Raw genomic sequence first — 922746 nt, forward strand, 5'->3', positions numbered from 1 at the left:
TGCGCACGACGATCATGTTATTGACGATGCGCGAATTGCCAGCCTGGTAGTAGTTGTCGTAGTAGATGTACATGCCGTACGCCGTGGATCCGCCACTGGAAAGAAAGACATTTCTTTCCATCTGCGTATCAAAGCCGTACATGAAGTAGCCAAGATACTTCGTGGCATAGGGGGATGTGTTTTCTACGCGGTTTCCGATGAACTTGAGCTGTCCGATATAGTACAGATACACCGGGAAATAGTACGCACCGGTCAAATTACAATTCTCGACGCGCAAGTTGTTCATCGTCGCGGTTGTGCTCGATCCGAAAATGTACATGCCGAAGCTGCCGTTACGGATATTGCAGTCGCGGAAGGTGGTGTTGTGATTCATCGTGCCGCTGGTGCCGAAAATCACCGCGTTGTTCGTTGAAGTGGACGTGGCGACGAGGCTGTTGAGGTCACAACCTTCCACCGTATTGTCCGAAGAACTTCCACTGAGCTGCACGACGGTGCTGAACGAAACATTCGTCGCGTTCATCGTCATGTTCTTGAACGTCACGAACTTCGCGCCACTGAAGCGGAGCACGAAATTGTTCGTGGTCGAGGATGCCGCCCAGTTGATGATCACATCCGCTTTGTTCCCGGTCTCGGACTGGAAGGTGACGGTGTTGACCGCAGAAGCACCCGGGATGGCTGCAAGGTCGATGTTGGCTGTATAGGTGCCGCTGCGCACATTGAACACCACGGGACCACAAATGCCATTGGCAACCAGATCGGCCACTGCCGCGGCGAAGGTCGCATAATCCGGTGAAGCGCCGCCTATAGTGTAGTTGCCACTGATGGCAGCTTTCAGATTCGCACGTAATGTATCGTTCGCCTGAAAGCTGTCGTTGACACTGTTCGGCTGCGAGGTGTACACCAGCAGCGGATAGTTGACGCCGCCAGCGAAAGTGCGCGTGCCGAGGGTAAGCTCGACTTCCGTATTCGACGGAAGCGGAGTAGTGTAGTTGATCGGGGTCTGCGCAACGTTATCGAACGACCAGTTGACAGTCACATTGTTGATTGTGTTTGTGCCAAAATTGCGCAGCTTCACCTTGATGTCTTCGGTGCCGGAGCAGAAGTTCACCGGTGAAACCAGTGCGGATATTCCCGCGTCGTCCGGCAGCGTCGGGTTCATATCGATACCAAAATCATACCAGTTACCATCGGTGGAACCGGTGGTAGTGTTACAGCCGCTCGCCCAGAGGCGCCGCATCGGAGGAGTTGTCATCGAGGAGGTCCGGAGTTGGACACCACCACCGGAGTATCCTTCGTGGCATACGATTATGGCGAAGGCCTGTGCGGGATTGTAATAGAACGGTGTTGTCAGCGGGATGCTGAACCAATCACCGGCGTTCCCGGCAGGGATGGTGAATGTCGTAGCATTCAGATGCTGTGTGACGGACGTATAGAATGCGTTCGTCGAAGGCCATGCATTGGTCGGATTGAGACCAAGCCAGATTTTCAGGTTGGTGTACGTCGTCGCAGAACTGTTCGTGTTCCGCTTGAAGTACACGGTAGTGATGTTTCCGGCGTAGGCTCCCGGAAACTCATTGGGCATGAAATTCTGCTGAACCTTGTTCGTTGTGGTCGAGCCAAACGGGAAGATATTGTTGCTGTTCGCGGTACTCGCGTGGGAGAACTGCGGAGTCTGCGCATCAAGCGTCGCCGACGGAAAGGTCAGCCACGCAGCCATGCACAGGAGCAGAAGCGAACTGCGGAACAATGTGGATCGTATGGTCATACGGCCTCCAGGCTTATGTGAAGAAAGGACTATTCGTGGATGATGAGCCTGAGGAGCAGAAAAATCCCAATCAGGATCATCGTATTTTACACATGTTACAAATCTTCACTATAATACAACAAGAAATGTAGCCGCGCAAGGGGGATTTCTTTCTCCATGGATTACGATCGGCACACATTCTCTCGCCTGCTAGCTCCTAAAAGCGCCACTGCAGCGTATTTTTCATTTGTTGACCCGAATTTCATCGTAAATGGCTTGTTTTAGGCCTTCAGCGCTGTTCGAGAGCAGACAACAGACGTGGGTTCTTTCTTCGAACAACTGTATCCGCTATTCACTTTTAGCGATGAACCGTGATATTTTTCCACTATTCGTGGCGAAATGCTATCGGACAGTTGATGCAAACAACCATCACTAAAGCCGTACCCAAAGACGAAGGCTCATTCCGTGGAAGCATCTCCCTGCTTCGCAACGATTGCAGGTGATAGACTCGCGGCGCTGAATTGCCATTTTGAACAGGCGCAAACTGGGAACTGCCAGTTTCCATCCATCGCAGCCGCCGCCAGGATACAGATCGGCCCGCCCCGTTGGAGACGGGGCGGGCCTGTCAATGAAACTGCGCGGTGCTGCTTACTTGTTCAGCGTCATCTTAACGGTCTTCGAGAAGCTCAGGCCGCTTTCGTTGCCCGTCATGTTCACGATGGCCAGGTACTGACCGCTCGGAAGATTCACGGCGTCGAAGGTGTACTGATGCACGCCGGCTTCCACGATGCCGTCAACGGCTGTGGCCACAACGCGGCCCAGCATGTCCACCACGCGCAGATGCACGCGGCTCGGCTCGGGTACGCTGTACTGCAGCACCGTCGTCGGATTGAACGGATTCGGGAAGTTCTGGCTCATGTCGAAAGTCGTCGGTGTGAAGCCATTATCGCTCCGCGGTGTCACGCCGCCGTGCTGCTTCATCCAGTTGAGCTTGATGGCAATGTAGTCGAAGTTGTTGACCACGCCGTTGCCGTCGGCATCCATGTAACAGCCCATCGCCGTGAACCACGGAGCGCTGGCTTGCGGCATCCACTGAATGTAGGTCAGCGGATTCTGCACGGCGTCGGCGCGATAGCGGGCCGGACCATTGAGCCACTGCGTGCTCAGGTTCGCATCGTGGATGTACTCGTTGAGATCTTTGCGATCCGTGTAGTTCACGACGCCGTCATTGTTCACGTCGCCCGGCCAGACTTCGCACGGAGTAGCGCCGAGGGGAACGAGCAGCAGCGACGAGGGATACGGCATGTAATTGCGGTAGTAGCCGCAGCTGTTCTTGGTGTTGAACACCAGCTCGATTTTGTAGTAACCCGAGGGCAGCGAGGCCGGCAGATTAAAGTATGACGTGCCGTTCAAATCCTGATTGGCCAGCTTGTTCGCGCTGAAGGTCTCGCTGAACACCAGCTGATTGCCCGGTACGCTGTAGAAATTCGCCGTCATCGTGATCGTCGCGTCGAACGGCGGGAAAATCACACGGTAACGAACACCAACAGTGCCCGGAAGTTCGACGAATCCTATCGGATTGCCGCTACCATCCACAAAGTCGTACGTCAGGCTGTTCGGAATCAAGTAGCAGGCCTCGTCGGCACCCATGTACGGACGTACGCGCGGTTCCTTGTCGATGTCTTCGGTGACCGAGGGCAGAAGCGCGCCGATCAGATCGTCGTCGTCGTCCGAAGGCGCTACCAGATGCAGATCCCCCACAAACACGTCGGCGACGCTCACCGGCTTGCTGACGGATGCGCCGTCCATACCAGACGCCGCCTGCAGAGCCGCAAGGTTTGCCCTGTCGGCATTCCAGTATGCGAGATTGGTACCGGAACTAAACCAGTTGTTATAGTTTGATTCCACCACGTTGGTCCCGGGAAGGACGTACCAGGCGTATCCGGCGCCGGTGTTCAGGATGATGTTGTTCAGGTAGCGATTGTTGGCGCCGTAGTAGGAATACAGGGCACGTCCGGATGTGTACGGACTTTCGAGTATGATGGTGTTGTGCGCGAAATACGTGTCATTGCAGTAGTAATGGTTGATACCGTAGTAGCCGGTAGCCACATTACGCACGGTAACCATGTTGTTGACGATACGTGACGTGCCCGCCTGATAGTAGTTGTCGTAGTAGATGTAAATACCGTAGGCTCCGGTTCCGCCGTCGGAGAGGAAGGTGTTCCGCTCCATCTGCGTGTTGAAGCCGTACATGAAGTAGCCGAGATATTTCGTCGCGTAGGCGGAGTTCTGCACAACCTTGTTGCCGATGAATTTGACCTCGCCGACGTAGTAGCAATACATCGGGAAATAGTACTGACCGGTGAACTCGCAATCCTCGACACGGAGGTTGTTCATGGTGGACGTCGTACTGCTGCCGTAAATATACATGCCGTAGCTTCCATTGCGGACGCCGGTATTTTTCACGGTGAAGTTGTGATCGAGCGAACCGCTGGTGGACCACACCACGGCAGTGTTCGTCGAGATCGTGGTGGTTACCGGACCGATGAGTTCGCAGTTCTCGATTGTGATGTTCTGCGAACCTCCGGTGAGGTACACGACAACCCCATAGCTCACATTGAGCGCGCGTATGGTCATGTTCTTCATGGTCACCCAACTGATGCCGTTGAAGTACAGCGTCGGATTACCCGTCACGGAGGTGAACTGCACTGTGACGTCGTTCTTGTTCCCGCTTTCGGACTGGAACGTGATCGTATTGACGGAGGAGGTGCCGGAGATGGATCCGACGTTGCCAAAGGCCATCTGTTCCGTGTACGTCCCGGAACGGATATTGTACACCACGGGACCGCATACACCATTCGCATGAAGATCCGCAATCGCCGCTGCGATTGTGGAATAATCCGGCGAGGCCCCACCAATGGTAAAGGTACCGGACATCGCCGCTTTGCGTGTAACCCGCAAGGTGTCGTTCACATTCGAGGTATCCGGTACCCCATTCGGATTCGAGGTCCAGAGCTCGAAGGTGTAGGGTATACCGGAAGTGAAGTTCTGTGAGCCAAGGGTCACCGTGGTCTTTCGCGTGGTGGCGTTCAACGTATCGAGCAGGCCGGTCCAGCTCACAGGTGTCTGTGGTACGCCGTTCAGTTTCCAGTTGATGGTCGCCGAAGTGATCTGATTGATGCCGAAATTCTGAAGGGTCGCCTTGATGTCATGCGTGCCAGCGCAGAAATCCTTGGGGGACTCCAGCGCCGAAATGCCGGCATCGTTCGGCGCCGTTGCGCCTTCATCGTATCGAACAGCTCCGGCAATCTGGCGGGGACAGAGACTGAAGTTGAAGCTGGTCACTTGCGTCACTGGATCACCAGTGCCGGTACCTGCGCAGTGGTTGCCGCAGCTGATGGTGATGCGTCCGTCGGTATACGTCGCCGGAGTGACGGTGGAATTGTACTTCACCGAGATGGTGTGATGCGAAATGATGAAGCCCCAGGTCTCGTTCGCCTGAATGAGAAAATCGAGATTGATGGGGATCTCGGTGTAGGTGGTCGTACTCGTCACGGTGACATTGGCGCGGCCCAGATGGATCCAGCCGTTGTTCTGATTGACGTATCCGTTCGGCCGGGCCCAGATGTCCACGAGTGTGGTGCCCGTCCCCGCGAAGGTATTCTGAAAACGGTAGAGTCGCACGGCCTGATGCGCTGTGATGTCGAAGGAAATAAAGGAATTCGACGAGGTTGACGTTGTCGAGGTGGGTTGCGTCGAGAGCATGTACGCTCCCTGTGCGCTGACATCGGTCTGCAGTGGACCGATCTGTAACAACATGATCAGTGCGAACAGTGTGAGAGCTCCGGATACACGTAAGCTTGCACACGGTTTGGTACACAGTGTCATGGTACCTCCGAATGTGATTGTGGATGATGCAGATGTACGAATCATTGTATGTGGCCAGCTCGTCGGCGTTCGGCGGGCTCGGAAGAGAGAGGAAATGACCGGTTGTGTTGCCAGGTTCCAACAACCGGCTTCATTTAGCTAAAATAAATGGAAACAGCTACCTCTCCCAATAAGGAGAAGCGGCAATTTCGCACAATAATAAACGACACATCAGATGCCGAAAAGTTACAGGGGAAAATGTTCTCAGATGCTCCCTTTCGTCGGATGCTCACGCATTTTCGAATAGGATGGTTATGATTCGTTGCGGGGCAACCGTGCGAGCGGCCACAGAGGGGGGGCTGTGTACGGTTACGGGATGCCGGCTTGGTAGGTCTACACGCCTTTTTCCTTCCCTATTCGCACAGAAAAAGCGCATCCCGCCCTGGCAGTGGGCGGGATGCGCTGTGCAGAAATGCTCTGACGCGGATTACTTGTTCAGCGTCATCTTAACGGTCTTCGAGAAGCTCAGGCCGCTTTCGTTGCCCGTCATGTTCACGATGGCCAGGTACTGACCGCTCGGAAGATTCACGGCGTCGAAGGTGTACTGATGCACGCCGGCTTCCACGATACCGTCAACGGCCGTCGCCACAACGCGGCCCAGCATGTCCACCACGCGCAGATGCACGCGGCTCGGCTCGGGGACGCTGTACTGCAGCACCGTCGTCGGATTGAACGGATTCGGGAAGTTCTGGCTCATGTCGAAGGTCGTCGGTGCGAAGCTGTCGCCCAGGCGCGGAGCCACGCCGCCGTGCTGGCGCATCCAGTTGAGCTTGATGGCGAGGTAGTCGAAGTTGTTCACCACGCCGTTACCGTCGGCATCCATGTAGCAGCCCATCGCCGTAAACCACGGAGCGCTCGCCTGCGGCATCCACTGAATGTAGGTCAGCGGATTCTGCACCGCGTCGGCGCGGTAACGGGCGGGACCGTTGAGCCACTGCGTGCTCAGGTTCGCGTCATGGATGTACTCGTTGAGATCCTTGCGGTCCGTGTAGTTGACCACGCCGTCGTTGTTCACGTCGCCCGGCCACACTTCGCACGGCGTCGCGCCATTGGGCACGAGCAGCAGCGACGAGGGATACGGCATGTAGTTGCGGTAGTAGCCGCAGCTGTTCTTCGTGTTGAACACCAGCTCGATCTTATAGTAACCCGAGGGCAGCGAGGCCGGCAGATTGAAGTACGACGTGCCGTTCAGATCCTGATTGGCCAGCTTGTTCGCGCTGAACGTCTCGCTGTACATGAGCTGATTGCCCGGCACGCTGTAGAAATTCGCCGTCATCGTGATCGTCGCGTCGAACGGCGGGAAAATCACGCGGTAGCGCACGCCGATCGTTCCGGGAAGTTCGACGTACCCGATCGGATTGCCTGAGCCGTCCACGAAGTCGTAGGTCAGGCTGTTGGCGATCAAATAGCAGGCCTCGTCGGCGCCCATGTACGGACGCACGCGCGGTTCGAGATCGATGTCGTCTGTCACCTGCGGCAGAAGCACGCCGATCAGATCGTCATCGTCGTCGGAGGGAGCGACCAGATGCAGATTCCCGGACATCACATCGGCAAAGCTCACAGGCTTGCTGACCGATTGCGCATCCTGTCCGGAGGCGGCCTGAAGCGCTGCCAGATTCGCGCGCGCCGCGCCCCAGTACGCCAGATTCGCTCCGGCGCTATACCAGTTGTTGTCATTTGATGCGGTAACGTTGGTACCGGGCGCCACGTACCAGGCGTAGCCGGCGCCGGTGTGCATGACGATGTTGTTGCGGTACGTGTTGTTGGCGCCGTAGTACGAGTACAGCGCGTAACCGCTCGCGTACCCGCTCTCGACGCGGATAGTGTTATGCGCGAACAGGCTGCCGTTGCTGTAATAGTGATTGATGCCGTAATAGGCGTTGGTCACATTGCGCACGGATATCATGTTGTTGACGATGCGCGACATGCCCGCCTGATAGTAGTTGTCGTAGTAAATATACAGACCGTACGCGGTCGAGCCACCGTCGCTCACGAAGGTATTGCGCTCGATTTGCGTATTGAAGCCGTACATCAGGTAGCCGAGATACTTCGTGGCGTAGGCGGAATTCTGGACGATCTTGTTGCCGATGAGCTTGAGTTCGCCGAGATAATAGAAATACAGCGGGAAGTAGTACATGCCCGTGATCTCGCAGTTCTCGACGCGGAGATTGTTCATCGTCGAAGTCGTGCTCGAGCCGTAGAGGTACATACTGTAGGCGCCGTTGCGGATATTGCAGCCGCGGAAGGTCATGTTATGCGCGAGGGTGCCCGTGTTGGAACGAACCACGGCGTTGTTCGTCGAGGTGGAGGTCGCCGGAAGACTGTTCAGATCACAGCCCTCCACCGTACAGTCGTTCGAGCTGCCGGTCACTTCCACGACGGTGCTGTAGGACACGTTGGTGGCGTTCAGCGTCATGTTCTTGAACGTCACGAATTTCGCACCACCGAAGCGGAGGACGTAATTGTCCGTCGTCGACGTCGCGGCGTAATTGATAATCACATCCGCGCGGTTACCGGTTTCGGATTGGAACGTGACCGTATTCACCGCCGAGGTTCCGGCAATATTGGCAAGATCAATTTTCGTTGTGTACGTGCCGCTTCGGACGTTGAACACCACGGGACCGCAGATACCGTTAGCGGTAAGATCCGCAACCGCGGCGGCGAAGGTGGCGTAGTTCGGCGACGCGCCGCCGATGGTATACGTTCCGCTGATCGCTGCTTTCAGGTTTGCGCGCAGCGTGTCGTTCTGCGGGAAGCTGTCCGCCACATTATTCGGCTGAGAGGTCCACACGGCGAGAGGATAGCTGATACCGGATGCGAAAGTCCGCGAACCGAGAGTCAGATCGACCTCCGTCGTGGAGGGGATGGGCGTGTTGTACGCGATCGGTGTTTGCGGCACGCCGTCGAAACTCCAGTTCACGGTCACGTTGTTGACGGTGTTCGTGCCGTAGTTGCGGAGCTTCACCTTGATGTCATAGGTCCCGGTACAGAAGTTGATCGGCGAGACCAGTGCCGAGATTCCCGCATCGTCGGGAAGCGCCGGATTCATGTTGAAACCGAAATCGTACCAGTTACCGTCGGTGCTGCTTCCGGGATTCGTCGTGCATGTAGATGCCCAGATGCGCCGAAAAGGCGGGGTCGTCATACTGGATGTGCGTAACTGAATACCTCCCCCGGAATAGCCCTCATGACAGACCTGCACGACCAGGGATTGGTTCGGATTGTAATAAAATGGTGTTTGGAGCTGAACAGAGAACCAGTCACCCGCATTACCCGCAGGGATGGCTGTGCTCGCCGCGCTATACACCAGCGTCACCGGAGTATAGAACGTCGTCGTGGACGGGAAGGCGTTGGCAGGATTCTGACCGAGCCAGATCTTCAGGTTCGTGTATGTCGTCAACGTGCTGGCGGTATTCCGTTTCCAGAACACGGTGACGATATTCCCCGCATAGGCACCGGAGAACTCATTATTCATGTAGTTCTGCTGGACCTTCATGGTCGAGGTTGAACCGAAAGGGAAAACATTGTTGCTGTTTCCCGTGCTCGCATTTGAGTACTGAGGCGTTTGTGCTGCGACAATGAGCGGCAACAAAAAAAGCCCTCCGAGCACAAGTAACCAGCGGGGGGCGTTCATGGAACGTATGGTCATACGACCTCCAAGCAGATAGAGAGTGGATGAGAATATGTATTTGAATCTCGAGGTTTGCTGTGGATGAGCTTCCTCGTCCCGATCTTTGAAAAACCAATCGGGTGGTGCGCCTATTTTGTCAATCAGTAAAAAATACATGAAATCAGCATCCTTCGCAAGTCCGAAAAACTGTCTCGGATGGATAGAAATGGGACCTTGGGGGCGCGCAAGTCGAGGGCACTAGGAGGCTATCCTCCCGCGCCGACGATACCACTCGTGGTTTCGGACGCCTCGTATCGGGTCGATCCATTCTTGCATTTCGCTTTGGTCTCGAGTTGGCAAAAAAAACCCCGCCTCCCGGCGGGGTTGTCATCCACAGAGGATGTACGCTGTTACCTGGCCAGCGTCATCCTGATGGTTTTCGAGAACGTGAGACCGCTCTCGAGACCACGCATAGCCACGGTGGCGAAGTACTGGCCGCCGGGCAATTCCGCAGAATCAAAGATCGCAGTGGACACCCCTTCCTCGATACAACCGTCAACGAGCGTTGCGACGGTGCGTCCGAGCATATCCGTTACCCGGAGCTTTACAAGACTGCGCTCCGGTACGCTGTATCGAACAGAGGTACCGGGATTGAAGGGATTCGGGAAATTTTGTTCCATATCGAAGGTGGCCGCGGCGAGTCGCTGAGCAGGCTTCGCGGGAGTCATGCCGTGTGCGCGCAACCAATTCATCTTGACGCCGATGTAATCGAAGTTGTTGATAACACCGTTTCCGTCGGCATCCATATAGCATCCCTCGGTGGTATACCAGGGAACGGAAGGTTGTCCTTCCCAACGAAGATACACAAGCGGATCCGTCTGGCCTTCGATTTTGTATCGCGCCGGACCATGGAGCCACAGCGTCCGCAGGTTGGCGTCAAAGATGTATTTGTTCAGCGCGCCGCGATCCCCGTAGTTCACCACACCATCGTTGTTCACGTCACCGGGCCAGACCTCGCAGAGCTGCGTCCCGGGCGCGATAAACAGTGTGGAGGTTTCGGTCTTGACATCCTCGTACATGAGACAGTTGTTCCACATCGAGAAGGTTGCCTCGACGCGGTAGTAGGATGGAGGAAGGTTGAGATTCATGCCGCGCACGCCGTCGAGCACACCCAGCGGTTTGTGCACGACGAAGGTTTCCGTATGCGCGGGCTGCGCGCCGGGATCGCCTATGCGGAAGAACTTCAATGTTATGGTAACGTCGTATTCCTGATCGAGTGGATACCGGATCGAGTAGCGCGCATACACCATACCCGGAGTGGTGTAATACCCCATCGGCGAACCGAGCGCGTCCGTCATGGCAATGGCCACCGAACCTTGCGGGACATAGCAACCAAAGCGATAGATATACCCGACGGGCGGCTTCACCGCGCCACCGTATTGCTTCGCAATGGTTCCGTCAGTTGAGGCACTTGTGCCTGTCCACTGCCCGATTCTGTTCTGCACGTCACCCGCGGTCGCGCTGCGGATACCGACATAGCCGGTGTTCGTTGTGGCTGCGGTGATCCAGTCACCATACACTAACTCGATCATATTGCTGGTCTCGTAGAATTTGACCTGGAAGTTCAGCTTGTCGAGTTGGTTGTAATACGTCATCCAATCCTTCCACTGAACCGTCATCACGCGATTGGGCATCGTCCCACTGACAGCCCAGGTAATCGTGCCCTGGTAATTGCCGTGTAAGTCGCGGCTGATCGGGCTCACCACATCGTAATTGTTGTTGAGCGCCTGTCCGTAGATATACGGTTGCGAACTTCCGAAGGTGATGTACCCATTCGTGGTGACGTACATCACGGTATGCGGGTTGGCATTGTAGTAGAAGGTGAACGGGATGTTCACGGCGTAGCTCTCGTCGTCATGATAGCCGACGGGCGTGCAGATATCGGTACCGGTAATTTCCGTATACGTGCCCTGCAGTTCGACAAACGGCTTTGTGGCGATGGTTTGAGCGCCGAGTCCCGCACTCATCGCGCCGATCAACAGCACGGTTAACAGCATGGTGCGCGAGTTCATGATTTGCCTCATGGATTGGGTGGATGAAGGATCGAGATCACCGTCCGGTGCGTTTTCAGGCGACGATCACAAGAATAAAAACATACAACGTTATCTCTTCATTGTGTGTGATAAATATATTGATTCATTTTCTGATACGCAAGAATTTTTTATAAAATATACATATTACAGAGCATACGACCTCATTCCATGGAACGCGCCCGATCGCCACAGCGTGCCGTCCACTCCCACCGAGGCCGGCGCATCACCGGGGCAGCCACACACGCTTCGTGAATAAAGGGCACGAACATTCGCGCACGTGAAACGGATGCGTGGATGCATTTCACACGGGCATCCGTGCGTCACGATGCAAGCGTACCGGAACGTTCCTTCCTGCTTTCAGAACAGCTATACGTCATCACACTGCATTCTCGTCACTCGGTATGTTGCCTCCGCCGCGCATGCGACGACCGCCCGCTTCCGTCGATTCCATCCCGTCGCGCATCGGGGTGGGACCGACCCCGACAGCAGACACTGGGCATACTGTCTCCCGCAGACGGAAGGTGTCTGCATAAAAAAGCAGGCGCGGCTCAATGGCCGCGCCTGCCGGAATAGAAAAATCGTCGTGCTTATTTGGAGAGCAGCATGCGTATGGTACGCGAGTAGCTCAGACCGCTGTCCTTGCCCGTCATGCTCACCGTCGCATTATACTGCCCGGACGGCAGCGAACCGCCATCGAAGCTCAGCACATGCGCACCTGCTTCCATGCTTCCCTGCACCAGAGTTTCCACCTCGCGACCAAGCATGTCGGTTACGCGGAGGGTCACCTCGCTCCTCTCAGGAATGTTGAGGCGAATACTCGTTGCGGGATTGAAGGGATTGGGGTAGTTCTGGCTCATATCGAAGCCGGTGACAGCCACGCCATCGCTCTGCTTGGGATTGATCGCACCGTGCACGCGGGTCCAGTTGAGCTTGATAGCGAGGTAATCGAAGTTGTTCACAACGCCGTTGCCATCGGAATCCATGTAGCAGCCGAGCGGGGTGTACCACGGCGCGCCTGCCTGCGGCGTCCATGCGACGTATGCCATCGGATCGCTCACGGCTTCGGCGACGTAACGTGCCGGCCCATTGAGCCACAGGGAGTTCATTCTGGAATCGTAGATGTACGTGTTGAGATCCTTGCGATCACCATAGTTCACGACACCATCGTTATTGACATCACCCGGCCACACGACGCAGGGATTGGTTCCGGGAGCCACAACGAGCACACCACGATCGGGGAAGGCCTTGCGGTCCACATACAGCGCGCAGGAATTCATCAGGTTGAAGAACACCTCGATGCGATAGTAACCGGGAGGCAGGTCCGCAGGTATGGAAACCGGATACAAACCATCTACCGCCTGGCCGTAGGGCTTATTAACCTGGAAGCTCTGCGTGGTGACGAGACTGTTATCGGTGACGCTGTAAAAACGCAGTGTGATAGTAATGGTGGCGGCATCGAGAGGATTGTTCACGTTGTAGCGCACAAACACCGTACCTGGTGCGACGATGTACGACGGGGGTAAACCGTTGCCGTCTTCCAGGCTGTAGCTGTACCATTCGGGTTTCGTATAGCAGGCCTCGTCCGCGCCCCGGTACGGAACGGTACGCTGATCGCCGTCAATATCGTCTGTCACAGAAGCAAGAACGAGTCCGGTGAGATCCGTATCGTTCTGTGATGGACCGGCAAGGTGGAGATCGCCGATGGACTCATTGAGGAAGGTCGCATTCTTGAAAATGGAGTTCGCGTCCATAAGACTTGCGGCGCGGAGGGCGTTGATATCGGGCATTGCGACCGCATTCCAGTAAATTGCGGTACCCGGGTTCGGCCCCCAATACACATTGTAGTCTTGCGCAAAGATCGGTGCGGTGGTGGTTACGCCCTGCGTATAGTAGGACTGGCCGTTGCCATGGTTGATGATAATGTTGTTCAGCAGCTCGAGTCCCTCCTGTCGCGGAATGACGATGTAGGCCCCACGGCTGCTCGCGGCGGTGCCGGTACAGACAAAGGTGTTGTTGTAGATCAGCTTTCCGCCGGAAGTGGAGATATAGAACGCGTAGGAAGTCGACCCCCCGCCATTGACGGTGACGAAATTGTTGCGGATGAAGCCGCGGGGCATGATGCTGGAATTCCAGAACTGAATACCGCGTTTGGCGCCGGAGCCGCCCATGAGCGCGATTTTGTTTTTCTCGATCAGGAAGCCGACGTACAGGGTGTTGAGGTACAAACCATACTGCGTCACCGTGCTGGTGGTGGAGAGGTTGATGGTGTTACCCCGCATGGTGGGATTATCCACATTCCACAAGTAGATGCCGGCTTCACCCTGGTTCTGCATGATGTTGTTTTCCGCGATCATGCCGCCATAGCGGGTGGTGCCTGTACCATAGAGCTGAATGCCCTTGGCGCCATTGATGAAGGTGTTGCCGCGGAAAGTGTTATTCGTGTGATTGGCTGCAACCTGATAGCAGTGCACCAGGCTGTGCTCGAGCGATGTGGAAGCGACGTTGATTCCTTCAATAACACAACCCTCGACCGTATTATTGGTCGAGGCGTTCGTCGTTCCGAAACGGATGACGATCCCATAGGTGGTGTTTGTGGCGCGAAGAGTCATGTTTTTCAGCGTCACATAGTCTGCACCATCGAAGCGGATGGTGAAGTTATTCGCGCTGGTCGTTGACGAGAAGGCGACGATAACACTCGCGGCCTGACCATTTTCCGCCTGAAACGTAATGGTATTCGCCGCGGAGGCACCTGTTACGGCGGGCAGGGTGAATTGCTCCGGATAGGTTCCGGGACGAACATTGAACACCACGGGGCCCGACACGCCGGCCGAAAGCGCGGCGGCGGCAGCGGTAAAGGTGGCGTAATTCGGCGAGGACCCGCCGATGGTGTATGTACCGGACAGCTGCGATACCGCCGAAGGAGGCACGGCTATCAGCAGCATTGCGAATACAGTCACACCCAGAACAGTGACGAAACGCGGTTTGTGATGTATCATACGAAACTCCTGAATGAGTAGATGTGAATGAGCGAAAATTCCGTGCTCTGCAACAAGCCGACTCTGCCACACTGAAAATATTCCGAGGAAATTTCTGTGAACAAGGAGCCGGGAAGTCCGTCCGGATGTACGGACACGAATGAGAAATCGAAAATAACTTTAACAATTTACATGCGTGGCGAATAATTCACAAGGGTGAAAATTAGTACCACACTGGCGCTCTCGGAGGGTGTCCAGAAGGACGAACACGAAGCGCAGAACTGTGTACGGGGAGCGCAAAAAGAAATAATCACAACGTCAAGCGTTGACAGATGTTCTCCCGTGTTGCAGTCCCTTATCGAGAATTTTCGGAGAGCTTCCGTACGCAGGCCCAGCCCCAATACTGCGCGACATCCCGCACACCTTCACGCATGCACAAAAAAACAACCCCGCCTGTCGGCGGGGTCGCTCATCCACGAGGTGATGCCGCTGCTGCTTGGACAGCGTCATCCTGTTGGTTTTCGGAAGCGTGAGGCCGCGACCGATACCACTTGTGTGATCATCGCTTCAACGGAAGTGTCCGCGTCACAAGCGAAATCAAAATTCGATCGGCGAGCAAAGTGTTATTCGCATGACGTAGTCGTGGCTACACCACTCTGTCAGATTATGAAGCTCGCCAGTTGCTATGTGAATATACTTCACCGATTTGCAGAATGCAAGTCTTTCGATGTGCTTTTTTTTCACATTGTTTTTTTGAACCAATTTTGCATGCCGATTCGCGCAAATACGCGGTGTTTGGAAGCAGATCTCCTGGTGACGCAGCACCCGTTTTCCCAAGGATTTGCCTTGATCCCGGGGCCACCCGGGTTCCTGACGCGAACGAGGTTCATATCCAATGAACCGACGTTGTTTCCGGGACTTCTTTTCAGATAATGCCTTGAACCCTGACGTATGCTTGTTTTGTAAACTCCTTGCCTTTCACTGCTTCGCGTTCTAACTTGTATATTTTCTACCTGAAGGAGTGAAAAAACGTGAGTCTGACATATAAGAACGCGGGTGTGGACATAGATTCGGGAGAGGAGCTCGTACGTCGCATAAAAGGCAAGGTGGCGGCCACGCATGGGCCCCGGGTACTGTCAAACATCGGCGGATTCGGTGCTTTGTACGACGCTTCCTTTCCGGAAATGCGTGAGCCCGTGCTCGTCTCCAGCGTTGACGGTGTCGGCACAAAGCTGAAAATTGCCTCGATGGTCAACAGGCACGACACGGTGGGACAGGATCTCGTCAATCACTGCGTCAATGATATACTCACAACGGGTGCGAAACCCCTGTTCTTCATGGATTATTTCGCAACAGGCAAGCTCGATACTGATGTTGCGGAGCAGGTGATTTCCGGTTTTGCCAAATCCTGCGGTGAAAATGGTTGTGCGCTCATTGGTGGCGAAACCGCAGAGATGCCGGGGATGTATGCCCCGAACGAGTACGACATCGCCGGGACCATTGTTGGGATAGTCGAAAAAAGCGCGATACTGAACCGAAATAATGTGCGCCCTGGTGATGTGTTGATCGGGCTCCCCTCTTCGGGACTGCATACGAATGGGTATTCACTTGCCCGCGCGGCACTTCTCCCGCATTTCAGTCTGGATGCGCAATTCGATGATCTCGGTGGTACGCTTGGCGACGCTCTCCTTGCAGTGCATCGTTCCTATCTCGGGCCGGTGTATCCATTGCTGTCCACGGGTATGATTCACGGTCTGTCGCATATCACGGGTGGCGGCATTGTCGGAAACACGAGCCGCGTCATTCCCGAGGACCGCAGGCTCGACATCCAATGGGACGCGTGGACACTTCCGAGGATTTTTTCCATGATTCAGGAGCTCGGAGAAGTTCCAGAAGAGGACATGCGTCGCACCTTCAATCTTGGTATCGGCATGATCATCATTGCCGACCGGGATGCGGTTGCGGATCTTTTGCCTGCGCTGGAGGGTGAGCAAGCGGTGATCATGGGAAGCGTGGTTTGAGATACGCAGGGGGTGGCGGAGGAGAGGTGTAGGATCTCGGCGGGGCATCCTGAGGGTGTTGCTGGGTTCTGGACATCGTCCTGGATCGATCTCACGTCGCTTTTACAGGAAATTTCGATTCATGAATCGAAATTGGTCGTTCGCTTGTCCGAGGGAGCATCTATTTCGATTCATGCATCGAGACTATTGCGTGAAGCCACCAAACATCGTGCGATTTCATCCGCCATCACCCTCCTTCACTTCCCTTCCCCCAACAACTCCCTCCCGATCCGATTCCATACCGCTGTACCCCACGCTCCGCCTCCCCGCACAAACCTCTCCAGCCGCGGAATGTCTGTTTTCACCATCCGTCAAGGGATCAGATATCTGAGCTACCCGTCAGCTCTCCGCGGAATCTCGCAAGAATATCCTCCCGGGACCGACCGACCAGATCAACGGCAATCGCGTGCGACCTCCCGGTGCACGCGCTTCGCTTCCGAAAATGCCGCTCAACGGACGCAACCACGAGCAGTTCAGAAACAACGCCCTCCTCAGAACAAGCGTGTCGCACGGCAGATCCCCGAACTCCGGTACCGACACCACAGCCTCGCTGCCCGACAACGCGCCAAACACCGTCCGCAGGCCGCGCGTCATCGCCGAGGCGAAACTTTGCACCGTTGCTTCCGGCACCGCACGCGACGGAAGCGCACATCGAGTCGCGCGCACACGCGATCAATCTCATGCTGATCGGTCAATACCCGAACCTTGCACCTGAGTGTCCAGAAATGCGTCCCGCTCCCGCCGCGCGCGCTGTGCATTTTCACATATCCCGCGAACGCCGAAATGGTCATCTGGCCGCGATACAGCCACTTGTCGAACCATTCGATGAAGCGGGAACGGGATGGCTTCCGCCACGACTCGATAGTGACGACGAACTCGACACAGCGCGGACGAATGTCCATTGCGTCAATACGCAAACATGAGAATATCTGCTGCGCTGTGCCCAGTGCGCCCAACAGCAACTCGCCAAAAGCGTTGAGCGTCATGACTCCGCCGCTCATCGTACCGAGCGTACTTCCGTGCTTTCCGACGTCGAAACGCGAATGATACGTCCCCGGCGTGGAGTAATCATGATCCGGCGAACACTTTTGATTAAATTGTCCACTGCTTTCCATGCAATACTCCCACATAGTGCATGGTCAGGTGATTTGAATCGGTAAGCTACGAGATACTCACATCAGCCGAAAGTCAAAACCGAGTGGACTATCCCCCTGGTGAGTTCATGCGCGCTCCACTCTCCACCGCCGACACGTCGCACAACCGTGCGCTACGTATCTCTGCTCTCCTCAGCGCTCTCGAGTCTCGCCACAGCCGCCGCGAGGCAGGCGGCAATGTCGGGAGTGGCCTCGTTCAGCCAGGATCGAAAAAGGGTGACCACGGAATCATGCGGGATGCGCTCCCAATGCTGTTTCGGATTCTTTAGCGACTCGCAGAACAGACGTCGTGCGTGTTCGACGGGACTGTGACGCAGCGTGTCGAAAAAACTCAATATCGCGCGTTGATCTCCGTAAAGCACGGCGACACGAAGCACATACAATGTTGCCCGATACGTGCTCTCCTCATGCAGATAGGGTAGCGCTTTCCGTACCAGGGTTATTGCGCGGTCGGATTCCTCAGGATGCATGCCGATGATACGCGCGGCGGTACCGAGCGGCAGGAGGCGACGCCACATTTTTTTCCCGGCCGCCATGGAAGACAGCAGCTTTTCTTCCTCCACGAACACACGCTCGAAATGATCCACAAGCGCGAATTTTACGAGATTGCGCGCATCCACCCAGTCCATGCTCGAATCAAGTAATTCAATGACCGTCTCGCTCTTCTGTGGCTGCTGCGCGACATATAAACCACACAGCATGGATGCGATGCGGCGTAGATGCAAGACGCCGTGGCGAAAACCTTTCTCGGCTGTAGCGTATGCCGGCATGGGTATACCAACCACATGCAACGGCGCAACTTCCCAGAGCCAGCAGGCGAACTCAAAGCCGGCCGGATGCAAACCGGAAAAGCCCTCACCCATTGCTTCCGCGACAAGCTCGGACAGTTCGAGCGTCGTTGCGGCCCTGTCTCCGCGCATCGGTGGGTTCTCGAACTGCTCAATAATGTCAGCCAGCACTTCCTCAAAGTCGTTCACGATCACCCGCTGGCAGTTGCGTACATTGCGGATAAAGGCTTCTCGCAGCTGTCCGGAATCGGATGTACTTTCCTGAACCGAGGGTGCACTCATTCGTATCTGCCAGAGAATTCTGCGGTGATAGTGGATAGCCGGGATACGGGTGAAGAACTTACCGATACATGGACGGGTCGAGCACGACGGGCCCCCACATTCGAAGGACGCGCACGACAAGCTCCGTATTGTGCGCGGACCCGGTCTCGAGAAGAGCACTGTCCTGCGTATGAATGCGGTGACCGGTCCCGTCCAATATGACAAGCACCGGAAAGCCGAAACGTTCCGGGTGCCCAAGCCGCTTCATAACCGAAAGGTTTTTATTCTCTTCGCTGTAATTGACGTGAAGCAGAATATAATCTGCGTTCAATACGGCGTTCACGAGCGTATCCTGCTTGAACAGTTTATCCAGCTTGCGACACCAGGTGCACCAATTACCTCCCACAACAACCAGCACATGCTTCCCGAGAATCGCGGCACGTTCGATGGCCTCGTCCAGTTGCGCCTCGGCGTTGGCCTCCGGGTTATAAGGACTTGACACGTGCGATTGCGCCGGAAGCACCGGCGCCGCAAACACGAGCAAGAATAATACGATGAAGTGTTTCACGACGGACTCCTTGCGTGTCTCGATGAGCGGCACACGATGTAAGTTTGTGCTTTTTACAGGAAGAAGCAAGGGATCGACGATTGACGAGGTACGAGGTTCGAGGTTCGAGGTTCGAGGTTCGAGGTTCGAGGTACGAGGTACGATTGACGATTGCGAATTGTATTGCGTGAAAGAGCCGGCGAGTACGCAATCGCCTCATGGAGTTCAGCGTGTTCAAAAAAAATGGTCCCCGGATTGCTCCGGGGACCGAGATATATGCTTTCGTCGGTGAACGCTATGCGTGAATGAGCTGCATGCGGTTCGTCATTCGCGCATCGATTTCCAGCACCTGCGGGGCGCGGGCGCCGGTGGCGAGGATTTGGTCGGAGTACAGAATGAAATGCGCCTTGCCGTCGGTTGTAGGGAAGACCTGCCGGATGCGGCCTTCACTGCCCTGCTGACGGATGAAGGACATCATTTCCGACGAGAGCTGCTCGTGCGTCTCGAAGGACGGGGTGAGGCCTTCGATCTCAAGAAGCCGACGGAGGATGTGAATGTTCAGCATGCCGTTTTTCGGATCGCCGATAGGAACGGTCGGCTGGCGCATGCCCGCCCAGTTGGTGAAATGTCCGCGGCCTTCGAGGTACGACGACATCGGAAGGAATACGTCGGCCGCCTGCGCGGTCTCGGTCAAGTACATATCCGCGACAACGAGGAACTCGAGGTTGTTGATGAAACCATTGTAGTCCTCCGAAGCGGCAGGATTTTCGCCGAATATCATCGCGGCGCGGATCTTGTCCTCGCGAATCTTCCTGCCGATGTTGCTTCCCGAAGCCACGACATCGGTGATGTCGGTTTTCCAGAAGCGGTTCACAGCATCCAGAAGACGCTCGTTGCGAATACTCGCGCCGCCGGGCAGAAGCTGCCGGTCGAAGCCGGCAACCGTCATTCCGGTGAGATTGCACTCGCCGCTGAACAACGCGAGTCCGGAACCCGGTACGGCGATTTTGCCGAGAGCGAGCAGCACCGAGACCAGGGCCTTGAGATCGTCGCTGGAGCGGTCGATACGGCTCTCGATGTTGTACCAGGCCACAATACGCTGATCGGGCTGCACGAGGAGATCCACGATGGCATGTATGCGAGCCGGCGCAACACCGGTGACTTCCGCGACCTCCGCGAGGTCGGTTCTCAAGGCCTTGTCGCGTAGCTGGTCGAAATTGACGCAACGCTTTGCGACAAATTCTTCATTGACCGCCCCCCTTCGGATCAGCTCACCAAGTAAGCCGGTCAGCAGCAGGGTGGACGTGCCGCGACGAGGATCGGCCCACACAGTGGCATGGGGTACGAGATCGATCTCCGAGGAATTGATGACGATGGCTTTCGTGCCGTGGCGCATGCGCCGCTTCACCCGCCATCCCATCACGGGATTCTCGATGGTGGGATTGCCACCGAGGAAAAGATACAGATCCGCATTCTCAAGTTCCTCGACGCCGACGCTGGATACGGTGGAGCCGAGCATGTCGTCGAGCGCGTGATAATCCGCCTCGTTGACGAGCTGATGGAAGGATACGAGATTGTTGGTGCGGAGCGCGGCCCTCGCGTAGCGGCCGGCAAGATACAATTCCTCGTCGGTGAGTTTCGGCGACGCGGAGACGAGCATGGCATCGGCTCCGTGCGTGGCAAGCATACGCTCGCGGCCTTTGTGAATAGCCTCGAACGCCTCTTCCCACGACACTTCGACCAACGCGCCGTCCTTACGGACCATGGGCTTGGTGACGCGCGATCCGTCGAGGTAGTGCTGATAGCCGAAGCGACCCTTTACGCACAGCTCACCGTAATTCGGCCCATGCTCGGGCGAGGCGCCTACAACATAGAACAGGTCAGCCGCCTTGACTTTCAGCGTGATGTTGCACCCGACGGAACAGTAGTTGCACACGCTGTACATGGAGTCCATAACCCACGGACCCGAACGGCGGAAGGGCATTTTCTCGACGAGCGTCCCTGTGGGACACACATCGATGCAGTTGCCGCAACTCACGCAGTTCGTCTCGTGCAGGGCTTTTTCCATCGCCGGTTTGACGATGGTACGGAAACCGCGATTGACGAAGCCCAGTGCCGCGACGTTGAGAATCTCGGCGCAGGTGTTCACGCAGCGTCCGCAGTTGATGCATTTGTTGGAGTCAATCTTGACGAAGGGATGCCGCGTATCCACCTTGTAACGATTGAACTCGCCGACGAAACGCTTCTGGTCCACGCCGTACTCGGTGCAGTAGTCTTGCAAACGACACGCGAGACCCGCGTCGCAGCCGCATTCGGCGCAGCGAAGCGCTTCTTCGAAAGCAGTCTGGTCGTCGTAAGCGAATTCCACTTCGCCAAAGCCCTTGATGCGCTCCTCGGCGGGAACTTCATGCGCGTGATGGCGCTCGCTTTCCAGAATCTGCGGCACGTCCTCGCGCGTCAGTTTGTGGAAATTGTCACGCTTGCTTTCGAAGCGATCCGTGAGGGGTACAACGATACCGGTCTGTATGTACTTGTCGATGGCACGCGCGGCCATACGGCCCGCGGCGATCGCGTCAATCGCATCTGCCGGACCCGTGACCACATCACCGCCGGAGAACACGCCGGGTCGGTCGGTTTCGAAGGTGCCTTCTTTGGCTTCGATCGTTTTCCACTTTGTGACTTTCACGTGCTGGTCGCTTTCCACGCCGTCCAGATCGGGTTCCTGACCGATGGCGGAAATGACCCAATCGCATTCGAGCTGGTATTCGGAGCCGTCCACGATGACAGGCCGGCGGCGCCCACTGGCATCGGGTTCGCCCAATTCCATGCGGAGGCATTCAATGGATTTCATGCGGCCTTCTTCCACGATCACCCGTGTGGGAGCTGCGAGGAAATGCATCTGTACACCTTCTTCCTCGGCAGCGACGATTTCCATTTCATTTGCGGGCATTTCCTTGCGGGTGCGGCGATACAGAAGAATAACTTCCGTTGCACCGAGGCGTAGAGATGTACGTGCGGCATCGATGGCTGTGTTACCACCGCCTACAACCACCACGCGGCCCTTGACGTCGGGATTGGTCTTCATTTCCACCTGGCGGAGGAAATCCACGCCGCGGAGCACGCCCTCGGCCTCTTCATTCTCGACCTGCATGGGCTTGCCGACCTGCGCACCGAGTGCGACGAAAACCGCGCGGTAGCCCTGGTCGAACAGATCGTCCATGGAAAAGTCCTTGCCCAGCGTGCGGTTCGTGTGCACTTCCACGCCGAGATCGGTGATCCAGCTGATTTCCTTATCAAGGACGTCTTTCGGGAGGCGGTACTCGGGTATGCCGTAGCGCAGCATGCCGCCCAGTTTGGGCAGGGACTCGAACACCACGGGACGATAGCCCTCGATCGCGAGATAGTACGCCGCCGTCAGGCCGCCGGGTCCGGAGCCGATGATAGCCACGCGCACACCGTTGTCGTCCTTCACCTCGGGTTTCCACATATCGCCGATCATGTCCTGGTCGGCGGCATAGCGCTTGAGGAAATCGATGCCCACGGGGGAATCCACCATCGAGCGTCGGCAGCTCACTTCGCATTTGCGTGTGCAGACGCGGCCGCATACGGAGGGAAGCGGATTCTTTTCCTTGATCAAAGCCACCGCTTCGGTAAACTTGCCCATGCTGATCAGCGACATGTAGCCCTGAATGTCCACATCGGCCGGGCAGCTCAGGCGGCACGGGCCGAAGCAATCGGCATAGTGATTGCTGACGATGAGTTCGAGACAGGTTTTGCGTGCACGGCGCACGGTGTCGGACTTGGTCTTGATGACCATGCCCTCTTGCACACGCGTGGAACACGACGGGAAGAGGCGGCTTTGACCCTCGACCTCCACCACGCAGAGGAAGCAGGCACCGAAGGGCGGCAGTTTCTCGTCGTAACAGAGGGTCGGGATCTGGTCAAGGTCCTGTTCGTGACAGACCTGGAGAATGGTCTTGTCGGGGGAGGCGGTTACTTGTTTTCCGTTGATTGTCAATGTTACCATGGGGCACCTCAGTCCTTCACTACCGCGTCGAAGCGGCATACCGTGAAACACTTGCCGCATTTGATGCAGAGTTCCTGATCAATGGAATGCAGCTGTTTGTTTTCGCCCGCGATGGCAACCGTCGGGCAAGCCTTGGCACAGAGCGTGCAGCCCGTGCATTTGTCGTTGATCGAATAGGTGAGCAGCGGCGCGCAAACGTGGGCGGGACATTTTTTGTCCACAATGTGCGCCACGTATTCGTCGCGGAAATACTTCAATGTGGTGACGACGGGATTTGGTGCCGTCTGTCCCAGGCCGCAAAGTGACGCGGCCTTGATCTGCGCGGAAAGCTCCTCGAGATTGTCGAGGTCCTCCATCGTGCCGTTGCCGTCGGTGATGCGCTCGAGGATTTCGAGCATACGCTTGGTGCCGATACGGCAGAACGTGCATTTACCGCAGGATTCCGACTGCGTGAATGTGAGGAAGTACCGTGCGACGTCCACCATACAAGTGGTTTCGTCCATCACGATCAAACCACCGGAGCCCATGATAGCGCCGGTTTTGTTGATTTCCTGGTAGTCGACGCCGATGTCGCACATGTCCGCGGGGATACAGCCGCCGGAGGGACCACCCATCTGTACGGCCTTGAATTTCTTATCCTCGTTGATGCCGCCGCAGACGCGGAAAATGATGTCGCGAATGGTGAGCCCCATGGGAACCTCCACGAGACCTGCGCGGCGCACCTTGCCCGCCATGGCGAATACCTTGGTGCCCTTGCTGTTCTCCGTGCCGTACGCCGCGTACGCGGAACCGCCGTTGAGAATAATCCAGGGGACATTGGCGAAGGTTTCGACATTGTTGATGTTCGTGGGTTTGCCCCAGAGTCCGGCTTCCGCGGGGAAAGGCGGACGGAATTTGGGCATTCCGCGGCGGCCTTCGATGGATGCGATAAGCGCCGTTTCCTCGCCACAGACGAATGCGCCGGCGCCTTCCTTGATGCGAATGTGGAAATTGAAGCCGCTGTCGAGAATGTTCTCGCCCAGCAGTCCTCGGGTCATGGCCTGCGAAATCGCCTGACGAAGTCGTGCGATGGCTTTCGGATACTCTGCGCGGCAGTAGATGTACGCCTCATCCGCACCTATGGCGTATGCGGCGATCATCATGCCCTCGAGTACGGAATGCGGATCGCTTTCGAGCACCGAGCGGTCCATGAACGCGCCCGGATCGCCTTCGTCGGCATTGCAGATGATGTATTTCTTCGTGCCTTTGGCGTTGCGGGTAAATTCCCACTTCTTTCCCGTGGGGAAACCGCCGCCACCGCGTCCGCGAAGGCCGGATGCCAGCACCTCGCGAATGACACCGTCCGGTTTCAGTTCGTGTACCGCTTTGCGCAGCGCTTCATACCCTTGCCGGGCGATGTATTCGTCTATCGAACCCGGATCGATGATACCGCTGTTGCGCAGCACGATGCGGACTTGATTGTCGAAAAACTCCTGCTCTTTCGGATCGGTCGTGGCAAGCCATTCGTCAATCGCCTTACCTCCGAGGATGTCCTCCTCGACGAGCCGACCGATACGGTCGGGCGTCACTTCGGCATACAGTCGACCGGGGGCGTCTCCGTCGATAACTTCGACGAGCGGCTCGCGGTAGCACATTCCGATGCAGCCGGTTTCCTTGAGTTCGAATGCTCCGGGGTGCTCTTTCAGCTCTTCCTGCAGCGCCCGGTACACTTTCTCGCCTCCTGCGGAAATACCGCACGTGCCGAGACCAACGAGTACTGTTTTCATATCTGTGCCTTCCTGCATGGGTTATTGTTGATCCCTGGCACGACGGCGGGCGTCGCGGAGAATTTTGCGCAATTTTGCCGCTGTCAGGCGGCCGTGAACCTCGCCATTGATGGTGATTACCGGAGCGAGCGAACAGCAGCCGAGGCAGGCGACGGACAGCAAACTGAATGCGCCGTCGTCGGAGGTCTCCTCGTAACTGATATGAAGTTCATCCTGAATGGTGCTGTAGATATCTTTCACCCCGTTGACATGGCAGGCGGTACCGTTGCAGACGCGAATGATATTCCGGCCAAGGGGTTTTGTGCGGAATTGGGCGTAGAAAGTAACAACGCCGTAAATTTCCGCGGAAGGAATCCCGGTAACGTGGCTGATGGAGTGAATCGCCTTCTCGGGCACGTAACCGTAAGTGTCCTGTGCGGACTGCAGCAGCGGAATGAGCGCGCCGGCGTGCCCGTCATATTTCCACAGGTCCACGTTAAAGCGCTTGAATTCTTCGGTGTGTTGTTCTGACATCCTCGTCCTTCCTTTCAAAGCTGGGTGAGGTCTATGATCCAGTCACGCTTCAGGCGGAGCACGCCGTCGAGTGGCCGCACGACCGAATTGATTGTGCGCTCGATGGCGTCGAAGCTCTCGGCGCTCAATACGCCGACGATGCCGCAGTCTGTTGCGGCGAGCATACCCCATTGGGGTCCTCCGTCCGCAGCCAGCGTGCTCAAAATGCGTTCCTGCGTGTCAGGAGCGATTTCCATGGAGATGTAGGCATGTGTGTGTTCAGAGGACAGCGAGCCGGTGGAGATCATCTCTTTCGCCACGGTACAGACAGCCACGTCGACCAGCCCGGGAAGAGAGCGTAGCGCGGCGACCGCGTCGGCGGTGTCGGCCGCGATGGCGAGGTGATAATGTCCTTCGATGGCGTGCCAATGAAGCACGCCGGGGGTGGATCGAACCGTGTCGACCGCGGGAAGAAGCTGCTCAGGGTCCTCGAACGCCAGAAAAGCGTAGGCGCCGATGCTCATTGACGGTTCCTTTGTATGGTGTGAAACGGGAAGTGCGCAGGAATGCGTGGAGAGGAAGGGAAGCTGAAACGCGGTGAAAAGATCATCATTGGGGCGGTCGTATCAGTCGAACGGGTGGCAGTTACGGTATACAGACCAGAATATCTGATGGAAAATGGTAAAAAATCTGATCGTTACAAAGGGCGCAGGACACTTTTTTATAAAAATCTCAAATATCGGCTCTGGCAGGTCCGGATTCGGCACTTTTTTCCCCTGAAAAATCCACGGCGAGCTCCCCGACGGGGAGTTATGCGCACCCAAGAGGGAGCGCCACCCGCGCAGATCGAACTTGATCGGACGCAGGACATCTCAAACGTCACTGTTCCGTCACTACTATCTTCAACGGTTTCGGTCTATCCGGGCTCGGCGGATCTTCCCGATACCCAGGGATTGTCTTTCAGGCAGAAGCGCCAGGGCAAGGACATGCTTTTCCTGATACCGATGCGCGTCGTGACGATAATATCTCTTCCCGAAGGTGTGGGTGCGTCGTACATGCCGACGACTGTGCCGTCGAGAGCGAGCCCGTTCTCTCGCCTCCCGATTCCGAAGGCCTGGCAGCACTTGGCCGGGCCATTGGTCAGATCGATATCGCGCACAGAACGGCCTCTCATCGATCTCATGTGGTCAAGCCCTTCCAACGGCTCGATGGCGCGTATCAGGACGGCGGCGCCGATTCCTTCCTCTTCCGTCACCACATTCATGCAGTGATGCATCCCATAAATGAAGTACACGTAGAGAACACCACCGGTCTGGTACATCACGGAATTGCGCGGCGTACGACCCTTGAATGAGTGCGCAGCCTCGTCTCCGCATTCATGATACGCCTCCACCTCGACGATGCGGCCGGAAAGTACCCTCTCCCCCATGCGACGTACCAAGATCTTCCCCAGCAACTCACGCGCCACCGCCAACGTCGGGCGCAGATAGAAATCACTGCCAAGAAGTTCGCTCATGAGAACACTGTCACGGGTGCATAGCAGAGGGCCGAGCCGGGAGCGGGAGGTGGAGCATTTCCACGACGAACGGATGCAAAATACAGGAAGACATCGAACAGGTACGTGAAGTAGTCCTCAGACACGATGTGCGAGTGATCACAGGTGCTGGACGCGGACTATACCGCGGGTCTGTGGAAAACCGTGCAATGTGCAGCACTTCTTCTCATCGGATACATGAGACTCTTCGACGGTCCCGAAACGAAATGCTGAAATCCAACTCTGGGAGGAGCGTAGACATTTCATTTCCCCTCCAGAAGCATCCGTATATCGGCCACATCCTGATCGCTGAGCTTGTCACGGGAGAAAAAGGGCATGCCGCCATAGCCGGCACGGACATTGCGTGTGACGTTGCGCCGGAGCATGCGCATGGCCGGAGCGTAGCCATCGACGTGACAGCCGGCGCAAGCGCGCTTGAACAATGCCTCGCCGCGCTGCGCGTTGCCACGTATGCCCTCAAGTTTTGCGATTTCCGTCTTGAGTTGCTCGCGACTCAAGCTGGTATCGCCCGGCCAGGTCAGTGCATCCCATGGCAGGAGCATCGCTTCCTCACCGGTGGATATGTATTCGTAAAACGCCATGAGCGCTTCGGCTTCAGATTGCGTAATAGCGTTCGCCGGAGAGGAGCCGCGGCCCTGATACAGATGCGCGCATTTCGCCGCACCCGCCGCCGTAGCAAGGAGAGCCTCGCCCGAGAATTCGCCGTTCCAGGTCCGGGCGCGACGATGCGCACCAAGGATGCTGCTGCCGGGACGGATGGTCTCCTCGTCGGTCAGAGTTTCATCGAAATCCGCATGACAATCGGCACAGGCAACGTTTTCCTCTCCGAATTCGCGATCGCGGAATATTGTCTGGCCCCGCTCGGCAAGCTCTTCGATAGCGGAAAAATCCGTCGTCTCGCCGTTGTTCCGGCCGGGTTTCTCATCACCTCCGCAGGCGCAAAGGAGAATCACACTGAAAAGATAGAGGGAAAGTCGCATGGGATCGGGAGTTCCACAGTGAACTGAACGAGTTAACGGAAGGGATTTATGAAAAAAACAGGCTGTTCTCTCTCACCCGGTGCGCGTTTGCGCACCGCAGCGATGGACATGTCGCTTTCTGCGCGGCGGTCATTCATCTTCATAGCCTTTGGGTTCCCACAGCTCGCCCTCGCAGGGGATATCGTCCTCACTGACATGCTCGTCGAGCTTGAGGCAAAGCACACTGCCCTTTTCAAAATGTCTGCATGTGGAGCACAGCGTTCCCGACACCACGTCGGAGGTATCCTGCTTGTAGAGCTGGTACTGAATGGTGATGGGATGTATTACCACGGCATAGATGCTGATCAATGTCACGCCCCACCACACTCCGTAGTCGAGCCAGGGCGCATATTCGTTGAGGAGCCAGGCACCGAAAATGACGGCTGCGGCGCGAAAAATCGCCCAGCTTACAATGCTGCCCAGAGTGTTGCGGTACATCCGTTTTCTGCGCTGTTGTGCTTGCATCTGTCCTTTCTGTGCAGTGCCGCCGGATTGCACGACAACACCGAAACGCATAAGTTGAAGGTTCGTACCCGGTAAAATGCCAAATATCAGCCGGAAATTCAACTGCGTTGAAGCTCTTCAGTAAAAATAACACCCTCACGCCACGACCGCTCTGGGAATTTGATGCGGGAACCGTACTCTGGAGAATAAAGCCCGATAACGCCGGGCACTTTCTTGGGGAAGCACGCGATCCCGAAGCCCGCATCTGTACATTTTTCTGCATCGACGAACACACCGGAGCTCCGCTCTGGCAGGGTTTGCGTTTCGAGGAGAGCTGGTGGATCGGCATCGAGGATGCCATTGACGGACGGATCTTCTTTCACGGTTTCGGCAAACCGGATATGCCGCAACATCTCGGCATCATCGCTTGCAGTATCGACACGGCTGAGGTCCTGTGGCGCGAAACGGAACTGGCGTTTCTTTTTTACCACGAGGGACATGTGTACGCCGCGGAGCAGCGTTTCGACACCCTGCACTTCCATCAGTTGGACGCGGCAACGGGGGCGCGGGTCCGGGATCTCGGAGACGACCCCGCCCCGCTCAATCGATTGCGAGCGCAGCTGAACGAGGAAGAATGGTTCAGCGGTTATGCCTATCCTGAACAGTTCACACCGGGCCACACGGAATGGCAGCAGGTGCTGGATCGCACGCAGGCTCTTTTCGACACCGCAGCGATCGTTGGGACTGTGGACATCCTCGATCGCGGAGATGTGCGCTATGTCGCCTGGCATGAAAAGCTGACCGCCGGCGGACTCGCCCAACGTTTCGCGGTTCTCGATGCCGACGGCCGCCAGCTCATGCGCGATACGATACTGGACTATGCCGATGCCCCGGGAATGGATTCCTTTTTCGTCAAAGACCATCAATTACTGTATGTACGCAACCGGAGCGTGCTTGTCGCGCACCCGGTGGCCGGGAGGGGCAAATGACCATTATCAACGATTCGCTGAACATCGACACGCATGGCGGCTGCGACATGGTGGACATCACCGATCAACTCACGCGCATGCTTCAGCGATATAAGCTCAAGAACGGTCAGGTCCTGGTGTTCGTCCCCGGATCCACCGCAGGAGTGACGACCATCGAGTATGAGCCGGGGCTTAAAAAGGATTTTTCCGTGTTTATGGAGCGCATTATCCCGAAGAACGCGCAATACTACCACGAAGAAACCTGGAATGACGGAAATGGCCATTCGCATATTCGTGCGTCACTGCTCGGTCCGAGTCTCGTGATACCCATCGGCCAGGGACGTCTGCTGCTCGGCACCTGGCAACAGGTCGTCGTAGTGGATTTCGACAACCGGCCTCGTTCGCGCGATCTTGTCGTGCAATTCAGCGGGGAATAGTGCGCGGGGCGGAACATACAGTGCTTTCAGCGACAGAGCAATCGTTGTTGCGGTGGATTCTCCCCGCACACCGTCCGGCCTACGCCGCCTTACTCCGGCGCCTCGAGGGCATGTCCTGTGCCGGAAATCCTTTGGACGAGGAACTCATTTTTTCTGACGGGGCCACGCCGGACGACCGCGATGGGACGCTTGAGCCCGTATCCGCGATAGGCGTGCTGCGCTTTCCCTCGAAACGCGTTACCATGACCGTTCACGACGAGAACGAAGGAAGCATCACTCTGCGTATCTGCCCCCGCGTGCCTGACAACGGAGCAGCGGAAACAGCACGTTGGAGTCTGTCATACTGGTCGCCCGGCGACCCGGGCCCGGAGCGAGGATCGGAGGTGCGATGCATCGAGATACAGGCATCACCTTACGTGTTCGCGCTCTGTCCCGCTGAGCAACGGCTCTGGTTGCATGATACCTCTTCCGAATTCAACCGTCTGCTCCCCATGACAGCCGTGTACAACCATCTGATGCGGAATTGCGGGATTCGCGATCCCGAACGTATTCTGGCGCCAGAGCGTCTGTTTTCCGATCATGCTCTTTTCAGCGATATTGATATCATTCACGCCCTCCTCCGCTACGGGGCGCATTCCGGTCGTTTCACGATTCCCGAAGCGGCAGTGGCGGATCGCGAGAAGAATACCATTTTTCAACGACTCCTGAATTCTTTCAAACGGCATGGCTGACGAACAGATCATAGAACACGGGCGCGAGGTCATCGGAATCGAAGCCGAAGCCCTGCGCGACATTGTGGACCGCATCGATTCTCGTTTCGCGGATGCGGTGAATCTCATCTTCGAGAGCCGCGGCAGACTCATCGTCAGCGGTATCGGGAAGAGCGGTATCATCGCACGAAAAATCGTCGCGACCATGAATTCCACCGGCACTCCCGCGATTTATCTGCACCCTGCCGACGCCATTCACGGCGACCTCGGTATGGTGCGCGGCGAGGATGTGGTGCTGCTCATTTCGAAAAGCGGCAACACCGATGAACTCAAGCACATCCTGCCCATTTTCCGTCGCATCGGTGTGAAACTCATCTCCATTCTCGGAGCCGTGCACTCGTCTCTGGGCGAAGTGTCGGATATCATCCTCGACGCCAGCGTGCGTGAGGAGGCCTGCCCGCACAATCTTGCGCCCACGGCGTCGACAACCGCCGCGCTCGCCATGGGCGATGCACTCGCTGTCGCGCTCCTGAAAAAGCGGGACTTCACTGTGGAGGATTTCGCGCTCTTCCATCCGGGCGGCAGTCTTGGAAAACGCCTGCTGCTGCAGGTGGATCAGATCATGACCAAGGGCGAGCGCGTCCCGGTCGTCCATCAGGCCGTCCCCTTGAAGGACTCCATTCTTGAAATCACATCCAAGCGCCTCGGCGCCACCTGCGTCGTCAATGACGAGGGCATTCTCGTCGGTGTCATCACCGACGGCGACCTCCGTCGTCTGCTGGAACGCGACACTGACATGAAGAATCTGCTGGCGGTGGATGTGATGAACACCCGGCCGAAAGCGGTGAGCAGCAATATTCTCGCCTCAACAGCGCTGGAGCTGATGGAGAAGCACAAAATCACGCAGTTGATCGTGATTGACGATCAACGACATCCCGTCGGGATTATTCACCTGCACGACCTCGTGCAGTTGGGATTGGGGTAAGAGACACGCTATGCGTAAACCATTTCGGGAACGGTTGGCCTCCGGAGCCGTGCTCTTCGACGGTGGCATGGGCACGGAACTGTATCGGCGGGGTGTGTTCATCAACAAGTGCTATGATGAGCTGAACCTCAGCAATCCCTCCCTCGTCGAACAGGTGCATCGCGATTACAAAGCGGCAGGCGCCGAGGTGCTGGAAACCAACACCTATGGGGCCAATCCCCACAAACTGCAAGCCCACGGTCTGCTCGACAAGCTCAATGCCATCAATCTCGCCGGCGCGACCATCGCCCGGAACGTTGCAGGAGACGATGCGTACGTTGCCGCATCCGTCGGACCACTCGGCGCGCAGATGGAGCCGCTGGGTCCGCTGTCCCGCGAAGAGGTTCGCGAAATGTTCATGCTGCAACTTCGACCGTTGATCGAAGGCGGCGTGGACCTGGTGATCCTCGAAACCTTCGTCTACCCGGAGGAACTCGAACAGGCCATTCTCGCAGTGCGCGCGTTATGCGATCTCCCGGTCATCGCACAGATGACCATCAACGACGACGCAACTTCGCTGACCGGCGCAAGTCCGGAGATCATGATCCGCGAAATCGAGGCCATGAAACCGGATGTGCTCGGCGTGAACTGCACCGTCGGTCCCAGCGTCATGCTGCAATGGCTGGAGCAGGTGCGGCCGTTGACGGATTTGCCCATTTCCGTCATGCCCAACGCCGGCAAACCACGCAATATCGACGGACGCAACATCTACCTGACCTCGCCGGAGTACATGGGCACCTATGCGCGGCGTTATCTGCAATCCGGTTCGAATATCATCGGCGGTTGCTGCGGGACGGGTCCCGAGCACATCCGTGCGATGCGGAATGCGCTGTCGGCGCATGATTCCAAGGCCGAGCAACCCGCTGTCCATGTGCGCGAATTCGAGAAACCCGCAGATGTCGAGGTTATTCCGCTGCCGGATAAATCGCGACTCGCCCGCCGGCTCTCCGATGGACATTTTGTTACTCTGGTCGAGCTCGTCGCACCTCGGGGAATCTCCGCCAGGACGGAGTTGGATAAAGCCAAACGTCTCTACTATAGCGGTATTGACGCCATCAACATTCCGGACGGACCGCGCGCGAGTGCGCGCATGTCGGCCATGGCGCTGGCGGCAACGATTCAACGGGAAATCGGCGTCGAACCTGTGCTCCACTACGCCTGCCGGGACCGCAACGTCATCGGAATACAGTCCGACTTGCTCGGAGCATACGCCCTTGGTGTGCGAAACATACTCGCGGTCACGGGTGATCCTCCCAAGCTGGGGAATTATCCCGACGCGACGGCCGTGTTCGATGTTGACGCCATTGGACTGGTGAATATCATCAACCGCCTGAACCACGGCCTCGACATCGCCGGTAATCCGATCGGTCCACCCGCGGGCATGCACATCGGGGTTGCAGCCAATCCCGGTGCGCTGGATCTCGATCACGAACTGCGGCGACTGGACTGGAAAGTGGAGGCGGGAGCGGAGTTCATCGTCACACAACCCGTCTTCGATCTCGATGTATTCTGGCATTTTCTCAAACGGATTGCGCACATCCATATTCCGCTGATCGCAGGCCTCTGGCCCTTGGCGTCGTTGCGCAACGCCGAGTTCATGAGCAACGAAGTTCCCGGCTGCAGCGTGCCCGAAGCGATCATGGAGCGCATGCGCCGCTTCGCCGATTCAAAGGAAGCCGGTCGTGCCGAGGGCATCGCCATCGCTCGCGAAACGCTCGCCGAAATGCGGGGCAGCATAGCCGGCATCCAGATCTCCGCACCATTCGGAAGAGTGGAAACAGTGATGGAAGTCCTGGAAAATTGAAGTTTGACGATTATACTTATTCCGTGCGGACAATCGGACGTTCGTACCAGGTGAAAAGGTGAAAAGGTAAGATGCTCTCCGTTATACACTCTTACCTCTTCACCTTTTCACGCCCCCCCCTTCACCCTTTACCTTTTCACCTTTTTCCCTTTTTACCTTTTCACGACCTCTTCACTCTTCACTCAAAGCCGCTGCCGGGGCTGTTCCGCAAAATCCAGTAGGCGATGATCAGAAACGCGAGAGCCCAGGTGAGTGGTGCAGGGATTTCGAAGCGGCGAGTGGGTACGTCAAAACAACGCTGCAGATACCACACGACGAATGCTGCGAGGGTCAGCGGCAGCAGAAGCAGACTCAGCACGTTGTGATGAAGTGCGGCGGCGATATCTCCATGCAGCAGGGCATGTGCGGCGCGCTGCAGGCCGCAACCCGGACATTTCGTTCCGGTCGCTTCATACCACGGACAGGGTATGGTCCAGCCCGCCGCGATGGGATCGAGCACGAAGGCCCACAGCGCGACCGCAACGGCAGCAATCAGAGGGAGAACAATTTTACAGGAATTCACTGGAGGCATGGGATGCGGGACGTCGGAGCCGGTGGTCCCGCAGTGCTGCGGGACCACGCTCCGGTATGAGGATCAACCCTCGTATTCGGCGTCACCGAACGCGAGAATGGGTATGAAGACAATGGGCAGAAGTATCAGGCCGACGGCGAAGCCGGTGGACTTACCGAACACCTTGGCGAGTTCGATATTCACCAGAATCGCTATTACGATGTTCACGCAGGGAATGAGCATCAGAATGAACCACCACACCGGTTTGCCGACGATTTCCAACAGCACGATGATGTTGTATATCGGCACGATTGCCGCCCAGCCGGGCTTGTCCGCCTTGGTGAATACTTTCCAGTACGAAACGATAATGAGTACGATGAGGGCAAGATACACGACGATCATGATACCCATGCTCGCGAATAAACCGGTGTCGGAATATTCCATATGACCTCCGAATGATGTGTGAATACCTCAACACTCCCGAAGTGCTCTTGTGCATGCGGGGAGAGTTGCCTATGAACAGATTACCGAGGTCAAAATACGGCGAGAGGTCGCGTGGAGCAAATACCCGCGACAACGCGAACGGGATGCGCATGCAGTTCCTGACGGAGTGCGTGATCACGTCGCTCCGTCACCAATTTTCGATGCATGGCGGAGTACAAGTGGGCGATTCATGTATCGCCCACTTTTTTCGTCCGACGCACACCGCGGCTCAGCCCCGCTACCCCATCGGCTTCACCGGTATGCAGATGTCCACGATGTGCTTGTGTTCGGGATGCTGCGCTGGATCGTTGCGGTAGATCTCGAAGCTGGGCCCGTCGGCGGGTTCGTACCCGCTGTCCGGCAACCATGCGCCGCAGAGTCCGTCCCACGCCTCGCCGTATTGCGAAGGCAGGATTTCGAAACGAGCGAAAGCGTAGCTTCCCGCGGGAATGGTCAGCGAGCCGATATCTCCATCCACGGCTGTCCCCGCCGGAACGGTGAGGCACACGCTGGTACGAAGCTTTTCCGGCGCGGTAATGTTCGGATCGTCGTGATAAATGGTGATGAACTCCGCACCATCGCGAATGAGTCCGCGTGGCCCGGCCCACTGGCAAAGACGCGCGAACAGTTTTCCGAACAGCTGTTCGTCGCCTGCGTAGGGCCCGATGTGGCGAACGTAGGCTACCGGCGTATCGGCGAGATCTTTCACGGTGACGGAGGAGGGTGAGACGTGCGACATGGGTAATCTCCTGTGTGATAAAAGGTCAGGAGAAAAATAGCCCTCACGGCCGGCGTAATCTTCGCCGATCTTGCTGAAACTGTTGCCCATCTTGCTTTTCGTACCGCTGTCCGCGTCGCCCGTCCGGAATCCCGCAGTACGCCATGCGCTCGCGCTCATGCCGGTATGGTCGCGGAATGCTCTTGCGAAGGTCTGCGACGATGCAAAGCCGCTGTCGAGTGCGATGTCGGTGATACTGCGATCAGGATGCGCCACAAGGCGCTGCATTGCCCGTTCGATGCGCACGCGCGTAATGAAACGATTGAGTGTTTCACCGACCATGGCAGCAAACACCCGGTGAAAATGATAGGAGGAAAAATGCGCGACGTCGGCGAGACGTTCCAAGGTCAGGGATTCCTGTAAATGCTGCTCGATGTAATCGAGAACCCGGTTGATGCGCGCAACATACGTGCGTCGTGTCGCACTGCCGACAAGCGGGAGTCTGTGCGGGGCCCGGTCACTCATAACGGATCAGTGTCGCGCGCAAATGCAGCCAGCGCGGCCTGTAGGAGAGTTCGCGAATGGTGGTGGACGTGGTGGACTCTCCAGCGCTGCGCTCGATCTGCTTGGTGCGCGTCGCCGCAGGCTGTGTTTCCCCAGCGCGTGAGCCGGATTGAAGCGTGTCGGAAGGTTGTTCCACTCTGCGGGATCGCTCCGCGGAGCGTTGTCTTTCCGTCGCAGCGTTCTTCACGGAATCCGTCACGGATACCGAGGTGCTCTTTGCGTCGTCGCGCTTCTTTTCCACGATTTGCGTTTCATGCACCGGCTCGCCCTCGATGATGTCGAGCCCCTCGATAATCACCGCGTGAGCGCCGCGCTCTGCCGCGTACTTCAACACATACTCCTGTATCCTGTCGGCACGGTACTCGAAGGCCGCCTCCGCCTGGAGACGTCCCATAACGCGATGCGCCCGGGGGATGGGATCTTCGGCGAGAAACAGGTCAACCTTTTCCGTCGCCTCATAGCTGTGACCGACATACTGCACCAAGGGCGGCGTGGAGCATGCCGCCACGGACAGCGCTGCAAGAAGGAAAGGCAGCAACCGCCGGGGGGGAGTCGGCCGAATGTGATATTCCGTCATACTTCGCACCTCTTATTGATTCTGTCAAGCATGGGCTTCCCGCGGGAACAACCGCGAACGAATGCATTGCGCGGAATCCGCGCCAGGCCGTCCCTCCCGCGAACATCAATGATCGCAACAATCCTCGCCCTGGCGCATCGCACGGGCCCAATCGGGTCGGACGCTTTTCCACTGCGCCGCGGTGAGCCTCATCTCCAACGCCTTCATGGTTTTTCTTCCGATACGGCGCTCCAGGGGCGCGGCATCCGTGCGCACAAAGCCCGCCCTGTCGTAGCACGCGATGGCCGCGGCATTGTCTTCAAACACGCGAAGCGTCACCTCACGCAATTCCACGATATCGAAAGCGGCGGTGCACAACAGCGCAACCAGCTCGTGACCGAAACCCGCACCTCGAAACATGGGCGCGAGCAGAACGCGGGCCAGCCGTCCGCTTCGAGCCGTATGATCGATATCGAGTATCTCCCCGTGCCCTGCAAGCATACCGACATCGCGACTGGACACACTGTACAAACGTCTGTCGCTCTTCGGATCATCGGGATCGGATGATGCGACGAGCTGCTCCGCCGTGAGCGGCAGTGTGAGTCCCTCACCGCCGAACGCGAGGAGCGTTCGTTTGTCGGGGACCCAATCCGCGAGCAGTTCGGCATGCGTGGCTTCGAAGGGATAGAGAAACAGATGCGGGCTGACGATTATTTTCATGGAGTCTCCGGGATGGCTGTCACGAAAGAAGGAGATCTCCGGCGATTCTTCGAGCGAAGTATCGCGGAGCTATGCGTGTTAATGTACGGAATTTCTCCGGAATGCCCCTCGCGTCCCCTTCCGCTGAAAAGAAAAATCCCGGGCTAGCGCCTCCCCCGCGGGCATCGTGCGGCCTCAACCGGCCAAGGTCAGCCACAGCACACCGAGGAAGAGAGTCAGGATGGTCACGGGCAGTCCGCTGCGGATATAGGTCAGAAATCCGATACGCACACCCCGCCGTGCCGCGCCTTCGGCAACAATCAAATTGGCGACGGAACCAAGAAGCGTGAGATTTCCGGCGAACGTCGTCGCCATTGCCATACCGAGCCACAGGATGTGCGCGTCCGCGGCTTCGGAAATCATGGGTGAGAGCAGGAGCACAGCCGGTACGTTCGAGACGATATTGCTCAGCAACACCGACACGGCCACCAGACCCGGCAGCGTGTGCAACTGCATTCCGTGCGCAGCGTCCCGCAGGTGCAGCCCCGCCGCGCCCGTAGGCAGCACCGATGTGACGATGAATAAACCGGCGAAAAATACCAGCAGCGACCAGTCCAGTTCCCAAAACACCCTCTCGGGCTTGAGCCGCCTCGTGACCAGTAACAGGGATGCCGCGCCGAGTGCCGCAACCGCGACCGACATGCCGGAAACAAAGCCCGCTAGCAGCAACGCAAGCGCGACCATGCTCTTCCGGAACAGCGGCTTGTATATCCTCGCGCGGAGCGGCATCACCGTCGGAAGTTGTGCCGCGGAAAACTCTCCGCGACAGGTCAGGAGCAGCACACCCCAGACAAGGAATAACCCGCCCAGCGCCGGCGGACCCAGCATCGTCACGAAATCCAGAAACGAAATACCGGATGCAATGCCGATGATCATGTTCTGTGGATTACCCACGATGGTCGCGGCGGAGCCTACATTGGCCGCCATCATCAGTCCAAGCAGATACGGTACGGGCTTTCGTCGCAACGCGAGCAGCACCTCCAGGACAACAGGCGTGAACATCAGCACAATGGTGTCGTTCAGAAACAACGCGGACAAGCTGCCCGACGAGAGCACCACGAGCAGCAGCAATTGCCTCGGGGTGCGCGCTACAGCCAACACCTTCGACGCCAGCAGACTGAAAAAACCGGCCAGCCGCAGATTGACGTTGATGACCATCATGGCGAACAGCAATGCGATCGTGTCAAAATCGATGGCATGTATTGCGTCATGAAACGACATTCCGCCCGTCAGCACAATTGCCACAGCGCCCACCAGCGCGATGGTGGCGCGATTCATGCGCAACACCGGAAAACGTCCGGCCGCGATGCCGACGAGCGTCAGCGCCGCGATGGCAATGGGCAGTATGTCCATGAAATATTCGCTGTTCAGAGCAAACTCCGGGCCGATGCTGGCGCGACACAGTAGCGCACCAATGGCAACCTAGCACAGGCTCACGCAATTTACCAGCGGGAGGGAAACGAAAATATGGAAAGGGACAGGTCGGGCCGGATTTTTCCGTTGAGGTCGTTCAGCAGCTTCAGTGCGTCGAACCGCTTTGCGGAAAATCGGCTCGATGCCGCACCACGAACATCCGCAACTCGCTGTCGTCGTCGGATTCGAAACCGAGCTTCTCGCACAAGGCTTCGCGATGCCGGTGTAAATCCCTGTAGTTGATGCCGAGATAGCGGGCAATCTGATGTGCCGATTGCTGTTCCGCCATCAGTCCCAGAATGTCGCGTTCGAGTTCGGTCAGGTGTTCGAGCTTTTCCGGTGCGATCTTCCCAAAGCCGTTGCAGGCATTGCAGGTGCCGAGCAACGGACAAATGTACCTGCGTCCGGAGAGCACCGTGCGCACAGCCCGGACTATGTGCGCAGGATTGTCGTCGGAAAACATGAGCGAATCCGCCAGTGCCTGCAAATCCTCGCTCAAGCGCTCTCTCGTTCCCGGCGGCAGAAGCAGTATGACTTTCGTATCGAGCTTCGCTTCCCGGATCATCTCGGCCAATTCTCGTCCGCTGATCACCGGCAGATGATCTTCGATCAGCGCGACATCGGGTCGCAACGCTTCGATGAGTCCCAGAGCCGTTTCACCATCCATGCTGTCGCCGACGATACGGAGATCGGGCTGCCCGCTCATCCGCTGTTCCATGGAGCTGCGCAGCATGGGTTGCTGTATGGCCAGAAAAACGCCTTTCTTGTCTATGCTCATGATACACTTGGGGTCTTGACGCTGCAACGGTATGTGGCAGCGTGAGTGATATACTCCATCATCCGCATTCGTTGATACGGAGAGAAGCAGACAGAATGTCCAGTTATAGAGACAACGAAAAGTACGAAAGCATTTCGGATATGTCAAGTCCTATATTTTTCCCTTGAGCGGAAAGGTCCCGCAACGGAACGGATGATTGCCACCACGGAGGCTTCGTGTGTCTGACAGCGATACACAGGCGTGTCACACGGAGTACGGCGTGACGACAGGTACCGGGGTCGGAAACATGCGTTGAGATGGATCTGCTCCCTGATCCCGAAGATAGCACCGATGTATTGGCGATGGCAACTCTTGCTGTTACGCTCCATCCCTACAAAATTGCCCGGCGGCGGTATCGAGAAACGCATGAAGCGCCGCCTCCACCAACGCTTCGTGCTTCGGCTGCACAGGAAACGGCATGATGTGCGAATACGGATACGCGAAGTCGAGCACATGCGTCACGATTCCGGGGCGGCCGTGTTCACCGTCCAGCACCGCAAGGGTGTCAAGCGGTGTGATCACCGTATCACCCTCGAGCACCACGGCGATCAGGCGATCGCGCAGCGCCTCCAACGCGGTTTCCCTTTCCGCACGACTGCCCTCGAAGGTGCTCATGAGCCGGAACGCCCTGCCGAGCGCATGTGCATCGGAAAGGAAGTGATCGAGACGCGCGTCCTTCATACGGTGTCCCGGTAGATCCGGGCCGTAAAATCGCAGGAGCGCTTCCCATGCGGCACCGTCGAGTATCGCCCGGTCCACGAGATGCATGCGGTCCAGTGTCGTCCCTCCGCAAAACAGGACAGCGCGGGCATCCCGAAACAGCGGGGACGCATCCGCCATGAGCAGCAATTGCGACAAAAATGCGCCGATGGAGTAGCCGAAAAAATCCACCGTCGTGCCCTCTCCAAACAGCGAATGTCTTCCCGATCGCAGCAACCCGGCCAGCGCGGTCACATCCATACACGACTGCATCGCCGCCCAGAACAGCCTCGACGGTTGCGCGTGCAGACGCGTACTGATAGCCGCATTGCTGAAGCTGGAAGCGGTGAGACCGGGAGTGCGCTCCATCCGTTCGAGCGACACATCGCGCATCGCCCGCGGCACGCACCATCCAGCGCCGGCGCGCTGCATATGCAGCGCCAATGGGAAAAGTATCACCGGACGCGAGCAGCGGCGCGCCAATCCCAGCGCCCAGGGCAGGCATTTCTCCCAATGCTGTTCGTTCAGTCCATGCAGCAAGAGTATCGCGTTGTTGAAGCGGGGCACGCCTGCCGGAGCAAGAATGTGATAGATGAAGTCGCGGTTTTCCCCTATGCGTGCATCCGCAATCGCGAGCGCTTCGTTACTACCCGAAACACTGGCGGAGACCTCCGAAACCGCCTCCGCCACAAAGCAAAGGTCGTGCTCTGCACAACGATAGGAAGCATGGCCCGGGAGCAGGTCGGCTGCGTTCGAAGTACAGCGCCATTGCGTGAGCCGATACGGCATCCCCTCGATCGGCTGCATGTCACGTTGAGCGGCCCACGCCGCCCGCAGCGCCGCATAGTCGGAGAGATAGGACATGGTATGGGATGCAGGTATCGCTCAACCCATGAGCGACAAACCCACCGCGAAAAAGATGAGAATGATCACGATGTACAGGGGGAGCACGATAATCAGCTGTGCGACGATGCTGTGGCCGAGCACCGCGAACGCCCGCGTCAGAAAGCTGCCGCTCAGCAACTTCGTATCCGGCAGCGCCGGCATGGCGTCCTGTCGCTGCCTGATATCGCGAAGCAGCCGCTCGATACCGTCTATGCGCTGCTCGAATTCGTTGAGCTTCTCTTGGACCTCGGGTGTATCCATGCTGTCCTCATGAGTGAATGGGCATATACGGAGCAAGATATCACCATGCGCGACGCGGCGCAATGGCTCGGACAGGTGAAAAGGGAAAAGGCGAAAAGGAAAAAAGGTGAAAAGGTAAGAGACTGTTACCTTTTCACCTTTTCACCATTTTACCTTTTCACCATTTCACCTTTTCACCATTTCACCTTCACGATCCCACCCGGCGAACCAAAAACCTCCATCAGCTGTTATAAAAGATCATGACGTCCCCGCTCGTATCCATCATTCTCGCAACCTGGAACAGGGCTCCGCTGCTGCGGCGGGCCATCGCATCGGTGCGGGCGCAGCGCTGGAAGCACTGGGAGTTGATTATTGTGGACGACGGCAGCACCGATGGCACACAGGACCTGCTCGCGGAAGTATGTCGGAGTGATACGCGGATAAAAATATTCCGCCACGCCAACGCCGGTCCCGCCCGCAGCCGCAACGAGGGAATGCGGCATGCACGCGGCGACATTGTGACCTTCCTCGACTCCGACGACGAGTATCTGCCGGAGCATCTGTATTCCCGGATGCACTTGTTTCAACATGATCGGGACCTCCCATTCGTGCATGGCGGGATTCTCGTCTCGTGCGATCCCTCGCTCGCCTTCGTTCCCGATCTCGATGACACCTCGCGCCTCATCCCGTTGCGGGATTGCGCCGTGGGCGGCACCTTCTTCGCGCGCCGTGGCGTCATCGAGTCCGTCGGCGGCTGGCACGAAGGTTACGGCGAGGATGCCGATCTGCTGCGTCGCATATCACTGCGGTACCGCCTCCTCCGCGTGGACACGCCGACCTACCTCTACCACCGCGAGACCGCCGACAGCAGATGCACGCAGGCGGGGGAGGGTGCGTGAGCAGGACGCACTGCCGCAGGATGATTTTTCGTGAAACTGATGAGATGCCGCACGGGACCGGAACCCCAGGTCCTTGACGCATTTTCCCCTTTGAATGTCCCCTCCCGTTTCGTAATCTGAAACGATTATTCACGCTCTGGAAGGTGAGCATGTCGCGTCGGCCCGTGTCCGCAAATTTTAAAATTGTCATCGTCGCACTCGCCGTCATCATCGTGCTCGGCGTGCTGCTGTACACGCAGTCCATCGTCGAGAAATTGCAGGAGCGCGAACGCACCAGCGCGGGGCTGTACACCAAGGCTTTCGAGTACATCGCCAGCGACGCCTCGCAGTCGGGAGATTATACCTTCGCTTTCGACATGATTCGCGCCATTGACTTCCCCATCCTGCTCACCAATGCGGACAAGGAGCCGCTCAGCAGCCAGAATATCGACATAGATTCCACGTTCACCGAAGAAGAGCGCATCGCCTTCCTCACCGCCGAGCGCGACCGCATGGCGGCCATCAATCCCCCCATCGTGGTCAAGCACCGCGATTCGCTCATCCTGAATTATGTCTATTTCGACGAATCCGAACTTGTCCACGATCTGCGCATGCTGCCCTACGTGGAAATCCTGGTCGGAGGCATGTTCATCCTCATCGGCTATATCGGCTTCAGCTACATCAAGCGCAGCGAACAGGCCAATATCTGGGTCGGCATGTCCAAGGAAACCGCCCATCAGCTCGGTACGCCGCTCTCCAGTCTCATGGGCTGGCTCGAGCTGCTGCGCGGACAGGCGGACGATCCCGAAGCGACGCGCAACACCCTTGATGAAATGGAGAACGACGTCAGCCGCCTCAACCGCATTGCGTTGCGCTTTTCGAAAATCGGGTCGCGTCCCCAACTCGATGAACAGAACTTGATGGATACCATACGGAAATCGGCCGACTACTTCCGGAAACGTACGCCGCAGCTCGGCAAGCGCGTCGCCATTGTCGTGCCGGAAGACGCGCATATTAGCGCGCGTTACAACGCCGAACTGATGGAATGGGTGTTTGAAAATCTGATGAAAAACGCCCTGGACGCGATGGAGAGCAATGAAGGGAAAATTGAATTCCACTTGTCCGAAACGTCACGCCATGTCGTCATCGATGTGCATGACACGGGTAAGGGCATCGAAGCGAGAAAGAAGAAAGACATTTTCCGTCCGGGGTACAGCACGAAAAAACGCGGCTGGGGGCTGGGCCTGAGTCTGTCGCGGCGCATCGTGCAGGATTATCATCGCGGACGTCTGTTCGTACATGAAAGCGCGCCGGGCAAAGGTACCACGTTCCGCATTACATTACCGAAACGGACCTGACAGCGGCAAGCGACACACGTCACCCTGCTGGTACGGCCCTGCGCGCGGGGCTCCATCCTTGCCCGCCAACGCCGCATGCCGCGAAGCATGCTCAAAACATCTGCAACTGCCGCGCGATGAAGAGCAAAGCGCCCGCCAGCGTCATGATCAGAATCTGTACAATTTTCCATCTATAGCTGGTATGTTCCTCTTCCTGAAGATGTTCGTCTGTTGTCATGGCCTGCTCCTTTCTCATCAAATTGTCTCGGCGAACATATCAAGGGGGTACGCTCGCCGTCACCATTTTGTTTCGGACAGCGGAGCTGCCGTTTTCACGGAGCGGAGCTACCGCAGCATGCATCGTCCCGACGCGTCGATGTACCTACGCAACGGAGGTAGCAACGCCGACGCCACCGCTGCTCCGAAAAGCTGTCGCTATGCGCTCCGCGCTACGCGCAACGCTCTCCTCTCTCCGCCGGGTCACGCGCTTGGGGTTTGACTTCCTCGCCTGAATTGCGTTCTTTGGAGGCAAAGCACATACCGAGGAGATATCATGGAAGACCTTCGTCAGAAACTCGCCGCCGCCCGGGGTGAGACCCCCGCCGAGATTGTGTTCAGAAATGCGACCATCGTCAACGTCCTGAGCGGCGAGTACCACGGCGGCGACGTGGCCGTGAGCGGTGGGACCATCGTCGGCATCGGCAGCTACGATGGCCTCGAAATCGTGGACCTCGCCGGCAAATATCTGCTGCCCGGCTTCATAGACGGGCATATTCACATCGAGAGCAGCATGCTCACGGTGGATCAGTTCGCGCGCGCGGTAGTGCCGCGCGGTACAGCCGGCTGCGTGGTGGATCCGCACGAATTCGCCAATGTGCTTGGCGTGGCGGGCATCGAGTACGTGCTCTATTACGGACAAGCCGTGCCGCTGGAGCTGTTCGTGATGATCTCTTCCTGTGTGCCGGCCACGCATCTTGAAACTGCCGGCGCGCGCATCACACCCGCGCACATCCGCACATACACGAGCCACGAACGCTCGCCCGGTGTCGCGGAAATGATGAATTTCCCGGGGGTCTATCTCGGCATGGACGCCGAATTGGAGAAAATCGCAGCTGCGCGCGGCAAGACCGTCGACGGGCATGCACCCGGTCTGCATGGTGCGCCGCTCAATGCCTACATTCTTGCCGGCGTCGAAAGCGACCATGAATGCACCACGCTGGACGAAGCCAGAGAGAAGCTGCGCCGCGGCATGCACATCCTCCTCCGCGAAGGCACCGCTGAACGTAACCTGCTGGAATTGCTGCCTCTGGTCACAGCAAGCAATGCCGCAAATATGTCCTTCGCCACCGATGACAAACATCCCGCCGACCTCGAAGACGAAGGACACATAGACCATCACATCCGCGAGGCCATCCGTTTCGGTATCGATCCCATGATCGCGATACAGATGGGGAGCATCAATACGGCACGGCATTATCGGCTGAAGGGCCATGGCGCCATCGCTCCGGGGTATTGGGCGAATTTCGTTGTGTGCAACGATCTGAAGGATATACGCGCCGAACAGGTGTATCACCGCGGCGTGCTCGTCGCGCGCGACGGTGAGGCGCTGTTCACACCGGATAATCCCCCGGACATCGCGGGCATGAAGGGCACCATGCATGTCGGTCCCTTCTGGCGCGACAGCTTTATCGTTCCCACCATACCGGACGCGCGCATCCGTGTCATCGATCTCGTGCCCGGACAAATCATCACCCGGGCTTCGGTGGAGGATCCCGCCGTGGTGGACGACACGGTCGTGAGCGATACGGAGCGCGACATCCTGAAACTGGTGGTGATAGAGCGGCACAGGGCCACCGGCAACATCGGCGTGGGTTTCGTGCGGGGATTCAATCTCAAACGGGGCGCGCTGGCATCCACCGTCGCGCACGACGCGCACAACATCATCGTCGTCGGGACGAACGACCTGGACATGTACGCCGCCGCACTGGAGGTCATCCGCATGGACGGCGGGCAATGCGTGGTGGACGACGCGGCCGTTGTCGAAGCCCTGCCTCTTCCTGTTGCGGGCCTGGTATCCGACCAACCACTGCATTATGTCCGGCAAAAGGTTGACGCGCTGATCTCCGCCGCGCAGTCCCTCGGCTGTACGCTTCCCGATCCCTTCATGACGCTGTCCTTCCTCGCGCTTTCCCCCATCCCGGCCCTGAAGGTCACCGACCTCGGCCTCGTGGACGCGGAGAAATTCGAGCTGACGTCGCTGTTCGTCTGACGCAGCGCCGGGCGCGGAGAGCGGAGCGCTGAGCGCGTGAAGTCTGTTCGAAGAGAGCGTTCAGGTTTGCTGCGTGGGATTCGCTGTTGGCGGAGCTCTGAATCTCCGTTCCGATCTGCTGTAGATCGCCTTACCTCCTTCCGCGCAACCTGAATTGGAAGACCCTCTATTGTTTCGGGAAGCCGGCGCTCTGCGCTCTGCGCTCTGCGCCCCACGACGTTTTTGCCCTCCCCGCCGATTCTTCCTATTTTACGTGTTCGTCACTGCGGTACACGGAAAAAAGGCTGAATTCATGTCCACCCCTCTCATGCGGCAGTACCAGCGGATCAAGGATGAGTATCCCGATGCCATTCTGCTTTTCCGTATGGGCGATTTCTTCGAAACCTTCGAAGACGACGCCATCACCACGGCGCGGGTGCTGGGCATCACGCTGACGAAGCGTTCGAATGGCGCGGCGAGCGACGTGCCCCTGGCGGGATTTCCGCATCACGCGCTCGACGCGTATTTGCCCAAGCTCGTCAAAGCCGGGTACCGTGTCGCGGTCTGCGAGCAGCTCGAAGATCCGAAGCTCGCGAAGGGCATCGTCAAGCGCGATGTCGTGGAGGTGGTGACACCGGGGGTGGTGTTCACCGATAAGCTGCTCGATCATAAGCATTACAACTTTCTCGCCTCCATCGCCTTTCGCGACGGCAGTGCCGGTGTGGCCTTTGTGGACGCATCCACGGGAGATTTTTTCACCACGGAAATGCCGGAACACACCCTGCTCGATCAGCTCGAAACCATCGCTCCGAGCGAGGTACTGATCGCAAAGAAAGACTGGGAGCATTTTCAGGATCTCTTCGCCCGGGCCCCGCTCCGCGTGCCCGTCACGAAGCTCGACGACTGGCTGTACACCAGGGATGTAGGGTATGAACTGCTGGTGACGCATTTCAAGACGCAATCTCTCAAGGGCTTCGGCATCGAAGCGCTCCACAGCGGCGTCATTGCCGCAGGCGCGGCCCTGCACTATCTGAAGGAAACGCAGAAGGCGGCCCTCCCCCACCTCCGCGGCATCCGCCACTACCTTGTCGATGAGTACATCACCCTCGACGCGGGCACGCGGCGCAATCTCGAAATCATCACCGCCATCGGCGAAGGCGGGCAGGACGGCACGCTGATCTCCATTCTGGATAAGACCGCCACATCCATGGGCGGCCGGCTGTTCAAGTACTGGATCACGCATCCCCTCCGGCGCCTGGAGGCCATTCAACAACGCCTCGCCGCGGTCAAGGAGCTTGTGACCGTCCATGAACAACGCGACACTCTGCGGACCATTCTCGGCGAGACGGTGGATTTCGACCGCCTTATCGGACGCATCTGCACTGGTCGTGCCATTCCCCGCGAAATGGTCGCGCTGCGCAACAGTCTCCGCCGCCTCCCCGTCATCCGCGACGCAATCGGGAAGCTGGACGCACCTTATCTGCGGTCGTTGCATACACATATCGAGCCGATGGAGGATGTCGCACGCCTCATAGACGCAACCTTGGTGGACGATCCCCCGATTTCCCTCGCCGACGGCGGCGCGATTCGTCCGGGCTTCCATCCGGAACTGGACGACATCCGCGACATCGCCCTGCACGGCAAGGAATGGCTGAAAACCTATCAAGAGAAACTCCGGCAGCAAACCGGCATAGCCTCACTCAAGCTCGAGTTCAACCGCGCCTTCGGCTACTATATCAACGTGTCCAACGCCAATCTGGACAAAGTACCGGACAGCTTCATCCGCCGGCAGACGCTGACAAATGCCGAACGCTTCGTCACGCCTGAGCTGAAGGAGTATGAGGATAAAATCCTCAACGCCAAGGAGCAGATCGTTCTCCTCGAGACGGAGCTGTTCAACGAATTACGCATGGCCGTCGGCGCGGCCGCGGAACGCATACAGGTCATTTCCCGCGCCATCGCGGCGCTGGACTGCCTGTGCTCGTTGGCCACAGCGGCCATCGATTACGGCTACACCTGCCCGACGGTGAATGACGGGACGGAGATTTCGATAATCGGCGGCCGTCATCCCGTCGTCGAGCGCCTGCTCCCCGCGGGGGACCGCTTCGTCGCCAACGATGTGCACCTCGACACCGATGAGCAAATCCTCATCATCACCGGTCCCAACATGAGCGGCAAGAGCACGTACCTGCGCCAGACCGGATTGATCGTGCTGCTGGCGCAGATCGGCAGCTTCGTGCCCGCAAGATTCGCGAGTATCGGGGTTGTGGACAGGATTTTCACGCGCGTCGGCGCATCGGACAATATCGCCGCGGGTGAGAGCACCTTTCTCGTGGAAATGCACGAGGCGGCCAACATCCTTCACAACGCGACACCGAACAGTCTCGTCTTGCTCGACGAAATCGGTCGCGGAACTTCGACCTTCGACGGCATTTCCATCGCCTGGGCCATCACCGAATTTCTGCATGACCATCCCGAGAGCCGCGCGAAAACCATGTTCGCGACGCATTATCACGAGCTCAACGAGATGGCGGATATTTTCCTGCGCATCCGCAACTACAAAGTGGAAGTACGGGAATACAAGGACAAGGTGATATTCCTTCGCAACGTATCCCGCGGCACGGCGGATCACAGCTACGGCATTCACGTCGCACAGATGGCCGGCCTTCCAGACTCGGTGATCGAGCGCGCGCGCGAGGTCCTGCGCACTTTGGAAGGACAGGACCTGACCGTGCTCGCCGGAAAACGCGAGGAAGACGTTCGGGAGCGCCTCCGCGCCAAACGCGGCACCTTCCAGATCAATCTCTTCGAAGCCAGCGACATGGAGCTGAAAGATCGCCTCCGCGCCATGGACATCAACACCCTTTCACCGGTCGAGGCCTGGCAATTTCTCGAAAATTTGAAAAAGCTGGCCGAGGGCCGGGTGTGATCCGCTTCGTTGATCCACTTCGTTGATCCGCTTTCCATCCGCGAAATCCGCGTACGAATGAGTACACGAATCCTCCGCATCGGGACGGATTTCCGCCGAGGGAATGTGTTGAGGATAGGCATCCGGAAAATATCCGCTTATACACATCGAAAAAATCTTCAGCGTTGATCCGCTTTCCTTCCGCGAAATCCGCGGAGCAATCTCCGGGCCGAATCCTCCTCGTACAGCCGCTCCGAATGCGTGATAGCTCCGCAGCACTGGTCTACGGGCTTTTTCTTCAACCGTAACTTGAGAGGTGCTTTACAAACGCGTTATTTTTCAGTACCTTTGCATCATGCCGCCATTTGCACATAGCACGCATCGTTCGCAACCACGTCTGCTAAGGATGGTGAAGAACAAATCACGCCTGCTCATCCTGTCGGCTGTGGGACTGGCGCTGCTGTACTTCGGCTTCAGTTCCAAGGGCTTTATCAGCAGAATTCAGGTGGAGGCGGACCTGTCGGAGCGCAAACAGCGCGTAAGTGAACTTGAGCGGGACATCGAGCAACTGCGCAGGGAGCGGGACATGCTGCGCGACGATTTCCAGGCCATCGAGCATGTAGCACGAGAATCGCATGGTATGATCAAACCGGGAGAGATCGTCTACCGCATTCTGCCAGGCGATCAAAAACCCTCCGATTGATGCGTATCGGTATCGATATCGGCGGAACAAGCATCAAGGCGGCCCTGATTGACGAGGCCCGCAATGTGCTCCTGCGCAGCACCCGCCCGACACGGGCTGCCGAAGCGCTGGAGCGATCACTCAACGAAATTCATGCATGTATTGAAGAACTCGTAACGGGCGCGGTTGAGCCCGTCATTGGCATTGGTGTCGGTGTGCCCGGCGCAGTGGATTACCGTAACGGTATCGTGAAAGAGCCACCCAACATGCCGGCCTGGGAACGCGTACCTTTGGCTGACATTCTGCACGCACGCTGGAAGTGCGTGGTGGCTGTAGACAACGACGCGAACTGCGCGGCGCTGGGTGAGGCCGGTTTCGGCGCGGGTCGCGGTGTGACGTCCTTTATTGGTCTGACACTCGGCACCGGCGTGGGTGCGGGCATCATCATCGACGGAGCCGTTTACCATGGTGAACGCGGCTTCGCCGGGGAGTTCGGTCACATGACCATTGACAGGAACGGTCCTCGCTGTAATTGCGGCAACCATGGCTGCATCGAAGCGCATGTCGGCATAGAGCATCTGTTACGTGTCGCCCTTGCGCGCTTGCGCTCTGAGCCCACATCCCGCCTGCATCGCGCGGCGATGGATGCCCCGGCGTCTCTCACACCGAAAGACATCAGCGACGCTGCCTCCGCGGGCGATGAACCGTGTGCGGACATTTTGCGCACCGTCGGTACGGCCCTCGGTGTCGCAATCGCGAGTGCGGCGAACCTTCTCGATATTACCACCTTCATCATTGGTGGCGGTATTGCGGGCGCCGGAGCGCCGTTGTTCGAAGGCGTGAGAAGCAGCGCTCGCGAGCGGGTACTCAATGTGCACCGCGATGCGCTCCGCATTTTACCGGCGCAGCTGGGCAATGATGCGGGCATGCTCGGGGCGGCACTGCTCGTTGCGTAGACTCCATCGTTTCCTGTACGGACTGTCTGCCCGAAATTCCCATCACATCAATTCCTTCGCCGACACCTGACCTGTAAAAAAAAGGGACGGCTCAGCCGTCCCGAATGCATCACAATGACGCTCAATTCTGTTCGGCAGGTGCCTTCAGCAACACATCGTTGATTGCCTGCACAAACGACTCTTTCGGGAGCGCGCCGGCGGCCATCTGCGGGCGATCGCCCATCGGTACAAAGAGAATCGAGGGGATGCTGCGAATGCCGAACACCGAGGCCAATTCCTGCTCGCGCTCGGTATCGACTTTGTAAATGTCCACTTTGCCCTTGTATTCGTTCGAGAGCTCTTCGAGAATGGGAGCCACCATGCGGCAGGGCGCACACCAGTCGGCGTAAAAATCGATGATGCAGGGACGCTCGCCGGCGAATTCCCATTCCTTCTTGTTCTCGTAGTCAAATACCTTCTCGATGAAGGTCTGTTTCGTCAAATGTTCCATGCAAGCTCCATGATGAAAGGACGTTTTTATTCCAACCTTTCGTTGGATGCACGGAGAGAGGACGACGATTCAGCTACCCTGGCGGAACGGCGAACTGCCTTCCCCTTTTCGTCGTACGACGCGGTCGGATCGGGGAGCCCCGCCAATTGCGTTTATCCGGCAGAGGAGACAACCGACGGGAGTTCGACGACGAACAGGGCTCCCTTTCCTTCCTCCGACTCGCAGTGCACCGTTCCGGCCATGGACTCCACGAGCTTTTTGACGATGGAGAGACCCAGCCCTGAAGAGGACTCGCCGCCAGTGGGTTTTGCAGAGAGGCGGCCGAATTTCTGATAGAGCTTGCCCAGATCCTCCGCCGTCAGGCCGGGTCCATTATCCCGGACTTCAATGCGGAGCCGACCATTGACCGCCGCGCAGCGCAGCCACACATCACTGCCGTAGGGCGAGTACTTGATCGCGTTGGATACGAGATTGTCCACGATTTGCAGCACGGCCCCTTCGTCTCCCAATGCGGCGGGCAAGTCCGGCTGTATGTCCACATGCGTACCGATGCTCTTCCGCTCCGCCCATTTCTGATGCGCGCCCACAACTTTTTGCACCACACGGGGAAGTTGAACCGGCACAGTGTCGAGGTCCATTCTCCCTGCTTCGAGTCGGTTGATATCCAGCAGATTGCGCACGAGCACGATGAGCATATCGGCTGTATCGTAGATGAGCTGCGCTTTGTTCTGAAGGTACTCCGGTGACCGGCCTTCCTCCACCATGGCTTCGGCGACCATGCGTATCCCGCCGATGGGATTGCGCAGATCGTGAGCGACGATACCGAGCAGCTCATTTTTATCCGCGTTGAGTTTTTCAAGGATCACATTCTGACGCGTCAGTTCCTGATTGCTGCGCTCGATTTCCTCCGCCTGCTTCTGCAGCAGCAGTTCGTTCTTTTTTATTTCGGAATAGGCGGTCTCTATAAGGGCGTTCTGTTTCTCCAACGCCACCGCGGTTTTGCGTTTCAGCCTGTAGCCGTTGGCAAGCAGAAGCAGAATGACGACGAGAAAGACGGAACCCGCGATCAGGGAGTTGCGGAGTGTCTGTTGCCGGTTCAGTTCGATTTCCTTCATCTCCCGTTCGCGGGCAAGCAATTCCTTGTCCTTCTGGAGTATCGCGATCTCCTCGTTGCGCTTCGTGGTTTCGAGCTGTTGCCTGAGCAACACCCCCTCCTGTTCCTTGAGCTTGAGACCGCTGATGGTGGATTCCTTGTTCAGGAGTTCGATGCTCAGTTCCTGGTCCTTGAGCTGCGCCGCGCGTCGCTCCAGTTCCATTTCGCGGATACGCTGCTCTCTTTTCAGCAGTTCATTCTCCCGTTCGCTGCGTTCCCGCTGCGACAGTTCGTAATTCGCCGTCATCTCGTTGATCAGCTTGGAGCTTTCCTCGTTAAACAGCGAATCTTTCAGGTCGGTATGCCGGCGGAAGTACTCCAGCGCCTCGGTGGGTCGTCCGAGCAGCGTTGCGGCATCGGAACACAGTTTCAGGGCATTGCGCTCGATGGCGCGGGCGTTGATGGCGGTAGCAGTGGAAAGCGCCTTGCGACCGAACTCCAAGGCTTTCTCGGCGTTCTTTCGTGTCAGGTAGAGCAAACCGATGCGCTGCCACACTTCGGCCTGCCCGTGCCTGTCTCCGCTGTTTGTGTACAATTCGACGGAACGCTCGTAATTCTCCATTGCGCGCGTGTGCGCTCCCTGCAAAAAATAGGTGATACCGATATTGAGATGCGTGCTGGCCAGGCCGGCGACGTCGCGCAGACCACGCTTGAGTTCCAGGGAGGCGATCAGACTCCGCAGCGCTTTGTCATATTCGCCGCGGTCCATGTGTATGACGCCGATATTGTTGTACGTATATGCCAGACCGCGCGTGTCGTTCGTTTCCCGGAAATGCTTCAGTGCGCGTTCATGGTACCGCAAGGCGCGCTCCTCATCGTTGAGCTTCCCGTGGAGAACGCCGATGTTGGAGAGCAATGCGGCCATACCCTGCTGATCCCCAAGTTCATCCTTGAGTTGCAGCGCTTTGAGAAAATAATTGAGCGCGCGCACCCAGGCCCCGGTTTGGGCGTAGGAGATTCCACTACTCGCATAGGCGTTGGCAAGGCCGATCTGATCATGGATTTCACGGGCGATCGCCTCGGCCTCCCGAGCGATCTGCAACGCACGGTCAGGATTGCCGCGGCGGTATTCCTGCGCCAGATCGAGTTTAAGACGCACGAGAACGGAATCTTTTTCGCCCCTCGACTCTCTGCTCCGAATCATCGTTTCGAGCCGCTCGGCTTCGCCGCGCTGCTGGGCGGTGGCATCCGAAGGCAGCATACCCGCAAGAAACATCACGAAACAAGCGGGAAACAGCAGATATGCTAGTGCACGCATGGCAATTCCTATCGGCGGGGTGATTGGGTTGGGGTGGGTTGCGCTGCCCCTGCGGGGAAGTCGTCGCCCCGGAGTGGGTCAGTGTCGAAACGACGTACTTCGTCGTAATCCGACACCCCGTCCCCGTCGGTATCCGTGAGCAAGGGACCGGTACGGAACAGACGAATCTCTTCGAAATCGGTCAGGCCGTCTCCGTCGGTATCCGAGGTATTCGGATCGGTTCTGTGCACATAAATCTCATCATAGTCGTTGATACCATCGCCATCCGAATCCGGCAACAACGGATTCGTCCTCCATATTACCACCTCGTCACCGTCCACCATTCCGTCACTGTCGGTATCCACCTTTCTCGGATGTGTTGCGAGCCGGTATTCATCACCGTCGGAGAGTCCGTCATTGTCCGTATCCACGGAGAGCGGATCCGTGCCGTAGGTCAGCAACTCCTCACGGTCGTCCAGACCATCTCCGTCGCTGTCCTTCGCAAGAGGATTGGTGTTGTACTTCGTGGTCTCGAGAACATCGCTGAGTCCGTCCCCGTCCGAATCCCAGAACAGCGGATTTGTACCGTAACGTCGTACTTCGAGAAAATCGTCGAGGCCGTCGCCGTCCGTATCGGCGTGGTACGGATTGGTGCCCGCGACTCCTTCCTCGGTATCGGTCAGCCGGTCTCCATCCGAATCATCCGTGGCAAAAAGATACCAGTTCACACCGAGACTGATGCCGAGATATTTGTCATAGGCCGTCTTCACGCGGTCCGGGTTTCCCAGAGGATTCTGTATTCTGTCGTACAGCGCGGCAAGTTCACCCGAATCGAAAGCATCAATCTCTCCATTAAAGATGAACATTCCGGTAATTGCAAATTGTGCGCTGAGATTGCGTGCAATCACGTATTCGAAGCCGCCTCCCAGCGCGATATTCAAAGCGGTGATCGGGGTGCGGGCGGTATAGGTCGCGTCTCCGTTGCGATAGTCCTCCGGCGAGTACATCGTGGCACCGAATCCTCCTTCGACGAAGGGATTGAGATGCTGCCCGGGAAGCAGATTCAGTCGTGCGCGTCCCTGCAACGCCAATAAACCGGTACTGCGCTCCACAAGGTTCTCGTCACCGAACTGGAGCGCATAGGTGCCCCCCATATTCCGGCGGTTGCGGCGGAGATAGGTGATTGTTCCACCGTGGACCTCCGCGCCGATATCCAGAAACGGCAGGACTGCATATCGCGATGCGACGACCCAGAGCAGTCCGGTGCTGTTGTCCGTGAACTCCCCGAAATACCTGGTGCCGCCGAAGCCGAGCTGTGCGACCAGCTTGCCATCGGGTACGCGGGGACGTCCCGGCCAGCCGCCTGTGGGTACGCGTTGAGCGTTGGACGCGGGTGCGGCGACAACCACTGCCGCAAGGCACAGTGCGAACGACGCCGCGCGGAAACGACAACGATATGCGCGGCGATATTTCATTCCCGCCTTTTCACTTCTTCGCCGAGCGACAGAATGAACAGTTCCACACGACGGTTCCGCGCCTCACCGTCCTCCGTGGCACCGTCGGCGATGGGCTGTGTCTCACCGTACCCCACCGTACGTAAGCGATCGGCGGCGATCCCCTTCGCCACGAAAAATTCCTTGACGCGCTGCGAGCGTCGCTCGGACAGCGCCATATTGTACGCTTCCTCCCCTTTGCGGTCCGTGTGTCCCCGTACCTCCACGCGCATTCCGGGATGCCGCTCGAACAGCCGGGCCGCTTCATTCAGGATCGGAATGTACTCTATTCTGATGTCGTCGCGATCGAATTCAAAATTGATATTACTGAAGCTGAGGATATCTCCTGGCTTGAGGGCGATGGAATCGAGATGCACCATCACGCGCTTCGCCCGCGTCGCAGGCGGAGGCACAAACTGCACGCTTCTTCTCCGGTAACGATCAGCGTCTTGCGACGATTGGAGAACCCGTTGCTGCTCTTCGGTGAGACTGGAGTCGTACAGTGATTCCATTACCCGTTCCGCGTCTCCGGCCAGCGCATCGGATGCGGTGCCTCCTTTGGCTATCGGTGCGATCAGATAGGAGGTGCCGCCGCCGGGAAGAGACCGTGTCTCCAAAAGCTCGGCGTAATAGGTCTTCTCATCCGGAAGAACGGGTAAACCTGTGTCGTGCTTCACGGGATTGGTCATCGTGCGGAATATCTCCGCATGATCGCTCCCACCGTCGGTGTCCGTATCCTTGTTCAGCGGGTTGGTGCCGTAATACGCAATCTCGTCGTAGTCCAACAGACCGTCTTCGTCCGTGTCCACACGCAATGGATTCGTTTTGTAGGTAATGATTTCGTTGAAATCGTAAATGCCGTCGTCGTCCGTATCCGGATGGAGAGGATTTGTCGTGTGAATCCGTACCTCCGCATAGTCATCCAGACCGTCGTAATCGGTGTCGGGATTCCTCGGATTGGTACTGTACATGATCACCTCTTCGTAGTCCGTCAACTTGTCCATGTCCGTATCGGGCTTCAACGGATCAGTATTATAGACTTCCACCTCCTCGCGATCAGTGAGGCGATCGTCGTCCGTATCTGGTTTTAACGGATTGGTGTTGTATCGCATGATCTCGAAATAGTCCCCCAACCCGTCATCGTCCGTGTCATATTTCAGCGGACTGGTCAGGTACACGCGCACTTCATCGAAGTCGGTCAGGCCGTCTATATCCGTGTCAATGTGATACGGGCTGGTACCAACGTCCTCTTCCTCCGCGTTCGTCAACAGGTCGCCGTCGTAATCACTACTCTCGAACAAATACCAGCGAAAACCGAGACCGAGAGAAAGGAAGCCGTCGTTGCCCCCCTCCGGTATATCGATCCGGGGCTGTCTCCGGCGATTGTATTCCGATGCGATTTCCGCGGGATCGTACGCGTCGAAATCGCCTCGAAAAAGGAAGTGTTTTCTCAGAAGCAGCGTCGCGGAGAGGACACGCGTGAAGAAATACTCCACACCGATGCCAATCGGTGCACTCACCGCGGCGGGAAAATCCGCTGTCGGACGAAGCTGCACAACGTTGAAATCATCCGCCTGGTACAGAGTCACCCCGACACCCGCCGTGAGAAACACGTTGAAAAAATCCCTCGGAAAGAGATGCGCTTCCGCGGATAAGCTGAACGCGGTGAACGACACCGCCGCATCTGCCGCCTGCGGTGTATCCCCGAACTGGAAGTTGTATACTGTGGCATCCTGCCCGTCCGCCGTCCTGCGAAGGGATAGCGCCCCGATGTCCGCCGAGAAATTTACCGCAAGCTCAGGAAATACCGCATAGCCGGCGGAGAAGGTTGTGAGCAGCCCTCCCATGCGTGCGTCGAATTCTCCCTGATAGATTGCCGAACCCGCGCCCGCCGACAGCGACAGCAATCGGCCGGTGTAGCGGAGCAGCGGCGATGGCGAGGCATCCCCGGGGTGAGCGACGGGTTGCGACGCTGCCAGCGCGGGCAACAGGAGACTCACGATCAAACAGATACACCGGGCTGCATTCATGCGCCATCGAATCATCTAATGGGTCGAAGCGAAGTCGGTGAAATGTGTGCGGCTCTCCGAGTGCGAGGCTTCGCGGCAAACGGAATTTCGCACCGTCATTTCGGAAGCGATTTCGCATACGCGCTTCACCGACAGCGAAATCTACGCAAATTTCAACGTCCACACACCACTTTACCGTACCCCCGATCAACTGCCCCGCACAGAAAAGAACAGTCGGTATTCCATGGGCATTCGCCGTTGCTTCCGACCTGCTCCCGGATGTCCATCGCTGTCTTTCTCCCCGCGCCATTCCCGCATCACGCGAAGAAAACCTGACCGTGCCTGTCCGCAGACCATACGGTACGCTGTGTCTTGCCTCTGCGGCTCCCGCACCCATGGATGATTTGCACGGTTCGACATCCGGTCGTATCCTTGCTCGAGCAATACTCACGGAGGACGAATGATGAACACGGATACGACTCTCGACGGCAAACGTGTCGTCATCACCGGCGGCAGCAGAGGCATTGGTTTTGCCATCGCGGATCTCTTTCTGCGCCACGGTGCGGAAGTCCTGATCGCGGCGCGTGGCGCCGGACAACTCTCGGAGGTGGTCGCCGCCTGGGTCGCGGAAGATCTGCCTGCACACGGTATCGCTGCGGATGTGAGCGACTCCCACGACATCCGCCGCATTGCAGATACGGCGCTGGATCGCCTGAACGGCATCGACACGCTCGTCCACTGCGCCGGCACGAATATCCGAAACAGGACCACGGAATACGACGAAGAGACCTTCTGGACCATCATGCGCACGAACGCCTGGCCCGCGTTCGAACTCAGCCGGCAACTGCATCCCCACCTCGCGGCGGCGGGGAACGCCGCCATCCTCCTGATAGGATCCACCGCGGGAATCACCACCGTGCCGACGGGAGCGCCCTATGCCATGAGCAAAGCCGCGCTCGATCAGCTCACCCGCTATCTGGCCGTGGAATGGGCGGCGGATGGCATACGGGTGAACAGCATCGCCCCCCGGGTACATTCGGACGCCCTGGTGGAAGGCGTTCTGGCGGATCCGGTGTATCTGCAGCGCGTGCTTGCCCGAACTCCGATGGGGAGGATTGGAGAAACGCGGGAGGTCGCCACTGTCGCGCAGTTTCTCTGTTCCGACGCGGCCTCCTACGTCACCGGCCAGACCATCGCCGTGGACGGGGGCTTCCTCGCACAGGGTCTCTGAGGCCTGCAATGCAACCGATGCGCGGGTCGGAAGGGACGTATTTCTCCACGTAGCACGATGCGCGCAGAGCTTGGAATACACCGGGATTCTCAGTAACATTGCAGGATAACAACCGGCAGTATCTCTTTTTCGCTCCATGTGTACAGTAATGCGAAAGCACACCTTCCCATGCACCTTCGGCGACGATGCCGGAGCGACGCGAATGATGGAGTGCGGTGACAGACGCCGGTAAGGGTACCTGCAATGTGACGGAGCAGCGAATACCGGAGGGTGCAATCAGACGCGTTCACGCAACGATCAGGTATATCCCATCGCCGATTTCTCCGCTGCTGCGCCTCATCTCGAGGAGAATTTCACATGTCACATGAATTCATCTATTTCGATCGCAATGAAAATCCGTATGGTCCCGCACCGGCGTGCTTCGATGTATTGCGGAATGCCACCATCGAGCAGATGAGTTGCTACTCGCGCGATTTTGCGCGCGGTGTACAATCGCCGCTTTCCGAACGCTTGGCGTCGGATTTCGACCTGCCCGAGAGCGCGATCCTGCTCGGCTACGGGGGAGAGGACATCCTCAAACAGACGGTCCACTGCTACCTCTCGGCCGGTGAACGCATCATGATACCTTCGCACTCGTGGTGGTACTACAAGTCCATCTCCGACGAAGTCGGCGGATTGAAAATCGAGTATCCCATCGTCGAGGGGGCCACCTCGTTCTCGTATGACTGCGAGCGCATGATAGAACTGTACCGCGCCCATGCGCCCCGCGTCGTGCTGATCAGTTCACCGAACAATCCCACCGGCAACAGCATGCCGCGCGACATCATGCTGCAGCTGCTCGAGTCCCTGCCCGACACCGTGGTGGTGCTCGACGAGGCCTACTGCCTCCATTCCGACCTCGAAGCCGGCTTTTTGCGAGAGCTGTATCACCGTTTTCCCAACCTCCTCGTCGTGCGCACGTTCTCGAAATACTTCGCCCTCGCGGGGGTGCGCATCGGTTACGCCGTGATGGGCAGGCAACTCACCAGGCTTGCGCAATTCAGCGCGCGCTATCTGGGATACCATCGCCTGTCAGAGCGTGTCGCACTCGCCGCTCTGGACTCGCCGGACTATTACCGAACGATCGCGGGGTACATGGATGCCGACAAGGCGCTGTTTCGCGAACGATTACATCGCTATCCGGGGTTTACCGTGTACGATTCCGACGCAAATTTTCTGCTCGTGAAGCTCCCGGTGGAGTACAGGAATTCTCTGAAAGAAACACTGACAGCGCGCGGACTGATCGTGAAGTTCATGAATGAGGAAGCCCTGCAATCCCACATGCGCATCACTATCGGAACGCGGGAGCAGAACCGCCTGCTTCTCGATGCCATAGACGTCTTCATGGCGCGGACGGGCGACGCATGACCTGGTTTTCCGAGTACAAGCGCTCCCTGAAAATGGTGGAGGTTGAGGAAAAGCTCGACCTCTTCCTCTATCGTCCCCTTGCCTTCCTTTTCGTCAAGCTGATCTACCGCACTTCGCTGACGCCGAATCAGATCACCCTGCTCTCCATGCTCTTCGGCATAGCCGGCGCGCTGTGCATCGGATCGGGTGATGCCGGCCTTCTTCCCCTGGCGGCGCTGTTGCTCCTCGCGTACGATGTGCTGGACTGCAGCGATGGTCAGCTTGCGCGTCTCAAGCAGAACGGTACACGCACAGGCCGCATTCTGGACGGTTTCGCGGATTACATCGTCAGCTTCAGCATGTATCTCGCCATTGCGATTGCGTATGCTCCGCGATGGGATACTCCTCTGCTGTGGTGGCTGTTCACCGCGCTGGCGGGTTTCAGCAATGCGGGACATTCGATACTGGTGGATTATTATCGCAATCGTTTTCTCGACGTAGTGCTTCAAAGAAAAAGCACCTTCGAGGAAGATCTCGAAGAATTCCATCGTGAATACGAGGACCTCCGCGCGCGCGGAGTGGCTCCCTTCGACCGCTTCGTCATCCGAGTGTACCTCGGCTATTCACGTCTGCAACGTCGGCTGTCCTCAGGGACGGGGGAACACTCCTTCCTCGCCGAGGTCGATCCTGCGCGCTATTACAGGGCCAACGTCCGCATGCTTCAATTCTGGCTGCTGCTCGGACCGACCAGCCAGCTGACCTACGTCATCATCGGCGCACTGCTCAACAGTCTTGAAACCTACGTCTTTCTCCTGTTCAGCGCGGGAAATATTCTCGCCCTCGCATTCTATATCGCACAGGCGCGCATTAACCGGGAGTTGGAGAAACGATGACGAAAGCGCTCATACTCGCGGCAGGCGTCGCATCCCGGCTCCGGCCGTTGACAGACGAGACACCGAAATGTCTACTCGACATCGGCGGCAAGTGCATTCTGGAACGCATGATCGACAATCTGACAGGGAACGGAGTGACGTCGTTCGTGATTGTGACCGGCTACCTCGATCATCTGATCCGCGATTTCGTCACGCGGAGATTTCCCGACATCAATGTGGAGTTCGTTCACAATCCCGTCTACGACTCCACCAACAACATCTATTCGCTCTGGCTCGCTCGGGATGCGATGCGCGGACATGCGATGCTGCTTCTGGACAGCGATATCCTTTTCGCACCCGAAATCGTCGGCGCCCTTCTTGCGGCACCGCAGGACAATTGCCTGGCATTGCGGCGTGGGCCTGTCGGCGACGAAGAGATCAAGGTACTTCTCGGACCCGATGAGCGCGTACGGGAGATAAGTAAAACCGTTCCCGTCGGCGATGCGGCGGGCGAGTCCATCGGCATCGAGCGTTTCTCGCCATCGTGGGTGCGAGCGATGTACGCTCTGCTGGAGCGCATGATCACCCACGAGGGACGCAGCGGCATATTCTACGAAGCGGCGTTCGAGGAAATGATCGAGCAAGGACATGTCGTGTATGCGGTGGATGTTTCCGCCTGGCCCTGCATGGAGCTGGACACAGTGGACGACGTCCTGCACGCGCGGACGGTGCTCGCGCCGCTTCTGCACGATTGAATGTTCCTCATGGATGCTGCGGGCGGACGCCTTTTCGCCAACCGGGGATTTTTTTGAAGACGCCGTTTTTCGACGTATTTTTATGGATTGCGTAACTGACAATTTTACGGACCAGGCATCCGTTCGACACCCATGATTCCGCTCAGCCGACAGTATCTTCTGATCATTGCTACCGTGTGTTGCCTGCCGTCTTTCACGGCCTGCTTCAGCCAGTCTGACGGTTCGATTGCGCATGCGGACAATACACGCGCCGTCGCCGCGGATCAACGCCCGCCTTTTACGGAGGAACAGCTGCGCGATGCGATCGAGGAAATATGCACAGCGGGAAAGTTGCCGGCGGTGGTATATCGCGACACCCTGCTCCAGGAGTATCGTGGACGCGATTATTCTCCGCTCTGGATACAGGAAGACGCCTGGCCATCGAGAATACAGTCCGTTCTCCCGTGGTTGTCGAATTCCTGGGAGCACGGCCTGAAACCGGACTGGTATCACGTGTCCGAACTCCGCAGCGCCATCGCGGCGAGTATGAGCGGCGGCGTATCGCCCGACCAACAGCCCGCTCTCCTCGCGCGTATTGACATTTTGCTGTCCGATGCCGTTTTGCAGTATGCGAAGCATCTGCGGTATGGTATTTTCGACCCTCGCTCGATTGACCCGGCCTTTTACCTGCCTGCCCGTGCACCCTCCCGTCGGGATTTCCTGGAGCCCCTGAAGAGCGTGAATGTCGCCGCGTATCTGCGGAATATACAGCCCCGCGATCCACGCTACCGTGCGCTGCAGAGCGCTCTCAGAGAGTGGAAAACAATGAAGCGTGATCCGCGCTGGGTGCGTATCCCCTCCGCCGGCATACAGAAAATCGTCCACGGCGATACCTCCTCGATTCTTCCGCTCATCGCGCAACGGTTATTGATGACCGGAGAACTCACCGGCAGCTACCGGTCTCCGATGAAAATGATCTCCGTACTGGACGAATTGGCGACGAAGGCCTACGCGCTCGACAGCACACGCTTGCAGGTTCTCGGCCCGATGCTGTACGACAGCATGCTGGTGAAAGCCGTGATGCGCTATCAGCTCCGGCATGGACTGCTTCCGGACGGCGTCATCGGCGTACGCACCATCGCACGGATGAATCGCACGCTCGACGAATACATAGATCAGGTGGAGCATACGCTCGAGCGTTTCCGATGGGTGCACTACCCGACAAACGGACGCTACGTCATGGTCAATATCCCCGCCTTCTGGCTGTACGCAGTGGAAAACGGAGAAGTACAAACCGACATGGCGGTGTGCACCGGCCTTCCGAGTGCCCTGTCCTACGATCCTTCGTACGCACGGCATATGCGGGAGACGAATCAGCACTACGCGCGCAAGAATTATGAGACCCCGCAGCTTCACGGCACACTCACCCATCTTATCCTCAATCCTGTGTGGAACGTCCCACCCAGCATCGGCGCGCGGGAGACGTATTTTTCCGCGCTGAAGGATCCTTCCTATCTCCGTCGCAAAGGATACCGCGTATACCTTCGGGACTCGCTGGTGGATCACAGCACCATAGACTGGAGCAAGTACAATCCGCGTAACCTCCCGTTCCGCTTCGCGCAGGCACCGGGGAATGCGAATGCGCTCGGGAACATCAAATTCATGTTCAACAACGAGCACAGCATTTACCTGCACGATACGCCGCAGCAGTGGGCGTTCAACCGCGCGTCGCGCGCCGTGAGCCACGGCTGTGTCCGCATCGCGAAACCGATGGAATTCGCGCGCTTTCTGCTGAAAGGAAGCGAGCAGTGGGACGTGAACAAGGTGCAGCAGATGATCCGCAGCGGTGCGCACGCCCGTCCCGTTCCTCTCGCCCACAAGCCCCCGTTGTACATCGATTACTATACGTCATGGGTGGATAGCAGCGGTGTACTGCAGTTCCGCGACGACGTCTATCGCAAAGACGCCCTGCTCTCCCGCGCCTTCGCGTCGTATACACGCAGCCGCGCGCGCATGCGCTGACCGTTCCCGCCAGCCCTGTTCCCGAAACCGCCAGCTTGCTGTTCGCTCCCGCCGTACGGGAGGCATTTCCGCTGTCGTATGCGCTGCCGCGGCATCCCTCACCATGGTGTAATAAAGCAGTTCAATATTTTTTTAATTCGGACTGCATCCATCCGCATTTTGCTTCGTAGAATGGATGTGGCAATTCCCATGTTCCGCCAGTGCCCTTGCCTGTTTGGCACACCGCGATGCTGCGAGCACGGCTGAGCTGCCATCGTCACAACTGTTTTACAGAGGAGAATCATGAAGACTGTGAAAAAAGTCCTGCTCGGACTGATACTTGTACTCGTTCTCGCCATCGTCGGCGGGTATTCCTACATGATGCTCGCCTTCCCGGCCGTCGGTGACGCTCCGGATCTGAAGGTGGAACGCACACCGGAGCGCATCGCACGCGGAAAATATCTTGCGGAGAGCGTGGCCATGTGCGTGGATTGTCATTCGGAACGGGATTATACCCGCTTTGCCGCTCCGGTCATTGAGGGGACCTACGGACAAGGCGGCGAGGTGTTCGGCGAGGCCATGGGCCTCCCGGGGAATTTCGTGGCATCGAACATCACCCCCGCGAATCTCGGGAACTGGACCGATGGCGAGCTGTACCGCGCCATCACCGCCGGCGTCAGCCGCGACGGCCGCGCGCTCTTCCCCATCATGCCCTACCCCAATTTCGGACGGATGGACAAGGAGGACATTTACTCCATCATCGCCTATCTGCGCAGCATGGAGCCCGTGGAGCACACGACACCGGCATCGGAGGCGAAATTCCCGATGAGTCTGATCATGCGCACCATACCGGCCGATGCCGCACATGGCACGCGTCCCGATCCGTCGGATAAGCGTGCCTATGGCGCCTACATGACCATGGCCGCTGCCTGTGCGGAATGCCACACACCCATGGAAAAAGGCGCACCCATACCGGGAAAGGAGTATGCGGGAGGCTCCGTGTTCGAGTTGCCCATCGGAAGCCTCCGTGCCGCCAATATCACTCCGGACAAGGAGACCGGTATCGGAAACTGGACGGAGGACATGTTCGTACAGCGCTTCAAGGCCTATGTGGACTCCGCCTATGCGGAACCGACGCTCTCTCCCGGCGACTTCAACACCATCATGCCCTGGCGCATGTACGGTCATATGACGGAACAGGATCTGCGCGCCATTTACACACATCTGATGGCCCAGAAACCTGTGCGTAACGCCGTGGAGCGCTTCACGCCCAAACGATAACACCTCTCCCACTCGTATCATCGAACGGCACCCCTGCAGCAGGGTGCCGTTTGTATTTCCGCGCGTGCCCCACCGCATTCCTCCGCCACGAGACGGGCTGCCGATGGACGCACGGCGTGTCCCTTCCCGACCCATCCTCCCCGAAGCTTCCATGCAAGCGACAGTGCATTGCATTTTATTACGGAAATGCCGATTTTCAATGCATGTGGAAAAATAGAGGATTCTCGCCTCTCTTTCCCTTGTCGCCGGATAGCAGCCGGCTCTCATATCGAACGCTCTCATCTCTCCATTCAGAAAGGAAGCCCGCCTATGCGTACGTTGCTCCGTTCTTCGCTGCTCGCATGTGTGTTGTTGCTGCCAGTGCTTTCCCAGGCGCAGACCGCTCGCACCCCCCTCCTTGAACAATTCACGGGCACCTGGTGCCAGTGGTGTCCCTACGGCGCCGACAGCGTGAACGCGTTGCTCGGTTATCTCCCCAACGCCCGCGCCCTCGCCTATCACGGGGGAAGCGCCAGCGAACCGATGAAGACGACCGAAGGCGATGCCATTATCGCACACCTTCTCGTCGGGGGATATCCCACAGCTGCCATCGACCGTCTTTTGATCAATACGCCGCAAGGCACCGCCATCGCCATCAGCCGCAGTTACTGGGGCAATGTGATGACACAACGCCACGCGACGACGGCCCCCATGTCCATCGGCGTGTCCGGCACCTATCATCAGGACACTCGCGAAATCAACATGAACGTGACGCTGAATATTCTGCAGGATCTTTCCGGCGAATTCTATCTGAATGTCGTGCTCAGCGAAGACAATCTGAACTACGCGCAGGTGAAAAACGTCGGCGGCTCGGTCGTTACCCTCAATCCCTACTATCACAAGCGTGTCGTTCGCAAGATGATTACAGGTGCCTACGGGACAACGATCAGTACCAACGGCTTCCAGGCAAACCAGGTCGTGACGCAGCCCATTACATACACCGTGCCCGGAAATTACGACATCACCCAGTGCAAAATCGCGGTGTTCGTCACCACGAAGGTAACCCTGACTGTCAACGGGCAGCCCCGCCCGACCAATATGGCCGTGCAACAGGCCTGGCAGGAACCCGTCCTCTCCGCATTGAGCACGATTCCCGTGGAACTGATTTCCTTCAACGCCGTGCAGGTGGATGATAACGTGCGTCTCGAATGGCGCACCGCCTCGGAGAGCAACAATAAGGGCTGGACCGTCGAGCGCCGAGCACTGGATGGCGAATGGACCGATCTCGGCTTCGTCGCCGGTAAGGGTACGACGCTGGAAGATAATATGTACACCTTCACCGACCGCGCTGTGCGTCCGCTCGAGACCTACGACTACCGCCTGCGGCAGATGGACTTCGACGGTACGACGGAGCACTCCCCGATTTTCCGCATCATGGTCGCCCCCGTTCCTACCGAAACGCGCATGCACCCGAACTATCCCAATCCCTTCAATCCCAGCACCAGCATCGTCGTTGAGCTCGCCGAAGACAGCGACATGCATGTCGCCGTGTACGATATGCTCGGCCGCGTGGTCAAGACGCTCGCCACCGGCGCGCACAGCGCGGGCGGACACGTTCTCGACTGGGACGGTACGGACAGCAACGGCGCGGCTGTGGAAGCCGGCATCTATTTCGCACGCATGGTCACCCCGACGCACAGTCAGACCATACAGATGCAGATGGTGAAATAGACTCCTCCTTTCCCTCCCGATTCTCAGCACCCCGCGACAGCGGGGTGTTTTTTTTCACGCGTGCCATATCCCGGGGTCTCGGGCATTCCTTCGCAACCCGTCATGAAAAAATCCGTAGAAGGAAAAATATTCTCGCTCCATGAAAGGGTCACGATGAATCAGCATGAACTGCGTACGGAAATACAGATCGAAGCACCTCCCGAACAGGTCTGGGCGATATTGACCGATTTCACCGCATATCCCGTATGGAATCCATTTATCACCGCAATACATGGCGTCCCGGAAGCCGGCACGCTTCTCAGGGTACAGCTTCGCCTCAACGGCGGAAAGCCGATGGCGCTTCGGCCACGTGTGGTGGCTGCGCATGCGCCGCACGAGTTTCGATGGCTCGGCAAACTGCTGCTCCCCGGGATCTTCGATGGTGAGCATCGCTTCACCATAGAAGGAACACCACGAGGAGGCAGTCTTTTTCGACAGGAGGAGACCTTTTCGGGGATACTCGTACCGCTCTTCCGCGGATCGCTGCTCCGGAAGACCAGAGACGCGTTCGAGAAGATGAATCAGGCGCTCAAAGCGCGCGCGGAAACTCTTCGGTAGCAGCCGGAGGCGTTGGTGCCGGTACAGCGGGAAACGATACCAGCAACTTGTATGGTCAGGCAGTACAACCGGACACGCGTTCCAGGGCGCGGTCATCCCCATCTCGCGAACGGCAGCGGACGCGTTGCCTCTCGGTGTGAAATCAACTTCGCGACGATGTCCCCGGAATAATGCCTACTCCTCCTGCAGATCGCTCATCACCGCCCACACGCGATGGTACAGCGCCAGATGATCATGCTGATCCAGGCGTTCAGCGATTTCGCCTTTGAAATTCGGGTAATCGATGCCGTCCGCGAGCGCGGCGTACGCCTCACGCAGCGCCCGCTGCGATACGATCAGGCGGAAGCGATAGTCCGCCTGCGGCCATTCCAGAATGAGCTGCGGCGTGCATTCGCTCCAGACGCTCCGTTCGCTGCTGCTGCGGATAAGGTCCAGCTCATCCGGCGAGCCGACCCAGCGTCCCGCCATCAGCGCGATGAGATTTTCCAGATCCCTCCGCCGCCGCGCCCGAATAAAATAGCGGTCCTCGCTATCCTGTTTGACGCTGTAAAATCCGTGTTTCGTGCAAAGCCACATACGTCCTCCACTCTTTGCTGTGATTCGTCCATATCCCTGCTCCCGCGGCGAGCATGCGGTATCAGACTTCGACCTACCCTGATCCACACGCAGTCCCGGCACTTCCTGACAACATACCATCCTGTCCGGTAAAAACGAAAACGGCGAAACCTTGTTGATTTCGCCGTTTTGTTGCTGCCCCTCTAGGGCTCGAACCTAGACTTTTCTGATCCAGAGTCAGACGAAGAATGGCGTATTTGGCGCGTATTAGGCAGAATTGCGGGTAATCTCTACAAACTTTCAACAATACCTTTGTGCATTGAGTGGAAACGCATTTCATTTTTGGAGAATATGACATGAAGCGCATGGTACAGGGAGCCACATGGGCGCTTCCTCGGACACGCACAAGTCCAACACGCGGCCGAATGAGACGATGATTTGCGAATGGATGCGTTAAATTCGATGACGAGCTTTGATTTACTTACGAAGGTCCATAAAGAAGGTCGGACTTTAAGTCCGACCTTCCCTTTACGTTGTGACTTGAGGTGAGCTGGAACTAACCTTACTCGCCTGCCCAGATGTTACCGAAGTAGACATAGCCCTTAATATTGGAAAGTGCTCTTTTTACCCTCATTGTGACACCCGGACTCAAGGTAATAGGTGCCTGAGAATCGAGATTCTCTTGTGCAATCAATGTACCGGCCATGGTGTACCATGAGCATGTCCCGGTGATCGACCATTGGAAGGTCCTAGCACTTTTGTTGAAATTGTGGAAATGATATTGTAGATCCATACAGTACGTGTACTGTAGGCCTCGTATATCTGGAATAGGATCCCACTGTACGTTGCCCATAAATCGATGGTACATGGTTGGGATCTGTTCAAATGCTCGGAAGACGATCCCATTGTCGGGAGCGACCGGGCCAGGGACCAAATATGAAAATGCGCTCTGGAAGTCCTGACTGCCATTGTCTCCGATAGCCTCGACCTCGACAAAAGGACCGTATGCAACATTTTGACCAGAAGTAAGAGGATGGACCTGTCCCCTAAACTTGTAGGTGTAACTATTGTCAACATAATTCGGAATTGACGCCGCGGCGTCGAACCATGAATCCGTGTAGTGTCTCGTATTTGTCCCACAATAGGTGACAAGCGTTGAAACGTCTTGCAACGGATCTGCCGTGCAATAGACTCTATCTGGTGCATCCATAGTTGGCGCTGACTCCCAAGTGGCAACACTGTTCGGGGCACCTGCAGTGAAAATCCAGTACTCGCCATTTACGTAGGCAAGAGGCATCGGTGACGTGGTTTCGTCGAGCAGCAATGGGTCCGGTACGCCTTGGAACTGGCTATTGATCGTTGGCGATTTACATGCCCAAACCTCAAGCGAGTCGATGCACATATAGTTCTCAATGGTCGGACAACTTACCGTCACTTCCAATTCGTACCGTACGGCCTGATTTTGTAAAGGAGTACCATCCTTCAATCGGGTCGCAATCAGATTCACTGCTCCTTTGATTAAATAAGAGGTGGGGATTGCATATGAGATATAGTCATCGTGGTGGTTCAACACGTCGTACGCTGACAAATCAACAAAGTGACCGTTTACGTAGAGTCCTCTTGCGTTTGTTGCATCGTCAACACAGAAATCATCATCCACTGAAGCACGGAAGATTGCGCTCATAAGCATGCAATCCGGTATCACGAATGACTGGCGCAAATATACCTTGCTACCGCGCATCGAGTCTGGCGGCAGATTCCCCCATATCGGAATTGCCGGGGAGGTGTGGTTCGGCCACACTGGAGGCCACATGCCATTGTTTGGAGTCCACCCGGAAGGATGCATTATCGGGCTGGACCACGCTGCATCCGAATAACCCGGTGCCCACCAATAAGCGTTTGCAGGCAGATCCTTGAAGTTGTCGTTCTTCGCGGTAACGGCAACGGTCTTCATGCTGGTTGTGTAGAATGATTGGGATGCGGTGAGCTCGGAGTAGACCTTCACCTTCGTGGTGGTCTGCTGGCTCTGGCTTGCAAACGGCATCACGAGCGTAATCAATAGCGCCCAGAAGAATACCTTCATGCTTCAACTCCTCTACTTTTGTCCATTGCCCATACCCTACTACTTTTCGGGCGCGACCAATGGAGATGATTATCGGTCACGGCGGAAGTTGCAATTGAATCAGGATCGAAAAGATCCTGAAATGTGCTATGTGAGGGTATGAAGCTCCGGGGGCGAACCGCAGCAGTATGGACAACACTACAACATTTTAGGGACATTTGCAAGCATCTGGATAAAAATTCAGCCCATATTTCGACATTGGACAGGCTCATCAAGCACTAAATCCAACATAATCGCCGGTAGTTTCCCTATGGCTAAAGCCCATATTCAATTGGGTAGAACAGCCGTCTCGACGGTCCGATTAACAAAGCCCCACTCATTAAGCAGGGCTTTGGTTGTCAGGTTGTCATTTGAGACCGGAGGAGTTCGGCAGAGGATGGTAGATCCTTCCTCGCTGACGCTCCCAGTAAGGGACGCGACGGCCGCGATCTTCAGGCGGGTGGACGGTTTGCCGTCCAGATTTCCTTTTTTCCAAGAAATCCTCCGTGTAGAAGAATTTCTCGCTTGCTCGATCAAGAATCCCAAAGTATATTGGAATCGGCATCATTGACCCCGTCGTGAGCAGCGATAGATTGCGAATGACGGAATTCTTATAGGCCGATCTGTTAGCGCAGTCGGCCTATTTTGTTTGCCGAAAACAATCTACATGCACTTGCTGGGCGAAGCAAGCAGAATCCCTATTAGGGTTTCACAAGTCAATTTAACGAAAGCCCGTAATCCCTTATTTTCATGGATTTTATAACTGAAAAAATTTTAATGTAGCACTTTAAGTAGTGAGGGATTCTGTAACCGCTATCGGCTAGAGTGTTACACGGTAGGAGAATCTGTCAATTCAACTACCTCCTCACCGCCCACCGCACCCCATAATACAGCCCATACACCGCCAGCCCCGCCACGGCGACGGCGAGGATGATTACGACGGCCACCGTTGCCAGTCCCTTTCCGTCGCTGTAGCCGTGCGCGAGCGGTGGTGGAGCGCCACCAGCACCGCCCTCGGTTGTTGGCGGATCGCTGAGCTCCGTAGACAGCATCTGCGCCGTGTATGCCCTACTACGCTTGATCGCTGCGACGGTTATTGAACGTGTTTACCGTTGCTCGTCGGTGGGGTGCCGCTACAGCATGTAAACGGGATGAGTCTACTTTTTTTTTGGTAGTCTTGCCCTGCGCCGCCGCCTCTCCATTTCTTTCATGCAGACTTCCTTGATAAGCCCGAAGTACTCCCAACACTTGGATGCTCGTTCGGAGGAAACTCGATAATTTATATACCGGCAGTTGTTCGATTCGTCTCGCAACATCCGGTATAATACCGAAGCCTCACTGAGATAGGTTTTACACAGATGACCAAGAAGTTCATGGCGACTCATCCCAAGCGTTTTTCCATCCGCGAGATAGTCGGTCCAGCTTGAATACACCTTCCCATTATGGTGTAATGGGAATAGAGTTCCCTTGATATACTGGGCCGCCGCATAGAATGCTATCGTCACTTCCCAATCCGGCCAGTTTTTGCCACGCTGTAGGTATGAACCGGCACCCTCGTTGTGCATTCCCCATTCAAGACTCATTGGCTTCCAGGTATGTATGCGACCGAATGTACCCGTCGACTCGCAACAGATCTGGATCCAGCGCCTCGCTATCTGCAGTAAAGGAAAATTGTATTTGATACGTTGGCTTTTGAAACCCCTGCTCTAAACAGACTACTTCTTTGTATGTCTCGAGAAATTCAGCGGAAACATACTCATTCTCAGGGAGAAAAATAAGTACCCGCATTTCATTGAATGCGAGTTCTTTCAGCAGTGCGCGAACAGGGTTGCATCCCCGATCCTCCAGTGCTCTCAAGACTATCCAAGTGTCCTCCGCAGCCTGTTGTGCGTTAGCTTCGGCCGTAGCTTTGATCATTTGGATTAGGTCGTTGAGCATTTCAGTAAATCTCTGTTCCCTGCCTCGATCTACGCCTTGTTTAAAAGCCTCGATCATCTGGTTGGAGCTGTAGGAATCCTCCCCTGGCTCAGGACCGGTCCAATTCTGGGGATCTGCGTTTGGTTCAATTGAAGATTTGATCATATCAGTCGCGCTGATACAATCGGTATCCGGTCGACGACGAGTCTGAGCACCCACCGTGATCCTTTCCATAATATCTGATTTTTTGTGCTTCATGTGCATGCTCTATGATTATTACACAGAGTCAGTCGCAACGAACAATAAGGTATGCATTTTGTATTCTGCTGTCAAGTCAATGGCTTGTACCCGCCTTGAGAACGGGGCTTCCCCGCGTTATTCCTTCCGATGCAGAAAAACCGTGTTTGGTCTAAAACGAAAACGGCGAAACCTTGTTGATTTCGCCGTTTTCCTGCTGCCCCTCTAGGGCTCGAACCTAGACTTTTCTGATCCAGAGTCAGACGTGTTGCCAATTACACCAAGGGGCAATCACTATGTTCACTAATATAGCACCTCTGCCGTTCAGAGGCAAGTCTTCGGAGCGATGAATCTGCTGTTCGGCCACATTTTTTCTGTGCGGGTGCGATCGTGACGACAACGGCGATGATGGCTGGCGTCCGCTCGTGCGTGTGTTTCGTTTCGATGCGCAACCGGCTGTCTGCACCCTGGACACCGATGCCGGAAAAACAGCCTGTCCGACGCGATGCGTGACGGAGACTTATCGGTTGCTCCATATTTCGTTGGAAGCATCGCACCCCTGCGATACAGGACCAGTTCATCCTCGTAGGGCAAAACTCTCGCCCGCTATTTCGGCGGCTGCGGATCCGCCTGCGGCTGCGGGTGTTCGTGATCGTGGGGATGCGGCGGATGATGGCCGTCGGGATGATGCGCGCCGGGATCATGCTGCCCTTCATGCTGCTGGACGCTTCCGTCGGGATGCTCGATGGTGATGGGCGGAGGAGGAAGCTGCGGCGGCGGCGGAGCGGCCTTGCCCGCGTTGGGATCAATGATGCCGAGCATGTCCTTTTCCAGACTGGCCATGGGCGCTTCCACGATGCGGCCGATTTCCTTCCCGCCGCGCAAAAATATGAAGGTCGGAACGCGCTCGATGGTGTAGCGCTGCGCGACACCGTCCGGATCGCGTTTCGAGCGGTCCACACCGATCAGTATGAGTTTCTCGGGTGCGATGTTCTTTGCCTGAAGTATGCGAATCATGCGCGGGACTTCGCGCTTGCTGTCGGAACACCAGGTCCCGAGAACACAGAGAATTTCCACGTCGCCCATGTGCGCGGGAATCGCGTTCGCGTACTCCGGCTGCGGCGCGTAGGCAAGGAAATCCTCGGTGAACCAACCGGGTAATTCGATCATATCCGCGATGCTCATGGGTCCGATGATATCCGGCGCCTGCGCGGCTGCGCTGCCGGTACACAGGAACAGTGCGGTGATGAGGAGAAAAATCGTCTTCATGCTTCTATCCGATGATGATTGTTCAGCGTTATTGTGCAGTGTGGTGATGTATGGGCAGCTGCATTCTGCCGTCCTGCGCCCAACTGAGTTTGGTGCGCAGTGTTTCAAAATAATTCGGCCCGAGGTTCTTGATCAAGGCAGCGCTGTGTCGCCCCCGTGAAATCTCCATCGCGGTCTCGCGCGCGTCGTGCACCACCGGCTGGCCGTCGTTCATCACCATGAGCATGCCCTCGTCCGTGCTCGCACGGAGGGTGATGACGCTGCTTCCGGGCACGATCACCGGACGCGCCGTCAACGTATGCGCACTGATCGGACTGATGATGATCACTTCGCTGGACGGCACGACCACGGGGCCGCCTGTCGCCAGAGAATAGGCGGTGGAACCGGTGGGGGTGGAAATAATGATACCATCCGCAAGAAAAGACGCGAGGAATTCGCCGTTGACCCACGCGTCGATTCCGATGATTTTCGCCGTCCCGCTCTTTCCGATGACGATGTCATTGAGCGCAGAAATCTCCTGCGGCACACCCTCGATCCGTCCGGTGATGGTCATGCGCCGCTCCACCGTGTGGCGGTCCTGAAGAATCTGCCCGATGGCCCAGGGTACTTCGGGAACGGATACATCGGCCAGAAAACCCAGCTTCCCGAGATTCACTCCCAGCACGGGAGTGTCCCACGGCAGCGTCCATTGCAGCGCCATGAGCATGGTTCCGTCCCCGCCGAAGGTGACGGCAAAATCCGATTGCCTGCCGAGCTCGGCACGTGTGGCCACGGCACCGGACGAATCCTCGTCGGGGCTGAATCCGAGCATGCCGGCGATGTCCGTTTCCACAAGGAAGGCGATCTCGTGTTCCTCGAGAAACTGTATGGTGCTGTGTACCGCTTCCACCGCTGCCGGCTTCCCGGCATTGCCGAAAAGGCCGAATACCACGCTGTCTGCTGTTGTCATGCTCTCACGCTCCGCGGCAAGTCCGTGTGAAGAGACCAAAATGCAATGTCCGGAAAAAACAGAGGTCAGACAATGAACGTAGAGGGCTCCGCGAAAAGAAGAGGACATCCGCGTCAGTCTGCAAGCCGCCACACGGGATCGGCGTTGCACAGAGCTCGTATCCGTCCCGAACACTCACACAGGGCGCCCGAACAGATCTCTTCACTCTTTACCCTCTACTCTTCACCATCTATACCATCTCGATACGCTTGATTCCCGGCAGCGCAAGCATGAGCAAGCGCTCGACGCCGGCGCGGAGCGTCATGAGCGCCATGGGGCATTGCGCGCATTCACCGAGAAATCGCACTTCGACAATACCCTCATGATCGACGTCCACGAGCATGATGTCGCCCCCATCCTCGCGAAAATGGGGACGCATGTCTTCAAGCGAGCGCTCGATAATCTGCCGGGCCTGCCCGATATCGTCAATTGCCATGCCGCCTCACAGGGAAATATCGATGGAGGGAGTTCCCGGTTCGGTCAGATTGCGCTGACTGACGCTGCCGGCAAGTTGCAGCGCGGCGTCCATGAAGCTTTTCGCGACAGCGCTCTCCGGTTCGAGTACGACGATGGGCGTCCCCTGATCACCTCCCTCGCGCACACGCGTGGTGAGCGGAATTTCGCCGAGGAAGGGTACATGCAGCTCTTCCGCCGTGGCGCGGCCGCCGCCGTGATGGAAAATCTCGTCGCGATGTCCGCACTGACTGCAGACGTGGTAGCTCATGTTTTCGACCATGCCGAGGATGGGGACGGCCACTTTCTCGAACATACGGAATCCTTTGCGCGCATCCGCCAGCGCTATGTCCTGCGGGGTTGTGACAATCACGGCTCCCGTAAGCGGAAGGGACTGGCTGAGCGTGAGCTGTATATCACCGGTACCCGGAGGGAGATCGAAGAGCAGATAATCGAGGTCTTCCCAGTCCACGTCGGTGAGGAACTGCTTCAGTGCGCCCCCGGCCATGGGGCCACGCCAGATGAGGGCGTCTTCGGGCCGCACGAGAAAACCGATGGACATGAGCTGCACGCCGTAGCGTTCCGTCGGCAGCAGACGCGTCTTCTCCCCGTCGCGATAGGCGCGCGGTTGCTCGTCCACCTTCATCATCAGCGGAATGCTCGGACCGTAAATATCGGCGTCGATAAGTCCCACCGTGGCGCCGCTCTGTGCCAGCGCGACGGCCAGATTGACGGCGACAGTGGATTTTCCCACACCGCCCTTCCCGCTGGCGACGGCGATAGTGTTTTTCACACCGGGCAGTATCCCGCGTGTAGCGACGTCCGCTGATGCGGGAATCTCCGTCAGTGATGTAATGGTCACCGTACCCAGATGAGGGAGATGCTTCGAAAGTGCTGCGCGGACTACCTCCTCGAACGCCGACGCAACGGCCAGTTTCGGTACCCGGTACACCAGGGTACACTGCAGGTCGGTCCCCTCGATGACCACATCGCGTACCATGCCGGCTGCGACCATGTCTATTGTCATGTATGGAGCCGACACCACGCTCAACGCGGTGAGGACGTCCTGTTCATTGAAATACGATTGCTGAGTCATGCATTCTCCTGAAACTCTATGCCGGCTGTGCGGCAGATGCGTTGAAATGTTGTCAGCGTGTCCGACACGAACGCCGGGAAAGAACATCGCGGCGTCCGCAGTCGTTCAGGCGCTTTTCTCGACCCGCAGCGGAAGTTGGAGGACGAAGGTGGCCCCCTTCCCGAGCACGGATTCGACTTCGATATTTCCGTCGTGTTCCTTCATAATGAAATAGCTCAACGTCAGACCGAGACCTGTGCCCCGCCCGCTGCGCGAAGCACTGAAAAAGGGATCGAAGAGATGCTTCATCTGTTCTTCCGATACACCCGGTCCTGAATCGGTGACGCGCACGGTCACCATTCCGTCGGCTGACGCACCGTGGATACTGATGGATCCGCCGCCGGGCATCTCGTTCAGCGCGTTGGTTATGACGTTGTGGAATACCTGCACGAGCATGTCGTGATTTCCCGTGACCATGAGCGCTTCGGCGGGAAAGTGCACATCGATGCGCACGTGCCGCATATTACTGTGTGTGGATGCGGCGTCTATGGCCTCGGATACCACACCGGACACGTTGACCGCTTTTCGGATGAAACGCCCTGCCGGCTTACCGAGGGACAGAAGGTTCTCGACTATCAGTCCGGCCTTTCGCAGACCGGTGGTAATCGTATGCAGACATTTCTCGCGCACATCAGGCGTAAGACGATCATCGGAAAGCAGTTGCGCGGCGCTCAGTGCGTAGCTCAACGGATTGCGCAGCTCGTGCGCGATGCCGTCGGCAAGTATACCGATTTTCGCCAGTTTGCGTGATTGCTGCAACTCACCCTCGAGATTGATTCTGTCGGCGATGTCGTATTCCATAGCAACGAAGCCGCTCCCGCTGTCGGTATCCACGCGGGACCAATGGCCGTGCACATGGACGACTGTTCCGTCGCCCCTGACACGCTCGCTCTCGCCTTCCCAACGCCCGGAAGCGTGCAGCACCCGCAGGATTTCATTCCTGAAGGAGTAGTTGAAGGCCGGACACTCCGTGACCGGGACACCGACGCACTCGGCTTCGGTCCGGCCATAGAGTTGCAGTGCCGCACTGTTCAGCCAGCGTATGCCGCCGGCTGCGTCGAGCAACACCACCGCATGATGCAGCGCGTCGAGAATCGCGCGTGTTTGCAGGCCGGTGGACGGATCATAGGAGTCGGGGAGGTTCAGATTCATCGGGATGCGGTGCTTTACTGCGGTTTTTCGAGGTTGTATTCCTGAATTTTCTTCAGGATGGTCTTATACGTGACTTTGAGCATTCGTGAGGCCCGCGCCTTGTTCCACCCGGTTTTCCTCAATGTGTCGAGGAGCACCTGGCGTTCAATTTCCGAAATATGCCTGCGTACCTGGTCCTTGAGCGGTGATTCCGTGACTTGAAAGGCGGCTTCATCGGCGCTGCGCGCAATACGCGGCAGCACGGGAAGATCGAGATCCTCGATCGTGATGTGCGATTTTGCGTTCAGCAGAGCACGCCTGATGGCGGATTTCAGCTGATGGACATTCCCCGGCCATTCGTAGGTCTCAAGCACCTGCATCGCCTCCGCGGAGATGTCCTTGCCGCGCTTGTCGAGTTCCTCCGCCGCTTGCGAAACGAACATTGCCGCGAGATGCGGGATATCTTCGCGCCTGTCCTTCAGCGTCGGCATCAGCAGAAGATTCGCGCCAATGACGTCGAGCAGATACGGACTGATGTTCAAATCCTCCAATGCGCTCCCCTGTGGTGCGGTACAGGTAAAGATAACACGCGCATCGTGGTTGATCATATGTTCGCCCCCATCGCGCGAGTATTGGCCGGTACGCAGCACATCCGCGAAGACCTCCTGAAAAAGTGCGGGTGGTTCGGCGATTTCATCGATCAACAGTGTGCCTCCCGCGGCAAGTTCCAGGCGACCCCGGCCCGGGGAGGGCTCCGCGGGACCGTACAGGTCATGTCGCAGCAGCGCGGGATCCGCTCCCGTGCAGTCCAGCGTCACGAACGCTCCTGGTCTCCCGCTCATTTCGTGTATGATGCGCGCGACCATGCGCTTCCCTGTACCGATATCCCCGATAATGAGCAACGGAGCGTTCAGTGAGGCCACCCGTGCCGCGTGTCGAGCCAGTTTGCGCAGAGCCGCGCTGTCGCCCATGGCGGTGAAGAGAGGATGCAGGGGTGTATCCTCTTCCGAAACCGATGCATCAGCAACCTTGCTGGCGCTCTCAAGCGCACGACGCACGACGTCCATCATCTCATCGTTATTGAAGGGCTTCGCCACATAATCAAAGGCGCCCGCTTTCATTGCTTCCACAGCATCACGCACACCCGCAAGCGCAGTCATGAGAATGACGGGGATGTCCGGATTGATCTGTTTCACGCGTACGAGCACATCGAAACCGCTTAATCCGGGCATGCGGATGTCCATAACGACCAGTGAAGGGGCGTGATCGGTGACCATGGCGAGCGCTTCCTCCCCGCGCGAGGCGGTACGCGTTCTGAAGCCATGGACTTTGAACAAATTCGCAAGGACGAAGCAGATAAGATCTTCGTCGTCAACGATCAATATTTCCTTTTCACTGTCTGTCACCGGTACCCCGCGTCTATTTCGTCCGCGCTTTCCTATCAAAGAAAAATAGAGAACTCCGAAGTTACTTTCGCAATGCCATGAAAAAAAATGCGGGACAACGTGTTCCTTCCGGCCTCCATGACATGCCTCGTGAGACCTGAGACGCAGCAAAACAGCCTCCGGGCATTCGCGACGAATCTCTCAATGCGGGCACTCCCGTAAAAGCGACAGGCCGGATCGTCTTGATCCGGCCTGTGATATTCGGGCAGGGCCTCGCGCAGTATCGTGTCAGTCGGGCTGCATATCCGCGGCACTCATGACCAGCGTTCGTTGCTGCACGCCGTAGCGGGTGGTAAGGCGGGCGTAACACCCCTCGGGAGGGACGATTTCGCCGTACAGCTGCAGTTGATGAAATCCTGCCTTAAGCACGACGTGATCGTAAATCGTGTGAATCACCCGTCCGAACGAATCGAAGAGCTTGAGCGATACTTCCTGTGTGTCGTCCAGTGTGAAAGCCAGCGTCGCACTCGGATTCAACGGCCAACTGCGTTGATAGAAGCTGAAAGGGATCTGTGCCTTGACGGCTGGTACTGTGCGCTGTCTGTGATGTATTTCGGTGAACATGAACTGCTCCGATATGAAAGCGTGGAATGGAAATCCGTCTGTGTTGCTGCCGACGGGAGGCAGAAACCGCCGATCCGAATTACTTTGACAGCACGATACGCTGATGCCGCACGACATCGCCGGCCTGCAGCAATACGATATACGCTCCGCTCGGCAGTCTGTCGCCATTGAAGCTCACTGTATGCACACCGGCCTCAAACGACGCGTTTTCCAGCAGAGTGACCACATTCTGACCAAGCAGATTCTGCACGCGCACGGTCACGGGCATCGCCTCGGGTAGCGTGAAGCTCACCGTGGTCGCCGGATTGAAGGGATTGGGATAGGCCTCGTGCAGTTCCACGAACGCGGGAGCCGGACCGAGCGTAACGTACACAATGTTCGAATATTCGGTTCTGCCGTCGCGGTCCATCTGCAGCAGACGATACGCCAATTTCTCGTTACCGCGGAGCTTTTCGTCGAGCTGATCCGTCCAGCTGTAGCTGCGGGGACTGTTGGAGGTACCCGCGCCCTGCACGAAGTCCACTTCCGTCCAGACCTTGCCGTCCACCGAGCGTTCGATGGCGAAGCCGTAGTTGTTGAGCTCCGTCGCCGTCTGCCATTTCAGTTCCACCTGTTCGCGCACATAGCGCGCGGAGAAAGAGGTGAGTTCCACCGGCAGCGCACTGCCTTCCACCGCTATGGTGAAATCGCCGAAACCAGGCACGCACGGTCCCATATTCACAAAGCGGACATTCCCGCCGGAGGAGGAGATTTGCGAACCGGTGAGATCCCAGATACCCATAGCCGATTCGTAATTCGGTGTATAGCGCGCGGAGTACAGTGGCGCGGGACTGCCGGTACGATAGTAGTTGTGATAGGTCATATCAACATTCAGGCAGATGGGATCGGGCATTCCGTACCCCTTCACGACCCAGTACAGGTTGAAACTGCCATTCGTCTGCTGATTATCCGGATGTTTCTCCGCCACCACACGCACCGATATATACGGAAAGGGATTGGCGGTGCCGAAGGTACCTACAGGACCAGTGATCCCAATGCGGATCGGTACATACTTGCCATTACTCTGCGAAGGCCCAACGGGGAAAAGAAACGGCCCGCTATTGGCATCGAACTCACGGCAGAGACGACCAACCACGGGTGTATTGGAGTGCGTGCTGGTTGTGGCGATGTATCCGGCGCCATCCGTGGGAGAAATGGTCAGATTTGCGTTTTTACCGAGATACAGATCATAGATGCCGAGATCGAATAATTTGTTGTTGGTCGGTGGAAATTCCAAATCACCGTCGAAGCGCACGTGGCTCCCGAACGGAGTCCCGGTGTGGGTAATGACAGTGCGCACGCCTTCACCTATATAGGCCGGATAGGATGGTTCATGTTGATCGAGGACACCTATCATACTGATTCTGCCGCCAGCCGCAATGCGAACCGGATTCGAGCCTACGGCTTTCAGAATCCTCCCTGCAAGCGAAATCGTGGTGGTCTGCAAGAAAGAATTGGTGGTTGTGGAAGTGCCCCGATCAAGCGACAATGTTCCGATGACCTCTAGCGTACCGGTAGTAAGGGTGGTTGTCGAGGAGGAGAGAGTTACCTGTCCGAGAACTGTTAGCGCTTTCACGGTCCGGTTGCTCGGCAGCGATATCACGACTCCGCTCGAACCTCCATTAATCTGAACATTGTCGTTTACGGTTGGAACAGCGCTGCCTGACCAATTACCCGGAGTGTCCCAACTGCCTGTTGCGCCACCGTTCCAGGTAACTGTCTGCGCAACCACGCTCAAAGTCAATGCAAAAAAGATGATGAACACACTCGACCAGTGTGCGGTACTCGCCAGTGACTTACATGTCATAAAAAGCTCTCCTCTGCTTGCATTCGGGGAAACGGTTCGGTTCTGGAACACGTGAATGCAAAAGTCAGGCCAGAATAAACGGGAGTGTGCCGAAATGGGATTTACGACCAGGCAGCTCCGCATTGGAGGGCACAAGCTCTTGATTTTTAAGGACTTAAGCGCAACCGAGTTGCCATACGCGAGAGGCCTCCCATTCAGAATTGCGCCGTTACTCCCGTTTTTCCACAGGGTAATCAACGGGAACTATCACTTCAATTGCATATATATGCAATTAATTGCATAGGGAGCGTATTGAATACATCCGAATTGAACAGCTTGATTCTACGCCGATTTGGGCATTTCAAAACGGGTCCAGGGAAGAAAAGACTGAATTATTGGGGCATTCTCTCCATACCGGACCAGCGACAACAGAAAAAATGTGTATTTCGCTGCACATTTTTCTGATTCCTTACGCCGAAGCTTGTACAACACACCCGTTTCATCCCACGTGGGCGTTGTTCTTGAGGGATTTTCCCTATAAAGCGCGAACGACCCCCCGAAGGGAGCCGTTTTCTTATTGTCCGGAGCTCTATAGAGTATCAGAACGCACCGAATTTGAGCGCCAGGGTGCCGGAAGGACCCGAAAGATCGGAATTGGAAAGACCTCTGATCTCGTTCACCCCCGTGACGAAGCGATAGCTGCCACCCGCAGAGATCCGGAACCAATTCGTCACGTTCAATTCCACGTTCACCGCAGGCTCGGTGACGAAGACGGCTTCTTTTCGTCCATAATGATGAATATCCGGACCGTCATCATCGAGGAGATTGTCGTACATATTATTGCGATGCGTCACGCCGCCGGCACCGATCAGCGCCTGCACATTGACGTGCACGAGCCTGGACGGCGCGATGACGTATTCCAGCATGAGTCCGCCGTAACCGAACTCGACGTACAATGGTTCGTTGAACGGGCTGTATGCGGCCTCGCTTTCGGCGCTCGCGCGCACATTCGTGACAAGGCCGTATCCTCCGCCGCCGATCATGAAGCGATGATTGATCAGCCATCCGCCATACCCACCCATGAGCAATCCCGCTTCGCCGCGAATACTCGTGAGCTTATGCACCAATCCTCCGAATCCGCCATGGTCCACGTCGGACATGAACAGTGTTTCCTGCTCCTGGGCTGCCAGCGGCATGCTCAGTACGATGGCGAGGAAGAGGATGCTCCAGAATTTCATTTGAGATGCTCCGCAAACTGTTGAATGAATCCCTGCCCTGACCGGGCACATGCTTCATTGTACGGAGATTATACAGCGAGGTTGCGCATACGCGTAAATGGCATTCGTAGAGACGTTGCCGTAGAGACGTTGCGTGCAACATCTCCGCAGGCAACATCTCCGCATGCAACATCTCTACGGACATCCACGGAGCTTCAACGCGTATCCCCCATATACACGAATGCGGACCAGTAATAGGGAAAAATCCAGTCCGGATCCTCCGGCGCATTCAGCATGCGCAGGGCCGCAGCGCGTGAGGACTGAACGCGGGACAGCGACGCACTGAGCCAGGCATCGTAGAAATACCGCATCCATGCCAGCGTCGCCGCGTCGTCCACAATCCACAGCGACGCGATAACGGCGGGGGTGCCCGCGAACATGAATGAGCGGCTGAGTCCGACAAGGTCATCCCCGGTCGTGAACGTGCCTGCCTCCCCGGTGACCTGCGCGGTTTGACAGGCACTCAGGGTAACAAGCAACGCGCGCAGATCGAGGTTGAATATTTTCGCGACAGTCAGATTGCCGTCGTTCACACTGTCCGGCTTCGCGGCGGCGAGCAATATGCGCGACTCCATGGGATTGCGTGTACTCAGTTCGCCGTGAGTCGCAAAGTGCAGCACGTCATACAAACCCGCTTTGCGCTTGACAAGTGCTTCCTCCGCCTGCTCACGCGTGAGCACGGTGGGCTCCGGAATGCGGCGGGCAACCGAATCGGCTTCGATGAGCGCCGCTTCGAGAGGACGATTGCGGTACTTCGGATCGGCATACACCGGATCACCGACGATGAGCGCGCTGCGTACGGTATCCAGTTCACGCGCCAGCGCAAACGGCAGCACACTGGCGGAGGGAAGAAAAGCGATGGCGTGCTTCTCGATCAGAAAGCGCGGCCGCCCGATATGCTTGCCCGGACTCATGTCGATATCGGTTGGTGCAATGAGTGCCTGAAAAGGCAGATGATGCAGCGGTCCGTGTGGAATGATGTACAACACCGCTTTGTCGCGCAGTGCCGGAGCAAAGGGCGCAAAAAAACGCGAGTACATGTTCACCAGCTTGAGCTGCCATTCGTTGGATGTCGGCGTGCTGCGCCAGGCGGAAAGCGCTTCGCGGGGAGAGAGCCGTTCGCTCAATCGTTTTTCCCGCAGCACCGCAAGTTTCTGATTCGGAAAATCACGAAAGAGCATTCCGCGCAACACCTCGATCTCCCGTTCGATCCCTATGTCGGACTTGAGCTGTATCCTGCGAACAACCACCGTGTCGCGGGTGATGGCGAACGCAATCGTTGAACGTTCGCCCATGAAGTATTCCAGTAGACCGGTGCTCTCGTCCAGCAAACCCTGCAGCGCCTCGAGAGCGAGCGGTTCGATGCTCTTGACGGACGCGTATTCAGGATCGAGGCGTCGCAATTCCGCAAGCACGATCTGATGCTCGTTCAGCGCACTGCCCAGTCGCGCAGCGCTGTCAGGCCTGGTCAGCAATGCGCCGATACGCTTCTGAATCGCCTGCTCGCGTTGGACGAGACTGAGCACTTCGGCACTGCGCTGTTTTCCTTCTCCCACCGCTTTGTTCCCGAGCATATCGAGAAAGGATCGGGCTTTCGCTCTCTCCACATACTCGAAGGCTTCCCGGAATTTCCCTTGCTGCACAAGGATACCAATCAGGTTTTCGTAAATGAAGAATTTGTTGGAAATGAAACTGGAGCGAATGTCAATGGACGAGATGCTGCCGCGCAATTCCTCCACAATAACGATGCTCTGTTGGAGAGCATCCAATGCCGCGGCGGTATCGGCAAGTCTGAGGGAAAGCACGCCGATGTTGCCGAGCGCCAGTGCCCGGTGTACGCGATACCCGGCCTTGCCATACAGCGTTTCAGCCTGACGGTACGACGCAACGGCGCTGTCGGGCCGGCCTGCGGCTGCGTGGACGTTGCCAAGATTCAGATAGGCATCCGCGGTCGGCGCAGTGCGGAGCGACTGCTTCAGGAGCTCGAGCGCCTGCAGGCCGGACGCACCGAACGCGACAGTATCCCGTTTCTGCAAAAGGCGAATGGATTTCTGATGATGGACATCGGCAAGATTGTACAGGGAAATGGCGACCTTGTACGCGTCGCCCTTTCGTTCATCCTCCGCAAGAACGTCACGGAATTGCTGTTCGGCGTCCTCGAAATTTCCCAGCATCTTGTTCGCCACAGCAATGTTGCTGCGTACGTTGCGCCACTCCTCCTCGTACACTTCGGGCAGCGGCAGCCGGCCGCTGTCCGCAATCGCCCTCTGTTTGTCCAGTGTTGACAGACTTTTTTCGAACCAGGGCAAGGCTTCCGTCGGTTTGTCGTAGGCCAGCAGGACGTTCCCGAGCCATTTCTGCGCCTGAGCTTCGACGAGGGAATTTCGCTCCAGTACCGCTTCCGCCAGCAGGGCCTGAAAATGACGTTGTGCCGCGTCATATTCCGATCGATCGTACAATTCCCGTCCTGCGCTTATGCGGGTATCCTCAGGGGACGGAGGCGGAGCGCTGCTGCACGATGCCAGAAGCAGCGCCATCAAGAGTAATCGCGAAGGACGCATACGTTTACCGGGCTGTCAGGTCCGTCTGAATACGTGCGGCCAAAGGGGCCAGAGGGGCTGCCTGTCCACCGAAGCGGAGCAGAATGCGGGACAGCTGCTCGCCGCTCCAGCTTCGTCCCTGCTCCGTGGTTGCCAGAGCAAGGAGATGCGGCACAGCGTCGGCGAAGAGACGCTCCCGCTCGTCCATGGCAACCGTTGCGTTGAGCGTATGAAAGGTCGGCTGATCGATGGTCGAGGAATGCAGAAGCGTCTGAAGACGCACACGTTGTGTTGCGGCGTGCTCCATTCCTTCAGTATCGATGTATACGAAGTTCGCCTCGAGTGCGCCCGGTGGGGCGCTGCTGCCGGCCGGGAATACTCCCCACGAATACTGCTTCCCCGCCACCGCCCGAAAGGTCGCGGGCATGCGTTCAGGCTGCCAGGTGTTGAACATTCCCACCTTCCCCCGTAGCGGCTGCGTGAGGATCGTTTCGCCGTTCTCATCACGCAAAACCAGGGTCCAGTTCCGTTCACTGTCTCGTGCGCTGGAATCGGAGTCGAACCAGACGAATTGGGGCAGAGGTTCTGAAACAGCCAGACGCGGCGATACGGCCACCGCCAGAGCGTCTCCGCGGATGCCGGACACGGAGGCGAGTTGCGCCTGCCATACGTCATTGTCGGAGCCGCCGAGCCCCCCGGAGGGTACGGACAGGCCATCGCTCGCTCCGAGTCCACGGGTGTTGCCGTCGGCCTGCAGGGTACTGTGTTCAGGTGTCGCTCCGAGGCGCAATTCCTCGCCGTCGGCGAGGGAGACCAATTCGCCGCTGAAGAACACGAGGGAAACCGCTCCTTTCCCGACGCGCACGGTTTCACCTTCGACGAGGCGCAGGCCCAGTGTCAGCGGAGTTTCGCCCTCCTCCCGCAACAATGCGGCGCTGCCGCTCACCGAGGTCACGAGCGCAACCTCGGCCTTTTCCTGCGCCGCGGACCCGAGCGTGAGCAGCAGCAGGGCGAATACAATATCTCGTATGCGTTTCATCGGATTCTCACTACATCAAAATTGGCAAACTGTTCGAGTCGTGGGACCATGGGATTTTGACTGCCCTTCGTCAACCCACGCACACTCGTGGAAACGTAGAGCTGCAGTTCGCTCCAGTCCACAACGTTGTCCTTCGTAAAGTCGGCGGCACCGCGCAGACCGTCCAACAGCGCTTTCGTAAAGGCGCCGTGACCCCAGGACGGGTCTTCGTACGAGTACTCGTTTCCCGAACTCGACGTGAACACGATACCGGCTTCACCGGCCAGTGCCGCGGCCACCTTTTCATTGGACGCCCCGGCGGACACATCCCCCGAGTGACAGGCATCGAGCAGGAGGATGACACGTCCCGCGTTGAGCTTTCTCAGCTCCGCGGTGAAATCCTCCCATGCCAGACCCTGCGTGCTCACTTTGTCGCGTCGTGTGCCGGCGGGTAAAAAATAATAGCGCTGTTTTCCGCTTTTATCCCGCTGCCGCACTCCGTGACCGCTGAAGAAGAGCACGAGCACGTCGCGCGACGTGATGTCCCGGAATTCCTTCAACGCGGCGACGATATTGTCCTTCGTCGTGCCATTTCCTGTGAGCGCTTTCGGGTAGACGCGCTGATACATGCCGCCTTCCTGGCGCGACAGCTCATCTTTCAGCGACTCCGCGTCCACGGATGCGAACTGCAGGTCGGGGTAATCGGGAGTGTAACGATCGGCACCCACGGTAAGGACGTACAGATCCGGATTACGCTGCCCGGTTGTAAGAACGGTGATGTGCGCCGAGGCGGCTGCGCTGCGCACGCGCGTCGCGTTCACGGCCACGACATCGATGCTGTTTCGACCCGGCAGAACCGGAATACGCGCCCGAATACGGAGGAGTGTATCGTTTTTCTGAATGACGTCGTAATCGGTGAAGGCGTCATGATTGACGAGGCGGCCGTTGAAGTAGACGAGCACGCGTTCGATGCGCGCGATATCACGCGCTTCGGCCTCCACCACGACTTCGAGTTTTTCACTCCCGAAGACGAATAATTGCTGTACCCTCGGCGAAAGCAGGCGTACGGAGGGTGGGAGCGTGAATGATGCTTGTGCCGTGCCGGGTGTGTAGCCGCCGCGAAGTACGTCCTCGATGATTCCGGGACGACGATACAGATCCCTGTATCGCTCGATGGGATAGACATCGTCGCCGGATCTCCAGGTAACGTATCGATCACCGAAGGAAGAGCAGTCGTAGTAGCCGTCAGGTGTAAATGAAAGCCACTGCCCGTCGCTGAAGCCTGCCATGGAAAGGAGTAGCGCTGCGTCCTGCATATTCCAGAGTCGAATGGTTCCGTCAGTGTGTGCGCTGAGAAGGCGTTTTCCGTCCGCGTCGAAGAGAGACTTCATTGTACCGTAGGAAGCAGCGGGAAGTTTCGCGCTGCGCAGGCGTTTCTTCCAGTCCCATACTTCCATAAGTCCGTTCATGGAACCCACGAGGAGTTTTTCACCCATCCTGTCCAAATGCAGACTGTGTGCATACCCCGCGTCGAGGGTGAACTGCCTGTAAACGCTTCGTGTAGAGAGGTCATAGGCATGTAGAGCACCTTCGGCGCCACCGGAAAACAGATAGCGGCCGTCATCCGACACATGCAGCGCCATCACTCTGCGGGCATGCCTGCCGATGGTCGCTTCACGGGCACCGTCGGAAAGGCGGAAGAGACCGACGCTTCCGTCCTGTCCACCAGCGGCGATCATTGTGCCGTCAGGAGTTGTCGCGAGCGATTGAATCCAGCGCATTCCGCTCTGCACCGTCCACAGCTCCTGACCGTCGTCGAGCGACCATCGTCGCAAAACCCCGTCGCGCCCGGCCGTGAGCACGGACTTGCCGTCGGGTGTGATCGCAATGTCGGTGATGTAGAGGCGATGCGCCGGGATATCGAAGTATCGGATGCCACTGCGGGCATTCCAGACCGTGAGAGTGCCGTTCATATCGCCGGCTGCGAGCCTGGTCCCCGTATAGTCCAACGCTATCGCCGTCACGAGCGTTGCGGGCTGCGGTCGGAACATGCGTATGCATTCACCCGTGACCAGATTCCACGATTTCGCACTGCTGTCGCGCCCGCAGGAATAAAGGGTTTTCCCATCCGGTGACTGAACGATGTCCCATACAGCGCCGGATTTTCCTTCTTCAAGGTGCAGTCGCACGCTCTGTTGCGAGAAGAGTACGGCGACAGGCAGGAAACACAGTGCAGCGATCATGGCTGCGATGCGGGAAACGGTACAGGACGTTCTGGACATGGCGAAAGCGGTCTGTTTCGAATGCTCCAATATACGAAGCACTTACGCGAAAGACACGGCTCGAGTGATGCTCGCGACGCCATGGACGGGTTACCCCACAGCCGCAACCGAAACAGCACAAAAAACGGCACCCGGCCTGTACAGCCGGTTGCCGTTTCATAGGAGCGGAGGGTGAGAGAGTCGAACTCTCATGTCCTTGCGGACGGCGGTTTTCAAGACCGCTGCAATACCATTATGCGAACCCTCCGGACGCAATCCTTAATTTACTCCCCTTCGCGTGGAATTCCAACGTGAGGGAATGACCGCAGTCAAAGGTTGCAGTGAAAAGCGTCCGACGGATATCCTTGCGCGGATCGGCTCCGACGCGCATGCATACAGACAGGTGCTGCGTGAAGCATCGCATGCTCAGAGCCGCTGGAGACACCAACAGTCTCCGTTCCGATGATTCTCGGTGGCCGCTACGGTCTGCTCATTCGAGGGATGCGACGAGCTTGTGCGCCTGCGTTCGCGTCGCGGCGTGGTAAAAAAAACCCCGCCGGGAGGCGGGGCTATATTGAGACCCTGAGCGCTCACTTGCTGATCTGGTACACGATTTTGCGTACGGTATCGAACTGGAGATAGGGATACAGCTCGCGGATTTTGTCGATGGCGTCTCCGGCGCTCATGTTCTGTCGCATGTTCTTGAACATGCGGCGAATCATGTAATCGCGAATGGCTTTTTCGCTGAACAGATTATGTTTTGCGAGTTCGGAAAAAGTTGCATCATCGATGATGTCGCGCAGAGGGTTGTCCTCGGGATACATGTCGTTCTGCATAGTGCCTCCTGACGGATTGTGGCGTGATGGTGATCGAAAACGAGCGAAGCACTACCAACTGCAATCGATACGTCTTCTCCTGAGAGTTCCTGAATACATCTGTTTAGACACATGACTTGAAAAAAAGTTACAAATCAGTGACCGGATTGCTGAAGACCGGAAAAATCAGTGCACCGGAACATGTACAACACAGGGATGTGCAGATTTGTTTCGGGGCTTCAGGAACGGCGGTACGTAAGGGGCGATAGGCGATTTCAGAAATGTTATGGGTGGAAATTATTCCCTCTTGCGGAGAAATGCAAGCGTTTTACACAGGTTCCGTATTTATGACCTGACGAATTTCACCCGGATTGCTGTACCCGGCAGTCTCGCACCAGTGCTTCCCGAGCGAGGAAAGATCGGTCGCAAACACGTCGGGTGAGGTACGTATATCCGTGCACACCTCGTGGAACACCTCCCCCCACCCCGGGAAATCGTGCAGGTCGAAGACCGTATTGTGGAACAGAAGCACCAGGACACCATTTTCAGCGCGCACAGCGCTGTGCATATCGCGAATACGTTGCAGAGACGCTACTGTGTCGAGTTCGCGGTACCCGGCGAGTGTTCCATCCATCACTGTGAGTGGCACCTCCCAGATAGGGAGCGCCTCTCCGCGCTCGAAATCGAACGGGAGAAAGGGATGGCAGAAACCGTTGCGAAATCCTTCCTGTTCGGCAAAACCGAGAGTGGAATCCACCTCGCATCCGTTTTCCACCTGAATACGCCATGTCGCGGGATATTCGAAGCGCAGATAATGTTGCCGCACCGTGCGCGGCGAGATACCGAGGACCTCCGCCAACCGCTGCATTTCCCTCCCGAACATCGTTGCATCCGTATGCGCGTTGAAACTCGGATGAATGCCGATATCGTGGCCGTCCTCTCGAATCCCGCGAAGTGCTTCGGCAGCCGCCGCGCCGCGAATGTTGTACGTTACATCGCGTTTGTCATTCCCTCCGGCTTTGAACAACCAGCTCGCTTTCATTCCCGCGGCGCGCTCAGCTTCGAGCATTCGGCGAATGGATTCACGGTAGGGATCCCTGCCACTGAAGCCGAAGCCGATGTATTCGCGGAGTCGGCGCAGGCGTTCCCCGGCAGGGACATGACGGCGATTGAATAAAAAATTCTTTACGATTTCTCGAAACAGCAATCCCGGAGTATACTTCGAGAGATAGTCAATATCATGCGTCATACACACCGCATGGGACTTGCCACGGAATCCGGGACCGTCCGGCAGATTGAATCCCGCCTGACGCAGTACCATCCGCAGCAAACGTCCCCAGGAACTCGCGACGGGTACACCCAGCATGTTGTGCTTCCCCAGCAGCGACTGCGACGCAGGGTAGCGGCCGAAGGCGTCCCTGCTTTCGCTGCACCACTGCTCATGCAGCCCCAGAAAAAACAGCGATGCGGCGGGGAGATCGAACGGAATCGTATGATCGACGGCTATGGGAAAGAGTATATGCCACTGTTCTCCGAAAGCGGGGATGCGCTGCAACTCCGCACCCGTCGCCCGACGATCCAATAACCGTGCGTGAAGTGCAGTATCCGCCGGCAGCCACACGCCCGTAGCGGGCCGCTCGGCGGCATAGGTGATGTCCGCATCGGCGTGGCCGATGAAGCGCGGCCGGAATCCCGCGATCAACGCGAGATGAAAAAGCGCATGTCGCGCTCCGCGACGAAAATCGGAGGGTAGATCGATGCGGACCGTGATTTCAGGCAGCATGAGTTTCGCTGGATATGGTGTTGGACCGCATTCCGGTTGTCAGCAAAGCGGACGCTGCCTCTGCGCAGTACGGTCGCACCGACGCGTCGGGTTTGCGTCTAGCCCTCGCCCCAGGACAACACTTCAAGGCGTACGGGAACGATACCGTCTCGAAGCATACCCAGCTCCTTTGCCGCCGCTCTGCTGAGGTCTATAACCCGGGATTTGAGGCGTGGCCCACGATCATTGATGCGGACGAGGACGGATTGACCACTGGAAGGCACAACGACTCTCACCCAGGTACCGAAGGGATAATCGCGATGTGCAGCGGTGAATTCGGTTTTATCGTAGCGCTCGCCACTGGCGGTCTTACGTCCGTGAAATTTGTTATGGTAATAGGAAGCGATTCCCTCTGCTTCCTCCAACGCATCCATTTGGGGGTAATTGCGGATATCGTGCCAGTCCGCCGTCTCCTGCGTTGATGAACATGCAACGAACAGCATGGCCGTCAGTGCAAGAAATACGAGAATGGGAAGGGGTGTATGTTTCATCATGCACCTCTTTGCTTGTGAGACAAACAGATTCAGGTTCCGAGAAGGTGACTTTCGATATCGTCCTCGTTTCAAAAAACTGAACAGGGAATCGCTTCGTATCGTCCGAAGTGTCGCAATGATAGAAGCGGACTTTAAAGATACTGCTTAAAACCTTTTTTCCGAAGGAAATCCACGACTTCCTTCACATTTTGGGATTCGCCCTTTCGGCAGACCAAAACGGCGTCTCCGCTGTCAATGACGATGAGATCCTCTACCCCCACTGCCGCGGCGAAGCGTCCGGGTGAGGCGGAGACATGACAATTGTGCGATCCGCTCAGAAAGGTCGCGCCGTCACCCGAATTCCCAGAATCGTCTTTCGGGAAAATTCGCGCAACTTCGTCCCAGCTTCCAAGATCGTTCCAGCCGAAATCCGCCGGGATGACAAAGCGGTTGGCTGCCTGTTCCATCACACCGTAATCGATGGATATGGGGCGCATCTCGCTCCATGCGTGTTCGACAACGGAGGCAAAGCGCTCGGTATCAACGGCATCCCGGACACGGCTCAATTCGTCGGCGAGTTCCGGCAGCTGATCGGCGATACCGTTAAGAATCGTGGACACCCGCCAGATGAACATTCCGCTGTTCCAGACAAAATCGCCGCTCTCGAGAAAACGCTGCGCGGTTTCGAGATTCGGTTTTTCGGCAAAGGTCACAACCGACCAGGCGTTCAGCTCTTCATGAGGGCGATTTGCCTCATGCTGATCGAATTGGATGTACCCGTACCCCGTCTCGGGACGCGAGGGGCGGATTCCGACGGTGACGTATCCTTTCGTCTCCGTCGCGAGAGTAATGGCGCTTTTCAACGTGTCCTGGAACGCGACGATGTCATGCACAAGATGGTCAGCCGGAAGCACTACCATCACCGCTTCACCGACACGTTTTTTCAGCACCTCGGCGCCGAGACCGATCGCAGGTGCTGTGTTACGGCCGAACGGTTCGATGATGATGTTTTCGGCCGGCACCTGCGGCAATTGTCTGCGCAGTTCTTCCGCCTGCAACGCGTTGGTGATAACGTAAATCCGTTCTCTGGGTATGACAGGATCGAGACGATACACCGTATTCTGAATCATCGTGCCTGAGCCGATGATTTCGAGTAATTGTTTTGGTGCATGTTCGCGGCTGCGGGGCCAGAAGCGGGCCCCTACACCCCCTGCAATAATCAACGCATATGCGTCCATGAATCGTCGTTTCCTGTTGCTGGTTCGCGATAGTGTTTGACCTCAAGACAACGAAAATCCCACTTCCGTTGAAGCAGAAGTGGGAAATACCGGTGCGCCGTCATCACGCCCTGCCGGCAGCCTTGAGTCTGTTGAGCGCTCGGTGCAGCGCCGCTTCGGCGCGAGCACTGTCCATATCCTGTGCATGGCTTTTGAGTCGGGCTTCGGCACGCTCTTTGGCCTTGGTGGCGCGTACCACATCAATAGAATCCGACCGCTCGGCGGTGTCCGCAAGGATGCGTACATGATTATGAAAAACCTGCACTACTCCCCCGCTCACGGCGTACACCAGTGCCGTTTCGCCGGCGCGTTCGAGATTCAGAAGACCGACAGTCAACGCCGAAAGGAAGGGTGCATGGTTGTAGAGTACCTGAAAACGGCCCTCAATTCCGGGGCAGGAGACCGAAACCGCCTTACCGGTGAATTCAACGCGCTGAGGCGTCACGAGTTCAACATCGAAGAGCTTGTCCATGAAGCCGGACTACGCCTCCTGCATTTTCTTTGCATGTTCAAACGCCTCGTCAATGGTTCCCTTGTACATGAACGCGCTTTCCGGAAGTTCATCACAATCGCCATTGATGATCATTTCGAAGCCCTCGATGGTATCCTCGATTTTGACATACTTGCCCTTGAAGCCGGTAAACTGTTCGGCCACGAAGAAGGGTTGCGAGAGGAAGCGCTGAATACGGCGGGCGCGATGCACAACGAGCTTGTCCTCGTCCGAGAGCTCGTCGATACCCAGGATGTTGATGAGGTCCTGCAGATCCTTATAGGTCTGCAGAATGCGTTTCACGTTCTGGGCCACATTGTAATGACGGTCGCCGATGACAAGCGGATCGAGGATACGCGAGGTGGAGTCCAGCGGATCCACGGCAGGGTAGATGCCCAACTCGGAAATACGCCTGCTGAGTACCGTTGTGGCGTCGAGATGGGAGAAGGTCGTCGCCGGTGCGGGGTCGGTGAGATCATCGGCGGGCACATACACGGCCTGAACCGAGGTGATCGACCCCTTCGTCGTGGAGACGATACGCTCCTGCATCTCACCCATTTCCGTGGCAAGCGTTGGCTGATACCCTACCGCCGACGGCATACGGCCGAGCAGTGCCGACACTTCCGATCCTGCCTGGGTGAAACGGAAAATGTTGTCGATAAACAGCAGAACGTCCTTGCCTTCCACATCGCGGAAGTATTCCGCCATGGTAAGAGCAGTGAGGGCAACGCGCTGGCGAGCACCTGGCGGTTCGTTCATCTGGCCGAAGACGAGTGTGGTTTTGTCGATAACGCCCGACTCCGTCATTTCCAGGAAGAGGTCATTCCCTTCGCGGGTACGTTCACCGACACCGCCGAAAACGGAATACCCGCCGTGATGCATGGCGATATTGTTGATGAGCTCCTGAATGATGACCGTTTTTCCCACACCCGCACCACCGAACAGACCCGTTTTACCGCCCTTTGTGTAGGGCTCGAGAAGATCGATGACCTTGATACCGGTTTCGAACATTTCCTTTTGCGTGGAAAGTTCATGAAACTCGGGGGCGTGGCGGTGAATCGGGAAATATATTTCCGTTTCGAGGGTTCCCTTATTGTCAATCGGGTGGCCTGTGACGTTGAGCAATCGTCCGAGAGTTTTCGGCCCAACCGGAACCGAAATTTGCGCACCGGTGTCAACCACATCCATACCGCGGACGAGGCCGTCGGTGGAATCCATTGCTACGCAGCGGACGCGGTTCTCACCGAGGTGCTGTTGTACTTCCACGACGAGCGTATCAGAACGGCCTTCGGTATCTTTCCGCTCGATTGTCAATGCGTTCAAAATGGAGGGGATTTGACCGCCAGAAAAATCTACGTCGACGACCGGCCCGATAACCTGTACAATAGCGCCCTTGTTCATTCTCTCTTTGCTCACTGATGAATATGTAGGAATTCAAAATAGAATGTAAGATAGCAGGGATGGACGGAAAATACAATTACTGGTCAGTGGACCCTGGGGATTGGCGGCGGTCCTCTATTCCCGAAGCAGGGAAGAAGTATCGTACGGCCTCTGTCGAACGAAAGCCGGGGTCAGGTTTTTGTCCGGACTTCCTTATCCCGTGCGGACGTACTCCCTGCTCTCTGCTCGCGGTTCCGTGCTCCGTGTTACGTATTCTCGACTCAGAGTTGGTGCCTGGGAACGAGGAGGGTCGCTGTTTTTGGCGGGAGAGTAAGCGAAACACCGTCACGTTGCACATAGAAGGTGACGTTCTGTAACGGATCTGTAAGCGCTGAACCTTCCGGTACGCCAAGAAAGGATAGGGTACAGGTTTGCACATCGTCGCCGGCGTTCACGACGACAAAAACTTTGTCCGCGCCGCTGCTGCGCATAAAAGCGTACAGAGACGCAACATCATCAATGAGCAAGGACTGCGTGGCACCCGTTTTCAGTGGTGGAAAACGTTCTCGCAGGGCGATCAGCGAGCGATAGTAGAGGAACATGACAGAATCGAAGGCAACGGGATATTTTTCCGGATCGCCGTTGATATCGAAGGGCGCTTCTTTCTCGAAAATCATTCCTGGCCAGAGCATGGGCTTCCGATTATCGGGATCGTCGCCACCCCACATGCCGGTTTCATCACCATAGTAGATTACCGGCGAGCCCGGGAGGGTGAATTGCAGCAATAGAAGCATGCGTTGTAACGCCCTTGCCTTTGTATCGGGCTTTCTGATGTCATACCCGGCATTGACCACCGGCGAGTTCTTCTGATCATAGCGTAAGGAGGGGTTGACGCACATGGAGGCGATGCGGTCCGTTTCATGACTGCCAATGAGATTCAGCAGAGCATCGCTGCCATTCAGCGTTGTTCTCGAGCGTATGGCGCTCAATGCAGCATCGAAAGCGGTGCTGGTTTCTTCCCCAGTCAGAGCAAAACCCGTGAGTGCCTCGGCAAAGCGCTGCGGACTATCGACATCGAAGGGTGTTGCCGCGAGTCCGGCTCCGCTTTCGAGGTTGACAAGCATGATGTCCGGATTGATGCTCCGGCAAAAATCAGCCCAATGACGCCAAAAAACGGAAGGCATTTCCGAGGCCAGATCGATGCACCAACCGTCGATACCGTCGTTGGGATTACCGTCGCCATTCGGATCCATCCAGCGCCGCGTGGCGGCATACACGTATTCGCGTGGACCCTGTGCCAGACCGAGCGTGTCCTGCCCGAAGCGTGGAAACGCATCAATTCCCCACATCTTCTGATAACTGAATTCGGACTGATACGGCGTCTCGGGTTTATCCCAGGCGGATACGGAAAACCACGATCCAAAACGGGATTTCTCCTGTTGCGAGAGTACATCGCGAAATGCCCAGAAATCGGCGCCGCAGTGGACAAATTGCGCCATCAGCAACACGCGTTTGCCCCGTCGTCGCAGCTCGGCAATGAGGTCGATGAACGCACGATCAGCGGAGGTGAGGTACCAGGTGTTCGGGTCGTCCGGAACTTCGCGCTTCAAGTACATGGTGTCGACCGCAACACGGGGTCCAAAATGCCGGTCCATGTGATGCAGGGTACTGACGTCGAATTTGTGTGAAGAGCGGGCCTCGAATGTCGGGGTAAGAATCACTCCGGTGATGCCAAGTGAGTCAAGGTAATCCAGCCGTGATCGGATACCTTCGAAATCACCGCCGTATTGCCGCAGCATAGCTGCGGGATAGAAGGAATCATACAGCATGATTTCATTCAAGGTGCGCTTGTACCAATCCGCCGTCCAATCCGAGACCTTCCATGGCAAGCTGCTGTCGAGCAACACATCCGCCGCAGTAGGATCATTGGTCGTATCGGCATTGTGAAATCGGTCGGGAAACAGCAGATACCACACCTCTCCCCGGGCCCAGAAAGGAGGTTCCGGCACCTGGGCGTTCACGCCGATCGTACCGGAGAGAAGGATGACGAAGATCCACGCTATGCTGATGTAATTCCTGTGCATATGCTGCGAGGCAGCTTCAAGATACACATTGCAGGAGATTTCCCAAGGCATGTCCCCTCTCCTTCACTGCATACGTGTAGTTCACACGGTGTCGTGCGCGGGGCGGGAACGCGCGCCCCATATACGCGTGGAGCCGCAGCCAGGCTATCGCTCGCGGAATTGCATCAGAGATAGACCATGAAGCCAAAGCTCCAAACCACCCCATCGCTGTTGCGGGTGTCGACGTCGAGGTTGGTAACATCTGTCAGACTGTTGATTTCCGTACCCAGGAAGAGATAGCGAAACTCACCGTGCAGGGCGAAATTTGACCCGAATACAATTTCGCAACCGACCCCGAAATGGTAACCCGGTACGAAGGATTTTTCATCCTTGAACTTGTCGCGCAATTCCGGAATGGAGGCGGAGAGCAGATCGTAATCGACGAGGGTGTAGTACCAGCCCAATCCTCCGACAGCGTACGGTGAGAGATTCGAACCGAAGGGAAGGAAGATCATGGCGGACAACGTCAGCGGCATGTAGGCCACATCCGCGGTGTACTGGCGCTGGTCGATGCGACCGGTGGAAAAGCGCTCCGCGGTGCGATAATCGAGTGCGGCCTCGAAACCCACGTTCTTTCCCAGACGCAGCCGTCCCGCCACGCCGAAATACCACGCACCTTCTTCGGCGTCATTGCTGACATACCAACCCGCGCGCGGACCAATCCCGATAGTGTTGGCAATAATATCGCGGTCCTGGGCCTGCACGGTCAAGGTCAGAAAAAGGAGGATGGCAATACCGGTGGAGATTCTCAGTGAAATCATGATGCGCTCCTGCTGAAGGGAAATCCTGTGTTACCCAGGATGAATGTGTTCGGTTCCTTGAATTTGAGCCGAATATTTTTTCTGTACAAGAGCCGGACAGAAATCCTTTATTCCGGTACGACTGCGGAAACGGAGACACTGTATTTCAACGATCCCTTCGTGACGCGCCGGATATCACCGCCACGACCGACAAGGAACAGCACCTCCTGACCATCCGTGCTCGGCCACAACATGGCGGCCCACTGTCCGTCGGGACTGAGCGCGGGTGCATGCGCTGCTCCAGGCATCAGATCGGTATGTGCAGCGACTGATACTCCGACGGCGGTGAGTACTGTCGTCCGCGCGCCGGTATCGATGCGACGCAGTACGAAATCCGGAAGGCAGGTCTCGACAAACTCGGCTGTTTCCTGGCTCACGGGCGTCCAGGGATCATACGGAATGGCGGGGGTGACGAGGTCGCGGGTATCGCCCGTCCTGAGATCCACTGCAAATGGTGGCTTCCATGAGGGGAACGCGTAGATGACTGAGCTTCTTTGATCGAACTTTATATGCGAGAGGATTTCACCCTCCCCTGTCTGTATGGGATCGAGAACGCGAAAGCCCGCAGCGTCAAAGCCCAGGAGAGCGCTGGTGTTGATCTCCGATCCGTCCGGACGTCTGGCACGGACCTGCGTCAGAACGGCGACCGCGTCTCCGTAATCCGTGACATGCACCGCGTGCACCCGTACCGTGAGCAAGGTGAGATCGAGCGCCGCGAAGCGTGTTCGCAGGAAAGCGGTTATGTCACCCAGAGTCATTTTCCACTCGCCACAGTTGAACCAGCACAGTGTGGCGTTCCATACCGTCGAATCAATGGAACCCGATGGGCGACGGTACGCGATGAACGCGGCATGGTGACCTTTCCAACTCAAGGATGCCGGTGTACCAGCCAGAATGTACTCCTCATTTGCGGACTCCGCGACAGGCAATGGTACCGGGATGAGCGTACCGTTTTCACAACGGCCCCAGAGACGACGCACCCCGCCGCTCTCCGTTCCGTAGAGGACAATACCGTTTTCCGCCACTTGTGTCAGAGAGACGACATTCTCCTGCGCGAGAATCTCGTCCGTTTCACTTCCGATGGAATACCGATGCAAACCGCTTGCGTCCGCATAGTACACGAAGCGATCGGTCGGGGTACCCTCGGGATCGTCGCTGCATCCCTGGAGCAGGAACACCATGGCCAGACATGCGCACGCAATGAACATTTTCAACATGATGACCTCCTTCAGTCTCACTATCTCAAGCCATAATACAATTTTTCCGGACGCACTGCTCTTACATTTTTCCTCGACGAAAAAATATTTCTGCGTGCCTTGACATGTGCCTTGTCGTTTACATATATTCGCTTATGCAAATATACGCATGCGTAAATATTACGAGTCGGCAATGAAACAGAAAGAAGAGACAGAGGCTACGGGGACGCTGGAATCGCTCACCCTCCTCATGCAGGCCCTGAGCGACGAAAATCGCCTTCGCATCATCAATCTGCTGCTCGCGCGTGATGAGCTGTGTGTGTGCGACATTCAAAGCGTCCTGGCGATGCCGCAGACCCGCGTCTCCCGTCATCTTACCATACTGAAAAACGCGGGTCTTGTCACGGCACGACGTGATGCCCGCTGGATGTATTACACCTTACTTCGAGACACACCGCTGGGAAGGGAACTCTGCGCGATGTGCGAACGGACATTTCCGGGTATTCCCGCGTTGGCAGCCGATCTCACCTCACTCAACGCAGCGTGCGATCTCGTCTGCTGCACCTTCCCGGTCAAACACGAAGAAGCAACATGAACACGAATCAGAAACGACTTTCCTTTCTCGACAGATTTCTCACACTCTGGATTTTTCTTGCCATGGGCGCCGGGGTGTCTGTCGGACATTTTTCGCCGTCGATAGCCGAATTCTGGAATCGGTTTCAGGCGGGGACGACCAACATTCCCATTGCTATCGGACTGATACTGATGATGTATCCGCCGCTGGCGAAGGTCCGTTACGAAGAGCTGGGAGACGTCTTCCGCAACAAGCGCGTCCTCGCTCTGTCACTTGTTCAGAACTGGGTGATAGGTCCGGTGCTCATGTTCGTGCTGGCTATCGTTTTCCTTCCGAATCACCCCGAATACATGACAGGCCTCATCCTCATTGGTCTGGCTCGTTGTATTGCCATGGTCATCGTCTGGAACGAGCTGGCCTGCGGCGACAATGAATACGCGGCAGGACTGGTGGCGTTCAACTCCATTTTCCAGGTGTTGTTTTACTCGGTGTATGCGTGGGTGTTCATCACCATCCTGCCGGGCTGGTTCGGCCTTGAAGGAAGCGTTGTGGACGTGACGATGAGCGACATCGCGGAGTCAGTCCTGATCTACCTTGGCATCCCCTTCTTTGCGGGGATGCTCACGCGTTGGGCTCTGGTCCGGGCACGGGGAAAGGAGTGGTATCACAAACGCTTCATCCCGAAAATTTCGCCGCTCACGCTTATCGCGTTGCTCTTCACGATTTTCGTGATGTTCTCCCTGAAGGGCGAAGTGATTGTGGAACTGCCCTTCGACGTGCTGCGCATCGCCCTCCCGCTGGTGATATACTTCGTGGTGATGTTCCTGGTCTCATTTTTCATGGGACGGTATTACGGAGCCGACTATTCGAAAACGGCGACGCTGTCCTTCACAGCCGCAAGCAACAACTTCGAGCTCGCCATCGCTGTGGCAGTCGCCGTCTTCGGCATCGGTTCAGGCGAGGCCTTCGCGGCTGTGATCGGTCCGCTGGTCGAAGTCCCCGTGCTCATCGGTCTGGTGACAGTGTCGCTGTGGCTTCGGAGAAAATACTTCGGTAACGAAGGAGTGCGTTGAGAGCAGCACAAGGAGCAAAGAGGTGAGAGTTGAGAACACAGAACGGATAATGAAGAAGCAGTAGCACACACGAGGAGCACAATGTCAACACCCGAAATTTTTCCTCGACTCGCGGCGTCGTTGATGCGCGCACGAAGCGAACGCGATCGCATCGACAGCGCTCGGCGTCAGCAGCTCGACGCGTTGGTGCGTAGTATCAACGAACGCATTGACGCGGACAGCGAAGCGCGTCTTATTTTTATCTGCACACACAACTCCCGTCGCAGCCACCTGAGCCAACTCTGGGCGCAAGCTGCAGCGATATGGAACGGACGTCACGACATCGCATGCTTCAGCGGCGGCACGGAAACGACGGCCTTCAACCCAAGCGCTGTTCAGGCGCTCCGTAATGCGGGCTTTGAGATCGAAACCGCAACGCATGACACCAATCCCCGCTACGACGTACGGTATGCTGTCTCTTCCGCACCCCTCGTTGCGTTCTCGAAGAAATACGATCACGCATCAAATCCGTCTGACGGCTTTATCGCCGTGATGACCTGTTCTCAGGCCGATGATGGATGTCCGGTCGTGTTGGGCGCCGCACAGCGGATTTCCCTTCCTTACGGCGATCCGAAAGAAGCGGACGGCACACCTCTGGAGGCCGCAGTATACGAAGAACGCTCCCGGCAGATAGCCCGGGAAATGGTGTATGTCATGGACGCTTTAGCAAGTAATGGGTAAAGAGGTGGGTATCCGTTGTTTTTGGCTTCACTCTTCACTCTTTACTCTTTACTCTTCATTCTTCACTTACCCACTAATGAGGTTTCAATGATTTCCCCGGATGCACTGAAGCAAATAGTTAAAGAGAAATATGCCGAAATAGCCGAGCAGTCCCGCGACGAGAATGCCTCCTCCTGCTGCGGAGCGACAAGTTCCTGTTGCGGTGATGGAATGAGTTACACCATCATGGCCGACGAATATACGGGGACGGATGGGTACGTGGCCGAAGCCGACCTCGGTTTGGGGTGCGGCATCCCGACCGCTTTCGCCGGCATACGATCCGGCATGACCGTGCTCGATCTCGGCAGCGGAGCCGGGAATGACGTGTTCATTGCCGCACGTGAAGTCGGGCCCGAGGGACGCGTCATCGGTGTGGACATGACACAGGCGATGATTGATAAGGCCAACAGCAATAAGGAAAAGGTTGGCGCAACGAATGTGGAATTCCGCTTCGGTGACATCGAGCAACTCCCGGTGGACGACGCGACCGTGGATGTGATCGTATCGAATTGCGTGCTGAATCTCGTCCCCGACAAAGCGAAGGCCTTCGCCGAGATGTACCGTGTGCTCAAGCCCGGCGGACATTTCGCGGTTTCGGACATCGTCTTCGAAGGCAGCATGCCCGAGGCACTCAAAACCGTGGCCGAGCTGTACGCCGGCTGCGTATCGGGCGCGATACAGAAATCCGAATACCTTGCGTTGATCCGCGAGGCGGGGTTCGGGCAAGTGGACATCCCGAAGGAGAAGGACATAATTATTCCGGAGTCCATTCTCCACGATGTCTCCGCCGCCCTTCCCGAGGAGCACCGTACCCTCAGCGGAGCACGCCTGGTTAGTGTGACCGTGACAGGCGTGAAAAGCGCGTAGCGCAGAGCGCGGGGCGCAGAGCGCAGAGCGCGGGGCGCAGAGCGCGGGGTGCAGAGCGCGGCAGGAACACCTTGATAGCACAGAGGCAGGCCTTGCGGCCTGCCTCTGTGTTTGTTGTCGTCGAATGAGAAAATCAGTTACGCGGGGCGTCCTGCGCTTCTCTGATGATGCGTTCGAGCTCGGAACGATCGCCGTCCGTGCGAATCAAGGTTTTCATCGCCTGCAGATAGGTAGCTCTAAAGGCGGGTTCCTGACCCAATCGGCGGAGCACCGGATTGAGATTGGGATCATGGCCCATGGACCGGTACTGATCGATGGCGATACCGACAGCGCGGTTGAAGATTTCCTCGGTCAGGATATTCGCGTCTGCTTCGCGATCTTTGGGATCAACGACGGGATCCGGATCAATATGCGAGGCACCCGAGGAGGGATTGACAGTGCCACCAGTGAGGGGTTCGGCACCGACGGCGGCGAGACGCTGATCGAGGTCGGGAATCAATTCGCGGAGTACGGACTCCATGGCGGTCATACGGGTCTCAAGCGTGCCGATGGTCTCCTGCTGCTTCTGCAGGACTTCGAGCCCGGCCTTGACCGGCATTCCCACGGCCACATTGACGTAACCAGGCACTCCGCGGGCGAGCGTGCTCCAGGCCACACCGACGACGATTTTGGCTTGTTCGGCTGTGAGGTCATCCGGAGCGACGGCCATACCAATACCGTTGTCGCGACCCGAGGGAAGGATGTAATCACCGATATTGACGGGACCACTGACCTTGACCGGTACCTGGCCGAGGAAGGCGCACTTTTCGAAGAGATGTTCACTGCCCGCGGGCGGGACGTTGCCGAGGACAATCGGTGACTTGGAGATAACGAACACCATGTCCGCACCTTCGATCTTGCGCGTGATCTTGCCGCCGTGCGCCCCGACGATATCGCCGTAGGTAAGCATCTCGGCCGGATCTGCACGCTCGAGCCACTCCGCGTAGTCAGCACTGCCGGAAGAATACGCGACACCGTACTCCGTGAGATAGGTGACCTGCTCGTTAATGACCTGTGCTGCGAGCAGGATGATTTTCACGGTGTTGTAGACGATTTTCGCGATACCCGGCGTCACGGTTACGACACCGAGACCGACGCCCACACGGAAATCCGTTATGGAGGAGATCAACTCGACAGCCGCATCGGCGACATCGAACACATGACCGAGTGTCATAAGGACGTACTCGAGACTTCCGGCACGTTCACCCAGTGTCTCGCCCGTAATGGCTCCGCGCTGCTTGGTATTGTCCCAGAAACCGATGTAGTTATTGTCCGTACTGGTTTCGCTCTCGTTGAGCTTGATGGACATACCATGTTTCGCACCTTCAACGAAGATCGGATACTTTTCCTTCTCGCTGCTGGAAAATGCGGGACCCGCATAGTTGATATGCATCTGTCCACCGAGATTGACGTTTTTGTCAACACCGACACCGCCTTTCACAATGAGGGCGCCGTTATTTTTTGCTGTGGATTGTGTCGCGTTCTCAACAGTGGTGATGCCTTTGAACAGCGCATCGCCCTCATTCACGAACGAAACCGGGAACAGCGGATTCGGATTGAGATTGGCATCGAAGTTCGGATCCGGATTGGTTCCGATTTCCGCCTGGTTTTCGACCACAAGATTCTTGAATTTCGCCGTACCGCCGACTTTGAGGTCGCGGCCGACATAGGCGTCGCGGCCCACACCGAGGTCGACACCGACATTGAGATTTTTCTTGACACCCGCGCCACCCATGGTGCGGAAACTGCCATTGAAGCTGGCATCGGAGACGGAGTAGAAGTCCACTATGACCGGGACGTCAGTCTCGTCGTAAATCGTGGTAACACCATCTACCTCGAGCGTCCCCCCCACTTTCGTGTTTCCGGTTATTTCGGCGGTGCCGTCGAGGAAGCTGTTACCGATGATGTGGAATGCGTATTCGGATTCCGTGACACCGGACCAGATGGGTCCCTCGACCATCAAACCATCTTCCGGAGCGGGGAAGCTGCTAGCGTAGGTGGAACCGATGGCCACATTACCCGCGACACCAAGGCGGCTCAGCGGGGCTTCCGTGCCGAAACCGACGTCGCCCTGCACGATGAGGCCGTTGCTGGGCGCCTCAAATTCACGCGCATACTGCGAACCGATGGAAGTATTGCCCGCGATACCGACGGTGGATTTCGGGATGGTCGTTCCCACGCCCAATTTGCCCTCGATCGCGGCGCCATTAGCGGGTGCCTGGTTCTCGGAGAAATTCGTACCAACGGCAACATTACCCTTCACACCCAGCGAACTGCCAGGGCTCGGGGTGCCGATACCGACACGACCTTCGACAAGCACGCCGTTCATCGGGGGGAGATGGACGCCTGTCCAGTCTTTTCCAACCACCACTTCACCGGCGACTTCCAGCTTCGCGGCCGGATACGCTTCACCGATGCCCACATTGCCTTCCACGATCAAACCACTTTCGGGTGCGGCCTTGCTGCCTCCCCAAGTCTCACCGATCGTGACATTGCCCTTGACGTCCATCTGACTTGCAGGGGTCGGCGTAGCCACGCCGAGTTTGCCGTAGGCGGTCAGGCGCATGCGTTCGAGGTTGTCTGTACGGAAGACGAGAGCGACATCATCGCTCGTGCCAACGAAGTCCAACGAGGCGTCGGTACCGACATTGCCGCGGGTGGACCAAGGCGATCCGTTGGAGGGAAGCGGGCCGGTGCTCTCCGAGCGTCCGTCTGTTGAACTCAGACGATCCGCTTTATCCGCATGGATAGCGTGGAAAGCGTAGGGAACGGAAAGAAGTTGCGAAGCTCCGAGCAGCGAATAGTTTGTCCCGCCGTTCTCGTCGAGCTCCACCTGGAGCCAATAGCTGTTTTTCCCCCAATCGAGCGCGTCTAATGCTCCCTGACGGAGTTCGCCGGCACCGATGTTGAGAGTGAACAGTCCATATTCGTTCGTCTGCACGGAATGCAGTTCGTTATACACCTCGGGTCCCGTGGGCCCGTTTTTCAGAATACTGATGCGCAGGCTCATGGCCTTGTCCTGCAATAGCGTGCCGTCAACCGACCGTGCGACGCCCTGGTAATTCATATACGGGGGCGATTGCGCGAGCAGTGTGGAAGCGCAGAGCAGGAAGAGTATGAAAATCGAGAGTGTTGTTCTCATTGCAAATCTATTGGATGTTGTTGTTACTCTGCCTTGACGATTTTGTAGAGCGCCGTTTGTCCACCTGTGGGAGAGAGCGCTGCGAGGAGATAGAGGCCCGCCGGAAGCGATGTCAGCTGCAAGCGAACCATACGTTCGCCGGTTCTGACCTCATGCCGTAATACCGGCTCACCGAGCAGGTTGTACAGTACGAGACGCATATCCTCTTTGACGCCGTCCAGCGACACCAGCACCGAATAGCGGGCCGGGTTCGGGTACAGCTGCAAGCTGAAGGGTACGCCTCGGTCTTTCATGGGGATAACGGTGAGGAAGGACTGTTGAAATCCCTCCGTCAGCGCGGTGGAGCCGGTGGACCGCGTTTCCACGGCAGTCTGGCCGACGGTCCAGGAGATGCTCACAGACGGCGTCTGCGCATGCCCTCCTGATACGGCTATGACGGATGGCTCAATACGCTGAGCGTGCACGATCCCTGCGATGCACCACAAGATCAGCACGAGAATGAGTTTGTTCATGGATAACACGACCTCCGTTACATGATGAAAATATTCAATCCACCACAGATGCCGGAGAGCATCGTGCCGTTCCGCGATACAGACGGCGAAATTTCCGTCAGCTACGTAACCATGTTCCTGCGTAGTGCAGTATACTCTTTTTCCCTAGTCCCATAAATACGCACTTATACGTATTTATGGGAATTGTGCTTTCAATCGGTTGCGTTGCGCTTCAACGCATACGCCAGTAAGGCGTTGCTCCCCCGTAGTCCGAGTTTTCGCGCAATATTTGCCCGGTGCTTTTGAACAGTCCGGTAGCTGATAAACAGAAGGTCGGCGATTTGCTTGCTTGTACGTCCGTGTCCGAGATGGGTGAGAATCTGCAATTCGGTGGCGGTGAGCTCGAATTCTTTGCTCTCGTTTACCTCTGATACCGAGGGAAGGGAAGCGAGAATGGATCGTGCTTTGTCGCTGACATAGGTTTTCCCCCCCGAGGCCGATCGTACAGCGGTAATCATTTCTTCCTCGCTGTCCAGCGATGTCACGAAAAGTCGGGCAGTGTCTCTGACCCGCATGAGATGCTCGTTGCCATTCCCCTGAAGTACGTATATGATGGAGGTTGATAATCCCTGCTGATGTAAACGTCGGAGCAGTACAGCAGCACCTCCACCCGACAATTCCACATCCAGAATGCATACCTCCGGTCGATACAGATCAACCGCGTGAAGTGCATCCGTGATGTCATGCGCTTCGGCGACAACATGAATATCGTTCGTTGCATGCAAGGCGTCACGCAACCCGCGTGTGAAAAGTCTGCTTGACAAGGCGAGAAGTACGCTGCTGACGCAGCCTTTTCTCGGATCCTGTCGTAAGTGACCGATTGTCGGTTTGATCATTGCCAGCTGACACTCATGAATATCCGGGGCTTATCGCGTGGTAAAGTAGCACAGGATGAACGGCAATTCAAAACCCGGGCCATCCACCGCTGCCGCTTCCTCACCTCGTAACCCGAGGGTTCAGACGGAAGAAGAACACGACGACCGAAGAAAGCCGCAACCGGAGTGTACCCGATTTGATTCCGAACTCATTCAGGATCTCATTCCCTGGTCTGCGTCGGGAAAGAAAAATCCCGGCCGGTTGCACACCGGCCGGGATTGAGAGATAAGAGAGAATAGTGCGAGACCTAGCGGGCAAGCAACATTTTCTGCTCGAGACGAACATCGCCGGCTCGGAGCTGATATATGTACATGCCGCTGGGTACGGTTTCGCCCGCATCCGAACGGCCGTCCCAGGTGACGGAATAGGATCCGGCATCCAGCACGACATCGAACAGCGTGCGGATGGGACGACCCATGACGTCGAAGATGACCAATTCCATATGCCGGGTATCCGGCGTACCGAAACTGATCGTCGTGGTCGGGTTGAAGGGATTCGGGTAGTTTTGTGCCAGTGTCACACCGGTTGGAATGGGCAATTCGCCTTCCTCGATGTCCGCATCCTTCGGCTTTTGCGTCGGGACGGTTACCGTGGCTGAAGCGAAGGTGGTGTTATTCGCGGCGTCAATGGCTTCGTAGGTGATGGTGTACGTACGGGGGCCATTATCGCGCTTCGCGCGAAGCTGGAACATATCGTCGAATACACCGATGGTCTCACCTACGATATCGCCGTTGGCATTCTGGTTGCATGTGATGGACGTCAGACGCGCAGTGGTACCCGGCACGTTGTCCCACACTTCCACGGTGGCCTTGATATCGTACAGTTTGTTATCCGCCGGCCAGAGATACCGCGGGGCGACTTTCACCCAAATCTGCGGCGCCTCATTATCCTCGACTGTGACCGTGAAACTGCATGTCGCGGTTTGATTACTTCCGTCAATGGCGAGGTAGGAAACCGTGGTTGTCCCGAGGGGGAAGAAGGAACCGCTACCGAGACCTTCGGTACGGATCACTTCAACATCCGCGCATGTACTGTTGGCGACAGGGGGGGTGAAGTTGACGACAGCACCGGCCATGCCAGGATCGGTGCTCACAACAATGTTGGCCGGGCAGGCAATCGTGGGCGGATCACCGACGACGGTAACCAGCTGTACGTCTGTCGACCGATTGCCGTAGGCGTCTGTCGCGGTCCAGATAATACGGTGCACGCCAACGGACAGCGTACTGCCGGCGTTATTCACGAGATTGGGTACGCCGCAATTATCCGTACCTGTCGCCGTGCCGAGGACGTTGTTGTCCACGGTCCAATAGCACAGACCCGGATCGGCATCCACCACGATGTCGGGCGGTGCGACCACAGTCGGAATGTTGCCATCGAAGATTGTGACCTTTTGAATGGCGCTGGCGGAGTTGCCGTTTCCATCCGTAGCAATCCAGGTCACGAGAGTGACACCAATCGGAAAAGTTGCGGGCTTATTATTGCTCAGGGTAACCCCGGTGCAGTTATCGACGGCACTCGGAAGGCCGAGGTTGACGTTCGCACCATCGCGATAGCACACTCCGGGATCAGCGATCAAGTTCAGATCACCAGGAGCGGAGATCGCGGGCGGTGTCTGATCGACAACGGTCACCGTCTGGTTACCGGTTGCGAGATTTCCGGAGGGATCCACCGCGGACCAGGTAACCGTTGTAGCACCGAGTTGGAAAAAGGCCGGAGCGTTGTTGGAAATGGTCGCGGAGCAGTTGTCCGTCGCCGAGGCCGTGCCCAGGGGCACCAAGCCGCGCGAAATCGAACAGGCATTTCCGGGAGCGGTGACGGTGACGTTCGCGGGCACAGTCAATACTGGCGCACTATTGTCAATAACTGTCACCGTCTGTTTGGCGAGCGTGATGTTGCCGTTGTTATCCTCTACCGTCCAGATCACCGTGGTAACACCAACGGGGAACGGTCCGGCGGGGCTACTGGAAACGGAACTGATTCCACACGCATCCGTCGTTGTTGGCGTTCCGAGATTCACGGCCGCATTGCATGCATTCCCAGCCGCGTTCACCGAAATGTTGGCGGGAGGAGTGACCGCAGGCGGCGTCCGATCCACAACAAACACATCTATGTTTTGTGTCGTCACATTGTGAGCCCGATCCCGGACAGTGAGCGTCACCGATACGGTACCGATGTCACTGCAGGAATAGCTGGTTTTGCTGATGCTCTTACTCACCACTTCGCAGTTATCGAAAGCGCTGAGAATGAGTGTATCGGCCGAGATATTGGCTGTGCCCGTAGCGGAATCCAGATAGACGGTAAATCCAGGGAACGGGGTAAATGTAGGCGCCTCGGTATCGAGTATGCCCTGCGCCTCGTAAGCGCCGATGTCCGGCTTTGCGATGCCGTCATTATCACCATTCACCTTGCGATTGCTGCCGCGCTGATCCTTCATGTTGAAGGTACCCGTGCTGTCCGCCGCATCAACCGCACGTGAGCAAGCAAGGAGTCCGTGCGTCTTGGTGACGCCCGCATTCAGTCGCAGATCATCCAAGCCGGCATTCACTGGTTTCGAAAGAGTTCCGGTGAGGTCGCTGCCGAGCCACCCGCTGCTGCCCGCGTCGTCTTGCACGAGATTCGTCCCGGTCGATGAAGCAGCACCAGACACATTGGGCCCCACGGGAGCGCTATTTTCCGCGAAAATGCTACGCTTTGTGGAGAAGGTCCCGGCGTTCCACACACCGCCACCGTTATCGGCGCCGTTGAAGGCGACTGTTGAAAAATCGACTGTTGCTGAACCACCAACGGCGTTCGCAAGTCCGCCACCATTGTTGTCGGCCGTATTTCCGCTCAACGTGGAACTATGCACGGTGAGTGTGCCGGCATTGAATACGCCGCCGCCATTGCCCGCGTTGTTGCCGCTCGCAGTAGATTGCAGCGAGGAAAGCGTTCCGCCGAATGCCAATGAAATCGCCCCGCCATTGGCGCCCGCGGAATTATCCTCGAAACTTGTGTTGGTAATCGTGGCAGTGACAGCACCGAGATTGAGAGCACCACCGCTTGAGCCGGCACCATTGTCTCTGAACACACAGCTGTCGATTCCGATAGTACCAGCCTCCGCATAGACAGCACCGCCATTGAAAAACGCATCGTTATTCAAAAAACGGCATTTGGAGAGCAGGAGCGTGCTGCCGTCGTGCCAGATTGCGCCGCCATTGCTGATTGCGGTGCTCCAGCGGAAATCGCAGGATTTGACAGACAGCCAGTTGCGCGACATGAACACCGCGCCATTCAATGCGCGGCCGCTGGAAAATGAGAGATCGGTGATCAGCAATGCCGCGCTGTCGAGATTGAAGAGACTCGACAAATCATTGCCGTTGATCTCCAGAGCTGCCGCACCGGGTCCGGTGATGATCAGATCTTCCGGCACGTTGATTGTGCCAAGAGTAAGGTAAATCGAACCTCGCACGACCGGGCCGAAAAGAATCATATCTCCGGAACCCGCGTAGGTTATTGCTTCGCGAAGACTCGTACCGGCGCCCACGGTGGAGTCCGCCGAGGCATCGAGTTCATCTACAAGCGTTGTGACGACATGGGATACGTTACTGAATACCGGTTGAGCGATCATCCTGCCCTGCGGCAGCGTCGCCATTCCGGCCAGCAGCAAGCCCAATATCGGTAAACGCTTAAAAAACGTTGTTACTGCAGACATCATCGTGATCCTGCTCCAATTGTTGTTGATCGGGAATTGGAGACGGAGCACTGATCCTTTCGGAGCTACGCAGGGATGGACCTTCCATTCCTGGTCGCGCCGACCGCTTTGCGCCGCGCATTGCAGTCGTTCAGACTCCATCGTCTTGCAGGAACATGGAGGTGTCCGTTGCGGTGCGGCAGTGGGAATGATTCAACGTTGAAATTTCGCGAATACATCCATTTCTCACAATACGCACTTATACGCATATCCTGTTCGCCCTCCGTTGTACCGTCTCGCCGCAACACTGCGGTGACCATGCGCCAGAGCGGTTGACACGGCGACGACAGCGAAGGTGCGAGCGCAGGAAGCACGCAAGGGATCGGTGATCTCGGCAATGCTCCCGGGATCGCTACGATGAAGCATGGTTTGCGATTGTATGCGAAGACGAATCCGGTACGGGAGCTTCGATGCTCGAGCACAAAGATTTCCTTCCCAAACTTTTGTATATTTCAAATTGGTCGCACCGGAGTCTCCGCTGCCTGTTAATGACATCCTGAAGACAGTGCCTACTTTCCACGTGCGTTACGGAAAGAATCATGCTTCGAGACACTGCTCTACTGGCAACAGATTTTTGCGCCAAATCCGTGCTTTCGCAGCCCTCAGCATGACGAGGTTTGCCGGCGCAGAGATGTCACTTACGAAATGTACCGGTGTCCACCTGAGGCGGACTGGTGGGTACACTCAGGTAGGACAGCATCCCTGTCCTATCACTCTTTTTACGGTGAGCTTATCATGAATAAACCTGTCGTCGCCATCGTCGGTCGCCCGAATGTCGGGAAATCCACCCTCTTCAATCGTATCATCGGCGCGAGGACTGCCATCGTCATGGATGAACCCGGCGTGACGAGAGACAGGCACTACGCCGAGACCGATTGGTCCGGGCGTGATTTCGTGCTCATCGACACCGGCGGCTATGTACCGGATTCCTCGGATGTGTTCGAACGCGCGATACGGGAACAAGTGCGACTGTCTATTGAGGAAGCAACCGTTATCGTCTTCATGGTGGACGGGAAGGACGGTCTCCTGCCCATGGACGCCGAGCTTGCGAACATGCTGCGCCGCTCAAAGAAAAAGGTCATCCTCGCGGTAAATAAAATCGACTCCACGAAAGCCGAACCGAAGCGTCACGAATTTCATGAGCTGGGTCTGGGAGAGCCCTACAGCGTGTCGGCGATTTCCGGTCGCAACACCGGCGACCTGCTCGATCTCATTATCGAGGGCTTCCCGTCGGCCGTAGAAGCCGAGGAACCCGACCACATGCAGCTCGCGATTATCGGGCGGCCCAACGTCGGCAAATCATCCATTACCAACGCAATACTGGGGAAAGAGCGCTCCATCGTTACCGATATCCCCGGTACGACTCGCGATGCGATCGACAGTCTGATCGAGCATGAAGGCCGGAAGATCACCCTCATCGACACGGCGGGATTGCGACGGAAGAGCAAGGTGAAGGACAATGTCGAGTTCTATTCGACTCTGCGGACAATGAAAAGCATACAGCGCTGCGATGTGGCGATGATCCTCTTCGATGCCTCCGAGGGACTGTTGCACCAGGACATCGATGTGCTGAATGAAGCCGCACGACTGAATAAAGGTCTCGTCATCGCGGTGAATAAATGGGATCTCGTGGAAAAAGACAGCAAGACCGCCGATCTTATCGTCAAGGATATTCACGCGAAAATCAAGATGTTCGACTTCGTTCCCGTGATTTTCGTCTCGGCGCTCACGAAGCAGCGTGTGTTCAAGGCGCTCGACCTCTGCCTGCGCGTGTACGACGAGCGAAGCAAGCGCATCCCGACAGCCGAGCTCAACGACAACATCCTCGAAATCCTCCGTGCCACACCGCCACCCGCCACCCCGACGGGGCGCCAGGTCAAGGTGTACTATGCAACGCAGGTGCGGGAAGCGCCGCCGGTGATTGTGCTCTTCGCCAATGAGGCAAAGTACATTCCCGAAAGCTACCGCCGTTTTGTCGAACGCCGCGTCCGGGAAATCTGGGGATTCGAAGGCGTTCCGCTAACCGTACAATTCAGGTCCGGAAAGTAAGATAGCCATGCCCTGTGGGGGATGGAATTCATCGCCTGCTGTTGACCATGGTCCGCATTCTGCATACCGACCACGAAACCCCTCCTTCACTGAGCAGAGGATGCTGCGATGAATGATCCCGCCTTGACACAGTTCACAAACAGTTTCCGCGACACCGGATTTTTTCTTCTCGCAATGCTGTCCACTGCGGTGGGAGTTCTCCTGATAGCGCAGTTGGGGATGACCGAGGATCCTATGGACTCCTTTTCCTTTGCCTGGACCCTGAGCTGTTTGATTCTCTTTGTGTCGAAGGAACAGATACTCGTCGCTACTGTTGGCAGGCGCATGTATGGCGTTGTGATGCTGGGTTTCGTTTCCGGTACGGTGACCACACTGTTGAATGCGCTTTTCGCAGCGTAGGAGAATCAAACGGAACGGACCCTCGCCCGGTGCGTGACGTTTGGCAGGATGCAGAAAGGTAGTCCGGTCAGACAGCAGGGGTAACGAGGAGCGAACCGAAGGAAAAGCGTTCCGGCTTGAACTCCAGCGATCTCACGATATTCTGTCGTCCGCGTCACAACGTGAAACGGTGCGTACGGGATTCTGGCGGTTTAATCCGTATTCTTTACCAGGCGCGCACCGAAGGCGCCATCCATGCGATGGCGATGGGGGAACGTGACAAGAAAACCGTGCTCGTCCACGACGCGCGGCGGCAAATACTGATCGGCGCGGTCGATGGTAAATTCCGGATGGTTGGAGAGAAATTCGAACACGATGTCGTGATTTTCCTCGGGTTCAACGGTGCAGGTGCTGTACACCAGTACCCCGCCGGGTTTTACCAGCGAGGCGGAATGTTCCAGGATTGCGCGCTGAATGGCGATCAGTTTCCGAATATCCTCCGCTTCACGCTTCCATTTAATATCCGGCTTCTTGCTCAACACGCCCAGTCCGGAACAGGGGACATCCGCAAGCACCTTGTCGGCCGCTTCCAACGCGATGGTGGAAGCATCTCCCTCTACGGTCTCCAGTATGGTAATACCGGTGCGTTCGGCTGCCTGCCGTACGAGATTCAATCTGGTCTCATACTTGTCCACGGCGACGATTCGACCCTGATTTTTCATCAGTTCTCCGGCATGGATGGCTTTCCCTCCCGGAGCGGAGCAGAGATCGATGACCGTCTCACCAGGTTGCGGCGCGAGCAATTCGCCGACAAGACCGGCACTTTCATCCTGTATCGAAAACATACCGTCTGTGAAGAGCGCACTTTGTTTTATATTGGGCAGGTTTCGGACGGTAAGATACTCCCGCATATAGAAACAGCGACGGTAATCGATGCCGGCTTCCACGAGGTGATTGACAAAGCCCTGATAGTCGTTTTTCAGAGGGTTGGGGCGCATTGTCAGGAAAGGCCGCATATTGTTCGCTTTGCAGAGCGATTCTGTTTCCTCGAATCCGTAGCGCGCGTGCCAGCGCTTGATCATCCAGGCGGGATGCGAGTGGACGACGGAGAGATACTGTACCTCGTCTACAGACGCGAGCGGATAGCGGATGTTGTCCACATTCCTGGCAATGTTTCGGAGAAGGCCGTTCATCGTATCCGCCAGGCGCTGGCCCCGGTATTTCTTCACGAATTCCACCGCCTCGTTCACGGCTGCGTGATGCGGGATACGTGTGAGGAACAGAATCTGATAGAGCGCCACACGTAAGGCGCTGCGCACATTGGGAGCGACTTTGGAGTACTGTCCGTGATAAAACCCGGTGAGAACCCAGTCCAGCTTGGACTGATTGCGGAGTACGCCATGCACAAGCTCACTGAGAAGACGTTTATCCGGGGGATTCAGATCGCCGTCATTCAACTCGATGTCCAGGAGTTTGTCGAGGTACGCGTCGGTCCGCTCGACCCTGGTAAGAATTTTCACGGCGATGCCGCGAACACCGACGTACAACGGTGGCAGTGATTGTGTTTCGTTATTCATGGTCGTTGAGGTTCATTTCAATGAGTGAAAAGGTGTTCGCGTTGTCCTGCGGTAAGGACGTAGACGTCCCGCAGCAGTCGCCGTTCCGCATCAGTCAGTACCTGGCTCCGACGTTGCATGACGATATGTGCGGTGGAAGCACAGCGATCGAATGCGTGTTCGACAAGGCCATCGGCACCTCCCCAGGTAAAACTGGGTATGGCTTTCGGAGGGAAATCTCCTCCGAAGATATTGCAGCCAACGCCGACAACGGTACCGGTATTGAACATGGTGTTGATGCCGCACTTGCTGTGCTCGGCCATAATGGTCCCGAGAAAGCGCAGTCCCGTCTGATATTCCCGGCCTTCAAGCACGGCCCGTATATCCGAATAATTATTCTTTAAATCGCTCGTGTTCGTATCCGCTCCCAGGTTGGTCCAGGACGCGAAATACGAATGTCCGACGAAGCCATCGTGCTGCTTGTTCGCGAAAGAGTGGAAGATGCTTCCTTCCACTTCCCCGCCTATCTTGCAGTGGGGGCCGATGGACGTGCCCTCGTACAGCTTCGCACCAACTTTGATTGTCGTGCCGTTCCCAATATACAGGGGACCCAGTAGCACGCTTTGCGGCATAATATGCGCTTGCGGACCGATAACCACCGGTCCCTCGCTGGCGTCCAGCACGGAACCCGCACGGATCCGCGCTCCGGGGCCGATGCGAATCTCGTCGGGATTGACCAGAATGACGGAGGGATGAACTTCCGCGCTTACATCGATCCCCGGCTGCATCCATGTGGCATCCTCTCTCAGCAATGCGCTGTTCATGTGAATAAGATCCCAGGGAAAGCGGTACATCCGTGCAGGATACTCCCGTATCACCGATACACGCGCGACAGGTTCTGGTACCAGTCCCGCGGCAAGCTCCTGACGCAGCATACCGGTTTTCAACCAGGATTCGATGACGTTGCGAAATTCCTCTGTCTCGACCACCGCCGCTACGACGGAGTGGTCATTCAATATGAGAGCGTCACTTCCGCGGGATTTGTTCAGAAGCAGGGCAAGCTCCTGATCAAGAATCGTACGCCCGTTGAGATACAACCAGGCATCCCGCGCTTCATTGACGTGCAGCCCCGAACGCTCACGCATGACATCGACCAGGCCCAGACGAACCAGCAGGCATGTCTCTTCCTCACGAAAATGATTCTGCACACGCTGCCTCGCGGTGAATATCCCGGACCGCAGATCGAAATCGGCCTGCAGGTGCGTAAGCGGCAACAATGATGCAATCGAAAAATCTTCGAACAGACAGATAGACATTTCCAATCCTCTACGTGACCAAGAAATGTACGATTCTGAAAAGGCAATGACAAGAGTTGATGAAATTCACAGGTGTCCGGAAGAAATCACGCTCAGCAACCTGACCGTAGCAATTCGATGCGGCGCCTGATAAATGCGTTTTCAGATGATCTCGACGAAGAGCTTATCAGGTGGTAAGCAAGTATTGTTCGCTGACATCCTGACTGGATGCGCGAAGCGGCGCTCTGTCATTTTTCTTTGATCAGAAACCCGGACATCCTGGACCGAGCCACGCTGGGTTCTTCATCATCGCATCGAGAAATCCTCGTAACGCAAGACAGCCCTGAGGATACGCCCGACTGAAACACCGTTGACGTTCGCTCGTCCTATGCGGCAGTGAAGCGGACAGATTCGTTGTGACCTAGGTGCATCGACAGATTGTCGACGCGGATTCAACGAGCGTTCAAAAACGGCTTTGCGTGCTGACGGGATGGAGTGGTGAGGAGAAGCATGTATGCACCATCGTGCAGCGCGGTGGTAGGGAAGGTGATCGTGAATTGTCCTGGCTCTCTGTAGGATTCGTCGATGACAGACAACCTTCTTCCCAGAGCATCGTGCAGTGCCAACGAATGTATGCCGCGCTCAATCGCTGCGCAGGTGATGACCGTAAACGACTGCGCCGGGTTCGGATAGACGGACTCGATCCCGGATCGCACACGGCCATCAAACAGTCTGTTTCCTCCCTCCCGGCAAACGCCATCGAGATGGAATAGTCCGTCTTTCAGGTGGATTTCAGTCTCTTGTCCTTCGATCGTAACTTCGCTCAAAGCCAGCACAGCAGATTCAGCGAAGCCGAGTGTCACCAGAAATGGGTAAACACTGACATGATCGGCTGCGAGGGCAGGGATTTCCATGGACAAGGGGATGCGTCGCACCTCCCCATCCACGGCACCGAACGGTGCCATGATGGGAACCAGCAATGATGTGGGCACATTCAGCATGGCGCGCACCCGAATAATGCTCTCAACCATTGCGGGATCCTCGATCTCCGTGACCACGCGCAGGAGCACCGTGTCCCCGGCGCTTCCCGCCGCATCCTCCACACGCAATCTGGCGGACCGTGGTATTCGTCGGAGAGACAGAAGGACGTTTCGATCCGCACAGATTGAACTGGTTACGATAGTGAGTACGGCTTCATATAGTCCCGCATCCAAAGGATCAACACTCTCGATCACAACAGAAGCGGACTTCGCGGGGAAGAGCGTGCTGTCCGAAATGGATTGTACACGAAAGGGACTGCCTGGCCCGATATCCGCCCGCTGGATTCGGATCACTCTATCCGAAGGATTGGTAAGCTGAAATCGTCGCTGCGCGGGAAATTGCGAAGGTGTCAGTGCGCCAAAAGCGAGTTCATTTTCCACTTCAAGAAATGCGGTATCTGTTTCTGCTGTGAATGGCAGGAGGAGTTCCGCACTGCAGGAAACTGCGTAGGCTCTGAGTGTCGTGTGACCGCTTACGTGGCCACGATACATCGAAGGTGCCAGCACGTACCGAAGTCGTTGGCGTTGCCCCGGCGACAATTGAAGTGGAAATTCTACCGGACCGGGCTCCTCCAACCTCACATCGGGGTCAGAAATATCCGGCGCTTCAAGCCACAGCACCTGCGTGCCATCATTGTGGACGACGGCATCGGCAAAGCTCATACGACCTCCGCACATGTCTACCGTACCGAAGTGGAGTTCTGCTTGCTCGAATGCGACACTGAAGCTGTCGATCTGCCCCTTCACGATGATGTCATGGGAAAACACAGGCAGGGACAAGTCATCCGTATGGAGTCGCAGGGTATCAACATAGCTCCCAGCCGGGCGCCGTGCATTCGCGGGGCGTAGAAAAATCATCATGGTGCCTTGCGCTGGAATGGTCCACGGTGTGGATCGTTCTGCTTCAGGAATGTAAAAACCGTCTCCTCCAAAGACTTCAATCTCCCGGATCAGCAGCGGTGATTCTGCGCCATTCCGGATGACGAGCGTATCGACACGGGCCGTGTCGCATGCCAAGGGGTCGAATGACACAGTGTCCGGGGCCGTCAGCTTGCGACCTGCCTCGATATTGTGAAATATGTTGGCTGCGGCCGGTGACATGACAAATCGGGGGGATGATAGATACCAGTCAACATGCGGCGATGGATTCTCCTGTACAGCAACGAGATAGTAGAGCTGATCGTTGCCGGGTAATTCAAGTGCGATGGACCATCGGGTATTCTGATACTCGAAAACCGTTGCTATGTGCGTCCAGGGCATGGAGGAGGACTTCAGATACAGGCGTACGCGGTTGCCATCGCCGGTTCCCGTGAGGATAAATGATGACCGTTTGATGCTCCTGGATGTATCGGTGCTCGGCCCGGAGTATGATGCACTTCCTGGCGGTACAATAGTACCATACCCTATTTCGCCATCGAATCGCAACCTCCCTGCGCCGACATTCAAGGAGTCGCTTCCGTTTACGACCGAGAGTATTGATACAACGGAGCTTTGCTTACTCGCCAGATGTATGCTTCCACCAGAACCACTTCCTCCAACGGATTCGGGATTCCCTGAAGCCTCCCTGCCACCGCGTGCAAACATCGATATGCCCTCGATTCGAGAGGCATACACCCTTACACCTCCCCCACCACCACCGCCCGCACCACTGCACCCTGAATGAGTAGTGGGCGTACCGCCGGCACCGCCTGACCCACCGGCAAGCGGAACTAATTGTGTACTTCCATGGCGCCGGCCATGCTGTGTCTCCTCCACGGGGCCACCATCCTGTCCGTTGCCTCCATTCCCTGACACGTGCCCTTGAGGAACTCCGCTTCCGCCTCCCCGCCCTCCTGCAACAAGCCCGGTGGTGGAGTCGCTGTCTGAGCCTGATTGTCCGAATGGATGGCCAGTCCCTCCCCCGGAGTTTCCAAAGCTGTTTGAATATCCCGGTTGCTGCCCATTAAGCGACACACCGTCATTTCCCTTTGCTGATCCTGATCCGCTTGCATGCGTTGTATACACACCGAGCGTATGACCAATCATTCGTCCGCCTCGTCCACCTGCAGTGAATCCGTCACCCCCTTGGTAGCCCGATGAGTCGTTATAGCAAAAGATCCCACCGCCGCCGCCGCCACCCGGTCCCCCATGTTTCCCCATAGCGGAAGCGTCAATAGAGGAATGAGCATCCCCTCGCAATTCTCCCCGAATCATCAGCACCGCCGGTAAAAGGCCCTGATTTCCCGCAATGGTGCTGTCGCAGTCCTCGGTGGAGAATCGCACACGCGCATCGCTGAGGGTGAGGGATTCGAAAACGAACGCACCTCGGGGCGAACGTATTCCGTGCGCTCCATCGCCAAGCACGACATCGCCGCGCAGATGCAATGCTGGATGGGCCCGTACTATGCGGAAAAGAATGACATTTGACGGTATGCCGTTCCGGATCAATCTGAGCGGAATAATGTCTTCTGGGGCGGCTTCCCGCCAATCATGAGTAGACGCTCTGACGAACGGTGGGACAAAAATCTGCGAGGAAAACATCCGTCCACCCCAGGAGACAATGACCGGTCCGATGATGATACGGTGAGAGTCGGATGCCTCGACACATTCAAGGCGCACAGCGCTCCCCTGTGTATTGAGATACAGGCCGTCCGGTCCGAAATTCCCGATCCGGTCAGCAGGTCCTATCCCCTCGATATATGTCGCCATCCCGGGCGTTCCGATATCCGGAATGATGTACGAGACCTCCTGCGCCCGAACTGCTCCAAAGCCGAATATGGACGCAAGAATGCAGCAATAGACGATACTATGAGAGCTTCTCTGGAGTGATAACATCGTAACTCTTCTCGTCTAGGAGTTGGGATAAACCTTACTCTCGATAGGTACGGAGATGCCCGGCAAGAATGATATCATCCAATGCGAGGAGTTCAACACTCTGCAGGGGTGCGTTGACGCCGACATTTCCGTCGCTGGGCCAACGTATCGTGGTTGGCCAAGTCAGCGAATGACCGTCCGGATTCCGAATCACCAGGATCAACCGCTGTCCCGGAAGTGTATTGCGAAATGATAATTCGACCGGTCCGGAAATGTGAAGATCTATGACATTCGACGCCTCCCAATCTATGATCGCCACACCCTCCGCTCTCAGGGTTACCGCTCTGCTGACCATCCTTCTGACGCTTATTATTTGTCCATGTACCTGGAGACGTGTGAAATCCGGTGATGGATCAAGGGAGAATTCTATCTGCGGATTACCACTCCCTGCATCTGTGCGCCCGTGATGAAGAGTGATATGGTCGAATGCCCAGCTTTTCGAAACACCGGCTCCGCTTTCACGATCAATCGCACTTTTCATTCGACGCACAAATGCTCCATTCTTTGCGCGGATGTCCATATTGTGTTCGAACCAACCATGATAATCGTATTCGAAATTCAGCCACATACCCCCGTCGGTTGTGTCCTGCCCAAGAATGTTCCATCCGAGATAGCTGACCGTATTGGATCGCCCCATCGTACCTTCTTGTGGATAATCCCGGAGATAGAGTCCAAATACAGGGGATGGTTCACGGCCCGCAGAAAAGGACAGCGGAGAGCAATTGTGCATTTCCGGCAGGAACAATCCTTGTGTCTGCTTCGCTTCTGTGGGCTCATCCATTTGCTGAGATGCCAGCGGTTGTGCTGCGATAACCATGTTTAGAAAGAACAGAGCCGCGACGGGCGCTGTGTGTCGGGAGATGATGCATGTGGCGTGCTCCAGGTAAGCCATCCACCGCGGCGAAGCAAGAATCAGCACCATGACCTCGCACTTTCTCACTGTAATAGAATTGTACAGGGATGGAGCAGATACGCCCAGTACCCTCGGCCCGGTTCAATGACCTGCGCCTGGCGGTATTGTCCGGATATATATTCATAGATGCTACCGGGTAGAATTGCTCCGGATGGGATTGTCGCGATGTTGGACACGGGAACCACCCGGCTGATTGACCCAAGCATGTACCAGCGTCCGCCGTCCGGTGCTTGCAGCTGTACGGATTGAATCGGTGTTCCGGCAAATGGTATGGAGGTCGGCGACAGGAGATACACCCAATAACCGGGGCCGTTCCGAAGATCGCTCGCCGCCTGATACTGATTCGATTCGAAGCTCCACAGATTGCCGACAACATCGGGGAAATAGAAGGACGCCTGCGTTCTGGCAGCGGAATACGGCAATGACACCATATTCCAACCCGATTCGAAAGGCACGATGTACGGCTGCCGGTAACGGGCGAGACGTGATGCCGGCCTTTGTCCGGCGGTTAAAAAATCGCCACCGATGTACAGACCGCTGTCGCTTTCGGCCAAAACACGCACAGTCGTATCAGTCCCTGACCCGGTGCCCAGCCAGGAATTGCCATTCCAGAAGGCAACCTTCCCCGAAGGGATTCCCGCCGCCGCGGTGAATTCGCCTGCAACAGCTAACAGCGTATCATAACGCGTGATGCTCAGTACCGAACCATTGACGCCCGCACCCGGGCTTGACCACACTGATCCATTCCATCGGGAAAGAAACGGCATGCTCAGTCCATTCAACACCGTGAAGCGCCCGCCGACGTACAACAGCGAATCCGCAGAGCAGAGGGATTGCACAGTACCGTTCGTGGCATTGCTCATCGAGAACCATTGGCTGCCGTTCCATCGCGCGAGATTCTGCGCGGGAGTTCCACCTGCCGAGGAAAACGAACCACCGGCAAACAGCGATCCCTGATGTGATGCGAGAGCGAACACCCGGCCATTGATTCCGCTCCCAAATGCGGACCATGTGCTCCCGTTCCAACGTGCGACGCCGTTCGCAGAAACCGAGCCCGCTGATGTGAACAATCCCCCGGCAACAAGTGTCGATGCATGAATCTCCAGCACATCGACTGCGCTGTTCATTCCGTCTGCCAACCCATGCCAGGCGCTACCGTCCCAGCGCGCAATGCGATTCATCGGCGCTGAACCCGACCGCGTAAAGGCACCGCCTGCATACAGCGATCCGTTGAGTATCTTCAAAGTGAACACGCTGGAATTGAAGCCATGACCAAGAGCCAGCCAGCGGCTTCCATTCCATGAAGCGATAAACTGGGCGTCCGTCCCGCCGATGGAGGTAAAATCACCACCGACGAACAGTGCCGTATCGGACACGGCGATGGCGCGAATGCCACCGTTGGCACCGATGCCGAAGGGAAACCATGCCGTACCGCGCAACACTGTTACATTCGACGTGCCAAAGTTTCCCGCATGCGCGAAAATGCCCGCCGCGACCAGCTTATCACCATACGACGCAAGCGCATGGACCGCACCATCCATCCCTCCATCTATTGCGGCCCAGGACGTCCCATTCCACTCCGCGATGCGTGATCGTGGCTGACCACCGATGCTGGTAAACAGACCGGCCGCAACGAGTCTCCCGTCATAGTAGTGCAGAGCATTCACCTCGTCATTCGCACCTCCGGCGAATTCCTGCCACGATCCAGCGTTCGCTCGGGCCAGATACCGTGCTCCGGACAAGGGGCTTATATAGAACGAACCGCCTATGACAATATTCGATCCTTCAACGGCAAGAGCCGACACGGTGCCAAAGAAATAGCTGGCAAAAGTCTGCCACCGTGCGCCGTTCCACATCTGCACGCCGCCGCTGAATCCCCCGCCGATATACAATGCACTGTCCGTCGTAACGATACACCGTACTTCCGCGTTCGTACCGGTCGCGAGAGGCGACCACTGCCCGTTCGCGTACTTGGCTATGTTATTCACGATGATGCCGCCGCCTATCGCGAAGAATCCACCAATCACCACACTGTCCTTCCACATCCCGAGCGCGCGCACTGTGCCGACAACACCGTCGGACAACGCAGACCAATTGTTGCCGCTCCATCGGGCCACACCCTTGACGAGTACTCCACCCGCCCGGTTGAAGCTTCCCCCCGCGTAGACGGCATCGGCTGTCGCCAGAAGTGCATAGACCGTGCTGTCTGCCCCGCTGCCAAGCGCTGTCCAGTTCTCACCATCCCATCGTGCGATGTTCTTTGCCCTCACACCACCGACTGTCGTGAAATCACCACCGATGAAAATCTCCTCTCCCCGGACCGCAACCGCATGCACGACCCCGTTCGTCCCCGGCAAGGCATAGCCGTCCGCCCAGCCTATATCGAAACCTTGGCTGTGGAGCGAGTCCGGGAAAATCGCGAGACATGCGAGGAATATGATTGCTCGCAGACCGACGCAACCTCGATGCTGCGTCGGCGTGGCTCCACTTGCGAAATGACGGTCCATCTCTACACGATCACTGCATGTACATCATTTTTCTCGAGAATCGGGTCCGCGCGGTGTACAAGGTGTACAAATACACACCGGACGCCAGCCGCTCGCCGCCACTACCGAGTGCATTCCACTCAACGGAATGCCGGCCGGCTTCGGCCCAGCCTGAATACAGTGTGGCGACCTCGTCGCCCGCCTGATTGTACACAACGAGGCGCACATTGCCAGCCGAGGGCAGGTTGAATTGAATGCGAGTAGAGGGATTGAACGGATTCGGGTAGTTCTGTCCGAGTTCATATCTCGGCAGATCAATCGCCTCCTCCACCGGGTTGGGTGATCCATACACGATGGACGCTTCAACGTCGGTAATGGGATTGTTGTCTTCTTTTGCCACGATAAGCTTTTTGAAACTCACTTGCAGAGGATTGGCAATGTCGAACAACATCTCGATTACCAGTCTGTTGCCGGGCGACACCACGCTGCCGCTCGAAAGATCCGCAGCAATGATGCGGAGCACGTTGTTCGAATAACCTTTTGATCCGGGTCCCCAGATTGTGTTTACTTTTGCGGTATCCGGTACCGAGGGAATATTACTCAGTTCGAGTTGTATACCTTTTACGTTGAGCGTATTCTCCATGCGCACAACCACCCCACGCTTGGTGACATACACCGTGATCTTCGCCTGCGCCTGTACATCCGTCGACTTCGCGGCGCTGCGCACATTTTCTGACGGCGCGGAAAGTTGTATGCCGTTCGGATACTGTCCGTCGAGTATAACCTGTTGTGTCATTGCCAAATCCTTCACGTCTATCGATTCATCACCCAAGGGCCATGGAGCAATGTCGGCCCGCAGCAGCGCATCGCCCTGGAACGTTGCCTTGCCGAGTATGACATGCATAATGCTCAGGAGATCGTTGATGTTCACTTCATCGTCAAAATTCACATCGGCCTTTTCCACCGTGTTGCGAAGCACGATTGTTTGCATCCCACCCGCCGCGAGCCCGGCGTCCGTCCCTCCGACGAGCGAGCCGACCACATCGAAGATCTCCAGCCGGGTTTCGTGCGGACCCGGATTGCTGACGTCGACGGCGTCGTACGTGAATCGGATGAGGCCGTGCAGAGCGGCCGGTTCCAGCACCGCATCATCCTGACCGAGTATCACCACCGAAACAGTGTCGTTGGTGGAGAGATCAGGCAGCACGGTGCTTCGCTGAATATTCGTCATACACAACCAGCGTGGGTCGTTTTTGAGCAACGGATCGAGCTCCACGCCGGTGATGCGTATCCTGCCGTTCAGGTTGCGCACACGAAATTGCAGCGCTTTGAGCGGACCACCCTCATAGCCGTACAGTCCGATACTGTCGATAAAGCCGCGCGAGTTGTCCATACGCGTCCGTTCCGGGGACTCGAACGCAACGGCGCCTCCCTGCGACGCGTTGCGTGCGCCGCCGCCTGCGATCGCCGTAAATTCAGTGCCGGAGAGCAGCACAAGCGCCGCGATAATGAACCATTGTGGTGAAATGCTGTACATGGCAATCCTCTGTCGTGAAAATGCGTTCATGGTTGCGGGAGCGGGTCGGCCGTCAATGCCGCGCGATGATATGCAGAACCTGCGTGCCGCGTTCGTGGACAATGGTTTCATTACGAATCCGCATATCCGCTACGAGGAGCTTGTCGTCGGACGTCCGGAGCTCCAGCGCAATGAAGCGCGATGCGTCCGTCAGCGACCAGGTGAATTTCAACGGATAGCCCTCGTTCATTGGCTGATAGCGGACCACGAAGGTATCGATGCGGCCGGCGGCGGTACTCCGTATATCGCGGTAGGCACCTGTGTTGGGCACGCGCTTCACTCCCGGCGGATCGAGAAAACGAAAATCGAAGGCCATTTCGAATGGAACAGGTGGCACGGCGCCTTCGCCGAGTTCCCACTCGTACCCCGGCGTGCCGGCTTCGTGATAGCCCAGCAGCAGCGTGTGCTGCATCCCGTTGGCGTCCTCTACCGTGAAGCGAAGTGAATCAGCAAGCGGCACCTGCACCGGCTGCGCAACGGATACGGCGGCACTCAGAACGAAGAGCGGCAGGAGCGCGACGAGGGTGGAAATCAGTTTCATGTGTTCGATCACCGTAGCAACATCATCGAGCGTGAGAGTACTGTCGCTCCGCTTTGAAGCACGAGCACATAGCTTCCGCTCGGAAGTCCGCTCGCGTCAAACCGCAGCGTATGCCTCCCCGCTTCCCACATGCCGTTACCGAGAACGGCAACCTGCGCTCCGAGTACATTGTACACGGCGATACGCACGGCAGCGGTTTGCGGCAGTGTGAAAGCTATCGTCGTCGTCGGATTAAAGGGATTGGGGTAATTTTGCTCGAGTGCGAGATCGGCCGCCACAGGACTGTAACCGACACTCACGAGCCGTGCGCCTTCCTTGATGATGATAACCGAGGGAGATCCAAATGGCGGTATCGTGACCATCGTATCTGTTATCATGTTCGTTTCCGGCCAATCTGTACCCGACTGCGGTTTGATGGTCCATTTCGTGGCATAGCTGGAAAGACCCTCCGGCCAAGAGATGATCACGTTCTCGGTCTCAAGTAAATCACCGGAAAAACGGATGCGGAATGAATCGATTTGCGCCGCGTCGACATACCCTCGAAAATCGCGATTCGTCCCTGTACCGAGTCCTGTGGGAAACGTAGCCACGCGTCCAGGCAGTGAAATAAATCGCGCGTCGAAATTGAACGGGGGAGGCGGAAGCGGCGGCATCATGCCTTCCTGGAACTCACCGAAGCTGTCGTCATGATCGATGCCAACGGTGTTGCCGGGATTGACGCCGATGAACAGCGTATCGCCGATATTGCCGCAGCGGACAAAAACCGGGACCTTGAACGATACCTGTGCCGAAAGAGGCGCGGCGAAAGCAATCAGTAGAAGAAGCGGTAGAATGAAGCGTCGCATGATTTCCTCATATGTGAGCGTTTAATAAGCGTTTTATTGAGCGCCTGACCCGCGCGGGTTAACGCGCGGGTCAGGCGCTGTGTCGTCTATGTGAAGCGGATTACTTCGTCAGCATCATGCTGCGGACGGCGGAGAAACCGTCGGCGGACAGACGATAGAAGTACACACCGGAGGTCACCGCGGCGCCGTTGGCGTCCGTGCCGTCCCATGTGATCGAATGCGTACCGGCTTCGACGGTGCCGGATTGCAGGTTGCGGACTTCCATGCCCACGCTGTTGAAGATGCTTAGGCGAACCTGCGTGGAGACGGGTACCGTGTAGCTGATCGTGGTCGACGGATTGAATGGATTCGGATAGCTCTGCTCGAGGGCGAAGGCATCCGGAGCGGTGGCGGCACGCTTCACAAGCACGACTTCCACATCCATCGCGTTGTTCTGCGCATCGGCAACGGTCATATTGGCGACGTTCAGCGCGGCCACGTCCACGGAAGCGACGGGGATGCTGAAGAGCTGCGCGTTCATGACGCCGTTGGAGTTGTAATACAGCACGCGGTCGTTGCGGCCGCTGAGGACGGTACCGTTATCGGAAGATCCGATTCCGGCGATTCCGGCGCCCTGAAGATCAAACTGCACACCCTTGACCGGAACCACTGCTTCGACGCGGGCGTCGAGCTGCGAAGCGCTGACGGTGAGGTACAGCGTTGCGCGGGAAGCGGACTTGCTGGCCGAGTTGCGGTTGCCCGTGAAGGGAAGCGGCGTACCATCGGGGAACTCGCCGTTCAGAATCATGGACTGGAGAAGCGCAACGTCCGTTGCGTCGAGATTGCCATCACCGGCGGGCCAAGGAGCGACGTCGGCACGGATGAATTCCGAGCCCTGGAGCGTGATGCGATCGAGGATGTGATCGATAACCTGGAGAAGGTCAAGAATGTCAATGAAACCGTCGGCATTGGCATCGCCCTTCTGACCGACACCAAGATCGGTGATCAGGATCTGCTGGGGATTGGATGTGCATGCGGTAACCTGCGCATTTTCTCCAAGCGTGGTCGAGCCGATTATTTCGGTGAGTTCCATCGTCGTGCTCGCATCAAGCGGAGTATTGGTCGTCGCATACTGGAAGTAAGCGATGTCCGTGGCGCCGCTGAAGGCATCGATGGAATCCGTCACACCGAGGATCACGAGGCGAATGGTATCGATGCTTGCGAAGGTCAGCGGATCGATGGGACCGCGACCGATTTCGTATTGGAATATCCACTTTGCGGGGTCGGCAATGCGGGCGCCGCGTGCGACGGAAACGAGGCGGCTGGTCGGACCGTTGACAATGCGGAATTGCAGGGAGCGGAGTGCCTTACCAGCATAATCGGAAAGCTGCACAGTGTCCTGAAGGCCGGTGAGAGCATCACCGACATTCTGGCCTTCGCTGCGGAAGCACAGCGTGCCACCCTGCGCGTTGCCGCTGCCGGTGACGTTCACAACCGTCGGGGAACCGGCTGCATTATGCGTGAAGGTGATGCCTGCGCTCTGTGCGCCGGCCGCCAACGGAGCAAACTGCACTTGCAAGGTTGTGCTTTGGCTGGGATTGAGGTTGATCGGAAGAGTCGGGGCGGTCACGAAGGTGAAATCCGTACCCGCGAAGGTGTTGGTAATCGCGGTGATGGTAAGGGCTGCAGACGTACCGGTGTTGGTGATCGTGAGGGTCTGCGTCGCCGTGTTGCCGACATTGACGGAACCGAAAGCGACGGGGCTTGGGCTGACGGAGAAATTCACGGGAGCGGGTGCGAAGGCACCGGTCTTGATGATGATCACATCCAGAGGCGATCCCGAATTCGGACCCGGGATGACCACTGAGGTGTTCGCAATCATGTCTGTGGTCGGGAAAAGTGAACCACTGCGCGGTTTGATTGTCCAGGTCGTACCATAGGACGCGAGATCATTCGGCCAGGAGAGTGTCGCACCGTTGATGTCGAAATCGTCACCCTGCAAGCGGACCATGAAGGAGTCCACCTGGGTGCTGCCGAAATAGTTGCGGTAATCCTTATACGAGCCGGTGGATCCGAGGCCGTCCGGGATCGAGGTTACGCGGCCGGGAAGTGTTCGGAATGTTACATCGAGGACAGGAATACTTGGCGGTGCCGGCGGAGCGGGTGCTTCCTGATATACTCCAAGCCCCGGATCGGTATCGAGACCGACACTGTTGTCCGGGTTGCCGCCTCGCCCGTCACCATTCACTCCAAGGGAAACCGACAGCACGGTCGTGCCACGCGTCACGGTGATCTGCTTCTGGAAGCTTACGCCCTGCGCGAACACCGAAGGTGCAGCCAGCGCGAGCACTATGAGCAGTGAGAGAAATTTCGTTTTCATTCTATGTTGCTCCTGATTGAAAAAGCTATGCTGGAACATTTTGTTGTTTTGGAGATCAGAAATTCTTGGTTACGGTGATGTCCACTGGGAAGCTGCCGCCGGTGATGTACACCCAGTAGCCGCGGCCGGGATTCATCTGATTCACTGTTTCGTACGTGGCGCCATTGTAGCCCCATACGTCGCCGGCAAGAATGCGATTGGAAGGTGTGGTCACAACGTCGGCATCACCATTTGCAGGGGAGATATCACGGACGGTGCCGTTCACACCACCAATGAGGACCCAGCCTTCCTGGTTTACCGTGATCTTGAAGCTGTTAACCGGATTACCCTGCGTGTAGGTCGTGCGGGAAGTCGGCCAGTACGCCCAGTAGGCTGCGCCGGTGCTCACCGTGCCCGTACCAGGGATGCTGTTGTAGCTCGTGCCGTTGAAGCCGTACACTGTCGTACCGACAGTACCGGGGAAGATAGTGTTGACAGTGGAGTCGGTGGCCACGAAGGTCGGGACCGACACGATGTTCCAGCCCGCGTTGTGCAGATTGTAGGTCGCGTTGGCCGGGATGTTGTACACGCGGCTCTGAGGGTCGAATTCCGTCCAGCCGGCAGTCCACTGCGAGCTCAAGGATGCGTTGGGATCAAATGCGCCACGGTAGGCGGTTGCGGTGAAGAAGGGATCGAGACCAGTGAAGTCTGCTCCTGAAGCCAACTCCGAAGTTGTCAGAGGACGCGGGTCGGGATTGGTCAAAGACGACATGCTTTGAAGCCCGAGAGCGTCTGGTTGCCGCGACGCGGCGCTCCAGATATTACCATTGCGATTGAGCCATGCATTGACGTTCGCCTTGTCGACACCGGTGCCACTAGTCTCAACAGAGTCGACTGTCCCGACGAAGGAAGCGAAACTCGTATTACGGACACGAATAAGCTCGTTCGTATAGGAAGGATAGTCGATGGAGTTGTATGTCTCGACATCGCGGAAGGACATGCTGCGCTCGTAACCAAGCACCGCACTGTTGAGAAGATTCTGCTGCGTACCGCGGCGGAACATGAGAGCATAATCAAAGCGCTCACCAGTCGGAATGGTGGTGGCATTTGTGCGTTTGGGACCAACGAGAGTGAAATTCGAGAAGATGGGATTGGTACGCGGACTCGTGGCGTAGCAGGAAGAACTGCCGCAGTTATCCGTTTCGATGGCGCGCGAGTTGTCCGTCGGATCCCAGTAATTCGGATCTTTGAGGCCAAAGCCGAACTGAACCTTTCCGCTATATCCAAAGTCGGTATCGAAACCATCGTCGGTTTCGCCAACCGTTACGAGATATTTCGCATTGACCGTGCCGCCGAAAAATTCGAAGCCGTCGTCGAATGAATACGAGACCTGCACGTGATCGATGGTCGTGCCGCTGCCGACGCCGCCGAGGGTAAGACCGTTGGTTTCGTTGTTCAACTGGAAGCGATACCCTGCGTATTCGATGCGCACGTACTGGAAAGTACCGCTGCTGTGCGTAGGATTCGGGCCGCCGTAGGAACCCGGAACAATACCGCCTTCGATTTGCGGATTGACCTGATTTGTCGGGGCGTTGCCCAGTATCACCACACCGGCCCAGTCGCCGGGACGGCGTTCACCAACCGGCTTCGCACTGGTCATCACGATCGGATTCAGAGCCGTGCCGGTCGCGAGGATCTGCCCACCTCTGGAAATGGTAAGCACGGCTGCCGAATCACCGAGGATCAGCGTGCCGGCGGGGATGGTCAACGTATAGGTTGAATCGACGAAGTAGATACCAGTAAGGATATACACGCTGTCTGCGGTAAGCGTGCGGTTACCTACCTGGTGATAGACGGTCCGGCCCGAACCAACGCCGGGGCCGAGTATTGCTGTCGGCTTGATCTGCGCCATTGCCGTCCCAGCGAGGAGTATCAGCGCTGCGGCAGCCAAAGCGAGTTGAAAACGTTTCATGTTTGTCTCCGTTGTATTATGAAGGGTAGTCAGTTTGTATTGTGTTAATGCATTCAGTTTGGCTCTTTTCGATCAGATCATACACCTCTCCGTTTGGTCCGACAACGCTCCTTCCGCTTTTCCGCGGCGGTCTGCGCGCCGAAACGACGACAGCAGGCCCTGCTCCGCGGAGATCACCAGTATCTTCAGGTCCGATCCGGCGCGTCAACACCGGGCGCTTCATAACGGAGAAACGCATCCGACATCCTCAACACCCCCCCCATCTCCTCTCCTCGCGTCACACATCTGCAATCTACAGCGCCCGTGTTAGGACAAATCTCCGGATGTGTGAGAATTGGGTGCGAACTTCCTTTCAGCCTTACCGTTTCGTAACGCTTCGTTCAACAAATCACAACGAATACGACAGCTTGAAGGAATACACCGATCCGTTCCGTATTCTGCGGTACGGATCTCCGGTGCGCGTTTCGAATACCAGGTCTCGGGGATTCAGATCATGCGCACTGAATTTCATTTCCAGTGCTCCGGTCAACGGCTGCGTGATCGTGAGATCCAGCACACCGCGTTCAAGTTCATACACATCCGATTCACGGTAATCGCCGACGGCATGCATGCGCCTGCCGAAGGAATTGTATTGCAGGCTCAGCGCGGTGCCCAGTGTGGGCTCGCGGAATACGAGGTACAGATTCGCCATGTAAGGCGACTGCCCCTGCATCTCACGCGTTTCGGTGCGGAATTCGTCGATGTATACACCGCCACCCATGTCAACCTTGTATCCCTGAAGGTACTCGATCTCGGAATGCACAATAGTGTAATTGCCGCCGATGATCAGATTGCTCCAGTAGTCGCCCAGAAATCCGGGGACTTTCGGACTTCGAACTCCCAACCGCTGTTCACACCGTGCGGGGAATTGAACCAGGTGCGCTCCGGATTGGAGGAAATGAGGATTTTCATTTCGATCGGATCTTTCATTTCCTTCCTGAACCAGCTCACCGCCAGCACCTCGCCGAGACCGGGGAAGAGTTCCACCCGCGCATCGAGATTCTTCGACAAGGCACGCCTCAGCAACGGATTGCCGAAGGTCCCCTCATATACGCTGTAATCGTAAAAATAGAAGGAGGCCAGCTCGCGAAACTCCGGACGGTTCACGGGTGGCTGTATGCCAGACGCACGTTGATGTCCTCCATCGCCTGCCAGGTGAAATTCATCGATGGCAGCACGTCCACGTTCCGCACCTCCGCCCTGTAGAGTTCGTTCGTAGAAAACGGGCTGAGCGTGTAGACGAGTTGCTCCGAATTCTCAATCCGCGCTCCGCCTGTCATACGGAACCGCTGATTCAGCAGCCTGAACGGCAAATCCAGCATGCCGTAGTAGGCTATGAGCGTGTGTGCTCCCCGATATTTGTCGCGGGCGTCAGAAAGAACGGACATGACGAATTTATCCTTGCCATAATTTTCAGGCGAGAAAATCTCTTCGAGCGGAAGCAGGAGAAGATCGAAATTCCGGCTTCCTCGCTCAAGCTCGGTAAGGAAGAACTTGATGTCATAGTAACGCTCCCGCTTTTCGAAGAGTCCCCCTATCTTGAGCTTCGCCTGCCCGCCGAGCGGCATCATCGCATCGGATCCCACGCTGCGGGAATATTCATCAAGATTGGACCATGCGCGGTCTGCTATCGACAATGCCCAGACATCCTGGTCCACCTCCTGAAAAATGGACTGCTTCCTGTCCGGTTCGTCGGCGATGGACTGCGAGTAGGCCATGCGCCACTCCAGGCTCAATCCGCCAAACGACATCAGCAGGTGTTCGCCCGAAAGCTGCGAAGCGAGCACCGCGCGTTCATCCCACTCCGTGATGCGTATGTCCGAAGGATTGAGGTTGTCGCCGGATACATCCAACCTGGACAGTTTATCTTCGGCCGACTGGTTGAAGCTGTTTCTCAGGCTCACCTTATGGGTACCACCGAACTTGGCACTCATGTTCATTATACCACCCCAGAGCACGCTGAATTTATCCCGCTGCCCGGTACCAGTCAGAATGGTCGTACCGCCCTCGATGTTGTTGTATTCCGTCTCTTCTCTGCTAAACCCGCTGCGGTAGGTGAACGAACCGATGGCGCCGAATTGCGTTCCCTCGCCGAGGAAAAGGCGGTTTCCCAAGGAAATATCGAAAGCACCGTTGAGAGGAGCCTTGGATGATTTTTGCGCCCAGGTATTCGGCAGCGTCTTGCCGATGTCGTAGAGGTTGAGTTTCGTATCGGGAAAGGTCCGGCTGCCGTCGTCATATCCAAGCCAGTCGCTGCCTCCGCCCTGTGATACCAATGCGTCTTTTCCCGTTATTTCGGTGCTCCAGGATCCTGATATTCCGATACGGAACATGGGATTATCCGGAAAATCCAGAGTATTCATCCGCACCAGACCGCCGGTAAAATCTCCCGGTAAATCGGGGGTCGCCGTCTTTGTGACAATGGTATTGTCCACCATATTCGCGGGAATGAGATCGAAGGCGAAACTCTTCTTGTCGACATCGGTATCGGTACTGGTCACGGTGACGCCATTGAGTTGAGTAGCATTATACCTGTCCGTCACGCCACGAACGTAAATGAACTTGTCGCTCATGATCGTGACGCCTGTTACGCGTTTGAGCGCGTCGCTGGTCGTGGCGGCAGGTGAGAGTTTGACCTGCTCGGCGCTGAAGCCGTCACCGATCGTTGATTCGGCTTTGCGCGCCGCGAGAAGCGCACTCTCCGTTGATACCTCCCGCTCCGCCGAGATGACCACCTCGTCGGTGCTGAAAACCTCGGGCGTCAGCGCTACATCGATTTTTCTGCTGTCTCCCGCGGCAAGTTTGATCCCGGTCAAAGTTTTCGACGTGTAACCGACATACGAAAATCTGAGGCTGACGTTTCCCTCGGCCAGTCCCCGGATGATGTATTTCCCGTCGATGTCCGTTGATGCGCCGATACTTGCGCCCACGACCAGCACGCTGGCTCCCACCAGCGCCTCTCCACTTTCGGCATCACGTATTGTGCCGTGAAGGGACACTTTTTGCGCAATCAGGATTTGTGAGCCAATAAGCAGAAGAACAGTTGAAAACAGAAGTATACGTGCCATAATCTGAAGCTTCTTTTGTTAACTGGTGTGCCGAGTGTATCGCACCTACTGTGCCGGTACAGGTGGAATCGATGCTCGTGATCATCGCACAAAAAAACGCGCATCCTACCTCAACGGGGACGCGCGTTCGCAGTGCATTTCCCGCAAAACGCGGGAGTGAACAACATATGGGAGAAAAACGACATCGATCACCAGATGATTTGTTCAACGCGGTCCGTCAAAACCGCTCCCTGCTCAGTGATATCGGAGACCGATATCTGGTACAGCAGGGACGTATAGCAAGTTACCACCGGCAGTGTTAGAACGGTGTTCGAGGAATGTAAATTTTCCGTCGGATTTGTGTGAGCACGAGTGACGAGTACGCAGCCCGCTTGAATCGCACCACTTCAACATTTCCTTGAATTGAAACTACTTCTCCCCTATATTTCTCATGCAAACAGCAGGCTTTGCCTGTGGAGATCACCAGATTCCCTTCGTTTGCAACGAGGCGGTGCGTCAACACCGCCTCATTCTTTCCCGCACGCATTCAACAAACCACCGAGTGCCCGTACTCCACGGAATGCATGTGTCCGGGCGACCGGGAGGATAGACGCTCACCACTCCATCCGATACAGCAACTCCAGACGCGCCCAGAGGTAGGAAGACGCCTCAGCTCTGAAATCGCCGTCGTACCACATGCGCTCCAGCATTGCGTGTCCGGAAAACGGCAAATCCGGCTTCCAGAACAGATGCGCCGTCAGCAGCGTCCCGACTCTCGGATCCGGCCCGAATTCCTTTGCGCGTTTGAGGGTCTGGATTGAGCTGCGGATCACCCAGTCGGAATGCGGCGTAACCGAAACTTCGGCAAACGGCGCCTGCACAATCGACCAGTACGCCGGGCGCAATAGTATACCCTCTGTGAATACCAGCGACTCGCTCCATTTCGGCCAACGGCCCAGGACGGGATCCCACTGCCCGATTAGAAACAGCCATCCATACGTGCCTGATCCTTCTGACGGGATGCTCAGCATCTCGTAGCTGTAGTGATACATGCCGGCACGCAGAAGCACCGGCAATTCGAGGCCGGGCCGGAGATCCCAACTAAGATTTCCATGCGCCGCCCAGGCCTTTCTGTCCAACGATGGCTTCGCCCTCACTCGCAACTCGCCTCGCTGAAGAGCGGCTTCGAGCGTGGCGCTCACGCCCGGCAGTAACTCCGCCGCAACACGCGCACCGAAAGTAAATTCGCTCAGACCCTTCAGATCCTCGACTCCGCTGTGGCTTATGACGGCGGAATCCCGACTCTGTGTATGCAACACGTAAAGATCCCAATCCATCCTGTCCCACGCGCCGGTGTAATAGAATCCCGCGACATTTCGGTCCTCTTCTGCAAGTAATCTGTCCCTGTCATTCAAAACCGGCAGCAGTTTATCCTGTGTTGGTTGGTGCACAAAGAACAGTGTCGCTTTGTGACCTTCGGCCGGCTCGACCACCGCACGGATGCCATTCATGTAGAGCGTGCGCGAACCATCCAGTGGTGTGCCGTCCATGATCACGAAACCCTCACCCAGCGGCATGTCGAAACGGCCCAGCGTGACGTCCACCGGCAGCAGAGCATCGTTGCGCCATCGGACGTACAGATGTTCGAAAATGACTTCGTCGAGATTGAAATCCCGCTCCACCGGATACTCGATCCAGTTGAAGAATTCATTGGTGAGCATCGTGCGGAACTCCAGTGACGGTAACGGTCGCCATGTCCCGCCGATTCTCGTCCGGTTCCGTGTAAAGGTGACCGGCGAACCGCCGATGATCTTCATGCCCGCATCCCAGGACACAAAGCGCATCCGGTGAGACACATCGAACGACAGCCCCTTCCGTGTGCCTCCCGCAATGGATGTGTCCGCCGTATTCTGTGCACCTGCTTCCGAAAGCAGGAAGAGCAACAAGGCCACGAAGAGCATGATACAACGCATACGCACTCCCGAATCAAAGATACAAATGGGAGTATACCATCCCGATGACTGTCTTGCAAGGGCGAAAAAGGATTTACGACATACGATTTACGAAATACGATTTTCGAGTTACGATTTGGAGTCAATCGAATCCAATGGTAGCGTCAGAATGTGTCTGGACGTGAGCATTGGTCCGCCGGTGGCGGAGGGAATCGGGAATCGTTAATCGGGAATCGTTAATCGGGAATCGGGAATCGGAGCAGAAATGACGGTGCAAGTGAAGTGCCGAAAACCAGCTTATCGGATCTTTGACGACCCTTTAAAAGGGAGCCACATCCCAAATCGTCAATCGCAATTCGTAAATCCCGAATCGTAAGTCGTACATCCTAAAAGGTCGTTTCCAGCATCAGGCGATATTGCCGTATGGGCGCGAGGTTGGCGACGACTTCGGTGTAGGAATAATTGAGGATGTTGTCCGTGAGTGCGGTGACGCGCACGGGAAGACCGGCGATTGCGCCGCTCCAGGCAAGACGAAGATCTGTGACATACGTTGGCACACGTCTGTCCGCGTCGGGAATGACGACGGACAGTTCCATGTCCACTTCCTCAAGTCGCGAGATGATACGGTGATCCACACCGAAGCGGAACGGCCCGAGGTCCACACTGCCGGAGACATAGAACAGATGGCGCGGCCGGTACTTCAGGATTGTTCCGCTGCCTCTGTCCTCGGGATACAGATACGTGTATGCAACGGAGAAATCGAACATCTCCCAGGGAAAGGTCTGCACCGAGAGCTCGTAGCCGCGTATCCTCGCTTCCGTAATGTTGCGGAATACAATACGACCATCCACGGGATCGATCGTCGGCTCAACGAGATTTTCGTAATCATTCCAGAAAATGGCGGCGTCGATAACCGTACGCCACGGTAACCGCTGCGTGGCACCCACCTCGTAGGAGGTGCTCCGCTCAGCTTTCAACCCGGGATTGGGTTTCGTCAGAAGGCCGCCCGCCCCAACCGTGGCGAAACGCTCCGCGATAGACGGTGATCGGAAACCCCAGCCGTACGATGCGCGCACGGCGGTGCCATCCAGTGCTTGCCACGTCAGTCCCAGACGGGGATTCACCTGCATGTCGGCCTCAAGCGTATCGATGGACGTCACATCGAAGCGCGCACCCGCAGACAGCTGCACGTCCTGGTGCAGCCGCAGCTCATCCTGAGCATAGACGGCCCCACTATAGCCGGAGCGCTTTCCGTAGATCAACGCGTTCACCTGCGAGAGCGCGAAATCCGCTCCGAAGGTCAGTAATTGCGTGGAAGACATTGCGAGCGAGCCCTGCCACTCGGCACTGTATTGCCAGGCAGTGGATTGTGTACGGTCGGCCGGACGGAAGGAAAAATCGGACGTGTCGCTCCGTGTATCGAAGGCGGTGCGGTATGCGGAGAGCCGCAACGAGGAGGCGAAGTTCCCACTGTGTGTCTGCCGGTACTGCGCCGATGCCAGCATCTTCGTCGAATGGATGCGCTCGCTCTTGTCCTTATCCTCCGGCGTCCGCAGCGCATTCGACAAGTCGCGCCAGAACACCCAGTTCCCGCGGTCGTTGGAACTCCAGGTGAGGTTGACGCTCAGATTTCTGTCGGGCGAAAAACGATACCACGCCCGTCCGCCAAAGTTCCAGCGGGTGAAATCCTCGATCTCTCTGTATCCCTGATCTCCACGCAATCCGGCCGTCAGCAAATAGCTCAATGAGCCCGCCGCATCACCGTGCTGCACATCCACTCCGCCGGAGAATCGCGGACTGTCGCCCCACCATTTCCACTGCGCATGCTTTGGTTCGTCCCACATCCCCGTATACAGACGCAGACGGGAGCTGCGTTCTCTGGGCTCGGAGGTGATCACGTTAATAACGCCGCCGAGCGCACTGGAGCCATAGAGCGCAGAACCCGCACCCTTCACGACCTCGATGCGTTCGACGTTGAACATGGGTACGGCATCGAATTTGATCTCCCCCGCGTCGCCGGCGAGTACAGGCGCGCCGTCCACCAGCAACAGCACGCGACTTCCGACCGCTCTGCTGTAGCCGCTGGAACCGCGGATATTGACCTGATCTTCCGTGATGTTGACGCCGGATATTTTTCTCAAAGCGTCGTCGAGTTCGATGATACCACGCTCCTCGATGCTTTTACCGCTTAAAACGGATATACTGACGGGTATTTCCTCGAAGCTCTGGGCATGCTTCCCCGCGGTGACGATGACTTCTCCCGTGCTGACCGTTGTTTCCGCAAGTCGGAGATCCAGCGTCCGTTCTTCGCCTGCTTCGAGAATCAGGATTTCGCTCACGCTGCGATAACCTATCATCGAGCAGGTAAGCGTCACCTTTCGTTGCGGAGGGATTGCGCGGATGAAATACCGTCCGTCCGCGTCCGTCGCGCTCCCGAGCACGGTGCCGCGAAGAACGACGTTCGCTCCGATCAACGGTTCCCCGCTCTCCGAGGTGACGCGACCCCGCACGCTGGCAGTTTGACCAAACAGGATGGAAGGAGGCAGAAGTGTGAATGCCAGGAGGGCGATTGCGAGTGTCGGAACGGCTACTGGCTTCATGACGGGCTCAATAACGCCTGCGAACGGCGTGTTCGATCTTGTACAAAAGATCTTCCTGATACTGCATGTCGTGCACAAAGTCCGCGACATCGCAATCAATCACCAGCTTGGGACTAAGGGTGTAGCGCGCAAGCCAGTCTTCGTACAGCGCATTGAGCTGCTCGAGGTATACAGGCTCGATGGCTTGTTCGAAATCCCGTCCACGCAGTTGTATCTGTCTCTGAAGCGTCGGCACGGATGCCTGCAGGTAAATCAACAGATCAGGCGGCTTCAGGTAGGACGTCATCGCATGATAGAGAGCCGTATAGTTTTCGTAATCGCGGTCGTCCATTTTCCCGATAGCATGCAGGTTGAGCGCGAAGATCTCGGCATCCTCGTAAATCGAGCGATCCTGAACCACATTGCGTCCCGACTCACTGATCTCGCGATGAAGCATGAAACGCTTGGACAAGAAATACACCTGCAGGTGAAAGGACCACCGCGCCATGTCCTGATAGAAATCCGGGAGGTACGGATTGTCATCAACGGATTCGAAGTAGGGGACCCAGCCGAATTTCTGATGCAGCAGCGACGTGAGCGAGGATTTGCCCGAACCGATATTACCGGAAATGGCGATAAACATAGCGCTTAGTCCTCCTGCATCCAGCGGATATCGTCCTGCCCGCGAAGCTTGTTCGCGTAGCGCGCAAGCACGAAGAGATAATCGGACAAACGGTTGATAAATCGCACGTTGGTATCGGATACTTCTTCCAGAGCCGCGAGATGTACGATGCAGCGTTCGGCACGGCGGCAGATCGTCCGGCACGCATGCAGCTGCGCTGCAGCGGCATGTCCTCCGGGAAGTATGAAATAGCGAATCGGATCGAGTTTCTCTTCGATGTCGTCGATCGCCGTCTCTATTCTGTCGATGTGGCGCTGCTCGATACGCTTGACGGAGGTCTTTTCCATATCGATCGGGGTGGCGAGATCGGCTCCCAGAACAAACAGATCATTCTGAAGAGCGGTAATGCGCTGTGCAAGCTCCGCGTCCTCCGAAAGTGCGCGTGCGACGCCCAGTTGCGCGTTGAGCTCGTCCACGGTACCATACGCCTCTATTCTTGCGCTGTCCTTGCCGACACGCCGGCCTCCAAAAAGGCCGGTCATGCCAGTGTCGCCGGTTCTCGTATAGATTTTCACCACAGCGCTCACTTTCCGGACTGCGTTCGCAGCTCATGGACGACCGCGGCGGCGTCAGGCAATCCCGACCAGGTCGCTTTCACGATACCATCTTGTAAAATGAACGTTCTTGGAAGGGAACGATACAGGGGCCGCGCGAAACGCGGTTCGATTGCACCGACGGGGAAGGCGGCCGCATATTCGAACATCAGGGCGGTAAGATGTTCCGTGCCGTCAATAAGCAATCCCGTGGCGGAATGTACTTCCTCCTGCTGTGCAATGTCGTTCATGCGGTTGACATCAAGCTGAAGATCGCGGGAGTCCATAGTAAAAAGGAACACCACGCGGGTCCCTTCATTGAGACTGGTGCCATACAAACCGTCCACCGGCCAGACATCGAATCGCGCACCCGGACGGAGGGTCGTGACAATATCGTCAGCGGGAATCGCGGGGCTGTAGAATGTGACCCCTGCCGCGACGAGACCGCTCGCAAGCGTCACCGCACTTTTCCATTTGATGCCTGTCGCGGGCTTTGTCCAGAGCACCGCCAGCGAGAAAAGCAATCCCGCCGCCATGATCGCATCTTCAATAATGACCATTTCCGGTCCCCGATGAACCAGGTTGCCGAAACAGCCGCAATTTTCACCGAGTCCGATCGCCATACCGTACCAGGTTATCCCGATGAAGAAGAGCAAGAGTGCTATCATTAAAATTGGTGCGACGCGCGGCAGAAAATTGACGGCCAGCGCGGTCGCAAGCAGTATCTCCACAATGATCAGCGTCCATGCCGCGAGCATGGACAGGTGCGGAAAGATATTGTAGGTCGCGATCTGCTCGGAAAACGAGACGGGATCGAGCGCCTTCAGAGTCGCGGCGAGATAGAAGACAGCCGCAACAATGATCATCACGGCGCGGGCGATAATAACGAGGGCGCGGTTGGACGAAAGCTGCATGTTATTTCAGGATGGTGAGAAACAGGTCCTCCATCGCGCCGGGCGGATCACCGATCACGCGCTGAATTTCCTTCCCGTTTTGAATAAATATGACTGCGGGATAATCGTGTCCGTATTTCGCGATAGCATCGCGCGGTTCATTACCTCCCATGGCGATACCGATGTAGCGCACGTGAAAATTTTTATTCGCCGCGTCCCCGAAAATGCGCATTGTTTTCGGTAGGGAGAGCTTGCAGGTATTGCACCAGGTGGCGAACATGACCACGACTTCGGTTTTTTTCTTGTATGTTTTGAGCTTTTTTATACTCGCCTGTTTGGGCTTGTAGGCCTTCATGCGCATCCCATACTCGGGATTGTAGGCGAGAATCATAGCGGGAGTCACCTCGCCGACCAGGGTCTGTCGCACGGTGATTCCCACCGATTTCCCCCCCACCTTGAATACGCTCGACTGCCCTTTCATCGTGTAGGAGCCGGCGACCGTGCCCGCGGGTATGCCCTTGGTTTTTGCGAAACCATGCTCCACCGTGACGTCACCGGCTTTCAGTGTGGAGACCTGTTTTTGTCCGAGATCAATGAGGACGGGGTCCTTGAGCTTGTTCGATGTGATCAGCATGAACGGCCGGTACGAAACCGGCTGAAACACCAGAGCGCTGAGGTCACTCTTTCCGTTGATTTCGACGGTAATTTGCGGATTTTCTTCCCAATCAATCACCGGTTGCGCAGTGAGGGGTGCGAAGCCGGAAGTGCATGCAGCGATGAGGGCGAACACACAGACGAGGCGAAATTTCTTCATGTATGACTCCATAGCCCAAAAATTACGAAAAGGGTGCCGGTGGTGCAAAAAATGTTGCAGTGGAAATTTGCGTAAAGGCACATAAAGCTAACAACCACAGGTTGTCCCGCGTTGTTCCATCTGACATATTATGGAGCAGGAAAATCACTCACGCAACGACTGGAGCTGGCACAATGGATGTAGTGGACCGCCTTCTGGCCATAGACCCCGCGGGAGCCGATGACACGGCCTTTGCGATGTATTCGGAAATCCTCACCGCACTGCGCGACGGAATACTGCGTTCGGCACATTGTGTCGACGGGAGATGGATCGCCGATACGAACATCAAGCGAGCGATCTTATGGGGTTTTCGAGCGGGCGTGCTCAGCGATATCGAAGATTCGCCGGTGTTCCGCTTTACCGACAAGCATACGCTTCCCGTGCAGCATTTCACGGCAGGCAGCGGACGACGTGTTGTGCCAGGCGGCACCACCATCCGTGACGGCGCGTATGTGGCTCCCGGCGTCATCGTCATGCCTCCCGCTTATATCAATATCGGAGCGTATGTGGATGAAGGGACACTGGTGGACAGCCACGCCCTTGTCGGCTCCTGCGCACAGATCGGAAAAAATGTGCACCTCAGCGCGGCGGTACAAATCGGCGGCGTGCTGGAACCGGTCGGCGCGGTGCCCGTCATTGTCGAAGACGATGTGATGGTGGGCGGCAACAGCGGTATTTACGAAGGAACGATTGTGCGCCGACGCGCCGTCATCGGTACAGGCGTCATTCTCAACGCCTCGACACCGGTGTACGATCTGGTGCACGGGCGCATTTTGCGAAAAAGCGCGGACGGACCGCTGGAAATTCCCGAAGGTGCCGTGGTCGTTCCGGGCAGCCGACCCGCACGCGGCGACTTTGCCGCTTCCGCCGGTGTGCAGCTCTACACCCCCGTCATCGTGAAGTACCGCGACGAGCGCACGGACGCCGCGACCGCGCTGGAGGAAAGCCTGCGGTGACGATTTACGACTTACGATTTACCTACCCGCACACGCATTCCTGACCGGCGGCGCATCAGTTTGCACTGACTTTTCTGCGTGTTCTGCTTTTTCTGCGAATTCTGCGTTCCTGCGTGTTCTGTTTTTTCTGCGAATTCTGCGTTCGCGCTTGCCTGCCCGCCGAAGCATCACAGGTGAATGGCACAGCCGTCGATGGCAGTGAACGAAGGCGGGACCATGTACGAGTGCCTGCACGCCGGATCCTTCACCCTTCACCTCTCCAGGTATCGCCCTTCGGGCTTGGGAGGTCGTGGCTGGCGCGTGCAGCCCCGGGCTGAAGCCCGGGGTTAGAGGAAGTGCCGCCCTGCGGGCTCTTCACTCTTCACCCTTCACCTCTCCAGGTGTCGCCCTTCGGGCTTGGGAGGTCGTGGCTGGCGCGTGCAGCCCCGGGCTGAGGCCCGGGGTTAGAGGAAGTGCCGCCCTGCGGGCTCTTCACTCTTCACCCTTCACCTCTCCAGGTGTCGCCCTTCGGGCTTGGGAGGTCGTGGCTGGCGCGTGCAGCCCCGGGCTGAAGCCCGGGATTTGAGGAAGTGCCGCCCTGCGGACTTCACTCTTCACCCTTCACCTCTCCAGGTGTCGCCCTTCGGGCTTGGGAGGTCGTGGCTGGCGCGTGCAGCCCCGGGCTGAGGCCCGGGGTTAGAGGAAGTGCCGCCCTGCGGGCTCTTCACTCTTCACCCTTCACCTCTCCAGGTATCGCCCTTCGGGCTTGGGAGGTCGTGGCTGGCGCGTGCAGCCCGGGCTGAGGCCCGGGGTCAGAGGAAGTGCCACCCTGCGGGCTCTTCACTCTTCACCCTTCACCTCTCCAGGTATCGCCCTCCGGGCTGTGTCGCTCCGGATAATCGTTTCATGTTTAGCGTATAACTCCTCCTCTCACATTTCACCATAACGTACCACCCTGCGGACTCGGCACCCGCTCCCATACGCCATCGTGCTGTTGCGACAGGCCGTTCATTTTCACATATTGCCATTTCAATGAGAATTCCGTAGTTTTTCTTTCTGCCACTGGTTTGCAATCTCTTCGACGCAGTGTCACCGACACTCCAGTTCGTCGAGATACCGGGACGGCAAGCTTGGTCACGGCACGTTGTGCCTGATTTTTTCACAACAACTGGACACTACCATGACGAACGACCCGACCACCAACGAGACTCCCGAACAACTGCCGGAGCAGGAAATGGCTGCAGAGCAGACGGAAGCAAGCGGGATCACCGACACGACCGCGGAGACTCCTGAACTGCAGACAGGAGAAGCACTGCCCTCCATGGCAAACGATGAGGAAGCCTCCGGAGACGATGCCGCAGCGACCGTGGCGGAAGAGGAATCGTTCGCCTCACCGGTAGAAGAAGCGCCTGTCGCAGAAGCGCCTGTCGCAGAAGAGCCTGTCGCCGAAGAGCCTGTCGCAGAAGCGCCTGTCGCAGAAGCGCCTGTCGCAGAAGCGCCTGTCGCCGAAGAGCCTGTCGCCGAAGCGCCTGTCGCCGAAGAGCCTGTCGCCGAAGAGCCTGTCGCCGAAGAGCCTGTCGCCGAAGAGCCTGTCGCCGAAGCGCCTGTTGCCGAAGAGCCTGTCGCCGAAGCGCCCGCTGCTGAAGCGACGGCTACCGAGAGCAGCGATGCGGTTGCCGCAATCGGCAAACGAGGCAAGAAAAAGCCCGGGCTCAGTGATGAAGAGGCGCAACCTGTATGGGACGAGCTGGTCGGCGCCTACGAGCAGAATGCCATCCTTCCCTTCATGCTGCTCAGGAGCACCAAAGGTGGCGCGATCTGCGAATACAAAGGACTTGAGGGTTTTATTCCGAAATCCCATTTCCTCATTCATGGCGTAGCCCAGCAGGAAGAGATAGACGCGTTGATCGGCAAGGAAATCGAGCTGATGATTCTCGAGCTCAGCGATTTCGTGAAACGCAAATACGTGTGCAGCCGGAAAAAAGCGCTACGCCGCGCACGCATGCTTGAGTTGAAGAAGAACGACATCGTCGAGGGCGTGGTGACCTCGCTGGCCCCGTACGGCGCATTCGTGGATATCGGCGGCATCGACGGACTCATTCACATCTCACGGATGAGTAAAATTCGCGTGGAGAAGCCCTCGGATCTCCTCAAAGTCGGCCAGACCGTGAAGGTCCGTATCGTCGAGATCAACGAAAAAGAAGAGCGTCTGGCTCTCAGCATGAAAGAATTTACCACGTCGCCCTGGTCGCACGCCGAGGAAAAATTCGCCCCCGGTCTTCAGCTCAAGGGGAAAGTGCAGAACATCACGGATTTCGGCGTGTACGTGCAACTGGAGCCCGGCATCACCGGTATGGTGCATATTTCGGATCTGTCGTGGACATCCCGCGTCAATCATCCCTCCGAAGTCGTCAAGATTGGCGATGAGATCGAGGTGAAAGTGCTGAGCGTCCGCACCCGCGACCGTCGCATCAGCCTCAGTCTCAAGGAAACGCAACCGGATCCCTGGCCACGCCTCGCCAACGTCTTCCCTCCGGATTCCGAAGCGACAGGTACGGTAAAGCAGATACTCGACGCGGGCATTCTGGTCGCCATGGAGCACGGCCTCGACTGCTTTGTTCCGAAGGGCAAAATGGGTTCACGCCGCGGCGGCAAGCGCGGAGGCCCCCAGCAGCCGTCGGCACCCTCATACAATGTCGGCGACACTGTGCATCTCAAGGTTGTGGAAATGGATCCGCAGAAGCACAGCTTCATCGGCGCGATCATGCGCGACGAAAGCCATGAGTCGGATCGTCGCCGTCCGGAACGCGAACAGGAGTATAACCTTCCGCGCGCAAATCCTTCCGACAACGCCTTCCGTCTTGGCGACATTGAAGGCCTGCAAAAGCTCCTGAATGCCACGGCTATCGCTGACGCCGCCGAAGCAACGACGGCCGAGGCCCCTGCCGAAGAAGCCACTGTCTCAGAGGCAGCGGTCGAAGAAGCGCCCGTCGCCGAAGAAGCGCCCGTCGCCGAAGAAGCGCCTGCCGCCGAAGAAGCGCCCGTCGCCGAAGCGCCCGTCGCCGAAGCGCCCGTCGCCGAAGAAGCGCCTGCCGCTGAAGAAGCGCCTGCCGCTGAAGAAGCGCCTGCCCCTGAAGAAGCGCCTGTCGCTGAAGAAGCGCCTGTCGCTGAAGAAGCGCCTGCCGCTGAAGAAGCACCTTCGGACGAAGCGACATCAACGCCGGAAGGACAGGACGAGGAAACGAATCCTCAGGCCTGAGCGACAAAGGAGCAGAGTTACGACAGAGGCCGGCATTTGTGCCGGCCTCTTTGTTTTCATTCCCGCAGCATTGGTGACTTACGGCAACAGCGCTTCGGCCTCGTCCAGGAGGGAATCCATGAGACGCGCCGTAGCCGCGATAGGATCGGGAGACGTCATATCCACACCAGCGAGCTTCAGCAGCTCGATGGAGTATTTCGAGCTGCCTGAGGCGAGGAAGTCGCGATATCGCCGCATGGCCGCATCACCTTCCTCCAGTATCCGCTGCGAAATCGCCGCCGCCGCTGCAAGCCCGGTGGCGTATTGGAAGACGTAGAAGCTCCGGTAAAAATGCGGAATACGCGCCCAGTTAAGAGCGAACAGCGGATCCGTTTGAAACGCCGGGCCATAGTAGCGGACATACAATTCCTCCATTTTCCCGCTCATGAGATCCACGGTCAGCGGTCTCCCCTCCTCCGCTTCGCGGTGAATAAAGCGCTCGAACTCGGCGAACAAAGCCTGATTGTACACCGTGCCGCGAATCGTGTCAATGTGGTGGAGAAGGATGTTCGCACGGACTTCCGCTTCCGGACGTGTATCGAGGAGGTGACGCACGAGCAGTAATTCATTACAGGTGGAAGCGACTTCCGCACAGAAAATCGTATAGCCCCCGTACACCGGCGGCTGCGCTTTCCACGTGTAGTACGAGTGCATGGAGTGTCCCATTTCATGCGCGAGCGTGAAAACGTCTTTCAACGTGTTCGTGTAGTTCATCAGGACGAACGGATGGGCGCCGTAGGTCCAGGCCGAATACGCACCGGAGGTTTTCCCCTGATTCTCGTACACGTCTATCCACCCGCCGTGCAAGCCTTCAGTGAGGTCCCGTACGTAATCCGCGCCGAGGGGCGCGAGCGCTTCACCAACCATTCTCCGGGCGTCTTCCCATGGAATGGACAACTGCATATCCCCACCCAGCGGAAGGTACAGATCCCAGGGCCGGACATGTTCCAGACCGAGAACACGTCGACGTAACTCCATCGCCCTGTGCAATGGCGCGAGATTGTCGTTGACGGTGCTGACGACGTTGTCGTATACGGCAGCCGGGATATTGTCCTCGTACAGCGCCATATGCAATGTGGATTCATATCCCCGGGCGCGGGCGTAGAACATTTCCCGTTTCACCTGACTGTTGAGCATCGCCGCGAGTGTATTTTTCCAGCCGGCATAGGCGCCGTACAGAGCGTCGAACGCGGCTTTGCGCACCTGCCGGTGGTGGGATTCCTGCAACTGTATGTACCGACCCTTCGTCACCTCGACGTCCGTCCCATCCTCGTTCTGTATCGTACCGAAGCGGATATCGGCGTCGTTGAACATGCCGAAAATATTTGCTGCAGCGCCGGTGGCTTCGAGCGACAGCGCGAGCAGCTCTTCCTCTCTCTGTGAGAGCACATGCGCCCGCATACGCAGCACTTCATCAAGATGGTGTTCGTAGATACGGAGGTCCGGAACTTCGGCGAGAAATGTGGAAACACGCTCGGGTGGAATTTCCAGCAGTTCCGGCACCACCCACGCGGTGGCCGCGCTCATGCGGGTGTGCTGCGACATAACTCTGTCGGTCAATCCCTGGTACAGCGTATTTGCGGTGTTCTCGTCGAAGCGTCGAAACGCGTAATTTCCCACCTTTCCGGCGAGCACATTCAAGGTATCGGCGAAGCGAAACCATGCGAGCAGCGTTTCGCCGGATTCCCCGAGCGTTCCGCGGAACTGATCCAGCTTCGCGATCAGTTCGTCAAGATGCCCAAAGTCCTCCTCCCAGGCCTCAAGGGAGGAGTACAGTGCTTCGAGGCGCCATGTGTTGGCGGGATCGGCCTCGTCCCGTGTTGGCAGAGTTACAGACAACGGTTGTGTATTGCTCATGACGATACGGATGTTGGATTCGGTGGGAAATGGTTCATCGGAGGTCGCGCAATATAGTGAGAGCTTGCGCGGCTTCCTGGGATTCCGGATAGCGGATGCGGAGAGCTTCGAGGTCGCCGCGGGCATCGGGAGTCTGATCGAGCGCGATCCGGGCGCGAGCGCGTCCGAGCAAGGCGGCCGCCGCCTTGTCGGAAGGTTCGCAGCCGAGCACAGCGGTAAACAGACGTGTCGCGCTCTCATGGCGCGCGGATCTCATTTCGGACTCAGCCATCCAGTAAAGGCAGTTGTCCGCCATGTCGTTCGCCGGCGCATGGAGCAATGCCTGGAAACTCATGAACGCAAGGTCGTCCTTCCCCGCCTGGTGCTGGCGCAGGGCTTCCTGATACTTGCGGAGATAGTCGAGATCCGGCGCAGCGGCTGCGCTGAATGCCAACGGCGCTCCGGAGGCGTTCAGCTTCAGCCAGCCGCCTTCCGTACCTGCCGCCGCGGGAGCCGGCGGCGCGCTGCGATCCGCCACGGGAGGGACATCTGTATCGGATGGTGTATCCGCCGTGCGGGCAGGTACGCGATCCGTTTGTGCTGTGCCGGCCTCGGTCGAGTCTGCATAGAGAATTTCCGCCAGACGTGCGGAGAGCAGACGATTCTGATCGTCGAGATGCAGATTCTCCCGCTCGATGGCCGCAAGACGGTCGAGAAGCAATACCGCCTGTGAGCGGCACTCGTTGAGCTGCAGTTCCAGCGAATCCGCATGGGAAGTCAGCGTCGCTTCCATACTGTCAAGCTCGGACAATGGGACACAGCCGTTGAGCAGTACGGCGATGCCACCGAGCAGAAATGCGCAGATGCGTTTCATCGGTGTGCCCCTAGACCTCAGTGATGCTGCGCGCCGGTCCCGCATGGACGGCTTCGGCGAAGTCGCGGAGCTGCGCGCGGTTACGCTCATCTTCGAAGTGATTTCCAATGACGACGATCGCGGCACCGGCGGCCGCTTTTTCCGCGGCCAGTTCCGGCCTGGCGATGCCACCTCCGACGATAACCGGAACATCCACCATGGCGCTCACCATCCGGATCATATCATTCGGCACCGTCTGCTCTGCGCCGCTGCCGGCCTCGAGATAGATCAGTTTCATGCCCAGCATTTCCGCGGCCATGGCGTGCGCGGCGGCAATTTCGGGTTTCTGTCGCGGTATGGGTTTGGAGTACGACATGAACTCGGTGGACGTCACCGTATTCGAGGAGATGATCATGTACGCGGTGGAAATCGCTTCCAGCCCCAGCTCGCGCACCATGGGTGCGGCAATAACATGCTGACCAATGAGTTGCTCGGGATTGCGGCCGCTGACAATAGAGAGGAAGAGTATCGCATCCGCGAGTGCGGATATCTGATGCACGCCACCGGGAAAAATGATCACCGGACGCGTGGCGGCGATTTTTATGTGCCGCAACGTGTCTTCGAAACGCGGCAGGAGTGCCAAAGAACCGCCGACGAGAAAACCGTCCACGCCGGCGTGTTCCGCTTCGGCAACAAATCCGGGCAGCGACTCCATGTCTGCCTTGTCCGGATCGATCAGGACAAACAGCTGCTTTTTTCCTTCCTGAAAGGCGGAAAAAAGAGTGTTATACACTGCCGGGGGCTGTGTCATGCGGTCATCATCTCTCGAATGATGGCGGGTGCTTCGGAGAGAACGGCATCGAGCGCTGCGACATCCTTTGCGCCGGCGGTCGCCATGTGCGCGCGGCCTCCCCCGCCACCACCGAGTTTTTTCGCCAGCGGTCCGACGATGGAGCCCGCCTTCACACCTTTGGAGACAAGGTCATCCGTAACGACACACACCAATTGCACTTTGCCCTCGATGTCGGCCGCAAGCAGACCCACTCCCGAGCCAAGTCGTTCGCGCAGGACATCACCGAGCGCCTTCAGTTGGTCGGCGTCAGTGATGGGCATTCTGGCTATCACGAGGCGGCTTCCGCCTATCCTTTCCGCCCCGGCGATGAGCGCATCGATTTCGGCGGAGCCCTGTTCGACGGCGAGCCGGCCGAGTTCCTTTTCCAGTCCCCTGAGCCGCTCCTGCAGTTCCGCTTCCCGGCCGCGCTGTTCCGCCAGTTGCGCCTGAAGCCGGACAATATACTCCATGACTCCTCGTCCGGTCACAGCCTCGATGCGCCGGGTACCGCTGGCGATGGAGCCCTCGCTGACGATTTTCAGCAGACCAATTTCCGCGGTGTTCTGCACATGCGTACCACCGCAGAATTCCATCGAGAAGCCGGGGATCTCGAGCACATTGACGTGATCCCCGTATTTGTCTCCGAAAAACATGAGCGCACCCATGGTTTTTGCCTGCTCGAACGGAATGTCCCTGTGCCGTCGCACAGGAAGGCCCATGAAGATGTGCCGGTTGACGAGACCTTCAATTTCGGTGAGTTGCTCGTCCGATATTTTCTCGAAGTGAGAGAAATCGAAGCGCAGATGTTCCGCATCAACCAGTGAGCCCGCCTGCTGCACATGCGTACCCAGAACCTGGCGAAGCGCCGCATGGAGCAAATGCGTCGCGGTATGGTTGCGCATGGTGTCGCGACGCGCGTGTGCGTCCACCTCAGCATGCACAACATCGCCGAGTGCCGGAGTGAATGCGGGTGAGGCCTCGACCACATGCACAAGCGTACCGTCGCTTTTCAGCAAGCCGCGCACTGTTGCGTCGACATCCTTCCAGGTGAGCAGCCCGCCGTCGCTGACCTGACCACCGGATTCGATGTAAAACGGCGTACGGTCGAGCATGATGTACAAGAGATCCGCCTCGGGGTGCAGGCCGATCACGGTTGCGTCCACGCCCATTGTATCGTATCCGACAAATTGACTTTCGGTCCTGTCGCCCAAGGTTTCGAATTGCAGTTCCCCCTGCGTATTTGCCATGGGAATGACGATTTTACTTTTCGTCACGGCGCGGGAACGCTGCTTTTGCCGGGCGAGGAGAGCCTCAAACCCGTTCTCATCGATAGAGAGTCCGCGTTCCTGCGCGAGCAGATTTGTCAGGTCCAGAGGAAAGCCGAAGGTATCGTACAGTTTGAAGACGTCCTCCCCCGCTATAACTGTCGCACCATGCAGCCGGGTACGGTCCACGATATCTTCGAAAATCTCCAACCCGCGGTCGAGTGTGGCATTGAAGCTTTCCTCTTCGGAGCGGATCACACGTTCGATGATGGAGCGTTTTTCCACGAGTTCGGGAAAGACAGCACCCATGGTATCCGCCAACGTCGCGACCAGCTGCCAGAGGAAGGGTTCGCGCATACCCAGATTCCTGCCAAAGCGCGCTGCGCGACGAAGAATGCGGCGAAGCACATAGCCCCGGCCATCTGGTCCAGGCATTGCGCCGTCGGCAATGGAGAAGGAGAGCATGCGGATGTGGTCAGCGATGACGCGCATGGCTATCTGCCGGTGCTCCTCTTCGTAGGGTTGCCGGGTCACGCTTGCGACGGCGTCGATCAGCGGCATGAAGACGTCGGTATCGTAATTGGAGGTTTTTCCCTGCAGCACGGCGCAGATGCGTTCGAAGCCCATGCCGGTGTCCACATGCTTTTTCGGAAGCTCGTGCAGCGTCCCTGTTTCGTCGCGATTATACTGGATGAATACGAGATTCCAGATTTCCATCACTTCCGGAACACCCGCGTTCACGAGAGGGCCGCCGCTTTTGTCGGGTGTCAGGTCGATATGGATTTCGGAGCAGGGGCCGCACGGGCCGGTCTCGCCCATTTCCCAGAAGTTGTCCTTTTCTGCGAAGCGATGTACATGCGCCGGATCAATATCCGTCAGCTCGGTCCAGAGCCCGAAGGCCTCGTCGTCGTCCTGATACACCGTCGCATGCAGGCGATCCTTCGGAAGCTTCCATACTCCGGTGAGCAGTTCCCAGGCCCACGAAATTGCTTCGCGTTTGTAGTAGTCGCCGAAGCTCCAGTTGCCGAGCATCTCGAAAAACGTATGGTGATAGGTATCGCGACCGACTTCTTCGAGATCGTTGTGTTTGCCCGAGACGCGGATACATTTTTGTGTGTCGGCGGCGCGCAGATAGTCGCGTGAACCCGTCCCGAGAAACACATCCTTGAACTGATTCATACCCGCATTGGTGAACAGCAGTGTGGGATCGTCATGGGGCACAACGGGTGCGGAATCCACGATGCGGTGTTGTTTACCGGAGAAAAAGTCGAGAAAGCTCTGTCGTATTTCGCTGGATGTCATGGGATAGAGGGGGCTGTGCGTGGAATGTCAATACTCGATTTGTGTGTGCAGGGCGATTTCCTCAAGTACATGGCTCACACGCAGGCATTCATTCATATCGCCGGTGTACACGCAGGCCTTTCCGCGAGTGTGCACTTCCCAGGCGAGCGCCTCCGCCTTGTCGTGTGAGCAGGAAATCGCTTTCATGAGTTGATCGATCACCTCGTCGAAGGAATGCAGATTGTCATTGAACAGAATGACTTTTGCGGGCAAGCCGGTATCGGTGCCGTCGGTCACATCAGTTTCGATTTCCGGTGTAGCGAGCGGACTCATAATGTCTAAGATGCTGATTCACCACAAACAAGGTAAAATACGCAGGCGACACATGAGGGGCAACCGACATGGGACTCCGATAAATGCCGAAACATACAGGAGACGCGGACGTCACGCCGTGCGACGTCCGGGCTGATTCGTACGTGTGCCTGATTTCAGCGGCTGCGTCGCTTCCAGCGTAGCTTCTCCTGCTTTCGGAGAAGAACATTCAATGGCTTCGGGTTACAGCGTCTGACATCGGTGGCGCGATGACGGACGGCTACAGGAGCATCAGCACACCGTCGAGTTCCGAGATGCGCTCACGGCGATACAATGCCGTTTCGGCCGATTCCACGTAAATCTCGACACGGAAGGAAGAAAAATTCTTTTTCGAAGAGGCCCTCTCCTCAATGCGGAAGCTACCCTCTCCCTGCAATTCTTCGAGCAACAGATGCAGCGTTGCGTAGAAGGCGCTGCCTGCACGCGCGATAACCGTCATCGGGTACATGCCTGGAAGTACATGGTGGTCACGAATCACCTGAAGGAGTTCGTCGCGATTGAGTCGTCTATTGGGAAATTCCATCATACCGCAGAATTGGCAGAAAAAACAGAAGAGACAGAATGGTAGAAACAATAATACGCAATCATTGGCAATCATCCCCGGATACACCTGTGAAGGACAGAATCTGTTACATGCTCGAACGCTGGCTTGCGAGGTCTCACCGAAGCGGGCCGGGGCCTGATACATGGCCCGGATCATTCGCGATGCTCCTTCCCGGTTCGCCCGATCTTTCCTCTGTGCACATGCTGCCACCGAACTCCCGGGGCGCGCGTGCCCCTCCATTTCTACGGACAAAAAACGGGTCCGCCGGATGGCGGACCCGCTGGCAAGTGAGGATGAAGTGGATTACTTCACCAGCATCATGGTCTTGACGGAGGCGAACTTCCTTCCGTCAGTACCGACCGCCGTCATGCGATACATGTAGACGCCCGAAGGCAAATCCTTCCCGTAGGTGGAGGAATTCCACATGACCGAATGGCGTCCTTCGCGCACCGCACCATCGACGAGCACTGCAACGGGCGTACCCAGTGAGTTGTACACTGCGATATGTACCTCGCTGTTGACCGGCACAGCGTACTCGATGACCGTAGATGGGTTGAAGGGATTCGGGTGATTCTGGAAGAGTTGGAAGTCCGAAGGCATGACCTCCGCGTCATTGCTCTTGGGTGGCAATGTCGGCCAGTAGCCCGCGAAGAAACGCGCCTCATCGAAGCCACGATTATACGCGTCGAGTGCCATGGTGATATCGGCCAGTGAGGCTCCGTAGGTGTTCTGTCCCGCCAGGGCCATGTTCGCGAGGGCGAGCAGGTCTGGCAGATACAGATCCGTCGCAAGCGGATAGAGTGCCTGCAGCGCCGTGATCACACTGGGCGGGATGTAGAAGGCCAAGGGTGTTGCGAGCGGCATCTCGACGTCATCTCCGTCGAGACAAATGCCATTCACATAGTCGGCCTGAATGGTATACATGTACGGCAGCGTCGCGGGAGGAAGTTTGACTCCCGTCAGCAGGTTCGGATCAAGCCTGAGGTTCAGCGCGAAGGTAATCGTCTGACCCAGAAGGATATTACGGAACTTGCCGTTCAAGAGCTGCGAGAAGTTGCCCGGAATAATGTTGCAGTTGTTGCCGAAGTAGTAATTATTCGACTGCAGCACGGCAGCGGGTCCTCCCGACGGCATGTACTGCACCAGGCAGGCCCCCTTTCCGGGATCGATGGTGAACGAGTGTCCCGGCAGACCGACTGTGAGCGGCGTGGTAAGCAGGACGTTGTTCAGTAGTGGTATCCTGGTCTGACCGGTAGCGCACCACGTGCCGTTGGCGTTACCGTACGCACCTTGCGTCAGTGTGGCGAACTGGCAGCGCAGTTCGACAATCGTCTGCGAAACCGAATCGGACCAGTTCTGACATGCATCCACAATCCACCATGAACGATAATGCCACTTCGTCCCATCGGGCTGAGGCAGTATCATATGGTCGGTCTTGATGTGCAAAATGGGGAGCGGATCGCAATTGTCCGCATAGTCAGTGTTCAACTGCGGATCCCAGAAAACAATCGGATCAGCGCAGTCAACCACGATGTCCACCGGCGGCTGGTTGATCCACTGTGGACCTTCCGTGTCGTTGACCGTGAACGTCTTCGTCGCCTGACTCTGATTACCGCAAATATCCAGCGATGTAAACGTCACCGTCACTGTCTGATTGCAGTTGCTCGTCGGCGGCACATAATCGGAAGCTACCGCCACAGTGCCGTCGCAATTATCGAGAGCACTGGCTGTTGCGATCCACGTCGCCACAGCGCTTGCGTCGTAGCACTGCAGGGTCAGGTCAGTTGCGGGTACGGTAATTTGCGGTGGCGTGTCGTCATACACCGTTATGATCTGATCACAGGTCGCGCTGTTGCCGCACACATCCGTCGCCATGTACGTGCGGGTGACGGTGAAGCGGTTCAGGCAGGTCTGATTGCTGATCACGTCGCCGACATGCGTTACGGTAACCGTTCCCGCACAGTTGTCCGTCGCGATGACGGTCGTGATATCCGGATTCGGCACCTGCGAGGCGCACTGCACGGTGACGGCCTGCGGACAGGTGATCGTCGGCGGTGTGTTGTCGTTGACCGTGATGATCTGCGCACAGGTCGCGCTGTTGCCGCACACATCCGTCGCCATGTACGTGCGGGTGACGGTGAAGCGGTTCAGGCAGGTCTGATTGCTGATCACGTCGCCGACATGCGTCACGGTAACCGTTCCGGCACAGTTGTCCGTCGCGATGACGGTCGTGATATCCGGATTCGGCACCTGCGAAGCACACTGCACAGTGACGGCCTGCGGACAGGTGATCGTCGGCGGTGTGTTGTCATTGACCGTGATGATCTGCGCACAGGTCGCGCTGTTGCCGCACACATCCGTCGCCATGTACGTGCGGGTGACGGTGAAGCGGTTCAGGCAGGTCTGATTGCTGATCACGTCGCCGACATGCGTCACGGTAACCGTTCCGGCACAGTTATCCGATGCGGTGACGGAGTTGATATCCGGATTCGGCACCTGCGAAGCGCACTGCACGGTGACGGCCTGCGGACAGGTGATCGTCGGCGGTGTGTTGTCATTGACCGTGATGAGCTGCGTACAGGTCGCGCTGTTGCCGCACACATCCGTCGCCATGTACGTGCGGGTGACGGTGAAACGGTTCAGACAGGTCTGATTGCTGATCACGTCGCCGACATGCGTCACGGTAACCGGGCCGCAATTGTCCGTCGCGGTCACTGTCGTGATGTCCGGATTCGGCACCTGCGAAGCACACTGCACAGTGACGGCCTGCGGACAGGTGATCGTCGGCGGTGTGTTGTCATTGACCGTGATGATCTGCGTACAGGTCGCGCTGTTGCCGCATACATCCGTCGCCATGTACGTGCGGGTGACGGTGAAGCGATTCAGACAGGTCTGATTACTGATCACGTCGCCGACATGCGTCACGGTAACCGTGCCGGCACAGTTGTCCGACGCGGTGACGGTCGTGATGTCCGGATTCGGGACCTGCGAAGCGCACTGCACGGTGACGGCCTGCGGACAGGTGATCGTCGGCGGTGTGTTGTCATTGACCGTGATGATCTGCGCACAGGTCGCGCTGTTGCCGCACACATCCGTCGCCATGTACGTGCGAGTGACGGTGAAGCGGTTCAGGCAGGTCTGATTGCTGATCACGTCGCCGACATGCGTCACGGTAACCGTTCCGGCGCAGTTATCCGTCGCGGTGACGGTCGTGATATCCGGATTCGGCACCTGCGAAGCGCACTGCACGGTGACGGCCTGCGGACAGGTGATCGTCGGCGGTGTGTTGTCATTGACCGTGATGATCTGCGTACAGGTCGCGCTGTTGCCGCACACATCCGTCGCCCTGTACGTGCGGGTGACGGTGAAGCGGTTCAGGCAGGTCTGATTGCTGATCACGTCGCCGACATGCGTCACGGTAACCGTTCCGGCACAGTTGTCCGTCGCGATGACGGTCGTGATATCCGGGTTCGGGACCTGCGCTGCACACTGCACGGTGACGGCCTGCGGACAGGTGATCGTCGGCGGTGTGTTGTCATTAACCGTGATGGTCTGCGTACAGGTCGCGCTGTTGCCGCACACATCCGTCGCCATATACGTGCGGGTGACGGTGAAGCGGTTCAGGCAGGTCTGATTGCTGATCACGTCGCCGACATGCGTCACGGTAACCGTTCCGGCACAGTTGTCCGTCGCGATGACGGTCGTGATATCCGGATTCGGCACCTGCGCGGCGCACTGCACGGTGACGGCCTGCGGACAGGTGATCGTCGGCGGTGTGTTGTCATAGACTGTGATGATCTGCGTACAGGTCGCGCTGTTGCCGCACACATCCGTCGCCATATACGTGCGGGTGACGGTGAAGCGGTTCAGGCAGGTCTGATTGCTGATCACGTCGCCGACATGCGTCACGGTCACCGTTCCGGCACAGTTATCCGATGCGGTGACTGAGTTGATATCCGGATTCGGCACCTGCGAAGCACACTGCACGGTGACGGCCTGGGGACAGGTAATCGTCGGCGGTGTGTTGTCATTGACCGTGATGATCTGCGTACAGGTTGCGCTGTTGCCGCATACATCCGTCGCCATGTACGTGCGGGTGACGGTGAAGCGATTCAGACAGGTCTGATTACTGATCACGTCGCCGACATGCGTCACGGTAACCGTGCCGGCACAGTTGTCCGACGCGGTGACGGTCGTGATGTCCGGATTCGGGACCTGCGAAGCGCACTGCACGGTGACGGCCTGCGGACAGGTGATCGTCGGCGGTGTGTTGTCATTGACCGTGATGATCTGCGCACAGGTCGCGCTGTTGCCGCACACATCCGTCGCCATGTACGTGCGGGTGACGGTGAAGCGGTTCAGGCAGGTCTGATTGCTGATCACGTCGCCGACATGCGTCACTGTCACCGTTCCGGCGCAGTTATCCGTCGCGGTGACGGTCGTGATATCCGGATTCGGCACCTGCGAAGCGCACTGCACGGTGACGGCCTGCGGACAGGTGATCGTCGGCGGTGTGTTGTCATTGACCGTGATGATCTGCGTACAGGTCGCGCTGTTGCCGCACACATCCGTCGCCCTGTACGTGCGGGTGACGGTGAAGCGGTTCAGGCAGGTCTGATTGCTGATCACGTCGCCGACATGCGTCACGGTAACCGTTCCGGCACAGTTGTCCGTCGCGATGACGGTCGTGATATCCGGATTCGGCACCAGCGCGGCGCACTGCACGGTGACGGCCTGCGGACAGGTGATCGTCGGCGGTGTGTTGTCATAGACTGTGATGATCTGCGTACAGGTCGCGCTGTTGCCGCACACATCCGTCGCCTTGTACGTGCGGGTGACGGTGAAGCGGTTCAGGCAGGTCTGATTGCTGATCACGTCGCCGACATGCGTCACGGTAACCGTTCCGGCACAGTTATCCGATGCGGTGACGGAGTTGATATCCGGATTCGGCACCAGCGCGGCGCACTGCACGGTGACGGCCTGCGGACAGGTGATCGTCGGCGGTGTGTTGTCATTGACCGTGATGGTCTGCGAGCAAGTCGCAGTGTTCTGACAGCCATCCGTCGCCTTGTACGTGCGGGTGATGGTATAGCGATTCAGACAGGTCTGATTGCTGATCACGTCGCCGACATGCGTCACGGTCACCGTTCCGCAATTATCCGTCGCGGTCACCGTTGTGATGTCCGGATTCGGCACCAGCGAAGCGCACTGCACGGTGATGGCCTGCGGACAGATGATCGTCGGCGGTGTGTTGTCGTTGACCAGGAAAGTCTTGGTGGCTGTACTCGAGTTGCCACACAGATCCGTTGCGGTAAACGTCACCGTCACCGTCCGGTTGCAGTTGTCGACGGGAGCCGTCCAGCTCGGCAGCACTGCGACAGCGCCGTCGCAAGCATCGAGCGCACTGGCAGTCGCAGCCCAGGATGCGACACCGCCCGCGTCGTAACACTGTTGTATCAGGGTCGTTGGCGGGAGAGTGATCACTGGCGGAGTGATATCCCTCACAGTAATCGTCTGCATCGCGGTACTGGAGTTGAAGCAGGCATCCCTTGCCGTCCAGGTCCGTGTTACCATATAATTACCCGGACAATTGCCAGGAGACACATTGTCGGTATGGGTGAGTACGGGCTGGGGATCGCAAAGATCAGAGACCTGCGGCGTCGAAAACACCGGTGTTGCAGGACAATCTATCGTGAGCGGACCGCCCACACCGGTGATGGACGGCGGGATGTTGTCCACCACAAAAATCGTCTGCGAGCACACTGCGGAATTCCCCCATAGGTCTGTGGCACGCCATGTGCGCGTCACGCTGTAGTTCTGCGGGCAATTTCCCGGCGTGGTGACATCGCCGACGATGATCACAACCGGATTCGGATCGCAGTTGTCCGTAACCGTGGGAGGGGTAAACGGAAGGACCGTCGGAGCCGGGCAGTTGATATTCTGGTCGGAGGCGCAACCCATTGTGGGTGGCGTGTCATCCTTGACCTGCACGGTGGCCTGACACATGGCCGAGCAGTTGTTGGCATCGGTCACGGTCAACATCAGGGTGTAGCTGCTGTTGTTGGTGTTGCTGGCGGTTACCGATACAGTGGGACCGGTGTTGGAGCCGTTGATAGTCCCTGTTCCGGCGCTGATCGTCCAGACATAGCTCGTCATGTTCGCGGGTCCCGCATGCACGGTTGTCGCACCCGGACAGACCGGATCGGTGTTTGTGATGATGCATGACGGGAGCGGGTTGACTGTTACCGTTGTCGAACAGGTGCTGAAGCAACCATCTGTACTTTCCGTCGTGAGTATCACAGTATAGCTGCCATCACCGCTGGCATTTACCGTAAGCTGCTGGCCATTCGTCGGGCCCACAATGGTCCCGTTACCGGTTACCTGCCAACTGTAGCCAACAATATTCACCGGCGGCGTATTATTTGCCGGGGCATAATAGGTATGGCCGGAAGAGAAGGCACAAACAGACAGAGGACCACCAGTAATGTCACATGCGGGCTGCGGGTACAGCGACAAGGTCGCACTGCAGCCTGTGGCAATGGACAGTCCATTGGCGTCCGTCAGTACCGCGGTATAAGTGCCGGTGGTAGTCGGTCCGGCGGTAATGGTGATCGCGAAGGTACTGGCGGAAAAATTATTCGGTCCCGACCAGCTCACCGTGTAGGGTGGTGTTCCATCGGCGATACGGGCTGCGGTAAAAGTTACCTGATCGCCCAGGCACGCCGTAACTGCTGATGGAGTGACCTCGCACTGCGGCGGTGGTACGAAATTACCGAAGTTGATATTCCCCTGTACATTTGTCGTGACAAGGTCCACCGCCCATGATTCGGGGGCGTATCCCAGCGCGATACCGGCTGCGGATGTTGCCACAGCGATTGCCGCTCCGCCGTTGATGCTTGTCGGTATAGGCGGATACGACTCATCCCATGTGGACGGCGGACTTTGAGCAAAGGCCGCGTAGGGGTAATTCGGTGGAGGAGATGCCGTGGGTTTCGGTCCCTGATGCAGTTCGCTTACAGTGTAAACAGCACCAGGCAGGCCGGTAAGACTGTACGCGCCCTGGCTGTCAGTTATCCGGGTGTACGATACCGGATTTCCTCCGACGATAGTCGAGATATAGATCGGCCAGCCCTCCAGCACCGGCTCACTCCCGTCACGCACGCCGTTCGCATTGGCGTCGTAATACTTCAATCCTGAAAGCTCCCCTGCGGGTGCGGGAGGGATAGGGATGGATACGGTACGGCTGCCGACACCGAGAACCGTCGTATGCCCCGATGCGCCCGGGACGTAGCCGGATCCCTGCCTGCTGTCGGTAGAAAATCCTGTCAGACTGTAAAGATAGCCACCCCAGGCGTCCGTCGGGGGGGTGTCAAGCTGACTTTGCAGCGAGAGTGTCCAGATAAACGTCTGGGAAAGATGAAGAACCAGGTAAATCTGGAGTGGCCCCGAATAGTTGGACGGAACACCCGCCGCAGTCAGGTCTGCCTGCGTTATCGTGAAGCAGCGCTCCGCCTCCGTGACCGTCCCGACACTCCCGTACGCGAGGGGAGTCGTCGTCAGATCGCGGTTCATCTGAGTTTCAGGCAAACTGAGAAGTTTCCATGCTGTCGAACCACTACCCCAAACATTCGCGTCCGGGCACTTCTGGGCGTTATTGAGTTCAAGCACGGTAGCGACAGGACATGGTGTGCCACTCGGGCTCGGCCATCCCCAGCCGCTATTCGTCGTCAGAGGGAAATAACTGCAACCGGTAAAGCCGACCTGTACACCACGAACCAGATCAACGAAACGCGCTGCGGGATTGCCCTTGGTAAAATCATAGGCAATCCGAATCGGCGTAAATCCAGTCGCTCCGAGATTGCTCACATTGATGGTCAGGCAATAGGGGACCCATTCACCTTCGTCCCAGGCGTTGCCGAGATTGCCGGTAGTCCAGGTTGTGGTGACATTGGTCCCACCCGTGATATTCGCTCTGAAGCCCTCGTATTTAGCGACGGACCAGCCCGTCTGCGCCGTAAGGCCAGGTGCGATGAAGAGCGTGAGGAGTGCGACGAGCACTCCGGTAACGGATTTCATGATGCCTCCTCATGAATCGTGAGTCATAGACATTAGTAGCTGTATATATGATATCGAACGCGGCGCACTCCCCGGATACCGGGCATGTGAAGCACGGCGTTGTCGTTTCACGCGGGACTCGCAATCATGATGAACTCAATCAGCGCCAGCGGCGGTCCTTCTTCCGGCGGACGTGTCATTCCACCGACGAAGCAGTGAAGAAAGACGCGGAGCGGTGTATTGTTGTTTGACGCCCGAACATAACACAACTTCTCATTCAAAGTCAAGTGCCGGCAGGGACAGCCGTAGCCGATCTATGCGCGGGCATCCCTCTAATTCCAGCCACTTTCCTTTATTGCTGTGTTTACGGACAAGCAGCAGGAATCATTTGCCTGCTACTTGGGGGAACATTCCCTTGTACACTTCCCCGTCTCTGAACACCCAGACAGCCGCAATTGCATCAACAGGGCGCACTCCGGTGCGAGCGACCGTTTCATCCATCTCTCTCCCCAGTTCGGCATGAATCATTTCCTGAATTTGATGGGTTACAGTCAGGAGTTTAAAAATCGTTCTCTCTGACTGGGTATTATTGTCTCAACTTCGACAGAAGTTCGTTTTTTTTTTAAGACGCATCGGAATTCTTCGATGCACAGCAGCTGTGGGACAAATTCCGGCTCATCCACCATGCTCTTCGGTCGCTATGATGCGGGTAGCACCCTGTATGACGTTGCGTCATGGTGGCACGCGCAGAGGATTTCAGACGTTAATCCATCACCAAACGCGAGACGGCCGCTCCATGGAGCGGCCGTCTCGGAGTCAGGATGGTCGATGCTTACTTGACGAGCATCATGGTCTTTACGGCGGAGAACTTGCGTCCGTCCGAACCGGTCGCGATCAACCTGTAGGTGTAGATACCCGATGGGAGATCGGCACCGGCGGCGCGGGAGTTCCACACCACCGAATGACGTCCTTCGCGTACCTCGCCATCCACGAGCACCGCCACCAGGTTACCGAGCGCATTGTACACCGTCAGATGCACTTCGCTGTTGACCGGCACGGAATACTCGATGGTTGTCGAGGGATTGAAGGGATTCGGATGATTCTGGAAGAGCTGGAAGTCCGAAGGCATGACTTCGGCGCTCGCGCTCTTGGGAGGCGGCACAGCATGATAGCCGGCGAAGAAGCGACCTTCGTCGAAGCCCTGGTTATAGGCGTCGAGCGCGGCCGAAATATCCGCAAGCGAAACAGTACCGGTGCTTCCACCACCCAGCGCCGTGTTGGCGAGAGCCAGCAGATCAGCCAGCGTCTTGTTCGTGCCGTTGGAGCCCAGATGGGTGAGCACCGAAGGCGGAATATAATTCACCACGTACGTACCAAGACCGAGATCGTCGCCGTCACCGCAGATGCCGTTGACGTAGTTCGGATCCTCCGTCCTCATGTACGGCGTCGAAGGAGCCGGCAGGTTGAATGCCGCCAAACCCGGATCGAGTCGCAGATTGAGTGCGAAGGTAATGGCCTGGGCAAGCAGTCCATTGCGGAAACGCTGGCCCTGAAGCGGATACGGTATTGTCGTGGAGCAGTTGTTGGTGAACGTCGCATCGCCAACCGGCAGGGTTGCGGCAGGACCGCCGCCCGGCAGTTTGTTGATGACACACTGTGCGTCGTTGACGGTGATAGTCAGTGACCGCCCCGGCTGACCCAACACGATGGGACCACTGGAGAGAAGTTGCTGAATCAGCGCCAGACGCCGCGGATGGCCGATACCACACCAGCTACCGTTGGCGTTGCCGTATGCACCCTGGGTAAGAGTGAAGTACTGGCAGCGGCCTTCGGTAACAACTTGGCTCACCTCGAGCGAAGTGTTGCCGCAGGCATCTGTCGCAACCCATGTACGGGTGTGCTCCTTTTCGCCACTCGGCAGCACCACGGTTGTGGTGGACACGATGGTCACAGTCGGGTTGGTGTCGCAATTATCCGTCACGGTCGGATCATCGAAATCCCAAATCGATGCACACAACACGTCCTTGTCAGGAGCGGCGGTGAGCACGGGCGGGACGTCATCAGCGACAGTGATGGTCTGGGTGACAGTGCCCGTCGTATTACCACACTCGTCCTCCGCGGCCCATGTGCGGGACACGGAATACTCCTGCGGACAATTTCCGGGTACGATGACATCCTGTCCGACCTGATTTACCGTCACCGTGCCGCAATTGTCCGTGGCGGTCGGGGTGGTAAATACCACCTGCTGATCACAGGGGATCGTTGCGTCAGCGGGAATGATATCCCAGGTCGGCGGGGTCGTGTCCTCGATGGTGAAGGTCGCGGAAGTCGAAGCGGTGTTACCGCACTCGTCGGTTGCCGTGAACGTCACCGTTGCGGCGCCCGTGGCACCACAAAGGTCGGACAACGCCGTGAAGTCATGCGACCAGCTTACGCTGCCGCAGTTGTCTGTCGCAGTTGCACCGCCATTGTTGGCGAGCCACGCGGTGAGTGCCGCCTGATTACCCTGGCCGTCGCACTCGACGGTCTCATCCGAAGCGGAAGTGAGGGCCGGTGGTGTGGTATCCTGCACATTGATGGTCTGGACAAACTGCTGCGTGTTGCCGCAATTGTCCGTAGCCGTCCATGTACGAGTCAGGGTGTAGTTCGAGGCGCAGTTGCCATTCGTACGGGATTCGTTGTACACAATGTCCACGTTCGTATCGCAATTGTCCGTCGCGGTCGGATTGGCAGGTGTTGGCACCACATCACACTCAACCGTGATCGGCGTCTGCGGAAGACCGCTCATCACCGGCGGAGTCGTATCCTGCACGTTGATGGTCTGGACGAACTGCTGCGTGTTACCGCAATTGTCCGTCGCCGTCCACGTACGGGTCAGCGTGTAGGTGTCGAGGCAGGGACCATTGGTACGAACCTCGCCATAGACGATGTCCACGCTGGCGTCGCAATTGTCCGTTGCGGTGACGACGGGAGGAGTCGGAACCGCGTCGCATTGCACCGTAAGCGGTGTCTGCGGCAGACCACTCATCACCGGCGGTGTCGTATCCTGCACGTTGATCGTCTGCACAAACTGCTGCGTGTTGCCGCAGTTGTCCGTCGCCGTCCAGGTGCGGGTCAGCGTGTACGTGTCGAGGCACGGACCATTGGTACGCACTTCGCCGTAAACAATGTTCACACTGGCGTCGCAGTTATCCGTGGCGGTCACGGTCGGCGGATTGGGTACCGCATCGCACTGCACCGTGATCGGGGTTTGTGGTAAGCCGCTCATGACCGGCGGCGTGGTATCCTGCACGTTGATCGTTTGGACGAAACGCTGCGTGTTGCCGCAGTTATCCGTAGCCGTCCACGTGCGGGTCAACGTGTACGTGTCGAGGCACGGACCATTGGTGCGCACTTCGCCATATACAATGTCAACGTTGGCGTCACAGTTATCCGTCGCAGTGATGACCGGGGGATTCGGAACCGCGCTGCACTCGACAGTGATCGGGGTCTGAGGGAGACCACTCATCACCGGCGGCGTGGTATCCTGCACGTTGATCGTTTGCACGAAACGCTGCGTGTTACCGCAGTTGTCCGTGGCGGTCCACGTGCGGGTTAGCGTGTAGGTGTCGAGGCACGGACCGTTGGTACGAACTTCGCCATACACGATATCCACCTGCGTGTCGCAGTTGTCGGTCGCCGTCGGAGTTGCCGGAGCGGGTACTGCGTCGCACTGCACCGTGATCGGTGTTTGCGGCAGACCGCTCATAACCGGCGGAGTCGTGTCTTGTACGTTGATGGTCTGCACGAAACGCTGCGTGTTGCCGCAGTTGTCCGTTGCAGTCCAAGTGCGGGTAAGGGTGTACGTGTCGAGGCACGGACCGTTGGTGCGCACTTCGCCATACACGATATCCACCTGCGTGTCGCAGTTATCCGTGGCAGTCACAACCGGCGGATTCGGAACATTGTCGCACTGCACCGTGATCGGTGTCGGCGGCAGACCGCTCATCACCGGCGGCGTCGTATCCTGCACGTTGATCGTCTGCACGAAACGCTGTGTGTTACCGCAGTTGTCCGTCGCAGTCCATGTGCGGGTCAAAGTGTATGTGTCGAGGCACGGCCCGTTGGTGCGCACTTCGCCATACACGATGTCCACCTGCGTGTCACAGTTGTCGGTCGCAGTAACGACCGGCGGATTCGGGACAGCATCACACTGCACCGTGATCGGCGTCGGCGGCAGACCACTCATCACCGGCGGGGTCGTATCCTGCACGTTGATCGTCTGCACGAAACGCTGCGTGTTACCGCAGTTGTCCGTTGCCGTCCATGTGCGGGTCAAGGTGTAGGTGTCGAGGCACGGACCGTTGGTACGCACTTCACCATACACAATGTCCACCTGCGTGTCACAGTTGTCCGTGGCAGTTACTGTCGGCGGATTGGGTACCGCATCGCACTGCACGGTGATCGGGGTCTGGGGCAGACCGCTCATCACCGGCGGTGTGGTATCCTGCACGTTGATGGTCTGCACGAACTGCTGCGTGTTACCGCAGTTGTCCGTCGCTGTCCATGTGCGGGTCAGTGTGTAGGTATCGAGGCACGGACCGTTGGTGCGCACTTCGCCATACACAATGTCCACGTTGGTATCACAGTTATCCGTCGCGGTGACGACGGGGGGATTCGGTACCGCACTGCACTCGACCGTAATCGGGGTCTGGGGCAGACCGCTCATCACCGGAGGAGTGGTATCCTGCACATTGATGGTCTGGACAAAGCGCGCAGTGTTGCCGCAGTTGTCCGTAGCAATCCAGGTGCGGGTCAGCGTGTAGGTGTCGAGGCACGGACCGTTGGTGCGTACTTCCGTGTAGGTAATATCAACAGACTGATCGCAGTTGTCTGTTGCGGTGACGTTTGCGGGACTCGGGACCGCGCTGCATTCCACCGTGATCGGAGTCTGCGGTGTGCCGGCGAAAATCGGCGGGGTTGTATCCTGCACGTTGATGGTCTGCACGAATTGCTGCGTATTGCCGCAATTATCCGTGGCGGTCCACGTGCGGGTCAGTGTGTAGGTGTCGAGGCACGGACCGTTGGTGCGCACTTCGCCATACACGATATCCACCTGCGTGTCGCAGTTGTCTGTCGCTGTGGGCGTGGCCGGAGCCGGAACCGCGCTACACTCGACGGTAATCGGGGTCTGCGGGAGACCACTCATCACCGGCGGCGTGGTATCCTGCACGTTGATGGTTTGCACGAACTGTTGCGTGTTACCGCAGTTGTCCGTGGCCGTCCACGTGCGGGTCAGCGTGTAGGTGTCGAGGCACGGACCGTTGGTACGCACTTCGCCATACACAATATCCACTTGCGTGTCGCAGTTGTCGGTCGCCGTCGGGGTTGCCGGAGCGGGTACTGCGTCGCACTGCACCGTGATCGGTGTTTGCGGCAGACCGCTCATAACCGGCGGCGTCGTATCCTGCACGTTGATGGTCTGCACGAAGCGCTGCGTGTTACCGCAGTTGTCCGTGGCTGTCCACGTCCGGGTGAGTGTGTAGGTATCGAGGCACGGACCGTTGGTGCGCACTTCGCCATACACGATATCCACCTGCGTGTCGCAGTTATCCGTGGCAGTCACAACCGGCGGATTCGGAACATTGTCGCACTGCACCGTGATCGGTGTCGGCGGCAGACCGCTCATCACCGGCGGCGTGGTATCAACGACATTGATGGTCTGCACAAACCGCTGCGTATTGCCGCAGTTGTCCGTCGCAGTCCATGTGCGGGTCAGCGTGTAGGAGTCTACACACGGGCCATTGGTGCGCACTTCACCATACACTATATCAACTTGTGTGTCGCAGTTGTCGGTGGCGGTAACGACCGGTGGATTCGGGACAGCACTACACTGCACCGTGACCGGTGTCGGCGGCAGACCACTCATCACCGGCGGAGTAGTATCAACGACGTTGATGGTCTGTATGAATCGCTGCGTGTTACCGCAGTTGTCCGTTGCCGTCCACGTGCGGGTCAAGGTGTATGTGTCGAGGCACGGACCGTTGGTGCGCACTTCGCCATACACAATGTCCACCTGCGTGTCACAATTGTCTGTGGCAGTCACTGTCGGCGGATTGGGTACCGCATCGCACTGCACGGTGATCGGGGTCTGGGGCAGACCGCTCATCACCGGCGGTGTGGTATCCTGCACGTTGATGGTCTGCACGAAACGCTGCGTGTTGCCGCAGTTGTCCGTCGCCGTCCATGTGCGGGTCAGTGTGTAGGTATCGAGACACGGGCCATTGGTGCGCACTTCGCCATACACGATATCCACGTTGGCGTCACAGTTATCCGTCGCGGTGACGACGGGGGGATTCGGAACCGCGCTGCACTCGACCGTGATCGGGGTCTGTGGCAGACCGCTCATCACCGGCGGAGTGGTATCCTGCACATTGATGGTCTGGACAAAGCGGGCAGTGTTGCCGCAGTTGTCCGTGGCCGTCCACGTGCGGGTCAGCGTGTATGTGTCGAGGCACGGACCGTTGGTACGCACTTCGCCATACACGATATCCACAGACTGATCGCAATTGTCTGTCGCCGTGACGTTTGCGGGATTCGGAACCGCGCTGCATTCCACCGTGATCGGGGATGGCGGCGTCCCGGCAAGAATCGGCGGCGTGGTATCCTGCACGTTGATCGTTTGCACGAACTGTTGCGTGTTACCGCAGTTGTCCGTGGCCGTCCACGTGCGGGTCAACGTGTACGTGTCGAGGCACGGACCGTTGGTGCGTACTTCACCGTATACAATGTCGACATTGTTGTCACAGTTGTCCGATGCCGTGGGAGTAGCCGGAGCCGGAACCGCGCTGCACTCGACGGTAAGCGGGGTCTGGGGCAGACCACTCATGACCGGCGGGGTGGTATCCTGCACATTGATCGTCTGCACGAACTGCTGCGTGTTACCGCAGTTGTCCGTGGCGGTCCACGTGCGGGTCAGCGTGTAGGTGTCGAGGCACGGACCGTTGGTACGCACTTCGCCATACACGATATCCACCTGCGTATCGCAGTTGTCGGTCGCCGTCGGGGTTGCCGGAGCGGGTACTGCGTCGCACTGCACTGTGATCGGCGTCTGGGGAAGACCGCTCATCACCGGCGGGGTCGTGTCCTGCACATTGATGGTCTGCACAAAGACGCTCGTATTGCCGCAGGCATCCGTCGCGGTCCATGTGCGGGTGAGTGTATATGTATCGAGACACGGACCGTTGGTGCGCGTTTCACCGTATGTCACGACCGGATTCGGATCGCAATTGTCCGTTGCGGTCAGTGTCGGCGCCGTCGGAACGGCATTGCATTCCACGGTCAGTGGCGTAGGTGGTGTGTTATTGATGACCGGCGCCTGAGTGTCGACGACGAAGATCGTCTGCGAACACACGGCGGTATTCCCCCACAGGTCGGTCGCCCGCCAGGTGCGGGTAACGCTGTAGTTCTGCGGACATGATCCCGGCGTGGTCACATCACCGACGATAATCACCACGGGGTTCGGATCACAATTGTCCGTCACCGTGGGAGGTGTGAACGGGAGGGTCGTCGGAGCAGGACAGCTGATTGTCTGATCGTCGGCACAGCCCATGGTAGGCGGCGTCACATCCTGGACCTGCACGGTAGCCTGACACATGGCCGAACAATTGTTGGCATCGGTCACGGTCAGCATCAGCGTGTAGCTGACGTTATTCGCATTGCCCGCTGTCACAGATACCGTCGGCGAAGTCGTCGATCCGTTGATCGTTCCGTTACCGCTGATGGTCCATTGGTAGCCGCTCATGTTTGCAGGACCCGCATGCACGGTCGTCGCACCCGGACAAACCGGATCGGTGTTGGTGATGATGCAGGACGGAAGCGGATTGACGGTCACCGTGGTTGAACAGGTACTGAAGCATCCATCAACACTTTCGGTGGTAAGGATCACAGTATAGCTGCCGTCAGCGGTTGCGTCCACTGTCAGTTGTTGGCCGTTCGTCGGTCCGACGATGGTACCGTTCCCCGTGACCTGCCAGCTGTAGCCGACGATGTTTACTGGTGGCGTATTATTCGCCGGTGCGAAATAGGTGTGTCCGGGCGAAAACGCACAGACTGCCGTGGGCCCGCCCGTTATGGCGCACGCCGGTTGCGGATACAGCGACAAGGTCGCGCTGCAACCCTGAGATTGAAGACCGTTCGCATCTGTGAGCACCGCAGTATAAGTACCAACGGTGTTAGGTCCGGCGGTGATGGTAATTGCGAAGGTACTCGCGCTGAAGTTATTCGGTCCGGTCCAACTCACCGTGTACGGTGGTGTACCTTGCGCGATTCTCGCAGCGGTGAAGGTGACTTGTTCGCCAAGGCAGGCTGTCTCCGAGGCCGGCGTCACGGCGCATTCCGGCGGTGGGACGAAGTTACCGAAGTTCACATTCCCTTGCACGGAGACTGTTCCGCTGAGGTCCACAGACCAGGATTCCGGACCATACCCGAGAGCGAGCCCCGGTGCGGAGGTTGCAATACCCGTTGCAACACCTACGGTCGTATTGATCTGAGGGTAGGACTGATCCCACGTAGACGGAGGAGTCTGGGTAAAGGCGGCAGTCGGGTAATTCGGGCCTGAGGTCGGTCCCTGATATTTCTCGCTCACTGTATAGATTGCCTGCGGAAGCCCGGTCAGGCTATACGCACCGGCATTATCCGTGAGTTCGGTGTAGGATACCGGGAAACCACCGACAATGGTGGAGATGTAAATGGGCCAACCTTCGAGCACGGGTTCGTTGTTGTCACGCACACCGTTGTTGTTGGCATCGTACCATTTGATTCCCGAAATCTCTCCGAGCGGTGCCGGAGGAATGGGGATGGAAACCGTTCTGTTCCCCTGCGTCAGATAGGTGTGCCCCGATGATCCCGGTACATAGCCGGATCCCTGCCTGCTGTCCGTACTGAACGGCGGCGCAGCGTACAAATATCCACCCCAATTATTTGTAGGCGGATTATTGAGCTGTGACTGCAGGGAGAGAGTCCAGATGAAGGTCTGGGAAAGATGAAGATTGAAATAAATGTAGAGGTTCGTGTAGGTGCCGGAAAAACCACGGTTCAGGAGATCCTGTCTCGTGATGATGAAACATCGCTCGGCATCGGTGACTCCACCGACCGGGTAACCGGCGCCGGTGGAACGATGGACCTGCGAATTCGGCAGATTCATGAGCGTGTAGCCCGTCCAGGTGTATTCGGTCTGATTATTCTGGGCAGTCTGAAGTTGCGCGACCGTGGTCAATGGGTATGCGCTGCCGTTCGACTGCGGCCATCCGTCTCCGGTGGGCGAGGAACCCACCTGAATACCGCGCACAAGATCCACGAAGCGTGCGGAGGGATTGCCTTTCGAAAAATCATAGCAGATCACGATATCTGAAAAGCTGGTGTTGTTCAGATTCACGTTCTGCAAGGTCAGGCGGTAGGGAACCCACTCGCCTTCATCCCAGGCATTGCCCAAGTTGCCTGTCGTCCAGCCGGTCGTGACATTCGTCCCGCTGGTAATATTCGCCCTGAAACCCTCGTAGCGGTCAACAGACCAACCGGTCTGCGCATGGAGGGACGGAGCAAGCAGAAGTAACAGGAGTGCCAGGAGCACTCCTCTGGTACAGTTCATGATGCCTCCTCATGAATTGTGATAAAATGAATGAGATTCGTCATTATGGATTTTTATTGTTACCCCCAACGTTTCGACAGGGGTTGATGCGCTTGAAAATTGATGTTCGCATTCTTGTGCGTATCGATGAATAGGGCCTTGCAGATCGAGCCTCGTCCGAAACAGGAATCTTCACACAGCACGAAAGCTCGTGCGATTTTCGGGGTGAAATCCCCTCAGTTGGCAGGAAAACTGAGCCAGAGATAATTTTTGACGGTGTAACATACGAAGCATTCATAGCCCATGTCAAGTATACGCGTCCGAATATCGGACGATTTCATCATCACCGCGAGATTTTTGAATACGAGATCACAGTCCAGGAAACACATCATCTTATCGCATACAGCAACAATTCCCTATAAGAGACGCTTTGGTTCCCAATATCCATGTATTTTGGTGTTCGACGACAGGTGGAAATTCATTTTTCTGGTAAACCAGAGTTGGAGACAATCACAAGCCCGGATCACATTACTCCGTTACACATGGATAATCCTCCTTATTTTCGATGAAAGTTCCCCCTTCACCGGGTTGCATATTTTTTTCTTGTTGAATACCGGGCCAGCTTGGGATCAATCAATTTTTTTTTTAAGACGATTTGTGCGTTGTCACGTTTTTCTCCCTCACTATAACACTTAGTCCGCGTCCGACAGCAAACAACGGATACATTTCCGACTATTTGGAAGCTCACCTGTGTCGAAGACCATACATCTGAATGCGGCGTTGTATCCTCCCCAGTCTGTCACGGTATCTCCGCCGGACCCGGATTCGGCACATATGAATTGGACACAGGGACTTAGACACAAGGCATCGGCGCGATTGACAATACGGAAGCACACACGTACATTACATCCAACGATTCACAGACAGAGACGGACCGTACCCGAATGGAGATACTCCACCACATCGTATTATTCTGATATTACACACCTGCATTATACTTTTCAATGCATCGCCCTGGCGACGTACCGCAGGAGAGCAGGAACAGGATGGGCATCCTGGAGAGTACAGCGCAGTATGGTACGCGGAGTGGTTCCGCCGGTTTCCGTAAACTCCTTTTCCTCTTGAACGGCATGGATTATACCTTGGGGTTTTCCAATAGATTTTCGCACCAGACGATTCAAACGCAAGGAGGCAGCAATGCGACGGACACGTGCACAGGTGACACTGGTCATACTTCTGGCCGCGATACAGTGGGCCGGCTGCGGCGGCATGGAGGAAACACATTCCTATTCATGGTGGAAGATCGCCTTCGATCTCCCCCTCCAATGCCGTGGTCCCATCGAGCTCGGGATTGGAGCGGTTGCCTTTGTCTATCCCGCCGACAGCGAACCCGGGCAGGCGAAGGTCGAAATTACGTTGATCGCCGTTCCTGCCGATCTTCAGAACAGTCTGGATAATGACCAGGATGCAATTCTGGACTTCGTGAAAGGGACATTTCTCGGCACAACCAGCAGGGCGGACGAGAACATCGAGCGTACATTTCTGGGCAACAACATCGTCGGAGACGTGCAGAACATCACCATACCACGACGCGGCCAGATGGAGACCTACCTTATTCCGCTCAGTGACGGAGATATGGTCGCCGTATCGGTGATGCATGCTGCTGAAACGGCGGCGGATCACTCTACCCGCGTCGTTGAAGCTCTCGCTGCCACTTTGAAAGAAGTACCCTTGAAGTGAGCAGCATCGCGTTTTCCGGATCTACACAGTACTCCGGTACCGCCGGCTGTGCACCGCGCCGGATTGAATATTTATTTCAAGACGACAATATCCAGTGCGGCCGGACCACGGAAATTCTCTCCCGGTGTGTACTCCACCTGATCGTTTACTGTGAGATCAGGGAAGGCCGCATTACGCACATCCGCATGGAAGAAGTAAATATTTTCCTCACCGGAATCGGGTGTGATAAATCCGAATCCGTCACGCAGGTAATGTATTCTCCCTGTGACACGCGGTGCATACTCCTCTTCACCAAAGTCCGTCAATGGGGAATGCGTCGAAGACGGGTCCGCGAGGGGATACACCTCGAAGATGGAGTCCGTCGCATGCTCCGGATTCTCCGTCCTGTCGTTCCCGGGTTCGCTGCGCGGATCCGCCGCTCCGGACGCAGTATCTGACTCGGTCAACCCATCGGTGTCTCCACCGGGGCGATCCGCAGCAAGACCAGAGACCTCTGTCACCGCCGCAGCAGCAGCCCCGTCCTGGCCGGGCACGTGCGACGCATCCACATCGAAGCGGAGTTTATGCTGCAGACGGGCCGCCGCATTCTGGCGTCGGGCTTCGTTGACGGGAATGAAGAGCGCCTGGATTGCGGGATCACCAATCATGCTTCCCTGTTCGATACGCTCGGACATCATCACCGGATAGGTGGCTTCGCGGAGAAGGATTTGGGCTGTTTTCGTTTCACGCTCCTGCCCTTCGCGTGAGGTGTAACGGAAATCCCAGCCAAGCACCATGACACGGGTTCCGACGGAATTCAATTTCCTCACCAGCGGCAGAAAATCCCCATCGCTCGCTACCAGCACGCATACCTCATAGCGTTTCAACAGCGCGAGTTCGTATGCTTCGAGCGCCATCCAGACATCGATGCCTTTCTCACCAGTCGGGGAGAGCGGAAGGTAGTGCGTCGTCACACCTTCGCGAAGCAGCACATCATCAAAGGTCCGCTCCTTCACCAGCACATCGCGCTGATCGGCGTCGACGGTTCTGAGTCTGCCTCGAAAATAATGCGCATCCACGATCTGACAATAGCGAGCGTCGGTCCCGTCGGTTCTGGCTATCTCCTGACGGATGAAATCGTGCAACCCGCTGATACTGATGCGCGAATGCCTGCGGTGATGAAACTGATAGTAATTGCTTACGTGCGAAAAGAAATTCCCGTCATAAAACACGGCAATCTTGGTGAACTCGATAATGGACATCACGAACCCCGAAATAAATGAAAGAAAACCATCAATCAATGCATCGTGTGCCGGAATAATCATGCCCGGCAGGTTCCTGAAACATACAGTATTGCCTCACCGCTGTCAAGCCGTTTTGCGGTGGACTGTTTTTGCCCGAGCATACGGCGGTTCGTCGTAACCGGCGTGCCGATATTCCGGTGCACGCCGCTCCCCTTCCCCGCGGCGGTACGCTCTCGCTCCGGGGCCAACGCGCTTCCGGAAGGAGTCACAACGCGCGGGAGGTCCCGTAAACACAGACGACACGGGGAAGGACCTCCATGCTTCCGCATCGTCGCTCATGCCGCGTTCGGCGCCGGGGCTTCGGGGAGCCTGTGACGCGATTCGGATATTTTTTATCAACATACTTGACTTTTACTTTTTCTGTCCGTATGTTGCCGGCGTCGAACTTCCATAGTATTCCCGCACCTATGCGAACACGCGCGACTGCTGTCCGGGCATTTTTTGCTCGGGAAAGACGTCCACACGCGAACGATTCTGCTGTACACACAATCACTGTCGTACACAGTCTTCGTTGAGAAATTCTTGTGGATACGCGCGCATGATGGTTTGTCAGATGGAATCTACCAGGCAGCGACGAGGAGGTTCCGTTTGGAAAATCTTCGTCAGTGTCCGCATTGCGTACGACAATGACCCGAGCCGTATCCCCTTCATCAATCTGAGGAGTTCTCATGAAACGTTTTCTTTCTTCGATACAGCTGTTCGCTGTTTGTGCTCTGCTCGGTAGTGCCACTACGGTACTCGCGCAGAATGGCGGTACGAGTGCCAACGGTCCGTCCACGAACGCGTTGCTCCCTCCCACGACCGCCTTCTCTACCTTTGTCGGACCGGCGGAGATCCGGGGGGACTATGTGGCCGGCGGCGTCGGCATGCGCAACGTCGGTTCCGGAACAATCAACCTCTCCATCCCCGCAGGCGCCACGTTACGTAAGGCGTACTTATTCTGGGCTGTTATCTGGCAAGGGACCCCTCCCTCCGCAAACGGTGATCTGAACAGCACCACGGTCACCGGCGCTCTGCTCGGTTCGAGCGGTTCCCCCTGTTGGGGCGGTGATGCAATCAACTTCTATGGCGCCGACGTCACGGGTGTTGCCGTGAGCGGTATGAACAGTCTCAGCAATTTCCCCAGCGGATTAACCAATAATGCTCCCCCACAGGGGAATGTCGTGTATCCGCTCATGGAAGGCGCGACGCTGGTGCTCGTGTTCAACCACCCGATGTGGGACTACAATACCATTTCCATTCATACCGGCTCGGTCACCTTCGCCCTTCAGAGCTATGGCCTTTTCGCGGGTGCGTTCACGGGCTGGACTGCGGGTAATCCCGCCGATCAGCTCGCACAGAACACCTTCGTTGTCGCTGACGGACAGGCAATATTCGCGGGTGACGGTACGGGCTTCAACGCGACGGCCACAAGCGGACCGACCACGGGCATCAAGACCGCGGACGCATTCGACGGCGCTGACGGTATTGTACCGGTATCCGCATCCGACGGATTGTGGGACACGCACACGCTGGACGTCAGTTCCTTCTTCCCGAATGGCGTCGCGACCAATGCGAATCCGGAAGTTCTCGCCGGGAGCGGTGCCGACTGCCTCACCTGGGGTGTGCACATCATTTCCGTCAAGACGCGTGTCAACGCCCATGTGGACGTCAAACCCGGTTCCTGCCCGAATTCGTTCAATCCTGGAAACAAGGGTAATCTTCCGGTCGCGATCCTCGGCTCCGCGGGTTTTGACGTCACAAACATTGATCCGGCAACTGTGAAATTGAACGGCGTCTCCCGCACCGGTGGCACGAGCGTCTCGGATGTGTCCATGCCCTACGGTATGTTCCAAATGGGATGCATGGATTGCAACTACGGTGGCCCGGATCTCATGAACGACCTCGTCGTGCATTTCAAATCGCAGGATGTAGCCGCAACATTGGGTCAGGTCGCGTTCAATGACTGCGTCCCTGTCGAGATTACCGGTAACTTCTACGACGGCACGCCGTTCGTGGGTTACGATATTCTCCGCATCGTCGGTGGTTCGCCGAAGGATGCGCCCGAAGCCATTGCGGGCTTCGCGCTGCAGCTCGACCAGAACTCCCCGAATCCCATTGTCGAAGCCACAAGCTTCAGCTATACGCTTCCCGCCGAGGGATTCATGCAGCTGGCCGTGTACAACGCGCTCGGACAGAAGATCGCCACCGTTGCACAGGGTGTGCAGCCCGCCGGTTCACATATGGTGAGCTGGAATGGTTTGAGCGACAACGGCGCCCGCGTCGCACCCGGGGTATACCTCTATCGCCTCGAGACCGGCAGCCAGAGCATTTCGAAGAAGCTGCTCATTTCGAAATAATCTGTGATTTCCTTTTTCCACGACGGCGGCCTCGTTTGGGGCCGCCGTTTTTTTATTTCGCTGCATGGATTTGCCGGGATAGGGTACTGCGTACGGACAATACTTCAATCCCCCCGCAAAAAAAAAGTGCGTCACCTGGGAACATAGCCAATATTGCGCAGTATAACGTTGATTCTCGCGTTTTCATCATTGTTCCCGTTTTTGTTGTACCTCACTGTCAACGAAACAAACCACAGGATTTTTACAGGATCTATCGTTTCTCCATAGCCTGACATCTTCTATACATTCCCGCACATTGCGGAAATCCCGCTGACCGCAGGAATAATACAGCTATTGCCGCAGCTCCACTGCTGTCATGGAATACGGTGCGTTTCCCCGGCATAGCAGTAAGTCCAAAACATCTGAACTGCACCTTGTCACCTGTTTCGAAGCAGATATGACGCACATTGACGCACGAAGCAAGGTATCCGTCAGACGCCCGAACCTACCAACACGCAGTAAACATTGATTCTCGTGAAGAACGCGGTAGACTGCTCCTTTACGCGTACGCACGACAACGTCCCGTACGACACCACAGTAGTCGCGTGTTCCACTGTCCCTGGCTTCGCGGATTCGAGAACCTGACGACTGCTTGAGCAGTCCCGTATGACATTGCACAACAACACTACTTCGCCTGATAGTGTGATCCAATAACACGCACCTTCGCCGGAACATTTGTACCGCACAGCATGATGATCGCATGCAGGTAGCCCTACGATGCGGGTACGGAGACGGCTCATTCCTTTTTGCGAACGAAGGACAAGACAGAGATTCGCAAAAAAGCAAACGCTCATCCACAAAACTCATTTTCCATTCTATACAGGAGTTCTCCTATGAAGCGTTTTCTTTCCCCCATACAGACACTCGCCGTTTGCGCTCTGTTCGCTACGGCAGTGCAGCTTCACGCACAGAACGGCGGCACCGCCGTCAACAATGGTCCTTCGACGAACGTGCTCTTCCCGCCGACTGTCGGGTTAACACAAATGGAGTCATACGAGATCCAGGGCGATTATATCGCAGCCGGGGTTGGGATGCGCAACGTCGGTTCCGGCACAATCAACCTTTCGATTCCCGCAGGAGCAACTCTGCGAAAGGCGTACTTGTTCTGGGCTATCATTTGGGACACGACACCTCCCAGTGCAACCGGAGAGCTGAACAGTACGCCAATTTCGGGAGCGCTGCTCGGTTCGAGTGGATCTCCGTGTTGGGGCGGCACCGCCATTAATTTCTATGCCGCGGACGTCACAAACGAGGCCGTCAGCGGTGTGAACAACCTGAGCGGCTTTCCCAGTGGCCTGACGGACAATTCTGCGCCGATTGGTAATGCGACGTTCCCGCTTCTTGAAGGTGCGACACTGGTGCTCGTATTCAGTCATCCGCTGTGGGATTACAATACGATTTCGATATACACCGGTGCGAACACTTTTTCGCTGGAACCATCCATTCTCTACAACGTCGGCACCTACACCGGTCGTGATGCAGGCAATCCCGCAGATCAGCTTGCACAGCATACTTACATTGTGGCCGACGGCCAGGCGCGATTCCTTGGCGATGGTACGGCATTCAACGGCACGCCAACGAGCGGCCCGACCACAGCGGTAAAGACAGGGGATGCGTTTGACGGCGAAGACGGCATTGTTCCCGTTTCGGCCACCGACGGGCTGTGGGATACGCACACTCTCGATGTGAGTTCCTTCTTCCCGCATGGTGTATCCACGAACGCCGTTCCGGAGGCCAGTGCTGGTTCCGGGGGCGACTGCATCACCTGGGGTGCGCACATCATATCGGTCAAAACAGCACTCAACGCCCATGTGGACGTCAAACCCGGTTCCTGCCCGAACTCTTTCAATGTGCAGCAAAAAGGCAATCTCCCGGTTGCAATTCTTGGATCAGCGGGATTTGACGTCACCGATATCGATCCGGCGACCATTATGCTCAACGGCGTCGCACGTTCCGGCGGCGTTTCCATTTCCGATTCGGCTATGCCGTACGGGATGTTCCAGATGGGATGCATGGACTGCAACACTGGCGGAGCGGATGGATTTGACGACCTCGTTGTGCATTTCAATGCGCAGGCGGTTTCCGCGACATTGGGTCTGGTTGCGACCAACGACTGCGTACCCGTGGAGATTACCGGCATGTTCTATGACGGCACGCCGTTCTCAGGAACAGATATCCTCCGCATCATCAACAACTCTCCGAAGGACTCCCCGAACGGTATCGCGGGCTTCGCGCTGCAGCTCGACCAGAATTCCCCGAATCCCATTGTCGAAGCCACAAGCTTCAGCTATACGCTTCCCGCCGAGGGATTCATGCAGCTTGCGGTGTACAACGCGCTCGGACAGAAGATCGCCACCGTTGCACAGGGTGTGCAGCCCGCCGGTTCACATATGGTGAGCTGGAATGGTTTGAGCGACAACGGCGCCCGCGTCGCACCCGGGGTATACCTCTATCGCCTCGAGACCGGCAGCCAGAGCATTTCGAAGAAGCTGCTCATTTCGAAATAATCTGTGATTTCCTTTTTCCACGACGGCGGCCTCGTTTCGGGGCCGCCGTTGTCATTTGTGGGCCTCGAATCCGGATTGCAACTTCGGCAGGTCCAGCTCAACAGTTTTCCGACGCAGATTCTCCGACTTCATGCGGCCAACAGGAAGCTCTCCACGCACCGTTATGCACGTTCTCGCCTTTCCGCCTGTATCGCTTCTCCGATCCCACCAGGCTGGATATTCTCTCTCACGGAGGAGATGCTGGCCAGTGATTCCGGATATTTCTTATCTCCATACTTGACATCGGGTATTTGTGTAGAGTATATTTGTCGTACTGGTTTTCATCATACGTCCCTCGCTGACCATTCGGAACCATCACCCCGGATAATGGTTCCGAAGCTGAATCGGACCGGTAGTATGTGATCGTGTGTTTCATGGACACACCGTACACACACCGATTATACCGATGTCTCTCATGATGTGAGAATTGCGCTTACGGGGCACGGTCCTCCCGTCGTCCGGTAATGCAGGATGTTCATGTATACGCATCCACAACTCTCGTGACCACGACTTGAGCGTTGCACCACTCTGTTCTGCACGGAGTCTTTAACGAGATTTCGATACATCCAATCCACTATCACCTACTCACTCTACAGGAACCTCATATATGAAACATCTCCTTTCTTCTATACAGATTCTCGTTGTGGCGGGACTTGTCGCAGCAGCCGTACCGATACAGGCTCAAGACGGCACGGCCGCAAGCAGCAACGGACCAACCGCAAATACATTTTACGGGACGCAACATCCGTTCGTCCAGCTCTACTCAGAGGAGATCCAGGGCGATTATGTCGCCGCGGGAACCGGAATGTGGACAAGCAGCACCGGAAACATCAATCTCACGATCCCGCCTGGTGCTTCGATCGAGAAAGCCTTTCTTTTTTGGGGTGTGCTCTGGTCCGGAACGATCCCATCGAGCAGTTGCACCTTCAACAACACGAATATCAGCGGCGTTTCGCTGGGGTCGAGCGGTTCTCCATGCCGTGGCGGAAGCGGGTTGATCTTCTTCTACGCTGATGTTACAAGTGTGGCCGTCAGTGGCAACAACACGATTGACAATGTACCGAACGGAGTGACGACATATCCTTTAACCGAGGGTGCAACTCTCGTTCTCGTATACAAGCATCCGGCATGGGATTACAACACGGTGACAGTGGTTGGCGGACCGTCAACATTTGTATTCGAGGTTGTAACCAGAGGGCTGGGTACGTATACCGCATACTCTGCTGGCAATCCCGGAGACCAGGTTGTACAGCATACTTATATCGTCGCTGACGGACAGAACGCGGGCGCGGATGGAACAGCCTTCAACAGCACGGCAACGAGCGGACCGGGTACCGGCATTCTTGACCCGGATACCTTTACCGCATCCGACGGTCCTATCTGGGATACACGCACATTTGATGTAAGTTCGATTTTCTCTGTTGGGACACCGACCTCGGCAAACGCAACGATCTCAAGCGCCGCGTTGGCAGGCTTCGGCGATTGTCTCACCTGGGGTGCGCATGTCATCTCCGTGAAAACCGCACTCAACGCGTTTGTTGACGTGAAGCCCGGCACCTGTCCGAATCCGTTCAACGTGAGCAGCAAGGGTGTTCTCCCTGTAGCCATTCTCGGTTCCGCCGGCTTCGACGTTGCCAATATCGATCCGTCTACGGTCACACTCAATGGTGTACCCCGCACTGCCGGCATGGGAATCTCCGATGTCGGAACACCGTATGGCAGTTTCGCTTCGGGCTGCAATGACTGCTCTGCCGCCGGACCCGATATGACGAACGATCTCACACTCCACTTCAGTTCGGCAGCCCTCGCCGCCACGCTCGGAAGCGTCGCGACCAACGACTGCGTTCCTGTTGTCATCGCCGGTCAGTTCTATGACGGCACTCCGTTCAGCGGAACCGACATCCTTCGTATCATCAACAACGCACCGAAAGATTCTCCGAACGGCGTCGCGGGCTTCGAGCTGCAGCTCGACCAGAATTCCCCGAATCCCGTCGTGGGCGGCACCAGCTTCAGCTACACGCTTCCCGCCGAGGGATTCATGCAGCTTGCGGTGTACAACGCGCTCGGACAGAAAATCGCCACCGTTGCGCAGGGTGTGCAGCCCGGAGGTTCACATATGGTGAGCTGGAACGGTTTGAGCGATAACGGCGCCCGTGTCGCACCCGGGGTATACCTCTATCGCCTCGAGACAGGCAGCCAGAGCATTTCGAAGAAGCTGTTGATTTCGAAATAATCTGCGATGTCTTTTTTCCACATCGGCGGCCTCGTTTCGGGGCCGCCGTTTTTTTTTCGCTGCGGGAGACGCAAACATAGCAGTGTCCCGCGATCGTATGGCAGGGTGATGCACGGCGAGCAAGCCGGAGCACCTTGCGTGGAGAAGACGCTCGAAGGAGGAGCAGCCGAAGCGACCATGCCTCCGGCGGGACATCTACATATCATTCGCTGAGGGCGAATCTGTATATATTTCCGACATAAAATTATTTTTTCCCAATCCCTGACAACTCTTGACTTTCCCTTTGCGCTTTTCAATATTTGCACTGTCATGTTTTCACTGCGCGTCATCGTAACGGCAACTGCCACAGGCGGAGATCTGTCATAGGGAGTCTCGTTCCTGTCGCCGCCGGTCATCGTTCACATTCTCCGGCGGCAGCGTGCGGAATGTCGGCTTTACACTCGCCGTTACCGATGCAACCTGAGACGCACTACGCCTTCTTTCCCCGTCTCCTCACGGGGTGACGCAATGACGCTTCGATTGCAGCGTGGACGAGCGCACAGCAATGTGGCGTGGAGTACGCATCAATCCGCCGATCAGCGGTATCGGGGGGACAACACCGTCCATCGTCTGATCTGCAGAAGGTCAACCCGTACCGGTTCATCTTCCCATAGATCTACTAATCTGAGGAGTTCTCCCATGAAACGTTTCATCACGACGATGATGATGCTCATCGCAGGCGTCCTGCTACTCGCAGGACAGACGCTGTCACAAACCGGAGGAATCGCATCCACGAACGGTCCCTCCACCAACATGCTTTACCTTCCAACCACCGATCTCACGTTCTACAGGGGGTGGGTAACTCAAGGCGATTATATCGCTGGTGGCGTTGGTATGCGCAATATCGGTTCCGGGACTATCAATCTTTCCGTTCCAACCGGCGGGATCCTGCACAAGGCCTATCTCTTTTGGGCGATAATCTACGATGGCACTCCGCCGCCGCTTACCGGCACACTGAACGGTACTCCGATCACGGGTACGCTCCAAGGGACCAGTGGCTCTCCCTGCTGGGGCGGGGACGGCATTAATTTCTACAGCGCCGATGTGACCGGGATTGCTGTTGACGGTCTCAACTACCTGACCGGATTTCCCAGTGGTCTGACCAATAATGCTCCGCCGCAAGGGAATATCGTATTCCCTCTTCTTGAAGGAGCGACCCTCGTCTTCGTGTTCAGACACCCGCAATGGGATTACAACATCGTCGCTTTGTACACCGGCGCGAACACCTTTGCGAATCTTGCACAAAGCTACAACGTCGGAACGTATACCGGCCGCGCTGCCGGATATCCCGGCGATCAGGTAGCACAGCATACCTACATCATGGCTGATGGACAAGCCCGATTTGTGGGTGGCGGCACAGCATTCAACGGCAATCCGACTAGCGGTCCCGGCACGGGCATCAAGCCGACCGACGCGTTCGACGGAGCCGATGGCATCATACCCGTCTTCGCGCTGGATGGTCTGTGGGATACCCATACTCTCGATATAAGCACCTATTTCCCACATGGCATATACACGACGGCCATAGCGGAAGCCAGCGCCGTGACGGATTGCATCACCTGGGGTGCGCATGTCATTTCCGTCAAGACCAGGCTGCACTCGTTTGTGGATATCAAACCCGGCTCTTGCCCGAATTCCTTCAATGTCAACAGTAAGGGGAACCTTCCCGTCGCCATACTCGGGTCGCCCGGTTTTGATGTCGCGAATATCGACCCCGCCACAGTCACACTGAACGGCGTACCGGCGACAGGCGGGATGTCCCTGTCCGACGTTTCCACCCCGTACATCGGATACAAAACCGACTGCATGGATTGCAATACGATCGGTCCTGACGGTACGATGGACCGTGTGTTTCATTTCAACAGTCAGGCCGTCGCGGCAACGCTCGGACCCGTTTCGAACAACGACTGCAAGCTCCTGGTAATCGCAGGGGAATTCATGGACGGAACGCCGTTCTCAGGCCGGGACATCATCCGTGTTATCGGCAACATCGCCCCGAAGGAGGCCCCGACAACGGCATCCGGTTACGATTTGCAGCTCGATCAGAATTCTCCGAATCCCGTGACTGACGGCAGCACGTTCAGCTTTACACTTCCCGCGGAGAACCATGTACTTCTCGCGGTGTACAATCTGCTCGGACAGAGAGTAGCGACCATCGTCGACGGTAGCCGTGCGGCAGGTCCGCACAGCGTTGGCTGGAACGGGGTGAGCGATTCGGGCATACGTCTCGCTCCCGGAGTCTACATGTACCGCCTCGAGACCGGCAGCCAGATCATTTCGAAGAAGCTGCTGATTTCGAAATAATCTGCGATTTCCTTTTTTCACAACGGCGGCCTCGCTTCGGGGCCGCCGATTTTCTTCCACACATTCTCCCACACGCATGCGGTGACAGACTACTGCGGAACGAAGCTCCATGCTGTTCGGCCTTTATCTGCACCGCGTGATGCATGCGAAAAGTCCTGAGGCGCAGACTCTGCGGTACGCCTCGTGCGGAGCGTCCTACGGGAGAGGCAAGCGCAGCGGTCGTCCGCGATCGTCCGGCAGGACGACGCACAACGAACGCGCAGGAGCCCCGTACAACGGGGAAGTCGCTCGTAGGAGAATCGGTCGAAGCGACCAGGCACCCAAAAGGATATCTCACTATCGTTTGGGGAGGGCGAATCTGTATTCATTTCCGACATAAAAATATTTTTTTCCCGAACCCCGATACCACTTGATTTTCCTGATGCGCTTGGTAATATTTGCAGTGTCAAGTTTATACTGCGCGTCATCGTAACGGCTACTGCCACAGGCGGAGCTTTGCTCCGGGGTGTCTTGTTCCTGTCGCGGTCGGTCATCGTTCATTTTCTCCGGCCGCGTGTGCAGCATGTCGGCTCTACACTCGCCGTTACCGATGCAACCTGAGACGCACTACGCCGTTTTTCCCCGTCTCCTCACGGGGTGACGCAATGACGCTTCGATTGCAGCGTGGACGAGCGCACAGCAATGTGGCGTGGAGTACGCATCAATCCGCCGATCAGCGGTTCCGGGGGGCACTACCGTCCGCCGCACGGTCTGCGGGAAGTCAACCTTTAACGGTTCATCTTCCTAATTGATCTACTAATCTGAGGAGTTTTCCCATGAAACGTTTTACCACAGCGATGATGACGCTCATCGCAGGATTGCTGTTGATCTCCGGACAGTCTCTGTCTCAAACCGGCGGAGTCGCACCCACGAACGGTCCTTCCACCAACGGGCTCATTACCCTAACCACCAATCTGGCTCCTCTAATCTCGACAACTCTCCAAGGTGACTATGTCGCCGCCGGTGTCGGCATGCGCAATATCGGGTCCGGAACCATCAACCTGTCCATTCCCACCGGCGGGGTCCTGCACAAGGCCTATCTTTTCTGGGCAATCATTTACGACGACACTCAGCCACCGAACACAGGGACACTGAACGGCAACCCGATATCGGGCATACTCAAAGGGACGAGCGGTTCTCCCTGCTGGGGAGGAGAGGGCATCAATTTCTACCTCGCCGATGTGACCGGGATTGCCGTGAACGGGCTCAACACTCTGACGGGTTTCCCGAGTGGTCTGACCAATGGCGCGCCGCCGCAAGGGAATATCGTATTCCCGCTTCTTGAAGGAGCGACCCTCGTCTTCGTGTTCAGACACCCGCAATGGGATAGAAATACCGTCATGATTCACACCGGTGCGAACACCTTCACACAGACTGCGGTGAGCTTCTGGTGTGGAACATTTATCGGGCGCCCTTTCGGAAATCCCGCCGATCAACTGGCACAGCAAACCTACATCATGGCCGACGGACAAGCCAGAGCCCCGGGCGGCGCAACGAAGCTCAATGGCATTCCCACAAGTGGTCCCGGAACAGCCATCAAGACGAACGACGCGTTTGACGGCGCCGATGGCATCATACCCGTCTTCGCGCTGGATGGTCTGTGGGATACACATACATTCGATGTGAGCACGCTCTTCCAACCGAACATCAGTACGCCGGTCACAACGGAAGCCAGCGCCATGTCGGATTGCATCACCTGGGGCGCGCATATCATTTCCGTCAAAAACAGGTTGCATTCCTTCGTTGATATCAAGCCCGGCTCCTGCCCGAATCCCTTCAATGTCAACAGCAAGGGGAATCTGCCCGTCGCCATACTCGGTTCGCCCGGATTTGACGTCAGTGCGATCAATCCCGCAACCGTCACATTGAACGATGTACCCGCGACAGGCGGCGTATCCCTGTCCGATGTTTCCACACCGTACATCGGATTTAAAGCTGACTGCATGGATTGTAATGTGCTCGGGCCGGACGGTACAATGGACCGAGTGTTTCATTTCAACAGTCAGGCCGTCGCGGCGACGCTCGGACCCGTTTCGAACAACGACTGCGTCTTCCTGTCAATCGAAGGAGAGTTCATGGACGGAACGGAGTTCAGCGGCCTGGATATCATCCGCGTTATCGGCAACATCGCCCCGAAAGAGGCTCCGACAACGATATCCGGTTACGATTTGCAACTCGATCAGAATTCTCCTAATCCCGTGACTGACGGCAGCACGTTCAGCTTTACACTTCCCGCGGAGAACCAGGTACTTCTCGCGGTGTACAATCTGCTCGGACAGAGAGTAGCGACCATCGTCGACGGTACACGGGCGGCAGGTCCGCACAGCGTTGGTTGGAACGGGGTGAGCGATTCGGGTATACGTCTCGCTCCCGGCGTCTACATGTATCGCCTCGAGACCGGTAGCGGAAGCATCACGAAGAAACTGTTGCTTTCGAAGTAGTCGTTTTTTGCAAACTTTGTTGCCGGCGGTTCCCATGCGGAATCGCCGGATTTTTATTCAGGCCGGATGTTCCCCCGCCATACCGCAGGTTCGCACTGTATCGCTGCAGTTCAACGCATCGTGATCCGGGGCAGGAGTATCGCGGTGTGCGCACATACATCCGATGCTTCCTGGTACAGACACGCACAGCCTGCTCGCCCGGGGTTACAGGCTCGTGCCCGCGCGTTCGGCGCATGGATTTCCGTTTGTATTAAGGAAAAATCGTATTATATTTTTATAGATTCACTCCTCAACACCGCAGTCCGGATACGGTGCCGTCGAGGCATAGCACGTTTGCCGCATCCGTCTGCTCAACAGTGCACGATATGGCTGCTGATACAGCAACACCAAGCCGCTGGACCGAAGCGCTTTCGCACGAAATGCGCCGGCACGGCGATGCGCTCGCCGACGCCGCGCTTGCGCGCATGCTGCAGGACGGCGAAATCAATCGGATCGAGGAGATATTCCGAGGCCTCAACACCAACGACAGCACTGCTCCACATACCGGTTACCCCTCGCTGAAGGGATTCGTGGAGAGCACGCACCATCTCCCTGATTTTGTGGACCTGCAGCGCATCAGCCGCGCTGAGGAGATTTTTATCAGGAATGCCTTTCCCATCACGCTCATTCTTCTCGCGAAAAGTCTTCCCGAGGGATACTCGGCACCGAATCTGTCGTTGATACTCAACGTTTCGGGAAACCTCCGCGCACATCCCTACCACCGTCTGCTGTCGGTGCTGCAAATGGTGCTCAACGTCGCATCGCTCGGAGGGTTCCGTCATGGTGGCAGCGCCCTGATCACCGCGCAAAAAGTGCGGCTGCTCCACGCGGGCATCCGGCATATCATTGACGGACGCATGCCGCAGTACCGCGCCGAGCACGGTATTCCGGTCAACCTCGAGGATATGCTCGCAACCATCATGGGGTTTTCCTATCTCGTCATCACCGGCATGCGTATTCTGCACTGTTCGCTCACCCGCGACGAGGAAGAGGACCTGTTCTATCTGTGGCGGGTCTTCGCCTTGCTGTGCGGCATCCATCCACCGGACGAACCCGAGAATATGGCGTGGATTCCGGACAGCGTGGATGACGCGGCAGTGTTCTACGCCTCCTATGCAAAACGGCATTTCACTGATGCGGACAGGAATCCTGACGGCGTCGCTCTCGCACAGGCGAATCTCTCGATGCTTCGCGACATGATTCCTCCTATCCCGCGCCGGTTCGGCCTCGGACTCGCTCCCCGTGTGTACATGCTGCATCTGGCGGGGGTAGACGCATGCCGGCGCGTCGGGATCGCGTCCATACCCGGACACACCCTCCTGAAGCGCATCCTGGATTTCCTGCCACGTGTATGGTATGCGATCAGTCGGTCGGTAACGTCGGCTGAATCCGCGCTCGGCATGCACCCCCGGCATTCCTTCAGCCGACTGCTTTTTCAACATCTGATTGACGATGCCTTCGGACATTCCGTCACCTTTACCGTCCCGGTCACCATCACGGATTTTCACAAGATGGTGTGAAACGCCATCGGAACCCATCATCACTACGGAACACACCATGCAGACGGATTACACAGCGGGACGCGACGCGTTTTTGAATCTCACAGACTACACGGGCGTGGAGATGTTCCTCTTCGCAGGGGGCTGTATTCTCTGGGTGGTCGCGTACGGTATTCTGATACGCAATGGTCTGCGATTCAAAATCATCGAGATGCCTCCGATCGCGGCCGCATCGAATTTCGCGTGGGAGGCGCTCTGGTCCACCGCATTTGAAACCGACATGGGGCACTTGCTTATCTGGACATACCGCGCGTGGATCATCTTCGATCTGGCGATTTTTTCGATGGTCATATTGTACGGAGCGAAGTTGGTGACGACGCCAACGCTCCGGCGACATTTCGCGCCGGCTATCATCGGCGCTATGCTGTGCTTCGGGGTGTTGTATTACTTTTTCACCGCACAGGGACATGACACACCGATCGGTGCGAACTCCGCATACATCGCGCAGCTTTTCATCTCCGTGTATTATGTTCTGCTCGTCCTGCAGCGGGAGGACTTCACCGGTTTTTCTCTGACGTTCGCCTATTTGCGCACCGTCGGCACAGGCATGAATACCGTGTTCATGCTCGTACATTATCCCTCCAACCATTTTCTTCACGCGATGGGCATCATCGCGCTGCTGTTTGATATTTTCTATATCGCGACCTTCACACGAAAACGCAGGTTACAGAGTCCCTCCGTTGTGTCTCCACGAGGAAGCTGATGCAAGTCCCCGGATACTCGCTGAAGGAAGAGTATTCCGCCGGCCCCGGCTGGCGGATGTTTCGCGGTATTCGCGTCACGGACAACGCTGCTGTCCTCGTCAAGATCGCTTCGGATGACACTGACGATCAGGGGGCATCTCCGCTGTTGCTTGGGGAACATGCCGTACTTTCGCAGAGCCACAGCGCGGCATTCCTTTCAATACAGGAAATCATTCACCTGAATGATTTCGTGGCGCTTGTTCATGAGGATTTTCGCGGATCGCCTCTTTCCCTGACCCTTGATGGCGGACCTCTCCCTGTCGAGGAAGTGATAGAACTGGGAATCGCTTTGGCGCAGGCGGCGATGGATCTCCATTCGTTGGGACTTCTTCATGGTTTGCTCCAACCGTCCGGCATTCTCATCGAACGACGGCCGATGCGGATCAAAGTCACGAACTTGTTTCTCTCACAACCGCACGGCCTTCCCACCGTCCTGCCTCCGCGCTTTCGATCGAGTACCGCCATTGTCCCGTACATTTCCCCGGAGCAGACAGGCCGTATCGAACGCGTGGTGGATGGGAGGAGTGATCTCTACAGCATAGGTGTCATCCTCTATCAATCGTTGACCGGATGGACTCCATTCCGAAGCAACGATCCCATGGAGGTGATCTATGCGCACCTGGCAAAAAATGCGGTCCCTCCACACGAGGTCGATTCTTCCATTCCGGAGGCCCTTTCACGAATCATCATGGCGCTGCTCATGAAAGATCCCATGGATCGGTATCAGAGTGCCATGATTCTGCAAGATGATTTGCTGCGCTGGCGGACCGTTCATTCGGATACACAGCGTTCCCATTCCTTTGAACCAAGAACAGGCGTAACCTCCGGATACTTCGAACTCCCGCAACGGTTGGTAGGCCGGGATACCGAGCTTGCACAGCTGACGGATGCATGGGAGAGATGTACACGCGGCATTCGTACGTCCCTGATTCTCGACGGATACGCCGGAGTCGGGAAATCGGCGCTTGTTCAAGGGATTCTGCCGTTGATTGTGCGCCACAACGCTTCGTTCCTTCGCGGTAAAGCCGATCAGCTGCAACGGGATACACCCTACGCGGCTCTCTCCAATGCGATACGCGATTTCATTACGCAGTTGCTGATGGAGAACCGCGAGCAGCTCGACTATTGGCAGCAGCGTTTCAGGCAGTATCTGGATTCCGTTGCCGCCGTGATTGCGCGTTTCATTCCTGAAATGGAATTTTTCCTGGGTTCGCAGCTCACTCTGGAAGCCGTACCCCAGGCAGAGGCCGTGAACCGTTTTCGTGAAGGCATGGGTCGGTTTTTTGAAGCGCTGTCTTCCGAAAGCCACCCGCTCGTATTCTTTCTCGATGATCTTCAATGGGTTGATGGCGATACGCTGCAGGTGCTGCGGGCCATACTCGATGAACAGCGTGCGCGGCATGTCCTGTTCATCGGCGCCGTACGCGGGCACGAACTCACCGACGCGATGCCTGCGACGGATTTTCTGCGTACTCTCTCCGATACGGAAGGATTTGCCGGGACCATTACGCTCGATGCGCTCAGCCTTGACCGCGTGAACGAATACGTATCAATGGCTCTCCACATCCCGCCGGCACAGTCGCTGGAGTTTTCAGAGGTCCTGTATCTGAAGACGCGCGGGAATCCCTTTTTTCTGCGCCAGTTCCTCTCGCTGGTGCATGAGAAAGCGCTGCTTCGATTCGATGAGGCAACGGAGTCGTGGCGATGGTCGCTCGAGGAGACGGCACAGCTGCCACACACCGAGAACGTCGTGCTGCTCCTGACACAACGGATGCAGACCTGGTCACAAGCTGCCCGGGACTCGCTCGCGATGGCATCCGTACTGGGCAGCAGTTTCGCGCTCTCCTCCGTGGCTGTCGCCAGCGGACGGGAGGTGGCGCAGCTCGAGGACGAGATCCGTCCTGCGATCGAGGCGCGGCTGCTGCTTCCGATGGAGAAGGGGCAGAAGCCCATGTTTCAATTGCCGGGAAGAAACGGTGATGATCCGAAATATCGGTTTTTACATGACCGTGTTCAGCAAGCGGCCTTTGCTCTCATCCCGGAGGACCGCAGAGCCTCCACACAGTTGACAATCGGCAGAAGGCTGCTGGATCAATTGCCCACGGATCGGCACGAAGAGTACGCGTTTGTTCTTGCGGATCAGTTCAATGCCGGACGCGCACTCATCGAAACGCACGCAGAACGAATAGCACTGGCACGACTGAATATTCTCGCAGGGATAAAGGCCGGCAGTTCCGTCGCGTTCGGGTCCGCGGTAACGTATTTCCGCATCGCATTGGAATTGCTCGGGAACACGTGGGAATCGGATCGTGCGTTGCTGTGGACGGCGACGCGTGAGATTGGGAGGATGGAATACGCGCTTGGAAATCTGGATGCCGCATCCCGGTACTTTGAGACAATGAGTGCTCACGCGCGTACACCCATCGAGGAGGCCGAGGCCCTCGCCGAGCGGGTCCATTTGATGATTCACTTCGGCAAATTCCGCGAAGCTCTTGAACTCGGTCGACGTGGATTGGTCGTTCTCGGTCACCACATCCCCGAACGCGTCACGCGACTGCATGTGCTTGCGGAGTTGATTCGGCTGCGCATCGCCACGCGCGGACGGACGCCCGAGGACATAGCCGCGCTTCCGGAGATGACAGATGACAATGCCAAGCGCGCAACCGAGCTGATGACACGTCTTCTCACTGCGGCATATTTCGCTTCGGCCGAAACGATCGGATTTTTCAATCTGCGGATGATGCGACTTGTCGCCCGTTTCGGCACAGTGGAAAGTGCGGCGTATATTTTCTCGCAATACGGACTCGTACTTGGTGCCGGGTTGGGACGTCACAGCGAAGCGTACCACTTCGCCCACACGGGCATTCGCATGATGGAGGGCACCCCCACGTCGTACTGGAAAACCCGCGTCTATCTGGCCACCGCCGCCGTCGTAAACCACTGGACGCACGATGTTCGCGAAAGTATCCCGCTCCTCGATCTCGCCATGGAGGCTGCAAAGAGTTGCGGAGATACACTGTACGAGCTCTATCCGGGACAGTTCAAAGTGCATACCCTGCACTTCCTCGGTACTCCGATAGCCGAAGTTCTGAAGGTGATTGACACCTTGTTCATCCATGCACGGAAGCATCAGCTGTCCACAATTTCGCTTGAGGTGTATCGGCAGTTCTATCGGGATCTGCAAGGGGAATCGTCTGAACCCGGAGACTGGCATGGTGCGGGTTTTGATGAAGACAAGATTCGCTCTGAGATCGAAGGGTCAGGGGACAGTGCTACCGCGGCGCATTATTACATTCTTCGGATGGAAGCGTTTCTCGCGGCTGATCGTCTGGCAGATGCCGACGCGATGCTCTGGCTCGCGAAACGCCACGTGGCAGGTACAATGGGCCAGTTGTCCCATATCGAATACCATACCAGCCGCGCGTTGGTCGCCGCAGAAAAACTGAAAGAAGGCCTGGGTGGGCGGTCCGATATGCAGACACTGCGCCGCAGTCTTCGGGCGCTCAGCCGGTTTGAGAAACACTGTCCCGAGAATTTTGCATCGCGGCGTCTGCTCCTCGCGGCGGAACTTGCGGCGATTTCCGGGGATGCGCTGAAAGCCCTTCGACTCTACGATCAGTCACTCGAAAAAGCAAAGACGCGGAACGATTTCAGGATTGAGGCACTCACTGCGCGATCCGCAACACGAACATGTGTGAACGCGGGATTGCACGAGGTTGGAAAGTCCTACGCGCGAACGGCGGTCGAAGCGTTCAGTGCCTGGGGCGCGTATCGATATGCCGACGCGTGCTTTCAACAATATCTCCGGACCGAACGTCGGTCGGTTCCACCCGCTTTTTCAGGCGGCATATCATCGCAGCACTCTGTTACTCCTGAAGCCGCATCCTCCTTCGATCTCGGCAGTCTCCTCAAGGCCACGTCCGTGATCACCGAAGAAATTCATCTGGCAAGGCTCGTTGAGAAATTGCTCCACATCACGGTAGAGAATGCGGGCGCGGAACGCGGAACGCTGTTGCTGGAGCAGGATGGCGATATGCGGACGCATGCCCACTGGGATGCCACATCGCAGCGCGCGATGTTACTCGAACACCTCCGGCCTGAGGAGACCCCGGAAATCGTGTCGAGGATTGTGCGCTACGTCGAACGGACGAAGAAACAGATCCTGCTCGATACCGCGTTGACGTCCGAGCAATTCGGAGGCGACGCGGACATTCAACGCCGGGGTGTGCAATCCGTTCTCTGCATCCCCGTCCTGTACAAATCCGCTCTGATCGGAATACTGTATCTGGAGAACAACCTCAATCCGGGAGTATTCAGTCCCGCGCGTGTCGAATTTCTGCAGCTGCTGTTCTCACAAATCGCTTCCGCGCTCGAGAATGCGCGTCTCTACGCCGGTCTCGACGAGGCCCGTCGCTCGCTCGAGGAGTACAGTATCGGACTGGAAAAAATGGTCGCGGAACGCACGCAGGATCTGGAGCGGCGCAGCGAAGAATTGCAGCAGGCGCTCGATCACCTGCAGCGAACGCAGGCACAGCTGATCCAGGCGGAAAAACTTGCCTCCCTCGGCGAGCTCACTGCGGGAGTCGCGCATGAGATTCAGAATCCGCTCAACTTTATTCGCAATTTCTCGGAGCTGTGTGTCGAACTGACGACCGAAATGCGCTCCGCGGCGACAGAAGGAATCGGCACCTCGCTGTCGCTGCAGGACGATCTGGCGACACTACACGATGTTTCGAAGAAGATTCACGATCACGGGTTGCGCATCGAGCGCATCGTACGCGGTATGCTCGAACATTCACGCAGCGGGTCACTCACACGGACAACGGAGGACGTGCATACCCTGATCGGGGAGGCGCTTTCGTTGTGCTACCATGGCCTGCGTGCAAAAGACGACACATTTACCGTTGCGATCGAAACGCGCTACGATGATTCTCTTCCCGCGATGGAGGTGATTGCAGCGGATCTGTCCCGGGTATTCATCAATATCATCGATAACAGTTTTTATTATCTGAAAGAGAAAGCACGATCCGCAGGGTCGTCGTATTTTCCTTCCCTCTCGATCAGCAGCGCCCGGACACCCCATGACGCGGAATTCCGTTTTCGCGACAACGGACCCGGGATACCACCAGAGGCCCTCCAGAAAGTGTTCCAGCCGTTTTATACAACAAAACCGTCAGGGGTCGGGACCGGCCTCGGCCTCAGTCTCAGCTACACCAGCATTGTCGAGGGACACAGGGGTACGCTGTCCGTGAAATCAGCGTACGGAGAATGGACGGAAGTTATTGTCCGTTTGCCTCTGGCGTGACACCGCAGACATCAGCGCTGCACCTCCCTCCCGCTCTTCCGCGTCTCTCCACTGTGCGAACACAGACGCGCAGCATACTGCTGTAGATACTGAAACTTTCGTTATCTAAAGTATTTTTACTTTAGATGGATAAAGTTTATTTTGTTACAGCATGTGGAGCGAACGGAAAGGAGCAATACATATGGCAGCCGGAAGTACGCGCACACCAAATCCCTTCCGCATTCATGGCGTCGTTGAAGGCGAGGCATTTGCGGACCGTCTGAACGAGGTAGCGCGGCTCGAGACGGCCCTCCGCGACGGAGGGAGCAAGCTCATCCTGTATGGCCCGAGACGCATGGGCAAGACCTCCGTACTGCTTCGGGCGATCAACAACATCAACAGCAGTGGCGGCTATGCGCTATTTGCCGATCTGTCGACCGCTTCATCCGCCGCCGATATGAGCAACCGATTGTTGAGCGCGGCGGGGGCGCTGCTGGGCAGAAGTATGCACGATTTCCTCACCGATTTAGTCTCCCGTCTCAAACTCTCGATCACACTGTCTGTCGATCCGTTGAGCGGTCTGCCGCTTCCGGGGTTGGATCTCCAGGCACGGGATTGGGCCGCGGAGAAACAGCGCGAGACTCTCACGGATGTGCTTGACGTGCTCAACGCCATGGCGCAGAAGAGAAATATCATTATCGGGGTCGCCCTCGATGAATTTCAGGAGATCACGACACTGGGCGGTGAGCGCGCGGAGTGGCATTTGCGCGGAGCGATGCAGCATCATCATCATCTCGCCTACGTTCTCGCCGGGTCCCAGGGACATCTGATCGAAGCCATGACCGGAGCGAAGGGAGCATTTTATAAATTCGCGGATAAAATGCCTTTCGGTCCTATCGATGCCGGCGAGCTAGCCCTCTGGTTAGAGCAACGCTTTCGCGCAACCGGTGTGAATGCGGATGGCATGGGTGCCGCTATCATAGCCGCCGGGGGCAGCAGGACGCGCGACTGCATACAGATCGCGCGTGTCTGTCATGATCGGGGCCGCGTCACCGGAAGGGTGCGGCCGGAGGATGTGGAGACGGCCTTGCGCGAAATCGTCGCGGAGGAGCATGACATCCATCTGCGGCAATGGCGCAATTTGACGGTGCTGCAGCAAAACGTCCTGCGTGCTGTCGCTGCAGCGGACAGCGGCCTGAGCACACGTTCCGTCATCCGTCAGTTCTCCCTAGGCAGCAGCGGTTCCGCGATCAATGCCGCCAATGCGATGGTGACCTCGGGACTCTTGCTGCGGGAAGATACATTCACCCGCGAACGGGTGAGCACGCCGACAGGCTATGCGTTCGATTCACCTTTTTTCCGTGCCTGGGTATGGTGGAACGCTCTGCAGGATATGGGAGCGGTGATGAGTTCCGTGGTGCGTGAAGGGCCGTTCCTATTTCGGGTCGAGCGTCCCCCTTCGACGTAGCATCGAAGTCCGGTCGTGACGTTGCATTTCATCATTCGTCCACATCGCGCCCTTCGTCGTCAGCAAGGTCGCGGCAACGACAGGGAACGTCCGGAAAGCGGAGCGTCAGGTTTTCGGAGTTGTACCTCAGTGCGGCTCCCCGCTCACTCCCCCACCCATTGCTTCAGCAAATCCTCCCGGAGAATGATAAAGCCCCAGCTCTGCTCCTCGATTGCTCCTTTGCCTTTGAACTCACGGAGAGTGCGGGAGAGCGTTTCGGGGATGGTGCCGAGCAATGCGGCAAGCTCCTTTTTACTGCACGGGAGCGTGCAGCTATTGACGCCATCACGCGTTTCGCTATTGGAAAGCATGTAGCGCGCGAGCCGTGACTTGACGTCGCGGAGCGAGAGATCTTCGAGCGCGGTGACAAAGCCGCGCAGACGCCGCGAATACGCGTGCATGAGATCGAGACCGAGTTCCGGATGATCGAGTAGAATGGCGACGAAACCCTTCGCGGAAATACGCACCACGGTGCTGTGTTCCGTCGCGACGCAATTCGCGGGATACCTGCTTATGTCGAACATCGCCGCTTCGGCCACCAGATCACCCGTCCTTTGTATATGCACCACGAATTCATCTCCCGCAGACGTGACACGGTAGAGCTTGAGCACACCTCCGGCGACGCCATAGAGATAGCGCGCGACGTCGCCTTCGCGAAACAGGTGCTCCCCTTTCGGTACTTGCAGCAGCTCGGCGCAGCAGGCCACATAGTCCAGCCGTTCGCCGTCGAGCGATTCGAAAAGGAAAATGTTCCTCAGAGCAACAATGAGCTTGGCATCCTGTGTCTCCATCCCGCATGATAGCAACGCCGCTGTGAATCGGCAAATGTGGCGCGAACAAGATTATCGATTGGCCGAGCTGCGAGGGGAATTCCAGATACATCCGGAAATTGCACACGGCGTAAAAGTAACAGGGTGCGCCCTACCGAGCGCACCCCGCTGAACGTGCGTCTGCCTGTACACCGTGAGCACCGTCCTCGCACAGACGGAGGCTGCGACTGGATGACGGCATTGTACGGTTGTTGTGTCCTCTGCCCGGTGTTCAGGAAAGGATCAACGTGATCTCTTGTCCGGCATTTCGGACGCGACATCGGACTTCAGATGCTATTTTTCTTACAATCAGACTGTACCGCTGTCATACGAATGGATCCGTGTTCGTCCGCACGGATGCGCGTTCAGAGAGATGTCACTTCGTCCACCACGGCTTTGAGCGTAGCTTCGACGTCGTCGGGGAGCGTGCCGAGACCGGCATCGGGGAGGATGCTGTTCATTGATGAAGGACGCATGAGCATGACCTTGTTCTCGCCGCCGTCGGCATAGACAACGATGCGGCAGGGCAACATCATGCCAATGGGTTTGAAAGCGCTGATGGCCTGGAAAGCGTACTTCGCATTGCAGACCTCGATAATGCTGTAGTCCCCGATCTCGAAGCCCTTGTCCTTCAGCGTGGCTTTGACGTCGTGAATGTGCAGCGTGCGGAAGCCGCGGGCGAGTGCATCGTCCTGTATGGCCTGCACGAGTTGGTCGAAGGGTTTGTTGCTGCTTTTCGTGTATTCGAGTTGGGAAAGATCCATGGCGCTATTCTCCTCGTATCGTGAATCGGCGGGCACTCCGTACGCATGAAGTGTCCGCCGCGGACTGTTCGAGTATGATGCGCAACCGTGCGCATCGGGTTCACTGTTGATCTTCGATGCCGAGTGTTGCGAGGAGGCTGTTGCGGGCGTGCTCGGGGAAGCAGGGTGAGGCCGCGCGGTAGAGACCGATCATTTTATCCATGGAGTCGCAGTAGGTGCTGCAATCGGGGCAGGATTCAAGATGCTTCTTCATCTCACGGCAGCGCTCGGAGTTTTCATCCTCTCCGAAGTGGCCGCAGATATAGCTTACCACCTCCTGGCAATTCTCGAAATGCGTAGTCATCATATCATCCGTTCTGCTGTTCATCGAAAATGGGTGCGAGTTCGTTGCGCAGGAAAGACCGCGCGCGGTGCAGACGCGATTTCACGGCGGGGACGCTGAGGTTCGTGATGTTCGCGACCTCTTCGGTGGACAGGCCCTCGACATCGCGCAACATGAACACCACCTTGTACTCAGGTGACAACTTTTCTATCGCCGCGTCGAGATGCTCTTTGAGATCCGCGCGCTCCACCGCCAGGTCGGGATTGAAATCCCAGTGATCGACGGCGATTTCAGGGAACTGTGTGTCTTCGTCGTCGAGGGACACATGCCGGCGGGATTTTTCGCTGCGCGCCAGCATGAGGCAGTGGTTGGAGATAATCGTGTACAGCCAGGTGGAGAATTTCGAACGATTGTCGAACTGATGCAGCTTCTTGAGCATGCTCATGAAGGTTTCCTGCGTCGCATGTTCCGCGCGATCCTGATTCCTGCAAATATTGTAGGAAAAGCGGTAGATCACCGGAGCATATTCGTCCACCAGCCGGCGTATCGCGCGGGCATCGCCCTGCTTCGCCTGTTCAATCACCTGTACTTCGTCGTCTGCACTCATAGGGTATGATGCGTCAGTTTCGTGAATGATTCACCATCATGGAAATGTACACAAGGCGCGGTAATTACGCATCATCGCCATCCCAGGCTTCGAGGAGCCACGTATGGTCGCGGAGTGTCTGCCGCAACTGCCGGTAATCGGGACAGTGCAGCTCGACGAGCTGCCAGAATTTTCGTGAATGATTGAGTTCCTGAAGATGAGCCAGCTCATGGATCAGCACATAGTCACACACCGCACGCGGGAGACAGACGAGCAGGATGTTGAGACTGATGCTGCCCTTCGCGGTGCAACTCCCCCATTTGCTGGTCTGTCTGCGCACCGCGATGCGCGTCGGCGAAAGTCCCATCCCGGCGGCGAGCTCCGTGCAGCGCCGGGTAAGATACCAGCGGGCGTAATTGCGCAGCCATGCTTCGCAGAGCGGCCGCACGAGACGGTCGCTGTCGTTGATTCCCGACGGCAGGTCGAGATGCAGCTCTCCCGCTTCGAGTCGCACGCGGCCTTTGCGGCTGTTCCACCGCCCCACTTTGAGGGTCAGCGTCTCGCCATGTAACGGAACGGTTTCGCCATGCTGAAACGTGATGCCGGGTCTGTTCCGGCGCTGCTCCTCGTATTCACCGAGCTTGTGCAGTATCCAGTCCGCCTTCTCACGCACCAGCGCATGCATGGCGGTTTCCGGACAGCCTCGCGGTGCCGACACCCGGACACCGGTACTGCTGGACACGGTGAGCCGCATGTGGCGGTTCTGCCGCGTCTTCAGGAGGCGGTATTCGATTGCCACACCCTTATGTACCAATCGGTGCATGCGGCGGTGTCACCTGAGCTTGCGACAGAGCAAAACGCCATCGCGGATCGGAAGGATTGCCGCATGGCAGCCGGGCTCCGAAAACGCGAGGCGATTCAACGCGACAACTCCCGCGGTCGCTTCCCTCGTGTCTCCTTCCAGCATGCGTCCGCTCCACAGCGCGTTGTCGAACGCAAGGTAACCGCCCTGGCGCACTCGTGGAAACGCCGCACGGAAGGCAGCAGGGTATTCGTGCTTGTCGATGTCGCAAAAAATAAAATCGAAATCACCTTCCATTTCGGAAAAAATGCCAAGCGCGTCGCCGCAGTGGAATTCGATCCTCTCACTCACGCCGACACGCTCGAACGCCTGTAGTGCCCGATCGCGATGTGCTTCGTTGCCATCGGTGCAGAAAATACGCGCGTCTTCCGGCAGTGCGGAGGCGAACCACAACGCCGAATACCCGAATCCCGAACCCAACTCCATGACGCGTCGCGAGCCGACGCTTGCGGCAAGCATGGACAAGACATTCCCCACCATCGGTCCGATTATCGGGAAGGACTGCTCCTGTGCATAGGCTTCCAATTCCAGAAACACCTCATGCCGCGGTGGGAGGAGGTTGGTAATATATTGTTCTATTTCCGGGGTCGTGATGATCATAGGGTAAAGGGTAAAGGGTGAAGGGTGAAGGGTGAAGGGTGAAGGGTGAAGGTGAAGAGTAAAGAGCGGAAAGTCGGAAAAAGGTAAAAAGGTGAAAAGGTGCAGACAGTTATGTGCAGCCCATTCTTCAAGGAAGGATTTGGCACATCGCAAGTGGAGGATCGAAAGTCGTTCCGCTGGACAACACGTACATCGTTCCGCCTGAGGCGGTTCCATCGTAAATACATTTGCCCCTCCACCGCTGACCGCGCCGCGCCGTCCCCCATGTGCAAGTAGTGAGTAAGGGATTGATTACGCGCAGGTCCGGAACGAGGCGATGGCAGGGGCTGTGGGACGGCGCTGTTTTCGAATGCGTCCGATGCCTGAAGTATGTATACCATCCGTCTATTTCGCGAGGAGCATTTTTCTCGTGAGTACAAGCGCCCCTGCCCGAAGGCGAGCGAGATAGACTCCGCTCGGCAATTCACCCGCGTCGAAGGTCACACTGTGTGTGCCCGCTTCAAGTGCTCCTTCATGCAGAAGACGCACCCTGCGGCCGTGCGCGTCGAGCACCTCGAGTACGCCATAGGCACCATCCGCCGCGGCATCGACAGAGTACTCGATACGTGTAGACGGATTGAAGGGATTGGGGGCATTCTGTTCCAGCACCAGCATGCTCTTCAAGGGCTCGACGCAGTCGCCGGCAATGGTCACCGCGCCGTCCGTCCATATCACCGCGATGCGGGGACCGAAATTCAACGGTGTGCGGTATTCGACGGGAAGCACGGAGACGTCGAAATGACGGTCGAAGCCCGGACGCTCCAGCGCCGTCGCGCGCAGTTCGAGCAAGGTACCGCCTCCGGTGATCGAGCGTCCGCCCTGACCGACGATGCGCATACCATCCGGCAGATCCGTTACATCGAGGATCCAGTCGGAGGTGAGCGTCCCGGCGGACTGCACGGCATCGATACCAATGGCACTGCGATCGAATCGCAGGGTGAAGTCGAACTCCGTCACTACTGCCTGCGCGCTATTCCCGATGTGCAATGGGATAATAAAACTCCGGCCGATCACCCCGATGAGATTATCGGGGATGCTGAGCGTTATGGCGGTGACACGACCCGCGATCAGCGTTTGCGTCGCGCATTCCACTGAAGCTGTCTGCGCCGACGTCACGGTGAACAGCATGTTCGCCGTCAGATCCTCCTCCGCGACGGAAGCCACACAACTGAAGGTTACCGTGGCGGAAGATCCGGATGGCAAATCGAAGCCGAGTGGCTTGAACGTCCCTTCGCCGGGCGCGGGCACGACATTCGGCGGCAGATGAAGATTGATCGTGACGTCCGTCAGTGTGGTGTTGCCATTGTTGGTGATTTCCACTGTGACGGGGAACGGCGACGGCTGCAGAGTGCCCGTTCGCGCGTCGTAATGAATGGTGTCCGGCGAAGCACAGGTAAGAACCATAGAAGCACTGTCCACCGGCGGCGGATGGAAGAGCACAATATCCTGTGCGCAGGAGCGCCCTGTCACACCATCGGCTGAAGCGGTAAAATTGACGCGTACCGTTTTCGTGGAAGTTTGCGCGAGACCGCGGCAAAGCCACACGACCGTCGTTTTGTCCCCGGGGCGAAGTTCACCCGGGACGTCCTTCGTTAGCGTCTCGCCAAGTTCGGGCGCGATTTCCGGCGGAAGCGCCACCGATGCGCGAATACCGCTCACGGAGGAGGCGCCGGTGTTCACGATGTCAAGGCTGACCGGGAAAGGCGCGGGTCTGTAGCCGAGCGAGGCACTGAGGAAATACAGCGTATCGGGAGCGGCGCAGCCGACGCCGATGGAGACGCTCGCCTGTGGTGGCGGAGTGATCACGAGGACCTTTTCGCAAACGCGGAAACTGCCGAGTCCATAAATACGCACACCGATGACAGCGGCGCGAAGGACCGAAGCGGTGTCTTTCAACACTCGCAACCGCCATCTGATGGTGGTCGCGGCTGACGGGCCAAGCTGCAGATAGTATTTATCCAAACCCTCGCCCGGGCCAAGGACGACCCCTGTCGGCAGGGTAATCGACAGGAACACTGAATCCAGATACACCGTCGATGTATTTACCAATTCGACCGAGAACACGACCTCGGGATAGTCGCCGGTCATGTCGTCGTAGCGCAGGGTGTCGACGGACAGTGCGCAGGAGGCAGTGAAGGACTGCTGGTCCTTCGGTGGTATGTCGATGGTCAGGCAACAGCGGACCGGCGAGACGAAGCGTGCGCTTGATTCGAAGCAGACCTCGGCGGAGTCCACAGTCGTGCCTCGCGTCACGACCATACGCCATGTGAAACTGTGTTCCTTCCCTGGTTGTAATGAAGGAATAGTTTGCACAAAAGGTTGATTCGCCGGCAGCAATCGGAGCCGTGCCGGTACCTCGACACGCGTCGCGATATCAAAGGCCACTGCCGTTCCGTTATTCCGTACCGTCGCGGATACGATCACCGTATCATCAGACCCGGCCGATCGAAGCACTGCGCAATTCAACTCGAGATTCGGCGTGCGCGCGGCGGGGACATAGACGGGGACGAGACAGGGGGCTGTCTGCTGCAGAGTTTTCCCCTTCGCGCGGACCTGAACGGCAAGTGTATCCATGCGAGCGCTGCTGCGCGGCGTGGCGCGGACCAACCAGCGTGCGTTTCCGTACTCGCCGGTATTGAGGGTGGAGGGTGTGAGCAGTTTCGCGGGCTGCTCGCCGGCGGCGAGCGTCATATCCGGCGGAGGCAGCAACTCGGCGACAATGGAATCGGCAGAGGCGCTTCCGACATTGCGTACGTCAACAGAGACGATGAAGGGCTCGGGTTCGTATTTCCCGAGATAATCACTGAATACCAGGCTGTCCGGTCCGTTACAGGCCAGTTCGAGCACCGGACCACTGACAGCTTCGATGTAGACAAGTTTGCTGCAAATCGCACCACCGCCGTTCGCGGCATACACCGTAACACGCACAGTATCCATGCGCCCGACGGGGCGGTCGAGAATGCGCACGCGGAAGCTGCCCTCCACGCTCGCGCCGGCCGCGAGCGAGTCTTTCAGAAGTTTGAGCGCGACATCGCCGGGATCAATCGAGAGCTCGGCGCCTTGCAGTAAGGCGGCGGAAACACGCATTGCGGGCGTGGCACCAGTATTACTCACACGAACGGCAAATTCCACCGGCTGCGGTTCATATCCGCCGTTGACGTAGCGAACCGTGTCCGGGCCATCGAGTGTGCAGGTGATACTCGGAATGGCGTTTTCCACGAATAGATCCACGGGTGTGCAGCACTGCGCGCCGGGGAAATTCTCTGCGGAGATGCGGACACAGATCGATGCCGTTGCGCTCGGTGCGCCGGACAGCTCCACAACCCACGTCACCGTGGCACTGTCGCCGGGAAGAATCACCGCGCCATTCGGAAAGTCCTTGGACAAGAAATCGGACGAGCCGATGCGGAGGAAGGGCGGCAGTTGCAGATGTCCGCGCGTTGCGGTCATGTTCAGCGTGCTGATATTCTTCACCGTCGTGGTAATAAACCACACACGGGGATCGTATTCTCCCGTACCTTCGTCATGGGTGATGACGATGGGATCGGTGCACTGCATGCGCACACGCACCGGTGACGCGGTGATATACAGAAGATTGCAGCATTCGGCCGTATCGAGGCCCGCCGCAACTTTGACACAGAAGGTCAGTAAATCCGATGTGGGGCGTTCGAGCGGCCGCACCATCCACGTCACCCAGCCCGTATCCGACTGCGTCAGGGTTTTCGGATTTACGAAGGTGTTCACCGGGGTGGTGCTGTCCACCTCGAAACCTTCGGGGACGTGAATCCACGCGCTGATATTCCGCGCGTCGAGTTCGCTTCTGTTGCGCACGCGGGCGCGCACGGGAAACACTTCCGGCATGTAGCGATTCAGACTGTCGCTCCATTCCACTCTGCTGATCATATCACATTCCAACTCCAGCAATGGCCGCGCACGCTCCACGGTGATATAGGTGCAGCAGATCGAAGGGAGCCCGCTGTCGGGCACCACCTCGATACACACAGCAATAGTCCGGGCGGTGTCTACCGGCAGGACGCGCAGATTGAAGGAGGCATATTCGGACGAACCAACCGGGAGTTCTCCTCCGCCGACAACGTACGTATCCGATGGCGAGAGCAATTCCGTCCCCCAGGGGACGATGATGCGCACACGTGTATTCTTCGCGGGCAGAGAACCGCGATTGGCCACGTTGACGCCGACGGTGACATCGCCATTGTCATACTTGCCGTCCGGATAGTTCCAGGTCACGTGCACGGTGTCGTCGCATGCAACTTCCAGGGAGGGACGTTTATGAATGGACACATTGCTTGTCCGCGCTTTCAGCGGCATGCAGTCCGTGGTTTTTTTGTCGACAAAGAACGCCGGATAGACGAAGCTCGTGTCTTTATTGATCTTCGGTGTCCGGTAGCGGACAAGAAGCAGCGTATCCGGCCCACCCGGAATAAACAGCGGCGCCATCAGCTGAATGCCCACGGTATCCATCACGCGTCCATAAAGCAATTGGGTCGTTTCCGCGAGAAAGCCCTGCGTGATCATACCGATGTATTGTATCGGCGGACGCTCGAGAATCTTGATGCGGAGATCATTGAGAATGGTACCCGCCGGAGCGTCTATCATGACGGGGACGTGCATCTCACCGTTCTCAAAGGCGGCCGTGGAATCGAACCAGACATGGACGGTGGGAAGATTCGGATCCAGCGGTGCGGTGAAGGTCACCACCGCTGTATCCGCCAGGCCGCAGGCCTCGGCGATGATCTGCAGTTCACGACGCGAACCGTCGGCGCAGTCGCTGACGTAATTCATGATGCAGTCGTTCGCGCCATTGGTCACCAGCGACATCATCGAATTGTATGCCGGAATGATGTCATCGGGATGCTTGATCTCGAGGAACATGCCCCCGGTTTGATCGGCAATCTGACGCAGCTGATCGAGGCCCTGCGTGTTCAAGTCGTAGGACAGCCCGATACAGAACACCGGGATCATGAGCTGCTGCGCACGGGTAATCACATCCGACAGCGAGGCGATGCTGTTATTGTCGTCACCATCCGAAAGCACGATCACCGCTTTGATCTGATTGTTGCCGTTGTTCGCCACTTCGTTGAGCGCTTCGATAATGGCGTCGAACATCGTCGTCAGGCCGTAGGGATAGATGCGGCTGATGGCGTCGAAGAGCAGTGCGAGATTGTTCGTCATCCCCGTGTGCATCGTCACATCGTCGCCAAAGCTGAAAATCGCCCCTTCGTCCTGTCCGCTCCAATGCGTCTGGAAAAGCTCCACAAAGCGCCAGGCACCTTCCTTGATGCGGTAGATACTGGTCCCGGCTACGGAACCGCTGCGGTCTAGCACCAGGGCCACGGACACCGGCTCCGTTTGCGAAGGACAGGTCATGGACACGAGATTGCGGAATTGCCCGTTCTCGGTAATACGCACCTTGACCTGATTGATATTGCTGGACTGCTGTCCGCCGCAATACGCACGTACATGCACTTTGACGTTCGGAAAAGCCCTTGTGTCCACATGCAGTATGCGCACTTCGTTGACCGGCTGCGCATCGGAGGCGACCGGGAGGGAAAAAACGGCGATGAGGATGAACAACAGCATCAACGATCTCATGCTATCCTCGTTCAGTGGGGAAAGACACGTACATCAGACAGAAGCAATATCGTCTTTTTTTACACATGATGCGATACCCACGGTTGAATGCCTTCCGGAGTGACCAGCGCGAGAATCAGGGGCGCTTCTGCCGGCTGTCCGTATCCGACATCGAATGCGGCCAGCGCCCGGTCGCGGTACTGCACGAGTGCTTCGGTGCTCGACGAGTACAAACGGCACAACGGTTCATCCGCTTCAACCTGCTCGCCGGCTTTTTTCCACAGCACGATGCCCGCGGTGGGATCGATACCGTCGCCGTTTCTCTTGCGTCCGGCCCCGATTTCGGTGGCGAGCAATCCGAGCATACGGGCGTCGATACGGCGCAGCGTTCCGCTATGCGGCGCGCAGACCTCCACCATGGAATCGGCGTTGCGATAACGCAGCGTCTCGCGTACGAAGGAGGTATCACCGCCCTGCGCCTCGATGATATCGAGGAAACGTTCCCAGGCGAGCCCGCTGCGCACCATTTCCCGCGCCACTTCCATGCCCTCGGGTATCGAGCGTGCTTTGCCTCCGAGGTGAATCATCATGCCGGATAAAGCATAGGTCAGTTCCATCAGATCGGGCACAGCGGCGCCTTGCAGGCAATCGGAGGCTTCCACCACCTCAAGCCAGTTGCCTATGGCACGGCCGAGCGGCTGATCCATGTCGCTCACCAGAGCGCAGGTCCGAAGACCGAAGTGCTCTCCGACGCGGACGAGCAAGCCGGCAAGATCAAACGCTCGCGCTTCGTCGCGGATGAAGGCGCCCGAACCGGTTTTCACATCCAGCACCAGCGCTGAAGCACCGCCGGCGAGTTTCTTACTGATGATGCTGGCTGCGATGAGCGAGGGGATCTCCACGGTGGCCGTCACGTCGCGGAGCGCGTACACGACGCGGTCAAGCGGCACGAGGTCGTCGCTTTGTCCCGCCAGCGCGGCTCCGGTCCGCTCGAGGACTTGCATAAAGCGCACGGGAGCGAGCTGCGTGGAGAAACCGGGAATGCTTTCGAGCTTATCCAGCGTCCCTCCTGTGTGACCCAGGGCCCGGCCGGAGATCATCGGAACTTTCACGCCTGCGGCCGCCACGATAGGCGCCACCAGCAGCGAGGTCTTGTCCCCTACCCCGCCGGTGGAGTGTTTGTCCACCAATGCGCCCTGCACGGCGGCGAGATCGAGGCGCGTACCCGAACGGAGAAAGTGCTCTGTGATGGCGAGCGTCTGCTCCATATTCAGCGGCGAGAAGTAGCAGGCCATGAGAAAAGCGGACATTTGAGCGTCCGCCACATCGCCATGTAAAAAGGCCGAAAAGAAGCCCTCGAGTTCGTCGCACGAAAGCAATTCCCCGTCACGCTGTTTCCGTATGATTTCCTGAGGAAGCATGATTACGCCGAAGTGATCAATAAAATATTGTACGAAAAGGAGGAGGGAAATGCAATGCAAAAAGCTGATGACTTACGTTAAACGTTAAACGTTAAACGGGAATCGGCCCGCCTGCGCTCGCTTGTACCGACGGCTGTGCCGTGGGCCTATGATGCTTCGGCGGGCAGGCAATCGAAAATCGTCCCGCTTTCGCTCCCCTGCACTGAAGATCGTGCTTTGTGCCTGCGATGCTTCGGCGGGCAGGCAATCGAAAATCGTCCCGCTTTCACTCTCATGCACCGACGATCATGCCTTGTATCTGCGATGCTTCGGTGGGCAGGCTGTCGAAAATCGTTACTCAAGGTCCATTTCTATCAGTTCCTTCAGGAGGACTTTGCCTGCGGCGGAAAAGCGCACGATGAGGGCCTCGGATTCGCTTTCGAGAATGGCCTCGTAGTAGCCTTCGGCTGAGGGGAGTTCGACCTTGGTGACATCGTACATTTCGTAGTCCGGGAACTGTCTGGCAACGGCGCGGTGGACGGCTTCCGGGACGCTTTCATGCTCGAGGTAGAGAATGGATCCCAGCCATACGCCCTTGGCGTTATACCGCGCGCTGATTTCGGTTTGCGTCAGCATGAACGTCGCGACGTACTCTCCTTCCTCGGTTACATCCCAGATAACCGCCTCGGCCTTGGGGTAGCGCTGCGAAAGAGCTTTCTCCGCTGCCTGCGGAATGTCGGTCTGCTGCGCCGACAGAGTGGCGATGAGAGTGAAATAGAAGAAAAATGCCGCTGCTGTTTTCATGAGGCCGCCGGTGATACGCCTTGCGTTGGGAGTATGGGTTTGAGAGCTTCAGTCACCCGCAGAGAATCGCCCTGAAGCGGATGCCTGGCGCAAGAATACGACATACAAATATAGAAGGACGGAGAGACCACACACAAGGAGATTCCATCGCGAGCAACATCGACAGGCAGCAGAAATTGCTCCTTCCCGTGTCCGAAAATACGACGGGATTCTCCCCTGCAGAAGAATACGACGATGTGTACGAGTCCCTCTCATGCAGGGCGCATCTCAGCAACAACGACTTGCCAGGCGCAACTGCCTGAAATCCTGCCATCGCAACAAAGCTACGGGACGCTCGCAGGCTCTCAACCGGACGAAAAATCTTCTCCAATCCCGCGAAAGCGTATCGCCAGGACCGCGGATCGTGCCACATCGTCAGGATGCTGGCGAACATGGACCCGCACGGGACCACATGGCATACCGTACGCTGCGCGCTTGCCTCCCACACCGTATTTCTCTACTTTATAGAATTGATTCTGAGAGAAAGGATTCATGTCGTTTCTTGTCACCGCCCGGAAGTACCGGCCATCCACTTTCGCCGAAGTCGTCGCCCAGGCACATGTGAGCAATACCTTGCTCAATTCCATTCGTCTGGGGCGGACGGCGCACGCATACCTGTTTTCGGGTCCGCGCGGCGTAGGAAAAACGACCACGGCCAGAATTTTCGCGAAGGCGCTGAACTGTCCCAATGCCGTCGAGGGCGAGCCCTGTAACACCTGCGATACCTGCGTGGAAATCGCGGAAGGCCGCTGCATGGACGTGATCGAGATCGACGGTGCCTCGAACAACGGCGTGGAGCAGGTGCGCACGATACGGGATTCCGTGCGCTACACGCCAAGCCGTGACAAGTACAAGATGTACATCATCGACGAAGTGCATATGCTCTCGAAAGGCGCTTTCAACGCGTTGCTCAAGACGCTGGAGGAGCCCCCCGCGCATGCGCTGTTCATTCTTGCGACCACGGAACCCCACAAACTGCCTCCCACCGTCATTTCCCGCTGCCAGCGCTATGATTTCCGCCGCATCGCGGTGGAGGACATCGTCGGCCAGCTGGCGCGCATCTGTGCGCAGGAAGGCATTACCGCCGAGGAGGCCGCGCTGTTCACCATCGCCCGCAGGGGCGACGGCTCCATGCGCGACGCGGAGAGCATCTTCGATCAGGTGGTGGCGTTTTGCGGCAACAACCTGAGCTACGAGGCCGTGCGCGAAGTGCTGCACATCGTGGATCAGGAAACATTTTTCAGAGTAACCGATCTGATCATCAACGGCGACACCGCCGGGGGCTTCGCCCTCGCCGAAGACGTCGTGATGAGCGGATACGATATACAGGATTTCCTGGCCGGCCTCGAGGAACACTACCGCAATCTGCTTGTCGTACGCGCGACCGGAGATACGCGGCTGATCGAGGCACCGGCGGATGTGCGTGACCGCTACGCGGCGGTCGCGAAGGAATTTTCGGAAGGCGACCTGCTGCGACTGCTCCGGCTTACCGGGCAGACCATGCAAAGCGTCCGCTACAGCGCGCAACCCCGCCTCAGATTCGAGGTGGCGCTCATCGACATGATCAAGATGGACTCCACTGTCGAAATCAGTACCCTGCTCTCGGGCATGGGTCAGGGCGGGGCACAGCTACCGCAGCCGCGTCGCCCGCAGGCACAGCCGGCCGCCGCAAGTCCGGGCAAAGTTGCCGAGCCCGTATCGCCCTCCGCGGCGGTGACGATGCTGGGCACCCCAGTCCCCGTACCGGACGCGGGCGAACAGCTCCGCGGCGCCGAAGCGGTGTATCAGAAAGCGATGGCGGCAGCTATGCCATCTATCGCGGCGTCCCTGAATCCGAACAGTACATCCCTCCCCAGCAGACCGCCGGAAGCAACGCTTCCCCACCAGGCCGTACAGGACAATCCCGCGCCACCCATCGTGCAGATGCTGATCGATCGCTTCGATGCCGTCATATTACGCAGCACGTGATTTTTTAACAACATGGCAGCGGCGCCGATAGCCGCGACATCACAGCCTCTATGGTTTAAGAGGGATTTCAACCTATGTTCATCAGTACCATTACCGGGACCGTCACCGAGCTGACGCCCAACAATCAGACACGTTACCAGTGCACCGTTACGCTCACCGTTCCCCTGGAAGAGCTGACCAACATCGAGCCCGGGCGGCTCATTGCGACGGAAAACGTGCTGTTCACCTCCAAGGAGAAGCGCTATACCATTCTCCAGATCATCGACACCTTCCCTGCTCTCACGGACAGCAAGTCCAAGAAAGCGGGCCTGAATATGACTTGCACCGCGATACCGCTGGGACAGGAATTGCTGCATCTCGGCGCCCGCAAAGGCACGGAGATCATGCCATCCGACACCTTTCCCGCGCACGGCGGTGGTGTGGAGGTGCTCGACGATGAGATGACGCGCACCATCATTCACCACATTGCGCCCGACAGCCGGGTGACCGAACACGGCCATCGCATCGACATCGGCAGCTATAGAAGCAACCCGAATGTGAGCGTGGGAATGGATCCTTCCTCGCTACTGCGGGGCAACGGGGCGGTGATCAGCGCACGTCCGCGCGCGCGCACGACAATCACCTACAATTTGATTTCGGCGCTCTTGCAGCAAATGGAGCAGCACGTGCACGTCGTGTATCTCGATGTAAACAACATGGGCACGCTCTCGCTCGCACCGCTGCTCACCCAGTTCGAGCATGCCAGTGTGCTGGCGCTGAACGACAAGTTCGTGCCGTCGAGTATTTTCAATGCCATGCGCAATCTGCAGGACCGGTCCATGCACAAGCGCGCAGTGCTGGATTTCCTCGATATGATGATTCTTCCCTCCGTGCTCGAAGAACGCCGGCATGATTTCAGCTATGCCATTTCGGGTTGGATGCGCGCAAACAAAGTCGCCATCTACCGTCCGAACGAGCAGACCATCGATCAGTTCATCAACGACATTCGCGTGGACATTCTCGACGGCACCGAGGAGGACGCCGAGGAGTACATCACCGAGCTGATGAACGGCATCGCCGAGACGTATCGCGGGGAGCGTTTCAACGAGAAGAACACCCGCGACTTGCTGGACATGATCGAGGAATTCAGCCGCGATGCGCGCATTCAGAGCGCGCGCCGCACACTGTACGATCTCAAGGCGGAGGTTACCTCGGTTTTCGAGACGTACTCGAAAGATATTCCCGCACCCGCGCGCCGTTCCATTCAGGACCTCGTCAATCAGCTCAACGACGACACCAAGTCCAGTCTGCTGGTAGTACAGGGACAAAAAACCACAGACATACTGCGCTTTGTCGGTACACTCGCGCAGACGCTGGTGGACGAGAGAATCAAGCGCCTGAAAATCCGCACACCGGTGCTGTTCATTTTCAATAACATTGACGACTATGTCAACCGCAATGGGAACGGCGTCAAGGAAGCGGGGAGCGACCGCTTTGCGGACAGCGTACAGCTCCTGCAGACCAACGGCCGCCGGCATGGGCTCGGCTTCTGCATCACCGCGGAAAGCGCTTTCGCCATTGATCACTGGCTCGCGCGGCGCGTGGGTTCCTACTTTATAGGACCGATCACCTTTGTGGAAGAGCCCGGCCGCATCGCCGATCTGCTCAACGTCTCCGAAGATCTTGTGCGTCCGGCAGTACGTTATGAAGACGGTGACTTCCTCTTTACTTCCGCGGATTCGGCGTATCACCGCAGAGTGCCCCTCCCCGTGTGCACACCGAAGAACACCTCCGTGATACACGCGTTTCTCGACACGCTGCGCGACGAGCAGGAACGTCGCCGGCAGGAGTATCAGGCGCAGGAAGACGAGCGGCGGAAGCGCTACGAGGAAGAGCGCGCCAGGCGTCGTGAGGAGCAACCCGTCGAACAGGCGGAGACGACGGAGGCATTGCCCGACGCAACGGAAGCACCGCAGCCGGAGCGCGATGAGCGTCGCGGCGGACGGGACCGTCGGGATCGTCGCGATCAGCGGCCACAGCGGGATCAGCGCGATCAGCGCGATCAGCGCGATACGCGTCGTGAACAAACTGCCCGCGTTTCCGCAGCCGTGCAGCCCGAAGAAGCGCCGACTGTCAGCGCTGAAGTGGATTCCGACACCAACACCTCCGCAGACGTGACGCAGGAGACGGCGCAGCCCGCCAATGCGGAAAGAGGCGCTTCGCAACAGGAGCGTCGCACATCGCGGGGGAAACGTGGCGGCCGCGGGCGGGGGAAGCAGGGACGGAGCGATGCGAACGAGCCGCAAGCTGCGGCAACCACCGAGGCAACGCGTGAATTGATGTTCGAGGAATTCGATCCCAATTCAGGCTCCGCGAGCAAAACGACTCCGCCTTCCAGACCGGAAAAAGCCGACAATGATTCGGGCAATGCTGCGACACCTGCCGAGGCTTCGGCCAACACGGCCGCCGGCGACGCGAAAGCGTCCGACGCGAAAGCGAAGCCCGCGAAACGCCCCGCGCGGCGCCGCGGTGGCAGCACCAAGCCTAAAGGTGGTTCATCCAAAACGGAAGGAAAGGACGAATAACGACGTGAAGCTCGTTTCGTGGAACGTCAACGGCATACGTGCCGTTGCGAAGAAGAATTTCTTTGATTATCTCGAAAGCGAATCGCCCGACATCCTGTGCGTGCAGGAAACCAAAGCGCACGAAGAACAGCTCGACGAATCGTTGCTGACCCCGCCGGGGTATTACACATACTGGCATTCCGGAGAAAAGCGTGGCTACAGCGGCGTGGCAACCTTTACAAAAAAACGACCGGAATCCGTTTCCCGGGGAACCGAAATCATCCCCATGGACACCGAGGGCCGCGTGTTGCGGACGACGTACAAGGATTTTTTCCTGTACAACATCTACTTTCCCAATGGCGGACGCGGCGAGGAACGGCTGCGCTTCAAACTCGATTTCTACGAGGAGATTCTCACGCATTTCGAGGCCGAACGCGCCGCCGGACACCCGCTGATCATTTGCGGCGATGTGAACACCGCGCACAAGGAAATCGATCTGAAGAATCCGAAGCAGAACGAAAAAACCTCCGGCTTCATGCCCATTGAACGCGCCTGGCTCGACAAGATCACCGCGCTGGGCTATGTCGATACTTTTCGGCATTTCTATCCCGACGCCGAGGATCAGTATTCCTGGTGGGACATGCGGACCGGGGCGCGCGCGCGAAACGCGGGCTGGCGGATTGACTATTTTATCGTCACCCCCGACGTACTTCCGCGTTGCCGTGACGCCTCGATACAAATGGACGTCCAGGGCGCCGATCACGCGCCCGTGGTGCTGGAACTGAAATAGAATCGGAAAAAGGCGGTCAGAATGGCCGCCTTTCTTTATTTACCACGTAGAAATGTTAAACGTGAAACGTTAAACGAGTCGGTTTCAACACCGTATTCGCAGAAAAGACGGAACACGCAGAATCGTGATTCGTACGTCGTGAGATTTGCGATCTCTTCACACTACAGATCATCGTTTAACGTTTAACGTTTCACGTTTAACGGATTACGATCTCTTCACTTTTCACAACATCGTTTAACGTTTCACGTTTAACCTCCTTCGTCCCTCGTCCGCCGCTTCCTCCGTATCGTTCACTTCGCTACCTTTAGTCTTTGTCGGAATCATCACATCTCGCAAGCATTATGGAACGCCTTTTTCTCATCGACGGAATGGCCATCGCATACAGAGCGTACTTCGCCTTCATCAACCGGCCACTGATAAATTCAAAAGGATTGAACACCAGTGCCCTGTTCGGCTTCGTCAGCACACTGGATAAAATTCTCTCGGACGAAAAACCGGATCACATCGCGGTGGTGTTCGACACCAAACATCCGACCTTCCGGCATGAACGCTATACCGAGTACAAGGCGACACGCGAAAAAATGCCCGAGGACATGGTGGAGCAGCTCCCCTGGCTCAAACGCATCGTCGAGGCCTATAACATCCCCTGTCTGGAACTCCCCGGCTGGGAAGCGGACGACGTGATCGGCACTCTGGCCCGGCGCGGTGAACAGGAAGGTCTCGAATGCTTTCTCGTGACGCCGGATAAGGACTATATGCAACTCGTCACGGAGCAGGTGAAGTTGTTCCGGCCCGGCAAGACCGCGGATTCCTACGAGATCATCGACATCGAAGGTGTGCGGGATAAATTCGGCGTCCGCCCGGATCAGGTGATCGACGTGCTGGGACTGATGGGCGACGCCTCCGACAACATCCCCGGTGTTAAGGGTGTCGGAGAAAAAACCGCCATCCCCCTCGTGCAGGAATACGGATCCATTCCTGCGATCTATGACAAGCTCGACAGCATCCCCAAGGCAGGCCTCCGCCAAAAACTCGAGGATAACAAGGACATGGCCATGCTCTCCCGCGAGCTTGTCACCATCGATGTGCATGCACCCGTCGAAATCGATCCGCACGAGCTGCGCGCATCGCCGAAGAATATAGCGCTCCTGCGCGAATTGTTCTCCGAACTCGAACTGAAACGTCACCTGCAAAATCTGATGGAAGACGCAAGCGCCCCAGAAGGTGAATCGTCCGCCGCGGGAGCCGGCATCCGGACAATAGCATCCGTTGAGCATGATTACATCGTCATCAATGACGATCTGGCGCTTGCGGCGATGGTCGCGGAAATTGCCGGGCACGCCGAGTTCTGCTTCGATACGGAGACCAGCGGACTCGATCCCCTGCAATCCGAGCTCGTCGGACTGTCTTTCGCCGTTCGACCGCAGCATGCATGGTATGTTCCTGCAAATGGCGCACTGCCGATCGATCGCATTCTCGACGCCGTGCGACCTTTGTTCGACGGCTCCCGCACGCTCATCGGACAGAACGTGAAGTTCGATCTGCTCGTCCTCGCGGCCGCCGGTATGGAAATCGCCGCCCCGCTGTTCGACACCATGTTGGCATCCTATGTCATCCGCCCCGACGGCGAGCACGGCATGGACGCTCTCGCGTTCCGCTACCTCGAGTACCAACCGGTCTCAATCGAAACATTGATCGGCAAGGGGAAAGGACAGCTCTCCATGGCCGACGTAGCACTCGACGACATCGCGGAATATGCGGCGGAAGACGCCGACGTCACACTGCAGCTCGCCCACGCTCTGCGGCGCGACGTCGAAAGTACCGGACAGCAGGCATTGCTCAGCGACATCGAGTTCCCCCTCGTGCATGTGCTCGCCGATATGGAATTCCGCGGTGTGCGCATAGACATCGACGCGCTTGGCGAAATTTCCGCTGAAATGGAAAAACAGATCGATCAGACGTGCGGCGATATCTATTACCAGGCGGGAGAAATCTTCAACATCGGTTCGACGAAGCAGCTCGGCCAGATTCTGTTTGAAAAACTGAAGCTGCCTTCGGGAAAAAAAACCAAAACCGGGTATTCCACCGACGTATCGGTACTCGAATCCCTGCTCGGCCTCCACCCCATCGTGGAACAAATCCTCGGCTATCGGCAGCTCACCAAGCTGAAAAGCACGTATGTGGACGCCCTGCCCCGCATGGTCAATCCGCGCACGGGACGGGTGCATACGTCTTACAATCAGGCCGTTGCCGCAACGGGACGCCTCAGCTCCACCGATCCCAATCTGCAGAACATCCCCATACGCACCGAACGCGGACGGGAGATTCGCCGGGCTTTCGTGCCGGCCGACGACGCGTTTGTCCTCTTGTCGGCGGACTATTCTCAGATAGAACTGCGTCTCGCCGCAGAGATGTCCGGCGACGCCGGCCTTATGGAGGCCTTCGCAAGCGGCGAGGACATTCACAGCAGTACGGCGATGAAGCTCTTCGATGTGCCTGCCGGAGAACTGACCGCCGAGATGCGGCGCCGCGCCAAGACGGTGAACTTCGGCATTCTCTACGGCATCAGCGCCTTCGGCCTCGCACAGCGCCTCGGCATCTCCAACGCGGATGCAAAGGATCTGATTGACCGCTACTTCGACCGCTATCCCGGCATCAACGACTACATGGCGCGCACCATCGCCTTCGCCAAAAAACACGGCTATGTCGAGACGCTGCGCGGTCGCCGCCGCTACATCCCCGACATCTCCAGCAGCAACCGCAACGTGCGCATGTTCGCCGAGCGCACCGCCATCAACGCCCCCATTCAGGGCAGCGCGGCGGACATGATCAAACTGGCCATGATTGATTTGCACCGCGAACTCCGCCGCCGCAAATCCGTCTCGGCCATGATCATGCAGGTCCATGACGAACTGGTTCTGGAAGTGCCTCACGCCGAGTTGGACGAAGTGCGTGAACTCACACTGAACATCATGAAATCCGCCATGCAGCTTCAGGTCCCCATCGAGGTCGACGCCGGCTGGGGAGCGAACTGGCTGGAAGCTCATTGACGCGGCCGTTCCGCAGCTGACGACGACGATCGCCCCGCAGAATGTACTGTACGGAGAATGCGGCAGATCTTCATTCTGCGTCGGCCATCGGCCATCACACAATCCGTAACGCACAGCGGGCCCCCATCAAGGGGCCCGCTGCGGTTATCTGATCTGTCGTGCGTTTACCGTGTGATGATCAACGGCCGTGTGACAAAGCCGCCGGCGGAAGAGAGCCGGACAATATACGTACCCGCCGCGAGTGCGGATACATCGAAGCGCGCGGCATGCAGCCCGGAAGACTGATGCCCCTGCCACACCGTGCTCACCCGCTCACCAAGCTGATTGTACAGCTCGAGGCGAATGTCCATCGGCGCCGCCATCGCGTAATTGACCGTGACGGAATGCATGGCAGGATTCGGGAAGCTGTGCAGCAACTCGAAATCCGATGGGAACGACGAGGCCCCGCCGCCGCGCACGGAAAGCACCGTCGTCGTGATGCTCACCGTGTCGGTCGCAAGCGCGTTGCCCTCTTCGTCATAGGTGGTCCACCGCACCACGGGAATACCGGACGCTGCGGAGTCGCGTGCGACGACGAGGTTGAAGTACTCGCTCGTACGGCCGGTCGCTATCGGCGTGTCGAAGGTGAACAGTACTTCCGTGGCGCCCTGCTCGTACCCTTCAAGCATTTCATATCCGCCGCGAAGCGTCGCGCCGTCCCAGTGCTTGCCCGAACCCGCGATGATCACATCGGTAGGCGCTTCCACATTGATGGACAGCCATTTCACGGGCGAACCGCTTCCGGGATTCTGCATGCGCAGACGGTTGGCGTACACACGATCCTTGATCGGATCGCTGATCACCACACCCGTCCCGATACCCAACTGCGCTTTCCATGGCCCGTAGGTGTAGATACAACTGTCGCCGTCCGCATGATGCACGACGATCTGCACATTGCCGGTCCAGTTGCAGGAGTAATTGATGGCGAGATTGAAGCTTACCGCCGCGTTCGCACTGATGAAACCGGTGGCCGGAATCCGCGTGTACGGGCCTGCCCAGGGAGTGGCGGTGTAATCCACCTGTAGTCCGCCGCCGATGAACGTACATGGCGTCGGCACGGGTGTGATGGTGACATGCGTGATGGGTGACGCGGGCACCTTGTTGTTCGTTATCGTGAACGACCTGCCCGACAGACTCAACGGGCTGGAGATGAAGGGCTTGACCTTCAGATCGTCACAGCGCTGCAAGGGGGTGCGGTCGCAGGTGTACTGGAAGCGCACAACGCAGGAATCCTTGTCATGATGTATGACCAGCGTCACCGACACGGTGTTGGATGGCGTATTCGGCACGGCCTGGAACATGAAATTGATGTTCGAATTGCAGGCCGGACTGTACAGGAGAATGCCGGAGGTGCTGCCCACCGCTGGAGGCGACACCGGCATACACGGCATGGTCGTGAAGCTGTTGAGCGTACCGCCCGTGATGTAGTAGGAGATGGACGTGATGGGCGTGCTCGACGCGTTGACAATGGTCGCCTTATAATCGCAGCACAGCGTGTCCAGTTCCGCCTTGACAAGGGAATCGCAGGGCAGATCCGAACAGGGCGTGATGTCGAAGCAGATGCTGTCGCAAAGGATGCGCTTTACGGGTTGCGGACCCTGGAAATAGCCGTAGCGGATGCAGACAAGCGCGTCCGTCGGCGGCGTGTCGGTAAACGTCACTGTCTGCGTACTGCTGCCGACCGGAATGTTGAGCGTCGCCGGAGCCACAGCGCCTTGGAAGGACTCGAACCAGACGGTTGCCGTGCTCGACGCGCTGTTCGTGAAGGTGATATCCACCGAGTAGGTACAATTACCGCTGGAGTTCGTGCCGGTGCTTGACACCTGCTTCACCTGCGCCCGCAGCGAGTCGCAGGGATCGCCTGTATCGTCGCAAGGCGGCAAATCAAAGCACACGCTGTCGCAGACCACACGCACAGGAGGCTGCTGGCCCAGGGTGATACCGTATCGTATGCACGCCAGTACGTCCGTTGGGGGAATATCCGTGAAAGTGAAAGTCTGCGTACTGACTCCGACAGGGAGGTTGGCGCCGGCAGGCACCACGGAGCCCTGGAAGGAATCGAACCAAACCGCTATCGGTCCGGAGGACGTATTGGTGAAATCGATGTCCACGCTGTAGGTGCAATTGCCAACGGCATCCACGCCTGTCGCGTTGATGGACTTGAACTGTGCCCGCAGCGAGTCGCAGGGATCACCCGACGCACAGGGAGGCAGGTCGAGACACAAACTGTCGCACAGTTGCGGCGCACCCGTGGGATCGAGCACACCGTAGCGAATGCACACGAAAATATCCGTCGGAGGCGTGTCGGTAAAGGAGAGCGTGTCCACCGTCGTGCCGGTCGGGATGAGCAACGGCGAGGGATTCACCACACCGGAGAACGACTCGAAATAGCCCATGGTCGGAGCGCCGGTGTTCGTGAACGTCACGATAACGTCGTACGTGCAGTTCCCGGCCGAATCAACACCGGTATTGAGCACGCCGTTCAGCACCGCTTTGAAGCAGCCCTCCTTCGACGTGGTGTCCTTGACCACGGTCACGCAGGCGGTTCCGGACTCGAGATTGCCGATCACCTGATCGCTGATCACCGTGCTGTTGATGAGATGCCGCACCGCGCCGTTTGCGGCGAAGGTGTTGCACGATGTTGTCTGGTCCTGCGCGCTTGCGGGCACCGTGGCCGTGAACAGCGAGGTCGCGGAATTCCCCGCTGGTATCGGCGCGGAACCGAAATACCAGCCGAGATTTCTGTCCGCTGCGAGAATTCCCGGCGCCCAGCTGCCCGTAGTGCCGCAGCCGCTGGTAAACATCGCCGCGGGCGCTCCGGCCGGTGCGAATATGTTGACGTTCGCGAAGCCCGCTGTCGCATTCCGATAGCCCGTCGCAAGCGGCGAGGTGGATATCGGTGATGCAAAGCCGATATCGAACGCGCTTCCCCGCGGACTGCACGGACCGAGTATCAGATTGTCGTTGGGTGCATTGTCGCGCGGCAACAGATCGGCGAAGGTGACATGCCGCAAACCGACGCTGCCCGGCGCTACAGTGAGACGCAGACGGTAGTTGACGTTCGATCCGGCAAGTGTATTCACCGTCGACGCCCAGCTTGTGGTATCCTTGGCGACGGCCTTCTCGAGCAGGAAGCCGGTCGTGCCGACCACAGTGACGAGATCGGTATTCGACGTTGTCGTGCCGGTGAGATTGCCGCCGGAAATCGTGAAGTTGTTCGGGATGTTGCCCAGAGCCGACGTGTCCGCCACCTTCACATCGAATTCGATGAAATAGTACGGGACGCCGAACGCTCCGTACATGCCGCAGGCGCCATAGAAAATGTTCTGGCAGGTCGCGGCGATACTCGGAAGCGTAAAGGTCAACGTGTTGCCTGCCTGCGCCACGGAGACTCCAGTCCAATTCGAAGTCGGTGTGCAGGGGGTGTTCCAGGCGGTTCCAGTATAGTAAGACGGATTGCCGACATACTGCAGATTAGGATTGAGCACATCCGTGATGGTGGCACCGGTGATGGGAAGCCCGCCGATGTTCTGCACGCGCAGGCGGTAGCGGAAAATGCTTCCCGGCGTGTACGACGGCTGCTTGCTGCACACTTCCTTCCACAGGCAGGGTGTCGGCGCGGGCGCGCTGACCGTGAAGGTCGCGCAGGCCGTCAATGGCGGTACACCGACGATGGTTGCATGCGCACAGTTCGTTATCGTGCTGCCCACGGTGGCTGTTGAGGGGATAGTGAAATTCACCTCGAAGTAGCGACATTGCGTCGGAGGCAGCGGGGATGAAAGAGTGACAGTGACAACGTTACCCGTGAGCACCGCTGTCAAGCCCGTGGACACGGTGCCGAGCGAGATGCCGGTCAGTGCTGCGGGAATGGTGTCGGTGATGGTCATGGAGCTGATTGTGGTGCTGCCGTTGTTGCACACCCAGATCATGTATTTACCCGTGCATCCGGGCTGACCGTTTGTGTACACGTACTTGGCGAGCGTCCCGCTGGTCACGGACTTGATTTCCACACAGGTCTGCTGACTTGTGTGATTGGCGGGACCGCAGGGATTGTTCGCGCTACCGAGCGTTCCCTGAAGCGTGGCTTTGTTGGTAACCTGCGTCCCGGTCGGGAAGGTAGCCGGCGGATACGCGATGGTATATGTGCAACAGACCATCGTGTACATGGGTAAGGCGGAGAGCGCTCCGATATTCCAGGTGATGACGTTGCCGACCTGTGTCGCGCCGCAGGACGAGCTGACGAGATACGCTCCGGCGGGCAGGGTGTCGTACACCACCGCATTGAACATATTGAGCTGCCCCGTCAGGCCGACATTCTTGTACACGCAAATCTGATAGGTGATGAGGGAATCCGCCGTAACGTACGGACATGGACCCGGCTGCGTGCCCGCGCCCACAACCCATTTCCCGATATTCCAGGGATTCGAGGCCAGTGCGGTGGTCGAAACGAAGCCGGTACAGAAATCCACCGGCACCCCGCTGAGCATCGCGGTCAGGCAGACGTTGTTCCGCGCGGTGGTGCCGGGGCAAGTGACGCCGTTGGGAAATTGCACGGTGACGACGAAGGATCCCGAACAGCCCGAGGGCACACTCGCCCATGAAAGAGAAACGGTACCCGACGAACCCACCGGCGGCGTGACCACCGTGGGCGTACCGCAGGCGCTGGTGACGCTGAAGCTCTGGAATGTCACGCTCGACGGCAGTACATCCGTGATCGTCACATTCGTCGCGCCGGCTGGTATGGAAAAATAGACGGTGTATGAAAAATTCTGTCCGGTGGCTATCGCCGTGTCGCTCACGACCTTCTTGAGCGTGAAGCCGTTCGACTGCGCCTGCGCCATGAACGATTGTGCGCTTGCGCCGGCGGTTCCGGCAAGCACGAAAACCAGACACCAGAAAAGTACAGACTGTATGGACCGTTTCATGATAGCATCCTGAAATAATGTGAATGCGTTTGAGCGAAATTCTGCAAGAACCATCACTGCCTCATCGGGCATAATCCAGGCGATCATCGCGAATCGGCCTTTCGTCGGGCAACATGCACCGGAAAGCGATCCTCCCGAAGCGCTGGACCGTTGCAGGGCTGTCTAGATTGCCGCAGCGTGATGCGTCGCCGTTTGGACTGACGCTTCATGGACCGCCTTCCTGGCGTCCCCGAACATGTTTATATGGACGTCGGGAGCCTTCAAGGATGAGCAAACGGTCCGGGTGCTTCGATCTGGGATGTTTCGTGTCCTAATATAGCGGACATTTTGCGAAAAGCAAGTATTTCAGAATGTTTTTCCGATATTCGGATACCACCGGCGCAGGGCATCACCTCCCGGTCCGGTTAGTGTATGACGTTCGGTCCGGTGTCTCCATCATATCCCGGCACCCTGAATACGGAACCATCACTGCGTGACGGTTTTTATCGAGTGTGATAGAATCTATCAAATATCGTCATGCCGAGTCATGTAACCATCAGCCTGAGGCTGACGGTTTATTTCGAGTGTGACATGCATTCGAAGCGGTCTACTCAAACCCCGTCACGCTGAGCGAAGTGCTGCGGCAGGTTTTCGGTCTAAGGTACAAATACAGGTCAGCACGCAGTCGAAGCGCCCGCGTCTGTCCTGTTCGGTGTTCCCAAGTCCCGATCCCAACATGCCATGAGCAATCCAGCAACCATTCCGCCCGGACGGACGTCGGTTCATTTCGTGGATGACGTTGTGTCCCGGTTGTTTCTGCCCCTTCGGCTCCGCTCAGGGCCCGAAACGCCGTCGCCGGTGGCTGAGCGGAGCCGAAGCCACCACGGAAGATCGTATACTAAAATGCGCGGTAGCTTTCGCGTTAATGTCGTGCGAACGAAATCGAGCAACTCCACATCGTCCCGAATGTGTATTGTGCGCAGTAGAGACGTTGCACGCAACGCCTCTTGCACGCAACGTCTCTTGCACGCAACGTCTCTTGTACGCAACGACGATTGCCCTTGTCAAAACAATTCCGTACCTTCCCTTTAAGATATTTATACCGCTTTGGAGGTATATACGCATGTGGCATCCGATACAGCGTTGCTCCGCGGTTCATTCGCCTGAACTTCCCCACGGAGCAAAGCCAGATTCTGAGTGCACCATGAGATATTTCATCCTGGTGTTGCTGTGCCTGTTGTGCCAACCGCTTGACACCCAGCAATGGGAGCGCTTGCCGCTGAATGGCGGGCAACTCGATAAATTGGTCCAGAATCCCTACAACGAAAAGGACATCATCGGGTATAACCGGCAAGGGAATTTCTTCAGAACAAAGAACGGAGGGAATAGCTGGGCTCGTATGCGGAACGAGACCTTCCGCTTCGATCAAAGCTTTGTGAATTTTACGTTTGATCCGCAAGGGCGCATATACGCGACCTCGTTGAATGGATTATGGCGATCAGATGCTGACGGTGTCGTATGGGACTCTCTGCCTGTGCCGGGGAGCGATCATTATTTTGCTTACAGTCAAACAAAGGTAACAGCGGATGGATCGATCTTCGTCTGGGATAGCGACACGGAATCCCTGTACAAATCAACAGATGATGGCGATTCATGGAGGGAAATAGGACCAAAGAATCTCGGCTCTGGAACAGTCACTGACTTTTGTACTGCTTCCACAGATGGGAGTATAATTATGGCCTTGAAACAGGGTTACAAGGTAAAGAATTCCATTGTCGTGACGACGAATGGTGGAAATGATTGGATCCCATATCCACTTCCGGACTCTATACGTTCATTTATCCATTCCTTCCTCAGGAGCGGTAGACGTGTATTTCGCTTGACATCCGGTATTGATAACTTGAAGGTATTTGAATCATGCGATACCGGTAAAACATGGCGGCAGTTGAACCCGCAAACGATTCAAGTTATCGGAGGAGATTGTAATCGTTATGACGGAAAGCATTTCCACATAAATGATACAATGGACATTATTCAACCGTGCCAATCATTGCTGCGATCCATGGATTCCGGAAAAACCTTTACACAACTGACAAATTTCCTCATTCTGGATGTTGTTCTTGTGGATACAGTTCTTATCGCAACCGTCCCGATTCGTGGGATTCTTCGATCCATGGATTATGGGACCACCTGGTCCGAGGTGCCATCCGCGCCGGTACTCTTTAATTTTGCGAGCATTGAATTTGCGCATGCCCACGACGATACAATGTTCGTACTTATTTCGGACGGTGGAAAGCTTCAAAGCAACTACGCCTTACTGGAGAGCGACGATGGCGGGATGACCTGGGACACTCTGTTTACCTCCCGCGCCGTCTATGAACTCTTTGTGGACGCGGGAAGGCCCTCGCGATACTACCTGCATGTTGACGTGCCCGATGGACGCTTTGCATTGATATCGGGTGTGGCTGGTCAGAGCGTACCGGATACGATACTGATTACAACTTCCATTTCACGGCCGATACCCATTGACAGAACATCGACGCGAACATTCAGAGCAATCCCTTCTGAACGATTTCCGGGTTGGATTTATGTATCCAAGCATACCTCCACTATCGGATGGTCGTCGAATCACGGAACCTCCTGGCAGTGGTTCGGCATCCCTGCCAGTGTGTCCGCAGTAACGCCATGGCCGTCGCAATTGGATCCTCTGAGGATAGTTATAGTCGCCATAGAGAAGGACCCCTTACAAAATGACGTCGGCGGCTTTTATTATACACCAGACGGTGGACGTTCGTATTCCTGTATAAATATTAATGAGCGCGATAACAACCATACCTACAATTTGTATACCACGAATGCGGATCGCTATTTTCTCTATAATACAGCGGATTCTTGTTCCACTGATTATGGTTGTTCATGGAAGAGGATGCCATCGGGGTTCAGTGGTCGCGTTCAACACATACAAAATTTCCAGTCTCATGGAGAAATCATACTTGAAACAGATACGGGGATGTACATTTTTCATAATGACCGCTGGCGATTATTGCGCGATCAAGAGGGGAATTCGATATGGACGCCGGAGATGCATAATTTGAGCAGAGGATGGACCATTCATGTCGATAAAACCGACACGTACATCTATGTTCTGAGACCGAATTATGGTTTATATCGCATTAAGTATGATCCCTCGACAAACCGAATCGAAACTGGTAACATGCCGCTGCAACTACCACGACTTCATACGTACCCTCAACCCGCCCGTAACGAATTGCGCTTTGTGGTGGATGGAGCAGTACCCGAAGCAAGACGGGCGCAACTCTACGATCTGCTTGGTCGCCGTGTAGCAGAGGCTCCACTGCTGTGCAACGGACCCAATGCATATGGAAGTATGCAGATTCAAGATCTCGCACAAGGCGTGTACATACTTACCGCCCCAGGGTCAGACGGTGTGCGAACCGCGAAAGTGTTGGTGACAAAGTGACTGCCTGAGGCCACAGAAGAGTACAGGGCTCGCAGCGATACCGTGCGTCTGGAGGCGCGGGGGACCTCTGTTTACGCCTGGGTCTCCGCTTCCCGCCTGCACGCCGGGTGGACGGTGCGACATCCCTGAGCATCGCACGCAACTCTCATGGCAGCGGGTACATCCAGGCATCTACCCCCGGGCAAACAGATGTTCGTCGTGCCGATGCCGGCCGTTTTCACCACCCATTTCCACCGTCCCGACGCGACGCTTCTTGTTTCCTGACTTCCTCACGCTTTTTTGGGTTGCAAATGTGAGTCATTGTTTTCAATGATTTACGGGAATTCCGGTTGTGATTTGGGTGCTGCATTGGCGATATCAGGACGGAAGTGCCTACTTCATGAAGCGACAGGACTCGTGAGAATAGCCATTCTTTGCGTCTTTGCACCTTGGCGTCTTTGCGTTGAATTCCCCTCTGATTTCCGAAGAATGGAACGCAACGTCGCAGAGAAGCAAAGACGCAAAGTGACGAGATGGTGCTGTTCTCGTTTCGCGATTCAATGAGCCTTCTGCAGCGAGGAGGATATTGTGATTCTTTCACGTGTCTCGGGTGCTGCAATGGCGAAGTCAGGGATGCCGGCTGCTTTCACCACCCATTTCCACCGTCCCGACGCGACGCTTCCTGTTTGCATTCGCCGCTCCGGGGGTATAGATTTCACGATGATGCGTTCGTCGCCCGAACATACGACGTACAGAAATGCGGCACTGCTGCTGCTCGTTCTTCTGTCCATAGTCTTCTGGGACTCTGTGTTCATTGCACCAGTCAAGCTGTTCGTGGTCCTGCTCCATGAGGCCGCGCATGCGCTGGCCGCCATCCTCACGGGCGGCAGTGTCGAGCGCATCGAAATCGACTCCCGTATTGGCGGCCTTGCCGTCACGCGCGGCGGCTGGCACTGGCTGGTGGTATCCAGCGGCTATGTCGGCAGCATGCTGTTCGGCTCGCTGATACTGCTGGCATCGGTGCGCGGCCGGGGCACACGCGTTCTCGCGGCGGCGCTCGGCATCGCCGTCCTGCTCGTGACGCTGCTCTTTGTGCGCAATGTGTTCGGCCTGGTGTTCGGTGTGCTCTTCGGTGCGGCACTGCTCGCGGCGGCGCGCTATTTCTCCGAATTCTGGCTGCCGCTCGCCGTGCAGTATCTCGGAACGGTAAGCTGCCTGTACGCGCTCATCGATGTGCAGGAAGATCTCATCACGCTCGAGCACCGGCTCACGGACGCAAGCATCATGGCTTCGGCCACCGGCATCCCCGCCATCGTCTGGGGTGTGCTCTGGAGCGTGATGTCGCTGCTCGTGCTGCTGTTCACGCTGCGTCTGATCTGGAAGCGACGACCGAAACAGGATACGTTGATCCCCTGAACAGCACAACACGGGGAATGAGCGCCGAACCTTTCCACTCACCTTCAACCACCGACCTTGCATGACTGACCATCTCACCGTCCGCTTCGCCCCCAGTCCCACCGGGTATCTCCACGTCGGCGGCGCGCGGACCGCGATTTTCAACTGGCTGTTCGCCCGCAGTCAGGGCGGACGCTTCCTCCTGCGCATCGAAGACACCGACCGGCAGCGCTCGAGCGACGCAATGACGCGCGAAATACTCAACGGCCTCCGCTGGCTGGGCATAGACTGGGACGACGAGCCCCTCATTCAATCTTCACGCATCGAGCGGCACCGCGACGAGTGCCTGCGTCTGCTGGACGAGGGCAAGGCGTACTGGTGCTACTGCTCGCAGGAGGAGCTCGAGATCAAACGCGCCGCGGCCGAGCAGGCGGGCGGGGCCTTTCTCTACGACCGCGGCTGCCGCGCACTCACCGCCGAAGACCGTGCGCGCAACGACGCCGCGGGCATGCCGCGCGTGCTGCGCTTCGCCGTGCCCGATGCGCGCATCACCTTCAGCGACATCGTGCACGACGAAACCTCCTTCAATTACGAAGAACTCGACGATTTCGTCCTCCTCCGCTCCGATGGCACACCCACCTACATGGTCGCCGTCGTCGTGGACGATCACGACATGGGCGTGACGCATGTGCTGCGCGGCGACGACCATCTTTCCAACACGCCCAAGCAATTTCTGCTGTACAAGGCGTTCGGTTACGAAGCTCCGATGTTCGGTCACCTGCCGTTGATTCTTGGCGCCGACAAGAAGCGGCTGTCGAAGCGCCACGGGGCCACCTCGCTGGGGGAATTCCAGCAGCGCGGCTACCTCGCGTCAACGGTCTTCAATTTCCTCGCCCTGCTGGGATGGTCGCCCGGTGATGACCGCGAAATCCTTTCCCGCGACGAACTGATCGATTCCTTCGATGTGCGTCGCATTCTTAAAAAAAGTTCTGTTTTCGATGAAGAGAAGCTCCGCTGGATGAACGGCCAGCACATTCGCCGGCTCGACACGGATACGCTGCTCGACGAGGTGATGCACTTCCGTCCGGCTGACCTTCCCGAAGCGGATGTGGAGAGCGTCCGCCGCATTCTGCCTCTGTTGCGCGAGCGCATCGTGCTCCTGCCGGACTTCTTTGACGCCGCCATGTACTTCTTCCGCGACCCTGAAACATACGATGAGGCAGCCGTCGCCAAACACTGGAAGCAGCCCCTGCCGGACGTACTGAGGGATTTGCTGACGGCGCTCGAAGCACAGCCCTTCGATGCCGTGTCTCTGGAGGCCTTTATCCGCGCCGAGGCCGAGCGCAGGGGTATCGGTGCCGGGAAGCTGATACATCCCCTGCGCCTCGCCTTCACCGGCCTTGCCACCTCGCCGAGCCTTTTCGACGTGATGGAAGTGCTCGGAAGAGACTGCTGCCTCCGCCGGCTCCGTTACGCTCTGGACGTGTTGGGCGAGGGCGTTCAACCGGTTGTGTGAGAACAGGATGTAGCGTAGTTTGAGTGGATGCAGAAGCGGCACCATATCCGACTCCATAACGCCGTTTTCTTCGGTTATCACGGCAATTACGCGGAAGAGCGCTCGCTCGGCGCCCGCTTTCACGTCGATGTGGATATCTGCACGGATTTCACCGAAGCGGCCAGAAACGATGACCTTTCGAAGACGGTCAATTACGAAGCGGTGTATCTGTTGATTCAAAACCTCGTGACGAATCACAGCTTCAAACTGCTCGAGTCCATGGCGTGGCGTATCGCAAGAGAAATCCTGGACCGCTTCCCCGAGGCCGAGTCCGTCAACGTCCGCGTCCGCAAACCCGGCGTCCCGATCAAAGGCGCCATTGATACGGTGGAAGTCGAAGTCGATGAATATCGCTGAAACAACCGTCTATCTCGGCCTCGGCTCCAATCTCGGTGACCGCACCGCCATGCTGCAAGCTGCTGTGGATCACATCGCGGACCTGGGGGATACGATGCCCTTGCGCTGCTCCGCGGTGTACGAGACCTCGCCCTGGGGCGAGTATCAGCAACCCGGCTTTCTCAATTGTGTGCTGGAAGTCGTCACGACGCTGGAACCGCCAGCGCTCTTCGAACAGCTGAAACAGATCGAACGTACGCTCGGAAGAGTGCCAGGTCCGAAAAACGGTCCGCGCATCATAGACATAGACATTCTGCTGTACGGAGAGCGCGTTTTGCAATCGGATGACCTTCGCATCCCGCATCCGATGATGGAGCACAGAAACTTCGTTCTCGTGCCGCTCCGCGATCTTGCTCCGCTGCTGAAGCATCCCGTGAGCGGCCATACCATCAGCGAGTTGGCTCTGCGCTGCCCTGACAGCGGATCCGTGACACCAACCGATTTCCGCCTGTATCTGCACACGGTGCACGGCGATGGAGAAGCGCGTGGAACATGAAGTCCGGTACATAGCGATCGAAGGCGTGATCGGGGCGGGAAAGACCAGTCTCACACGTCTGCTGCACGAACGTCTCGGCGGTCAGCTCGTTCTCGAGCGTTTCGAGGAAAATCCCTTCCTCTCCCGCTTCTATCAGAATCCCGAACGCTACGGTTTCCAGACCCAACTCTTTTTCCTCCTTACCCGCTACAAGCAGCTTCAGGCGCTCGCGCAAAAAGAGCTGTTCGCGGAGTATCTGCTCACGGATTACATTTTCGAAAAAGACAGAATTTTCGCGCATCTCAACCTGCAGGACGACGAGTTGCATCTCTACGACATGCTAGCGGCGAATATGGAGAAAAATCTCGCAAAGCCCGACCTCGTCGTGTACTTGCAGTCCAGCGTGGACAGACTGATGCAGAACATACGTATGCGCGGCCGCGATTTCGAGAAAACGATTTCCCGCAAATACATCACCGATCTCAACGACGCGTATAATTACTTCTTTTTCCGCTTCAAGGGCTCTCCCCTGCTCATCGTCAACGCCACGGAAATTGATTTCGTCCGGCATGAAGATCACCTCGATGAACTGATCCGGGAAATCACCAAGCCCAATCATGTTGCTGTCGAATACTACACGCCCATGTCTCGCATCGCACGGGGTCAGTAATGCTTTTTCGAACAATTCTGTATGGTTTGATTTTTTACGGCATTTTCTGGCTGATCCGGCGGGTGCTCGGCGGAATCACGGGGATGAAGCAGCAACGCGCGACCGGCGCGGGTGCGTCCCGCGGAAGGCGGTACGCCGGCAAAGCCGTGGACGCCGATTTCGAGGAGCTGGACGACGACACGCGCACATCGTCCGGCGGTAAGGAAACGCGGAACGAATGAGCAAGCTCGAGAAAGGCGTCAAACGCTTCCTGTTCTCACTGCTGCGCATGCTTGTGCATTCGCGCCCCGTCACCACGGTGCCCCGTTCGTCCGTACGCCGCATTCTCGTCATTCGTCAGCATAATCAGCTCGGCGACATGCTCTGCGCCGTGCCCCTCTTTCGCGCCCTGCGACGCACGTATCCCGACGCGCATATCGCGCTGCTCTCGCGGCCGCTCAACAGCGAAATTCTCCGCGGCTCCGCGGTACTCGACGAAATTATCGTGTACGACAAGGCAAAATTCCTGCAATCGCCCATGCAGGTATTCCGCTTCGGCCGCGCCCTGAAGCGGCGGGAATTCGACCTGGCCATCACACCGGCCACCGTATCCATGTCCGTCACCAGCGACGTGCTGGCCTGGCTGTCCGGCGCCCCGCGCCGCATCGGTCCGCGGTCGCTCAACGGCAAAAAAAACATCACGGGGTATTTTTACAATGTGCAGGTGGATCTCGATTGGTCCACCGATCCCAACAAGCATCAGACCCAGCGCAATCTCGATATCGCTTCCATTCTGGTGCTCGAAGACGATTCCATCGAGTTGCATATCGGCCTCTCGGACGAGGAACGCTCCACCGGACGCGGCACACTCGACGCAGCACGCGGAGCCCGCGATGTCGTCGTGGGTTTCCATCCCGGCGCGGCGAAAATCCCCAACCGCTGGGATGCCCTCCGCTTCGCGGAAATCGCCAATCGCTGCGCGGAAATCTATGGCGCCTTCATCGTCATTACCGCAGGCCCCGACGACGATGAGCCGCTGCGCGAAATGTCGCTCAACATGCCGAACCAATGCCTCGTGCTGCATAAGGAACCCATTCGGCATGTCGCCTCGGTGATCAGTCACTGCGATGTATTCGTAACCAACGACACCGGCATGATGCACGTATCAGCCGGTGTCGGCACCCCAACCCTTTCCCTGTTCGGTCCGACGGATCCGCTGCAATGGGCGCCGCCGGGATCGCAACACCACTTCATTCTCGGCCGCGGCGGCACGCTCGACAGCATCAGTACCGACAAGGTGTGGACGGTGCTTTCGCATATGCTGCGGGAGGCACGCGTCGGCAAGCGCGAACTTGCCACGGTGCAGCAGGACTGATTTTTTCCCACACAATCAGAAACGCACGCGAGAGAGGTACAGCACATGCCCAACACCATACGACGCCTCGCTGCAATTGATCTCGGAACGAATTCCTTCCACCTCGTCATCGCCGACGTGAAACCGAACGGCAAATTCACCGTCGTGTCCAAGGACAAGGAAATGGTACGTCTGGGCGAGGGCTTCAATGAAATGAAGCACCTGAGCGAGGAGGCCATGACGCGGGCCATGGAGACGTTGCGTCGCTTCACGCTCATCGCGCAGAGCCAGGCGGCGCCCGTCCGCGCCGTGGCCACCAGCGCCGTGCGCGAAGCACTGAACCAGGACGAATTCCTCCAGCGCGCGCGGGATACCGTGGGACTCGACATCGAAGTCGTCAGCGGTTACGAAGAAGCCCGGCTCATTTATCTCGGTGTGCTGCAAGCCCTGCCCGTGTACCACAAAAACATTCTGCTTGTAGATATCGGAGGCGGTAGTACGGAATTTCTCAGCGGCACGCGCGGCGTCGTGGAATATGCCAACAGTCTGAAACTCGGCGCGGTGCGGCTTACGCAGAAATTTTTCCGCGAAGACAGCATCCGCCCGAAAAACATCGCCGCCTGTCGCGAACATCTCGCCGGCGCCATCAATCCCATTGCACGCGTCATGCAGGGCAAGCAGATCGACGTCGCCATCGGATCGTCAGGCACCATCATCAGTACCGCAGTGATGGTGCAGGCCATGAATGGAACACCGCTGCTCACCGAAGAGACCAACAATCTCACCATCACCCGCGCGGATCTTGCGCGAGTCGTGGACGCTATTCTGGGCGCACGCACCGTGGGCAAGCGGCGCGAACTCGAAGGGATGGATACCTCGCGCGCGGACATTATCGTGGCCGGGGTGCTGATTCTCGAGCAGGTGTTCGAGCAGCTCGGACTCGACAGCATGGTCACCGCGAAGTATGCGCTGCGCGAAGGCATTCTTCTGGACACCTTGCACAAGCTTATCGGCGAAGAGCGCTCGGTCGCGCATCTCACCGACATCCGTAAAGCCAGCGTGCTGCATCTCGGCGAATCCTGTCATTACGAAGCCCGTCATGCGGACACCGTCCGCCGCATGTCGCTTGAACTGTTCGACCAATTGCGGCCGCGGCATGGGCTTGGAAATGCGGAGCGCGAATACCTTGAAGCGGCGGCACTGCTGCACGATATCGGCTATCACATTTCACACTCCGAGCATCACAAGCACAGCTATTACCTCATCCGGCACAGCGAGTTGCTCGGCTTCACCGACAGGGAGATCGAGATCATCGCCAACGTGGCGCGGTATCATCGCAAGAGCCATCCAAAGATCAAGCATGAAGGCTATCCACGACTGAAAGATGAGGACCAGCGTATCGTCCGCGCGCTTGCGGGCATTCTCCGTGTTGCCGACGGTCTCGACAGAAGGCACAACAATATTTTCCGCTCCCTGCAATGTACCGTGCGGAACGCCGGCGTGCTGATCGAACCCGTGCTGCGCAGGGAATGTGACACCAGCATCGAGATCTGGGGCGCGGAACGTCGTAAAGAACTGCTGGAGGAGGAACTCGGCCTGCCCGTCGCGCTGCGTGTGACGCAAACAGCCTGAGTTTCCACTACGGGCGGGAATTCCTATTTTGTGTATCTGTATCACACTGCATCGAATACCATGGTTGACGTTTACATCGAGAATCTGGGAGCCCATGTCGGCGAAGAAGTGACCCTCAAGGGATGGCTGTACAACAGCCGATCCGGAGGGAAAATCGTCTTTCTCATCATTCGCGACGGAACCGGCATCTGTCAGTGCGTGGCCACCGCGGACGCCCTCACCCCCGAGGAATTCGCCAGCGCCCAGGCGCTCACGCAGGAATCCTCCTTCATCGTCACCGGAAGCATCCGCGCCGACGAGCGAGCCCCCGGCGGCTATGAAATGGACGTGCGCACCCTGCAGGTCGTTTCCCTCGCCCACGAGTATCCCATCACCCCGAAAGAACACGGGGTGGAATTCCTCGCCGACCGCAGGCATCTCTGGATTCGTTCACGCAGGCAAACCGCCATTCTTCGCATTCGTCACACCATCATCAACGCGATACGCAATTTCTTCGACGACCGCGGTTTCGTGCTCTTCGACGCGCCGATTCTGACACCCAACGCGGCCGAAGGGACCTCCACGCTGTTCGAGACGGAGTACTTCGATCTCGGCAAGGCCTATCTCACGCAATCCGGCCAGCTCTACGGCGAGGCCGGAGCAATGGCGCTCGGGCGCATCTACGTGTTTGGACCGACCTTCCGCGCGGAAAAATCCAAGACCCGTCGTCACCTCACCGAATTCTGGATGGTGGAACCCGAGATGGCCTGGTTCGACCTCGACGACGACATGCGCCTCGCGGAGGACTTCATCTCCCACATCGTACAGACGGTGCTGCAAGAGCGCAAAGCAGAACTGGAAATACTCGAACGCGACACCTCGGTGCTGCAAAATATTCTCCCGCCGTTTCCCCGAGTCTCCTACGACGAAGCCGTGGCTATGCTGCACAGCGAGGAAACCGCCCGCCGGATTGACGAGCGCATGCAATCCCTGCGCGATGAGGATGCCGCGCTTCGAAGTGAATTGGCGGAGAATAAAAAGCAGTACAACGCGGTCAAGGAGCATATCCGCCGCAAATTCGACGCACGCGAAATCCAGATCAACTCCCGTCTGGAGGAAATCACCGAAATGCTGCGCAATCTTCCCAAGTGGAAGGAATCGGCCGCAAACTTCGTGCATGGCAACGACCTCGGCGGCAGCGACGAAACCGTGCTGACCTGGTACTTCGACAAACCGGTCATCGTGCATCGCTACCCCGCCGCGGTGAAGGCTTTCTACATGAAGCGCGATCCGGAGGATATGAGCAAGGCCCTCGCCATGGACGTACTCGCTCCGGAGGGCTACGGCGAAATCATCGGCGGCAGCCAGCGCGAGGACAATATCGATTTTCTGTTGGAGCGCATTCGCGAGCACAATCTACCCGAGGAGGTGTTCCAGTGGTTCCTGGATCTCCGCCGCTACGGCAGCGTGCCGCATTCCGGTTTCGGGTTGGGCGTCGAGCGGACCGTCTCCTGGATTTGCGGCCTCGAACACATCCGCGAAACTATCCCCTTCCCCCGCATGATTCACCGCAACACTCCGTAGCGACGTTTCCCGCAATTCGCAACACCGCAATCACTTCTGATCTATAAAAAACCCGGCAACACGCCGGGTTTTTTTCACGTCGTTGGAAACAGGTCAGATCTGCTTTTTCAGCCAGCGGTTGTACATCCACATGCTGAACGCCGACACCAGACCGATGGCCATCAGCACCACCCAACCGAGCGCATTCCAGGTGGGGTCCAGTTCCAGCAAGCCATTCTCGAGTACGCTGGAGTTCTTACACATGATCTCGTTGAAAATCGCCGCGCCCGCCGGTCCGCCGATGAGTGCGCCGATGGCCATGGGGAGATTCGCGTACCCGAGGAAGAGCCCCTCCTGTCCCTTCGGTGCCAGCGCACCGATATACTCGTATGTGCGCGCCGAAGTGAACAATTCACCGAACGCGATCATCGCCACGGTGAGGACGATGAACAGCGAACCGATCGGAAGCAGATTCATCACTTCCATCCTCACGCCGCCGGCCATGAACACCGGCACGAGATTGATGAGCATGGACAACCCGATGATGATAATGCCCACGATGATGGAATTGATCGGCTTCATCTTCCCGAACGTCTTCGTGATAAGCAACTGGAAGAACACGATGGTGAAGGGATTCGCCATGGTGTAGATATCCACCGCCGGATCGGTCTCGACGACTTTCTTCAGGTACAGCGGCAGCACGTTGTACACCTGGCTATAGATGAAGAAAAAGCCGCTGGATACGAGCAGGAACATCGCGAAGCGTACGTTCTTCAGCACCAGCACCATGTCCAGCAGAATACGTCCCACACTGCGACGGCCTGTGCGGTTACGCCGGGCAGCGATGTCTTCCTCGGTATCCTTGTACAGGAAGAGCACCACTATGAACGCCACGATGGAACAGCCGACAGCGACCGCGAAAATAAAGCTCAAATCGTAGCTGGTCCGCACATAGTAGCTGATTCCGCGTCCGACCAGCGAACCGATGTTGATGACCATATAGAAAATGCCGAAGGCCAGCGTCGCGCGTCCCGCGGCGGTTTTCTGCACCGTTCCTGAAATGCAGGGCTTGATCACCGAGCCACCCATGCCGATGATGATGATACCCAGAAGCACCGGCACCAGTACGCCCGCTCCGGCCGTGATCTCGCTGGACACCATCTCGCTCATCACCTGCCCGCCAAACCAGACCGGATACCCCATGAGGAAGTATCCCGCCGCGAGCAAAATGAAAGCAGTCAGCAGCGCGCGCTTGAAGCCCACCTGATCGGCGATGGTACCGGAGAGAATCGGGAGGAAGTACACGAGCGTCCAAAGGATGCCGTTGAGCGTGCTCGGCCAGTAATCGCCCAGGCCAAGCTGACCCAGGTACAGCACCACGAAACTCGCGACAGCGTAATACGCCGCGCGCTCGAATAATTCAGTGAGATTGGCCGTCCAGAACGTGGCGGGGAATTTCTGCGGCACTTCTGCCGCGGGCGTCGGGGATGTCGGTTGACTCATTGTTGTTTCCTCGTTGAACAAGCATCGGGGAAAAATAGCACTTTTCTTCGGAATACGGAATTCGATACTCCGGAATGGAAATTGATCGTGCGCGTTACACTGTTAACCGTTAACGCTAAACGTTAACGGGTGAAGGTGAAGGGTAAAGAGTAAAGGGATCAGAGCCCGCAGACTGCCCGGCGCCCTAAGCACGAAGTGGATGTCTGTAGAACGAACCCTATCCGGCGCCCGGGAGCGTAGTGCGGAGGGCATAGCGCATAGCGCGATCTTTTGATCTCCATCGTTCGAGATGCAGTCGCTACGCGCTCTGCGCCTCCGCTCGCATCGACAGGCCTTGTCATTGTGCAGCTGAAATCGTATACTCGGAGCATCCGCTCCGCAATTCTTTACCGCAGGTCCGACATGAAAATTTTTGCGACAATGCTGCTCACGGTGCTTCTCTGCACAATCTCGTTGCAAGCCCAGGATGTATTGATCCAGCGTGACAACGGCACCTCCTTTGGTGCCTATTACAACGCTCCATCCTTCACCAACGAATCCGTCATCATTCCTGTTGCGGGACCCCTGCCGGTGCTGGAAATCCGCATCTACTACCTCGGACAAACCGCGTCGCGGGATACGCTCATCATTGCCGGAGATGCGTCCGAGGGAGCGGTGCCTCCCACGCATTGGGTCTGGGGATACAACACCGTCATTGATCCGATCGTCGTGGACTACAACGGCACTCCCGGCTGGAAAACCATAGACGTGCGCGATAAAAATCTCCGCAGCGACGGCTACGACCGTATCGTGATACAGCACTGGCTGAAACCGGGCGGGCCCCGCATCTCCGTGGACAGCGATGCGCAAACCACGCCGTACTGGTCCTTCCTCATGAATCCCACCGAAACCAACAGTCTCGGTGGTCCCGGCCGCTACTACCTCTCCACCAACGATTACATGGTCCGCATTCTTGTCCGCTATGATTATCCTGACGGCCAAGGCTCACTGCCTCCGCCCGCCCCCACGTTCACGAATGTGGCTGTCGCGGCCGGACTCGTGACGTCGGGCCTCCCTGTCAAATCCGCCATCGCGTCGGTTACCGACTGGGATACGGACGGCTGGGACGACATTTCCATCGGTGGGAATTACTTCCGGAACAAAGGCGATGGCACTTTCGAGAATGTCACCTCCGCTCTGGCCATAGGCGGAGGCTACGCCATGTGGGGCGATTACGACAGCGACGGCCTCCCCGACGCCTACGTCCTCAACGGCGGTGATAATGATAAACTGTTCCGAAACACCGGAACAGGGCGCTTCGAAGACGTCACCGCCGCGAGCGGACTGAGCAACCCCGCTCCCACCGTATCGGCCGTGTGGCTCGACTACAACGGCGACGGTCATCTGGATCTCTTCCTTGCAAATGGACGCCGAGAAAGCGGCGGCACCGAAACCTATTTCCAGGACCGCCTCTGGAAAAATAACGGCGACGGCACCTTCACGAACGTCACCGCCGCGAGCGGCATAGCGGCCGCGGAGCCCGCTCCCTATCTCGACACCTGGGGCGCCACCGCCTGCGACTACAACAACGACGGGTTAACCGATATTTTCGTGGCCACCTATCGCCTCGCGGCGGATATGCTTTTTCGCAACAACGGCGACGGCACCTTCACCGAGGTCGGTGCGCAAACCGGCGCGCGCGGCGTACCCACCGCTTCTCCCCAGTATTTCGGCCATGGCATGGGTTGCGACTTCGGCGACTTCGACAACGACGGCTGGAGCGATCTCGCCGTGGGCAACCTCGGACACCCGGATTGGCGCGGGGCCGTCTCCAATCCCTCGCTCATATTCCATAACAACATGGGCGTGAGCTTCACCAACATGCAGCGTGATATGGGATTGAAGTTTTTCGAGATGAACAGCGGCGTCGCCTGGGCGGACCTGGACAACGACGGCTGGCTCGATCTCTGGCAGTCGCAGTATTCCTATCAGGCCGCCGGCAGCAACGGCGAACCGACCCGCTACTCCCGTGTCTATTTCAATGAAGGGCCGCCCAGCTACCGCCTCCGCGACAGGACCTGGCACACCGGCGCCCTGATTCACGGCGCCTGGACGGTATCGCGCCTGGACTATGACAACGATGGCGATATCGATTTGCTCGTCGCCAGTCCGCACGACGGCGTCGCGCTGTTCCGCAACGATTTCCCACGCGGCGGCGGCTACATCACCGTGACTCTGCAGGGCAATCCTGCCGAAGGCGTACCGCAATCCGCATTCGGCACGCGCGTCGTGGCCTATGTCGGCGGAAAGACCATCACACGAACGCTTTCGACCTCCAGCGCCGGTTCGCGGGCCGCCACGCACAGCACGCGCCTGCATTTCGGGCTCGGCTCCGCCTCAATCGTGGACAGTCTCGTCCTGCATTACCCCAACGGACACACACGCACCGTTCCCTCGTTGGCGGCCAACCGCCGTTATATAATCCCCTACAGCGGCGACATAAGCGTCAGTGTGCAAAGCATCCCGACAGCGACAGAATGGAGTATCGGATACGCATCGCTTTCGGCCGGTGTGCTTGACTTCACGGTGCAGACGGCTTCGGCGTTGCCTGCGAGCGAGGTGGAACTGTACGATATGCTTGGCAGACGAACGTTCAGCATCGGCATGCACTCTCTCGAGCCGGGCCGCCACACGCTGCATCTCCCTGTCCGCCCCGCGAGCGGTACGTATTTGCTTGTGCTTCGCAATGCCCTGGGTACTCGCAGCAGCAAGTTGCACCTATTCCGCTGAGCGTGATCTCTAGTGCCGTACTCCGCTCCATTTCGCGGATGACATGTGGTCTTGAAAATAATGAAAACAAACTCCGTCACACTGAGTCCGGTAACCATCGCTACACGCCGGTTTCTTTCGAGTGTGACATTTGAGGCAATGTTAAAAGATATCGTCACGCTGAGCGAAGCACCGCGGCAAAAATCGAGTTCGGAGAAAAATGTTAATACGGTGCGGAGTCGAAGCGCACACGTCCGTCCTCCACGGTGTTCACAGGTCCAGATTCCAGACATGTCAAGAACAGCGGAGTGCCCGTAGCAGGATGCGTGATGGATGTACGGACGTTCACGGGCACGGAGTCGAAGGGGCAGCGTCCGGTCTTCAACAGGTTCGGCAAGTAAAGACTACTCGATGTCATCAACAGGAGCCACCGCGGCAAGCTCGATAGGCAATGATGAAATGTTGCTCGGTGGTTCCGCTACTGCGGAAAAGCATGATTCGCTTCGAAACGCACAATGAGACTCGGCTTTTCATGATGTCAAAAGAACTGCAGTGATGACACATCCCACTCGCGTCTGTTAATACCCTGCGAACAACCATTGCATTAACCCGCCATGCCTTGCTGTGTCGGGAATGACCGGTAATATTTCTTGCCAGTTATGCCTAAAACCGGTATATTCCATTACCAGTTAGCACGGGGTTATGACAGAATACACAATGAGAGAGTGTTTGCATGATTGACCTGCTCAAGGAAATAATTCTTGATTTTCAGGAACTTGACCCGGCAACGGGGATTCCCCGGCGCATCGCGGTTACTCCGGTGCCCGGTAAAGCAACCGTATGCATCGGTGTGCGCCGCGGCGGTAAATCAACACTGATGTCGCAATTCATGATGAGGTTGCGCGACTCGGGTGTATCCCGGGAGAACATTCTCTACCTGAATTTCTTTGATGATCGCCTGCACTGGCTGCGACATCACCAGCCAGGAGTGATTTCCGAGACCTATTTCTCGCTCTACCCGGAGAAAAAACATGTCGAAACAGTGTATTGTTTTTTCGACGAAATCCAGGTCGTGCCGGGCTGGGAGTCCTTCGTTGACCGCTTGATACGCATGGAAAAATGCGAGGTATACATCACCGGATCTTCGGCTCACATGCTTTCACGGGAGATCGCAACACAGATGCGTGGAAGAGCGCTCTCATGGGAACTCTTCCCGTTCTCATTCCGGGAATTTCTCGATTACAAGCGCATCGCGAGCGAGGGTCAACTCTCGACAAAGAAGCGCCTGACTGTACAAAAAGCATTCGAGGAGTATTGGGAGACCGGTGGTTTTCCCGAGGTTGCGGGCATCAATCCTGCGCTGCGGATAAAGATCCATCAGGAATACTTCAATGCGATGCTTTTCCGTGACCTCGTCGAGCGTCATGACATCTCGCATCCCAAGGCGGTCGCGGATCTCGCACATTGGCTGGTGGACAATGCGGCCGCGCTCTATTCCATAAACAAGCTGACCGGCTATCTGAAATCCTTGGGTCATAAGGTTCCGAAATCCACTGTTTCGGATTATCTCGATTGGTTTGAAGATGCGTACGTCCTGTTTACTGTGCGGATCTTTGACGCATCGCTGGCCCGGGCCAATACGAATCCGAAAAAGATCTATTGCATCGATCACGCTCTGGTGTCCTCCGTAAGTTCCGGTATTCTCGTCAACTCCGGCCATCTGCTTGAGAACCTTGTATTTACTGCACTGCGCCGGATAACGCCGGACATTTTCTATTACAAAACCCGGACCGGTCGCGAGGTCGATTTCATCTTCGGGCGAAGAGCTACGTCGCACAGGCTTGTTCAGGTTTGTGAATCTCTCGCCGCTCAGCAAGCCCGCAAGAGAGAAATAACAGCTCTCGCCGAAGCCATGAAAGAACTGAAGCTGTCTCACGGTACCATTGTAACGCGCAATGAGGAAGAGCGGATACAGGTCGATTCCGGAACGATAGACGTGCTGCCCGCCTGGCGGTTTTTGTTGAGTCTCCCTGACAGCGCCTGACCTGCGCAGCCCGAATCATCGCGAATCCGCGTACCCCCGTTTTTTGCATCTCTCCGCGTCTCATCTTTTACTATCTTACGAAGTTATGCGAATTCTCAAGATCTCAGCAACACTCGAAGTGGCACGATAATGAAACAACTGCTGTACTGTCTGTTTTTCCTCGCCTTCACCGCTCCGGCCGGGGCGCAATTTCTCGAGCAGATCACCGTCAAGGAGCCGCTGTCGCTGGTACAATCCCGCGCACACAGCGATTTCGCTCCCGACGCGGTGCTTACGCACGCCATGTTCTACGGCGTGGAGTATCAGGGCATTCGTCTGGAAATGGATGTGACGAACGGCAAAGCCAGTGGCTGGGTGTACCGCTACTATTCCCCCGCACAGAATGCCTCGGCGTGGTTCGTCGGCGTGAAAGTCACCATACTCGGATATCAGGCCATCAAGTTCGATCTCGATACGCTCAGCAACAACGTGCCGGTGGACCTGGGCAGCACGCCGCTCAGCGACTCCTGGGTGGATTCGGACGCGGCCTTGCAGGGCTCGAAAGATGGCGGTGCGGAGACCTTCCTGCAGCAGCACCCCGACACGCGCATGCTGCTCGCATTGATCATGAACAATCCCGTGCAGAACGGCTACGTACCGATGGGACAGTACTGGCTGTTGCGCTACGGAGCGAGCACCGATACCCTTACCTGCCTGGTGCATGCCGAAACCGCCCTGCCCTTTCGCTGCCTGAGCGGCAACGCCCCGCTCATCACCTCGCTGCCGCACACCGTCGCCCGCGTAGGCGAACCCTATCAGTACATCGTCACGGCGTGGGGCACACCGAGTCCGACCTACGCGCTCACGACTTCTCCCGCCGGGATGACCTTACATCCGACCAGCGGTGTCATTACATGGACGCCCGCTACAGGACAGGAAGGTCCGCAGAACGTCACGGTCACGGCGGTGAATCCCTCCGGCAGCGATGCGCAATCCTACACCATCGCGGTGCAGGGCTCGGCCACCGGACCGCGTATTACCTCCACGCCGGTAACCGAAGCGATTGCGGGCAAGCCCTATACCTATCAGCTCGCCTCGTCGGCCAGCCCTCCTCCGCAATATGCGCTTGTGGAATCTCCGCAGGGTATGATCATCGATGCGGTGCGCGGCACGGTGTACTGGTCTCCCACGCGCGCGTATGCCGGTGCGCACAACGTACGCATCAAGGCGAGCAACAGCGGCGGCGACACCGAACAGGCCTACGTCCTCGAAGTGTACAAGGCGCCCATCATTTCGGCGGTCTCGAACAAGATCACGGGCCCAAATCTCCCGTTCTGGTATTCCCTCGAAGTGGATGCGCGTCCGCAGCCCGTTTTCAAATTGAATGCGGCTCCCGCCGGCATGGAAATCGACACCGCCTGGGGCTTCATCACCTGGACCCCGACGGATACGCAGCTCGGCACGCACGTTGTGTTGATTCAGGCGACAAACCGCGCGGGCATGCATCAGCAGAGTTTCGAGATTGTGGTGGACGCCACGGTGTCCGTCCCTGATCTGTCCCAACCGCAATCATGGAAAGTCGCCTCTGTGTGGCCGTCTCCCGCACGCGAGAGCGCCAACATCTCCGTCTCGACGCGCAGCGCAGGACTGCTCCGCGTTGAGCTGTTCGACGCGCTCGGACGGGTAGCCTCAGCCATGACGCGGGACGTACAGTCCGGAAGCACCTTGCTTTCGCTTCCCACCGCAGATCTGACGAACGGCCACTACCTGCTGCGCCTCAGCCTCAACGGCGAAATGGCCTCGAGGAGACTTGTCATCGCGAAATAACAGCTTGGCTGCCGCCGCGGCTCCAGACGATATTAGAATTGAATGCATACGACAACCGCTCCGGGATATTTCCGGAGCGGTTTTGCATAGATCGATTCCAGGCGCTGTAATCTGTAGTACTGGCCGTTTCAGGCAGGTTTCATAGATATCATGCAGACTGGTGGCCGATTACGTCGCGTATTCGCTGTTCACTTTGTCCCATGCATACCGAATCAGAAATGCGTCATTGCTGTGCCGCACGGAAAAGGACTGCGAAAAGCCCCAACCCTGTCCCCATACTCCCTATTTGCTGTGCTCGGCTTTGTGCAGGAGCAGACGAAAACGGAGAGGATGAGGAATATTCTCAGCAAAGTAGTCCGCAAAAGGGAGGTGAAATCGTCGTGAAACCGCTTGGGACACTCGGGATCGCCAGTAGTTCCTTGTGGCCACTCAGCAGAGCATTCGGATTCCGGCTTGCAAGCAACTCATTGCAGACGGAAGTGAATGGAATCCCCATTACATATAACGTTCTTGTACCGATGTCCCCGTACAATGCTGTACTCCACCCGGCCGCCCTGACCTGCCAGGCATACCCTTCGTGTGGTGGTCGCGGGACTTACTCCCGGCTGCGCGCATCCTCGACGAAACGGCAGACCGACGCGATCACCGCTTGCCGCTCCTCCAGATGCGGCACATGCCCGCAATCCTTCAGCCAGAGTATCTCGTGCTTGCCGTGAACATGCTCCGCTATAGCATCCACCTGTGCGCGGCTGCCATAGGCGTCGCGTTCGCCCTGGATAATCAACACCGGACAGGTGATGAGCCGAAGATCGTCCAGCATATTCCATTTTTTCATGCCGGGCTGCAACCAGGTGCCGGCCCAGGCGGAAAAGACGGCGTCCGTCTTGTCCCCGTGATAGCGTGTGAGCTTGGCGCGGAGATCCGTTTCAGTATATAACCGCTGTGCGTCGCGTATGCCGTCGAGCGTAATGTCCTCGATGATCACATGCGCGGCCATGGACACCACTCCCACCGCTGCCTCCGGAAAGCTGGACGCAAATTTCAATGCTATCGTGGCGCCGTCGCTATGTCCCAGCAGCAGCGGCCGCCTGATATTCAATGCGGAAAGGAGCGCGGGCAGTACGACCTCGGCCTCCTCTTGATAGAAATGCAGGTCCCGGGGCTTGTGCATCGGCGAGGATTGCCCGTGCCCTATCCGATCATATACAACACCGTCGCAGCCTGTCGCCTGGCATAATTCTTTGGGAAAACTTTTCCATTGCCCGACGCTCCCGAGCGCCTCGTGCAGAAACAGCAGTGTGGGAGACTGCTCCCTCGTCTCCGGAGATCTGTGCAGCAGCAGCTTCACATAGATGGAATCACCGTTCACTTCTATGTGCATCGCGCGTTCGAGTATACTGTCGCCTGCGTGCGGGTTGCGTGTCATGGCTGAGCTCATGGCTGCGCCGGCATGCCCATTGCTTCCCATTCCTCGCGCGCCGGGCCGTAGATGCCGGGTACACGCAGTCCGGCTTGCCGCATGAGTACGGTGAGCTGTGCACGGTGATGAATTTGATGCACGAGTAGTACGGAAAGCGTTTTCGCATTGCTCCACATCTCGCCGTACATGTCATGCTCCGTCGCGAGGGTTTCGTCCGTCCAGGTTTGCAGCAATTGCTCACGCAGCGAAGTCGCCGCAGTCGCGTACACCTGCGCTATCACGGCCGCGCTATCCGGCGCCGCATCGTGCTCGCCAACTCCTTCTATGCCGAGTCCGACGCGTTTCGTCATCTCCGGCAACGATGTAACGATATGCCACGCCAGCATCCTGATGTCGCGTCCTTCGGGCGAGACCCTTTGCGCCAGCGATGCGTCGGTCAGTGCGTTGAACATGCCCAGTGTCGCATCCGCTTCGTACTTCCAGTCCCGCAAAAATTCATTGATGGTGTGATACATGGTCCGTCCTGTAGAATCGGTGAATCATATCTTGTAATTTACGGGGATTGGGTGGGATACGGAAATCGCTCTGATGGAGGGGAGGGGAGGGGAACGGTAAAAAGTAAAGGGTGAAGAGTAAAGAGCGGTAAAGTAACGAGTAAAGAGTAAAGGGTGAAGAGTAAAGAGCGGTAAATTGTATATCGGTGAAAGTGCCAATAATAACGTGCTCATCATATCAGACACCGACCCCGCTATATAACCTTTCACCTCTTCACCTTTTACCCCTTCACCCTTTCACCCTTTCACGATCTACCCCCTTCACTCTTCACTCTTTACTTCACCAATCGCAACAGCGGCGTCCACCGAAAAGACGAACGCCGCTGTCATGGCTGTGTTTGCCGGGAGAAAGATTTGCGTCAGTTGCCTATACTCGCAACGCGGCCGATGAAGAGAATGGCACCGGTATTCACCTCGTGGATGACGAAGATGAAAGGCCTGTCCGCACGCAGTGTGGGTGGTACGGATACAACGCCGACGCCGACGGATGTCGCAGCGGCAGCTTCCGTCCCCTCTTCGTCCACCGCGATAAAGGTTTTCTGGCGAACACTGCTGATATACAATCCTCCCTCCGGATTGATTCTGGTAAATTCGGCGACGCCGGGCTGGAAGGCCCTCGGCATGCCCATGGCCTCAAGTGTGGTGTTGAGATTGTGGTCATCCTCGAGCGTGAAACGCGGGATTTGCACTTCTACGTCTGTTTCCACCATGTTTTCAAGAATGCCGGTGGCGAATTCGGCCTCACCGAGACTGCTCTCCAGCATGCGGAGAGTTTCCACGTTTTTCGGCACGAGAACCGCCATGCGGTAGCGGTCCCAGCCGTAGGGAAGATCGGCAACGGTGTACAGCATCGTCTCGAGGTATCGGACTTTCGCCTTGCGCGCCATCATGGGCACGGTTTTCTTCACGCCGCGAATGTCGGTGAATTCCGCGTCGCGCGTGTTTTTCGCGTCGAATTTGTGCTTCCACTGTCCTTTGAAATACACGGCGTTGATCAGGTACATCACCATTTCCGGCGATATGGGCGGATCGATGATGGACGGAATTTTTCCGCCGGTGTGTGTTTTCACCCAGTCGTTGATGATGCCCGCCGCATCGGCGCGATCGAAATCCAGGTTGCGGGCCTCCGCGTCGAAACTGGTCTTCAGCGTGGAGATAAAGTCCGGCAGCACGGAAAAACCCTGCCGCGTCCACACCGAGTTCGCTATCGTCGTGGTCACACGGGGATCCATGGATTTGAGCACGTCCATGAGTCCGCGGTATCCCGTGTTGATGTCGCCCTGCGCCAGGGTGCCGTGCCGGAGGGCGTCACGCATTTGCGACCAGGTTTCGCCGTCGGCGCCGTTCATCGTCATTCCCAGCGCCAGCGAGGCGCTGAGAGGCGAGAGGACGATATTCGCGTCGGGTTTCGCATTCGCGACAGTGGCATACAGGCCCCAGCCGAAGGCAGAGGTGGAGCGCGAAATCTGTCGCTCGCCGGCCGTGAGTTGTCGAATCGGAGTGGGCTCGTCGGGCTGTGTCGCCTGCTCCGAGCACGCGGGGAAAAGCATTGCTATCAGAAGCGCGGGTAGAAGTCGCATCGTCATTCTCCTGTCAGAAACCGAGGGCTACGCCAAACGAGTAATTCAGTTTCGCGCTGTAGTAGGAGGTCTGTTCCACGGAGTATCGAAGCATGCCGCCTTCGATGCCCACGTTGAACATGGAGAAATTCGAGGGATACATTTCGACGCCGATGCGCACTTTGCCGAGCGGGCCCTGCTTCGTGGCGCCGACGAACGTGCGCATGTACGGATAGATCATGCCGAACATTCCGTACTCGGGCAGCGACAGCTTCCAGACTGCGCCGAATACATCGAGCATGCGACGCTCCTGGAATTCCGCCATGGTTGCTGTTTCCGCAGGTACGCCGACCTGCAGGACATTCGGGTCATCCGTCGGGAAGCGACGGACGGGGATCATCCGGGAAAATTCCTGTCCGAAGTCTTCCCGCCCGTATTCGAAACCGAAGGCGTGATGCTCGGTGGCCTTGTACACCGCGCTGAGCGCCATGTTCTCGAACACCTTATGCGAACTGTGCTGTAGGTCCACATCCGGATATGATTTGCCGTATTGCTTACGGATTTCAAATACCATGTTCGAAAGCAGCGACGCTCCGGCAACCGGTCGGAAGAAATGCCAAGGCTCGATGATGCCGGTCTGTGTCATGCTAATTGGCTCCGGTGCCGGCGTACGCAGGATGATATCGTCGGCAGTACGGCGCAGGACCACCGGCAAGGCGACAAACGTTGAAGCGGCCGGCCCCGGATACGCAAGTGCATCCGGCTGTGGCATGGCAACTGCCGCTCCGGATTGCCCGCTGCTCACAGGCTGCGTGCGCAACGACGCCATGGGAGGAAGAGAGGGCGTAGAGGAAATGCCTGCCGTTGCCCTTGCAGCGTCCTGTGGCGGGGATGTCGCTCCGGTTACATCCGTATTCTCAATCCGCGGCTGCCGCGGGTCCGCGTTCTCGCGCGGTTCGTACGCCTCGGATTGGCGTGTTCCCTGTGTGTATGACTCAACGGTTTCGACCCCAATCCCGCCGCCCGGTACTGCCGGGGTCTCGATTGCGGCACGCTGATCATTGTATGTGAACAATAGGGCTGTGATGCCGGCCGCGGCGACTGCGGTGGCCACGTATCCGCGATATTGCGACAACCAGGTACCGAGGCCGAGGATGGCAGCGGCGGAGCGTTTCAGCCAGGAAGACGAGGCGGCGGGAACGGTTTGCGGGGTGGAAAGACCGAGATCAACGAACAACTTTTCCTTGACATGCGCCGGCGTGGTAATGGATGCCGCGTCTTCCTGAATCATGGAATGCAGCCGCATGTGCTCCAGGAATTGCCTTCGCAGTTCGGGATCGGCCGCCATGTCGCTGAACAGCGCATCCTCAAGCGACTCGTCCAGTCCCTCGTCGAAAAAGCCGTGTAATAATTCCTCGTGACGCATGGGTCGTCTGCTTTCTGTACTACTTGCTACTTGTTGAGGTCGCTGATGTACGGAGAAAGAATACTCCGCACCTGATCCTTTGCGCGCATCACACGGATTTTCAGGGATGCGACAGAATCGCCTGTGATTTCGGAAATTTCCTTGTACGAAAGCCCTTCATAAAATCGCATGATGAATGCCTCTCGATAGGTGTCGTCCAGCAGGTCCAGAGCCGAACGGATGAGATTCATCAATTCGTTGCGCTCATACAGCGGGACCTGCTCGGCAATTTGCTGCTCGTCGTCAAAGGGCGACCATTGTACCACATTTCTTCGCGTGTTCAGGAAAATGTTTCTGGCGCTGGTGAGCAGATACGCAAGGATGTTCAGAATCTGCTCGTCCGTCTGCGTGTGCTTGTAGAAGCGTGTAAACGTTTCCTGAAAAATGTCCGCCGCACTGTCGGGATCGCCTGTCATGCGCAGGCAAAAGGTGTACACTCTGCGTTCATACCGGGAAAACAGCTCTCGAAACGCTGCGTCCTTCTCCTTGCCGTTCAACTTGAACGCCGCGAAGAGCTCTGTGTCGGTATGTCTGCTGAAATCCGCGGACATGGATCGCGTTGTTGGTCTTCCGGTTATTGTCCGGTGCGAAGCTGCGCGAATCCGTCTATATAGACACTGTCGCGCAGAGTCGGTTACAAATTAGCACGTTTAGCCGCCATTCAACAGCGTTGCAATCCCGGTCAAAAATATCTGCACTGACCGGGGATCGAGTATGACCGTGAGCAGCAGGCCCGAAAGTGCTCCGTACAGATGCACGTCGTGACCGACATTTCCCCACTGTCGCTTATTGCCCATAATGCTGACAAGCACAAACAGCACCGCAAATACGGGCCACGGCAAGGGAATCGGCAGAAGAAAGATCATGACTTTCGCGCCCGGAAAATAGAGCATCCCGCTGAAAAACAGGGCGGAAACGGCGCCGGAAGCGCCCAGGGCGCTGTAATGCGGATTATCCCGCTGTTTCCGTGTCGGGAGTATGGCGGCCGCCGCGACGCTCGCCAGGTAGAGCACGGCCAGTCGCGCGCTTCCCATCACGCTCTCCAGCGCAAAGCTTACGGAATACAACGCGATCATGTTGAATGCCAGATGAATGATATCAGCATGTATGAAACCGTAGCTGAAGAGGCGGTAGTACTCGCGTCTGCGGACAATATCCCATGGATACAGCAGTGCCGCGGCGCGAAACCGTTCCGAACGAAAGGCAAGAACGCTGGCCGCGATAGTGGCTGCCAGCAGTATCCAGGAAACAGGGAAGGCGGTAAATCCGGGATCGGCCATGCGGTCTTCCGTCTTGTGTCGTGTTCAGTGTAAAGGTAACTTTTCTGTCGGTCATCTTCTCAACACGGAATGCCGTCGTTCCGGTTCACACACCGCATTCTGCAGTACGAAAGGTCCTTCGCATGGATACGTTGTCGCAACTGAAAAAAACCTTTGTCTGGAATACCCTGGCCAACAAGCGCGTACTCGCCGCAATCGAAGAAGCTGCAGCGGATGCGGCTGTGGTGACCTTGCTCTCGCACGCACTCATGGCCGAGTACATCTGGTTCCTGCGCATCGAGGGCTTCGACACCACCACGCGTGAGGTGTGGCCGGCGTTGAGTCCGGCCGAATGCCGTGAACGCTGCGGCGAAAATGACGCCATCATCAGCGCGTATCTCACCAGTGCATCGGAGGCGGAACTGGCGCGGGACGTTTCATACAAGAACAGCCGGGGAGACGCGTTCACGACCTCCGTTGCCGATATCCTGACCCACGTCACGCATCACTCCGCCTATCACAGGGCGCAGATCAACCGGCGACTGCGCGAGTGCGGCGCGAAACCTGCGGTGGTGGACTTCATCTCCTTCGCACGCGGCGAATGGCCTGAAACCGGCGTGCAGGGCTGAGTATTCCACGAACAGCGGCTGACGGTGTCATGGTAGCGGCCTCGCACTGCTTCGCCGGACTGCCGGATCACGGTGTACCTTCGAAGGCTTTGTCACCGAGGCAGTGGAACAGCTTTCTGGCCAGTTCGTCGTTGCGCTGAATACCACCGAAACGCTCCGCACCCGGTCCGTAAGCGAGCACGGGGACAAGTCCGCCGCTGTGTTCCTTGTGCAGCCATTGGCCTTGCATGTCCGATCCATCGGGATTCGTACCCATGACTCCGAGTCCGCCGGTTTCATGATCGGCGGTCACAACGATGAGTGTGTTACCGTCCTTCGCGGCGAAATCCAGCGCAATTCTGACCGCGTTGTCGAAATCGAGCAGTTCGTCACGTGTCCGTGCAAAATCGTTGTCGTGGCAGGCCCAATCAATTTGCGATCCTTCGAGCATGAGCACGAAGCCGTGTTCCTTTTTCGACAACAATCGCAGCGCTTCGCCAAGCATTTCGGCAGACGTCGGCTTCCGCCCCGGAGCCGGAGCAGTGCCGTCGTTCGCCGTGAGCCAGATGGCCTTGTCGCTGCCGTCGGCAGGCGGATTCTGTGTAACGGACACAGTGTATCCTTTATTCTGCATTTCGGATAAAAGATTACGGCCATCGGTGCGCTTGCCACCCTGCCCTTCAGGCAAAAACCATTGACGTCCGCCTCCAAAAATGACGTCTGCACCGGACGCTGCCATCTGTTCCGCGATGTCGAATTCCAGTTTCCTTGAGGACACATGCGCCAGGAAGGATGCCGGCGTGGCATGCGTCACCGAGCTGGTTGCTATAACGCCCACCGCCTTCCCGAGGTCACGGGCAAATTCCAGGAGGGTCTGTGCGGGCTTTCCGTCGGATCGCAGTCCTACCGACGCGTTGTTGGTGCGATAACCGGTGCTCAACGCCGTTCCTCCGGCCGCCGATTCCGTGACAAAATGTGTCGCGGACTGTGTCGCGCTCAATCCCGCCACGGGAAATTCGAGAACCGCCGCACCGGGCTTCGCCAGCACCAGAGCACTCAACTGCCCTGTACCCATGCCGTCGCCGATCATGAAGATGATGTTTCCGGGCTGCTCTCGCTGTGCGGTGACAATTGCAAGCGGAAGGAGCAGCAAGTGAACAATATGAATGACTCGATATCTGCCTCTCATTCGAAAATCTCCATGACATCATTGCTTAATCGCATCGGTACGCTTACACATCGCTCTCGTTCTGACGGACAATCGCGCAGCCCGGAGCGGGACGCTCGCTCACCAGCAGAGGGCGTCCGTCGAGCAGTGTGTCCAGGGCCAGCGAGAGGCTGGGATGCGTCATGTGCGCGCCCAGCTTTTCATCGTCAATCTGTCCGTGATAACGCAGCTTCCATGCGGCATCGAAGACGAACACCTCGGGTGTAACCGCAGCGCCGAGCGCATCCGCCGCCGCTCCGTGTTCGTCGCGATACACCGGCAACGGGTACTTTCTCCGGGTGATATACCGCTGCATGCCATCGATGTTTTCGTTCGCACTGGAATGGATGGCGGCGAAGGCCACGCCCCTGCCCTCATACTGCGTGCGCAGTGTTTTGAGACGATCGATATATCCGTCGGAGCAGGGACACAGGTAGGAGCAAAACACCAGCACCGTGAAGCGCTGTCCCGCGAGTTCGTGCAGCATGACGGGAGTGCGTGCAAGCGAGAGGAGCGCGAGGTCTTCCACGACGATTCCGTGCAAAGCGGATGGCGAGGAAACGGAATCGTCCTCGCACACCATAGGCGTTTCCGTACCCGGCGTCCCTTCGGGCACGGAGAACCACGAAAATGCGACGATAAGCACAGCCGCCAGAACAAGCAGTGCGAGCAGAGAAAAAAGCAGTTTCCGGGTCATTTCACGTACCGCGCCTCGTCCATGACACCGATGCTCCCTCCACGATACCATGTCGCGCACAGAATCCGGCAATCACCTCAATCACGTACTGCGCGGGTGCGGAGGAGGGGATGGATTCTTCGGAAAACGGCACGGTGTTGCGTCTGATCGTGACGATGCGCAGTGCAGAATTAACGTACAAAATATCCAGAGGAAGCGGTGTGTTTGCCATCCAGAAAGACCGGTATTCTTCATTCGGAAAAAGGAACAGCATGCCCTGGCGCTCGCCCATGCGCGTACGGCCCATGAGTCCCTGTGTGCGTGCTTCCTCGCTTTCGGCGATCTCTACGGAGATTTCCACGAGATTTTGACCGGATGCATCCGTGAAACGCAGTGCAGCGTCATCGCGAAACACGATCTCGCCTGCTGGTGCTTTCCGCTCCGCCATCGCCTCGCGGGCTTCCTCGCCCGGTTTTGGGAGGATAAACTGCGAGACGACGAGGAAAATCACGGCGAGAAAGAGGAGGATGCCTCCGATAACGATCAGCGGTGCGTACCGTCCGACTGCACCGCGGTTATTTGTGTGAGTTTTGCTTACTTTTTTCATACCCAACATCGTTCTCAATCGGCTGAAAGTCAAAAATAGTCATTTTCCCTGAAGAAGACGATACGGATACTCACGAAAGCGCCTGAGGGGCATGACAGACAGCATTGCGGCAGCGGCAAGTGCTCAGAAATGTACCGGCATCCTCGCATCGAACACAGCACCCCCAATTCGCTGCTCCTCGCTCCCGGCTGCTACGCGATGAACAGGCCCTTCCATGGAATGTTGAGGTAGTATTGCATGCACCAGTTCATTTCATCGGCAGCTTGCGGTGATTTCCGCGGCGGAAAGTCACATGAAGGCCCGTCGGACCAGAAAACGGTGTTGTGACAGACGCCGAAACGGAATGAAAATAATCTGCTTCTCCCTCTGATAATTGCCCTGAAAAATGTAACTTTCCCTACTCGGAAGCGGTCATTCAACCACGGTGATTTTTGCGGTTTTTCACCGGATTCCCAACAATTGCCGAGCTTAGACATCGATTGATTGATGACGGAACACGACAGGCGCTCGCGCTTCGATGCAATTTACGCCCAGTACGACCGGCGTGTTCTGGCCTATTGCGTGTACGTGCTGGGCGACAGAGACAAAGCGAACGACGTGTTTCAGGATGTGTTCATCAAGACGTACACGATGCTGCACACCATACGTGAGGAAGACAAAACCGCCAACTGGCTTTTTCGCATTGCGCGCAACGAATGTCTCAACGCGATGAAATCGAGACAACGTGACGACAGACGCAACATTGCGATAGACGACGATTTCGAAATCGCCCAGCCGCAGCCGCTTTCGATGGACGATATCGATCAGACACAGCACCTGAATTGGGCCCTGGCACAGCTCTCTCCCGAGCACCGCGACGCCCTTCTGCTCGCCGAGTTCGAAGGCTTTTCCCTGAAGGAAATTGCCGAGATGACGGGAGCGACCGTTTCCAACGTAAAAGTGCGCATTCATCGCGCGAAACTCAGAATGCAGAAACTCCTCGAACCGATATTGCACAACAATGAATGAACGCATCCACGAACTGATCATCGGCTACCTGCACGGAGGCAACACCCCCGAACAGGACAAAGAGCTGTTTGATGCATGCAGCATGCATCCCGAGACCGCAGAACATCTGCGCATGCAGATCATGCTTTCGCTCAAACTCCGCGGCCTGAGGGAACAGACACAGGTTCCCGCCGATCTGAGAAACGACCTGCTGCTCCGCGTGAACGAACTGCAGGCCGGACGGGAAGCCGCGATGCCGCCAGCTCCCGTTGCGAGCCTCGCTCCCCGCCGCTTCGGCTGGGCACACATGTTCGGCAGCGCTCTGGCAGCGGGTGCCGCCGTCTGGATGCTCTTCTTCTTCGTGACCGAGAGCGATATCCCCGTATCGAACGCGGGCATCATCGATACGCTGCGCGTTGTGGAACGAGACACGGTCGTGCAAACCCGTGATATTGTGCGTCCGGTGTACATCACACGCACCGCGGAGCAGGCACGTCCCGACGATGCGGCGGCGGAAGACATGCCTGCGCTCACCGACAGACCGGTCGCTCCGGACGCCGTCACACCCGACATCCCGTCCGTACTCGAAGATGTGAGTTACGCGGAGGTGCAGCCGTTGCGCGAGCTGCAGCGCCAGGCAAAGGTGAGCCAGTATCTCCAACAGTACAACGCCATGCTGGCCTCGGTAGAGTCGGTTCAGCTCACTTCACGGGACAGAGTCTCACAGTAAAGCAAGATGACGAGAGCTTCCCGATATACGGCGCTGACAATTCTGCTGCTCACGGCCATGAATCTGCATTCGTTGAAATCGCAGGACATAAGCCGCTACAGTGTTTCGGACGGCGGCGAGCTCTTCAAACGCGAAGTGCAGCAGGCCTTGCGCACTGCTGCCGGGAATCCCGCGCTGCCGCGGCTGGATTGTGCCGTCGAGTATCTGCGCCGCGATACCGGGAATGAAATCGTCTACCGACGCGGACCGATCGAGCTGCACCTCTCGGGCATTCCGACAAAGGAAAGCGGAACGGTCTCATCAGGTGGCGCACCAGCGTCCGCGGAGCAGGCACCGCCAAATTTCCTTGGGGGCATGCTGCTCGATCTGCCGCGGGCGGGAGAAACAACGGAGGATCTTGCCCTGAATCCTGACGGCCATCGCTACATGCTCCGTGTCGCGATTGTCCCGGAGAGCTACGCGGCCTCCGTCCTGCGCGCGCGCGTCATTCTGGAGCGCGCAGTAGTCATCGAACGCGGAGACAGTGTGCGGGTCATCAACAGCGAAGTGTTTTCGCGTCCCGTCGAACTGGAAGGCAATCTCCCGCTCAAATTCGATCTCCCCCCCTGGGATGCCCTCGCGTCGGACGGCCGACCCTTGCTGCCGACGGCGCTGTCCGAGGCCGTACTGCTCACACTCGAAACACCGCGACATTTCGCTCTCGCGCCGAATTTTCCGGAGCCGTTCAACGGCCGCACACTCATCAGTTACGCGGTGCCTACTCAAAGTTATGTCCGGCTGGCCATACGCTTACAGGGGGAGGAGCAGGTACTCGACGAAGGACAGCGCGAAGCTGGGGTATACGATGTCGCATGGAACAGCGGAAATATTCCCGACGGGAACTACACCGCCGTACTCGAAGCACAAAACGCGAACGGTGCCGCACTGTACCGCGACGAACGTCCGATGACGAAGAGCGCCTCCGTTCCCGATATGGCGCAGAGACCATCCACAGTATCCAGTGTACCATCGGTCACCGCTGCCCTCTACCCGCAGGAGTACAAACTGTTTTCCGCAGGCATTGAGAGCGGTCTCTCGTATCAATTCCCCGCGGATCAGGCGAAAGGTTTCCGCAACATGTTCACGCACATGGCCTTCCGTGCCGGGATGCGTGTGACACGCTGGATGGAAGTCGGCATCGTCGCCGGACAGGATGCGTTTCACGAGTATCCGGCGAATAATGTCGATATCGAGAAGATCTCCGATTTCGGTGGTGTCGTGGCCTGGACGTACGGCTACGCAGGCCCCTATGTGCGCCTCCTGGCGTCGTCAGGCGCACTCATGCCTTTCGTACAGGCATCCGCCGTCTGGAGCGATGCCGCCGCCGGAGCCGAAGTCACCGCCGGCTTGCGCGCTGCGCTGCTGCCGCAGATCGAGGCGTATATCGGTCCGAGTCTCTTCTCGCATTTCCGCAGCGAAGTCAGCACGAAAGTCGGATTGCACTATGGCATGACGGTCCGTTTCTGATGCCGCGCACACTCCACCATATCGCCGCAATGCTCATCGGGTTGTTCCTGCTTGCTTCGTGCGACTTCCCGGCCGATCCCCCATTGAAAACGCTGGACGGTACCATCACGCCGCCTGTGGCGGACACCGTGCGCACGCTGCTGCGGCTGACCGGCGAGGAGAGATGGACCTATCTCGTGGATCCGCGCAACCGACCGTTGAGCACTCCGCGCACCGTCTCTCCGCGCAAACTCGAAAAAGATGGTTTCGAATTTTATTATCTGCCGTACTTCTATATCAGCGGCGGCCCCCTCCCGAACGTGTTCGCGTTCCCGTCGCTTCTGCGCAACGACACGCTGGGTCTGGCGTTTTATCAACCTCTCATCGCCGAGGATACCACGCGCCTTTCCCGCCAGCCGAAGTTCATGTTCCGCCTTCCCTATCCCGCGAGAAAGGGGAGCACGTCCCACGGTGGTGATTATCGCGTCGTGTGCACGCACACAGACACCATGATGACCATTCTTTCGAGCGGGATACAGATTCCCACTCACCGCTACGAGGTTTGGCGAGGCAGCTTCCCCTCACATGTATTCTACGTCATCCCCGGCGTCGCGCTGCTGCGTATTGTGGTGGAGGATATGACCTACCACACCGTCGGCTGGTCGCTCTGAACTTCGCCTCCTGTGGCATGAGGATCAGTGCGAGGGATGTCGTACGACCTCCGCTTCCCCCCCCTCGGATTCCACAGCTCGCCGAATTTCTCCATATTGGAGCATGAATGAACGTCGTGGAATAGCGTTATTGTGCACGACACGGGCGCTGGGAGGGATAGAACTCAATGTGCTTCGCATCGCTTCCTGGCTCCGTGCACGTGGACATTCCTGTACCGTGTACGGAATAGAGAATGCACCGCTGGTCGAACACGCGTCCGCGGCCGGCATTCCCGTGCAAGCGCTGGAGCCGGTGAGGAGGTACGGCGCATTCGGCGCTGCACGGCGCCTCGCCGCACAGTTGCGCGATCGAAATGAGCGCATACTGTTTCTGAACGCACCCCGCGACCTCAATCTCGGTGTACTGACGAAACGCTTCAGCCGACCTCCCCTACGCCTCATCCAGTTTCAGCATATGCAGTTCGGTACAGACAAACGCGATCCGTTCCACTCCTGGGAATACCGGCATCTCGACGCTTGGATCGCTCCGCTTCCCTGGCTTGCCGGACAAGTCGGCACACGAACAACCTTTCCACGTGACCGCATCCATGTACTGCCCTTCGGGATTGACATCGAGCGCTTCATGCGGAAACCGTCTCAAAACTCTGCACGCCGCCAGCTACAGCTTCCGGAACGGGTTTTTCTCTGCGGCACCGTCGGACGATTTGATCACGGGAAGGGCCAGGAATATCTCCTGCATACCGTCGCATCCCTCAAAGCATCGGGTTGGGATGTCCATGCCCTGCTTGTCGGCGAGGATACACGCGGTGAGGAGCAGGCGTATGGGGCGTACCTGCGCAAACTTTGCTCTGATTTGAATATCGTTGACCGTGTGCATTTCCGACCTTTCCTCGACGCGGTCGAAACAGCTTATGCGGCAATGGATCTCTTCGCTCTGACCTCCATATCCGAGACCTATGGGATGGTCACTATCGAGGCGATGGCATCGGGACTTCCGATCATTGCGACGGACTCGGCAGGGACTCCCGACATCATCGAGAATGAAAAGACCGGCTTGCTGATACCCGTGCGCGACGTCGGAGCCCTTTCCGACGCGATTCAGCGACTGCTGCGCAACAGAGACGACGCGTTCCGGCTGGGTGCGGCCGCAAGCGCGGAAGCTGCACGACGTTTCTCGCATCATACCTACTGCGCGGGGATCGAAGCCGTCCTCGACGGATTGTGAACCCGGCAGCGGAATTTCGTGTTTTGCTACTTTCCTCCTCTATCACTTTCACAGGTTTTTACGATGTTCAAACACGTTTCATACATTTTGTCCGCAGTGCTCCTGCTGACCGTTGCCTGCTCGAAGCAACAGGGTGGTGACGCGGAGCAACAGACGGATGCGACGGCGCAAACAGCGGACGCTCCGGCCCAACGCGACATCTCCACGGCCACCCTTGTCCAGCTCGATCCTGAAATCCAGAAGTACGACGATGCAGTCACCGCAGCAAAAAAGGCCTTTGACGCCGGACAGAGCGCCGAAAGCAAGGCGGCGCTCGTTAAGGCGTACACGGATTTCGGTGACTACATGCAGTACGAAAGCCCCGTTTCTCCCCGACAGGGCAAATATCACCGTGCGCTGGTCGAGTATCGTCACGCGCTTGTGCTGGATCCGGGAAGCAACAAGCTCATAGGTGAAATAACGCAGATCGAGGACATCTATAGAAGCATGGGACGCCCCGTCCCCGGCGACGAGAGTCTCTGACAACAATCCTCTTTCCCTGTCCCCCGACGCCCGCATATTGAGGACACGTCTCGTCGTGTCCTCTTTCTTTATAAGAATGTACATGATGCAGAGGCATGTTGCGGTCGAGCTCGAAGCGCCGGCGCAGGTCTGTTTCAGGGGGAAGGGAGCAATCGCTCATACACCTCGAGCGTCCCATGCAGCATGGCCTGCATGCTGAAGTGCTCCCGGACGAATACACGCGCCTGTGCACCCATGGTTCTCATGGTGTCGGGATGCTCGAGGGCGTAGAGCATCCGGTCCGCGAGCGAGTGCGCGTCGCCCGGAGTGAAGAGCAATCCTGTTTCGCCCGGTCGGACGAGTTCACGCAACTGTGGCAGGTCCGACGCAATCACAGGCACTGCGGCAGCGAATGCCTCGAGTATGGCATAGGGCAAGGCATCGAGTGCGTCGGAGGGAAACAGCAACGCCATAGGGTTTCCGATCTCTGTCCAGGGATTGTCAACATACCCGTGGAACCGCGTCGCATCAGGTCGAGACAGCAGGTCAGCTTTCGCCCGCAGTTCGTCCTGCAATGTGCCGCCTCCGTAGTACCCGATACTACAGCGGACGGTGTCGGGGAAATACGTCAGCGCGTCGAGCGGAAGCCCCGGCAGTTTCTGCGGCTCCATCCTCCCCACAAATACGAATTCTGTATCTGTTATTGCATGAGGCCGCTGTCCTTCCGCCAATGGAACACCATAGGGTACGACACGCACGTTTCCCTTTCTGTACAGGCGCGCGTTGCGCAGAAAGGAGGAGCGAATGGACTCCGAAGGCGCGATGACGGTGTCGGGGTACCAGGGCAGGAAAGAAAGATCAGCGAAGTCGTTATGGACGGTATACACGCGTCTGATGTTCTCATCGCGTGCAGCCGCCGCACCGAGCATGGTGGCGAAGCGGCTGTGCATGTGGAGTATATCGATACGCTCGGTGATCAGAAAGCGACGGAGCGCGGTGATGGTGCGTACCGCTCCGTACGGCGACTTCCTGCGACCATCCTGCGAGTACAACGGCAATACGAGGACGTCGTCGCGCGCGCGCAGCGTGTGACCGTCCGGCACCCAGGTCGCTATCCACGATGTGACGTCCTGTTGCGCAAGGCCCTCGGCCAGGTCTATGACATGTCTGAGTACGCCGCCGGCATCCAATCTGTTGATGAGGTGCAGAACCCGCATTGCCCGCTCATCTCGGAAGGAAGAGCCGGACACTCCGCGGCGGACAGGACAGCCGGATACTGCCATCCGCCTGCGGATGCAGGATTTCCCCATCCGGCCAGGCCGTCAGACCGTGCGCGCTGTGGAGTGTCACAGCGCTCGCGGCATGGTGCCGGTTGACGAAAGCATACGCCGAGGTGGCGTTCATGGTCCGCTGGAGAATGATTTCATTGCGCATCGTATCGATGTATGCGACGCGACTATTGCCTTTTCGCAGAACGGGTGTGCGCTCGCGCAAAAGGGTCAGCATCCGAACATGGCGCCAGGTATCCGTAGCGGGGTCGAAGGAGTCGCCCGCGGCATTCCTCCCTTTCCAGCCCGTGGAAAACATGCTTTCACGATTTTCGTAATCCGCTTCTCCGCCGAGGAAGTTCTGCTCGGTGCCGTAGTACAGCACAGGTATGCCTTCGGCGAAATAGAGGAGCGACAACGCCTGATGCAGCAGGGCTCTATCGCCACGCGCTATGTGAAGAAAGCGCGGCATGTCGTGGTTGTCGATAAACGTGGGCAGAAACGGCCGGGTGTCTGGATGATACAGCGCGAGGTTGGCGATGCTTCCGGCGATGACGTTCACAGAGGCGTCTCGTACAAGCACGTCGCGCACTGCCTCGGCAAAGCTGAAATTGAGCACCGCATCGAAGCCCGGACGGCCGAGCGAATCCGGCCGGGTAAACGGCGCGCAGATTTCGTCCTCGCCGGAAAACACCTCTCCGAAGATAAAGAAATCGCTTTTCCCGAGCTGCAGGGCACGCACACGCAAGGCCTCAAGAAACGCGTACCAGAAAGGCATATCCACATGCTTCACCGTGTCTACACGATAACCGTCGCAGCCGGTCTGCTCCATCCACCACGTCCATATCCTCACCATGATATCGAGCACGCGCGCATCCTCCGTGCGCAAGTCATCCAGACCACCGGGGAGTTCTCCGAGCACCTGCCAGGGATCGGCCCAGGCCTTCGCTTCGCCGAAATTATGGTACAGCGAGAGGTCCTGCAGCTCCTCGGGCAGCGGGAGCAGGGTGCTGTCGCGCCAGACCAGTTGGTAGCCGGCATCATTCCATTCCCACTCCCCCCCCACCGGTTCGGACAGAGGACCGGTATGATTGCACACGATATCGAGGTACACGCGTATGCCCAGAGCGTGTGACTTGCGAATGAGACGGCGCAGGTCCGCCATCGTCCCGAGCCGGGGATCCACGGTCAGAAAGTCCTGTATCCAATATCCGTGAAACGCACCGGGTACGTTCTTCTGCACAGGGGCTATCCAGATCGCATTCACACCCAGGGAGCGCAGATAGCCGAGGCGTCGCTCGATACCTTTCAGATCGCCACCCTGCACCGCCAGAGGATTGGATGCATCGGAGAGTCCGTTGCGATTATTGTTGGCGGGTTCCGCGTCATCGAAGCGGTCGGGCATTATCATGTACATGAACACATCGGTGCGCTCCGGCAGCGATGGCACGGCCTGTCGGAAGGACGACAGGACGAGCAGGGAGAGCACGAAGGTCAGTAGCAGAAGGCCAATGGAAATGATGCGGGATTTCACATGTTTCGGTGTTGCAATGAAAAGAACATGTATGGTATGAAATTTCCGGTGAAGGTCCAACCCGTGTTTCGCAGAGTACGACAAACCATTGCATGCAGTGTTACGTATGGAAGTCGTGTTTGCGGAGGGATGTGAAACAGAGAATGCATTCTGCAATTCTCGCGGGGGTTTCGTACTATGTGCTGTACAAAACCGGATCTGCCGTGATACCACACCTGTCCTTTCGAACGCGCCTTCTCCTTGTGGGCATGACCATTACCGCAGCCGCCCTTGTCGCCTTTGTCTATGTGGAGGTGACGCAAAGCCGCGACGAATTGCTTGCCCACGCCACCGCCGAGGCGGAAACCCTTGTCGAGACGCTCAATCTCGGAAGCGCGATGAACCTTCTGACAACGCGGGAGATGGAGACGTTCCTGCTCGACCGGCTCGTGGTCGCCGCCCGACTTGTGGATCATATCGGGGAACACATGCGACTCGACGAATCCGCGTTGACCGAGGAACTTCGCAACTCCGACCTCGACCTCATACTCGTGCTGACACCTGAAGGTCGTATTGTTTCCGGTGCCTCATCGAACGGGATACATCCGGCCGGCAGCGAAAATGCGATACACCTCGTCGCGAAGCCGGTACTCGAGGAAGAGTACCAGTGGTACGCCGCGCCCGCGGTTTCCCTGCCGGTGCTGAATGACACGTTGTTCTTGCTGGCGGCATCACGACAGCGAGGGGGAGCCATCGTCGTCGGGGTTCGGTCGTCGTTTCTGCTCGACCTGAGAAAACGGTTGGGTATCGGACGCCTCGTGCGCGATATCGGCGACAATCCCGATATCGCCTACGTCGTTCTTCAGGACGTCGATGGCATTGTTACAGCAAGTGCCGGGATTGACACGCTCAGCGCCATCGTGGATGATCCCTTTCTCCTCTCGGCACTGTCGGGCTCAAAAACAGCGACCAGGATTACCGATACAGACGACGGCGTGGTGCTGGAAGTGGTGCGACCGTTGCACATCCCTGAACGCGAACCCATGCTGTCGAGAGTCGGCGTTTCTCTCGCACGCGTACGCGACATTCAGCAACGCTCGATGCGGCGCGTCATCATGCTTGCGGGAGGTCTCTTTCTTTGCATCGTGCTCGTGGCGGTGTTTCTGAGCACCCGGGCGAGGCTCTCTCTGCTGCATGACGAACACCGACGCATGCGCGGTTCGACGGACGTGATACTGGACAACATAGCCGACGCCGTCGTCGCCGTTGATCCGGGAGGCAGGGTGACGGGAATCAACCGGGCGGCGATGGAGATTTCGTCCGCCCGGGGCAGCACAGACGAGTCCCTGCCCTACGACTCCGCGTTCCCGGGAGATCTCCTGTTGCTCAACGAGACCGCGAACGCGGGTCCGATCGCGTATCGTGAACAAACCATTCGGACGGAACAAGGATCACGGATATACGCAATCAGAACATCCGTTGTCCTCGATGCCCAGGGGCGACCGGACGTCCGCATCGCCGTGGCCAGGGATCTGACGGAGCACCGGAGAGCTGTCGAGCAACTGCAGCGCAAGGATAAGGTCACCGCCATGGGCGAACTCGCCGGCGGCATCGCGCATGAAATCCGCAATCCGCTCAATGCCATTGGTATCATCGCGCAGCGATTTCAGCAGGAGTTCGTGCCATCACAGGATGTTGACGAATACCGCGGACTGGCCGCTACCATGCGCACCGAGGTGGAGCGGGTGAACGCGATCATTACCCAGTTCCTGGCATTTGCCCGCCCCCCGAGACCCGTATTCAGCGTGGTGGACCTTGAGCAACTCGTCGATCAGACAATTCAGACGGTGCGCAGTCAGGCGCGCGCGGTCAATATCGATGTACTCTTCATTTCGGAAGCACGGACGATGATTCTGGGCGACGCAGACAGGCTTCAGCAGGCGTTGTTGAACATCCTCCAGAATGCCATCGAAGCCATCGGTACCGATGGACGGATCAAATGTGTTCTGTGCAGAGCGGATTCGCACGCCGTACTGAGCGTCGCCGACACCGGGCCGGGAATTCCTGAACACATCAAAGAACGCATGTTCAATCTCTATTTCACGACAAAGCCGGAAGGCAGCGGACTCGGCCTCGGGATGGTACAGCAAATCGTCAGCGAGCATGGAGGCGAGCTGCACGTCCTGAGCGAGCCGGGCGTTGGCGCGACCTTCGTTTTGCGGTTTTCTCTTGCCGGCGGCAATCCGGCATGATGCTTGCTGCATCACACAGATAACAGCCAGGACCAGATTCCATGAGCACCATCGTAATACTGATTGTCGACGACGAGGAAGCGCAGCGCTCTTCCATCGCGGGTTTTTTACTCAAGAAAGGATACTCCGTACATCAGGCCGCATCGGGTACGCAGGCGGTGGATATCGCCGCTTCCACGCATCTCGATCTCGTACTCACCGATTTCCGCATGCCGGACATGACTGGCGGAGATGTGCTGCACAGAATCCGTGAGATCAATCCGGATATTCCGGTGGTCGTCGTCACGGCGTATGGCTCGATAGAGAGCGCTGTCGGTCTGATGCGGCAGGGAGCATTCGACTATATCCAGAAGCCCGTCGATCTGGATGAATTGCTGCTGGTGATCGAGCGCGCGCACGAGCGATCCCATCTTATATCGGAAAATCGGCAACTCCGCGAACAGCTTGCGGGAAAAGCGTCTTTCGCCAATATCGTATCGCAAAGCGCGGAAATGGAAACCGTTCTCAATACCGCCGCCAGGGTGGCGGAAAGTAAGGCTTCCGTGCTCATTCGCGGTGAAAGCGGCACCGGGAAAGAACTCATCGCGCGGACCATCCATCTGGCAAGTGACCGGAGAGACATGCCGTTTGTGGTCATCAACTGCGCCGCGATACCTGAAACACTGTTCGAAAGCGAGCTTTTCGGTCACGAGAAGGGTGCGTACACCGGAGCCGAGCGCCAGCGCATCGGTAAATTCGAGCAAGCGGACGGTGGGACCCTCTTTATTGATGAAGCCGGGGATATTCCGCCGGCCATTCAGGTGAAGCTGTTGAGGGCATTGCAGTTCGGTGAAATCCAGCGTCTGGGGAGTAACGATACTCTGCACGTCGATACCCGTATCATCGCCGCCACCAACAGGCCGCTGGAAGACCTTATACGCGACGGCTCCTTCCGCGAAGACCTGTATTACCGCCTCAATGTCGTGACGATCACCCTCCCTCCCCTGCGCCAACGGAAAGCAGATATCGGATCGCTGACGCAAGCATTCGTGCGCACATTCGCGGAACAGAACGGGAAGCGCGTCAGCGGTGTTTCGCGGGAAGCAATGGATATGCTGCTCCGTTATGACTATCCGGGCAACATCCGGGAACTCGAAAATATTATTCAGCGCGCTGTCGTGCTCGCGCGCGAGGAGATTATCACAACAGGCGATCTGCCGCCGAACGTGCAACTCGCCATGAAAACCTCGGGTCCGCTTGCGATGGGCGACGTTGCCCTGGGTGATCTCAACGATGCCGTCGAGAGGCTGGAGGACGCGATGATTGAAAAAGCATTGCAGGAGAGCGGCGGGAATCAGGTTCGCGCGGCAGCGTTGCTCAACATCTCCGAGCGTACTCTCAGGTACAAACTCTCCAGAAGAAAAAACGAGTGACGTTTCGACATTTTCTGACTGCACAACGGACCGTTCGACAATTTTTGCCGACTCCGAGAGATCCGGCAGCAGAAAGCGAGTACGCAAAGGCAAAGTACATTTTGGCACGGTAGTTGTATTTATTCCGGCAACACCTTACTCACTCTGAGGACAATCATGAAAACCATCTTTCAAATCAGTGCCATCGCGATCGTGTTGCTCGCGTTCGCATTCAACTCCAGCGCGGTAGCCCAGAGCAACCCGAAAGCCAACAAAGGCAGCAACACGACACAGGTCGGACCGAAATTCATTGATGAAGACGGCGACGGCGTGTGCGACAACAAGGGAACAAACACGGGACGCCAGTACCGCAACGGTGGCAAGGGTCAGGGCCAGGGTCAGGGCCAAGGCGAGTGCACCGGCGATCATCAGCGCCTCCGCCTGCGTGATGGATCCTGCGGCGATACACCGGCGAACCGCACCGGCGCAAAGCAGCGGAAAAACACAAATTCAGCAAAGTAAGACCAACGATTTGGGGCGGGAAACACCCGCCCCGCCTTCGTAGCGGAGCCGATCATGATACGCACCCTCTTCCTCACCATTCTTCTCCTCTCGGGCATGCACGTTTCCCGCACCTGCGCACAGGAAAAGCAGGCGACGAAGCCGAAGCAGCAACAGACAACTGTTGACGAGCGGGAGAAAGCAACCCAAACACAACAATTTGTCGACAGCGATGGCGACGGCATTGACGACCGCAAGAGCGGTGACGATGCCTCACAGACCGAGCCGACAAGACAGCACCGCAGGCAGCGTGCCCGCGATTGTTTCATCGACCGTGACGGTGACGGGATCCATGATTCCCGGGGCGCGGGAGTGGGAGCAACAACCGGTTCCGGCAAAGGAAAGCGCTGGGGTCGAAAATGAAAAAGTTCAGTGCGATTGTGGTCCTTCTGCTTGTGAGTTTCGCCGGCGCCCGAGCGCAATTCCTCGGTACCGTGTCGCTCGAGAGCGGCTATTCCGACAATATGTTCAGCAGCGCTTTACGCACACCGGCGGCATCGACCGACGCGACACTGATGCTCGGGGTTTTCCCGGAAGACGCCAACTGGGCAGTGAATTACACCGGCGCCCTGACAAGTTTCGCGCAATATCCTGACCGGTTGTTCTCGACACACAGTCTCGGCGGAAGCTTCGGTCTGCCGTATGGAGAGGACGGCAATAATAACCTTTCCCTCCTGGTCATGGGCGCACTGCGCACCGATAAACCTGAGTACGCGTTGTATGACTACCGCCAGGCGATGGCCTCGCTCAGTGCGAAGCATTACTTCCTGGACAACCTGTTCGGCCAGGCATCGCTGCAGACGAGGTACCGCTCGTATCCCAACTTCGGCGAACTCGGCTACCTCGAGAATGTCGCAGCAATAGGCAGCATGGTGTTTCTTGAATCGCGTACAAGCATCCGTATTCAAGCCGAAGCGGGCTTCAAGAATTATCAGAAGTCATCCGCTTCGTCGCAAAGCACAGCGCAGTTCACGGGCTCATCCGCGACGACATCGCTGACAAAGGGTGTGGCGGGAATCGAAGGCGGCGGACCCGGCAATGGCGGAGGCGGAAATGGAGGCGGCGGGAACGGCGGTGGCGGCACAGGCGGCGGCAGCGGTTGGGGAGGCGGCGGGAGCGGCGGTATCGGAATGGGACAGCATGGGCTCAATCCTGAGGTCTCCTATCTGATGTACGACGAGCCATCCACCAGCCAGGTGCGACTCTGGGTGAATATCGGTCAGGCCCTCGGTGAGCAAACCGGACTGAGCCTGCGTTTTCAGCAGCGCATCAATCTCACCGAACGCGGCCGCGCATTCGTAGGCGGCACTGTGGATTTGATCGGAGAAGAGGAATTATTCGACGACCCATACAGCTACGAAGGCAGCGAGGCCTCACTGACGCTCACCCAGATCCTGCCCTGGAGTATGCAGGCCAGAAGCGGCGGATTCTACTTTTCAAAGCAATACGCCTACGCGGCCTCGCTGGATGAGAACGGCACCGCAGGCCCGATGCGCCTCGATACGCGTTTCGGCGCATGGATCGAAATCAGCAAAGAAATCGGCGGCGACTGGCTGCTGTTCCAGGGCATGAAGCTCTCGCTGCAGTACACGTATCTGCGCAACCAGTCCAACAGCACCTGGTACGACTACAGCGGAAACAACATCGGTTTCGGGATTAGCACGGATTTCTGAGTACATGCCCGGCGCCTTCGATGTAGAACCTGAATCGCGGGAAATAATACTTGTTCGCGTTCCATCCGATCCTCAGAAAGTGCCTATCAGCGACGATAGACAACGAATCCTGATCGGCCCAACCATCCTCCCGCATGTACATTCCCCACAATGCCGACAGCGGAGGCGATCATTCGATCACCTCCGCTGAGCAACGATGACTGTGAGGTACACGTTGGTTCACCACACCACCACCGAGGAGCGCGCAACGGGTATACCCTCGGCATCTTGCGCTACGAGCAGATAGCGGCCGGCAGCGAGACCCGTGAGCGGTAGCGGGATAGTGCTCGCTCCATCGCCGCTGTGCTCGAGGCGCTGCGTACTGTACAGCCTTCCGTCCATGCCATACAGATGCAAAGTGTAGGAGCCCCGCTTGCCCATAAGCACGATTGATGCATTTTTCCCTGCCGGATTGGGGTAGGGAGTGATGGTGAGGAGCCGAGGCGATGCGTGCACCACTTCTTCCATCTCGTTTGTGTCGAAGTGGATTTTCCCGATGAACGAGGTCCCGCCACCGACATACTGCGTGCGCATGCCACCTGGACGGACAGGGATTTGCCGACCTGTATAGCCGGTGAAATACCACCCCAGCGGTGAGGGTATAATTTCGCTGATGCAATCAAGACCGCTCCCGTTCCAGAGATAGTGGACCTTGGTCGGCTGATATTGGGACAGATCAAATTCGACAAGAAGCATCATCATTGTGTTCCAGTCACCCTGCGGCGTTTTGAGAACGCCGAGAAGCGTATCCGAATTCGATGCCATACTTAATATTGCACGCTGATCATCTACTATTGCGACGTCAATTATTTCCTCTGCACCATGACCAACGATCAATCCTGAAAAGGGAATTTCATCCCTTGCCGCATCGTAAATAACATAGCTGGCCGAGTAAAATCCGAGCGTATCTTGTCCAATTGCCGGGTGTGTAAGGGGAAAACCTTCCGTACCGTTGGTCATACCGACGATGTGTATCTTTTCGCCTTGTTGACGCGTCGAATAAATGAAGTCATTGGTTATTCCGCCGACGTAGCTGCAATACTCGATTGCGCGGAACTGCTTATCCGTGCGGAGAATGAACATATCGGTGACGCCGCCGAAATCCTTTTGAAACGCGTTCCCGGTCACCTTTAAATCCCAGGACCAGGTATCACCGACAAATACGAAGGAATCGTTGGTTTCATACAGGCCCCTGAATGTCTCGTCCTGAAGCCCTCCAAAGAACACGACCTGCTCCAGCGAATCGTTTCTGAGAACAAACACGGCGGCATCTCCCAACCATGATGTAGGTTTGCGCGAAAACGTTTCCGGATTTATCGGGAGATCCGTTGAATTGGAAAATCCGGCAAGCATCAGACGGCCATCCGAAGTCACCATCGAGTACGCTCGGGCTTCGTCCCCATCGCCTCCAAGATAGCTGATGTAGGTAAATCGGAACGAAGCAACATCGAATCGGGCATACCAGAGATCCCATTCGCCATTTCTTTGTTTCTGCCTCGCATTTTCCGTCACAGGGAAATCCGTTGAGTTGGTATGCCCGGCAAATATCACGGCGCCGCCGGTCTCATCCCAGCAAGGTCTGTAGGGAAAACTATAGCCATTTCCCCCGAGGTAGCTCGCATACAGTATCCTGGACACGTCAAGATCGTACACGGCAATATACACACTCACTTTACTCGATAGTGCCATGCTTCCTTGGTAGGCATCCACCGTCACGGGCAAATCTCTCTCGGTTGTATAATACATGCAGATCAACCGTCCATGCGTACTGTCAACGAGTATACTTCCCAGAGCCACTTCATCATTATACGAAGCACTATCTCCGCTGAACAGCGTCAGAACCTCGATTCCCTTGATTTGCCCATGTAGGGAGCGAACTTCGAGGCCTACCATTAAAATGATAAGAACAGAACTCAGTCGCATATATTGAATGAGGGAATTTCCTGATCTCATAACCGTCTCCTGATGCTGTAATTACATGTCACCAGCACCCCGTTGGTGTGCACTGGAGATCCGCTGAGGCGGAAGGATTATCAAGCCGGGAATACTCTACAGACGAACTAAAAACAACAAGCATGCAAATCGATCTTTCCGCACATTGATCGCCAGAAATATCACGAACTACATTATTAATGTCAACACCCCCGAAAATATTTCCTTTCTGTACGATTTTCACGCACAACGACCACCTTCCCTGCACAGATCATGGGGATGAGTCGGGTAATGTAAAGAACGTGTCCACGACATCGAACGGGAAGCGAACTTTCAATCAGCCACGTTGACTCAATTTCCGGACTTCACGAGTACTGGCTCAGGCGAACATGCGCATCAGCGGCGATTTCTCTCACGGGGGTCCACGGTCGAGTAGAGCAGCTTCGCATTGGCGTCGTACACCTCGATCAGCATCGATTCCTTCGAGCAGGCGATACGCATGAAACCCATGGAGGCGGCGCAGAATTCGGTGCGCTCACCCGGCGCCGTCTTCCGATTGCTTGCTCCCCCGCCGCTGATCAGATAGCGTATACCGTGTACTTGCTTGATGACCTGCAAGTCGTGGTCGTGTCCGTTCACATACGCGTGGACACCGTGACGCTCCATCAGCGGGGATAAATGGCGCTTCATGGTTGCATTGTCCTTGTAATGCCCGTGCGAATACACCGGATGATGGCCCACGAGCAGCTTCCACTCCTCGTCCGAAGCCGCGAGAGCCGAGTCTATCCAGGCCAGATGCGCCTTGCGCTTTTCCGCTCCGGCGATGAGTTGCTGCGTGTCTATACCGATCACACGGACGCGCACATGCCCGTCCGCGGAGGCGAAGGCTGTGCTCCACGAGCGCCCCGGCATGCGCCAGCGGGTGACGGAACCGTCTGTGAGCGTGCGGCCGGAGTAGGCGACCTGCGCATCCGGATTTTTGCGATAGTCATGATTGCCCAGCACCGCCCAGAACGGCACGGGAAGGTCCGAAGCGGTAAAGACTTTCTCGAACGTGCGTTGCCATTGCGGATCGTTCACATCACTGACACCGGAAGGATAGAAATTGTCTCCGGTGCTCAACACCGCGGTCGCGCCGTGCTGTCGGTACACCGAGGTCATGGCCTTCGCGACACGCTTCGCGCCGACGCCGCCCGTTCCCCAGTCTCCGACGACAAGGAAGTCGACTGTCTGATTCGAAACCGGCGTCCCCTGCTGCGCGATGAGGAGAACAGGGAGACTCACGAACGCGAGAAGGACTGCGAGCACGATCCGGCGAGGGAGGAAGGAACTTTTCATGTGTATAATTGCCTTATTGATAGCAGACTTGTAAGCTATCAATGATCAACGAACCTATCAACACCGGAGAAATGACCAGATGAGCCGCATCGCAGTGATCGGTTCCGGATTCGGAGGCATGGCCGCGGCCCTGCGGCTCCGCGCCCAGGGGCATGAAGTAACCATTCTTGAAAAGCTCGACAAGCCCGGCGGCAGAGCGTACGTTTTCGAGCAGGACGGGTACAAATTCGACGCCGGCCCCACTGTGATTACCGCACCGTGGCTGATTCACGAACTGTTCGAGTTGTTCGGAAAAAACAGTCGCGACTACGTGGAAATCGTCCCGGTGCATCCTTTCTACCGCATCTATTTCCACGACGGCAGTTTTTTCGAGTACAACAACGAACCCGGCTTCATAGAGGAGAACATACGGAAATTCAATCCTTCCGATGTGGACGGCTATCGTGCGTTCATGAAAAGTACGAAACCCATATTCGAGAAGGGCTTCGTGGAGCTGGCGGACAAGCCGTTTCTCACTATCGGCAGTATGCTCAAGGTGCTGCCCGACCTGGTCAAGCTCGGCTCGCATCGGAGTGTGTATTCGTATGTGTCGAAGTTCATCAGCGATCCGCGTCTTCGCATGGTCTTCACGTTTCATCCCCTGCTGGTCGGCGGTAATCCGTTCCACACCACGTCGATCTATGCCATGATCCACTATCTCGAAAAGGAGTGGGGCGTGCACTATGCCATGGGTGGTACCGGACAGGTGATTCAGGCCTTTGCGAAGCTCTTCGCGGAACAGGGCGGGACGCTCCGTCTGAACACGGAAGTTGATCGCATCGAAGTGGCGAACAGACGGGCAACAGGAGTGCATCTCAAGAACGGCGAATTCGTCGAAGCCGACGCCGTGGTGTCGAATGCCGATGTGGCATACACCTATCTGCGTATGATAGACGGTGCACAGCGGAAAAAATACACCGACAAGAAAATCGCCGGCATGCGCTACTCCATGTCCTTGTTCGTGATCTATTTCGGAACGACCCGCCAGTATCCGGATATCGCGCATCACGACATCATCCTCAGTCATCGGTACAAGGAGCTGCTGGAGGATATTTTCACCAACAAAATTCTGGCGGACGATTTCTCCCTGTATCTCCACCGCCCCACCGCCACGGATTCCTCCATGGCGCCGGAGGGTTGTGACGCGTTCTATGTGCTCGCGCCCGTGCCGCACAACGCATCCGGCATAGACTGGACCGTGGAGGGACCCCGTTTCCGCGACCGCATCATGCGCTTCCTGGAGGAGCGTTTCCTGCCCGATCTCTCGAAGCATCTTGCGACAATACGCATCTTCACACCGGATGACTTTCAGCACCGGCTGAACAGCTATCTCGGTTCTGCATTCTCGGTGGAGCCCATACTGACACAGAGCGCCTGGTTCAGGCCGCACAACGTCAGCGAAGACGTGGACAATTTGTACTTCACCGGCGCGGGCACCCATCCGGGTGCGGGATTGCCGGGCGTGCTGTCGTCGGCCAAAATCGTGGAGCGTCTGGTTGCGGAGGCGCACGGCAGCTGATTCGGAGCAGGTATTTCCGTCTCCGGATAATGCTCCCGGAAAGGGGAATCGCCTTTCGCCGCCGTCCCTCCCCGGATGCGGTGACGCGCAGGGCGGGTATTGCGGGCACTATCCCATGATAGGCATGAAGGCAATGCATTTTACAATTCCGTGACACGTCTCCGTCACTGATTTCATAGATTCATACCTGATGATACAGCATGACGCTGTATCCGGGGTGCGACCCTGAGTCTGTCACGACGCACGAGTGACGCATCTCGAGTCACGCGGTGCGCGGCGGTGTGCGCGCTGCGTTCTCTCCCGCACGGGCCGACCAATCCGGCGCGTTTGAGTTCAGGCGTTGAGCCCTTCTGATACTCCGGACCAGTCCATCACACAATGCACGGAGATGCTACCATGAACGAAGCAACGGATACGAACGGTGACCATCGCTGGATGCTGTATGGCGCAAACGGATACACGGGGACGTTAATCGCGGAAGAAGCTGTCCGTCGCGGCGAGCGGCCTGTCCTGGCGGGCCGTAACGCAAAGGCGTTGGAAGACCTTGGCGCCCGCCTGGGTTGCGAAATCCGGGTATGCGGCCTCGGGGATGCAGCGCAGCTCGGAGATGCGCTGTCGGATATATCGCTGGTGTTGCATTGCGCGGGGCCGTTTACGCGAACGTGGGAGGCCATGGTGCATGCCTGTCTGAGCACCGGGACGCATTACATGGACATCAACGGCGAAATCCCGGTACTCGAAGCGCAGTACCCTTTACACGAGCAGGCGTGTGCGCGAGGCATCACCGTATTGCCCGGATCGGGCTTCGATGTGGTGCCCACGGACTGTCTCGCCGCTTCACTGCACAAGGACATGCCCGATGCGACACATTTGCGTCTTGCCTTCGCGGGAAAAATTCATCAAAGCCCCGGCACCTGGAAAGCCACGCTCGAGGCGATTCCCCGCGGCGGGATGATACGGAGGGACGGTGAGCTGCTGCACATTCCGCATGCGGACCGCATCGAACTCCTGCAATTCGATCATGGCAGTGAATGGTGCATGAGCATTCCCTGGGGCGACATCGCTTCGGCGTACAGAAGCACAGGCATACCCAACATCGAGGTATTCGGGGGCACGGGACGCGGCGCCGCGTATGTCATGCGTGCGATGCGTGGCGTGACCCACGTCATGCGGGGTGCGATGTTACGGGCGAGTGAAGCGGTGATTCACTCACTGGTGCGAGGGCCGAGCCTGCGGCAACGTCGCAACGGACGGTATCACATACTCGGGGAAGTTCGCAACGAGGCCGGTAATCGCATCAGAAAATGGATGATCACTCCCGAGGGGTACACGACCACTGTTCTTACCGCGCTGGCGCTGACCGAACGCATTCTCTCGGGCCAGGTTCCGCATGGGGTGCTTACACCATCGCAAGCGGCCGGGTGCGGGCTCTTGCGGGAGATCGAGGGATTTCGGCTCATCGACCCTCCCATGCGCGAGAACGGATAGTCCTGCGACTCCACCTCGAGTCTCTATGCTCACGGCAGAGCTTCTTCGAGTGGAAGAATACGGCGCACCATGCTATCGACCGCGTAGCGTTTTTCGTGGTCTCACGGTCTTGTTGGCATGTTCACGCAACGCAGCTTTGAACATGCGGTAATGCCGTTTCAGACGCTCCTCGTATTCATCAGTCAGCACGACATTGATAAACACATCCAGCAAGGCGACAGAGTATTCGCTTTGCTCGTTGTAGGGATCGAGGGACGCACCGCTGCTCTCCAGAGCCAGTGGCTTGTCGTGGAGTGTCTTCTCGTAGAACGCAGGCCCTCCCAGCCGTAACTGATTGTTGCCAGCACCTTTGGAAGCGTCAATCTGGAGGAAACGAAAAGCACCACGCGCCTGCAGTCACAGGCGGGATCGTCGCAGTACAGCTCCAGAAATCCGTACACGTCGCCCGGTAATACAAGATCGCCATGTACAAACACTGATCGCGTTTCAGAAAATCCGATTTTCGGGACGCGTTCGTGGAAGTATGTATACGGCATGATGATACCTTCGTGTGTTCACTGCGATGTAAGCAACAACGAAACCGGAAAAAATCATTTCCTGCCAACAAAAGCACACGAGATACAGCACCCGCCATTCATCAGGGATTCATCAGTGCCGCCGGGGCCGGAGTCACTCAGGAAGCACGTACGATGCGAATGCCGCTGCTCCCTGATAGCACCATCAATCGCGCTATGCTTCAGGAAGGCAGCTGACTGTCGCTATGTGCATGGTGTCAGCCGATACCCAGTGCGCCTTCCACACCGGAGCGAATCATCATCACCGCGATACCGGCCATGAACAGAGACGCAACCTTCGCGAACGCCTGCGATCCCGCCTCACCCATGATACGGATGATGAATTTGGAATTGAGCAGCACAAGGAGGACGATCAGCAGATTTGCGAGCAGCGCTCCGAGAGTCATGGGGATGCCCTGCGTGTCCACGAGAATCAGGATGGTGGTGAGCGCTGCGGGTCCCATCATCAGCGGTATACCGATGGGGACCACGCCGACCGTTGCTTTGGGTTTGCGCCGATCCTCCTGACTCTGCGATGTCGCCAGATCCTGTATGGAGAGGATAAGCAGCAGTACACCGCCACCGATGCGGAAATCGTGTGCGGTGATGCCCATGAATTCGAAGAGCGCGGTGCCCGTGAACAGAAAAACCACGGAGATGATCAGTGCCGTGAGTGCGGCGCTGTAAATGAGTTTGCGGAGTTCCTTGTCTGCCATCCCTTGCGTGAGGCCGAGGAAGAGCGGAACGAGACCCACCGTGTCCATGGCGACGAACAGCGGGATGAACGACTTTGCGAATGATTCGAGCATGATCTGTTGTAACGGATAACGGAGTGAAGCAGGCTTCATCCAGGTGAGGCCGGCGCTATGACGAGGAGTCGATCAGCCGGCTTGTATGAAACGATGTTGCGGTCTAGTCCACATTCCCCGCGGAATCGAAAATACGCTGCAAGAGCTCCTTTTTCCCCAGTCCCTTCAGACTTGACACGAGAAGGAGATCTCCCGTGTACCCGATCTCGCGCATGGCGTTCAGGAGCAGCCGTGTCTGTTTCGAGCGCTCGGATTGGTTCAGCTTGTCCACCTTGGTCAATACAATTTGTACGGGAAGCACCCGTTCGATGAACAAGCCGAGCACACTCGCGTCGGACGCCTGCAGCGGCAAACGTGAATCGATGAGTTGCAGGACCAGACCGAGAGGCCGCTGTTCCCCGAAATAGTTGGTAATCAACTTTCCCCACTCGGCTCTGCTGGTATGGGACGCCTTTGCATACCCATAGCCCGGCAGATCCACGAAGCGGAGGGTATCACCGATGCGGAAAAAATTGATCTGCCGCGTTTTGCCGGGCGTGGCACTCACTTTCGCGAGTCCCTTCAGACCGGTCAGCAGGTTCAACAGCGAGGATTTCCCGACATTGGACCTGCCGACGAACGCGAATTCCTTGCGATCCGGTGCGGGGAATTGCGACGGCGAGACGGCGCTGATTTCGAAAACTGCGTGCATGGGTGTGCCAAAAAAAACGCCGTGGCATTGCCACGGCGCTGCAATGGTTACGTGGCGGTCAGGCCTTGGGCTCCTCTTCGGAGGCTTCGGCTGCGGGGGTCTCTGTTTCCGGAGTTTCCGCGTTTGCGAGGTCGTCGGTTTGCGCGACAGCGGCGGCGTCTTCCACCTCTGCGACGGGTGCTTCCACCTCTTCTTGCGCGGCAGCGACAGGAGCGGCTGCAGCTTTTTCCTTGCGATCCTCAGCGGCTTTGCGACGCTGCAGTGCGGCCTTGGAGCGGGCGACGCGATCTTTGCGCTGTTTGGTGTCCTGCGCCTCGTTGTAATCCACGAGTTCGATCACCGCCATTTCCGCGCCGTCGCCGAGGCGATTGCCGAGTTTCAGCACACGGGTATATCCGCCCTGACGTTTGCCGACTTTTTCCGCGATTTCGGAAAAGAGCAGGTTGAGCGCTTCCTTGTCGCGAATGAATTTCGCGATGATGCGGCGTGAATGGATATCCACGGGTTCGCCGCTTTTTTCGCGCATATAGGCGTCACGGGCACGCGTGATGAGCGGTTCAACGATGCGGCGGGTTTCCTTCGCTTTCGCTGCCGTCGTCTGAATGCGTTTGTGTTTGATCAGCGCAACGGAGAGCGCCGAGAGGAGAGCCTTGCGATGACTCGCCGACCTTGAAAGTTTCCGTCCAACTTTTGCGTGTCTCATGATGATATTCTATTTCTTAGGTTACTCTTCTTCCTGGATCTCGCCAGCGTTCAGATATTTGTCGACGTCCATACCGAAATACAATCCGAACTCATCCACAATCGCGCCGAGTTCGGCGAGCGATTTACGTCCGAAATTGCGGAACTTGAGCATCTCCGCTTCGTCGCGACGGACGAGATCGGCGATGTTGCGAATGTTCGCGGCCTTCAGGCAATTGTGCGAGCGGACGGACAGTTCGAGGTCATCGACGGACGTGGTGAGAATCTTGCGAATGCGCATCACCTCGCCATCTTCCATGGAGAGCTCAATGTCCTCTTTCTTGCCGATATCGAAGCTGATGAACATTTCGATATGGTCAAGAAGAATTTTCGCGGCTTGCGACAGCGCGTTTTCGGGAGTGATGGAGCCGTCGGTTGTCACTTCGAGCGTCAGTTTGTCGTAGTCCGTGCTTCCGCCCACACGCGTATTTTCGACGAGGACTTTTACGTTCTTGATCGGCGTGAAGATCGAATCGATAGTGATCGTTCCGAGGGGTTGATCCGCCAGTTTATTTTCATCGGCGGGCACGTACCCTCTGCCGCGGCCGATGCGCAGTTCGATATCGAACGCAGCTTCCGGCCCGAGCGTGCAGATATACTGCTCGGGGTTCAACACCTGGAATTCGGGCGAGGCGGCCTGGATGTCGGCACCGGTAAACGTATGCGGCCCCTTGAGCGAAATCATGATGCTGGAGGCCTTGGGATTCACCGCCTTGAAGCGAATTTCCTTCAGGTTAAGCACCATCTCCGACACATCCTCGACAACCCCGTGAATGGTGGAGAACTCATGCATCACGCCGTCGATCTTGATCGCGGTGATGGCAATGCCGCTGAGCGAGGAGAGCAGAACGCGGCGAAAGGAGTTACCGATCGTGATGCCGTACCCCTTATCAAGCGGCTGAACAACGAACTTTCCGTAGGTTGCGGAATAGGTCGCCTCGTCAAGGACGATGCCCTCAGGCATTTGAATCATAGTCGTATTCATCTGTGAAAATGTTCTCCTGTTAAAGGGTTCTGTGTCTGGTCACGGTCTGACAGTCTGACATCGGGTACACGACACGCGGCGGGCAAGGCTGCCGGGTCAGTTCGATGCTGCGTCAGACTCTTCTGCGCTTCGGCGGCCGACACCCGTTGTGCGGGATCGGTGTGACGTCACGGATCGCCATAATTTCCAGACCGGCGGTCTGCAGCGACCTGATAGCGGCTTCCCGACCTGAGCCGGGCCCCTTCACAAACACTTCAACTTTGCGAAGACCGAGATCATATGCTTCCTTGGCGGCGCCTTCCGCCGAGACCTGTGCGGCGAACGGAGTGTTCTTGCGGGAACCCTTGAATCCGTTCTTGCCGGCGGAGGACCATGAGATGGTATTTCCGTACACGTCCGTCAGCGTCACGAGAACGTTATTGAACGTGGCCTTGATATAGGCACGGCCCGTGGTGTCGACCTGGATCTTCTTCTTCGTCTTCTTTACGGCTTTTGCCACAGCGACTCCTGTATAAAACTCTTGTGTGCGAGATTACTTCTTCGAAGGCGCCTTTTTCTTGCCGGCGACCGTTCTTCTGCGGCCCTTACGGGTGCGCGCGTTGGTTTTCGTCCGCTGGCCGCGTGCCGGCAGACCTTTTCTGTGGCGAAGACCACGGTAGCAGCCGATGTCCATCAGACGCTTGATGTTCATCTGCATTTCGCTGCGCACCGCACCTTCGACCTTCATACCGCTGATGATGTTGCGGATCGCGTTGATTTCGTCTTCAGTCAGATCCTCGATCTTCTTGTCGTGCGGTATTCCCGTTTCATCGAGAATACTTTTCGCGGTCGAACGCCCGATGCCGTAGATGTAGGTCAAGGCGATGACGGCATGTTTCGCTCTTGGTAAATCGACTCCAGCTATGCGTGCCAACTGTAACTCCTTGCAGCTCTTTGGTGAGTTCTGGATACCAACGGATTAACCCTGGCGTTGCTTGTGCTTGGGATTCGTACAAATGACCCGTACCACGCCTTTGCGGCGGATCACTTTGCACTTGTCACACATTTTCTTCACAGACGCACGGACTTTCATGATATCTCCGTAAAAAAACTATTTGTATCTATACGTAATTCTGCCTTTGGTCAGGTCGTACGGCGAGAGTTCCACCGTCACTTTGTCGCCCTGCAGGATGCGGATAAAATGCATGCGCATTTTTCCGGATACGTGGGCCAGCACTTCGTGCCCGTTTTCGAGGCGTACTCTGAACATCGCGTTCGGAAGGGTTTCCGTTATCACGCCGTCTACTGTAATGGAGCCCTGTTTAGCCATCGCGTCGTTCAAAGTGATTGGTGAGCAAAACCGGTCCTTCCTTAGAAATGTACACTGTATGTTCGAAGTGCGCGGATGCGGAGCCGTCCTTTGTCAGTACCGTCCATCCATTTTTTGCGATGCGTACCTTGAAGCTTCCGTAGTTGACCATCGGTTCGATCGCGAGCGTCATTCCAGCTTCCAGCCTGGGGCCGGTGCCGGCCTTTCCGAAATTCGGTACAGCCGGTTCTTCGTGCAGCCGCCGCCCGATTCCATGCCCGACGAGGTCTCGTACGACGGAAAAGCCGTTGGTTTCGACATGCTCCTGAATCGCTGCGGAAATATCGTACAGGTGGTTGCCGGGCACCGCCTTGTCTATTCCGAGGAACAGCGCTTCGCGGGTGACGTCCATCAGTCGCTGCCGTTCAGGATCCACGGTTCCGACGGGAAGCGTGATCGCTCCGTCGCCGAAAAATCCGTTTTTCTCCGCTCCGACATCTATCGAGATGATCTGTCCATTTTTCAGGGCCTGAGGTCCGGGGATACCGTGCACCACTTCGTCGTCGATAGAGACGCAGAGCGTCGCGGGAAATGGCGGAATGGTTTTGCTGCCGGAACTGTAGCCCTTGAATGCAGGGCGGGCGTTGCAGGAGCGAATGAAGTCTTCCGCCATGGTGTCAAGCTCGGATACCAGAGTACCTTCCTTGACGAGGGGCATGAGCAGGCGATGAACATCGGACACGATTGCGTTGCTTTCACGCATCAGCTCGATATCTGCCTCGGTTTTCCTTTCGATCATGCCCGGTTCAGTGTCCTAACCGCGTCCGATTCGTCCGCGGATTTTGCCGCTCTTCATGAAGCCGTCGTAATGACGCATGAGGAGGTGGCTTTCAATTTGCTGCAGCGTGTCGAGCGCAACGCCTACGATGATCAGCAGACTGGTACCGCCGAAGAACTGCGCGAATTCCGGCGTGACATTTAATTTCATCATGAAGGTCGGGAGCACGGCGATGATAGCGAGAAAAATCGAACCAGGAAGCGTGATCTTGGTCAAGATGTTCTCGATGTAATCGCGGGTGTGCGTTCCCGGACGAATGCCGGGAATAAAGCCGCCCTGACGTTTCATGTTGTCGGCTACGTCCTGCGGATTAAAGGAGATCGCCGTGTAGAAGTACGTGAAGAAGATGATCATGATGCCGTAAATCGTCGCGTAAAAGAACGAGTCGAAGCGGAACCAGACGGCAAGCGTCTGCATGAACTCGTTCTCCGGGAAGAACATCGTGATCGTTTCCGGCACAAACATAATTGATTGCGCGAAAATGATGGGCATGACGCCGGCGGTATTCACGCGCAGAGGAATGTACTGCGTCACGCCTCCGTAGACCTTGCGACCCACGACTCGTTTTGCATACTGCACGGGTATTCGCCGCGTCCCCTGGGTCACCATGACCACTGCTCCGGTGATGACCACCATGAGGCCAATAATGATGATGGTGATGATGATGTTCGTTCCTCCCGTGAACTCGCTTAGCAGCGATTGCGGAAGACGCGCAACAATACCGACAAAGATGATAAGGGAAATACCGTTCCCGATACCCCTCTCGGTGATTTGTTCACCGATCCACATCATGAGCATGGTCGCCGCGGCGATGATCAACATCGTCGTGAGCGCGAAGAAAAGCCCCTGTACCTCGGGCGGAACGACGGGCGCGCCACCGGGTGTCGTGAGGTTTTGCAAGCGCACACTCACGCCCCACCCCTGCAAGGCGGCGATGAAGATCGTCCCATAACGGGTGTACTGGTTGATTTTCTTCCGTCCTTCTTCGCCGCCTTCCTTCTGCAGCTTCTGGAAGTACGGCACTACCGCTCCGAGCAGCTGAAGAATAATCGAAGCTGTGATGTACGGCATGATGCCGAGCGAGAAGATCGCGGCGTTACTGAAGGCACCGCCGACGAAAAGGTCAAACAGTCCAAACAGACCGCCGGAGCCCGTCTGTGAACTGAGATAATCCGCCAGCAGGGACGCATTGACGCCCGGTAGCGTGACGTGTGAGCCGAAGCGCACAATCACGAGCATGACAAGGGTGAACAGGATCCGCTCCCGCAGCTCCTGGATCTTGAACATATTGCGAATACTTTCGCCGAACCCAGCCATTATATACCTGTGTGTTACGCTGAAACTGTGGTGACTGTACCGCCTGCCGCCTCAATTTTCTCCTTGGCGGTAGCGCTGAAGGCGTGTGCGGAGATTTCGAGCTTGCTGCTGATCTCGCCGTTGCCCAGGATCTTTACCAGAGAGCGGCGCTTGGACACGACACCCACGTTGTACAACACGTCCGGATTGATGATACCGTCGGTAACGACTCCGTTTTCAACGAGTTCCTGGAGACGCGACACATTGATTCCGAGGTATTCGACGCGGTTGTGATTCGTAAAACCGAATTTCGGCAGACGGCGCTGCAGCGGCATCTGTCCGCCTTCGAAGCCCAATTTGCGCTTGGCGCCCGAGCGGGACTGCGCACCTTTGTGTCCGCGTGTCGAGGTGCCGCCGTGACCGCTGCCCTGGCCGCGCCCGATGCGTTTGGGTTTCTTTCTCGAACCTTCCGCGGGTCGGAGATTTCCTAAATGATTCGTCATTGTATTATCCTGCTATCGTTTTCTCGTCCGTCTCAGCCTTCCACTTCCTCGACCGATACGAGGTGGGAGACCTTGCGAATCATACCCCTGATTTGCGGGGTATCCGTGTGGATGACAACATTATTCGGCCGACCGAGTCCGAGCGCTTCAATCGTGCGCTTCTGATTTTCGAGTCTGCCGATGACGCTGCGCGTCTGTGTAATTTTGAGCTTCGCCATTTTTCTTTCCACCCTTTACTTGCTGACCTGGGTCGTGAACACGTCCTTCACCGTCACGTTACGCCTGGCCGCAACCGAACGCGCATCGACGAGGCGTTCAAGCGCGTCCATCGTCGCTTTGACGACGTTATGCTGATTGGACGTACCGAGAGATTTCGTCAGCACGTCGAGGACGCCGGCGCTTTCGAGTACTGCGCGCACTCCCCCGCCTGCAATGAGACCGGTACCTTGCGATGCCGGTTTGAGAATGACCCTGCCTGCACCGTAGCGGCCGATGACCGGATGCGGGATGGTGCCTTTGATGATCGGGATGCGGATGACGCGTTTGCGCGCATCTTCCACACCCTTCGAAATCGCGTCGGTCACTTCATTTGCTTTGCCGAGACCGATGCCGACATGCCCGTTGCCGTCGCCTACCACGACGATGGCGTTGAAACTGAAGCGACGACCGCCTTTTACGACCTTCGCAACTCGTTTGATCTGGACGAGTCGCTCCTTCAGTTCGAGCTCGCTTGCTTTAACTACGGTAGCCAAGTATCACTCCTTAAAAATTCCGTCCAGATTACAATTGGAGACCTGCTTCACGAGCGCCGTCGGCAACCGCCTTGACGCGACCGTGATACAGGTATCCGTTGCGGTCGAACACCACATTGGTGATGTTCTTTGATTGTGCGAGCTTTGCGATTTCCTTTCCGACAAGCTGTGCGGCCGACACTTTCCCTTTCTGGTTTTTCAATTCCTCCACGACCGCTTCGGTCTTGGTGGAGACAGTGCCGAGGGAAACACCGCGAGAATCGTCAAAGAGCTGCGCGTACATATGCTTGAGGCTGCGGTACACGGTAAGCCGCGGGCGATCGGGGGTACCGACCACTTTCTTGCGAATGCGGATTTTGCGCTTTTCGCGTTCCGTGTACTTTTTCACTTTACGAATGGACATGATATTCTATGCTCCAGTATCGATACTTCTCAATTACGATTTCGCGGTTTTACCGGCCTTACGACGAATCTGCTCGCCGGCGTATTTGATGCCCTTGCCTTTGTACGGTTCGGGCGGGCGGATGGCGCGAATTTTCGCGGTCACCTGACCGACGAGCTGTTTGTCGATGCCTGTGACGGTCATCGCCGTATTCGACTCAACGGTAAACGTGATTCCCGCAGGCGGGATAAACGCGACCTGATGCGAATAGCCCATGGACATCAACAGCTTGGTCCCGAGCATTTCAAATTTGTAACCCACGCCGACCAATTCGAGCTTCCGGGTGTATCCGTCAACGACGCCGACAACCATATTCTGGATGTTCGCGCGCGTGGTGCCATGCAGCGACCGGTGGGTTTTCAGGTCGGAAGGACGCGTAACGGTAACCTGGCCATCTTCGATGGCGACGGTAACCTCGTTGGACACGGGGCGCTTCAGCTCACCTTTGGGGCCTTTGACCGTAACGATGCCATCCATGAGCGTCACGCTCACGCCGGAGGGAATCACAATGGGGTTTTTACCAACTCTAGACACGGTTCAACTCCTTCTCGATGATGCTTACCAGATTCTGCAAAGAACTTCCCCACCCACGTTTTCCGCTCGCGCCTGTGCGTCGGTCAACAGCCCTTTCGGGGTGGAGACGATGGTGATACCCAACCCGTTGAGCGTGCGGGGCACCTCGTGAGAGCCGGCGTATTTGCGCAGACCCGGAGAACTGATGCGCTCGAGACCTTCGATGACGGACTTCCCGCCCTTGTATTTCAGGTAAATGCGTATCGTGCCCTGCACGGTATCGTTGAGTATCGAGAAGCCGTTGATGTACCCCTGATGGTAGAGTATTTCCGTCAGCCCGACCTTCATGTTCGATGCGGGGATTTCGACCTGCTTGTGATTCGCGCGAATGCTGTTACGGATGCGCGTCAAAAAATCTGCGATTGGATCTGTCATGATGAATTCTATCGTTTATCCGTCGTGAATACTCTTACCAACTGGCCTTGCGGACGCCGGGGATCTTACCTTCGAGGGCGAGGTCGCGGAAACAGAGACGGCAGAGGCCGAAGCGGCGGTAGTACGCGCGGGCACGGCCGCATTGCTTGCAGCGATTATATGCCCTGACGGCGAATTTCTGCTTTTTATTGGACTTGACAATCAGAGACGTACGAGCCACGGTGTATCCTCTTCTTCGTTAATCGTTTATGCAACTTCTTTTTTCCGGAACGGAAGGCCGAACTGCTTGAGAAGGGCCATGGCTTCCTCGTCCGTTTTGGCGCTGGTCACGATCGTGATGTCCATACCGAACACACGAGCAATCTTGTCGACATCAATTTCAGGGAAAATGATCTGTTCCTTTACACCGATGCTGTAGTTTCCGCGGCCGTCAAAGGACTTGTCCGACACACCTTTAAAATCACGGATGCGGGGAATGGCGGTACTGATGAAGCGATCGAGAAATTCATACATGCGGGCGCGGCGGAGCGTGACACGCAAGCCGATTTGCATACCGGTACGAAGCTTGAAATTCGAGATGCTCAGTTTTGCCTTGGTGACGACGACCTTCTGTCCGGTGATCGTCTCAAGGTCGTCCGCGGCTTGTTCGATGAGCTTCGCGTCCTGAATCGCGTCTCCGAGACCCATGTTGATACAAATCTTCTCGATTTTCGGTACCTGCATGATGCTGGTGTAGGAGAACTGTTTCATCAGTTCGGGGACAATGGAGGTCTTATAGCGTTCGAACAGACGGACGCTTTCGACGGGATCGTCGCCGTACTCTTTCTGTTTTGCCGCGGATTTTGCCGCAGCTTTTTCCTTGGTCTTGGCCATGATCTGAATATTGAGTGCGTTGAAGATTATTCGATTGTTTCACCACTGGCTACGCTGCGTCGCACGTAGCGGGTCTTTCCGGTATTCTCGTCGGTGACAGGAGCTTTCCCGACGCGTGTAGGCTCGTTCGATTTCGGATCGAGGAGCATCACGTTGGAAATATGAATAGGCGCTTCCTGGCGGGAGATGCCGCCCTGGGGATTGGCCTGTGTCGGCTTTCTGTGTCGCGAGACGATATTGACACCTTCGACGATGATGCGCGACTTTTCCGGGATCACGCGCAGGACTTTACCAGATTTCCCCCGCGAGTTGCCGGCGATGACCATCACCATGTCGTTTTTCTTGATCTTGAGCTTCATGATTCTTTACGCTGAATGATGGTTATCAGAGTACTTCGGGTGCAAGTGAGACGATCTTCATAAAGGACTTTTCGCGCAGTTCTCTCGCGACGGGTCCGAAGATACGTGTACCGCGGGGTTCGAGGTTGTTATTGATGAGCACCGCCGCATTTTCATCGAAACGGATATAGGAACCGTCCGGTCGGCGGTATTCTTTTTTGGTCCGCACGATCACCGCCTTGGAGACTTCTCCCTTTTTCACGGCGCCGCCGGGAATGGCCGATTTAACCGTGATGACGATAATGTCGCCCACGCCGGCATAGCGGCGTCCGGATCCGCCCAGAACGCGGATGCAGCGGATTTTTTTCGCGCCGGAGTTGTCGGCGGCGACGAGATTGGTTTCTTCCTGAATCATCGGTGATACCTATTACTTTAAGCCGTTAACGTGCACGTTCTACGATTTCGACCAGCCGCCAGCGTTTGCGTTTGCTGAGGGGACGGGTTTCCATGATCAGCACCTTGTCGCCGGGAGCGGCGGTGGAATGTTCGTCATGCACGAGATACTTCTTGGAGGTCTTGAAGTACTTCCTATACAGTGGGTGCGGAACCTGACGCTCGACGGAAACAGTGATCGTCTTGTTCATTTTATTGGAAACAACGAGACCGACGCGCGTTTTGCGGAAATTCCTTTCGGTGGAAGGGGATGACTGTGCGTTCTCCATGATTACTTCTTCTCTCCGCTGATTTCGCGTTCGTTCAATACCGTTTTCATGCGCGCGACATCGCGACGCGCTTTGTTGATCTTTGAGGTGTCGGTCAGCTGCGAGCTGGCATGCTGAAAGTGCAATGTGACCATCTGATCGAGTTCCTGCGCAATGCGCTCCTCGATTTCAGCATTCGTGAGATTCCGGACTTCTGATGCTTTCATTATCTGCTGCTCCAGCGCTTATTCGCCCGAAAAATCGGGGCGGGTAACGATTTTGACCTTCAGGGGAAGTTTGTAGGCCGCAAGTTTGAGGGCCTCGTGTGCAAGTTCCGACGCGACACCGCCCACTTCGAACATGATACGGCCGGGCTTGATGACAGACACCCAGAACTCCGGTGCTCCCTTGCCTTTACCCATACGGGTTTCGAGCGGCTTTTTGGAAACGGGCTTGTCGGGGAAAATGCGAATCCAGACTTTTCCGTCGCGCTTCATACGGCGCGTGATTGCAATACGCGCGGCTTCGATCTGGCGCGAGGTAATCCAACCCGGCTCCAGGGCCTTGAGGCCGAAGTCGCCGAAGCTCACGCTCGAACCTCTGTACGCCTTGCCGGTCATGCGGCCGCGCTGCTGTTTTCTGAACTTGACTCGTTTGGGCATTAACATGGTCTATATCCTTCGCTTGCTGTTCTGGTATCGTCCGCCGTTACACCCGGCCCGACTGCATGGCGGATTTTTTACCGATCACTTCACCCTTGCAAATCCACACCTTGACACCGATGGAGCCATAGATGGTTTTCGCGGTCGCTCGGGCAAACTCGATGTTGGACCGGAGGGTATGCAGAGGGATGCGTCCGTCTTTGTACTGTTCGGTGCGGGACATTTCCGCGCCGCCGAGACGACCCGCACACATGACACGGACGCCATCGGCACCCATACGCATGGCCGAGGTGATGGCGGACTTCATGGCGCGACGGAACGAGACACGGCCTTCGAGCTGGCTGGCGATATTCTCGGCCACGAGATAGGCGTCGAGTTCCGGACGTTTAATTTCCGAAATCAGGATTTTCACATCCTTGTTCGTCACTTTCTTGAGCTCTTCTTCCAGCTGCGCGATTTCCTTGCCGCTCTTTCCGATCACGACACCGGGACGTGAGGTATGAATGGCGAGAACGACGCGCTTCGGTGTGCGCTCGATGACGATACGCGCGATGCCAGCTTTTTTCAGACGGTTCCGGACGTAATTGCGGATCATCAGATCCTCGTCCAGCTTCGTCGCGAAATTCCTCTCATCGTACCAATTGGCATCCCACTCTCTGACGATGCCCAGGCGAATTCCAACGGGATGTGTCTTCTGACCCAAGATAGTGCTCCTGCTTGCCTAGTCTTTTTCGGTTACTACGATTGTAAGATGATTCGACCGCTTGCGAACGCGGAACGCCCGGCCCATCGGTGCGGGCAGAATGCGCTTCGCCATGGGACCGCCATCAACGGTGATGGTCTTGACGAAGACGTTTTCGGGATTGATTCTTCCGCCATCCTTGGCGTTGATGAGATTCGCCACGGCCGAACGGAGTGTCAGCTCACACACTTTCGATGCGTGCTTGGGCGAGTAATGCAGAATGTCCAGTGCCTGTTCGACGGATTTCCCGCGGATCAGGTCGGCCAGCAGCCGCATTTTGCGGGGCGACCCCTGGATGTATCGTTTGATAGCGCGTGCTTCGAGACTCATGGTGTACCTTGACGAATTCGTTTATCGGGACGATCTTTCGGCCTTGCCGCCGGGATGGCTCCGGAAAATCCGCGTCGGGGAGAACTCGCCAAGTTTGTGGCCGATCATGTTCTCCTGCACGTACACCGGAATGAACTTGTTACCGTTGTGCACCGCGAAGGTGTGTCCAATGAAATCCGGCGGAATCGTACTGCGCCGCGCCCACGTTTTGACCACACGCTTCTGGTTCGTCCTGTTCAGTTCCTCGACCTTCCGGGCAAGCTTCTGATCGATGAAGGGTCCTTTTTTCAGTGAACGTGCCATTACTTCTTCCGCGACTTGATGATGTACTTATTGGACAAATTCTTCTTCTTGCGCGTCTTCAGACCTTTTGCATACTTGCCCCACGGGGAGACGGGATGCTGACGGCCACCACCCGATTTCGACTTCCCTTCGCCGCCACCATTGGGATGGTCGACGGGGTTCATGCACATACCGCGCACATGCGGACGTTTACCGCGCCAGCGGCTGCGACCGGCCTTGCCCCAGCTGATATTCTCATGCGTGCTGTTGCTGACCTTGCCGATGGTGGCGGAGCAGTTGTTCGGGACCATGCGGACTTCGCCGGAGGGGAGCTTGATCTGTACATGCGGACCATCTTTCGCGACGAGTTGTGCGGCATTGCCGGCGCTGCGCGCGAGCTGGCCACCCTTGCCGGGGCGCATTTCGATGTTATGCACGAAGGAACCGAGCGGGATATTCTGCAGCGGCATCGTGTTGCCGTCACGGATTTCCGCCTCTGGCCCATTCATCAGTGTTTCGCCCACTTTGAGGCCATCCGGCGCGAGGATATACCGCTTTTCGCCATCGGCGTACACAAGCAATGCGATGCGTGCGGAACGGTTGGGATCGTATTCGATGGTGGCGACACGTGCCGGGATACCCAGTTTGTTGCGCTTGAAATCAATGATCCTGTACTTGCGCTTGTGACCGCCGCCGCGGTGCCGCGATGTAATCCGGCCCTTGTTGTTCCGTCCGCCCGATTTGGACAGCGGTGCAAGCAGGGATTTCTCCGGCGTCGTGCACGTTACTTCTTCGAATGTCGATATCGAATAGTACCGTGTCGCAGGCGTCATCGGACGAAGTTTTCTAACAGCCACTGCTCGATTCCTTCTGTAAAATTCGTTTCTCGTTTATGCTTCCAGTAATTCGATCGTTTGACCCTGTTTGAGGGTGACGATCGCCTTTTTCCAGTTAGGGCGATTGCCCGGGATGCGGCCTCGACGGGTAAATTGCGCCTTGCGCTTCCCTTTATAGCGGATGGTCCGTATGCTTTCGATATCCACGGAAAACCGCTTCTCGATGGCCTTTGCAATCTCGATCTTGTTCGCGTTGATGTCCACCTCGAAAGCGTACTGATGCTTCTCTCCGAGCATGGTCATCTTTTCCGTAAGGATCGGGCGCTTGATAATGCTGTTCATATCCTGTCCACCGAATTAGATTTTCGTGAAGGTCTGTTCGATCACCGGCAGAGCGCTTTTCTGAATCAGAAGCATCTGATTGTTCAGCACGTCGTATGTCGACGCTTGTGCAGCTTCACGGATCTCGAGTGTCGGAATATTGCGCCCTGCGAGCCAAAGGTTTTTGTCATACGCCGGGACGAGGAGCAAGGTCTTGGTATTTTCCAGCGACAAGGCCTTCAGAATCGCCGCCACTTCCCTCGTGCGGGGTTCGTTGACCGTAAAATCGTCAACGATCATGATTTGCTGATCGGCCGCTTTCATGGAGTAGGCGGACTTACGGGCGAGCTGACGCATTTTGGTTGGGAAGCTTTTGCGGTAGTTCCGCGGGCGCGGGCCAAACACCGTACCGCCACCGACCCACAGCGGAGAGCGGGACGAACCGGAACGCGCGGTGCCGCGGCCTTTCTGGCGCCAGGGTTTCTTTCCGCCACCGCGGACTTCCGAACGCTCTTTGGCTTTCGAGGTACCCTGACGACGATTCCCGAGATGGATGCGTACGGCCTGGTACACGAGATGCGCGTTGGGCTCGACGCTGAACACGTTCTCGTTCAAGGCGATCTGATCAGCCTTCTGACCTGTTGTTGTGTATGCTTGGACGTTCATGGTTCAGGGTTACTTGGCTTGTTTGTGAATCTCGAGGAAGCTCTGCTTCGCTCCCGGAACCGCACCCTTCACGATGATGAGGTTTGATTCGGGGATGACGCGTACGACGGTGAGGTTTTTGTAGGAGACGCGGGCATTACCCATGCGTCCGGCCATACGCATCCCGCGAAACACGCGTGACGGATAGGAGCTCGAACCGATCGAACCTGGTGCGCGGAGGCGGTTGTGCTGGCCGTGCGTGGCGGTACCGACACCACCAAACCCATGACGGCGCATGACGCCCTGAAAACCTTTGCCCTTGGTCGTTCCGGACACAGTCACCTTTTCACCGGCTTCAAACATGTCGACGGTCACCGTATCACCGGATTTCATCGCGGAAACGTCAAAGCCCTTGAATTCCCGGATTTTGCGCAACGGGCGGGTATTGAATTTCTTGAACTGGCCCATGTCGGGCTTGTTCGTGCTCTTCGGGCGCTTCTCACCGAAACCGAGCTGTACGGCTTCGTAGCCGTCCTGCTCTTTCGTCCGAAGCTGCAGTACGGTGCAGGGACCGGCTTCGATGACGGTGCATGGAATGTGCTTGCCATTCTCATCGAAGATGCTCGTCATTCCGAGCTTTTTTCCAAGTATTCCGGGCATAATTTCTAACCAGCTAATAGGTCGTTACACTTTGATTTCAACGTCGACACCAGCGGGCAGCTCCAGCTTCATCAGCGAGTCGACGGTACGCTGCGTGGAATTGAAGATGTCGATGAGTCGTTTGTGCGAACGGGTTTCAAATTGCTCGCGGGACTTCTTGTCAACATGCGGCGAGCGCAACACCGTGTACACCGAGCGCTTGGTGGGAAGCGGGATCGGGCCCGATACCACTGCGCCGGTAGACTTCACTGTCTTGATGATTTTCTCCGCCGACTTGTCGATCAGATTGTGATCGTAGGATTTCAGTTTGATACGGATCTTTTGCTGCGCCACTGTCACTAACCTTCTTCTTGGAGAGAGAAAAAACAGTGGGTGGCGTTTCCACCCACTGTCCTTATCACATTCTGATTACTCGATAATCTTGGTTACGATACCCGCGCCTACGGTGCGGCCGCCTTCGCGGACGGCGAAACGGAGACCTTCTTCCATCGCGATTTCGGAAATCAGCTCGATGGTCATACCGTCCACGTTGTCACCGGGCATAACCATTTCCGTGCCGGCGGGCAGGACGGTGATACCGGTCACGTCCGTCGTGCGGAAATAGAACTGCGGGCGGTAGTTGTTGAAGAACGGAGTGTGACGTCCACCTTCCTCTTTCTTCAGCACGTACACCTGCGCGTTGAACTTCTTGTGCGGGGTGATGCTACCGACTTTCGCGAGAACCATGCCGCGCTCGAGTTCGGTTTTGTCGACACCGCGGAGAAGCAGACCGACGTTGTCACCGGCCATACCTTCGTCCAATTCCTTGCGGAACATTTCCACACCCGTCACGATCGTCTTCTTGTGGGCGCCGAGACCGACGATTTCCACTTCGTCCTGCACATGGACCTTACCGCGCTCGATACGTCCCGTGCCCACGGTTCCGCGACCGGTGATGGAGAACACGTCTTCGATCGACATCAGGAAGGGCTTGTCGGTTTCGCGCTCGGGAATGGGAATGTAGGCATCGCACGCATCCATGAGTTCCCAGATGCAGTTCAGACGGTTGTCATCGACGGGAATGTCGCTGTCGGTACCGGCTTCGAGTGCATGCAGAGCGCTGCCGCGAATGATGGGAATTTCGTCGCCGGGGAATTCATAAGAACTGAGGAGCTCGCGAAGTTCGAGTTCGACCAGTTCCAGAAGTTCGGCGTCGTCAACCATGTCCACCTTGTTCATGAACACGACGATACGGGGCACACCCACCTGACGGGCAAGCAGAATGTGCTCGCGTGTCTGCGGCATGGGGCCGTCGGAGGCTGCAACCACGAGAATGGCACCGTCCATCTGTGCGGCACCGGTGATCATGTTCTTGACATAGTCAGCGTGGCCCGGGCAGTCGACGTGAGCGTAATGCCGGTTGGCCGTCTGATACTCGACGTGAGCGGTAGCGATGGTGATACCACGCTCGCGCTCTTCCGGTGCGTTGTCGATGGAATCGAAGGTACGCACTGCGGAAAGACCCTTTTTCGCGAGCGCCATGGTGATGGCTGCGGTCAACGTGGTTTTACCATGGTCGACGTGACCGATGGTGCCGATGTTGACGTGGGGTTTGGAACGATCGAATTTTTCTTTGGCCATGGTACTGTAGCTCCTGTGACTTGTATGAATGTGAACGTTTTTCTGTGATGTCGTGAACCGTTATTTGCCCTTGATCTTCTCGATGATTTTGTCACCGATACTGGACGGCACTTCTTCGTAATGACTGAAGTGCATGGTATAAATGGCGCGTCCCTGGGAGAGGGAGCGCAGCGTCGTCGCGTACCCGAACATCTCCGCGAGCGGGACTGTCACCTTCACGACCTGTGCGTCACTGCGCGAGCCCATACCTTCGATACGTCCGCGGCGCGAGTTCAGATCGCCCACAATACTACCCATGTACTCTTCCGGTGTGACGACTTCCACCGAAAACACTGGTTCCAGCAGAACCGGATTCGCCTTGCGCGCAGCTTCCTTGAAAGCCATGGAACCCGCGATCTTGAACGCCATTTCGGACGAATCCACGTCGTGATAGGATCCGTCATAGAGGCGTACCTTCACATCCTCGATGGGATACCCGGCAAGCAAACCGTTGCGCATCGCTTCCTTGATGCCTTCCGACACGGCGGGAATGTACTCGCGCGGGATGACACCGCCGACGATCGCATCCTCGAATTCGTAACCCTTGCCTTTTTCGTTCGGCATGAGTTCGATATACACATGTCCGAACTGGCCACGACCGCCCGATTGCCGCACGAACTTGCCTTCGGCTTTCGCGGCGGTGCGAATGGTTTCCTTGTAGGCCACCTGCGGTTTTCCGACGTTGGCCTCGACACCGAATTCACGCTTCATGCGGTCGATCAGGATCTCCAGATGCAACTCGCCCATACCGCTGATGATGGTTTGTCCGGTTTCCTCGTCCGTACGGATACGGAAGGTCGGATCCTCATCGGCCAGCTTCTGAATCGCTTCGCTGAGATGCTCCTGATCGGATTTGGTCCTGGGCTCGATGGCAACGTCGATAACGGGCTCGGGGAATTCCATCTTCTCGAGAACCACAACGTCGCTGTCGCTGCACAGCGTGTCACCGGTCTTGGTGAATTTCAAACCGATAGCGGCGCAAATGTCGCCGGTGTACGCCGTTTCCACGTCCTCGCGGTGATTGGCGTGCATGCGGAGAATGCGACCGATGCGCTCCTTCTTGCCGCTGACGGAATTGAACACATACGAACCGGCGTTGACGGTGCCGGAATACACACGGAAGAAAATCAATTTGCCGACGTAGGGATCGGTCGCGACCTTGAAGGCCAACGCGGAGAACTTTTCATCATCGCTCGGCTGGCGCTCGACCTTGTCGTTCAGGTTCACATGATGACCGATGGTGGCACCGACATCGAGAGGCGACGGGAGGAAGTCCACGATACCGTCGAGCAGCTTCTGCACGCCCTTGTTCTTGAACGAGGAGCCGCAGAGCACCGGGATGATGCGCATTTCGAGCGTCGCTTTGCGCAGCACGGCCTGCACTTCGACGGGGCTGATGTCTTCTCCGTCGAGGTATTTCACCAGGAGCGAATCATCCACGTCGGCAACCGCTTCGAGCATTTTCGTGCGGTAGTCGTGGGTGATGTCCTTGAGATCCGCGGGAATATCGATTTCCTCCCAGGTTCCGCCGAAGGTGTCTTCGTGGTAAATGCGCGCCTGCATGGTGATCAGGTCGATGAGGCCGACAAAGGTCTCACCCTGGCCGATAGGCAGTGCGATGGGAATGGCGTTCGCGCCGAGGCGCGTCCGCATCATATCCACGGCATTGTAGAAGTCCGCGCCCACGCGGTCCATCTTGTTGACGAAGGCGATGCGGGGAACGCGGTACTTGTCGGCCTGACGCCAGACGGTTTCCGACTGCGGTTCGACGCCGCCCACTGCACAGAACAGTGCAACGGCGCCGTCGAGCACGCGGAGAGCGCGTTCGACCTCCACGGTAAAGTCCACATGTCCCGGCGTATCGATTATGTTGATGCGATTGTTGCGCCAGAAGCACGTCGTCGCGGCACTGGTAATAGTGATGCCGCGCTCTTTCTCCTGTTCCATCCAATCCATTGTGGCGGCGCCGTCATGCACTTCGCCCATGCGGTGCAGCACGCCTGTGTAGAACAGGATACGTTCCGTGGTCGTGGTCTTACCGGCATCGATGTGGGCCATGATGCCGATATTCCGCGTCTTGTCTAATGTAAATTCCCGCTTTGCCATTCTCTTGATTTCTATACTGATCCGGCGTCTCTCACCACTTGAAATGGGCGAACGCCTTGTTTGATTCTGCCATGCGGTGCACTTCGTCTTTCTTCTTGATTGCTCCGCCTTCATTGTTTGCCGCCGCGATCAATTCCGCCGCGAGACGGCGCATCATGCTTTTGTCTCCGCGCGCGCGCGCCGCTTTGAGCAGCCAGCGGATGGACAGTGCCGTCCGTCTCTCGGGACGCACTTCCATGGGGACCTGATAGGTGGCGCCGCCGACGCGGCGGGCACGGACTTCGATGATCGGCTGCGCGTTGAACAGGGCCTTGCGGAACAGCTCGTAGCCGTTCTGGCCTGTACGGCGCTCGATCTCGTCCATCGCTCCGTAGAGGATGCGGCGTGCGGTGCTCTTCTTTCCATGCAACATGATGGAGTTCACGAAGCGCGAAACGAGCACATCGTTGAACTTCGGATCCGGGCTCATCGGCCGGTGGTCTGCGCGTCTTTTTCTCATATGCGTCTGATCTGAGCTATTGCTGTTTACGATTTCGGCCGCTTGGCGCCATACTTGGAACGACCCTGGCGTCGCGCCTCCACACCCTGCGTGTCGAGCGTTCCGCGGATGATGTGATAGCGCACACCCGGCAGATCCTTCACGCGTCCGCCACGGATGAGCACAATCGAATGCTCCTGCAGATTGTGGCCTTCACCGGGGATGTAGGCGGTCACCTCCTGCGTATTGGAGAGGCGGATACGGGCGACTTTCCGCAACGCGGAATTCGGCTTCTTGGGCGTTGTCGTATACACGCGCGTACACACACCGCGTTTCTGCGGACATGCGTCGAGCGCCGGCGCTTTTTTCTTCGCCTTGACGACGGTTCTGCCTTTGCGGACAAGCTGGCTGATCGTTGGCACGGTATCGGTCCTTTGAGTGAGAGACTAGAATTTCTCCCGTGAGATCAATAGAACTCACAAGAGCTTATAAATTTAGTGAAATTTACTATATCAGTCAAGCACCAATCTTCTACCTTGCGCAGTTTTTCTTCCCGCGCGGTAAAACACCGCGCGGGAAGCATCTGCGCGGGCATTTATTGGTAGCTCTCCTGCGGCACCGCAGCTCTTGGCGGCGACGGGATCGTGACTTCTTCTTCCCCCTGCGTGGGGGTGACGACGATATTCTTGAACTTCTTGAGTCCGGTTCCGGCCGGGATCAGATGGCCGATGATGACGTTCTCCTTAAGTCCGATAAGATCGTCCGCTTTGCCGGCGATGGCGGCTTCCGTGAGCACTTTCGTCGTTTCCTGGAAGGACGCGGCGGAAATGAAGCTCTCGGTCGTCAACGACGCCTGGGTGATGCCCAGGAGGATCGGCTCGTAACTCGCGGGTTCCGCCGGCCGTGTATCCGGAGGCAGCTTTCCTTTTTTCTTCAGGTCGAATGCGGCCTCGCGGACCTTCTTCTTGCTGAGCAACTGCCCCTTCTTGAGCTTGGAATCCTGCTTGTCGGTAATAACGACCTTGTCGTCCAATTCAGAGTTTTCAGCGACGACACGGCCACGCTCGACGACATCGCCTTCAAGGAACTGCGTGTCGCCCGGATTGATGATGCGCACCTTCTGCAGCATCTGGCGGACGATCACTTCAATGTGCTTGTCGTTGATCTTCACACCCTGCATGCGGTACACTTCCTGGATTTCGTTGACCAGGTACTCCTGCACGGCGCCGGCGCCGCTGATGCGCAGGATGTCGTGCGGATTGATCGACCCGTCGGTCAGCCGCTCGCCGGCTTTTACGACATCATTCTCCTGAATGAGCACGTGACGACCGATGGGTGCGAGATAGGTGCGGATATCGCTGCCGTCGTGACTGGTGACAATGATTTCGCGCGAACCGCGTTTCTGCGATCCGAACGTCACCACACCGTCGATCTCGCTGACGATGGAAGGATTCTGCGAACTGCGCGCTTCGAAAAGCTCCGTGACGCGCGGCAGACCGCCGGTGATGTCACGGGTCTTGCCGATTTCGCGCGGGATCTTCACGAGTACCGCACCGGCAATGATACGCTGCTTGTTGTCCACGGTCAGGTTCGCACGCACCGGCGTATTGTACTCGGCGAGGATATGACCGTTCTCGTCCACAATCTGGATGCGCGGGTTGAGGGACTTGTCCTTCGATTCGATGACGACTTTCTGAATGTGACCTGTCTGCTCATCCGGTTCTTCGCGGAACGTGCGGCCTTCATGCAGATCCGCGTAACGGATAGTACCCGCATGCGTGGCGATGATAATGGCGTTGTAGGGATCCCATTCGTACAACACCTCGCCGCGGGCTACCTTCTGCGCTTCGTGGACAAGAAGGGTCGAGCCGTACGGGATGTCGTACTTTGAAAGAATCCGGTTATTGTCGTCGAGAATGTTCACGACGCCGTTGCGGTTGACGCAAATCACGCGATCTTCCTCATCGTCATGATAGACGACGGTCTTGATGGCGTCGAACTGTACATTGCCGTCGAAACGCGTGGCGACCTGCGACTGTGCGGCGATGCGGCTGGCGGTACCACCGATGTGGAAGGTGCGCAGCGTGAGCTGTGTACCCGGCTCGCCGATGGACTGTGCCGCGATAATCCCTACGGCCTCACCGACGTCCACAAGGCGACCGGTGGTCAGATTGCGTCCGTAACAACGAGCGCACATACCATGGCGCGACTCGCAGGTGAGCACCGAGCGAATGACGACGGATTCGATGGACGTTGCGGAAATGGCGTCCGCATGCGTCTCGGTAATCATCTCGCCCGCGTGGACGAGCAGGTTGCCACTGATGGGATCCTTGACATCGAGCAGGGATACACGGCCGAGAATGCGCTCGGACAACGGCTCCTTGATGTCTTCTCCTTCCTTCAGCGCCGCCACTTCAACGCCGCGAATGGTGTTGCAGTCGAACTCGGTCACGGCCATATCTTGCGCCACGTCCACGAGGCGACGGGTCAGATAGCCGGCATCGGCGGTCTTGAGCGCGGTATCCGCGAGACCCTTGCGCGCACCGTGAGTGGAGATGAAGTACTCGAGGACGGAGAGGCCGTCGCGGAAGTTCGCGGTGATCGGGTTTTCGATGATTTCGCCCGTCTGACCGGTGAGGCTCTTCTGCGGCTTGGCCATCAGTCCGCGCATACCCGCGAGCTGACGCACCTGCTCTTTGGAACCGCGCGCACCTGAGTCCATCATCATGTACAGGGAGTTGAAGCCGTTGCGGCTCTTCTGCAGCGTGTCGAACAGTTTGTCGGCCACACGGTTCGTCGTACGCGTCCAGATGTCGATCACCTTGTTGTAGCGTTCGCCGTTGGTGATGAAACCCATCTGGTACTGATTCAGGATGTTCTCCACATCGCGCTGGGCTTTTTCGATAAGCTGGTTCTTTTCATCCGGGATTTCCACATCGGAGATGCTGATCGAGAGTCCACCCTTGGTGGCATAGTAGAAGCCCATATCTTTGAGATTATCCAGGAAGCGCGTCGTGACCAGATTGCCCATTTTGTGGAAAATGAGGCCGATAATCTGGACCAGGCGACGTTTGGTCAGAATCTCGTTGATGAAGCCCACTTCAGGGGGTACGATGCGGTTAAAGAGCGTCCTGCCCATGGTGGTGTCCACGAGCTGCTTCGCCGGCTTACCGGCGGCGATCTCCTCCGGCGTGGACGAGATACGCACTTTGATGCGGGCGTGCAAACCGACGCGGCCCTGATCGTATGCGATCTGCGCTTCGTCGGGCGAGGAAAAGACCAGACCTTCGCCCAGATCACCCGGCAGCGCCTTGGTGATGTAGTAGCAGCCCAGCACCATCTCCTGATTCGGGATGGCGATGGGATTGCCGTTCTGCGGCGAAAGGATGTTGTGTGACGAGAGGATCAGGATGCCGGCCTCCAGCTGGGCATCGAACGACAGCGGGACGTGCACGGCCATCTGATCGCCGTCGAAGTCGGCATTGAACGCGGTACAGACGAGCGGGTGCAGACGGATGGCCTTACCTTCGACAAGCAGCGGTTGGAACGCCTGAATGCCGAGGCGGTGCAACGTCGGTGCGCGGTTCAGCAACACTGGATGTCCGTCGATGATTTTCTCGAGGATATCCCAGACGTCGGGGCCCTTTTTATCTACCACCTTTTTCGCGCTCTTGACCGTCTTGACGATACCGCGCTCAATGAGTTTGCGAATGATGAAGGGCTTGAACAGCTCCACCGCCATGTCCTTCGGGAGACCGCACTGATGCAGACGCATCTCGGGACCGACCACGATCACGGAACGGCCGCTGTAATCCACGCGCTTGCCGAGGAGATTCTGACGGAAACGCCCCTGTTTGCCTTTGAGCATGTCGGACAGCGATTTGAGGGCGCGATTATTGTCACTGCGCACCGAATTCACGCGCCGGCTGTTGTCGAACAGCGAATCCACGGCTTCCTGAAGCATGCGCTTCTCGTTGCGGAGGATGACTTCCGGCGCCTTGATATCGATCAAGCGCTTTAGACGGTTGTTGCGGATGATGACGCGGCGATAGAGGTCGTTCAGATCCGATGTCGCGAAACGGCCGCCTTCGAGAGGCACGAGCGGCCGGAGTTCGGGGGGAATGACAGGAATGACATCCAGCACCATCCACTCCGGACGATTGATGTACTCCGTTTCCTTCTTGTTGCTGAACGCGGTGACCACGCGCATGCGCTTGATCGCTTCATGGCGTTTCTGCATCGAGTTTTCCACGCGGATCTGCAGACGCAGATGATCTCCGAGCTTCTCGATGTCGATCATGCGCAACAGGGCCTTTATCGCTTCGCCGCCGATCATCGCGACAAACTTGTTCGGATCGTCGTCATCGAGTTCCTGATTGCCTTCGGGGAGTGTATCAAGGACATCGAGGTACTCTTCTTCCGTCATGAGGCGAATGTCGTTGCGGAACAGCGCCTTGTCCACCTTGTCATCGGTCTCGGCTTCGGGGAGTTCGTCGTCGAGACTGCTGAACGGTTTCGGGAAGCTCGTCGGCCCGGGATTGATTACGACGTAACTTTCGTAATAAATGATACGCTCGAGATCCTTGGACGAAATGCCGATGATGTTGGCAATTTTGCTGGGCAGCGAGCGGAAGTACCAGATGTGCACCACGGGGACGGCCAAGGAAATGTGCCCCATGCGTTCGCGGCGGACGGACTTCTGCGTCACTTCCACGCCGCAGCGGTCGCAAATAATGCCTTTGTAACGGATGCGTTTGTATTTTCCGCAATGGCATTCCCAGTCGCGCACGGGTCCGAACGTCTTTTCGCAGAACAGACCGTCTTTCTCGGGCCGGAACGAGCGATAGTTGATCGTTTCGGGCTTGGTGACTTCGCCGTAGGATCGGGAGAGGATCGCATCCGATGAGGCCAGGCTCACCGAGATGCGCGTGAAGTTTTTCTTGACTACTTCCTGCGGTTTGAAGGGCATCTTCTATCTCCAGTCATTTCATAATCGATAGTCGGGAAGAACCGGTTGTTGCGTCGTGCGCCGTCATTCGATTTTCATTTCAAGGCCAAGGCCCTGCAGCTCGCGCACGAGCACGTTGAATGATTCCGGCACATTCGGATCGGGCAGGTTCTCGCCCTTCACGATGGCTTCGTACACCTTCGCACGGCCTTGCACGTCGTCGCTCTTGACCGTGAGAATTTCCTGCAGCACATGCGCCGCACCGTACGCCTCGAGCGCCCACACTTCCATCTCGCCGAAGCGCTGTCCGCCGAACTGTGCCTTACCGCCCAGCGGCTGCTGGGTGATGAGGCTGTACGGGCCGATGGAGCGCGCATGGATCTTGTCGTCCACAAGGTGCGAAAGCTTGAGCATGTAGATGAAGCCGACGGTGACGGTCTGGTCGAAGCGTTCGCCGGTACGGCCGTCGAAGAGTTCGATCTTTCCGGTGCGGTTGAGGCCCACGGAATCCATGAGATCCTGAATCTCTTCCCATTTCGCGCCGTCGAAAATCGGTGTGGCGAAGCGCACATCATCACCGAGGCGTTCCGCGACCCACCCAAGAGCGGTTTCGTAGAGCTGCCCCAGGTTCATTCGTGACGGCACGCCAAGAGGATTCAGCACGATATCTACCGGGGTACCGTCCGCGAGGTACGGCATGTCCTGTACGGGAACCACGTTGGAAACAACGCCCTTGTTGCCGTGACGTCCGGCCATCTTGTCGCCGATGGACAGCTTGCGCTTTTTCGCGACGTACACTTTCGCGAGCTGGACAATACCCGGCTGCAGTTCGTCGCCCATCTGAATTTTGCCGCGTTCGCGCTTGTAGTCTTCCTCGAGGTCGCGACGCGCGTACTTGAAGTTGTCGTAGAGGCGCAGCAGCAACGCATTGGTCTTTTTCGATTCCACCCACGGCTGCGACGGATCGAGCTGTTCGATGTGGTCGATGTTGTTGAAGAACAGATCGTCGGTGACGGTCGTACCGCCGCGAATGATGCTGGTGCCGCCAATATCACGGACGCCCAACAGCTTTTCGCCCTTGAGCAGGGTGGTCAGTTTGGTTGCAAAGAGTTGGAACAGATCGCGACGGCGCTTGTCGAAATCCGTTTCCAGCATTTCAAGGCGTCGTTTCTCTTCCTTCTTGGTATCGCTTTCGCGTTTCTTCCGTGTAAAGAGTTTGGTCTTGATCACGATACCCTTCATTCCAGGAGGCGCCTTCAACGAGGCGTCTTTCACGTCGCCGGCCTTGTCTCCGAAAATGGCCTTGAGCAGCTTCTCCTCGGGAGTGGGATCGGACTCGCCCTTGGGCGTGATTTTTCCGATGATGATGTCGTTTTCACGCACTTCGGCGCCGACGCGGACAATGCCGTCCTCGTCGAGGTCCTTGGTCGCTTCTTCGCTGACGTTCGGAATTTCACGAGTGAGTTCTTCCTCACCGCGTTTGGTGTCGCGCACCTGCAGTTCGAATTCCTCAATGTGAATCGAGGTGAACACATCCTCGGCGACGAGTCGTTCGCTGACGATGATGGCGTCTTCGAAATTGTACCCGCGCCAGGGCATGAAGGCGACAAGCACGTTGCGGCCGAGCGCAAGTTCACCCTTGTCGGTGGAGCTTCCGTCCGCAAGCACATCGCCGCGCTTGAATTTCTGTCCGGGCCGTACCGACGGCCGCTGATTGACGCAGGTGTCCTGATTGGTACGGAAGAATTTCGTCAGTTCATATTCCTCCACGCCGTCGCTGTCGAACGCCACGAGCCGGTCGTCCGAGGAGCGGCCCAGATCGTACTGCACACGGATGCGCGTGCCATCCACGAACAGCACCTTGCCGTCGTGTTCGGCGATAATCATCGCGTGCGAATCGCGCGCGACTTTTTCTTCGAGTCCGGTGCCGACCACCGGCGCAACAGGCCGCAACAGGGGCACACCTTGGCGCTGCATGTTCGAGCCCATGAGCGCACGGTTGGCGTCGTCATGCTCCAGGAAGGGGATGAGCGCCGCGGCGGGACTCACGATCTGATTCGGAGCGACGTCCATATACACCACGTCCGCCGGCTGCACGACGGGGAAATCTCCTCGGAGACGGCATTTGACGCGATCCAGCACGAAGGTCCCGTCGGGATTGAGCGGGGCGTTGGCCTGCGCGATGACCACTTCGTCCTCTTCCTCGGCGGTGAGGTAAATCACCTCGCTGGAAACTTTTCCGTTCTTGACGATGCGATACGGGGTCTCGATGAAGCCGAATTCGTTGATCCGGGCATGGATGCAGAGAGAGGAGATCAGACCGATGTTGGGTCCTTCGGGCGTTTCAATAGGACAAAGGCGTCCGTAGTGTGTGTAATGAACGTCGCGCACTTCGAAGCCGGCGCGTTCGCGTGTCAGACCGCCCGGTCCGAGCGCCGACATGCGTCGCTTGTGGGTCAGTTCCGACAGAGGATTCGTCTGATCCATGAACTGCGAGAGCTGGTTGGTGCCGAAGAAGGCGTTCACGACACTGGTGATGGTACGCGCGTTGACCAGTTCCGCCGGTGTAAAGTTCTCGATGTCGCGGATGTTCATGCGCTCCTTGATGGTGCGCGCCATGCGCGACACGCCGACGTTGTACTGGGCCGCGAGTTGCTCTCCGACGGTACGCACACGTCTGTTTCCGAGGTGATCGATATCGTCCACCGGTTGCTGTCCCTGCAGCAGGTCGATGAGATAACGGACAATGGCCACGATATCATCGCGTGTGAGCGTGGTGATTTCCGGGTCGGTGTCGAGGCCGAGCTTCTTGTTGAGCCGGTAGCGGCCGACCACGCCGAGATCATAGCGTTTGGGATTGAAGAAGAGGCGTTCGATCAGCCCCTTGGCGGTGTCGAGATCGGGTGCTTCGCCGGAGCGCAGTTGCTTGTAGATCATTTCCAGCGCTTCCTGATCGTTGCTCGCCTCGTCCTTGCGGATGGTGTTGGCGATGACCAGGGCGTTTTCGTTGTCGGTTTTATAGACGCGAATCGTTTTCACGTGGTGCAGATGGACGACCTCCACAAGCCCCTCGTCCACTTCCACGTCGGCGTCGACGAGCAGCTCCCCGGTGGATTCGTCGATGATCTGTTCACAGAGGATGCGGCCGTAGTATTCTTCCACATCCGGAACGGTCATATCGAGTTCCTCGACCAGGTCGAAGAGTTCGAGCAGTTCCTTGTTCGAGGAATAGCCGAGGGCGCGGAGCAAGGTGGTGACGGGGAATTTTTTCTTGCGGTCGATGTACGCATACATCACATGACTGATGTCGGTCGCGAATTCCACCCAGGAACCGCGGAACGGGATGATGCGGGCGGAATACATTTTCGTGCCGTTGGGATGCACGGATTCGCCGAAGAACACACCCGGCGAGCGATGGAGCTGACTGACGACGACGCGCTCCGCGCCATTGATGATGAAGGTACCGCGGTCGGTCATATAGGGAAGATTGCCGAGATACACTTCCTGTTCGACGGTTTCGATGTATTCGTTGCTGTTGGGCTCTTCGCTTTTGCTGGAGAGGCGAAGCCGGGCTTTGAGGGGCACGGCGAAGGTAAGGCCGCGCTCCTGGCACTCCGCAACGGTATACTTCGGCTTCTCGATGAAGTATTCAATAAATTCCAGTATGTAGTTTTCTCTGGTGTCCGTAATCGGAAAATTGGTGGTAAACACCTGCTGCAGGCCCATATCTTTGCGGCTGACGGGTGCCGAGCGTTCCTGCAGGAAGCCTTCAAACGACGCGCGCTGCACGTCGAGGAAGTTCGGGTACTCGTAGAGATCCGAAATCTTCCCGAAGCTCCATCGCCCGTTCGGCATTTGCCTGAGCTTGAGATTCCGAAATGTATCGTTGAAGCCGTTCGCGTTAGAGGTAGTCAATTCCTTGCTCCTTACATGGTGCGTTCGTGTCGGAAATCCGGGTTGGCCGATCCCTGAATCGTGTCAGGAGATCGCATTGGGAGAGGGCGACAAAACGACAAGTGCGGGTCGAAGAACTCCGACCCGCGTCTTGTCGTTTCCAATCTGTGCAACACTGGTGTTCAGATGAAGCTACCGAGGTTGATTCGCTGCACGCCTCGAGTCATCCTTACTTCAGTGTGACGGTGGCGCCGGCCTCTTCGAGTTCCTTCTTCAGTTTCTCGGCTTCTTCCTTCGGGGCGGCTTCCTTCACAATGCTGGGGGCGCCGTCGACGAGGTCTTTGGCTTCCTTCAGACCGAGGTTGGTCGCAGCGCGCACAACCTTGATCACGTTGATCTTGTTGCTGCCGACCGTGGTCAGCTCGACGTTGAATTCGGTCTTCTCTTCCACTTCCGCGGCGGGGGCGGCACCGGCCATCATGCCGGGGGCCATCATCATGGGTGCGGCAGCGGTGACACCGAACTTGTCTTCCAGCGCTTTCTTCAGCTCCGAAGCTTCGAGCAGCGTCAGTTTCTCGATTTTCTCAACGATTTCATCAATCACGGACATTGTATAACTCCTATGGAGAGAATGTTTGTACAGTCGTTATCTGAGGAGGAATCAGGCAGCCTGTTCCTGTTTTTGTTTCTCGATGGCATCGATCACATTGACGATGCCGGTAATGACGCCGTTGATCGCGCCGACGATTCCGCTCGCGGGAGCGGCGATCGTGCCGATGATGCCGGCGATGAGTTCATCGCGTGTCGGCAACGAAGCAAGGTCATCGAGGCGTGCGCCGTCGAACACGTCCTTGCCTATCACGCAGGATTTCACGGAGAAGGTTGCCTCGTTATCCTTGACAAACTTCTTCAACGCGCGTGCGGGCTCGATCGGGTCGTTATAGGCAAACACGACGCCGGTCTGGTTGACGAGGTACGGAAATACGTCGTCATACCCTCCGACGGCCTGCATGGCCCGTTTGAGCAGCGTGTTCTTGATGACCTTGTAGTCCACACCGATTTTGAAGAATTCGGAGCGGAGCTGATTGGCTTTTTCAACGGTGAGTCCCGAGAAACTGACCAGGTACAGACCTGTCGTCCGCTCAAGACGTCCGATCGTGTCGTCAATCACCTGGGTTTTCTGTTCTTTCGTCATTCGTTCCTCAACGGGACAGTGCGTTGTGAGTCACTGTGAATTAGAGTAGAAGCATTGAGAGTGCGTTATCGGCGGGATGTTCGCCGAAAAGTAAACGTGTCTATATCATACGATGGGATCAGTGCAGCGCGGCCGCTTCGCTCTTGTCGACGCGAACGCCGGGGCCCATAGTCGAACTCAACGTCACGCCCTTGATGTACACGCCCTTGGCGGCGGAGGGCTTCATGCGGTTGAGTGTGGTGATAAAGGCCTGCACATTTTCCACGAGTTGCTGCGCATCGAAATTGGTCTTGCCGATCATCGCATGCACAATGCCGCCCTTGTCGACGCGGAAAGAGATTTTTCCCGCCTTGACTTCCTTGACGGCCTGGCCGACATCCAGCGTCACGGTGCCGGACTTCGGGTTGGGCATCAGGCCGCGGGGGCCGAGCACCTTGCCGAGCTTGCCCAGTTCGCCCATCACATCGGGTGTGGCGATAATCACATCGACTTCGGCCCAGCCCTCTTTGATCTTCTCGAGGTAGTCTTCGAAACCGACATGCTCGGCGCCCGCATCGCGCGCTTCCTGATCTTTCGGCGCTTTGGCGATGACGAGCACGCGCACTTCCTTGCCGATGCCGTTGGGCAGCGAGGCCGTACCGCGGATCATCTGATCCGATTTTTTGGGGTCAACACCGAGACGGACGGCGATATCAACGGACTCGTTGAACTTCGCCTTCGAGGTCTGCTTGACGAGGGCGATGCCCTCGGCGATGGAGTACTCTTTGTGTTTTTCGACGAGGCTGACGGCCTCTTTCATGCGTTTGTTCAATTTCATGGCGTCACCTTATTCCTCGACGGTAATACCCATACTGCGCGCGGTACCGGCAACCATGCTCATGGCTGCTTCGACGGTATGTGCGTTCAGATCCGGCATTTTCAATTCAGCGATTTCGCGAACCTGTGCGTTGGTCACTTTCGCCACTTTATTGCGGTGCGGTTCCGCGGAGCCCTTATCGGCCTTGGAGGCCTTCTTCAGCAGGACGGCCGCAGGCGGCGTCTTGGTGATGAACGTAAAGGACTTGTCGCCGTACACCGTGATGACGACGGGGATAATGAGCCCCATCTTTTCCTGCGTGCGTGCGTTGAACTGCTTGCAGAACTCCATGATGTTCACGCCCTTTTGACCGAGCGCGGGGCCGACAGGAGGGGCGGGATTCGCCTGTCCTGCGGGAATCTGGAGCTTGATGTACCCCGTGATTTTCTTTGCCATGATAAATTGCCTGTATACTGACTATTACGTATCGAATTCCACTTGACTGAAATCCAGCTCGACCGGCGTTTTGCGTCCGAAGATCGAGACCATCACTTTCAGCTTGCTCTTTTCCTGGTTCACTTCCTGCACAAAACCGCTGAAGGTGTTGAAAGGACCATCGATAACGCGCACGGGGTCGCCCACACGGAAGCGCACTTCCGGTACTTCGTTGTCGCGGCGCTCCTCCATCCGGCCCAGGATTTTATTCACCTCGTCCTCACGGAGCGGGGCGGGTTGTCCTTTGGGGCCAACGAAGGAAATGACCGATGGGGTGTTGAGAATGAGGTGCTTCGTGTCGCGGTCCAGAACACAATGGATCAGGATATAGCCGGGGAAGAAATTCTTGGTCTTCGTGCGCTTCTTCCCTCCACGGATTTCATACACTTTTTCCGTGGGTACGATAACGTCGACGATCCGCTCCTCCATACGCATGGACGGATCGGATTGCCGGACCTCGTTTTCGATGTAGGATTTGACCTTATTCTCATGGCCGGAATACGAGCGGATCGCATACCAGCGAAGATGGTCAACCTGTTGCTTTTCTGCTTCCGTCGCCACGAATCGAGTGCACCTTGCTGTCAGCTGCCTAACAGCGTTTCCATCAGTTTTGTGAAGACGACATCGACAAGGGAGATGAACATGCCCACGATGAGGGTGGAGACAAGAACGACAACGGTCGATTCTTTGAGCTCTTCCTGCGTCGGCCACGTCACCTTCTTCATTTCCTTGGTAACGCCGTTAAGAAAGTCGATAATTTTTTGTTTCATGGTCCGGTCGGGATGGATTCTGAATACCTCGCACGAGAGGAGGGACTCGAACCCCCAACCTGCGGTTTTGGAGACCGCTGCTCTACCAATTGAGCTACTCTCGTAAACGTTTATTTCGTTTCCTTGAAAATGACGTGCTTGCGCACCACGGGATCGTACTTTTTGTGCTCAACCCGCTGAGGATGGAGCTGCTTGTTCTTTTTCGTGGAGTACCGGTAGCCGGTACCGGCGGTACTTTCCAGCGTGATGATAATGCGGCCTTTGTTGCTCTTTGCCATGTCGTCTGCACCATTCCTGCAATGTGGCGTGTACGTAACAGTACCTGAGTACCTGGAGCTCACGACCGGGATTGAACCGGTGACCTCTTCCTTACCAAGGAAGTGCTCTACCAACTGAGCTACGTGAGCATGGAGCGGGAGACGGGACTCGAACCCGCAACCAACAGCTTGGAAGGCTGTGACTCTACCATTGAGTTACCCCCGCGCGGGGATTCCGCTCAAGGCGGAAGGAGTCTGTGGTGGGGGTAGGATTCGAACCTACGAAGTCGTGTGACAACAGATTTACAGTCTGTCCCGGTTGGCCACTTCGGTACCCCACCGTTTCCCAGTTGAGCTGGCGACCAGACTTGAACTGGTGACCTGCTGATTACAAGTCAGCTGCTCTACCAACTGAGCTACGCCAGCAGGAATGTCCACTCATGTGGACAGGATCACAAATATATGCAGGTTTTTTGAAAAGTCAAATAGCTGAGTACGCATCTGCAAAAAACTTACAGATTTTTTTTCAGGTGCTGGGCGATGAGACCGTCGAGTCCGCGCGCGGAATGGAGCATGTCCGTGCCATGGCCGGCGTTCTCATAGAGCTGTGTTTGCGCACCGGAAGCCAGTTTTGCGTACGCCTGCAGGGTCTCGACCGAGCGTACATCTTCCGAACTCGCCACCGCCAACAGTGGGCGTGCGCCCCAGGTACGGGCTGCATCTTCGGTGGGAAGTTCGTTGAAATAATTGAGCCCGGGACTGAGCAGTACCAGTGTTTTGATGCGGCTGTCGGCTGCGGCATACTGGAGGGCATTGCTGCTGCCATACGAGGCGCCGATGATACCTATGCGTGCCGGATCCACCGAGGCATGTTGCCGCATGAAGGCAATGGATGCTTCGACGTCGGCTCTCGCCTTGCGGTCGGGCCGCACGGAAGCGCCTCCGGAGGTACGCGTCGATCCGCCATAGCCACGCATGTCGATGGCGAGGACGGTTATTCCCGCGGCTTGCAGTGTTCGTGCAAGACCGGCGAAGCTGGCTCTGTCGCTGCGCCACTGATGCAGGCACAGCACCGCAGGCGCCTTGCTGCCCGCCGTATACAGCGTTCCGCTGATGCGCACGCCGTCGCTGGTGGTGAAGGTGACCTCCTCCTCGCCTCCTCGTGCGGCGGCCAGTGCGGCACTGTTCCCGCGGGCGGCCGCCGAGACTCCCGCCGTTACGTGACCGTCGCTTTTCGATTGGCAGTGGACGAGCAGAAATGCGCCCGCCAGAATCAATAGTGCTTTGTAACGCGTCATTGTGTCACTCCTTCCAGGTCGTTTCTTGCACTTGCCCGCCCTCTCGCACGATCGCGGCAGCTTTCGCAGCCAGAATTCCCGGATCGTCCTCCGCAGAGATCCATTGCATTCGAGTCTCGCGCCTGAACCATGTCATCTGCCGCTTCGCAAAATTCCGTGTATGCTGCTGTATCCGTCGTACAGCTTCATCCATCTCGAATGAACCAGAAAAGTACGCCGTCAATTCCTTATAACCAACCGATTGCATTGCCTGGCAATCGGGACTGACGCCCGCGCTGAGCAGAGCCGCGACTTCATCCGCGAAACCGTGTTCCATCATGGCGCTGACACGGGCGTCGATGCGTCTGTACAACAGCGGCCGGTCCCAATGAAGTCCGAGAATGACGCTGCGATAGGGGATTGTCGGCATACGTTCGCGCCGGATGTCCGAATACGGCCTTCCGCTCTGAAGGCAGACCTCCAACGCACGGAGGACACGCGCAGGATTGTCCTGATCGATACTCCGTATGATTTCGGGGTCCAGATCTTGGAGCTGTGTGCGTAATGCTGCGAGCCCTTCGTTCTGCAGGCGCCGCAGCAAGTTCTCACGCAGCGCCGGATCAGGTGATGGTCCCTCGAATATCCCGTCCGTGAGTGCCCGAACGTACAAGCCGGACCCGCCAACCACGAGCACCTTCTTGCCGCGCTCCGTGATGTCGTGCATCCATACCTGGGCTTCACGGTAAAAATCCCCCGCCGTCCAATTGTCTTCCGGTCCGCAGATGTCGATTCCGTGGTGGGGTATGCGCCCGAGTTCCTTGGATGAGGGCTTCGCAGTACCGATATCGAAGCCGCGAAAAACCTGGCGGGAGTCCGCATTGATGATTTCGGCCCCGAGGAGCTCGGCCAGAAGCAACGACACCTCTGTTTTTCCCGAAGCCGTAGGGCCGGTGAGCACCGTGATGACCGGAGGGAGTGGCATGCTCAGCCCTTTTTCCAGCCTTCCTTGCCTATGAGCGGAACGAACTTGAAGCCCGCGCTGCGGGCGGAGGTAAACTCTTCCCCATTGCGATGTACGAGCACCATGTCCTGCGTGTTCTCCCCTCCGACAGGAATGACCATGCGTCCGCCATCCGCAAGCTGACGCAGCAGCGACGAGGGGACGTCGGGAGCTCCCGCTGTGACAATGATGCCGTCGTAGGGCGCAAACTGGGACCACCCGACGCTTCCATCCCCCACCTTTGAAGCGATGTTGAATCCCAATCGATCAAAACGCACGCGCGCCTCTTCGAGCAGCGCGAAGTGCCTTTCTATGGTGAATACTCTCGCACCCAGCGCGGCAAGAAGGCACGCCTGATACCCGCTGCCCGTCCCGATCTCAAGCACCTTGTCGCCGCGGCGAACGGCGAGGGCCTGCGTCATAAATGCCACTGTGTACGGTTGCGATATGGTTTGCTGGCAGGAGATAGGCAGGGCGCTGTCTTCCCACGCACGGGATTGAAAAACGTCCTGCACAAATTCCTGTCGCGGAACTGCGGCAATCGCTCCGAGCACGGCTTCGTCGGTGATGCCTTTTTTACGGAGAAGCTCGATGAGCTGTGACCGCGCTACGTCCTGGTGTCTGCCTGTAGGTTTCGCGTTCATGCGTCGCTGCTTTCGTTCACTGTGCGCCTGAGCATTGCGTCAAAATGCGATTTCGATGACACGTTGAGTGCCTGCCGGAGGTGGGTGCGCAGCTGTTCGGGTGCGAAATTGCGCCGCAAGATCCCATCCTCCGCAACGGATATTGTCCCGGTCTCCTCGGAAACGACGATGGCCAGAACGTCGGTTTGCTCCGATATGCCCACTGCCGAGCGGTGTCGCATGCCCATGATAAAGCCATCTATCTGCAGCTGTGCACTGAGCGGCAGCGTACAGCGGGCGGCCATGACAACACGATCCTTGATCACCACTGCGCCGTCGTGCAGCGGAGCTTTCGGATTGAAGATGGAGAGGAGGAGCTGTTTACTGACTTCTGCGTTCAGCGGTACTCCCGATTCGATAATCATTCGTATGCCCGTGGTCCGCGTCATGATGATGAGGGCTCCCGTCTGGCGCTGGGCCATTTCTTCGCACGCCTCGACAACCGCGTCGATGGTCTCGTTCATGCTTCTGCGTACGAGGTTGGCCATAAGACGCCCGCGTCCCAGGATGACGAGCAGCCTTCGCAACTCGGGTTGAAAAAGGATAATGAAAGCGATAACCCAGATGTCGGTCAGTGTTTTCAGAATCCACGACACGGCCTGAAGATCCAGTGACGATGCGACGAAGGATCCGGCCACCACGACAAGCAAGCCCAGAAATATTTGTATCGCGATGGTGCCACGCATTATGAGATACAGGCGGTAGAAAATGAACGTCACCACCGCCACGTCCAGCAGGTCCGTCCAGCTCAGCGTGAGAAAACCGATGTCAAACAGCATAGTGTTGCTCCTCCTCGAGTATCGCTGCGGCGACGTCCAGCGCATCGCGGGTTTCGCGCACGTCGTGCACGCGAAAGACCGACGCACCATACCGCAGGGCGAGCACCGCCGCTGCGAGGCTGCCTGCAAGGCGCTGGTCCACCGCACGGCCGGTTATCTGACCAATCAGCGATTTTCGTGAGACCCCGACCATCACGGGCGCTCCGAGGTCACAAAACCGCGGCACGGATCCGATAAGCGCGAGATTATGCCGCAAGGTTTTCCCGAAGCCGATGCCGGGATCCAGAATGACCTGTCGAATTCCTTTCGCAGTGCATGCGGCCAGGCGTTCGTGGAAAAAATCGGCTACCGCGCTCACGACATCGTGGTACTCCGGATTGTCCTGCATCGTAGCCGGAGTGCCGGACATGTGCATGATCACCAGCGGCGCCCCGCTTGCCGCCGCGACGTCAATCATCGCTTCGTCGAAGCGTAGCGCGCTGACGTCGTTGATAATATCCGCCCCCGCCGTCAGTGCCGCCTCGGCTACTGGCGCTTTGCGGGTATCCACGGAGATGGGTATCGGCGACGCCGCCCGGAGTCTTTCGATCAGTGGAATGACGCGGCGCAACTCCTCGTCGATGGCGACGTCGTGGGCGCCGGGGCGCGTGGATTCCCCTCCCACATCGATAATGTCAGCGCCGTCTTCCACCATACGCAGTGCGAAGTCGACCGCTTCAGAGCTTGAAGCATGCAGCCCTCCGTCGGAGAACGAATCGGGCGTCGCATTGACAATCCCCATGACGCAGGGTCTCGTACGCAGATCGAGCGTTCGCGATGCCAGCCGCAGCAGATATGTCGATTCAGATTTTTGCATACCGTATCACTGCATCTTACAATGCGCGTCGAAAAGATGCAAAAGCGCTGCGCAGTGCTCTGCGCTGGATTGTCGGGCATGGGATCATACAAGGACACTTTCCGTCTCCACAACAATGGCAATACCGCGCCGTTAATGTCGCCAGCATGTGTTGGTTATAACGGCCACCGTGACCGCGATAGTCGGTCGCGAAACACGAAGCGGACGCTTACCCGGCGCTACTCGCAACGACGTCTGACCAGGCATACATACGTGTGAAACGTCCTCGATCTCCGGCACTTTCATTGATCACGGAGAGCCCCCTGCAAGAATCCCAGGTCCATCAGAGTTTTCAGGTACAAAGCGGCGCCTCCCGGCTGCGGCCATGCATGGGTCGTTCTCCCGTATCATTCTTCCGTATCAAGGAGAAAGCCCCGCTGTTGCGGGGCTTTCTCAGGGTCAGGGTTGTCGGTGTGATGCGCTTACTTCGAAAGCATCATCTGTATGGTCTTGACATAGTCACCGGCGATCATGCGGCAAATGTACGTGCCGCTCGGCAGATCGCGTGCGTCAAACAGCGTCGTGTACCGGCCCGCGGGCATCGTCTCGTTGACCAGTTCCGCCACTTCGGCGCCAAGCTGGTTGTACACAACGATGCGCACCGCGCGCTCTTCCGCTACGCCGAAGCTGATGCTCGTCGAGGGATTGAACGGGTTCGGATAGTTCTGATCCAGAGAGAAGCTCACCGGAACGTCGCCATCGGCCTTCACGAATCCGTACGGGTGCGCCAGCGCGATGTTGCCGCCCACGTTGCCCGGATTCAGACTGAACACCTTCACCTGCGAATTCGCCGGATCGGATGCCGACGTCGTGCCCGCGATCGGATTCTCCCACTGGCCCAGCATCACCGCCTGGCGAACGCCGCGAAGCTGCAGAGGATCCTGCACCATCGCCGCTTCCTGCGGTGCATACGGGAAGGTGATGTCCGCCGTCCACGAGCCACCGCTGTGCGTGATCTGCCAGTAGCGCTTGACGTAGTGCATGCGCGCAAGGTTCTGCGGCAGCTGGTTCGGGAACACCGTGATCGTCATGGAGTTCACCGTGCCACTCGTCATGTGCACCGTGCCGATCGGGTCGCCCGTCGCGGCGTCGGTGAAGATGTAGGTGTTCGGTGCCGTCATCGGTCCGAGCGTCCGGCTCTGCGACGTCGGCGCATATCCGCCACCGCTGGCGACAACGCGCAGCTCGACCACCACGCGGAACACTTCGTTCGTCGCGCGCAAGCCGTTCATCGGAGGCGGGAAGTCGTTGTTGAACAGCATGCCGTAGAACTGCAGTTCACCACGATGCACGCCGATGGGCAGGCCCGACGGATCAATGGTCATGGTGAAGGTCTGGAACTGACGCGGACGCGGCGGGGTGAAGTTGTAGCCCTGCAGCGTCGGATCCGGTGTGGACTTGGTCAGCGTGATCCACGGGGTCGTGGTCGTCACATCCCAGAGGAAGTCGCCAAGGGTACCGAAGATGTTCGTCGTCGTCGAAACGGCATAGGTCTTGTTGATCAGGCCCGGTTGTTTGTAGTTGGCCGTGATCTGAATGGGAATGCCCGGATCGTCCACATACGAGGTGATCGGCGAGCCGGGGAAGCCGTAACCGATTTTCGGCGGCGGCGACGGGTTGTCGTCCATGATGATGTCGTCGATCGCGACACAACTGTTGGCACCGGACGGGTTGGAAACCTGGAAGGCGATGTAGTAATTCGCCGGTGCTGATGGATCCGTGTTGAAATACGGAGCCGTACCCGGAATGGTGCCGGCGGCGTCGATGGGCACACCCGTCTGCGGGACCACCCAAGTGTTCACCACCGTCATCGTGGCGGGATTCGGCGTCTGCCCGACAAGCAGAGCAAGCGTGATCGGTCCCGCTGCACCGGGGCAACCGCCGTACTTGAAGCGCACGCGATAGCTCGAACCAGCGCGAAGAAGTGCGGGAGGGCTCACGAGGTAATCGTTTGCGTTCAGGTCAGTGAGATACGCGCCAACCTGACTTGAGACTGGTACATAGATGTACACACCCCAGGTGTTCGCGCCGCCATTGTTGATGACAGTCCAGCCGCTGCGGAAATTGCTCGGCAGACCGCTAGGAGACAGACCTTCGAAATTCTCGAAACCGTACACCTTGTCAATCTGCACGTTCATCAGATAGGAACTGTTGTCATTGCCGGGTGCGCCATCGCCCGTATAGAATGCGCGGACATACACGGTCACCGGACCGAGTGCGGTTGGTGTGTACGGCGTCGTAAAGGTAACTGTTGCCTGTCCGCCGGCCCAGGTAGGGGTGAAGGTTTGCGACACGCCGTCGCCGGTGCTGGCCGGCAAACTGCCCGCCTTGTACACCAGAGTCACGGACGTCGGCGGGGTTTCCCAGCCGTTGGTTTTGATCACTGCGCTGACAGTATGCGGCTGACCCTGCACCTGTGCCCAGCGATTAACAGCGTAACCGACATGCGCGGACACGACTTCGATGTCCTTCTGCGGGAAGTCGCCTACCACGAGGTCATCGATCGCCATGCCGGCGTAAATCACCGAACCGTCGGAACTGCCGCGGAAACGGATCTGAACACACTGCTGTCCCGCGAGACCGGTGAGCGTATGCACCGAACGCACCCACGTGCTCGCTGCGGTACCGTTCCAGCATGGGCCGGCCCAGGAGATGACGCTGGCGACGTTGTACCAGTTGAGGGAGGACGGCAACGGCGGGAAAGTTCCGAGAGTCAACCAGGTTGTACCTCCGTTGGTCGTGTATTCCACCCATGCGCCGTCCCAGGAGGACTCGAAATCATACTTGCGAGAAAAGGCAAGTACGGGGTCATTTACCGCGCCAACAAAGCTCATCGGTGGCGACATGGCCCAGGAATTCTCGCTGTTGTTGTAGGTGTTGGACGTCGTCTGCATAAGCAGCGCGTTGGGCGGAGAGGCAGCCGTCGTACCGATACTGCCGCCCGGAGTGCCGACGCGCCAACTTGAGTTCGTACCGCCAAAGGTCCAGCCATGACCCACCGCATCGAAGCTCTGCGAGTACGGCAGAGAGACTGCGATACCATAGGAATTGACAGTAGCTGGCGGTGTCGAACCTGGAGGCGTCGTGCCGCTGCCTCCGAAAGGCGAGGTCGCGACATTGTTGTTGTTGTCACGGGCACCAATGTACCAGTAGACCACGTCTCCGAGAGCGACGCCGCCAAGCGTTGCGTGGTTGATGGTAAAGGTGTACGTGCTGCCAACCACAGACGTGGCTGCGGCATTGAACCATGAACCGGTGTTCTTGCGGAACCAGATCGCCGTCGCAGCGACGGAGTTGTTATCGGTAATCGTAGCCGTGACCGTCGTGTTTGCTGAGCCGCCGCAGGAGGGCTGACTCGTCACAGTGATCGTCGGAGGAGGATCGCCTGATGGGCTCAATACCATCTGGATATTCGGCAACGAGGTATTTGCGCTCAAACTCGTCGGTGGATTGTTGTCGGCCGCAGCGCTGCGATGCTGCGTGGTCGTGGACGTGGTATAGTAGAAGGACGGACCGCTGCCCCAGTTGGTGTCGTCTCGAACCACTCGCACGATAACATTGCCTCCCGAGTAGAGGAAGGGCGTGGTCAATGTGAAGTTCCACCATCCGGTGACGTTGAACAGTGGATGTGTGCCACTCCAGACCAGGGTACCCGATGTCGAGGGAGCACCGGTCGACATGGTCGTTTGTGTCGTGTTCTCGAGATAGATGTACAACATCGATCCGAGTTGCGGCGTGTAAGAACTTGCAGATGCAACATTCCAGCGGAGATTGGTGATGGTACCCGGACCACCGATCCACCCTCCCGCCGCAAGATTAGCGGCGGTATACACCGCTTCCGAGCGGCTGTACCACCAGACCATATTAACCGGATAGGACTGTGTTGAGGTCCCTGTGCCGATGGTCACTGTGATCTGGGCGGATGCGTCTCCCAACCCCAGGATCAACAGCATCGCGAGCGCGAGAACTCGCAGTGAGAAACGTAGCTTCATAACATCTACTCCTTGTGAAGGTGCGACTACGTGAATGAGGTGATTTTTATCGGATCATACAACCGTATTATCTTTTTAATGGTAAATAAAAGCACAAGTTCCAGACAATACTTGATATGTCTGTTCGTGTTGCATTCACGGTGCGGCGTGTGAATAACCTCCAACAACCCTGTGAATTGGTCGGTGCGAATCGGTCACTTTGGGGCCGGGCTAACTCTACACTGTGAATCTAGCACCCCGATGTACGAAAAGCAAGGGGGAGGGATAAAAACCGGAAGCGCTTCCGCGGCTGCTCCCATGGTGTTTTTGTGGCGATCGCAAGAGAAAGCCCCGCTGTTGCGGGGCCTTCTCATGGTCAGGATTGTCGGTGTGATGCGCTTACTTCGAAAGCATCATCTGTATGGTCTTGACATAGTCACCGGCGATCATGCGGCAAATGTACGTGCCGCTCGGCAGATCGCGTGCGTCAAACAGCGTCGTGTACCGGCCCGCGGGCATCGTCTCGTTGACCAGTTCCGCCACTTCGGCGCCCAGCTGGTTGTACACAACGATGCGCACCGCGCGCTCTTCCGCTACGCCAAAGCTGATGCTCGTCGAGGGATTGAACGGGTTCGGATAGTTCTGATCCAGAGAGAAGCTCACCGGAACGTCGCCATCGGCCTTCACGAATCCGTACGGGTGCGCCAACGCGATGTTGCCGCCCACGTTACCCGGATTCAGACTGAACACCTTCACCTGCGAATTCGCCGGATCGGATGCCGACGTCGTGCCCGCGATCGGATTCTCCCACTGGCCCAGCATCACCGCCTGGCGAACGCCGCGAAGCTGCAGAGGATCCTGCACCATCGCCGCTTCCTGCGGTGCATACGGGAAGGTGATGTCCGCCGTCCACGAGCCGCCGCTGTGCGTGATCTGCCAGTAGCGCTTGACGTAGTGCATGCGCGCAAGGTTCTGCGGCAGCTGGTTCGGGAACACCGTGATCGTCATGGAGTTCACCGTGCCGCTCGTCATGTGCACCGTGCCGATCGGGTCGCCCGTCGCGGCGTCGGTGAAGATGTAGGTGTTCGGTGCCGTCATCGGTCCGAGCGTCCGGCTCTGCGACGTCGGCGCATATCCGCCACCGCTGGCGACAACGCGCAGCTCGACCACCACGCGGAACACTTCGTTCGTCGCGCGCAAACCGTTCATCGGAGGCGGGAAGTCGTTGTTGAACAGCATGCCGTAGAACTGCAGCTCACCACGATGCACGCCGATGGGCAGGCCCGACGGATCAATGGTCATGGTGAAGGTCTGGAACTGACGCGGACGCGGCGGGGTGAAGTTGTAGCCCTGCAGCGTCGGATCCGGTGTGGACTTGGTCAGCGTGATCCACGGGGTCGTGGTCGTCACATCCCAGAGGAAGTCGCCAAGGGTACCGAAGATGTTCGTCGTCGTCGAAACGGCATAGGTCTTGTTGATCAGGCCCGGTTGTTTGTAGTTGGCCGTGATCTGAATGGGAATGCCCGGATCGTCCACATACGAGGTGATCGGCGAGCCGGGGAAGCCGTAACCGATTTTCGGCGGCGGCGACGGGTTGTCGTCCATGATGATGTCGTCCAGTGCAACGCAGCCATTTCCGGAAGGATTCGTGGCACGGAAGGCGATGTAGTAGTTCGCAGGAGCCGAAGGATCCGTGTTGAAATACGGCGCGGTGCCGGGTATGACACCGGTTGCATCCACGTAGTTGCTGACCTGCGGCACGACCCACGTATTGACCACACTCATGGTGGCGGGATTCGGGTTCTGACCATAGAGCAACACCAGCGTTGTCGGAGCGGTACCCCACGAACATCCGCTATACTTGAAACGAACCCGATAGCTTGAACCGGCACGGAGAAGCGCGGGCGGACTGATCAGATAATCGTTCGCATTGAGGTCGCTGACATAGGCGCCGACATAGCGCGGACCATCGGTGTACACACCCCAGGTGTTCGCGCCACCATTGTTGACCACCGTCCAGCCGGTACGGAAATTCGGCAGGCCGGTCGCTGCCAGACCTTCGAATTCTTCGAACCCGTAGACCTTGTCGATCTGGACATTCATTGCATAGGATTTATTGTCGTTGGCGGGTGCGCCGTCACCCGTGTAGAATGCGCGCACAAACACCGTCACCGGTCCGAGCGCTGTGGGGATGTACGGGGTCGAGAAGGTCACCGTGGCCTGTCCACTGGCCCAGGTCGGTGTAAAGGTTTGCGACACACCATCGCCGGTGCTGGCCGGCACACTGCCCGCCTTGTACACCAGAGTCACGGACGTCGGCGGGCTTTCCCAGCCGTTGGTCTTGATCACTGCGCTGACGGTATGCGGCTGACCTTGCACCTGTGCCCAGCGATTAAGAGCATAACCGACATGCGCGGACACGACTTCGATGTCCTTCTGCGGGAAGTCGCCTACCACCAGGTCATCGATCGCCATGCCGGCGTAAATCACTGAACCGTCGGAACTGCCGCGGAATCGAAGCTGCACACACTGCTGTCCGGCAAGACCGGTGAGCGTATGCACCGAACGCACCCACGTGCTCGCTGCGGTACCGTTCCAGCATGGGCCGGCCCAGGAGATGACACTGGCGACGTTGTACCAGTTCAGGGAGGACGGCAACGGCGGGAAGGTCCCGAGCGTCAGCCAGTTCGTGCCACCGTTCGTGGTGTACTCCACCCATGCGCCGTCCCAGGAGGACTCGAAATCATACTTGCGAGAAAAAGCAAGTACGGGGTCATTTACCGCGCCAACAAAGCTCATCGGTGGCGACATGGCCCAGGAATTCTCATTGTTGTTGTAGGTGTTGGACGTCGTCTGCATCAGCAATGCGTTAGGCGGAGACGCGGCGGTGGTACCGATGCTGCCACCGGGAGTTCCAACTCTCCAACTCGATGCCGTTCCGCCGAAGGTCCAGCCGTGCCCTACCGCATCGAAGCTCTGCGAATACGGCAGGGACAGGGCAATACCGTAAGAATAGAAAATCGCCGGAGGCGTTGAGCCGGGAGGCGTCGCACCGCTGCCTCCGGATGGAAGCGTCGCCACGCCGTTGAGGTTGTCCCTTGCGCCCAGGTACCAATAGACCATATCGCCGGGAACGACTCCACCCAACGTCGCATGATTGATGATGAAGGTGTACGTAGATCCTACCACCGAGGTCGCGGCGGCATTGAACCAGGAACCGGTGTTCTTGCGGAACCAGATCGCCGCAGCGGCCACGCTTCCGTTGTCGGTAATCGTAGCAACCACAGTCTGATTGGCGACAGTTCCGCAGCCAGGGGAACTGGTGAGAACGATAGTCGGCGGCGGATCACCCAGTCCCGTAACTGCTATCGTGTAATCTTCCACTTCACCGAACGTCTCGACACCGCATGAGAGATTGGTCAATGACGGATAATACGACACGCGTACACGCATACGCTTGTTACCGGTGAGTGTACCAACAGGGCAGGTAATGCTGCCGGTAAAGAGCGTATTGTTGGTCGTTGTGAGGAGAAACGATTCCCCGACATCGGTAAAGACCGAGTTGTTGTTCCAGTCCACCCAGACATTGCACTGATCACCTGAATAGCCGTTGGGATTGGTGACGGAAATGGGGTAGGACGAACCGGCTGTCATCGCTCCCGGTGCAACCGTTGTCGTAAAATCGGTGTATCCTCCTGTACCGCAGGCATTACTGCTGTTATTGATGCCCGCGACTGTGACGTTGTAGATTGCTTCATCATATCCTCCGCAATAGGTAGAACCCGCGGTGCAGTACTGCGCCGAGGCAGTGCCGGATAGGACAAGCAACAATGCGGCCACGAACGGTAAGAACTTTACCGCAACGCAGTGCATGCTGAAACAAGGTTTCATGGCGTTTCTCCTTTTGAAGGTACAACTATGTAGGGACTTGAGCTATAACAAGACAATATATGAGTGCATTATCTACTTCCCGTCGTGCAACAGGCCGTAGTTCCATCAATCACTCGGTATCGGATTAATCGTAGATGGTTTCCACCACGGGATTCTTTGTGGCTTCCATCGACAGACACGCCGACATCATACCGTAAAATTTTCACCGAAACCTACAGTTTTCCTCGCCAAGATGCAACCTCAGTGAAAATTTGCATCAGAGTCTCCACGATATGCGTCGAGCGTTTGATATCTCTCCGACAGACCATGAGAGACTTCTCCAGCGAGTGATCCCTCCCTTCTACCGGTACCGATAGGAATGAAGCCATTGACCACAGGTGGGGGGCTAATTGGCCCCATCGATACGAAAAGGCCCCGCTGTTGCGGGGCCTTCTCATGGTCAGGATTGTCGGTGTGATGCGCTTACTTCGAAAGCATCATCTGTATGGTCTTGACATAGTCACCGGCGATCATGCGGCAAATGTACGTGCCGCTCGGCAGATCGCGTGCGTCAAACAGCGTCGTGTACCGGCCCGCGGGCATCGTCTCGTTGACCAGTTCCGCCACTTCGGCGCCCAGCTGGTTGTACACAACGATGCGCACCGTGCGCTCTTCCGCTACGCCAAAGCTGATGCTCGTCGAGGGATTGAACGGGTTCGGATAGTTCTGATCCAGAGAGAAGCTCACCGGAACGTCGCCATCGGCCTTCACGAATCCGTACGGGTGCGCCAACGCGATGTTGCCGCCCACGTTACCCGGATTCAGACTGAACACCTTCACCTGCGAATTCGCCGGATCGGATGCCGACGTCGTGCCCGCGATCGGATTCTCCCACTGGCCCAGCATCACCGCCTGGCGAACGCCGCGAAGCTGCAGAGGATCCTGCACCATCGCCGCTTCCTGCGGTGCATACGGGAAGGTGATGTCCGCCGTCCACGAGCCGCCGCTGTGCGTGATCTGCCAGTAGCGCTTGACGTAGTGCATGCGCGCAAGGTTCTGCGGCAGCTGGTTCGGGAACACCGTGATCGTCATGGAGTTCACCGTGCCACTCGTCATGTGCACCGTGCCGATCGGGTCGCCCGTCGCGGCGTCGGTGAAGATGTAGGTGTTCGGTGCCGTCATCGGTCCGAGCGTCCGGCTCTGCGACGTCGGCGCATATCCGCCGCCGCTGGCCACCACGCGCAGCTCGACCACCACGCGGAAGACTTCGTTCGTCGCGCGCAAGCCGTTCATCGGAGGCGGGAAGTCGTTGTTGAACAGCATGCCGTAGAACTGCAGTTCACCACGATGCACGCCGATCGGCAGGCCCGACGGATCAATGGTCATGGTGAAGGTCTGGAACTGACGCGGACGCGGCGGGGTGAAGTTGTAGCCCTGCAGCGTCGGATCCGGTGTGGACTTGGTCAGCGTGATCCACGGGGTCGTGGTCGTCACATCCCAGAGGAAGTCGCCAAGGGTACCGAAGATGTTCGTCGTCGTCGAGACGGCATAGGTCTTGTTGATCAGGCCCGGTTGTTTGTAGTTGGCCGTGATCTGAATGGGAATGCCCGGATCGTCCACATACGAGGTGATCGGCGAGCCGGGGAAGCCGTAACCGATTTTCGGCGGCGGCGACGGGTTGTCGTCCATGATGATGTCGTCGATCGCGACACAACTGTTGGCGCCGGACGGATTCGTTGCATGGAAAGCGATGTAGTAATTCGCCGGAGCGGAGGGATCGGTATTGAAGTACGGTGCCGTTCCGGGGATTACTCCTGCTGCATCGATAGCGACACCGGTCTGGGGCACAACCCACGTATTCACAACGGACATCGTTGCCGGATTCGGCGTCTGCCCGACAAGCAGAGCAAGCGTGATCGGTCCCGCTGCACCAGGGCAACCGCCGTACTTGAAGCGCACACGATAGCTCGAACCGGCACGCAGCAGTGCGGGCGGGCTGATCAGATAATCGTTGGCGTTCAGATCGGTCAGGTAACCGGCGATGGTACTCGCGGTCGGAACGTAGATGTACACACCCCAGGTGTTCGCGCCGCCATTGTTGATGACAGTCCAACCTGTGCGGAAATTCGGCAAGCCGGAAGCGGGAAGACCTTCGAAATCCTCGAAGCCATACACTTTGTCCGTCTGCACGTTCATGATGTAGGATTTGCTGTCGTTGCCCGGGGCACCGTCACCTGTGTAGAAAGCGCGCACGTGGACCGTGACCGGACCAAGCGCGGTGGGGGTGTACGGTGTGGAGAAGTTCACCGTCGCTTGGCCGCTGGCCCACGTCGGTGAGAAAGTCTGCGACACGCCGTCACCGGTGCTGGCCGGCACGCTGCCCGCCTTGTACACCAAAGTCACGGACGTTGGCGGGGTTTCCCAGCCATTGGTCTTGATCACCGCGCTGACGGTATGCGGCTGGCCCTGCACCTGTGCCCAGCGATCAACCGCGTAGCTCACATTTGCGGATACCACCTCGATATCCTTTTGCGGGAAGTCGCCCACGACAAGATCATCGATCGCCATGCCGCTATAAACGACCGATCCGTCGGATGCTGCACGAATACGAATACGCACGCAGGACTGGCCTGCGAGACCTGTCAGAGTATGCACGGATCGTACCCACGCTGTGTAGGAATCGGCGGTCCAGGATGGTTGATTCGGCGCCGAGTTGAGCGAACCAACGGTGTACCAGTTCAGGGAGCTGGGGCCCGGCGGGAAGGTGCCGAGAGTAATCCAGTTGGTGCCGTTGTTGGTGGTGTATTCCACCCAGGTACCATCCCACACATTCTCGATATTGCGCTTCTGGCTGAAGGCGATCACGGGGTCATTGATGAGCCCGGTAAAACTCATCGGCGGAGACATCGCCCACGATTGCTCGTTGTTCGCATACTGACCGGAAGTCGTCTGCCACAGCAGCGCATTCGGAGGAGATGCGGCCGTCGTACCGATCAGACCAACCGGAGTCCCGACACGCCAGGTTGACGCCGTTCCTCCGAAGGTCCAACCATGACCCACCGCATCAAAGCTCTGTGAATACGGCAAGGACACGGCGATGCCGTACGAATTCGGCGCCGGGGGTGGCGTGGAACCCGGAGGTGTCGTACCACTGCCGCCGGAGGGCAAGGTGGCGACGCCGTTAAGATTGTCGCGTGCGCCGATGTACCACCAGATCACATCGCCTGGCACCACACCGCCGACCGTCGCATGGTTGATGGTAAAGGTGTACGTGCTGCCGACAGTGGACGTCGGGTTTGCATTATACCACGTCCCCGTGTTCTTGCGGAACCAGATGACGGCTGCGGCGACAGTACCGTTGTCCGTGATATTGGCGACGACCGTCTGGTTCGCCGTGCTACCGCATGCGGGAGAGCTGGTCAGCGAAATGGTGGGTGGTGGATCGCCAAGCCCTGTCACAGCGATGGTGTAGTCTTCGACTTCACCGAAGGTTTCAACGCCGCACGAGAGGTTCGTCAGCGTCGGATAATAGGAAAGGCGGACACGCATCCGCTTGTTACCCGTGAGTGTGCCTACAGGACAGGTGATGTTGCCGGTGAACAATGCGTTGTTCGTTGTGCTGAGCAGGAAGGCCTCCCCCGCATCGGTAAACACATTGTTGTTGTTCCAGTCAACCCAGACGTTCACCTGATCCCCCGTGTAGGCATACAAGTTGGTGACGGAAATGGGATACGAAGAACCGGCGGTCATGGCCCCCGGAGTCACGGTTGCGGTATAGTCGGAGTAGCCGCCGGTGCCACAACCACTGTTATTGTTGATGCCGGCAACCGTGACATTGCTGATTTGTTCGTCGCCACCGCCGCAGTAGGTCGACCCCGCAGTGCAGTACTGGGCCGAGGCGGACGACGTCAGCACCAGAAACAACACGGCAACAGACCCGAGTAATGCTGTGATACTCCGTAGGTTTGGGGTCGCGACATATGTCGAAGGAGATTTCATAAATACCTCGTGTTAATTAAGAGTGATCCGAATATGTACTCGTATTACATGTCCTTCCTTCCGTGTACTGGGTGGAAGCACATCTCACCAATCCGCTTTTGTTGTTCGTACGGCCACCGTATATCGCGGCGACCTGTGGATGCCGATGCAAGCAGTTATGGGACGTTCAGTCCGGTGAGGATGAGAGCAGGTGCGGAACTTCGTTTGCGGCCGCGCAGAGGGCTATGCGGCATTTGAACGAAAGCAATGCGCTTTCAGGGATGATCTGTGCGGAAATTACACTGTTCCAGCGAGAAACGCAACAAATTGTGGAAGGACCGAAAAAAAACTTGTGGGGACGGGACCCGAGAATCATCGCTGCCGCGTGCTTCGCGCTCAAATACCCATGGTGCGGGGCCATAAGTCCTTACGCTGGTGCTGTTTCACACCGACACCGTGGAGGATGTCTGCAAGGAGGTCAAAGCAACACAATGTACTGGTTTTGGCCTTTTTTCCGCTCGTGTGAGCGATGGCGATGGTCGTATAGCGGTAAGCGAGCGGTGTCTGTACCTCCTCAGCCTGATCTCGCGGCGGTAAGCGCAGATCGCTTCGTGCGCTTCCTGAGACCGCTTTCTTGTCACGATCATCATGTCCCGACACTTTGTCCGCAGGATTGCATGCGTTGGTTTGTTACCCTTGCTCCGCCAGCTCCGGGAACGTACTTTTTCCGATAGAAAGGAAGCGGATTTCTGATGAATTCAATACTCCAGGCACAGAGTTCCTTCATGTCACGTCCATCGCAGCAACCCGGTATCCCATTTCTGTCCATTCTGCCGGCATCGGAATATCGCTCTTGCCTGCACAGGTGTTGCCGACGTAGGCTCCGGGCTCTTACAGCGTTGCATGCGGTGATCATGTTCCTCGGCGTGTTTTCGTGCACCGTGGAGCTCCGGGCACAGAGAGTGGAATTCACCGCATCTTCTCTTCCAATTGTGGTCATCAACACCGATGGCGTCGAAATCCCGGACGAGCCCAAAGTTCCGGCGTACATGGGAATTATTCGTTCCTCGTCCGGCGCAAATCACATTGACAGCACCTTCACCGACTATGACGGCCTGATTTCCATAGAGCTCCGGGGTAATTCTTCCTTGACCTATGATCAGAAGCAATATCTGTTCAAAACCGTGAGCTCATCCGGGCAGGACAGCAACGTCGTACTTATGGACTTTCCTGCCGAGCATGAATGGATTCTGTTCGGTCCTGCGGTGGACAAATCGCTGATGCGCAACGTGCTCATGTTTCGCATTGCACGTGAACTCGGTTGGTACGCAAGCCGCACACAGTTTTGCGAACTCGTCCTGAATGGCGATTACCGGGGTGTGTATGTGTTGATGGAAAATGTCAAGCGGGACAAAAGCCGCGTGAACATTTCCAAAATCGCAGGAGACATCACCTCCGGCGAACCCCTCACCGGTGGTTATATTCTTGCCATTGACCACAACGGCAAACAGAACGACAAAGGCTTCGCGGCCGCGGAGGATTCCCTGGGAACTTTCGTGTATTGGTATATCTATCCCTCTCCGAAAAACATCAATGTACAGCAAGAGTGGTATATACAAGGATACGTCAAATCGTTCGAGGCGCTCATGCGCCATCCCGCATTCAATGACCCGCTTCGCGGGTATGCGGCATTCCTGAATCTAGATTCTTTTATTGATTACATTTTGCTCAACGAGTGGTCCAACAATGTTGACAGCTATGTCGCCAGTGCCTACCTGCATAAAGACAGGCAGAGCGCCGGAGGGAAGCTCACGGCGGGCCCGGTGTGGGATTTCAATATCGCCTTCGGGAATGCGAATTATGCGGGAGGCGAGCGCAGCTCCGGATGGAGAATTCATTACGAGCGAGTGCCTTTTTGGTGGCGCCGACTACTGCAGGATACCGCCTTCGTGTCAAGACTAGAAAAGCGCTGGACGGAACTGCGCGCCTCATCATTGCACGAGGAGCGGGTCGGACACATCATTGACTCCGTAGCGACCTTGCTTGACGAGGCGCAGGTCAGGCATTTCCTGCGCTGGGACCTCCTCGGGACGTACATTTGGCCCAACGCCTATGTGGGTGAGAGTTACCTGGATGAGGTTGATTACCTCAAAAACTGGATCCGGGACCGCCTGCACTGGATGGACAGAAATTTACCATCGATTGCTTTACCGCTGGACAAAGGCATGACCACCGCTGCTGATTTCTCTGTCACAGATGATGCTCCATCAATTACCGTCTATCCCACACCGAGTGCGGGAAGTGTTACCGTGCGTTACGAAACAGCTGCAACAGCCGGTGTGGAAGTGGTTGTTCGCGACCTACTCGGGAGGGTGGTACAGAGAGTCACGCAGGGAGCAGTCACGGGCGGCACCGCCCATGCTCTGCAAATGCATTTACAGGATCAACCCACAGGGCTGTATCAGATAATCCTGATGCACAATGGTGCGCCATCCACTTCGACATTGATGCACATCCTCCGTTGACACCTTTGCGCCCGAGGAGAACGAAGGAGAGACTCTCCTTCAGCGAATTCCTCTGCGACGCGCAATGATCTGATATGCTTCGTTGATGATTTTCGCCTTTTCGGCCGCTGCGGCTTGCTGCTCAGCGCTGAGCGTTGCGACCCGGTCGGGATGGTACTGCGCCATGAGTTTTCGATAGGTTTTTCGTATTTGCTCGTCGGACGCATCCGGGGTGAGCCCGAGTCGAGTGAAATACCAGGCGTCCTCACGCTCTCCCGGTTTACGTTTTCCCTCGGATCTGTTACCGCCGTGGTGTTCTTGTCGGCCGGAGGAATGGCTTCTCCCAGTGTTGGTGCCGGAGGAGGAGGATTGTGATCGAGGTCCGGATTCGGGTTCTCCGCCCTGTGCGCCACGCCGGAGTTCCTCATCGAAGTCATGAAGATCTTTGGCTTCCTGTGAAAAATTGTCCAGTACGTCGTTGACAGTACTTTTCAGGACACGACTGAGTCTGCGAAGAATCTGGGAGTAGGACATAGTGCGGTGTTGGTGAGTGATCAGATTTACCTACGAGAGCGTTCTTCAGCGTTGGTGATGTCAGACACCTGGTTGTCCCGCGACGGATTTTGGTGTTCCAGCCGGGCGATGACGCGGGCAAGCGCCGCAATCGCCGCGGTTTCCCCCCGCAATCGGCGTGGTCCCAGAGAAAGAATTTCCGCGCCACGATCACGAAACAGAGCGACTTCTTCATCGGCGAATCCACCTTCCGGCCCGATGAACAGGGTAATCGGTTTGTCATCGAAGCTGAGGTTTTCCGGAGTACAGGACAGATCTGCGGCTTCGTGACACACGAGCAATCTGTGCTCCGCAGCGGCGTGCAGCGTCTGCTCGAGTATCAGTGCTTCATGGATTTCCGGAACGACAGCCCGCAAGCATTGTTTCACCGCGGTTTCGGCGAGAGTTCGGAGCCGCGCGATCTTCACTGATGATGGTACTGTCCGTTTGGTCAGAAGCGGCTGAAAAGCTGTCATACCCAGTTCCGTACCTTTTTCCACAACCCAGTCCATTTTGCCTGGATTTTTCATGACAGCGAGCGCCAGAGTAACCGGGATCGGCGGTTCATTGAAATGGCGGAGTTTCTCTCTGAGCGTACAGATCGTCGCTTCCTTTTCGATCGAGTGAATGACGGCATCGTACACGGCTCCCTTGAGGTCATTGATCAGAATCGGATCTCCCTCGCGCAGGCGCAGGACACGCGAGAGGTGGAGGTGTTCCTGACCAGATACTCGCGCGGAGTTTGTGGAGGTGAATTCGCGGGCAAAGAAGAGATTCATGCTGTTAATGTACGAAGGGATGTGCTAGGGAGAAAAGGCGGGCGTGGTGGATTGGTGCTTTGTGCCGCCATCGCGTTGTATTGGGAATTGGGTTCATGAATCGCACTGCTCTTTTCTGTGGGGTGGTCGTGGAGGGCAGCGAGCTTCCCCGGGTTTTTGGGGCTGTGTATGTAGGAAAACCGATATTCAGGGTATAGCAATTTCGATTCATGAATCGAAATTACCGGGGGTGGGCTCTGTGAACCAATTTCGATTCATGAATCGAAATTACTACCTTCAGGATCAGGATATGGTCCTCTGTATCCCTCAGCCTCATCAAACCCAGCCCTGCCATCACCTCCAGCCCCTCCTCCCTTCCCCGTACACCACCCAATTCATCCGTCACCCCACGCTCCGCCTCCCCGCACAGCCGCTCGCCGACCCGGGATATACGCTTCCCACACCCGCCTTCGCAGGATTACCACTCAATGCTGCCCGTCAACTATCACCGGGCTCTCTCAGAAAAATCCTACCTGGACCCACAGACCAGATCAACCGTACTCGCGTGCGACCTCCGGGCACACTCTCTCCTCCTGTCGCTTCCCTGTTACCAAAAATTCCGGTCAACGGCCGCAACAACGAGTTGTTCAGAAACAGTGCCCGGCCCAGCAGCATCGTGTCGCACGGCAGCTCCACTGCCTCCGGAAGCCCAACCACCTCTGCGCCGCCGCACAACGCCCCGAACACCTTCCGCAAGCCGCTCAACATGGCCGATGAAAAGCTTTGCGTCTGTGCGCTCTGTGCGCCAGCTTCCTCGGAGCGCAACGAACACCGCACGCGACGGAAGCGCATATCAAGTCGCGCGCACACGCGATCGATCTCATGCTGATCGGTCAAGACCCGATCCTTGTACCCGAGTGTCCAGAAATGCGTCCCGCTCCCGCCGCGCGCGCTGTTGATGCGGCGCGCGCTGTTCATTTTCACATATCCCGCGAACGCCGAAATGGTCATCTGGCGACGATACAGCCACTTGTCGAACCATTCGATGAAGCGGGAAATGAATGGCTTCCGCCACGACTCGATGGTGACCACAAACTCCACGCACCGGGGACGAATGTCCATGGCATCGATGCGCAGGCAGGTGAACACCTGTAAGGCGGTGCCAAGCACGCCCAGCAGTAACTCGCCAAAGGTGTTGAGCGTCATCACTCCCTTGTTCATCGTGCCGAGTACCGCCCCGTGTTTGTCGACGTCGAAGCGCAGATGATACGTCCCCGGCTCCGAGTAATCATGATCCGGCAAACGCTTTTGATTGAATTGTCCTGTGCTGTCCATGTAATGCTCCCAAAATGAACATGGTCAGAAAGTATGAACAAGCAAACTATGCAATACTCCCAATAGTCGAAAGTCAAAAATCCGGGCCCGGCCTATTTTCCCCGAGGAACGAAAAAAACCGACAGTACTTTTCGTATACCGACCTCAGCTGACTCCGAAATTCAAGCGCACAGGCTCCAACACCCGGCGGTTCGTACAGCGATCAAACCGAATTCCAGATCTTGTCATCGAGGCGCCTTAGAACGATGCCCCCACATCGAATATCCACTGTCCGCGTCCCGCTTCATCCCAGGCACGGTCTATGCGGAACACGGTGCTGTACGGCAAAAGAAAGTGCAACCCGGCACCGTATCCCCTGGACGCCGATGCGATGTCAGGATGTTCCTTCCTGTCCCAGACCATGCCGGCATCGGCGAAGAGCGCCGCATACAAACCGAGTTTCCAGGTACGGAACTGGCGTACCGGTACCTCGGGGACGTGAATGTACAATCGCGGTACGATAGGGATACGCAATTCGGCAAACGCACCGGCGGCATTCTCACCCTCGAGCTCCGTATGAAAATGACCGCGGAGACGCTCGGAAAAACCGAAAAAAACATGCTCGTAATTCGGAACGGATGGCCCACTGCTGAGTACCGCAAATGTGCGAAGTCCCAGGGAAACACCTCCCGGAAGGAGCTGATAGACGCGGACATCAAATGACCACTGTAGAAAATCGACATAGCCGAACCATACGCCTTTCTTCACGATGTTCGCCATGCCGAAAATGCCGCTCGTGGGATACTCCGCCAGATCACGGGTATCATGCCGCGCTCCGGCACCCACCGTCAGATAGCGGTCTATCCCGGCGTCGGATAAGGTCCTCCCCGCGCGCTTGTCGGTCACCTCGACGTAATTGTAGCTGGCGGTAATCCAGGCGCTGCGAAACTGGTCTATACGCTTGCCAAAGCCCTGATGCAGCTTGTAGCGAATCTCGTCGAAGTTGGGTCCTTCACCCTGCGAAATCCTGCTTTTGTTCACCACCCGCGACCAGGCGAAATTGCTCTCCATGAACATATGCTCGTCTTCGAGTATCCATGGATTGACATAGCTCAATGATACCCAGGGGTTGTAGCCCAGTACGAATCCCGCAAATAATTTCTCATTTCTCCCGCGGAAGTTGTCGTGCTTTACGCCCAGGCCGTAATACCAATTGTCCCAGTTTCTTTCCACTATACCGAACATCGGGACAGGATACAGATACCAGCGTTCGTCCACCTCGATAATGAGAACCGTGCTGTCGATCGGCGGCCAGGTGATGTCCACGCGATTGAATAAACCCAGACTGTAAATTCTGTTCTTCGAATATTCGAGCTCCGCAACATCTATCGTATCCCCAACCTGAAGTGTCAGCTCGCGCAGGATGACTTCCGTTTTCGTCAACTCGTTGCCCAGAACTCCCACCGCTGAAATGACTTGATTCGGACGCGGCGCCAGCGGTGCGGAAGGCTCTCCATCCTGCGCGAACACGGTGGCCGCACATGCGAGCAGGACATCGGCAAACACAATAATCAGTATGCGAAGGGTCTGCACTGCCTGCCTTTCAGAAGCGGTAGGTAAATCGCGCGGAGGTGACAATATCGGGACGGCCATCGGGCAGGCGCTGCAAACGTGCGCCGGAGCGCAACTCCACGGCCTGATTGAAACGTGCCGCCGCCCAGGCGGCATCGATGGCGCTGAGAAAATGATTCAGGATCAGAAGGTTGATGATGGCGCTGGATCTGTCGTAATACCGGTTTGCATCGCCACGGAGACCACTGTAGTACAGGAAATTCGGGGAGGGATTCCAGTAATCCCCTTCCAATTTGTCATTCCAGCCGTAGGAATACTGGTTATATTTCCCGATCAGTTCGTAGTATTGCTGATCGCCGTAGTCCGGTAGTCTGTGTGAAAACTGCGGTACCGCCATTTCCGTCGTGTGCATCTGCTCCCAGTTCACGCGCTGCCAATGTGGCAAGGACTTGTCGGGATTGATGTCGATGTGCACCGCTTTGTCGCCGCCAGGATAGTTTTTCGCATTCTCGTTCAACCACTGGGCGTATTTGACCACGCTCCAATTCTGATCGGCATAATGTTGATAGATGACCGTCGCATCGTCACCCCTTCGGTTGGCGTCAATCGAGTAGTACCAACCGGCTCCTTCAAGCGCCGCGAATAATCCCGCCAGCAGATAGCTGCCCGCGTACACTTCGCCCGCTCCGGGGAGGATCAGGGACAGAGCCCCCGCCAACACGGGACTCTTTCTCGCCGGATTCATCCTCTGTGGCGCGGGGATCATCGGCTGAAATCTCATGCTCTCCGCAGGATGCATCTGACCGGCATCGAAACCCCGCATCTCTGCGGCGATGGAGAGCGGGACCGTGACGCGTTCTTCCTGATTCTGGGCGATCAGGGTGCCGTATACAAAAAATGGGATTGAGAACAGAATACTGAAAAGACGCATGTGTCGATTTCCTCGATATCAGGAAAAACTAGAATCGTTGTCTTCGCAAAACAAGACCATTCGTAATGCTCCTCCCTTGGTATGCACGTGGCGGAAAACGGCCACGTCGGTTCACATGCCCAAGTGCATGCGCTAGAAGCTCGGTTCCTCATCCGGCGGCGGAAGCATGCTCACCGGCATGCGTGTTTCAAGATTTTCGAAGCGCGCGTATTCGGAAATCCACGCCAGATCAACTTCACCGACCTCGCCGTTTCGCTGCTTCGCGATGATGACCGAGGCGCGGCCGAGTTCCTCCGGGGGAGCCTCGGCGTCCTTATTCCGGTGAATGAACATCACAACGTCGGCATCCTGCTCGATGGCGCCGGATTCACGAAGATCGGCAAGCATCGGTTTGCCGCCGGCACGCGTCTCTACGCTTCGGTTGAGCTGCGAAAGCGCAATAACCGGAACATTTAAATCTTTTGCCAGTCCCTTGAGCGAACGACTGATCGAGGCGATTTCACGCTCACGGCTCTCGCGTACCAGTGGTGCGCTCATGAGCTGCAGATAGTCGATCACGATCAGCTTCACACCATGCTCGTGCACCATGCGACGCGCCTTCGCACGCAGCTCAAGTATGGAAATGCCGGGCGTGTCGTCAATAAGAATGGACGCTCTCTCCAGTTTCCCCACATAGCGGGCGAGTCGATTGAAATCCTCCTCGCGAATGCGTCCCGTACGAACGAGCTGCATATTGACACGCGCTTCGGCGCAGAGCAAACGGAGCGCCAACTGCTCGCTGGACATTTCCAGACTGAACACGCCCACTGGCATATCCGCATCGATTGCCGCGTTTCGCGCCATGGAAAGCGCCAACGCCGTTTTGCCCATGGAGGGACGCGCCGCAAGCACGATAAGATCCGTCGGCTGCCACCCACCAGTCTTGTCATCGAGCATGGTGTATCCTGAAGGTACGCCGGTAACACCCGAATGCTCCTGGGAGATTTTGTAGACCTTGTTGAGCAGAGGCTTCACGATGACACGTATCTCGGTGAAGCTCTGCTTTATATGTCGCTCGGAGAGCTTGAATATCTCTTCCTCCGCCCGGTCGATCATCTCGAAGGCGTCGCTGGTCTCGATGTAGCAATCGGTGATCAGGGATGTATTCAGCTCGATCAGTTGGCGCTTGATGGCCTTTTCGAGTACGATGCGGCAATGATACTCGATATGCGCGGGCGAAATCACTTCACCCGTCAGCTGCGTCAAATACATCATCCCGCCAATCGTCTCGATGCTGCCCGCTCTGCGCAAATCCTCGCCGACGGTGATGAGATCCACTGGTTGCTGTTTCTCGAAAAGGCGCGCGATGGAATCGAAGATCGTGCGGTGTGCGTCTGCGTAAAACGCTTCGCGCGTCAGCAGCGATAACACGTGCGACACCGTAGCTTCCGGCTGCAGCAGCATCGCACCCAGCACGGCGCGCTCCACATCCAGCGCCTGCGGCGGAACACGGACAGCGGTTGCGCTGCTTCGCTCTGTAACGTACGGAGGGAATGGTGCGTCCATGGTATCAGCTCTTTCTTCCGACAGAAAGCGTATCGTAGAGGGCCCGGAACTTTTGCACATCCTCCCAGGTGGGGCGCTTCCAATTCGGATTGCGAAGAAGCGCGGCAGGATGGTAGGTCACAACCAGGGGAATACCACGATACTCATGGACGGATGCGCGAAGCTTCGTCAGTGAGTCGTTCGTGCGCAGCAATGTCTGTGCGGCGATGCGTCCGAGCGCGAGGAGGATTTTCGGTTGAAGGAGTTCCAACTGTTTGTGCAGATACGGTTCGCATTGTTCCACCTCGGAGGCGAGCGGATCGCGATTGTTCGGCGGACGACACTTCAGGATGTTGCAGATGAAGACTTCCTCACGCGAAAAATGAATCGCCTTGAGGATGTCATTGAGCAACTGCCCGGCACGGCCGACGAACGGCTCCCCTTTCTTGTCCTCATCAGCGCCAGGGGCTTCGCCTACTATCACGACGTCGGCGGCTGGATTGCCGACACCAAAGACGAAGCGAGTACGCGTTTCTCCCAGAGGACACTTGTGGCAATCGCAGATCATGGCATTGAGCGCCCCGAGCGTATCTGCTGTTTTCCACATCTCATCCACGCGCCCATTATCCTCAACCAGGCCTTGCGAGGCGAGAGTAACGCGTCGCAGGACCTCGTGCTCGACGTAGAGCAGGTCTCCATACTGTTCTTGCTGCTGCCGGAGATAGCGATGGAGATCAGACACTGGCATTACCATGTTCATGTACGAAGTGGAAAACTACATTCCCCGGGAAATCAATCCAAACCAGTCAGCCGGCGCGCGAAGCCAGCACCGAAGCCGCCCGGTCGAGAATAATCTCCGCGATCCGCCTCTTATCCATCAAAGGCAGAATTTCTTCCGAACCATCGCGCCCGAACAAGGTCACGACATTGGTGTCGGAACCGAAAGCGGCACCCTCCGTCCGTGGATTGTTCAGAACGATAAGGTCCGCATTTTTCCCGACAAGCTTTTTCCGGGCGTTCTCTTTTTCATTTTCGGTTTCAAGCGCAAATCCGACAAGCACCGCCCCACCGCGGCTGCCCAGGGCGTGCAGAATATCGGGCGTGCGTACAAGGCGCAGGTCAAGGCCTGTTTCGTTGCCGTCATCCTTCTTCATCTTCTGCTCTGCGGGGCTGGCAGGACGAAAATCGGCTACCGCGGCGGTGAGTACGCAAATATCGGCACTGTCGGCATGCGTCATCGCGGCGGCATACATCGCGTCAGCGGTCTCGACGTCCATGCGCTCGACACCTTCCGGCGTCGGGAGATGGACTGGGCCGCTCAACAGTATCACCCGCGCACCGCGCGCGGCGGCGGCGGCGGCAATGGCATAGCCCATTTTCCCGGAACTTCTGTTCCCGATGAATCGCACAGGATCGATGGGTTCATATGTCGGACCGGCTGTGACCAGGACGGTACGTCCCGCTAGGTCGTGAGCCCGGGCAAACATGCGCGTGATCGCATCCATGAGTACGCCGGTTTCGGGAAGTCGCCCGGGGCCCGACAATCCGGACGCAAGTTCGCCTTCGTCGGGATCAATGATGCCGACACCACGGCGGCGTAGGATGTCCAGATTCTCCTGCGTCGCTGTATGAACGAACATGTCGGTATCCATCGCAGGAGCCACCAGCAGCGGACAGCGCAGCGCCAGAACGAGCGAGGTCAGCGCATTGTCCGCCATGCCCTGCGCGATTTTCGCAATGGAATTCGCAGACGCCGGCGCGATGATCATGAGGTCGGCCCAGAGAGCGAGATGGATATGCCAGGTCCCCTTGGACCGGTCGGCGGGAAACATGTCCAGGACCACGTCCCCCTGGCTGAGTGTTGCGAGAGTGAGCGGTGTAATGAATTCGCAAGCCGAGGGCGTCATGACGACGCGAACCTCTGCCCCGCATTTCACGAGCTCACGAACGAGCAGGGCGGACTTATATGCCGCAATACTGCCGGTGACTCCGACGAGAATGTGCTTGCCGCGAAGGCTCATTCTTCCTTGTAGCGATAGGTTACGCGGTCGTTCATCAGATCCGCTACCGCCTGCTGTGTGGGTTTGGGCATTTTTTCAAATTCTATGCTGATGCGCGCCTGCTCGGGATTGCTCTCGATTTCCTCATCGGAATCCATGCGCGTGGTGAACATTTCCAGCTCCTGATTGAGCTGGATCTTGATCTCTTCGTTGATCTGCCGTGCACGACGCGAAAGCACCACGATTGCTTCGTAGATGTTTTCGGCGTGATTGTCGATGACGGAAAGATCCAGAGGTTCGAGGGACATAGAATGACTCCTGCTGAGTTATTATGAAACGTGTTCGCTGTTCTGATACGATTCGATGAGCGCCGCAACTTCGGGGATGGAACGCGTCAGATCGTCGTTGATGACCACATGGTCGAAATGCACCGCTTGTTCCAGTTCCCAGACGGAACGGTCCATGCGGCGTTCGATTACCTCAGCGCCGTCGGTCCCGCGGTGCTCGAGTCTTTGGCGGAGCACCTCCAGGCTTGGCGGCTTGATGAAAATGAGTACGGCGGAGCTGCCATACAGTCGTTTGATGGCAAGGGCACCTTTGACGTCGATGTCGAACAGCATGTGCCCGTTCTCACGCAGCACCTCGTCCACCTGCGAACGCAGGGTGCCGTAGAGATTGCCGTATATCTCTTCCCACTCCACGACGTCTCCGCCGGCAACGCGGCGTTCGAATTCTTCGCGTGTGAGAAAATAATAATCCTTGCCCTCGGTCTCGCGCGGTCTCTGCGCACGCGTCGTAGCCGAAACGGAGAAGCGCAGTGCCGGAAAGCGCTGGAGGATGCCGCGGGCAATGGTCGTTTTTCCCGCGCCGCTCGGGGCTGAAAGGACGAAAAGCATTTACTCGATATTCTGTATCTGTTCGCGGATGCGCTCGAGTTCTTCCTTGATGGAAACGACGATATGCGCGATTTCCGCATCATAGCTTTTGGAGCTGATGGTGTTGGCTTCCCGATTCATCTCCTGCAGGAGAAAAGAAAGCTTCCTCCCTTCCGACTCGCCGGAGTCGAGATTCTCGAGGAAGAATTTTGTGTGACTACGGAAGCGCACGAGCTCTTCGGTGATGTCCATTTTATCTGCAAGCAGCACGATTTCGAGTTCCAGACGTTCGCGATCAATTCTCTCGTCCGCCATCACGGCCTGAAGACGCTCGACGAGCCGTTCGCGCTCCAGATCCGCGCGCCCGGCGGCCAGCTTCTCGATGGCGTCGATGCCGGCGCTCATCACGCCAGCCCGCTGTGCGAGATCATCCGAAAGCTCCCGCCCTTCCTTTTCCTTCATGCTGAGCATATTGTCCACGGCGGCGGTAACCGCATCGGTGACCAGCGTCCATTCCTCATCGGAAATCGCTTCCTGCTCATCCACCGCGAATACGTCCGGAAATTTCATCAGCGTATCGAGCGTGATACCGCCTTCAAGCCCGAGGGCATCACGGAGAGAAATCAGCATGGCGTGGTAATCACGGGCGGCCTCCTCGTTGATACGCGCCGGGGCGGCCTCGATTGCGGCCCGGTCCACTGCCACGTTGAGATTGACCTTGCCCCTGCGTACGCGGGGACGTATCAATTCCTTCAGATCCAGTTCCCTGTTCTGCAGATGCTTGGGCAACCGCACCGAGAACTCGTAATAGCGGTTGTTGACCGAGCGAATTTCGGCCGTGACTGTGGTCGATTCATTCGCCGCCGTCCCGCTTCCATATCCAGTCATACTTATGAGCATATACAAACCGCCTTTTACTCGTTCCGAACCTTAAATGTACGGAGAGTTCTGGCTTTATCAAAACAATTGCACGGCAATACGGCCGCAGGCAAGACCATCGGGAATCGTTAATCGGGAATCGTTAATCGGGAATCGTTAATCGGGAAGGAGAAGCGGGAAAGGGGCGGGGAGCCTCACGTTGAGTGTGCCACCCGGCTGTCCAGATTCAGGATCGTGGACACCGATCTATTTCCTGGGACGCATCAGGTCCTGGTGGTTTCGGTCCATGATCTGAAACCTCCGGGACCTATTGTAACCAACGAATGGATCGGTGCCCGATTCTCGATTCACGATTCTCGATTCACGATTCTCGATTCACGATTCACGATTCTCGATTCTCGATCCCCGTTTCCCGTTTCCCGTTTCCCAGACCAACATTCTGTATTTTCTGTTCCTTCTGTGTTCTGTCCCTTCTGTGTTCTGCGTTCAACAAAACGTCCCGCCGGTGTGGCGGGACGGGTTCAAAGGGAGACGGACGAGATTCTGATAATCAGAAGCGCGACCTTGACCGGGGTGCGTCATCCGTGCGGGGACGCGCCTGATTCACCTTTACGTTCCTGCCGCCTATTTGTGCGTTATCCAGCGCCTTGATCGCTTCCTCTGCGTCGCTATCGTTGGGCATCTCAACGAAGCCGAAGCCTTTGGAACGACCGGTCTCCTTATCGCGGAGAACGCGTGCGCTGCTCACCTCACCGTAAGGCTCGAATGCTGCCCGGAGGTCATCATCCGTCATTTGGTACGAAAGGTTGCCGACATAGATGTTCATACAACAGACCTTGAAACTGATAACATGCCATTTCGTGCAATGGGAAGCGGGAGGCGCCAATGGCATTGAAACGCGTTCCAGCTACGCCGCGACCGTGCGACGATTTCTGCCTCCACCTTTGAACCTCGGACCGGCCGCTCCCGAAGGAATGGCCAACGCACCTTCAGCACTTGGGGCACGCAGCGCAATCTCTCCGGAAGTGCCGAACCACAGCATACCGCAAGCGGCACACTTCGGATTTCAGGAGAAATATGCGTGCAAATTGGCGCATGAAATGCGGAAAAGCAAGGGTTTTGACGAGGAGAAGGGATTTTTTTTCACACGTTGCAGAATTCGCTCCCGACACCCTCGACACCCCGCATCAGATTCTGCCGCGCCGGTTGACGCAACGAAGCTGCAGTGCGGAACTCCGGAAAGGCGCGGCATAACTGCGACAACGCATATCCGAATTTGCATTGTCGGATTTTTTTCTCTACCTTATCTGTCAATAAAGACTGTTGTCTCTTTAATGCCCGTCCATCACGTTTGAGTCTTTCGGCTATCGCAGTATTTGATACAGTGCATCAACGCATTCCCAAAATCTAGAGAAAGAGGATAAGCTTTGGCGCAAATCTTTCCAAAGTGGACCAACTCCTTGCCCCGTAACATCGTAGTTTCCGGTGGCATTCTCATCATCCTCATCGTCGCGGGGATATGGTACTACTGGTCCCCGAAATTTACCGATGTGGGATACGCGCCGGCGCAACCCGTACCCTACAGCCATGCCTTGCACGTGGGCGAATTGGGCCTCGACTGCCGGTACTGCCACGTCGGCGCAGAGACGTCTCCGGTAGCCATGGTGCCGCCCACGCAAACCTGCATGAACTGCCACACGCTCATCAAAACCGAGAGCGAGAAGCTCGCTCCCGTGCGCGCCAGTTGGGAGTCGCGTGAGCCACTGCGCTGGGTGCGCCTGCACAAAGTACCGGATTACGCGTATTTCGATCATAGTGCGCATCTGCGTGCCGGCGTGGGCTGTGAAAGCTGCCACGGGGATGTCGCCGCCATGGAGGTGATGGAACTCAGGGAACCTCTCAGTATGGGTTGGTGCCTGGACTGCCACCGCAACCCCGATCCCCATCTGCGCTCGCCTCAGGACATCACCGTTATGGGTTGGGTACCCCCGGATAATCAGGCGGAGCGCGCCGCGGAGATCAAGAAAACACTCAATCTTAATCCACCAGAAACCTGCTCGGGATGCCATCGATGAAACACCGGCCATTTGTCGACTCTGACGACTCCACGCACAGTAAAGAGTACTGGCTGAGCTTCCGCGACAAGACGGGCGAGCCGGAGTACCGCGTTCTCCAACAAGGGGAGTTCCCTTCCCCACCACTGACGGCGGGAATGGACCGACGCAGTTTCCTCACGGTTATGGGCGCATCCATGGCCCTTGCGGGCTTGACAAGCTGCCGGCGTCCGGAAGAGCATATCGTCCCGTACGTCTCGCGTCCGGAAGAAATCACCCCGGGCAACAGTCTGTCGTACGCGACAAGTATGCCCCTGGGCACGGAAAATGAATCCCTTCTGGTGGAAACCCGCGAAGGACGACCATACAAGATTGCCGGCAACCCGCTTCGCGACTCCATGGGCAGCGCGTCCGGCGTGTGGGCCAATGCCTCCATTCTCGGCCTCTACGACCCCGATCGTTCCATGCATGCCCGACGTGCAGGTGAAGCATCCACTGTCGCCGCCTTCGCCGAAGTCTGGAAAGTCCAGCGCGAGACATTTCTGAAAAATGGCGGCGAGGGTCTCGGCTTGCTGCTCTCGCCTTTCGCCTCTCCCACGCTGTGGCGTCTCGTCGGCGAGTTTCAAAGCGCGTATCCCAACGCGCGCATGGTCTGCTACGATCCCGTCTCCGACCGCAACATCCTCGATGGCAGCGCGGCAGCATTCGCCGCTCCGTTGCGGCCTGTCTATGACTATAGCAAGGCCAACGTGGTGCTGGCGCTGGATGCGGATTGCTTCGGCACCGAACGGGACGCATTCGTGCATGCGAAAGCCTTCACCGCGAAGCGCAAGCCCGACAATGCGAAACCCGGCATGAACCGCCTGTATCTCGTGGAAAGCAGCCTCACGCAAACCACCGCCATGGCGGATCATCGTTTGCGCCTCCCCGCGGGCCGCATCCCGGCCCTGCTCGCTACACTGACGCATACACTCGCCGGCAAGGGGCTTGGCATTTCATCCGATCTGCTGACAAAGCTTCCCTCCCCCGCTGTGGAGAGCACCTGGGTCAATGCTGTCGCGGACGATTTGCTCGCGCAGAAGGGAGCGGGACTGATCGTCGCCGGACGCGGACAATCCAAGGCTGTACATGCCGTCGTGGCTGCGCTGAATCACGCATTGGGGAACGCCGGCGCCACTGTCTCGTACCTCACGCAACCGTACGCCATGGAAAGCGAACCGTCGCAGCTCCGGGATTTCACGGCCGCGATGAAAGATGCCAAGCTGCAAGCGCTGATCATGCTCGGAGGCAACGGCGCGTACACCATGCCAGCCGATCTCGAATTCCGCACCGCGCTGGAGAATGTCGGCCTCAGTGTACACCTCTCTCTCTACGTCGATGAAACGTCCACCTCGTCCACCTGGCATCTGCCCATGCGTCACTACCTGGAGAGCTGGGGAGATGTGAGCGGGACGGACGGTCGTCTGGGAGTGATACAACCGCTGATCGCGCCCCTCTACGAAGATGGGGTCAGTGATGTCGAACTCCTCCATCTGCTCGTCAGCGGGGAGCTGGCAAAAGGATCCGACCTGGTGAAGGCCACATGGCAAACCCTCATCCCCGGTATGGCCAAACGAAGCTGGCGCGGCATATTGCACGACGGTGTATATCCCTGGCAGGTGACCACTTCGACACCCGCGCCCAATACCGCCAGCATCGCGGGGCTGATAGATGCGCGCCATTTCGACGCGGCACCACCGCGCAGGGACGCGATGGAAATCGTGTTCCGCCTCTCTCCCGCCGTGCATGACGGTCGTTTCGCCAACAATGCCTGGTTGCAGGAATTTCCCGATCCGGTCACCAAGCTGACCTGGGATAATGCCGCACTTATCAGCCGGTCCAACGCAAAAGCCCTCGGACTGAAAGACGGTGATCTGGTGCGACTCGCCCTGTTCGGGCGCGAGACCCCGATGCCGGTGTGGATCGTTCCCGGCCAGGCGGACTGGTCCGTGACCGTTTTGCTGGGATACGGACGACGCAGAGCCGGCCGTGTGGGGTCCGGCGTGGGCTTCAATGCGTATCGCCTTCGTACGACGGGCGCCATGTACCTGGCGCAGGGATTGACGTTGGGCGCGAAATTCGGCACGCATGCGCTTGCCTGTGTACAGGATCATCACGGACTCGATGAAGAGCGCATGGCGCGGGACGGTGTGACGGAGCGGCTTCCGCAGATTTTCCGCGAAGCGACGCTGGACGAATTCCGTGAGCATCCCGACTTCGCCCAACATGTTGTGCACATGCCGAAACTGCGAAGCATGTGGAATGATCATCGCTACGACACTGGAATGCAGTGGGGCATGAGCATCGATCTCAACGCCTGCATCGGCTGCGGCGCCTGCACCATCGCCTGTCAAAGCGAGAATAACATCCCCGTGGTCGGCAAGGAACAGGTCCTCAACGGACGCGAAATGCACTGGATACGCATCGACCGCTATTACAAAGGCGACGAAAACGATCCCGGCGTACGCGTCATGCCGCTCGCGTGTCATCACTGTGAAATGGCCCCCTGCGAACAAGTGTGCCCCGTGGCCGCAACCTCGCACGACGAAGAAGGTCTCAATGTGATGACCTACAACCGCTGCATCGGTACGCGGTATTGCTCCAACAACTGTCCCTACAAGGCCCGCCGTTTCAACTTCCTCAACTATACGGGCGATTTGCCCGAGGTGATGAAGATGGCGCAGAATCCCGACGTTTCGGTACGCTTCCGCGGTGTGATGGAAAAATGCACCTACTGCACTCAGCGCATCGAACGCGGGAAAATCCATGCAAAGGTCGAAGGTCGCGAGTTGCGGGACGGCGACATCCGCTCCGCGTGTCAGGATGCGTGTCCGACGCAGGCCATTGTCTTTGGCGACATCAACGACCGGAACAGCGCCGTGGCGAAGGAAAAGGACTCACCCCGCACCTATCAGTTGCTGGGCGAATTCAATCTTCGTCCGCGCACGACCTTCCTCGCGAAAGTGAGTAACCCGAATCCGGCGCTGCGTGGCAAGGGCTCCGTCTGACCGGATAACGCAACATCGTAATTGACTATTCTACATCACCAACACGCAGAAGCAACGTGAGTGTGAACACAACAACGACGAAAACCGCCGCAGCCGTACTCGAGGAAGCACCACTGGTACAGGGTGGCCTGACGTTCAGCGGCATCACGGAGAAAATCAGCGGCGTTGTCGAGACGAAGACGCCCCAATTGTGGTGGATTCTGTTCGGCATGGCACTTTCGGGAACGCTGATACTGGTTGGTTCCATTGGCTGGCTCGTGTACGAAGGGACAGGCATTTGGGGCCTCAACAATCCCGTGGGCTGGGGATGGGCCATTGTGAACTTCGTGTTCTGGGTCGGTATCGGCCACGCAGGGACACTGATTTCAGCCATCCTTTTCCTGTTGCGGCAACGTTGGCGCACCGCCATCAATCGCTTCGCGGAGGCGATGACGATTGTCGCGGTGATTTGCGCGGGCATTTTCCCCGCCATCCATGTCGGCCGCATCTGGATCGCCTACTATATGTTCCCGCTGCCGAATTCCATGGAGATGTGGCCGAACTTCCGCAGCCCGTTGCTCTGGGATGTGTTCGCGGTGGGCACGTATTTCACCGTATCCTTCCTGTTCTGGTTCGTGGGGCTGGTACCGGATCTCGCCACCTTCCGCGACAGAGCGAAAACCAAGCTCCGCCGCATGGTGTTCGGCATCCTTTCACTCGGCTGGAATAACGGCAACAGACAGTGGCGTCACTATGAGCTGGCGTACCTGATGCTGGCGGGACTCGCGACACCGCTGGTGCTGTCCGTGCATTCGGTGGTGAGTACGGACTTCGCGACCAGTCTCATACCCGGCTGGCATACCACCATTTTCCCGCCGTACTTCGTTGCGGGAGCCATTTTCTCCGGTTTCGGCATGGTGCTGACGCTGGCGATCATCGCGCGTAAGGTGTTCAGTCTGCAGAACCTTATCACGATCGATCATTTCGAGAAGATGAACAAGATCATTCTCGTGACGGGCAGCATGGTGGGATATGCGTACATCATGGAGTTTTTCATCGCGTGGTACAGCGGCAACATTTACGAGGTCTTCGCCTTTGTCAACCGGGGGTTTGGCAATTACGCCTGGGCCTACTGGATCATGTTCCTTTGCAACGTGATCACGCCGCAATTGTTCTGGTTCCGCAAGTTCCGCCGCAGCATCCCGATCATGTTCACGCTGTCCATTTTTGTGAACATCGGCATGTGGTTCGAGCGCTTCGTCATCACCGTCACCTCCCTGTCGCGCGATTTCCTTCCCTCTTCCTGGGATTACTATTCGCCGACCACCTGGGACGTGCTGACCTTTGTGGGGAGCTTCGGCCTGTTCTTCACGTTGTTCCTGCTCTTCCTGCGATTCCTTCCGCTCATTTCCATGTCTGAAGTCAAAGCCGTGCTTCCCGAGGCGGATCCGCATCATCACGCCGGGCATGGGGAGCAGCAAGGAGGTGCCGCATGACCACGCATGCATTGATCGCTCAGTTTTCCTCTCCCGCATCGCTGATGGACGCGGCGAAAAAGGTACGCGATGCAGGATACTCGCATTTCGACTGCCACTCGCCCTTCCCCATTCACGGCATGGACGATGCCATGGGTCTTGGCCGCTCGCCTGTCGGCTTCATTGTCGGAGGCATGGCGGCGTTGGGCGCAGCGATGGAATTTTTCGTTGCAGACCGGGTCGCGACATCGGCATACCCGTTAATCATCAGCGGCAAGCCGCTGTTCAGCTGGCAGGCCTTCATCATCATCACCTTCGCGCTGTTCGTTCTGTTCGGCGCCTTCGGTGCGGTGGTCGGTATGCTGCGTCTGAACAAGCTCCCGCGTTTTCATCAGCCGCTGTTTTATTCCGACATGCTGAGTAAAGCCAGCGACGACGGTTTTCTCGTGAGCATTGACGCGCAGGATCCGAAATTCGACGAAGCGGGCACCCGCGCCTTTCTTGAATCGCTCGGAGCGCAGAGTATCGAAATCGTACGGGGGGACGCATGAACTCGGCAAGCAGCATTTCGCACATGATTTCCCGGGCACTCGTCATAGCCTCCGCAGTGGTGTTTCTGGGAGGATGCAGAGGAATGACTTCGGAAAATCCTCCCATCCATCCCAATCCGAACATGGACAATCAGGCCAAGTACATCGCGCAGCGTGAGAGCGGCTTTTTCGCCGACGGCGCCGCCATGCGCACACCGCCTGAAGGAACGGTCGCCCGCGGGCAACTGCACGAGGACGTCGGGTATTTCAACGGACGCTACGAGGACTCGACGCTGGTTGCGGCGATTCCCTTTACCGTTGACGCGGCGGTACTCAAGCGCGGCGAAGAACGCTATACCATCTACTGCTCACCGTGCCACGGCGTCAAAGGAGACGGACAGGGAAAAATCATGAAGTACAAGTATCCCATACCGCCGAACAACCTCATGGAGCAACGCATCCGCGACCTCGCGGACGGAGCCCTGTTCGAAGTCATTTCCAACGGTATCCGGAACATGCCATCGTATCGTCAACAGATTCCGGCGGAAGACCGCTGGAATATCGTCGCACACGTTCGCGAGTTGCAGAGCAAGAGCCCTGTCGCTCCTCCGCCTTCCAACACGACACCGCCACAACAGTAACACCCAGCACCATGGCAGCAATCGACACGACAACCTACAGATTCACCGACAAAGGACGCTTCGGTGTCATCGCGCTCGCGATCGGAGCGGTCGGAACCGTATTGACTCTGATCGGCTATTTCGTCGACAGCCATCAGTTCCTTGCATCATGGCTCATGGCCTTCGCGCGACTGGACCACGATAGCGCTGGGAGCCCTGTTCTTCGTGATGCTGCAACATGCCACCGGCGCGGTGTGGAGTGTCACAACACGGCGCGCGGCGGAAGCCATGACGCAGACACTCCCGCTGTTGCTGTTGTTCTTCGTTCCCGTCGTCATTGGCGCACATACGCTGTTTCACTGGTCACACGCAGACGCCGTCGCGAGCGATCATCTGCTCGCCTCGAAAGCACCCTATCTGAACATCGCGTTTTTCAGCATTCGCGGGCTGGTATTTTTTGCGATCTGGATCGTGCTGGGCTGGCTGCTGACGAGGCACTCCCTGCGCCAGGATGTGGACGGGGATCCCGGACATACTGTTTCACTGCGGAAAATCAGCGCAGGCGGACTCTTCCTGTTTGCGTTTACCATGACGTTCGCCGCTTTCGATTGGCTGATGAGTCTCGAACCGCATTGGTACTCAACCATCTTCGGCGTGTACGTGTTCGCCGGCGGATTCCTCGCGGCGCTGGCATTGCTGAGTCTGTTCTTCCAGTCCATGGGCCGCGGAGGCCTGCTCACGAAGGAAGTGGGTATCGATCACCATCATGACTTCGGTCGCATGCTTTTCGCGTTCACCGTCTTCTGGGCGTATATCGGCGGCTCCCAGTACTATCTCATCTGGTATGCGAACATTCCGGAGGAGACAGTCTGGTATCTTGCGCGCTGGGACAACGGCTGGTGGGTGGTGAGCGTCCTGCTCATCTTCTTCCGCTTCGCGGTGCCGTTTTTCACCTTGATCTTCTATCGTATGAAGCGGACGCCCGCGGTATTGCGTGCCGTCACCATTCTGATGCTCGTCATGCACGCGGTGGATATGTACTGGCTGGTCATGCCGACCTTTCGTGCCGGCTCGCCCCTGCCCGCGTGGACGGATATAACCGCATTGCTCGGCATCGGCGGATTGGTGCTCTGGTTGTTCTGGCAGCGCTACACTGCGCATGCCGCTGTTCCTATCAAGGATCCGAAATTTCACGATTCCGTCGCGCACAACGTCTAGCTCGAGGAAAGGTCCCGCGTTTCAATGATTGAATCTGGTCCCCTACGGTATTCCGGACAGACGGGCGAGCGCAAGGCGCCGTTGGTCTGTTTTCACTGCGGTGACGTCTGCTTCAGTGACGAAATCGCATTGGGGGACAAGTATTTTTGCTGCAACGGATGCAAGGCGGTGTACGAGCTGTTGCACGCCAATGACCTCTGTGCGTATTACGATGTGGACGAGGCGGTCCGCGGAAAAAGTCCCCACGATCAGATTTACGGCAGCAGGTACGCCTATCTCGACGATCCGGCAATCGAGGAGCAATTGTTGGAGTTCACCGATGGCGATGTACGCATGGCCACCTTCAGCATCCCCTCCATGCATTGCAGTTCCTGCATCTGGCTGCTGGAGCGACTGAACGCGCTCAATCCCGGAATCGTCAGCTCACGCGTGGATTTCACCCGCCGCGAGGCGGCCATCACATGGAAGGCTTCCATGATCACGCTCAAGGGCGTGGTAACGCTGCTGGCTTCGGTGGGGTACGAACCGCATATCAGCTTGCAAAGTGTCGCAGAAAAGCGCCGCGGCAGCAGCAACAAACGGCTGTACTACAAGATCGGCATCGCGGGTTTCGCTTTCGGGAATGTGATGCTTCTGAGCTTTCCGGAATACCTGGCCGGAGAGGGAGGCATCGATCCGCTGTTTGCGCGCATCTTCAGCTACATCAACATCGGGCTGTCGCTACCGGTTTTTTTCTATAGCAGTCTCGAATATTTTCAGTCGGCCTGGGCCGGATTGCGTCAGCGTTTCCTGAACATTGACGTCCCGCTCTCCCTCGGCATCAGTATGCTGTTTTTCCGCAGCATATACGACATTCTGAGCGGAACAGGTCCGGGGTATCTCGACAGCTTCACGGGACTGGTGTTTTTCCTGCTCATAGGAAAAATCTTCCAGAAGAAAACATACGACGCGCTGTCCTTCGAACGAGATTTTCGTTCGTACTTCCCGCTCTCCGTTGCGGTCAAAGAGCAGCATCACGAAACCACAATTCCTCTCACACGCCTGAGAGTCGGACAGCGCATCGTGGTGCGGAATCAGGAATTGATCCCCGCCGACGCCATTCTCCTCAATGGCGAGGCGAATATTGACTACAGCTTCGTGACCGGCGAAGCGGAACTCATCCGCAAATTCAGCGGCGACCGCATTCACGCCGGTGGCAGACAGGTGGGGCAGGCGATAGAGCTCGAAGTTGTAAAGGAAATCGAGCAAAGCTATCTGACCCGGCTGTGGAACAACGACGTGTTCACCAAGGAGCGCCGGGCGCCGCTCACAGCACTCGTGGATCGCATCAGCGCACGCTTTACCTACGCGGTGTTGAGTATCGCGCTTGTCGCATCCGTCGTCTGGCTCGTGCTCGAGCCGGGTATGGTGACCTTCGTGTTCACTTCGGTCCTGATCGTGGCCTGTCCCTGCGCGCTCGCGCTCGCTTCCCCGTTCGCGCTGGGATCGGCGCAGCGTGTGTATGGCTACAACGAATTCTTTGTGAAGAGCACCGACACCGTCGAAATGCTCTCCCATATCGACACGATCGTCTTCGACAAAACCGGCACGCTCACGAGAAGCGGTGCCGGCGGTGTGCGCTTCCACGGACCCGGATTGAATGAGCAGGAGCGCTTGCTCATCAAGTCCGTTCTGCGGCAAAGCACACACACGCTCAGTCGACAGGTTTTCGCATTCCTTGCCGATGTCCCGACGGCTGACGTTGAGGGATACTCGGAAATTCCCGGAAAAGGTATAGAAGGGAGTGTGCAAGGACGTCGCGTGCTCATCGGCTCGGCGGACTGGGCCTGGCGCGATCACGACGCACCCATTGACACCGCAACCACATCGGTGTACGTATCGATCGATAGTCAACCACGGGGACATTTCACCGTGCCGAATGTGTACCGCGACGGACTCCCCGAGCTTGTCGCCCGCCTGCGTTCCCGTTATCGCCTGGCGATACTCTCCGGCGATTCCCCGCGCGAGGAAGCACGGCTCAAAGCGCTGTTCGGCGAGGATGTTCCGATGCGTTTCCTCCAGACCCCGGCGGATAAACTGGGGTATGTCGAGACCTTGCGCAGCCAGGGGCGGCATGTATTGATGTTGGGCGATGGCCTCAACGACGCAGGTGCGCTCAAGGCAGCGGACGTCGGCGTCTCCCTCACCGAGGATATCAATGCCTTCTCTCCGGCCTGTGACGGTATTTTGTCCGCGGACCGCTTTCATACGTTTGATCGTATGCTGGACTTCGCGCGCAACAGTCACGCCATTGTCCGCGCGAGTTTCATTCTCTCACTGACATACAATGTGATCGGCATTTCCTTCGCGGTGGCCGGTTTGCTGACACCGTTGGTGTCCGCAGTGTTGATGCCGGTGAGTTCGGTCAGTGTTGTTGCCTTCACCACTTTGCTCACACGCTGGTATGCCCGGAAGCGGAGGCTGGCCTGACGTGGAGGTGATGTTCATTCTCATAGGCTTCAGCCTGCTTGTTGCACTCATCTTTCTTGGATTGTATCTGTGGGCTGTGCGCAACGGGCAATACGACGATAAAGTAACGCCGTCCATACGCATGCTTTTTGATGACGGCACACGCGGAAAGCGCGACCGCGACAACGACGAACATGATCATACGAATATAGGAGATCCATCGAATGGACGTTGAAAAATTCAGGTACGACAATCAGATCGTCCGACTGTTCTTTTTGGCGACGATGTTCTGGGGTATTGTCGGCTTTCTCGTCGGGCTGGTCATCGCGCTGGAACTGCCGTTTCCGGGATTGAACTTCGCTCCCGCCACAACGTTTGGACGGCTACGGCCAATCCATACGAACGCGGTCATATTCGCCTTTGTGGGTAACGGCATATTCCTTGGGTACTATTACTCGATACAACGCCTTCTGAAAACACGCAATTTCAGCGACCTGCTCGGAAGAATTCACTTTTGGGGCTGGCAGCTCATCATCGTTGCGGCGGCGCTCTCCTTGTTCGCGGGATACACCACGTCGAAAGAGTACGCCGAACTTGAGTGGCCGATCGACATCGCCATTGCCGTCATCTGGGTCGTCTGGGGCTGGAATATGATAGGCACCATACTCAAGCGGCGTGAAAAACACATGTATGTTGCCATCTGGTTTTACATATCCACTCTGGTGACCGTCGCGGTGCTGCATATCGTGAATTCCTTCGAGGTCCCGGTAAGCTTCATGAAAAGTTACTCGCTGTACGCTGGCGTACAGGATGCGCTGGTACAGTGGTGGTACGGACACAATGCGGTCGCATTCTTCCTGACCACACCGTATCTCGGCCTCATGTATTACTTTATTCCGAAGGCTTCCAACCGCCCCGTGTACTCGTACAAGCTGTCCATCATTCACTTTTGGGCGCTGATTTTCATTTACATCTGGGCGGGACCGCATCACCTTCTGTACTCCGCCACACCGGATTGGGCGCAGTCGCTGGGCACGGTGTTCTCGCTCATGCTTATCGCCCCGAGCTGGGGTGGCATGCTCAACGGCCTGCTGACGCTCCGCGGTGCCTGGGACACCGTGCGCAAGGATCCTGTCCTCAAATTCCTCGTCGTCGCGATCACCGCCTACGGCATGGCGACGTTCGAGGGGCCGATGCTGTCCATCAAGAGCGTGAACGCCTTGTCGCATTTCACGGACTGGACCATCGCACACGTCCACGTGGGTGCTCTGGGCTGGAACGGTTTTTTGACCTTCGGTATGATCTACTGGCTGGTACCCAGGCTATGGAAGACCAAGTTGTTCTCCGTGAAGTTGGCCAACTGGCATTTCTGGCTGGGTACGCTGGGCATTCTCTTCTATGCTATCCCGATGTACTGGGCCGGAATCACACAAGGCTTGATGTGGAAGCAGTTCACTCCGGACGGTGTGCTCCAGTATCCGAATTTCCTCGAGACGGTATTGCAATTGGTACCCATGTACATCATGCGCGCCATCGGCGGCGGTATTTACCTCGTCGGAGCGATCCTGATGGTGTTTAATCTGATAAAGACCGTGAAATCAGGCTCCTTCCAGGCCGAGGAAGAGGCGGAAGCGCCGCCCCTCCGGGCGCAGATCGCGCATGAGGACAAAACCTATTGGGGTCATCGCTGGCTTGAGAGCCGCCCCATTCGTTTCACGATTCTGTCCGCGGTGGCTATCCTGATCGGCTCCGTTATCGGCAATCTTCCGCTTTTCGTCGTTGAGTCGAACATCCCGACCATCACCAACGTCAAGCCGTACACACCGCTTGAACTCGAGGGACGTGATCTGTACATTCGTGAGGGCTGCGTCGGTTGCCATTCGCAGATGGTGCGTCCTTTCCGCTCTGAAACAGAACGCTACGGAGAATATTCGAAAGCGGGCGAGTACGTGTACGATCACCCCTTCCTCTGGGGCTCCAAGCGTACCGGCCCCGATCTCTGGCGCGTCGGCCGGAAATATCCCGATGCGTGGCATTACAATCACATGTACGATCCCACCTCCATGTCACCGGGATCCATCATGCCGCCATACCCCTGGATGATCGAAAACGATCTGGATTATTCCGATCTGCAATCAAAAATCGGCGCACTCCGCAGTATCGGCGTCCCCTATCCGGAAGGCTATGAAAGCCAGGCGGCAAAAGACCTTGAGGCGCAGGCGCGCACCATCGCCGAGGGGCTCGATGCCGCCGGCATCAAAACCCGTTGGAACAAGGAAATCATCGCGCTCATCGCGTACTTGCAGCGTTTGGGCACGGATATCCGCACGGAGTGAGAGATGTTCAAGAATCTCGTGGATTTCACGAACTTTGAAGCGTTGGGCATCGCCACCACAGTGTTCTTCTTCGTGGTATTCGTCGCGATCGTCATCCGCGCACTCTTACTCCGCAAGTCGTTTACTACGGAAATGGAAAATCTTCCTCTGCAAGACGGCTCCCTCACCACCGCAACCAACGATGCTGACAAGGATTAGTCATGGCGAAACGAAAAGTACCACAGGACGAACTGCTCAAGCATGAATACGACGGCATCGAGGAGTATGACAATCAGCTCCCGGGCTGGTGGAAAAATCTCTTCTACATCACCATCGTGCTTGGCGTCGTCTACTTACTGCATTTCCACGTGTTCGGTACCGGCGACCTCCCGGGTACCGAATACCTTCGTGAAATAGATCCGGACTACGTTCCCGCCCGACCCGAAACGCGGGGCGTGGTCTTTGGCTCCTATCGTACCCCGGTGGCCGCCGAAGAAAGCGACGTCACACCGCGTACCATCGCCCTCCTGCAAAAGGAAGCCTATCAGTCCTTCGAAAAAGACGTCCTCAACGCGATGCGTTACGCAGACGCCTCGCAAATGGCGAAACTGCGTGAGAGTTTCCCGGTCATCTTCGACAAGTATGTCGCTATGGGCGGCACTCTGCCGGCTGGCAGCGCTCCCGCCACAGCGGAGGTTGCGACCATCACAGAACCGATTACCGATGCTGGCCTGCTCGGAGACGCGAAAACCTTCTTCGAAGCGCAATGTGCCGCCTGCCACGGTAAGCTGGGCGAGGGTGGTATCGGTCCCAATCTCACCGATGAGTACTGGATTCACGGCAATAAAATCGCGCAGGTTGTGAAGGTGATCACCAAAGGCGTCCCCGCACAAGGGATGGTTGCCTGGGAAAAAAGCATGTCGCCGGATCAAATCAACGCCATGGCCAGCTTCATCCTGGTCAAATTGCAGGGCAGCAGCCCTCCGAATCCGAAAGCCCCGCAAGGGGAGAAAATCGCGAAGTAAGCGCGACCGCCGGCCACGCGCCGGCGGTTTCCGTATGAGACAACAGAATCCGTTACATACGCATCGAAAGGCCGGTCAGCACCTATGAGCAGCAAGCATGATGTGGAAGAGCTCTACGAAGAAATCACCTTCCGCGACCGTATCGCCACCGTGGACGAACACGGAAAACGGAACTGGATTTATCCGAAAAAACCCTCAGGGCGTTTTTTCCGCTGGCGCACGTATGTGAGCTGGATCCTGCTGGCCTTTCTCTTCTTCTCCCCATTCATCAAAATCAACGGCGAGCAACTCCTGCTGCTGAATATTCTCGAACGAAAATTCGTGATCTTCGGCGTCACTTTCTGGCCGCAGGATTTCCATCTCTTCGTCCTCATCATGATTGCCACCATCGTGGCGATCTTCCTCTTCACCGCTGTATACGGCCGCATCTTCTGCGGATGGATCTGCCCGCAGACCATTTTCATGGAAATGGTATTCCGGAAAATCGAGTACTTTATCGAAGGTGACGCGCAACAGCAACGGGCGCTCAACGCGCAACCCTCGACGCCGGACAAGATTTTCAAGAAGGGCGTGAAAACAGGCATCTTCTATGCGCTCTCTTTCGCCATCAGTAATCTCTTCCTGGCATACATCATCGGAATGGATGCGCTGCTCGACATCGTGACCTCCCCACCCAGCGAACATCTCGGAGGATTCATCGCGATTGTCCTCTTCTCCGGAGCGTTCTTCTTTGTCTTTTCCTGGTTCCGCGAGCAAGCCTGCGTGCTTGTCTGTCCCTACGGACGACTGCAGTCCGTGCTCCTCGATGAAAATTCAGTCGTCATCTCCTACGACTTCGTTCGGGGCGAACAACGAAAGCGCTATCGCCGCGAAGACCCCCGCACCGATGCCGGACACTGCGTGGATTGCCATCAGTGCGTTGTGGTGTGCCCCACCGGTATCGACATCCGCAACGGGACACAACTCGAATGCGTCAATTGCACCGCGTGTATCGATGCATGCGACAGCGTGATGGACAAAGTCGGCTTTCCGCGGGGATTGATTCGCTACGCCTCGCACAAAGCCATTACCACCGGCGACACACGGATTGTCACGCCCCGTGTTATCGGGTATTCCAGCGTCCTGCTGGTGTTGCTGGGTGTCATCGTCTTCCTGTTCTTCGCGCGCGCCGACATCGAGACAACAATTCTCCGCGCCCCGGGCACCTTGTATCAGCTTCAGGGAGAACAGAATGTGCGCAATCTGTTTACCCTCAGGGTGGTCAATAAAACGAGAGCAGATCTCGACATACGGCTGAAACTGGATGCAAAGGAGGGGACGCTCTCTGTCGTCGGAGATAAAAAGATCGTCGCGCTCGCGAACGGACTTGCAGAATCGGCGTTCTTCATCGATCTTCCTTTATCTGAACTCGATGGAATAAAAACTCCGATCTCCATCAGCCTTTACAGCGGCGATCGCCTGCTTGAAAGCGTCGAGACGACGTTCATCGGGCCGGCCACACAGTAACAAAAATGTATGGCAGATAAAAAAATCCATATCTGGGCGGTCGGTATCACCATCACGATCGTCCTCTTTCTTCTCTCCACCATCGTGCTGACTGTTATCATCAGTCAGCAGGAATACCATCTCGTCACAGATAATTATTACGAGAAGGATCTCAGGTATCAGGACCGCATAGAAACGAAGAAGCGCACAGACGCTCTCGAACAACGTCCTGTCATCGAAATCGACCGCGAGTCCCGCGTCTGCATCATCAGCTATCCGCCGCGCGAGCGCTACGACGATATCAGCGGAGAGGTCACCTTTTTCCGCATATCCGATGCGAAAAACGACGTCACCCGGCCACTGCAGCTCAATAGCGAAGGCCGGCAGCATATCTCCGTCAGTGCCCTTCCTCTGGGACAATGGATACTGAAAATGACCTGGGTGGAACAAGGAGAGGAGTTCTACCTCGAGCAGCGCGTCTATTTACAGTGACATTTCGAGCGACCTGACGCACACGTCCACGTCGAGAGAGAACAGTTATTGTCAGAACCTTCAGGAGCGATACCATGCTCTGGTCAGCCTTTATCATCGGTTTCATCGGGAGTCTTCACTGTCTCGGAATGTGCGGTCCCATCGTACTCGCTCTGCCCGGAAATGCCGCACAGCGCCTGCGTTTTACCGTAGAACGGTTGTTGTACAACCTCGGGCGCGCTGTGACCTATTCCCTCATGGGCGCGGTTGCGGGACTTGTCGGACAGGGTGTCGCCATGGCGGGATTTCAGCAATGGCTCGGGATTGTCGCCGGTGGTCTCATGGTGCTGAGTGTGCTGTTGCCTTCTCGCGCCGCACGAAAGGTGTTGCCCTCCGCCCTCTACGACAAGGTGTTCACGAGGTTGAAAGTGAAGCTCGGATCATTGCTTGGCAATACGAGGCATTCGTCCATGCTGCTGATCGGTGTGTTGAATGGCTTTCTTCCCTGCGGACTGGTGTACATGGCGCTTGCCGGTTCGCTCGTCATGGGCTCGATCGGCGGCAGCGCCTTGTACATGTTCATCTTCGGACTGGGGACACTTCCGGTCATGTTTGCGGCCTCGTTCGCGAGCGGACTTATTACCGGTTCGCTCCGTACACGCATAAACAAAGCGATACCCGTCGCGGTGCTTGTGATGGGCGTACTGTTCATCCTCCGCGGATTATCACTCGGAATTCCGTTTCTCAGTCCGGATATGGACATGATGAAAAAGAAAGCCACCACAACAGAGATGCCACAGCATTCCGCTACGCACAAAGGCGGCTGCTGTTCCGAGTAATTGTGCATGCAGTGCCGTTGGGTGCGGGGAGCAGCCGCCCCACACTGCCTTTTCGCGACGGAGGTTCTGACTCAGGCCCCGAGAGCGTCCCTGAGATTGTCGAGAGTCTTGTTGGTAGTGCGCGCATCCTCCTCCGTGACCACCTTTGAAACCGCAGTCAGAATTCCGTCGAAATCGCCGATGCGCTCGAGCGTTTCGAGCCCCTTTTTCGTTATGGAAATGTTCGCCTGACGCCTGTCTTCTGCACTGGTACGCCGTTCAATAAAGCCCTTGGTCCGTAGGCGTTCCACCAATCGCGATGCGTCACTCATTTTATCGAGCATTCGTTCCTTGAGCAGAGACACGGTGGCTGCATGCGGCATCTGTCCCCGCAGTATGCGGAGGATGTTGAATTGTTGCAGTGTCAATCCGTACGGTTTGAGGACCTCGTTCGCGGCAGCTACAAGCCGACCGTGGGTATACAGGATACCCACGGTCAGCTTGTGATATTCACTGCTGAACTTGCTCTGTATTTCTTCCTCGAGCCGCGTCACGCTTCCTTCTTCAGCTGCACGTTCAGATTCAGTCGAACGTCTTTCCCCACCACGGCACCGCCGGCTTCGGTAAGCGTATTCCATTTGAGATCGTAATCAAAGCGATTGATCTTGCCGGTAATCTTGAAACCCGCCTTGGTGTTGCCCCAGGGGTCCTGCACCGTCCCATTATGGCGCACATCGAGTTCGACCCGCTTGGTCTTGTCGCGAATGGTCAGGTCGCCGATGAGCTTGTAGGTGTTCTTGCCGGATTTCTTCATGGACGTGCTCTTAAATGTCATCTTGGGATATTTTTCGGCATTGAAAAAATCGTCCGACTTCAGATGCTGATCACGCTTTTCATTGTCTGTATCAATGCTGGCGATGTCAACGGAAAACTCGATGGTTGCGTTATCGAAGCTGTCACCTTTCGTGGTGATGGATCCGTCAAACGTCTTGAAAAAACCATCAACCTCGGAGATGACGAGATGGGTGACGTTGAAACCTATATTGGTATGCGACTTGTCAAACGTCCAACGCGTCTGGGCAGACGCAGTGAAGGCGAAGGCGAGGAAAAGAAGCGGAATCATCCGTACAGCTTTCATGGGAGCTCCTGAAGGTATGTGTAAGTTAATGGGAAAAGTTTTAAATTCAAACTTATGTTATAACACACACATGGACAGCGGAAGTTCCCCACGAAAACCGTTCTTACAGAAACCCCGGAACTGCCGAAACCACCGCTCCCCTCCCGCATCGCTCGCAGGAATTCTGTTCGATCCGGTTCCCGCTTGAGGGGATAGGAAAAATCCTGCTGTCCACAGCATCGCTACGGACCTCCTTTCGCGACGCGGGCAGCCTTGCCGTTGAGGGACAGAGTATTGTCGTGGGTCTGAAAAACGCGGATGCGTGCCGGTTCGCGCACGTCATCCCGCTTCGTGTTGCGATCCGAACACGTCCGGCATCCGGCGGCGTACGGTCATCAGCGGTGCAGTGGCATTCCGGCGCATTTGCGGACGCTCAACGAGGCCCTGACGGCATCGCCGTTATCGACGTCCGGAAAACGAAGGCAGCACCTGTGGGCGAGTATGCGGTCCGCCAACCATGCGCTACGGCGCTCAACTTCCGATCACGATGTCGTTCTTCGACTCTCCCCGCCATAACAGGCGGTCGCGTCCCGCGCGCTGCGCGTCGAACACGAGTTGCTTCGCGGCGAGCAGGAGTTCCTCCAGCGTGCTTCCGTCGATGGGGTACACGACGGCTCCCGCGCTGACGGTGCTTCGGAGATCGTGTTCCGTAAAGGTATGCTCGCGCACTATCGAACACAGATGCTCACCGTAGTGCAACGTGGCATCAATGCCGCTGTTCGGAAGCAGGATCAGCACTTCGTCCGAACCATAACGGCAAGCACTGTCGTACGCGCGGAGGTGCCTGACCAACAAGCCGCCGAACTCCCGGAGGAAACTCCTCCGCGCCTCGCCGCCATAGGTGTTCGCTATGCTCTTATAGTTGTCCACGTCCATCAGAATGAGACCGAATTCTTCCCCGGTTTCCGCCGCGCGCGCAAGTTGTTGCTGCATGGATTCCACAAAACAGGAATAGCGCGTAAGGCCTGTTTCGTGATCCACTCTGTCAAGCCGGATGTTCTCATCGTACAACCTGTTCTGGTAGAGCGCAATTCCTGCGACACGGGCGAACATTTCGATCACAGGAAGGTCCGACGCCTGAAACGCATCCCTCGCGTCGCTCGCCGCATATAAATAACCCAGCGTCTGGTGGTGCACGCTGAGCTGCACGATGATGCAGCTCGCAAAGGGTTGTTCGAGATATACCTCCTCCGCAATGGCCGGGAGCAGCGACGCATCGGAAATGAGCAACGGACGTCCTGTCCACAGCACGTCGCCAATGGCCCCGGTTGCGAGATGTTTACGGAATTCCTTGCAATACGACCGCGAAATGCCGAAACAGTTTTCGATGCTCAGAAATTCGGTCTCCCGGTCAATCAGGACAATAGCGCAGCTGCGGCAATGATAGAGACGGACAATGCGGTCCACGACATAATGAAATACCCGTTCGTAATGTCTGTTCGTGGCGAGAAGCGCGAGCAGATCGGCGAAATACTCCAGGCACTGCGGTGCGTTCAGCTCTTTCATGACATACCTCCGGAACCCGATGAACGTAAGGGTTTGCTGTATATACAGACGCGAACTCGCGAGGTGTCTATGTGTACGTGATTATCGACCGCATAGTACAGGACAGCGAAACAAATGTCAAGTGGTCACATATCGTTGCCCACGGGAACGACACCGCGTGGCATCCACAAGCTGAAACGCTCCGGAATTTTGGTAACGGATACAACGGTCGTATTGCGATTTTCGTTTGCCTGCTCGCAATGCGGCGTCAGCGGCAGCGTGCAGGTGTTGTGTTCTCCCAGCCGGAATATTCACCCCCTCTCCACGGGTTTCGATACCACTAATCGTCGTCCAAGACCTCGCGCTCACGTGAAGCCACTTCCGCATAGCGAATAAAGGCCTCCTGGCTGTTCACACGAGGTTGTGCGGGGTCCACTACCGGACGCGCGTAACTGCCATCGGCACGCAGTTCGTACGATTTCACATTGTCCGCCAGGATCGTCGGCAGAATATGGTCGAGTATCCTGTCACTGATCATGGGATCCTCCACCATGAACATCGCCTCGACGCGACGGTTGAGGTTTCGGGGCATCCAGTCCGCGCTGCTGCAGTAGATTTCCGGATTGTCGGCGTTTCCGAAAACGAACACCCGGCTATGCTCCAGAAAACGCCCCACAATGCTGCGCACGCGAATATTCTCGCTCAATCCCGGTACTCCCGGACGCAGACAGCAGATGCCGCGCACAATAAGATCAATCTGCACTCCGGCGATGGAGGCACGGTAGAGCGCCCGAATGATCTGCGCATCCACGAGCGCGTTCATCTTCGCGATGATGCGCCCCGGTACACCCGCTTTTTGGAAATCGGCCTCACGCTGAATCAAGGCCAGCAGCTTCTGTCGCAAGGAAATGGGGGCGATGATGATTTTATTCCATTCCGTTTGATGCGAGTAGCCGGTCAGATAATTGAAAAGTTCCGATGCCTCGAAAGCGAGGTCCTCGCGGCACGACAACAAACCGAAATCCGTGTAGATGCGCGAGGTGATCTCGTTATAATTTCCCGTGCTCAAATGGACGTAGGTGCGCAGCGATCCCCTCTCCCTGCGCACGACCAGCGACAGCTTGCAGTGTGTTTTCAGGCCGATAATCCCGTACACGACGTGTACTCCGGCCTGCTCGAGCTGCCGGGCCCAGATGATGTTGTTCTCCTCATCGAAACGGGCTTTGAGTTCGACGAAGGCGGTGACCTGCTTGCCGTTCTCCGCGGCGCGCGCAAGCGCACGCACAAGATTCGAGTCGCCATTCGTGCGGTACAGCGTTTGCTTGATCGCCAGCACCGTCGGATCGTCCGCCGCCGTCTCGATGAACTCGACGACGGAAGAGAAGGAATCGTAGGGATGATGGAAAAAGATATCTCTATCCTTGACACGCGTGAAAATATCCTGCGCCACGCGCAGTTCGCCGACGATACGCGGAGCGAAACGGGTATCCTTGAGATGCGGCAGCGGGAGGGCTGTCAGAGTCATAAAATCCGCGAGGTTCAGCGGACCGTCAACCAGGTAGATCTCCCGATCGGAAAGGTGCAGCGCGTTCTGGAGAATACGCAGCACCTTCGCCGGCATGCCGCTGTCCACTTCCATGCGTACCACAGCTCCCCAGCGCCGGCGGCGAATCTGCTCCTCGATGGTCTTGAGCAAATCGGACGCTTCATCGTCGGCAATTTCCAGATCGGCGTTGCGTGTGACGCGAAAGCGATGGGAGTCTTTCACCGACAGCCCCGGAAACAACGCGTTCGCGTTGGCGGCAATCACCTCGCCCAGCAGAACGTAATGATACCCGTCCGAACGCCCCGGTATCGAGACGAGGCGTGGCACGACAGGCGGCACCTGCACCACGGCGATACGCTCCTGCGAAGTGATGGAATCCACCACGGTCAAAATCAGATTGAGCGAGCGGTTGATCAGATGCGGGAAGGGATGCCCCGGATCGATAGCCAGCGGTGAGAGCACCGGGAAGACCTGATCAATGAAATACTTCTCACACCACTCCCGCGATGCGGAGTCCAGATCTTCGTAGGCATGCAGAAATACGCCTTCACGCTCCAGTCCCGAAAGAATATCGCCGGTAAAGCAATCCGACATGGCCTTGTTCATGCGGCAGACCTGCACCCGAATGGCGTTAATGGTCTCCTCGGCCGTCATGCCGTCGGACGGCAGGTCCGTCACACCCAGTTCGATCTGTTGCTTGAGCCCTGCCACGCGAATCATGAAAAATTCATCGAGATTCGCGGCAGTGATGGCGATGAATTTCAGTCGCTCTAAAAGCGGTACGGCGGGATCCAGCGCCTCGTTGAGCACGCGCCAGTTGAAATCCAGCCAGCTCAACTCGCGGTTGAAATACGCCTCCGGGGAGTATAGATCCACGGGGTGAAAAGCCGGAATGACCGCCTCATCCGCCCTGAATTCGCGATCACGATCCATGGAAGCACTGTCCTGCGCTCGCATGTGAATCTCGTGAATACTGCCGCTCGTCTTCGCTTCGCTCATGTATTGTGCATCCAATAGATTGTAATCCACAAAATTATGCAATTTCCACGCCATTTGCAGGGTAAATCGGTTAGGATTCTGTTAGCGCGATGCATAGCTCTCCGCTGCCGTAGCCGGTACTCTCGTGGTGATGGCGAAAAAGAAAGAAGGTGAAAGGGTGAAAGGGATGGGATCGAGTCGCTCCCAAATCCACAGAGTATCATTTCACCGCGGCGACTCTACCCCCTTCGGCACTCAACCTTTTCACCCTTTTTCCCTTTTACCTTTTTACGAGCCTGAGATCGGCGCACGCAGCCGGCAAATTCCGTAAAATCGTCCATCGTACCTCGCACATCGTCATTCGATTGTTTTTTCGCATTTTTCTGGCGAATTTACATGGATATATTCTGTAACGTCACTATTCCATCGAAAACATGCTCGTTCACCAATGCACCATAGAAGAACCGGTTTCCTACTCGGGAACAGGTTTGCATACAGGCGCCCAGTGCACCATCACTTTCAAACCGGCACCTGAAAACCACGGTATCCGCTTCGTGCGTACCGACCTGGGAGGCAATCCGGAGATTCCCGCCATCGTGGACTATGTGGTGGACGTGTCCCGCGGCACCACTCTGGGTCACGGTGATATCAAGGTGTACACGGTGGAGCATGTGCTCGCCGCGGTCGCGGGGATGCAAATTGACAATCTCATCATCGAAATCGACGGTATCGAACCCCCGGTGGGCGATGGCAGCGCCATGCCCTTCGTCGAAGCCCTGCAGCGCGCGGGCATCAGAAAGCAGGAAGCACCGAAAGACTATCTGATCATCGACCGAACGATTCAGTTCTCCAACCCCGACAAGGAAGTGGACATCGTGGCCCTGCCGCTGGACGACTTCCGCATGACGGTGATGGTGGACTATAAAAACCCTGCCCTCGGAAGCCAGCACACCGGCATGTTCAATCTCGAGGAATTCGTGTCCGAGTTCGCTTCCTCGCGCACCTTCTGCTTCCTCACCGAAGTGGAAATGCTGCACGACGCCGGCCTCATCAAAGGCGGCAGTCTCGACAACGCGGTGGTGATTGTAGACCGCGATGTGAACGCGGATGATCTGGAAGCGATCAGCGAAAAGCTCAAGCTGGACCGTACCATGCATCTCAACGACCACGGCTTCCTGAACGATATCACGCTGCGCTACAAGAACGAACCGGCGCGCCACAAGCTTCTCGATCTGCTCGGCGATTTGACGCTGGTGGGCGTCCCGCTCAAGGCCCAAATTCTGGCTGCGCGTCCCGGACATGCGAGCAACGTGGAATTCGCGAAAATGATTCGCAAGCTCTATCTCGAAAAACGCCTGGTGAAAAAATATCAGCTCGAGAAAAAGCAGGGCGTGGTGCTGGACGTCAACGCCATCGCGGATATACTCCCCCACCGCTACCCCTTCCTGCTCGTGGACAGAATCGTCAGTCTCGAACTGGATAAAAAAATCGTCGGCCTGAAAAACGTGACCATGAACGAGCAGTTTTTCAACGGGCATTTCCCCGGCAAACCGGTTATGCCCGGTGTTCTCATCATCGAAGCCATGGCGCAGTGCGGCGGCATACTCATGCTCAACAGCATCGGCGATCCGAAAGAAAAACTCGCGCTGTTCTCCACCATCGACAACGCTAAATTCCGCAAGCCGGTGGTGCCGGGCGATCAGCTCGTCATGGAAGTCGAGATGATGAACCGCCGCAGAAATCTCATTCAGATCCGCGGTAAGGCCTACGTGGACGGCGACCTCGTCGCCGAAGCGGATATGATGGCCGCCGTCATTGACAAAAACGGCAGCAAAGCGAAAAGCGAATAACAGACCACTTCACCAGTTCCGGACAGCGACGCACATGCCCACCATACACCCGACAGCCATCGTCAATCCCGCGGCGGAACTCGCCGATACCGTCACCATCGGTCCCTACGCCATCATCGAAGCGGACGTACGCATAGGCGAAGGCACCAGCATCGGGCCGCATTGTCTCGTGGACAACGGCGCGCGCATCGGCAGCAACTGTACCATCCATCAGGGCACCGTGGTCGGCACGCCTCCGCAGGACCTGAAATACGCCGGCGAGAAAACGGAGCTGTTCATCGGCGATAATTGTACCATCCGTGAATACTGCACGCTGAACCGCGCCACCACGCATTCGTGGAAAACCGTCATCGGCAGCAATTGCCTCTTCATGGCCTGGGTGCATGTAGCGCACGACTGCATCGTGGGCGACAACATCATCATCGCGAACTCGACGAGCATGGGCGGCCATTGCGTGATCGGCGACAATGCGATCATCGGCGGCCTGACCGGCATTCATCAGTTCAGCCACATCGGTGCGCATGTGATGATCGCTTCCAGTTCCCGTATCGTCAAGGACATTCCGCCATACATACTTGCCGGCGGTACGCCGACACGGTATGAGGGACTCAACTCCATCGGCCTCCGCCGCCGCGGGTTCTCGCGCGAGACGCTGGATCTGCTCGAACAAACCTACGCCGCCATCTATTTCAAAGGCATGAATGTCAGCCAGGGTGTACAGTGGGTGAAGGACAACCTTCCGGCCATACCGGAAGTAACCGCCGTACTGGATTTCATCGCGGGAAGCAACCGCGGCATTATCAGAGGAACGCGCAACTAGTCTGTGCTTCCCGCGGCGGCATGCACAGACCTTTGCGCTGAACCACGCCGACCGTTCGCTTCGACGAATCCTTTCACCTTTCACCTTTTCTCCTTTTCACCTTTTCTCCTTTTCACCTTTTCTCCTTTTCACCATTTCTCCTTTTCACCATTTCACTCGACCCCTTTACTCTTCACCCTTAACTTTTCTACTGGAAGCACCTCATGGCACTCACTGTCGGCGTCGCTGGTCTCGGTCATCTCGGTTCTCTTCATGCGAAAATGCTCAGCACGGCTGAAGGGGCTTCGCTGACCGCCGTCTTCGACAGCAACGCCGATCGTTGCGCCGAAATCGCCAAGCTCTACGGTGCGCGCGCCTGTTCATCGCTGGAAGAATTGCTTAACCATGTTGACGCCGTGAGCATCGCCACGCCGACATCCAATCACTTCGACACGGCCGCCCGCGCCATACACGCGGGAAAACACGTGTTCCTCGAAAAGCCCATCACCGAGGCGGTGCAGCAGGCCCGCGAGCTCAACGCGATGGCGGACGAGCGCGGCGTAATCATACAGGTGGGACACATCGAGCGTTTCAATCCCGCCATTGTCGCGCTGGACACGCTGGAACTTGCTCCGCTCTTCATCGAGTCGCACCGTCTGGCGCAGTTCAATCCCCGCGGCACCGATGTCGCCGTGGTGCTGGATCTGATGATACACGATATCGACATCATACTCGCGCTGGTGAAAAGCGAGGTCACCAGCATCGATGCCAGCGGACTTGCCGTCGTATCCGACACCGCCGACATAGCCAACGCGCGGCTGAAATTCGCCAATGGCTGCGTCGCCAATATCACCGCCAGCCGCATCTCGCAGAACCGCATGCGCAAGATGCGTCTCTTCCAGCGCAGCGCCTATATCTCCATCGATTTCCTCGCCGGTCAGAGCGAGGTGTTCCGTCTCGTGGACGCCGACGCCGACGTCACGCCCACCTACATGCTCGGCATGATCGAGCAGGGTAAGGTCCGGCGCAATATCATTTTCGAGCAGCCCCCCGCGCCGCAGGACCACAATCCCCTCAAATACGAACTACAGCTCTTCGTCAATGCCGCACGCAGCGGCACGCGTCCCATTGTGGACGGCTACGCCGCGCAGCAGGCGTTGGAGGTGGCTGAGGAGATTGTGCGGATGATAAACGGACAAACAGCGCAGAGCTGAGAGCTGCCCGTTTCTCCGCAGATACGAACTGCTGCTCGTATTGCCCTCAGGCACCGCCTGTTGCTTTCCTGAGCAACCATACTCGCCTGTACCAACGGCTGTGCCATTCTCGCATGATGCTTCAGTAGGTATGCAATCGTCCGTACAACAAAGGCCGCCCGATCGGGCGGCCTTTGAATGAGTCGGGTTGAACGTGGTGCTTACTTCGACAGCACCATCTGTATTGTCTTGTTGTACTCGCCCGCAATCATGCGGCAAACGTATGTGCCCGAAGGTAGCGCACTGGCATCGAAGCTGATCGTGTAGCGGCCTTGCGGCAGCACATCGTTGACCAGCTCGCCGACTTCCATGCCGAGACTGTTGTACACCACGAGGCGCACCGCACGCTCCTCGGCCACCGTGAAGCTCACACTGGTCGAGGGATTGAACGGATTCGGGTAGTTCTGCTCGAGACCGAAAACGGTCGGCAACGCGTCGCCCGGCTTGCCCATCATGTACGACTGCGCAAGCGCGATATTGCCCGTGCTGCTCGTCGGATTCAGATCGAACACCGTCACCAGATTGTTGACCGGATCGGAGGCCGAGCTGGTGCCCATGATCGGATCTTCCCACTGACCCAGGGCTACCGCCTGACGCACGCCGTGCAACTGGTTACGGTCGGCTATCATCGCCGCTTCCTGATCGGCATACGGGAAGGTGATGTTCGCCGTCCACCAACCGCTGCCCGTGGTCGTGATCTGCCAGTAGCGCTTCACGTACAGCATGCGCGCAAGGTTCTGCGGCAACTGATACGGGTACACGCGAATGGTCATACCGCTGATCGAACCGCTCGTCACCTCCACCGAGGCGATCGGATTGCCCGTGCCGCTCGCGGTGAAGTTGTAGGTGTTGCCCGGGTTGAGTCCGTTCAGCGTCGCTTCCTCGAACTGCGTGCCGCTCTTCGTGCCGGAGTTCACCACGCGCAACTCCACGTCGATGTTCAGCGGTTCGTTGGTCGCGATCAAACCGCTCGATGGCGGCGGGAAATCGTCGTTGAACAGAATACCGTAGAAGGTGATCTGCCCCGTGTGCAGACCCGGAGCCAGGCCGTTCGGATTGATGGTCAGCGTGAAGTCCTGGAACTGCCGCGGACGCGGCGGGGTGAAGTTGTACCCCTGCATCGTCGGTTCCGGCGTCGCCTTCGTCAGCGTGATCCACGGGGTGTTCGTTTCCACATCCCAGAGGAAGTCGCCCTGGAAGCCGTAAATGTTCGTCATCGACGCAACCTGATACGTCCGGTTGATCAGTCCCGGCGCCTTATACGTGGCCGTGAACTGCAGTTTCCGCGAGCTGTTGTCAATGAAGGTGATCAAGGGATCGCCGGGGATGCCGAACCCAATTTTCGGCGGCGGCGAGGGATTGTCGTCCAGCACGATGTCGTCTATCACCACCGCACCGGCACCGGCATTGCTCGTGACGCGGAAGCCGATGTAGTACATTCCCGCCTGATTCGGGGTATTGAAGTACGGATCCAGGCCGCCCGCAAGCTGCTTGGCCGTCATGAAGCCGGTGTTGGTGAAGTTCGCGAACGTGGCGAAGGTGGTCATCGAGCCCGGATCGGGGCTCATGCCATAGGCCACTTCCACGCGCTGCGGGGCGCCGCTGACGGATTTCATATTGAACGCTATCCGATAGCTGGCCTCGGCGAGCAAGGTCGCACCGGGAGTGAACACCCAGTCGTCGGCTGTCTGCGTGTCACCCGGATACTCGAGCGCATGCGTGCCGCCGCTGCCGACACCGTTGGCCACCGCCCAGGTGGCGGCACCGCCGGCGTTGTTCACCGACCAGTCGTAGTCGAGATAGCCCGGATCGTCGCTGAAATCCGGCACAAGCATGCTGTTGAAATCCTCGCGTCCGTGGATTTTCTGATTGTCGATGCGCCGTGTGTCGCTGCCCGCGTTGTCGGTTACATCGCCATCCAAAGCCCAGAACACTTTGACAAACACCGGTTGTCCCGCACTGGGCGCGAGGCCTGTCACCTTTTGATTGAAACTCACCACGGCCTTGCGGTTGCTCCAGGTCGGATTGAAGGTCTGCTGTACGCCGTCAAACTCGCTTACCGGCATGCTTCCCAGTTTGTAGGTGATGCTGATGCCTCCCGGCGCGGCCTCGCGACCAACGCTTTCAAGCACCACATCCACGGAATGCATCGCTGCACCTTCCATACGCGACCATTTCGCGTCCGCATAGTTCAAACGCACGTCCGACACAGCGACGTCGTACGTTGGAGGCGGTTCGGGATACTCATCGGCCCCGATGCAGGGATTCGGACCGCGCAGATCGCCGTCGAAGTCGTCGGTGATTCCGGGGAAGGAGATACCCGCGAGATAGCCGACATCGGAGGTGCTGTGCAGATCGGTCGCACTGACGAACCAGGGATTACCGTACACCGAATTCTGATGGAAACCGGACACGGCGGCTTGCATTGCTGCGAAAGACGTATAGCTGACGCCGTCCCATCGGTATGTGTCGGACCCCGTCCCGAAACGATACCAGCCGTTGTAGTCGAACAGACTGTGCGATGCGCCCGATCCGCTTGTGTAGTTGTAGAGCGCGTAGAACGTCCCGTTGCCCTCCAGTACCACCCAATTGTTCGCGAACTTGTTGTCGTAACTGCCGGACTCGCCATACTGGTAGAGACCATACGCCGTACCGGTCGTCTTCAGGAATACCGAGTTGTACACACAGTCCGTATAGCGCGGGTAACTGACGTAGAGGCCGTAGTTCGTGGAGGTGCCATTCGTCGCGCCCATGTTGTTGTACACTTTTGCGCGATTGCCCGTCGAGGCGTAATAGTAGTTCGGACGATAAATGTACAATGGGGAATACGCCGCGAAACCGTAATTATAACTGATCTCCGGACCGTCGTTCGGATAGTAGATGTAGTACGCGTATCCGGAGCTCGTAGTGAAGGTCCCGCTCGTGCGTTGAACGGAGCGATTGCTCTTGACCACGAGTTGACCACCGACGTAGTACAGATACATTCCGTAGTAGTACCAGTCGGTGACTGTGTTGTTGATGAACTGATTTCCGACCGCGGTGGTGTAATCGGTGGTTGACGAGCCATTCCAGCGGATGCCGTAATACCCACCGATGATATTGTTGTCCTTTATCAGGTTGTAGTTCCCGAAGTCTCCGGTCGCACTGTACGAGGACTGGGTACAGGCAAGAATGCCGATGTGATTCGTGCTCGATCCGCTGCTGTTGACTTCGATGGTGCAGTTGCTGATCTCGTTGTAATCAGCGGAGTTCGTGAATAACACCCCGTATCCGTATGTCGTGCCTGTGGCACGAATGGTCAGATTTTTCAGCTTCACGTAGTCGGCACCGTCGAATTGCACCACACGATCGTACGAATTGGGGGTGCTGTATTGAAGAATTCTTGTGGACGCATTGCCCGCACCACCATCAAAGGTGATGGTGTTTGTGGAACTGGCGCCGGGAATCTCCGGGATGGTAATTGTTTCTGTGTATGTCCCCGCCGCAACGTTGAAGGTTACCGGCCCGCATACACCATTGGTGGCGAGATCCGCGACGGCGGCGGTAAAGGTGGTGTAGTCCGGTGAACTCCCACCAATTGTGAAGGTACCGGAAAGTGCCGCCCGCACCGTGACGCTTGCGGTATCGTTTGTGTTCACTGTATCCGGAACACCGTTGGGACTCGTTGTCCATGCGACAATTGTGTAGGGGATTCCGGATGCGAATGTCCTCGTGCCAAGGTTCACCGAGGTTTGTCTCGCCTGTAACGTGGTCGTATCCAGAAGTCCGGTCCAGCTGTACGAGGTTTGCGGCACGCCGTTGATGCTCCAGTTGATCGTGGCGGATGTCAGCTGCTGCGAACCGTGATTCCGAAGGGTGACGGTAACCGGATGAGATCCGGCGCAGAAGGAACTGGGGGAATCGATTGATTCGATACCGGCGTCATTCGGAGCGAACACCGGGGCGGCATAGTACATCTCCACACGTCCGATCTGACCGGTGGACGTCCAGATACAATTTGCGGGAAATGACATGATCCCGTCCTGGAACAGCAACCTGTTCAGTGTTACCGGGAACCCGAATATGGACGAGGCGGCTGGTCCGGCGCCATAGGAGTTGATCGAGGTGAAGTTCCCTGCTGTCTGCCATCGCGCACCCAGGATGGCGATGTAATCGCCCTGCCGCACGAGGATATTGGTCTGGATGATATTGGTCCCCGGCACATTCGGCCAGTATCCCAACGTCACGAAATTGAGGGGGTTTGGCGGTGTGGAGCAGGATGTTGGAGGGGGAGCAGCCGGATCCATGCGCATGACCTGTATCGACTGCTGCGAAGTACTCGCATCCGTTGGGACTCGTACACCGGTGATGACGAAATCCGTCGGCGCCTGGAACCAGTAGCCGCGGATATACCCGGTATAGGATGACGCGTGAGCAGGCAGCGGCATCATCGTCTGTGCAAGCAAGGGGAGGTTTCCCGACCCCAGAAGGATGAGGAAAAACGCCATGATAACCCCCGGGCATGCCGTCCATCGTGGTACCGACCACGCGGACATACGCACGGGTAAAGTTGTACACAAATGCTTCATGGATGATATACTCCTATATTGAGTGAGTGACGACCATGCTGGGAAAGCACACTGCCCGTCGGGTTCCAGGCCAACCCGATTCAGACACGTTCATTTCAAAGAGGTGTCGCAGCGGAGACAATCTTTCTCCGGCTCGCGGTTCAAGGTATCCTCGGCATCAGACTGAGTATCACGCCATCATTCGCAACCATTTTGGGGGATAACGTCGTCCGTACGAACAGCCAGAATATGGAAATCGGACGCACGTGTCGTGCTTTTTCTTCACACGTGAAATTACTACTCGTCACGTCAAGATCAAAATGGTCGCGGGTGAGAGTAAAAGCAACTCCTCGGTGCCCCTCCTTGGACCTTGGATTCTCATCGGATTACAATGCGAAGATCACGGCATGAAATACCGTACGTCGTACAACAAAGGCCGCCCGATCGGGCGGCCTTTGAATGAGTCGGGATGAACGTGGGTGCTTACTTCGACAGCACCATCTGTATCGTCTTGTTGTACTCGCCCGCAATCATGCGGCAGACGTAGGTGCCCGAAGGGAGCGCACTGGCATCGAAGCTGATCGTGTAGCGGCCTTGCGGCAGCACATCGTTGACCAGCTCGCCGACTTCCATGCCGAGACTGTTGTACACCACGAGGCGCACCGCACGCTCCTCGGCCACCGAGAAGCTCACGCTGGTCGCGGGATTGAACGGATTCGGGTAGTTCTGCTCGAGACCGAAAACGGTCGGCAACGCGTCGCCCGGCTTGCCCATCATGTACGACTGCGCAAGCGCGATATTGCCCGTGCTGTTCGTCGGATTCAGATCGAACACCGTCACCAGATTGTTGACCGGATCGGAGGCCGAGCTGGTGCCCATGATCGGATCTTCCCACTGACCCAGGGCTACCGCCTGACGCACGCCGTGCAACTGGTTACGGTCGGCTATCATCGCCGCTTCCTGATCGGCATACGGGAAGGTGATGTTCGCCGTCCACCAACCGCTGCCCGTGGTCGTGATCTGCCAGTAGCGCTTCACGTACAGCATGCGCGCAAGGTTCTGCGGCAACTGATACGGGTACACGCGAATGGTCATACCGCTGATCGAACCGCTCGTCACCTCCACCGAGGCGATCGGATTGCCCGTGCCGCTCGCGGTGAAGTTGTAGGTGTTGCCCGGGTTGAGTCCGTTCAGCGTCGCTTCCTCGAACTGCGTGCCGCTCTTCGTGCCGGAGTTCACCACGCGCAACTCCACGTCGATGTTCAGCGGTTCGTTGGTCGCGATCAAACCGCTCGATGGCGGCGGGAAATCGTCGTTGAACAGAATACCGTAGAAGGTGATCTGCCCCGTGTGCAGACCCGGAGCCAGGCCGTTCGGATTGATGGTCAGCGTGAAGTCTGGAACTGCCGCGGACGCGGCGGGGGTGAAGTTGTACCCCTGCATCGTCGATTCCGGCGTCGCCTTCGTCAGCGTGATCCACGGGGTGTTCGTTTCCACATCCCAGAGGAAGTCGCCCCCGAAGCCGTAAATGTTCGTCATCGACGCAACCTGATACGTCCGGTTGATCAGTCCCGGCGCCTTATACGTGGCCGTGAACTGCAGTTTCCGCGAGCTGTTGTCAATGAAGGTGATCAAGGGATCGCCGGGGATGCCGAACCCAATTTTCGGCGGCGGCGAGGGGTCGTCAGCACACGATGTCGTCTATCACCACCGCACCGGCACCGGCATTGCTCGTGACGCGGAAGCCGATGTAGTACATTCCCGCCTGATTCGGGGTATTGAAGTACGGATCCAGGCCGCCCGCAAGCTGCTTGGCCGTCATGAAGCCGGTGTTGGTGAAGTTCGCGAACGTGGCGAAGGTGGTCATCGAGCCCGGATCGGGGCTCATGCCATAGGCCACTTCCACGCGCTGCGGGGCGCCGCTGACGGATTTCATATTGAACGCTATCCGATAGCTGGCCTCGGCGAGCAAGGTCGCACCGGGAGTGAACACCCAGTCGTCGGCTGTCTGCGTGTCACCCGGATACTCGAGCGCATGCGTGCCGCCGCTGCCGACACCGTTGGCCACCGCCCAGGTGGCGGCACCGCCGGCGTTGTTCACCGACCAGTCGTAGTCGAGATAGCCCGGATCGTCGCTGAAATCCGGCGCAAGCATGCTGTTGAAATCCTCGCGTCCGTGAACTTTCTCATTGTCGATGCGTCGTACGTCAATGCCTGTGTTGTCCAGCGGCACCGCATCCAGAGGCCAGAACACTTTCGCGTACACCGGAACGCTCGCAGCGGGAAGAGCACCCGTCACCTTTTGGGTGAATGAAACGACGGTCTTGTCGCCACTCCACGCGGGATTGAAGGTCTGCTGCACGCCGTCGAATTCACTTGCGGGTACGCTGCCTACCTTGTACGTGATGCTGATGCCGTTGGGATTGGCCAGACGGCCGTTATTCTCGAGAACGACATCCACGGAATGTGTCGCGACGCCTTCCTTCCGCGTCCATTTTGTGTCTGCGTAGTTGAGTCGCACATCAGTAATTGCGACATCATAGAGAGGCGGCGGTTCGGGATATTCGTCCGCTCCGATGCACGGATTCGGTCCTCGCTGATCGCCATCGAAGTCGTCGGTGATTCCGGGGAAAGAAACACCCGCGAGATAGCCGACGTCGGAATTGCAGTGCAGATCGGTCTCACTCGCGAAATACGGATCACCGTAGACCGAGTTCTGATGGAATCCGGATACGGCCGCCTGCAACGCAGGGAGGCTGGTGTAACTCGTGCCCTGCCAGTGGTAATAGGTCGTGCCACTCGTCCCGATGCGGTAGAACGCATTGTGGTCGAACAAACTGTAGTCCAACGCGGTATTGCTGTTCATCAGGTATTGAGCGTAGAACGTCCCGTTACCTTCTCGTACTATATAGTTGTTGGCGAACTTGTTGTCATACGCAGTGGTCTCACCGTAGCAATAGATGCCGTAGACCGTGCTGGTGGTTTTCAGATACACCGAATTGTACACCACATCGGTAAAACGCGGATAGTTGACGTACAGTCCGTAACACGTGGACGTACCGTTTGTCGCCCCCATGTTATTGTACACCTTTGCGCGGTTACTGCTCGAGGTGTAATAGTAGTTCGGACGGTAAATGTAGAACAGGTACGAAGCGGAGAAGCCATAGTTGTAACTGATCTCCGGTCCGTCATTCGGATAGTTCACGTAGTAGGCATATCCCGACGATGTCGTGAAGATACCGGAGCTTCTTTGAACCGAACGGTTGCCTTTGACCATCAACTGACCGCCGTAGTTGAGATACACACCGGAATAATACCAGTCCGTCACCGTGTTGTTGATAAACTGATTTCCTCTGGCGGTGGTGTAATCCGTTGTTCCGGAGCCATTCCAGCGAATGCCGTAATACCCGCCGGTGATGGTGTTGTCCTGGATAAGATTGAAGTTGCCGTGATCACCCGACGTCGAGTTTGATGTCGTACTCGAACCGAGAATGCCGATAAAATTGCTGCTGCTACTGCCATTATAGGCCTCGATCACGCAGTCCGTGATTTCATTGTAATCGGCCGAATTGGTGAAAAGCACACCCCAACCGTAGCTGCTTCCCGTCGCCCGAATGGTCAGATTCCTGAACCGCACGTAGTCAGCGCCATTCAATGCGACGACACGGTCGTTCGCATTCGGACAGCTATACTGGAGTATGCGCGTTGCGGCGTTGCCGGCGCCACCGTCGAAGGTGATGGTATTCGTGGAACTTGCGCCCGCTATCTCCGGAATCGTGATCGTCTCCGTGTACGTGCCCGAGGCGACGGTAAAGGTCACGGGCCCGCAGACGCCGGAAGAAATGAGATCATCCACCGCCGCGGTAAACGTGGCATAGTTGGGAGATACTCCTCCGATGGTATATGTACCGGATAATGCGGCTTTCACTATGACCGTTGCCGTGTCATTGTTATTGACCGTGTCCGGGACGCCATTCGGGTTTGTGGTCCAGGCGACGATGGTATACGGGACGCCTGCGAGGAAATTCCTGTTCCCGAGCGTCACGGATGTTTCGCGTGTGCTGACCGAGAGTGTATCCAGCAAGCCCGTCCAGCTGTAAGCGGTCTGCGGAGTGCCGTTGATACTCCAGTTGATTGTGGCCGACGTCACCTGATTCGTTCCGGAATTCTTGAGGGTCACCGAAACCGGATGTGTTCCTGCACAGAACGACGTCGGTGAATCAATCGAAGCGATACCGATGTCGTTCGGAACCGATGCGACGGGGTCGTAGCTGATGCGGCCGCAGAATTGCCGTGGCCAGAAACTCCAAGTGTTGGGAACCGCTCCCCCCCAGGCCTGCGTGTTGACGCTCAGGTACGCGTCGGAAAAGACATAGGGCGTGGTCCCGCTGCGATACGACACGCCACCCGACACTGTCCGTATTGCGAAGCCCCAGCGGTCGCCCTGATTCATCCGCAGGTTGATATTGAAGGGAATCTCGATATCGGTTCCATACCCTACACCGGTGAACACCGCCTGCCCCAGACTGATCCAACCGGTGCTGTTGTAGCCGGTGCTCGAATTCGGGGTATTGATAAGACCTGTGGGATTGTAATAAATCTCCACCGTGTTCGTGCCTGCGGATCCCTGGGACCACAAGCGGTAGATCTGCACCGGTTGCAAGGCTGTGACCTCGAAACTGATGCCGGATGAGCCGTTATTTGCAGTTATTCCCATCGGTAGGATCAGACTCCCCTGGGCTTGGAGCGGCGCACTGTTGAACATGGTCAACCCCAACAGTGTGACAAACGCGCACAGGCCTGCCAAAGCCATTTTGCGCTTCGAGGACCTGTTCCCCGCATTTTGTCGTGTGTTTTGCATAGTTATTCCTCGCAGAATGCTGAGACATGTGGATTCTGACCGAGTGCGCGATAATGTTACGGAATCAATTTCCGGCATTTCCGAACACAGACCAGGAGCGAAGCCAGTGAGTGTTTTTCACTGGGCGTGTTTTTCACTTCTAACGCAACCTACATGACTTTTTCTTCGTTTCAAAATCCTGCTTCATGCCACTTCCCAACGTCACGGTCTGCAGGATGGCGGCGATACATCAGCGAAGCAGCATCTCACAGATCTTCCCGCATGCTTCATCAAAGGTCATGGACGCATATGAACCACGCAGAAGGACCGTCCTGGGACATCCCCGGAAAAGGCGCTTCGCTGCGTCAACCTGCCCGGACACCGGGACGATCAACCTCCACACAACTGTGGAAATAGTACTTGCACAGAAACGCGCCCTTGAAACAAAGGCCGCCCTTCTGGAAATGGTAGCATCAGCCCCATACTCTACAAGAGAAACTCGCAGCGCATGAAGACACGGATCGGTACTTGTGCGCATCGAGGAAAACGGACACGGCGCTTCTCCGCCTGAGGCGGAAGCGCCGGGTTCGCACTGTTTCTATCACCGAAACTCATCCTGTGGCTCAGCCTGAGGCTTATCAGCCTGACGGCATTTTTTTCTCCCTCGTTACGCTCGACATGCACCGTCAGCCTTCGGCTGCGAATCGAAGATCAGCCGCGGTGGAACGATCGCTACACTCACCGATTCCGCTATATCCTCGCATTTCACACATCGTTCCGCCTTCGCTCTCGTCCACTGACGCTTATGCCATACGCAACTATAATGCTTCGGCGGGCAGGCCCGCCTACGCTCGCTTGTTTCAACGGCTGTGCCATTCTCGCCTGATGCTTCGGCGGGCAGGCCCGCCTGCGCTCGCTTGTATCAACGGCTGTGCCATTCTCGCCTGATGCTTCGGCGGGCAGGCCCGCCTACGCTCAGGGACCGGCCCTTCGACTTCGTTCAGGGACCGGTGCGAAAATCGTTCGTCGTAAATCAAAGGCCGCCCTTTCGGGCGGCCTTTGATTGAGTCGGGATCAACGTGGGCGCTTACTTCGACAGCACCATCTGTATCGTCTTATTGTAGTCGCCGGCTATCATGCGGCAGACGTATGTGCCCGAGGGGAGGTCGCGGGCGTCGAAGCTGATGGTATAGCGGCCTTGCGGCAGCACATCGTTGACCAGCTCGCCGACTTCCATGCCGAGACTGTTGTACACCACGAGGCGCACCGCACGCTCCTCGGCCACCGTGAAGCTCACGCTGGTCGAGGGATTGAACGGATTCGGGTAGTTCTGCTCGAGTCCGAAAACCGTCGGCAGCGCATCGCCCGGCTTGCCCATCATGTACGACTGCGCAAGCGCGATATTACCCGTGCTGTTCGTCGGATTCAGATCGAACACCGTCACCAGATTGTTACCCGGATCGGACGCCGAACTGGTACCCATGATCGGATCTTCCCACTGACCCAGGGCCACAGCCTGACGCACGCCGTGCAATTGGTTGCGGTCGGCAATCATCACAGCTTCCTGATCCGCATACGGGAAGGTGATGTTCGCAGTCCACCAGCCGCCGCCCGTGGTCGTGATCTGCCAGTAGCGCTTCACGTACAGCATGCGCGCAAGGTTCTGCGGCAACTGATACGGATACACGCGAATGGTCATACCCGCGATCGAACCGCTCGTCACCTCCACCGTGGCGATCGGATTGCCCGTGCCGGTGGCGGTGAAGTTGTAGGTGTTGCCGGAGGACAGCGACGAAAGCGTCGCTTCCTCGTACTGCGTGCCGCTCTTCGTGCCGGAGTTCACCACGCGCAGCTCCACGTCGATGTTCAGCGGTTCATTGGTCGCGATCAAACCGCTCGACGGCGGCGGGAAATCGTCGTTGAACAGAATACCGTAGAAGGTGATCTGTCCCACGTGCAGACCCGGAGCCAGGCCGTTCGGATTGATGGTCAGCGTAAAGTCCTGGAACTGCCGCGGACGCGGCGGGGTGAAGTTGTACCCCTGCATCGTCGGTTCCGGCGTCGCCTTCGTCAGCGTGATCCACGGGGTGTTCGTCTCCACATCCCAGAGGAAGTCACCATTGGCACCGTAGATATTGGTGAACGATGCCACCTCGTACGTCTTATTGATCAGTCCGGGTACTTTATAGGTTGCCGTGAACTGGAGCTTTTTCGCCGGATCGTTGATGAAGGTGCTCACCGGGGACCCGGGGTTGCCGAAAGCGATTTTCGGTGGAGGCGAAGGATTGTCGTCCAGCACGATGTCGTCAATCACCACAGCACCCGCGCCGGCGTTGCTCGTGACGCGGAAGCCGATGAAGTACACACCCGGCTGATTCGGGGTATTGAAGTACGGATCCAGACCGCCCGCGATCTGCTTGGCGGTCATGAAGCCGGTGTTGGTGAAATTCGCGAAAGTTGCGAAGGTAGTCATCGCACCCGGATCCGGGCTCATGCCATAGGCGACTTCCACACGCTGCGGAGCGCCGCTGACGGATTTCATGTTGAAAGCTATGCGATAGCTCGATCCGCCCTGGAGGTCCGCTCCGGGCGTAAAGAACCAATCGTCGGCGACCTGCGTGTCGCCGGGATATTCCACAGCGTTGCTGCCTGCGGTACCCACACCGTTCGCAACCGACCATACGGCGGGACCAGCACTGTTGTACGCCGTCCAATTGTAATCCAGGAATCCGGGATCGTCACTGAATTCCGGCGCAAGCATGCTGTCGAAGTTCTCGCGGCCGTGAATTTTCGTATTGTCAATGCGACGCGTGTCGTTTCCGGTATTGTTCGCCACGTCTCCATCCGCAGCCCAGAACACCTTGACGTAGACCGTCTGTCCGGCGCTGGGCGCGAGCCCTGTCACCTTCTGATTGAAGCTCACGGCGGCTTTACGGTTGTTCCAGGTCGGATTGAAGGTCTGCTGCACACCGTCGAACTCGCTTGTCGGCATGCTACCCATTTTGTAGGTGATGCTGATGCCATTCGGTGCGGCATCGCGACCAGTGCTTTCGAGCACGACGTCCACAGAATGCGCTGCGCTGCCTTCCATGCGTGACCACTTCATGTCCGCGTAATTGAGACGCACGTCGTTCACCGCCACATCGTACATCGGCGGTGGTTCGGGGTATTCATCGGCCCCGATGCAGGGATTCGGACCGCGCTGGTCTCCGTCAAAATCGTCGGTAATACCGGGGAAAGCGATACCTGCCTGATATCCCACATCCGAACTGCTGTGCAGATCCGTCGCGCTGGCAAACCAGGGATCACCGTAAACCGAATTCTGGTTGAATCCTGTTGACACCGCCTGCATGGCCGCAAGACTGGTATAACTCGTTCCTTCCCAGTAGTATGATGTCGTTCCGGTGCCGATACGGTAGAAAGCGTTGTGATCGAACAGACTGTACGACACCGCCGAGCCCGACGTCATGTGATACTGCGCGTAGAACGTGCCACTGCCTTCGAGCACAACCCAGTTATTGGCGTATTTATTGTCGAGGGCCGATGCGATTCCGTAAACATAGAGACCGTAGGTGGTACCCGTGGTTTTGCAGAAAATCGAGTTGTACACGCAGTCGGTGTAGCTCGGGTAGCTCACGTACAGACCGTAGTTCGTGGACGTACCGTTCGTCGCACCCATGTTATTGTACACACGTGCGCGATTGTTGGTCGAGGCGTAGGCATTGTTCGGGCGGTACACATAGAGCGGTCCGTACGCCGCAAAGCCATAGTTGTAGCTGATCTCGGGACCGTCATTCGGATAGTAAATGTAGTACGCATAACCCGAGCTGGTCGTATACGTCCCCGTCGTACGTTGAATGGACCGATTACGCGTCACAGTGATCGCGCCGCTGTAATACATGTACATTCCGTAGTAGTACCAGTCCGTGATCGTATTGTTGACGAACTGATTTCCGGAGGAAATGGTGTAGTCGGTAGAGCCGGAGCCGTTCCAGCGGATGCCGTAATACCCGCCGATGATGTTGTTGTCTTCGAGCAGGTTATTGCTGCCGTGATCGCCGTACGTACTGTACGACGTTGTCGAACTGGCCAGCACAGCGATGTGATCCGTGCTCGAGCCGCCACTGTACACCTCGATGTTACAGTTGGTGATTTCGTTGTTATCGGCGGAATTCGTGAACAGAACGCCATACCCGTAGGTTGTTCCAGTAGCACGAATGGTCAGATTTCTGATTCGCACATAATCGGCGCCATCGAGAAGCAGCACACGATTATATTGACTGGGAGTGCTGTACTGAAGAATTCTGGTTGACGCATTGCCGGCGCCGCCATCGATGGTGATGGTGTTCGTGGAGCTGGCGCCGGGGATTTCCGGAATGGTGACGGTTTCCGTGTATGTGCCGGCGGCGACATTGAAGGTCACAGGACCACACACGCCGCTCGCTGCCAGATCGGCCATGGCGTCGGTGAAGTTTGCGTAATTCGGTGAGGGACCACCGATGGTGAATGTTCCGGACAGAGCCGCCTTGACCGTCACGCGGGAAGTATCATTCGCATTACTGGTATCCGGCACCCCGTTGGGGTTGGTCGTGTAGGCGACAATGGTATACGGTACGCCGGTTGCGAACGTCCTCGAACCCAAATTCACCTGTGTTTCGCGGGACTGAACGGTGAGCGTATCGAGCAGACCAGTCCAACTGTGCGCTGTCTGCGGAGTGCCGTTGATGCTCCAGTTGATGGTGGCCGATGTCACCTGATTGGTACCAGAGTTCCGCAAGGTCACAATAACGGGATGCGAACCCGCACAGAAGGCGTTCGGCGAATCGATCGAGGAAATGCCGACATCATTCGGACCTGTGGAAACCGGGTCATAGACGATACGTCCGCAGAACTGACGCGGCCAGTTCGAGAATGTGGTCGGCACTGCGCCGCCCCACCCTTCCGTGTTCACGCTCAGGTAGGTGTCAGCGATGATGTAGGGAGCGACACCGCTTCGGTACGAGACACCACCGGAAATCGTTTTAATAGCGAAACCCCATCTGTCGCCCTGATTCATTCTCAGGTTGATGTTGAAGGGAATTTCGATGTCGGTGCCATACCCGACACCGGTAAACACCGCCTGACCAAGACTGATCCATCCGGTGGAATTGTAGCCGGAACTCGAGTTGGGAGTGTTGATGAGACCGGTGGGATTGTAAAAAATCTCGACCGTGTTGGTCCCTGCGCTGCCTTGCGACCACAAGCGGTAAATCTGCACCGGTCGAAGCGCAGTCACTTCAAAGCAGATTCCCGACGAGCCGTTGTTGGCGGTCAGTCCCATGGGGAGGGTCATGGATCCCTGCGCATGCAAGGGAACATGCAGGAGCATACTGCCGAGGAGAAGCAGCATGACAACCCCGGTGGACCGAAATGCGCGGGAACAGGCCCGGGAAGTAACACATTTCTGCATGGTAATACCTCTAATATTGAGAAAATGCGACATCCTCGTGTAACACGACCGAAGAATGTCAGCTGGTGAATGAGGCGTTGTTATACAGCGGAAGGGGACATTGCGCAGGGAGTCCGTACGTGCGAACTATCGTAAGCATCAATGTCGCTCGTTTTACCGCCGACGGCGAAGAATCGGGTCCGATGCGGCGACGCCACTGACGGCGAAGGAAGTCTCGCGACATTCCAGCGCCTGTCGGCTTTACGGCATGCGAGGGTTTCGTCTTTTTTGGGTAGCTACTTTCAGTCAGGCGAAACATGTGTGCGAACTGAATCATTCAAAACAACATCTTTGAGATTCTCTGTCTACGAACGCGCTGTGCTCGAAACCACAGACTGGGATGACAATCGGAGATGTGCAAAAGTTACACGGTCATCCTTTCTGTCGCGTGAGGGTGTGTGGTCGAAAGCAACGAATGAAAGGAATTGTCCTGGTCCGTTTGGCTGTGATCGGAGTTGTGGGGAATTGTCCGGTCCGGATTCGTCGCAGCGACGGAATTTCAGGCGAAGATCACCCGCATCAGGACTATCGTGAAATTAGGATAAATGTACATTCTACGCAACATGTCCACCGGTGTACGGTTTATTCTGAAAAAGGTTACGAAAGCTGCTCCGGAGATACTCCCACCGTCGCCCTGCACGCGGCGCTGCTGTGCCGCTCGTCCTGCTGCCGTTCCGATTGTCGGGACTGCGTGTCGGTACCCCTGATTATTCCGGCGCACTCGGGCCTCTCGCTGTGGCAATCTCTTTTTCGCGTGAAGAATCCGCCCCCGTATTCTGCCGCGATACTCTGCGGCTGCCCTGATGCTTCCGCGCTGATGTTATTGAAGAATGTCTGCGCTTCGATCAGAATCCGCTTACCCAAAACGCAACGAGGCCATCCACAGTGGATGGCCTCGTTGCGGAGATAGATCCGAATGTTACTTGGAAAGGATCATTTGAACGGAGCCCACGAAATCCCCCGCGACCATGCGGCAGGTATAGGTTCCTGTGGGCAATGTCAAAGCGTTGAAATCGACCGTGTACTGGCCGGATGGCAGTACGTCATTCAGCAGTTCCGCGACCTCCACACCGAGATTGTTGTAGACGGTCAGCCGGACCTGCCGCTCGTCGGCAACCGTAAACCGGATGCTCGTCGAAGGATTGAAAGGATTGGGGAAGTTCTGCTCGAGCGCGAAAGCCGTCGGCGCGGCGTCACCCGGCTTCCCCATCATGTACGACTGCGCGAGCACGATATTGCCCGTGCTGTTCGTCGGATTCAAATCGAACACCTTCACGATATTCATCCCCGGATCGGAAGTAGAGCTGGTACCGACGATGGGATCTTCCCACTGGCCCAGCGCCACTGCCTGACGCACACCGTGAAGCTGATTGCGATCTGCGACCATCACCGCTTCCTGATCGGAGTAGGGGAAGGTGATGTTTGCAGTCCACCAGCCGCTGCCCGTCGTTGTGATCTGCCAGTAGCGCTTCACATAGAGCATGCGCGCGAGGTTTTGCGGAAGTTGGTAGGGATATGCTCGTATCGTCATACCGGTGACGTCACCACTCGTCACTTCGACAGTAGCAATCGGATTGCCGGTGTCGGGATCCTTGAAATCGTAGGTGTTCCCCGAAGTGAGTCCGCTTACAGTGTGCTCCTCGAATTGTGAACCACTCTTCGTCCCGGCGTTCACCACGCGGAGTTCCACGTCAATGGTCAGCGGTTCGTTGGTAGCGATCAATCCACTGGAGGGTGGCGGGAAGTCGTCGTTGAAGAGAATGCCGTAAAAGGTTATCTGTCCCACATGGAGACCCGGCGCCAAGCCGTTCGGGTTCACGGTGAGTGTGAAATCCTGGAACTGACGCGGACGTGGCGGTGAAAAATTGTACCCCTGCGCCGTCGCTTCGGGGGTGGCCTTGGTCAGCTTGATCCATGAGGTGTTGGACTCCACATCCCAGAGGAAGTCTCCGTTTACGCCATAGATGTCCGTAGAAGAGACGACCTGATAGGTCTTCGTGATCAAACCGGGTGCCTTGTAGTTTGCCTGAATCGCGATTTTGCTCTCAGGGCTATCCATAAAGGTCTCGAGCGGATCTCCGGGATTTCCGAAGGCGATTTTCGGAGGAGGTGAGGGATTGTCGTCAAGGACAATGTCGTCTATCACGAGCGCCCCTGCACCGGCGTTGCTGATGACTCTGAATCCGATAAAATACGCTCCGGTCGTCGCCGGGGTATTGAAGTACGGATCCATTCCACCGGCAAGCTGCTTTGCGGACAGGAAGTCGGTGTTCGTGAAGTTGGAGAATGTCGCGAACGTCGTCATTGAACCCGGATCGGGACTCGAACCGTATGCAACCTCCAGCATCTGGGGTGCACCGGTTACGGACTTGACGACGAAGGCAATTCGGTAACTCGCCGCAGCAAGCAATTCCACGGGAGGTGTGAACAGCCAGTCATCCGCGGTCTGGGTGTCTCCGGCGTACTCGATACCATTGGTGGCACCGACGCCGACACCATTCGCCACCACCCAGGTTGTTCCTCCGTTAGGATCGGTCACCTTCCAATCGTAATCCAGATAGCCGGGGTCGTCGCTGAAATCAGGCGCGAGCATGGCGTTGAAATTTTCCCGACCGTGAATTTTTCCATTATCCACGGTGCGGGTGTCGCTGCCGCTGTTGTTTGCGGGATCGGCGTCCAACGCCCAGAATACTCTGGCGTGCACCGTAAGCCCTGCGGTCGGCACCAGGCCGCTCACCTTCTGGTTAAAGCGCACCACCGCCTTTCCATTGCTCCAGGACGGGCTGAAGGTCTGTTGTACACCGTCGAATTCGCTTGTGGGCATGCTTCCCACCTTATAGGTGATGCTGATGCCGCTCGGATTTGTCTCCCTGCCGTTATTCTCGAGAACAAGATCAACGGAATGAGCTGCTGGATCCTCGCCGCGTGTCCATTTGCCGTCGGCGTAATTCAGTCGGACTTTCGCAATGCCGATTTCGTACATCGGCGGCGGCTCGGGGAATTCGTCGGCTCCGATGCAGGGATTCGCGAGGCGCGTGTCACCATCAAAATCGTCGGTCACACCCGCGAAATACAGACCGGCCTGATACGCAGCATCTGAGCTGCTGTGCAGATCCGTATCGCTGGTGAAATACGGATCACCGTACACAGAGTTTTGATGCCGTGAAGGCACCGCATTCTGTAAGGCGGTCAGTCCACTGTAAATCGTGGCATTCCAACGGAAAGACGGCGTGACGTTCGCGTCGCACCAGAAGAGGTTGTGGTCGAACGCCGTCATGTCGCTCGAGTACTGATTGTAAATCGCGTAGAAGGTTCCGCTGCCCTTTTTTGCGATGATGTTGTTGAGATACTTGTTGTCGTAATTGGTTGTCGCCCCGTAATTGTAAATACCGTAGCCGGTGCTGCTGCCGTGCATGTACAAAGTGTTATAGACGACATCGGTGTACCGGGGGTAGGACACATACAGGCCATAGTTCGTACTCGAGGACGTCGCCACGAGCATATTGTTCGCGACAAGACCACGGACGTTCGAACTCGATCGCGCGTAGTTGTGATACATGGAGCGCAGCGGATTGTAGTAGACCTGAATGTCGTTGCCGATCATCTGCGCGCCTTCGTTGGCGTAATAGGAGTAGATACCGTAGCTGCTGGATGTTGAGACACGGGGGCGAATATAATTGTAGTTGACCTGCAATGCGGGTTGGTAATAGAAATACATTCCGTAGTTGTTGAAGTCGGTGACTTCATTGTTAATGAAGCGATTGTTGACGCTCAGCGTCGTCGAAGACGATGATGAGCCGTTGAAGCGTACTCCGTAGTAGCCACCACCTTTGATGCGGCATCCTTCGACCAGCGTATGATTCGCCCAGTTTCCGTAGGCGGAATACGATGTGCCGTTGCCCGCATGAACCGCGATACAGTAGTAGTTCGTGGAGGTAGTGGAAACCTCGATGCTGCAGTCAATCAGGTGGTTGTAGTTGGCCTGACTTGTGAACAATACACCAAACCCGTACGTGGAACCGGTCGCGCGAATTGTCAGATTCTTGAAACGGAAATAGTCCGCACCATTGAGCTTCAACACGTAATCCCCCTGGCTTGCAGTGTTGTACTGCAGGATTCGGGTCGCGGCGTTTCCTGCGCCGCCGTCAAACGTGATGGTGTTCGTGGAACTGGCTCCGGTAATCGCAGGAATGGAGACCTGCTGTGTGTAGGTTCCCTGCTGAACATTGAAGGTGACCGGTCCCGAGACACCGTTTGCGACAAGCGCCGTCACGGCGTCGTTGAAATTCGAATAGGTCCCGCTCGGTCCGATGGTGTAGACACCGTTGAGCTGAGCATGCACGCTGGGTGAAAGAAGTCCTAAGCCGAGGAGCAGGACGCCCAGGAGAAGGAAGCGTAATCCACGAGAACGGGTAAGAGAGATTTTCATCATGAGGCTCCTGTATGTGATGTACTCTGTGGTCGTTTTATTGGAATCTGTTTCTGGTGAAGATCCGTCTGCATGAGCATCAGGGCTCCTGGCCTGAACCGAGTCGCTGTCCGGCAGGTCATAGTGAATATAAAGCACATCACCGCTGCATGCAAGGGAAAATAGAGAATTCTTTTCACAGTGATTATTTGCCACGTTATTTCTGCCCGTTGACTTGACGATTCGCCCATTTTCATTGATTTTAACACCATTTTCATGAGATTATTTTTCACACTGAATGTTTTGTGGGCCATGAGCCGGCAGCTGACGGGTGAACACGAGGGATTTCAGGTCCTTTGGTCCATGATGGTGGTGACCGTAACTCGGGGTAATTGCAGAATTCAGCCGGGCTTGGCTTCTTATCAAACTCGTCGTCTATTGCGAGTGTAAGGTTCCGTGGAATATCGGATTCACTTATTCACGGGAGATGGGCGATTCATGTATCGCCCACTTCTCTGTAGCCGCTTCGCGCATGTACAAGTATTTTCACGGATTATCATTGGGCGTTTTGGATGAGGGGCGTCATTGAACACAGTACCAAGGCGGGAAGTGCGTGGGAGAAGTCAGGCGGCAGCAAAATGGGCGATTCATGTATCGCCCATTTTCCTTTCACTGCTTCGCGCATGCGTAAACATTTTCGCGGATTTTCATTGGGCGTTTTGGATGAGGAGCATCATTGAACACAGTGCCCAGGCGGGAAGTGCTTGGGAGAAGTCAGGCGGCAACAAAATGGGCGATTCATGTATCGCCCACTTTCCTTTCACTGCTTCGCGCAGGACCAACGATTTGTAACGATTTTCGTTGAGCGTCCTCGAAGAGGAGAAGCAATGGTCACGGTACCGTGGCGCAAAACTTCCCGTAAATGGTATCTTTGTCCCACACGGTAATCAGCGACGATAGCGGATGCATCGCTGCCGTACGTGAGGCCACAGCAAACACCCTACTCTCTGATGAAGCGCTTCGCTTCGCTATTGCGTCTGGAGCTGCAGCAACATGCGTTCGGCGGTATCGATGAGCTGCCGTTGCGCCGCCGGATCACCCACCCTATGTCCTTCAGGTGAGGCGAGAAAACGCCGGAGCTGTTCCGCGGCCGCAGCTGGATCAGGGGTATCGAGCCGCAATAATGCTTGCGCCAGATAGAGCGAGGGGAGCGTAAATTGATTGTCGAACTCTATCGCCCTTCGCAGAACCACGACGGCTTCCTCGTAGCGGCCGTTCGCGAGTAATACACGACCCGCATACGCCGCAAGGGTGCCACTGGATTCAATCGCCGCGGCAGCAGACGCGAACTGCGCTATCGATTCCGGTGGTATGCCGCGTGCCTCGCGCATCAACCCCTCGGCGAGCACCACCCCCACCCCTGCGGTTTCAAGTGCACGAAGACTGTCAAGATACGTACGCGCCAGTGACGGCTGCAGCGCACCGGCGAGGCCGAGATACTCCGCCTGCATCAGCGTTTCCGTGTACACTTCCTCGAAACTGCGCATACTTCCTTCATACAGCTTCTCTACACCGCCGTCTTTCATCCGTCTCAATCGTTCCAGTATACCGCCCAACGCGCTTGTGAATGCAAGCTCCCGTTCCGCACCGCGCATGGTTGTCACCGCCGCAAGAACATATTTCCGGAAATCATCGGGGTAGCCAACCATCTCGGTCTTCTTTTGTATCGCCCAGGCCACGCCGACGCTATTCCCCACGCTTTGATAGTATTTCCGAAGATGTTCGTAACCGTTCAGAGCAAAATCTCCGGGTATCAATTCATCATCCAGTGCAATGACATCACGAAAACGGGCCACAGACGCTTCCGTTGTGATGTTTACCGCAAGCCAGGGCAGTGTGCCCGCAAGCATGGCTCCGGCGAGGACGTACGACAACCACGAACGACGGGCGGCATCACTCTGCGACCGCAGCAGGGTGAGTACATACATCCCCAAAGCGACACCGAACAGTGCGTTGACATCCCAATCCCGCGCCATACCGAAGCCGGTGTAGCCGAAAAAGAGAAGAAATCCCAGAAAAAGGACGTGCGCCAGCGCAATGGCCGCTTCGGTACCGATTTTTCTGGTCCAAAGAAATGGCAGCACCATAAGGAGGGGGCCACCCACCAGGAGGAGTATGTTCACGACATCCAGAAGATGAGCCGGATGAAGCAACGTATAGTGCTGCATTGCGCCCTCCTCCCCAAACGGCGACAGCGAGAGAATGACGCGGCTGCCCTCGAACGCGGTTCCGCTTGCGAAATACCACAATCCCCCGAGCAGCAAGGCTGCGGCGGTGCCAATCCGCAACATGCGCATCGTGGCGGATCCGTCATCCTCCTTCAACCCACGAGCATGCAGGAGAAGCAGAAAACCCGGCAGCAACAATAGCGACATGAAATGAAATGCAACGCAAAACCCCAAGAGCACGGCCGGTATCCATACCGGTACTTCCCCGCGAACAGCCCTGTCCGTACTGAAAAAATAGGCCGTGCCGGCCGTGAGGAGCAAGGTGTAGTACTCGACATATCCGAAAAAGAACAACGCCCCGGGTGCCAGCAACAGTACTGCCAATCCGGCAACGCGCACGGCGCCGTCGTTGCTGAAGCGTCGCATCCCCGAGAACACCACAAACACATACACTGCGCCTGCAACCGCGCCGCTCAGCCACCACGCCGCCTGCGGATTGCCCAGCAATCCGCTTCCCTCGGACGCGGACCAGAGCAGCGTGCTCAGACCGGCGAGGAGATACCCTGTGAGCGGAGCGGATAAGAGCGAATACAGCACTGTGTCCGACACATCCATCCCTCGTACCAGACGGAAATGTTCGGCGAGATAGACTGCCCCGTCACCGAGGAAGTAGGTGTCCATCCGGAAGCCCCAGAACAGCGCCGCGCAACCAAGCGTCGCAACCAACACCACTGTGCGCCCGCTCCACTTTTCCATCCATGCCGCTTTGAGACGAAACATCGGGTAGGCAATGCCGAGCGCGAGAAGCACACCAAACGCGCTGACGGTATACATGGCCCAGTCCGGTAAATAGGCGAGATAGGATATTCCCCAAAGGCGTGCGTCCGGTTGATAGGCCGCAAATATTCGCAGCAGGACAAGCAGTACGAATACGGTGCCGCTTCGATACAGCAACGCTTTCGATGGCAGATTCCGGCCATCGGTTTTACCTGTGGTCTGAGCAGGCCTGGGTCTCTTCGATTTCATCGGACTGACGTTCCTGTGCGGAGGGGGGGTGTTATTCTACAATGACGCTTTTATGCGCTATCCCGCTGTGTGTTACCAGCCGCAGCATATACATGCCGGGCACTACGTCCGGGCAGCGCAGAGTAGAGGTCGCGGGCAAGACGGCGGACCATACCCGGCGGCCAAGCACGTCGTACAAATACGCTTGGTTCAGCCCCGGCTCAACGGCACCCAGCGCGAAGCTCTCGCCGCGCCGGAGGGGCTGCGGCCAAAGCTCGATGCTGTGCACCGATGTCCATGCCGCATCGATGCGTGTTGTGGTCGTAAAGGCTTTGCGGAGTTCCTCCCACAATTCCGGGAGCACCCCGTCGTAACCCAGGGCCCACATCCCGACGCCGCCCAGATTGCGCTCCTTCGCGAAGGCATATTTGAGCCCGAGACTCTGGGCGTCGTCGTACCAGCATTGTCGCCATGCGGACGGACGGTAAGCGATCCAGGGCACGGAATAGCTCTCACTCCACTGCCGGGGAAAATGCGCGAGTATGTCGGGTATGACCGAGTAGATTCGAGCGTTGGCCCTGTCGGTAGCCGGAGATTGCTGCCTGTCGTCCTGTACCGGCCAGTCGTAACCGTAATACGGTACACCGAGAAGAAATTTTTCCGCCGGGACTCCATGGGAAAGGTACCAGTCTACGCTTTTCTCCACGTTGAGGGAAAAACCCCGCAACGGGGCGACGGGCCCTGCCGCCGTGCTTCCGGACCAGGAATAGTCGTACCCCATGATGAAGAACAGGTCTATATATTCCGCAAGCGACGACACATCCCAACTGCCCGACCAATCCACAGCGGGCGCCGCGGCACTGATGATCATGCCTTCGCCGTAGGCATCCAGCGCGTTGCGCAGTTTCGCGAAAAATGTCGTGAAATTGTCCCGCTGATCCGCCGGAACACTTTCAAAATCAATGCTCACACCGTCGGCAGCGCGCGCATGCACGAGCCGAACGAGCACGGCGCACAGCGTATCGCAGGCGACCGGATTGGCGAGCAAGGTCCGGTTCGCACCGGCACCGAAATTCGTCACCGTCAGAAGCACCTTCACGCCTGCGGCTTTTGCGCGTGCCGGAACTGTCGAGGTGAGCCAGCCCCGGGTGTTTGTCGGCAGACCGGAGGCCGGATCGATCTCGCAGGAAAAGTAGGCGACATGCGACAGCAGATCGAGGCGATACAGATCCACGGCATCGTCGGAGATCCAGTACGGGTGGTATCCATGCACGACATGCGTAAGCGCGTTGGGAGCCTTGCGAGGGAGGTGCTCTGGCTGCGCTTGCGGAAATACCGGCTGCGGTTGTTCGCGCTGATCCCGTTGATGCGCCCCCTCGACGTCCTGGCCCGAAGCCGGACAGACAGGCTGCAACAAGGACGCGATGGTAAACAACACGGAGAGAATACCGCCAAACGGGAGGGGACGCTGACACTCACTCATAATCGCAGGGTGTTCTTTCGGGATGAAATGAAACAGGAATGACGGCGTAGCAGAACATCATCGCAATTCGGCTTCAGGCGAAAGTCCCTCATCACCCGCGAGAGCGCTCAACTGATCCGGGGTGAATGCTCCGCGCTCGGTGATGAACTCTCGGACGTACTCGACAGGAGTCCACTCGAAGTAACGATTCCAGACAGAAAAATGGTCTTTCGTATTCCGAAGAATGAGTTCCTCTGGCGGGCGGTGTTCCACGACGATTTCCTCGCGAAGCTGCGGTGAAAACTTCAGCGAGTCGCTGAGCACGTACAACGGTACACCGAATTCCTTGCAGCAGATGGCAAGAGGGAGTGTACCGGTCTTGTTCAGCAGGTATCCGTCCGCGCTGACGCTGTCCGCACCGACAACCGCGTAGTCCACCTTGGAAAGCGCCACACCCATGGCGGCATCAGTAAGCAGTGTCGCGCTGATTCCATGCTCATCGAGATCGCGTATCGTGCGATGCCCCTCGAGCATGGGACGCGCCTCGAGCACAAAGGCCTGGGCGAGGAGACCGTGCTCCTGCAAGGCCCGCAGCGATGCGAGCACCGTCGAGCTCCTGCTCAGCGTCACGCAGCGCACGGGTGAAGTGAAGCGTGAGCAGAACAGTTCAGCTATAGCGGAACCGGATTCGGCGAGGATCTTTTCGAGCGAGGAAATATAAGCGATAGCGTCAGCGGTTTCCTCGTCTTTCTGTAACCTCGGGAGGAACTCGGATTTTAGTATATGCAGCACCGCATGCAGCGAAGGCATGCTTTTCTGCGATTGCTCGAGCAGGGCAAACCCCTCTTCGATATCGTCGAAACAATACCCAATAGCACAGTTCTCGCATAATGCGAGGAGCTTGCGAACGAGTTCCGTCGCTCCGGAGGTATTGTCTGTCGCCAGTTCCTGAAATTCAGCAAGCACAGTAGCTGTCCACAGTGAGACGCTCGGAAAAATAGGGCGATCCGCGGGAACAAACAACAGACCACAGAACACACAGAAAACACACCGAAAAGACAGAATGTACAGAGATGTTGAGCGTTGAGGGCGAGTATTTACGGAATGGAAGCGAGCGTTGACTTCGCCATCCTCTACGCGAGATCGAATGTACGTGTTTGTTTTCAATGACGTACCAGTTTTTCCGGCGAGATCTGGGCGCTGCACGGAACTTGAGTTTCCTGGAACCCACACTTTCCTGCCTTCGTCACGCTTTTTTGCGTTGCAAATGTGAGTCATTGTTTTCAATGACTTACGGGAATTCCGGTTGTGATTTGGGTGCTGCATTGGCGATATCAGGGCAGAGGTGCCTACTTCTTGCAGCGACAGGGCTCGTGAGAATAGCCATTCTTGGCGTCTTTGCGTTGAATTCCCTTCTGACTTCAGAAGAATGGAACGCAACGTCGCAGAGAAGCAGAGACGCGAAGTGAAGAGAGGGTGCTGTTTTCGTTTCGCGATTCAATGAGCCTCCTGCAGCGAGGAGGAAATTGTGATACCTTCCCGTTTCTCGGCTGCTGCAATGACGAAATCAGGAGAAAAGGCAGAATGCGCAGAGTTGCTGAGCGTTGAGGGCTTGTATTTGCGGAACGGAGGCGAGTGCATCGTTGTGAATGACACATGTACGAGCTGCGGGCGCTACGGTACTGCCGTACATTCGCTGCGTCTGACATGGCTTGCACGCATATTCGTCTCGCACTCTCATTCTCTGCGCATTTCGATCTCTGTTTTCTCTGCTCTCTGCTTGTACAATTCTCAATAAATAAACGCAAAGGGGTCGCTTTGCGCCGACCCCTTTGAACTGGAACCTTCGATGTGATCACTGTTCATAAAAGAATTTTTGCTCACCGAAGGCCGGCCGTAGATGACTCAGCCAACTCGCTTCGGCATCGTATGCCGCGAAAAATGGGCGCCCAACCCAATCCGGATTGCGCGCCTGCAGGAAACGCAGAACGTATACTTTCTCACCTGCAACCTCGGTGACTCCGGTCACCTCCACCTTGCCCGGCGTCGCGGACATGGAGGGCCCCCGCACCGTGCGTGCAAGTCCATTGACATGTTTATAGGCCTCACGGAAAATCTTGTAGGCCTTGCCCAGCGGAATTTTGAAATAATGTTCGGCACCGGTATCCCGTTCCACAAACATATAGTACGGAATGATGCCCAGACGTACCTGTTCTCGCCACATCAGCTCCCATACACCCGGATTGTCGTTGATATGCGCCAGGACTGGGGATTGACTGCGAATGACGGCACCGGTATCGCGTATTCGGCGCACGGCTTCACGGGCCATGGGTGTTTCAAGTTCACGATGGTGGTTGTAATGCGCCATTACGGCCACGGATCTGCCTGAGGCGATAATGCGCTCGAAGAGGCGCAGCATATCGCCGGCGTCTGCGTCGGTCACGAATCGCTGGGGCCAATACGACAGGGCTTTGGTGCCGAAACGTATGCTGTGCAACTGCTCCAATGACGGATCCAGCAATGGTTCGACATATTGCTCGAGCTTGGACGTTTTCATCACCATGGGATCGCCACCGGTGAAGAGGACATTGGTGACTTCGGGATGGCGGGCGATGTATTCTTTGAGCTGCCCGGCTTCTTTGGCGGCGAAGCGCAAGTCGTTCATGCCCACGAATTGTGCCCAACGGAAACAGAACGTGCAATACGCGTGGCAGGTCTGTCCCGCTGCGGGGAAAAAGAGGACTGTCTCCTTGTATTTGTGTTGCAGTCCGGGCAGGACCTCGCCATCCATGCTCGGAACGTTGAGCGTGGTCTGTCCGGCCGGATGCGGATTCAGTTCCATACGAATCGCGTCGGCAGTCTCACGGATCACCTCTCGCGGCGCATCATTGCGGAGCAGTTCCGCCATGCGACGAAAGTGCTCTTCCGTCAGCATGCCACGCTGCGGGAAGGTGAGTTGGTAGATCGGATCGTCCGGAATATCGCTCCAGTCGATAAGCTGATCGATGACATAGGAATTGACTTTGAAGGGCAGAACGCTCGACACTACCCGTATATCGAACCGTTCCGCTGAGGAGAGTGCGCGAATGCGCGGGATCTGTTCAAAATTTTTTTCGGTGAAGTAGGTAAACGGGGCCGGATCTTTCGAATGAAAGACGTGCGGCCTGGCCCTGCCGGGCGGTGATAGCGGTCGCATGTCCATTGTGACCTCCTTGTGATTGGAATAGGGATGGTTCTGCCCTCTCGCGGCCTGGCGATGCCCAGCACACTGCATGTCACTGGAGAGGGTATCATTTTTATGATAACAATTCTGACCACAAAGTCAAGTCAGAAACGTGAAAATCGTACGAACCTGAAAATCGTACGCGCACGCGTCTCACGGCTGGAAGCGCGCAGAGATGGGTTGGTCGTGGCGAGGTGCGAAGAATGCATGCTGCCGTATCACGCTTGATTCACGTCTGACCTCTGGGTAGTATAGGGACAGGAAACCGTCACACAAGCGTGAGACACACGATTCGGGGCGGTCATGACCATCGAAACGGATGGATAGCAATCAGCTCCCCGCAGTACTTACCGGCATCTTTTTTCCCTACCTCGTCGCAGGGACAGTCGATTTTACCCTGAAAGAAGTCACCAAGCGCCGGCTATTCGCCCGCGGAGGCCTGTGGAGCGACATGCCGCGCTGGCTGCTCCACGAACATCGCTGGCACATTTTCATCACAGCGCTGTGGATGCTGCCGCAGCTGATTCTCGTGCTGGTTTTCGGATGGCCGTGGCAAATTATCCTGGGCTGGCTGGTGTTCTACACCGAGGATACGGTGTATTACCTGCTCACGCGTATCGTATACGGCGGCCCCCACGAAGGCGGTCGCATCTTTCCCCCGCAGCTCCACTGGCTGCACGGTAACATCGGCTGGTACAAGCGTATCGTCGGCGAGAGCTTCCCCAGAAAAAACTTCCTTCGCATACTGGCGCTGCAATATCTGTTACTCGCGATTGCTCTGCTGCTGGCATAGCAGCGAGCTGAGGGCGAAGAGCTGAGAGCGTAGAGCAGAACGCATATCCGCACTAAGAAACGAACTGCTCATAGGGACCTGACATTGGATGGAATGGGAACCTTCGGGTACAAACCGTTGCACGTACTTCCGTGACGCTCGAACGTGCTCTCAGCTCTATGCTCTCCGCTTCCTACGTCACGTCAACAAACTCCGCACCCACCAACCGCGCCAAATCCGAAGGCGCGAGCAGCATTTGCATCCCGCGTACGCCGGCGCTGACGTATATCCGTTCGTGCAGAAGCGCCGTTTCATCGATCCATGTTGGAAAAAGCTTCTTCATACCGACAGGCGAGCAGCCGCCGCGTATATAGCCGGTGAGAGGCAGCAATTCCCTGGCCTTCACCATTTCGATGCTCTTGTTGCCGCTGACCGACGCGGCTTTTTTCAGATCGAGTTCGAACGGACCCGGAATGCAGAACACGACGGTTCCCGTTTTATCTCCGCGCGCCACCAGAGTCTTGAACACCTGCTCATGCTCCGCGCCGATTTTGTCCGCCACGGAGACGGCATCAATTTCCTCGTCGCTGCTGTCGTAGCTGATCTGCTCGTGCGGGATGTACCGGGCTTCGAGTATGCGGAGGGCGTTGGTCTTCATCGCTGACTACGTGCGGAGCGTCTGTGTTGATGATGTTGGGTTGCTTCGTGGTGGCGGTTGATGGCATAGAGCGAAGAGCGTAGAGCACATCCGTGTGATGCGGAAGTCTATATCACGATTTGAATTCCATGCACAGAAGTCTGGATTCTGCGCGGATTGAGCGAGTTTGTACGAGCGTGCTCTCTGCTCTTTGCTCTTCGCTCTCTGCTACCTCCCCTTCGGTCGAAACAAATGCGTCGCATGTCCGAAATAGGCCTCGGCGGCTTCCATCACGGTTTCAGAGAGGGTCGGATGCGGATGAATGCTGAGGGCCAGGTCCTTGACCGTGGCGCCCATTTCAAGCGCGAGCACCCCCTCGGCGATGAGCTCACCGGCGCCGGGACCCGCGATACCAATGCCCAACACACGCTGGGTTTCGGGCTCGACGAGCAGCTTTGTGACGCCGTCAGAGCGATCCAATGTCGTGGCACGGCCCGAGGCCGCCCAGGGGAAGCGCCCGATTTCTATCTTGCGTCCCTGCTGCTTCGCTTCGGTTTCGGTGAGTCCGGCCCAGGCGATCTCGGGATCGGTGAACACCACGGCGGGAATGGCGTAGGGTTCGAACACGGTCTTCTTCCCGGCGATGGCATCCACCGCCACACGGGCCTCGTGCGAGGCCTTGTGCGCGAGCATGGGATCGCCGGTAATGTCGCCGATGGCGAAAATGTTCTCGTCCGCTGTGCGGCGCTGCGGATCCACCACGACAAAACCGCGCTCGTTGACCGCGACGCGTGTCATCTCCAGGCCAAAGCCCTGCGTGTTGGGCTTGCGTCCGACGGAGATCAGTACGGCATCGAAGAGCTCGGATCTCCCGCCATCGACGGATTCGAAGGTCACCTTTACGCCATTTTTCTGCTCCTTCATTTCCGAAACCTTCGTCTTCAGAAGGATGCTTTCAAATTGCGCGTCCAAACGCTTTTTGAGGGGATTCACAAGGTCGCGATCGGCGCCGGGAAGCAGGCCGTCGGTCATTTCCACAACGGTGATCTTCGAGCCCAGTGCGGCATACACGGTACCCAGTTCCAGACCGATATAGCCGCCGCCGATGACCAGCAATTTACCGGGAATGAAGGGCAGATCCAGGGCGGCGCTGGAATCCCACACGCGCTTCGATCCCTCAGGCATGCCGGGAATACTTGCGGGACGCGATCCGGTTGCGAGAATGGCATGCCGGAAGCTGAGCGTCACGCTCTCCCCGTCGGTTTTTTGTACTTCCAGCGTTTTGCTGCCGCGGAATGTTGCCCACCCCTGAAGAAAGGTGATTTTTCGGGCACCGCCGAGTTGTCCGAGGCCGCCGGTGAGCTTGTCCACCACCCTGTTCTTGAATGCGCGTAGCGTGTCGATATCCACGGACGGATCGCCGAAGCTGATGCCCCACTCCGCGGCGTGCTTTGCTTCGTTGATCAGTTTCGCCACATGCAGCAGCGCCTTGGACGGAATGCAGCCGCGGTAGAGACAGACGCCGCCCGGATTTTTATCCGTGTCCACGAGTGTGACGTTCATGCCGCTGTCTGCGGCGTAAAAGGCGGCGGCGTACCCTCCGGGTCCGCCGCCGATAACGATGAGATCGGTTTGCTGTATGTCAGCCATTGATGTACTCCAGTTTCACATGCAAAAAAAACAGCTTATCCCTCCAGCGCGAGCAGTAGCGGCTCCTCGAGGGCTTCGGCGAACCAACGCAAAAAACGGGCGGCATCCGCGCCATCAATGACGCGGTGGTCGTAGGTAAGCGACAGCGGCATCATCAAGCGCGGCTGGAATGCACCGTTGCTATACACCGGCTCCATGACAGCACGGGAGAGACCCAGTATCGCCACCTCAGGCCAGTTGATGATCGGTGTGAAAAACGTTCCGCCGATGCCGCCGAGATTGGTGATGGTAAAGCTCGCTCCGGACATTTCATCCGGCATGATTTTTTTGCCGCGCGCCTTCTCCGCGAGTTCCTGCATTTCCTTTGAAATGGTGAGGATGTTTTTATTGTCCACATCCCGCAGCACGGGTACGAGAAGCCCGCGTTCGGTATCCACGGCGACCCCGAGATGGATGTATTCCTTGAACACGATCTCGCCGCTTTCCATATCCAAAGAGGCATTGAACTGCGGAAATTTTTTCAGGGCGGCCGCGGCAACCTTGAGAGCGATAGCGGTGACGGTGAGCTTGCCGCCCGCAGCATCGGCCTTTTTCGCGAAACGATGCCGAAGCTCTTCCAGATGCGTGATATCGGCCTTGTCATGCTGCGTCACCACAGGAATGCGCCACGACAGCTCCATCTGCTCCGCCGTCTTCCTCCGCACCTTGCTCATGGCCTCACGGCGCACCGAACCGAAAGCCGAGAAATCCGGCAGAGGCTGTCGACGTCCGGACATCGCGCCCGCGGCAGCCGGAGCCGCCATCGAGCTTCCGCTGAGCAGGGCTTTTGCATGAGCTTTCACGTCTTCAACGGAGATCCGTCCGTTGGGACCGGAGCCGCGCACGGCGGAAATATCCACACCAATTTCGCGCGCGAACATGCGCACACTCGGAGCAGCGGGAACGGGAACAGCAGGTTTTTCCACCTGCTCCTTCTGCGGCGGGGTGTGCGTTCCCGCGGGCGTCGGGGCTGGACGTGCGAAACCGGGTTGCCGTGCGGGCTCCTCGTGTTTTTGGGGGCGCGGTTCAACACCGGCTTCTGGTGTCGAGATCTGTGCAGGCGCAGCTTCGGCCTTGGCGGCAGGAGCTTCCGCTTTCGCGACGGGAGCTTCAGGCGCTGCGGCGGCGCTTTCTTCCACGAGAGCGATAACGCTGCCGACTGCGGCTTTCGCGCCTTCGGTCACATCGATCCGTGCAATGGTGCCCGCAACGGGCGACGGTACGTCGAAAGATGCCTTGTCGGTTTCCAGCTCTATCAGTGGCTGATCTTTTTCTATGACATCACCGGCTTTGACGAGTACTCTGACGACGTCGCCGGCGGTAATATTTTCACCCAGTTCGGGTAATTTTACTTCTGTAGCCATGTGCTTCCTTTATTACGAGATCATGGGATTCATTTTTTCCGAGTCGATGTCCAGGTCCTTCATCGCTTTTTTCACGACCTTCACATCTATCATTGCCTTTTTCGACAGAGCCGAAAGTACCGCAAGTGTGATGAAACGGTGATCCACTTCGAAGAAATCGCGCAACGCGGCGCGGCCTTCACTGCGGCCAAATCCGTCGGTACCCAGCGAGATCAAACCTCCGGGTGTCCAACGGCAAATCGTGTCGGCGAGGGCCTTGACATAGTCCGACGCGGCTACTACCACACCCTTCGCATCGGCGAGCTGCTGCGTCACGTATGGAACACGCTGCTCTTCACCCGGGTGCATGCGATTCCAGCGTTCCACTTCCAGTCCGTCGCGGTGCAATTCCTTGAAGCTGGTCGCGCTCCAGACATTGACGGCCACGCCGTAGCTGCTCTCCAGCAGCGCGGCTGCCTTGATGGCCTCGTTCATGATGGCGCCATTGGCGAGGATGTCCGCGTACGCATTCGGCTTTTGGAGCGTTGACGCGCTGTAACGGTACAATCCACGTAAAATGCCTTCCTCGATGTCGTCGCCTTCCGGCATCGCGGGCTGAGGATAGTTTTCGTTTTCGACGGTGATGTAATAGAACACTTTTTCCTGCTCGTGATACATCCGACGAATGCCATCGCGCAGGATAACGGCGATTTCATAAGCGAAGGCCGGATCATAGGTCACGAGATTCGGGACAGGCAGCGCGAGCAGGTGGCTGTTACCGTCCTGATGCTGCAATCCCTCGCCCGCAAGTGTGGTGCGTCCCGCCGTGCCACCGATGAGAAAGCCCTGCGCCTGCATATCCGCAGCGGCCCAGATGAGGTCGCCGATGCGCTGGAAGCCAAACATCGAGTAGTAAATGAAAAACGGAATCATGCTGACGCCATGGGTTGCGTAGGAGGTGCCCGCCGCGATGAAGGAGGCCATGGAGCCCGCCTCGGTAATGCCCTCTTCGAGGATCTGTCCGTTCTTCGCTTCCTTGTAATAGAGGAGACTGGCGGAATCCACAGGATCGTAGAGTTGCCCCACATGCGAATAGATGCCCACCTGGCGGAAGAGCGACTCCATACCGAAGGTCCGCGCCTCATCCGGCACGATGGGCACGATGTATTTGCCGATATCCGGGTCCTTGAGCAGCTTGGTGAGCATGCGGACGAAGGCCATGGTGGTCGAGACATCACGCCCGTCGGTACCGACGCGGAATTCCTCGAACAGTTCGGCATCGGGGACTTTCAGCTTCGGCACGTCCGTTCTGCGTGACGGCACCGGACCGCCGAGTGCCTGACGGCGCTCGCGCAGGTATTGCATTTCGGGACTGTTCGGGTCGGGCTTGTAGAACGGCGCCTCGGCCACGTCCTCGTCGGAGATCGGGATATTGAAGCGCGTGCGGAATTCTTTCAGTTCGTCTTCGTTCAGCTTTTTCTGCTGATGCGTGATATTCTTCCCTTCACCGGCTTCGCCGAGCCCATAACCCTTGATGGTGCGCGCGAGAATAACGGTGGGCGCGTCCGTGCTTTCCACAGCCATTTTGAATGCCGCATAGACCTTCTCGGGATCATGTCCGCCGAGGCGGAGGCGGCGCAGGCGGTCGTCGCTGTACTGCTCGACGAGCTTGAGCAGTCGTTCATCGACACCGAAAAACTCGCGGCGAATATAGTCACCGGATTCGACGGCGTATTTCTGCCGGTCGCCGTCGGTAACCTCGCCCATACGGCGCACCAGGACGCCATCGCTGTCTTTCTCCAGCAGCGGATCCCAGTCCGATCCCCAGATCACTTTGATCACATTCCAGCCCGCTCCACGGAAATTGCGTTCGAGTTCCTGGATAATGTTCCCGTTCCCGCGCACCGGACCATCGAGGCGCTGCAGGTTGCAGTTGATGACGAAAATGAGGTTGTTCAGCTTCGCACGCGCCGCAAGGGAGATGGCACCCAGAGCTTCGGGTTCATCGGTCTCTCCGTCGCCGAGGAAGGCCCAGACCTTGTTTCCGTGATCGGATTTCAGGCCACGGTCCTCGAGATAGCGATTGAAGCGGGCCTGGTAAATGGCCATGATGGGACCAAGTCCCATGGAAACTGTCGGAAATTCCCAGAAATCCGGCATGAGCCATGGATGGGGATAGGACGAAAGTCCGCCGCCCGGGGCGAGTTCTCGTCGGAAATTCTGCAAATCGGATTCACTCAGACGCCCTTCGAGAAACGCGCGGGCGTAAATGCCCGGAGCCGCATGACCCTGGAAGAAAATCTGGTCGCCGCTGAAACCGTCTTCCCCGCGACCACGGAAGAAGTGATTGAAGGCGATTTCGTATATCGTTGCCGCGGAGGCATAGGTGGAAATGTGCCCGCCGATGCCTGTCTCCTTCCGGTTCGCGCGGACCACCATGGCCATGGCGTTCCAGCGGATGAGGCTCTTAATGCGCCGTTCCAGCGTGCGGCTTCCCGGAAATCCCGGTTGCTGGTCGGCCGGTATGGAGTTGATGTACGGTGTATTTGCGGAAAACGGCATGCGGACGCCCTTGCTGAACGCGTACTGCTGCAATTCCTTGAGCAGACGTTGGGCACGTTCGGAACCGCCGTTTTGGAGGACGTAATCGAGCGATGCGAGCCATTCTGAGGTTTCTATCGCCTCGAGCTCTCTCTGTTCGTGTTCGGTCATGGTAAAAACATCCGATGATATGAGATGGATACGCGTCTTTGTCAAGACAAAATCAACATAACACAACACGGAATACGGAGCGATAGTTCATAGGAAATGCCTGAAAAGACGAATCCGGAGAGCGTAAATCCGTTAATCTGTATATCGGTCATGATGCTCCTGTTCTTTGTGCGCCGTAACTCGTTTATTTTCAACATGTTAAATATCAAATAAAATACTTGACAAAGCGATCATCAAATACTATGTTATAATTGATGATGTATGCACAAGACATAGTGCGCAGGAGTGTGAGCATCGGAATGACGCTGCTGCTTCTCGTATGCTGTCTCCGTGCCGCACCGCTTTCCTGCAGGCAGGCTCGTTGCGCATGCGCATGCTGCGAGGAAGTGCAGCCAGCGGAATCTCCCTGCTGTTGCGATGGCCACGCCGACGCGGAAGCGGGGCGATCGAATGAAGGCTGTGACACAAACAGTGCCCAAGCTGCCTCGGGATGCTCTCATTGTGCCTGCATGCATCAACCACCGCAATCGGCTCCCCCTGACACCTATAGCGTCGACGAACAGACCGTCGTTTTCGGAAGTGTCTCCTTTCACACACCGTCGACCATAGAAACACCGTGTGAACCTATCCTACCCCCTCCAATACCGTTGGTTCTGCGAACATAGACGTTTCTCGCAGTTTCATCAACGTGCCAACAACGGCACCAGGTTTTCAACAATAAATTGCACCTCAACCCAATCTCTTTTGGAGGTTCCATGCGTAATGTTACCGCTACCCTGTGCGTAGCACTCTGTGCGGTCCTGATGGTCGCCAACGTGGCCCAAGCACAGACCGTAACCCCGCCGAAGGCGCGCATCACGGTGATGGGAGTTTCAGCGGAAATGCTGAAGCAGAACATCCCCGGGATGGACAAGCCGTCCAACGGTCTCCCCAACGTCGCCAAGGGCGATAAAGTGTATCTGAAAGCCGGCGGAGTCATATCCCTCAATTCCGGCGCAACCAAATGGGCCACCGCGAACTTTACGTTCACGGAGAAACCCGCCGCTTCCAACGCGATGTTCGAAAAAATTGACGACATCACCTACTTCTTCGTCACCGATGCGGAAGGCACCTATCGCATCGAGATGATAAGCCAGGACGATGCCAATGTGCTCGACACCGCCACCGTGGTAGTGAACGTCGCGAAATACGTCGGTATCGGCGGTATCGTGGGTTCAGGCGCCACCCCGCCGGAGTGCCGCGTGTGCCATGCCGGTATCGCAACCACATGGGAAGGCACCGGACACTCCCAGGCGCTCATGGTCATCGAAACCAACAGTCACTTCGCTTCCTATTGCCTCCCCTGCCATACCACCGGCTCACCCAATACCGACGCAGAAGGCGACGGTTGGGCGCATCGCGCACGTGTTCTCGGCTGGCAGTTCCCCGCCGTCATCCAGGTCGGTAACTGGGACGAAATCAAGACGAACTTCCCCGAGCTCGCCAAGATGGCACATGTGCAGTGCGAAAGTTGTCATGGTCCCGGTAGTGCGCATAACGCGGTCAAGACCGACAGCAAAACCGTCGTCAGCTACACGGCCTTCCAGTGCCGCCAGTGCCACGACGCACCGGAGCACCATCCCGAATTCCAGGAATACGACAATGCCGGCCATGGCAACTCCATGGTCAACGGTCTGAATACCGAGTACACCAATCGCGGCAGCAAGACCAATACCTACAGCGACTGCGCCCGCTGCCACACAGCGAACGGCCATGTTGAGGTACACATTAACGGCGCCCCGAGCACCAGCGCGCCATACGCGAATCCCTCGCCCGTGACCTGCATCGCCTGCCATGACCCGCATGCGAACACCAATCCGGCACAGCTTCGCAAGAGTATTGACGAATCCTGCACCGATTGCCACAGCATCCGTCCCAGCAGCCATAGTGGTCTGCACACCTCGCATCAGGGTCCGATGATCAAGGGCGAGGGCGGCATGGAACTGCCCGGCTACACCTATCGCAAATCCGCCCACAGCGCCATCGACACCCGCTGCGTGCAGTGTCACATGGCCACACCGGACGAAGCCTACAAGAACAAGCTCGGCGGACATACCTTCAAGGTCATGTTCGACAACGATACCCCGGATGACCACTCGGACGATGTGATCAACCAGTCGGGCTGTATCGATTGCCACAGCAGCGGTGTCGAACTGCAGACCATGCAGGACACTCAGGCGGAGATCAAGCTGTTGCTGAATGAACTCAAGTCCTATCTCAGACTGCGCTCCGACGGCAACCCGCTGTACCAGATGGATACCACGCTCACAAGCACAGAGCGCGACATCCACTACAACTGGTATTTCGTCAACAACGATCTGAGCTTCGGTGTACACAACTTCCTGTATGCCAAGGATCTGCTTACAGCCTCGATCGCCGTCGCCAAGACCCTTGGCGTTGAGCGCATTGATGGTCCGAAGGACTTCGCTCTCGAGCAGAACTACCCGAACCCCTTCAATCCCACCACAGCCATCCGTTTCAGCATCCCGACTGCGCAGAACGTGAACGTCACGATTTACGACGCTTCCGGCAAGCTGATTTACACGCTCGTCAACGGCCAGTATCAGGCCGGCACCTACAGCGTGCAGTGGAACGGGCACCGGGGCGAAGGCATTTCCGTCCAGAGCGGTGTGTACTTCTACCGCATCGTGGCCGGCAACTACACCGCCACCAAGAAGATGATGCTCGTCAAATAAGCATCACTTCAGTCGAAACTGACACGGGAGGCCGCAAGGCCTCCCGTCTCTTTTTGCGCGTAGCACACCCGGGGAGTGGGGGAGAGGAAAGAGCGGAGAGCGGAGAGCGAAGAGCTGAGAGTATGGCCGTGCAGGTTGGCTCGAATTGTACAAGCGCCTCACTTCGGGAGGAGAGCGGAGAGCAGAGAGCACGCTCGTGCGGGATCACTCGAATCGTTGAAGAACTTCACATCAGAAGGAGAACGGAGAGCAGAAAGCACGCTCGTGCGGGAAAGCCCTAATCGTGCAAACGCCTCACTCTGTGAATGGGAAGTGCTGTTTTATTGCAGAACCAGGAAGCGGATATCGTTTTCTTTGCATACAGCCGGAACGCAATGACGTGCTCTCTGCTCCCTGCGCTCCTTTGCTCCGCTCTCTATGCTCTCCGCTCCGCGCTCTCAACCGTCTCTCTGGTCTTTTCCTGCCTGTAGGCGAACATACCACGGATCTGGCGAGCGACGAGAGCGCGATTGAGAATCCGGCCAAAGATTCCGAAGGGAAGCGCATATTCGACGGTGTCACGCAACAGACAGTATTCGTCGCCGTCGGGTATAAACTCGCGTAATTGCCGCCAATGCCGGAAAGGCCCGCGTACCTGCACATCGGAGAGCCTGTATGGCGGCTCGAACACATCAAAGCGCATCAGCCAGCGAGTGAAGATAAGAGGCAGCGGACGGATGCGCAGTTCCACCATCGCACCCTCGCCGGCGGCATCGAAGCGGAGAATATCCACGCGGATAGTTCGCGGAGTTATGCGCAGCAGGTTGGCGGGATCTGTATGAAACGCGAATACGCTTTCCACCGATGCATGAATGCGAATGGATGTCGTGTAGGTGTGCATGTGAGATAGAACATACAGCACTCGCGTGGAATTCCCTGCTGCATGGGGGCCAGAAGTAGAGATTCTGGAGCATAGCGTAGTGCGATCATCTCCAAGGTAGCGGTCCAAACGACAAGAGGGTAGAGTTTTGAGACTCTACCCTCATTATTGTCGTACTTGCAGTGATCGTGCAGTAGAGCTCTACGCTTTCCTCTCCGCGCTCAGAAAGAGCTCGATCAATCGTTCAAGGTCGTCGTCGGAATAGAATTCGAAAGAGATGTTGCCCTTGCCATCCTTCGAGGCGGTGATGTGCACCTTGGTGCCGTACATGGGACGGAGTTTTCGGGTGATATCGTCGAAGGCACCCGATGCGGAGGAGGGGCTTGCCGTTTTCTTCGGAGGTATGACCGGCCGCTGCGGGTTGTATATACTCTTCACCAGCTCTTCCACTTTGCGCACGGAGAGTCCGTCCCGAATGACGCGCTGCCAGGTGCGAAGCTGCGCGGTTTCGTCGGGCAGGGTGATGAGGGCGCGCGCGTGCCCCATGGTGATTTCGCTTTTCTGCAGACTCTCGAGAATACGTTTTGGTAATTTGAGAAGGCGGATGAAGTTGACGACGGTACTGCGATCCTTGCCCACTTTCTGTGCGACCTGCTCGGGAGAATGCCCATAGTCCTCTACGAGTTGCCGGTAGGATTGAGCAATTTCCACAGGATTGAGCGTCGCGCGCTGAATGTTTTCGATCAGCGCGAGTTCCAGCATCTCCTCGGCGCTTTCCACCTTGCGGATATAGGCGGGGATGTGCGCGATACCCGCCTGCTGACAGGCGCGGACACGGCGCTCGCCGGAAATCAACTGAAAGCGGCCTTCCCAGCGGCGAACGGTGATCGGCTGCACAAGACCGTTTTCGCGAATGGACTGCGCCAGCTCTCTGAGCGATTCCGAGTCGAAATCCACCCGTGGCTGGTAGGGATTGGGATCGATTTGTGCTACCTCGACATGCGCGAGAATATCGTAGGACGCGCCATCATCGAGCGTTTCGGGCGTGGGGACCACACTCACGGGTTCCGCAGGCTGCACTCCCGAGGGAATCAGCGCGCCGAGGCCCTTGCCCAGTACCATTTTTCCTTGCTTGCTCACACGTTCTCGTCCTTTATTGATCCGTATCGTGATGCTGCTGCTCGTCGTTCAGGGGCGGGGGACGATGATTCGCCTTCTGCCGACGAAATTCTTCCTTGCCGAGCGCAATCTCCTGCGCGAGATCGATATAATTTTGCGTGCCGACAGACAGGGCGTCATAGAGAATGACGGGTTTGCCGAAGCTGGGAGCTTCGCTCAGACGTACATTTCTGCTCACGATGGTCTCGAACACCTTCTCGCCAAAGTGGTTTTTCACTTCCTCCGCCACCTGCTTGGACAAACGAAGTCGGGTGTCGTACATCGTGAGCAGCACTCCTTCGATATCGAGCGTCGGATTGAGATGCTGGCGGACGATGTTGATCGTGTTCAGCAGCTTGCCGAGTCCCTCGAGTGCATAGTACTCGCATTGCACCGGGATCAACACCGAGTCGGCCGCAGTGAGGGAGTTGAGCGTGAGCAGTCCCAGAGACGGAGGACAGTCAATGACAATGTAGTCATACTCGTTCCGGACGGGTCCCAGCGCGGTTTTCAGAACATGCTCTCTTCCCGGGCGTTCGATGAGCTCTATCTCGGCACCAACGAGGTTGATGTGTGAAGGGACAACGTTCAACGCGGGCAGAAGCGAAGGTTGTATTCCCTCCCGCACGGAAATTCCGTCTATCAGCAGTTCATAAATTGTGGCGGGCACGGTATTGACGTCGATACCGACACCACTGGAGGCATTGGCCTGGGGATCTATGTCGACGAGAAGGGTTTTGTACTCGGCGACGGCGAGGCTGGCGGCGAGATTGACCGAGGTCGTGGTCTTGCCGACGCCGCCTTTTTGATTTGCTACTGCGATGATTCTGGACATGGGTTCCGGTAAATACGTGAATGAGGCGAACGCTGTTCACTTGCCCGTATCGGGCCGCAGCGTTTCCTCCATCCATTGGAGATACGCCGCCGAACCGCCGGTCACAGGCACCTGAATGATTTCGGGCACCTGATAGGAATGCAGACTGCGCACACGGGCTTCGAGACTGTCGAACAGTCCGCTCTGTGTCTTGCACATCAACAGATACTCGTCCGCTTCCTCGAGCCGCCCCTGCCAGGTATAGGTGGAGCGGACGTTCTCGATGATGCTCACGCAGGCGGCGAGCCGCTCTTCGACGAGTGCGGCGGCAAGCAGATGCGCTTCATCGGACGAAGACGCGGTGATAAAGACAATCGAATATGTCCCTGTCGCGTCGGCCATAACATACAAAGCTACGGTTCGCGAAGGAGAGAAACAATGTACGATTGATCCGACTCAGGCGGAACGATTTACGAGGTACGATAAACGGTAAAGTTAAACGTTAAAAGTTAAAGGTTAAACGAATTGAAAAGGGTGAAGGGTGAAGGGTAAAGGGTAAAGGGTAAAGGGAAAAGAGGGTAAAGGGAAAAGAGGGTAAAGGGTACCGGGTGAAGGGACAAGAGTGGAGAGCAAAGAGCTGCGAGTCCCGAGCCCGAAGGGCGACACTTCCTCAAACTCCATACGTGAGCATGGGGGCCTCGCGCGGCCAGCACCCCGATCTCAAGCCCGAAGGGCGACACTGGAATGGTAAAGGGTGAAGAGCTAAGAGTAAAGGGGCAGGAGCGAAAGCTCACACTGAAGATGACGACACCAGGAGAGGTAAAAGGTGAGGAGTGAAGGGATTCAACGCGCGATTGTACGAACGGAAATGCTCCTCTCGGCATCGATATCGCGGTTTTGTGCAAGGCAAAAATCATCCACTTGCATTTTGGGATGCGGAAAGGTATGTTTTTCCTAGCGTCAATATGAAGAAAGACCACGAAGCGTATACATGAGCTACCTTGACTTTGATGACCATGAAGATGAATGGCTGGAATCCGGCGGAGGCGGGGTGCCCGAGTTCGCCGACAGAGATATCAGCGAACTGACGCATGAAGCCCGAGAGGGAAACATCAGCACGGAAAACATCGACGAAATCGCCGCCTGGCATCTTGAACGAAGCAATTTTGCCGAAGCCCTCAAGCTCTACGAGCTCCTGACCGAACTGGTACCGTACAGCGCGGAAGCGTGGGAGCGCATGGGTATGGCTTTGAACAATCTCGGCCATTACGGCAAGGCCCTTGCAGCGTTCGATAAAGCCGAAACGCTCAATCCGGGCGACATCGAGTTGATGATGAACAAAGGCATCACGTTGGACAACCTCGGTGATACCGCCGGAGCGTTGGACTGCTTCAATTACGTTCTCTCTCTCGAACCGCAGCACGACGACGCCTTGTTCAGTAAAGGGCTGACACTGGAGCACAGCGGAGACTATACGGCCGCAATTGAGCTTTTTACCGAATTGACCGCCCGTGATCCCGAGAGCAAAGACGCATGGTATGAACTCGGCTTTTGCCACGATTTCGAGGATCATCTCACGGAGGCTCTGTATTGTTATGACAGGGCACTGGATTTGCATCCCTACAATCAGAATGCCTGGTACAACCGCGGAATCGTTCTCAATCGCATGGGGGCATTCCGCAAAGCGATCGAGAGTTATGACTTCGCCATCGCCATTCAGGATGACTTCGGCTCCGCGTGGTACAACAAGGGCAACAGCTGCGCAAATCTCGGCAGCTTTGACGAAGCGATCACCTGTTTTCGTAAAACAGTCGAACTCGAACCTACCGACCCGCATGCCTGGCACAATCTGGGAAATGCCTGCGAGGAAGCAGGACGCAATCTCGATGCGATTCAGGCCTATTCCCGCGCCATCGCTCTGGCTCCCGACAACGCCGATTCCTTCTTCGGCCGGGGCAGCGTCCATGAAGCCACCGGTGACCTTCAGGCCGCCCTCAACGATTTTACCAGGGCCACAAAGCTGACGCCCGACAATCTGGATGCCTGGTATGCGAAGGCCGACATCGAATACGAATGCGGCAACTTTGACGATGCCCTCCATAGTTTTGGAGTGATTCTCGGTCTGGAATCCACCGATGCGGCAATTTGGGTGGATTACGCCGAGCTTTGCCTCACATCCGACAATCCGCATAAAGCCGTCGTGGCATGCAAGACAGCCATCGGACTCGGCGACAGGCTGCCCGAAGCCTACTACTTTCTCGTTCAGGCGTACACACGTATTGAACGGTATCAGGAAGCGCTCGGAGCTTTCCGAACATTTCGGAACATCTGCACGGACGGCAGGGATTCCGAAGGCAATCCCCTCCCGGATCCACCGGTGTTTGCCCTGCTTCAACGCATGCTCGACAATGGAGACGCCGAACGATGAACCTCCTCACGTCCCTCGCACTCTGCATTCTGCTCTGCATACCCGTGACATCCTGCAGCAGCGGCGGAAAGGAAGGATCACCACCCTGGAATACGCTTACGCAGGCGGTTGACGCCGGCGCATCGAACGGGAAGGTCATTCTGGTGGACGTCTACACGGATTGGTGCGGCTGGTGCAAGCGTATGGACAGAGATGTGTACGCGGACGCAAGCGTGGGTGCCTACCTGCAAGAGAACTTCGTCATTGCAAAATTGAATGCGGAATCGTCAACGAGTCACACCTTCAACGGTACCAACGCTACCGAGCGGGAAATCGCCAAAGCCTGGGGCGTGACCGGCTACCCCGCCACGGTGTTTCTGACGGCCAAGGGCGAGCCAATCACCGTCGTCCCCGGATATATACCGAAAGAGACGTTTCTCAAGGTCCTCGAATACATCCACACGGAGAGCTACAAATCCGTCTCCTGGGAAGATTTTCTCAGTTCCCGCTCCGGTTGATCCGATGACGCCGCCGCGCAACGGGTATGGCGTGCTGCTCGTCGCATCCCTGCTCTGGACAGTGGGCACTGTGGCCGCCCCGATCCTTCATCATCATCATGCTGATACCTCCGCACTGGCGGCGCGTCTGTTCTATGCGCCCGTATGCCATCAGGACGCGCCGCGCAGTCAGCACCTTTTCGGGTATCCGATCAGCGTGTGCCACCGTTGCGGCGGCATCTATCTCGCCTTTACCCTCACCGTCGCTCTGTTCCCGTTTTTTCGCGGACGGTTCCGTGCCGCTTCGTTCTCTCCCGTGCGCGGAGCTATATTTATAGTGCCCATGTTCCTCGACTACATGCTGGACGTTGCCGGCGTATGGACGAATGATGCGTTGACGAGAACCGTGACGGGCTTCATCGGGGGAAGCGGGCTGGCGCTGTTCGTGGTCCCGGCCTGGACAGAGGCGTGGTGCCAGATTTTCGGCCGGATAACAAACCATCAACCGGAGTAGTGATGACACAAGAATACTTCATCGATCAAAAACCATCAAAACTCGTTCCGGTACTCATCGGTGCGGGCGCTATGACAGCAACAGCGGTCATTCCTCTGGTGAATGCCATCAACTGCCTCTGCTGCGCGGGAATCATGGGTGGCGCCGTGCTGGGTGTGTGGTTTTACAAGAAAAGTTTTCCGGAAGAGATGACCTTTCGCGTCGGTGACGGCGCGATTGTCGGTACCTTTTCCGGCATGATCGCGGCGGTACTCACATCCATCATCGAAACACTGACCATGGGTTTTTCGGACGAAATGATGACCGCGCAGTTGGAAACGCAACTCGAGCAGGCCTTCGATCAGGCAGCACAACAAGGCAGCGATCCGGCAGCCATCGAAGCCGTACAGCAATTCATCACCAGCTTGATGACCAACCCCATCATGCTGTTTGTCGTTGTGCTGCTGGCTTCGCTGTTCGTGTTTACCGGTTTCGGAGCGCTCGGAGGCGTAATCGGTGGAAATATTTTCAAAACGAAAGCACCAGTGCAGCCGCAATAGCGTTCGCGAGAACCTTCCCGTGGCCCGAAGCGTATACTATGATTTGTCCCGGCGCAACCGGACACCGGCTGAGCGCAATCCCATTCACCATAACACGTCGTTTGCATGAATCTCCGTTTTTTATTCGTCCTCCTACTCCTGACATTGTTTTTTCTGCGGTCTGGCGACCTGTCCGCGCAGACAGGTCCCAGAGCGGGTTCGTCGTACACCGTCGTCTACAATCCGCCGTCGGCCAGTCCATTGAGCCAGAGCAAGGCCGTGACGATGTTCTATGTATTCGACTACTGGAACGTCCGCTACGGCACACGTATGGCGCTGTGGCAGAACGTGCTGCGTCCGGACACGAACCGGCTCCGGTCCGCGGAAATGCAACGCGTCGCCGAGGGATGGACGGCGACGATAGAGATTCCGGAGGATGCCGCTCTGCTCTCGTGGATAGTGAGCGATGGCGTGTACATGGACGGGAATCTTGAGCGAACCTATGTGGAATACGTACTCGGCGGTGACGGCAAACCGGTACGTAACGCCCGCTACTTCAACATCCAGTTTTTACGCCTTGCCGGGAGTGAGATAGGAATTCTCATCCGGGAAATGGAACGCGAGTTGGCGGACTATCCCACCAATTTCCCCGCCTACCATCAGTACTTTTCCCTGTTGATGGAGCAAAGCAAAGGCAACACGAAAATTCAGGAGCGCATAGCGAACAGGCTGGGCGAAATGGAAAAGCAGTTCGGCGATGACGACGAATTCCTGAACCTCGCTGCCCAGACCTGGTACTACCTGCTTCAGGATCAGAAGCGCGGTTTGGATTTTCGCGAACGCATCGCGCCCTCACGGCAGTGGCCGCAGGTGCTGCGCATGTTCGACAGAGACGCCAAACAAGCGGAGGTGCTCGAACGCCAGATGCAGGCCCAGACAAAACGCTCCCAACTGCTGAACACCGAGTTACCGGCATTCAATCTGAACAATCCCGGAGGCGGACGGACCTCCTTCCCGCGCGGCAGCGGACGGCCCACGCTGCTGCTGTTCTGGGCCAGCACATCGGAGCGGTCTTTGCAAAAGATTGACGCCCTGAAGGAAATTATCCGGATGAATGCCACCGATATTGATGTGTACTATGTCAACGTCGATGTGGATGAAAGCAAAGCCCTGGATGTTGCCCGGGCAAAGGGTATCGTGGACCAAGTGTTACTCAATCAGGGTGCCACACTCGCGATACTTGGCGTGGACAGTCTGCCTATGCTCTTTGCCGTGGACAGCCGGGATATTATTCGCGACATACAGATCGGATTTTCTGCGCAGCAGGTCGAAGAACTCTCGACCATCCTGCCCGGTCTGCGACAGTAGAGACGGAAGCCGCACCCGTCGCCTGTTCGCTCCCGGGTGATGCCGACCATGGCGGAGAATGTATGGATACGCAAAGTCATTGAAGACGGGTGCACGCCGTTCCCGGCAGCCGTAGCAACAACGCACAAGGATATTTTGACGCATGGTCTACGACATTTCCCGGCCCCTTGACATGCACACACCGGTGTACCCCGGTGATCCGCCATTTGATCGCACCGTGATTCACAGCATGCGGGAGGGTGCGGGGTACAATTTGAGCACGCTTCGGATGAGCGCTCACATCGGCACGCATGTCGACGCTCCCTATCATTTCATCGACACCGGACTTCGAATTGACGAGATCCCTCCGGAGCGCTGGATTTCATCCGCGGTGGTCGTGGAGGTATCCGGTATACCGCTTATGGATTCGGAGCATTTTCGCAATGCCGGGCTCCGGCCGGGAGATTCGGTGCTGCTCAAGAGCAACACGAATCGCGCTCCCGATGCGCATCCCGACGATTTCCATGCGATTTCCACCGATGCGGCACGCTGGCTGGTCGAGCGCGGCGTCAACATCATCGGCATCGACGCGCTGTCCATCGAGCAGTATCATGATCCATCATTCCCGGTGCACCAGATTCTGCTCGGCGCGGGTGTGCTGATCCTCGAGGGGCTGCACCTCGACGACGTTCCTGCGGGCCGTTACACCTTGTTCGTCGCACCGCTCCTCATCACCGGCGGCGATGGCGCCCCCGCCCGCGCCCTGCTGATGACTGAGTGACGGATTTCGCGACCGAAGCGCTCCGAGGCCTGACGACGGAGTGATGGAGTCCGCAGCGGGTATAGGCAGCGAGAGAAACACACAGGACATTTCCGCGCCGGCGACTGAAAGGCGACAAGCTACTGCCTTTCCTGAATCCGCCCTTTTTCCTACATTTCATAGCTGATTCGATGCGGCTCACACCGGTGAGCCCCTCGCACCTTTCCCTCATCACCCAAGAGGTAGCTCATGCGTCTTGCGACATCGTCCATCCGCAGTTCTCACACCGGATTACTCTCTTTCCTCACTGTCCTCCTCATTCTTGTCGCTTCCTTCACGTCACTGCATGCGCAGCAGTTCCGGCGCCAGGTAGTTGCGGACGAAGTATTTGCGACACCTGCGCGCAACTCCCTCGCAAAAACCACCCCCGTGGAATCCCCATCGGTGATCACCCTCGCTCTGCGCGAGCGCGCAACCGATGCGTTGCGTTCCGCCGGCAGCATGCTGTTGCGTGACTTCCCCATCCCCGACGGCTCCAAGGCGGATCTCCGACTGACGGAGTTCCGCGTCTTCGCACCCGATGCCGAGTTCTGGTCACGCACCTCCGCGGGGGACGTTCGCAGGCCCACGCCGATGATGAGTTTTTATCGCGGAGAAGTAGCGAATGAGCCGGGATCGTTCGTGTACATGGCAATCGGCAAGCACGATATATCGGGAACAATCCAGCGGAGCGGCGTGGAGTACAGTTTCACGACCATGATTGATGTTCCCATGCCGTCGGACAACGAGCGCTTGCTGCACATCTATCAGAACACCGAGGAGATGTCCTATTATCACTGCGGTGTGGACGACGATGCGATGATTGATGAGTACCTTCGCAACATGCCCAAACAACTTTCGGCCGGGACTATGGCACTCGACACCCTCGTCGCGAAAATCGCTGTGGAAGCCGATCACGAGGCCTATCAACACTTCAAGACAGTCGACGCCACCGAGACGTACATCAACACGCTCATGGGCCATGTGACGGCGATATACGAACGCGACGTCGCCATCACGCTTCAGATCAGCTACATGCGCACCTGGGAAACGCCCGATCCCTACAGCGCAGCCAGTGACGATGCCGCTTTGAATACGTTCACAGATTACTGGGGCGCGAATATGGGTCATGTGGACCGAACTCTCGCCCAGCTCATCTCCCGCAAGCGGATTTCCGCCGACGGCGTCTCGCAGGGACTCGCGTGGGTCAATCAGCTTTGCAGTAAAACCCGCGGCTACGCATTTACCAAGCTGTCCGCAAACAACAGCTGGATCAGCGGGCACACCGGTGTATGGGCGCATGAAATCGGTCACAACTTCGGGTCGCCGCACACGCATTCCTGTCTCTGGAATCCGCCGATAGATTCCTGCTACACGGCCGAACCCGTACGTGGTCAGGCGCCGTGCTTTTCCAGCAGCGACATTCATCTGATCCTCGGTGGAGGCGAGATGATGAGTTACTGCCATATGCGCTTCGGGGGCTCGGCGAAGCAGAACATTTTCCGCAACAGGACGGGCGCCCTCGTCCGCGGCCGCGCCGAAGCCGCATTGTGCATGAACGTCACCAGTACCGTGCGCAATCTGACCCTCATGTCGCCCACAGGCGGCGAGGAGCGATGTGGCGGAAGCACCCTGGAAATCACCTGGGAGGCGCAGGGGAATAACGACTTCTCCATTCTGCTCTCCAGCGACGGAGGCGCGACCTACGACAAGGTGCTTGTGTCGGATATCCCGCGCTCCGTCCGTTCGTGGACCTGGAACATCCCGAACGACCAGCCCGTCGGGACGCAGTACCGCATCAAGATTCAGGACAACAAGCTCCCGGAACTTGTTGACGCGATGGACGCCGATTTCACGATAACGCTGGGAACGCAAATCACCGATCAGGTGAAATGGCGCAATGTGTGCGTTGGCGAAGGTGCATGGTTCTATGTACGCGCCACCGGTTCCGGGACCCTGCGCTATCAGTGGAAGAAAAATGGTCAGAACATCGACGGCGAGACGCGCGACGAATTGCAGTTGCAGAACCTCCAGACGTCCGACAATCTCAGCGAATTCACCTGTGTCGTTACGGGCGACTGCGGTTCAGCGGAATCCGAGCCGGCGTTATTGAAGGTCTTTACGAGCGCGGTCATCACCCGCGACCTGGAAAATGACACGACCTGTATCGGCGGAAGCGCCACGTTTTCGCTCGAGGCGGAGGGTTCGAATCTGTCCTACAAATGGTTCTATCGCAGCGTCACCGGCGTGAACAAGGAGTTTCCGGTCAACGCACCCGAACTCACCATTCAGAATGTGCAACAGAGTGATTTCGGCTCGTACTGGTGTGAAGTGAACAGCTCCTGTGGGAAAAGCACCTCAAAGACGCGTTTTCTGATTGTTCCGGCTACGGCGATAAACGTGCTGCAGCCTGGCGTATGGGACATGGTCATTCCCGCGGGCAGCCAATACAAAATCGGTTGGAAGCACTTCTGCGTGAATTCCGTGAAAATCGAGTACTCCATTGACGGCGGCACGCAATGGCTCCCCATCACCGGAAGTTTCGATGCCGACGCAGGTGAATACCTCTGGAATGTGCCGAAGGTCGAGGCCGAACAATGCTTCGTTCGTGTTAGCAATGCGGACAATACCGCGCTTACCGGGATGTCCAAGCAGTTCAAGATCCGGAATGCCCCGGTCTTCACGCTGGAAATCCCGAACGTCGGTTTCGGTTGGGTGGATGTCGGAAGCACTTCGTCAAAGCCGCTCGTCATTCAGAATACCGGTCTGGCAGATCTCCAGATAAGCGCGGCCACCATCAGCGGAAGTGCGGAAGTTTCCGTCACTACGGCGATGCCGCTGACAATCGCTCCCGGCACAAGCGGCGAATTGATGCTGGAATACACACCGACAGCACCGGAGCCTATGAGCGCCACGATGCGCGTTGTACACAACGCCGCGGGAAGTCCTGATACCATCGAGGTCTTCGGCGAGGGGTATATTGCGACATCGACGCCGTCGCTGATCCGGCCCACACAGCTGTCGCTGCTCCAGAGCTATCCGAATCCCATTCCGTCCGGTTCTCCCGCGACCTTCCGCTTCGATCTTCCGAAAAGCGGATCACTGACGCTCACCGCATACTCGCTGCTCGGATCGGAGGCTAAGATCCTTTATTCCGGCAATCGCGCAGCGGGGACGCATAACCTCACTCTCGGCATGCACGATCTGCCTGCGGGCGCATGGATCATCCGTCTCACCACCCCCGAAGGTTCGGTGTCCCGCATGATACATATTCTCCGTTGAACTGCATGTAGCTCAGCACAGGGGCGGCTCACGGGCCGCCCCTTTTGGTTTTCGCGGATGGGCGGCGAGGTGAAAAGTGAAGGATGAAAGGAAAAGCGCAACATAATCGTGAATCGGGAATCGTTCATCGGTCCGCCCAAGCGGAGGGAATCGGGAATCGTTAACCAGAGCTGTCGTCAGCCTCAGGCTGAGCTTGGAAGGTCCTGGTTAGGCGCGTGCGTACCCCAACTGCCTTTGAAGGGTACAGGAGGCGTCGCCCTTCGGGCTCAACGCGTCGTTTAACGTTTCACGTTTAACTCTTCCCTTCACTTTTCACGTTTCATATTTCAATCTTCACTTCCTCATTCCCCGCCGGGTACGACCTCAAGGCGCATAGGGCCCGTCGAGAGGATCCACGCCGCGAAGGAAGGCCTCGGCACGGGAAAGATCGAGTGTCGTGCCGAGAAGAAACAGCTTGTCGCCGCCTTGTATGGGTGTGTCGGGATCGGGATTGGGTTGTGTTTCATTCCCATGCTGTATCGCCAGCACCGATACTCCAAAGCGTGCGCGGAGCTCGAGGGTGCGCAACGTTTCTCCCAGGGCGGGTGATTCATCGGAGATTGCGGCGCTGCAGATGTCGAAATCCGGTAACGGCAGTGCTTCGCTTCTTCGGGTTCCGGCACCACGAAAGGTTTCGTATCCATCAGACCGAAGGTCGGCGATCATGCGCTCGATTTCGTGACGCGGAAGCAAGTAGCGCCGCAGGACACGCGCGAAAATCTCCACGGCGGTCTCGAATTCCTCCGGAATCACCTCGTCCGCTCCGAGGTTATACAGATGCGGGACTTCGCTGACGAATCGCGTCCGCACTATGAGGGAGCTGGTCGCATTATGTGCGCGGACACGCTCCGTGATGCGCGCGGTAGCGGCGGGATCGGAAATGGCCACCACGATGACGCGCGCGGTCGCCGCGCCCGCATGCAGCAGGACGGCATCCTGTGTGGCATCGCCGAACATGATGTTGACGCCGGCACGCGCCTCTCTGCGCACCGTGTCCGGATTCATTTCGATAACTGTGTAGGGAATGCCTGCGGAGAGAGCTGCTGTCACCAGGTTGCGCCCATTGAGCCCGTAGCCGATCACCAACAGGCCGTCGCGGCCTGCCGATGTCTTTTCGGGGGCTTTGTCCGTCCCGCCAAAAACTGTCGCGAGCTTTTCCGCCACAACCGGTGCGATAGCCATGAGCAGCGGTGTGAGTCCCATGCTGAGAATGGCCACGGCGAGAAACAATTGATAATCCGAGGCCCCGAGCAATCCCTGCTTCACGCCGACGCGCGAGAGCACGAACGAAAACTCCCCTACCTGCGCCAGACTGAAACCGGTGAGTATTGCGGTGCGCGTCGGATATCCCAGCAGAAGAATCACCCCGGCGGCGAGAACAAGTTTCCCGAGAACGACGATGAGCGTAATCGCGGCGACGATGAAGGGGTGCTCGAGGACATTCGCCGGATCCAGCAACATTCCGATGGAAACGAAAAAAATGCTCGTGAACAGGTCCCGAAAGGGAATGACATTCCCCAATGCCTGATGACTGTATTCGGAGTCCGCGATGAGCAGCCCCGCGAGGAACGCGCCCAGGGCAAGAGAGAGGCCCGCAATAGACGTGAGCCACGCCACCGCGAAGCACATGGCGACGATAAAAAGGAGGAACAACTCCCTGTTGCGCGTCGCCGATATGCGATGCAGCACGAAAGGCATCACATAGCGTGCCGCCACGATTACCGCAATAACCACGACGACGCTCTTCAACAGCAACATCAATAGCTCGCTGCCGATCGCGTCGCCCGATCCGCCCGCCAGCAACGGAGTGAACAGCATCATCGGCACGATGATAATGTCCTGAAAAATCAATATCCCCAGCGTTGCCCGACCATGCGGACTGTCTATTTCACCTGACGACTGCATGCTCTTGAGCACAATAGCGGTGCTGCTGAGGGCTATCAGGAAACCCGCGAAAACGGATACCGCGATGCTTTGTCCCGTCAGAGCAGAGATCAATCCTGTGCACAGCAGCGTCACGAGAACCTGCAGGCCGCCACCGCCCAGCACGCTTCGCCGCATGCGCAAAAGCTCCCGCGGTGCAAGCTCCAGCCCTATCGTGAACATCAGCAAAATGACGCCGACTTCGGCCAGAAGCTCCACGGCGTGCACATCACGCACCGCTCCGAACACTCCGGGACCCGCCAGAACACCGGTGACCAGAAAACCGATGATAGCGGGGACCCGCAGCCAATGGAACACCGACACCACGGCTGTGGACAAGGCGACGATAACGACAAGATCTGTGAGAAGCTGCATGTATCGTGGAATATAGAATTACGATTCCACAAAAATACACAAACGCCGCTCATTCGCGCCATGACACTCTCCCCTCTCTGTATCCTCCGCATTCCCCGCCCCCCACTCTGTGTCCTCTGTGTTCCCCTCTGTGTCCTCTGTGTTCCCCCCCGGTTGAGAAAGTACTGGTCAGTCTCTATCTTAAACCGTTCGAGATTCTATGAAGCATTGCGGAATCCTATGACCCCTGATACCTGGTTTGCACCGGCCGAACGCGCCCCGATTGACGCGGTGCGTCGCATGCACGACGACCTTATGCAGGAGCTGCATTTTCAGGACATGCTCGAGGCCTTCCCTTCGCCGGTGGCGGTATTGAATCGGGAGCGGCAAATCGTCGCCTGTAACGGCAGATTCGCCGACGCCGTACCACGCGGACATGATGAGTCCTTGCTGGGTCTGCGCGTCGGTGAATCCATCGGCTGCGTCACCGTTGCGGATGCACCGGGAGGCTGCGGGACGGGACAGGGCTGTCGGCTGTGCGGTGCCGTCATCGCCATGCTGCAGGCGCAGCAGGGAGAGACGGGCGTGCAGGAATGCCGTATCAACGCGCAGTTAGACGGCGTAACCGTACCTCTGGATTATCGCGTGCTCGCCGTGCCGCTCACCGTGCGTGATCACACCATCACCGTACTTTCACTCGTGGACATCAGCGACGAGAAACGCCGAAGCATACTGGAACGGATGTTTTTTCACGACGTGCTCAATACGGCATCCGGTGTTCGCTCTGTTGCCGAGTTGTATCACCTCGTCAGCGACAACGAGCGCAACGCGCTGATAGCGGATCTGGAGAATCTCTCGACGCAGCTCATTGAAGAAATCATCGCACACAGGGATCTCCTGGCCGCGGAGCGCAACGAGCTGCGCGCACGACTGCAGCCGACGCTGCCGCATGAAATGCTCCGCCACATCGAAGCCCTGTACCGCTATCATTCCCTTGCTCACGGAAAGACCATCCGGTCAATCGCGGACGCCAATCTCCCTCCCGTGGACACCGATCCCGCACTTCTGGGGCGTGTGCTCGGCAATCTGTTGAAAAACGCCCTCGAAGCCAGCACGGATGGCGATGTGGTGACCTTGCGGGGTGTTCGTGAAAATGACGATATCCTGTTCAGCGTCCATAATACCGGGACTATGCCCGATGATGTCAAACTGCAGGTGTTCCAACGGTCGTTCAGCACCAAGGCGAAGGATCGCGGCGTCGGCACGTACAGCGCCCGACTGCTCACGGAGCGCATGTTGGGTGGACGCATCTGGTTTACGTCCTCCGCGGAAGATGGTACGACCTTCACCGTCGCCATCCCGCTTTCTGTTTCACCTTACACCGATGATGAGTAGCACAATGATGATCACTGCGGCGGAATTGAAAACGAGAATACTCACGCTCCATGGGAGCGCATTGGAGATGAGTGACGAAGAAATTGACGGCATAGACACCGCCGCTCTGACGGAGGTACTCGATGAGTACGGCTCGAGTGTTCTCATGCTGCTTCCGCCGCGAGAACGCGTATTCATGGAATGGCTGAAGGACGCCGATCCCGCAGTCTTCACCGACCTGTGGGGAGACGACACACCCGTCGTATCTCTGCATTTTATCGAAGCGTTCAAGCGTGCGGACAGAGGGTTCGTCATTTGCGAACTCGAGGCCTGTGACAATTATTATTTCACGGACCGCCACATTAAACCGGAAGCACGGGATAACCTTCCCGGCATACTCGACCGCGCGGGCGCCGGGCAGCAGCTCAGCATCGGCGAGGTGTTACTGTTCGAAATCCTGCAACAACCCATAGATATCTGGCATTTTTGCTACAAATACGGCGTTTCGGTCGAAAAGGGGAAGTCCGCTGTCGAGGAACTGGCAGGGCATGACTGGCTCGTTCATCTGACGGCACGCGAGGACCTCGCGAAGTACATCGACGCATAATCATCCCTGACCAGCGTTCCGGGCGGGCAAGGGAGAGCCGGCGGTCAATTTTTGAGGGATGAGAAAGGGACTTGACCGCGTATGTGAAATGGCGTATGTTTCTACTTGTACCTTTCGGCCCCCCCTAATTCAGGCGTTCCGCACCTAAACTAATACTGCGTTTCATCCACAGCTTACATTTGGAGAAGCTCCATGAAGAAAAGCGTTTCTGTTTTCTTTCTTTCCTGTGCAGTGATGCTGCTCTCGTTGAACACCGCGTTCGCGAAGGGTGGGCACACCGACAGCGATGGTCCCTTTGTCCCGATGTCCTCCGTTGCACTCGCGAAAAGCGGGCCTGCGGATGTCATGGGTCAATGGTCTACCCGCGCGGACATTCCCACCGCGATGGGGTACAACACCGCCGTGTACTACAATAACGCGATATACAATTTCTCGGGTTTGACAGCGACCGCTCTGTTGTCGACGGTGTACAAACTTGATTTGACATCGAACACCTGGGACCAGGTCGCAAACATGCCCAAACCCCGCGCGCTTGCCATGTCCGTGGTGATTGATAACATGATTTATCTGATCGGCGGTTACAGCACTGGTAGTCCGTTTACCACGGAAGGCACTGTGCTGGTGTTCGATCCCGCGACCAACCGATTCACGGAAAAAGCACGCATGCCGGTACCGGTGTTTGCCGCCGGCTACTTCGTGCATGAAGGCCGCATCTGGGTTCTCGGCGGCGGTACGACCAGTTTCCAGGCCCAGACCGACGTCGTTCAGATTTACGACCCAGCATCGGATACCTGGACCCAGTCGAATTCCAAGCTTCCCCGCTCTCTCCGTTCCTTCTCTGCAGTGAACATCAAAGGAACACCGTTCATTGTCGGCGGCTATGCGGTCGTTGGCACGCAGGGACAGTTTTTCGGACAAATGTACAAGGGTACCATCAACGGTGACGACCTGACCTGGACGCAGCTTGCGGACTTCCCCGGCGGCGCCATCATGCGTCATTCCATGGGCACCGACGGCAATATCCTCTACCTGACCGGTGGGTACACTACGATCACAGCGCAGACTGGCGTCATGTCCAATCTCAGCTGGGCCTACAATCCCCTAGTGGACGGCTGGAGAGGCGAACTCATGAAGCCGACAGCCGTATCTTACGGATCGAATCTGCTCTACGACGGCGACAAAACCTTGTATCAGGTTGCGGGTCAGACGAGCGGCGGTGCGTATGTCAAAGCCGTCGAAGCGTATGATTTCCAGGCCGCTTCGAAGCCCACAGCCCTGCTTTCCGCTACGGGTACAACGTTCTGGGCCAAGCGCACCAGTACATACAACAATGGCTTCTATGTTGGTAACACCGGCGGCGAAGAATTGACCTGGAGCGCCGCTGTTTCACCGAACGCGTCCACATGGATGAACATGAGCGGCCTGACCAGCGGTAAGCTCACGCCGGGCGGTCAGTCTCTCATTGCTTTCACCGTCAATCCGAATTCCCTCACCGAAGGCCAGCACACCGGTACCATCGAAGTGACGACCAACGATCCGGACAACGCGACGCTCACGTACACTGTGCAAATCACTGTGCAGGAGCTGGACGTTGACGAGCCTTCGAATGTGTTGATCGAGCAATACACCGGCATCTGGTGCCAATGGTGTCCGTATGGCGCGGACTCCCTCGCCGCGGTCATCGGGCGTCTCGGCAATCGCGTTGTCCGCACTTCCTGGCACGACAGTGATCCCATGGAAATCACCGCGTGGGAAACGATGAACAACTTCATCGGCGTCACCGGATTCCCGACCGCGTCGATCAACCGCATCACCTGGCCTGGCAACAATGCGATTCCCGTGAGCCGTGGTGATTGGGGTAATTACGCAACATTTGTCGTGAACAATCTGCGTGCGCCAGTCGGTATCGATGTGATGGAAAAATCCTACAACCCCGCGACAAAGCAACTCAGCTTCAAGGTTAAGGTGTTCTTCCATCAGGGCATCAATGCGGATCTGCGCCTGAACGCGCTTATCACTGAAGACGGTCTGAATTACGAGCAGGTCAAGTACACGTCCAGCGGCAACATCCGTGTGAATCCGTACTATCACTATGCCGTTGTCCGCGGCATCTGGCCCGATGTGCAGGGCATGCCCCTCTCGACGAGCAATACTTTTGCCACGCAAAGCGAAGTCATCAAGGAGTTCAGCTTCACTTCGCCGCATGGTGTGGATGACAGCACACACATTGTCGTGTATGTCCACCGCCTGAACGGCAGCAACCCGGGTCCCGTGCAGCAAAGCTACAGCGAACCCCTCATGCTCGGTATCACCGATGTGGAAAAAGCGCCGGCACCGGGTGAATTCGTCCTCCATCAGAACTATCCGAATCCTTTCAATCCCAGCACGACCATCAGCTTCGCGCTGCCGGTTCGCTCGGATGTCAAGATCAATCTCACGGACGCCTTGGGCCGTTCGCTTGGCTCCATCGTCAACGGCAGCTACGAAGCCGGATCGCACAGCGTGCTCTTCGACGCCAGCGAGCTGCCATCCGGCAATTACTTCATCACCATGATCTCCGGCGACGTGGTGCTCACCCGCAGCATGACGCTGATGAAGTAACACGCTCTCGTATCCTTTTTTCCGCAGCGCCTCCGGGTTTTCCGGGGGCGCTGCTGTTAGGAGCGGAGAGCAGAGACAGCGGAGAGCGGAGAGCAAAGAGCGGAGAGTACGGCCTTGCACGTCGAACGTACGAGCGACGCATCCAGATATCGCAACTCATTTTCAGGGGATTGTGCAATTCGGATGTCGGCGCAACAAATTGAAACGATAGACACTCGCAGCCGAAGCCCGGTTCGTGTGCGGACTTCCTTGTCTTGTGCGGACATTCTCTCTGCTCTCTGCTCTCTGCTCTTCGCTCTCTCTGCTCTCTGCTCTTCGCTCTCTATGCTCTCAACCCGGCATTCACTATTTTTCCTGTTGTCCGGTTGCTACACACCGGCGGTGAAATCATGACCACAGTACGACTCAACGAGATTTTTCACAGCATACAGGGTGAGGGCAGCAGGGCGGGCCTGCCCTGCGTGTTCGTGCGCCTGCATGGCTGCGGCTTGCGCTGCTTCTGGTGCGACACACCTTATGCGCTCGACCATAAGAACGGCGGCGAGGTTCTTCCACTCGACGAGGTCATTGCGCGGGTGGAATCCTTCGGATGCAATTTCGTGGAACTCACGGGCGGCGAGCCGCTCGAGCAGGAAGGTGCGTTCGAACTGATGACAGAGCTCTGCGATCGCGGTCACACTGTGGCGGTGGAAACAGGCGGACATGTGGACATCAGCCGTGTGGATTCGCGCGTCATCGTGATTCTGGATCTCAAATGTCCTGCTTCCGGGATGACGAAGAAAAATCGCCTCGCCAACCTGGAGTATCTCAAGCCGACGGATGAGGTGAAGTTCGTTATCGCGGACAGAGCGGATTACGAGTGGGCGTGCGATCTTATGAAAACGGAGCGCATCGGAACGCGCTGCGGTGAAGTGCTGTTTTCACCGGTGTTCGGCTCAATCGAAGCGGCGGATCTGGCGCGATGGATACTGGATGATCGATTGCGTGTGCGCATGCAATTGCAGCTGCACAAATTCATCTGGCATCCCGACACCCGCGGTGTGTAGACGCGCCGCCGGCGCACAGGTGCGAGAAACGGTTTTCACGAAACTTCGCGGGTAGCCACGGAAGTCATACCGGACCGGACAGTCGCACTCTCTTACCGACATTATCATCACAAGGATACATTCATGGCGGAACTCGTCACTTTCGAAAACAAATATCCCGGCCGCGATTACCTAATCACACATGTGAATCCGGAGTTCACCTCGGTCTGCCCCGTGACGGGACTGCCGGATTTCGCGACCATTACCATTCAGTACATCGCCGATACGCTGTGCATTGAGCTGAAGTCGCTCAAGTATTACTACCTTGGTTTCAGAAATCAGGGCATTTATTTCGAATCGTCCGTGAATCAGATCCTCGACGATCTCGTCGCCGTTTGCGCGCCGCGGTACATGAAGGTTATCGGCGAATTCAATACGCGGGGCGGCATACACTCCGTCGTCGAGACCGAGTATGTGAAGCCGGGCTGGTCGCCCGCAAAATGATCATCTTCCAGAATACCGTGTAACTCATGACAAGCAACACGCGGCCGCGACCCCTCGCCGTGGTACTGGCGAGCGGCGGTATGGATTCCTGCGTCACCATCGCCATCGCGCAGCAGGATTACGACACGGCTCTCCTGCACGTCAACTACGGACAGCGGACGCAGGCGCGGGAACTGCGCGCGTTTCGCGATATCGCCGCACATTATCGCATTCCCCCGGAACGCCAGCTCATCATATCCATCGAGCACCTTCTGCGCATCGGGGGATCGAGTCTTACCGACACCGAACTGCGCGTTCCCGACGCAGAGGAGCGGCAGGACGGCATACCGAACACCTACGTCCCCTTTCGCAATGCCAACATGTTGAGCATCGCCGTCAGCTGGGCCGAAGTGCTGGGCGCGGAGGCCATATTCGTGGGAGCCGTCGAAGAGGACTCCTCGGGGTATCCCGATTGTCGGGAGGAGTTCTATCAGGCCTATCAACGTGTGATTGAGACCGGCACCAGGTATGAGCGGCCGTTGCTCATACACACCCCGCTGATTCACCTGCGTAAATCAGACATCGTGCGGACGGGAATGCAACTCGGGGCGCCTCTCGAGCTGAGCTGGAGCTGCTATCGCGGCGAACACCGCGCGTGCGGCCGCTGCGAGTCCTGCCACCTGCGTCTCAAGGGCTTCCGCGAAGCCGGCATCGAGGATCCGATTGCGTATGAGTAACAACTGCCGATTAACGATTGTCGAATGTGCTTCTTCCGTGTAGATAATGGGGCGGTCGGAAAATGGTGAAAAGGAAAAAAGGTGAAAAGGTATGAGTGGATGGTAAAATGGTGAAAAGGCAGGAGCGCATCGTATAAAGAAGAAAATTACCGGATGCCCACTACCTTTTCACCTTTTCACCATTTTTCCTTTTCACGGGTAGTGTTACCTCTTCGCCTAACTCGTTGATCAAGCCGTACGTCGTAAATGTTCCCGCCTACGCTCGCTTGTATCAACGGCTGTGCCATTCTCGCATGATGCTTCGGCGGGCAGGCCATCGTACATCGTTGATCGTAAATCGTTGATCGTAAATCCTCAAACGCCGGTTGTTTCCCCCTGCAACCGGAGGTATATTTATTTGATATGCAATTTTGAACCAAGAGGCACATGGAACGCACGCGCAATTTCTGCATTATCGCGCACATTGATCACGGAAAATCCACACTGGCGGATCGTCTGCTGGAGCGCACGGGCGCAATCACACAGCGCGATCTGGTGAACAACCAGGTACTGGACGACATGGATCTGGAGCAGGAACGCGGCATCACCATTAAACTGCATGCCGTGCAGATGCAGTACAAGCACAGCGACGGCCTCGAATACACGCTGAATCTTATCGATACGCCGGGGCACGTCGACTTTTCCTATGAAGTGTCCCGCTCGCTCAATGCCTGCGAAGGCGCCATCCTTGTTGTGGACGCCACGCAGGGCATAGAGGCGCAGACCATTTCGAACCTCTATCTCGCCATCGAAGCGGGTCTCGAGATCATCCCGGTTATTAATAAAGTGGATCTCGCCAGCGCCGAAGTCGAGAAAGTCACGCACAGTATCGTGGATCTCATCGGCTGTGATCCGGAGGACATCATCCCCGCCAGCGCCAAATCCGGCGTCGGTATTGACGAGATTCTCGACGCCGTGGTTAAGCGTGTTCCCGCTCCCAAGGGCGATCCCGAAGCCCCGTTGCAGGCACTGATTTTCGATTCCGTTTTCGACTCCTATCGCGGAGCCATCGTGTACATGCGCGTGGTGCAGGGCACGATACGGGAGGGTGAGCGCATTCGATTTTTCTCCAACGGCAAGGAATTCGAAGTGGAGGAAGTCGGGATATTGCGCCTGAAGCGATTCCGGACCAAAGAACTTTCCGCCGGCAATGTCGGCTATCTCATCGCCGGCATCAAGACTGTCGCAGACACGAATGTCGGCGATACCATCACGAACGTCAAGAATCCCGCCTCCGGTCCTGTACCCGGATACAAGGAAGTGAAGCCCATGGTCTTCTCCGGCATGTATCCGACGGTCAGCGAGGAATTCGAGGAGCTGCGCGACGCACTCGCCAAATTGCGCCTTAACGATTCGTCGCTGATGTACGAACCCGAAACTTCCGCAGCGCTGGGCTTCGGTTTCCGCGCGGGCTTCCTGGGCCTGCTGCACATGGAGATCGTGCAGGAGCGCCTCGAACGGGAATTCGGCATGACCATCATCACGACGGTCCCCAACGTCGAGTATTTCGTCATTCTCAAAAGCGGGGAGCGCGTCGTCATTGACAATCCTTCGATGATGCCGGAAGTCGGAAAAATCGAGTATGTAGAAGAACCCTACATCTCCGCGCAGATCATCACGCCGACGGAGTACCTCGGCAACATCATGAAGCTGTGCATGGAGCGCCGCGGTGTGTATGTGAATACACAGTACATCGATCCCACGCGCGCGGATGTCCACTTCGAGCTGCCGCTGTCCGAGATTATTTTCGATTTCTACGACAAGCTCAAATCCGTGTCGCGCGGCTATGCCTCCTTCGATTACGAATACAAGGATTACCGCGAATCCGACCTCGTCAAGCTCGACATCCTGCTCAACGGCGAACCCGTGGACGCACTGTCGAGCATTGTGCATCGCTCCAAGTCCTACGACTGGGGCCGCCGTTACTGCCGCAAGCTCAAGGATTTGATTCCCCGGCAGATGTTCGAGGTCGTCATTCAAGCGGCGATAGGCAATAAGGTCATAGCCCGCGATGTGGTGAAGGCGCTGCGAAAAAACGTGACCGCCAAATGCTACGGCGGCGATATCTCCCGCAAACGGAAGCTGCTCGAGAAGCAGAAAGAAGGCAAGAAGCGCATGAAGCAGGTCGGTGCGGTGGAAGTACCGCAGGAGGCCTTTCTCGCCGTGCTCTCCATGGACGAGTAGGGGAATATTTCATCCCCGCGTAACTGTACGGCTCATGCCTCGTATTCCGGAAGTTGCCTCTCGAGGTACGACACATTGACGTTTTCTGAAACAGGATATTCGACATGAAGAAATCATTCATCGAAACGCTGAAATCCCTCGGCTTCGCGCTTGTGGCCGTCATCATTCTGAACAGCTTTGTCCTGGCCTCCTTTCAGGTGCCGACAGGATCGATGGAAAACACGGTCATGGCGGGTGATTTCCTGTTCGTGAACAAATTCATCTACGGCGGAACCACTCCCCCGACCATTCCCCTGCTCGGCATTCTTTTCGGCACCGAGATCGAGGTCCCGTATTTCCGCGTTCCCGGTTTCAGCGATCCGGAAAAAGGCGACGTGATCGTCTTCATTTTTCCCGGCTATCGGGACGAGGTGAAAGCGAGCGTTTTTCAATACTACCTGAAACGCTGCGTCGCCACTGCCGGCGACACACTCGCGATAAAGGACAAGCAGGTGTACGTCAACGGGAAAAAATTCGACGATCCCGAGGGTGTGCTGTTCAGCCGGAACCTCGAACCCGCAGGGTATGTCAGTGGCGACATCTTCCCGCGCGGGAAGGAATGGAACCGCGACAATTACGGCCCGCTGCGTATTCCCGCCGAGGGCGACGTCGTTCAACTGAACGCCGAAAACATTCAGGAGTGGGCTACCTTCATCCGGCGTGAAGGACACGAGGTGGATGTACGCGGGACGGATATCCTCATCGACGGCAAGCTTGCGACGTCCTACACGGTGGAGCGCAACTACGTCTTCGGCATGGGCGACAATCGCGACGATTCCCTTGACAGCCGTTTCTGGGGTTTCATTCCTCAGGAGTATGTGATCGGGACACCCATGATCGTGTACTGGTCCATGGATCCGATGATCAACAACATTTTCAAGAAAATCCGCCTCTCCCGCATGTTCACCATTATCGGATGACATGGCCGACGACGAACGCCAGAGCGAAGGAAACGCAGTCGCGGAGAACACTCCGAACGCAGGAGACACCGCGAAAACGACAGACGAGCGCAACAGTGATGTTCCGCGGAAAAATCCGTTGCGCGAATACTGGCGTGTGCTGCTGTTCGCACTGTTCATCGCGCTGTTCCTGAAGGTGTTTTTCATCGAGGCCTTTGGCATTCCCACCCCGTCCATGTCCTCGACGTTGTTGCCGGGGGATTTCCTGTTCGTCAACAAATTCATCTACGGCATACGCTCCCCGCGGACGATTCCGCTTACGAGCATTCGACTTCCGCATGTGACCATTGTGCCCGGGTATTCCTCGCCCGAGCGCGGAGATGTCCTCGTGTTCGAGTTCCCGGGCGAGCGCGCTTCGCTGGAACAGCCGAACGTACTGAATTACGTGAAACGCTGCATCGGCCTGCCCGGCGACACGGTGGAACTTGCCGGAAAGCGCGTGCTGGTCAACGGCGAGCGACTGGAGGATCCGGTTACGGCGCGCTTCCATCCGCATGTGATGGGTCAGGGCGACTTTGACGCGTACATCTATCCCAAAGCGAGCGGCTTCAATCGCGACTGGTGGGGACCGATGGTGGTACCTTACAGCGGAATGGAGATAGACCTGACACTGGAAAACATCGATCACTGGCGACTGTTCATCGAGAGAGAAGGACACGCGGTGCGCTTCACTGCCGAAGGTGCGATACAGGTGGACGGCAATGAGGAAAATTCCTACATCGTGGAGCGTGATTATTTCTTTGTTCTGGGCGACAGCAGGGACGACAGCCAGGACAGCCGATATTGGGGATTCGTACCCGAGCAAAATATCATCGGAAAGGCGATGCTGATTTACTGGTCCTGGGATGCGTACATCCCGCTGAGCAGTCCCATCGAACTGTTCGGCTCCGTGCGCTGGGATCGGGTGTTCAGCATCGTTCGCTGACCATGCCCGGCCTCTATCTGCACATTCCCTTCTGCGACACGAAGTGCATTTACTGCGATTTTTACTCCATTGAAAGCGACGGGAAGCATGAACGCTTTCTTGCGCAACTGCATACAGAGATAGCGCGGCAAGCCGATCTGATCGTCGCCCCATCCTCGTTTCACAGCATATTCTTCGGTGGGGGAACCCCATCACTTTTGGAAGCGCGGCAGATCGGCGATCTCCTCGAAGCGCTGCACACGCGCTTCCCCGTTGCGTCCGATGCCGAGATTACCATGGAGTGCAATCCCGGGACGGTGCATGTGGAGAAACTGCGGGGATATCGCGAAGCGGGCGTGAACCGGCTGAGCTTCGGAGTGCAGTCCTTTCACGAAGACGATTTGCGCTTTTTGAGCCGCATTCACTCCGTCACGCAGGCCGAGGCGGCGATAGGCGATGCGCACACGGCGGGCTTCGACAATGTGAATCTGGATCTCATGTTTTCGCTGCCGGGACAAACGCCGGAGCGCTGGATGCACAATCTCGAGCGGGCGCGGGCGCTCGGCACGACACATCTGAGCTGTTATTCGCTGACCGTGGAACAGGGCACGCCGCTCGCGAGCATGGTGCGTCGCGGCACGGTGGCGATGCCGCTTGATGAGAGCGACGCGACGCTGTTCGAGCTCACCATGGACACGCTCGCCGGCTGGGGCTTCCGTCAATACGAAGTTTCGAATTACGCGCTCCCCGGATATGAATGCCGGCACAATCTCACGTACTGGCGGCATGAGGATTATCTCGGTTTCGGTCCCTCCGCGCACAGCACCTGGACCGGCCGCCGCTGGTGGAACGTCAGCAGTGTACATGCGTACGGTGCGGCGATCGAGCGTGGCGCCTTGCCCGAGGCCGGAGGCGAATTGCTTTCGCCCACACTGCGACGCGAAGAGTACATATATCTGCGGCTCAGAAGCGAGGGCATAGATCTCACGGAATTCCGGAAAGTGTTCGGCAGCGATCTCGCCGAGGATAACCGGGCGTTCGTTATCCGCTGCCTTGAAGCAGATCTGCTTATGCAGCAGGGAAACATACTCCACCTCACGCGCAAGGGAATGCTCGTGTGCGATGAAATCTGCGCCGAGCTGGGGTGAGCCGAACCGGACGAAGGCACCACGTCCCCAATCGGGCGCCGCTCGCGAGACTCTATCGTTGCACCGTCACTTCGCATTCCGCGCAGCCGGCTGCGCGGAATCATTTCACATTGGATACGAACATCTTGATGCGCCCGTCGGCATATTGCCATCCATACACCGCATCCGTGGTATCGCCATGCAGAAAGAGCAGGTCGAAGCCGCTATCCCATAGTTCCTCGCGTATTTCGCGAGTTGTCAGGACGAGCGCGTCACCGGGGCGCAGTGCCGGAAGAGTATCGATAACGGTGTCAAAGGGACGCAGATAGCTCTCTTCCCTTCTGTCGATACGGATAGTGTAGCGATCGATCCTCTTCTCCCAGGCGTACTTCATAACAATGGAGTCATTGCCGGCGCTGACATGAAAGGGCGCTTCATCGACGAGCCGTTGCCAACGCTGCGAATCCGCATCATTGTTCTCCTGTGTGCACATTGTTATGAATGCTACACTGAAGATGAGTTGGAGTTGTACGAGCACTCCTCTCTGAAGCAGTCGGCGTTTCATTATATACACGTCTCCTCGTTGCTGTAGCTCTATGGGCTCGTCACATCGGAGCACCGGCATCTCGTTTGCCCTGGTACGTGGAATGGATCCAAATCGCTGTTGGCATGGAATTGTGCCTTACGACTGGATCACCATCTTTCGTGTAAGGAATTTACCGATCGTCTTGCACTATATCAAGAGATGCAACGCGGGTGTTGTTTTTTTTTAAGACATTCTCGGGACATAGAACCGTTTTCCGTCTACTATACGCTGGTCTCCGGCTTTCCATCAACAATTATCTCCCGCAAATGTAATTATAAATTGGATTCATGACAGTCGGGTGAGCACATGCTTTCGTGCGTGTGACAGGACGCCGCTTACCCGGATATAGCGTGGGTGGTTATGGACGAAGCGTGGCATCTCCGTCGCGTCGGTCTTCAGGTTTGCCGCTGTACGATACCGTAAGGAGGGAAATGACCGTTACGAGAAATCGCCTGGCATTCCAGGAGGCTACGAGTCCTGACTGGACAGTGAAGGGACGGGGCAATTCCATACTCGCGGGCTCGGGATGCAGGGCGGTGCACCGCGAGAGGTATCGGCCACCACCGTGCAAAGCACGATACCGCTTATCGTCTTTCACGTAGCCTTTAACGAATCCCGTCGCTCATCTCCGCGCAATTGTCTGCGCTACACCTTCAGCTCATAAATCATGAAACGGCTTTCGTCGGTGAGCGGCGACCAGTCGTAACCGCCCCAGACATTGGTGATGCGCAGCCCCGCCGAGGCGATGCGCTGCTCTATGTCATCACGCTCGAAGACGCGATAGGTGGGCGTAAAGATTCGCTTGCGATGGAGCAGGCCATCTACGTCATACTCTTCGTAAATCTGATAGCTCGTACCGATATGCGTTTCGGCGTTGTAGTTGCGGGCCAGCCAGAAAAGCATACGATTTTCGTTGGGCAGCCGGTACTCGTCCACCAGACGCAGTGTGCGTCCGTCGCCGCAGGTCTGCGCCGAGGGATGGTGCAGCGTGACAATGGCCCGGCCTTCTTCTGAAATGTGCGCTCGCACACGCCTGAGCGCGGCGGTGGCGTCGCAGGGATCGGTGAGCTCCTGCAGCGACTGAAAAGGAATAATGACGAGCGGAAAGGTCTTCCCGAGATCGAAGTCACGCATATCCGCTTTCACGATGTCGATATGCAAACCTTCGGAAGCGGCTTTCTGTTGCATGCGCTGCAATTGTTTCCAGGACGCATCGAGCGCGGTCACCTTCGATCCTTGCCTGACGAGAGGCAGCGATACGCGACCGGTGCCCGCCGTGACTTCGAGAACTTCGGAGGCTCCCTGACCCTCCTTCTTCCAGAACGAAATGTCGTAATCCGCCGTGACGTACAGGTCGTACAGATCGGCGATGCGGTCGTAGTTGTTGACGTTGCTCATGTTGTCCCCCGGAGTGGTTGGATGTGCTGCGAATATGTGCGATACCTGAGTCCGATATACAAACTTTTGGGGTAAAGAGCAAATTTCCCTGTTTCACTTCGTGCGGGAGCTTGTTCTGGCGCACCGCCTCCCCTTCCCACTGTCGTCACTTACTACGAGCGGCGGTAGCGGCGATGTGCCCTGCAAAGGTGGTGATGAATGTTTCTAATCCGGACATGGTAGAATATTCGGTGAATTTACCTGTCGAACTCGCATTCCTGGAGGACAGCAAAAGGCTTGCGCTCGTATAGAGATTCTCACGAATCAATTTTCTACACAGAATATCATATCGCTTCGCGTAGGACGCATTCTGAAAATCCGGAGAGATCGGGAAATGCGGGCTTCGATCTTTCACAGATTTCCGGGACCTTTCGCAATCCTCAAGAAGCATAAGCCAGCCGATAAACGGCCGGGGTGCTTCTCCAAATGCACCTTCACGAAAAGCGGTCCAGAAATCGGCGGCAGTGCCGATCGCTTCCTCGCAACGATTATTGAAATTGTTTCCGAAGGACGGCCCTACCTGGCTCTTCAGTTCTATCGCCGCGATTAATTGTTCGTCATGTATGACGATAACATCCCATATTTTCGTCGGCCGAAAGTACCCAGGCAACGTCAAAGCGTGTCGGCCAATCTGAATATGGGCGTCTGTGAGTCCGTTATTCAGGACAACCTTTTTGATCAACGTGACGAAGCCATCCATGTTCTTCCCTGCCGTGACTCCAGCCCGTTCCCCCTGATCGGATATCCCACGGTTGGCTTGCTTCTGGCGAGCGCCGTCTCGTTGCCGCCAAAATTTCTTAATCGCGGAGCGTGCTTCTTTCTGGTAATCCAATACGTGAAGTCCCATGATTTACTCCTTACCGTTTCCGCCAATTGCTGCCCGTTCGGCAGCACTGAGGCTATAAAGGTCAAAGACAGCTTGTTGTCCGTCTTCAAAATCGTCCACTTCCGCAGCATGACTGAGCTTTTTCTGCAAGGATACGGACACGTCGCGCCAAATCGGTAGCCTGATTCTGCGCAAATACTGAGCCTGGAAGCGAAGATATCCGCCGCGCATCTGCGTGCTGTACGTCGAGACGAACAGTTTTGCGATCCCTGAACGCAAGACTGTTTGAAGGGCTCGTAAATCCCAGTCTCGCGACGTAATGTAATAAATGTTGTGGTGCGGGTAATATTCACCAGAGTCGTATACGATGTTGGCCTCGCCCTTTATATCGGGAATGAGCAACTTGGGTGTTGATCGAAGCACTGGGTGAATTCTGTCAATCGTGCGATACCATCGGAGTGGTTGATTCTTTGCACAATTACGTTGCTTCAATGCCTCACGATGCTTTGCAAAGTATGCTTTGAGTCGCGGATATTCCTTTAAGTCAACAAGTCCACCGTCATCACAAAACGGATTAATGACCCCGAGACCACGCCACCGTATCACACCACTCTCGATGTCTTTCGTGGTTACCAAGGGTAAGACTCTGTCCTCCTCGACGGGAAGTGTGTTCATTGTGTCGATATATATTCTGTCGGCTCCTGTTGCCACACCTATTCCAACCTTGCAGCCTGTTTCCTCCAGGGAAGGAAATTGTTTCTCCAGGCGCCGGACAATTGAAAGTTGGTCGAAGGAATGCAATAACCAAGGCTGGGAGCCGTTCACAACACCTTCAACATCGACTATTCCGGGAAGGATCGAATTTAATCCGGATCGTAACTCCCGAGCAAGCTTTTTGAGATTGGACGATGTGAGCTCAGGTTGGTGGGTAATACGGGTGCGCTTTTGTTTTTTCTCTTTGGAAATCAAAGTGATTGCCGGGTACGCTACCACATCTGAATGGAAAGCGGGTGTATCGACCATATCCACATAGCAGTCCAGGTGGTAATCCCTTGCTACCATCGACCGGAGTACCTGACCGTACTTATTCTTCATCCATCGGTCCGAGCAAATGAAACACAGCTTCCCCCCAGGAATCAACTCCCGCAACCCGCGCTCGATAAATGGCACGTAGAGATCCGCACGATCATACATGGTGCTGTACCGCTTTCGATAGAGGTTGAGGAGCTCGGTCGGGATAGCTTCCTGACGAAGATATGGAGGGTTGCCAACGACGTGAGTAAACCCACCAGGAATGTCAACGAGCAGAAAATCACCCAGTACAATCCATTCATCAAGCAATAACTCCGCATTTTTGATACTGACTCCACGCCCGACCATAAGGGCGCTCAATAAACTTCTGGTTTTTCGGAGACTTGCCTCATGCACCTCGACCGCGCGGATGCACGGAGCCATTATCCCGACTATGTTATCCTTTTTCAATGCGCTCGCGGGAACACTTTTCAGCAACCGCTCCACGATTTCGGTAAGGAAATCCCCTTCGCCAAACGATGGCTCCAATATTCTGTATGTTGAGAGCGGAGCATCTTCGGAATAGCCGGCCAAATCCAGTATGAACTCAACGACCTCGTGTTTTGTAAAAACAGCCCCTCGCTGCTCCGCATCCGCGGCAGCATATTTTGCGTGGGCTGGTGCAGTATCAAACATTGGCAGGCTCAATTGAAATGGCATTTCTCGTACACTGAAAGCTACATTGAAAGCATCCTCGGAACAATGCACGCAATCGGCATTTGCATTTTCTCCCATCGTTTCACCTCTTCACATTAGACATATGTCTAATATATGGCGTTTGTTCTGTTTTCGCAATGCGTTGCTCAAGAATCGCGCGAGTTCTCCACATTCGTATGGATACATTGCGCCGGATTGTTCTGCTTCACACCGCCGTTTGTAGGCCAGTGATAAAGGCGATGATCCGATGAAAGGAATCAGCTATTATCCGTCGGCTCCGCTCCAACCTGTTTCTTGCTAATACATTCCCTGGCCCACTCATAACGCCTGAAGCGCCCGTCGTCCTTCGTGGCGGAGGCCGGAATTCTGCGCACATCGAGATTGTCTTCGAGATCGAGCAGTTTGACGCGCATGGCGGCGGAGTTGGTCATGACGCGGGCGATGTATGCTTCCCACTCCTCCTCCGCACCGTCGATAACGCGCTTGCTCAGGCAATCCACCGCGGCGACGATGTGTTCGGGAAAACCGCTATCCCTCAGTGTATCGAGCGTTACCTTTCCGTCGCCGTCTTCCACCACATCATGCAGGATGGCAATGACCATGTCATCCACGCTCTGCGCACGCATGGCGACACGCAGCGGGTGCAGAATATACGGTGCGCCGTATTTGTCCACCTGTCCCGTATGCACGGAAAGGGCGATTGAGAGAGCGGTATCGATGAGGTTCATGGGCGGTATTCTCTATTTTCTGGAGGGATCGTAAAAAGGAAGGATTCGTGAAAAGGTGAAAAGGAAAAAAGGTGAAAAGGTAGGAGTGCTAATCGAAGAGCGTCTTACCTTTTTACCTTTTATCCATCTCACCCTTTCACGATCTTACCTTTTCACCTTTTCACGCTTCCCATCCGATTCACTCCTCCTTCATCAGCTTACTCCCGTGATCGGGACTGCGCTCGAGTTCGATGCGATGGCCCGCGCCGGAGAAGGATTCTTCATGGCTGATGATGAATAGCTGGTCGAACCACGGATCGTTGTCGCCGGTGAGATCCTCGAGATGCTCAATGACGTCTGCGAGATGCCGGCGGGTTTCCTTGTCGAGGTGTGTGGTGGGTTCGTCGAGAAAACCGATGCGGCATTGCGAGTACCATTTGATCAGCGCAAGTTTGACCGCGAGACTGACCCCCATGAGCTGTCCGCCGGAAAGTTCGCGTCCGCGAATCCGACGTTCACCGTCGCGGAGCTCCACCGCGTAGGTCTGCTCATCCCAGTGCAGTTGCAGCCCCTGCTCGGGCGCGATGCGCTGATACAATTCGGCAGCAAAGGCCGACAGTGCGCTGACGATGCTTGCGCCCACGTGCTTCGCCAGCTCGCGTACCACGTGCTGATGCACTTCGCCGGAGAACGCCGATTCCGCCCCGGCTTGAGCGAGCATGGCTTCAAGCTTGAGAAATTCCTTGTGGGCTTTCTGCAGGGAGGCAACTTTCTCGCCCTGCTCTTTCACAAGAGCGGCAATACGTCCATGCCCGGCATGTGCCTCTTTCTCCGCGACGGATGCCTCGTCGAAGCGGGTTTTTGCTTCGGTGTAGTCGGATTCGGAAAAAGCCTGCGAGAGCTGTTCCTCGCGGAGGGACAGCGCACCCAGCGCATTGCGCGAATCCGCGATATCAAGAGCGACAACCTTCACATCAGCTTCACGTTGCGAAAGCTGCGCTGCGGTGGGCTGTGCCGCGAGATATGCTTCGTAGGCCGGACGCGATCGCTCCAGTTCGGCTTCCGCAGTCGTAATGTGCTCATCCAGCTTCTCGTACTGTCCGAGGATACCATTGAGAGCTGACGATGAGGTCAGCCAGGCGGCTTGCAGCCTTGCGATGTCGTTTGTCAGATCTGCCAGCCGATCCGTGAGCTGAGTATCCTTATCGAGAGCTGCTTGCAAGGCACGCTGCTTTTCTTCGAGCTGCTTCCGTTCGCTCACACCCTGCTCTTTCACAGTACTGACGTCCTTCACGGCGTCCTTCGCAAGTTTCTGCAGGCGCTTTTCGATACCCAGCGCTTCGGACAACATGGCGTCCAGCACCGTACTCTCCTCCGTTGTCGCTTCCGCCGTGGTGAAACGCTCGAAGAGTAGCTCAGACTCCTCGCGCAAAGCGGGAAGGAAGGGCGCGTCCAGTTGTATGTCGGCGAGGCGTTGGTTGAGCACATCGAAGGTGTTGCGCAGATCGAGGATCTTCGATCCCTGAGCAAGCAGCGTCTTGCGCGTGGTGTTCACGTCCTGCACATAGGAGCGGAGCTCACCCGCAAGCTGCGCGCGGATTTCGATGGCTTTCCGATCCTCATCGAGACGCGCGAACTCGTCGCGCAGCGTGGCTATGCGTGTCTCACGTTCGAGAATATCCTGTTTCGCGTCCTCGATCGCAGTGCGGGTGTTTGCCGATTCCTGAAGCGCTGCATCTCGGCCGGCCTGTATTCTCGCGATCGTTGACTCGTAACGCAAAGTTTCCGCCGCCAGTTGCTGTTTCGCGGTGTCGCGTTCTTTCACGGAAGCTCTGAGCGCGTCGAGCGTCTTCCCGGCCTCAACATATTGTCCGAATCCCGGCAGAGCTTCACGCATGGCCGCCGCCGCCAGCTTCACCTCATCGAGCAGCAGGCGGGCCTTCCCTTCCGCATCGAGCGCCCCGTTCAATTTCTCCTGAAGGCGCTGTTTCTCGGAGCGGAGCGTCTGCAATTCGTCGCGCACCGTTGACAGTGCCTCCACAACGGCTTTTGCTGCCGCTGAGTTTTTCGAGGCGGCCGCGAGGGTTTGTTCAGCTGTTCGGAGTTCCTCTTCGCGGTCCGACAGAATCCTCATGGCCTCTTCAAGCTCCGCGCGTACGCCGGAACGCTCATCATACCGGATGTTCAGCTCCTTCAGCTGGCTTGCCTGCCATTTCACGAAGGCGTAGAACTGCTTCTCGAAGGTCTGGAAATCCTCGATACCCAGAATCTTCTCGAACAGGTCGCGCCGCTCGCTCTCGGTGCGCGTGAAGGGTTCGTCGAAACCTCCCTGCTCGGTGCCGATGATGTCGCGAAACAACCTGTCGTCGTCAATGCGCGCCTCGCCAAGTATGTGCAGACGGATATCGTCCTGAAAATCCTTTTTCCGTCCCCCGCTGTTGGCCAACTCGCTCCCATGCGCATCGAAGATGCTGCGCTCGTAGTCGATGCTTTCGCTGCCCTTCCGTTTCCGCGAAACGAGTTCGCAGCGCACCGTGAAGCGCTCGGCGCCCCGCTGCACCTCGACCTCGATGCTCGCTTCCTTTTCACCCTTGCGTATGAAGCCGGTACGCGCGTTTGCGTCACGGAATTTTCTCGGCCAGGCGTCGAAGAGCGCTAGTCCCACCGCTTCGATGACTGTGGATTTTCCCGCGCCGTTCCGTCCGGCGATGACGTTGACGCCACGCACGAAACGGAGTTCCTCGCTGATAAAGGATTTGATGTTGAACAGTCGGATGGCGGTGATGATCATGCTTCACCTCCGTGAGCGTTTCCCGGCAGCGCCTCAGCTTCCCGCCCGGACAGCTCCGGATATTCGACGAAGGGTAGGAGACGTCTCCGTACGTCGTCCAGGACAGCGGGACCGGGATTCTGGGCCAGTCCCTGCAACTGCGCCTTGACGTTCAGCAGCTCCGCAGCGAGTTCCTCTTCCCTGCCGTGTGCGATGCCGCGGTCGCGCAGCAAACCCGCCGCAATAACGCGCGCGCGGTCCATTACACGTTCCAGCCCTGCGTCGTCGAGAATCAACGTACCGTGATCGCCGGCGCTCAATACATCCTGCATCAGTATTTCGACATGCAAAGCGCCGAAGTCCTCCTTCAGCAGTTCCGACATTGCATCGCGCGGAAGCAGAACGCGCGACAGGCCCAGCGCCCCGACAAGGCGTACGACTACTATGGGACGCCTGGCTCGCGCCTGCTCATCGAGCGAGGACGCAGCCGCTTCGCGCAGTCGCTCCACGATATCGGAGGGGCTCGAGGCTCCGCTTACATCCACCCGCAATGTATGCGCCGGACGCTTGTCGGTGGGCACATGCCGCACATACAGGTGCCGGTTCCGGCGCACGGCGTGCAGACAGCCGGGCTCAGGTTCCCGCAATTCATCGGAGACAGTGATGTCGTAGAAGCCCCGCAGCTCGGCGGGCAGGCGGTAGTCCAGCGGATTGACGTATTCGAGCGAACCAGGATTGAAGATCCAGCCATCCGTTTCACCGTCCAGACCCACGCGAGTATGGCGGTGGCCGAGTGCGAGACAGGTCACGATCTGTTCCAGCGGCGAAAGATCCTCCTGCGCGATGCAGCCATATTCCAACGCATCGCTGGTCTTTGCCACCATGAAATGCGCGAGCAGTATCACGATATCGTCATCCGGCAATTGCGCGGCGGCTCGTGCGAGATGTTCTTCGATACGATGGGCGACGAAGCCGATGCCGGCGACGGTGATTCCCGCGGCGGGTTTCCACAGCGCCCCGCCTTCCGCTTCGCCCAGTACGATTCCCGCGTCATCATAATCCGGACGCAGCAGGCGCAGATAGCCCTCGCTGTGCAGCAGATCGAGCGGTCCCGAGGGCTCGCCCCGCTTGCGCCGGTCGTGATTGCCCTCGATGGCCGCGGCCGGTATGCCTGCTGTGCGAAGTGGTCGCAACGTTTCCATGGCGCGGCGGAGCGTTTCATTCGACGGCTCCTGCTCATCAAAGAGGTCCCCTGCGACGAGCACGGCATCCACGCGCTCCTCACAGGCGTGACGCACAACGGCAGCCAGAGCGGAAAAGTAATCACCATAGCGTTCCGGGCTCTGATGCCCGTATTTGCCAAGATGGACGTCGGCGCAGTGGAGAAATCTGAACGGCATGGAAGGATGATCCCCGTATCGCTGTAGTCGTAGGAGAATTTGTGCGATCAGTGCAGGAGCACACGGCGACGTGCGGCGCCTTCCGTTCCGGTAGCTGTGAGCGTATAGGCGCCCGCCGGTAACATCGGTAAACGCAGTATATGCTCGCCGCTGCCGTCGGCATAATGTGCGAGCGCGGAGAACAGTGTGGTTCTTCCAAGCATGTCGCTGAGCGTGAGCCGGGCCGTACCGGCAAAGCCATTGATGCCCACATGCAGCAGGCCGCGGGCGGGCTGGGGATACACAGCACCGAGTTCGGGCCTCCCGGAAGGATGCAGCGAGCCGCTGCCTGATGGTTTTTTCACGACAATATCGATTATTCGGGCCATGTGATCGGATGCGGCGAAGGCGTCACCACGCTGCAGTCCAAGGCGGCTGAGCTGCGCGTCGCTCATCTCTTCCGTGTTGAGCACGAGATGCTGTGTGATGTCCAGGGCGCTCTTCGTATACAACACGTAATCGAGCTTGCCGGGCGCAAAATTACTGCCCTTGTCATACCAGGTCCAGGTGAACAGCGACACGGGATGAGCCGCTGGAAGTTCCGTCCATTCGCCGCCGTCCCAGTCCGGCGCGGAGTCGGGACCGTAGGTTGCATTGTCGACGATATCGCCGGTCAGCAGCGTACGCAATTGACGGGAATCACCCACAAGATTGAAATCCCCCGCCATGATGATGGGTGTACCATATTCGAGATCGATTCGATCACCCGGCGTACGGGCATCGCGGAGAAAAGCGATGACGCCATCCGCTTCCTGCTGGCGCTTTTCATTGGCATTGCAGCAACGCAGATGAGCGTTGATCACGAGCAGCGGCCTGCCGTCCATCGTACGCAAGAGGTAGGCCGACTCCCGGTAATTCGGCTGAATGAGCCAGTCGCTCTCGATGTCGAGATGCGTCACCATCACGTTGCCGGCATCGGTTTTGAGTGCGCGCCAATGCCTGCCCTCAGGCGCCCGCATCGTCGCCTCTACCATGGATTGGACCTGTCCCGCGCTCAGTTCGAAGCATTCCTGAAAACACATCACATCGGGTTTGAGAGCAGACAGCACACGTTCGAATATTGGCCGACGCTGTTGATCGAGTAAGCCGTTCTGTTCCACATTCCAGGACAGGAGACGTATGCTCCCCGGTGCCGGAGCTTCGAGTGTTCGCTCGGTGACGCGGGGAGCTGGGATGTTTTTCAGTTCCACGGTAACACCGCCATCCTGATCGGGCATGCGGTCGCCGCCGGGCTCTTCCGCAAACAACACGACGCGGATACGGTCCCCCGGAAACAGCTTCCTGCCCGCGATGGTGGCATCGCGCCGAAAGCAAATCTCGAAGCGCGAGGAAGTCATGGACGGCGCGGGGATATAGCCGATGTCCGCATGCTGCACTGTCGTGGTGGAGGGACCGAGTCGTACCTCGCCTTCGCGCTTTGCGAAATTCCACACCAGTTCGGCTCCGATGCCAGCGAAACGTGTGCCCGTCGCATCGGATACATCGGTGTCCAGATAGAGTTTGAGCGGATTGTCCTGCTGAAGCAGAAATGCATCCTCTGTACTAAAGCTGATGTACACCCATTCGGCGTCGCTGTCCGCCCGCAGTGTTCGAAAATCAATGCCGGATACGCCACGGTCTCCGGGAGCATCATTCGACAGCACGGGTCGGGCGTCCCAGTCCTCGAAATACCCGTCGATGGCATTGGGCGGAGGGGTGCGCTGCGCGAAAGACAGAGCGGAAAGAATGAAAAAGAATACGACTGCGGAAGAAACGACGTTGCGCATGGACTCTATTCCTGATCAAAACATGACGAGTTTACCATTCCCGAGGTGCGCAGTGCCCCGGTCTTCGCCCGGGTGCGTCTGAGCCAGACCACAAGAATCAATGCCTGTAAGGTAGGAAAAAATGTCCGCGCGAGAAATGACAGCAGTATGAAACGACATGACGGCTGACGCTTCCTCACTCCTCACAAATACCAGGGGCCCAGTTTCCCGGACCCCATGAATCTGCGGAGACAGAAGCGGAAGTCCTTCGGTGCTGTCACTTTGCAATGGCGTAGCCGACGATTATGCCAATTCTGTTTCCGTCAGGGTTCGTCACCCATACCAGGTTGATGGGTATGCTGACGCCGCTGTAATCGAAACTTTTCCCGACAGAGGCCATCAGCGCCGTGTGCGCACCGTCACCGGCCAGAAGCAGGTTTGGACCGAGACCGAATTCGATGCCCGAGGGCATGCGGATGCCGAGACCCAGCGTTGTGCTGAGCAGAACTTTTCCGTACTCCACACCGCCGACGAGGGGGATGAACTCCACGACGAACTGCGGTCCGCCGCCGTCCGGAATGACCTGCCATTCGAAATGCCAGCCAAATTGCGAAATGATACCGCCGATTTCCCGCTTGTCCAGCTCGTCCCGCAGCTTACCGCCGCCGGGGATAAAGGTGAGCCCGAGACGTGGTCCACCGAGATTGCGTTCGGCGAAGGTGACCGGCCCTTCCACCGGCACAGGCTGCGCTGTTGTCGCTTCCGTGCAGAACAGGAAGAAGATTGTGAGCGCAAGAGAGATGATGAGCGTTTTCATGATATCCTCCGATTGAGGGTTGTGTCCGATTTCCACCGGTAAAGTGTGGAAACGAACGACGGGACTTGTCGCGGAATTGTCATGAGACGGTAAAGGGTTGTCGCATCCCGGCGGCAGGCCAGGCTACCGCAACCTGGCTACCTCAACCAAAAACGCATGCTGTGTTACTCCTCGGAAAGTGCGATATTTCCAGGATGAAACTCTTCTGTCTACTGCTCCTTGCTCTGATCTGCATTGCTGTTGTCCCGCTCCGGGCGCAGCCCAAAGCCCCGCCGTTTGTCTTCCGCTCGCTGGACGACACCACGCGCTTCATTTCCAGCGAATCCCTTGAGGGGAAAGTGTATCTCGTGGATTTCTGGGCTACCTGGTGTCCGCCCTGCGTGGAGGCCCTGCCCGAACTGGAGCACATTCACAAGGAATTCTCGCCACGAGGATTCACCATTGTCAGTCTGTCCTTCGATGCCAGTGACGAGCGCGTGCGCAGCTTCCGGCAGAAGCGTTTTACCATGCCCTGGCTCCATGGGCGACTCAACGGCGGCTTCAACGACATCATCGCACTTGCCTTCGCACTCGAGAACATTCCGCATTACATACTCGTGAACCGCGACGGAGGCATTATCGCGGAGGGAAATGACATTCACGGCGAACGTCTGCGCGACCTGCTGCGTGAGCATGTGCGGTGACTCCGCATATTCATAATGTTGTTAATAACGGAGCAAGACACCCCACTACTGATGCGCCTGGCACTCCGTTCTGCTGATGTGAGTAACAGGCGAGTACTCCGGGAATACAGACAGCATCCCTGTCGCACCTCCAACACATGCGTGCCGGCACCTTCCGACGCACTGGATGCTCCCGCACGGGCCGCCACTTACCGGCACGGCAATATCAGACACTTCTTATCCGATTTCATTGCCTGAATCAGCACGAGTGCATACTTTATATACAGTTGTTCTGATTTCGCCGCACCGAAGTGATCTCGTCTGAGGAGGGTTCATCATGCATCTACTCCGTTGTGTAACCATCGTACTCATCTTCGGTAGCTTCGCGGCGGCACCCCTGTCCGCGCAGAAGAAAATCACCGTCGGCGGAAGCATACTCGCATCTGATGGCGCGCCGCCGCTCAAAGCACATGCGCATTTGACCCGTCTGCCCTGGGAGCACAACGAAGAGCACAACTACACCATCGAAGCGGCCAGAGATGGCAAGTGGATAACGCGCGTGCCCCCGGGTTTGTATCGCCTGCGCTTCACGGGCGTGAATCATCGCATGACAGAGCCCGTGTATGCGTACATCGGACACGAGTCCGACAACACGTTTACCACCAGGTTGGGCGTAAATCCGTATTTCGAGCAGCACGAGATCGACACAGTATTCATCGTGTACGACGATCCCGGATGGCCCGGCCGCCGCTACAACGCCATGACGCCGCTCGGCAACGGACGATTCACCGCAAAGCTTCCCTGTCCCTCCGACAGAAGCACTGTCTGTTATCACATTTCCGGCATTATGCCTCGACGATACATCAACGGGACGCAAAGCACGTTGTATGCGTATGACGGCGACGGTGATTATCAGAGCTGCGTGGATTGTGCGGAAAATGCGAGCGAAATGGAAATCATCCTCGACCTCGCTTTGTTGCCTGATCACAACAAGCCCGAAGCATCGCAAGAGCTGGTGCAGGGCACGCCATTGCAACATTCCGTGGCAAAGGGTGCGGCAAAGCTGCTAGCTAAGATTGAGTTTAACAAACAAATGCAGCAGAAACATTTCGACGATTACAATGCGCTCACCGATACTATCGCCTCCGGAAAGGACGGGAAACCCTGGCGTCAGCCGCGGGATGGTACCTCACATGCATGGACGAAATGGTATGTCGACATGGCTGGAGTCCATCATTACTCCGACACCACTGCCGAAATGGAATTGAGCAAGAGCGTTCGCGCCGAGTACCGTAGTGCTTTCGAGGCGCAGCGGTCAGCATTCGAGAAGGCTCTGATATCCGGCACGGCCGAAGACAAGCTATTTGCCGCCGCTGCGCTGGCCGAGGCACTGTTGATGGTCGAACGCGATTCCGCATTTGACTACTCCGCGTTGCTGAGCCGCGTTTTCGAACTTGTACCGCCGGAATCCCCGGTCTGGAGCCTTTCGCAAGGATACACTCTGGCCGCAAAGCTACCTGATCCCGCACGCAGGGCCTATCTGCAAGGATTGATCTGGCGGCAGCGTTCCAACAGCGTGCGACTTGGTGCGTATCGGGAATACTTCCTGCTCCTCCGCCGCTCAGGCAGCGAGGCCGACTCCCTAAAGATCTTGACACTGCTTGACAGCGCGATGTCCGTGTGTAGTGATGGTAGTTGTGAATCCGAATCCGTTATCCAGGCCGCACTGGGATATAAAGGGATGAAGGCATGGCGCATGAAGCGGCTCATGGAAGGCAATGAGCAGGCACAACGACACTACGAAAATCTGCTTCCCGATGAACTCGCTGGCAGGAGCATGCCGCCGTTCAGCTTGATCACATTGGACTCCGTTCGCACGATGCTCAGCAGCGAAGAACTGCGGGGAACGCCTTATCTCCTCGTGATTTTCAAAGCCAGCATGATTGGTACTTCTTACGGAGTCGAAGCCGCCCTCGAAGCCTCACGAGTATATAAAAAGCAGGGCCTGCGAAGCTTGTTGTGCTACGAGATTCCTGACAATCCTTCCATTGACCGTTTCACCAGGCACCTGGAGCATCCCATGTACATCATGGGAGAAGGCCTGGACGCGCTGCATACTCTGAACGGGCAGTACGCATATTTCGCTGATTTCAGAATGCTCGTTGATAGCGACGGCATTGTCCGCGCTTCGAATCGACGTTTGTCGGATGATATCCTCTTCTACACGCTGCGCGATTTCTTCGGGGAGAAATAACAGGGCTGCGGATCGCGGAATTCAGAGCAAAGCTCAATCACTAATCGTGGTTGGTCTGGCGCGGTTTGCGCTTGCGGGGCTCCGCAACAACGCGTGAAGCGTGCTTCCTGTCGCGAGGAATAAATCGAATTTCCAGTTAACAGTCCACGGCATCCGCGTATTTCATGAGTGTTGCGACGGAGGGCGTCTGCTCACGCACGGACTCGATTCGTGAAACCGCGCTTTTCGTCGTGCCGATTGCGTCGGCCACGTCTTGCTGCGTCATCCCTGCGCGAAGCCTGGCACGCAGTATCTCCTTGACGATGGCGTATTCCACTGTCAGGTGCTCATACGCTTCCGGAAAGCCTTGCGCGCCATCGCTTTCGAGAGCATATCCTCGTGCTCATGCGGTGTCGGACTGTAGATAAGATCAGGCATTGTTCACTTCCTTTATTCTTGATCGGGCGAGCTCAAGGTCGCGTTACATTGTTTTCTCACTTTTCTTCATAACTGCATGCACAAGCACGATGCGCTGTCCGGAGATGTAGCAGTAGAATGCGCGTCCATCTCCCTCGGCTCCGCGTGGTCGCAGCTCGAATAGGCCGTCGCCCAAGGCGCGGGTATGCTGCATTCGTAGTTCGCGACCAAATTCCGCGAGCAATTCGATCATTCGCAAATAGTCCGCCAAGATACCGACCGGCCAGCTTTCGATCACCTTCTTGACACGTGCATGATAGTATTCGATGCGATATGGCATGTCGGCATGTTAGCATTTTTGCGAACACCAGTCAGGCGACGAAGTGTCGCCCTGCGGGCTAAGAGGGCGGGTGGGTTGCGCGTGCCCCCCGACTGCCGTTGGGGGTTAGAAGACGTGCCGCCCTTCGGGCTGATGGCGGATGTGCTATGCGCGTGGCCCACCAGCTGAAGCTGGGGGTTAGAAGAAGTGCCGCCCTTCGGGCTGATGGCGGATGTGCTATGCGCGTGGCCCACCAGCTGAAGCTGGGGGTTAGAAGAAGTGCCGCCCTTCGGGCTGATGGCGGATGTGCTATGCGCGTGGCCCACCAGCTGAAGCTGGGGGTTAGAAGACGTGCCGCCCTTCGGGCTGATGGCGGATGTGCTGTGCTCGTGGCCCACCAGCTGAAGCTGGGGGTTAGAAGACGTGCCGCCCTTCGGGCTGATGGCGAATGTGCTATGCTCGTGACCCACCAGCTTAAGCTGGGGGTTAGAAGACGTGCCGCCCTTCGGGCTGATGGCGGATGTGCTATGCGCGTGACCCACCAGCTGAAGCTGGGGGTTAGAAGACGTGCCGCCCTTCGGACTAAGAGGGCGAGTGGGTTGCGAGCGGCCCCCAACTGACGTTGGGGGTTAGAAGACGTGCCGCCCTTCGGGCTGATGGCGAATGTGCTATGCTCGTGACCCACCAGCTGAAGCTGGGGGTTAGAAAACGTGCCGCCCTTCGGGCTGATGGCGGATGTGCTATGCTCGTGGCCCACCAGCTGAAGCTGGGGGTTAGAAGACGTGCCGCCCTTCGGGCTGATGGCGAATGTGCTATGCTCGTGCCCCACCAGCTGAAGCTGGGGGTTAGAAGAAGTGCCGCCCTTCGGGCTGATGGCGGATGTGCTATGCGCGTGGCCCACCAGCTGAAGCTGGGGGTTAGAAGAAGTGCCGCCCTTCGGGCTAAGAGGATGTGCTATGCTCGTGGCCCACCAGCTGAAGCTGGGGGTTGGAAGAAGTGCCGCCCTTCGGGCTGATGGCGGATGTGCTATGCGCGTGACCCACCAGCTGAAGCTGGGGGTTAGAGGGAGTGAGGTCAGCCTCAGGCTGAGCTGGGATCGATTCGCTTTGCTCTTCACTCTTTACTCTATACTCTTAACTTCTTTATGCGATTCGACTATCATGTTTATGAACGCAGTCCCGTATATTGCTGTTATCCCTTACATGCAGAAACAAACGGAAAGTGATATGGACAGACAGGATTTTGAAGTAACCGCCCGCGAGGCGTTTGAATATATCGAACACGTCATCGAGCGACTCGCTCTGGACGGCGTAGAGGCGTATCCGCTGGAGAAGGGGTTGAAACTCATGTTGGAGAATGGTTTAAGCTGTGAATTTCTCCGTAACGACGAGGCGATGCATATCGACGCGCGTTTTCCGCAGGGCGTGGAGACCTTGTACTGGGATGCCGTGGAGGAGCAGTGGTACACGCACACGGATGAAAAACCGCTGCCCGCAGTACTTGGCGACGTTCTTACGAGCTGCCTCTCGCGCCCCGTGGATCTTACGGATGTAGATTGATGAGCAGCGACGCATACCCCGGTTCCATGTTCTCGCTGACCGATCACGAGCTCTATGTGGTGACTGCGCGGCACGAAGGACGCGACAACGGGCAGATCGCCACGTGGATCATGCCGGCTACGCTGGTGCCGGATCACCCCCGAATCGTCGCGGTGCTGTCGCCGCAGAACTTCACGCATACGCTCATTGCTCCGACGCAGCGCTTCGCCATCTCCATGCTCTGCGAAGAGCAGTACGATCTCGTCCCGCGCTTCGGATTGCGGAGCGGTCGCGACGGCGATAAATTCGACGGTGTGGATATTGGCCGGACCGCTTCCGGACTCGCGGTTCTTACCGGCGGCTGCGGCTGGGCAGATTGCCGTATTGTGCAATCGATGGATGCCGGGGACCGCATGCTGTACCTTGCGGACATCGTCGAGCAGCAGGTGTATGCAAACCGGCGTCCCTTGCGCAAGCAGGCCGCGTTCTCGCTACAGACGACAGAGGTGCGCGCGCAGCTCGAGGAAAAGCACCGCAGGGACGGCGAGCGGGACAGAGCGTTACTTCGCCAATTTCGATAGACACATGCGTCAGAAAACGACATATCGCTGGAAAGGCCTGCTCGTCGCAGCGACAGTGATGTCCGCCTGGGCAACCGCGCTCACCGGCAGTCTTGCAACCGGTGTTGAATACATGCATACGGCTGTCATACCATTGCTCGTGCTGCTTATCACCTTTCTCTACACCGGGTTGTTCATCACCGCGCACGACGCCATGCACGGCACGGTGGCACCGACGCTGCCGAAGCTCAACAACGCGATCGGACGCACGTGTACGCTGCTGTACGCGTTGTTTTCCTTCGATCTGCTGCTGAGCAAGCATCGCGAGCATCACAGGCATCCCGCGAGCGGCGGCGATCCGGATTTCCACGACGGGCGGCATGCGGGGCTGTTTCGCTGGTATCTGCATTTCTTCTTCACGTATGTCACCTGGAAACAGCTCCTGGGCATGGCGATTATTTTCAACCTGCTGAAATACGCCGCCGAGATATCGGACATCACGATCCTGTTGTTCTGGGTGCTTCCCTCCCTGCTGAGCACCTTCCAGCTCTTTTTCTTCGGCACCTACCTTCCCCACCGCGAGCCGGCCGCCGGCTACACCGAGCCGCACCGTGCAGTGTCCAGCGGCTATGGGGTCCTGCTTTCCTTCCTCACCTGTTATCATTTCGGCTATCATTTGGAGCATCACGCCATGCCCGGCGTCCCCTGGTGGCGGCTGCCGGGAAGCGTGGAGCAGAGAGCGTAGAGCAGAGAGCCGAGGGCGTAGACGGGGAGATAAAGACCCGTTGTTGCGGCATACCGTGGCATGCTCCGATTTCCTTTGTGGTGCGTTGCAGCCCGGCGCAATCTCAAGCCCACTCCCCACATTGACATTTGCGGTTTTTCCGGCTACTTTGCTCTGCATAATGTGTATCACGCAGCATTCTTTCATCGGAGATATCTGAAGTGACTCATTGCCGAATCGCCTCTGTATACTGAGCAGACGCCCGCCATGCCTCGCATTCTCATACCCGCGTTTAACAAACGAAAGCAGACGCCCTGTGTCGCCGATTCTCAACAGTGTGTTTTCGCTGATGTTCAGCGGCACCGGGCCGTCTCCGTTGATCGCTTGACGCCGCTCCTGCCGTGTTTGCTCGTTGCGTTGCTTCTCGCAATGCTTCCGTCGTTTGCGCATGCACAGGCATACGAACGAATGTATCCCGCCCACGACGTCGCCATAGCACGCGCCACGATACACTGGAACGGCGACACGGTGTTCATCCCTTCGTGCGATGGGTTGATTATGCGTTCGGTGGATGCTGGAAAAACGTGGGAGGATTTGCGGCCTGCGGGGCGCAACTGGTGTTTCTACAATTCGGCAAAAACCTCGCACGGGATTTTTCTCCTTGGCGAACCGACCTTCTGGGCGGATACGTCGCTTGCGCCGGGACATCTCGCAGCACTGCTGAAATACGATCCATTGAAGAATTCACTCGACATCGTCTCCATCCCCGTGCTACCGGGGACAGATTCCAGTTGGCTCAATTACGTGCAGTTCTACGATATCACGGCGCGCAACGATGCGCTCTTCCTCAGTCAGGCGGGGGTCCGGCCCGGTACGAGCATCCATCGTTCGCTGGACGGTGGAAAAAGCTGGGACCCCATCCCTCTTCCCGATTCGACCTACGTCCCGCGGAAATCGCCGCTGACCTGTTTCGACAGCACGCACCTCGCGGCAAATTTTTACAACGTGCTGCAAATCACTACGGATGCAGGCGCTACCTGGAATGCCAAAGCGGGGCTCGTCCCGTCCACATCAGAACTGTTTCGTGCGAATTACGATTGGCTCTCGGCGGATGAGTTCGTGACATACACAAAGGATGGCGATATCAAAAGAACCACCGACGGGGGCGACACCTGGACGCATCTCTGCTACCCTCCATTTCAGCAGGTCAGGCAGTTTATCGCAACTTCCGGTGGACGCGGATACGTGCTGGCCGAGCAAAAGCTGTATAGGACCGACGACGGCTTTTCAACGTTCATCAATCTGCTGCCGGATGAATATTTCAGTTATATATCGGTCCAGGGTCGCGATACTATCGTAGCCACACAGGACAACGATAATATATCGATCAGTCACGATGGAGGTGTGAGCTGGGAAATCAGTCGCAGGAATCCGCTATTCATTGAAACAATGCGCATGGCTTCCGCTGATCACGGCGTCATCTACGTCAAGGACTACGACAGCGGAACAAACGGCTATTACAGAACCTCGGACGGCTGGCGCACGATGGAATACGTCATGGACGAAGACGCCCCCGGCTTCTTGACGTGCCTGATCCATCCGATAACGAATACGCTCTGGTACCGCGTGCAATCCACCGTCGTTGAGAGTGTGCCAATCGTTACGCGTTCCACGGATGCAGGCAGAACATGGACGGAGGCGCTGAGGCGGAGTGATCTTCCCGATTTGCGTCTGGACAAAGGCATCGATGTCGTGACGATTACGGATACGAATTATGTGGGCATGATTATTGAGAAAAAACTGTACTACAGCTCCGACCAGGGCGAGCAATGGAACACGCTGCCGCTGCCGGTCACGGGTGACGACAATTATCGCATTCATCTGTCTCCCGGAAAGGCCTCCTGGCTGATGATCAAGAAGCCTCGAGGCAGAACGGAGGCCGACATCGACAGCGTATTGTATAGCAGTGGCGATTGGACGCAATGGCATGCAGCGCTGGTCGAACCCGATTCGTTTTCTTATAAGTACAGTTACTTCCACGAGCTGCACGTCACCGAAAGCGGCAAGGTGTACATTCACGCGGAGAAATATCGAGACGGCGGCAACCTGGATTACGTCCTTCATTCCGACGATAACGGACAGACGTGGGGCGCGTGGCCCGGTGCCCGGGGGACGAGATTTGACTCGTATCACCCCATCATCTATTTCGATGACGGCAGCTCCATTTCCAATAGCGCAAGCACGGGACTCTTTGGACGATCAACAGCGGGTACAGAACTCAGGCGCAGCATCGACGCCTGGAAAACCTCATTCGTCGAAGATTATCGGTATCTGGGCACATCGGCGGAGTCGCTGGTGAAGGCCGGGAAGAGCACCGTTTAGCTGAAGGGTTACGATACGATTCTGCGCAATTCCAGCAGCGGAGTGAATAGTGTGCGCGAGCTGCTCGCCGTTCCCTCAGCGCTGAGTGTCGGTTCGCCCTATCCACATCCCGTAGTGCGAGGCGAGGTTTCGCACATTCCCATCGAATTCGGTACTACCACGCATCGTGTGCTTCGTGTTACCCTCGCAAACATGCTCGGGCAAACGATTCAGAACATAGCATTCACAGCTTCCGATGCGGCCTCCGCCGAAGTACGGTGGCTTGTTCCCGGCATCGCGCCCGGGGTCTACATCCTGCGCGTTCAAGCGGGCGATGCGGTAACGGTGAGACCGGTGGTGGTGAATCGGTGAATCGGTAATCGTTAATCGTGAGTCGCGTTATCACGAATAGCTTGTGCAGAATCCATGTAAAGAGAGCGATGAGAGCGGAGAGAGTGAGGAGAGATTTTTTAATAAGAGAGACTTGCTTATGACATGTAATGCTCTGGACCTATGAACACTGAAAAAGACGAATGCGGATCCTTCTCCGCAGTGGCGGAGTGCCCGTGAACGTCAGTGCATCTTCCAAACATATTGCTGCGGGCACTTCGCTGCTCATGACATCATCCGGACGGTACTTGTGAAGAGTGCAAAAGCATGGACGTTGGCCCTTCGACTCCGTGTCCGTATAAACCCTGTGCCTCTTCCTTGTGATCTTACCGCGGACACTACGCTCAGGGTGACGGGGTTTGATTAGACCGCTTCAAACTCAATGTCACACTCGACATAAACCGGAGCAGTGCGAAGGTTACCTGACTCAGGATGACGATGTTGTAATCCTAAATTATCCATTGTCCATTATCAATTATGCATTATCCATTGTCCATTATCCGCAACACCCTCCTTCTCCTTGCCCTCCTCGCCTCCACGGCACTCTCGCAGCCGCTGGAGCTGCGCATTCATTCTATTGATGCGGGGGCACTGCCGCAGATGCGGCTGAAGGTTGCGGTGACGCGCGGAGGTGTGGCGCTGACGCAACCGGGTCGTGCGGTGTTTTCGCTGCTCGACAACGGACAGCCGATGCAGATCGACGTCGATTGTCCCGACAGCTCGATAATGAACAACGTGGCGCTGGTGCTGGACAACTCGGGAAGTCTTGGCGGTCTGGCTTTCGACAGTCTCAAGGCGGGCACGCATTCGGTAGTGGACAGCCTCCGCGACAACGACGCCACTGCGATGTACAATTTCAGCAACGGTGGCCAACGTGTGCTGGATTTCACGACGGACAAAGCCATACTTCATTCCACCGTAAGCGCGATGACCCTCGGTGGGAATACGCCGCTGTACCAGACTATCGACATGGCGTTGCGAGACCTCGACGCGCGTGTCGGGAGGAAGTATTGCATCGTCTTCACCGACGGCGTGGACAATGCATCGAGCGTGCTATGGAGCGATCTCATTCCGAGGGCGCAAGCGGCGGGCATACGCGTGTATATTATCGGTTTCGGCAACACGGAGCTTTCCGACGACATCCTCTCCACCATCGCACGCGACACCGGCGGACGCTACTGGCGCATTTTCGCACCGGCACTTATCGCCGGCATTCTGCGCAGCATCGCTTCGGAAATCGCCTCGCCGTACTGCACCATCAATTACGAAGCCACCGGCTGCGCGGACAGCCTGCGCATCCTGAACCTCTCCGCCACACTGGACGGACAGAGTGCCGCGACGGACACGGCCTACGTCTCACCTTTCCGCGCGGATACGCTCTACGCGAGCGTCGTCGCTCCCGACCGCATCTTGCCCGGTGATCGCGCGCTGGTGTACATCGCGCTGCAGCCGGGATTGCACACCGGGCTCGAACTCAGCTTCCGCTTCCTGCTGCGCTACGATCCCGCGCTGCTCAGCGCCACACCGCCGACGGCCATCACCGTCGGCACCATCACGCAAAACACCGCCGCCCGCGTGCGTCAGCTCCGGCCCGGCGTGCTGCAATTCTCGGCCGAATTCGCAGTGCCCGGCATGTCGCAGGGGAATCTCATCGGTATACAACTGCGGCATGCGGTGGGCGACAGCAGTCGTCCTGTGGTACTCACGCTCGACAGCCTCACGCTTACCGCCGGTTGTCCCACGACGGTGATTCTCATATCCGACACCATGGAAGTCTGTCAATGCGAGCAAAGCTTCATTGCCAACATGCATGGCATTGCCATCGCGACCCACGGTGAAGAGGTCACGGTTCCACTCGCAATTCCACTTCCAGGCTCAAGCGTGCCCGTGCTGCTGCGCACATGGCTGCATTATGCTGCCACGGCGCTCCGTTTCTCCGGTGTAGACGATGCGGCGGGCGAGGGTTGGGACGCACAGATTGACGAGGCGAATGGGAGGTTGCGGATCGATCTCTACACACGCAGCAATGCCGACTCGCTGCTGCCGCGGCTTCGCTTCCTTGCTCATGGAGAGAAAAAGCCCATGAGAACCTTTGTCGGCGTAGACAGCATGAAGCTTTACGCGGACTGCTGCTACAATACCGGTTCGTCCGGGCAATGGGTGTGGGTTGACGGACGCTGCGAATTCCTCGTACGGCGCAAAGCGGTTGCCACCATTGTTTCGACATATCCAAACCCTGCATACGATATGCTGCATGTCGCAACGAGCATCACTTCCACCGAGACTGCGCCTGCCCTGCTCGAGCTCTTCGACGCTCGCGGGCAGCTCGTCAGGAGCGTGCATCTGTCAACGGAAATATCGGAGCGCATAACCAGCCTCGGTGTGCAGGATCTGCCTCCGGGACGCTATACCATTCGCCTCTCAACCGCAGCTTCAATCAGCGCGAGGACGGTGATGGTAGTGCGGTAGCCGCAAGACTTCGCCAGGTCAGTCCGGGCATGCCGGGTATGCCCCGCCAACGCGACGCGTGTAAGCGCGTGGCCGGGCAACTGCCACGTTAGGTCAAAGCAGGCACATTTGACCTTGTCCCATTATTTTCCGATATTCTCGTCAGGATTCGCCATCTACACCTACCATTACCGGAGGATGTCCATGAAGCTCACCTACGCAGTACTTTTAATTCTGTGCCTCGGCGGCTGCGCTGCAAACACCGATACGGGCATGAACGGTAGCTCCGCCCGCGAAAGGGATGTCAACGGTAACACTGCCGCCACTGCGGACATTGCCAGACCCGCGTTGTTCGACAAACCTCTCCCGTGGCCCGTTTCAAGCGGAAGCGTGGTGAAGCAATTCGGCGATCAAATCAATCCGGTATTGGGCACCGTCACCCACAATCCGGGCATCGACATCTCGGTACCCGTGGGTTCGCCCGTCATGTCCGTCGCGCCTGGCAAAGTATCCCTGATTGAATCCATCCCGGGCTATGGCAACATTGTGATACTCGAGCATGACAATGCGGTGTTCTCGGTGTACGCGCATCTTTCCGAAATCAGCTTGACGAAGGGAGATGCAGTGGCCGCGCAACAGGTCATTGCCATGAGCGGCGAGAGCATCGACGGTCCCGGCCTGCATTTCGAATTGTGGCATCAGCGGCAAAAACAAAATCCCCTGCTGCTACTTGAACAACGATAATCTGATTGACGATGTACGAGTGACGATTTGAGGATTGCCTCATGGCAACCTCAACATAAGAAAAAGGGGTCTGTAACAGACCCCTTTACCCTTTACTCTTTACCCTTCACTCTTAACTCTTCACCATCCTCCCGCATCGCATTTCTCACACGGGATCGCTACCTTATAGAGTATTTCAACACCAAGGAGCAATCAGTGGCAGCAAAGAATGGAGATATGGTCAGCGTGCATTATACAGGGACGCTGGCGGACGGGACGGTGTTCGACAGTTCGCGCGATCGCGATCCTCTGTCCTTCACCATCGGGGCGGGGCAGGTCATCGCCGGCTTCAACAGCGCGGTGGAAGGCATGGAAATCGGCGACGTGCGGACGGTGAGTATTCCCGCGAAGGACGCCTATGGCGAGTATCGGGACGAATGGGCCATCAATGTCAAGCCGACCGACATTCCCCCGGAGATTCAGCCCGAAGTGGGGATGGATCTCGAGATGCATCAATCCGACGGCGGGAGCATCCCTGTTCGCGTGACGAGTGTGAGTGAAGAATCCGTGACACTCGACGCAAATCATCCCCTCGCCGGTATGGATCTCACATTCGAGATAGAACTGGTATCGGTGGACTGACCGGTCGAACTGAAGCATTTGCGCCCCGCATTGCCGCAAGCGATGCGGGGCGCTGCGGTTTCAGGGCAACGGATCAGGTGGTCACAATTTTTGGGATTGTACAGACAGATAGCCTGCACGATATTGCACAGCGCTACCCATTACTCCACAAGGGACGGGAAGCGGAACGGGGACTGTATCACACACAGGGACAGGAATCATGCTTACCCATTTCACACACAGCCTTGTCGCCCTATTCGTACTCTTCGGCTGCTCTCCGCTGAACGGGCAGGACGGCGTATCATGGCTGCAGACAGAGGCCCCTTTCGGTGTACACAGCAGTGCATTCGTGCAACTGCACGGGGGGCAGCACAGCGGCCGCAGCTTCGGTCTCACCAATGTCTTGTCCGTAGACCTCACGGAGCAGCTACGCTTTGAAGGGGCGATACTTCTCGACGGCAGACACATGAACGCAACGAATGAGCTGAGCATGCACTCCGCCCTCGCTGCGGGCTTGCGTGTGCGGCTCCTTGCCGAGCCGATGTTCATACTCCCCGTCCATGCCGGATGGAGCTCCGCCATCAGCTATCCTTCAGCTGCCGACGTGCAGCACCGGCAAACGCTGCTCTACGCCGGGATACGTCCGGCGTGGCGGTTTTTGGACAATGCTGAGATCGTCGGTACGGCCGGCATTCTTTGGCTACCCCGGAGTGGTACGACGCAGACCAATACGAGCATCGGCATTCGTATCGCCTCGTTCTTCACCTTCTCCATTGATCTGACCTCTGTCGTCGAAGGAGAACGCCGACAAAATCTTCCCGCGCTGATCCTCCGTTGATTACAAAGGCACCGCTACGGCGGTGCGCAACTTCACATCACATTAATAAACTAGGGAGTCTTCATGAAGACCATGCCTTCATTCATCCGCCGCGTCCCGGCAATGCTGCCCGCGCTCTCCGTGGTCCTGGTAATCGCGTTGATTGCCGTGGCCTGCAGCAAAGACGATGAGTCCACCGCAGTGTCCCCCGGCCGCAGCAGCGCAGTGGTCGACCCATCCGTCGTTGTGTACGGAGTGACAAACTACAGCAATCCTTTCGAATCCGTCGGGTTGCGGCACAACGACATCGTCCACGCCGGCTTGACCGGCTTGCTGGCAAGCGATACGGTCTCGTCTACCGCGATGGTGGAACGTATGATCGAGCGTACACGCGAATGGGTTGCCTTCTCCAGTTATGATGCGGCGCTTTCCGACGCCTGCATTGACCAGGGTATCGCGCGCGATCCGGCGAAGGATTATCGCGCCGTTTTGGCCGGCTTGAACAATCCGGAATACACAGAACGCGAGAACCGCTTCCTCCGGAAGCTGGGGAAGGTGCTTGCAACGCGCGGGACCTTCGCAGAAGTGGAGAAGGGACTCGCACTGCTGGAGATGGACATACTCGCGGAGCCCTGGCCTGCAGACCGAAACGCCGAGTCGGCTCCGCGTATCGCAATCGCTGTGGCCAAGCACAGTTTCGCCTACTGGAAACGCGTCCTCTCCCTCGCCCTCTCTCTCGATCGTAACGCTCTCGGGAAGACATCGAATGAGCCCGTGGATATCACCATCGAGGACGCGAGTCCCGGACAGATGATCGTAGCGGCCGACGTTGCCGGCGCCATAACCGGAGCCGAACGATATGCCGGAGCCGGACCCGAGAAGCAAATCATCGGAGCGGTCATCGTCGGTGGGACCTCATCTCTTTTCACCGCCGTCATCGTGCATCACAAGAAAATCATCGGCTTTTTCAGAAGACTTGTGGGCTGCGACAGATAATTGAGCGATTTCACATCGCGATCTCCCGCGACACAGGCACGGAAGCTCCGGCGACCGTGCCTGGTCGTTTTCCATCGCCATTGCGGCAGAACCGTATGTAAAGGAGTGTCCATCGGTTCAATGAGACCGACGGTCACTCCCAGGCGCGAACCTGTTTCACATGCATGAGCAGGCCGTTCACGTTGTCCTGGTAATTGAGGTAGGAGTCGGGTTGCCTGTCGAAGTTCCACGAAGCGACGAGACCGCGTTCGGGCAGACGCGTGCCGCCGTAGAGCTCTGCGATCTCATCCGCCGAGAGCACACGTTGCCAGACATGCAAGTCCGCGTATGCTCTGGGATAGTTGAGTGTCGGGTGGTACCAGTTGTAGTACTTCGAGCTGAGTTGTTGCTGCTTATCGAAGCGAAATCCCAATTGTAATCCTTCGAAGCGATAATGCCAATCGTGCAATCCGCTATTGGTCGTTCGGTTGCGGTCGAAGAGCCGTCCGTTAATGTACAGAGCCAGATCTCCCTCACCGTTCGTGGTGAGTACCGCGTGATGCCAGCCGGCTTCGGGTTTACGAACGAACCAGTGTTTTGCAACCGACGTGTAAGTCGCAGTGTCCTCGAGAGCAATCCATCCGCGTTCACCGTTGACGTAGGCGAAGTGAATTGCCGGCGCTCCGGACTGATGAAACCAGAACGCGAAGGTGGCGTCGCCATGCCGTTGCATCGGCCAGCGTGCACAAGCGAGATAGCGACCCGCCGAAAGCTGAACGGCAGTTTTCCCTCTCGGACCGGCGATCAGCGTCGTATGCCGCGTCGGGTGTGACACCGGTGCAGTTGAGCGCACCACGGCTGTACGCCCTTGCAGGATGCCGGAATGGGCGCGCAGATTTGCGTTGAACACGGTGTTTTCCACCGTTGCATCCATATCCCAGTAGCCGCTCAATCCCGGTGTGAGCCCCGGGACGGTTCCGTGCATACTTCGCCGGATCTCGGCTGCTGTCCGGAACACCGACCAGAAGCGCACATCATCCAACTCCCCGTGAAAGAACGCTTCGCGGCTGCGTGAGGTATTCTGTGCGCCGATGGTCACGAACGCGGAACCCGGTCCCTCGAAAATGAAATCCGTCTTCCTCCGTTCCAGCTCGATGCCGTTGACGTACACCGCGACGCTCCTTCCGGGGATCGAATATGCGAGCGCGAGATGCGTCCATTTTCCCGGAGCGAGCACAAGCGCAGGCGGGAGATTCACGAGTCCGATTTCGGAACCTACACGTATGTACAGTGTGGTGGGCGAGAGAAAGCCGAACCAGAGATCCTCTGTCGACGGCTCGGCCTGCCGTGCAATGCCATTGTGCAGAATCATGGCACGTGTTGTGGAGTATGGCTTCACCCAGCATTCAAACGTCCCCTCCGGCACATCGAAGGCGGTGCTGCGCTTCCCAAAAAAGATATGGTCATCCTTTCCGTCCAGTTGCAGTGCGTACCCTGCATCCGTCGGCGCTCCGGCCGAGCCGCGCAACTCCAGCTGATGCAAAGCGGCGCCGGTCGCCGCATCGCGAAAGACCAAGCGCGCACGCTTCGATTTGCCGGGGGTGAGCGGGGAATACATGACAGAGAACTGAAGCTGTTCGGTGGACAGGACCTCCTGCGTTCCGTTGCGCCAGTTCAGATACCAATCGCCGGCATCGTGGCCCTCGACCGACAGACTGACATCCAGCGTGCCAGGTGAAAAATTCCACAGCCAGAAATTCCGCGTGAAGCCATCTCCGACTTCCAGGTCACCAAAGTCAACCACCGAGGGCTGCACGATGGCATAATCGCGCAGACACCAGGTGATGGAATCTCGCGGATTGAATACGACGGCATTTGCTCCGACATCGATGCCGAGCGACAGTTCCAGATTCGGATAATCCACATAGGATTTGTACGCGAAAAAGCCCACGACAAACAGCAGGCCCACCACCACCGTGATCAGCACCGCGACGGAATGCTGGCGGACAAACTCCCGCAGACGTTGCGCGTTGGAGCGGTGCTCCACCCCCATTACACCGTGCAGGAGCGGCAGATCGCTGAGTCGCTGAACTCCGTACATCTCCAGCGACCGGTTCGGATAGCGCTGCTGTAAACGGTGGACCAGGTGGCGGGCCGCTTCCCGATGCGGAGCGGGAATGACCATGGCTTCGAGAGGTGAGTAAAATCCTGTGCGAATTTTATGCTCGATGATTGTCCAGCCGGGGTCCTCGACATTCCCTTCCGTGTCGAGACTACCGACACAGGCAATAGTCGGGCGGAGCGTCCAGCGTTCCGACAGGTTCATCCTCTGGCTCAGGGTTGCCGCGAGTCCCGCGGCGGCGGCGAGCCCCAGTGATTCACCGACGATTTCCGCACTTCCTTCATGAAGCGCGAAGGTGATTTCGAGGTGTGGAACGCGGACAGACAAGCTTCCGGCGAGCAGACGCTCGCCCTGTCGCTGCGCCTCCTTCAACTGCTCAAGTGTCGTTACTCCCTGTTGACCAAGGACATTTCCCACATGCGTGCCGCCGGTCCCGTTCACGGAGCCGTGGATGTCCATCAACAGTACGCGTCCGAGGGGACGGCGATCGAGATGATCCTCCTCGAGCATGACCACAGATACCGCGCCCGCACGATTGCGGAACGCCGTCCAGGTTTCCAATGACGCGTACAGCCAGTCGAGGTGTACTTCGGTCCGATCACGCAGGGTGCCGATATAGCTGCGGAACGTTTCATAGGCGCTCGCGGACGAACCGAAAATGCGCGCCCAGTCATTCTCATCGAGTTGCACTGTAAGCAATGCGTGACGCAGGCAAAGCCGATGGAATTCACGGAGGGAGGATACGAACGCATGCGTGAGCGCGGCGTGGCCGGCGGCCTCCGCGAACGCTTCATCGAGTTGTGTAAAGCGGTCCGCCCACGCCTGAGCACGCACGAAAGCAAAAAAATCCAGGGCTGCCGCCCAATTTTCCGGAGGCAGCGATGGAACATAAGGAAGACGAACAAGTTCGATCAGACCCGGCGCGAGATAGAGCACATACCCCTGCTGCCAATCCTCCGGCACCGCCCGGATCTGTGTATAGAAATCCGTTATCAGCAGAAATCGCTTTTGCGGGGACCGCGTCTGAGCCAGAGAACGATCAAGCGCGCGCGCCGCGGCGTCCAGATCGGCGGGCGTGCGGATGTACCCCCGTGTTCCCGGTGTTTCATCCATGAGCAAGCCCACATTCAATGCTATGCATGACCGGCAATACCGTGCGCGCTCTTCAGCTGGCGGATAGCGTAACGTTCATCGGCTCGATCTCGATACTCGCCGAACCGATTTCAAACACTCCGTTCAGATCCGGAGTATACTCCTTGTCGATACCGTCAAAACGTACCCTGGTGTGAGCGGACTTCTCGTGCTCGCTGATCAGAAAGCCGGTCAACACCTTCCGTTGCATGTCCTCGATGACGCGAAGCACGACGGAGTTGTTGTTCAGATACCAGGTCCTGCGCAGTCGGAACATCACAGGTCCGATGTCAAGGGTCTGGGCGGCGAGTCGATAGTTTGCGCTGGAGACGAACTCCTGCGGCTCATCGGATGAGGCCATTTCGCTCATGCGCTGCTGAGCGATCTTTTCTGAAAAGGCGAGATAATCCTTCGCCAGGTCAAGTTGCTCCCTGCAAAATGCGCATTCGGCCACGTGCACTGGTCTCTCACCCCGGCATGCGAGCATGAGAAGCTGCTGAATTGTTAGGTGTTCCATGGCGGACCGCGTGTTAATGGTGCAATTCTCTAGTATATATAGGACCAGACGTGCTTACTGCTGAAAATGTCTTAAAAAAAAAACATTTTTTTTGCAGGCGCGTATCATTCGGCGTTTACATAGACCGCAAGTCTTTCCGTGATTTTTCTGATAAAATACTCAAATCGATTACGATACGTCTCTCGGTATCTGAGCCGAGTCAGACCCGGCATTGACCCGCGCAGACAGGAATAGAGCGTCAGACGTTCGCCGGCGGTCGCTGCTTGCAGATATTCCTGCGCTGCGGCAACGAAGGCGTCCAACTCGTTCGCACTCAAACGTTGGGTATCGTCGTAGAATTCTCCCAACCTCTGCCGGACATCATCAATTGCGGAGAGAAGATAACTATCGACACTCTGCATCGTGCTCGTGATATCGTTGTTCTGATCGTCGAGACTCTCAATATCGGCGACCGTCTGCAATTGCGAGGCGAAAATCTCAGTGGCGATGCGGATAATATCGCTTTCACGGACAGCTTTCCGATATTCGGACTGCGCATCGAGCATATCGAGCGTATCTTCGAGTAATTCCAACACAAGGGCTTTCCCCTGCACCCCGGAAGTGCGTATGTGCATGCGCAATTGCTCCCAGGGTATGGACTCGCGCTCAAGAAAGGCGTGCGCGGTGTCATGTCGCATATACCAGCGCCCGTCCAGCATATCCAGTGTCACGATGTCCGTACGACGCCGTACGCCGCTGCGCAGCGAGCGGAGGAGCAGGTACTGGGCGCGGTTGAATTCACCCAGCAAGCGCGAAAGGGACTGCGTCACATTTCTGATCAACGTCCCTTCGAAACTCATGCGACGCTCTTCTTCGGTTTCATGCGGAAGCTGAAGCAGCGCGTGGCGCAAGAGCGCGCATCCCGTATCATCCTGTTCCGCGACAAGGTCGGCGACAATATCGAACGCCAGGTCCTCAATACCGAGTCCCAACCTGTTCTGTGCGTACACCGACTGACCGTTGCTCCATTGAATGATGCCCACAGTCCGTTCAATGCAATACCGTACCATCGCTTCGGACGAAACTCTGTCGAGTTCCCCACGAAGGGTCATGAGCAGGAGCTGATCAGGCGTGTAGGTTCGCATGTGTCTGTTATCGGTCCGTCCTATTCCGAACATTCAATATACAGAAATACGATAACCTCGGCATAATGTACGACAGCGTCTCACCAGGGCCTCCGACAAGCGGGATCAGGTGGCGGTGAACCGTATACATCCGCAAGCTCCCGCGAAAAATGCGGTGGAAGCACAGTATTCGATACTCCCGTCGGAGCTGCCGTGTCGGAAATGTCTCTTAGTGAAAGGGTACTAGGAGGCGGAGCGGGTAGAGACGAGTGACTCCCTCGGGATGGCGACGCGGGGAGGTGTATCATGGGGAGCGTCCAGGACATCGGCGATAGTGGTTTCTCCCAACACTTCGTCGATTGCGGTCTGTACGCGTCGCCAGAGAGGGCGGATGGAGCAGGAGAAGGTGTGCGTGCACACCTCCTCCGTTCCGGAAAAATTGTCACAGAAGCCGGGCTTGTAAAAGCGACCGCCCAAGGCTCCGAGGACGTCAAGCACATGCATGTCACTTGTCGGCATCGAAAGTGTATAGCCGCCTTCCTGACCGCGGACGCTGTCCACAAAGCCGTTAAGCCGAAGCAGCCGAAGCAGCTTTGCCACATAGGCCTGTGAAATGCCTTCCGCATCGCTGATTTCCGCGATGGTCATCGAAGCGCCCTGCCCTTTGCGCGCAAGTTGCAGCAAGCAGCGCAGCCCGTACTCTTCCTGTGAGCTGAACTTCATTGTTCTCTATCCGTCGATACGGGGAATTTTCGACCCGCACATGCGCGCATGATCGAGTTCGGCATACCGCTCGGCGGGAATGGACGGTCCCTGCCGGGTGCACATCCGATCAAACACCTCACGGAGTTCCGCCGCGATGTCCTCCGCCCCGCGTCCTTCGATATCGTGGCGCTGAAGCATGTACTCGAGCTTTCCGCCGCGCAGGACCGCCATACATGGGGAGGACGGCGCGAAGCCCGGGAAGTAGCCGCGCATCGCGTCCACGGCATCGCGCTCCTGACCGGCAAACACGGTGACGAACCTGTCGGGAATGACAGAGTGCTGGAGGGCTGCGGTGGCTGCCGGGCGAGCGCTGCCGGCCGCGCAGCCACAGACACTGTTGACGAGCACGAAGAGCGTTCCGGAGGTCTGCGTCACGGCATCATGCACGGACTGCGGCGTGAGCAGTTCCTCGAAACCGACAAATGTCAGTTCGTCGCGCATGGGCTGCACCGCAACCGGATCGTACATCGGTCCACGGGAAACGGAAATATTCTCAAACATATATCAATCGATCCTTTCAAACTGTGAAAACCTGGTAGTGCGGAGAAAACGCGGAGAGCAAAGAGCGGAGAGCGGAGAGCCAGTCTGTGCGATACGCCCGCTCATGTGCTGCAACCTGTGCTTCCTAATGTGCATACTTTAAAATTTGTTCATGTCATAATATTGTTCGAAGCACACGCATACGGAACGCATGTCTATGCTCTCTGCTCTACGCTCTCTGCTAAAAGAACCCCAGCTCAAGCCGTGCCGCTTCGGACATCATGGACGGACTCCAGGGCGGGTCCCAGACGATATTGATATCCACCGCTGTGACACCGTTGATCTGGCTGACCTTCTCTTTCACCTCTGCGGGGAGGGATTGCGCGGCGGGACAGTTCGGGGAGGTGAGCGTCATGTTCACCGTCACGGCGCCGTCCGATTTCACCCGAATCTGATAAATCAACCCGAGTTCATAAATATTGACGGGTATCTCGGGGTCGAAACAGGTCTTGATGACGTGCACGACGTTCTCGTCTATCTCTCGCAGTTGCTCGTCTTTCAGCATGCCCATCAGCTACTCCGTAGTCACGTGCTGGTTCTCGCCATGCAACGCCCCGTGCATGGTATGCCAGGGTAAGGTCGCGCATTTCACGCGCATGGGGAATTCCGACACCCCTGCGAAAGCGGCGAGCTTGCCGAGTTCGTCGAGGTGCTCCAACGGATCCAGTTTCGCGGTGATAATGCCGACGAACAATTCAAAGAGCCGGTCAGCCTGCTCGCGGGTTTTGCCTTCGAGCACAGAACTCATGATCGAGGCGGAGGCCTTCGATATGGCACAGCCGCTCCCTTCGAAACTGACTTCTTTAATCGTGCTGCCGTCGTATTTCAGATAAAACGTGTAATGATCACCGCACAGGGGATTGAATCCCTCCAGTGTGGCGTCTGCATCCGTCATGGCGTGGAAGTGGTACGGGTGCTTATTGTGGTCCAGTATCACTTCCTGGTAGAGATCTCGTATTTCATCGATCACGCAAATACCTCCAGCACGCTGTGCACGCCGCGCACCAGGGCGTCGACGTCTTCGCGCGTATTGTAAAACGAAAATGAAGCGCGCGCCGTCGCGGGTATCCCATAGAATTTCATCACCGGCTGCGCGCAGTGATGACCCGCCCGCACCGCAATGCCGGCCTGATCGAGTATCGTGCCGATATCGTGCGGATGCACAGCGCACAGAGTAAAGGATAATACGCTCGCTTTTTCCTTCGCCGTGCCGACCAGCCGCAGCTCGGTGATGGCGGCGAGCTGCTCGGTGGCATACCGCAACAGCTCCTGTTCATGTGCAACGAGCGCTTCGAGATCCAGAGATCTGAAATAGCGGAGTGCGGCGGCGAGCCCGACAGCACCGGCGATGTTCGGTGTGCCGGCTTCGAATTTGAACGGGACCTCGTTATAGATCGTTTTCTCGAAGGTGACGGAGAGAATCATGTCTCCACCTCCCTGATATGGCGGCATGGCATCCAACAGTGCGCGCTTGCCATAGAGCACACCTGTGCCAGTCGGACCGTACATCTTGTGTCCGCTCATAGCGAAAAAATCGCAGTCCAATTCCTGCACATCGATGGGCAGATGCTGGGCGGACTGCGCCCCGTCCACGAGCACAGGAATACCGTGCGCATGCGCCATTCTGATGATGTCGCGTACGGGATTCACGGTACCAAGCGCGTTGGACACATGCGTCACACATACGATGCGTGTACGCGGTCCGAGCAGCGATTCGAAATCGTCGAGGAGGAGTTCGCCGTCGTGATTCATCGGAATAACACGCAGCTTCGCGCCCTTCTCTTCGCAGAGCATCTGCCACGGCACGATATTCGCGTGATGCTCCATGGCCGATACGACGATCTCGTCTCCTTCGCGCACATTCGCGCGTCCATACGTCTGCGCGACGAGATTGATCGCCTCCGTAGTGCCTTTCACGAAAATGATTTCATCGTCGCTCGCCGCATTCAGGAATTGCTGCACCGTGCGTCGCGCGTCTTCGTACAGATCCGTGGCACGCTGACTGAGATAATGCACGCCGCGATGCACGTTGGAATAGTCCTCGCGGTAAAACGACGACACCGCGTCGATCACGGCTTGCGGCTTCTGCGTGGACGCCGCGTTATCCAGGTACACCAGCGGACGACCACGGACAGTGCGCGCGAGGATGGGAAAGTCCTCGCGAACGCGATCTGCGTCGAAATGCGACGTAAAGAGATGCGGTGTACTCATCGCGGTGGCGGATTCGTGTTGCCACATGGCTGCATCCTTAGCTGATGGTGCTGCGGTCCAGTCGCGCATTGATCAGCGCGTTGAGAGAGTCGTGCAGGGATTCGATACTCACGCGGTCAACCAGTTCCGCCGCGAAGGCATGGGCAAGTATACTCCTCGCCTGTCCGGCGTCGATGCCGCGGCTGCGAAGATAAAACAGTGCATCGTCGGAAAGCCGGCCCACGGTGGCGCCGTGCGTGCACTTCACATCGTCGGCGTAGATCTCAAGCTGCGGCTTGGTGTTCACCTTCGCGTCGTCTGAAAGAAGCAGGTTGTTATTCGACTGCTTCGCATTGGTTTTCTGCGCATCCTGACGCACGATGATGCGGCCGCTGAACACGGCGCGCGTCGTGTCGTCGAGAATACCTTTGTACAGCTCGTGACTTTCGCAATGCGGCTGCGCATGGTCAATCACGGTGAAATGATCCATATGTTGCGTCTCGGTGGGGAGATACAAGCCTTCCAGCACGGTCTCGCCATGCTGACCTTCGAATACGGCAGTGATGTTGTTGCGCGTGATTGCCGCGCCGAAACCGAAGTAGCGATTGCTGTACCGGGCGTCACGTGAGACCCGGGCGTGCGTCATGCCTATGTGAAACGCCTGCGTGTTTTCCCGCTGCACGACCACGTGCTCGAGCCCGGCATTGGGTCCGATTTCCACACTGACCGCAGCGTTGGTGAAATGTGCTGCGCCGGCCAAGGACCCATACTGCTCGACAACACGAAGAGATGCACCCTCTTCCACGGCAATGTGTACGCGCGGCTGGACGAGCAGCGGCGCCTCGGTTGCGGAACTCAGAAACAAAATATGCACGATACGTTCAGAGGCGACAGAGCGCCGCAGATGTATGTAGGCTCCATCCACGAGGAATGCCGCGTTGAGCGCCGGAAAGGCCTGCGTACCCTCCGAGATATCCGCATGCATGCCACCCGGCAGGGCGGGATCTGGCCTTGTCATCTCCGCAAGCGACCGCACGGTCAGTCCATCGGGAAGGGACTCCATCGTGGAAAGCGCAGGGGCATAGATGCCGTCGAGAAACACCATGGTTATGGCGTCATGCAGGCCCTCGAAGAAATGCTGCAGAGCACTACGTTGCGGCAACGCAGCATGTACGAGGGCGGCGGGGACAAAATCCGTGGCGAAAAGAGGACCGATGTTCGTGAATCTCCAATCCTCCTGCTTGAGCGTCGGGAAGCCGAGGCGCTCAACAGTGCCGATAGCCTCGCGTCGCAGACCGTGAAGCGGGGTAGCTGATTCGCCGTTGAGCGTGCGCTCGAAGCGGTCGAAGTGTTCGCGGAAGCGTTGAATTGCCTGTTCGTTATTCATTGTCCTTGTTCCGTTACGCGGGTTGCGCGGCAGGTTCCGCCATCAGTTCACGAGCCCAGTCGTACCCCTCTTCCTCGAGATGCAGCGCCAGGTCCTTGTCGCCCGATTTCACGATGCGTCCATCCACAAGCACATGCACCACGTCGGGGACGATATAATCGAGAAGACGCTGATAATGCGTCACGACGATGGCGGCATTGTCCGGCCTGCGCAGTTTGTTTACGCCGCCGGCAACGATGCGCAGCGCGTCGATGTCGAGGCCCGAATCGGTTTCGTCGAGAATGGCTAACTGAGGATCGAGAACCGCCATCTGCAGAATCTCGTTGCGCTTTTTTTCACCGCCGGAAAAACCCTCATTCACGGGCCGATTGAGCAGTGACGGATTCATTTCCACCAGCTTCATTTTATCCTTGATCAGCGCGAGGAAATCGACGGCATCGAGTTCGGCCTCGCCGCGCGCCTTGCGCACGGCATTCAGGGCAGCCTTGAGAAAATAGGAGTTGCTCACGCCGGGAATTTCGACAGGATACTGAAAGGCGAGAAAAATCCCTTCACGGGCCCGCTCCTCCGGTGCGAGATCGAGCAGGTTTTGACCATTGTAGAGGACTTCGCCCTCTGTGACGGTGTACAGATCGCGGCCCGCCAGCACCCCTGCGAGAGTGCTTTTGCCCGATCCGTTGGGACCCATGATGGCATGTACTTCACCCGCGTGCACGGTAAGATTCAATCCCTTGAGGATCTGCTTCCCTTCGACCGCCGCGTGAAGATTTCTGATTTCGAGCATGAATTACTCCTGTATCCTTTCGTTTTGGTATTATCCGACGCTTCCTTCAAGACTGATGCCCAGCAGTTTCTGGGCTTCCACAGCGAACTCCATGGGCAGTTCGCGGAACACTTCCTTGCAGAAACCATTGACGATCATGTTCACCGCATCTTCGGTGGAAATGCCGCGCTGGTTGCAGTAAAAAATCTGATCTTCTCCGATTTTCGATGTCGTGGCCTCGTGCTCGAGCTGGGCGGAGCTGTTGGCGTTTTCTATGTAGGGAAAGGTGTGCGCGCCGCATCTGTCGCCGAGAAGCATGGAATCGCATTGGGAGAAATTCCGGGCCCCATGCGCATTTTTGGAAATTTTCACCAGACCGCGATAGGTGTTCTGGCTCTCGCCGGCGGAGATGCCCTTGGACACGATGGTGCTGCGCGTGTTCTTGCCCAGGTGAATCATTTTGGTTCCGGTATCCGCCTGCTGACGGTTATTGGTCACCGCCACGGAGTAAAATTCGCCCACGGAATTGTCGCCAGCGAGAATGCAGCTCGGGTATTTCCACGTTATGGCCGAACCGGTCTCCACCTGTGTCCAGGAGATCTTGCTGTTGATGCCGGCGCATTTTCCGCGTTTGGTCACGAAATTATAAATGCCGCCTTTGCCTTCCTTGTCGCCGGGATACCAGTTCTGCACCGTCGAGTACTTGATCTGCGCGTTGTCCAACGCGATCAGTTCCACCACTGCCGCATGAAGCTGGTTCTCGTCGCGTATCGGTGCCGTGCACCCCTCGAGATAGCTCACATACGCACCTTCGTCGGCGATAATGAGAGTGCGCTCGAACTGCCCGGTCTCGCTGCTGTTGATGCGGAAGTAGGTCGAAAGCTCCATCGGGCAGCGCACACCCTTCGGGATGTAGACAAAGCTGCCGTCGCTGAATACGGCGGTGTTCAGGGCAGAAAAGTAATTATCGGCGGCGGGGACAACCGAACCCAGATACTTCTCGACCAGCTCGGGATGCTCGCGCACCGCTTCGGAAAAGGAACAGAAAATTATTCCCATTTCCTTCAGCTTGTCTTTGAAGGTTGTCGCCACTGACACGCTGTCGAACACAGCATCAACCGCAACGCCGGCCAGCATTTCCTGCTCGTGCAGCGGAATACCCAGCTTGGCGTAGGTGGCCAGCAACTCGGGATCGACCTCGTCGAGACTCTTCGGAGCGTCCTTCACTTTCGGAGCAGAATAATAGGAGATATCCTGGTAGTCGATGGGCTCGTAATGCACATTGGGCCAGCGGGGTTCCTCCATCGTCTGCCAGAGACGGAAGGCCTTCAGCCGTCGTTCGAGCATCCACTCCGGCTCCTGCTTTTTCTGTGAGATCAGGCGAATAACGTCTTCGCTCAATCCCTTGGGAATGGTATCGGATTCGATTTCGGTGACGAAGCCGTGCTTGTATTCACCGCTGGTCAATTCCTGAAGTTCTTGTGTTTCGGTGCTCATTCTTGTGTCCTTGGTGCTGCGTGTCCTCGTTCGCACAATCTGTACTAAATTGTCAAGATTGTCTATCCAAAACAAGACCAAAACGCAAAAAAATTCCCAGTGGCGGCATTCTGCCGAAAATTGTGGTGAAAAGCGCATTCAGACAGGATGGAAAAATCCCCAAAATCTCTATCTTGAACGATGCCACTGATTGTATGTTCAACAGATTGTCCAACCTATGCGTAACTCCATCCGCTTCTCCCTGATACTGGTGCTCATCGCCGTGCTGGTTTCCGGCGTGTCCGCGCAGAACGACGTTCTCACCACACGCAACATTTTCGATATCCGGCAGGTGCTGGAAACCGCCGTATCTCCCGACGGCCGCCATATCGCCTACACGGTGTTCGCGCCGCGTCCTTTCACCGATCCGGCAGGGCCCGATTACCGCGATCTCGTGCTTTTCGACACGCAGAGCGGACAATCGCGCACTTTCCTTTCCGCAAAGCGGGCGGTCTACTCCCTCGGATGGACAACCGATGGTTCACAGGTGACCTTCCTCGGCGTGCTCGATAACAACGGTGGTGCGCAGCTGTATGCGATGTCCCTCAGCGGCGGCGAAGCGCGTGCGCTCACCACCAGCGCTACCGGGGTATCCGACTATTCGTTCTCGCCCGACGGAAAGAGGCTCGCGTTCCTCGCCACGGATCCGCAGCCTGCGGCCCTGGCCGATGCGCGGAAAAAGGGCTTCGATGCGCAGGTGTACGAGGAACTCAACGCCGAACGTGGTGTCCACATTCTGGACCTCGCCACCAACACCAGCAAAAAGCTGACCAGTGGGGTCTCGGTGTTTGACATCGAGTGGAGCCCAGACGGCAGCCGCATCGCGGCGGCTGTGGCGAACGAAAATACGGTGGACATGTCCTATATGTTCAAGCGCATCCATCTCATCGATCCCGCGAGCGGCGCAATGACCCTGCTGGTCGAAAATCCCGGAAAACTCGGCAAATTGGCCTGGAGCCCCGACGGATCGAAACTGGCCTTCATTTCAGCAGTAGAGGTCTGGGACTCCAAGGAGCAGAGTATTTTCATTGCGGACAGGAACAGCCCCAAACCATTCAAGGAACTGCGCAATTACTCCGCCGGCTTCGAGGGTTCGGTGATAGATATCGCCTGGAAAGACAACACTGCGTTGCTCTTCGCTTCGGAAGAAGGGGTGGACATCACACTGCGCGAACTCTCCGTCGAGAGCGGCGGCAATACACTGCTCATCGCAGGCGGCACGGTAGCCTTCGGCGCTTTCTCCGCGGAGAAAGGCGTGCTATCCTTCGCCGCTTCCACACCGGCACATCCGCGTGAGCTCTTCACCTGGCGGGACGGCACGCTCACCCGTCATACCACGTCGAATCCCTGGCTCGCAAACATCCGCCTCGCCCGCCAGGAGCGCTTTGTGTACAAGGCAAAGGACGGTCTCGAAATCACCTCCGTGCTGATCTATCCCCTGGATTACACACCCGGAAAAACCTATCCCCTCATCGTGGACATACACGGCGGTCCCGAAGCGGCGTATCAAAACGACTGGGTGACGGGTTACGGCAACTGGGGACAGGTAGCCGCGGCCAAGGGCTATGTGGTGTTCATGCCGAATTACCGCAGCAGCACAGGTCGCGGCGTGGCCTATGCGAAAATGGGTCTCGGCGACCTCGCGGGCAAAGAATTCACGGATGTGCTGGACGGCATTGACGAGCTGGTGAAGATGAAGCTCGTGGATCCGAAGCGCGTGGGCATCGGCGGTGGCTCCTACGGTGGCTACTTCTCCGCCTGGGCGGCCACGCGGCACAGTAAGCGTTTCGCCGCGTCGGTGGTCTTTGTCGGCGTGTCCAATCAGATATCCAAGCGCAACACCACGGACATTCCCTGGGAGGATTATCACGTGCACTGGGGCATATGGACACATGAGAATTTCGAGAAGGTGTACGACCGCAGCCCCGTGAAATGGGCCAACGGCAGCGTCACGCCCACGCTCATTCTGCACGGCACCGAGGATCCCCGCGTGCATCCCAGCCAGAGTCTGGAACTGTACCGCTCGCTAAAGCTGCACGGCAAGGCGCCTGTTCGCCTCGTCTGGTATCTGGGCGAAGGACACGGAAATCGCCGGAACACCAGCCGCCTGGACTATCTCGTACGCACTATGGACTGGTTCGACACCTATCTGCAGCGCGGCGGCGGCGACATGCCACCCGCCATCCCCGCAATGCCGCTGGAGAAATAGCGGAGGAGTTAAACGTTAAACGTTAAACGAGGGGAGAGTTGGTCGGTAATACATCGTTTAACGTTTAACGTTTAACGCATCTCACATCCGCGCCATGTCCTCGTGGTATCTCCTGAACACCAGCAGGACGCCGGAGGCGAGATGTACGGTAAATCGTTCGCCCAGCGCCTCGTTGCAGGTCCCTTCGGCAATTCCCGCTTCAAGCACTCCGCCGTCCAGGGCATAGCGCAGACCATCGTAGCGCACTCCTTCGCAGCGCCCGAGCGGCACGATGCTGACGCGGTCTCCGGGTGACGCACGGAACTCCGCACTCTGCGTGATGACGTCGATGCGGCAATGCGGATCGAACAGCACCATGCGCATGCGGGAGCTGTGCCGAAGCAGGATGGAGAAATTCCCGAGCGTGTGATCGAGCAACCCCCCGGTTACCCCGGCTACCGCGATGGAGGAATGGCCGGTCTCATGCAGATACAGCAGGGCCTTCTCGAAATCCGTATCGCTCTGCCTGCTCAAGTATCGTAATTCTACTTCGCGCTGCTCATAGTACTCCCGCGTCTCTCGTGTGATGCTGTCGAAGTCGCCAATGATGAGCTGCGGCTGAATGCCCGTTCTGCGGGCCACGTTCGCGCCTCCGTCCGCGCAGACGATATGCGATGCCCTCGCGGCCAGTTCGCGCAGTGTCGCAGCTTGCGGCTGCTCTCCATTGCAGATCAGCAAGGCGTATGGTGTATCCATGGGTGCTCCGTGTCCCGATATTCTACGGCTGTGTGAGACGGCGGACAGTGCGAGCTGCACCGTCCGCCACCATCCTGATTATAATTCAAAAGCCAGATCGATGAAGTAATTGCGTTCGGCGCCGACGAAGAACTGATCGCCTTCGCCGCTCTGCGCGTACAGGGCGTCGAACACATTGTTCACTGCAAGCCGCAGCTCGACCGCCTTCCACCACGGCAATGCCGTGCTGCGATAGCCGACTGCAAGATTGAACACATTCCACGCGTCGACGCTGTTGTCCTCGTTTTGTTCGTTGTCTGTGTACTGTTTGCCGACGTACTTCCACAGCGCCACGACGGACAGGCCGCGGTCGCGCCAGGTGAGCTTTGCGTTGGCAAGCTGCTCGGGGAAGCCGGCAATGTGGTTGCCGTCGAGTTTGCGTTCGAGCACGCCGCCGCTGCCGTCATCCTCGAACACGGAGTAGCGGCTGAGGCGGCTGCGACTGAACAATCCGTTGACGTCCAACGTGAGCGTGCGCAGCAAGCGCAGCTGCGCCGACAGCTCGAGACCGAGATGCAGCGTCTTCTCCGCGTTGCCGGTAATGGGCTGCCCGAAGCGGTCCAATTGTCCGCTCTTTACTATCTCGTCGCTGAAATCCATCACATAGGTATTGACGAGCACGCGCACGCCATCCGCAATGTATCCCGCGCCGAATTCGGAATTGAGAAGCTGTTCCGGCTTCACCACCGGCGACGTGAAATCGTAGCTTCCGTCGGGCCGCTGCGCGAATTGCGGAGTTTCGCCTCCGCTGGATTCCGCGGCGTCGTACAGATTCTTCAACCGCGGCTCCCGGCTGGTAAGCGATACGCTGCCGTAGAGATTCCACCGCTCGTCGATGTTATAGTTGATGCCCAGACGCGGATTGAGGAAGTGGTAGTCGCTGGAAAAATCCGTACCGACATACATTTCGTCGAACAGGCGGTAGCGATTGAATACATACTGCACGCTGCCCTGCACGTTGACGCGCTCGCTCAGTTGAAGCTGCTCCTGCGCGAATACGGCGGCCACATCCTTCCCGCCCTTGTATTCATAGTAATGCCGCGACGGATCGAGTTCCTCCGGCAAGCCCGCGGCGCTCTGTATGCGGCCCCAATGCACGGAGCGGTGCCGGCGCAGCTCGAAACCAGCAGTGAAGGCCCCTCCGCCATGCTTCAGCGTGAGGCGCGGCAGCCAGCCGAATTGCCGGTTATCCACATAGGCGCGAATGATGGGATTGCCCGGGTCCGGCGCGTTCGGAAAACCGAATTCCGGCGTGAGGCGGTAATACGCGGCGTCGGTCCAACCCGTCCCGTCGTAATCAAAATATCCTTGCCCCACGACATAGAACAGCGCGCTGTTGAAGGTCAGCACGTCCGATGCGCGCCACTCGTTAAGCAACTCGTAATGCGGTTGGCTGAACTGCTCGTGCTCCTGTTTGCGCCTGTCCTGCGTATAGGTGTACGCACCGTTCTCGGCTTCCCAGTAATTGTAGTTTTTCCTGCGCGCGTCCCGATCCTTGATCGCGAATTTCGGCAAGCCCGTGTACACCAAGCCGTCTTCCAGCGGACCGCCGTACACGTTGACCCGCGTTGTGACGTCCGTATCGTAGCGCGTCGCGGCAAGATAGTAGGAACTGGCTTTGACCCAGGAATGATCGCGATAACCGTCCGTGCTCATGCGCGAGAGACGCGCGTACAGCGTGTAGGTGTCGTCCACCAATCCCGATCCCGCGGCAATCGCGTAGCGCTGCGTATTGTAGCTGCCTCCGCCGGTACTCAGCGTAACGCCCTTTCTGTCCGCAAAATCCCCCGTCACGATGTTGATGGAGCCACCGATGGCCGGAGGTCCGTAGAACGCGCTGCCGGCACCGCGCTGTATCTGAATGTCCTCGGTATTCCCGAGCATGTCCACAAGGTTGATCCAGTACACGTTGTGGTCTTCCGGATCGTTCTGCGGCACGCCGTTGACCATGACGGCAAGCCGGCGTTGGTCGAAGCCGCGGATACGGAGATAATTGTAGCCGATGCCGCTGCCGCCTTCGGAGTAATAGGTCACGGACGGAAGGTCCGAAAGAAGCACCGGGACGTCCTGCACGAAGTACTCGCGTTCCAGCGTCTCCCGACCGATGTTGGAGAAGGTCACCGGCGAAAAGCGCTCCGTCGCGCGCGAAGCGGAGATCTCGATGAGCGGTCCCTGCGTGGGGGACGGCTGCAGGTCTATGGCGAGCGTCAGAGTTTCGTTGCCGAGCGACACCGTGCGCACATCGCTGCGATAGCCGACATGACTGACGCGCAGCGTGTACTCGCCCGGCTGAAGTTGCGGAAGAGAGAAGCGGCCTGTTTCGTCCGTGGCCACGCCGCGGTTGCCCGGCTGGAGCAGCACGTTGGCGGAGGGGAGCGGCGCACCGGTGCGCGCGTCGCTCACGCGGCCGGTGATGGACTGAGCGAAAAGCGGGCCCTGCAGAAGCGTGTGTACTGCGAGGGCGAGTAACCAGAATGTTCTCATGGCATGGTTCCTGAGTTGTTTTCCGGGACTCGACCCTGACGTTGGATGGGTGAGGGAGAGGGAATGAAAAAACCGTTGACCCTGCGGTTAGCAGAACAACGGTGTAGAGAGGCTTCCTTCCCTACGCCGGCATTATCCGGGTCAGGTTCGACGGGTGTATTCTCAGCTGCCGGTATCTCCGGCAGCACCCCGAGTGAATGAAATAATGTAGCACGGATTTTTTCTTTGAGCAAGGAAAAACAAAAAAACCGCCCCACGATTGTGAGGCGATTTCGAAACCGTGTTCAAGGAGAGGGTGAGAGCGGAATTACCATTCCCTCGTCACTCACAGCCATGTGGTCCGGTACAACGTTATTGCATCCCGCATAGGTCGCCCGGCGCGCATCACCGCAACAGCGTCATCTTTCGTGTCAGGCTTTGTCCGAGCGCACTGAGGCGGTAATAGTACACGCCGCTGGGGAGATTGCGCGCGTCGAAGGTGACGCGATGGCGACCCGCCGCCGTGTGCTGCTGTACCAGGGTCGCCACCTTGCGACCGAGGTGATCATGGACCAGCAGTTCGACGTGCGCGTCGCTTTCTATACCGTAGCTTATGCTGGTCGTCGGATTGAAAGGATTCGGCGCATTCTGTTCAAGCGTCAGCCCCGTCGGTCTCGGCGCGTCGTGCGCCATCGCTTTTTGTTGCTGCAGCGTATCGAGACTGGTGATAACCTGTACCTCCCACCCATCCGCAGACGTTGTATCCGCAAGCTCTATGCACATGTACACCGTCGAACCGCCGATGTTGCTCAGGTCATGTCTGTCGAGTACATACAGCGCCGTATCGCCCTGATATCCATACATGTCGATGCTGTTCTCGAGCAACACTTGATGGCTGCTGGCGTCCCTGAAGCGCACGAGCACGACCATGCTGCTGTCCAGATCGGCCGGATACTCGGCATAGAGCTCGTTGCCGTATTCAACGGCGCCTCCGGTCGGGACGGTGAAGGGCGCAGTACGCATGCACCGGCCTATGTCGCTCCACCACCGGAGATCCAGCGAGTCACCCTCGAGGTCCCATTCAATCTCGGTGTAATTCTCGCCGGCGGCAATCACATGCGGCTTCACGATGCCGAACATGGCGTAGGAGGAGTCGTTTTTGCGCACCACTAGCTCGCGCAGCGGATCGCTGACGAGTATCGATGTTGACTTTCGCAGACCTGTGGTTGTGGTGTTGACGTGGTATTGCAGAGCCTCGCGCAACACCGGCGATCCGGGATCGGCGGGTGATGGATACCCCCAAGAGGTACTGAAGATCTCCAACGGTTTGTACAACTCGGAAATCGCAGGATAGTACCCCATGGCTTGGGCATTCGCTGCAACAGTTGCAGGCATATTGTGAGGGAATCTCGCGTATGCGATCTCGTGCGCCACTGAAGTCAGCGGTAGTACTACCTCTCTGAGATTCATGGCCACAAGAAAATCCATCGAACCGTTGAACATCGAAAAATTCAACACCGGTTCCGGTTTTACGGCTTGCGTTGACGGCAGATTGGTGACCTGAGTCACACGGGTTCCGGCCGCGCTGAACCTCGTCACTGCCACGCGGTTACCGGTCGGTATCGGTAGAGTAGGATCGGGAGTGACGATCGGCCACAAGGAAGTGACTGGCATGAACGTGCGGCCCATCATGGACAGACCCAACGGAGATATTTGCGCAGGATTCGGGAAAGTACCCCGATTTACCATCTCGTAGGCGATCGCGGCTACAGTATTCCCCCCGAAACATTGACTGGTGACGGACGGCCCGGCGGTGTTGGCGATATTGATGCTGTTTGCCGGAACGTTGGCTGCATCGGGATTCACCACGACGGTGCTTCCTGGCGTTTGGTCGTCTATCGTGAGCATCTTGTAACGCATGCGTCCGGTTATGCCTTCTCTCCATGCCACAACAAACTGTTTCGCATTGTTGCAGGCATACAAATGGCTTATGGAAGGATACTCCGGCTGATGCTGATCCGGCCTGAAGTCCCAGAGACCGTCCTCCAGAAGAACATCGCTGAATAACACGTTCGCAGTGCCTTGACTGGTTTGATGACCGGCGTACAGGGGAAAGCTGGCATTATAGACCGAGTAACGCATTTGCTTGTTCCCCTCGTACACGAGCACACAGTATCTGCTCTCGCTATAGCTTGCCGCCGCGACGACGGGGTGCGTGTTGGGTGGATCCGCCACAGCGATACTGTCGAGCGTATACCAGGCATCGGGTCGCTCCGAGAGTAGCTTGCTTTTCAGCACAACAGCCCCCGCCGAGTTATCGACATAGGAAATGTATATCATCGTCGGAGCTGCGAGCGAGCCCGGATCGTGCTCGTTTTTGACGGCAATACACGGATTTGATGCGTTGTGATGGAAGTCGCTGATCAGCACCTCCGGTTGCCACGTGTCGCCCGCGTCTTCCGTCCAGGTGTACCACACGCGCCCGCCGCTGACGTACACGGCATGGTACCAGGTGGAGTCCCAGGTCCAGCGCATGGCCGCAATTTTTCGCTGACTGTTGCCGCGGGTAGGCGGGATCTCTTGCGTTGCGCGCATGTGTGCTTTGTAGAACGCAAAGATCTGAGCATCCGGATTCTCGAACTTCAAGTCCACCCCGAGTGAGGCGGTGCGCTGCCATTGCCTGGTTTGAGACAATTCGTAGACATTCGGCTCGCTGCTGAACGACACCACCGCATCATCCGCATCGCGCGCATAGACTCTGACCAGCGACCAGTCGCCCTGCGCGAGCGGCGGCGTCACCGTCGAGCCGCGGTCCCACGAAAGAAATGTCGGAAACTCCGCGGAGTAGAACGGACGGCCTGATGTTACCGGTTGATCCAAAAACACCGCCGCGTCCGATGGATCCGGATAATTCGCGTTACCCGTCGGGATGTAGGGCGAGGGAAAGTCGTTCGGCTCGCCGGTCTGATCGCCGTTGCCATCCACAAACCAGGGGTCACGAAAGCGCACCGTGCCGTCGTCGGCGAATTCCTCGAAGTTGTTGAAAATTTGAACGGAGGCGGGAGACTTGAAGTGTGCTCGTTTCGGCAATGGATTTTGTGGATTCCCAGTATTGAAGAGATGCTTTAGCTTATACTCTCCAATATTCCCATCCCAATTGTGATGCTTGTACAGGATGTCGGGGTGAATTCTGTCGGAGTGAAGTTGCACTTGGTAGTTGGTATTGGCATCCAATGTGGTGGAGATGGGAGGCAGTGTCGGGCCAAAGCCCCCAAAGGCGCTAACTTAAGGAAAAATGGGAACCAGATCATTTGCTAGTACTCGCGCTTGCTGCATGCCTCTGCGGCGTGGCGCGTTGAAGAAATGTCGGAAGAGCGATTCGGCGTCCCGACACCAGTCCTGCGCCGAGACCCTCCCGAGAATACAAAAACGAATTCCATCAATCAAAGCTCGTTGAATACGCCAAATCGATGGATTACGTTCTGACAAGTCGATGCCCCCAGGGGGAAAAAGAGAGGAATTCCTCCGTCAAATCTTCCAGAATTAAAGCGGCCAGGAATTTCGCATAGAGGTAGCTGTGCGTAAGGGGAGGATCCTTTGTCGGGACCTCGCCAAGATTCAGGAGGCTTTTCAGACGCTTGAACGCCAACTCGATTTGCCATCGGAACCGATAGAGTTCGAGCCCATCGAGCGCGCTCAACTCGTCGGCGGGGACGGACGTCAGCACCATAATGTACCTCGCCGCTTCAAGTGTTCGAGGGTCAATGGTTCTGCTCTTTCTCGATCGTTCGCGCAGGACCCGTTCACGCGCAGCCTTCGCGGCGGCTTCCGATTTCCGAATGACCAGCAATCGCGCGGGGATTGCCGGGATGTTGTCTTTCGGTACCGCCTGCGTGCGGACAGCAAACTCCGTCGGTGTCGCGTCACTGATACTGCGGAGCGCTCTGAGGATGTCGAACGCGTCTCCCGCAATATCACATAACGGCACATTCTGCCAATTCAGTCGAATAAGAAAATCAGCCTTGGCGGAGATCACGGCATGGAACCCCGCGCGATGTGCATAGCCACAATCACCGACAACGAGATCATGAGGGCAAAAGTGAAAGCGCTTGAGGCTTTCGCCGCCATGGACATCGGTCACTTCCACTGAATCAATCTTCAAATCCATCAGATTGAAGCCAAGGTGGACGCGCCAATCTGTTCCCATCGAACCCGGTCGATTGATAGTGGTTGCATCCACCAGACGTAGATGTCGTGCGGCATGGGCTAGCTGGGGTGGCGGCGCTCGTTCTGTTAACTTAAGAGCGAGTAAATGTCCGAGCCAGTCCGAGGCGAGACGCAGACGCTTCATCAAGGCGACATCAGATATATGAGCAATGTCGATGACCTCGGCCCATGCGGCTGTTTGTCGGAGCGACATCTCGCAGAACCCATAGGCAAACGCTAGCCGTAGTAGGGTTGAAGCCTTATCAATAAGCCTTTTCCGGGTAATCGCCCCAAATTCCTTTGCCGTCCGCTCCAGCACATCATCAGGGGGAAAGAAGGAAAGAAGATGGGCCCACTCGTATTCAAGTTGACTCTTGGCATCCATGCGGTAAAGGTACAAAACCGCACGGAAAAAGTCAAGCTCTTAAGTTAGCGCCTATGGCCAAAGCCCCCCCCGTCAGGGAGTACTCGGGTTCGGCGATATCTTCGCCATTGATTTGCTCCTGTCCATCGGCGACAGTTTTGAACGTCGTCTGCACCTGCGCGGAGAGGCCTCCGGCGAGCAGGACGAGGAGCAGTGCGGTGATAATGACAGATCTCATGGAGACCTCCTTTCTTGATGATAGAAATGTTGACGGCTACTGTGCCGCCTTGGTGCCACGAATGAAAATGGCGGTACTGTTGCTGTTTCAACTAAAAACACGCCGTTTCGTGAAACCGCGATGTCATAAATGACAAGGCCGTTGGGGAATCGCCGTGATATTTCCTCGTAGAAATACAGATTTCTGCCATTGTAGTGCAGGACAGTCGCATAATGCCCCGCATAGAAGACATCATTGTCCGCGCGTCCATTTGCGCAGATTGGCAAGCCAACGATGCGATCCGGCGTAGGCGGCGGAATATGCAGAGTATCCCATACGGCGGGATTCACCAGCGATTGCATGTAGATGAAATCCGGGCATACCGCATGCAGGCGCTCCTCGCTCGCCCAGATAGCGGTGGCATAGGTGATCGGATGGGCGCGACCGGTTTCACGGTATATTGGGGTGATCATCCCATCCCGCAAGTGATGGAAAATTCCTCCGGTCGAGTCATAATCCCAGCCGCCGATGTAGAATTCATTCGGCCCGGCCTGCGCAAACGACTTTATCGTCTTGGCCGTGCCCGTGGGGATGGGCTCGAAGCGTTCATGCTTTGGACCGATGAAGCGGAGCAGATTTCCTCGCCCCCCGAACATGTAGACATGACCATCGGTGCCGGATTTTATTTTGCCAGTGCCAATGTACAGGCCATTGAGCTCGCGGTGGAAGCGTAATGTTGCCGAGTCGCCTCGCAGTTTCGTACTCGCGATTGGGCCCCAAAATGTGACGTTTCCGTCCTCGACAGTAACTCCGTCGAGGGCGCTGTAGGTCGTGCGGCCATATTCGTCCAGTTCGACGGCATACGGTTTGATCTCGTTCGGAGTGATGTGAAATGCATTCGCCCTTCGCTTCATCCGCCCGCTCGACAGGCCGGGTATCTCATATCCGAGTTCCACATCGCCCACAGCCCAGACACTGGTGTCGGATTCCGCGGCTACGGCCACGAGCGTGGAGCCGAACTTGCCGAGCACGAAAAACTCCCAGGTGTAGTGTAAATTCTCACGCTATTTGCAAAGCGTTTTCACGCTATTTGCAAATTTCAACCCTGTAGCAGGTACTGTAGCTTCGGAATGAGTTCAAAAAGCGTCCCATCGTGACCAGGCAACTGCACCGCATCCCACGCTTTTGCTATCATCCAACCCGCCTCATCGAGTCTGAGTGCTTTGTGTTTGTCCTCGGTCTGACGCCGAGTGAATAGTGGCCGAACCTTATCGCGCTTCATCCAATACGTGTCCCGCCCAATGCGCTTCACGAAGTCGAAGTAACAAGGCACGAACTGGTAAAACGGGTGCACCCGTGTCATCCATTCGATTACCGCCTCCCAAGTCATACAATTTTGCCTTATCTGCTCATCTTCCAAGGCTAGGGCGGAGCGACTCTCTGCGTCCGCACGCCACTTCTTGTTCCACATGGCCTGATAACTTGATTTGACCTTCATGAGGAAGCCGATCGCCCGTTGCGCCTCGGTATAGGTGTAATCTTCGTACCTGATCCTAAGCGTGGCAGTTACGTGCCTGCTATACGTCATTCCATGAATGTTCGCTTCAGTCCACTCGGAATATTTTTCGCCGAGCTTGATCCAGATGGAAAGGATGGTGTCGCTTATGCTCGACAGGGTAGCAAGCTGCTTTTCAGATGGGGAAGACATGTCTCGCTTACAGATTTTCGATTTGCACATACCATGACGACGATGTGTTGACCGGGGTAACGTAGTATACCCGGAGGCGGAAAAAATGCGCCGTTGTTCCGCTGTTCGACTGTTGCATGAGTGCATTGGCCCAGTAAATCGGCGCATATCCATCCGCTCTCACATTCGAATTCGGCGCGGCTATGGTCGTTAAAGTTGATGGACCGGCCGGAGACCCACCGCTGCGCGTCGTTCCAGATGCAGTAGCCATCAGATTAGGTCGCCAGATTACTTGCCAGTTCGCCGTTGCGTCCGAAATGTATGGCGGGCTCGACGTGCTTGTTCGGACGGACGTTCCGTTCGCCTCCCACATCAGGATTGCTACATCATTTAGCGAATCGGAGCGGATGTCAAAATCCAGATGGCCGGTCGTCACGTTGTTTCGCACCTGGAACCAGACGACTTCCCATTCTTTCCATCCTATCCGGTTTTTCGTCACGAGCGAATCGCCTCCCGCCGAAGGGTTCATCGACTTTTGTGGCTTCATTTCACGGAAGTACCAATAGTATGCGCTATCGGATGCGACGTAATTCGTTGAATCCATTACGACGGTAATACCGCCGCCGCCGCCGCCGGTTTCGTCATCGGCAAAAATTAAGGCGTCCGCGCTTGGGTTCACCTTCACGACCTTGCCCGCGTTGCCGGTATATGACGACGGCGTATCCGTCAGGCCGAGAAACGTGCTCGATGATGCAGTCCAAATCATGACGGAATCCTTTATCCAATCCCAATCCAGCGAGAAAAGGTAGGATATTGTGTCTTGCGAAGGGCCATTGTATTGATGACCAACGATAACACCACCCAGCCCTACGAGCCAAACGTAATCGGCCGTTCTGTCGAGCGGAGTCCCGAGATAATTCGAGTATCCGATAATTTGACGCGTGGCCGCGCCGGCGTCGATGAATTCGAGTCCGTCTTCCGTCGCTTTGACGGCGACAAGTTTGCCGGATTGCCCAACATAGCTATCGGGCGTGTCGCGTAGCTGCAGGAATGTTGAATCGGTACAAGGTGGAGTAACGGGCTCGCCTTCGTAAATCGCGGGAAAATGGATATGGCTTGCGGCTGTGTCGCCTTCCATTACGAAGGTGACCGTTCGCGAGGGTACGCTCGTGCTATAGGCATATACACGCGCCAATATTCGATCACCGGTGTTCATCACCTGTTGTCCGCCGTAATAGGTCATTTCGTGACGAGCCAGCGAGGTAGTGAGCGTGGGTGTCGACAACGTAAATAGGCTGGTCTCTGTCCCGTTCGACGTCCTGTGAAGGACTTCCGTCCAGATATAACTCCCGCCAGCGGCGTTGTCGACGTAGCCGTATATGTGTACGATCCATTTGCCCGCAGGAATGAAAATCGGGCTCGTTACGGAATCGGTTGCGAATTGATGAAATAATGTCGGAGGCCCGGAGCTGACCGCCAGATTATGAACGTGCTCCGGATGGTCGGCGGGCACGGGACGTAAATAATTGTACCCGGCAAGATCCGACGTGTCCTCGTGAAAGAAATACGTCGCCGATAATGGTTTGCCGATGATGTCATCCCAGTGTACCGGCTTCGTCAGAAACTGAATGGTGTCCGGCGCGAAAGCGCGGACGTAACTTGTGTCATACTTGACGGGATAGCCGGCAATGGAGATCGTATCGATCCTCATAGCCCACATCTGGCGCCCGCGGCTGTAGCGAAACATGATTGTGCTGTCGGCTGGCGCGACGAGGGCAATACTCCCATTCGTGAGTGTGCCGGAACCGACGAATATGGTGTCGGCCGTGCCTCGGCATGTATCCGCGATCCGGAGATGGAAGGCGCTGTCCGCGGCATTTCCCAGCCTGGTAATGCGGAGGCAATCATCGAAGTAATACCGGGCGCGGGGGCGTCCGGCGAGATCGTCCCGCACGAGTTTGAGGCTGTCGGAAATTCGCCTGGTCACAGAGTCGATGCGTACGTGCAACTTGGTGTTGGCCGGCGTGAACTCGAAGTAGAGCCACGACCCCGGAGCGACCTGTGCGGCGAGGTCAGAGGGTGACACGAACGATGCCAGACTCAGGCTGATGAAAAACGATAGCAACGTAATAGTACGGGTTGTCGGGGTCGGTTGTCTCGTGGCCATAGTGGATGCTCGCTATTCGTTCGGGAGGCAATTGGTAATGGTCTGTGTTGTAGATGGTAACCTGCACCCAGCGATGAGGTCCTGGATGTATTACGAGCATGCTTTCGGCATCCTCGAAATCGATGATAACGGCCTGCGCAACTTGCTGGACGATGGTCACGTTTTCGACCACGGACGTTTGCGAACCGCCCTGCAGCAGATTACGGATTTGCGCCTTGCTGAGCGTGTGGAAATCCCTGTTGAACATTACTCCTCCGGTTCCGGCGGAATCTCTCGAAACACGCTCATAAGCGAAGCGCTCTCGCCTTCGAACAGCACGTGAAAGGCGCTCTCGTAACCGCGCCCTTGAGGGGTGAGCGCGAAGCGCATGCCGGCGCACTCGATAACCTGTACACCATCCAGACGCCAGAGCCGGACGGTAACTCCCGTTACCTGTAGCTGCGGGAGAACTTCCTCGGAGTATATGTCATTGAGCGTGTCGATGTCCGCCTGGTAAAACAACAGTGTCAGACGTTGCTTGTAATAATGCACGTCCACAACGCCGTCGAGGCCGCGGTCCTGCACCGCTTCCTCCACGAAATCGCCGCCACCGGACGGCATGACCTTGGTCCACGTTGGCGTAACGCCTCGGGTCAGCAAAATCTCGACCTTAGACCAACCCGCGCGATCGATCGCGCCAGTAATGTCGTTTCCCAGGATATTCGGCATACAACACCTACTCGAATGGATTTGGCAAGGGAAGTTCTTCCTTGCGGATTTTTATGTGCCCGCTTTCGCTGTCCATTTCAATGCCGGTTACTTTATAGGGCCAGTCCGGGCGCTCGATGTCAGTCGTCAGGCAATACGGAATCCAGTTGCCTACATCTTCGCTCTCACCGTCAGATCCCTCGAGCCGCGACCAGGTATCTTCGATGATTGCCCGGCCAGGTGAAAAGATCTCCTCCGCGTAGAATACGGACAGCACGCCCGACAGGCCGTGAAAGCCGTTCGGGTTGGGCTGGATCGCGAAATAGCTTGCGAGGTTATACGGCGCCCAGAGCTGGCTGGAGGTTTCGTAGAGCGGACGAATGACGTTTTTCCAACGTACCTGATTGACGATCTGCAACTGTTCCGGCGTCACTTCAATCACCATCGTCCCCCACATGATGTTTTCCTTTTGCCAGCCGTTGAGGTCGTTCATGGTCTGGTCATCATTGAGATTGTTGTCGACGGCGTCGCCGCGATGCCCGACCGTGCGCCAATGCACGGTCAGTTTTTTCTCCGGTCCGGCTCCGTGATAGGCATCGAAAATCGGGTATTTCGCTCCCGAGGGCGTGCGCGTGGTCACGACCACTTTGCGACCACCACGTCTGCTGCGTGGTCCCGTCTTTTGCAGCAATACTCCAGTGGGCGCCACCTCCAAATCGTTGTCGCCGTCCACACGCATGTAACACAACACTCGCACCCAGCGGCCGTCTTCGAGGTAGTGCTTGGTGGTCACGACAAATCCGAGCATCTCGGCCAGTTCGGCGAGAAACTCGCCCCAGGAGGAGAACTCCGCTTTCCACTCCGCCGCGAAAAGGTCATACCAGAAGTACAGCGACTCGAAACCCGTTTCGACGTAGCTGTACGGCCATACATAATTTGTAAAAGCGCGGAATTGGATGGGTGAGGTCACCGGGTTGTCTTTATCCGGACCATACTGCGCAAGCGGCAAAGCGGTCGCCTCCTCGCGCTCGGCGAAACAGACCTTAGCCAGTTCCTCGAGATAATACTTGCAGTGGATGAGCTGGGCGTATCCGTCTTTTTTCGGTTGCACGTTCCAGGTCATATTGTTGTACCTGCCCATAACGAGACCCATCATCGCCGGACCGAGATAAACATCGTCATGCGCGAAACGGTGGTAACCTTCCGTATCCATCTTTGACTGGTCATTGAACCGCGCCTTTCCCAATGCTGACAATCCGTCATAAGCCATAATCGTAACCGTCTTGTGCCAAACGCCCCCTACGATGGCTCGGGTGTCCGGGTCCACATCGTCCAGATCTACAACACCCCAGAATCGAGGCACCCATGTTGCCGGAGCATCCGGCGTGCGCGTCCACCACAAGCGCAGCTCCGCCGATACGTTTGCCGGATTCACAAGCGCGGCGATCACCGCATCCATTTTGATTTTTATCTCGACGCGGTCGACGGCCAGAAGCTCGTTTTCGTCGCGAGGCAATATTTTGAACGAAGGCACGGTAAAAAGCGTCACCTGACCCGCGGGCTGCTGTGGGATTTCACCAGTCCACTCATCGATAAAGTGCCGAGGATCGGCATCGTGCGTCCGCCACGAAACATCCAGCCTCCAGTAACGGCCCGCTTGAAATATCGGGTTGAAACGGTACGACTGCTGCGCCATCAGGGACCTCCCAACGTGGAGCGCGACTGCCTGAATTCCTGCAAAAGCACCACCGCGTGCAAATCGCTTCCGCGCTGCACGAACTCCACCGGCTCGGCCCTCACTCCCACGCTGATCGTGTCCTGACGCTGCCGCCTGTCCGCCTCCTCGAGCACCATCAGCGCGCGTGTAAACGTCTGCACGGCAGTCTCCACGATGCGGTCCGCAAAGCTCGAGAAGTCCCGGGCGGGCGCGATAATTTCAGGACCGGATTCTCCTACGATTACACCTCCATGCTCGTAACCGGATATTGCGCCCTTTGCGGCCTGCAAGCCACCCTGGATAACGCCCATGGCGATCCCCGCTGTGATCAGTCCGGCGAGTCCCTTCGTCGCCAGTTCCTCGAGCGCAACAGCCACTTGCGTTATCACGGCTTTGCGTATGATAAATTCCAGCATCTCGGCGAGGATAGACCTGTATATGGCACGCAACGCGTCCCCCGGAGACTTGGCGCCTTTGAGCGCATCGCCGAGGGCCGAACCTACCGATTGCCCGAGAGATCCGCCAAGGGCGCGATACTCGTTGAGAGTTTCCTCTTTCTGTTTCTCATCCAATTTGAGCCCTTCGGCAATGCGCTCCCTGAATCCCTTTTCGTCCACGTCGATCAATCCGCCAAAGCCAGGCAGCATCTGATACAGCGGGTCGGATGCTTTTTTCCGAAGCTCGTCAAGTTGCTCGGAGAGCTGACGCGTCTCAAGCACGGCGGCGGCGAAGTGCGGGCTGCGCGGGTCCACTTTCGACAGGCGCGCTCCCACGTCGCGTAAGCGCTTTTCCAAATCCTCTATCGATCCCGCGACCGCCCGGTTCATGGCGATGAGCCCGATCTCCAACTGCGCCTTCTCTATGTCGCTCCGCGTCTTCGCGATCGAGAGCGCCTTATCCTTGTGCTTGATCTGCTCGCCCAACTGCAACTGCAGGTATTGCACGCGAGTGGCGAGAATATCCTCCTCGCCGGCTTTCGCATACTTGGCGCGGAGTAGCGCCAATTCCTCTTCCCTGCGCAAATTTTCCAGCGCCAGTTGCAGCGCTTCGTTCACCCCGCTACTCTTTTTTCCAGCCCCCGCACTCGTAGTGTCGGTGGCGGGTGGCGGGGCTGCTGCTACGTTTTGCAGAGCCTTCCAGTATTCCACGGTGCTCTTGATTTGTTCGTCTGTGGCGCCCTTTGCCGCCTCCAACCCGCGCACCATGTCCGCCGTTATCTTCACATTGTCCAGGGCGGCGTCGTTTTCGAGGCCCAGCATTTTCACGGCCTGCGCTCGATCCTGCAAGCGCTGCCGCTGCGCCTGATCGGCGAACGCCTCGGCGCCCCGCTGCTCGGTTCGGCGCATCAGCGCTTCGGTGCTCAGCAGCGCCTCGTTGATCTTTTGCAGACCACCGGTAAAGTTTTCGAGCACCCAATTCGCGGCGGGACCGAAGGTTTCCACCACCGCCATCTTCACCGCGTCTACGTTGTTGTTGAGCAGCTTGAGCTGATTGGCCGCGCTCCTGGCATTCACTTCGTAGGCTTTGCCCATTGCGCCGGCGGCATTGTTCATCGCATCAAGATCGGCGGCGGCCATGGCCGCGTTCTCGCCGGTCAGCGCCAGCGCCGCCGAGCCCGCCTCGACGCTGCTGAACACTTGCGTCATGGTTTTGCCCGATGCATCCGCGGCGACCTGTAGTTTTTGGAGTGTGCCCTGCAGCCCGAGTGTTTTGAGAGCCGCGGCGCCGTTTGCAATGCCCGCCTTGGTCATGATCTCTTCGAGTTCCTTGCCGGGCTTGAGAAGCTCAACGATCGCCTGGCGCATCTGCGTCGATGCCTGCGCCGTGGGAATGCCCTGCTTGGTCATCGTCGCGATGCCGGCGCTCACCTGGTCGAATCCAACTCCCGCGCTTGCCGCAACCGGCACCACGTTCGCGATGGCCGCGTTGATTTCCTCGAAGGTTTTTTTCCCATTCTTTACGGCAGTGAACATCTGATCGCTGACCAGGCGCGCCTGATCGGCGTTGAGCCGGTACGCGTTCACCACCGAACTCAGCGCGTTGACGGCCGTCTCGGTGCTCGAGAGCCCCGCGATTCCAGCCTGCGCAGCCGTTTCAACGAAGGCTCCCGCCTTCATCGGATCGACGCCGGCCGAGATCGCCTGATACGTACCCTTCGCTATTTCGGCGGCCGTCTGCGGCAGGCGCGTGCTCATCTCGCGGGAGATCTCCCTGAAGCGCTCGAAGTTCGCCACGCCAAGCGAGCCGATGTTGCGCACCTCGGTATCGAGTTCGATGGCCTTCGCCGCGCCGTCTTTGAGTGCGGCCGTGAGCGCCGCCACGCCCCCAACAGCCGCGCCGATACCACCGAGCTTGAGGAGCGCTCCGCCCGCCAATCCACCGTTGAGGAGCCCCCCGATACCACCGGCGGCGCCGGCGGCTCCCGCCGCGGTGGAGGCGGCGCCGGAAGCCGCGGACTTCGACAGAAGGCTTGACACCCGCCCCTCCAGGCCGCGTATCTCATCCTGCTTTTTTGCGATCGCATCGTTATCGGCGAGGTGCTCGATCTCCGCGTTCAGCTCCCGGATCTTCGCCTTGAGCGAACCGACCGAGCCTTCGGCGAACTTCGCCTGGCGTTCCACCTCCGGCAATCCCGGAGCGCGCACCGGAACGTCGATCGGCTTGCCGCCGGCGCGTTTGATGCGCTCCTCCATCGCCTTGACGTCGTCGGGGCTTACGCGCAATCGCAATGTTACAGTGTCGCTCATCGTGTTTTGATCAGATGTTTGGCGTCTGTGGTAAGGACGGTGCGGGCCATGCGCATGCCGAGGCGTTTCGCGAATTCAACGAAGGCCATATCGCGCAACGCGCGTTCCTCGGCCGCATCGCCCGAGGCCATAAAAAGCAGGAAGTTGTAGGTTTCTCCGTCCGGCAGCACATCGCTCAGTCCGAGGCCGCTTTGCCCCGCTCCAGCAATGATTGTATAGCCGAAAGACGGGAATGCTCGGAGTGCAGCCTGGCCATCGCGCAGCGTTCGAGCCATCGAAAAAAAAAACACGTCATCTCCAGCTCCAGCAGTTCCACCGGCGCGTCTTCGGCTTCGCGTGCCGGATAGCCCAACACGTCCGTCATCAGCCGGAGTTTCTGCTCTATCGTGATCACCGCCTGCCCGGTGCGCTCGAGTGTTTGCAGCGGCTGAGACCCGATGATGCGTTCGACGAGGGCGATGGTGCCGACGGTCATCGGCACGGAGGCCGCCTTGAGTTCGTATTCGTCAAGTGGTATCATGCTCCCTCGCCCTCCCACACGCGGTAAATCGAGATCGGGTTCACGCCCCAGTTGCCGCACGGGTCGGGATCGTATACGCCGCTTTCGCACACCATCCGGATTACGCGCACGTCCGAATCGCGCCCGTCCGCGTAATCGCACTCGACGTGATAATCGATGATCACAGGACTGACCTTGATTGCGCGCAGCACTTTCACATACGCCAAGGGCATGCCCGCCAGCTGGCGTTCCGTGTTCGGCAGGCTGTCGCTCGTTGTTTTTGCGTATGTGATTTGAAGAACATCGGGGAGCTGTTCCCATTTGCGTCCGAGCCAGATGTCGAGGAACCTCGCGATTACCGGGGCGGGGTTCGAGGGCTTTTTCCGTTTCTCTTTCATTCGCGCTCCTTTGATAAAAAGCCCCGGACACGAGTCCGCATCCGGGGCCGTCGCTGCATCGGGGGGTATCAAAACTCCAATTCCACGCTCGGCATATCGGCGGCGAGTTCGCTCGTCGTCGGGAGCGTCACCGCGTTGCCGAATCCACCCTTGTCGTCATCCGCGGCCGCAAGCAACCATCCGAGGTACTCCATGTTGGCAGGGTCCGTTGTGAAGAGGGGATCGGCGTTCGTCGGCAAAGCGGGGAAAGTCGGCGAGGTCTGACCGTGCGGTTCGAAGCGGAACGTGGCGTTGGTCGCGATGATCTGCGCGTAGTCGTGATTGCGCGTGAAGGTGCGCTCGAAATAACCGAAACCGAACTGAACGATCTTCGTTGTCGGCGTGAGCAGGACGGGGTCCACGATGAAGAATCGCTTGCCCTTGGTCCAGCGTCGGATAGAGAAGGTGTACATATCGCTCATCGCGATCACGAGCGCTTTCGTCTCCTGATCCTCGGCGCTGTCGAACTCGGAATCTTTGAGCACGTGGCGTGGACCGTGCACGAGCTGCAGCGTCAGATCCTGCCGCCCGCCCGCGGCGGATTCCGCCACGTTGTCGGATTTGCTCTGCAGGATGGTGAGCGCGTTCCACTCGGCGCCGCTCGCGGCCGCGCTGTAATCGGACTCGCATTCGATGAGCAAAACCGATGGGCCGCCGCCGCGGCGCACGTGCGTCGGGAGCGAGGGGATAACGAGGGTGCTGTCAAACGTGGGCATGGTTCACTCCGAATAAAAATGGAAATTTATGTCGCGGGTGGAGGATTCGAACCTTCCGACCTCCAGGGCATGAGTCTGGCGAGCTACCACTGCTCCAACCCGCAAAAAGAAACTGTTACAGCCGGATAAAGCCCACGACGCGCCAGCCATCGTTGATGCCGCGTCGGTTGATGACCTTGCGCTCGTATTCGCTTTCCTCGCCAGCGGGCGCGGGATGCGAGATAAACACGCCCATCTCCGTCGGACCCACGGTCTCGACAATCGCACTCCAGTGCAGACGCGAGGATCGGTAGCGGAACACAACGATGTCTCCGGGCATCGGCATGTCCACGCACGCGCCCGCCTGCATAGCCTGGCGCAGGAACAGGCCCATGTCGCCGAGATTCGGTTTGATCTCGCGGCCGTTGGACTGGTCGCGCAGCTTCACGCCGGCGCGGTCCAGCGCCTCTTCGATCAGCATGGGTGTGCTGTCGCCCTGGTCGCTTTCTCCAAGGAGCTGATCGGCACCCTGTAAAAGGATGTCGTGAAACGCGGGAGCGGCCTTCGCGCCGTCATCGGCGGTATTGCCGTCGTAACCGGGAGCCGAGCCTTTTCCTTCGCCGTCTCCGTCGGGCATTTTGTTGATATCCGCTTCGTTCAAATCGTCTTGCATGAGTACCTCGCTATGCGCGCTCTTCGATGAGCACGTAGTAAATGATGCTTTGGTTCATCGCGGTCATTTCCGCATACGTGGCTTCCATGAATTCCGTGTACTGCCCGGGCCAGATCGTCTGGCAGCCCTCGCTGCTCACCGACGTGCGCGAGCCCTTGTGTATGTTGATCGCGATACCGGTGTACACATCCGTCATGCCGTCGCGCCAGACTGGCAGGCGCTCGCCCGGCGTGGCCGGTCTGAGAGCCGGATAACCTGGTCCGCGCGAAATTCCGTGCCTGCCGCGCTTGTAGGGATGGATGCCCGGCAGCAGCGTGGCGATGCCGCGCCGGTGCGCTCCGGGGTCCGTGTTGGCATTCGCCGCAAGATGGATGCGCGGCGAAACGAGAAACATTGCGTCGTCGTACAGCTTGCGGTCATTGACGCCCGCCAGTCCCATAGTGTCCAGGTAATACCCGCGCACGCCCAGGAGCACGGCCGCGCCGTGCGCGCCAACGGAGTACCCCGCCTCATGGAGGCGCTGCATGGTGACCGCGCGTTTCTGTTGCGGCCGCGATGGTGGTATGATCTGGAAACGCGCCATGACTAACGGGTCGAGTCGCCGGTTTCCGTGGGGGACTGCGGCCGCTCCACAAGGCGCGGATCGTCGGTGTAGATGATCGGACCTCCCGCGGCGGGCACGTTGAGCACATACTGATTCACGCCGCCCGCAATCTTCCGGATTTGATCCGCGCCGTCGCGCAGCCATGTGGGCAGCGGCATGAGCAGAGCCAGTATCCACGGCGATACGCCGGGACCACCACCAAGCACCTGTACGCACAAATCGGCGAGCCAGATCAGGAGCGGAGCCGCGACATACGGCGCCCACTTCGGAAACCATTTCGGCAGGGACTTGACTATTGTGCCGTCGGACAGCGTCGTTTCAATGATAAGCTGCCGCTTAAGCCAGCCGAGAATCATCGGGGCCAAAAAAGCGATCGCGACCGGGACGAGCTGCGTCCAGTCGCCAATGAGCGCGGGAAGGTCGATCGCGGAAATATCCGGCAACTGCTGCGCCGCGGCTTCGATGGCCGCAAGCACGGCGATCGCGCAAACAACGATGAAAAGAAAAAGACGGGACTTCATTATGAACCTCACTTGATGATGACTGCCAGCACGGCGGCTATCGCCGCGCCGGCGGCTGTGATCCAGCTCCACGTATTGGAGGGACATACGGCTGTTTGCGTCAGTACCGCCTCCGCCACGCGCAACGCCAGCGTCGTATAGCCCCGCTCGATCTCGTGGCTTACGCGCACCTCGAGCGTAATGCTCGAGCTGTCGCCCAGGGCTATGGTTATGGTCGTATCTATGTCGGCCCGGGTTTCGCCCAGCCGCAAAATTTCGAAGTTCAGGCTGTCGCGCTCGATGATCAGGCGGCGCAGCGCTTCACCGTCCAAAGCCATCGCTCCGGGATCGCGCTCTACAGTATCGCGCCGCACTATCACCACGCGAGCGGGCACACGAGCTTCGTTCCACACCGTATCGCGCACGGTGTCGCGCACCGTTACGAACATGGGTTCCGCCGGCGCGCCCGGCTCCGGAGAACCGGAGCCGAGCCACGCCCACAGGGCCGCGAGGATGAGCGTAATCGCCCAGGGAAGGATTTTCTTCAAGCTTTGCATTGCATGCCCTGCATTATGGCGCGGATGATGATCGTGAGTTGGTCGGTACGCACGTAGTCCCTCGCAACGAGCACCTCGAGTGAGGTTACGCGCCCGTGCAATTCGTCGGAGCTACGCTTAAGGTCTTTCAGCAGCCAAACGGCCACTCCGGATAGGGCCGAGGCGAGCAGCGATATTGCGAGAATCGCGTACTCCATACTTAATACGGCTTTCGTATGGCCACGTCCAGCGTCAGCGTATCCGCCTTCTGGAAATTGAGAATGAACTTGCCGCGCTTCGGCACCATGTGCGTTAACCACGGGTGATTGTCCAGCACGCCGGGGGCGCGCGCCCCCTTGCTCACGCGCGTAAAATGCACTGTGCACGTCGAGTCGTAACCCGGGACCACGAGCGTATCCGCCCAGGCAACCGAATCGGACAGTTGCAACTGGAACTTCATCTCGCCGCGATAAAACGCGCGGTCGGGCAGGGTGATGGTGTGCGGATGGAGAGTCTCCGAGCCGTAGGTCGGTTGCGTCTGCGCCGTCGCCTGCCCCGGCATGCCCGCGAGGAGCATGCCGAAGAGGCTCAGGGTAAGGAGTGCGAGAAAGGCTTTCATGGTCTATTTCCTTGATTCTTGGTTTGCGGTTGTCCGGTAATCGCGGGAGCGCCGGGGCCGGGAGCGCCACTCTGGCTCGACCCCGGCGTCCCTGTCTTGGGGGTATTATCAGCTCGCCTGAATTTCGTCGATCACGTAGATCGATTCGTCCGAAAGAATTTCCATGTCGATGTCGAACTCCACCTTCGTGGTCCAGTGCGGGTCGATCAGCCCAAGGTCTTTGACAACCAGACCCACGTTGCTCGCGAAGGCGATATCCTGCTGCTCGCCCGAGCGGCCGACGATGACTTTGGTCGCGTTTGCGCCCGCGCCCGACGTCCACGGCAGCACGCGCGCGCCCGAAGAGCTGTAGCCGGCAATCACGATCGGTACGTTCTCGATGCTCCGCACCTGCGTGCCGAGCTCATTCATGCCGAGTTGCACATAACCCATGCCCAGCGTGGAGAGCCGCGAGCGCACGCCCGAGTCCATGATGATGAACTGCGCGCCGCCCGGAATGTCGCTGACCGCGTACGCGATCTTTTCCACGAGCTTCTTCACCTTGTCGTCGGTGGCGAGCGTGTCGCTCAGCGAGGTGGTGCGTCCGGCGGGCAGCGATGCGAGCATGCCGTCCCAGCGGCGGGTATCCCCAACGGTGGTGTTGTTCACAACCGCATACTGCAGGTTCTGGCCCACGCGGCGCGCCCACTTCTTCATTTCGCGCAAACGCAGCGTGGCGAGCGCCAGCGCCTTGTCTCCGGCATGCCGGCGCACGTGCGCATCGTCCACCTGGATCTTGCCGCCGAAAATCTTCAGAGCAATGTCCGCGTAGTCCGGATCAACGATGTTGTCGGGGAAGGGGGCGTTCAGGTCGCGGTGCTCGCCACCAGTGGCCGTGGAATCCTTGAGGGGTTTGTCGGCGGAGCCCACAATCTGGTAGAACTCCATGTAGTCGAGGAGCGGGCACCACTGCCGGAGCTCCGCGGATATCAGCGAGCGCTGCTGCTGATTTTCCTGGCCGGTTTCGGGCGTGTTGCCCAAGTCGAAGAACTTCATATCTGCCTCGTGAAAAATTGAGTCTCGTTTTCGTTGGGTGGTGGTCAGACCTTGCCGGCCATGCCGTCGATGATTTCCTGCAGCGCCGCGTCCTCCAGCGCTTTGCGTTCGGCGTGCGCATCGTTGGGCGAGTAGCTGCGGCGTTCGCCGCCCTTGCTCTCTTCGCTCCTCGGCTGCACGCCCTGAGTACCCGCGCCCTTGAGGGCGGGGTTGACGGGGAGCTGGCTCGTGGTGTCGATAAACACGTCCAGCGCCTTGCCGTACTTCTCCGCGTTCTCGGGCTTGAGGTATTCGTCGCTCTGCGCCTTCGTGATGCGCCCCTCGGCAACGAGCTTGGCCACGTGATCGACGTACTTCTGCTTCTGCGCGGCGGCTTCCTGGGCGGTGCGCTCGGCCTGTCCCGCCTTCGTCGCGTCCACAACCACCTTCAGCCCGCTTGTCAACTCTCCAACAGTGTTTTTCAGGGATTCGAGGTCCGCGAGCACCTCCGGAGGCAGAGCGGCAACGGCCGCGCCCTCCGCCGGCTTATCGGCGGGTTTCGCCGGCGCGACGGGCTTCGCGAGCGAATCCTCGATACCATCGAGATCCTTCTCGAGGTCTTTGAGTTTCGACTCGTCCGCGTCGGCGGGCAGGAGACCGTGCTTCTTGAAGAGGTTGTAAAGCTGCTTGGCCATTGGGGGTCCTTCGTTGAGTTTTAGCGACCGGAGCCGCGAGGTACATGATGCAAGATCGCCGGGTGGCGAAACGAAATCATGTTGCATGCGCATGCAACATTTTTTTCATCGAGGAGCGAGCGAGATTGCCCTTGAGACCTTGCGCGGAGCGCAAGGTCTCAAGGCCATCCGGGCCGCAATCTCGGAGAACACACGGGGGGCCTCGGAATTTGCTTGGTAACACGTTGATAAGCCCACTCCGGCCCGCTCCGCTCCCGAGAACGACCCGTTGGACCCTAAAAACGATCGCCCCGCAGAAACGCTCTATGACCGCCGGAGGCACCATGCCCTTTACATCCCCGGATTTACTCAAAACCACGCTCGGCGAAAGCGCCGTCGCCTCGTTCGTCGCGGCAAAGCCCGATGTGCTCGAAGCGCTGATCACTACCGCCGATTCCGTCATGACCACCGCGTCCGGCATCGAAGCGCCCGACGATCCGGCCGCGCAAACCGGCAACGAGCAAATGCTGCTCTACGCCGCCTGGATCGTGAGCTACCTCATGCTGCCGCATCTCGGAATACGCGACGACGACGAGGTATCCCGCCGCCGCGCCAACTACGACCGCGCCGTGCGCGAGCTCAAGGATCTGCGCGGCCGCCCGACGGCGCCCGGCTTCACGCGCCCCACGGCGCAATACGCCACCACCGAACGCACCGGAGAAATACTGTGACCAACCCGCAAGACTTTATCGACATGGCCGAGGCCATAGCCCAAGCCCTCGCGGACGCCGCAACCGAGATCGGCATCACAACCGCCGAACTCCGCTTCGAAGGGCAGGGCGTGGACATGGTCGCGCCGGGCATCATCGTCATGTTCTCCCCGCCCGCCGCGCCCGACGCCGCGCGCGGCCTGCCGCAATTCCAGTCGTGGGAGCTCACGCTCTTCGTGTGCGCCTCCGCCAAAGCCACCGTCGCGCACGCGGCGGTGGAGGCAATGACCATCGCGCAAAAAGCGCACATGATCCTCCGCGCCTGGCGCGGAATGCTCGAACTCAACGCCGCCGAGCCCTTCGCCTTCGTGCGCGCGCTTCCAGACAACTTCATCTGCGCGGTGAACTATGACGTCCCCTTCAGCCTCTTCCCGTAAAGCAAAGTCCGCGCCGAAAAAACCGTCGAAGGCCGCGTCCAAGCCGGAGCCCATGGACCCAAAGCAAAAACGCGCGCCCAAAATGCCCGGCAAGCTCCGCACGGGAGAGGAACGCCGCCCGGGCCGCCCCCGCAACGACGGCAAGCCCCCGCGCAAAGTGCGCAAGCCGCTGCCCATCAAGGTCCGGCGCGAAATAAAAATCATGCTCGACGAAGGCAAGCCGATTTCGCAAATCAAGCTGCGCTTCAAACGCTACGATCCGACGGACGCCCAGATAAATGGCATCAAATACGGACGCACCAAAACCGTTAAGACGCCCCGCAGCGATTCGCACGATTCGCCCGTCGGAGCCGACGCGCCCATCCGCAAGTCCAACGATGCCGTCGCGCTCATCCGCGACGGCCTGGTCGAAGCGCTCAACCAGCTCGCCGTCCGCACGCGCGTTACTCCCGAAGATCGCATCGAACTGCTCAAGGATGCGTCGCTCGTCAACCAACGCACAACGCGCGCATCGCTCGTCAACAGCATGGGCCGTCGCGACGCCGAAGTGATCCTGGAAATCATCCGTATGTACGAAGCCAACGCCACCGAGGAAGAGGCCATCGCGATTTACAAACAGGCGGTGGACATCGTCAAACGGAGGTCCGATGCGGAGTGACTTCGGACATCTTGACGAGTCGTTCTCCCAACTCGCCGAAGATCTGCGCCTCCGCGCGCTCTACTCCCATGCGGCTCCATGGAGCGCGGCGGAAGGAGCCCGCACCGCAGTCGAAGAGCGGCGCCGCGCGGCCAAAGCCCCGGGCGGCTTCTGGAAGTTCGACCAGTGGTACTTCCCGCCCGAAGCCTACGACGGCCAGTACGCCCGGCCCAACAAACACTTTCACGGCGCCGTCGTGGCCGCCACGGAAAAAACCGGACGCGAGTGCACACTCATCCTCGGACCGCACGACCATGCCAAGAGCGCCTTCGTCTACAAGCGCATCGTACACGCCCTCGTCACCGGCGAGCGGCACTTCATCGGCCTGGTCTCCGAAACGCTCGATACCCCGCGCTCCATCGTCGCGGCCATCGCCGGGTTCATCCAACGCAACGAACGCCTCCGGCACGACTATCCGGACATCGAACTCCTCACCGCGTCCGCCGAAGAGCTGTGCGTGCGTACCCGCGACTCCCGCCAGTCCTGGATAAAGTGCTTTTCCGAATGGCGCTCACCGCGCGGCCGCAACGTGGACTTCTTCCAAAGGTTCGACCTCATCTGCGTCGAGGATCTGGAAAATCAGATGTCCGCGCTCGACGAAGACGCGGTGCTGCGCCGCCGCCGCAAACTCGGCGAGTATCAGGCCGCGCTGGCCGAGGACGGCTGCCTGGTGATGACCGCGAATAATTTCGCCGAGGAATGCGTCGCTAACCGCATGCTCGCGGAGTACCGCGCGGGCACGCTCGATGCGTCGTGGACGGTCCATTGCTTCGTCGCTTGGAAAGACGCGGGCGACGGCTCGAGCAACCGCCGCACCGGACCGCTCTGGCCCGAGCGCTTTCCCGCGTCTTCGGAGGCCGAGCTGCGCGGGCTGCTCAAACCCATGGACGATGACACCTGGGAAGGCAGCTTCCAGCAGCGCCCGCGCAAGCCCACCGGATTTTACTTCCTCTCGCAACATTACGCCGAGTGGAACGGCCTGCCCGCGGACCTCGTCGCGCTCGTGTGGTGCGATCCCAACCTCGCGCTCAAATCCCAGGGCGACACCACCGCCATGCACGCGCTGGCCTACTCCCGCGCAACGGCCCGGAAATACGTGCTCTACCCGCGCTGCCGCTCCTTCGGCGACAGCAACGAGCTGCTGGCCGCATACATGCGCATCGTCGCGCAGCTCTACGACAACCGCATGCCCGTCACCGCCCTCGGCTTCGACGGCAACGTGTCGCAGGAGTCGCACTGGACCAATCACCTGCGCAATTACGCGCGCGAGGCCCGCATACCCACGCCGCGCATCGAGTTCCGCAAGTACTCCGTTTCCGACATCGCCAAGAATACGCAAATGGAGTTCAACCGAGGCGGCTTCCTCTTCCCGCCCGGCTTCGCCAAAACGGAAGAGGGCATCCGCTATACCGCGCAGCTCTGGAGCTTCTCGGGCAAAAAGCGATCGGGCCGCAAAGACGACGCGCCCGACGCCCTGATCTGCGCAAACGAATTTCTCTACGACCTCGGCTACGGCTCGCGGCCCGTGGGCGCAAGCGAGTATCACTCCGTGCGCAAACGGCGGCTCGGACCGCTCGATAAATTTTAAGGACCCATTATGGCGTATCAACATCCCGGCCTCCGCAACAACGCGCTGCCCAACGTCCGGCACCTCAAAGCCGCCATCCGCTCGGCGGACGATCCCAATCCCCGCACGCGCGACATCCGCCCGCTCGTCGCCATCTGCACCGCGCTGCCGCAGGCGGATCCGGACATCCTCGGCTTCATGCAAACACGCCGCCTCAACCTGCTCTCTTGGCCCCGGGCGCGTGGAGGCTCCCCCACGCCGGGCGGCACGAGCGCCGAGGCCCGCGAGCTGCAACGCGCCGCCGACATCGAAACCCGCATCCGCGAGTGCGGCATCACCTCCGAATTCGACGCCGTGGCAAACGCCCTCTACTTCGGTCACACCGGTATCGAACTCGCCTGGAGCACCGCCGTGGACGGCGCGCACCGCATCGAACGCTACGAGCTTATCGACGCCGTGGACCTCCATCCCGACGCCGCGTCCATCACCGGATACAGCCGCGTCACCTACGCGCGCCCCGACGACGACAAGATGATTCTCGTGCCATACGCCGCCCGGGAGAATCTGCTGCTCGCCACCTACAACCCCATGAAGGGCGGCAAGGCACTGTACTATGGCGGACTGCTGCGTTCGGTGATCTGGCACACCATGCTCAAGCACGGTAACCTGTACGACTGGGCGCGCTTCAACGAAAAGTTCGGCGATCCGCCCGTCATCGCCCGTTATCCCGTGGGAGCCCAGGCGCCGGACATCGCCGTGGTGTTCGAGTTCCTCCGCCTCCTGGCGCAGGACTCCGCCGCCGCGATACCCGACGACGTCAAGATCGACATCATAGACGCGCTCAAGTCCGGCGCCAATATCGAAACCTTCGACCGCTTTATCGACCGCATCTCCAGCAAGCAGGAGCGCATTCTCCTCGGTCAGGACGTGGTCAACAAAACCACCGAAGTCGGTTCCAACGCCAAGTCGCAGGAGGCCAACAAAACAACCGCCAACTACAACTTCGCCGACATCGAGCTCTTTCAGACCTGGCTCTCCGAGCAGGTGGTGGCGGCGGACTACCGCCTCAACTACGGCGTCCCCCCGCGCGGACAGTACCCGCGCTTCCGCATCGTCACCGACGAGGGCGAAGACTACGAGCGCAACGCCCGCATCATCGAGCGGCTCGACGGCGCCGGGTGGGACCTCGATCCCGACGAGATCCAGCGCAAAACCGGCTTCACCGTCAAACGCAAACCCGCCGCCCCCGATCTGGACGCCGCGTTCTGATGGCCGAGGCCGAACTCAATATCGCCGCCCGCGTCATAAGCCGCGCCCTGCTCATCAACCTGGGCACAGCCGCGCTGTATATCATCAAAGAGCGCACCCTCCGCGGCCAGTTCCTTCCCGGCTCCACCGGCTCGGGCCGGTACAGCACCACGCCCATGCCCCTGCCGCTCGGAGCGCTGCCCGCTCGGGCGCGCGGCAAGCGGGCGCTCGCGCAGCTCGTGGCGTCGGGCGAGGCGCGCCTGTTTACCAGCATGCGCAGCCGCCGCGCATGGATCGTGCTGCAAGGGGGTTACGCCAAGTTCCGCGAGCTCGCGGGCCGCGAGTCCGACCGCGTCACACTCAATTGGTCCGGCCAGATGATGCGCAACCTCAAAATCACGCGCGTCTCGGCCCGTGAGTTTACCGTCGAGCTCGGCTTCACCGAGGGCCGCGCCCGGCGCCTGGCATCGTATCACAACGAACTCGGCGCGGGCAAGTCCCGCACGACGCACAAGTTCCTCGGCCTCACCGCGCAAGAGGTTTCGCGCCTCGCGTCCGATGCGCAGGCGGCCATTCAATACCAACAGTAGGGAGTTTTTTTCCATGTCGCTTTCCGATATAAAGGATAGCGTAGGCCGCTATCGCGCCTCGCACCCGGGCGCTAAATCGGTGTGCAAGCAAGCCAGCCCGCAAGCGGACGGCACGTTCAAATGCGTGTTCAACTGGCTCGAACGTGGGCGCGAAACCGCCGTCGAGCACGGCACCTTTCCGCCCCACGAAAAGTCCGCCTTTTACCAGTGGGCGAGGTACGCATTATGACGCGCCGCTCAGCCATCGCCCTCAACTGCTACCCGGAGCCAGACTCGAAGGCGCCGGATATCGTCTTCTTTGTCGGTCCGGGATGCCTGGACTTCAGCTCCCAGCTCTCCGGGCAGGACTTGATCTTCAGGGGCCTCGGCGGTCCGCTGCGCAGCGCCATCGCGCTCTGGAACGCCATCGTCTCACGCAAAGTCACCGACGAGCAGCGCATAGGCAACCGCATGCAGAACATCGCAAGCCGCTGCCTGGACGCGCTCCACTGCAAGTCCGTCGAAATCACCTGGCTCTTCCCCGACGATCTCCCGCTCGGTGCGCAACTCACGCTGAAGAAAAAGAAAAAACCGCCGAAAAAGAAAAAGCCACGGAAACACCGGGGCAAGCAAACATCAGTAAAGGAGTAACCCATGAATACCATGAGCTCAGAAGCCCGCATCGTTCTCGATGAACTCACCAGACTACGCGGCGCGCTGGAGACGGCGCGTCACGAGTTGATGACGCTCAACGGCCTGCACGCGGCCGATGCCGCAGAACCGCAAACCACGTGGATCATCGATACCAACGGCACACTCTGCGTCATTGACGCAGCGCTCAACGCAACTTCGTGTACGGATACCCAGCCTTCTTGATGTGGGCGTCGAAGTACGAGCCGTGCGACGAGGCGGACATCAATCCCGCATGCACGGAAGCCGGCACCCCGGTGTACCGATACAGCCCTCCATTCAGGAACTCGATTTCGAGAGTGCGGCTCGCCGCGTCGTAGCCGACTGAGCGCAGATTGCTTGAACTGACGGAGACCCTTTCCATAGTGAAAACTCCTGTAACAGTTAATGATTGTATATACGGCCCTGGTGACCCGGGGCCTGATTTTCCCGACAATCGTCAATAATTCCGGCACCCACCATGGCTGAAATTGCACTCATGAGCTACGCATCGTCATCGCGGAGGGCGCTGGGAAGGTCGGGATTTTCAGCCAATTGCCGTCGGATATTGGCCCTGATCTCATCTAGCGCAGCCAGTTCCAAATCGAGGCGTTCGGTCCAAGTCTTCACCTGCCCTTCGCAATACCCCAACCATCGCGCCATTTCTTCTATGCTTGGGTCAGGCGGCAGTCCGGCGCCGGTCATCAACCAGTTCAAATCGCAACCGAGGAGGGCAAGATCATGGAAAAACATAGATCCAGGGAAAGGGGTCTCTTTGAGATATGTGGTATGAAGGCTTTGAGAGGAGATGCCAACGTCCTCGACGAATGCCACCTTGCTCGGATACTTCGATTCGATGAATCGTAAGAGCCTCTGAGAGAATACGTGAATATTTTTTGGCATGCTTAGTCATAATCCTTGACAATGTGTTAATAAATCTGTATGTTGTCAATGACGCTGACACGGCGCTACTGGATTCAACACACAACTAGGTAAAGTAATGATTGTCAAGTTAAAAATCTACAGAGCCATCGCCACAAAGTGTGACTGCTCATTGACCTACGTTTTGAATATTGCCAACGGCTATACGTACGATACCGATCTGTATCGAAAGGTCCGTAAAGCTTTGGATGATGCATTGGAAGCCGAGAAGCGTTTCAAGCATGCGATTGAGGTACTGTGATGGAACATTTAATCGAGGCACCGCCACCGGTGGTCACAGTCGCGGAGCGGGTCTGCATGTTTTGGAATATGAAGCAATCGCGCCGGTTCAGATTAACTGAAGGTCGGACCATGAAAGCTTACTGCGAAGCGCACGGGTTCAGCTATGCGTACGCAAAGTATCTAGTCTTCAAGGGCAATCGCGTCGCCAAAGCGCATACTGCCGAACACGCATTCCGCCCAAAAGTGCTGACACCCAGCATGGTTCGTCAGTACACGTCCAATGAGTTATAACTCATTGGACTGCCGTAACTCGTTTGTTTACAACACATATTTAATGGGGTCTCAATGAGCGATCTGGCCAGGTACAACGGGAAAGTCGTCAATCCGACGAAAGAGAAACAGAAGCTTCAGGACTATATTTCGACCTTCCACCGTAGCTTCCTCGCTGAGCGCATTTCGATCGCGGTACGCATCGCTGCCCTCTGGAATATCAACGAGGGGAAGCTCTGGCGCGCAGACGGCTTGGTGAGCATGAAAGAACTGTGTGAGAAACATAATTTCAGCCATGCGTACGCAAAGCATCTTGTATCCAAGGGCAACCGTATAGCCGACGCGATCAAAGCGGTGTCGGGCAAGCGTCCCGTGGAGATCAAACTCAACGAGGTGAAGGAATACATAAAGATTTTGGACCAGAAGCGTCTCTTGCCGGGGCCGCCCGAGTCGGGGCAAGAAGTCCCGGAGGACGGGGATGCACTTGACGTCGTACCGTGCATGGATCGCGACTCCGTGAATTACGATGAGGTAAAATCCGAGTTCATGCTGCGCACACGCAAGCCACCCAAGCCGCCGAAGACTCCGGAGGAGGCAGTTGCCGAAGGGAAGCGCGGCAACAGCACCTGGGCCATTGACAACCTCTCCGCCTTCGCCAAGGACCTCCGACAGAAATATTGGTCTGCTGGATTTGGTGATAAAGCCGACCGAGAGTCCGCGCTGTATTATCTCTACGTCCTGGAGTACTTCTTGACCACTGAACGGAAGCAGGATTCGTCCTACGCTATTGAAATGATGAAGTTGACGTTTGCGGACTACGACCAGGCGCATCAATTGAATGAAGAGGGCAAGCTCCAGAATCATAGTCATCCGGAAGCCGTGTACGCACTTAAAAAGATCATGGCGCGAAATGGCAAAAAGTAAAGAACACATCTCGCCCGAGCTTTACGATCGGATTGCCGCGGCGCGTAAGGAAGGCGTCAAGCCGAAGGACATCGCCGTTGCGACCGGTGTACCGGAACGGATCATCTACCTGATCCCGAATCGCATGAAGAAGCCCGGCGAGCCCCGTGCCGACAAAGGCAGCACCGACTTTTCCGATATGCCCGAATTCCTGGAGTTGGTCAAGGAAGTGTACCTGCGCCAATCGCGCCGCGATTTCGCCATGCAGATATGCGTCCAGATTGCCAAAGACCGCCTGATCAGCCAAGGCAAAATTCTTAATGCAATTCACGCCTCATTCCCGACGATATGGCGTTGGCTCAAGCCAATGGAAGATGGCATGAAAATTCAGTGGAACGCGCGATACAATCAAAAGGAGTTCCAAGCAAATCTGCCAAAAATCCACGGCCACAACCATTGGCACGACTTGCGTCAAAACCAGTTTTGGGGGATGGACGGCCGGCAGAGCGACGTATGGTGCTATGACGAGGAAACCGACGAACTCTTCAAACCATTCGGTTATTACATTATCGACATCAAAACCCGCGCAATACTTGCCGCTATATTTTCGAAGCAAGCCTTCAATGCCAAAAAGGTGCGACAGGTCGTACTGTTCGCAGCGAATCTATACGGGTTACCACCGGGCGGAATGTTCATCGACAATGGTAGGGAGCAGGACAACATCGACTCGCGTTCGTTTTACGAGAGCCTCCATACTCCAGAAGCGCTGGCGGAGTTTCGCACGGGCGGTAATGAATACACATGGGGCTTCATCGAGCCAGTCAACAGTCCGTTTCATAACAGCATGGCAAACATCCCCACGGATTTTGTTAAGCCAATAACGGAACGTGTATTCGGTGTGATCCAACGCTATGGAGACGCGCTGTTCAGTCACTACGGATACGCCGGATCGACAAGAGCTACAGCCACCGGCCGCTCGCTACGGCGTTCCCCACGAAAACAGGATGCCGTACCATGGAAGACTTTTTTGGGAAATATGTGCGGTTTTATCGAATCGCGCGAGATCGGCCCTGATGGAATCCGACCGTATCACATGCTTGAAATGCCAGAAGCGCTGAAAGAGGTGAAAAAACTTGGGCTTTCCCCAACTCCCCACAATGCGATTGAATGCACACGCGCGGAAAGAGTCTCTCTACCGATATCTGAAGAATGCTTACGCGCAGCGATGTACCACCATTACGACAGGTTCGAAGGCAAAAGCGTGAATGAAATGGGGAGCATTCAGTTCAAGCACAAGGGCGAGATACTGACGTACTACTGCAATGAGATCAACTTCCGCTGGCCGAAATACGAGAAGGTGGACTTGGCGCTGGACCCCGTGGATGAGTCCTTCGCGCATGTCTACAGATCCAGCGATCGCAAGTATATCGGAGTCGCGGAGTGTCCTATCCTGCGCAAGCGTCGCGGAGAGATAACCACCGAGCAATTGAAGTCTCATGTCAGAGGCTTTAGAAATAAGAAACGGCGTGAGGTAACGGAGGCCAATAAAAAGGTTGTGAACCGTCCACTGAACTTCCCTACGGAAGAAATCAAAGAATACGATTCACAACCATTGCGACTGCCGATACATCCCGTCGTCAATGACGACATAGAGATCAACCTGAACGACCTGCCGTTGGAGTATCGCCAAATTCTCGAGGCGACAGATCGTTCATTCACAACACCATCAATATAGGAGTGCATCATGGCAAAAAAAACGGCTCTAATCAAGAGCAACAAAGCTACCAAACGCGGAGGTGTCCCGGCGTTGATCCCACCCATGAAGGTAGCCGAGCTACCCGACACAACGATGGAGTGCGTTGAGGAATTCAAACGGCGGGTCCCCGAAATAGCGGAACGGATCTCAAGTATCGACAGCATCCGCTACAGCTTGGAGCGTCGTCTTCGCGCATTGGATCACGACAGGAAACTGTTTGAAGCCGCTTACAAATCCACGCGCGAATATCGCGAATATGCATCCACCGTCGCCAACATTACGAGGGTCAAAGAGTCCATTCGCGGTTTACAGGAGGAGCACCACGCCCTTGACGCCCTCCTCGCAAGTAAGATTCCGGACCTTGATCTGACAACCGAGGAGAAGGTTGCCTCCTATTATGCAACCGATCTCAAACGCCTCTCTGCGGGCGAGAATGAGGAGCTGCGCAATGGCTGAACGACGGATCGTCATCAACATAACACTCGGCATGGTTGTCACATTTCAGGATAACAACCTCGACGGGTCAGCCAATGCAATGCTCGAGCGCGGAGACATGGACGGAAGTATTCGCGAAGAGATAATGCGACTGGCCGAGGGAATTGGCGATGGGTATGGCATGGACACATTCAACTACGAGGTGCTTCGGGTCTCGGTTGCTAACGCTCCAGACGTGGAGGCGCAGGCCTTTCTTAAAGACGCTCTATATATGCGCAGGGCTGGCGAGCTTCTTGCCAATTATGACTTCGGTTCTCTTGCTGACCTAATGTCGGAGGAGAATGGTATTACTGCCTTCATCAACCATCCCGCGAATATCGAAGATCGTGATGAACTACAGCAGTGCTATGCTGAACATCGCGACCTCATGTCACGGTTAGGAGATCACTTCGCGCAACAAAACCCTTTGTTCAACAAGGTCCCGATAACGAAGGAGCAGTTCTTCAACCTCTTCGCGGACAACGACGCTATCAGTGATGACCTTCTAGAAGGCATGTGGGAGAGACACCCGTACAAACTTTTGGAAGGAGGTTCCGAGTCATGACCAGCCACACCCTCGTCGCCCTCGCCACCTTCATCATCCGCGTGGATGTGCCGGATGATTTTACCCCCACGCCCGAGAAGCTTCGCGACGCCGCAGGTACCGCCATGACAAGGCGCATCGTATCCGCCATCGAAGGCGCGCCCGTCGGCTTTGGGCTCATTACACCCACCGCCACGGAGATCAGCTTCCTCGACGATCAACTCGCCGAAATGGTGTTGAGCGATCGCGGCTTTACGCACATCATGCCAGCGCAGGAGGTGTTGCCGCTATGACACTCTTCTGCGAAATCCTCTACTACATCCAACTCGCCTTCGCCGGCCTCATCGTTGCACTGGTCTGGCACGTGCTGGAGTTGCGCGCAATGCGCCGCCGCATGGAGCGCGAGGGCTACGCCGGCGCCCGCCGCCCCGAGGGCGAACGCCGCTGGTTTACCTGCCTCAGCCGCGACAAACAAACGCTGAGGCAGATATGACCAGCCTCGTCACCACCCCTTTCATCGAGCCGGGCCAGAGCACCGCAAAGCCGCAAGTGCCCGTATCGCTGCTCAGGCAACAGCTACACAAGCTGCTCGTCGCCAAGATGGACCGCGCCGGGTATCAAACGCATTACCTGCCCTGCGTCGTGCAAATGAAGCAGGAATTTCTCAAGCGTTATTGCGGCGTCACCAGCAGCAGGCAACTCGACGCCGCCATGTGCGAGTATGCCATCGAGCAGCTCCAGAGCGTCACCATCGCCATGCCGCGCAAAGCCCAGCACAAGCGCCCCACCATACAGCAGCGCAAGAAAATTGCCCGCCTGGGCAAATACGTGCTCGGCGCCGTGTATGGCGATCAGTGGTTCTGGAACAACCTCCCCGTCTGGATCGGCGAGCTCTACGCCGGTGCCACCGATCTCGAATCAGGCGTCGATATCAGCAAGCGCACCGTCCGCAAAATCGACAACCTCACGCAGTACGAAGCCTGGTACATCATCCAGCGCATGGAAAAAGTGGAGTTCAAGCTGCACAAGGATGGCCGCGTATGAAAACGGGCGAAACCTTCACAGCGGGCGGCCGCACCTTCGCGATAGACGAGTGGAACGGCAAGCGATTCTACGTCTGCGACATCTGCGGGCGCGGAGCATTTAGAAGCTTGCTCGATGTGGCAACCTGTTGCGGCGAGCCGCTCCAACGCCACGAGCCGCAACCCTACCCATACCGCGTGCGTTTCGACGCCGCACTAACCCTATCCCAGGCGTAAGTGAAGCGGTGCGAGAAAGGCACCACACCGTTTCCCTCACCATCAAGGAACAGCCGTCATGGCAAAAGCAAAACCCGATTCCGCAGCCATTCACTCCCGCGCCAAAGATCTCATGAGCAACCTCAAGGATCTGACCATAAAGCGCGATACGATCCAGGCAAAGTGCGATGCCAAAATCAAGCCCGTGCAAAACGAGTTTGACAAGCAAATCGCGCCCATTGCCGAGCAAATCGCCACGAAGGAAAAGGCGCTGGAAGATCTCGTCACCGAGCATCGCGCGCTGCTCTTCACCACCGATGCCAAGTCGCTCGAATTGCCCTTCGGGACATTCGGCTTCAAGGATTCGCCGCCCTCGCTGCAATACCTCGAAGATCACTCCGAAGAAACCGTCATCGGACTCATCAAAAAGTTCGCGAAGAAGTTCATTCCCACGTGGATCAAATCGAAGGAAACGCTGGTGAAGAACGCCGTCAAGAAAGCCGTGGACGATGGCACCTTCAAGGAAGCGGGGCTCGAAAAACTCGGCCTCAAAATCGAAGCGGCCGAGAAGTTTTTCTACAAGATCGGCAAGCAGAAACTCTAAGAGGCCCGTTATGGCACGCGAGAAAGGAACAGAGTCACAGAACGAGCAGATCCTCCGGCACCTCAAAGCCGGAGGATCGCTCACACCGCTCCAGGCCCTGCGCAAGTACGGTTGCCTGCGTCTCGGGGCGCGTATATACAACCTCAAGGCGCGTGGTCACGACATCCGCAAAGATCTCGTCACCACGCCGGGCGGTAAGCGCGTAGCCCGCTACAGCATGCCGTCGTAACACCCAACATAGGAAGGAGCTCATGAGTAAGGCATTTCACCGCAAATTCAAGACTCACTGCCGCCGGATGGGCTATACCCTGCGATACGTGGCAAAGTCGTGCGGGGTAAGTCCCGCATATATCAGTAAAATCATGAACGATAAAACGGCGACGCTCAATCCCGAGACGTTGACCGCTGTGCATGCGCGGATGCAACACATCATGGACAATGACGAGGCTGATATTAAGGCATGTATCGAATGGATCGGTCTGTCTATGCGAAGCGCTCGCCCCGTGGTGCAGCGGATCGCCCTGCAGCGGCACCTAAAATCAATGCAGTAACCACATGCGCTGCCCCAACTGCCAAAAGGATAACAACCGGGTGCACACCGTGCGCGACAACTTCATGTTGCCGCACAAATTGCGCCATCGGTTATGCCTGGAGTGTGGGCACCGCTTCGTGACTGAGGAAAAATGCATTGGTATAACCTGGGGAAAGGGAGCACAAGACGGCAACACTATGGATATGTTTGACGATACATACATCCACAGGCGCGAGAAGGAAAAGGAGCGCAAAGAGCGTCAGCTCGCGCAGCGCATAGCCAGGTACATCCGCAAATGATCGACCCGGAACAATACCGCAAGCTCATCGCACAGCTTGGTCCATTGCGCGATCGCATCATTGCAATTCTCAGCGCCGATGCCGAACTCCTCGCCGAGGCCACACTCGCAGCACTCCACCGCATCATCCGCGACAATCCCGACACCGACCTTACCGAACTTGCCGATATAATAGACCGCGATTTGCGTCTGCCGGCATCCGCCCGCGATCGTCTCACAAAGCACCTTCACGAAGGGCAGGCACGCATGGCGAGGCTCCGCGCGCAAATGCACGGCAGCATCACCGACGCGGTACTCAGCCTGGAGCCCGTAGCTCTCCAAGCACGCGCCGCGGTGGACTTCCCGGCCATCAGGCACGGACTCAATCGCACCGTGCAGCGGGCCTTGCAGCACGTCATCGATACCGGCGGCGAAATCACCGATGTAACGCGCAGGCTCCAACGCCTGCGCGTCGTCGGTCATCGCGCACGCACGCTGGCAAACACCGCCCTGGCGCAATACGACAATGCCGCGAACGTGCTCCTCGCGCGTCAGGGAGGCATCACCAGGTACAAGTATCACGGTCCCCCCGCTGAGCGCGAATTTTGCCAGGCATTGCTCTCCACCGGCCGTTTCTACACCCTTGCCGAAATCAACGCAATGGACAACGGCCAGGGACTTCCCGTATGGTCCAGTTGCGGCGGCTACAACTGCCGACACCAGTGGCTGCCGGTGCCGGTGAGGGACGAGGTGTCGGAGGAGTGGTTTAATAGGGACGTACAAACGCTGATCGACGTTGATGCTTCCACCCAAAAACGCATTTTCGGAAGAGAACTGGAGCGCAGTGAATTTATACGATTGGCGGGAGCACCGGACGGTGCAAAGCTTTTGGTAGAGCCTGCCGGCAATGCAATTGAACTCGTTGTTGAGCACCCTTTGTACAGCGATCAGTGCGTCCGCAGGATCTATAAAGCCGGTAATGGTGATGTAAGGATGGTAAATGAGGGATTGTTTACGAAGAAGGAATCGCCTGGCGCCTTTGGATTGCGAGCGTTTCAGCAGCAGGTGCAGCAATGTAGCGAATTAGGGATTCGCAAGATTAGAACGACGGCTGCACGCGACCGCGATTTGAATGGATATTACACGTGGCCGAGATTCGGTTACGATGCTGAGCTTCCAGTCAAATTCAGGAGCCTACTTCCCCCGGAACTTTCTGACGTTGATAACCTTTCAGACTTGATGAAAACGAAACAAGGCCGAGATTGGTGGACGCTGAACGGCGATACTGTTACCGTCGATTTTGACCTTGCGCCGGATAGTTATTCGATGCGAACTTTGAGGGAATATTCATTATCTCGGAAGGTGTATCCATGGCCGTAAAAGTGATCGAGACCCCTCCTATGACAGATGAGCAAGTGGCGGCGATCCGCGCCAGATCCAAAGCGAGACGCGAAAACCCCGACCGTCTCCTGGGTGACGAAATTTCGTTTACCACTGAAGACGAGGCCATTCTCGATAGGATATGGGATAGCTACGCTCAAGAGGATAATAAGGCCAAGTCCGAGCAAAAATCGCAAGACTCAGAAAAGTGAGTCAGTCTGAGGCTACCCCTCGAAAACGGCTCATTTTAGCCACCCGCCTCTCCCGTTTTTGCATTTAGTGTGAAAACGAATCCCCGTAAGTCATTGATTTTTCGTCCGGCCATTTTGCAGGTAGAGTGAGAATCTTCAGTAGGCGTGACTGGTGGAATCCGCAGGCGGCTCGAGCTTGGGCGGCGGCGTCTCCGGCACCGTGGGCTCGGAGCAGCGCCACAAAGCGGCGGCGAGCACGAAAAGAAATAGTGTACGCAGGTGTTTGTCCATGGCAACTCCTGTTGTTGTGTTGAGTAACGGAAACGTGGCCGGTGCCGCGCGGAAGCATGCACATGCCCGTGGTTTTCGGAGTACGCGACTGTGTCCCCTTGCACCCACGCAGGGCGGCAGTCAAAGGACACATGCGGGATGTATCTATGCAGGCTCGTTGTACGAACCGGTCACATTTCGGGCCGGGACGGAATATCAGATGGGAATAACGTAAATAGAAGACATGCTACGGAACAAGGGAAATATTTATGACCTGAATGGGATGGCCGCATCCCTGAAATCCATTCCCCGGGTAAGCACCGCATCATCCGCGTCGCGCGCATAGACTCTGACCAGCGACCAGTCGCCCTGCGCGAGCGGCGGCGTCACCGTCGAGCCGCGGTCCCACGAAAGAAATGTCGGAAACTCCGCGGAGTAGAACGGACGGCCTGATGTTACCGGTTGATCCAAAAACACCGCCGCGTCCGATGGATCCGGATAATTCGCGTTACCCGTCGGGATGTAGGGCGAGGGAAAGTCGTTCGGCTCGCCGGTCTGATCGCCGTTGCCATCCACAAACCAGGGGTCACGAAAGCGCACCGTGCCGTCGTCGGCGAATTCCTCGAAGTTGTTGAAAATTTGAACGGAGGCGGGAGAGAAGAAGTTTGCAACTTTCTCGATCGGATTTTGTGGATTACCTGTATTGAACAGGTGCAGGAGGCGATGCTCTGCAACTTGACCATCCCAGTTGTGGTGCTTGTACAGTATATCCGGAGTGATCCGGTCGTCAAGGAGTAACACCTTGTAGTTGACATTGGGATCAAGCTGCAATGTGCGAGGGGGAGTGAACTGGAATGGTTGCCCTCCTTCCCGTGTCAGGGAGTACTCGGGTTCGGCGATATCTTCGCCATTGATTTGCTCCTGTCCATCGGCGACAGTTTTGAACGTCGTCTGCACCTGCGCGGAGAGGCCTCCGGCGAGCAGGACGAGGAGCAGTGCGGTGATAATGACAGATCTCATGGAGACCTCCTTTCTTGATGATAGAAATGTTGACGGCTACTGTGCCGCCTTGGTGCCACGAATGAAAATGGCGGTACTGTTGCTGTTTCCAACTAAAAACACGCCGTTTCGTGAAACCGCGATGTCATAAATGACAAGGCCGTTGGGGAATCGCCGTGATATTTCCTCGTAGAAATACAGATTTCTGCCATTGTAGTGCAGGACAGTCGCATAATGCCCCGCATAGAAGACATCATTGTCCGCGCGTCCATTTGCGCAGATTGGCAAGCCAACGATGCGATCCGGCGTAGGCGGCGGAATATGCAGAGTATCCCATACGGCGGGATTCACCAGCGATTGCATGTAGATGAAATCCGGGCATACCGCATGCAGGCGCTCCTCGCTCGCCCAGATAGCGGTGGCATAGGTGATCGGATGGGCGCGACCGGTTTCACGGTATATTGGGGTGATCATCCCATCCCGCAAGTGATGGAAAATTCCTCCGGTCGAGTCATAATCCCAGCCGCCGATGTAGAATTCATTCGGCCCGGCCTGCGCAAACGACTTTATCGTCTTGGCCGTGCCCGTGGGGATGGGCTCGAAGCGTTCATGCTTTGGACCGATGAAGCGGAGCAGATTTCCTCGCCCCCCGAACATGTAGACATGACCATCGGTGCCGGATTTTATTTTGCCAGTGCCAATGTACAGGCCATTGAGCTCGCGGTGGAAGCGTAATGTTGCCGAGTCGCCTCGCAGTTTCGTACTCGCGATTGGGCCCCAAAATGTGACGTTTCCGTCCTCGACAGTAACTCCGTCGAGGGCGACAGCGCTTAGAAAGCCATTCAGGTCTAAATCGATGGCATACGGTTTGATCTCGCTCGGGGTGATGTGAAATGCATTCGCCCTTCGATTCATCCGCCCGCTTGACAGTCCCGGTATCTCATATCCGAGTTCCACATCGCCCACAGCCCAGACACTGGTGTCGGATTCCGCGGCTACGGCCACGAGCGTGGAGCCGAACTTGCCGAGCACGAAAAACTCCCAGGTGTAGGCGTGACTGGTGGAATCCGCAGACGGCTCGAGCTTGGGCGGCGGCGTCTCCGGCACCGTGGGCTCGGAGCAGCGCCACAAAGCGGCGGCGAGCACGAAAAGAAATAGTGTACGCAGGTGTTTGTCCATGGCAACTCCTGTTGTTGTGTTGAGTAACGGAAGCGTGGCCGGTGCCGCGCGGAAGCATGCACATGCCCGTGGTTTTCGGAGTACGCGACCGTGTCCCCCGCGTCCGCGCAGGGCGGCGGTCATAGGGCACATGCGGGATGTATCTATGCAGGCTCGTTGTACGAACCGGTCACATTTCGGGCCGGGACGGAATATCAGATGGGAATAACGTAAATAGAAGACATGCTACGGAACAAGGGAAATATTTATGACCTGAGGGATGCTCCCGGCCATGCCATCGTTTCCGCATTGCACGATATCCGCGCGAGCGAGTATTTTACAGGATGATAACTCGCACCCTTTCCGCCGTCATAGGCGTCGCGTTGCTGCTCACGGGCACACTCACCGCCCAGAACTGGGCTCCGAAATTCGAAAAATTCACGCTGAAGAATGGACTGGACGTTATCCTGCACAGGGACACCACGCTGCCGTTGATCAGTGTCTCCATGGCGTACCGGGCAGGATCGTCGGCCGACAAGCCCGGCAAAACCGGCATCGCCCAGATAGCCGGGGAGCATCTCATGCTCGGGACACGAAAAGTGCCGCGCGAGAAACTGCTGGAGTTTCGATCGAAATACAACGCCATGATTCAGGCGCAAACCGGGGTCGACTGGGTGAACCTCTCCACCACCATGCCAATGAACCACCTCGAAGCCGCCATCATGATCGAGGCGGATCGTCTCGAGAGCATCGATGACGCCCTGACCGCGGAATCCGTCGGCGCGGCCATCAAGCGCCTGCGCGAGGAACATGCAGCCCGCGCGCAGAAGCCGCTCGGAACACTCAATCCGAAAATCTTTCAGGAACTGTACGATGAGCGGCATCCCTACAGGCATGTGACCATCGGCGACGCGGACGATCTCGACAGTATCGGTCTCGCGGACGTCCGTGCCTTCGTCCGCAGGAACTACCATCCCGGCAACGGCAGTCTCACGATCGGCGGCAACTTCTCCCTCTCCGCAGCGCGCAATTATGTCGAAAAGTACTTCGGAAGGATACAGGGGAACCGCGGCGCGCAGAAATGGAAAACCGACGCCGTGTTCACTCCCATCGGACAAGGTGGGTTTATTCTTGAGGACAATATCCGCTACAATCAGCTCATGCTGGTGTTCCCCACCGTGGCGGCCGGCCATCCCGACGAGCCCGCGCTGCGCCTTCTCGCACAGGTGCTCGCCGGCTCCAACGAGGCCGTCCTGCGCCGCAATCTCCCGAAGCAGAATCCCAATATCATCTCCGTCGAGGCCTCACAGAGCTCGCAGGAAGTGACCGGCACATTCTGGCTGACCATCACCTGCAAAATGGATGCCCAGCTGCAACCCGTGTACGACGACGTGATGCGCATTGTCGCGGCCATTGCAGACGGCGGTGTGCCGGAGGACGATCTTGTTTCGGCGCGCAACCATATGTCCATGGCCTTTTTCGCGCCGATGGAAGCCTTCTACGGCTTCGGTGGTCGCTGCGATCTGCTCAACCTCGGCAATCTCCTGGCCGGCTCACCGCTGTTCAACTTCAATCAATTCCACGCCTCGCTGGCTGCCGGCTCCCCTTCCCTGCAGCGCGCTGCCGGCAGCTACCTCACGCAGAACAATCAACTCGTTGTCAGCATCCTCCCCGCCGGAAAAAGTTCGCAAGCCGTCACATTACAGTAGAAGCTCTCTCTGCGTCTCTGCGCCTTTGCGTTGAATTCTCCTCCGCGTCTCTGCCTCTCTGCGCCTTTGCGTTGAATTCTCCTCCGCGTCTTCGCAGCTCTGCGCCTTTGCGTTGAGTTCTCCTCCGCGTCTCTGCCTCTCTGCGCCTTTGCGTTGAGTTCTCCTCCGCGTCTTCGCAGCTCTGCGCCTTTGCGTTGAGTTCTCCTTCGCGTCTCTGCCTCTCTGCGCCTTTGCGTTGAATTCTCCTCTGCGTCCTTGCAGCTCTGCGCCTTTGCGCTGAGTTCTCCTCCGCGTCTTTGCAGCTCTGCGCCTTTGCGCTGAATTCTCCTCCGCGTCTCTGCCTCTCTGCGCCTTTGCGTTGAGTTCTCCTCCGCGTCTCTGCCTCTCTGCGCCTTTGCGTTGAATTCTCCTCTGCGTCTTTGCGTTGAATTCTCCTCTGCGCCTTTGCGTTGAATTCTCCTCTGCGCCTTTGCGTTGAATTCCCCTCTTCGGCTTGTCGTTTTTCTTCTGACACGGAAGTTTTGTAGATTCTACGGTCGCAGCACCTCAGTGAAAGGCCTGATATCATGGAATTAGACGTACTGTTTCTCTCGCGATTTCAATTCGCGCTCACGATCATGTTCCATTATCTCTTCCCGCCGCTCTCCATCGGGCTCGGTGTGCTCATGGTGATCATGGAAGGGATGTACCTCAAAACGAAGAACCGCCAGTACGAAACCATGGCGCGGTTCTGGACGAAGATTTTCGCCGTCGTGTTCGCCATGGGCGTGGCCACCGGCATCGTCATGGAATTTCAGTTCGGGACCAACTGGGCTACCTATTCCCGTTATGTCGGCGACGTCTTCGGATCGCCGCTCGCGGCGGAAGGCGTGTTCGCGTTCTTCCTCGAATCCGGCTTCCTGGCCATACTCGTGTTCGGCTGGGATCGCGTCGGCCCGAAAATGCATTTCTTCTCCACTGTGATGGTCTCTCTCGGTTCGATGTTTTCGGCCGTGTGGATCGTCGTCGCGAATTCGTGGATGCAGACTCCCGCCGGATATCATATCGTGGGTGAGGGCATGACCGCGCGCGCGGAGATCACCGACTTCTGGGCAATGGTGTTCAATCCCTCCAGTGTGGACCGGCTCACGCACACACTCATCGGATGCTGGATTCTCGGCGCCTTTTTCGTGATGAGCATCACCGCGTATTACATTCTTCGTGGCCGCCATGTCGAGATCGCGAAAAAATCCTTCACCATCGCCCTGGTCATGGGAACCCTTGCGTCGCTGGCCGCCCTGGTTTCGGGTCACACGCAGGCGCATACCGTTTCGCAAACGCAGCCGGCGAAGCTGGCCGCCTTCGAGGGACACTTCGAAACGGGTCCCGGCACGCTGTACCTGTTCGGGATACCCGACGAGGAAACGCGGCAGGTGCGCTACGGGCTCGGCATTCCCGGCGGATTGAGTTTTCTCCTCTACAACGACTTCGACGCGCCGGTGAAAGGGCTCGATCAGATTCCCCGCGACGAGTGGCCCCCGCTGCAAATCCCTTTCCAGATGTATCATCTGATGGTGGCGCTCGGTATGTATTTCATCGGCATCACACTGCTGGCTTCGTGGTTCCGCTGGCGCGGAACGCTCTTCGACAAGCGCTGGCTGCTATGGATATTCGTGTTCTCCATCATCGGTCCCTACATCGCAAATCAGGCGGGATGGATCGCCGCCGAGGTGGGACGACAACCATGGATTGTGTACGGACTGCTTCGCACCAGCGACGCTCTTTCAAAAACGGTGAAAGCGGAGGAGGTGCTGACCTCCATCATTCTGTTTTCGCTGATCTATCTTTTCCTTCTCGCGATCTGGCTGTACATCATGAACGACAAGATCAAACACGGGCCCGAAGAGCTCTCACCCGCCGGAACCGGAGAGAGGCGTCCGCTGCTGGAAACCCTGTCCGCGCTCGCCGACCATGGCGGACCGTCTCTCGCACACGGCGACAGAGAAGAAAAGGAGAAGAAATAGCATGGATCTGAACATTTTCTGGTTCATACTGCTCGGCGTACTGCTCACGGGTTACGCCATACTCGACGGCTTCGACCTCGGTGTGGGCATACTGCACTTGTTCAGCAAGGGCGACCATGAGCGCCGGATTTTCATGAATTCCATCGGTCCGCTCTGGGACGGCAATGAAGTCTGGCTGGTGACTTTTGGCGGTGCACTGTTCGCGGCATTTCCAAACGCCTATGCCACGGCCTTTTCCGGTTTCTATCTGCCGTTCATGTTTCTGCTGTTCGCGCTGATATTCCGGGCCGTGTCCATGGAATTCCGCAGCAAGCAGGAGATGCGCTGGTGGCGCCGCATGTGGGACGGAAGTTTCACCGTTGCGAGCACACTCGCGACGCTGCTCTTCGGTGTGGCGGTGGGTAATATGATGATAGGCCTCCCCATCGGTCCGGACATGGAGTCGCAGGGCACGGTGTTGTCCATGCTGAATCCCTTTGCCCTCCTGACCGGCGTTTTCGCCGTCGCCACCTTCGCGATGCACGGCGCGATTTACCTGTATCTCAAAACCGAAGGCGCATTGCAGCAACGCATTCACACATGGATGTGGACGACGTTCGGGATTTTTCTCGTCCTCTACATGGTCACGACCATGGCCACGCTCGTAACATTGCCGAGCGCGGTAAGGAATTTTCAGGAAATCCCCTGGGCCTGGGTCGTCGTACTGCTGAACGTGCTCGCGATCGCGAACATCCCGCGCGCGATATATCTCGGAAAGCCGTTCTATGCCTTCATTTCCTCCTGTTGCACCATCGCGGCGCTCACGTTTCTCTTCGGCTTTTCGCTTTTTCCCAACATGATCGTATCGAGTCTGAATCCCGCATGGAGTCTGACCATTTACAACGCCGCGTCGTCACAAAAGACGCTCGGTATCATGATGTGGATCGCCTTCCTCGGCATGCCGTTTGTGCTGAGTTACACGATAGCGATTTACTGGATTTTCCGGGGGAAAACGAAACTCGGGAAGTTCAGCTACTGAGCAAAAAGCGATAAGAGCGCTGAAGAAAAAGAAATCGTCACGCTGCGTCCTGAAGGCATCAGACAGCCTTGATCTGATTGACGGTTCACATCGGGGATGACATGAGGCTCTGAAAGCGAAAAAACCCGCCATACGGCGGGTTTTTTCAACGATCTATTCAATTTCCGAATCAGTTCTTGTTGCTGGATTCGGTCTTGTTGCTTGCTTTCTGGGCGGTTTTGGTCGTCTCGACGGCCTTGTCTTCACACTCGGCTTTGTTCGAGGCTTTCTTCGCCTTTGCTTCGCTGCTGCAGTCGCTCATCTGCTTTGCCTTGGAAGAGGAACTGGCGCAACAGCCGGACTTGACTTTGGACTCGGCCTTGGGCTGCTCCTGGGCGTTGACTGCGGACAGCGCAAAGGTAAGAGCGAACACTGTCGCGAGGCTGAGGATTTTCTTCATACGTGGCTCCTTCTGGTGAAATGGTGAACAAATTAAATATATGCGCTTGTCAATCTTTTTCCAAGGGGAGAAAGGAGTGACCTGATTTCGCAGGTCGCGTTGCGAAGCAGCGGTGCTGTCATCGTTGTTCTGCTTTCGGCGCAGAAGACGGACATGGGATTGTAGTCTCTTTCAGGACGCGCAGACATTCGTAGCACAGCACCCCCGTCGCCACAGCTACATTGAGGGAGTGTTTGGCGCCAAGCATGGGGATGTCAATGGCCAGATCGCAATAGGGGAGAACCGTGTCGGACACACCAGTGATTTCATTCCCCACCACGACGGCCAGCGGGAAGTGCTCCGGAGCAAGATCGAAGCAGGAGACGCTCTGACTGGTTTGTTCAAGCGCGGCGATGGCCAGGCCTTCCTGCCTGAGGCGTCGGAGTACTTCCGTCACATCGTACACGTACTCCCAGGGCACGCTCTCCGTGGCGCTGAGCGAGGTCTTGGAAATTTCCTTGCGCGGAGGATAGGGGGTGTACCCGCACAAATACAGTTTTTGCACCAACGCGCCATCACAGCTCCGGAAGATCGAACCGACGTTGTACAGACTGCGGACGTTGTCCACGACAATCACGAGTGGATTGCGGGATTTCTGCAGGGCTTCCGCCGGTGTCGGACGGGACAGCTCGTGATGAAGCAGTTTTTTCACGGGGTGTCTCCCGCTTCCTTTTTCTTCCACATCATGAGCCGCTCACGTCCCATCCGGGGTTTGACGGAAGTGGTCGGCGTGCATTCAAACGTCAGATTGAAGTACGGCGACATGAGCTGCTTCCATACGTCTACATCGATGGAAAAGGGAGGACCACCCGGGCGACCATCTATGGGAAACAGGAGCATCAGCGCGTAACCATCCGGACGGAGCAGCGCATGTGTCGCCCGCACCAGTTCAGCCCGTCTCGAAGGATCGACGGCGCAGACACAGGTGTACTCGACGATGAGATGAAAACTCCCGCGTACGTCTCCGGGCATGTCGAACAAGTCCGCATGAAGCAGCGTGAGTCTTTCCGGCGTGGGTGTCAACTCACGCAGGTGCTTCAATGCCTCGCTGCTGAAATCAATGGCGGTGACGTCAAAACCGTATCGGGCGAAGAGCAGGGCGTCGTAACCGCGACCGCTGCACGGAAGAGCCGCCCGGGGAGCATGGTCTGTCAGTCGGAAATCCGCTCCTCCGATCTCGCGCAGATCCAGACCGTTACGTCGGAGGATGTCATCGAACACCGGTGTCGGCGTCCCCATGTCCCATCCATCCCGCTCGCTGCGGTAGGCCTCGTCCCAGAATTCCGGGAGATTCACTTCAGACATTGGCGTTGTGCCAGTCGGTTTTAGGTGTGTATTCCCTCCGCAGCCGGGAGATGCGCGCGTGCCGCTCGATGGCCAGATCAATCAGCTGTTCCAGCAATTCCGGATACGGAACACCGCTCGCCTCGAACAATTTGGGGTACATACTGATGGATGTGAAGCCCGGAATGGTGTTTACTTCGTTGACGATCAGCTCTCCCGTGCTGCGCGAAAGCAGAAAATCCACCCGCGCCATCCCTTCGAGCGACAGCGCGGTGAATGCGCGAACCGCCATGTCTCTGAGCTGCGCCCCAAAGGCGGTATCCATTTCAGCGGGGATATGGAGTTGCGAGTTGCCGTCCACGTACTTCGCGTCGTAATCGTAGAATTCGTTGCCGGGGACGATTTCACCCGCGACACTTGCAATCGGCTGTTCGTTGCCGAGTACGGCGACTTCGATCTCGCGCGCATCCTGCACCGCGTGCTCCACGAGGACGGTGGTGTCGAATTCCGCGGCGAGGCGCATCCCTGCGACAAGCTCCTGCTCCGTCGTGGCCTTGCTGATGCCCACACTTGAACCGAGGTTCGGCGGTTTGACGAACACCGGCAACCCGAGTGCTTCGATAACGCCGGGTGCGATATCCTCGGCACTGTCCAACACCAGCGACGAAGGGAAGGAAAGAAATTCCGCGACCGGAAGACCGGATTCGCGATGCAGACGCTTTTGCAGCACTTTATCCATCGCAACCGCCGAGCCCGCCACTCCCGCGCCGACATAGGGAATGCCGGCCAGTTCGAACAGACCCTGCATGCAACCGTCTTCGCCGTAGGTGCCGTGCAGCACCGGGAAAATGGCGTCGATCTGAAGCTGATGCGCACCTGCTTCGTCAAAGAGAAGCAGACCGCGGCCCGGTTCGGGCGGAAGCGTACAGGGGGTGCAGTCACCGGCGCCACTGCGCAGGAGTTCCAACGCCCCGTCTCCCGTCCACCATCTCCCCCTCTTGTCGATGCCGACCGGGATGACGTCGAATTTCGCCGGATCAAGAGCGTTCATAACGGATTGAGCGGACACCAGAGAAACTTCGTGTTCTCCGGAACGGCCTCCGAACAGGACAGCGATGCGTTTGATAATCATGGGGCCTCGAGAGTTTCTGGACGCAGAGAGAAACATACGCAGGGATGCGGGTACATGCAATCCAGCGACGATGTACGCTCGCCTGCCCGCCGAAGCATCACAGGAGCATGGCACAACCGTCGGAACATGAGAGCGCAGGCGGGACGACTTAAGATTCACGATTCTCGGTTCTCGACTTCACAACAATTGATTGTTTTTCCACCACGCCCATGCTATGTTGAATCTCATGCGGAACGCCTTGTCTTTTCTTGTTTTCTTCATCTGTATTTCGGCTGTCTCCCTGAGTCAGGAGGCCGGGTCAGGACAATCCGATCCGCAACATCCCTCCTCAAACACCGCAAGCACGGGCACCGACACTGTATCACCAGACTCTGCCTCTGTACACTCAGGCAAATCTCCTCTTGGCGCGGTGCTTCGCTCGGCTATCCTGCCCGGACTGGGGCAGTTCTACAACGAAGCGTACTGGAAGGTGCCGGTGGTTCTCGGTCTCACAGGATTTCTCATCTACGGTGTGGTGACAGAGCACGCGACCTACACGGATTATCGCGACCAGTACGACGCTTCAATTACCACCGACGTACCATCGGGGAACCTCCGCTTGAAGCTTTTCAGGGAATTCTACCGCGACCGCCGCGACACCTATGCCTGGTGGCTTCTCATCGCGTATCTGTTCCAGATCGCCGACGCTTTCGTGGATGCCCATCTTTACAGCTTCGACATCGGCGACGTCGATGCACTGCAACTTCTCCCTGCCGCCAACGGTCTGCGACTGCAACTTCGTTTCTGAGCGGTGACTCGCCCTGAACTTCCCCCGCTTGACCTCACGCGTAACGTTTCAGGCTTGATGCTTCACGTTGAACGTTTCACGTTTAACGTTTAACTCGTAGATTGAGAGATTGGACGCTATGAAAGCTGTCCGTTGACACACATGCAAATGAGCACTCCTCTATGAAAATGATTTTCGGTTGGATACGATCAATGTATGATTGGGTCGAGGGCTTCTCGACGAAACCGGGCGCACTGTGGGCACTGTTCATCATAGCGTTTATGGAATCGTCCTTTTTCCCGATTCCACCGGATGTATTACTTATCGCGCTCGCGGTGGCCATGCCTGCCCGCTCGATGAAGTTTGCGGCGATTTGCACCGTCGGCTCGGTACTGGGAGGCATGTTCGGATATTTCATCGGCTATGAGCTGATGGATCTCATCGGAAGGCCGATCATCGACTTTTATAATGCCGGTGCGTACTGGCTAAAGGTGGAGGAAGCGTATCGCGGGCCGGTCGGCGTGTGGTTCCTGGTCGCAGCCGCGTTTACTCCCATTCCCTACAAAGTGGCCACTATCGCCGCGGGCGCGACACTCATGCCGTTTCTGCCCTTCGTTATCGCATCGGCGTTGGGGCGTGCCGCACGATTCTTCCTCGTCGCCGGACTGATCTGGAAATTCGGGCCGAGCATCAAGACTTTTATCGAAAAATACTTCGACAAACTCTCCATCGCCTTTGTGATTCTGCTCGTGCTCGGCTTTGTCGCTGTCAAGTACGTGTTCTGAGCGGAGAGCGAAGAGCAGAGAGCATCGTCGTGCAAGTCGGACGTCGGTGTGGGAGGAGCAGAGAGACAGAATGCTCCGACCATCCTCAATTCTTTCCGTAACAGTACAAAGAGGGTTTAGTCCTTTAAGTTCTGGCTGTGAATGAGAAGTGCCGATGTAGTGCGAAAAGTGGGCAGCGGACATGACTCCGCTTCCTGCACTAACGCTCGACTTGCATGGCCGTGCTCTACGCTCTCCGCTCTCTGCTCTCCGCTCTCTGCTCTCCGCGCTCTGCTCTCCGCGCTCCGCTATCCGCGCTGAAACACACAGGGCCGCCCGATTGGACGGCCCTGCGCGTTAGAACGAAGAAAATCGGAAGGCTTACTTCGAAAGCACCATCTGGTGGCTCTGGACAAAGTCTCCGGCCATCATTCTGTACACATACGTGCCGCTCGGCAGCCCGCTCGCGTCGAAGTCCACGGCGTAGCGTCCGGCGGGAAGTATGTCGTTGATCAGCTCGCCGACTTCCATGCCGAGTCCGTTATACACGACGATGCGTACGGGACGCTCTTCGGCAACGGTGAAGCTGACGGTTGTGGACGGGTTGAAGGGATTCGGGTAGTTCTGCTCGAGACCGAAAACGGTCGGCAACGCGTCGCCCGGCTTGCCCATCATGTACGACTGCGCAAGCGCAATATTGCCCGTGCTGTTCGTCGGATTCAGATCGAACACCGTCACCAGGTTGTTACCCGGATCGGACGCCGAACTGGTACCCATGATCGGGTCTTCCCATTGACCCAGGGCCACCGCCTGACGCACGCCGTGCAATTGGTTGCGGTCGGCAATCATCACAGCTTCCTGATCCGCATACGGGAAGGTGATGTTCGCCGTCCACCAGCCGCCGCCCGTCGTCGTGATCTGCCAGTAGCGCTTCACGTACAGCATGCGCGCAAGGTTCTGTGGCAACTGATACGGATACACGCGAATGGTCATACCCGCGATCGAACCACCCGTCACCTCCACCGTGGCGATCGGATTGCCGGTGCCGGTGGCGGTGAAGTTGTAGGTGTTGCCGGAGGACAGCGACGAAAGCGTCGCTTCCTCGTACTGTGTGCCGCCCTTCGTGCCGGAGTTCACCACGCGAAGTTCCACGTCGATGTTCAGCGGTTCGTTGGTCGCGACCAAACCGTTATTTGGCGGCGGGAAGTCGTCGTTGAACAGAAAACCGTAGAAGGTGATCTGTCCCACGTGCAGACCCGGAGCCAGGCCGTTCGGGTTGATGGTCAGCGTGAAGTCCTGGAACTGCCGCGGACGCGGCGGAGTGAAGTTGTACCCCTGCATCGTCGGTTCCGGCGTCGCCTTCGTCAGCGTGATCCACGGGGTGTTCGTCTCCACATCCCAGAGGAAGTCGCCATTGGCACCGTAGATGTTGGTGGACGATGCCACCTCGTACGTCCTATTGATCAGGCCGGGTACCTTATAGGTTGCCGTGAACTGCAGCTTCTTCCCCGGATCATTGATGAACGTGTTCACCGGATCGCCGGGGATGCCAAAAGCGATTTTCGGCGGAGGAGAGGGATTGTCATCCAGTACGATGTCATCAATTACCACCGCGCCCGCGCCGGCGTTGCTTGTGACGTGGAAGCCGATGAAGTACACACCTGGCTGATTCGGGGTATTGAAGTACGGATCCAGACCGCCCGCGATTTGCTTGGCGGTCATGAAGCCGGTGTTGGTGAAATTCGCAAAGGTCGCGAAGGTGGTCATCGACCCGGGATCCGGGCTCATACCGTAGGCGACTTCCACGCGCTGCGGGGCGCCGCTGACGGATTTCATGTTGAAAGCTATTCTATAGCTCGATCCGGCCTGGAGATCAGCTCCAGGCGTAAAGAACCAATCGTCGGCGACCTGCGTGTCACCGGGATATGACACAGCGTTGCTGCCCGCACTACCGACACCGTTGGCAACCGACCATACGGTGGGACCAGCACTGTTGTACACCGTCCAATCGTAATCCAGGAATCCGGGATCATCACTGAAATTAGGTGCAAGCATGCTGTCGAAGTTCTCGCGGCCATGAATTTTCGTATTATCGATGCGACGCGTGTCGCTGCCGGTATTGTCCGTCACGTCACCATCTGCGGCCCAGAACACCTTGACGTAGACTGTCTGTCCGGCGCTGGGCACGAGTCCCGTCACCTTCTGATTGAAGCTCACCACAGCCTTGCGGTTGTTCCAGGTCGGATTGAAGGTCTGCTGCACACCGTCGAACTCGCTTGTCGGCATGCTGCCCATCTTGTATGTGATGCTGATGCCATTCGGCGCAGCTTCGCGCCCAACACTTTCGAGCACGACATCCACGGTATGTGCCGCGCCACCTTCAATACGGGCCCAGTTCATATCGGCATAGTTCAAACGCACGTCGTCCACTGCGACATCATACTGGGGAGGTGGCTGTGGATATTCATCAGCGCCGATACATGGACTCGGCCCGCGTTGATCACCATCGAAGTCGTCCGTGTACCCGCTCACCGCGACACCCGCCTGATATCCCACGTCCGAGCTGCTGTGGAGATCCGTTGCGCTGGCGAAATACGGATCGCCGTACACTGTATTCTGGTTGAATCCGGTCGACACCGCTTGCATGGCCGCAAGACTGGTGTAACTCGTCCCCTCCCAGTAGTATGATGTCGTTCCGGTGCCGATGCGGTAGAATGCGTTGTTGTCGAACAGACTGTACGACACCGCCGATCCCGAAGTCATGTGATACTGCGCGTAAAATGTACCACTGCCCTCGAGCACTACCCAGTTATTGGCGTATTTATTGTCGTACGCTGTGGCCTCTCCGTAAACGTACAGACCGTATGTGGTACCGGTGGTCTTACAAAATACAGAGTTGTACACACAATCTGTGTAACGCGGATAGCTCACATACAGCCCGTAATTCGTGGAGGTACCGTTCGTCGCGCCCATGTTGTTATAGACACGCGCACGGTTGTTTGTCGAGGCATAGTAATAGTTCGGGCGGTATACGTACAAAGGACTGTACGCCGCGAAACCGTAGTTGTAGCTGATCTCCGGGCCGTTGTTCGGATAGTAGATGTAATAGGCGTATCCGGAACTGGTTGTAAACGTGCCGGTGGTTCTCTGTATGGAACGGTTGCGCTTCACCGTGATCGAACCACTGTAGTACATGTACATGCCATAGTAGTACCAGTCCGTAATGGTGTTATTGATGAACTGGTTGCCCGAGGAAACGAGGTAATCCGACGAACTCGAACCGTTCCAGCGAATGCCGTAATACCCGCCGATGATGTTGTTGTCTTCGAGCAAATTATTGCTGCCGTGGGCGCCATACGTACTGTATGACGTTGTCGTACTGGCCAGTACCGCGATATGATTCGTGCTCGAACCGCCATTGTACACTTCGATGTTGCAGTTGGTGATTTCGTTGTTATCGGCGGAATTCGTGAACAGAACCCCGTACCCGTATGTGGTACCTGTAGCACGGATGGTCAGATTTCTGATTCGCAGGTAATCTGCGCCATCGAGAAGCACAACGCGGTCATACGAATTGGGTGTGCTGTACTGAAGAATTCTGGTAGACGCGTTGCCTGCACCGCCGTCAAACGTGATGGTGTTCGTTGAGCTCGCACCGGGGATGGCCGGAATGGACACCTGCTCCGTGTAGGTGGAAGCCGCGACATTGAACGTGACCGGCCCGCTGATACCCGCCGCAAGCATCGCTGCGACGGCATTGTTGAAGGTGGTGAAATTTCTGTTTCCGCTGCCGGTGGGATTTATGGTGTAAATACCGTTCAGCATTTCGATGATGCTTCGCGAACCCGCGGGGTTGGTCACCGTGGGAACGCGCGGGATACCGCCCACCGTGAGCCCCGTGCATTGCGCATCCACAACATGCGAAACTGTCGCGTTGACGGCGATGTCATAGGCGAGCCAGAAATAATTCGTCCCCGGCCCCAGCACCTGTGTGCCGTTGACGGTGAACGACCCGCTGGGATTAGTGACGGTTGTTCCAAACTGACTGGTCGCAGCAAAACTCGGATTCGAGCCGGTGTAAAATACTCTTGCAGCCGTCATGTTGGCCGTGCTCGTCGATCCGGTCGTGTTGAAGGTGAACGACGTTGCGGAGATCGGGCTTGTGCTGCCGGTCACCACTATCGGGACGCCGATGATCTCAGCGTTGTTCGTACCGGTACCCACAGGGGTCGTATTGTTCTGCGTGGTGGTAGAGGACGCGTAGTCCATCGGACCCGGAGAGATAAGATCAAAACCGAAGTTGTAGCGTTCAGAACCATTTCCCGTCGGTGTACTCGCCGAACAACCGCCGGTCGCCCAGATACGGCGCGGTGCGGGAGCGGTGGAGACGTTCCGCAGCGAAATGCCTGTGCTGTAGCCCTCCTGGCAGACGATGACAATGAGGTGTTGTGTCGGATCGTATGCGAACGGCGTGTTCAGCGTGATGCCGATCCACTGATCCGCCGAGCCGGCCGGGAAGATCGTCGTCGTTGCGGTGTAGCAGAGTGTGACAGGAGTGTAATAGCCTGTTGTCGCAGTCGGCCAGGTCGCCGATTGCGCCAATGATATGGTGAGGTTGGTGAAGGTGGACTGGCTCGTGGTTGTCGCACTTCGCTGAAGGTATACACGGGTGATGAGTCCGTTGTATGCCCCGGAGAACTCGCCCGCCTGATACTGTAGCTGGATCTTATTGGTGGAGGAATTCAGCGGGAATGAGTTAGAGCCCGATGAGTTCGCAGGAGTGGAATACTGTGGTGTCGTCTGTGCGCTCAGTGTTGAGGTCACAAGAACCAGCAACAAAAGCGTCGTTGCTGTCCACAACCGATTCCGGGGTTCAAGCCTCGTGGAAGAGAATTTCATGCATCACCTCGAGAATGTGAGGATAATATGTAAGTGGGAAATGACCTTTCGGATAACACCTTTCGATGGATGGGACAGGAACTGCCGCGCGGATTGGTCTCCGATGCGCCTAGCAGCCGTACGTCAACATGACTGCGGTAACCTTTTGGACGTACCGCTGTCAATCTGTAATCCGGCGCGAGGTCGCTTGTTACCCGATTGCATACGGGCCTCCAGAAGCCGCAACGTGACCGGATACAGGGTGCACTACACGAATCCCGCTGCTGCTCGTGACGCTACGGCGGGATCTCGTTATTCTATGTTTGCTTCCGCTGCACTGTGACCGTAAACATGTCGGTATGCCATGTACCGACTGATCTCATCACGTCGGATGAGCGCGTCAACGAATCACTGGAGAGATAGCTCGAATAGAGAATAATTCAAGGGGCAATATAACGGTGCAGCGCCATCAAACGCAAACATGCGTATGAACGTGCGGACGTAATCCTCACACGTGAAGAGGTGGCACTATGATGCGTGACTACCGTCTTTTATTGTGATGAAGAGACAGGATGCTGCGGGGACAGCTCAATCGGATATCCCCCTGCAAAACTTCCATGGAATGAGCGATCTGCGGCAAGGCCATACACGGGACAAATTCTTCGCAGCTTGGGCGCTCCCACGCAAAGAGATGCTATTGTCATAACAACGGCAATGCGCGAAATTTTTTCTGACGGAGGATTCTAACGCCGGGGAGAAAAACGACTCCGCGCCGTTTCCCTTCAGAAGATATCCCGGTAGGACCAGTCCTGGTCAGAACACCGATATGCGCCGGATCGCAGTATGAGATTTACGCAAGCTTGAATTCCGACGTCGCGTGAAAATGGATGGTCTTGAACATTTCCGTTGCGGCATTGAAGGACCAGTTGCCCTCCGGCAGATAGACAGGATGATCATCCTTATCTCTGGCGATATGGTGCTGTTGCAGACGCATGAAGCGATCCAGCTCCGGCTTGTCGTCGGAAGTGAACCAGAATGCCTTGTAGATATTCATCGGTCTGAAGTCCACCGAGGCGCCGTACTCCTCAAGCAGGCGGAATTTGATGACTTCGTACTGCAACTCCCCGACCGTGCCGACGATTTTCTCGCTGCCGGACTGCCGCGTGAATAACTGCGCGACCCCTTCGTCCGTGAGCTGTCTGATACCTTTGTCAAGCTGCTTGGACTTGAACGGATCCCGGTTCACCACCAGACGAAAAATCTCGGGAGAAAAGCTGGGAATGCCCTTGAATTGCACATCCTCACCTTCGGTGAGCGTATCGCCGATTTTGAAATTGCCGTTATCATGCAGGCCGACCACATCGCCCGGCCAGGCGTCATCCACAACGGTCCGTTCATTGGCCATGAAGGTGGTCGGCGATGTGAAGCGCACGTCTTTCCCCAGTCGTGTGTGCCGGTAAAACTTTCCCCGTTCGAACTTCCCCGAACACACACGACAGAACGCGATGCGGGCGCGATGGTTCGGGTCGAGGTTCGCGTGGATCTTGAAAATGAAGCCCGTGAATGTCGGCTCCCCGGGATGAATGATGCGGGGCGCGGCATCGCGCGGCAGGGGCGGCGGCGCGATACGGACAAAAGTCTCCAGCAGCTCCTTCACCCCGAAATTGTTGATCGCGCTTCCGAAAAATACCGGGGCGAGATAGGCCTCGCGATAATGCTCCGCGTCGAATGGCTCGTACAAGCCCTCGATCATCTCCAGCTCCTCGCGCAGCGCACCCGCCGCCCGCGCACCGATATGATCGGCGAGCACGGAACTGCCGATGTCCTCTATCAGGACAACATCTTCCGCAATATCGGTTTTGCTGGGGGAAAACAGCTCCAGCTGTTTCTTGTACATATTGAAAACACCGCGAAATGCATTTCCCATGCCGATGGGCCAGGTAAGCGGACGCGTATGAATGCCGAGTTCGTTCTCGAGTTCGTCCAGGAGCGCGAAGGGCTCGCGGCCTTCGCGATCAAGCTTGTTGATGAACACAATCACGGGTGTGCTGCGCATGCGGCACACATTCATCAGATTGCGCGTCTGCTCCTCCACACCCTTTGCGGAATCAATCACGAGGATGACACTGTCCACCGCCGTGAGGGTCCTGTACGTGTCCTCGGCGAAATCCTTGTGACCCGGGGTGTCGAGTATCGTGACCTTGTAGCCGCTGTACTCGAAGCCCATGACCGATGTGGCGACGGAGATGCCGCGCTGTTTCTCGATTTCCATGAAATCCGATGTCGCAGTCTTACGGATCTTGTTGCTCTTTACCGCGCCGGCGGTATGAATTGCGCCGCCGAAGAGAAGCAGCTTTTCGGTGAGCGTGGTCTTTCCGGCATCAGGATGACTGATGATGCCGAAAGTACGTCGGCGCGACAGTTCGTGAGATGGCATGCGATGTGAAAATCTGATGAATGAAACGGCAGGCGGAACGGAGAGTGAAAAGCGAAGAGCGGAGAGCATCTGCTCTCTGCTCTCTGCTCTCGGCTCTCGGCTCCTGACTCTGTACTGTCGGTTCTCTGCTCAGTTACGCGATGGTGACTTCAGGCGTCAGGTACACATCCTGAATGGCCTGCAGTAACGCCGCGCCCTCCTGCATGGGACGCTGGAAGGCCTTGCGTCCGGAAATGAGCCCCTGTCCGCCGGCGCGTTTGTTGATCACTGCGGTACGGACGGCCTCCGCCATATCCGTTGCTCCCGCGGATGCGCCGCCGCTGTTGATCAGGCCGGCCCGACCCATGTAGCAATTGGCAACCTGATAGCGAGTGAGGTCAATCGGATGATCGGTGGTCAGCTTGTCGTATACGAGTTTGTGCGTCTTCCCAAAGTTCACCGCAGTGAATCCGCCGTTGTTCTCGGGCATTTTCTGCTTGATGATATCCGCCTGAATGGTGACGCCCAGATGATTGGCCTGACCGGTCAGATCAGCGGCGAGATGGTAGTCTTTGTCTTTTGTGAAACCGCTGTTCCGCAGATAGCACCACAGGACCGTCGCCATTCCGAGTTCATGCGCGTAGGCGAAAGCTTCGGCGATTTCAACGATCTGTCTGCTGGATTCTTCGGATCCGAAGTAAATCGTCGCTCCGATCGCCGCGGCTCCCATGTCGTAGGCCTGCTCGATGTTTGCGAACATTATCTGATCGTGCTTGTTCGGGTAGGTGAGGAGCTCGTTGTGATTCACTTTGACGAGAAACGGGATTTTGTCCGCATACTTGCGCGCGACGGAGCCAAGCACGCCGAGCGTGCTGGCCACCGCGTTGCAGCCGCCCTCGATCGCGAGTTTAACGATGTTCTCGGGATCAAAATAGATGGGATTCGGTGCGAACGAAGCTCCGGCGCTGTGCTCAATGCCCTGATCCACGGGGAGAATGGACATATAGCCCGTCCCGGCCAGTCGCCCTGTGCCGTAAATTCGTTGAAGATTCACCAGCACGCGGATGCTTCTGTCGCTGTCCTTCCAGATGCGATCCACGAAATCCGGCCCCGGGAGGTGCAACGTCTCTTTCGGTATTCCGGTGCTGACATGATTCAAAAGTGCGTCCGCGTCGGAACCCAGCATTTGTCGAATGGTGTCGATCATGGTGTTTCGAACTTGTTGAGAAAAATGTACATAACAAAAATTACGACGGGACGGGATCACGGACAAACATTCTCCGCAAATCTGTGGAATTAAACGGAGCTGGGATGCGTTATGCTGTGACGGTTTCACTGATTGTTTTTCACGCGTTCGAACATTCCATACCTCCCATGTTATCTACGTTTATCCTGACCGGCGCGACCGGTCTTATCGGCCGTCGCGTGTACCGCGCTTTGCGCGAACGCGGCAACGACGTCGTTGTGCTTTCAAGAAATCCGGAAAGGGCGAAAAGCCACTTCCCCGACGCCGCACAGGTGCTGCTTTGGGCCCCGGGCGTTGCAGGTGCCTGGTCTGCCGCCATTGACGGTTGCGCTGGTGTCATCCATCTCGCGGGTGAACCCATCGCCGAAGAACGCTGGACGGAAGAATACAAAAAACGTATTCACGGCAGCAGGGTGGACGGCACCCGCGAAATCGTGGATGCCATCGCCTCGGCCGGACAGAAACCGGCTGTGCTGGTGTCCGTGTCCGGCGTCGGCTACTACGGCGACACACGGGATGTGCCGGTTGATGAGGACTCGCCGGCGGGCAGCGATTTTCTTGCCGGTGTCTGTGTGGAGTGGGAAAATGAAGCGCACCGTGCGGAAGATTTCGGCGTCCGCGTCGTCACACCGCGGCTTGGTATCGTACTCGCCGACGACGGCGGAGCGCTGGAGAAACTGCTCACCCCGTTCAAGATGTTCGCCGGCGGACCCGTCGGCAACGGTGAACAGTGGTTTCCCTGGGTGCATATCGACGATGTCGTGGGGCTCATTCTCCATGCCATCGAAACGCAGGATCTGCATGGCGTCGTGAATGCCGTTTCTCCGGGTCTTGTGCGCAACAGGGAATTCGCCATCGCATTGGGCGAAGCGCTCAAGCGCCCGGCCCGTTTTACGGTTCCCGGTTTTGTGATCAAATTGGCCCTTGGGGAATTCGGCGAAACACTTCTCGGCGGTCAGCGCGTCTCACCCCGGCGCACTCTGGAAAGCGGCTACAACTTCAAATATACCGACATCGAGAAGGCGCTTGGCACGCTCGTCTCGGTCTGAATAGAGCAACGACGCGAAAGCACGGGCACAGCGCAACGTACACTTGGGGTGTCGGACTGCAATTCTCCGCCGCTGTGCATTTCGCAGGCGGGTGAAAGTAAATCCGCGACTTTGTGACAAGCACCCGGGGCGCTGTACTTGCAGGCGATTGACCGTGACGCAACGTTGTGGCACTGCCATGACAGACGGTTCTCCATAGTCTCCCGGATACGGCGGCATCGAGGTTCACACGCCGAGGCTCTCCGCATTGGCTTTGAGCGCCTCGAGCACGAAGGCCACGTGTTCGTCGAAATCGACACCCAGCTCTTCCGCTCCTTTCAGCATGTCTTCACGGCTCACGGCGCGCGCGAAGGCCTTGTCTTTCATTTTCTTCCGCACTGAACGCACTTCCACGTCGGCGATCCTCTTCTCCGGACGAACGTAGGCCACAGCGAGCAGGAAACCGCAAAGCTCGTCCACCGCGAAAAGACATTTCTCCATCGCCGATTCGCGCGACACACCCGTGTGCTCCGCATGAGACATGATTGCCCTGCGAATGCTGTCGGACACCCCGCGCTCAGCGAGTATGGTGTTTCCGACAAACGGGTGTTCTTCAATCGATGGGTGCCGTTCGTAATCGAAGTCGTGCAACAGCCCTGTGATACCCCATTCTTCCACATCACCGCCGGAGCGCTGCGCGCAGGCGCGCATGGCGGTCTCGACGGCCAGGGCATGCCGTCGCAGACTCTCGGATGCGGTATGTTCATAAAGGATTTCCAGTGCCTTTTCGCGTGTAATCAAGCTGTGCTCCACGGTTTGTTCAAAGCCCTCGGCTGGTAAATGTGCTCAAGAGAACCTATAGTAGTCAACCTCGACGAACCGGTCAGCGTCGGTCTGTGCCCGACGGTTGTGTGCGTAGCGTCGCGCTTGTAACCTTCATCGCATATCCTCTGTCATTTGAGAGCGTCTCGTTCAACAACGGAAGAATCATCCAACACAGATTAAACCTATTGCGCGGACGCCTGTCATATCCCTCGTCAGACTGACGGTTGACCAAAACACGAACCCAATTACCTATCAGTAGAGGTGCTTCCATGAAACGTATTCTCTTTTCTCTGTTGCTCGTCACGGCGTTCGTCGTCAGCGCCTGCGACAGCGATCCTTCTTCGCCGGTGGACAACAGTCAGTCCTCCACCCTGCTCAAGGCGGTGGAGCAGATGTCCCTTTCCAACGAGCAGCTCGCCCAGATTGATGAAATGTTCTGGCTCGAGGAAGATCTCAGCGGCCTTCTCACTCCGACGCAGCTCAACGCTCTCAACACCGTGATCACGAGAACCGCGCCGGATTTCGCGACCTCGCGGGATCCCCGTGGCATCGCCTTCGACATGGCCGCTCTGGTCCATCTGCGCCTGATCCTGAAAGCCAATCCCGATATGGACGAGACCGCCAAGCAGGCGCTCATTGATATGATCAAAGCTTCGAACGCCACGCGTCAGCAGATCATCCGCGACAATCTTAACAATCCGGAACAGCTGAAGGCCCTCCTGAAAGCCGAGCATGATCGCCTTATCGCAGAAATGAACGCAGCCCTGACTCCGGAGCAGCTTGCGAATCTTCAGACCTTGATCGATCAGTTGAAGCAACTTCGCGAAGAACTGCGCGAGAAATGGGCACAGGAACGCATCAACCGTCAGGTGGCGATGCTCAAGACCGCCCTCGGACTGACGGACGAACAGGCGGCCGCCATTAAGGACATTCTGCTTGCACAGCACGAAGCGATAAAGAATCTGCGCGAGCAGTACAAGGACGATCCCGAAGGACTGCGTGAAGAGCTGAAGACCCTTCTCGGGGAAACCGACGCCGCCATTATCGCACTGCTGACACCGGAACAGGCAGCGAAGTGGGACCTCCTCAAAACCCTGCGTATGAATTGGCGCCTGGGTGGTGGAGGTCATGGCGGAGGCCGCCGCGGCTGACAGCCCCCCTCCGACGCCCGGTCAAGCGTGAGCGACAGGAAGAGCATGAGACATCTCATGCTCTTTCTCTTTTCAGACAACCGACTGGCGGTGTTTCTGAGTGCACGCACCAGTCCGCCTCAGCCGGATCAGCCTAAGGCTGACCAATTCGTAGGTGACATCGCTGCGCCAGCAAACCTCGTCATGCTGAGCGCTGCGACAGCACAGATTTCCCTCAAGTATTTGTTGTCAGCTGAGCAGTTCCGCTACTGCGGAAAAGTATGATTTTTTCCTTTACGCACGTAGTACGTAGGTACTGTTTTGGGATGTCATTAACAGGACAGATGACATGGTTGGCATGCGTGGCCGTCGTGGGTTCCTTGATTTGACAGAAGCCTTTCGGTATTTTTCCTCTGATACACCGATACTTGGTGTTGCCCGACCATACAGTGCATATCACATCAGCAGCGTACCTGCGTACCGGAGCCGGACATGAGCGACGATTCAATGAATGAAAACTATTCCAAAGAAACGCACCTGATTTACGGAAAATCCCATTCCATGAAATGGGATTACGATCATCACGTCATTCCTCCCATTTCCTCTTCCGCGACCTACCGCCTGGACTCCGCGCAACGCGGCGCCCAGGGCTTCATCGAATTCGCGAACACCACGGATGAGACCAAGCGCAAGCAACCAATCCTGATTTACGATCGTCTGGGCGAGCCGAACAAAGATATGCTGGAAGAGAATCTGGCCTATGCCGAGGGAGGCGAATGTGCCGTGACCTTCGGCTGCGGCATGGCCGCCATCAGCGCCGTGTTCGGCATACTCACCAAATCCGGCGATCAGATCATTGCTCACCGCACCATGTACGGCTGCACGTTTTCCCTGCTGCGCAACTGGTATCCGCGCTACAATATCGACGTGCAACTGATCAATCTCCATGATCTTGCCGCGCTCGAAGCCAGCATTACTCCGCATACCCGCGTCGTGTATTTCGAAACCCCGGTCAATCCCACGCTCACGCTGATTGACATCGCAGCGATCGCCGGACTGGTGCGCAAAATCAACAATGCGCGTCCGGCGGATGAGCATATTCACATCGTCGTGGACAACACCTTCTCCACACCCTACTGCCAACGTCCGCTGGAACACGGCGCCCATTTCGTGGTGCATTCGCTCACCAAGGGCATAGGCGGTTTCGGTACGGACATGGGCGGCGTGGTGGTCGGTCCCGAGAAGTGGCTCGACATGCTGTTGCTCTATCGCAAGGACTTTGGCGGGGTGCTTTCCCCGAAAGCGGCATGGCCGGTGCTTGTGTACGGCCTTCCGACGCTCTCGCTGCGCGTGCAGAAGCAGATCGAAACAGCGATGCGCGTGGCGGAATTTCTCGAGCAGCATCCCAAAGTACGCAGTGTGAGTTATCCGGGATTGAAGAGCTTCCCGCAATACGAGCTCGCGCGCCGACAGATGACGAATTACGACGGCGAATTCGCTCCGGGTACACTGATGTATTTCACCCTCGACAGCGCTTCGGCTCAGGAGAGCCGCGATAAAGGCGAAGCGCTGATCAACTTTGTCGCCGACAACGCCTATGCCATCACCCTCGCGGTGAGTCTGGGACACACGCGTACACTCATCGAGCATCCCGGGAGCATGACCCATTCCGCCATCCCCGCCGAGGAGCAGGTGCAGCGCGGCATGGATCCGGGAGGTATTCGGCTCTCGATAGGTATCGAACGGTCGGAGGATATTATCAGAGACCTCAACGCGGCGCTTTCCGCGATCGGGTAGTGTCCTTGGTCTATCCTCGGCCCTTCTCATGCTGAACCCGCGGTAGTCACAGGCCTGTGCTTCGGATGAATCAATGATGCTTCCGACGCGGTGTCGCAAATCCGCCCCTTTCCCGGGAAGCCGGTTCTCAGACCGCAAATACCTTCAGACCTCAAGCGCGTACGGTGAACACCCGTACGCGCTTTTCGCAGCGCCCTCCAGAGGACGCTTGTGTTTGACAGCTGATGCGAATCCGAAGTACATTAGAGTCTGTGAAGTGTCACCGCAACAGAGATACAGCGATCGGAGTAACCATGTTCGAATACCCCCTTACATTGATTCGCAGTTCGCTGCTTTCCCAATTCCCGAACATCGAATTCGCGATGAGCACGCGGCAGGGCGAGGCGCCGGATGCGCCCTTCGGCTTCAATCTCGGCTACGAGCTCGGTGACGCCGATGAGCGTGTGACAGGCAACATCGCCCGCTTTGCGGAGGCGCTGGGTCTCGACGCCGGAGACCTGGCGGTCATGAAGCAGGTGCACGGCGATACCATCCGCGACGTCGCGGAGCCGGGCCTGTACGACGCTTCCGATGCGCTGGTGTGCACGCAGCCCCGCGTCGGCATTACCGTGCGCGTCGCCGATTGCGCACCGGTGATATTGTATGCACCCGATGTGCAAGCCGTGGCCGTCGCACACGCCGGATGGCGCGGCACAGCGGAGCACATTACCGCGAAGCTTCTTGCGCATCTGATCGAGCAGAAGCATGCCGATCCCGCCGGAATATTCGCGTACATCGGACCCTGCGCCGGCAAGGAGCACTACGAAGTGGGCCCGGAGGTCGCGGCGTTGTTTCCCGCGACGTATGTCGACTCCTCGGGCGACCGGCCGCGCATCGATCTGAAAGGACTCAACGCGCAACAACTTGAGCACGCCGGTATCCCTTCCGCCAATATCGAAATCGACGAACTCTGCACGATTCGGGACCGTGCGCTGTTTCATTCCTGGCGCAGGGATGGAGAGCGTTCCGGCCGTATGCTCGCGACGATTTATCTCAAGGATTCGATCGAATGAATTTGGATTTCGAAATCATCGACACCGGAGCGCACGACGGGGCCTGGAATATGGCGTTCGATGTGCAACGCGCTGAGGCGCTGGACCGTGGCGTCGCCGCGCCCATGCTGCGCGTGTACACCTGGGACCCCTGGTGCATCTCGCTCGGACGGCATCAGGATATTGCGGACATCGATCAGGAAGCGGTGCAGGCAGCCGGCTATGAAATCGTCCGTCGGCCCACCGGCGGCCGCGCCATTCTTCATGCCGAGGAGCTCACATACAGCGTGGTCATGCCTTCGGAAGGCCGCAGCATCATGGAAGTGTACAAGGAGATCAGCGAAGCGCTCACCGCGGGTCTGCGTACGCTCGCACCGGATATCGCCATCGCGAAAAGTCAGCCGGATTTTCAGAAATTGTATCGCGAACCCGGGAGTATCCCCTGTTTCTCCAGTTCCGCACGCTACGAGATTGAATTCGATAACAGAAAGGTTGTAGGAAGCGCACAGCGGCGCATAGGCTCCGCGGTGCTGCAACACGGGTCCATCCTTATCGGCGGCGCACATCTCGCGCTTGCGGATTTCCTTGCGGTGGATGACGAGGTGCGCGAACAGCTCCGTCAGGACATGCAGCGCCACACTATCACTCTGAACGAGATCGCCGGCAGAGAACTCTCCGTCGGAGAGGTCGCAAAAGCGGTGATCGGTGGTTTTATCGAATCATGGGAAATGCATGGTACAAATCTTGCGGGGAATCAGTATTTTAGTGCCGAGACAGGTTCGCGAGGCACATGAGTACAGAATCCCAAACGTCCACCAAGCGCGTCACGACCAGACGGATACAGGAGATGCGCGATGCGGGCATACCTATTGCCTGCCTGACGGCGTACGATTATCTCATGGCGCGTTTGCTCGACGACGCCGGCGTGGACATTATCCTCGTCGGCGATTCTGTGAGCAATGTGTTTCAGGGAAACAACACAACCCTCCCCGTCACTCTCGATGAAATGATTTATCACACCAAGGCCGTCAGCAGAATCGTGCGACGCGCGATGGTCGTGACCGACCTCCCGTTTATGTCCTATCAGGTGACCACGGAGGAGGCATTTCGCAGTGCGGGACGCGTGATGAAGGAAACAAGCGCGGGCGGGGTCAAGGTCGAAGGAGGACGCAGGATCGCCGGGGTCGTGGAGAAGATGGCCGGGGAGGGTATTCCCGTGATGGGACACATCGGCCTCATGCCCCAGTCCATTCTCAAGTATGGCGGCTATCTGCCCAGAGGCACCACCGAGGAGGAAGCGAACGAACTGATTGATGATGCGATAATTCTCGAGCAGGCGGGCGCCTTCGCCGTCGTTCTCGAAAAAATTCCGGCCACACTGGGCAAGCGGATAACGGAGCGGCTCTCCATCCCGACTATCGGTATCGGTGCCGGTCCGAACTGCAGCGGACAAATCCTCGTCACGCACGACATGCTGGGGCTGTTCGAGGACTTCCGTCCCCGTTTTGTGCGCCGCTACGCATCCATCGCCGACGATATGGAAAACGCTTTCAGGCAGTATATTCAGGACGTCAAGTCCGGCACCTTTCCCAACGAATCGGAGAGTTACTAATGGACGGTGAGCAAATAGCGGCCATCAAACAGCAACTCCGCGATGAAGGATACAACATTTACGTGTACAGCTATCCCGGCGGTATGTGTTTCCCTCCGCACGAGCACGATCACGAAACGATACACGTGATCCTGAACGGCATGATGCGGATCACCCTCGAAGACACGGATCATATCGTTCGCGCGGGCGAACGTTTTGTGGTTCCGGCCTACGTCAAACATACAGCCGAGGTCCTCGGCGAGATGCCGGTGGTTGTGCTCGATGCGACGATGCCGGCAAAAAAATGATCTTCTGATATGACCCCTGTCCCGAAGGAATTCAAACTTCTCGATGGCCGCGACCTGCGCATTACCTGGTCCGATGGCCATAGTACACGCATTTCCCTGCAGCTCTTCCGTGACGAATGTCCCTGTGCCGGCTGCAAGGGTGAAACCGACATTTTCGGCGATCTCAAAATGCCGCTTCAGCTTCCAATTGCGGTACCCGGCAAGTACGAGCTGAAACGCCTGGCTCCGGTAGGCAACTACGCTGTGGCGGCATCCTGGGGTGATGGCCACGACAGCGGCATTTACTCCTGGGAATATCTTCTCGAATTGGAGCAGCGCTTGAATCCCGCTCCCGGTGACACACCCGCCCCCTCGTCTCTCGCCTGAATGATGCTGCGTATCGTTTGCACGGTTTTAGACCCCTCCCTGTACAGCGGCTATGGCGACTGGCTGCGGTCACTTCGCGATGCTGTCGGCGTGACTTTCGTCACCAGGAGGGAAGATGTCGCGGAAGCGCTTGCGGACGCCCACGGTCTTCTTCTCCCGGGTGGCGGGGATCCCGCACCCGCTCTCTACGGCAGAGCGGACGCGTTGCCGCTCTGCAACGTGGACCAGGATCGGGACGCACTGGAACTGGAAGCCATCGAAATCGCGATCCGGAAAGAAATCCCGATCCTTGGTATCTGCCGTGGATTACAAATCGCTACGGTGGCATTGGGCGGCGTGCTCATCCCGGATCTTCCGGGCGCAGGATACGACGGGCATCACCGCCTGGACAAAACGGATCGTCAGCATGAAGTGCATATCGATCCCGACAGCATGCTTGCGACTCTCAGTGGTGAACAGTTCGCGATTGTGAACAGCGCGCATCATCAGGGGGTGGAGCAGATTCCGCCGCGACTTCGCGTCACGGCGCGGAGCGCCGACGGCCTGCCGGAAGCACTCGAGTGGGCGCAACCAGACGGGAAACCATTCCTGCTGCTGGTTCACTGGCATCCGGAACGTTTGCCCCAGGGCCATGCGCTCAAGGACAGCATAGGGCAGGCCTTTCTGGATGCGTGCAAAGAACGCCTTCTCAAGGGATACTGACGGCCTCGGCCCGCACAAGCGGCGATTCGCCGCCGTCCGGATACACCACTTTCACAGCATACACATAGGTAGCACCGCTGCGTACGTCGCGATCAGCATAGCCCGACGCAGCATCTCCTTCCGTTCTGATCAGCACCTGCGGTGAAGCGGAAGCACCACGGTAGAGGTAAAACTCACAGGGACGATTTCCTGTAAATCGCCACTGAAGCTGCACAGCATTGGACTGCGCATCATACCGTGCCACAAGCTGCTCCGCTCCGGGGCGGGTACCCGCTGCCACCTTCCGGGCATTGACGATGTTGGAAAGCGGTGACAGCAGCCCGTCCTCGTCACGTGCCTGAACGGCATACTCGTACACTTCTCCCGCGTCGGCCCCCTCGTCCCGATGCGTCGTTCTGGACGCCTCGTCTGTCCGCAACAGTTCCCTCCACTGCGTCTCCCCCACACGCCGGCGCAGCAGCACGTGCTCGCGTGCATCGGATGTCGGGCTCCGATACCAGGATATGGTCACAGCGTCCACCGCGCTTTGCACATCGCGTATCACCGGCGCGGAAGGAGGAACGATGTCCGGCTTTTTCACTTCCAGTGCGGGCGTGAACGGAGAGTGGTTGAAATTCCAGTCAAGCGCCGTGACCTTATAATAGATGTGCTTCGACAGTGTTTTCAGCGTGAGTGTGTCGGTGTATATGGTATCGGTGCCGATCGTTGTCGTGAGCTGCTGAAATTCATGCGAGGGATCGTTGGCATAGAACACGCGGTAGCCCTGAAGATCCTGTTCAGTATTCGACGTCCAACGGAGCAGTACGACGCCACTTGAGTCCACGGACCCAACCAATCCCGACGGTGTCGCGGGAGGGATGGAATCGGGAAAGACGGCAAACATTGGCGCGGACATGCGCGAATTGCCGGCTGTATCAACAGCGGAGACGACATAGTAATGCGGCGGCAGATCGCGCACGTTGCTGTCCGTATATGTGCGTGCACCAACAGGAAGCAGATCGCTGATGATATCATAGGGACCATCCGGCGACTCGCTTTTCGCGATGATGAAACCATCGAGATCCTTGTCGGGGGTATCGCGCACCTCCCAGGATATTTTCACGGACACCTCATCCACAATCTCATGCGGAAGTATGGCCGGCTGCCGCGGTGCGGTTTTATCCCGGCCCATCGCGGTCACAACCGTTCCCGCCGGCGAGAGCATGCCAAACGCGTTTACCCCGCTGACGCGGTACTGTGCGGCTTCGTAATTTCGCTGCTGTTTGACGCGGTACTCATGGTAGCTGCCGACGTCCTCCACCGAAGGATTGACCAGCGGAAGATACGGGAGCGGCGTCACGCGTGTGAAGCTCCCGCCACCATCTTTGGAACGTTCGATGACGAAGCCGCCGTACGCCGCGCTTTCCTCCCTGTCCCAACGCAACACGACAAGTTTTTCGTCCTCGACCGCAGTGAGTTTTGTGACGGGAGTCAGAGGATTGTCGTCTTTGGCGGTGGCAACGGCAAATGCGGTATCCACCGGGTTATCGGGATTCTGTGTCGCCGCATACAGTCTGTAGACATACGGCTTGCCACGCTCGACACTCCTGTCAGCAAAACGCAGCCCGAGACCGTCCGCGAGATCGGGTCTGATATCGGCAAGAAACAGACCAAAGCCGTGGAGATTCTGCTGCTGGAGATACATTTCATACAGGGATCCAAAAGGATCGTTTGTCGTACTGATGCTCTCTCCATAGAACGATTGCACAGCGGCTCCGGCAAGCGAATCTTCCGGCGCAAAGCGGAGCTTCCAGTCTTCGATACGCAACGGTTTCAGCGGCGCTTCGGTCAGACGCTTCCATTGGGGCTCCAGAGAGGCGCCGCCACGTTTCGCGAGTTCCGCCCGCTCGATGACGTACCCGGCCGCTGCGGCGGTTTTCCATGTGACATAGTCCGTCGTACCCCAACGCAGCACGATGGAATCCGGTGCCGTACGAACAACCAGATGCAGATTTCGTGGAGGCGGAGCTTTTTCTTCGCTTGCGGTGCCGGTCTGCGCCCCTGCGACGGAGAACGCCGCGCCCAGGAGGAACGGAACCGACATCAGGAAAAAGCCGGTCTGAGTGGCGTGAACAAGACCTTTCATGGTGTTCATCATTGTCAATCCTTGAACGTATAGTCACGTGGCAGGTCGTATCCCATGCCCTCGACGTGGTACTTGAGATAGATCTTTGCGTTGCTCGGGAATTTCATATCCCAGAAATCATAGTTCTCCACACCGATGGCGCTGGCGCTCTGTGCGTCGAGATTATGACGCATGAAATGCCAGAAGGCGGGTGTCTGGCCAAGCACGTTTCCATAGCGGCGCATCAGCTCGTCCACGATGAGTCCGCGGTCCTTCTCCAGCACGGCCGGAACGTCGTAGCGAATGACGAGGTGGTTGATCTCGTTCACTTTGATATTCATGTTCTGGTTGAGCATGGGATTCTGATTGGCGACCTGACCGACCTTGGCATTCACCGTCTTGGATCCGGCGGGACCTCCCTGCTTCGGCGGGTTATATCCTTTCCAGAACACGGCGTTGATTTCCTCGTTGGTGAGTTTTCCGTCATGCATGTTCCCCTGATAGGAGATGTCGGTAGCCCAGTTGGGGAAGCGGACATCGGCGAGCCGCGTCCCGTGCGTCAGGCGGCTGCCCGGACGATACTGATTCTCGCTGGGATACACCCGTACCGTGTTGGGATTCAACCCCCCATTGAGCGGCAGCGACTGAATATACACGGTCCGAATGTACTGGTCTTCCAGACTATAGCGGTAGTATTCCTCATACAGTTGTCTCCAGTACTTCGCGATGGTACCGGGTCCGGAGCGGTTCTCCGCTTCCACACGCAACATGGGTGGCACATAGTTGGTGATGGACCCCTTGGACCAGGAATACTCCTCGATGTCGTAGGGATCGAGGGGCTCCTTGCCCTTGAATTTGAGGAAGATCTTGTTGTAATCGTGCGAGGACTTGTTCGTGGACATCCTGGAGAATGTAGGTGGGCTCGACAAATAATCGTCGAGCTTCGCTTTGTACGTCCAAAATTGACTGGTCTTGTATGCCAACTGGTACACGAGGAATTCATCATCGGCAATGCGTGTGGAGTTGAGCCGGGCGGTTCGCTGCGTCACGGTTTGACCACCGCCTACTGCTTTTTTCTCGTTGACCAGCGCAAAACCGCCCTTGTCCTGTTTGCCTGCCTTCAGCTCACGCACGCGCACGACCTGCGCGATGTAAATCGTTTCCTTGAGATGCGTCGGGAGATCGAAGCGCACCCCTTTGAAGGATCCACTGTTTTCCCACTGCAATGAAGAGGTGTGCACCTGCGATGCACCACCTCCCACCTTGTGGAAGCGCACTTCGTAGCGGTACTGATAATTCGGATCATCGGGTGTGAGTGCCGGAATATTGCTCGGGTACTGTTTGAAACTGATGTGCCCCTTGCTGTACTGCGAGTACGGATAGTACCGCTGCATGCGCGCGGGGCGCGTTTCGACGATAAGATCGTTGCGGAAATGCTCCGGCGCGGTGCCGGTCCTGAAATTCACGGTCCGCGATTCGATATGATCTTTCGGACAATTCGCGCATTCCTTGATGCGAATCCACTGATTGTTCACCATGCGATCGCCGTGGATTTCGATTTTCAACACGAAATCCGTTTTCTCGTCGAACATTTCATCCGCTTCGAATTGTGCGGACATGGCGTTGTTGAATTTCGCAAAGCTCCCGGCCACTTTCGCGTTGCCGTTTTTCTTGCGGATCTCGAACGTTTTGATGTCAAAACGGAACTTGATGATTTCCGTCTTGTCCTTGTCCTTGAGCACCTCCACAGCCATGATCTTGTCCTGCCCCACCGGCAGATTGAACGCGACTTCCGGGAAGACGAAGCAGTCCACATCGTTCCCTTCCGGCGTCACGTCGGAAATGACCTTGAGCCCGCCGAAAGGATCGCCTTCGTTGGGGTCGCAGACGTCGCCATACTTGAACTTGAACGAGCAGTGGCCTGTCAGCAGTCCGTCGAGAATGCTGTAATACCCGGCGACTTCACCCTGCAGCCATGTCGGATTCGGAAGGCCGCCCTTCAGCGCGGCGATGAGACCGACTTCGAGCAGCACGATATCCTTCTTCACAAACCAGAGGTTGATATCGATGCCGACCTTGGCCTCGATGCCGGCGTACACCTGACCCGTAGCATACCAGCCGTTGAGCCCCATTTTGCCTTCCACATTGGCGCAGGTGGCATCTGTTTGGAGGATGGAGACGTCGTACCCGAACGCGATGGCGATATGGGCGTAGAACACGAGGAATTTCAGCTTCCCGGTATCCACGCTCAGCATTTGTCCCATCGCGAAACCGCTGCCGCCGTTGACTGCGGGCTTGCGCGCATTCTGGTCGTTGAAGCTCGGGAGCTTGTTGTAGAAGTCGATGGGACTCGACGGCAGATCCGGCATGCCCGGCAGGCTGTTCTTGCCGATCATGAAATAGGAGTCGATGTCGATCAGACCGAGTACCGACAGGGCGAAGCGATTGTCGGGCTCTCCGAACTTTATAAACCACTTGTCCTTGCTGAAATGCATGGATGCGTCGCCGCCGCCGGCGATCAGTTCCTGATTCCCGGCCTTGACGTTGAAGGTAATCGAAATCAGGCCGTCAAATGTTTTCTGCGCGTTGGAATACTTGAACATCACCGAAGCTTTGAGTACGGCGTCGTTGCCGGGACGCGCCTTCGGATCGGGGATCTGAACGAAATACCCATTGCCGGAAAGTGCTATTTCATTCAGGCCACCGCCTTCAAAGAACGACGCTTCGATCGTAATGTCGCCGTTAAAAGCCCTTGGACTGGGCATGGTCCCGAGCACAATGGTGGCCTTGAATCCGAAGGCGATGTTGCCGTCCGGCTCGTACACAACCTTCGTCGACGTCAGACCCGGCGAATCAAGATCAAAATCATCCACATTATTTGGGTCACCGGAGAGCGACGCCGCCGAGGGCACCGGGCTGACGGGTTTCATGTGATAATATGCGCCGCCGCCGAAACCGTAAATTCCCAGACCTGGATAGATCGGGATTCCCACACCCATAACGGCCATGCCATCGACATACCAGTAACGGTAGGTATTCGCGGATTTGTACTTGGTGCTGCCGAACTGCACCGTCGCCGAAATCTTCACCAGCGGCCTGAACGTTACCTCCAGCGCGCCGCGGAAGCCATTGCCGTATTTGACATCGCCTTTGTACAAATCTACCGATCCCTTGATCTCGCAGGCCGCGATGCTGGCATCGATCCAGATGGAGTTGAGTTCCGGTGTATCGAGTGTCCAGGTCTGCTTATTGTTCTGCTGCACCATCTTTCCCCAGACGGTGAACGCGGTACCACCGCTGAGCGCGCTCTCCTCGTTTCCGTCCAGTCCGATGTTGAAGGCCAGCTGCAAGCCGACGCGGCTGTCGCCGTCGAATTTGAGCATGATGCCTTTTTCCGGATCGATGGAAATGGGGAAACCAGCGAATTTTTTCTCCTCACTCGCGAATTTGAAGTACTCTGCCGAGAGGTAGGGTTTCTTATTCCGGATCGTGAAATCCTTGAACTCCACATCGGGGATGTTCACATTCACGTTTTTCATGTCCGGAAATTCTTTATTGATCGTGAGCTCGCCGCTGAGCACCGCCTGCACAAGCACGTCATTACCCTGTGCCTCGACGCTTACGGAAGACCCCTCCATGATGGACAAAGTCGCTCCCCACATGTCCACTTCGATATCGCCCAGATTTTCCACAGCAAAGGCTGTTTTCAGACCCTGTTGCGATGAGGACAACACACAACTGTACCCCAGATCGGTCTTGGATATCGGGATGCGCAGCTTGCCGTTGAACAATCCCTTCGCCAACGTATTGTTGACGATGTCGATTTCGATTTTATCCATCGAGAATGCCCAACCACCGAGGTTCCCCTGATCGGTGCTGAACACCGGCTGCACCATCAGACTGCCCGTGAATCCCTGCTTGTTGATCAGGGCATTGCTCATGGTAACGGATACCGGATCGTTCCCTTTCTTCAGATAGTCCGGCAGGACAATGGTCACCTTGTTGAAATAGAAACCGCGCCAGTCGTTGCCCTGCGGCCCCTGATAATTCTGCGGGTAGACCATGCCCTCGGGATTGCGCGTGTCCGAGAAGTCCATCACCACTTTATCGAGCGTGACGTCCATGCCCTCGAAACCCGCAATGCTGAACGGCGTCATGGTGACTTCTCCAAGCAAATCGCCCCAGGTGGTGCCGTTGAATTTAAACGAAGCGGTCACGGGATCGTTGCCTTGCTTGGCCTTGAGCATTCCCCCCTTGAAGGTGAACATGCCGTCGATCTGTATCTCCTTAAAGCCCTCGCAATCCCAGGCGACATAGGTCCCGCCATTGTTGCCATTGACGGCTTTGATGGTGCAGTCCACGTTCTGTCCCCAGGGAAAAGTATAGTCATTCCCGAGCATGGTGAGCTTCTGCAATCCACCGACGCTCAAACCGGTGGGATGGAAGCAGAGGTTTTTCTGTCCGAAGGCGAGGATTTTATTGTTGGCCTCAGGAATCGGCATATCAAAAAACGCATTGAGGCGCGCGCCATCGGGGGCGAATTCAATCGCCGCAATGTTGATCAATTGGATATTCCCGGACAGCAGCTTGCTCATCGCGAAGGGCAGGCCCTTCGCTTCGAGATTCACGAAATTCTCGACGTACTTCTGTGCTCCCTTAACATAATCGGTGACGGATTTGACGTACTCTCCGGTGATGTTGTCCAGGTTGTCCGAAACATCCTTCAGCGCCTGATTGACCTGCGCACCGGGATCGTAGGCGCCGATAACCTTGCCGGAGAACACCTTATTCTCATTGTTCACCTGAAGGTTGGAGAACGTCGCCTTGAGCTTGGTTTTAAACAGCGGCATGTCCACCTCGCCCTCGCCGCTCAAACTCGCCGCGCTCGATGAGGAAAGCTGGGTCAGACGCATGATGAAGTAGCCGATCTGGATTTCATCCCCGAGGTTGAAATTCTTGTTCGCCGCCGGTCCGGTCGCGATGGGTTGCGGCGCACAGTTCAGCACCTCGCAGTCGCTGGCGTACTGTTCCTCAATATCTACCTGGTCCTGATCCTGGTCGCCCTCACCATCTCCCTGTTGCTGCATGCCATCCTGCCAGAGGAAAAAGCATGCCCCGCTGTGTCCGTTGTTTTTGAAAAGCAGTTTGGGTGCGCCATCACGGCTTCTGGCGGTGACGCGCCAGGCATAGCGTTTTCCCTTTTCGAGCTGCGGCGCGTCAGGTCCGAAAAGGAAGGAATTCGTCTGCACCACCGTCGAGAAAAACGGTGGATCTGTAGCCGCGAGAATGGCCTGCGTGGCGTCTATCTGCTGCGGAATCATTTCCGCCATGGTGATGACGTATTCGATATGCTGCGGCGGAGCTCCGGCGGGGATGGTCCAACTCAGTACAAGATTCTGCGGCGTCTGGGCCGCGGCGTTGCCATTGCATTCTGGCATGAGAATATCAGGCGGCTCGAAATGCGTGATGGAGAAATACGCGCAACCCGACGGCGCGGGCAGAGACAACGGTGTGCCGCTCTGATAATCCACCGCCTGAATACAGAAGCTGTAATCGCCCTCGGGGAGGCCGTTCCCCTGCACCACCTGCGCCTTGGTAATGCCGGCGAATTGCAGGACATCCGGATTGAGATAGGTCTCGAGATCAAATCCCATCAGTGGGCGGGTTTCGTTCGGCGCGAGATCGATGCTCTGCGGCGGCAAATAATCCTGTGGAATGGTGATCGTGATTCCGCCCTCGCTTTCGATGCGGCCGACCAGACGGACGCTTTTTGGTGACGGAGTGGTGTTGGTAAGCGTGATCACCACCTTGTTCTCGATGGTGACGTAGTCCGACAGATAGGGCGAATACGGCGGCAGCACCTGCGTGATGACGGTGATGTCCGTCTGCGCCTGCACGGCCGCAGCCATCAGGAGCAGTCCTGCCACGACGGCAACCCATCGGGTCCTTGAATCAGAATGTGTATGCATAGCCCAACACCAAAGTGATTTCCGAAAATGTCTTTTGCGCATAGTAACCGGCATTGGACGACACATGCGCAATTTGTGCGCTGAAATTGTGCCGCCGCTGCACGGAATAGGTGCCCGCGATAGTGCTTGTCATGGTTTCGCCCGCGGCGTGAAACGACATGCCGAAGCTGCCGTTCAACCGCAGGGCCTGTTCGAGCAAACTTTTTCCCGCGCCGAGCGAGAAGCCGCTGTTCCGGAAAGTACCCGCGGCGTTCCGCATCTGCGTGGCGTTTCCGGAAAGCGTAAAGGACCAGTGCAGCTTCGGAAGCGACAGCGAGTACGCAAGGTGCATGTTCGTTGTGCTGTACTCGGAATAGCGGGATGAAAATGTATTGTGGTCGTTCAGCGTCTGATAGGTGACGTTTGCGAGAAATGTATGCGTCCCATCAGTACCGAGAATGGAGTAGCGCGGTGCGACCGTGAGCATCGGTGTGGAGCTGTCAAGACGCGTCGTATCGCTGAGGGGTTTCCTGCCAGCGGACTGCGAGGTGAGCACATCGCTGTACTGCACATCGATACCGTAATGCGGCGCGGGCTGCACGCTCACGTTCACCATGGGGAGCAGGCGCGAGGTGGTCGCCGCCTTCTTGTTCTGAAGATTGTCGTACCGCTGGGTGACGTTGGCGTTCACGCGTACAGCGCCGTTCCAGAGAATAAAGCGCGGCGCGAGACTGAAGCTTTCGATATCGCTGCCCACGTAATACGCGCCCATGGACTGATAATCCGGATCGATGCGCGCATAATTGAAGCCGACGCCCCATCGTTGGGCGTTCCAGGCCAGTCCGCCGCGGACAGCGGTGTAAAACTGTGAAGATCCGCGCTGATCAATCAACGCATCGAAGGCATCGAGGTGCGTGTTGTTCGATGTCTCGATGGACATGGCGCGAACGTCCCTGGTGTAATCGCTGGCTGCGGCATCGAGTGTGACACGCAGGCCGCCAAACAGTGTCGCGCCACCCGTGAATCCCAAAACCAGGTTTTCCCCCGGCAGCACCAGACTGTTGCGGGGCGCGCTGCGCAGACTGGCGGGATCGTCCTTGGCCTTGAGGAAAATGAGATCGATGAATTCGCTCCCGCTCCCGACACCGATTTTTCCGGCAAAGCCGCTTCGCTCGTACGCCGGCTGCACGAAACGCGAAGCTGCGGTATCCTCCTCCACCGCCCGTTGAAAGCGTCCGTACATGAATCCGGCGCGCACGATGCCGGGATTGAGCTCGAATCCCGCCCCCAGCATCTGATGCCCCGAGAGGGTGTACGGAGAAAACGTGAGGTTGCGATAGCCGAAGTGTCCTGTGGCCCATTGGTAACGGGGACTCACACCAAACTGATTGAAGGGCTGCGCGAAGCTGCGCTCCTGTTCGCTGAAGGTAAAACTGAATGGCATATCGACATCGTACAGACTCACATTGACGGTACCGTTCAACACCCAGGAAAACGGTTGCCGTCGCCCGCGGATTTCACTGGCGGAATACATCACCGTCCTGGCGGAAACGCTTCCACCCGCACGGATCGGATCGCTGCTCCCGATGGCGCCCAGGTCCTGCGACCATGCACTGTAAGCATGCGCGCAGAACAACAGGATGAAGACCGCCAGACGCGGGAATCGGGGTGCCGTACTGTACTCTGCGATCAAGGGACAAATGGTCCTGTGACTGGTGATGACACTGTTGGCGGTGGAGTTTCATAGGAAACTCCGGCCTGTCTGTACTCGTGGAATTCGGATAGCATCTATCATAATTAGATTTTTTATTAAATCCAAAAAATATTTTTTCGAAGCTATCAGGAAGAGGAATGCGGCGGCTCGCACCGACTATCGGAGCGATGAATTCCCAAAGTGCTCTGCGTTTGTTTACCCCGGTTCTTCCCTGTACTGCGGTCGCTCCGCTCCGACTCTCCCTCGCGACGGCAATCGCGCAACAGCTACTCCACGCAGAAGTGGTTGCGATGGACGGCTAGGGCGCGACCATAAAGGGACGGACGGTGCTGCCCGCACCATTGGTCAGCATCAGCATGTACATACCCGGAAGCAGTCGCGAAACGCCGACGACATGCGCATCAGGAATGACGGCGGACTGAGTGTGTACGGTTCTTCCGAGCAAATCCACAATGCGGAGTTCGCCGGAGAAGGGAGAGGTCAATCGTATATGCAACACATCCCGCGCCGGCGATGGATGCAACTCGATCGTGTTTCCCTGCGCGAGTGCCGGGACGTTCGTGCTCCCGCGCACCTCGATGCGATGCGGCACGAAGGAACTGACGCAGCGACCTTCCACACAGCGCGCGAACACAGTTACGCTGCTCTGCATCGAGGACAGAAGCAGTACGCGTCCGGTATCTATGAGCGCGCTCCCGTCGTCTTTCGCGTGCCATTCGACGACTCCGCCGCCGCCAACCGCCTCAAGAGTGACGTCGCCTCCGCGAGTGACCTCGGTGGGACCAGTGATCACCGGATCCTCTGCGAGTACGCGGACGGGGATCGCCCGGCGCGCACTCACGCAACTGCCGTTCGTCACTTCCGCCCAGTACATTCTGGACCCGGCAAGCGGAGCTGTCTGATACGTTCTGCCCTCGTGCAACACCGGGCCACCACTCTGCTCACCATACCAACGGACCGTCGTATTGGTATTGCCCACCTGCAGTATCGCGGACTCACCACGGCACACGGCCACATCCGGTTGCGCAATCGTATAGAGCGCGGGACCCTGCGAGCCTTCGCGGGCAAAAAACACCAACTTCTCCGCCAGCATCGTCAGTCCGTCCGGAGAGGACGAAGCTGTACTGTCGATATCCGCCACCAGACGTGTTCCTTCCACGGTTCCATCGCTGCGCCAGAGTTCGTTTCCGTGTTGCGCATCGTTTGCCGTGAAATACAATTCCGCCCCGGTACTGATCATGGACGCGATACCTGATCCGGAGAAGGGATGGATGTCCTTGACGACAGCGGCACCCGCACGTCCGCCGTTGAGCAGCTCCCACAATTCGGCACCGCTTCCGTCGTTGGCGACACAGAACACGCGGTCCTGCAAGGCAATGAAGTGCTGCGGAAAACTCCCGTTGCCCTTGCGGATGTCGGCTATCATACGCGTACCTTCCGGAGTACCGTCGCTGATCCAGGGTTCGGGACCGTGCGCACCATCGTCCGCGTAGAGAAAGAGGAAGCCGTTGAGCGCAGTCAAGCCGCCCGGGTTGCCGCTATCCGCGCCGGGTCGGATATCGGCCGCGAGCCGTGTCCCCTGCGCCGTTCCGTCACTGACCCACAGTTCGCGGCCCGCAGCCCCATCATCCGCCGAAAAATAGAGCATACCATCCGACAAGACGAAATCTCCGGGATCACCGTCCGCCGTCCCCGGTGCGATGTCCGCGACCATGTATGTACCCTGCGTGGTGCCGTCGCTGCGCCAGAGCTCGCTCCCATGCAGAGAGTCGGAGGCCTGATAGTACACCACCCCGCCATCGGAAAGCAGCCCGAAATCGTTGTAGGCGCTGGTATGCGGATGTGACACGACCTTTGCGGTACCGGAAGCGGTGCCATCGCTGCGCCAGATCTCCGCCTTGTCATTACCGTCATTGAGGATGAACACGACCACAGAATCCAGAGCGGTCAGCATGAAGTTGCTGAATCCGTCCCGACCGGTTATCCTGAGCAGCTCGGTTGTGCCGCTTCCATCGAGCCCGGTACGAAACAGCATGGGACCCGTGCCGCGGTCGTTCACTCCGTAGAGAACCATCTCTCTCCGGATAATTGCATCCGTCAGGTACACTTCGTTCCCCGCGGGTTTCTGCGCAACTCGCCTTGTACCTTCGCTCGTGCCATCGCTGGACCATAACGCGCCGTCCGAGGTCTGGAACAGCAGAATATCGTCATTCGCGAATATCCTGAACAGCGATGGTCGCGCGGAGGTATCCGGCCGCGCGACGACACGGGCAATTTCCGGAATAACTCCCGATGCAAGCGCGATGCGCACAACAACTCTGGCACGATTGCTCACGCAGGAATCCACGACCTCCGCATACCAGGCCCGGCTTTCTTCCACGGGCGGTGTGACGAATACCGCCCCGTAACCGACCGGCTGGCCGCCTTCAACCGCATCATACCAGCGTATCTCGTTTCCCATGCCGATGGCGGTAAGAATTGCGCTTTCTCCACGGCACACCGTGGTGTCCCGAACCAACGGCGGTGCGACGAAACAGCATTCGCGCTTCCCCGCAAGCGCGACGGCGCGGACGCGGGCAAGCTGCATCGGCGTCAGAGTGTCCGCGCACGCCGACGACGTATAGGACATGATGTTGTGCGTATTCGGCCTGTATGCCATGCCGTTTGCGTCGAGCGCGCTGCCGATATAGCCGCAACTGCCGTTCACCTTGCCGAGCAAATTCGGATCTGCCGGTGTATCGCAGAAGCGGTCGCCATGCGTCGCGCAATTGCTGCCGTCCACAAGTTCGTCTGTCGTGCCGCTGTTGGTGTAGCCATGCGTATGAGGAAGGCCGAGCACATGCCCCAGCTCGTGGCTCAGGATGTTCTCCAGTGTCCTGTTGCAATTGACGTTGATGTGCACCGAACCGCCCGATTCATAGCCACATCCTGAAGCCGCCTTGTACATGCTGACGTTGACCGCGCGATTATTGAACGCCGGCGAGGAGCCCTCCGCGTAATACTGCACCTCGCCACAGCGGACAAAGCGCACACCCGCCGCGAAAAACCACTCGTTCGTCGCCCTCAATGCGTCGTTGATACGCTGCAGGGATATCACCGGCGCGGTGTTTTGCGTCTGCACGTGAAACAACACCGGTACATCCACCACGCCCGTATCCGCGAACGCGCGGGACACGGGATCGCGTTGCGCCAGCAGCGCATCGAAGCGTGCCGACCACGCGCTGTCTGTCACCGTTTCGCAGAATTGGGCATTCGCAGACACAGTAAAGAGGATGAAGAGGAGTGGAAGAGCTTTCATGATATGTCCCGTCAACGGCTACGACAAATGTGCTTGCATGCGATTCGCTTCGCGCTGTGCCTGTACAGAGATGTGGGAATGTACGTACTTTCGCCCTCGTGCTATAATCGCGTTTGGCCTTGCAACAGCGTGGCCTTCACAACCATTCCATTCATCTCCTATCGGGCGACCATAAACATTTTCGCTCTGCGCGAAACGCGATCTGACAATTCCAGAAAGTAGGTCCCGGCACGAAGCTCCGCGACGTTGAGCTCATACCGACCATCGAATGATACCCGCCGGTGCAGTAGCTCCCTGCCCAGGAGGTCTGTAACCCGAAGGTCCCCGTTGAACACCTCGCCCAGATCAACGGTGAGTCGGTCGCTCGCTGGAAAGGGATGCAGATGAAAATGCGCGGCGTGTGTCACGGTGGAGACATCCGTGCCTGTGTGGACAGAGATCCGATGCGGCACCAGAGCACTGGAGCATGGACCTTCCACCGATCGGGCAAACACGGTGGTATCGCATTGCAAGGAAGAAATATGCAACGTGCTTCCTGTGTCGAGTGGCGCAGTTCCATCACCCCTCGCATGCCACTCTATCACACCGCCCGGAACAGCGGCCTCGAGCATCACGTCGCTGCCGAGAAGTACAGAAGACGGACCGCTGATGCGAGGACGGGAAGCCCGAACGTGAACTCGCAAAGGTTTCCTCGGACTCACGCAGACGCCGTCATCGACTTCCACCCAGAACGTTGCTGATTCCTCAAGCGGAGGTGTGTCGAATACCCGCCCGCTGCCTATAGGATCGCCTCCGCTCTCGTTGGTATACCAGCGAAGCACACCGGTGGTATGCACAATCATGAGTCGTGCACGCTCGCCGGAACAAACAGTCGCAGCATCGGAGGAAATGGTATGAAGTGCTGCACCGTGGTGATTCGATGCGATAAAATACAGCTTGCCTCCCAGTGTCCTGAATCCCTCCGGCCGGGACGAGGACACTGTATCGATATCCGCGTACATCCGTGTCCCGTCTTCCGAACCGTCGCTGCACCAGAGTTCAATCCCGTGGTCCCTGTCATTCGCTGCAAAGAACAGCAAGGAATCATGGACTGCGAGTTCGGTGATTCGTTGTATGAGAACAGGATCGATGCGTTTCACTAATTTCGCTCCTTTCACTCCCCTGTCGAGCAATTCCCACAGCTCAGCACCATTCCCTCCGTCAGCGAGGCAGAAAATCCTTTCTCCCAGTGCGGTAAAATGTTCCGGGAAGCTGCTCCGTCCCGGATTGATGTTCTCGATCCACTGTGTCCCCTCCGACGTGCCATCGCTCACAAAGGGCTCAAATCCTCCGGAACCGTTGTCCGCGCTCATGAAAAGCAAGCCGTTACGGCTTGTGAGCGAAGCAGGGGAGGAACTTCCCGCCCCCGGATTGATATCCGCCACTCTGTGCGTACCTTCGTGCGTGAAATCGGTCACCCACAGCTCTGCGCCTGTGACTCCGTCATCTGCTCTGAAGTACACAAGTCCGTCGGATTGGGCAAACGAAGCCGGGTTGCTGCCATTGAGCCCCGGCCGGATATCGGCGATCATTCGCGTGCCGGATTCGCTTCCATCCGTAACCCAAAGCTCGGGACCATGCTCGAAGTCGTCCGCACGAAACACCGCTTTACCATCAACGGCGGTAATATTAAAAGCGCTGAATATATCTGTGTAGGGAAATTGTTTCACAAGATATGTTCCGGTTGTGGTTCCGTCCGAGCGCCACAACTCCGTCTTGTATTCACCTCCGTTGAGAAAAAAGACCACCGCGCCATCAATGGGAGTGAGCCAGAAGTTGCTGGGTCTCCAGCGCTCATTCTGTACGAAAATTTCCGTCGTGTTCCCTGATGGCAGATCGACACGATGGAGCGAGGGGCCAAGCACTTCATCGTAGAGGAAGTAGAGCAACATGTTATTCCAGAGGAGAACGGAGAGAAGGCTTTTTCCCACAGGGGGCGATGCGGCGAGTTGCCTTCCGCTGCCTGATCTGCCGTCGAAATACCACAGCGCACCACCGTCCGCCTGAAGAACAATTCCCAGTGAGTCCGCAGTCAGGATTTTTATGGTGGATTGTTTCGCGGTATCGGGATCGAACACCGCGAGAGCACCCTCGGTAACAACATCAGGCATCGATCCAACGGTGACCGTTACGCGGGCACGGCGGCTGATACAGGAATCGACAGCCTCCGCGAACCAGCTCCGGTCCTCGCTGACCGGCGGTGTGACGAACACCCGACCGCTTCCCAGCAGTGTACCTCCTTTCGCGGCATCGAACCAGCGTACGTCCGGGGCACTCGTTGTTGCCGTCAATACCACGCTTGTGCCGACGCAGACGCTGGTATCGTGGAGTTGCGGAGGCGCGACATGACAACAATCGTATCCTGTGCTGAGCGCCACGGCGCGTGCGCGGGCAAGCTGCATCGGTGTGAGACTATCGGCGCAGTGCGACGCCGTATACGACATGACAGTGTTCGTCAAGGGCTGATATTCCATGCCGCGGAGATCACGGGCGGTACCGGTGTAGCGGCACGCGGCATCGACTTTGCCGTTCAGATTCGGATCGGCCGGCGTGTCGCAAAATTTATCGCCCGCCGTTGTGCAATTACTGCCGTCTACGAGTTCGGTGGTTGTGCCGCTGTTCGTGGGTCCATGTGTATGCGGCAGACCGACGGTATGACCGAGCTCGTGGCTGAGGATATTTTCCAGCGTCCTGGGGCAGGCAATGTTTATATACACTCTCCCGCCGACCTCGTACGCACATCCCGTCGAGGAGCGATACACATCGACGTTTACCGCGGGATTGTTACATTCCGGCGATGTTCCTTCGGGATAGTACCTGGTTTCGCCGCAGCGCACGAAACGGATTCCTCCCCTGAAATAATACTCGTTAGTCGTCTTCAAAGCATCACCGATTCGCCCGTCACTGACAACCGGCGACCCGCCCTGTGTCTGCACATGGAAGATCACCGGCACCTCCACCACGCCCGTATCTGCGAGCGCACGGAACATGGGATCGCGTTGCGCCAGCAGCGCATCGAAGCGTGCCGACCACGCGCTGTCTGTCACCGTTTCGCAGAATTGGGCATTCGCGGAAGTTGGCAGCAGAAACAGGAGGATGAGTATGTGCTTCATTGCTATCACCATACGAAATATTCAGGCGACAGAAGGGCTGCAGACGATACGATCAGCGCGACCGGGGCTGCTGGGAATCAGGGGGGAGAGCGGAACCGGGGGGCCTGCGCCACCCCGGCTCGATCTCATGCGAATCGACGACAGGTTCCCTCGTCAAAACGACGGTTTGGCGCCGCTCGTCCCGAATTCCACCAGTTCCATGGTCGTGCCGTCGTCCTTGGAGACGCTGCGTACGAGGCCATTCAGCGGTACCGAGGGATGATAGAACGCCTCGACGGTATCGGACCAGAACAGAATTTCCAGCTCCGTGGTGGCCTTGGTGCAGTCGTTGAACGTCCCGGCGGGTACTTTCACCGCCGCGACGCCCTCATCCTTGTTGAACTTGAGGTACATGCCGTTGAGCAATTTCTTGTAGCTGCCTTTCATGATGGAGAGCGCGGGGCCTTCGATTTTCTGCACTTCCCCGTCGTCCGCCTTCATTTTCACCCACACGATGTCGATGCGATCGGGATCCCAGTTCTCCCAGGATTGATCCACGCCTTTAAGCAGCATCTGCGTAACGGACTCGCCTTTGGCGGTGATGGACTGTGTTTCGAATATCCAGCCGTCGCCCTCCTTCCCGACCACGGCGTTGCGCATGACCGAGCGATCCTCGCCGTCAATCATCCTGAATACGCAGTACTGACCGACGGCAAGCGGCATCGGCCGTTGGAACAGTCCCTTTCCGTCGAACATCTGCGACGATCCCTTTGCGTGCCACTCCAACACCTTTCTTTCGAGCACGGGATTTGTGGAGGAACAGGCGGCGAGCGAGGCCGCGACAACAAGCATGATGGCAATATGACGCATAGTAACTCCTTTTGATGTGGAAAGAGGAAACTTAGGCATCCGCGACGAGAAAACCATAGCATACTGAATTGTGAACCCACGAGAGAGCGTGGCACCTGCTCCGACGTAGGAATCGTTAATCGAGAATCGTTAATCGAGAATCGCTAATCGTAAATCGAGGTGGGAGTATGCCGAGCGGCGAAGGAACGTACTGCTCGGGCTCTGCGCTTTACGGAAATAAAAAAACACCCACGTCTCGCGTGGGTGTTTGTCTCTCTCTTTCAATCTAATCGCGTACTTCCGGGATCCTCCTTTTCAGGATTTACTGGTGGTGAGGATGAGCGTGCGTTGTTGAACTCCGTGGCGTGTTTCGAGTCTGGCATAACAGCCGCCTGCCGGGAACGCATCGCCGTACAATTTCAATTCATGGTAGCCGGAATTCAGCAGGGCCCTGTCGTAGAGCGTGTGAATCACGCGGCCGTATGAATCGTAGATGACGAGTGTGATCTCCTGTTGTTCTTCCAATGTGAATGAGACAGTGGCGCTCGGATTGAGCGGATAGCTTTGTTGCGAAAACGTAAAGGGTATTTCGCGTCCCGCTGCCCCGTTCCTCGGCTTCCGGAGTATTTGATTGTCGAACATGTGTCGCTCCTCATGGGTGGACCTTCTTCGGGTTGGCCCCGGATGCGGTGTGGGCAATGCCGCTACTCATCGTTCCCGCATCCGGACTGAGTGTCACTGTTTCCGTCAGTTCGTTCAGTATCCGGGATGTCTGCATCCGCGGGCCACACCCGAAGAAAGCTTCTCTCTTTCTTCTTGCCCTATTTGTTCAGCACCACGCGCTGATAGCGTGTGACGCCCGCCGCGTTGAGCACGACGATATATGAACCGCTCGGCAAAGCCGATGCGCGGAAGGCCGCGGTATGCACGCCCGCTTCGAGCGCGGCGTTGTCGAGTATGACGGCCACTTCACGTCCGTAAATATCGAAGACCTTGATCTTCACCGGAGCGGCCGTTCCGAGCGAGAAGCTGACGGTCGTGCTCGGATTGAAGGGATTCGGATAGGCCTCGTGCAGTTCCACTCCCGTCGGCAGCGCACCCAGAGTCACAAACACGATATTGGAGTATTCCGTGGTCCCGTCGCGGTCTATCTGCCGCAGACGGTAGGCCAGCCTCGGCGCGCGTTTCGTGGCCGGGTCGAGCAAATCCGTGTAGGTGTAGGATTTCGGGCTGTAGGAGTTGCCCGCGCCGTTGACGAAGTCTATTTCTTCCCAGATCTCGCCGTCGCGCGAGCGCTCGATGGCGAAGCCGTAGTTGTTGAGCTCCGTCGCCGTCTGCCAGCTCAGCTCCACATTGTCGCGAATATAGCGTGCGGAGAAGGAGGTGAGTTCGACGGGGACTTGATTGCTGCCCTCGCCGATGGTGAGATCTCCGAAGTAGAAGGTTGGACACATTACAACATAGAGTCGTCCATTGATGTTATGTCCGCCAAAGATACTCCCATACGTGTACCACGAGGTATCAACTCCAGTGGGAAGCGGATCTGTGATATCCTCGAGATTCTCGGACCAAATAGCAGCGTACGCTCCGCTAGGTGTGGAGACGTCACTCGTGTTGAATTCTGCTGCATAACAGATGTCGTTTGTGGGTGGTCCCAAGTACGTCGGGAAATACGGATTGTTCACTTGCGCAAATCCTACTGGTTGCACAACCCAGTATTTCGCCACGATTTTGTTACCAACCGCCATATTCTTAGGATGTATCTTTTTTACATATCGAACAGATACACCTCGAAACGGCTTTGTTGCTGAGGGGGTGAACGTCGTTTCATATGCCACATTGATATCCACTCCCATAGACATAGCAGCTTGCTGGGAAACGTCCTTTCCCGTCTCGAAGATGAAGTATTCGACACTTTCATCCCAAACCTCATACCCATACATGGGATCCGATGGGTCGGTGACCTCCCTCATCCAATGGCGGGCACTTTTCACCAGTCGGCCAATAGTTGTGTTGGGGAGATGCTCATCCGTGAAGCCAAAGAACGTCTCACCAACGCTGGGAATACTCAGTTGGATATTCTCAGCCTCTTTTCCTAACCATACGCTGTGCTGGCCAATATTTACACGGGCACCCAAAATCACATCACCTTCAAAGCGTGCATCGCTCCTAAACTGTCCGGTAAACCGCTCTAATCGCGTGCTCACATTCGGAGTACGATCTAAGGTTCCAATGTAGCTCGTCAGAAGATTATTCATTGAGATTGAACCATAGGCACGTATAAGGACGTCTCTCCGGTCGGTATTTGGGTTGGCCGAGTAATACTCGATCTTTGAATTGGTGAGATTTAACTCGGCAGACGGCACTGTACTGCTACCAAGCTGTATGATGAATCCATTCGCGGTTGTTCCGTCGTACCCGAGATTCAACGTCGCGTCTGTAAGGGAAAATATGCCGGTAACTGTTAGTGTAAAGTCGGAAATAAAGGTAACGTTCCCGCTTATACTAAGGTTGGCAATGGTCGCATTCGCATCAAAGGTAACCGTATAGCCGGTGGGAATAACAGCATAATCGGTAGCCGTTGGTACTATCCCAGTTCCAGTGCCTCCATCCCAATTTGCGGCTGTTGACCATCGGGTGTCAGTGCCGCCACCACCATCCCACGTCCGTGTATTCTGCGCCAGCACATTATCCGTTCCAAAAAGGAACACCATCGCTAACAGCAGGGGGAAGGCGATGCTCCGAATAGTCGTTTTTGCTCTCATGAGTATCTCTCCTCAAGAAGTTCTGTGATGAGTAACGGTATAAACCGGAAGAGGAGGAGCGAAAAGCGTGCCAGATATTCAGGGTGGGTTATCTTCTGTCCCTGTTGAAGAGAAATGCTCGCGCTGCGCACGAGGTATGCAACAGAATGACAGAATCATCGGTCAATCAGCTAAAGTAACGCTCGAAGTCGGGCGCGACCCCGGACGAGGCGGCTACTGAGCGACTGCGACGAGTTTTTCAGCGCAATTGCTATTCAATAGCCGTGAGTGATAGGCAATCGTGTGAATAGGGAATGATTTGCATAGGCGCTTCGCTGACCGCGCGTACTGTACCGATTTCGGGCGAAGGGACCTTATGTTTTCAAGAGGATTTCCCGTTTTACGTTTCACTACAAAGAACAATCGACAGAATGCCTCTCGAAAACCGTATACTTTGACGTTCCTCCCGATGAAAATCCCCAAAAATAAAGAACTCCCTCCTGCTTCCTGCCGGGAGGGAGTCTGTCTCTCTCTTTAATCTTATCGTTCCATCTGTACCTGTCGTTGTTCAGGGGTGTAGTGTTGCATTCAAAATCAAATTTCGCTGCTGTACGCCATATCGGGTTTGGAGACGTGCGTAGCAACTGCCGGCAGGGAACAGGTCCCCGTACAACTGCAATTCGTGATAGCCCGGCTTCATCATGACGTCTTCATACAGCGTGTGAATGACTCTTCCATACGAGTCGTAAATTTTTAAGGTAATTTCCTGCGGTTCTTCGAGTGTGAAGGTGACTGTGGCGCTTGGATTCAACGGCCAGGCCCTTCGGGAAAATGTGAAGGGTATTTCGGCACCGCGAAGCTTCTGACCTATGTGACCTTCCAGGGGATCTGTAAACATAACACTGTTTCCTTGCTTCCGTTTCCTCGTGGGGAGATATTCCGGCCGGGGCGCCGCTACACGCCCCGGCCGGAGCGCATTCACATCTTACTTGTTGAGGACCAGACGCTGCTGTTTCAGCGCACCGCCGGCGTTCATTACCACGAGGTAGGAACCGCTGGGCAGATTGTCACCGCGGAAGGCCACCGTGTGGAAGCCGGCCTCGGTCTGCGCGTTCTCCATCAGCGTCACCACCTCCTGGCCAAAGATGTTGAACACCTTCATGGTGACGGGCTGCGTCTCGCGCAGCGAAAAGCTGATCGTAGTGCTCGGATTGAAAGGATTCGGATACGCGTCGTACAGTTCCACGCCGGACGGCATCACACCGGTTTTCACAAACACGATATCGGAGTAGTCCGTGGTGCCGTCGCGGTCGATCTGGCGCAGACGGTAGCCGATTTGCGGCACGCGGCGCAGACGATCATCGAGCAAGTCGGTGTAGGAATAGTTGCGCGGACTGTAGGAATTGCCTGCGCCCTGCACGAAGTCAATTTCTTCCCACACGCGGCCGTCCAGCGAGCGCTCGATGGCGAAGCCGTAGTTGTTCAGCTCCGTCGCGGTCTGCCAGTTGAGTTCCACGTTGTTCCGCACATAGCGCGCGGCAAAGGAAGTGAGCTCGACGGGAATCTGATTGCTGCCCTCTCCGATGGTGATGTCACCAAAATAGTAGGTGGGACACATGACCACATAGAGTCTGCCGCCGATGTTCTGACCGCCGAACTGGCTGCCGTAGCTGTACCAGGCGCCGCCGTTATTATCCTCGTAATTATCCGACCAGATGGCGGCATAGGCCTCGGCGGGAGCGGAAACGTCGCTGGTATTGAACTCCACGGCGTAGCAAATGCTGTTCGCCGGAGGGAAGGGCGCAAAAAACGGGTTGCTCTCCTGCAGGAAACCGACCGGCTGGACGACCCAGTACTTCGCGACGACCTTGTTGCCTGTGGCCTGATTCTCCGGATGGATCTGTCGCACGTAGCGCACGGAAACACCGCGGAAGGGTTCAGTGGAAGTGGCGGACCAGCTGTTGTCAAGCTGTGCGACATTGATGTCCACACCCATGGACATATTGCCCTGGCTGACATCGAAGCCCGTCTCGATGATGAAATAACTCACATTGGGATCCCAGTTGCCGTTTCCGTCCTGCCAATACTTCGCGCTCTTGATAATACGGCCGATGGGGGATCCTGACGTGTGTACATCGGTAAAGGTGAAGCAGTCCTGATTGGCGCCCGTGGTGGTGATACGGGAATTGCCCGCGTTCTTGCCAAGCCACACGTTATAGGCGCCGAGATTCACGCGCGCATTCAGGACAACATTGCCCTCGAAGCGAACATCGCTCGTGAATTGTCCGCTGGAGCGTTCCAGACGACTGAGAATATTGGGACTCGCATCAAGAGCTCCTATGTGGCACACGCGCAAATCGCCCATATTCACGGAACCGAAAAGACGAATGTTGACATGCTTGCTCGGAGAACCGTTGGGGACGATTCTGGAACCAGAAACACCGAGCAGACTCAGCGCTGCGTTTTGCGCGATAACGAGGGGAAAACCGGCGCGGGTCGGGGTGATATAGCCTAATTGCAACAGAGCGTCTGTGAGAGTCATGGTGGAAGTCACCGTCACGGAGGTGTCGCTCAACAGGGTCACTGTTGCTCCGGTGATGCTGAAGCTCAGGACAGTCACAGCGGCGGTGACATTGACCGAGGCGTTGCTGCTAAAGAAAGCATCATCGCTGCTGCCGGGCACACCGTTGGGACTCCAGTTGGCGGGGGTGTTCCAGTTACTGTTGGCCCCGGCTCCTGTCCATGTATAGATCGTCGCCTGAGCCGGTACGGCGCTCAGCAGACAAAGCAGGGACAGTAATCCTGTTGCCAGTTGTATCCTCATTTTCGACATAGTGTCTCCTCTAAAAAAAATTTGAAGTAGCGGTTTTCATTCCACGCTACATTGGTACACATACCGTGCCAAACTTTCTTATTGAGACGTACTCCAAATAGCGATTTTCTCTTGATCCCTGTAACTCATTCAAATTGATTGCGTTATGAGTTTTCTACCGACGCCTTCAATCGGATTTTTTTATTGTGGATATATTTTCTCCGCTTTTTGCAGCGCCGATTGCAACGCGTTGCTATGCAAAACGATGCGCAGCTATGCAACGGGTTGCATAGGGAGCGAATTGAATAAAATACAGATTCGATTTTTTCCGGGATTGTCTGTTTATCGGACAGATGTCGCGAAATGCCGGAGTTTTATGGAAACAGGGTCACCGTCAAGGCAGAAAAACAGGAATGTGCGATACATGCGGCGTAAATGCGGATACGCTGTGTCCGTTTTGATTTGCTCAGCGACACACGTGAGTGGAAAGTGGTATCGGACTCCCTATCCTGCTCCAAACAATCCCTAAGGCGCACAGATCCGGGGCAGAAATGATATCAGGTGTCGGTGGTTTCAACGGTCCCTGAGCGAGCTTCGACGGTCCCTGAGCGAAAGCCGAAGGGACGCTCAACCATCGTCGAAGGGCGGTCCCTGAGTGGAGTCGAAGGGACCGTCGAAACTCCGCACTCGGGATGGAAAGGGGGGAATGTAACGCAGAGGCGCAAAGACGCAAAGACGCAGAGAATAGCCTATGGGGAAGAAGCAGCACGGACAGCGGAATTTTGGCGCTCACGCTCGCGCTCGTTTGTGCGGTCCCGATGAACAACTATCGCGGGAGAGTTTCGCGTTGCGATCGCTCTGTGCTCACCGTTCGCGTCGCTCAGGGGCTGGTCAAGTCGTACATCGTCCCGCCTTCGCCCTCGTCCAACAACACCCGTGCAGCAAAGCTATGCTGCTTCGGCGGGCAGGCCCGCCTGCGCTCTCATGCACTGACGGTTGTGCCATGGTCCTATGATGCTTCGGCGGGCAGGCGATCGTACAACGTTCCGCTTGAGGCGGATCCTTCGTCACCCTGCAGGGAAGGTCAGCAGAAACACCGCGCCCTCCTCGCCGGCAACCTGTTCGGCCTGAAGTTCGATAGAGCCGTCATGATCGTCCACGATAAAATAGCACAGCGTCAGGCCAAGACCGATGCCCTTGTCGCTTTTGGAAGCCGTGAAGAAGGGGTCGAAAATGCTGTCCGCGATTTCCTGCGGTATGCCCGGCCCGGTATCGCTGACGCGAATGCGCACCTCGTCTCCACTGCGTCCGCCTCGCACGTAAATGTTGCCGGGACCGGTAAGCGCGTTGGCCGCGTTCGTAAAGAGATTGTAGAACAATTGCACCAGCATTTCCCGGTTCCCGAAAATCACTGCGGCGCCGTGCGGGAGATCAATGCTGACCGTCACATTCGCGGCGAGAGGATGCGCCGAAAGCATAGAACGCGCCTCCGCGACCGTATCGGCCAAATCAATCTGACCCTTCATCAACTGCCCCTTGGGCTTGCCGATGAGCAGCAGATTCTCGATGATCTTGTTCGCCTTCTCCACTCCCGAATAAATGACTTCGCCATACTTGCGAAGCTGCTCCTCCGGGAGATTGTGCTTGGTCAAAAGCAGCTGAGCGGCCGAAGACGCATAGCCGAGGGGATTGCGCAGTTCGTGCGCTATGCCTTCAGAGAGAATGCCCAGTGAGGCCAGTTTTTGCGACTGCAGCAGTTCGCGTTCCAGCTTTTTCCGCTCCGTCAGATCAATCCCGACGCCGACATAGCCGTGCACGCGTCCGTCTATCTCAATCACATTCCAGCGGGATTCGACCGGTAGAATGACGCCATCCTTACGCGTGCGCTCGGTCTCCCCTTGCCATGCACCCGTACGCCGCAGCGTGGGCATAATCTTTGCTCCGAATTCCTTGCCGAAGGGCGGCAAGTCATCCACCACGCGACCGAGCACTTCCTCGGATTTCCAGCCGTACATTTGCTCCGCAAAAGTATTCCAGTAGATCACACGACCGTTGACATCCACGGCGATGACGGAATTACGGACGATGCGCAACAGGGAGGCCTGAAAATGAATGTACTCCTCGCTCTCCTTGCGGGAGGTGATGTCGTTGAAAAAGCTGAGCGTGGCGGGGCGTCCCTCCCAGGCGATGACGACATCGCGCACTTCCATCCATTTTATCGTTCCGTTGACGTCGAACATACGCACGTTGTAGCCCTCGGGTGCGGCCTCACCGCGCAGTCGGGTTTCGTACTGCGAGCGCAGGGTGTCGTGATCGTCGGGATGGATGAATTCCAGCAGAGGAAGATTCTCGAGCGTCGCCGCATCGAGACCGGTGAGTTCGAGCACTTCATCGTTGAAAAACTTGACCAGCAAATCCTGGACGACCAGAATACCTTCGCCGGCGTTTTCGAGCACGTTGCGGTATTTCGCCTCGCTCTCGCGCAAGGCGCGCTCTGCCTTCACGCGACGCGAGATATCGCGCACCGTGGCTACCAGCAGCGGTGTATCGCCGGTGGTGAACTCGCGGATGAGCATTTCCACCGGGAACAGACTTCCATCGTGTCCGACAAAGCTCGTCTCGAGCACACCCACCGTGAGCTGACCGCTGCGGACATCCTGAATCACCGTGAGCACTCTCGTATGTTCGTCCTCCGGGACGATATCCGTCAGACGCAGCGTCAGCAACTCCTCACGGCTGTACCCCAGAGCCGATGCCGCACTGTCGTTGATATCAACATTCGTAAGCGTCGCCGGATCGATGATGTACAGGTTGTCCGCGGCACTGTCCAGCGCGAAGCGGAAACGACGCAGACGCTCGTTTGCGCGTTCCAGATCGAGCGTTCGGGCTTCGACGAGCTCTTCGAGATGGTTACGGTGCCGGTCCAGTTCACGCTGCGTGCGCACACGCTCCGAAATGTCCACCGCCACACCGATCACCTGCTGTACTTTTCCGTGCGCGTCGAATATCGGAGAGTACCAGGTCTGGAACTGCTTGTCCTCGACTTCCGCGATGGACGCGAGGTGTTCGCCACGCATTACCTGTTCGATATTGCTGAGTATGACGGGATTGCCGCCATACACCTCGGTGACGCTCCGACCGACGACCTGCCCCGGCTGCAGCCCCAGCGCGTCCAGGCCGCGTCCCTCCGACAGGGTGAAAGCGCCGTTCGCGTCCAGCGAAAACAGAATGACAGGGAGATTGGAAATCACCGTACGAAGGCGTTTCTCACTGTCGACGAGCGCGAACTCGGCCATTTTTCTTGCGGTGATGTCGCGCCCTACGCCGACAAGGGCGACAATCTCTCCGTCCTCGTCGAACACGGCAGACTCCGACCAGGCCAGCCAACGCCACCCCTCCACGGTCAAGGCGCGCTGCTCCACGTACGCGGTGTGCGGCGGACTGAGAATGACCTTCATGGCATCGAGCGTGGCGGCGCGATCATCCTCATGCACCATGGGGATGAAAGTATTGGCCAGCAATTCCTCTTCCGTTTTCCCGAATGTCCGGCAGTAGGACGGGCTGACGAAGAGAAAACGCCCGTCGAGGTCCATTTTAACGACAAGATCCGTCTGGTTCTCCACAAGGAGACGATACTTCTCTTCGCTCTCCTGCAATGCGAGCTGGGCGAGCTTGCGATTGTGAATATCGCGCGTGTTTCCGTGGACGGATACCAGATTCCCGAGGCGATCGAATATCGGTATGGCCACGACTTCCACCCACAGCGGATCGAGCATGCGGCGCGCGAGTTTCAGCTCGAGGCGCAGACTGCGGTCCATCGTGCCACCCTGCCGAAGCCTATCGACATGTTCGGAAAACGCATTCTGCAGTCGCTCGAAGTGTTCCTCGACGAACACCCCCTTCAGTCCCATGGCGAACATATCTTCAGGCAGGAAACCGCTGATGTACTCGACGCTGGGACTGACAAACGTGAGGTTCCAGGCAGCGTCGCTTGTCCAGATGATGTCCGATGAATTTTCCGCGAGGAGGCGGAATTTTTTTTCACTGTCCTCAATGGCGATTTCCGCGTACTTCCGCTCCGTCAGGTCAAGTATGGTGCCGGCAACCCTTCGCGGAGCGCCGACGGCGTCTCTGAGCACGACTTTCCCGCGTTCGAGTATCCATTTCCATTCGCCGTTTTTGCAGACGATCCAGGTCTCCGCCTGATAGAACGGCGCCTGTCCCTCGAGATACCGGTCCATTTCCTCGCGTAGTCGTCGGACGTCGTCCTGCGGCAGAATCTCACGCCGCATCGCGCTGTACGAGGGGAGATCGTCCTGCTCGTATCCCAGGAGGCTGCGTGCCCGGTCATTCAGGATAACTGTGTCGGATTCAACATCCCACTCCCAGGCGCCCAGGTCGCCTCCCCAGAGTGCGAGGTCGAGCAATTCCCGGGATCCGCGCATTTCGGCTTCTATCTGGCGCTGCTCCGTCACGTCCTCACCGGAACAAAGTACGCCGCTCACGAGTCCGCTCGCATCATGGATCGGTGAATTGTGCCAGCGGATGATGCGTTGATCGCCGCGACGGGTGAGCACCGCGTTTTCGTGGATTTCCGCGGTCTGGTACTCGCCGTGCAGGAGAGTATGCAAGGCGGCTCGCGTGTCCTCCCGGATCTCCGGCGGGAGGCAGAGATCGAACCAATCGCGGCCGAGAAGCTGCTGCTCGGTATACCCCAGAAGATCACAACCCTTTTTATTGATCAGGGTGATGCTTCCGGTGGCATCGAGTGAGAGAAAGATGACCTCGGCGATGTCGAGATATTGCTGAATCTCTTTGCGCGCGGAACGGAAAAGATCCGCCATGCGGTGCTGTTCTGTGACGTCGCTGAGCACACCCGCGATACGGCCATGCTCTGCGAGCGGAAGATGGCGGCCGCAGGAAATATGAACGGAGCGGACCTCGCCGTCGCGGTTGGTCATGAAAAATTCGCATGGCTCGGCGGCGGTTTTCGGCAGATGGTGCAGCGCTTCGACGAAATCCCGGCGTTGCTCTTCGACGACGAATTCCGACAACTGCCTGCCGATAAGGAATTCCGGCTCATACCCGAGGATTTTGGAAATGACAGGCGAGATGAATGTGATGCGGCCGTTGGTGTCGATTTCGTACACGGCTTCGTTGATGCCGTCGAGTATCGAACTCAGGCGCAGTTCCACTTCTCCCAAACTGTGCTCGGCTCGTCGTCGTGAACTGATATCCACGAGATAGGATTGCAATTGCACGCTACCGGTCTCATCGAACGACACACGCGTAACGTCGCTGACCCACACGTCCTCGCCCCGTGCATCCATCAACCGGTATTCATGCTCCATGATGACAGAGTCGGCAGCGAGGCGTTCAAGAATTTTCGCTTGCAGCGCCTCCGTGTCGGCGGGGTGGACAATGCTTTCGAAGGTCCGGGCACCCGTGATAAAATCCTCCGGCTGGTAGCCGTACCGCATGACGTTCGGCGAAATATAGTCAACGATGCCGGGCGCTTCCGCCGAACGTTTGACGACTACCACGGGACCCGAGACGAACAGATCACGTTCCCGCTGTATCTCCTCTCTGGCCGCAGTCAATTCACGATTGCGCTGCTCGAGATCCGTGTTCACTCTGTCCAATTCCATTTTGAGCCGGTGCCGCTCGATGGCATACAAAATGCTGCGGACGAGATGCTCACGGGAACCGATATCCTTCACGACATAGTCTTGTGCGCCGGCACGCACCGCATCAACGGCCAAGCCGGTGTCGCGGACGCCGGAATGGATGATGATGGGGACAGAAGGCGCCGCTGCCGCGATGGCATGGAAGGTATCGAGACCACTACTGTCCCGAATATTCAGATCGAGCAAAACACAGTCCCAGTGCCCGCTCCCAAGCTGGAGCATTGCATCGGCAATACTGTCCACATGGACTACGGTCCACTCATGCAATACATCCGCGCCGAGTGTCGCTTTCACGAGCGCGGCGTGGTCGGAATCATCTTCGACATGAAGAAGGGAAATTCCCGCGACGTCGTCCATAGGGTGTACGATTGATTGAGTGGAAAAACTCACCCTGTCCGGAAGGGAGGAGTCGTCTGAGCCGGTTCAGCTGTTGGGATTCTGAAGATCATATTCCGCAATCTTCGAAAGCAAGGTGTTGTATGCAATCTGCAGAATCCTCGCGGCCTTGGCCTTGTTCCAACGCGTGGATTTCAGCGTTTCGTGAATGATCTGTCTTTCGATCTGGGCAATGTGCTTTTTGACGTGGTCCTTCAACGGAGCGCCATTTCCAAGATCCAGTCCCTCCAGATGTCCTATGCTTTCGCCGCCGTGCATATCCATAAACTCGAGATGCTCGACGTCAATAACATCGCCTGCCTGCAGTACGGCGCTGCGAATGGTTGAGCGCAATTGCCGCACGTTCCCGGGCCATTCGTACATCATGAGCATATCGAGCGCGGCTGCGGTGCAACCGGACACCTTCTTGTCCAGCTCCAGATTTGTCTGATGGATGAACTTATCAATGAGGAAAGGGATGTCCCCGCGGCGCTCTCTGAGAGCCGGTACGTGTATGGAAAATTCGCGCAGACGGTAAAAAAGGTCGGCCCGGAATGTTTTTCCCTCGATCATCGCATTGAAGTCCGTGTTGCTCGCGGCAATGACGCGTACGTCGACGTTGATGGGTTTCGAGCCTCCGACACGAAAAATACTTCGATCCTGCAAGGCCCGCAGAAGCTTCGCCTGTGAGGACCAGGACATGTTCGGAACTTCGTCGAGAAAGATGGTTCCGCCGTTCGCAAGTTCGAACTTCCCCTTTTTTTGCGAACGCGCATCGGTAAAGGCGCCTTCTTCGTGACCGAACAATTCGCTCTCCAGCAGTGAGTCCGGAATGGCCCCGCAATCGAGTGGAATGAAGGGTTTGTCCGCCCTGCTGCTCATGGAATGAATTGCGCGGGCTATGAGCTCTTTACCCGATCCGGTTTCGCCTGTGATCAGCACATCGAAGTTGCTTTTCGCGACCCGCCGGGTACGCGCGGCCAGTTCGACAACGACCTCGCTGGTCCCCATATCAAAAAGAATCGGATCACGCACGTCAATTGGGGTGCTGCGTTTCTCCAGCACTGTTTTGCGCATCTCGCGATCAGTGACAGCCCTGTCCACGACTTTGATCAGCTCGTCGTTGCGAAAGGGCTTGGCTATATAGTCAAACGCGCCGCTTCGCATGGCTTCAACGGCACCCGCAACTCCCGCCATGGCAGTCATGAGTATCACCGGGATCCCGTCGTCAATACTTTTAATACGCCGCAGCACTTCGAGACCACTGAGACCGGGCATGATTATATCCATGAGCAGCACACCCGGCAGGCGTTCGCTGAGGAGTTTCAGCGCCTCCTCCCCCGTCGTTGCTGTTCGCACGGTATATCCGGCGTCTTCGAAAACACCGGAAAGCACGAGACCCATCATTTCCTCATCATCAACAATCAGAATATCCTTGTTCTCACTCATATCGGTGCGCAGAAAAAAAGTGTGGAACAGCTCGGGAGAAATTCCGGAATGACTTAAGCATAGGATTTTATACATTTCAGCGATGAATCGCAAGAGGTGAGCGAAACAATCGTACGAGAATACGATTGGAACCGTCCGCACCACTGTCGCGAAGGACGGAGGGAACCGCGCCTCGCGGGGCCCACGAACGGAACGAGCCACCACCATTTCTGGAGAAACAAATGACACGTACTCCGCGTGCCCTTGCGCTCATAACCGGCGCGGGATCAGGAATCGGGAAAGCCGCGGCGCTGCGTTTCGCGCGCGACGGGTATGATTGCCTCCTGCTCGGGAGAACGCTCCGTTCTCTCGAAGCCGTTATGGAGGAAATCACCACACATGCCGGAGGGGAGCATCGCATCCTCGTCGCCGACGTCGCGGGCGGTGATGCGTACCTTGCTGCGCTCGGTGAGATGATCAGCACGTATCCGCCGGATGTCGCCATTGTCAACGCGGGAATAGGGCTGTACGGTCCGGTGGCGGCGACGGAGTGGAAGGACATCGAATCCATCCTACACACCAATATCAGTGGAGCCATCGCGACCGTGCACGCAGTACTCCCATCCATGCTGCGACGCGGGAACGGAAGCATCGTTCTCGTTTCCTCCGTGCTCGGGAAGCGTGCGCTGGCCTTCAACGCAGCATACAGCGCGAGCAAAGCCGCCTTGCATGGTTTTGCGGATGCGCTGCGCCTGGAAGTGCGGCATCGCGGTGTACACGTCGGCGTGGTATGCCCCGCAAGAACCGACACTCCGTTTTTCCGTTCCATGACTTACGCCGTTCCGCAGACGCGCAGACGCGCCGTACCCACCAGTCCCCCGGAAGTCGCTGCGGAAGCCATTCACCGCTGTGTGCGTCAGCGGCGGCGTGAAATCGTCGTCTCCGCCGGCGGAAAATTGTATGTGCTCGCCGGAGTGCATTTTCCGCGACTGATGGATTTCGTACTTTCCAGAATGGTCCCAACTCCCGAGGAAGCATGATCCACCAGCAATATCTCCGTCTTGTGCTGTTCGACATTGACGGTACACTGATTTCGACGAACGGCGTCGCGAAACACACCTTTATCGAAGCCGCCGGAGAATCGTTCGGTCTCGCGTCCCGGAACTGGGATTACGATTTCGCCGGCAAAACCGATCAGCAGATCTACAACGAGATCACGGAGCTGGCAGGCATCGCCCCCGAACAACGGGAGCAGCGGAAGGATCAGGTGTTCGATACATTTTTTACCCTGCTCGAACAGCGCCTGACGACGGACAACGTAGCCATTCTCCCTGGTGTGCGCACACTGCTGGACGCGCTGGAGCAGGAAGAAGCCGCAACCAGCGCGCTGCTTACCGGGAATATGCTGCGCGGCGCGCGTATCAAACTCACGCCGCCGGATTTACTGCGCTATTTCGCATTCGGCGCTTTCGGCAGCGACGCGTATCACCGGCATGAGCTTCCGGAGATCGCCAAGAGCAGAGCCTACGACAGACTCGGTGTTGTGTTCCGGGCCAAAGAAATCGTCATCATCGGTGATACGCCGCACGACATAGACTGCGGGCGGCATTTGAACGTACGAAGCATAGCGGTAGCCACCGGAGGATACAGCCATGAACAGCTGGCCACGCATGGTCCCGATTATCTGTTCGAGAATCTCGCGGATACGGAGCGGGTGCTCGACGCAATTTTTGCCTGAGCCGCCGCGACTGACGGTACTCTTGCTGTTTTTGTGCCTGTTCAGTCCGCAGCTTCTTGCGCAGATCGAATTGCCCTGGCATGCCGATGTCTGGCGCGACGATTTCTCCAATTTCGAGAGCGCGCGCTATTCCACAGGGAGCGCGACGCGGCACGATGCGCTCAACGGCAGAATGATCCTGACACCCGCGCAAACAGGACAGGCGGGAAGGATTATCCTGCGCCGCCTGTTGCCCATTTCATCCTTTGACGTTTCTCTGCGCGCGTCCTTCGGTGTGGGAGGTTCCATGACCAATGGCGGGGGCGATGGGATGGTGTTCGTGTTCGGACCTGTGGACAACTGGCCGGAAGGTGGCGGAGGCACACTCGGTTTCAACAGTTCCCTCGGGTTTGGTGTGGAGTTCGACACCTATCAAAACACCGAGTACGGCGATCCCACGCACGAGCACATCGCTGTAATCAAGGACGTATCGAGCAATCATCTTCGCTACGAAACACTCGCTATACCGACGCTGGAGGATGGCCGCATGCACATGCTGCACATTCGACTGCGCGACAAGACGGTGTCTGTATGGATTGACGGCCAGTTGCGCCTCCGCCACACGATTTCCACTTTCACCGATTTCGATGGCTATCTCGCTGTGACTGCAGCATGCGGATCGGCCTTCAACGAGCATATTCTGGACGATATCCGTGTTGCCATGCCCTCGCGCGCGCGCATGGACTTCGGTCCTTATCGCTATTGTACGCCTTTTACCATCGACACGAGCATCATCGTCACGAACGATCATGATTTCGGAAACGACCTCACCATCACGCGCATCGACCTTGCCACGGCGACGCCCGGCGTCATTATGCTTCCCTCGGTTCAGATCCCATCCGTGCTGCCGTGGAAAGGAAAAATTTCCATCCCTGTCCGCATGCAGATTCCGGGTGAGGGAAGCTGGCAGGCGGTGTTGCGGCTGGATTCCGACGAGGGCGAAACGGTGTACGACACGTTACGCGTGTCGGCGTACACTCCACGAGTCGCATGGAGCGTGGCGGGACTTGTGCTCGATCCCCAGCCCGTCGGTGCGTTGCGCGATACCGTCGTGTATCTGATCAACACCGGTATGGTCGAGGCGGAGATTCTCGGCGTCACCGCGACGTCGTCCGCTGTCACGTTCTCACCCGCCTCGCCGTTTCCGGTCTCGCTTCAACCGGGCGACAGTCTCGCGCTGCGCGTGAGCGTCCGTCCCGGAAGTTCCGGCGTCACGCACGACAGCGCTGTCGTGCGCATGGCCTGCGGCGCCTCGGAACCATTGCCGTTGCAATTCACCGGCGTTCTGGAACGCATCTCCATGAGCTTCACCCGCCCCGCGCTGATGCTGATACCCGGAGGCAGCGGCTCGCTCGCCCTGTCGCTGGACACGCTTCCGGAATTCACCCCTGTCTACACACTCGAGGGCACGTTCCGCTACGCGACGCCGGAATTGCGTTTCACAGGCAACGTCAACCGCGGCGCCGGTCTCCCCGCCGCGGCGACGCTGTCAGTCAGCGAAAGCAGCAACGGAACCGTACAGTGGCGGGTGAGCAGTCCCGCAGCGCTGCAGAGCACCGGCGCTCTGGTACAGATGGAATTTGTCGCTCTGAGCGACATGCAGGGTTGCCACGATGTGACCGTCGTCGGTGCGACCGCCAATCTTGCCGTACCCGGTCAGGAGGCCATGCCTGTAAATGCCGCCAACGGCCGCATCTGCATCAATGCCTCCTGCCGGCATCCTGAAGGTCTGCGCTATACGGCCCCCCCGGAGGTGCGGGTGTATCCGAATCCGTTCACGGATTATGCGATCGCTGAAATAGTGGTGTACGGTGAGGGTCGACTGGATGTGCTCCTCAGCGACCTGCTGGACAGATCGCAACGAAGCATTTTCTCCGGTGTCATTGAAGCGGGTTCCCTCAGCATCCCCCTTGATCTTGCGGGTACTGCCTCCGGTATGCACTTTCTCCATATTCATTTCAACGGTATGCGCATGCACAGCACCGCTATCGTGAAACAGTGAGCTGTCGCCGAGCCGGCGCCGATTCCGCTTCATCAGCGAAACCATCGATCACCGCGAACGAACCAATTCATCGCTGTGGAGGTGTTCTTCGCAAGGGGTGTCGCCGTTGTGCGCACGCCCTTAGCGAAGGATTTGTATCGGCTGCATGCGAACTTCATCCCCTGCTGCAAGTCGCACAAAATGCACACCGGTGGAGAGCCCTTCGCCGCTGACGGCAAGCACGCGGTCCCCGGATAATTGTCCATCCCACAACTGCGCTACGGTGCGGCCGAGCGCGTCGAGCACGTGAATGCGGACATGCCTTCCCGATTCGGGCACAGTGACGCGCACAAAGAGGCGGCCGCCGCCCGAAGCGCTGAACGGCTGCGGATAGACCGCCGTGATCGCGAAGGCGGCGGGTGACGCCATTTCATCCGTGATTCCCACGGATCCCACGATACCCAGATACTCCGCAGCTCCGCCAAGCAAGGCAAAGGCGGTGCGATCATATTCCCCCGCCGTAACACAGTTCATATCCTCGTAGGTCAGCGCCATCACGTTTTCCCGGAAATTCATCCAGAACCAGCTCTCCGGGTAGCGGTCGGGGGTTCCGCCTGTCCAGGTCACGAAATAGTCATACGGCTCGATTCCTCCCGGGAAGCGCGAGCGGACCATGCCGATAAAGCGCTGCTGCAGCGTGGCGAACAGTTCGGAGGTTCCGGCGGGATCGTGATACACGAAATACCTGCGGCACTGATACGCCGAATGCAGATTGAGCGCCACCCCGACGGGCGAAGGCGACTGCATGAGCGAAGTGAGTTGCGCGCGCAAGGCCCGCACCTCCGGCTGCGGGGTGGCCGCACCCCAGTTGCTCTCGATGTCCACGCCGTTTGCATTTTCGCGCGCATTGCCGAGCTGCACTCCATCCGGATTCAGCATGGGTAAAATGTTGACGATGCAATGGTCGAGAATGGCCGCGGCAAGGGGTGAGGCGGAGAGCAGCTCGTTGACTATGGCGCGCGTCAGCCAGGACGATTCCGCTTCGATGGGATGTGTGCGCGCGTGTATCCAGATACGCTTTTTCGGAAGCATGGACGATGGGTTTGTCAGCGCGATGTGCAGCAACGGACGTCCCTGCACGCTCAGGCCTATCGTATCCATGCGAACCCACGGATGCGCCGTCCAGCGCTGCATATCCGCCTCGAGCGTATCGAGGCCATAGCCCCACAGCAGCGCATGAGCGGACAGCGATAGCAGGTGGTGGCCGCAGGGGTCCTCCTCCGGCGAGAATTGCTGGGCGTGCAGCGACGATGCGACCATGGATGGCAGCATGGCCGCGACGAGCAGAATGGGAAAGATGTGTTTTTTCGTCATGTAAAAATTTCAGGAAATATTAATGTACGACGCAAGCGAAATACTTGCCCCGTGAATCGCTGCGGAGTAATTTTCGGTTGCGGTGTTCCTGATTTCCGTATCCGGAACACTCACTATCGAACACTCCCGTTATCGCCGGAACATCCGAGGACACATTATGCGCACTTGTTTCATCCTGCTGTTTCTGTTCTGCACCGTCCCGGTGCTGCTTGCCCAGGCGCCGGTGAACTACGACGACGTACTGCTCATTATCAACAGCAACGATACGAACTCCGTCGCCATCGGCGATTATTTCGCCGCAAAGCGACAATTCCGTGAGCGAAATATCCTGCGCATCGATGCGCCGGCGAAAGAAACCATAACCTTCGCGGAATTCACCCCGATTCGCACGCAAATCGAAGAGTATCTGATACAAAGCGGGCTGCGGGACAGCATCAATTATTTTGTCACCACCAAGGGCGTGCCCCTGCGTGTTACGCATGGAGAATCCAGCGATCCGCGCAACGCGTCCTTCGATGCCGAGATCATGCTGATACTGGGCGTGTATGCTCCGCATATCGGTGAAAACACGCTGTTTCCGACTCCCTCGACCTTCCGCATTCATTCGTACTTCAGCAAGACCGCACCCTACCGACGCAAGGATATCGTTCCCTTCAGCAACCCGCAAACGACGTATGATTTGTATTTGACGACGCGCCTCATCGGTCTGACAAAGGAGGATGTGTTCGCATTGATTGACCGGAGCGGACCGTTTACGCTCGTCAACAAAGACAGTGCGCTCTTCGTGTTCGACCGTGATCCCCGCCCTATACAGCTCACCCCGTACGACAGCAATTTCGCCCTTGCGGGACAGCTCATGGCCAGCCGCGGCTGGAACGTATTGCTCAATGCCGATTCCGTCTATGTAACGAAGCAGCGGAACGTCATCGGCTACGGCAGTTGGGGCTCCAACGATCATTACGACCACCTTTTCACTCAATTCGCGCGTCCGCAATCGCATTGGCTGCCCGGCTCCCTTGCCGAGACCTATGTCTCGACATCGGCACGAAACTTCATACCGGGTCAAACCTCGGGACAGTCGCGCATTGCGGATCTTATCGCCGAGGGCTGCACCGGTGCCAGCGGTTATGTGTTCGAGCCCTATACCGTCGCCCTCACCTGGGTGAATTACCTGTTTGACCGCTACACCCGGGGATTCAACCTCGCGGAAAGCTTCTACATGTCGAATCCGACGTTCTCATGGATGGCTGTCGTCGTCGGTGATCCGAAAACTTCGATCATCACGGAGATGCCGCCGATTCCAACGCCGGCTGTCAGCGGAGGACCCAGCTTCTGCGTCGGAGCACAGGCTACGATACAGGCGGGCAACACGCTTCCCGGCTTGCTGCACTGGTTCACGGGCGACACGGCAGCCGTTCTCGCTCAAGGTCCCCCCTACGACGCCACACATCCGTTGTGGCTCGCGAGCGGAGCGCAGGCCTCCTTCACGCCCGACAAGGAAGGTCCGCTGACCGTTTCCCTGCTCAATGAAAATTTCGTCGGCAAAGGCTGGGCACAGACAAGTCTGACCATATTCCCGGAGCTCCGGGTGACCCTCGCACTCTCGTCGGACACGCTGTATCTGGATGAAGATCCAACGCTCACCGTCAATGCCATCGCTCCCGGCGCGGAATCCTTCGCATGGGTGTTCGGCGACGGCGGAACAGCGACCGGAGCGGACGCCTCCCATCTCTATTCGACGACCGGCAACTTCGTCGTACGGTGCACGGCATCGAACGCGCATTGCACCACGGTAGAACAGAGAACGGTTGTCGTGAAGCAGAGCAGACCGGGGATACACGTGCAGGAGCAACCGATAGCCTTCGGAAAAGTGCAGGTGCTGACCGACAAAAGCGCTGATGCGGTAATCCGTAACACACTGCCTTCAGGCATACAACTGACGACGGCCTCCGTCGAGGGCGCGGAAGCCCAGGACTTCATCCTCAGCGCCGTGCAACTCCCGCTGACCATCCCCTCCATGGGTCAGCAATCGCTGACGGTAAAATTTACGCCTTCGGCCCTGGGGACGCGTCGCGCAACGCTGAAACTGCAGTTCAACGGCATCGCGGATGCACTGGAAATCGCACTGGAAGGCGAAGGTGTGTCCGATCCGACCGACATCGGCACGATGGCGGGCTCCGTGCTGACGTTCGACCTCCTGCAGAATTATCCGAATCCCGCGAGCGCCTCGGCCGTGATACCCTTTGCCCTCGGCCGCGCGGCGCATGTGCGTCTCAGCATCGCCGACGCGACGGGCCGCGTGCATCGCGTCCTGATTGATGAGATGCGCTCTCCGGGCTTGCACAGCATCCCGCTGCAGGTCAGTGCCTACGAGTCCGGAACATGGTTTATCCATCTGAACGTGGATGGTCATCGGAGTGTGCGCGCATTCAGCGTGCTGCGATAAGGCGGGTATACGTCGCGGCTCAAGCCCTTGCGAAGGTCCCGCCCAGCTTCCCGCGGCGTAATGAAAGCCTGCGGCTGGGAAAGCGCCCTTTGCTGACCGAACGCACATCCTCGATGGTGTAGAAGGAATTTGCGTCGATAGCCTTCACCACAGCGGTGATTTGCTCCAGATCCTTGCGCTTCACCACTGCGAGGATAATCGCGCCGGGGCCGCTTTCTCCATGTGCCTCGACATAGGTTACGCCGTAACCCATCGCCTGAATGGCGATGGCGATTTCCATCACCTCACGCTGCGTGATGATGCGAATAAGTGAGAGACCCATGGCAAGTCTGTTTTCGATCCATATCCCCACGTAGTTCCCGACCGCGAATCCCGCCGCATAGGCAAAGTAATTGACGGGGTCATCGAGATGCTGCATGATATGACCGAGCGCGGCCAGCCATATCAGTATTTCCACAAAGCCGATAGCGGAGGAAAGCAGCTTCATACCTCTGCTGATGAGAATGATGCGAATCGTCTCGAGGGAGACATCCAGCACGCGGGCCAGGAAAATCAGAAGCGGGAAGAGCAGGAAGCTCAACAGTCGGGCGTCAGCGTCGAAACCAAATGGCATTTTCTGTGTCTATATTGGATATACGAAGTTTTCGAAATCACACTTCAGCAGCGCCGGCGGCGAACCGGATGATAAAGAATGTCGGTGGTTTTTGACAAGGGCAAGATACGAATGGCAAGGCAGGATACCAATTCAACGTGCCGCATGACCGTTGCCTTCAAAATGGCGCTGTGCGCCATGGCGCTGCTTGCGTCGTACGCCGGCACCGCCGACGCGCAATCCCTGCGCATCAGCGGAACGGTACTGGACGAAAATTCGCGGAGACCGATCGCGGATGTGAATATTTCCTACGGTGAAGATCGCGGAGCATCCACCGACGCGGCGGGACGCTTCACGCTCACCATTCCCGATGCCGGGCGCGCGGGCGCCGTGCGCTTCCGGCATATCGCGTATGAACCCCGGGAAATCGACGCCACCCAGTTACATGGTACCGTCACCATACTTCTGCAACCGCGCATCATCCCCCTGCAATCCGCTGAAATTTCCGGACGCCGTCCGGAGGGCATCGCGGCACGCGAAATGCAGATCTCCGTCAAAGCCATCGAAGCGGATGCGTTCGACGGGCGAGGCTATCTGGACGTTGGCGATCTTTTGCACGCCGAACATGTGCTGCAGGTGGACGAGGAGTTCAGCGGCAGAAAAACACTGTCCATGCGCGGGGGCAATCCCGACGACGTCATTGTGCTGTTCAATGGCATGAAACTGAACGAGAACAGTGACAACATGTTCGATCTTTCCATGATAGACCTTGCGGACATCGAACGCGTGGAGCTTATCAAGGGGAGCAATACGACGCTCTATGGCCCCGACGCATTTTCAGGAGTGATCAACATCGTCCCGGCAGACGAGCGGCCGTACACCGTCCGTGTGCAACAACAGATCGGCTCGTATGATGCGGGCATTTGGAGCGGTCAGCTCTATCGCCGCTTCGGCGCATGGAATGCGGGCTACAGCGTTCGGAACGGCGCGAGCAGCCGCTTCTACGCTGACGTTGCCGATGCTGCCTTACGGAATTCCTTCATCGCGCACGCGGCGCATATCGGCTGGACTCTCCCGGGCGCGAACGCGCAGACCGCGGGAAAATTTCTTCTCAACTTCCGCTACGCGGATAATGATTACAGCAATGAACGTGACGAAGAAAATCTTGACCAGCGCTCGATCATTGCGGTCGGCCAATACAGCGGTAGTGTGTTCGGCTCCGAAGGATTTCTTCTCTCCGCAGGTTGGTCCGGATTGCGTCGCGACGTCGCGTTGGGGACGGCGACAAACACGCTCAGCCGTGCGACCGACGATGGGACGGTGCAGGCACGGCTGGAGAAAACCTGGGGCATCGGTTCAGCGGATATTCTGATCTCCTATCAGTTTTCCGGTGGAGAGCTGGACGCCGAGGAGACGGCAAGCACTATTCTTCGGCAGCCGGTGGGATTTTCCCGCTACAGCATACAGCGACAGCAACATTCCTTCGTCGGTATCGGGAAACTCCGCGGCGAGACGGGTTCATCGTTTCTGCGGCATTTCCATTTCGACGTCGCATTGCGGCACGACATGCTGAACGACCGACTCAGCAACTCCGAACTGCGGGCGGGCAGCAGCGGCGCCGTGCTGCCGACCTTCGGGGATTGGTCGCATTCGCTCTTCAAGTTCGCTGTCGGGGTATCCGGCATGCGCGACGATATCCTGCTCGACATATTTCTCAGCTATGGCAACAACGTAAAATTCCCGACGCTCGCGCAACTCGTCAGCGTACCCGCGCTCATCGATCCTACATTGTCCGTGGACCGTCTTGAAGCAGAGACCAATCGCAGCGTCGAATTGGGTGCCTCGCTGACCCGGACGTTCAGTGGACGGCTCATCTCAGGCTGGGAGTTGAATGGAGGCGTCTTTCAAAACAGCTATACCAACAAACTTCGAAGTATCAGCACGCCCGGACTCCCATTCGATCTCTACGACAATGTGGACGACGCGTCAATCACCGGTCTCGAGGCCTCCGCGGGAGTGTATTTCGCGGGAAAAGTTGTCCTGGCGGAGGTCGGCGTCTCGCGATATTTTATCTCCGATCTCGCGGCCTTCCCCTTCCGATCCGAGAGTAAGCAGACTATCAGCGTATCCGCGAATTACTCCGGGCATTCCTTACGCATACTCGCCTTTCACGAAGGCGAGCAGATCGGTATCCTGCGTCTACCCGACGGAAGCTTCGCGGAAACCGTCCTGCCCGCGTTCCGCAATCTCGATGTACACGTCGCATCCTCCTTTTCTCTCGGCGGGCTGGGTGCTTTTATCACGGTAAGTCTCCGCAATCTGCTCAACGACAGCAGTGTCCTGCTGTCAGGACTGGCGTTGCGGGACAGGAGGTACTATGTCACCATCGGCGCCAGATACTGATTCAACCCTGAGAGCCGGACGGCCGCGCGCTTCGGAAATGATTTCCGCCCGTATCCTTGCTGCATGCCTTCTGTTTATTGTTGCCGGGGGCTGCACGGACAACCCGTTCGAGAGCGGCGAGCCGGTAAACGGATCCATGCGTCGTGTGAGCGGCAGCGTAGTGCTGGACGGACAAGCAGATCACTCCGGAGCCCTGCTCTGGCTCGAGGGTTTCGGCACGGCGACGGTCAGCGGAAGCGATGGACGCTTCGCGTTGCTTCTTCCACCGTCATCCCTGCAAACCACACCTGGCGGGGTAAACGGGATATTCAATCTCTACGCATTTCTTGGTAACTATCGTCCTGTAGCCATACGGACCGCAGTGCGGAACGGCACATTCTCCTTCCCCACGGAAAGTATTGATGAAACGGGCCTCGTGCGCAATCCGATGTTCATGCAGGAATTGTTCACGACCGAGACCGTACTGAGCCGCGGAAGCATCGAGGAAGATTCGCCGCGCGTCATCACCCTGACCGTGTATCTGAGAACGCGGACGACGGGAACGGAGGTTTTCTTCCCGCGAATACACAATGGAGTGGAAGGCCCCATCGTGCTCCACAATCTGGAGACCGGCGAGGCGCGCGTAATGAAAACCGTGGTAACCGGCGTCGAGCAGTCCGACTACATCAAGCTCGGAGCGGTGCCCTATGCGCGTATGATGATGCTCATCATTCCCAAAGGCACGATGAAAGCGGGTCGCTATGAAATCCTTCCCTACATTCTTCCGCAACGGCAATCGGTGCCGATAGAGCTGCTGAACAGCATCACCGCGAACGTCAGCGACCTGGGACCGGCTTACGCCCTCTATCCCATGCGACGAGGTGGCGGCATACTCACCGTCGTACCAAACTGATTCCCTGTACCGGGCGTTAAACCTGGTTTCGCGACGGATGTCCAATGGGAATCACATCGAAAGGACACTCCATGCTTCATGCGATACCAACGATCCGTACATTGGCACTCTGTATTTGCCTCTCGCTTCCGTCCCTGGCAGCCTTCTCGCAAATACCCTATCAGGAGACAGATATTCCCGTACGGGACGGGAAAACACTCAAGGCGGATCTGTACATCGGGGGCGGTATCGACAGAAAGCCCGTCATTCTGGTACAGACACCGTACAATCGCCTTGTGTACCGCGTAAGTCTTGGGAGGAAGGGATCGAACTTCCCGCTCGACACCAGTGCGTATCACTATGTATTCGTTGATTGGCGTGGATTCTACGGATCCGCTGCGGCTGCAGTACCGGGCTATGACCGGGGTCTCGACGGCTACGATATCGTTGAATGGCTCGCGGCGCAACCCTGGTGCAACGGTAAAATAGGGACCTATGGCGGTTCGGCGCTCGGTATGATTCAGTTTCAAACAGCCCGGCACAAGCCCCCCCATCTCGTCTGCGCGGCACCTGCCATTATCGATTACAGGACAGAATACTCGGATTACTATTGTCAGGGCGTTCTGCGGTATGAACACGTGCAATCGCTTGAGCGCCTGGGATTCACCAGCAGCGCTCTGATCACTTCACGTCCGGCAGAAAACGCCGTGTGGGATCTGATCCGAAATCAGTCGGATTATCCGGAGGAGATTGCCGTTCCACTGCTCATGTGCAGCGGCTGGTTCGACCACTATCCCGCGGACGTACTTCGCGCATTTGCAGACTTGCGCACCCGCAGTGACGCACGTGTACGGTCGCAGCATAAACTCCTCATGGGGCCATGGACGCACAGCGAGGTGGATCTGGAGACGCAGGGCGATTTGCGCTTTCCCGAAGCGGTGGATGTGTTTCGCGATGCCGCACTGCAGTTTTTCGCGTATCATCTTCTGGGCGCGAAAAATGGCTGGCCCCTTCAACCGGCGCTGCGTTACTTCCAGATGGGAGAAAACAGCTGGGAAACAGCCGACGGATGGGATGCAAGGCCCGCAATCCCATACACGCTGCATTTGCATTCAGACGGCAGCCCTGGCCGAGCAGATGGAATCGGTTGCCGCGACGCGCATCATGTCCTACGATCCCCGTGATCCGTCGCCTTCCTTTGGAGGCGCCAGGTTCAATCCCCTTGATCCTACGGCCATCGCGGGTCCGCTGGATATTTCGACCACGGTGGAAAGCCGACAGGATGCGTTGGTTTTCTCTTCATCGCCTCTGGGAGCCAACGTTCGCACCGCAGGCCCCATTGAGGTAATCGTCACTCTTTCCTCGAACCGCACCGACACCGATATCAGCGTACGCCTGTGCGATGTGTATCCTGATGGACGTTCATATATTCTCGGCGACGGCATTCGGCGCATGCGCTTCCGGGACGGCACGCGCTCCGAAGTGCTGATGCAACCCGGGGCGCCATACACCACCACTGTGTCGCTGCCCGATATTGCGCATACTTTTCTTCCTGGGCACCGCATCCGTGTCGTGATCGCTTCTTCCAACTGGCCGCGTTTCGATCGAAATCTCAACAACGGCGGAACAATGTACATCGCCGGCGACACCCTGCTCGCGGAAAACACAGTACATTTCGGCCCCGGGTCACGCGCTGAGTTGTTGCTGCAATTGAGCTCCCCGCTCTCCTCCGGCGGATATTCTTCGCCAACCGCGGATCACGGCATTCTGGATGTCCATCCACATCCCTTGAATCCCGCGGCGACCGCACTCCGCATCGTCCTCGCCGCTACCGCACACGCTGCGACCGTCAGCGTGCATGACATGTTCGGCAGACCGGTACGGCATCTTCCCTCGCCTGACACAGAGGGTCGCACGGCCGTGCACTGGGATGGCCGGGATACCTCCGGACGTATCGTTGCTGCCGGGACGTACTTCATACGCATGATCGACCGCGGCGTCGTGTATCAAAAACCGCTGCTGATCGTCCGCTGAATCGGACGATCTCCCCGAATGGCGGAATTGAAGCACACGGGGACACCATGCGCTGCATGCGCCAGGCTCGAAGGGAGAGGGGAAGGGCACGGGCTGGAATAGGCACGTCTGCATACGGGCGAAATCGCCGGTATGTGCTATATTAGAGGGTGATGACTGAGAATACCACCCGACCAGAGAGAACGGTTGTGCAAAGCGACATCGAGGTTTCGAACAGGGCTCCCCTCTCCACTTCGGACGGCCCCGTCACCGCGGTGATTCGCCGCACGGTCAAACCCGGAAAGGAAGCGGAGTTCGAACTGTGGCTTAAAGGTATAGGCGGCGATGCATTGCGATTCCCGGGACATATGGGAACCAACATCATCCGCCCGACCAGCTCATCCCGGCCTGAGTACGTTATTATTTTCCGTTTCGACAGCTATCAGCATCTCGAGGACTGGGAGACCTCGGAAATCCGTCACCGCTGGGTACAGCGTGTGCAGGATCTGATCATCGGTGAGACGCACATCCACCGTCTTTCGGGCCTCGAGTACTGGTTTACGGTACAGGACCTGCCTGAGTACGATGCACCTCCACGGATAAAAATGGCGGTTGTCACCTGGCTTGCCCTCTTCCCGGTAGTGCTCGTCGTTCAGCCGCTCATGCTGTGGCTTCTGGATTTTCTGCCGTCGTGGACACAGGTCATGATCATCGCTGCGGTGATGGTCGCTCTCATGACCTACGCGGTCATGCCGGTGATGACAAAGATTTTCAAGCCCTGGCTGTTCCGGAAGCCCCGGCATTCCTGATCCCATGGAATTGTCCCTGATTGGTGTCGCCGAACTGCTTTTTCTTCGAACACGGACGGGATATCTCGTCCTCGGCGGGGTTTTCCTCCTTTTTGCCTTGCTGAGTACCCGTCGCAGAACACCCCGTCGCATTCTTGCGGCGTTGCTCTGGATCATCGCGTTCACACTGTACGACGTTTTTGGCTATGATTTCCTGGTCATGACAGACTCCACCGCCTATCGGACTATGGAGCTACTGCCTGAACTGCGTGCGTCGTATATGTCCTCGCTGAACGCCTATCGCATCTTGCAGGTAACATTTCAAATCATCCTCACGCTGATGGTGTTTTACGCCGCAGGCAAACGTGCCGCGGTTGCCGCATTGCTCACCTGGTGGGGTGGATTGTGTGACTTGCTGTACTACGCAATGACGATGCGTGCGTTACCGCCGTCCTGGGACTGGATGTGGTTCACTCCCCTCGGGATGTTCATTGAAGTCCTTCCTCTCTGGCTTATCATCGCTCAGGCCGGACTCACGACACTTGCCGCTACCGGCCTCATATTCTATAGTCCGGACTGGCGGCGCCGCCTTCCGTCATTTCTTCGACGGTTCCCAACGCCGCATTGACACAGATCCCGGAAACCATTTGTGCCGGGCGCTGCATACGTGACATCACGTTCTGCATCGTGCCGCAGAACCCGATTGCGCACGGATGGACGTCCGACAAGCGCTGATCCCATAGTGCACGTTCCGGGCCGGGACTCGGTGCCAAGGTCAGACGACATTCGGCGAGGGGACAGTCACGGACGGTATCATGCGCTCATATTTACGGCAAGGCGGTATTTTTTCACAGATAACAGAACAGCGTCCGCGCCGTGTGAACACGGCGCGGACGCTGACAAAAGAGGGACATCGACGAATGGTTACTTCAGGTACTTCTGAATATAATTCGGTCCCGCAGAGCCACCGCCGGTGCTGCCGAATCCCGCTGCGGGGGTCGGTTTCGCGATACCGATCGGCGGATCCGTCTGCACAACTTCGAAATTCATGGATACGCCCGTATCCAGGACGGTGATCTCATAGATTCCCTCGACGGTGAGCGCATTGGGAGGACTCTGATTGATCACGATGGTACGAATGTTGTTGTTCGGAGCGGGCGCGTTGCCGGCGGCGGCAACGTAGGTGCCGGTGAAGGTCTGCGACACGTTGTTACTGTCCGTCCTGACCATGATGTACGAACCATCCGCCTTGAATGTGGCGACGATTTTCCGAATGTTGAGGGGCGGATCATACAGAAGCGGTGCGACGTTGGCTTGGCCCTGTGAGGTCCAGATACCGACCACGGGGTCTTCCACGGTGAATTGCAGGGTTACCTTTTTCCCTGTTCCTCGTTGAATTTCAATGTTCGAATTGCCCTTCGGCAGTGCTGCCGGAACGCGAATTTTCATCTCCGTATCGGCAAGCGATGTAGGCGTGACCGCGATGCCACCAAACTTGATGGACAATTCACCACTGTTCGTTCCGAAATTCGACCCCTTGATGGTCACGGTAGCCCCAGCGGGACCGGACAGAGGTACAACGGACGAAATGCTGACGTTGACGGACGGTGTAAAGGGCGTGGACGTATCGTCGTCGGAGCAGGCCGCGACGAACAGTAATGAGATCACAAGGAGGGAGAGGAATCGAAGCGTCATGTCGGGGCTCCAGTCTAATGGCGGAAAGACAATCATTCAAATGTATGTGCTTCCATCGGCAGAGACAAATGCACCTGCAAGGCCCTGTAGCCGCACCGGGATTTCGTCCTACCAGTCACAGGGAAGCTCGTCACACCATGAGAATGCCGACGAACGACGCGATCTCCGCTCTGATCCGGGTTCCCTCTCGTGCTTCGAGGAGACGTTTGAATATCCTGATGCGTCGCGCTACATTTCAGAGACAGGTTTTTTTGGACAATTGAATCCGCATCTATGAACTCTCATCTGCTTCTCGACGGTAACTCCCTTGCTCTCGATGACATCATGTCCGTTGCAACCGGCAGCACGCAGGTCGCCCTTTCTCCATCGGCACTGCCGCGTATGCAGGCATCCCGTGATCTTGTGGACGAATGGGTGCGTGACAAACGCATCATGTACGGTATAACCACCGGCTTCGGTGAATTCGCGAACGTACACATCGGTGCGGAGTCACTCGGCGAGCTTCAGCGCAATCTCATCCTGAGCCATGCAGTAGGCTGCGGTGATCCCATTCCGAAGGAGATTACGCGTATCCTCATGGTGCTGCGCGCAAACGCGCTCGCAAAGGGACACTCCGGCATCAGAATATCCACCGTTCAACTGTTACTGGACATGCTGAATCGGGATGTCATTCCCGTACTCCCGTCCCAGGGTTCTGTGGGATCCAGCGGGGACCTTGTGCAGCTCGCGCACCTCGTCACAGCCATGATGGGGCTGGGTATGTGCTGGAGTGACACCTGCGACCACGAGGCCGGAGGTCGTGCACTGCAACGAGCGGGACTCACCCCGGTCGAACTGGCCGCAAAGGAAGGCCTGGCGCTGATCAACGGCACGCAAATGATGACGGCCTATCTGACCTTTACGGTGCATCGCGCATTATCCCTCATGCGGCTGGTGGATATCGCCGGCTCCATGTCGCTCGAAGCACTCCTCGGCACGACGAATGCCTGCGATCCACTGCTGCACAGTGTACGGCCGCATCCGGGTCAGCAAGCGGTGGCACGGAATATTCTTCGCCTGCTGGAGAACAGCGGGATTCGGGAATCGCATCTTTACGACCATGATGCGGTACAGGACAGCTACTCACTGCGCTGCATGCCGCAGGTACACGGCGCCTCACGCGATGCGATACACTATGTGGAACAGGTCGTGCTTCGAGAAATCAATTCGGCCACGGACAATCCGCTGATCTTTGCCGATGAGGGGCGTCTGATAGAAGGCGGCAACTTTCACGGGCAACCTGTAGCGCTGGCCGCGGACTTTCTTGGAATAGCGCTTGCGGAATTCGCCAACATTTCCGAGCGCAGAGTGGAGCGTATGGTTAATGGAAAACTCAGCGGTCTCCCGCGTTTCCTTACCGAAAAAGGGGGTCTCCACTCCGGTCTTATGATCGCGCAGTATACCGCCGCAGCTCTCGTCTCCGAGAACAAAGTCCTGGCGCATCCAGCCAGCGTCGATTCCATACCTACCTCTGCAAATCAGGAGGACCACAACAGCATGGGGTCCATCGGCGCAAGAAAGGCCTGGCAGATCATGCGGAATCTCGAACACGTGAACGCCATCGAATTCCTGACCGCCGCGCAGGCACTCGATTTTCACCACCCCCTGACGCCGGGAAACGGGACTGCGATCGCGCACCGTTGTATTCGCGCATCAGTACCACACCTTGCCGCCGACCGCTTCCTGCATGACGACCTCCGGACAATTGCACAGCTCGTGCAAAAAAATGTTATCTTATCGGACGTTGAAAACGCTATCGGAAATCTGGAATAACTCCCGAACGGAAGGGCAGATATGGACACCAACGCTGATTTTATCAATCCTGACGAATCCACCACATCCGCTCTGCAGGCGGATGATCTCCGCCGGCCGCTCAGCAGCATCATGAAACCCGCCATCACCGCACCTATCGACGCTTCGGTGCATGAGGCGATTCTGCTTATGCAGCGCAACCGCATCGGTTGTGTGCTGGTGGTCAGCCACAGAAAATTACTCGGAATTTTCACGGAACGCGACGTACTGAAAAAAATCGTTGGAACGAATTTCGATATACGCACAACGCCGCTCAGCGAGGTCATGACTATCAATCCGCAGGCGCTCAATGAAGACGACACCATCGCCTATGCGCTGAATTTTCTGGATCTCGGCGGCTATCGCCACATCCCTATTGTCAACGATCTCTTTGAACCCATCGGCATTGTATCCGTCAAGGCTATCGTTTCCTATCTGGTGCAGCATTTCGCCGATGAAGTGCTCAATCTGCCTCCGCATCGCATGGCGATTCAGGAGGAGGAGCCCCTCCCGCCCATCGATGACGAGGAGGAATGGAACGACGGGATCATGTAGTCCCGACCCGCACGGAAACAGCAGGCGTGTCCCTGCATCTGCACAACGTGGAGGACTATCCTCCACGTTTCATTTTTGGCCATCGCTCCATCAGCCATCAGTGGCTGCTACGAACGCTGTCATTCCCTGCCTCCCATCGCGCCAGGGCTGCGTAACAGCTTCCGAATATTGGCGAGATCTCTTTGTACGGATGCCCGCTGCTCCACATCCGTCTCCAATTCCACATACCTCGCGAGTTGCTCCTCTGCCTCGACCAGCTTCCCCGCCCGGAACAGCAACAGGCCAAGATTGCGTCTGGCCGGAGCGAAGCGGGGATTGGTCTCCACAGCCCGCATCCAACACGCATGGGCTCTGCCCGGAGCCCCGCGCTGCATCCACATATTTCCGTAATTGAACCAGGTCAGGGCTGACGTGGAATCCATCTTCAGAGCCTGTCGGAAATGAGCTTCAGCTGTTTCAAATTCTCCATGGGCCGCAAGAGCATTTGCATGGTTGACATAACCATCCACGGTCGGGCGCTCGTCAACGGACCGGGCGAACAATGCTGCAGCCTCAGTGTACTTGCCCGCGTCGAAAGATATCTGCCCAAGCTTGAGATACTCCTGCTCGAAGCGTTGATCAATGCGCGGTTGTACGAGAAGAACAACCACCGCGATCAACACCCCGAAGACCATCCGTATCCCCTCCCTGCCGAACGCTTTCATGCGGAACATCCGCCAGAACTGCATGGCACCGTAGCCCGCATACAGATACAACATCGGCAACAGCGGTAAACGGAGTCGCCCACTCACAAAAAACAGTGCGGTGGAGAGGAGATACGTGAAGAAAAACAGCCTCAGAGGCCAATCATTCTTCCCGGTTCTGAGCGCCCCGGCCATGCCCGCCAGGCCGAACACAAGAACGACCGGAAACACCTGCAAAGGCAGGCCCGGAATCGTGCCATATTCCTTCTGTACGAACGCCATACTCAGTCCGACCTGATCGATATCGCCCGTGTGGAACATCAGGAGAAGTTTCCTGCCCAGTAGCTGCATGAATGCCGCAGGCTCCGCCAGGACCCATTGCACCGCCCGGTCTCTCCACCACGATGATACCTCTGCAGAATTCATTTCCACACCGGCTCTGGCTTCCGCATACTGATGTCCGTTAGGATCCGAATATAAATCAACCGGCTCCGGCATATGATACAAGCCCATTGCACCGGGATTGTTTCCGGCATACAAGTTATATCCGAAGGAAGAGGTGACGGGCAGTATAATACCTTCGGCGGAAAAGTTGTGCAGCGTTGATGGAAGCAACATGAGTAGTGACATCCCCGTCCACAACCCGACACCACGAAAGTGACCCGGCTCCTTTCCCGAACGAAACATCCATGCGATCAACATCATCGGTAAAAACAGCACCGCCGAAGCGCGGGTAAGCACCGCAAGACCAAACAGCGCGCCTGACAGCACCCAATCACGCGATCGTCCCCGTGATATTGCTCGCAGGAGGCAATAAAGACTCCCCACCATCAATCCGGTGAGCAGCGAGTCGAGAAGGAACATGTTCTCATAAAAAATCAGATGAACGGAAGCCGCCGTAAGTATCGCTGCGATAAAGGCGCTTCCTCTGCCGAAAAGCGACCTCCCCATGTCCCATACGAGATACACCACAACAGAACCGAGGAGTACCTGTATCAGGCGCATCCATAGATCGACGTCCTCCGTGATGCGCATGATCAGTGACAGCAACCACGGATACAGCGGCGACATAAAAAACGCTCGATCCGTGTCCTGCCCGGACAGGATGCGTGCAGCCAGATCGTAGTAGATTTTTGAATCAGAGAAATGTCGTGAGAAGAAAGGAGTTTCCGACCAGGACCAAAGGAAAAGCAGACGGAGAAACAGTGCCCCGGCAGCAATTGCGATCGCAAAAAGGACATCCCGGCGACGCGTCAGGCGATCAATGCCTTGTTTCCCTTTCGATAGCAACTTCCCCGAACGAGCGTTGTTCTTGCCCGATGGATTCATGACCTGCGACATCGCGGGTTTATTCCGTAACGATCATTTTCCGTGTTACCACACCCGTTCCGCTTTGCAGTCGTAAAAAGTAAATGCCTGGCCGAATTTCGGGGATTGCTGTCTCGATCGAGTGACGACCTGCGGAGAGCGCTTTGTCGATCGGTGCGGCGATCATGCGTCCTAGAGCGTCGTACACCTCCAGGCGTGTATGCTGCGCCTCGGGGATGGAGAAAGAAAGTACTGTCGAAGCACTGCCCGCGCGTACCGGATGTGGGTAGTTCTGGTACAGATACAAACCGGTAACGGGCGTCGGAGCATGCGCCTCAACGACATGAGATAGTTCTGCGCTGCCGTCGTAGTCCAACTGTCGCAAGCGATACCGGACGATTCCGTGTGCGTCGGCCGCCGCCTCGGCGGCGATATCATGGAATGCGTACTGTTGTGAACGTGTAGAGGTGCCGTGCCCGGGTACGAAGGCGATACGTTCCCACAACTTTACCATCTGCTGGTCGGATGGGGTTTGACGCAATATCTCAAAGCCATAATTGTTGACCTCTGTGGCAGTTTCCCAGGAGAGCAGCGCTCCATCATTTTGCCAGACAGCATGAAACGACACAAGTTCCACTGGTGTCCCGAAAGGGTAACACAGGCGGGCTTCCGCGACGAAGTCCACCGAATCGCCTGCGCCGAGGCCGAGTTGCGTACGCATGTAATCCGTCGCGAGCACCGTGCTGCCGTTCGAATTAATGATCACAGAGCGGCGGGGTTCTATTGCCGGCTTTTTCACCATGATTCGCGCCTGGTCTGTGGGCGTTCCCTTGATGCGCCAGCTCAACCAGAACTCACCCGGAGGGTTTATCCAGGCCACCGGTGCGTCGAACTGAAATTCTGCCACGTAATAGCCATCGGGAAACAGACCATTGAAATTCGGGATAAGCACAAAATCCATCCGATCGAGCAGAGTAAAGGCCGGCAGAGTGTTCCCGAGCACGCGAACCTCGAGCGTATCGCGCTTTGTGGAGGCGGTTGCCCGATGAATCCCAAAACCAAAAAAAGCACTGTCTACGGTCGAAACCCACTCTGTGTACATACGAACGCCGAACCAGGGTGTCGGCAAGCTCGAAAGATACATGGAAGTTGGAGCAGACGGATCATAGTAGATGCGCGGCTGGCACGTGTCCTTCTGGCCCACAGCGGTTTGAGCGGTCACACACAGGATGAAGAGGAAAAAGAACAGAATACCGGTCCGCATGTCGTCATCCGCAGCGATGATGATACAAAATTGTAGTATACGAATTCCAGTCAATAAATCCGACAGGATAAACGAAGCGTCCTGCCTCCAAAATGAAAGCGGGCGCCCGTTTCGGGGCGCCCGCTTCATTCTGATTTCCGTTCAGCGCGGAAGCCGCGGCTTACTTGGAGAGGAGCATCTTCTTCGTGCTCGTGAAGATCGCACCGCCATTAGACGGGACGGCCTCGAGACGATAGAGATATGCGCCGGAGGTCAGTTCCTTGCCGTTCTTGTCGAGGCCCTTGAAGCTGACAGTGTAGCTGCCGGCATTCTGGCTTTCGCTGACGAGGGTGGCGACTTCACGACCGAGCAGATCGAGGACGCGGAGCGTCACGACACTGGCTTCAGGCAGCGTGTAGGAGATAGCCGTTGTCGGATTGAACGGGTTCGGGTAGTTCTGCTCGAGAGCGAATGCGGTCGGCACAACTTCGTCGGTGACGATGGAACCGGCCTTGCGGCTGGACGGAATCGTGTAGACGATGTTGATGTTACCGCGCTCGTTGCTCAGGTAACGGATGGTTCCGAACTTCGAGTTGAGGGCAACGGGAAGTGCGTTTTCGAAGGCCTTGTTGGGCTCGACGTTTTTCTTGAACGAGGGATTCAAAGGCTTATCCACCTTGAGTTCGGCGGAAGTGACGTACTTGAGCAGCTCTTCCTTGGAGGTGAACTGCGGCAGTTCGATGCCCTGAATACCTTCGTCACTCTCGGCAACGGCGGTAAAGGTCGGCAGAACTTCGACGTTGTCGTAATCCACCGCGCTCGCGCGCTCGATACCGTAGAGATTGTCGATGTTGCGGATGGTCGCGCCCGGCTTGGCATTGCGCTCTGCGACGAAAGCAATGTCATTACCGCGGCTCACCGCATCCGTCAGCTGCGCCTGGGCGCTGCCGTTCATCGATCCGACGAAATAGATCGTGCTGTTGTTATAGGCCTTCAGCGTCGCCTGGCTGAGATCCACCAATTTCGGCTCGGCGCCGAGATCGCGGATGTTATCAACGGCTTCGTTGAGCAGCTTGCGATCAACGTCATTATCGAACGCGATCACGGGCTGATTCTGAATGTACAGTGTGTACTCGAGACGGTCGTTGATGGGATTCTGATCGTCAGGATTGCGTGTGAAATACGCACGCAGTTTGAAGAGGCCACCGGTCTGCGGCGTCCAGGAATCCATGTTCACGGTCAGGGTCTGGTAACCGCCGATGCCGAAGTACGGCGCATTGGCGACGTTCACCATATCGCTCCAGATCAGATTGTCGCCCTGGTCGAAAACACCGAGGTAGATATTGAAATCTTTCTGGAGGCCGCCCTGCGTCGAGTACGAAGACACGTTCACGGACGGGGTGACGGGCTGACCGACGGTGATCGCTTCGGTGGGTGACGTCTGGCTGGAGAAGCGGACGAAGTTCACACCGAAATCGTTCATCGAGGTCATGTTCACGCGCATCGGCAGCGCGCAGTTCGACATGTTGTCGCCGGTTGTGGCGCCCCATGCGAAGGTCGGAGGATTGCCGATCGCACCGCTGTAGTAACCCATACGGGTACCGAGAGTGCTGAACGGACCCAGCGGACCATAGTTGTCGCCGAAGATGTAATCCCAGTAACGATCCTTGAGAGCAGGAATCGCGCCGTAGGTGTAGGGATAGGATGCGAAGTTGCCTGTGCCGACGTTGTCGAGCACGAACACGTACGTACCCGGGCTGAGATTCACGGAGCCGCCTGCATTGACGTCGGGGTTCCCCTGTCCGTCAATCGGGTACAACGCGAAGGTACGCCAGTTGCCGAGACCGACATAGGCGTTTGCGTTCACCGTCGTTGAGCGTGCGACCAACGTGGCCGGTGCGCCCGTGTAGCCGGTGATACCGTTCACGCGCCAGACGGAGATACGGACGTTCGAACGCGGGTCGTTGACTGTCTGCGCATCGAACTTGTAATCAACACTGGTGACCTTGGTGAACGGGAATTTGAAGAGCGTGAAGCTCTGGGCAATACCCGTCGTCGGCGTCACACCGAAAGCTGCGGTAAGGTTCAGCCTTGCAGGATCGACGAACTTGTTCCAGAATTGGATCTGCTCGCCGAAATACGACATGGACACCGGATTGACATTGATCTCAGCCGAATTGTATTCGTTGTCGGAGATGTCGTCGTCATAACGCGGTTGAATCATGTTGACACGCAGTCTGTAGTCGCCCTGCGGCACGATAAGCAGGTCAGCGTTCACAAACGCACCGGCCTTGGTCGGATCGGAATCCAGCGAGGCGGGGTAGGCGTACGGACCGTGATAGTGCGTCGCGGAGGCAGGTGCCACATTGCTGCGGTTCACAGCCATGATGCGCTCGGTACCGACCGCATTCTGCGGATACATTTTCTGCGTTGCCCAGAATACGAGGATGGGATCCTGATCCTTGGAGTTTTCGCGGTACGGCGGGACGGGACCCACGACGTCGGTCAGATAACCGAGCGTCGAGCCCGTGAAGGTACCCGGTACAGGAACACCGGCGAGAGCCTTGTTGAAGCCCTGATGACGGACGGGATCGGAGATCTCGCCACCACCAACGATGTACTCGACCTGCAGGTACGTGACACGGATGTGGCCGAAACCGGCCTGCGCATCACCGAAGCAATCGTACACGGTAACGTAGTAGAGACCATCCACAGGCAGACCATTGAGCGTACTCAGGTTCTGCAGCGGCTTGTAGGTACCGGCAAAACCATTGCTGGGACCGGCGGGGAGATTGTTGGCGATCTGCTCGAGGGCGAAATCGTCGAAGGTCACGCGATCGTAACCGCCATCATCGGCACCCGGGAGGGGCGAGAGGCAGTTCGTGAGGCGGACGCCGCCCCAGAGACCGCTGGCGCCGCCGAGCAGCGAGTTGACCGTGCCGGCACCGGTTGGCCAACCGGAGGGATTTTTCGCCTGGAATGCCGGATTCGGAGCTGCGGGAGGCGCGGGCAACGGCGGGGTATACTGAGCATCAGGTACCTTGCCGAAGTAAATCGCGATATCCTCGGTCAGACCGGGGAGGTACGGCGAACCGGGGAAGTACTGCGTTTCCACGGTGATCGTGATGCGGAAACGGCCGGCGGGGTAGCCATTGGCTGCCTGACCGATGAGCGCACCCGGGTGACCGCTGATCACGACGGGGAAAGCATCGCCATTGCGTCCGAGCACGACGTTCGGATCATTGGGAGCCGGGTTGCACAGCAGAGCGGCAAACTGCTCGTTCGGGATCTGTGCGCGAAGGGGGTTGGTCGAGGACGCGGCCGAGCCGTTGATCTGACCAAACAACGTAGCACCGCCAGGACGGAGATAGTTGATCGCCGGATTGAAGGGCTGGACGGGTTCGATGATCTGACGGTTGAAATACAGATGCCATTCCTCGAGGAAACCTTCCTGCGGGATCCAGGCATTGGGGTTGCGCTCGTCCTGTACACGCAGGGTCCACCAACCGCTGGAGAGATCGCCGTTCAGTGCGGCGAGCGGTGTTGAGGGATTGAGCGGGATGTTATTCGGCTGCGCACCGAAGGCGTTACCGCCCTGCTGAAACAGCGCGAGGGAGCCCGGTGCTCCGATGGAACCGTACAGCGGGGCAACGGTGATGTTGCCGCTTTCCGCTTTGAGCACAACCTGACGACCTCGCGGTGAAACGAGCGTGATTCGAAGTGTGGAGTACATCACGGACTTGATGTACAGAGCCACGCGCACATCCGCGACGGGAACGTTCACAGGAACGTAAATCGCATCCAGCGTGGTCTGCGCGCTCACAACCGGAAGATGGGGTTTGCTCGTGTACTTGTACGTACCGTCGGCGTACCCCACCTGCGTCAGCAGTATGCCTAGCAGAAATACCACAGAAAGAAGAGTCAACTTCCTCATGAAATACCTCCTAGCAGTTGGGGAATAAAAGAGATGATATGGTTCATTTATTGGCTTTTGTGGAAGTGAAAAAGATCGATACGGAGGGACGATTATTGACACACTGATCTTCAACTGCAATACAGCGACAGGTCAATCGTATCCCGGGTGTGTCTGCTTTGTTACCGCTGATGATTTTCTTCTCACATTAAAGATACAGACAATCTAAACAAGGATCGCGCTAATGTCAAGCGCACAATCCGGGCCGCGACACCCTTCCCGCGCCTGTGGCGAAGGTTGGATTCCCGACTGATTTACCGAGCAAGATACATCTTTTTTGTTTGAGAACCAGCATTTGTTCGCATTTTATAAAAATACATTCCGCCCGGGAGATCCCCGGCAACGAAGGTCACACTGTAGCTTCCCGGCTCTTTTCTGTCCGCGACCAGTTGCTGTATTTCACGCCCCATCATGTCAAAAACCGCCAATTCCACCTTCGTACGCCGCAACACCGTGTAGGGGATCACCGTGCTGTCCGTAAAAGGATTCGGGGAATTATCCTCGAGCGTGAAGTTCAGAATATTTTCCGCACCTATGGGAACGTCTGCGGAAAAAATCGCCGAACCGTCGCTGTTGAGCTTCCGCAAACGGTAATACGCAATCATCTTTCCGTCCCAGGAATCCGTCACGGTGTAGATCTGATGCCGCGAAGGATCGCGCTTCGGCTCAATCTGATGCAGCACGGTATAGCGGCCAGACTCCAGGCGCTTCTCCACTTCGTACCCGAGCACCTTGGTCTCATCAAAGGTCTCCCAGGTCATGACCACTTCATCCTCCGCCATCGAGGCGCTGAACGCGAGCAGTTCCAGCCGCAAGGGCGTCGTGGATACGACGAGTCGAGGACGGTTGTACGCATAGGCCAGAAGACCCTCGATCTGCGATTGCGCGGGGAGCAGGCCGTCGCTCCCTCCGTCGAAAGAAAACAACGCGTGAAGATTGGATTCGAATCCTCCGAGCGGCAAATCGCGGTAATAATCAATTTCTTGTTCGTTGCGGCAGTTTTCCCAGAATCGCAACTCCTCGAACTCACCCGAAGCGAATTGCTGCCTTGCGCTCGTGGTGCCGAACAGCAACTCCTCTGCGGTGACGCCGCGCATGGTGGCCGGAAGCCACAGAAATCCCGTGGGGAGACCGTCTACAAAAAGCTGATACCGCGAGCTGTCCGCGCAATAACTCACTGCAAGATGATGCCAGGTCCCGTCTGCGATGAAGCGGTCGCTGACAGCACGGTAGGTGCGCTGGCCATCCGCACAACGCAGCTCCAATGCACCGGAGTGATTGACGGAAAGATCGAATGGATGCGCTCCATGATAGTCGTCGCGTCGGGTACTGAGCAGCGGCGCACCAAAAGAAATGGTGCGGCACCAGAACTCCACGGAAAAATCTTTGTCAAGCGCAAATCGAAACAGCCCGCTGTCCGGCAAGAGCAGGTACTCGCGTTTTCCTGAAAGCGACAAAGCGGCAGTGCCGTTCCGCTCAGGCACAACCACGCGAATCTGCCGGATATATCGTTCGTCAACGAGATCCGAAAAATCATCGAACGCCGCAGGATCGGTCATCTTCCAGCTCAATCTCCCCCGCTCTTCCGCCACAACGCCGGTCGCGAACTTCAACGCGAAGGTGCCGGTCTTTGTGGGCCTGAAGCGCAACAGAACGCGCAGCGAGGCGTCGCTGATCCGTGTTTGTGGAATGGAATCCGCGAGCACGGTCACGACTTGACCTTTTTCCGGCGTAAAGCGCCGGGCGATGGCGGCGTGTTTGCGCAAGGCGCGCCGTACCTGATCACCAACGTAATGCGCACCCGTCAATTCCAATTCTTCGGGGTGTTGAATTACCAGCGCGGCGATGCCGCCACCATGCCCGACAACGGAGCCATCCACCGCAATGGAGAACTCCTGTTCCACCATCACAACTTCCGGAGCGTGAATGACGGAGATCAGTGAGAGACATCCCGGTAAAAGCACTATCGCCCCGAGAAGGGACGATAGCATGATCATGCGTCGAACGCCGAATATGACGGGGCGCGCAAGCACCACCTTAACGATGCGCCCTCAGATACTCGAGACGCGGACGCAACTCCTCCACGGGAGTGAGCAGTTTGTCCTTGCCGAAAATTGCATCGCTGTAATTGCGAAAAGCGAGCTCATAGGTCTGGCTCATGACAATGGCCTCTTCCGGACATACCTCCTCGCAAAATCCGCAGAATATGCAGCGCAGCATGTTGATCTCGAACAAGACGGGATAGCGCTCTTTTTCCAGTTCTGTTTCCGCCGCCTGCACTTCGATGGCGAGGGCGGGACAGACACGCGAACACAGACCGCAGGCGACGCAGCGTTCTACGCCGTTCTCCTCGAGTACCAGGACGGGAGCACCACGAAACGAAGGCGGCGGCACCCATTTTTCTTCAGGGTATTCGCGCGTCTCCTTCTTTTTCAGCATCTGTTCGAGCGTGATCTTCATCCCCTTCAGGATTTCGGGGATGTAGATTTTCTCCCAGAAGGTGAGTTCATATTTATTGACGGCCTGTGTCGACATGTCTATCCTTTCGATTCGGTTCGCATTACATCAGAAGCATGACAGCAGCGGTGACCATGACGTTCAGCAAGGCGATCGGGAGCATGACTTTCCATCCGAGATCCATAAGCTGATCGTAGCGGAAGCGCGGCACGCTCCAACGTACCCATTGAAAAATGAAGAGCAGGAACGCCACCTTGATCACGAACGCCAGGATTTGTGCCGCGATATTTGCCCAGACCGGAAGATGCAGGAGTTCCAGGTACGGGACCTGCCACCCGCCGAGGTACAGCGTCGTTACCACCGCGCTGGCGGTGATCATGTTCGCGTATTCCGCAAGGAAAAAGAGGGCGAACTTGAAGCTGCTGTACTCCGTATGGTACCCGCCAACCAGTTCGGGCTCCGCTTCGGGAAGATCGAATGGAGTGCGGTTGGTTTCCGCAAACGCCGCAACCAGAAAGGTGATGAAGCCGACTGGTTGCAGTATGATATTCCATTTCCATCCGGCCTGCGCTTCGACGATTTCGGTGAGCTGCAGTGAGCCGGCGACAAGCACGACACCGATGACGCTCAAACCCATGGACAGCTCGTAACTGATCATCTGCGCCGAGGAGCGCAATCCGCCGAGTAGCGAGTACTTGTTGTTGGACGCCCATCCGCTCAGGGTGAGACCATAGACCCCCATGGAGGTTAAAGCGAGGATGTACAGAATGCCGATATTGACATCGGCGATGACGAGCGAGATCTCGCGGTCGAACAGCGTAAACGTCTGTCCGGCGAAAGGCACGACGGCGAGCGTACTGAACGCAACTCCGATGGAAATGATCGGCGCAAGAGTGTGAATGAAGCGGTTGGCAGCGACGGGGACAATGTCCTCTTTCAACAGCAGCTTGATCACATCGGCATAGGGCTGCAGCAAACCGCGCCAGCCGACACGATTCGGTCCGACGCGATTCTGTATCCACGCGCTGATTTTGCGCTCGGTGTACACGAGTTCCGCTACCGTCAGCAGAACTACGGTGAACACCAGCACGATTTTCGTGAGGGTGATGAGTATGTCGGTCAGATCCATGGTTCTCCGCTTCCTGCGTCAGGGATGCACGTCAGTGTAAATGTATGGGAGCAGATGTTGCGGTGCCGGGCCCCACAGGCGCACACCCCAGCGTCCGATGCGCTCGTACGTCAAATCTTTGAGCGGCTCGATGACTCCGGACATTTCTTCGAAAATGTCCTCGGGGTGGTCGTATTTCCATTTGCTCCCGAGCAACATGGCGAGGTTGGAAAGAATTCGCGCGGTGGTACGGGCATCATACTTTTTGCTTTTCCCCCATCGGTCGAATTCGCTGCCGAACTTGTCCAGCCTGCTCATCGCGAATCCACCAGCCCAACGCTCATTTTCCGCTGTCGCGATGGCAGGCCGCAGCAACTGAAGCTGCCCGTCGCAATTGATCATGGTACCCAGCACTTCCGCAAAAGTCGCAGCGGAAAGCACCGCACCGGCGACGTCCGTCACAGCGGATGTATTGCTGACCACAGCGACTACGTATTGTGCCTTCGCGAGAGCGTCAAGCAGACCAGGATACTCCGCGGCACGCCCGTCAAGCACCACGGCGGCTTTGATTCGTCCGCTCCGAAGGCCGTCAATGATTCCCGGCAATGCGTGGGCGTCATCTTTCGGTTGAACACCTACGAGCCGTGCACCGGCGCTGTTCGGCGTTTTGTCTTCGCGAAGCAGAAACGCGTCCTGATCGCCCGGAACGACGTGCGGCAGGATGTCGAGGTACGGCGTCCTGAGCACCTCCTTTGCGAAACGTGCCGCGAGGTAATTCGCTTCACAGGTGTCGAAAGCCGAGGCGATCACAGCGATTTGCTCTCCGGAATAGCTCTTCAGTTCGGAGGCGACGGCGGCGTAGGCCTCGTCCCAATCCACTGCAAGCAGCGCGCCTTCCTTACGCAGCATGGGCTGGTCAATACGCGTGTCGGCATTGACGTGACGCCAGCTCTCGAGGCGACCGTGGTCGCACATCCAGAAGTTGTTGACTTCCTGATTCTCGCGCGGTGTGAGGCGCAGGATGGCGTTTTGCCGCACCCACATATCCACGTTACAACCGCGCGCGCACCCGGTGCACAGAGTCGGTGTGTCGGACATGTCCCAGGCACGCGACTTGAAGCGGAAATCCTTACTGGTGAGGGCGCCGACGGGACAGATATCGATAACGTTCATCGAATACGGATTGTCGAGGGATTTTCCCGGGAAGGTTTCGATGGTCACCTTGTCTCCGCGTTCCACAAAGGTGAGCTGCGGGTAACCGACAATGTCCTCACAGAAACGTATGCAGCGGGAGCAGGAGATACAGCGCTCCGCATCGAACATGACATGCGGGCCAAGTTCATCACGCTTCCTCTTATGCTCCTTTTCCTCGTCGAAGCGGCTCTCACCCACCGAATATTTGTAGGCGTAGTCCTGCAGCTTGCATTCACCCGCCTCGTCGCAGATCGGGCAGTCCAGCGGATGATTGATGAGGATAAATTCCATCACGGCCTCACGGGCATTGATGGCCTTCTCCGAATTGACATGCACGACCATGCCTTCCATGCATCGGGTGGAACAGGCGATCACCTGCTTGGGCATGTTCTCGATTTCCACGAGACACATGCGGCAATTCCCCGAAATGGAGAGTCCCGGATGCCAGCAGAAATGCGGAACGTAGATGCCATTCTCGAATGCCGCTTCGATAATGGTTTTCGAAGGGTCGGTCTGAATTTGCTTGCCGTCGATGGTGATGGTTATCATGCCGCTCGGTCAGTCCTTTCTGTTCACGCTGTTAAACTCGGCGATGCCCTTTCCTATGAGTTCTACCGCACGGCGACAGGAGGTGTCATTCAGCACGTATGCGAGCCGTGCTTCGTTGAGCCCGCGGCCGGCTGACGCATAGAAGCCGGGACCCGGTGCGATCATGGTGGTTTCGCCTCCGTCACTGAAATCTGTCAGCATCCAAGATGCTAAGGCCTCGATGTCGTCAACCGGGAATTGCGCCATAATGTAGAACGCGCCGCTGGGTTTGCGGCACAGTACACCGGGTATGGCGAGAAGTTCGTCATATGTTGCATCGCGCCGTCCGCGATATTCCGCGATCATCGAATCGAAGTACTTCGCTCCTTCGGCGACCAGCGCCGCGGATCCAATCTGCTCAAGTGTGGCCGAGCAAAGTCGGGCCTGGCCAAAGCGTAACATCACGTCCATGAAGCCGCGATTGCGGCTGATGACGCAGCCCATGCGTCCACCGCAGAGACTGTACCGCTTCGAGAGACTGTCCATGACGATGGCCTGCTGTTCGAGACCCTCGATCTCGAGGACGCTTTTCGCGCGGCCTTCATACACAAATTCGCGATAGACTTCATCCGATAACACGTACAGCCCATGCCGGAGAGATACGTCGCGGATCGTATCGAGTTCGTCCTCCCGCAGCACCGTACCGGTGGGATTGTTGGGATTGCAGATGATGATGCCACGCGTGCGCGGGGTGATATGCGACTCGATAACATCCTGTGCGGGAAGATGGAAACCATCCCCGGCTTCCGTGGCGATGGGGACCAGGGTGATCCCGGCCATAATGGCGAAACCGTTGTAGTTCGTGTAGAACGGCTCGAATACGATGATCTCCTCGCCGGGCTCCGCAATCGCCATCATGGAGAACATGATGGCCTCGGAACCACCGGTGGTGATGAGGATGTCGTCGTATCGCAGCGGAATGTCGAGCGTCTGATAGTACTGCTGCAGACTTTCAATGAACGGGCGTATCCCCTGCGAGTTGCCGTAGGCAATCACTTTTTCCTGGAAACCCCTGACGGCGTCGAAAAACTCGACCGGCGTCTCGATGTCGGGCTGCCCGATGTTGAGATGATAGACATGTGTCCCGCGCTTCTTCGCTTCATCGCCCAAGGGGACGAGTTTCCGGATGGGCGATGCGGGCATGAGAGCTGCGCGGCGGGATAGTTGAGGTGCGGATGTCATGTGAGAACCGGTAACGGTGACAGAAAGATTCGCTCCCGACACGCACAAGAGCATATGTCGAGTGGAATCATGCTATTCTGTCAAATGTAACGAGACAGGGCCCAAATCGCAAAACGGGATGCACGGACGACGAATCACCGCTGGATGCGCAACGTCAGAACGAACAGACGCACGCCGCAGAAATTGCGATGCGGCTCCTCCTTCACCCTCGCTAAAACATCCCGCTGCCCGACTGTGCCAGGTCCTGCTGGCGGAGTGTGTGCGTTTCCGCTGCACGGAGGCGCTGCGGTTGTTCGGCAGACCTACTCCCGAGGGAGAAGCATCGCAACCGCGGGTCCCTCATTCGCGAAAAACGCAGTCGCGATGGTACGCATATCATCCGGCGACAGCTCGCGGATATTGCGAACGAGCAGTGACAAAGGGACATCCCGTCCGGGGCCCAACTCATCTTTGCCAAGCCGCGTCATGCGTGAGCTCATACTTTCCAGGCCAAGCAACATGCTGCCGATCACCTGCTCCTTCGCCCTGTTGAGTTCGCGCATGGATACAGGCTTGACAGCGAGTTCCTCAATTTCACGCCGCACGAGATCCACGGCGCGCTGCTCACGCCCCTGCTCCACCGCAAGATAGACCCCCAGGGTGGATACGTCCGTGTACGGATTGACGAAGGAGTACACGTTATACGCAAAGCCGTGCCGTTCCCGAATGCGCTGAAACAACCTGCTGCTCATGCCTTCCCCGAGCAATGCGCTGAATACCTGCTGTGCCATGCGTGTGTCCCCTGCGTATCCCTCAGCCGACGTGCCCAGGATGATATGGGTCTGCTGTATGGCGCGGGTGGAGGTGTCACTCCCGCCGTATATCTTCCGCGGTTTGCGTCGCCGGATCGGTACGCCCTCGGGCAGCGACGAGAGTTCGCGCGCGCATACGGTACATACGCTTTCGTGATCCACCGCCCCAGCCGCCGTCACAATGATATTCGATGCGCTATGATGCCTCGTGATAAAGTCCCGCAGGACATCGCGCGTAAAGGATCGGACGGTGTGCTCGCGGCCGATGACCGGTTGTCCCAACGGATGCTTTCCGTACAGGAGCTCTTCGAAACGGTCATGCAACAAATCTTCGGGATCGTCGTCTGCGCCACGCATCTCCTCGATAATCACCTGTTTCTCTTTCTCGATCTCCCTTTCCGGGAGCGTGGCGTTCATCACGATGTCAGCAAGCAGATTCAGTGCGCGCCCCAGGTGTGGCCGGAGTATGCGGGCATAGTAACACGTGCTGTCCTTCGTGGTGTAGGCATTTACGTATCCACCGACCGCCTCAAGATACTGTGCGATGTGATGCGTCTTTCTGCCGCTGGTTCCCTTGAACACCATGTGTTCAATGAAGTGAGAAATCCCGCTGACGTCCGGTGCTTCATCACGGCTCCCCGCATTCACCCAGATTCCGACGGCCAGGGAATGCACACCGGGTACGTGTTCGGTGATCACGCGAAGGCCGTTCGGCAGGATGCTCCGCTGCGGTGCGCCCGATGAAACGAGAGAAAGGGTGTGATGTGAAGTGAGTTTCATCGTCGGTTCATGCTGCATGATTCGCGTAGAGCGTATCCCTCCGTGGTGATAGCAGCGGGGGACTCTACACTGTTGATGATGGTGAGGGACGCCCGTAGCGACGGTTCCAGAAAAACAAACCGAAATGCGTGCAAGGGTCACCGGTATGATGGTAGAGATGTGCGACTTTGATCCGGCGAAAAACGGCGAAGTGATCCAACCAGGCGACGGGCAACCGCGCATGGATGTATCCGTCATGCACGATGAAATACGCAATACCGTATGCAGTGATCCCGAAACCCGCAGCAGCGAGCAGGTCGCTGCCCAGGAACAGTCCGGCAACGACTATCGACGCCGCGGCGATGGCGTGCAGAAGGACGAACAGATCGTTCCGCTCGAATACTCCGGTCCTTCTTGCACGGTGATGCGAACGGTGTACCGACCAGAGGACGCCATGATAGACGACACGATGCACGAAAGCCGCCCAGAACTCCATTGCGGTGAACGTCAGGAGAAAAACCACCGTATTGATCAGCATGCGATGTTGCCGGGAGTGTGAGGCACTATTTCACCGTGGAGAGGTGGATCAGGCAGGTAACGAGATGTAACGCATCTGTCTGGTCACAGAGCGCCAGAAACGTTATCTCCTCGATGAAATCCGATCCCTTTTTCGGGTGAAACGTCATGCGCCTGGTGATACGTGCGTTGCAGTCCATAGACGTCAGATCCGGCAGTTCCTGTTCAAGATCAACGTCCCCGCCAAAAAGCATGATGAAATCCTTGCCGGTCACTTCATCTCTGCTGTACCCGAAAAGCCGCGCCGCGCTGGTGTTCCATGACTGTATTTCGCCTTCCGGATTGATGGAAAAAATCGCCGTCTCCTTCAATTCGTCGCTGATATTCAGCATCAGGCGGCGATACGCGTTCGAAAAATACTGGCATCGCTTGTATGCGGTGATGTCGTCCAGACTGATGCGCACTCCGATGTGTTTCCCGCGTCTTGTTTTCACCGGATTCCAGGTCATCAGCATCCATCGGGGAGTCCCGTCCTTGGCCAGAAACACGTACTCCACATCGCTGTCCGATTCCCCGAGCAACGCACGTGCTTTATCTTTTCGGAACCGTTCTGCGTCATCGGCATGCACCAATGCCTCGAGGCGCAGCCCTTCCTGTAAAAAATCTTCGGCGGGATACCCCAATATCGTCTCACAGGATGGACTGACGAATTCGTAGTTTCCATTCACATTGTACCAGAACTCGAGACTGGACGAAAGATCCGCGATGATATGCATGCGTTCATGCGCCTCATGCAGAAGCTTTTTGTATTTGTTCTTCTGCTGAGCGAGGAGCTTCGCAACCGCAACTTTTTGCGGGTTGGACAGCTTCAGTGTATCAAGACTCAGTGGTCGTTTTTTCTTGAACATGCACTGTGCACATCGAATGACAGGAACACCGTCCCACCTGCAGCAGGCAGCAACGCATTGACCTGGATTGACATACCAATGTACTCAAAATCGTGCAGAAAACCATCGGCGGCGTCTCTCGCGAGATCGGCCGGTCGCAGTTCCCGGAATGTGCTGTGTTCGCGTAGCACGCGATACCCCGTGGGTGCAAGGCCGCACACGCAAGGCCCCGTTCCTGGCGGTCAGCGACGGGGGAACGCTCGCCTCCGTTGGTGCATTACCGCAGGGCGAGTCGCAGCTGTTCGAGAAGTCCGGAATAGCGGAGGTGCTCGCGCGCGGTGTTCACGGCCATCGAAACCGCTGAACGCTGTCCGAGCAACACAAGCATGTGCTTTGCCCGTGTCATTGCCGTGTACAGCAGGGTGCGTCGCAACATGATGCGATGCTGCGTAACGACAGGCAACAGCACCACGCGGTACTCGCTGCCCTGGCTTTTGTGAATCGTGATGGCATAGGCGAGGACGAGAGCATCGGTGTCCTCCGGCGCGTACTCTACCGCCCTCCCATCGAAGAGCACGCGGAGCGTCTGCTCATCCTCGTCATATGATCGTACATACCCGATATCGCCGTTGTACACGTCTTTCTCATAATCATTGCGTGTCTGCATCACCTTGTCACCGGCACGGAACACACGGTCGCCCCGCTGCATCAGCACACGGGCTCCGGCATTGAGCGCCTGTTGCAACACATGATTGAGGTTGGTGACGCCGGCCGTCGTATTGTACATGGGCGAGAGCACCTGTATGTCACGCATGGGGTCGCAATCCAGCTCTCGGGGGATGCGCTCTGCCACAAGATCACGAATGAGATGGGCGATGTTCTCACCCTGCTCCACCTCCCGAAAAAACGTTTCTCCCCCGTCAATGCGCCGCTTGTCGAACACGGGCATGAATCCATCTCGGACGCGATGCGCGTTCGTGACGATGCTGCTGTGCGTTTTTTGTCTGAAAATGAGTTTGAGCACCACGGTGTCAATTTCAGCGCACGCGATCAGATCGCGCAACACCGTTCCCGGACCAACGGAGGGGAGCTGATCCGCATCTCCGACGAGTACGATACGGCAACCCGGCGGTCTCGCCGCAAGCAGTGCCGCGAACAGGGTGCAGTCCACCATGGACATTTCATCGACGACGAGCAAGTCCGCTTCTATCGGGTTGTCCTGGTTACGCTGGAAGCCAAGCACCATTGGATCGAACTCCAGAAGTCGGTGGATGGTGCGGGCCTCGATGCCCGTCATCTCGGTGATGCGCTTTGCCGCTCTGCCCGTGGGCGCACAGACGGCGCAGCGCATATCCAACTCGGTGGCCAGTTGCAGCAATCCCAGCAGCGTCGTGGTCTTTCCGGTTCCCGGTCCTCCGGTGAGAATACAGACGGGACCTGCGATGCATTTATGTATCGCCTCCACCTGCTGCGCATTGTAGCTGATTTCATGTCGCTGCTCAATCCGTTTGAGAGCATCATCGAGCGCCAAATGATCCAGACCATTCCAGATTTCGTTGTGTGCGCGGCGGAGTGCACTCGCGATCGCGCGTTCGGCGTGGAACAGCTCCGGCACATAGACCATGTCGCCCTCCTCGATCACCAGACCCCGCGCTGTTGCCTCCCGCAGTGCGGAGGCAAAGCTATCGGCATCCGTGCCCATGAGGTTCGCCGCATGGTGAATGAACTCGTCCACCGGTAAACAGCAGTGGCCGTCACGACGGGCCGCCTCGCCCAGCACATAGCTGGCGCCGGCGAGCAACCGTCTCGGGTCGTCCGCGAGAATCCCCATTCCCCGTGCGATGCTGTCTGCGGTGGTAAATCCTATTCCCTCCACCTCCTGCGCGAGGCGGTACGGATCGTCCCGGATGACGTGGACGGCATTGGCACCAAATACACGGTAGATCCGTACCGCGAACGCCGTGCTGATTCCATGCGCCTTGAGGAACAGCATGACATGCTGCACACCGCGTTGGGCATCCCACGCTTTGCGTATCGCCGACAATTTTTTTTCACCGATGCCGTCGATTTCCAGCAGTCGTTCGATGCGCGTATTCATCACCTCCATCGTTTCACTGCCGAAATGATCAACGATACGGGCTGCGAGCGCTTTCCCTATGCCCCTGATGAGACCCGACGAAAGATAGCGGATTATTCCTTCACCGGTCGTCGGATATTCGAGCTCATAGGATGTGAAATGAAACTGTCTGCCGTATTTTTGATGCTCCTCCCACGTCCCGGTCAGAATGAAGTCGTCTCCCACAGACGGAGACATCATTTCACCAACGACGGTCACAGGAAAGAGCTCACCATCCACACGCAGGCGCGCGACGATGAATGCACTGTCCGGAGACGACCACGTGACACGTTCCAACACGCCTTTCAGCGTTTGCTGCCCTTGCGTTTCTCCTTTCGCCCTGCTATCATCGTGCTCGTAGCTATTCATCATGAAGGATGCCGTCGTGAAATTTCACACCGAGTACCACTGGTTCAATACGCACAATCTACGCGAGTACATCAACATAACAAGCGAGGTGGAAACCGCCCTGCTGAAAAGCGGGATCCGCGAAGGGATGATCCTCGTCTCCGCCATGCATATCACCGCCGGCGTCTATGTCAACGACGCGGAAAATGGTCTTATTGCGGATATCGACGAATGGCTGGAGCATCTGGCACCGTTTCGCCCTGATTACCGCCATCACCGCACCGGCGAGACAAACGGTGATGCCCATTTGAAAAGTCTGCTTGTCCACCATGAAGTACTCGTGCCGGTGACGAACGGCAAGCTGGATCTCGGACCCTGGCAACAGATCTACTATGCGGAATTCGACGGCAAACGCAAGAAACGTGTTCTGATCAAAGTGATGGGCGAGTAAACCGTCGGTCTCCGGCGACGGCGTGCCCACGTCGGGGCCATCTTCATTCGCACCGCGCGCATGATACTATCGACACCGTGCACGATCACTTTCGGGTGATCACGATTTCTGTCCGCCGGTTCAAGCGCCGTCCCAGCTCTGTATCGTTCGGAGCTACCGGCTGCGATTTTCCCATGCCCCGGGTGGTGATACGGTCTGCGCTGACACCTTTGTCCGAAAAAAACTTTTTCACCGCCCGGGCGCGTGCATCGGACAACGCGACATTGTACTCATCGCTCCCGATGAAATCCGTATGGCCGCGAATCTCAATGTGCATTCCCTGATATCGTTTCAGCATGGCAAGAATGCGGTTCAGATCCTCGGTATACGTCATGTCGAAGGTAGCGCGATTGAAGTCGAATAAAATATTATCCAGAACAAATTTTTTATCCACTTCAAGGACGGTGTGCTCCTCCCGCAGTACGACTTCGTTCGCCATATTGCGAATTTCCAGATTGATCTTTTCCGGCGGTACTTCCTCCGGTACGCGATAGCGAACGGCGTAGAGGTTCGTGAGACTTTCGCTGAACTCATCGAGGATGGAGCTGAAATCCTCAATGATGTTGAAGCGTTTTCCTCTTGTCGCATCGGTCATCTGTCTGTATTCGTCTATCAGCGGAGGGGTGATGGCGAAGAGCTTGACGTTCTGTTTGTTCAGAAAATCAATCATCGTGCGCGTGGTAAATTCCGTTTTCCCGTCCCCCCGGTCGCCTTTCTGATGGAACATGGCGTCGGTGATGAGGATGAAGATACGTTGTGCTGAAAGGCGAAATTTAAACGACGTGGCTTCGTATAGGGCTTCGAGCGCATTTTCGTTGTCGTCGCCGCCGCCGCCCACTTTGACGCCGTCTATCCACGCGATAAAGGTATTGACGTCCTCGGTAAAGTCCTTATACCGGTCGATGCGATCGCTGAAGGAAATGAGGGCAAGACGGTAATCCACACCGCGCGACGCCAGGCGCCGTGTGAACTCAATGATATTCGCCTTGACTTCGTTCACTTCCTGCTGCATGCTTCCCGTCTGATCGATGATGAAAGCGATATCGACGGGCAGGCTGTTTTCGGCCGAGATGCGCTCCAGACTTTCGACGCGCATGGGCCTGCTGTCCTGGTAAATGATCAGATCGTTTCTGACCAGATGCGGAAAGTGGTTATTGAGAGAGTCCCTTGCGTCGAGAATGACGCTGACCTCGGGATAGCGACTGATGTCTACAGCGCGGATAGATACGTTCACTCGCTGCGGATCCGTCGTATGCGCGGAAATGATCGTCGCTTTCCGGAGGCTGTCGGCGGCGGGATTATGCGGATCCGCTGCGACTTCCTGAGGAGACGGATGCACCAGGAGGACGAATAACAGCGGCGCAAGAACGGAGGAGATGTACTGCATCATACGTGGGACAGCAAATATCCGATAACATCCACACGGGGGGGTATGTTCCGCATCCGCGGAGCAACAGCCAGAAACGATACAGGCGATGGCTCGCGCTCATCGCCTGTACGTTTCGCAATTTACAAACTGTGTATTCGCTTCATACGCGACGTCAGAACGCGAAGCCGAATCTGAGACCGGGCACGATCATTTCATCATGCTCCCATCTCTCGACGTCGCGGAACACGACGCGGGAGTATTTCACTTCCGCGCGCATCCATGCGAAGATATGCAAATACACCTCGCCCATCAGTCCACCGTTGAAGTACTGCAGTGCCACGCCATAGGTCGTCTTTCCCACATGATCATAGGAGAGACGCGCGAACAGATCGAGCGTGCTGTGATCTGCAACGGTACGAACCGAATCGAACACGAGGCCCGGATCCGAACCCGCAGGTGCGAGAGCCGGATCGCGGCGCTGTGCTTCGATCATTTTCTGATACCCGATACCTGCGGCAAGGCGAAGTCCGCGCAGAGCGAAGCCCAGATCACGCCAGTAATACGCCGTCGCGGTGTTGGCGAGGTAATAGAAACGGTTCATGTAAAACGCCTTGCTGGGGTCGTTCGGATCATAGACCGGACTTACCTCGCTGCCGTTGATGATGCGTCCTTCACCGTCCGTGATCTTCTTTCCGCCGAGCTTCGGCAGTCCGAACGAAACGAATGCGGCCGCGCCGATACCGTCGGCGTCCGAACCCGGAGCACCGGCAGTGTTTGACAATTGCTTGAAGTATTCACCAGCCGCGCCCCACGTGCCGTTGATGGTCCGGGGTTTGAAGATGGGGAATTCATCCTTGACGCTGATGTCGCCGAAACCAAACGGAATGGACGGACCGATCTTGATGCGCTCGGTGTTGGAAGGCTCGTACACGAATAAGGTGTTCCACTGCGCACCGTACAGGAACGGCAGATTCACCCAGTCGTTTCCGATTTTCAGTTCGAAGCCAGCGCGAATGCGTGAGGGCTGCAGGGCGACGCCGTCAGCGGCGCGCTCATCCGAATCGAGCGTCCACATGAAGCCGCCACCGAAGGGGATGCTAATCGTCGCTTCCGCAACATACGGTGCAGGCTTGAGAGCGCCGGTTTCGTCGAGATGCGCATACTGCTCGCGACGCACGACATAGTCGTACAGATCGGGCGTCAGCACTTCACGCAGATTGCGACGACCGATAATGCGGTAATCGTCAAAATCGGAATTATCCGTGTTGGGCATGAAGCCGGCGGAGAGGTTTTCGGGATCGTGGGCGCGTGCCTTTTCGATCACGATGCCGATCAGGTTCTCGCTGTCCTTCGGACTCTGAATGATGCGCATACGGGCCTTGCCGGTGAGCACGCGCTCGGCGATGGTCACTGCTTCGGCATCACGAAGATCGTCGCGGTTGTCGCGGACCTTGCGCATGATTTCGAGAATGGTCGGTTCATCCTGGATGATCCACTGCGGGAAGTACTTGTTGACGAGTGGATCGAGACTGGTCAGTGCGCGGAGGAGCACGCGAAGGCGGTCGTTTTCGTCCTTATAGTGATCAATGGCCATGTCGAGCAGACGCAGGTAGTTCTGCCGGTCATCTTCTCCGGGACGGTGTGAAGCCAATTCGGTGACGAGTCTGTCGCTCCAGGCCATGCGGCGAAGCATATCTTCTTCGGAATAGTTCGCACTCCGCATGAAGCGCAGTATCTGCTCAACATTCGTGAGTGCATCTCCTGTGTTCTGCGCCTGGGTGAAAGCAGGTGCGATAAGCGATGCGCAGAAGACCAGGAGCAGGAGCGGGAGAAGTCGGAGTTTCGTCTGCATGCCTTGTGTTTCCGTGCTTGAATATGAAACATTCTTCATGATACCGCCCCCTTTCAGTTAAAAATGGAAGGAAGCCCGATGCGCAAGCGGGGCGTGATCATGAAGTAGCTGGTCTCGCTTTCCCACACCTCACGTGTGCGCAGCAGGAAGGAGTACTTGGCCTCCACGCGGAGCCAGCTCGTCAGTTCGAGAAACGCGTCGGTCATCATGCGTCCGGCAAAATACTGGACGCCAAGGCCGTAGCGGTTGGACGAACTCAGGTTGATGAAGGACATACGGACGTAAACGTCGAAGTATTCGTCTTCCTTGCCGAGAGTGAACATCTTTCCGACGTCCTCCGTACGGAATTCGCGGTCGAGCTTTGTCTGACCGACATCAGCCGACGAAACGAGATGATTACGACGGATCTGCATGTATCCACCACCAATGTTCAGACGGAAAGCGACGTTGGGATTGATCGCCCTGTCCTTGAACATGATGGGATAGTACACCTGCGCGATGGTGGAGATGTGGAAGAAATCACCGAAGTAATCTTCATCATCCAATTGTGCCGGACGCTGCGTACTGGTCCGGAGGTGATCATAGGCTTCCTGTCCGTCGAAGTCATTGATGACAAACAGGCTGCCGCCCAAGGAGAACGGGAAACCGAAGGTAAAATCGAAATCCACGTTATACCCGCCAGCCGAAGAGAGAAGACCCTTTTCGAAGGCGAGAGGACCGGGGAGGTCGGGAGCGATCATATTCATCGGCAGGACCACACCCACGCTCATCTGGTTCTTATACCCGATGGAGAGCGACGAGATGCCGGTGGACCAGCGCGGAAGGCCGATTTCATCGTTGCCGATGGTGTAGCCGAGCTTCCAGTTGGGAGCCAATCCGGATCGTGCCGGTGAGCGGAGTTCGATCTTGTCAAGCGACGCATCGATGGTGACGATATCCGCAGGATACACACCGGGGTTGGCGACGACGTCGATAATCTGCGTCAGACCAGCTTCGCGCGCATCGATGACCAACTGTCCCCGCACCTCATATCGGGTGTCGCTGAGGAAGTTGTACTCGATGTCCGTCCGGTCCATGGTTCCACTTTTCTCGGTGAGCTGGATCGGGAACTTGGTTTTCACTTCGAACTGATCGGCATTGGCGCCGACGAACTGTATGTTCGTGATTTTCAGCGGACGGTTTTCCGGATTCCGGATGCGCAGCTTCCGAACATCGGGGAAGAACACCGGGATCTGCTGCTCATAGAATGGCCCGGCGGCGTCATATTGCGGGATCTGGATGGATCCCTCAAGCGTGTCGCGGGTACTCCAGAAATCGCTGAAGCGGCTGGTCGTTGTTTCCAGCTCACGCTGCGTCATGACGATAAAGGGACCGACCTTGCCGGGCATCCAATCGCCGCGTTCCGGGAGAGGAATGGAGGCCGACTGGCTGCGCTTGCTCAGAATGTCGTCATACAGATTTTCGTCCGCGAGTTGCAACACACTGATGAGATCGGAACCGGAGATGGTAAAGCCTTTCGCGATCGGTTCGGTGCTTCCACCGCCGAAGTCGCCCAGGCCGCCTTCACCGTCGGAGTCATCCGTGCCGGTTTCCTCGGGCGGGAGCATTTCCAGTTTTTCGACATACACTTCGATGATTTCGAAGGGAGCGATGCCGTACATTTCCTGCTCCTGCGGTGTGGCCTCCACATAGTAGACTTCCACCTTGCGGAGCTGGGCACTGCCTTTACCCTTGCGGCCCGCGACCTCGAAGGTGCCGTCGAGGCGGTATTCTTCCTCGAACATTCCAAGGTCGTTTGCACGGGCAAAGACCTTGTCGATGCGCTCGTAGTATTGGCGCAGGGCGTAGCCCTTCACCTGGGTATAGTCATACCCTGTCGTCGCGCTGGCGCGGCGACGGCCGGTGGTCGCACGCGGTTTGTCCTGGGCGGCCGACCGGATGATCTGGTTTTTTTCTTGTGCGTCGTTGTACTCCGTCTTCAGCTGGCCCTGTTTCTCCTTCACGGCCTGATCCGCCTGCGCGAAAATCCGTGGGGAGAAGCAAGCCAGGAGCGCCACAACGAAAAGGGCACGTACAATGAGTTTCTTGCTCATGGAATATCCTCTGCTATCGAATTGATCGTTCAGCTTCGCGAATATCGTGGTCATGCGATTCGCCGTTTACTCGGAGTACAACACAACGGTGTACTTCTCGTTGATGGTACCGTAACGGATGGTGATGGTAGCATCTGTTCCGTCGCGCTTGACCTTGCCCTTCAGGAAGAACTTGACGAGACTGCCCTGCTCCTGCCCGGTATTCGGGTTGGTACGCGGCATGACCTGAACCTCATCCAGCAGATCCTGACCGTCATCCGATTCCGCTTCGATGCGAATCTCGGACTGTTGTATGTTGCGGATATTTCCGCTCACACAGCGACCGCAGCGCGCGGCGACGAACTGGAAGACGTTGTTGATCGGATACTCGCCGCCGTTCGCGAAGGACTGCGATCCGATACGATCGATAGGAGCTGAAATGTTAAAGACGAATTCGGACGATGTGAGATTCGTGGAAGTGGAGTCCACCAGAACCTGATAAGGACGATTCCGATACTTGGACTTGACAATCATGGTCTTGCCCATCGCGTCATTCGGAACCTTGTATTTGATGATGTTGCCTGTACCGCTTTCGACTTCCTTGCCGTCAAGTTCGATTTCGTAGGTATAGCTACCGACGTCTTCGAGACCGCCGACATTGATATACATTTCGAACATCTCGCCGACAAAGGCACCCTGCGGCCGTCTGCGGCTCAGGAAGGGCTCTTTGACCACGACCTCGAAGCTGATCGGGCGGGAGACGCTCTTCGCCCCGGCATTACGCTTGTCGCGGGCTTCCACTGTCACGCGACGCGTACCAGCCTCATTAAATGTGCCGGACCATACCCACTTACCGCGCTCGGGATCGGTGTTATAGAATGGATTTGAACGGTTCAGCGGGTCCATGGCGACACCGCCGCCGACGACGGGCATGGATGAAATCTTGTCCACCGTCGTGCCACGCACCTTGATTTCATTGAAGGTGGGGAAACCGACGGCCGTCACAATTTGATCCGCCTGAATCTGGAGTTGATCGTATTCTTCCGAAACAACTTCCACGATGAACTTATCGGGACTCAGATTCTCTGATTGACGAACAAATTCCTCGATGGGTACACCTTCGAGTTCAGGATCGGAATCGAGAGCGCTGCGAATTTCCTTGCGGGAGAATTCAAGAGAACCGACCTTCACCTTCGCCGTCCCCTCATCAATATCGGGCTGCAGCGAAACACGGTCTGTTCCGGCCTGGACCCAGAGCTCGAACAGTCCGGGGCCAAGATCCGCCTTCCAGGTAAAACGATACAGACGCTCACCGGTGGAGGCATGCAGTGTGGAGTCCTGAATCTGATCGGGGTACTTGAGGGTCTGAACCTCGTTACCATCCTTGTACACTTTCACTTCCGGCGGGGTGGTGACTTCGTCGCTGTCGCCGAGGCCCTTGACGGAAATGGTAAATCTGCGCTCTTCGTTGACTTTGAGCTGGTTGTCGCCCGCAGCCGCGACAGCGGGCATGTTCTTGAGCAGCTCAAGAATGATGCGTCGGTTTTTCTCTTCCAGAGCACGCTGCTGGGCCATCAACTCGGCTTCGGCGTCATCGCGTTCCACGATGATGATCAGAAGCTCGCAGATAACCGCCAGATACAGGAAGAAATAAACCTGATATTTTTTATAGTGATCACCGGAACTTGCCATTGTTGGTCTCCTTGGGAAAAATGAATCCTCCGCCTGTTACTGGCGAAGACCTGTTTCCGTGCGAACGCTGGTCTCGAGTTCCGCTTTGAGTGCGTCGAGCTTGCGTTCGACCTCTGCGAGAGAAAGCTGCTTTCCGGGAAGCCCCTGACCCTGGCCTTCTTCTTCCTTTTCTTCCTTCTCGTACCAAGTGGTCATACCCAGCAGCAAAAGCACGGTAATTTCAACCACAATGGCGATAACGATAAGATCAGGTTGATGCGCGGTCATGAACTTCACACCACGGAGACCGATGTTGAGAATCAGGAAGGCCGTTCCGATGAAGGCGATAGCGGTGATGTTGTTTTTGTAGTCGGGAATAAAATCGTTGTGCATGTACATGCCGAAGCCCTGACGGACGCTCCGCTCTTTCTGCAACCAGTATTTCGGCTTCTTCATGAGCGAGTCACCGAATTTGCTTGAAATACCGGTGGCCTTCAGAATGGAACCCACGAAGGCATGCAAGCTGCCCCTGAACAGGAACAGACCGATGGGGGTAAAAAAGAACACTACGACGAAAAATGAAATCGTAATCACCGTCGACACTGCGAACAGGTTGATGATGAAGGTGGAGGTACCGATTTTGAACACATACTCGGTATTGAACAGATTTGCCACCATGCCACCTTGTGACGGGCGGATCTGCTCAAGTTCGGCGTGCGTGAGCTGGCTCAGATCTCGGTCTTTACCTTCGTCACGGAGTTTCATTTTCATTTCATCGAGCGTCATCAGGTCGGACGAAGCCTCACCGCCCGCGGCAAGGGCAGGTGCGGCAAACACCGAAAACATGGCTACCACCAGGGCGCCAAGCATCAGATGGCGAAGAAATCCACTACTCTTCATACGGATGGCCTCCTAACAAGACATTGTAAAATCGCGTGCCGCGGAGAAGCGGGTAACGATCTGTTATTGAGTTTTCATGCTGAGTATGTGATGGATGTCGGCTCCGGCTTGCTGCACTGCTCCGGGGATTCGGATCAACGTGCTGAGGGTGGACGAAAGCCACATCACATAAAGGTCGTACATTAAACATATATGTGTCAAATCCGGCAGACATCTCCGTTGCTCCTAGCGTGTCAACCGTATTGCATGCTGAAAAATAGCGCCCGCGGCACGGATGGTAACGAGCACCTGCTCGCCGCCGGCGGCAACCGCGGCACTGTTCTCGAGTTCGAACTCGAATTCGCCCTTCCGTATCATGGACACACTGGCTTCAAACCGGCGGTTACCGGATGCGGTAATTTCGACTGCGACATCCGATATTTTATCTATCGGCTGCTCGCCCATGAAACGTGGGTGCGAATACCGCGATGCCGTGAAGCGGAATGCGGCGTTGGAAGGTGCGCGCTCCGGCAGCGACGCGGCGATGCGCGTGGGAGGGACCTCCACCGGCAGTGAGATACGGGATATTCCGGATCGGTGTGTCTGCGTTGATAAATAGCGATACAGACGTCCCATATACCGGACCTCCAGCACCAATCTCTTTCCGACATACGATGTCGGAATCCGCCAGCGACCGACCGGACCGGTGCCGCTCGCTTTTATCACCGTTTCGTTTACGCCGGCTATCTCGTACAGTGACCAGGTGTAGAGCGCTTCCTGCTCAAGTCCGCGAACCTGCAAATTCACGGACATTTCCTCGCCCGCATACAGGTGCAGCGGCGGCTGCTCGAAAAGAAAGGGCTGCGTTCCGTTGAGGGTGAACTGCGTCCGGGCGATATCCTTCCCGCCTGCGCCTCTGTCAAGTCGCGCCTCGATTACCACGGTGTCGGGTAGGCTCCGGACCACACCGGACCACCGGTACTCCACCTGCCGGTCCGTCCTGGTCACTTTCGTGAGCGTCCCGCTGCCGCTGACAATCGAGACATGCGGTGCAGACCATCCGAGGTTCGCAGTGATGGTATTCTGTTCCTCGAAGCCTATTGCGGAGGAGATGGAGGTTTGTGAGGATTGAATCCGCAGCGCTTCAAGCGTTTTCGGCCGCGCGAGAGAGGTGTCTATCACCTGAATGACAACGGTGCCGGTTGCATGCTCAAGCGCTTTGACCTGAACGTGGGATATGTCCGACGTATCAAACTTGAGCCCGCGATATTCAATACTGCCGCCTTCCGCCCGCTGAATACGTCTGGCTCCGGCTTTGAGATTTACGGTGTAGGTCCCCGTCCTCGGGAATCTGCCCGTCAGCGGGAAGTACACAACCCTGTCGTACACATTGCCATACCCTGTGCGTTCTCCGATCTGCAGGAGATCCGGAGAGGTGAGCAGGCTGTCACGTACGATAGAGTGGAGAGTCATTGTTACCTGGTCGTCCGGGTCAATGTCGTGAACGAAAATCTTCGTGCTGAAGGGCGGGACCGCGGTGCTGACGATGCCGCTGCGGTCGTCGGCAGAGACATAGTAGCGCACCGTATCGTTTTCGGGTACGAGAGGCAATGGGGGAATGAACTGCGCAACAAGATGTTCGTGCCGCTGTGCATGGGTGCTTGTCGCATGATCGCGCTCGCGGGAGATAACCGCAAAGCCCACGATAGCCGTGAGGTACAGGATGAGGAAGATATCGACACGCCGACGTCTTGCCACACGTCACACCCCTCGACCCGACAGGCGGTCAGTATAAAAACGCTCGATCATGCCTCCGCCCCCGCTTGCGCATCTGCCTGGTTGAGCAAACGCCGTGTCTGTTGCGCCATCTGCTGCTGCTGCTGCAGGAGATTGTGCAGCAGCGCCTGGGTCGCCTCGGCCTGCTCGCGGAACAGGGCGTTGGTTTGATCCATTCGGTCCAGATACTTTCTGGCGTTATCGCTGTTTATTCTCGAATAATTCTCTGTCAGCTTCGTCAGCAAGACATCCTGCCGGATGTCTGTTTGCGAGATGAGACGAAACAGATCGGAAACCGCGGTCGTCATTTCACGAATGGAGCTGTTAATCGAGGAGATCAGTGTGTCAGACAACCCTGTCGGGGTGACGGCGGTGCCGGGCTCGTCGTTCCTGCTGAACGCGGTGACCGTCGCAAGCAACAGCAGAAACAGCGCTTCGATCGCCAATCCCCCGAGCGCGAAGAGAAGATCATACCCGCTCAGATACAGCCCCACGCCAACGAGCACGAGCATGGCGCCGAAATACACCAACCCCTGAATGGTGTTGTAGTAGTACGTACTCACGATTTCTTCAAAAAACACACGTGTCCCGAGCTTCATGCCGAGACTGCTCTCAAATCGCATTCTTCTGCCGTCCCCGAGCTGTATATTCGTTGCGCTACGGCAGACCTTCCAACATTCGAAGAGTGTCCGGATTTCCGAGAAATTCTTCACCCGGCGATCATGAAAAAACTCATGAAGGAGCCGACGTCCTTCGATGCTTTCCAGATCCTTGATTGTTTCCGAGGTGTTGAACACGAAGTATTTTTCCGAGTGAGATTGTCGAAATGGCCAAAGCGTGTGGAATTATTCACAAATCATGCCAAACACACTTTTCTGCCGCATTGCCCCAGTTCCATGCAAATTTTGCGTATTACAAGCCTGATACGTGAATATATTTCACGTCTCGTGAGCAGTATTCACAGTATTTACCTGGGTTGTGAAATTTGAACCGGGATGCCGTTCCGACATTCTTCTCGCCGGCCCGGGGCACGAACGCCATGAGAAGAACCAGCATCATCGGTATGCAGAGAGACTACTCTCCGGCAATATGCCTCGTACAGCGACGTGTACGACGAGTCGTACATCGCCCGCAGCAGTGACAGGAACGGGAGTCGCGTAACAGGGACTACACGTTTTCGCTACGTACCTTGAACCATTCGAACGTTCGCCGCAATCCCTCTTCTATCCCCACATTCGGCGACCATCCGAAACGGGATTGAATTTTCCCGTAGCTGCAGACGCTCCGGAGCTGCTCTCCCTGCTTGGCCGGTGCGTGTATCTCCCGGGCGGGCTCTCCGGCCGAGGCGTTGAGTATGTGGAACAAACGGTTCACGTCTGTCTCAACATTCGTGCACACATTGAAGACGTCGCTCCCGTGCATCTCCAACGCGTGGACGTTCGCCCGCACCACATCGTCGATGAACACGTAATCCCGCGTCTGTAAGCCGTCGCCGTTGATGACCGGGTTGCTTCCCCGGAGCAGCTTGTCGGAGAATATTGCGACCACGCCGGCCTCGCCGTGAGGGTTCTGCCGTGGACCGTAGACGTTGGTGTAGCGAAGTACCGTGTACTCAAGCCCTCTGACGACATTGAAATAATGCAGGTAACGTTCCACGGTGACCTTGGTAATGCCGTAGGGCGAGCAGGGAGCGATGGGATGCGCTTCATCGGCGGGGAAATAGACTTGCTCGCCGTATCCCGCACCGCCTGATGAAGCGAAAATCACACGTTGCACATCATGCGCGAGCGCCGCCTCGATGACGTTGAGCGAACCCAATACGTTCACTTCGAGGTCATAGCGCGGATCTTCCACCGATTTTCGCACATCGATCTGTGCAGCGTGATGGTTGATGACATCGATTTTGTGCTCGCGCACCACATCGGCGAAGTTCTGGTCGCGAATATCCATCTGATAGAATTGCGCTCCGCTCGGGATATTGCCCGACACGCCGGTGGAGAGATTATCCACGATAATGATCTCGTGTCCCAGCGCTTTGTACGCCTCGGCGATCGATGAGCCGATAAATCCCGCTCCGCCCGTGATCAGAATGTTCATGAAATGTGGTCTTCGCAATGATACATTTCATAATGTAGCACCATCGGAATGGGTGTACAAACCGTGATAAGACCCGGAGGTGGCTGCAAATAACGGGTTGATTCATTCTTTGCACCTGCGCGGGGACGATCGGAAAGTCCCTTCTGCAAAATACTCCGGGATGCGACGCGCCTCTCATCCTACCTCAACCCGCGACGGTCGCATCCCGGCCCCCACACGTTCTTGTTATTAATAGGACCAACGAGGGCGGTTGGTGAAAAAACTGGATTATTTTTCTGTTTTTTTTTTAAGACGGTCTGTTGTTCATCCACAAATCCGTCGCTATCATCCGCCTCGGACAATTTCACTCCGCCTTGCGATGGCACCGATACTGTATCGGCATCAGCGTTCTGGTGCTGCCCGATAGCGTAAAAAAAAACGTGGAGCACCGTCGGGTGCTCCACGCGATCCGCAGAGGGTAGGTCTTTTCAGCGTACGATGTTCAAGGGGACGGTCCGGAGCAATCCGGGACTCTCAGCACGCAGGTAATACGTCCCTGAAGGTATTTCCGGCAGATACAGCACACGAAGCGTGCGACCCGGAAGCAGTTCGACCGAACCGAAGTCCGCACGCTGCCTTCCGAGCATATCGAAGAGCTTCAGGCGGACAGCGCGCTGCGAAGCGACATCGAGAGAAACAGCAACGTCACGCCGCCCTTCGAGCGGATTGGGATGTACGCCAAGGCGGAGGAGCTCTGACCGGGGGAGCGCAATGTCCGTTACAGAGGTCGGATCCCAGGCTGTGGCCAGCGTATCCCACATTTTTCGCGCAGCGGGCACCGACGCGATAATCTCGGCAAGCGATTCGCCCGCAATCAGGGCATAACCGACCACAACCGAATCCCCTGCTGCAACATCCCCGACAGCATTCCCGATGGTGAAGGACACGTCGGTGATTTGTGAAACCGGTCGGACTATACCGCGCGACAGCGCTTTCCACTTCTCTGCTTTGCTAAAACCGTTATAAATACCGATGGTCAGCGAATCGTCGTTATCCCTGTTGTTGATGCCCCAGTAGGTCACCGGATATTCCACGGACAGCGGCAGCACACCGATGCGGGTCTGTGTTTTGGGTGAGCCCGTGCTGTCGAAGCAAATGGCCATCGCGAGGGTGTCGATGTATTTCGCGAAATCCGATTGGGAATTCGGGCCGATATCCCAATCGAAGAACAGCCCGGTATGAAGCCGTTCATGCATGTTCGAAGAAAGGTTCTGCACGTGGTATTTCAGGAACACCATGTTTCGAAGTTCCGGACGCGTGAATGCGAAGCTTTCGAGTCGGATACGCGTCTGCAGACGATTGGCAAGCGTCGCACCGAGGTCCTCGAACACGCCGTCGCCTTCCTGCTCGGCCCGTGCACCCGGGGTGTCCATGTTGTACAGGTACTCCGCCTGCATATCCCGCGCCTGCGCACTGGCCCCCGAACGCGCGACATCCACGACGAGTGGTGTGTTGTTGATCACGGCACCCACCATGAACGCCCCCTCAAACAACACACTTTCCATTCCTTTATAGCGAAATCCGCTGCCGGTGACACCCGACATGTCGTCGTAGCCGATGTTGCCGTCGCTGCTGAGTGTAACCTGTATGTCGTTGATGTCGTGATCGCGGTAGCTCGGCTGCTGAATAAAAAATACGCCGCCCTGATCAACGTATTCGCCGTCGGTTACGTGGTAGATGAGATCCACCTGATTGTTCGGCGCATACACGTCTTCCAGTGTCAGGACGTACGGTGTCGCATCATTGGACACCTCTCCCATTGTCGGTATCTGTCCGGCGAGAAATTCTCCCTGCTCAATGGTCACACGTGTATTCGGGGAGCTCAGACGAATGACGGCATTGGTGGTCGGTGCGAGATAATTCACCCAGCGCATACGTATGGCGAGTTTTTCTCCACGTTCGGCGATGCCGTTGCCGTTGCCGTATTCGGTGTCGCTCCATGACCAATCAACCAGCCGGACACCAGGCCACTGTTCCGTGAGCGCCCGATAGGCATTGACTCGTCCGCGGCCGATTTTTCCTTTGAGCCAGCGATTTTGCAGATAATCGATGGTATCCGATGTAACCCGAATTTGCTCGCGCACCTGCTCGGGTGTGAATTGCGGGAAGACGCTTTTTACCAACCCCGCCAAGCCGGCAACCAAGGGAGAAGCCATGGAAGTGCCTGTGTATGCGGTGTAGCTGGTGTTGCTCTGACTGATGCTGCTCACGATATCCACACCCGGTGCCGAGACGTTCACCCAGGAGCCATAGGTCGAAGATGAATGGACTTTGTCCCCCTGTCCGACGTTGGCGACGGAGAGGACGTTGGGATAGGCACCCGGAGTGGACACGGTTTCATCGCCGGAATTTCCGGCGGCGGCAATAACGACCGCGCCTTTGGAGATGGCGTACGCAATGCGCTCTTCCTGACTCAACATGTACCCGCCGCCTCCCCAGCTGCAGTTGATGACATGCGCTCCGTTATCCGCCGCATACACGATGCCGTCGTACCCTCGCATGATGGAGGTTGAGTAACGATCAGGGGCACATTTGATGGGCATAATGCGGCAATTGAAGGCCAGGCCTGCAATCCCCTTTCCGTTATCACCGCGTGCGGCGGCAATGCCCGCGACATGCGTGCCATGCGGATTGCCGGTCGACGTGGGATTGGGATCCCTGTCGTAATAGCTGCCTCCCGAAAGACCGGTTGGGCCGACAAAATCAATCCCAATAATATCGTCTACATACCCATTGCCGTCGTTGTCTACGCTGTCAATATCAGCTGTGGTGAATTTTCCATCCTGGTCGATATCCTCGCCGGGATTGACCCGGATATTGTCCGCAAGGTCTTCGTGTGTCCATCGTACACCGCTATCCACGATGGCGATAACCACGTCGGGACTTCCGGTACTGATATCCCATGCCTCGCGGGCCCATACGGCATAGAGTCCGTACTGCTGAGTGAACATCGGATCGTTGGGTACGAGACACAGCTTCTGCACGAGATCGGGCTCGGCGTACTCCACATCAGGCAAGCGGCAGAACGCGCGAGCCACGTCGATGGGATGCGCTTCGTCGTCGAATTCCACGTAGTACAATCGCTGCAGTGCGATTTCACTGCCGTCCGCCCTGAAACGGGAAATATGACCCGGATACGCCCGCGTCATCCTGAAAACGCCGTATCGCGCAAGCAGGGGATTGATCGCTGCCACCGAGGCATAATCATTTTCCAGCAGATGTTCCGCTTCACGACGAAATTTTACGAGGATGCGCCCGGGAACAACCTCGGCATCGGAGGGAATCCGGTCCAACGCTTCGATCGCGTTGGCCGGTGCTTTGGCGCGTGCGGTGAGATTCTGTGCAGAGCTCGTGGCGACAACGCCGCATACGAGCCACAGGGCACAATAGAGCAGCAGCTTGTGCATATGCATCACTTGTTTTTCGTGGATAAAGAACCGCGGAGGCATCGGGCCGGGCGGAGTTCATCAGTTTTCGAAGATACGAAATTCCATGAGCAAAATCCGTTGAACTCCGGCGAAAGCAGGCGTACGTCAATATGATACCATTGCGCAACGTCCATCATTCGTTGGAATCGCGGAGGTTCACGGGATGACGAGCGATGACGCTTGAATATGGGCCGGAAATGCCGTCAGGCCTCCCGGACGGCCGAGGTGCATCCGAACTGGGGCGATGCACATATCGTCCGGCGGGGATCATCCCCCGATTGTGTCTCCCGCCAGCGTCGCGGTGATTTCTACATTGCCTTTCAGCATTGCCCAGACCGGGCAATACGTATCGGCACTTAATTGCACCGCTTTCGTGAACTCCTGCACCTGAAGGTCCGGACTCTCGATACGGAAGGTGAGGGAAATGGAGCGAAAAGCGGTCGGATGCTCCTCGCGCCGGATGCCCTCGGCATCGACGCTGCACGCTGTAATGGTCTTACCCATGCGCCGCAGAAGCGTGAGAATGGACGACGCACTGCAAGCGGACAGACTTATCAGGAGGAGCTGCATGGGCATGTATCCGCTCCCTTCCCCAAGAGGCGGGATATAATCGAGCAGAATATCCGGAAAATTGTCGGCCGAGCCGCTGAATCGCAGTTTTTCATTCAAGAGCTGAACGCTGGCGGTGAGAGGTGTTTGCGACATGATGCTGTGGTATTGTGTGGCGATGCGTGAAAGGTGAAGAGACTGTTGAGCTCCCGACAACAATTCTGGAACGGGTCTTGCCGCTAGAACAATCTGTGGAAGTTCCTCCAATCCGGCGACAACAAGACTTCTGCCCGACCGATGACGTGTGCGTCGAGATCGCACAGAAGCGCATCCCGCTTCGGTCCGGCGCCGGCGTCAAGGAGCTTCAACGACCACTGCCAGACATCGTCCCGCCAACGTGTGAGCAGCGTCGAGATGAGGAGTTCGTCCAATCTCCCCATCAGCGCGTCTACGACGCCCAGCGATGGCATTGCGGGCGAGAGCACATCGTCCTGCACCGCGTCGATGGTTCGGGCGATGATGGCGTTGACCTGCGAATAGTCGTCGAACCGTGCTTCCCGCTGCGCACCATGAAGCTCCCGCCAATCCGGAGCGAGCAACTCCTCCACCGCGAGAACGAGGTCGTAATTGATATGCGCGTTTACACCGAGAAACAGCAACTGCACGGGTGTGACAGACGGTGTGCGGGCGGCGTCATGCGCCATTCTCCATACATGCAGTGCTTGGTCGGGGTTGTTGACATACACGCGCAGCGCATCGAAATAGTAGTGCGCGAAACGTTCCAGCAGGCGGCGTACCCACGCGGCGTCCATAAATTCTTCGCGTGCGACCGCCGCGTACATGTTCTTCGTCATCATCGTGTAACAGCCGAGAAACACCGCTTTCCGGTCAGCGTCCGCCGTCCAGGCAGCGAGCTGCCGGTCCATCTCGTACACCAGTGTCCGTTCCGCTTGCGCGGCGAGGATCGGAGAGTCTTGCTGCCTTGTCATATGTTCTCGCCCGCAGGATTCAATGGTCTCCACCGACCACAACGGTCCATGGTCGTACGTCCCAGGATATGACCACGCCCTTCCGTACATACACGTCGCCCATCGCGAAATTTCTGGCCGCTTGCGGTGAGTCGCTCTTGAATACGAGCACGGCGCTGTCCGCCGGATCCGCCAGTGCGCCCGCCATGATCAATTCTCCGCGATCGAAGGCGGCACGGGCGTACGCAAGGTGCTCCTCACGATAGGGTGCACGACGCTCAAGGTAATCGTCCGCGGTGGTGTAGAATAAGATGTGGTACATCGCAATGCTCCGTCTGATGCTGCAAAGTAACTGACATATTTCATTCCTGAAACTCACACCGATGACGCGCAGGGAATATTCTCGCGGGACCTCCAGACGGCGCCATCCACATAAAACAGCGTCGCATGGTGGGGCATGGGTGATACGGGATGAGGCAGAGACGAAAGAGCGCTTCAGCCGTCATGGCCTTGAAGCACCGTCATTGCTGTGCGCCTGCGCACTCCTGCGAATTTCCTTCCGTTTTCGCACTCCGCACGACGGCACTCCTCCTGCGCTTTGTCACCCCGGAAAGCCCGTCCGGCGAATGAAAATAATTTCAGATCCTCGTGGGATTTTTCTTGCTTTTCTCGTATGCGAGCATTTATCTTTATTTGTACCAAATCTAAATTACTCTGTCGTTAGGAGTACATATGACAACATTTCGCTTCATTTTTGCCATTACCTTCTTCCTCGCAACTACGCACGTTTTTTCGCAGAACACCGGCACCAGTGTGGGCGGTTACGGCGAGGTACATTACAACGAGCCCGAGGGTTCGCGGAAGGGCACAGTCGACATGCACCGATTCGTCATCTATCTCAATCATCAATTCAACGACTGGATCGGATTTTTCTCGGAAACCGAGATCGAACATACCTGGTTTTCATCCTCCGGCGGTCCGGGTGAACTGGGTATTGAGCAGGCTTTCCTTGAGTTCACACCGTGGAAGAAATTCGGCATACGCGCCGGCATCCTGCTCCCGCCGGTGGGAATCATCAATCAGGTCCACGAACCGAACACTTTCCATGGGGTGGAACGCCCGAGCTTCCACCGCGTGATCATTCCGACGACCTGGCGAGAAGCCGGAGTCGGCGTGTTCTCCAGTCCGATTGACGGGCTGCATGTGCAACTCTACACCGTGTCCAGCTTCAAAGGCGACGGACTTAATGCGTCCAATGGACTCCGCGGCGGGCGCTGGAAGGCCGCAGAAGCCTCCACTGCCGACATGGGTTTCACCGGCCGCGTGGATGTATTACCTTTGGCCGGGCTGTCTCTGGGTGCGTCCTTCTTTACCGGCGGACTCACCGGCGGCGACGAAGCGCTCGGTGATGCTTCGACAAGTATTCTCGCAGGCGACGTGCGTTACAGCATCGGCGGACTCGAGCTTCGCGGTGAGGCGGCAATGATTTCCGTCACCGACGCCGACAAGCTCAACGCGGCCTTCAACAAACAGGTTGCCGACAAGATGAACGGCTTTTACATCGAGGCCGCCTATGATTTCCTTCGGCATCTCGCGGAGACGGAACAGCAGCTTTTCGTGTTCGGACGCTATGAGGCATACAATACGCAGGCGGAAACCACCGGCTTCGAAGCTCTCAGGCAGTACGACCGCAACGACACGACGATCGGACTTACCTATAAGCCCGATCCCGCAGTCGCGGTCAAACTCGATTATCAGATGTTCGATCATGCCGCTGCCGACAAAGCGACCGGTCAGCTGAATATCGGTATCGGCTATGCGTTTTTCTGACATCGCATACATCCTCTTCTTCCTTCCAATCCTCCTCAGCGGGACTGCCTACGCGCAGTCCCGCTACGACGTACAATCCACCATTCAGCGGCTCTACGGTGCGAATGCGAAAGTCGTACCCGCACAGCTCAAACTGACTCCGGAAACGGTCGCGCGACTGAGCGCGAGCTCCGGCGTCGCACATCCCTGGAATGCGGTGGAGGCATTGCGTGTCGTACGCGGTAGCGGCACCGCCGGCTGGGCGTTCATTGACAATGTAAAGGGAAAATCACGTCCGATTACGTACCTCGTGTGTTTCGACGGTGAAGCGAAAATTCTGGACGTCGAAATTCTGGAATACCGCGAGTCGCATGGCGGAGAAGTGGCCTCCGATATGTTCCGTGCGCAGTTTCGCGGTAAAAGCGACGAGGACCGTTTGCTCGTCGGCCGCGACATTCGGAACATCAGCGGAGCGACCATCAGTGTACGCAGCGTCACGAAGGGGACGAAAGCGCTTGCCGCGCTTGCACGGCATCTCATGAACGGGAGCAACCCATGATCTCGTTGCCGGCTCTGCACCTGCTTCCCACATCCCTGCGCCTCTTCCTGACCGCGTTTCTGCTGGCTGCGGCCTTCGGCTTCGTCCATGGCCTGCTCTTTGTGGAGCATACGACCAGGCTGTCCACCGACGGTATCGCGGAGCGTTACCGCGGCACGGAAGCAATGGGCCTCGATCCCGCCACGCTGCCGCCGGAGCGGGAGATACAGTACGAAAAATCGGAAGCGGAAATCCTGAATATCACGCACGCCCACATTATCACGCTTTCCCTGCTCTTTCTCGCCGTTGGCGGCATCTTTGCGTTGAGTACCGGACTCCCGTCATGGTTACGGGGATTCGTCCTGGTCGAACCGTTTTTCAGCATCGCTCTCACCTTCGGGGGTATGTGGCTCGTGCGCTTTTCCCATCCCGCCTGGAGTGCGCTCATGGCGGTCAGCGGCCTGGCGATGACGTTCAGCTTTTTTCTGATGACGGGCTGGAGTATCTGGAGCATGTGGCGTCGCCGCTGACGATCAACCTCTGTCATTCCGCGACACATCTCGCCCGATCCACCTGTTGCGTCTCTACGAAACGTGCCCAGCCCTCGCTCTCGACCTGCCTCCGCCGCGCGCACGGCACCGCGGCCGGCCCGGGCTGAGTCATGAGCCGGGCTGCGTTATCTGTCGAGTATACATTCTCAACGAATATTTTGCTATATTTGGTATTGCTTCGGGCAGTTAGCTCAGCCGGTTCAGAGCGTCTGGTTTACACCCAGAAGGTCGGGGGTTCGAATCCCTCACTGCCCACACCTCCCGTCCATGAAGCCGTACACGCATGTCCAGTCAGCTCACCGGGACAGACTCCGGCGCCATGTCACGCGGCCAAGCCCTCTCACTTTGCAGGAAACTTCCATGCGCAATTTTTCTCTGCTGTTCATCACCCTGAGCGCCGTTCTCCTTGCCGCCTGCGGATCCGGAAACAATGGCGACGCCCTCCGCGACGATCCACCGACCGTAAAAGTGTACGCCGTCAAGAACGTGAAAATCGAGTACGAATACAGCGGCGCGGCCAAGGGGAGTAAAACCCACCTCATCGCGAATTACGGGATGTATCAGCGAATGGAAGATGACCTCACCTATACGTTGGGTGGAAACGAACGAACGGTCAGCATCATCGATATCATCGCAGATACCGTGCAATATCACATAGACAAAACGAAGAACAGCGGCACCCGGACGTCCTTCGAAGTCGCGCGGCTGGAAAAACTCGTCGATGGTTATTCCCCGCAGGAGCTGAAAGATTTCCAGGCCAGTTACCTGCTGAAAAGCGGTGCGAAGGTTATCGGCAAGGAAACCATTCTGGGGAAAGAATGCACGGTCTACGACCTGGCCATGTCCGGCGTGGTCGTTTCCCTGTGGAACAGTGTCACCATGCGCTCGAAAATCAAAATGGGCGACAGTGAGATTATCATGACCGCCGTGGATATCGATGAATCGTTCTCTCCGGACGCGGACATGTTTGCCCCCCCGAAAGATGCGAAAATCGAGGAACCGCGCATCATCAGCAATTTCCCTGAAGGGCATCCTCCTGTTGACGGCCCATCCGATAGTCAGATGCCCGAGGGACATCCCCCCGTAGATGCACCCGGAGGCTCCGCACTGCCTGAAGGACACCCGCCCGTCGACGCTCCGTCCGGGGCACAGCGCTAGGCGTGTGAACCACGGCAGACATTTCGCTGTTATGGAAGCTGCATCAGTTTCACGCATTGGAGGCGAACTACAATGAATTCCGGCAATCCCTTTCTCAAAGAATCACGGCTCCGCGCGATACAGGAATCCGCTGTCGGCTCCGAGACGATGAGCTTCAACGGCGCGCTGAATAAAACGGCGCTGCTTTTTCTGATTCTTCTCGTCGGCGCCTCCTGGACCTGGTCGGATATGAGCTGGACCGGTGCACAGGGTTTTTCAGGAAAAATGCTCATCGGCTTGCTTGGCGGCTTCGTGCTTGCCCTTGTCACCGCGTTCAAGCCTCATCTCGCGCGCTACATCTCCCCGGTGTATGCGTTTCTGCAGGGTATGTTTCTCGGCGGACTTTCCTCGATATTTGAGGGGATGTACCCCGGCATCGTCATACCCGCCATCGTACTCACGTTCGGTATCATGGTCGGTATGCTCGTGACGTATCGATCGGGACTGATCAGAGTCACGGAAAAATTCCGCATCGGCGTCATCAGCGCCACCATGGGTATAGCGCTGTTTTACCTCATCGCAATGGGACTGGGGTTCTTCGGCATCAGCATCCCTTTTCTCTTTGAAGGCGGGATGTTCGGGATCCTCTTCAGTCTCTTCGTCATCGTCATCGCAGCGCTCAATCTCGTTTTGGACTTCGATATGATCGAGCAGCTCTCCGCGGCCGGCATGCCGAAGCATATGGAATGGTATGGTGCCTTCGCGTTGATGGTGACACTCGTGTGGTTATACATCGAGATACTCCGTTTGCTTGCAAAAACCCGGGAATGACCTCTCCCCTGGGAGATGAGGACAACAGATGTGTTGTCAGGAAAAGAAGAGCGGAAGCACTATGGCTTCCGCTCTTTTTATATCATGGGGATGCTGTGTGCAATGGCGATGCAGAACTAGATCCTTCGCACCTCGGGGGCAGGCACATCGCTGCCAGTATACGGACAGGATGGCGTCGGTTTCGCGCCGGAATACGGGCACAGTTTCTGACTCTCCGCACTCTCCGTTCCGGAGTCGGCGTTCTTTTCCAGCACAACGCTGATGCCATGTCGCTCAAGCAGGTGAAGAGCCGTCCAGGTGCAGAAGGCACCATGAGAAGCGGTAACGGTAATGCGGTCGCGCTCGACATCGGCAGACTGTACTCCGCTTAGTGCCGAGAGAAGTTTTTGCGAGAGCTCCCGTTGTCTCTCGTCACCCTTCACCACAAACACGTGTATGCTTGCCGGCAACGGCTCCGGAGCGGCTGTGACAGACTCAGCGACGCGATGTTTGCTATATGCGTTCATGCCTCGTTCGGATGCGGGAAAAATGACAAACAGCGCGACAACGACGGTGAGAAATAACAGCACGGTGGTGGATATATGAATCTTGCTGCGCATGGAAGCACCTCATGGGTTGTGTATGAAGGATGCAACACGCGGGTCAGTGGGAGAATTCCCGGACGGTATTGCATGACGCACGGAGATTACGGATTTTCAAAAATGCGTCTTTTCGACCTGTGCTCCTTTGGTCCCTTCCTTCTGAATCACATGATGCACTCACGGATTTTCATGCACAAACCATTCCATATCCTCTGTCTCGGTGTTGCTATCACTGTAGCGCACCTTGTTCCCGCAGTCGCGCAAGAAGGCTGGCTCACGCATTTCGAGAAAAGCGGTTTTCGTTCCTCGCCCGACTATGCCGAGACCATGCGATGGCTGAACCGGCTCGACAGCGCGTCGGAATGGATCTCCGTACAGTCCTTCGGCCTTTCACCGCAAGGGCGTGCCTTGCCCTTGGTCATCGTATCGAAGGACGGCACATTCAATCCGCAGGCGGCACGCGCCGGAGGAAAAAACATCATCCTCATTCAAGCGGGAATTCATTCCGGCGAAATTGACGGCAAGGATGCGGGCATGATGCTTCTGCGCGAAATAGCCGTCACACGTACGCTTGCGAAACTCGCCGACCATGCGGTCATTCTCTTCATGCCTATCTTCAATGTTGACGGACACGAGCGCCGCAGTCCCTTCAATCGCATCAATCAGGACGGTCCGGACACCATGGGGTGGCGCGTCACGGCGACCAACCTGAACCTCAACCGGGATTACATGAAGGCCGACGCTCCTGAAATGAAGGCCTGGCTCCGTACTTTCAACGAATGGATGCCGGATATGCTCATCGACTGTCATGTGACAGACGGCATTGATTTTCAGTACAATCTCTCGTACGCCGCGGAAACCTACGGGAACATGCATCCCATCGTTGCGGACTGGCAGAACCGCCTTCAGTATTGGTTCATCGATGCCATGGAGAAGGCGGGCGACCCTGTCATTCCGTACGTTTTTCCGCGCGAGAACAACGATCTCTCCAAAGGGCTCGTGGACTGGGCTTCGCAGCCCCGTCTCAGCACGGGATATGCCGCAGTGCGTAACCGGGCCAATCTGCTCATAGAAACGCACAGCCTGAAACCCTTCAAAGACCGCGTGTACGCCACGTACAGATTGCTGCAGGCCGTCCTGGAATTCAATGCCGCATATCCGGGTACGCTTCGCGATGTCGTCCGTCGGGCGGAGGAAGACGACAGACAACGTTTCAGGTCCGGAGACACGACATCTTTTCCACTTCGGTTTCAGGCCACGGACAAGGCGGATACGATACAATTCAAGGGCTTCGCCACAGAGTTGCGGAACAGTTCGGTGTCGGGAGGGACATACATCTGGTGGGATCATTCGCAACCGCAGACCGTATCGATTCCTCTCTACCGCGATGTGCAGCCGACACTCGGCGTCCGTCCGCCCCGCGCATACATTATTCCGCAGGAATGGACGGAGGTGCTTTCGATACTTCGGCTGCACGGCGTCCAATTGCATCGAACGAGCCGGGACGCGAACATTTCCTGCGAGCGAAGCACCTTCAGCAAAGCGGTGTGGAGAACACGGCCGTACGAAGGGCGCGTACCTGTGAACGTCGAGACACGCAAGGACACGGCGACACTGCGCATTCCCGCCGGCTCCTTCGTGGTGGATCTCGCGCAATCGTCCGCGCGGGTGGCGATCAATCTTCTTGAAGCCGATGCTCCGGATTCGTTTGTCTTTTGGGGTTTTTTCAACGCCGTTTTCGAGCAAAAAGAATACTACGAAGCATACATGATGGAAGCCATCGCACCGGAAATGCTGCAGCGGGACGAGAAACTCCGCGAGGAGTTCGAACAGCGTCTCGCTTCGGACACCGCTTTCGCCTCATCGCCGAGAGCGCGACTGGATTTTTTTTATGAGCGCTCGCCCTGGTATGATACAGGAATGAACGTCTATCCCGTACTTCGCTGCATGTCGCTGGACGGTCTGCCGCTGCTGCGCGAGGAAGAATGGCAAGCGCATGCTTCTGACGCTCAATGAGAGGATATCCATGCGACTTCAACTTGTTCTTGTACTCAACATCGTTTTGACCGTCGCTTCGTCGTCCCAGCAACGTCCACTGACGCCGGTGGACAAAGCATTGTTTCGTACGCCGGCGACACCGGTACTCTCGCCGGTGTCGAACGCCGTGGCCTACACCATTCGCGAGGCCGACACCGCCGCCAATCGCTGGATTACCCATGTGCATCTGCTGGATGCCGCAGGAAACGGCAGACAGCTGACACGCGGGGCGGAGTCGTGCACTGCGCCGGCATGGTCGCCTGACGGCGCGCTGGTAAGTTTTCTCTCCACGCGTGCAGGCCTGGGCGCGAACGGAGAACGCTCGAAGGGGAATACGGCCCTGTTTGGCATTCCGATGACCGGCGGTGAGGCGCGTCTGCTTGCCGCACCCGAAGAGGATGTTCTTGAGTACGTCTGGTCTCCCGACGGATCACACATCGCCTTCCTTACGATGGGAGCGCTGCCGGACAGCTCTCTGGCCATCCAAAAGCGTCGGGCACAGCGCAAACTCAACCTCACGGCAGCGTCCGATCCCAAGCCGGGCCGCACGCTCTGGCTGCTGACTGTTTCATCGGGCCAGATACGGCGGATCGCCGATCTCGACGGCGGGGTGGCCAACTTCGTCTTCTTTCCGGACGGAGAGCGGCTGGCCTATCAGACCAATTACTCCGGGGAGTACAATGATGAACAGAAGCACGATCTATGGGTGACAGACCTCTCCGGCGTGACCACGCGGCTCACCGACATGGATGGTCCGGAAAGAAAACCACGCATCTCCCCCGATGGCCGTTTCATAGCCTATCTCAGTCAGACCGTACCGGATATCGAGTTCGCGAAAACGGAAATCTCTTTGCTCGATATGACGACCCGACAAACCCGGAGGGTCACCGCCAACGCAATACATTCCGTCGCTGACATGCACTGGTTGCCCGACGGATCACTGCTGGCACTGTTCAATGTCGGCACTTCTGCGGAGTTGCATCTCGTTGACCCCGGAAGCGGAGCGCTGCGACGTGTCACAGATCCCGCCATTGTGGTTTCCGAGGTTCATGCCTCACGGAGCGGCACGGCGGTATTTACCGCCGAAGGTGTCGCCTCGCTCCGCGAACTCTATTTACAATCCCGCGACGGCAGCACGCTGCGCACCCGGTTTTCCGATCAACTCAAGCCCTTCCTCCTCGGCAAACAGGAAGTCATCACCATTCGAAGCGACGATAACCTCTTCGACATTGAGGCCGTTCTGGTAACACCGCCCACGATGAAGCCCGGCACTCCGGTGCCACTGCTCCTTGCGTATCATGGAGGACCGTACGGCGACTTCGACAACAAATTTTTCCAGGCGTATCCCGCTCATATTCTGGCGGCGCACGGTATAGCGACCGTCATGCCCAACGTCCGCGGCAGCTCCGGCTACAGCGATGCGTTCGGGCAGGCGAACCGTTATGATCTCGGCGGCGGCGATTTTCGTGATGCCATGCGCATCGTTGACGCGCTTGTCACGCGCGGGGTAGCGGACAGCGGCAGAATGGCAGTGATGGGCGGGAGTTACGGCGGGTACATGACGAATTGGACAATATCGCAAACACAGCGCTTCAAAGCGGCTGTATCGCTGTTCGGCATCTTCAGCTGGTTTACCGACTGGAGCAATTCCTGGCAACCAGTGTTTGAGGTCATGTATCTCGGATACAACTACTGGGAAAAACCGCTCGATATGAACAATCTCTGGATCGCACGTGCGCCGCAAACGTATGCGCGCAGTATCACGACGCCGACACTGATTCTCCAGGGTGACAAAGATCAATACACCAACCTCGCGAATTCACGCGAAATGTATCAGGCCCTGCACGCCCTCGGCTGCGAGGTGGAATTCGTTGTCTATCACGGTGCCGGACATGGACTGCGGAATACCCCAAATCAGTGGATTGACTCAATGGAACGTTCCGTGCAGTGGATACGCGGGAGAATAGACACGCGGTAAATCCGGAGGCCCGCCCGGCAAGATGCTGCGGTGCGCCTGCTGCGCGTCGGGTGATACGGACGGTACCTATGTGGCAGATTGGCCCGATATGCGCTGTATCTCATCGCGCAACTGCGCGGCGCGTTCGAACTCCAGGTCTTTCGCGGCTTCCATCATTTCTTTCTGAAGCTGGTCGAGCAGTTCCCGCTTCTGCTCGCTCGTCATGTAGCGGAGAACGGGTTCAGCTACCATGCGCGGCTTCTGTCTCTCGGCTATTCGTTCGTCGCGACGCGACTTGAGATCGGCAATAGCGGTGGAGTGCAGAATTTCCTCCATCGATTTCCTGATTGTCTCGGGATTGATGTTATTCTCGATGTTGTAGCTCGTCTGCAGATCCCGTCGGCGCCGGGTTTCATCCATGACCTTGCGCATCGAATCCGTGACGCGGTCGGCGTACATGATGACGCGCCCGTCCGCGTTTCGCGCTGTGCGTCCGGCAATCTGCATAATGGCGCTCTCGCTGCGAAGGAAGCCCTCCTTGTCCGCGTCCAGAATGGCGACGAGCGACACCTCCGGCAGATCCAGTCCCTCGCGCAGCAGGTTGACGCCGACCAGTACGTCGAAGCTTCCGAGACGCAAGTCGCGGAGAATTTCCACGCGCTCCAGTGAATCGATATCGGAGTGCATATAGCGTACGCGTATACCAATATTTTCCAGATACTCCGTCAAATCTTCGGACATGCGCTTCGTCAGCGTGGTGACAAGCACGCGCTCCTGTTTTACCGCACGGTCCCGTATTTCAGCGATCAGATCGTCAATCTGATTTTTGATCGGTCGGACTTCCATCGGCGGGTCGAGCAGGCCTGTGGGCCGGATGATTTGCTCAACAACGACACCACCGGATTGCGTGAGTTCGTGTGGCCCCGGAGTCGCGCTGACGAACACACATTGCCGTATCATCGCTTCAAATTCATCAAATTTCAATGGTCTGTTGTCAAGCGCCGACGGCAAGCGGAAGCCGTGCTCGACGAGCGTGCTTTTTCGCACTCTGTCACCGTTGTACATGGCGCGGATTTGCGGAAGCGTCTGGTGCGATTCGTCAATGATCATCAGGAAGTCATCGGGAAAATAATCCAGCAGACACTCGGGGCGTTCCCCTGGCGCTCTGCCGGCCAGGTGGCGCGAATAATTCTCGACTCCTGAGCAGTAACCGATTTCTTTCATCATTTCCAGATCGTAACGCGTTCGCTGCTCGAGACGTTGCGCCTCGAGATATTTTCCGCAGCTGCGAAAATATTCCAGACGTTCCTCGAGTTCCTTTTCTATGTCAACAATCGCGCGCTTGAGCTCTTCGTCGGTGGTGAGAAAATGCTTCGCGGGATACACTGCCGCCGATTCCACTTTCTCGAGGACTTTCCCTGTCATCCTGTCGACGAGCGACAGCGCCTCGATCTCGTCGCCGAAGAACTCCACTCGCAGCACTTCCTCGGATTCGAAGGCCTGAATGATCTCGATGACGTCTCCCCGGACCCGAAAGGTACCGCGCGTGAAATCGAAATCATTACGGACATAATGGATGCTGCTGAGCTTGCGCAGGAAATCGTTTCTCTCAATCTGCTCCCCCAGCCGGATAAGTACGAGTTGATCGGCGTAGGTGTTCTTCGAGCCGATGCCGTAGATGCAGGAAACCGATGCGATGATGACGACGTCGCGGCGTCCTTCCACCAACGCCGTAGTTGCCTTGAGTCGCAGGCGGTCAATCTCGTCATTGACCGCCATATCCTTCTCGATGTAGGTATCTGTGGAGGGAATGTAGGCCTCGGGTTGATAGTAATCGTAGTAGGAAATGAAGAACTCTACCGCGTTATGCGGAAAAAAGGACTTGAATTCTCCGTATAGTTGTGCCGCGAGTGTTTTGTTGTGCGAGATGACCAGGGTCGGCTTTCCGACCGTCGCGATGAGATTGGAAATCGTAAAGGTCTTTCCGCTGCCGGTGACCCCCAACAAGGTCTGATACCGGTCTCCCCGCTCAACGCCTTCCACCAACTGGCGTATGGCATCCGGTTGGTCGCCGGTCGGTTTGTATTCTGATTCGAGCTGAAACGCTTTCATGCTGTTTTCTTTCCAAATATGTGCATCCATCAATCTGCACAATACCACGGACATCCGGAAGAGTGGAGTTTCTACCGCTCGCGGCGGACCACTTCGCTGCGAGAGGGATGTGTTCGCTTCTCTCTCGTCATGCCACCGGTACTCACATGGATCTCATCGCCGCGAGCCCATCGTACACAGTGGTGAATTGAATACCGGTTCTCTCGATTGTTTTCGAACAATCGAGAGAACAGTCATCCGTAGAGCTCAGGGGCGGCTTTCGTTCGAGAACTGTTGCCGAGATTCCTTCCGTGGAAAAGCCATACGCCGCTGCGATACGGCAACCCGCTTCGTAGCGGGACAGTCGCTCCGGTCCTCCGGCATGGATGATCCCCGGCGCGATCTCCTCATGCAGAAGGACACGAACCAACTGCGCCACATCGGGGGCATACAACAGTGAACGGTATTGATTCGTGTACAGACGCAAAGGACGTCCGTCCCTGAGTGCGCTCAGTGTCCAGGCCAACATGGCACCTTCTCGGTTGAATGGTCCGGGGCCGTACATCAGCGCCGTACGGATACTATGCGCATCTGGGTGTATGCGGTGTATCGCCGTTTCAGCAGCGGCTTTGGTCACACCGTACACCGACACTGGTGAGGTTGCGGCATTCTCGTGGTATGGGCCGTCGGAACCGTCAAAAACCAGATCCGTCGAAATGTGAATGAGGCGAACACCAGCAGCAGCGCAGCACTCGGCAATGATGCGGGCGGAGGTGGTGTTGATCAATTGCGCCTGGGCGGGATCGGCATCGCAGGCAGCTCTGGACGCGATCGCGGCACAGTGAACGACAGCATCGAAATTGCGAAGAAGACCCGGCATGACTGATCCGACCATCTCAAGGTCGAAACGCACCCACGATGCGGCGACGGATCGGTCCGGCAGTGCTTGATGCCACGCACCCGTCACGTCTACCCCGACGGAAGTCAATCCGCGGGCGATGTTCCAGCCCAGAAAGCCGGCTGCACCGGTAATGAGAACTCGCTGCCGTTCCGGCATACTGTACCTCACCTCGTTCGTCAGTTCAAACATGGATCGCCGCGTCCCGCGTAAGCTGTGCGCAGGAATAGGACGAACTTTCTCGGTGCGCAGCCTCCGCGATACCGCTGTCGCATGGTACGAATTTTCTCCTGTTCATTGCGACACCCGGGACCCCCGACCGGATTACCATGGATTTTTTCGGTATATTTGATGATGCTAAAGAACAAAGAGAATTTCACGACATGACAGACGAGCTTCGTCCCCAACAAGAGCCCGACATAGAGGTCTTGTACGAACCGGATAATCCCCTGCCCGATTTCACCTTCACCGATCTCCCCGCTGCATTATCCTCACTGGTACAAGGTCTTGGTTGGTTCACCCCCACCCCCGTGCAGCGCAAGGCTATACCGTACGTCATGGCGGGCAGAGACATAATCGTCCAAGCGCGCACCGGCAGTGGGAAAACAGCGGCGTACCTGCTCCCGATTATCCAGCGCATCGACACCACGCAGGCCTGGTGTCAGGCGCTCATTCTCACGCCCACCCGCGAATTGGCCAAGCAGGTTCACGACGTTCTGATGCAACTCGTCGGTGACTCGGGTATCCGTTCAGCCCTCGTCTATGGAGGCGTGCGTTACAATGCGCAGATTCGCGATCTGAAAGAAGGCGCGCATATCATCGTGGGCACACCGGGCCGCGTGCTGGATCACCTCTACCGCGGCACACTCACACTGATGCGCGTGAAGATGCTTGTACTGGACGAGGCGGATGAAATGCTTTCGATGGGCTTTTATCCTTCGATGCGCAAACTCCGAAAGCAATTACCGGAAAAACGGCACACCTGCATGTTTTCGGCAACAATGCCGTATCATGTCGAGCAGCTCGCGCATGAGTTTCTGCAGAATCCCGACCGCCTGAGTCTGAGCAGAGGTAATCAATCCGTCTCCCAGCTCGAGCATTTGTACTATCTCTCGCCGGCGTTGCAAAAGGATCGGGTCCTTGTCCGTCTGCTTGAATACGAGAATCCGGAATCCGCAATCATTTTCACCAACACCAAGCGCGACGCCGAATATCTCTCGACGTTCATCAAGAATTACGGCATCGAAGCGCAGCATTTGACCGGCGACCTGCCGCAAAGTAAGCGCGAACGGCTGATGGATAACCTTCGAAGCGGAGAACTGCGCCTGCTTATCGCCACCGATGTCGCAGCGCGCGGCATTGATATCAGCGATTTGAGCCATGTGTTTCTCTATGACATTCCTGAACACGTCGAGGTGTATGTCCATCGGTCGGGGCGCACCGCCCGCGCCGGAAAAACAGGGATTGCCATCACCATTTGCGAGCAATTTCAGGAGAAAAAGCTTCTGGGTATCGCCAAACGCTATGGTTTCAGTATAGAAAAAAGCGAATTACCATCCGATGACGCGCTGCAGCAGAGATTGGCGGAACGGCTCACCGTCCATCTCGAACAGCAGATGATTGATCTTGCGATCATGGACAGGGAGCGGGCACAGCGCTTCTCTTCGCTCGCGGAGACGATGGCGCAGGACGAAGACCTCCGCCCTCTCCTTGCCATGCTTCTCGATCGTTCCTATGTGCAAGGGCTGCATGGACGCGTCTATGAGGGCAAGCCCCGATCCGCCGCAACGGAAGCCGTCCAGGGCACACCCGAGGGCGCAACGCGGGATAGCAAGAAAAAGCGCAAGCGTCGCGGCACACCGCGTCCGGAAGATGCGTCTGCAAGCGAGACTGCCTCCACGGTTCCGCCGGGCGAGTGATTCACCGGTACCTGTTTGAAAGAACGAGGCTGTCGATGGACAGCCTCGTATTGTTTACACGATGTTGAGTACTTCAGGCGGAGCGCTTCTGCTCACTGAAGGAGAGCACGGGATCGGCACCGTTATCGATGGTGTCGCGGGAAATGAAGCAGCGTGATACCTGTTCACGCGAGGGCAGATGATACATGATGTCCATCATCGCCTTCTCCAGAATGGAACGTAAGGCGCGAGCACCCGTGCCACGTTCCAGGGCTTTGTCAACGATAGCTTCGAGGGCATCGTGATCGAATTCGAGTTCGACACCTTCCATCTCAAACAGCTTCTTATATTGCTTTACCAGAGCGTTCTTCGGCTGGGTGAGGATATTACGTAATCCTTCCCGCGAAATCGGATGCAGCACGGACATAACCGGGAGACGCCCGATCAGTTCGGGGATGAGACCGAAACGCAGCATGTCGTCCGGCTCCACATGCGAAAGAACATGCAGCCTGTCGTGCTTGTTCATCGCTGTGGCATCGGATCCGAAACCGACCGGCACCTTGCCGGTTCTGCGTTGAACAATTGTTTCCAGACCTTCGAAAGCGCCACCGCAGATAAAGAGAATATCTTTGGTATTGATGTTTATCAAGGGCTGTTCCGGATGTTTGCGGCCTCCTTTGGGCGGCACGCCAACGATGGAGCCCTCGAGGATTTTCAACAGAGCCTGCTGAACACCTTCACCCGAAACATCGCGTGTGATGGATACATTTTCGCTCTTACGGGCAATCTTGTCTATCTCGTCAATGTAGATAATACCTTGTTCGGCACGCTGTACGCTATACTCCGCGTTCTGCAATAAATGCACGAGAATGGACTCGACATCATCGCCGACGTAGCCGGACTCGGTCAACGTCGTGGCATCAGCTATCGCGAATGGTACATCGAGAATGCGCGCGAGCGTTCTGGCCAGAAGGGTTTTCCCTGTTCCCGTTGGACCGATGAGGAGAATATTGCTTTTCTCGATCTCCACATCATCATCACTGAAAAACTGCTTCGATTCCAGGCGCTTGTAGTGATTATAGACGGCGACAGCAAGCGTCTTCTTCGCACTCTCCTGCCCGATAACATAGTCATCCAGGGCTTTCTTGATCTGCGCAGGTGCTCGCAGCTTCCGGGATTTCGCCGATGACGTGTTAAAGGCGGCGGCATTGCTTTTAAGAATGTCCACCGAACTCAATACACATTGATTGCATATGTACACATCGGGGCCGGCGATAATGCTCTCCACGTCACGTGATGAACGTCCGCAAAAGGAGCATTTGATGGTATCAGATTTCCGTGTACTCATCGTATCGTGATATATCGGGTAAGGGCGGTTGTAAAAATGCTGGTTCCGTTCCCTGGTCTGGAACGGAACCAGTAAGAAATAATACGCAAACGCGCTTTACTTTCCAATCTTCTTGAGGAAGTCTGCTTCGAGTTTCTGGAGCTGCTTGAGGAAATCCAGACGGGCTTCCGCCATGGCGATTTCCTTTGAGAGCGTTCCGCCCAGCAGACCGGAGACGGGGAGGTTTGCGGGCTGCGGAGCGGGTGCACTCGCGGGAACCGCCTTCTTCGGCCGTCCTGCCGCCTTACGGCGAGCCTTCGGTTTCGGTCCGGGTTTTTTCGCTGCCACAGGGGCGGGAGCGGTTTCCGCCTTGGGTTTCGGTCCCGGTTTTTTTCCGGCGGTCTTGGGCTTCGGGCCGGGTTTCTTGGACGCGGGCGTGGAGGCAACAGGCGCCGGAGCCGCTTTGGTCGTTCGCGGACTGGCAACAGCGTTGGGAGACGCCGCGAATTTTTCCTGGAATTTGTTGAAACGCGCGGCGACACTATCCGTCACACGCCCGGACTTCCCCGACTTGATGTTCCGCAGTGTGATATAGTTAATACCACTCTGAATCGAGACCTGACGCAGCGATGTGTGTTTCTCCATCACGGCGAGCGCGGCCCGGATTTTCTGCAGTTCGTCCATGAAATACTCCTGGGTTGATAAATGAAAGAAGAGAGGGTTGGTGTAGATGAGAGATGTAATTCTGAAATGAAAAATATATAATTCGGAAGTCACTGTCAACAAAATTATTCTCGGTGCGAGATTATGCGTGCCTGCGAAAGTGGTGTATCCCTCACCGTTGTCACATACCATGGCGTGCCTCATCCCTCCGTCACGGTATTTCCGGATCCACCGCATGACGGCTGATCCTGCGAAAAACGAGCTCAGGATTTTACACATCCCGGCACTAGTGCACATAGAAAGCCGATACCGGTTTGCCGGTGAATCACACATACGCTGCACCGAAAATCAGCAGCGCCGCCGCACCGGTGCCGCCGTTCGCTATCCCGGTGGCGCCGATCAGGTGCTCGCAGAGGAGTGGCGCATGCCGCCTCGGAGATGTGCATGAGATTGAGAATCGCGAGGGAGCGGCACGACCTCCGGTTGCTTTTCGACAGAGAGGTTCTTACGAAACTCAGCATCGGCGGACGCACCGGCGCAGGCAGGCCCGCAGTGCACGGTGCATCAGTTGGATGTGCCGGTACTCTTTACCGCCTTCGCTTTGCCATATCCGCGGGGATCGCTACAACCATACCATATCCCTGTGGTCGCATCGTACAATATCCCCTCCACTCTGCCGAACGGCTGCACTTCCTTCAATGTATGGCCTTTGCCGGAAAGCTGGATCCGGACCTCCGGCGCCAATGCACCACTCTCATACTCGATTCTGTCAGGATACCATTGATGGTGGAATCGCGGAGCGGCTATCGCGTTGTGCAGCGGCATATCGAATGCGACAATGTTCAGTATCGTCTGCAGCACCGAGGTTATAATTTTCGAACCGCCCGGACTTCCCGTAAGCAACCACGGTTTGCCGTCCTTGAGCACGATAGTGGGTGTCATGGAACTCAACATCCGTTTGCCCGGAGCTATGCTGTTCGCTTCACTTCCCAATAAGCCGAATTGATTCGCTGCTCCAGGCTTTACACTGAAATCATCCATTTCATTATTCAACAGCACTCCGGTCCCGGGGACGACATAGTATCCACCGAAGGTACTGTTGAGCGTCGTCGTGACACAGACAGCATTTCCCCGCGCATCCATAACGGCGAAGTGCGTTGTATTATCGCTCTCCCGCACGGGTAACGCCGTACCATGCAGCTCTGTACTGGGTGTCGCTCGGGCAGTATCGATGGCTTCATACCATGCCGCGACGGTCGAGGCGCTCAACAACGAGTCCACCGGAACGACCGTATACTCCGGATCTCCTCCGAATACCGCGCGATCCGCAAACGCTCTGCGCATGACTTCGGTCATGACATGCGCGGTCAATGCCGATGAGCGCGGCTCGATCAAACGGGGATAGTTCTCCAACACACCGAGCATCTGGAGCAGAGCGATGCCCCCGGAACTGGGGGGCGGCATGCTCAAGACCGCCAAACCACGGTATGATCCGCGCAGGGGAACGCGCTGCACACTGCGATAGTTAGCGAGATCCTCTTCCGTTATCAATCCACCATCCCGGCGCATCGCTTCCGCTATACTGCGAGCAGTTTCACCGCGATAAAAGCCATCACGTCCCGATATAATAATCCGCTCGATGCTCCGCGCCAGATCGCGTTGCCTCCATCTGACGCTCTTCCGTGGAACCTTGCCGCCGGGAAGAAAACAGCGAGATGTTGAAGTATATAATCGGAAGCTGTCGGCATATTTTTGCAGCAACGCACGCAGTCGCGGATGCGGGACAAACCCGTCGCGCGCGTAATGATACGCCGGGCGCAACACCTCTTCGCGCGTCATGCTTCCGTACTGTTCGAGCGCACGCAGAAATCCGTCCACAGTACCCGGCGTCCCTGCCGCCAGTGGTCCGCGCAGTGATGCATTCGTTCGTACGCTACCGTCACCGTGCAGATACATGTCGCGATGTGCGCCGGAGGGAGCTGTTTCGCGGGCATCAATCGCAGTTGTCCTGCCATCCGCCGTGCGGATGAGAATGAAAGATCCACCGCCGAGATTTCCCGCGGAGGGATAGGTGACCGCAAGGACAAAGCCCATTGCGACCGCCGCATCAACGGCGTTCCCTCCGTTTCGCAATACATTCACCCCGGCCTCGGTAGCAAGCGGACATGCGGAAACGGCCATACCGCCACGTCCCGCGACAAGTTCTCCCGCATTTTGTGCGTTCAGCAATCCGTTCACAGGCACGCAGAGGACGGAAAGCAGCGCGAGGAGATGTACTATTTTGTTCATCCGGTTCATCATCCTGGATAATATAACCATCAGCGATGATAGTATCCGCTGTGTCGCATCCGCCTGGGATGACGGAATACCCGGGAGCACGGGTATCCGTTGCGAGGATGCCAGAAAATCCTTGTTGCATGGCACGGCTTTTCGCGCTGTGTTCCGGTCATTGCGAGCAGACCTGCTCCTTCCCATGGACATGCACACAAAGGTACGGGTCACATTACACGCCGGCAGGCTGCATGTGGGGGTGGCGCCGCATCGTCCGGCTGAGTATATTAGTGTTATGTGTCCGATTCATTGTTCATTAAAGGATGTACGATGTACAAACAGCTGATACCTATCGGGCTGCTCCTTGCAGTCATGTTTCGCATCTCCGATGCCCAGAACCAGGCAGAACGTCGACCGATCTCTCCCGATGTGCAGAAGAAACTGCAAGCGCAGGTTCTCCAGCGGCAGCAGCAAGCGACCCGACTGATCACCGCCGAGGAGTTGCTCTCACTGAAACGTGTGGGCGGACCAAGCGTCTCCCCTGACGGGAAATGGATACTGTATTCCGTGAACACTCCCGACATCACAGAAAATCGCGGAAACACGGATTTATTCCTCCTCTCCATCGACGGTTCCATTCGCCGCCTGCTCGCCGCATCTCCGGCTGCAGACTACAACGGTGTGTGGTCTCCGGACGGCAAAACCGTCGCCTTTATTTCAACACGCGCAGGCACTCCGCAGATTTACACGATTCCGGTAGATGGTGGAGAAGCCGTCAAGGTGAGTGCTATCGAGAACGGCGTCAGCAATCTGTCCTGGTCGCCGGACGGCGCCTACTTTGCCTTCACTTCCGACGTGAAGGTCGGGAAAACCATTGCGGAGCGTTTCCCGAACAGAGCTAAAGCGAATGTCCGCATCTACGATCGCATCCATGTCCGCCACTGGGATGAATGGAACGATGAACTCTCCATGCATCTGTGTATCATGCCCGTACAGGGCGGACCCGCGGTGGATCTGATGGAGGGCGAGATGTTCGAAACGCCGATGAAACCCTTCGGCGGTGCCGAGCAGATTGCCTGGTCCCCCGATGGAAAGGAAATTGCCTACGTTTCCAAGAAAATCGAAAACTATGCGACCAGTACGAATTCGGATGTGTACATTGTCGACATCGCGAGCAAGGTGACACGCAATATTACCACTGGTCTTGTCGGCTTCGACCGTGATCCGGTCTACTCCCCCGACGGCCGCTGGATCGCGTTTCACTCAATGGAGAGGGACGGGCATGAAGCCGACAGAAACCGCCTCATGCTGTATGATCGAAAAAATGGCGACATTCGTGAGTTGTCGAAAAATCTCGATCAGTGGGTGGGAAGCACGAAGTGGGCGCCTGATTCGAAGTCTCTCTATTTCCAGGCGGAGGACGGCGCCACGGTGCAGATCTATCGCATGATACTCGACGGGTCCTTCGAAATTCTGACGGGGGGCCTGTTCAACCATGATGCCGGCCTGGATATTACTCCCGATGGGAAAACGCTGATATATGGCAGACGCAACTTCAACGCGCCAACGGAACTCTACGCACAGGAGGCGAAAAAAGGCGCCCGACCGCTTCCCCTGACCGCTGAAAACACAGCTTTTCTATCGAACATCCGGCAGGTCCGATTCGAAGAACGATGGATCCCCAGTACGGATGGAAAGAAAGTTCAGACCTGGATTGTGTATCCGCCGGATTTCGATCCGAAGAACAAATACCCGATGATCACCTACTGCCAGGGGGGACCTCAGGCGACCGTCAGCCAGTTTTTCAGTTACGCCTGGAACTTCCTGTTGATGGCGTCGAAGGGGTATGTGGTTGTCGCACCGAACCGGCGCGGACTTCCCGGCTTCGGTCAGGAATGGAACGATGCCATCAGTAAGGATTGGGGTGGCATGCCCATGCAGGATATTCTGGCGGCGACGGATGCGATGCTGAAGGAACCGTTTATCGACACGAAACAGGTATCGGCCATCGGTGCGAGTGCTGGCGGTTATGCGGTATTCTGGCTCGCCGGGAATCATCAGGGGCGGTTCAGCAGCTTTGTATCACACTGCGGCGTGTTCAACCTCGAGAGCATGTACGGCGCGACAGAAGAACTCTGGTTTACCAATTGGGAAAATGGCGGCCCCTACTGGGACCCGCGCTATACACCCAATTACGAAAAGCACTCCCCTCATCGTTATGCACAGAACTGGGACACACCCATACTCATCATCACCGGGGAGAAGGATTTCCGCGTTCCCTATACGCAAAGTCTCGAGGCATTCACGGTGGCACAGGTGAAGGGAATCCCCTCAAAGCTCATCGTGTATCCGGATGAAAATCACTGGGTACTGCGTCCACAGGAGCAGTTGATCTGGTTCGACGAATTTTTCGATTTTCTCGCCGAACATCGCAAGTAGCATCGGGGATCGAAATGGTACGGCGGCGTCCTGCATCAGTGCGGGACGCCGCCGTCACGTTGGGCTGGTAGTGCCGAATTCTATTGAATCATGACCATACGCTTGACCGCAGAAAACGTGCCCGCGGACATGCGATAGAGATACAACCCTGTAGCTGCGAGCTGTCCGTCGTTGTTGCGACCGTTCCATGTTGCGGAGTAAACTCCCGGTTGCATGACATCGTTGACCAACGTCCGCACAAGCGCACCGCCGACGCTGTATATCTCGAGACGCACGTGACCCGATAGGGGGACACCGAATTCTATTCTCGTGGTGGGGTTAAAGGGATTGGGATAATTCGTTCCGAGATGGTATTCCGCAGCAAGACCAACACGTGTTTCAACCGACGTTGTTTTCGGGAAATCCGTGGGATCTCCCGGATTCGTCACGAGACTGCGGTCGCCAGGCTGCGCCTGACCAGGGGTCCAGGAACCTGTCGGATCCTGCAATTCCTGTCCGTTGGTAAAGCCATCCCCGTCACTGTCAAGCTGCGCGAGTTCTGGTCCCCACTTCACACTGCCAGCCGCTCCCGACACCGTCAGGAAATTCCGCTGGATCTCTCTCCCGAACGCATTGCGATCCCCTCCGGGCACGACGTGACAGGTGAGGCAGGATTTCACGGTGCCGTGTGGGACCTGATTTTCGCGAAAGTTCCTTCCGATAAGAAAGGTGCCCGAGGTAATACCCAGAAGAAAAAAGAGTACTACGATTTTTTTCATATGTTCTCCAGAAAATCTGTTCTAAAATGTGAGCAAGCGCGTGATATTGAAGCCGATATGCAATTCTCCATCATTGAAGGAACTGCCGGCACCGGCCAAAAATTGGGTCGTGTTAAGCAGGGTGCTGTTGCTTAACAACACTTTGAAAAAATGTCCACCGGTCTCCAGTTCCACACCCACCGAGAGCGGATTGTGGCCCGAGCGCCATCCCGTCACCGTGGGATTCCATTCCAGAAGGACGTTCAGAACCCGCGTGATATAGTATTGGGCGTGCACACCAAGTGTAAAAGAGTACTGCCGCTCGGGACAAGGGAGATGACTGTTATTCAGATACGACGGGACGATGCCGAGCGCAAATCGTTCATCATACATCGTATTCAAAATCAACTGCGCGAACCATTGCGCGTTATCGGTATCCCAGGTATCCGTACCCGGCACATCCGTATTCCATGCGAGACCGGCGCGGGCGGCAACGAGCAGGGGCATCACCTCGTGGCGGATTGCGAGAAGCTTGTGCTTCACGGTCAGATCCAGGTTGTCCTGCACGTTGCTGCGCCCGAGCGTCACAACACCGTCATCACTCCAGGCATACCCCAACGCGAGACGAATGTTGACCGGTCCGTCGAAACCCCACAGCGTCGTACTGCCGTCTTTGATTGTCGGGATGAAACGGTGCGAAATCTCGAATTCAAAGTTCCCCTGCTGCATGGTGGTCGCGGTGGGCAGATTGACTGCATGCGTGGAATGGAACAGTTCCAGCGGCGGCGGTTCCGCTTCCTCGCTGCGCTTCCAGCCGGAACCATCCTGTGCGAGGCCTTGGGCACCGATGACCAGAGGAACAAGAAGGAAAAATAGTCGTAGCGCTCTGTGATTCATCCTTTGACCTTTTTCAAATACATATCGAGTTCGAGTTGCATGTCTTCGCTGATTTTCAGGAACATAAACTTCGGAACCTCGATGTTATGATCCGTGAGCTTGACGATGAAGGAAACCTTTGCGCGCATTCCGCTGGATGTGGGGGACAAGCTGGCTGTCACTTCCATGGTTTTCTTCACCCCGTGAATATCCATTGTGCCTTTCACCGCCGCTGTCCGGCCGGAGCCGGCATCGCGTACGCTGAGTATGCTTCCGGAAAATTTCGCATAGGGGTATTTGTCCGTGTGAAGATACTCTTCGCGCATATGCCTGTTGCGCAAACCAATTCCTGTATCAAGTGTTCGCAAATCCACCTCGAAATACAGCTCGCTGCTCTCGTTCAGACTGCTTCCGCTATGCTTGAGATATCCATCAATCCTGTTTGTCACTCCTTCGAAATCCTCTACCGGAGCGTCGGAGATGAACTTGACGACATTCTTCGCCTTCGTGTCCACGTGATACTCGACGATCTGCGCGGAGGCCGCGAAGCTGCACAACATGAGACAGATCAGGAATTTCATACAGTACCTCCATTTCTCATATCCTTCAGTCGCGGGGCGCACCGCGATCTATCCAGACAGCAATTGAATCTATGATGGCTGCTTCCAGCGCTCCCGCAGGAGGCATAGCCGGCTGCTTTTCACGGCGTAGGAGAGAGATCAATACGGACTCCGCACTGTTGCCGGGTGTAACGCGCTTTTGAGCCGGGAAGTAGAGACTGTTGACATTTACCAACGCATCGTACGACCGTCCTGCGGAAAGATCCATGCCTGCTTGCGGATTTGCCCCCCCATGGCATCCTGCCGTGGCGCAGCTCACCGCAAACACCTTCGCCTCGATATCGCTGAAACGTGCGCTCACCGGGAGCGGTCCATCAGGAAGATCGCACTCCGAGACAATGGAATCAGCACATGCGGATAGGAATACCACCGCCAGTACGAGGAGCGCGGCCGGGACGATGCGCGGAAAACTTTTTGTAAATGTCATGATCTTTCAAAGTCTGCAGGAAACACTCTCACCGCAATTACTGCTGACCGTGAGAAGTCCTGACGTTGTTAGAGTATGTGCGTCACAAATGTTGCAACACTATTTTAAGTTTGAAAACATTCAACAGCAATTAAGGCATCAGGACTGACCCGGTCAGTGACTAAGTCACAATTGTCAGGGTAAAAAAATGGATAGTGAGACCGAATACGAAATCTATAACGCACCCTGGCGCATCATGATTCCCCGGCAGGAAGCGGCAGGAAGCCAAAGGACACGCGAGATGTCGATACAAGCTCCGTTTGGACAACCCGCAGGGGTGAAGACAACTCGGTTTCGCGAGCGCTCTCCGATGCATGTTCCCGTTTTCTCCCGCCCCGCTCCAAGCGAAGCACGATGGAACAAGCGCCTTCCCAGCGCGGAAGCATATCCGTCCGATCTCCGTTGCGACGCAGTTCCGGGCCTTCTGCGTTCCCGGCGAGTGCCACTCGATACACCGACGTTGCAGGTGCGCAGCGGTGCGGTTATGCAGTTTGGAAGCGAAACCCACCCTGAGGACCGGGCAACGCACGCCGCAAAAATGGCACCCGGTACCGCATCACAACCTCACGATTGTATCTCCGCGTACCCTCTCTCCAAAGGAGCACTGCATACTTTAGATGTGATAGAGCAGGAGAAAAAGAAAGAAAAACACCAACGCGACACCGGTGGAAAGTGTGATGTTCGCCAGCAGCTGCATGATCGCGTTTCGCGCGACGATAACATCGTAGCGCGCCGCAATGCCTCCGGTGAATACTGCTATGGATGCATATCCGAGAACGGCCGCGAGCAAGGGATTTCGTCCGGCCAGCAACACCGCCACCGGGAGCACAAAAAAAGTGCCCGCACCTGTCCAGGCAGCGGCCAGAAACAAGCGTCGGCCGGGCTGTTCGCTGGTAGTGTTCTCTGAATCGCTCATAGTATTTCCGGAGCTGTACCCCGTTCGAGCGGTGCCTCCCGCATCTGCAGTTTGTCCAACTCCCGATAATTCAACTCCGAGCCCATCATGCTATGTGGAATCAAATACACCGCGAGAGTGATGATCGAAGCCGCCAGCACCAGCCAGCGCTGCATCGCTGGTTTTATTCCCGCCAGAATGACAACAGTTAATGCCACAATCCACGCGATGAAAGCCAAAAGTGTTTTGTTGTCCGTGAGGTCAGTTCCGAAGGGGAAACCGGTCCAGAACGCACCGAACGCAAACTTCTGCACGATGGGTCCGAGTATCATCCCGCCCACCGTGATCAGTATGGTGGTCCAAAGGACAAGCTTCCTGAGCTGCGCTTCCCGTCGGAGCGCTTCCAATCCCGCACGCATGGAAAACAGCATCGCAAGAAACATCACAATCACATGGGGAAACAAATACCCATTCGGTACATGCCCCTTGAAGCGTGTGACAATACTCTCCGTCTCCGGTATTCGGAGAAAGCTCTGCCCTGCGTGCAATTCCACCGCGTACTCCAGTTTCCCAGCGGGCGGCTGATGCGGAAGCATGGCGTAAAGCGTATCCCCCTTTCGAACCATACGTACTCGCGTCCACTCGTCATCGGTTTTGTAACGCTTATAGAAAAGCGACCCCTCCGTCGTGGCATGCCGAACGAACACGCGGACCGGTTGATCTCCCGCACCTCCGTGGGATCGGTCCAGCTTCCAGCGCACCTCGCCGCCTCCCAGCGTCGCGCTGCCGCGCACGGGGTGCGTCGGACCTGTCATGCGCTGGTACACAGCCGAAGAAAATGTGAATATGACGGCGAGAATCCAGAAAAGAAGCGAGCGTTTCATAATTACCTGTAGTGAAGGTACGTACCTCAATATCGGCAAGCCGCGTGTCTCCGGCAATTCCTTCGCCGTTGACGTGCCCGAGCATCCATTCCCGGTACACCGACTCCTGGCGGGTCGGGTTGACCGAAGAAAAAGCAGCGGCGCGACGGCGGCATATTCCGACAGCCCATTGTACCATGCACCCTCCGCATATGCGCTTTCTGGATGGTGCAGGCATGGACGCGTGTATGCGTCGGGCGTTACTTTCCCGACCTGAAAAAGTATGGTATTTTATCTTGAGGACCTCACCGGCCACGTCAGATAGAATACCAGGCGCAACAGGAATGACACTACCTCCCACGTACACGCAACACCACAGAGGAAACCGCCCACGATGCTACGTACACATTCACTCCTTCCTATTATCACTGTGCTCTGTGCCGGTCTGCTGCTTTCCTGCGCAAAGGACGACAGAGGCGAAATGACGCGCAGCAAAACCTTCATCGGACCGAACGCGGTCACGGAAGTAATTGACACCTTGATCGCCCTGCATGGCGAAGACCAGCGAGGACGCATCGAGCTGGGGATTCGTCAAGTCGCAGATCGCTGGCAGGAAGCGGATGGCAGCGAGGCAGAATTTCAGAACTTCTGCCGGGAACATTTTATCTCGGACGAAGTGGTCCTCGATCAAACGTTCGCGCGCTTCGAACGAAATCTGATGCTCATCGGTGGATATTACACCGAACTGCGCCGCGATCTCAACATCCCGTTGCAGCTGGACACCGGCCCGACACTTCCCGTGGATTTGCGCTTCGGTGAGTTTTCACCGGGGGTGCATCTGCTCGATGACATGTTCACCACCAAACTCGCGTTCGCCGCGTTGCTGAACTTCCCTTTGACGACACTGGATCAACGACTGCGTGACGGTGCCTCGTGGAATCGCAGGCAGTGGGCCGAGGCACGACTCGCACAGCGTTTCGACGTCCGCATCCCCGCTTCCGCGCAGCAGGTTGCCATCTCGGCGTACACCGCGGCGGATAATTACATCAGTAATTACAACGTGTATATGCATCACGTGCTGAATGCGAAAGGTGAACGGCTCTTCCCGAAAGACCTCGTTCTCATTTCTCACTGGGGGCTTCGAGACGAGCTCAAAGCACAGTATGCCGCACCCGACGGGCTGGTGCGACAACAGCTCATCATGCGCATCATGGAACGCATCATCACGCAGGAAATTCCGACTTCCGTGATCAATACGTCCGCATACGACTGGTTTGTTGAGGACAACACCATCAGACCCTCAGGCGCACCTGAGACAAAACCGACCGCGGGTGAGCGCGAACCCGATACGCGGTATGCGATGTGGTTGAAAACCTTCAAAGGTGAGCAGGCAATCGATGCATGGACGCCCTCGGCTCCGACGCATATCGCACGGCGTTTCGATATCGACAGAGAGATTCCCGAGGACGCTGTCGAGCAACTCCTGATTTCTGTTCTCTCCGACCCCGTTATCGCCGATGTGGCCCGACTGATCACGGACCGACTCGGCAGACCGCTGGAGCCCTTTGATATCTGGTACCCCGGATTCAAGGCCAAACCGCCGCTCAGCGAAGCGGAGCTCGATCAGGTTGTCGCGTCCCGTTACCCCGATGCCGCATCCTTCGAACGCGACATACCCAACATCCTCCGCAAACTCGGCTTCGATCCCGCCATGGCGCGTTTTGTGGCGGATCGCATCGCTGTTGATGCTTCCCGCGGCGCCGGACACGCCATGCCTCCCGGACGCCTGACCGACAAGGCCCGACTGCGCACCCGCATTGCGACGAATGGGATGAATTACAAAGGCTACAACATCGCCATACATGAACTCGGGCACAATGTCGAGCAGGTACTTTCTTTCCAGAACATCGACCATACACTGCTCAGAGGCGTACCCAACACTGCGTTCACCGAGGGCTTCGCCTTTGTTTTTCAATCCCGTGATCTGGAGTTACTCGGTATGCGGGTGAACGATCCTCTCGCCACAGCGCTCGGCTCGCTGGATGTTCTTTGGTCTACATTCGAGATCTCCGGTGTGGCGCTGGTCGATATGCGGGCATGGCGTTGGTTGTATGAACATCCGGACGCTTCCGCCGCTGATTTTCGCGATGCGGTGAAGCGCATCGCAACCGAAGTGTGGAATCAGTATTTTGCACCTGTTCTCGGACACAAAGATACGCCGTTGCTTGCCATTTATTCCCACATGGTGGACGCAGGCTTATACACACCGGATTATCCCCTTGGCCACATTATCGCTTTTCAGATCGAACAGTACCTTGTGGGCAAGGATCTCGCGAAAGAGATGCAGCGCATGTGCGCTGTCGGCAACGTATCCCCCGATTTATGGATGAAGACCGCAGTCGGCGCCCCGATTTCGACAAGTCCATTGCTCGACGCGGCACGCAAAGCACTGGCACGGGTGAAGCAATCCTCCGCATCAAAGAACTAGCGCAACGTGGTACAATATCTTCATGCCTGACGGGCTTCAACGGCGGACTGATCGTCCGCCGTTGTTTTTTTGGTCAGCGCAGTCGTCTCTAATGCACTGCCCGGGATTGTTTTACCCTGCTTGCAGTGTTGTACTGGAACGAGTCTGGTTCAGTACACATCATGGATACCTCGAAGCACATAGACATTGTGATCCTCGGAGCGGGATATGGCGGGATGAGCTGCATTTCCCGCCTGGCACGACTCTTTCGCAAGGACGCGAACGTTCGCCTGCATCTTGTCGACCGCCACACCTACCATCTGCTGGAGACCCGTTTGCATGAGCGGGCGGTCCGGAAACAGGAGATCACCGTACCACTGGCACGGTTTCTCGCACGTCGGCCGAATGTGACGTTCCATCTGGGCGAAGTGACACGAATCGATCTCGAGGCACGGGCCGTGGAGTTGGACTACGGGATGTCCGACACGACGCAGCCGGAAGCTCGGCGCATTCGCTACGATTATCTTGTCATCGCGCTCGGCAGTAAAACAAATTTTTACCAGATCCCCGGCCTGCAGCAACACGCCTTTCAGCTGAAAGAGCTCGAGGATTCCGAGCGTATTCGTGAGCACACCGAACGCATGTTCGCGATGGCGGCGACGGAGACGAACCTGAACAGACGCAAGGCACTGTTACGATTCGTTATCGGAGGCGGCGGATTGACAGGAGTTGAACTCGCGACGGAAATGGCGGAGCGCTTCGACGCGCTGTGCGTGCAGTATCATGTTGACCCGTCCGAACCGGAAATGGTCCTGATCGAACTTTCCGATCGCATCCTGCCGTCGCTCGACGGGAGGCAAATTCTCCGCTCCGTCGAGGCGATGCAGGCGATGGGCATTCGTATTATCACAGAGACGCGCGTCATGGGAATGGAACAACGCGACGGAACTATGTATGTGCTCCGAGATCCGGGGACTCCCATAGCAACGCAGACGATGATATGGACCGGCGGGATACGCATCTCAGACCTGATTCGACGCAGCGGTGCGGAAACCGGACCGCAAGGTCGCGTGATCGTGGACGAATATCTGCGGGTGAAGGATAGACCGGAGGTGTTCGCCATCGGTGACAACGCTCTCGCAAAAAATCCGCGTACCGGGGAATCTGTGCCGACGGCCGCACAGTTCGCCCTTCAGCAGGGGTATCTGACTGCGAACAATGTCAGGAATTCCGTACGGAATGCATCGCTCGTCCCCTATAAACCAAAGGTGCTCGGAGAAGTTGTCTCGCTCGGCAAGCATCTCGCTATCGGCTGGGCCTCTCTGCCGTTTATCCCCCGGCTCCGTTTCATTGGATTCCTCGGGAGTCTGCTCAAACGGGCCATAGCCGAAAAACATGTATTGCTGCTGTGGAAAGAACGACAGAATTGGACCGGTCACTGGTAGTTTTGCTCAGCCGTGAAGCAAACGAAAAGCGGTCTCTCGAGACCGCTTTTCTGCAGTGATTGGACGACATCTGGGGGCAGTTGTTGCCCGGGAAGGATTATTTTACCATCGTGGCCGTCAGCACACCATTGTCGCTTTCCAATTTGAGCAAATACACGCCTGGTGCGTAGTCATTTGCGGTAAATGGCACGAGATGATGACCAGCGGAGAGACGCATCTCCTGAAAATGAACACCTACCTGCTTGCCATACACATCCATGACACGCAGCTTCACCGTTTGATCCGACGGCAGGGTGAAGGAGAGCAGTTTGCCGGGAGCATTGACAGCCGGGAGAACGCTGAACTCTGCAGAGTAGCTTTCGGGAAGCACCACCATGCTCCCACTATAGGTGGCGCTGCTGTTGGTGGATATTTGCTTGATGCGGTAATACGTCGCCGCATCGAAAGACGAGCGGTCGGTAAATTCGTACGTACCTTGTGCGCCTATTCCATGTGACGGAACAAATCCCACCGTCGTCCACGCGGCATTTTTCCCGGACCTACGCTCGATTTCGAAGCCATGATTGCCCTGTTCCTGGCGTGTGTCCCACGTCAATTTCACCAGGTCGACGAAGCGCACAGCGAGAAGTGTACCGATTTCGACGGACAATTTCTGCGCGGAGAGGTCAAGGCTGCTCTCTGTCTTCGCGGCCTTCGGTGCCTGTCGCCTTTGTGGCGTCGGTCCGGCAATCAGCGATGAGGAAGAGAGGAGAAGGAGCGTTGCGAGGGTAAGGAAACGAAGCATTTTTCGTACTGTATTTGTGTTCAACATGCTTCGTTATGAACATATATCACGCCAAACTATAACACGTTGGAAATAAATACTTTACGAACATCATCCGTCAGCACTGTACGGATTACGGACTCCACGATTCCCAATACGGGGCATTTTTTTCGGGAAATTGGCCAATGCTCACCCGGGCGTCGATCTGTCCACGGATGACGCAGATTGATCGCGAATTTGCTATGGGCAGGAATCTTCCCGACCCTCGTGACGAAAAAGTATCGAGATCCGACTGAGTAACGTAAAGACGTTTATTTCTGCTGTGCGGAGTAATCCGTGCGCTTGTCTCTACGTATACAGATCCGGGAACAGCATGCGCTCCACCGCTTCGATCACCGTATGGATGATTTTGATATGCAACTCCTGAATACGGTCGCTTGTAGCTCCGGGGACAAGGATGGGGATATCGCAAAGCGGAAGCAGCGCACCGCCGTCCCTGCCAAGCAATCCGACGGTGGTCACTCCACGGCTCCGCGCCTCCTCGGCCGCGCGCAGAAGATTCGGGGAATTACCGCTGGTGCTTAACAACAGCAACAGATCACCTTCGCGACCGAGCGCCAGAACCTGGCGGGCGAACACCTCCGAAAAACCATAGTCGTTCGCCACGCAGCTCATGTGTCCGGGATCGCTGAAGGCAATCGCCGGCATGGGGGGACGCTCCTTCCGATACCGTCCGCTCCATTCCTCCGCGAAATGCATGGCATCGCTCATCGAGCCGCCGTTGCCGCAGGCCATCGCTTTGCAGCCGCTCTGAAATGTCGCCGCCAGTTTGCTCGCGAAAAGACGAACTCTCGGGAAATGGACGTCATCCGCAATGAACGAGGTCAAACAATCCTGTGCTTCCGAAAATGATGCTTCTATCGGGTCCATTTCTGTGTTCCTTCAGTGCAGAACCGTAAGCTCCAGCTGCGCCAGACGCGTCGCCGAGTCGGCTTCCACGTCCGCGTGCAAAGAGTTTCCTTGCGCGTCCATCGTGACGATGGCGGCGAAATTCTCGACGTCGAATTCCCACAACGCTTCGGGTACGCCGAATTCCTCAAGAAAATGTACGCCGGGTACGCGCTTGACCGTTTCGGCATAGTACTGTGCTGCCCCACCTATAGCATTCAAATACACCGCGCCATGCTCTTTCATGGCCTGAAGGGTCTTGGCCCCCATGCCGCCCTTTCCGATGACGACACGCAAGCCGAATTTTCTGATGATCTCGGCCTGATACGGTTCCTCCCGTATGCTCGTCGTCGGCCCCGCCGCCATGACATGCCATACGCCATCTGCGTCCTGAAGCATGACCGGTCCGCAGTGATAGATGACACCCCCGCGCATGTCCACCGGTGCATCATGGTCCATCAGATAGCCGTGCAGCGCGTCACGGCCGGTGTACATGCGCCCGGATACCAACACAATGTCACCCACCTTCAGTGAGCGAATGGTTTCCTCGGAAATCGGTGCCTGCAGGACGACCTCTTTCCCCGTCAGCGGCAGCCCCTCGGAAACGGCCATCCGCTTTGGATCGGCTTCGCGATACATCCACTCGGTAATCTCTCCCGTCGCGGGATCGATACGGACGCCGAGACGGCGGAAAGCCCAGCAATCATAGGCAACCGAAATAAAGAAGCTCGCGGGGAGTCGGTGATAGCTTCCGACTTTACAGCCGATCAATGTGCTGTTGCCTCCGAAGCCCATGGGACCGATGTTCAGGGTATTCGCGTGATCCATGATGTATGTCTCCAGCTCGGCAAGCACCGGATCGGGATTGGTATCATCGAGCTCGCGGAACAACTGCTCCTTGGCATACGCGTATCCGGAGGCCCTGTCCGATCCGATGGCGACACCGATGGCGCCGACGGAGCACCCCTGCCCTTGTGCCTGCCACACCGCGTGCAGAATACACTTTCGAACTCCTTCAAGGTCCCTCCCCGCCTTCCCCAGGTGCTCAAGCACCGTTGGCAGAGAGTACTGTATGTTTTTATTCTCACAACCGCCGCCCTTGAGAATGAGCCGTACTTCGATGTCGTCCCGCTCCCATTGCTCCCAGTAGAACACCGGCGCACCGTGCCCGATATTGTTGCCGCTGTTCTTGCCCGTAACGGAATCAACCGTATTCGGACGCAGCTTGCCGAGTCGTGTGGCCTCCTCGACCGCCCAGAGCACCGCCTTTTTCATGTCGATCTGGTTGACCCCGACAGGCGTCTTGATCTTGAAAGTCGGCATGCCGGTGTCCTGACAAATCGCACCTTCCTGTTCGCACGCCATGTCAATATTGCGCGCAATGGTCGCGAGCGCCATCGCGGCGCGACTACCCGGCTCCTCCTTGTCCAGAATGCGATCCATCGCAGACCGCACGTCGCGCGGCAGATTCGTGGACGTCTGGATGATCAGTTTCAGCATGCTTTGACGGAAATGCTCCATACTCGGCCTCGATATTCGATGTGCGGATTCAGTTCAATGCCTGAATGATACGATGAAAGCAAAACGAAATCAACCGCCTGCGCGAGAATCAGGGCCGGACAGCGTCACAGGATTCTGTCGAACTTTTATTATATAAATATCTTAAAATACGCTTGACATTTTCCCGCTTTACCGATAAGTTGTTGTTAGGACAGAACAGATGGAAGTCATGCAGGATGCCGCGGTACGTCATAGAGCTGAAACACTTTCCGACCTCATGCTCAAGTTGATGTGGACCTGTCAACGGAAACAGGAAGGCATCGCCGGTGACGCCGATTTATCCCTGTCCGAATTCAAATGCCTCAGGGCCTTCCGCCACGATACGGAACTCTCGGTGGGGGAGATTGCGACACGGATGAGCCTTACCAGCAGCCGTTTGACACGTATCATCGACGGCCTGGTCAGGAAGCGCTACGTCACCCGGCACATCGACCCTTCCGACCGCCGCATCATCAATGTCCGTCTGACGAAACAGGGAGAAGCGATCGGACGCAAGGTGAGCGCCGAATGTATCGACGTCTACGAATCGGCACTGACCTGTCTCTCTGAAGAGAAACATGCGACAATAATCGGCAGCCTCCTCGATCTCTCGGACGCGCTTGATCGCGGCAACCACTGTGACATTCAGCAGGCCTGATTCCCGTCAAGCGCAATAATTGTTGATGTAATCTTTCCGCCTGACGACGCGTCACAGCAGATGCACCCGCGGTCATCCCCGCCTCTTCCTCTCCCCAATCCCGAACAGATACACGACAGCGGAAAAGACCAGTCCGATATACATCGGTTCGACATCGAACGGATACCTTCCGTCTGACGTTGCCACTCCTGTCTGTGCAACGAGAAACCAGCCCAGGGAGAGGATGAATCCTCCGGCCATGGCAACAAAGGTGAGCGCCGGACGAATGAGAAGCCGCGGATAATACGCCGCCGTCAACGGGAGCAGCAAGGCGGGAATGAACAGCGTTCCGATGACGTACCACAGTTCGATGACCGAAGGAAATACCAGCGCACCGGCACCCGAAAGGAAAGCGGTCAACAGCACCCCAATGCGGACGTAGCGTCGGAGGGAAACCTCGTCCTCCTTGCCCGTGCATTTGGCAACGATATCACGACCCGCCGTGAGCCCGGAGATGAACATGAGTCCGTCGTTGGTGGACATGACGGTCGCAAGTAAACCCAAAAAGAAGAGTCCCTTCGCAACGGACGGCAGAACCATGTCGGCCAGCAACGGGTAGGCCATCGCCGCGTTTCCAAGCTCCGGAAGCAAGGCCCGCGCATACATCCCTGAAAATGTGGTGATCCCATCGAGAACGAACCAGAATCCCACGGACAGAATGATGCCGCTCCGGGCTGTGCCCGGACTGCGCGCACTGATGGTGAACTGATGGAATTGCGGAGAGACCAACGTCCATAGCGCGATGAAAAACCAGACGGCGATGTACTGCACGCTGTGTCCGCCCGTCGCCGTCAGATGACCGGGAGGTAATTCACGCGCAAGAAAATCCAGAAATCCGTGCTCCGGTATCAGATGGGCAAGAAGCATGAAAAAGCCGAGGAACATCAAAAGGAATTGCAGCTTGTCGATGCGCACGACCGCTCTGAACCCTCCGATGAATACGTACACGACGCTGACGATCAGCCCGGCGATAAGTGAAAGCACAAGCGGCCAACCCGTCACGACCTGAATGAGAACCGCGAGCATCAACGTATACGGTGCCGGTGAGCTATTGAGGAACACCAGAACCGATCCAAGAATACCGCTGTTCCTTCCATACCGATGATAGAACATGTCCGGTATCGTGCTCATCCCCGACTCCCGGACTTTGCGGGCGAAAGCGAAAGCAAAAATCAATGCAAAAACATAGTACGGTGCGCCAAAGACCAGCCAGTTGGACAGGCCATAGGTATAGGAAAACTCTCCGACGCCCAGTATCCCCCATACCCAGGTTGTCACGAGAGCAGCGACGAAACCCGGAAGCGTCAGCATGCGGCCGCCGAGAATGTAATCCGCTTCCCGTTCCTCCTTCTTCCAACGACCGCGTATGCCGAGATAGAGTAACAGCACGAAATAGCAGGCGACAAGCGTCCAGTCCGCCGCAGTGAAGTGTAGGAGTGTTCTATCGAGTGTTGCGTCAGGCATGTGATGGTGAGTGTAAGAAAAAGGGATGCGCAATCGGCATCCCTTCACGCTCAATGCTCCAGTGTGTCAGCGGGCGATGACTTTGCTCAGTTTCCCACGAACCGGATGACGGTCCCGGTACAATCGCTCGGATATTTCCTTACTGTGGACGTCTATATCAACCGTGAGATGAACGAGCACTTTCATGCACGCATCGCACACACGCATTTTCTTCTCGCCATCCATGTCCAGGGGTTTCTTGAAGTACAGGCTGTCCGGTGGAATGCTATGACCGAATTCGCAGGTATGCTCCTTCGATGATATGCCGGTGTGCCATTCATACTTTTGAGAGGAGAGCGCGTTGAAGCGTTTGAGGGAACGGAGAAACTCTTTTTCACTTTGATACAATGGCATGCTGGTCTCCGCGAAATTCCTGTAAGTGATTCCCGCACTCCGCCCCGGGATCCCTCCCCGATGAGAATGCGGATGGTCACACTAATCTAACAATTTCGGCGTGAAAAGCGAGTATCACCCTCTCACCTGCAAGCAACACGAAAATATTCGGAGCTCTCCGTGTTGCTGCTCAGCAAGGTGCAGCATGATTTGTCCGCTGGCATGAATCTCCCCGAAGAATCGGACGGCTTCGGCTTGCGCATGCGCGACAACCCGTTCGCAGGCTGATGTGAAGAGTGCTTGGCGCCTACACCCGATTTTCACATTTTGTTGCATGATCAGAAAGAAACTCGCAACCATCGCATCCATCGCCCTCATCCCTCCCGTGATCGCGAGCGTGGTCATCACCATCCTCGTCCTGATGCGAGAACACGGTAGCACCTTCCATCAGCTGATCGTGTGGATCACTGCCGTGCTCACCACAGGTGGATTGCAAATCGCCTACGTATTGTATTTGAAACATTTGGATCAGGTGAGCGCTTGGGACGTGCCGGAGAAGGAGCATCGCTCTCAGCCCTATCTCATCAGCGCCGCTATCAGCGCGGCGGGTTTGCTCGTCCTCCTCTTCCTGAATGCGTCGGTCTTTCTCTGGGGTTTGCTCTGGTGCTATACCTTCAACACGATCATTCTGTACGCCATCAACAGACATTGGAAAATTTCGGCCCACATGATGGGTTTCACGGGGCCTCTCGTCTTTCTCTGGCCGGCTCTCGGCATTTGGCTGCTGGCGGCGGTCCCGCTCGCGGCGCTCCTCGCCTGGGCTCGCATCGAAACACGGGCACATTCCTTCGGCCAGGTCATCGCCGGCGCTGCCGCCGGCGTTGTGCTCACCCTCGCTCAGATCTGGATACTTCTCTCCATCGTTCTCCCCGCCTTCCGCTGACCGCGGCCACAACCGCGTCGCCGTGATTCTGTTCTCTCCACCGATGAACGCGTCTGCGCTCGTCCAAACCGAAGGCCCGCCGCAGGCCACACCCGCCCACAGCGCCGCAGTTCCATCCCTGTCCGCGCGAGAAGTCCGCCGGGAAACGGAACGGCAAATAAATATTCTGTTAAAAAAACTAATTGGTGTTGCTTTCCGCTGAAGGATTCCCTATATTGCGGATGTCATATATCCGTTTTTCAGCAGCACATCTCTTCGCTCAACCACGCGTATGCGTGGCGTCCGCTTTGTGGCATCGCGGACGAAGGAGCTTTTAACCGATATACACATCGGGTGGACCTCTATTTGCCGAATTCACCCTTCCATTCCCGGTCACGCGATGTGTGTGTGCGGGAATCTTCCTTCATCTCAATCTCAGAGGAGATCCATGAAACGTTTACTCTATATCGCCCTGGTCGCGCTCGTGTTCACCGCGTGCAGCGACGACAATTCCAACGGCCCGGTGTCTTCCGGTACGACAGGCAGCACGCTCGGAAAATCCGGAGCCGCCATGCATCACCTCATCGCGTACAAAGGCAGCGCGAGCGCGATGACCTCCGCCGTACAGGCGGCTGGAGGGACGGTGCGCAAGAATTTTTCCGCCCTGAAAATCGCAGTGGTCGAAGGTCTGAGCGAGGCGCAAGCTGCAACGCTCCGTGCCAATTCGACAATCGGCACCGTCGTTCGGGATCAGTATATCACATGGGTTCCGTCGTACGCAGCGAGCCGCACCACACCGCAGTCGGGTGCGCTCATCCAAAACCTGCTACCCAACGGCAATCCGGAGAACGCCTTCTTCTACAATGCGTACCAGTGGAATCTCCGCGCCATCGAGGCGAACAATGCCTGGCCGACCACCACCGGCAATTCGGAAGTACGCGTGGGAATTCTCGACACCGGCATCAGTCCGGATCATCAGGATCTTGCGGGCAAGTATGACCTCACCCGAAGCATCAATCTCAGCTGGAGCAACTCCGCGGATCCGACCGACTACCAGGATCGTCATTTCCACGGCACGCATGTTTCCGGAACGATCGCATCGAACAATATCGGGACTGCAGGCGTCGCACCGGATGTCACTCTCGTCGGCGTGAAAGTTCTCGGAGACGACGGGTCCGCGGATTTCGAGGACGTCATCAACGCCATCCTCTACGCCGCCGATCCCAATGGCGGCGATTGCGACATCATTAACATGAGCCTCGGTGGTTACGGACCGCGCGCACTCATTGGAGGCGAGCTCCTGAGTCTGCTGACAGAGGCGGTGAATTACGCCCGCTCGCAGGGCACGCTCGTAGTGTGCTCCGCCGGCAACAGCGCGATGGATCTGGATCATAATGGGAACATTGTTGTATTGCCGGTTGAGGCCGGTACGAGCATGGGTGTCAGCGCCACCGGCCCGACCCAGGGTCAGAATCCCGACGGCTTCGCCTGTTACTCGAATTACGGCCGCAGCACCATCGCCGTGGCAGCTCCGGGCGGCAATTTCGACTGTGCCACCGGAAATGCCGTTGTTCAGGACCTTGTGATGGCGCCCTTCGCACCCTATGTGGCAAACCAGCTCGGCCTGCCGAATCCCACCACCTGGTATGTGTTCGCGGCCGGGACCTCCATGGCGGCACCGCATGTTTCCGGTGTCGCCGCGCTCATCAAGTCGCGGAATCCCAATGCCAACGCGGGACAGATGCAAACCAAACTGCAGAACACCGCAGATGATCTCGGTTCTCCCGGCGTCGATCCCTACTACGGCAAAGGCCGCATCAACGCGCGTCGCGCGGTGCAATAAACTACTCTCTCTCCCGCTCTACGGGGCTGCGCCAACCGGTGCAGCCCCGTTTTGCGTTGCGTGACTCTCGGTACACCCCTTCCTCCTCTGCACCGGGTCAGTGATGCGGCCTGCAACCATGAGCGGTTTTTCCGTCATATCCACGCCGAAAAGACTTGCACGTGATCCGATAATCCGCTACTATTCGGTGTTTCAGACGCACAGCCCGGATTTTCTGATGAAATCATTTCTTCTGCGTTTTTCGGTCATGATTCTGCTCGTTCTGCCGAATGTGCCCGGCAATAGTCATGCACAGTTACGAACCGTCATCGATTCCGTGAATGTCACTGGTTTTCCTGAGGTGGTTCTGCAATTACGTGTCATGCAGGGAGACAACAGCGTCATGGGCCTGCGCTTGCAGGACTTCACCCTCCTTGAAAACGGGCTGGTGCTGCCCATCACCGGCGGCTACTGCGAAGATACCGTAACCCGCGGTCCCGTGTCGGTTCTCCTCGTCATAGACGCCAGCGGGAGCATGGGCGGCTGGCCACTGGGTACCATGGCCATCAACGATGCCAAGCGGGCTGCGAAAAATTTCATCGATCGCCTCTCCACAGAGGACGAAGCCGCTCTGATGGTATTCAACAGCGAGATATACTATACACAAAGCTGGACCACAAATTGGCCGCTCCTCAAATCGCGCATTGATAATATCGATCCCTGGGGTTCAACGCGCCTATGGGACGCCGTTCTCGCCGGTGTCAATGTCACCCGCTCCCGCAGCAAGAAGAAGGTGATGATTGTGCTTACCGACGGCGAGGACACGGGATCGACAACGCCCTTCAGTACTGCCCGCGACGCCGCGGTTGCTGACGACGTTATGGTCTATACCATCGGGCTCGGCAATAATATCGAAGAGAATCGTCTTCGTCAGCTTGCACAGGATACCGGCGGAAAATTCTTCAAGGCACCGCAGGCGTCCGATCTCGATCAGATTTACGCGGAAATCAATCTCTCTCTCATCAGCACTGGCATCTGCGAGCTCCGCTATTTCTCGCCCATTGATTGCTGGAACGGCGACGAGGTAACGGTGGATGTGCGCGCCAACACCACGCAGGGTGTGGCCGCCGGCACGGCACGTTACACTCTGCCGTACGACACGTCCACATTCTCCTACGTCACCCTCTCGATGGAGCGCGAGTACGCCGTGCAAAGCGGCAAACGCCTTACCGTACCTCTCGAGCTGTCTCGCGTCTCGGCCAATCGCGCCCCGTCCGTTTTCGATTTCAGTGTAAACTTCGACGGCAATCTGCTGACCTTCGTAGACGCGCGACCCACGGGCCTCAGCACCGGCTATATCGTGACAACCACTCCTACGCAGCGCGGCGTTGACGTCAAACTGCAAGGGGCCACACCGCTCACAGAAGCCGGGACACTGCTCGAGCTCACGTTTGAAGCCCGGCCGACGTTCTACAGCGGCAAAACGGAGATCTCCGTATCGCCGCCGGCCGTGCAACAGTTCTGCACCGAGGCATCCTCGTTCAACGGATTGATAACCGTGAGCGGCACATGCGAGCATGCTCTCGGCGCGCCGGCTCCAACAACTCCGCAAGTGCGGCTCATTGCCGTATCACCCAATCCGTTCAATCCGGAAGCGCGCATCCGCTACACCGTCTCGGAGTATGCGGACATCACACTCGAACTCCACGACGTGCTCGGTCGCCGGTTGCGGACTCTCTATAACGGTCCCGTCAATGCCGGCGAGCATCAGTATATCTTGGACGCAACGGATTTCAGCGGAGGCGTTTACATGATCGCCATATCCGCCGGGAGCAGCCGGGATTATCGCCGTGTCATGCTGGTCAAATAGCATTACGCCACTTTTCGCAGCCCTTCCGCAGTGAAGGTGGCGGTGATTAACGCACAAGGGCAAAGATTTCCGATCTTTGCCCTTTTCATTTGATCACAAGAAGCACGCATAAAAAAAGGCCAAGCTACCCCCCGTCACATGATCCGATACCGGCCGTTGCTTCCTTCCGGACCTGGCGGGGTTGGGTACGACATCATTGCGGAGGACTTGGCCTACACTCTGCGCATCGCAAGCGATGCAGACAGATAATGTATCGAAAATTCAGGCATCGAACAAATGGATTTGCGACTTATGAGTGCTGGTAAAGGGTGAAGGGTAAAGGGTAAAGGGTGAAGGGTGAAGGGTGAAGGGTGAAGGGTAAAGGGTGAAGGGTGAAGGGTGAAGGGTAAAGGGTAAAGGGTGAAGGGTGAAGGGTGAAGGGCGTGTACGGCTGAGGTGGACCGTTTGACGATTTGAAGAGCCGTTGCATTGTGCAGAGATCGGGAGTGCGCAAGTTCTTGAGCGCACGATCAGCGGGTCGTCGGGGCGCACCGGTGACAAGCGAAGGCTGCTCGTTTCAGGAGTGATGACGCTGCGCGAAAATCCGCTTTTTTCCTCTTGTTTCGCCGCGGAGCTTCGATGTTCGGGACAAAGCATAAAGCGCCGCGCATGGTCGCGGTTGATGCAATGTACCCGCAATAACCGATTGTGTAACCTTTGATCTTTTGACGCTTCCCGATCACTCCTCGTCCCCTCTGTCGTAACCCAATGTCTCGGTCAATACATCGTAGATGACGGAAGGCGAAAAACCCCGGCGTTGGAGGAAACCGGCAAGGCGGCGCTTTGCGGTCGGGATATCCGGGGTACGATGCCGCGACAACCATTGCGCGGCAAGGTTATGAGCGATACCGGCGTCTTCGGGCTTCTCCTCCGCGAGCACTGCTTCCACGATGTCACGCGCAATTCCCTTGGCTGAGAGTTCCCGACGCAACAGGGAGGAGGACTTGGGTTTGAGGCGAAGTCTGTCGCGGACAAAGGCGCGGGCGTACTCTTCATCGTTCAGCAGATGCACTCTGCGGAAGGTGATTATCGTTTCTTCAATGACATCATCGGGAAGGTCTTTACGGGAGAGATAGCGGCGCAGCTCGTACTCCGAACGCATGCGCGTGGCGAGATGACGCTCGGCGAGACGCTTTGCCTGAACGCGAAGGTCGAATGCGTACAGTTGCGCGGACAGGGATTCGTCCATTTCTGTTCCGGGCCGCAGTCCGAAGTACACGGCGGTTTCCTCGTTCAATCCGAAGGAAAATTCCCCATCGATGAACACCGACACTCTGCCGCGCTGACGCTTTTGACGTTCGAGTCGTGTGATTGTTGCCATGTCATTCTGCTCAAACTGCGCCTGTCCGCCCATGTACGGCGGGAGCTGCCTGCGGGTAGTTCCCGTTACTGAATAACCGCGTTGTACCGTGTGCGCAGCGAGTCGGTGTACATCGAACCGAAGATTCCAACACCGTTGGTGATATTGGAAATGTCCGGACGGTCGAGCCGGTAGGAAGTCGGATCATCGAAACCGCGAACGAGCTGGAAATAGCTGTACAGGTACTGATCCAATGAATAAGCGGTGGCCACCACATCTTGTCCCGTTACGCCATCCTGCCCCTGTAACTGCCCCTGCGCGTACACGAGATTGGAAGTGGGAAATACGGTAAGAGTCTGACGCGAGGGACTCGCAAATTCATAGACGCCCGTCGCAACATTGAAGCGTTGGGGTACTTCACGCCGGACCTCCACCTCGGTCCCGCCTTCCACACGCTTGCCGACAACCCACATACGGAAAAGAAACGCCGTGGCGGGAGCAGCGACATTTGTCACGGATGTGAGCCGGACACCCAGATCCGAAGTCTGGAGCTGCAAATATGCGCGGCTCGGAACGGTGGTCTGCGCCGTGATGCGCTCGAAACCTGGCACGTCCACCCACAGCGTGTACGTCCGTCCCTCGGTCGGCACCAGCGTCCGGTTGATCCAGATGCGCTTCATGGATCCGTCCGGATTCGCCACGAGTGTATCGCGGAACAAATGGACGCCCTGCTCGTTGCGTATGCTCACTGTGGCGGTCTCGATGTCTTTTTTGCCGATGGGCTTGTCCGGACTCGTGAGTTCGGCGTCATAGGTGCTTTCCAGCCGCACGGTCTGATAGGGAGCGCTCTTATCGAGAATGCAGAACACCACCACACGATCTTCGTACGTCGTCTTCGGCGAAAATGTATTGTCGCAAGCCACAAGCGGCAGCAGAAACAGCGTCAACAACAGCAGGCGTGATGGGATCACTTCAACCTCGAAAGCAGATACAACGTAAGCCGGCAGGGCCGAAGGCACTGTCGGATGCAATCTGATAAAATACGCATCCCGGATTATTTCACGAAACGACTTAACGGAAATGTCGCCGAATCCGGCAGCGCGGCGCCAAACACGCCGAGCGCACCATCTATGAAGGCGATATCGGGTTTGTCGAGACGCATGGTAACGGGATCGTCGAATCCCCTGACGACCTTGTAATAAGAATACAGTTCATTGTTCATGGTATATCCCCGCGTGATGATCTGCTTGGTCACCACTTCCTCCGTTTCGTCGAAGAGCAGGTTGGCTATACGCCGGATAATACGGATGTCGAAAAAGACCTCGTCCTCCTTCGCGGGCGAGGGATATACCCATTGATCGCGGTCCGTCGCCATGTGCAGCGGGATTTCCGCGCGTCGTTCGTTGACGACACCGTTTTCGCGCACCGTGACGACAAGCCATGCGCGGAAATAGAATCCGCCCGGACGTACTTTGTAATTGCTGATGCCGCTGCTCAGCCGCATCCATCCCTCACCGGTATCGGCCTTGACTCCTTCGGCGGAAACGTACATACGCGAGGGTGTGGTGAGTGCATGCGTGACCCGGGGATATCCCGGAACGCTCACCTCAAGACGATGCTCCGTCTCGTTCTTCGGTTTCAATTCGCGTGAAATCCACGTGCGCACCAGGCTTCCGTCGGCGGCAGTGAGCACCGTATCGGTAAACCGATAGGGGTTACCTCCCTGACGTATGAACACGGCGGCCTCCCCGACCTCGACGGGTGTCAGCGGCCGGAGAGGGACACCGATATCGGCATCGTACGACCACGCAAGCCGTACGACCTGCATGTCCTGCGTCGGTTCGAGAACACAGAACACCACGAGCTTGCGCTCGAAGTCCGTCTTGGGTGAGAAGTCGTTGTCGCAGGCGATGACGAGCATACCGGCGGCAATGAGCAGCAGGGCGGATTTGCCCATTGTGGCTCCGTGCTATTTTTTCTTTGCCGCGGGTGCCGGCTCGTCTGCCGGAAGAGCCCCGTCGCCCTGGCTTGCGACCAGAGGAACGCCGATTCCCAACTCGCGCTTGACATGCGCTTCGAGGGTGCTGAGAACTTCCGGATTGTCCTTGAGAAATTTCTTGACGCCTTCGCGGCCCTGGCCCAGACGCTCCTCGCCGTAGGAGAACCATGAGCCGCTCTTCTGTACCACGCCGCATTCCACGCCCATGTCCAGCAGATCGCCGATCTTGGAGATGCCTTCATTGTACAGGATGTCGAACTCCGTTTCCCTGAACGGCGGGGCCATTTTGTTCTTCACGACCTTGATGCGGACGCGATTGCCGATGATGTTCGCGGCGTCTTTGATGACGTCTTTCCTGCGAATGTCGAGGCGGATCGAGGCATAGAATTTCAGGGCGTTGCCGCCGGTTGTCGTTTCGGGATTACCGAACATGATGCCGATTTTCGAGCGCAACTGATTGGTGAAGATCACCGTGGTCTTGCTTTTGCTGATGGCCGCGGTGAGCTTGCGCAAGGCCTGTGACATGAGGCGCGCGTGCGTCCCCATGGTGGGATCGCCCATCTCGCCTTCGATCTCCGCGCGCGGTACCAGCGCGGCCACGGAGTCAATGATAATGACGTCCACCGCGTTGCTCCGTACCAGAGTCTCGCAGATCTCGAGCGCCTGCTCGCCGTTCTCCGGCTGCGACACGAGGAGGTTGTTGACGTCCACACCGATTTTCCGGGCGTAGCCTACGTCCAGCGCATGTTCGGCGTCGATGAAGGCGGCGAGGCCGCCGGCTTTTTGCGCTTCGGACACGATGTGCAGACAGATCGTGGTCTTGCCCGACGATTCGGGACCGTAGATTTCCAGAATGCGCCCGCGCGGCACACCGCCGATACCGAGCGCGGCGTCGAGCGAAATGGAGCCGGTGGGTATGGTTTCGACAGGTGCGATCACGCCGTCTCCCATGCGCATGATCGAGCCCTTGCCGAAGGTTTTTTCGATCTGCTGCATGGCGAGATCGAGGGCTTTCAGTTTGCCATCCTTTTCTTCTGACATGATGATCTCCAGTGAAGTGAATGATTCCCCGCTGTCATTCTCCGGGTGTCAATATAATGGAAGCTCTCTCCCGGTGTATGGCACCTTTCGGAGTGAGCGTACTTTCCATAATGCGTATCGAAGTGCAGCGCACAGGTACAGCACGAAAGCTACATGCATGCAGCACATTTTCCAAATCCCCTCCGCGTCCGCGCTGTCTGACTCTGCCGATGGTAAAATGCGGGGTGAATTTCTTTCTTTCGCGATCGAGACCCGCCTGGGCGCAGACATTCTCCACGATATTCCGCAACGCGATGAAGCGTTCCGCGGCCGTCGAAAAGCCGAGCCACAGTACTCCCGGATCACGGAAATTCGGGAATGCTCCCACCGTATCAATGCGTCCAATTGCTTCCCCGGTCGCGCGACACGACGTCTCCAATGCCGCTGCAATGGCATCGAGCGCTTGGGGTTCCATATCGCCAAGGAATTTCAGCGTGATATGCACCTGCCCCGGCTTTTCCCATCTGACGCTGCGATCCCGGGCAGTGAGGCAGTGAATGTACATGGCGATATGCTCCAATGCCTCGGCATCGGGATACAGCGCGATGAAGGAACGAACGAGCGAGTGATTCATGGACAGCTCATGGGCCGTAACGTCCTTGTAAACTAGCACCGTGTGCGATCTCCGACAATGGTTACCCGGTCGAAAATTCTTGTACGCATGGGGAAATGACCGCTTCCGGCGGAATTCCGCATATTCTCGCTTTACGCGAGAATGCGGCAATTCTACTATATGTGAATTTTGTTCTGGTGACGTCGTGGTCCGGCTGAGAGCGTGGCATTCCGGCCACAGCCCTCCGCGTTCCGTAGACCACCGGCCAGACTCACTGCAGCCGGAAGTTCAGCCCCTCCTCGCCGGCGTCCACGATGATGGTGGCGCCTTTCGCATAGTGGCCGCGCACAATACCGGCGGATAGGGCATTCACAATTTCCCTCAGGATGAGACGCTTGAGCGGACGCGCTCCGAATACCGGATCGTACCCCTGCTCGGCCAGCCAGTTTTTCGCGGCGTCGGTGATACGCGCATCCATACCTTGCCGCTGTACGTTAAAGCGCACGAGACGCTCGAACTGTACTTCGACGATGCGATGCAGATCTCCGCGGGAGAGGGGTCGGAACACCAGCACTTCGTCCACGCGATTCAGAAATTCCGGACGCATGCGCTTCTGCAGAAGTTGCAGCACATCGCGCCGCACATCGTCGTAGGCGGCGTCCATGGTTTCGCCGGTCACCGCGCGGAAGCGGTCCATGATGAGGTCCGCTCCGAGATTGGACGTCATGATGATGATGGTGTTTTTAAAATTGACCACGTGGCCTTTGCTGTCCGTCAGGCGGCCATCATCCAGCACCTGCAGCAGAACATTGAACACCTCGGGATGCGCCTTTTCTATCTCATCCAGCAACACCACGCTGTAGGGACGCCTGCGCACGGCCTCGGTGAGCTGCCCGCCCTCATCGTAGCCCACATAGCCCGGGGGTGCACCGATGAGGCGACTGACGTTGAACTGTTCCATGTATTCGGACATGTCGAGACGAACTACGGCGTTCTCGTCGTCGAACAGGAATTCGGCCAGAGCGCGTGCAAGCTCGGTTTTTCCGACACCCGTCGGCCCCAGAAAAATGAACGATCCTATGGGACGGCGTTCGTCGCTCATCCCGGCACGTGACCGCAGTACCGCTTCCGACACCGCGGCCAGGGCTTCGTCCTGTCCGACAACGCGCTGCCGCAGGCGATCCGGCATGTTGAGGATTTTTTCGCGTTCGCTCTCGAGCATGCGTGCAACCGGTATGCCCGTCCATCGCGATACCACGTCGGCGATGTCCTCTTCGGACACAACCTGCTTGAGCAGGGAGGCTCCGGACTGCATCTGCTCCAGTTGCGTATCGAGTTCCTGTTGCCTGCGCTCGAGTTCAATAAGCTTTCCGTACTTCAGTTCCGCCGCGCGGGTATAATCACCTTCCCGCTCGGCCCGCTCCGCTTCGAAGCGCGTGAGTTCCACAGCTTCCTTGGTGCCCCGGATTTCCTGTATCAGCTCCTTTTCATGCTGCCAGCGCGTACTGAGTGCGGCATAGCGCTCCTTCAGGTCTGCCAGCTCCGCTGTGATGACGCCGAGACGGTCACGCGAGGCATCGTCGCTTTCCTTGCCGAGCGCCACCGACTCTATTTCGAGCTGTTTGATGCGGCGGTCGATTTCGTCCATTTCCTCCGGCATGGAGTCGATGATGGTACGGAGGCGCGCGGCGGATTCGTCGATGAGATCGATGGCCTTGTCGGGCAGGAAGCGGTCCGCGATGTAGCGCTGCGACAGCGTTGCGGCGGCGATGATGGCGCCGTCGGCGATGCGCACACCGTGATGCAGTTCGTACTTTTCCTTGAGTCCGCGGAGAATGGAGATGGTGTCCTCCACGGACGGTTCATCCACCAGCACCGGTTGAAAGCGTCGTTCGAGCGCTTTGTCCTTCTCGATGTATTTCCGGTATTCGTCAAGGGTAGTCGCGCCGATCATGCGCAGTTCGCCGCGGGCGAGCAAGGGCTTGAGCATGTTGCCGGCATCCACAGCGCCTTCGGCGGCTCCCGCGCCCACGATGGTGTGCAGTTCGTCCACAAAAAGAATGACGCGGCCGTCGGCCTCGGTGACTTCGCGCAGCACGGCTTTGAGGCGTTCCTCGAATTCTCCGCGGAATTTCGCGCCGGCGACAAGGGCTCCCAGATCGAGCTGATACACCGTTTTATGCTTCAGTCCCTCGGGCACATCTCCGGAGGCGATGCGCTGCGCGATGCCTTCCACGAGCGCGGTTTTGCCGACGCCCGGATCGCCCACCAACACAGGATTGTTTTTCGTTCTTCTTGAGAGTACCTGAATACTGCGCCGGATTTCCTCGTCGCGGCCGATCACCGGATCGAGTTTGCCGCGTCGGGCAAAATCCGTGAGATCGCGCCCGAAGCGCTTGAGCGCCTGATAGCTTTCTTCGGCATTCTGGTCCGTTACGCGTTGTGAACCTCGCACCTCCTTCAGTGCGCGGAGTACCGCGTCGCGCGTAACGCCCTCTTCCGCGAGCAAGCGCCCCGCATCGGTTCCGCGGTCTCCGGCGAGCGCGAGGAGAATATGCTCCGTGCTGATGTATTCATCGCGCAGGGATCGCATTTCATCCTCGGCCTTGCGAAACACTTTCTCCAACGCGGGGGAGAGATATACCTGTCCGCCGCCGCCGCTTCCGCTCACCGCGGGTTTGCGGGTCAGATCCCGTTCAACGCGCTCCCGCAAGCGTTCGACATTGCCTCCGATTTTTCGGACGAGTGCGGAGGGTACGCTGTCGTTATCCGCCAATAGTGCCGCGAGCACATGCTCGGGTTCGAGCTGCTGATGATTCGCGCGGGACGCCATACCCTGCGCGTCCGTGATTGCCTGTTGCGCCTTTACCGTGAATTGTTCGAGTCTCATGATCGTGTCCTGTATCTTCGTAGACTTTCTATTTTCGTTAATCGGGAATCGGGAATCGGGAATCGGGAATCGGGAATCGTTAATCGTTAATCGGGAATCGTTAATTGATAATCGGTCCGCCTGAGACAGAGTGAATCGAAGAGCATTCAACGTACACGTGTCGCGATTCACTCCTCACGTGCAAGCGCTTGCGCAGCGCGTCTTTCCTCATTCGGCGGCAATGCTTCCTCACGTTTTTCTTTCCGTCCTCATTATTCCTTTTTTTCTGTTTTTTCTGTGTTTTTCTGCGTTTTTTCTGTGGTTTTCTGTGTCTTCTGTGGTTTTCTGTGTCTTCTGTGGTTTTCTGTGTCTTCTGTGTTTCAGTGACGAAGGTGGAGACTCTCCGCGAGCTTCCGTACCAGTTGCTGTTGCTCTTCGTTCAGTGCCGCGGGGATGGAGAGCTGTGTTCTTATATACAGATCGCCGTTTCCGCCGGCTGAGGGATAGCCGAGTCCGCGAAGCCGTAACACCGCGCCCGGTTGCGTGCCCGGTTGAATGCGCACGTTTACTTTTTTTCCGCCCGGTGTACGCACGCGCAGTGTGGAGCCGAGCAGCGCCTGCGCGATGTTGAGCGTGACGTCCACATACGCGTCGTTGCCCTGGCGTTTGAAAAAAGCATCGGCTGTTGGCTGTGGTCCTTGCGCATCCGCGCGGAAATCCTTTTGTGTAAAGGGCCCGCTGCCGCCGCGAGGTGATTTCCGGCGCTCGCTGCCGCCGAAGAGATTCGCGAAGATATCGTTGAGACTGCCGCCGTCGAAGCCCCAGGTGAATTCGCGGGCGTTTTCCGTGCGGAAGCCCCCGAAGCGGCTGCTGAAATCTTCCCAGGACATCGAATCCCGCGCGCCGCCCGTGCCGTATTTGCGGAGCTCGTCATAACGCCGGCGTTTTTCGGTATCACCCAGAACCTCATACGCCTCGCTGATTTCCTTGAAGCGGCCTTCGGCGGAGGAGTCTCCTGGATTCCTGTCGGGATGCCACTTTTTCGCAAGATTGCGATAGGCCTGCTTGATCTCGTGTTCTTCGGCGGATTCCTTGACGCCGAGAATTTGATAATAATCCTTCTGTTTCATGGTGTCTTCTCCTTCCGGCGATACGGGCGCATGTGTTTCTTAGCTCAAAACTAGCACCGCCGGATGATTAATCAGAATACTTCAAATTCTGTACCATTATTGAAATCAGAAGGAACGTCGCCATTTTGGCAGGCCTATGCGCCAAATTGTCCTTGCTGCTGGACGTCGACAATTCTCAGCACGGTATTCGAGCCATAATGACATAAATACACGTCATAATGACGCATAATTTCAATTGGCACGGGAGTTGAGACGAAGAACGGTGTATGAATGAATCACAAAACAACTCTCAATAAGGAGGTAACAGCCATGACAATCACACGTTGGAATCCGATCAATGATCTGATGACCCTGCAGCGCGAGATGAATCGCGTGTTCAACGGCATCGCGCCCAAGACAGCCCGCGACGAGGATTACGAGTCCGCAGTGTGGAGTCCCATGGTGGACATCGTCGAGGACGCCGACAAGTACGTGCTGTCCTTCGACATCCCCGGTGTGTCGCGCGAGGACATCAAGATGAATTTCGCCGAGAACACGCTGAAGATTTCCGGCGAGCGCAAGAGTGTGGAGGAGAGCAAGGACGCTACCTGCCACCGTGTGGAGCGCGTGTTCGGCAAGTTCTACCGCTCCTTCAACTTCCCCACCATGGTGAGCGCCGATAAGATCTCCGCGAACTACAAGGATGGCGTGCTGCACGTCACCGTTCCCAAGGCCGAGGAAGTCAAGCCCAAAGAAATCCAGATATCGTAACTAACTCAACACCCAGCAGAACAGCCGCTCCCTTCCGGGGGCGGCTGTTGTATTTGCAGGAGAAGTGTCATGATCCCGTCGCTGTGAGCTGCGTGTGGACGCGTGGCTTACTTCCCATCCACGCTGCCGCTCATCAGTGCGGCGACCGGCTTGAGCGAGTCCACATTTTCGCAGATGATCTTGATGGTGGACATGATAGGCACGGACAGTATCATGCCCCAGATACCCCAGATCCAGCCCCAAAAAAGCAGCGCGACGAGCACGAGCAGCGGACTGAGATTGAGACTGTGCGCGAGGTAACGGGGTTCCAGAACATTGCCAATCGTGTTCTGGGCAACCGAGAGAAGGATAAGCGTGAGCAACGGAACGGTGAAGGTATCGAACTGCAGGAGGGAGAACAAAAACGGAAAGAACACCGCGACGATGGATCCCACCGTCGGGATGAAATTGAGTAAGAACGTGAGAAAGCCCCAGAGCAGCGCGAAATCCACGCCGAGGATGAGCAATATCAACGAAGTAACCGCTCCCGTGAGCAAACTGATCAGCGTTTTCGCGATCAGGTAGCGGCGCACTTTCAGGTCCACGGTTTCAATCATCGTTGCCAGAGTGCTGGCCTGTTTGAGCGAAACCGCCGTTTTGAGTTTCGCGATGACGTCACCGCTGCCGGCAAGAATAAAAAACATGAACAGCAGCACAAGAACGAGATTGCTGAGCAAGCTCACGAACGATCCCGCGCTGCTGCTGACGATGGAACCAATGGCTGATACGTCAATGACATCCGTGAGCGTCATGCCGTCGAGCCGTATACCCGCGTCCGCGGCGAGGCTCTCGATGATGCGGCTACCCTCGTACACGAGCAGGGTGAGGCGGTCCTGATACCGGGGAAACGCCTTCACAAAAGTATTGACAGTGGAGTAGAGTATCGAGCCGAAGCCGAAGAACAGCCCCGCGATCACCAGAAACACGACCACGAGCGCCAGCGCATTCGGCACACGCTTGGTCCGTAGAAACAACACGACCGGCTTGAAGATGTAGGACAGCAGCACCGCAATAACCAGCGGCAGCACAACGGACTGCATCCATACCAGCACACCGCCGAGAGCGATGAGCACCAGAATGCCCAGAAAAACCGTCGCAATTTTCCGATCCTTGTCCGCCATGTACGCACCAGTGTCAATGATGAATGGTGCAAAATAGAAAAGACAGAGGAACTGCGAAATAGCGGAGGAGACATTCCTCCGTATATTGCGAAAGACACATCGGAGTCCTGTATGCCCGCCTGCATCCCCGACACAGAGAACGCCTCCCCGGTTACCCCACGTTGGCACCTGACCGCCGTATGGACACGGTGTGTCGTCTGCGCGATCTGTCTGCTTTCGGCGACGGAGACGCTTCATTCGCAGACCGCGGAAGACAGCCTGAAATTCGAATACTTCCCCTTTGCGCTGTACGACACCGACGTGGGCTTCGGTGCGGGAGCCAATGCCGTGCTGCGCAGCGCTCTCGGGAGCAGGGAGCGTTTCGAGCTGATGCTCTTCGCAAGCAGCAAGGGCGAACGCCTCCTGCGGCTGGACTTCTCGATGGAAGCGGAGGAATTACGCCAGGGGACCGAGTACGACTTCGCCGTGGATCTGCGCTTCGAATACGACAAAATGATACAGACCAGCTTTTTCGGCACCGGCAGCGGCTCGCGCTACGAGGACAAGGAAAGCTACGTGCACGAGCCCGTACTGCTGCAGGCCGTATTCAGCCGCGGCTTTACACCCACACTCGTCGCGCAGTTGCAGATGAAATTCAAACGCATGTGGTCCTACGGCTTCGAGGAAACAAGTCGGCTGCGCGACCGCGCGGACAACGCCACCACATCGGACCTCTCCTCGCTCGCCTTGCGGGTGCGTCACGACACACGCGACAACACCTTGCACACCAGCGCGGGACATGTGTTGCAGGGCGAGGTCGAGCAGGCGCTGTCGCTGACGCGGCATGGCAGTGTCTGGACACGACTCGGCGTCACCGCGCATTGGTATCGAATGCTTGCGGGCATGGTATTTGCAACGCGCGGCATGCTGCAGCACATCACCGGCGACGCGGTACCGGTGCAGCAGATGCTGGCGGTGGGCGGGAACAGGACGCTGCGGGGTCAGCCGGAGAACCGCTTTCTCGATCGCGCCTCCGCCGTAGGCAATGCCGAACTGCGCATCCCGCTCTATCGGCGTCTTGGCCTGCTGTTGGGCGTGGACGCGGGAGCCGTGAGCGCGACTCTGCCCGGGGTGCTCGATGCCCGATGGTCCGCGGCACCCGTCATCGGATTGCGTTTCGCCTTCGACACCTTTATTGTGCGCGGCGACGTGGGCCGGAGCAGCGACGCGGTGGGAGTGTACTTCAATGTGGGGCAAGTGTTTTGAGCGGAGCGGAGAGCATAGAGCAGAGAGATTATCCGTGCCGAGTAACGCAATCCGCAAGAAGGATTGACGGTGGTTATTTTGTGTATAACTCGTACGCCCGGGCTGTACACACACTCTTCCGGCTCAACACCGCGCTGTGGACGTCGGGATTGTATGTTGTCAAACATATACTCGGCGCGGAAGTACTGACGCAAAAACTGTTGTTGACTCACTAGACAGGCCATGGAGCGCACTATGCATACATACAGACAATTCACACTCTCCGCGGCACTGGCATACTTCGTCGTAGTCGCCGCGATCTACCTTCTCATTCCCACCCCGCTGCCCGCCCAGGAGGCGGGCGGCGGCGGGCAGCCGCCGGAGATTATGCTGGGTGAAATGAAGGAGATTGCTCGCGTCCGGCCGCAAAACCATCCGGGTCTGGGACGATGGTCGGCCGAATTGGGGGATATCAATGGTGATGGATACGACGACTTTGCGGTGAGTAGTTATTTCGACACAACCTTCGTTTTTTTAGGCGGAGACACCGTAGGGTGGCTGCCATTGACGTTTCTCCTGGGTGGTTGTGCCGGCCTCCGCGCGGCAGATGTAAACGGAGACGGTCTCATCGATATCGTAACATCTGAATGTACCGACCTTCATCCTGGTCCGCTTGGTCGACCGCCTGGACGAATTCGTTTCTACCTCAACAAGGGCAGAGATGCATATTTTTCTGATCCTCCCGACTTTGTCCTCGAAGGGAATGCGGTTAGTAGTGGATATTGGGGAGATAATTTACATGGGAAGCGTCAGAGTATCGAGCTTATTGACTTCAATGGAGATGATCAGATTGACCTGCTCTATCCTTTTGCGCACTGGGAAACATACCTCTCGGGGTATGCACTCCGCACGACTCTCGATCCAAAAATCCCTGCAAAAGGTTTCGCATTTTACAATTATTGGATGTCTCCCGTTTTCAGACCATGGTGGCAGCATTTGGTCGGTGATATCAATGGAGACGGCAGAACGGATGTTATGATCTGGAACATTAATGACAGAAACCTTCGGGATACGATCCGCGCATGGGATATTTTCCTTGGCCGTGCGAACGTACAGTATGCGCCTGCCGAGTTTAAGTTGCGCAGCGACAGTAGCTGGTATTTCGACATGTACTACCCAGCTATCGCGGATATAAATAACGATGGCTGCGCCGATATTTTCTCGAATCAGTTATCACATGAATACGGCAATCTGCCATTCTTTCGCGGACGAAGGGAATTGGCGAGTATCGAACCAGATGATTCACTGATGAATCCGAACTCCTCAACCTACCAGCACGTTGTTTCCGTCAATCCGGTTGGAGATATAAATGGTGATGGCACTAATGATATTATGGTGGGATACACTCGTAATCCGTATCAGAAGACCACCGCGTTCTATTGCTATCCCAACAGACAAGGATCCCTGTACCGGTTCAGCACGGGTGGTTTCGCTGTCGATACCGATTGGCATCATGTCGATGTAACACAAGTATTTCCCGCAGGCGACGTCAATGGAGATGGTTATGACGACGTTCTGGTCTTGGCTCGTGGTTGGTCCCTCGCGAGTAAAAACGGTTTTATAGTTTTTTCCGGGAGTCCTAAACTGCTGGGTGTATCCCCGCCGGCCTTGCCGCCCGGTCCGGAACTGGAGGTCTATCCCAATCCCGTGCATGCGGGCAGCGGCGAGCTGCACATACGCCTCACAGCCCAAGTTGCGGAACAGAGCACACTCGAGATCCACGACATCACCGGCCGCCGCGTGTACAGCAGGCAGCACACGCTCGTACCCGGCGCGCAGCAGATCACAATACAGGATGTGACGCTGCAGCCCGGCTATTACACCATCGTACTCACGGGCAGCACGCGCAGCGCGGCGGGGGTGGTGTGTCACTGATTTACGCAGAATTTGCAGAACGCTGACCGCGGAGCGCAGAACAAGCAAAAAAAGCAGAATTCGCAGAAATAGTATTGACTAAACGAGTACGGAAAGCGAAGACGAGAGCATGTCCGGGCCGGATGGCCAAATCTGAAAAAGTGCCCAGCGGCGGTTATCGCACGCTCCATGGACACGATTCCAGATCACATTCTTTTCTGCGCATTCTGTCTTTTCTGCGAATTCTGCGTTCCGAAGGGGAGGGGAATTAACGCAAAGACGCCAAGGCGCAAAGACGCAGAGGGAAGCTCTTTTTTCTGCGTGTTCTGTCTATTCTGCGTGTTCTGCGTTCCGTGTTCCGCATTCCGCTGGGGAGGGGAATTAACGCAAAGACGCCAAGGCGCAAAGACGCAGAGTGAAGCTCTTTTTTCTGCGTGTTCTGTCTATTCTGCGTGTTCTGCGTTCCGTGTTCCGCATTCCGCTGGGGAGGGGAATTAACGCAAAGACGCCAAGGCGCAAAGACGCAGAGTGAAGCTCTTTTTTCTGCGTGTTCTGTCTATTCTGCGTGTTCTGCGTTCCGTGCTCTGCGTTCCGTGTTCCGCGTTCCGCTGGGGAGGGGAATTAACGCAAAGACGCCAAGGCGCAAAGACGCAGAGGGAAGCTCTTTTTTCTGCGTGTTCTGTCTATTCTGCGTGTTCTGCGTTCCGTGTTCTGCGTTCCGTGTTCTGCGTTCCGTGTTCTGCGTTCCGTGTTCTGCGTTCCGTGTTCTGCGTTCCGTGTTCTGCGTTCCGTGTTCTGCGTTCCGTGTTTTTGCTTTTCTGTGTTTTCTGCAAATTCTGTGGTCAGATTTGCGTGGCGCGGATTTTTACTTTTTTCTCGACGGACTCGCTCTCGCCTTCGCGCAGTTCTTCCATGTGACTCTTCACATCTTCCATGATGCCACGCAGGGATTCGTTCACATTGTCGAGTTCAAGCTCTTTGCCATCGATGATGATGCGCATTTTACGCATGCCCTCTTTCATTTCGTCCATATCGATATCGATGTCGATATCCTTGAGGACGTCTTCATAGCGTTTGAGAGCGTCTTCGTACTGATCGTCGGCGCCGTCGGAGCGGAAACGGAACACGCCGCCCAGACCGGGTGCGCCGTGGAAGCTCAGGTCCTTTTCCGGCTCCTTCGCGGTAAGTTCGATGGTCTGCTTCGCGCCTTTGCGGATAATGTTCACGGGGATTTTCTCGCCCGCGTCGTAGGCACCGAGCACACTGCGGAAATCGCTGACGGTGACGACGGTTTTCTTTCCGGCGCGGAGAATCACATCGCCGGCTTTGAAGCCCGCCTTGGCGGCGTCGCTGTTTTCATCCACTTTCTCGACGAGCACACCTTTGCCGTCCGGCGCACCGAAATACTCCCCGAGTTGTTTGTTCAGTGTACTGAGGGAGAGCCCATAGCTTGCGGACTTACCGTGCCAGAGCATAGGAGCCGACGGCGGCAGAGGCGAGCGCGGCGCGCGTGGTGCGCGTATACTGCGGCGTACGACGCGCTTCTCTTCATCGCGTGACGGAGACTCGGCCAGTTCCACATTCACGGTGCTCTTTTTGCCGTCGCGCAGAGTTGTGAGAGCGATGCTGCTGCCCGGAGTGGCTTCGCGCACCGCATCCATCAGGGCTTCTGCGGTTGTAATATCCTTGCTCCCGAACGCGGTGATGACATCGCCTTTTTTCAGACCGGCCTTCTCGGCGGGACTGTCTTTCACCACTCCCTCCACCACGGCGCCGTTGTTGGCATTTTCCCTGATTTCGGTTTTGCCGTCGCTCTCGATTTCGATTTTCTCCACCTTGAGGCGCACGCCCAGCCAGGCGCCGGTCTTTTTTTCCTTGCCGGCGATGGACTGCGCATCGGCCTGCACATGAATGAACGACGCGGCAAGCATGAGTATCAGCATAGCGGCGAAAAAGCTGTTGATCCTTTTCATGAATAGCTCCAATTTCTTTATGTGACTCGCATTCAGGAAGCTTTAGACGGAAGCCGGGCCGTAATGTTCCAGGCCATCCCGCGATCTGAGTAATGCACAAGGATTTTTGACGGATGCCGGCGAACGTCCGGACACTTCCATCGCAGACGACGTTTGCCCCTGACTCCTGCGTGTGCAATATTTCCTTCTTCATGTAAAAGAATCGTGATTCAGACACTGCCAGGCACCGAAACGGATCGTTCGCATTTCTCACATTTTCACGTAATTCGTACAAGGACATGTTGCGAGCAACCCGATGACCATGAAACGCAACTTCAGCCCCTGCGAAATAATCGTCCACCGCAAGGCAACCCTTTTTCCACTCCGTGCGTCAAAGCTTCCGTGTGGTAGCCATGAGCGCGGAATACATCCATAGTGCCATCGAGGAAACTCTCATGATCGAGGAGCAGAACGCCCCGGGCACGGGCGAATACGCGCTTGTTGAGCGTTGCCGGGACGGCGACATTCTGGCGTTCAAGGCGCTGTACGAGCGCTACCGACGTCCGCTGTATTCACTCGCCTGCCGCTTTCACGGCAATACGCAGGATGCCGAAGATAGCCTGCAGGAGGCTTTCATACGCATTTACAAGGCGCTGCCGGAATTCCGCTTTGAGTCCCGTCTGGAAACCTGGCTGTATCGCGTGGTAATGAACACCTGCATCAGCGGCACTCGCGCGAAGCGCAATCGTGAAGAGCGGTTGGATCCGGGAATCGCAGACAACCTGCACTCCGGCAACAGTGCGGAGCCCGACGCGCTGCTGCGCGACATTCTGGAGCAGGCTATCGGACGGCTGCCGCAGCAACAACGCGCCGTGTTTCTGCTGCACGCGGTACACGGACAGACGCATACGGACATCGCCGACACGCTGAGCATCAGCGTCGGCACGTCGAAATCCCAGTATCACAAGGCAAAAGAAACATTAAAGGAACGACTGGCGGATTACGGAATCGAGCGATCGGAGATGTTGACATGACAAGCGAACGACAGGACAACGAAGAGCGCGACGAGCTGGAGCGCCTTGCCTCGTCCCTGCACGGCATGGATCCACCGGACACACTGTGGCAGCGCATTGAAAGCGACCTCCGCGAAATGCAACAGCGCGACGCCGAGAAGCGGGACCGGAGCGTGCTCGAACACATCGGGCGTCTTTTCCGGCGTCCCGCGCTGCGCTTTGCCGTCTACGCCCTGCTGCTTCTGAGCGGTTCGGGCATGGGCTGGTATCTGTTGCAGGATTACGGCGAGCGGCATGCACTGTTTTCGGCGTCCGAAACAGAGAGTTCCGGCGACATCTTGCAGGATGCGAAGGCGGACATCGAACAGGCAATGTTTTACTATGAACGCGCAATCGAGAAGTTGTCGGTTGCGGCGCGGGAGCGCGAGAACGAGCTCGATCCGGAGTTCGTCGCACTGCAGAAGGAAAAAATCCGTCTCCTGCGCGAATCCATCGACGAATGCAAAACGACGTTGCGCGATAACGGATTGCACCCGCGCGTGCAGCACTATCTGCTCGCGGCATACAGCGACCTGCAGTCCACTCTGCAGGAAATGCTGGCGCAGCAGCAATAAAAGGAGCGCCTGACATGAAACGAACAGCATGCATATTCATCACACTGCTGCTTGCGGCCGCGCTGCCACTCGCAGCCCAGAAACATGAACGCCTGGTGAAACAGCGCTTCCAGACCCCCGCGGATCCCGAAGTGACTGTGGACGTGCGCTTCGGCGACGTCACGGTCACGCAGTCCGAAGACAACGCGGTGGACGCAATGGTGCGCGTTGCGGTGAGCAAGGGCTCGAAGGAGGATGCGAAGCGTCTCGCGGAGAGCGTCACCGTGGATCTGCGCCAGGAAGGCAACCGCGTGCTGGTGCGCGCCGGTCTCCCGAAAAAGCAGGGCGGCATGGACAACAGCAACCTTGAAATCAACGTCACCGTTTCCGTACCATCGCGCGCACGTCTGCTTTGCGAAACCAAGTTCGGCGACGTACGCGCCAGCGGCGTGCAGGGACGCGTGAAAGTCGTGAGTAGCTTCGGCGATGTCGAAGTGACCCGATGCTCCAATGTGGAGGTGTACTCCTCCTACGGCGAAGTGTCCGTCGGTGACATTGGCGGCAGCATGCGGCTGAAGTCCTCCATGGGCGGCATCAAGGCATTCAGCGTGCCGGGTGGACGCATCGAATCGTCCTACGGTGATCTGAACGTGACGCGTCCCGCCGGTCCGGTAGAAATCACCTCATCCATGGGGGAGATTACCGTGAAAGAATGCCGCGGCGGAGCAATCAAGAACGCCTACGGCGATGTGGATATCACGCTCTCGTCCGCGTTCAGCGGTACGGTGGAAGCTGAAACATCGTTTGGGGACATCGACGGCGACGTAGATTTCGATGATCTCGGGAAAAAGAACAAATACGGGCCCACGGCCGAAAAAAAGCGCGCGACCATGGGTAGCGGCAACGATCGCCTGCAGATCAACAGCAGTTTCGGCGACATCACGGTCGAAAGGGCACGATAGACAAGAATCATCGCCGCCCGGGAGAACCGTGCGTGGCGATTGCGGCAGACATTTTCACAGGACGGGTGCGGCTTGCCGTGCCCGTTTTTCATTATCGAGGGAAGAACCGACGGAAAGTTTTCGCGCAGACTCGCAACAAATCGGTCCACGATCCGTACACCGGTTGTTGGACCCGCCAGTCCATTCTTCGTCGTCATCAATCTGGAGTATACCCGCATGAAACGTACAGTTTTCGCATCATTGTTGATGCTCGTCTGTCTTGTTCATTTTTCCCCGGCACAGAATGTGTATGGAGAAATGAAGCTCACGTTTGACCGGGGATATCTTTTCGCATCGTCCACTATGCCCGACGGGAGCGACGCATGGTTTGCCGTGGATCTCGCGGTTGCCACCACCAGCGTGAGCAAAGCCTGGCTGGGTGACAGGGCGCGGATTCAGAAATATCAGGGTCGCGCCGACATGGAAGAGGTTCGCAGCTACTTTGCGCTGGGCGGCGTCGGATTTTCAGGTGATGTCGCCGGCAAGGCGACCCTGCCGAAACTCACACTCGGAGGGCTGATATTCCCTGACGCCAATGTCGCGGTTCTGGAGCAGACACCGGAAATCGCCGGACGCCGCATAGCCGGCATTATCGGGACGGATCTGCTGCGTCGCGCGGAGATCGCGGTATTCTACTACGGCGCGAAGCCGCGCTTATTGCTTAAAAGCAAGGGCGGCTCCACAGCGGGGTCCGTGGAGCTTCCGATGAAGGTTGTGAACGGGTATGCGTTTGTTCAGGGATCGATCAACAATACCGCCGTGGACGTATTGCTGGACACCGGATCGCCGGAATCCTGGTTCCCGGTCAAAACCTTGCGACTGATCGGCGCTTCCGCAACACCGAACTCCACTCGTGAGCTGCAGACCCTGGATGGGCATGCACTGAAGGTTCGCGGCTCCAACGTGCAGGACATCACATTCGGAGCGTCAAGCTTCGGGAAGCAGAGCTTCGGGATCGCGGAGCTTGGGGTGTTCTCGCAGATTCCCGAGAACCTCGTACCCGTGCTGCTCGGAAACAGCTTTTTCTCGACGCTCGACTATGTGGAAATCAATTTCGCCGATAACGTGGTGAGGCTGAAGGCTTCGTGAGCTTCGACTCCCTCTCTCGTTGATCAACAGAGGCCGCGGGGAACCGCGGCTTCTGTTTTTTTCGCATTCCGCAACCCGCTGTTTCCCTTCCTCACTCCCGTTCGTCCCTCCTTCCACATGTCCTTCTCCCTGTGCGACGCCGCAGCTTCCCCGTTTTCCATACTTCTGGCAACGGGACTCCGCCTCGCACTCCCCGGCCAATCACTGGCGCAGTTCCTGAACACAGATCGAATGCAGACCTCATAAAGAGCTAACACACGGGATCTAGTTTTGAGAATGCAACCGGATGACCCTCAGGTCAGGGCCAAAGGAAGCATTTATTCAATTCCAACTCGAATGCTACACCGTACCATTCCATTATGAACAGTGACATGAGGACCTCATGAAACATGTGACGTTATGTATTCTCGCACTTGCCATGCTGGCAGAGATAAGCGCGGCGCAATCTGTCGGCACGATTCGCGGCAGGATCAGCGACGAAGGCACCATGCCGTTGGCAGGAGCGAATATTTTCATTCGCGAACTCCGCATCGGAACCGCCGCAGACGACAACGGTGGTTTTACCCTGCTGCGCGTACCCGCCGGAACACATCAGGTAGCGGTCTCCTACATCGGGTATCGACCTGAGACCGTGGCTGTCGACGTCAAGGCGGGGCAAACCGTCGTGCTGAATATTCGTATGCAATCCGGCGTTATCGTCGGGGAGGAGGTCGTCGTGCTTGGTGAGCGTCTGAAGGGGCAGGCGAAAAGTCTCAGTCAGCAACGCAGCAATCCGAACATCACGAACATCATTTCCAGCGATCAGGTCGGTCGCTTCCCGGATGCGAATATCGGCGACGCGTTGAAGCGTGTTCCCGCCATTACCGTGAATTACGATCAGGGCGAGGCGCGTTTTGCGAATATTCGCGGAACCGAACCCCGCCTGAATTCAGTCATGATTAACGGCGAGCGCATCCCCTCCGCCGAGGGAGAGCGTCGCGCAGTGCAGGTGGATCTGATTCCCTCCGACGCTGTGCAGTCCATCGAAGTCAACAAAGCGGTGACACCGGACATGGATGCCGATGCCATCGGGGGGTCGGTCAATCTGATCACGCGCGGAACACCGAACCGCCTGCGCCTTTCCGCCACGCTGGGCAGCGGCTACAACATGCTTTCCGAAAAGGCGATGTGGACGGGATCGGCAGTGGCGGGTACGCGACTGCTGGACAGCAAGCTCGGTATCACGCTCAGCGGTTCGTATCATGACCATCATCTCGGATCGGACAACACCGAAGGGATCTGGAGCAAAGACGATGACGGGAACGTGTTCGCCGAGGAGTGGGAAGTCCGCGCGTACGATGTGCATCGTATCCGCCGCAGCGTCTCGTCCGCGCTGGATTTCCGTCTGGATGCCTCAAACACTCTCTATGCCAGTGCCATGTACAATCATCGGGACGACTGGGAGAACCGCTTGCGTTTGCGCTACCGACTGGAGCCCACGGATGCCAGCGGCATTTCCCAATCGACGGAAATCCGTCGGCAGGTAAAGGGAGGAATCAACAACGACATCAATGACAATGCCCGGCTTGAGGATCAGAGAGCATGGACGGCCTCGTTGGGTGGTGACCATGTGTTCGCAAACCTGATCAAGGCAAACTGGTCCGTCGCATGGTCGAAAGCCAGCGAGGACAGACCCAATGAGCGATATCTGGGCTGGCGCGTACGCCGCGTTCCGGTGCGCATGGACCTCTCGGATCCCAAGACGCCCTACCCTTCACCCGTGGATGCTTCACTGGTCACCCTCGACAAGTACACGCTGCATGAACTGACGGAAGAACATCAGTATACCGAGGAGAAGGATTTCAATTCCCGTCTGGATCTCGAACTGCCATTACTTACCGCCGGCGATTACAAGAACAGCGTGAAATTTGGCGGGCGGTACAAGGTAAAGGACAAACTGCGTGACAACGAATTCTTTGAATACGAGCCGCTGTCCGGCTTCGACAATCTGGCCTCCGTTGCAAACGCCGATTACACGGACGATGACTTTCTGGCCGGTGACTACCGCATCGGATCCTTCGCGACGCCGGAATTCCTCGGTTCGCTCGATCTCGATAATCCCGCGTTGTTCGAAAAATCCGACGTCCCGGCCGAGTACGCCGCGGCGAATTTCAACGCCAATGAGACGGTGACCGCCGGCTACGTTCAACTCAATCAGAACATCGGCGACAGAATGCATGTCATTGCCGGTGTGCGCCTGGAGCAGACCAAGGTTGACTACAAGGGGTACGAATTTAACGACGACACGGAGGAAATCACCCCGACCGCGGGAACTTCCGACTACAGCAACGTGCTGCCCGGTCTGCATGTGAAGTACGACATCAACGAAAACACGATACTCCGCTTTGCGTGGACGAACACGCTCGCACGGCCGAACTACTATGACATCGTACCGTATCGCAACATAGCTGTGGAGGATGAGGAACTGTTCCTGGGTAACTCCACCTTGAAACCGACCACCTCCATGAACTTTGACGTGATGGCCGAACAGTACTTCGCTTCCGTCGGAATCGTGTCCGCGGGGGTGTTTTACAAGGACATCAGCGACTTCATCTACATCTACAATCAGAAGGGTTTTGTCGATCCGGCGACCGGTGAGACGTACAATCTGTTCCAACCGCGCAACGGTGCCAAGGCGACGCTGACAGGCGTGGAATTCGCCTTCCAGCGGCAGTTGGATTTCCTGCCCGGCTTCCTCTCCAGGCTCGGACTGTACACCAACTACACCTTCACGTCCTCGACCACCGACAATCCTGATTTCGGAGACCGCGATCTCGATCTTCCCGGCGCCGCGCCGCATTCTCTCAACGCGTCCCTGACCTGGCAGGACAGCCGTTTCGTCATGGGTGTGTCGTTCAATTACACCAGCCCGTACATGGATCCCGACGAACTGGATTTGACTCCCGGTCTCGAGCGTTACTATGACAAGGTCACGCATCTGGATCTGAACGCGTCGTATGCGTTGACTCCTCAATTGCGGATCTTTTTTGAGGCGAACAACCTGCTCGATCAACCGCTGCGTTATTATGCCGGCGAGAGCAGCCGCACCTATCAGGCAGAGTACTACAACCGTCGCTTCAGCGCCGGCGTCAAATTCGATCTCTGACATCAATACCGGCGCTCCCTTTTCAGGGGGCGCCGGCCCTTATCCGGAATCAACACATGAAATCACACTTCATCATACTTGCCTTCGTGCTGAGCGCAGTTGTGCAAACGGGCTGCGGTTCAGGACAGAAGGACACCGGGCAGACGCCACAGAATAGCATCGAGCGTATTCTGGTCACTGAAGCATGGAACTCGCCGCGGAACGAGACGGACAATGTGGATTCGCCCGCATTCTGGTATGCGCCCGACGGCAACCATATCGTCATAGCCACAGCGAAATCCACGGATCGCTTGCTGGTGTATGATGCGAAATCGGGAAAGTTGCTCCGCACCATCGGGACGAGCGGAAGCGGCATCGGACAACTGAAGCGACCGAATGGGATTGCCATCGTTGATGATCTGGCGATTATCGTCGAACGCGACAACCACCGCATTCAGGTATTCCGCCTCCCTGACGGAAAGCCGCTCGGATACTTCGGTGCGGATCAACTCATCAAACCATACGGCATTGCTGTGATCCGCATGGACAAAGGTTTTTCCTTGTATGTCACCGACAACTATGAAACCGCTGACGAAATGGTACCGCCTGCTTCGGAGCTCGGCAGACGCGTCAAGCGCTTTTCGCTCACCGTTACGGGCGACGTGGCTGAGGGGAATTACCTCGGGAGCTTCGGCGAGACCACCGGTGCCGGGGTGCTTCAGATCGTGGAATCCATCTGTGCCGACACCGTTCACAACGTCTTGCTCATCGCGGATGAAGATTCAGCACGGAATGATGTAAAGGTCTATGATCTCGACGGGCGTTTTACGGGAGACATCGTCGGCAAGGGACTCTTCAAATCTCAGCCGGAGGGTATCGTACTGTACGAGTGCCCCGATGGTGGCGGCTATTGGGTCATGACGGATCAGGGGAAAACCGAAAACAATTTTCTCGTCTTCGACCGCGTGACCTTCGAATTCGTCGGCATGTTCCATGGTTCCGCGACTCGCAACACAGACGGTATCGTGCTTACGCAACGCAGCTTCGATTCCTTTGCGGCAGGTGCATTTTTCGCGATCCATGACGACGGCAATGTTTCCGCATTCGATTGGTCCGAGATCGCAAAAGCTCTGAAACTCGCGCGGACCTGCGTGCAATAAACGGCACCCTCGCGTCAGTGAAGCCTTCCGTTCGGATCAGCCGATCGATACACTTCTTCCCTGTCTCTCTGCCATCGCAGACCGCACTTCAGGCACCGATACACCGGTGCCTGAATTTTTTCTGAGCATGTTGAGGGGGAGGCGGAAACCGGAACACTGCGCGTGTGGCGTTCTGTCAATTCTCCATTGACAGGGAGACGCGAGGACGATACGGCGTCCGTCTCGTGCGGTATCAGTGTGCGTTATAAGCGCACTCTTTACATATATCAACACAATGCGTATATTATAATTCTCTACGGTGAGCGTAGCTCAGTTGGCAGAGCATCAGATTGTGGCTCTGAGGGTCGCGGGTTCAAGCCCCGTCGCTCACCCCGGAACAAGCGGACACCCCAGTGGTGTCCGCTTTCTGTTTGTCGCACGCATTGGTCGTAACGCCAGGCGTGTGAGAAACGGAAGGGACAAGCGCGTCAAAGGACGTTGATCCTCCACGTACCGTAATGGTAAAAAAAGGACGGCCCGGTGGCCGTCCTCTGACTGTTGATCTGTGCAGGTTGTCAGTATTTCGCCTGCCGGGCTTTGGCCGCCGCATCCCATTCAGGAATGATTTTGCTCAGGAAGTCCTGTTTCTCTGTATTCAGCACCGCCATGTCGAGTCCGATAAATGCCTGCGCCTTTGCCTTCGTGCTGATGTCGGGCAGGGGAATGGCGTCCGTATAGCCGCGCTTGGCGAGGACACGGACGATCTGCGCCCGTGCGGCTTCAGCCTTTTGAATCGCATTCGCCATAGTGCGGCTGGCCTCTACCGGGGAGTGGAAACCGAGGCCGTTGGCGGCGGCCACCCAGTCCCAGCGCCACTGTGCCTGACGGATGAGCTTGAGCACGGGTGCCATCTCGCTTTCCGTGGCGCCCTTGTCCCAGGCAAACTTGGCTTCGATATGCGCCTTGGCGAGCGCATCCTCGGCCAGCTTGCGCATTTCCTCCATTTTGTCCTGACGTTCATACACATCGCGGAGCAGATTCTGCTCACTTTCGCGGTGGCAGACCTGGCAGGAATTGGCGATGTTCGCGAGCGGGCTCTGAATCTTGTGGTCGGTGAACTTCACGCCGCCTTCGCTGCGGTAGGGCATGTGACAATCCGCACAAGATACTCCGCGCTTAGCGTGAATGCCCGTCATGTACAGCTCATAATCGGGATGCTGTGCTTTGATGATCGGCGCACGACTGAGTTTGTGGACAAAATCCACATGCTCGATTTCGTCGTAGTAGGCTTCCATTTCCTCCGCGGAAAAGCCCTTATCCCAAGGGAAGGTGAGGTATTTCTCTTCCTTGCCCTTGAAGTAATACTCCACATGGCATTGCGCGCACACGAGCGAGCGCATTTCCTGATGGGTCGCCTTGCTGATGTCTTTGCCCTGGCGCTGGAAGGCCTCGATGAGCGCCGGGCGCGTGATACGAAGATTCATTGACTTGGGATCGTGGCAATCCTGACAACCGATGTTGTTGACGATTTCCGGACCCATGTTGGCCCAGGTGTCCTTGTAAAATTCGGCGACGCCTTTCTGATTCATCATACGCGGGACGTCCGTACTTTTGCAACTCCAGCAGGTTGCAGGTTGCGGGACGGCTGTGCGCAGCGTATTGCGCACATCGTCTACCGCGTGATAATGACCGCGGCCCTGCTTGTAATCGCGCGAAAACGCATACCCTGCCCAGAGAACCACCAGATTGGGGTAATGTTCGAGGTAGTCGATTTCGGCGGAACCGCCGTGTTTACTCGAAAAGCTGCCGTCGGCGGTTTCAGCATAGCGTTCGTATTGCCGGGGATAATTTTCGCCCCAGACCTCGTTGCGCGGCTCCCAGTCCGCGATGGGTTTTACCTGCACCACGAGTTGCGATTCGCCGCGTCGTTCCATAATGGAAGCGCCAAGCAAACCGATGAGGAAGACAACAACGACGGTGCCGAGAAACAGCGTCCAACCCAGCCAGGGCTTTTCCTGAACGATGTCCATGATTCGACGTTTCATGAGTGCTCCTTCTGCGTACTGTTATTTTTCGGATTGTTCAATGAAAGTTTCCAGCCAGGAGGGCATGACCGCTCCCGGAATTGGCACGCGCGCGTGTGGCGTGGACGCAAGACTTTTCACACGTCCATGCGGAACTTCGCGGTGGCAGTCCCAGCACAGCAGGCCCTCACCCGCGGCTGCGGACGTGGCGGTAACGCTGCGCGACGAGACCTTATGAATCAGATCGCTGTGACAGCGTATGCAGTTTTCCTGCACCACACCGACACCAGCGTCTTTGATTTGAATCACCTGCGGTTCCAGACGCAGTGTAAACATCGTTGCATGACGCAATCCGTCACTCGCTTTGAAAGCGTAGGTGCGGACGATGTTGTCATGCGGCACATGACAGTCGTTGCAGGTCGTCACACGCCCGTGGCTGCCATGTTGCCAGGTGGCGTACTGAGGCGTCATGACATGGCAGTTGACGCATGCCAGCGGATCGTCGGACATGTACGACACCGCATTGCTGATGTAGAGCGTCAGCGCCCCGAGACCGCCGAGCACGCCGAGCAGCAGTATCACGGGCAAACGCCACTGCGGCGGGGGGATAAGAAAACGAATGATTCTATTCATGGCTCTCGCCTGTGGTTCAGAAATTGACCGTCGTCATAACATAGCCCCATGTGCTGCTCTCTGTCGTCGTTCCGATGGCGCGAAGTACGGGGCGGTCGGCATTCGCGCTGAACATGGAGAAGCCTGCCGTCATTCCGACAACTTCCGCCAGTTTCCATTTGGCCGTCACATCTATTTCGGTGCCGATGCTGGACGACCACTCCGGATCGCGCGTGGGCAGGGCTTTCACCGGATCGGTGACTGTGCTGAACAGATGCACGTCCACAGCGAAAACGACATCCTTTACCGGCACGATGCTCACCTGGCCGATGATATCCATCAGTCCCAGATTGCTTGTGTGTGTCGGAATGTTCGTGAAGTAATCCATAAAGCCGTAGAATTTGTGATTCGTGCCGTACAGCGTATTGAAGACGCCATAGGTGTCCGTTTTTTCCGGATCGCTGCCGGACAAGCGATCAATACCTGCGCCGATACGCAATCCCAGCGCATCCGGGAAGCGATAGCCCACCCGTGCACCGATCATATTCGCGGAGATATGATGTTTCTCCTCGTTCTGCACCATGATATGATCGCCGAACTGCATCGCACCTTCGATCTCGTAATCCAGCATGCCTATATGCCCACCCGCGACGACACCGGCGGTATGCCGGTTCTGCCGGACGAGGGAGCCGGCGGGAGTATCGAAAAGCCAGAAGGCATTGACGCTGTTCCTGCTTCCTTCCGGCGTCCAGACTCCCCAGAGACCGGTAAGGAAGACGTCGCGCGCATAGTCGATATTGATGGGATTGCGGGCGATGGCCGCACCGATCGCGTCCACCCGTACGTCACCGAGATGCACACGCAGCACGCCGGCGTCGAAGGACTGCCCGAAGTTGCTCCAGTCGATGCCGCCGAGCAGGCGTTCATTGGCATAGGAGAGCACCTGACGCCCGAGTTTGAAACTGACATAGCCGTCCGCGCAGCCGGTGACTTCGACATATCCCTGTCGCAAATCGAACGCCGACGCGCCGATATTCTGGGTGCTTGCGCTCCCTCCAAAGAAGCGGGCGTCCTGCACTTCCACCACGACGTTTACGCGATCAGTGATGGTGGCTTTGGCCCCCAGGCGTGCACGAAGCAGATGAAAGGCATCCATGTGTGCATTCTCGAGGAAAATCTTGTCGCTGAATTCGCTCCGCTCACGAAGCTGTCCGGTAACGGTGATCGTCTGCGCATGCACCAATGTCGTGGTAATGAGCAGCAGAATACCGACAGTGAGAGATCTCAACATACGGCCTCCAATTGGTGAGAAATGAAACTCGTGTGTAGGAAAAGAGTCGATCGTGTCGTGCGGAAACGTAGGCAACGGGGAATGGGCCACGGAGAGGAGGCACTCGCGCGCGGCACGGGCAAGACCGCAGAGCCGTCCCCGGAGTACACCGATCCGCTTCCCGTGCATGAGATGATGCGCGAGGATGAGAACAGACTGTTCTGTTGGTTACGGACGAAACAGATCGCCCGTATTCGTGCAAGGTGCAAACTGGCTCCTTGACGCGCCTTACGCGTCGTTAGGGAGTGGAGGTGCGGTTTCCGTTTGTTCCGGCGCCGTGTTGCGTGCCATAAGGATAGTCCTCGGGTTCCGCTGGCGCGCTGCCCTGATTGTGCTGATAGATGGGATTGTCTATGTCCTTGATACGTCTGGAAAATTCCTGCTCGCTCACATTGCTGTGCCAGTTGCCCGTAAGCATGCCGATGCCGGTTACGAGCATGAACGTGCCTATCACCGCCGCGGCCACCCAAAGCGGCTTCCATTCGAAGCGGCTTTTTTTCGACGCTTTGAGCTGCAGGGTGTTTATTACAGGACACACATCCACGCAAGCCATGCAGCTGGTGCATTCGTCTGACATGACGACACGCAGACGATCCACCGCGATATTGTTGGGGCAGACCTTGCTGCACTTCGCGCAGTCGATGCAGCTCTCGGCATTGCGGGTAATGCGGAAGGGACTTAGCAGTCCGATAAAGCCAAGCAGCGCACCGTATGGACAAAGATAGCGGCACCAGAAATTCCTGATGAACAGTGAGAATAGGACCAGTAAAGCGATAACTGTGAGCGAAAAGCGCGATATGTCCACAAAAAACAAAAGCATTTTGACATCTGCAACCTTATTGTACGGGCTGTCCAGAAACATGCGCAGGGACAATGCGTCCATCTGGAAAAACACCACCCAAATCAGGAACAACAGCATGATGTATTTAAGAGAGCGCAACGGATAATCGAGCCATTTCCAGACGCGGAAATTCCGGCCGAAGATTTTTTTTCCGAATTCGCCGATATTTTCCGACAGCGTTCCGACGGGACAAAACCAGCTGCAGAAGGATTTTTTCAGCAGAATGGACATCACCACGATGGCGAGGAGGATAAACAGCCCCGCGGGGTGCACGCCATGGATTTCGCCGCTGAGAAGCAGATACCACAGACTCATCAGCGATGAGATCGGGAGGAAGCCCTCAACGCCCGGTGGACGAGTGATCGCGAGAGTAGCGCTCCCTTCGTGCAGGTAAAACCAGAGGATGAACTCCACCCCTATCCAGAGGCAGAGAGCGAGAAAGGCGAATTGCACCCAGAAACGGATTTGCTGTCCGTTCGTGCTTTGCCGTTTCTCCAGGTGCTTCGTGACGTCGCGCATAATGTAGACTTTCTTGTCGATGATATAGGCAAAAAAAAATCAGCTCATTTGGGCGTAGCGGTTGATGACATTGGCGATTTTCTCACGGGACAGGGGAAGCAGGTCCGCGAGACTGTCGTTGGACAGCATGGCGCGGAAGCGCTCGCGCACTTCGCCCCAGTGGTCATGTACGGGGCAGGGTTTGCCGGTGCCGCAGCCGGGGAAGCCGAGAATGCAGGTATCGAAAAAATCGAGTCCATCAATGGCACCGACAATATCAATGATGTGGATGTCGGATGCGTCCCGTTGCAGGGTAAATCCCCCGTGCACACCCTTATAGGAGGTGAGAACGTGTTTTTCGCTCAGCGATTGTAATATTTTCGCCAGAAAATGAACAGGGATATGCAATTCCGAGGCGATTTCCTTGATCCCGACGCGCCGGTCGCCGCGCGTGGCGATATAGAGCGTCGCCTGTATTCCGTATTCGCATGCTTTGGAGAAAAATGCCATACTTTCAATTGCCGAATGTCGAGTCGATTATCTATGATCAATGTACACCGTAATCATGCGAAAGTCAAGACTCCGGATGGCGCACGCGGGCCAGCGCACCCAGGCCGGCATGTTCAAGAGGCCGAGCACATTCGGATGTGCTCCGGTGGTCATTCCATGCAGACGTCATCGCACGCATATCAACCACCCGAGACACGCGGCATTCAGGTTTCCGCGATCCGGCGTACGAAGCTCCTAATGTTCTCTGCGAATTCTGTTCGCTCGGTGGTCTCTCTGTCCGCACCCTTCAAAGCTCTTCATCCACCATGCGAAAAATCGCGTGATCGAGAGTCAAGGCGAAGACGCGGACGGGGTAGCCGGGTGCGATACGAACACGCATGATGTTGCCGGTCGGAAGGCCCTCGGACGCCCGCACCCACGTTGCGCCGCCATCTCGCGAGCGCCATACGCCGGTACCGATGGCCGAAATGTACAGTACGCGTTCATCGTCCGGATATACGGCGATTTCGGAAATCTCGGAGACCTCATTGAGCCGGCTCCAGTGTTGCCCCGCATCCGTCGAACGGTAGAGCCCACGACCGGTGCCCGTAACCCCGGCATAGATCGTGGCCGGGTCGGAGGGGCTGAAGGTGATAGCCCGTACACCACTTTGCGTCGGATCCGGTAGCCCCGATTGCACGCCGCTCCAGTTCAATCCGCCATCCGTCGAGCGATGCATCGCGTGGAACGCCGCGCTGCCGGCGAAGAGCAAGTGCGGATTCGCCGGGTGCGCGGCAATGACCTGAATACCTTGCTGCGTCAATCGGTGCTCCCAACTCTTGCCTTCGTCGGAACTGACGAAAATACCGTACGCATGCCCGAGTCCGCAGACGAGTCGCGATGGTGAAGTCCCCGTTTTGAGTACGTGTAACACACCACGGTATTTCCAGTCTTCCGGTGTGACTATCGCGGTCCAGAGTTGACCTCTGTTCGAAGAGCGGAAAAGATTGTCCGCACTTTGCCGTCCTCCGAAACCGGCGTACAGTTCATTTGTGTTGTTCTTGTCCAGAAACAGCGCCGTCACCCTCTCATTGGAGTAGGTCGTCGGAATTCCTTCGGTTATCAGAGACCAGTTGAAGCCACCGTCCGTCGAAGTGTACAGATTGCCATAGTCGGTTCCGCAGTACATGCGTAGTGAATCCACGGGATCGATTTCGATGGTGTATACGAGCGTGTGGAGCAGTCCCCTGTTCATCGGTTCCCAGGGTGAAAGCTGCGCGTGCAACGACATGGTTGACAAAAAAAGCAGGATGCCGAGAGCAATGCGTTTCATGTTGATATCCTCCTTTCACCGCAGCAGCGTCATGGAAATACGTGAGGTACCGTGGGCAGAGCTCATGAGACAATAATACAGTCCGGAAGGCAGCGGCCGGCCCATGTCATCGCTCCCGTCCCATTCAAGAGTAGTGGTGCCGGGACCGGGACGTCCTTCGTACAGCTTTCTTACCAGGCGACCCTGCTGGTCGTAAATAGTCAGTCTGACAACCGCTACGGACGCGGCGGCATCGTGCATGGTGAAGCGGATGACGGTCGAAGGATTGAAGGGATTCGGAAAATTCTGATGCAGTGTATATCCGACGGGAGTCCTGAGTTCCGCCAAGGCCTCCGTGGAGCTTTCCTTCTGCCGGTACACAAGAAACGCGGTGAAGGGACTCAGTATCATGTACTTCTCGCTGAGTCGTATGATTTCTTCCCGCATGACGGTGGAATCCGTGACATCCGCGAGCCGCAGCAGCAAATCAGAGATGCGTTTCGACGCCCAGAAACGGGCCACCTGCAGCGGATCGGTCGTGTCAGGGAAGAGGCGGAGTGTTCGAGGCGGAGAGTATGGCGTGCTGTTACCCGAGCTGCGCAACGATATACCGCACTCTCCTTCCCCAGCGTCCGTGAACAATCCCGTTGCGCTGACGTGCAGCATGTCTCTGCCAATTTTCCGATAATCCACATATGTTTCCCTCGCAAACGCGGGTAGTGTGAGCAGATAGTCCCGAAGGCCCTGGCTTCCGAAAGTGAAGGTGATGCGCTGGAGCACATCCTCCAGATTGTCGCCCTGCTCCAACGGCGCATACACGCCATCGGAAAGCTGTGCTATCGTCTCCAGCACCGCCGAAGGCTGCGACCATGCCGTAAGCGGGAAAAAACGCACTTGTCCGTGCGCGGTTTGCAGCATCCCAAGTAGTTCGCTGGCTTTGCGAGGGCCGTCAATGGGCAAACCGTCTGAAATGAAAATGCACCGGAGATCGCCGCTAGCACGGAAGGCGGTACCGGCTAATGATCGCAGCACCTCATCGAAACGGGTAATGCCGCGCGGATTGTATTCCGCCGATAAAAAGTCCTGTGCATACGTGACATTCTCCGCCGTCGCGAACGCCATCGCCGTGTCTGCGGGAAATGCCGTTAACCTGTCGTTGAAGAGCACGATGCGGAATCTGTCATACGGCCGCAGTGCCGCAAGCAACGTCGTTAACGACGCTCGCACGACATCCGCTCGCAAACCGGTCATGGATCCCGAGGCATCCACTGCGAATACGACATCCATTGTGCCGGACGCTGCGACGGGCAAGGTGTCCGGATACCAGAGCATGAAGAATCCGGTGTCGCTCGCCGTTTCGGTATGCCGGAGAACGTAAAGTGTGTCGGTCCAGTCGCTTACCGTGATTTCTATCCAGAAATCGCTGTTTTCCAGAATGTCTTCCCCGCCGAAGCTCGCCGTCACATGGGCGTCGGATAATTCCGTATACGCGATACGAGGCAAGCGGCTGTCGGGCGAGATGGTCAGATCGGCGATGGAGGAGCCCATCTCAATATCCAGAGTGAGTTGCAGCTTCTCTACCGGTGAAGTCTGATAGCCGCTCATATTAACAGGGTAGACGTAGCGTATTACGCCTCCCTCCTGCACAGGAAGTTGCAGAAAATACTGCAGCTCTATGCGACGCGACTCAGCAGGACCGATATTCGCCAATCGCAGTTGGAAACGATTCGCGCCGAGCGTCTGCAGCATCGCCGGATCGGCGTAGGGGGTTTTTGCAAGAGAATCATAGATTTGCTGCGCCACTTCGCGGCGCTTGACGACGAAGGTCTCGCGCTTGCCGTCTATCCACAGCCAGAGACCATCCACCACCGCGCCCTCAGGAAGCTGGAATACGTACCACGCCTCCACTTCGCGGCTTTGCGTGTTCAGAAAGGTTTCATCCACGTGCGTGACCGCGAGCAAATCCCTGATGGTAACGGTGGTATTGACGATAGTCTGGCAAAGATTGTAGATCGGCGAGGCTGTGCCCGCCGCGCGCGCGAAGAGTTTTCCGGCTTCCACCCTTTGCGCGCAGGGCAGCAGCAGGAGCAACAGGAGCAGTATTCTTTTCACGAGCCCTCCGAATGCGATGTTATACAGAGGGATGACACATGAAACAGAGAAACGTTCCTCCGTCAGGGAAAAAAAAATCACGTACCCAAGTACCTGCACGGACGTTCGCTTACGAAATCTCAACCGTGCGAGGCGCGCATCTCGATAACACCTCAGTCTGTTTGACGAAGGACCGTCCCCGAGCGCGATCATTTCCTGATACGGCAAGATACTGATACACATTCTCGTGCGGGTCTTCCAGCGCGTTGCACCCCCGCTTCACTGTGCTCAGTTTTCTGTGTGCGCTCTGTTTATGCCTGGTGTTCCATATATTGCACCATCATTACCATGGAACGACAATGGACTCGACCGCCTCAATGCTCACGCAGATTCATAGTGCAGCCGGAGCACTGGATCTTTCGGTGCCAGGTCTTTTTCAGAAAATCGCCATTGCTCTGCTCGTGGGCGCGCTGGTCGGTATCGAGCGCGAGCGCGCCGTGGAAGAGCATCGCCGCTTGTTCGCGGGCATACGCACCTACCCATTGATCGGTCTGCTGGGTTGCCTCAGCGCGTTGCTGGGCCATGCTGCCGGTGCATGGATGCTGGGCGTCCTGAGCATCGGATTTATAGCGCTCGTGGTCAGCTCGTACATGCTGGAAGCGCGGTCGGGATATCATGGAGCGACGAGCGAAGTGGCGGCCATACTGGTATTCGTACTCGGCGCTCTCATTTTTGAGGAATGGTATGCCGTTTCGATAGCGAGCGGTGTGGTACTGACGCTGTTCCTCTCCATGAAACAACCCTTGCAGCGCCTGATTGCGCGTGTTTCCGAGGAAGACATTTACGCGACGCTGAAATTCGCGATAATCACCGCTATTGTGCTGCCGGTATTGCCCAACGAGACCATGGGTCCGCTGGATGTGCTGAATCCCCGACAGGTCTGGTACATGGTGGTGCTGATCGCCGGCATCAGTTTCGCGGGGTATGTCCTGGTGAAGGTGTTTGGTTCAAAGCGCGGACTGGCGATAACGGGAATGATGGGCGGACTCGTCTCGAGCACCGCGGTGACGCTGTCGTTCTCCCAGAAGAGCCGGGAGGTTCCGGATCTCAGCCGGACTTTCGCCTCGGCCATCATTCTCGCATGCAGCATCATGTATCCGAGAATTCTTGTCGAAATCGCCGTCGTAAATCAATCTCTGCTCTCTTTCATGTGGCCGTTGCTGAGCATTCTTTTGGCTTCCGGTATTGCCGCGAGCCTGTTGCTTCTTTTCGGAAAAAAATCAGACACCATCACCGACGTTTCCCTGCAGAATCCCTTCGAATTGACGTCGGCCATCAAGTTCGGCCTGATTTTCGCCGTCATCCTGTTCATATCCAAAGCGGCGCAAATCTACCTCGGCGAAAGCGGGGTGTACATGGCGGCCGCACTGGCGGGGGTGTCCGATGTGGATGCGATTACGCTTTCCATGGCCAATTTGTCACGAAGCGGTGCGGTCGCGGAAAACACTGCGGCGGTTTCCATTCTCATTGCCGTCGTGGTCAATACTATCGTCAAAGCGGGCATCGCCTGGACTCTGGGCGCCACGGCACTGCGGCGCTTTACGTTGCCGGGTTTCGGTCTCGTGCTGCTTACGGGCCTCCTCCTTATCGGATGGTTGTTGCTGTGAGTGGGTACATGTATCGGATTGGCGTGGTGGAGGATCATGCCCAATGGCGTCAGGCGCTCACACAGGCGCTGTGCACGGAAGAGGAATACCAGCTCCGGGCCTTCGGCGACCTGGAGACCTTTCTCGAAGCGTTTCGCATCGCCCCCGATGATCTCGTGATCATGGACATTCATCTTCCCGGTGCATCGGGCATCGACGGCGTCCGCGGGATCAAAGCTCTCGCTCCGGAAACGGACGTCATCATGTGTACCGCTTTCGAGGATGACCAAAACGTCTTCGCATCGCTCAAAGCCGGTGCCTGCGGGTATTTGCTCAAGAGATCGTCACTGGATGAAATTCTGGCCGCCGTGGCGCAGGTCCGCTCCGGCGGTGCACCGATGACTCCTTCGGTCGCACGACGTGTGCTCGCTTCACTGCACCGACCGTCTTTGCGCGTACCTGCCACGGAACTAACCGGGCGCGAACAGGAAATTCTCGATTTACTGGGAGAAGGAAAAGCGTACAAAGACATCGCCGCGCAACTCTGTGTGGCGTTGAGCACGGTACAGACGCATGTGAAAAGTATCTACAGGAAACTCCATATCACCTGCCGCGCGGAAATCGCCGGGCGCAGCCGGTAAAAAAATACCTTTTACTGTTTTCCTGTGCTTCGTGGTGGAGTAGAAATCCGCAGTGCTCCATCACAGCGTAGCATCGCGGTCTCGGTCGCCGCCTGCCCGGAGCGGCAAATCTATATGCATGACGGACGCGTGCAGGGATGTGCGGAATTCGGTGCTGGTGATATTCTCCCATGCGGGGAGGACGGTGGAGAGCAGGCGGTGTTTTTCGGCCTGACGAATGGCGAGATAATGGAGCAATGGCGCGGGATTGATGCGCTCGGTGAACGTGACATCCAGTTGACGACGCTCGAGATCATCCACGAAAGCGGAGATGAGTTGTCCCGCTGTCTGTGCATCCTGGATCTCGCCAAGTAAATCCTGCATCGCAATTGTATGGTGAAGCAGAATCCGCGCCTCAGCGCCAAGAAGGCCACGGAAGAACTCCACCGTGTAACGCAGTTTCTTACAGTGAATCCTGAGCGCGTGAAGCACATCGAGCGTCGCAGTTTCCAGATAGGGCCCGAATGCGATGATATCCGCATAGCGGCGCATGATCATGATGGGCGCGATGGCCCCGATGCGCAGCGGCAATCCGGCGTCATTTGTCATTTCCCTGGCATCGCCTTTCTCCGGATGCGCAAGAAAATCCAGCATGCCCTGCTCGAAAACGACGAAGCTGTCGGACTGTATGTGTTCGATCAAGGCGTTCAGGTGGAGCGCCTGTTCTTCCCGCCAGATTGCGACAAGAGGGAAAAATGCCTGCTGTTCGTTCTCGTCGAGCGTATCGACATGCCGTTGCATGTGCAAGAGCAACACGTCGAGGTCCCGCACATTGCCGAGCAGGCGTGCCAGGCGACGCAACGCTTTTCGCAGTACCGTGATGTGTTTTGCCTTGAATGCGTCCTCGAACAGGACAAACGCCGACCGCAATCTTCGCGTAGCGACGCGCATGCGGTGCACAACTTCGGGATCAGCACCGAGCGTTTTCCTTTTGGATTGCCGCAACAAGATATCCAGCTGCTGTCCGCAGATTCGACGAGCAACGGTGGAAAGCGGCAGCATCGGGTCGAGTGTGTCGTTCTCCTTCGGGGCCTTCCGCCTTGTTGGCGTTGGCGTCGTCCGCGGTTGAGGAGACGCACTTCCGGATGCGTCTTCCCTGTCGGCGCGGGTCGGCCGGATATTGGGGGTCGCCGTTTGGAACAAGGCGACTCCCTGCCGCAACACCGCATTGCGCCAATAGCGTGTCCGGCTCTCGGAAAGTCCCACCTCGCGAGCGATGATACTGGTCGAGCGACCGTCGGCATAGCCCAGCGCAATCCGCAGGGCCGTACGGCGAGTTTCATCCAGCCTCGCCCCATCCACCTCGCGCAACGCATGCAGCAATGCCTCCGGAAACGCGTTGCCGTTCGAAGAACGGGGGGATGACCGCACGCGCTTGCCCCGCCGCTTTTCCGATGAGAAGTCGGGCTCGAAAATCCTCATTCCGTGCTCCTGGTACATTTTTCTCCAGAAGCGGACACGGCTCGGCGAAAGGCCGCAATCGTGCGCGATGAATGACGTATCGAATCCCTGCACGTAGAGCAAAAGGACGCGCGCGACGCGTTGCCGCTCTGATGGCAGCGCGGGGTCATCGGCCAGTTGGACCAGCCGTTGCGCCGCATTGCCATTCGATTCGACATCATTCATCGTCATGATGACGGAGACAGAACTACTGTGACAGTATGAGAAATATACCTGTCGTACGCGACCTTTCCCAATGTGTCCGCCGCCGGTGTCACTGCGCACCGCATGCACGTTGTGAATCGCGCGGCATTGGCGTACATTTACGATGCAGCAGTCCTTAACAGCGGCGTGAACCTCCGGAAGCATGGTTACCGTACTGATCCCTCTTCTTATCGCAGCTGGTCTCGCCGTCGGGCGTATGCACGCAACATCGGCGGAAGAGATACTTCCGTTTCGTTTCACCGAGTACCGCCTCGAAAACGGTTTGCGCGTCATTCTCATTCCCCGCCCGGGAGGCGGGCTCATGACCTACTACAGCATCGTGCGAACGGGAAGCAGAGACGAGGTCGAGGAAGGCACGACCGGCTTTGCGCATTTTTTCGAACACATGATGTTTCGCGGCTCGAAAAACTTTCCCGCAGCCAGATACGACAGCATGATTACGACCATGGGCGCAAATGCCAACGCCTACACCACGGACGACTACACCGCTTATCACCTGTCCTTTGCGAGCGAGGATCTGGAGACGGTGGTCATGCTGGAAAGCGATCGCTTCCAGTTTCTTGCGTACGACGAGGAAGCATTTCAAACCGAAGCTGCGGCGGTATACGGCGAGTATCGCAAAGGCAGAAGCGATCCGTGGGAATCTCTCTCCGAAGCACTGCACCGAACCGCGTACGACCAGCATACCTACCGGCATACGACCATCGGTTTCGAGGCGGACATCAAAACCATGCCAGGGCTGTTCGAATACAGCAAAGAGTTTTATCAACGTCATTACCGACCCGAAAACACCGTCCTGCTGCTCACCGGCGATTTTGACCCCGAAGAAGCGCGCTCACTGATCGATACATACTACGGCTCATGGCCATCCGGATATGTCGAGCCGGCCATCCCCGCGGAGCCCGAACAGCGCCAACGGCGTCGCGTGGATGTGACCTATGATGGCCAGACCCAGCCGCTTCTGGCTGTTGCGTGGATGGGGGAGGCTCTGAAGCCCTCCAGTAAACGCATGGCGGCGGGACACATGCTCGGCGAGTGGCTTTTTGGCGAAGGAAGCGCCCTGTATAAAAAACTGGTTCTCAAAGAGCAAAAAGTCCGGCACCTGGCTGTGGATTTCGGCTTGAATCGGGATCCCGGACTCTGGAGCGTGATGGCCAGCGTGAAGGATAAGAGGGACATCCGCTATGTGTTGTCGGAAATCGAAAAAACTGTTGCACTCTCCATACAAACAGCTCCTGCAAAAGAGGATCTCACACGGCTCAAGCGCCGGCTTCGTTACTCGTTTCTGATGGAGCTGGACACACCGGATCACATCGCCGCCAACCTCGCGCGCTATGCAGGGATAACGGGCGGTATTGACGCCGTCGAGCAGCTCTTCGCCTGCTATGCGGATGTGACGGCGACCGACCTGCGCGATGCCGCCTCCGCGCTGCTCGGGAAAGAGCGGAGTACGATAGCTGTCCTGACCGGGAGGAGATGACATGTCCTCTTACGTCCGGCCGCTGGCGAAAATGATACTGTCTGCGATTCTGCTTGCGGGTTGTACCCCTCCAGCATCCGAACACCTTATCCCGTTCCCCGATAAGGATGATCCCATCGTGTCGTTACGACTGTGGATCAAGACCGGATCGCAGTGCGACCCGACAGGCAGGGAGGGGCTCGCCGCACTTACCGCCGCAATGCTGACCCGGGCCTCGACAAAGGTGCATTCGTATTCGGAGATACTCGATCTCCTCTATCCCATGGCTACGTCGTATCAGGCGACGGTGGATAAGGAGATGACGGTAATTACCGCGAGAGTACATGTCGACAATCTCGAGGAGTTCTATCCGCTGCTGATCAACGCTGTTCTGCATCCGGCGCTTCTCGAGGATGACTTCAGGAGAATTCGTACGGACATGATCAATGCGATAGAAAAAGGTCTGCGGTACTCCGACGACGAAGAACTTGGCAAGGCGGCCTTGCACACATTTGTTTTCGAGGATACACCGTACGCACATCCTGTCGTCGGTCGCGTGGCGTCGTTGAAAAAAATCACCGTGGACGATGTCCGTTCATTCTACAAGCGTTGGTACACCGGAGACAACATCGTGATCGGCATCGCAGGCGGCTATGATGATGCGCTGATCGAACGTCTCCAGCTCGATATCGCCAAGCTTCCGGTCGGAGCGCCGACACCGCCGGGGATGCCCGCACCGAATGAGATTCAGGGGCTGCAATTCCTTCTGGTGGAAAAGGACTGCAAAGCCACGTCCATCAGCATGGGCGTCCCCATCGACGTGCTGCGCGGGCAGGACGATTTCTGGCCGTTATTCCTGTTCAATTCCTGGTTTGGTGAACACAGAAACTCTTCTTCACATCTGTATCAGGTACTACGGGAAGCGCAGGGCATGAATTACGGCGCATATTCATATATCGAGTTCTTTCCGAATGGCGGCCACACGCACATGCCAACCCCGAATCATGCACGCCGTCAGCAGTTGTTTGAGATATGGCTGCGACCGGTGCGGCATGAACACCGGCATTTCGCGCTTCGTGCCGCGCTGCGTGAATTGCAGATGGCCGTGGATAGCGGTATGACGCAGGAACAGCTCGATCTCACCAAGCGCTTTCTGGATAAATACGTTCGTCACTATGCCAAAACCGCCTTCGATCGCCTCGGCTACGCCATGGACAGCAGATTCTACGGATTACGAGGCGATTATCTCGATGTATTGCGTAAGCGCTTGCGGCGGGTGTCTCTTGACGAGGTGAATACCGCCATACGAACGTATCTTCAACCCGCGAACCTGAAAATCGCCGTAGTGACGAAAGGCGCACGCGCATTCGCGGACTCATTGGTGACCGATGCGCCGAGTCCCGTTATCTATGACGCTCCCAAGTCCGTGAAGGTCATCGAGGACGATGCCTTCATTCAGGTGTATCCCCTCGCTGTGCGCCGGGAGAACATACGCATCGTTCCAGTCGGACAGATGTTCCGCTGATCACGACGGCGGGCGGAGAATGGTGCTGTCGCGAGGCTCCGCACCTTCCGGGTGTCCGTGTCCCCAGTCTGTGCCGTGCACGCTCTGCCCTTGTCCATCGCAGAAGACATTCTGGCCACATCGGCGAAGCCGGCACCCGATGCGGCATTTCGTATATTGATGATTTCAGACAGACTGTTGCAACTGCATGACCACCCATGATGTGATTCTCAAACCTGAACGCGTGCGCACCGTCGCGGATATAGGCGCCGACAACCGCTGCATCGTTATTGCGGACAGCGCGTTGCCCGTGGACGTCCTGCGCGCACTGCCGAATCCTTTGCTGGTACGTGCGGGAGAGGAGTTGAAGACGCTCCATTCTGTCGGCGATCTTGCCTCCGAGGTTTTACGCCGGAGGTCATCGCGACCGATGACCCTTGTGGCTGTCGGAGGCGGATCTGTCGGTGACGCGGTGGGCTTTCTTGCGAGCATTCTGTGGCGCGGCGTAGAGCTGTGGCATGTTCCTACGACGCTGATCGCCATGGTGGATTCCGCGCACGGAGGAAAAACCGCCGTCAATCTCGGTGAGGCAAAGAATCAGCTTGGGACCTTCCATCTGCCCTCAAGAACGATCATCGTTGAACAGCTTGTCGAAACCCTGTCGCACGATCTGCGCCGCGAAGGTATGGCTGAAGTGCTCAAGGCGCTCTGGCTCGGCGATAGCGACGCCGCCCGCGCACTCGATCCGTTCGATGTGGAACGCTGTGTGTACGCGCCGGGACAGGAAGCCGCAGCAGTCCTCTTCCCTCTGCTCGAAAAGGCCATTGCCGTCAAGCTTCGTATCGTCCGGGAAGATGTCCGAGAGGAGCGGGGGATTCGCACGGTGCTGAATCTTGGACACACAGTGGCCCATGCGCTGGAGCTGACCGCCGGGCTGCGACACGGAAACGCCGTCGCATGGGGTCTTGCAGCCGCGCTGCGCTTCTCGTCCGAATTCGGGCTCCCGCCGGATGACCTGGGGCTCATGCAAAAGCAGCTCTTTTCCTTGCTCCTTCCCCTTCAGCAACTACCGGAAAGATTCGCCCTTCTCGGAGCAATGAGCCGCGATAAGAAACATGTCCACGACCAGCTCCGCTCCGTGTTCCTGCAGCGGCTGGGACAACCGATAATCCGTACGGGAATATCGGCATCGGAATGGATAGACGCTTTCCATGACGCATACCGGACATTCATCCATCACCCCATCGAGGTTCGGCAGTGCACGCAACGCGCCGTACGCATTACCGCAGAAGCCGGGAAATCGGAACTGAACCGGGCTCTGATCATAGCGGCACAGCGTATCGGCAAAACCACCATAGTCGGCCGCAGCAGCGCGGACGATGTGCGTTCCATGGTGACTGCGCTCCGCGCTCTCGGTTATCCTCTGCAAGAAACGACCGACGGATTCTGTGTTGATAACCTCAATCGCGGCCTGGAACACTATGATGCCCCGGAGCTGCGACGCATCAACGCGGGTGAAGGCGGTACAACGTTCCGCTTCCTGACGGCATTGGCCTGCACGTCATCGAAACCCACAAAAATCATCGCCGCAGACCGTTTGCTCGAACGGCCGCACGAAGCCCTGTTCCGCTCGCTGCGCAGTGGCGGAGCAGACATCCGGCCCTTCGACGACAGCAGCGGTCGCGGCATCGTCGTCACCGGCTGGAAGGAAGCGCCTGCGATGTTTTCGGTGGAGGCCGATCAATCCTCACAATTCGCCTCGGCGATCGCACTGCTCTCCGTGGGTATGGAGCATCCGTTCACGTTGCGGCTGCTTTCGACGCCGGTCAGTGCACCGTATCTGGACATGACACTGCGTATGCTGCGCACGGCTGGTGTGGACATCATCGCGCATGGAGACCTCATCGCCTTCAATCAGACAGAGCGTCTGAATGAAGCTCTGTCGCTCAGCATCGAGGAGGATGCCAGCTCCGTCGCCGTGTGGCATGCTGCCGCAGCGCTCGGGCATCCCCTACAGCCTTCGATACCCGGCACCGACTCCCGGCAGCCGGACAGCGCGGTCGGTGAACTACTCGCCCGTCTGCGCAACGATGTCGCCTCCGAGCTGCCTTTGACGTTAACCGACACCCCGGACCTGCTCCCCGTACTTGTCGCCGTCGCCATTCGCTTGCGACGCCGGGTGCGCTTCACCGGCCTGCAGGCCTTGCGGCACAAAGAATCCGACCGTCTCGTCGTATTTGCCGACACACTTACCGCGGCGGGCGTCGTTGCCCGTGTGGAGGGTGACGCATTGCTCATTGATGGCGCAAGCTCAAGCATCCCGCGCGGGGCAAGAATACGCACCTTCGGAGATCATCGCATCGTGATGGCCGCCGCATTACTGGCGGGTGATGATACGCCGCTGATCATCGATCATCCCTCGAGTATCAGCAAATCGTATCCCTCTTTCTGGAACGATGCACGACGGGCCGGCTGGAGCCTGCGGCCGCATTATGACGGAGTTGCCGAATGACAAAATCCTTCACCGAGTATTATGATGAGGAACGCCGCCGCTCGTCGGGTCAGCCTGCGCGACTTCCGCCCGGTAGCTGCGTCACGCCCGATGGAAGACGCTGCCGCCTTTGCCACGCTCCTTCCATGGAGTATGCGAAGGAGCTGAAGGTGAAAGACACGGCCTTCCGGCGCTTTTGGGCCTCCTTCGCATCGGAAAACGTCGTGGACAGGCTGCGACCATCCCCTTCGGGTCGCGGATATCGCGTGGTCACGAAGCGCAAGGTGCACGTGACACGCGCCGGTTTCTCCATGGGCTTGATCGATCCTGTCGGAAGGAAGCTGCTCGATGTTGACAGTTGTGCTATCGAACCCGCGTCGCACGCCGCGCTGTACGCACGCATTGCCGCATTGTTACGACATCGCGCCGCGAATCCGTTGGTCGCGGCGCTGCAATACGTCATACTCAAAGGCAACTACGAAACGACAGCGGTCATTTTCAATCTCTCGGAAATTTCCCAACACGCTGTCAAGGCTGCGAACACCGTTTCCAAACTGCTGACGCGCGAGTTTCCTTCGGTACAGGGAGTGTTCCTTTTTGAAGATGACAGTGGCGACCGCTATTACATGGGGGGGAACACCGCAGCGGCGGCGGCATTCCGTCGACTCTACGGTGAACGTGAAATCTCTCTGCGCATGGATGATCTCCGTCTGGTTTACGATGTACAGGCGTTTTCCCAGGTGAATCTTTCCGTCATGCCTACGTTGCTCGCCACAGCACGGGAGATGCTCGGCCAGCGCGGTGCCTCGCTCTTCGATTTGTACAGCGGGTACGGACTTTTTTCGATCGGACTCGCTTCGGGTTACTCCGTGGTACGCGGCCTCGAGGTGTCGCAGCAGGCCGTTGCTTCCGCCATGAACAACGCGCGCCGGCTCAAGCTCTCTCATGTCCGATTCAATCGCTCAGATATTTCCCCGGAAAGTCTGATCCGTACCTTACCCATGCTCGGACCAGACGACGCTGTCGTGATGGATCCCCCGCGCAACGGTGCGGCCGATGGGGTGATCGAGGCTGTGGCGGACAGAGGGCCGGGGCGAATTCTGCATGTATTCTGCAACACCGAGCGTCTCAAACCCGATATTGCCGCATGGGCGCGTTGCGGGTATGCCGTGCGCCGCGCGATTCCGGTCGACAATTTCCCGGGGACCGACCATCTGGAAGTTTTGCTGTTGCTGACACCGGAGCAGCGGAGACACAATGACACGGCACACTGAAGCACACCGAATGACAAAGCGACAACTGCGGGCGTGGAGCGGGTGCCGTCTTCCAAGCAGGGATGAATCCGCTGCGGCCAAGAGACGTGTTCGGGATGGAATGTGACGCACAGCATCGTCATCATTACCATGAACAGGCAGCGGGAGCTGCAACGCCTCCTCGCGTCGCTCCGGCAGCAGACACACCCGGCAGAAGAAATTCTCATCATAGATGCAGGCAATGCGGAACTCACCGAAGAATGTTCGGACACGGTGCTCCGTATTCGGCGCATCCGGGTACGTCCCGGCATCTCCGCCCAGCGCAACCGCGGGCTCGACGAAGCGCACTGCGACATCCTCACCTTCATCGATGACGATGCGGAACTCACGCCACGGTACTCGGAAACCGTGCTGCGTCGTTTCCGTGATGAAGCGGATCTCGTGGCTCTCGCGGGGAGCAACCGCGCGGCGACGTGTCCCGGCCCCGTCGAGCTTGCTCTGAGACGGTTGCTGGGGGTACAGACCGGTTGCGGATCTTTTCGGATGCGTTTTTCCGGTTTCCCCGACGTCGCTGCTGCCGTACCGCGGCGCATTGCGGCGGAGGTCCTTCCCTCAACGGTGCTTTCACTTCGCCGTGAGGTCTGCCGTGGTCTCCGTTTCGAGGAATACTGGCTAAGCGGCGCACCCCTGGGCTTGACTACCGGCCGCTGCTTCGGTGAGGATTTGTATTTCACACATCAACTCGCGAAACGGGGCAGAATGACGGTTCTTGACGATGCGGAGTATTCACACATCGAAAGTCCGGTCAACCGCGAATCGCTGTGGACCACCCAGGCCTTGTACGTCTTCGCGATGCGCTGGATCAGTGACCAGACCGCCGCCGGCACGGGCAGGGCAGCCCGCCTGTGGGCCTTGTTCGGGCAGTTGTTGATCAACACCGCCCAGAGCATTCGTTACCGTGAGAGTGGGTACCTGCGTGGATACGTCCGGGCACTGCGCGCGAAATTGAAGTAAAAAAAAGGCCGCGGTGCACTACCCGCGGCCCTGGACTGCGTCGGGAGGAGTTCAATCCACGAGATCGGTGTAGAGCGGGAATCGCGAACAGTACTCGCGTACGCTTTCGCGTATGTCGTCGAGCTTCGCTTCGTCGCCGATATTGCTGATGACGGAATCCACCACGTTCGCGACAAATTCCATATCCGCTTCGCGGAAACCGCGCGTGGTTATTGCCGCGGTGCCCATGCGGATACCGCTGGTGACGAAGGGCGACCGATCATCGAAGGGAACCATGTTCTTGTTCAGCGTGATACCGGCGCGCTCCATGGCTGCTTCGGCCTCCTTGCCCGTCACATTCTTGTTGTGCAGATCGATGAGCATGAGATGATTGTCCGTACCGCCGGAAATCAGATTGAACTCCTTCGCAACAAGAAGCTCCGCCAGGCGCGCGGCATTGGCCTTGACCTGTTTCGTATAGGTGGCGAAAGTCGGCTGCAGGGCCTCGCCGAAAGCGACGGCTTTGGCCGCGATAATGTGCATCAACGGCCCGCCCTGAATACCGGGCATCACGACACTGTCAATGATTTCGGACATCATTTTCTTGCGTCCCGATTTTGGTGCGACCAGGCCGAACGGATTTTCCGTATCCTTGCCCAGCAGTATCATACCGCCGCGCGGACCGCGAAGCGTTTTATGCGTCGTGGACGTCACCACATCGCAATACGGCAACGGATTGTTCAATAAACCCGTGGCGATGAGGCCGGCCGGATGGGCCATGTCGGCCCACAGGAAAGCGCCGACTTTGTCGGCTATGGCACGAAAGGCCTGATAATCGATATTCCGCGAGTAGGAACTGGCTCCCACGATTATCATTTTCGGTTTCTCGCGCAGGGCGGTGGCTTCCACCTCGTCAAGGTCAATCATACCGGTTTCGCGGTGCACGCCGTACGACACGATGTTGTAGAGCTTGCCGGAGAAGTTGACCGGTGACCCATGGGTGAGATGTCCACCATGTGCGAGGTCCATACCGAGCACGGTGTCGCCGGGTTGCACGTAGGTGAAATACACCGCTTGATTCGCCGTGGCGCCGGAATGCGGCTGCACATTGGCATATTCCGCACCGTACAGTTTCATGAGCCGCTGACGGGCGAGGTCTTCCGCCTGATCGACGAATTCGCAGCCGCCGTAATACCGTTTTCCGGGATATCCCTCGGCGTATTTGTTTGTCAGCACACTGCCAGCGGCTTCGAGAACGGAGGGACTCGCATAATTCTCGGACGCAATGAGCTGGAGCTTGGTAATCTGGCGTTCGGTTTCCTGCTGGATGATCTGATGAAGCTGGGGATCGGTAGTGGCGAGGTGAGACATGAGGATTTCTCGGATATGTGTATGCGGTTCTTTCAACCCGAAAAGTACGAAATATACCACGCTCCCCCAAAACGGCGCGTTGGGAATGACGCTTTACGACGTATCCGCCAAAGGCGCGACGGTTGACATTTCAACATACGATGCGCGATGTCCGGTTTTTGACCTTCGACATACAACCGTGCATAATTCACGATTTGCAAGTAGCTCAGCGCCATAATCTTCCTTCTCGCGTCGCCGTTCTGCGTTGCGTTCGCAGCAGATACACGCCCGAGTCCACCGGATGGGCGTTGTGCACGAGCACCCAAAAAAAACGGCGGGGAAACCCCGCCGTATTACGACCTGATAGGATCAAAACTTAACGAACGAGGAATATCTGCCGCATCCCACGGATGGTTTCCTTACCCATGGCGGCCTCAAAGCGTACAAAATAGCTTCCGGACGGCAGGGACTGACCAAACTCGTCAAAGGTATTCCACGTCACTACATGGCGCCCGGGCTGTCTGTCGCTCTGATCCTGGAGGAGGGCGACGCGCCTGCCGAGAGCATCGTACACATGTAACGTAATCGTTGCGGGCACGGCGAGGGAATACGGAATCGAAACACTCGCGCCGGATGAGGAAGGATTCGGATAGACCGCTTCCAGACCAACATACCCCGGCATGATCTGCGTGGAGTGAATATCGCTGTACGCGTATGTCCCGTCAAAATCCACCTGCTTGAGGCGATAGAATACCAGGCGGTCTTCGCGTGTGGAGACGGGCTTGTCGTCGATGAACGTATAGTCGTGGGGTTGCGTGCTTGTCCCGCGACCGGACACAAAACCGATGCGCTCGAAGTGCACACCATCCCCACGCTCCACCTCGAAACCGAGATTTTCCGTCTCGGTTTCCGTCCGCCAGGTCAGCATGGAGCTGCCGTCCGGCCGCCCAGTGACGTTGAACGCAACCAGTTCCACAGGGATGATGAGATTGGTGGCGAGGCGTACCGAATCGTTGAGATTGGTCTGGAGATTCGGACTGAAAATCGCCGTCATCTGCACTTCCTGGAGATACATGCTTGTGTTGTACGGTTGAATGTCGTAGAGACCAAGATCAACCGTACCATTCGCGGTGGGCATAATGGTCATGGTATAGCGCATTATCTCAAAAAAACCGTCCTGCAGCGGATTCCCTGTGCAATCCGTGCTTTGTGAGAAATACTGGCTTTCGACGGGCAGGGCGTTGTTGACATTGCCTGTGCTGGCATGCTGACTGAACCATGCGGATGAGCCGAAGGCCGCGCTGCGGAAAGCGCCGCCCCAATAGTTCGGATTGTAGCGCTGCTGAGCGCCGTTAAACACGAGCTTCGCTGAGGTAAACGTGAAAACCACCGAAAAGCCACCAATACGGCCGTAATTCGGTGGCCACATATTCGTACGGGGTTGGATTTCGAATGCCGCAGAGAGCGTTCCGCCATTCCCCTGATTACAGACCTGGCGGACGCGCATGATGATGTTGTCGGCTGGCAAAATCTGTGCCTCGGCCGTAAAGCAGGACAGCAGGATGCATGCCAGGACCAGCAGAGTAGCAGGAATGCGCATATAGACCTCCGGTAGATTAACGTCTGTGTATTACTGCTTCAATATCCGTCTTTTTCCAATGATCCGCCATAGCGTGATACAGATTTTTTCACACCGTCCTATTTTGTCCATCCTGACAACACGCATCCCATCTGCGGATTTCCAATCCCCTGGAATCCTGAAATCCTCAATCGGATCATCTCACTGAGGAGGGAAGCAGGACATCTCCTTACAATAGTGCCGGGTGAACAGTGAATCCACGTGGGTATTTCTTCCGATTGAATTTGCAGAAACAGAGGACCTCACGAGGAAAAGTCCGCGAAATGACTTTTTCTGCTATCGGATACAGAGCCGGTCGGGAGCCCACATCGAACAGTGCGAAAAATTCACGGAATGGCCCATATTTTCACGCCTCGGAAAGCGCTATTGCTGTTTACGTTACGCATAAGTTAAAAAAAAATCGGCCTGATTTTTGCTATGTACTCCCCGTCGTGTTGTTCGGGATGTCTTATCCGAGGGGGGATAGGCATGTCCTCCCTGTGCCACGAATCATCCAGAGGAACGCATGGACAATGTGTTATCGTCCAGACTCGCAAATTCATTGATCCTGAGCAATGCCGATTTTGAGTTCAAACTGCTGCGGCAGTTCGGTCTCATCACCTATGGGGGAGCAACCTTCGGGGAGTGCTACAAGGCAGCCCGGACGATGGTCGATTGGAATTTGTCCGAGTGGGTCAGGGAATGGGCGACTCTGGCGGAAGACGTTGAGAGAACCGCCGTCTCGAGTCGGGAACGAGGCCATTCCGTCAGTGCGTGCGAGGCGTACCTCAGGGCCTCCAACTACTACCATGCTGCCGAGTACTATGCGCTCGTCGCAAACAGGGATCACGTTACCTATGGCTTGAAATGCAAAGAGTGCTTTGAGCAGGCAATGCCGTTGCTTCCCTACCACGCCGAAGTCGTAAATCTCAAGGCGCTGGACAGAACCTACCCCTGCTATTTTTTCAAGCCCGACGGAGGTGATGCGCCGAGACGCACCGTCATCCTTGTCCCCGGTATCGAAAGCTGCGGAGAGGAACAATACTTCTACCATGCGGTCAGCGCCCTCCAGCGCGGCTATGCCGTATTCATTTTCCAGGGCCCGGGGCAGACAGGTATGTTCCGAACCGATCCCACCTGCTTTCTCCGGCATGACTTCGAGGTACCGCTGCTGGTAGGCATGGATTATCTTGAAAAACGCCCCGACGTGGATATGTCCACGATTACCGCGATCGGCAGTGGATTGGGGAGCTACTTCGTCTCCCGCCTCGCCGTCTTCGATCCGCGAATCAAAGCACTCGTGGTCAACCCTCCGTTTGTTGACATGCAGAAGATTTTCATCGGACTGCTCGGCCCGCGCGCGACGTACGTGGATTTCTCCCTTGAGGATCTCAACGAACTGCCCGACACTATTCTCCGCGTTCCGCTGAAACTGTTCATTCTCAACATGTGCCGCCGTTTCGGCGTAAACCGCCTGCAGCAGTTCATTAAGGCGACCGAACAATACTCGATAAGCGACCGTCTGTACCGCATTCACTGTCCCACGCTTTGCATTCACGGCGATACCGCCTACCCGGAACTCGAGGTGCAGTCACGCTTCTATTTCGAAGGGATCAGCAGCGAGGTCAAGTCCCTTCGCACCGTACAATCCATCCACGAGGCCGATGCCCACGATCACGTCTCCAATCTCGCGACGTTGAACCAAATCATCTTCGATTGGCTCGACGAACTCTATCCCTGACAGAAATACGTAATAAACCTGCGCGCGCAGAATCAAACGGAAAAGACGCGACGGGTTACTGCTTGACGCGCGGGTTCTTCCCGCGCGTTTTGTTTCCTACCGCCACACAGAAGGTCGGAGCAAGACAAGAATGGTGAAGATTTCCAGACGTCCAAGCAGCATGGTCAGAATCAGGATCCACTTTCCGGGGAGAGGTATCCACGCGAAGTTTTCGATTGCGCCTACACCGGCCAGACCGGGACCAATATTCGCGATACAGGCAACAACCGCTGTCACGCTGGTCGTCAGATCCGGCACATACAGCGACAGGAGCAAGGCGGCTGCAACGGTGATAAAGAGAAACAACAGGAGAAAAGAAACGATGTTTCCCACGCGCGTTTCTTCTATGGAATCATTCCCGATACGGATGGGCCGCACAATCCGGGGCCGGGCCATGCGGATGATTTCCCGCCAGGCCGCCTTGATAACCACCAGAATCCGTATCACCTTTATACCCCCGCCCGTGGAACCGGCGCAGCCGCCGATGAACATCAACAGCACCAGCAGCAACTTGACCATCGCCGGCCAGAGGTCGAAATCCGCTGTACAGAACCCCGTCGTCGTGATAATGGAAACCACCTGAAAAGCCGAAGCCCGAAAGCTCCCGTACAACGTCCCGACCAGATCCTCCTGCCGTTCCACATGTTCCGCAAAATCCTCGTATGGCATCGGAGCGCTCCGGAAGCTGCTTCTCGAAGCCTCCGTCGACGGCAAACCGTCAATCGTGAGAACGAGCGTCGAGACGGTGATGGCCGCCAGAATGATATACACATAAAAACGGAATTCTACATCCCGTAACATGAGACGACCATTCCCGCGCAATACATTATAGTGCAGCAGGAAATTTGCTCCGGCCAGGAACATGAATACGACCACGACCCAATGGATCACCTCTGAATCGAAGGCCGCAATCGAAAGGTTTTTCGTGCTGAATCCGCCCGTCGCCATGGTGGCAAAGCTGTGGCAGCAGGCGTCAAACCAGTCCATGCCGCCGATCAACAAGAGAATGATCTCGATCAGTGTGAGCAGTGCATACACCCCCCAGAGAACATTCGCCGTACCGGCCAGCCGTGTGTGCGCGCGCTCTTTCGACGGACCCGGCACCTCGCCCTTGAACATGTGATACCCGGAAACACCCAACGCGGGGAAAATGACCAGCGCAAGCGTGACGATTCCCATCCCTCCCAGCCAATGTGTCAGTGCGCGCCAGAACAGAATCCCCCGAGGCACCGATTCGATGTCGCGCAAAATGGTCGAGCCGGTCGTGGTGAAGCCGGACATGATCTCGAATACGGCGTCGGTGAAACTTTCTGCAATAATGACTGCATCGAGCACCGCGTGTTGCGAGAGGAAATACACGAACAGGGGTATGGATCCGAAGAGCGCCAGCACCATCCATCCGATGCCGACAATGGCGAAGCCCTCGCGCACGGTCTGTTGATGATGTGTTCTCCGTAATGCGATGGTGACGACCGTCCCCACCGTAAGCGTGAGCACAATGGCACTCCAGAATCCCGCGACATCGGGCTGAAACATACGCTGCGCGAATGTCGCTTCGGTACTGTCGCTGATGGCGATCACCAGGGGTGCGAAAAGCGACAGCCCCATGACCTGCAGGAGGCGCGCCACACCAAAGAGCACCGTTCGTTTATGCATGCGTCCCGCTCGACGTGAGGTTCTCGATACCAAACATTTTCCGCAGTTTCCTCACCCCGGCGCTCCGCGCAAACACAAGCACCAGATCCCCGGGAAGCAGAAGCGTGTCTCCACGCGGTACGAGCATTTCACCGTCACGCAGGATGGCACCGACAATGGACGATCCCACCATCCGCTTCCACGAATCTTTCAATGGTCGGTGGGCTACCGCCGTTCGCTCGCGCACCGGTAAACGGAGTACATCGATATCCGATTTCTGTATGTGCAACGAAGTGCCGACAAAGCCCGGCAACACGGCGTTCAGAATGCCCGCCGCCGTCAGCTGCCGCGGATTGATCACATGGTTGATGCCGATGGATTGAAACAGATCTATGTGCTTTTCGTCCGTAAGTACCGCAACGACTTCTTTCGCTCCCTCGGATTTGGCTAGCAGGCAACTCAGAATGTTCCGGTCATTTTGTTCCGTTGCCGCGATGAAGAAATCCGTATAGCGTACATTCGCTTCGATGAGCACATCAATGTCGTTCGCATCGCCGTGCAGCACATCGCTCCCCCGCAGTCGTGCCGCCGCTTCGTCCGCGTGCTTCGGGTCGGGATCGATGAAGGTGACGCGCTCGACCTCTGATTCCAGTGTCGACGCGATATTGATCGCGGTGAGTGTGTCGCCAAACACGATCACCCTTCTCTTCGCGGTACTGTCTACGCCCATGAGGCCCAGTACGTCGCGTCGCGCGCTGTTGGGAAAAATGCACAGCAGCTTGTCGCCCGGACGCAGAATGCTTTCCCCGCGCGGGATAATAACCTCCTCGCCACGAATAATCGCCACGACGAGAAGCATTCTCCCGGCGGGATCGGTGTTCAGCTCGCGTAAGTCCCTGTCCACGATGGGCATGCCCTCCGTGAGCAGGAAACTCCGCAGAAGCACGGCATGTTGCTGAAAGTCCTGGACATCTATGGCGCCGGGAGTTTCCACAATATTGAGGACGGCGTCTTGCGTGCTCTGCTCCGGGTAAATCACCTGTGTTATACCGAAATCCTCCGGACGCACGTGCTCTCCGGAAAAAATGTCTGTCCGGATACGAGCGATACGGTGCGCCACATCGTACTGCTTTGCAATGCTGCAGCAGACAAGATTTACTTCGTCAATCGGAGTTGCGGCGATAACCATATCCGCATCGGCGATACCCGCGCGCTCCAGATCCTTCGGATTGCTCCCTGATCCGTGTATTGCCAAAACATCCATCGTATCGGCGATGAGCGCGCATCGCGGTGCACTCCGTTCGATGATGGCAATGTCGTGCCCGTTGGCGCGCAGGGTCTCGCCCAGGCTGGTGCCCACAAGACCGGCACCGATGATCACAACATTCATATGGACTCGCGATGGTGAGACACGTGCATGCGTAAGATACACTCCCGCAAGGCAATAATCGAGAGTGAAAGGGAATGAAGGCGGAAGCTACGGACCAACAGATCCGGAAGCGCTAATGGATGCCCTGCGGGTCAAGGCCTCCGAGAGAGTGTGCGTACGGGTAGTTCACAGTCTCTGCGGCAGGTTGCGGGCCGAAGATCCGGCGATTGGTGAATGGACTTCGGCCCCGCGGGTAAACCAATCGATTCATGCATCGCAATCCCTGCACACTGAATCAGAAGATCGATTCATGAAGGTGTTCAAGAGCTGGTGTCGCTTCCTCCGTGCATGGCAATGGACGACGTACTATCTTACTTCCTATCGGAAATCCTTCACACAGGTGCATGATGACTATGATCAAGGAAAAAATCGCTCAGGCAATCGACATTCTCCGTGAGAAACGCATTGACATGTGGCTCACGTTTGTGCGCGAAAGCGCCTCCATGCCCGATCCTGCGCTCGACGTCGTCGTCGGGCAGCATGCCACGTGGCAAACGGCCTGGATCATAACGCGCGAGGGTGAGACGATTTGCATCGCGGGCAGTCTGGATGTCGCGAGTATCGAAAAGAATGGACTGTACACAACGGTGATCCCGTATGTTCAAGGTATTCGCGAGCCGTTACTCGAGGTGCTGCGCACGCGTAAACCGAAAAAAATTGCCATCAATTATTCCACCGATTCCGTCATGGCAGATGGTCTCACCCACGGCATGTTCCTGCTGCTGCAGAATATGCTCAGGGATACGCCCTATGCCTCGCGCCTCGTACCCTCCCAGGACGTGCTTTCCGCACTCCGCGGGCGCAAAACGTCCGCCGAAATTCGCAGCATCCGCAAGGCGATCAAACAGACTCTCGAAATCTATGACATGGTCACCGGCTTCCTGGCGCCCGGAAAATCTGAAAAAGACGTCGCGGATTTTATTCTTGCCGAGGTCGCGCGACGGGGACTCGCTCTCGCATGGGATCGCGATCACTGTCCGGCCGTGTTCACCGGCCCCGAGCACGCGGGCGCACATTTCGGACCGACGAAACGCAAGATCCGCCCCGGTCATGTCGTGAATCTGGACTTCGGGGTGAAAGTCGACGGCTACTGCTCCGACTTGCAACGCACCTGGTATGTGCGGAAGAAAGGTGAAACAACGGCTCCGACTGAAGTACAGCGCGGCTTCACGGTCATACGCGACAGCATTCGGCTCGCAGCGGATGCGATACGACCCGGCGTCGTATCATGGAAGGTGGACGACACAGCGCGATCCTTCATTGTCGCCAATGGCTATCCGGAATATCCGCATGCCCTCGGGCATCAGGTCGGTCGCGCCGCCCATGACGGCGGTGTCGGCCTGCTACCGCGCTGGGAACGATACGGTGATCTTCCATACGGAAAAATCGAAGCCGGACAGGTTTTCACCATCGAGCCCCGTCTGCCTGTCGAGGGTTACGGTGTTGCCACTATTGAGGAAATTGTCTGGGTTACGGAAAACGGCGTGGAATTTCTCTCCAAACCCCAACGCGAAATTTTCCTGGTCTGAGCGGTGTTGAATCCTTGTCGTACCTCACGGCATCGAATGAAAGATGCATGAACAGCACGGATGATACATGAACACACTCGCAATTGCCAGGAAAATGCTCCCCGTGGTCATCGGTACGGGCGCAGGATACGCCTACTGGTATTTCATCGGCTGCCTTAACGGCAGTTGTCCGATTACCGGTACCTGGTACACCAGTACGCTCTACGGAGCCCTGGTAGGCGCTACCTGGCTGCTCCCGGGAAAGAAGAAAACGAAGAACACGACAACGGAACACATACCATCAGATCAGCAACCTGAACAGAGGTAATACATGCCCATTTTCGAATATCGCTGCAATGACTGCGCAAATACGTTTGACATTCTGCACAAGGGCGCGGAGAATCAGGATCTGATTCAATGCCCCGAATGTCACTCGAAAAATGCCGTAAAAAAATTCTCCACCTTCGCCGCTTCCGTCGGAAGCACCGCCTCCTCGTTCGATGCCGGATGCGCCACCGGATCTTGTGGCGTTCCGAGCTACGGCGGTGGCTGCGCGAACGGCATGTGTGGACTGGGATAGACCACCGATGAAAGTCCCCTCTTCCCTGAAATCGGTGGCGCTCCTCCTGACCGTCATCGCCGTAGTAAGTTACGCCTCCGCCTGCGCACAGCAGGGCGGTATCCCATCCTCCACGGTGACACAAATGCGGGATGCCATCGCGAAAAAGGGCCCGGGCAAAGTGATTGTGTTGGACGTCCGCACCGCTCCCGAACTCACGAGTGAACTCGGCAAACTGGATGGCATTGTGCATATCCCATTGAGTGAACTGTCTTCGCGCGTCAACGAACTCGCAAAATACAAATCCTCCGAAATCCATGTGATCTGCCGCAGCGGGAATCGCTCGGTCGCCGCCACCCAGATCCTTCGCCAGAAGGGCTACACCGCCTTCAACGTGCAGGGAGGGATGCTGTCCTGGCGCAGCACCTTCGGATCGGTAAACAAATAAGCGCACACCCCGTATCGGGCAGCCGGCTCCCGGAAAGGACGGCAATGACAGAAGAAAAAAGATAACGGGCGGAACGATGCACAACGTTCCGCCCGTCTGCTTGCTGTGAACCCGCTATCGGTTGACCGCTGCCTCCGGCGGCCAATCCGGCAATGGTCAGAGGATTTTCACCAGACGTTCGATATCATTTCCGCCTTCGAGAAACCACACCGTGGTCGCGTCGCTGAGCTTCAGCGCACGTTTTTTCCCGGCATTCACGTTCCACTTCTTCCGCACATCCTCTTTGCGAAAACCGGCCGCCGCGATGAACGTATCCACATCGCGGGGGGAGCGGAAGCGAAGCATGCCCACATCGGTGGCGGACTTCCCGGCCCCGCTGCGCGTGTGAAAAACGTCGCAGCGTGCGATACCCTCGAGCAATCCGGACCAGTCCGCAAGTGAGCCCTGTATGGCAAGTGGTCCTTGCATCAAACGGAGCTCGTTCTTCTGCCTGGAGAGTGCGCCGGTCGTGAACACTTCAGGAGGCATAAAGTCCTTCCCTTCGATGCGCTTCAGCAATGCGACAGCGGCTTTCCGGGCGGCACTTCTGCTCTCTTCACTCTTGTCGTAGATGGTAATGTTCACAAGTACGGAACCGCGGGTAAACAGAATCTGATTCGACGTCACGCAACTCCACATCGCTCCGTCCAGTGTGGACGTACAGTTTCTCCGGGAGATGGACCACATGCCGAAAGCGGCGGCGGGGGTGGCCATCTCATACACATCGGCCACAAATTCCTGCTTCCCCTTCTGACAGCGCCAGGCCGTTACCATCCTGAATCCGTACTCCAAATACAATTCCGCCCCGCCGTTTATATAGCCGAAGAGCTGCTTGTCGTTATAGCGGTCCGGTTGTTCGATGCTCCAGCCGGGTATGTCGGCAGTATTGAGTGAAGGTGCGCCCTTTTGCGCAGCACACGGTTCGATTATTGCAAGAACTGCCCACGTGAAATACAGCACGAATTTCATGGTCTAGCCTTTCAAAGAAGTTTTCACATGCGTGATGCGGGCGGGATCCGCGACACCGAGCTTGTAACTTTCGGCCATGGTCATGAAACCGATGGCGCGGGGGGATTCCTGTTTCTGCACCCCTTCGGCGATGCGCTTGGCAAGGACAATGTCATATCCAACGCGGTCTGTGGCCACGGGGTCGCTCCCAACGAGAATGCGTTTGAATTCAGTGATGAATTGCGGATTCGCCGCCGGTCCGCCGTTGTAACACCCGATCATTCCATCCACAATGTTGAGCACGGTCTTGTCGCGGAGGGGTTCGAAACAGGGCACCTGCGCGCAGGTCTCGGCCCAGAGCTGCTTGTGCAGGCGGGCTGTGTTGGAAATGGCTCCGTAGGCGAGGTTTTTCATGCAGAGTGTGACGGAGCTGCCGGCATTTTTCAGAATGGGGATGTTGATCACTTTCGTGAGCTCCTGTGTGAGCAATGAGTGGAAGTACGAGAACTTCCCTTCGTTGATCATGTACGGAAGTGTTTCCTCATCATAGCTCTCCTCGCAGTCGGCCCAGTAATACACGCTTTCATCGATGCGGTCGAGGCTGTACAGCATTTTCCGCTCATCGTAGAATGATCCGGAAGCGTCTTTGCATTCCGCGCCCCAGATACGAATGCCGGGATAGGCCTCACGCGTGAAACCGGTTTCATGCAATTCGAATTCGCGTCTGTCCCAGATCACGATACGGTCGCGCGGGATGCCGGCCTGTTCCAATTGCGCGATCACCGCGAGGGTAATGGCATGGCTGGTGCTCAACAACTTACCGGCGACGGGATTCACCTTCAGGCCGATGTAGTCTTCCGGTGTGACGAAGCGCAGCCACGCCTCTTTCAGCGATGCCGCACCCGTGAGTTCCAGCATCGCCCGTTCGAGCATTTTCATCGCGCGCTCGTTGTCCGGAACGCCATTGGCGACGCAGGTGTCGTCCTGCACGTCCACGACGCGCCCCGGGTACAGTCCCGGCATCGATTGCGCTGTGCGGGGTACGGCGAGCGCTTCGGCAATATTCGTTTTCGGCGTGAGAGGCGGATCTTCCGCGTGAAGAAAGCCCGATGGGATGTGCGGCAGTACTGTAGCGACGAAGCCCCCGAGTGCAAGGGTCCGGAGAAAGTCGCGTCTGTCCGTATCATGGTGTTGCATACCGAAATCTCCTTTGTTTTGATATTCTATCTACGATGTTTCGCGGACAAAGGCAAACGGCGCGACCGGACGCCGCGCCGACGGCATGCGTTGCGGAGGATGTGGTCAGGACGGGAACACAAGTGAAAAAAAAAGCGGAAAGATCGCTCTTTCCGCTTGAGAATCCGAGGGGGATGGATCAGATCATGCTTTTGACTTCCACCAGAAGATCCGTGCCGTCGCCGCTCTTGGTCTCCCAGGATCTCACCAGCGCGGCGCAGTGCTTGGCGACGCGTTCCGAGGAGTCGTATTTCGCGCGGCGCTCGACGGCGAAGCGGCCGAGATCGGAGTCGAGATGGTACAGCGCCAAAGCGGCAAGAATGCGGAATTCGGGTTTCTCGTCGCTTTTCAGCGTTTCGAGCATCGGGAGCACGGCATAGCTGAGATCCATCTGCGGCTTTTCTTTCTTCATGTCGATCAGCAGCTGCATTGTTCCGGCGCGGACTTCAAGCGACGGATGTTGCAGGTTCGCGATGACGTTGGTTTCGATCAGCTTCGCCTGCCTCTCACCCGGGGAGGACGGTTGCTGAGCAAAGGCGTTCGTACCAAGGAAGGCGAGACAAATGGCAAGGGCGGTTAGCGTCGTTTTCATGACGTCATCTCCTGTATTCAATACGTTGTTGATTGCGTGCGTAAGAGTGTGTACGCGATCGCGAGGGAGATGTTACAAAAGAAAAATTTTCTTTTTCTTTTTTACGGTCCGCGTCCTATCTCTCCATCGATCATCAAACGGCCCGTGCGAACAGCGCTGTTCGGGAGCGGTAGCTCGCTCAAAAAAAAAGCGGAAAGATTGCTCTTTCCGCCTCCCATCCGGGGTGTGATGGTTCAGTTCATGCTGTGTACTTCGGCCATAAGATTGGTACCGTAGCTGCTCTTGTTGTCCCAGGATTTCACCAGCGCGGCGCAGTGCTTGGCGACGCGTTCCGAAGAGTCGTATTTCGCGCGGCGTTCGACGGCAAAGCGGCCGAGATCGGAGTCGAGATGGTACAGCGCCAAAGCGGCAAGGATACGGAATTCAGGCTTCTCGTCACTTTTCAACGTCTCGAGCATCGGAAGGACGGCATAGCTGAGATCCTGCTGCGGCCATTCCTTTTTCATATCGATGAGCAGCTGCATGGTGCCGGCGCGGACTTCAAGCGACGGGTGCTGCAGGTTTGCGATGACGTTGGTTTCGATCAGCTTCGCCTGCCGCTCGCTCGGGGCGACGGGTTGCTGGGCGTGGACGGTAGTACTGAGAAAGGCGAGGCAAAGAATAAGGGCGGTCAGCGTCGTTTTCATGACGTCATCTCCTGTATGCAAAGTGTGTTTGTTTTCGCGTTCGTAGGAGAGTGTACGAGGGCGCTGATTCAAAGTTGCGGCGAGGGGAAACTATTTTCTACGACAGACGATGGCTGCACGTTCCTGCTGCCGTGAATTCGTCGTCTGGAAGGGCACGGACCTCAGCGACCGGGCCTTCGCGTCATGTACTGTAACGGTAAGGCGTTCCCTTCAGTGGCGAGAAATATACCCCGAGAATCTTTATCGTAACACACCGCTTCCGCCTGTGGCTGGACGGGAGCGCCATGCACCGCCCGCGGGGTGCTTTGCAGCAACTGCAGCGGTGACCCGATCCCCCGGTATTCGTACAGGGCGGCGTAGGTCCGCAGGAGCACGGCTGAACGGTCGGCGGCCAGATCCGCGGCGGTCACCAGACGCAGCGGCGAGAAGGGCGACGGGATGCGCAGTACGCCTACGGCTTCGAGTACGATAGTCGTATCACCGGCTTTCCAGGGGGCCCGGTACACACCGCAGCTTTCCTCACCGCTTTTCGCGATAAGGTACAGTATTTCGCCGACGGGATCCACGAACAGGGCCTCGCTATCGCGCGCACCGTCCGGATAGCGCAGATGCATGCGCTCGGCGCCGACCGTATACACGGACTCCGGCGCCGCGGGATCCACTGCGGGTTCCGTACAGCGGTACACCGTGACAGTCTGCCTCGTGGCGCCGTTGTCGCCTACGTCGGCGATGTACAGACGCGGAATCCCGTCGATTTTCGCGGAGGCCATATCCTCCCAATCAATGGCCATGGCGCCGTTCACGTTCACGACCGCAATCAACCGTCCTGTCGAATCGATGGCGTACAGGCGCGCTTTGTCTCCACTGTCGTTATGCGCCCAGAGCACATCGCCGCGGAGGCGCGACGCGGCGATACCCGAAATTTCCGTCAGCCGCGCATCAGCGATCACACCGGTGGGTCTGGACGCGAGGTACAGTGTATCCCCGGAAATCGGAACCTTCGTCGTGTCCACCGGCACCGGGTCGGGTGTCGCTGGTGTCGGCTCACTGCAACCCGAATGCAGGGCAAAAAGCGCGGCGAACGCGAGACGGGAAGTCCTCAGAAGAAACGTGTGTATTCGGAGCATCATGCGCCCTTCCAATTCATCATTCAAAGTACAAAATCCTGAGCAGCATCGTAAGCGGGTGCGGAGAGCGAAGAGCAGAGAGCACGTATCCGCGAGACGCACGTATGCGCAAGCACCGGAACTCCGCTACCGGTGCGATTCCTCCTCCCCACGTAATACTCCTCTGCGCCTCCTGAGCGTAGTCGAAGGGGCGCCTCTGCGTTACCCTCCCCTCCTCTGCGTCTCTGCGTTTGCTACTTACGGATACGGCAGGATGTGGGGCGCCTTGGAATTCGGAGCAACTCTGGATATTTTTAAAGATTGACCGTTCGTGGCATTTTCCTCTTCGATGCACCCGGAGGGGCCGTGTTGCCGCGGCAAGTGGAGCCTGGATGAAGCGTACACCGCTGACGATAATATTTCTCATTGTGTTCATCGACCTGCTCGGCTTCGGGGTGGTGATTCCCATCATCCCGTCCTATGCCGAGCATGGGTTCAGGGCGGACGATTTCACCATCGGTTTGCTTGTCGCATCCTTCTCCTTTGCGCAACTGCTGTTTACGCCGGTGTGGGGACGCTTGTCCGATCGCTACGGACGAAAACCGATTCTGCTGATCGGACTGTGCATCACTGTGGTCAGCTATATCATGTTCGGCATGGCCGAATCTCTGACCGTGCTGTTCGTGTCACGGCTTCTCGGGGGCATAGGCGGCGCGAACATCTCTGCGGCGCAGGCCTATATCGCGGACGTCACGCGTCCCGAGGAGCGCGCCAAGGGCATGGGCATGATCGGCGCCGCGTTCGGTTTGGGCTTTGTATTCGGTCCCGTCATCGGCGGGGTTCTTGTCGGCTACGGCTACTCCGTCCCGGGTTATGCGGCCGCCATACTCAGCGCACTCGCGCTCGTCACCGCCGCCATTGCTCTGCCCGAATCGCTTCAGCGGAAGGGAGCGGTCGCGGAGGCCGCTTCCGCGGAATTCAGCTTTGCCTTGCTCTTCGATGCGCTGAAGCGCCCTCTGGTCGGTCCCCTGTTGCTGCTCTTCTTTCTGGTCACCTTCGCGTATGCGAACATTTATGCCACCTTCCCCATGATTTCCACCCGGGAATTCGGCATGACGGACAGAGAAGTCGGGTATCTCTTCGGCTTCATCGGTCTTGTCGGCGCTTTTACGCAGGGGTGGCTCATTCGTATTCTGGCACCGAAAATCGAGGAACGCCTGCTGTTCATCGGAGGCGCGGTACTGGCAGCCATCGGCCTCGCGCTGATTCCGTTTTCCGTTTCTACGACGACACTGCTGATCATTCTCGCGGTGCTCTCCCTGGGAACAGGCGTCATGACGCCCAGTTGCCTCGGGATGATTTCGCGTCACGCCGATCCGTCCCAACAGGGCGGCGTGCTCGGCATCAATCAGGCGCTCGGAGCGCTGGGTCGCGTACTCGGTCCGATTTGGGGGGCCTTCGTGTTTGACGCCGCCGGAACATCGTGGCCGTTTCTCACCGGCGGTATCGTCATGAGCCTTGTCGTCATTCTCGCATGGATCAGTCTCAGAGTACCGTCGCGAGACGGTGTTGTACAGCTCTGACGTGATCACCATTTATCGCATTCAGGATATTCCATGACACAGCGCACTCTGTACAGATTGATCGAGGATATTGGACGTCGGGATTTCGACAACGAAGACGATCTCCTCAAGGCGATTCTCAATGAAATCGTGCAGAACGAACGCATCAGCATCACAGGGGGACGCATCTGGAAACTGCTTCCGGAAAAGCGGCGGTACACGTTGATGCACGAAAGCGGCAACATCGAGTCCGTCGGTATCGGCTTCACTATCAGTCTCAAGGGCTACCCGGTATTCGAGCAGGTGGCGCGTAAGGGTACCGTGCTCGCCGATGAAACCAATGCCGCTCTGAAGAAAAAAGGCATCGTGCGCTATTCCGCCACAGGTATCGGCGACCGAGTGACTATCGGGGTTCTGTCGTTCTATGAATATCTGATGGCGTTCAATACCGTCTCCGTCGACAACGAGCTGCGTTACATGCTCGGTATTGCCGGGCAGGCGGTGACACAGCTTCTTTCCGGCCGGCGCAGCGAGAAGCAGCGCATGGAATTGCTCACGGAAATGGAGCATGCGCGCGATCTTCAGCGACGCATTCTTCCGCAGCACGAGTATTCCTTCGGGCGCTACGAACTGTACGGTGTGAGTGTGCCGGAGAAAACCGTCGGCGGAGATTTTTTCAACTACTATGAAATTCCGGGTGATCACGATCGCCTGGCCATCGCCGTGGGTGACGCCGCGAGCAAGGGTTTTCCCGCCGCGGTACAGGCGCTGTTCGTTTCCGGCGCGCTGATGATGAGTGTCGAAGCGGAGAGCAAGATCTCCTCCATGCTGCGACGCATCAACACGATCAACAGGAAAATTTTTCCACAGGAGCGCTTTCTCACACTCTGCTACTGTGAGCTGTTTGACGGCGACGAGGGTCTGATGCTCTACTCCAACGCAGGGCACCCCAAGCCGATGCACTATCACGCCGCCAGCGCTTCCTGCACAGAGCTCAGCGTTACCGGTCCGGTGATCGGCCTGCTGCCGGATGCCCATTTCTCCGTCACCAACACAAACATCCTGAAAGATGACGTGTTGGTGATTTACACCGATGGCATCTCCGAAGCCAACGACGGCGACGAAGAATTCGGCGAAGGCAAACTGATGGAGTGCATTCGACGCAACGGCCAACTTTCCGCCAAAGAAATTTGCCAGACGATACTGCAGGAGGTGCAGACCTTCAGCGCACACGGAAGACATTCCGACGACAAAACCCTCGTCGTCATCAAGCGTACCCGCTAATTGTTATTGTTGTTGTACGAAAGATCCGATACCACCATGTCAGGTACACGCATCCCTCTCCTCCTGTTGTTGTTGCTCCCTCTGATGACCACGCACGCCCGCTCCGAGATCACCGCGATGACGGTCGTTTCCGGCTCGACGCGATTTACCGTGCCCGCGTTCACGCACGACAAAGTGCTGTACGCCTCCATCACGGAGCTGAGCAAGCGTCTGTCCTTCCCCTTGTGGGGCAGCGCTGAGCATGCCAAAATTGAAGTGCGCGTCGGTGAGGCGCGCATGAAGCTCACTGCGGGCAATCCCTTCGTGGTCGTGATCGCACAAAAAGACAACAGCGTCAGCGAAGTATATCAAATGCCCGGCGAGGTCATGAAAACGGATGCCGCGTATTATGTGCCCATGCCGTCGCTCCTCCCGCTGCTGGCAAGGCTCATGAAACGCTCACTGACGCTCGACCGCGATGCGGCTCTGTTGACGGTCACGACCGAAACGGCGGGACTCGCCCGCATCACCGGCTCATCGGCAAGCAACACGTCTCCAGGTACAACACGCACGCAGTCCGCGACGAACCGAAATATCGTCGCCGATGAAACACCTGCGGCGGAGCAGCCGGGCACAACACCCGCAAAAAATGCCGGACCGGTGTCGGAAGCGCTTGCACCTCGCGCCATCGTCCCCGAAGCCGCCACGCGCTTCGACATTTCACATCTTACGGTGGATTCCAGAAAGAACGGCGTGCTCGTTCGCGTTCACTCGAAGAAGAAGACCGCGAAGTTCGAGAGTGAGCTCGATGGCGAAGGTCGTCTGCTTGTTTCCATCGAAGGCGCCACCGCAGACATCGCGAATCTGCGACAGACGCCGACTGACGGTGAGAGCGTGACCTCCGTCATGGCGGAGCAACTCGGCGGCAACGTGCGCCTGATTCTTGGACTCAACGGTGACTTCACTTCGCATAAGGTATCACGCGATGTGCGCACGAACGATCTCCTCGTTTCGCTCTACAAGCAGGTGGATGTACACAAGGTGGTCCGCGAAGAGCAGTCGGGACCGCGAGGCGGCGACCGCAGCAAGTGGAAACTCGATTGCATCGTGATCGATCCGGGGCACGGCGGCAAGGATCCCGGCGCCATCGGCGTCAGCGGCATCAAGGAGAAAAACATCACACTCGGCATGGCGCTGAAGCTGGGCAAGCTGATCGAAGAAAACATGCCAGGCGTTCGCGTCGAGTACACCCGCAAAGACGATACCTTCGTCCCACTGGATAAGCGCGGTCAGATGGCGAACGCGGCCGGCGGCAAGCTCTTCATTTCCCTGCATTGCAACTCCACGGAGAAGAAACCTTCCAACGCGCGCGGTTTCGAAGTGTACATCCTTCGGCCGGGACGTACGGAAGAAGCCATTCGCATCGCCGAATTCGAAAACTCCGTTATCAAGTTTGAAAAGGATTACGAGAAGCGCTACGCCAAGCTGACGGACGAAAATTTCATCCTGATCAATATGGCGCAAAGCGCCTATGCCAAATACAGCGAACGCGTGGCCGAGCTGATGCACGAAAAGGTAAAACGCAGTCCGCAGATCAGCAGCAAGGGAGTCAAACAGGCCGGATTTTACGTACTCGTCGGCGCCTCCATGCCCAGCGTCCTCATCGAAGCAGGCTTCCTCTCCAACACGAAGGAAGAGCAATACCTCGCGACACAGGCAGGTCAATCCCATCTCGCACGGCTGTTCTATGACGCCATAGCGGATTTCGCCGTGGAATATGAGAAAAGTCTCAAGGAATAATTTCCCGCGAATCGCGCGCTCGTAAAAAGGTGAAAAGGAGAAATGGTGAAAAGGTAAGAGACTGTTACCTTTTCACCTTTTTTCCTTTTCACCTTTTTTCCTTTTCACGACCACCCGGGTATCCGCACGGAGCAAGGATATTCGTCAATCGTCACTTGACATTCACTGCGCCATCGGCTACCTTGCCCGCGAGAAGCCGCACATTTTTCCGGAAGGAGTATCGCAATGCGAAAGACGTTCAGGTGCGCCTGGTGTTTTGAGATCAATGAGATCTTCATAGATCTCTCTGCCGGGGAGGATCAGGAGTACGAAGAGGACTGCCAGGTGTGTTGCCGGCCCAACACTCTCAGGGTACACATCGACATTGATGCCCGCAGGGTGACACTCGAAAACGAAGCGGAAGGATAGCGCCCCAACATACCGCACCGAAGCCCTTCCGGCCAATTCCCGGAGAAGCTGTCGTGTTTCAGTCGCCCGCCACAATCCGCCGTCATTGGTGCCACTCCCGCACGTGTTATCCTGCCTGGCAGCCGGTATCGTGCAGGGACAGCGTACCGCATTGACAATCGCCTGCTCTGAGTGTAGTTTACATATGCTCGGCCCTTTCTCACTTTTCCGAGACTGTATCGATTCGTGTTTACATTCGCGAGGTAGTTATGTGCATCCGGAACGCGTTCATTATTCGTGTTCTCCTGCTTGCGTTTTTCCTCCCGGCAGTCGCCGCGGCACAAGGTACGCTCATTCATACGGATACTCCCACGGGTGATGCCGCCTTCAAGGAAAAAGCCCGCGCGCGCGCGGAGTATTTCTTCAACCGCGTGGCCTGGCCGAGCGGCGTGATTCCGGAAGGTGCGCGCGAAAAAGCCTGGCGGGCATCACGCGAGCTTCCCCTGTTCCACGGCGGCGGAAAGCACACCCTGTCGCGCGAGCTGGAGTGGAAGAACATCGGCCCCTTCAATGTCGGAGGTCGCATTTTCGGACTCGCGTTCAATCCCGGGCGGCCCGCGACCATGTATGCGGCAGCAGCCAACGGTGGTGTGTGGCGTTCGTACGATGCCGGCTTGCACTGGGAATCCGTGTCCGAGGACTTCCCCACGCAGGCGATGGGGACTCTGGTCGTGGATCCCGTGGATACGAATATCGTGTACGCAGGCACCGGCGACGCGAGCTTCGGCTCGCTCTCGTTCGACGGCGCGGGCATGTTTAAGAGCACGAACGGAGGACAGAGCTGGTTCGAGGTCGGAGCCGGTACGCTCCCGGACTATGCCAATATCAGCGACATGGCCATCAATCCCGCCAACCCTTCCGTACTCTACGCCGCAGTCCCTGATGGCGTCCGTGAAGCGTCGCAGCAGGGCATCTGGAGGACGCGTGACGGCGGTGATACGTGGCAACTCGTATTTCCCGGTCGCTGCACAGATATCATCATCGATCCGCTCCATCCGGATGTGCTGTATACCGTGTCGAGCATCATCTTTCAGGGCGGTGCCGCACCCGCCAATCAGGGCCTGTACAAGACCACGGACGGAGGCGATACCTGGACGCGCCTCGATCTCGGCATACCCCCCGAAACCATCGGCCGTACCGGCATGGGCATATGCGCGACGCAGCCCGATGTACTGTACCTCGGTGTGTCGCACATTGTCGGGACGGGACGTACACCGTTACTCGGGGTCTTCAAATCCGTGGATGCGGGAGCGACCTGGACCAAACTGCCCGTGCCATTCGACTACATGATCTCGCAGGGCTGGTTCGACAATATTATTGGTGTACATCCCACGAATCCGGATATCGTGTACGCGGGCGGTGTGAAGCTCATTCGTTCTTCCGACGGAGGCGCGACCTGGGAACGCATCGCCGATCAGCTCGCGGGCGGCATCCTGCATGTCGATCAGCATGAAATCGAGTTCGATCCCACCGATCCCGATCGCGTGTACGTTGGCAACGACGGCGGTCTGTATCTGCTGACCAATGCTGGCCAGACTCTGGAGAAGCGCGATATCGGCATGAGCATCACGCAATTCATAGGCGGCGACATGTATCCCGGCACTGACGCCTTCGCCTTCGGCGGCACGCAGGACAACGGGACGCTGATTTCGGAGCAACAGATCAATTTTGCACTTTCGCTCTACGGCGACGGAGGACACGGCTTCATACATCCCGCCGCGCCAAACAACATGTACACGACGCAGGAGCAGCTCAAGCTCTGGCGCTCGCAGGACTTCGGGCGCACCTGGTCCTGGGCCAACGGCGATCTGCCCAATGAAGGATCGCTATTCTACATTCCGTATGATATGGACAGGAACGACCCCGAGCGCCTCTTTCTCGGCACGTACCGAATGTACCGCAGCACGAACGGCGGTGTGAACTGGAGTCAGCGGCAAAGCTGTCTCTTCCCGGCACCGAGCGGCGGGTGCTACTATATCACCTCGGTCAGTATCGCTCCCTACAACGCAAACCTCATACTCGCCGCCGGTCCGGGACAGACCGCACTATCACAGGATGGCGGCGATTCCTGGCAAGTCACCTCCTCTGGCCTGCCGGTATCAGCCTGCAGCGCCTTCCGCACCTTCCGGCCAAACGTCCTGTATGCCACGTTCAGCGGCTATGGTGTGCCCAAAGTGTGGAGATCCGGCGACAACGGTTCTACCTGGACCGATATCAACGGCAATCTGCCGGATATCCCGACCTACGACGTCATGGAACTTGACGGCAACATCATCATCGGGACGGAACTCGGCGTGTTCATTTCCGAAGACGAAGGCAGTACGTGGCAGCGACTGGGGACAGGCATGCCGGCGCTGTGCGTGCAACGTCTGCTCTATCAGGAAGAGACAGGAGTTCTCCGCGCTATCACGCACGGACGCGGCATGTACGACGCACAATGGCTGCACATCCCGCCGTCCGCACCGGTGTTCGTTTCAACCCCGGACACCGAGACACTGCATATGCGTCAACCCTTCGTGTATGCGCCGGTGGTCCATGCCACACCGCGCCCCACATTCAGACTGCTCGAAGCACCGCAAGGTGCGACCATTGATCCTGTGCTGGGTGTCGTGCGCTGGACGGCGAGCGATATCGTTGCGCGTTTCACCATTGAAGCGGAAAACAGCACAGGAAAAACCGAGCAGTCCTGGGTGCTCGCCACCAATGATGTGCTCATGACCGACTGGGAGATCGTGTCCCACACGCCGATGACTACCGCAGTCAATCACGCATTTCTCGCTGCGGATAACTCTCTGTGGCTGGCCCGCGATACGGCCTGGATTTCCCGCTCCACCGACGCCGGACGGACTTGGGAGCACCTGCGCCTGCCCGACACCGAGGTTTCCGTGATCAGCGTATTCGCTTTTGACAAAAACACCGCCTTCGTCGGGACCGGCGGTCCGCAAAGTCTGATGAACACCGGCAGCGGTCATATCTGGAAAACCACGGACGGCGGTATGAGCTGGACCGATCAGCTCTACGGCATCGATTCCCGTTTCGCGAATATCCACTTCTGGGACGCACAGAACGGTATCGCCGCTTCGCAGGGCGCAAATGATTCCGCCGATGTGTTCCTGACCTCGAACGGAGGCACGACCTGGACACGCAGCGCGCGTGTGCTTGCGCGTGTTCCCATGTACAACACAATCACATTCGCCGACAGGAATCTCGGATGGTTCGGGACATCGGACTACTACATCCGCGGCGACGCGGCTCTGCTCCGAACAACCGACGGCGGCCGCAGTTGGGAGCCGAAGAATTTCGGAACCGGCATGATATATGTGTCCGATATCGCTTTTCTTGACGGCCAATACGGCTGGGGTATAGATGAAATGCGACGCACGATCAAGAAATCCACAAGCGGCGGACAACGCTGGATCACGACCTCCTACCCGATGAACGGCGAACGGCTGGTCGGGATGGCTGTGGACAAAGCGAGCCGCACCGTGTGGGTCCTGAGCGACGCGCATGCCTGGGCATCCCGCGATCTCGGGCTTACCTGGATGAAAACCACGCTCGTCCCTGTCGGCGACATGCTCGGAATCGTCTTTGCGGATTCCGTTCGCGGCTGGGCGGTTTCGCGCAACGGCATTGTACAGGAACTGATGCGCGATCCCTTCGTCGTCTCCGCAGCCCAACCTCCCACCCCCGGCGGGGCGGAGCTCCAGGCTCCATGGCCCAATCCTTTGAGCTACGGCACGGATGCCGTACAAATTCCTTTCCGCCTTATGAGGCCCGGCCCGGTGCGCATCTCCATCGTCAACAGCGCAGGTAAAGAGGTTGCCGTCGCCGCCGAAAATCACTTCCCCGCGGGAAACCACTTCGCTTCCTGGACTCCCGACGGATTCAGCAACGGCATGTATTTCATCACCATGAAATCCGATGCCGGCACCAGCACACGGAGTATGATCATCGCACGATGATGCTCCGGCACCTCAGCCCTCGCGACAGTTATTGAAGGATCAGGATCATGCACATTCCGCACATCGTTTCGACACTGTTCTTCGTTTTAATGCTGAGCGACGCTCTTCAGGTCGTGGCCCAGACTACCGTCCCCAACGAGATCCCGCCCGTTCCCGACAAACCGGGTGCACGCAGCGCCTGGCACTACGAACGCCTGACCTCACCGGGCGGCACGATACCAGAAGGGGCCAGAGTGAAAGCGTGGAAGTACGCACAGGATCAGATGCAGTTGTTCAAACCGTCAGGGAAGCAGGAGCTCTGGCAAAATATGGAATGGCGCAACGCCGGTCCCTTCAATGTCGGCGGACGACTGCTCACGGTGGCCGTCAATCCAAAAAATCCACGCACCATTTTTATCGGAGCGGCGGGTGGCGGAATCTGGCGGACCTATGACGAAGGCCTGAGCTGGCACAGTGTGTCGGATGCGTTACCGACCCAAGCCATGGGCGCAATAGTCATTAATCCCGTGGATACCTCCATCGTATACGCCGGTACAGGCGAGGCGAGCTACGCGCTCAACACCTTCGACGGCGGCGGGATGTTCAAGAGCACCGACGGCGGCACGAGTTGGTTCGAAATCGGCGTCGGGACGCTACCGCCCTATGGCCGGGCCAGCGACATGGTCATCAATCCTCTGAATCCCGATATCCTTTTCGCCGCAATACCGGACGGCTTCCGGGATCCGGCGCATATCGGCATCTGGCGCAGCACCGACGCGGGCAACACCTGGGCACTGGTCCTCGACGGCAGGATGAATGACATCGTGATCAATGTAAAGGATCCCAACATCCTGTATACGGTTTCCAGCGCCGTGAGCCAGGGCCGTGAGGCCTCGCGCTTCGGCGTGTATAAAACCAGTGACGGCGGTGACAGCTGGTTCAAGCTGGATTTGCCGGATATGAACGATACGCTCATGGGACGCACCAGCATCGGAATTTGCGACGCACAGCCCGATGTGGTGTATCTCGGTGTTTCGGCACTGAGCGGCGAGCGTACTCCGCTGCTGGGCGTGTTTAAAACCGTGGACGGCGGAGCGACCTGGAACAAACTCACCGTTCCGTTCGACTACATGGTATCGCAGGGCTGGTTCGACAATATCATGGGCGTGCATCCGGAGAATCCGGACATCGTCTATGCCGGCGGAGTCAAGCTCATCGTCACCACCGACGGAGGAACGAGCTGGTTCCGCGTACCGGATCAGGGTTACGGCGGCATCGTGCATGTGGATCAGCACGCGATTGAATTCAACCGGCATGATCCCTCCATTGTGTACCTCGGCAATGACGGCGGTTTTTTTGTGGGACGGAACAACGGGCAGGATTGGGAGAAACGTGATTACGGACTTTCGGTTACACAATTCATCGGCGGCGCCATGCATCCCTCGAGCGACGCCGTGCTCTTCGGCGGTACGCAGGACAATGGCACGCTGCTGTCCACCGAGGCGCCGCGTTTCGATCTGGTGCTGTACGGCGATGGGGGGAACACCGAAATCAATCCCGAGCGGCCCAATATCATGTACACCACCCGCGAAACGCTGAAATTTTTCCGTTCGGATGATTTCGGCGCGACGTGGACGCGCATGCAAAACGGGCTGGGCATGGATCGCTCGCTGTTCTATATCGCCTATGCAATGGACCCGAACAATCCCGAAACGCTGTATCTCGGGACGACGAATTTGTACAAGACCACCAACGGCGCGAAACTGTGGCGACAGGTCGCGTCCTGCGCCCTCGGTTCGGGCAACTCCTGTTACTTCATTTCCGCGCTGTCCGTCGCACCGTACGACGGCAACGTCGTGATGGCCGGGAGCAACGCGGGCGGTATCACCATTTCGCACGACGCCGGCGGCAGTTGGTCGCGCATACCCGATGGCCTTCTTCCCTTCGCCTATGTCAGCAGCGTGCGCAGTTTCGAAGCGGGCGTGTATTACGTCACCTTCAGCCGCTATGGTGTGCCCAAGGTCTGGCGCAGCGCGGACAGCGGCGCGACCTGGCAGGATCTCAACGGCAACCTCCCCGACGTTCCGGTCAATGACATTGTGTTGCTCGACGGCAAGCTCCTGCTTGCAAGCGAGGTGGGCATGTTCATTTCGGAGGATCAAGGTGCCACCTGGCAGCGCTTCGGTACGGGCATGCCGTCGGTGCCTGTGTTCCGTCTTCGCTACAACGCCCGCACCGGAACGCTGCGCGCCATCACACACGGACGCGGCATGTACGACCTGCAATGGCAGACTCTGGCGGGAAGTGCGCCGGAATTCCGTTCGCATCCGGATACCACAGCGTTGGAGCGTGCCTCGATGTTCGTGTACGCACCCGTGCTGAATTCCTCCCCTGCGGCACGCTTCACTTTGCTCGACGCTCCCGCCGGTGCCACGATCGATCCGGATCTCGGCATCGTGCGCTGGACGGCGGAAGGTGTCGGTACATTCACCATCGAAGCGGAGAACAGCATCGGCAAGGCAACGCAGCATTTCACCGTGGCGACACACGAGTATCGGACGACGGACTGGGAAATCGTACAACCATATCCTTTGTCTACCTCAGTCACCACGCTGGTGCGCGCGTCCGATGGCAGTCTGTGGATGGGGCGTGACAGCGCCTTCGTTATGCGTTCCACCGACGGCGGACAACGCTGGGAGGAGTTCGTCCTTCCGGGCGGGAACGCCAACGTCCTCGCGCTGCACGCGTTCAGCGCGATGCGGGCTGTTGCCGGTACGCGTGATGGCCGCTTGCTGCGTACGAACGACGGCGGTGCAACCTGGACGGTATGTCTCAACGAGATCAATGCGAGCTTCGGCAATATTCGCTTCACCGACGACAACAACGGCCTCGCGATCACAGGCGATCCTGATCGCACGGATCTCGCGATAATCTATGCCAGCAGTGACGGAGGGGCCCTCGGAGTGTGCTCGCCTCTGCACCGGCCCGGCAGGTGCTGGACAACACACTGGTGATGCACGACGCGATGACCGCCCTGGTTCGCGTCGTCGAATTATTCGCGCTCCTCACCCGGCGGTCCCGATGTGTTGCGGAGCACAGACGGTGGCAAAAGCTGGCAATCCTCGGTGGTGTCGGCGCAGAATATTTCCGGTCTCGCATTTACCGACGCACGTACCGGATTCTGCTCGGACGACATGAGCGGCGTGCTTCGACGCAGTACGGACGGTGGCGCGGGCTGGCGCGCCGCGTTCTATCCCATGAGCGGTGAACGCAACGCACACGCAACGAGTACCAGCGATCCGTCCGCTGTCTGGATCGTCAACGACACGCATGCCTGGGTGAGCAACACAAACGGACAAAACTGGATGCGTACAACGCTCGTCCCGGCCGGACCTGTGCAGGCATCGGTGTTTGCGGATTCTGCGCAGGGTTGGGTGGTGACCAAGGCGGGTATCGTTCAGCGCCTGAAGAATTCTCCCCTGCTCTCCGCAACCGCACGCGTCAGCCCTGGCGCGATGCACCTGTATCCCGCCTGGCCCAATCCCGTCGGCCCCGATCAGCTGGGCGGCATGCTGCGCTTCCGCCTCGACGCTCCCGGGCATGCGCTGCTCGAGGTGTACAACAGTGCGGGTGTGCGCGTGGCGCGACTCGTAGATACACGACTGCCCGCGGGCGACCATGTCGCTGCGTTCAGCAGCGAGGGGCTTCCCGCCGGCAGCTATTTCGCACAGCTTCGGGTCGGAACATTTTCCCGGACTGTCCGTATCTTGGTGCTACGGTAAATTTGAACATTTCGCAGCCGCAACCGACGGTACGCGACCCCGGACGGCTTAACGCAACGCATCCGAATATCATGGAGATAGCCATCGTGAAAAAACTGTTTCTCTTCGCCTTCCTTCCTTTGTTATTGCTTGCCGCGTGCAGCGACGACGACAACACCACACAGCCGCCGACCGGAGATACGGAAAAGCCCAGCGTCACCTTCGTCAAGCCGGCGAATGATCAGCAATTCAGCGAGGCGACGCTGGACGTCGAGCTCACCGCTACCGACAATGTAGGCGTGGTGAAAATCGAGCTCTACGTCAATACCGCGAGTTCGCCTGCCGTCACCCTGCAAAACGCACCATGGCAGACCGCGCTGGACGTCTCCGCCCTCACACCGGGGACGCACACGATTCGCGCGAAAGCGTACGATGCCGCCGGAAACGCCTCGAATTTCGTTGCTGTCACCGTAGTGAAATTGTCCCGGGCGTCTTCGGTTTCACCTTCCGTGCCGGAGCGACATTCTCTTACGATGTCTGGAACCTCGACGAGACCAATCAAAAGACCGGCTCGCCGGTGACGGTGAACAGCGTCGTCGAGCAAGGCAGCGGTCAAAATCTGGACGGACACTCGGATTGGTGGCGCGTCATTGACACTGATCCCGCCGGCACGAAAGACACGCTTACAGCGCGGATTGACGCGAACGGAAATCTTGCAGTGTACGGCTTCGCCACGGATTTCATCAAGCGTTTCATTCAGGGAATGAATGACGGTGGATTTCCTATCGAGGTACCCACATTGCCTGATCCCGAGTGGAAGGTTCTCGGCTATTTCAACAGCGCCGCAGGTACACCCGCCGCGCCCGGTGTGGAATGGGATATCACCGATGCCGCGGGTATCAACATCCCGGTTGGCCTGTTCTCCGCAAATGTCAAGATCAGGGGAAAATTCGTGGACAGGACCGAAACCGTCACCGTCAATGGAAAAACCATCAATCTGTGGCACGTCGAACTGTCGAATATCATCAACATCCTTGGGAGTGAATCGACGATCAAGGTGCATATCTGGTACTCCGACGATCCCTCAGGCCGAATCCTTCTTTGGCAGGAAAGCACGCTGCTGAATCTCGTGCTGACCAATTACCAGCTCAACGGCGAACGTTGGGAACTGAAGGCCTGGCAATAAACTGCTGAAAGCGCGGAAAACGCTTCTCTGCGCGTTCGGGGCGCGGTGTGCTTGCATGCCGCGCCCCTTTTGTTTCTGGAATCTCCGTATCTTGCGACACGCACGGCACAGGATCACAAGAATGAAGACCATTACCACCTGTCTGTTTTTCCTCTTCACGCTCAGTTCGACTGTCATGCTCGCGCAGGAGGAAGAATTCCCCGACGCACAATTTTTTGTCGGCTCCTATACGCTCATCGGAAAAGCGTTGAATTCGGAGACAACCTTTCTCGGTGTCCTCACACTGTCGGTGGACGAGAACGGCGCGGGGACCTTCGACAGACGGACCGGGCAAGCGTCCGTACGCGGGAGCTGGGGCCTGGAGTACGCCATCGGGAATGAAGTGCGCGTGGTCCGGATACGCTGGGAGGCGGACGGCACGAAACACGAATGCACGTATCAATGGTGCATGGATTTCGACAGCTATCCCCGTCTGTCGGGGCACTGCTATGAAAGCGGCAAATACACCGACAATCCGGGCATGGAAGTCGGTTTCTACCTTCACCCGGAGTACGACGACGACTGATTTCGCCGTACCGCGGTCTTCCCCATCATGGAAACAAGCGACCGCCGCCTCGTAGGTCTCCATACGAGGCGGCGGTCTGACATGCGTGCGATCTGCCCTTCAGGTATCAGCGAGCCTACGCCACTATGCTTCGAGTATCTTTTCCACCTCTTCCAGAATCTCACAACTCCGCACCACTGCCTGCATCGTCGTGTGATCGGGATAGAGGGGGCGATCCACGTCCAGATGCGCGATGTGCCGACGCACGACTTCCCGCGCTTTCTGTACACCGATTCCGTTGCCGAAATCCCGGAAATCCAGCGCCTGCGCCGCGGCCATGAACTCGATGCCCAGCACACCACAGGCGTTGTCCAGGATTTGCGCATTCTTGATGGCCGTGTTCATGCCCATGGACACGAAATCTTCCTGATCCGCCGCCGCCGGGATGGACTGTATGGAGGCGGGTACAGAGAGAATGCGCTGCTCCACGATAAGCGAATCGGCGGTGTACTGGCTGAGCATCATGCCTGAAAACATCCCGGCGCCTTTGGTCAGGAAGGAAGGAAGACCGACGCTGAGCGCGGGATTGAGCAAGCGATTCAGGCGTCGTTCGGAGAGTACGCTCACCATGGTGACAGCGGCTCCGACCATATCCATGGGCAGAGCTACCGGTGTCCCCTGGAAATTTGCACCCGTGAGTGTCAGTCTCTCTTCCGGAAGAAAAATGGGATTGTCGCCGACACCGTTGAGCTCGATCTCCACCTGACGCCGGGCGTGCGCCACCGCGTCGTGCGCGGCACCGATAACTTGCGGTGTCGAGCGCATGGAATAGGCGTCCTGCACTTTCACTTTGAGCTTGCCCGTCTGTAAATCGCTGCCCTTGATGCAGCGGGCGATGGCGTGTGCACTGCGCACCGCACCCGGGAAACCACGCAGCTCGTGCAGACGCGTATCGTAGGGCTTGAGATTCGCGAGCAGCGCTTCGAGCGACATTGCCGCGGCGATTTCCGCCTGACGCAGCCAGCGGTCAATATCATAGAGATGAATGGCGCTCATGGCCGTAAGCAGATTGGATCCGTTGATTGTCGCCAGACCATCGCGCGCCTGCAAGCCGGGCACGGGAATGCCGGCCGCCTCCATTGCCCGGAGCGCGGGCATACGTTCGCCACGGTAGTACGCCTCCCCTTCGCCCATCATGAGCAGGGCTATTTGCGACATGGGCGCCAGATCGCCACAGGCGCCGACCGATCCCTTCTGACACACCACGGGCGTAACACCCTTGTTGAGAAGCTCGATAAGCGTCAGAGTGATTTCGGGTCTGCAACCCGAGTTTCCATGCGCATGCACATTGATGCGCGCGGCCATGGCTCCGCGCACGTACTCGATGGGTGCGGGATCGCCGATACCGGCGGAGTGATTGTAAATCAGGTACTTCTGGAATTCCTGCACCTGTTCGTCGGAGAGCACGACCTCGGAAAATTCTCCGATGCCGGTATTCACTCCGTACATGATTTCGTGCTGCGTTATTTTCTCCTCCAGCATGGCGCGACAGGTTTTGATGCGCTCCAGCGCCGCGGGATGCAAGGCAACGGACTCGTGATCACGCGCGATGCGCACGAGTGCTTCAATGGTCAAATTCGAACCGTCAAGAACAATGGACATGGTATCCTCCGATTTCACAGAGCGGGTAGTCCCGTAACATAGCTTTTTGTCGGGAAATGGAGAAACAGGCAGAGACGCAGGGGAGAGACGCAGGGGAGAGACGCAGGGGAGAGACGCAGGGGAATTTAACGCAGAGACGCAAAGGTGCAAAGACGCAGAGGAATTTAACGCAGAGACGCAAAGGTGCAAAGACGCAGAGGAATTTTTTGTGGGGATTTTTTATGGGGAGGCGTATTGCTGGATTCGTCGAGGCCCGAAACAAAGGGTCGGGAATTGGCGCTGGCGAATCCCAGGATGCACATACGTCGGCCCTGTCAATCTATCGCAAAGGCGTAGAAGTGGGGAATAAACGCAAAGGCGCAAAGACGCAGAGGAATTTTTTATGGGGAGGCCTAGTGCTGGATTCGTCGAGGCCGGGAGTGTGTCTCGGCCACCCACGTCTTGAGCGAGGTTTCGGCGGTTCCTCCTCCCTCTATTTTTCCTCTGCGCCTCTGCTACTCCTGAGCGTAGTCGAAGGGGCGTCTCTGCGTTAATCTCCCCTCTGCTCCTTTGCGATACGATCCCTCCCCTGTGACATTGCGATGAAAATGGAATCGTTCGTATCATGCAGCAGCATCACTTCATAACATCAAGGTGACACATGCGCAAGGTCATTCTCTACATCGCCATGAGTCTGGACGGATACATCGCACGCGAAGACGGCTCGATTGACTGGCTGCCCGCAGTGGACGAGGCCGGGGAGGATTACGGCTACGGCGAGTTCATCGCGGACATTGACACCGTACTGATGGGAAGAATCACCTACGAGCAGATTCTGACCTTCGGCGCGTATCCCTACGCGGGGATGCAGGGGATAGTGTTTTCGCGCTCGCGTGCAGGCGAAATCGGCGAACATGTGCGCTTCACCGACGAGAATCCGGGCGAGGTGCTCCACGCGCTCAGACTCGAAGAGGGCAAGGACATCTGGCTGGTCGGCGGTGGTGCTCTCATCTCCGCCTTCCTTGACGGCGGGCTGATAAACGAATATTGTATCTTCATCGTCCCCGTTCTTCTCGGCCGCGGGATCACGCTGTTTGACGGACCCTTCCCGGAGACCTCACTCACCCTCCGCGACACAAAACACTACTCGTCCGGCATGGTACGGCTGCGGTATGGTGCCGCGAGTGCATGAACGGTGAAAAGAAGAGTTAAACGTTAAAGGTTAAACGTTAAACGATATTGTGATAACGTAAAGAAAGTCGTAATCCGTAAATTGTGTCGTAAGTCGCAGATCGTAAATAGAAACTCCCGCTCCGATTCCAGAGCGGGAGTTTGTGTGATTTTGGCTTTTCGGAGCGCTTATTTCATCACGGTCATTTTCTTCTGAATGGTCTGGCCGCCGGCGCTGATCTGATAGATGTAGGTGCCGGAGGGGAGCTTCTCCGCGCTCATGGACACCTGATGTGCGCCCGCGGATTTCTGCTCGTCAACCAACAGGGCTACCTGCTCGCCGAGGGAGTTGAACACGCGCAGCGTGACATGCCCGGGCTCGGTGATCTGATAGCTGATCGTGGTGTAGGGATTGAAGGGATTGGGGTAGTTCTGATACAACGCTACCGTGGTCGGAGTGCTGCTGAAGAACACATCCACAACGGGCGAGAGGGACTGCGTGCCGTCGGTGTCAATCTGACGGAGGCGATATTTCACGCTGCCGACACTGCGATGCGTGCTGGTGACCTCATCGGAGTAATCGTACTGCTTGGGCTCGCTGGTGGTACCGCGGCCGGGCACGAAACCGAAGACTTCCCAGTTGCTTCCGCCGTCGAAGCTGCGCTGCAGTTCGAAACCGTGGTTGTTGGTCTCCATGGTGATGTTCCACTTGAGATCCACCTTGTCGCCGTTGAGTTGCGCCGCGAAGGTGCTGAGCTCGACCGGGAAGGCCTTGCGTGAGCGATACGCCGCGATGCCGTTGTTGGACATCAGCACGTACAGGATGATGTGCAGGCCGGGATTGTCGGGATCTTCGTCCGGAGTGTAGTACTGCAGTTTGTAGTCAACATCCGCGATGTAGTTTTCTTCACCGGAGTTGTTGTTGAGCGTCTTGTTGCCGAGCTGTGGTGTGGCGCCGAATACGATGAAGTCGTTACCCGGCGTGGAGATGTCGAGGACGCGCGCGGTGGTGTTGTTGTTCGGAATAGTCGGATCGATGCCCCCTGTGGGAGCGCCGTCCGCCAGCACCAGGAACTTGCGTCCGTACTGCGGCAGCTCGAAGTACTTCAACGGACCGGAGGAGCCGGTGATGTTTGTAGACAGCGAGCGGTTACCTGTTGCGTTCTGATTGTAGGTCTGCGGCCAGGCGCCGGTCGCGGTCTGCACATGTGTGGCCGCGGTGGTCAGACGGGGATTGGAGTCCATCCACACATCGTGCACGAGACTCAGGTCCGTTCCCGCGACACCGTGCGATGAGAGACCGGAGTTGGAATTCGAAAGGCGCACGGCCAGACGCAGCGGCAGCTTGCCGCCACCGGGCACGTCACGATTGGCACGCTGATTTTCCGGACGGGGATCGGCGAGAATGACGTTGACTTCGCGATTCCATTCGCTCTGCAGCGGGAAGGAGCCACCGGACACGTAAATGCGTACGCTGTCCACCTCGTATGGCGGATCGCCATTGGTCGGATAGAAAGTGGAGCGCATGCCGATGACATCGAATGCATCGCCCCAGCGGGTGTAGGTCTGTTCGCTGTTGCCCATGCTGCCTACCGCCGATGCACTGGGATTCAATGTGGCATACGCAAGCACCGGTGTGGCTTTGGGGTGCTCCCAACGCCAGACGCGGAAGGGCCCCTGACCAAGATACACGGGATCGCACTGGCCGCTGGGCAGCAAAATGCAGATACCCCAAATCGGCACCACGAGGTTACAGGCGTAAATACGGCCTTCATCGTCAAGGTCGATCTTGTAAATGCTGTATGTGTTTTGCGAAAATCCACGATTGAGGGGATTGAGCCCGATGAGAGTATCTGGTACAGGGAGTTCGCCACCGGCGCCCGCGTATTGCGCATCGGCGGAGCGGCCGACACTCATGGCCGGTTGACCAGTGTTAGCATTCCATACCCAGATACGCGGTGTCTGCCACCACAAGGTACCGGACACAGTGGTATGGGGATTCACGATATACACCACGTCGCGCCACTTGTCATAGGCGAGGCCGGTGAAGGAGCGCGCGGGAGTCATCCATGCGTTTGGGTGTGTGGGCTGATTTGCCGGGGGAAGGGTGTTGCGCCACAGTTCCTCCCAGTCGATGTTACCCTGGGCGGCCATGTTGCCTGGAAGCGTGCCCAGCAACAGCGCCAGCAGGCAACCTGTCGTCAGTAGAAATCTCTTCATGGAATTCTCTCCGTGATGATGATATAAGTGAAAATGAACATTCTTGATGTCGGTGAATTGCGAAATATCACTTTTTCAGCCGTTCATTCAACATACCGAAATGTGAAAGATCACGCAAGATTTCCGAACGGTGCACGCCGATTTGCATGTTTTTCTTGCGGTTTGCGCGCACATTACAGAAAGACACGTCACGGCGCGCTTTGTTACACTGTGTCCCCGAGCTGTCGCCAGGATAGAAGATCGAAGATTCGCGTGGCGGGGATAGAGGAGCCGTAGCTCTTCGGGCTCGGGATCGCTCCCCCAACTGCCGTCGGGGGGTACAGGAAGTGTCGTCAGCCAAAGGCTGCGCTTGGGAGCCCGGTGCTTGTCGCGAGTCGCCCTGCGGGCTCAGACATCGTTTAACGTTTCACGTTTAACGTTTAACTCCTCCTCTCACTTCATTACCGTCATTTTCCTCTCAACGCTCACGCCATTTGCGCTCAAACGGTACAGATAGACACCAGCGGGCAATCGCGACGCGTCCATGCCAATGCTGTGCGTCCCCGCCTTTCTGTACTCGTCGGTCAGAATGCCGACCCGCTCACCAAGCGTATTGAACACCTCGAGGGACACCCATGCGGGTTCCGCAATCGCATAGCTGATGGTGGTAGCCGGGTTGAACGGATTGGGGTAATTCTGGTACAGGGTGATTGTCGCAGGCAGCGCGTCATTGCGCACTTCGGCCACAGGTGAAAGCCAGTCGGAGCCGTCGTGATCAATCTGCCGCAGGCGGTACAGCACCCTGCGCAGGTGCCTGTGCGTCTCGCTCAGGGCATCGGTGTAGGTGTAGCGCGTTGGCTGCGTTGTCGTACCCTGACCAGGGACGAAGCCAAGCACCTCCCATTGCGCGCCACCGTCGAAGCTCCGCTGGATTTCAAAACCATGGTTGTTCAATTCCATGGCGACATCCCAGCGCAGTTCCACCACACCATCAATTCTTGTGGCCCGGAAACTGGTGAGTTCGATGGGAATGGGATCTATGCTCCGGCGCGAACGAAATGCCGCGATACCGTTATTCGACATGAGCACATAGAGGATCAAATAGGTACCCGGATCGTCCGGCGCTTCCTGTGCGGAGTAGAAACGGAAGCCATAGTCCACATCGCTGATATAGTTGCTCATCGCGTCCGTGATGTCGAGCCGTTTGTCGCCCAATCTCGGCGTCGCACCGAGGGCGAGGAAAGCGCTGCCGGGAGATGTGATATCCAGCACGCGCGCAGTGGTATTGTTGTTCGCGATGCTCGTATCCATACCACCTGTGGGAGTGCCGTCGGCAAGAACGAGGAATTTGCGCCCGTACTGCGGAAGCTCGAAATATTTGAGCGTGCCTGACGGGCCGGTGATATTGGTGCTGATGCTGCGATTCGCTACCACGGATTGCTGGTAGGTCTGCGGCCAGGGATTCGTCGGGTGCTGTACGTGCAATGCCACGGTCGTCAAACCGGGATTCGAGTCCATCCACACGTCATGCGTCAGTGATGTCGCCGTCGCCGCCACACCATGCGCCGCGAGGCCGGAGTTCGTGTTGGAGAGCTTGACGGCGAGGCGCAGATCGAGTTTGCCGCCGCCAGGCGTATCGCGGTCGGGCCGCTGTGCGGGCGGACGCGTGTCGGCCAGTATCACATTCACCTCGCGATTCCATTCGCTTTGCAGCGGGAAGGATCCTCCGGAGACGTACACCCGCACACTGTCCACTTCGTAGGGCGGATTCCCGTCCTGCGGATCGTACAGTGATCGCTTCCCGATCACATCGAAGGCGTCGCCCCAGCGTGTATAGGCCTGCTCGCTGCCCTGAATTGAACCGATAGCCGATGCGGTGCTGTTGAGCGTGGCGTAGGCGAGCATCGGCGTGGATGTCGGTGTATCCCAGCGCCAGACGCGGAATGGGCCCTGGTCCAGATAGGCCGGATCGCATTGCGCAGAAGGCAGCAATACGCATATCCCCCACAGCGGTGAGACGAGATTGCAGGCCCAGATACGACCTTCGTCGTCGAGATCGATTCTGAACAGTGAGTAGCGATTTCTGTCGAAACCGAAACGCTGGCCGCTCGCCGGCGCGAGCGTATCGAGCGGCACGGGCAGTTCGGCTCCCCCGCCGGCGTTTGACGGATGCGCGGAACGGCCCAGGTACTGCGAGGGCTGACCCGTTGCCGCGTCCCAGATATGGATGCGTGGTTGCGCATTGCCCTGCGCATCAACAGCGGGATTGACCACGTACACGACATCGCGCCATTTGTCGTAGGCGAGACCGGTGAAAGATGCTGTCGGTTGCATCCACCCTGTGTGATGCGCGGGGCTGGTGGGCGCAGTCGGGACGTTGATCCAGAGCAATTCCCAGTCAATGTTGCCCTGTGCGCGCAGCGATGCGCCCGAAAGCAACAACAGCGTGACGAAACAGGCAAAAAAAGCGTAGCGTTTGTTCATGAGCTCCTCCGCTCTCTCGTGGTGTACATTGGTTGCGATTGGGTCAGGCGTTGGCACTGTGCCGCCGGTTTTCGAAACAGACACGGAAGCGCTGCGCTTTGTTACGTCCGAGGAAGCCGGGAGGTAAACCTGTGCTCCTGTTAATCGGGAATCGTTAATCGAGAATCGTTAATCGGTGCGCCTGGGCGGAGGGAATCGTTCCGCCCAGGTCGGAGTGAAAGGTGAATCGTGAATCGTTTTGCCTGCGGTGGGGTGGGACGTGGAGTGACGGATGAAGCCGGATGATACGGCGGATAAGCACACTGGGAAATCGCATCTTTGTCTGTCGCAGACTTTTGATTCCCGCGGTCCCTCAGATGTTCATTGGTCCGATTTCAATGGTTTTGTTCCGCTCCTGTGAAAAATCGCGGCGCCATCTTGACATCATAGCTCCGGATTGCTATATTTATAGACTAGGCACCCATCGACTAGAGGCCTAGGTCGTCAGCCTTTCACGCTGAAAACACGGGTTCGAATCCCGTTGGGTGTACCAAACAGGATAAACAGGCGGTTCAGTCAATGAATCGCCTGTTTTCTTTTGAGCTTCAATCCCCGCAAACGCAATCGCACCAAGGGGTTCCCGATACGTGACTTCAAGGTGCCCATCCCTCCACACCGAGTTCGAGAGCGTCGCAGAGAGGCAAAGTTGTCGCTCGGCTGGATTCGCTTCCTTGAACCGTGTTTGCAGGGTCTTGAGTAGTTCGAGAATCTCAATGCCACCTCGCAAGGCTGAGCCGTTCATCTCAGTTACAAGAAGGATCTCCCCTTCCACGCTGTCGTACTCCTTCTCGACCTGACCTTTGTAGGTCTTGTACGCATCCGTACTGATGATGTGGTCGAGCCGATCTTTGTAGAGCAGATCCAAACGTCTCGTCAGGAGAGCGAGTTGAGTGCGTAGTTCATGGAGCCGCTGAGCCTTGATCTCGTCACGATCTGTCGAGGTTGTTTCCAACGACTCACGGAACGAGCGTTCAATCTCGATGGGAAGGCACAGTGCCGATAGAACTTCTTCGAACACCGAGTCAAGAAGCTCAGCACGGACGTAGGCTCGGCTCTTGCATGGTTTGATGCGACCGCTACAGTGGTAATAGGTGTATCTCTTCTTCTTTCGGTCGGCACTCATGATCCCGCCGCACTCGCCGCACCTGAGCAGACCCTGATACGCCCAACGGGCTGTGTGCTTCCGCTTCGTCTTCCTGCGGTTGCCTTCGCTGATCTGCTGTGCATGGAGGAAGATGCTCTTGGAAATCAGCGGCTCGTGAACGCCATGGTATCTGACCCCACGCCAGTAGTAGTCGCCGTAGTATATGGGGTTGGCGAGGATGCGATGAATGTTGGAAGTGCTGAAGCGGTAGTCCACATCGATTTCGCCTGATCGGATCTTCGACTCGATTACCGCTTGTACCTGCTGTAGTGAACGGCACCCATTCGTGTAGAGTTCAAAGATCAGCCGCACGACGGATGCGGCTTGGGGATCGACCTCCATGAGACTTTTACCACTCTGACGAACGTTCCTGAATCCGAAAGGAGCACGGCTGGGATAATGACCCTGACTTGCCTTTTCACCCATCCCCTTCACGATTTCCTCGGACAGGTTATCAAGAAAGTTCTTGGCTAACACGACCTTCATGCTGTGCAGAAGCTTCACGGAGCTTTGCGAGTTCTTGCTGAGCACCACGTTTTCAGTTACGAGATGAACAGCAACATCCAGTTCATCTATCTGGACGTAGTCCCTGAAATTTCGGTACGCTCGATCCGTCTTTTCGCAAAGGATTGCGTACTCGATCTGGGCATCTGAGACACCCTGCCTGAGTTTGGCAAGCATCTCAAGCATCTCATTGAATTTTTCCCTCCCTGCTTTTTTTGCCGATTCAGCTTCAACAAACTCTCCGATCACCTTTATGTGTTGCTCTCTTGCGTACCGTCTCAGCAACTTGACTTGAGCGTCCAAGGAATACCCCGACCGCTTCTGTTCAGTGGAGGATACTCGTGCATAGATCACGGCATGAATATGAACGTTCATCCTTTTCATACAAGCTCCAATCCGGTTGCCAAATGTTCAGACCAAGACTCTTCCATCCACCAGTTCGAAACATCCGCTGTTGAGCAGTGATCGTCTTGGTGATCTGGGCTGAAAGACGCATCTTTGTTGAAGTACCTAACCCGTCGTCGATTCGGGTTCGCTGAATGAAGTTGCATGTTGAGTCCATCATGACCATCGAGAAGAAGAAGTACGTCGCCTCGCTTATCGATAACCTTCCTGACCTCACCGCTGGTCAGCTTTACTGGGTGGAAAAAGTCGTAAAGGTTTTTGAACCCGACTTCACTTATGAGTTCCATCGTGCTGATCTCTTCGACGGTCAAATACTCGAAGGTCTCGGAGATGCCATGAGGGTTCATCACGCCTTTTCCGCAGAGCCATTCAGCAAAGACAAGTTTGAATACGTGCTGGTTCGCATCTCGGCAATGCATGGGAAGTCTGCCGAGTTGGCACCAAAAGGGAACCCGGGACACGACATCACCGTCGATGGAATCAGGTATTCGCTCAAGACACAAGCCGATTCGGGAATCAAGGAGACGGTGCTCTGGATCAGCAAGTTCATGGAGCTTGGCAAGGGCGAATGGAGTGACGATCCTGCTCAACTCGAAGGACTTCGAGACCAATTCTTGGAACACATGAAGAGCTACGAGCGGATCATCGTTCTCCGTTCTTTGAGGAAACCGCCTGACTGCAAGTACGAGTTGGTCGAGATTCCAAAAGACCTTCTTCTCCGAGCAAAGGAAGGTGAACTTCAGATGATGGGAAAGAGCAAGCAGAATCCGAAACCCGGGTACTGCTACGTCAAAGACGACAAGGGTGAGGTTCTTTTCGAACTTTACTTTGATGGCGGCTCCGAGAGAAAGCTCCAAATCAAGAATCTGAAGAAGGATCAATGCCGAGTCCATGCTACATGGGAGTTCTCAATTCCTACAGAGTGAGAGCACTCTGAACGGACGACGTTCTCCGTTCAGCAATCTCAATGTATTCCGGCTTAAGTTCGATCCCGACACATAGACGACTGAGTTCTGCGGAAACCATCCCTACTGTACCTGCACCATAGAAGGGATCGAGCACCAAGTCGCCCGGGCGAGACCCTGCTTCAACACACGGTCTTACCAATGCACGAGGGAAAACTGCAAAGTGTGCCTCTGGACATGGCTCCGTATTGATTGACCATACTGTCCGCTTGTTCTTCCATCCTTTCCCGTCCTGCGTTTGCTCTTTGATAGCGTCTTGGTCAAAGAAGTATCGTTCGGACTTACTGAACAGAAACAGGTATTCATGTGAAACAGTGAGCCGATCTCTCACGCTTTCTGGCTGACAGTTCGGCTTGTTCCAGATGATGTCGTTTCGCAAATACCAGCCGTCTTTCTGGCATTCAAGAGCAAGTAGCCAAGCGACTCCGATCAGATCCTTCTTCTTCAGCCCGTCTGGTGTTGGAGGGCGGTACGACATTCCCCTGCCTTTGTTCTTGTCGTCTTCCTGCCTCCACGTTCGCCCACCCGAAGTGTATGTGTTTGCAATGTTCAGCCAGAAAGTGCCATCTGGTTTCAAGATTCTGCGAACCTCACTGAAGATTGCCACAAGGTCTTTGATGTAATCCATCAAGACTGGTTCTGCTCCAATCTGTCCATTCACTCCGTAATCTCGCACCCCCCAGTATGGAGGCGATGTAACTACACACTGCACCGAATCAGACGGGATGGTCTGTATTACCTCTCTGGTATCACCTTGGATTACGAGTAGAGGTGAGTGCTCTGTCGGAAGGGTGATTTGTTTCACATGAGCCTTATAGATGTCTGCTGATTCCTTAACCAAGAGCGGCTGGTGCACCTCTATCCTTTTCCATCGGCTCTGAGCCGCCTTCTTTGCGATCTCAGACCTGCGTTCGTCACTCAATGATTCGGCTCTTGCAGTGCCGCCTTTGAGACCACCAAGTTTACCCAATGCCACTGCGTGTGGATTTTTTGACCGAGATGCTTTCTTTGCCACTGTCTTCCTTCGGATGGATGCTGTTTCATCTCTGCATTTACAGGTAAAGATACAAAATTATTCTTGAGCAGTCAAGCATATTCGACTACCGCTTCAGCACTTCCAACATTCATCGCATCCTCGCCAACCCCATATACTACGGCGACTACTACTGGCGTGGGGTCAGATACCATGGCGTTCACGAGCCGCTGATTTCCAAGAGCATCTTCCTCCATGCACAGCAGATCAGCGAAGGCAACCGCAGGAAGACGAAGCGGAAGCACACAGCCCGTTGGGCGTATCAGGGTCTGCTCAGGTGCGGCGAGTGCGGCGGGATCATGAGTGCCGACCGAAAGAAGAAGAGATACACCTATTACCACTGTAGCGGTCGCATCAAACCATGCAAGAGCCGAGCCTACGTCCGTGCTGAGCTTCTTGACTCGGTGTTCGAAGAAGTTCTATCGGCACTGTGCCTTCCCATCGAGATTGAACGCTCGTTCCGTGAGTCGTTGGAAACAACCTCGACAGATCGTGACGAGATCAAGGCTCAGCGGCTCCATGAACTACGCACTCAACTCGCTCTCCTGACGAGACGTTTGGATCTGCTCTACAAAGATCGGCTCGACCACATCATCAGTACGGATGCGTACAAGACCTACAAAGGTCAGGTCGAGAAGGAGTACGACAGCGTGGAAGGGGAGATCCTTCTTGTAACTGAGATGAACGGCTCAGCCTTGCGAGGTGGCATTGAGATTCTCGAACTACTCAAGACCCTGCAAACACGGTTCAAGGAAGCGAATCCAGCCGAGCGACAACTTTGCCTCTCTGCGACGCTCTCGAACTCGGTGTGGAGGGATGGGCACCTTGAAGTCACGTATCGGGAACCCCTTGGTGCGATTGCGTTTGCGGGGATTGAAGCTCAAAAGAAAACAGGCGATTCATTGACTGAACCGCCTGTTTATCCTGTTTGGTACACCAAGACCGAGGATTCTCCCACCACTTTGAATCAGGCACTGGAGCGTTTCCGAGCGTTTTTCCTGTCGCCAACTCGTGCGACACGGGAACTCATCGATCTGTTCCAACCACTCCTTCGTGGTTGAGTCCGCTTTCGTCTCTCACTTTCCGAAGCAACTGCGAGATTCTCTTGCGACGTGCCGAGTCTGCGGCATTCACAAGCTGTCCGTATGCATCGAGATATTCCACCGCTCGTTGAAGGTAATCGGTCAGATCGGTCGCCCACGGTGATGCGGAGACCGAACCAGCCATTGCTTGTTCTCCCTGCGTCAGCGAGTCGATGTTGGTGCAGAGTGCGATCAGTACACCCAAGTCCACTTCATCGCTCAAGGATACCCTCTGGCTCATGATCGCACCGCCTGTGTGCTCGACCGCAGGAGACGAGCAATGCGGCGACGGGTCTGAGACTCCGAGATCGGTGCCGTCGAGATTCTCTCGATGTCATCCTTCTCGATCCAGTCTCGCAGGAAGCCCAGATACATCGTCGCTCGTCGGATATAGTCCACCAGTTCTCGTCCATCCTCACGCTCAATCACAGAGCCATTGATGATCAGGTGCTGGAAGCCCAACGAGTCTACTGCCGCTGTCAATGCGAGTAGATCCTCTTCGGGTACGTTGGTGGATACGGTGAATGCGGTGTCGATGTCGTTCATGGTTGCCTCCTGTTCTTATGACTGTCTCTCCGATAACTACACTTGACGAGTCTCAAGTGTAGTTATGAGAAAGGAGGAACACCATGAGACCCAACCGAACACCGAACCGCCAGCGAAGACTCCGCACTCGTGGATTGATCCACGAGATCGTTGAACGAACCGCCATCGTAGAGGACATCAAAGCCTTGTTCTTTTCACTGCTCTCGCAAGCTCAGGATCTCTTGCGTCTCGCTGAGGACGGGTGCGTGGACGGGATGATGGCGAGGGGATTTCTTTCGAGAGCCAGTATGCTCCTCAACGACGTGCGGACTTCGATCCAAGAGCTTGGAGACGGAGAGGAGGAGCGACGACTCCTCGGACAGGCGACCAAGGTCGAGAACATCATCAGACAAATCACCGATCTGTGTCTCGACGACGATCTCCTTACTGAGAGGTGGAGGTGATTGATCCGTTCATCTTTTCTCACGCCTGCGGGATAGTTATGTGTGAAAGATCTTTCATCATCACAGACAATGGAGGTACATCCATGACGCTTCAAGATTTTCCGCACGGCATGCTCATCGATTGCACTGGCGACTCGCAGGTGGACATCGGCTTTTTCCTGCTCATGCGAGAGACCTACGGTGAGAGAGCAACGCCAGAATCGAACCAGTTGGCGATTGACTTCTCTGGGCTTTCGCCAAGAAAGATCCATGAGGAGAAGGGATGGGTCAGGCACATGTTCGATCTCCGGTGACCCCAATGGTCGTGTTACGACCACGAGGAACACCGTTCCCTGATTATTGAGACTGACTCGTGGAAGAGAGGTAGGACTTGAGTGTTCCTGCCTCTCTTTGCTTTCTACCCCTCTCACCACCCCGCTGTGTGCATTGCAGATCCTGCCCATCAGACCTCCCCGAACCCGTGCGTTGCGGGTCTGATGCTCACCGTCTCAAGGGATCGTTGGCACACGCAGGATCAACACCTGCGGTGCGTGAACGATGTCCTCCATCAGATGAGTCCCAAGAGGCACCGCTGATGCGTGGGTCGTCAGCGGGTCGTGCCCAGCGGCGACGGCAACGCTGGATCTGCGGCTCCCGTTCCTCCCTCGTCCGTGATAACGTATACGTTTCGGTACATAGGGGAGCATGCCATTCCTCACACAATGTCAGACTGATGGAAGAAAGAGAGATCCTTGGTAGATTTGAAGAGCAAGAAATCTTGATGAGAGAAATCTTCTCTTCTGGATTCTGATAACGTGAAATCTTCCGTTGAACCTAAACGCTTTTACACGCATCCCACAACTACGGCTTCTCCTGAAGAGGCTTTTCCGTAACCTTCTATTTTGGAGACTTTTCTATGCAACAAATCCTTATTATCATCAATGACGCACCCTACGGAACCGAGAAGGCGTACAACGCCCTGCGAATGGCAATGACTCTTCAGAAGGAGCATGGCGAGAGCGTCTCAGTCAAAATCTTCCTCCTTGCGGACGCAGTATTCTGCGGACTCCCCAGTCAGGTCACGCCTTCCGGATATTACAACATCGAACGGATGTTGAAGTCTGTTCTTCAAAAGGGAGGAGAGGTGAAAAGTTGTGGGGGGTGCTCGGAAGCCAGAGGGATCGACAAGGTTGCCTTTATTGAGGGAGTCCAACTGAGCAACATGAAGGAATTTGCTCAGTGGACAGTGGATTGCGACAAAGTGTTGACCTTTTAAGGAGATTGTAAGATGAAGCTTCTTCCCTTACTAATGATCATGCTGGTGGCAATTTTTCAAGATCCTTCAACGGCTCAACAGCCTCAAGCAACCAATATAGCCCCTGAGCCTACCTCCATGGGCATCATCATCACTTCGAATGATGAAGAGACGATCTGGAATGTCCTGAGATTAGCGAACTACTCTATCACGAATGGCGATACCGTCACCATCTTTCTTCTTGGGAAGGGCGTAGAGCTTGACGGATTGCTGTTGACGAGTTCTCGATTGAAGGAACAGGTTGACCTGTTCCGAGGCAACCATGGTTCAATTCTTGCTTGTGGCACATGTTTGCAGAGCAGGAACAATCCGAACCCGAAACAGTGCTCCATCTCAACTATGGGTGAACTATACGACATTGTCCGGAAGAACAAGATCGTGCTGACATTCTGAATCATGTCCATGGGTTCTTGCGGTTTTTAACAAAACGAAAACATTTAATTGAGTCATGGTAGTCCCTGTGGTTGACGAAGGATTCAATGCCAGTCGTCAATGCTCACCGTTGGCTCGAAACCAACGAACTTTTCTACTTCTTCAAGCAGAACCTGCTTGACGATCTCCGCATGTTCCTTCGTAGTACTGATGGAATCATGGATCGTGAGCAGAGGGATTTCGGGGTCAAGTTCGTGCAACCGCTTGCAGGTATGAGCGAGAACCACCATCGACTCCGACCGCTGAAGGAAACGGGCAAGACGGTTCTTCTCCCCCTCCTTTAGTTTCCGAATGACGCTGTATACATCTGGAAAGAACTCTCTGAATCTATTCTTCATATCAGCGTCGGGCTTGTATCCAATGTGCCTGTTGGAAGAAAACAGGGTTACCATTACTTCCCTCTTCACCTGATCTCGATCCATCGTTTTGTACTTCGTCAATTTCTTGAGCCGATTGATGACGTTTTCATACTCACTTGCGTTGGGGTCGTGAGGATTCCAGCTACGGAGTCTCTCGATGAAGTCCTCGTAGAACCTGCCTTCACGGACGAGGTCGCAGTAGGTTCTGATATCGGACTCCTCTGTATCGATGCGTTGAAGAAGCCGGATCGTCTTCAAGAAAGTCTCGTATTCCTTTGATCCAGCTTCGATTCCAACCTCCGAGAGGAACTCCAATGGTGTCTTCCGAATGTTTCCCCGTAGCAATGCGGCGAGAAGCATCGGCTGAGAATTCTTGAGATCGATATTCGCAAGAGTTGCTCCATTCAGTCGAAGGAAGGGTCGGAGATCCCTCGGCAAACTCGTGATGTTGGAGTGGATACGGTGCCCGAAATCATCCTGACTGAAGCGGATTCTTCCGGATACCAACTCGCACACCGCATGAAGCCGCATTCTTCGAGGTATGCCAATTGTTAAGTGCCCTCCGTCAGCAGACGAGTACAGTTCAGCAAGGTGGCGTGAGACACCCTCGATGTCGATGGAAAGCTGGGACAGCCACTTGGCAAGAAATCCGTATTCATGATTTTGGATGAGATCCTCCAAGTTCATCCCTTCTGTTCCCGTATGCAATCGAAAGAGCCAGATATGCTGTCTCTTGACTCGCACAGGTGTGAGAGGAGAGTCCTTCCATGCAGGAGCGATCCGATACCTCATTGAAATCGCCTTGACATCACCCCCGTCTCCAGTCGCCTTGTTCTTCTCAGAGAGAGCATCGGCGTAATCAGTTGAGATGTACGTGCGATTGATCTCAACCCATCCGAAATCCTCCAGCATCCGGAAGATCTTTGCGTGGTTGTGGGGAATGACCTCCTCGATTCTTGTGGACATCAATGGAACCCATCCATCGTCATCCTGAAGCCAAGGATTCTCCAGTTCCACAGAAGTGATGAGATGAAGAAGAAAAAGGGCATTTTCTTTGTTGTAACCACGAAAGGGTTTTCCCTTCATGATGCGGTCATCAAGGAGGGCGGCTTCTGGCACCAGAAGGTATTCGTGCGAGAATTTCTTCTGAGAAGCAATTTTGTTCAGAAGAGAAGAGAAATACTCGGCAGTGTAGCGATCCATTTGTTCTCTATTTCTCTGTCGCTGGATGAGTTCAAGAAATCTCAAGTAAGAAATCCAGAAGGGAAGCGTTCTCTCATCAGGATTCCTTGCTCTTCAAATCTACCAAGGATCTCTCTTTCTTCCATCAGTCTGACATTGTGTGAGGAATGGCATGCTCCCCTATGTACCGAAACGTATACGTTATCACGGACGAGGGAGGAACGGGAGCCGCAGATCCAGCGTTGCCGTCGCCGCTGGGCACGACCCGCTGACGACCCACGCATCAGCGGTGCCTCTTGGGACTCATCTGATGGAGGACATCGTTCACGCACCGCAGGTGTTGATCCTGCGTGTGCCAACGATCCCTTGAGACGGTGAGCATCAGACCCGCAACGCACGGGTTCGGGGAGGTCTGATGGGCAGGATCTGCAATGCACACAGCGGGGTGGTGAGAGGGGTAGAAAGCAAAGAGAGGCAGGAACACTCAAGTCCTACCTCTCTTCCACGAGTCAGTCTCAATAATCAGGGAACGGTGTTCCTCGTGGTCGTAACACGACCATTGGGGTCACCGGAGATCGAACATGTGCCTGACCCATCCCTTCTCCTCATGGATCTTTCTTGGCGAAAGCCCAGAGAAGTCAATCGCCAACTGGTTCGATTCTGGCGTTGCTCTCTCACCGTAGGTCTCTCGCATGAGCAGGAAAAAGCCGATGTCCACCTGCGAGTCGCCAGTGCAATCGATGAGCATGCCGTGCGGAAAATCTTGAAGCGTCATGGATGTACCTCCATTGTCTGTGATGATGAAAGATCTTTCACACATAACTATCCTGCAGGCGTGAGAAAAGATGAACGGATCAATCACCTCCACCTCTCAGTAAGGAGATCGTCGTCGAGACACAGATCGGTGATTTGTCTGATGATGTTCTCGACCTTGGTCGCCTGTCCGAGGAGTCGTCGCTCCTCCTCTCCGTCTCCAAGCTCTTGGATCGAAGTCCGCACGTCGTTGAGGAGCATACTGGCTCTCGAAAGAAATCCCCTCGCCATCATCCCGTCCACGCACCCGTCCTCAGCGAGACGCAAGAGATCCTGAGCTTGCGAGAGCAGTGAAAAGAACAAGGCTTTGATGTCCTCTACGATGGCGGTTCGTTCAACGATCTCGTGGATCAATCCACGAGTGCGGAGTCTTCGCTGGCGGTTCGGTGTTCGGTTGGGTCTCATGGTGTTCCTCCTTTCTCATAACTACACTTGAGACTCGTCAAGTGTAGTTATCGGAGAGACAGTCATAAGAACAGGAGGCAACCATGAACGACATCGACACCGCATTCACCGTATCCACCAACGTACCCGAAGAGGATCTACTCGCATTGACAGCGGCAGTAGACTCGTTGGGCTTCCAGCACCTGATCATCAATGGCTCTGTGATTGAGCGTGAGGATGGACGAGAACTGGTGGACTATATCCGACGAGCGACGATGTATCTGGGCTTCCTGCGAGACTGGATCGAGAAGGATGACATCGAGAGAATCTCGACGGCACCGATCTCGGAGTCTCAGACCCGTCGCCGCATTGCTCGTCTCCTGCGGTCGAGCACACAGGCGGTGCGATCATGAGCCAGAGGGTATCCTTGAGCGATGAAGTGGACTTGGGTGTACTGATCGCACTCTGCACCAACATCGACTCGCTGACGCAGGGAGAACAAGCAATGGCTGGTTCGGTCTCCGCATCACCGTGGGCGACCGATCTGACCGATTACCTTCAACGAGCGGTGGAATATCTCGATGCATACGGACAGCTTGTGAATGCCGCAGACTCGGCACGTCGCAAGAGAATCTCGCAGTTGCTTCGGAAAGTGAGAGACGAAAGCGGACTCAACCACGAAGGAGTGGTTGGAACAGATCGATGAGTTCCCGTGTCGCACGAGTTGGCGACAGGAAAAACGCTCGGAAACGCTCCAGTGCCTGATTCAAAGTGGTGGGAGAATCCTCGGTCTTGGTGTACCAAACGGATGAACGGCGTTTTTCGAACGAGAAACGCCGTTTTTCTTTTTGTGGAAAAGTGAAGCGGAGGCAATAGAATCAAGGGGTTGACGGTATTCGATCACCAGTGCGCCCTCCTTCCAACACGAGTTGGAAAGTAGTGCTGTGTTGAAAGGTGAGCTTGAATTTCCGGCTGCTTTGCCTTCTGCGCAGACGGGGCGGTCAATGCTGTACGATAACTTTGTGCACCGAAACAGCGGCGCCGGAACGCAGGACTGCGAAATATAGCCCGGACTGCAGACCCTTGATACTGATCGCCACCCGATGCGAGCCCTGCCGCAGATCGCCGTCGTGTAGCAGTCCGACCTGGCGGCCGAGATAATCCATCAGCTCGAGCTGTACATAGCCGTCGTGCGACAGACGAAAGCGCATGGTCCCATCACTCGTGACCGGATGCGGTTGTATTGAAGTGATCTCGACCCTCTCCGGGAGAGCGGCTGGCGCATCGACCGCGACAGGAGTACCGTACTCCACTCCGCACACGATGGCGTGGACAAGCGAATAATTCTTGCTCCCTCCGCCATAACCCCAGAAATGGTCTGAAAGCAAGCCAATACCTTCAAGCCACTCTCGGTGTGTAGAATGATCCGTAATGACATAATTGTGCAGTACGTAAAAGCGCGGGACGCCCCTGTCCGTTCGCGTCGAGGTGTCGGACACAAAGCCCGATGGCGTCATCGAACCCAGAGAGGCATCGCTCTGGATCAGGCACAGGTCGCCGTTCGCATTATATTGATACACTCCGCTTTCATCGCTTCGAAGCAATCCGCGCAGCGGTCCCCATCCGCTGAACCGGTAGTAGCGGCGGCCTGCGATCATTGTATCGGCGGTAATGGTCGAGGTAACGAGCTCATCGATATTCCGCTCATCCTCCTCGTGACGATACACATAGCGATTGCCGACGCACAACGGGAGATACTCTCTGCGTGTCGTGTCGCGGTTGTACAGCGTGTCGCGGAGCACGGCGCTGTTCAAGGTCAGAATGAAATCGTCCTCCTGCGCAAAGAGCTCGCCGAAGCGATCCGAAACGATGAATTGCATGTTCTTTCGTTTGATGTGATAGGCCTTCGTCGGCATGCCGAAGACTGTTGTGTCCAATGTACGGACGACGTCCCAGATCGTATTGTTCAGAAGCACTTCCTTACCCTTCGGTATATAGGCGGGATACATCTGCATGCGCTCACGACCATACAAGGTGATGAAGTTCGAAGCATCCACGAACATCTCATAATAATCATACGTGGATATCCAAAACATCGGATGGTACTTTGCGTTGATACACCAGGTTTCCACTCTCGCGGTAGAACCGTGCGCACGCGACGCAACGATGAAGGCTTTCGAGTGGAGCACTCTGTTTGATTGTTCGGGCGTCACCTTGTAGACAAGGATGTCGCCGGGCCCGTAGGGGAGCTGGAATTCCGCGGGCTGCACATCGAGAACAGGGTTCCGGTATCCGCCGGTGTGGAGAAGCAGATAGCGATAGGATCTATCCGTCATGGCATAAATCCCCAGACTGTCGGCCCAGGTGATGGTGCCCCGTGTTCCGTATCTGACGGTTACGGTGCGCCGTATAACGCCGCCGTGCGCTATGCTTCCGGTATCGATAAGCTCCCCGTCCCGCAGTGCTTCATGCCGGCGAACGACGGCGGGGATCAGCAAACGATCAACCAGCATTCCGTTTGCGGTGTCCCGCAGTGAATGCAACCCGTCGCTGTCGTTACGGTACCACCCATCCGCCGTGATGGTCCGGCCGGGTATATACATGCGATACCAGATGTGACCGTAGAGCATTCTGCTTTCGCCGATCCGCATCGTTTTTCTGTCATCCGGGTCTTCGGCATACTCGTACTCGCGCAGCGTATCCAGCGGAATGTACATCCGTATCGTGTCGGCGTCGCTATCAGAGGATGTGCGCACGGGAGAATGGGATTGCGCGAACAGCAATTGCGCCCATGCCAGCATGAGCACCGCCGCGCACAAGACGAACCGTGTGATCGTCAACATCGACACCTCGTCGACAGGGAAATTGGGAGAAACAGGCAGAGATCTGGTACAACGTGAAATGTACTCCCGCTTGCCGGGAAAGTCAATGCGTGATGAATGGTCCGGATTCACCAGCATTGATCTCAGGGAGAATGCCGGTTTTCGTTTTGCGGCAAGCGCGCCGGATGTGTGGTGCAGGTGAGCGTTGAGGAACTCAATTGCCGGTTGCGCCCCCGGGCGCACTCCAGCGGTGTTACGCAATATCCAGCAACGACTTGTTCTCCAGAGCATACCGCAGGAGCGCATAGCTGCCCGACAGATTGAGTTTATTGCAGATCCGTTCGCGGTGATGCTCGATGGTCCGCGGACTCAGATGCAGTTCTTCCGCGATCTGATTGGTGGTACGCGAGGAGGCGATAAGGCCAAAGACTTTCCGCTCGGAGGGCGTCAGTTCGCTGAGCGGATGCTGGGGCGTCGATTTCTGTCCGCGCATCACGTATTTGTTCAGCGCCGGACTGATGTAGTATTCGCCGCTCAGCACCGCTTCTATTCCCCGGATGACGTCCTCTCCTGCGCTGTCCTTGAGCATGTAGCCCATTACGCCGAGGTCCATTGCGCGGTTGAAGATCGACTCCTGATTGTACATGGTCAGAATAAGGATCAGCACCCCGATGCCTTCATCGCGGATTGCCCTGGCTACCTCGAGCCCGCTTTTCTTCGGCATCTCGATATCGAGGATCAACACATCCGGTACGTTGATACGCAGGCAGCGGAGGACTTCTTCGCCGTCGCCAGCCTCACCAGCGATGACGAATCGATCGTGCTGTTCGAGTATATCGCGCAGTCCATCCCGCACGATGGGATGGTCGTCGGCGAGAAAGATAGAGATCGGGGATTTCATGGCGGCCTGGACGCTGGAGGTTGAATATTGAATGCTGAAAAAACTACTGTCGTGAACGTGTTGTGGCATCGAAGACCAGTCAGGATAGTTCACCTTCTGCGAATGTTGCCGGCGTGCTGCTCAGGGGAATGTCGATCAGGACGGACGTTCCCCTGCCGGGGGCTGATTCTATGGTGCACGATCCGCCGATGATTTCCGCCCGCTCGCGGATGCCGTTGAGCCCGAGACTGCGATGCGAGCGGCCGGGGCCTCGCGTGTCGAACCCGATGCCGTCGTCGCGTATGGTGACGATGAGCCGATCCGCCTCGCGTCTGACGCGAAGCTCGCAGGACTGAGCCTGCGCATGTCGGAGGACGTTGCCCACCGCTTCCTGGACGATGCGGAACATATGAATCTCATCCGTCTTGCCGAGCAGCCCGTCGATATCATCCACATGCAGATCGAGACGGATGTTTGTGGGCTGAAACACTTCTTCGGTGGTCTCGCGCAGGGTTTCGCTGAGTCCAACGCGCTCGAGCTGAATCGGGCGGAGATTGTACGCGATGGCGCGGATATCGTCGAGCATGCTCGCGGAGATGGTTGTGGCTTTGGACAACGGGCGGCGAAGCTGTTCGGGCAGCGTCGTATCGTTCAGGGCGCGGTGCAGATTACTCTTGATGACCATGGCCTCCTGCCCCACGCTGTCGTGAAGTTCGGAAGCGATGCGCTTGCGTTCGAGCTCCTGTGCGTCGATCAATTGCCGGGCGAATTCGAGCTGGATTTCTTTCTGGCGGCGGTCGTGTTCCGCTTGCAGCCGCAGCGCCTCCGCCTCCGCCGCCTGCGCCTGATACTCAGCAGCCTTCGCCTGAAATTCGGCCGCGGCAGCGCGCAGTTCGGAGGCCTTGCGTTTTTGCCTCGCCTGCTTGTAGCCCAGCAGACCGACTACTAACAGCAGAGTCAGTCCGCCAATCATACCGCCGGTGAACTGCTCCTGCCTGCTGAGTATCGATGCCTTGAGCTGGTTGTCGGTGCGGAGCAGCGTCGCTTCCCGCTGCTTCCGCTCGTACTGCTCTTTCTGATAGGCGAGGTCGAGCTCGTGAATATCCTTCTCCTGTTCGAGAAGCTGAATCTGCTGCAGGCGTTGCGAGGCTTCAAGTTGCTGACGCCGTATGGCCTCCTGCTGCAGGCGCAACGACGACTGCTGACGGAGGAGTTCCAGACCGGAAATCGATTTATCCTTTTCGAGGAGAGCGATGCGTTGCTCGCGCTGCGCCGTCTCATATGCGATGTTCAGCTCGTGCAGCCGCAGCAGGTTTGCGCGGTTGAGCACCGTATCCTTCGCTGTCGCGAATTGCTTATAGTGGGAGAAGGCGCGAGCCGTGTCGCCGCGTCTCTCGTACAGGCTGCTGAGCGCCCGGTGCGCATCGCGCTCCCTGTCTGCGAATCCGTTCTTCCGTGCAAGTGTGCAGCCACGTTCGAGGAACAGCGCCGCTGCGTCATAATCGCCCTGGCCAAGATATATCTGCCCCTCCTCGATCAGGTCATTACTGACGGCTCGATCGCCGCGACCCTCGCGAAGACGGAGACTGTTGCTGAACGCATCACGCGATTTCTCTGCCTCCCCGATGGATCGGTACAGCGCCCCAAGCTTACTCCATACCCTGGCCCGGGCGAGTCGGTCATCCGTCTGTTCACTGATCCGCATCGCGCGGCGAAACATCTCCAGCGCACGGTCGGAAGCGCCGTCCGCCTGCAGGCATTCGCCGGCGAGCAGCGCTGCGTTCATGATCTCGATTTTGTCGCCGGTTTCTTCGTGCAGTGCGATAGCGCGCATTGCATAAGACAACGCTTTTCCGATCTCGCCGGCTGCGAGGAGCGGTGCCGTCATGCGCTGATACGCTTGTGCCTGGAGATCTTTCCGTCCGATGCGTTCGGCGATTGCGCTGCCCTTGAGAAAGCACTCCAGCGCCCTGTCCATCGCTCCGAGACCGTGGTGGACCATCCCGATGCGCAGCCAGCTTGCAGCGACGTTGTCCTGTTCATCGACCTCATTGAAAAGACGGAGCGCATGCTCGTTGGCCTCGAGCGACAACGTATATTCTTCCCTGCTGCGGTACAATTCGCCGATATTCGCCAGGCTCTGTGCTATCCCTGCTTTGTCGTCGAGAGACTCGCGAATGCGCAGCGCAGTAGTGTAGTATTCCAGCGCCTTGTCGGAATTCCGTTGAGTTTTTTCGAGCGACCCGAGATTGTTGAGCGCACCGGCCATCTGGTACTTGTCGCCCAGCTCCTTCCACATAGAGTAGCTCTCATCGTAGCACCGTCGCGCATCGACGTAGTCGCCGCGCAGTTCCTGCACGAGGCCGAGATTTTCCATCGCCGAGGCGATGCCGTTTTTATTCCCGATGTCCTGATAGATGTCGAGCGATTCTCTGAAATAGAGCGCCGCGCTGTCGTACATTGCGCGGGTACGGAACACATTGCCGATGTTGTTCAGCGCCATGGCGATGCCGGACGGCTGCTGAATCTTTCGATAGGATTCCAGGCTGCGAGTGTAGAGCCGCAAGGCCGCAACGAGGTTACCGCGCCTGACTTCCACGTTGGCGATTGCATTCTCAACGCCAGCGATTTCCGCGGGAGCCTGGAGTTCTTTGGTGATGGTGAGCGCCTGCTCGAGGAAACGCATCGCATCTCCATAACGTCCCTGGGACTCATGGATCGAGGCAATATTTTTCAGGACGGTGGGGAGTCCCCGTCGGAAATTGGTCTCCGTCCACAGCGCCAGCGCACGGTTGAGGCAGCTCAGCGCCGTATCGAGCCGGCCCAGCCGCATAAGCGTGGTGCCGACGTTATTCGCCGACATGGCGATGGCCTGTTTGTCGCCGAGCGATTCGCGGATGCGCAGTCCCCGGGAGAAGTAGTCAAGCGAACGCTCTGTGCCGCCTTTCTTCCCGTGTATGTCCCCGGCCATGTTCAGCGCAACCGCTATCCTCTTCTGATTGCCAAGTTCTTCCTGTATCTTCCGGAATTTTTCCAGATGTTCCAGCGCCTCGTCGTAGCGGCCGGCGTTCAGCGAGAGTCGGCATCGCTGATATTCGCACTCGGCGATCCACTCTTTCAAACCGAGCTTTTTCGCCATTTTCGCCGCCTGATCGAGATAAGGCAGTGCATCCTTCGTGCTGACAAGACTGGTGTAAGCAGAGAGATTGACCAGGACCTCCACCTTCGTCTTGTCGTCCTTCTTGAGCCCTGCGAGAACGCGCTTCAGACTGTCGATATGCGCGGGCTGAGCGAATGCGGGGATGGAGGCCAACAGCAACGCGAAGAGCAGCACGACGGGCATGGCTGCGCGGAAAGTGAGTGACAAGAAACCTGGCGAAGGGTGCAGGACGGGGTGCACGAGACAGGATGCGTCCGCTGCCGGCTTGCACGTCTGCACACACCTCCGGTCCGCGGTGGACGCGTATGCCGCGCATTGAGGAATGACGGGTTCTACGCACGGAGGACAGGAGATGGATCGGACACAAGTCTCGGGGTATCGGGAGGTGGCACTCATTGCAGCTCCATCAGCTCTATGGATAGTGCAGGCTCTATTGTGCGAAGGGTATTTCGGATTCATGGTATCCATATTCGAAACTGCGGGAAGATGTACTATTCTACTGCATTTTTCCACGTAATTCGGTCCTGTATATGCATGATACTCGACACATTGTTTTTCGGACGCGTGCCTGTCTTTACCTAACGACACTCAGCCTTTTCACCTTCACCAATCCGGCCGACTCAAGCCGTACCATATACATTCCTGCAGGTAATGCCGCCGCGTCGAACACGACTGAGTGCATACCGCCCTGGCGTATACCATCCTCCACCACCGCCACTTCGCGGCCGAGTGCATCATGGATGGTCAGGCGGACGTACGCTTCGGCGGCAAGCGAGTAGGTGAAGATCGTTGCGGACGCTCCGGCTTCGCCGTTGTATACGGGATTCGGATAATTCTGCGCCAGAGAAAATGCCGGATCCGACGACTGCAGCACGGTCACTTCGTGACTCACCGTCTCGGTGCCGTCCGTGTCGATCTGGCGGAGACGGTAGGCCAGCGGTGTCCCGGCCGGGATACCGGTCTCGATCGCATCGCTGAATGCGTATTCCTGCCCGGCCATGGTCGTGCCGCTTCCCGGGACGAAACCACGGGACCGCCATGGCCCGGATCCGACCCGCCGCTCGACGATGAATCCCGCGTTGTTCGTCTCCGACGCCGTGCTCCACGTAACTATCGCCGCACCGGCCTCGAGCCGCGCCGAGAAGGAAAGCAGTTCCACCGGCAGATTCGCCGCGCTGTCGGCAATTGCGAAGGGCGAGAAAGCCGTCACACCGTACACGGTACGGGTGTACGGATTGCTGCCTGCCGTTGGCCCAGGCGGCTGCAGCGCGTACCAGGTGCTGCCGTTGAAGCGGTGGATCATACTCCCGGTTCGCAGAAAAGCCGGCAGTTCGTCGTTGAGGTACCATTGAAGCGTGATCGTCGCGTCGCTACCGCCGGGATTCCCCTCCTCGATCACCCAGGTGCGTCCGACCGCATGCGAGGTGAGGACGGTTCCCGAGAGACCCGCAAGCCGCAAATCTGCAACGGCGCGCACGCGGAACGCGTCCGCTGTGCCGGCGTTCGTGAGCGACACGGGAGTGTAGCTCACATGCGACGCTCCGACGGGAAAGAGCACAGCGCCTGTCCGTGCTCCCGTGCCGATGCCGTCGATAACGAGCGAACCCGTGTCCGATGTCACGATATGCGAGGTAAAGCTTCCGCCGGAGATCGCGGCTGTCGGTCCGAGACGAATCTCTCCCGCTCCCGCATCGATATTGCCGCTGCTGAGGATGAGCGCATCGGTGATTCCGAGCTGACCGCCCACGAGCGTGCCATTGGTGTTGTTCATCTCGAGGGCGGAGAGCGTCACGCTTGGAATGGAAATCGGGGTCTGTCCGCTTCCGGCGATCACGACTGTATCTCCCGAACCCGGTGTGGCACACGGATGATTCCAATTCCCGGGAGTACTCCATTCACGTGACACTGCGCCGGTCCAGACCAGGTGCGTCGTATCGGCGGAGTAAAGCACAAGCTGCGTTGCCACCGAGGTGTCTTTGCAGGCTGCAGGAGATGTGAGTATCACGCGATACAATCCCGGTAAGGCCGCCATGTAGGTGGCGTTGATTGCGCCACCGATTGCATTGCCGTCCCTGAGCCATTGATATGTATATCCCGATCCTCCGGAGGAAGTGAGTGCTATAGAGGTACTGGGGCAGAGAGGTACAGCCCCTGCCGGTGTGATACTGGCACTGGGCCTGGGACCGATGGTGAGATCCGAGCCATTGTCGGTACCGGTCCAGGGAAGGATTGAGGCTACGACGCGGATGCGGTAACGGGTACCGAGTACAGCATTCACAGGTAACAAGCAATTGATGCTTCCGGATTGCGTCCCTGCTAGGGTGCCGATAGCAACAGGCGTCGAGAAAGACCCTGTCGCATCCGAAAGTTGTGCGGTGAAATTATTCCCCGAATTGAATACTCCTGTTGCGGTGAAGCTGACCTGCAGCATGGAACCGGCACAGAATATCGAGGGATTGACTGCAGCGGTCTGGAGAGCCATTATGTTGTTGGTAAAATGACCGTACTGATTGAACGATGCAATAAAGGCGTTGTTAACCGGCGAGATGTAGATAGGATTAAATAAGGGCAACCCTGGTCCGGCGTTACCGACAACAGTTACCGCACCACCGGATCCGACTGTACAAGAGTATCCATAGTCGCCCCCCGTCCCCCCATAATACGTTGACCAGAGGCATCCACCGCCAGGGCTGAAAGCTGTAATGACCACATCAGGACCACCTGCATTCGAGGCTTGAAACGCATTCATCGTGGGGTAATTTGCGCTACTTGCCCATCCGGCCACATATAATGAACCGCCGCTGTCGCAGTCAATACCGAGCATCGAATCCGTATTCGAACCGCCCAAGAATGTCGACCACATCAGGGTGCCAGTGCTGGAGAACTTCACAACGAATCCGTCGTCCTGTCCTCCGCCATATACACTTTGAAATGCTCCATACACCGGGAAATTCACATTGCTCGTCTGGCCGGCGATAGACACATTGCCGCTCCCATCCACGGTCATGTCGCGCAGTATTTCGTATGCGCTCCCGGAACCTCCGAAATAGGTGGACCAAAGAAGTTGTCTCCCCGGACTGAACTTAGACAACGCCAGATCGCCGCTCCCCGCACGTGTGGCCTGAAACGGGTTGAGCACAGGGAAATTATTACTTTCTGTTCCGGAGGCAACGTAGATTGAATTATCGAAACCGAAGGCGGCGAAACAGCCGTCGTCATCGGAGCCACCAAAGTATGTGGCCCAGCTTACTTGCCCAGTACTTGAAAACACCACGATGAATCCGTCGCTGGGGCCACTGAGATTCGATTGAAAGGGATTAGAGGTCGCCATATTCGAACTCTGTGTGACGAAACCCAGAACAATACTGCCGTTAGAAGCACAATCAGGGAACGCGAGTTGTTCGGAACCTGAACCACCAACGTACGTCGCCCAATTTCGGAGTCCGCTGGGGGTCAATAGAACGAGCACGCAATCCTTCTGACCGCCAAACGTCGTCTGATACGCTCCGGTGCTTACCGGGAAGTCTATACTTTCAGTCGTGCCTGCAATGGCGATATTGCCGGCCGGGTCGATAGAAACCCGATTCACGTATCCGTTGTTACCGAATTCCTGGCCGCTGCCTCCATAATACGTCGCCCATTGTACAGTACAACTCGCGGAGTACTTGATGACACACCAATCTATTGAACCCGCGACTGACGATTGAATGGCATTCTGCACCGGAAATCCGCCACTCGAAAAACCGACGGCAACGATATTTCCCGAGGCATCACAATCAACATTCCAAAAACCTGCTCCGGCACAATACGTCGCCCACGGATCAATCACGAGCAGCGCGTTCGGATCATAATTTCCAACGGAAAAGCCCACAACCTCGCCCTGGAGCGAGAATGCGGACGGCACTTCTGCCCCGTTCTGGTGTGTATACGGCTTCTTTTCGTTGATCTCGCCCAACGGCGTTTCTACCTCCAGTCCGCCATTATCGTTCACCCGGATATTCGTCGCGCCATCGTAGTGCATGCGGATATCTTTCGGATTTCCTCCCGGATGCACGATGAACTCGTATTTCATTTTTTGTTGATCGGAGTAGTACACCAGATCGATGTTGTCGTAGATGTTCTCGTACACCAGTTTCCCGTAGCTTTTCACATAGGTGATCCCGTCGGGACAGTGGGCGAGGTAGTAGTTGCTGTAGCCCTCCTGCTCGATATCATGCCGTATGCGCACATTCGCATTGCAGCCCTGCAGCTTCATATCCATCCTGTACACCGAGACCTGCTCCGGCTCCCGGTCGCGTTCGTCAAGCGGGTCGTCGCTCATCCGCCGGCCAGCCTGATTGTCATCATTTTCCGTCCTGGTGAACACGTAACTCACACCGGTCGCCGTAAAGTACAACCTGGTCCCTCCCGCATCGGCCGTATAGCGAATCTCAGGCCGGGGCTTCCCATCCGTATCGGCGACTTGCCCGCGGTTCTCCGTGAAACGGATCGACGCAGTCGCCATGGCGGAACGGACTTTCTGCTCCGCGGCCGGATCGGCATCGCGCTTCATCTCCGCTTTCGGCAGAAGCACCGCATCGTAGAGTATCGGCGATCGCCTCGTTACCGGTAGTGTTACTCTGTCACGCGTCAACTCCGCATCGGAGGCCCTCGGCACACCGTTCACACGCACATTGTCCATTGCCGCCGAAAAATACGGCGATGCGGAAAAAGACACAGACATTGAGAGGAACAGCAGAATGAGCGTATGGAAGGCAGAAGCGCGTGTCATGTCGACCCCGGCTGATGTGGGAGTGAGGGATTGGTTATTTCTTCCTTAGGTGCTCAATGGCGAAAATACGGACTTCGTGTGAAAATTTCAGATAGACTGGTAAGAATTTTCTCGACCGGCGCATCGGAAACCCTCCGTGCCTTCCCCGGCGATGTGCACCGGGGAAAGCAGGATATTTCGGGATTTCGAATACCAAATCCGTCATCTGACGATATGCATCATCCTTGTCCGCACCACGCCCTGCGCCTCGAGACGGCACACATAGCTGCCGGCGGGAAGACCGGATGCGTTGAAGCTGATGCTCTGCGTGCCCGCGGGACGCACGCCTTCGACCACCACCGCCACTTCGCGGCCGAGAGCATCATGGATGGTCAGACGGACGTACGCTTCGGCGGCAAGCGAGTAGGTGAAGATCGTTGCGGACGCTCCGGCTTCGCCGTTGTATACGGGATTCGGATAATTCTGCGCCAGAGAAAATGCCGGATCCGACGACTGCAGCACGGTCACTTCGTGACTCACCGTCTCGGTGCCGTCAGTGTCGATCTGGCGGAGACGGTAGGCGAGCGGTGTCCCGGCCGGGATACTGGTCTCGATCGCATCGCTGAATGCGTATTCCTGCCCGGCCATGGTCGTGCCGCTTCCCGGGACGAAACCACGGGACCGCCATGGCCCGGATCCGACCCGCCGCTCGACGATGAATCCCGCGTTGTTCGTCTCCGACGCCGTGCTCCACGTAACTATCGCCGCACCGGCCTCGAGCCGCGCCGAGAAGGAAAGCAGTTCCACCGGCAGATTCGCCGCGCTGTCGGCAATTGCGAAGAGCGAGAAAGCCGTCACACCGTACACGGTACGGGTGTACGGATTGCTGCCTGCCGTTGGCCCAGGCGGCTGCAGCGCGTACCAGGTGCTGCCGTTGAAGCGGTGGATCATACTCCCGGTTCGCAGAAAAGCCGGCAGTTCGTCGTTGAGGTACCATTGAAGCGTGATCGTCGCGTCGCTACCGCCGGGATTCCCCTCCTCGATCACCCAGGTGCGTCCGACCGCATGCGAGGTGATGACGGTTCCCGAGAGACCCGCAAGCCGCAAATCTGCAACGGCGCGCACGCGGAACGCATCCGCTGTGCCGGCGTTCGTGAGCGACACGGGAGTGTAGCTCACATGCGACGCTCCGACGGGAAAGAGCACAGCGCCTGTCCGTGCTCCCGTGCCGATGCCGTCGATAACGAGCGAACCCGTGTCCGATGTCACGATATGCGAGGTAAAGCTTCCGCCGGAGATCGCGGCTGTCGGTCCGAGACGAATCTCTCCCGCTCCCGCATCGATATTGCCGCTGCTGAGGATGAGCGCATCGGTGATTCCGAGCTGACCGCCCACGAGCGTGCCATTGGTGTTGTTCATCTCGAGGGCGGAGAGCGTCACGCTTGGAATGGAAATCGGGGTCTGTCCGCTTCCGGCGATCACGACTGTATCTCCCGAACCCGGTGTGGCACACGGATGATTCCAATTCCCGGGAGTACTCCATTCACGTGACACTGCGCCGGTCCAGACCAGGTGCGTCGTATCGGCGGAGTAAAGCACAAGCTGCGTTGCCGCCGAGGTGTCTTTGCAGGCTGCAGGAGATGTGAGTATCACGCGATACAATCCCGGTAAGGCCGCCATGTAGGTGGCGTTGATTGCGCCACCGATTGCATTGCCGTCCCTGAGCCATTGATATGTATATCCCGATCCTCCGGAGGAAGTGAGTGCTATAGAGGTACTGGGGCAGAGAGGTACAGCCCCTGCCGGTGTGATACTGGCACTGGGCCTGGGACCGATGGTGAGATCCGAGCCATTGTCGGTACCGGTCCAGGAAGGATTGGAGGCTACGACACGGATGCGGTATCGAGTACCGGGTACAGCGTTTACAGGTAACGAGCAATTGATGCTTCCGGATTGCGTCCCTGACAATGCTCCGATGGCTGAGGGTGATGTAAACGACCCTGTGGCGTCGGACAATTGCGCTGTGAAAACATTTGCAGCGTTGAAAGTGCCTGATGCAGTGAACGACACGGGCAGAGATGCACCACCACAAAGCAAAGAGGGAATAATCTGCGATGTCAGTATCTGCATGGGCACAGACGAAAACTGGCCCTGTGCGTTCATGACGACGACGAACAGATCGTCATTACCGGCGTTAGCTGACTGATATGGGTTCAACGTGTACATGTTCATGCTAAACGTCCTTCCGATCCCTATCACTTCACCGGTTGAGCTACACGCTATTCCCTGGAACCAATCATTACCACTTCCTCCAAAATAGGTTGCCCATTGCAAAACGCCGCTTGACGACGCGGCAAGGAAAAATCCGTCATAGCCTCCTCCAATTGTGCTCTGGTGGGCGTTCAATACAGGGAGATTCGTGCTGTTGGTGGACCCGGTGACATACACTGCTCCGCTCGATGCGCAAACGATATCATCTACGTATTCGGTACCGCTTCCTCCAAAATATGTCGACCAATAGAGGGTTCCATTAGAGGAGAACTTTGAGATAAATGCATCATAGCCTCCTCCGTTATTTGTGGTTTGCCATCCGTTGGGAGCCGGCAGGTTGGAACTGCTCGTCGTGCCGTCCAAAAAAACATTACCTGCCTGATCCATGGCTACTCCTCGACAGCGGTCATCCCCTGACCCACCGTAGTACGTCGCCCACTCACGCTGTCCGGATGCATTGAATTTCACAAGGACGGCTTCACGGCCGACTCGAACAGACTGCCATGCATTCTGCAATGGAAAATTTGAACTGTCGGTAAAACCTCCCGCCGCGAGAGCGCCGGAAGGCGTGACAGAAATACGCGTCGAGGTATCGCTATCGCTCCCACCATAGTACGTTGACCACAGTAGCTGGCCGGAGGAACTGAATTTCCCTATCACCCAATCATACGCTCCTGAGAGAGACGATTGAAACGGATTCACCATTGGAAAGTTTGAGCCGTTGGTATATCCGATGAAATAGATGTTGTCATTGGCATCGCATTTCAAATCAGTTATAGTATCCACTCCGTTACTGCCGATGTATGTAGCCCAGACGCGAATACCGGTGTTTGATAATTTGATGATCGCACCTTCATCATTGCCTCCGGCGTGAGCCGCTTGAAACGCGCCAAAAGTTGTAGGAAAATTCGTGCTCTGTGTGCGAACTGAGACAGTGGCGTTGCCGGAATTGTCGCAAGCGAACGAAGGCCAGCCATCGGATCCGCTTCCCCCATAGTATGTAGCCCAACGTAATGACCCGGTCGGGGTGAACGAAATGATGGCAAGGTCTGATAAACCTGCGTGGGTCGATTGATGGGCGTTCATCACTGGGAAATTCGTGCTATATGTGTCTCCGCCGGTGAAGATGTTGTCATTACCATCTCGGGAAATCCAACCACAGTTCTCACCTCCCGATCCTCCGAAATACGTTGCCCACGGATCAATCACCAGCATCGCGTTCGGATCATAATTTCCAACGGAAAAGCCCACAACCTCGCCCTGGAGCGAAAAAGCGGACGGCACTTCGGCGCCGTTCTGGTGTGTATACGGCTTCTTTTCGTTGATCTCGCCCAACGGCGTTTTGACCTCAAGGCCGCCGTTATCGTTCACCCGGATATTCGTCGCGCCGTCGTAGTGCATGCGGATATCTTTCGGATTTCCTCCCGGATGCACGATGAACTCGTATTTCATTTTTTGTTGATCGGAGTAGTACACCAGATCGATGTTGTCGTAGATGTTCTCGTACGCCAGTTTCCCGTAGCTTTTCACATAGGTGATTCCGTCGGGACAGTGGGCGAGGTAGTAGTTGCTGTAGCCCTCCTGCTCGATATCATGCCGTATACGCACATTCGCATTGCAGCCCTGCAGCCTCATATCCATCCTGTACACCGTGACCTTCTCCGGCTCCCGGTCGCGTTCGTCAAGCGGGTCGTCGCTCATCCGCCGGCCAGCCTGAGTGTCATCATCTTCAGTCCTGGTGAACACGTAACTCACACCTGTCGCCGTAAAGTACAACCTGGTCCCTCCCGCATCGGCCGTATAGCGAATCTCAGGCCGGGGCTTCCCATCCGTATCGGCGACTTGCCCGCGGTTCTCCGTGAAACGGATCGACGCAGTCGCCATGGCGGAACGGACTTTCTGCTCCGCGGCCGGATCGGCATCGCGCTTCATCTCCGCTTTCGGCAGAAGCACCGCATCGTAGAGTATCGGCGATCGCCTCGTTACCGGTAGTGTTACTCTGTCACGCGTCAACTCCGCATCGGAGGCCCTCGGCACACCGTTCACACGCACATTGTCCATTGCCGCCGAAAAATACGGCGAAGCGGAAAAAGACACAGACATTGAGAGGAACAGCAGAATGAGCGTATGGAAGGCAGAAGCACGTGTCATGTCGACCCCGGCTGATGTGGGAGTGAGGGATTGGTGATTTCTTCCTTAGGTGCTCAATGGCGAAAATACGGACTTCGTGTGAAAATTTCAGATAGACTGGTAAGTATTCTCTCGACCGGCGCATCGGGAACGCTCCGTGCCTTCCCCGGCGATGTGCACCGGGGAAGGCAGGATATTTCGGGATTTCGAATACCAAACCCGTCATCTGACGATATGCATCATCCTTGTCCGCATCGCGCCCTGCGCCTCGAGGCGGCACACATAGCTGCCGGCGGGAAGAAGGGATGCGTTGAAGCTGATGCTCTGCGTGCCAGCGGGACGCACGCCTTCGACCACCACCGCCACTTCGCGGCCAAGCATGTCGTGTATCGAAATCCGAACAAGCGCTGATTCAGGCAGCGAGAAGGTGATCGCGGTAGACTGCATGCTTGCTGAGCCGAAGGGATTCGGGTAATTCTGCTCCAGCGCGAGTGATGTCGGTGCCGCCTGCCGCTCGCCCGCGCTCTTTGGAAGCGTGGCCAGATCGATCATGTACGGCTCCCAGCCGTACGGCTTGTCGTAGCCATGAAAGAAGAGCTTGTTGTTGACGACGCACATAGTGTATGGGATGTCGCTTGAGCCGATGTTGAACGTCGGGTCGGTGTTGATGTCGGTCAGCAGTTGGGTGGTTGTGCCGTTGCTGCGCCAGAGTTCGATGCCGTGCACGCCGTCGTCGGCCGGGAAATAAAGCCATCCGTTATGCGAGAAGAAACAGTGTTCATTCTCGGAATGCACGTCAAGCGTCATTGCACCCGGCCAGGAAATGTTCGGATACGAACCATGAACTCCCGGATTGATATCCGCCACACGCACCGTGTTGCCGCCCAGCGCCACGGGAATGCCGTCGCTCTTCCACAATTCCTGCCCGTGCTCAGGATCAAACGCCGAGAAGTACAGTGTTCCGTCAATAGCGGTGATCCAGCTTACATAGGCACTGTCGCGCGGTCCGGTGCCCGGGTGTATGTCGGCCACGACGTCCACCGTGTTCGTTGCAGGTATATAGCGCATGAGTTTATCGCCGTCGTTGGCCGTGCGGCCGGAAAAATAGACGATGTTGTTCATCACGGTCAGCCAGGCCGGCAGGCTGCTCTCCGCACCGGGGAAAATATCCATGACGCGCGTCGTGCCGACGGAAGTGCCGTCGGACTTCCAGAGCTCGTACCCGCTGCTCCCGTCCGTCGCCGTGAAGTAGATGTAATCGCCGACTGAGACGATCCGGTTCGCATCATAGGCCAGGGGCCAGTTCCCGGAAATAGCGGGAACGCATCCCGACCCCGTGCCCGGGTTGATGTCCTTTACCATGACCGTGCCCGCGGCGGTGCCGTCGCTTTTCCACAGCTCTTCGCCGAACTTCGTCGACGGGGCGCCTTTCTTCACGGCAACGTAATCCTTGAGAAAACAGTAGGCGGTGCCGTTGTGCACGGTCAACGCGATTTTGTGGCTCCCGTGTGACTGGAATGCTTTGTTCGTGGTGAGGCCGCTGGTACCTGAGGAGGTGCCGTTCGTCACGAAGAGGCCGTAGATACTTACATAGTACGACTTCCACGGGAAAGACTCCCAGAACCCCCATGCGGCGGTGAAAATGACCTTACCGTTCCCGAGCATATGATAATAAGACGGATTGCTGTGCGGGACCTTGGTGGAGGTCAGTAGATCGCGGACGAGCACCGTGCCGGCGGTCGTGCCGTCGGACTTGAACAGTTCCATTCCGACGGCGACGCTCGGCGCGGCAGAAAGATACACGGTTCCGTTGACATTGCGCGGCGTGCCGGCATAAGCAGGTTCATTGGCCATGAAATAGAAATCCTTGATCCGTCTCGGACTCGGTGAGGCGGCCGTGGCGTCAATGCCGTAGAGCGAAGTGCTCATGCCGTCGGTTGCCGCGAGAATCAGTTCGTTACCGAGCGACGTGAACGAGCCGCACCAGGACCACGCTCCCTCGCCGTTGACGACGAGCTTGTTGATGTCGAACAATACGGGGTTCGCGATGGGCATCTGCTGTGCCGGACTCTGCGTAACAATGCCTGCAAGCATCAGCAGGAACAATGCGATACAATGGAATGAACGATTCATGTCTGCTCCTTTCGGCTGTATGGTTGTGAGATTGCGATGAGTCCTGCTGTTGATTACTGTGAGTCGGCTCTGCTTCTGCTCCGGGTGCCGAAGCTGTGCACGAAAGCGCGGTATTTCGTCCTGTCGCATCTGCGGCTGTTGCGGTCAGGGTTTGCTTAACAGATATGAGGGCCCTTTATTTTTAATACAAAGATAGCGACCGGGATCAGGTGCGGGAATGGGTAGTTTCACCCTTTTTGTATAGGTGGTAGCACCCATTTTTTCATTGTCGGGGAGGGACGATTTACGATTGACGATTTCGGATTGCGGATTGGGGATTGGGGATTAGGGACGGATGGCATGGAAGCAGTCGCTCGAGTCGATGATGCCGGGGGCATGGCTTTCTTGCGCTCTCTCAAGCCGGCAGTGTAAATCATCAGGATCGCAACGAAGAAAAAAAGCGGATTGATATGAGGAAGTCCCCTGTGACTGAGGATACGGAATGTATGTCTTAGCGAAAATATTACAACGGCCACAACCCGGCGCATGCGGATTGTGGCCGTTTCATGTATGCTACTTCATGAGCGACATCTTTCCGGAGAGTACGGAGCCGTTGGCTTCGAGACGGTAGAGATACAAGCCGCTCGGGAGATCGCGCGGCGCGTCGAATATGACGCTGTGCGTACCGGCCTCCTTCATCCCGTTTTCGAGCTCAGCGACAACGCGTCCGAGTGCATCGAAAACACGGAGCTGAACGCGGGCGTCCTGCGGAATCGCGTAGCGGATTGTGGTTGTCGGATTGAAGGGGTTAGGGTAGTTCTGCTGCAGTGCGAGAGACGACGGTGTCGCCTGCCGCTCGCCAGAGCTTTTTGGAAGCGTGGCGAGATCGATCATGTACGGCTCCCAGCCGTGCGGCTTGTCGTAGCCATGGAAGAACAGCTTGTTGTTCACCACGTTCATGGTGTACGGAATATCGCTCGAGCCTCCGTTGAACGTGGGATCCGTATTGATATCGGTCAGGAGCTGTGTTACTGTTCCGTTGCTGCGCCAGAGCTCGATGCCGTGCGTGCCATCGTCGGCCGGGAAGTATATCCAGCCGTTGTGCCAGAAGAAACGGTGTTCGTCCATGGAATTGGCTTCCATCGTCTCGGCACCAGGCCAGGCGATATTCGGGTACGATCCATGAATTCCCGGATTGATATCCGCCACACGCACCGTGCTGCCGCCCAGCGCCACGGGAATGCCGTCGCTCTTCCACAATTCCTGCCCGTGCTCGGGATCAAACGCCGAGAAATACAGTGTGCCGTCAATAGCCGTCATCCAGCTTACATAGGCACTGTCGCGCGGGCCGGTGCCCGGGTGTATGTCGGCCACGACGTCCACCGTGTTCGTTGCAGGCACATAGCGCATGAGTTTGTCGCCGTCGTTGCCGTTGCGGCCGGCGAAGTACACAATGTCGTTCATCACCGTCAGCCAGGCCGGCCATCCGCTCTCGGCGCCCGGAAAGATGTCAGCCGCGCGGACTGTGCCGGCCGCTGTGCCGTTGGTCTTCCACAGCTCGTAACCGCTGCTGCCATCGGTCGCTGTGAAATAGAGATCGTTGCCCACGGGGACGAGCCGACTGGATGCGCTTGCCAGGGCGACCCCCGCATTGTTGGAATATGCCAGCACACATCCCGAGGCCGTTCCGGGATTGATGTCCTTGACCATGACGGTACCGGCTACCGTACCATTGCTCTTCCAGAGTTCCACCCCATATTTAGAAGATGGCGGACTGCCCTTGATGTAGTCCTTCATAAAGCAGTAAGCAATACCGTTATGCACGGTAAGAGCCATGATCTCGCTATTGTTGCCTAACACGAATGATTTGCCAGAACTGAGGCTTGCGGTACCGGAGGACGTGCCATCCGTCACGCCCAGACCAATGAGCTCGACATACCACTGCGGTCGTTCCTGCCAGAATCCCCACGCGGCGGTGAAGATGGTTTTGCCATTCCCCAACGCATGAAAGTTCCCCGGCTGGCTGTGCGGGTACTTGGTGGACGTCTGCAGATCCCGGACGAGCACGGTACCGGCGGTGGTGCCGTTGGATTTGAACAGTTCCCGCCCGACTGTAGCGCTCGGCGCAGCCGGGAGATATACGGTGCCGTTGACGTTGCGCGGCGAACGGGCGTGCGGGTTCTGGTTTGCCACGTAATAGAAATCCTTGATCCTTCTCGGTACCGGAGCGGCGACGGTGGCATCGATGCCGTACAATGCGGTGCTCATGCCATCAGTTGCCGCGAGTATCAACTCGTTTCCGAGTGAAGTAAACGGACCGCACCACGACCACTCACCTTCACCATTTGTGACGAGGGGATTGATGTCGAAGAGCACAGGATTCGCGATGGGCTGCTGCTGCGCCTGACTCTGCGTAACAATGCCTGCAAGCGTCAGCAGGAACAATGCGATAAAATTGAATGAACGATTCATGTCTGCTCCTTTCGGCTGTATGGTTGTGAGATTGCGATGAGTCCTGGTTGATTGCTGTGAGTCGGCTCTGCTTCTGTTTCGTGTGCCGGGGCTGTGCGAGGGGAAGCGGCACTTCGTCCTGTCGTATCGTGGGCAGTTGCGGTCCGGACCTGATTAACAGATATGAGGGCCCTTTATTTTTAATACAAAGATAGCGTCCGGGATCAGGCGCGGGAATGGGTAGTTTCACCCTTTTTGTATAGGTGGTAGCACCCATTTTTTCATTGTCGAGGGACGATCTACGAGGAACGATCTCGGCGATAAGAAGAAAGAGCGGAATTGATCCAATGCCTGCTCCAAACTGCTTGGAGAGTCAGGCGTACTGGTGTACTCAAACGGATGAACGGCGTTTTTCGAACGAGAAACGCCGTTCATCTTTTTGTGGAAAAATGAAGCGGAGGCAATAGAATCAAGGGGTTTGCGATACTCGACCACCAGTCCCCTCTCCTTGCAGATCGAGCTGGAGAGCGAGGCGACAGGACGGACTGCTGCAGGAGCGCGGAAAAAATATCCTGTTGTGTGCGCGGTGATCGGTTCATTCGTGACTCTGTACACCAGGTATGGACCGAGGTTTCCATCCAACATTTCCATCCAACGGGGCACAACTGTTCTTTGATGTATTACGATTATCGTTTACATTTACCGTAATACATCACAGGAGAACAGATATGAACGATACACAACGAAAATACTTGCAGCGCGAGATTCTGCTCTCGTTCTGGAAATTGCATATCCTTTATCACGCGGGGGAGGAGCCGCTGCTGGGGCAGTGGATGCTGGAGGAACTGCGGCGGCATGGCTACGCGGTGAGTCCCGGTACGCTCTACCCCATACTGCATCGCATGGAGGAAGCGGGCCTATTGAGCGGATCCACGGGTGAGGGACGGGGGAGCCGCGCGCCCCGCTGGTATTCGCTTACCGACGATGGACGAGCGCTGCTGGACGAGGCGCTCGTGCAGCTTCGCGAGCTCTCCGGGGAAATTGATCCCGCGCAGCATCGCGTCGGAAAAAAGCACGGGGGGACGGCATGACATCCTTCATCCTCGTTGCCCTGATCGCGCTGTTTGCCGCCGGTCTCACACTGTACTCCGGCTTCGGGCTCGGAACCCTGTTGCTGCCGGTGTTCGCATTGTTCTTCCCTATCGAAGCGGCCGTGGCCGCAACCGCCGTGGTGCATGGCGCGAATAATGTATTCAAGCTCTTTCTGGTCGGTGGCCATGCGGACCGCGGCATTGTGCTGCGCTTCGGCGTCCCCGCCATTCTCGCGGCCTTCGCGGGCGCCGCGGCGCTGGGCTTCGTTGCGCATGTTGACGAAATCGCACGCTACAGCATCGGCGGCAAAGACGCCGTGGTCACGCCGGTGAAGCTGCTGCTGGGCCTCATGATGCTGTTCTTCGCGCTGTTCGAACTGCTGCCGCGGCTGCGCGCACTGACCTTCGATAAACGGCATCTCGTCATCGGCGGAATATTGTCCGGATTCTTCGGGGGATTTTCGGGGCATCAGGGCGCGCTGCGCTCGGCCTTTCTCGCCAAAGTCGGCATCGATACGAAAGCGTTTGTGGGGACGAACGCCGTCATCGGCTTTCTCGTGGACGCCGCGCGTATTATCATGTACGCCGCGTTGTTCGTGTTCGCCTCGGCGGACAATCCCCTCGGCGCCGGACAATGGCCACTGATACTCACGGGTATTGCCGCGGCCTTCGCCGGTGTGCTGCTCGGGACACGCTTCCTGCATAAGATCACCATGCACACGGTGCAGACCATCACCGGTATCATGCTGATCGGAATAGCGCTGGCGTTGGGCGCGGGATTGATCTGATCCCGTACGGGATCATCCGAGTGGATGCAGCGCCGTGGTCAATCGAGCAGCGCCTTGTAGCGCACCGCGAACTTGATCAGCGCATACACGCCGGTGATTTTCAGCTTGGAGCAGATATGTGCCCGGTGATTGTCCACCGTGCGCGGACTGACGCTCAGCGTCTCGGAAATTTCCTTCGTGGTTTTGTCCTCCGCGATCAGCTGCAGCACACGCTTCTCGGCCGGGGTGAGTAAATGCAAGCCGAGACGTTTGCGTAACTGCGGATGCGCTTCCGTCTTGCCGCGCAGCGCGGCAGAGGTCATCGCGGCGCTGACGAAAATTTCGCCCCGGGCGACCTTGCTCAAACCTTTGACGATTTCCAGAATCGCGCTGTCCTTGAGGATATATCCCATGGCCCCGGCATCCATGGCCTCGTTGAACATATCCTCGTCGTCGTACATGGTCAGGATCAGACTGGACACATGCAGTCCGGCTTCGCTCACCTTTCGCAGGATGTCAATGCCGCTCATCCCGGGCATCTCGATATCGAGGATGGCGACATCCGGTATTTCCTCCATGATGAGCGCCAGCGCCGAGGCGCCGTCGCTGGCTTCGCCGAGCACACGGAAGCGGGCGCTGTTTTCGATGACGTCGCGAAGTCCTTTGCGGAAGATGGGATGGTCATCCGCGATGATGACGGTCGGTTCGTGCATTATGATTGTTCTCCTGAATTATGCGCTCTTTGCCACGACCCGGGTGCGGCGTTGACACGCGATTCCGGTTCCGTCTGTTTTGAGTGAGCGTGTTGCGTCGCCAATTTCGTGTCATCCGTTCCCGCCGGGAGTTCAAGGGAAATCCAGGCACCGCCGTCCGGGTGCGATCGGAAGCGCACTTCGCCGTGCAGCATCTCCGCGCGCTCGCGCAGGTTGCGCAGACCGAAGCCGTCCGAATATCCCATGGTGACGTTCGCATCGAAGCCCTTGCCGTTGTCCCGCACACTGATGGTTATGCGCGAGGCGTTCCTTCCGATGTACACATCTGCTGCTGTCGCGCCCGAATGTTTGAGGACATTATTCAGACACTCCTGCACGATACGATAAATGCTGGTTTCGTCGTCCTTCGGGAAAACTCCGTCAATATCGTCTATCTCCGCCGTGCAGGCGATGCGCGATTGCTCCGCCACGTTTTGCACGAGCGAGCGCAGGGTACGGGTCAGACCGACGCGGTCCAGCTGATACGGACGGAGATCGTGGGAGATATGACGGACTTCCTTGAGTGCATTCGTCGCCATGCGTTCGATCTGTTCGAATTCGCTGCGGATTTCATCCGGGAGGTCTTCCCGTTGCATCGCGAACAGCGTCCTGTTCTTGATCACGAGCAGGTCCTGTCCGAGACTGTCATGCAATTCGCCCGCGATGCGTTTGCGTTCCCGTTCCTGCGTGTCAATGAGTTGCTTGGTGTAGCGGCGTTGCGCGAGACGGTCGCGGCGCTCTGTTTCGACCTGCAATGCGAGCGCCTGTGCTTCCGCCGCTTTCGCGCGGTATTCGGCGCCTTCCGCGCGCAGCGTGGCTTCGACGCGTCGTGATTGAATACGCTTCACTCCGAGGAAACCCAGAGCGACGATCAGGACGAGCCCTCCTATCAGGACGTTGCGCAGCCCGTTGGCGCGAGCCGCGATGGAGGCCAGGTATTCCTTTTCTTTCGCGAGTTGCCGCTTATGCGCTCTTTCGGACTCCACAGTGTTTTTTTGCAGCGCCAGCTCGGCGTCCTGCATTTCCATCCTGATGACGTACAGTTCCTGATCACGCTCGAGCAGTTCGGTTCGCTGACGGATGCGCGCCGATTCCGAGCGCTGAAAAGCGAGCTGTCGCTGCTTCGACTCCAATTCCAGGGTTTGCAGACGCTTATCCTTTTCCAGCAGTTCGATTGTTTTCTGCTGCTGTGACGAGCGATACTTCGCCTCCATTTCGCTCACGGATTTCACATTCGCCTCATTGACCAGCGAATCACGCAATGAGACGGTGGTATTGAGATAATCGTATGCCCGGCGGTGATTTCCTGCCTGCGCATAGGCCTCGCTGAGGGAATGCGCCGCCCGCTCGCTGATACGGATATCGTTCAGGACGCCAGCCAGAATTTCCGCCTGCTGTGCATGCAATACCGCGCTGTCGTGTACTCCTCGCGCCGCCTGCACGGACGAGAGGGAGACATGCGCCCAGACCATTCCGGTGGAATCTTTCACCTCGCGCGCTTGCGCAAGGCTCTTTCGATAGAACTGTACCGCCTGCTCCAAGCGGCCGCGTCGCTGGTGAAGATGCCCGAGACTGTTCGCACAGGCCGCAATGCCGCCCGGCGACCAGAGGCTCTCAAAGAGCGCGAGACTCCTCTTGTAGTATTGCAACGCCGCTTCGTCGTTGTCCTGTGCGACATACGCGTTACCGATATTGAGAAGCGCCGCAGCCTGACCTTGCTTGTCCCCCAATTCCTCCCTCAATGCCAACTCGCGCTGGTTGTATTCGAGCGCCTTCTCCACGCGTCCCTGCTCCCAGTGAATACCGGCAATAGTTACGTACGCACTCGCGTAGGCGATTTTGTCCTCGGACTCATCGGCGGTATCCATACAGCGATATGCGTATTTCAATGCCTCCTCGTACCTGCCGAGTTTCTTTAACACCGATGCGAAGCCGAGCAACGCGTTGCGCTCGCCGGGCCGGTCACCAATTTCCCGGCATTGTGCCAGCGTACGCTCGTAGATGTCCAGTGCTTCCTGGTATCGTCCCTGCGTACTGTGAATTATTGCGATGTTGTTCAACGCCCCGACCATTTTCTGCTTCTCGCCAAGTTCCTCGAACAGAGAGAGGCATTTCTGATGCGCAGCCAACGCATGTTCGGGTTGGCCCCGAAGTTCATGAATGAGTCCGATGTTTCCGAGTGCGCTGGCAATAGCGGACTTATCACTGACCTTTTCAGCTAAATGCAGTCCGCGTGCATAATACTCCGACGCCGTATCATACTCACCCCGCATGTAATGAGAGATTCCCATGTTTATCAGGAGCGCCACCATGCCGCTGGTATCTTTTTGCTGTTTGCGTATCTCCAGACCTTGCCCGAACATACGCAATGCCCGCTCTTGCTTGTTCTGCTCGCGGTAAGCCATGCCGAGATTGTTGAGAAAGCTTGCGATACTCACGGTATCCTTCAGGCCTTCCGCAATTTTCAGACCACGCTCAAAATACTTCAGGGCCGGCAGGTACTCGCCCCTGTTCAACCGCAGGAGTCCGAGACTATTCAGCGTACCTGCGACATTTCTTTGCTCATCGAAGCGTTCAAACAGCAGCAGACCACGCTGGAGGTATTCTATCGCAACGGCGTAATTCCCCGTATGATAGTGCACATTCCCGATATCGGTGAGTAAGGCGCCGATGAGTACGGAATCGCCGCATCCTCCGGCAGCGGCGAGTGCATCTTCGTAGGCAACCAGCGCGGAATCATTGTTTCCAAGAGCCTTCATGACCGCACCGATTTCCCGCCATGCGATTATTTGTGTGCGATCGTCGTGCGCGTCTTTCGCATACGCCAGAGCGGTCTGGAGATTATCCTGTGCTTCCCTGTATTGCCCGATCCATCGCTGTGTCGCACCCAGAGCTGTGTACGCCCTCGCCCTGATCATCCGCGACGCGACGGCTCGCGAACGTTTCGCCGCCTGAAGACCGTACTCCAGGGACTCTTCTTGATTCCGCCAACGCAGCTCTTCACAGATTTTTGTCAGCAGTATCACTCTGCTTGTATCATGCCGCGCAGTTTTTAATGCACGCCGGAGATCATCCACTGAAGAGTTTTGCGCGTCTGCCGACACAGATGCACCCAACATCAGCAATGCCGTCATAACCATCAGACGCCAGGTCGGAGAAGAGGGTCGCAATTTCATGCATTCCCCCCCCTAGCAGTCGAAACCGGCGTCCACTGCAGCGGCGCGAGCTCCGGAGGTGTCGTATCCCTTTTCTCTCTTGTGCGCAGTACGCGGCGCAACGCGCCGGAAACAGGCACGCTCCACGCCCTTGCTTCCCGGAGCGATCCTGTACGTTCATGCATATGAGGCGCATACATCCATCGAAGGTGCACGTGTCCGGACCTGCCGTAACCTGAAGCATGGCGTGCCTCAGACATACGCATGCCCTCCGCGGGCGGGCTCTGTATCACCTTGGTTGAGGATACGCTCTGTCGCAACCGGCAGCTCAATCTCCACGGTAGTACCGCCGCCACCAGCCTGTGTCAGACGCAGTACACCTTTGAGCATTTCGGCGCGCTCGCGCATATTCTGCAATCCGAAACCAGCAGTGGCGCCGGCCCCATCATCTTCGCGCAGTCCTTTTCCATTATCGGAAACGAGAATGGAAATGCGCCCATTCACGCGCACGATGCGTATCATAGCCGCGGTCGCACCGGAGTGTTTCATGATGTTATTCAGACTCTCCTGCACAATGCGATAAATACTTGTTTCGTCTTCCTTCGGGAAGAGCTCGTCAATGTCGTCTATCTCCGCCGTGCAGGCGATGCGCGATTGCTCCGCCACGTTCTGCACGAGCGAGCGCAGGGTACGGGTCAGACCGACGCGGTCCAGCTGATACGGACGGAGATCGTGGGAGATATGACGGACTTCCTTGAGCGCATTGGTCGCCATGTGTTCGATCTGTTCGAACTCACTGCGGATTTCCGAGGGAAGATCACCCTTTTGCATCGCGAACAGCGTCCTGTTCTTGATCACGAGCAGGTCCTGGCCGAGACTATCGTGCAATTCGCCCGCGATGCGTTTGCGTTCCCGTTCCTGCGTGTCTATGAGTTGTTTGGTGTAGCGGCGTTGTGCGAGACGGTCGCGGCGTTCTGTTTCGACCTGTATCGCGAGAGCCTGCGCTTCCGCCGCTTTCGCACGGTATTCGGCGGCTTCCGCGCGCAACGTGGCTTCGACGCGTCGTGATTGCATACGCTTTACTCCGAGGAAGCCCAGAGCGACGATCAGGACGAGCCCCCCTATCAATGCGTTGCGCAGGCTGTTGGCGCGAGCCGCGATGGAGGCAAGGTAGGTTTTTTCTTTCGCGAGTTGCAGCTTTTTTGCTTTCTCGGACTCGGCTTCCTTTTTTTGCAAGGCGAGTTCCGCTCTCTGCTTGTCTATTTGCAACAGATGCTGTTCCTGCTCCTTCGCAAGCAATTCCGCTCGTTGCCGGTTCCGTTCGGCTTCCAGCCTTTGCAGCTGAAGAAGCCGCTGATTCCGCTCCATTTCCAGGCCTTGGAGTCGTTTGTCCTTTTCGAGCAGGGCTATGGTTTGTTCTTTCTGCCGGGAAAGATACTTCGCCTCCATTTCCTGCATGGAACGCACGTTCTGCATATTGACCATCGAGTCGCGCAGCACGGCGGCGGTGTTCAGCTGCCGCCAGGCTTCTCTGTAGTCTCCCTTCGCTGCAAGCGAGGTACTCAGCGTGTGCGCGGCGGTTTTCATCAGTCCTATATCACCCATAGCAGAAGCAAGCGCGTAGGCCTGATCGGCGTAGACCACAGCGCTGTCGTGCCTGCCCTGCATAGCGGAGACAGAGGCCATGGAAGCCAGCGTGTAGGAAACTCCGGCCTTGTCTCCGATATCCTTGGACAACGCAAGGCTTCTGGTATAGCATTGCATGGCTTCGGTCCAGCGCTGACGCTCTTCGTGTATCATCCCGATGTTGTTCAGACAATGTGCGACGCTGGCATCGAGTCCGAGTTTTTCGTTCATCGCCAGGCTGCGCATGAAATAATCGAGTGCTTCATCCGTTTTATCCTGATGGACAAGGACCGTGCCGATATTCGACAGGGACGCCGCAATTTTTGCCTTCTCCCCGAGTTGTTCCCGGATTTCCAGAGCCCGCATGTGATACTCCAGTCCCTGATCCGGGCGCCCCTGTTCCGTATGCAGGCTGCCGATGTTGGCCAATGCGGATGCATACTGCGCCCGGTCTCCGGATTCCTGTGAGATTGTCAAACCGCGGAGTAAATACTCCAGAGCTTGTTCATTCCTGCCCATACGCCTGAGAAGCGAGCTGATATTGTTCAGGGAGATGGCGATGCCGTGTTTGTCTCCCATTCCCTCTCGCAATTCCAGACTCTCTTTGGCGATATCCAGTGCCTCCTCGTAGCGGCCCTGCGCTTTGTATATGAGACCGATGTTGCTCAGCACCGCCGCGATACCGTATTTGTCGCCAAGCTCCATTGAGAGACGGCGGCTCCGCTCATACGCGTCCAGGGCCTCGGCATACTTCCCCTGATCTTCGCGAATGATCCCGATACCGCCCAGTGCGGCTGCCGCGCTCCTTTTGTCGCCGATCGACGCGCTGAGCCGCGCACTGCGCTCGAACGTGCGTTCCGCCAAGGCCGTTTTTCCCTGCGCGTGATAGATGTTGCCGAGATTCCCCAGGGATTTCACTATCCCCGCTGTGTCCTGTATTGCCTCACGAATGGCGAGACTGCGCTCGAAGTGCTCGCGCGCTTTGTTGTTCTGCTTCTGCTGTCCGTACACCATCCCCATATTGTGAAGATAGGAAGCAAGTTGGAGTGAATCTCCCTTTTCCTCAAGCAGCCGCAAGCCCCGTTGCAGCATTTCCATCGCGCGCTTCGACTCCCCGAGGCGGAGCAGCGTCATGGCGACATTGCTGGCTGCGGCAGCGATATTCGCGGGAGTACCGTGACGCTCCGTCAAGGCGAGACCGCGCTCCTCATGTACGATCGCTTCCTTGAAGTCACCCCGATCCGCGTACAGGATGCCGATGTCGAGGTGTATCGCCCCAATGTTGAGCGAGTCAGCATTTGCCTCTGCGATCGCCAGTGCCTGCGTGTAATACGACAGCGCTTCTTCGAAATTATTCTGCTTTTCCGCGATCGCTCCGATCGCGCGCAGCACCCGGAACCGCATCCGGCCGTCGCTGCCTTGCGCCGCCCATTTCAGCGCGGACGCGTAGCTTTTCCGCGCTTCGCCGTACTGCCTGTCCGCATCCTGAATTCGTCCCAGCGCGAAATAGGCCGTTGTCTTCGCGCGCGGCACGTTGAGGCCCTCTGCAAGCTGCACGGCCCTCGTGGCGTACTCCTTCGCTTTCCGCCGGTCTTTCGCGAGGGTCTGCGCGCTCAGGCCCGTCAGCGCCTGAACACGAACCGTGTCGTGCTTCGCCCGTTTAAGGACGTGAAGAAGACTGTCGCTTTTGCCGTTCTGTGAATATGCCGGCGCGATTGGGAACAGCGTCAGCAGAAGCAGCGTCAGAGCGGGCAGCGAAAATGTGATGGTTGAATGAGCGGTCATGTATCCACCGTGAGGAGCCGTTTTACGACAGGCCCGGGCATACTGACGTCATGCCGGAATGCAACCTTTCGTATGAAGTGTTTGTCTGCGTACAATATAAAAATTGCAGCGAATCTGTACATAGCACGTCGCGGCGCATTGTCCACCAGCGGCTGCCTTGAAGAAAAAAATGAAGGCAGTCACAGCCCCTCGCCTACGGGCTGTGACTGCCGTGCGACGCTTATTTTTGCAGCGTCATCGAATGCGTGAGCACGCGACCTTCAACTTCGAGACGGTAGAAGTACACGCCGCTCGCGAGCGAAGAAGCGTCGAAGGTTACGGCGTAGGATCCGGCTGCTTTCGCGCCGTTGACCAGTTCCGCAACGATACGACCGCTCGCATCGAATACGCGCAGCGTGACTTCAGCGCTTTCAGGAATGGAGTATTGAATCGTCGTCGAGGGATTGAAGGGATTGGGGAAGTTGCGCGAGAGAGAAAAATCGGGAACGTGCCTTCCGGACTCCCGTCCCGACGCGCTGCCCTTGTACACAATATTCCCGGCTGGTACTATGCCCGCGCCTATCATCACCTGATTGTTGACGCGTTCGGCGAGATCCTTCGCGAGCGCATCGTTGCCGGAATTATTGTCGGTAAGAAGTACTGAGACGTAGGTCATCACATCCGCCGCGGTGCGCCCGTCCAGAGTGACGACACTGACAGGTCCGATTTTCAGTGAGAAGAAATTCATGAGCAGCGCGGCAAGCTCCCGTTTCGCCTTTCCGTGCATGGGCTGGGGATTGACTCCGGTCAGAGCCGTCTGCCACTGCTGGAAGGACGCAACGCCCGCGAACAGATCGAAGCGCGGGGTGTAATGCGCGTGCACTGCGGTGATGTAGTCCGCAAGTTGGGATGCCGTTTCCTGCGCTTGTCCCTGCGACGTAACGTGCACATCATACTGATGCTTCCAGTAGCCCCTGCCTCTGGCGTCGTTGCTGGTGGCTACAGGCGTGAGAGAGAAGTCCAGCGTGTGTACGGTGGCGGGGAGTACGGTGACCGCTTTGGGATTCTGATCGATGGTATAGCCGAAGGGTTCCACCAACATGATTTGATACGCCGCCGGCGGAAGCGGCGAGAATTCGTACTGTCCGTTACTGCCTGAGAGGACCGGATCGAAGCCGGGAAGAGGATTTCCGTTTCCATCGAGCAGTTTGACGGTGACGCCGGAGAGTCCGCTGCTGCCCGAAGTGAGCACACCTTCGATACTTCCGGGTAACGGCGCGAATTCCACCGCGATGCTCTGATCGCTGATGACATTCGTGAACGTGTACGTGGACTGCGGATTCGGTACTGGTACACCGTTCACCTTCACCGAAGCTATCTCATATCCCGGATCGGGAGTGAAGGTAAAGCTTTTATTTTCACCCTCACCAACTATCACGAGTCCGGTCGGTGAGATGGTGCCGCCGGGTCCGGACGATGCGCTGATTTTCTGGATGTCACGCATGCAACGCACGGAAAGACCGAGCAGCCGGTAGTTATCCTTGTTCGGAGAGGCGATGACGAACACGATATCATCGCTGCTGTAATACAGCTCGCGGTAAAAGGCCCAGCCTCCCGAGAGCGAAGTGCTCCACAGTCGTGCTCTGTCTCCCCGCTGCAGGTAGGATCCGCCTTGCGAGCGATACCCGGCCGGCAGCGCGGTAAAACCGCTGATATTTGTTGCGTCGTTCGGCGAGGTCCAATGTATCGTGCCGATCTCCTTGAGCTTTCGACCGATCCCATTGACGGTGGAGCCGCTGCCGGTGCTCCCGAGATACAATTCCATTTCGTTCCAGTCATCTCTCGAAGGAACACGGAATCCCGCCGGCGCGATGTTGCGCGCATCTGTGGCTGCGTACCAATTGTAGAGTCGTCCGTAGGTCGGGACGTTCGAAGCATCGTTGTCGTAGTTGCAATACGCGCCTTTGTCGGTGGCGGTGTTTATATTGAACCAGGTCGCATTATTGGTGACGTGCTGAATCGGATCGCCGTTGCTGTAGCGTGTCACCTTGAGGTTTTCCATCATCCATTCCTGCGAACCGATGATCACCGTCGTGTAGGTGTTGGCGTCGATGTCCGTGACCGTACCGAAGACAGGATCGGCGAGAGTGGTAAAGACGATTTGATTGCCGTAGGTTCTGCCGTTATCGGTGACGGCATACGCGCGTGCATAGTAGGTGGTATTCGGTTGCAATCCTGTAAGATCACACCAGTAATTCCCCGTACCCGACCCCTTCCTGATTCTGAAGTCGCTGACTTTGGGATTCGGGTTCGTGTCCCACACGACACCCCGTCGGATGATATCATCGCTGTTGCCGCTGTAAGTGATACTGCCGCCTACCGTAGCCGAGGTTTGCGTGATGTCGCGGCTGCGGTAGGTGGTAGTCACCGACGGTGTCTGGGCCAACGCCGCCGAGGCGCAAAGGGCCACCAGGATGAAGGTTGCTAATGTTTTCATATAGATAATCTCCTCTTGTATATGATCATTGAATGTCTTGCGGCAAACACCGTCGCGGTATCGCGCTGCCATCCGGCGTTTATCTCCGCTCTTTTGCAGCGTCGAGCGTCACGCAAACCGTGCGCTGTGCGGGGCAAGGGTATCACCGGAGTGCGCGAGCAGTCGAGTCCGCCGTCGTCGTGGCGGTGAGGATCACCACGACGACGGTGTTGACATGGACTCGCTTGTGCATCACTTGAGCAGCATCATCGTGCGGGAGAGCACGGTCCCGCTGCTTTCGATACGACAGATGTACGTACCGGCCGGAAGAGCGCCTGCATCGAAATGCACGGCGTAGCTGCCCGCGCCCTGTGTGCCTTCGACAAGCGTAGCGACTTCACGGGAGTACAGATCGAAGACCCGGAGCGTCACATGCGCCTGATCGGGCAGCGTGTAGCGAATGGTGGTCGAGGGGTTGAAGGGATTGGGATAATTCCCGTGCAGTCGAACCGCTGCGCCGGCATCGACAGCCGCATGCTTCGGTGTGGCGCAGGATACCACGGTGCGGCATTCGTCGAACGCTTCGTTGATCGCGGTAACCGCGTCGTTGATGTGTGAAAGAGACGCGCCCGCGGTGGACTGCCCCGCCAGAGCCCGATTCGCGAGTTCGAGTAAACCACCGGCCGTGTGTTGCAACGTGAGATTGCTGAGCGCCGTGAAGACCAGGCCTGGTATGGCGTACGGTCCCGCTATCGGAGACTGCGCATCGCGCCGCGTGCAGAACGACGCCGGAAGCGTGAAGGCCGCAAGGAGATTATCCCGACGAATGTTCAGCGTCAGAGCGATAGTCTGCCCAAGCAGGACGTTGTTGAAGCGGCCTGTGGACGAAAGCGGGATGATCGTGTTGGTCGGACAGAGCGACGTTCCCACGGAGTAATCGCCGATACCGGACGGAAGAACGGACGGCGGACCTCCCGCAGGCAGTTTTGACGCAAGGCATGAACCCTGATTCGCTTCGAAGGTCAGCGAGCGGCCTGGTTTTCCAATAGTGATCGGAAGCAGAGTGTTGACAAGTGCAATATTGCTGGTGGCACCGTAGTATCCCTGTCCGCTGGTGCAGAACGTCGCGCAGGCATTTACCTGCACGCTCGCGCTCGCCGTTGACGGACTTCCGCAGCCGCTGGTGAGCGTGTAGGAAATCGTTGTGTTCCCCGCTCCCACAGCGGTAACCAGCCCGCTTGAAGGATGCACGGTGGCCACGGTATTATCCGCCGAGCTCCAAACGCCACCGGGCGTCCCGTTGCTGCTGAACGACGCGCTGGATCCAACGCAGAGCGACGGACTCCCGCTGAGTATCCCGGCGGTCACCAGGGGTTGCACAAGCACTTCCACGGGCGCCGATGTCGCGAAACAGCCGTTCGCATCTGTGCCTATGACGCTGTAGCTGCCTGAGGCCGAGACGGTAATGGACGGTGTGCTTTCGGAGGTACTCCACAGATACGAAGCAGCGCCCGATGCGGTGAGCGTAACCGATGCTCCCTCGCAAAACGTGGTCGGACCTTGCGCGGTAATACTGACGGCGGGCAACGGATGCACGGTGACCGTAACCGCCCCGGATGTCGTCGAGCAATTGTTCGCGTAGGTCACAGTGACGGAGTAATCACCGCCCGTCGTGGCAGTGATGGAGCGCGTGGTCTCGTTGTTGCTCCAGAGCCATGCGATGCCGTCACTCGCTTCAAGCACCACCGAGCCGCCCTCGCAGAATGACGTCGGTCCGGAAGCGGTGATGGTTGCTGTTTCGTTGACGGTCAAAGTCGCCACCGCCGAGGTTTGTGACGGAGCGCATGCACCCGTGACGATGACATCGTAGTTGCCGGCGTCGGCGGTGACGACGGATGAGATGGTGTAGGTCTCGCTTTCGGCACCGGGAATATCAACGCCGTTTTTGCGCCACTGATAGGTGAGGGCGGAGCCTGTGGCGGAGACGGAGAAGGTGATTGGCTCACCTTCGCACCTGGTTGCGCTTCCCGGATGGCTTGTGATCGAAGGCGGAGTATTCACTGTCAATACTGCGATAGAGGACGTTTGCGATGGTGTGCACGAGTTACCGATAACGACATCATAATTCCCGTCGTCACCTGGCGAAGCTGAAGGTATCGTATAGTTCTCGCTGCTTGCACCCGGGATATCTACGGAATTCTTTCTCCATTGGTACGTGAGATCTGTTCCACTTGCCGTTACAGAAAACGTCACGGATTCTCCGGCACATTTCGTTTGATTCACCGGAGGAGTGCTGATGACGAGTGGATCGCAACCATTGGTAAGAGCTGCGAAACCCTTTCGATTTTCACCGAGTATCGACGCGAATAATCCTCCGGCATACACTGTTGAGCCATTCACCGCGAGAGAGCGTACATCGCTGCTTGCATTCGGATTCCAGGCCGTCGCGGCACCGGTTGTTGCATCAAGTGCGGCGATACGGCTCCGCGGCTGCCCTCCGGCATTGTTGAAACCACCTCCCGCATAGATGGTTGACCCGGAAACGGCGAGTGCCCAAACGCCACCATCAATATTCGGATCCCAGCTCGTCACGGCGCCCGTTATTGCATCGAGTGCGGCACAGCGTCTCGTTTGCCCTCCGATAGTATTGAAGTCACCACCCACATAGATGATCGAACCAGACTCTGAAATAGCACGGACTGCGCCGTTTGCGTTCGGATCCCAACCTGTCGCGGCACCCGTTGTTGCATCGAGTGCGGCGATGCGGTTGCGTGCCTGCCCTCCGATGCTGGTGAACGCCCCCCCTGCATAGACGACTGAATTGGAGACAGCGAGAGTATTGACAGTATTGCTCGCACTCGGATTCCAGCTGCTTGCGGCACCAGTTGTTGCGCTGAGTGCGGCGATGCGGTTTCGCGTCGAACCTCCGATACTTGTAAAGGCGCCACCAGCATAGACTGTTGAACCGGAGACGGCGATGGCATTGACCGAACCATTCGCATTCGGATTGAAGCTTGTTGCGCTGCCTGTGGACGCATCGATCGCGGCAATACGGTTTCGCGTCTGCCCCCCGATGCTGGTAAAACTCCCTCCGGCATAGACAGTGGTACCTGAAATGCTAAGCGCAAACACATTACCGTTTGCATCCGGATTCCAGGCTGTAGCCACACCGGATGTGCCGTTTAGCGCGGCGATACGGTTTCGATTCTGGCCACCGATACTTGTAAAGGCGCCGCCCGCATAGACAGTAGCACCGGAAATGGCAAATGTTTGAACAACACCGCCGGCATTTGGATCCCAGCTGGTCGCAGTGCCGCTCGTTGCATCGAGCGCGGCAATGTAGTTTCGTGGTTGCCCTCCAATAATTTTAAACCCGCCTCCGGCATAGATTGTTGAACCGGCCACGGCGAGAGCAACGACGAAACCATTCGCATCAGGATTCCAGCTTGTCGCGGCGCCGGTTGTTGCATCAAGCGCGGCGATGCAGATTCGCGTCTGACCTCCGATACTACTGAAGGTGCCACCAGCATAAATGGTCGAGCCCGAGACAGCAAGGGCGGAGAGAGAGCTATTCGCATTCGGATCCCAACCAGTCGCACTGCCCGTTATTGCATCGAGTGCGGCAATTCGATTCCTCGCTTGCCCTCCGATGCTGGTGAAGTCGCCGCCGGCATAGACGGTTGATCCGGATACGGCGAGAGCCCTGACAGTGTTGTTTGCAGTCGGATCCCATCCGGTCGCTATGCCGGTTGTTGCATCGAGCGCGGCGATGCAGATTCGCGTCTGACCTCCGATACTATTGAAGTTGCCGGCAGCATAGACGGTTGTGCCGGAGACGGCGAGAGCGTAGACATCATTGCCTGCGTTTGGATCCCACGCCGTTGCGGTGCCCGTTGTTGCGTCGAGTGCGGCAATGCGATTTCTCGCTTGCCCTCCGATGCTGGTGAAGTTGCCGCCGGCATAGACAGTTGATCCGGAGACGGCGAGAGCCATAATCGCACCACTTGCATCCGGGTTCCAACTTGGATTCAATGTTTTATTCGGCAGGATGTGCGCAATCCCGTTCCTGGGGACGCCACCAACGGATGTAAAGGTACCACCGATAAACCAGCCACCGGAACCGTCCGAAACTGCAGCGAGGATGAGACCATTGACCTTTGGAAAAGCCGCATCCCTGATCCCGCTTGTTGCGTCAAGTGCGACGCCATTTCCTGTATGAGGACCGACGTAGGAAAAGTTTCCGCCGATATACACGGTATTGGAACTCTGTTCATAGACAGTGGCCGAAACCGTCCCGTTCGTCTCCCAGAGATTTTGCTGAATCGTCTGGCCGTATGCAGGAAGTCCCAGCAAGAGATAGACTGCAAGTAGAAGGATTGTTCTTTTCATGGTTGAAATGTCCTTGTGATATTGGTGTAATCGATCATCACGGTCATTTCATCAACGTCATCTTCCCGCTCAGCACCGCGCCGTTGGCATCAAGGCGGTACACGTACAGGCCGCTGGTCAGACTTCCGGCGTCAAATTGCACGCTGTGCGTTCCGGCGCTTTTCACCTCATTCACCAGCACTGCTACTTCGCGACCGAGCGCGTCGAACACGCGCAACTGCACCACTGCTTCGGCAGGGATGGAATAGCTGATGGTTGTCGTGGGGTTGAAGGGATTGGGATAATTCTGTTCGAGCCGCAGATCCGTAGCAACGGCTCCGACATCGCTCTTGGGCATGGGAATCATCTCGCCAAGCGGACGCTTCCACACACCGTTTCCGATGGTACCGGCATAGAGCGTGGTTCCCATGATTTCCAGGGCGCTTATCCATGTACTGCTCATACCAGTACTTGCATTGGACCAGCTCGTCCCGTGATTGGTGGTGAGGAACACTCCGGCCTGCGTGCCGACAAATACTTTACCCCCGGTCACCGCAAAAGAATTTGCGTAGAGATTCGTGAGCCCGCTGTTTGCGGCGGACCAGCTTGCGCCGTTGTTGCCGGAGACAAACACTCCGCCGCCGTAGGTCGCCGCGTAGAGGTTCGTCCCGGTGGCGGCAAGGGCAATCACATTCGTGTTGGTCAGACCGCTGTTGGTCTGCGTCCACGAGCCCCCGTCGTCCGTCGATTTGAACACGCCGCCGTCGGAGGTGCCGGCAAACAGGTCCGTGCCGTTGACCGCGAAGGCGTAGACGCGCTGGTGGGTAAGGCCGTTGTTGACCTGTGTCCATGTCGCACCATTGTCAGCCGAACGATAGACACCTCTCTGCGTGGTGACAAACGGGTTCGGCGAACCGGCGAAGATGTACGACCCCTTCGCGATCATGGCACCGATGTACGCGCTGCCAACTACTGCGGAGGACCACGTTGCACCGTTGTCGTTGGACCGATACAGGCCCTGTCCGAACGTTCCCGCGAAGACGGAAGTACCGGTCGCAAGGAGTACCTAGGGCAGACTCGGCAAAGTCCCCGTCCAGCTTGCGCCTTCGTCCGTGGATTTCATTACATCGGCCGGAATGGAACCGCCTGCGAACAGAATGCTCCCGTTCGAGGCCAGAGCGTTTATATGCGACGCACGCAAGCCGGTGTTCATCGCTGTCCAGCTTGAGCCGAGGTTGGTCGTGCGATGTACGCCATTGCGCAGCGTACCCGCGAGCACATTCGAGCCAACGACTGCCACACTGAGCGCGCTTCCTTGCTGAAGCGTGGTCGCAGTCCAGTTCGCTGCTCTGTCGGAAGAGTAATACACTCCGCCGTACCATGTTGCCGCATACACTTTCGCTCCTGTGCCGGCAAGCCCATACACGATCGGCATAGTATTGCCGCCCGTAACAAGTCCGGTATTCATGAATGTCCAGTCCTTCCCGTTATTGGTGGATCTATGCACACCACCATCGCCACCGGCATAGAGATAGCTGCCGGAACTAGAGCGATACAAGGCACGGACGGAGAGATGGGTGAGACCGGTGTTGGTTTTATTCCAACTCCCGCCGTAGTTGTTGCTTCGATAAATGCCGCCTTTCCACGTGCCGGCAACAACAAAGTTGCCGCTCACGGTCAGCGAAAACACCATCTCGCCGCTCAAGGCATTGTTGCTTACGGAGGTCCAGCTCCCGCCGGAATGATCAGCGCGGAATACTCCCGCCGCGGTACCGGCGAACACATACGAATCCTTGATGCACAGGGAGCGGACGTTGGTATTCGTGAGACCGGTGCTTACCTCGGTCCAGGTCGTTCCCAGATCGGATGAACGGTGGATGGCGCCTGCGCCTCCCGCGTATATCGTTGAGCCCGACACCGCGAGTGCATTGACATCCAAGTGCGCCAGACCCTTGAACACCCAGCTCGCACCGTTGTTCGTTGTGTAGTACACACCCCCGCCGGTACCGGCGAAAAAGTTGCTGCCTGACGCGCAGATCGCGCGAACCGATGCACCCTCGGGACCATTGGTTTGCGTCCACTGTGCCTGGACGGGAAAGGCCAGAACAGCGCAGAATGCAAGTATCGTGGCCAGGGCCGCGTGCAGTCGAGTTTTTCTCATGATAGACCTCCAGAAATATGGTATGGTTGATGATCGTGTGCTGTGTTTCATGTACCGTCCTGTTGACATCCGCATGGCGGATATACAGTCAGGTCTTCCTACGATCTGCGTACCTCGTACAACCGTGGTGGAACTCCGGTGACGACGGCTCGATCATGTATGCGTGTGAGCCCGGGTGCTGCGGAACGCAATGTGCTTGAGTGACTGGGTACAAATTGCGGATTCGTATCCCCGTGAGAAATGCGTAGCACTACTCATTTCCATGAGTAGTACTACGTGATTTTCATTTTTCTGACCATTTATCGAACAGCAGATGACAAGAGGATGAGGTCCGGGCTTCGGATCGCTCTCTCGCGCTACGATGGAAGGAGAAGGACACCCCGCGTCCCGGTTCCATGATTCAATCGAATGCCTTTTGTCGTGTTTTCAGTTTTTTTTCACCCGCCCAGACGATACAGCAGGCAGACCATAAACGGCGTACATCCCGCAATGCGCGTTGGCTCTCGCCCGCCCTGGTTTCTTCCTGGAGCTTCCATTCGGGAAACACCTCTGCGATACACACCGACACGTGGTCCCGGAGATCGAAATATGACATCTTCATGACATCGCATGATCGGGAATGGATGATATTTCCATCGTCGTCACACATCCCGGAGCACGATCATGCGTTGCACATGTTTGCTTGTTTTCTCGCTGTTCCACATCACGCATGGCCTGGCATCCGCGCAACTCGATGCGGATGCCACGCTATACCTGGTCGGCGGATCGACACGGACCGCCATCTTGCTGTACTGCACGGACAGCACGCTCTACGCGGATTTCAGCATGCAATCCTGGGAGCGCGAAACAGTGCCTCCGCTCGATGCGGTCTACTGGTTTTCGCCGGAGGATGTGGATTCGGTGTATTGTCACGGGACGGAATACAGTGCTTTACCGAGTATTGTCGGCGGCATATTCGGCGCCTTTCTCGGGATGCTACCGGGCGTACTCGTGGGCGGTGGGCTCGGCGCTCTCGTCGCTTCGGACGACGACGACGGTGTCGCCCTGGGCTTTGGAATCGCCGGAGGAATCGGCGGAATGATCACCGGAGCTGTCATCGGCTCATCGCGGGATGCTTCTGACGACCTTCCTCCTCAGATGTGTCATCCGAGGAACGGACTATTCCCGGCTGCGCTATCCGTCCGCTGTTTGTACAAGGAGCGGCTCCCGCGATTTCTGCACGTCGTCCGGGCGTACACAGAGCAATAGCAGGACCTGCGGGTACGGGCATACGATATCCCTCTGTATTACGCTGCTTCCCGTCGCCATCCGCAACGAAGCCTGCACAGCGCATTCGGAGACGGAGCGATATTGGTGACTTGATTCTCCCTCCCATCCGCACTACTTTTCATAATTGGCGACAAATACGACGTTGAACAAGAAACGCGCCGTTCCCGTGATACGGACACTCGTCTTCAATGCAAAGACGCGACCAGCCCCGCACGAATGGCTCCGGGCACAATAGCCGTGCCTCGACCACACAACGACATGACGACGGGCACCCTGAGCGACTTCAGGATGTTGTCGAGTACAGACTCCCATTCCGAAACATCATACAGGAAAGACAGGCATGAAAAATACACAGAACCAGGGCGGCTCAGGCGGGAAGGAATCGCAACTCGTCTCGTTGCAGCGAACCGTGAAGCAACTCCGCGTCGCCACCGCTGTGTTGGCCGTCGCACTCGCGGTCAGCATCATCTACATTGTGGCCACACCATCGACACCGGACGCCGCGACGGAACTTCCCGTGCAAATGCAGGCACAGGAGGCGGTTCCGTCTCCACAGCCCACTCCGGTACAAAACACCGTGCAGCCGCAGATGCAGACCGGGAGTGTGCAACAGCCGGCGACGGTGACAAGCACACCGACAGCGACCAGCACACCGACAGCGACCAGCACACCGACGGCGACAAGCACACCGACACCCGCACCAGCGACCGCCACTCCAACCGGCGGCACGCAAAAAGCCGGCAACCTCAATCCGCCCCACGGACAGCCGGGCCATCGCTGCGATATTCCTGTCGGCAGTCCGCTGAATTGAAGCCTTTTACATCGCTTATAGTGCACGGCGCCCCCGATGAAACGGGGGCGCTGGTGTGTACGATGATATGTGCGTTGGTTCGGTACTCAGTGAATACCTGTTCCGCTTCATTTTTTAAACATATCGAACAGACCGCCGAGCGCACCTTCGATGGATCCGCTATCCGGGACCTTACCATCCGGCGTCAGTTTGTCAATAACACCCGGAAGAAGCGACGCAAGGCCGCTGGATACATCTTCTGTTGATATGCCGACTTTCCCGGCGATAGCCTTCACCTGCTCGCTGCCGAGCACGGATTGAATCTGCTCGGCGGAGATCGGCAGATTGCTGCCTGTACCGATCCACGAGGAAACGGTATCTCCGAGTCCGTTCTTCGTGAAATTTTCGACGATAGATTGCATACCGCCACCACTGAGCATGCCGCCGATTGCGTTCATCAACCCCTCGTTCCCGCTTTTTTCGCCTCCACCTGTCACGGCTCCGGCGATGTCATCAAACAAACCCATGTGCACCTCATCGTTTCTGATCATTGGACAATACACTCCATCATGGCGAATCGCTATGCAGCTTCACGCGCACGTCGCAACGCGAGCTCCTGATAAAGTGTCGTAGTGATTATTCCTAATGTACATGTTTTTCCTGCCCGATGCACTTCAGGCTGATCGAATGTCGTCGTTGCGCATTCAGGGCAACGCTGAGGAAGAGAAGGGAAGGCCGCGGTGCTTCCGATCGGCCCCGGCGGACAGACCAATCCGGGAGCACACCGCTGTGTCATGGCATCTGAGCGGGATTGCCGTAGACCGTGATGTCTATCCCCACCCCACCCAGCCAGTTCGCGCTGCCGTATTTGTCCATGATGGGGAATTTTGTGGTAAACCATTTATGCGCCGCGTGCGTGACGGTGATTTCCTCCACAAGATGCACGACGTGCTTTTCCCGCAGTACCTCTTCATCGCTGCTGCGCATGCGTTCCGCGAGATCGGAGGGCAGGATTTCCTCATCGCGCAGACCGAGGCATTCGATGGGCTCATGGCTGATGTACAGCGGAGCGGCATCGTTGAGAAACACATAGCGGCGATCCTTGTCCTTGATGAACGCCACACCCGGCAGGTTGCTCATGAACGCGGAAAATTGTTCTTCTTTCTGCCTGATGAGTTCCTCGGCTTTCCGTCGGCGGCGCTGTTCATCCTTTTCGTCCATTGCCCGACGCAGCACGGGGACGAGACGCCGGAGGTTGTGCTTGAGCACATAATCGGTAGCGCCGCGCCGCAGCGTCTCTATGGCATTTTCTTCACCGATGGTCCCGGAGACGAAGATGAACGGAATATCCGACGCTGCGCTCAAAGCATCCTCGAGCGCCTGCAGGCCTCCGTAGCCCGGCAGTGTGTAGTCGCTGAAAATGACATCCGGAGGCCGGTCGCGCAGCATTCCCAGAAAGTCGTCCCGCGTGTCGACGTCCACGACACGACAACCGGGACATTCCGTATCGAGATGTGCTTTCAGCAACTCCACATCCATCGCGCTGTCTTCGAGATAGAGTATATGCAACGGGGTTTTCATCATACCCTCCGTTCTGCTTCGTGAGACATCCGTTTTACTCCTGCGGTCGCGTCTGACCGTTCGGACGCGATTCGTTGATGACGGCCCAGAACAAGCCCAGGGCTTTCACCGCTTCAATGAATTCCGTGAAATCCACCGGTTTGACCACATACGCATTGCTGCCCACTTCATAGCTCTCCAATATGTCGCGCTCTTCCCTCGATGAAGTGAGCATGACCACGGGGAGCGAGCGATATTCCCGGCTTGCGCGGATTTCCCGGAGCACTTCGATGCCGTTCAAGCGCGGCATCTTGATATCGAGCAGCACCACTGCCGGGGGACCGCCGGTTCTGCCCTCATACTTTCCGCGTCTGAACAAATAGTCCAACGCTTCCACGCCGTCTTCGACGACGGTAACCTCATTGGCGAGATGAAATTCCGCCAGCGCTTCGAGCGTCAGTTCCACATCGCGGGCGCTGTCCTCCGCGAGCAGTATACCTCGCAAATACGGTTTCATGACGTCCTCTGCTGATTTTCGAAGGAATGGTTTTCATTGTCCTTGTTCTCCGTCCGTTTCGGCAGGCTGAAGTAAAATACCGCCCCCTTGTTCAGCTCTCCTTCGGCCCACACACGGCCTCCATGCCGATGGATAATGCGCTGCACATTCGCCAGACCGATTCCGGTACCCTCATAGTCTTTCGCCGAATGCAGCCGCTGAAATACGCCGAAGAGCTTGTCCGCATATTTCATTTCGAAGCCCACGCCATTGTCTTTCACGGCCACGATCCACTCACGATCATTTTCCGAACTGATGACTTCGATGCGGGCTGGGCTGCGGCCCCGGGTGTATTTGAATGCGTTGCCGATAAGATTGAGCATGGCCAGCCGCAGCATGGAGGGATCGCCGTGAACGACCGGCAGCTCGGAAATGCTCCATTCCACGTCCCTGTCATGTACATCGCCCGAAACCCGCTGCACGGCTTCGAGCACGATGCTTCTCAAATCGCAGTCCGTACGCATCATTTCCGTGCGTCCCATGCGCGAAAAGACCAGTAAATCCTCTATGAGCTGTGCCATTTCCTTCGACGCGTCGGCCACGAGTCCAAGCCATCGCCTTCCCTTTTCATCGAGCGTCCCGGCGGTATCGCGCAGCAGCAGATCCACGAAACCGCTGATATGCCGCAAGGGTGCGCGCAGGTCATGAGACACCGAATAGCTGAAGGCCTCCAGCTCACGGTTTGCCGCCTCCAACAGCGCCGTACGCTCCTGCACACGTTGCTCCAGCTCTGCATTGAGTTGCCGCAAGTCGGCCTCGCGCTGTTCGAGCTGCGCCGTCCGCTCGCGTACGCGGTGATCGAGCGATTCGTTGAGTTCCTTCAGGCGTTCCCGCGCCTCGATATGCGGTGTGATGTCGCGGGCCGCGGCGTAGATCATTCTGCCGGAAGGTGCCGAACGCCATTCGATCCATCTGTAGCTGCCATCTTTACAGCGATACCGATTCGCGAAGCCAATCACGGGCTTCTGTGTGGACAGCGTCGCTATGGCGTCGAGCGTCGTTTGCACGTCTTCCGGATGCACGAGTTCCAGGAACTGCCGTCCCTGGAGTTCCCCGAGCGTGTAGCCCAGGGTACTTTCCCACTCGTGATTCAATCGTCGGAAATAGCCATCGGTATCGGCGATACAGAGCAAGTCGAGCGCGATATTGAAAAAACGGTCCAGTTCTTCCGTTTTTTCGCGCAGAGCCGCCTCGGCGATTTTCTGTGGTGTGATGTCGCGCACCGTGGCCTGCAGCACGCGCCGCCCCCCGAAATCTATTGCGGAGAGCAGAACGTCCGCGAAGAAATCCGTGCCATCCAGCCGTCTGTGCATCCATTCGAAACTGTCCGTACCCTGCTCCAATGCTCTGGCGATGTGCACCAGTGCCGCCTCGCGTGATTTTCGGCCATCCGGCTGCAACGGCGCGGAGATGTCGGATGGATGAATCGTGGTGATCATCGCGCGCGACGGAATGCAAAAAATCTCCATCGCGCGCGGATTACAGTCAAAAAATCCGTCTTCCGTCAACAGAAAGAGCGCATCGCTCGAGGATTCGAAGATTGTGCGGAATTTCCCGGCAGGTTCCTGTACAATCTGTGCGGCAAGCTGCTCCAGCGTGGGAGTACCTTGGTTTACTCTGACATCACTCATCGTTGCACCCCGATTGGGATTGTACCCCATCGCAGAGATGCCTGTACTGTCCGGCACTCGTTTCGAGAGGGACACGCGTTCCGTCGCCAAAGGTTGTGGTATCGTTGCAGGAACTTATGAAATATTTTCGCCGCTGTCAATGCAGAAATTCCCGAGTGAGGAATACAACGCAGGTCCGCGTCCCGGTCTGCTTCCAGCGATCCCGCCCGTCGTCCCCCTTGTTCGGGAATAAAAGTTTCGCCATCTTTTTCCTGAATTACCATACATTCCGTTGTCGCGGGACTCCACCCCGCGGGATACTCTCACCGCCGACCACGCGCATGCGGGGATACCGGCGGCAAGATCATCATCATTTCATTCAATGGAGGCCCTTATGAAGTCCTTTACCATATCCGTCGTGCTGTGTCTGTTTTTCGTCGCAAGCGCTGCATGGGCGCAATCCGCCGAGCGTCCCGAACCGAAGTTCATGGCAATCAATTTCAACAAAGTAAAGATGACGGACATGTCGGCGCTGCAGAAGATCTGGTTTGAGCAGGCAGTGCCCATACTCAACGACCTCGTCCGAGAGGGTAAACTCGTCAGCTACGGCCTCATGGAACACGCCTGGGGCGACGAGTGGAATTTCAACTTCTTTTTCGTAACAAAGGACCATAAAGCGCATCTTGATTTCTTCGATATGTATATCGAGCGCCTGCGGAAAAAGTATCCCGATACCATGGGAGAGTATCTGTCGAAAATCATCGAACACAAGGACAACATGTACACCTTGTACCAATAATCGCCAAACCCACAGCCATGAGCATGTGAAACCGGAACACGGAGGGACGCCAGCCCTCGGCGCCCTCCGCTCCCTTTCACGGGATTCCTATCCTTGATGTCATATTTGCCCCTCGCTCCATTTCGGCATAATTTGTGCTTCAGTCCCATTCGGAGCACACGGGCAACAAGAGGCACCCCCATGCTGGAAAAAATCCTTCATTACCTGAATCTCGACAGCGACGTCGAAGACTTCGACCGGATTCACGAGACCATCACCAAGGATGTCATTTTCAAGGGGACCAACCTCTGGATCCTTGTTTTCGCTATCATTGTGGCGTCTGTCGGTCTCAATATGAATTCCACGGCGGTCATCATCGGCGCCATGCTCATTTCGCCGTTGATGGGTCCGATCAACGGAATGGGCTACAGCATAGCCACCTACAACTTTCCGCTGCTCCGCATCGCCGTGAAGAATTTTTCCTTCGCTGTGGGCGCCAGTTTGCTCGCCTCCACGGCCTACTTCGCCATCAGTCCCGTATCCACCGCACATTCGGAATTGCTCGCACGTACCAGTCCGACGATTTACGATGTACTCATCGCTTTCTTTGGGGGACTCGCGGGCATCGTGGCGATCAGCAGCAGGACGAAAGGCAACGTCATCCCTGGTGTAGCTATCGCAACGGCCCTCATGCCGCCGCTGTGCACCGCCGGCTATGGCCTGGCGACCGCTAAATTTGAGTTTTTCTTCGGCGCGATCTATCTGTTTACCATCAACACGGTATTCATCGCGATTTCATCGGTGGTGATTTCACAGATTCTGAAATTCCCCATCCGCACCTTGCAGGATGAATCGAAAAAAAAGCGCGTCAATCGCCTGATCACCATCGTCATCATCATCACGGTAACACCGAGCGTGTACTTCGGTTACATGCTTGTGCAGCAGGAACGCTTCAACGAGCGGGCATCGCGCTTTATTGCGAGTGTTCGACTGTTCGAGGGGAATTACCTGCTCGGCTCCGAGGTGCGTCCAAAGCAGGGAAGCGTTTCGTTGGTCTATGGCGGCAGCTCGCTGGACACGACACAGCGTGATATGATTCGCAAACGGGCAGAGGATTTCGATCTCCTCGATGCGCGTATCGATATCCGGCAGGGTTTGTCCTTCAGCGAATTCGCGACAGATCTCAGTGAAATCGAGCAGTTGAAGGGTGAGATCAATCGTCTGTCGCTGCTTCTGCGTGATTCGGAACGAAAGCAGGACAGTCTTCTGCTCCGGGAACAGCTCGGCAACCGCCTGCTCTCGGAGATCAGGCCTCTCGAGCCGCGAATCATCGCCTGCGGATACTCGGAGGCACTTGTGTACTCCGCCACAACGGGCCCGCCACGACGCATGACAGTTGTCTCTTTCGGTACCTCGCGCACTCTTCCGCAACGTGATCGCGCTCGTGTTCTCGACTGGCTCCGCTCCCGCGTTCCCGCCGATTCGCTCACCGCGACCTTTGATGCCCGCCCGTAGGCAGCGGTGCACGCTGCACAACGTGGGGGGATGCTCGTTAGTCGTCTTACGGTAATGACGAAAAAGACGCTGACCCTTCCACGTAGAAAAAATCAATACGCGTACGTAGATTACTGCAGAACATGAGCGAGCATCACATGAAACTCACACGCTTCGGCGTCTCACTTCCCGAGGATCTCATCAGTCGCTTCGACGCACTCATTCGGCGAAAGCAGTATCCCAACCGCTCCGAGGCCATTCGCGACCTGATTCGGCGCGAACTGGTGCAGGAAGACATCGCCAGCGATCGTATGGTGGCCGGCGTCCTGAGTCTCCTCTACGATCACCACAAAACCGCCATTTCCGAAACACTGAACGCGCTGCAGCACGATCACCACGATTCCATCATCTCCACCACTCATGTTCACCTGGATCATGACAACTGTCTGGAGGTGATACTGCTTCATGGACGCGCAAAAGACATCAAGCACTTCGCGGACAGCATCATCTCCATCAAGGGAGTGAAACACGGAGGCTTGCATCTCACCTCCACCGGTGATGAACACTGACGCAGGCTTACGGACAACGAGCGCCGCGGATGTCGATCCACGAGCGGCACTGTTGTTGTTGCTCTGCGTGTGCGCGGTGATCGTGGCTTCGCCGACGGACGCGCGTCTGGCCGCCATCGCCGCCGGCATAGTGCTTGTCGCCGGGCTTCAGCATTGTCTGCCGCAGCTCCTGCGCAGGCTGCTTTTGCTGTTGCCCATGAGCATCGGCCTGGGTGTCCACATGTTTTTCACGGCCGGTGACTCCGGAATGGCAATCGGCAGGGAGTCCCCTGACGCCCTCGCGATGTCCGTCGGCACGGTCTCCCGTCTCCTTCTCATTGCCGCGGCTTCGATGCTGTTCGGTCTCATTGTGCCGATACAGCGGCTTGCGACGGCGCTGCGCGTCCTGAAGGTTCCGGCCTCGGCGGTGTCCGTTCTATGGATGACAGAACGCTTGTTCCTGCTGTTGATCGCCGACGCCCGCCGTATGCTGGAAGCTGTGAGGGTACGATCCACATCGCTGTCGCTTCGCTTTCGTATCATGATACTTTCCCGCATCGCCGGCGCGTTTCTCGTCCGCGCTGTGTCGCGAAGCGACAGAATGGCGGATGCACTGCTCGCCCGTGGATTTGACGGAAACATTCCGGTCCTGCATCCGTTGCGCTGGCAGGTAACGGATACTCTTATCTGCTGTTCCGCCGCTGCGCTGCTGCTCATCATCTGGTTGCCGTCATGAGCGGGATTGCGTCAGAACAGTCCGCCGTCCAGTGTGCGGCTCTCGCATCCGGCTACACGAACAGCATCGCGGCGTTGCAGGAGGTTTCCTTTTCCATACGCTATGGTGAGCGCGTGGGTATCATCGGTCCCAATGGTGCGGGGAAGTCTACCCTGCTCCGTTGCCTGGTCGGTGTACAGCCTTTTTCCGGTACTCTGTTAATTGACGGATTCACGGTAGACAAACCGAACATGCGCGACGTACGTCTGCGCATGGGATTAGTGTTCCAAAATCCGGATGATCAGCTGTTTTCATCCACGGTGCGGGACGATGTCGCGTTTGGACCATTGGCCATGGGCATGCCGCCGGAATCAGTTGACAGGCGTGTAACGGAGGCACTGCGAAGCGTGGGACTCGAATATGCCGCTGATCGCAACCCGGTACAACTGAGTTTCGGCGAGCGACGTCTCGCGGCTATCGCCTCCGTCCTTTCCATGCGTCCACGTATTCTCGCAATGGACGAACCCAGCAGCAATCTCGATCCCCTGCATCGGCGTCGCCTCATCGATTGGTTGAACCTGCAGGAAGACCTTACGCTGCTGTTGGTATCCCATGACCTGGACATGGTGGCGGAGTGCTGCGACCGCGTGCTGCTCCTCAACACAACCATCATCGCGGATGCCGCAGCCCATACCATGCTGACGGACGCCACCCTACTCCATCGGCACGATCTGGAGCTACCTCTCGGGTTGCAACGGCTCTCCTTCCGCTCAGTTTCGTGAGGGGGTTGCTATTCTGAGCACGTATTTCAGATCATCCGCACTTGTTTCCTGAGAGTATGCGGTGTAGATTAGTAGCACGATTATTAAATACGTGTTACGCCTCCCTATGCACCCGATCAATCGTTCCTTCATCATCTCCCTCCTCATCACAGTGGTCTCTCCTTTGGCGCTGCTCGCGCAGGATGCGTCCGATGCCAGGCTGTATCAGCTTCGGGATTCCGTGCTTATCGTGGCGAGTCGCTACGCCTCGCCTCTGTCGCGCGAGGCGAATTCCATCGTTGTCATCGACGGGAAGGATATCACCCGTATAGCGGATCATTCCATTCTTGAAATGTTGAAATGGCAGGTTCCGTCAGCGTTTGTGCTTCAAACACGCGTCGGCGGGTATGGTGTCGGTACCGCCGGCACAGGTGCCGTGTACCTGCGCGGTATGGGAGGCAAACCCAACACCGGTATCGCCATGCTGGTGGACGGCCATCCTGATTTCATGGGAATCTTCGGTCACCCGCTTCCCGATGCATACGGTATGGAGGACGTCGAGCGAGTGGATGTGCTGCTCGGTCCTGCCTCCACTGTGTTCGGCAGCAATGCACTCGGCGGTGTCATAAACCTCGTGACGAGCGATGCATCGAGGAATCTCCTGCGCGTTTCGGCGGAAGGCGGCAGCTGGGGAACCTATAGTACCACGCTCGGTGCTTCGCGCGTATTCGGCGATCACGGCGTGCAGCTCACACTCGGACGCAACGGCACGGACGGACACATTGCGCAGACCAGCTTCACCGGCATGCGTGTGCAGGCCGGGTACGACTGGAAATTCTCCGACGCCTGGCGTCTCTCTTTCCGCGGCAGGCACGTCCCCTTCACCTTCGACGATCCGACGCGGAGCACCGATCCCGCAGGGCTCGGCACGTACGGGAACATCAAACGCAACATGGGACAGATCATCCTGCACAACAGAACCGGGGATGTGCAAGGTTCGACGCAAATCTATCTCAACAGCGGCCATCACGAATTCGCCGATGGTTTCGTATCCGACGATCAGGCGTACGGACTGTCCAGTTATCAGCAATGGCGTCTGGCAAGCAGTGTCAGCGTCGCCATGGGTACGGATCTGATCTCCTACGGCGGGAAGACGAATGTGGACAACAAGGAGTACTCGCTCCAGACTGCGGGCATCTATGCACTGGCGATGTACAGTCCGCTGGACATACTGCATCTCCGCGCAGGTATGCGCTACCAATATCACAGTCTCGAACTGAACTCGCTCGCACCCTCCGCTGGCGTCAGCGTTACTCCGATCGGCGGTCTGCGCGTATTCGCCAACGTTCAGAGCGGCTTCCGCCATCCGACGCCGCGCGAATTGTATCTCTTTCCCCCGGCCAACGCCAGTCTGCGCGAAGAAAAAACTCTCGGCTACGAAGCTGGCGCCGAGTACCTGCTTCCGGAGGGGTCCCTTCGAGTCGCGTGGTTCCGCACCGACGCCACGGACCTCATCGCGACAGTGGCCAATCCCTCGCCTCCGCCGCCGATGCGAAATCTCAACGTCCTCGACGTACAGATGAGCGGATTGGAAGTGAGCGCACAGTATCGCATCCTGCCCTATCTTCTGGGCCGCGTTTCATGGAGCGGCATCGAGCCGGGGGATTTCACCGCGTACAATCCGTCACAGCAGTTCAAGTACATGCTGACACTCCTTGCGGGCCCGATACACGGCAGCATTGCCGGCCAGTACGTGCATGAGCTGTTCGCGGGGAACAAGAACACCCTTCCGCTCGCGGACTATCACACGCTCGATGTCACACTTTCCTGGATAACGCCGTGGGGCGTCGAGCCCTATCTCAAGGGAAGAAACATTCTCGATCGCACCTACAACCTGCTGCCTGGGTACGCCGCGCCGGGAGTACATTTCCTTGCCGGTTTCCGGTACGCGTTCGAGGGATGAGACCGATGGAATCCACGACAGACGCCGCTGTGGAGCGCGTGCGCAGCATCCCGCTTGCGGCGATGTTCACCGCGCTCGGCGTCCTGCTGCCGCAAGTGTTTCACTGGTTCGGTCTGGGCTCGACGTTTTTACCCATGTTCCTTCCTGTGCTCTCCGCCGCGATGCTGCTGCCCCGCGGGCTTGCCTGCACCGTGGCTATTCTGACTCCGCTGGCGTCGTTCCTGCTCACCGGCATGCCGCCGCTTTCTCCACCCATCCTCCCTCTGATGCTACCCGAACTCGCGGTCTCGGCCTTCGTCGCCTCCACCATCCGGGTTCGGTACGGAAAAAACGTCGTCCTCGCTCTCGCCGCCGCGTTGCTGGTCGGTCGCGCATTGCTTTTCGTGATGGTTCATGCCGCGACGGGACTTGCCGGAGTACAACATCCGTTATTCGGTCCCGCGATTGTCTTGTCGGGAGCGCCCGGTGTCATCCTGATGTTCGTGGTCATCCCGCCGGCTATCGCGCTCATTACATCTCGATTCCCGCGTCTGGACGCGGCACGGTTGCGGTGACATGCACGATATATCCGTAAAGAAACTGTTTTTTGACGAGACCGCACCGCGATGGGTACGAGACGCGGAGCAGCGCAGCGCGCACATTGCGCGCATTCTTGCCAAGCACGATCTTCCCCTTACCGCGCCGTTGCTCGATGTCGGTAGCGGTGCGGGCATACTGCTTCCCTTCATCCTCGCGAACAACGATGACTCCGCTCTCATAACGGAATTCGATATTTCGCGGGAGATGATGCAACACGCCCGCGCCTTGCATGGCGCACGTTCCGGTGTGCACTACATCCAGGGTGATGCCCATCACCTCCCTTTTCGCGACGCCTCGTACGAAACAGTGATGTGTTTCAGCGTGTATCCGCATTTTCAGAATCCCGTTGCAGCACTGACAGAAATCCGCCGCTGTCTCATACCCGGCGGCCGGCTGTGTATTTTCCATCTCATGGGACACAGGGAACTGAACGATATGCATCGCGCCGCGGGAAAAGCCGTTCAAGGCGACGTCATTCCTCCCGCCGACGCCTTGTCGCTTTTGTTGGCAAAAAACGATTTTACTCCGTATGTTGTCAGGGAACTGAGCGATCTCTATCTCATTATCGCGCGGCGGAGCTGACGTCGGTACAGACGTCCGTACAGTTGCACTTTCAGCAGACGCTCCGCACACGGCAGCTGGTGCCGCGGCGGTACGGTGGCCCATGGTATCACGCACAAGATACCGCCTCCTCCGCACCGGGCCTGAAATTTCCGGCGTACCGAACTTTTGGGTCTCGTTCATCTTCATCATTCGGAAGGACGCATATCAGAAACAAAACAGACTGGATTTTCGTAGCACGTTGTATTGTCTGTTCACTTCAATTCACATTAAGAGGGTTCCCATGAAACGCATTGCGACGCTTTTTCTCCTGACAATTTTCCTTGCCGGCTCTGCGAGCGCCCAGGAAAAGACCGGTTTCGCCGGCCGGCCCATTACCAACAATCTCTTTGCCCCGACCGGAAACACTCTGCATCAGGGTGAGTTCACCATCGGCATCGGTCCCGTCGAATATGGTATTACCGAGAATGTGCAGATCGGGACGAATCTTCTCCTCTTCATTCTGCAATACTATAATGCCGACCTGAAAGTATCTTTCATCAACACGGAAGAGCGCGCTTTCGCGGCTGGTGTCGGGGTGGGGTACTTCAATCTCAAGGTGTTCGGTGCCGATGCCGGCTTCACATCCTTCTCCCCCTACATCGCCTACAGCATGCCCGTCGGTCCCTCAACCCGCCTGCACCTCGGGGCGAATTACACGCATTTCGAAGCCGACGTCGATATTGATGACGCCGAGGAGCTGAATGCTTCCACCGAAGGAACGTCCGTGAATGCTGGAATCGAGCACAGCCTCTCCAACAAGACCAAGTTCGTCGGCGATCTGGGCTACGATATCGAATTTGAAGGTGTGCGACTGGGCGGCGGTGTTCTCTGGGGCTGGGACAGCTTCCGCCTCAAGCTCGGCTTGCAGTACTTCTCGCCGAAAGGTTATACCGGCTACGTGTTACCCTACATCGGCCTGTGGTGGCGTTTCGACGGATGATCACCATTCCGGTACATCGTGTCAGTTACAAGGCGCATCGAGATGCGCCTTTATTTTTGCACAAGAGTACCCGAGAGTGAAGCGGACGCGCTCCGACGGCTTGGTTCGAAGCCCATACAGAGAGAGCATCGTCACGGGGGCAGGCGTCATCAACGTCCGCTGATTTCCACGATACACGTGCTCCGGCAGACCCTCAGGCAGTAAAGGAAACGCCCCGCCGTAGAGGCGGGGCGTTGAAGGTCAATGGGTATGGCGTAGGATCAGTTCTCGGCAATTTCCCAGATCTGCCCTTCGTGCAGCAGTTCATCGAGCGTCTTGCTTTTCGCCTTGGCCTTTGCCGTCGCCATTTGTGCATCGAGTTCCGCTTCGTACACACTGCGCTCGATATCGAGCAGAACACCGAGAACGGAAGGGAAGCCGGGTTGCTCGCTCATTTCGGCAAGGATGAACGCGAGCTCTTTCGATTTTTCGTCATGGACGAGGAGGTCGTTCACACTATACTCCTTGAGGGAGACCACCGTCGGCATGAACCCATCGAGACGAATGCCCTTGTCGTCTTCCTTACCAAACAGCAACGGCTTACCGTGCTCGAGGAAGATCGTGTGATCGTCTTTGGTCTCCTTGTCGGTGTAAATCTCGTACGCGCCATCATTGAAAATGGGGCAATTCTGCATCACATCGATGTAGGATGTACCCTTGTGCTGATGCATGCGGATGAGCATATCCCGAAGATGCTTCGGATCGCGGTCCATCGAGCGTGCCACGAAGGTCCCCTCCGCACCCAGAGCCATCAGCGCGGGATTGAACGGATGGTCAATGACGCCCTGCGGACTGGATTTGCTCTTCTGTCCATGCGTTGACGTCGGCGAATATTGGCCCTTGGTCAGCGCATAGATGCGGTTGTTGAACATCATGATGTTGATGTCGATATTCCTGCGCAAGGCATGGATGAAGTGGTTGCCGCCGATGGAAAGGCAATCGCCGTCACCGGTGGAGACCCAGACGGACAGGTTCGGATGCGCGGCCTTGAGTCCGGAGGCAATCGCGACGGCGCGCCCGTGAATGCCGTGCAGCCCGTATGTGGCCATGTAGTACGGGAAGCGGCTGGAGCAACCGATTCCGGCGATGATGGCGATATCTTCTTTCGGCACGCCGACTTCCGGCAGCGCTTTCTGGAGTTGCGACAGGATGGAGTAGTCACCGCAACCGGGGCACCAGCGGACGTCCTGGTCGGAAACGAGGTCTTTCGGGGTAAACTTCGCCACCTGGGGTTCGAGGGTTGATTCATCTATACTCATAACATGCCTCTCATTTCAACGACGTGAGAATTTCATTCGCCCGGGCTTTGATTTCGCTCGGGGTGAAGGGCAGCCCCTGCACCTTGTTTATCGATTCCGTCTCGACGAGATACTTTGCGCGCAGCACAAAAGCCAACTGCCCGAGATTGAGTTCCGGTATCAGAATTTTCTTGTGGCGTTTGAGAAGTTCACCAAGATTTGTCGGGAAGGGATTGAGATACTTGATGTGAATATGGGCGACGGATTTTCCTTCCTTCACCATGTCTTCCACCGCGACACGAATGGAGCCGTAGGTTCCGCCCCAACCGACAATTGCGAGGTCGGCGTTCTCGGCACCGAACACGGTCTGTTCCGGGATATCATTGGCGATGCCCGCTACCTTGTTCGCGCGCATCTCCACCATGAACTGGTGGTTTGCCGGATCGTGGCTGACATTACCGGTGATATGCTGCTTCTCGAGTCCGCCGATACGATGCTCAAAACCGGCCATACCGGGTACGGCCCAGGGACGGGAGAGATGCTCGTCGCGCTGGTACGGTTTGTAGGTTTCCGGATCGGAGGCGAAGGGAACGGAAATATCCGGGAGATCCTCCGCCTTAGGCAGCAGCCAGGGTTCGCTGCCATTTGCGATGTACCCGTCCGTAAGCAGGATAACCGGCGTCATATACTTCAGCGCGATCCGTGCGGCTTCAAACACCATGTGAAAACAGTTCGCGGGTGTATTCGCGGCGATGACTGGTACAGGCGCTTCACCGTTCCGGCCATAGATGGCCTGGATCAGATCCGCCTGTTCCGTTTTTGTGGGCAAGCCCGTGCTCGGGCCGCCGCGCTGCACATTGATGATCACGAGGGGCAGTTCGACCATGAGAGCCAGACCGATGGCTTCCTGTTTCAGCGCCATACCGGGACCACTGGTACTGGTAAAGGCGAGCGAACCGCCATAGGCGGCGCCGATGGCCGTACAGATGCCGGCAATTTCGTCTTCCGCCTGGAAGGTCCGGAAATCGAAATGCTTCAGCGCCGAAAGCTCGTGGAGAATTTCACTGGCAGGAGTGATGGGGTAGCTCCCGAGAAAACCGGGCAGCTTCGCCTTGATGGATGCGGCTATGGCACCCAGCGCGGTCGCCTCGTTGCCGGTGAGATTGCGGTACGTCCCCGCGGGAAGATCCGCTGCGCGCACCGTGTAGCGTGTATTGAAAATCTGAGTGATTTCGCCGAAATTGTGTCCCGCCCGGAGAGCTTTTTCGTTTGCATTGGCGATTTCCGGCTTGTTGCCGAATTTCGTCTGTATCCACTCAAGCGTGGCGTCCATAGGACGATCATAGAGCCAATACAGGAGACCCAGCGCGAAGAAATTCTTCGAACGGGTGATCTCGCGAAGAGTCAGGCCACTGTCCTCCAGCGCATTCGCTGTGAGCGTGGTGATGGGTACGGTAAAGAGCTGATATCCTTTGAGCGAATCGTCCTCGAGGGGATTGCTCTCGTATTTTGCCAGTTTCAGATTTTTTGCATCGAAAGCATCAGCGTTGACGATGATATTCCCGCCTTCCCGCACATTCTTGAGATTGACCTTGAGTGCGGCAGGATTCATGGCGATCAACGTGTCGTACTTGTCTCCCGGCGTGTAGATATTCTTGCTTCCGAAGTGGAGCTGGAAACCGGACACACCGTACAGTGTGCCGGCCGGGGCCCGAATTTCGGCCGGGTAATCCGGGAAAGTACTCAGATCGTTACCGACCTGCGCCGTCGTCGTGGTAAATTGCGTACCGGTAAGCTGCATACCGTCGCCAGAGTCACCGGCAAAGCGGATGACGACATGTTCGACGTCGACAAAATCGACGGTCTTCGTCGATTTGCCATTCGCCGTTTCTACTGTGGTTGCCATAATTCTGCCTTCAAACCTTTGTCAATCAAGCAGTTCCGTGAAATATAGAATGTCCCCGTGACGGGGACAAGGTCATTCTCTGGTACGTCGGCTGGAGAAAGGCCCGTCAGTTTTCCTGGCGGACCACCCAGACCTTTACTTTTGCCACGACATCGGTATGCAATTTCACCTTGACCGTATAGATGCCGAGCACCTTGATGGGTTCGTCGATCTCGATCTTGCGACGGTCGATAGAGAAGCCCTTCTCGGCAAGTTTTTCCGCGACCATTTCCTTGGTCACCGTACCGAACAGCTTGTCTTCTTCACCGACCTGCATGGCGATGGTGATGGCGTTTTCGTGTTTCTCGAGCTCGGCGGCGATATCGGCGGCGGCTTTGAGTTCACGGTTCATTTTCACGCTGAGGCGCTTTTTCTCTTCCTCGAGCACGCTCAGGTTACCCTTGGTGGCCACGTACGCGAATCCGCGGGGGAGAAGAAAGTTACGTGCGTAGCCGTCCTTGACGGTGACGACTTCACCCATCTTCCCGATGGAATCGATATTCTGGCGCAAAATGACTTTCATGCTGTACTCCGAACAGGAAATTTGTTGCTAATCTTTTCGTGAATCCGCGATGTGATCCGCATCCACGTTGAAATACATGTCCTCGCTGCTTTCGAACAGCTCGAACAAGTGGTCTTCCTCACCGTCGGCAAAGAGATCGTGCTCGTCATAGGATTCGCCGAACTGTTCCATACCGTTAGCGCGGGAGAATTTATTGAGAAATTGAATTCTGCGTGCCTTGACTTCGAGAATGCTCCTGTAGCCGCCGTCGTCGGTTTTCCAGTTACGTGACTGCAGTTCGCCTTCGACCAGAACCGCGCTGCCTTTCCGCAAACGCAGGTGGCAGCTTTCCGCAAGCTTGTTCCAGGCGACGATGCCGATATAGCATACATCTTCCTGCCAGGCGTTGGAGCGATCCTTGTACCGCCGATTCGACGCTATGGAGAAATTGACGACCGGGGTGTTATTGGAGGTTGTCCGGTACACAGGATCCTTCGTCAGGTTGCCCACGATCAGCACGTAGTTGAGTTCCGGCATTTTCAGGTCTGCCATTACGCTTCCTCGTCGTTAGGAAATCTTCTCGGACCGATACGGATCAGGCGTTGACGCTGCTTTCCGCGGCGGGCGCGTCCGTTTCTTCGGGACGTGCAGCGGCGGCGGCTTCCGCGTCCTTCTGCTCCTGCAGGAAGGCGGCGCGGGCGCGCTTGGCGGCCAGCTCCCGGTGATCGAGGCTGATGGTCAGATAGCGCATCACATTTTCATCGAGGGTGAGGAAACGCTCGAGCTTTTCAATAATGCGGCCCTCGGCCTCGAATTCCAGCGAGACGTAATACCCGTTGTGCTTCTTGGCGATGGGATAGGCGAGGCGGCGGCGACCGATGTGTTCGGTGGAGACCATCTCTCCGCCATTTTTCGTGATCGTGTCTTCCACCATTTTGACGGTGCTTTCGATCTGCGCATCGTCCATGCCGGGATTGACAATGAACGTGCACTCATAAAATCGCTTCATACGAAACAGAGCCCTTTGGACTGGTGATGAAAAATCGGCCCGGCGGCGCTTCGTACGCCGCCGAACAGGGACTGCAAATTGTTGTGCTCTACTTACTTCGCCAAATATGCGATAAGCGGAGCAATCACTAAAGATACGATGGACATCAATTTTATCAAAATGTTCATCGAGGGACCGGAAGTGTCCTTGAACGGATCGCCCACGGTGTCACCCACCACGGTGGCTTTATGTACATCGGAATTCTTTCCACCGAGATTACCGAGTTCCACCCATTTTTTGGCATTATCCCAGGCACCGCCGGAGTTGGCCATGAAGAGCGCCATCAGCACACCGGAGAGCGTCGCTCCCGCGAGCATGCCGCCCAGCGCTTCCGGACCGAGAAGGAAACCGACGATCACCGGCGAGACGACGGCGACAATACCGGGAAGTATCATTTCGCGCAGCGCCGCTTTGGTGGAAATATCCACGCAGCGCGCAGTGTCGGGCTTGCCCGTGCCGTCCATCAACCCTTTGATCTCGCGGAACTGGCGGCGGACCTCCTCCACCATGCTGAACGCGGCTTTGCCTACCGAGGTCATGGTCATTGCCGCGATGGCGAATGGCAAAATTCCACCGAGCATGAGTCCAATCACCGTCGTGTGATCGAGAAGATTGATTATGAAACCGGTATTACCGCTCACAGCGATAATCGTGCTCGTGTACGCTGAATACAGTGCCAGCGCCGTGAGAGCCGCCGAACCGATGGCGAAGCCCTTTCCGATGGCCGCCGTGGTGTTGCCGAGCGAATCCAGCGTGTCCGTGATCTTGCGCACATCCTTGCCAAGCCTGGCCATTTCCGAAATGCCGCCGGCATTGTCCGCGATGGGTCCGTAGGCGTCTACCGACATCGTGATACCCACGGTCGCGAGCATACCGACCGCCGCGATGGCGATGCCGTACATTCCGGCCGTCTCGAAGGAAACGAAAATGGCAATCACGATGAGGAGCACCGCGCCGATAACGCTCTCCATTCCGACCGCGAGACCGGAGATGATGTTCGTGGCGACACCGGTGCGGCTGGCATTCGCGATCTTTCGTACCGGAGCTCCGCCGGTATAATATTCGGTGACAAACCCGATGAAGAGACCGGCCACAGCTCCCGCGAGTATCGGCCAGAAATAGTTCATGGGAATGCCCAGCGGACCCAGCGCCACGAAAGCGCCTATAAGGAAAAGGACGATCGCGATGATGGTGGAGTACCGCAGGGCTGCCGCGGGATTGGACGACGCGTACAGCTTCAGCGAAGCGATGCCAACGAGCGACGACACCAGGCCGATCATGGCAATGACCAGAGGAAGTGACATGTACGCGATTCCCATCGCGGTGGAAGCGGCGATGGCCAGCGCGGCAATAATGGATCCGACATAGGATTCGAAAATGTCGGCGCCCATGCCCGCAACGTCACCGACGTTGTCACCGACATTGTCTGCGATAACGGCGGGGTTGCGCGGATCATCCTCGGGAATGCCCGCTTCCACTTTGCCCACCAGATCGGCGCCGACATCGGCGGCCTTGGTATAGATACCGCCACCAACGCGCGCGAACAATGCTATGGAACTGGCACCCATGGCAAAGCCGCTCAACGTGCCGACGTCCTGCGGTGCATGGAAAAGTATAAAGAAAATCCCGACACCGATCAGACCCAGGCTCGCAACCGAAAGTCCCATAACCGAGCCGCCGAAAAACGAAATCATGAGTGCCTTTGCTTGCCCGGAGGTACGGGCCGCTTCGGAGGTGCGCACGTTGGCGAGTGTGGCGGCCTTCATGCCGATGAAACCCGCAACGACGGAGCACAAGGCACCGGCCACGAACGCGATGCCGGTGTTCAGACCCAGAAATGATGCCAGCAGAGCAAACACGATGACTACGAAGATCGCGAGAACTTTATACTCGCTACGAAGAAACGCCATGGCGCCGATCTGAATCTGATGGGCAATGTCTCTCATGGCGTCCGTGCCGTCAGGCTGCCGCTTTATAGCCGCGAAAATGATGAGCGCGATGAGCAAACCGACGGCTCCGAGCAGCGGCGGCAGCATTCCCAACGTACCGAGTTCATTCATATCGAATCCTGTTTATTTGGTTGAATGGTGTTATACACGTTCATGGCCCTGTTCCAGCCGTCGTCCATGATTGCAAGAACGGCGTCCGCCGCCGTCGCGGTCATGGCGTCCACACGCGGGAGTTCATCCGACTCGAACGGATGCAACACGAAATCCGCGAGATCCCCAGGCGCGGTGAACAATCCGATGCCGCAACGCAACCGCGCCACTGCATCACTTTCCGTCGTCGTGAGGATGGAGGATAGACCGTTGTGACCCCCGTCGCTGCCGCGCCGTCGCAGGCGAAGCACGCCCAGAGGAAGGCTCACATCGTCGTACACAACAAGAAGCTCGGAAAAATCAATCCCGAGCGTTCGATGTAAATTCAGGACAGCGTCGCCGCTGCGATTCATGAACGTCGTCGGTTTGCAGAGCAGCACGCTCCAGTCACCGCGGTTCGCTTCTGCCAACAGATACGTCGGGTGAACGGCAAACTTGCGAACGTGCAACACATCCGCAAGTTTGTCGACCACGTGAAATCCGACATTATGCCGCGTCCGCGCGTAGCGTTCTCCGGGATTGCCCAGCCCTACGACACACAGCCGGCGGCCGGGTTCGATGGGCTGCCCGGATCTGTCGCGCAAACGACGAAAGAAACTGATCAGCCCTCTTCTCCGGCTGACTTGCCGCGTGCAATCACCTCGGGTTCGGTGGAGGTTTCGGCTGCTTCGTCTGTTGCGGCTTCTGCGCGTGCATGACTCACAACGGCAACCACCTGTTCGGGATCGTTGAGAATCGTGCCTTTCGGAAGAGTTATCTGTCCGGCGGTGAGAGACTCGCTGCCATGGAGTCCCGACACGTCGACCGTGATATGCTCCGGAAGCTCACCCGGCAGACATTCGACATCGAGCTTGTGCAGAATGTGCTGCAACACGCCGCCGTCGCGCACGCCGACGGGAGTGCCCTCGAGCACAACCGGAACCTCGAATTTCATCTTCTCGCCCATAACCAGGCCGACGAGGTCAATATGCATTATTCTGTCCGTTACCGGATCGAACTGCACCTCACGAAGCACACATTTCTCCTTCGTACCGTCGCTCAGAACGAGATTGACGAGATGCGTTTCGGCGGTGTACACGAGCGGTCGAAGATCCAAAGCGACGACTTCGATGGGGATGTTCTTCTTGTTCTGGAAATAGAAGACGCCGGGAACGCGCCCGCTGCGGCGCGCCTGATTCGAGGCAGAGCGGCCCTTGTAATCGCGGATCGATGCCTTAAGTGTGATTTCTGCCACGAGAAACTCCTGATACCTGTATTGTGTCGTAAATGTATTGCAAAAACTATTTGTCCTTGTCCACGTCGAACAGTGAGCTGATAGACTGATGCAGATGCGTCCGCTTGATTGCCTCGGCAAACAACACGGCGACGGACTGCACATCAATCAGGCCTGTTTCTTCCATTTCCTTCCGCAGCGGAATGGTGTCCGTCACGGAAATACGGCTCACGCCGGAGGCGGAAATTTTCTGCGGTGCCAACCCGGAAAACACCGGATGCGTACAGGCCCCGTACACCGCCTGGGCGCCGTTGGCTATCAATGCCTTGACGGCATTCGCGAAGGTCCCACCCGTATCGATCATATCATCCACCAGCAGCACATTGCGTCCATCCACCTGTCCGATGATATTCATCACTTCCGCCTCGTTCGCACGCGGGCGCCGTTTATCAAGCACAACGAGATCCGCCTCCAGGCGCTTGGCAAATGCGCGGGCCATTTTGATGCCGCCCACATCCGGCGACACCACACTGAGATTCGGCAGGTCGAGATCACGGAAATGCTTGAGCAACACCGCGGACGAGTACAAATGGTCGAACGGTATGTCAAAGAACCCCTGAATCTGCGGGGCGTGCAAATCCATGGAGATCACACGGTCCGCACCCGCGCTGGTGATCAGGTTCGCGACAAGCTTGGCGGTGATAGCCACACGGGGCTGATCCTTCCTGTCCTGACGCGCATAACCGAAGTACGGAATCACGGCAGTGACCCGCCGGGCCGACGCCCGCTTCGCGGCATCGATCATGATCAGCAGTTCGAGCAGGTTCTCCGCGGGCGGATTGGTGCTCTGTATGATGAATACATCCCTGCCGCGGATGTTTTCGCGATATTTGACCCAGATTTCACCGTCACTGAAGGTCTGGATTTCGCATACACCGACCGGCTCGCCGAGCTGCGATGCTATCGCCTCCGCGAGAACGGTATTGGAGCGTCCGCTGAAAACCAACATGTTTGCGCCTCGTGTTCGGGGTCACCTGGTTCGTCGTCAGCTGGGGCGGCAGGATTCGAACCTGCGAATGTCGGCTCCAAAGGCCGATGCCTTACCACTTGGCGACGCCCCAACGTACTGCAAGATTATTCCATTTTGCAGTAGTTGGCAAATATACCAAACACACCCGTGCGAATCAACTGTCCTGCGCAACCCGTCGCGAACAGCATGAAATCAGGCCCGCGCAAGGATATTTCCGTATGCGTGTGAGGAAATTTTCACGCGAAAACCGTCATTCGTCTCACATCCGCGGAAAGTTATCAACGGCGCTTTCGGCCGTCGTTCATCATCTTCAACCGGCTTTCACGTGCCGGATTTGAGTCGTTCGGCGAGCTTTCTCGGCAGTCCGGTTTTCAGTATCGCATGCATGGCGGCGGCGACGTCGTATTCGACCCGTATATGCATGAATGTTCCGGCCACACTGTCGAGCACGCCGTAACAGGCACGCCAGTCTCCGTCGCGCGGTTGACCGACGCTGCCCACATTGATCAAAAATCGGGACACGGTATCATATTCCCTTACGTCCGGATCGAGGGGATAGACACCGGGTACATGCGAGTGGCCAATGAAGCATAATCGCTCGTGGAAGTAGCGGGCATACCGCCGTGCTTCCATTCCGCCGAACACATATTCCCACTGCTCGGGTACCCGCGGCGCCGCATGCACGAACAGCATGTCGTCTTTCGAATACCGATATGGCAATGTTGAAAGCCAGCGCAGATCATCCTCACCGAGTCTGCTGGACGTCCAGAGCAGCGCTTCGAGCGCGGCAGGGCTGAAAAACGATCTGTTGGCGGCGGATAGCACTCCCGCGTCATGATTCCCGAGCACCGCGGCGGAAACGCGCTCCCGTAAAAGCCGCACGCACGCGGCCGGTTCGGCACCGTACCCGACGATGTCACCCAGGCAGATGATACGGTCCACCTGTCTGCGGTCCATATCATCGAATACGCTCCTGAGCGCCTCGAGATTGCTGTGAATGTCGGACAATATTGCAAGTCGCACGATGCCGGTACAGCTGTGGTGCGTGAAAGCTAGGCAGTACCATCGCCAAAAACAAGCGCTGCATGCGCATCGGGCACGAACAAGCATCGAGCACGAACGCCGTAATCTTTCTACTATTGACGCATGGAATCCCATCGTGTGTCATCCCTCGTGTCCGGCGTTGCCGTGGTAACAGGAGAGCTCTTTCCACCGGCGTATACCAGTGTACTCTCATGTCATTCCCTCGTATCTTGCAGGATGATTGTGTTTCGATCCATCCCGTTCGCTCTCGCACTGCTGCTGCCTTTTACAGTGCTCGCACAGGAGAGCTCCATTCTCCGCGTCCTCCAGGCCGATCGCCTCGAAGTGCGCACGGTTGGTGACGTCGAGCTGCGCGAATTGGTCGGCAGCGTACGCTTGCAGCAGGATAATGTGCACATCTCTTGCGACCGTGCCACGCAAAATCTCACGCGCAACACCGTCTCGCTCTTCGGCAACGTTGTCATACGTCAGGATACACTGCTTTTGCGCACGAACAGTGGCAGCTACGACGCGAATACGAAGATCGCGCGATCCTACGAAGGAGTACATCTCTACGACGGGCACGTCACCCTCAGCGCGGCCATCGGCAGCTATGCGACGAGTACGCGCATCGCGGATTTTCTGAACAACGTCACCATCGACGACACGGCCGCTACCATACACGCGGGGGCAGTGACCTACGACAGACGCGGCGGCCTTATGGTTGCTACACGGAAGGTACGCATCCGTTTCAAGGATGAGGAATCTCTGATCACCGCTGATTCCGTGCGGCATTACCCCGACGAAAAACGTTCGCAGTTTTTTCTCGATCCTGTCCTCTGGCAAATCGACACCAGCTATGTGCGGCGCGACGCGACGGGCGGCATTGATTCGCTCGCGCTCGACACGCTGAACATCGCGGCAGACCGCATGGAAGCGCTGCGAGATTCCACGAACCGCTTCCTCACCGAAGGGAACGTGCGCATGGTGCGCGGCGGTTTCTCCGCCCGCGGTGGCAGCGCGCTCTTCCTTCGTTCGGACAGTCTCATCATCCTGCGCGCGTCTCCCGTACTCTGGTACGACGAGAATCAACTCACCGGCGATTCGGTCGCCGCCCGCATTGCCGACGGCGAGCTGCGCCATCTTCATGTGCTGGGAAACGCGTTCAGCATTTCGCGCAGCAAGCCCGCGGAGCAGGATACGCTGTATCCGCCTGATCGTTTTGATCAGACAACAGGCAAAGAGATACAGATGTTTTTTGAAAACGACAAACCGCGTCATATCCGCATCGAGGGGTCGGCCATCAGTCTGTATTATCTTTTTGACGAAGGCGCGCTCAACGGGGTGCGGCGCGAGAGCGGTGATTTGATCCTCCTCGATTTCGTCGAGGGTGATGCGAAATCCATACGCACCATCGGCGGCGTGGAAGGGACATACTACCCCGAAAAATACGTCACCGGCGTCGAGAGCAGCTACAACCTCGAAGGCTTCGTCTGGCGCGAAGACCGGCCGGTGCTGCTGAAGATGCCGGAGGATGCCACCGCAAGCGACGCACCATGATGTCGCGGCGAGGGTTTGCGCCATGGCGCAACTTTTGACCTGACAATTTCGTACCCCGATGCAAATCTTCATTTTTACACGGAGGTGCAGCTATGAAATCCCGTCTCTACCGATCTCGTAACGGCAAAATGATCGGGGGGGTCTGCACCGGACTTGCGGACTACTTCGGCATCGATCCCGTTCTCATCCGTCTGCTCTTCATCGTGCTCCTGTTCTTCAACGGCATCGGACTGCTCGCCTATATCATCCTCTGGATCGTCGTACCCTGGCAACCCGAGTATATTGCGGCGCCCACGGCATCTGTGGCGGAAGAGGCGGAAGCGGAATTCTCCGCTGCTGAAGGAACAGGCCGACCGACTCCGAAAGAGAATGGCAAGGGGCATACAGCCACCGGTTATTTACTTATCGGTATCGGTGTACTCTTTCTGTTCAACAACTTCCTGCCCGGATTTTCCTTCAGCGATTACTGGCCGCTGCTGCTCATCGCGCTCGGTATCGGCATACTCTGGAACGCAACCCCACGTCATACAGTCAACGAGGTGGAATCATGAAATCCGGCAGAGTATTTTGGGGCGCCTTCTTCGTCATTCTCGGACTCCTGGGAATTCTGAACAACTTCTTCGGTATCGGCATTTGCTGGGGAACGCTGTGGAAGCTGTGGCCGCTTCTTCTCGTCTTCCTCGGTATCAGTGTGTTTCTGAAGGACACCAAACTCAAGTGGATAATCGTCGCCTCCATTGGACTGCTGACCGGGGTGGTGCTGTTTTCCTCCATTCAGCATGGCTGTGACAGTGTGCATCGCATCGTCGAACACAATTTTGACGACGACGACAGCAGCACGACTATTACGCAGACGCTTATCGAAAGCTGGTCCGACCCCACGGCGACGTCCGTATTCCGTTTCGAGGGAGGAGCCGGGCGCTTCGTCATGGAGGATACGACCGCCGATTACGTGAGCGTCGATGTCAACTCGAGTATCAGCGCCTACCTGCTGCGCAGAGAGCGCATCGAGGGCCGTGATCATTTTTACGTCGGGATGGAAGAATCCTCCGTGAAATGGGAAGGAGGAACGGCGAAGAACCGCGTCAGCATGCGCCTCAATCCCACGCCGCTATGGGATGTGTTCGTCGAGGCGGGTGCGGCCAAGCTGAAATTCGATCTCACACCCTACCGAATCCGTACACTCTCTCTGGAGGCCGGTGCTGCAGATATCGAAGTCCGTCTTGGTGGCCGGAGCGATACCACCGATGTCCGCGTCGAGACCGGCGCTTCCAGTGTCAAACTCCTCATCCCGGAAGAAGCCGCCTGTGAGCTCCGCACGGAGTCCGCGCTGTCCTCGAAGAATTTCGAGGGCTTCGATAAGGTGAATTCCGGGCTGTATCGGACATCCAATTTTGATCAGGCGCGGCAGCGTATCAGCATACGCATCGAGTCCGGCCTTTCTTCATTGAGCGTCAAGCGCATCAAGGGCGGCGAGTGGTGAGCGGCGTGCGTCCGGGTACCGACAACCTTCCGTACATCTGTCAGTAATGCAAAACGGGACGCGCTGCGTCCCGTTTTCATATCGTTCGCCTGCGAAAGAACAGATCAACGCAGGGAAAGTACATACATCGCAAGTTTCCTGCGATCTTCGATAGGGAGATAGCTGTATTTCGGCATCAGGGCACCATACCCTTCGGCCCGCTCGCGAAGACGTTCGTCCCGCTGCACAGCGGCGTCGGGATCGTTGAGGTACTCCGCGAGCGATTCCACCGTGTAGTACTCCGCCAAATCCTTGAGAGCCGGTCCGGCCACGCCGCCCTCGCCTTCGGGGCCATGACAGGTGACACAGTTTTTACTGATGAAGAGTGCGGCACCTTCCTGCACATCCTTGGGCTGCGAGTCGGTATTGGAATTGCACGCACATGCGAACGAGAGCGTCAGCATGCCTATGAAGAGCAGGCGCGGCGTCATGGCTTCACGGCGATGCAACTGATTTCCACGATGCCGTCTTTCGGAAGCCGGGCGACCTGAATGGCAGCGCGCGATGGAGGATTTTCGCTGAAGTATTGCGCATACACCTCGTTCATCGCGACAAAGTCGTTCATGTCTTTGAGATACACGGTGCAGGCGGTGACGTCCGCCAAAGACGCGCCCGCGGCCTCGAGTATCGCAGTCATATTTTTCAACACCTGATGCGTCTGCTCGCGCACGCCGCCTGCAACGAATTCGCCTGTCGCGGGATCGAAGCCGAGCTGACCAGAAACAAAAATCAAGGATCCGGCGATATTCGCCTGGCTGTAGGGACCGATGGCCTTGGGGGCTTTGTCGGTATGCACTATTTCTCTGTGATGACTCATACTGTGTCTCCAATGACGTGACGATTTCCGGCACCGCCGGTCTGTTCAAGATACGCAAGTCTGCGATTTTCTCCAGAATCGATCCATCCTCCATCGCTCAGGACGGGTCATATACACTGGCTTCGCAGCGCATGCTACCCGCCCCCCAGCATCGCGACACAGTCCGTGGCGTCAGGGGTGAAGGGATCTCCGCTCAAGGTCGAGCACAGCCGTACATTCGTGAATCCGGCATCGCGAGCGGCGGAGACGATAGTCGAAGCGGTAAACGGGGTCAAGCGTGTGGAGCGCAGCGAATGCGTCAATCCCAGATCCGATTCTGTCATGGTAAGGATGTTGAACTGCAAGCCCTCATCGAGGAAATCGTAGAAGCGCAGCACGGTTCCGTCTGCAGTTTTTCTGATGTTCACAATGCGCTCCCGCTCCCGGAGAATGCGCTCATAGTTCAGCAGTTGTATCACGACGGTGCCTCCGGGCGTCATCAATGCCCTCCAATGCGCAAGTACGCCGGGAAGCGTCGCGCGTTCGATGTGCGGGAGGGAATTTCCGAGGCACAAGAGCAGATCCGCCGGCAGCAGAGGAGCGGGAGGTGTGGACATAAAATCTCCCTGCACAAAATCCACAATCACGTTCAGTCCTGCGGCGTGCGTCCGGGCGCGTTCGAGCATACCTGCGGACACATCGATGCCGACAACACGCGCACCGAGCTGCGCAAGCGCGATGCTGTGGATGCCCGTCCCGCAGCCCATGTCGACGGCCCTGCGGACGCCCGCATATTGCGATAGCATACTCTTTTGTTTTTCCAGCCGTGCGGCGAATTGCGTCATCGCATCGTACTCGGAGGCGAGACTGTCGTAGAAAGCGTCGGGATCAAGAATATTCATGCACACACCTCATAGCGCTACGGTCATCGCGAACCCCTTCCGCGATGCAGTAAAATGGCAATACTTGTGTGAGGAACAAACCGATGGGTCACCGATGCGGCATTGTCACGAATGTCGTGCTCCCTTCGGTCGCCCGCATCCAAGGCCCGCATGGAGACACGCACCGATCCGGATCGTGCCGTGATCGTCGTCCCGGGGTATGATCGTTACGCCAGTCATCGGAGCAGAGAGAGCGCATGCACCGCCGTTCGCGACTGCCCGGTATACCCTCCCTTGTCTGTCCCCCGCCGCATCGGTATATTTCAATAATGAAGCCAGAGAAATCGTACATTCCCGCGCTCCTGAACCGGCTCATCCCTTTGCTGCTGCTGTCGTTCGCGTTTTCCGCCTGTGGGCCCACGGTATATTACGTTCAGCCGCCGGACTGGAAAGACGCCTTTAAACGCGATTCCGCCATTGCATCCTTCCGCGATGCCTTGCGGACCAAAACCATTTTCCTCGATCCCGGTCATGGCGGCGACGACCGCGCCAGCGTCGGTCCGGCGGGCGATGTGGTGGAAGCCGATGTGAATCTGCGCGTCGCCCTGGCGCTGCGCGACTATCTCAAGCAAGCGGGTGCCAATGTGATTATGTCCCGCGAAACGGATGTGACCGTTCCTCTCGAAGCCCGGGCACAGCAGGCCAATGCGAACAAGGCGGACCTGTTCATTTCCATCCACCACAACGCGGCGGACAATCCCCACACGAACTATACCGTCACCTTCTACCATTCGCGGGCTGGAGAGCCGGGCTACAGGCCGTCAAGCTTCGATCTCGCGCGTTACATCCAGCGCGACCTTTCTTATGTGATGGGCACACCCGGTCCGCTGGCGTCCTTCGACGGCACCATGTCGGATTTCCAACTGTATCCGGGCAAGGGATTTTCCGTGCTTCGCAACACGGCGATGACAGCAACCATGGTGGAATGCTCCTTTTTCTCCAGCGCGTACGAAGAGCAGCGGTTGAAGAACGAGGAATTCAACCGCATACAGGCCTGGGGCATTTTCCGCGGCATCGGGAAATACGTCAGCGCGGGAATTCCCGTGCTCCGCTATGCCTCGCCTGTAGTGTTCGCCGAGAGTCAGCCGAAAATCGAAATCGAAGTGTCGGACCGCGCCGACATTCTCGACGAAAGCATACTCGTCTATATCAACGGCAAGGAACAGGGCTTCGCTTATAACCGCAACACCGGACGCATCACCGTCACGCCCTACGACGCACTTGCGCAGGGGTATCACCGACTCACCGCACAGGTGAGGAACAGCGCCGGCAATTCCTCCGCGCCTTTCGAGCTGCATTTCGCGGTCGGCAAACCGCCCGTCTCTCTGCGCTCCACAGCCGAACCCGCTTTACTCCCACCGGATCGCAGCGCGTTCAGCATGATCACCATACTCGCGTTGGACAGCACCGGGAGCTCGGTACCGGACGGTCTTCCCATCCGCTTCCGTGCATCCACCGGTCTCGACACCATTCTCACGCTCAGGGAGGGCCTCGCGCGCGTGTACCTTTACCCGGGACGCAGCGAGCGGGTCACCTTCGAGGCCAGCAACGGACCCATCCGCACCGAAGGCGTGGTCACCACAGCACCTGATGCCAAATATGCCCGCGGTCTGGTCATGAGTACCGAGGGGAAAGCCATCGAGGGCGCGAGTATCGTGATGCCCGGCGGTGCGGCGGTCACGACAAATGATCGCGGCGAGTATATCATCGCCGGCAGGGACACCGAGGGGATGGAGGTCATCGTCGAAGCGCGTGGCTATTTTGGTCTCCGGCAGCAACTCACGGGACGACCGGTACAGGATCCAGTGCTTCTCGCACCCGTGGCCAATGGCGCGTTGCTCGGCAAGCCCGTGGTCCTGAACCTCGCCTCGCCGTTGGACTCGGACGACAGGGAAAGAATTGATTTCCTCGCCATGAAGCATCTTCGGCAACTCCTGGTCGCGAGCGGCGCCATGGTAACGGCCCCTGCCATCGATACCACGCTGAAGATGGAGGACGCACTTATGCGCGAGCCGCGCGCGTTGGTCGTGCAGTTCGCAGTTGATGCGGCTGGACGCACCGTCACTCTGCGCGCCAATGCGGAATCCCGCAGCCGTGATCTGGGCATACTGCTGCAGCGTATCGTGCCGCAGTTCACCAGAATTTCTCTCCACCGTTTCGTGCTTCGCATGCCGCCACGTTCCGAACTCAAGGGGAATACACAAATCGGTATCGATCTCCCCGCACCATCGGCCAGAACGTACACGGCGCAGGTCGCACCGCTGTTTTCCTGGAATATCGCCTGGGCACTCTATAGCGCCATCCTCAGCGATGCGGGATATAACAGTGCCGGAACGAAACGGGTGGAGGTGAGCGTCGTTGACCGGCAGAAAAATCCGGCCCCGTTTGTACTGGTGGAACTCAATCACGCATTGCAAGCCATGACGGATAATACGGGCAAATGCATTTTCCCCGGCGTGACCATCACGGAAGATGATGTGAGCGTCGTGGACAGCGAGAATTTCATTATCAAAGGCGTGAGCACCGAAGTGCTCCGCTGACGTGCATCGAACGGATCCTCCAACAACCGCGTCGGACATGCTGAATCATATCTGGCTTGCACTTATTGTTGTCGGTATTCTCACCGCTGCGGGAAGGGACATCTACGAGGTTACACAGAACAGTTACGGCAACGGAATCCCCTGGATCGTGAGCAGTCCGCAGCTCACCGCCGGAGCTGCGGAAGGATCGGAACTTCACGGTGATGTGTTATTCTCGGCGGAGCAACTCCGCAAACACTTCCCGGGTGCGGAGCCGGCAAGCGATGTTGCGTTACCAGCGCGTTTTATCCTGAAAACCGCCGACACGGGGAGCATGCTGCTTACCGTCGGCGACGATGCGCCCGGGCGCTTCCGCGTCATGGCGGAGGCCGCCGGGTCGAACGGGACGCTCAACGCGCGCATGTATCGCGACAGCGACGGCGCCTGGAGAGCGGAATTCGATCCCGTCAATCTCGTCTATCTGAAAAAGGTCACCAATGCCGCCTTCGACATGGCGGGAACCGCCGTGAACATCGCGCTGGGATTGATCGGCATCATGGCGCTGTGGCTGGGCGTGATGCGCGTCGCAGAGGAAGCGGGACTCATCACCGTGCTAGCGCGCGTCGTGCGTCCCGTGATGAAACGCCTCTTCCCCTCCGTTCCCTCGGATCACCCCGCCGTTGGCTCGATGATCATGAACATCAGCGCGAACATGCTCGGCCTCGGCAACGCTGCGACACCCTTCGGCCTCAAAGCCATGGAAGAACTGAACAAGCTGAACACCAAATCCGGTGTGGCCACCGACGCCATGGTGACCTTTCTGGCGCTCAATACTTCCTGCGTCACCCTCATCCCCGCAACGGCCATCGCCATTCGCGCGGCGACGGGTTCGTCCGATCCCGCCGCCATCATCGGCTCCACCTTTCTCGCCTCGTTGACGGCCACCATCAGCGCTGTGCTGCTGGCGCGCTTGTTCGGCCGGCTTCGTATGTTCCGTTGGGAACGCTCGGAGGCGACGTAATGGATATTCTGAGAACAATTGTCTCCATCCTCTCCGCCGTCGCCATTCCGGCGCTGATGCTGTTCTTCCTCGTCTATGGCGCCATGCGCAAAGTGAAGGTCTATGAAGTCGCGGTCGAAGGCGCGAAAGAAGGGTTTCAAATCGCCGTGCGCATCATACCCTACCTCGTACTCATGCTCGTTTCCATTGCGGTCTTCCGCGCCAGCGGCGCCATGGATGTGCTGATCACTGCCGTGCGTCCTCTCACCGATCTGTTGGGCATACCCGCCGACGCCCTGCCAATGGCCGTGATGCGGCCATTGTCCGGAAGTGGTTCGCTGGGTGTTATGACGGAAATCATGAAAACGCACGGGAGCGATTCACTGCTCGGAATGCTCGTGTCGACGATGTACGGCAGTACGGAAACCACATTCTATGTGATCGCGGTGTACTTCGGCAGCGTCGGCATACGCAACACCCGTCACGCTCTGCCCACCGGACTTTTGGCCGACTTCATCTCCTTCCTCGCGGCGGTATTCTTCGTGCAGTTGCTCTTCGGTTGAGCAGGCCGCGCCATTCTGTCGACGATTCGTAACCAACGGAAAACCTGACCGGTTATCCTACGCCGGCGGAACGGCAATGCGCAACCGCAGAGGCAGGGTCCGCCGCTATCCCTCGCACACGTGTAACCCATCGTGACACATTGTGCAAGCCTGCTTCCAACGGACTCAACGCGCGCGGTGTCGTGATCGCGATTTTTGCATTGCGCATGATCGCCGCTACTCGTAAAATGAATGGATATATGCGGCGCAGTTTTATACACATCCTCTTTTTCGCCCTGCTCGCAACGGCAGCTACGGGACAGTCCTATCCGGATTCACCCGTCTATCGCGATTACAGACCGAAGACCGAACGCCAGGACCGCGGCAGCGTGTACAGGCAGCAGCTCAATCTGTTTCTTCTGGAGCGCGAAGCGGCGAATGGCGACGCGCTTGCCCAACATGAACTCGGTGTACGGTATCTGACGGGACGAGGTGTTCAAGCGGACAGCGTACGCAGCGCCCTCTGGATGAAGCGCTCGGCGGAGCAGCAATACACACCGGCCATGTATAACTACGCCCTGCATCTGGTGAACGGCTGGGGCGTGGACTGGAACCCCTTCGAGGCCTACACCTGGTTCTTGCGCGCGGCGGAAAAAGGCATGCCCGAGGCGCAATTCGTGGTCGGAGTATTTCATACCGACAATCTCGTCCTCCGGCAGAACTGGACAGAAGCTCATCGTTGGATGTCGCTCGCGGCGAAAGAGGGGCATGAGGCGGCACAGCGCGGAAAAGATGAAATAGAACGCAGGGGCCATGTCCCCGCAGGCACACAGGTATACAACAGCAGCGCAACCCGTGCCAACGAAAGCAGATGGGACGCAGACTCCGTGGACACAAACACCTCCCGCGGTGCTAAGCACCCCGACGATGCTTCCGACGCTCCTCCTTCACACACCACGACGAAGGAGACTAATAGATCCGACGTGGACGCCTCCGCGGATGATCGGAACACACAAGCGGGAAGCGAAGCCTGGGCACCTCTTTTCCTCGATTTCGAGCGGGACAGTATGCAGACCGATCTCAGCACCATGCGGCTTTTGCATGATTGCATCCTGTCGCTCTCCCTTGACACCGACGATTCTCTGCGCTTCGTCGCGTTGCTCGATGGCGGGGACGGCACGAATGTGGCTTTGGAGCGCCTCCGCCGGGCGGCGCTTGTCTGCAATCCCGAGGCGATGCTGCTTCTTGGCCGCTTGTACGAGGAGGGAAGAAACGTCTCCGCGAACATTTCCCGCGCGGCAAAATGCTACCTGCAGGCATCATGGTACGAATCGCCGCTCGCCCTGGCTTCGCTCGGACGTCTCCTGAATGTTCCTCGTCATCGTGACATACTCGTAAAGCAAGCCTGGGAGGGCGATGCGGACGCGCAATACGCGCTTGCTGCTCTGCGAGCTCTCGAAATAGACAACAGAATCACGCCGGATCAGGCAATGGATTTTCTACGGCGTGCTATCGAATCGTCTTCGAGCGACGCCCTGGTCCAACTGGGACTGTGGTATGCAAGTGGGCGTCTCGTGACACAGGACAGGGAAAAGGCTATGGAGGCTTTCCAGCGGGCAGCGGCGGCGCAGAATGAAGAAGCGCGGCTCCGACTCGCCGCCGCAGCGGTCGTGAGTGAGGGATCCCCGCTTCCGGTTGCCGTTGCATTACCCATTCTCGAAGCATATGCGGAGAGTGGATCGCTGCTCGCCCTGACGGCACTGGCGCGCAGCTATGAAGCCGGTATCGGCCGCTCGCCCAACAAAGGCATTGCAGCCCGCATGTATCGTGACGCCGCGGTGCGCGGCAGCCACAGCGCGTATGCGGCACTCAGGCGTATGTACGATATTTTGCGTCCCCGCTAAATCGTCTCTGCATCGCTGTTCACCACATCGAAAGAGGGCGGACCGCTCTGTCGTTATCGACCTGCGGTGAATGCACGTCCATTCCGGTCTTGCCTGCGGCAGAGAACATCACCGACGCGCAAGGTCAGCTTGTGGCACCGGATATACCACCCGCAGTCACCGTGGAAGGAGAGCGGATCGTACGGTCGCAGGCAAGGTGTTCACGACGAGCTGATACGAGTGATCGATCAATTCCCTGACCAGGCGCGACGAAAGGGAGCCGTCCAGCACGAGAGTATTCCAGTGCTTCTTGTTCATGTGATAGCCGGGAAGAATCGCTTCAAACTGTTCCCGCAATTCCACTGCCCGTTCCGGATCACATTTCAGATTGATCTGCAACGGAATGCTGTCCAGAGAAGCGAGACAGAAAATTTTGCCACCGACTTTGAATACCAGCGTCTGATCGTCGAAGGGAAAGTCTTCCCCGCAGCCCGCCTTTGCCTGACAGTACGTTCTGAGCATATCGATATTCATGTGTACACCTCGTCATGGATACATGGTCGTGGGATGTTCCAATATACGAAGCGGTATCGCGCGGTGAATCACGGACGGCCCGATCCCGACAACCCGGCCCATCCCCCAGCATCCCCTGAACGATTCGGTCACCTGCCTGTGACTGACGAGACACAGGTACGACGGATTCATGAGGCAAAACGCACTCGGCGCGACGCAGCATCACGCTGCATGAAATCTCCATTTTTATTGGTATTTTCCGGCGAGCTCTTTAGTCCACGCTCAGTATGAACAACAGCACTATCCGCATACTCATCCTCGACACGAACGAGGTGAATTCCGGAAACGTACGCCAGGCAATCCTGCGCAGCAGTATCCCGGCGCATGTTACCTCCTCCGGCGACGTGCAGACCGCGCCGGACGGCCTTCCTCTTGCCTCGTGGGACGTCCTCGTGCTCTCATCGGGTTTCAGCGCTGCCTGCGGCGAGACACTGCGCGCAGAGCTGCTCGGATGCGCTCGCCTCGGAAAAGTTCTGTATATCGATGAAGCTTTTGCCCAACACCCGACTCCCGAGCCCCAAATCTGGTCAGAGGCAACCGTCATCTCTTCCGAGGATGTGAATCCGACGGTGATGCGCCTCGCCACTTCCGGCATGCTCAAGTACCAGCGTGTTCTCGCGGCAGTCGAACACCGCGAAGCTGCGCCGGCGGGGAAAACATCCCTTCCGGAATCGGAAACGCGCACCGTACCCTCCGTCGGGACTCACACACCACCCGGGTTACAAAACGATGTACCGGACCTGCTTATAGACGCATCGCAGGACGTTGCAATGCTGCTGGATAACTCGGGCCGCATCGTCTTTTCGAATGTCGCAGGAATCACACTGTTCCATCGAGACCCTGATACCTTCAGCGGAAGGAATCTTCTCGACGTGCTTCCGAAGGATACGGCTCATTCGTGCCGTCTGCATCTCGAGAAAGCACGCGAAACCGGAGAGGTCGTCAGTTTCGAAGTCGTCTTCAATGGTCACGTGTACGAAGCACACTTCACACCCCTGTGGGAGACAGCGGATCCAGCTCGACGTATCGCCTTCTTCGCGCACGACATCACCGAGAGGAGTCTCGCATCGCACATTATCGAGAACGAGGAACGTAAGCTCCGGGGTATCCTGGACAACTCACCCGACGGCATCATTCTCGTTGACGAACGCGGGGTACTGGTGGAATGGAGCCCCGCAATGGCGCGCATTACAGGCCTGCGGGCGGATGACGTGCTCGGACGAAAATGCTGGGATGTCCATTGGGAACTGTCACTCGACGAGATCCGGACTCCGGAGCTGCTTCTGGAACTCGAGCAATGGCTGCAGGGCATCCTTCAGTCCCCCGAAGAGGACTGGATCGGCAAACCGTATAGCGTGTGGACAGAACTGAACGACGGACGTCGAAGGCATCTTGAGCTTGTCGCTTTTCCTGTCGTAAGTCAGCACGGCCGCCTTCTCGCCGCCATTTGCCGCGATACCACCAGTCTGAAGCTTGCGGAGCTGGAATTCCGAAGAAAAAGCGATGAGCTGCACACCCTGCTGCGTGTCATTCCCGACATGGTGTATTTCAAGGACAGGGAAGGACGCTACCGCATCTGTAATCAGGCTATTTGTGACTTTTTTGGACGTAATCCAGCCGATGTGATCGGTAAAACGGATGCGCAGTTGCTGCCCGCGGAATTCGCCGAGCAGATTCATCATGCGGATGTTTCCGTACTCCAGTCGGGCAAATCCTTCCACCTCGAAGACGTCCAGTCACCAGGAACTCCGGAGTGTCGCTACTTCGACACGATCAAGGTTCCACTGCGCGACAAGGACGGCGATATCATTGGTCTTGTCGGCATCAGCCGCGATGTGACCGAGCAAAGGAAAGCCGATAATGCTCTGCGGGAAAGCGAACGCATCCACCGCGACCTCATCGCGGCCTTTCCCGATATGCTCTTCATTTTCGATGCGGATTTGACCATCATCGACTATCACCTCGAGGACGAGCAAAAACAGCAGTTCGAGCAAAGCGGCACGCGGGGACGGATACTGCGCGAGAGAGTACCGGGTCCGGATGGGGCAATGCTGGAGGATTTCATACGGCGCTTCCAGGCCGGCGGAAGCGTCGACCACTTGGAATTCCGCCTCGGACCTCCGTTTTTTACACGAATGACGGAGCTTGAAGCACGGTTGCGGCGTGTGGGCCCCAATATCGTCGCGCTGGTTCGCGACATCAGCGAAGAAAAGGAGAATCGCCGTATGCTGGAAGAGCAGAATATCATATTGACCGAACGCAACAACGAACTCGACGCCTTCACGCACAGCGTCGCGCACGACCTGAAGAATCCGTTAAGTCTTATCATCGGCTATGCCGAACTGATCAACGAGGAAAGCGGCGATCTCTCCGTTGAAGAATTGCGCGAATTTGCGGACAGTATTCTCTTCAACGCCAAAAAAATGATAACCATCATCAATGCGTTGCTGCTTCTCGCCAGTGTGCGGAAGGAGGACGTCACCATGCAGACGCTCGATATGCTGGCCATCGTGCACGATGCCGTGCGCCGTCTGCGGAAATTGATCGCCGACCGCCAGGCCTCGCTGACCTACCCGGAAGAATGGCCCGATGTGAAGGGGTATGCGCCCTGGATCGAGGAGGTGTGGGTGAATTACCTCAGCAACTCGCTCAAGTATGGTGGATCTCCCTGCGTCGTGGAACTGGGTTTTGATGATACCGACGACGGTGTGTGTTTCTGGGTGCGGGACAACGGCGCCGGCATTCCCGCGGACAAACTCGACAATCTCTTCAAACCGTTTACACGGCTTTCCGACCTCGACGTCGAAGGCCATGGCCTTGGTTTGAGTATTGTGGGACGCATTATCGCGAAACTGGGGGGCAAGGTGTATGCCGAAAGTCTGCCGCAGGGCGGATCGCTGTTTTCCTTCACGCTCCCGAAGGCCTGACGCGCAGGGTAAACGCGATAGTGCTTTCAAAATTCCGGAGCTGATGCTCCGCAAATAACCGCACCCCCGCGACATCGATGCCCATGAACCACGCCGGCGCCAGGCGGAGTTTGGGCAGCGCTTTCTCGAGATGATTCCGCGCTCCCTTGTAGCGTCCGCTGCGCTTGAGATGCACGCCGGAGGCGACCTGTATCAGCGCACGAATAAAAATCTCCGCGTCGTCCGCCGCATCGTCGCCCATAAGCAGCCAGGCCGCTTCCCAGGACTCATGCGCGTGCCAATGCTTCCCGCTGTTGAACAAACCGATGCCGCGAAGAAAATGCTCACGCTGCGCGTCGGTCAGCCGGGGTTCGGTCAGACCGTGCAGCTCTTCAACTTGACGCTTTCTGGGAGGCATGGACTCAGGAAGCGGAGGGTGTCGCAGCGCCGCGCTGACGACGGGCGTCGACGAAGGATTTCACCGCAAGGACAATAAATGCGATCATGAGCAAGGCCATGACGCTCTGCATGATGGTCGCGAGCGGACGCGGCACGTCCCCTCCGCCAAGCAGCGTAAACAGGGACGTCAACCCGCGCACCGAGCCTGCGAAGCCGAGCACGGCCAGCACAGCGGCGGCGTGCATGAGATGCTTGCGCAAGCGCTCCTTACGCGCGAGAACACCAAGCAGGATAAAGACGACACCGAAAAAGCTCGGGATCAGAGCGGTGAAGCTCTCGGCGCCCGATCCGATATATCCGAAAATTCCAAGTGCGGTGAGAATGATACCAAGCCATAGCGTCAGGGACGGCATAGAAATACTCCGGTTCAATGTATGTGGAAGCTCCTCCAGATATTCCACAACACCGCACCCCCGCTGAAGGTTTCACAGCGCGGGGCTGGATACGTAAAATCCGCTTCTGATAGCTGGTGGAAAGGTGAGAAGGTGAAATGGTGAAAAGGTAATAGCGATCCCAACCTTTTTACCTTTTTTCCTTTTCACCGTTTCACGATCCAAATCTTTTCATCATCCTACGGAGTCTGTCCTTTTTTCTCTCCGCGCTCCGCTCCCGACCCGCAGCAGCAGCGAATTCCCCAGCACACTCACGGAACTGAACGCCATCGCGGCCGCCGCAATCATGGGCGAGAGCAGACCGGAGGCGGCCAGCGGTATGCCGATGACGTTGTACACGAAAGCCCAGTACAGGTTCTGTCGAATTTTGCGCAATGTCGCTTTCGAAAGTCGGAGGGCGTCCACGACACCATGCAAATCCCCGCGCATGAGTATCATGTCGGCCGTCTCCATGGCGATGTCCGTTCCGCTTCCCATGGCGATGCCCAGATCCGCACGCGCCAGAGCGGGAGCGTCGTTGATACCATCGCCCGCCATGGCGACGATATTCCCGGCCTCCTGCAAGCGACGAATTTCGGCTTCCTTGCCCGCCGGCAATATTCCTGCCAGGACGCGCTCTATTCCCGCCTCTTGTGCTATACCATTTGCGGCCGCCTCTGCATCCCCGGTCAGCATTATGACCTCAATCCCCTGCCTCCGCAACGCCGCCACCGCTTGCACGGAACTTGGCCGCACCGCGTCAGCCAACACGAATGTGGCCGCATGATGTCCGTTGACCGCGGCATGCAATACGGTTGCCCCCGCCTGCGCGTCCAGGTCTTCCGGGAGCCGGACGCCGTACATGCGCATCAGAGCGGGACTGCCGATCAGCACAGAATCTGCTCCGACAAAGGCTGAAACACCCAGCCCGGGTTCGTACTGAAACGATTCCGCCTCGAGCCGCACATCGCCCGGCGCATACACATGGTCCAGGATCGCGCGCGCCAGAGGATGCTCGGAGTTGCGCTCCGCAGCCGCCACAAGCATTTTCACATTGGCCTCGTCCATTCCCTCCGCGACACGCATGAGCACGACACGAGGCTTGCCTTCGGTAATGGTGCCGGTTTTGTCGAGCACCACCACATTTACCGAGCGGGCACGCTCGAAGGCCTCGGCGTTGCGTATCACTATGCCCCTGTCTGCGCCGACACCCACACCTACCATGATCGCCGCCGGGGTTGCCAGTCCCAGTGCGCAGGGACAGGCGATGATGAGCACCGCGACCAGATGCATCAGTGCGACGGAGAGTTCCGCGCCGACAGCCATCCAGAAAATCCCTGTAACTCCCGCGATGCCGATAACGATGGGCACAAAAACCGCCGCGACTTTGTCCACCAGGCGTTGCACGGGAGCCTTCGATCCCTGCGCCTCATCCACCAGACGGATGATATGCGCGAGCACCGTCTCACTGCCCACCGCCGTGGCTTCGATACGCAGACTTCCTTCCTGATTCACCGTGCCACCGATCACGCGGTCGCCCTCACGCTTCTCCACGGGCAGCGGCTCGCCGGTGATCATCGATTCATCCACGCTGCTGCTGCCCGTACGAACGGTACCGTCCACAGGAATGCGCTCGCCGGGACGCACGAGCACCACATCCCCATGCGATAATTCACCGATTGGTATATCGACGTCGCCGTCGTCGCGCACGATACGCGCCGTTGCCGGTTGCAAGCCGACGAGTTTTCTGATCGCGTCGGAGGCCCGTTGCTTCGCGCGGGTTTCGAGATATTTTCCCAGCAATATCAGTGTGATGATGGTGGCGCTGGTATCGAAATACACTTCGCCGTGTCCGGGATGCAGCCGCAGCCACTGCGGAAACAGGACGGCGATCGAACTGTACGCGAAGGCCGCTCCCGTCCCAACCGCCACCAGTGTATTCATATCCGCCGTGGCGTGACGCAGTGCCGCAAGAAAGCCTGTAAAAAATCTTCTTCCCGGAAACAACAGCACCGGCGCGGTGAGGAGCAACAGAATGCGATTGGTATCGTCGATGGATATCGGCCACACCGCCGCGACCGACGGAAACATGGTCAGCATGCTGATGAGCATGACGGGTAATGTCAGCGCTCCCGACGTTATCAAATCCCTGCGCAATGCACGGACGTCGCTCTCGTCCGCAGAGGCAGCGTCGGCAAAGACCTCGGCCGTACTGTCGCTCCGCGCGCTCTCATCCGGGATGGTCAGCGTGTAGCCGGCCTTGCGTACGGCCGCTTCGAGAGCATGCATATCCGTATCCGCCGCAACGCTGACGACAGCCTTATTCGATGCCAGATTGACGGAGGCCTTCTCGACGCCCGGCGTTTGCAGCAGTGTCGTCTCCACACGCAAGACGCAGCTGGCGCAGGTCATACCCTTGACGGGCAGACTCAAGGTGCGGATCCCGCCAACGGTTGCGGAGGGCGTCTCGTCGCTCACGATGCGAGAACGGTGTATCCTGCGGCCTCAATTGCCGCGATTATGCTCGCCAGGGGAGTCACCACTTCTTCGAAGGAAATGGACGCGGTCCCGATTGTCACATCGAGGATGTCCACGCCGGGGAGTGCGGCCAGAGCTCTGCGTATAGTCATCACGCAATGATTGCAGGTCATGCCGCCGATGGTCAGGGTTGTATGTGTCATTCGATTGCCTGTCGTTGTGTTTGTATCTCTTCTGAACAAAAGTGCGCCGAAAAGAGTTTGGGGACAAGTGTATTCGCTCCGCTGTCAGCTGCGTACTCTCACGCGACGATCGTATATTGTCCTTAAACCTGGAGCACATGACGCGATTCCGTCTTATATCCGCCTTGCTGCTGACGCCGCTTCTCGCGTGCGCGCAACCATCCGCCCTCGAGAAGCGCGTCCACGAGGCAATGCGGCGGGTTTCCGCGGCAGACATCATCCGGCATGCGACGGCGCTCGCACACGATTCTCTGTACGGACGCGGTACAGGCAGCAAAGGTGAACGTCTTGCCGCCGCGTATATCGAGCAGGAGCTGCGGAATCTCGCCATACCCCCCGCCGGAGAAAACGGCGGCTACCTTCAGGCCATCCCTCTGCATGGCAGCGTCCCGCTCAGCGACAGCCGCTTGCAGCTCGCGGCCGGTGGCGTCATGCACGATTTCGCGCTGCGCAAGGACTATTTGCTCTACAAAACGGGCGCGCAGACGTTTATTCCCCAACCGTTGCGTATGGTATTCGTCGGATACGGCATTGTTGCTCCGGAATTCGACTACAATGATTATCAGAACATTGACGTCGCCGGAGCCATCGTCGTGTACCTGTCGGGAGAACCCTTGTCGGATGACGAAGGATTTTTTGACGGCCGACGTCCTTCCCTGCATGCCATTCCGGAAATGAAGCAGCGTGTCGCGTTGTCACGCGGCGCCCGTGGAAGCGTCATGCTCCCCTTGCCGCGCGAGAGCGTCGGCTATACCTGGTCTGATTGGGTGCAGATGTTCTCCTTCGAAGACGTCACCCTTCCCGTCACCGTACCCTCACATCTGAGCGTGCTCCTCAATCCGTCGCGGGCGCCGTTGCTGTTTGAAGGGGCCGCCTGGTCCTGGCGGGATGTGCTGGAACTCGATGCTTCGGGACGTATGCGAAGCTTCACGCTGGACACGCGTATGTCCTTTGCCGGGAGCTTCAAAGAGAGAGACTTTCTGGCGTACAATGTCGCCGCGTCTATCGAAGGCAGCGACCCGCTGCTGCGTGATTCCTGGGTGCTGTGTACGGCGCACTATGATCATCTCGGTGTCGGACCAGTACTCGCGGGCGACTCGATTTATAATGGCATGGTGGATAACGCACTGGGCGTGGCCGCGACGCTCGAACTCGCACGGCTGTTGTCCCGACCCGAATTCCGGCCGCGACGTTCTATTCTGTTTCTATTTGTCAGCGGGGAGGAGAAAGGATTGCTCGGCTCACAGTACTACTGTTCACACCCGCTCGTCCCCCTCTATAAGACGATCAGCGTTCTGAACATTGACGGAATCGGAATCATCGACACATTCGGCGACATAGTCGGCATCGGCAGCGAATTTTCCACGCTGCAGCAATTGCTGCGGCGCGTTGCCGTCGAGCTTGGACTCACCGTGTCGGAAATCCCGCCGGCGTTCGATCACCTGGATGCGTTCGCCAGTTCCGACCAGATCGCCTTCGCGCAGGCGGGTATTCCTGCCATGCTCGTCATGGAGGGTACGGAGTATCGGAATCTCGGACCGGAAGAGGGATTCCGCCGTTTCATCGAATGGGGCAAGGAGCGGTATCATACACCCTTCGACGACGCGGAGCAGCCTGTCGATACCGCCGCTGTAGGACATCACACCGTCGTACTGCTGGCCACTCTCGCGGCGCTTGCAGACACCTGGGAGGCGCCGCAATGGATACGCGGCACCAAATACATCAACGCGCGTCTTCAATCCATCGCGGAGGAACGATGACGAAAAGCACTCCACCTCTTCCTCGCTTCAGGCGGACACTCGTCGCTGCTATCATCCTCGCGTTCTTCCTTGGCGGCTGCGGCAGCGGGAGCGATACGACAACGGACACCCGATCCTCCGTGCGCATCAAGGGTTCCGATACCATGCTCCTGCTCACCACCCGTTGGGCCGAGGATTTCATGCGCGTCCATCCGCGGATCGCCGTCTACGCCGACGGCGGCGGAACGGAAACTGGTATTGAAGCGCTGATCGAAGGCGAAACCGACCTCTGCGCCGCTTCACGCACGCTGCGCGCGGAGGAAGTACGCCGCCTCTTGCAGAAGCGCGGTTCGCTCGGTATCAGCGTCCTCACCGCGAAGGACGCACTCAGTGTGTATCTTCACCCGGATAATCCTGTCGGTAGTCTTACGATAGAACAAATCACCGGCTTGTTCACGGGGGAAATCCGAAACTGGCGCACCGTCGGCGGCGCCGATCTGCCGGTGACCGTCATAAGCCGTCCCCCGAATTCAGGGACATTCCTCTTTTTTGAGGAGCATGTACTGCAGGGCAGGCCGTACAGCCGCGACGCCGAAACCGTTGCCAGTACGGATGCGGTGATACGGCGCGTGCGCGAGCTGCCCGGCGCTATCGGCTATGGCGGCCTCCCTTTCGGCGAGGATCTCCGCCACGTGGCCGTCGACGGCATCAAACCCACGGCTGACAATGTGCGGAATGGATCCTATCCCATCTCCCGTTACCTTTATCTCTACGCCTCCCGTCCCCTCGAAGGCGAACTGAAGCTCTTCGTGGACTGGGTACTCAGCAACGCCGGACAAACCGTCGTCCGCAATGTGGGGTATATTCCGCTGTGGGAGGTTCCCTCGGACGGGAAGTGACCACACCTCGTGTTCGTAGTCCCGTACGGTGTCGCGGTGATTGGAATTTCCGGCACAAAGACCTCTCCTCATTTCCGCGCATCCTCGAGCCAGGTCAATTACTCTCAGCGAGACTCCCTCGCCGCGCATCTGCGTTACATTCTCCTCTCCCCCCCGCGCCTCCGCATCTCTGCGCCTTTGCATCACATTCTCCTCTCCCCCCTGTGCCTCTGCATCTCTGCGCCTTTGCATCACATTCTCCTCTCCCCCCTGTGCCTCTGCATCTCTGCGCCTTTGCGTTACATTCTCCTCTCCCCCTGCGCCTCTGCATCTCTGCGCCTTTGCGTTACATTCTCCACTCCCCCTGCGCCTCTGCATCTCTGCGCCTTTGCGTTACATTCTCCTCTCCCCCCTGCGCCTCTGATGCATGTACGTCCAGATTTTCAAAGCAGGATAAAGCGCAGCGACACACACACTCACGGACATTTATTCTCCGCTTTCTCCACTGCTCCCGATACCGGAAACAACGATGTCCGTGAATTACGGACAAGCGGAGATACAATATCCTCTTCCACGGAAGAACCCGACACCGCCCTACGCACACGCTGTCAGCTAAAGCAAATACACATTTTACTCCCCAAAGACAGTGGTCTCAATTCCCGATCTCACACAGCTCGTGCTCAAGAATCGGTAATCTTATACCCACAATTTTATTGACCACACCCCCTGCACGCATGAATAAAATCCCTGACTATGCCGTTGATTTTATTAGATTTGCGGTATAACTGGGTATACCATTCCCTATTTCTTACAAAATTGTAATGAAAAATGATGATTTAGGGACTTGACACCGCGATTTATTTTCCTTAACATTGCATTGAGCTTTGACTCAATTTCCATAAGATTCTGTATTTCTTTCACTAACCTGACAGGAATCGTTCACATGGCAGCACGCACAATCATCACGGACCGTAAGCGCGGGGAAGATGAGGGACACGAAGCGGGTGGGACACACACAGTGACCGTGAGCGATTGGGGAAGGGTTTCCGTCAGGTTGGTATCCGCACAACAGGGGTCCCCGCGGTCCGGCGCTACCAGCGCGGACCGGGCTGTTCTCTGGGGGAGAATGGCGTTGGGGTCGGTCGGCAGGCGAGTGTACGGCATCGTACCGATGTCAAGCCGGACCGCGGGAAGGTGCGGAGCAGGTTTCCCTCATGGTTCTGGATCGCACGGACAGTCGGCCGGGCGGACGCAGGGAGTGTCCGCAGCAGGGAGCGGCGCTGTCGCTGTCGGTGTCTGCAGTACCGGATTCGTGACGACATCACCGTGGGGCGCATCGCGTCCGGGAGGCCGGGGAGCTCGCTCCCCGCTTCCCGGACCGCAGTAATCGCATTCGGGACGCAGTCCGCTTTCAGAATGCACACCATTTTCCCTATTATTCACCCGCAGCGGAATATTGAGATGAAATACACCATGATGCATGACATTCTATCCTGGACTATTGAGAAAGACGACACACTGCAGCCGGCATCGCAAGACCGCGGTTCTCACATTCACCGTTCTCCCTTCCAGACGGCTGCGCCTCCTGCCGGTCTCCGCATTGCCGGACACCAGTACAGCGCTCGTTTTCTGGCTGGTCTCGCGATGCTGCTCAGTGTTGTCCTCCTCCTCGCCTGCGACGACAATCCGCCCGACGCTCCCGTTGATCCCGTCCTCCCTCCAACCATTGATACCACCAGTCACGACTTCGTCTGGACCGTGGATACCATAGGCATGGAGCTGTCCTGGATCAACGATGTGGCGATTATTTCCGAAAATGACGTTTGGGTGGTGGGGATGTTCGAGCAAAGGGGAGACGACGGCCGCTACGATATTACGAAACGGGGCAACGCGGCACATTTCGATGGGAAAAAGTGGACGATTTATAATATCACTGATGGGACAAGGGGTTGGGGAGGAGAGAAGCGTGTTGTTTGTGCAGCTGGACCGGGGAATATCTGGATGATGAGCGGAGGCGGATGGCATTTTGACGGGAGCCGATGGCGTTCACTTGATTTCTGGAGCCTTGGACATAAAGTATCCACACTTGACGCTTGGGTCTCTGATGATTTGAACACAAGGATTTTTGTGGGACCGGACAGCAGTTTGGTTTATTTCAAGGACGGCGCGTATGTAAAACACCTCTCTGCTCCGGGGTATGATTTCAACGCGGTGGACGGCTTCTCGAACGGTGATGCACTGATAGGGGCTGGCAAGTTCAATGTGGGTGCGCTATTCCGCATGAACCGCGAGGGTGGGTTCAGCACAGTGCTCAAATTGTCAAAGTATGAAATTGAAGACGTCTCTGTCACAATACATGATGACATCGTTTTTACAACGAGACGCAACCTTTACCGATGCTACGGTGATCGCGCGATCGCGATGTTCGAAACCGATCAGAACATCTACGGTCTGAAGGCGAATACCGTAAATGACATCTTCATCGGAACGGGAAGCTCGACCATCTATCATTACAACGGCATCGATGTGAAAGACATCGGTCCGGACTATAGCGGGATCTGCTATGGTATGGGATTGACAGCCACAAAGGATCTCGTATACTTCATCGCCATAGGCGAAATGCAGCGCTGCCTCGTATTCCGGGGCGAACGAAAAAAATAACGCCGGTTCTCCGGCATAGGGACAATTCATTATTCACCACCATCACACTCCCTGGGAGGATGTATGAAGGCGATCACCGCTATTCTCACCCTGTATTTCTGCGCGCTTCTCTGCGCGAACGCCGGCGCCCAGCGCCTGCCCGACAACCGCATTCAGCACAGCCAGACCATGCATCAGTATATCGTGGCCGAGGCCTACAAGCTGTTGCAGCGACTTGATCCCGTTGCTGCGAAAAAGCTGGAAAAACACATGGACTCCGAGGGTCTTCCGCTCAATACGGGATCAACGCCCTGGGATGCGAAAACCATACTCGCCGGCGCCTGGAGAGAGGATGCCGAAGACGTGGTGTACGGCTATGGCAGCGCGAACAAAGAGCAGTGGCCGGACATTGATATGAGCCGCAAGGATTATTGGTCCGACGGTATGTATTCCGAGCTCGAAAAATCGCTGAAGAACGATCCTGGTTTCGCTGAGGGCTTAACGACCTGTACGCATTTCTGGGATGCCTCCTCGTCCAACCGCTATTTGATCAAATCCGGCATCGTTATAAACGGTACAGGCATTTTCGACGTCATGGACGACGACAATCAGATTCTCACTATCAAACCGCAATGGACGGCCTGGGACAAGGCACAGCGCATCATCCGTCCCAACTGGACGGTAGCAATACGCGACAAATGGTGGGAGCAGGGAGGCAAGTATCGTTACAATAACAATTCGAGCGAGGCGTTGCTGCCTCAGCAGACGCATGCCTCGCAGGAAATTGCGATTTCCTATGAATCACTCGCACACTTGTACAACACCGGTGCATGCTATCTCAGCATTCCCGGAATCGACAATTCTTCCATGTTCACGCTCACAACGGAACAGCGGAATCGCTATGTATGGGAAATGCTGGGCCGCGTCTGTCATCTGCTGGCGGACATGAGCGTTCCTGCGCATACACACCGTGATATACACATGGGGAATCTGGATCTGTACTCAGATCAGGGAAGTTGGGGAAGCATCTCGATCACTATTCGCGATCAGGACAGCTATGAAAACTGGATCGCCTCGCCCCATCGCGCATATTGGAATGCGAACAACATCCAGGGAGGGCTGCTCGACCTGAGCAATCATCCCGACCCGCTGTTTTTCATTTTCAACAGCACGCGCGAACGCGCTGCTTCCTTCGCAAGCGACGATGTCGACGGGTATGGCCCCTATGCAGGTGCGCCACGGACGGTAGCCGAAATGCTCGACCGCTATAATCCGTCGACGTGGTACACACCGGCGAAGACCATGCAGATGGAAACAATACGCGACCATACACTCCCCTATGCCATTCGAGCCACAGCAACGCTGCTGGCGTGGTTCGCGCATCAACTTTCTATGCCCGAAACTTTCGTAGTTCGCAATACAGGTGCAGATGGTTATTCTGATTTCTTCAACAGAGATCGGTTTAATGTTCATTTTCCGGATTGGGGAACCACCTCGGGTACACCATTCAATGAAGAGGTTGGCGATCCGCTCTCACTACGTTCTCACTATCTTATGCATCGGGATACACAAGCGAAGTTTTCGTCCTGGAAGTACGCTCAGCAATTCAAGTCCGAACTTCACCAGTACGACGCGCGTGTCGATGAAAATCAACCTGATGTTAACTGCTTTTATCGACACTCCGAGCGTTACATTGTCCCAACTATTCAAATTATGGGCGAGCTTGGCCAGCCTCTTACAAGCGACTACCCCAGTTTTCGTGATCCCTGGCACGTCGATCCGTCAAAATGCACGCAGTGGGATATTCATCAACCCGGTATCTTCGACAGGTATCAGCCGTACGAGACAACAACGTCGAATGGTGGCATCTTTCTGAACAATTATGATCAGGATGAACCCCTTCTCCCCCACTACTCCATTCGCGCGTCGAAGATCTGGGACAAAAGCACGCTCGCGCACAAATGGCCGACGCCTGAAATCGGGGATTACATTTTCCAGGAATGGGAAGCGATCTACTCCGAGCTGTATGACGACGCGCTCAACGCGTTGCAGCCGCAGCATCACGCCTTCCTGAATCCCGAGCAGTACGACACACGCGCGGTGAACTTCCTGCAGAACACCGCCATCGTCAACGCGCATGTGAAAACGCATCGCACGTCGGTGGGACAGATCGCACCCAGCAACAGCAATTCGCAGCGCAAGGTGGCCCTGGCACAGGATGGTTCGTATCACGCCGTCTATGAAAGCAACGGACGCATCTGGTACATCAGCAGCACGGACAAGGGAGCGAGCTGGTCGCCCGAAATCGCCGTCACCGAAGCCGGTGTGCATGCCACCCGTCCCTCCATCGCCGCCATCGCCAGCAGCGCGTACATCTCCTGCCTCGTGGACGGACAGGTGCAGCTGCGCATGTATGAATACGGCGAGTGGAAACCCATCTACACCGCTCCGGTGAACATGGTCGGTGACGCAACGCCGGTGCTCGCCATTCTCCGCGACGAACCACGCTCCGTGGATCACGCCGTCATTTCCGCTTTAGTATGGGAGGATTACAACGTGCTGAAATTCGCCGTCATCGCAAACCGCAATCCCATCGTGGATAATCAGGTCATGGTCTACGGCGCACAGCGTGCGAATTCCGTTGATCAGCCGCGCTTCCCGAGCATCGCCGCCTCTGTGCTGCCCGTCACCTCCGCCAATCCGACGCAGGCCTTTCATGTGGCCTGGATAGAAAACGGCTCCATTTTCCACAGCCAGATCAATATCGATCGCATGCAGAAAACCCCGGCCATCATCGGTTGGACTGCGGGCGGCACCTTCGCGAAAGAAGTGGTGCATGCGCGCACCGGCAGCGCCGGGCTCAGTTATCCCGCAAAACACGCCCCTTCCATCGCCGTTGACGATCTCGGGCATGTGCATGTCGCCTTCGACGTGGTGAGCTGGCACTCGCCCTCGCCCACGACCTCTCCCACAGCGGGCGGTACGAGCGGCAGTCCGGCGAATATGTTCGCGCTGCGCGAACGGCCCAACACGCTCGCTCATACCGGCGGCTGGAATACCACCGCGACCGTCGTGAGCGCAAGCAATCCCGGTCAGGCGCTTACCGCGCCCACCGTCGGAACTCGCCCCGCCATGGCGCCGACACCCAAGAGCAGTAAGTCCTCGTCCCTGCGCATCACTTACAACGACCGCATCGGCGGCCTGCGCACGGTCAAACTCGACCACGCGCTCGGCAACGAATATCACGCCGACGGCCTCGATCCGAATATGACGGTCTGGTCCGGCAAGGCGGATGGACTTCTCGATGTGTTCAGTCTGCCGGCGGCACAGCCCTACGATTGGCATCTGCACAGTTCGCAGAATCACCTGACCAAAGCCGACACCCGCGTCCCGGCCCGCATGAGGGAAATCATTCTGTCGAAGGACGAGGGCTTCAGCGTGTTCGGTATCGCCGATCTGCGCGTGAGCGACGGTACCGACAGGGGTATGAGCGTGGACTGGAATCCCGAGCACGACTCTCTGCAAATCGGCTTCAACGCCACCGTAGCCGGTAAAATGCGCAGCGACCGCATTCCGACTGCCGATGGCGGCTCGCTCCGCTTCCGCATCGAACGCTATGCCACCGGTATAACAGACGCGGCTGTCTCTTTTATCATCCGCCTGCGCGACGCCGTCACCGGCGAACTGCTGCGTCTGCTGGACTTCCCCGCCGATGAACAGGACACTATGGCACGGCTCGAAGCCAAGACTATCGATCTCTCGGCGTTTAACGGGCGTGACGTCGTGCTGGAAGCCGATGTGCTCGGTCTTGGCGACGGCCACCGCGTGGACATCGCGGACCGCTACGCCATGGTTGATCCCGCGGAATACGAAGCGACACTCGAGCAGGATATCGTTGTGGAGGGCGCCGCGCCTATCACGTTGCGCAACAGCCCCAATCCCTTCAATCCCTCAACCGTCATACGCTTCTCCCTTCCCGCAGACGCACCGGTCCGCCTGGCGGTATACGACCTCCTCGGCCGCGAGGTGAACGTCCTCGTCAACGGACGCCTCGACGCGGGTGATCATCAGGTCCGCTTCGATGGCGGGTCGCTGCCCAGCGGCGTCTATTTGTATCAGCTTACGGTTGGCGGACGTTCGCTCACCCGGAGCATGCATCTCGTGAAATAATCCCACCGCGGCGGGGTACCACACCACACCACTCACATCAATTCCCGCCGCACACACCCTTCTCATCAGCCACATCACACCTCTGCCATCAGTAAAAGGCCCCGTCATTGCGGGGCCTTTCCTGTTTCGGTTGTAACCTGTATCACCGGAGTGATTAGGAGTGAAGGGGGCTGTGCCGGTACGTCTTGTGGCTTTGACGACGACTGAGTGAAGAGTGAAGGGTAAAGAGTAAAGGGGGCTATTGCCGGTACGTCTTGTGGTTCTGACTTCGAGGAGGTAAAGAGTGAAGGGGGCTATGCCGGTACGTCTTGTGGCTTTGACCACGAGGAGGTAAAAAGTGAAGGGGTCGAACGCACAGATGTATACGAAAAGGACCCCTTTACCCTTCACTCTTTACTCTTTACTTCTCCCCTAAAATTCCGCGCTCACGCCAATTGTAGGTAATATCCCGATGGATCCGCCGGTGCTCTCCACGACATTATTGCGGGGATCCCAGCGGTAAGCCTGCGAATTCTTGCGGTTGTACACATTCTGAATATCAATGTACGCAATCAGATTCCAGCCGCTGAAGAACCAGCGACGATCCACTCGTACATCCAGCGAGTGAAAATCCGGCAGCCGCGAGGCGTTGAAATCCGACGCGAACAATTGCTCTCCGTTCACATCGAACGGCGTGTACGGGGTACCGGTGCCGTAGCGAAATTTGAAGCTCGCTTCCCAGGCGGCATCGAAACGGTACCCGCCGCTCACATTGAAAATAATTCGTTGATCGTACAGGCCCGGACGCATCACGCCATCGAGTGCGGCATACTCCGTGTTGTTGTACGAAAGACTCAGAATGCCGTAGAGGGGCACGTCGGACATGCGCTTCTGCAGCAGCAGCTCTACACCGCTGGAGGCACCTTCCCCTTCGCTGACGAGAGGTTCAAGACCAAAGGACGAAAAGCCCTCTTCCGCGCCGCCGAAACCCGCACCCGTGTTGGCGAGCACCAGCCAGGGACGCACCGTGCTCGCCGGATAATCTGCGTAATTCTTGTAATAGCCTTCCAGACGCACGCGAAGATCGGCACGCAACAGGTGCTCAATACCGAGTACCGCCTGATCCACCTGCACATGCCGCAACGACGCGTTCGCGGCATTCGACACCAGCCAGATATACGACGGCGCCTGATGATAGCGGCCGCCGCTGAGCGTCAGCGTGGTGAGATCCGTCAGTGCGTACCGCAGTGCCAGACGGGGAGCAATGGCGGCGGACTCGTCAATGAGATTGAAGTAATCCAATCGGCCGCCAAGCGTGACACGTAAGCGCTCAAAAAACGTCCGTGCTACTTGCGCGTACACCGAGCCCTTGAACGCCGTCGTATCCCACACGTTCGACAACGGATCCAGGGCAGGGCCTGTCTGAATCGTATTGACCGTCGGCGTTAAAGCGAAGTCGCCTCTGACGCGTCCCATTTTGCCCTGCGCGCCGAAGGACAGTTCCGTGTCGCGGCTGAGGAGAAACACGCCATCGGCCCGCAGGCTGGTTTCGCCCTCTTTCGAGTCACTGCGAAACACCGGAGAGAGAAGAGAATCGGACTGCAGGAAGGAGTAATCAACATAGGTGCGGCCGAGACTGAACGTCATGAAACCGCCGTCCATGAGCCGCCGCCAGGAAAAGCTGGTGAAGTATTGATTCTGTGAGTTCCCAAGAATGCGCGAATTCGAGAAGCGCTGATCCTCGGTGTCGTTGAAGAAGCGCACATTGTCCAGCGCACCGATGCCGAGGAAGGAAAACTCATTCAGGCGATCGGGAGACACCGTCGCCTTCGTAATGAAATCCCAGTACTCCGGGACGAAGCCAAAACCCGCCGCCTTGAAAATGAAATCCAGATAACTGCGTCGCGCGCTGAAGAGGTAGGAACCAACCTCCCCGATGGGACCCTCGGCATTAAGTCCGAATTGGGACGCGGAGACGGTGAGCTTTCCACCGAGCCGGTCACGACGACCATCCCTGAGCTGTATGTTCATCACGGAGGAGAGTTTATCGCCGTAGCGCGCACCGAAACCACCTGTGGCAAACGTCACATCTTCCACGAAATCCAGGTTGATAAAACTCAACGGTCCGCCGGTCGCACCCTGCGTCCCGAAATGATTGATATTCGGGACTTCGAGATTATCCACAACGTACAGGTTCTCGGATGGAGCTCCACCGCGGACAATCAGATCGTTGCGGCCTGCGGACGCCTGCACCACACCCGGCAGCACCGACACAGCGCGAATCACATCCTCCAATCCTCCCGGTGCGCGACGGATTTCCTCGTACGACAAAGTCTGCGCGCTCACTTGCGCGTCGGCGTTTTCACGAAACCAGGCCGCCTCGACAACCACTTCCTCCAGATCGATCACCGACGGCTGCAGGGCGAAATTCAGTCGTGTCTCTCTGCCCGGGGCCACCTCAACGTCCGATGCGACCTGGGGCTTGTGCCCGATAACGGATGCGCGGATCTGGTAAATGCCCGCAGGCACTTCACGAATCTCGAAAACGCCGTCAAGGTTGCTCGCGGCGCCCAACGTCGTCCCGACCAGTATCACATTCGCGCCGAATAACGGCTCCTTCGTCACCGCATCGGTAACCGTACCGCGTATGGCTCCTCCCCCCTGCGCATGAAGGAGTGATGGCGTCAACAATAAAAGCAAAACTAAAATTCGATTATACGTCATTGCAAAAATCAACCTGTGAAAAAAAATGTGCTCCGTACGCAAGGGATAACCAATTTCCATATCACTTCGGTTCCGCAACGGAGAGCAGTGAGTTGAGAGCAGAGCGCACGTATGTGGATGACCAAAGCCCGCGCCAAGATAATATCCCTCCGCGGCGGTCCCTGAGCGTAGTCGAGGGCTGCGTCACGTTCCCCTCTTCTTCCTTTCTGCGAATTCTGTTCCTGACTTCGCCACGACACTGGTGGCATAACAGACACATGTTGATATACATGAGTTGCAAAGTTTTTATCTTCGGATTGGATGTTGCGCCAAACTCCACAGATTAGAGATGCGATCTGCGTTTCCGACGCGATTTCATCAGGCATGATTTCTTCTTTGGACTAATCGTGGGGCTGCATTGGCGAATTCAGGAGAGCAGAGCGCACGTACGTGGATGACCAAAGTCCGCGCCATGATAATATCCCTCCGCGGTGGTCCCTAAGCGTAGTCGAAGGGCAACCACCGTCGATGGGCTGCGTTAGCTCCCCCTCTTCTTCCTTTCTGCGAATTCTGTTCCTGACTTCGCCACGACACTGGTGGCATAACAGACACATGTTGATATACATGAGTTGCAAGGTTTTTATCTTCGGATTGGGTGTTGCGCCAAACTCTACAGATTAGAGATGCGATCTGCGTTTCCGACGCGATTTCATCAGGCATGATTTCTTCTTTGGACTAATCATGGGGCTGCATTGGCGAAGTCAGGAGAGCAGAGCGCACGTACGTGGATGACCAAAGTCCGCGCCATGATAATATCCCTCCGCGGTGGTCCCTGAGCGTAGTCGAAGGGCAACCACCGTTGATGGGCTGCGTTAGGTCCCCCTCTTCTTCCTTTCTGCGAATTCTGTTCATTCTGCGTGTTCTGCGTTCTGTGTTCTGCGTTCTAAAAAAAATGGCGACCACAGGCCGCCTTTTCGCATGCAAAGAAATGAAAATGCCACTAAGGGACGTACTCCGGCAATCGCGGCAACGCATGCAGCGGCAGCCCGGCCTTGTCCTTATCGGAGAGTATCGGATCCGTTATTGGCCATTGGACCCCTACCGCCGGATCATTCCACAACAACGTCATCTCGGTGTCGGGATGGTAGTAATCGGAACACTTGTACAGAAAATCCGCTTGTTCGCTCAGCACACAGAAGCCGTGTGCGAAGCCGGGGGGAATCCACAGCTGCCGCTTGTTCTCGCCGGACAGCTCGTGTCCCTCCCATTTCCCGAAGGTAGGCGATCCTTCCCGCACGTCCACCAGGACGTCGTACACCGCGCCGTCCACCACGCGAATCAACTTCCCCTGACCGTACGGGTGCTGGAAATGCAATCCGCGCAGCGTATTCTTTCCAGACCGCGAATGATTGTCCTGCACCAACGCGGGAATCCCGGCGGCATCACACAAATCACGCCTGAACGTCTCCATGAAAAATCCCCGATGGTCGCCGTGAACCTTCGGTTCGATCAGGAAAACTCCCGGGAGGGATGTGGCGGTAAATTGCATGGATTAACGATGTGCGATTGACGATTTACGACTTACGATTATTTTTAAGCTGGGTAGTACGGTATAAGCGAACTTTTTCGTGAAAAGGTGAAAAGGTGAAAGGGTGAAAAGGTGAAAAGGTGAAAGGGTGAAAAGGTGAAAAGGTGAAAGGGTGAAAGGGTGAAAGGGTGAAAGGGTGAAAGGGTGAAAGGGTGAAAGGGTGAAAGGGTGAAAGGGTGAAAGGGTGAAAGGGTGAAAGGGTGAAAGGGTGAAAAGGTGAAAGGGTGAAAAGGTTATGAATGCCTATGGTACTCTTCACTCTTACTTAGCTCTTTACTCTTACCTTTTCACCTTTTTTCCTTTTCACCTTTTTTCCTTTTTTCCTTTTTTCCTTTTCACCTTTTTTCCTTTTTTTCCTTTTCACCTTTTCACGACCCCTACGCTCTCAGCATAGCCGGACGACCGATGGAAAAATAGTCGAAGCCGAGCTGCGCCATTTCCACAGGGTCGTAGATATTGCGGCCGTCGAATACCACGGGCTGCTTAAGGGAGTCTTTGATCTTCTTCCAGTCGGGCATACGGAACTCATTCCACTCGGTCACGAGCAGCAGAGCGTCCGCGTTCTCCAGTGCGGCGTAGGCGCTCTTCGCATAGGTGATACGATCACCAAAGCGATACTCGCGGGTGTTCTCCATTGCTTCGGGATCGAAGGCCTGCACCGTAACGCCGGCTGCGAGCAGTTCATCAATGACGATAAAGGCAGGTGCTTCGCGCGTGTCGTCGGTGTTGGGTTTGAACGCCAGGCCCCACAAAGCGACCGTGCGGCCTTTCAGATCGCCGTCGAAGTACTCGTAAATTTTCTTGAAAAATCTGCGCGGCTGGTCCGCGTTGACGTCCTCGACGGACTGCACGATACGCAGTGGATGCTGCGCGTCGTTGGCGGTTTTCAACAGCGCTTTGACATCTTTGGGGAAACACGAGCCGCCGTAGCCCACACCCGAAAACAGGAATTTCTTGCCGATACGCGTGTCCGTGCCGATGCCGCGGCGCACATTGTCGACATTGGCCCCAAGGATTTCGCAAAGATTCGCCAGGTCGTTCATGAAGGAAATGCGCATGGCGAGGAAACTGTTCGCGGCATACTTCGTGATCTCCGCACTGCGCTCGTCCATGACAATGATGGGATTTCCCGAAAGCACGAAGGGCTCATACAGCTCCGTGAGAATACGCTTTGCCTCTTCATGGGATGTGCCAATCACGACGCGGTCCGGCCGCAGGCTGTCTTCCACCGCGAAACCCTCGCGGAGAAATTCCGGATTCGAGGCCACCGTGAACTCGCCGCCGTAGTGTGCCGCAATGGCCGCCGTCACCTTTTCGGATGTGCCGATGGGCACCGTGCTCTTGTCCACGATAATCTTGAACGGTTGCGGCGCATGCTTCGCGAGAATACGGCCGATATCATCCGCGACCTGCAGCACATACTGCAAGTCGGCGGAGCCGTCCTCCGTCGGAGGAGTGGGGAGACAGAGGAATATCACGTCCGATTTGAGCACCGCGCTTTCCAGATCGTCCGTAAACGACAGACGCCCCTCCTTGCTGTTGCGCTCATAGAGCGGATGCAGGCCGGGTTCGTAAATGGGGATCTGCCCGTTCAGCAGTTTCTGAAGCTTGCGGGGATCGTTGTCAACGCAAATGACCTGATTGCCATTCTCGGCGAAACACGTTCCGGAAACCAGACCGACATAGCCGGTTCCAACGACAGCGATGGTATAAGGCATACTCACTCACAGGGATGATAGGTGGATTCGGGAGGAAAATATGTGCGCAACCCGTGCGAAACATAGCTCAGGGTTTGAGGTGGACACTGCCTTTGCTTCCGGCGACCTTGCCGTTACCGCGTACCGCGTGATGACCGTTGCTGCCGTTCTTGCGAAGGCCATTGCCGTTCAGCGGAAGGACGTTCACCGGATGCAGCTCGCCATCACCCAATGCGATCAACTCGCGATACCCCAGCCAGTGCAGGAAGATAAATTTTAAGCCGATGAGGATGCCAATGACAACGAATCCCACCGTCGTGGAACTGATCGCCACCACGATGCCCGCGCCGGCGTACAGCAAACTGACGGACATGAGAACAGCCACCGTCATCTTCGTGGAAAAGCCCCGCTTCGCACGCAGCATGTGGTGTATGTGGTGCAGGTCGGCGCTGAAGGGATTCGTCCCCCGCACTATGCGTCTGAAAAATGCGAGCAGTGTATCTGAAACAGGTAGGCCAAGTACGATGATGGGTACGACCAGCGACGTCAGCGTCGCGGGAGCACTGTCCACCAGCAACCATCCGCTCACCGACAGCGTGAAGCCGATGAACATGCTGCCGCCGTCGCCCATGAACACCCGCGCGGGTGGCGCATTGAACAACAGGAAACCCAATATCGCGCCGCTGAGAACGAACAGTGCGGCTCCGAGAACCGGATTGCCCCAAAGCATCGCGACAATGCCGAGCGCCGCCGCCGAAATCAGCGAGGTACCTCCGGCCAGGCCGTCCATGCCGTCAATCATGTTGATGGCGTTCGTCGTCCCCACCATCCACAGCAGCGACACGACCATGGCCACGGAGCTGAGCAACACACCGGACGCTTCCAGACTGAACACTTCGGGGAAAAGATGCGACTTGATGGCGCCGAGAATCATCAACGACGCGGCGAAAAACTGAAAGAAAAATTTCTGCGAATAGCTCAGCTCGCGTAAATCGTCAATAACGCCAAGCACCACGATGATCACCGTTGCCTCGGCCAGATACGGGTAAAGCAGAGCGTACGATGCGCGCTCACTGAAAAACACCGAAATCCCTTCGATCAGCCAAATCGCGGCCAATGTCAGCGCAAACGCGAGAATAATGCTGTAGCCGCCCGTCACGGGAACATTGCCTTCATGCACCTTCCGCAGCGTGTCAGGATAATCGAACAGCCCATAGCGTCGCGCCAGCCGTATGCACAACGGCATGAGTACTACGGCGAGAATAAGGGCAACGAAGGGATATACCAGCATGAATTACTATTGCCTTCAGGTCAAGTATTGAAAAATACGAACTCCGGCGGTAAAAAGGAATCGGATTCCGTTCACCGCAAGGAAACAGACACCGGAACCGGCGGAATGTTACGACTTTCGAATGCCTGCCCGCCGAAGCATCACAGGAACACGGCACAACCGTCGGTACATGAGAGCGCAGGCGGGCCTGCCCGCCGAAGCATCACAGGATCATGGCACAACCTTCGGTACTTGAAAGCGCAGGCGGGCCTGCCCGCCGAAGCATCACAGGAACACGGCACAACCGTCTGTACATGAGAGCGCAGGCGGGCCTGCCCGCCGAAGCGTCATAGGACTACGGCACAACCGTCGGTACATGAGAGCACAGGCGGGCCTGCCCGCCGAAGCATCACAGGACCACGGCACAACCGTCGGTACATGAGAGCGCAGGCGGGCCTGCCCGCCGAAGCGTCACAGGACCACGGCACAACCGTCGGTACATGAGAGCACAGGCGGGACAACTTCCGATCTCTCCAGGTGTCGTCAGCCTCAGTGTGCCCACCAGTTCGCCTCAGGCGCATACACTGGACCATTTCGTGGGGTGACATGAGGTCTCTGTGGTTTCGGCTACGATTAAGAGAACGGGTGGGTTGCGCGTGTCCCCCAACTGACGTTGCGGGTTAGAGGAAGTGTCGCCCTTCGGGCCAGGAGAACGGGTGAGTTGCGCGAGTCCCCCAACTGACGTTGGGGGTTAGAGGAAGTGTCGTCCTTCGGACCAGGAGAACGGGTAAGTTGCGCGTGTCCCCAAGCTGACGTTGCGGGTTAGAGGAAGTGTCGTCCTTCGGACTAGGAGAACGGGTGAGTTGCGCGTGTCCCCAAACTGACGTTGCGGGTCAGAGGAAGTGCCGCCCTTCGGACCAGGAGAACGGGTGGGTTGCGCGAGTCCCCTAACTGACGTTGGGGGTTAGAGGAAGTGTCGTCCTTCGGACTAGGAGAACGGGTAAGTTGCGCGTGTCCCCAAACTGACGTTGCGGGTTAGAGGAAGTGTCGTCCTTCGGGCCAGGAGAACGGGTGAGTTGCGCGTGTCCCCAAACTGACGTTGCGGGTTAGAGGAAGTGCCGCCCTTCGGGCCAGGAGAACGGGTGGGTTGCGCGAGTCCCCAAACTGACGTTGCGGGTTAGAGGAAGTGCCGCCCTTCGGACCAGGAGAACGGGTAAGTTGCGCGAGTCCCCCAACTGACGTTAGGGGTTAGAGGAAGTGTCGCCCTTCGGACCAGGAGAACGGGTGGGTTGCGCGTGTCCCCCAACTGACGTTGGGGGTTAGAGGAAGTGTCGTCCTTCGGGCCAGGAGAACGGGTGAGTTGCGCGTGTCCCCCAACTGACGTTGGGGGTTAGAGGAAGTGTCGTCCTTCGGACTAGGAGAACGGGTGGGTTGCGCGTGTCTCCAAACTGACGTTGCGGGTTAGAGGAAGTGTCGCCCTTCGGACCAGGAGAACGGGTGGGTTGCGCGTGTCCTCCAACTGACGTTGGGGGTTAGAGGAAGTGCCGCCCTTCAGGCCAGGAGAACGGGTGGGTTGCGCGAGTCCCCAAACTGACGTTGGGGGTTAGAGGAAGTGTCGTCCTTCGGGCCAGGAGAACGGGTGAGTTGCGCGTGTCCCCAAACTGACGTTGCGGGTCAGAGGAAGTGCCGTCCTTCGGACTCTTCACCCTTCACCCTTTACCCTTCACCCTTTACCCTTCTCTCTACTCTTTACTCATCCGATCCGCCAACACATACGCCCACCTCCTCTCCCAATTCGCGCGGACAAGCGTGGGTACACGCTTCCATGTGTCGATGCGCTCGTCTTGCTCCAGCCAATGACGGATGGGAACCTGAAAACCGGTTTTCCGTCGGTCGAGCAATTGCTGTGGTATGGGACGTGACGGACTCATCGCCAGCAGGCGCTTGCGATGCGTCAGCGCCAGGGTGTGCATGAGTGGCGCAAGGCGACGCAGCAGCTCGATGTCCACCAGCGGAACGCGAATTTCGATGGAATGCGCCATGCCCGCCCAGTCCGAATCGCGTAAAAGCTGATTTTTCATATACAGGCCCGCCTCCATCGCCGCGATACGTCCGTACGGTGTAACAGGATCCGGAGTCATTGCATCGCCGATCAGACCCATGATGTCCATATCGTGCAACCCGGCTTCCGCCCGGTCAACACCGAGCAACTCCGGCAGCTCCCAGGGCATGAAGAGTCCGCGACGCAGGTACCACGCACCCGGATAACTGTGTCCGTATTTCAGAGCACCGGCGACTTTCGGACTGCGCTCCGAATGCCCGGAAAGCAAAGACGCATACACACTCTGAAAGCCCTGCCCAAGCCAGGGGAGGCGCCTCGCAAAGCCAAATTTCCGTACCCACTCCGGCACATCCACAAAGGTGTTGTAGCCCGCGAAGAGTTCGTCTCCGCCCAGACCCGACAGCGCCACTTTCAAACCGTTCTCTCGTGCGGCTTTACTGACATAGTAGGTGTTGATGCCGTCAATGCTGGGTTGATCCATGACTGCGAGTATATGGTCGAGATCGCCGGAAAATTCCTGCGCAGTCAGCATGCGCGTGCGGTGATCCGTACCGTAGTGACGCGCAACGTCTTCCGCCAGCGGCGCCTCGTCGTCGTGCCGGCCGCGAAATTCCTCGAACGCCAGCGTCACCGTGCGCAAATCCTCTATGCCCGCATCACGCACCAATCCGACGAGAGTGCCCGAGTCAATCCCAGCGGAGAGAAACGCCCCCACCGGCACATCCGCGATCATATGATGCGCCACCGAATCCCGCAACGCCTCACGAATGGTCTCTTCTTCCAACAGAGGGGCCGGGGGTGAGGTCTTCCCCCCCTCTCCTCTCAGGAGAGGGGCCGCCTCGGCCAACATCCCCGCAATGGAGCCGTACTCCACAGGTCCTTTGACTCCGGAACCATCCACGCGCAGCCAGTGTCCTGCCGGGAGAGCGCGAACAGCACGATAGATGCTCCGTGGTTCCGGCACGGAGCCCAGCATCAGAAAGGCGCACAGCGAACCCTCGTCAACGCGCGCATCCACTGCCCCGCCCGCCAACAGTGCCTTTACCTGCGATGCCATGCGAATGCAGCCGCCGTCGTCCGCGTAATACAGCGGTTTGATGCCGTACGGATCGCGCGCCGCAAAGAGCTGTTTCCTCTCATGGTCCCACAGCGCGAAGGCGAACATCCCCCGCAACATGGGCAACATGTCCGCGCCATGTCGTGCATAGAGGCCCATGAGCACTTCCGTATCCGTCTCCGACCGGAGCGACCATCCGTCCCGCAGCAGCGTCTCCCGCAGCGGACGATAATTGTAAATTTCGCCGTTAAAGGTAATGCTGTACCGCCCGTCCACCGAGTGCATCGGCTGCGCACCGCGGTCCGACAGGTCAATGATGGACAGCCGCCGATGCCCGAAACCCACGCGGCCGTCGTCGGACACCCATTCGCCGAAGCCGTCCGGCCCGCGGGCGTGCATGTGGTCGCGCGTGGCGCGGAGTTCCGCGAGGTCCACCGTAAGAGAGCTGTTATAGTGAAAAATCGAATTGAAGCCGCACATGAAAGAAGTATTTCCGTGTCAAAACAAGTATTCTACATTAGAGCACAGTCTCTTACGAGTCAAATGCGCGTGGGTGCAGGCGGAAAGCTCCGTCGGGGAGGCAGAAGAACTCCGGACTGAATCCGGATTGACGGGTTCATCCATTCAGGGCATAATAAAGCGTGCGCGAAACGCCGCCAGCGATGTCAGATGAAATGCTCCGTTGTCATAAAATATCACCGGGGCATCGTCCCCCGACACGGGAAACGCTTGCAGACGCCGGAGCACTCCGGCGCGCTTTGGAGCGAATTCCACGGGACGGAGGATAAAACCATTCATCGCAACATCGGCGTGTGATGAGAATTTCTGCGTGCTGACGGGAACAAATCCTGAGACCTCATCCGAAGACAGAAGCTCGAGCGTATCATTATTCACGCGCATCGTATACGGCTGTCGCCAATCGGTAAACATGCTGCCTTCAAATCGTCCAAGCACCCGCACCTCGCGATCAACTCTCGTGTTTCCATCGTCCGTATCGGGGATCAGCGGATGCCACACCGGCATGGCTGTTTCCGATATCGCTTGTCCTATTCTTCCGAATTGCGCGACGACATACACCGTACCCTTTTCCGGCAGCGATGCGGCGAGACGCTCCACCTGCCTGTTCCATGACCCTATGTGGTGGAATTTCCATATCAGTGCCGCATTGCTGAGCAGGATGATACTGAGCGCACCGGTCAGTAGCAGATTGCGCAATCGCAGCGCCCGCCGGTGTGTATCGAGGAGATGCACGGCGGGCAGCAGAAGCAAGGGCAGGATACCGTAGGCAAGCCGCATGGACGGAAAATTCGGCAGATACAGCAGCAAGGCCGCAAGACCGGCTCCCCAAAGCAACAGCACATCCTGTCGTACCGTGCGATCGGAGCGGAGGAACAACGTGGCAATGGCAAACAGGTACGTAGCTATCGGAATCAGAAAAAGCACAGCGCCCGGCCACCACGTAAACCAAAGTGCCTGATAATCCACGGGGTCCACCGGCGCGACAAGGGAAGCGATGCCATGAAGAAGCCACATCATCGCTCTTCCGCTATCGTGTATGCCAACAGCATCATTCGCACCAAGAACAGAACCGAATATGGAAGCACGATGCGCGAAATACACCGCGACGATAATGAAACTGACGGCAAACGCGGCCATCATCCTCCAGCGCTGCGGATTGTCGGCTCCGCGAAGCAAAAGCAAGGCACTGATCGCCACGAGGTACAGCGGAAAAAGCACCCCGCTTTCTTTCGACAGCAATGCAGCGACGAACGAAACGGCCATCAGCACGATGTACCGCAGCTTCCCGTTCCTGATAAACAGCAGCGACGATACGGCGGCCCCAAGCACGCCCGCGGTGTACAGTAAATCAGTCCTGCCGACAATCCAGTACGCATTGATCACACCCTGCGGGAGGATAAAAAACACGAAACCCGTGAGCAGAGCGATCCGCGCACGGGTTTGAAAGAGCTTCCGGAGCAACATCCCCACCAGCACCGCATTCAGCGCATGCACCAGCAGGTTAAACAAATGATACGACCACGGCAGTCCCGGACTCAGCCAGGCATTCAACGCAAAACTCAGCGTCACCAATGGCCGGAAATACGCGCCCTCCTTGATAACACGGAAATCGCCATCAACCGGAAACGCATTGATCGTGGAGCCGCGCAGAACCTCGTAGTCATCCCCGGAAAAATGGAAAGACAAGAGAAAGGGCGCCGCGACTACGGCAAGCGCGACCAGAAGCAGGCCGGCACTCGCAAGTCGTGCGGACACACTCATTGCGGACCATCGCATACACTCTGCCGATATCCCCGCCTCACCGCTAAATTCCCTCGTATGCAAAGCCCCGTTCGACGAGAAGGCGCAAGCCCTTCGGAGCGGCGGCGATATCGAGGCGTGCGCGACGATATCCGTAGTCGCGTAAGGGCTCGGAGAAAGTCACGTCCAGCCATGGCGGTCTGGCGACAGTGGTATCGGCCATGAAGCCGGTGCGTATGTCTGTCGCCACGAGCTCAATGGTTTTGTCATCACGGCGGATATCGTATTCCTTCCGGGAGCGAACACCGTATTTTCTCAGTAATCGTACGGGCGAAACCTGCAGGAGAGTATCCTTACCGAATCGTCCGGTACGGTAAAAATGAATCGCGTATTGATCGAAAATCGTTTGATGGACGAGGAGCATGCCGGCCTTTGTCGCCATTTCCGTCTCTTCGTGCAACAGGCGAACGTACCGCACATTCGCTGTTTCCCCTCGCCACCTCGGGATAATCACCAGTGAGCCGGCGAGATGCGAAAGCAGTAAAAGACCCATCACCCACGAAGTCAGACGCGGACGGTACATCGTAAAACCTATCGAGAGAAGCAGCAGCAGAACAGCGATTTGCAATGTGTTGATGCGCGGTGCAATCTGATGCACTGCACGTGGAAGCACGGCGATAAGCAACAAAACCAGCGCGATAAGGATAGACGTGCGGTGTTCGCGGCTCAATTTCCTCAGCAACAGGAAAAGCAACAATGCTCCCAGCGCCCCGAGCAGCAATGCCACAATACGCTGTTCGTACATGAATGGATACAACATCTCCGCCACCCATGGATGCAGCGCGATCATCATGATCGCGACAGTCGAAAATAGCTTCGTTGGAAGAATGGCGAATGACAACACTTCATCGTAACGATCAAATGCGAACCAAAAACCGACGAACGCGAAGGACAACAACACTCCTGCGACGGCGACCAGCACGAGCATAGACCGGCGAACACTTGTCCTGGCACTCCGCCAATACACCACTGCCATTACAGTAAAAAGAAATGGAAGCACGACGATGCTGAACTTCACGAAGAAACCGATGAACAGTATCAGCATGCCACTGAGTGCATGGACCAACATCCCCGAAGCGAGATAGCGCAGCATTAGCAACAGGTAGAGCATGCATAGCAGCAGTGCCAGCGTCTCCGTCTGATTGGATATCCACAGGACATTGTAAAACGCATCGGCGTGAACAGAAAGCACCAAAGTCGTAAAAACTGCTATGTGCACATGTGTCTGTCCAACGAAATGTTCCATTGTCGTGAGCAGAAGTGCATAGAAAAGCAGAACCGCAAGGATGTGGAAGAGCAATCCGACGACGTAATACCCCAAGGCCATGGTACCGAAGAGTTGCAACTGCCCCAGGAAGAGAATCATGGAAACGAGTCGAAATCCCATGAAATTCAGATACTGCCCGCTCTCCCATGGCCATACAAGTCCGCTCTCGCCGAGCACCGCAAAAAGATAGAAGTCGTCCGTACGGAAATCATTCTGGATCAGAATCTGGGGAAAAAACCACAGTGCTGTGAAAAGAGCAATAACGATGCCGCCGATAATCCTCCACCGTCGCGTTGGATATGGCTCCCAGGATGCTTTAGAGAGCTGCTGCAAACTACTCCGCACGCCAGACATTTTTGTCATGCAGTACTTCCCAACGCACCTGCTCCGATCCCACGCGCAAATGCAGCACCGCGCCGCGATGCACGACTTCTTTGTATTCCTTACCGATCAAATACCGGTAATCCTCTGCAAACCATTGGAATGTATCGGTATAATCCGGCTTTCGGGTTACTATGGAATACGCGAGACTGTACTTGTTGTGTCCCGGCGCTCCTTTCATCCCGCCCCAAAAGTGATTTGAACCCCTGTACGGTGTAAGCGAAGCAATCTCTCTATCGCTTTTCCCCAGTATATCCACCGCACGAAGCATGGTCAAATATGGTACCGTTCCTCCCCAGGCCACAGCGACGGTCGCTTCCGGCTTGAGTACATCCCGCAATGCTACCGCGGCACGGGTATTCACGGTATTCATGTCCACCTGATAGGCCTTGTCAATCAACGTCGCCTCACGCAGGAAACGGGAATTCACGCTCCAGATTATCCCGAAAAGCAACAGTACAGCGACCACCCGGGACTGACTCTTCCCGAGCAAGCCGAACACCGGACTGCTCCGTAAGCCGCCGATCAGAACGTGCAAACCGCGCAACACCAGCAGGAGCTGCAACGGGATCAATGGTGCCGGCATGCGCCAGTAGTCCCAGGCGTCACCACCGATGTAGATTTGGTACGCCAGCATCGCGACAAACAGCGATACGATCATCACCGCCAGCCGATTGCGGCACAGAACGAGCGATACTCCCGCCGCAACAAGCAGTACGATACTTTCGCGCAGGAAGGGAATAATGAAGCCGATGCCATCCATAATTCTCCTGTGCATGGCCTTACTATCCGGCGTCAGGCAATTTTCCGCTCTGAGTCCCCACGAAATCCTCTTGTTGAGTCTACTTGCCAATACATTGATAGGAGTCGGAAAAGCAAACCTCCGAATAGCAACCAATGAGCAACTTCATCAACAATTGTGCTCGCAAGCGGACCAACGAAGTATGCGTCCATATAGTTTCTAAGAATCAGATACCAGGTAGTTATGAGTATTAATGCCAACATTACCATACCATATAGCCTGAAGGCAAGACGATCAAACGTCAGAAGAGTCAAAAGGTTCGGAAGCACAAAAGCTAGAAAAATCAATCTATAATCAAAATTTGCACCAAGCAGAAATGTCCCAATATATATCGATGAACCAATTATAAACAGCACATCTCGATTTTCACTTCTAGATGAGATTGCACGGCCTCTTTTAATGCACCATAATGACCCCAGCAGCATGGAACCTACTCCCGCATATGCTATTATTTTCGCCAATGTGTACATCTCGGGAAAATGCTTTCCAAACTTTATTGTAATGACCGATATACCGTACGAAAGTGAATCAGGAGCCGGGGTGTTTCTTGCAATAAGCGTCAAGTCTTCATAAATTAATGCAAAATAACAAATCGAAGCAATTAGCAGCAAGATCAAATAAACCCTGTCCCGACCGTCTTTCCAATTCATAATACCTATTGAAAATACAGGATATATTTTTAGCATCACCGTCAGCAGTATGGCTACAGCGGCGCTATTTCGTCTGTTGCGCGTATACAGGACGGCAGCCAAACAGAGGATGAAAAACACAGCAATATCTATATTTCCTCGCTCTATCGCGAGCATCCCCGCTGGAGCCAACACAAACAAAATCAAGACAGGAGACCACCAAAGCTTCATCCCACGGAAAACGAGCAGCATCCCGCCGAAATACAGGACAACCAACAAGAACCCTAATGTTTCAGTATGCGATTTATTAACGCCAAGTGGATACAACAACTGCCAGACGCGTGGATAATTTAAACGCCGGCTCCATGGATCAAAATTGTTCTCTATCATCGGATCTACTCCGATAGCTGCGGCATCTGCACCATGTGTAATGGTGCGAAGATCTGCAAACGCTGGCTTCATTATCGGTACATTCCAATATTCAAATAAATCTGGCCATCCGGTATTAATGTAGGCCACAAATAGAACAACTATTCCAAGTATGACACTGCACTCCCCACCTCGGCGTCCAAGCTTAGAACGATTCATCTAATTTATCTCACGCGAATTGCTATTGACCCTCAATCAAAAAGCCTCTTTTTAATTCTGTGCACCTGCTAGCGTACTGACCTTGATTCGATTCTATCACCTTTTCACCTCGTTCACTATACCCATAGACAAATTAGAAACACTCCTCCAACTTGCAACTATTACTTCAGAATCCCTCGAATGCAACATTCCCTGTTTGAGCAACATGATAGCTTGCATACGCTATAAATATAGTTTTACGGAGGAAAGTTTATCTGCATTTGCTTTTTAGAATTTCGATATCCTGTGCTTTTATATTAATTTATGCTATTTGATTACGGAATTTACATTGCTATTTATGCCGTAAACTTGTCACACCTACATTGAATACCCCGATATAGCACATAATAAATATCTCCCGGCTAGACAGTATGAATAACCCCACAACATCGAGTAGCACTCTGCTAACCCTTATGTTCTCATACTTCAACCCATGGCAGGCTCTTGACTCTCCCCCAATCAACGGTACTTCTCAGTCGCGTGTATGGGTTATCGTGTACGCTTTCGACACTGACTTCCGGAAAGTATCGCTCACCAAGTTCCTCCCGTATAAAAATTGCGTTGAATCTGAAGCGATGGGTACCAATCAGCCGGTATCCCTTTCTGCCCAGAAGACGCTTAACTGCTAGAAGCGAAGCACCCATGAAGTCCGGATCGGGCCCCAGCATCCGCCGGAATTCCGGATCGTACGGTACCGCGGGCGACAGTGCACTCAGGATGACATTATGCGTTTCACAAATGATAACCCTTGGTTCAACGACACTGATCGCCTCTGCAAGTAGTAGTCTATTCCGTCGTCTTCCACGCTGTGAAGGTCAATTGGCCCAACGAATCCCTCCCGGGCGATGGTCTCGTTGATGTTCTCACGGGTAAGCCATGCATGCCTGAAGATCGGTGGATGACGCCACGAGTCCCGCTCTTCTGCGAAATATGCCCACCCACTTTCATCGAGCTCCTGAAATCCATCGAACAAGAGACCTCCCAGCCGTGATCAATGATAAGATTCGCGGCCATACACTCCCGGCTATCTCCCGCGCACAGTTCAACGACCCGCTTGTTTGTGCTACCGACCAATGAAAAGATGTACAGGAGCAAGCCATCCTCTTTATATTCCGAACACACCTTAAAGCCAACTTCAGCAAGCTTTGGCCTCACCTCCGGTGGAAGTATGTACTAGATCAAGCGATAATGTTTCGCCAGCAGAGTCCGATCCACCTGCGGGTTCTGGGAGAACGCAGGCGTGCTCACGAGGAATTTCCGCAATCGTGCTTTCGCCGTTTCGATCATCGCTACATCCCGTATACTACCGGTAAGATTATTGCACACACCAAATAATGCTGAGCTTTCATCCGAGTAACTTTCCCTTCAAATTCTCTGCACTGTAGGCGCCATCCCTCCCCACCCGCACCCATCCAGGCAGGGGCTCGTGCCAGAAGCGGGGACAAAGGATGATGCCATCCGAGAGCAAGGCAGCGCTGTAGCTGTATGCGCTGCGCGAAACGATGAGGACGTCGGCGGCGCGCAGCGCTTCCCAATCCCCGATCTGATCTCCGTCGAGATGGAGTGTTACTTCCAGTTCACGCAATCCCGCAAAGTCCTCCTCCCGGCCTTCGGAGTACACATGCAAGGTCGCGTGCAGTCCGTAATCACTCAACACCTGCGCCACGCCGCCCAATGTACTCGCGAGATATGCATCGCTGGTGTAGCGCAATGTTTCGCTGGCAGGTACATCGCCGCGGCGCGCATGAGCCGCTACGACGATCGGCCGACCATCCCGCGGAGCTGGCGGAGCCCAGCGGTTCCGTTTTATTCCATCCAGCGCCGGTCCCCACACGGACGGATAGCGATCGGTGAAGGCATGGCAGTTGTCCACCACATTCAGTGTGCCGGACCGATACCTGATTCCTGCCGCACCGTGCGCGACCATCCGTTTTGCAGGCTGTATACTTTCAGCGGAGGGATAGCCCTCACCCAGTTGCAGATGCCGCTCCCAGCGCCGACCGCATTCCTCATCCGTCATACCCGCTGGTGCATGGGACATGCGCTGAAAAGGTGTATGCACATACTGCACACCAGTGAAATCCGCGAAGCAGATATTCGACATAGTTGCAAGTATCTGCGAACCGGGACCATCCCAGCGTGTTCGCGACGTAAGATATACCGCACTCAAATCGCGTGTCCGCATTCGCCAGGGCCTGCGCATCCATGGCCACAGCACACGGTGCCACCGCAGCCAGTGCATGAGCGCGTGCTCCCTGACTTTCGGATAGCGCAGTATAACACACGACAATCCCACGACGCTCATCATTCCACGCAGAAGCGCTTTGAGCCATCGCAATTTCGGATTGCGCGGTTGATACGGATTTTCCACGTTCACACCATGATTTTCAGACAGCTTTACACTATTCTAAAATCTGCATTTTCTGTCTGTACCCCATGGCAAGCACGATCATCAGTGGCAGCACTGGTATGGAAAACCTCCCAATAGCATACAATGGTATGTGCACGAAAAGATAATACACGGTAATCACACCGCAGAGTATCGAGAGGAATGCGGATAGATGTCCGGCCCATACTCCCCTTGCACTGAAGAATACCAGGATCAGAGCCGGAACACCAAGTACTATACTATTTAGCAGTGTAGAACCAAGTGTAAAAAACAATATTGGATTTATTAGTATTTTAACGAGTATTATCGGTTCTTCGCAGAGCTGACGGAGACCGATGTCCAATAATCGCGCATCCTCCTCATACTCCTGCGTTGCAGTTCGGGGCTCACTGTCACTACCGCTCTTCCTGACAGCTGCATATCCATAGTCCCACAAAACAGATCCCGTGAATGGTGCTTCTGGAAATTTTTTCACGGTCTCGTTACCGATGAGCATGTTAAATCCTGCATTCGTATGCACGGGCAACAAACTCTGTGCGAGTGCACTGCTGCGAACGCTCCATGGCAGAACGACACCATACGGGAGAAGAAGTAACACGAGTGCAAGGCGCGGCTGTCTCGCAACTCTCCATACGACAGAAGCCAGGATGATGGGAAGGAGCAGAAACGTTTGCTTCACTAGAATTCCGAGACCCAATAGTACTGCAGCTGCGATGGTCGACCACATCGGGTTATACTCACTCCTCCGTACGAGAAGTGCGACCACTGCCAGCAAAAAAAACAGAAGCACATTTTCCAGATGGAAACGGGGAACGAAAACATGTAAAACCGGGACAGAGAGAAAGACCAGCAATGCTGTGTTTGCAGCTCGCAATCCTTTTTCATTGAACACCAGAGAGAACAGTAACGCTGCCGAGCCCGCGTTCAACAGTATCTGTACTATCACGGTCCACTCGTACGAGACCTGCCCAAATGGCAAATTTATCAAAGCAAGAAATCCCGGGTATCCCGGACCCCGGAATACTGTGCTGTGCGCTTCGCAACCGAACGCGAATTTACCGCATGACAGTAATGTGTCCGCAAGCTTCGCATATCCTTCGCCGTCCACTGCCCCCATGAGATGTCGCACTCGCGGATATATAAGAAAACTCACTACCGCATCAAATGCTGCAGTGAGTAAAAATGCTTCATTCCCGTTTCGGAGCTTTAGTATTCGCATCTGCAAATCAAAACGATTTTCACATACGCGCTATTCGTCATAACGGTGACATCTTTCCTCGAAAAGCCTTGCTCATCGAAACACGTCGCACATGTTTCGTCTGCTACGGCCACGGTTTGAAGTACGGATTCGCCGCTATCTGATGTCGCGATTCTACCAACGTAACTCAGTACCGCACCGAGAGCCCCATTATTCCACCTTTCGGTTCACGGCACCTGCTCCGTTACCCTCTTCGCATACCAATCGTATGTTCTTCGTATCCCCTCCACAAGCGATATCTCCGGTCGCCACCCTAGTTCACGAATTTTCGTAATATCGAGCAACTTCCTCGGTGTACCGTCCGGATAATCCGTGTTGAAGCGCAGCTCGCCTTCAAAGCCCACGATGCGTCGCACCATCTCCGCGAGTTCCCGGATGGTGAGATCCTCGCCAGTACCGACGTTGACGTGCTGCTCACCGTCGTAGTTCTGCATGAGGAAAACAAGAGCTGACGCGCAATCATCGACATTCAGAAATTCGCGACGGGGAGAACCTGTGCCCCAAATCTCTACGTGATCCTCGCTTATCCCGGACCTCACCTCCCACCCTTTTCCTGGCAGGAGAGGGACCTGGGGAGAGGTTCGCAGGAGTTTGGCGAGATGGAATTTCTGTATCAACGCCGGCAGGACGTGGCTGTTCTTCAGATTGAAGGTGTCGTTGTAGCCGTAGAGATTCGTCGGCATCGCGGAGATGAAATTGTCGCCGTACTGCCGTTTATAGGATTCACACATTTTCAGACCGGCAATTTTTGCGATGGCGTACGGCTCGTTTGTCGGTTCCAGCTCGCCGGTGAGAAGATATTCCTCTTTGATGGGCTGCGGCGCGAGTTTCGGGTAAATGCAGGACGAACCGAGGAAAAGCAGCTTCTTTACGCCATACATATGTGCGGCGTGTATCACATTATTCTGTATCGCCAGGTTCTGAAAAATGAATTCCCCGCGATACACATTGTTGGCATATATACCGCCAACCCGCGCTGCCGCGAGGAACACATACTCCGGCCGCTCCGCTTTAAAAAACTGCTCGACATCCGCCTGGCGGGTGAGGTCGAGTTCGCTGAGTGCTTTACCAATGAGATTTGTGTAGCCGGCGTTCTGTAAATTTCGCCAGATAGCGGAGCCCACCATGCCTGTGTGGCCGGCGATGTAAATTTTCGATGCAGTGTTCATGGTCAGGATGATATTATTGAGTACTAGTCAAATGCAGAGCGCGAAGGGCGAAGGGCGTAGCGCAGGCTTCTCGAAAATGCGGAGCGCGTAGGGCGGAGCGCAGGCTTCTCAAATGTTCAAAGCGATGCAGTAAACGAGACGCGGGCGCTACGCTCTCCGCGCTACGCTCTCCGCAACGCGGGCGCCAGACGTCTTTACGGCAGTGGTTTGGACTTGATCAGCGAAGCAGAGAATCTGTTTATCTTCCTGGCGTTGTGATCAAGTGCCTCTAATAGTGCGGTCTTCGCTGCCTCTGTTATAAGTGAACGACGAGAGCAAATAATTACCATATTTGCCGTCTCAAACACGGAGCGATGAGCGATATTCAGGAAATTCTGGAAATCTCGAATCGAAGTGCTACCAGACCCCTCGGCTATATTGTTAGAAACTGATAATACCGATGACCGAAGCTGCTCAGCGAAGCGGAAGTATTTCCTGTCGGTTAAATCGTCTGCCAGATCAAAGATTGTATCAAGGATATCAACGCTTTCAGTCCAGATTTCAAGCTTCTCAAAACGAAACATAGGCGTACCTCGAATGTTGATGGATGAACGGTGACGGAGAGCAGAGCGCAATGCTAATGCTTCTCGAATGTTTTAAGCCGAATATTAAGCGAAATCCTGACGCTACGCGCTACGCGCTATGCGCTACGCATCCCGGCTCTACGCCCACTAATACCCTCTCCGCCGCACCTTCTCCAAATCCGCGGCCGTCATGATCTTGACAAGTTCCTCGAACTTCACTTTTGGCTCCCAGCCGAGCAGACGCTTCGCCTTGGAGGGATCGCCGATAAGAAGATCCACTTCGGTGGGACGATAGTAATGCGGACTCACTTCCACGCGCACCGCACCGGTGGCGGTGTCTATGCCCTTTTCTTTTTCAGCTTCGCCTTGCCACGCGAGCTCAATCCCAAGTTCGCGGAAGGTGATTTCGGTGAATTCGCGGACGGTATGCGTCTCACCTGTGGCGACAACGAAATCGTCGGGGGTGTCCTGCTGCAGCATGCGCCACATGGCGTCCACGAATTCAGGCGCGTAACCCCAGTCGCGCTTGGCGTCCATGTTACCGAGAACCAGCTTGTCCTGAAGTCCTTCTCTGATCCGCGCTGCAGCCCGCGTGATTTTCCTCGTCACGAAGGTTTCACCACGACGGGGAGATTCATGATTGAAGAGAATACCATTGCAGGCGAAAATATCATACGCCTCGCGGTAGTTCACCACTATCCAATACCCGTAGATCTTCGCCACGGCGTATGGAGAGCGGGGATAAAAGGGTGTGCTTTCCGACTGCGGAATTTCCTGCACCTTGCCGTACAGCTCGCTGGTTGACGCCTGATAAAAACGCACTTTCGCGCCGCTTTCCTTGATGGCGTCGAGAAAACGCAGCGTCCCCACCGCATCCACTTCGGCGGTATATTCCGGCACCTCGAATGATACCTTCACATGCGATTGCGCAGCGAGATTGTACACTTCGTCCGGCGCGATTTTCTCGAGCAGGCGATTCAGATTACTCGAATCCGTGAGATCCCCGTAATGCAGGAACAACTGTTTGTTGTATACATCCGGATTGTTGTACAGGTGATCTATCCTTCCGGTGTTGAACGACGAGCTCCGGCGAATGAGGCCGTGAACGGTATACCCTTTCTCAAGCAGCAGCTCCGCGAGATACGAGCCGTCCTGTCCGGTAATGCCGGTGATGAGTGCGGTTTTCATAGGTGACTGGTACGAGTTATTGGTAATGTTTATGATTATCGAAAAAAAGAAGTTTGTGCGTTATCCTGGCTCCGTACTTTATTTCCGGACTTACCCCCCCGGGCTCCCTCTTTCATCTGCCGGAGGCGGAAAATAGGAGAAGGCGGGAGGAGAAATTCAATACACAACCTTCGCTCCTCCCTCCTCATATTACCCCTGTCTGTCGAGAGAAGGGAGAAAACGGTGAAATTGCTTTCTGACTTTCACCCTCGAATAACCGCACGATATTGAAGCGTTGTACGCATCACACCTGGGAGCTTGTATGCGTCTGAGCAAATCACCCGGATTAAGACAGGTTGCCTGATGCAATACAGAGCGCTGCGTCTAGTGCAGATGTGCGCAGAGGAGAGATTGTGGTTTGTCTTGTGAAATCGAAGAGTTGCGGTGCGCGTTGTGAATAACGCACAAACTCCCAAAGAGCTTCTATTCTGTGATATCTGTGCCCCCCACCAGAGAGTGCTCGAATTCGGGAATGATTTTGTGTATGTGCCGCAGGATTTGCGCAGGCTCTGTCAGCGTGAGCAGCTCGGAGCGTACCCACTGCTCGAAAGCATCGCAGGAGGCGAGAATACGTGCGGAACCGTTATGACGTGCGCTCTCGTCGAAAGTGGGATCGAGGATAGTAAAAATCTTCTCATGCTCGGAGCGACGATAGACTTCGCCGGGGCGAAACAGCGCTTCCGAAAGTTTTTCGCCGGAACGCAATCCGCTGAACTCGATGGATATGTCCCGATAGGGTTCCTTGCCTGTAAGACGTATCAAATCCTCCGCAAGATCCACGATGCGCACAGGTTCACCCATATCCAGAACGTAGATTTCACCATTCCCTTCCAATGTGGAAGCCTGCAATACGAGCTGTACTGCTTCCGGTATGGTCATGAAATAGCGCTTCATGTCGGGATGGGTGACAGTGACGGGCCCCCCGGCATCGATTTGCTGCTGAAAGATCGGGACCACACTGCCGCGGCTGCCAAGGACATTGCCGAAACGCACTGCAGAGTATTTTGCGTTGTACTCACGCGCGCATAGCTGTACGGCGATCTCCGCCAGACGTTTCGTCACTCCCATGATGCTGCGCGGCTGCACGGCCTTATCCGTGGAGATAAGAATAAAGCGCTCGACCCCCGCCAGAAGCGCGCTGCGCAACATCGTAATTGTGCCACCAACATTATTGCTTACCGCATCAATCGCGTTCACCTCCATGAGGGGCACATGTTTGTGTGCTGCCGCATGATACACGACCTGTGGCCGGTTTTCCATAAAAATATCGCGAATACGATCCACATCACGGATATCCGCGACAATCGTGCGATATTGCAGCCTCGGATACCTGCTTGCCAATTCACGGGAGATTTCGTGAATGCTGTTCTCCCCGTGACCCAACAGAAGAAGTTCGGAGGGCGAACATTGCGCTACAAGACGGCATATTTCACCGCCGATGGAGCCACCCGCACCGGTTACCATCACGCGCATTCCGGAGAGCATACCCCGCACATTACTCATATCCGTCTTTACAGGATCACGACGCAGCAAATCGTCAATGCGGACACTGCGGAGATGACTCAACTCCACCGTCTCACCCACGATTTCACTCACGCTCGGGAGGATACGAGTACTTACCTTAAGGGGTTCAATGATTTTCAGCACCGATTGAATCACACGGCCGGAGACGGACGGCATCGCGATCAGTATCTGCGCGATGTTGTACTCACGGCAAATCTCAGGAATGGCATCACGGGATCCGAGCACGGGAAGCCTATGAATCACGCCCCCAAGCTTGCGGTGGTCATCATCTACAAAAGCCACCGGCACAAGTTGTCCGTCAGTATGCCGCAGCATTTCGCGCGCAATCATGGTGCCGGAGTTTCCGGCACCAACAATGAGCACACGCCGGCTTGTATCGTGATTGCGCACCCTTCGACGCTGTTCCGTGACGTAGAGGCGGCTCATCACGCGAATACCTCCATGCAGCAGCAGTGAGAGCATCAAATCGATCAGCGGAACAGAACGGGGAATACGCTGGGGAATCGCGGGAAACAGCGGCAACACCACCAGATAGATCACACTGAATACAAAACCCGCGCTCAGTACAGAAATCAATATGACGCCCACTTCCTCTATGCTCGCGTAGCGCCACAGGTGCTTGTACATACCAAAGCGGTAGTAGACGATCAGCTTCACGACGGAGGCGAATCCTGTGTACACCAACAGCGAATGACCGTAGACGAAAAGCAGATTGGGTGTATCCAGCCGCAACGACAGCGCCAGTGACGGCACAATCATCATGGCAACAAGGTCGAACAACAGATAATGTCTGTTGCGTATCCCGAGAAATAAGCGGAGGAGCCGTTTCAAGGTGCAGCCTGATGGATGACCGTCAAATATATCATTTTTTTCGGTGTTAGCAAAATGGAATCAGGGGGATGAATCGGGAATCGTTAATCGGGAGTCGGGAATCAGAAATCGGTCTACATGAAGGTGCTGCGCTCGAATGAGCCAACTTCGGGCCGCCAGGCAGGCCGGGTATATTCGTGGGTGACATCAGGTCTCAGTGGTTTTGGTCGCTGAGCACAGTCGAAGGAGTACTCCTGTATGGGAGTATGGCTGAGACATCGGAGCGGGTCCGCGATAACCGGTGTGCCGGGCCCTGAGAGGAGGTAGGGCTACGCACAATCACCGCCGGTGGGACCGGTTTTCCCTGCGTGCACCGGTCCACAGCCTCGCAAGGTCCCCACGGTGTGTTCGTTCGCTGACTCGCTCAGTGTGGATGGTGGAGCAGAGCAATCCTCACCAAAGCCCGTAGGCGGCTCGGAGAGAAATGGTGAGGCCTTCGGGCTCGACAGAGGTTTTGTACCCTTCGCCAGGCTGTATGGCGACGTGGCGGACTGTCGCGACGGCGTACAGATCGTGCAGCGGCATCCAACGTATACGCAGCTCGAGATTGCGCTGCGAGTATTCATGACCATAGAGAAAGGCCGGTTGGGTTCGGGGCCCGGCGGGGAGGAACATGTCGCTTTGTCCATAGCGCGCGAAGCTGACGGCACCCGTCACATCAACGGCGCGCAGAGGATGGACGGTATGCGAGAGGAAGAGAATATCGGCGTTTGCGCCGATCCAGTGTCCGAGTACGACATTGTGCGAACTGTAGCGCTGTACCGGCTTGGGATTGGTGTACACATACGGATACACACGGGAAAATTCCACGCGCGTCTCGCTGGCCAGAGGCAGCCAATGGGTATATGCGTCGGTCAGAAGCCCCCCCACGGTGTACGCTACATGATAATCGAAGCCGGTCTTGTCCGAGGCCATAATCTTGCTGTAATCCAGCTCATCGATGTAGCCGGTACCGTACACTATGACGGAGGGCAAGGCCCTCCAACGAAGGTCCGCGAAGAGCTGCGCATTCCCCGTTGTCGCGCGTGTCCAGCGATCGGCGGCGCGAAAGGGTAACACGGGCAGCAGGAAGAGCGGATTCACTGAACCGCCGTTGTACACGATGGACTCACCCAGCGCCACCTGCAGAGAAGGCATGACCCGGGCAGTAATGGCGTGCGCAGCGAAGAACTTATTTTCAAAGTACTGCAATCCCTCCACCGCACCCGGACCGGTAAAGTTGATATACGCCTCCAGTGTATCCGAAAATAACCAGCCGTGCATATAATCCAGACGCAGCCAGTCGGTGATGAGCACGTGCAGGTTCATCGCGGGAAAGGACGGCGCCTTGTCCGAGAGAATGACCGCTCCCGTTCTCCCGCTTCCCCACCAAAGATCGGCTTTTTGCAACCCCAATCGCAGCCAGGGGAGGGAAAAAGTGAATTGCCCCTCCGCCACCTCCCAGTCGTATCGGTCCACATCCTTCGACGGACCCTTCACTATGCCTTGCTCCGGCACGCGCCGCGCTCCGGCGTCATAGGGTATACCCCTGCGCCCATTGTCATACCAGCGCAGCGACGCCCCGAGATACTCCGACGCATAGCCCATGGCACGAATGCCGAACGCGCGCGTAAATACATTCTCCGCATCCTGCCGCAGAGCATAGCCCGCGCCGAAGACGATGTCGGCCGAGAGGAAACCGTGCGCGGGTCGCTCTCCGCGGAGGCGCAAAACATTCAAACGCTCATCGGACGGCTCCTCCGTACCGCTGCCGGAACGCGCCAGTCGTAAAAGTTCCTCGGCATACTCGGCGCGGTACCAAGAGAGCTCCATACGGTCATATTCCGTCAGCATCGCAGCGGAACGAGAGAGGGAATCCAGCAGAGCCGCTATTTCCATTCTCGGCAGGGCCCGGACAAATTGCGGCAACGCGTACCCGTATCGCGCTTCGATGCGGTCCAGGTAATCGTAGACCGGTGATCGCAGGGGTTCGTAGACGGTTTGGGCGTGGGCGGAGGAGAGGAGAGAGAAGAGTGAAAGAAGTAAAACACAGTGCAGGACCCCAGGCCTCACTCACCCCGGCCCCCCTCTCCGCTTCCGGCATCTGATCTTTACGCCGCTGCGGAGAGGGGGAGGGGGAGGGGGAGGGAATTGACCGTAGAATTTTCCGACTTTCCGTGCATCAGCAGAATTTCTAATTTTTTTAATATGTTTTTGGGAGAAAACATGCCAACAAAATTTCTCGCTCAAGTCGCACTACAACGTTGCAGGGAATTGCGACAACGTCAGACAAAGGCCGAATTCTTTCTGTGGGATTTGCTCAGGAACAGGAAGTGCGGTGGATTCAAATTCTATCGTCAGCGTGCAGTATTCTATGAAGTGCCCGGAAAGAAATCGTTCTTTATTGCGGATTTCTATTCGCGCGAGCTGCTGCTCATCATCGAGTTGGATGGCCCTATTCATGAAAGCAGGAAGGAGTATGATACCGGCAGAGATGACGTATTACGTATGTACGGTTTGCGCGTGCTGAGATTTCAGAATGAGTTGGTGCTGGCTCATCCGGAGATGGTGTTGGAGGCGATTTTGGCCTCACCCCCGGCCTCTCCCCCGGCCTCTCCCCCGGCCTCTCCCCGGCCCCCTCTCCGCAAGCGGAGAGCGGGGGAGGAAATCACAATAGTGTTTTAAGTACCACCATCATATTTGAGCGGACGGTAGCGCTTTGACAATATGCGAGATCGATTCGGAGCTTCTCGGGAAGTATCTGCTCGATATATAATTTCTCGTGATTATCACCTGTCAGCAATGAATTTTCATTGCGGAAGGCGATCGATGCGGGGCTCGTCATACCGGGACGGTATTTCAGGATATCCCGCAGGTGTTCAGGATAGTGTTCGACAAAACGCGGATCCTCGGGGCGGGGACCAACGAGACTCATCTGGCCCTTGAGCACATTGATGAGCTGCGGCAATTCGTCCAGCTTGCTCCGGCGCAAGAAACGTCCCACCGGGGTGATGCGCGTATCGCCGGCGCTGGTGATGCCGGAACCGATACGGTCGGCATCCGTGCGCATGCTGCGGAATTTGTACAATGCGAATGGTACGCCATTCCTGCCCGTGCGCGTGGCCCTGTAGAGAACCGACCCGGGCGAGGTGAGCTTGATCCATACGGCGATAACGATAAATACCGGCGCAAGCAGTATCAGGCCCAGCGAAGATGCGAGAATGTCTATCAGGCGCTGCATGCGGTGTACAATCAGGAGAGTATTCTACAACCGCGCGCGACGCAGCATTTCTACAACCGATTCGGCGACATAAGCCATTTCTTCGTCTGTCAAACCCGGGTAAATCGGCAAGGACAGCAGCCGCGGCCAGAGTGACGCCGCGACGGGGAAGTCCTCCGGTTTGTAACCATAGCTCTCTACATAGTACGGATGCATGTGCAGGGGACGCCAATGCACGGAGCACAGCACGCCGCGCTGTTTCATTTCTTCGATGAACTGCGCACGATCGATGCGCAGAAGGTCGAGGCGCAGTTTGATGACGTAGAGGTGATGCGCGTGCAGAAGCGCGGAATTCTGCGGCAGCGTTTCCACTTCCTCCACATCGGCGAAGGCGTCGTCGTAGAAGGACGCGATGCGAGCGCGTTCAAGACGGAATTGCTCCGCCTTCGCCAGTTGCGAGAGTCCCAGCGCCGCCGCCACGTCCGTCATATTGTATTTGAAACCTGGAGCGACGATGTGATAATCCCAACTTCCGTCGGCGGTAAAGCGTTTCCAGGCATCGCGATTCATGCCATGCAGCGACATCAGCCGCATGCGCGCGGCCAACTCCGCATCCGCCGTTACCGCCATGCCACCCTCCCCTGTGGTGATGGTCTTGTTGGCGTAGAAGCTGAAGCAGGACACTTTTGATGTATTGTTTCCGACGTAATGTATGGGATTGCTGAGAGGCGAAGAGCGGTGAGCGGGAGGCGTAGCGCGCAGCACGGAGCGCGTAGCGTTCTCAGATTCTGCTGTTTCGCCGGTATCCGCATGGTCTGTACGGGAAGTTGGCGCTACGCGCTCTGCGCTTTGCGCTACGCTCCCTCTCCACCCGGCCGGGAATGCGTGCGCGGCATCTTCGATGACCTCCGCCCCAACTTCGCTGGCGACAGCGGTAATCCCCTCGAGATCGCACGGCCGTCCGCCGTAGTGGACGGGGATGATTGCGGAGAAACGGCCCTCACCCCGGCCCCTCTGCCCTCACCCCCGGCCCCTCTCCCGGTAGGGAGAGGGGAGGAGGAGGGGTCTTGGGATATAGCTGCGCGGATGGTCGTAGGGGTGATGCACAGGGTGTCGGGATCGACGTCGCAGAGGATGGGGATGGCATCGAAGTAGCGGACGACTTCGGCGGTGGCGGCGAAGGTCATGGTGGGGACAAGGACTCGGTCGCCGCGTTTGAGGCCGATGGCTTCAAGCGCGAGATGCAAGGCCGCTGTGCAGGAGTTGAGGGCCACGGCATGGAGCTCGGGGTTTCCGAGCGCGTTGACGAAGTCCTGCTCGAATTGCTTTACCTTGGGTCCCGTGGTAAGCCAGCCGGATTGGAGGCATTCCTCAATGCCAGCGAGGGCGTCGGGATCGGGGAGGAAACGGAAAAAGGGGATGTGCATGGTGTCAGTGTCGGAAAGTACGTCGGATGTTTCGCGCTATGGGATAGAGTCTCTCTGCGAGTTCGCGTCTCTGCGGCGCTTTTACCGACTTGTCTTGAAATGTTGAGCACGAAGATGCAATGGCGCTCTGGATGTTCTTTGATCTGTTTATCTCGAAATGCTGTCGTGTTAACCTGATTACCGTACGCACCTCGTACCGTTATGCGTGCGGAGACACTGATTCAGAGAGGACGGATGCTGCAGAGGTGGTGGGATTTCAAAAAAGGTATGCGCGCGAGCACGGGATAGAGCGCGTTGGTCAGGCGACCCAGCGAGCGCGCGAGGGGAGGTAAAAGCGTGAGGGTTTTGCACTCCAGGCGGGTTCCGGGAAACAGGGCGCGGATTTCCTGCAGGTTCAGGGCCCGGACAAAGGGATTACGCGGATTGTTGTAGCGGAAATCGTACACAATGATGCTCCCCTGCGGTCGCAATACGCGCAAAGCCTCGCGAGCTATGGCCGATCGCGTTTTATACACGAGTATGGATGAGAGCACGGTGAAGAGCAACACGGTATGTACGCTCCCGTCGCCTAAGGGCAGACGTGAGCCCTCTGCCAGTGCATAGTGCATGGCCGGATAGCGCTCATGCGCCTGGTGAATGCGAACAGCATCGATATCCACACCGTATAATATCTCTTGCGGCAAACCCATCGTATGCAAGGTAGCGAGCACATTTCCGGCACCGCAGCCGATATCGAGAACAGGCGCGGGTGAGGCCCCCTGCGTTGCGGCGAGCAATTCTCGCAACGCGCCGTCGCGCTCCATGCCCATAGCGCGGTTACCCGCATTCGCGGAGGACCAGGAGCGCTGCTTGCGCGCGTCGAGACGATACGCGTCGTAGACCTCGCGTAGGCGTTGGAGCTCAGCCGCATTCATACGTCGCACTCCATTATAACAGCATTTCTCGTGACGAAGGCAAGTTGCCCCGAAAGATGTTTCTCCACGTTTCCGATATGCCGCGCAGCGCGTAAACTCACGAAGCCCTCACCTGCTCAGCCCGGTGAAAAGGCGTCCCGGCTGTGTGATGCCGAGCAACGCGTGCAGCAAGGCCATGAGGAAACCCAGGCCATAGGAAATGTGATAGCAGGCGAAGGTCGCGGGAAGGGCTGGAAGCAGGTCCATGCCATGTTCTCTCGCGGCTTTGAAGGAAAAGAAGAGATTCGCCGCGGTATACAGCGACACGGCACCGCCGTAGACCCACAGCAGCGGCGACCAGAGAGCGGCGAGGAGCGGACCTCCGAACAGACCCAGGACAAACAGCACTGGAACAAGATGGCGGGGAGACGCGGGCAGCTTGTGCTTGCGTATGACGCGTACTTTCCAATATCCGTATTGCAAATACTGCCGGAATAAATCACGCAGCCGTGATCGCGGATAGTACCAGGATACTATTTCCGGTGACTGATAAATGGTGCCACCCGCGCGAATGATACGCAGGTTCAACTCGTCGTCCTGATTTCGGACCAGTTCCTCATCGAAGCCACCCAGGTCCTGCAAGGTCTGTCTGCGCCAACAGCCGTAGGTCACGGTGTCAACATAGCCCTCGTAGTCCACATCGTGGAAGCGCGCGCCTCCCACCGAGAAGGGCGAGTGATATGCGGCCGCAATGGCACGTTGGACATAGCCCGTCGCCTTTGTGCGTGCGGGGCCGCCTACGTTCCAGGCACCGGTGTGTTCCAATGCCCCAACGCAGCGCGTGATGTAATGCACATCGTATTCGGTATGCGCATCCCAGCGGACGATGATATCACCGGTCGCCGAGGTGAGGCCAACATTCAATGCATGCGAAACGAAGGTCGCAGGATTCTCCAAAACGCGGAGCGTCCTCCCGGTTCCGAATGAAAGCGACTGATTATGTAACTCTATGGTTGTCTCAAGCGAAATCCTGCTGCCATCAGTGGATGCCCCGTCAATAAGAAGAAATTCAATACTGCCAGACGTATAAACCTGTGCGTTTATCGCTGTGAGAATGCGATCAAGAAAGTGCGCCTCGTTGCGCAGCGGGAGCAGGACAGAAACGTCGGGCATGTCTTGTTGGAAGAAACCGCGGCCTGTTCAGCGGAAAATATTATACTTGACAATACACCAAAGCGCCCGCACACCGTCTCTCCAGCCGATCTTCTTCCCTTCTTCGTAAGTCCTTCCGTAATAGCTGATTCCGACTTCGTAAATTCGGCAGCGCTGTTTCGCAATTTTGGCGGTGATTTCCGGTTCGAAGCCGAAACGGTTCTCTTCTATGCGAATCTTGTCAATGATTTCCTTGCGAAACACCTTGTAGCAGGTTTCCATGTCGGAGAGGTTTAAATCTGTAAAGACATTCGACAACGTGGTCAGAAAGCGATTCCCGAGATAATGCCAAAAATACAGGACACGATGTTCCCCTACGGGCAGAAAACGTGAACCATACACCACATCCGCCTTCCCTTCCAGAATCGGTTTGAGCAAGCGAGGATACTCCGACGGACTGTACTCGAGGTCGGCATCCTGTATCAACACAATGTCGCCCCGTGCGTGAGAAAATCCCGTTCTGAGAGCCGCACCCTTTCCTTGATTCTTGTCATGAGAAAACACTCTTGTCTCCTCATCCGCAAGCGATGCCAAAATCGGACCGGTATCATCCGTCGAACAATCGTCAACAAGGATCAGCTCGCGCAGGCAACGCGAGGGGAGTGCGGCATGTCGTACCGTCTCCACCAGCTCGCGAACGGTTGCTTGCTCATTGTAACAGGGGATGACGATAGTCACCAAAGTGCGCAACGGTACTTGCTCTGTACTCACTTACAACTCATGATTTATTGCCCTGGTATGTATGGTGCGACCGCCTCAAGCGGTTGCTCGTCCTTAGAATAGATTGCCGGAAGGAACACGAAGAGAAGAGTGATTGCCGGCACCATGTATCGCACTATTGACAGCACGAGAAAGGTCATGCCCCAGAAGTAGACAAATATGAGGGGAATTATGAACAGCGACTCCGAAATACATTGAATACCAGAGCTTCGGAAATGACGGTAAACACCCCACACAAGGGGAAGCAGAAACACGAGCTGTATCAGAATCATCAGCGTTTCGTTTCTGCCGCTATCCGTTCCGTACAAACTTCGTACTATTTTCATTCCGGCAAGCTGCAGCGTTTCCATTGGATACTCGACCGCCAGCCGCAGCACAGTGGAGGTGATTTCAGGTACAGACTGCATTGTCGCTTGCTCAGCCGCATAGCGGAGCATCAATGATCTTACGCCCTCTGGTACATGCACTGCTTCCCTGTACGAAAGCTTCTCTACGCCAAAGGTCAGGCCATCCCGTATGCTCGCTACGGCGTTTCCTCCAGGCAACAGACGTGGCTGACCATAGGAGGACGTCCAGGCCAGATTGGGGAGAAGGCACAGGACAACGAACAGAAGCAACACCGACGCAGCTTTGATCCTTGCGGGGAATGCCCATTTACGCAGGACAAGCAAATGCAGTACAAACACGAAGGGGAGTGCTACCGCTATGGGCCGCAACAACATGCTCACACTGAGCAGGAGTGACGCAGCGAACAGATATGCCCATCTGACGGAAGCGTCCTCCACAGCCCGTACATACGACAACACCGCCAACACGAGTGCGAGGACAAACGGCGTTTCACTCAATGGCTGCAGCAGTAAGCTGGCCGTCAACGGATACGCAAGCCAGAGCAGGGCTGCGAGCAATGCTGAAATTTTTCCGAACAACCCGATTGCAAGCTGGAAAAGCACCACAGCGGAAAATCCGAGCATCAAGGCGAGGATGCAGGAGAACAGTTGATCGAAGGGAAGACCAAAAGAATCCGACAACCCTATCGTCGCGGCGATGATGAAGGGAAAACCCGGGGCCATCGACGAGAACTCACCATCGAGCATAAAGCCCTTCCCCTGTGCCAGACTCTGACCCAATGGGAGAGAATACCCCACATAATCCGAAGATTCACCGCCCCAGCGAGCGGAAATTCCTGTAACGTCAAAAGCGATGACCGTTACAAGCGGCACAAGCAACAGTACACAGACAATCGCCCAGACTGGTAACCGTCTCAACCACATCACCGGTACAAAGTCTGAAAGATATTCATGTGAACATCCGGCTGCGTTACGCAGAGAATAATGTCCTTCCCTGCCAGGGAGAGCCGATACACATGCCCTACCGCGGGCCACAGTGATCCCGGATACGCGAGACTGCCGGTCACCACCGGCCTCTTGCTCCAGGTGTACCAGCGCTCTGAATTCTGCAGACCACGACTGAAGCGATCAGCAAAGGAATTACCCGACATCGCTCCGAGGCGGAGTTCCCGTTCTTCCCCATCGACAGAGACAAACCCTATTACTGTGCCCGGCGGCAAATCCTGCCCGCAACGCAGCATGAAGAAGATTTCCCGTGACGATGCACCCGTGTCAAGACGCAAGCTATCCCCGATACGCAGCGGGGTGAAACCCGGCAAGGTCAGGCCTTTGTGATGAATCGGGAAGACGAGATCGCGATACATGATTTCCGGTGGCCGGGGAATAAATCCCGGATTCTCACCGGTAATGCGTTTCTCGTATCGGTATGCATACGTCGGGTACACGCCGCTGCTCCAGACACTGCGATACCCATGTTGTCGCAACACTTCCAGGCCGGCGGACAGAGCATGCAGCTTGCCCGTGCTGGCAACGCCACTGTTCCAGTTCTGCTCCATGGAAAGTGCCTGATAGGATTTCCAGTCATTCAGCACAAGGAACAGCTCACCGGGCAAGTTCAGGTCCGCCCCCCCGTAAGCAAACTCATCCAGTGACAGAATGCGGGCACTCTCCCCGTCTTCTCCCAAGTAAAAGCGAAACGTCTTGTCCGCGCGACCATCCAGGACGATCACGCCGCCATGTGCCACAGCGCGCCGTCCCTCTTCCGCGATGGCCGGCCAATCCGCTCGCGCGACGTTGAAGTCGAAGAAGAGACCGTAGAGCACAGGGAGCAATGGGAGATAGACGATATACCGCCGCCATCGCGAAACCGACGGTGGAGACCAGGACAGAAGCAACAGGAAATACGGCAACGCGAAAATCGCATGTTTGGACTCGAACTGTGTAGACCCCGGCAAGGTCAGAGGCTCAAGAAACAAGTACATGCCGAAAAATGGGATGAAACCCGCTGTACAGAGAAAGACGAACATTGCGCGGTTTTCCCGCCAGATCTGCAAGAGTTTCCACAGCAGGAACAAGAGGAGCAATGCGAACACCGATATGACAAAGCCATTCTCCGTGGGCGTCAGTTCTGTGCCGAAAAAGAACTGGAACACAGCATACACGGGCTTGATGAGCAGGGAGAGAGAGAAGCCACGCATTTGCATACCCGTGGCGTGCATGTCCGAAGCGAGCATGGGAAGCAATGCTCCCATAATATCTCCCCAGTACAGCAGCAACGGTGTTGCCAGTACGACCGTACTCAGAATGAGCAGGGACCTCTGCTTTCTCGGTGCACGTGACAGCTCCGTCAGAATAAAAAACACGGCCAGCTGCCAGAACAGAAACATGTGCAGAAAGGGCGCGGTCAACAAGAGCAGCAGTACTTTCTTTCGTTTGTACACACCGCGCACATGATCGACGTACAGCGTCCCGAAGATGACAAATGCCGCCAGCACGTAAAAGGAATAGTAACGGAACAATTGCTCCTGATAAAGGGCAAAGCTGGAACAGACGAGGTAGCAGATACCGAAGTACAGGTACCGATTGTATGCCTCGTCTTTCGTGCGAGAAATACCCAGCGAGAGGTACAATATCGTGGCGAGGATGCAAAGCAGACCGATCTGCCGATACAGCAGATAGTTTTCGGCATTCACGTCACCAAGAAACTGACGTAACAGGAATACCGCCGCAGTATATGGCAAAGCCATGATACTGCTCCCCCTCCCAGTGTACCACTCATCGCCACCCCAGGGAAGTTTAACGCTGTAGAGCAAAGCAAGAATACTGTGCCCGGACAGTAGCAATAATCCGAGAACGATGACAGGTGTTGATTGCCGTTTCAATGTAACACCGTGAAATCGATAATTAACATAATGGTGTAATCAGAGACTATTGCCCGTAGACAAGCGCAGGGAAGGGATGAGTATGCAGCATCAACCACGAATTGATGAGTCACAGAGTTTCTTGATTATGTTGGTGAGTTCAACAGTGCGTTTTTGCATAGAAAAGGACGATGTTACCCACTCAGCTCCTGCCTTACGCTGCTCGTCATTCGCGGCATGCGCCTGAAGCAAAGCCACGGATAAGGCCGCATGATCGTGGAGGTCCACGATTACACCGTGCTCTCCCACGACTTCCGGAAGTGAAGCCGCATTGCTTACCAGGGGTCTGCATCCCGCCGTCATGGCTTCGGCCACACTCAAACCGAAGCCCTCGTGCAAGGACAACTGCACATACACAGAGGCCTGCGCGTAATAGTCATGCAATTCCCGCTCGCCGACGAATCCGGCGAAATATACATTGTCCCCCGCTTCGGCCCTGAGTGTCTCTATACTGTCGTCCTGCCATTTCCCTACCAGCACGAAGTTCCAATCCGGCAGTTCCCCGGCCAGACGTACGAAAGGCAGTAATCCCTTGCGATGAAGATTTTCGCGCCAGACTCCGCCGACGGTCAGTGCAAGTTTCTCTTTTGCTGCATGCGGTGTAAACGCAACAGCATGAACACCATGATACACCACATCTATACATGACGACTCCAGCCCGTCTATGGCTGCGGCTTCGCGGTAAGCGGCTTCCGAGTTTACTATCAGCCGGGTTGCATTCCGCAACACGGTATTTGCGAGCCACTTTCTGATCCCTCCACGTTGCGAGCCATAATTGGCTTCGGGTACATTGGCAGTGTCATAGCCGCCGGTGACAAGCACCGAGGGCTTACGCAAGCAGTGCGCGAACAGTACCGGCAGCAATGTATGCCAGCTTGCGAACCAGCAGAACACCACGTCCGAGTTTCGCACATGCGTAAAGAGCCGTAGCGGACGGATAACGAATGGTGAAGGAACGTACAACTCCTCCACAGCGAATTCCGCCGAAAGGATCTCCAAATCGTCCCTGACGAAGCTTGTGCGCGCATTGTGGACAAAAAGGATCTTCTTGCGACTACCTGCCCTGGTACTGTCTCCTCCTCCCTTTTTCCACTTCTTCATCGCAGTACCGACAGCAACACCTGTTCGCATTTCCCTGCATATTCCGGCAACGCGAAGTGACGAAGGGCCATATTACGTGCCGCCTCTCCCATTGCCTTGCGGTGCGCGGCATCGCTCAGCAGAGATTCCAGCGCTGTCGCGAGGGAAGCTACGTCGCCCACCGGCACGGTAAGCAGACCTGTGCCTGCATCCGCGATTTCCGTCACGCCGTCTATGGCAAAACCCACTGCGGGCAGACCGCTGGCCAGAGCGCAAAGCAAGGCCAGGGGACTGGTGTCCTTTTCCAGAGCAGGGTAGGCAAAAATGTCCATGGCGCGATACAGATCCGGCAGATCGCTTCTGTAACCGGTGAAATGAATGCGCTGCGCGTAGTCACTTCTCAGCGCTGTCGCCTGCAAGTCGCGCATATACTGTTCTCCATCGAACAGGGGCCCGCCCACAAACAGCAGCTGCGCATCCCGATGGCGCCCCGCCAAAAGCAAAAAGGCCTCCAGTAAGGCGGCCTGACCCTTCCATGGCGTGACACGGGCGACATGACCAATGCACAGCGCGTGTTCCGGTATACCCAGTTCACCGCGTGTCTGCGGCGAGTTACCCGGCTCAAACAACCCGGTATCCACACCATTCAGTATCATTTCCGTACGCCCACGTATTCGCTGGGAGTATTGCCCCGCGATAGCCCGGCCGTCCGCGATAAGCTTTGTAGCGAAGCAAGCAGCCAGCAAATCCATGATTCGTACGTTGATGCCGGCATGCCGCTCGGAAATCACATCCTGTACATGCCACACGCAGGGGATGCGGGCTATCCACGCAGCCAGACCGCCCAGTAAATGCGACTGCAGTCCTTTGCTATACAGCACTTCCGCGCGCAGCGTACGCAGTAAACGAACAAGCGCGGGAAGCGCCGTTACAAGCGCCAGGGCATTGCGCAACCAGGCCAGAGGCGCGGGTCTGCGTTGCAAGCCGTCGGTCCAGCGGCTGGTGGATGCGAGGGGTCTCATGGGGAGCAGTTGAAAGGCAAGACCCAGTTTTCCCAGCTCCTGTGTCAGCGGCCCCTCTAGCGGGAGCACAACAACAACATCCCAAACGGTGCGGTCCAGACAGCGCAACAAATTGAGCGTGCTGTGCTGAACACCGCCCATATCCGCGCTGCATTCCAGCACGCAGAGGCGGTGCGGGGTGGGGTTATGCGTCATGGTATCGTTTTTTCCCCTGTAGAGACGTTGCATGCAACGTCTCTACGGCGTGGGATGATCATCTGTGTGCTCGAGGAGCTTGGCGATGCGCACCATGTCGTAAAACGCGGCGTACATTGCCAGAACCACGCCGCGCCAGCCGTCGCGTATGCCGCCCCGCCAGAAGGCGCGATAGGCAAATACCAGCGGCGGATGCCACAGCAGGCGATGCGGCGCAATGGCTTTCCCGGTCTTCAGCCACTCATCGCGCTCGTAATTCGTGTAGCGATCGAGATTGGAGAGTTGTTTCGCTATGCCGGGCATACCATGATGGATGATATGACCGCGAAGGGTGCCGATTTCTCCATCCACTATCACCTGGGCATGCACTTCCCGCTCGGACCAGCGGCAGCGCTTTGTTCGCAGCAACCGCGTCTGATAGTCGGGATAGAGTCCACCGTGGCGTAACCAATGCGGGCCGTAATGGTTCTTCCTGGGTAAGCGAAAAGCTGAGATCTCGCTACCTGCATTGGCGATTACAGCGAGAATTTCATTCTCCAGTCCCGACTCCATCGCTTCATCCGTGTCGATCTGAAAAACCCACTCCGTTCGTATGAGATCGAGCGCCCTATTCTTCTGACGTGATGAATTCTCATATTCATGTTGCAACACCTGAGCACCCAGGGACACGGCCGCCTCTCCACTACCGTCCTCACTGAAGCTGTCCACCACAAACACGGCATCGGCCCATGAGCAGGTGGGGATAAGTGCTTCCAGATAGGCCCTGTTGTTCCTGCATGGGATGAGAACGGTCAGGTCAGGCATTCGCCTCATATCGGTCATGATAGAGATGGTATTCAGACAGCAGCCAGGTGAACCATGCCGGGAGCGCATACTGTATGATCCACGTGACTCCACCGAAAGAGAAGAGCATAATATTCGTAATCATGAAGCCGACATAGGTCAGCCAGCGAAACTGCTCACTCCGTTCGCAGCGCTTCGCTTTGATAAGCAGCCTGATGGTTGTCGTGAGCAGCAGCGACAGAAACAGAAGTGCCGGGATTACCCCTAATTCCGCTCCTATTGAAAGTATATCACTATGCACCCACCCGGCATGCGCCCAGCCTCTCCCGAGCGGCTGCTCGACCATGGAATTCACCGCATTACTCATGCGCTCGGCCCTGTCGGCACCACTCGAGTCTAGCCATCGTGTATCTTGACGGCCGAATTGATCGGTATCGTGAAGGAAATAGAATGATTCCATGCGCTTTACACCCTCTTCCGGAGCATAGGAAAGCAGAGCGATGAAAACCGGGATGGCAATCATCGCCTTCCAAGCGCCGAGCCGTACGTATAAGGCCACACTGGAAATCAACAATATTGCGATCCATATATTTCGTGTGCCGCTGATATATATGGCATACAGTTGAATCGCAGCGGAGGCGAGGAGAAGAAGGCGATCTCTACTACTTCTCACTTCACCCCAGAGAAACCAGTGAGACTGGAAACAAAGCGTGAGCACAAGCACAGCCATTGTCGCGCCCCAGAAACTAAACAGACCCCTATTGAATCCATCGCTGTACGAAGAACCCGCCGCGAACATACCAAGATTGTATTCCAGAATACCCGGGATCGCTATTAGAAGACCGGCTATCATGAGGGACCACATAATACCGGACGTAATTTGCTTCTGATGGAATATTCTCGGCAGAAGTATGGTCATAGGAATGAGAATGAGGAAATTCTTCATAACCATAATTGCACTTTGCAATGAAATACCATTCAACATCGCAATTACCAATCCGTATAAACTGATACCCGCAATAAAAAGTCTTCTTGTGCTCATTTTCTTGAGGAAGCCCGGATGCAGCGCAGAGGAGGCAACCGGTATATCACCGCGTATCCAGAGCACGATGAGAAGCAGCGGAATGATATCAAGCATGTGCAGCATATACCCGCCCCCGATAGAGAACGCCCTGTATCCGGCCGCGAACCATAGAACCAGTCCGTAGGTGCTGTACTCCGCAACACTACGTTTGAAAAACAGCAGATATGTCACTGTTACGAAGCCGGCAGTAATGAATACCGCATTCGTACCAAAGTAATGGTTGATGAACACCGCCAACAGTACAAGGGCAATAATGCCCCATGGCTTACGGTTCTGCGAAATTGATGCAGTCTGAACAATTGTTGTCATGTCAGGACTTTCCCAATTCTTTCGCAGGCACGCCCGCTACAATGGTTTCTGCCGCGACGTCTCTCCGGACCAATGAAGCTGCACCAACGATAGCTCGCTTACCAATGGTGACGCCTTGCAGCACAGTGACGTTTACCCCCAGATAGGCCCCTGCAGCAATACAAACTGAGCCGGAAGTCGGAGGAATTTTCGTCGATGAAAGCGGACTTTCACCCGCGTCCGTATGCGTGACCAGCATGACGCGATGCGACAACGTGGCATTGTCCTCGATGCAGAGTGGCGCCTGGAGATCGAACATGCAGTCACGACCGATAAATACATGAGAACCTATGTCCAGATTTACGAGCATTGATCTGGAATGTAGTCCATAGTTATGGACAGTCAACGGAGCCTTTATCCGAACGCTGTTCCCGATGCTCGCGCCATGCCGCCTGAGCAGCTGCGGCATGTATCGCATCGGCACAATCCTTAGCAAGACATTCAACCCTTCACCTCCGTAGCAGGAAACCAGAAGGTGATCGAGGAGAACAAGCGTCAAGTTGAGAGCTGCGTGAAACATTAACACTCTGAAGAAGTCACTTGTCCGGAGGTAATATCCATAAATAATGATTTGTACCGCGAGACGAATAACTCAACTGAGTACTTCGCTGCACAAAAACGATTATGCTCCCCCATGACTCGCCAGGAAGCGCGCTGAGCGAACATTTCGCGAATGCCATCACGCAAACCATCCACAGAAGGGTTCGCACATATCAACTCACAATCCCTTCCTAATTCTGCAAATCCCCCTACATCCGTAAGCAGTACAGGTTTCCCACATGACATCGCCTCAAGAGCAGCAACACCGAATGGCTCGATGCGTGAAGGGAAAATTGCGAATTCGCAGATCTTCAATAGCGCGAATATTTCCTGGCGCCTCAATGGTCCTGTGAAAATCACAAGCTGAGCCACTCCGGACTCTGCCGCAATGGTCTTCAGAAGTGTTTCTTCCGGTCCCGAACCCGCTATAACAAGCGGAGGAATGCCCCTATCTTGTTGGGCCACCGCGGCATACGCTTTTATGAGCATGTCGATGCCCTTCTTGCCCGTGAAACGACCGTAGGAAAGTATAAAAGGCGGCTGTATCACCGCTGTAAAAGTTGGCTTTGAGTTCCGGACCTCCGGTTCGCGAACTCCATTTGCGATTACTGCGATATTTTTTAAAGCCGGGAAGTGAGTGAGCACTTCATCGTGCATATACCTGCTGCAGACAACGACAGCTTCACTGTCGGCCAATAAACTGCGCAAGTGCTCAAACTGACAGACAATATCCTCGTTTTCATACCTTCTCGTACTGCTGTAGCGTTGAATGTCATCTCCGTGAAGAGAGGTGACAACGCAGTAGCGTCTGAATAGCTTTCTCAATCGCGCATAGAAGCGCAACTGATGGTCGGGAAAATGAATGTTGACGATATGTGGCGAGTAAAACAGAAGAATCAAAAAAAGTACAAGTGTACTGAAATAAGATATGAAGGTATATGCTACGAGACGGATAGAAGATGTTGATAGTATCTTGTTGTACATCGCGAGTAATGGCAGACGAAGAACGGTGATACCATCTACTTTGTTATATATGCACAGCTGTCGGGGATACAGATTCGTCACTACAAGAATGCTGTCATGCTTCTCTCTTAACCCCTGGGTCAGATCGCTGAGCACCGTTTGCAGCCCTCCAATAACAGGAGCGTAGGATGATGAGAAAATCAGAATTCTCATGCAGTAGCCGTAGTCAGAGTGGAAATTTTCTGCCTCAGCATACCGAATCGCCAGAAAATCCCAATCACAAGCAACAAGGGAAACGCTACACAGGCTTGGCCTCTTGAACCCAATTTTCCGCTAAGTTGAGCTGCATCCAATACAACGCCAAGCACACATCTGCCGCACTTCAATAGCGCACGCCTTTCCCTCCATGACCGGGGATAAATGCTGTACATGGCAGGCCATTTCCTCCTCACAAGGTAGTAGGCACGGCCATACATATAATGCTGACGCAGTACTCCTCTGAGCGTTGGCCGATGATAATGCCACACCTTCATTGACGGATCGAATACGACCTCGTAGCCGGCAAGCAGCACACGCCAGTTGTAATCCACATCCTCGCCACGGAAGAGCCGCACATCCTGCATGCCGATCTCGTCCAGCACGCTTTTCTTGTAGGAAATATTTACGCCCGGTAAGGTGCGGACAACGGTTCTGCTCGTCCAGGAGGGAAAGGTTATGAGATCGGCAATGCGACCGACAAGGCCATGGACGTTACGCCCGTACACCGCACCGCCTATGGCACCGGCATCCGGCAATTCTTCATGCAAGGCCTTGATGCGCGTGATCCAATCCGGAAACACCTCTGCATCGTCGTCGGTCATAGCGATGATGTCTCCGCTGCATGCGTTCAGGCCCAGGTTCCTGCTCGTGGCCAGATTGATGTTGCTCGTTTTTAGATGCCTGATATGAACATCAGTGCCCTCTCTGAACTCATCCAGAACATGATCGGCTCTGTCATCCCCGCCATTGACCAGCACCAATTCGTCCGGCCTTTCCTCCGCATCCACCAGTACGGATTGCAGGGCCTTTCGCAGCAGTTCATGGCGGTTGTATGTGCAGATCAGCACGCTGACTGTCATGGCCGTGCTTCATACATATACAAACGTGGTCCCCTGCTGCTGCCCTTTTCTGCCTTGAGGGTTCTGCGCAATTGGTACTGCGCCGTCAGTATGCGGCGTCGTTCGTCCGAGGGAGCTATGATATCCGGGAGATCCCGCAGGACGATGTAGCGATAGCGCCGGCTTTCCAATTCTTCAACAGACATATCCATAAGCACGGAAGATGAGCTTGTTCGTACGCTCCCAAAGACCGGGACGAAGGCCAGATCCAGTGTTTTATCGTCCAGGGCAATGTCGGCGCCCTCGGCTCCCTGCTGCAACAACCACTCGAGGGCCAGTGAACGCGTGTCGGATACGCGAAGCTGCGAGATGTACCCGCTGCTTGCCAGTACCGGCACGAGCGGGAGAGCCATGGAAGCCAGGAAGATGGTGTACCGCAGCGTCCTGAAACGACTCTGATACAGCACGCAGAGCGGATACAGCGCAATGATGAGCAGCAGGGGCAGCAAGGGCAGCGCGTATCGCACCGCCTGATTGCCCCACGAGCTTATCACCATGCCATAGAGCAGCACAGTAGCGAGTAGCGACAGCAAATACCATTGTCTACGGAGCACCGCAAGAACCGCCCCCGCAGGTAGCAGAAGCAGAAACACATAGCCGGCGCTGGCACGCAACCAATCGAGGTAAAAAGACAATGAGGCGAAAGCGAGCTTTTCCGGTGCAAACATCTCATGGACTTCGCCGCCTACAGGATAATGTGCCGCGGAGCCGATATTCATGTGACGATATTCGTACAGTATGTCGCGCAGCGCATGAGGCCAGTCCAGCAGGTCGAAAGGTGACGACAGAATAAACACTAAAAACGGCAGGAGCAGCAGGAGCAAATAGCGGGGATGATGCAGCCGGTGCAGCGAATGCGACGATGGCAGCCGCCGGAAAGCCATACTCAGCATGAATAGCGCAACTGAAGCAACGAGTCCCGCGATACCCACACGCACGACAAATGCTTCGTACTCCGTTTCGACTATACCGTCGGTGGTATATGCCGCGGCATACTGCAAGAGCCCGGAACGAAGTATCAGCAGAAGGAGTCCGATAATGAGAGCCAGCATCGACAAAACCCCTGCTACGCGGACTGCATTTTTCCGACGTGTTGAAGCGTGCGGATCAACCATGCTCCGCAGACTGAACCACGACCCGGCCGCGAATAGAGGTAGAAAGAATATGGCGGAGTATTTCGTACTCATAGCCAGTCCCAGCGCCATCCCGGCGAAACTGAGTAAGCGCCATCGGGACTTCCTCGCTTGCTCCTTTCCCATATCCTGTTGTTCGTAGCTCTGCGCACGAAGCAACAAGAGCAGCATGATTAACACCCAAAACAGCAGAGGTACATCCACCGTCGCATAACGGGACAATTCCAGATGCGTTGGATGCAGTGCCAGAAATACGGCACCCGCCAATGCCGGAAGTACAGAGTACAGCGAACGGAGAAGAAAAAACAACAACACTGCCGTGCCCGCACCCATCAAGGCGTTTAAAACGCGTGCATGCAGATAGCGATACGGCCCGTCAAGTGACTCTCCACTGATGGCGACAGGGAGATATGTTGCTGCAAGCAGGTATATTTGCAGCGACGGGTAACGGAAGAAATGCGGATTCAGGTCTGCCCCCAGCATGCGATAGGCATTTTCCACCTGAGAGGCCTCATCCGCCGGGAAGCGCTGGGGCAGTCCCCAATCAACATAGTATAGACGCGGAAGCAGAGCCAGAAGGAAGCAGATTCCTGCAAGAGCCAGAATGTGGCCCCGCTTCATGTGAACACCCTCTCCATGTATTGCTTCGCGATATGTTCCCAGGTATGCTCTGCGAGTATGTGTTCTCTCCCGGCCTCGCCCATGCTGCGGCGTCTTTCGGGGTCATTCAACAAGAAAGAAATTGCATGTATAACCTCCTCGGTGTTCTCCTCGTCAACCTGCAATCCCCATTCGGGACGAATAAGCTCGTCAAAGGGCCGATGCCTGGATGCAATAACAGGTGTACCGCAGGAGAGTGACTCTAATGCAACGAGGGAAGATGCTTCGCCACGGCTCAGTATCAGCATCAGCTCGGCGGCCTGATAGTAGGTAGTAGTATCTGTTCGGGCCGCAAGGAAGTGTACATTCGCATGCACTCCGATCTCCACTGCGAGTCTCTGCAGGGCCTCACGATACGGACCATCGCCGACCACGACATAGTGCAAGCCGGACCAAAGTTTCAAAAGTGCAGGCAGTGCGCGAAGGACCCACTGTACACCCTTGCGTTCCTCAAGGGCGCTCACTGTTATAAGAAAGCGTGCGTCTTTTTTCAATCCCAAAGCAGCTACAAGACGACTATGAGCAGAGGAGTCAGGGGAAAAGCTAACAGTATCGACGCCGTGTGAGATCACTATCGGAGTGCCATTCGTGAACCTTCTGGCCTCCTCGGCAACAAAGGCGCTGACAGCAATAACATTAGTCGCGTGCTTGAATAGACCTTTTGATCGTAACGTGTGATAGCGATGCGGGACCTGTGAGTATGGAAAATGTAAAACCACGGAATACGGTACTGATATACGAAGTAATCTCAGTATGTTGAATGCCTGCGACTCCCCATAATCGGCAAAATGAATGAGAATGTGATTATACTTGCAGCGGAGAATAGATTTAATGTACGAAGGGAATGCGAACCATGAAGTAAAATACCTTCGTGCAGGAACGGATATAATTTGCACATGTCTATTTTCTTCACCCCATCGTACTGGCTCGGGCATCTGCCAGGTTAAAACACTTACATCCATCCCCTCATGCACGAGCGCGGTAGCCAGATTCATTGTATAGCGCTCTATCCCCCGAGCGAACTTGTATATAAAGGGATGAATAAATGTTATACGCGTGCCGGAGTGCATCATTATGATAACAGACTTCTCAGTTGTATACCTATTTTCTCCCAAGTATAGGAATTTGCGATAACTTCACTGGATCTTGCCGCCCGATATAACGTCATGTCATTTCCTTGAAGACAAGACGAGACCGCTGCGGCGAATGCGAGCGGTGTGTCGGCTAAGAAGATGGTGTTCTCATGCTGAATACCCGATGCACCGAAAGTAGTCGAAACTGTCGGGATGCCGTACGCCATCGCCTCAAGCAGTTTGAGCCGTGAGCCACCACCACTTAATACTGGTATGATGCAGCAAGCTGCGTTAAGGTATTGGCACGATAGATCATCAACTTGTCCGATCTGCATGACTCCTGAAACATCTCCTAAACGTAGATTACTGCTGCCCTTACCCACTATGCGGAGAACAGCTGAAGGTTGCACTTTGAGAACTTCATGCCATGCATGTTCCAGAAACCATTGAAGGCCTTCTCTGTTCGGACCATAATCGAAGTTTGCTACCATTAAAACGGATAGATTATCACCGTTACTCCATCGTTTCACAGGCGTACTTGCGCCATTCGGCAGCACGTGGATTGGTATACCTGAGATGGTCCTACTTAATGCAGACAACTCATCCACAGTCGGTACAAAGATCAACGATGCCTGACGGAGAACTCGATGTTCCAATCTCCTCGAAAGAATCCCGTCTTTCAGATATATCCAGTAATATGGGCGGAATATTGATATTTGCTGACGTCGCGCGGCATGTATAGTTGCGTAGTAATCGTAAACATCTATCGCAGCCCTGTATTTCATTCCCTTGATCGGCAGCACACTCGCAGTTAATTGGCTTACGAAATAGATAGTATCGTAGGGTCCGTTCTCAATCCACTCACGCCGGATCGCATCCCGTAATATTGTTGTCTCGATCGCGCTGAACCCCGGGGCTTTCGTGTTCAGCAGGCGGCGGAAAACGCTATTATTTTTGTTGCTGGGTGTAAAAAAAGGGACACGGGTAAGATTTTCATCACTAACTGTTGGAAGCACACGACGATCTGCTGGTTCCTGAGCAGCGATTACCGTAACATCAAATTGCTTTCTTAACTCCTGATATAGTTTGGTACTCCGCAACGCAGCACCGCTATAAGGCAAAGCATCATGGAATGGTGTGACGTATAAAATACGCTTATGAGGCAAACCTTCGACCGCTCAGCCAGCGACTTCTTTATAAAATCGTAACATTTGCTCTGCGACAACAGGTGCGTCGAATAGCCTGCATTGGTCAATCGTACGCGCCGCCAGCTCCGACCTCAATGCTGTATCTTGCACGAGGTGTACCAGTGCTTCAGCAAGAGCACCTGCATCACCAGGCGGTACAAGGAGTGCCGCATCTCCCACAGTCTCCGGAATTCCGCCAATCGAAGATGTGACTACAGGTAAACCTGCCGCTAAGGCTTGTGCACATGTATAAGAAAAGCTCTCATACAGAATGGATGGTATTACCGCGATGTCGGCCTTCGCATACTCAGAAAGGATCGATTCGTGGTCAATTTCACCCAGGAAGCTGACTTTTGCAGATACTCCAGTATTTTTGAAGTACTGGGTCATGCGTGTCATCCAGGTCGAACCCGAATGATCCGGCCTGTCTGGCCCCACAAATACAAACTCTACATTCTGACAATATAAAATGACTTCGGGCACCGCTCTCATTAGTATTTCGATTCCTTTTGTCCTGTCGAGACGACCGACATGAAGGATTCGCACCAATGAATTTCTCTTCTCCTTGCTCGCTCTTATTGAGGAATATTCCTGTACATTGAGAGCATTTGGAATCACGCGGATCGTACCTGGAGTAAGGTGCAACTCTGATTCGATCAAAGAGGCCATGTCCCTTGAAGGTGCGCTTAATGCATCCGCTTGATACATGCAGAATTTTTCACGATTGGAAGTCATCTCCCAATCTACAGGGAATTCATTTTTGCCGTAATACTTTTGGAGAACAAACGTCGGAGTATGGCAACGCACAATGACGGGTATGGTACGTCCCGTATTCAAATAAATATATGCCTCCGCATTAACCTCTGCAAACTCTACAATTGATATTTTTCCTTCAACCTCGAGCTCCCTCAGTCGCGCATTCAGGCGTTTGCTGTAAATATATTGATCCAATGATCTAACACGTGCACGTAACACCGGTAGTCGAGCTGTAATTCCTCTTTCGCGAACAAGCTCACGGTATACGGCAACATTTAAATCATTTTGCGTTTCCGGATCCCTCTTTGAGTATCGCGCGGCGAGAACTGTTACTGAATTCCCGCGATTGACAAGTTCCCGACCAAGATCCCGTTGGTAAGCGGCGACACCCCCAAAACCGGAGTATGGCGGATACCATCTATTTGCTAAAATAATATTTAACACAAGATATATTTTCTTTACATACTCAGCTAATTACGTAGTATTTCTTATTAGTATTGCGTAGACAATACACATCTTGAAATTTTAAGTTATACTGAAATATTTATATTTTATCATCGGTGATTTATTTCACTAGGTTCACAGCCATGTTCATTTTTTAATTTTCCATGATTGTATGATGTCAAGATAATGCTTTTGTGTTTTCCTGGAAATGATTTCAAGCTTGCACGTTTGGAGCATCCTTTCCCGAGCTTTATTTCCTATTGATCTTGAGACGTCCCTATTACTTAACAAATACAAGATCTTGCCTGCAAGTTCTTGTACATTTGATCTCTGAAAGAGCAGCCCGTCTACACCATCATTTATAAGCTCTGGTATACCGCCAACTTTTGAGCCAACAACAGGGACACCAGACGCCATTGCCTCATAAATTACATTTGGAGAATTATCCCACCGCGATGGTACGACAACAATTGACGCTTTCCGATAGATTTCGGGCAGCATCTCTAATCTGACTCTTCCAACTACCTTTATTCTATTATCACCTATCGTCTTCAACATTGTCTTCATAGAAGCATCAACAGATCCAACTAATTTCAATATTGCTTCAGGGAATTGAGACCAAATAATTTGCATAGCTGAAATAATACAATCAGCTCCCTTTCGATACTCGACCCTGCCAACGAATAGAATAATGAGCTCATCGGATGCCTTATCGACTGGATAAAACACATCCGTATCTACAGGATAAGGTATTACAGTTATTTCTCTATTTACTTTGCATTTTTTCTCTACAATATCGATAAGTGATCTACTTGGCGAGAACACTGCTTCTGCATTTAATACTAGCCGTCTTTGAGTTACAGCTTCTGAACGACTTGCTTGGTAGCCTGAGTCATCAGCGTTTTCCTTCCAAACCCAATCAAGAGAGTGCATTCTTATGATGACAGGGAGCAGTCTCCTTACTGAAGCATAAACTTCAACCTCATGACACTCGACAAGATCATAGCGAAATATTTTATTTAACATTTTAATGGTCTTTGTAAGCTGCCATTGATACTCAATGGATCGACAGTAACGAACAACCTCTGTACAATTGCTTAATAGCTTTGATGCATAGTAATGTAAGCCTAGAAGACCAACAGAAACAATCGTGAGGCCATTTTCACTTGCGATGGTAATCTTCTTATTTCCATATTCTATATATAAGATTGTTACAGTGTTTCCAAGACGAATTAATTCATTGGCTATTCGCCGAACGTATGAATCGTGACCACCTCCAAGCTGTGACAGATACAATATATTCATTAATTTGTTACAATAATTCGCACAAACATGTTTTTATAGTGTTGCTATAGGGACGACATTAATGTTATTTTTATGGGCAATATTTTATCGCTTTATTTTTCGCCGACAGCCAATACTACCGACCAATTATTTTTATCAATGAAGCGTAATAACAGCCTATTGACGAGCACTAGAAACTTTTGCAAGAAAGCAGACTTAATCATTCGATGCAATATTACAGAAACGGAATATGTCGGGACTATCAATATATTTTTAAATCCTGCATTAGCAAGGTCACCTTTAAGCTCATGTATTGTATAGTATCGAAGATGCGTCGGATCCTTATATGACGAATACAGTAATCCGTGTAACTCAATTTCCGATGGTGTTGCCAGCGGTACAGATATAATTACATTTCGCTTTGCTATCCGAGCCATTTCCTTAAGCGTTGATTCAGGATTAACTACATGTTCCAGGACGTCTAAACAAAGAACGGTATCATAAACACCAGCTGGGATCTTCTGCAATTCGCCTTTTTCTATATCGTAGTTAAAAATAGTCCTACCATAGCGCATCGCTTGAGAACGCAGCACTGTATTAATTTCAACGCCATCCACGATACGACCCTCTGCAGTTAAAGCTTCAATATACTGTCCTGGGCCACAACCAACATCGAGAATAACTCTCCCGGCATGTCTTCGAATATGATACATCTTACTGTTGCTTACAGCTGAAAAGGCCTGCTCTCCAAATATTGCATAATCCATTTCATCCATAGTGCGGTTTTAATAGTGTGAAATGCTGTCGCGCAATATAGTGTATGTCGTGGATATTAGAACTTCCTAAACCGCTATTTTTCTGAGGGTTACATATAGCGTATGTCCGGCGAGAAATCTTAATTCCTTTATACCAATCCACCGCAATATCTGAATCATCGCTGATAACGTGAATCTACCTACGGCCCAAAATAAGTTTAACTCAATTTCCTCGATCCATGAGCGACATTGCACATCTTTCATATTACATATTGAATCCCACCATGAAAACAGCCAATGAAACCTATGGGAGTCCAATGGTTCTCTCTTTAATCTAACCACCTCAAATCCATATCGACGCAACTCGTTAAAGCATCGCGCGGTCCACCGTGTTAGGTGATGAGGAGGACAATCAGTTGGAGAAGGACGTAAGTACTTCAATATCCCACTCGAATTTGGAACTGCAACAATAAAGTAACCATCCGTTTTTAACAATGAATTAGCTGAGCGAATAAAGTCCAGTGGTGCCTCGACGTGCTCTAGTACTTGAAAGGCACAAACAGCATCATACGATCCTCTATCTGCATGTACCACTTCATCTAAAGTATTATCAGTTATCGGTAAAGATTTGATTTGAGCATTCATTACTGCGCGATTGTTTTTATCGATCCCCTTTACCTCCTTTCCAAGAGCTAATAATTTATCTACAAAGTATCCTTCTCCACATCCAATTTCTAGAATTTTTTGACATTTTTCTAAATCTTCGAGAGCCATATTATACTCCCACTTTTCATCCAAGTAATAGTGCTTCTCATTTGAAATATCATTATAGAATTCAGATGTTCCCTCAATTAGCGGCTGAAAAGTGCCAAATCTACAATTTGAACATTCAAAGAACTCTACACTCAAAGGCAGTTCTTTAATTACATTACTACTCAACTCAACGCCCACCTGCATCCAGAGATTTTGTATAACTTCCGAATTGTAGGATTCCTGAACTTGCACCAGTTTAGACTGGCATATAATACATGTCATAAGGTAACACTTTAGCAACCAAAATGTTTAGCCGAGTAAATTAAGATAATTACAATGCACTATGAAGCACTCTATATATATTTGGATTAGTCGCTATATTAAATTACATATTTTTATGGGATTTAGAACTTACATACTCGCACCAACAGACAGCACGGTACGCTTAAGATATCATTTTCATCGACCAAACAATGAAACCTTAATCCTAAAAATTTCGATTCGCAATGCCTCTATGCTATTAATATTCATACCATATCTTAATGCTTTAGCTACGAATTTAACCTTTTGCAAAACACCTCTAGCATGAATCTCAGCAAAATGATAACACAACTCCTTCTGTGCTTGTTTCACATGCTTGTTATGACGCTTTGATGTTAATTTATTAAATATTTCTAATGAGTTAATTCTGTTTAACGCCCATTTCCCATAGGGCAGGGTGGATGTTGCCCCGCTCTTATGATAGACATGATCGCACCATACGGATTCGAGCATACCTATATCACCCCTATTCGCGTGCAATAGCATAACCATATGATCAATTGACCAGGTGTATTCATATAATGATTGTGTTTCAATCGTAAGTGGGATCTTCCTTATAACTATTGTTGCCGTAAAAGGGAATATTTGAAGCAGTTTGTTAATATTCCAATTAGCAGTAGGCAATATGCGCTCTTGCACTAATTGCCCTTGATCATTCACCATTCGTCCGTTATGAAAAGATAGCCATAAATCCAACTTGTCCATAAACAATATTTGTTTTTGCAGCTTTTCATTATAAGTCCAGTAGTCATCCCCTTCGCAAAATGCAATGTACTCACCCCTGCATTCATTGTATGTTTTTACGAAATTTTTATTCATACCTAAATTTGACGGATTTCTTCTTAACTTTATTATATCGGGATAAAGCCTTTGATACTCTTCGCAAATATCGCCAGTCCTATCTGTCGAGCAATCTTCCCCGATGACCAATTCAAACGAGAAATCCGTAACTTGCATAAGTACGCCATTTATTGCACGATCAATAAATTTCTCGTGATTATACGCCAACATCAAAATACTCACCTTTGGCGTAATAGTATTTTGGTTATTATTATTATTTGTATATACCATAATTATTTTCGTGCGCTTTGTACTCTCGTCCGTCTACTGAGCATCGAATGAATTTCGTGCCTGTTTGCAAACGCCCGAGATATAACCTGCGAAATACAATTAATTTCATCACGACGTATACTTGATCCATTTGGCAAGATCATAATGCATTTTGCCAGAAGCTCCGTTTCTTGTAATACTTCCCGCCTATGCTTTATTTGCTTCTTATACGGCTCCATTTGATGGCAACCGGGGTAAAAATAGCGCCGCGCCAGCACGTTTTCTGCATGCAGCACCTGTAATATTTCGTCTCTGGTAAGACCAACGATAGTTTCATCTATTTCAACAACAACGTACTGATAATTACATTTTTCTCTTTCAGGGTATTCGATAATCCGGATGCCTGGCAGACTACTAAAACTTTTTTTATACGCAAGATAGTTTTTGCGATTGACTGATATGAAATCATCGATACTTTCCAGGTTCGCAATACCCATTGCAGCATGCACTTCGGACATTTTGGCGTTCAGCCCGAGGTCAACGACGTTATCATATCCCGAAAAACCGAAATTCTTCATTAGTCTCAAGCGACCGGCGAGTTCTTCGCTGTTTGTCGCGATCGCTCCGCCCTCGAAGGTATTGAAAAATTTCGTTGCGTGGAAACTAAACACTTCCGCTTCTCCGAAGTTCCCGATCATGGTGCCATTGTAAGAACAACCGAAGGCATGCGCAGCATCGAACAGAAGTTTGACATTCTTTCGTTTAGCGATTTCAATAAGCTCATCAACGGCACAAGGACGCCCCCATACGTGCACTCCAAGAATTCCTGAAGTGGCTGGGCCGATGAGTTCTGTGACTTTACCGGGGTCAAGATTGTGCGTTTCCGGATCTATGTCGCAGAATACTGGCGTAATACCCTGCCACTGCAGTGCATGTGCTGTCGCCACGAATGTGAAGGACGGAACGATAACTTCGCCCTTCAATTCCAACGCTTTAATCAGTATTTCAAGTCCAACGGTCGCGTTGGAAACGACGACACAATGTTTGACCTGGAGGTACTCCGCTATGCGCTTCTCGAACTCCTGCGCGAGCGGGCCATTATTGGAGAGCCATTTCCGTTGGAAGATTCCATCCAGCAACTCGTCGAACCGATCACGGTTGCCAATGTTCGGCCGACCTACATGAAGTGCTTCTCTGAATGCTGGCCTGCCTCCAAATATCGCTAAGTTTCGGTCTTCTTCACTGATGTTCACTGAAGATGCTCCCTTTTTATATGTGCTGGTACACCATAGGCGACGACACTCTCAGGAATATTCTTCGTGACGACCGCGCCGGCACCTATTAGAGACTGCGCACCTATACATACCCCATCGATCACGACTGCTCCTATTCCAATTTGTGAGGCCTCACCGATAATGACACCACCGGCGAGATGAGCACCAGGACAGACATGCACCGCATCACCAAGTACGCAATCATGATCTACAGATGCCGCTGTATTGATAATAACGCTGCGGCCTAATCGCACTCCAGGTCCTACTACCGCACCCGCTGCAATAATCGTACCACCATCAATACATACATCCGCAGCGACGGTCGCCCGGGGATGGATGACATTCGGCATAACGAACCCCAAGGTGCGCAATTCCTCATTGAGTTGCGATCTCCTTCGACAATCCCCGAAGCCAGGCAGGATTTTCAATATTCCTTTTTTACGCAGTATTTCGAGGCACTCCCTACCGCCAATGACCAACGATCCGCAGAACGCCTCTCCGGCTCGATCAGGGTTCAACTCGTCAATAAAACCCTCGATTTGAAACCGGCCCTCCAGACGTACGATATCGGCTACTACTTTCGCATGTCCACCTGCGCCCCAAATCACGACGCCCGTATCAGGCAGTCCCATTTGCACTCCACATACGCGTCTTTGCAGCCTCCGCGTGATCACTACCCTCGATTCGACACCATGTCGTCGCTCTGACCCTGATTACGCCCTCTTTGTGTCCCTGCCAGCCGAACTGACCGTTCGGTGACGGCAGAAGTTCAAACGTGAGCACATCGTGCGCCTGAGCGACTACATGGGCGCGATTAGCGACAAGCAGGAGCCAACCAATGGAGTAGGTTCCTTCATTCAAAATATTGGCAGGGATAGTTGCGCATAGCGTAACCTCGCCGATACCGTACTTTTCGTGATCACGATACACAGAGCTATCTACGAGCACGAGTATCCCGTTTTCATCTCGAAGATGATACGTCACATCCAACAGATCCCGGGAATTCCTCGTCCAATACCTGAATCTGAAACGAATTTCGTCGCTTGTATACAGTGGCGTGCCAGGACTTGACGGCATCAATACCTCTGCGGAGAGCAGTTTATGTTCGGCATCCCCCGGAGCCATTGACTGCTCCCAATCGCAGCGTACATTGCTCACAAGAAAATTCTTCATATACGAAGATACCGCATCACGCGCACTCCCACGGTAAACTACTTCACCCTGTTTAAGAACGATGCCGCCTGTACAGAGATTCTGAACAGCCTCCATGTTGTGACTGACGAACAGGACCGTCCTCCCTTCCAACGCTACTTCGCTCATTTTTCCGAGACATTTCTTTTGGAACTCCGCATCGCCTACGGCCAGGACTTCGTCCACTACCAGTATCTCCGGTTCCAGGTGCGCCGCAACTGCGAAGGCGAGCCGTACATGCATACCGCTAGAGTATCGCTTCACTGGCGTTTCAATAAACGCATTGACACCCGCAAATTCCACGATCTCATCGAATTTTTCTGCGATCTCGCGTTTCGTCATTCCGAGAATAGAGCCGTTCAGATAAATATTTTCTCTACCCGTAAGCTCCGGGTGAAATCCTGTACCAACTTCGAGCAAGCTTGCCACGCGACCTCGAATCTTCACTTCGCCGGAGCTGGGTGCTGTAACTCTTGAGAGGATTTTCAGCAGCGTCGATTTCCCTGCACCGTTTTTACCAATTATCCCCAAAATCTCGCCCTCGTTTACTTCGATGGAGACGCCATGCAAGGCCATAACTTCGTCCATACCGCCCTGAAGCACACCTCTTGTTTGATCAATTCGTAGATTCGGATCTTGGCGTCCACGCTTGCGAGCCCACCAGGACTGCAAGTCGTGTGTAAGGGTTTTATGACTCAAAACTCCTAGCCGATAGCGCTTCGTGAGTTCATCGACCTTTATTACAACCTTGGACAATATGGTGCTAATTATATTTGATTGAGGGATGTGATTGTTGCAAGATCAAACCGTATCCATGAAGGTTTTTTCCACCCTGCTGAACAAAAGTACGCCTAAAGCGAGCGTGAGCAGGATAACTGCAGCGCTCGTACCGAGGTAATCCCATCGAAACACACCTGCTCCGAGGAAGGAATATCTAAACGCTTCAACGATTGCCGTCATCGGATTTGCCAGGAGCAGCGGTAGGTATTTATCCGGAAGGACTGAGAGTGGATAGACAACCGGCGTTGCGTACATGAGGAGCTGGACACCGAACTGTACGACTAAGCGCAAATCCCTGTATTTCGTCGTGAGCGAGGAGATAATAATCCCTGTACCAAGACCCAGAGCGGCCATCATCAACAGGAGAACAGGGAGTAGCAGTACATACCAATTAATCAGCACCTCGGTACCGATAAACCAATAATAGAACAGGAAGCCAATAAAAAACAGGAATTGAATGCCGAAGGTGATCATATTAGTGATCACGATGGATATTGGCACGGCAAGCCGGGGAAAATAGACTTTTCCGAAAATATTGGCATTGGCAATAAAGGTATCGGAGGTCTTGGTCAAACAGGTAGAGAAATACGTCCAGGTGATGGTGCCTGCCATATAAAACAGCATCGGCGGCACACCGTCGGTGGGGATTTTGGCGATATTACCGAATACCACCGTGAATATCACAGTGGTAAAAAAAGGCTGCAAGAAGAACCAGAGAGGTCCGAGAATTGTCTGCTTGTAAAACTGTACGAAATCCCTGCGTACGAACAACATAATCAAATCACGGTACTGCCAAAGCTCGCGCAGGTTTACGTCGAACCAACCGCTTTTCGGTTTAATAATTGTTGTCCACTCGGCTGAATTTTGCTCTTGCATTTCTATTATTTTTGAACCGAGAAGCGGGAGTAGTTATTAACAGAAGGGAGTAGTAATAACAAACACGCAAAAGCCATGATTTGCGGATATTCGAGGTATTGCCGGAAGCAGAGGGAGCCGGAAATGAGCACGAAGGTAAACATCACGAGAGCGATGTTGCGGGTTTGCTCTGTTACTCCATCACCGTTTGTTGCTCGTAGCCGCTCTCTGAACACGGTCCCGAGAAAAAACAGAAGGAGGAGGTTGCCGAGCAGACCGAATTCCGCTGCCTGAGCCACCAGTCCCGATACCTGCACCTGCGCCGTGGCTCCGGCTATCCCCTTCTGTGCCTGCTTCAGCACAGTCTCATATTCCTGTGCTGTACGTGCACCAATTACACTGGGAAAAGGATATTCGAGCTTGTACAATCCGTCGGTGAGCCGCTTGTTTGCCACGCGGCTGCCGAAGCTGCCCGCGCCTGTCCCGAACAGCGCATCCAAGGGATTATCGTAGAGATACGTAAGCGTGTTGCGGTAGAGCAGCGCCTTGTTCGTGTGCGCGAACCAGGTGTCGCCAGCGTAAATCATTACGGCCAAAACAATCGGGAGCAGTGTGCCAAGGAGCAACGCCGTGAATGTCAGGGTCGTCATCCTCACCGCGAAACGTGAGAGCAGCAACAGCGCGACGGCAATACTGGCGGCCACAAGCAGGGATGGTACGGCATGCGTGGTTTCCGTCACGCCAAAGAGATACAGCAAGGCGACGGCAAGCAGCAGAAGCGGGAATGAACGCCTTTGCAACGCGCTGAGGAGCACCCATGCAAAGAGTATGGCCAACAGGAAGCCCAGTTGATGCGCGTCCACCAGCGTACCGCGATTCCAGTCCGGATCGGCATACGGCAGCGACACGCCGAGGCCGAGAAACAGATTGAACCCCTTGAAGAGGCCATTGAACCCCGCGAGATATAGCGAGGCATGTCCGATGAGCAGCGGGTACAGCAGCACGACGGCGGCCTGGGCGCTGAGCAGCGTGAGCAACATACGCCGCAGTGCGAGCAACTCCTCGCGGCTCCATTCCAGGCCCTGAAAGAGCAGGATGTACAAGGTCGGTATTGCCAGCGCGGAAGCGAAATACGCCGGCAGGGACCAGATGTCCGTCGTATCGCCGAGGCGCAGCAGCCACAGCAGCAGCAGGTATACGAGGAAAGCACACCAGGCACGGAAAATCGGCGAAACCCGGAGGCGTGCACGTACGCATGCGCTGCCAAGGCGCGGCAACATACCCAGCACCGCCAGCACATACACCAGGGCGACGGTCTTTTGAAAGGGCACCATGGACGCCACCAGCAAGCCGCCGAGCAGCAGCACTCTGTCGCGGCTCCACCAACCGGCCAGCAGGGGAAGCAGCGTGAAGGCGATGATTTCCCCGAGGGACAGCGCGTCCTCTCCGCCGTAGGTTCCGCGCCGCAGAGCGATGGCCAGTAGATACAGGAAGACCATGCCGAAGAGCGCCAGAGTAGGACGCAACTCTTTGAATCGGGTTAGTATCGCTGAGATGTAACGGTTTATCACGGCCTCATGGTGCTTTCGGTGGTCGTTGGCTTCGGCTACTGGCTTCGGCTTCGCTCAGCCAGCGGAACCGAAGGGCGGTCAATGGCCGTACTCTTGCGACGAGCTCACCTATACGGTATTGAGCAGTATCCCGCGCACGGTATGGATGATTCTGTCCACATCGCCATCGCTGAGCTTTGGTGACAGCGGTATGCTCACCGTTTGCCTCCCGATATGCATGGCCTGCGGATACTGCTCCGGCAGCCAGCCATAGCGCTCGCGATAGTACGGATGCTCGGGTATGCTGAGATAATGCACACCCACACCGATGCCCTCCTGCGTCATGCGGTCGAGAAAGCCGTCGCGCGAAATGCCGCAGCGCTGCTCGTCAATCAGCAGGGTGAAGAGATGCAGGGCGTGCCGCGATGCGGGGTCAATAGGCGCGGGCAGGGTGACGGGCAAATCGGCGAAGGCCTCCATGTATCGTAGCCATATCGCCTCGCGCCGTTGCCAATACTGCTCGATACGCTCGAGCTGATGCAAGCCGATGGCGGCCTGGAGATCCATCATATTGTACTTGAAGCCCGCCTCCAATACCTGATAGTGCTTGTAACCATCATCGCCGAAGCGCTTCCAGGCATCGCGCGACATGCCGTGCAAGCCCAGCATTTTGATACGGTCTATGTGCTCTTCGCGCCTGGCCAGCACCATTCCTCCCTCGCCCGTGGTGATATTCTTGGTGGCATAGAAGGAAAAGCAGGCGAAATCCCCGAAGCTGCCGGACTGCCGGCCATGCCAGGTGCTTTCGATGGCGTGCGCGCAATCCTCTATCACCATCAACTCATGCTCCTCGGCGAGCTTCATGATAGTAACCATATCGCAGCAGCGGCCGGCAAAATGCACGGGCATAATCGCCTTTGTCCGGGGCGTGATCGCTGCTTCAATGGCGGCAGCGGTGATGTTCATGCTCGCTTCGTCAACATCCACAAGCACGGGAACAGCCCCGCTGTGAATAATGGCGTTGATGGTGGCGCAAAACGTCATCGGCGTGGTGATTACCTCGTCACCCGGTCCCACGCCTGCCGCAAGCAGACTGAGATGCAGTGCCGCCGTGCAGGAATGCAGCGCGGCCGCATACGAAGCACCCTTGTACTCCCGGAACATATCCTCGAAACGCGCGACCTTGGGACCGGTACCAAGCCAGGCGGAGCGGAGGGAAGAGATTATCTCATCGATCTCTTCAGATTCTATCCGTGGTTGGCCAAATACAATGAATTCTGGAGGATGTATCAACAGATCACTTCTTCAGTATTGCTTCATGAATTTAATCCAGTCGAGACGAGTTCTGGATTTTCGACATGTTCTTTTTGCATCTCTTTGCGCCTCAAAGTCCATCCAACATAAAGAGAAAATGCACCCAGTAGAGATAAAAGTATAATCGCGACAGACTGTAAAACACTAAATAATTTAGAAATAGTTCCGTGCGGATTCACTGTATGGGATTGGATTTGCCCCAACCATGGCAACGTGAAGCCGGAATTAACGAATTCCAACACATGCGTATAGTAGGTCTCAGTAAATCCTCGCATGGCACCAGCAATATTTATAAGCATGCCAAATATCATAAGGAAATAGAATGTCCCCTTGCCTCGTTCTCTTAGCATTACTGATACCGGAATTACCAAAAATGGCATCGCAAACAAAAGATAGCGCGGACCAAAGGCGCCTCCTGCATTCCAACCCTTGAATGAAGCAACGTAACAAAGTGCTGAAAGGAACATGACACCAGAAAACACAAGCATTCTGTCTCTCTTTTGCTTATCAACAATCGCGTGCCCAAAAGAAACAATCGCCAACATCGATATCGGCGCGAACAAAAGTAGACCTCGTTCAGGACTCAGTAGCAATCCGATAAACCTTTCAGCTCTAGGATACGATAGACCGATCATACCCTCACTCACGATATTCTGATATGATTCGCCAGCAAGGAAATGATAACCTGTTTTGAACGGATGATCAAACAAGACCACATTATGCAAAGCTAAGGCTATAACAGGGATCGCAAATCCTGCAAAATACAAAACTGTGAATTGTCTTTTAAACATCACAACATAGATTGTTACTCCCGCAGCAACGAGCAGACCGGAAACTTCGACAGTAAAAGTCATCGCCGTCACTAAACCCAAGGCCACAACATGCCATTTTGTCAGCTCATCGTGTTCAGCGCGCAATAGATAATACACCGCCATTGCTGTGAATAGCATGGAAAAAACCTGCTCGAAAAGCACTACCGCATGCCACATAATATGCGTGGCAAAGGCAAAGGCAATTGCCACCATGTACGATGTAAAGGCCGAACTTGTAACAAGCAAGGATATTTTATAGATAAACAGGACGAGCAAAGCACCGGCAACACCCACAGTGAAAATGACGACGAAACCTTGAGAAAGGAAATACTCAACATTGTCAACGCTACCGTAGAACGAGCTGTCTTCGAGCTTTGTTTTCTTATAGGATTGGATTTCACCGAAATTCGCCTTGATTGCATCAGGCAACATCGCATACATTAATTTGAAAAGCACATATGATGGCACAGCAAAAATGCTGGGACCCGGCAATGCTCCGGCGTAATAATGCCCTTCATAGTATGCTTTGTCGCATGTATTCTCATGATACTTATCGATAGTAAACGACCCTTCATTTACGAGACTGTGTGTTGTGTTCATGTACCTATTTGGAGTCACTCCGCCTGCTGGCGTAAAGAACATAGCGTACGTGAGCCATACAGTAGCAAACAAAACAAACGGTACATTATTACGTATTACTTTTTCCATTCTAACTCTTACTAACGAGCCACAGTTACTGAATTATTGTCGCGGGATTTCAAGCAGACTGGTGATTTCTCTCCGCGGCCGTATCGTACGCAGAATTGATCAGATTTGTTGTTTGCACGATGTATGCGGGTCTTGATTTCACTTGTAAAAACATTCTTGCGATGTACTCACCCAGTATGCCAAGAACAATCATCTGCATACCACCAATGAACAGTACACTTACCAGAACAGAAGCCCACCCCGGGACAACTCTGCCCACAAACAGCGCCATAATGATCGCATAGAGACCATACAGCGCAGATGATCCCGCAATTACAGCTCCCAATAGCGCTGACAAATGCAATGGTTTGACGCTGAATGATGTTATCCCTGTTGTAGCGAAAGCAATCATCTTTCTATAGCTATATTTCGTTGCGCCGAAACACCGCTCCGATGACTCATATTGCAGGCAACATCTCTTAAAGCCAACCCAATTAAAATATCCACGAAAGAACAACTCGTACTCTTCTGATGACTTTACCAAATCACCGATTCGCCTATCAATTAATCGGAAATCGGCACTACCCGGGACAATATTTGTATCAGATAATCGCGACATTACTAGGTAGAACAACCTTGAAGTCCATTTTTTTAACTTAGGCACGCTAGCATTATCAATCCTGACCGTTGTTACAATTTGATATCCTTGCTCCCATTTTTCTATCATCTGCGGGATCAATTCCGGCGGCTGCTGCAAATCCCCATCGAGCATGACAATACAATCACCACTGGCATACGATATACCTGCTCTCAATGCCGCCTGATGACCAAAATTTCTTGAAAATGAAAGATATTTTATTCTTTGATCAGAAAGTGACAACGAGATAATTTTATCCAAACTGCGATCTTGACTCCCATCGTCAATAAAAATAACTTCTCTTAGATCAGATTCACGCACACTTACAAAGATCCGATTTAATATTGGCTCGATGCTATCTTCTTCATTGCATATCGGGATTACGATACTCACTTTCATCTCATACACCGTTTTTTAAAGTTGATCGTGTATATCGCTATCATTTACATTTTCCGATTCTATGTCGCTTTCTGACGCACCGGTAACGTACAATCCGGATGAGAGTAGAGAAGTGTGGCGTACGTTTTACTCCAACACTCTTGCGTCCACCAAAGTTAAATCCGTCTTCCATTATGCGAAGGAACCTCAAGCCGCCGGATCGCATCGCCGAGCAGCTCGCTAAACCAACTTCCTTGTAACTCAAGAAGCTGGCGTCCTGTGAGATGAGCCCTCCATCACCGCAACTCCCGCACCAACGCGATGGAAGCATAGGCCTCGTCTATACCGAAGCCGCCGCCGCTGAGTATGTCGTGGTACACGTCGGTATGCAAGTGCTCGAAGCCGCCGGCGAGGTCATAGGCGGCGCCGTCCACGGTGAGGGCGCGATAACCGCGGCCCTGTGCCTCCCCTGGCATATCGGCGGGGTTGGTGGAGAGAAACCAGGACACATCCGCATGCTCGAGCTGCAGGCGGCCGACCATTTTTTGTCGCTCTCTGATCTCCACGTCAACGGCCCGCACGTCCCCGAATATCCACAGCAGCAGATCGAAGAAATGTATGCCTATATTGCTCGCGATGCCGCCGGATTTTTCCTTGTCGCCCTTCCACGAATAGCCATACCAGCGTCCGCGCGGCGCGATGTAGCGTAAATCCACCGTGTGTCGCCTTGTGCCCCCGGCCTGCTCCACCGTTTGTTTGAGCGCTATCGCCGCCGGATGGAGGCGCAACTGGAGAATGACATACACACGGCGTTCATACTCCGCTTCCAGGTCCCGCAGCGCATCGAGATTCCAGGGATTGAGCACCAGCGGCTTCTCGCAAATCGCATGCGCTCCCACCCGGAGTGCCTGCCGTATGTGGGCGTCGTGCAGGTGATTGGGGGAACAGATGCTCACATATTGCACCCGCTCACTCCCGGGTCCCCGCCGCAATTTCTCCAGATGCCGGTCGAAACGCTCGAACTCCGTGAAAAACGCCGCATCCGGGAAATAGCTATCCAGCACCCCCACCGAATCGTGCGGGTCCACCGCCGCCACAAGCGTATTGCCGGTTTCCTTTATCGCTTTGAGGTGGCGCGGAGCTATGTAACCGGCGACGCCGGTGATGGCGAAATTGGACAATTGGGTTAGCGGTTGGGAAATGGTAAAGGGTAAAGGGTAAAGGGTGAAGGGATTTACGATTGACGATTTACGATTCTTCAGCCCAAGGTCTCGAGACGAGTCAACCAATCGTTAAAATGCGGACAAGCGGCACGCAAGCGCTGGAGACCTATCGCTTCCGCGATGAGCGGACCTGCTGTTGATTTCGCCGCCGCATACTCAGGTATCTGCCCAATGATGCGCCTGCTCGGAGCAGTTTCAAAATTGTCGTTGATCAGTTCGGGCTCTGTTTGCTGTGCTATCGCGGCCAAATTCTGGAGCGGCCCGTCACCGCAATTAAGCAATCCTCGGAATTGCTCCGGATCCACAAAGAGGAGCGCTTCGAACTCATGCAATTGTACATAGGGTATGAATCTCGGATCAGCGATATCGGCGGAGAAGGCTTGTTCCAGTTCTGCCACCCGGTCGTACGGCCGGGGGCGATGCATCTCTGACTCTGCTCTTCCGGGAAAATCCCCGGGAAGCCCATAGAGATCGATCATCGTGGTGAAGTACACATCCCTGCCGGGGTTCTGCGTCAGGAAACGTACAATATCATTTTTCATCTGTACGTACTTTCGGATCCCGCCACGATGCACATGCTGCCTTTTCCGGGCGTTCGCGATCAGTACAGGATGAACCTGTATATCCCTGCGCAACAGGTGCTCGTTCAGCGTGCTTCCAGCCCACGTCTGCTCGGTAGGACCTTCAGCAAAAAGATACAACCGTGACATCAGAAGGGGCCGCCGCCGAAGACGTTTTTCTCCCACACGTCGCCGAGTGTGTATTCTTCAAGCCATGACTCCAATGCGTCGGGATCCGGTCTGGAGAAACGCGTACCGCGACTCACTTTCTGAACAATCACGATATCATTGCGGTCGAAGTGATCAAGTAAGCCGGGTGATTGTGTACTAATCATGACTTGCGTATTCATTGCGGCCTGCTTCATCACCGAAGCGATCACATTCAACGCATACGGATGAAGGCCCAATTCTGGTTCGTCTACGATAATCAGATCCGGAGTTGAATCCACTGGCTGCAGAAAGAGTGTGATCAGGCAGATGGATCTCAATGTTCCATCCGAGAGTTGATGAGGCCCAAACACCTGATCGGAGCCGGTTTCTTTCCAATTGAGGATGATGTCTTTCTTCTCGGTTCCTGCGGGTTCCAGATCGAAATCGTCGAAGTATGGTGCGATCAATCGTATGTGCTTCACGATGCGATGGTACTGCTTCGGGTCGGCCTCGTTCTTCAATTTGTACAGGACGGCGGCCAGGTTGCCCGCGTCCGGCATGAGAAAGCGCGAATCACCGATATAGCAATGCTGTCGGACACGCGCGGTTGACGAGGTGTCGTGGAAGTGATATACACGACAGCGACTGAGAAGGTACCTGAATACTTTCGCCACCTCGTCGCCTTCCTCGGCAGCGTCTCCTATGCGTGTTTCAAGCTGGCCTGCCCCGAGTGATTTTTCAACGGGTCTGACCTGATCGGTTTTACGATACCGCAGGGTCTCGTCAGCGAATACCAGCGTATCCCCGGCCGCATGAAAGAGACGCATTGAATACTCATCCTCCGCCCCATCCAGCTCGAATTTCAGCGTCGCCTCCAACTGCGGCGTCTGCTTTGGTCCGTACGAAAGAATGGTTTGCGCTCGCCCGGAAACACCGATGTGTATCTGCAATCGTTGGGCCATCATCTCATTGAGAAAACGGAAAAACGCGATGAGATTACTTTTTCCCGCTCCGTTGGCACCAACGAGCACATTCATACGACTGAGGCGCACCTCAGAGTCGCAGAGAGACTTGAATCCCTTGATGTGCAGGTGGGTTAGCATGTGGATTTACGATGGTGGATGGACGATTGACGAATGACGATTGACGATTTGCCTGCCCGCCGAAGCATCGTACGTGTTTGGCACGACCGTTGTTGGAAGAGGGCGAAGGCGGGACGATTTACTCAGTGAAGTTAGGCCTGGCAGGGTGCTATTTGTGGAAATCCGGAGGCAGCGTTTCAGCTCATGCAACGTCTTTACCGTCGGTATTGTCCCCGGTATCGTCAAGCTTCCAGATATATGCGGGCTCGCCTCGTGCGCGGAGCAATGGTGCGGCGATGGTTTGAAGCTTGATGAGGATACGGACTTTCTCTTCAATCGGAAGCCTGGCCAGGGCGAGGCGTCGCTTCTCTTTCGCTGCAAGGATACGTTGCAGCTCCGGGTTCATTACTTTCACCTATGCTCCCGTAGTCGAAGGAGGAGATTTGCGATTTGCCTGCCCGCCGAAGCATCGTACGTGTTTGGCACAACCTTTGTTGGAAGTGGGCGTAGGCGGGACGATTCACGATTCACGTTTAACGTTTAACGTTTAACGATTCTCGATTAACGAAAGCAGATACTCGCCGTACGGATTATTGCGGTACACTGCTGCGAGTCTCCGCAACTCAGAATCATCTATCCATCCTTTGCGCCAGGCGATTTCCTCCGGACAGCCGACTTTCAATCCCTGGCGCTGCTCGATGGTTTCGATGAAGCTGGAGGCCTGGAGGAGGGACTCGTGTGTGCCGGTGTCGAGCCAGGCCATGCCGCGGCTGAAAACGGAAACGCGGAGGGTGCCTTCTGCGAGATAACGGTTGTTGAGATCGGTGATTTCGAGCTCGCCGCGGGGAGAGGGACGCTGCTGCTTCGCATAGCGGCTCGCATTGCCGTCGTAGAAATACAATCCGGGTACGGCGTAATGCGAACGGGGCTGTGCGGGTTTTTCTTCTATCGAAATGGCCTTGCGGCGCTCATCGAACTCCACCACACCGTAGCGCTCGGGATCGCGCACGTAATACGCGAAGATGTTGCCGCCTTCGGTGAGCTCCGCCGCTTCGCGCACGATGTTCTCCAGATTGGCGCCGTAGAACAGATTGTCGCCCAGTATGAGACAGCTCGGCTCGCCCGCGATAAATTCTTCACCGATGATAAACGCCTGCGCCAATCCCTCGGGCCTGGGCTGCTCGGCGTATGCGAGCTGCATCCCCCACTGCGATCCGTCCCCCAGCAGCCGCCTGAACATGGGCAGGTCGTGCGGGGTGGAGATGATGAGGATTTCCTTTATCCCGGCCAACATCAACGTCGTCAGAGGATAGTAAATCATCGGCTTGTCGTATATCGGCAGCAGTTGCTTGGATACGACAAGCGTGAGCGGGTAGAGGCGGGTACCGGAGCCGCCGGCGAGGATGATGCCTTTCAATGTACCTCTGGCCTCACACCCGGCCTCACCCCCGGCCTCACCCCCAAAGGCGCTAACTTAAGGAAAAATGGGAACCAGATCATTTGCTAGTACTCGCGCTTGCTGCATGCCTCTGCGGCGTGGCGCGTTGAAGAAATGTCGGAAGAGCGATTCGGCGTCCCGACACCAGTCCTGCGCCGAGACCCTCCCGAGAATACAAAAACGAATTCCATCAATCAAAGCTCGTTGAATACGCCAAATCGATGGATTACGTTCTGACAAGTCGATGCCCCCAAGGGGAAAAAGAGAGGAATTCCTCCGTCAAATCTTCCAGAATTAAAGCGGCGGGAATTTCGCATAGAGGTAGCTGTGCGTAAGGGGAGGATCCTTTGTCGGGACCTCGCCAAGATTCAGGAGGCTTTTCAGACGCTTGAACGCCAACTCGATTTGCCATCGGAACCGATAGAGTTCGAGCCCATCGAGCGCGCTCAACTCGTCGGCGGGGACGGACGTCAGCACCATAATGTACCTCGCCGCTTCAAGTGTTCGAGGGTCAATGGTTCTGCTCTTTCTCGATCGTTCGCGCAGGACCCGTTCACGCGCAGCCTTCGCGGCGGCTTCCGATTTCCGAATGACCAGCAATCGCGCGGGGATTGCCGGGATGTTGTCTTTCGGTACCGCCTGCGTGCGGACAGCAAACTCCGTCGGTGTCGCGTCACTGATACTGCGGAGCGCTCTGAGGATGTCGAACGCGTCTCCCGCAATATCACATAACGGCACATTCTGCCAATTCAGTCGAATAAGAAAATCAGCCTTGGCGGAGATCACGGCATGGAACCCCGCGCGATGTGCATAGCCACAATCACCGACAACGAGATCATGAGGGCAAAAGTGAAAGCGCTTGAGGCTTTCGCCGCCATGGACATCGGTCACTTCCACTGAATCAATCTTCAAATCCATCAGATTGAAGCCAAGGTGGACGCGCCAATCTGTTCCCATCGACCCGGTCGATTGATAGTGGTTGCATCCACCAGACGTAGATGTCGTGCGGCATGGGCTAGCTGGGGTGGCGGCGCTCGTTCTGTTAACTTAAGAGCGAGTAAATGTCCGAGCCAGTCCGAGGCGAGACGCAGACGCTTCATCAAGGCGACATCAGATATATGAGCAATGTCGATGACCTCGGCCCATGCGGCTGTTTGTCGGAGCGACATCTCGCAGAACCCATAGGCAAACGCTAGCCGTAGTAGGGTTGAAGCCTTATCAATAAGCCTTTTCCGGGTAATCGCCCCAAATTCCTTTGCCGTCCGCTCCAGCACATCATCAGGGGGAAAGAAGGAAAGAAGATGGGCCCACTCGTATTCAAGTTGACTCTTGGCATCCATGCGGTAAAGGTACAAAACCGCACGGAAAAAGTCAAGCTCTTAAGTTAGCGCCTATGGGCCTCACCCCCGGCCCCCTCTCCGCAAGCGGAGAGGGGGAGGGGGAGAATTTTGACTTTTGTTGTTACTGGTCAAAGGTGATATTCGTTGTGTCATACGAATGGGAGAATGTATGCCTTCAAAATTTCTGGTCCAGGCTGCGTCAATACGGTGCAGGGAATTGCGTCAAAGACAGACGAACGCGGAAATCCATATGTGGGATCTTTTGAGAAATCGTAAGTGCCACGGCGTCAAATTCTATCGCCAGCGTGCGATATTTTACGATGTCGGCGGCAGACAATCATTCTATATAGCGGATTTTTACTCACATGAACTCAACCTGATCATCGAACTGGATGGTCCCATACACGATGACACACGGTATTATGACAGCATACGAGACGACACTCTGGAGAATCTCGGCTTTCGTGTCCTCAGATTTCCCAATCACATCGCACTTCATCAAACAGACATCATACTCAACGCAATCAAACAACTCACACAATCCGATTCCTCCCCCTCTCCGCTTGCGGAGAGGGGGCCGGGGGTGAGGCGGGGGGGTGAGGCCGGGGGTGAGGCCGGGGGTGAGGACGGGGGTGAGGCCAGAGCTAAGAGACTTCCACCACTCCAATCTCATTCAATCGATACCGCATTCCCGTCCTTCCGCACTCGGCCATTCCGTCGGCATCGAATTCCAAACGCTCGCCGGCTTCGCTGACCCAGCCGATGATTTTTGCGGGGCTGCCGACGACGAGGGCGTAGTCGGGGACGTCGCGGGTGACGACGGCGCCGGCACCGACGAAGGCGTGGCGTCCGATGCGGTGTCCGCACACGATGGTGCAATTGGCGCCAAGGGAAGCGCCTTCGCAGACGCGGGTTTCAAGATAAAATTCGCTGCCCACCTGCGGATATTTGCAACGCGGATTGATCACGTTGGTGAACACCATGGAAGGTCCGCAGAATACATAATCCTCGAGTATGACGCCTTCATAAATCGATACGTTGTTCTGCACCTTGCAATAATCCCCGATGCGCACATTGTTGCCCACGTTGACGTTCTGTCCGAACACGCAGTTCTTCCCTATTCTCGCCCCGGATTGTATATGCGAGAAATGCCATATTTTCGTGCCGTCACCGATGAGGACGTCGGAGTCGATGAAGGCGGAGGGGTGGATGTGGGTGGACATTATTGGGATGGGGAAATAAACGTGGGAGAGAGAGTTAAACGTTAAACGTTAAACGTTAAACGAGAAGAGGGTTAAACGTTAAAGGTTAAACGAGGGGAGGGTTAAAGGTTAAACGAGGGGAGGTGTCTTCTTTCGTTTAACTTTTAACTTCTTTCGTTTAACTTTTAACGTTTAACCTCCCCTGTCATTTGAATTTCCGGTCGTTCGTTTTGCATTTCCGTACATAGGAGTTAATCCGCATCTTGCGGTCGCATTATTTTTTCGACAGAACAAGGGAGTCTATCATGTCTGAATTCATGCGTTCTCACAGAAAACTCGATGCCTGGAAAGCGGGAATCGATTTTGTTGTTGCTATCTACCGGGAGACTCAGGGCTTTCCGAAATCGGAGATGTACGGTCTAACGTCGCAATTACGGCGTGCTTCGGTATCTGTGCCGAGCAACATCGCGGAAGGCGCAGCTCGTGAGACGATAAAGGACAACTTGCGTTTTCTGACAATCGCCCGTTCTTCCTTAAGCGAAATTGAGACCGAGCTTTTCATCGCAAAGGAACTCGGCTACACAGAGAACCTGGAATCGCTTCTGCTTCAACTTGAGAAGGTCGCTTCACCGCTCAGCGGCATGATTCGCTATCTCAAAAGGAAGCTCGATGAGGAGCGTTAAACGTTAAAAGTTAAAAGTTAAACGAGGGGAGAGTTGGTCGGTACTATCCCTCGTTTAACGTTTAACGTTTAACCTTTAACTCCTTCCAACGAAATCGACAACGCAATTCACCACCTCCCCAATCATTTCCTCCGTCAATTCGGGGTAGACGGGGAGGGCGATGATGGTGTCGCAGACGGCGTCGGAGACGGGGAAGGCGTCGGCGCAACTGGGGAGGCCGGCGAAGCATTTCTGCTGATGGAAGGGCACGGGATAGTATACAGCGCATCCTATGCCGGCGGCGGTGAGGTGCTCCATCAAGCCGTCGCGATTCTGTACGCGTATGCAATACTGATTGTAGATGTGCGGATGCTGCAAGCCGGGCGCTTCGTATATGGAGGCAGGGAGCTTCACTTTACCGCTATCCACCACTCCGGCCTGAGTAAATAAAGCATTATATAACGCCGCGTTTTTCCGGCGGCCTTCATGCCAGCTGTTCAGATGCGGCAGTTTGACGTTGAGGACGGCAGCCTGGAGGGCGTCTATGCGGAAGTTGCCGCCGATCATGTCGTGATAGTAGCGCTTTTCGGCGCCGTGGACGCGGAGAAGCTCGATACGTTTCGCGAGGTCGGGGTCGTTGGTGGTGATGATGCCGCCGTCGCCGAAGGCACCGAGATTCTTGCTCGGGAAAAAGCTGAAGCAGCCCACCGTGCCGATGCTGCCGACGCGGCGTCCGTCCTTGTACTGCGTACCGATGGCCTGCGCGGCGTCTTCGATCACGTACAGGTCATGCGCTTCGGCAAAGCCCATGATGGGATCCATATCGGCGGATTGTCCGAACAGATGCACCGGCACGATGGCCTTGATGTTGACGGAGGAGCGGTACTTTTCGAAAGCTTCGGCGGCGGCAAAGGGTGAAATATTATAGGTAAGTGGATCGATATCAACAAAAATCGGTGTGGCGCCGAGGCGGGAAACTACGCCGGCCGTAGCGAAAAAGGAGAAGGTCGGTACGATAACGCCGTCGCCGGGTCCGATACCGAGGGCCATCATGGCCAGCAGCAGCGCGTCCGTGCCGGAGGAGACGCCGATGGCGTGCGTGCTGCCGACATATTCGGCGATGTTTTTCTCGAGCGCGGTGACGTCGGGACCGAGAATGAAGTATTGTGAATCCGCAACACGGAGCAGGACCGGTTCGATTTCTTGTTTGATTTGCTGGTACTGGGCTTTAAGGTCGAGCAGGGGGACTTGCATGGTGAAGGGTCAAGGGTAAAGGGTAAAGGGGGCGCTGTTTGCTATGTTCAAGCGGTTAGGCTGGACGATGGCGTTGCTTTCGAAATCTGGAGAATTGGTAAAGGGTAAAGGGTCGCTGTTTGCTACGCTCAAGCGGTTAGGCTGGACGATGGCGTTGCTTTCGAAATCTGGAGAATTGGTAAAGGGTAAAGGGTCGCTGTTTGCTACGCTCAAGCGGTTAGGCTGGACGATGGCGTTGCTTTCGAAATCTGGAGAATTGGTAAAGGGTAAAGGGTGAAGGGTAAAGGGTCGCTGTTTGCTATGTTCAAGCGGTTAGGCTGGACGATGGCGTTGCTTTCGAAATCTGGAGAACTGGTAAAGGGTAAAGGGTGAAGGGTAAAGGGTCGCTGTTTGCTATGTTCAAGCGGTTAGGCTCAATGACTAGCCATTTCTTGGTAATCTGTATGGTTTTCGGTCGTCCCGTATCTTCCTTCTGACAGAATTAATAAGTCCTGACAGTACGCGGGATTCATGATCAAGCAGAGCGTCAATTTCATCCGTATTCTCTATATAGTGTTGCCGTTCCGCAATCTTGACTTCCGTTTCAAGCTCACTTAAAGATCCGCGTGAAATAGTGTAGTATCGAAGAGTCTCCTTGAACGAATCCTTAGCCGAGCCTTCTGCGATGTTCGTCGGTATCGAAATTGCTGCTCTGCGCATCTGCGAGCTCAGAACAAACAACTCGTCCTTTGGGAACTTCCTTGTCATAGCATAGACAGCATCAACTACATCCATACCTATTATCCATGCATCCAGGTTTTCGTGTGCTCTCTTGAATTTTCCCATTGTAACCCCTATTTGGAAATTGTAGAAAAAAATAAGGAGTGTGAAACACTACAACGTATGTCCCCATCCCTTTCGTATATTCTCCAGACCTCGCAAATCACACCCAGGCTGACTCGGTCCATCTGAACAAAACAAACTGCGCCCCCTTTACCCTTTACCCTTCACCCTTTACCAAAGCCCTTTACCCTTTACCCTTTACCATTCCCCATGTCCGCATCGACCATCATTCGGACGAGTTCCTCGAATTTGACCTCGGGAGTCCAGGCGAGTTCGGTTTTGGCGCGGGAGGGATCGCCGAGGAGAATTTCCACTTCGGCGGGGCGGTAGAAGAGCGGATCGATTACGACGTAGTCTTCGTAATTCAAGCCGACATGCTCGAAGGCGACGCGGCAGAAATCGCGCACGCTGTGCGTTTCGCCGGTTGCAATGACGTAATCTTTCGGGTGCTCCTGCTGCAGAATAAGCCACATGGCTTCGGCGTATTCTTTGGCATAGCCCCAGTCGCGTTTGGCGTCGAGATTGCCGAGACGGAGCTCCTTCGCCTCTCCCCTTTTGATGCGCGCCACGGTGCTGGTAATTTTGCGTGTAACGAATTCGAAACCGCGGCGGGGCGACTCGTGATTATATAATATACCGCTGGCGGCCTTGATGCCGTAGGCCTCGCGATAATTGCGCGTGAGATCGAAGCCCGCTACCTTGGTGATACCGTAGGCCGAACGCGGATGAAAGGGGGTGTCCTCATTCTGCGGCACTTCGCGCACCTTGCCGAACATCTCGCTGGATCCCGCGAAATAGAATCTGCACTCCGGCGCGTTTTCCTTGATGGACGACAGCAGATAATGCGTGCCGTTGATATTCGTATTGAAAGTGGAAAACTCATCCTCGAAACTGTAGCTCACGAAGCTTTGCGCTGCCAGGTGATAGCATTCGTCCGGCATGATATCGCGCACGACTTTGAACAGCGACGGATAGCTTTCGAGAGAGGCGGGATGGAGTTGTATATCATTGATCAGATGCTTCACCCGTCCGAGACGCTGCTCGGGAGCTTCGATAGCGACTCTCCTCACTACACCATGGACTTCATAACCTTTGGATAGAAGGAGTTCGGCCAAGTAAGAACCATCTTGGCCAGTTATGCCGGTAATGAGGGCTTTTTTCAAAGATGGTGAAAAGGTGAAAAGGTGAAAAGGTAAGAGGGAAGGGGTTTGGCTTTGTCTTACTTCTTCCCCAGTCGGGTGTTGTCTAATTGCGACCAGACGTGCTTCATTAGTCCATCTAGCAGATATGACGCTCGGGTGAGTAGTGGGAATACCTCAGATTCCTTCGAGATATACCCCTGACGTAATGCCAATTCCAACTCGGTATCCATTTCGCTCAATGAACCTCTTGAAATACCGAGGAAGCGATAATACTCACGTTTTGATGGTCTTGCCGCCCTTCTGCTATGTTCGTTGGAACCGAAACTGACGCATCCCGAAGTTGCGCGCTCAATCCGTATAATTCATACCGCGGGAATTTCCTCAACTCCTCCGCGACTTTTATCGCGAGGTCCATAGCGACTTTCCAAGCATCCAGTCGCCTATGCGACCATTCAAATTGCTGTTGCATAGCTGATCCCTGTCTTTTTACGAATGAGTGGATTTTCCCCTTCCCTCATTCAACACCCTATGAATGTACTTGATGGCGATCACCTATGCGAGTCAAATAATTCCACCCTGTCTCCGATACACCCGTTCCCCTTTTCACCTTCTCCTCTCCCACCTTTTCACCTTTTCACCTTCTCCCCCTTTCACCTCCTCCCCCAACCACTTCAATCTCCGCCAAATCCACCTCGACGACCACGCTTTGGCGGATGCCTTCGACGAAGACGGCGACTTTGGAGGAGCCGCGGTATTGGGTGAGTTCGCCGCGGAGGCCGGTGAGGGGTCCGTGAATGACTTTGACGGGGGTGCCTTCGGGGAGGCGTTCGGGCAGCACGTCGAGCTTGCGGGGTCCTTCGACGGCGATGCGGATGCTTTCGATGATCGCGGGGCGGACTTCGACCAGAACGCCGGAGAAGTGGATGTACTTCAGGACACCATAAATATCGAGGGCTTTGATGCGCTGCCGCTCATCCACCCGCACGAAAATGTAGCCGTTAAACAGCGGAACGATGACGCGTTTTTTTCTGTCGGACCACTGTCGCACTTCTTCCCGCAGAGGGAGAAAACTCTCAATACCAAGCTCGAGAAGCTGCTGGTGGATTTTCTTCTCGAAGCGGGGACGGACGTAGAGAATTCTCCACTTGACCACAGAAACCACAGAAACCACAGAATTAACAGAAACCACAGAATTAACAGAAACCACAGAATTAACAGAAACCACAGAATGAGCAGAAATGCCAGAAATTGTTAATCGGGAATCGTTAATCGTTAATCGGGAATCGTTAATCGTTAATCGGGAATCGGCACTGCGTAATACTTTCGAGAAGCGTTCTGTTTTTTTCTGTGTGTTCTGTTTCTTCTGTGGTCTGCGTTTGCTGCAATCGTGAGTGCCACATTCGCAGAAAGGGATGCTGTACATCTCGCTTTTCTACATCACCACTTCAGCACAAACTGTAGTGAGAGCTCCTCTTACTCCCTCTCTCTTCCAAGAGAGGGGGTCGGGGGGGTGAGTTGGGAATTATCGCACAGTACTTGCCAAAAGCTCCTGCTCACCATCCCACCTGCTGGCATCAACTGACTCTCCTCGTCGCGGCGAGTCGCCGACCTTCCGTCTTCGACGCTCCCTGTCCCTGCGCGGTATCAACAGATGGCCAGGTTCTCCGCATCGGCCAGATCCTGAGCTCTTCCTGTAGCCCGCTTATTGGCTATAAGATGGGGCAGATCGATGAACGGGACTTCAAGACCGTTGATAACCGTTACAATCTTCCGGGCATAGCACTCGTCGAAATCGACTCCTTTGAGCTGTGTGAGCATATCGATTCGGTTGGGGGGCTGCCCAAGCTGTATTACCTGCTCTGCATTCAGAAAATCCGCTTCAACGATATCGAGATCGCCGAAGCCAAAGTCACTGAGAGCCAGAAGTATACGCTTTGCGTTGTCGGTATCAGGGCGCATCCAGATATCAAGATCTTTCGTGTACCTCGGATGACCGTGAAACGCAACCGCGTACCCTCCGACGATGAGAAAGCGGACCTCACGCCCGACAAGGCATTGAACGAAATCTTTGAAGTCACCCGTCAGCAAGCACTGCTCGTATCACGTTCATCCATTTTGCGGACAACACACACATACTCGAAGCCGGGATTATCCGGGTATTTCCAGGAATTGTATTCCGTCCTGATATCTTCGAGGGCCTGCAGACGCTCCTGCCCGGTACGCGTGCGCCAATAGTCACTTTCGCGGGGTTGGGATGCGATCGGATATTTTCGAATTGTCTTGATCACGAAACGCAGAATTCGCAGAATAAACAGAATGCGCAGAATCGTTAATCGGGAATCGTTAATCGTTAATCGGGAATCGTTAATCGGGAATCGTTAATCGGGAATCGGCACTGCGTAATACTTTCGAGAAGCGTTCTGCTTGTTCTGTTTTTTCTGCGTGTTCTGCGTTCTGTTTTTTCTGTGGTCTGTATAGCTCCGCCAATTCAGTCCCATTTTCGGGGACCGATTGGGAGTGCAACGCACTCTGCGGAACGACCACATGCCGTGATCTTATTTTGTTACCCGGGCATTGACCGGGACCACAGAATTCACAGAAAACGCAGAATCGTTAAGCGGGAATCGGCACGGTGTAATACCTTCGAGAAGCGTTCTGCTTGTTCTGTTTTTTCTGCGCCTTCTGCGTTCCAATTCAGTCCCATTTTTGAGACCGATTGGGAGTGCAACGCACTCTGGGGAACGACCACATGCCGTGATCTTATTTTGTTACCCGGGCATTGACCGGGACTACAGAATTCACAGAAAACGCAGAATCGTTAATCGGGAATCGGCACGGTGTAAAACCTTCGAGAAGCGTTCTGCTTGTTCTGTTTTTTCTGCGCCTTCTGCGTTCCAATTCAGTCCCATTTTCGGGGACCGATTGGAAGTGCAACGCACTCTGCGGAACGACCACATGCCGTGATCTTATTTTATTACCCGGGCATTAACCGAGACCACAGAATTCACAGAAAGCGCAGAATCGTTAAGCGTTAAATGTTAAACGTTAAAGGTTAAAGGTTAATCTGTCCGCCGGAGGCGTAAGGGATCTGGAAGCGAAAACGCGGAATGCTTTCGAGAAGTCTTCTGCGTCTTCTGTCTTTTCTGCGCCTTCTGCGGTTGCGTTCTGTCTTTTCTGTATTTTTCTGCGGTTTCTGTGGTTATACGAAGGCGTGCCGCAAAGCGGCACGTCGGTGGTGTAGCGCAGGCCCGGCACGGCGCGTTTCAGCGCAAGCGTTCCGTTCGTGCGGCAGGCAGCGATACGATCTATTTCGGCGAAGGACATATCATCGCCGGGAAACACGGATTCGGGATTTGCTACTATCTTGACGGACCCAAGGGCCATGGGATCTCACTCTAACGTGGCGGTTTCCGGAAGGTATCCGGGCGTGCCGGTCATTGTTTCGATGTCATTAAAAAGTACGGAATTTTTCGGTCAATCACCACTCTGCAGGCGAAGAATCTCGTCTCGAATTTTTGCCGCGTCCTCGTAATCCTCGTTGTTTATGGCATCGTCGAGCCGGGACTGCAACTCCGCCAGGCGCTGTTCACGCGGAGCCAGAACCGTGTCCGCCGTTGCGTCGTGGGTGTCGTGATGCTCCTCGCCTTCGGGGACAAAGCCGGCTTCATCCAGCACTTCCTCCGCGACAAACACGGGTATGCCGAAGCGCACGGCGAGGGCGATGGCATCGCTGGGACGGGCGTCCACCTCGTCCATCGCCGTATTGTCCAGCGACAGCCGGGCATAGAACGTCCCCTCGCGCAGCTCGGTGATGGTGACTTCGGTAATGGCAAAGCCGAGCGTTTCGATCACGTCCTTGAACAGATCATGCGTCATGGGCCGGGGCGGTTTGATGCCCTCGATTTCCAGAGCGATGGCCTGCGCCTCGAAGGCCCCGATAATGATGGGCAAGCGGCGCTGTCCGTCCGTCTCGCGCAGGATGAGCGCATACGCTCCCCCGCTGGAGGAGGAGGTGGAGAGACCGAGGATGTCGACTTTAATTTTTGACATTTGCGGGGTCTGTTAAAATCAGCTACTTACAGTCGTGTTTGACTGCTTTTGTCAGAAATGTGGTAAAGGGTAAAGGGAAGGGTAAAGAGTGAAGAGTAAAGGGTAAAGGGGGCTAAGTAATGCTGTACATGGGTGGCCCGCTCTGCTCGTTCTGACTTCTGCTGCACAAGCAGCTTGCTGCCTGCCAGTAAACACGCAATCGCGCGGTGCTCGTATACATTACTGATCTTCACTCTTTACTCTTTACTCTTCACTCTTTACTCTTTACTCTCCGCTACTCTACAATTTTCCAAGTTCTTCCGTCAACGCCGGGATGACCTCGAACACGTCGCCGACGATGCCGTAGTCCGCGACCTGGAAAATGGGAGCGTCCTTATCCTTATTGATTGCCACAATACATTTGGAAGACGACATACCGGCGAGATGCTGGATGGCGCCGGAGATGCCGCAGGCCACGTAGAGATTGGGAGACACGGTTTTGCCGGTCTGTCCCACCTGCTCGCCGTGGGGTCGCCAGCCGGCATCCACCACTGCGCGCGAGGCACCGGTGGCGGCACCGCCTGTGACTCTGCCCAGCGCGGCGGCAAGACCTTCGATGAGCGGCCAATGCTCGGGTCCCTGCAAGCCGCGTCCGCCGGAAACGATGACGGTGGCTTCGGACACATCCAGTTTGCCGGAAGCGATACTGGTGCCGGTGGCTTTGGTCGCGAAGTCGGCGTCGGTGAAATCCACCGCGAGAGTTTCGACTGTCGCTGCCGCACCATCGGGTTGTCCGGCGGTAAACACATTGGGACGCAGGGAGAACACTTTTTTCGCCGTCGTGACACGGACCTTTTCCAGCGCCTTGCCGGCATAGATCGGACGCGTGGCGATGACGTCGCCGCTATCCACATCGAGCGCGGTGACATCCGGCACGACGGCGCCGTCGAGGCGCACGGCGAGGCGGGGCGCAAGGTCCTTGCCCATGGAGGTGGCGGGAAGAATGACGATATCGGCGTTCTCTTTTGCTGCGGCGGTGGTGACTGCCGTGGCATAGGCGGCGCTGGAGTAGAGCGCGAGCCGTTCGTCCGCAACGTGCAGCACTTTGGTCGCGCCGTAGCCGCCGAGCGAAGCGGCCGCTTCGGCGCTGCCGCCGATGAGCATGCCGGTGACGGATGCGCCGAGTTGCCCGGCCAGCTTCGCAGCCGCGCGCACGGCTTCGAAGGAGGCTTTCTTTACGGTATTGTCGCGTTGTTCAGCGATGACGAGGATATTCATGGTTGGCTATGTGTATTTGTATGTATTGAGATTCGTAGGGTACGGGAAAATGGTGAAAGGGTGAAAAGGTGAAAAGGTGAAAGGGTGAAAGGGTGAAAGGGTGAAAGGGTGAAAGGGTGAAAAGGTGAAAGGGTGAAAGGGTGAAAGGGTGAAAAGGTGAAAGGGTGAAAGGGTGAAAGGGTAAGACGTGCCTTGGTCTGAACTGGTGGGTTGCTGACAATTCATTGCAGGTTGAAGCGACACACCTTTTTTCCTTTTCACCTTTTTTCCTTTTCACCTTTTTTCCTTTTCACCTTTTTTCCTTTTCACCTTTTTTCCTCAAATCACTTTGGCCTCTTCGTGCAGCAGTCGCACGAGTTCCTTGACGGCGTCGGGACCTTCGCCCACGATGCGGCCGGCGGATTTGATGGCGGGCTTGCTCATGGACACGGTTTCGACGCGGTTCTGATACGCTGCGGGCACGACTTCATCAATGGGCTTGCGTTTGGCGGCCATGATGCCCTGCAGTTTGGGATAACGGGGATCGTTGAGTCCTTTCTGCGCGGAGATGACGGCGGGCAGTTTGGACGTGACGGTTTCCTGTCCGCCCTCGATATCGCGTTCGGCGGTGAAACTGCCATCTTCCGCTATGTCGAGTTTGGCGACCACGGACACGGAGGGCATGCCGAGCATTTCGCCGAGCAGGCCGGCCATTTGCCAGCTGTCGTAATCAATGGACTGACGTCCGCAGAACACGACATCGGGATTTTTGTCCGCGAGCGCATCCGCGATGGCGCGGGCTATGCCGAAAGAATCGCGTTGATCGTCGGTTTTGATGTGCAGGCCCTTATCGGCGCCCATGGCGAGGGCTTTGCGCATGGTTTCTTTCACGGCTTCGGGACCGACACAGACGACGGTCACTTCGCCGCCGCGGGCTTCTTTGAGCTGCAAGCCGGCTTCGACGGCGTACTCATCGTAGGGATTGAGAATGAATGTGACGCCGTTGGGATCAATATGCTTGCCATCGCTGCCGACCATCACCTTGGTGGTGGTATCGGGCACATGGCTCACGCAAACGTAAATATTCATTGTGTTTCTGATTGAAATTGAAGTTTGTCCTGATCCTTTAATATACCGGCTGAGGGGAAAACTGCAAAACGCGGTGACGCGGATTGGGGTGACGCGGATTGGGGTGACGCGGATTGGGGTGACGCGGATTTACGCGGATCGAGGCGGATTTACGCGGATCATCTAAGTGACGCGGATTTGGGTGACGCGGATTGGGGTGACGCGGATCGGCGCGGATTAAGGCGGATCTACGCGGAAGGAATTATTTCGATGCTCGTAGCGAAAATCTGTGGGATGTTTTTCGAAAAAGCACCCGTGAAAATCCGTGCCGATCCGTGTGATCCGAGTACCTATCCCATACCTCAGAACTGTCGGCACACTCCCCAGAACGATCTATTCGTGACGATCCGTGTCCCTAGTCCCATGCGAGAATACGTGTCATTCGCGAATGGATCATTTTTTCAGATCGCGATACGCCCCGGCCCAGAATTTGCGGCGGACGCGGAGGAGGCCTTTGATGTCGTCTATGGCGGTTTTGACGATTTTCACGCGTGTATCGAGATCCTCGATCCACTTTACAGGGACGTCATAGATTCTGTAGCCGCATTTCTCGCCGATGATGAGCAGCTCGGAATCGAAGAACCAGACATTGTCTTCGATTTCCGGGAGAAGCACATCCACCACCTGACGTGTCACCGCCTTGAAACCGCATTGCGCGTCGGAGAAACGGGTAAAGAACATGGCCTTGACCATGAGGTTGTAGCTTCGGGAGATGAACTCCCGCTTGACGCTGCGCACGGTGTTTGCGCCCTTCATCAGGCGGGAGCCGGTGCCGATGTCAAATCCCTCGTGCGCGAGGGCGTGAATCATGGGAGGAAAAGATTCGAGATTCGTGGACAGGTCAACGTCCATGTAGCTCACGATATCCGCATCGCAACCGGTCCACGAGCGTTTGAGCGCGCGGCCGCGGCCTTTTTGTTCGAGGCGGAGATAGCGGACACGGTCATAATCGCGGACGAGAGATTCGGACACCATGGGTGTCCGGTCTATGGAGGCATTGTCGGCGATTTCTATGCTCCAGTCGTATCCGTCCATGTGCTCACTCAGGAAGGAATGCAGCATGGGAATGCTGACGGGAAGAGCTTTCTCTTCGTTGTACACGGGGATGGTGACGAGCAGCTTCATGAGCGTCCGATCGAAATGACACAAGCAACTCCTGTAAACTAGCATCGGGGGGAGGTAATTCCAAGGCGCCCCCCCTTCCCCCCGATGCATCGGAGGGATAGAGGAGGGTTCGGCCCTTCGGGCCGGGGAGGAGTAATTCAGATATTTGCGTTTTTTCGGTGTCGCCGGAACGCCTGACGGACTGTTGCGGTAGGGGGAACATGGCTATGTGGGGGGTGTTTTTTACGATTTTGGCCGTTTCTGGGGCATAGGCGGGGAATCCGGGAAGGTCTCGGCGGGAAAACGGCGCCGAGCTTGCATCGCATTGCCGTGTATCCGTACCTTAAAGAATCTTCGAAACCTTCGGAGAGCTTTTGTTCACGTTGTACCCTGGCACATGGAGGCCTATGAATCGACGAACCTTAAAATTCCTGCTCCTGCTGACAATAGCGATAGTCATCGTTTTAGCACCTTCGACCATGAGCGGTGCCGTCAGCAACACACACGCCGTCAAGCAAAACTCCCCCAAAACCCGCGCCGCGAAAAAATCCCTTGCACGCAAACATGCCGCTCTGGCCGTGCTTCGTGAGTACCTGCCCAACTACGCAGATATTCTCGAAGCGAAGAGTGTTCGTTTCGAGGATATTTATTATCGCGGCAGCTCCATCGTCCCCGTCCCCGCCCCCTTCGACGCCACCTCCCCTTTCGTCAATCCCATGCTTCGGCTCGAACTGCTTCAGTCCATCGAGGACTGGCTCGGTACGCGCTATCGCTACGGCGGACGTTCGCGCGGCGGTGTGGATTGCTCGGGATTCGTGTGTCAGATGGTGGATGAGACGCTCGGACGCCGGATCGGGAATTCCTCCAGCGCACAATCGAAAGAGTTCGCTCCCATATTTTCTGTTGACAGCCTGCAGTTCGGGGACCTGATGTTTTTCTCCGGGACCCGCCGTACCGCCAAGCGCATCGGGCATGTCGGCATTTACCTCGGGAACGGCGTATTCGCACATTCGTCCACATCCATCGGCGTCACCTTCAACCACATCACGGACGGCTATTACGCCCGCCGCTTCCGCTGGGGCGGCCGCTTCTCGTCCGCCGTCGTGGCTGATGCCGATAAGAGTGGTGTGTACGTCAGCCCCTGACCGATTTTCCTGTGACCAAACGAAAACGGCGGACTACGGTTCGCCGTTTTCATAATACGGGGAGGGTTAAACGTTAAACGTTAAACGAAATTGTGAGCCCGAAGGGCGACACTTTTTCAATCCCCGCACGTAAAGTGTGGGGTTCTCGCAAGCGCAACCTCTCCTCCCAAGCTCAGCCAGAGGCTGACGACACTTCGTGGTGAAAGGTGAAAAGTGAAAGGAGGAGTTAGAGGTTGGAAGACACATGATCTCTCGTCAATCCGCAGGGAATACGAGGATACCAACCTATTTGTCGTTTAACGTTTAACTTTTAACGTTTAACTGTTTGCGTTTAACTCATCATTTGAAGATTCGGAGACGCGGGAGCGTTCGCGGAGCATGCTGGTGCGGAAGACGTGATCCCACATCGGGGAACTGACACCGAAGCCGCGGTCAGGTTGCTGGAAGTGATGCCGCATGTGCAGCTCGCGCAACGTGCCGAACAGTTTTCCCTTTATCGGAAAATGATGCACGGCGTAATGGGTGATATCGTAGAACAGATACCCGATGAAGAAGCCGGCACTGAAGGGGAATACCGACGGATCACCAAGAGCGACGTAGAAGAGAAGGAAAAACAGCCCACCCAGCGGGAGACTGACGGAGGGAACCATCACGAGGCGCAGGGGGTCGCTGGGGTAGTCGTGATGCACCCCATGAAACATCCAGTGAAATTTGCGGCCCCAGTCGGTCCGCGGCTCATAGTGAAAGACAAAGCGGTGCAGGACGTACTCCGTCAGAGTCCAGATAAACAGCCCGGCGAGAAGCAGACCGATGTGCTGCGGTATGGTGAAGCTGCCGCGAAGGACACCGAGCGCAACGAAGGAAATCACGATAGGGACAAAGAACCACAGTGGTACGGACCAATGGGTACGCGAAAAAAACTCCATGACGCCGTTGTCGAACATGCGGGGGGTTTCGCGCTTATTGGAAACGTAGAGCTTCATGTGCTGTGCAATGTTGTGAGCAGACCATTCCTAAACATACGGACTGAGGAGGAAAGTTCAATGCTCGCAGGGCATCGGGAGAGAACGCGCAGACAACGATTTCGCTTGCGGAAATCTGCCTAGCGTAGAAGGATAAACGTCCTCATTGCGGCTGAACCATCGGTCGTCCGCAGCACGCAGGTGTACATTCCCGGCGGCAGACCTGCCGCGGTGAAGCGCGTCTGATGTACCCCGGACTGCTGCTCGGAATTGACGAGCGTTGCGACAAGTCGTCCCATCGCATCGAATACCTGGAGCCGCGCATGCCCCGCGGAAGGGAGTTCGTAGCGGAGTGTTACGACATCGCTGGCGGGATTGGGGTGTATTTCCCTGAGGACGGCACGATCGCGCACGGTGGGAATTTCTCTGAAGGTTGAAACAGGCGGGGATGAAACGATGAACTGCCCCATCATACCATGGTCTTCATGCGTAAGCAGGTGACAATGGTACATGTAGGGAAACGTATTGTCGTGATGGGTCTCGAACTTCGTGATGAAGCGGACGACGCCGTTGCCGGGCGGCACGAGCACGACATCCTTTCTACCGGCGAGGCCGGGAGGGGGCGACACGCCGTTGATGCTGAGTATGCAAAACTGCACATCATGTATATGGAAGGGGTGGGCAATGGGAGTCATGTTGCGCAATTCCCAAACCTCCACATTCTCAAATGGGATATATTCGTTGATGATGTCCGGATCGAAATGGACATCATTGATCATGAAGGGTCCTTCGATTGCCCGTGGCCCCATTATCGAAGACATGAAGGTAAATGTGCGCGTGGTGTCGGCGCTCGAGGCAGGCCATGGAGCATGTGGAACGAGGGACGTTGGCAGCGAGGTAATCGCTTCCGCGTTTGCATCGCCGATGCGAAACTCGAGCACCGATCTGTTCCTGCCATTCAGCGGATTCGCCGTGTAGCCGGGAATGGTCTGCCCCGGCCCCATACCGGGTTGTGCCGCGCCGTAAATACCGGAGGGGATTTCCGAACCGAAATTCATCAGAAGAACATTCTGACCGCGTTGATTCGAGAAGTCGACGAGGATTTCCGCCCGCTCGCCGGGAGAGAGCATAAGCCGGGTCATGCGGACAGGCGTCGAGAGAAGACCGCCGTCCGAAGCGATCTGATGGAAGGGCCGGTTATCCGAAAGTCCGAAGAGGTAGGTGCGTTCCGAGGATCCGTTGAGCAAGCGAAAACGCACGATCTGTGCCGGAACATCGAGATAGGGTTTGATGGTTGCATTCACCATCAGAGTCGAATCGTGAGCGGTATGCATGGCGATCTGTCCGCTTCCATCGAAATCTCTGCTTTGCACGACGAGAGGAAAATCATCGACGCCGTATCGCCGCGGGAGTTGCAGACGCGCTTCCGCGCTGTCGCGCACAATGATCAGGCCCGAAATACCCAGTGAAACGTGCTCGTTGGTTCTATGATGCGGATGCGGATGGTACCAGTAGGTCGAAGCCCAGTCCAATACAGTAAATCGCGGATTCCAGGTCGCACCGGGTGCTATGGTGCTGTGCGGACCGCCGTCGTTGCGCGCGGCGACATGCAGACCATGCCAATGCAACGTCGTCGTATCGGAGAGTTGATTGATGACACGGAGACTCACGTCGTCGTATTTGTTGAGTAACAGCGTCGGGCCAAGCACATCGCCATTCACTCCCATTGTCCGAGTCCGGATGCCGGGGAAGAACTCCGTCGCACCTTCGCGCAGCACCAATTCGTACTCGGGCCCGGAGAGCGTGTCCGGTATACGCAGGGGTTGTTGCGCGACCGCGAGTGCGGAAGCAAAAAACAGCAGCAGTGTCAGTGTGAGCTTCATGGTAGTGAGAATCTCTATGTGAAGCCCGGAAGTGCCGGGCGGTGCATTTGTGGAATCATATATGATGCAGGAAAGCGGCATTCGGTGCAAATCGTCGCGTCGCACGCGGCTTCTCAAGACAGCAGGGCTCGCATCGCATGCGGCCGACAGCGGCAGCGAACATCTTCGCCATGCATCCGATGTCAACCGTACGCCGCTTCCCGGGAGTGTGGTTATCGGATTTGTTCCGCAATGCGTATCTTTGAGAGTCTATCGATTTTCTCACTGCTTCTCGAGGAATACATTATGAACATTGGGGTGCTCACGGGCGGCGGCGACTGTCCCGGACTCAATCCTGTTATTCGCGGCATCGTGCGCGCGTCTCTCAAGCTGGGTCATTCCGTCACCGGTTTCCGGCACGGATGGAAAGGGATAGTGGAAGGCATCACCATGCCTCTGGGGCGCGATGCGGTCAGCGGTATTCTGCACCGCGGCGGTACCATACTCGGCACCTCGCGCACCAATCCCTATAAGCTCGAGAACGGGGAGCAGCGCATTCTCGACACTATCGCGAAGGAAAACATCGACGCGCTCATTCCCATCGGGGGCGAGGACACGCTCGGCGTCGCCGTGAAACTGCACAAAGCCGGCGTCAAACTCGTGGGCGTACCGAAGACCATTGACAACGATTTGCCGGGCACGGACTTCACCTTCGGTTTCGACACGGCGGTGAACATCGCCATGGAGGCCATTGACCGCCTGCACAGCACAGCCGAGAGCCACAGCCGCGTACTGGTAGTGGAAGTGATGGGACGTCACGCGGGATGGATTACCTGGTACGCGGGCATCGCCGGCGGCGGCGACGTGATTCTTGTGCCCGAGCATCCCTTCAGCGTGGAGGATGTGTGCGCGAGCATCAAGCGGCGTCATGAAAACGGAAAGAATTTCAGCATCGTAGTGGTGTCGGAAGGTGCGAAAGTCGCCACGGACAGCGAGCGCGACGAGGACGGCAGCTATGTGATCGCCAGCATGAAAAAAGACGCGTTCGGTCATGTAATGTTGGGCGGCGTCGCGAAAGTGCTGGCCGATGAAATCGAGAATCGCCTCGGCTTCGAGACACGTCACACCGTGCTCGGCCATATTCAGCGCGGCGGCTCGCCGTCCGCGTTCGACCGTGTACTCGGCACGCGCTACGGTGTACGCGCGGCGGAACTGGTGCACGAAGGGCGCTTCGGACGCATGGTGGCCTTGCAGGGGACGAAGATCGTGGACATTGACATCACACAGATTGCCACGGGCATCAAGGAACTCGATCCCGACCTGTACAAAGTAGCCGAATATTTTCAGGATTGACGTTTACCGCCTGCGACGACGCGGCGCTCCGCTGTGTGCTGGTAGCGCCGGAGTCGCGGGATATACGTTGTTCTCCCATGCCGGAGTTTCGGCACGCCAGCAATCTCCATCACAGCGGAACACGCCATGATCGCTTTACAGACGTTGCGCGATGCGATCGCGCAAGAGGAATATCAGAACATCGGCACGGAGTACCGCATCCCGGCACTCTGGCTGCACGCAGGTGATACAGAACAGGAACGTGTGCGGGTCGTCAAAGCCATCCCGTTCTTCCTGGAAGGCATTGACGCGATACTGTCGTTGCCGGACGCCTCCCCTGTACGGCAGGCCTCGGGCGGCGAATGGACGAAGGGCGCCGTGGTATACAACATGTTCACGCGTCTCACGACCGCCTGGGATCATGACGGCGACGGCAACGTCGGGATCGAGGATCTACCGGGCGGGTTGCGCGAAACGGGGACGTTTCTCAAAAGCATCGCGATGCTCCCGCACATCAGGAGTCTGGGCTGCAATACCATTCATCTCCTGCCCATCACGGCCATCGGGAAAGACGGCAACAAGGGGACGCTCGGATCGCCGTACGCGATACGGAATCCCTACGAGCTGGATCAGCGACTGGCTGAGCCCTTTCACGGACTCGGAGCGGAGGCGG

The 922746-nt window shown here is 56.7% G+C and carries 710 protein-coding genes, 12 tRNA genes, 1 other RNA gene, 2 pseudogenes and 1 riboswitch (2 of these 726 only partly in view); of the genes and pseudogenes, 263 read left to right on the forward strand and 462 right to left on the reverse strand.

All coding sequences use genetic code 11. The annotated features are described in order from the left end of the window. The 4 genes from M5R41_08525 to M5R41_08540 form a co-directional block, all read right to left on the reverse strand. A protein-coding gene (locus tag M5R41_08525) for a dockerin type I domain-containing protein (protein ID MCZ7556431.1) crosses the window boundary here: on the reverse strand, positions 1 to 1765 show its 5' portion. The gene continues 1463 nt to the left of window position 1, outside the view; the window shows 1765 of its 3228 coding nt (coding positions 1-1765); its start codon is at positions 1763 to 1765; its stop codon lies off the left edge, out of view. A 627-nt stretch (positions 1766 to 2392) separates the two neighbouring features. Then, positions 2393 to 5632, reverse strand: a complete 3240-nt coding sequence (locus tag M5R41_08530; protein ID MCZ7556432.1) for a hypothetical protein — start codon at positions 5630 to 5632, stop codon at positions 2393 to 2395. Positions 5633 to 6098: 466 nt separating this feature from the next. Next, positions 6099 to 9320 (reverse strand): dockerin type I domain-containing protein, encoded by a 3222-nt coding sequence (locus M5R41_08535; protein ID MCZ7556433.1) that lies wholly within the window; start codon positions 9318 to 9320, stop codon positions 6099 to 6101. A 371-nt stretch (positions 9321 to 9691) separates the two neighbouring features. Continuing rightward, positions 9692 to 11353 (reverse strand): dockerin type I domain-containing protein, encoded by a 1662-nt coding sequence (locus M5R41_08540; protein ID MCZ7556434.1) that lies wholly within the window; start codon positions 11351 to 11353, stop codon positions 9692 to 9694. Between M5R41_08540 and M5R41_08545 the strand changes: the two genes are divergently transcribed. Next, entirely contained in the window at positions 11337 to 11630 is a 294-nt protein-coding gene (locus tag M5R41_08545; protein ID MCZ7556435.1) for a hypothetical protein, read from the forward strand. The two genes, M5R41_08540 and M5R41_08545, sit on opposite strands and share 17 nt — an antisense overlap. Positions 11631 to 11961: 331 nt before the next feature. On the opposite strand, the gene M5R41_08550 is transcribed toward M5R41_08545, so the two are convergent. Beyond that, the gene (locus tag M5R41_08550; GenBank protein MCZ7556436.1) at positions 11962 to 14370 is read right to left on the reverse strand and encodes a right-handed parallel beta-helix repeat-containing protein; all 2409 of its coding nucleotides are present in this window, start codon (positions 14368 to 14370) and stop codon (positions 11962 to 11964) included. Between the two features lie 1016 nt (positions 14371 to 15386). On the opposite strand from M5R41_08550, the gene purM reads away from it, so the two are divergent. Beyond that, entirely contained in the window at positions 15387 to 16370 is a 984-nt protein-coding gene (gene purM / locus M5R41_08555) for a phosphoribosylformylglycinamidine cyclo-ligase (protein MCZ7556437.1), read from the forward strand. Positions 16371 to 16748: 378 nt separating this feature from the next. On the opposite strand, the gene M5R41_08560 is transcribed toward purM, so the two are convergent. The 11 genes from M5R41_08560 to M5R41_08610 all read right to left on the reverse strand — a co-directional run bounded on the left by M5R41_08560 (position 16749) and on the right by M5R41_08610 (position 28483). Next, a complete protein-coding gene (locus tag M5R41_08560; protein ID MCZ7556438.1) occupies positions 16749 to 17024 on the reverse strand; it encodes a hypothetical protein in 276 nt (91 codons plus the stop codon). Beyond that, positions 17000 to 17524, reverse strand: a complete 525-nt coding sequence (locus tag M5R41_08565; GenBank protein ID MCZ7556439.1) for a hypothetical protein — start codon at positions 17522 to 17524, stop codon at positions 17000 to 17002. Before M5R41_08565 ends, M5R41_08560 begins: the two co-directional genes overlap by 25 nt. 152 nt (positions 17525 to 17676) lie before the next feature. Further along, a complete protein-coding gene (locus M5R41_08570; GenBank protein ID MCZ7556440.1) occupies positions 17677 to 18633 on the reverse strand; it encodes a hypothetical protein in 957 nt (318 codons plus the stop codon). A 58-nt stretch (positions 18634 to 18691) separates the two neighbouring features. Further along, positions 18692 to 19180, reverse strand: coding sequence for a thioredoxin family protein (locus tag M5R41_08575; protein MCZ7556441.1), 489 nt, complete (start codon positions 19178 to 19180; stop codon positions 18692 to 18694). A 274-nt stretch (positions 19181 to 19454) separates the two neighbouring features. Continuing rightward, on the reverse strand, positions 19455 to 23186 hold the full coding sequence (locus M5R41_08580) for a molybdopterin-dependent oxidoreductase (protein MCZ7556442.1): 3732 nt from the start codon (positions 23184 to 23186) through the stop codon (positions 19455 to 19457). A gap of 8 nt (positions 23187 to 23194) precedes the next feature. Further along, positions 23195 to 24952: an NADH-quinone oxidoreductase subunit NuoF gene (gene nuoF / locus M5R41_08585; GenBank protein MCZ7556443.1), complete on the reverse strand. Its 1758-nt coding sequence runs from the start codon at positions 24950 to 24952 to the stop codon at positions 23195 to 23197. A 21-nt stretch (positions 24953 to 24973) separates the two neighbouring features. Continuing rightward, positions 24974 to 25465 (reverse strand): NADH-quinone oxidoreductase subunit NuoE, encoded by a 492-nt coding sequence (nuoE, locus tag M5R41_08590; protein MCZ7556444.1) that lies wholly within the window; start codon positions 25463 to 25465, stop codon positions 24974 to 24976. A gap of 14 nt (positions 25466 to 25479) precedes the next feature. Then, positions 25480 to 25968 (reverse strand): hypothetical protein, encoded by a 489-nt coding sequence (locus tag M5R41_08595; protein ID MCZ7556445.1) that lies wholly within the window; start codon positions 25966 to 25968, stop codon positions 25480 to 25482. A gap of 392 nt (positions 25969 to 26360) precedes the next feature. Further along, positions 26361 to 26960 carry a DNA-3-methyladenine glycosylase gene (locus M5R41_08600; protein ID MCZ7556446.1) on the reverse strand — a complete coding sequence of 200 codons (600 nt, stop codon included), beginning with the start codon at positions 26958 to 26960 and terminating at the stop codon, positions 26361 to 26363. Between the two features lie 281 nt (positions 26961 to 27241). Next, entirely contained in the window at positions 27242 to 27979 is a 738-nt protein-coding gene (locus tag M5R41_08605) for a cytochrome c (GenBank protein ID MCZ7556447.1), read from the reverse strand. A 129-nt stretch (positions 27980 to 28108) separates the two neighbouring features. Next, positions 28109 to 28483, reverse strand: coding sequence for a hypothetical protein (locus M5R41_08610; protein ID MCZ7556448.1), 375 nt, complete (start codon positions 28481 to 28483; stop codon positions 28109 to 28111). Positions 28484 to 28590: 107 nt separating this feature from the next. Here M5R41_08610 and M5R41_08615 point away from each other — a divergent pair, with 107 nt between their 5' ends. From M5R41_08615 to M5R41_08635, 5 genes are read left to right on the forward strand one after another with little or no spacing between them, the layout of a single operon-like run. After that, the gene (locus tag M5R41_08615; protein ID MCZ7556449.1) at positions 28591 to 29451 is read left to right on the forward strand and encodes a DUF4905 domain-containing protein; all 861 of its coding nucleotides are present in this window, start codon (positions 28591 to 28593) and stop codon (positions 29449 to 29451) included. Next, a complete protein-coding gene (locus tag M5R41_08620) occupies positions 29448 to 29867 on the forward strand; it encodes a secondary thiamine-phosphate synthase enzyme YjbQ (GenBank protein MCZ7556450.1) in 420 nt (139 codons plus the stop codon). The genes M5R41_08615 and M5R41_08620 overlap by 4 nt, the downstream gene beginning before the upstream one ends. A 20-nt stretch (positions 29868 to 29887) precedes the next feature. Next, on the forward strand, positions 29888 to 30598 hold the full coding sequence (locus M5R41_08625; protein ID MCZ7556451.1) for a hypothetical protein: 711 nt from the start codon (positions 29888 to 29890) through the stop codon (positions 30596 to 30598). Next, on the forward strand, positions 30591 to 31562 hold the full coding sequence (locus M5R41_08630) for a KpsF/GutQ family sugar-phosphate isomerase (protein MCZ7556452.1): 972 nt from the start codon (positions 30591 to 30593) through the stop codon (positions 31560 to 31562). The genes M5R41_08625 and M5R41_08630 overlap by 8 nt, the downstream gene beginning before the upstream one ends. Before the next feature lie 10 nt (positions 31563 to 31572). After that, on the forward strand, positions 31573 to 33405 hold the full coding sequence (locus tag M5R41_08635; protein MCZ7556453.1) for a bifunctional homocysteine S-methyltransferase/methylenetetrahydrofolate reductase: 1833 nt from the start codon (positions 31573 to 31575) through the stop codon (positions 33403 to 33405). A 178-nt stretch (positions 33406 to 33583) separates the two neighbouring features. Here the strand turns inward: M5R41_08635 and M5R41_08640 are convergent, their stop codons facing one another. The 9 genes from M5R41_08640 to M5R41_08680 all read right to left on the reverse strand — a co-directional run bounded on the left by M5R41_08640 (position 33584) and on the right by M5R41_08680 (position 41110). Next, complete coding sequence (locus M5R41_08640) at positions 33584 to 34024, reverse strand: DUF2752 domain-containing protein (protein ID MCZ7556454.1); 441 nt, start codon at positions 34022 to 34024, stop codon at positions 33584 to 33586. Between the two features lie 15 nt (positions 34025 to 34039). Then, the gene (locus tag M5R41_08645; GenBank protein MCZ7556455.1) at positions 34040 to 34399 is read right to left on the reverse strand and encodes a DUF5684 domain-containing protein; all 360 of its coding nucleotides are present in this window, start codon (positions 34397 to 34399) and stop codon (positions 34040 to 34042) included. Positions 34400 to 34676: 277 nt separating this feature from the next. After that, complete coding sequence (locus M5R41_08650; protein MCZ7556456.1) at positions 34677 to 35681, reverse strand: AraC family transcriptional regulator; 1005 nt, start codon at positions 35679 to 35681, stop codon at positions 34677 to 34679. Then, positions 35674 to 36297 carry a hypothetical protein gene (locus M5R41_08655; GenBank protein MCZ7556457.1) on the reverse strand — a complete coding sequence of 208 codons (624 nt, stop codon included), beginning with the start codon at positions 36295 to 36297 and terminating at the stop codon, positions 35674 to 35676. Before M5R41_08655 ends, M5R41_08650 begins: the two co-directional genes overlap by 8 nt. A 105-nt stretch (positions 36298 to 36402) precedes the next feature. Then, entirely contained in the window at positions 36403 to 36996 is a 594-nt protein-coding gene (locus tag M5R41_08660; GenBank protein MCZ7556458.1) for a GNAT family N-acetyltransferase, read from the reverse strand. 174 nt (positions 36997 to 37170) lie between these two features. Next, a complete protein-coding gene (locus M5R41_08665) occupies positions 37171 to 38388 on the reverse strand; it encodes an anion transporter (GenBank protein ID MCZ7556459.1) in 1218 nt (405 codons plus the stop codon). A gap of 166 nt (positions 38389 to 38554) precedes the next feature. After that, positions 38555 to 39226 (reverse strand): response regulator transcription factor, encoded by a 672-nt coding sequence (locus tag M5R41_08670; GenBank protein MCZ7556460.1) that lies wholly within the window; start codon positions 39224 to 39226, stop codon positions 38555 to 38557. Between the two features lie 357 nt (positions 39227 to 39583). After that, a complete protein-coding gene (locus M5R41_08675; GenBank protein ID MCZ7556461.1) occupies positions 39584 to 40828 on the reverse strand; it encodes a DUF6051 family protein in 1245 nt (414 codons plus the stop codon). 21 nt (positions 40829 to 40849) lie between these two features. Then, positions 40850 to 41110, reverse strand: coding sequence for a hypothetical protein (locus M5R41_08680; GenBank protein ID MCZ7556462.1), 261 nt, complete (start codon positions 41108 to 41110; stop codon positions 40850 to 40852). A gap of 239 nt (positions 41111 to 41349) precedes the next feature. Between M5R41_08680 and M5R41_08685 the strand changes: the two genes are divergently transcribed. Then, positions 41350 to 41988, forward strand: a complete 639-nt coding sequence (locus M5R41_08685; GenBank protein MCZ7556463.1) for a glycosyltransferase — start codon at positions 41350 to 41352, stop codon at positions 41986 to 41988. A 149-nt stretch (positions 41989 to 42137) separates the two neighbouring features. Beyond that, positions 42138 to 43325, forward strand: coding sequence for a HAMP domain-containing histidine kinase (locus M5R41_08690; GenBank protein MCZ7556464.1), 1188 nt, complete (start codon positions 42138 to 42140; stop codon positions 43323 to 43325). Positions 43326 to 43416: 91 nt separating this feature from the next. Here M5R41_08690 and M5R41_08695 read toward each other — a convergent pair whose 3' ends face one another. Continuing rightward, positions 43417 to 43542 (reverse strand): hypothetical protein, encoded by a 126-nt coding sequence (locus M5R41_08695; protein MCZ7556465.1) that lies wholly within the window; start codon positions 43540 to 43542, stop codon positions 43417 to 43419. 315 nt (positions 43543 to 43857) lie between these two features. Here M5R41_08695 and ade point away from each other — a divergent pair, with 315 nt between their 5' ends. From ade to M5R41_08715, 4 genes are all read left to right on the forward strand, one after another. Next, positions 43858 to 45573, forward strand: coding sequence for an adenine deaminase (gene ade / locus M5R41_08700; GenBank protein ID MCZ7556466.1), 1716 nt, complete (start codon positions 43858 to 43860; stop codon positions 45571 to 45573). A 292-nt stretch (positions 45574 to 45865) separates the two neighbouring features. Further along, a complete protein-coding gene (mutS, locus tag M5R41_08705; GenBank protein MCZ7556467.1) occupies positions 45866 to 48481 on the forward strand; it encodes a DNA mismatch repair protein MutS in 2616 nt (871 codons plus the stop codon). Positions 48482 to 48815: 334 nt separating this feature from the next. Continuing rightward, the gene (locus M5R41_08710) at positions 48816 to 49163 is read left to right on the forward strand and encodes a septum formation initiator family protein (protein ID MCZ7556468.1); all 348 of its coding nucleotides are present in this window, start codon (positions 48816 to 48818) and stop codon (positions 49161 to 49163) included. Continuing rightward, positions 49163 to 50098, forward strand: coding sequence for an ROK family protein (locus M5R41_08715; protein MCZ7556469.1), 936 nt, complete (start codon positions 49163 to 49165; stop codon positions 50096 to 50098). The genes M5R41_08710 and M5R41_08715 overlap by 1 nt, the downstream gene beginning before the upstream one ends. A 121-nt stretch (positions 50099 to 50219) precedes the next feature. On the opposite strand, the gene trxA is transcribed toward M5R41_08715, so the two are convergent. The 4 genes from trxA to M5R41_08735 form a co-directional block, all read right to left on the reverse strand. Continuing rightward, positions 50220 to 50588 (reverse strand): thioredoxin, encoded by a 369-nt coding sequence (gene trxA, locus M5R41_08720; protein ID MCZ7556470.1) that lies wholly within the window; start codon positions 50586 to 50588, stop codon positions 50220 to 50222. A gap of 152 nt (positions 50589 to 50740) precedes the next feature. Continuing rightward, entirely contained in the window at positions 50741 to 52999 is a 2259-nt protein-coding gene (locus M5R41_08725; protein MCZ7556471.1) for a tetratricopeptide repeat protein, read from the reverse strand. Between the two features lie 8 nt (positions 53000 to 53007). Next, entirely contained in the window at positions 53008 to 54453 is a 1446-nt protein-coding gene (locus tag M5R41_08730) for an MSCRAMM family adhesin SdrC (protein MCZ7556472.1), read from the reverse strand. Then, complete coding sequence (locus tag M5R41_08735) at positions 54450 to 56471, reverse strand: OmpA family protein (GenBank protein MCZ7556473.1); 2022 nt, start codon at positions 56469 to 56471, stop codon at positions 54450 to 54452. The genes M5R41_08730 and M5R41_08735 overlap by 4 nt, the downstream gene beginning before the upstream one ends. 472 nt (positions 56472 to 56943) lie before the next feature. Here M5R41_08735 and M5R41_08740 point away from each other — a divergent pair, with 472 nt between their 5' ends. The 8 genes from M5R41_08740 to M5R41_08775 all read left to right on the forward strand — a co-directional run bounded on the left by M5R41_08740 (position 56944) and on the right by M5R41_08775 (position 66292). Then, the gene (locus M5R41_08740; GenBank protein ID MCZ7556474.1) at positions 56944 to 57711 is read left to right on the forward strand and encodes an SDR family oxidoreductase; all 768 of its coding nucleotides are present in this window, start codon (positions 56944 to 56946) and stop codon (positions 57709 to 57711) included. A 357-nt stretch (positions 57712 to 58068) separates the two neighbouring features. Further along, positions 58069 to 59118, forward strand: coding sequence for a histidinol-phosphate aminotransferase family protein (locus M5R41_08745; protein ID MCZ7556475.1), 1050 nt, complete (start codon positions 58069 to 58071; stop codon positions 59116 to 59118). Further along, the gene (locus M5R41_08750) at positions 59115 to 59990 is read left to right on the forward strand and encodes a CDP-alcohol phosphatidyltransferase family protein (GenBank protein ID MCZ7556476.1); all 876 of its coding nucleotides are present in this window, start codon (positions 59115 to 59117) and stop codon (positions 59988 to 59990) included. The genes M5R41_08745 and M5R41_08750 overlap by 4 nt, the downstream gene beginning before the upstream one ends. After that, positions 59987 to 60724: a phosphocholine cytidylyltransferase family protein gene (locus M5R41_08755; GenBank protein MCZ7556477.1), complete on the forward strand. Its 738-nt coding sequence runs from the start codon at positions 59987 to 59989 to the stop codon at positions 60722 to 60724. The genes M5R41_08750 and M5R41_08755 overlap by 4 nt, the downstream gene beginning before the upstream one ends. Before the next feature lie 132 nt (positions 60725 to 60856). After that, complete coding sequence (locus M5R41_08760; protein MCZ7556478.1) at positions 60857 to 62725, forward strand: L,D-transpeptidase family protein; 1869 nt, start codon at positions 60857 to 60859, stop codon at positions 62723 to 62725. Between the two features lie 282 nt (positions 62726 to 63007). Beyond that, the gene (locus M5R41_08765) at positions 63008 to 63985 is read left to right on the forward strand and encodes a cytochrome c (protein MCZ7556479.1); all 978 of its coding nucleotides are present in this window, start codon (positions 63008 to 63010) and stop codon (positions 63983 to 63985) included. A 309-nt stretch (positions 63986 to 64294) separates the two neighbouring features. Continuing rightward, positions 64295 to 65695 carry an Omp28-related outer membrane protein gene (locus M5R41_08770; GenBank protein MCZ7556480.1) on the forward strand — a complete coding sequence of 467 codons (1401 nt, stop codon included), beginning with the start codon at positions 64295 to 64297 and terminating at the stop codon, positions 65693 to 65695. A 153-nt stretch (positions 65696 to 65848) separates the two neighbouring features. Then, the gene (locus M5R41_08775) at positions 65849 to 66292 is read left to right on the forward strand and encodes an SRPBCC domain-containing protein (GenBank protein MCZ7556481.1); all 444 of its coding nucleotides are present in this window, start codon (positions 65849 to 65851) and stop codon (positions 66290 to 66292) included. A gap of 174 nt (positions 66293 to 66466) precedes the next feature. Here M5R41_08775 and M5R41_08780 read toward each other — a convergent pair whose 3' ends face one another. The 27 genes from M5R41_08780 to M5R41_08910 form a co-directional block, all read right to left on the reverse strand. After that, positions 66467 to 66868, reverse strand: coding sequence for a hypothetical protein (locus M5R41_08780; GenBank protein MCZ7556482.1), 402 nt, complete (start codon positions 66866 to 66868; stop codon positions 66467 to 66469). 541 nt (positions 66869 to 67409) lie between these two features. Then, positions 67410 to 68930 carry a hypothetical protein gene (locus tag M5R41_08785; GenBank protein ID MCZ7556483.1) on the reverse strand — a complete coding sequence of 507 codons (1521 nt, stop codon included), beginning with the start codon at positions 68928 to 68930 and terminating at the stop codon, positions 67410 to 67412. 875 nt (positions 68931 to 69805) lie between these two features. Then, positions 69806 to 70000, reverse strand: coding sequence for a hypothetical protein (locus M5R41_08790; GenBank protein ID MCZ7556484.1), 195 nt, complete (start codon positions 69998 to 70000; stop codon positions 69806 to 69808). Positions 70001 to 70520: 520 nt separating this feature from the next. Continuing rightward, positions 70521 to 71123, reverse strand: coding sequence for a hypothetical protein (locus tag M5R41_08795; protein ID MCZ7556485.1), 603 nt, complete (start codon positions 71121 to 71123; stop codon positions 70521 to 70523). Positions 71124 to 71319: 196 nt separating this feature from the next. After that, positions 71320 to 71392, reverse strand: a tRNA-Gln gene (locus M5R41_08800). A 316-nt stretch (positions 71393 to 71708) separates the two neighbouring features. After that, the gene (locus M5R41_08805) at positions 71709 to 72371 is read right to left on the reverse strand and encodes a thioredoxin family protein (GenBank protein ID MCZ7556486.1); all 663 of its coding nucleotides are present in this window, start codon (positions 72369 to 72371) and stop codon (positions 71709 to 71711) included. 28 nt (positions 72372 to 72399) lie between these two features. Beyond that, positions 72400 to 73320, reverse strand: coding sequence for an NAD(+)/NADH kinase (locus M5R41_08810; protein MCZ7556487.1), 921 nt, complete (start codon positions 73318 to 73320; stop codon positions 72400 to 72402). A gap of 229 nt (positions 73321 to 73549) precedes the next feature. Then, positions 73550 to 73795, reverse strand: a complete 246-nt coding sequence (locus M5R41_08815; protein ID MCZ7556488.1) for a NifU family protein — start codon at positions 73793 to 73795, stop codon at positions 73550 to 73552. A gap of 6 nt (positions 73796 to 73801) precedes the next feature. Beyond that, the gene (gene apbC / locus M5R41_08820) at positions 73802 to 74908 is read right to left on the reverse strand and encodes an iron-sulfur cluster carrier protein ApbC (protein MCZ7556489.1); all 1107 of its coding nucleotides are present in this window, start codon (positions 74906 to 74908) and stop codon (positions 73802 to 73804) included. A gap of 105 nt (positions 74909 to 75013) precedes the next feature. Next, positions 75014 to 76099 carry an ATP-binding protein gene (locus M5R41_08825; protein MCZ7556490.1) on the reverse strand — a complete coding sequence of 362 codons (1086 nt, stop codon included), beginning with the start codon at positions 76097 to 76099 and terminating at the stop codon, positions 75014 to 75016. Between the two features lie 14 nt (positions 76100 to 76113). Next, positions 76114 to 77484 (reverse strand): sigma-54 dependent transcriptional regulator, encoded by a 1371-nt coding sequence (locus M5R41_08830; GenBank protein ID MCZ7556491.1) that lies wholly within the window; start codon positions 77482 to 77484, stop codon positions 76114 to 76116. A gap of 267 nt (positions 77485 to 77751) precedes the next feature. Further along, positions 77752 to 78087: a hypothetical protein gene (locus M5R41_08835; protein ID MCZ7556492.1), complete on the reverse strand. Its 336-nt coding sequence runs from the start codon at positions 78085 to 78087 to the stop codon at positions 77752 to 77754. Positions 78088 to 78166: 79 nt separating this feature from the next. Continuing rightward, entirely contained in the window at positions 78167 to 79933 is a 1767-nt protein-coding gene (locus tag M5R41_08840; GenBank protein MCZ7556493.1) for a T9SS type A sorting domain-containing protein, read from the reverse strand. A 578-nt stretch (positions 79934 to 80511) separates the two neighbouring features. Then, on the reverse strand, positions 80512 to 81150 hold the full coding sequence (locus tag M5R41_08845; protein ID MCZ7556494.1) for a hypothetical protein: 639 nt from the start codon (positions 81148 to 81150) through the stop codon (positions 80512 to 80514). Positions 81151 to 81344: 194 nt separating this feature from the next. Next, positions 81345 to 83648 (reverse strand): CHAT domain-containing protein, encoded by a 2304-nt coding sequence (locus M5R41_08850; protein MCZ7556495.1) that lies wholly within the window; start codon positions 83646 to 83648, stop codon positions 81345 to 81347. A gap of 106 nt (positions 83649 to 83754) precedes the next feature. Further along, entirely contained in the window at positions 83755 to 84768 is a 1014-nt protein-coding gene (locus tag M5R41_08855; protein ID MCZ7556496.1) for a hypothetical protein, read from the reverse strand. Then, on the reverse strand, positions 84765 to 87029 hold the full coding sequence (locus M5R41_08860) for a caspase family protein (GenBank protein MCZ7556497.1): 2265 nt from the start codon (positions 87027 to 87029) through the stop codon (positions 84765 to 84767). The genes M5R41_08855 and M5R41_08860 overlap by 4 nt, the downstream gene beginning before the upstream one ends. A 165-nt stretch (positions 87030 to 87194) precedes the next feature. Further along, a tRNA-Ser gene (locus M5R41_08865) sits at positions 87195 to 87276 on the reverse strand. A gap of 322 nt (positions 87277 to 87598) precedes the next feature. Further along, entirely contained in the window at positions 87599 to 87844 is a 246-nt protein-coding gene (locus M5R41_08870) for a hypothetical protein (GenBank protein MCZ7556498.1), read from the reverse strand. 307 nt (positions 87845 to 88151) lie between these two features. Further along, positions 88152 to 89606, reverse strand: coding sequence for a polysaccharide deacetylase family protein (locus M5R41_08875; protein MCZ7556499.1), 1455 nt, complete (start codon positions 89604 to 89606; stop codon positions 88152 to 88154). A gap of 98 nt (positions 89607 to 89704) precedes the next feature. Then, positions 89705 to 90136: a septal ring lytic transglycosylase RlpA family protein gene (locus M5R41_08880; protein ID MCZ7556500.1), complete on the reverse strand. Its 432-nt coding sequence runs from the start codon at positions 90134 to 90136 to the stop codon at positions 89705 to 89707. Positions 90137 to 90270: 134 nt separating this feature from the next. Further along, positions 90271 to 91356: a sugar phosphate nucleotidyltransferase gene (locus M5R41_08885; protein MCZ7556501.1), complete on the reverse strand. Its 1086-nt coding sequence runs from the start codon at positions 91354 to 91356 to the stop codon at positions 90271 to 90273. 103 nt (positions 91357 to 91459) lie between these two features. Then, positions 91460 to 91867 carry a F0F1 ATP synthase subunit epsilon gene (locus M5R41_08890; protein MCZ7556502.1) on the reverse strand — a complete coding sequence of 136 codons (408 nt, stop codon included), beginning with the start codon at positions 91865 to 91867 and terminating at the stop codon, positions 91460 to 91462. A 9-nt stretch (positions 91868 to 91876) separates the two neighbouring features. Continuing rightward, positions 91877 to 93286 carry a F0F1 ATP synthase subunit beta gene (gene atpD, locus M5R41_08895; protein MCZ7556503.1) on the reverse strand — a complete coding sequence of 470 codons (1410 nt, stop codon included), beginning with the start codon at positions 93284 to 93286 and terminating at the stop codon, positions 91877 to 91879. A 260-nt stretch (positions 93287 to 93546) separates the two neighbouring features. Then, positions 93547 to 95400, reverse strand: a complete 1854-nt coding sequence (locus tag M5R41_08900; GenBank protein ID MCZ7556504.1) for an alpha-amylase family glycosyl hydrolase — start codon at positions 95398 to 95400, stop codon at positions 93547 to 93549. 113 nt (positions 95401 to 95513) lie between these two features. Then, positions 95514 to 96149: a porin family protein gene (locus M5R41_08905; protein MCZ7556505.1), complete on the reverse strand. Its 636-nt coding sequence runs from the start codon at positions 96147 to 96149 to the stop codon at positions 95514 to 95516. Between the two features lie 107 nt (positions 96150 to 96256). Continuing rightward, complete coding sequence (locus tag M5R41_08910) at positions 96257 to 97405, reverse strand: hypothetical protein (GenBank protein MCZ7556506.1); 1149 nt, start codon at positions 97403 to 97405, stop codon at positions 96257 to 96259. A 172-nt stretch (positions 97406 to 97577) separates the two neighbouring features. Here M5R41_08910 and M5R41_08915 point away from each other — a divergent pair, with 172 nt between their 5' ends. From M5R41_08915 to M5R41_08930, 4 genes are all read left to right on the forward strand, one after another. Next, a complete protein-coding gene (locus M5R41_08915) occupies positions 97578 to 97979 on the forward strand; it encodes a metalloregulator ArsR/SmtB family transcription factor (protein ID MCZ7556507.1) in 402 nt (133 codons plus the stop codon). Next, a complete protein-coding gene (gene arsB / locus M5R41_08920; GenBank protein ID MCZ7556508.1) occupies positions 97976 to 99031 on the forward strand; it encodes an ACR3 family arsenite efflux transporter in 1056 nt (351 codons plus the stop codon). Before M5R41_08915 ends, arsB begins: the two co-directional genes overlap by 4 nt. A gap of 81 nt (positions 99032 to 99112) precedes the next feature. Continuing rightward, complete coding sequence (locus tag M5R41_08925) at positions 99113 to 99751, forward strand: protein-tyrosine-phosphatase (protein MCZ7556509.1); 639 nt, start codon at positions 99113 to 99115, stop codon at positions 99749 to 99751. Positions 99752 to 99838: 87 nt separating this feature from the next. Further along, on the forward strand, positions 99839 to 100657 hold the full coding sequence (locus tag M5R41_08930) for an arsenite methyltransferase (GenBank protein MCZ7556510.1): 819 nt from the start codon (positions 99839 to 99841) through the stop codon (positions 100655 to 100657). A 133-nt stretch (positions 100658 to 100790) separates the two neighbouring features. On the opposite strand, the gene M5R41_08935 is transcribed toward M5R41_08930, so the two are convergent. The 4 genes from M5R41_08935 to M5R41_08950 form a co-directional block, all read right to left on the reverse strand. Next, positions 100791 to 103838, reverse strand: coding sequence for a hypothetical protein (locus tag M5R41_08935; protein MCZ7556511.1), 3048 nt, complete (start codon positions 103836 to 103838; stop codon positions 100791 to 100793). Positions 103839 to 103861: 23 nt separating this feature from the next. Continuing rightward, on the reverse strand, positions 103862 to 104350 hold the full coding sequence (locus M5R41_08940; GenBank protein ID MCZ7556512.1) for a T9SS type A sorting domain-containing protein: 489 nt from the start codon (positions 104348 to 104350) through the stop codon (positions 103862 to 103864). Between the two features lie 191 nt (positions 104351 to 104541). Then, a complete protein-coding gene (locus M5R41_08945; GenBank protein ID MCZ7556513.1) occupies positions 104542 to 105225 on the reverse strand; it encodes a response regulator transcription factor in 684 nt (227 codons plus the stop codon). A 287-nt stretch (positions 105226 to 105512) separates the two neighbouring features. Next, positions 105513 to 108959: an HYR domain-containing protein gene (locus M5R41_08950; protein MCZ7556514.1), complete on the reverse strand. Its 3447-nt coding sequence runs from the start codon at positions 108957 to 108959 to the stop codon at positions 105513 to 105515. 771 nt (positions 108960 to 109730) lie between these two features. Between M5R41_08950 and der the strand changes: the two genes are divergently transcribed. Both der and M5R41_08960 read left to right on the forward strand, forming a co-directional pair. After that, a complete protein-coding gene (der, locus tag M5R41_08955) occupies positions 109731 to 111044 on the forward strand; it encodes a ribosome biogenesis GTPase Der (GenBank protein ID MCZ7556515.1) in 1314 nt (437 codons plus the stop codon). Positions 111045 to 111152: 108 nt separating this feature from the next. Beyond that, on the forward strand, positions 111153 to 111443 hold the full coding sequence (locus M5R41_08960) for a hypothetical protein (GenBank protein MCZ7556516.1): 291 nt from the start codon (positions 111153 to 111155) through the stop codon (positions 111441 to 111443). A 191-nt stretch (positions 111444 to 111634) separates the two neighbouring features. Here M5R41_08960 and rsmB read toward each other — a convergent pair whose 3' ends face one another. The 20 genes from rsmB to M5R41_09060 all read right to left on the reverse strand — a co-directional run bounded on the left by rsmB (position 111635) and on the right by M5R41_09060 (position 139376). Then, positions 111635 to 112999: a 16S rRNA (cytosine(967)-C(5))-methyltransferase RsmB gene (gene rsmB / locus M5R41_08965; protein ID MCZ7556517.1), complete on the reverse strand. Its 1365-nt coding sequence runs from the start codon at positions 112997 to 112999 to the stop codon at positions 111635 to 111637. Between the two features lie 17 nt (positions 113000 to 113016). After that, on the reverse strand, positions 113017 to 114294 hold the full coding sequence (locus M5R41_08970; GenBank protein ID MCZ7556518.1) for a putative sugar nucleotidyl transferase: 1278 nt from the start codon (positions 114292 to 114294) through the stop codon (positions 113017 to 113019). A 431-nt stretch (positions 114295 to 114725) separates the two neighbouring features. Further along, positions 114726 to 116573, reverse strand: coding sequence for a hypothetical protein (locus M5R41_08975; GenBank protein MCZ7556519.1), 1848 nt, complete (start codon positions 116571 to 116573; stop codon positions 114726 to 114728). A 449-nt stretch (positions 116574 to 117022) separates the two neighbouring features. Next, positions 117023 to 117256: a hypothetical protein gene (locus M5R41_08980; protein MCZ7556520.1), complete on the reverse strand. Its 234-nt coding sequence runs from the start codon at positions 117254 to 117256 to the stop codon at positions 117023 to 117025. A 905-nt stretch (positions 117257 to 118161) separates the two neighbouring features. Next, positions 118162 to 118803 carry a hypothetical protein gene (locus M5R41_08985; protein ID MCZ7556521.1) on the reverse strand — a complete coding sequence of 214 codons (642 nt, stop codon included), beginning with the start codon at positions 118801 to 118803 and terminating at the stop codon, positions 118162 to 118164. 299 nt (positions 118804 to 119102) lie between these two features. Then, positions 119103 to 121586, reverse strand: a complete 2484-nt coding sequence (locus M5R41_08990; protein ID MCZ7556522.1) for a hypothetical protein — start codon at positions 121584 to 121586, stop codon at positions 119103 to 119105. Positions 121587 to 121596: 10 nt separating this feature from the next. After that, positions 121597 to 123102, reverse strand: a complete 1506-nt coding sequence (locus tag M5R41_08995) for a T9SS type A sorting domain-containing protein (protein MCZ7556523.1) — start codon at positions 123100 to 123102, stop codon at positions 121597 to 121599. 52 nt (positions 123103 to 123154) lie between these two features. After that, positions 123155 to 123682, reverse strand: coding sequence for a hypothetical protein (locus M5R41_09000; GenBank protein ID MCZ7556524.1), 528 nt, complete (start codon positions 123680 to 123682; stop codon positions 123155 to 123157). 8 nt (positions 123683 to 123690) lie between these two features. Beyond that, entirely contained in the window at positions 123691 to 124527 is an 837-nt protein-coding gene (locus M5R41_09005) for a T9SS type A sorting domain-containing protein (protein ID MCZ7556525.1), read from the reverse strand. Positions 124528 to 124627: 100 nt separating this feature from the next. Beyond that, positions 124628 to 126886, reverse strand: a complete 2259-nt coding sequence (locus M5R41_09010) for a choice-of-anchor D domain-containing protein (GenBank protein MCZ7556526.1) — start codon at positions 126884 to 126886, stop codon at positions 124628 to 124630. A 55-nt stretch (positions 126887 to 126941) separates the two neighbouring features. After that, positions 126942 to 128837, reverse strand: coding sequence for a T9SS C-terminal target domain-containing protein (locus M5R41_09015; GenBank protein MCZ7556527.1), 1896 nt, complete (start codon positions 128835 to 128837; stop codon positions 126942 to 126944). 388 nt (positions 128838 to 129225) lie between these two features. Further along, complete coding sequence (locus M5R41_09020) at positions 129226 to 129720, reverse strand: hypothetical protein (protein MCZ7556528.1); 495 nt, start codon at positions 129718 to 129720, stop codon at positions 129226 to 129228. Then, positions 129663 to 129983: a TonB-dependent receptor gene (locus M5R41_09025; protein ID MCZ7556529.1), complete on the reverse strand. Its 321-nt coding sequence runs from the start codon at positions 129981 to 129983 to the stop codon at positions 129663 to 129665. The genes M5R41_09020 and M5R41_09025 overlap by 58 nt, the downstream gene beginning before the upstream one ends. Then, the gene (locus M5R41_09030; GenBank protein MCZ7556530.1) at positions 129980 to 131944 is read right to left on the reverse strand and encodes a carboxypeptidase-like regulatory domain-containing protein; all 1965 of its coding nucleotides are present in this window, start codon (positions 131942 to 131944) and stop codon (positions 129980 to 129982) included. The genes M5R41_09025 and M5R41_09030 overlap by 4 nt, the downstream gene beginning before the upstream one ends. A 593-nt stretch (positions 131945 to 132537) precedes the next feature. Further along, positions 132538 to 133896, reverse strand: a complete 1359-nt coding sequence (locus M5R41_09035; GenBank protein MCZ7556531.1) for a hypothetical protein — start codon at positions 133894 to 133896, stop codon at positions 132538 to 132540. A 365-nt stretch (positions 133897 to 134261) separates the two neighbouring features. After that, positions 134262 to 136475, reverse strand: a complete 2214-nt coding sequence (locus tag M5R41_09040; protein MCZ7556532.1) for a TonB-dependent receptor — start codon at positions 136473 to 136475, stop codon at positions 134262 to 134264. Positions 136476 to 136482: 7 nt separating this feature from the next. Then, entirely contained in the window at positions 136483 to 137097 is a 615-nt protein-coding gene (locus tag M5R41_09045; GenBank protein ID MCZ7556533.1) for a deoxynucleoside kinase, read from the reverse strand. A gap of 5 nt (positions 137098 to 137102) precedes the next feature. Beyond that, entirely contained in the window at positions 137103 to 137651 is a 549-nt protein-coding gene (locus M5R41_09050; protein MCZ7556534.1) for a cob(I)yrinic acid a,c-diamide adenosyltransferase, read from the reverse strand. An 8-nt stretch (positions 137652 to 137659) separates the two neighbouring features. Next, positions 137660 to 138583 (reverse strand): hypothetical protein, encoded by a 924-nt coding sequence (locus tag M5R41_09055; GenBank protein ID MCZ7556535.1) that lies wholly within the window; start codon positions 138581 to 138583, stop codon positions 137660 to 137662. Position 138584: 1 nt separating this feature from the next. Beyond that, positions 138585 to 139376 (reverse strand): hypothetical protein, encoded by a 792-nt coding sequence (locus M5R41_09060; GenBank protein ID MCZ7556536.1) that lies wholly within the window; start codon positions 139374 to 139376, stop codon positions 138585 to 138587. 173 nt (positions 139377 to 139549) lie between these two features. On the opposite strand from M5R41_09060, the gene M5R41_09065 reads away from it, so the two are divergent. Both M5R41_09065 and M5R41_09070 read left to right on the forward strand, forming a co-directional pair. Next, positions 139550 to 140371 carry a 2,3,4,5-tetrahydropyridine-2,6-dicarboxylate N-succinyltransferase gene (locus tag M5R41_09065; GenBank protein MCZ7556537.1) on the forward strand — a complete coding sequence of 274 codons (822 nt, stop codon included), beginning with the start codon at positions 139550 to 139552 and terminating at the stop codon, positions 140369 to 140371. 1159 nt (positions 140372 to 141530) lie between these two features. Beyond that, positions 141531 to 143609, forward strand: a complete 2079-nt coding sequence (locus M5R41_09070; protein ID MCZ7556538.1) for a S1 RNA-binding domain-containing protein — start codon at positions 141531 to 141533, stop codon at positions 143607 to 143609. Between the two features lie 78 nt (positions 143610 to 143687). Here M5R41_09070 and pepF read toward each other — a convergent pair whose 3' ends face one another. The 8 genes from pepF to M5R41_09110 all read right to left on the reverse strand — a co-directional run bounded on the left by pepF (position 143688) and on the right by M5R41_09110 (position 168314). Further along, the gene (pepF, locus tag M5R41_09075; GenBank protein ID MCZ7556539.1) at positions 143688 to 145505 is read right to left on the reverse strand and encodes an oligoendopeptidase F; all 1818 of its coding nucleotides are present in this window, start codon (positions 145503 to 145505) and stop codon (positions 143688 to 143690) included. A gap of 34 nt (positions 145506 to 145539) precedes the next feature. Then, entirely contained in the window at positions 145540 to 146358 is an 819-nt protein-coding gene (locus tag M5R41_09080; GenBank protein ID MCZ7556540.1) for a hypothetical protein, read from the reverse strand. A 10-nt stretch (positions 146359 to 146368) separates the two neighbouring features. Continuing rightward, entirely contained in the window at positions 146369 to 147148 is a 780-nt protein-coding gene (locus tag M5R41_09085) for a geranylgeranylglyceryl/heptaprenylglyceryl phosphate synthase (GenBank protein MCZ7556541.1), read from the reverse strand. Then, positions 147145 to 149736 carry an alanine--tRNA ligase gene (gene alaS, locus M5R41_09090; GenBank protein MCZ7556542.1) on the reverse strand — a complete coding sequence of 864 codons (2592 nt, stop codon included), beginning with the start codon at positions 149734 to 149736 and terminating at the stop codon, positions 147145 to 147147. Before alaS ends, M5R41_09085 begins: the two co-directional genes overlap by 4 nt. Before the next feature lie 27 nt (positions 149737 to 149763). Then, positions 149764 to 150048 carry an ATP-dependent Clp protease adaptor ClpS gene (locus tag M5R41_09095; protein MCZ7556543.1) on the reverse strand — a complete coding sequence of 95 codons (285 nt, stop codon included), beginning with the start codon at positions 150046 to 150048 and terminating at the stop codon, positions 149764 to 149766. 259 nt (positions 150049 to 150307) lie between these two features. Next, positions 150308 to 150610, reverse strand: coding sequence for a DUF493 domain-containing protein (locus M5R41_09100; protein ID MCZ7556544.1), 303 nt, complete (start codon positions 150608 to 150610; stop codon positions 150308 to 150310). Between the two features lie 324 nt (positions 150611 to 150934). Then, on the reverse strand, positions 150935 to 158707 hold the full coding sequence (locus M5R41_09105; protein MCZ7556545.1) for a hypothetical protein: 7773 nt from the start codon (positions 158705 to 158707) through the stop codon (positions 150935 to 150937). A gap of 811 nt (positions 158708 to 159518) precedes the next feature. Continuing rightward, positions 159519 to 168314 (reverse strand): hypothetical protein, encoded by an 8796-nt coding sequence (locus M5R41_09110; GenBank protein ID MCZ7556546.1) that lies wholly within the window; start codon positions 168312 to 168314, stop codon positions 159519 to 159521. Positions 168315 to 169490: 1176 nt separating this feature from the next. On the opposite strand from M5R41_09110, the gene M5R41_09115 reads away from it, so the two are divergent. Next, positions 169491 to 170033 (forward strand): hypothetical protein, encoded by a 543-nt coding sequence (locus M5R41_09115; GenBank protein ID MCZ7556547.1) that lies wholly within the window; start codon positions 169491 to 169493, stop codon positions 170031 to 170033. A 71-nt stretch (positions 170034 to 170104) separates the two neighbouring features. On the opposite strand, the gene M5R41_09120 is transcribed toward M5R41_09115, so the two are convergent. Beyond that, positions 170105 to 171337 carry an NYN domain-containing protein gene (locus M5R41_09120; GenBank protein MCZ7556548.1) on the reverse strand — a complete coding sequence of 411 codons (1233 nt, stop codon included), beginning with the start codon at positions 171335 to 171337 and terminating at the stop codon, positions 170105 to 170107. Positions 171338 to 171984: 647 nt separating this feature from the next. Here M5R41_09120 and M5R41_09125 point away from each other — a divergent pair. The 9 genes from M5R41_09125 to M5R41_09165 all read left to right on the forward strand — a co-directional run bounded on the left by M5R41_09125 (position 171985) and on the right by M5R41_09165 (position 192389). Continuing rightward, positions 171985 to 173655 (forward strand): T9SS type A sorting domain-containing protein, encoded by a 1671-nt coding sequence (locus tag M5R41_09125; GenBank protein ID MCZ7556549.1) that lies wholly within the window; start codon positions 171985 to 171987, stop codon positions 173653 to 173655. 872 nt (positions 173656 to 174527) lie between these two features. Further along, a complete protein-coding gene (locus M5R41_09130) occupies positions 174528 to 176201 on the forward strand; it encodes a T9SS type A sorting domain-containing protein (GenBank protein ID MCZ7556550.1) in 1674 nt (557 codons plus the stop codon). A 646-nt stretch (positions 176202 to 176847) separates the two neighbouring features. Continuing rightward, the gene (locus M5R41_09135; GenBank protein ID MCZ7556551.1) at positions 176848 to 178473 is read left to right on the forward strand and encodes a T9SS type A sorting domain-containing protein; all 1626 of its coding nucleotides are present in this window, start codon (positions 176848 to 176850) and stop codon (positions 178471 to 178473) included. A gap of 678 nt (positions 178474 to 179151) precedes the next feature. Next, positions 179152 to 180816 (forward strand): T9SS type A sorting domain-containing protein, encoded by a 1665-nt coding sequence (locus tag M5R41_09140; GenBank protein MCZ7556552.1) that lies wholly within the window; start codon positions 179152 to 179154, stop codon positions 180814 to 180816. 815 nt (positions 180817 to 181631) lie between these two features. Next, positions 181632 to 183296 (forward strand): T9SS type A sorting domain-containing protein, encoded by a 1665-nt coding sequence (locus M5R41_09145; GenBank protein ID MCZ7556553.1) that lies wholly within the window; start codon positions 181632 to 181634, stop codon positions 183294 to 183296. A gap of 365 nt (positions 183297 to 183661) precedes the next feature. Beyond that, entirely contained in the window at positions 183662 to 184855 is a 1194-nt protein-coding gene (locus tag M5R41_09150) for a DUF2236 domain-containing protein (protein ID MCZ7556554.1), read from the forward strand. A 37-nt stretch (positions 184856 to 184892) separates the two neighbouring features. Beyond that, positions 184893 to 185597 carry a hypothetical protein gene (locus tag M5R41_09155; GenBank protein MCZ7556555.1) on the forward strand — a complete coding sequence of 235 codons (705 nt, stop codon included), beginning with the start codon at positions 184893 to 184895 and terminating at the stop codon, positions 185595 to 185597. Then, positions 185597 to 190942: an AAA family ATPase gene (locus M5R41_09160; GenBank protein ID MCZ7556556.1), complete on the forward strand. Its 5346-nt coding sequence runs from the start codon at positions 185597 to 185599 to the stop codon at positions 190940 to 190942. The genes M5R41_09155 and M5R41_09160 overlap by 1 nt, the downstream gene beginning before the upstream one ends. Before the next feature lie 181 nt (positions 190943 to 191123). Beyond that, the gene (locus M5R41_09165) at positions 191124 to 192389 is read left to right on the forward strand and encodes an ATP-binding protein (GenBank protein ID MCZ7556557.1); all 1266 of its coding nucleotides are present in this window, start codon (positions 191124 to 191126) and stop codon (positions 192387 to 192389) included. Positions 192390 to 192532: 143 nt separating this feature from the next. Here the strand turns inward: M5R41_09165 and M5R41_09170 are convergent, their stop codons facing one another. From M5R41_09170 to M5R41_09210, 9 genes are all read right to left on the reverse strand, one after another. Continuing rightward, positions 192533 to 193219: a Crp/Fnr family transcriptional regulator gene (locus tag M5R41_09170; GenBank protein MCZ7556558.1), complete on the reverse strand. Its 687-nt coding sequence runs from the start codon at positions 193217 to 193219 to the stop codon at positions 192533 to 192535. Between the two features lie 383 nt (positions 193220 to 193602). Beyond that, the gene (locus M5R41_09175; GenBank protein MCZ7556559.1) at positions 193603 to 194001 is read right to left on the reverse strand and encodes a DUF302 domain-containing protein; all 399 of its coding nucleotides are present in this window, start codon (positions 193999 to 194001) and stop codon (positions 193603 to 193605) included. Between the two features lie 100 nt (positions 194002 to 194101). After that, the gene (locus M5R41_09180; GenBank protein ID MCZ7556560.1) at positions 194102 to 194368 is read right to left on the reverse strand and encodes a hypothetical protein; all 267 of its coding nucleotides are present in this window, start codon (positions 194366 to 194368) and stop codon (positions 194102 to 194104) included. Further along, positions 194349 to 194930 carry an RNA polymerase sigma factor gene (locus M5R41_09185; GenBank protein ID MCZ7556561.1) on the reverse strand — a complete coding sequence of 194 codons (582 nt, stop codon included), beginning with the start codon at positions 194928 to 194930 and terminating at the stop codon, positions 194349 to 194351. The genes M5R41_09180 and M5R41_09185 overlap by 20 nt, the downstream gene beginning before the upstream one ends. Before the next feature lie 64 nt (positions 194931 to 194994). After that, a complete protein-coding gene (locus M5R41_09190) occupies positions 194995 to 195732 on the reverse strand; it encodes a M48 family metallopeptidase (GenBank protein MCZ7556562.1) in 738 nt (245 codons plus the stop codon). A 9-nt stretch (positions 195733 to 195741) separates the two neighbouring features. Beyond that, positions 195742 to 196371, reverse strand: a complete 630-nt coding sequence (locus M5R41_09195) for an O-methyltransferase (GenBank protein MCZ7556563.1) — start codon at positions 196369 to 196371, stop codon at positions 195742 to 195744. A gap of 384 nt (positions 196372 to 196755) precedes the next feature. Beyond that, entirely contained in the window at positions 196756 to 202023 is a 5268-nt protein-coding gene (locus M5R41_09200; GenBank protein ID MCZ7556564.1) for a VWA domain-containing protein, read from the reverse strand. 59 nt (positions 202024 to 202082) lie between these two features. Next, positions 202083 to 203423, reverse strand: coding sequence for a thymidine phosphorylase (locus M5R41_09205; GenBank protein MCZ7556565.1), 1341 nt, complete (start codon positions 203421 to 203423; stop codon positions 202083 to 202085). Between the two features lie 333 nt (positions 203424 to 203756). Beyond that, complete coding sequence (locus M5R41_09210) at positions 203757 to 204206, reverse strand: PepSY-like domain-containing protein (GenBank protein ID MCZ7556566.1); 450 nt, start codon at positions 204204 to 204206, stop codon at positions 203757 to 203759. Positions 204207 to 204737: 531 nt separating this feature from the next. On the opposite strand from M5R41_09210, the gene dnaX reads away from it, so the two are divergent. The 4 genes from dnaX to polA all read left to right on the forward strand — a co-directional run bounded on the left by dnaX (position 204738) and on the right by polA (position 212596). Then, a complete protein-coding gene (gene dnaX, locus M5R41_09215; GenBank protein ID MCZ7556567.1) occupies positions 204738 to 206213 on the forward strand; it encodes a DNA polymerase III subunit gamma/tau in 1476 nt (491 codons plus the stop codon). A gap of 74 nt (positions 206214 to 206287) precedes the next feature. After that, positions 206288 to 208777 (forward strand): hypothetical protein, encoded by a 2490-nt coding sequence (locus M5R41_09220; protein MCZ7556568.1) that lies wholly within the window; start codon positions 206288 to 206290, stop codon positions 208775 to 208777. A 4-nt stretch (positions 208778 to 208781) separates the two neighbouring features. After that, positions 208782 to 209546: an exodeoxyribonuclease III gene (locus M5R41_09225; GenBank protein ID MCZ7556569.1), complete on the forward strand. Its 765-nt coding sequence runs from the start codon at positions 208782 to 208784 to the stop codon at positions 209544 to 209546. Positions 209547 to 209887: 341 nt separating this feature from the next. Continuing rightward, the gene (gene polA, locus M5R41_09230; protein ID MCZ7556570.1) at positions 209888 to 212596 is read left to right on the forward strand and encodes a DNA polymerase I; all 2709 of its coding nucleotides are present in this window, start codon (positions 209888 to 209890) and stop codon (positions 212594 to 212596) included. Positions 212597 to 212760: 164 nt separating this feature from the next. On the opposite strand, the gene M5R41_09235 is transcribed toward polA, so the two are convergent. Continuing rightward, complete coding sequence (locus M5R41_09235) at positions 212761 to 217560, reverse strand: T9SS type A sorting domain-containing protein (protein MCZ7556571.1); 4800 nt, start codon at positions 217558 to 217560, stop codon at positions 212761 to 212763. A gap of 1183 nt (positions 217561 to 218743) precedes the next feature. On the opposite strand from M5R41_09235, the gene M5R41_09240 reads away from it, so the two are divergent. The 10 genes from M5R41_09240 to M5R41_09285 all read left to right on the forward strand — a co-directional run bounded on the left by M5R41_09240 (position 218744) and on the right by M5R41_09285 (position 230018). Continuing rightward, positions 218744 to 221020: a hypothetical protein gene (locus M5R41_09240; GenBank protein ID MCZ7556572.1), complete on the forward strand. Its 2277-nt coding sequence runs from the start codon at positions 218744 to 218746 to the stop codon at positions 221018 to 221020. Positions 221021 to 221587: 567 nt separating this feature from the next. After that, on the forward strand, positions 221588 to 222415 hold the full coding sequence (locus M5R41_09245) for a M50 family metallopeptidase (GenBank protein MCZ7556573.1): 828 nt from the start codon (positions 221588 to 221590) through the stop codon (positions 222413 to 222415). Positions 222416 to 222476: 61 nt separating this feature from the next. Continuing rightward, the gene (gltX, locus tag M5R41_09250; GenBank protein MCZ7556574.1) at positions 222477 to 223910 is read left to right on the forward strand and encodes a glutamate--tRNA ligase; all 1434 of its coding nucleotides are present in this window, start codon (positions 222477 to 222479) and stop codon (positions 223908 to 223910) included. A 27-nt stretch (positions 223911 to 223937) separates the two neighbouring features. Beyond that, positions 223938 to 224306 (forward strand): dihydroneopterin aldolase, encoded by a 369-nt coding sequence (folB, locus tag M5R41_09255; protein ID MCZ7556575.1) that lies wholly within the window; start codon positions 223938 to 223940, stop codon positions 224304 to 224306. Beyond that, entirely contained in the window at positions 224293 to 224841 is a 549-nt protein-coding gene (gene folK / locus M5R41_09260) for a 2-amino-4-hydroxy-6-hydroxymethyldihydropteridine diphosphokinase (protein ID MCZ7556576.1), read from the forward strand. Before folB ends, folK begins: the two co-directional genes overlap by 14 nt. After that, positions 224831 to 225490 (forward strand): deoxynucleoside kinase, encoded by a 660-nt coding sequence (locus M5R41_09265; protein MCZ7556577.1) that lies wholly within the window; start codon positions 224831 to 224833, stop codon positions 225488 to 225490. The genes folK and M5R41_09265 overlap by 11 nt, the downstream gene beginning before the upstream one ends. Then, a complete protein-coding gene (locus M5R41_09270; protein MCZ7556578.1) occupies positions 225490 to 225711 on the forward strand; it encodes a hypothetical protein in 222 nt (73 codons plus the stop codon). The genes M5R41_09265 and M5R41_09270 overlap by 1 nt, the downstream gene beginning before the upstream one ends. Then, entirely contained in the window at positions 225708 to 226844 is a 1137-nt protein-coding gene (locus M5R41_09275) for a glycosyltransferase family 9 protein (GenBank protein ID MCZ7556579.1), read from the forward strand. The genes M5R41_09270 and M5R41_09275 overlap by 4 nt, the downstream gene beginning before the upstream one ends. A 45-nt stretch (positions 226845 to 226889) precedes the next feature. After that, positions 226890 to 228455, forward strand: a complete 1566-nt coding sequence (locus tag M5R41_09280) for a Ppx/GppA family phosphatase (GenBank protein ID MCZ7556580.1) — start codon at positions 226890 to 226892, stop codon at positions 228453 to 228455. 60 nt (positions 228456 to 228515) lie between these two features. Continuing rightward, positions 228516 to 230018 carry an asparagine--tRNA ligase gene (locus M5R41_09285; GenBank protein MCZ7556581.1) on the forward strand — a complete coding sequence of 501 codons (1503 nt, stop codon included), beginning with the start codon at positions 228516 to 228518 and terminating at the stop codon, positions 230016 to 230018. A 93-nt stretch (positions 230019 to 230111) separates the two neighbouring features. Here the strand turns inward: M5R41_09285 and M5R41_09290 are convergent, their stop codons facing one another. Then, on the reverse strand, positions 230112 to 231500 hold the full coding sequence (locus M5R41_09290; protein ID MCZ7556582.1) for an MFS transporter: 1389 nt from the start codon (positions 231498 to 231500) through the stop codon (positions 230112 to 230114). Positions 231501 to 231902: 402 nt separating this feature from the next. On the opposite strand from M5R41_09290, the gene M5R41_09295 reads away from it, so the two are divergent. From M5R41_09295 to M5R41_09305, 3 genes are all read left to right on the forward strand, one after another. Further along, positions 231903 to 234269: a CRTAC1 family protein gene (locus M5R41_09295; GenBank protein MCZ7556583.1), complete on the forward strand. Its 2367-nt coding sequence runs from the start codon at positions 231903 to 231905 to the stop codon at positions 234267 to 234269. A 712-nt stretch (positions 234270 to 234981) separates the two neighbouring features. After that, a complete protein-coding gene (locus tag M5R41_09300; GenBank protein ID MCZ7556584.1) occupies positions 234982 to 236292 on the forward strand; it encodes an ATP-binding protein in 1311 nt (436 codons plus the stop codon). A gap of 129 nt (positions 236293 to 236421) precedes the next feature. Continuing rightward, positions 236422 to 238098, forward strand: coding sequence for a putative Ig domain-containing protein (locus M5R41_09305; GenBank protein MCZ7556585.1), 1677 nt, complete (start codon positions 236422 to 236424; stop codon positions 238096 to 238098). A gap of 595 nt (positions 238099 to 238693) precedes the next feature. On the opposite strand, the gene M5R41_09310 is transcribed toward M5R41_09305, so the two are convergent. The 6 genes from M5R41_09310 to M5R41_09335 form a co-directional block, all read right to left on the reverse strand. After that, a complete protein-coding gene (locus tag M5R41_09310) occupies positions 238694 to 239524 on the reverse strand; it encodes an alpha/beta hydrolase (protein ID MCZ7556586.1) in 831 nt (276 codons plus the stop codon). 8 nt (positions 239525 to 239532) lie between these two features. After that, the gene (locus tag M5R41_09315) at positions 239533 to 240033 is read right to left on the reverse strand and encodes a hypothetical protein (protein ID MCZ7556587.1); all 501 of its coding nucleotides are present in this window, start codon (positions 240031 to 240033) and stop codon (positions 239533 to 239535) included. Between the two features lie 398 nt (positions 240034 to 240431). Next, complete coding sequence (locus M5R41_09320) at positions 240432 to 241652, reverse strand: serpin family protein (GenBank protein MCZ7556588.1); 1221 nt, start codon at positions 241650 to 241652, stop codon at positions 240432 to 240434. Between the two features lie 13 nt (positions 241653 to 241665). After that, entirely contained in the window at positions 241666 to 243057 is a 1392-nt protein-coding gene (locus tag M5R41_09325) for a hypothetical protein (protein MCZ7556589.1), read from the reverse strand. 26 nt (positions 243058 to 243083) lie between these two features. Beyond that, entirely contained in the window at positions 243084 to 243647 is a 564-nt protein-coding gene (locus M5R41_09330) for an RNA polymerase sigma factor (protein MCZ7556590.1), read from the reverse strand. Between the two features lie 99 nt (positions 243648 to 243746). Then, positions 243747 to 244376, reverse strand: a complete 630-nt coding sequence (locus tag M5R41_09335) for a rhomboid family intramembrane serine protease (protein MCZ7556591.1) — start codon at positions 244374 to 244376, stop codon at positions 243747 to 243749. A gap of 122 nt (positions 244377 to 244498) precedes the next feature. Here M5R41_09335 and M5R41_09340 point away from each other — a divergent pair, with 122 nt between their 5' ends. Beyond that, a complete protein-coding gene (locus tag M5R41_09340) occupies positions 244499 to 244984 on the forward strand; it encodes a DinB family protein (protein MCZ7556592.1) in 486 nt (161 codons plus the stop codon). Between the two features lie 67 nt (positions 244985 to 245051). Here M5R41_09340 and M5R41_09345 read toward each other — a convergent pair whose 3' ends face one another. From M5R41_09345 to M5R41_09355, 3 genes are read right to left on the reverse strand one after another with little or no spacing between them, the layout of a single operon-like run. Next, positions 245052 to 246152 (reverse strand): alkaline phosphatase, encoded by a 1101-nt coding sequence (locus M5R41_09345; GenBank protein ID MCZ7556593.1) that lies wholly within the window; start codon positions 246150 to 246152, stop codon positions 245052 to 245054. Between the two features lie 43 nt (positions 246153 to 246195). After that, on the reverse strand, positions 246196 to 246867 hold the full coding sequence (locus M5R41_09350) for a redoxin domain-containing protein (GenBank protein ID MCZ7556594.1): 672 nt from the start codon (positions 246865 to 246867) through the stop codon (positions 246196 to 246198). Position 246868: 1 nt separating this feature from the next. Beyond that, positions 246869 to 247453 (reverse strand): DUF192 domain-containing protein, encoded by a 585-nt coding sequence (locus M5R41_09355; GenBank protein ID MCZ7556595.1) that lies wholly within the window; start codon positions 247451 to 247453, stop codon positions 246869 to 246871. 486 nt (positions 247454 to 247939) lie between these two features. Between M5R41_09355 and M5R41_09360 the strand changes: the two genes are divergently transcribed. The 6 genes from M5R41_09360 (at position 247940) to M5R41_09385 (ending at position 253073) form a co-directional block, all read left to right on the forward strand. Further along, positions 247940 to 248461: an RNA polymerase sigma factor gene (locus M5R41_09360; GenBank protein MCZ7556596.1), complete on the forward strand. Its 522-nt coding sequence runs from the start codon at positions 247940 to 247942 to the stop codon at positions 248459 to 248461. Beyond that, entirely contained in the window at positions 248454 to 249170 is a 717-nt protein-coding gene (locus M5R41_09365) for a hypothetical protein (GenBank protein ID MCZ7556597.1), read from the forward strand. The genes M5R41_09360 and M5R41_09365 overlap by 8 nt, the downstream gene beginning before the upstream one ends. Positions 249171 to 249176: 6 nt before the next feature. Further along, positions 249177 to 250676 (forward strand): hypothetical protein, encoded by a 1500-nt coding sequence (locus M5R41_09370; protein ID MCZ7556598.1) that lies wholly within the window; start codon positions 249177 to 249179, stop codon positions 250674 to 250676. Next, on the forward strand, positions 250676 to 251326 hold the full coding sequence (locus M5R41_09375) for a hypothetical protein (protein MCZ7556599.1): 651 nt from the start codon (positions 250676 to 250678) through the stop codon (positions 251324 to 251326). The genes M5R41_09370 and M5R41_09375 overlap by 1 nt, the downstream gene beginning before the upstream one ends. Positions 251327 to 251429: 103 nt before the next feature. After that, the gene (locus M5R41_09380) at positions 251430 to 252551 is read left to right on the forward strand and encodes a glycosyltransferase family 4 protein (GenBank protein ID MCZ7556600.1); all 1122 of its coding nucleotides are present in this window, start codon (positions 251430 to 251432) and stop codon (positions 252549 to 252551) included. A 63-nt stretch (positions 252552 to 252614) separates the two neighbouring features. Further along, on the forward strand, positions 252615 to 253073 hold the full coding sequence (locus tag M5R41_09385) for a hypothetical protein (protein MCZ7556601.1): 459 nt from the start codon (positions 252615 to 252617) through the stop codon (positions 253071 to 253073). 134 nt (positions 253074 to 253207) lie between these two features. Here M5R41_09385 and M5R41_09390 read toward each other — a convergent pair whose 3' ends face one another. Continuing rightward, positions 253208 to 254269, reverse strand: a complete 1062-nt coding sequence (locus tag M5R41_09390; GenBank protein MCZ7556602.1) for a glycosyltransferase — start codon at positions 254267 to 254269, stop codon at positions 253208 to 253210. A 7-nt stretch (positions 254270 to 254276) separates the two neighbouring features. Beyond that, positions 254277 to 255854 carry an alpha-amylase family glycosyl hydrolase gene (locus M5R41_09395; protein ID MCZ7556603.1) on the reverse strand — a complete coding sequence of 526 codons (1578 nt, stop codon included), beginning with the start codon at positions 255852 to 255854 and terminating at the stop codon, positions 254277 to 254279. Positions 255855 to 256057: 203 nt separating this feature from the next. Between M5R41_09395 and M5R41_09400 the strand changes: the two genes are divergently transcribed. The 5 genes from M5R41_09400 (at position 256058) to M5R41_09420 (ending at position 261710) form a co-directional block, all read left to right on the forward strand. Next, positions 256058 to 258085 (forward strand): ATP-binding protein, encoded by a 2028-nt coding sequence (locus M5R41_09400; GenBank protein MCZ7556604.1) that lies wholly within the window; start codon positions 256058 to 256060, stop codon positions 258083 to 258085. Positions 258086 to 258126: 41 nt separating this feature from the next. Continuing rightward, the gene (locus M5R41_09405; GenBank protein MCZ7556605.1) at positions 258127 to 259497 is read left to right on the forward strand and encodes a sigma-54 dependent transcriptional regulator; all 1371 of its coding nucleotides are present in this window, start codon (positions 258127 to 258129) and stop codon (positions 259495 to 259497) included. A 156-nt stretch (positions 259498 to 259653) separates the two neighbouring features. Continuing rightward, positions 259654 to 259998, forward strand: a complete 345-nt coding sequence (locus M5R41_09410) for a hypothetical protein (GenBank protein ID MCZ7556606.1) — start codon at positions 259654 to 259656, stop codon at positions 259996 to 259998. 54 nt (positions 259999 to 260052) lie between these two features. Further along, positions 260053 to 260400 (forward strand): hypothetical protein, encoded by a 348-nt coding sequence (locus M5R41_09415; protein ID MCZ7556607.1) that lies wholly within the window; start codon positions 260053 to 260055, stop codon positions 260398 to 260400. After that, complete coding sequence (locus M5R41_09420; protein ID MCZ7556608.1) at positions 260397 to 261710, forward strand: hypothetical protein; 1314 nt, start codon at positions 260397 to 260399, stop codon at positions 261708 to 261710. Before M5R41_09415 ends, M5R41_09420 begins: the two co-directional genes overlap by 4 nt. A gap of 219 nt (positions 261711 to 261929) precedes the next feature. On the opposite strand, the gene M5R41_09425 is transcribed toward M5R41_09420, so the two are convergent. Both M5R41_09425 and M5R41_09430 read right to left on the reverse strand, forming a co-directional pair. Beyond that, complete coding sequence (locus M5R41_09425; GenBank protein MCZ7556609.1) at positions 261930 to 263702, reverse strand: T9SS type A sorting domain-containing protein; 1773 nt, start codon at positions 263700 to 263702, stop codon at positions 261930 to 261932. Positions 263703 to 264077: 375 nt separating this feature from the next. Beyond that, positions 264078 to 265019 (reverse strand): tartrate-resistant acid phosphatase type 5 family protein, encoded by a 942-nt coding sequence (locus M5R41_09430; GenBank protein ID MCZ7556610.1) that lies wholly within the window; start codon positions 265017 to 265019, stop codon positions 264078 to 264080. A gap of 79 nt (positions 265020 to 265098) precedes the next feature. Between M5R41_09430 and M5R41_09435 the strand changes: the two genes are divergently transcribed. The 3 genes from M5R41_09435 to M5R41_09445 all read left to right on the forward strand — a co-directional run bounded on the left by M5R41_09435 (position 265099) and on the right by M5R41_09445 (position 268395). Next, a complete protein-coding gene (locus M5R41_09435; GenBank protein ID MCZ7556611.1) occupies positions 265099 to 266577 on the forward strand; it encodes a phytoene desaturase in 1479 nt (492 codons plus the stop codon). 396 nt (positions 266578 to 266973) lie between these two features. After that, the gene (locus tag M5R41_09440; protein MCZ7556612.1) at positions 266974 to 268065 is read left to right on the forward strand and encodes a saccharopine dehydrogenase NADP-binding domain-containing protein; all 1092 of its coding nucleotides are present in this window, start codon (positions 266974 to 266976) and stop codon (positions 268063 to 268065) included. 117 nt (positions 268066 to 268182) lie between these two features. Further along, entirely contained in the window at positions 268183 to 268395 is a 213-nt protein-coding gene (locus M5R41_09445) for a hypothetical protein (GenBank protein ID MCZ7556613.1), read from the forward strand. 442 nt (positions 268396 to 268837) lie between these two features. Here M5R41_09445 and M5R41_09450 read toward each other — a convergent pair whose 3' ends face one another. The 57 genes from M5R41_09450 to M5R41_09730 form a co-directional block, all read right to left on the reverse strand. Further along, positions 268838 to 269428 (reverse strand): MarC family protein, encoded by a 591-nt coding sequence (locus M5R41_09450; protein ID MCZ7556614.1) that lies wholly within the window; start codon positions 269426 to 269428, stop codon positions 268838 to 268840. A 103-nt stretch (positions 269429 to 269531) separates the two neighbouring features. Next, the gene (gene yihA / locus M5R41_09455; protein ID MCZ7556615.1) at positions 269532 to 270119 is read right to left on the reverse strand and encodes a ribosome biogenesis GTP-binding protein YihA/YsxC; all 588 of its coding nucleotides are present in this window, start codon (positions 270117 to 270119) and stop codon (positions 269532 to 269534) included. 58 nt (positions 270120 to 270177) lie between these two features. Continuing rightward, a complete protein-coding gene (gene rplQ / locus M5R41_09460; protein ID MCZ7556616.1) occupies positions 270178 to 270822 on the reverse strand; it encodes a 50S ribosomal protein L17 in 645 nt (214 codons plus the stop codon). 21 nt (positions 270823 to 270843) lie between these two features. Continuing rightward, positions 270844 to 271845 carry a DNA-directed RNA polymerase subunit alpha gene (locus M5R41_09465; GenBank protein ID MCZ7556617.1) on the reverse strand — a complete coding sequence of 334 codons (1002 nt, stop codon included), beginning with the start codon at positions 271843 to 271845 and terminating at the stop codon, positions 270844 to 270846. A gap of 112 nt (positions 271846 to 271957) precedes the next feature. Then, positions 271958 to 272344, reverse strand: a complete 387-nt coding sequence (gene rpsK / locus M5R41_09470; GenBank protein ID MCZ7556618.1) for a 30S ribosomal protein S11 — start codon at positions 272342 to 272344, stop codon at positions 271958 to 271960. A 33-nt stretch (positions 272345 to 272377) separates the two neighbouring features. After that, a complete protein-coding gene (rpsM, locus tag M5R41_09475; protein MCZ7556619.1) occupies positions 272378 to 272758 on the reverse strand; it encodes a 30S ribosomal protein S13 in 381 nt (126 codons plus the stop codon). Between the two features lie 45 nt (positions 272759 to 272803). Further along, entirely contained in the window at positions 272804 to 272917 is a 114-nt protein-coding gene (gene rpmJ, locus M5R41_09480; GenBank protein MCZ7556620.1) for a 50S ribosomal protein L36, read from the reverse strand. Positions 272918 to 272935: 18 nt separating this feature from the next. Beyond that, complete coding sequence (infA, locus tag M5R41_09485; GenBank protein MCZ7556621.1) at positions 272936 to 273154, reverse strand: translation initiation factor IF-1; 219 nt, start codon at positions 273152 to 273154, stop codon at positions 272936 to 272938. Continuing rightward, entirely contained in the window at positions 273147 to 273932 is a 786-nt protein-coding gene (gene map / locus M5R41_09490; protein MCZ7556622.1) for a type I methionyl aminopeptidase, read from the reverse strand. Before map ends, infA begins: the two co-directional genes overlap by 8 nt. A gap of 15 nt (positions 273933 to 273947) precedes the next feature. Further along, complete coding sequence (gene secY, locus M5R41_09495) at positions 273948 to 275288, reverse strand: preprotein translocase subunit SecY (protein ID MCZ7556623.1); 1341 nt, start codon at positions 275286 to 275288, stop codon at positions 273948 to 273950. 14 nt (positions 275289 to 275302) lie between these two features. Further along, on the reverse strand, positions 275303 to 275770 hold the full coding sequence (gene rplO, locus M5R41_09500; protein MCZ7556624.1) for a 50S ribosomal protein L15: 468 nt from the start codon (positions 275768 to 275770) through the stop codon (positions 275303 to 275305). 32 nt (positions 275771 to 275802) lie between these two features. After that, positions 275803 to 275988, reverse strand: coding sequence for a 50S ribosomal protein L30 (gene rpmD / locus M5R41_09505; protein ID MCZ7556625.1), 186 nt, complete (start codon positions 275986 to 275988; stop codon positions 275803 to 275805). 15 nt (positions 275989 to 276003) lie between these two features. Next, positions 276004 to 276522 (reverse strand): 30S ribosomal protein S5, encoded by a 519-nt coding sequence (rpsE, locus tag M5R41_09510; GenBank protein ID MCZ7556626.1) that lies wholly within the window; start codon positions 276520 to 276522, stop codon positions 276004 to 276006. Positions 276523 to 276550: 28 nt separating this feature from the next. Beyond that, on the reverse strand, positions 276551 to 276925 hold the full coding sequence (gene rplR, locus M5R41_09515; protein ID MCZ7556627.1) for a 50S ribosomal protein L18: 375 nt from the start codon (positions 276923 to 276925) through the stop codon (positions 276551 to 276553). Positions 276926 to 276958: 33 nt separating this feature from the next. Further along, complete coding sequence (gene rplF, locus M5R41_09520; GenBank protein MCZ7556628.1) at positions 276959 to 277498, reverse strand: 50S ribosomal protein L6; 540 nt, start codon at positions 277496 to 277498, stop codon at positions 276959 to 276961. A gap of 24 nt (positions 277499 to 277522) precedes the next feature. Next, positions 277523 to 277912 carry a 30S ribosomal protein S8 gene (gene rpsH, locus M5R41_09525; GenBank protein MCZ7556629.1) on the reverse strand — a complete coding sequence of 130 codons (390 nt, stop codon included), beginning with the start codon at positions 277910 to 277912 and terminating at the stop codon, positions 277523 to 277525. 34 nt (positions 277913 to 277946) lie between these two features. Next, complete coding sequence (locus M5R41_09530) at positions 277947 to 278132, reverse strand: type Z 30S ribosomal protein S14 (GenBank protein MCZ7556630.1); 186 nt, start codon at positions 278130 to 278132, stop codon at positions 277947 to 277949. A gap of 26 nt (positions 278133 to 278158) precedes the next feature. Beyond that, positions 278159 to 278785, reverse strand: coding sequence for a 50S ribosomal protein L5 (gene rplE, locus M5R41_09535; protein MCZ7556631.1), 627 nt, complete (start codon positions 278783 to 278785; stop codon positions 278159 to 278161). Positions 278786 to 278811: 26 nt separating this feature from the next. Next, positions 278812 to 279144 carry a 50S ribosomal protein L24 gene (gene rplX / locus M5R41_09540; protein MCZ7556632.1) on the reverse strand — a complete coding sequence of 111 codons (333 nt, stop codon included), beginning with the start codon at positions 279142 to 279144 and terminating at the stop codon, positions 278812 to 278814. Positions 279145 to 279169: 25 nt separating this feature from the next. Next, on the reverse strand, positions 279170 to 279538 hold the full coding sequence (gene rplN / locus M5R41_09545) for a 50S ribosomal protein L14 (protein MCZ7556633.1): 369 nt from the start codon (positions 279536 to 279538) through the stop codon (positions 279170 to 279172). A 25-nt stretch (positions 279539 to 279563) separates the two neighbouring features. After that, positions 279564 to 279845, reverse strand: a complete 282-nt coding sequence (gene rpsQ / locus M5R41_09550) for a 30S ribosomal protein S17 (GenBank protein ID MCZ7556634.1) — start codon at positions 279843 to 279845, stop codon at positions 279564 to 279566. A 2-nt stretch (positions 279846 to 279847) separates the two neighbouring features. Continuing rightward, complete coding sequence (gene rpmC / locus M5R41_09555; GenBank protein MCZ7556635.1) at positions 279848 to 280051, reverse strand: 50S ribosomal protein L29; 204 nt, start codon at positions 280049 to 280051, stop codon at positions 279848 to 279850. Positions 280052 to 280069: 18 nt separating this feature from the next. Next, positions 280070 to 280492, reverse strand: coding sequence for a 50S ribosomal protein L16 (gene rplP, locus M5R41_09560; GenBank protein MCZ7556636.1), 423 nt, complete (start codon positions 280490 to 280492; stop codon positions 280070 to 280072). Positions 280493 to 280532: 40 nt separating this feature from the next. Next, positions 280533 to 281189, reverse strand: coding sequence for a 30S ribosomal protein S3 (gene rpsC, locus M5R41_09565; GenBank protein ID MCZ7556637.1), 657 nt, complete (start codon positions 281187 to 281189; stop codon positions 280533 to 280535). A gap of 18 nt (positions 281190 to 281207) precedes the next feature. After that, the gene (gene rplV, locus M5R41_09570) at positions 281208 to 281558 is read right to left on the reverse strand and encodes a 50S ribosomal protein L22 (protein ID MCZ7556638.1); all 351 of its coding nucleotides are present in this window, start codon (positions 281556 to 281558) and stop codon (positions 281208 to 281210) included. Between the two features lie 21 nt (positions 281559 to 281579). Beyond that, entirely contained in the window at positions 281580 to 281861 is a 282-nt protein-coding gene (gene rpsS, locus M5R41_09575) for a 30S ribosomal protein S19 (GenBank protein ID MCZ7556639.1), read from the reverse strand. Next, entirely contained in the window at positions 281861 to 282697 is an 837-nt protein-coding gene (gene rplB / locus M5R41_09580) for a 50S ribosomal protein L2 (protein MCZ7556640.1), read from the reverse strand. Before rplB ends, rpsS begins: the two co-directional genes overlap by 1 nt. A 33-nt stretch (positions 282698 to 282730) precedes the next feature. Continuing rightward, positions 282731 to 283018: a 50S ribosomal protein L23 gene (gene rplW / locus M5R41_09585; GenBank protein ID MCZ7556641.1), complete on the reverse strand. Its 288-nt coding sequence runs from the start codon at positions 283016 to 283018 to the stop codon at positions 282731 to 282733. 15 nt (positions 283019 to 283033) lie between these two features. After that, positions 283034 to 283663: a 50S ribosomal protein L4 gene (rplD, locus tag M5R41_09590; GenBank protein MCZ7556642.1), complete on the reverse strand. Its 630-nt coding sequence runs from the start codon at positions 283661 to 283663 to the stop codon at positions 283034 to 283036. A gap of 9 nt (positions 283664 to 283672) precedes the next feature. Further along, the gene (gene rplC / locus M5R41_09595) at positions 283673 to 284302 is read right to left on the reverse strand and encodes a 50S ribosomal protein L3 (protein MCZ7556643.1); all 630 of its coding nucleotides are present in this window, start codon (positions 284300 to 284302) and stop codon (positions 283673 to 283675) included. Between the two features lie 24 nt (positions 284303 to 284326). Then, positions 284327 to 284635, reverse strand: a complete 309-nt coding sequence (rpsJ, locus tag M5R41_09600) for a 30S ribosomal protein S10 (GenBank protein MCZ7556644.1) — start codon at positions 284633 to 284635, stop codon at positions 284327 to 284329. 75 nt (positions 284636 to 284710) lie between these two features. Continuing rightward, a complete protein-coding gene (gene tuf, locus M5R41_09605) occupies positions 284711 to 285922 on the reverse strand; it encodes an elongation factor Tu (protein MCZ7556645.1) in 1212 nt (403 codons plus the stop codon). 60 nt (positions 285923 to 285982) lie between these two features. Next, positions 285983 to 288067, reverse strand: a complete 2085-nt coding sequence (gene fusA, locus M5R41_09610; protein MCZ7556646.1) for an elongation factor G — start codon at positions 288065 to 288067, stop codon at positions 285983 to 285985. 31 nt (positions 288068 to 288098) lie between these two features. Further along, on the reverse strand, positions 288099 to 288566 hold the full coding sequence (gene rpsG / locus M5R41_09615) for a 30S ribosomal protein S7 (GenBank protein MCZ7556647.1): 468 nt from the start codon (positions 288564 to 288566) through the stop codon (positions 288099 to 288101). A gap of 26 nt (positions 288567 to 288592) precedes the next feature. After that, positions 288593 to 288967 carry a 30S ribosomal protein S12 gene (gene rpsL / locus M5R41_09620; protein MCZ7556648.1) on the reverse strand — a complete coding sequence of 125 codons (375 nt, stop codon included), beginning with the start codon at positions 288965 to 288967 and terminating at the stop codon, positions 288593 to 288595. 173 nt (positions 288968 to 289140) lie between these two features. Then, the gene (rpoC, locus tag M5R41_09625) at positions 289141 to 293514 is read right to left on the reverse strand and encodes a DNA-directed RNA polymerase subunit beta' (GenBank protein MCZ7556649.1); all 4374 of its coding nucleotides are present in this window, start codon (positions 293512 to 293514) and stop codon (positions 289141 to 289143) included. 63 nt (positions 293515 to 293577) lie between these two features. Beyond that, positions 293578 to 297348 carry a DNA-directed RNA polymerase subunit beta gene (gene rpoB / locus M5R41_09630; GenBank protein MCZ7556650.1) on the reverse strand — a complete coding sequence of 1257 codons (3771 nt, stop codon included), beginning with the start codon at positions 297346 to 297348 and terminating at the stop codon, positions 293578 to 293580. Positions 297349 to 297616: 268 nt separating this feature from the next. Continuing rightward, on the reverse strand, positions 297617 to 297997 hold the full coding sequence (gene rplL / locus M5R41_09635) for a 50S ribosomal protein L7/L12 (GenBank protein MCZ7556651.1): 381 nt from the start codon (positions 297995 to 297997) through the stop codon (positions 297617 to 297619). A gap of 51 nt (positions 297998 to 298048) precedes the next feature. Continuing rightward, entirely contained in the window at positions 298049 to 298582 is a 534-nt protein-coding gene (gene rplJ, locus M5R41_09640) for a 50S ribosomal protein L10 (GenBank protein ID MCZ7556652.1), read from the reverse strand. 118 nt (positions 298583 to 298700) lie between these two features. Beyond that, positions 298701 to 299399, reverse strand: a complete 699-nt coding sequence (gene rplA / locus M5R41_09645; GenBank protein MCZ7556653.1) for a 50S ribosomal protein L1 — start codon at positions 299397 to 299399, stop codon at positions 298701 to 298703. A 9-nt stretch (positions 299400 to 299408) separates the two neighbouring features. Next, positions 299409 to 299834, reverse strand: coding sequence for a 50S ribosomal protein L11 (gene rplK / locus M5R41_09650; protein ID MCZ7556654.1), 426 nt, complete (start codon positions 299832 to 299834; stop codon positions 299409 to 299411). Positions 299835 to 299858: 24 nt separating this feature from the next. After that, entirely contained in the window at positions 299859 to 300434 is a 576-nt protein-coding gene (gene nusG / locus M5R41_09655; GenBank protein ID MCZ7556655.1) for a transcription termination/antitermination protein NusG, read from the reverse strand. A gap of 20 nt (positions 300435 to 300454) precedes the next feature. Next, positions 300455 to 300643: a preprotein translocase subunit SecE gene (secE, locus tag M5R41_09660; protein MCZ7556656.1), complete on the reverse strand. Its 189-nt coding sequence runs from the start codon at positions 300641 to 300643 to the stop codon at positions 300455 to 300457. 31 nt (positions 300644 to 300674) lie between these two features. Further along, positions 300675 to 300747, reverse strand: a tRNA-Trp gene (locus M5R41_09665). Positions 300748 to 300753: 6 nt separating this feature from the next. Beyond that, the gene (gene rpmG / locus M5R41_09670) at positions 300754 to 300921 is read right to left on the reverse strand and encodes a 50S ribosomal protein L33 (protein MCZ7556657.1); all 168 of its coding nucleotides are present in this window, start codon (positions 300919 to 300921) and stop codon (positions 300754 to 300756) included. Positions 300922 to 300974: 53 nt separating this feature from the next. Continuing rightward, positions 300975 to 301050, reverse strand: a tRNA-Thr gene (locus M5R41_09675). A 1-nt stretch (position 301051) separates the two neighbouring features. Beyond that, positions 301052 to 301126: transfer RNA gene (locus M5R41_09680), tRNA-Gly, on the reverse strand. A 32-nt stretch (positions 301127 to 301158) separates the two neighbouring features. After that, positions 301159 to 301241 (reverse strand) — tRNA-Tyr (locus M5R41_09685). A gap of 12 nt (positions 301242 to 301253) precedes the next feature. After that, positions 301254 to 301326 (reverse strand) — tRNA-Thr (locus tag M5R41_09690). An 86-nt stretch (positions 301327 to 301412) separates the two neighbouring features. Further along, positions 301413 to 302198 carry an alpha/beta fold hydrolase gene (locus M5R41_09695; protein MCZ7556658.1) on the reverse strand — a complete coding sequence of 262 codons (786 nt, stop codon included), beginning with the start codon at positions 302196 to 302198 and terminating at the stop codon, positions 301413 to 301415. A gap of 4 nt (positions 302199 to 302202) precedes the next feature. After that, positions 302203 to 303159, reverse strand: coding sequence for a tRNA (adenosine(37)-N6)-dimethylallyltransferase MiaA (miaA, locus tag M5R41_09700; protein MCZ7556659.1), 957 nt, complete (start codon positions 303157 to 303159; stop codon positions 302203 to 302205). A 2-nt stretch (positions 303160 to 303161) separates the two neighbouring features. Beyond that, the gene (locus M5R41_09705) at positions 303162 to 303821 is read right to left on the reverse strand and encodes a protein-L-isoaspartate(D-aspartate) O-methyltransferase (protein ID MCZ7556660.1); all 660 of its coding nucleotides are present in this window, start codon (positions 303819 to 303821) and stop codon (positions 303162 to 303164) included. Then, positions 303818 to 304639 carry a diadenylate cyclase CdaA gene (gene cdaA / locus M5R41_09710; GenBank protein MCZ7556661.1) on the reverse strand — a complete coding sequence of 274 codons (822 nt, stop codon included), beginning with the start codon at positions 304637 to 304639 and terminating at the stop codon, positions 303818 to 303820. The genes M5R41_09705 and cdaA overlap by 4 nt, the downstream gene beginning before the upstream one ends. Continuing rightward, on the reverse strand, positions 304629 to 305495 hold the full coding sequence (gene folP, locus M5R41_09715; protein MCZ7556662.1) for a dihydropteroate synthase: 867 nt from the start codon (positions 305493 to 305495) through the stop codon (positions 304629 to 304631). The genes cdaA and folP overlap by 11 nt, the downstream gene beginning before the upstream one ends. A gap of 461 nt (positions 305496 to 305956) precedes the next feature. After that, positions 305957 to 309526, reverse strand: a complete 3570-nt coding sequence (locus M5R41_09720) for a T9SS type A sorting domain-containing protein (protein ID MCZ7556663.1) — start codon at positions 309524 to 309526, stop codon at positions 305957 to 305959. Between the two features lie 378 nt (positions 309527 to 309904). Continuing rightward, positions 309905 to 313396: a GEVED domain-containing protein gene (locus tag M5R41_09725; GenBank protein MCZ7556664.1), complete on the reverse strand. Its 3492-nt coding sequence runs from the start codon at positions 313394 to 313396 to the stop codon at positions 309905 to 309907. Between the two features lie 462 nt (positions 313397 to 313858). Further along, on the reverse strand, positions 313859 to 317374 hold the full coding sequence (locus tag M5R41_09730; protein ID MCZ7556665.1) for a T9SS type A sorting domain-containing protein: 3516 nt from the start codon (positions 317372 to 317374) through the stop codon (positions 313859 to 313861). A gap of 731 nt (positions 317375 to 318105) precedes the next feature. Here M5R41_09730 and M5R41_09735 point away from each other — a divergent pair. After that, positions 318106 to 319878 (forward strand): CotH kinase family protein, encoded by a 1773-nt coding sequence (locus tag M5R41_09735; protein ID MCZ7556666.1) that lies wholly within the window; start codon positions 318106 to 318108, stop codon positions 319876 to 319878. A 39-nt stretch (positions 319879 to 319917) separates the two neighbouring features. Here the strand turns inward: M5R41_09735 and M5R41_09740 are convergent, their stop codons facing one another. The 12 genes from M5R41_09740 to M5R41_09795 form a co-directional block, all read right to left on the reverse strand. Continuing rightward, positions 319918 to 320391, reverse strand: coding sequence for a J domain-containing protein (locus tag M5R41_09740; GenBank protein MCZ7556667.1), 474 nt, complete (start codon positions 320389 to 320391; stop codon positions 319918 to 319920). Positions 320392 to 320417: 26 nt separating this feature from the next. Then, entirely contained in the window at positions 320418 to 321188 is a 771-nt protein-coding gene (locus tag M5R41_09745; GenBank protein MCZ7556668.1) for a 16S rRNA (uracil(1498)-N(3))-methyltransferase, read from the reverse strand. A gap of 477 nt (positions 321189 to 321665) precedes the next feature. Beyond that, a complete protein-coding gene (locus M5R41_09750) occupies positions 321666 to 322502 on the reverse strand; it encodes a hypothetical protein (protein MCZ7556669.1) in 837 nt (278 codons plus the stop codon). Positions 322503 to 322739: 237 nt separating this feature from the next. Continuing rightward, on the reverse strand, positions 322740 to 324074 hold the full coding sequence (locus tag M5R41_09755) for a BamA/TamA family outer membrane protein (protein MCZ7556670.1): 1335 nt from the start codon (positions 324072 to 324074) through the stop codon (positions 322740 to 322742). Between the two features lie 10 nt (positions 324075 to 324084). Continuing rightward, a complete protein-coding gene (locus M5R41_09760) occupies positions 324085 to 324984 on the reverse strand; it encodes a hypothetical protein (GenBank protein MCZ7556671.1) in 900 nt (299 codons plus the stop codon). A gap of 132 nt (positions 324985 to 325116) precedes the next feature. Further along, a complete protein-coding gene (gene dnaB, locus M5R41_09765; GenBank protein ID MCZ7556672.1) occupies positions 325117 to 326529 on the reverse strand; it encodes a replicative DNA helicase in 1413 nt (470 codons plus the stop codon). A gap of 4 nt (positions 326530 to 326533) precedes the next feature. Continuing rightward, the gene (locus M5R41_09770; GenBank protein MCZ7556673.1) at positions 326534 to 327256 is read right to left on the reverse strand and encodes a uracil-DNA glycosylase; all 723 of its coding nucleotides are present in this window, start codon (positions 327254 to 327256) and stop codon (positions 326534 to 326536) included. A gap of 58 nt (positions 327257 to 327314) precedes the next feature. After that, positions 327315 to 328529, reverse strand: a complete 1215-nt coding sequence (coaBC, locus tag M5R41_09775; GenBank protein ID MCZ7556674.1) for a bifunctional phosphopantothenoylcysteine decarboxylase/phosphopantothenate--cysteine ligase CoaBC — start codon at positions 328527 to 328529, stop codon at positions 327315 to 327317. Then, on the reverse strand, positions 328526 to 328816 hold the full coding sequence (locus tag M5R41_09780) for a DNA-directed RNA polymerase subunit omega (protein ID MCZ7556675.1): 291 nt from the start codon (positions 328814 to 328816) through the stop codon (positions 328526 to 328528). The genes coaBC and M5R41_09780 overlap by 4 nt, the downstream gene beginning before the upstream one ends. A 21-nt stretch (positions 328817 to 328837) precedes the next feature. Further along, positions 328838 to 329404 carry a guanylate kinase gene (gene gmk, locus M5R41_09785; protein ID MCZ7556676.1) on the reverse strand — a complete coding sequence of 189 codons (567 nt, stop codon included), beginning with the start codon at positions 329402 to 329404 and terminating at the stop codon, positions 328838 to 328840. After that, positions 329405 to 330283: a YicC family protein gene (locus tag M5R41_09790; GenBank protein ID MCZ7556677.1), complete on the reverse strand. Its 879-nt coding sequence runs from the start codon at positions 330281 to 330283 to the stop codon at positions 329405 to 329407. Between the two features lie 529 nt (positions 330284 to 330812). Continuing rightward, entirely contained in the window at positions 330813 to 331088 is a 276-nt protein-coding gene (locus M5R41_09795) for an RNA-binding protein (protein ID MCZ7556678.1), read from the reverse strand. Between the two features lie 634 nt (positions 331089 to 331722). On the opposite strand from M5R41_09795, the gene M5R41_09800 reads away from it, so the two are divergent. The 14 genes from M5R41_09800 to M5R41_09865 all read left to right on the forward strand — a co-directional run bounded on the left by M5R41_09800 (position 331723) and on the right by M5R41_09865 (position 347768). After that, positions 331723 to 332337 carry a cytochrome c family protein gene (locus M5R41_09800; GenBank protein ID MCZ7556679.1) on the forward strand — a complete coding sequence of 205 codons (615 nt, stop codon included), beginning with the start codon at positions 331723 to 331725 and terminating at the stop codon, positions 332335 to 332337. Further along, complete coding sequence (locus tag M5R41_09805) at positions 332334 to 335363, forward strand: TAT-variant-translocated molybdopterin oxidoreductase (protein MCZ7556680.1); 3030 nt, start codon at positions 332334 to 332336, stop codon at positions 335361 to 335363. Before M5R41_09800 ends, M5R41_09805 begins: the two co-directional genes overlap by 4 nt. Before the next feature lie 56 nt (positions 335364 to 335419). Further along, entirely contained in the window at positions 335420 to 336838 is a 1419-nt protein-coding gene (gene nrfD, locus M5R41_09810; GenBank protein ID MCZ7556681.1) for a polysulfide reductase NrfD, read from the forward strand. Further along, positions 336835 to 337368, forward strand: coding sequence for a DUF3341 domain-containing protein (locus tag M5R41_09815; GenBank protein ID MCZ7556682.1), 534 nt, complete (start codon positions 336835 to 336837; stop codon positions 337366 to 337368). Before nrfD ends, M5R41_09815 begins: the two co-directional genes overlap by 4 nt. Continuing rightward, on the forward strand, positions 337365 to 337988 hold the full coding sequence (locus M5R41_09820; GenBank protein ID MCZ7556683.1) for a cytochrome c: 624 nt from the start codon (positions 337365 to 337367) through the stop codon (positions 337986 to 337988). Before M5R41_09815 ends, M5R41_09820 begins: the two co-directional genes overlap by 4 nt. Positions 337989 to 338129: 141 nt before the next feature. Next, positions 338130 to 339185, forward strand: a complete 1056-nt coding sequence (locus M5R41_09825) for a quinol:cytochrome C oxidoreductase (protein MCZ7556684.1) — start codon at positions 338130 to 338132, stop codon at positions 339183 to 339185. A 24-nt stretch (positions 339186 to 339209) separates the two neighbouring features. After that, positions 339210 to 341654 carry a heavy metal translocating P-type ATPase metal-binding domain-containing protein gene (locus tag M5R41_09830; GenBank protein ID MCZ7556685.1) on the forward strand — a complete coding sequence of 815 codons (2445 nt, stop codon included), beginning with the start codon at positions 339210 to 339212 and terminating at the stop codon, positions 341652 to 341654. Position 341655: 1 nt separating this feature from the next. After that, complete coding sequence (ccoS, locus tag M5R41_09835; protein ID MCZ7556686.1) at positions 341656 to 341868, forward strand: cbb3-type cytochrome oxidase assembly protein CcoS; 213 nt, start codon at positions 341656 to 341658, stop codon at positions 341866 to 341868. Further along, entirely contained in the window at positions 341858 to 343969 is a 2112-nt protein-coding gene (ccoN, locus tag M5R41_09840) for a cytochrome-c oxidase, cbb3-type subunit I (GenBank protein MCZ7556687.1), read from the forward strand. Before ccoS ends, ccoN begins: the two co-directional genes overlap by 11 nt. Before the next feature lie 3 nt (positions 343970 to 343972). Continuing rightward, complete coding sequence (locus tag M5R41_09845) at positions 343973 to 344167, forward strand: hypothetical protein (protein MCZ7556688.1); 195 nt, start codon at positions 343973 to 343975, stop codon at positions 344165 to 344167. Positions 344168 to 344169: 2 nt separating this feature from the next. Continuing rightward, on the forward strand, positions 344170 to 344973 hold the full coding sequence (locus tag M5R41_09850; GenBank protein ID MCZ7556689.1) for a c-type cytochrome: 804 nt from the start codon (positions 344170 to 344172) through the stop codon (positions 344971 to 344973). Positions 344974 to 345057: 84 nt separating this feature from the next. Next, positions 345058 to 346479, forward strand: a complete 1422-nt coding sequence (ccoG, locus tag M5R41_09855; protein ID MCZ7556690.1) for a cytochrome c oxidase accessory protein CcoG — start codon at positions 345058 to 345060, stop codon at positions 346477 to 346479. 9 nt (positions 346480 to 346488) lie between these two features. Further along, positions 346489 to 346950 (forward strand): FixH family protein, encoded by a 462-nt coding sequence (locus M5R41_09860; GenBank protein MCZ7556691.1) that lies wholly within the window; start codon positions 346489 to 346491, stop codon positions 346948 to 346950. 74 nt (positions 346951 to 347024) lie between these two features. Continuing rightward, complete coding sequence (locus M5R41_09865) at positions 347025 to 347768, forward strand: sulfite exporter TauE/SafE family protein (protein MCZ7556692.1); 744 nt, start codon at positions 347025 to 347027, stop codon at positions 347766 to 347768. A gap of 71 nt (positions 347769 to 347839) precedes the next feature. On the opposite strand, the gene M5R41_09870 is transcribed toward M5R41_09865, so the two are convergent. The 4 genes from M5R41_09870 to ppk1 all read right to left on the reverse strand — a co-directional run bounded on the left by M5R41_09870 (position 347840) and on the right by ppk1 (position 352954). Next, positions 347840 to 348301, reverse strand: coding sequence for a MarR family transcriptional regulator (locus M5R41_09870; GenBank protein ID MCZ7556693.1), 462 nt, complete (start codon positions 348299 to 348301; stop codon positions 347840 to 347842). Continuing rightward, complete coding sequence (locus tag M5R41_09875) at positions 348298 to 348885, reverse strand: YceI family protein (protein MCZ7556694.1); 588 nt, start codon at positions 348883 to 348885, stop codon at positions 348298 to 348300. The genes M5R41_09870 and M5R41_09875 overlap by 4 nt, the downstream gene beginning before the upstream one ends. A gap of 510 nt (positions 348886 to 349395) precedes the next feature. Then, positions 349396 to 350430 (reverse strand): sensor domain-containing diguanylate cyclase, encoded by a 1035-nt coding sequence (locus M5R41_09880; GenBank protein ID MCZ7556695.1) that lies wholly within the window; start codon positions 350428 to 350430, stop codon positions 349396 to 349398. Positions 350431 to 350749: 319 nt separating this feature from the next. Continuing rightward, positions 350750 to 352954, reverse strand: a complete 2205-nt coding sequence (gene ppk1, locus M5R41_09885; protein MCZ7556696.1) for a polyphosphate kinase 1 — start codon at positions 352952 to 352954, stop codon at positions 350750 to 350752. Positions 352955 to 353367: 413 nt separating this feature from the next. On the opposite strand from ppk1, the gene M5R41_09890 reads away from it, so the two are divergent. The 3 genes from M5R41_09890 to M5R41_09900 all read left to right on the forward strand — a co-directional run bounded on the left by M5R41_09890 (position 353368) and on the right by M5R41_09900 (position 356796). Further along, on the forward strand, positions 353368 to 354783 hold the full coding sequence (locus M5R41_09890) for a bifunctional UDP-3-O-[3-hydroxymyristoyl] N-acetylglucosamine deacetylase/3-hydroxyacyl-ACP dehydratase (protein ID MCZ7556697.1): 1416 nt from the start codon (positions 353368 to 353370) through the stop codon (positions 354781 to 354783). Between the two features lie 34 nt (positions 354784 to 354817). Then, positions 354818 to 355603, forward strand: coding sequence for an acyl-ACP--UDP-N-acetylglucosamine O-acyltransferase (lpxA, locus tag M5R41_09895; GenBank protein ID MCZ7556698.1), 786 nt, complete (start codon positions 354818 to 354820; stop codon positions 355601 to 355603). A 203-nt stretch (positions 355604 to 355806) separates the two neighbouring features. Then, a complete protein-coding gene (locus M5R41_09900; GenBank protein ID MCZ7556699.1) occupies positions 355807 to 356796 on the forward strand; it encodes a Gfo/Idh/MocA family oxidoreductase in 990 nt (329 codons plus the stop codon). Positions 356797 to 356996: 200 nt separating this feature from the next. Here M5R41_09900 and M5R41_09905 read toward each other — a convergent pair whose 3' ends face one another. The 9 genes from M5R41_09905 to M5R41_09945 form a co-directional block, all read right to left on the reverse strand. After that, positions 356997 to 361322: a T9SS type A sorting domain-containing protein gene (locus M5R41_09905; GenBank protein MCZ7556700.1), complete on the reverse strand. Its 4326-nt coding sequence runs from the start codon at positions 361320 to 361322 to the stop codon at positions 356997 to 356999. 543 nt (positions 361323 to 361865) lie between these two features. Next, positions 361866 to 363017: a T9SS type A sorting domain-containing protein gene (locus tag M5R41_09910; protein ID MCZ7556701.1), complete on the reverse strand. Its 1152-nt coding sequence runs from the start codon at positions 363015 to 363017 to the stop codon at positions 361866 to 361868. Positions 363018 to 363066: 49 nt separating this feature from the next. After that, on the reverse strand, positions 363067 to 366243 hold the full coding sequence (locus tag M5R41_09915) for a hypothetical protein (protein ID MCZ7556702.1): 3177 nt from the start codon (positions 366241 to 366243) through the stop codon (positions 363067 to 363069). Between the two features lie 1066 nt (positions 366244 to 367309). Further along, positions 367310 to 371611: a T9SS type A sorting domain-containing protein gene (locus tag M5R41_09920; protein ID MCZ7556703.1), complete on the reverse strand. Its 4302-nt coding sequence runs from the start codon at positions 371609 to 371611 to the stop codon at positions 367310 to 367312. Between the two features lie 1018 nt (positions 371612 to 372629). Then, positions 372630 to 376142: a hypothetical protein gene (locus tag M5R41_09925; protein MCZ7556704.1), complete on the reverse strand. Its 3513-nt coding sequence runs from the start codon at positions 376140 to 376142 to the stop codon at positions 372630 to 372632. Between the two features lie 1004 nt (positions 376143 to 377146). Beyond that, positions 377147 to 379372, reverse strand: a complete 2226-nt coding sequence (locus M5R41_09930) for a tetratricopeptide repeat protein (GenBank protein MCZ7556705.1) — start codon at positions 379370 to 379372, stop codon at positions 377147 to 377149. Positions 379373 to 379403: 31 nt separating this feature from the next. After that, the gene (locus M5R41_09935) at positions 379404 to 380834 is read right to left on the reverse strand and encodes a glycosyl hydrolase family 18 protein (GenBank protein MCZ7556706.1); all 1431 of its coding nucleotides are present in this window, start codon (positions 380832 to 380834) and stop codon (positions 379404 to 379406) included. A 57-nt stretch (positions 380835 to 380891) separates the two neighbouring features. After that, a complete protein-coding gene (locus tag M5R41_09940; GenBank protein ID MCZ7556707.1) occupies positions 380892 to 381779 on the reverse strand; it encodes a hypothetical protein in 888 nt (295 codons plus the stop codon). 889 nt (positions 381780 to 382668) lie between these two features. Next, entirely contained in the window at positions 382669 to 384015 is a 1347-nt protein-coding gene (locus M5R41_09945; GenBank protein MCZ7556708.1) for a lysine 2,3-aminomutase, read from the reverse strand. Between the two features lie 340 nt (positions 384016 to 384355). On the opposite strand from M5R41_09945, the gene M5R41_09950 reads away from it, so the two are divergent. Next, entirely contained in the window at positions 384356 to 384829 is a 474-nt protein-coding gene (locus tag M5R41_09950; protein ID MCZ7556709.1) for a hypothetical protein, read from the forward strand. Between the two features lie 172 nt (positions 384830 to 385001). Here M5R41_09950 and ybaK read toward each other — a convergent pair whose 3' ends face one another. From ybaK to aceE, 4 genes are all read right to left on the reverse strand, one after another. Further along, the gene (gene ybaK / locus M5R41_09955) at positions 385002 to 385466 is read right to left on the reverse strand and encodes a Cys-tRNA(Pro) deacylase (protein ID MCZ7556710.1); all 465 of its coding nucleotides are present in this window, start codon (positions 385464 to 385466) and stop codon (positions 385002 to 385004) included. 207 nt (positions 385467 to 385673) lie between these two features. Further along, positions 385674 to 387095, reverse strand: coding sequence for a dihydrolipoyl dehydrogenase (lpdA, locus tag M5R41_09960; protein MCZ7556711.1), 1422 nt, complete (start codon positions 387093 to 387095; stop codon positions 385674 to 385676). Between the two features lie 35 nt (positions 387096 to 387130). Continuing rightward, complete coding sequence (locus tag M5R41_09965; GenBank protein MCZ7556712.1) at positions 387131 to 388498, reverse strand: 2-oxo acid dehydrogenase subunit E2; 1368 nt, start codon at positions 388496 to 388498, stop codon at positions 387131 to 387133. Between the two features lie 12 nt (positions 388499 to 388510). After that, positions 388511 to 391189 carry a pyruvate dehydrogenase (acetyl-transferring), homodimeric type gene (gene aceE, locus M5R41_09970; protein ID MCZ7556713.1) on the reverse strand — a complete coding sequence of 893 codons (2679 nt, stop codon included), beginning with the start codon at positions 391187 to 391189 and terminating at the stop codon, positions 388511 to 388513. A 755-nt stretch (positions 391190 to 391944) separates the two neighbouring features. On the opposite strand from aceE, the gene M5R41_09975 reads away from it, so the two are divergent. Continuing rightward, a complete protein-coding gene (locus M5R41_09975; protein ID MCZ7556714.1) occupies positions 391945 to 393924 on the forward strand; it encodes a T9SS type A sorting domain-containing protein in 1980 nt (659 codons plus the stop codon). Positions 393925 to 394339: 415 nt separating this feature from the next. Here M5R41_09975 and M5R41_09980 read toward each other — a convergent pair whose 3' ends face one another. The 4 genes from M5R41_09980 to M5R41_09995 all read right to left on the reverse strand — a co-directional run bounded on the left by M5R41_09980 (position 394340) and on the right by M5R41_09995 (position 397157). Next, positions 394340 to 394804: an SRPBCC family protein gene (locus M5R41_09980; protein MCZ7556715.1), complete on the reverse strand. Its 465-nt coding sequence runs from the start codon at positions 394802 to 394804 to the stop codon at positions 394340 to 394342. 180 nt (positions 394805 to 394984) lie between these two features. After that, positions 394985 to 395923 carry a ParB/RepB/Spo0J family partition protein gene (locus tag M5R41_09985; GenBank protein ID MCZ7556716.1) on the reverse strand — a complete coding sequence of 313 codons (939 nt, stop codon included), beginning with the start codon at positions 395921 to 395923 and terminating at the stop codon, positions 394985 to 394987. A 13-nt stretch (positions 395924 to 395936) separates the two neighbouring features. Beyond that, positions 395937 to 396776 (reverse strand): AAA family ATPase, encoded by an 840-nt coding sequence (locus M5R41_09990; protein ID MCZ7556717.1) that lies wholly within the window; start codon positions 396774 to 396776, stop codon positions 395937 to 395939. Between the two features lie 36 nt (positions 396777 to 396812). Continuing rightward, a complete protein-coding gene (locus tag M5R41_09995) occupies positions 396813 to 397157 on the reverse strand; it encodes a divalent-cation tolerance protein CutA (GenBank protein ID MCZ7556718.1) in 345 nt (114 codons plus the stop codon). A gap of 589 nt (positions 397158 to 397746) precedes the next feature. Here M5R41_09995 and M5R41_10000 point away from each other — a divergent pair. From M5R41_10000 to M5R41_10030, 7 genes are all read left to right on the forward strand, one after another. After that, positions 397747 to 399183: a tetratricopeptide repeat protein gene (locus tag M5R41_10000; protein ID MCZ7556719.1), complete on the forward strand. Its 1437-nt coding sequence runs from the start codon at positions 397747 to 397749 to the stop codon at positions 399181 to 399183. Next, entirely contained in the window at positions 399180 to 399680 is a 501-nt protein-coding gene (locus M5R41_10005) for a thioredoxin fold domain-containing protein (protein ID MCZ7556720.1), read from the forward strand. Before M5R41_10000 ends, M5R41_10005 begins: the two co-directional genes overlap by 4 nt. A gap of 4 nt (positions 399681 to 399684) precedes the next feature. After that, complete coding sequence (locus tag M5R41_10010; protein MCZ7556721.1) at positions 399685 to 400173, forward strand: DUF2085 domain-containing protein; 489 nt, start codon at positions 399685 to 399687, stop codon at positions 400171 to 400173. Positions 400174 to 400175: 2 nt separating this feature from the next. Further along, a complete protein-coding gene (locus tag M5R41_10015) occupies positions 400176 to 400712 on the forward strand; it encodes a hypothetical protein (protein MCZ7556722.1) in 537 nt (178 codons plus the stop codon). 105 nt (positions 400713 to 400817) lie between these two features. Next, positions 400818 to 402059, forward strand: a complete 1242-nt coding sequence (locus M5R41_10020) for a hypothetical protein (protein ID MCZ7556723.1) — start codon at positions 400818 to 400820, stop codon at positions 402057 to 402059. A 142-nt stretch (positions 402060 to 402201) separates the two neighbouring features. After that, the gene (locus M5R41_10025; GenBank protein ID MCZ7556724.1) at positions 402202 to 402819 is read left to right on the forward strand and encodes a cyclase family protein; all 618 of its coding nucleotides are present in this window, start codon (positions 402202 to 402204) and stop codon (positions 402817 to 402819) included. A gap of 228 nt (positions 402820 to 403047) precedes the next feature. Beyond that, a complete protein-coding gene (locus M5R41_10030; protein ID MCZ7556725.1) occupies positions 403048 to 406119 on the forward strand; it encodes a M12 family metallo-peptidase in 3072 nt (1023 codons plus the stop codon). Between the two features lie 363 nt (positions 406120 to 406482). On the opposite strand, the gene M5R41_10035 is transcribed toward M5R41_10030, so the two are convergent. Beyond that, complete coding sequence (locus M5R41_10035; GenBank protein ID MCZ7556726.1) at positions 406483 to 408456, reverse strand: cation:proton antiporter; 1974 nt, start codon at positions 408454 to 408456, stop codon at positions 406483 to 406485. Between the two features lie 219 nt (positions 408457 to 408675). On the opposite strand from M5R41_10035, the gene M5R41_10040 reads away from it, so the two are divergent. From M5R41_10040 to hemW, 10 genes are all read left to right on the forward strand, one after another. After that, positions 408676 to 409830 carry an ATP-binding protein gene (locus M5R41_10040; protein MCZ7556727.1) on the forward strand — a complete coding sequence of 385 codons (1155 nt, stop codon included), beginning with the start codon at positions 408676 to 408678 and terminating at the stop codon, positions 409828 to 409830. Continuing rightward, positions 409820 to 410416: a hypothetical protein gene (locus M5R41_10045; protein MCZ7556728.1), complete on the forward strand. Its 597-nt coding sequence runs from the start codon at positions 409820 to 409822 to the stop codon at positions 410414 to 410416. Before M5R41_10040 ends, M5R41_10045 begins: the two co-directional genes overlap by 11 nt. 192 nt (positions 410417 to 410608) lie before the next feature. Further along, on the forward strand, positions 410609 to 413017 hold the full coding sequence (locus M5R41_10050) for an Omp28-related outer membrane protein (GenBank protein MCZ7556729.1): 2409 nt from the start codon (positions 410609 to 410611) through the stop codon (positions 413015 to 413017). A gap of 389 nt (positions 413018 to 413406) precedes the next feature. Continuing rightward, positions 413407 to 414063: a 7-carboxy-7-deazaguanine synthase QueE gene (locus tag M5R41_10055; GenBank protein ID MCZ7556730.1), complete on the forward strand. Its 657-nt coding sequence runs from the start codon at positions 413407 to 413409 to the stop codon at positions 414061 to 414063. 123 nt (positions 414064 to 414186) lie between these two features. Continuing rightward, complete coding sequence (gene queF / locus M5R41_10060) at positions 414187 to 414546, forward strand: preQ(1) synthase (GenBank protein ID MCZ7556731.1); 360 nt, start codon at positions 414187 to 414189, stop codon at positions 414544 to 414546. Positions 414547 to 414572: 26 nt separating this feature from the next. Continuing rightward, positions 414573 to 415262 (forward strand): 7-cyano-7-deazaguanine synthase QueC, encoded by a 690-nt coding sequence (gene queC, locus M5R41_10065; GenBank protein ID MCZ7556732.1) that lies wholly within the window; start codon positions 414573 to 414575, stop codon positions 415260 to 415262. Between the two features lie 426 nt (positions 415263 to 415688). Beyond that, positions 415689 to 417485 (forward strand): translation elongation factor 4, encoded by a 1797-nt coding sequence (gene lepA, locus M5R41_10070; GenBank protein ID MCZ7556733.1) that lies wholly within the window; start codon positions 415689 to 415691, stop codon positions 417483 to 417485. Positions 417486 to 417589: 104 nt separating this feature from the next. Next, positions 417590 to 418444 carry a signal peptidase I gene (lepB, locus tag M5R41_10075; protein MCZ7556734.1) on the forward strand — a complete coding sequence of 285 codons (855 nt, stop codon included), beginning with the start codon at positions 417590 to 417592 and terminating at the stop codon, positions 418442 to 418444. 1 nt (position 418445) lies between these two features. Further along, positions 418446 to 419408 (forward strand): signal peptidase I, encoded by a 963-nt coding sequence (gene lepB, locus M5R41_10080; GenBank protein MCZ7556735.1) that lies wholly within the window; start codon positions 418446 to 418448, stop codon positions 419406 to 419408. A gap of 2 nt (positions 419409 to 419410) precedes the next feature. Next, positions 419411 to 420535 (forward strand): radical SAM family heme chaperone HemW, encoded by a 1125-nt coding sequence (hemW, locus tag M5R41_10085; GenBank protein MCZ7556736.1) that lies wholly within the window; start codon positions 419411 to 419413, stop codon positions 420533 to 420535. Between the two features lie 100 nt (positions 420536 to 420635). Here hemW and M5R41_10090 read toward each other — a convergent pair whose 3' ends face one another. The 9 genes from M5R41_10090 to M5R41_10130 all read right to left on the reverse strand — a co-directional run bounded on the left by M5R41_10090 (position 420636) and on the right by M5R41_10130 (position 432569). After that, on the reverse strand, positions 420636 to 421079 hold the full coding sequence (locus M5R41_10090) for a hypothetical protein (protein MCZ7556737.1): 444 nt from the start codon (positions 421077 to 421079) through the stop codon (positions 420636 to 420638). Positions 421080 to 421745: 666 nt separating this feature from the next. Beyond that, positions 421746 to 422498, reverse strand: a complete 753-nt coding sequence (locus M5R41_10095) for a class I SAM-dependent methyltransferase (GenBank protein ID MCZ7556738.1) — start codon at positions 422496 to 422498, stop codon at positions 421746 to 421748. Positions 422499 to 422643: 145 nt separating this feature from the next. Beyond that, positions 422644 to 423384 (reverse strand): PaeR7I family type II restriction endonuclease, encoded by a 741-nt coding sequence (locus M5R41_10100; protein ID MCZ7556739.1) that lies wholly within the window; start codon positions 423382 to 423384, stop codon positions 422644 to 422646. A 3-nt stretch (positions 423385 to 423387) separates the two neighbouring features. Next, on the reverse strand, positions 423388 to 425070 hold the full coding sequence (locus M5R41_10105) for an Eco57I restriction-modification methylase domain-containing protein (protein ID MCZ7556740.1): 1683 nt from the start codon (positions 425068 to 425070) through the stop codon (positions 423388 to 423390). Positions 425071 to 425348: 278 nt separating this feature from the next. Beyond that, positions 425349 to 425819, reverse strand: coding sequence for a GTP pyrophosphokinase (locus tag M5R41_10110; GenBank protein MCZ7556741.1), 471 nt, complete (start codon positions 425817 to 425819; stop codon positions 425349 to 425351). 178 nt (positions 425820 to 425997) lie between these two features. Further along, the gene (locus tag M5R41_10115; protein MCZ7556742.1) at positions 425998 to 428589 is read right to left on the reverse strand and encodes an SMC family ATPase; all 2592 of its coding nucleotides are present in this window, start codon (positions 428587 to 428589) and stop codon (positions 425998 to 426000) included. Then, on the reverse strand, positions 428586 to 429968 hold the full coding sequence (locus M5R41_10120; protein MCZ7556743.1) for an exonuclease SbcCD subunit D: 1383 nt from the start codon (positions 429966 to 429968) through the stop codon (positions 428586 to 428588). Before M5R41_10120 ends, M5R41_10115 begins: the two co-directional genes overlap by 4 nt. A gap of 47 nt (positions 429969 to 430015) precedes the next feature. Further along, positions 430016 to 431773, reverse strand: a complete 1758-nt coding sequence (locus tag M5R41_10125) for an endonuclease/exonuclease/phosphatase family protein (protein ID MCZ7556744.1) — start codon at positions 431771 to 431773, stop codon at positions 430016 to 430018. A gap of 256 nt (positions 431774 to 432029) precedes the next feature. Beyond that, positions 432030 to 432569 (reverse strand): hypothetical protein, encoded by a 540-nt coding sequence (locus M5R41_10130; protein ID MCZ7556745.1) that lies wholly within the window; start codon positions 432567 to 432569, stop codon positions 432030 to 432032. Positions 432570 to 432763: 194 nt separating this feature from the next. Between M5R41_10130 and M5R41_10135 the strand changes: the two genes are divergently transcribed. Both M5R41_10135 and M5R41_10140 read left to right on the forward strand, forming a co-directional pair. Beyond that, entirely contained in the window at positions 432764 to 433252 is a 489-nt protein-coding gene (locus M5R41_10135) for a TlpA family protein disulfide reductase (protein MCZ7556746.1), read from the forward strand. A gap of 316 nt (positions 433253 to 433568) precedes the next feature. Further along, on the forward strand, positions 433569 to 435485 hold the full coding sequence (locus tag M5R41_10140) for a hypothetical protein (GenBank protein MCZ7556747.1): 1917 nt from the start codon (positions 433569 to 433571) through the stop codon (positions 435483 to 435485). Between the two features lie 136 nt (positions 435486 to 435621). On the opposite strand, the gene M5R41_10145 is transcribed toward M5R41_10140, so the two are convergent. Together M5R41_10145 and M5R41_10150 are read right to left on the reverse strand one after the other, a co-directional pair. Beyond that, positions 435622 to 435801 carry a helix-turn-helix domain-containing protein gene (locus M5R41_10145; GenBank protein MCZ7556748.1) on the reverse strand — a complete coding sequence of 60 codons (180 nt, stop codon included), beginning with the start codon at positions 435799 to 435801 and terminating at the stop codon, positions 435622 to 435624. Positions 435802 to 435945: 144 nt separating this feature from the next. Further along, positions 435946 to 436221: a type II toxin-antitoxin system RelE/ParE family toxin gene (locus tag M5R41_10150; protein MCZ7556749.1), complete on the reverse strand. Its 276-nt coding sequence runs from the start codon at positions 436219 to 436221 to the stop codon at positions 435946 to 435948. 1205 nt (positions 436222 to 437426) lie between these two features. On the opposite strand from M5R41_10150, the gene M5R41_10155 reads away from it, so the two are divergent. The 10 genes from M5R41_10155 (at position 437427) to M5R41_10200 (ending at position 447378) form a co-directional block, all read left to right on the forward strand. Next, positions 437427 to 437759 (forward strand): hypothetical protein, encoded by a 333-nt coding sequence (locus tag M5R41_10155; GenBank protein MCZ7556750.1) that lies wholly within the window; start codon positions 437427 to 437429, stop codon positions 437757 to 437759. Then, positions 437759 to 438319 (forward strand): flavin reductase family protein, encoded by a 561-nt coding sequence (locus M5R41_10160; protein ID MCZ7556751.1) that lies wholly within the window; start codon positions 437759 to 437761, stop codon positions 438317 to 438319. The genes M5R41_10155 and M5R41_10160 overlap by 1 nt, the downstream gene beginning before the upstream one ends. Before the next feature lie 4 nt (positions 438320 to 438323). Continuing rightward, a complete protein-coding gene (locus M5R41_10165; GenBank protein MCZ7556752.1) occupies positions 438324 to 439043 on the forward strand; it encodes a fatty acid desaturase in 720 nt (239 codons plus the stop codon). Positions 439044 to 439289: 246 nt separating this feature from the next. Further along, a complete protein-coding gene (locus M5R41_10170; GenBank protein ID MCZ7556753.1) occupies positions 439290 to 441404 on the forward strand; it encodes a hypothetical protein in 2115 nt (704 codons plus the stop codon). A 51-nt stretch (positions 441405 to 441455) separates the two neighbouring features. After that, complete coding sequence (locus M5R41_10175; protein MCZ7556754.1) at positions 441456 to 441755, forward strand: T9SS type A sorting domain-containing protein; 300 nt, start codon at positions 441456 to 441458, stop codon at positions 441753 to 441755. Positions 441756 to 442250: 495 nt separating this feature from the next. Further along, positions 442251 to 444242: a VWA domain-containing protein gene (locus M5R41_10180; protein ID MCZ7556755.1), complete on the forward strand. Its 1992-nt coding sequence runs from the start codon at positions 442251 to 442253 to the stop codon at positions 444240 to 444242. A 183-nt stretch (positions 444243 to 444425) separates the two neighbouring features. Beyond that, positions 444426 to 444965: a M23 family metallopeptidase gene (locus M5R41_10185; protein MCZ7556756.1), complete on the forward strand. Its 540-nt coding sequence runs from the start codon at positions 444426 to 444428 to the stop codon at positions 444963 to 444965. Positions 444966 to 445160: 195 nt separating this feature from the next. Beyond that, entirely contained in the window at positions 445161 to 445586 is a 426-nt protein-coding gene (locus M5R41_10190; GenBank protein ID MCZ7556757.1) for a peptidylprolyl isomerase, read from the forward strand. A 199-nt stretch (positions 445587 to 445785) separates the two neighbouring features. Beyond that, a complete protein-coding gene (locus tag M5R41_10195; GenBank protein MCZ7556758.1) occupies positions 445786 to 446403 on the forward strand; it encodes a hypothetical protein in 618 nt (205 codons plus the stop codon). Between the two features lie 63 nt (positions 446404 to 446466). Beyond that, positions 446467 to 447378, forward strand: coding sequence for a hypothetical protein (locus tag M5R41_10200; protein ID MCZ7556759.1), 912 nt, complete (start codon positions 446467 to 446469; stop codon positions 447376 to 447378). 133 nt (positions 447379 to 447511) lie between these two features. Here M5R41_10200 and M5R41_10205 read toward each other — a convergent pair whose 3' ends face one another. From M5R41_10205 to sufB, 11 genes and pseudogenes are all read right to left on the reverse strand, one after another. After that, on the reverse strand, positions 447512 to 450592 hold the full coding sequence (locus M5R41_10205) for a LamG domain-containing protein (GenBank protein ID MCZ7556760.1): 3081 nt from the start codon (positions 450590 to 450592) through the stop codon (positions 447512 to 447514). A gap of 52 nt (positions 450593 to 450644) precedes the next feature. After that, positions 450645 to 451127, reverse strand: a complete 483-nt coding sequence (locus M5R41_10210; protein ID MCZ7556761.1) for a hypothetical protein — start codon at positions 451125 to 451127, stop codon at positions 450645 to 450647. Between the two features lie 104 nt (positions 451128 to 451231). Next, positions 451232 to 452251 carry a hypothetical protein gene (locus tag M5R41_10215; protein ID MCZ7556762.1) on the reverse strand — a complete coding sequence of 340 codons (1020 nt, stop codon included), beginning with the start codon at positions 452249 to 452251 and terminating at the stop codon, positions 451232 to 451234. 222 nt (positions 452252 to 452473) lie between these two features. Then, positions 452474 to 452953, reverse strand: a complete 480-nt coding sequence (locus M5R41_10220) for an Rrf2 family transcriptional regulator (GenBank protein ID MCZ7556763.1) — start codon at positions 452951 to 452953, stop codon at positions 452474 to 452476. A 99-nt stretch (positions 452954 to 453052) separates the two neighbouring features. Further along, positions 453053 to 453463, reverse strand: a pseudogene (locus tag M5R41_10225) (BrxA/BrxB family bacilliredoxin). A gap of 253 nt (positions 453464 to 453716) precedes the next feature. After that, positions 453717 to 454040 carry an SUF system Fe-S cluster assembly protein gene (locus tag M5R41_10230; GenBank protein ID MCZ7556764.1) on the reverse strand — a complete coding sequence of 108 codons (324 nt, stop codon included), beginning with the start codon at positions 454038 to 454040 and terminating at the stop codon, positions 453717 to 453719. A gap of 9 nt (positions 454041 to 454049) precedes the next feature. Next, a complete protein-coding gene (locus tag M5R41_10235) occupies positions 454050 to 454505 on the reverse strand; it encodes an SUF system NifU family Fe-S cluster assembly protein (protein MCZ7556765.1) in 456 nt (151 codons plus the stop codon). Continuing rightward, entirely contained in the window at positions 454502 to 455746 is a 1245-nt protein-coding gene (locus M5R41_10240; GenBank protein ID MCZ7556766.1) for a cysteine desulfurase, read from the reverse strand. The genes M5R41_10235 and M5R41_10240 overlap by 4 nt, the downstream gene beginning before the upstream one ends. Positions 455747 to 455783: 37 nt before the next feature. After that, positions 455784 to 457112 carry a Fe-S cluster assembly protein SufD gene (gene sufD / locus M5R41_10245; protein ID MCZ7556767.1) on the reverse strand — a complete coding sequence of 443 codons (1329 nt, stop codon included), beginning with the start codon at positions 457110 to 457112 and terminating at the stop codon, positions 455784 to 455786. Positions 457113 to 457125: 13 nt separating this feature from the next. Further along, positions 457126 to 457896 (reverse strand): Fe-S cluster assembly ATPase SufC, encoded by a 771-nt coding sequence (gene sufC, locus M5R41_10250; GenBank protein ID MCZ7556768.1) that lies wholly within the window; start codon positions 457894 to 457896, stop codon positions 457126 to 457128. A gap of 30 nt (positions 457897 to 457926) precedes the next feature. Continuing rightward, positions 457927 to 459372 carry a Fe-S cluster assembly protein SufB gene (gene sufB, locus M5R41_10255; GenBank protein ID MCZ7556769.1) on the reverse strand — a complete coding sequence of 482 codons (1446 nt, stop codon included), beginning with the start codon at positions 459370 to 459372 and terminating at the stop codon, positions 457927 to 457929. A 217-nt stretch (positions 459373 to 459589) separates the two neighbouring features. Here sufB and M5R41_10260 point away from each other — a divergent pair, with 217 nt between their 5' ends. Then, complete coding sequence (locus tag M5R41_10260) at positions 459590 to 461620, forward strand: S9 family peptidase (protein MCZ7556770.1); 2031 nt, start codon at positions 459590 to 459592, stop codon at positions 461618 to 461620. Positions 461621 to 461701: 81 nt separating this feature from the next. Here M5R41_10260 and M5R41_10265 read toward each other — a convergent pair whose 3' ends face one another. The 25 genes from M5R41_10265 to M5R41_10385 form a co-directional block, all read right to left on the reverse strand. Continuing rightward, positions 461702 to 462355, reverse strand: a complete 654-nt coding sequence (locus M5R41_10265) for a thiamine diphosphokinase (GenBank protein ID MCZ7556771.1) — start codon at positions 462353 to 462355, stop codon at positions 461702 to 461704. A gap of 78 nt (positions 462356 to 462433) precedes the next feature. Next, a complete protein-coding gene (locus M5R41_10270) occupies positions 462434 to 464878 on the reverse strand; it encodes a TonB-dependent receptor (protein ID MCZ7556772.1) in 2445 nt (814 codons plus the stop codon). A 101-nt stretch (positions 464879 to 464979) separates the two neighbouring features. Continuing rightward, a riboswitch (TPP riboswitch) is annotated at positions 464980 to 465080 on the reverse strand. Positions 465081 to 465262: 182 nt separating this feature from the next. Then, positions 465263 to 467947 (reverse strand): T9SS type A sorting domain-containing protein, encoded by a 2685-nt coding sequence (locus tag M5R41_10275; GenBank protein MCZ7556773.1) that lies wholly within the window; start codon positions 467945 to 467947, stop codon positions 465263 to 465265. A 385-nt stretch (positions 467948 to 468332) separates the two neighbouring features. After that, complete coding sequence (locus M5R41_10280) at positions 468333 to 469448, reverse strand: IS4 family transposase (protein ID MCZ7556774.1); 1116 nt, start codon at positions 469446 to 469448, stop codon at positions 468333 to 468335. Positions 469449 to 469479: 31 nt separating this feature from the next. Then, positions 469480 to 469665: a hypothetical protein gene (locus tag M5R41_10285; protein ID MCZ7556775.1), complete on the reverse strand. Its 186-nt coding sequence runs from the start codon at positions 469663 to 469665 to the stop codon at positions 469480 to 469482. After that, complete coding sequence (locus M5R41_10290; GenBank protein MCZ7556776.1) at positions 469662 to 470675, reverse strand: hypothetical protein; 1014 nt, start codon at positions 470673 to 470675, stop codon at positions 469662 to 469664. The genes M5R41_10285 and M5R41_10290 overlap by 4 nt, the downstream gene beginning before the upstream one ends. A 68-nt stretch (positions 470676 to 470743) precedes the next feature. Continuing rightward, the gene (locus M5R41_10295) at positions 470744 to 471352 is read right to left on the reverse strand and encodes a hypothetical protein (GenBank protein ID MCZ7556777.1); all 609 of its coding nucleotides are present in this window, start codon (positions 471350 to 471352) and stop codon (positions 470744 to 470746) included. Positions 471353 to 471359: 7 nt separating this feature from the next. Continuing rightward, positions 471360 to 473417 (reverse strand): hypothetical protein, encoded by a 2058-nt coding sequence (locus M5R41_10300; protein ID MCZ7556778.1) that lies wholly within the window; start codon positions 473415 to 473417, stop codon positions 471360 to 471362. Then, a complete protein-coding gene (locus M5R41_10305) occupies positions 473404 to 473745 on the reverse strand; it encodes a hypothetical protein (protein MCZ7556779.1) in 342 nt (113 codons plus the stop codon). The genes M5R41_10300 and M5R41_10305 overlap by 14 nt, the downstream gene beginning before the upstream one ends. Continuing rightward, a complete protein-coding gene (locus M5R41_10310) occupies positions 473745 to 474206 on the reverse strand; it encodes a hypothetical protein (protein MCZ7556780.1) in 462 nt (153 codons plus the stop codon). Before M5R41_10310 ends, M5R41_10305 begins: the two co-directional genes overlap by 1 nt. A gap of 7 nt (positions 474207 to 474213) precedes the next feature. Continuing rightward, positions 474214 to 475881 carry a hypothetical protein gene (locus M5R41_10315; protein ID MCZ7556781.1) on the reverse strand — a complete coding sequence of 556 codons (1668 nt, stop codon included), beginning with the start codon at positions 475879 to 475881 and terminating at the stop codon, positions 474214 to 474216. Then, a complete protein-coding gene (locus M5R41_10320) occupies positions 475881 to 478649 on the reverse strand; it encodes a phage tail tape measure protein (GenBank protein ID MCZ7556782.1) in 2769 nt (922 codons plus the stop codon). The genes M5R41_10315 and M5R41_10320 overlap by 1 nt, the downstream gene beginning before the upstream one ends. Next, a complete protein-coding gene (locus tag M5R41_10325) occupies positions 478646 to 478819 on the reverse strand; it encodes a hypothetical protein (protein MCZ7556783.1) in 174 nt (57 codons plus the stop codon). The genes M5R41_10320 and M5R41_10325 overlap by 4 nt, the downstream gene beginning before the upstream one ends. Positions 478820 to 478824: 5 nt before the next feature. Next, on the reverse strand, positions 478825 to 479169 hold the full coding sequence (locus M5R41_10330) for a hypothetical protein (GenBank protein MCZ7556784.1): 345 nt from the start codon (positions 479167 to 479169) through the stop codon (positions 478825 to 478827). Next, on the reverse strand, positions 479166 to 479546 hold the full coding sequence (locus tag M5R41_10335; protein MCZ7556785.1) for a hypothetical protein: 381 nt from the start codon (positions 479544 to 479546) through the stop codon (positions 479166 to 479168). Before M5R41_10335 ends, M5R41_10330 begins: the two co-directional genes overlap by 4 nt. Before the next feature lie 68 nt (positions 479547 to 479614). Beyond that, positions 479615 to 480301, reverse strand: a complete 687-nt coding sequence (locus tag M5R41_10340; protein MCZ7556786.1) for a hypothetical protein — start codon at positions 480299 to 480301, stop codon at positions 479615 to 479617. Between the two features lie 31 nt (positions 480302 to 480332). Beyond that, a tRNA-Met gene (locus M5R41_10345) sits at positions 480333 to 480405 on the reverse strand. Positions 480406 to 480416: 11 nt separating this feature from the next. Further along, positions 480417 to 480953 carry a hypothetical protein gene (locus M5R41_10350; GenBank protein MCZ7556787.1) on the reverse strand — a complete coding sequence of 179 codons (537 nt, stop codon included), beginning with the start codon at positions 480951 to 480953 and terminating at the stop codon, positions 480417 to 480419. 10 nt (positions 480954 to 480963) lie between these two features. After that, positions 480964 to 481536 carry a hypothetical protein gene (locus M5R41_10355; protein ID MCZ7556788.1) on the reverse strand — a complete coding sequence of 191 codons (573 nt, stop codon included), beginning with the start codon at positions 481534 to 481536 and terminating at the stop codon, positions 480964 to 480966. A gap of 2 nt (positions 481537 to 481538) precedes the next feature. Next, positions 481539 to 482078 (reverse strand): hypothetical protein, encoded by a 540-nt coding sequence (locus M5R41_10360; protein MCZ7556789.1) that lies wholly within the window; start codon positions 482076 to 482078, stop codon positions 481539 to 481541. A gap of 8 nt (positions 482079 to 482086) precedes the next feature. Then, on the reverse strand, positions 482087 to 482614 hold the full coding sequence (locus tag M5R41_10365) for a hypothetical protein (GenBank protein MCZ7556790.1): 528 nt from the start codon (positions 482612 to 482614) through the stop codon (positions 482087 to 482089). Further along, positions 482602 to 482811 carry a hypothetical protein gene (locus M5R41_10370; GenBank protein ID MCZ7556791.1) on the reverse strand — a complete coding sequence of 70 codons (210 nt, stop codon included), beginning with the start codon at positions 482809 to 482811 and terminating at the stop codon, positions 482602 to 482604. Before M5R41_10370 ends, M5R41_10365 begins: the two co-directional genes overlap by 13 nt. A gap of 2 nt (positions 482812 to 482813) precedes the next feature. Continuing rightward, positions 482814 to 483212, reverse strand: a complete 399-nt coding sequence (locus tag M5R41_10375; GenBank protein ID MCZ7556792.1) for a hypothetical protein — start codon at positions 483210 to 483212, stop codon at positions 482814 to 482816. A gap of 108 nt (positions 483213 to 483320) precedes the next feature. Beyond that, positions 483321 to 484247 (reverse strand): hypothetical protein, encoded by a 927-nt coding sequence (locus M5R41_10380; GenBank protein MCZ7556793.1) that lies wholly within the window; start codon positions 484245 to 484247, stop codon positions 483321 to 483323. A gap of 44 nt (positions 484248 to 484291) precedes the next feature. Then, the gene (locus M5R41_10385) at positions 484292 to 484921 is read right to left on the reverse strand and encodes a phage protease (GenBank protein MCZ7556794.1); all 630 of its coding nucleotides are present in this window, start codon (positions 484919 to 484921) and stop codon (positions 484292 to 484294) included. A gap of 323 nt (positions 484922 to 485244) precedes the next feature. Here M5R41_10385 and M5R41_10390 point away from each other — a divergent pair, with 323 nt between their 5' ends. From M5R41_10390 to M5R41_10430, 9 genes are read left to right on the forward strand one after another with little or no spacing between them, the layout of a single operon-like run. Then, complete coding sequence (locus M5R41_10390) at positions 485245 to 485631, forward strand: hypothetical protein (protein ID MCZ7556795.1); 387 nt, start codon at positions 485245 to 485247, stop codon at positions 485629 to 485631. Then, positions 485628 to 486047: a hypothetical protein gene (locus tag M5R41_10395; GenBank protein MCZ7556796.1), complete on the forward strand. Its 420-nt coding sequence runs from the start codon at positions 485628 to 485630 to the stop codon at positions 486045 to 486047. Before M5R41_10390 ends, M5R41_10395 begins: the two co-directional genes overlap by 4 nt. Before the next feature lie 52 nt (positions 486048 to 486099). After that, positions 486100 to 486705: a hypothetical protein gene (locus tag M5R41_10400; GenBank protein MCZ7556797.1), complete on the forward strand. Its 606-nt coding sequence runs from the start codon at positions 486100 to 486102 to the stop codon at positions 486703 to 486705. Then, a complete protein-coding gene (locus M5R41_10405; protein MCZ7556798.1) occupies positions 486695 to 488332 on the forward strand; it encodes a hypothetical protein in 1638 nt (545 codons plus the stop codon). Before M5R41_10400 ends, M5R41_10405 begins: the two co-directional genes overlap by 11 nt. 9 nt (positions 488333 to 488341) lie before the next feature. Beyond that, positions 488342 to 489580 (forward strand): DUF935 domain-containing protein, encoded by a 1239-nt coding sequence (locus M5R41_10410; protein MCZ7556799.1) that lies wholly within the window; start codon positions 488342 to 488344, stop codon positions 489578 to 489580. Beyond that, a complete protein-coding gene (locus M5R41_10415) occupies positions 489580 to 490149 on the forward strand; it encodes a hypothetical protein (GenBank protein ID MCZ7556800.1) in 570 nt (189 codons plus the stop codon). Before M5R41_10410 ends, M5R41_10415 begins: the two co-directional genes overlap by 1 nt. A 13-nt stretch (positions 490150 to 490162) precedes the next feature. Beyond that, the gene (locus M5R41_10420) at positions 490163 to 490378 is read left to right on the forward strand and encodes a hypothetical protein (protein MCZ7556801.1); all 216 of its coding nucleotides are present in this window, start codon (positions 490163 to 490165) and stop codon (positions 490376 to 490378) included. After that, the gene (locus M5R41_10425; GenBank protein ID MCZ7556802.1) at positions 490375 to 490779 is read left to right on the forward strand and encodes a hypothetical protein; all 405 of its coding nucleotides are present in this window, start codon (positions 490375 to 490377) and stop codon (positions 490777 to 490779) included. The genes M5R41_10420 and M5R41_10425 overlap by 4 nt, the downstream gene beginning before the upstream one ends. Positions 490780 to 490782: 3 nt before the next feature. Next, entirely contained in the window at positions 490783 to 491004 is a 222-nt protein-coding gene (locus M5R41_10430) for a hypothetical protein (protein MCZ7556803.1), read from the forward strand. On the opposite strand, the gene M5R41_10435 is transcribed toward M5R41_10430, so the two are convergent. Both M5R41_10435 and M5R41_10440 read right to left on the reverse strand, forming a co-directional pair. Then, positions 490967 to 491182 (reverse strand): KTSC domain-containing protein, encoded by a 216-nt coding sequence (locus tag M5R41_10435; protein MCZ7556804.1) that lies wholly within the window; start codon positions 491180 to 491182, stop codon positions 490967 to 490969. The genes M5R41_10430 and M5R41_10435 overlap by 38 nt on opposite strands. A gap of 119 nt (positions 491183 to 491301) precedes the next feature. Next, entirely contained in the window at positions 491302 to 491700 is a 399-nt protein-coding gene (locus M5R41_10440; GenBank protein ID MCZ7556805.1) for a hypothetical protein, read from the reverse strand. A gap of 606 nt (positions 491701 to 492306) precedes the next feature. Here M5R41_10440 and M5R41_10445 point away from each other — a divergent pair. From M5R41_10445 to M5R41_10505, 13 genes are all read left to right on the forward strand, one after another. Next, on the forward strand, positions 492307 to 493155 hold the full coding sequence (locus tag M5R41_10445; GenBank protein ID MCZ7556806.1) for a hypothetical protein: 849 nt from the start codon (positions 492307 to 492309) through the stop codon (positions 493153 to 493155). After that, on the forward strand, positions 493142 to 494869 hold the full coding sequence (locus tag M5R41_10450; protein ID MCZ7556807.1) for a hypothetical protein: 1728 nt from the start codon (positions 493142 to 493144) through the stop codon (positions 494867 to 494869). Before M5R41_10445 ends, M5R41_10450 begins: the two co-directional genes overlap by 14 nt. Before the next feature lie 9 nt (positions 494870 to 494878). Then, positions 494879 to 495346 carry a hypothetical protein gene (locus M5R41_10455; GenBank protein ID MCZ7556808.1) on the forward strand — a complete coding sequence of 156 codons (468 nt, stop codon included), beginning with the start codon at positions 494879 to 494881 and terminating at the stop codon, positions 495344 to 495346. Further along, the gene (locus M5R41_10460; GenBank protein MCZ7556809.1) at positions 495339 to 495929 is read left to right on the forward strand and encodes a hypothetical protein; all 591 of its coding nucleotides are present in this window, start codon (positions 495339 to 495341) and stop codon (positions 495927 to 495929) included. Before M5R41_10455 ends, M5R41_10460 begins: the two co-directional genes overlap by 8 nt. Further along, a complete protein-coding gene (locus M5R41_10465; protein MCZ7556810.1) occupies positions 495926 to 496201 on the forward strand; it encodes a hypothetical protein in 276 nt (91 codons plus the stop codon). Before M5R41_10460 ends, M5R41_10465 begins: the two co-directional genes overlap by 4 nt. Next, positions 496198 to 496401 (forward strand): hypothetical protein, encoded by a 204-nt coding sequence (locus tag M5R41_10470; GenBank protein ID MCZ7556811.1) that lies wholly within the window; start codon positions 496198 to 496200, stop codon positions 496399 to 496401. Before M5R41_10465 ends, M5R41_10470 begins: the two co-directional genes overlap by 4 nt. Continuing rightward, positions 496398 to 496952, forward strand: coding sequence for a hypothetical protein (locus tag M5R41_10475; protein ID MCZ7556812.1), 555 nt, complete (start codon positions 496398 to 496400; stop codon positions 496950 to 496952). Before M5R41_10470 ends, M5R41_10475 begins: the two co-directional genes overlap by 4 nt. After that, positions 496949 to 497167: a hypothetical protein gene (locus M5R41_10480; GenBank protein ID MCZ7556813.1), complete on the forward strand. Its 219-nt coding sequence runs from the start codon at positions 496949 to 496951 to the stop codon at positions 497165 to 497167. Before M5R41_10475 ends, M5R41_10480 begins: the two co-directional genes overlap by 4 nt. Before the next feature lie 58 nt (positions 497168 to 497225). After that, positions 497226 to 497750 carry a host-nuclease inhibitor Gam family protein gene (locus M5R41_10485; GenBank protein ID MCZ7556814.1) on the forward strand — a complete coding sequence of 175 codons (525 nt, stop codon included), beginning with the start codon at positions 497226 to 497228 and terminating at the stop codon, positions 497748 to 497750. Positions 497751 to 497760: 10 nt separating this feature from the next. Continuing rightward, positions 497761 to 497979 carry a helix-turn-helix domain-containing protein gene (locus tag M5R41_10490; GenBank protein ID MCZ7556815.1) on the forward strand — a complete coding sequence of 73 codons (219 nt, stop codon included), beginning with the start codon at positions 497761 to 497763 and terminating at the stop codon, positions 497977 to 497979. Between the two features lie 22 nt (positions 497980 to 498001). Then, positions 498002 to 498301, forward strand: a complete 300-nt coding sequence (locus M5R41_10495; protein MCZ7556816.1) for a helix-turn-helix transcriptional regulator — start codon at positions 498002 to 498004, stop codon at positions 498299 to 498301. A gap of 276 nt (positions 498302 to 498577) precedes the next feature. Then, a complete protein-coding gene (locus M5R41_10500; GenBank protein ID MCZ7556817.1) occupies positions 498578 to 499939 on the forward strand; it encodes a hypothetical protein in 1362 nt (453 codons plus the stop codon). Further along, complete coding sequence (locus M5R41_10505; GenBank protein MCZ7556818.1) at positions 499930 to 500151, forward strand: hypothetical protein; 222 nt, start codon at positions 499930 to 499932, stop codon at positions 500149 to 500151. The genes M5R41_10500 and M5R41_10505 overlap by 10 nt, the downstream gene beginning before the upstream one ends. Before the next feature lie 135 nt (positions 500152 to 500286). Here the strand turns inward: M5R41_10505 and M5R41_10510 are convergent, their stop codons facing one another. From M5R41_10510 to M5R41_10520, 3 genes are all read right to left on the reverse strand, one after another. Continuing rightward, positions 500287 to 500421 carry a hypothetical protein gene (locus tag M5R41_10510; GenBank protein ID MCZ7556819.1) on the reverse strand — a complete coding sequence of 45 codons (135 nt, stop codon included), beginning with the start codon at positions 500419 to 500421 and terminating at the stop codon, positions 500287 to 500289. 246 nt (positions 500422 to 500667) lie between these two features. After that, the gene (locus M5R41_10515) at positions 500668 to 501420 is read right to left on the reverse strand and encodes a hypothetical protein (protein ID MCZ7556820.1); all 753 of its coding nucleotides are present in this window, start codon (positions 501418 to 501420) and stop codon (positions 500668 to 500670) included. 36 nt (positions 501421 to 501456) lie between these two features. Beyond that, the gene (locus tag M5R41_10520) at positions 501457 to 502578 is read right to left on the reverse strand and encodes a hypothetical protein (GenBank protein MCZ7556821.1); all 1122 of its coding nucleotides are present in this window, start codon (positions 502576 to 502578) and stop codon (positions 501457 to 501459) included. Between the two features lie 323 nt (positions 502579 to 502901). Between M5R41_10520 and M5R41_10525 the strand changes: the two genes are divergently transcribed. The 3 genes from M5R41_10525 (at position 502902) to cydB (ending at position 507287) form a co-directional block, all read left to right on the forward strand. Next, on the forward strand, positions 502902 to 504266 hold the full coding sequence (locus M5R41_10525) for an insulinase family protein (protein ID MCZ7556822.1): 1365 nt from the start codon (positions 502902 to 502904) through the stop codon (positions 504264 to 504266). A gap of 566 nt (positions 504267 to 504832) precedes the next feature. Next, on the forward strand, positions 504833 to 506269 hold the full coding sequence (locus M5R41_10530) for a cytochrome ubiquinol oxidase subunit I (protein MCZ7556823.1): 1437 nt from the start codon (positions 504833 to 504835) through the stop codon (positions 506267 to 506269). 1 nt (position 506270) lies between these two features. After that, complete coding sequence (gene cydB / locus M5R41_10535; GenBank protein MCZ7556824.1) at positions 506271 to 507287, forward strand: cytochrome d ubiquinol oxidase subunit II; 1017 nt, start codon at positions 506271 to 506273, stop codon at positions 507285 to 507287. Positions 507288 to 507456: 169 nt separating this feature from the next. Here cydB and M5R41_10540 read toward each other — a convergent pair whose 3' ends face one another. From M5R41_10540 to M5R41_10555, 4 genes are all read right to left on the reverse strand, one after another. Beyond that, positions 507457 to 507726 (reverse strand): hypothetical protein, encoded by a 270-nt coding sequence (locus M5R41_10540; GenBank protein MCZ7556825.1) that lies wholly within the window; start codon positions 507724 to 507726, stop codon positions 507457 to 507459. 118 nt (positions 507727 to 507844) lie between these two features. Then, the gene (locus tag M5R41_10545; protein ID MCZ7556826.1) at positions 507845 to 508417 is read right to left on the reverse strand and encodes an RNA methyltransferase; all 573 of its coding nucleotides are present in this window, start codon (positions 508415 to 508417) and stop codon (positions 507845 to 507847) included. Further along, on the reverse strand, positions 508414 to 509070 hold the full coding sequence (locus M5R41_10550; GenBank protein MCZ7556827.1) for a TPMT family class I SAM-dependent methyltransferase: 657 nt from the start codon (positions 509068 to 509070) through the stop codon (positions 508414 to 508416). The genes M5R41_10545 and M5R41_10550 overlap by 4 nt, the downstream gene beginning before the upstream one ends. Continuing rightward, positions 509063 to 510181 (reverse strand): D-alanine--D-alanine ligase, encoded by a 1119-nt coding sequence (locus tag M5R41_10555; protein ID MCZ7556828.1) that lies wholly within the window; start codon positions 510179 to 510181, stop codon positions 509063 to 509065. The genes M5R41_10550 and M5R41_10555 overlap by 8 nt, the downstream gene beginning before the upstream one ends. Positions 510182 to 510407: 226 nt before the next feature. Here M5R41_10555 and M5R41_10560 point away from each other — a divergent pair, with 226 nt between their 5' ends. Together M5R41_10560 and M5R41_10565 are read left to right on the forward strand one after the other, a co-directional pair. After that, positions 510408 to 510968, forward strand: a complete 561-nt coding sequence (locus tag M5R41_10560; GenBank protein MCZ7556829.1) for a DUF5683 domain-containing protein — start codon at positions 510408 to 510410, stop codon at positions 510966 to 510968. Positions 510969 to 511135: 167 nt separating this feature from the next. Further along, the gene (locus tag M5R41_10565; protein ID MCZ7556830.1) at positions 511136 to 511732 is read left to right on the forward strand and encodes a DedA family protein; all 597 of its coding nucleotides are present in this window, start codon (positions 511136 to 511138) and stop codon (positions 511730 to 511732) included. A gap of 360 nt (positions 511733 to 512092) precedes the next feature. Here the strand turns inward: M5R41_10565 and M5R41_10570 are convergent, their stop codons facing one another. The 3 genes from M5R41_10570 to M5R41_10580 form a co-directional block, all read right to left on the reverse strand. Then, a complete protein-coding gene (locus M5R41_10570; protein MCZ7556831.1) occupies positions 512093 to 516610 on the reverse strand; it encodes a T9SS type A sorting domain-containing protein in 4518 nt (1505 codons plus the stop codon). 829 nt (positions 516611 to 517439) lie between these two features. Beyond that, on the reverse strand, positions 517440 to 519026 hold the full coding sequence (locus tag M5R41_10575) for a peptide chain release factor 3 (GenBank protein MCZ7556832.1): 1587 nt from the start codon (positions 519024 to 519026) through the stop codon (positions 517440 to 517442). Between the two features lie 133 nt (positions 519027 to 519159). Further along, entirely contained in the window at positions 519160 to 520212 is a 1053-nt protein-coding gene (locus M5R41_10580; GenBank protein ID MCZ7556833.1) for a class I fructose-bisphosphate aldolase, read from the reverse strand. 167 nt (positions 520213 to 520379) lie between these two features. Between M5R41_10580 and M5R41_10585 the strand changes: the two genes are divergently transcribed. Beyond that, positions 520380 to 521300: a TIGR01777 family oxidoreductase gene (locus M5R41_10585; protein ID MCZ7556834.1), complete on the forward strand. Its 921-nt coding sequence runs from the start codon at positions 520380 to 520382 to the stop codon at positions 521298 to 521300. A 225-nt stretch (positions 521301 to 521525) separates the two neighbouring features. Here the strand turns inward: M5R41_10585 and M5R41_10590 are convergent, their stop codons facing one another. Next, positions 521526 to 522077, reverse strand: coding sequence for an HDIG domain-containing protein (locus M5R41_10590; protein MCZ7556835.1), 552 nt, complete (start codon positions 522075 to 522077; stop codon positions 521526 to 521528). A 296-nt stretch (positions 522078 to 522373) separates the two neighbouring features. Between M5R41_10590 and M5R41_10595 the strand changes: the two genes are divergently transcribed. The 9 genes from M5R41_10595 to M5R41_10635 all read left to right on the forward strand — a co-directional run bounded on the left by M5R41_10595 (position 522374) and on the right by M5R41_10635 (position 529029). Further along, positions 522374 to 523255, forward strand: coding sequence for a hypothetical protein (locus M5R41_10595; protein ID MCZ7556836.1), 882 nt, complete (start codon positions 522374 to 522376; stop codon positions 523253 to 523255). A gap of 45 nt (positions 523256 to 523300) precedes the next feature. Then, positions 523301 to 523519 (forward strand): hypothetical protein, encoded by a 219-nt coding sequence (locus M5R41_10600; protein MCZ7556837.1) that lies wholly within the window; start codon positions 523301 to 523303, stop codon positions 523517 to 523519. 207 nt (positions 523520 to 523726) lie between these two features. Next, entirely contained in the window at positions 523727 to 525031 is a 1305-nt protein-coding gene (locus M5R41_10605; GenBank protein MCZ7556838.1) for an aminotransferase class I/II-fold pyridoxal phosphate-dependent enzyme, read from the forward strand. A gap of 293 nt (positions 525032 to 525324) precedes the next feature. Continuing rightward, entirely contained in the window at positions 525325 to 526083 is a 759-nt protein-coding gene (gene pgeF, locus M5R41_10610) for a peptidoglycan editing factor PgeF (protein MCZ7556839.1), read from the forward strand. Further along, positions 526080 to 526856, forward strand: a complete 777-nt coding sequence (locus M5R41_10615; protein MCZ7556840.1) for a lipoate--protein ligase family protein — start codon at positions 526080 to 526082, stop codon at positions 526854 to 526856. Before pgeF ends, M5R41_10615 begins: the two co-directional genes overlap by 4 nt. Next, positions 526853 to 527674, forward strand: a complete 822-nt coding sequence (panB, locus tag M5R41_10620; GenBank protein ID MCZ7556841.1) for a 3-methyl-2-oxobutanoate hydroxymethyltransferase — start codon at positions 526853 to 526855, stop codon at positions 527672 to 527674. Before M5R41_10615 ends, panB begins: the two co-directional genes overlap by 4 nt. Further along, positions 527674 to 527961 carry a cupin domain-containing protein gene (locus M5R41_10625; GenBank protein ID MCZ7556842.1) on the forward strand — a complete coding sequence of 96 codons (288 nt, stop codon included), beginning with the start codon at positions 527674 to 527676 and terminating at the stop codon, positions 527959 to 527961. The genes panB and M5R41_10625 overlap by 1 nt, the downstream gene beginning before the upstream one ends. 9 nt (positions 527962 to 527970) lie before the next feature. Further along, entirely contained in the window at positions 527971 to 528327 is a 357-nt protein-coding gene (locus M5R41_10630; GenBank protein ID MCZ7556843.1) for a DUF971 domain-containing protein, read from the forward strand. Then, a complete protein-coding gene (locus M5R41_10635; GenBank protein MCZ7556844.1) occupies positions 528328 to 529029 on the forward strand; it encodes a gamma-glutamyl-gamma-aminobutyrate hydrolase family protein in 702 nt (233 codons plus the stop codon). On the opposite strand, the gene M5R41_10640 is transcribed toward M5R41_10635, so the two are convergent. From M5R41_10640 to M5R41_10650, 3 genes are read right to left on the reverse strand one after another with little or no spacing between them, the layout of a single operon-like run. Then, positions 529016 to 531166: a hypothetical protein gene (locus M5R41_10640; protein MCZ7556845.1), complete on the reverse strand. Its 2151-nt coding sequence runs from the start codon at positions 531164 to 531166 to the stop codon at positions 529016 to 529018. The two genes, M5R41_10635 and M5R41_10640, sit on opposite strands and share 14 nt — an antisense overlap. A 2-nt stretch (positions 531167 to 531168) precedes the next feature. Beyond that, the gene (locus tag M5R41_10645; protein ID MCZ7556846.1) at positions 531169 to 537102 is read right to left on the reverse strand and encodes a hypothetical protein; all 5934 of its coding nucleotides are present in this window, start codon (positions 537100 to 537102) and stop codon (positions 531169 to 531171) included. After that, positions 537086 to 538774 (reverse strand): hypothetical protein, encoded by a 1689-nt coding sequence (locus M5R41_10650; GenBank protein MCZ7556847.1) that lies wholly within the window; start codon positions 538772 to 538774, stop codon positions 537086 to 537088. The genes M5R41_10645 and M5R41_10650 overlap by 17 nt, the downstream gene beginning before the upstream one ends. 158 nt (positions 538775 to 538932) lie before the next feature. Between M5R41_10650 and M5R41_10655 the strand changes: the two genes are divergently transcribed. Then, positions 538933 to 539097, forward strand: coding sequence for a hypothetical protein (locus M5R41_10655; protein ID MCZ7556848.1), 165 nt, complete (start codon positions 538933 to 538935; stop codon positions 539095 to 539097). Here the strand turns inward: M5R41_10655 and M5R41_10660 are convergent. The 9 genes from M5R41_10660 to M5R41_10700 all read right to left on the reverse strand — a co-directional run bounded on the left by M5R41_10660 (position 539094) and on the right by M5R41_10700 (position 559140). Continuing rightward, positions 539094 to 542093 (reverse strand): T9SS type A sorting domain-containing protein, encoded by a 3000-nt coding sequence (locus M5R41_10660; protein MCZ7556849.1) that lies wholly within the window; start codon positions 542091 to 542093, stop codon positions 539094 to 539096. The two genes, M5R41_10655 and M5R41_10660, sit on opposite strands and share 4 nt — an antisense overlap. A 158-nt stretch (positions 542094 to 542251) precedes the next feature. Then, positions 542252 to 545245 (reverse strand): hypothetical protein, encoded by a 2994-nt coding sequence (locus tag M5R41_10665; GenBank protein ID MCZ7556850.1) that lies wholly within the window; start codon positions 545243 to 545245, stop codon positions 542252 to 542254. A gap of 153 nt (positions 545246 to 545398) precedes the next feature. Beyond that, positions 545399 to 546094: a hypothetical protein gene (locus tag M5R41_10670; protein ID MCZ7556851.1), complete on the reverse strand. Its 696-nt coding sequence runs from the start codon at positions 546092 to 546094 to the stop codon at positions 545399 to 545401. Positions 546095 to 546388: 294 nt separating this feature from the next. Beyond that, a complete protein-coding gene (locus M5R41_10675) occupies positions 546389 to 546715 on the reverse strand; it encodes a hypothetical protein (protein MCZ7556852.1) in 327 nt (108 codons plus the stop codon). Between the two features lie 179 nt (positions 546716 to 546894). Continuing rightward, on the reverse strand, positions 546895 to 548838 hold the full coding sequence (locus tag M5R41_10680) for a T9SS type A sorting domain-containing protein (GenBank protein ID MCZ7556853.1): 1944 nt from the start codon (positions 548836 to 548838) through the stop codon (positions 546895 to 546897). A 547-nt stretch (positions 548839 to 549385) separates the two neighbouring features. Next, positions 549386 to 549715 (reverse strand): hypothetical protein, encoded by a 330-nt coding sequence (locus M5R41_10685; protein MCZ7556854.1) that lies wholly within the window; start codon positions 549713 to 549715, stop codon positions 549386 to 549388. A gap of 87 nt (positions 549716 to 549802) precedes the next feature. Then, positions 549803 to 551650 carry a T9SS type A sorting domain-containing protein gene (locus tag M5R41_10690; GenBank protein ID MCZ7556855.1) on the reverse strand — a complete coding sequence of 616 codons (1848 nt, stop codon included), beginning with the start codon at positions 551648 to 551650 and terminating at the stop codon, positions 549803 to 549805. A 1046-nt stretch (positions 551651 to 552696) separates the two neighbouring features. After that, a complete protein-coding gene (locus M5R41_10695; GenBank protein MCZ7556856.1) occupies positions 552697 to 557673 on the reverse strand; it encodes a PAS domain S-box protein in 4977 nt (1658 codons plus the stop codon). Positions 557674 to 557739: 66 nt separating this feature from the next. Next, complete coding sequence (locus M5R41_10700; protein MCZ7556857.1) at positions 557740 to 559140, reverse strand: sigma-54 dependent transcriptional regulator; 1401 nt, start codon at positions 559138 to 559140, stop codon at positions 557740 to 557742. A 221-nt stretch (positions 559141 to 559361) separates the two neighbouring features. On the opposite strand from M5R41_10700, the gene M5R41_10705 reads away from it, so the two are divergent. From M5R41_10705 to M5R41_10715, 3 genes are read left to right on the forward strand one after another with little or no spacing between them, the layout of a single operon-like run. After that, positions 559362 to 560159: an SDR family NAD(P)-dependent oxidoreductase gene (locus tag M5R41_10705; GenBank protein MCZ7556858.1), complete on the forward strand. Its 798-nt coding sequence runs from the start codon at positions 559362 to 559364 to the stop codon at positions 560157 to 560159. Continuing rightward, on the forward strand, positions 560156 to 560857 hold the full coding sequence (locus M5R41_10710; protein ID MCZ7556859.1) for an HAD hydrolase-like protein: 702 nt from the start codon (positions 560156 to 560158) through the stop codon (positions 560855 to 560857). Before M5R41_10705 ends, M5R41_10710 begins: the two co-directional genes overlap by 4 nt. Continuing rightward, positions 560772 to 562898: an L-type lectin-domain containing protein gene (locus M5R41_10715; protein MCZ7556860.1), complete on the forward strand. Its 2127-nt coding sequence runs from the start codon at positions 560772 to 560774 to the stop codon at positions 562896 to 562898. Before M5R41_10710 ends, M5R41_10715 begins: the two co-directional genes overlap by 86 nt. A 120-nt stretch (positions 562899 to 563018) precedes the next feature. Here the strand turns inward: M5R41_10715 and M5R41_10720 are convergent, their stop codons facing one another. Then, entirely contained in the window at positions 563019 to 564251 is a 1233-nt protein-coding gene (locus M5R41_10720) for a M14 family zinc carboxypeptidase (GenBank protein ID MCZ7556861.1), read from the reverse strand. 157 nt (positions 564252 to 564408) lie between these two features. On the opposite strand from M5R41_10720, the gene M5R41_10725 reads away from it, so the two are divergent. Next, positions 564409 to 566697 (forward strand): TIGR03790 family protein, encoded by a 2289-nt coding sequence (locus M5R41_10725; GenBank protein ID MCZ7556862.1) that lies wholly within the window; start codon positions 564409 to 564411, stop codon positions 566695 to 566697. 19 nt (positions 566698 to 566716) lie between these two features. Here the strand turns inward: M5R41_10725 and M5R41_10730 are convergent, their stop codons facing one another. Beyond that, complete coding sequence (locus tag M5R41_10730; protein ID MCZ7556863.1) at positions 566717 to 567310, reverse strand: DUF2179 domain-containing protein; 594 nt, start codon at positions 567308 to 567310, stop codon at positions 566717 to 566719. 144 nt (positions 567311 to 567454) lie between these two features. On the opposite strand from M5R41_10730, the gene M5R41_10735 reads away from it, so the two are divergent. The 6 genes from M5R41_10735 (at position 567455) to M5R41_10760 (ending at position 573992) form a co-directional block, all read left to right on the forward strand. Continuing rightward, positions 567455 to 569692, forward strand: a complete 2238-nt coding sequence (locus tag M5R41_10735) for a TonB-dependent receptor (GenBank protein MCZ7556864.1) — start codon at positions 567455 to 567457, stop codon at positions 569690 to 569692. Then, the gene (locus tag M5R41_10740; protein ID MCZ7556865.1) at positions 569667 to 570584 is read left to right on the forward strand and encodes a hypothetical protein; all 918 of its coding nucleotides are present in this window, start codon (positions 569667 to 569669) and stop codon (positions 570582 to 570584) included. Before M5R41_10735 ends, M5R41_10740 begins: the two co-directional genes overlap by 26 nt. 71 nt (positions 570585 to 570655) lie before the next feature. Beyond that, positions 570656 to 571747: a CocE/NonD family hydrolase gene (locus tag M5R41_10745; protein ID MCZ7556866.1), complete on the forward strand. Its 1092-nt coding sequence runs from the start codon at positions 570656 to 570658 to the stop codon at positions 571745 to 571747. Beyond that, complete coding sequence (locus M5R41_10750) at positions 571701 to 572597, forward strand: CocE/NonD family hydrolase (protein ID MCZ7556867.1); 897 nt, start codon at positions 571701 to 571703, stop codon at positions 572595 to 572597. The genes M5R41_10745 and M5R41_10750 overlap by 47 nt, the downstream gene beginning before the upstream one ends. 152 nt (positions 572598 to 572749) lie before the next feature. Continuing rightward, the gene (locus M5R41_10755) at positions 572750 to 573385 is read left to right on the forward strand and encodes an antibiotic biosynthesis monooxygenase (protein MCZ7556868.1); all 636 of its coding nucleotides are present in this window, start codon (positions 572750 to 572752) and stop codon (positions 573383 to 573385) included. A 4-nt stretch (positions 573386 to 573389) separates the two neighbouring features. After that, the gene (locus M5R41_10760; GenBank protein MCZ7556869.1) at positions 573390 to 573992 is read left to right on the forward strand and encodes a hypothetical protein; all 603 of its coding nucleotides are present in this window, start codon (positions 573390 to 573392) and stop codon (positions 573990 to 573992) included. Between the two features lie 296 nt (positions 573993 to 574288). Here the strand turns inward: M5R41_10760 and M5R41_10765 are convergent, their stop codons facing one another. Beyond that, positions 574289 to 575059 carry an IPT/TIG domain-containing protein gene (locus tag M5R41_10765; protein ID MCZ7556870.1) on the reverse strand — a complete coding sequence of 257 codons (771 nt, stop codon included), beginning with the start codon at positions 575057 to 575059 and terminating at the stop codon, positions 574289 to 574291. 273 nt (positions 575060 to 575332) lie between these two features. On the opposite strand from M5R41_10765, the gene hutH reads away from it, so the two are divergent. Beyond that, positions 575333 to 576871: a histidine ammonia-lyase gene (gene hutH, locus M5R41_10770; GenBank protein ID MCZ7556871.1), complete on the forward strand. Its 1539-nt coding sequence runs from the start codon at positions 575333 to 575335 to the stop codon at positions 576869 to 576871. Between the two features lie 21 nt (positions 576872 to 576892). Continuing rightward, positions 576893 to 577444, forward strand: a complete 552-nt coding sequence (locus tag M5R41_10775; GenBank protein MCZ7556872.1) for a CBS domain-containing protein — start codon at positions 576893 to 576895, stop codon at positions 577442 to 577444. 119 nt (positions 577445 to 577563) lie between these two features. Here M5R41_10775 and M5R41_10780 read toward each other — a convergent pair whose 3' ends face one another. The 12 genes from M5R41_10780 to M5R41_10835 form a co-directional block, all read right to left on the reverse strand. Continuing rightward, entirely contained in the window at positions 577564 to 579468 is a 1905-nt protein-coding gene (locus M5R41_10780) for a glycosyltransferase family 39 protein (GenBank protein ID MCZ7556873.1), read from the reverse strand. A gap of 7 nt (positions 579469 to 579475) precedes the next feature. Beyond that, positions 579476 to 580699: a T9SS type A sorting domain-containing protein gene (locus M5R41_10785; GenBank protein MCZ7556874.1), complete on the reverse strand. Its 1224-nt coding sequence runs from the start codon at positions 580697 to 580699 to the stop codon at positions 579476 to 579478. A gap of 160 nt (positions 580700 to 580859) precedes the next feature. Further along, the gene (locus M5R41_10790; GenBank protein ID MCZ7556875.1) at positions 580860 to 584612 is read right to left on the reverse strand and encodes a proprotein convertase P-domain-containing protein; all 3753 of its coding nucleotides are present in this window, start codon (positions 584610 to 584612) and stop codon (positions 580860 to 580862) included. 293 nt (positions 584613 to 584905) lie between these two features. Further along, on the reverse strand, positions 584906 to 586648 hold the full coding sequence (locus tag M5R41_10795; protein ID MCZ7556876.1) for a T9SS type A sorting domain-containing protein: 1743 nt from the start codon (positions 586646 to 586648) through the stop codon (positions 584906 to 584908). 40 nt (positions 586649 to 586688) lie between these two features. After that, positions 586689 to 587186, reverse strand: a complete 498-nt coding sequence (nuoI, locus tag M5R41_10800) for an NADH-quinone oxidoreductase subunit NuoI (GenBank protein MCZ7556877.1) — start codon at positions 587184 to 587186, stop codon at positions 586689 to 586691. Between the two features lie 25 nt (positions 587187 to 587211). Continuing rightward, on the reverse strand, positions 587212 to 588237 hold the full coding sequence (gene nuoH / locus M5R41_10805; protein ID MCZ7556878.1) for an NADH-quinone oxidoreductase subunit NuoH: 1026 nt from the start codon (positions 588235 to 588237) through the stop codon (positions 587212 to 587214). An 18-nt stretch (positions 588238 to 588255) separates the two neighbouring features. Beyond that, a complete protein-coding gene (locus tag M5R41_10810) occupies positions 588256 to 589959 on the reverse strand; it encodes a 2Fe-2S iron-sulfur cluster-binding protein (protein ID MCZ7556879.1) in 1704 nt (567 codons plus the stop codon). A gap of 9 nt (positions 589960 to 589968) precedes the next feature. Then, the gene (locus tag M5R41_10815; protein ID MCZ7556880.1) at positions 589969 to 591180 is read right to left on the reverse strand and encodes a pyridoxal phosphate-dependent aminotransferase; all 1212 of its coding nucleotides are present in this window, start codon (positions 591178 to 591180) and stop codon (positions 589969 to 589971) included. A gap of 302 nt (positions 591181 to 591482) precedes the next feature. Beyond that, entirely contained in the window at positions 591483 to 592751 is a 1269-nt protein-coding gene (locus tag M5R41_10820; protein ID MCZ7556881.1) for an insulinase family protein, read from the reverse strand. Positions 592752 to 592815: 64 nt separating this feature from the next. Next, positions 592816 to 593268: a sterol desaturase family protein gene (locus M5R41_10825; protein ID MCZ7556882.1), complete on the reverse strand. Its 453-nt coding sequence runs from the start codon at positions 593266 to 593268 to the stop codon at positions 592816 to 592818. A gap of 25 nt (positions 593269 to 593293) precedes the next feature. Beyond that, positions 593294 to 594154, reverse strand: a complete 861-nt coding sequence (locus tag M5R41_10830; GenBank protein ID MCZ7556883.1) for a PAS domain S-box protein — start codon at positions 594152 to 594154, stop codon at positions 593294 to 593296. 256 nt (positions 594155 to 594410) lie between these two features. After that, complete coding sequence (locus M5R41_10835) at positions 594411 to 596621, reverse strand: ATP-dependent RecD-like DNA helicase (GenBank protein ID MCZ7556884.1); 2211 nt, start codon at positions 596619 to 596621, stop codon at positions 594411 to 594413. Positions 596622 to 596634: 13 nt separating this feature from the next. Between M5R41_10835 and M5R41_10840 the strand changes: the two genes are divergently transcribed. Beyond that, positions 596635 to 597048, forward strand: coding sequence for a secondary thiamine-phosphate synthase enzyme YjbQ (locus M5R41_10840; GenBank protein MCZ7556885.1), 414 nt, complete (start codon positions 596635 to 596637; stop codon positions 597046 to 597048). A gap of 85 nt (positions 597049 to 597133) precedes the next feature. Here the strand turns inward: M5R41_10840 and M5R41_10845 are convergent, their stop codons facing one another. The 12 genes from M5R41_10845 to M5R41_10900 all read right to left on the reverse strand — a co-directional run bounded on the left by M5R41_10845 (position 597134) and on the right by M5R41_10900 (position 614109). Beyond that, complete coding sequence (locus M5R41_10845) at positions 597134 to 598477, reverse strand: OmpA family protein (protein MCZ7556886.1); 1344 nt, start codon at positions 598475 to 598477, stop codon at positions 597134 to 597136. A gap of 151 nt (positions 598478 to 598628) precedes the next feature. Further along, positions 598629 to 600308, reverse strand: a complete 1680-nt coding sequence (locus M5R41_10850) for a hypothetical protein (protein ID MCZ7556887.1) — start codon at positions 600306 to 600308, stop codon at positions 598629 to 598631. A 53-nt stretch (positions 600309 to 600361) separates the two neighbouring features. After that, complete coding sequence (locus M5R41_10855) at positions 600362 to 602455, reverse strand: hypothetical protein (GenBank protein ID MCZ7556888.1); 2094 nt, start codon at positions 602453 to 602455, stop codon at positions 600362 to 600364. A 12-nt stretch (positions 602456 to 602467) separates the two neighbouring features. Beyond that, the gene (locus M5R41_10860) at positions 602468 to 604072 is read right to left on the reverse strand and encodes a hypothetical protein (protein ID MCZ7556889.1); all 1605 of its coding nucleotides are present in this window, start codon (positions 604070 to 604072) and stop codon (positions 602468 to 602470) included. Between the two features lie 36 nt (positions 604073 to 604108). Then, complete coding sequence (locus M5R41_10865; GenBank protein MCZ7556890.1) at positions 604109 to 604951, reverse strand: hypothetical protein; 843 nt, start codon at positions 604949 to 604951, stop codon at positions 604109 to 604111. Positions 604952 to 605176: 225 nt separating this feature from the next. After that, entirely contained in the window at positions 605177 to 606688 is a 1512-nt protein-coding gene (locus M5R41_10870) for a hypothetical protein (GenBank protein MCZ7556891.1), read from the reverse strand. 47 nt (positions 606689 to 606735) lie between these two features. After that, complete coding sequence (locus M5R41_10875) at positions 606736 to 607503, reverse strand: hypothetical protein (protein ID MCZ7556892.1); 768 nt, start codon at positions 607501 to 607503, stop codon at positions 606736 to 606738. A gap of 370 nt (positions 607504 to 607873) precedes the next feature. After that, positions 607874 to 608803 carry an NAD-dependent epimerase/dehydratase family protein gene (locus M5R41_10880; GenBank protein ID MCZ7556893.1) on the reverse strand — a complete coding sequence of 310 codons (930 nt, stop codon included), beginning with the start codon at positions 608801 to 608803 and terminating at the stop codon, positions 607874 to 607876. Positions 608804 to 609270: 467 nt separating this feature from the next. Then, positions 609271 to 612249, reverse strand: coding sequence for a S8 family serine peptidase (locus M5R41_10885; protein ID MCZ7556894.1), 2979 nt, complete (start codon positions 612247 to 612249; stop codon positions 609271 to 609273). Positions 612250 to 612537: 288 nt separating this feature from the next. Then, the gene (locus M5R41_10890) at positions 612538 to 612975 is read right to left on the reverse strand and encodes an OsmC family protein (GenBank protein ID MCZ7556895.1); all 438 of its coding nucleotides are present in this window, start codon (positions 612973 to 612975) and stop codon (positions 612538 to 612540) included. Positions 612976 to 613058: 83 nt separating this feature from the next. Beyond that, positions 613059 to 613808 carry a DUF5995 family protein gene (locus M5R41_10895; GenBank protein MCZ7556896.1) on the reverse strand — a complete coding sequence of 250 codons (750 nt, stop codon included), beginning with the start codon at positions 613806 to 613808 and terminating at the stop codon, positions 613059 to 613061. 19 nt (positions 613809 to 613827) lie between these two features. Beyond that, positions 613828 to 614109, reverse strand: coding sequence for a YciI-like protein (locus M5R41_10900; GenBank protein MCZ7556897.1), 282 nt, complete (start codon positions 614107 to 614109; stop codon positions 613828 to 613830). Between the two features lie 410 nt (positions 614110 to 614519). Here M5R41_10900 and M5R41_10905 point away from each other — a divergent pair, with 410 nt between their 5' ends. The 6 genes from M5R41_10905 to M5R41_10930 all read left to right on the forward strand — a co-directional run bounded on the left by M5R41_10905 (position 614520) and on the right by M5R41_10930 (position 618653). Then, a complete protein-coding gene (locus tag M5R41_10905; protein ID MCZ7556898.1) occupies positions 614520 to 615617 on the forward strand; it encodes an OprO/OprP family phosphate-selective porin in 1098 nt (365 codons plus the stop codon). Then, on the forward strand, positions 615604 to 616155 hold the full coding sequence (locus tag M5R41_10910) for an FMN-binding protein (protein ID MCZ7556899.1): 552 nt from the start codon (positions 615604 to 615606) through the stop codon (positions 616153 to 616155). The genes M5R41_10905 and M5R41_10910 overlap by 14 nt, the downstream gene beginning before the upstream one ends. Next, a complete protein-coding gene (locus M5R41_10915) occupies positions 616152 to 616664 on the forward strand; it encodes a hypothetical protein (GenBank protein MCZ7556900.1) in 513 nt (170 codons plus the stop codon). Before M5R41_10910 ends, M5R41_10915 begins: the two co-directional genes overlap by 4 nt. Before the next feature lie 201 nt (positions 616665 to 616865). Continuing rightward, a tRNA-Val gene (locus tag M5R41_10920) sits at positions 616866 to 616940 on the forward strand. Positions 616941 to 617045: 105 nt separating this feature from the next. Next, positions 617046 to 617843, forward strand: coding sequence for a hypothetical protein (locus M5R41_10925; GenBank protein ID MCZ7556901.1), 798 nt, complete (start codon positions 617046 to 617048; stop codon positions 617841 to 617843). 72 nt (positions 617844 to 617915) lie between these two features. Continuing rightward, positions 617916 to 618653 carry a Bax inhibitor-1/YccA family protein gene (locus tag M5R41_10930; GenBank protein MCZ7556902.1) on the forward strand — a complete coding sequence of 246 codons (738 nt, stop codon included), beginning with the start codon at positions 617916 to 617918 and terminating at the stop codon, positions 618651 to 618653. A 116-nt stretch (positions 618654 to 618769) separates the two neighbouring features. Here M5R41_10930 and M5R41_10935 read toward each other — a convergent pair whose 3' ends face one another. Continuing rightward, positions 618770 to 619252 carry a hypothetical protein gene (locus tag M5R41_10935; protein MCZ7556903.1) on the reverse strand — a complete coding sequence of 161 codons (483 nt, stop codon included), beginning with the start codon at positions 619250 to 619252 and terminating at the stop codon, positions 618770 to 618772. A 171-nt stretch (positions 619253 to 619423) separates the two neighbouring features. On the opposite strand from M5R41_10935, the gene M5R41_10940 reads away from it, so the two are divergent. Then, positions 619424 to 621250 carry a M14 family metallopeptidase gene (locus M5R41_10940; GenBank protein ID MCZ7556904.1) on the forward strand — a complete coding sequence of 609 codons (1827 nt, stop codon included), beginning with the start codon at positions 619424 to 619426 and terminating at the stop codon, positions 621248 to 621250. Positions 621251 to 621260: 10 nt separating this feature from the next. Then, positions 621261 to 623249, forward strand: coding sequence for a S9 family peptidase (locus M5R41_10945; protein ID MCZ7556905.1), 1989 nt, complete (start codon positions 621261 to 621263; stop codon positions 623247 to 623249). 66 nt (positions 623250 to 623315) lie between these two features. Here M5R41_10945 and uvrB read toward each other — a convergent pair whose 3' ends face one another. Both uvrB and M5R41_10955 read right to left on the reverse strand, forming a co-directional pair. Next, positions 623316 to 625340 carry an excinuclease ABC subunit UvrB gene (uvrB, locus tag M5R41_10950; protein ID MCZ7556906.1) on the reverse strand — a complete coding sequence of 675 codons (2025 nt, stop codon included), beginning with the start codon at positions 625338 to 625340 and terminating at the stop codon, positions 623316 to 623318. Between the two features lie 142 nt (positions 625341 to 625482). Beyond that, positions 625483 to 626376, reverse strand: coding sequence for an SDR family oxidoreductase (locus M5R41_10955; GenBank protein ID MCZ7556907.1), 894 nt, complete (start codon positions 626374 to 626376; stop codon positions 625483 to 625485). Positions 626377 to 626600: 224 nt separating this feature from the next. Here M5R41_10955 and M5R41_10960 point away from each other — a divergent pair, with 224 nt between their 5' ends. After that, positions 626601 to 628136 carry a DEAD/DEAH box helicase gene (locus M5R41_10960; GenBank protein ID MCZ7556908.1) on the forward strand — a complete coding sequence of 512 codons (1536 nt, stop codon included), beginning with the start codon at positions 626601 to 626603 and terminating at the stop codon, positions 628134 to 628136. A gap of 73 nt (positions 628137 to 628209) precedes the next feature. Here the strand turns inward: M5R41_10960 and clpX are convergent, their stop codons facing one another. From clpX to ggt, 3 genes are all read right to left on the reverse strand, one after another. Beyond that, positions 628210 to 629463, reverse strand: a complete 1254-nt coding sequence (clpX, locus tag M5R41_10965) for an ATP-dependent Clp protease ATP-binding subunit ClpX (protein ID MCZ7556909.1) — start codon at positions 629461 to 629463, stop codon at positions 628210 to 628212. A 96-nt stretch (positions 629464 to 629559) separates the two neighbouring features. Continuing rightward, a complete protein-coding gene (locus M5R41_10970; GenBank protein MCZ7556910.1) occupies positions 629560 to 630126 on the reverse strand; it encodes a hypothetical protein in 567 nt (188 codons plus the stop codon). Positions 630127 to 630669: 543 nt separating this feature from the next. Beyond that, positions 630670 to 632394, reverse strand: coding sequence for a gamma-glutamyltransferase (ggt, locus tag M5R41_10975; protein ID MCZ7556911.1), 1725 nt, complete (start codon positions 632392 to 632394; stop codon positions 630670 to 630672). A 312-nt stretch (positions 632395 to 632706) separates the two neighbouring features. Between ggt and M5R41_10980 the strand changes: the two genes are divergently transcribed. Then, a complete protein-coding gene (locus M5R41_10980; GenBank protein ID MCZ7556912.1) occupies positions 632707 to 634815 on the forward strand; it encodes a S9 family peptidase in 2109 nt (702 codons plus the stop codon). A gap of 80 nt (positions 634816 to 634895) precedes the next feature. On the opposite strand, the gene M5R41_10985 is transcribed toward M5R41_10980, so the two are convergent. From M5R41_10985 to M5R41_11010, 6 genes are all read right to left on the reverse strand, one after another. Next, positions 634896 to 635573, reverse strand: a complete 678-nt coding sequence (locus M5R41_10985; GenBank protein ID MCZ7556913.1) for a T9SS type A sorting domain-containing protein — start codon at positions 635571 to 635573, stop codon at positions 634896 to 634898. A gap of 21 nt (positions 635574 to 635594) precedes the next feature. Beyond that, positions 635595 to 636449: a DUF5777 family beta-barrel protein gene (locus tag M5R41_10990; protein ID MCZ7556914.1), complete on the reverse strand. Its 855-nt coding sequence runs from the start codon at positions 636447 to 636449 to the stop codon at positions 635595 to 635597. Then, entirely contained in the window at positions 636446 to 637009 is a 564-nt protein-coding gene (locus M5R41_10995; protein MCZ7556915.1) for a YceI family protein, read from the reverse strand. Before M5R41_10995 ends, M5R41_10990 begins: the two co-directional genes overlap by 4 nt. Positions 637010 to 637034: 25 nt before the next feature. Continuing rightward, entirely contained in the window at positions 637035 to 637475 is a 441-nt protein-coding gene (locus M5R41_11000) for a hypothetical protein (protein ID MCZ7556916.1), read from the reverse strand. A 652-nt stretch (positions 637476 to 638127) separates the two neighbouring features. Continuing rightward, entirely contained in the window at positions 638128 to 638430 is a 303-nt protein-coding gene (locus M5R41_11005; GenBank protein MCZ7556917.1) for a hypothetical protein, read from the reverse strand. Then, positions 638427 to 639293, reverse strand: coding sequence for a hypothetical protein (locus tag M5R41_11010; GenBank protein MCZ7556918.1), 867 nt, complete (start codon positions 639291 to 639293; stop codon positions 638427 to 638429). Before M5R41_11010 ends, M5R41_11005 begins: the two co-directional genes overlap by 4 nt. Positions 639294 to 639666: 373 nt before the next feature. Here M5R41_11010 and M5R41_11015 point away from each other — a divergent pair, with 373 nt between their 5' ends. Further along, the gene (locus M5R41_11015; protein MCZ7556919.1) at positions 639667 to 641760 is read left to right on the forward strand and encodes a hypothetical protein; all 2094 of its coding nucleotides are present in this window, start codon (positions 639667 to 639669) and stop codon (positions 641758 to 641760) included. 161 nt (positions 641761 to 641921) lie between these two features. Beyond that, positions 641922 to 643184 carry an NAD(P)/FAD-dependent oxidoreductase gene (locus M5R41_11020; GenBank protein MCZ7556920.1) on the forward strand — a complete coding sequence of 421 codons (1263 nt, stop codon included), beginning with the start codon at positions 641922 to 641924 and terminating at the stop codon, positions 643182 to 643184. Between the two features lie 97 nt (positions 643185 to 643281). Here the strand turns inward: M5R41_11020 and M5R41_11025 are convergent, their stop codons facing one another. The 3 genes from M5R41_11025 to M5R41_11035 all read right to left on the reverse strand — a co-directional run bounded on the left by M5R41_11025 (position 643282) and on the right by M5R41_11035 (position 646416). Continuing rightward, positions 643282 to 643968: a T9SS type A sorting domain-containing protein gene (locus tag M5R41_11025; GenBank protein MCZ7556921.1), complete on the reverse strand. Its 687-nt coding sequence runs from the start codon at positions 643966 to 643968 to the stop codon at positions 643282 to 643284. A gap of 327 nt (positions 643969 to 644295) precedes the next feature. Beyond that, the gene (locus M5R41_11030) at positions 644296 to 644877 is read right to left on the reverse strand and encodes an SIS domain-containing protein (protein MCZ7556922.1); all 582 of its coding nucleotides are present in this window, start codon (positions 644875 to 644877) and stop codon (positions 644296 to 644298) included. A 12-nt stretch (positions 644878 to 644889) separates the two neighbouring features. Beyond that, the gene (locus M5R41_11035) at positions 644890 to 646416 is read right to left on the reverse strand and encodes a fumarate hydratase (GenBank protein MCZ7556923.1); all 1527 of its coding nucleotides are present in this window, start codon (positions 646414 to 646416) and stop codon (positions 644890 to 644892) included. 199 nt (positions 646417 to 646615) lie between these two features. On the opposite strand from M5R41_11035, the gene M5R41_11040 reads away from it, so the two are divergent. Next, the gene (locus M5R41_11040; protein ID MCZ7556924.1) at positions 646616 to 647092 is read left to right on the forward strand and encodes a MarR family transcriptional regulator; all 477 of its coding nucleotides are present in this window, start codon (positions 646616 to 646618) and stop codon (positions 647090 to 647092) included. 72 nt (positions 647093 to 647164) lie between these two features. On the opposite strand, the gene M5R41_11045 is transcribed toward M5R41_11040, so the two are convergent. Together M5R41_11045 and M5R41_11050 are read right to left on the reverse strand one after the other, a co-directional pair. Further along, positions 647165 to 648595 carry a sodium:solute symporter family protein gene (locus tag M5R41_11045; GenBank protein MCZ7556925.1) on the reverse strand — a complete coding sequence of 477 codons (1431 nt, stop codon included), beginning with the start codon at positions 648593 to 648595 and terminating at the stop codon, positions 647165 to 647167. A 66-nt stretch (positions 648596 to 648661) separates the two neighbouring features. Then, positions 648662 to 648988: a hypothetical protein gene (locus M5R41_11050; protein ID MCZ7556926.1), complete on the reverse strand. Its 327-nt coding sequence runs from the start codon at positions 648986 to 648988 to the stop codon at positions 648662 to 648664. Between the two features lie 313 nt (positions 648989 to 649301). Between M5R41_11050 and M5R41_11055 the strand changes: the two genes are divergently transcribed. From M5R41_11055 to M5R41_11065, 3 genes are all read left to right on the forward strand, one after another. Beyond that, positions 649302 to 649910 carry a hypothetical protein gene (locus tag M5R41_11055; GenBank protein ID MCZ7556927.1) on the forward strand — a complete coding sequence of 203 codons (609 nt, stop codon included), beginning with the start codon at positions 649302 to 649304 and terminating at the stop codon, positions 649908 to 649910. A gap of 427 nt (positions 649911 to 650337) precedes the next feature. Continuing rightward, the gene (locus M5R41_11060; GenBank protein ID MCZ7556928.1) at positions 650338 to 651732 is read left to right on the forward strand and encodes a S8 family serine peptidase; all 1395 of its coding nucleotides are present in this window, start codon (positions 650338 to 650340) and stop codon (positions 651730 to 651732) included. A 217-nt stretch (positions 651733 to 651949) separates the two neighbouring features. Further along, entirely contained in the window at positions 651950 to 653581 is a 1632-nt protein-coding gene (locus M5R41_11065) for a VWA domain-containing protein (GenBank protein ID MCZ7556929.1), read from the forward strand. A 114-nt stretch (positions 653582 to 653695) separates the two neighbouring features. On the opposite strand, the gene ffs is transcribed toward M5R41_11065, so the two are convergent. From ffs to M5R41_11105, 8 genes are all read right to left on the reverse strand, one after another. Next, positions 653696 to 653794, reverse strand: an RNA gene (gene ffs / locus M5R41_11070) — signal recognition particle sRNA small type. Between the two features lie 505 nt (positions 653795 to 654299). Continuing rightward, positions 654300 to 654941 (reverse strand): RecX family transcriptional regulator, encoded by a 642-nt coding sequence (locus tag M5R41_11075; GenBank protein MCZ7556930.1) that lies wholly within the window; start codon positions 654939 to 654941, stop codon positions 654300 to 654302. A gap of 65 nt (positions 654942 to 655006) precedes the next feature. Continuing rightward, on the reverse strand, positions 655007 to 655891 hold the full coding sequence (locus M5R41_11080; protein MCZ7556931.1) for a DUF4249 family protein: 885 nt from the start codon (positions 655889 to 655891) through the stop codon (positions 655007 to 655009). A gap of 83 nt (positions 655892 to 655974) precedes the next feature. Then, on the reverse strand, positions 655975 to 656877 hold the full coding sequence (locus M5R41_11085; protein ID MCZ7556932.1) for a DUF4249 domain-containing protein: 903 nt from the start codon (positions 656875 to 656877) through the stop codon (positions 655975 to 655977). A gap of 12 nt (positions 656878 to 656889) precedes the next feature. Beyond that, the gene (gene recA / locus M5R41_11090; protein ID MCZ7556933.1) at positions 656890 to 657960 is read right to left on the reverse strand and encodes a recombinase RecA; all 1071 of its coding nucleotides are present in this window, start codon (positions 657958 to 657960) and stop codon (positions 656890 to 656892) included. A 34-nt stretch (positions 657961 to 657994) separates the two neighbouring features. Continuing rightward, entirely contained in the window at positions 657995 to 658573 is a 579-nt protein-coding gene (thpR, locus tag M5R41_11095) for an RNA 2',3'-cyclic phosphodiesterase (GenBank protein MCZ7556934.1), read from the reverse strand. Positions 658574 to 658823: 250 nt separating this feature from the next. After that, positions 658824 to 661442 carry an ATP-dependent chaperone ClpB gene (gene clpB / locus M5R41_11100; GenBank protein MCZ7556935.1) on the reverse strand — a complete coding sequence of 873 codons (2619 nt, stop codon included), beginning with the start codon at positions 661440 to 661442 and terminating at the stop codon, positions 658824 to 658826. Between the two features lie 359 nt (positions 661443 to 661801). Continuing rightward, on the reverse strand, positions 661802 to 662551 hold the full coding sequence (locus tag M5R41_11105) for a DnaJ domain-containing protein (protein ID MCZ7556936.1): 750 nt from the start codon (positions 662549 to 662551) through the stop codon (positions 661802 to 661804). A gap of 309 nt (positions 662552 to 662860) precedes the next feature. Between M5R41_11105 and M5R41_11110 the strand changes: the two genes are divergently transcribed. Further along, the gene (locus tag M5R41_11110; GenBank protein ID MCZ7556937.1) at positions 662861 to 663301 is read left to right on the forward strand and encodes an Hsp20/alpha crystallin family protein; all 441 of its coding nucleotides are present in this window, start codon (positions 662861 to 662863) and stop codon (positions 663299 to 663301) included. Positions 663302 to 663408: 107 nt separating this feature from the next. Here the strand turns inward: M5R41_11110 and M5R41_11115 are convergent, their stop codons facing one another. Beyond that, positions 663409 to 664461 (reverse strand): AI-2E family transporter, encoded by a 1053-nt coding sequence (locus M5R41_11115; protein ID MCZ7556938.1) that lies wholly within the window; start codon positions 664459 to 664461, stop codon positions 663409 to 663411. Between the two features lie 111 nt (positions 664462 to 664572). On the opposite strand from M5R41_11115, the gene M5R41_11120 reads away from it, so the two are divergent. Further along, a complete protein-coding gene (locus M5R41_11120; protein MCZ7556939.1) occupies positions 664573 to 665706 on the forward strand; it encodes a BamA/TamA family outer membrane protein in 1134 nt (377 codons plus the stop codon). Positions 665707 to 665940: 234 nt separating this feature from the next. Next, complete coding sequence (locus tag M5R41_11125; GenBank protein MCZ7556940.1) at positions 665941 to 667620, forward strand: T9SS type A sorting domain-containing protein; 1680 nt, start codon at positions 665941 to 665943, stop codon at positions 667618 to 667620. Positions 667621 to 668441: 821 nt separating this feature from the next. On the opposite strand, the gene M5R41_11130 is transcribed toward M5R41_11125, so the two are convergent. Beyond that, a complete protein-coding gene (locus M5R41_11130; GenBank protein ID MCZ7556941.1) occupies positions 668442 to 669572 on the reverse strand; it encodes a PDZ domain-containing protein in 1131 nt (376 codons plus the stop codon). 392 nt (positions 669573 to 669964) lie between these two features. Between M5R41_11130 and M5R41_11135 the strand changes: the two genes are divergently transcribed. The 7 genes from M5R41_11135 (at position 669965) to M5R41_11165 (ending at position 677902) form a co-directional block, all read left to right on the forward strand. Next, the gene (locus tag M5R41_11135; protein MCZ7556942.1) at positions 669965 to 670585 is read left to right on the forward strand and encodes an RNA polymerase sigma factor; all 621 of its coding nucleotides are present in this window, start codon (positions 669965 to 669967) and stop codon (positions 670583 to 670585) included. Next, positions 670582 to 671178, forward strand: coding sequence for a hypothetical protein (locus tag M5R41_11140; GenBank protein MCZ7556943.1), 597 nt, complete (start codon positions 670582 to 670584; stop codon positions 671176 to 671178). Before M5R41_11135 ends, M5R41_11140 begins: the two co-directional genes overlap by 4 nt. Positions 671179 to 671192: 14 nt before the next feature. Beyond that, entirely contained in the window at positions 671193 to 672119 is a 927-nt protein-coding gene (locus M5R41_11145) for a DUF4097 domain-containing protein (GenBank protein ID MCZ7556944.1), read from the forward strand. A gap of 216 nt (positions 672120 to 672335) precedes the next feature. Then, positions 672336 to 673247 carry an aspartyl protease family protein gene (locus M5R41_11150; protein MCZ7556945.1) on the forward strand — a complete coding sequence of 304 codons (912 nt, stop codon included), beginning with the start codon at positions 672336 to 672338 and terminating at the stop codon, positions 673245 to 673247. Positions 673248 to 673629: 382 nt separating this feature from the next. After that, a complete protein-coding gene (locus M5R41_11155; GenBank protein ID MCZ7556946.1) occupies positions 673630 to 676392 on the forward strand; it encodes a TonB-dependent receptor in 2763 nt (920 codons plus the stop codon). A gap of 56 nt (positions 676393 to 676448) precedes the next feature. Continuing rightward, positions 676449 to 677531 carry a phytase gene (locus M5R41_11160; protein MCZ7556947.1) on the forward strand — a complete coding sequence of 361 codons (1083 nt, stop codon included), beginning with the start codon at positions 676449 to 676451 and terminating at the stop codon, positions 677529 to 677531. A gap of 298 nt (positions 677532 to 677829) precedes the next feature. Continuing rightward, positions 677830 to 677902, forward strand: a tRNA-His gene (locus tag M5R41_11165). A 183-nt stretch (positions 677903 to 678085) separates the two neighbouring features. Here the strand turns inward: M5R41_11165 and nrfA are convergent. The 7 genes from nrfA to M5R41_11200 all read right to left on the reverse strand — a co-directional run bounded on the left by nrfA (position 678086) and on the right by M5R41_11200 (position 686728). Further along, positions 678086 to 679555: an ammonia-forming cytochrome c nitrite reductase gene (gene nrfA, locus M5R41_11170; GenBank protein ID MCZ7556948.1), complete on the reverse strand. Its 1470-nt coding sequence runs from the start codon at positions 679553 to 679555 to the stop codon at positions 678086 to 678088. Positions 679556 to 679576: 21 nt separating this feature from the next. Then, positions 679577 to 680167 carry a cytochrome c nitrite reductase small subunit gene (nrfH, locus tag M5R41_11175; protein ID MCZ7556949.1) on the reverse strand — a complete coding sequence of 197 codons (591 nt, stop codon included), beginning with the start codon at positions 680165 to 680167 and terminating at the stop codon, positions 679577 to 679579. A gap of 16 nt (positions 680168 to 680183) precedes the next feature. Next, positions 680184 to 681437 carry an alginate export family protein gene (locus M5R41_11180; GenBank protein MCZ7556950.1) on the reverse strand — a complete coding sequence of 418 codons (1254 nt, stop codon included), beginning with the start codon at positions 681435 to 681437 and terminating at the stop codon, positions 680184 to 680186. A 277-nt stretch (positions 681438 to 681714) separates the two neighbouring features. Further along, a complete protein-coding gene (locus M5R41_11185; GenBank protein ID MCZ7556951.1) occupies positions 681715 to 682836 on the reverse strand; it encodes a 4Fe-4S binding protein in 1122 nt (373 codons plus the stop codon). A gap of 39 nt (positions 682837 to 682875) precedes the next feature. After that, positions 682876 to 683325, reverse strand: a complete 450-nt coding sequence (locus M5R41_11190; GenBank protein MCZ7556952.1) for an Rrf2 family transcriptional regulator — start codon at positions 683323 to 683325, stop codon at positions 682876 to 682878. 286 nt (positions 683326 to 683611) lie between these two features. Next, positions 683612 to 684637 (reverse strand): hypothetical protein, encoded by a 1026-nt coding sequence (locus tag M5R41_11195; GenBank protein MCZ7556953.1) that lies wholly within the window; start codon positions 684635 to 684637, stop codon positions 683612 to 683614. A gap of 15 nt (positions 684638 to 684652) precedes the next feature. After that, the gene (locus M5R41_11200) at positions 684653 to 686728 is read right to left on the reverse strand and encodes a VIT domain-containing protein (protein MCZ7556954.1); all 2076 of its coding nucleotides are present in this window, start codon (positions 686726 to 686728) and stop codon (positions 684653 to 684655) included. A gap of 338 nt (positions 686729 to 687066) precedes the next feature. Here M5R41_11200 and M5R41_11205 point away from each other — a divergent pair, with 338 nt between their 5' ends. Together M5R41_11205 and M5R41_11210 are read left to right on the forward strand one after the other, a co-directional pair. Continuing rightward, positions 687067 to 688374: an MgtC/SapB family protein gene (locus tag M5R41_11205; protein MCZ7556955.1), complete on the forward strand. Its 1308-nt coding sequence runs from the start codon at positions 687067 to 687069 to the stop codon at positions 688372 to 688374. An 8-nt stretch (positions 688375 to 688382) separates the two neighbouring features. Next, complete coding sequence (locus M5R41_11210) at positions 688383 to 688994, forward strand: response regulator transcription factor (GenBank protein ID MCZ7556956.1); 612 nt, start codon at positions 688383 to 688385, stop codon at positions 688992 to 688994. Between the two features lie 60 nt (positions 688995 to 689054). Here the strand turns inward: M5R41_11210 and M5R41_11215 are convergent, their stop codons facing one another. Then, entirely contained in the window at positions 689055 to 690659 is a 1605-nt protein-coding gene (locus M5R41_11215; GenBank protein ID MCZ7556957.1) for a CHAD domain-containing protein, read from the reverse strand. Positions 690660 to 690840: 181 nt separating this feature from the next. On the opposite strand from M5R41_11215, the gene M5R41_11220 reads away from it, so the two are divergent. The 5 genes from M5R41_11220 to M5R41_11240 all read left to right on the forward strand — a co-directional run bounded on the left by M5R41_11220 (position 690841) and on the right by M5R41_11240 (position 698419). Continuing rightward, the gene (locus M5R41_11220; protein MCZ7556958.1) at positions 690841 to 692178 is read left to right on the forward strand and encodes an insulinase family protein; all 1338 of its coding nucleotides are present in this window, start codon (positions 690841 to 690843) and stop codon (positions 692176 to 692178) included. 1 nt (position 692179) lies between these two features. Beyond that, positions 692180 to 693682, forward strand: a complete 1503-nt coding sequence (locus tag M5R41_11225; GenBank protein ID MCZ7556959.1) for an insulinase family protein — start codon at positions 692180 to 692182, stop codon at positions 693680 to 693682. A 187-nt stretch (positions 693683 to 693869) separates the two neighbouring features. Continuing rightward, a complete protein-coding gene (locus M5R41_11230) occupies positions 693870 to 696173 on the forward strand; it encodes a hypothetical protein (protein MCZ7556960.1) in 2304 nt (767 codons plus the stop codon). Continuing rightward, entirely contained in the window at positions 696170 to 697426 is a 1257-nt protein-coding gene (locus M5R41_11235; protein ID MCZ7556961.1) for a hypothetical protein, read from the forward strand. The genes M5R41_11230 and M5R41_11235 overlap by 4 nt, the downstream gene beginning before the upstream one ends. A gap of 102 nt (positions 697427 to 697528) precedes the next feature. Beyond that, positions 697529 to 698419: a glycosyltransferase family 2 protein gene (locus tag M5R41_11240; GenBank protein MCZ7556962.1), complete on the forward strand. Its 891-nt coding sequence runs from the start codon at positions 697529 to 697531 to the stop codon at positions 698417 to 698419. Between the two features lie 51 nt (positions 698420 to 698470). Here the strand turns inward: M5R41_11240 and M5R41_11245 are convergent, their stop codons facing one another. Both M5R41_11245 and M5R41_11250 read right to left on the reverse strand, forming a co-directional pair. Next, complete coding sequence (locus M5R41_11245; protein ID MCZ7556963.1) at positions 698471 to 699769, reverse strand: serine hydroxymethyltransferase; 1299 nt, start codon at positions 699767 to 699769, stop codon at positions 698471 to 698473. A gap of 355 nt (positions 699770 to 700124) precedes the next feature. Then, positions 700125 to 701348 carry a T9SS type A sorting domain-containing protein gene (locus tag M5R41_11250; GenBank protein ID MCZ7556964.1) on the reverse strand — a complete coding sequence of 408 codons (1224 nt, stop codon included), beginning with the start codon at positions 701346 to 701348 and terminating at the stop codon, positions 700125 to 700127. A 544-nt stretch (positions 701349 to 701892) separates the two neighbouring features. Between M5R41_11250 and M5R41_11255 the strand changes: the two genes are divergently transcribed. Continuing rightward, a complete protein-coding gene (locus tag M5R41_11255) occupies positions 701893 to 703107 on the forward strand; it encodes an alpha/beta hydrolase (GenBank protein MCZ7556965.1) in 1215 nt (404 codons plus the stop codon). Positions 703108 to 703203: 96 nt separating this feature from the next. Here M5R41_11255 and M5R41_11260 read toward each other — a convergent pair whose 3' ends face one another. Further along, entirely contained in the window at positions 703204 to 704802 is a 1599-nt protein-coding gene (locus M5R41_11260; GenBank protein ID MCZ7556966.1) for a TrkH family potassium uptake protein, read from the reverse strand. Beyond that, a complete protein-coding gene (trkA, locus tag M5R41_11265; GenBank protein ID MCZ7556967.1) occupies positions 704795 to 706171 on the reverse strand; it encodes a Trk system potassium transporter TrkA in 1377 nt (458 codons plus the stop codon). The genes M5R41_11260 and trkA overlap by 8 nt, the downstream gene beginning before the upstream one ends. Before the next feature lie 392 nt (positions 706172 to 706563). Between trkA and M5R41_11270 the strand changes: the two genes are divergently transcribed. From M5R41_11270 to M5R41_11285, 4 genes are all read left to right on the forward strand, one after another. Then, entirely contained in the window at positions 706564 to 707739 is a 1176-nt protein-coding gene (locus tag M5R41_11270) for a Xaa-Pro peptidase family protein (GenBank protein ID MCZ7556968.1), read from the forward strand. 67 nt (positions 707740 to 707806) lie between these two features. Beyond that, a complete protein-coding gene (locus M5R41_11275) occupies positions 707807 to 708046 on the forward strand; it encodes a DUF6132 family protein (GenBank protein ID MCZ7556969.1) in 240 nt (79 codons plus the stop codon). Between the two features lie 3 nt (positions 708047 to 708049). Continuing rightward, on the forward strand, positions 708050 to 708298 hold the full coding sequence (locus M5R41_11280) for a zinc ribbon domain-containing protein (GenBank protein MCZ7556970.1): 249 nt from the start codon (positions 708050 to 708052) through the stop codon (positions 708296 to 708298). A 7-nt stretch (positions 708299 to 708305) separates the two neighbouring features. Then, positions 708306 to 708725: a rhodanese-like domain-containing protein gene (locus tag M5R41_11285; protein ID MCZ7556971.1), complete on the forward strand. Its 420-nt coding sequence runs from the start codon at positions 708306 to 708308 to the stop codon at positions 708723 to 708725. A 156-nt stretch (positions 708726 to 708881) separates the two neighbouring features. On the opposite strand, the gene M5R41_11290 is transcribed toward M5R41_11285, so the two are convergent. The 5 genes from M5R41_11290 to M5R41_11310 form a co-directional block, all read right to left on the reverse strand. Continuing rightward, complete coding sequence (locus M5R41_11290) at positions 708882 to 709733, reverse strand: hypothetical protein (protein ID MCZ7556972.1); 852 nt, start codon at positions 709731 to 709733, stop codon at positions 708882 to 708884. A gap of 3 nt (positions 709734 to 709736) precedes the next feature. After that, entirely contained in the window at positions 709737 to 710909 is a 1173-nt protein-coding gene (locus M5R41_11295) for a DUF362 domain-containing protein (protein MCZ7556973.1), read from the reverse strand. 178 nt (positions 710910 to 711087) lie between these two features. After that, the gene (locus tag M5R41_11300) at positions 711088 to 711540 is read right to left on the reverse strand and encodes a hypothetical protein (GenBank protein ID MCZ7556974.1); all 453 of its coding nucleotides are present in this window, start codon (positions 711538 to 711540) and stop codon (positions 711088 to 711090) included. A 233-nt stretch (positions 711541 to 711773) separates the two neighbouring features. Further along, positions 711774 to 712226: a hypothetical protein gene (locus M5R41_11305; protein ID MCZ7556975.1), complete on the reverse strand. Its 453-nt coding sequence runs from the start codon at positions 712224 to 712226 to the stop codon at positions 711774 to 711776. Between the two features lie 161 nt (positions 712227 to 712387). Beyond that, positions 712388 to 713356 (reverse strand): hypothetical protein, encoded by a 969-nt coding sequence (locus M5R41_11310; GenBank protein MCZ7556976.1) that lies wholly within the window; start codon positions 713354 to 713356, stop codon positions 712388 to 712390. A gap of 227 nt (positions 713357 to 713583) precedes the next feature. Here M5R41_11310 and M5R41_11315 point away from each other — a divergent pair, with 227 nt between their 5' ends. The 10 genes from M5R41_11315 (at position 713584) to M5R41_11360 (ending at position 727857) form a co-directional block, all read left to right on the forward strand. Next, positions 713584 to 714915: an MFS transporter gene (locus M5R41_11315; GenBank protein MCZ7556977.1), complete on the forward strand. Its 1332-nt coding sequence runs from the start codon at positions 713584 to 713586 to the stop codon at positions 714913 to 714915. Between the two features lie 33 nt (positions 714916 to 714948). Then, positions 714949 to 716178 carry a PP2C family protein-serine/threonine phosphatase gene (locus M5R41_11320; protein MCZ7556978.1) on the forward strand — a complete coding sequence of 410 codons (1230 nt, stop codon included), beginning with the start codon at positions 714949 to 714951 and terminating at the stop codon, positions 716176 to 716178. Positions 716179 to 716214: 36 nt separating this feature from the next. Next, positions 716215 to 717957: an N-acetylmuramoyl-L-alanine amidase gene (locus M5R41_11325; protein ID MCZ7556979.1), complete on the forward strand. Its 1743-nt coding sequence runs from the start codon at positions 716215 to 716217 to the stop codon at positions 717955 to 717957. A gap of 225 nt (positions 717958 to 718182) precedes the next feature. Then, positions 718183 to 718365, forward strand: coding sequence for a CPXCG motif-containing cysteine-rich protein (locus M5R41_11330; GenBank protein ID MCZ7556980.1), 183 nt, complete (start codon positions 718183 to 718185; stop codon positions 718363 to 718365). Positions 718366 to 718613: 248 nt separating this feature from the next. Then, positions 718614 to 722366: a T9SS type A sorting domain-containing protein gene (locus M5R41_11335; GenBank protein ID MCZ7556981.1), complete on the forward strand. Its 3753-nt coding sequence runs from the start codon at positions 718614 to 718616 to the stop codon at positions 722364 to 722366. Between the two features lie 47 nt (positions 722367 to 722413). After that, a complete protein-coding gene (locus M5R41_11340) occupies positions 722414 to 725359 on the forward strand; it encodes a hypothetical protein (protein MCZ7556982.1) in 2946 nt (981 codons plus the stop codon). 69 nt (positions 725360 to 725428) lie between these two features. Next, a complete protein-coding gene (locus tag M5R41_11345; GenBank protein MCZ7556983.1) occupies positions 725429 to 726127 on the forward strand; it encodes a hypothetical protein in 699 nt (232 codons plus the stop codon). A gap of 2 nt (positions 726128 to 726129) precedes the next feature. Next, positions 726130 to 726687: an Ig-like domain-containing protein gene (locus tag M5R41_11350; protein ID MCZ7556984.1), complete on the forward strand. Its 558-nt coding sequence runs from the start codon at positions 726130 to 726132 to the stop codon at positions 726685 to 726687. Next, the gene (locus M5R41_11355) at positions 726684 to 727292 is read left to right on the forward strand and encodes a hypothetical protein (protein ID MCZ7556985.1); all 609 of its coding nucleotides are present in this window, start codon (positions 726684 to 726686) and stop codon (positions 727290 to 727292) included. The genes M5R41_11350 and M5R41_11355 overlap by 4 nt, the downstream gene beginning before the upstream one ends. 121 nt (positions 727293 to 727413) lie before the next feature. Beyond that, the gene (locus M5R41_11360) at positions 727414 to 727857 is read left to right on the forward strand and encodes a hypothetical protein (protein ID MCZ7556986.1); all 444 of its coding nucleotides are present in this window, start codon (positions 727414 to 727416) and stop codon (positions 727855 to 727857) included. A gap of 123 nt (positions 727858 to 727980) precedes the next feature. Here M5R41_11360 and M5R41_11365 read toward each other — a convergent pair whose 3' ends face one another. After that, complete coding sequence (locus M5R41_11365) at positions 727981 to 729498, reverse strand: aromatic amino acid ammonia-lyase (GenBank protein MCZ7556987.1); 1518 nt, start codon at positions 729496 to 729498, stop codon at positions 727981 to 727983. A gap of 640 nt (positions 729499 to 730138) precedes the next feature. Here M5R41_11365 and M5R41_11370 point away from each other — a divergent pair. Next, positions 730139 to 730669: a dihydrofolate reductase family protein gene (locus tag M5R41_11370; protein MCZ7556988.1), complete on the forward strand. Its 531-nt coding sequence runs from the start codon at positions 730139 to 730141 to the stop codon at positions 730667 to 730669. A gap of 167 nt (positions 730670 to 730836) precedes the next feature. On the opposite strand, the gene M5R41_11375 is transcribed toward M5R41_11370, so the two are convergent. Next, complete coding sequence (locus M5R41_11375; GenBank protein ID MCZ7556989.1) at positions 730837 to 732867, reverse strand: T9SS type A sorting domain-containing protein; 2031 nt, start codon at positions 732865 to 732867, stop codon at positions 730837 to 730839. Positions 732868 to 733299: 432 nt separating this feature from the next. Then, positions 733300 to 735330: a T9SS type A sorting domain-containing protein gene (locus tag M5R41_11380; GenBank protein ID MCZ7556990.1), complete on the reverse strand. Its 2031-nt coding sequence runs from the start codon at positions 735328 to 735330 to the stop codon at positions 733300 to 733302. Positions 735331 to 735786: 456 nt separating this feature from the next. Between M5R41_11380 and M5R41_11385 the strand changes: the two genes are divergently transcribed. Then, a tRNA-Glu gene (locus M5R41_11385) sits at positions 735787 to 735862 on the forward strand. A gap of 1718 nt (positions 735863 to 737580) precedes the next feature. Beyond that, entirely contained in the window at positions 737581 to 738348 is a 768-nt protein-coding gene (locus M5R41_11390; GenBank protein MCZ7556991.1) for a restriction endonuclease, read from the forward strand. Here M5R41_11390 and M5R41_11395 read toward each other — a convergent pair. Then, positions 738338 to 739207 carry a site-specific DNA-methyltransferase gene (locus tag M5R41_11395; GenBank protein ID MCZ7556992.1) on the reverse strand — a complete coding sequence of 290 codons (870 nt, stop codon included), beginning with the start codon at positions 739205 to 739207 and terminating at the stop codon, positions 738338 to 738340. The genes M5R41_11390 and M5R41_11395 overlap by 11 nt on opposite strands. A gap of 482 nt (positions 739208 to 739689) precedes the next feature. Here M5R41_11395 and M5R41_11400 point away from each other — a divergent pair, with 482 nt between their 5' ends. Next, on the forward strand, positions 739690 to 740481 hold the full coding sequence (locus M5R41_11400) for a zinc ribbon domain-containing protein (GenBank protein ID MCZ7556993.1): 792 nt from the start codon (positions 739690 to 739692) through the stop codon (positions 740479 to 740481). On the opposite strand, the gene M5R41_11405 is transcribed toward M5R41_11400, so the two are convergent. Further along, complete coding sequence (locus tag M5R41_11405; GenBank protein ID MCZ7556994.1) at positions 740447 to 740743, reverse strand: hypothetical protein; 297 nt, start codon at positions 740741 to 740743, stop codon at positions 740447 to 740449. The two genes, M5R41_11400 and M5R41_11405, sit on opposite strands and share 35 nt — an antisense overlap. Continuing rightward, on the reverse strand, positions 740740 to 741048 hold the full coding sequence (locus tag M5R41_11410; protein MCZ7556995.1) for a hypothetical protein: 309 nt from the start codon (positions 741046 to 741048) through the stop codon (positions 740740 to 740742). Before M5R41_11410 ends, M5R41_11405 begins: the two co-directional genes overlap by 4 nt. Before the next feature lie 83 nt (positions 741049 to 741131). Here M5R41_11410 and M5R41_11415 point away from each other — a divergent pair, with 83 nt between their 5' ends. The 4 genes from M5R41_11415 (at position 741132) to M5R41_11430 (ending at position 743178) form a co-directional block, all read left to right on the forward strand. Continuing rightward, positions 741132 to 741491, forward strand: coding sequence for a hypothetical protein (locus M5R41_11415; protein ID MCZ7556996.1), 360 nt, complete (start codon positions 741132 to 741134; stop codon positions 741489 to 741491). Positions 741492 to 741574: 83 nt separating this feature from the next. Next, on the forward strand, positions 741575 to 741784 hold the full coding sequence (locus M5R41_11420) for a hypothetical protein (GenBank protein MCZ7556997.1): 210 nt from the start codon (positions 741575 to 741577) through the stop codon (positions 741782 to 741784). A gap of 602 nt (positions 741785 to 742386) precedes the next feature. Beyond that, entirely contained in the window at positions 742387 to 742746 is a 360-nt protein-coding gene (locus tag M5R41_11425; GenBank protein ID MCZ7556998.1) for a DsrE family protein, read from the forward strand. 12 nt (positions 742747 to 742758) lie between these two features. Beyond that, positions 742759 to 743178 carry a DsrE family protein gene (locus M5R41_11430; GenBank protein MCZ7556999.1) on the forward strand — a complete coding sequence of 140 codons (420 nt, stop codon included), beginning with the start codon at positions 742759 to 742761 and terminating at the stop codon, positions 743176 to 743178. Positions 743179 to 743261: 83 nt separating this feature from the next. Here the strand turns inward: M5R41_11430 and M5R41_11435 are convergent, their stop codons facing one another. The 3 genes from M5R41_11435 to M5R41_11445 form a co-directional block, all read right to left on the reverse strand. After that, a complete protein-coding gene (locus M5R41_11435; GenBank protein ID MCZ7557000.1) occupies positions 743262 to 744779 on the reverse strand; it encodes a hypothetical protein in 1518 nt (505 codons plus the stop codon). Between the two features lie 544 nt (positions 744780 to 745323). Continuing rightward, entirely contained in the window at positions 745324 to 745533 is a 210-nt protein-coding gene (locus M5R41_11440) for a hypothetical protein (GenBank protein ID MCZ7557001.1), read from the reverse strand. A gap of 83 nt (positions 745534 to 745616) precedes the next feature. Further along, a complete protein-coding gene (locus M5R41_11445; protein MCZ7557002.1) occupies positions 745617 to 745976 on the reverse strand; it encodes a hypothetical protein in 360 nt (119 codons plus the stop codon). Between the two features lie 83 nt (positions 745977 to 746059). Between M5R41_11445 and M5R41_11450 the strand changes: the two genes are divergently transcribed. Next, positions 746060 to 746368 carry a hypothetical protein gene (locus M5R41_11450; protein ID MCZ7557003.1) on the forward strand — a complete coding sequence of 103 codons (309 nt, stop codon included), beginning with the start codon at positions 746060 to 746062 and terminating at the stop codon, positions 746366 to 746368. After that, positions 746365 to 746661 (forward strand): hypothetical protein, encoded by a 297-nt coding sequence (locus M5R41_11455; protein MCZ7557004.1) that lies wholly within the window; start codon positions 746365 to 746367, stop codon positions 746659 to 746661. The genes M5R41_11450 and M5R41_11455 overlap by 4 nt, the downstream gene beginning before the upstream one ends. A gap of 295 nt (positions 746662 to 746956) precedes the next feature. Here the strand turns inward: M5R41_11455 and M5R41_11460 are convergent, their stop codons facing one another. From M5R41_11460 to M5R41_11490, 7 genes are all read right to left on the reverse strand, one after another. Beyond that, positions 746957 to 748798 carry a T9SS type A sorting domain-containing protein gene (locus M5R41_11460; protein MCZ7557005.1) on the reverse strand — a complete coding sequence of 614 codons (1842 nt, stop codon included), beginning with the start codon at positions 748796 to 748798 and terminating at the stop codon, positions 746957 to 746959. 232 nt (positions 748799 to 749030) lie between these two features. Beyond that, positions 749031 to 749678: a response regulator transcription factor gene (locus tag M5R41_11465; GenBank protein ID MCZ7557006.1), complete on the reverse strand. Its 648-nt coding sequence runs from the start codon at positions 749676 to 749678 to the stop codon at positions 749031 to 749033. Positions 749679 to 749757: 79 nt separating this feature from the next. Next, a complete protein-coding gene (locus M5R41_11470) occupies positions 749758 to 753024 on the reverse strand; it encodes a tetratricopeptide repeat protein (protein MCZ7557007.1) in 3267 nt (1088 codons plus the stop codon). A gap of 367 nt (positions 753025 to 753391) precedes the next feature. After that, positions 753392 to 757588 (reverse strand): T9SS type A sorting domain-containing protein, encoded by a 4197-nt coding sequence (locus M5R41_11475; protein MCZ7557008.1) that lies wholly within the window; start codon positions 757586 to 757588, stop codon positions 753392 to 753394. 201 nt (positions 757589 to 757789) lie between these two features. Then, positions 757790 to 761989 carry an SBBP repeat-containing protein gene (locus M5R41_11480; GenBank protein ID MCZ7557009.1) on the reverse strand — a complete coding sequence of 1400 codons (4200 nt, stop codon included), beginning with the start codon at positions 761987 to 761989 and terminating at the stop codon, positions 757790 to 757792. Positions 761990 to 762190: 201 nt separating this feature from the next. After that, positions 762191 to 764101 (reverse strand): T9SS type A sorting domain-containing protein, encoded by a 1911-nt coding sequence (locus tag M5R41_11485; protein MCZ7557010.1) that lies wholly within the window; start codon positions 764099 to 764101, stop codon positions 762191 to 762193. Positions 764102 to 764653: 552 nt separating this feature from the next. Further along, a complete protein-coding gene (locus M5R41_11490) occupies positions 764654 to 766552 on the reverse strand; it encodes a T9SS type A sorting domain-containing protein (GenBank protein MCZ7557011.1) in 1899 nt (632 codons plus the stop codon). A gap of 707 nt (positions 766553 to 767259) precedes the next feature. Between M5R41_11490 and M5R41_11495 the strand changes: the two genes are divergently transcribed. Together M5R41_11495 and M5R41_11500 are read left to right on the forward strand one after the other, a co-directional pair. Continuing rightward, the gene (locus M5R41_11495; protein MCZ7557012.1) at positions 767260 to 767622 is read left to right on the forward strand and encodes a PadR family transcriptional regulator; all 363 of its coding nucleotides are present in this window, start codon (positions 767260 to 767262) and stop codon (positions 767620 to 767622) included. Further along, positions 767619 to 768410: a TSUP family transporter gene (locus tag M5R41_11500; GenBank protein MCZ7557013.1), complete on the forward strand. Its 792-nt coding sequence runs from the start codon at positions 767619 to 767621 to the stop codon at positions 768408 to 768410. Before M5R41_11495 ends, M5R41_11500 begins: the two co-directional genes overlap by 4 nt. 38 nt (positions 768411 to 768448) lie before the next feature. On the opposite strand, the gene M5R41_11505 is transcribed toward M5R41_11500, so the two are convergent. The 7 genes from M5R41_11505 to M5R41_11535 form a co-directional block, all read right to left on the reverse strand. Next, entirely contained in the window at positions 768449 to 769102 is a 654-nt protein-coding gene (locus tag M5R41_11505) for a response regulator transcription factor (protein MCZ7557014.1), read from the reverse strand. After that, entirely contained in the window at positions 769102 to 772317 is a 3216-nt protein-coding gene (locus M5R41_11510) for a tetratricopeptide repeat protein (GenBank protein MCZ7557015.1), read from the reverse strand. Before M5R41_11510 ends, M5R41_11505 begins: the two co-directional genes overlap by 1 nt. A 231-nt stretch (positions 772318 to 772548) precedes the next feature. Then, positions 772549 to 775707 carry a tetratricopeptide repeat protein gene (locus tag M5R41_11515; GenBank protein MCZ7557016.1) on the reverse strand — a complete coding sequence of 1053 codons (3159 nt, stop codon included), beginning with the start codon at positions 775705 to 775707 and terminating at the stop codon, positions 772549 to 772551. 220 nt (positions 775708 to 775927) lie between these two features. Continuing rightward, positions 775928 to 778183, reverse strand: coding sequence for a T9SS type A sorting domain-containing protein (locus tag M5R41_11520; protein MCZ7557017.1), 2256 nt, complete (start codon positions 778181 to 778183; stop codon positions 775928 to 775930). A 231-nt stretch (positions 778184 to 778414) separates the two neighbouring features. Beyond that, positions 778415 to 782551, reverse strand: coding sequence for an immunoglobulin domain-containing protein (locus tag M5R41_11525; protein ID MCZ7557018.1), 4137 nt, complete (start codon positions 782549 to 782551; stop codon positions 778415 to 778417). Positions 782552 to 782594: 43 nt separating this feature from the next. Continuing rightward, entirely contained in the window at positions 782595 to 783476 is an 882-nt protein-coding gene (locus M5R41_11530; GenBank protein MCZ7557019.1) for a T9SS type A sorting domain-containing protein, read from the reverse strand. A gap of 120 nt (positions 783477 to 783596) precedes the next feature. Continuing rightward, positions 783597 to 784691 (reverse strand): hypothetical protein, encoded by a 1095-nt coding sequence (locus M5R41_11535; GenBank protein ID MCZ7557020.1) that lies wholly within the window; start codon positions 784689 to 784691, stop codon positions 783597 to 783599. A 663-nt stretch (positions 784692 to 785354) separates the two neighbouring features. On the opposite strand from M5R41_11535, the gene M5R41_11540 reads away from it, so the two are divergent. Both M5R41_11540 and M5R41_11545 read left to right on the forward strand, forming a co-directional pair. Next, positions 785355 to 785939 (forward strand): hypothetical protein, encoded by a 585-nt coding sequence (locus M5R41_11540; protein MCZ7557021.1) that lies wholly within the window; start codon positions 785355 to 785357, stop codon positions 785937 to 785939. 361 nt (positions 785940 to 786300) lie between these two features. Beyond that, a complete protein-coding gene (locus M5R41_11545; GenBank protein MCZ7557022.1) occupies positions 786301 to 786771 on the forward strand; it encodes a hypothetical protein in 471 nt (156 codons plus the stop codon). A gap of 107 nt (positions 786772 to 786878) precedes the next feature. On the opposite strand, the gene M5R41_11550 is transcribed toward M5R41_11545, so the two are convergent. The 4 genes from M5R41_11550 to M5R41_11565 all read right to left on the reverse strand — a co-directional run bounded on the left by M5R41_11550 (position 786879) and on the right by M5R41_11565 (position 790497). Further along, positions 786879 to 787277, reverse strand: a complete 399-nt coding sequence (locus M5R41_11550; GenBank protein ID MCZ7557023.1) for a YidB family protein — start codon at positions 787275 to 787277, stop codon at positions 786879 to 786881. 265 nt (positions 787278 to 787542) lie between these two features. After that, a complete protein-coding gene (locus M5R41_11555) occupies positions 787543 to 788331 on the reverse strand; it encodes a PAS domain-containing protein (GenBank protein MCZ7557024.1) in 789 nt (262 codons plus the stop codon). 34 nt (positions 788332 to 788365) lie between these two features. Next, on the reverse strand, positions 788366 to 788827 hold the full coding sequence (locus M5R41_11560) for a response regulator (protein MCZ7557025.1): 462 nt from the start codon (positions 788825 to 788827) through the stop codon (positions 788366 to 788368). Beyond that, positions 788824 to 790497: a PAS domain S-box protein gene (locus M5R41_11565; GenBank protein ID MCZ7557026.1), complete on the reverse strand. Its 1674-nt coding sequence runs from the start codon at positions 790495 to 790497 to the stop codon at positions 788824 to 788826. The genes M5R41_11560 and M5R41_11565 overlap by 4 nt, the downstream gene beginning before the upstream one ends. Before the next feature lie 373 nt (positions 790498 to 790870). Between M5R41_11565 and M5R41_11570 the strand changes: the two genes are divergently transcribed. The 9 genes from M5R41_11570 (at position 790871) to M5R41_11610 (ending at position 798857) form a co-directional block, all read left to right on the forward strand. Further along, a complete protein-coding gene (locus M5R41_11570; protein ID MCZ7557027.1) occupies positions 790871 to 791275 on the forward strand; it encodes a hypothetical protein in 405 nt (134 codons plus the stop codon). Positions 791276 to 791455: 180 nt separating this feature from the next. Further along, positions 791456 to 792769: a DUF389 domain-containing protein gene (locus M5R41_11575; GenBank protein ID MCZ7557028.1), complete on the forward strand. Its 1314-nt coding sequence runs from the start codon at positions 791456 to 791458 to the stop codon at positions 792767 to 792769. 122 nt (positions 792770 to 792891) lie between these two features. Continuing rightward, on the forward strand, positions 792892 to 793317 hold the full coding sequence (gene nikR / locus M5R41_11580; protein MCZ7557029.1) for a nickel-responsive transcriptional regulator NikR: 426 nt from the start codon (positions 792892 to 792894) through the stop codon (positions 793315 to 793317). Then, a complete protein-coding gene (locus tag M5R41_11585) occupies positions 793307 to 794032 on the forward strand; it encodes an energy-coupling factor transporter transmembrane protein EcfT (GenBank protein ID MCZ7557030.1) in 726 nt (241 codons plus the stop codon). Before nikR ends, M5R41_11585 begins: the two co-directional genes overlap by 11 nt. Next, complete coding sequence (locus tag M5R41_11590) at positions 794029 to 794793, forward strand: energy-coupling factor ABC transporter ATP-binding protein (protein MCZ7557031.1); 765 nt, start codon at positions 794029 to 794031, stop codon at positions 794791 to 794793. The genes M5R41_11585 and M5R41_11590 overlap by 4 nt, the downstream gene beginning before the upstream one ends. A 106-nt stretch (positions 794794 to 794899) precedes the next feature. Continuing rightward, positions 794900 to 796735 carry a TonB-dependent receptor gene (locus tag M5R41_11595; GenBank protein ID MCZ7557032.1) on the forward strand — a complete coding sequence of 612 codons (1836 nt, stop codon included), beginning with the start codon at positions 794900 to 794902 and terminating at the stop codon, positions 796733 to 796735. A 5-nt stretch (positions 796736 to 796740) separates the two neighbouring features. After that, positions 796741 to 797289, forward strand: coding sequence for an ECF transporter S component (locus M5R41_11600; protein MCZ7557033.1), 549 nt, complete (start codon positions 796741 to 796743; stop codon positions 797287 to 797289). Between the two features lies 1 nt (position 797290). Further along, complete coding sequence (locus M5R41_11605; GenBank protein ID MCZ7557034.1) at positions 797291 to 797896, forward strand: class I SAM-dependent methyltransferase; 606 nt, start codon at positions 797291 to 797293, stop codon at positions 797894 to 797896. Between the two features lie 262 nt (positions 797897 to 798158). Next, a complete protein-coding gene (locus M5R41_11610; GenBank protein MCZ7557035.1) occupies positions 798159 to 798857 on the forward strand; it encodes a porin family protein in 699 nt (232 codons plus the stop codon). Positions 798858 to 799117: 260 nt separating this feature from the next. Here M5R41_11610 and M5R41_11615 read toward each other — a convergent pair whose 3' ends face one another. The 11 genes from M5R41_11615 to M5R41_11665 all read right to left on the reverse strand — a co-directional run bounded on the left by M5R41_11615 (position 799118) and on the right by M5R41_11665 (position 808994). Then, the gene (locus M5R41_11615; protein MCZ7557036.1) at positions 799118 to 800155 is read right to left on the reverse strand and encodes a 2-oxoacid:ferredoxin oxidoreductase subunit beta; all 1038 of its coding nucleotides are present in this window, start codon (positions 800153 to 800155) and stop codon (positions 799118 to 799120) included. A 10-nt stretch (positions 800156 to 800165) separates the two neighbouring features. Continuing rightward, positions 800166 to 802040 carry a 2-oxoacid:acceptor oxidoreductase subunit alpha gene (locus M5R41_11620; protein MCZ7557037.1) on the reverse strand — a complete coding sequence of 625 codons (1875 nt, stop codon included), beginning with the start codon at positions 802038 to 802040 and terminating at the stop codon, positions 800166 to 800168. Between the two features lie 106 nt (positions 802041 to 802146). Continuing rightward, positions 802147 to 802602, reverse strand: a complete 456-nt coding sequence (rplI, locus tag M5R41_11625) for a 50S ribosomal protein L9 (GenBank protein MCZ7557038.1) — start codon at positions 802600 to 802602, stop codon at positions 802147 to 802149. Between the two features lie 27 nt (positions 802603 to 802629). Beyond that, the gene (locus tag M5R41_11630) at positions 802630 to 803133 is read right to left on the reverse strand and encodes a single-stranded DNA-binding protein (protein ID MCZ7557039.1); all 504 of its coding nucleotides are present in this window, start codon (positions 803131 to 803133) and stop codon (positions 802630 to 802632) included. A gap of 43 nt (positions 803134 to 803176) precedes the next feature. Beyond that, positions 803177 to 803590 carry a 30S ribosomal protein S6 gene (rpsF, locus tag M5R41_11635; GenBank protein ID MCZ7557040.1) on the reverse strand — a complete coding sequence of 138 codons (414 nt, stop codon included), beginning with the start codon at positions 803588 to 803590 and terminating at the stop codon, positions 803177 to 803179. A 92-nt stretch (positions 803591 to 803682) separates the two neighbouring features. Further along, entirely contained in the window at positions 803683 to 805689 is a 2007-nt protein-coding gene (locus M5R41_11640) for a sodium-translocating pyrophosphatase (protein ID MCZ7557041.1), read from the reverse strand. Further along, entirely contained in the window at positions 805686 to 806312 is a 627-nt protein-coding gene (gene pth, locus M5R41_11645; GenBank protein MCZ7557042.1) for an aminoacyl-tRNA hydrolase, read from the reverse strand. The genes M5R41_11640 and pth overlap by 4 nt, the downstream gene beginning before the upstream one ends. Before the next feature lie 17 nt (positions 806313 to 806329). Beyond that, positions 806330 to 806962, reverse strand: a complete 633-nt coding sequence (locus M5R41_11650) for a 50S ribosomal protein L25 (GenBank protein ID MCZ7557043.1) — start codon at positions 806960 to 806962, stop codon at positions 806330 to 806332. Positions 806963 to 807008: 46 nt separating this feature from the next. Then, entirely contained in the window at positions 807009 to 807950 is a 942-nt protein-coding gene (locus M5R41_11655; GenBank protein ID MCZ7557044.1) for a ribose-phosphate pyrophosphokinase, read from the reverse strand. A gap of 40 nt (positions 807951 to 807990) precedes the next feature. Continuing rightward, positions 807991 to 808062, reverse strand: a tRNA-Gln gene (locus M5R41_11660). Positions 808063 to 808292: 230 nt separating this feature from the next. Then, entirely contained in the window at positions 808293 to 808994 is a 702-nt protein-coding gene (locus M5R41_11665) for a metallophosphatase family protein (protein ID MCZ7557045.1), read from the reverse strand. A gap of 243 nt (positions 808995 to 809237) precedes the next feature. Between M5R41_11665 and lptC the strand changes: the two genes are divergently transcribed. From lptC to M5R41_11680, 3 genes are all read left to right on the forward strand, one after another. After that, a complete protein-coding gene (lptC, locus tag M5R41_11670) occupies positions 809238 to 810554 on the forward strand; it encodes an LPS export ABC transporter periplasmic protein LptC (GenBank protein ID MCZ7557046.1) in 1317 nt (438 codons plus the stop codon). Positions 810555 to 810646: 92 nt separating this feature from the next. Continuing rightward, positions 810647 to 811105 carry a PspC domain-containing protein gene (locus M5R41_11675; GenBank protein MCZ7557047.1) on the forward strand — a complete coding sequence of 153 codons (459 nt, stop codon included), beginning with the start codon at positions 810647 to 810649 and terminating at the stop codon, positions 811103 to 811105. After that, on the forward strand, positions 811102 to 812037 hold the full coding sequence (locus tag M5R41_11680) for a hypothetical protein (protein ID MCZ7557048.1): 936 nt from the start codon (positions 811102 to 811104) through the stop codon (positions 812035 to 812037). The genes M5R41_11675 and M5R41_11680 overlap by 4 nt, the downstream gene beginning before the upstream one ends. Positions 812038 to 812141: 104 nt before the next feature. Here M5R41_11680 and M5R41_11685 read toward each other — a convergent pair whose 3' ends face one another. The 3 genes from M5R41_11685 to M5R41_11695 form a co-directional block, all read right to left on the reverse strand. Next, complete coding sequence (locus M5R41_11685; protein ID MCZ7557049.1) at positions 812142 to 812525, reverse strand: cytochrome c; 384 nt, start codon at positions 812523 to 812525, stop codon at positions 812142 to 812144. Next, positions 812504 to 812893 carry a RidA family protein gene (locus tag M5R41_11690; GenBank protein MCZ7557050.1) on the reverse strand — a complete coding sequence of 130 codons (390 nt, stop codon included), beginning with the start codon at positions 812891 to 812893 and terminating at the stop codon, positions 812504 to 812506. The genes M5R41_11685 and M5R41_11690 overlap by 22 nt, the downstream gene beginning before the upstream one ends. A gap of 134 nt (positions 812894 to 813027) precedes the next feature. Continuing rightward, positions 813028 to 813774 (reverse strand): methyltransferase domain-containing protein, encoded by a 747-nt coding sequence (locus tag M5R41_11695; GenBank protein MCZ7557051.1) that lies wholly within the window; start codon positions 813772 to 813774, stop codon positions 813028 to 813030. 308 nt (positions 813775 to 814082) lie between these two features. On the opposite strand from M5R41_11695, the gene M5R41_11700 reads away from it, so the two are divergent. The 4 genes from M5R41_11700 to M5R41_11715 all read left to right on the forward strand — a co-directional run bounded on the left by M5R41_11700 (position 814083) and on the right by M5R41_11715 (position 819778). Next, positions 814083 to 816353 (forward strand): N-acetylmuramoyl-L-alanine amidase, encoded by a 2271-nt coding sequence (locus tag M5R41_11700; GenBank protein ID MCZ7557052.1) that lies wholly within the window; start codon positions 814083 to 814085, stop codon positions 816351 to 816353. 37 nt (positions 816354 to 816390) lie between these two features. After that, positions 816391 to 817353, forward strand: a complete 963-nt coding sequence (locus M5R41_11705) for a hypothetical protein (GenBank protein ID MCZ7557053.1) — start codon at positions 816391 to 816393, stop codon at positions 817351 to 817353. Further along, positions 817353 to 817895: a spore maturation protein gene (locus M5R41_11710; protein MCZ7557054.1), complete on the forward strand. Its 543-nt coding sequence runs from the start codon at positions 817353 to 817355 to the stop codon at positions 817893 to 817895. The genes M5R41_11705 and M5R41_11710 overlap by 1 nt, the downstream gene beginning before the upstream one ends. Before the next feature lie 239 nt (positions 817896 to 818134). Further along, positions 818135 to 819778, forward strand: coding sequence for a sel1 repeat family protein (locus tag M5R41_11715; protein MCZ7557055.1), 1644 nt, complete (start codon positions 818135 to 818137; stop codon positions 819776 to 819778). A gap of 156 nt (positions 819779 to 819934) precedes the next feature. On the opposite strand, the gene M5R41_11720 is transcribed toward M5R41_11715, so the two are convergent. Next, the gene (locus tag M5R41_11720) at positions 819935 to 820291 is read right to left on the reverse strand and encodes an MmcQ/YjbR family DNA-binding protein (protein MCZ7557056.1); all 357 of its coding nucleotides are present in this window, start codon (positions 820289 to 820291) and stop codon (positions 819935 to 819937) included. 266 nt (positions 820292 to 820557) lie between these two features. Between M5R41_11720 and M5R41_11725 the strand changes: the two genes are divergently transcribed. Then, a complete protein-coding gene (locus M5R41_11725; protein ID MCZ7557057.1) occupies positions 820558 to 823257 on the forward strand; it encodes a PAS domain-containing protein in 2700 nt (899 codons plus the stop codon). Here M5R41_11725 and M5R41_11730 read toward each other — a convergent pair. The 4 genes from M5R41_11730 to M5R41_11745 all read right to left on the reverse strand — a co-directional run bounded on the left by M5R41_11730 (position 823238) and on the right by M5R41_11745 (position 826747). Continuing rightward, a complete protein-coding gene (locus M5R41_11730) occupies positions 823238 to 823654 on the reverse strand; it encodes a DUF309 domain-containing protein (GenBank protein MCZ7557058.1) in 417 nt (138 codons plus the stop codon). The genes M5R41_11725 and M5R41_11730 overlap by 20 nt on opposite strands. Positions 823655 to 823658: 4 nt before the next feature. Then, positions 823659 to 824048: a hypothetical protein gene (locus M5R41_11735; GenBank protein ID MCZ7557059.1), complete on the reverse strand. Its 390-nt coding sequence runs from the start codon at positions 824046 to 824048 to the stop codon at positions 823659 to 823661. A gap of 213 nt (positions 824049 to 824261) precedes the next feature. Beyond that, on the reverse strand, positions 824262 to 826478 hold the full coding sequence (locus tag M5R41_11740; protein ID MCZ7557060.1) for a heavy metal translocating P-type ATPase: 2217 nt from the start codon (positions 826476 to 826478) through the stop codon (positions 824262 to 824264). A gap of 62 nt (positions 826479 to 826540) precedes the next feature. Beyond that, positions 826541 to 826747, reverse strand: a complete 207-nt coding sequence (locus M5R41_11745) for a cation transporter (protein ID MCZ7557061.1) — start codon at positions 826745 to 826747, stop codon at positions 826541 to 826543. Between the two features lie 137 nt (positions 826748 to 826884). On the opposite strand from M5R41_11745, the gene M5R41_11750 reads away from it, so the two are divergent. From M5R41_11750 to M5R41_11765, 4 genes are all read left to right on the forward strand, one after another. Continuing rightward, positions 826885 to 828546 carry a M28 family peptidase gene (locus M5R41_11750; GenBank protein MCZ7557062.1) on the forward strand — a complete coding sequence of 554 codons (1662 nt, stop codon included), beginning with the start codon at positions 826885 to 826887 and terminating at the stop codon, positions 828544 to 828546. Further along, positions 828543 to 829424 carry a PstS family phosphate ABC transporter substrate-binding protein gene (locus M5R41_11755; protein MCZ7557063.1) on the forward strand — a complete coding sequence of 294 codons (882 nt, stop codon included), beginning with the start codon at positions 828543 to 828545 and terminating at the stop codon, positions 829422 to 829424. Before M5R41_11750 ends, M5R41_11755 begins: the two co-directional genes overlap by 4 nt. Before the next feature lie 1440 nt (positions 829425 to 830864). Further along, positions 830865 to 832064 (forward strand): hypothetical protein, encoded by a 1200-nt coding sequence (locus tag M5R41_11760; GenBank protein ID MCZ7557064.1) that lies wholly within the window; start codon positions 830865 to 830867, stop codon positions 832062 to 832064. Between the two features lie 63 nt (positions 832065 to 832127). Next, on the forward strand, positions 832128 to 836213 hold the full coding sequence (locus M5R41_11765; protein MCZ7557065.1) for a T9SS type A sorting domain-containing protein: 4086 nt from the start codon (positions 832128 to 832130) through the stop codon (positions 836211 to 836213). Positions 836214 to 836624: 411 nt separating this feature from the next. On the opposite strand, the gene M5R41_11770 is transcribed toward M5R41_11765, so the two are convergent. From M5R41_11770 to M5R41_11845, 16 genes are all read right to left on the reverse strand, one after another. Next, positions 836625 to 838916 (reverse strand): TonB-dependent receptor, encoded by a 2292-nt coding sequence (locus tag M5R41_11770; GenBank protein MCZ7557066.1) that lies wholly within the window; start codon positions 838914 to 838916, stop codon positions 836625 to 836627. Positions 838917 to 839895: 979 nt separating this feature from the next. After that, positions 839896 to 840444: a dTDP-4-dehydrorhamnose 3,5-epimerase gene (gene rfbC, locus M5R41_11775; GenBank protein ID MCZ7557067.1), complete on the reverse strand. Its 549-nt coding sequence runs from the start codon at positions 840442 to 840444 to the stop codon at positions 839896 to 839898. A gap of 416 nt (positions 840445 to 840860) precedes the next feature. After that, a complete protein-coding gene (locus M5R41_11780; GenBank protein MCZ7557068.1) occupies positions 840861 to 842201 on the reverse strand; it encodes a UDP-glucose/GDP-mannose dehydrogenase family protein in 1341 nt (446 codons plus the stop codon). A gap of 67 nt (positions 842202 to 842268) precedes the next feature. Next, the gene (locus tag M5R41_11785) at positions 842269 to 843471 is read right to left on the reverse strand and encodes an undecaprenyl/decaprenyl-phosphate alpha-N-acetylglucosaminyl 1-phosphate transferase (protein ID MCZ7557069.1); all 1203 of its coding nucleotides are present in this window, start codon (positions 843469 to 843471) and stop codon (positions 842269 to 842271) included. Positions 843472 to 845192: 1721 nt separating this feature from the next. Further along, on the reverse strand, positions 845193 to 847049 hold the full coding sequence (gene asnB, locus M5R41_11790) for an asparagine synthase (glutamine-hydrolyzing) (protein MCZ7557070.1): 1857 nt from the start codon (positions 847047 to 847049) through the stop codon (positions 845193 to 845195). 144 nt (positions 847050 to 847193) lie between these two features. Continuing rightward, the gene (locus M5R41_11795; GenBank protein MCZ7557071.1) at positions 847194 to 848864 is read right to left on the reverse strand and encodes a glycosyltransferase family 39 protein; all 1671 of its coding nucleotides are present in this window, start codon (positions 848862 to 848864) and stop codon (positions 847194 to 847196) included. Positions 848865 to 848892: 28 nt separating this feature from the next. Then, positions 848893 to 850518: a hypothetical protein gene (locus tag M5R41_11800; GenBank protein MCZ7557072.1), complete on the reverse strand. Its 1626-nt coding sequence runs from the start codon at positions 850516 to 850518 to the stop codon at positions 848893 to 848895. After that, positions 850490 to 851314, reverse strand: a complete 825-nt coding sequence (locus tag M5R41_11805) for a hypothetical protein (protein MCZ7557073.1) — start codon at positions 851312 to 851314, stop codon at positions 850490 to 850492. The genes M5R41_11800 and M5R41_11805 overlap by 29 nt, the downstream gene beginning before the upstream one ends. A gap of 17 nt (positions 851315 to 851331) precedes the next feature. After that, on the reverse strand, positions 851332 to 852555 hold the full coding sequence (locus M5R41_11810) for a hypothetical protein (protein MCZ7557074.1): 1224 nt from the start codon (positions 852553 to 852555) through the stop codon (positions 851332 to 851334). A 1384-nt stretch (positions 852556 to 853939) separates the two neighbouring features. Further along, positions 853940 to 854965 carry a hypothetical protein gene (locus M5R41_11815; protein MCZ7557075.1) on the reverse strand — a complete coding sequence of 342 codons (1026 nt, stop codon included), beginning with the start codon at positions 854963 to 854965 and terminating at the stop codon, positions 853940 to 853942. Between the two features lie 31 nt (positions 854966 to 854996). Continuing rightward, entirely contained in the window at positions 854997 to 856100 is a 1104-nt protein-coding gene (locus M5R41_11820; protein ID MCZ7557076.1) for a glycosyltransferase family 39 protein, read from the reverse strand. 308 nt (positions 856101 to 856408) lie between these two features. After that, positions 856409 to 857410: a GDP-L-fucose synthase gene (locus M5R41_11825; GenBank protein MCZ7557077.1), complete on the reverse strand. Its 1002-nt coding sequence runs from the start codon at positions 857408 to 857410 to the stop codon at positions 856409 to 856411. A gap of 194 nt (positions 857411 to 857604) precedes the next feature. Then, entirely contained in the window at positions 857605 to 857973 is a 369-nt protein-coding gene (locus tag M5R41_11830; protein ID MCZ7557078.1) for a four helix bundle protein, read from the reverse strand. Between the two features lie 147 nt (positions 857974 to 858120). Continuing rightward, on the reverse strand, positions 858121 to 859161 hold the full coding sequence (gmd, locus tag M5R41_11835; protein ID MCZ7557079.1) for a GDP-mannose 4,6-dehydratase: 1041 nt from the start codon (positions 859159 to 859161) through the stop codon (positions 858121 to 858123). 462 nt (positions 859162 to 859623) lie between these two features. Beyond that, positions 859624 to 861555, reverse strand: coding sequence for a polysaccharide biosynthesis protein (locus M5R41_11840; protein ID MCZ7557080.1), 1932 nt, complete (start codon positions 861553 to 861555; stop codon positions 859624 to 859626). Between the two features lie 432 nt (positions 861556 to 861987). Further along, a complete protein-coding gene (locus M5R41_11845) occupies positions 861988 to 863406 on the reverse strand; it encodes a capsule assembly Wzi family protein (protein ID MCZ7557081.1) in 1419 nt (472 codons plus the stop codon). Between the two features lie 393 nt (positions 863407 to 863799). Here M5R41_11845 and M5R41_11850 point away from each other — a divergent pair, with 393 nt between their 5' ends. Then, entirely contained in the window at positions 863800 to 864258 is a 459-nt protein-coding gene (locus tag M5R41_11850) for a DUF559 domain-containing protein (protein MCZ7557082.1), read from the forward strand. On the opposite strand, the gene M5R41_11855 is transcribed toward M5R41_11850, so the two are convergent. The 38 genes from M5R41_11855 to M5R41_12040 form a co-directional block, all read right to left on the reverse strand. Beyond that, positions 864242 to 864814 carry a sugar transferase gene (locus tag M5R41_11855; GenBank protein MCZ7557083.1) on the reverse strand — a complete coding sequence of 191 codons (573 nt, stop codon included), beginning with the start codon at positions 864812 to 864814 and terminating at the stop codon, positions 864242 to 864244. The genes M5R41_11850 and M5R41_11855 overlap by 17 nt on opposite strands. A 24-nt stretch (positions 864815 to 864838) precedes the next feature. Continuing rightward, complete coding sequence (locus M5R41_11860) at positions 864839 to 865732, reverse strand: DegT/DnrJ/EryC1/StrS family aminotransferase (protein MCZ7557084.1); 894 nt, start codon at positions 865730 to 865732, stop codon at positions 864839 to 864841. Further along, complete coding sequence (locus M5R41_11865; protein ID MCZ7557085.1) at positions 865648 to 866220, reverse strand: DegT/DnrJ/EryC1/StrS family aminotransferase; 573 nt, start codon at positions 866218 to 866220, stop codon at positions 865648 to 865650. The genes M5R41_11860 and M5R41_11865 overlap by 85 nt, the downstream gene beginning before the upstream one ends. 221 nt (positions 866221 to 866441) lie before the next feature. Beyond that, positions 866442 to 867134 carry a class I SAM-dependent methyltransferase gene (locus tag M5R41_11870; GenBank protein ID MCZ7557086.1) on the reverse strand — a complete coding sequence of 231 codons (693 nt, stop codon included), beginning with the start codon at positions 867132 to 867134 and terminating at the stop codon, positions 866442 to 866444. Between the two features lie 108 nt (positions 867135 to 867242). Then, the gene (locus tag M5R41_11875) at positions 867243 to 868286 is read right to left on the reverse strand and encodes a glycosyltransferase family 2 protein (GenBank protein MCZ7557087.1); all 1044 of its coding nucleotides are present in this window, start codon (positions 868284 to 868286) and stop codon (positions 867243 to 867245) included. Between the two features lie 27 nt (positions 868287 to 868313). Further along, positions 868314 to 869036 (reverse strand): glycosyltransferase family 2 protein, encoded by a 723-nt coding sequence (locus M5R41_11880; GenBank protein MCZ7557088.1) that lies wholly within the window; start codon positions 869034 to 869036, stop codon positions 868314 to 868316. Positions 869037 to 869050: 14 nt separating this feature from the next. Next, a complete protein-coding gene (locus M5R41_11885; GenBank protein MCZ7557089.1) occupies positions 869051 to 870310 on the reverse strand; it encodes a glycosyltransferase family 39 protein in 1260 nt (419 codons plus the stop codon). Between the two features lie 5 nt (positions 870311 to 870315). Continuing rightward, positions 870316 to 872139: a hypothetical protein gene (locus tag M5R41_11890; GenBank protein MCZ7557090.1), complete on the reverse strand. Its 1824-nt coding sequence runs from the start codon at positions 872137 to 872139 to the stop codon at positions 870316 to 870318. Positions 872140 to 872364: 225 nt separating this feature from the next. Beyond that, complete coding sequence (locus tag M5R41_11895; protein ID MCZ7557091.1) at positions 872365 to 873414, reverse strand: glycosyltransferase family 4 protein; 1050 nt, start codon at positions 873412 to 873414, stop codon at positions 872365 to 872367. Beyond that, the gene (locus tag M5R41_11900; protein ID MCZ7557092.1) at positions 873411 to 874643 is read right to left on the reverse strand and encodes a glycosyltransferase family 4 protein; all 1233 of its coding nucleotides are present in this window, start codon (positions 874641 to 874643) and stop codon (positions 873411 to 873413) included. The genes M5R41_11895 and M5R41_11900 overlap by 4 nt, the downstream gene beginning before the upstream one ends. Positions 874644 to 874652: 9 nt before the next feature. After that, entirely contained in the window at positions 874653 to 875414 is a 762-nt protein-coding gene (locus M5R41_11905; protein MCZ7557093.1) for a glycosyltransferase family 2 protein, read from the reverse strand. Continuing rightward, on the reverse strand, positions 875407 to 876786 hold the full coding sequence (locus M5R41_11910; protein MCZ7557094.1) for a hypothetical protein: 1380 nt from the start codon (positions 876784 to 876786) through the stop codon (positions 875407 to 875409). The genes M5R41_11905 and M5R41_11910 overlap by 8 nt, the downstream gene beginning before the upstream one ends. 1 nt (position 876787) lies before the next feature. Beyond that, entirely contained in the window at positions 876788 to 877084 is a 297-nt protein-coding gene (locus M5R41_11915) for an acyltransferase (GenBank protein ID MCZ7557095.1), read from the reverse strand. 260 nt (positions 877085 to 877344) lie between these two features. After that, entirely contained in the window at positions 877345 to 878541 is a 1197-nt protein-coding gene (locus M5R41_11920) for a glycosyltransferase family 4 protein (GenBank protein ID MCZ7557096.1), read from the reverse strand. Further along, positions 878538 to 879446, reverse strand: a complete 909-nt coding sequence (locus tag M5R41_11925) for a glycosyltransferase (protein ID MCZ7557097.1) — start codon at positions 879444 to 879446, stop codon at positions 878538 to 878540. The genes M5R41_11920 and M5R41_11925 overlap by 4 nt, the downstream gene beginning before the upstream one ends. Further along, the gene (locus tag M5R41_11930) at positions 879443 to 881239 is read right to left on the reverse strand and encodes a phospholipid carrier-dependent glycosyltransferase (GenBank protein MCZ7557098.1); all 1797 of its coding nucleotides are present in this window, start codon (positions 881237 to 881239) and stop codon (positions 879443 to 879445) included. The genes M5R41_11925 and M5R41_11930 overlap by 4 nt, the downstream gene beginning before the upstream one ends. Then, positions 881236 to 882348, reverse strand: a complete 1113-nt coding sequence (locus tag M5R41_11935) for a glycosyltransferase family 4 protein (GenBank protein ID MCZ7557099.1) — start codon at positions 882346 to 882348, stop codon at positions 881236 to 881238. The genes M5R41_11930 and M5R41_11935 overlap by 4 nt, the downstream gene beginning before the upstream one ends. A 2-nt stretch (positions 882349 to 882350) precedes the next feature. Beyond that, entirely contained in the window at positions 882351 to 883517 is a 1167-nt protein-coding gene (locus M5R41_11940; protein ID MCZ7557100.1) for a glycosyltransferase family 4 protein, read from the reverse strand. A gap of 12 nt (positions 883518 to 883529) precedes the next feature. Beyond that, positions 883530 to 884738, reverse strand: coding sequence for a glycosyltransferase family 4 protein (locus tag M5R41_11945; protein ID MCZ7557101.1), 1209 nt, complete (start codon positions 884736 to 884738; stop codon positions 883530 to 883532). Between the two features lie 147 nt (positions 884739 to 884885). Beyond that, complete coding sequence (locus M5R41_11950) at positions 884886 to 886043, reverse strand: glycosyltransferase family 4 protein (GenBank protein ID MCZ7557102.1); 1158 nt, start codon at positions 886041 to 886043, stop codon at positions 884886 to 884888. Positions 886044 to 886135: 92 nt separating this feature from the next. Next, complete coding sequence (locus M5R41_11955) at positions 886136 to 886798, reverse strand: class I SAM-dependent methyltransferase (GenBank protein MCZ7557103.1); 663 nt, start codon at positions 886796 to 886798, stop codon at positions 886136 to 886138. A gap of 66 nt (positions 886799 to 886864) precedes the next feature. After that, on the reverse strand, positions 886865 to 887812 hold the full coding sequence (locus tag M5R41_11960) for a class I SAM-dependent methyltransferase (GenBank protein ID MCZ7557104.1): 948 nt from the start codon (positions 887810 to 887812) through the stop codon (positions 886865 to 886867). Positions 887813 to 887989: 177 nt separating this feature from the next. Further along, a complete protein-coding gene (locus tag M5R41_11965) occupies positions 887990 to 888922 on the reverse strand; it encodes a glycosyltransferase (GenBank protein MCZ7557105.1) in 933 nt (310 codons plus the stop codon). Between the two features lie 2 nt (positions 888923 to 888924). Next, the gene (locus tag M5R41_11970) at positions 888925 to 890154 is read right to left on the reverse strand and encodes an aminotransferase class I/II-fold pyridoxal phosphate-dependent enzyme (protein MCZ7557106.1); all 1230 of its coding nucleotides are present in this window, start codon (positions 890152 to 890154) and stop codon (positions 888925 to 888927) included. After that, on the reverse strand, positions 890151 to 890807 hold the full coding sequence (locus tag M5R41_11975) for an acetyltransferase (GenBank protein MCZ7557107.1): 657 nt from the start codon (positions 890805 to 890807) through the stop codon (positions 890151 to 890153). Before M5R41_11975 ends, M5R41_11970 begins: the two co-directional genes overlap by 4 nt. Then, the gene (locus M5R41_11980; GenBank protein ID MCZ7557108.1) at positions 890794 to 891954 is read right to left on the reverse strand and encodes a polysaccharide ABC transporter ATP-binding protein; all 1161 of its coding nucleotides are present in this window, start codon (positions 891952 to 891954) and stop codon (positions 890794 to 890796) included. Before M5R41_11980 ends, M5R41_11975 begins: the two co-directional genes overlap by 14 nt. A gap of 213 nt (positions 891955 to 892167) precedes the next feature. Then, entirely contained in the window at positions 892168 to 893022 is an 855-nt protein-coding gene (locus M5R41_11985) for an ABC transporter permease (GenBank protein MCZ7557109.1), read from the reverse strand. Positions 893023 to 893027: 5 nt separating this feature from the next. Further along, a complete protein-coding gene (locus M5R41_11990; GenBank protein ID MCZ7557110.1) occupies positions 893028 to 894572 on the reverse strand; it encodes a hypothetical protein in 1545 nt (514 codons plus the stop codon). A 108-nt stretch (positions 894573 to 894680) separates the two neighbouring features. After that, complete coding sequence (locus M5R41_11995; GenBank protein MCZ7557111.1) at positions 894681 to 895844, reverse strand: DegT/DnrJ/EryC1/StrS family aminotransferase; 1164 nt, start codon at positions 895842 to 895844, stop codon at positions 894681 to 894683. Positions 895845 to 895867: 23 nt separating this feature from the next. Further along, positions 895868 to 897385 (reverse strand): glycosyltransferase family 39 protein, encoded by a 1518-nt coding sequence (locus tag M5R41_12000; GenBank protein MCZ7557112.1) that lies wholly within the window; start codon positions 897383 to 897385, stop codon positions 895868 to 895870. Between the two features lie 49 nt (positions 897386 to 897434). Continuing rightward, entirely contained in the window at positions 897435 to 898400 is a 966-nt protein-coding gene (locus tag M5R41_12005; GenBank protein MCZ7557113.1) for a glycosyltransferase family 2 protein, read from the reverse strand. Positions 898401 to 898675: 275 nt separating this feature from the next. Continuing rightward, positions 898676 to 899560 (reverse strand): Gfo/Idh/MocA family oxidoreductase, encoded by an 885-nt coding sequence (locus tag M5R41_12010; GenBank protein MCZ7557114.1) that lies wholly within the window; start codon positions 899558 to 899560, stop codon positions 898676 to 898678. Between the two features lie 77 nt (positions 899561 to 899637). Next, entirely contained in the window at positions 899638 to 900312 is a 675-nt protein-coding gene (locus tag M5R41_12015) for a DUF4276 family protein (protein ID MCZ7557115.1), read from the reverse strand. Continuing rightward, positions 900312 to 901415, reverse strand: a complete 1104-nt coding sequence (locus M5R41_12020) for an AAA family ATPase (GenBank protein MCZ7557116.1) — start codon at positions 901413 to 901415, stop codon at positions 900312 to 900314. The genes M5R41_12015 and M5R41_12020 overlap by 1 nt, the downstream gene beginning before the upstream one ends. Before the next feature lie 181 nt (positions 901416 to 901596). Beyond that, on the reverse strand, positions 901597 to 901800 hold the full coding sequence (locus tag M5R41_12025; GenBank protein ID MCZ7557117.1) for a hypothetical protein: 204 nt from the start codon (positions 901798 to 901800) through the stop codon (positions 901597 to 901599). Between the two features lie 141 nt (positions 901801 to 901941). Then, positions 901942 to 902811 (reverse strand): glucose-1-phosphate thymidylyltransferase RfbA, encoded by an 870-nt coding sequence (gene rfbA / locus M5R41_12030; GenBank protein MCZ7557118.1) that lies wholly within the window; start codon positions 902809 to 902811, stop codon positions 901942 to 901944. Positions 902812 to 903126: 315 nt separating this feature from the next. Then, a complete protein-coding gene (locus M5R41_12035; protein MCZ7557119.1) occupies positions 903127 to 903789 on the reverse strand; it encodes a transposase in 663 nt (220 codons plus the stop codon). Continuing rightward, the gene (locus M5R41_12040) at positions 903750 to 904172 is read right to left on the reverse strand and encodes a hypothetical protein (protein MCZ7557120.1); all 423 of its coding nucleotides are present in this window, start codon (positions 904170 to 904172) and stop codon (positions 903750 to 903752) included. The genes M5R41_12035 and M5R41_12040 overlap by 40 nt, the downstream gene beginning before the upstream one ends. Before the next feature lie 169 nt (positions 904173 to 904341). On the opposite strand from M5R41_12040, the gene M5R41_12045 reads away from it, so the two are divergent. Continuing rightward, positions 904342 to 904926 (forward strand): endonuclease domain-containing protein, encoded by a 585-nt coding sequence (locus tag M5R41_12045; GenBank protein MCZ7557121.1) that lies wholly within the window; start codon positions 904342 to 904344, stop codon positions 904924 to 904926. On the opposite strand, the gene M5R41_12050 is transcribed toward M5R41_12045, so the two are convergent. Then, the gene (locus tag M5R41_12050; GenBank protein MCZ7557122.1) at positions 904817 to 905395 is read right to left on the reverse strand and encodes an acetyltransferase; all 579 of its coding nucleotides are present in this window, start codon (positions 905393 to 905395) and stop codon (positions 904817 to 904819) included. The two genes, M5R41_12045 and M5R41_12050, sit on opposite strands and share 110 nt — an antisense overlap. Positions 905396 to 905679: 284 nt before the next feature. Here M5R41_12050 and M5R41_12055 point away from each other — a divergent pair, with 284 nt between their 5' ends. Then, a complete protein-coding gene (locus tag M5R41_12055) occupies positions 905680 to 906057 on the forward strand; it encodes a four helix bundle protein (protein MCZ7557123.1) in 378 nt (125 codons plus the stop codon). Between the two features lie 75 nt (positions 906058 to 906132). Here the strand turns inward: M5R41_12055 and M5R41_12060 are convergent, their stop codons facing one another. Continuing rightward, on the reverse strand, positions 906133 to 907290 hold the full coding sequence (locus M5R41_12060; protein ID MCZ7557124.1) for a DegT/DnrJ/EryC1/StrS family aminotransferase: 1158 nt from the start codon (positions 907288 to 907290) through the stop codon (positions 906133 to 906135). Between the two features lie 43 nt (positions 907291 to 907333). Here M5R41_12060 and M5R41_12065 point away from each other — a divergent pair, with 43 nt between their 5' ends. Next, a complete protein-coding gene (locus tag M5R41_12065; GenBank protein MCZ7557125.1) occupies positions 907334 to 907567 on the forward strand; it encodes a hypothetical protein in 234 nt (77 codons plus the stop codon). 143 nt (positions 907568 to 907710) lie between these two features. Here the strand turns inward: M5R41_12065 and M5R41_12070 are convergent, their stop codons facing one another. The 5 genes and pseudogenes from M5R41_12070 to M5R41_12090 all read right to left on the reverse strand — a co-directional run bounded on the left by M5R41_12070 (position 907711) and on the right by M5R41_12090 (position 910677). Then, on the reverse strand, positions 907711 to 908115 hold the full coding sequence (locus tag M5R41_12070; GenBank protein ID MCZ7557126.1) for a four helix bundle protein: 405 nt from the start codon (positions 908113 to 908115) through the stop codon (positions 907711 to 907713). Positions 908116 to 908303: 188 nt separating this feature from the next. Next, positions 908304 to 909275 carry a GDP-mannose 4,6-dehydratase gene (locus M5R41_12075; GenBank protein ID MCZ7557127.1) on the reverse strand — a complete coding sequence of 324 codons (972 nt, stop codon included), beginning with the start codon at positions 909273 to 909275 and terminating at the stop codon, positions 908304 to 908306. Between the two features lie 56 nt (positions 909276 to 909331). Continuing rightward, a complete protein-coding gene (locus M5R41_12080) occupies positions 909332 to 909607 on the reverse strand; it encodes a four helix bundle protein (GenBank protein ID MCZ7557128.1) in 276 nt (91 codons plus the stop codon). Next, positions 909592 to 909669: pseudogene (locus M5R41_12085) on the reverse strand (hypothetical protein). The gene M5R41_12080 and the pseudogene M5R41_12085 overlap by 16 nt, the downstream one beginning before the upstream one ends. A 219-nt stretch (positions 909670 to 909888) precedes the next feature. Next, entirely contained in the window at positions 909889 to 910677 is a 789-nt protein-coding gene (locus M5R41_12090) for a UpxY family transcription antiterminator (protein MCZ7557129.1), read from the reverse strand. A 293-nt stretch (positions 910678 to 910970) separates the two neighbouring features. Here M5R41_12090 and M5R41_12095 point away from each other — a divergent pair, with 293 nt between their 5' ends. Beyond that, positions 910971 to 911489, forward strand: coding sequence for a hypothetical protein (locus tag M5R41_12095; GenBank protein ID MCZ7557130.1), 519 nt, complete (start codon positions 910971 to 910973; stop codon positions 911487 to 911489). 810 nt (positions 911490 to 912299) lie between these two features. Here the strand turns inward: M5R41_12095 and M5R41_12100 are convergent. The 5 genes from M5R41_12100 to M5R41_12120 all read right to left on the reverse strand — a co-directional run bounded on the left by M5R41_12100 (position 912300) and on the right by M5R41_12120 (position 916793). Continuing rightward, on the reverse strand, positions 912300 to 912578 hold the full coding sequence (locus M5R41_12100; protein ID MCZ7557131.1) for a hypothetical protein: 279 nt from the start codon (positions 912576 to 912578) through the stop codon (positions 912300 to 912302). Between the two features lie 150 nt (positions 912579 to 912728). Then, entirely contained in the window at positions 912729 to 913304 is a 576-nt protein-coding gene (locus tag M5R41_12105) for a bifunctional nuclease family protein (GenBank protein MCZ7557132.1), read from the reverse strand. 279 nt (positions 913305 to 913583) lie between these two features. Further along, the gene (locus M5R41_12110) at positions 913584 to 914561 is read right to left on the reverse strand and encodes an electron transfer flavoprotein subunit alpha/FixB family protein (protein ID MCZ7557133.1); all 978 of its coding nucleotides are present in this window, start codon (positions 914559 to 914561) and stop codon (positions 913584 to 913586) included. Positions 914562 to 914879: 318 nt separating this feature from the next. Then, positions 914880 to 915629, reverse strand: a complete 750-nt coding sequence (locus M5R41_12115) for an electron transfer flavoprotein subunit beta/FixA family protein (GenBank protein ID MCZ7557134.1) — start codon at positions 915627 to 915629, stop codon at positions 914880 to 914882. Between the two features lie 432 nt (positions 915630 to 916061). Further along, positions 916062 to 916793, reverse strand: a complete 732-nt coding sequence (locus M5R41_12120; protein MCZ7557135.1) for a glycosyltransferase — start codon at positions 916791 to 916793, stop codon at positions 916062 to 916064. Between the two features lie 386 nt (positions 916794 to 917179). Between M5R41_12120 and M5R41_12125 the strand changes: the two genes are divergently transcribed. Then, on the forward strand, positions 917180 to 917917 hold the full coding sequence (locus tag M5R41_12125; GenBank protein MCZ7557136.1) for an NlpC/P60 family protein: 738 nt from the start codon (positions 917180 to 917182) through the stop codon (positions 917915 to 917917). Between the two features lie 317 nt (positions 917918 to 918234). Here the strand turns inward: M5R41_12125 and M5R41_12130 are convergent, their stop codons facing one another. Both M5R41_12130 and M5R41_12135 read right to left on the reverse strand, forming a co-directional pair. Then, positions 918235 to 918900 (reverse strand): sterol desaturase family protein, encoded by a 666-nt coding sequence (locus M5R41_12130; protein ID MCZ7557137.1) that lies wholly within the window; start codon positions 918898 to 918900, stop codon positions 918235 to 918237. 119 nt (positions 918901 to 919019) lie between these two features. Then, positions 919020 to 920762, reverse strand: coding sequence for a multicopper oxidase domain-containing protein (locus M5R41_12135; protein ID MCZ7557138.1), 1743 nt, complete (start codon positions 920760 to 920762; stop codon positions 919020 to 919022). Positions 920763 to 921047: 285 nt separating this feature from the next. Here M5R41_12135 and M5R41_12140 point away from each other — a divergent pair, with 285 nt between their 5' ends. Further along, entirely contained in the window at positions 921048 to 922094 is a 1047-nt protein-coding gene (locus M5R41_12140; GenBank protein ID MCZ7557139.1) for a 6-phosphofructokinase, read from the forward strand. A 126-nt stretch (positions 922095 to 922220) separates the two neighbouring features. Then, a protein-coding gene (locus M5R41_12145) for an alpha-amylase (GenBank protein ID MCZ7557140.1) crosses the window boundary here: on the forward strand, positions 922221 to 922746 show its 5' portion. 1442 nt of this gene lie beyond the right edge of the window; 526 of the gene's 1968 nt are visible here — the first part of the coding sequence; it begins with the start codon at positions 922221 to 922223; the stop codon falls past the right edge of the window.

The sequence above is a fragment of the Bacteroidia bacterium genome (assembly GCA_027493955.1).
In the GTDB taxonomy this organism is placed as follows: Bacteria; Bacteroidota; Ignavibacteria; order SZUA-365; family SZUA-365; genus JAOSJT01.

What these genes read in the sequence shown, in the direction of transcription:
- M5R41_08530 (MCZ7556432.1), bottom strand. Translation starts at nt 5,632, where the DNA reads ATGACACTGTGTACCAAACCGTGTGCAAGCTTACGTGTATCCGGAGCT.
- M5R41_08535 (MCZ7556433.1), bottom strand. Translation starts at nt 9,320, where the DNA reads ATGACCATACGTTCCATGAACGCCCCCCGCTGGTTACTTGTGCTCGGA.
- M5R41_08545 (MCZ7556435.1), top strand. Translation starts at nt 11,337, where the DNA reads ATGGTGCGCGAGTTCATGATTTGCCTCATGGATTGGGTGGATGAAGGA.
- M5R41_08540 (MCZ7556434.1), bottom strand. Translation starts at nt 11,353, where the DNA reads ATGAACTCGCGCACCATGCTGTTAACCGTGCTGTTGATCGGCGCGATG.
- M5R41_08550 (MCZ7556436.1), bottom strand. Translation starts at nt 14,370, where the DNA reads ATGATACATCACAAACCGCGTTTCGTCACTGTTCTGGGTGTGACTGTA.
- M5R41_08565 (MCZ7556439.1), bottom strand. Translation starts at nt 17,524, where the DNA reads ATGGAAAGCAGTGGACAATTTAATCAAAAGTGTTCGCCGGATCATGAT.
- M5R41_08570 (MCZ7556440.1), bottom strand. Translation starts at nt 18,633, where the DNA reads ATGAGTGCACCCTCGGTTCAGGAAAGTACATCCGATTCCGGACAGCTG.
- M5R41_08580 (MCZ7556442.1), bottom strand. Translation starts at nt 23,186, where the DNA reads ATGGTAACATTGACAATCAACGGAAAACAAGTAACCGCCTCCCCCGAC.
- nuoF (MCZ7556443.1), bottom strand. Translation starts at nt 24,952, where the DNA reads ATGAAAACAGTACTCGTTGGTCTCGGCACGTGCGGTATTTCCGCAGGA.
- nuoE (MCZ7556444.1), bottom strand. Translation starts at nt 25,465, where the DNA reads ATGTCAGAACAACACACCGAAGAATTCAAGCGCTTTAACGTGGACCTG.
- M5R41_08595 (MCZ7556445.1), bottom strand. Translation starts at nt 25,968, where the DNA reads ATGAGCATCGGCGCCTACGCTTTTCTGGCGTTCGAGGACCCTGAGCAG.
- M5R41_08600 (MCZ7556446.1), bottom strand. Translation starts at nt 26,960, where the DNA reads ATGAGCGAACTTCTTGGCAGTGATTTCTATCTGCGCCCGACGTTGGCG.
- M5R41_08605 (MCZ7556447.1), bottom strand. Translation starts at nt 27,979, where the DNA reads ATGCGACTTTCCCTCTATCTTTTCAGTGTGATTCTCCTTTGCGCCTGC.
- M5R41_08610 (MCZ7556448.1), bottom strand. Translation starts at nt 28,483, where the DNA reads ATGCAAGCACAACAGCGCAGAAAACGGATGTACCGCAACACTCTGGGC.
- M5R41_08620 (MCZ7556450.1), top strand. Translation starts at nt 29,448, where the DNA reads ATGACCATTATCAACGATTCGCTGAACATCGACACGCATGGCGGCTGC.
- M5R41_08630 (MCZ7556452.1), top strand. Translation starts at nt 30,591, where the DNA reads ATGGCTGACGAACAGATCATAGAACACGGGCGCGAGGTCATCGGAATC.
- M5R41_08635 (MCZ7556453.1), top strand. Translation starts at nt 31,573, where the DNA reads ATGCGTAAACCATTTCGGGAACGGTTGGCCTCCGGAGCCGTGCTCTTC.
- M5R41_08645 (MCZ7556455.1), bottom strand. Translation starts at nt 34,399, where the DNA reads ATGGAATATTCCGACACCGGTTTATTCGCGAGCATGGGTATCATGATC.
- M5R41_08650 (MCZ7556456.1), bottom strand. Translation starts at nt 35,681, where the DNA reads ATGAGTGACCGGGCCCCGCACAGACTCCCGCTTGTCGGCAGTGCGACA.
- M5R41_08655 (MCZ7556457.1), bottom strand. Translation starts at nt 36,297, where the DNA reads ATGACGGAATATCACATTCGGCCGACTCCCCCCCGGCGGTTGCTGCCT.
- M5R41_08660 (MCZ7556458.1), bottom strand. Translation starts at nt 36,996, where the DNA reads ATGAAAATAATCGTCAGCCCGCATCTGTTTCTCTATCCCTTCGAAGCC.
- M5R41_08665 (MCZ7556459.1), bottom strand. Translation starts at nt 38,388, where the DNA reads ATGGACATACTGCCCATTGCCATCGCGGCGCTGACGCTCGTCGGCATC.
- M5R41_08670 (MCZ7556460.1), bottom strand. Translation starts at nt 39,226, where the DNA reads ATGAGCATAGACAAGAAAGGCGTTTTTCTGGCCATACAGCAACCCATG.
- M5R41_08675 (MCZ7556461.1), bottom strand. Translation starts at nt 40,828, where the DNA reads ATGTCCTATCTCTCCGACTATGCGGCGCTGCGGGCGGCGTGGGCCGCT.
- M5R41_08680 (MCZ7556462.1), bottom strand. Translation starts at nt 41,110, where the DNA reads ATGGATACACCCGAGGTCCAAGAGAAGCTCAACGAATTCGAGCAGCGC.
- M5R41_08685 (MCZ7556463.1), top strand. Translation starts at nt 41,350, where the DNA reads ATGACGTCCCCGCTCGTATCCATCATTCTCGCAACCTGGAACAGGGCT.
- M5R41_08690 (MCZ7556464.1), top strand. Translation starts at nt 42,138, where the DNA reads ATGTCGCGTCGGCCCGTGTCCGCAAATTTTAAAATTGTCATCGTCGCA.
- M5R41_08695 (MCZ7556465.1), bottom strand. Translation starts at nt 43,542, where the DNA reads ATGACAACAGACGAACATCTTCAGGAAGAGGAACATACCAGCTATAGA.
- ade (MCZ7556466.1), top strand. Translation starts at nt 43,858, where the DNA reads ATGGAAGACCTTCGTCAGAAACTCGCCGCCGCCCGGGGTGAGACCCCC.
- mutS (MCZ7556467.1), top strand. Translation starts at nt 45,866, where the DNA reads ATGTCCACCCCTCTCATGCGGCAGTACCAGCGGATCAAGGATGAGTAT.
- M5R41_08710 (MCZ7556468.1), top strand. Translation starts at nt 48,816, where the DNA reads ATGCCGCCATTTGCACATAGCACGCATCGTTCGCAACCACGTCTGCTA.
- M5R41_08715 (MCZ7556469.1), top strand. Translation starts at nt 49,163, where the DNA reads ATGCGTATCGGTATCGATATCGGCGGAACAAGCATCAAGGCGGCCCTG.
- trxA (MCZ7556470.1), bottom strand. Translation starts at nt 50,588, where the DNA reads ATGGAACATTTGACGAAACAGACCTTCATCGAGAAGGTATTTGACTAC.
- M5R41_08725 (MCZ7556471.1), bottom strand. Translation starts at nt 52,999, where the DNA reads ATGCGTGCACTAGCATATCTGCTGTTTCCCGCTTGTTTCGTGATGTTT.
- M5R41_08730 (MCZ7556472.1), bottom strand. Translation starts at nt 54,453, where the DNA reads ATGAAATATCGCCGCGCATATCGTTGTCGTTTCCGCGCGGCGTCGTTC.
- M5R41_08740 (MCZ7556474.1), top strand. Translation starts at nt 56,944, where the DNA reads ATGAACACGGATACGACTCTCGACGGCAAACGTGTCGTCATCACCGGC.
- M5R41_08745 (MCZ7556475.1), top strand. Translation starts at nt 58,069, where the DNA reads ATGTCACATGAATTCATCTATTTCGATCGCAATGAAAATCCGTATGGT.
- M5R41_08750 (MCZ7556476.1), top strand. Translation starts at nt 59,115, where the DNA reads ATGACCTGGTTTTCCGAGTACAAGCGCTCCCTGAAAATGGTGGAGGTT.
- M5R41_08755 (MCZ7556477.1), top strand. Translation starts at nt 59,987, where the DNA reads ATGACGAAAGCGCTCATACTCGCGGCAGGCGTCGCATCCCGGCTCCGG.
- M5R41_08760 (MCZ7556478.1), top strand. Translation starts at nt 60,857, where the DNA reads ATGATTCCGCTCAGCCGACAGTATCTTCTGATCATTGCTACCGTGTGT.
- M5R41_08765 (MCZ7556479.1), top strand. Translation starts at nt 63,008, where the DNA reads ATGAAGACTGTGAAAAAAGTCCTGCTCGGACTGATACTTGTACTCGTT.
- M5R41_08770 (MCZ7556480.1), top strand. Translation starts at nt 64,295, where the DNA reads ATGCGTACGTTGCTCCGTTCTTCGCTGCTCGCATGTGTGTTGTTGCTG.
- M5R41_08775 (MCZ7556481.1), top strand. Translation starts at nt 65,849, where the DNA reads ATGAATCAGCATGAACTGCGTACGGAAATACAGATCGAAGCACCTCCC.
- M5R41_08780 (MCZ7556482.1), bottom strand. Translation starts at nt 66,868, where the DNA reads ATGTGGCTTTGCACGAAACACGGATTTTACAGCGTCAAACAGGATAGC.
- M5R41_08785 (MCZ7556483.1), bottom strand. Translation starts at nt 68,930, where the DNA reads ATGAAGGTATTCTTCTGGGCGCTATTGATTACGCTCGTGATGCCGTTT.
- M5R41_08790 (MCZ7556484.1), bottom strand. Translation starts at nt 70,000, where the DNA reads ATGCTGTCTACGGAGCTCAGCGATCCGCCAACAACCGAGGGCGGTGCT.
- M5R41_08795 (MCZ7556485.1), bottom strand. Translation starts at nt 71,123, where the DNA reads ATGAAGCACAAAAAATCAGATATTATGGAAAGGATCACGGTGGGTGCT.
- M5R41_08805 (MCZ7556486.1), bottom strand. Translation starts at nt 72,371, where the DNA reads ATGAAGACGATTTTTCTCCTCATCACCGCACTGTTCCTGTGTACCGGC.
- M5R41_08810 (MCZ7556487.1), bottom strand. Translation starts at nt 73,320, where the DNA reads ATGACAACAGCAGACAGCGTGGTATTCGGCCTTTTCGGCAATGCCGGG.
- M5R41_08815 (MCZ7556488.1), bottom strand. Translation starts at nt 73,795, where the DNA reads ATGGCAATTGACGATATCGGGCAGGCCCGGCAGATTATCGAGCGCTCG.
- apbC (MCZ7556489.1), bottom strand. Translation starts at nt 74,908, where the DNA reads ATGACTCAGCAATCGTATTTCAATGAACAGGACGTCCTCACCGCGTTG.
- M5R41_08825 (MCZ7556490.1), bottom strand. Translation starts at nt 76,099, where the DNA reads ATGAATCTGAACCTCCCCGACTCCTATGATCCGTCCACCGGCCTGCAA.
- M5R41_08835 (MCZ7556492.1), bottom strand. Translation starts at nt 78,087, where the DNA reads ATGTTCACCGAAATACATCACAGACAGCGCACAGTACCAGCCGTCAAG.
- M5R41_08840 (MCZ7556493.1), bottom strand. Translation starts at nt 79,933, where the DNA reads ATGACATGTAAGTCACTGGCGAGTACCGCACACTGGTCGAGTGTGTTC.
- M5R41_08845 (MCZ7556494.1), bottom strand. Translation starts at nt 81,150, where the DNA reads ATGAAATTCTGGAGCATCCTCTTCCTCGCCATCGTACTGAGCATGCCG.
- M5R41_08855 (MCZ7556496.1), bottom strand. Translation starts at nt 84,768, where the DNA reads ATGAAACGCATACGAGATATTGTATTCGCCCTGCTGCTGCTCACGCTC.
- M5R41_08860 (MCZ7556497.1), bottom strand. Translation starts at nt 87,029, where the DNA reads ATGTCCAGAACGTCCTGTACCGTTTCCCGCATCGCAGCCATGATCGCT.
- M5R41_08870 (MCZ7556498.1), bottom strand. Translation starts at nt 87,844, where the DNA reads ATGCAGAACGACATGTATCCCGAGGACAACCCTCTGCGCGACATCATC.
- M5R41_08875 (MCZ7556499.1), bottom strand. Translation starts at nt 89,606, where the DNA reads ATGCTGCCTGAAATCACGGTCCGCATCGATCTACCCTCCGATTTTCGT.
- M5R41_08880 (MCZ7556500.1), bottom strand. Translation starts at nt 90,136, where the DNA reads ATGAAACATACACCCCTTCCCATTCTCGTATTTCTTGCACTGACGGCC.
- M5R41_08885 (MCZ7556501.1), bottom strand. Translation starts at nt 91,356, where the DNA reads ATGGACGCATATGCGTTGATTATTGCAGGGGGTGTAGGGGCCCGCTTC.
- M5R41_08890 (MCZ7556502.1), bottom strand. Translation starts at nt 91,867, where the DNA reads ATGGACAAGCTCTTCGATGTTGAACTCGTGACGCCTCAGCGCGTTGAA.
- atpD (MCZ7556503.1), bottom strand. Translation starts at nt 93,286, where the DNA reads ATGAACAAGGGCGCTATTGTACAGGTTATCGGGCCGGTCGTCGACGTA.
- M5R41_08900 (MCZ7556504.1), bottom strand. Translation starts at nt 95,400, where the DNA reads ATGCCTTGGGAAATCTCCTGCAATGTGTATCTTGAAGCTGCCTCGCAG.
- M5R41_08905 (MCZ7556505.1), bottom strand. Translation starts at nt 96,149, where the DNA reads ATGATTTCACTGAGAATCTCCACCGGTATTGCCATCCTCCTTTTTCTG.
- M5R41_08910 (MCZ7556506.1), bottom strand. Translation starts at nt 97,405, where the DNA reads ATGTTGAAAATGTTCATTGCGTGCGCATGTCTGGCCATGGTGTTCCTG.
- M5R41_08915 (MCZ7556507.1), top strand. Translation starts at nt 97,578, where the DNA reads ATGAAACAGAAAGAAGAGACAGAGGCTACGGGGACGCTGGAATCGCTC.
- arsB (MCZ7556508.1), top strand. Translation starts at nt 97,976, where the DNA reads ATGAACACGAATCAGAAACGACTTTCCTTTCTCGACAGATTTCTCACA.
- M5R41_08925 (MCZ7556509.1), top strand. Translation starts at nt 99,113, where the DNA reads ATGTCAACACCCGAAATTTTTCCTCGACTCGCGGCGTCGTTGATGCGC.
- M5R41_08930 (MCZ7556510.1), top strand. Translation starts at nt 99,839, where the DNA reads ATGATTTCCCCGGATGCACTGAAGCAAATAGTTAAAGAGAAATATGCC.
- M5R41_08935 (MCZ7556511.1), bottom strand. Translation starts at nt 103,838, where the DNA reads ATGAGAACAACACTCTCGATTTTCATACTCTTCCTGCTCTGCGCTTCC.
- M5R41_08940 (MCZ7556512.1), bottom strand. Translation starts at nt 104,350, where the DNA reads ATGAACAAACTCATTCTCGTGCTGATCTTGTGGTGCATCGCAGGGATC.
- M5R41_08945 (MCZ7556513.1), bottom strand. Translation starts at nt 105,225, where the DNA reads ATGATCAAACCGACAATCGGTCACTTACGACAGGATCCGAGAAAAGGC.
- M5R41_08950 (MCZ7556514.1), bottom strand. Translation starts at nt 108,959, where the DNA reads ATGATGTCTGCAGTAACAACGTTTTTTAAGCGTTTACCGATATTGGGC.
- der (MCZ7556515.1), top strand. Translation starts at nt 109,731, where the DNA reads ATGAATAAACCTGTCGTCGCCATCGTCGGTCGCCCGAATGTCGGGAAA.
- M5R41_08960 (MCZ7556516.1), top strand. Translation starts at nt 111,153, where the DNA reads ATGAATGATCCCGCCTTGACACAGTTCACAAACAGTTTCCGCGACACC.
- rsmB (MCZ7556517.1), bottom strand. Translation starts at nt 112,999, where the DNA reads ATGAATAACGAAACACAATCACTGCCACCGTTGTACGTCGGTGTTCGC.
- M5R41_08970 (MCZ7556518.1), bottom strand. Translation starts at nt 114,294, where the DNA reads ATGTCTATCTGTCTGTTCGAAGATTTTTCGATTGCATCATTGTTGCCG.
- M5R41_08975 (MCZ7556519.1), bottom strand. Translation starts at nt 116,573, where the DNA reads ATGCCCTGGACGCACATAGCAACGGTTTTCGAGTATCAGAATACCCGA.
- M5R41_08980 (MCZ7556520.1), bottom strand. Translation starts at nt 117,256, where the DNA reads ATGGGCAGCAACCGGGATATTCAAACAGCTTTGGAAACTCCGGGGGAG.
- M5R41_08985 (MCZ7556521.1), bottom strand. Translation starts at nt 118,803, where the DNA reads ATGGGGCGATCCAATACGGTCAGCTATCTCGGATGGAACATTCTTGGG.
- M5R41_08990 (MCZ7556522.1), bottom strand. Translation starts at nt 121,586, where the DNA reads ATGGACCGTCATTTCGCAAGTGGAGCCACGCCGACGCAGCATCGAGGT.
- M5R41_08995 (MCZ7556523.1), bottom strand. Translation starts at nt 123,102, where the DNA reads ATGTACAGCATTTCACCACAATGGTTCATTATCGCGGCGCTTGTGCTG.
- M5R41_09000 (MCZ7556524.1), bottom strand. Translation starts at nt 123,682, where the DNA reads ATGAAACTGATTTCCACCCTCGTCGCGCTCCTGCCGCTCTTCGTTCTG.
- M5R41_09005 (MCZ7556525.1), bottom strand. Translation starts at nt 124,527, where the DNA reads ATGCGACGCTTCATTCTACCGCTTCTTCTACTGATTGCTTTCGCCGCG.
- M5R41_09010 (MCZ7556526.1), bottom strand. Translation starts at nt 126,886, where the DNA reads ATGAAAACGAAATTTCTCTCACTGCTCATAGTGCTCGCGCTGGCTGCA.
- M5R41_09015 (MCZ7556527.1), bottom strand. Translation starts at nt 128,837, where the DNA reads ATGAAACGTTTTCAACTCGCTTTGGCTGCCGCAGCGCTGATACTCCTC.
- M5R41_09030 (MCZ7556530.1), bottom strand. Translation starts at nt 131,944, where the DNA reads ATGGCACGTATACTTCTGTTTTCAACTGTTCTTCTGCTTATTGGCTCA.
- M5R41_09035 (MCZ7556531.1), bottom strand. Translation starts at nt 133,896, where the DNA reads ATGCGTTGTATCATGCTCTTCGTGGCCTTGTTGCTCTTCCTGCTTTCG.
- M5R41_09040 (MCZ7556532.1), bottom strand. Translation starts at nt 136,475, where the DNA reads ATGAAGCCAGTAGCCGTTCCGACACTCGCAATCGCCCTCCTGGCATTC.
- M5R41_09045 (MCZ7556533.1), bottom strand. Translation starts at nt 137,097, where the DNA reads ATGTTTATCGCCATTTCCGGTAATATCGGTTCGGGCAAATCCTCGCTC.
- M5R41_09055 (MCZ7556535.1), bottom strand. Translation starts at nt 138,583, where the DNA reads ATGCAGCTTTCGTCCAACCGCGCCCTCGTTATTATCGCCCGCGCCGTG.
- M5R41_09060 (MCZ7556536.1), bottom strand. Translation starts at nt 139,376, where the DNA reads ATGAAGAAATTTCGCCTCGTCTGTGTGTTCGCCCTCATCGCTGCATGC.
- M5R41_09065 (MCZ7556537.1), top strand. Translation starts at nt 139,550, where the DNA reads ATGGATGTAGTGGACCGCCTTCTGGCCATAGACCCCGCGGGAGCCGAT.
- M5R41_09070 (MCZ7556538.1), top strand. Translation starts at nt 141,531, where the DNA reads ATGACGAACGACCCGACCACCAACGAGACTCCCGAACAACTGCCGGAG.
- pepF (MCZ7556539.1), bottom strand. Translation starts at nt 145,505, where the DNA reads ATGAGCAATACACAACCGTTGTCTGTAACTCTGCCAACACGGGACGAG.
- M5R41_09080 (MCZ7556540.1), bottom strand. Translation starts at nt 146,358, where the DNA reads ATGAAACGCATCTGCGCATTTCTGCTCGGTGGCATCGCCGTACTGCTC.
- M5R41_09085 (MCZ7556541.1), bottom strand. Translation starts at nt 147,148, where the DNA reads ATGACACAGCCCCCGGCAGTGTATAACACTCTTTTTTCCGCCTTTCAG.
- alaS (MCZ7556542.1), bottom strand. Translation starts at nt 149,736, where the DNA reads ATGACATCCAGCGAAATACGACAGAGCTTTCTCGACTTTTTCTCCGGT.
- M5R41_09095 (MCZ7556543.1), bottom strand. Translation starts at nt 150,048, where the DNA reads ATGAGTCCGCTCGCTACACCGGAAATCGAAACTGATGTGACCGACGGC.
- M5R41_09100 (MCZ7556544.1), bottom strand. Translation starts at nt 150,610, where the DNA reads ATGGAATTTCCCAATAGACGACTCAATCGCGACGAACTCCTTCAGGTG.
- M5R41_09105 (MCZ7556545.1), bottom strand. Translation starts at nt 158,707, where the DNA reads ATGAAATCCGTTACCGGAGTGCTCGTCGCACTCCTCACGCTCTTCATC.
- M5R41_09110 (MCZ7556546.1), bottom strand. Translation starts at nt 168,314, where the DNA reads ATGAACTGTACCAGAGGAGTGCTCCTGGCACTCCTGTTACTTCTGCTT.
- M5R41_09115 (MCZ7556547.1), top strand. Translation starts at nt 169,491, where the DNA reads ATGCGACGGACACGTGCACAGGTGACACTGGTCATACTTCTGGCCGCG.
- M5R41_09120 (MCZ7556548.1), bottom strand. Translation starts at nt 171,337, where the DNA reads ATGATTATTCCGGCACACGATGCATTGATTGATGGTTTTCTTTCATTT.
- M5R41_09125 (MCZ7556549.1), top strand. Translation starts at nt 171,985, where the DNA reads ATGAAACGTTTTCTTTCTTCGATACAGCTGTTCGCTGTTTGTGCTCTG.
- M5R41_09130 (MCZ7556550.1), top strand. Translation starts at nt 174,528, where the DNA reads ATGAAGCGTTTTCTTTCCCCCATACAGACACTCGCCGTTTGCGCTCTG.
- M5R41_09135 (MCZ7556551.1), top strand. Translation starts at nt 176,848, where the DNA reads ATGAAACATCTCCTTTCTTCTATACAGATTCTCGTTGTGGCGGGACTT.
- M5R41_09140 (MCZ7556552.1), top strand. Translation starts at nt 179,152, where the DNA reads ATGAAACGTTTCATCACGACGATGATGATGCTCATCGCAGGCGTCCTG.
- M5R41_09145 (MCZ7556553.1), top strand. Translation starts at nt 181,632, where the DNA reads ATGAAACGTTTTACCACAGCGATGATGACGCTCATCGCAGGATTGCTG.
- M5R41_09150 (MCZ7556554.1), top strand. Translation starts at nt 183,662, where the DNA reads ATGGCTGCTGATACAGCAACACCAAGCCGCTGGACCGAAGCGCTTTCG.
- M5R41_09155 (MCZ7556555.1), top strand. Translation starts at nt 184,893, where the DNA reads ATGCAGACGGATTACACAGCGGGACGCGACGCGTTTTTGAATCTCACA.
- M5R41_09160 (MCZ7556556.1), top strand. Translation starts at nt 185,597, where the DNA reads ATGCAAGTCCCCGGATACTCGCTGAAGGAAGAGTATTCCGCCGGCCCC.
- M5R41_09165 (MCZ7556557.1), top strand. Translation starts at nt 191,124, where the DNA reads ATGGCAGCCGGAAGTACGCGCACACCAAATCCCTTCCGCATTCATGGC.
- M5R41_09170 (MCZ7556558.1), bottom strand. Translation starts at nt 193,219, where the DNA reads ATGGAGACACAGGATGCCAAGCTCATTGTTGCTCTGAGGAACATTTTC.
- M5R41_09175 (MCZ7556559.1), bottom strand. Translation starts at nt 194,001, where the DNA reads ATGGATCTTTCCCAACTCGAATACACGAAAAGCAGCAACAAACCCTTC.
- M5R41_09180 (MCZ7556560.1), bottom strand. Translation starts at nt 194,368, where the DNA reads ATGAACAGCAGAACGGATGATATGATGACTACGCATTTCGAGAATTGC.
- M5R41_09185 (MCZ7556561.1), bottom strand. Translation starts at nt 194,930, where the DNA reads ATGAGTGCAGACGACGAAGTACAGGTGATTGAACAGGCGAAGCAGGGC.
- M5R41_09190 (MCZ7556562.1), bottom strand. Translation starts at nt 195,732, where the DNA reads ATGCACCGATTGGTACATAAGGGTGTGGCAATCGAATACCGCCTCCTG.
- M5R41_09195 (MCZ7556563.1), bottom strand. Translation starts at nt 196,371, where the DNA reads ATGATCATCACGACCCCGGAAATAGAACAATATATTACCAACCTCCTC.
- M5R41_09200 (MCZ7556564.1), bottom strand. Translation starts at nt 202,023, where the DNA reads ATGAGATCGTTGATGCTGTTGTTCATCCTCATCGCCGTTTTTTCCCTC.
- M5R41_09205 (MCZ7556565.1), bottom strand. Translation starts at nt 203,423, where the DNA reads ATGCTTCCTCAGGAAATCATACGGAAACAGCGTGACGGGGAATTGCTT.
- M5R41_09210 (MCZ7556566.1), bottom strand. Translation starts at nt 204,206, where the DNA reads ATGAAAACAGCAGCGGCATTTTTCTTCTATTTCACTCTCATCGCCACT.
- dnaX (MCZ7556567.1), top strand. Translation starts at nt 204,738, where the DNA reads ATGTCGTTTCTTGTCACCGCCCGGAAGTACCGGCCATCCACTTTCGCC.
- M5R41_09220 (MCZ7556568.1), top strand. Translation starts at nt 206,288, where the DNA reads ATGTTCATCAGTACCATTACCGGGACCGTCACCGAGCTGACGCCCAAC.
- polA (MCZ7556570.1), top strand. Translation starts at nt 209,888, where the DNA reads ATGGAACGCCTTTTTCTCATCGACGGAATGGCCATCGCATACAGAGCG.
- M5R41_09235 (MCZ7556571.1), bottom strand. Translation starts at nt 217,560, where the DNA reads ATGAAACGGTCCATACAGTCTGTACTTTTCTGGTGTCTGGTTTTCGTG.
- M5R41_09240 (MCZ7556572.1), top strand. Translation starts at nt 218,744, where the DNA reads ATGAGATATTTCATCCTGGTGTTGCTGTGCCTGTTGTGCCAACCGCTT.
- gltX (MCZ7556574.1), top strand. Translation starts at nt 222,477, where the DNA reads ATGACTGACCATCTCACCGTCCGCTTCGCCCCCAGTCCCACCGGGTAT.
- folB (MCZ7556575.1), top strand. Translation starts at nt 223,938, where the DNA reads ATGCAGAAGCGGCACCATATCCGACTCCATAACGCCGTTTTCTTCGGT.
- folK (MCZ7556576.1), top strand. Translation starts at nt 224,293, where the DNA reads ATGAATATCGCTGAAACAACCGTCTATCTCGGCCTCGGCTCCAATCTC.
- M5R41_09270 (MCZ7556578.1), top strand. Translation starts at nt 225,490, where the DNA reads ATGCTTTTTCGAACAATTCTGTATGGTTTGATTTTTTACGGCATTTTC.
- M5R41_09275 (MCZ7556579.1), top strand. Translation starts at nt 225,708, where the DNA reads ATGAGCAAGCTCGAGAAAGGCGTCAAACGCTTCCTGTTCTCACTGCTG.
- M5R41_09280 (MCZ7556580.1), top strand. Translation starts at nt 226,890, where the DNA reads ATGCCCAACACCATACGACGCCTCGCTGCAATTGATCTCGGAACGAAT.
- M5R41_09285 (MCZ7556581.1), top strand. Translation starts at nt 228,516, where the DNA reads ATGGTTGACGTTTACATCGAGAATCTGGGAGCCCATGTCGGCGAAGAA.
- M5R41_09290 (MCZ7556582.1), bottom strand. Translation starts at nt 231,500, where the DNA reads ATGAGTCAACCGACATCCCCGACGCCCGCGGCAGAAGTGCCGCAGAAA.
- M5R41_09295 (MCZ7556583.1), top strand. Translation starts at nt 231,903, where the DNA reads ATGAAAATTTTTGCGACAATGCTGCTCACGGTGCTTCTCTGCACAATC.
- M5R41_09300 (MCZ7556584.1), top strand. Translation starts at nt 234,982, where the DNA reads ATGATTGACCTGCTCAAGGAAATAATTCTTGATTTTCAGGAACTTGAC.
- M5R41_09305 (MCZ7556585.1), top strand. Translation starts at nt 236,422, where the DNA reads ATGAAACAACTGCTGTACTGTCTGTTTTTCCTCGCCTTCACCGCTCCG.
- M5R41_09310 (MCZ7556586.1), bottom strand. Translation starts at nt 239,524, where the DNA reads ATGACACGCAACCCGCACGCAGGCGACAGTATACTCGAACGCGCGATG.
- M5R41_09315 (MCZ7556587.1), bottom strand. Translation starts at nt 240,033, where the DNA reads ATGTATCACACCATCAATGAATTTTTGCGGGACTGGAAGTACGAAGCG.
- M5R41_09320 (MCZ7556588.1), bottom strand. Translation starts at nt 241,652, where the DNA reads ATGCGACTTCTACCCGCGCTTCTGATAGCAATGCTTTTCCCCGCGTGC.
- M5R41_09325 (MCZ7556589.1), bottom strand. Translation starts at nt 243,057, where the DNA reads ATGCGTCACGAGGAATTATTACACGGCTTTTTCGACGAGGGACTGGAC.
- M5R41_09330 (MCZ7556590.1), bottom strand. Translation starts at nt 243,647, where the DNA reads ATGTCCGCGGATTTCAGCAGACATACCGACACAGAGCTCTTCGCGGCG.
- M5R41_09335 (MCZ7556591.1), bottom strand. Translation starts at nt 244,376, where the DNA reads ATGGCCGATCCCGGATTTACCGCCTTCCCTGTTTCCTGGATACTGCTG.
- M5R41_09340 (MCZ7556592.1), top strand. Translation starts at nt 244,499, where the DNA reads ATGGATACGTTGTCGCAACTGAAAAAAACCTTTGTCTGGAATACCCTG.
- M5R41_09345 (MCZ7556593.1), bottom strand. Translation starts at nt 246,152, where the DNA reads ATGAGAGGCAGATATCGAGTCATTCATATTGTTCACTTGCTGCTCCTT.
- M5R41_09350 (MCZ7556594.1), bottom strand. Translation starts at nt 246,867, where the DNA reads ATGACCCGGAAACTGCTTTTTTCTCTGCTCGCACTGCTTGTTCTGGCG.
- M5R41_09355 (MCZ7556595.1), bottom strand. Translation starts at nt 247,453, where the DNA reads ATGAAAAAAGTAAGCAAAACTCACACAAATAACCGCGGTGCAGTCGGA.
- M5R41_09360 (MCZ7556596.1), top strand. Translation starts at nt 247,940, where the DNA reads ATGACGGAACACGACAGGCGCTCGCGCTTCGATGCAATTTACGCCCAG.
- M5R41_09365 (MCZ7556597.1), top strand. Translation starts at nt 248,454, where the DNA reads ATGAATGAACGCATCCACGAACTGATCATCGGCTACCTGCACGGAGGC.
- M5R41_09370 (MCZ7556598.1), top strand. Translation starts at nt 249,177, where the DNA reads ATGACGAGAGCTTCCCGATATACGGCGCTGACAATTCTGCTGCTCACG.
- M5R41_09375 (MCZ7556599.1), top strand. Translation starts at nt 250,676, where the DNA reads ATGCCGCGCACACTCCACCATATCGCCGCAATGCTCATCGGGTTGTTC.
- M5R41_09380 (MCZ7556600.1), top strand. Translation starts at nt 251,430, where the DNA reads ATGAATGAACGTCGTGGAATAGCGTTATTGTGCACGACACGGGCGCTG.
- M5R41_09385 (MCZ7556601.1), top strand. Translation starts at nt 252,615, where the DNA reads ATGTTCAAACACGTTTCATACATTTTGTCCGCAGTGCTCCTGCTGACC.
- M5R41_09390 (MCZ7556602.1), bottom strand. Translation starts at nt 254,269, where the DNA reads ATGCGGGTTCTGCACCTCATCAACAGATTGGATGCCGGCGGCGTACTC.
- M5R41_09405 (MCZ7556605.1), top strand. Translation starts at nt 258,127, where the DNA reads ATGAGCACCATCGTAATACTGATTGTCGACGACGAGGAAGCGCAGCGC.
- M5R41_09410 (MCZ7556606.1), top strand. Translation starts at nt 259,654, where the DNA reads ATGAAAACCATCTTTCAAATCAGTGCCATCGCGATCGTGTTGCTCGCG.
- M5R41_09415 (MCZ7556607.1), top strand. Translation starts at nt 260,053, where the DNA reads ATGATACGCACCCTCTTCCTCACCATTCTTCTCCTCTCGGGCATGCAC.
- M5R41_09420 (MCZ7556608.1), top strand. Translation starts at nt 260,397, where the DNA reads ATGAAAAAGTTCAGTGCGATTGTGGTCCTTCTGCTTGTGAGTTTCGCC.
- M5R41_09425 (MCZ7556609.1), bottom strand. Translation starts at nt 263,702, where the DNA reads ATGAGATCAGGAAATTCCCTCATTCAATATATGCGACTGAGTTCTGTT.
- M5R41_09430 (MCZ7556610.1), bottom strand. Translation starts at nt 265,019, where the DNA reads ATGAAAAGTTCCTTCCTCCCTCGCCGGATCGTGCTCGCAGTCCTTCTC.
- M5R41_09435 (MCZ7556611.1), top strand. Translation starts at nt 265,099, where the DNA reads ATGAGCCGCATCGCAGTGATCGGTTCCGGATTCGGAGGCATGGCCGCG.
- M5R41_09440 (MCZ7556612.1), top strand. Translation starts at nt 266,974, where the DNA reads ATGAACGAAGCAACGGATACGAACGGTGACCATCGCTGGATGCTGTAT.
- M5R41_09445 (MCZ7556613.1), top strand. Translation starts at nt 268,183, where the DNA reads ATGTTCACGCAACGCAGCTTTGAACATGCGGTAATGCCGTTTCAGACG.
- M5R41_09450 (MCZ7556614.1), bottom strand. Translation starts at nt 269,428, where the DNA reads ATGCTCGAATCATTCGCAAAGTCGTTCATCCCGCTGTTCGTCGCCATG.
- yihA (MCZ7556615.1), bottom strand. Translation starts at nt 270,119, where the DNA reads ATGCACGCAGTTTTCGAAATCAGCGCCGTCTCGCCGTCGCAATTCCCC.
- rplQ (MCZ7556616.1), bottom strand. Translation starts at nt 270,822, where the DNA reads ATGAGACACGCAAAAGTTGGACGGAAACTTTCAAGGTCGGCGAGTCAT.
- M5R41_09465 (MCZ7556617.1), bottom strand. Translation starts at nt 271,845, where the DNA reads ATGAATACGACTATGATTCAAATGCCTGAGGGCATCGTCCTTGACGAG.
- rpmJ (MCZ7556620.1), bottom strand. Translation starts at nt 272,917, where the DNA reads ATGAAAGTCCGTGCGTCTGTGAAGAAAATGTGTGACAAGTGCAAAGTG.
- infA (MCZ7556621.1), bottom strand. Translation starts at nt 273,154, where the DNA reads ATGGCTAAACAGGGCTCCATTACAGTAGACGGCGTGATAACGGAAACC.
- map (MCZ7556622.1), bottom strand. Translation starts at nt 273,932, where the DNA reads ATGATCGAAAGGAAAACCGAGGCAGATATCGAGCTGATGCGTGAAAGC.
- secY (MCZ7556623.1), bottom strand. Translation starts at nt 275,288, where the DNA reads ATGGCTGGGTTCGGCGAAAGTATTCGCAATATGTTCAAGATCCAGGAG.
- rplO (MCZ7556624.1), bottom strand. Translation starts at nt 275,770, where the DNA reads ATGACGAATCATTTAGGAAATCTCCGACCCGCGGAAGGTTCGAGAAAG.
- rpmD (MCZ7556625.1), bottom strand. Translation starts at nt 275,988, where the DNA reads ATGGCGAAGCTCAAAATTACACAGACGCGCAGCGTCATCGGCAGACTC.
- rplR (MCZ7556627.1), bottom strand. Translation starts at nt 276,925, where the DNA reads ATGTCCATTCGTAAAGTGAAAAAGTACACGGAACGCGAAAAGCGCAAA.
- rpsH (MCZ7556629.1), bottom strand. Translation starts at nt 277,912, where the DNA reads ATGACAGATCCAATCGCAGATTTTTTGACGCGCATCCGTAACAGCATT.
- rplE (MCZ7556631.1), bottom strand. Translation starts at nt 278,785, where the DNA reads ATGGCCAAGACCAAGGAAAAAGCTGCGGCAAAATCCGCGGCAAAACAG.
- rplX (MCZ7556632.1), bottom strand. Translation starts at nt 279,144, where the DNA reads ATGAAGCTCAAGATCAAGAAAAACGACATGGTGATGGTCATCGCCGGC.
- rplN (MCZ7556633.1), bottom strand. Translation starts at nt 279,538, where the DNA reads ATGATTCAGGAAGAAACCAATCTCGTCGCCGCCGACAACTCCGGCGCG.
- rpsQ (MCZ7556634.1), bottom strand. Translation starts at nt 279,845, where the DNA reads ATGGAGAACGCACAGTCATCCCCTTCCACCGAAAGGAATTTCCGCAAA.
- rpmC (MCZ7556635.1), bottom strand. Translation starts at nt 280,051, where the DNA reads ATGAAAGCATCAGAAGTCCGGAATCTCACGAATGCTGAAATCGAGGAG.
- rplP (MCZ7556636.1), bottom strand. Translation starts at nt 280,492, where the DNA reads ATGTTAATGCCCAAACGAGTCAAGTTCAGAAAACAGCAGCGCGGCCGC.
- rplV (MCZ7556638.1), bottom strand. Translation starts at nt 281,558, where the DNA reads ATGAGTCTCGAAGCACGCGCTATCAAACGATACATCCAGGGGTCGCCC.
- rpsS (MCZ7556639.1), bottom strand. Translation starts at nt 281,861, where the DNA reads ATGGCACGTTCACTGAAAAAAGGACCCTTCATCGATCAGAAGCTTGCC.
- rplW (MCZ7556641.1), bottom strand. Translation starts at nt 283,018, where the DNA reads ATGAACAGCATTATCAAGCGCCCGATCCTTACGGAAAAGATGACCATG.
- rplD (MCZ7556642.1), bottom strand. Translation starts at nt 283,663, where the DNA reads ATGAACGTCCAAGCATACACAACAACAGGTCAGAAGGCTGATCAGATC.
- rplC (MCZ7556643.1), bottom strand. Translation starts at nt 284,302, where the DNA reads ATGCCCGGAATACTTGGAAAAAAGCTCGGAATGACGAGCATCTTCGAT.
- tuf (MCZ7556645.1), bottom strand. Translation starts at nt 285,922, where the DNA reads ATGGCCAAAGAAAAATTCGATCGTTCCAAACCCCACGTCAACATCGGC.
- fusA (MCZ7556646.1), bottom strand. Translation starts at nt 288,067, where the DNA reads ATGGCAAAGCGGGAATTTACATTAGACAAGACGCGGAATATCGGCATC.
- rpsG (MCZ7556647.1), bottom strand. Translation starts at nt 288,566, where the DNA reads ATGAGAAAAAGACGCGCAGACCACCGGCCGATGAGCCCGGATCCGAAG.
- rpoC (MCZ7556649.1), bottom strand. Translation starts at nt 293,514, where the DNA reads ATGCCCTTCAAACCGCAGGAAGTAGTCAAGAAAAACTTCACGCGCATC.
- rpoB (MCZ7556650.1), bottom strand. Translation starts at nt 297,348, where the DNA reads ATGCCGAACGGGCGATGGAGCTTCGGGAAGATTTCGGATCTCTACGAG.
- rplL (MCZ7556651.1), bottom strand. Translation starts at nt 297,997, where the DNA reads ATGTCCGTGATTGATGAAATCGTTGAGAAAATCGAGAAACTGACGCTG.
- rplJ (MCZ7556652.1), bottom strand. Translation starts at nt 298,582, where the DNA reads ATGACGAAAGAACAGAAAACCCAGGTGATTGACGACACGATCGGACGT.
- rplA (MCZ7556653.1), bottom strand. Translation starts at nt 299,399, where the DNA reads ATGAAATTGAACAAACGCATGAAAGAGGCCGTCAGCCTCGTCGAAAAA.
- rplK (MCZ7556654.1), bottom strand. Translation starts at nt 299,834, where the DNA reads ATGGCAAAGAAAATCACGGGGTACATCAAGCTCCAGATTCCCGCAGGA.
- secE (MCZ7556656.1), bottom strand. Translation starts at nt 300,643, where the DNA reads ATGAAACAAAAAATTATCGACTTTCTTAACGGCGTTACCAAGGAAATG.
- rpmG (MCZ7556657.1), bottom strand. Translation starts at nt 300,921, where the DNA reads ATGGCAAAGAGCAACAAAGGCCGCATTATCATCACGCTGGAAAGTACC.
- M5R41_09695 (MCZ7556658.1), bottom strand. Translation starts at nt 302,198, where the DNA reads ATGACGCGTTACAAAGCACTATTGATTCTGGCGGGCGCATTTCTGCTC.
- miaA (MCZ7556659.1), bottom strand. Translation starts at nt 303,159, where the DNA reads ATGCCACTCCCTCCGGTCATCACGGTGCTCACCGGCCCTACGGCTTCG.
- M5R41_09705 (MCZ7556660.1), bottom strand. Translation starts at nt 303,821, where the DNA reads ATGAACGCGAAACCTACAGGCAGACACCAGGACGTAGCGCGGTCACAG.
- cdaA (MCZ7556661.1), bottom strand. Translation starts at nt 304,639, where the DNA reads ATGCTGTTTGACATCGGTTTTCTCACGCTGAGCTGGACGGACCTGCTG.
- folP (MCZ7556662.1), bottom strand. Translation starts at nt 305,495, where the DNA reads ATGCAAAAATCTGAATCGACATATCTGCTGCGGCTGGCATCGCGAACG.
- M5R41_09720 (MCZ7556663.1), bottom strand. Translation starts at nt 309,526, where the DNA reads ATGAAGCTACGTTTCTCACTGCGAGTTCTCGCGCTCGCGATGCTGTTG.
- M5R41_09725 (MCZ7556664.1), bottom strand. Translation starts at nt 313,396, where the DNA reads ATGAAACCTTGTTTCAGCATGCACTGCGTTGCGGTAAAGTTCTTACCG.
- M5R41_09730 (MCZ7556665.1), bottom strand. Translation starts at nt 317,374, where the DNA reads ATGAAATCTCCTTCGACATATGTCGCGACCCCAAACCTACGGAGTATC.
- M5R41_09735 (MCZ7556666.1), top strand. Translation starts at nt 318,106, where the DNA reads ATGAATTCAATACTCCAGGCACAGAGTTCCTTCATGTCACGTCCATCG.
- M5R41_09740 (MCZ7556667.1), bottom strand. Translation starts at nt 320,391, where the DNA reads ATGTCCTACTCCCAGATTCTTCGCAGACTCAGTCGTGTCCTGAAAAGT.
- M5R41_09745 (MCZ7556668.1), bottom strand. Translation starts at nt 321,188, where the DNA reads ATGAATCTCTTCTTTGCCCGCGAATTCACCTCCACAAACTCCGCGCGA.
- M5R41_09750 (MCZ7556669.1), bottom strand. Translation starts at nt 322,502, where the DNA reads ATGGACAGCACAGGACAATTCAATCAAAAGCGTTTGCCGGATCATGAT.
- M5R41_09760 (MCZ7556671.1), bottom strand. Translation starts at nt 324,984, where the DNA reads ATGCGTCTTTTCAGTATTCTGTTCTCAATCCCATTTTTTGTATACGGC.
- dnaB (MCZ7556672.1), bottom strand. Translation starts at nt 326,529, where the DNA reads ATGGACGCACCATTCCCTCCGTACGTTACAGAGCGAAGCAGCGCAACC.
- M5R41_09770 (MCZ7556673.1), bottom strand. Translation starts at nt 327,256, where the DNA reads ATGCCAGTGTCTGATCTCCATCGCTATCTCCGGCAGCAGCAAGAACAG.
- coaBC (MCZ7556674.1), bottom strand. Translation starts at nt 328,529, where the DNA reads ATGAGCCTTCGCGGCAAGCACATTCTCGTCGGAGTCACCGGCAGTATT.
- M5R41_09780 (MCZ7556675.1), bottom strand. Translation starts at nt 328,816, where the DNA reads ATGTCCCTCGAACCTCTGGATCTTTCCGTCATCGACAATCACGCCGAA.
- gmk (MCZ7556676.1), bottom strand. Translation starts at nt 329,404, where the DNA reads ATGCTTTTCGTCCTTTCAGCCCCGAGCGGCGCGGGAAAAACGACCATT.
- M5R41_09790 (MCZ7556677.1), bottom strand. Translation starts at nt 330,283, where the DNA reads ATGCTCATAAGTATGACTGGATATGGAAGCGGGACGGCGGCGAATGAA.
- M5R41_09795 (MCZ7556678.1), bottom strand. Translation starts at nt 331,088, where the DNA reads ATGAACATCTATGTCGGCAACCTTTCGTACCAAATGACGGATGATGAC.
- M5R41_09805 (MCZ7556680.1), top strand. Translation starts at nt 332,334, where the DNA reads ATGAAACACCGGCCATTTGTCGACTCTGACGACTCCACGCACAGTAAA.
- M5R41_09815 (MCZ7556682.1), top strand. Translation starts at nt 336,835, where the DNA reads ATGACCACGCATGCATTGATCGCTCAGTTTTCCTCTCCCGCATCGCTG.
- M5R41_09820 (MCZ7556683.1), top strand. Translation starts at nt 337,365, where the DNA reads ATGAACTCGGCAAGCAGCATTTCGCACATGATTTCCCGGGCACTCGTC.
- M5R41_09830 (MCZ7556685.1), top strand. Translation starts at nt 339,210, where the DNA reads ATGATTGAATCTGGTCCCCTACGGTATTCCGGACAGACGGGCGAGCGC.
- ccoN (MCZ7556687.1), top strand. Translation starts at nt 341,858, where the DNA reads ATGGACGTTGAAAAATTCAGGTACGACAATCAGATCGTCCGACTGTTC.
- M5R41_09845 (MCZ7556688.1), top strand. Translation starts at nt 343,973, where the DNA reads ATGTTCAAGAATCTCGTGGATTTCACGAACTTTGAAGCGTTGGGCATC.
- M5R41_09850 (MCZ7556689.1), top strand. Translation starts at nt 344,170, where the DNA reads ATGGCGAAACGAAAAGTACCACAGGACGAACTGCTCAAGCATGAATAC.
- ccoG (MCZ7556690.1), top strand. Translation starts at nt 345,058, where the DNA reads ATGAGCAGCAAGCATGATGTGGAAGAGCTCTACGAAGAAATCACCTTC.
- M5R41_09860 (MCZ7556691.1), top strand. Translation starts at nt 346,489, where the DNA reads ATGGCAGATAAAAAAATCCATATCTGGGCGGTCGGTATCACCATCACG.
- M5R41_09865 (MCZ7556692.1), top strand. Translation starts at nt 347,025, where the DNA reads ATGCTCTGGTCAGCCTTTATCATCGGTTTCATCGGGAGTCTTCACTGT.
- M5R41_09875 (MCZ7556694.1), bottom strand. Translation starts at nt 348,885, where the DNA reads ATGAAAGCTGTACGGATGATTCCGCTTCTTTTCCTCGCCTTCGCCTTC.
- M5R41_09880 (MCZ7556695.1), bottom strand. Translation starts at nt 350,430, where the DNA reads ATGAAAGAGCTGAACGCACCGCAGTGCCTGGAGTATTTCGCCGATCTG.
- ppk1 (MCZ7556696.1), bottom strand. Translation starts at nt 352,954, where the DNA reads ATGAGCGAAGCGAAGACGAGCGGCAGTATTCACGAGATTCACATGCGA.
- M5R41_09890 (MCZ7556697.1), top strand. Translation starts at nt 353,368, where the DNA reads ATGCTCGTTCACCAATGCACCATAGAAGAACCGGTTTCCTACTCGGGA.
- lpxA (MCZ7556698.1), top strand. Translation starts at nt 354,818, where the DNA reads ATGCCCACCATACACCCGACAGCCATCGTCAATCCCGCGGCGGAACTC.
- M5R41_09900 (MCZ7556699.1), top strand. Translation starts at nt 355,807, where the DNA reads ATGGCACTCACTGTCGGCGTCGCTGGTCTCGGTCATCTCGGTTCTCTT.
- M5R41_09905 (MCZ7556700.1), bottom strand. Translation starts at nt 361,322, where the DNA reads ATGGCGTTTTTCCTCATCCTTCTGGGGTCGGGAAACCTCCCCTTGCTT.
- M5R41_09915 (MCZ7556702.1), bottom strand. Translation starts at nt 366,243, where the DNA reads ATGCAAAACACACGACAAAATGCGGGGAACAGGTCCTCGAAGCGCAAA.
- M5R41_09920 (MCZ7556703.1), bottom strand. Translation starts at nt 371,611, where the DNA reads ATGCTGCTTCTCCTCGGCAGTATGCTCCTGCATGTTCCCTTGCATGCG.
- M5R41_09925 (MCZ7556704.1), bottom strand. Translation starts at nt 376,142, where the DNA reads ATGATGAAAATCTCTCTTACCCGTTCTCGTGGATTACGCTTCCTTCTC.
- M5R41_09930 (MCZ7556705.1), bottom strand. Translation starts at nt 379,372, where the DNA reads ATGAAATCGAAGAGACCCAGGCCTGCTCAGACCACAGGTAAAACCGAT.
- M5R41_09935 (MCZ7556706.1), bottom strand. Translation starts at nt 380,834, where the DNA reads ATGAGTGAGTGTCAGCGTCCCCTCCCGTTTGGCGGTATTCTCTCCGTG.
- M5R41_09945 (MCZ7556708.1), bottom strand. Translation starts at nt 384,015, where the DNA reads ATGGACATGCGACCGCTATCACCGCCCGGCAGGGCCAGGCCGCACGTC.
- M5R41_09950 (MCZ7556709.1), top strand. Translation starts at nt 384,356, where the DNA reads ATGGATAGCAATCAGCTCCCCGCAGTACTTACCGGCATCTTTTTTCCC.
- ybaK (MCZ7556710.1), bottom strand. Translation starts at nt 385,466, where the DNA reads ATGAAGACCAACGCCCTCCGCATACTCGAAGCCCGGTACATCCCGCAC.
- lpdA (MCZ7556711.1), bottom strand. Translation starts at nt 387,095, where the DNA reads ATGGCTGACATACAGCAAACCGATCTCATCGTTATCGGCGGCGGACCC.
- M5R41_09965 (MCZ7556712.1), bottom strand. Translation starts at nt 388,498, where the DNA reads ATGGCTACAGAAGTAAAATTACCCGAACTGGGTGAAAATATTACCGCC.
- aceE (MCZ7556713.1), bottom strand. Translation starts at nt 391,189, where the DNA reads ATGACCGAACACGAACAGAGAGAGCTCGAGGCGATAGAAACCTCAGAA.
- M5R41_09975 (MCZ7556714.1), top strand. Translation starts at nt 391,945, where the DNA reads ATGCGTAATGTTACCGCTACCCTGTGCGTAGCACTCTGTGCGGTCCTG.
- M5R41_09980 (MCZ7556715.1), bottom strand. Translation starts at nt 394,804, where the DNA reads ATGCACACCTACACGACATCCATTCGCATTCATGCATCGGTGGAAAGC.
- M5R41_09990 (MCZ7556717.1), bottom strand. Translation starts at nt 396,776, where the DNA reads ATGTCCAGAATCATCGCAGTAGCAAATCAAAAAGGCGGCGTCGGCAAG.
- M5R41_09995 (MCZ7556718.1), bottom strand. Translation starts at nt 397,157, where the DNA reads ATGGCCGACGCGACAGGGACATATTCGATTGTCTTTATCACCGCGTCT.
- M5R41_10000 (MCZ7556719.1), top strand. Translation starts at nt 397,747, where the DNA reads ATGAGCTACCTTGACTTTGATGACCATGAAGATGAATGGCTGGAATCC.
- M5R41_10005 (MCZ7556720.1), top strand. Translation starts at nt 399,180, where the DNA reads ATGAACCTCCTCACGTCCCTCGCACTCTGCATTCTGCTCTGCATACCC.
- M5R41_10010 (MCZ7556721.1), top strand. Translation starts at nt 399,685, where the DNA reads ATGACGCCGCCGCGCAACGGGTATGGCGTGCTGCTCGTCGCATCCCTG.
- M5R41_10015 (MCZ7556722.1), top strand. Translation starts at nt 400,176, where the DNA reads ATGACACAAGAATACTTCATCGATCAAAAACCATCAAAACTCGTTCCG.
- M5R41_10020 (MCZ7556723.1), top strand. Translation starts at nt 400,818, where the DNA reads ATGAATCTCCGTTTTTTATTCGTCCTCCTACTCCTGACATTGTTTTTT.
- M5R41_10025 (MCZ7556724.1), top strand. Translation starts at nt 402,202, where the DNA reads ATGGTCTACGACATTTCCCGGCCCCTTGACATGCACACACCGGTGTAC.
- M5R41_10030 (MCZ7556725.1), top strand. Translation starts at nt 403,048, where the DNA reads ATGCGTCTTGCGACATCGTCCATCCGCAGTTCTCACACCGGATTACTC.
- M5R41_10035 (MCZ7556726.1), bottom strand. Translation starts at nt 408,456, where the DNA reads ATGCAGCTTCTCACAGATCTTGTCGTTATCGTCGCCTTGTCCACAGCC.
- M5R41_10040 (MCZ7556727.1), top strand. Translation starts at nt 408,676, where the DNA reads ATGACCCCTGATACCTGGTTTGCACCGGCCGAACGCGCCCCGATTGAC.
- M5R41_10045 (MCZ7556728.1), top strand. Translation starts at nt 409,820, where the DNA reads ATGATGAGTAGCACAATGATGATCACTGCGGCGGAATTGAAAACGAGA.
- M5R41_10050 (MCZ7556729.1), top strand. Translation starts at nt 410,609, where the DNA reads ATGAAGAAAAGCGTTTCTGTTTTCTTTCTTTCCTGTGCAGTGATGCTG.
- M5R41_10055 (MCZ7556730.1), top strand. Translation starts at nt 413,407, where the DNA reads ATGACCACAGTACGACTCAACGAGATTTTTCACAGCATACAGGGTGAG.
- queF (MCZ7556731.1), top strand. Translation starts at nt 414,187, where the DNA reads ATGGCGGAACTCGTCACTTTCGAAAACAAATATCCCGGCCGCGATTAC.
- queC (MCZ7556732.1), top strand. Translation starts at nt 414,573, where the DNA reads ATGACAAGCAACACGCGGCCGCGACCCCTCGCCGTGGTACTGGCGAGC.
- lepA (MCZ7556733.1), top strand. Translation starts at nt 415,689, where the DNA reads ATGGAACGCACGCGCAATTTCTGCATTATCGCGCACATTGATCACGGA.
- lepB (MCZ7556734.1), top strand. Translation starts at nt 417,590, where the DNA reads ATGAAGAAATCATTCATCGAAACGCTGAAATCCCTCGGCTTCGCGCTT.
- lepB (MCZ7556735.1), top strand. Translation starts at nt 418,446, where the DNA reads ATGGCCGACGACGAACGCCAGAGCGAAGGAAACGCAGTCGCGGAGAAC.
- hemW (MCZ7556736.1), top strand. Translation starts at nt 419,411, where the DNA reads ATGCCCGGCCTCTATCTGCACATTCCCTTCTGCGACACGAAGTGCATT.
- M5R41_10090 (MCZ7556737.1), bottom strand. Translation starts at nt 421,079, where the DNA reads ATGAAACGCCGACTGCTTCAGAGAGGAGTGCTCGTACAACTCCAACTC.
- M5R41_10095 (MCZ7556738.1), bottom strand. Translation starts at nt 422,498, where the DNA reads ATGAGCAACGTCAACAACTACGACCGCATCGCCGATCTGTACGACCTG.
- M5R41_10100 (MCZ7556739.1), bottom strand. Translation starts at nt 423,384, where the DNA reads ATGGGACTTCACGTATTGGATTACCAGAAAGAAGCACGCTCCGCGATT.
- M5R41_10105 (MCZ7556740.1), bottom strand. Translation starts at nt 425,070, where the DNA reads ATGTTTGATACTGCACCAGCCCACGCAAAATATGCTGCCGCGGATGCG.
- M5R41_10110 (MCZ7556741.1), bottom strand. Translation starts at nt 425,819, where the DNA reads ATGAACCTCATCGATACCGCTCTCTCAATCGCCCTTTCCGTGCATACG.
- M5R41_10115 (MCZ7556742.1), bottom strand. Translation starts at nt 428,589, where the DNA reads ATGATCATCACCGCCATCCGACTGTTCAACATCAAATCCTTTATCAGC.
- M5R41_10120 (MCZ7556743.1), bottom strand. Translation starts at nt 429,968, where the DNA reads ATGCCGTTCAGATTTCTCCACTGCGCCGACGTCCATCTTGGCAAATAC.
- M5R41_10125 (MCZ7556744.1), bottom strand. Translation starts at nt 431,773, where the DNA reads ATGCGCAACGTCGTTTCTTCCGCAGTCGTATTCTTTTTCATTCTTTCC.
- M5R41_10130 (MCZ7556745.1), bottom strand. Translation starts at nt 432,569, where the DNA reads ATGAAAACGCTCATCATCTCTCTTGCGCTCACAATCTTCTTCCTGTTC.
- M5R41_10135 (MCZ7556746.1), top strand. Translation starts at nt 432,764, where the DNA reads ATGAAACTCTTCTGTCTACTGCTCCTTGCTCTGATCTGCATTGCTGTT.
- M5R41_10140 (MCZ7556747.1), top strand. Translation starts at nt 433,569, where the DNA reads ATGCATCTACTCCGTTGTGTAACCATCGTACTCATCTTCGGTAGCTTC.
- M5R41_10150 (MCZ7556749.1), bottom strand. Translation starts at nt 436,221, where the DNA reads ATGCCATATCGCATCGAATACTATCATGCACGTGTCAAGAAGGTGATC.
- M5R41_10155 (MCZ7556750.1), top strand. Translation starts at nt 437,427, where the DNA reads ATGGACAGACAGGATTTTGAAGTAACCGCCCGCGAGGCGTTTGAATAT.
- M5R41_10160 (MCZ7556751.1), top strand. Translation starts at nt 437,759, where the DNA reads ATGAGCAGCGACGCATACCCCGGTTCCATGTTCTCGCTGACCGATCAC.
- M5R41_10165 (MCZ7556752.1), top strand. Translation starts at nt 438,324, where the DNA reads ATGCGTCAGAAAACGACATATCGCTGGAAAGGCCTGCTCGTCGCAGCG.
- M5R41_10170 (MCZ7556753.1), top strand. Translation starts at nt 439,290, where the DNA reads ATGCCTCGCATTCTCATACCCGCGTTTAACAAACGAAAGCAGACGCCC.
- M5R41_10180 (MCZ7556755.1), top strand. Translation starts at nt 442,251, where the DNA reads ATGCATTATCCATTGTCCATTATCCGCAACACCCTCCTTCTCCTTGCC.
- M5R41_10185 (MCZ7556756.1), top strand. Translation starts at nt 444,426, where the DNA reads ATGAAGCTCACCTACGCAGTACTTTTAATTCTGTGCCTCGGCGGCTGC.
- M5R41_10195 (MCZ7556758.1), top strand. Translation starts at nt 445,786, where the DNA reads ATGCTTACCCATTTCACACACAGCCTTGTCGCCCTATTCGTACTCTTC.
- M5R41_10200 (MCZ7556759.1), top strand. Translation starts at nt 446,467, where the DNA reads ATGAAGACCATGCCTTCATTCATCCGCCGCGTCCCGGCAATGCTGCCC.
- M5R41_10205 (MCZ7556760.1), bottom strand. Translation starts at nt 450,592, where the DNA reads ATGGATGAAACACCGGGAACACGGGGGTACATCCGCACGCCCGCCGAT.
- M5R41_10210 (MCZ7556761.1), bottom strand. Translation starts at nt 451,127, where the DNA reads ATGGAACACCTAACAATTCAGCAGCTTCTCATGCTCGCATGCCGGGGT.
- M5R41_10215 (MCZ7556762.1), bottom strand. Translation starts at nt 452,251, where the DNA reads ATGCGAACCTACACGCCTGATCAGCTCCTGCTCATGACCCTTCGTGGG.
- M5R41_10220 (MCZ7556763.1), bottom strand. Translation starts at nt 452,953, where the DNA reads ATGAAGTTCAGCTCACAGGAAGAGTACGGGCTGCGCTGCTTGCTGCAA.
- M5R41_10230 (MCZ7556764.1), bottom strand. Translation starts at nt 454,040, where the DNA reads ATGCTGAAAGACGAGCAACTGCGAGAGATAGACGAGAACGTCGTGCAC.
- M5R41_10240 (MCZ7556766.1), bottom strand. Translation starts at nt 455,746, where the DNA reads ATGAGTACACCGCATCTCTTTACGTCGCATTTCGACGCAGATCGCGTT.
- sufD (MCZ7556767.1), bottom strand. Translation starts at nt 457,112, where the DNA reads ATGAATAACGAACAGGCAATTCAACGCTTCCGCGAACACTTCGACCGC.
- sufC (MCZ7556768.1), bottom strand. Translation starts at nt 457,896, where the DNA reads ATGCTCGAAATCAGAAATCTTCACGCGGCGGTCGAAGGGAAGCAGATC.
- sufB (MCZ7556769.1), bottom strand. Translation starts at nt 459,372, where the DNA reads ATGAGCACCGAAACACAAGAACTTCAGGAATTGACCAGCGGTGAATAC.
- M5R41_10260 (MCZ7556770.1), top strand. Translation starts at nt 459,590, where the DNA reads ATGCGTAACTCCATCCGCTTCTCCCTGATACTGGTGCTCATCGCCGTG.
- M5R41_10265 (MCZ7556771.1), bottom strand. Translation starts at nt 462,355, where the DNA reads ATGGATACACCATACGCCTTGCTGATCTGCAATGGAGAGCAGCCGCAA.
- M5R41_10270 (MCZ7556772.1), bottom strand. Translation starts at nt 464,878, where the DNA reads ATGAGAACATTCTGGTTACTCGCCCTCGCAGTACACACGCTTCTGCAG.
- M5R41_10280 (MCZ7556774.1), bottom strand. Translation starts at nt 469,448, where the DNA reads ATGGATGCCAAGAGTCAACTTGAATACGAGTGGGCCCATCTTCTTTCC.
- M5R41_10285 (MCZ7556775.1), bottom strand. Translation starts at nt 469,665, where the DNA reads ATGAGATCTGTCATTATCACCGCACTGCTCCTCGTCCTGCTCGCCGGA.
- M5R41_10295 (MCZ7556777.1), bottom strand. Translation starts at nt 471,352, where the DNA reads ATGTCTTCCCCATCTGAAAAGCAGCTTGCTACCCTGTCGAGCATAAGC.
- M5R41_10305 (MCZ7556779.1), bottom strand. Translation starts at nt 473,745, where the DNA reads ATGTTCAACAGGGATTTCCACACGCTCAGCAAGGCGCAAATCCGTAAT.
- M5R41_10310 (MCZ7556780.1), bottom strand. Translation starts at nt 474,206, where the DNA reads ATGCCGAATATCCTGGGAAACGACATTACTGGCGCGATCGATCGCGCG.
- M5R41_10315 (MCZ7556781.1), bottom strand. Translation starts at nt 475,881, where the DNA reads ATGGCGCAGCAGTCGTACCGTTTCAACCCGATATTTCAAGCGGGCCGT.
- M5R41_10320 (MCZ7556782.1), bottom strand. Translation starts at nt 478,649, where the DNA reads ATGAGCGACACTGTAACATTGCGATTGCGCGTAAGCCCCGACGACGTC.
- M5R41_10330 (MCZ7556784.1), bottom strand. Translation starts at nt 479,169, where the DNA reads ATGATACCACTTGACGAATACGAACTCAAGGCGGCCTCCGTGCCGATG.
- M5R41_10335 (MCZ7556785.1), bottom strand. Translation starts at nt 479,546, where the DNA reads ATGAAAGAGAAACGGAAAAAGCCCTCGAACCCCGCCCCGGTAATCGCG.
- M5R41_10340 (MCZ7556786.1), bottom strand. Translation starts at nt 480,301, where the DNA reads ATGCCCACGTTTGACAGCACCCTCGTTATCCCCTCGCTCCCGACGCAC.
- M5R41_10350 (MCZ7556787.1), bottom strand. Translation starts at nt 480,953, where the DNA reads ATGCAAGACGATTTGAACGAAGCGGATATCAACAAAATGCCCGACGGA.
- M5R41_10355 (MCZ7556788.1), bottom strand. Translation starts at nt 481,536, where the DNA reads ATGGCGCGTTTCCAGATCATACCACCATCGCGGCCGCAACAGAAACGC.
- M5R41_10360 (MCZ7556789.1), bottom strand. Translation starts at nt 482,078, where the DNA reads ATGAAGTCCCGTCTTTTTCTTTTCATCGTTGTTTGCGCGATCGCCGTG.
- M5R41_10365 (MCZ7556790.1), bottom strand. Translation starts at nt 482,614, where the DNA reads ATGCAAAGCTTGAAGAAAATCCTTCCCTGGGCGATTACGCTCATCCTC.
- M5R41_10370 (MCZ7556791.1), bottom strand. Translation starts at nt 482,811, where the DNA reads ATGGAGTACGCGATTCTCGCAATATCGCTGCTCGCCTCGGCCCTATCC.
- M5R41_10375 (MCZ7556792.1), bottom strand. Translation starts at nt 483,212, where the DNA reads ATGAAAGCCTTTCTCGCACTCCTTACCCTGAGCCTCTTCGGCATGCTC.
- M5R41_10380 (MCZ7556793.1), bottom strand. Translation starts at nt 484,247, where the DNA reads ATGAAGTTCTTCGACTTGGGCAACACGCCCGAAACCGGCCAGGAAAAT.
- M5R41_10385 (MCZ7556794.1), bottom strand. Translation starts at nt 484,921, where the DNA reads ATGGCCAAGCAGCTTTACAACCTCTTCAAGAAGCACGGTCTCCTGCCC.
- M5R41_10390 (MCZ7556795.1), top strand. Translation starts at nt 485,245, where the DNA reads ATGCCCTTTACATCCCCGGATTTACTCAAAACCACGCTCGGCGAAAGC.
- M5R41_10400 (MCZ7556797.1), top strand. Translation starts at nt 486,100, where the DNA reads ATGGACCCAAAGCAAAAACGCGCGCCCAAAATGCCCGGCAAGCTCCGC.
- M5R41_10405 (MCZ7556798.1), top strand. Translation starts at nt 486,695, where the DNA reads ATGCGGAGTGACTTCGGACATCTTGACGAGTCGTTCTCCCAACTCGCC.
- M5R41_10410 (MCZ7556799.1), top strand. Translation starts at nt 488,342, where the DNA reads ATGGCGTATCAACATCCCGGCCTCCGCAACAACGCGCTGCCCAACGTC.
- M5R41_10415 (MCZ7556800.1), top strand. Translation starts at nt 489,580, where the DNA reads ATGGCCGAGGCCGAACTCAATATCGCCGCCCGCGTCATAAGCCGCGCC.
- M5R41_10420 (MCZ7556801.1), top strand. Translation starts at nt 490,163, where the DNA reads ATGTCGCTTTCCGATATAAAGGATAGCGTAGGCCGCTATCGCGCCTCG.
- M5R41_10425 (MCZ7556802.1), top strand. Translation starts at nt 490,375, where the DNA reads ATGACGCGCCGCTCAGCCATCGCCCTCAACTGCTACCCGGAGCCAGAC.
- M5R41_10430 (MCZ7556803.1), top strand. Translation starts at nt 490,783, where the DNA reads ATGAATACCATGAGCTCAGAAGCCCGCATCGTTCTCGATGAACTCACC.
- M5R41_10435 (MCZ7556804.1), bottom strand. Translation starts at nt 491,182, where the DNA reads ATGGAAAGGGTCTCCGTCAGTTCAAGCAATCTGCGCTCAGTCGGCTAC.
- M5R41_10440 (MCZ7556805.1), bottom strand. Translation starts at nt 491,700, where the DNA reads ATGCCAAAAAATATTCACGTATTCTCTCAGAGGCTCTTACGATTCATC.
- M5R41_10445 (MCZ7556806.1), top strand. Translation starts at nt 492,307, where the DNA reads ATGAGCGATCTGGCCAGGTACAACGGGAAAGTCGTCAATCCGACGAAA.
- M5R41_10450 (MCZ7556807.1), top strand. Translation starts at nt 493,142, where the DNA reads ATGGCAAAAAGTAAAGAACACATCTCGCCCGAGCTTTACGATCGGATT.
- M5R41_10455 (MCZ7556808.1), top strand. Translation starts at nt 494,879, where the DNA reads ATGGCAAAAAAAACGGCTCTAATCAAGAGCAACAAAGCTACCAAACGC.
- M5R41_10460 (MCZ7556809.1), top strand. Translation starts at nt 495,339, where the DNA reads ATGGCTGAACGACGGATCGTCATCAACATAACACTCGGCATGGTTGTC.
- M5R41_10465 (MCZ7556810.1), top strand. Translation starts at nt 495,926, where the DNA reads ATGACCAGCCACACCCTCGTCGCCCTCGCCACCTTCATCATCCGCGTG.
- M5R41_10470 (MCZ7556811.1), top strand. Translation starts at nt 496,198, where the DNA reads ATGACACTCTTCTGCGAAATCCTCTACTACATCCAACTCGCCTTCGCC.
- M5R41_10475 (MCZ7556812.1), top strand. Translation starts at nt 496,398, where the DNA reads ATGACCAGCCTCGTCACCACCCCTTTCATCGAGCCGGGCCAGAGCACC.
- M5R41_10480 (MCZ7556813.1), top strand. Translation starts at nt 496,949, where the DNA reads ATGAAAACGGGCGAAACCTTCACAGCGGGCGGCCGCACCTTCGCGATA.
- M5R41_10485 (MCZ7556814.1), top strand. Translation starts at nt 497,226, where the DNA reads ATGGCAAAAGCAAAACCCGATTCCGCAGCCATTCACTCCCGCGCCAAA.
- M5R41_10490 (MCZ7556815.1), top strand. Translation starts at nt 497,761, where the DNA reads ATGGCACGCGAGAAAGGAACAGAGTCACAGAACGAGCAGATCCTCCGG.
- M5R41_10495 (MCZ7556816.1), top strand. Translation starts at nt 498,002, where the DNA reads ATGAGTAAGGCATTTCACCGCAAATTCAAGACTCACTGCCGCCGGATG.
- M5R41_10500 (MCZ7556817.1), top strand. Translation starts at nt 498,578, where the DNA reads ATGATCGACCCGGAACAATACCGCAAGCTCATCGCACAGCTTGGTCCA.
- M5R41_10505 (MCZ7556818.1), top strand. Translation starts at nt 499,930, where the DNA reads ATGGCCGTAAAAGTGATCGAGACCCCTCCTATGACAGATGAGCAAGTG.
- M5R41_10510 (MCZ7556819.1), bottom strand. Translation starts at nt 500,421, where the DNA reads ATGGACAAACACCTGCGTACACTATTTCTTTTCGTGCTCGCCGCCGCT.
- M5R41_10515 (MCZ7556820.1), bottom strand. Translation starts at nt 501,420, where the DNA reads ATGAGATCTGTCATTATCACCGCACTGCTCCTCGTCCTGCTCGCCGGA.
- M5R41_10520 (MCZ7556821.1), bottom strand. Translation starts at nt 502,578, where the DNA reads ATGGACAAACACCTGCGTACACTATTTCTTTTCGTGCTCGCCGCCGCT.
- M5R41_10525 (MCZ7556822.1), top strand. Translation starts at nt 502,902, where the DNA reads ATGATAACTCGCACCCTTTCCGCCGTCATAGGCGTCGCGTTGCTGCTC.
- M5R41_10530 (MCZ7556823.1), top strand. Translation starts at nt 504,833, where the DNA reads ATGGAATTAGACGTACTGTTTCTCTCGCGATTTCAATTCGCGCTCACG.
- cydB (MCZ7556824.1), top strand. Translation starts at nt 506,271, where the DNA reads ATGGATCTGAACATTTTCTGGTTCATACTGCTCGGCGTACTGCTCACG.
- M5R41_10540 (MCZ7556825.1), bottom strand. Translation starts at nt 507,726, where the DNA reads ATGAAGAAAATCCTCAGCCTCGCGACAGTGTTCGCTCTTACCTTTGCG.
- M5R41_10550 (MCZ7556827.1), bottom strand. Translation starts at nt 509,070, where the DNA reads ATGTCTGAAGTGAATCTCCCGGAATTCTGGGACGAGGCCTACCGCAGC.
- M5R41_10555 (MCZ7556828.1), bottom strand. Translation starts at nt 510,181, where the DNA reads ATGATTATCAAACGCATCGCTGTCCTGTTCGGAGGCCGTTCCGGAGAA.
- M5R41_10560 (MCZ7556829.1), top strand. Translation starts at nt 510,408, where the DNA reads ATGCGGAACGCCTTGTCTTTTCTTGTTTTCTTCATCTGTATTTCGGCT.
- M5R41_10565 (MCZ7556830.1), top strand. Translation starts at nt 511,136, where the DNA reads ATGATTTTCGGTTGGATACGATCAATGTATGATTGGGTCGAGGGCTTC.
- M5R41_10570 (MCZ7556831.1), bottom strand. Translation starts at nt 516,610, where the DNA reads ATGAAATTCTCTTCCACGAGGCTTGAACCCCGGAATCGGTTGTGGACA.
- M5R41_10575 (MCZ7556832.1), bottom strand. Translation starts at nt 519,026, where the DNA reads ATGCCATCTCACGAACTGTCGCGCCGACGTACTTTCGGCATCATCAGT.
- M5R41_10580 (MCZ7556833.1), bottom strand. Translation starts at nt 520,212, where the DNA reads ATGATCGACACCATTCGACAAATGCTGGGTTCCGACGCGGACGCACTT.
- M5R41_10585 (MCZ7556834.1), top strand. Translation starts at nt 520,380, where the DNA reads ATGTTATCTACGTTTATCCTGACCGGCGCGACCGGTCTTATCGGCCGT.
- M5R41_10595 (MCZ7556836.1), top strand. Translation starts at nt 522,374, where the DNA reads ATGAAACGTATTCTCTTTTCTCTGTTGCTCGTCACGGCGTTCGTCGTC.
- M5R41_10600 (MCZ7556837.1), top strand. Translation starts at nt 523,301, where the DNA reads ATGAGACATCTCATGCTCTTTCTCTTTTCAGACAACCGACTGGCGGTG.
- M5R41_10605 (MCZ7556838.1), top strand. Translation starts at nt 523,727, where the DNA reads ATGAGCGACGATTCAATGAATGAAAACTATTCCAAAGAAACGCACCTG.
- pgeF (MCZ7556839.1), top strand. Translation starts at nt 525,325, where the DNA reads ATGTTCGAATACCCCCTTACATTGATTCGCAGTTCGCTGCTTTCCCAA.
- M5R41_10615 (MCZ7556840.1), top strand. Translation starts at nt 526,080, where the DNA reads ATGAATTTGGATTTCGAAATCATCGACACCGGAGCGCACGACGGGGCC.
- panB (MCZ7556841.1), top strand. Translation starts at nt 526,853, where the DNA reads ATGAGTACAGAATCCCAAACGTCCACCAAGCGCGTCACGACCAGACGG.
- M5R41_10625 (MCZ7556842.1), top strand. Translation starts at nt 527,674, where the DNA reads ATGGACGGTGAGCAAATAGCGGCCATCAAACAGCAACTCCGCGATGAA.
- M5R41_10630 (MCZ7556843.1), top strand. Translation starts at nt 527,971, where the DNA reads ATGACCCCTGTCCCGAAGGAATTCAAACTTCTCGATGGCCGCGACCTG.
- M5R41_10635 (MCZ7556844.1), top strand. Translation starts at nt 528,328, where the DNA reads ATGATGCTGCGTATCGTTTGCACGGTTTTAGACCCCTCCCTGTACAGC.
- M5R41_10640 (MCZ7556845.1), bottom strand. Translation starts at nt 531,166, where the DNA reads ATGATGAACACCATGAAAGGTCTTGTTCACGCCACTCAGACCGGCTTT.
- M5R41_10645 (MCZ7556846.1), bottom strand. Translation starts at nt 537,102, where the DNA reads ATGCATACACATTCTGATTCAAGGACCCGATGGGTTGCCGTCGTGGCA.
- M5R41_10655 (MCZ7556848.1), top strand. Translation starts at nt 538,933, where the DNA reads ATGCGGCGGCTCGCACCGACTATCGGAGCGATGAATTCCCAAAGTGCT.
- M5R41_10660 (MCZ7556849.1), bottom strand. Translation starts at nt 542,093, where the DNA reads ATGAAAGCTCTTCCACTCCTCTTCATCCTCTTTACTGTGTCTGCGAAT.
- M5R41_10665 (MCZ7556850.1), bottom strand. Translation starts at nt 545,245, where the DNA reads ATGAAGCACATACTCATCCTCCTGTTTCTGCTGCCAACTTCCGCGAAT.
- M5R41_10670 (MCZ7556851.1), bottom strand. Translation starts at nt 546,094, where the DNA reads ATGCGTCATATTGCCATCATGCTTGTTGTCGCGGCCTCGCTCGCCGCC.
- M5R41_10675 (MCZ7556852.1), bottom strand. Translation starts at nt 546,715, where the DNA reads ATGTTCGACAATCAAATACTCCGGAAGCCGAGGAACGGGGCAGCGGGA.
- M5R41_10680 (MCZ7556853.1), bottom strand. Translation starts at nt 548,838, where the DNA reads ATGAGAGCAAAAACGACTATTCGGAGCATCGCCTTCCCCCTGCTGTTA.
- M5R41_10685 (MCZ7556854.1), bottom strand. Translation starts at nt 549,715, where the DNA reads ATGTTTACAGATCCCCTGGAAGGTCACATAGGTCAGAAGCTTCGCGGT.
- M5R41_10690 (MCZ7556855.1), bottom strand. Translation starts at nt 551,650, where the DNA reads ATGTCGAAAATGAGGATACAACTGGCAACAGGATTACTGTCCCTGCTT.
- M5R41_10695 (MCZ7556856.1), bottom strand. Translation starts at nt 557,673, where the DNA reads ATGGACGACGTCGCGGGAATTTCCCTTCTTCATGTCGAAGATGATTCC.
- M5R41_10700 (MCZ7556857.1), bottom strand. Translation starts at nt 559,140, where the DNA reads ATGAGTGAGAACAAGGATATTCTGATTGTTGATGATGAGGAAATGATG.
- M5R41_10705 (MCZ7556858.1), top strand. Translation starts at nt 559,362, where the DNA reads ATGACACGTACTCCGCGTGCCCTTGCGCTCATAACCGGCGCGGGATCA.
- M5R41_10710 (MCZ7556859.1), top strand. Translation starts at nt 560,156, where the DNA reads ATGATCCACCAGCAATATCTCCGTCTTGTGCTGTTCGACATTGACGGT.
- M5R41_10715 (MCZ7556860.1), top strand. Translation starts at nt 560,772, where the DNA reads ATGAACAGCTGGCCACGCATGGTCCCGATTATCTGTTCGAGAATCTCG.
- M5R41_10720 (MCZ7556861.1), bottom strand. Translation starts at nt 564,251, where the DNA reads ATGACGAAAAAACACATCTTTCCCATTCTGCTCGTCGCGGCCATGCTG.
- M5R41_10725 (MCZ7556862.1), top strand. Translation starts at nt 564,409, where the DNA reads ATGCGCACTTGTTTCATCCTGCTGTTTCTGTTCTGCACCGTCCCGGTG.
- M5R41_10730 (MCZ7556863.1), bottom strand. Translation starts at nt 567,310, where the DNA reads ATGCCATTTGGTTTCGACGCTGACGCCCGACTGTTGAGCTTCCTGCTC.
- M5R41_10735 (MCZ7556864.1), top strand. Translation starts at nt 567,455, where the DNA reads ATGACCGTTGCCTTCAAAATGGCGCTGTGCGCCATGGCGCTGCTTGCG.
- M5R41_10740 (MCZ7556865.1), top strand. Translation starts at nt 569,667, where the DNA reads ATGTCACCATCGGCGCCAGATACTGATTCAACCCTGAGAGCCGGACGG.
- M5R41_10745 (MCZ7556866.1), top strand. Translation starts at nt 570,656, where the DNA reads ATGCTTCATGCGATACCAACGATCCGTACATTGGCACTCTGTATTTGC.
- M5R41_10750 (MCZ7556867.1), top strand. Translation starts at nt 571,701, where the DNA reads ATGGAATCGGTTGCCGCGACGCGCATCATGTCCTACGATCCCCGTGAT.
- M5R41_10755 (MCZ7556868.1), top strand. Translation starts at nt 572,750, where the DNA reads ATGACTGAGAATACCACCCGACCAGAGAGAACGGTTGTGCAAAGCGAC.
- M5R41_10760 (MCZ7556869.1), top strand. Translation starts at nt 573,390, where the DNA reads ATGGAATTGTCCCTGATTGGTGTCGCCGAACTGCTTTTTCTTCGAACA.
- M5R41_10765 (MCZ7556870.1), bottom strand. Translation starts at nt 575,059, where the DNA reads ATGACGCTTCGATTCCTCTCCCTCCTTGTGATCTCATTACTGTTCGTC.
- hutH (MCZ7556871.1), top strand. Translation starts at nt 575,333, where the DNA reads ATGAACTCTCATCTGCTTCTCGACGGTAACTCCCTTGCTCTCGATGAC.
- M5R41_10775 (MCZ7556872.1), top strand. Translation starts at nt 576,893, where the DNA reads ATGGACACCAACGCTGATTTTATCAATCCTGACGAATCCACCACATCC.
- M5R41_10780 (MCZ7556873.1), bottom strand. Translation starts at nt 579,468, where the DNA reads ATGTCGCAGGTCATGAATCCATCGGGCAAGAACAACGCTCGTTCGGGG.
- M5R41_10785 (MCZ7556874.1), bottom strand. Translation starts at nt 580,699, where the DNA reads ATGCGGACCGGTATTCTGTTCTTTTTCCTCTTCATCCTGTGTGTGACC.
- M5R41_10790 (MCZ7556875.1), bottom strand. Translation starts at nt 584,612, where the DNA reads ATGAGGAAGTTGACTCTTCTTTCTGTGGTATTTCTGCTAGGCATACTG.
- M5R41_10795 (MCZ7556876.1), bottom strand. Translation starts at nt 586,648, where the DNA reads ATGATCATGCTATCGTCCCTTCTCGGGGCGATAGTGCTTTTACCGGGA.
- nuoI (MCZ7556877.1), bottom strand. Translation starts at nt 587,186, where the DNA reads ATGTCGACACAGGCCGTCAATAAATATGAACTCACCTTCTGGGAGAAA.
- nuoH (MCZ7556878.1), bottom strand. Translation starts at nt 588,237, where the DNA reads ATGGATCTGACCGACATACTCATCACCCTCACGAAAATCGTGCTGGTG.
- M5R41_10810 (MCZ7556879.1), bottom strand. Translation starts at nt 589,959, where the DNA reads ATGATAACCATCACCATCGACGGCAAGCAAATTCAGACCGACCCTTCG.
- M5R41_10815 (MCZ7556880.1), bottom strand. Translation starts at nt 591,180, where the DNA reads ATGACATCCGCACCTCAACTATCCCGCCGCGCAGCTCTCATGCCCGCA.
- M5R41_10820 (MCZ7556881.1), bottom strand. Translation starts at nt 592,751, where the DNA reads ATGAAACTCACTTCACATCACACCCTTTCTCTCGTTTCATCGGGCGCA.
- M5R41_10825 (MCZ7556882.1), bottom strand. Translation starts at nt 593,268, where the DNA reads ATGCTGATCAATACGGTGGTTTTTCTCCTGACGTTCACCGCAATGGAG.
- M5R41_10830 (MCZ7556883.1), bottom strand. Translation starts at nt 594,154, where the DNA reads ATGTTCAAGAAAAAACGACCACTGAGTCTTGATACACTGAAGCTGTCC.
- M5R41_10835 (MCZ7556884.1), bottom strand. Translation starts at nt 596,621, where the DNA reads ATGATGAATAGCTACGAGCACGATGATAGCAGGGCGAAAGGAGAAACG.
- M5R41_10845 (MCZ7556886.1), bottom strand. Translation starts at nt 598,477, where the DNA reads ATGATGCAGTACATCTCCTCCGTTCTTGCGCCGCTGTTATTCGTCCTC.
- M5R41_10850 (MCZ7556887.1), bottom strand. Translation starts at nt 600,308, where the DNA reads ATGCAGACGAAACTCCGACTTCTCCCGCTCCTGCTCCTGGTCTTCTGC.
- M5R41_10855 (MCZ7556888.1), bottom strand. Translation starts at nt 602,455, where the DNA reads ATGACCACGATATTCGCGAAGCTGAACGATCAATTCGATAGCAGAGGA.
- M5R41_10860 (MCZ7556889.1), bottom strand. Translation starts at nt 604,072, where the DNA reads ATGGCAAGTTCCGGTGATCACTATAAAAAATATCAGGTTTATTTCTTC.
- M5R41_10865 (MCZ7556890.1), bottom strand. Translation starts at nt 604,951, where the DNA reads ATGAAGAGTAGTGGATTTCTTCGCCATCTGATGCTTGGCGCCCTGGTG.
- M5R41_10880 (MCZ7556893.1), bottom strand. Translation starts at nt 608,803, where the DNA reads ATGAACATTCTGATCACGGGCGGAGCGGGATTTATCGGCTCATCGATC.
- M5R41_10885 (MCZ7556894.1), bottom strand. Translation starts at nt 612,249, where the DNA reads ATGCACAAGCTGCTGCTCTATTGTGCCCTGTGGCTCGTATGCGGCGTT.
- M5R41_10890 (MCZ7556895.1), bottom strand. Translation starts at nt 612,975, where the DNA reads ATGTCGCAAACACCTCTCACCGCCAGCGTTCAGCTCTTGAATGAAAAA.
- M5R41_10895 (MCZ7556896.1), bottom strand. Translation starts at nt 613,808, where the DNA reads ATGACAAGGCAGCAAGACTCTCCGATCCTCGCCGCGCAAGCGGAACGG.
- M5R41_10900 (MCZ7556897.1), bottom strand. Translation starts at nt 614,109, where the DNA reads ATGTACCACATCTTATTCTACACCACCGCGGACGATTACCTTGAGCGT.
- M5R41_10905 (MCZ7556898.1), top strand. Translation starts at nt 614,520, where the DNA reads ATGACAACATTTCGCTTCATTTTTGCCATTACCTTCTTCCTCGCAACT.
- M5R41_10910 (MCZ7556899.1), top strand. Translation starts at nt 615,604, where the DNA reads ATGCGTTTTTCTGACATCGCATACATCCTCTTCTTCCTTCCAATCCTC.
- M5R41_10915 (MCZ7556900.1), top strand. Translation starts at nt 616,152, where the DNA reads ATGATCTCGTTGCCGGCTCTGCACCTGCTTCCCACATCCCTGCGCCTC.
- M5R41_10925 (MCZ7556901.1), top strand. Translation starts at nt 617,046, where the DNA reads ATGCGCAATTTTTCTCTGCTGTTCATCACCCTGAGCGCCGTTCTCCTT.
- M5R41_10930 (MCZ7556902.1), top strand. Translation starts at nt 617,916, where the DNA reads ATGAATTCCGGCAATCCCTTTCTCAAAGAATCACGGCTCCGCGCGATA.
- M5R41_10935 (MCZ7556903.1), bottom strand. Translation starts at nt 619,252, where the DNA reads ATGCGCAGCAAGATTCATATATCCACCACCGTGCTGTTATTTCTCACC.
- M5R41_10940 (MCZ7556904.1), top strand. Translation starts at nt 619,424, where the DNA reads ATGCACAAACCATTCCATATCCTCTGTCTCGGTGTTGCTATCACTGTA.
- M5R41_10945 (MCZ7556905.1), top strand. Translation starts at nt 621,261, where the DNA reads ATGCGACTTCAACTTGTTCTTGTACTCAACATCGTTTTGACCGTCGCT.
- uvrB (MCZ7556906.1), bottom strand. Translation starts at nt 625,340, where the DNA reads ATGAAAGCGTTTCAGCTCGAATCAGAATACAAACCGACCGGCGACCAA.
- M5R41_10955 (MCZ7556907.1), bottom strand. Translation starts at nt 626,376, where the DNA reads ATGCCGGAACGGCAGCGAGTTCTCATTACCGGTGCAGCCGGCTTTCTG.
- M5R41_10960 (MCZ7556908.1), top strand. Translation starts at nt 626,601, where the DNA reads ATGACAGACGAGCTTCGTCCCCAACAAGAGCCCGACATAGAGGTCTTG.
- clpX (MCZ7556909.1), bottom strand. Translation starts at nt 629,463, where the DNA reads ATGAGTACACGGAAATCTGATACCATCAAATGCTCCTTTTGCGGACGT.
- M5R41_10970 (MCZ7556910.1), bottom strand. Translation starts at nt 630,126, where the DNA reads ATGGACGAACTGCAGAAAATCCGGGCCGCGCTCGCCGTGATGGAGAAA.
- ggt (MCZ7556911.1), bottom strand. Translation starts at nt 632,394, where the DNA reads ATGAACAAAATAGTACATCTCCTCGCGCTGCTTTCCGTCCTCTGCGTG.
- M5R41_10980 (MCZ7556912.1), top strand. Translation starts at nt 632,707, where the DNA reads ATGTACAAACAGCTGATACCTATCGGGCTGCTCCTTGCAGTCATGTTT.
- M5R41_10985 (MCZ7556913.1), bottom strand. Translation starts at nt 635,573, where the DNA reads ATGAAAAAAATCGTAGTACTCTTTTTTCTTCTGGGTATTACCTCGGGC.
- M5R41_10990 (MCZ7556914.1), bottom strand. Translation starts at nt 636,449, where the DNA reads ATGAATCACAGAGCGCTACGACTATTTTTCCTTCTTGTTCCTCTGGTC.
- M5R41_10995 (MCZ7556915.1), bottom strand. Translation starts at nt 637,009, where the DNA reads ATGAAATTCCTGATCTGTCTCATGTTGTGCAGCTTCGCGGCCTCCGCG.
- M5R41_11000 (MCZ7556916.1), bottom strand. Translation starts at nt 637,475, where the DNA reads ATGACATTTACAAAAAGTTTTCCGCGCATCGTCCCGGCCGCGCTCCTC.
- M5R41_11005 (MCZ7556917.1), bottom strand. Translation starts at nt 638,430, where the DNA reads ATGAGCGATTCAGAGAACACTACCAGCGAACAGCCCGGCCGACGCTTG.
- M5R41_11010 (MCZ7556918.1), bottom strand. Translation starts at nt 639,293, where the DNA reads ATGAAACGCTCGCTTCTTTTCTGGATTCTCGCCGTCATATTCACATTT.
- M5R41_11015 (MCZ7556919.1), top strand. Translation starts at nt 639,667, where the DNA reads ATGCTACGTACACATTCACTCCTTCCTATTATCACTGTGCTCTGTGCC.
- M5R41_11020 (MCZ7556920.1), top strand. Translation starts at nt 641,922, where the DNA reads ATGGATACCTCGAAGCACATAGACATTGTGATCCTCGGAGCGGGATAT.
- M5R41_11025 (MCZ7556921.1), bottom strand. Translation starts at nt 643,968, where the DNA reads ATGCTTCGTTTCCTTACCCTCGCAACGCTCCTTCTCCTCTCTTCCTCA.
- M5R41_11030 (MCZ7556922.1), bottom strand. Translation starts at nt 644,877, where the DNA reads ATGGACCCGATAGAAGCATCATTTTCGGAAGCACAGGATTGTTTGACC.
- M5R41_11035 (MCZ7556923.1), bottom strand. Translation starts at nt 646,416, where the DNA reads ATGGAGCATTTCCGTCAAAGCATGCTGAAACTGATCATCCAGACGTCC.
- M5R41_11040 (MCZ7556924.1), top strand. Translation starts at nt 646,616, where the DNA reads ATGGAAGTCATGCAGGATGCCGCGGTACGTCATAGAGCTGAAACACTT.
- M5R41_11045 (MCZ7556925.1), bottom strand. Translation starts at nt 648,595, where the DNA reads ATGCCTGACGCAACACTCGATAGAACACTCCTACACTTCACTGCGGCG.
- M5R41_11050 (MCZ7556926.1), bottom strand. Translation starts at nt 648,988, where the DNA reads ATGCCATTGTATCAAAGTGAAAAAGAGTTTCTCCGTTCCCTCAAACGC.
- M5R41_11055 (MCZ7556927.1), top strand. Translation starts at nt 649,302, where the DNA reads ATGATCAGAAAGAAACTCGCAACCATCGCATCCATCGCCCTCATCCCT.
- M5R41_11060 (MCZ7556928.1), top strand. Translation starts at nt 650,338, where the DNA reads ATGAAACGTTTACTCTATATCGCCCTGGTCGCGCTCGTGTTCACCGCG.
- M5R41_11065 (MCZ7556929.1), top strand. Translation starts at nt 651,950, where the DNA reads ATGAAATCATTTCTTCTGCGTTTTTCGGTCATGATTCTGCTCGTTCTG.
- M5R41_11075 (MCZ7556930.1), bottom strand. Translation starts at nt 654,941, where the DNA reads ATGGCAACAATCACACGACTCGAACGTCAAAAGCGTCAGCGCGGCAGA.
- M5R41_11085 (MCZ7556932.1), bottom strand. Translation starts at nt 656,877, where the DNA reads ATGGGCAAATCCGCCCTGCTGCTCATTGCCGCCGGTATGCTCGTCATC.
- recA (MCZ7556933.1), bottom strand. Translation starts at nt 657,960, where the DNA reads ATGTCAGAAGAAAAGGATGGCAAACTGAAAGCCCTCGATCTCGCCATG.
- thpR (MCZ7556934.1), bottom strand. Translation starts at nt 658,573, where the DNA reads ATGAATCACTCGCTCGTTCGTTCCTTCATCGCGCTGTATCCCGATGCC.
- clpB (MCZ7556935.1), bottom strand. Translation starts at nt 661,442, where the DNA reads ATGAGACTCGAACAATTCACGGTAAAGGCGCAACAGGCAATCACGGAC.
- M5R41_11105 (MCZ7556936.1), bottom strand. Translation starts at nt 662,551, where the DNA reads ATGAAACAGAAGGATTATTATCAAATTCTCGGCGTCAAGGAATCCGCC.
- M5R41_11110 (MCZ7556937.1), top strand. Translation starts at nt 662,861, where the DNA reads ATGACAATCACACGTTGGAATCCGATCAATGATCTGATGACCCTGCAG.
- M5R41_11115 (MCZ7556938.1), bottom strand. Translation starts at nt 664,461, where the DNA reads ATGGCGGACAAGGATCGGAAAATTGCGACGGTTTTTCTGGGCATTCTG.
- M5R41_11120 (MCZ7556939.1), top strand. Translation starts at nt 664,573, where the DNA reads ATGCCCGCCTGCATCCCCGACACAGAGAACGCCTCCCCGGTTACCCCA.
- M5R41_11125 (MCZ7556940.1), top strand. Translation starts at nt 665,941, where the DNA reads ATGCATACATACAGACAATTCACACTCTCCGCGGCACTGGCATACTTC.
- M5R41_11130 (MCZ7556941.1), bottom strand. Translation starts at nt 669,572, where the DNA reads ATGAAAAGGATCAACAGCTTTTTCGCCGCTATGCTGATACTCATGCTT.
- M5R41_11135 (MCZ7556942.1), top strand. Translation starts at nt 669,965, where the DNA reads ATGAGCGCGGAATACATCCATAGTGCCATCGAGGAAACTCTCATGATC.
- M5R41_11140 (MCZ7556943.1), top strand. Translation starts at nt 670,582, where the DNA reads ATGACAAGCGAACGACAGGACAACGAAGAGCGCGACGAGCTGGAGCGC.
- M5R41_11145 (MCZ7556944.1), top strand. Translation starts at nt 671,193, where the DNA reads ATGAAACGAACAGCATGCATATTCATCACACTGCTGCTTGCGGCCGCG.
- M5R41_11150 (MCZ7556945.1), top strand. Translation starts at nt 672,336, where the DNA reads ATGAAACGTACAGTTTTCGCATCATTGTTGATGCTCGTCTGTCTTGTT.
- M5R41_11155 (MCZ7556946.1), top strand. Translation starts at nt 673,630, where the DNA reads ATGAAACATGTGACGTTATGTATTCTCGCACTTGCCATGCTGGCAGAG.
- M5R41_11160 (MCZ7556947.1), top strand. Translation starts at nt 676,449, where the DNA reads ATGAAATCACACTTCATCATACTTGCCTTCGTGCTGAGCGCAGTTGTG.
- nrfA (MCZ7556948.1), bottom strand. Translation starts at nt 679,555, where the DNA reads ATGAAACGTCGAATCATGGACATCGTTCAGGAAAAGCCCTGGCTGGGT.
- nrfH (MCZ7556949.1), bottom strand. Translation starts at nt 680,167, where the DNA reads ATGAATAGAATCATTCGTTTTCTTATCCCCCCGCCGCAGTGGCGTTTG.
- M5R41_11180 (MCZ7556950.1), bottom strand. Translation starts at nt 681,437, where the DNA reads ATGTTGAGATCTCTCACTGTCGGTATTCTGCTGCTCATTACCACGACA.
- M5R41_11185 (MCZ7556951.1), bottom strand. Translation starts at nt 682,836, where the DNA reads ATGCGCGACGTCACGAAGCACCTGGAGAAACGGCAAAGCACGAACGGA.
- M5R41_11190 (MCZ7556952.1), bottom strand. Translation starts at nt 683,325, where the DNA reads ATGGCATTTTTCTCCAAAGCATGCGAATACGGAATACAGGCGACGCTC.
- M5R41_11195 (MCZ7556953.1), bottom strand. Translation starts at nt 684,637, where the DNA reads ATGAAACGCATTGCTCTCGGCATCCTGCTTTTTTTGTCAACCATGTCG.
- M5R41_11205 (MCZ7556955.1), top strand. Translation starts at nt 687,067, where the DNA reads ATGGACTCGACCGCCTCAATGCTCACGCAGATTCATAGTGCAGCCGGA.
- M5R41_11210 (MCZ7556956.1), top strand. Translation starts at nt 688,383, where the DNA reads ATGTATCGGATTGGCGTGGTGGAGGATCATGCCCAATGGCGTCAGGCG.
- M5R41_11215 (MCZ7556957.1), bottom strand. Translation starts at nt 690,659, where the DNA reads ATGAATGATGTCGAATCGAATGGCAATGCGGCGCAACGGCTGGTCCAA.
- M5R41_11220 (MCZ7556958.1), top strand. Translation starts at nt 690,841, where the DNA reads ATGGTTACCGTACTGATCCCTCTTCTTATCGCAGCTGGTCTCGCCGTC.
- M5R41_11225 (MCZ7556959.1), top strand. Translation starts at nt 692,180, where the DNA reads ATGTCCTCTTACGTCCGGCCGCTGGCGAAAATGATACTGTCTGCGATT.
- M5R41_11230 (MCZ7556960.1), top strand. Translation starts at nt 693,870, where the DNA reads ATGACCACCCATGATGTGATTCTCAAACCTGAACGCGTGCGCACCGTC.
- M5R41_11235 (MCZ7556961.1), top strand. Translation starts at nt 696,170, where the DNA reads ATGACAAAATCCTTCACCGAGTATTATGATGAGGAACGCCGCCGCTCG.
- M5R41_11245 (MCZ7556963.1), bottom strand. Translation starts at nt 699,769, where the DNA reads ATGTCTCACCTCGCCACTACCGATCCCCAGCTTCATCAGATCATCCAG.
- M5R41_11250 (MCZ7556964.1), bottom strand. Translation starts at nt 701,348, where the DNA reads ATGCGCATTCCTGCTACTCTGCTGGTCCTGGCATGCATCCTGCTGTCC.
- M5R41_11255 (MCZ7556965.1), top strand. Translation starts at nt 701,893, where the DNA reads ATGGACAATGTGTTATCGTCCAGACTCGCAAATTCATTGATCCTGAGC.
- M5R41_11260 (MCZ7556966.1), bottom strand. Translation starts at nt 704,802, where the DNA reads ATGCATAAACGAACGGTGCTCTTTGGTGTGGCGCGCCTCCTGCAGGTC.
- trkA (MCZ7556967.1), bottom strand. Translation starts at nt 706,171, where the DNA reads ATGAATGTTGTGATCATCGGTGCCGGTCTTGTGGGCACCAGCCTGGGC.
- M5R41_11270 (MCZ7556968.1), top strand. Translation starts at nt 706,564, where the DNA reads ATGATCAAGGAAAAAATCGCTCAGGCAATCGACATTCTCCGTGAGAAA.
- M5R41_11275 (MCZ7556969.1), top strand. Translation starts at nt 707,807, where the DNA reads ATGAACACACTCGCAATTGCCAGGAAAATGCTCCCCGTGGTCATCGGT.
- M5R41_11280 (MCZ7556970.1), top strand. Translation starts at nt 708,050, where the DNA reads ATGCCCATTTTCGAATATCGCTGCAATGACTGCGCAAATACGTTTGAC.
- M5R41_11285 (MCZ7556971.1), top strand. Translation starts at nt 708,306, where the DNA reads ATGAAAGTCCCCTCTTCCCTGAAATCGGTGGCGCTCCTCCTGACCGTC.
- M5R41_11290 (MCZ7556972.1), bottom strand. Translation starts at nt 709,733, where the DNA reads ATGAAATTCGTGCTGTATTTCACGTGGGCAGTTCTTGCAATAATCGAA.
- M5R41_11295 (MCZ7556973.1), bottom strand. Translation starts at nt 710,909, where the DNA reads ATGCAACACCATGATACGGACAGACGCGACTTTCTCCGGACCCTTGCA.
- M5R41_11300 (MCZ7556974.1), bottom strand. Translation starts at nt 711,540, where the DNA reads ATGAAAACGACGCTAACCGCCCTTGCCATTTGTCTCGCCTTCCTTGGT.
- M5R41_11305 (MCZ7556975.1), bottom strand. Translation starts at nt 712,226, where the DNA reads ATGAAAACGACGCTGACCGCCCTTATTCTTTGCCTCGCCTTTCTCAGT.
- M5R41_11310 (MCZ7556976.1), bottom strand. Translation starts at nt 713,356, where the DNA reads ATGATGCTCCGAATACACACGTTTCTTCTGAGGACTTCCCGTCTCGCG.
- M5R41_11320 (MCZ7556978.1), top strand. Translation starts at nt 714,949, where the DNA reads ATGACACAGCGCACTCTGTACAGATTGATCGAGGATATTGGACGTCGG.
- M5R41_11325 (MCZ7556979.1), top strand. Translation starts at nt 716,215, where the DNA reads ATGTCAGGTACACGCATCCCTCTCCTCCTGTTGTTGTTGCTCCCTCTG.
- M5R41_11330 (MCZ7556980.1), top strand. Translation starts at nt 718,183, where the DNA reads ATGCGAAAGACGTTCAGGTGCGCCTGGTGTTTTGAGATCAATGAGATC.
- M5R41_11335 (MCZ7556981.1), top strand. Translation starts at nt 718,614, where the DNA reads ATGTGCATCCGGAACGCGTTCATTATTCGTGTTCTCCTGCTTGCGTTT.
- M5R41_11340 (MCZ7556982.1), top strand. Translation starts at nt 722,414, where the DNA reads ATGCACATTCCGCACATCGTTTCGACACTGTTCTTCGTTTTAATGCTG.
- M5R41_11360 (MCZ7556986.1), top strand. Translation starts at nt 727,414, where the DNA reads ATGAAGACCATTACCACCTGTCTGTTTTTCCTCTTCACGCTCAGTTCG.
- M5R41_11365 (MCZ7556987.1), bottom strand. Translation starts at nt 729,498, where the DNA reads ATGTCCATTGTTCTTGACGGTTCGAATTTGACCATTGAAGCACTCGTG.
- M5R41_11370 (MCZ7556988.1), top strand. Translation starts at nt 730,139, where the DNA reads ATGCGCAAGGTCATTCTCTACATCGCCATGAGTCTGGACGGATACATC.
- M5R41_11375 (MCZ7556989.1), bottom strand. Translation starts at nt 732,867, where the DNA reads ATGAAGAGATTTCTACTGACGACAGGTTGCCTGCTGGCGCTGTTGCTG.
- M5R41_11380 (MCZ7556990.1), bottom strand. Translation starts at nt 735,330, where the DNA reads ATGAACAAACGCTACGCTTTTTTTGCCTGTTTCGTCACGCTGTTGTTG.
- M5R41_11390 (MCZ7556991.1), top strand. Translation starts at nt 737,581, where the DNA reads ATGACCATCGAGAAGAAGAAGTACGTCGCCTCGCTTATCGATAACCTT.
- M5R41_11405 (MCZ7556994.1), bottom strand. Translation starts at nt 740,743, where the DNA reads ATGAGCCAGAGGGTATCCTTGAGCGATGAAGTGGACTTGGGTGTACTG.
- M5R41_11410 (MCZ7556995.1), bottom strand. Translation starts at nt 741,048, where the DNA reads ATGAACGACATCGACACCGCATTCACCGTATCCACCAACGTACCCGAA.
- M5R41_11415 (MCZ7556996.1), top strand. Translation starts at nt 741,132, where the DNA reads ATGAGACCCAACCGAACACCGAACCGCCAGCGAAGACTCCGCACTCGT.
- M5R41_11420 (MCZ7556997.1), top strand. Translation starts at nt 741,575, where the DNA reads ATGACGCTTCAAGATTTTCCGCACGGCATGCTCATCGATTGCACTGGC.
- M5R41_11425 (MCZ7556998.1), top strand. Translation starts at nt 742,387, where the DNA reads ATGCAACAAATCCTTATTATCATCAATGACGCACCCTACGGAACCGAG.
- M5R41_11430 (MCZ7556999.1), top strand. Translation starts at nt 742,759, where the DNA reads ATGAAGCTTCTTCCCTTACTAATGATCATGCTGGTGGCAATTTTTCAA.
- M5R41_11435 (MCZ7557000.1), bottom strand. Translation starts at nt 744,779, where the DNA reads ATGGATCGCTACACTGCCGAGTATTTCTCTTCTCTTCTGAACAAAATT.
- M5R41_11440 (MCZ7557001.1), bottom strand. Translation starts at nt 745,533, where the DNA reads ATGACGCTTCAAGATTTTCCGCACGGCATGCTCATCGATTGCACTGGC.
- M5R41_11445 (MCZ7557002.1), bottom strand. Translation starts at nt 745,976, where the DNA reads ATGAGACCCAACCGAACACCGAACCGCCAGCGAAGACTCCGCACTCGT.
- M5R41_11450 (MCZ7557003.1), top strand. Translation starts at nt 746,060, where the DNA reads ATGAACGACATCGACACCGCATTCACCGTATCCACCAACGTACCCGAA.
- M5R41_11455 (MCZ7557004.1), top strand. Translation starts at nt 746,365, where the DNA reads ATGAGCCAGAGGGTATCCTTGAGCGATGAAGTGGACTTGGGTGTACTG.
- M5R41_11460 (MCZ7557005.1), bottom strand. Translation starts at nt 748,798, where the DNA reads ATGTTGACGATCACACGGTTCGTCTTGTGCGCGGCGGTGCTCATGCTG.
- M5R41_11465 (MCZ7557006.1), bottom strand. Translation starts at nt 749,678, where the DNA reads ATGAAATCCCCGATCTCTATCTTTCTCGCCGACGACCATCCCATCGTG.
- M5R41_11475 (MCZ7557008.1), bottom strand. Translation starts at nt 757,588, where the DNA reads ATGACACGCGCTTCTGCCTTCCATACGCTCATTCTGCTGTTCCTCTCA.
- M5R41_11480 (MCZ7557009.1), bottom strand. Translation starts at nt 761,989, where the DNA reads ATGACACGTGCTTCTGCCTTCCATACGCTCATTCTGCTGTTCCTCTCA.
- M5R41_11485 (MCZ7557010.1), bottom strand. Translation starts at nt 764,101, where the DNA reads ATGAATCGTTCATTCCATTGTATCGCATTGTTCCTGCTGATGCTTGCA.
- M5R41_11490 (MCZ7557011.1), bottom strand. Translation starts at nt 766,552, where the DNA reads ATGAATCGTTCATTCAATTTTATCGCATTGTTCCTGCTGACGCTTGCA.
- M5R41_11495 (MCZ7557012.1), top strand. Translation starts at nt 767,260, where the DNA reads ATGAACGATACACAACGAAAATACTTGCAGCGCGAGATTCTGCTCTCG.
- M5R41_11500 (MCZ7557013.1), top strand. Translation starts at nt 767,619, where the DNA reads ATGACATCCTTCATCCTCGTTGCCCTGATCGCGCTGTTTGCCGCCGGT.
- M5R41_11505 (MCZ7557014.1), bottom strand. Translation starts at nt 769,102, where the DNA reads ATGCACGAACCGACCGTCATCATCGCGGATGACCATCCCATCTTCCGC.
- M5R41_11510 (MCZ7557015.1), bottom strand. Translation starts at nt 772,317, where the DNA reads ATGAAATTGCGACCCTCTTCTCCGACCTGGCGTCTGATGGTTATGACG.
- M5R41_11515 (MCZ7557016.1), bottom strand. Translation starts at nt 775,707, where the DNA reads ATGACCGCTCATTCAACCATCACATTTTCGCTGCCCGCTCTGACGCTG.
- M5R41_11520 (MCZ7557017.1), bottom strand. Translation starts at nt 778,183, where the DNA reads ATGAAAACATTAGCAACCTTCATCCTGGTGGCCCTTTGCGCCTCGGCG.
- M5R41_11525 (MCZ7557018.1), bottom strand. Translation starts at nt 782,551, where the DNA reads ATGAAAAGAACAATCCTTCTACTTGCAGTCTATCTCTTGCTGGGACTT.
- M5R41_11530 (MCZ7557019.1), bottom strand. Translation starts at nt 783,476, where the DNA reads ATGATCGCGAAGGGGTCGTACATCTTCGCCGGTTCGCCGAACCCGTTT.
- M5R41_11535 (MCZ7557020.1), bottom strand. Translation starts at nt 784,691, where the DNA reads ATGAGAAAAACTCGACTGCACGCGGCCCTGGCCACGATACTTGCATTC.
- M5R41_11540 (MCZ7557021.1), top strand. Translation starts at nt 785,355, where the DNA reads ATGCGTTGCACATGTTTGCTTGTTTTCTCGCTGTTCCACATCACGCAT.
- M5R41_11545 (MCZ7557022.1), top strand. Translation starts at nt 786,301, where the DNA reads ATGAAAAATACACAGAACCAGGGCGGCTCAGGCGGGAAGGAATCGCAA.
- M5R41_11550 (MCZ7557023.1), bottom strand. Translation starts at nt 787,277, where the DNA reads ATGGGTTTGTTTGATGACATCGCCGGAGCCGTGACAGGTGGAGGCGAA.
- M5R41_11555 (MCZ7557024.1), bottom strand. Translation starts at nt 788,331, where the DNA reads ATGAAAACCCCGTTGCATATACTCTATCTCGAAGACAGCGCGATGGAT.
- M5R41_11560 (MCZ7557025.1), bottom strand. Translation starts at nt 788,827, where the DNA reads ATGAAACCGTATTTGCGAGGTATACTGCTCGCGGAGGACAGCGCCCGC.
- M5R41_11565 (MCZ7557026.1), bottom strand. Translation starts at nt 790,497, where the DNA reads ATGAGTGATGTCAGAGTAAACCAAGGTACTCCCACGCTGGAGCAGCTT.
- M5R41_11570 (MCZ7557027.1), top strand. Translation starts at nt 790,871, where the DNA reads ATGAAGTCCTTTACCATATCCGTCGTGCTGTGTCTGTTTTTCGTCGCA.
- M5R41_11575 (MCZ7557028.1), top strand. Translation starts at nt 791,456, where the DNA reads ATGCTGGAAAAAATCCTTCATTACCTGAATCTCGACAGCGACGTCGAA.
- nikR (MCZ7557029.1), top strand. Translation starts at nt 792,892, where the DNA reads ATGAGCGAGCATCACATGAAACTCACACGCTTCGGCGTCTCACTTCCC.
- M5R41_11585 (MCZ7557030.1), top strand. Translation starts at nt 793,307, where the DNA reads ATGAACACTGACGCAGGCTTACGGACAACGAGCGCCGCGGATGTCGAT.
- M5R41_11590 (MCZ7557031.1), top strand. Translation starts at nt 794,029, where the DNA reads ATGAGCGGGATTGCGTCAGAACAGTCCGCCGTCCAGTGTGCGGCTCTC.
- M5R41_11595 (MCZ7557032.1), top strand. Translation starts at nt 794,900, where the DNA reads ATGCACCCGATCAATCGTTCCTTCATCATCTCCCTCCTCATCACAGTG.
- M5R41_11600 (MCZ7557033.1), top strand. Translation starts at nt 796,741, where the DNA reads ATGGAATCCACGACAGACGCCGCTGTGGAGCGCGTGCGCAGCATCCCG.
- M5R41_11605 (MCZ7557034.1), top strand. Translation starts at nt 797,291, where the DNA reads ATGCACGATATATCCGTAAAGAAACTGTTTTTTGACGAGACCGCACCG.
- M5R41_11610 (MCZ7557035.1), top strand. Translation starts at nt 798,159, where the DNA reads ATGAAACGCATTGCGACGCTTTTTCTCCTGACAATTTTCCTTGCCGGC.
- M5R41_11615 (MCZ7557036.1), bottom strand. Translation starts at nt 800,155, where the DNA reads ATGAGTATAGATGAATCAACCCTCGAACCCCAGGTGGCGAAGTTTACC.
- M5R41_11620 (MCZ7557037.1), bottom strand. Translation starts at nt 802,040, where the DNA reads ATGGCAACCACAGTAGAAACGGCGAATGGCAAATCGACGAAGACCGTC.
- rplI (MCZ7557038.1), bottom strand. Translation starts at nt 802,602, where the DNA reads ATGAAAGTCATTTTGCGCCAGAATATCGATTCCATCGGGAAGATGGGT.
- M5R41_11630 (MCZ7557039.1), bottom strand. Translation starts at nt 803,133, where the DNA reads ATGGCAGACCTGAAAATGCCGGAACTCAACTACGTGCTGATCGTGGGC.
- rpsF (MCZ7557040.1), bottom strand. Translation starts at nt 803,590, where the DNA reads ATGAAGCGATTTTATGAGTGCACGTTCATTGTCAATCCCGGCATGGAC.
- M5R41_11640 (MCZ7557041.1), bottom strand. Translation starts at nt 805,689, where the DNA reads ATGAATGAACTCGGTACGTTGGGAATGCTGCCGCCGCTGCTCGGAGCC.
- M5R41_11655 (MCZ7557044.1), bottom strand. Translation starts at nt 807,950, where the DNA reads ATGTTGGTTTTCAGCGGACGCTCCAATACCGTTCTCGCGGAGGCGATA.
- M5R41_11675 (MCZ7557047.1), top strand. Translation starts at nt 810,647, where the DNA reads ATGAAATCCCGTCTCTACCGATCTCGTAACGGCAAAATGATCGGGGGG.
- M5R41_11680 (MCZ7557048.1), top strand. Translation starts at nt 811,102, where the DNA reads ATGAAATCCGGCAGAGTATTTTGGGGCGCCTTCTTCGTCATTCTCGGA.
- M5R41_11690 (MCZ7557050.1), bottom strand. Translation starts at nt 812,893, where the DNA reads ATGAGTCATCACAGAGAAATAGTGCATACCGACAAAGCCCCCAAGGCC.
- M5R41_11695 (MCZ7557051.1), bottom strand. Translation starts at nt 813,774, where the DNA reads ATGAATATTCTTGATCCCGACGCTTTCTACGACAGTCTCGCCTCCGAG.
- M5R41_11700 (MCZ7557052.1), top strand. Translation starts at nt 814,083, where the DNA reads ATGAAGCCAGAGAAATCGTACATTCCCGCGCTCCTGAACCGGCTCATC.
- M5R41_11705 (MCZ7557053.1), top strand. Translation starts at nt 816,391, where the DNA reads ATGCTGAATCATATCTGGCTTGCACTTATTGTTGTCGGTATTCTCACC.
- M5R41_11710 (MCZ7557054.1), top strand. Translation starts at nt 817,353, where the DNA reads ATGGATATTCTGAGAACAATTGTCTCCATCCTCTCCGCCGTCGCCATT.
- M5R41_11715 (MCZ7557055.1), top strand. Translation starts at nt 818,135, where the DNA reads ATGCGGCGCAGTTTTATACACATCCTCTTTTTCGCCCTGCTCGCAACG.
- M5R41_11720 (MCZ7557056.1), bottom strand. Translation starts at nt 820,291, where the DNA reads ATGAATATCGATATGCTCAGAACGTACTGTCAGGCAAAGGCGGGCTGC.
- M5R41_11725 (MCZ7557057.1), top strand. Translation starts at nt 820,558, where the DNA reads ATGAACAACAGCACTATCCGCATACTCATCCTCGACACGAACGAGGTG.
- M5R41_11730 (MCZ7557058.1), bottom strand. Translation starts at nt 823,654, where the DNA reads ATGCCTCCCAGAAAGCGTCAAGTTGAAGAGCTGCACGGTCTGACCGAA.
- M5R41_11735 (MCZ7557059.1), bottom strand. Translation starts at nt 824,048, where the DNA reads ATGCCGTCCCTGACGCTATGGCTTGGTATCATTCTCACCGCACTTGGA.
- M5R41_11740 (MCZ7557060.1), bottom strand. Translation starts at nt 826,478, where the DNA reads ATGACCTGCGCCAGCTGCGTCTTGCGTGTGGAGACGACACTGCTGCAA.
- M5R41_11745 (MCZ7557061.1), bottom strand. Translation starts at nt 826,747, where the DNA reads ATGACACATACAACCCTGACCATCGGCGGCATGACCTGCAATCATTGC.
- M5R41_11750 (MCZ7557062.1), top strand. Translation starts at nt 826,885, where the DNA reads ATGACGCGATTCCGTCTTATATCCGCCTTGCTGCTGACGCCGCTTCTC.
- M5R41_11755 (MCZ7557063.1), top strand. Translation starts at nt 828,543, where the DNA reads ATGACGAAAAGCACTCCACCTCTTCCTCGCTTCAGGCGGACACTCGTC.
- M5R41_11760 (MCZ7557064.1), top strand. Translation starts at nt 830,865, where the DNA reads ATGAAATACACCATGATGCATGACATTCTATCCTGGACTATTGAGAAA.
- M5R41_11765 (MCZ7557065.1), top strand. Translation starts at nt 832,128, where the DNA reads ATGAAGGCGATCACCGCTATTCTCACCCTGTATTTCTGCGCGCTTCTC.
- M5R41_11770 (MCZ7557066.1), bottom strand. Translation starts at nt 838,916, where the DNA reads ATGACGTATAATCGAATTTTAGTTTTGCTTTTATTGTTGACGCCATCA.
- rfbC (MCZ7557067.1), bottom strand. Translation starts at nt 840,444, where the DNA reads ATGCAATTTACCGCCACATCCCTCCCGGGAGTTTTCCTGATCGAACCG.
- M5R41_11780 (MCZ7557068.1), bottom strand. Translation starts at nt 842,201, where the DNA reads ATGCCTTATACCATCGCTGTCGTTGGAACCGGCTATGTCGGTCTGGTT.
- M5R41_11785 (MCZ7557069.1), bottom strand. Translation starts at nt 843,471, where the DNA reads ATGCTGGTATATCCCTTCGTTGCCCTTATTCTCGCCGTAGTACTCATG.
- asnB (MCZ7557070.1), bottom strand. Translation starts at nt 847,049, where the DNA reads ATGTGCGGCTTCAATTCGATTTTTCACTATAACAGCTCTCTTACGGTG.
- M5R41_11795 (MCZ7557071.1), bottom strand. Translation starts at nt 848,864, where the DNA reads ATGCGATGGTCCGCAATGAGTGTGTCCGCACGACTTGCGAGTGCCGGC.
- M5R41_11800 (MCZ7557072.1), bottom strand. Translation starts at nt 850,518, where the DNA reads ATGACAAAAATGTCTGGCGTGCGGAGTAGTTTGCAGCAGCTCTCTAAA.
- M5R41_11805 (MCZ7557073.1), bottom strand. Translation starts at nt 851,314, where the DNA reads ATGCACAGGAGAATTATGGATGGCATCGGCTTCATTATTCCCTTCCTG.
- M5R41_11810 (MCZ7557074.1), bottom strand. Translation starts at nt 852,555, where the DNA reads ATGAATCGTTCTAAGCTTGGACGCCGAGGTGGGGAGTGCAGTGTCATA.
- M5R41_11820 (MCZ7557076.1), bottom strand. Translation starts at nt 856,100, where the DNA reads ATGGGGGCAGTGGACGGCGAAGGATATGCGAAGCTTGCGGACACATTA.
- M5R41_11825 (MCZ7557077.1), bottom strand. Translation starts at nt 857,410, where the DNA reads ATGAACACTGCATCGAAAATTTACATCGCCGGCCACACAGGCATGGTG.
- M5R41_11830 (MCZ7557078.1), bottom strand. Translation starts at nt 857,973, where the DNA reads ATGTTTCGTTTTGAGAAGCTTGAAATCTGGACTGAAAGCGTTGATATC.
- gmd (MCZ7557079.1), bottom strand. Translation starts at nt 859,161, where the DNA reads ATGAAAACCGCACTCATCACCGGCATTACCGGACAGGACGGCTCGTAT.
- M5R41_11845 (MCZ7557081.1), bottom strand. Translation starts at nt 863,406, where the DNA reads ATGGAGCTCTCTTGGTACCGCGCCGAGTATGCCGAGGAACTTTTACGA.
- M5R41_11850 (MCZ7557082.1), top strand. Translation starts at nt 863,800, where the DNA reads ATGCCAACAAAATTTCTCGCTCAAGTCGCACTACAACGTTGCAGGGAA.
- M5R41_11855 (MCZ7557083.1), bottom strand. Translation starts at nt 864,814, where the DNA reads ATGCAGCGCCTGATAGACATTCTCGCATCTTCGCTGGGCCTGATACTG.
- M5R41_11865 (MCZ7557085.1), bottom strand. Translation starts at nt 866,220, where the DNA reads ATGCACATCCCCTTTTTCCGTTTCCTCCCCGATCCCGACGCCCTCGCT.
- M5R41_11870 (MCZ7557086.1), bottom strand. Translation starts at nt 867,134, where the DNA reads ATGAATGCGGCTGAGCTCCAACGCCTACGCGAGGTCTACGACGCGTAT.
- M5R41_11875 (MCZ7557087.1), bottom strand. Translation starts at nt 868,286, where the DNA reads ATGCCCGACGTTTCTGTCCTGCTCCCGCTGCGCAACGAGGCGCACTTT.
- M5R41_11890 (MCZ7557090.1), bottom strand. Translation starts at nt 872,139, where the DNA reads ATGGCTTTGCCATATACTGCGGCGGTATTCCTGTTACGTCAGTTTCTT.
- M5R41_11895 (MCZ7557091.1), bottom strand. Translation starts at nt 873,414, where the DNA reads ATGAAGAAGTGGAAAAAGGGAGGAGGAGACAGTACCAGGGCAGGTAGT.
- M5R41_11900 (MCZ7557092.1), bottom strand. Translation starts at nt 874,643, where the DNA reads ATGCAACGTCTCTACAGGGGAAAAAACGATACCATGACGCATAACCCC.
- M5R41_11905 (MCZ7557093.1), bottom strand. Translation starts at nt 875,414, where the DNA reads ATGCCTGACCTGACCGTTCTCATCCCATGCAGGAACAACAGGGCCTAT.
- M5R41_11910 (MCZ7557094.1), bottom strand. Translation starts at nt 876,786, where the DNA reads ATGACAACAATTGTTCAGACTGCATCAATTTCGCAGAACCGTAAGCCA.
- M5R41_11915 (MCZ7557095.1), bottom strand. Translation starts at nt 877,084, where the DNA reads ATGTTCGATCTCCAGGCGCCACTCTGCATCGAGGACAATGCCACGTTG.
- M5R41_11920 (MCZ7557096.1), bottom strand. Translation starts at nt 878,541, where the DNA reads ATGAGAATTCTGATTTTCTCATCATCCTACGCTCCTGTTATTGGAGGG.
- M5R41_11925 (MCZ7557097.1), bottom strand. Translation starts at nt 879,446, where the DNA reads ATGACAGTCAGCGTGCTGATCTGCACATACAACCGCCATGAACTGCTG.
- M5R41_11930 (MCZ7557098.1), bottom strand. Translation starts at nt 881,239, where the DNA reads ATGAAGCGGGGCCACATTCTGGCTCTTGCAGGAATCTGCTTCCTTCTG.
- M5R41_11935 (MCZ7557099.1), bottom strand. Translation starts at nt 882,348, where the DNA reads ATGCACTCCGGCACGCGTATAACATTTATTCATCCCTTTATATACAAG.
- M5R41_11950 (MCZ7557102.1), bottom strand. Translation starts at nt 886,043, where the DNA reads ATGAATATATTGTATCTGTCACAGCTTGGAGGTGGTCACGATTCATAC.
- M5R41_11955 (MCZ7557103.1), bottom strand. Translation starts at nt 886,798, where the DNA reads ATGGATGAAATGGATTATGCAATATTTGGAGAGCAGGCCTTTTCAGCT.
- M5R41_11960 (MCZ7557104.1), bottom strand. Translation starts at nt 887,812, where the DNA reads ATGACATGTATTATATGCCAGTCTAAACTGGTGCAAGTTCAGGAATCC.
- M5R41_11965 (MCZ7557105.1), bottom strand. Translation starts at nt 888,922, where the DNA reads ATGGTATATACAAATAATAATAATAACCAAAATACTATTACGCCAAAG.
- M5R41_11975 (MCZ7557107.1), bottom strand. Translation starts at nt 890,807, where the DNA reads ATGGGACTGCCTGATACGGGCGTCGTGATTTGGGGCGCAGGTGGACAT.
- M5R41_11980 (MCZ7557108.1), bottom strand. Translation starts at nt 891,954, where the DNA reads ATGGACGAAGTTATGGCCTTGCATGGCGTCTCCATCGAAGTAAACGAG.
- M5R41_11985 (MCZ7557109.1), bottom strand. Translation starts at nt 893,022, where the DNA reads ATGCAAGAGCAAAATTCAGCCGAGTGGACAACAATTATTAAACCGAAA.
- M5R41_12000 (MCZ7557112.1), bottom strand. Translation starts at nt 897,385, where the DNA reads ATGGAAAAAGTAATACGTAATAATGTACCGTTTGTTTTGTTTGCTACT.
- M5R41_12005 (MCZ7557113.1), bottom strand. Translation starts at nt 898,400, where the DNA reads ATGAAAGTGAGTATCGTAATCCCGATATGCAATGAAGAAGATAGCATC.
- M5R41_12015 (MCZ7557115.1), bottom strand. Translation starts at nt 900,312, where the DNA reads ATGTCACGGTTGTATCTTTTTGCTGAAGGTCCTACCGAGCAGACGTGG.
- M5R41_12020 (MCZ7557116.1), bottom strand. Translation starts at nt 901,415, where the DNA reads ATGCTAACCCACCTGCACATCAAGGGATTCAAGTCTCTCTGCGACTCT.
- M5R41_12025 (MCZ7557117.1), bottom strand. Translation starts at nt 901,800, where the DNA reads ATGAACCCGGAGCTGCAACGTATCCTTGCAGCGAAAGAGAAGCGACGC.
- M5R41_12035 (MCZ7557119.1), bottom strand. Translation starts at nt 903,789, where the DNA reads ATGGGAACAGATTGGCGCGTCCACCTTGGCTTCAATCTGATGGATTTG.
- M5R41_12040 (MCZ7557120.1), bottom strand. Translation starts at nt 904,172, where the DNA reads ATGGATGCCAAGAGTCAACTTGAATACGAGTGGGCCCATCTTCTTTCC.
- M5R41_12045 (MCZ7557121.1), top strand. Translation starts at nt 904,342, where the DNA reads ATGCCTTCAAAATTTCTGGTCCAGGCTGCGTCAATACGGTGCAGGGAA.
- M5R41_12050 (MCZ7557122.1), bottom strand. Translation starts at nt 905,395, where the DNA reads ATGTCCACCCACATCCACCCCTCCGCCTTCATCGACTCCGACGTCCTC.
- M5R41_12055 (MCZ7557123.1), top strand. Translation starts at nt 905,680, where the DNA reads ATGTCTGAATTCATGCGTTCTCACAGAAAACTCGATGCCTGGAAAGCG.
- M5R41_12060 (MCZ7557124.1), bottom strand. Translation starts at nt 907,290, where the DNA reads ATGCAAGTCCCCCTGCTCGACCTTAAAGCCCAGTACCAGCAAATCAAA.
- M5R41_12065 (MCZ7557125.1), top strand. Translation starts at nt 907,334, where the DNA reads ATGTTCAAGCGGTTAGGCTGGACGATGGCGTTGCTTTCGAAATCTGGA.
- M5R41_12070 (MCZ7557126.1), bottom strand. Translation starts at nt 908,115, where the DNA reads ATGGGAAAATTCAAGAGAGCACACGAAAACCTGGATGCATGGATAATA.
- M5R41_12090 (MCZ7557129.1), bottom strand. Translation starts at nt 910,677, where the DNA reads ATGTACAGCATCCCTTTCTGCGAATGTGGCACTCACGATTGCAGCAAA.
- M5R41_12095 (MCZ7557130.1), top strand. Translation starts at nt 910,971, where the DNA reads ATGGGGCAGATCGATGAACGGGACTTCAAGACCGTTGATAACCGTTAC.
- M5R41_12100 (MCZ7557131.1), bottom strand. Translation starts at nt 912,578, where the DNA reads ATGTCCTTCGCCGAAATAGATCGTATCGCTGCCTGCCGCACGAACGGA.
- M5R41_12105 (MCZ7557132.1), bottom strand. Translation starts at nt 913,304, where the DNA reads ATGTCAAAAATTAAAGTCGACATCCTCGGTCTCTCCACCTCCTCCTCC.
- M5R41_12110 (MCZ7557133.1), bottom strand. Translation starts at nt 914,561, where the DNA reads ATGAATATCCTCGTCATCGCTGAACAACGCGACAATACCGTAAAGAAA.
- M5R41_12115 (MCZ7557134.1), bottom strand. Translation starts at nt 915,629, where the DNA reads ATGAATATTTACGTTTGCGTGAGCCATGTGCCCGATACCACCACCAAG.
- M5R41_12120 (MCZ7557135.1), bottom strand. Translation starts at nt 916,793, where the DNA reads ATGAAGCTGCTCGTCACCATCCCCGTGTACAACGAAGAGAAAGCTCTT.
- M5R41_12125 (MCZ7557136.1), top strand. Translation starts at nt 917,180, where the DNA reads ATGAATCGACGAACCTTAAAATTCCTGCTCCTGCTGACAATAGCGATA.
- M5R41_12130 (MCZ7557137.1), bottom strand. Translation starts at nt 918,900, where the DNA reads ATGAAGCTCTACGTTTCCAATAAGCGCGAAACCCCCCGCATGTTCGAC.
- M5R41_12135 (MCZ7557138.1), bottom strand. Translation starts at nt 920,762, where the DNA reads ATGAAGCTCACACTGACACTGCTGCTGTTTTTTGCTTCCGCACTCGCG.
- M5R41_12140 (MCZ7557139.1), top strand. Translation starts at nt 921,048, where the DNA reads ATGAACATTGGGGTGCTCACGGGCGGCGGCGACTGTCCCGGACTCAAT.